The 922,746-nt window shown below is 42.6% G+C and carries 851 protein-coding genes, 5 tRNA genes, 3 rRNA genes, 1 other RNA gene, 15 pseudogenes, 1 riboswitch and 5 other annotated features (2 of these 881 only partly in view); of the genes and pseudogenes, 197 read left to right on the forward strand and 678 right to left on the reverse strand.

What is annotated here, in order from left to right:
• Both truA (IGJ15_RS11240) and rlmH read right to left on the reverse strand, forming a co-directional pair.
• A protein-coding gene (gene truA, locus IGJ15_RS11240; RefSeq protein WP_005225435.1) for a tRNA pseudouridine(38-40) synthase TruA crosses the window boundary here: on the reverse strand, positions 1 to 591 show its 5' portion. Its footprint begins 147 nt before the window's first position; only the first 591 of its 738 coding nucleotides appear in the window; its start codon is at positions 589 to 591; its stop codon lies off the left edge, out of view.
• Between the two features lie 65 nt (positions 592 to 656).
• Positions 657 to 1,136, reverse strand: a complete 480-nt coding sequence (gene rlmH / locus IGJ15_RS11245; protein WP_010747717.1) for a 23S rRNA (pseudouridine(1915)-N(3))-methyltransferase RlmH — start codon at positions 1,134 to 1,136, stop codon at positions 657 to 659.
• Positions 1,137 to 1,510: 374 nt separating this feature from the next.
• On the opposite strand from rlmH, the gene IGJ15_RS11250 reads away from it, so the two are divergent.
• The gene (locus IGJ15_RS11250; protein WP_010747716.1) at positions 1,511 to 2,815 is read left to right on the forward strand and encodes a S1C family serine protease; all 1,305 of its coding nucleotides are present in this window, start codon (positions 1,511 to 1,513) and stop codon (positions 2,813 to 2,815) included.
• 68 nt (positions 2,816 to 2,883) lie between these two features.
• On the opposite strand, the gene ytpR is transcribed toward IGJ15_RS11250, so the two are convergent.
• The 4 genes from ytpR to pepA form a co-directional block, all read right to left on the reverse strand.
• Positions 2,884 to 3,498, reverse strand: a complete 615-nt coding sequence (ytpR, locus tag IGJ15_RS11255) for a YtpR family tRNA-binding protein (protein WP_005225431.1) — start codon at positions 3,496 to 3,498, stop codon at positions 2,884 to 2,886.
• A gap of 573 nt (positions 3,499 to 4,071) precedes the next feature.
• The gene (locus IGJ15_RS11260; protein WP_005225429.1) at positions 4,072 to 4,533 is read right to left on the reverse strand and encodes a universal stress protein; all 462 of its coding nucleotides are present in this window, start codon (positions 4,531 to 4,533) and stop codon (positions 4,072 to 4,074) included.
• A 12-nt stretch (positions 4,534 to 4,545) separates the two neighbouring features.
• Complete coding sequence (locus tag IGJ15_RS11265) at positions 4,546 to 4,866, reverse strand: thioredoxin family protein (protein ID WP_005225428.1); 321 nt, start codon at positions 4,864 to 4,866, stop codon at positions 4,546 to 4,548.
• Between the two features lie 133 nt (positions 4,867 to 4,999).
• Positions 5,000 to 6,076: a glutamyl aminopeptidase gene (pepA, locus tag IGJ15_RS11270; RefSeq protein ID WP_005225427.1), complete on the reverse strand. Its 1,077-nt coding sequence runs from the start codon at positions 6,074 to 6,076 to the stop codon at positions 5,000 to 5,002.
• A gap of 292 nt (positions 6,077 to 6,368) precedes the next feature.
• Between pepA and IGJ15_RS11275 the strand changes: the two genes are divergently transcribed.
• Entirely contained in the window at positions 6,369 to 6,713 is a 345-nt protein-coding gene (locus IGJ15_RS11275) for a peptidase (protein ID WP_005225425.1), read from the forward strand.
• A 60-nt stretch (positions 6,714 to 6,773) separates the two neighbouring features.
• Here IGJ15_RS11275 and IGJ15_RS11280 read toward each other — a convergent pair whose 3' ends face one another.
• The 3 genes from IGJ15_RS11280 to IGJ15_RS11290 form a co-directional block, all read right to left on the reverse strand.
• A complete protein-coding gene (locus IGJ15_RS11280) occupies positions 6,774 to 7,808 on the reverse strand; it encodes a hypothetical protein (RefSeq protein ID WP_005225424.1) in 1,035 nt (344 codons plus the stop codon).
• A gap of 77 nt (positions 7,809 to 7,885) precedes the next feature.
• Positions 7,886 to 8,287, reverse strand: coding sequence for an Ohr family peroxiredoxin (locus tag IGJ15_RS11285; protein ID WP_005225423.1), 402 nt, complete (start codon positions 8,285 to 8,287; stop codon positions 7,886 to 7,888).
• A 184-nt stretch (positions 8,288 to 8,471) separates the two neighbouring features.
• A complete protein-coding gene (locus tag IGJ15_RS11290; RefSeq protein ID WP_005225422.1) occupies positions 8,472 to 8,720 on the reverse strand; it encodes a GlsB/YeaQ/YmgE family stress response membrane protein in 249 nt (82 codons plus the stop codon).
• A 406-nt stretch (positions 8,721 to 9,126) separates the two neighbouring features.
• On the opposite strand from IGJ15_RS11290, the gene IGJ15_RS11295 reads away from it, so the two are divergent.
• The 3 genes from IGJ15_RS11295 to IGJ15_RS11305 all read left to right on the forward strand — a co-directional run bounded on the left by IGJ15_RS11295 (position 9,127) and on the right by IGJ15_RS11305 (position 12,192).
• Positions 9,127 to 10,386: an ABC transporter substrate-binding protein gene (locus IGJ15_RS11295; RefSeq protein WP_010747713.1), complete on the forward strand. Its 1,260-nt coding sequence runs from the start codon at positions 9,127 to 9,129 to the stop codon at positions 10,384 to 10,386.
• 92 nt (positions 10,387 to 10,478) lie between these two features.
• Positions 10,479 to 11,351, forward strand: a complete 873-nt coding sequence (locus IGJ15_RS11300) for a carbohydrate ABC transporter permease (protein ID WP_010747712.1) — start codon at positions 10,479 to 10,481, stop codon at positions 11,349 to 11,351.
• Positions 11,341 to 12,192: a carbohydrate ABC transporter permease gene (locus IGJ15_RS11305; RefSeq protein WP_430599084.1), complete on the forward strand. Its 852-nt coding sequence runs from the start codon at positions 11,341 to 11,343 to the stop codon at positions 12,190 to 12,192. Before IGJ15_RS11300 ends, IGJ15_RS11305 begins: the two co-directional genes overlap by 11 nt.
• Positions 12,193 to 12,265: 73 nt before the next feature.
• Here the strand turns inward: IGJ15_RS11305 and IGJ15_RS11310 are convergent, their stop codons facing one another.
• A complete protein-coding gene (locus IGJ15_RS11310) occupies positions 12,266 to 13,207 on the reverse strand; it encodes a magnesium transporter CorA family protein (RefSeq protein ID WP_010747710.1) in 942 nt (313 codons plus the stop codon).
• A gap of 185 nt (positions 13,208 to 13,392) precedes the next feature.
• Here IGJ15_RS11310 and IGJ15_RS11315 point away from each other — a divergent pair, with 185 nt between their 5' ends.
• Positions 13,393 to 14,220 (forward strand): manganese catalase family protein, encoded by an 828-nt coding sequence (locus tag IGJ15_RS11315; RefSeq protein ID WP_010747709.1) that lies wholly within the window; start codon positions 13,393 to 13,395, stop codon positions 14,218 to 14,220.
• A 135-nt stretch (positions 14,221 to 14,355) separates the two neighbouring features.
• The gene (locus IGJ15_RS11320; protein WP_005225416.1) at positions 14,356 to 15,195 is read left to right on the forward strand and encodes an aldo/keto reductase; all 840 of its coding nucleotides are present in this window, start codon (positions 14,356 to 14,358) and stop codon (positions 15,193 to 15,195) included.
• A gap of 95 nt (positions 15,196 to 15,290) precedes the next feature.
• Here IGJ15_RS11320 and IGJ15_RS11325 read toward each other — a convergent pair whose 3' ends face one another.
• The 5 genes from IGJ15_RS11325 to IGJ15_RS11345 are packed head-to-tail and all read right to left on the reverse strand — an operon-like array spanning position 15,291 to position 19,641.
• Complete coding sequence (locus IGJ15_RS11325; RefSeq protein ID WP_005225415.1) at positions 15,291 to 16,028, reverse strand: SIS domain-containing protein; 738 nt, start codon at positions 16,026 to 16,028, stop codon at positions 15,291 to 15,293.
• Positions 16,029 to 17,279 (reverse strand): PTS ascorbate transporter subunit IIC, encoded by a 1,251-nt coding sequence (locus tag IGJ15_RS11330; RefSeq protein WP_060791761.1) that lies wholly within the window; start codon positions 17,277 to 17,279, stop codon positions 16,029 to 16,031. It abuts the gene before it with no gap.
• A gap of 2 nt (positions 17,280 to 17,281) precedes the next feature.
• Positions 17,282 to 17,563: a PTS sugar transporter subunit IIB gene (locus tag IGJ15_RS11335; protein ID WP_005225413.1), complete on the reverse strand. Its 282-nt coding sequence runs from the start codon at positions 17,561 to 17,563 to the stop codon at positions 17,282 to 17,284.
• A gap of 12 nt (positions 17,564 to 17,575) precedes the next feature.
• Positions 17,576 to 18,004, reverse strand: coding sequence for a PTS sugar transporter subunit IIA (locus tag IGJ15_RS11340; RefSeq protein ID WP_010747707.1), 429 nt, complete (start codon positions 18,002 to 18,004; stop codon positions 17,576 to 17,578).
• Positions 18,001 to 19,641: a BglG family transcription antiterminator gene (locus IGJ15_RS11345; protein ID WP_430599088.1), complete on the reverse strand. Its 1,641-nt coding sequence runs from the start codon at positions 19,639 to 19,641 to the stop codon at positions 18,001 to 18,003. Before IGJ15_RS11345 ends, IGJ15_RS11340 begins: the two co-directional genes overlap by 4 nt.
• A gap of 201 nt (positions 19,642 to 19,842) precedes the next feature.
• Between IGJ15_RS11345 and ypfJ the strand changes: the two genes are divergently transcribed.
• A complete protein-coding gene (gene ypfJ / locus IGJ15_RS11350) occupies positions 19,843 to 20,733 on the forward strand; it encodes a KPN_02809 family neutral zinc metallopeptidase (protein WP_010747705.1) in 891 nt (296 codons plus the stop codon).
• Positions 20,734 to 21,017: 284 nt separating this feature from the next.
• On the opposite strand, the gene IGJ15_RS11355 is transcribed toward ypfJ, so the two are convergent.
• From IGJ15_RS11355 to IGJ15_RS11380, 6 genes are all read right to left on the reverse strand, one after another.
• Positions 21,018 to 21,833, reverse strand: a complete 816-nt coding sequence (locus IGJ15_RS11355; RefSeq protein WP_016610651.1) for an ABC transporter permease subunit — start codon at positions 21,831 to 21,833, stop codon at positions 21,018 to 21,020.
• Positions 21,830 to 22,714, reverse strand: coding sequence for an ABC transporter ATP-binding protein (locus IGJ15_RS11360; protein ID WP_081116807.1), 885 nt, complete (start codon positions 22,712 to 22,714; stop codon positions 21,830 to 21,832). Before IGJ15_RS11360 ends, IGJ15_RS11355 begins: the two co-directional genes overlap by 4 nt.
• Positions 22,715 to 23,156: 442 nt before the next feature.
• Positions 23,157 to 23,987, reverse strand: coding sequence for an energy-coupling factor transporter transmembrane component T family protein (locus tag IGJ15_RS11365; RefSeq protein WP_005225404.1), 831 nt, complete (start codon positions 23,985 to 23,987; stop codon positions 23,157 to 23,159).
• The gene (locus tag IGJ15_RS11370) at positions 23,977 to 25,686 is read right to left on the reverse strand and encodes an ABC transporter ATP-binding protein (protein WP_010747702.1); all 1,710 of its coding nucleotides are present in this window, start codon (positions 25,684 to 25,686) and stop codon (positions 23,977 to 23,979) included. The genes IGJ15_RS11365 and IGJ15_RS11370 overlap by 11 nt, the downstream gene beginning before the upstream one ends.
• A 25-nt stretch (positions 25,687 to 25,711) precedes the next feature.
• The gene (locus IGJ15_RS11375) at positions 25,712 to 26,266 is read right to left on the reverse strand and encodes an ECF-type riboflavin transporter substrate-binding protein (protein WP_005225401.1); all 555 of its coding nucleotides are present in this window, start codon (positions 26,264 to 26,266) and stop codon (positions 25,712 to 25,714) included.
• Entirely contained in the window at positions 26,263 to 27,111 is an 849-nt protein-coding gene (locus tag IGJ15_RS11380; RefSeq protein WP_430599092.1) for an SAM hydrolase/SAM-dependent halogenase family protein, read from the reverse strand. Before IGJ15_RS11380 ends, IGJ15_RS11375 begins: the two co-directional genes overlap by 4 nt.
• Before the next feature lie 91 nt (positions 27,112 to 27,202).
• Positions 27,203 to 27,442: a binding site (T-box leader), on the reverse strand.
• 807 nt (positions 27,443 to 28,249) lie between these two features.
• Here IGJ15_RS11380 and IGJ15_RS11385 point away from each other — a divergent pair.
• Positions 28,250 to 28,331 (forward strand) — tRNA-Leu (locus IGJ15_RS11385).
• A gap of 93 nt (positions 28,332 to 28,424) precedes the next feature.
• On the opposite strand, the gene IGJ15_RS11390 is transcribed toward IGJ15_RS11385, so the two are convergent.
• Positions 28,425 to 30,077 (reverse strand): peptide ABC transporter substrate-binding protein, encoded by a 1,653-nt coding sequence (locus tag IGJ15_RS11390; RefSeq protein ID WP_060791756.1) that lies wholly within the window; start codon positions 30,075 to 30,077, stop codon positions 28,425 to 28,427.
• A gap of 561 nt (positions 30,078 to 30,638) precedes the next feature.
• On the opposite strand from IGJ15_RS11390, the gene IGJ15_RS11395 reads away from it, so the two are divergent.
• Entirely contained in the window at positions 30,639 to 31,091 is a 453-nt protein-coding gene (locus tag IGJ15_RS11395; RefSeq protein ID WP_010747700.1) for a DIP1984 family protein, read from the forward strand.
• Positions 31,092 to 31,327: 236 nt separating this feature from the next.
• Here the strand turns inward: IGJ15_RS11395 and IGJ15_RS11400 are convergent, their stop codons facing one another.
• The 4 genes from IGJ15_RS11400 to IGJ15_RS11415 all read right to left on the reverse strand — a co-directional run bounded on the left by IGJ15_RS11400 (position 31,328) and on the right by IGJ15_RS11415 (position 34,596).
• Complete coding sequence (locus IGJ15_RS11400) at positions 31,328 to 32,044, reverse strand: NADPH-dependent F420 reductase (RefSeq protein WP_010747699.1); 717 nt, start codon at positions 32,042 to 32,044, stop codon at positions 31,328 to 31,330.
• Positions 32,037 to 33,098: an LLM class flavin-dependent oxidoreductase gene (locus IGJ15_RS11405; RefSeq protein ID WP_010747698.1), complete on the reverse strand. Its 1,062-nt coding sequence runs from the start codon at positions 33,096 to 33,098 to the stop codon at positions 32,037 to 32,039. The genes IGJ15_RS11400 and IGJ15_RS11405 overlap by 8 nt, the downstream gene beginning before the upstream one ends.
• A 152-nt stretch (positions 33,099 to 33,250) precedes the next feature.
• Entirely contained in the window at positions 33,251 to 33,613 is a 363-nt protein-coding gene (locus tag IGJ15_RS11410) for a TIGR02328 family protein (protein ID WP_010747697.1), read from the reverse strand.
• Between the two features lie 14 nt (positions 33,614 to 33,627).
• Positions 33,628 to 34,596, reverse strand: a complete 969-nt coding sequence (locus IGJ15_RS11415; RefSeq protein ID WP_010747696.1) for an NADP-dependent oxidoreductase — start codon at positions 34,594 to 34,596, stop codon at positions 33,628 to 33,630.
• A gap of 267 nt (positions 34,597 to 34,863) precedes the next feature.
• On the opposite strand from IGJ15_RS11415, the gene IGJ15_RS11420 reads away from it, so the two are divergent.
• The 4 genes from IGJ15_RS11420 (at position 34,864) to IGJ15_RS11435 (ending at position 38,965) form a co-directional block, all read left to right on the forward strand.
• Positions 34,864 to 35,943, forward strand: a complete 1,080-nt coding sequence (locus IGJ15_RS11420) for an ABC transporter substrate-binding protein (RefSeq protein WP_010747695.1) — start codon at positions 34,864 to 34,866, stop codon at positions 35,941 to 35,943.
• Complete coding sequence (locus IGJ15_RS11425) at positions 35,944 to 37,548, forward strand: amidohydrolase (protein WP_010747694.1); 1,605 nt, start codon at positions 35,944 to 35,946, stop codon at positions 37,546 to 37,548.
• 467 nt (positions 37,549 to 38,015) lie between these two features.
• Positions 38,016 to 38,162 carry a hypothetical protein gene (locus IGJ15_RS11430; protein ID WP_005234527.1) on the forward strand — a complete coding sequence of 49 codons (147 nt, stop codon included), beginning with the start codon at positions 38,016 to 38,018 and terminating at the stop codon, positions 38,160 to 38,162.
• 218 nt (positions 38,163 to 38,380) lie between these two features.
• Positions 38,381 to 38,965 carry an SOS response-associated peptidase gene (locus tag IGJ15_RS11435; RefSeq protein WP_005225388.1) on the forward strand — a complete coding sequence of 195 codons (585 nt, stop codon included), beginning with the start codon at positions 38,381 to 38,383 and terminating at the stop codon, positions 38,963 to 38,965.
• An 81-nt stretch (positions 38,966 to 39,046) separates the two neighbouring features.
• Here the strand turns inward: IGJ15_RS11435 and IGJ15_RS11440 are convergent, their stop codons facing one another.
• Entirely contained in the window at positions 39,047 to 39,652 is a 606-nt protein-coding gene (locus IGJ15_RS11440) for a short chain dehydrogenase (RefSeq protein WP_010747693.1), read from the reverse strand.
• A gap of 201 nt (positions 39,653 to 39,853) precedes the next feature.
• Positions 39,854 to 40,085, forward strand: a binding site (T-box leader).
• A 49-nt stretch (positions 40,086 to 40,134) separates the two neighbouring features.
• On the opposite strand from IGJ15_RS11440, the gene IGJ15_RS11445 reads away from it, so the two are divergent.
• Both IGJ15_RS11445 and IGJ15_RS11450 read left to right on the forward strand, forming a co-directional pair.
• On the forward strand, positions 40,135 to 40,974 hold the full coding sequence (locus tag IGJ15_RS11445) for a MetQ/NlpA family ABC transporter substrate-binding protein (RefSeq protein WP_010747692.1): 840 nt from the start codon (positions 40,135 to 40,137) through the stop codon (positions 40,972 to 40,974).
• A gap of 135 nt (positions 40,975 to 41,109) precedes the next feature.
• Positions 41,110 to 42,021: a LysR family transcriptional regulator gene (locus IGJ15_RS11450; RefSeq protein ID WP_060791749.1), complete on the forward strand. Its 912-nt coding sequence runs from the start codon at positions 41,110 to 41,112 to the stop codon at positions 42,019 to 42,021.
• 137 nt (positions 42,022 to 42,158) lie between these two features.
• On the opposite strand, the gene IGJ15_RS11455 is transcribed toward IGJ15_RS11450, so the two are convergent.
• The 11 genes from IGJ15_RS11455 to fdrA (IGJ15_RS11505) form a co-directional block, all read right to left on the reverse strand.
• A complete protein-coding gene (locus IGJ15_RS11455) occupies positions 42,159 to 43,907 on the reverse strand; it encodes an ABC transporter ATP-binding protein (protein ID WP_060791748.1) in 1,749 nt (582 codons plus the stop codon).
• Positions 43,891 to 45,645 carry an ABC transporter ATP-binding protein gene (locus IGJ15_RS11460; RefSeq protein WP_010747689.1) on the reverse strand — a complete coding sequence of 585 codons (1,755 nt, stop codon included), beginning with the start codon at positions 45,643 to 45,645 and terminating at the stop codon, positions 43,891 to 43,893. The genes IGJ15_RS11455 and IGJ15_RS11460 overlap by 17 nt, the downstream gene beginning before the upstream one ends.
• 462 nt (positions 45,646 to 46,107) lie before the next feature.
• Entirely contained in the window at positions 46,108 to 47,751 is a 1,644-nt protein-coding gene (locus IGJ15_RS11465) for a peptide ABC transporter substrate-binding protein (RefSeq protein ID WP_010747688.1), read from the reverse strand.
• A gap of 28 nt (positions 47,752 to 47,779) precedes the next feature.
• Entirely contained in the window at positions 47,780 to 48,490 is a 711-nt protein-coding gene (locus IGJ15_RS11470) for a gamma-glutamyl-gamma-aminobutyrate hydrolase family protein (RefSeq protein ID WP_010747687.1), read from the reverse strand.
• A gap of 293 nt (positions 48,491 to 48,783) precedes the next feature.
• Positions 48,784 to 49,266 (reverse strand): single-stranded DNA-binding protein, encoded by a 483-nt coding sequence (gene ssb, locus IGJ15_RS11475; RefSeq protein ID WP_034695396.1) that lies wholly within the window; start codon positions 49,264 to 49,266, stop codon positions 48,784 to 48,786.
• A gap of 228 nt (positions 49,267 to 49,494) precedes the next feature.
• Complete coding sequence (allD, locus tag IGJ15_RS11480) at positions 49,495 to 50,556, reverse strand: ureidoglycolate dehydrogenase (protein ID WP_010747684.1); 1,062 nt, start codon at positions 50,554 to 50,556, stop codon at positions 49,495 to 49,497.
• A gap of 48 nt (positions 50,557 to 50,604) precedes the next feature.
• Positions 50,605 to 51,822, reverse strand: coding sequence for a dicarboxylate/amino acid:cation symporter (locus IGJ15_RS11485; RefSeq protein ID WP_010747683.1), 1,218 nt, complete (start codon positions 51,820 to 51,822; stop codon positions 50,605 to 50,607).
• 13 nt (positions 51,823 to 51,835) lie between these two features.
• Positions 51,836 to 52,768 carry a carbamate kinase gene (arcC, locus tag IGJ15_RS11490; protein WP_008379201.1) on the reverse strand — a complete coding sequence of 311 codons (933 nt, stop codon included), beginning with the start codon at positions 52,766 to 52,768 and terminating at the stop codon, positions 51,836 to 51,838.
• Positions 52,765 to 54,015 (reverse strand): MFS transporter, encoded by a 1,251-nt coding sequence (locus tag IGJ15_RS11495; RefSeq protein ID WP_430599098.1) that lies wholly within the window; start codon positions 54,013 to 54,015, stop codon positions 52,765 to 52,767. Before IGJ15_RS11495 ends, arcC (IGJ15_RS11490) begins: the two co-directional genes overlap by 4 nt.
• A gap of 15 nt (positions 54,016 to 54,030) precedes the next feature.
• Positions 54,031 to 54,849, reverse strand: coding sequence for a DUF2877 domain-containing protein (locus tag IGJ15_RS11500; protein ID WP_228077377.1), 819 nt, complete (start codon positions 54,847 to 54,849; stop codon positions 54,031 to 54,033).
• Positions 54,842 to 57,850 carry a DUF1116 domain-containing protein gene (fdrA, locus tag IGJ15_RS11505; RefSeq protein WP_194185434.1) on the reverse strand — a complete coding sequence of 1,003 codons (3,009 nt, stop codon included), beginning with the start codon at positions 57,848 to 57,850 and terminating at the stop codon, positions 54,842 to 54,844. The genes IGJ15_RS11500 and fdrA (IGJ15_RS11505) overlap by 8 nt, the downstream gene beginning before the upstream one ends.
• 116 nt (positions 57,851 to 57,966) lie before the next feature.
• On the opposite strand from fdrA (IGJ15_RS11505), the gene IGJ15_RS11510 reads away from it, so the two are divergent.
• From IGJ15_RS11510 to IGJ15_RS11520, 3 genes are all read left to right on the forward strand, one after another.
• Positions 57,967 to 59,544, forward strand: coding sequence for a PucR family transcriptional regulator (locus tag IGJ15_RS11510; protein WP_005225373.1), 1,578 nt, complete (start codon positions 57,967 to 57,969; stop codon positions 59,542 to 59,544).
• Positions 59,541 to 60,338 carry an alpha/beta hydrolase gene (locus tag IGJ15_RS11515; protein WP_121262033.1) on the forward strand — a complete coding sequence of 266 codons (798 nt, stop codon included), beginning with the start codon at positions 59,541 to 59,543 and terminating at the stop codon, positions 60,336 to 60,338. Before IGJ15_RS11510 ends, IGJ15_RS11515 begins: the two co-directional genes overlap by 4 nt.
• A gap of 203 nt (positions 60,339 to 60,541) precedes the next feature.
• Complete coding sequence (locus IGJ15_RS11520) at positions 60,542 to 61,687, forward strand: cation:proton antiporter (RefSeq protein WP_060791741.1); 1,146 nt, start codon at positions 60,542 to 60,544, stop codon at positions 61,685 to 61,687.
• 156 nt (positions 61,688 to 61,843) lie between these two features.
• On the opposite strand, the gene abc-f is transcribed toward IGJ15_RS11520, so the two are convergent.
• From abc-f to IGJ15_RS11540, 4 genes are all read right to left on the reverse strand, one after another.
• The gene (gene abc-f / locus IGJ15_RS11525) at positions 61,844 to 63,313 is read right to left on the reverse strand and encodes a ribosomal protection-like ABC-F family protein (RefSeq protein ID WP_430599099.1); all 1,470 of its coding nucleotides are present in this window, start codon (positions 63,311 to 63,313) and stop codon (positions 61,844 to 61,846) included.
• A gap of 359 nt (positions 63,314 to 63,672) precedes the next feature.
• Entirely contained in the window at positions 63,673 to 64,941 is a 1,269-nt protein-coding gene (locus IGJ15_RS11530; protein ID WP_121262037.1) for a dicarboxylate/amino acid:cation symporter, read from the reverse strand.
• 18 nt (positions 64,942 to 64,959) lie between these two features.
• Positions 64,960 to 66,210 carry an MFS transporter gene (locus IGJ15_RS11535; protein ID WP_005225368.1) on the reverse strand — a complete coding sequence of 417 codons (1,251 nt, stop codon included), beginning with the start codon at positions 66,208 to 66,210 and terminating at the stop codon, positions 64,960 to 64,962.
• Between the two features lie 151 nt (positions 66,211 to 66,361).
• A complete protein-coding gene (locus IGJ15_RS11540) occupies positions 66,362 to 67,576 on the reverse strand; it encodes a pyridoxal-phosphate-dependent aminotransferase family protein (RefSeq protein ID WP_081116824.1) in 1,215 nt (404 codons plus the stop codon).
• Between the two features lie 130 nt (positions 67,577 to 67,706).
• Between IGJ15_RS11540 and IGJ15_RS11545 the strand changes: the two genes are divergently transcribed.
• Positions 67,707 to 69,338: a PucR family transcriptional regulator gene (locus tag IGJ15_RS11545; RefSeq protein ID WP_060791737.1), complete on the forward strand. Its 1,632-nt coding sequence runs from the start codon at positions 67,707 to 67,709 to the stop codon at positions 69,336 to 69,338.
• Between the two features lie 30 nt (positions 69,339 to 69,368).
• On the opposite strand, the gene arcC (IGJ15_RS11550) is transcribed toward IGJ15_RS11545, so the two are convergent.
• From arcC (IGJ15_RS11550) to allC, 7 genes are read right to left on the reverse strand one after another with little or no spacing between them, the layout of a single operon-like run.
• Positions 69,369 to 70,304, reverse strand: coding sequence for a carbamate kinase (gene arcC, locus IGJ15_RS11550; RefSeq protein WP_061053108.1), 936 nt, complete (start codon positions 70,302 to 70,304; stop codon positions 69,369 to 69,371).
• Complete coding sequence (locus tag IGJ15_RS11555; RefSeq protein ID WP_081116825.1) at positions 70,277 to 71,140, reverse strand: DUF2877 domain-containing protein; 864 nt, start codon at positions 71,138 to 71,140, stop codon at positions 70,277 to 70,279. Before IGJ15_RS11555 ends, arcC (IGJ15_RS11550) begins: the two co-directional genes overlap by 28 nt.
• Positions 71,141 to 71,178: 38 nt before the next feature.
• Positions 71,179 to 72,441 carry a DUF1116 domain-containing protein gene (locus tag IGJ15_RS11560; RefSeq protein WP_081116826.1) on the reverse strand — a complete coding sequence of 421 codons (1,263 nt, stop codon included), beginning with the start codon at positions 72,439 to 72,441 and terminating at the stop codon, positions 71,179 to 71,181.
• A 12-nt stretch (positions 72,442 to 72,453) separates the two neighbouring features.
• Entirely contained in the window at positions 72,454 to 74,208 is a 1,755-nt protein-coding gene (fdrA, locus tag IGJ15_RS11565; protein ID WP_074932374.1) for an acyl-CoA synthetase FdrA, read from the reverse strand.
• A gap of 8 nt (positions 74,209 to 74,216) precedes the next feature.
• Positions 74,217 to 75,293 (reverse strand): ureidoglycolate dehydrogenase, encoded by a 1,077-nt coding sequence (allD, locus tag IGJ15_RS11570; RefSeq protein ID WP_081116827.1) that lies wholly within the window; start codon positions 75,291 to 75,293, stop codon positions 74,217 to 74,219.
• A 13-nt stretch (positions 75,294 to 75,306) separates the two neighbouring features.
• The gene (gene allE / locus IGJ15_RS11575) at positions 75,307 to 76,092 is read right to left on the reverse strand and encodes a (S)-ureidoglycine aminohydrolase (protein ID WP_430599102.1); all 786 of its coding nucleotides are present in this window, start codon (positions 76,090 to 76,092) and stop codon (positions 75,307 to 75,309) included.
• Positions 76,093 to 76,107: 15 nt separating this feature from the next.
• Entirely contained in the window at positions 76,108 to 77,337 is a 1,230-nt protein-coding gene (gene allC, locus IGJ15_RS11580) for an allantoate deiminase (RefSeq protein ID WP_081116829.1), read from the reverse strand.
• 169 nt (positions 77,338 to 77,506) lie between these two features.
• On the opposite strand from allC, the gene IGJ15_RS11585 reads away from it, so the two are divergent.
• The gene (locus IGJ15_RS11585; RefSeq protein WP_081116830.1) at positions 77,507 to 78,370 is read left to right on the forward strand and encodes an alpha/beta hydrolase; all 864 of its coding nucleotides are present in this window, start codon (positions 77,507 to 77,509) and stop codon (positions 78,368 to 78,370) included.
• Positions 78,371 to 78,693: 323 nt separating this feature from the next.
• On the opposite strand, the gene fucO is transcribed toward IGJ15_RS11585, so the two are convergent.
• The 4 genes from fucO to rhaB form a co-directional block, all read right to left on the reverse strand.
• Positions 78,694 to 79,845 (reverse strand): lactaldehyde reductase, encoded by a 1,152-nt coding sequence (fucO, locus tag IGJ15_RS11590; RefSeq protein ID WP_081116832.1) that lies wholly within the window; start codon positions 79,843 to 79,845, stop codon positions 78,694 to 78,696.
• 84 nt (positions 79,846 to 79,929) lie between these two features.
• The gene (gene rhaD, locus IGJ15_RS11595; protein ID WP_005234418.1) at positions 79,930 to 80,754 is read right to left on the reverse strand and encodes a rhamnulose-1-phosphate aldolase; all 825 of its coding nucleotides are present in this window, start codon (positions 80,752 to 80,754) and stop codon (positions 79,930 to 79,932) included.
• A gap of 7 nt (positions 80,755 to 80,761) precedes the next feature.
• Positions 80,762 to 82,015: an L-rhamnose isomerase gene (gene rhaA, locus IGJ15_RS11600; protein ID WP_016612607.1), complete on the reverse strand. Its 1,254-nt coding sequence runs from the start codon at positions 82,013 to 82,015 to the stop codon at positions 80,762 to 80,764.
• The gene (gene rhaB / locus IGJ15_RS11605) at positions 81,990 to 83,474 is read right to left on the reverse strand and encodes a rhamnulokinase (RefSeq protein WP_081116833.1); all 1,485 of its coding nucleotides are present in this window, start codon (positions 83,472 to 83,474) and stop codon (positions 81,990 to 81,992) included. Before rhaB ends, rhaA begins: the two co-directional genes overlap by 26 nt.
• A 151-nt stretch (positions 83,475 to 83,625) precedes the next feature.
• On the opposite strand from rhaB, the gene IGJ15_RS11610 reads away from it, so the two are divergent.
• Entirely contained in the window at positions 83,626 to 84,507 is an 882-nt protein-coding gene (locus IGJ15_RS11610) for an AraC family transcriptional regulator (RefSeq protein WP_060791726.1), read from the forward strand.
• A gap of 108 nt (positions 84,508 to 84,615) precedes the next feature.
• Here the strand turns inward: IGJ15_RS11610 and IGJ15_RS11615 are convergent, their stop codons facing one another.
• The 7 genes from IGJ15_RS11615 to IGJ15_RS11645 all read right to left on the reverse strand — a co-directional run bounded on the left by IGJ15_RS11615 (position 84,616) and on the right by IGJ15_RS11645 (position 94,116).
• Complete coding sequence (locus tag IGJ15_RS11615; RefSeq protein WP_081116834.1) at positions 84,616 to 85,470, reverse strand: GRP family sugar transporter; 855 nt, start codon at positions 85,468 to 85,470, stop codon at positions 84,616 to 84,618.
• 102 nt (positions 85,471 to 85,572) lie between these two features.
• Complete coding sequence (locus IGJ15_RS11620) at positions 85,573 to 88,158, reverse strand: glycoside hydrolase family 38 C-terminal domain-containing protein (protein ID WP_081116835.1); 2,586 nt, start codon at positions 88,156 to 88,158, stop codon at positions 85,573 to 85,575.
• Positions 88,159 to 88,160: 2 nt separating this feature from the next.
• The gene (locus IGJ15_RS11625) at positions 88,161 to 89,297 is read right to left on the reverse strand and encodes a PTS fructose transporter subunit IIC (protein ID WP_071859233.1); all 1,137 of its coding nucleotides are present in this window, start codon (positions 89,295 to 89,297) and stop codon (positions 88,161 to 88,163) included.
• Positions 89,287 to 89,604, reverse strand: coding sequence for a PTS fructose transporter subunit IIB (locus IGJ15_RS11630; protein ID WP_008380922.1), 318 nt, complete (start codon positions 89,602 to 89,604; stop codon positions 89,287 to 89,289). Before IGJ15_RS11630 ends, IGJ15_RS11625 begins: the two co-directional genes overlap by 11 nt.
• Before the next feature lie 23 nt (positions 89,605 to 89,627).
• Positions 89,628 to 90,077 (reverse strand): PTS sugar transporter subunit IIA, encoded by a 450-nt coding sequence (locus tag IGJ15_RS11635; RefSeq protein ID WP_060791722.1) that lies wholly within the window; start codon positions 90,075 to 90,077, stop codon positions 89,628 to 89,630.
• Between the two features lies 1 nt (position 90,078).
• A complete protein-coding gene (locus IGJ15_RS11640) occupies positions 90,079 to 91,983 on the reverse strand; it encodes a BglG family transcription antiterminator (protein WP_060791721.1) in 1,905 nt (634 codons plus the stop codon).
• A gap of 303 nt (positions 91,984 to 92,286) precedes the next feature.
• Positions 92,287 to 94,116, reverse strand: coding sequence for a lantibiotic ABC transporter permease (locus tag IGJ15_RS11645; RefSeq protein WP_430599105.1), 1,830 nt, complete (start codon positions 94,114 to 94,116; stop codon positions 92,287 to 92,289).
• Between the two features lie 319 nt (positions 94,117 to 94,435).
• Between IGJ15_RS11645 and IGJ15_RS11650 the strand changes: the two genes are divergently transcribed.
• Positions 94,436 to 95,623, forward strand: coding sequence for an IS110 family transposase (locus tag IGJ15_RS11650; RefSeq protein WP_010748508.1), 1,188 nt, complete (start codon positions 94,436 to 94,438; stop codon positions 95,621 to 95,623).
• A gap of 93 nt (positions 95,624 to 95,716) precedes the next feature.
• Here IGJ15_RS11650 and IGJ15_RS11655 read toward each other — a convergent pair whose 3' ends face one another.
• The 16 genes from IGJ15_RS11655 to IGJ15_RS11730 form a co-directional block, all read right to left on the reverse strand.
• Positions 95,717 to 97,975 (reverse strand): glycosyltransferase family 2 protein, encoded by a 2,259-nt coding sequence (locus IGJ15_RS11655; protein ID WP_270287126.1) that lies wholly within the window; start codon positions 97,973 to 97,975, stop codon positions 95,717 to 95,719.
• The gene (locus IGJ15_RS11660) at positions 97,972 to 99,012 is read right to left on the reverse strand and encodes a bifunctional glycosyltransferase family 2/GtrA family protein (protein ID WP_060791718.1); all 1,041 of its coding nucleotides are present in this window, start codon (positions 99,010 to 99,012) and stop codon (positions 97,972 to 97,974) included. The genes IGJ15_RS11655 and IGJ15_RS11660 overlap by 4 nt, the downstream gene beginning before the upstream one ends.
• 59 nt (positions 99,013 to 99,071) lie before the next feature.
• A complete protein-coding gene (locus tag IGJ15_RS11665; RefSeq protein WP_005225346.1) occupies positions 99,072 to 100,124 on the reverse strand; it encodes a GGDEF domain-containing protein in 1,053 nt (350 codons plus the stop codon).
• A 332-nt stretch (positions 100,125 to 100,456) separates the two neighbouring features.
• Positions 100,457 to 101,566 (reverse strand): GGDEF domain-containing protein, encoded by a 1,110-nt coding sequence (locus tag IGJ15_RS11670; protein WP_430599107.1) that lies wholly within the window; start codon positions 101,564 to 101,566, stop codon positions 100,457 to 100,459.
• A 4-nt stretch (positions 101,567 to 101,570) separates the two neighbouring features.
• Positions 101,571 to 102,278 carry an EAL domain-containing protein gene (locus IGJ15_RS11675; protein ID WP_074932405.1) on the reverse strand — a complete coding sequence of 236 codons (708 nt, stop codon included), beginning with the start codon at positions 102,276 to 102,278 and terminating at the stop codon, positions 101,571 to 101,573.
• A 375-nt stretch (positions 102,279 to 102,653) separates the two neighbouring features.
• Entirely contained in the window at positions 102,654 to 103,061 is a 408-nt protein-coding gene (locus tag IGJ15_RS11680; RefSeq protein ID WP_005237322.1) for a NusG domain II-containing protein, read from the reverse strand.
• Positions 103,062 to 103,086: 25 nt separating this feature from the next.
• Positions 103,087 to 103,482 (reverse strand): hypothetical protein, encoded by a 396-nt coding sequence (locus tag IGJ15_RS11685; protein WP_005225342.1) that lies wholly within the window; start codon positions 103,480 to 103,482, stop codon positions 103,087 to 103,089.
• A gap of 37 nt (positions 103,483 to 103,519) precedes the next feature.
• The gene (gene rpmF / locus IGJ15_RS11690; RefSeq protein ID WP_060792875.1) at positions 103,520 to 103,690 is read right to left on the reverse strand and encodes a 50S ribosomal protein L32; all 171 of its coding nucleotides are present in this window, start codon (positions 103,688 to 103,690) and stop codon (positions 103,520 to 103,522) included.
• Between the two features lie 29 nt (positions 103,691 to 103,719).
• On the reverse strand, positions 103,720 to 103,854 hold the full coding sequence (locus IGJ15_RS11695) for a putative metal homeostasis protein (RefSeq protein WP_005237325.1): 135 nt from the start codon (positions 103,852 to 103,854) through the stop codon (positions 103,720 to 103,722).
• Positions 103,855 to 103,869: 15 nt separating this feature from the next.
• Positions 103,870 to 104,139 (reverse strand): 30S ribosomal protein S14, encoded by a 270-nt coding sequence (rpsN, locus tag IGJ15_RS11700; RefSeq protein ID WP_005225340.1) that lies wholly within the window; start codon positions 104,137 to 104,139, stop codon positions 103,870 to 103,872.
• A 16-nt stretch (positions 104,140 to 104,155) separates the two neighbouring features.
• Positions 104,156 to 104,308 carry a 50S ribosomal protein L33 gene (rpmG, locus tag IGJ15_RS11705; RefSeq protein WP_005225339.1) on the reverse strand — a complete coding sequence of 51 codons (153 nt, stop codon included), beginning with the start codon at positions 104,306 to 104,308 and terminating at the stop codon, positions 104,156 to 104,158.
• Positions 104,309 to 104,608: 300 nt separating this feature from the next.
• Positions 104,609 to 106,588: a S9 family peptidase gene (locus tag IGJ15_RS11710; protein ID WP_060792876.1), complete on the reverse strand. Its 1,980-nt coding sequence runs from the start codon at positions 106,586 to 106,588 to the stop codon at positions 104,609 to 104,611.
• Between the two features lie 90 nt (positions 106,589 to 106,678).
• Positions 106,679 to 107,623 carry a tocopherol cyclase family protein gene (locus IGJ15_RS11715; RefSeq protein ID WP_081117322.1) on the reverse strand — a complete coding sequence of 315 codons (945 nt, stop codon included), beginning with the start codon at positions 107,621 to 107,623 and terminating at the stop codon, positions 106,679 to 106,681.
• A gap of 118 nt (positions 107,624 to 107,741) precedes the next feature.
• Entirely contained in the window at positions 107,742 to 108,575 is an 834-nt protein-coding gene (locus IGJ15_RS11720) for a hypothetical protein (RefSeq protein WP_060792878.1), read from the reverse strand.
• Positions 108,576 to 108,581: 6 nt separating this feature from the next.
• Complete coding sequence (locus IGJ15_RS11725) at positions 108,582 to 108,899, reverse strand: PadR family transcriptional regulator (RefSeq protein ID WP_008377296.1); 318 nt, start codon at positions 108,897 to 108,899, stop codon at positions 108,582 to 108,584.
• A gap of 154 nt (positions 108,900 to 109,053) precedes the next feature.
• Complete coding sequence (locus IGJ15_RS11730; RefSeq protein WP_081117323.1) at positions 109,054 to 110,091, reverse strand: NADH:flavin oxidoreductase/NADH oxidase; 1,038 nt, start codon at positions 110,089 to 110,091, stop codon at positions 109,054 to 109,056.
• A gap of 263 nt (positions 110,092 to 110,354) precedes the next feature.
• Between IGJ15_RS11730 and IGJ15_RS11735 the strand changes: the two genes are divergently transcribed.
• Positions 110,355 to 112,496: a HelD family protein gene (locus IGJ15_RS11735; RefSeq protein ID WP_430599110.1), complete on the forward strand. Its 2,142-nt coding sequence runs from the start codon at positions 110,355 to 110,357 to the stop codon at positions 112,494 to 112,496.
• A gap of 149 nt (positions 112,497 to 112,645) precedes the next feature.
• The gene (locus IGJ15_RS11740; protein WP_249850485.1) at positions 112,646 to 113,941 is read left to right on the forward strand and encodes an ISL3-like element ISEfa11 family transposase; all 1,296 of its coding nucleotides are present in this window, start codon (positions 112,646 to 112,648) and stop codon (positions 113,939 to 113,941) included.
• 237 nt (positions 113,942 to 114,178) lie between these two features.
• Here the strand turns inward: IGJ15_RS11740 and IGJ15_RS11745 are convergent, their stop codons facing one another.
• Positions 114,179 to 115,555, reverse strand: coding sequence for a CHAP domain-containing protein (locus tag IGJ15_RS11745; protein WP_060792881.1), 1,377 nt, complete (start codon positions 115,553 to 115,555; stop codon positions 114,179 to 114,181).
• 391 nt (positions 115,556 to 115,946) lie between these two features.
• Between IGJ15_RS11745 and IGJ15_RS11750 the strand changes: the two genes are divergently transcribed.
• The gene (locus tag IGJ15_RS11750; protein WP_060792882.1) at positions 115,947 to 117,347 is read left to right on the forward strand and encodes a metallophosphoesterase; all 1,401 of its coding nucleotides are present in this window, start codon (positions 115,947 to 115,949) and stop codon (positions 117,345 to 117,347) included.
• A gap of 451 nt (positions 117,348 to 117,798) precedes the next feature.
• On the opposite strand, the gene IGJ15_RS11755 is transcribed toward IGJ15_RS11750, so the two are convergent.
• The 5 genes from IGJ15_RS11755 to IGJ15_RS11775 form a co-directional block, all read right to left on the reverse strand.
• Positions 117,799 to 118,152 carry a nuclear transport factor 2 family protein gene (locus IGJ15_RS11755; RefSeq protein WP_060792883.1) on the reverse strand — a complete coding sequence of 118 codons (354 nt, stop codon included), beginning with the start codon at positions 118,150 to 118,152 and terminating at the stop codon, positions 117,799 to 117,801.
• 496 nt (positions 118,153 to 118,648) lie between these two features.
• Positions 118,649 to 118,849 carry a cold-shock protein gene (locus IGJ15_RS11760; RefSeq protein WP_005225331.1) on the reverse strand — a complete coding sequence of 67 codons (201 nt, stop codon included), beginning with the start codon at positions 118,847 to 118,849 and terminating at the stop codon, positions 118,649 to 118,651.
• 247 nt (positions 118,850 to 119,096) lie between these two features.
• Positions 119,097 to 120,557: a glycoside hydrolase family 1 protein gene (locus IGJ15_RS11765; RefSeq protein ID WP_081117307.1), complete on the reverse strand. Its 1,461-nt coding sequence runs from the start codon at positions 120,555 to 120,557 to the stop codon at positions 119,097 to 119,099.
• Position 120,558: 1 nt separating this feature from the next.
• Positions 120,559 to 122,001 (reverse strand): glycoside hydrolase family 1 protein, encoded by a 1,443-nt coding sequence (locus IGJ15_RS11770; protein WP_060792884.1) that lies wholly within the window; start codon positions 121,999 to 122,001, stop codon positions 120,559 to 120,561.
• A complete protein-coding gene (locus IGJ15_RS11775) occupies positions 121,998 to 123,869 on the reverse strand; it encodes a beta-glucoside-specific PTS transporter subunit IIABC (RefSeq protein ID WP_081091758.1) in 1,872 nt (623 codons plus the stop codon). The genes IGJ15_RS11770 and IGJ15_RS11775 overlap by 4 nt, the downstream gene beginning before the upstream one ends.
• 107 nt (positions 123,870 to 123,976) lie before the next feature.
• Between IGJ15_RS11775 and IGJ15_RS11780 the strand changes: the two genes are divergently transcribed.
• Positions 123,977 to 124,786, forward strand: coding sequence for a MurR/RpiR family transcriptional regulator (locus tag IGJ15_RS11780; RefSeq protein ID WP_015509153.1), 810 nt, complete (start codon positions 123,977 to 123,979; stop codon positions 124,784 to 124,786).
• 245 nt (positions 124,787 to 125,031) lie between these two features.
• The gene (locus IGJ15_RS11785) at positions 125,032 to 125,616 is read left to right on the forward strand and encodes a polymer-forming cytoskeletal protein (RefSeq protein WP_010747631.1); all 585 of its coding nucleotides are present in this window, start codon (positions 125,032 to 125,034) and stop codon (positions 125,614 to 125,616) included.
• Positions 125,617 to 125,810: 194 nt separating this feature from the next.
• Here IGJ15_RS11785 and IGJ15_RS11790 read toward each other — a convergent pair whose 3' ends face one another.
• The 4 genes from IGJ15_RS11790 to IGJ15_RS11805 form a co-directional block, all read right to left on the reverse strand.
• On the reverse strand, positions 125,811 to 127,475 hold the full coding sequence (locus tag IGJ15_RS11790) for a peptide ABC transporter substrate-binding protein (protein ID WP_010747630.1): 1,665 nt from the start codon (positions 127,473 to 127,475) through the stop codon (positions 125,811 to 125,813).
• 228 nt (positions 127,476 to 127,703) lie between these two features.
• Entirely contained in the window at positions 127,704 to 128,651 is a 948-nt protein-coding gene (locus IGJ15_RS11795; RefSeq protein WP_060792887.1) for a hypothetical protein, read from the reverse strand.
• A 108-nt stretch (positions 128,652 to 128,759) separates the two neighbouring features.
• Complete coding sequence (locus tag IGJ15_RS11800; protein WP_034695723.1) at positions 128,760 to 129,599, reverse strand: Cof-type HAD-IIB family hydrolase; 840 nt, start codon at positions 129,597 to 129,599, stop codon at positions 128,760 to 128,762.
• A gap of 156 nt (positions 129,600 to 129,755) precedes the next feature.
• Positions 129,756 to 130,379, reverse strand: coding sequence for a GNAT family N-acetyltransferase (locus IGJ15_RS11805; protein ID WP_010747627.1), 624 nt, complete (start codon positions 130,377 to 130,379; stop codon positions 129,756 to 129,758).
• A 73-nt stretch (positions 130,380 to 130,452) separates the two neighbouring features.
• On the opposite strand from IGJ15_RS11805, the gene IGJ15_RS11810 reads away from it, so the two are divergent.
• Complete coding sequence (locus tag IGJ15_RS11810) at positions 130,453 to 131,241, forward strand: MerR family transcriptional regulator (protein WP_010747626.1); 789 nt, start codon at positions 130,453 to 130,455, stop codon at positions 131,239 to 131,241.
• An 86-nt stretch (positions 131,242 to 131,327) separates the two neighbouring features.
• On the opposite strand, the gene IGJ15_RS11815 is transcribed toward IGJ15_RS11810, so the two are convergent.
• Together IGJ15_RS11815 and IGJ15_RS11820 are read right to left on the reverse strand one after the other, a co-directional pair.
• Entirely contained in the window at positions 131,328 to 133,100 is a 1,773-nt protein-coding gene (locus tag IGJ15_RS11815; protein WP_010747625.1) for an oleate hydratase, read from the reverse strand.
• Positions 133,101 to 133,343: 243 nt separating this feature from the next.
• Complete coding sequence (locus tag IGJ15_RS11820) at positions 133,344 to 134,987, reverse strand: SH3 domain-containing protein (protein ID WP_010747624.1); 1,644 nt, start codon at positions 134,985 to 134,987, stop codon at positions 133,344 to 133,346.
• Between the two features lie 612 nt (positions 134,988 to 135,599).
• Between IGJ15_RS11820 and IGJ15_RS11825 the strand changes: the two genes are divergently transcribed.
• Positions 135,600 to 135,740 (forward strand): hypothetical protein, encoded by a 141-nt coding sequence (locus tag IGJ15_RS11825; RefSeq protein ID WP_005237363.1) that lies wholly within the window; start codon positions 135,600 to 135,602, stop codon positions 135,738 to 135,740.
• A gap of 74 nt (positions 135,741 to 135,814) precedes the next feature.
• Here the strand turns inward: IGJ15_RS11825 and IGJ15_RS11830 are convergent, their stop codons facing one another.
• Positions 135,815 to 136,693, reverse strand: coding sequence for a DMT family transporter (locus IGJ15_RS11830; protein WP_010747623.1), 879 nt, complete (start codon positions 136,691 to 136,693; stop codon positions 135,815 to 135,817).
• Positions 136,694 to 136,807: 114 nt separating this feature from the next.
• Here IGJ15_RS11830 and IGJ15_RS11835 point away from each other — a divergent pair, with 114 nt between their 5' ends.
• A complete protein-coding gene (locus IGJ15_RS11835; protein ID WP_010747622.1) occupies positions 136,808 to 137,647 on the forward strand; it encodes an AraC family transcriptional regulator in 840 nt (279 codons plus the stop codon).
• Between the two features lie 255 nt (positions 137,648 to 137,902).
• On the opposite strand, the gene IGJ15_RS11840 is transcribed toward IGJ15_RS11835, so the two are convergent.
• The 4 genes from IGJ15_RS11840 to IGJ15_RS11855 form a co-directional block, all read right to left on the reverse strand.
• Positions 137,903 to 138,361 carry a GNAT family N-acetyltransferase gene (locus IGJ15_RS11840; RefSeq protein WP_010747621.1) on the reverse strand — a complete coding sequence of 153 codons (459 nt, stop codon included), beginning with the start codon at positions 138,359 to 138,361 and terminating at the stop codon, positions 137,903 to 137,905.
• Positions 138,362 to 138,433: 72 nt separating this feature from the next.
• A complete protein-coding gene (locus IGJ15_RS11845; protein ID WP_010747620.1) occupies positions 138,434 to 138,733 on the reverse strand; it encodes a MazG-like family protein in 300 nt (99 codons plus the stop codon).
• Positions 138,734 to 138,885: 152 nt separating this feature from the next.
• Positions 138,886 to 140,199 (reverse strand): PTS sugar transporter subunit IIC, encoded by a 1,314-nt coding sequence (locus tag IGJ15_RS11850; RefSeq protein ID WP_010747619.1) that lies wholly within the window; start codon positions 140,197 to 140,199, stop codon positions 138,886 to 138,888.
• Positions 140,200 to 140,210: 11 nt separating this feature from the next.
• Complete coding sequence (locus IGJ15_RS11855; RefSeq protein WP_010747618.1) at positions 140,211 to 141,590, reverse strand: glycoside hydrolase family 1 protein; 1,380 nt, start codon at positions 141,588 to 141,590, stop codon at positions 140,211 to 140,213.
• A 199-nt stretch (positions 141,591 to 141,789) separates the two neighbouring features.
• Between IGJ15_RS11855 and IGJ15_RS11860 the strand changes: the two genes are divergently transcribed.
• The gene (locus IGJ15_RS11860) at positions 141,790 to 142,488 is read left to right on the forward strand and encodes a GntR family transcriptional regulator (RefSeq protein ID WP_010747617.1); all 699 of its coding nucleotides are present in this window, start codon (positions 141,790 to 141,792) and stop codon (positions 142,486 to 142,488) included.
• Between the two features lie 64 nt (positions 142,489 to 142,552).
• Here IGJ15_RS11860 and IGJ15_RS11865 read toward each other — a convergent pair whose 3' ends face one another.
• The 3 genes from IGJ15_RS11865 to IGJ15_RS11875 all read right to left on the reverse strand — a co-directional run bounded on the left by IGJ15_RS11865 (position 142,553) and on the right by IGJ15_RS11875 (position 145,220).
• On the reverse strand, positions 142,553 to 143,872 hold the full coding sequence (locus IGJ15_RS11865; protein WP_231435115.1) for a glycosyltransferase family 2 protein: 1,320 nt from the start codon (positions 143,870 to 143,872) through the stop codon (positions 142,553 to 142,555).
• Positions 143,872 to 144,378: a hypothetical protein gene (locus IGJ15_RS11870; RefSeq protein WP_010747614.1), complete on the reverse strand. Its 507-nt coding sequence runs from the start codon at positions 144,376 to 144,378 to the stop codon at positions 143,872 to 143,874. Before IGJ15_RS11870 ends, IGJ15_RS11865 begins: the two co-directional genes overlap by 1 nt.
• Positions 144,379 to 144,473: 95 nt before the next feature.
• Positions 144,474 to 145,220, reverse strand: a complete 747-nt coding sequence (locus IGJ15_RS11875; RefSeq protein WP_034695380.1) for a YcjF family protein — start codon at positions 145,218 to 145,220, stop codon at positions 144,474 to 144,476.
• Between the two features lie 390 nt (positions 145,221 to 145,610).
• Here IGJ15_RS11875 and IGJ15_RS11880 point away from each other — a divergent pair, with 390 nt between their 5' ends.
• Positions 145,611 to 145,817 carry a hypothetical protein gene (locus IGJ15_RS11880; protein ID WP_231435116.1) on the forward strand — a complete coding sequence of 69 codons (207 nt, stop codon included), beginning with the start codon at positions 145,611 to 145,613 and terminating at the stop codon, positions 145,815 to 145,817.
• Positions 145,818 to 146,023: 206 nt separating this feature from the next.
• Here the strand turns inward: IGJ15_RS11880 and groL are convergent, their stop codons facing one another.
• Together groL and groES are read right to left on the reverse strand one after the other, a co-directional pair.
• Entirely contained in the window at positions 146,024 to 147,652 is a 1,629-nt protein-coding gene (gene groL, locus IGJ15_RS11885; protein WP_005237384.1) for a chaperonin GroEL, read from the reverse strand.
• A 32-nt stretch (positions 147,653 to 147,684) separates the two neighbouring features.
• Entirely contained in the window at positions 147,685 to 147,969 is a 285-nt protein-coding gene (gene groES / locus IGJ15_RS11890) for a co-chaperone GroES (RefSeq protein ID WP_005225291.1), read from the reverse strand.
• Between the two features lie 218 nt (positions 147,970 to 148,187).
• On the opposite strand from groES, the gene IGJ15_RS11895 reads away from it, so the two are divergent.
• Positions 148,188 to 148,832 (forward strand): CPBP family intramembrane glutamic endopeptidase, encoded by a 645-nt coding sequence (locus IGJ15_RS11895; RefSeq protein WP_005225290.1) that lies wholly within the window; start codon positions 148,188 to 148,190, stop codon positions 148,830 to 148,832.
• A gap of 42 nt (positions 148,833 to 148,874) precedes the next feature.
• Here IGJ15_RS11895 and IGJ15_RS11900 read toward each other — a convergent pair whose 3' ends face one another.
• From IGJ15_RS11900 to IGJ15_RS11955, 12 genes are all read right to left on the reverse strand, one after another.
• The gene (locus tag IGJ15_RS11900) at positions 148,875 to 150,305 is read right to left on the reverse strand and encodes a 6-phospho-beta-glucosidase (protein WP_010747612.1); all 1,431 of its coding nucleotides are present in this window, start codon (positions 150,303 to 150,305) and stop codon (positions 148,875 to 148,877) included.
• Positions 150,306 to 150,330: 25 nt separating this feature from the next.
• Complete coding sequence (locus IGJ15_RS11905; RefSeq protein ID WP_010747611.1) at positions 150,331 to 151,623, reverse strand: PTS sugar transporter subunit IIC; 1,293 nt, start codon at positions 151,621 to 151,623, stop codon at positions 150,331 to 150,333.
• Positions 151,624 to 151,778: 155 nt separating this feature from the next.
• Positions 151,779 to 152,516, reverse strand: a complete 738-nt coding sequence (locus tag IGJ15_RS11910; RefSeq protein ID WP_010747610.1) for a MurR/RpiR family transcriptional regulator — start codon at positions 152,514 to 152,516, stop codon at positions 151,779 to 151,781.
• Between the two features lie 42 nt (positions 152,517 to 152,558).
• Positions 152,559 to 153,365, reverse strand: a complete 807-nt coding sequence (locus tag IGJ15_RS11915) for an MBL fold metallo-hydrolase (RefSeq protein ID WP_010747609.1) — start codon at positions 153,363 to 153,365, stop codon at positions 152,559 to 152,561.
• Between the two features lie 55 nt (positions 153,366 to 153,420).
• Positions 153,421 to 154,275, reverse strand: coding sequence for a two-component system regulatory protein YycI (locus tag IGJ15_RS11920; RefSeq protein ID WP_005225285.1), 855 nt, complete (start codon positions 154,273 to 154,275; stop codon positions 153,421 to 153,423).
• Positions 154,276 to 155,586 carry a YycH family regulatory protein gene (locus IGJ15_RS11925; RefSeq protein WP_010747608.1) on the reverse strand — a complete coding sequence of 437 codons (1,311 nt, stop codon included), beginning with the start codon at positions 155,584 to 155,586 and terminating at the stop codon, positions 154,276 to 154,278. It abuts the gene before it with no gap.
• On the reverse strand, positions 155,583 to 157,424 hold the full coding sequence (walK, locus tag IGJ15_RS11930; protein WP_005225283.1) for a cell wall metabolism sensor histidine kinase WalK: 1,842 nt from the start codon (positions 157,422 to 157,424) through the stop codon (positions 155,583 to 155,585). Before walK ends, IGJ15_RS11925 begins: the two co-directional genes overlap by 4 nt.
• Positions 157,425 to 157,427: 3 nt before the next feature.
• On the reverse strand, positions 157,428 to 158,132 hold the full coding sequence (gene yycF, locus IGJ15_RS11935; protein ID WP_010747607.1) for a response regulator YycF: 705 nt from the start codon (positions 158,130 to 158,132) through the stop codon (positions 157,428 to 157,430).
• 132 nt (positions 158,133 to 158,264) lie between these two features.
• Positions 158,265 to 159,125, reverse strand: a complete 861-nt coding sequence (locus tag IGJ15_RS11940; RefSeq protein ID WP_010747606.1) for a DegV family protein — start codon at positions 159,123 to 159,125, stop codon at positions 158,265 to 158,267.
• A complete protein-coding gene (locus IGJ15_RS11945) occupies positions 159,118 to 159,684 on the reverse strand; it encodes a DUF1836 domain-containing protein (protein WP_010747605.1) in 567 nt (188 codons plus the stop codon). The genes IGJ15_RS11940 and IGJ15_RS11945 overlap by 8 nt, the downstream gene beginning before the upstream one ends.
• 494 nt (positions 159,685 to 160,178) lie before the next feature.
• Positions 160,179 to 161,396, reverse strand: coding sequence for a tyrosine-type recombinase/integrase (locus IGJ15_RS11950; protein WP_086332098.1), 1,218 nt, complete (start codon positions 161,394 to 161,396; stop codon positions 160,179 to 160,181).
• A gap of 30 nt (positions 161,397 to 161,426) precedes the next feature.
• Positions 161,427 to 161,663, reverse strand: a complete 237-nt coding sequence (locus tag IGJ15_RS11955; RefSeq protein ID WP_010747603.1) for a helix-turn-helix domain-containing protein — start codon at positions 161,661 to 161,663, stop codon at positions 161,427 to 161,429.
• Between the two features lie 78 nt (positions 161,664 to 161,741).
• Between IGJ15_RS11955 and IGJ15_RS11960 the strand changes: the two genes are divergently transcribed.
• A tRNA-Lys gene (locus IGJ15_RS11960) sits at positions 161,742 to 161,814 on the forward strand.
• Between the two features lie 525 nt (positions 161,815 to 162,339).
• On the opposite strand, the gene IGJ15_RS11965 is transcribed toward IGJ15_RS11960, so the two are convergent.
• The 3 genes from IGJ15_RS11965 to IGJ15_RS11975 all read right to left on the reverse strand — a co-directional run bounded on the left by IGJ15_RS11965 (position 162,340) and on the right by IGJ15_RS11975 (position 165,169).
• The gene (locus IGJ15_RS11965; protein WP_010747602.1) at positions 162,340 to 162,735 is read right to left on the reverse strand and encodes a hypothetical protein; all 396 of its coding nucleotides are present in this window, start codon (positions 162,733 to 162,735) and stop codon (positions 162,340 to 162,342) included.
• Between the two features lie 13 nt (positions 162,736 to 162,748).
• Positions 162,749 to 163,489: a helix-turn-helix domain-containing protein gene (locus IGJ15_RS11970; RefSeq protein WP_010747601.1), complete on the reverse strand. Its 741-nt coding sequence runs from the start codon at positions 163,487 to 163,489 to the stop codon at positions 162,749 to 162,751.
• 1,374 nt (positions 163,490 to 164,863) lie between these two features.
• The gene (locus IGJ15_RS11975) at positions 164,864 to 165,169 is read right to left on the reverse strand and encodes a DUF7006 family protein (RefSeq protein WP_010747600.1); all 306 of its coding nucleotides are present in this window, start codon (positions 165,167 to 165,169) and stop codon (positions 164,864 to 164,866) included.
• A 319-nt stretch (positions 165,170 to 165,488) separates the two neighbouring features.
• Here IGJ15_RS11975 and IGJ15_RS11980 point away from each other — a divergent pair, with 319 nt between their 5' ends.
• Both IGJ15_RS11980 and IGJ15_RS11985 read left to right on the forward strand, forming a co-directional pair.
• On the forward strand, positions 165,489 to 166,640 hold the full coding sequence (locus tag IGJ15_RS11980; protein ID WP_010747599.1) for an IS110 family transposase: 1,152 nt from the start codon (positions 165,489 to 165,491) through the stop codon (positions 166,638 to 166,640).
• Positions 166,641 to 166,957: 317 nt separating this feature from the next.
• Positions 166,958 to 168,253, forward strand: a complete 1,296-nt coding sequence (locus IGJ15_RS11985; protein ID WP_016249833.1) for an ISL3-like element ISEfa11 family transposase — start codon at positions 166,958 to 166,960, stop codon at positions 168,251 to 168,253.
• A 446-nt stretch (positions 168,254 to 168,699) separates the two neighbouring features.
• Here IGJ15_RS11985 and IGJ15_RS11990 read toward each other — a convergent pair whose 3' ends face one another.
• From IGJ15_RS11990 to IGJ15_RS12030, 9 genes are all read right to left on the reverse strand, one after another.
• On the reverse strand, positions 168,700 to 170,238 hold the full coding sequence (locus tag IGJ15_RS11990; RefSeq protein ID WP_010747596.1) for a glycoside hydrolase family 43 protein: 1,539 nt from the start codon (positions 170,236 to 170,238) through the stop codon (positions 168,700 to 168,702).
• A gap of 17 nt (positions 170,239 to 170,255) precedes the next feature.
• A complete protein-coding gene (locus IGJ15_RS11995; RefSeq protein WP_010747595.1) occupies positions 170,256 to 171,155 on the reverse strand; it encodes an alpha/beta hydrolase in 900 nt (299 codons plus the stop codon).
• A gap of 21 nt (positions 171,156 to 171,176) precedes the next feature.
• Positions 171,177 to 172,340 (reverse strand): GDSL-type esterase/lipase family protein, encoded by a 1,164-nt coding sequence (locus IGJ15_RS12000; protein ID WP_010747594.1) that lies wholly within the window; start codon positions 172,338 to 172,340, stop codon positions 171,177 to 171,179.
• 95 nt (positions 172,341 to 172,435) lie between these two features.
• On the reverse strand, positions 172,436 to 173,536 hold the full coding sequence (locus IGJ15_RS12005; protein WP_010747593.1) for a glycosyl hydrolase family 8: 1,101 nt from the start codon (positions 173,534 to 173,536) through the stop codon (positions 172,436 to 172,438).
• Between the two features lie 12 nt (positions 173,537 to 173,548).
• Entirely contained in the window at positions 173,549 to 175,675 is a 2,127-nt protein-coding gene (locus IGJ15_RS12010) for a glycoside hydrolase family 3 C-terminal domain-containing protein (RefSeq protein ID WP_010747592.1), read from the reverse strand.
• Between the two features lie 267 nt (positions 175,676 to 175,942).
• Positions 175,943 to 176,551, reverse strand: a complete 609-nt coding sequence (locus IGJ15_RS12015; protein WP_010747591.1) for a YesL family protein — start codon at positions 176,549 to 176,551, stop codon at positions 175,943 to 175,945.
• Positions 176,552 to 176,589: 38 nt separating this feature from the next.
• Positions 176,590 to 177,486, reverse strand: a complete 897-nt coding sequence (locus IGJ15_RS12020; RefSeq protein WP_010747590.1) for a carbohydrate ABC transporter permease — start codon at positions 177,484 to 177,486, stop codon at positions 176,590 to 176,592.
• Positions 177,487 to 177,504: 18 nt separating this feature from the next.
• A complete protein-coding gene (locus tag IGJ15_RS12025; protein WP_080646945.1) occupies positions 177,505 to 178,470 on the reverse strand; it encodes an ABC transporter permease in 966 nt (321 codons plus the stop codon).
• A gap of 89 nt (positions 178,471 to 178,559) precedes the next feature.
• A complete protein-coding gene (locus IGJ15_RS12030; protein WP_010747588.1) occupies positions 178,560 to 180,257 on the reverse strand; it encodes a hypothetical protein in 1,698 nt (565 codons plus the stop codon).
• A 219-nt stretch (positions 180,258 to 180,476) separates the two neighbouring features.
• On the opposite strand from IGJ15_RS12030, the gene IGJ15_RS12035 reads away from it, so the two are divergent.
• On the forward strand, positions 180,477 to 181,307 hold the full coding sequence (locus tag IGJ15_RS12035) for a helix-turn-helix domain-containing protein (protein WP_010747587.1): 831 nt from the start codon (positions 180,477 to 180,479) through the stop codon (positions 181,305 to 181,307).
• 65 nt (positions 181,308 to 181,372) lie between these two features.
• Here the strand turns inward: IGJ15_RS12035 and IGJ15_RS12040 are convergent, their stop codons facing one another.
• From IGJ15_RS12040 to IGJ15_RS12050, 3 genes are read right to left on the reverse strand one after another with little or no spacing between them, the layout of a single operon-like run.
• Entirely contained in the window at positions 181,373 to 182,389 is a 1,017-nt protein-coding gene (locus tag IGJ15_RS12040; RefSeq protein ID WP_010747586.1) for a Gfo/Idh/MocA family protein, read from the reverse strand.
• Positions 182,390 to 182,404: 15 nt separating this feature from the next.
• Positions 182,405 to 183,565: a Gfo/Idh/MocA family protein gene (locus IGJ15_RS12045; RefSeq protein ID WP_010747585.1), complete on the reverse strand. Its 1,161-nt coding sequence runs from the start codon at positions 183,563 to 183,565 to the stop codon at positions 182,405 to 182,407.
• 1 nt (position 183,566) lies between these two features.
• Positions 183,567 to 184,442, reverse strand: a complete 876-nt coding sequence (locus IGJ15_RS12050; RefSeq protein ID WP_010747584.1) for a sugar phosphate isomerase/epimerase family protein — start codon at positions 184,440 to 184,442, stop codon at positions 183,567 to 183,569.
• A 218-nt stretch (positions 184,443 to 184,660) separates the two neighbouring features.
• Here IGJ15_RS12050 and IGJ15_RS12055 point away from each other — a divergent pair, with 218 nt between their 5' ends.
• Positions 184,661 to 185,440, forward strand: coding sequence for a helix-turn-helix domain-containing protein (locus IGJ15_RS12055; RefSeq protein ID WP_225001410.1), 780 nt, complete (start codon positions 184,661 to 184,663; stop codon positions 185,438 to 185,440).
• An 85-nt stretch (positions 185,441 to 185,525) separates the two neighbouring features.
• Here the strand turns inward: IGJ15_RS12055 and IGJ15_RS12060 are convergent, their stop codons facing one another.
• Positions 185,526 to 187,295 (reverse strand): family 43 glycosylhydrolase, encoded by a 1,770-nt coding sequence (locus tag IGJ15_RS12060; RefSeq protein ID WP_010747582.1) that lies wholly within the window; start codon positions 187,293 to 187,295, stop codon positions 185,526 to 185,528.
• A 92-nt stretch (positions 187,296 to 187,387) separates the two neighbouring features.
• Positions 187,388 to 188,869, reverse strand: coding sequence for a GH39 family glycosyl hydrolase (locus tag IGJ15_RS12065; protein WP_010747581.1), 1,482 nt, complete (start codon positions 188,867 to 188,869; stop codon positions 187,388 to 187,390).
• Between the two features lie 174 nt (positions 188,870 to 189,043).
• Between IGJ15_RS12065 and IGJ15_RS12070 the strand changes: the two genes are divergently transcribed.
• Positions 189,044 to 190,213: an ROK family protein gene (locus IGJ15_RS12070; RefSeq protein ID WP_010747580.1), complete on the forward strand. Its 1,170-nt coding sequence runs from the start codon at positions 189,044 to 189,046 to the stop codon at positions 190,211 to 190,213.
• Between the two features lie 227 nt (positions 190,214 to 190,440).
• Here the strand turns inward: IGJ15_RS12070 and xylB are convergent, their stop codons facing one another.
• The 5 genes from xylB to IGJ15_RS12095 form a co-directional block, all read right to left on the reverse strand.
• Complete coding sequence (xylB, locus tag IGJ15_RS12075) at positions 190,441 to 191,937, reverse strand: xylulokinase (protein WP_010747579.1); 1,497 nt, start codon at positions 191,935 to 191,937, stop codon at positions 190,441 to 190,443.
• 18 nt (positions 191,938 to 191,955) lie between these two features.
• The gene (locus tag IGJ15_RS12080) at positions 191,956 to 193,485 is read right to left on the reverse strand and encodes a glycoside hydrolase family 43 protein (RefSeq protein ID WP_010747578.1); all 1,530 of its coding nucleotides are present in this window, start codon (positions 193,483 to 193,485) and stop codon (positions 191,956 to 191,958) included.
• 465 nt (positions 193,486 to 193,950) lie between these two features.
• Positions 193,951 to 195,894: a hypothetical protein gene (locus IGJ15_RS12085; RefSeq protein WP_010747577.1), complete on the reverse strand. Its 1,944-nt coding sequence runs from the start codon at positions 195,892 to 195,894 to the stop codon at positions 193,951 to 193,953.
• A 73-nt stretch (positions 195,895 to 195,967) separates the two neighbouring features.
• Positions 195,968 to 197,272, reverse strand: a complete 1,305-nt coding sequence (gene xylA, locus IGJ15_RS12090; RefSeq protein ID WP_010747576.1) for a xylose isomerase — start codon at positions 197,270 to 197,272, stop codon at positions 195,968 to 195,970.
• 329 nt (positions 197,273 to 197,601) lie between these two features.
• On the reverse strand, positions 197,602 to 198,234 hold the full coding sequence (locus IGJ15_RS12095; RefSeq protein WP_010747575.1) for a YitT family protein: 633 nt from the start codon (positions 198,232 to 198,234) through the stop codon (positions 197,602 to 197,604).
• An 87-nt stretch (positions 198,235 to 198,321) separates the two neighbouring features.
• Here IGJ15_RS12095 and IGJ15_RS12100 point away from each other — a divergent pair.
• Together IGJ15_RS12100 and IGJ15_RS12105 are read left to right on the forward strand one after the other, a co-directional pair.
• A pseudogene (locus IGJ15_RS12100) lies at positions 198,322 to 198,408 on the forward strand (resolvase); the annotation flags it as partial.
• Positions 198,408 to 198,581: a hypothetical protein gene (locus tag IGJ15_RS12105; protein ID WP_010747574.1), complete on the forward strand. Its 174-nt coding sequence runs from the start codon at positions 198,408 to 198,410 to the stop codon at positions 198,579 to 198,581. The pseudogene IGJ15_RS12100 and the gene IGJ15_RS12105, both read left to right, overlap by 1 nt.
• 21 nt (positions 198,582 to 198,602) lie before the next feature.
• Here IGJ15_RS12105 and istB read toward each other — a convergent pair whose 3' ends face one another.
• The 7 genes from istB to IGJ15_RS12140 form a co-directional block, all read right to left on the reverse strand.
• Positions 198,603 to 199,343, reverse strand: a complete 741-nt coding sequence (gene istB, locus IGJ15_RS12110) for an IS21-like element helper ATPase IstB (protein WP_010747573.1) — start codon at positions 199,341 to 199,343, stop codon at positions 198,603 to 198,605.
• Positions 199,333 to 200,571 carry an IS21 family transposase gene (gene istA / locus IGJ15_RS12115; RefSeq protein WP_430599117.1) on the reverse strand — a complete coding sequence of 413 codons (1,239 nt, stop codon included), beginning with the start codon at positions 200,569 to 200,571 and terminating at the stop codon, positions 199,333 to 199,335. The genes istB and istA overlap by 11 nt, the downstream gene beginning before the upstream one ends.
• A 63-nt stretch (positions 200,572 to 200,634) precedes the next feature.
• Positions 200,635 to 201,165: a DUF3324 domain-containing protein gene (locus IGJ15_RS12120; RefSeq protein WP_010747571.1), complete on the reverse strand. Its 531-nt coding sequence runs from the start codon at positions 201,163 to 201,165 to the stop codon at positions 200,635 to 200,637.
• A gap of 752 nt (positions 201,166 to 201,917) precedes the next feature.
• Positions 201,918 to 202,712, reverse strand: coding sequence for a hypothetical protein (locus IGJ15_RS12125; RefSeq protein WP_232624640.1), 795 nt, complete (start codon positions 202,710 to 202,712; stop codon positions 201,918 to 201,920).
• 171 nt (positions 202,713 to 202,883) lie between these two features.
• On the reverse strand, positions 202,884 to 203,372 hold the full coding sequence (locus IGJ15_RS12130) for an AAA family ATPase (protein ID WP_010747569.1): 489 nt from the start codon (positions 203,370 to 203,372) through the stop codon (positions 202,884 to 202,886).
• Positions 203,373 to 203,910: 538 nt separating this feature from the next.
• Entirely contained in the window at positions 203,911 to 204,300 is a 390-nt protein-coding gene (locus tag IGJ15_RS12135) for a DUF4430 domain-containing protein (protein ID WP_010747568.1), read from the reverse strand.
• An 86-nt stretch (positions 204,301 to 204,386) separates the two neighbouring features.
• Complete coding sequence (locus IGJ15_RS12140; protein WP_010747567.1) at positions 204,387 to 206,864, reverse strand: vitamin B12-dependent ribonucleotide reductase; 2,478 nt, start codon at positions 206,862 to 206,864, stop codon at positions 204,387 to 204,389.
• A gap of 140 nt (positions 206,865 to 207,004) precedes the next feature.
• On the opposite strand from IGJ15_RS12140, the gene IGJ15_RS12145 reads away from it, so the two are divergent.
• Positions 207,005 to 207,544 (forward strand): hypothetical protein, encoded by a 540-nt coding sequence (locus tag IGJ15_RS12145; RefSeq protein ID WP_010747566.1) that lies wholly within the window; start codon positions 207,005 to 207,007, stop codon positions 207,542 to 207,544.
• Positions 207,545 to 208,102: 558 nt separating this feature from the next.
• Complete coding sequence (locus tag IGJ15_RS12150; protein ID WP_005225272.1) at positions 208,103 to 209,530, forward strand: APC family permease; 1,428 nt, start codon at positions 208,103 to 208,105, stop codon at positions 209,528 to 209,530.
• Positions 209,531 to 209,645: 115 nt separating this feature from the next.
• Here the strand turns inward: IGJ15_RS12150 and IGJ15_RS12155 are convergent, their stop codons facing one another.
• The 5 genes from IGJ15_RS12155 to IGJ15_RS12175 form a co-directional block, all read right to left on the reverse strand.
• On the reverse strand, positions 209,646 to 210,272 hold the full coding sequence (locus tag IGJ15_RS12155; protein WP_081117236.1) for a TetR family transcriptional regulator: 627 nt from the start codon (positions 210,270 to 210,272) through the stop codon (positions 209,646 to 209,648).
• Between the two features lie 47 nt (positions 210,273 to 210,319).
• Positions 210,320 to 211,021: an ABC transporter ATP-binding protein gene (locus IGJ15_RS12160; protein ID WP_010747564.1), complete on the reverse strand. Its 702-nt coding sequence runs from the start codon at positions 211,019 to 211,021 to the stop codon at positions 210,320 to 210,322.
• Positions 211,022 to 211,026: 5 nt separating this feature from the next.
• Entirely contained in the window at positions 211,027 to 212,103 is a 1,077-nt protein-coding gene (locus tag IGJ15_RS12165; RefSeq protein WP_010747563.1) for an ABC transporter permease, read from the reverse strand.
• Between the two features lie 318 nt (positions 212,104 to 212,421).
• Positions 212,422 to 213,381 carry an L-lactate dehydrogenase gene (locus IGJ15_RS12170; protein ID WP_010747562.1) on the reverse strand — a complete coding sequence of 320 codons (960 nt, stop codon included), beginning with the start codon at positions 213,379 to 213,381 and terminating at the stop codon, positions 212,422 to 212,424.
• A gap of 93 nt (positions 213,382 to 213,474) precedes the next feature.
• Positions 213,475 to 214,443, reverse strand: coding sequence for a TDT family transporter (locus IGJ15_RS12175; protein ID WP_081117235.1), 969 nt, complete (start codon positions 214,441 to 214,443; stop codon positions 213,475 to 213,477).
• Positions 214,444 to 214,593: 150 nt separating this feature from the next.
• Between IGJ15_RS12175 and IGJ15_RS12180 the strand changes: the two genes are divergently transcribed.
• The gene (locus IGJ15_RS12180; RefSeq protein ID WP_081117234.1) at positions 214,594 to 215,421 is read left to right on the forward strand and encodes a LysR family transcriptional regulator; all 828 of its coding nucleotides are present in this window, start codon (positions 214,594 to 214,596) and stop codon (positions 215,419 to 215,421) included.
• An 84-nt stretch (positions 215,422 to 215,505) separates the two neighbouring features.
• On the opposite strand, the gene IGJ15_RS12185 is transcribed toward IGJ15_RS12180, so the two are convergent.
• The 5 genes from IGJ15_RS12185 to IGJ15_RS12205 all read right to left on the reverse strand — a co-directional run bounded on the left by IGJ15_RS12185 (position 215,506) and on the right by IGJ15_RS12205 (position 221,157).
• Positions 215,506 to 215,934 carry a GNAT family N-acetyltransferase gene (locus IGJ15_RS12185; RefSeq protein ID WP_005225265.1) on the reverse strand — a complete coding sequence of 143 codons (429 nt, stop codon included), beginning with the start codon at positions 215,932 to 215,934 and terminating at the stop codon, positions 215,506 to 215,508.
• A 383-nt stretch (positions 215,935 to 216,317) separates the two neighbouring features.
• Positions 216,318 to 218,993, reverse strand: a complete 2,676-nt coding sequence (gene mngB / locus IGJ15_RS12190; RefSeq protein ID WP_005225264.1) for a mannosylglycerate hydrolase — start codon at positions 218,991 to 218,993, stop codon at positions 216,318 to 216,320.
• Positions 218,994 to 219,256: 263 nt separating this feature from the next.
• The gene (locus IGJ15_RS12195) at positions 219,257 to 220,357 is read right to left on the reverse strand and encodes a PTS fructose transporter subunit IIC (RefSeq protein ID WP_060792679.1); all 1,101 of its coding nucleotides are present in this window, start codon (positions 220,355 to 220,357) and stop codon (positions 219,257 to 219,259) included.
• Between the two features lie 18 nt (positions 220,358 to 220,375).
• On the reverse strand, positions 220,376 to 220,699 hold the full coding sequence (locus tag IGJ15_RS12200; protein ID WP_005225262.1) for a PTS fructose transporter subunit IIB: 324 nt from the start codon (positions 220,697 to 220,699) through the stop codon (positions 220,376 to 220,378).
• A complete protein-coding gene (locus IGJ15_RS12205; protein ID WP_005225261.1) occupies positions 220,696 to 221,157 on the reverse strand; it encodes a PTS sugar transporter subunit IIA in 462 nt (153 codons plus the stop codon). The genes IGJ15_RS12200 and IGJ15_RS12205 overlap by 4 nt, the downstream gene beginning before the upstream one ends.
• A 247-nt stretch (positions 221,158 to 221,404) precedes the next feature.
• On the opposite strand from IGJ15_RS12205, the gene IGJ15_RS12210 reads away from it, so the two are divergent.
• Positions 221,405 to 223,339 carry a BglG family transcription antiterminator gene (locus tag IGJ15_RS12210; RefSeq protein ID WP_413132682.1) on the forward strand — a complete coding sequence of 645 codons (1,935 nt, stop codon included), beginning with the start codon at positions 221,405 to 221,407 and terminating at the stop codon, positions 223,337 to 223,339.
• Between the two features lie 82 nt (positions 223,340 to 223,421).
• Here the strand turns inward: IGJ15_RS12210 and IGJ15_RS12215 are convergent, their stop codons facing one another.
• The 6 genes from IGJ15_RS12215 to IGJ15_RS12240 form a co-directional block, all read right to left on the reverse strand.
• Positions 223,422 to 224,930 carry a Spy0128 family protein gene (locus tag IGJ15_RS12215; protein ID WP_226818337.1) on the reverse strand — a complete coding sequence of 503 codons (1,509 nt, stop codon included), beginning with the start codon at positions 224,928 to 224,930 and terminating at the stop codon, positions 223,422 to 223,424.
• On the reverse strand, positions 224,831 to 225,595 hold the full coding sequence (locus IGJ15_RS12220; RefSeq protein WP_225001482.1) for a mucin-binding protein: 765 nt from the start codon (positions 225,593 to 225,595) through the stop codon (positions 224,831 to 224,833). Before IGJ15_RS12220 ends, IGJ15_RS12215 begins: the two co-directional genes overlap by 100 nt.
• A gap of 150 nt (positions 225,596 to 225,745) precedes the next feature.
• Positions 225,746 to 226,891, reverse strand: coding sequence for a P-loop NTPase fold protein (locus IGJ15_RS12225; protein ID WP_430599121.1), 1,146 nt, complete (start codon positions 226,889 to 226,891; stop codon positions 225,746 to 225,748).
• 92 nt (positions 226,892 to 226,983) lie between these two features.
• Entirely contained in the window at positions 226,984 to 228,291 is a 1,308-nt protein-coding gene (locus IGJ15_RS12230) for a putative phage abortive infection protein (RefSeq protein WP_430599122.1), read from the reverse strand.
• Between the two features lie 32 nt (positions 228,292 to 228,323).
• Complete coding sequence (locus IGJ15_RS12235) at positions 228,324 to 228,923, reverse strand: tyrosine-type recombinase/integrase (protein ID WP_005225257.1); 600 nt, start codon at positions 228,921 to 228,923, stop codon at positions 228,324 to 228,326.
• A gap of 184 nt (positions 228,924 to 229,107) precedes the next feature.
• Positions 229,108 to 230,943 carry a DUF6119 family protein gene (locus tag IGJ15_RS12240; protein ID WP_430599124.1) on the reverse strand — a complete coding sequence of 612 codons (1,836 nt, stop codon included), beginning with the start codon at positions 230,941 to 230,943 and terminating at the stop codon, positions 229,108 to 229,110.
• A gap of 573 nt (positions 230,944 to 231,516) precedes the next feature.
• Between IGJ15_RS12240 and IGJ15_RS12245 the strand changes: the two genes are divergently transcribed.
• The gene (locus tag IGJ15_RS12245; protein WP_003726380.1) at positions 231,517 to 231,876 is read left to right on the forward strand and encodes an ArsR/SmtB family transcription factor; all 360 of its coding nucleotides are present in this window, start codon (positions 231,517 to 231,519) and stop codon (positions 231,874 to 231,876) included.
• On the forward strand, positions 231,873 to 233,990 hold the full coding sequence (locus IGJ15_RS12250) for a heavy metal translocating P-type ATPase (RefSeq protein WP_430599126.1): 2,118 nt from the start codon (positions 231,873 to 231,875) through the stop codon (positions 233,988 to 233,990). The genes IGJ15_RS12245 and IGJ15_RS12250 overlap by 4 nt, the downstream gene beginning before the upstream one ends.
• 711 nt (positions 233,991 to 234,701) lie before the next feature.
• Here IGJ15_RS12250 and IGJ15_RS12255 read toward each other — a convergent pair.
• Entirely contained in the window at positions 234,702 to 235,394 is a 693-nt protein-coding gene (locus tag IGJ15_RS12255; RefSeq protein WP_269924369.1) for a MurR/RpiR family transcriptional regulator, read from the reverse strand.
• A 40-nt stretch (positions 235,395 to 235,434) separates the two neighbouring features.
• Between IGJ15_RS12255 and IGJ15_RS12260 the strand changes: the two genes are divergently transcribed.
• From IGJ15_RS12260 to IGJ15_RS12280, 5 genes are all read left to right on the forward strand, one after another.
• The gene (locus tag IGJ15_RS12260) at positions 235,435 to 236,052 is read left to right on the forward strand and encodes a hypothetical protein (protein ID WP_002309706.1); all 618 of its coding nucleotides are present in this window, start codon (positions 235,435 to 235,437) and stop codon (positions 236,050 to 236,052) included.
• A gap of 11 nt (positions 236,053 to 236,063) precedes the next feature.
• Entirely contained in the window at positions 236,064 to 237,365 is a 1,302-nt protein-coding gene (locus IGJ15_RS12265; RefSeq protein ID WP_002309705.1) for a PTS sugar transporter subunit IIC, read from the forward strand.
• Between the two features lie 121 nt (positions 237,366 to 237,486).
• Complete coding sequence (locus IGJ15_RS12270; RefSeq protein WP_430599127.1) at positions 237,487 to 238,167, forward strand: IS6-like element IS1216 family transposase; 681 nt, start codon at positions 237,487 to 237,489, stop codon at positions 238,165 to 238,167.
• Positions 238,168 to 238,355: 188 nt separating this feature from the next.
• On the forward strand, positions 238,356 to 238,970 hold the full coding sequence (locus IGJ15_RS12275) for a recombinase family protein (protein WP_074536930.1): 615 nt from the start codon (positions 238,356 to 238,358) through the stop codon (positions 238,968 to 238,970).
• 357 nt (positions 238,971 to 239,327) lie between these two features.
• A complete protein-coding gene (locus IGJ15_RS12280) occupies positions 239,328 to 239,414 on the forward strand; it encodes a type I toxin-antitoxin system Fst family toxin (protein WP_124018491.1) in 87 nt (28 codons plus the stop codon).
• A 584-nt stretch (positions 239,415 to 239,998) separates the two neighbouring features.
• On the opposite strand, the pseudogene IGJ15_RS12285 reads toward IGJ15_RS12280, so the two are convergent.
• The 4 genes and pseudogenes from IGJ15_RS12285 to IGJ15_RS12300 all read right to left on the reverse strand — a co-directional run.
• Positions 239,999 to 240,244: pseudogene (locus IGJ15_RS12285) on the reverse strand (MerR family transcriptional regulator); the annotation flags it as partial.
• 795 nt (positions 240,245 to 241,039) lie between these two features.
• Entirely contained in the window at positions 241,040 to 241,345 is a 306-nt protein-coding gene (locus IGJ15_RS12290; protein ID WP_034879067.1) for a hypothetical protein, read from the reverse strand.
• 86 nt (positions 241,346 to 241,431) lie between these two features.
• Positions 241,432 to 241,647: a hypothetical protein gene (locus IGJ15_RS12295; RefSeq protein ID WP_010748155.1), complete on the reverse strand. Its 216-nt coding sequence runs from the start codon at positions 241,645 to 241,647 to the stop codon at positions 241,432 to 241,434.
• A 66-nt stretch (positions 241,648 to 241,713) separates the two neighbouring features.
• A complete protein-coding gene (locus IGJ15_RS12300) occupies positions 241,714 to 241,914 on the reverse strand; it encodes a cold-shock protein (protein ID WP_313151519.1) in 201 nt (66 codons plus the stop codon).
• A 295-nt stretch (positions 241,915 to 242,209) separates the two neighbouring features.
• Between IGJ15_RS12300 and IGJ15_RS12305 the strand changes: the two genes are divergently transcribed.
• Positions 242,210 to 242,359 (forward strand): hypothetical protein, encoded by a 150-nt coding sequence (locus IGJ15_RS12305; protein ID WP_005237684.1) that lies wholly within the window; start codon positions 242,210 to 242,212, stop codon positions 242,357 to 242,359.
• 75 nt (positions 242,360 to 242,434) lie between these two features.
• Here the strand turns inward: IGJ15_RS12305 and IGJ15_RS12310 are convergent, their stop codons facing one another.
• The 8 genes from IGJ15_RS12310 to IGJ15_RS12345 form a co-directional block, all read right to left on the reverse strand.
• Entirely contained in the window at positions 242,435 to 242,638 is a 204-nt protein-coding gene (locus tag IGJ15_RS12310; protein ID WP_005225249.1) for a hypothetical protein, read from the reverse strand.
• 836 nt (positions 242,639 to 243,474) lie between these two features.
• Positions 243,475 to 244,545 (reverse strand): chromate transporter, encoded by a 1,071-nt coding sequence (locus IGJ15_RS12315; protein WP_086295849.1) that lies wholly within the window; start codon positions 244,543 to 244,545, stop codon positions 243,475 to 243,477.
• A gap of 403 nt (positions 244,546 to 244,948) precedes the next feature.
• On the reverse strand, positions 244,949 to 245,428 hold the full coding sequence (locus IGJ15_RS12320; RefSeq protein WP_010748153.1) for a GGDEF domain-containing protein: 480 nt from the start codon (positions 245,426 to 245,428) through the stop codon (positions 244,949 to 244,951).
• A gap of 511 nt (positions 245,429 to 245,939) precedes the next feature.
• Positions 245,940 to 247,130, reverse strand: coding sequence for an IS256-like element ISLgar5 family transposase (locus IGJ15_RS12325; RefSeq protein WP_430599129.1), 1,191 nt, complete (start codon positions 247,128 to 247,130; stop codon positions 245,940 to 245,942).
• 348 nt (positions 247,131 to 247,478) lie between these two features.
• Positions 247,479 to 247,835 carry a hypothetical protein gene (locus IGJ15_RS12330; protein WP_010748150.1) on the reverse strand — a complete coding sequence of 119 codons (357 nt, stop codon included), beginning with the start codon at positions 247,833 to 247,835 and terminating at the stop codon, positions 247,479 to 247,481.
• Between the two features lie 120 nt (positions 247,836 to 247,955).
• The gene (locus tag IGJ15_RS12335) at positions 247,956 to 249,623 is read right to left on the reverse strand and encodes an FAD-dependent oxidoreductase (protein WP_086295851.1); all 1,668 of its coding nucleotides are present in this window, start codon (positions 249,621 to 249,623) and stop codon (positions 247,956 to 247,958) included.
• A gap of 17 nt (positions 249,624 to 249,640) precedes the next feature.
• On the reverse strand, positions 249,641 to 250,720 hold the full coding sequence (arsB, locus tag IGJ15_RS12340; RefSeq protein ID WP_005237696.1) for an ACR3 family arsenite efflux transporter: 1,080 nt from the start codon (positions 250,718 to 250,720) through the stop codon (positions 249,641 to 249,643).
• A gap of 13 nt (positions 250,721 to 250,733) precedes the next feature.
• Positions 250,734 to 251,048, reverse strand: a complete 315-nt coding sequence (locus tag IGJ15_RS12345) for an ArsR/SmtB family transcription factor (protein WP_010748148.1) — start codon at positions 251,046 to 251,048, stop codon at positions 250,734 to 250,736.
• Between the two features lie 1,165 nt (positions 251,049 to 252,213).
• On the opposite strand from IGJ15_RS12345, the gene IGJ15_RS12350 reads away from it, so the two are divergent.
• Positions 252,214 to 252,381: a hypothetical protein gene (locus IGJ15_RS12350; protein ID WP_010748147.1), complete on the forward strand. Its 168-nt coding sequence runs from the start codon at positions 252,214 to 252,216 to the stop codon at positions 252,379 to 252,381.
• Between the two features lie 354 nt (positions 252,382 to 252,735).
• On the opposite strand, the gene IGJ15_RS12355 is transcribed toward IGJ15_RS12350, so the two are convergent.
• The 23 genes and pseudogenes from IGJ15_RS12355 to IGJ15_RS12465 form a co-directional block, all read right to left on the reverse strand.
• Positions 252,736 to 253,977, reverse strand: a complete 1,242-nt coding sequence (locus tag IGJ15_RS12355) for a serine hydrolase domain-containing protein (protein WP_005237700.1) — start codon at positions 253,975 to 253,977, stop codon at positions 252,736 to 252,738.
• A 45-nt stretch (positions 253,978 to 254,022) separates the two neighbouring features.
• Entirely contained in the window at positions 254,023 to 255,297 is a 1,275-nt protein-coding gene (gene dltD, locus IGJ15_RS12360) for a D-alanyl-lipoteichoic acid biosynthesis protein DltD (protein WP_005237701.1), read from the reverse strand.
• The gene (gene dltC / locus IGJ15_RS12365) at positions 255,294 to 255,536 is read right to left on the reverse strand and encodes a D-alanine--poly(phosphoribitol) ligase subunit DltC (RefSeq protein ID WP_010748144.1); all 243 of its coding nucleotides are present in this window, start codon (positions 255,534 to 255,536) and stop codon (positions 255,294 to 255,296) included. Before dltC ends, dltD begins: the two co-directional genes overlap by 4 nt.
• 14 nt (positions 255,537 to 255,550) lie before the next feature.
• A complete protein-coding gene (dltB, locus tag IGJ15_RS12370; protein WP_005237703.1) occupies positions 255,551 to 256,750 on the reverse strand; it encodes a D-alanyl-lipoteichoic acid biosynthesis protein DltB in 1,200 nt (399 codons plus the stop codon).
• Positions 256,747 to 258,264 carry a D-alanine--poly(phosphoribitol) ligase subunit DltA gene (gene dltA / locus IGJ15_RS12375; RefSeq protein WP_010748143.1) on the reverse strand — a complete coding sequence of 506 codons (1,518 nt, stop codon included), beginning with the start codon at positions 258,262 to 258,264 and terminating at the stop codon, positions 256,747 to 256,749. The genes dltB and dltA overlap by 4 nt, the downstream gene beginning before the upstream one ends.
• A gap of 11 nt (positions 258,265 to 258,275) precedes the next feature.
• A complete protein-coding gene (locus IGJ15_RS12380; protein WP_080646975.1) occupies positions 258,276 to 258,413 on the reverse strand; it encodes a teichoic acid D-Ala incorporation-associated protein DltX in 138 nt (45 codons plus the stop codon).
• A 450-nt stretch (positions 258,414 to 258,863) separates the two neighbouring features.
• Complete coding sequence (locus IGJ15_RS12385; protein ID WP_034695562.1) at positions 258,864 to 259,073, reverse strand: hypothetical protein; 210 nt, start codon at positions 259,071 to 259,073, stop codon at positions 258,864 to 258,866.
• Positions 259,070 to 259,462 carry a hypothetical protein gene (locus IGJ15_RS12390; RefSeq protein WP_034695559.1) on the reverse strand — a complete coding sequence of 131 codons (393 nt, stop codon included), beginning with the start codon at positions 259,460 to 259,462 and terminating at the stop codon, positions 259,070 to 259,072. The genes IGJ15_RS12385 and IGJ15_RS12390 overlap by 4 nt, the downstream gene beginning before the upstream one ends.
• 209 nt (positions 259,463 to 259,671) lie before the next feature.
• Positions 259,672 to 260,265, reverse strand: a complete 594-nt coding sequence (locus IGJ15_RS12395) for an ATP-binding cassette domain-containing protein (protein ID WP_010748141.1) — start codon at positions 260,263 to 260,265, stop codon at positions 259,672 to 259,674.
• A gap of 705 nt (positions 260,266 to 260,970) precedes the next feature.
• Complete coding sequence (locus IGJ15_RS12400) at positions 260,971 to 262,005, reverse strand: YcaO-like family protein (protein WP_010748139.1); 1,035 nt, start codon at positions 262,003 to 262,005, stop codon at positions 260,971 to 260,973.
• Positions 262,006 to 262,019: 14 nt separating this feature from the next.
• Entirely contained in the window at positions 262,020 to 262,976 is a 957-nt protein-coding gene (locus tag IGJ15_RS12405; RefSeq protein WP_010748138.1) for a hypothetical protein, read from the reverse strand.
• Between the two features lies 1 nt (position 262,977).
• Positions 262,978 to 263,601, reverse strand: coding sequence for a hypothetical protein (locus IGJ15_RS12410; RefSeq protein ID WP_034695557.1), 624 nt, complete (start codon positions 263,599 to 263,601; stop codon positions 262,978 to 262,980).
• Positions 263,594 to 264,436 (reverse strand): McbB family protein, encoded by an 843-nt coding sequence (locus IGJ15_RS12415; protein WP_010748136.1) that lies wholly within the window; start codon positions 264,434 to 264,436, stop codon positions 263,594 to 263,596. The genes IGJ15_RS12410 and IGJ15_RS12415 overlap by 8 nt, the downstream gene beginning before the upstream one ends.
• An 89-nt stretch (positions 264,437 to 264,525) precedes the next feature.
• Positions 264,526 to 264,768, reverse strand: a complete 243-nt coding sequence (locus tag IGJ15_RS12420) for a hypothetical protein (protein ID WP_270276838.1) — start codon at positions 264,766 to 264,768, stop codon at positions 264,526 to 264,528.
• A 1,319-nt stretch (positions 264,769 to 266,087) separates the two neighbouring features.
• A complete protein-coding gene (locus IGJ15_RS12425; protein WP_010748132.1) occupies positions 266,088 to 266,324 on the reverse strand; it encodes a DUF6075 family protein in 237 nt (78 codons plus the stop codon).
• Positions 266,325 to 266,352: 28 nt separating this feature from the next.
• A complete protein-coding gene (locus IGJ15_RS12430; RefSeq protein WP_010748131.1) occupies positions 266,353 to 266,475 on the reverse strand; it encodes a hypothetical protein in 123 nt (40 codons plus the stop codon).
• A gap of 42 nt (positions 266,476 to 266,517) precedes the next feature.
• Positions 266,518 to 266,874, reverse strand: coding sequence for a hypothetical protein (locus IGJ15_RS12435; protein ID WP_010748130.1), 357 nt, complete (start codon positions 266,872 to 266,874; stop codon positions 266,518 to 266,520).
• On the reverse strand, positions 266,831 to 267,076 hold the full coding sequence (locus tag IGJ15_RS12440; RefSeq protein WP_010748129.1) for a hypothetical protein: 246 nt from the start codon (positions 267,074 to 267,076) through the stop codon (positions 266,831 to 266,833). Before IGJ15_RS12440 ends, IGJ15_RS12435 begins: the two co-directional genes overlap by 44 nt.
• Positions 267,077 to 267,102: 26 nt before the next feature.
• Positions 267,103 to 267,765, reverse strand: coding sequence for a DUF2786 domain-containing protein (locus IGJ15_RS12445; RefSeq protein WP_086295828.1), 663 nt, complete (start codon positions 267,763 to 267,765; stop codon positions 267,103 to 267,105).
• 113 nt (positions 267,766 to 267,878) lie between these two features.
• Positions 267,879 to 268,058, reverse strand: coding sequence for a hypothetical protein (locus IGJ15_RS12450; protein ID WP_010748127.1), 180 nt, complete (start codon positions 268,056 to 268,058; stop codon positions 267,879 to 267,881).
• A 92-nt stretch (positions 268,059 to 268,150) separates the two neighbouring features.
• On the reverse strand, positions 268,151 to 268,447 hold the full coding sequence (locus IGJ15_RS12455; RefSeq protein WP_256925807.1) for a hypothetical protein: 297 nt from the start codon (positions 268,445 to 268,447) through the stop codon (positions 268,151 to 268,153).
• A gap of 76 nt (positions 268,448 to 268,523) precedes the next feature.
• The gene (locus IGJ15_RS12460; protein ID WP_010748125.1) at positions 268,524 to 268,727 is read right to left on the reverse strand and encodes a hypothetical protein; all 204 of its coding nucleotides are present in this window, start codon (positions 268,725 to 268,727) and stop codon (positions 268,524 to 268,526) included.
• 315 nt (positions 268,728 to 269,042) lie between these two features.
• Positions 269,043 to 269,369 (reverse strand): annotated as a pseudogene (locus tag IGJ15_RS12465) (DNA cytosine methyltransferase); the annotation flags it as partial.
• Between the two features lie 120 nt (positions 269,370 to 269,489).
• Between IGJ15_RS12465 and IGJ15_RS12470 the strand changes: the two are divergent.
• Positions 269,490 to 269,819, forward strand: coding sequence for a hypothetical protein (locus IGJ15_RS12470; RefSeq protein ID WP_010748124.1), 330 nt, complete (start codon positions 269,490 to 269,492; stop codon positions 269,817 to 269,819).
• Positions 269,820 to 270,215: 396 nt separating this feature from the next.
• Here the strand turns inward: IGJ15_RS12470 and IGJ15_RS12475 are convergent, their stop codons facing one another.
• The 8 genes from IGJ15_RS12475 to IGJ15_RS12510 all read right to left on the reverse strand — a co-directional run bounded on the left by IGJ15_RS12475 (position 270,216) and on the right by IGJ15_RS12510 (position 275,191).
• Positions 270,216 to 270,419, reverse strand: a complete 204-nt coding sequence (locus IGJ15_RS12475; RefSeq protein WP_002290540.1) for a hypothetical protein — start codon at positions 270,417 to 270,419, stop codon at positions 270,216 to 270,218.
• Positions 270,420 to 270,651: 232 nt separating this feature from the next.
• The gene (locus IGJ15_RS12480; protein ID WP_430599133.1) at positions 270,652 to 271,131 is read right to left on the reverse strand and encodes a transcriptional regulator; all 480 of its coding nucleotides are present in this window, start codon (positions 271,129 to 271,131) and stop codon (positions 270,652 to 270,654) included.
• Positions 271,132 to 271,239: 108 nt separating this feature from the next.
• The gene (gene ssb, locus IGJ15_RS12485) at positions 271,240 to 271,704 is read right to left on the reverse strand and encodes a single-stranded DNA-binding protein (RefSeq protein WP_430599134.1); all 465 of its coding nucleotides are present in this window, start codon (positions 271,702 to 271,704) and stop codon (positions 271,240 to 271,242) included.
• A complete protein-coding gene (locus IGJ15_RS12490; RefSeq protein ID WP_430599135.1) occupies positions 271,701 to 273,881 on the reverse strand; it encodes a DNA topoisomerase 3 in 2,181 nt (726 codons plus the stop codon). Before IGJ15_RS12490 ends, ssb (IGJ15_RS12485) begins: the two co-directional genes overlap by 4 nt.
• 95 nt (positions 273,882 to 273,976) lie before the next feature.
• Positions 273,977 to 274,168 (reverse strand): hypothetical protein, encoded by a 192-nt coding sequence (locus tag IGJ15_RS12495; protein WP_010748120.1) that lies wholly within the window; start codon positions 274,166 to 274,168, stop codon positions 273,977 to 273,979.
• 109 nt (positions 274,169 to 274,277) lie between these two features.
• A complete protein-coding gene (locus IGJ15_RS12500; protein ID WP_010748119.1) occupies positions 274,278 to 274,568 on the reverse strand; it encodes a hypothetical protein in 291 nt (96 codons plus the stop codon).
• Positions 274,561 to 274,836: a DUF2089 family protein gene (locus tag IGJ15_RS12505; RefSeq protein ID WP_010748118.1), complete on the reverse strand. Its 276-nt coding sequence runs from the start codon at positions 274,834 to 274,836 to the stop codon at positions 274,561 to 274,563. Before IGJ15_RS12505 ends, IGJ15_RS12500 begins: the two co-directional genes overlap by 8 nt.
• A gap of 130 nt (positions 274,837 to 274,966) precedes the next feature.
• On the reverse strand, positions 274,967 to 275,191 hold the full coding sequence (locus IGJ15_RS12510; RefSeq protein WP_230209467.1) for a CPBP family intramembrane glutamic endopeptidase: 225 nt from the start codon (positions 275,189 to 275,191) through the stop codon (positions 274,967 to 274,969).
• Between IGJ15_RS12510 and IGJ15_RS12515 the strand changes: the two genes are divergently transcribed.
• On the forward strand, positions 275,118 to 275,309 hold the full coding sequence (locus tag IGJ15_RS12515; RefSeq protein WP_230209474.1) for a hypothetical protein: 192 nt from the start codon (positions 275,118 to 275,120) through the stop codon (positions 275,307 to 275,309). The two genes, IGJ15_RS12510 and IGJ15_RS12515, sit on opposite strands and share 74 nt — an antisense overlap.
• Before the next feature lie 112 nt (positions 275,310 to 275,421).
• On the opposite strand, the gene IGJ15_RS12520 is transcribed toward IGJ15_RS12515, so the two are convergent.
• Positions 275,422 to 275,634, reverse strand: a complete 213-nt coding sequence (locus IGJ15_RS12520) for a ChbG/HpnK family deacetylase (protein WP_114148902.1) — start codon at positions 275,632 to 275,634, stop codon at positions 275,422 to 275,424.
• A gap of 245 nt (positions 275,635 to 275,879) precedes the next feature.
• On the opposite strand from IGJ15_RS12520, the gene IGJ15_RS12525 reads away from it, so the two are divergent.
• From IGJ15_RS12525 to IGJ15_RS12535, 3 genes are read left to right on the forward strand one after another with little or no spacing between them, the layout of a single operon-like run.
• Complete coding sequence (locus tag IGJ15_RS12525) at positions 275,880 to 276,326, forward strand: hypothetical protein (protein ID WP_428215480.1); 447 nt, start codon at positions 275,880 to 275,882, stop codon at positions 276,324 to 276,326.
• Positions 276,327 to 276,347: 21 nt separating this feature from the next.
• The gene (locus tag IGJ15_RS12530) at positions 276,348 to 276,797 is read left to right on the forward strand and encodes a hypothetical protein (RefSeq protein WP_230209450.1); all 450 of its coding nucleotides are present in this window, start codon (positions 276,348 to 276,350) and stop codon (positions 276,795 to 276,797) included.
• A gap of 50 nt (positions 276,798 to 276,847) precedes the next feature.
• Positions 276,848 to 277,024, forward strand: a complete 177-nt coding sequence (locus IGJ15_RS12535) for a hypothetical protein (protein WP_010748115.1) — start codon at positions 276,848 to 276,850, stop codon at positions 277,022 to 277,024.
• Positions 277,025 to 277,139: 115 nt separating this feature from the next.
• Here IGJ15_RS12535 and IGJ15_RS12540 read toward each other — a convergent pair whose 3' ends face one another.
• From IGJ15_RS12540 to IGJ15_RS12550, 3 genes and pseudogenes are all read right to left on the reverse strand, one after another.
• Positions 277,140 to 277,478: a hypothetical protein gene (locus tag IGJ15_RS12540; RefSeq protein WP_154694663.1), complete on the reverse strand. Its 339-nt coding sequence runs from the start codon at positions 277,476 to 277,478 to the stop codon at positions 277,140 to 277,142.
• Between the two features lie 26 nt (positions 277,479 to 277,504).
• Positions 277,505 to 278,060 (reverse strand): annotated as a pseudogene (locus IGJ15_RS12545) (hypothetical protein).
• Between the two features lie 133 nt (positions 278,061 to 278,193).
• Positions 278,194 to 278,427 carry a hypothetical protein gene (locus IGJ15_RS12550; RefSeq protein WP_005237737.1) on the reverse strand — a complete coding sequence of 78 codons (234 nt, stop codon included), beginning with the start codon at positions 278,425 to 278,427 and terminating at the stop codon, positions 278,194 to 278,196.
• Positions 278,428 to 278,548: 121 nt separating this feature from the next.
• Between IGJ15_RS12550 and IGJ15_RS12555 the strand changes: the two genes are divergently transcribed.
• Positions 278,549 to 278,635 carry a type I toxin-antitoxin system Fst family toxin gene (locus IGJ15_RS12555; RefSeq protein WP_115224856.1) on the forward strand — a complete coding sequence of 29 codons (87 nt, stop codon included), beginning with the start codon at positions 278,549 to 278,551 and terminating at the stop codon, positions 278,633 to 278,635.
• A gap of 572 nt (positions 278,636 to 279,207) precedes the next feature.
• Here IGJ15_RS12555 and IGJ15_RS12560 read toward each other — a convergent pair.
• From IGJ15_RS12560 to IGJ15_RS12570, 3 genes are all read right to left on the reverse strand, one after another.
• On the reverse strand, positions 279,208 to 279,561 hold the full coding sequence (locus tag IGJ15_RS12560; RefSeq protein WP_081132265.1) for a nucleotidyltransferase family protein: 354 nt from the start codon (positions 279,559 to 279,561) through the stop codon (positions 279,208 to 279,210).
• Between the two features lie 346 nt (positions 279,562 to 279,907).
• Positions 279,908 to 280,342 carry a hypothetical protein gene (locus IGJ15_RS12565; protein WP_154694664.1) on the reverse strand — a complete coding sequence of 145 codons (435 nt, stop codon included), beginning with the start codon at positions 280,340 to 280,342 and terminating at the stop codon, positions 279,908 to 279,910.
• Positions 280,343 to 281,367: 1,025 nt separating this feature from the next.
• A protein-coding gene (locus tag IGJ15_RS12570) for an IS3 family transposase (protein WP_142429341.1) occupies positions 281,368 to 282,509 on the reverse strand; the annotation gives its coding sequence in 2 pieces (ribosomal slippage) (positions 281,368 to 282,281 and positions 282,281 to 282,509; 1,143 coding nt in all).
• A 279-nt stretch (positions 282,510 to 282,788) separates the two neighbouring features.
• Between IGJ15_RS12570 and IGJ15_RS12575 the strand changes: the two genes are divergently transcribed.
• Complete coding sequence (locus IGJ15_RS12575) at positions 282,789 to 283,469, forward strand: IS6 family transposase (protein ID WP_002389568.1); 681 nt, start codon at positions 282,789 to 282,791, stop codon at positions 283,467 to 283,469.
• 18 nt (positions 283,470 to 283,487) lie between these two features.
• On the opposite strand, the gene IGJ15_RS12580 is transcribed toward IGJ15_RS12575, so the two are convergent.
• From IGJ15_RS12580 to IGJ15_RS12645, 14 genes and pseudogenes are all read right to left on the reverse strand, one after another.
• Positions 283,488 to 285,371 carry a heavy metal translocating P-type ATPase gene (locus tag IGJ15_RS12580; protein WP_428211172.1) on the reverse strand — a complete coding sequence of 628 codons (1,884 nt, stop codon included), beginning with the start codon at positions 285,369 to 285,371 and terminating at the stop codon, positions 283,488 to 283,490.
• A 319-nt stretch (positions 285,372 to 285,690) separates the two neighbouring features.
• A complete protein-coding gene (locus tag IGJ15_RS12585; protein ID WP_003125439.1) occupies positions 285,691 to 285,924 on the reverse strand; it encodes a heavy-metal-associated domain-containing protein in 234 nt (77 codons plus the stop codon).
• Between the two features lie 146 nt (positions 285,925 to 286,070).
• On the reverse strand, positions 286,071 to 286,925 hold the full coding sequence (gene lgt, locus IGJ15_RS12590) for a prolipoprotein diacylglyceryl transferase (protein ID WP_142967592.1): 855 nt from the start codon (positions 286,923 to 286,925) through the stop codon (positions 286,071 to 286,073).
• Entirely contained in the window at positions 286,910 to 287,248 is a 339-nt protein-coding gene (locus IGJ15_RS12595; protein WP_081116777.1) for a hypothetical protein, read from the reverse strand. The genes lgt and IGJ15_RS12595 overlap by 16 nt, the downstream gene beginning before the upstream one ends.
• A gap of 228 nt (positions 287,249 to 287,476) precedes the next feature.
• Complete coding sequence (locus IGJ15_RS12600; RefSeq protein WP_003125436.1) at positions 287,477 to 288,181, reverse strand: Crp/Fnr family transcriptional regulator; 705 nt, start codon at positions 288,179 to 288,181, stop codon at positions 287,477 to 287,479.
• Between the two features lie 144 nt (positions 288,182 to 288,325).
• A complete protein-coding gene (locus IGJ15_RS12605; protein WP_002292150.1) occupies positions 288,326 to 288,898 on the reverse strand; it encodes a Dps family protein in 573 nt (190 codons plus the stop codon).
• A 534-nt stretch (positions 288,899 to 289,432) separates the two neighbouring features.
• Positions 289,433 to 289,639 (reverse strand): annotated as a pseudogene (locus tag IGJ15_RS12610) (IS256 family transposase); the annotation flags it as partial.
• 175 nt (positions 289,640 to 289,814) lie between these two features.
• Complete coding sequence (locus tag IGJ15_RS12615) at positions 289,815 to 290,579, reverse strand: ABC transporter permease (protein WP_002318452.1); 765 nt, start codon at positions 290,577 to 290,579, stop codon at positions 289,815 to 289,817.
• Positions 290,576 to 291,229 carry an ABC transporter ATP-binding protein gene (locus IGJ15_RS12620; RefSeq protein ID WP_002307505.1) on the reverse strand — a complete coding sequence of 218 codons (654 nt, stop codon included), beginning with the start codon at positions 291,227 to 291,229 and terminating at the stop codon, positions 290,576 to 290,578. The genes IGJ15_RS12615 and IGJ15_RS12620 overlap by 4 nt, the downstream gene beginning before the upstream one ends.
• Before the next feature lie 83 nt (positions 291,230 to 291,312).
• Positions 291,313 to 291,735, reverse strand: a complete 423-nt coding sequence (locus IGJ15_RS12625) for a cupin domain-containing protein (protein WP_002307506.1) — start codon at positions 291,733 to 291,735, stop codon at positions 291,313 to 291,315.
• A gap of 773 nt (positions 291,736 to 292,508) precedes the next feature.
• Positions 292,509 to 292,850, reverse strand: a pseudogene (locus tag IGJ15_RS12630) (DNA topoisomerase); the annotation flags it as partial.
• A 206-nt stretch (positions 292,851 to 293,056) separates the two neighbouring features.
• On the reverse strand, positions 293,057 to 293,650 hold the full coding sequence (locus tag IGJ15_RS12635; RefSeq protein ID WP_060792975.1) for an HD domain-containing protein: 594 nt from the start codon (positions 293,648 to 293,650) through the stop codon (positions 293,057 to 293,059).
• A gap of 198 nt (positions 293,651 to 293,848) precedes the next feature.
• Positions 293,849 to 294,229 (reverse strand): DUF7006 family protein, encoded by a 381-nt coding sequence (locus tag IGJ15_RS12640; protein WP_005225213.1) that lies wholly within the window; start codon positions 294,227 to 294,229, stop codon positions 293,849 to 293,851.
• Between the two features lie 485 nt (positions 294,230 to 294,714).
• A complete protein-coding gene (locus IGJ15_RS12645) occupies positions 294,715 to 296,208 on the reverse strand; it encodes a helix-turn-helix domain-containing protein (RefSeq protein WP_430599140.1) in 1,494 nt (497 codons plus the stop codon).
• A gap of 531 nt (positions 296,209 to 296,739) precedes the next feature.
• Between IGJ15_RS12645 and IGJ15_RS12650 the strand changes: the two genes are divergently transcribed.
• The gene (locus IGJ15_RS12650; RefSeq protein WP_005225210.1) at positions 296,740 to 297,174 is read left to right on the forward strand and encodes a hypothetical protein; all 435 of its coding nucleotides are present in this window, start codon (positions 296,740 to 296,742) and stop codon (positions 297,172 to 297,174) included.
• A 103-nt stretch (positions 297,175 to 297,277) separates the two neighbouring features.
• On the opposite strand, the gene IGJ15_RS12655 is transcribed toward IGJ15_RS12650, so the two are convergent.
• Together IGJ15_RS12655 and IGJ15_RS12660 are read right to left on the reverse strand one after the other, a co-directional pair.
• Complete coding sequence (locus IGJ15_RS12655) at positions 297,278 to 299,749, reverse strand: MucBP domain-containing protein (RefSeq protein ID WP_428210937.1); 2,472 nt, start codon at positions 299,747 to 299,749, stop codon at positions 297,278 to 297,280.
• Between the two features lie 395 nt (positions 299,750 to 300,144).
• Positions 300,145 to 300,618 (reverse strand): DUF1456 family protein, encoded by a 474-nt coding sequence (locus tag IGJ15_RS12660; protein ID WP_010747557.1) that lies wholly within the window; start codon positions 300,616 to 300,618, stop codon positions 300,145 to 300,147.
• A gap of 259 nt (positions 300,619 to 300,877) precedes the next feature.
• Between IGJ15_RS12660 and IGJ15_RS12665 the strand changes: the two genes are divergently transcribed.
• Positions 300,878 to 301,327 (forward strand): DUF305 domain-containing protein, encoded by a 450-nt coding sequence (locus IGJ15_RS12665; RefSeq protein WP_005225207.1) that lies wholly within the window; start codon positions 300,878 to 300,880, stop codon positions 301,325 to 301,327.
• Positions 301,328 to 301,459: 132 nt separating this feature from the next.
• Here IGJ15_RS12665 and hisIE read toward each other — a convergent pair whose 3' ends face one another.
• The 8 genes from hisIE to hisG form a co-directional block, all read right to left on the reverse strand.
• Positions 301,460 to 302,092: a bifunctional phosphoribosyl-AMP cyclohydrolase/phosphoribosyl-ATP diphosphatase HisIE gene (gene hisIE, locus IGJ15_RS12670; protein ID WP_010747556.1), complete on the reverse strand. Its 633-nt coding sequence runs from the start codon at positions 302,090 to 302,092 to the stop codon at positions 301,460 to 301,462.
• A gap of 38 nt (positions 302,093 to 302,130) precedes the next feature.
• The gene (gene hisF, locus IGJ15_RS12675) at positions 302,131 to 302,889 is read right to left on the reverse strand and encodes an imidazole glycerol phosphate synthase subunit HisF (protein ID WP_005225205.1); all 759 of its coding nucleotides are present in this window, start codon (positions 302,887 to 302,889) and stop codon (positions 302,131 to 302,133) included.
• On the reverse strand, positions 302,886 to 303,605 hold the full coding sequence (gene hisA / locus IGJ15_RS12680; RefSeq protein ID WP_015509107.1) for a 1-(5-phosphoribosyl)-5-[(5-phosphoribosylamino)methylideneamino]imidazole-4-carboxamide isomerase: 720 nt from the start codon (positions 303,603 to 303,605) through the stop codon (positions 302,886 to 302,888). The genes hisF and hisA overlap by 4 nt, the downstream gene beginning before the upstream one ends.
• A complete protein-coding gene (gene hisH / locus IGJ15_RS12685; RefSeq protein ID WP_060792980.1) occupies positions 303,602 to 304,225 on the reverse strand; it encodes an imidazole glycerol phosphate synthase subunit HisH in 624 nt (207 codons plus the stop codon). Before hisH ends, hisA begins: the two co-directional genes overlap by 4 nt.
• A 65-nt stretch (positions 304,226 to 304,290) precedes the next feature.
• On the reverse strand, positions 304,291 to 304,884 hold the full coding sequence (gene hisB, locus IGJ15_RS12690) for an imidazoleglycerol-phosphate dehydratase HisB (protein WP_142967586.1): 594 nt from the start codon (positions 304,882 to 304,884) through the stop codon (positions 304,291 to 304,293).
• Positions 304,881 to 305,939: a histidinol-phosphate transaminase gene (gene hisC / locus IGJ15_RS12695; RefSeq protein WP_428210936.1), complete on the reverse strand. Its 1,059-nt coding sequence runs from the start codon at positions 305,937 to 305,939 to the stop codon at positions 304,881 to 304,883. The genes hisB and hisC overlap by 4 nt, the downstream gene beginning before the upstream one ends.
• Positions 305,936 to 307,216 (reverse strand): histidinol dehydrogenase, encoded by a 1,281-nt coding sequence (gene hisD / locus IGJ15_RS12700; protein WP_081091763.1) that lies wholly within the window; start codon positions 307,214 to 307,216, stop codon positions 305,936 to 305,938. Before hisD ends, hisC begins: the two co-directional genes overlap by 4 nt.
• Entirely contained in the window at positions 307,213 to 308,772 is a 1,560-nt protein-coding gene (hisG, locus tag IGJ15_RS12705) for an ATP phosphoribosyltransferase (RefSeq protein WP_010747551.1), read from the reverse strand. Before hisG ends, hisD begins: the two co-directional genes overlap by 4 nt.
• Positions 308,773 to 309,285: 513 nt before the next feature.
• Between hisG and IGJ15_RS12710 the strand changes: the two genes are divergently transcribed.
• Entirely contained in the window at positions 309,286 to 309,924 is a 639-nt protein-coding gene (locus IGJ15_RS12710) for a CPBP family glutamic-type intramembrane protease (protein ID WP_015509102.1), read from the forward strand.
• Between the two features lie 157 nt (positions 309,925 to 310,081).
• On the opposite strand, the gene IGJ15_RS12715 is transcribed toward IGJ15_RS12710, so the two are convergent.
• From IGJ15_RS12715 to IGJ15_RS12785, 15 genes are all read right to left on the reverse strand, one after another.
• Complete coding sequence (locus IGJ15_RS12715) at positions 310,082 to 310,246, reverse strand: hypothetical protein (protein ID WP_016610470.1); 165 nt, start codon at positions 310,244 to 310,246, stop codon at positions 310,082 to 310,084.
• A gap of 118 nt (positions 310,247 to 310,364) precedes the next feature.
• Positions 310,365 to 311,207 carry a Cof-type HAD-IIB family hydrolase gene (locus IGJ15_RS12720; protein ID WP_015509100.1) on the reverse strand — a complete coding sequence of 281 codons (843 nt, stop codon included), beginning with the start codon at positions 311,205 to 311,207 and terminating at the stop codon, positions 310,365 to 310,367.
• A 239-nt stretch (positions 311,208 to 311,446) separates the two neighbouring features.
• Positions 311,447 to 311,830 (reverse strand): DUF7006 family protein, encoded by a 384-nt coding sequence (locus tag IGJ15_RS12725; protein WP_010747547.1) that lies wholly within the window; start codon positions 311,828 to 311,830, stop codon positions 311,447 to 311,449.
• A gap of 578 nt (positions 311,831 to 312,408) precedes the next feature.
• Positions 312,409 to 313,065: an HAD family hydrolase gene (locus IGJ15_RS12730; protein ID WP_081116780.1), complete on the reverse strand. Its 657-nt coding sequence runs from the start codon at positions 313,063 to 313,065 to the stop codon at positions 312,409 to 312,411.
• Between the two features lie 266 nt (positions 313,066 to 313,331).
• Entirely contained in the window at positions 313,332 to 313,946 is a 615-nt protein-coding gene (locus tag IGJ15_RS12735) for a hypothetical protein (protein WP_005225192.1), read from the reverse strand.
• A 232-nt stretch (positions 313,947 to 314,178) separates the two neighbouring features.
• Positions 314,179 to 315,444: a CapA family protein gene (locus IGJ15_RS12740; RefSeq protein ID WP_428210933.1), complete on the reverse strand. Its 1,266-nt coding sequence runs from the start codon at positions 315,442 to 315,444 to the stop codon at positions 314,179 to 314,181.
• Between the two features lie 436 nt (positions 315,445 to 315,880).
• The gene (locus tag IGJ15_RS12745) at positions 315,881 to 317,983 is read right to left on the reverse strand and encodes a BglG family transcription antiterminator (protein ID WP_081116781.1); all 2,103 of its coding nucleotides are present in this window, start codon (positions 317,981 to 317,983) and stop codon (positions 315,881 to 315,883) included.
• Between the two features lie 23 nt (positions 317,984 to 318,006).
• Entirely contained in the window at positions 318,007 to 318,912 is a 906-nt protein-coding gene (gene dapA, locus IGJ15_RS12750) for a 4-hydroxy-tetrahydrodipicolinate synthase (RefSeq protein WP_060793030.1), read from the reverse strand.
• Entirely contained in the window at positions 318,909 to 319,574 is a 666-nt protein-coding gene (locus tag IGJ15_RS12755) for an SIS domain-containing protein (protein ID WP_060793029.1), read from the reverse strand. The genes dapA and IGJ15_RS12755 overlap by 4 nt, the downstream gene beginning before the upstream one ends.
• A gap of 24 nt (positions 319,575 to 319,598) precedes the next feature.
• Complete coding sequence (locus IGJ15_RS12760; RefSeq protein ID WP_081116782.1) at positions 319,599 to 320,885, reverse strand: PTS ascorbate transporter subunit IIC; 1,287 nt, start codon at positions 320,883 to 320,885, stop codon at positions 319,599 to 319,601.
• 25 nt (positions 320,886 to 320,910) lie between these two features.
• Positions 320,911 to 321,276: a PTS sugar transporter subunit IIB gene (locus IGJ15_RS12765; RefSeq protein ID WP_016610456.1), complete on the reverse strand. Its 366-nt coding sequence runs from the start codon at positions 321,274 to 321,276 to the stop codon at positions 320,911 to 320,913.
• A 1-nt stretch (position 321,277) separates the two neighbouring features.
• The gene (locus tag IGJ15_RS12770; protein WP_016610455.1) at positions 321,278 to 321,724 is read right to left on the reverse strand and encodes a PTS sugar transporter subunit IIA; all 447 of its coding nucleotides are present in this window, start codon (positions 321,722 to 321,724) and stop codon (positions 321,278 to 321,280) included.
• Between the two features lie 432 nt (positions 321,725 to 322,156).
• Positions 322,157 to 322,288 (reverse strand): FeoB-associated Cys-rich membrane protein, encoded by a 132-nt coding sequence (locus IGJ15_RS12775; protein ID WP_115224854.1) that lies wholly within the window; start codon positions 322,286 to 322,288, stop codon positions 322,157 to 322,159.
• Positions 322,285 to 324,423, reverse strand: coding sequence for a ferrous iron transport protein B (gene feoB / locus IGJ15_RS12780; protein ID WP_142967585.1), 2,139 nt, complete (start codon positions 324,421 to 324,423; stop codon positions 322,285 to 322,287). Before feoB ends, IGJ15_RS12775 begins: the two co-directional genes overlap by 4 nt.
• Positions 324,423 to 324,890: a FeoA family protein gene (locus tag IGJ15_RS12785; protein ID WP_060793026.1), complete on the reverse strand. Its 468-nt coding sequence runs from the start codon at positions 324,888 to 324,890 to the stop codon at positions 324,423 to 324,425. The genes feoB and IGJ15_RS12785 overlap by 1 nt, the downstream gene beginning before the upstream one ends.
• Before the next feature lie 357 nt (positions 324,891 to 325,247).
• On the opposite strand from IGJ15_RS12785, the gene nrdH reads away from it, so the two are divergent.
• From nrdH to nrdF, 3 genes are all read left to right on the forward strand, one after another.
• On the forward strand, positions 325,248 to 325,472 hold the full coding sequence (gene nrdH, locus IGJ15_RS12790; protein WP_005225182.1) for a glutaredoxin-like protein NrdH: 225 nt from the start codon (positions 325,248 to 325,250) through the stop codon (positions 325,470 to 325,472).
• Between the two features lie 97 nt (positions 325,473 to 325,569).
• The gene (gene nrdE / locus IGJ15_RS12795) at positions 325,570 to 327,729 is read left to right on the forward strand and encodes a class 1b ribonucleoside-diphosphate reductase subunit alpha (RefSeq protein WP_081116783.1); all 2,160 of its coding nucleotides are present in this window, start codon (positions 325,570 to 325,572) and stop codon (positions 327,727 to 327,729) included.
• Positions 327,730 to 327,826: 97 nt separating this feature from the next.
• Entirely contained in the window at positions 327,827 to 328,792 is a 966-nt protein-coding gene (gene nrdF / locus IGJ15_RS12800; RefSeq protein WP_005225180.1) for a class 1b ribonucleoside-diphosphate reductase subunit beta, read from the forward strand.
• Positions 328,793 to 328,851: 59 nt separating this feature from the next.
• Here the strand turns inward: nrdF and IGJ15_RS12805 are convergent, their stop codons facing one another.
• The 6 genes from IGJ15_RS12805 to IGJ15_RS12830 all read right to left on the reverse strand — a co-directional run bounded on the left by IGJ15_RS12805 (position 328,852) and on the right by IGJ15_RS12830 (position 336,931).
• Positions 328,852 to 329,907 (reverse strand): alpha/beta hydrolase, encoded by a 1,056-nt coding sequence (locus IGJ15_RS12805; protein ID WP_194185653.1) that lies wholly within the window; start codon positions 329,905 to 329,907, stop codon positions 328,852 to 328,854.
• A gap of 90 nt (positions 329,908 to 329,997) precedes the next feature.
• A complete protein-coding gene (locus IGJ15_RS12810; protein WP_428210930.1) occupies positions 329,998 to 330,714 on the reverse strand; it encodes an MIP/aquaporin family protein in 717 nt (238 codons plus the stop codon).
• Positions 330,707 to 332,536 (reverse strand): type 1 glycerol-3-phosphate oxidase, encoded by a 1,830-nt coding sequence (glpO, locus tag IGJ15_RS12815; protein WP_231472865.1) that lies wholly within the window; start codon positions 332,534 to 332,536, stop codon positions 330,707 to 330,709. The genes IGJ15_RS12810 and glpO overlap by 8 nt, the downstream gene beginning before the upstream one ends.
• Before the next feature lie 3 nt (positions 332,537 to 332,539).
• The gene (gene glpK, locus IGJ15_RS12820; protein WP_005225176.1) at positions 332,540 to 334,060 is read right to left on the reverse strand and encodes a glycerol kinase GlpK; all 1,521 of its coding nucleotides are present in this window, start codon (positions 334,058 to 334,060) and stop codon (positions 332,540 to 332,542) included.
• Between the two features lie 131 nt (positions 334,061 to 334,191).
• Positions 334,192 to 335,634 carry a helix-turn-helix domain-containing protein gene (locus IGJ15_RS12825; protein WP_231472864.1) on the reverse strand — a complete coding sequence of 481 codons (1,443 nt, stop codon included), beginning with the start codon at positions 335,632 to 335,634 and terminating at the stop codon, positions 334,192 to 334,194.
• Positions 335,624 to 336,931, reverse strand: a complete 1,308-nt coding sequence (locus IGJ15_RS12830) for an NAD(P)/FAD-dependent oxidoreductase (protein ID WP_231472857.1) — start codon at positions 336,929 to 336,931, stop codon at positions 335,624 to 335,626. Before IGJ15_RS12830 ends, IGJ15_RS12825 begins: the two co-directional genes overlap by 11 nt.
• Before the next feature lie 136 nt (positions 336,932 to 337,067).
• On the opposite strand from IGJ15_RS12830, the gene IGJ15_RS12835 reads away from it, so the two are divergent.
• Entirely contained in the window at positions 337,068 to 337,892 is an 825-nt protein-coding gene (locus IGJ15_RS12835) for a DUF92 domain-containing protein (protein ID WP_231472856.1), read from the forward strand.
• Between the two features lie 61 nt (positions 337,893 to 337,953).
• Here the strand turns inward: IGJ15_RS12835 and IGJ15_RS12840 are convergent, their stop codons facing one another.
• On the reverse strand, positions 337,954 to 338,664 hold the full coding sequence (locus IGJ15_RS12840) for an MgtC/SapB family protein (protein WP_034858162.1): 711 nt from the start codon (positions 338,662 to 338,664) through the stop codon (positions 337,954 to 337,956).
• Between the two features lie 231 nt (positions 338,665 to 338,895).
• On the reverse strand, positions 338,896 to 339,597 hold the full coding sequence (gene nagB, locus IGJ15_RS12845) for a glucosamine-6-phosphate deaminase (RefSeq protein ID WP_005225171.1): 702 nt from the start codon (positions 339,595 to 339,597) through the stop codon (positions 338,896 to 338,898).
• Positions 339,598 to 339,824: 227 nt separating this feature from the next.
• On the opposite strand from nagB, the gene IGJ15_RS12850 reads away from it, so the two are divergent.
• Positions 339,825 to 340,988: an epoxide hydrolase family protein gene (locus IGJ15_RS12850; RefSeq protein WP_231472855.1), complete on the forward strand. Its 1,164-nt coding sequence runs from the start codon at positions 339,825 to 339,827 to the stop codon at positions 340,986 to 340,988.
• A 122-nt stretch (positions 340,989 to 341,110) separates the two neighbouring features.
• Here IGJ15_RS12850 and IGJ15_RS12855 read toward each other — a convergent pair whose 3' ends face one another.
• Positions 341,111 to 341,713 (reverse strand): LysM peptidoglycan-binding domain-containing protein, encoded by a 603-nt coding sequence (locus IGJ15_RS12855; protein ID WP_231472853.1) that lies wholly within the window; start codon positions 341,711 to 341,713, stop codon positions 341,111 to 341,113.
• 234 nt (positions 341,714 to 341,947) lie between these two features.
• Between IGJ15_RS12855 and IGJ15_RS12860 the strand changes: the two genes are divergently transcribed.
• Positions 341,948 to 342,337 (forward strand): YxeA family protein, encoded by a 390-nt coding sequence (locus IGJ15_RS12860; RefSeq protein WP_231472851.1) that lies wholly within the window; start codon positions 341,948 to 341,950, stop codon positions 342,335 to 342,337.
• A 316-nt stretch (positions 342,338 to 342,653) separates the two neighbouring features.
• On the opposite strand, the gene glnA is transcribed toward IGJ15_RS12860, so the two are convergent.
• From glnA to IGJ15_RS12890, 6 genes are all read right to left on the reverse strand, one after another.
• Positions 342,654 to 343,994 carry a type I glutamate--ammonia ligase gene (gene glnA, locus IGJ15_RS12865; RefSeq protein ID WP_005225167.1) on the reverse strand — a complete coding sequence of 447 codons (1,341 nt, stop codon included), beginning with the start codon at positions 343,992 to 343,994 and terminating at the stop codon, positions 342,654 to 342,656.
• A gap of 59 nt (positions 343,995 to 344,053) precedes the next feature.
• On the reverse strand, positions 344,054 to 344,434 hold the full coding sequence (locus IGJ15_RS12870) for a MerR family transcriptional regulator (RefSeq protein WP_231472850.1): 381 nt from the start codon (positions 344,432 to 344,434) through the stop codon (positions 344,054 to 344,056).
• A gap of 290 nt (positions 344,435 to 344,724) precedes the next feature.
• Entirely contained in the window at positions 344,725 to 345,969 is a 1,245-nt protein-coding gene (gene hflX, locus IGJ15_RS12875; RefSeq protein ID WP_231472849.1) for a GTPase HflX, read from the reverse strand.
• Positions 345,966 to 346,883: a tRNA (adenosine(37)-N6)-dimethylallyltransferase MiaA gene (gene miaA / locus IGJ15_RS12880; RefSeq protein WP_087626943.1), complete on the reverse strand. Its 918-nt coding sequence runs from the start codon at positions 346,881 to 346,883 to the stop codon at positions 345,966 to 345,968. The genes hflX and miaA overlap by 4 nt, the downstream gene beginning before the upstream one ends.
• Positions 346,880 to 347,629 carry a glycerophosphodiester phosphodiesterase gene (locus tag IGJ15_RS12885; protein WP_231472848.1) on the reverse strand — a complete coding sequence of 250 codons (750 nt, stop codon included), beginning with the start codon at positions 347,627 to 347,629 and terminating at the stop codon, positions 346,880 to 346,882. The genes miaA and IGJ15_RS12885 overlap by 4 nt, the downstream gene beginning before the upstream one ends.
• 222 nt (positions 347,630 to 347,851) lie before the next feature.
• Positions 347,852 to 348,370: a hypothetical protein gene (locus tag IGJ15_RS12890; RefSeq protein WP_005231097.1), complete on the reverse strand. Its 519-nt coding sequence runs from the start codon at positions 348,368 to 348,370 to the stop codon at positions 347,852 to 347,854.
• A gap of 175 nt (positions 348,371 to 348,545) precedes the next feature.
• On the opposite strand from IGJ15_RS12890, the gene clpP reads away from it, so the two are divergent.
• On the forward strand, positions 348,546 to 349,136 hold the full coding sequence (gene clpP, locus IGJ15_RS12895; RefSeq protein WP_005225161.1) for an ATP-dependent Clp endopeptidase proteolytic subunit ClpP: 591 nt from the start codon (positions 348,546 to 348,548) through the stop codon (positions 349,134 to 349,136).
• 61 nt (positions 349,137 to 349,197) lie between these two features.
• On the opposite strand, the gene IGJ15_RS12900 is transcribed toward clpP, so the two are convergent.
• The 3 genes from IGJ15_RS12900 to IGJ15_RS12910 form a co-directional block, all read right to left on the reverse strand.
• Positions 349,198 to 349,791, reverse strand: coding sequence for a gamma carbonic anhydrase family protein (locus IGJ15_RS12900; RefSeq protein WP_231472846.1), 594 nt, complete (start codon positions 349,789 to 349,791; stop codon positions 349,198 to 349,200).
• Between the two features lie 62 nt (positions 349,792 to 349,853).
• A complete protein-coding gene (locus IGJ15_RS12905; RefSeq protein ID WP_231472845.1) occupies positions 349,854 to 351,611 on the reverse strand; it encodes an ABC transporter ATP-binding protein in 1,758 nt (585 codons plus the stop codon).
• Complete coding sequence (locus IGJ15_RS12910; protein ID WP_010747462.1) at positions 351,608 to 353,341, reverse strand: ABC transporter ATP-binding protein; 1,734 nt, start codon at positions 353,339 to 353,341, stop codon at positions 351,608 to 351,610. The genes IGJ15_RS12905 and IGJ15_RS12910 overlap by 4 nt, the downstream gene beginning before the upstream one ends.
• 401 nt (positions 353,342 to 353,742) lie before the next feature.
• On the opposite strand from IGJ15_RS12910, the gene IGJ15_RS12915 reads away from it, so the two are divergent.
• Both IGJ15_RS12915 and rnjA read left to right on the forward strand, forming a co-directional pair.
• Positions 353,743 to 353,955: a DNA-directed RNA polymerase subunit epsilon gene (locus IGJ15_RS12915; protein WP_005225157.1), complete on the forward strand. Its 213-nt coding sequence runs from the start codon at positions 353,743 to 353,745 to the stop codon at positions 353,953 to 353,955.
• Position 353,956: 1 nt separating this feature from the next.
• The gene (gene rnjA / locus IGJ15_RS12920) at positions 353,957 to 355,636 is read left to right on the forward strand and encodes a ribonuclease J1 (RefSeq protein WP_005225156.1); all 1,680 of its coding nucleotides are present in this window, start codon (positions 353,957 to 353,959) and stop codon (positions 355,634 to 355,636) included.
• A gap of 144 nt (positions 355,637 to 355,780) precedes the next feature.
• Here the strand turns inward: rnjA and IGJ15_RS12925 are convergent, their stop codons facing one another.
• The 10 genes from IGJ15_RS12925 to ezrA all read right to left on the reverse strand — a co-directional run bounded on the left by IGJ15_RS12925 (position 355,781) and on the right by ezrA (position 368,647).
• Entirely contained in the window at positions 355,781 to 355,981 is a 201-nt protein-coding gene (locus IGJ15_RS12925) for a cold-shock protein (protein WP_005225155.1), read from the reverse strand.
• Positions 355,982 to 356,180: 199 nt separating this feature from the next.
• Positions 356,181 to 356,873 carry a RadC family protein gene (gene radC, locus IGJ15_RS12930; protein WP_005225154.1) on the reverse strand — a complete coding sequence of 231 codons (693 nt, stop codon included), beginning with the start codon at positions 356,871 to 356,873 and terminating at the stop codon, positions 356,181 to 356,183.
• An 83-nt stretch (positions 356,874 to 356,956) separates the two neighbouring features.
• Complete coding sequence (locus IGJ15_RS12935; protein WP_231472843.1) at positions 356,957 to 357,631, reverse strand: HAD family hydrolase; 675 nt, start codon at positions 357,629 to 357,631, stop codon at positions 356,957 to 356,959.
• Positions 357,624 to 358,937, reverse strand: a complete 1,314-nt coding sequence (locus tag IGJ15_RS12940; RefSeq protein WP_231472842.1) for a bifunctional folylpolyglutamate synthase/dihydrofolate synthase — start codon at positions 358,935 to 358,937, stop codon at positions 357,624 to 357,626. Before IGJ15_RS12940 ends, IGJ15_RS12935 begins: the two co-directional genes overlap by 8 nt.
• A 147-nt stretch (positions 358,938 to 359,084) precedes the next feature.
• Positions 359,085 to 361,730: a valine--tRNA ligase gene (locus IGJ15_RS12945; RefSeq protein WP_428210925.1), complete on the reverse strand. Its 2,646-nt coding sequence runs from the start codon at positions 361,728 to 361,730 to the stop codon at positions 359,085 to 359,087.
• A 953-nt stretch (positions 361,731 to 362,683) separates the two neighbouring features.
• Positions 362,684 to 362,918, reverse strand: a binding site (T-box leader).
• Positions 362,919 to 362,975: 57 nt separating this feature from the next.
• A complete protein-coding gene (gene tpx / locus IGJ15_RS12950; protein WP_231472837.1) occupies positions 362,976 to 363,467 on the reverse strand; it encodes a thiol peroxidase in 492 nt (163 codons plus the stop codon).
• Positions 363,468 to 363,532: 65 nt separating this feature from the next.
• A complete protein-coding gene (locus tag IGJ15_RS12955) occupies positions 363,533 to 364,186 on the reverse strand; it encodes a redox-sensing transcriptional repressor Rex (protein ID WP_015509044.1) in 654 nt (217 codons plus the stop codon).
• A 154-nt stretch (positions 364,187 to 364,340) separates the two neighbouring features.
• Positions 364,341 to 365,549: a tRNA uracil 4-sulfurtransferase ThiI gene (gene thiI, locus IGJ15_RS12960; protein ID WP_005225147.1), complete on the reverse strand. Its 1,209-nt coding sequence runs from the start codon at positions 365,547 to 365,549 to the stop codon at positions 364,341 to 364,343.
• Between the two features lie 47 nt (positions 365,550 to 365,596).
• The gene (locus IGJ15_RS12965; protein ID WP_074934654.1) at positions 365,597 to 366,739 is read right to left on the reverse strand and encodes a cysteine desulfurase family protein; all 1,143 of its coding nucleotides are present in this window, start codon (positions 366,737 to 366,739) and stop codon (positions 365,597 to 365,599) included.
• Positions 366,740 to 366,925: 186 nt separating this feature from the next.
• Positions 366,926 to 368,647 (reverse strand): septation ring formation regulator EzrA, encoded by a 1,722-nt coding sequence (gene ezrA, locus IGJ15_RS12970; RefSeq protein ID WP_428210924.1) that lies wholly within the window; start codon positions 368,645 to 368,647, stop codon positions 366,926 to 366,928.
• A gap of 358 nt (positions 368,648 to 369,005) precedes the next feature.
• Here ezrA and IGJ15_RS12975 point away from each other — a divergent pair, with 358 nt between their 5' ends.
• On the forward strand, positions 369,006 to 370,355 hold the full coding sequence (locus IGJ15_RS12975) for an aspartate kinase (protein ID WP_005237529.1): 1,350 nt from the start codon (positions 369,006 to 369,008) through the stop codon (positions 370,353 to 370,355).
• Between the two features lie 71 nt (positions 370,356 to 370,426).
• On the opposite strand, the gene IGJ15_RS12980 is transcribed toward IGJ15_RS12975, so the two are convergent.
• From IGJ15_RS12980 to IGJ15_RS12990, 3 genes are all read right to left on the reverse strand, one after another.
• Complete coding sequence (locus tag IGJ15_RS12980) at positions 370,427 to 370,957, reverse strand: HAD family hydrolase (protein WP_231472835.1); 531 nt, start codon at positions 370,955 to 370,957, stop codon at positions 370,427 to 370,429.
• A gap of 96 nt (positions 370,958 to 371,053) precedes the next feature.
• Positions 371,054 to 371,914 carry a Cof-type HAD-IIB family hydrolase gene (locus tag IGJ15_RS12985; protein WP_231472834.1) on the reverse strand — a complete coding sequence of 287 codons (861 nt, stop codon included), beginning with the start codon at positions 371,912 to 371,914 and terminating at the stop codon, positions 371,054 to 371,056.
• Positions 371,915 to 371,922: 8 nt separating this feature from the next.
• Entirely contained in the window at positions 371,923 to 372,753 is an 831-nt protein-coding gene (locus IGJ15_RS12990; protein ID WP_430599146.1) for a DUF72 domain-containing protein, read from the reverse strand.
• 88 nt (positions 372,754 to 372,841) lie between these two features.
• Here IGJ15_RS12990 and IGJ15_RS12995 point away from each other — a divergent pair, with 88 nt between their 5' ends.
• The gene (locus tag IGJ15_RS12995; RefSeq protein ID WP_005225140.1) at positions 372,842 to 373,810 is read left to right on the forward strand and encodes an asparaginase; all 969 of its coding nucleotides are present in this window, start codon (positions 372,842 to 372,844) and stop codon (positions 373,808 to 373,810) included.
• Between the two features lie 50 nt (positions 373,811 to 373,860).
• Here IGJ15_RS12995 and IGJ15_RS13000 read toward each other — a convergent pair whose 3' ends face one another.
• From IGJ15_RS13000 to IGJ15_RS13025, 6 genes are all read right to left on the reverse strand, one after another.
• A complete protein-coding gene (locus tag IGJ15_RS13000) occupies positions 373,861 to 374,619 on the reverse strand; it encodes an acyl-ACP thioesterase domain-containing protein (protein WP_015509041.1) in 759 nt (252 codons plus the stop codon).
• A 15-nt stretch (positions 374,620 to 374,634) separates the two neighbouring features.
• Positions 374,635 to 375,465, reverse strand: a complete 831-nt coding sequence (locus IGJ15_RS13005; RefSeq protein ID WP_156236506.1) for a fructosamine kinase family protein — start codon at positions 375,463 to 375,465, stop codon at positions 374,635 to 374,637.
• Positions 375,466 to 375,481: 16 nt separating this feature from the next.
• A complete protein-coding gene (locus IGJ15_RS13010) occupies positions 375,482 to 376,261 on the reverse strand; it encodes a tyrosine-protein phosphatase (protein WP_010747448.1) in 780 nt (259 codons plus the stop codon).
• Between the two features lie 158 nt (positions 376,262 to 376,419).
• Entirely contained in the window at positions 376,420 to 377,808 is a 1,389-nt protein-coding gene (locus IGJ15_RS13015) for an L-cystine transporter (RefSeq protein ID WP_010747447.1), read from the reverse strand.
• Between the two features lie 344 nt (positions 377,809 to 378,152).
• Positions 378,153 to 379,481, reverse strand: coding sequence for an aminopeptidase C (locus tag IGJ15_RS13020; protein WP_005225135.1), 1,329 nt, complete (start codon positions 379,479 to 379,481; stop codon positions 378,153 to 378,155).
• Between the two features lie 119 nt (positions 379,482 to 379,600).
• Positions 379,601 to 380,617, reverse strand: coding sequence for an acyltransferase family protein (locus IGJ15_RS13025; protein WP_231472833.1), 1,017 nt, complete (start codon positions 380,615 to 380,617; stop codon positions 379,601 to 379,603).
• A 164-nt stretch (positions 380,618 to 380,781) separates the two neighbouring features.
• Here IGJ15_RS13025 and IGJ15_RS13030 point away from each other — a divergent pair, with 164 nt between their 5' ends.
• Positions 380,782 to 381,171, forward strand: coding sequence for a GntR family transcriptional regulator (locus tag IGJ15_RS13030; protein WP_081116804.1), 390 nt, complete (start codon positions 380,782 to 380,784; stop codon positions 381,169 to 381,171).
• The gene (locus IGJ15_RS13035) at positions 381,168 to 382,556 is read left to right on the forward strand and encodes a hypothetical protein (protein WP_225001137.1); all 1,389 of its coding nucleotides are present in this window, start codon (positions 381,168 to 381,170) and stop codon (positions 382,554 to 382,556) included. The genes IGJ15_RS13030 and IGJ15_RS13035 overlap by 4 nt, the downstream gene beginning before the upstream one ends.
• A 115-nt stretch (positions 382,557 to 382,671) precedes the next feature.
• Here IGJ15_RS13035 and IGJ15_RS13040 read toward each other — a convergent pair.
• Positions 382,672 to 382,745 (reverse strand) — tRNA-Asn (locus tag IGJ15_RS13040).
• Positions 382,746 to 382,939: 194 nt separating this feature from the next.
• On the opposite strand from IGJ15_RS13040, the gene IGJ15_RS13045 reads away from it, so the two are divergent.
• Positions 382,940 to 383,012, forward strand: a tRNA-Thr gene (locus IGJ15_RS13045).
• A gap of 95 nt (positions 383,013 to 383,107) precedes the next feature.
• On the opposite strand, the gene IGJ15_RS13050 is transcribed toward IGJ15_RS13045, so the two are convergent.
• Positions 383,108 to 383,347 carry a hypothetical protein gene (locus tag IGJ15_RS13050; protein WP_081117386.1) on the reverse strand — a complete coding sequence of 80 codons (240 nt, stop codon included), beginning with the start codon at positions 383,345 to 383,347 and terminating at the stop codon, positions 383,108 to 383,110.
• Between the two features lie 637 nt (positions 383,348 to 383,984).
• Positions 383,985 to 384,419 carry a universal stress protein gene (locus IGJ15_RS13055; RefSeq protein ID WP_005225130.1) on the reverse strand — a complete coding sequence of 145 codons (435 nt, stop codon included), beginning with the start codon at positions 384,417 to 384,419 and terminating at the stop codon, positions 383,985 to 383,987.
• 392 nt (positions 384,420 to 384,811) lie between these two features.
• Here IGJ15_RS13055 and IGJ15_RS13060 point away from each other — a divergent pair, with 392 nt between their 5' ends.
• The gene (locus IGJ15_RS13060; RefSeq protein WP_086294577.1) at positions 384,812 to 385,168 is read left to right on the forward strand and encodes an iron-sulfur cluster biosynthesis family protein; all 357 of its coding nucleotides are present in this window, start codon (positions 384,812 to 384,814) and stop codon (positions 385,166 to 385,168) included.
• Between the two features lie 48 nt (positions 385,169 to 385,216).
• Here IGJ15_RS13060 and IGJ15_RS13065 read toward each other — a convergent pair whose 3' ends face one another.
• The 7 genes from IGJ15_RS13065 to IGJ15_RS13095 all read right to left on the reverse strand — a co-directional run bounded on the left by IGJ15_RS13065 (position 385,217) and on the right by IGJ15_RS13095 (position 392,398).
• Positions 385,217 to 385,867, reverse strand: coding sequence for an HAD hydrolase-like protein (locus IGJ15_RS13065; RefSeq protein ID WP_010747442.1), 651 nt, complete (start codon positions 385,865 to 385,867; stop codon positions 385,217 to 385,219).
• A gap of 169 nt (positions 385,868 to 386,036) precedes the next feature.
• A tRNA-Asn gene (locus IGJ15_RS13070) sits at positions 386,037 to 386,110 on the reverse strand.
• Between the two features lie 11 nt (positions 386,111 to 386,121).
• A 5S ribosomal RNA gene (gene rrf, locus IGJ15_RS13075) occupies positions 386,122 to 386,237 on the reverse strand.
• 80 nt (positions 386,238 to 386,317) lie between these two features.
• Positions 386,318 to 389,232, reverse strand: a 23S ribosomal RNA gene (locus tag IGJ15_RS13080).
• 229 nt (positions 389,233 to 389,461) lie between these two features.
• Positions 389,462 to 391,021, reverse strand: a 16S ribosomal RNA gene (locus IGJ15_RS13085).
• The 16S, 23S and 5S rRNA genes sit together here with 1 tRNA gene alongside, the layout of an rRNA operon.
• A gap of 566 nt (positions 391,022 to 391,587) precedes the next feature.
• Positions 391,588 to 391,950 carry a hypothetical protein gene (locus IGJ15_RS13090; RefSeq protein ID WP_005227664.1) on the reverse strand — a complete coding sequence of 121 codons (363 nt, stop codon included), beginning with the start codon at positions 391,948 to 391,950 and terminating at the stop codon, positions 391,588 to 391,590.
• 67 nt (positions 391,951 to 392,017) lie between these two features.
• Complete coding sequence (locus tag IGJ15_RS13095) at positions 392,018 to 392,398, reverse strand: CvfD/Ygs/GSP13 family RNA-binding post-transcriptional regulator (RefSeq protein ID WP_005227662.1); 381 nt, start codon at positions 392,396 to 392,398, stop codon at positions 392,018 to 392,020.
• 93 nt (positions 392,399 to 392,491) lie between these two features.
• Here IGJ15_RS13095 and IGJ15_RS13100 point away from each other — a divergent pair, with 93 nt between their 5' ends.
• A complete protein-coding gene (locus tag IGJ15_RS13100) occupies positions 392,492 to 393,673 on the forward strand; it encodes a MalY/PatB family protein (protein WP_010748840.1) in 1,182 nt (393 codons plus the stop codon).
• 90 nt (positions 393,674 to 393,763) lie between these two features.
• Here the strand turns inward: IGJ15_RS13100 and IGJ15_RS13105 are convergent, their stop codons facing one another.
• Positions 393,764 to 394,351, reverse strand: coding sequence for a peptidylprolyl isomerase (locus IGJ15_RS13105; RefSeq protein WP_005227659.1), 588 nt, complete (start codon positions 394,349 to 394,351; stop codon positions 393,764 to 393,766).
• A gap of 140 nt (positions 394,352 to 394,491) precedes the next feature.
• Here IGJ15_RS13105 and IGJ15_RS13110 point away from each other — a divergent pair, with 140 nt between their 5' ends.
• The 3 genes from IGJ15_RS13110 (at position 394,492) to IGJ15_RS13120 (ending at position 396,734) form a co-directional block, all read left to right on the forward strand.
• Complete coding sequence (locus IGJ15_RS13110) at positions 394,492 to 395,469, forward strand: NAD(P)/FAD-dependent oxidoreductase (RefSeq protein WP_010748839.1); 978 nt, start codon at positions 394,492 to 394,494, stop codon at positions 395,467 to 395,469.
• A 5-nt stretch (positions 395,470 to 395,474) separates the two neighbouring features.
• Positions 395,475 to 396,116 (forward strand): bis(5'-nucleosyl)-tetraphosphatase (symmetrical) YqeK, encoded by a 642-nt coding sequence (yqeK, locus tag IGJ15_RS13115; protein WP_010748838.1) that lies wholly within the window; start codon positions 395,475 to 395,477, stop codon positions 396,114 to 396,116.
• A gap of 108 nt (positions 396,117 to 396,224) precedes the next feature.
• Positions 396,225 to 396,734, forward strand: coding sequence for a phosphatidylglycerophosphatase A family protein (locus IGJ15_RS13120; protein WP_010748837.1), 510 nt, complete (start codon positions 396,225 to 396,227; stop codon positions 396,732 to 396,734).
• Between the two features lie 25 nt (positions 396,735 to 396,759).
• Here IGJ15_RS13120 and IGJ15_RS13125 read toward each other — a convergent pair whose 3' ends face one another.
• From IGJ15_RS13125 to IGJ15_RS13170, 10 genes are all read right to left on the reverse strand, one after another.
• The gene (locus tag IGJ15_RS13125; RefSeq protein WP_010748836.1) at positions 396,760 to 397,431 is read right to left on the reverse strand and encodes a TIGR01906 family membrane protein; all 672 of its coding nucleotides are present in this window, start codon (positions 397,429 to 397,431) and stop codon (positions 396,760 to 396,762) included.
• Positions 397,428 to 398,198 carry a TIGR01457 family HAD-type hydrolase gene (locus IGJ15_RS13130; RefSeq protein ID WP_010748835.1) on the reverse strand — a complete coding sequence of 257 codons (771 nt, stop codon included), beginning with the start codon at positions 398,196 to 398,198 and terminating at the stop codon, positions 397,428 to 397,430. The genes IGJ15_RS13125 and IGJ15_RS13130 overlap by 4 nt, the downstream gene beginning before the upstream one ends.
• Position 398,199: 1 nt before the next feature.
• A complete protein-coding gene (locus IGJ15_RS13135) occupies positions 398,200 to 398,820 on the reverse strand; it encodes a YutD family protein (RefSeq protein WP_005227649.1) in 621 nt (206 codons plus the stop codon).
• 90 nt (positions 398,821 to 398,910) lie between these two features.
• Complete coding sequence (locus tag IGJ15_RS13140; RefSeq protein WP_010748834.1) at positions 398,911 to 400,293, reverse strand: bifunctional metallophosphatase/5'-nucleotidase; 1,383 nt, start codon at positions 400,291 to 400,293, stop codon at positions 398,911 to 398,913.
• Between the two features lie 633 nt (positions 400,294 to 400,926).
• An RNA gene (gene ffs, locus IGJ15_RS13145) (signal recognition particle sRNA small type) lies at positions 400,927 to 401,013 on the reverse strand.
• 29 nt (positions 401,014 to 401,042) lie between these two features.
• Entirely contained in the window at positions 401,043 to 401,549 is a 507-nt protein-coding gene (gene tadA / locus IGJ15_RS13150) for a tRNA adenosine(34) deaminase TadA (RefSeq protein ID WP_010748833.1), read from the reverse strand.
• 131 nt (positions 401,550 to 401,680) lie between these two features.
• Entirely contained in the window at positions 401,681 to 402,016 is a 336-nt protein-coding gene (locus IGJ15_RS13155) for a hypothetical protein (RefSeq protein WP_005227636.1), read from the reverse strand.
• A gap of 68 nt (positions 402,017 to 402,084) precedes the next feature.
• Complete coding sequence (locus tag IGJ15_RS13160; protein WP_010748832.1) at positions 402,085 to 403,452, reverse strand: RsmB/NOP family class I SAM-dependent RNA methyltransferase; 1,368 nt, start codon at positions 403,450 to 403,452, stop codon at positions 402,085 to 402,087.
• A gap of 139 nt (positions 403,453 to 403,591) precedes the next feature.
• Positions 403,592 to 404,227 (reverse strand): YczE/YyaS/YitT family protein, encoded by a 636-nt coding sequence (locus tag IGJ15_RS13165; protein WP_010748831.1) that lies wholly within the window; start codon positions 404,225 to 404,227, stop codon positions 403,592 to 403,594.
• A 213-nt stretch (positions 404,228 to 404,440) separates the two neighbouring features.
• Positions 404,441 to 405,244, reverse strand: a complete 804-nt coding sequence (locus IGJ15_RS13170) for a MerR family transcriptional regulator (RefSeq protein WP_080646970.1) — start codon at positions 405,242 to 405,244, stop codon at positions 404,441 to 404,443.
• 106 nt (positions 405,245 to 405,350) lie between these two features.
• Here IGJ15_RS13170 and IGJ15_RS13175 point away from each other — a divergent pair.
• Positions 405,351 to 407,085, forward strand: a pseudogene (locus IGJ15_RS13175) (ABC transporter ATP-binding protein).
• The gene (locus tag IGJ15_RS13180; RefSeq protein ID WP_010748828.1) at positions 407,078 to 408,862 is read left to right on the forward strand and encodes an ABC transporter ATP-binding protein; all 1,785 of its coding nucleotides are present in this window, start codon (positions 407,078 to 407,080) and stop codon (positions 408,860 to 408,862) included. The pseudogene IGJ15_RS13175 and the gene IGJ15_RS13180 overlap by 8 nt, the downstream one beginning before the upstream one ends.
• A gap of 125 nt (positions 408,863 to 408,987) precedes the next feature.
• On the opposite strand, the gene IGJ15_RS13185 is transcribed toward IGJ15_RS13180, so the two are convergent.
• The 5 genes from IGJ15_RS13185 to IGJ15_RS13205 all read right to left on the reverse strand — a co-directional run bounded on the left by IGJ15_RS13185 (position 408,988) and on the right by IGJ15_RS13205 (position 416,818).
• Positions 408,988 to 411,399 carry a glycoside hydrolase family 2 TIM barrel-domain containing protein gene (locus tag IGJ15_RS13185; RefSeq protein ID WP_010748827.1) on the reverse strand — a complete coding sequence of 804 codons (2,412 nt, stop codon included), beginning with the start codon at positions 411,397 to 411,399 and terminating at the stop codon, positions 408,988 to 408,990.
• Positions 411,400 to 411,423: 24 nt separating this feature from the next.
• Positions 411,424 to 413,130: a glycoside hydrolase family 3 protein gene (locus IGJ15_RS13190; RefSeq protein WP_010748826.1), complete on the reverse strand. Its 1,707-nt coding sequence runs from the start codon at positions 413,128 to 413,130 to the stop codon at positions 411,424 to 411,426.
• A gap of 108 nt (positions 413,131 to 413,238) precedes the next feature.
• A complete protein-coding gene (locus IGJ15_RS13195) occupies positions 413,239 to 414,528 on the reverse strand; it encodes a PTS sugar transporter subunit IIC (RefSeq protein ID WP_008378054.1) in 1,290 nt (429 codons plus the stop codon).
• A 5-nt stretch (positions 414,529 to 414,533) separates the two neighbouring features.
• Entirely contained in the window at positions 414,534 to 415,904 is a 1,371-nt protein-coding gene (locus IGJ15_RS13200) for a glycoside hydrolase family 1 protein (RefSeq protein WP_008378052.1), read from the reverse strand.
• Positions 415,905 to 416,017: 113 nt separating this feature from the next.
• Complete coding sequence (locus IGJ15_RS13205) at positions 416,018 to 416,818, reverse strand: MurR/RpiR family transcriptional regulator (protein WP_010748825.1); 801 nt, start codon at positions 416,816 to 416,818, stop codon at positions 416,018 to 416,020.
• A gap of 205 nt (positions 416,819 to 417,023) precedes the next feature.
• Between IGJ15_RS13205 and IGJ15_RS13210 the strand changes: the two genes are divergently transcribed.
• The gene (locus IGJ15_RS13210) at positions 417,024 to 417,791 is read left to right on the forward strand and encodes a helix-turn-helix domain-containing protein (RefSeq protein WP_010748824.1); all 768 of its coding nucleotides are present in this window, start codon (positions 417,024 to 417,026) and stop codon (positions 417,789 to 417,791) included.
• Here the strand turns inward: IGJ15_RS13210 and IGJ15_RS13215 are convergent.
• The gene (locus tag IGJ15_RS13215; RefSeq protein ID WP_430599149.1) at positions 417,696 to 418,559 is read right to left on the reverse strand and encodes a hypothetical protein; all 864 of its coding nucleotides are present in this window, start codon (positions 418,557 to 418,559) and stop codon (positions 417,696 to 417,698) included. The genes IGJ15_RS13210 and IGJ15_RS13215 overlap by 96 nt on opposite strands.
• A gap of 881 nt (positions 418,560 to 419,440) precedes the next feature.
• Here IGJ15_RS13215 and IGJ15_RS13220 point away from each other — a divergent pair.
• Complete coding sequence (locus IGJ15_RS13220; RefSeq protein WP_010748821.1) at positions 419,441 to 419,644, forward strand: hypothetical protein; 204 nt, start codon at positions 419,441 to 419,443, stop codon at positions 419,642 to 419,644.
• 196 nt (positions 419,645 to 419,840) lie between these two features.
• Here IGJ15_RS13220 and IGJ15_RS13225 read toward each other — a convergent pair whose 3' ends face one another.
• Complete coding sequence (locus tag IGJ15_RS13225; protein WP_231473577.1) at positions 419,841 to 421,331, reverse strand: helix-turn-helix domain-containing protein; 1,491 nt, start codon at positions 421,329 to 421,331, stop codon at positions 419,841 to 419,843.
• 178 nt (positions 421,332 to 421,509) lie between these two features.
• Here IGJ15_RS13225 and IGJ15_RS13230 point away from each other — a divergent pair.
• A pseudogene (locus tag IGJ15_RS13230) lies at positions 421,510 to 422,085 on the forward strand (recombinase family protein).
• A 169-nt stretch (positions 422,086 to 422,254) separates the two neighbouring features.
• Here the strand turns inward: IGJ15_RS13230 and IGJ15_RS13235 are convergent.
• A complete protein-coding gene (locus IGJ15_RS13235) occupies positions 422,255 to 425,152 on the reverse strand; it encodes a bacterial Ig-like domain-containing protein (RefSeq protein ID WP_131501986.1) in 2,898 nt (965 codons plus the stop codon).
• Between the two features lie 267 nt (positions 425,153 to 425,419).
• Between IGJ15_RS13235 and IGJ15_RS13240 the strand changes: the two genes are divergently transcribed.
• From IGJ15_RS13240 to IGJ15_RS13255, 4 genes are all read left to right on the forward strand, one after another.
• Positions 425,420 to 426,925, forward strand: coding sequence for a helix-turn-helix domain-containing protein (locus IGJ15_RS13240; protein WP_154694155.1), 1,506 nt, complete (start codon positions 425,420 to 425,422; stop codon positions 426,923 to 426,925).
• 457 nt (positions 426,926 to 427,382) lie between these two features.
• The gene (locus tag IGJ15_RS13245) at positions 427,383 to 427,733 is read left to right on the forward strand and encodes a LysR family transcriptional regulator (protein WP_010748816.1); all 351 of its coding nucleotides are present in this window, start codon (positions 427,383 to 427,385) and stop codon (positions 427,731 to 427,733) included.
• Positions 427,734 to 427,739: 6 nt separating this feature from the next.
• Entirely contained in the window at positions 427,740 to 428,258 is a 519-nt protein-coding gene (locus tag IGJ15_RS13250; RefSeq protein WP_306453154.1) for a LysR substrate-binding domain-containing protein, read from the forward strand.
• 490 nt (positions 428,259 to 428,748) lie between these two features.
• Positions 428,749 to 428,901: a hypothetical protein gene (locus IGJ15_RS13255; protein WP_010748814.1), complete on the forward strand. Its 153-nt coding sequence runs from the start codon at positions 428,749 to 428,751 to the stop codon at positions 428,899 to 428,901.
• A 51-nt stretch (positions 428,902 to 428,952) separates the two neighbouring features.
• Here IGJ15_RS13255 and IGJ15_RS13260 read toward each other — a convergent pair whose 3' ends face one another.
• The 4 genes and pseudogenes from IGJ15_RS13260 to IGJ15_RS13275 form a co-directional block, all read right to left on the reverse strand.
• On the reverse strand, positions 428,953 to 429,486 hold the full coding sequence (locus IGJ15_RS13260; protein ID WP_010748813.1) for an IbrB-like domain-containing protein: 534 nt from the start codon (positions 429,484 to 429,486) through the stop codon (positions 428,953 to 428,955).
• The gene (locus tag IGJ15_RS13265; RefSeq protein ID WP_228074195.1) at positions 429,413 to 429,820 is read right to left on the reverse strand and encodes a hypothetical protein; all 408 of its coding nucleotides are present in this window, start codon (positions 429,818 to 429,820) and stop codon (positions 429,413 to 429,415) included. Before IGJ15_RS13265 ends, IGJ15_RS13260 begins: the two co-directional genes overlap by 74 nt.
• A gap of 121 nt (positions 429,821 to 429,941) precedes the next feature.
• Positions 429,942 to 431,250 (reverse strand): annotated as a pseudogene (locus IGJ15_RS13270) (DUF3440 domain-containing protein).
• A gap of 322 nt (positions 431,251 to 431,572) precedes the next feature.
• Positions 431,573 to 432,031: a hypothetical protein gene (locus IGJ15_RS13275; RefSeq protein WP_430599150.1), complete on the reverse strand. Its 459-nt coding sequence runs from the start codon at positions 432,029 to 432,031 to the stop codon at positions 431,573 to 431,575.
• A 958-nt stretch (positions 432,032 to 432,989) separates the two neighbouring features.
• Between IGJ15_RS13275 and IGJ15_RS13280 the strand changes: the two genes are divergently transcribed.
• Positions 432,990 to 433,178, forward strand: coding sequence for a hypothetical protein (locus IGJ15_RS13280; protein WP_005227564.1), 189 nt, complete (start codon positions 432,990 to 432,992; stop codon positions 433,176 to 433,178).
• Between the two features lie 412 nt (positions 433,179 to 433,590).
• On the opposite strand, the gene IGJ15_RS13285 is transcribed toward IGJ15_RS13280, so the two are convergent.
• The 4 genes from IGJ15_RS13285 to IGJ15_RS13300 all read right to left on the reverse strand — a co-directional run bounded on the left by IGJ15_RS13285 (position 433,591) and on the right by IGJ15_RS13300 (position 438,490).
• Positions 433,591 to 434,517, reverse strand: a complete 927-nt coding sequence (locus IGJ15_RS13285; RefSeq protein ID WP_010748809.1) for a LacI family DNA-binding transcriptional regulator — start codon at positions 434,515 to 434,517, stop codon at positions 433,591 to 433,593.
• Positions 434,518 to 434,746: 229 nt separating this feature from the next.
• Positions 434,747 to 437,110: an HAD-IC family P-type ATPase gene (locus IGJ15_RS13290; RefSeq protein ID WP_010748808.1), complete on the reverse strand. Its 2,364-nt coding sequence runs from the start codon at positions 437,108 to 437,110 to the stop codon at positions 434,747 to 434,749.
• A 423-nt stretch (positions 437,111 to 437,533) separates the two neighbouring features.
• Positions 437,534 to 438,046 (reverse strand): ClbS/DfsB family four-helix bundle protein, encoded by a 513-nt coding sequence (locus IGJ15_RS13295; protein ID WP_194186201.1) that lies wholly within the window; start codon positions 438,044 to 438,046, stop codon positions 437,534 to 437,536.
• Positions 438,047 to 438,061: 15 nt separating this feature from the next.
• Positions 438,062 to 438,490 carry an effector binding domain-containing protein gene (locus tag IGJ15_RS13300; RefSeq protein WP_010748806.1) on the reverse strand — a complete coding sequence of 143 codons (429 nt, stop codon included), beginning with the start codon at positions 438,488 to 438,490 and terminating at the stop codon, positions 438,062 to 438,064.
• Between the two features lie 93 nt (positions 438,491 to 438,583).
• On the opposite strand from IGJ15_RS13300, the gene IGJ15_RS13305 reads away from it, so the two are divergent.
• The 6 genes from IGJ15_RS13305 (at position 438,584) to IGJ15_RS13330 (ending at position 443,286) form a co-directional block, all read left to right on the forward strand.
• The gene (locus IGJ15_RS13305) at positions 438,584 to 439,492 is read left to right on the forward strand and encodes a helix-turn-helix transcriptional regulator (protein WP_010748805.1); all 909 of its coding nucleotides are present in this window, start codon (positions 438,584 to 438,586) and stop codon (positions 439,490 to 439,492) included.
• The gene (locus IGJ15_RS13310; protein ID WP_034695335.1) at positions 439,482 to 440,051 is read left to right on the forward strand and encodes a hypothetical protein; all 570 of its coding nucleotides are present in this window, start codon (positions 439,482 to 439,484) and stop codon (positions 440,049 to 440,051) included. Before IGJ15_RS13305 ends, IGJ15_RS13310 begins: the two co-directional genes overlap by 11 nt.
• Positions 440,052 to 440,150: 99 nt before the next feature.
• Positions 440,151 to 440,612: a GNAT family N-acetyltransferase gene (locus tag IGJ15_RS13315; RefSeq protein WP_430599152.1), complete on the forward strand. Its 462-nt coding sequence runs from the start codon at positions 440,151 to 440,153 to the stop codon at positions 440,610 to 440,612.
• A gap of 61 nt (positions 440,613 to 440,673) precedes the next feature.
• Positions 440,674 to 441,027: a DUF3784 domain-containing protein gene (locus IGJ15_RS13320; protein ID WP_010748802.1), complete on the forward strand. Its 354-nt coding sequence runs from the start codon at positions 440,674 to 440,676 to the stop codon at positions 441,025 to 441,027.
• A 314-nt stretch (positions 441,028 to 441,341) separates the two neighbouring features.
• Positions 441,342 to 441,833 carry a PH domain-containing protein gene (locus IGJ15_RS13325; protein ID WP_010748801.1) on the forward strand — a complete coding sequence of 164 codons (492 nt, stop codon included), beginning with the start codon at positions 441,342 to 441,344 and terminating at the stop codon, positions 441,831 to 441,833.
• Entirely contained in the window at positions 441,823 to 443,286 is a 1,464-nt protein-coding gene (locus tag IGJ15_RS13330) for a PH domain-containing protein (protein WP_010748800.1), read from the forward strand. The genes IGJ15_RS13325 and IGJ15_RS13330 overlap by 11 nt, the downstream gene beginning before the upstream one ends.
• A gap of 114 nt (positions 443,287 to 443,400) precedes the next feature.
• Here the strand turns inward: IGJ15_RS13330 and IGJ15_RS13335 are convergent, their stop codons facing one another.
• From IGJ15_RS13335 to IGJ15_RS13355, 5 genes are read right to left on the reverse strand one after another with little or no spacing between them, the layout of a single operon-like run.
• On the reverse strand, positions 443,401 to 444,363 hold the full coding sequence (locus tag IGJ15_RS13335; RefSeq protein ID WP_010748799.1) for a transketolase family protein: 963 nt from the start codon (positions 444,361 to 444,363) through the stop codon (positions 443,401 to 443,403).
• Positions 444,364 to 444,366: 3 nt separating this feature from the next.
• Positions 444,367 to 445,224 carry a transketolase gene (locus tag IGJ15_RS13340; protein WP_005231438.1) on the reverse strand — a complete coding sequence of 286 codons (858 nt, stop codon included), beginning with the start codon at positions 445,222 to 445,224 and terminating at the stop codon, positions 444,367 to 444,369.
• A 22-nt stretch (positions 445,225 to 445,246) separates the two neighbouring features.
• On the reverse strand, positions 445,247 to 446,611 hold the full coding sequence (locus IGJ15_RS13345; protein ID WP_430599153.1) for a PTS ascorbate transporter subunit IIC: 1,365 nt from the start codon (positions 446,609 to 446,611) through the stop codon (positions 445,247 to 445,249).
• 16 nt (positions 446,612 to 446,627) lie between these two features.
• Complete coding sequence (locus tag IGJ15_RS13350) at positions 446,628 to 446,909, reverse strand: PTS sugar transporter subunit IIB (RefSeq protein ID WP_005227537.1); 282 nt, start codon at positions 446,907 to 446,909, stop codon at positions 446,628 to 446,630.
• A complete protein-coding gene (locus tag IGJ15_RS13355; protein WP_231435223.1) occupies positions 446,906 to 448,945 on the reverse strand; it encodes a BglG family transcription antiterminator in 2,040 nt (679 codons plus the stop codon). Before IGJ15_RS13355 ends, IGJ15_RS13350 begins: the two co-directional genes overlap by 4 nt.
• Positions 448,946 to 449,244: 299 nt before the next feature.
• Here IGJ15_RS13355 and IGJ15_RS13360 point away from each other — a divergent pair, with 299 nt between their 5' ends.
• On the forward strand, positions 449,245 to 450,681 hold the full coding sequence (locus IGJ15_RS13360) for an IS1182 family transposase (protein WP_430599155.1): 1,437 nt from the start codon (positions 449,245 to 449,247) through the stop codon (positions 450,679 to 450,681).
• A 188-nt stretch (positions 450,682 to 450,869) separates the two neighbouring features.
• Here the strand turns inward: IGJ15_RS13360 and IGJ15_RS13365 are convergent, their stop codons facing one another.
• The 3 genes from IGJ15_RS13365 to IGJ15_RS13375 are packed head-to-tail and all read right to left on the reverse strand — an operon-like array spanning position 450,870 to position 454,200.
• Positions 450,870 to 452,132 (reverse strand): PTS sugar transporter subunit IIC, encoded by a 1,263-nt coding sequence (locus IGJ15_RS13365; RefSeq protein WP_231435496.1) that lies wholly within the window; start codon positions 452,130 to 452,132, stop codon positions 450,870 to 450,872.
• Positions 452,133 to 452,146: 14 nt separating this feature from the next.
• Positions 452,147 to 452,872 carry a glucosamine-6-phosphate deaminase gene (locus IGJ15_RS13370; protein WP_010748796.1) on the reverse strand — a complete coding sequence of 242 codons (726 nt, stop codon included), beginning with the start codon at positions 452,870 to 452,872 and terminating at the stop codon, positions 452,147 to 452,149.
• Positions 452,873 to 452,874: 2 nt separating this feature from the next.
• Positions 452,875 to 454,200, reverse strand: coding sequence for a 6-phospho-beta-glucosidase (locus IGJ15_RS13375; RefSeq protein WP_010748795.1), 1,326 nt, complete (start codon positions 454,198 to 454,200; stop codon positions 452,875 to 452,877).
• Positions 454,201 to 454,345: 145 nt separating this feature from the next.
• On the opposite strand from IGJ15_RS13375, the gene IGJ15_RS13380 reads away from it, so the two are divergent.
• A complete protein-coding gene (locus tag IGJ15_RS13380) occupies positions 454,346 to 455,098 on the forward strand; it encodes a MurR/RpiR family transcriptional regulator (RefSeq protein ID WP_005227526.1) in 753 nt (250 codons plus the stop codon).
• Positions 455,099 to 455,292: 194 nt separating this feature from the next.
• On the opposite strand, the gene IGJ15_RS13385 is transcribed toward IGJ15_RS13380, so the two are convergent.
• Together IGJ15_RS13385 and IGJ15_RS13390 are read right to left on the reverse strand one after the other, a co-directional pair.
• Complete coding sequence (locus IGJ15_RS13385; protein WP_010748794.1) at positions 455,293 to 456,621, reverse strand: PTS sugar transporter subunit IIC; 1,329 nt, start codon at positions 456,619 to 456,621, stop codon at positions 455,293 to 455,295.
• Positions 456,622 to 456,765: 144 nt separating this feature from the next.
• The gene (locus IGJ15_RS13390; RefSeq protein ID WP_010748793.1) at positions 456,766 to 457,479 is read right to left on the reverse strand and encodes a GntR family transcriptional regulator; all 714 of its coding nucleotides are present in this window, start codon (positions 457,477 to 457,479) and stop codon (positions 456,766 to 456,768) included.
• Positions 457,480 to 457,647: 168 nt separating this feature from the next.
• Between IGJ15_RS13390 and IGJ15_RS13395 the strand changes: the two genes are divergently transcribed.
• Complete coding sequence (locus tag IGJ15_RS13395; RefSeq protein ID WP_231435467.1) at positions 457,648 to 459,072, forward strand: glycoside hydrolase family 1 protein; 1,425 nt, start codon at positions 457,648 to 457,650, stop codon at positions 459,070 to 459,072.
• 506 nt (positions 459,073 to 459,578) lie between these two features.
• Here IGJ15_RS13395 and IGJ15_RS13400 read toward each other — a convergent pair.
• Entirely contained in the window at positions 459,579 to 459,695 is a 117-nt protein-coding gene (locus tag IGJ15_RS13400) for a putative holin-like toxin (RefSeq protein ID WP_080646931.1), read from the reverse strand.
• Positions 459,696 to 460,062: 367 nt separating this feature from the next.
• Between IGJ15_RS13400 and IGJ15_RS13405 the strand changes: the two genes are divergently transcribed.
• Together IGJ15_RS13405 and IGJ15_RS13410 are read left to right on the forward strand one after the other, a co-directional pair.
• Complete coding sequence (locus IGJ15_RS13405) at positions 460,063 to 460,896, forward strand: AraC family transcriptional regulator (RefSeq protein WP_010748791.1); 834 nt, start codon at positions 460,063 to 460,065, stop codon at positions 460,894 to 460,896.
• Positions 460,889 to 461,308, forward strand: coding sequence for a DUF2000 domain-containing protein (locus IGJ15_RS13410; protein WP_005232083.1), 420 nt, complete (start codon positions 460,889 to 460,891; stop codon positions 461,306 to 461,308). Before IGJ15_RS13405 ends, IGJ15_RS13410 begins: the two co-directional genes overlap by 8 nt.
• A 194-nt stretch (positions 461,309 to 461,502) precedes the next feature.
• On the opposite strand, the pseudogene IGJ15_RS13415 reads toward IGJ15_RS13410, so the two are convergent.
• The 3 genes and pseudogenes from IGJ15_RS13415 to IGJ15_RS13425 form a co-directional block, all read right to left on the reverse strand.
• A pseudogene (locus IGJ15_RS13415) lies at positions 461,503 to 461,999 on the reverse strand (DUF3267 domain-containing protein).
• Between the two features lie 58 nt (positions 462,000 to 462,057).
• Positions 462,058 to 462,375, reverse strand: coding sequence for a hypothetical protein (locus IGJ15_RS13420; protein ID WP_010748789.1), 318 nt, complete (start codon positions 462,373 to 462,375; stop codon positions 462,058 to 462,060).
• Between the two features lie 458 nt (positions 462,376 to 462,833).
• Positions 462,834 to 463,958, reverse strand: a complete 1,125-nt coding sequence (locus tag IGJ15_RS13425) for a GGDEF domain-containing protein (protein WP_228074223.1) — start codon at positions 463,956 to 463,958, stop codon at positions 462,834 to 462,836.
• Positions 463,959 to 464,092: 134 nt separating this feature from the next.
• On the opposite strand from IGJ15_RS13425, the gene IGJ15_RS13430 reads away from it, so the two are divergent.
• The 3 genes from IGJ15_RS13430 to IGJ15_RS13440 all read left to right on the forward strand — a co-directional run bounded on the left by IGJ15_RS13430 (position 464,093) and on the right by IGJ15_RS13440 (position 466,519).
• Positions 464,093 to 464,836: an EAL domain-containing protein gene (locus IGJ15_RS13430; protein WP_010748787.1), complete on the forward strand. Its 744-nt coding sequence runs from the start codon at positions 464,093 to 464,095 to the stop codon at positions 464,834 to 464,836.
• 271 nt (positions 464,837 to 465,107) lie between these two features.
• A complete protein-coding gene (locus IGJ15_RS13435) occupies positions 465,108 to 465,674 on the forward strand; it encodes a helix-turn-helix domain-containing protein (protein ID WP_016249831.1) in 567 nt (188 codons plus the stop codon).
• Positions 465,644 to 466,519 (forward strand): IS3 family transposase, encoded by an 876-nt coding sequence (locus IGJ15_RS13440; RefSeq protein ID WP_412059279.1) that lies wholly within the window; start codon positions 465,644 to 465,646, stop codon positions 466,517 to 466,519. The genes IGJ15_RS13435 and IGJ15_RS13440 overlap by 31 nt, the downstream gene beginning before the upstream one ends.
• Here the strand turns inward: IGJ15_RS13440 and IGJ15_RS13445 are convergent.
• The 8 genes from IGJ15_RS13445 to IGJ15_RS13480 all read right to left on the reverse strand — a co-directional run bounded on the left by IGJ15_RS13445 (position 466,516) and on the right by IGJ15_RS13480 (position 475,134).
• Positions 466,516 to 467,508: a serine hydrolase domain-containing protein gene (locus IGJ15_RS13445; RefSeq protein ID WP_016249829.1), complete on the reverse strand. Its 993-nt coding sequence runs from the start codon at positions 467,506 to 467,508 to the stop codon at positions 466,516 to 466,518. The two genes, IGJ15_RS13440 and IGJ15_RS13445, sit on opposite strands and share 4 nt — an antisense overlap.
• 544 nt (positions 467,509 to 468,052) lie before the next feature.
• The gene (locus IGJ15_RS13450; protein ID WP_010748785.1) at positions 468,053 to 468,463 is read right to left on the reverse strand and encodes a type II toxin-antitoxin system death-on-curing family toxin; all 411 of its coding nucleotides are present in this window, start codon (positions 468,461 to 468,463) and stop codon (positions 468,053 to 468,055) included.
• Complete coding sequence (locus IGJ15_RS13455; RefSeq protein WP_010748784.1) at positions 468,460 to 468,696, reverse strand: addiction module antidote; 237 nt, start codon at positions 468,694 to 468,696, stop codon at positions 468,460 to 468,462. Before IGJ15_RS13455 ends, IGJ15_RS13450 begins: the two co-directional genes overlap by 4 nt.
• A 333-nt stretch (positions 468,697 to 469,029) precedes the next feature.
• A complete protein-coding gene (locus IGJ15_RS13460; protein ID WP_010748783.1) occupies positions 469,030 to 469,929 on the reverse strand; it encodes a hypothetical protein in 900 nt (299 codons plus the stop codon).
• Positions 469,930 to 471,210, reverse strand: a complete 1,281-nt coding sequence (gene celB, locus IGJ15_RS13465) for a PTS cellobiose transporter subunit IIC (RefSeq protein ID WP_010748782.1) — start codon at positions 471,208 to 471,210, stop codon at positions 469,930 to 469,932.
• 707 nt (positions 471,211 to 471,917) lie between these two features.
• The gene (locus IGJ15_RS13470) at positions 471,918 to 472,661 is read right to left on the reverse strand and encodes a hypothetical protein (protein ID WP_010748780.1); all 744 of its coding nucleotides are present in this window, start codon (positions 472,659 to 472,661) and stop codon (positions 471,918 to 471,920) included.
• A gap of 480 nt (positions 472,662 to 473,141) precedes the next feature.
• Positions 473,142 to 473,477: a nucleotide pyrophosphohydrolase gene (locus IGJ15_RS13475; RefSeq protein WP_010748779.1), complete on the reverse strand. Its 336-nt coding sequence runs from the start codon at positions 473,475 to 473,477 to the stop codon at positions 473,142 to 473,144.
• On the reverse strand, positions 473,440 to 475,134 hold the full coding sequence (locus IGJ15_RS13480; protein WP_010748778.1) for a DUF2075 domain-containing protein: 1,695 nt from the start codon (positions 475,132 to 475,134) through the stop codon (positions 473,440 to 473,442). Before IGJ15_RS13480 ends, IGJ15_RS13475 begins: the two co-directional genes overlap by 38 nt.
• 892 nt (positions 475,135 to 476,026) lie before the next feature.
• Here IGJ15_RS13480 and IGJ15_RS13485 point away from each other — a divergent pair.
• On the forward strand, positions 476,027 to 476,335 hold the full coding sequence (locus IGJ15_RS13485) for a hypothetical protein (RefSeq protein WP_010748776.1): 309 nt from the start codon (positions 476,027 to 476,029) through the stop codon (positions 476,333 to 476,335).
• Positions 476,336 to 476,605: 270 nt separating this feature from the next.
• Here the strand turns inward: IGJ15_RS13485 and IGJ15_RS13490 are convergent, their stop codons facing one another.
• Together IGJ15_RS13490 and IGJ15_RS13495 are read right to left on the reverse strand one after the other, a co-directional pair.
• On the reverse strand, positions 476,606 to 477,892 hold the full coding sequence (locus IGJ15_RS13490; protein ID WP_010748775.1) for a hypothetical protein: 1,287 nt from the start codon (positions 477,890 to 477,892) through the stop codon (positions 476,606 to 476,608).
• A gap of 13 nt (positions 477,893 to 477,905) precedes the next feature.
• Positions 477,906 to 478,421, reverse strand: coding sequence for a hypothetical protein (locus IGJ15_RS13495; protein ID WP_008377855.1), 516 nt, complete (start codon positions 478,419 to 478,421; stop codon positions 477,906 to 477,908).
• A gap of 390 nt (positions 478,422 to 478,811) precedes the next feature.
• Between IGJ15_RS13495 and IGJ15_RS13500 the strand changes: the two genes are divergently transcribed.
• Complete coding sequence (locus IGJ15_RS13500) at positions 478,812 to 479,882, forward strand: MATE family efflux transporter (RefSeq protein WP_230209419.1); 1,071 nt, start codon at positions 478,812 to 478,814, stop codon at positions 479,880 to 479,882.
• A 319-nt stretch (positions 479,883 to 480,201) separates the two neighbouring features.
• Positions 480,202 to 481,495: pseudogene (locus IGJ15_RS13505) on the forward strand (ISL3 family transposase).
• Between the two features lie 133 nt (positions 481,496 to 481,628).
• On the opposite strand, the gene sufB reads toward IGJ15_RS13505, so the two are convergent.
• The 13 genes from sufB to IGJ15_RS13570 all read right to left on the reverse strand — a co-directional run bounded on the left by sufB (position 481,629) and on the right by IGJ15_RS13570 (position 494,905).
• Positions 481,629 to 483,020 (reverse strand): Fe-S cluster assembly protein SufB, encoded by a 1,392-nt coding sequence (gene sufB, locus IGJ15_RS13510; protein ID WP_005232103.1) that lies wholly within the window; start codon positions 483,018 to 483,020, stop codon positions 481,629 to 481,631.
• Positions 483,021 to 483,049: 29 nt separating this feature from the next.
• Entirely contained in the window at positions 483,050 to 483,544 is a 495-nt protein-coding gene (sufU, locus tag IGJ15_RS13515) for a Fe-S cluster assembly sulfur transfer protein SufU (RefSeq protein ID WP_005232105.1), read from the reverse strand.
• The gene (locus tag IGJ15_RS13520; RefSeq protein ID WP_010748770.1) at positions 483,522 to 484,766 is read right to left on the reverse strand and encodes a cysteine desulfurase; all 1,245 of its coding nucleotides are present in this window, start codon (positions 484,764 to 484,766) and stop codon (positions 483,522 to 483,524) included. The genes sufU and IGJ15_RS13520 overlap by 23 nt, the downstream gene beginning before the upstream one ends.
• On the reverse strand, positions 484,763 to 486,067 hold the full coding sequence (sufD, locus tag IGJ15_RS13525; RefSeq protein WP_010748769.1) for a Fe-S cluster assembly protein SufD: 1,305 nt from the start codon (positions 486,065 to 486,067) through the stop codon (positions 484,763 to 484,765). Before sufD ends, IGJ15_RS13520 begins: the two co-directional genes overlap by 4 nt.
• Before the next feature lie 13 nt (positions 486,068 to 486,080).
• Positions 486,081 to 486,854, reverse strand: a complete 774-nt coding sequence (gene sufC / locus IGJ15_RS13530; protein WP_005227367.1) for a Fe-S cluster assembly ATPase SufC — start codon at positions 486,852 to 486,854, stop codon at positions 486,081 to 486,083.
• 226 nt (positions 486,855 to 487,080) lie between these two features.
• On the reverse strand, positions 487,081 to 487,623 hold the full coding sequence (locus IGJ15_RS13535) for a GNAT family N-acetyltransferase (protein ID WP_010748768.1): 543 nt from the start codon (positions 487,621 to 487,623) through the stop codon (positions 487,081 to 487,083).
• Positions 487,624 to 487,683: 60 nt separating this feature from the next.
• Positions 487,684 to 488,340: a hypothetical protein gene (locus IGJ15_RS13540; RefSeq protein WP_010748767.1), complete on the reverse strand. Its 657-nt coding sequence runs from the start codon at positions 488,338 to 488,340 to the stop codon at positions 487,684 to 487,686.
• 11 nt (positions 488,341 to 488,351) lie between these two features.
• Entirely contained in the window at positions 488,352 to 489,224 is an 873-nt protein-coding gene (locus IGJ15_RS13545; protein ID WP_010748766.1) for a carbohydrate ABC transporter permease, read from the reverse strand.
• 13 nt (positions 489,225 to 489,237) lie between these two features.
• Positions 489,238 to 490,140 carry a carbohydrate ABC transporter permease gene (locus IGJ15_RS13550; RefSeq protein WP_154694148.1) on the reverse strand — a complete coding sequence of 301 codons (903 nt, stop codon included), beginning with the start codon at positions 490,138 to 490,140 and terminating at the stop codon, positions 489,238 to 489,240.
• Positions 490,141 to 490,226: 86 nt separating this feature from the next.
• Positions 490,227 to 491,498 carry an ABC transporter substrate-binding protein gene (locus IGJ15_RS13555; protein ID WP_086294521.1) on the reverse strand — a complete coding sequence of 424 codons (1,272 nt, stop codon included), beginning with the start codon at positions 491,496 to 491,498 and terminating at the stop codon, positions 490,227 to 490,229.
• Between the two features lie 45 nt (positions 491,499 to 491,543).
• Complete coding sequence (locus IGJ15_RS13560) at positions 491,544 to 492,695, reverse strand: glycoside hydrolase family 88 protein (RefSeq protein ID WP_016609652.1); 1,152 nt, start codon at positions 492,693 to 492,695, stop codon at positions 491,544 to 491,546.
• Positions 492,679 to 494,520 carry a DUF2264 domain-containing protein gene (locus IGJ15_RS13565; protein ID WP_167826670.1) on the reverse strand — a complete coding sequence of 614 codons (1,842 nt, stop codon included), beginning with the start codon at positions 494,518 to 494,520 and terminating at the stop codon, positions 492,679 to 492,681. Before IGJ15_RS13565 ends, IGJ15_RS13560 begins: the two co-directional genes overlap by 17 nt.
• A complete protein-coding gene (locus tag IGJ15_RS13570; protein ID WP_010748761.1) occupies positions 494,483 to 494,905 on the reverse strand; it encodes a hypothetical protein in 423 nt (140 codons plus the stop codon). The genes IGJ15_RS13565 and IGJ15_RS13570 overlap by 38 nt, the downstream gene beginning before the upstream one ends.
• A 176-nt stretch (positions 494,906 to 495,081) precedes the next feature.
• On the opposite strand from IGJ15_RS13570, the gene IGJ15_RS13575 reads away from it, so the two are divergent.
• Positions 495,082 to 496,125 carry a LacI family DNA-binding transcriptional regulator gene (locus tag IGJ15_RS13575; RefSeq protein WP_010748760.1) on the forward strand — a complete coding sequence of 348 codons (1,044 nt, stop codon included), beginning with the start codon at positions 495,082 to 495,084 and terminating at the stop codon, positions 496,123 to 496,125.
• A gap of 59 nt (positions 496,126 to 496,184) precedes the next feature.
• Here the strand turns inward: IGJ15_RS13575 and IGJ15_RS13580 are convergent, their stop codons facing one another.
• Positions 496,185 to 497,852 (reverse strand): hypothetical protein, encoded by a 1,668-nt coding sequence (locus tag IGJ15_RS13580; protein WP_430599157.1) that lies wholly within the window; start codon positions 497,850 to 497,852, stop codon positions 496,185 to 496,187.
• A complete protein-coding gene (locus IGJ15_RS13585) occupies positions 497,849 to 498,697 on the reverse strand; it encodes a hypothetical protein (protein WP_010748758.1) in 849 nt (282 codons plus the stop codon). The genes IGJ15_RS13580 and IGJ15_RS13585 overlap by 4 nt, the downstream gene beginning before the upstream one ends.
• Before the next feature lie 169 nt (positions 498,698 to 498,866).
• Here IGJ15_RS13585 and IGJ15_RS13590 point away from each other — a divergent pair, with 169 nt between their 5' ends.
• Complete coding sequence (locus IGJ15_RS13590) at positions 498,867 to 500,702, forward strand: DUF2264 domain-containing protein (RefSeq protein WP_010748757.1); 1,836 nt, start codon at positions 498,867 to 498,869, stop codon at positions 500,700 to 500,702.
• A 244-nt stretch (positions 500,703 to 500,946) separates the two neighbouring features.
• On the opposite strand, the gene IGJ15_RS13595 is transcribed toward IGJ15_RS13590, so the two are convergent.
• Both IGJ15_RS13595 and IGJ15_RS13600 read right to left on the reverse strand, forming a co-directional pair.
• Complete coding sequence (locus IGJ15_RS13595) at positions 500,947 to 501,432, reverse strand: hypothetical protein (protein ID WP_005227363.1); 486 nt, start codon at positions 501,430 to 501,432, stop codon at positions 500,947 to 500,949.
• Between the two features lie 91 nt (positions 501,433 to 501,523).
• Positions 501,524 to 502,291 carry an AraC family transcriptional regulator gene (locus IGJ15_RS13600; protein ID WP_010748756.1) on the reverse strand — a complete coding sequence of 256 codons (768 nt, stop codon included), beginning with the start codon at positions 502,289 to 502,291 and terminating at the stop codon, positions 501,524 to 501,526.
• A gap of 101 nt (positions 502,292 to 502,392) precedes the next feature.
• Here IGJ15_RS13600 and IGJ15_RS13605 point away from each other — a divergent pair, with 101 nt between their 5' ends.
• Positions 502,393 to 503,925 (forward strand): alpha-N-arabinofuranosidase, encoded by a 1,533-nt coding sequence (locus tag IGJ15_RS13605; RefSeq protein WP_010748755.1) that lies wholly within the window; start codon positions 502,393 to 502,395, stop codon positions 503,923 to 503,925.
• Positions 503,926 to 504,168: 243 nt separating this feature from the next.
• On the opposite strand, the gene adhE is transcribed toward IGJ15_RS13605, so the two are convergent.
• From adhE to IGJ15_RS13655, 10 genes are all read right to left on the reverse strand, one after another.
• Positions 504,169 to 506,760 carry a bifunctional acetaldehyde-CoA/alcohol dehydrogenase gene (adhE, locus tag IGJ15_RS13610; RefSeq protein ID WP_010748754.1) on the reverse strand — a complete coding sequence of 864 codons (2,592 nt, stop codon included), beginning with the start codon at positions 506,758 to 506,760 and terminating at the stop codon, positions 504,169 to 504,171.
• 228 nt (positions 506,761 to 506,988) lie between these two features.
• The gene (locus IGJ15_RS13615; RefSeq protein ID WP_010748753.1) at positions 506,989 to 507,489 is read right to left on the reverse strand and encodes an NUDIX hydrolase; all 501 of its coding nucleotides are present in this window, start codon (positions 507,487 to 507,489) and stop codon (positions 506,989 to 506,991) included.
• A 153-nt stretch (positions 507,490 to 507,642) separates the two neighbouring features.
• Entirely contained in the window at positions 507,643 to 508,749 is a 1,107-nt protein-coding gene (locus IGJ15_RS13620) for a M42 family metallopeptidase (RefSeq protein ID WP_010748752.1), read from the reverse strand.
• 12 nt (positions 508,750 to 508,761) lie between these two features.
• Positions 508,762 to 509,832, reverse strand: coding sequence for a M42 family metallopeptidase (locus IGJ15_RS13625; protein WP_010748751.1), 1,071 nt, complete (start codon positions 509,830 to 509,832; stop codon positions 508,762 to 508,764).
• A 13-nt stretch (positions 509,833 to 509,845) separates the two neighbouring features.
• Entirely contained in the window at positions 509,846 to 510,367 is a 522-nt protein-coding gene (locus IGJ15_RS13630) for a GrdB-related putative oxidoreductase (protein ID WP_010748750.1), read from the reverse strand.
• 13 nt (positions 510,368 to 510,380) lie between these two features.
• Positions 510,381 to 511,727, reverse strand: a complete 1,347-nt coding sequence (locus IGJ15_RS13635) for a PTS sugar transporter subunit IIC (RefSeq protein WP_010748749.1) — start codon at positions 511,725 to 511,727, stop codon at positions 510,381 to 510,383.
• A gap of 54 nt (positions 511,728 to 511,781) precedes the next feature.
• On the reverse strand, positions 511,782 to 512,729 hold the full coding sequence (locus IGJ15_RS13640) for a N(4)-(beta-N-acetylglucosaminyl)-L-asparaginase (protein ID WP_010748748.1): 948 nt from the start codon (positions 512,727 to 512,729) through the stop codon (positions 511,782 to 511,784).
• A 125-nt stretch (positions 512,730 to 512,854) separates the two neighbouring features.
• Positions 512,855 to 514,156 carry a Sapep family Mn(2+)-dependent dipeptidase gene (locus tag IGJ15_RS13645; protein ID WP_010748747.1) on the reverse strand — a complete coding sequence of 434 codons (1,302 nt, stop codon included), beginning with the start codon at positions 514,154 to 514,156 and terminating at the stop codon, positions 512,855 to 512,857.
• Positions 514,157 to 514,181: 25 nt separating this feature from the next.
• The gene (locus tag IGJ15_RS13650; RefSeq protein ID WP_005227344.1) at positions 514,182 to 514,910 is read right to left on the reverse strand and encodes a GntR family transcriptional regulator, LSA1692 subfamily; all 729 of its coding nucleotides are present in this window, start codon (positions 514,908 to 514,910) and stop codon (positions 514,182 to 514,184) included.
• Between the two features lie 26 nt (positions 514,911 to 514,936).
• A complete protein-coding gene (locus IGJ15_RS13655; protein ID WP_010748746.1) occupies positions 514,937 to 515,779 on the reverse strand; it encodes a YitT family protein in 843 nt (280 codons plus the stop codon).
• Positions 515,780 to 516,026: 247 nt separating this feature from the next.
• Between IGJ15_RS13655 and IGJ15_RS13660 the strand changes: the two genes are divergently transcribed.
• Together IGJ15_RS13660 and IGJ15_RS13665 are read left to right on the forward strand one after the other, a co-directional pair.
• The gene (locus IGJ15_RS13660) at positions 516,027 to 516,458 is read left to right on the forward strand and encodes an Hsp20/alpha crystallin family protein (RefSeq protein ID WP_005227339.1); all 432 of its coding nucleotides are present in this window, start codon (positions 516,027 to 516,029) and stop codon (positions 516,456 to 516,458) included.
• Between the two features lie 235 nt (positions 516,459 to 516,693).
• Positions 516,694 to 518,244 (forward strand): IS1182 family transposase, encoded by a 1,551-nt coding sequence (locus tag IGJ15_RS13665; protein ID WP_034695668.1) that lies wholly within the window; start codon positions 516,694 to 516,696, stop codon positions 518,242 to 518,244.
• A 116-nt stretch (positions 518,245 to 518,360) separates the two neighbouring features.
• Here the strand turns inward: IGJ15_RS13665 and yajC are convergent, their stop codons facing one another.
• Together yajC and tgt are read right to left on the reverse strand one after the other, a co-directional pair.
• On the reverse strand, positions 518,361 to 518,702 hold the full coding sequence (yajC, locus tag IGJ15_RS13670) for a preprotein translocase subunit YajC (RefSeq protein ID WP_005232170.1): 342 nt from the start codon (positions 518,700 to 518,702) through the stop codon (positions 518,361 to 518,363).
• A gap of 83 nt (positions 518,703 to 518,785) precedes the next feature.
• Positions 518,786 to 519,931 (reverse strand): tRNA guanosine(34) transglycosylase Tgt, encoded by a 1,146-nt coding sequence (gene tgt / locus IGJ15_RS13675; protein ID WP_005227333.1) that lies wholly within the window; start codon positions 519,929 to 519,931, stop codon positions 518,786 to 518,788.
• A gap of 198 nt (positions 519,932 to 520,129) precedes the next feature.
• Between tgt and IGJ15_RS13680 the strand changes: the two genes are divergently transcribed.
• Positions 520,130 to 520,840, forward strand: coding sequence for a DUF975 family protein (locus IGJ15_RS13680; RefSeq protein WP_010748743.1), 711 nt, complete (start codon positions 520,130 to 520,132; stop codon positions 520,838 to 520,840).
• A gap of 448 nt (positions 520,841 to 521,288) precedes the next feature.
• On the opposite strand, the gene queA is transcribed toward IGJ15_RS13680, so the two are convergent.
• On the reverse strand, positions 521,289 to 522,320 hold the full coding sequence (gene queA / locus IGJ15_RS13685) for a tRNA preQ1(34) S-adenosylmethionine ribosyltransferase-isomerase QueA (RefSeq protein WP_010748742.1): 1,032 nt from the start codon (positions 522,318 to 522,320) through the stop codon (positions 521,289 to 521,291).
• 352 nt (positions 522,321 to 522,672) lie between these two features.
• Here queA and IGJ15_RS13690 point away from each other — a divergent pair, with 352 nt between their 5' ends.
• Genes IGJ15_RS13690 through IGJ15_RS13705 form a run of 4 tightly spaced genes read left to right on the forward strand, consistent with a single transcriptional unit; the run spans position 522,673 to position 526,074 of the window.
• Positions 522,673 to 523,848, forward strand: a complete 1,176-nt coding sequence (locus tag IGJ15_RS13690; RefSeq protein WP_005227327.1) for a betaine/proline/choline family ABC transporter ATP-binding protein — start codon at positions 522,673 to 522,675, stop codon at positions 523,846 to 523,848.
• Positions 523,849 to 523,851: 3 nt separating this feature from the next.
• Positions 523,852 to 524,487: an ABC transporter permease gene (locus IGJ15_RS13695; RefSeq protein ID WP_010748741.1), complete on the forward strand. Its 636-nt coding sequence runs from the start codon at positions 523,852 to 523,854 to the stop codon at positions 524,485 to 524,487.
• The gene (locus IGJ15_RS13700) at positions 524,487 to 525,407 is read left to right on the forward strand and encodes an osmoprotectant ABC transporter substrate-binding protein (protein WP_010748740.1); all 921 of its coding nucleotides are present in this window, start codon (positions 524,487 to 524,489) and stop codon (positions 525,405 to 525,407) included. The genes IGJ15_RS13695 and IGJ15_RS13700 overlap by 1 nt, the downstream gene beginning before the upstream one ends.
• Positions 525,408 to 525,411: 4 nt before the next feature.
• A complete protein-coding gene (locus IGJ15_RS13705; RefSeq protein WP_005227316.1) occupies positions 525,412 to 526,074 on the forward strand; it encodes an ABC transporter permease in 663 nt (220 codons plus the stop codon).
• A gap of 131 nt (positions 526,075 to 526,205) precedes the next feature.
• Here the strand turns inward: IGJ15_RS13705 and IGJ15_RS13710 are convergent, their stop codons facing one another.
• The 5 genes from IGJ15_RS13710 to IGJ15_RS13730 form a co-directional block, all read right to left on the reverse strand.
• On the reverse strand, positions 526,206 to 529,037 hold the full coding sequence (locus IGJ15_RS13710; RefSeq protein ID WP_010748739.1) for an endo-beta-N-acetylglucosaminidase: 2,832 nt from the start codon (positions 529,035 to 529,037) through the stop codon (positions 526,206 to 526,208).
• 192 nt (positions 529,038 to 529,229) lie between these two features.
• Positions 529,230 to 529,496: a Txe/YoeB family addiction module toxin gene (locus IGJ15_RS13715; RefSeq protein WP_010748738.1), complete on the reverse strand. Its 267-nt coding sequence runs from the start codon at positions 529,494 to 529,496 to the stop codon at positions 529,230 to 529,232.
• Complete coding sequence (locus IGJ15_RS13720) at positions 529,496 to 529,759, reverse strand: type II toxin-antitoxin system Phd/YefM family antitoxin (RefSeq protein ID WP_010748737.1); 264 nt, start codon at positions 529,757 to 529,759, stop codon at positions 529,496 to 529,498. The genes IGJ15_RS13715 and IGJ15_RS13720 overlap by 1 nt, the downstream gene beginning before the upstream one ends.
• Positions 529,760 to 529,913: 154 nt before the next feature.
• Positions 529,914 to 531,854, reverse strand: coding sequence for a glycoside hydrolase family 127 protein (locus IGJ15_RS13725; protein ID WP_010748736.1), 1,941 nt, complete (start codon positions 531,852 to 531,854; stop codon positions 529,914 to 529,916).
• Between the two features lie 50 nt (positions 531,855 to 531,904).
• Complete coding sequence (locus tag IGJ15_RS13730; RefSeq protein WP_010748735.1) at positions 531,905 to 532,804, reverse strand: helix-turn-helix domain-containing protein; 900 nt, start codon at positions 532,802 to 532,804, stop codon at positions 531,905 to 531,907.
• Between the two features lie 120 nt (positions 532,805 to 532,924).
• Here IGJ15_RS13730 and IGJ15_RS13735 point away from each other — a divergent pair, with 120 nt between their 5' ends.
• Positions 532,925 to 534,190: a glycoside hydrolase family 27 protein gene (locus tag IGJ15_RS13735; RefSeq protein ID WP_010748734.1), complete on the forward strand. Its 1,266-nt coding sequence runs from the start codon at positions 532,925 to 532,927 to the stop codon at positions 534,188 to 534,190.
• Between the two features lie 123 nt (positions 534,191 to 534,313).
• On the opposite strand, the gene IGJ15_RS13740 is transcribed toward IGJ15_RS13735, so the two are convergent.
• The 10 genes from IGJ15_RS13740 to IGJ15_RS13785 all read right to left on the reverse strand — a co-directional run bounded on the left by IGJ15_RS13740 (position 534,314) and on the right by IGJ15_RS13785 (position 545,227).
• A complete protein-coding gene (locus IGJ15_RS13740; RefSeq protein ID WP_430599159.1) occupies positions 534,314 to 536,314 on the reverse strand; it encodes a glycoside hydrolase family 31 protein in 2,001 nt (666 codons plus the stop codon).
• Between the two features lie 33 nt (positions 536,315 to 536,347).
• Positions 536,348 to 537,274, reverse strand: a complete 927-nt coding sequence (locus tag IGJ15_RS13745; protein WP_010748732.1) for an AraC family transcriptional regulator — start codon at positions 537,272 to 537,274, stop codon at positions 536,348 to 536,350.
• Positions 537,275 to 537,410: 136 nt separating this feature from the next.
• Positions 537,411 to 537,677 carry a DUF6171 family protein gene (locus tag IGJ15_RS13750; RefSeq protein ID WP_034695322.1) on the reverse strand — a complete coding sequence of 89 codons (267 nt, stop codon included), beginning with the start codon at positions 537,675 to 537,677 and terminating at the stop codon, positions 537,411 to 537,413.
• A 4-nt stretch (positions 537,678 to 537,681) separates the two neighbouring features.
• The gene (locus tag IGJ15_RS13755) at positions 537,682 to 539,127 is read right to left on the reverse strand and encodes an alpha-N-arabinofuranosidase (protein WP_010748730.1); all 1,446 of its coding nucleotides are present in this window, start codon (positions 539,125 to 539,127) and stop codon (positions 537,682 to 537,684) included.
• Positions 539,128 to 539,137: 10 nt separating this feature from the next.
• The gene (locus IGJ15_RS13760) at positions 539,138 to 540,760 is read right to left on the reverse strand and encodes a glycoside hydrolase family 43 protein (protein WP_010748729.1); all 1,623 of its coding nucleotides are present in this window, start codon (positions 540,758 to 540,760) and stop codon (positions 539,138 to 539,140) included.
• Positions 540,761 to 540,778: 18 nt separating this feature from the next.
• On the reverse strand, positions 540,779 to 541,735 hold the full coding sequence (locus tag IGJ15_RS13765; protein WP_010748728.1) for a glycoside hydrolase family 43 protein: 957 nt from the start codon (positions 541,733 to 541,735) through the stop codon (positions 540,779 to 540,781).
• Positions 541,736 to 541,750: 15 nt separating this feature from the next.
• The gene (locus tag IGJ15_RS13770) at positions 541,751 to 542,167 is read right to left on the reverse strand and encodes a hypothetical protein (RefSeq protein ID WP_010748727.1); all 417 of its coding nucleotides are present in this window, start codon (positions 542,165 to 542,167) and stop codon (positions 541,751 to 541,753) included.
• 8 nt (positions 542,168 to 542,175) lie between these two features.
• Positions 542,176 to 543,027 (reverse strand): carbohydrate ABC transporter permease, encoded by an 852-nt coding sequence (locus IGJ15_RS13775; protein WP_005227285.1) that lies wholly within the window; start codon positions 543,025 to 543,027, stop codon positions 542,176 to 542,178.
• Positions 543,028 to 543,039: 12 nt separating this feature from the next.
• Positions 543,040 to 543,930: a carbohydrate ABC transporter permease gene (locus tag IGJ15_RS13780; protein ID WP_430599160.1), complete on the reverse strand. Its 891-nt coding sequence runs from the start codon at positions 543,928 to 543,930 to the stop codon at positions 543,040 to 543,042.
• 46 nt (positions 543,931 to 543,976) lie between these two features.
• Positions 543,977 to 545,227: an extracellular solute-binding protein gene (locus tag IGJ15_RS13785; RefSeq protein WP_005227283.1), complete on the reverse strand. Its 1,251-nt coding sequence runs from the start codon at positions 545,225 to 545,227 to the stop codon at positions 543,977 to 543,979.
• A gap of 315 nt (positions 545,228 to 545,542) precedes the next feature.
• Between IGJ15_RS13785 and IGJ15_RS13790 the strand changes: the two genes are divergently transcribed.
• Positions 545,543 to 546,433, forward strand: coding sequence for an ArsR/SmtB family transcription factor (locus IGJ15_RS13790; RefSeq protein WP_005227282.1), 891 nt, complete (start codon positions 545,543 to 545,545; stop codon positions 546,431 to 546,433).
• Between the two features lie 73 nt (positions 546,434 to 546,506).
• Here the strand turns inward: IGJ15_RS13790 and IGJ15_RS13795 are convergent, their stop codons facing one another.
• The 12 genes from IGJ15_RS13795 to IGJ15_RS13850 form a co-directional block, all read right to left on the reverse strand.
• The gene (locus IGJ15_RS13795; protein WP_005227281.1) at positions 546,507 to 548,330 is read right to left on the reverse strand and encodes an APC family permease; all 1,824 of its coding nucleotides are present in this window, start codon (positions 548,328 to 548,330) and stop codon (positions 546,507 to 546,509) included.
• Between the two features lie 216 nt (positions 548,331 to 548,546).
• Positions 548,547 to 551,252, reverse strand: coding sequence for a YhgE/Pip domain-containing protein (locus IGJ15_RS13800; RefSeq protein WP_010748725.1), 2,706 nt, complete (start codon positions 551,250 to 551,252; stop codon positions 548,547 to 548,549).
• 287 nt (positions 551,253 to 551,539) lie between these two features.
• The gene (locus IGJ15_RS13805; protein WP_005227279.1) at positions 551,540 to 552,214 is read right to left on the reverse strand and encodes an HAD family hydrolase; all 675 of its coding nucleotides are present in this window, start codon (positions 552,212 to 552,214) and stop codon (positions 551,540 to 551,542) included.
• A gap of 46 nt (positions 552,215 to 552,260) precedes the next feature.
• Entirely contained in the window at positions 552,261 to 553,061 is an 801-nt protein-coding gene (gene proC / locus IGJ15_RS13810) for a pyrroline-5-carboxylate reductase (RefSeq protein ID WP_010748724.1), read from the reverse strand.
• A 61-nt stretch (positions 553,062 to 553,122) separates the two neighbouring features.
• Complete coding sequence (locus IGJ15_RS13815) at positions 553,123 to 553,824, reverse strand: GntR family transcriptional regulator (RefSeq protein ID WP_430599161.1); 702 nt, start codon at positions 553,822 to 553,824, stop codon at positions 553,123 to 553,125.
• Positions 553,825 to 553,865: 41 nt separating this feature from the next.
• Positions 553,866 to 556,304: an FtsK/SpoIIIE family DNA translocase gene (locus tag IGJ15_RS13820; protein WP_010748722.1), complete on the reverse strand. Its 2,439-nt coding sequence runs from the start codon at positions 556,302 to 556,304 to the stop codon at positions 553,866 to 553,868.
• Between the two features lie 130 nt (positions 556,305 to 556,434).
• Positions 556,435 to 556,872 (reverse strand): type II toxin-antitoxin system VapC family toxin, encoded by a 438-nt coding sequence (locus IGJ15_RS13825; protein ID WP_010748721.1) that lies wholly within the window; start codon positions 556,870 to 556,872, stop codon positions 556,435 to 556,437.
• Positions 556,873 to 556,879: 7 nt separating this feature from the next.
• A complete protein-coding gene (locus IGJ15_RS13830; RefSeq protein WP_010748720.1) occupies positions 556,880 to 557,197 on the reverse strand; it encodes an AbrB/MazE/SpoVT family DNA-binding domain-containing protein in 318 nt (105 codons plus the stop codon).
• Positions 557,198 to 557,373: 176 nt separating this feature from the next.
• Positions 557,374 to 558,177, reverse strand: a complete 804-nt coding sequence (locus IGJ15_RS13835; RefSeq protein ID WP_010748719.1) for an amino acid ABC transporter substrate-binding protein — start codon at positions 558,175 to 558,177, stop codon at positions 557,374 to 557,376.
• Between the two features lie 13 nt (positions 558,178 to 558,190).
• A complete protein-coding gene (locus tag IGJ15_RS13840) occupies positions 558,191 to 558,823 on the reverse strand; it encodes an amino acid ABC transporter ATP-binding protein (RefSeq protein WP_010748718.1) in 633 nt (210 codons plus the stop codon).
• A 12-nt stretch (positions 558,824 to 558,835) separates the two neighbouring features.
• Positions 558,836 to 559,480 carry an amino acid ABC transporter permease gene (locus IGJ15_RS13845; protein WP_010748717.1) on the reverse strand — a complete coding sequence of 215 codons (645 nt, stop codon included), beginning with the start codon at positions 559,478 to 559,480 and terminating at the stop codon, positions 558,836 to 558,838.
• Positions 559,481 to 559,788: 308 nt separating this feature from the next.
• Positions 559,789 to 560,023, reverse strand: a binding site (T-box leader).
• Between the two features lie 126 nt (positions 560,024 to 560,149).
• On the reverse strand, positions 560,150 to 561,304 hold the full coding sequence (locus IGJ15_RS13850; RefSeq protein WP_005227269.1) for a cobalamin-independent methionine synthase II family protein: 1,155 nt from the start codon (positions 561,302 to 561,304) through the stop codon (positions 560,150 to 560,152).
• Between the two features lie 126 nt (positions 561,305 to 561,430).
• On the opposite strand from IGJ15_RS13850, the gene IGJ15_RS13855 reads away from it, so the two are divergent.
• Entirely contained in the window at positions 561,431 to 562,351 is a 921-nt protein-coding gene (locus tag IGJ15_RS13855; RefSeq protein WP_005227268.1) for a LysR family transcriptional regulator, read from the forward strand.
• A gap of 129 nt (positions 562,352 to 562,480) precedes the next feature.
• Here the strand turns inward: IGJ15_RS13855 and IGJ15_RS13860 are convergent, their stop codons facing one another.
• From IGJ15_RS13860 to IGJ15_RS13880, 5 genes are all read right to left on the reverse strand, one after another.
• Positions 562,481 to 564,847: a phosphoketolase family protein gene (locus IGJ15_RS13860; protein WP_081116185.1), complete on the reverse strand. Its 2,367-nt coding sequence runs from the start codon at positions 564,845 to 564,847 to the stop codon at positions 562,481 to 562,483.
• 197 nt (positions 564,848 to 565,044) lie between these two features.
• Positions 565,045 to 566,469 carry an L-arabinose isomerase gene (gene araA / locus IGJ15_RS13865; RefSeq protein WP_010748714.1) on the reverse strand — a complete coding sequence of 475 codons (1,425 nt, stop codon included), beginning with the start codon at positions 566,467 to 566,469 and terminating at the stop codon, positions 565,045 to 565,047.
• A gap of 19 nt (positions 566,470 to 566,488) precedes the next feature.
• Entirely contained in the window at positions 566,489 to 567,184 is a 696-nt protein-coding gene (locus tag IGJ15_RS13870; protein ID WP_010748713.1) for an L-ribulose-5-phosphate 4-epimerase, read from the reverse strand.
• 19 nt (positions 567,185 to 567,203) lie between these two features.
• Complete coding sequence (locus tag IGJ15_RS13875; protein ID WP_081116183.1) at positions 567,204 to 568,799, reverse strand: xylulokinase; 1,596 nt, start codon at positions 568,797 to 568,799, stop codon at positions 567,204 to 567,206.
• 4 nt (positions 568,800 to 568,803) lie between these two features.
• Entirely contained in the window at positions 568,804 to 569,910 is a 1,107-nt protein-coding gene (locus tag IGJ15_RS13880; RefSeq protein WP_080646929.1) for a GntR family transcriptional regulator, read from the reverse strand.
• A gap of 149 nt (positions 569,911 to 570,059) precedes the next feature.
• Here IGJ15_RS13880 and IGJ15_RS13885 point away from each other — a divergent pair, with 149 nt between their 5' ends.
• From IGJ15_RS13885 to IGJ15_RS13895, 3 genes are all read left to right on the forward strand, one after another.
• Entirely contained in the window at positions 570,060 to 570,923 is an 864-nt protein-coding gene (locus IGJ15_RS13885; RefSeq protein ID WP_034695318.1) for an SHOCT domain-containing protein, read from the forward strand.
• 205 nt (positions 570,924 to 571,128) lie between these two features.
• Positions 571,129 to 571,959, forward strand: coding sequence for a helix-turn-helix domain-containing protein (locus tag IGJ15_RS13890; protein ID WP_010748709.1), 831 nt, complete (start codon positions 571,129 to 571,131; stop codon positions 571,957 to 571,959).
• 107 nt (positions 571,960 to 572,066) lie between these two features.
• Positions 572,067 to 573,176, forward strand: a complete 1,110-nt coding sequence (locus tag IGJ15_RS13895; RefSeq protein WP_005227260.1) for an ABC transporter ATP-binding protein — start codon at positions 572,067 to 572,069, stop codon at positions 573,174 to 573,176.
• Positions 573,177 to 573,688: 512 nt separating this feature from the next.
• Here IGJ15_RS13895 and IGJ15_RS13900 read toward each other — a convergent pair.
• The 4 genes from IGJ15_RS13900 to chvE all read right to left on the reverse strand — a co-directional run bounded on the left by IGJ15_RS13900 (position 573,689) and on the right by chvE (position 578,011).
• Positions 573,689 to 574,024 carry a PTS sugar transporter subunit IIB gene (locus tag IGJ15_RS13900; RefSeq protein ID WP_010748708.1) on the reverse strand — a complete coding sequence of 112 codons (336 nt, stop codon included), beginning with the start codon at positions 574,022 to 574,024 and terminating at the stop codon, positions 573,689 to 573,691.
• A 12-nt stretch (positions 574,025 to 574,036) separates the two neighbouring features.
• Positions 574,037 to 575,233 carry a multiple monosaccharide ABC transporter permease gene (mmsB, locus tag IGJ15_RS13905; protein ID WP_005227258.1) on the reverse strand — a complete coding sequence of 399 codons (1,197 nt, stop codon included), beginning with the start codon at positions 575,231 to 575,233 and terminating at the stop codon, positions 574,037 to 574,039.
• Between the two features lies 1 nt (position 575,234).
• Positions 575,235 to 576,764 (reverse strand): multiple monosaccharide ABC transporter ATP-binding protein, encoded by a 1,530-nt coding sequence (gene mmsA, locus IGJ15_RS13910; protein WP_005231476.1) that lies wholly within the window; start codon positions 576,762 to 576,764, stop codon positions 575,235 to 575,237.
• A 146-nt stretch (positions 576,765 to 576,910) separates the two neighbouring features.
• The gene (gene chvE, locus IGJ15_RS13915) at positions 576,911 to 578,011 is read right to left on the reverse strand and encodes a multiple monosaccharide ABC transporter substrate-binding protein (protein ID WP_005231478.1); all 1,101 of its coding nucleotides are present in this window, start codon (positions 578,009 to 578,011) and stop codon (positions 576,911 to 576,913) included.
• Positions 578,012 to 578,243: 232 nt separating this feature from the next.
• Between chvE and IGJ15_RS13920 the strand changes: the two genes are divergently transcribed.
• The 3 genes from IGJ15_RS13920 to IGJ15_RS13930 are packed head-to-tail and all read left to right on the forward strand — an operon-like array spanning position 578,244 to position 582,238.
• On the forward strand, positions 578,244 to 579,248 hold the full coding sequence (locus tag IGJ15_RS13920) for an ABC transporter substrate-binding protein (protein WP_010748707.1): 1,005 nt from the start codon (positions 578,244 to 578,246) through the stop codon (positions 579,246 to 579,248).
• Between the two features lie 10 nt (positions 579,249 to 579,258).
• The gene (locus tag IGJ15_RS13925) at positions 579,259 to 580,707 is read left to right on the forward strand and encodes a sensor histidine kinase (RefSeq protein WP_010748706.1); all 1,449 of its coding nucleotides are present in this window, start codon (positions 579,259 to 579,261) and stop codon (positions 580,705 to 580,707) included.
• On the forward strand, positions 580,685 to 582,238 hold the full coding sequence (locus tag IGJ15_RS13930) for a response regulator (RefSeq protein WP_010748705.1): 1,554 nt from the start codon (positions 580,685 to 580,687) through the stop codon (positions 582,236 to 582,238). Before IGJ15_RS13925 ends, IGJ15_RS13930 begins: the two co-directional genes overlap by 23 nt.
• An 81-nt stretch (positions 582,239 to 582,319) precedes the next feature.
• Here the strand turns inward: IGJ15_RS13930 and IGJ15_RS13935 are convergent, their stop codons facing one another.
• Together IGJ15_RS13935 and IGJ15_RS13940 are read right to left on the reverse strand one after the other, a co-directional pair.
• Complete coding sequence (locus tag IGJ15_RS13935) at positions 582,320 to 584,392, reverse strand: DNA topoisomerase III (protein WP_005232250.1); 2,073 nt, start codon at positions 584,390 to 584,392, stop codon at positions 582,320 to 582,322.
• Positions 584,325 to 584,702, reverse strand: a complete 378-nt coding sequence (locus IGJ15_RS13940; RefSeq protein ID WP_005227251.1) for a DUF1033 family protein — start codon at positions 584,700 to 584,702, stop codon at positions 584,325 to 584,327. The genes IGJ15_RS13935 and IGJ15_RS13940 overlap by 68 nt, the downstream gene beginning before the upstream one ends.
• Positions 584,703 to 585,013: 311 nt before the next feature.
• Here IGJ15_RS13940 and IGJ15_RS13945 point away from each other — a divergent pair, with 311 nt between their 5' ends.
• Positions 585,014 to 585,874 carry an AAA family ATPase gene (locus IGJ15_RS13945; RefSeq protein ID WP_010748704.1) on the forward strand — a complete coding sequence of 287 codons (861 nt, stop codon included), beginning with the start codon at positions 585,014 to 585,016 and terminating at the stop codon, positions 585,872 to 585,874.
• Positions 585,875 to 585,931: 57 nt separating this feature from the next.
• Here IGJ15_RS13945 and IGJ15_RS13950 read toward each other — a convergent pair whose 3' ends face one another.
• Positions 585,932 to 586,222, reverse strand: coding sequence for a hypothetical protein (locus IGJ15_RS13950; protein ID WP_010748703.1), 291 nt, complete (start codon positions 586,220 to 586,222; stop codon positions 585,932 to 585,934).
• A 316-nt stretch (positions 586,223 to 586,538) separates the two neighbouring features.
• On the opposite strand from IGJ15_RS13950, the gene IGJ15_RS13955 reads away from it, so the two are divergent.
• Positions 586,539 to 587,726: an IS110 family transposase gene (locus tag IGJ15_RS13955; RefSeq protein WP_010748508.1), complete on the forward strand. Its 1,188-nt coding sequence runs from the start codon at positions 586,539 to 586,541 to the stop codon at positions 587,724 to 587,726.
• 267 nt (positions 587,727 to 587,993) lie between these two features.
• Here the strand turns inward: IGJ15_RS13955 and IGJ15_RS13960 are convergent, their stop codons facing one another.
• Genes IGJ15_RS13960 through IGJ15_RS13980 form a run of 5 tightly spaced genes read right to left on the reverse strand, consistent with a single transcriptional unit; the run spans position 587,994 to position 591,253 of the window.
• The gene (locus IGJ15_RS13960; RefSeq protein WP_010748701.1) at positions 587,994 to 588,746 is read right to left on the reverse strand and encodes a class II aldolase/adducin family protein; all 753 of its coding nucleotides are present in this window, start codon (positions 588,744 to 588,746) and stop codon (positions 587,994 to 587,996) included.
• Positions 588,747 to 588,763: 17 nt separating this feature from the next.
• The gene (locus IGJ15_RS13965; RefSeq protein ID WP_008376154.1) at positions 588,764 to 589,015 is read right to left on the reverse strand and encodes a hypothetical protein; all 252 of its coding nucleotides are present in this window, start codon (positions 589,013 to 589,015) and stop codon (positions 588,764 to 588,766) included.
• A 28-nt stretch (positions 589,016 to 589,043) separates the two neighbouring features.
• Positions 589,044 to 590,435, reverse strand: a complete 1,392-nt coding sequence (locus tag IGJ15_RS13970) for a PTS galactitol transporter subunit IIC (RefSeq protein WP_010748700.1) — start codon at positions 590,433 to 590,435, stop codon at positions 589,044 to 589,046.
• A 36-nt stretch (positions 590,436 to 590,471) separates the two neighbouring features.
• Positions 590,472 to 590,771: a PTS sugar transporter subunit IIB gene (locus IGJ15_RS13975; RefSeq protein ID WP_005227245.1), complete on the reverse strand. Its 300-nt coding sequence runs from the start codon at positions 590,769 to 590,771 to the stop codon at positions 590,472 to 590,474.
• A 20-nt stretch (positions 590,772 to 590,791) separates the two neighbouring features.
• The gene (locus IGJ15_RS13980; protein ID WP_005227244.1) at positions 590,792 to 591,253 is read right to left on the reverse strand and encodes a PTS sugar transporter subunit IIA; all 462 of its coding nucleotides are present in this window, start codon (positions 591,251 to 591,253) and stop codon (positions 590,792 to 590,794) included.
• Positions 591,254 to 591,534: 281 nt separating this feature from the next.
• On the opposite strand from IGJ15_RS13980, the gene IGJ15_RS13985 reads away from it, so the two are divergent.
• Positions 591,535 to 592,296: a DeoR/GlpR family DNA-binding transcription regulator gene (locus tag IGJ15_RS13985; protein ID WP_005227243.1), complete on the forward strand. Its 762-nt coding sequence runs from the start codon at positions 591,535 to 591,537 to the stop codon at positions 592,294 to 592,296.
• Positions 592,293 to 593,249 carry a 1-phosphofructokinase family hexose kinase gene (locus IGJ15_RS13990; protein WP_010748699.1) on the forward strand — a complete coding sequence of 319 codons (957 nt, stop codon included), beginning with the start codon at positions 592,293 to 592,295 and terminating at the stop codon, positions 593,247 to 593,249. The genes IGJ15_RS13985 and IGJ15_RS13990 overlap by 4 nt, the downstream gene beginning before the upstream one ends.
• A gap of 123 nt (positions 593,250 to 593,372) precedes the next feature.
• Here the strand turns inward: IGJ15_RS13990 and mnmA are convergent, their stop codons facing one another.
• Positions 593,373 to 594,491 carry a tRNA 2-thiouridine(34) synthase MnmA gene (gene mnmA / locus IGJ15_RS13995; protein ID WP_034695311.1) on the reverse strand — a complete coding sequence of 373 codons (1,119 nt, stop codon included), beginning with the start codon at positions 594,489 to 594,491 and terminating at the stop codon, positions 593,373 to 593,375.
• Between the two features lie 412 nt (positions 594,492 to 594,903).
• Between mnmA and IGJ15_RS14000 the strand changes: the two genes are divergently transcribed.
• Positions 594,904 to 595,617: a C39 family peptidase gene (locus IGJ15_RS14000; RefSeq protein ID WP_010748697.1), complete on the forward strand. Its 714-nt coding sequence runs from the start codon at positions 594,904 to 594,906 to the stop codon at positions 595,615 to 595,617.
• A gap of 85 nt (positions 595,618 to 595,702) precedes the next feature.
• On the opposite strand, the gene IGJ15_RS14005 is transcribed toward IGJ15_RS14000, so the two are convergent.
• The 21 genes from IGJ15_RS14005 to IGJ15_RS14105 form a co-directional block, all read right to left on the reverse strand.
• On the reverse strand, positions 595,703 to 596,221 hold the full coding sequence (locus IGJ15_RS14005; protein ID WP_005227237.1) for an Asp23/Gls24 family envelope stress response protein: 519 nt from the start codon (positions 596,219 to 596,221) through the stop codon (positions 595,703 to 595,705).
• Between the two features lie 56 nt (positions 596,222 to 596,277).
• Positions 596,278 to 596,472 carry a DUF2273 domain-containing protein gene (locus IGJ15_RS14010; RefSeq protein ID WP_005227236.1) on the reverse strand — a complete coding sequence of 65 codons (195 nt, stop codon included), beginning with the start codon at positions 596,470 to 596,472 and terminating at the stop codon, positions 596,278 to 596,280.
• A gap of 11 nt (positions 596,473 to 596,483) precedes the next feature.
• Positions 596,484 to 597,047: an alkaline shock response membrane anchor protein AmaP gene (gene amaP, locus IGJ15_RS14015; RefSeq protein ID WP_010748696.1), complete on the reverse strand. Its 564-nt coding sequence runs from the start codon at positions 597,045 to 597,047 to the stop codon at positions 596,484 to 596,486.
• Between the two features lie 205 nt (positions 597,048 to 597,252).
• Positions 597,253 to 597,858, reverse strand: coding sequence for a metallophosphoesterase (locus tag IGJ15_RS14020; RefSeq protein WP_005227234.1), 606 nt, complete (start codon positions 597,856 to 597,858; stop codon positions 597,253 to 597,255).
• 41 nt (positions 597,859 to 597,899) lie between these two features.
• Entirely contained in the window at positions 597,900 to 598,745 is an 846-nt protein-coding gene (locus IGJ15_RS14025) for an aldo/keto reductase (RefSeq protein WP_010748695.1), read from the reverse strand.
• A gap of 177 nt (positions 598,746 to 598,922) precedes the next feature.
• The gene (locus IGJ15_RS14030) at positions 598,923 to 599,264 is read right to left on the reverse strand and encodes a DUF1831 domain-containing protein (RefSeq protein WP_005232263.1); all 342 of its coding nucleotides are present in this window, start codon (positions 599,262 to 599,264) and stop codon (positions 598,923 to 598,925) included.
• 68 nt (positions 599,265 to 599,332) lie between these two features.
• A complete protein-coding gene (locus IGJ15_RS14035) occupies positions 599,333 to 600,472 on the reverse strand; it encodes a cysteine desulfurase family protein (RefSeq protein ID WP_015508865.1) in 1,140 nt (379 codons plus the stop codon).
• A gap of 199 nt (positions 600,473 to 600,671) precedes the next feature.
• Positions 600,672 to 601,625 carry a mannose-6-phosphate isomerase, class I gene (manA, locus tag IGJ15_RS14040; protein ID WP_170920124.1) on the reverse strand — a complete coding sequence of 318 codons (954 nt, stop codon included), beginning with the start codon at positions 601,623 to 601,625 and terminating at the stop codon, positions 600,672 to 600,674.
• Between the two features lie 45 nt (positions 601,626 to 601,670).
• Entirely contained in the window at positions 601,671 to 602,687 is a 1,017-nt protein-coding gene (locus tag IGJ15_RS14045) for a serine hydrolase domain-containing protein (protein WP_010748693.1), read from the reverse strand.
• Positions 602,688 to 602,886: 199 nt separating this feature from the next.
• Positions 602,887 to 603,708 (reverse strand): VOC family protein, encoded by an 822-nt coding sequence (locus IGJ15_RS14050; protein ID WP_010748692.1) that lies wholly within the window; start codon positions 603,706 to 603,708, stop codon positions 602,887 to 602,889.
• Positions 603,709 to 603,883: 175 nt separating this feature from the next.
• The gene (gene argB / locus IGJ15_RS14055; RefSeq protein WP_015508861.1) at positions 603,884 to 604,645 is read right to left on the reverse strand and encodes an acetylglutamate kinase; all 762 of its coding nucleotides are present in this window, start codon (positions 604,643 to 604,645) and stop codon (positions 603,884 to 603,886) included.
• A gap of 35 nt (positions 604,646 to 604,680) precedes the next feature.
• Positions 604,681 to 605,871, reverse strand: a complete 1,191-nt coding sequence (gene argJ / locus IGJ15_RS14060; RefSeq protein ID WP_010748690.1) for a bifunctional glutamate N-acetyltransferase/amino-acid acetyltransferase ArgJ — start codon at positions 605,869 to 605,871, stop codon at positions 604,681 to 604,683.
• Between the two features lie 77 nt (positions 605,872 to 605,948).
• Positions 605,949 to 606,971 carry an N-acetyl-gamma-glutamyl-phosphate reductase gene (gene argC, locus IGJ15_RS14065; protein ID WP_010748689.1) on the reverse strand — a complete coding sequence of 341 codons (1,023 nt, stop codon included), beginning with the start codon at positions 606,969 to 606,971 and terminating at the stop codon, positions 605,949 to 605,951.
• Between the two features lie 146 nt (positions 606,972 to 607,117).
• Entirely contained in the window at positions 607,118 to 608,263 is a 1,146-nt protein-coding gene (locus IGJ15_RS14070; RefSeq protein ID WP_081116173.1) for an acetylornithine transaminase, read from the reverse strand.
• 204 nt (positions 608,264 to 608,467) lie between these two features.
• Positions 608,468 to 610,348, reverse strand: coding sequence for an ABC transporter ATP-binding protein (locus IGJ15_RS14075; RefSeq protein ID WP_010748687.1), 1,881 nt, complete (start codon positions 610,346 to 610,348; stop codon positions 608,468 to 608,470).
• Positions 610,345 to 612,072, reverse strand: a complete 1,728-nt coding sequence (locus IGJ15_RS14080; RefSeq protein ID WP_005227218.1) for an ABC transporter ATP-binding protein — start codon at positions 612,070 to 612,072, stop codon at positions 610,345 to 610,347. The genes IGJ15_RS14075 and IGJ15_RS14080 overlap by 4 nt, the downstream gene beginning before the upstream one ends.
• Positions 612,065 to 612,733, reverse strand: coding sequence for a TetR/AcrR family transcriptional regulator (locus tag IGJ15_RS14085; protein ID WP_005227217.1), 669 nt, complete (start codon positions 612,731 to 612,733; stop codon positions 612,065 to 612,067). The genes IGJ15_RS14080 and IGJ15_RS14085 overlap by 8 nt, the downstream gene beginning before the upstream one ends.
• Positions 612,734 to 612,999: 266 nt before the next feature.
• A complete protein-coding gene (locus tag IGJ15_RS14090) occupies positions 613,000 to 614,031 on the reverse strand; it encodes an LPXTG cell wall anchor domain-containing protein (RefSeq protein ID WP_010748686.1) in 1,032 nt (343 codons plus the stop codon).
• A gap of 128 nt (positions 614,032 to 614,159) precedes the next feature.
• Positions 614,160 to 616,172, reverse strand: a complete 2,013-nt coding sequence (locus IGJ15_RS14095; RefSeq protein ID WP_010748685.1) for a glucose PTS transporter subunit IIA — start codon at positions 616,170 to 616,172, stop codon at positions 614,160 to 614,162.
• On the reverse strand, positions 616,172 to 617,080 hold the full coding sequence (murQ, locus tag IGJ15_RS14100; protein WP_430599167.1) for an N-acetylmuramic acid 6-phosphate etherase: 909 nt from the start codon (positions 617,078 to 617,080) through the stop codon (positions 616,172 to 616,174). The genes IGJ15_RS14095 and murQ overlap by 1 nt, the downstream gene beginning before the upstream one ends.
• A complete protein-coding gene (locus IGJ15_RS14105; protein ID WP_010748683.1) occupies positions 617,073 to 618,137 on the reverse strand; it encodes a DUF871 domain-containing protein in 1,065 nt (354 codons plus the stop codon). The genes murQ and IGJ15_RS14105 overlap by 8 nt, the downstream gene beginning before the upstream one ends.
• Before the next feature lie 246 nt (positions 618,138 to 618,383).
• Here IGJ15_RS14105 and def point away from each other — a divergent pair, with 246 nt between their 5' ends.
• Complete coding sequence (gene def / locus IGJ15_RS14110; protein ID WP_005227211.1) at positions 618,384 to 618,947, forward strand: peptide deformylase; 564 nt, start codon at positions 618,384 to 618,386, stop codon at positions 618,945 to 618,947.
• A 78-nt stretch (positions 618,948 to 619,025) separates the two neighbouring features.
• On the opposite strand, the gene IGJ15_RS14115 is transcribed toward def, so the two are convergent.
• The 7 genes from IGJ15_RS14115 to IGJ15_RS14145 all read right to left on the reverse strand — a co-directional run bounded on the left by IGJ15_RS14115 (position 619,026) and on the right by IGJ15_RS14145 (position 625,739).
• Complete coding sequence (locus IGJ15_RS14115) at positions 619,026 to 620,234, reverse strand: M20 family metallopeptidase (RefSeq protein ID WP_010748682.1); 1,209 nt, start codon at positions 620,232 to 620,234, stop codon at positions 619,026 to 619,028.
• Between the two features lie 59 nt (positions 620,235 to 620,293).
• Positions 620,294 to 621,133, reverse strand: coding sequence for a MetQ/NlpA family ABC transporter substrate-binding protein (locus IGJ15_RS14120; RefSeq protein ID WP_010748681.1), 840 nt, complete (start codon positions 621,131 to 621,133; stop codon positions 620,294 to 620,296).
• Between the two features lie 52 nt (positions 621,134 to 621,185).
• A complete protein-coding gene (locus tag IGJ15_RS14125) occupies positions 621,186 to 621,866 on the reverse strand; it encodes a methionine ABC transporter permease (protein WP_010748680.1) in 681 nt (226 codons plus the stop codon).
• The gene (locus IGJ15_RS14130; protein WP_010748679.1) at positions 621,867 to 622,943 is read right to left on the reverse strand and encodes a methionine ABC transporter ATP-binding protein; all 1,077 of its coding nucleotides are present in this window, start codon (positions 622,941 to 622,943) and stop codon (positions 621,867 to 621,869) included.
• A gap of 360 nt (positions 622,944 to 623,303) precedes the next feature.
• Positions 623,304 to 623,542: a binding site (T-box leader), on the reverse strand.
• 121 nt (positions 623,543 to 623,663) lie between these two features.
• Entirely contained in the window at positions 623,664 to 624,188 is a 525-nt protein-coding gene (locus tag IGJ15_RS14135) for a transcription repressor NadR (RefSeq protein ID WP_005227206.1), read from the reverse strand.
• Entirely contained in the window at positions 624,185 to 625,033 is an 849-nt protein-coding gene (locus IGJ15_RS14140) for a chorismate mutase (RefSeq protein WP_010748677.1), read from the reverse strand. Before IGJ15_RS14140 ends, IGJ15_RS14135 begins: the two co-directional genes overlap by 4 nt.
• Positions 625,034 to 625,046: 13 nt before the next feature.
• Complete coding sequence (locus IGJ15_RS14145) at positions 625,047 to 625,739, reverse strand: NAD-dependent protein deacylase (protein WP_010748676.1); 693 nt, start codon at positions 625,737 to 625,739, stop codon at positions 625,047 to 625,049.
• Positions 625,740 to 625,896: 157 nt separating this feature from the next.
• On the opposite strand from IGJ15_RS14145, the gene IGJ15_RS14150 reads away from it, so the two are divergent.
• Both IGJ15_RS14150 and IGJ15_RS14155 read left to right on the forward strand, forming a co-directional pair.
• Positions 625,897 to 626,565: a response regulator transcription factor gene (locus tag IGJ15_RS14150; RefSeq protein ID WP_010748675.1), complete on the forward strand. Its 669-nt coding sequence runs from the start codon at positions 625,897 to 625,899 to the stop codon at positions 626,563 to 626,565.
• Between the two features lie 14 nt (positions 626,566 to 626,579).
• Complete coding sequence (locus IGJ15_RS14155) at positions 626,580 to 627,485, forward strand: sensor histidine kinase (RefSeq protein ID WP_010748674.1); 906 nt, start codon at positions 626,580 to 626,582, stop codon at positions 627,483 to 627,485.
• 75 nt (positions 627,486 to 627,560) lie between these two features.
• Here IGJ15_RS14155 and IGJ15_RS14160 read toward each other — a convergent pair whose 3' ends face one another.
• Positions 627,561 to 628,322 carry an ABC transporter permease gene (locus IGJ15_RS14160; protein ID WP_010748673.1) on the reverse strand — a complete coding sequence of 254 codons (762 nt, stop codon included), beginning with the start codon at positions 628,320 to 628,322 and terminating at the stop codon, positions 627,561 to 627,563.
• A gap of 1 nt (position 628,323) precedes the next feature.
• Complete coding sequence (locus IGJ15_RS14165) at positions 628,324 to 629,241, reverse strand: ABC transporter ATP-binding protein (protein ID WP_231434742.1); 918 nt, start codon at positions 629,239 to 629,241, stop codon at positions 628,324 to 628,326.
• Positions 629,242 to 629,557: 316 nt separating this feature from the next.
• On the opposite strand from IGJ15_RS14165, the gene IGJ15_RS14170 reads away from it, so the two are divergent.
• The 6 genes from IGJ15_RS14170 to IGJ15_RS14195 all read left to right on the forward strand — a co-directional run bounded on the left by IGJ15_RS14170 (position 629,558) and on the right by IGJ15_RS14195 (position 636,532).
• Entirely contained in the window at positions 629,558 to 629,860 is a 303-nt protein-coding gene (locus IGJ15_RS14170) for a hypothetical protein (protein ID WP_005227198.1), read from the forward strand.
• 147 nt (positions 629,861 to 630,007) lie between these two features.
• Positions 630,008 to 630,181: riboswitch (Lysine riboswitch) on the forward strand.
• Positions 630,182 to 630,296: 115 nt separating this feature from the next.
• Positions 630,297 to 631,886 (forward strand): ABC transporter permease subunit, encoded by a 1,590-nt coding sequence (locus IGJ15_RS14175; RefSeq protein WP_010748671.1) that lies wholly within the window; start codon positions 630,297 to 630,299, stop codon positions 631,884 to 631,886.
• An 11-nt stretch (positions 631,887 to 631,897) separates the two neighbouring features.
• On the forward strand, positions 631,898 to 632,632 hold the full coding sequence (locus IGJ15_RS14180; RefSeq protein ID WP_005227196.1) for an amino acid ABC transporter ATP-binding protein: 735 nt from the start codon (positions 631,898 to 631,900) through the stop codon (positions 632,630 to 632,632).
• 203 nt (positions 632,633 to 632,835) lie between these two features.
• Entirely contained in the window at positions 632,836 to 634,188 is a 1,353-nt protein-coding gene (gene brnQ, locus IGJ15_RS14185) for a branched-chain amino acid transport system II carrier protein (RefSeq protein WP_430599171.1), read from the forward strand.
• 118 nt (positions 634,189 to 634,306) lie between these two features.
• On the forward strand, positions 634,307 to 635,812 hold the full coding sequence (locus IGJ15_RS14190) for a helix-turn-helix domain-containing protein (RefSeq protein ID WP_005227194.1): 1,506 nt from the start codon (positions 634,307 to 634,309) through the stop codon (positions 635,810 to 635,812).
• A gap of 360 nt (positions 635,813 to 636,172) precedes the next feature.
• Positions 636,173 to 636,532, forward strand: a complete 360-nt coding sequence (locus IGJ15_RS14195; protein ID WP_010748669.1) for an iron chaperone — start codon at positions 636,173 to 636,175, stop codon at positions 636,530 to 636,532.
• A 63-nt stretch (positions 636,533 to 636,595) separates the two neighbouring features.
• On the opposite strand, the gene IGJ15_RS14200 is transcribed toward IGJ15_RS14195, so the two are convergent.
• From IGJ15_RS14200 to IGJ15_RS14365, 34 genes are all read right to left on the reverse strand, one after another.
• Positions 636,596 to 636,949 carry a hypothetical protein gene (locus tag IGJ15_RS14200; RefSeq protein WP_005227192.1) on the reverse strand — a complete coding sequence of 118 codons (354 nt, stop codon included), beginning with the start codon at positions 636,947 to 636,949 and terminating at the stop codon, positions 636,596 to 636,598.
• A gap of 108 nt (positions 636,950 to 637,057) precedes the next feature.
• Complete coding sequence (locus IGJ15_RS14205; protein ID WP_010748668.1) at positions 637,058 to 637,516, reverse strand: low molecular weight protein-tyrosine-phosphatase; 459 nt, start codon at positions 637,514 to 637,516, stop codon at positions 637,058 to 637,060.
• Between the two features lie 3 nt (positions 637,517 to 637,519).
• The gene (locus IGJ15_RS14210) at positions 637,520 to 638,089 is read right to left on the reverse strand and encodes a TetR/AcrR family transcriptional regulator (protein WP_005227190.1); all 570 of its coding nucleotides are present in this window, start codon (positions 638,087 to 638,089) and stop codon (positions 637,520 to 637,522) included.
• Positions 638,090 to 638,297: 208 nt separating this feature from the next.
• Entirely contained in the window at positions 638,298 to 639,758 is a 1,461-nt protein-coding gene (locus IGJ15_RS14215) for a helix-turn-helix domain-containing protein (RefSeq protein WP_010748665.1), read from the reverse strand.
• The gene (locus IGJ15_RS14220; RefSeq protein WP_015508844.1) at positions 639,736 to 640,227 is read right to left on the reverse strand and encodes a hypothetical protein; all 492 of its coding nucleotides are present in this window, start codon (positions 640,225 to 640,227) and stop codon (positions 639,736 to 639,738) included. The genes IGJ15_RS14215 and IGJ15_RS14220 overlap by 23 nt, the downstream gene beginning before the upstream one ends.
• 44 nt (positions 640,228 to 640,271) lie before the next feature.
• The gene (locus tag IGJ15_RS14225) at positions 640,272 to 641,069 is read right to left on the reverse strand and encodes a class A sortase (protein ID WP_034695660.1); all 798 of its coding nucleotides are present in this window, start codon (positions 641,067 to 641,069) and stop codon (positions 640,272 to 640,274) included.
• Positions 641,059 to 642,141, reverse strand: coding sequence for a DUF916 and DUF3324 domain-containing protein (locus IGJ15_RS14230; protein ID WP_015508842.1), 1,083 nt, complete (start codon positions 642,139 to 642,141; stop codon positions 641,059 to 641,061). Before IGJ15_RS14230 ends, IGJ15_RS14225 begins: the two co-directional genes overlap by 11 nt.
• A 67-nt stretch (positions 642,142 to 642,208) precedes the next feature.
• On the reverse strand, positions 642,209 to 642,949 hold the full coding sequence (locus IGJ15_RS14235) for a WxL domain-containing protein (protein ID WP_010748661.1): 741 nt from the start codon (positions 642,947 to 642,949) through the stop codon (positions 642,209 to 642,211).
• A gap of 11 nt (positions 642,950 to 642,960) precedes the next feature.
• Positions 642,961 to 643,761, reverse strand: coding sequence for a WxL domain-containing protein (locus IGJ15_RS14240; protein WP_010748660.1), 801 nt, complete (start codon positions 643,759 to 643,761; stop codon positions 642,961 to 642,963).
• Positions 643,762 to 643,806: 45 nt separating this feature from the next.
• Positions 643,807 to 644,520: a WxL domain-containing protein gene (locus tag IGJ15_RS14245; RefSeq protein WP_016609549.1), complete on the reverse strand. Its 714-nt coding sequence runs from the start codon at positions 644,518 to 644,520 to the stop codon at positions 643,807 to 643,809.
• Positions 644,453 to 644,821 carry an LPXTG cell wall anchor domain-containing protein gene (locus IGJ15_RS14250; RefSeq protein WP_010748658.1) on the reverse strand — a complete coding sequence of 123 codons (369 nt, stop codon included), beginning with the start codon at positions 644,819 to 644,821 and terminating at the stop codon, positions 644,453 to 644,455. The genes IGJ15_RS14245 and IGJ15_RS14250 overlap by 68 nt, the downstream gene beginning before the upstream one ends.
• A 14-nt stretch (positions 644,822 to 644,835) precedes the next feature.
• Positions 644,836 to 649,704 carry a hypothetical protein gene (locus tag IGJ15_RS14255; RefSeq protein WP_010748657.1) on the reverse strand — a complete coding sequence of 1,623 codons (4,869 nt, stop codon included), beginning with the start codon at positions 649,702 to 649,704 and terminating at the stop codon, positions 644,836 to 644,838.
• A 633-nt stretch (positions 649,705 to 650,337) separates the two neighbouring features.
• Complete coding sequence (locus IGJ15_RS14260) at positions 650,338 to 651,297, reverse strand: LacI family DNA-binding transcriptional regulator (RefSeq protein ID WP_010748656.1); 960 nt, start codon at positions 651,295 to 651,297, stop codon at positions 650,338 to 650,340.
• 13 nt (positions 651,298 to 651,310) lie between these two features.
• On the reverse strand, positions 651,311 to 654,601 hold the full coding sequence (locus IGJ15_RS14265; RefSeq protein WP_430599172.1) for a GH36-type glycosyl hydrolase domain-containing protein: 3,291 nt from the start codon (positions 654,599 to 654,601) through the stop codon (positions 651,311 to 651,313).
• A 15-nt stretch (positions 654,602 to 654,616) separates the two neighbouring features.
• Positions 654,617 to 656,767, reverse strand: coding sequence for a glycoside hydrolase family 3 N-terminal domain-containing protein (locus tag IGJ15_RS14270; protein WP_010748654.1), 2,151 nt, complete (start codon positions 656,765 to 656,767; stop codon positions 654,617 to 654,619).
• Between the two features lie 6 nt (positions 656,768 to 656,773).
• Complete coding sequence (locus tag IGJ15_RS14275; protein ID WP_010748653.1) at positions 656,774 to 657,553, reverse strand: endonuclease/exonuclease/phosphatase family protein; 780 nt, start codon at positions 657,551 to 657,553, stop codon at positions 656,774 to 656,776.
• Entirely contained in the window at positions 657,544 to 658,464 is a 921-nt protein-coding gene (locus IGJ15_RS14280) for an acetylxylan esterase (RefSeq protein WP_010748652.1), read from the reverse strand. Before IGJ15_RS14280 ends, IGJ15_RS14275 begins: the two co-directional genes overlap by 10 nt.
• Positions 658,457 to 659,059, reverse strand: coding sequence for a DUF624 domain-containing protein (locus IGJ15_RS14285; protein ID WP_010748651.1), 603 nt, complete (start codon positions 659,057 to 659,059; stop codon positions 658,457 to 658,459). Before IGJ15_RS14285 ends, IGJ15_RS14280 begins: the two co-directional genes overlap by 8 nt.
• A 298-nt stretch (positions 659,060 to 659,357) precedes the next feature.
• Complete coding sequence (locus IGJ15_RS14290; RefSeq protein ID WP_010748650.1) at positions 659,358 to 660,959, reverse strand: sugar ABC transporter substrate-binding protein; 1,602 nt, start codon at positions 660,957 to 660,959, stop codon at positions 659,358 to 659,360.
• Positions 660,960 to 660,973: 14 nt separating this feature from the next.
• Entirely contained in the window at positions 660,974 to 661,855 is an 882-nt protein-coding gene (locus tag IGJ15_RS14295; protein WP_005227173.1) for a carbohydrate ABC transporter permease, read from the reverse strand.
• A gap of 11 nt (positions 661,856 to 661,866) precedes the next feature.
• On the reverse strand, positions 661,867 to 662,778 hold the full coding sequence (locus tag IGJ15_RS14300) for an ABC transporter permease (RefSeq protein ID WP_005232388.1): 912 nt from the start codon (positions 662,776 to 662,778) through the stop codon (positions 661,867 to 661,869).
• Positions 662,779 to 663,129: 351 nt separating this feature from the next.
• On the reverse strand, positions 663,130 to 664,131 hold the full coding sequence (gene ruvB, locus IGJ15_RS14305; protein ID WP_010748648.1) for a Holliday junction branch migration DNA helicase RuvB: 1,002 nt from the start codon (positions 664,129 to 664,131) through the stop codon (positions 663,130 to 663,132).
• Between the two features lie 14 nt (positions 664,132 to 664,145).
• Complete coding sequence (ruvA, locus tag IGJ15_RS14310) at positions 664,146 to 664,736, reverse strand: Holliday junction branch migration protein RuvA (RefSeq protein ID WP_005232405.1); 591 nt, start codon at positions 664,734 to 664,736, stop codon at positions 664,146 to 664,148.
• Between the two features lie 181 nt (positions 664,737 to 664,917).
• Positions 664,918 to 665,349 (reverse strand): peptide-methionine (R)-S-oxide reductase MsrB, encoded by a 432-nt coding sequence (msrB, locus tag IGJ15_RS14315; RefSeq protein ID WP_008376288.1) that lies wholly within the window; start codon positions 665,347 to 665,349, stop codon positions 664,918 to 664,920.
• A gap of 88 nt (positions 665,350 to 665,437) precedes the next feature.
• Positions 665,438 to 665,836, reverse strand: coding sequence for a GFA family protein (locus IGJ15_RS14320; protein WP_010748647.1), 399 nt, complete (start codon positions 665,834 to 665,836; stop codon positions 665,438 to 665,440).
• 2 nt (positions 665,837 to 665,838) lie between these two features.
• Positions 665,839 to 666,399 (reverse strand): Maf family protein, encoded by a 561-nt coding sequence (locus tag IGJ15_RS14325; protein ID WP_010748646.1) that lies wholly within the window; start codon positions 666,397 to 666,399, stop codon positions 665,839 to 665,841.
• Positions 666,396 to 668,504: a DNA mismatch repair endonuclease MutL gene (mutL, locus tag IGJ15_RS14330; protein ID WP_010748645.1), complete on the reverse strand. Its 2,109-nt coding sequence runs from the start codon at positions 668,502 to 668,504 to the stop codon at positions 666,396 to 666,398. Before mutL ends, IGJ15_RS14325 begins: the two co-directional genes overlap by 4 nt.
• 15 nt (positions 668,505 to 668,519) lie before the next feature.
• A complete protein-coding gene (gene mutS / locus IGJ15_RS14335) occupies positions 668,520 to 671,072 on the reverse strand; it encodes a DNA mismatch repair protein MutS (RefSeq protein ID WP_010748644.1) in 2,553 nt (850 codons plus the stop codon).
• Positions 671,056 to 671,445, reverse strand: a complete 390-nt coding sequence (locus IGJ15_RS14340) for a YlbF family regulator (RefSeq protein WP_010748643.1) — start codon at positions 671,443 to 671,445, stop codon at positions 671,056 to 671,058. Before IGJ15_RS14340 ends, mutS begins: the two co-directional genes overlap by 17 nt.
• 7 nt (positions 671,446 to 671,452) lie before the next feature.
• Positions 671,453 to 672,250 carry a TIGR00282 family metallophosphoesterase gene (locus tag IGJ15_RS14345; protein ID WP_010748642.1) on the reverse strand — a complete coding sequence of 266 codons (798 nt, stop codon included), beginning with the start codon at positions 672,248 to 672,250 and terminating at the stop codon, positions 671,453 to 671,455.
• Positions 672,251 to 672,400: 150 nt separating this feature from the next.
• Positions 672,401 to 673,636 (reverse strand): peptidase T, encoded by a 1,236-nt coding sequence (gene pepT, locus IGJ15_RS14350; protein ID WP_005227162.1) that lies wholly within the window; start codon positions 673,634 to 673,636, stop codon positions 672,401 to 672,403.
• Positions 673,637 to 673,673: 37 nt separating this feature from the next.
• Positions 673,674 to 674,096, reverse strand: coding sequence for a methylglyoxal synthase (locus tag IGJ15_RS14355; RefSeq protein ID WP_008376307.1), 423 nt, complete (start codon positions 674,094 to 674,096; stop codon positions 673,674 to 673,676).
• Between the two features lie 118 nt (positions 674,097 to 674,214).
• Entirely contained in the window at positions 674,215 to 674,991 is a 777-nt protein-coding gene (locus IGJ15_RS14360; protein ID WP_005227160.1) for a Cof-type HAD-IIB family hydrolase, read from the reverse strand.
• A gap of 217 nt (positions 674,992 to 675,208) precedes the next feature.
• Positions 675,209 to 676,006, reverse strand: coding sequence for a formate/nitrite transporter family protein (locus tag IGJ15_RS14365; RefSeq protein WP_005227159.1), 798 nt, complete (start codon positions 676,004 to 676,006; stop codon positions 675,209 to 675,211).
• 367 nt (positions 676,007 to 676,373) lie between these two features.
• Here IGJ15_RS14365 and rpsD point away from each other — a divergent pair, with 367 nt between their 5' ends.
• A complete protein-coding gene (rpsD, locus tag IGJ15_RS14370) occupies positions 676,374 to 676,985 on the forward strand; it encodes a 30S ribosomal protein S4 (protein ID WP_005227158.1) in 612 nt (203 codons plus the stop codon).
• Between the two features lie 147 nt (positions 676,986 to 677,132).
• On the opposite strand, the gene spx is transcribed toward rpsD, so the two are convergent.
• The 4 genes from spx to IGJ15_RS14390 all read right to left on the reverse strand — a co-directional run bounded on the left by spx (position 677,133) and on the right by IGJ15_RS14390 (position 681,362).
• Positions 677,133 to 677,582, reverse strand: coding sequence for a transcriptional regulator Spx (spx, locus tag IGJ15_RS14375; RefSeq protein ID WP_010748641.1), 450 nt, complete (start codon positions 677,580 to 677,582; stop codon positions 677,133 to 677,135).
• 50 nt (positions 677,583 to 677,632) lie between these two features.
• Positions 677,633 to 678,034: an Asp23/Gls24 family envelope stress response protein gene (locus IGJ15_RS14380; RefSeq protein ID WP_010748640.1), complete on the reverse strand. Its 402-nt coding sequence runs from the start codon at positions 678,032 to 678,034 to the stop codon at positions 677,633 to 677,635.
• Between the two features lie 286 nt (positions 678,035 to 678,320).
• On the reverse strand, positions 678,321 to 679,766 hold the full coding sequence (locus IGJ15_RS14385) for a peptidoglycan DD-metalloendopeptidase family protein (RefSeq protein ID WP_270286655.1): 1,446 nt from the start codon (positions 679,764 to 679,766) through the stop codon (positions 678,321 to 678,323).
• Positions 679,767 to 680,000: 234 nt separating this feature from the next.
• The gene (locus tag IGJ15_RS14390) at positions 680,001 to 681,362 is read right to left on the reverse strand and encodes a citrate/2-methylcitrate synthase (RefSeq protein ID WP_010748638.1); all 1,362 of its coding nucleotides are present in this window, start codon (positions 681,360 to 681,362) and stop codon (positions 680,001 to 680,003) included.
• Between the two features lie 235 nt (positions 681,363 to 681,597).
• On the opposite strand from IGJ15_RS14390, the gene acnA reads away from it, so the two are divergent.
• The 4 genes from acnA to IGJ15_RS14410 all read left to right on the forward strand — a co-directional run bounded on the left by acnA (position 681,598) and on the right by IGJ15_RS14410 (position 687,141).
• Entirely contained in the window at positions 681,598 to 684,294 is a 2,697-nt protein-coding gene (acnA, locus tag IGJ15_RS14395; RefSeq protein ID WP_010748637.1) for an aconitate hydratase AcnA, read from the forward strand.
• Positions 684,287 to 685,537, forward strand: a complete 1,251-nt coding sequence (icd, locus tag IGJ15_RS14400) for an NADP-dependent isocitrate dehydrogenase (protein WP_010748636.1) — start codon at positions 684,287 to 684,289, stop codon at positions 685,535 to 685,537. Before acnA ends, icd begins: the two co-directional genes overlap by 8 nt.
• 104 nt (positions 685,538 to 685,641) lie before the next feature.
• On the forward strand, positions 685,642 to 686,496 hold the full coding sequence (locus tag IGJ15_RS14405; protein ID WP_010748635.1) for a helix-turn-helix domain-containing protein: 855 nt from the start codon (positions 685,642 to 685,644) through the stop codon (positions 686,494 to 686,496).
• A 105-nt stretch (positions 686,497 to 686,601) separates the two neighbouring features.
• A complete protein-coding gene (locus IGJ15_RS14410; protein ID WP_005227150.1) occupies positions 686,602 to 687,141 on the forward strand; it encodes a biotin transporter BioY in 540 nt (179 codons plus the stop codon).
• A 91-nt stretch (positions 687,142 to 687,232) separates the two neighbouring features.
• Here the strand turns inward: IGJ15_RS14410 and IGJ15_RS14415 are convergent, their stop codons facing one another.
• The 6 genes from IGJ15_RS14415 to IGJ15_RS14440 form a co-directional block, all read right to left on the reverse strand.
• Complete coding sequence (locus IGJ15_RS14415) at positions 687,233 to 687,799, reverse strand: nucleotidyltransferase family protein (RefSeq protein ID WP_010748634.1); 567 nt, start codon at positions 687,797 to 687,799, stop codon at positions 687,233 to 687,235.
• 30 nt (positions 687,800 to 687,829) lie between these two features.
• Positions 687,830 to 688,579, reverse strand: a complete 750-nt coding sequence (locus tag IGJ15_RS14420; protein WP_010748633.1) for a 3-oxoacyl-ACP reductase — start codon at positions 688,577 to 688,579, stop codon at positions 687,830 to 687,832.
• Entirely contained in the window at positions 688,576 to 688,797 is a 222-nt protein-coding gene (locus tag IGJ15_RS14425) for a DUF2829 domain-containing protein (RefSeq protein ID WP_005227147.1), read from the reverse strand. Before IGJ15_RS14425 ends, IGJ15_RS14420 begins: the two co-directional genes overlap by 4 nt.
• Positions 688,798 to 688,882: 85 nt before the next feature.
• Positions 688,883 to 689,776, reverse strand: a complete 894-nt coding sequence (locus IGJ15_RS14430) for a metallophosphoesterase (protein ID WP_010748632.1) — start codon at positions 689,774 to 689,776, stop codon at positions 688,883 to 688,885.
• 1 nt (position 689,777) lies between these two features.
• Positions 689,778 to 690,155 carry an iron-sulfur cluster biosynthesis family protein gene (locus IGJ15_RS14435; protein ID WP_005227145.1) on the reverse strand — a complete coding sequence of 126 codons (378 nt, stop codon included), beginning with the start codon at positions 690,153 to 690,155 and terminating at the stop codon, positions 689,778 to 689,780.
• Positions 690,156 to 690,170: 15 nt separating this feature from the next.
• The gene (locus tag IGJ15_RS14440) at positions 690,171 to 690,740 is read right to left on the reverse strand and encodes a GNAT family N-acetyltransferase (protein WP_010748631.1); all 570 of its coding nucleotides are present in this window, start codon (positions 690,738 to 690,740) and stop codon (positions 690,171 to 690,173) included.
• 107 nt (positions 690,741 to 690,847) lie between these two features.
• Here IGJ15_RS14440 and IGJ15_RS14445 point away from each other — a divergent pair, with 107 nt between their 5' ends.
• Both IGJ15_RS14445 and IGJ15_RS14450 read left to right on the forward strand, forming a co-directional pair.
• On the forward strand, positions 690,848 to 691,300 hold the full coding sequence (locus tag IGJ15_RS14445) for a YueI family protein (RefSeq protein ID WP_010748630.1): 453 nt from the start codon (positions 690,848 to 690,850) through the stop codon (positions 691,298 to 691,300).
• A 14-nt stretch (positions 691,301 to 691,314) separates the two neighbouring features.
• Positions 691,315 to 691,734: a hypothetical protein gene (locus IGJ15_RS14450; protein WP_010748629.1), complete on the forward strand. Its 420-nt coding sequence runs from the start codon at positions 691,315 to 691,317 to the stop codon at positions 691,732 to 691,734.
• A gap of 220 nt (positions 691,735 to 691,954) precedes the next feature.
• Here IGJ15_RS14450 and IGJ15_RS14455 read toward each other — a convergent pair whose 3' ends face one another.
• Positions 691,955 to 693,415, reverse strand: coding sequence for a LysM peptidoglycan-binding domain-containing protein (locus IGJ15_RS14455; RefSeq protein ID WP_010748628.1), 1,461 nt, complete (start codon positions 693,413 to 693,415; stop codon positions 691,955 to 691,957).
• Positions 693,416 to 694,318: 903 nt separating this feature from the next.
• On the reverse strand, positions 694,319 to 696,583 hold the full coding sequence (gshAB, locus tag IGJ15_RS14460) for a bifunctional glutamate--cysteine ligase GshA/glutathione synthetase GshB (protein WP_010748627.1): 2,265 nt from the start codon (positions 696,581 to 696,583) through the stop codon (positions 694,319 to 694,321).
• A gap of 246 nt (positions 696,584 to 696,829) precedes the next feature.
• Between gshAB and IGJ15_RS14465 the strand changes: the two genes are divergently transcribed.
• A complete protein-coding gene (locus IGJ15_RS14465) occupies positions 696,830 to 697,198 on the forward strand; it encodes a BlaI/MecI/CopY family transcriptional regulator (protein ID WP_005227140.1) in 369 nt (122 codons plus the stop codon).
• A 281-nt stretch (positions 697,199 to 697,479) separates the two neighbouring features.
• Here the strand turns inward: IGJ15_RS14465 and ftsY are convergent, their stop codons facing one another.
• The 14 genes from ftsY to IGJ15_RS14535 form a co-directional block, all read right to left on the reverse strand.
• A complete protein-coding gene (ftsY, locus tag IGJ15_RS14470; RefSeq protein WP_010748626.1) occupies positions 697,480 to 698,772 on the reverse strand; it encodes a signal recognition particle-docking protein FtsY in 1,293 nt (430 codons plus the stop codon).
• Position 698,773: 1 nt separating this feature from the next.
• Complete coding sequence (locus IGJ15_RS14475) at positions 698,774 to 699,592, reverse strand: Cof-type HAD-IIB family hydrolase (RefSeq protein ID WP_010748625.1); 819 nt, start codon at positions 699,590 to 699,592, stop codon at positions 698,774 to 698,776.
• Positions 699,593 to 699,604: 12 nt separating this feature from the next.
• Positions 699,605 to 703,183 (reverse strand): chromosome segregation protein SMC, encoded by a 3,579-nt coding sequence (gene smc, locus IGJ15_RS14480; RefSeq protein WP_010748624.1) that lies wholly within the window; start codon positions 703,181 to 703,183, stop codon positions 699,605 to 699,607.
• Between the two features lie 15 nt (positions 703,184 to 703,198).
• The gene (gene rnc / locus IGJ15_RS14485) at positions 703,199 to 703,891 is read right to left on the reverse strand and encodes a ribonuclease III (RefSeq protein WP_005227136.1); all 693 of its coding nucleotides are present in this window, start codon (positions 703,889 to 703,891) and stop codon (positions 703,199 to 703,201) included.
• Positions 703,892 to 704,103: 212 nt separating this feature from the next.
• On the reverse strand, positions 704,104 to 705,891 hold the full coding sequence (locus IGJ15_RS14490) for an oligopeptide ABC transporter substrate-binding protein (protein ID WP_010748623.1): 1,788 nt from the start codon (positions 705,889 to 705,891) through the stop codon (positions 704,104 to 704,106).
• Positions 705,892 to 705,907: 16 nt separating this feature from the next.
• Positions 705,908 to 706,777: an ABC transporter permease gene (locus IGJ15_RS14495; protein ID WP_153883525.1), complete on the reverse strand. Its 870-nt coding sequence runs from the start codon at positions 706,775 to 706,777 to the stop codon at positions 705,908 to 705,910.
• Positions 706,778 to 706,840: 63 nt separating this feature from the next.
• Positions 706,841 to 707,797 carry an oligopeptide ABC transporter permease gene (opp4B, locus tag IGJ15_RS14500; protein WP_005227132.1) on the reverse strand — a complete coding sequence of 319 codons (957 nt, stop codon included), beginning with the start codon at positions 707,795 to 707,797 and terminating at the stop codon, positions 706,841 to 706,843.
• Positions 707,797 to 708,741 (reverse strand): ABC transporter ATP-binding protein, encoded by a 945-nt coding sequence (locus IGJ15_RS14505; RefSeq protein ID WP_005227131.1) that lies wholly within the window; start codon positions 708,739 to 708,741, stop codon positions 707,797 to 707,799. Before IGJ15_RS14505 ends, opp4B begins: the two co-directional genes overlap by 1 nt.
• Positions 708,742 to 709,749 carry an ABC transporter ATP-binding protein gene (locus IGJ15_RS14510; protein WP_005227130.1) on the reverse strand — a complete coding sequence of 336 codons (1,008 nt, stop codon included), beginning with the start codon at positions 709,747 to 709,749 and terminating at the stop codon, positions 708,742 to 708,744.
• Between the two features lie 324 nt (positions 709,750 to 710,073).
• Complete coding sequence (gene acpP / locus IGJ15_RS14515; RefSeq protein WP_005227129.1) at positions 710,074 to 710,316, reverse strand: acyl carrier protein; 243 nt, start codon at positions 710,314 to 710,316, stop codon at positions 710,074 to 710,076.
• Positions 710,317 to 710,426: 110 nt separating this feature from the next.
• Positions 710,427 to 711,446: a phosphate acyltransferase PlsX gene (gene plsX, locus IGJ15_RS14520; protein WP_010748622.1), complete on the reverse strand. Its 1,020-nt coding sequence runs from the start codon at positions 711,444 to 711,446 to the stop codon at positions 710,427 to 710,429.
• Between the two features lie 45 nt (positions 711,447 to 711,491).
• A complete protein-coding gene (gene recG, locus IGJ15_RS14525; protein ID WP_010748621.1) occupies positions 711,492 to 713,522 on the reverse strand; it encodes an ATP-dependent DNA helicase RecG in 2,031 nt (676 codons plus the stop codon).
• Positions 713,523 to 713,633: 111 nt separating this feature from the next.
• Positions 713,634 to 715,316: a DAK2 domain-containing protein gene (locus tag IGJ15_RS14530; protein WP_005227126.1), complete on the reverse strand. Its 1,683-nt coding sequence runs from the start codon at positions 715,314 to 715,316 to the stop codon at positions 713,634 to 713,636.
• Between the two features lie 46 nt (positions 715,317 to 715,362).
• Positions 715,363 to 715,725 carry an Asp23/Gls24 family envelope stress response protein gene (locus IGJ15_RS14535; protein WP_005227125.1) on the reverse strand — a complete coding sequence of 121 codons (363 nt, stop codon included), beginning with the start codon at positions 715,723 to 715,725 and terminating at the stop codon, positions 715,363 to 715,365.
• A gap of 266 nt (positions 715,726 to 715,991) precedes the next feature.
• Between IGJ15_RS14535 and rpmB the strand changes: the two genes are divergently transcribed.
• Positions 715,992 to 716,180, forward strand: a complete 189-nt coding sequence (rpmB, locus tag IGJ15_RS14540; RefSeq protein WP_003128045.1) for a 50S ribosomal protein L28 — start codon at positions 715,992 to 715,994, stop codon at positions 716,178 to 716,180.
• Positions 716,181 to 716,342: 162 nt separating this feature from the next.
• On the forward strand, positions 716,343 to 718,991 hold the full coding sequence (locus IGJ15_RS14545; protein WP_081116102.1) for a YfhO family protein: 2,649 nt from the start codon (positions 716,343 to 716,345) through the stop codon (positions 718,989 to 718,991).
• A gap of 209 nt (positions 718,992 to 719,200) precedes the next feature.
• Here IGJ15_RS14545 and IGJ15_RS14550 read toward each other — a convergent pair whose 3' ends face one another.
• Positions 719,201 to 720,187 carry an Rgg/GadR/MutR family transcriptional regulator gene (locus IGJ15_RS14550; protein WP_010748619.1) on the reverse strand — a complete coding sequence of 329 codons (987 nt, stop codon included), beginning with the start codon at positions 720,185 to 720,187 and terminating at the stop codon, positions 719,201 to 719,203.
• A 311-nt stretch (positions 720,188 to 720,498) separates the two neighbouring features.
• Between IGJ15_RS14550 and IGJ15_RS14555 the strand changes: the two genes are divergently transcribed.
• Positions 720,499 to 721,812, forward strand: a complete 1,314-nt coding sequence (locus IGJ15_RS14555; RefSeq protein WP_081116104.1) for an MFS transporter — start codon at positions 720,499 to 720,501, stop codon at positions 721,810 to 721,812.
• Between the two features lie 57 nt (positions 721,813 to 721,869).
• Here IGJ15_RS14555 and truA (IGJ15_RS14560) read toward each other — a convergent pair whose 3' ends face one another.
• From truA (IGJ15_RS14560) to thiD, 34 genes are all read right to left on the reverse strand, one after another.
• Positions 721,870 to 722,616, reverse strand: coding sequence for a tRNA pseudouridine(38-40) synthase TruA (truA, locus tag IGJ15_RS14560; RefSeq protein ID WP_010748617.1), 747 nt, complete (start codon positions 722,614 to 722,616; stop codon positions 721,870 to 721,872).
• Between the two features lie 155 nt (positions 722,617 to 722,771).
• The gene (locus tag IGJ15_RS14565) at positions 722,772 to 723,569 is read right to left on the reverse strand and encodes an energy-coupling factor transporter transmembrane component T family protein (RefSeq protein ID WP_005227113.1); all 798 of its coding nucleotides are present in this window, start codon (positions 723,567 to 723,569) and stop codon (positions 722,772 to 722,774) included.
• The gene (locus IGJ15_RS14570) at positions 723,559 to 724,425 is read right to left on the reverse strand and encodes an energy-coupling factor ABC transporter ATP-binding protein (protein WP_005232516.1); all 867 of its coding nucleotides are present in this window, start codon (positions 724,423 to 724,425) and stop codon (positions 723,559 to 723,561) included. The genes IGJ15_RS14565 and IGJ15_RS14570 overlap by 11 nt, the downstream gene beginning before the upstream one ends.
• Positions 724,401 to 725,237, reverse strand: a complete 837-nt coding sequence (locus IGJ15_RS14575; RefSeq protein ID WP_010748616.1) for an energy-coupling factor ABC transporter ATP-binding protein — start codon at positions 725,235 to 725,237, stop codon at positions 724,401 to 724,403. Before IGJ15_RS14575 ends, IGJ15_RS14570 begins: the two co-directional genes overlap by 25 nt.
• 271 nt (positions 725,238 to 725,508) lie before the next feature.
• Positions 725,509 to 725,889: a 50S ribosomal protein L17 gene (gene rplQ, locus IGJ15_RS14580; protein WP_003128038.1), complete on the reverse strand. Its 381-nt coding sequence runs from the start codon at positions 725,887 to 725,889 to the stop codon at positions 725,509 to 725,511.
• Positions 725,890 to 725,959: 70 nt separating this feature from the next.
• The gene (locus tag IGJ15_RS14585; RefSeq protein WP_008376367.1) at positions 725,960 to 726,898 is read right to left on the reverse strand and encodes a DNA-directed RNA polymerase subunit alpha; all 939 of its coding nucleotides are present in this window, start codon (positions 726,896 to 726,898) and stop codon (positions 725,960 to 725,962) included.
• A 79-nt stretch (positions 726,899 to 726,977) separates the two neighbouring features.
• Positions 726,978 to 727,367, reverse strand: a complete 390-nt coding sequence (gene rpsK, locus IGJ15_RS14590; RefSeq protein WP_005227104.1) for a 30S ribosomal protein S11 — start codon at positions 727,365 to 727,367, stop codon at positions 726,978 to 726,980.
• 27 nt (positions 727,368 to 727,394) lie between these two features.
• A complete protein-coding gene (rpsM, locus tag IGJ15_RS14595; protein WP_005227102.1) occupies positions 727,395 to 727,760 on the reverse strand; it encodes a 30S ribosomal protein S13 in 366 nt (121 codons plus the stop codon).
• A gap of 17 nt (positions 727,761 to 727,777) precedes the next feature.
• Complete coding sequence (rpmJ, locus tag IGJ15_RS14600; RefSeq protein WP_002288710.1) at positions 727,778 to 727,894, reverse strand: 50S ribosomal protein L36; 117 nt, start codon at positions 727,892 to 727,894, stop codon at positions 727,778 to 727,780.
• Positions 727,895 to 727,926: 32 nt separating this feature from the next.
• The gene (gene infA, locus IGJ15_RS14605; protein ID WP_002288695.1) at positions 727,927 to 728,145 is read right to left on the reverse strand and encodes a translation initiation factor IF-1; all 219 of its coding nucleotides are present in this window, start codon (positions 728,143 to 728,145) and stop codon (positions 727,927 to 727,929) included.
• A 188-nt stretch (positions 728,146 to 728,333) separates the two neighbouring features.
• Positions 728,334 to 728,978, reverse strand: a complete 645-nt coding sequence (locus tag IGJ15_RS14610; RefSeq protein WP_005227100.1) for an adenylate kinase — start codon at positions 728,976 to 728,978, stop codon at positions 728,334 to 728,336.
• Between the two features lie 60 nt (positions 728,979 to 729,038).
• Complete coding sequence (gene secY / locus IGJ15_RS14615; RefSeq protein WP_005227099.1) at positions 729,039 to 730,334, reverse strand: preprotein translocase subunit SecY; 1,296 nt, start codon at positions 730,332 to 730,334, stop codon at positions 729,039 to 729,041.
• Positions 730,334 to 730,774 carry a 50S ribosomal protein L15 gene (rplO, locus tag IGJ15_RS14620; protein WP_003128016.1) on the reverse strand — a complete coding sequence of 147 codons (441 nt, stop codon included), beginning with the start codon at positions 730,772 to 730,774 and terminating at the stop codon, positions 730,334 to 730,336. Before rplO ends, secY begins: the two co-directional genes overlap by 1 nt.
• Positions 730,775 to 730,814: 40 nt before the next feature.
• Positions 730,815 to 730,994, reverse strand: a complete 180-nt coding sequence (rpmD, locus tag IGJ15_RS14625) for a 50S ribosomal protein L30 (RefSeq protein ID WP_003128015.1) — start codon at positions 730,992 to 730,994, stop codon at positions 730,815 to 730,817.
• 13 nt (positions 730,995 to 731,007) lie between these two features.
• The gene (gene rpsE / locus IGJ15_RS14630; protein WP_003128014.1) at positions 731,008 to 731,508 is read right to left on the reverse strand and encodes a 30S ribosomal protein S5; all 501 of its coding nucleotides are present in this window, start codon (positions 731,506 to 731,508) and stop codon (positions 731,008 to 731,010) included.
• A gap of 20 nt (positions 731,509 to 731,528) precedes the next feature.
• Positions 731,529 to 731,885 (reverse strand): 50S ribosomal protein L18, encoded by a 357-nt coding sequence (gene rplR, locus IGJ15_RS14635; RefSeq protein WP_005227097.1) that lies wholly within the window; start codon positions 731,883 to 731,885, stop codon positions 731,529 to 731,531.
• Positions 731,886 to 731,942: 57 nt separating this feature from the next.
• Positions 731,943 to 732,479: a 50S ribosomal protein L6 gene (gene rplF, locus IGJ15_RS14640; protein WP_005227095.1), complete on the reverse strand. Its 537-nt coding sequence runs from the start codon at positions 732,477 to 732,479 to the stop codon at positions 731,943 to 731,945.
• Positions 732,480 to 732,510: 31 nt separating this feature from the next.
• The gene (gene rpsH / locus IGJ15_RS14645) at positions 732,511 to 732,909 is read right to left on the reverse strand and encodes a 30S ribosomal protein S8 (RefSeq protein ID WP_005227093.1); all 399 of its coding nucleotides are present in this window, start codon (positions 732,907 to 732,909) and stop codon (positions 732,511 to 732,513) included.
• Between the two features lie 32 nt (positions 732,910 to 732,941).
• Positions 732,942 to 733,127 carry a type Z 30S ribosomal protein S14 gene (locus IGJ15_RS14650; protein WP_003128010.1) on the reverse strand — a complete coding sequence of 62 codons (186 nt, stop codon included), beginning with the start codon at positions 733,125 to 733,127 and terminating at the stop codon, positions 732,942 to 732,944.
• An 18-nt stretch (positions 733,128 to 733,145) separates the two neighbouring features.
• Positions 733,146 to 733,685, reverse strand: a complete 540-nt coding sequence (rplE, locus tag IGJ15_RS14655; protein ID WP_005227088.1) for a 50S ribosomal protein L5 — start codon at positions 733,683 to 733,685, stop codon at positions 733,146 to 733,148.
• A gap of 27 nt (positions 733,686 to 733,712) precedes the next feature.
• Complete coding sequence (rplX, locus tag IGJ15_RS14660; RefSeq protein ID WP_003128007.1) at positions 733,713 to 734,024, reverse strand: 50S ribosomal protein L24; 312 nt, start codon at positions 734,022 to 734,024, stop codon at positions 733,713 to 733,715.
• Between the two features lie 35 nt (positions 734,025 to 734,059).
• The gene (rplN, locus tag IGJ15_RS14665; protein WP_003128006.1) at positions 734,060 to 734,428 is read right to left on the reverse strand and encodes a 50S ribosomal protein L14; all 369 of its coding nucleotides are present in this window, start codon (positions 734,426 to 734,428) and stop codon (positions 734,060 to 734,062) included.
• Between the two features lie 60 nt (positions 734,429 to 734,488).
• On the reverse strand, positions 734,489 to 734,755 hold the full coding sequence (rpsQ, locus tag IGJ15_RS14670) for a 30S ribosomal protein S17 (protein WP_003128005.1): 267 nt from the start codon (positions 734,753 to 734,755) through the stop codon (positions 734,489 to 734,491).
• 24 nt (positions 734,756 to 734,779) lie between these two features.
• Entirely contained in the window at positions 734,780 to 734,968 is a 189-nt protein-coding gene (rpmC, locus tag IGJ15_RS14675; protein WP_002288664.1) for a 50S ribosomal protein L29, read from the reverse strand.
• Positions 734,958 to 735,392, reverse strand: coding sequence for a 50S ribosomal protein L16 (rplP, locus tag IGJ15_RS14680; protein WP_005226918.1), 435 nt, complete (start codon positions 735,390 to 735,392; stop codon positions 734,958 to 734,960). The genes rpmC and rplP overlap by 11 nt, the downstream gene beginning before the upstream one ends.
• 2 nt (positions 735,393 to 735,394) lie before the next feature.
• The gene (gene rpsC, locus IGJ15_RS14685; protein WP_005226916.1) at positions 735,395 to 736,051 is read right to left on the reverse strand and encodes a 30S ribosomal protein S3; all 657 of its coding nucleotides are present in this window, start codon (positions 736,049 to 736,051) and stop codon (positions 735,395 to 735,397) included.
• Positions 736,052 to 736,064: 13 nt separating this feature from the next.
• Positions 736,065 to 736,412 (reverse strand): 50S ribosomal protein L22, encoded by a 348-nt coding sequence (rplV, locus tag IGJ15_RS14690; protein WP_003127973.1) that lies wholly within the window; start codon positions 736,410 to 736,412, stop codon positions 736,065 to 736,067.
• A 23-nt stretch (positions 736,413 to 736,435) separates the two neighbouring features.
• Positions 736,436 to 736,714: a 30S ribosomal protein S19 gene (rpsS, locus tag IGJ15_RS14695; protein WP_005226914.1), complete on the reverse strand. Its 279-nt coding sequence runs from the start codon at positions 736,712 to 736,714 to the stop codon at positions 736,436 to 736,438.
• A gap of 42 nt (positions 736,715 to 736,756) precedes the next feature.
• Positions 736,757 to 737,590 (reverse strand): 50S ribosomal protein L2, encoded by an 834-nt coding sequence (gene rplB, locus IGJ15_RS14700; protein ID WP_005226912.1) that lies wholly within the window; start codon positions 737,588 to 737,590, stop codon positions 736,757 to 736,759.
• 39 nt (positions 737,591 to 737,629) lie between these two features.
• Positions 737,630 to 737,923, reverse strand: a complete 294-nt coding sequence (locus IGJ15_RS14705; protein ID WP_005226911.1) for a 50S ribosomal protein L23 — start codon at positions 737,921 to 737,923, stop codon at positions 737,630 to 737,632.
• The gene (gene rplD / locus IGJ15_RS14710) at positions 737,923 to 738,546 is read right to left on the reverse strand and encodes a 50S ribosomal protein L4 (RefSeq protein ID WP_005226910.1); all 624 of its coding nucleotides are present in this window, start codon (positions 738,544 to 738,546) and stop codon (positions 737,923 to 737,925) included. Before rplD ends, IGJ15_RS14705 begins: the two co-directional genes overlap by 1 nt.
• A gap of 29 nt (positions 738,547 to 738,575) precedes the next feature.
• On the reverse strand, positions 738,576 to 739,205 hold the full coding sequence (gene rplC, locus IGJ15_RS14715) for a 50S ribosomal protein L3 (RefSeq protein ID WP_003127967.1): 630 nt from the start codon (positions 739,203 to 739,205) through the stop codon (positions 738,576 to 738,578).
• A 22-nt stretch (positions 739,206 to 739,227) separates the two neighbouring features.
• A complete protein-coding gene (gene rpsJ, locus IGJ15_RS14720) occupies positions 739,228 to 739,536 on the reverse strand; it encodes a 30S ribosomal protein S10 (RefSeq protein ID WP_003127966.1) in 309 nt (102 codons plus the stop codon).
• Between the two features lie 340 nt (positions 739,537 to 739,876).
• Positions 739,877 to 740,707 carry a bifunctional hydroxymethylpyrimidine kinase/phosphomethylpyrimidine kinase gene (thiD, locus tag IGJ15_RS14725; protein WP_010748615.1) on the reverse strand — a complete coding sequence of 277 codons (831 nt, stop codon included), beginning with the start codon at positions 740,705 to 740,707 and terminating at the stop codon, positions 739,877 to 739,879.
• A 107-nt stretch (positions 740,708 to 740,814) separates the two neighbouring features.
• On the opposite strand from thiD, the gene IGJ15_RS14730 reads away from it, so the two are divergent.
• The gene (locus tag IGJ15_RS14730; protein WP_010748614.1) at positions 740,815 to 742,260 is read left to right on the forward strand and encodes a PLP-dependent aminotransferase family protein; all 1,446 of its coding nucleotides are present in this window, start codon (positions 740,815 to 740,817) and stop codon (positions 742,258 to 742,260) included.
• On the forward strand, positions 742,244 to 742,969 hold the full coding sequence (locus tag IGJ15_RS14735) for a nitroreductase family protein (protein WP_010748613.1): 726 nt from the start codon (positions 742,244 to 742,246) through the stop codon (positions 742,967 to 742,969). Before IGJ15_RS14730 ends, IGJ15_RS14735 begins: the two co-directional genes overlap by 17 nt.
• Positions 742,970 to 743,101: 132 nt before the next feature.
• Here the strand turns inward: IGJ15_RS14735 and tuf are convergent, their stop codons facing one another.
• The 4 genes from tuf to rpsL all read right to left on the reverse strand — a co-directional run bounded on the left by tuf (position 743,102) and on the right by rpsL (position 747,557).
• Positions 743,102 to 744,289, reverse strand: coding sequence for an elongation factor Tu (gene tuf / locus IGJ15_RS14740; RefSeq protein ID WP_005226902.1), 1,188 nt, complete (start codon positions 744,287 to 744,289; stop codon positions 743,102 to 743,104).
• A gap of 148 nt (positions 744,290 to 744,437) precedes the next feature.
• Complete coding sequence (gene fusA / locus IGJ15_RS14745) at positions 744,438 to 746,522, reverse strand: elongation factor G (protein WP_005226900.1); 2,085 nt, start codon at positions 746,520 to 746,522, stop codon at positions 744,438 to 744,440.
• An 80-nt stretch (positions 746,523 to 746,602) separates the two neighbouring features.
• Entirely contained in the window at positions 746,603 to 747,073 is a 471-nt protein-coding gene (rpsG, locus tag IGJ15_RS14750; protein WP_003127957.1) for a 30S ribosomal protein S7, read from the reverse strand.
• A gap of 70 nt (positions 747,074 to 747,143) precedes the next feature.
• On the reverse strand, positions 747,144 to 747,557 hold the full coding sequence (rpsL, locus tag IGJ15_RS14755; RefSeq protein ID WP_003127956.1) for a 30S ribosomal protein S12: 414 nt from the start codon (positions 747,555 to 747,557) through the stop codon (positions 747,144 to 747,146).
• A gap of 304 nt (positions 747,558 to 747,861) precedes the next feature.
• Between rpsL and rpiA the strand changes: the two genes are divergently transcribed.
• The 4 genes from rpiA to IGJ15_RS14775 all read left to right on the forward strand — a co-directional run bounded on the left by rpiA (position 747,862) and on the right by IGJ15_RS14775 (position 750,899).
• Complete coding sequence (gene rpiA / locus IGJ15_RS14760) at positions 747,862 to 748,536, forward strand: ribose-5-phosphate isomerase RpiA (RefSeq protein ID WP_010748612.1); 675 nt, start codon at positions 747,862 to 747,864, stop codon at positions 748,534 to 748,536.
• Positions 748,537 to 748,687: 151 nt separating this feature from the next.
• Complete coding sequence (locus IGJ15_RS14765) at positions 748,688 to 749,269, forward strand: recombinase family protein (protein WP_005226873.1); 582 nt, start codon at positions 748,688 to 748,690, stop codon at positions 749,267 to 749,269.
• A gap of 194 nt (positions 749,270 to 749,463) precedes the next feature.
• Positions 749,464 to 750,150 carry a 2,3-diphosphoglycerate-dependent phosphoglycerate mutase gene (gene gpmA / locus IGJ15_RS14770; protein WP_005226871.1) on the forward strand — a complete coding sequence of 229 codons (687 nt, stop codon included), beginning with the start codon at positions 749,464 to 749,466 and terminating at the stop codon, positions 750,148 to 750,150.
• 101 nt (positions 750,151 to 750,251) lie between these two features.
• Positions 750,252 to 750,899 (forward strand): SGNH/GDSL hydrolase family protein, encoded by a 648-nt coding sequence (locus tag IGJ15_RS14775; RefSeq protein ID WP_010748610.1) that lies wholly within the window; start codon positions 750,252 to 750,254, stop codon positions 750,897 to 750,899.
• 52 nt (positions 750,900 to 750,951) lie between these two features.
• On the opposite strand, the gene IGJ15_RS14780 is transcribed toward IGJ15_RS14775, so the two are convergent.
• The 13 genes from IGJ15_RS14780 to IGJ15_RS14840 all read right to left on the reverse strand — a co-directional run bounded on the left by IGJ15_RS14780 (position 750,952) and on the right by IGJ15_RS14840 (position 764,714).
• A complete protein-coding gene (locus IGJ15_RS14780; protein WP_430599180.1) occupies positions 750,952 to 752,139 on the reverse strand; it encodes an iron-containing alcohol dehydrogenase in 1,188 nt (395 codons plus the stop codon).
• Between the two features lie 198 nt (positions 752,140 to 752,337).
• Positions 752,338 to 753,042, reverse strand: coding sequence for a purine-nucleoside phosphorylase (deoD, locus tag IGJ15_RS14785; RefSeq protein WP_005226852.1), 705 nt, complete (start codon positions 753,040 to 753,042; stop codon positions 752,338 to 752,340).
• A gap of 25 nt (positions 753,043 to 753,067) precedes the next feature.
• On the reverse strand, positions 753,068 to 753,886 hold the full coding sequence (locus IGJ15_RS14790) for a purine-nucleoside phosphorylase (RefSeq protein WP_430599181.1): 819 nt from the start codon (positions 753,884 to 753,886) through the stop codon (positions 753,068 to 753,070).
• 10 nt (positions 753,887 to 753,896) lie between these two features.
• A complete protein-coding gene (gene deoB / locus IGJ15_RS14795) occupies positions 753,897 to 755,063 on the reverse strand; it encodes a phosphopentomutase (protein ID WP_010748608.1) in 1,167 nt (388 codons plus the stop codon).
• A 194-nt stretch (positions 755,064 to 755,257) separates the two neighbouring features.
• Positions 755,258 to 756,211, reverse strand: a complete 954-nt coding sequence (locus tag IGJ15_RS14800) for an ABC transporter permease (protein ID WP_005232556.1) — start codon at positions 756,209 to 756,211, stop codon at positions 755,258 to 755,260.
• A complete protein-coding gene (locus IGJ15_RS14805) occupies positions 756,211 to 757,362 on the reverse strand; it encodes an ABC transporter permease (protein WP_005226844.1) in 1,152 nt (383 codons plus the stop codon). Before IGJ15_RS14805 ends, IGJ15_RS14800 begins: the two co-directional genes overlap by 1 nt.
• Positions 757,355 to 758,896, reverse strand: coding sequence for an ABC transporter ATP-binding protein (locus tag IGJ15_RS14810; protein WP_369907731.1), 1,542 nt, complete (start codon positions 758,894 to 758,896; stop codon positions 757,355 to 757,357). Before IGJ15_RS14810 ends, IGJ15_RS14805 begins: the two co-directional genes overlap by 8 nt.
• Positions 758,897 to 759,102: 206 nt before the next feature.
• The gene (locus IGJ15_RS14815) at positions 759,103 to 760,221 is read right to left on the reverse strand and encodes a BMP family lipoprotein (protein ID WP_010748607.1); all 1,119 of its coding nucleotides are present in this window, start codon (positions 760,219 to 760,221) and stop codon (positions 759,103 to 759,105) included.
• A 63-nt stretch (positions 760,222 to 760,284) separates the two neighbouring features.
• A complete protein-coding gene (locus tag IGJ15_RS14820; RefSeq protein WP_005226837.1) occupies positions 760,285 to 760,683 on the reverse strand; it encodes a cytidine deaminase in 399 nt (132 codons plus the stop codon).
• A gap of 54 nt (positions 760,684 to 760,737) precedes the next feature.
• Positions 760,738 to 761,400, reverse strand: coding sequence for a deoxyribose-phosphate aldolase (gene deoC / locus IGJ15_RS14825; RefSeq protein ID WP_005226835.1), 663 nt, complete (start codon positions 761,398 to 761,400; stop codon positions 760,738 to 760,740).
• 13 nt (positions 761,401 to 761,413) lie between these two features.
• Positions 761,414 to 762,715, reverse strand: a complete 1,302-nt coding sequence (locus IGJ15_RS14830) for a pyrimidine-nucleoside phosphorylase (protein ID WP_005226834.1) — start codon at positions 762,713 to 762,715, stop codon at positions 761,414 to 761,416.
• Between the two features lie 123 nt (positions 762,716 to 762,838).
• A complete protein-coding gene (locus IGJ15_RS14835; protein WP_005226832.1) occupies positions 762,839 to 763,858 on the reverse strand; it encodes a LacI family DNA-binding transcriptional regulator in 1,020 nt (339 codons plus the stop codon).
• Positions 763,859 to 764,108: 250 nt separating this feature from the next.
• Positions 764,109 to 764,714: a class I SAM-dependent methyltransferase gene (locus IGJ15_RS14840; RefSeq protein WP_010748606.1), complete on the reverse strand. Its 606-nt coding sequence runs from the start codon at positions 764,712 to 764,714 to the stop codon at positions 764,109 to 764,111.
• Between the two features lie 337 nt (positions 764,715 to 765,051).
• Here IGJ15_RS14840 and coaA point away from each other — a divergent pair, with 337 nt between their 5' ends.
• From coaA to IGJ15_RS14880, 8 genes and pseudogenes are all read left to right on the forward strand, one after another.
• The gene (coaA, locus tag IGJ15_RS14845) at positions 765,052 to 765,975 is read left to right on the forward strand and encodes a type I pantothenate kinase (protein WP_005226828.1); all 924 of its coding nucleotides are present in this window, start codon (positions 765,052 to 765,054) and stop codon (positions 765,973 to 765,975) included.
• 80 nt (positions 765,976 to 766,055) lie between these two features.
• Positions 766,056 to 767,621, forward strand: coding sequence for a glutamine-hydrolyzing GMP synthase (gene guaA, locus IGJ15_RS14850; RefSeq protein WP_010748605.1), 1,566 nt, complete (start codon positions 766,056 to 766,058; stop codon positions 767,619 to 767,621).
• Positions 767,622 to 767,828: 207 nt separating this feature from the next.
• Positions 767,829 to 768,995 (forward strand): DNA methyltransferase, encoded by a 1,167-nt coding sequence (locus IGJ15_RS14855; RefSeq protein WP_430599183.1) that lies wholly within the window; start codon positions 767,829 to 767,831, stop codon positions 768,993 to 768,995.
• A complete protein-coding gene (locus IGJ15_RS14860; protein WP_252704497.1) occupies positions 768,988 to 769,914 on the forward strand; it encodes a Bpu10I family restriction endonuclease in 927 nt (308 codons plus the stop codon). The genes IGJ15_RS14855 and IGJ15_RS14860 overlap by 8 nt, the downstream gene beginning before the upstream one ends.
• 1,076 nt (positions 769,915 to 770,990) lie before the next feature.
• Positions 770,991 to 771,119, forward strand: a pseudogene (locus tag IGJ15_RS14865) (CsbD family protein); the annotation flags it as partial.
• An 84-nt stretch (positions 771,120 to 771,203) separates the two neighbouring features.
• Positions 771,204 to 771,764 carry a hypothetical protein gene (locus IGJ15_RS14870; RefSeq protein ID WP_429946959.1) on the forward strand — a complete coding sequence of 187 codons (561 nt, stop codon included), beginning with the start codon at positions 771,204 to 771,206 and terminating at the stop codon, positions 771,762 to 771,764.
• Positions 771,765 to 771,798: 34 nt separating this feature from the next.
• A pseudogene (locus IGJ15_RS14875) lies at positions 771,799 to 772,147 on the forward strand (DUF6176 family protein).
• A gap of 21 nt (positions 772,148 to 772,168) precedes the next feature.
• Positions 772,169 to 772,486, forward strand: coding sequence for a MazG nucleotide pyrophosphohydrolase domain-containing protein (locus IGJ15_RS14880; RefSeq protein WP_252704494.1), 318 nt, complete (start codon positions 772,169 to 772,171; stop codon positions 772,484 to 772,486).
• Positions 772,487 to 773,309: 823 nt separating this feature from the next.
• Here IGJ15_RS14880 and IGJ15_RS14885 read toward each other — a convergent pair.
• The 8 genes and pseudogenes from IGJ15_RS14885 to IGJ15_RS14920 form a co-directional block, all read right to left on the reverse strand.
• Positions 773,310 to 773,674, reverse strand: a pseudogene (locus IGJ15_RS14885) (transposase); the annotation flags it as partial.
• A gap of 621 nt (positions 773,675 to 774,295) precedes the next feature.
• On the reverse strand, positions 774,296 to 774,805 hold the full coding sequence (locus IGJ15_RS14890; protein ID WP_252704493.1) for a thioredoxin family protein: 510 nt from the start codon (positions 774,803 to 774,805) through the stop codon (positions 774,296 to 774,298).
• 44 nt (positions 774,806 to 774,849) lie between these two features.
• Positions 774,850 to 775,257 (reverse strand): thioredoxin family protein, encoded by a 408-nt coding sequence (locus tag IGJ15_RS14895; RefSeq protein WP_252704492.1) that lies wholly within the window; start codon positions 775,255 to 775,257, stop codon positions 774,850 to 774,852.
• An 11-nt stretch (positions 775,258 to 775,268) separates the two neighbouring features.
• A complete protein-coding gene (locus tag IGJ15_RS14900) occupies positions 775,269 to 776,042 on the reverse strand; it encodes a hypothetical protein (protein WP_430599184.1) in 774 nt (257 codons plus the stop codon).
• Positions 776,043 to 776,516: 474 nt separating this feature from the next.
• Positions 776,517 to 777,980: an ATP-binding cassette domain-containing protein gene (locus IGJ15_RS14905; RefSeq protein WP_430599465.1), complete on the reverse strand. Its 1,464-nt coding sequence runs from the start codon at positions 777,978 to 777,980 to the stop codon at positions 776,517 to 776,519.
• Positions 777,863 to 778,639 carry a cysteine peptidase family C39 domain-containing protein gene (locus IGJ15_RS14910; RefSeq protein WP_430599185.1) on the reverse strand — a complete coding sequence of 259 codons (777 nt, stop codon included), beginning with the start codon at positions 778,637 to 778,639 and terminating at the stop codon, positions 777,863 to 777,865. The genes IGJ15_RS14905 and IGJ15_RS14910 overlap by 118 nt, the downstream gene beginning before the upstream one ends.
• On the reverse strand, positions 778,629 to 779,105 hold the full coding sequence (locus IGJ15_RS14915) for a hypothetical protein (RefSeq protein ID WP_430599186.1): 477 nt from the start codon (positions 779,103 to 779,105) through the stop codon (positions 778,629 to 778,631). The genes IGJ15_RS14910 and IGJ15_RS14915 overlap by 11 nt, the downstream gene beginning before the upstream one ends.
• A 67-nt stretch (positions 779,106 to 779,172) precedes the next feature.
• A complete protein-coding gene (locus IGJ15_RS14920; protein WP_430599188.1) occupies positions 779,173 to 779,961 on the reverse strand; it encodes a glycosyltransferase in 789 nt (262 codons plus the stop codon).
• A 70-nt stretch (positions 779,962 to 780,031) separates the two neighbouring features.
• On the opposite strand from IGJ15_RS14920, the gene IGJ15_RS14925 reads away from it, so the two are divergent.
• Positions 780,032 to 780,691 carry a MurR/RpiR family transcriptional regulator gene (locus tag IGJ15_RS14925; protein ID WP_430599189.1) on the forward strand — a complete coding sequence of 220 codons (660 nt, stop codon included), beginning with the start codon at positions 780,032 to 780,034 and terminating at the stop codon, positions 780,689 to 780,691.
• Positions 780,692 to 781,123: 432 nt separating this feature from the next.
• Here IGJ15_RS14925 and IGJ15_RS14930 read toward each other — a convergent pair whose 3' ends face one another.
• From IGJ15_RS14930 to IGJ15_RS14955, 6 genes are all read right to left on the reverse strand, one after another.
• Complete coding sequence (locus tag IGJ15_RS14930; RefSeq protein ID WP_194193859.1) at positions 781,124 to 781,312, reverse strand: sublancin family glycopeptide; 189 nt, start codon at positions 781,310 to 781,312, stop codon at positions 781,124 to 781,126.
• A gap of 624 nt (positions 781,313 to 781,936) precedes the next feature.
• Positions 781,937 to 783,196 carry a hypothetical protein gene (locus IGJ15_RS14935; protein ID WP_430599191.1) on the reverse strand — a complete coding sequence of 420 codons (1,260 nt, stop codon included), beginning with the start codon at positions 783,194 to 783,196 and terminating at the stop codon, positions 781,937 to 781,939.
• Positions 783,197 to 783,357: 161 nt separating this feature from the next.
• Positions 783,358 to 783,804, reverse strand: a complete 447-nt coding sequence (locus IGJ15_RS14940) for a hypothetical protein (RefSeq protein ID WP_430599192.1) — start codon at positions 783,802 to 783,804, stop codon at positions 783,358 to 783,360.
• A 200-nt stretch (positions 783,805 to 784,004) separates the two neighbouring features.
• Positions 784,005 to 784,403 (reverse strand): hypothetical protein, encoded by a 399-nt coding sequence (locus tag IGJ15_RS14945; protein ID WP_430599194.1) that lies wholly within the window; start codon positions 784,401 to 784,403, stop codon positions 784,005 to 784,007.
• A gap of 10 nt (positions 784,404 to 784,413) precedes the next feature.
• On the reverse strand, positions 784,414 to 785,574 hold the full coding sequence (locus IGJ15_RS14950; RefSeq protein ID WP_430599195.1) for a hypothetical protein: 1,161 nt from the start codon (positions 785,572 to 785,574) through the stop codon (positions 784,414 to 784,416).
• Positions 785,575 to 785,634: 60 nt separating this feature from the next.
• Entirely contained in the window at positions 785,635 to 786,498 is an 864-nt protein-coding gene (locus tag IGJ15_RS14955; RefSeq protein ID WP_429946954.1) for a helix-turn-helix domain-containing protein, read from the reverse strand.
• A 179-nt stretch (positions 786,499 to 786,677) separates the two neighbouring features.
• On the opposite strand from IGJ15_RS14955, the gene IGJ15_RS14960 reads away from it, so the two are divergent.
• The 4 genes from IGJ15_RS14960 (at position 786,678) to IGJ15_RS14975 (ending at position 789,542) form a co-directional block, all read left to right on the forward strand.
• Positions 786,678 to 787,007: a hypothetical protein gene (locus tag IGJ15_RS14960; RefSeq protein WP_252704854.1), complete on the forward strand. Its 330-nt coding sequence runs from the start codon at positions 786,678 to 786,680 to the stop codon at positions 787,005 to 787,007.
• Between the two features lie 247 nt (positions 787,008 to 787,254).
• On the forward strand, positions 787,255 to 788,097 hold the full coding sequence (locus tag IGJ15_RS14965; RefSeq protein WP_252704853.1) for a rolling circle replication-associated protein: 843 nt from the start codon (positions 787,255 to 787,257) through the stop codon (positions 788,095 to 788,097).
• Between the two features lie 45 nt (positions 788,098 to 788,142).
• Entirely contained in the window at positions 788,143 to 788,337 is a 195-nt protein-coding gene (locus IGJ15_RS14970; protein WP_252704852.1) for a DUF3173 domain-containing protein, read from the forward strand.
• Between the two features lie 2 nt (positions 788,338 to 788,339).
• A complete protein-coding gene (locus IGJ15_RS14975; RefSeq protein WP_252704851.1) occupies positions 788,340 to 789,542 on the forward strand; it encodes a tyrosine-type recombinase/integrase in 1,203 nt (400 codons plus the stop codon).
• Positions 789,543 to 789,899: 357 nt separating this feature from the next.
• Here the strand turns inward: IGJ15_RS14975 and IGJ15_RS14980 are convergent, their stop codons facing one another.
• From IGJ15_RS14980 to IGJ15_RS14990, 3 genes are all read right to left on the reverse strand, one after another.
• Entirely contained in the window at positions 789,900 to 790,709 is an 810-nt protein-coding gene (locus IGJ15_RS14980; RefSeq protein ID WP_034695281.1) for a PTS system mannose/fructose/sorbose family transporter subunit IID, read from the reverse strand.
• Complete coding sequence (locus IGJ15_RS14985) at positions 790,693 to 791,481, reverse strand: PTS mannose/fructose/sorbose/N-acetylgalactosamine transporter subunit IIC (protein ID WP_005226797.1); 789 nt, start codon at positions 791,479 to 791,481, stop codon at positions 790,693 to 790,695. Before IGJ15_RS14985 ends, IGJ15_RS14980 begins: the two co-directional genes overlap by 17 nt.
• A gap of 140 nt (positions 791,482 to 791,621) precedes the next feature.
• The gene (locus IGJ15_RS14990) at positions 791,622 to 792,584 is read right to left on the reverse strand and encodes a PTS mannose/fructose/sorbose transporter subunit IIAB (protein WP_010748603.1); all 963 of its coding nucleotides are present in this window, start codon (positions 792,582 to 792,584) and stop codon (positions 791,622 to 791,624) included.
• A 190-nt stretch (positions 792,585 to 792,774) separates the two neighbouring features.
• Between IGJ15_RS14990 and IGJ15_RS14995 the strand changes: the two genes are divergently transcribed.
• A complete protein-coding gene (locus IGJ15_RS14995) occupies positions 792,775 to 793,482 on the forward strand; it encodes a GntR family transcriptional regulator (protein ID WP_010748602.1) in 708 nt (235 codons plus the stop codon).
• A gap of 24 nt (positions 793,483 to 793,506) precedes the next feature.
• Here the strand turns inward: IGJ15_RS14995 and IGJ15_RS15000 are convergent, their stop codons facing one another.
• The 15 genes and pseudogenes from IGJ15_RS15000 to IGJ15_RS15070 form a co-directional block, all read right to left on the reverse strand.
• Complete coding sequence (locus tag IGJ15_RS15000) at positions 793,507 to 795,282, reverse strand: glycoside hydrolase family 35 protein (RefSeq protein ID WP_010748601.1); 1,776 nt, start codon at positions 795,280 to 795,282, stop codon at positions 793,507 to 793,509.
• A gap of 13 nt (positions 795,283 to 795,295) precedes the next feature.
• Positions 795,296 to 796,459, reverse strand: coding sequence for a glycoside hydrolase family 88 protein (locus tag IGJ15_RS15005; protein ID WP_231434720.1), 1,164 nt, complete (start codon positions 796,457 to 796,459; stop codon positions 795,296 to 795,298).
• A gap of 150 nt (positions 796,460 to 796,609) precedes the next feature.
• Positions 796,610 to 797,437, reverse strand: a complete 828-nt coding sequence (locus IGJ15_RS15010) for a DUF7402 domain-containing protein (RefSeq protein ID WP_010748599.1) — start codon at positions 797,435 to 797,437, stop codon at positions 796,610 to 796,612.
• Positions 797,412 to 799,178: a DUF2264 domain-containing protein gene (locus tag IGJ15_RS15015; protein WP_010748598.1), complete on the reverse strand. Its 1,767-nt coding sequence runs from the start codon at positions 799,176 to 799,178 to the stop codon at positions 797,412 to 797,414. Before IGJ15_RS15015 ends, IGJ15_RS15010 begins: the two co-directional genes overlap by 26 nt.
• Before the next feature lie 417 nt (positions 799,179 to 799,595).
• Positions 799,596 to 799,805, reverse strand: a pseudogene (locus IGJ15_RS15020) (tagatose-bisphosphate aldolase); the annotation flags it as partial.
• Positions 799,732 to 800,142, reverse strand: a complete 411-nt coding sequence (locus IGJ15_RS15025) for a PTS sugar transporter subunit IIA (RefSeq protein ID WP_010748597.1) — start codon at positions 800,140 to 800,142, stop codon at positions 799,732 to 799,734. The pseudogene IGJ15_RS15020 and the gene IGJ15_RS15025, both read right to left, overlap by 74 nt.
• Before the next feature lie 647 nt (positions 800,143 to 800,789).
• Complete coding sequence (locus tag IGJ15_RS15030; protein ID WP_010748596.1) at positions 800,790 to 801,386, reverse strand: alpha/beta hydrolase; 597 nt, start codon at positions 801,384 to 801,386, stop codon at positions 800,790 to 800,792.
• A gap of 13 nt (positions 801,387 to 801,399) precedes the next feature.
• Positions 801,400 to 802,008 carry a flavin reductase family protein gene (locus IGJ15_RS15035; protein WP_008376465.1) on the reverse strand — a complete coding sequence of 203 codons (609 nt, stop codon included), beginning with the start codon at positions 802,006 to 802,008 and terminating at the stop codon, positions 801,400 to 801,402.
• Between the two features lie 17 nt (positions 802,009 to 802,025).
• Positions 802,026 to 802,919 carry a VOC family protein gene (locus tag IGJ15_RS15040; protein ID WP_231434719.1) on the reverse strand — a complete coding sequence of 298 codons (894 nt, stop codon included), beginning with the start codon at positions 802,917 to 802,919 and terminating at the stop codon, positions 802,026 to 802,028.
• A gap of 13 nt (positions 802,920 to 802,932) precedes the next feature.
• Positions 802,933 to 803,895 (reverse strand): ring-cleaving dioxygenase, encoded by a 963-nt coding sequence (locus tag IGJ15_RS15045; protein WP_010748594.1) that lies wholly within the window; start codon positions 803,893 to 803,895, stop codon positions 802,933 to 802,935.
• Between the two features lie 10 nt (positions 803,896 to 803,905).
• Positions 803,906 to 804,334 carry a MarR family winged helix-turn-helix transcriptional regulator gene (locus tag IGJ15_RS15050; RefSeq protein ID WP_010748593.1) on the reverse strand — a complete coding sequence of 143 codons (429 nt, stop codon included), beginning with the start codon at positions 804,332 to 804,334 and terminating at the stop codon, positions 803,906 to 803,908.
• 300 nt (positions 804,335 to 804,634) lie between these two features.
• A complete protein-coding gene (locus IGJ15_RS15055) occupies positions 804,635 to 805,699 on the reverse strand; it encodes a bifunctional transcriptional activator/DNA repair enzyme AdaA (protein WP_010748592.1) in 1,065 nt (354 codons plus the stop codon).
• Between the two features lie 295 nt (positions 805,700 to 805,994).
• Complete coding sequence (locus IGJ15_RS15060; RefSeq protein ID WP_010748591.1) at positions 805,995 to 806,507, reverse strand: hypothetical protein; 513 nt, start codon at positions 806,505 to 806,507, stop codon at positions 805,995 to 805,997.
• Positions 806,508 to 806,519: 12 nt separating this feature from the next.
• Entirely contained in the window at positions 806,520 to 807,626 is a 1,107-nt protein-coding gene (locus tag IGJ15_RS15065; protein WP_034695274.1) for a glycosyltransferase, read from the reverse strand.
• Positions 807,627 to 807,637: 11 nt separating this feature from the next.
• Positions 807,638 to 809,125 (reverse strand): phytoene desaturase family protein, encoded by a 1,488-nt coding sequence (locus IGJ15_RS15070; RefSeq protein ID WP_010748589.1) that lies wholly within the window; start codon positions 809,123 to 809,125, stop codon positions 807,638 to 807,640.
• Between the two features lie 746 nt (positions 809,126 to 809,871).
• Here IGJ15_RS15070 and IGJ15_RS15075 point away from each other — a divergent pair.
• The gene (locus tag IGJ15_RS15075) at positions 809,872 to 810,249 is read left to right on the forward strand and encodes a DUF7006 family protein (protein WP_010748588.1); all 378 of its coding nucleotides are present in this window, start codon (positions 809,872 to 809,874) and stop codon (positions 810,247 to 810,249) included.
• Positions 810,250 to 810,450: 201 nt separating this feature from the next.
• Here the strand turns inward: IGJ15_RS15075 and IGJ15_RS15080 are convergent, their stop codons facing one another.
• On the reverse strand, positions 810,451 to 810,984 hold the full coding sequence (locus IGJ15_RS15080; RefSeq protein ID WP_228074092.1) for a hypothetical protein: 534 nt from the start codon (positions 810,982 to 810,984) through the stop codon (positions 810,451 to 810,453).
• Between the two features lie 23 nt (positions 810,985 to 811,007).
• Positions 811,008 to 811,949, reverse strand: a complete 942-nt coding sequence (locus IGJ15_RS15085; protein WP_010748586.1) for a helix-turn-helix domain-containing protein — start codon at positions 811,947 to 811,949, stop codon at positions 811,008 to 811,010.
• 748 nt (positions 811,950 to 812,697) lie between these two features.
• Between IGJ15_RS15085 and IGJ15_RS15090 the strand changes: the two genes are divergently transcribed.
• Positions 812,698 to 814,185, forward strand: a complete 1,488-nt coding sequence (locus tag IGJ15_RS15090; RefSeq protein ID WP_010748585.1) for a helix-turn-helix domain-containing protein — start codon at positions 812,698 to 812,700, stop codon at positions 814,183 to 814,185.
• Positions 814,186 to 814,345: 160 nt separating this feature from the next.
• Here IGJ15_RS15090 and budA read toward each other — a convergent pair whose 3' ends face one another.
• The 3 genes from budA to IGJ15_RS15105 all read right to left on the reverse strand — a co-directional run bounded on the left by budA (position 814,346) and on the right by IGJ15_RS15105 (position 817,947).
• Positions 814,346 to 815,062, reverse strand: a complete 717-nt coding sequence (budA, locus tag IGJ15_RS15095) for an acetolactate decarboxylase (protein ID WP_010748584.1) — start codon at positions 815,060 to 815,062, stop codon at positions 814,346 to 814,348.
• An 18-nt stretch (positions 815,063 to 815,080) separates the two neighbouring features.
• Positions 815,081 to 816,733, reverse strand: a complete 1,653-nt coding sequence (alsS, locus tag IGJ15_RS15100) for an acetolactate synthase AlsS (RefSeq protein WP_010748583.1) — start codon at positions 816,731 to 816,733, stop codon at positions 815,081 to 815,083.
• A gap of 254 nt (positions 816,734 to 816,987) precedes the next feature.
• On the reverse strand, positions 816,988 to 817,947 hold the full coding sequence (locus IGJ15_RS15105) for an alpha/beta hydrolase (protein WP_010748582.1): 960 nt from the start codon (positions 817,945 to 817,947) through the stop codon (positions 816,988 to 816,990).
• A gap of 218 nt (positions 817,948 to 818,165) precedes the next feature.
• Here IGJ15_RS15105 and IGJ15_RS15110 point away from each other — a divergent pair, with 218 nt between their 5' ends.
• A complete protein-coding gene (locus tag IGJ15_RS15110; RefSeq protein WP_081116133.1) occupies positions 818,166 to 819,092 on the forward strand; it encodes a methyl-accepting chemotaxis protein in 927 nt (308 codons plus the stop codon).
• Positions 819,093 to 819,192: 100 nt separating this feature from the next.
• Here the strand turns inward: IGJ15_RS15110 and IGJ15_RS15115 are convergent, their stop codons facing one another.
• The 3 genes from IGJ15_RS15115 to IGJ15_RS15125 are packed head-to-tail and all read right to left on the reverse strand — an operon-like array spanning position 819,193 to position 822,718.
• A complete protein-coding gene (locus tag IGJ15_RS15115; RefSeq protein ID WP_430599197.1) occupies positions 819,193 to 819,966 on the reverse strand; it encodes a hypothetical protein in 774 nt (257 codons plus the stop codon).
• Between the two features lie 4 nt (positions 819,967 to 819,970).
• On the reverse strand, positions 819,971 to 821,356 hold the full coding sequence (locus tag IGJ15_RS15120) for a hypothetical protein (RefSeq protein ID WP_010748579.1): 1,386 nt from the start codon (positions 821,354 to 821,356) through the stop codon (positions 819,971 to 819,973).
• A gap of 45 nt (positions 821,357 to 821,401) precedes the next feature.
• Positions 821,402 to 822,718 (reverse strand): hypothetical protein, encoded by a 1,317-nt coding sequence (locus tag IGJ15_RS15125; protein WP_010748578.1) that lies wholly within the window; start codon positions 822,716 to 822,718, stop codon positions 821,402 to 821,404.
• Between the two features lie 426 nt (positions 822,719 to 823,144).
• Between IGJ15_RS15125 and IGJ15_RS15130 the strand changes: the two genes are divergently transcribed.
• Positions 823,145 to 824,281, forward strand: a complete 1,137-nt coding sequence (locus tag IGJ15_RS15130) for a serine protease (protein WP_081116135.1) — start codon at positions 823,145 to 823,147, stop codon at positions 824,279 to 824,281.
• Between the two features lie 109 nt (positions 824,282 to 824,390).
• On the opposite strand, the gene IGJ15_RS15135 is transcribed toward IGJ15_RS15130, so the two are convergent.
• The 4 genes from IGJ15_RS15135 to IGJ15_RS15150 all read right to left on the reverse strand — a co-directional run bounded on the left by IGJ15_RS15135 (position 824,391) and on the right by IGJ15_RS15150 (position 827,679).
• Complete coding sequence (locus IGJ15_RS15135; RefSeq protein WP_430599199.1) at positions 824,391 to 824,891, reverse strand: hypothetical protein; 501 nt, start codon at positions 824,889 to 824,891, stop codon at positions 824,391 to 824,393.
• A 241-nt stretch (positions 824,892 to 825,132) separates the two neighbouring features.
• Complete coding sequence (locus IGJ15_RS15140) at positions 825,133 to 825,561, reverse strand: DUF1761 domain-containing protein (protein ID WP_010748575.1); 429 nt, start codon at positions 825,559 to 825,561, stop codon at positions 825,133 to 825,135.
• A gap of 107 nt (positions 825,562 to 825,668) precedes the next feature.
• Positions 825,669 to 827,015, reverse strand: coding sequence for an amino acid permease (locus IGJ15_RS15145; RefSeq protein WP_081116136.1), 1,347 nt, complete (start codon positions 827,013 to 827,015; stop codon positions 825,669 to 825,671).
• 295 nt (positions 827,016 to 827,310) lie between these two features.
• Positions 827,311 to 827,679 (reverse strand): YxeA family protein, encoded by a 369-nt coding sequence (locus IGJ15_RS15150; protein ID WP_034695268.1) that lies wholly within the window; start codon positions 827,677 to 827,679, stop codon positions 827,311 to 827,313.
• 320 nt (positions 827,680 to 827,999) lie between these two features.
• On the opposite strand from IGJ15_RS15150, the gene IGJ15_RS15155 reads away from it, so the two are divergent.
• From IGJ15_RS15155 to IGJ15_RS15180, 6 genes are all read left to right on the forward strand, one after another.
• Positions 828,000 to 828,551 carry a GNAT family N-acetyltransferase gene (locus tag IGJ15_RS15155; protein WP_010748572.1) on the forward strand — a complete coding sequence of 184 codons (552 nt, stop codon included), beginning with the start codon at positions 828,000 to 828,002 and terminating at the stop codon, positions 828,549 to 828,551.
• 75 nt (positions 828,552 to 828,626) lie between these two features.
• The gene (locus IGJ15_RS15160) at positions 828,627 to 829,553 is read left to right on the forward strand and encodes an ROK family protein (RefSeq protein ID WP_010748571.1); all 927 of its coding nucleotides are present in this window, start codon (positions 828,627 to 828,629) and stop codon (positions 829,551 to 829,553) included.
• A gap of 57 nt (positions 829,554 to 829,610) precedes the next feature.
• Positions 829,611 to 830,369, forward strand: coding sequence for a MurR/RpiR family transcriptional regulator (locus IGJ15_RS15165; protein WP_010748570.1), 759 nt, complete (start codon positions 829,611 to 829,613; stop codon positions 830,367 to 830,369).
• A gap of 159 nt (positions 830,370 to 830,528) precedes the next feature.
• On the forward strand, positions 830,529 to 831,839 hold the full coding sequence (locus IGJ15_RS15170; RefSeq protein WP_010748569.1) for a PTS sugar transporter subunit IIC: 1,311 nt from the start codon (positions 830,529 to 830,531) through the stop codon (positions 831,837 to 831,839).
• Between the two features lie 32 nt (positions 831,840 to 831,871).
• Positions 831,872 to 833,311, forward strand: coding sequence for a 6-phospho-beta-glucosidase (locus tag IGJ15_RS15175; RefSeq protein WP_010748568.1), 1,440 nt, complete (start codon positions 831,872 to 831,874; stop codon positions 833,309 to 833,311).
• Positions 833,312 to 833,516: 205 nt separating this feature from the next.
• On the forward strand, positions 833,517 to 834,020 hold the full coding sequence (locus IGJ15_RS15180; RefSeq protein ID WP_010748567.1) for a GNAT family N-acetyltransferase: 504 nt from the start codon (positions 833,517 to 833,519) through the stop codon (positions 834,018 to 834,020).
• A gap of 43 nt (positions 834,021 to 834,063) precedes the next feature.
• Here IGJ15_RS15180 and araD read toward each other — a convergent pair whose 3' ends face one another.
• The 7 genes from araD to ulaG are packed head-to-tail and all read right to left on the reverse strand — an operon-like array spanning position 834,064 to position 839,692.
• On the reverse strand, positions 834,064 to 834,750 hold the full coding sequence (gene araD / locus IGJ15_RS15185; RefSeq protein ID WP_016609058.1) for an L-ribulose-5-phosphate 4-epimerase AraD: 687 nt from the start codon (positions 834,748 to 834,750) through the stop codon (positions 834,064 to 834,066).
• A complete protein-coding gene (locus IGJ15_RS15190) occupies positions 834,722 to 835,621 on the reverse strand; it encodes an L-ribulose-5-phosphate 3-epimerase (RefSeq protein ID WP_010748565.1) in 900 nt (299 codons plus the stop codon). Before IGJ15_RS15190 ends, araD begins: the two co-directional genes overlap by 29 nt.
• Positions 835,622 to 835,627: 6 nt before the next feature.
• Positions 835,628 to 836,266: a 3-keto-L-gulonate-6-phosphate decarboxylase UlaD gene (locus IGJ15_RS15195; protein WP_010748564.1), complete on the reverse strand. Its 639-nt coding sequence runs from the start codon at positions 836,264 to 836,266 to the stop codon at positions 835,628 to 835,630.
• A 56-nt stretch (positions 836,267 to 836,322) separates the two neighbouring features.
• A complete protein-coding gene (locus tag IGJ15_RS15200) occupies positions 836,323 to 836,616 on the reverse strand; it encodes a PTS sugar transporter subunit IIB (protein WP_430599201.1) in 294 nt (97 codons plus the stop codon).
• Between the two features lie 23 nt (positions 836,617 to 836,639).
• Positions 836,640 to 838,106, reverse strand: a complete 1,467-nt coding sequence (locus IGJ15_RS15205; protein ID WP_010748563.1) for a PTS ascorbate transporter subunit IIC — start codon at positions 838,104 to 838,106, stop codon at positions 836,640 to 836,642.
• Positions 838,107 to 838,580, reverse strand: coding sequence for a PTS sugar transporter subunit IIA (locus IGJ15_RS15210; RefSeq protein WP_010748562.1), 474 nt, complete (start codon positions 838,578 to 838,580; stop codon positions 838,107 to 838,109).
• 47 nt (positions 838,581 to 838,627) lie between these two features.
• Positions 838,628 to 839,692 carry an L-ascorbate 6-phosphate lactonase gene (gene ulaG / locus IGJ15_RS15215; RefSeq protein ID WP_010748561.1) on the reverse strand — a complete coding sequence of 355 codons (1,065 nt, stop codon included), beginning with the start codon at positions 839,690 to 839,692 and terminating at the stop codon, positions 838,628 to 838,630.
• A gap of 329 nt (positions 839,693 to 840,021) precedes the next feature.
• Between ulaG and IGJ15_RS15220 the strand changes: the two genes are divergently transcribed.
• Positions 840,022 to 840,789 (forward strand): DeoR/GlpR family DNA-binding transcription regulator, encoded by a 768-nt coding sequence (locus IGJ15_RS15220; protein ID WP_010748560.1) that lies wholly within the window; start codon positions 840,022 to 840,024, stop codon positions 840,787 to 840,789.
• Positions 840,790 to 840,954: 165 nt separating this feature from the next.
• Here IGJ15_RS15220 and IGJ15_RS15225 read toward each other — a convergent pair whose 3' ends face one another.
• Positions 840,955 to 841,977 carry a YeiH family protein gene (locus IGJ15_RS15225; protein WP_034695264.1) on the reverse strand — a complete coding sequence of 341 codons (1,023 nt, stop codon included), beginning with the start codon at positions 841,975 to 841,977 and terminating at the stop codon, positions 840,955 to 840,957.
• A 65-nt stretch (positions 841,978 to 842,042) separates the two neighbouring features.
• Between IGJ15_RS15225 and IGJ15_RS15230 the strand changes: the two genes are divergently transcribed.
• Together IGJ15_RS15230 and uvrC are read left to right on the forward strand one after the other, a co-directional pair.
• On the forward strand, positions 842,043 to 842,894 hold the full coding sequence (locus IGJ15_RS15230; protein WP_081116142.1) for a LysR family transcriptional regulator: 852 nt from the start codon (positions 842,043 to 842,045) through the stop codon (positions 842,892 to 842,894).
• A 231-nt stretch (positions 842,895 to 843,125) separates the two neighbouring features.
• Entirely contained in the window at positions 843,126 to 844,916 is a 1,791-nt protein-coding gene (gene uvrC / locus IGJ15_RS15235; protein ID WP_010748557.1) for an excinuclease ABC subunit UvrC, read from the forward strand.
• 74 nt (positions 844,917 to 844,990) lie between these two features.
• Here the strand turns inward: uvrC and IGJ15_RS15240 are convergent, their stop codons facing one another.
• From IGJ15_RS15240 to IGJ15_RS15250, 3 genes are all read right to left on the reverse strand, one after another.
• Positions 844,991 to 845,731, reverse strand: a complete 741-nt coding sequence (locus IGJ15_RS15240) for a GntR family transcriptional regulator (protein WP_005226685.1) — start codon at positions 845,729 to 845,731, stop codon at positions 844,991 to 844,993.
• Positions 845,732 to 845,922: 191 nt separating this feature from the next.
• Positions 845,923 to 847,203: a PTS sugar transporter subunit IIC gene (locus IGJ15_RS15245; protein WP_005232725.1), complete on the reverse strand. Its 1,281-nt coding sequence runs from the start codon at positions 847,201 to 847,203 to the stop codon at positions 845,923 to 845,925.
• Between the two features lie 247 nt (positions 847,204 to 847,450).
• Positions 847,451 to 848,839, reverse strand: coding sequence for a glycoside hydrolase family 1 protein (locus tag IGJ15_RS15250; RefSeq protein ID WP_430599204.1), 1,389 nt, complete (start codon positions 848,837 to 848,839; stop codon positions 847,451 to 847,453).
• Between the two features lie 159 nt (positions 848,840 to 848,998).
• On the opposite strand from IGJ15_RS15250, the gene celB (IGJ15_RS15255) reads away from it, so the two are divergent.
• Together celB (IGJ15_RS15255) and IGJ15_RS15260 are read left to right on the forward strand one after the other, a co-directional pair.
• Positions 848,999 to 850,270 (forward strand): PTS cellobiose transporter subunit IIC, encoded by a 1,272-nt coding sequence (celB, locus tag IGJ15_RS15255; protein ID WP_005226670.1) that lies wholly within the window; start codon positions 848,999 to 849,001, stop codon positions 850,268 to 850,270.
• A 108-nt stretch (positions 850,271 to 850,378) separates the two neighbouring features.
• Complete coding sequence (locus IGJ15_RS15260) at positions 850,379 to 851,095, forward strand: GntR family transcriptional regulator (protein WP_005226669.1); 717 nt, start codon at positions 850,379 to 850,381, stop codon at positions 851,093 to 851,095.
• Between the two features lie 73 nt (positions 851,096 to 851,168).
• Here the strand turns inward: IGJ15_RS15260 and IGJ15_RS15265 are convergent, their stop codons facing one another.
• From IGJ15_RS15265 to flgB, 50 genes are all read right to left on the reverse strand, one after another.
• Positions 851,169 to 853,631, reverse strand: coding sequence for a heavy metal translocating P-type ATPase (locus IGJ15_RS15265; RefSeq protein ID WP_010748555.1), 2,463 nt, complete (start codon positions 853,629 to 853,631; stop codon positions 851,169 to 851,171).
• Positions 853,632 to 853,871: 240 nt separating this feature from the next.
• Positions 853,872 to 855,329, reverse strand: a complete 1,458-nt coding sequence (locus IGJ15_RS15270; protein WP_010748554.1) for a glycoside hydrolase family 1 protein — start codon at positions 855,327 to 855,329, stop codon at positions 853,872 to 853,874.
• Positions 855,330 to 855,496: 167 nt separating this feature from the next.
• A complete protein-coding gene (locus tag IGJ15_RS15275; RefSeq protein ID WP_010748553.1) occupies positions 855,497 to 857,263 on the reverse strand; it encodes an ABC transporter ATP-binding protein in 1,767 nt (588 codons plus the stop codon).
• Positions 857,229 to 858,971 (reverse strand): ABC transporter ATP-binding protein, encoded by a 1,743-nt coding sequence (locus IGJ15_RS15280; protein WP_005226665.1) that lies wholly within the window; start codon positions 858,969 to 858,971, stop codon positions 857,229 to 857,231. Before IGJ15_RS15280 ends, IGJ15_RS15275 begins: the two co-directional genes overlap by 35 nt.
• A complete protein-coding gene (locus IGJ15_RS15285; protein WP_010748552.1) occupies positions 858,968 to 859,408 on the reverse strand; it encodes a MarR family winged helix-turn-helix transcriptional regulator in 441 nt (146 codons plus the stop codon). The genes IGJ15_RS15280 and IGJ15_RS15285 overlap by 4 nt, the downstream gene beginning before the upstream one ends.
• A 166-nt stretch (positions 859,409 to 859,574) precedes the next feature.
• Complete coding sequence (locus IGJ15_RS15290; protein WP_010748551.1) at positions 859,575 to 861,326, reverse strand: hypothetical protein; 1,752 nt, start codon at positions 861,324 to 861,326, stop codon at positions 859,575 to 859,577.
• Positions 861,327 to 861,491: 165 nt separating this feature from the next.
• On the reverse strand, positions 861,492 to 861,860 hold the full coding sequence (gene fliS, locus IGJ15_RS15295; RefSeq protein ID WP_231434717.1) for a flagellar export chaperone FliS: 369 nt from the start codon (positions 861,858 to 861,860) through the stop codon (positions 861,492 to 861,494).
• Between the two features lie 13 nt (positions 861,861 to 861,873).
• Positions 861,874 to 862,203, reverse strand: coding sequence for a hypothetical protein (locus IGJ15_RS15300; RefSeq protein ID WP_005232745.1), 330 nt, complete (start codon positions 862,201 to 862,203; stop codon positions 861,874 to 861,876).
• A 74-nt stretch (positions 862,204 to 862,277) separates the two neighbouring features.
• Entirely contained in the window at positions 862,278 to 863,699 is a 1,422-nt protein-coding gene (gene fliD, locus IGJ15_RS15305) for a flagellar filament capping protein FliD (RefSeq protein WP_010748549.1), read from the reverse strand.
• Between the two features lie 4 nt (positions 863,700 to 863,703).
• Positions 863,704 to 864,117 carry a flagellar protein FlaG gene (locus IGJ15_RS15310; protein ID WP_010748548.1) on the reverse strand — a complete coding sequence of 138 codons (414 nt, stop codon included), beginning with the start codon at positions 864,115 to 864,117 and terminating at the stop codon, positions 863,704 to 863,706.
• Positions 864,118 to 864,219: 102 nt separating this feature from the next.
• A complete protein-coding gene (locus IGJ15_RS15315; protein WP_430599205.1) occupies positions 864,220 to 865,302 on the reverse strand; it encodes a flagellin in 1,083 nt (360 codons plus the stop codon).
• A gap of 136 nt (positions 865,303 to 865,438) precedes the next feature.
• Positions 865,439 to 866,359, reverse strand: a complete 921-nt coding sequence (gene flgL, locus IGJ15_RS15320) for a flagellar hook-associated protein FlgL (protein WP_430599206.1) — start codon at positions 866,357 to 866,359, stop codon at positions 865,439 to 865,441.
• A 3-nt stretch (positions 866,360 to 866,362) separates the two neighbouring features.
• The gene (gene flgK, locus IGJ15_RS15325; protein WP_005232751.1) at positions 866,363 to 867,886 is read right to left on the reverse strand and encodes a flagellar hook-associated protein FlgK; all 1,524 of its coding nucleotides are present in this window, start codon (positions 867,884 to 867,886) and stop codon (positions 866,363 to 866,365) included.
• Positions 867,887 to 867,897: 11 nt separating this feature from the next.
• Positions 867,898 to 868,254, reverse strand: coding sequence for a hypothetical protein (locus IGJ15_RS15330; RefSeq protein WP_005232752.1), 357 nt, complete (start codon positions 868,252 to 868,254; stop codon positions 867,898 to 867,900).
• Positions 868,255 to 868,530 (reverse strand): flagellar biosynthesis anti-sigma factor FlgM, encoded by a 276-nt coding sequence (flgM, locus tag IGJ15_RS15335; RefSeq protein ID WP_005232754.1) that lies wholly within the window; start codon positions 868,528 to 868,530, stop codon positions 868,255 to 868,257.
• Positions 868,531 to 868,625: 95 nt separating this feature from the next.
• Entirely contained in the window at positions 868,626 to 869,684 is a 1,059-nt protein-coding gene (gene fliY / locus IGJ15_RS15340; RefSeq protein WP_005226637.1) for a flagellar motor switch phosphatase FliY, read from the reverse strand.
• A complete protein-coding gene (fliM, locus tag IGJ15_RS15345; RefSeq protein WP_005232756.1) occupies positions 869,681 to 870,691 on the reverse strand; it encodes a flagellar motor switch protein FliM in 1,011 nt (336 codons plus the stop codon). Before fliM ends, fliY begins: the two co-directional genes overlap by 4 nt.
• A gap of 17 nt (positions 870,692 to 870,708) precedes the next feature.
• Positions 870,709 to 871,098: a chemotaxis protein CheW gene (locus IGJ15_RS15350; RefSeq protein WP_005232757.1), complete on the reverse strand. Its 390-nt coding sequence runs from the start codon at positions 871,096 to 871,098 to the stop codon at positions 870,709 to 870,711.
• A gap of 19 nt (positions 871,099 to 871,117) precedes the next feature.
• Positions 871,118 to 871,480, reverse strand: a complete 363-nt coding sequence (locus tag IGJ15_RS15355) for a response regulator (protein ID WP_003129084.1) — start codon at positions 871,478 to 871,480, stop codon at positions 871,118 to 871,120.
• Between the two features lie 14 nt (positions 871,481 to 871,494).
• A complete protein-coding gene (locus IGJ15_RS15360; RefSeq protein WP_005226634.1) occupies positions 871,495 to 872,082 on the reverse strand; it encodes a chemotaxis protein CheC in 588 nt (195 codons plus the stop codon).
• Positions 872,079 to 874,130, reverse strand: coding sequence for a chemotaxis protein CheA (locus IGJ15_RS15365; RefSeq protein WP_010748546.1), 2,052 nt, complete (start codon positions 874,128 to 874,130; stop codon positions 872,079 to 872,081). Before IGJ15_RS15365 ends, IGJ15_RS15360 begins: the two co-directional genes overlap by 4 nt.
• 21 nt (positions 874,131 to 874,151) lie before the next feature.
• A complete protein-coding gene (locus IGJ15_RS15370) occupies positions 874,152 to 874,925 on the reverse strand; it encodes a CheR family methyltransferase (RefSeq protein WP_010748545.1) in 774 nt (257 codons plus the stop codon).
• 5 nt (positions 874,926 to 874,930) lie between these two features.
• Complete coding sequence (locus IGJ15_RS15375) at positions 874,931 to 875,941, reverse strand: protein-glutamate methylesterase/protein-glutamine glutaminase (RefSeq protein WP_010748544.1); 1,011 nt, start codon at positions 875,939 to 875,941, stop codon at positions 874,931 to 874,933.
• Positions 875,942 to 875,956: 15 nt separating this feature from the next.
• Positions 875,957 to 876,466, reverse strand: a complete 510-nt coding sequence (locus IGJ15_RS15380; protein ID WP_005226629.1) for a chemotaxis protein CheD — start codon at positions 876,464 to 876,466, stop codon at positions 875,957 to 875,959.
• Positions 876,438 to 876,941, reverse strand: coding sequence for a chemotaxis protein CheW (locus IGJ15_RS15385; protein WP_010748543.1), 504 nt, complete (start codon positions 876,939 to 876,941; stop codon positions 876,438 to 876,440). The genes IGJ15_RS15380 and IGJ15_RS15385 overlap by 29 nt, the downstream gene beginning before the upstream one ends.
• Before the next feature lie 18 nt (positions 876,942 to 876,959).
• On the reverse strand, positions 876,960 to 878,255 hold the full coding sequence (locus IGJ15_RS15390; protein ID WP_005226627.1) for a methyl-accepting chemotaxis protein: 1,296 nt from the start codon (positions 878,253 to 878,255) through the stop codon (positions 876,960 to 876,962).
• A gap of 154 nt (positions 878,256 to 878,409) precedes the next feature.
• Entirely contained in the window at positions 878,410 to 879,120 is a 711-nt protein-coding gene (locus tag IGJ15_RS15395) for a cell division ATP-binding protein FtsE (protein WP_005226626.1), read from the reverse strand.
• 12 nt (positions 879,121 to 879,132) lie between these two features.
• Entirely contained in the window at positions 879,133 to 879,915 is a 783-nt protein-coding gene (locus IGJ15_RS15400) for a flagellar hook-basal body protein (protein ID WP_010748542.1), read from the reverse strand.
• Positions 879,916 to 879,925: 10 nt separating this feature from the next.
• Positions 879,926 to 880,627 carry a flagellar hook-basal body protein gene (locus IGJ15_RS15405; protein ID WP_010748541.1) on the reverse strand — a complete coding sequence of 234 codons (702 nt, stop codon included), beginning with the start codon at positions 880,625 to 880,627 and terminating at the stop codon, positions 879,926 to 879,928.
• Positions 880,624 to 881,331, reverse strand: a complete 708-nt coding sequence (locus IGJ15_RS15410; protein ID WP_010748540.1) for a sigma-70 family RNA polymerase sigma factor — start codon at positions 881,329 to 881,331, stop codon at positions 880,624 to 880,626. The genes IGJ15_RS15405 and IGJ15_RS15410 overlap by 4 nt, the downstream gene beginning before the upstream one ends.
• A gap of 30 nt (positions 881,332 to 881,361) precedes the next feature.
• Positions 881,362 to 883,437, reverse strand: coding sequence for a flagellar biosynthesis protein FlhA (flhA, locus tag IGJ15_RS15415; RefSeq protein ID WP_005232779.1), 2,076 nt, complete (start codon positions 883,435 to 883,437; stop codon positions 881,362 to 881,364).
• 19 nt (positions 883,438 to 883,456) lie between these two features.
• On the reverse strand, positions 883,457 to 884,524 hold the full coding sequence (locus tag IGJ15_RS15420) for an EscU/YscU/HrcU family type III secretion system export apparatus switch protein (protein WP_430599208.1): 1,068 nt from the start codon (positions 884,522 to 884,524) through the stop codon (positions 883,457 to 883,459).
• Between the two features lie 30 nt (positions 884,525 to 884,554).
• Positions 884,555 to 885,304 carry a flagellar biosynthetic protein FliR gene (gene fliR, locus IGJ15_RS15425; protein ID WP_005232781.1) on the reverse strand — a complete coding sequence of 250 codons (750 nt, stop codon included), beginning with the start codon at positions 885,302 to 885,304 and terminating at the stop codon, positions 884,555 to 884,557.
• A gap of 12 nt (positions 885,305 to 885,316) precedes the next feature.
• Positions 885,317 to 885,580, reverse strand: a complete 264-nt coding sequence (fliQ, locus tag IGJ15_RS15430) for a flagellar biosynthesis protein FliQ (RefSeq protein WP_005226613.1) — start codon at positions 885,578 to 885,580, stop codon at positions 885,317 to 885,319.
• 25 nt (positions 885,581 to 885,605) lie between these two features.
• Positions 885,606 to 886,370: a flagellar type III secretion system pore protein FliP gene (gene fliP, locus IGJ15_RS15435; RefSeq protein WP_005232783.1), complete on the reverse strand. Its 765-nt coding sequence runs from the start codon at positions 886,368 to 886,370 to the stop codon at positions 885,606 to 885,608.
• The gene (locus tag IGJ15_RS15440) at positions 886,367 to 886,732 is read right to left on the reverse strand and encodes a flagellar biosynthetic protein FliO (RefSeq protein ID WP_005231716.1); all 366 of its coding nucleotides are present in this window, start codon (positions 886,730 to 886,732) and stop codon (positions 886,367 to 886,369) included. Before IGJ15_RS15440 ends, fliP begins: the two co-directional genes overlap by 4 nt.
• 14 nt (positions 886,733 to 886,746) lie before the next feature.
• Positions 886,747 to 887,250, reverse strand: coding sequence for a flagellar basal body-associated FliL family protein (locus IGJ15_RS15445; RefSeq protein WP_005472968.1), 504 nt, complete (start codon positions 887,248 to 887,250; stop codon positions 886,747 to 886,749).
• An 11-nt stretch (positions 887,251 to 887,261) separates the two neighbouring features.
• Positions 887,262 to 887,459 carry a flagellar FlbD family protein gene (locus tag IGJ15_RS15450; protein WP_005226609.1) on the reverse strand — a complete coding sequence of 66 codons (198 nt, stop codon included), beginning with the start codon at positions 887,457 to 887,459 and terminating at the stop codon, positions 887,262 to 887,264.
• A gap of 35 nt (positions 887,460 to 887,494) precedes the next feature.
• Complete coding sequence (locus IGJ15_RS15455; protein ID WP_010748537.1) at positions 887,495 to 888,391, reverse strand: flagellar hook-basal body complex protein; 897 nt, start codon at positions 888,389 to 888,391, stop codon at positions 887,495 to 887,497.
• Positions 888,392 to 888,469: 78 nt separating this feature from the next.
• Positions 888,470 to 888,832, reverse strand: coding sequence for a flagellar operon protein (locus IGJ15_RS15460; protein WP_010748536.1), 363 nt, complete (start codon positions 888,830 to 888,832; stop codon positions 888,470 to 888,472).
• Positions 888,829 to 889,260: a flagellar hook capping FlgD N-terminal domain-containing protein gene (locus IGJ15_RS15465; RefSeq protein WP_003129052.1), complete on the reverse strand. Its 432-nt coding sequence runs from the start codon at positions 889,258 to 889,260 to the stop codon at positions 888,829 to 888,831. The genes IGJ15_RS15460 and IGJ15_RS15465 overlap by 4 nt, the downstream gene beginning before the upstream one ends.
• Before the next feature lie 12 nt (positions 889,261 to 889,272).
• Positions 889,273 to 890,646 carry a flagellar hook-length control protein FliK gene (locus tag IGJ15_RS15470; protein ID WP_231434716.1) on the reverse strand — a complete coding sequence of 458 codons (1,374 nt, stop codon included), beginning with the start codon at positions 890,644 to 890,646 and terminating at the stop codon, positions 889,273 to 889,275.
• Positions 890,647 to 890,711: 65 nt separating this feature from the next.
• Complete coding sequence (gene fliJ, locus IGJ15_RS15475; RefSeq protein WP_010748534.1) at positions 890,712 to 891,131, reverse strand: flagellar export protein FliJ; 420 nt, start codon at positions 891,129 to 891,131, stop codon at positions 890,712 to 890,714.
• Between the two features lie 22 nt (positions 891,132 to 891,153).
• On the reverse strand, positions 891,154 to 892,506 hold the full coding sequence (gene fliI / locus IGJ15_RS15480) for a flagellar protein export ATPase FliI (RefSeq protein WP_005226590.1): 1,353 nt from the start codon (positions 892,504 to 892,506) through the stop codon (positions 891,154 to 891,156).
• Positions 892,503 to 893,261, reverse strand: coding sequence for a FliH/SctL family protein (locus tag IGJ15_RS15485; RefSeq protein ID WP_010748533.1), 759 nt, complete (start codon positions 893,259 to 893,261; stop codon positions 892,503 to 892,505). Before IGJ15_RS15485 ends, fliI begins: the two co-directional genes overlap by 4 nt.
• Positions 893,245 to 894,249: a flagellar motor switch protein FliG gene (gene fliG, locus IGJ15_RS15490; protein WP_005226586.1), complete on the reverse strand. Its 1,005-nt coding sequence runs from the start codon at positions 894,247 to 894,249 to the stop codon at positions 893,245 to 893,247. The genes IGJ15_RS15485 and fliG overlap by 17 nt, the downstream gene beginning before the upstream one ends.
• A 10-nt stretch (positions 894,250 to 894,259) precedes the next feature.
• Positions 894,260 to 895,882 carry a flagellar basal-body MS-ring/collar protein FliF gene (gene fliF, locus IGJ15_RS15495; RefSeq protein ID WP_010748532.1) on the reverse strand — a complete coding sequence of 541 codons (1,623 nt, stop codon included), beginning with the start codon at positions 895,880 to 895,882 and terminating at the stop codon, positions 894,260 to 894,262.
• A gap of 27 nt (positions 895,883 to 895,909) precedes the next feature.
• Positions 895,910 to 896,233, reverse strand: coding sequence for a flagellar hook-basal body complex protein FliE (gene fliE / locus IGJ15_RS15500; protein ID WP_005226583.1), 324 nt, complete (start codon positions 896,231 to 896,233; stop codon positions 895,910 to 895,912).
• Between the two features lie 7 nt (positions 896,234 to 896,240).
• A complete protein-coding gene (gene flgC, locus IGJ15_RS15505) occupies positions 896,241 to 896,657 on the reverse strand; it encodes a flagellar basal body rod protein FlgC (protein WP_010748531.1) in 417 nt (138 codons plus the stop codon).
• A gap of 21 nt (positions 896,658 to 896,678) precedes the next feature.
• The gene (flgB, locus tag IGJ15_RS15510) at positions 896,679 to 897,038 is read right to left on the reverse strand and encodes a flagellar basal body rod protein FlgB (protein WP_017144455.1); all 360 of its coding nucleotides are present in this window, start codon (positions 897,036 to 897,038) and stop codon (positions 896,679 to 896,681) included.
• Positions 897,039 to 897,658: 620 nt separating this feature from the next.
• On the opposite strand from flgB, the gene motA reads away from it, so the two are divergent.
• Together motA and IGJ15_RS15520 are read left to right on the forward strand one after the other, a co-directional pair.
• Entirely contained in the window at positions 897,659 to 898,423 is a 765-nt protein-coding gene (gene motA / locus IGJ15_RS15515; protein WP_005232810.1) for a flagellar motor stator protein MotA, read from the forward strand.
• A gap of 13 nt (positions 898,424 to 898,436) precedes the next feature.
• Positions 898,437 to 899,201 carry an OmpA/MotB family protein gene (locus IGJ15_RS15520; RefSeq protein ID WP_010748530.1) on the forward strand — a complete coding sequence of 255 codons (765 nt, stop codon included), beginning with the start codon at positions 898,437 to 898,439 and terminating at the stop codon, positions 899,199 to 899,201.
• Positions 899,202 to 899,347: 146 nt separating this feature from the next.
• Here the strand turns inward: IGJ15_RS15520 and IGJ15_RS15525 are convergent, their stop codons facing one another.
• Both IGJ15_RS15525 and IGJ15_RS15530 read right to left on the reverse strand, forming a co-directional pair.
• Positions 899,348 to 901,393: a methyl-accepting chemotaxis protein gene (locus tag IGJ15_RS15525; protein ID WP_005226571.1), complete on the reverse strand. Its 2,046-nt coding sequence runs from the start codon at positions 901,391 to 901,393 to the stop codon at positions 899,348 to 899,350.
• A gap of 285 nt (positions 901,394 to 901,678) precedes the next feature.
• A complete protein-coding gene (locus IGJ15_RS15530) occupies positions 901,679 to 902,488 on the reverse strand; it encodes an aldo/keto reductase family protein (RefSeq protein WP_005226570.1) in 810 nt (269 codons plus the stop codon).
• A gap of 172 nt (positions 902,489 to 902,660) precedes the next feature.
• On the opposite strand from IGJ15_RS15530, the gene IGJ15_RS15535 reads away from it, so the two are divergent.
• Complete coding sequence (locus IGJ15_RS15535; RefSeq protein WP_005226569.1) at positions 902,661 to 903,053, forward strand: YbaN family protein; 393 nt, start codon at positions 902,661 to 902,663, stop codon at positions 903,051 to 903,053.
• 81 nt (positions 903,054 to 903,134) lie between these two features.
• Here IGJ15_RS15535 and ppdK read toward each other — a convergent pair whose 3' ends face one another.
• Complete coding sequence (ppdK, locus tag IGJ15_RS15540; protein WP_010748529.1) at positions 903,135 to 905,768, reverse strand: pyruvate, phosphate dikinase; 2,634 nt, start codon at positions 905,766 to 905,768, stop codon at positions 903,135 to 903,137.
• A gap of 190 nt (positions 905,769 to 905,958) precedes the next feature.
• Here ppdK and IGJ15_RS15545 point away from each other — a divergent pair, with 190 nt between their 5' ends.
• Genes IGJ15_RS15545 through IGJ15_RS15555 form a run of 3 tightly spaced genes read left to right on the forward strand, consistent with a single transcriptional unit; the run spans position 905,959 to position 909,286 of the window.
• The gene (locus IGJ15_RS15545; RefSeq protein ID WP_005232817.1) at positions 905,959 to 906,594 is read left to right on the forward strand and encodes a helix-turn-helix transcriptional regulator; all 636 of its coding nucleotides are present in this window, start codon (positions 905,959 to 905,961) and stop codon (positions 906,592 to 906,594) included.
• A 12-nt stretch (positions 906,595 to 906,606) separates the two neighbouring features.
• Positions 906,607 to 907,425 (forward strand): pyruvate, water dikinase regulatory protein, encoded by an 819-nt coding sequence (locus IGJ15_RS15550; protein ID WP_005226564.1) that lies wholly within the window; start codon positions 906,607 to 906,609, stop codon positions 907,423 to 907,425.
• Positions 907,415 to 909,286 (forward strand): fructose-1,6-bisphosphatase, encoded by a 1,872-nt coding sequence (locus tag IGJ15_RS15555; RefSeq protein ID WP_010748528.1) that lies wholly within the window; start codon positions 907,415 to 907,417, stop codon positions 909,284 to 909,286. The genes IGJ15_RS15550 and IGJ15_RS15555 overlap by 11 nt, the downstream gene beginning before the upstream one ends.
• A 33-nt stretch (positions 909,287 to 909,319) precedes the next feature.
• On the opposite strand, the gene IGJ15_RS15560 is transcribed toward IGJ15_RS15555, so the two are convergent.
• The 7 genes from IGJ15_RS15560 to IGJ15_RS15590 form a co-directional block, all read right to left on the reverse strand.
• Entirely contained in the window at positions 909,320 to 909,733 is a 414-nt protein-coding gene (locus tag IGJ15_RS15560; protein WP_010748527.1) for a phosphate-starvation-inducible PsiE family protein, read from the reverse strand.
• A 290-nt stretch (positions 909,734 to 910,023) separates the two neighbouring features.
• Positions 910,024 to 910,590: a hypothetical protein gene (locus IGJ15_RS15565; protein ID WP_010748526.1), complete on the reverse strand. Its 567-nt coding sequence runs from the start codon at positions 910,588 to 910,590 to the stop codon at positions 910,024 to 910,026.
• Positions 910,591 to 910,858: 268 nt separating this feature from the next.
• On the reverse strand, positions 910,859 to 911,371 hold the full coding sequence (locus IGJ15_RS15570) for a general stress protein (RefSeq protein WP_430599466.1): 513 nt from the start codon (positions 911,369 to 911,371) through the stop codon (positions 910,859 to 910,861).
• 234 nt (positions 911,372 to 911,605) lie between these two features.
• Positions 911,606 to 913,708, reverse strand: a complete 2,103-nt coding sequence (locus IGJ15_RS15575; protein ID WP_010748524.1) for an SH3 domain-containing protein — start codon at positions 913,706 to 913,708, stop codon at positions 911,606 to 911,608.
• A gap of 221 nt (positions 913,709 to 913,929) precedes the next feature.
• A complete protein-coding gene (locus IGJ15_RS15580) occupies positions 913,930 to 915,159 on the reverse strand; it encodes an L-lactate MFS transporter (RefSeq protein ID WP_010748523.1) in 1,230 nt (409 codons plus the stop codon).
• Between the two features lie 90 nt (positions 915,160 to 915,249).
• Positions 915,250 to 917,676, reverse strand: a complete 2,427-nt coding sequence (locus IGJ15_RS15585; protein WP_010748522.1) for a flavocytochrome c — start codon at positions 917,674 to 917,676, stop codon at positions 915,250 to 915,252.
• An 18-nt stretch (positions 917,677 to 917,694) separates the two neighbouring features.
• Positions 917,695 to 918,300 carry an NADPH-dependent FMN reductase gene (locus IGJ15_RS15590; RefSeq protein ID WP_005226550.1) on the reverse strand — a complete coding sequence of 202 codons (606 nt, stop codon included), beginning with the start codon at positions 918,298 to 918,300 and terminating at the stop codon, positions 917,695 to 917,697.
• Between the two features lie 263 nt (positions 918,301 to 918,563).
• Between IGJ15_RS15590 and IGJ15_RS15595 the strand changes: the two genes are divergently transcribed.
• Positions 918,564 to 919,478: a LysR family transcriptional regulator gene (locus IGJ15_RS15595; protein ID WP_010748521.1), complete on the forward strand. Its 915-nt coding sequence runs from the start codon at positions 918,564 to 918,566 to the stop codon at positions 919,476 to 919,478.
• A 62-nt stretch (positions 919,479 to 919,540) separates the two neighbouring features.
• Here the strand turns inward: IGJ15_RS15595 and IGJ15_RS15600 are convergent, their stop codons facing one another.
• The 3 genes from IGJ15_RS15600 to IGJ15_RS15610 form a co-directional block, all read right to left on the reverse strand.
• Entirely contained in the window at positions 919,541 to 920,482 is a 942-nt protein-coding gene (locus tag IGJ15_RS15600; protein WP_010748520.1) for an FAD:protein FMN transferase, read from the reverse strand.
• A 136-nt stretch (positions 920,483 to 920,618) separates the two neighbouring features.
• Positions 920,619 to 921,827 (reverse strand): NAD(P)/FAD-dependent oxidoreductase, encoded by a 1,209-nt coding sequence (locus tag IGJ15_RS15605; RefSeq protein ID WP_010748519.1) that lies wholly within the window; start codon positions 921,825 to 921,827, stop codon positions 920,619 to 920,621.
• Between the two features lie 31 nt (positions 921,828 to 921,858).
• Positions 921,859 to 922,746 carry the 3' portion of a prenyltransferase gene (locus tag IGJ15_RS15610; protein WP_005226546.1) on the reverse strand. The gene runs 15 nt beyond the window's last position, so the window shows 888 of its 903 coding nt (coding positions 16–903); its start codon lies beyond the right edge, outside the window; its stop codon occupies positions 921,859 to 921,861.

Below are 922,746 nucleotides of genomic sequence, written 5' to 3' on the forward strand. Positions count from 1 at the left end.
GACCATTTTATGCAAAAAGCCGTTGCCTTTGAAGGTAAACCGCAATAGGTCGCCTTCTGGTGTGATGGTGATTTCATCGATCGTGCGCACCGTTGATTTTTTTGATTTTTTCAATGCAGAAAAGCCGATAAAATCATGGGTGCCGATCAACTTCTCAGCCGCTTGCTGCATTTTTTCCAAATCAAGGGGCTGCGGGCAATGAAAACTAGTATTGCGAGCAAAGACCGATGGGATCGCGTTGTTCCAAACATAATAGCTATATTGCTTGCCTTTGGCGTGATAGCGTGCATGGAAGCGCTCAGGCACCTCTTCAATCTTGTTGACGACGATGTCTTGCGGCAAATAGCGGTTAAAGAACTGCTGCATCTCTGGCAAACTCATTTGATGGGTCGTCTTGAAATTCGCCACTTGTCCTCGAGCATGCGTGCCCGCATCGGTTCTGCCAGAACCGACGATCTCAATTTCTTCTCCCGTCAATAATTTGATGACCCCTTCAACTTTTTCTTGGATTGTTTTTTCAGAATCTCCTAGTCGTTGCCACCCTAAGTAGCGCTTGCCGTCATATTCAATCGTTAATTTGATATTTCGCATGGTTGTTGCTCCTTTTTACCGGTAGTACCGGTGGATAATTTTTTCTATTATATTGCTTGAGATATTTACTTATGATACGGCGCCCCCGTATTGATTCGATACGCGCGATAGATTTGCTCCAATAAGATCAGTTTCATGAGTTGGTGGGGGTAGGTCATTTTGCCAAAAGAGATCTTGGCATCACTGCGGGTCATGACTTCTTGGCTTAAGCCTAGGGAGCCGCCGATGACGAAGGTCAGTTGGCTTTTTCCTTGGATGCCGAGCTGATCGATTTGTTTGGCGAAGGCTTCGCTGGTGGGGTTAGTGCCTTCGATCGCTAAGGCAAAGACATATTCGGTGTCTTTGATTTTGGCTAAAATGCGCTGCCCTTCTTTTTCTTTGATTTGCAGCATTTGGGCTTCACTCAAGGTTTCTGGTGCTTTTTCATCCGATACTTCGACAAACTCAAGCTTTGCGTATGCCCCCAATCGCTTGGCGTACTCGTTGATTCCTTGAACGAGGTACTTTTCTTTTAATTTTCCTACCGTGACGACTTTGATTTTCATAGGTTCCTCCTCGTTATCCCCTTATTTTATGAAAATGTGGACAATGCTATCCACAACCTTTTACACACTTTGACTTTCTTTGAAATTCTTCTATTCCTATCTATAAAACCGCGACACTTCAAGGGTTTCTTCATCCACCCAACCAAAGCTTTCAAGTTTGTCCACACACTGTGGATAAACAGACCTTTGCTTCTCCCCAGATTCCCCTGCTATTTTTATTCAAAAATGAACGGGTTTTGCGAAGAAAATTTCATCGTTTGAAACAGATTCTTACGCAACTTCTTCATATTTTTTTCAAAATCTCTTAGTAGACTAATCTCAGATAGAAGGAATATACTGATTATAACGAATTATTCATTAAGGGGGAAATAGTAATGGCAAGAAAATATGTCACACCAGGCAAGAAAACTTCTCCTGGTTTATTAAAACGATTAGGTATTGGGATTTTAGGCGGTATGGTCGGCGGTTTATTGACCTTCGGCGGTCTGTATCTGGCAATGGGTTCCTCTTTGACTTCAACACCAGAAACCACGACCAACAGCGGGGTCCAAGATTCTAACGGACAAACCCAAGTATCCAATGTAAAACTTGATGTGACTAGCGATGTCACTGAGGCAGTTGAAAAAGTACAAGATTCTGTCGTTTCCATCATTAATCTACAACAAAGTCAAAGCAACGACTGGAACAGCCTCTTTGGTCAGCAAGGCGGACAAAGTGAAGGCGATAGCCAAAGCGACGACGACAGTGCTTTAGAAGCTTCTTCTGAAGGGAGTGGAGTCATCTACAAAATCGATGGCGACGATGCCTATGTTGTAACCAACAACCACGTCGTAGAAGGTCAAGACGGTTTGGAAGTTGTTTTAGCAGACGGTACGAAAGTTAAAGCTGAATTGGTCGGTACTGACGCTTACACAGACTTAGCTGTATTGAAAATCTCTTCAGAGCATGTGACGACTGCCGCAACATTTGGTGATTCAAGTGCCTTGAAAGTCGGCGAACCAGCCATCGCGATCGGTTCACCTCTCGGCTCTGACTACGCAAACTCTGTGACACAAGGGATCGTTTCTTCCTTGAATCGTCAAGTAACAAGCCAAAACGAATCTGGTGGTACGATCAGCATCAATGCGATCCAAACGGATGCTGCGATCAACCCAGGGAACTCTGGTGGTCCACTGATCAACGTTGATGGTCAAGTGATTGGGATCAACTCAAGTAAAATCGCCAGCACCTCTGGCTCTGCTTCAGGTGTTAGTGTCGAAGGGATGGGCTTTGCGATCCCAAGTAACGATGTCGTTGAAATCATCAATCAACTAGAAGCAGACGGCAAAGTGGTCCGCCCTGCACTAGGTATCCAAACGATCGATTTAGGTTCCATCACATCACAACAACAAGAACAAATCTTGAAAGTTCCTTCATCCGTAACTTCAGGCGTTGTGATCTATTCAGTCAACAATGCAACACCAGCAGAACAAGCAGGATTGCAACAATATGATGTTATCACGAAGATCGATGATACAGAAGTCAGCACAACAACGGATCTACAATCTGCGTTGTACAAACACAAAGTCGGTGACACGATCACTGTAACCTTCTATCGTGGCGATGAAGAAAAAACGGCAGAAGTAAAACTTTCCGTTGATACATCGATCAACGAACAATCAACAGACAGCAGCAACTAATCACCAAAACCAATCGAAACAATCAAAAAATGAACTGCCGCAAAAACAGGAAGCGGCAGTTCATTTTTTTAGGCTTTACCGACTGGAAAAGCTTCACCTACAACGGCATCTTGAGGCAGCTCAAGGATGCCTTTTTTCATTGGTGCACCTTCTAAATGCAGTTCTTTAGCAGAGCAGATCATTCCGAAGCTTTCTACGCCACGAAGCGTACCCGGCCAAATCATCAAGCCATCTGGCATCATTGCCCCAGGTTTTGCGACAACGACTTTCAAGCCTTTACGGATATTGGCAGCACCACAGACGATTTGCAAAACTTCCCCATCCCCGACTTCTGTTTCCGTGATAGACAGATGGTCGCTGTCTGGATGTTCCACACATGATTTCACATAGCCAACGACGATTTTTGGTTCTGTATCTGCTGGCAGTTCTTCGCTGAATCCTGCTTCTTTGATCATGGTGTTCAATTGTTGGATTTGTTCTTTCGTCAACGTCACTTGGCCACGGCCTTCGATCGTCATCACTTCTGAGATCGCAAAAAAGTTCCAGCCGACGATCGTGCCTTCTTCATTTTTGATTTGGGCAACATTGCCTTTGCGTTCGACGGTTTGTTCTAATCCTTTATCATCTGCTGTGATGGCAAGCAGTGTATCACTGACATATTCTTTGTTATAAGCAAAAATCACGTTTTTTCCTCCTTAGGTACTTACACATTCCGCCCATAATCTTAACAAATTTTTCGGCATCCGTCATGGAATTTCTTTGTTTTCCTTGAAATTCTAGTTATTTTCAAAGACAAAAAACGCCTGAGAACCAACTTCTGCTGGCTGACTTAGGTTGAAAATTGGCGAAGGAGCAGAACCCGCGGCTTCTCAAGAACTTGCTAGTAGAACTACTTTCTACGAAAGAAGGCAACAATAAGTTATCCAAAAACTGTATACAGAAAAAAACTAAGAACCAGCTGCGGCTTATTAGCTAAGACGCTGCTTTACTAACGAGCCGATAAACGCTGGTTCTAAAAACTTCTGTTTGGCACTACTACCTATGTAACAAGACAACAGCGACAGATGTCTTCCCTCAAAACGAGCAAAAAAGCCTGAGAACCAGCTGCAGTTCATCAGCGAAAGACGGTGCTTTGCTAACAAGTGAAACATCGCTGGTTCTCAGGAACTTTCTTTTAACCCTTGTCTGCTTTTGCTGCCATCTTCTTTAAGGAAAAGAACTCGGCAACGACAAGCTTATTTTTTCAAAAAATGACCTTAGGCTTTTGTTTCTTCAGGCGATACGATCAGCACGTCGCACCGGGCTTCACGGATAACGAAGCTGGCGACACTCCCCATCATGAAGCGTTCCACGGCATTCAGCCCAGATTGCCCCACCATGATCAAATCGATGTCGTATTGATCTGGTAATTGAGTGGCAAGGGCGTCTTTGATGGAGCCGTAAGCGACGATGCCTTCAACTAGATCAAAATCCACTGATTTTGCATAAGCTTTGCAGTCGTCGATCAGATTTTTCGCCGTATCTTTTTCTTGTTCCAAGATCGAACTATCCAAAGGTGCATAGCCCATCATGGTCGGCACTTGCTGGTCGATGATCGTTGCGGCATAGACCTTCCCTTGATTTCGACGAGCGACTTCCACTGCTTTTTTGAAGGCAGACATCGCTTGATCTGAACCGTCGATCCCTACTAAAATGTTTTGATATCTTTGTGCTTCCATCTTTTTCCCCTCCTATGCTGATTGTACGCTGGTTAAAAAGGCTTCGATCTCTTCTTTGGTTTTGCGATCCTTGTTGACTAACCGTCCCAGCTCCTTGCCGTCTTCGATAACGACGAGGCTAGGAATACCAAAAATGTTCCATTCAACCGCTACATCCATGTATTCATCACGGTCGACTTCGATAAATTGAAAATCTGGAAAGTCCGCTTCGATCTCAGGCAATTGCGGTTTGATGTAGCGGCAATCGCCACACCAATCGGCGGTGAAAAAGAAGACATTTTTGCCTTTCTCCACATATGTTGCTAACTCTGCTAAATCTTTTGGAATAATCAAATGCTCACCACTTTCTTTTCTTTCAGTATACACCTTTCTTTCAGGGACTACCAACTGACATGCTGATCTTGCAAACCCCTGCAGAAAAAAAGAGACAACGGGTTGCTGTCTCTTTGCTTTCGTTCGTTCTCGCTTATTGTCCTGCCAAAATCGTATCAACGGTTGAACGATCCAAACCTTTCAAGACTTGAATCACCATTTCCCGTGCCGCTTCATAATCAGCGATACTGAATAATGTTTGGTGAGTATGGATGTAACGTCCAGGAACACCGATAACTGAACTTGGGATTCCTTCATTTGCCATGTGTGCCGCACCAGCGTCGGTACCACCTTTTGAAACAAAGTATTGGTAAGGAATGTTGTTGCTTTCTGCTGTATCCAACAAGAATTCTTTCATCCGTGGCAACATGATCATGCCCGGATCATAGATTCGCATCAAAGTCCCTGCCCCTAGATGACCAAAGGTACCATTTTTGGTGACTGTGTCATCTGCTGGCGAGCAATCGACCGCAAAGAACAAGTCGGGTTTGAATTTCGTCACAGACGGACGAGAACCTCGTAAGCCGACTTCTTCTTGAACGTTGGCACCAGCAATCAGCGTATGGCCTAACGTTTCCTCTTTCAAGGCTTCAAGTGCTTCTAAGACGACTGCACAGCCGTAACGGTTGTCCCAAGCCTTCGAGATGATGTTTTTCCCATTGGCTGTTTTGATGGTTTCCACTTGTGGGACGATCGTATCGCCAGGACGTACCCCAAAGCTTTCTGCTTCTTCTTTTGATTCAAACCCAGCATCAAACAAAATATCTGTGACTTCGACATTTTTTTGACCGCTGCTTCCTCGCAACAAATGTGGCGGTACTGAAGAAGAAACACATGGATAATCGCCTTTTGCTGTTTTCAATGTAAAGCGTTGAGCAGAAACCACATAAGGGTTCCATCCGCCCAAAGGAGTGACTTTGAATAAGCCGCGATCGGTGATCGTCGTCAATAAGAAACCAACTTCATCCATGTGAGCAGCTACCATCACTCGTGGTGCATCTGCTTCTTGGTGGTGACGCAAACCGAAGATGCCGCCTAAGCCGTCTTGTTGGATCTCGTCCACCAAGGGGGTCATCGCTTCACGCATATACGCCCGCACGTCGTGTTCAAACCCACTGGTTCCTTGTAACTCCGTTAGTTCTTTGATGCGTTGAAATGTTTTTTCTTCCATGATCATTCGAGAAACACGTATCGGTTGTTTGCTGCCCTAAAGAAACAAAGCTGCTTTTTTTGAAAAAGCAACGCTTGCTGTTGCTGTGTTTTCCAGCAATTTTTGGGCGAAACAACGGATGTGCTCTCTTCCTCCTTATTCCTACTGATATTCTTTATTATAGCGCAAATTTCTATTGTTGGTTATTTTTCTTATAGAATATTTCTAAACTATGGTAAACTATTGTTAAGAGAACCTGTGCTTTCACCGAGATCAAAACATTCGGGAAAACTTACTTTAGGAGGGACATTAGATGGAGAATGAGCATCCATTGCATTATTTTAAAAATGGACTGACCATCGGTTTAGGTCTTGGCTTTGCAGGAGGGATTTTTTCAACGATCTGGTTGAAGAAAAGGCAAGCCATGAATGCCGATGATGTCTTAGACAATATAAAAGCGGCGTTTATCAAAGAAGGACCGATCGAAGGTTCTTGGATCAATTTCGAAAAACAACCTTTGCGCAAATTTGCGATCACTTCCCAAGGATATACTGGCGGCATCACCCGCACCGAAGACGGGCAGCTTGTCACCTATGAATTTTTGGCAGATGCTCATACAGGCACCGTCTTAGATATCCAACGAGCAATCGTGGACTAATCACTGCACTTACGACCAGCTTCTTAAGAGGCTGGTCTTTTTTCTTTTTAAGTAGTGCTTTTACTGGAGCAAGGTCGCAAGGTCCAATACCACGACTTCATCGATGCTGCCGCCTTTTTGCCGATACGCCCATGCCCCACTTTCAAACAAGCAGTACAGCTGTCCTTTTTCTACCACGATCTGTTCAAGGTAATGGGGAAACTTGATGCGCCGCAACGCATGTTTGCGGGTCAGCACCGTTGCATCCTTTGAAAAGACCCATAACTCCGCCGACCCTGGTCCAAAGGAACGTGCCAGCAACATGTATTCAGTGGTAAAGGCGATACTTTGGACTTTCGTGGTGGTGACCCTTCTCTTACTAGGCTTGATGCGATGAGGCGCTTTGCGACCGCTGGCTGAAAGAACAGGCAGCGGATAATTCGCCACCACGCCTCCTTGTTTCAAGGCAAAAGTCCCCGAGACAAGTTCCTCGCCATCGGCTGCCAAATAGGAGCTGTGAGTGATGCCTGCCAATTCGATGACTTGCTGATAAGCGATAGACTGATTGGTTGCCAAGGAATCATCTTCCAGCAGTGCTTGTAGAGAAACACACGCCACGCGCCCCATTCCTTTCCCTGTAATGGTTAGCCACAGCATTTGCGTTGCTCGATCAAAGACTAGCCCACCGACATGGGGGCGTTTTGGCAGAACCACCGTTTTCAGATGCCGCCCGCTCGTTCTTTCTATTATATAAAGCTGTGAGTGATGTTCCTGCTGCGAACAATACGCTGAGATGAACAAATAGTCCTCTGAAACGGCCAACCCTTGCGGGGTCATTGCTTCACACTGATCCGCATGCTTGTGCAGCCTCGTTTCTGCTTTCGCCGTTGCCGTCGTTGCCACTGCGGCAGTGGCTTCTTTTAAACCTGGAACCAAAAGGACTGCTTCCCTGTTTGCCCCGGCTGCCAGCCACGCTTGCCGCACGCTGGGATAACGCTTCAGTTGAGCTGCCAGTGCTTGGTTGTGGCGCGCCTGTCGGTGCTTTTTTAGCCAGTACACCACAAAAAGGCCAACCACAAACACGCCCAAAAGCAGCAAGCTCTCTGTTTGTCTCATTGATTGGCCTCCTTGATGAATTCCCTCTTGTCGGCTGATTTACCAACCGCTTATTGTTTGTCTATTCGTAATACTGCTTAGACTACTTGAACTTCGACATCAATGTTGCCGCGAGTGGCACGAGAATACGGACAAAAATCGTGGGCTTCTTCTGCGATTTTCTCTGCCTCGGCTTTTTCAACGCCTGGTAACGATACCTCTAAAATCACGCCGATTTGGTAACTGCCGTCCTCATGCTGATACAAAGACACTCTTGCTTTAACTTCGGATTCGGATTCGATGTTATGCTCTTTCAGCATATGCTGTACGGCACCGTTGAAGCATGAAGCATAGCCTGCGGCAAATAATTGCTCTGGATTGGTCCCTTCACTATGAAGACCTGGCTTGTCGATTTTCAGGTGAAAACTACCGTTTGGTGCTTCGACCTCTCCGACACGTCCGCCTCGATTGATCATCGCTGTTTCATATTGCTTTTTCATTGAACCTCTTCCTTTCTTTTTTTGACCTACTTCAAGTGTAACGACAATTTTCTAATCTGACAAAGGGATTGCTTATGCATCCTTTTAAAAAACAAAAAAGGCAAACCCAGAAACTCTGGATTTGCCTGTCTATTCAAGGTAGTTCCTACCCGAAATAAATGAATGAAAACAATTGCTGAATGGACTAGCCGTTTGAACGTCCTAAGAAGAATGAAACAACAGCAACTACAATAACCGCACCAATAATTGATGGGACGATTGCCATTCCAGCAAGTGATGGACCCCAAGAACCTAAGATCGCTTGTCCAATAGCTGAACCTACTAAACCTGCAACGATGTTGGCGATCCAACCCATTGATCCACCTTTATTTGTGATAGCTCCGGCGATCAAACCGATAATAGCTCCTACGATTAATACCCATAACCAATGCATATTTTTCTCCTTCTTTCTTTTAAGTAGTTATTACACATATTATGTTACGCTTAATCCCCGTTTTAGACAAAAGATTTGCACTCAATTTGCAAAAAAAATTTTCAAACCTTGTTATATTAACGTTTATCAGCACTTCCTAATTATCGTTGTAAGAGCTTTAATTCGTTTTTTTTAGTATTGGTGCATTTTTTGAAATCGTTTTATTTTGTATTTTGCATCTTATCCGCTAAACTGAGGGAGAACCACTCTTATTTTGTCAGATAATTGGCACTTTTCACTCCTCAATCAGTCGTAGGACTGCTATCTTTTCAGTACATCAGCTATTTTTCATTGGGGGACGTTTCGATCGTTTTCGATTGGAAACGTTTTTTTGAACAAAAATCATTCAATAAAGGAGAGGAACAAAATGAACAAAAAAATAGGTTATTCAATTTTGTCTTTGGCGGCAGTGATGTTAGGGGTCGCTGGCTGCGGCAGTGGTGACAGTGCCAGCGAGAACAAGCAGATCCGTATGTTCGTTTCTGGAGATACCAGTGAAGGCGGCGCTTATTCGAAAATGGCGGAAAAATACAAGGAAGAAACTGGTGTGACTGTCGAAGTCACCGATGTGCCTTATGCGGACTTGCTGACAAAGATCACCAAAGCTGTTCAAGCGGATGATGCGCCAGAAGTCGTGCGGGTTTCTACCGTTCAACCTGACTGGAATGACTATCTGATGGATCTATCAGACATTGCCAGTGAGGCAAACACATTGGAATCGATGACGATCAAAGATGAAGCAGATGTCGTCAAAGCACTCCCTTCTGATGTCACTGCCACTGGGTTGTTTATCAATACGGATTTGTTTGACGAAGCTGGTGTGACCTACCCCACTTCGGAAGAGGATATTTGGACTTGGGATGAATTTTTAACTGCGATCAATGAAGTCGTTGAAAAAACCGATGCCAAATACGGCATGGTCATGGACGCGTCGGATCACCGTTTACGGGCTTTCACTTATCAATACGGGGGACAAGATTTCTTTTTAGATGACAGCGGTGATTCTTACACGACCGATGATGCTACGAAAGCGGCTTTGCAAAAATTTGTTGATTTGAACAATGACGAAGTGATGCCAAAATCGGTTTGGACCTCTGGAGAAGATGCTTCTGCTATGTTCAAGAGCGGCCGTGTTCCAGCTTACTTTTCTGGCAGCTGGCAGATCGTTGATTTTTCTACCAACATCAGCAACTTTAACTGGCAATCGACCTATTCTCCTTATGAAGAGACCCGCGCGGTCAATATGGGCGGCAACTTCATCACTGGCTTCAACAACAGTAAAAACAGTGAAGAAGGCGAAAAATTCATCAAATGGTTGTACGAAGAAGAAAATTACAAACAGCTTTGTACCTATGCTGGTTACTTACCTGCGGTGGAAGATTTGACGGTCGACTATGAACAAGGCCAGGATGCTTATGAAATCTACAACCAAGAGATCGCAGCCGCTGCTCAACCAATCAGCAGCAAGCAAACTACCGATCAAGTGACGATGAGTATGAAAGGCTACACTGGATTGACAGGGGCTTACCGTGATGCCATCGTGCAAGTGTTAAATGATGAAATTACATTAGATGAGGCAATCGACAAGACGATCAAGGATTACAATGATGGGTTTTTGAAGAAATAAACAGACGTTCAACCACAAAGAACCCATAGTCTGGCTTTTTGCAGACTGCGGGTTCTTTGTTGCTGATACGATCGTCGGAGGAGGAATTTTCTGTGAGTACTTTACAAAAAAACAAATGGCCGTTGCTATTCACTGGCGCAAGCATCATTTTGTTCATTATCTTCTTTTTGATTCCAGCACTCTTAGGACTTTATTACTCGTTAACCGACTATAAAGGCTTTGCGACAGCCAATTTTATCGGCTTGGCGAACTATCAAGAATTGTTTCAAGACGCCAGCTTCTATAAAGCACTATTTCGTACATTTCGTTATGTGATCATTCTGGTCCCAAGTATCTATGTCGTTTCTCTCGCCGTCGCTTTGATGTTGAACAGTCAGCTGGCGAAAGGCAAATTTTTCGCAAAGATCATTTTTTTCTTACCATGGACCATCTCTGGGATCATCGCTGGGGTTATCTGGAAATGGCTGTTTGGTGAAAACTTTGGCTTTATCAACTTTATTCTAGAGCAAGCGGGACAACAAACTGTCCCGTGGTTTACCGACTCGAATGCTGCCTTTTCTGTTATTATTTTGGCTGCCATCTGGGGCGGGACTGCCTTTAACATGCTGCAATTTACTGCAGCTTTGAAAAATATCCCCCGCTCGTTGTATGAAGCTGCCGAGATCGACGGCGCCAGCTTTGGGCATAAATTACGCTACATCACCTTGCCTATGCTGCGGCCGACTTCCTTTATGGTCATCTTATTGGCTTCGATCGGCGCCATGAAAGAGTTCGCCCTCGTTCAATCGCTGACCAATGGTGGTCCAGGAACCGACAACATGTTGATCGTGCAATATATCTATACGACTGGGTTTGACAAAATGCGGGTCGGCTATGCCAGTGCTGCCTCCATGGTACTTTTCGTGATTCTTTTACTTTTAGGCTTAGCACAAATGAAGATTGGAGGCGGCAAGAATGACATCTAAGACCATCAAAACCAAACGACCTGTCACAAGAAAGTCAGCGATGTTTTTTTTAACGCTGGCACTGATCATCACTTCCCTGCTGTACCTTTTTCCACTACTTTGGTTCTTATTGAGTGCCTTTAAACCAGGGACTGAATTATTTGCTTATCCCTTGAAAATCATTCCTGAAAATTCAACCATTCAAAACTTTATTGATGCTTGGACAACATTGGATTTCTTTCGTTACTTCAATAATACGTTGATTTCAGCGGTGGTCACCACTTTATTGACGATCCTAGTCAGCGCCGCCTGTGGCTATGCCTTTGCAAAATATGATGCGAAATGGCTGCGTTTTTTCTTCATCTGTATCATCGCCACCACCATGCTGCCGACGGAAGTTATCATGAACCCAACGTTTTCTGTCATTCGTTCACTAGGCTTATATGATAACTTATTGGGGATCATCATCCCTTCCATCAATACAGCAACAGGTATCTTTATGTTCCGAACCTTTTTCGTCTCCGTTCCTGACGATCTGATTGAATCAGCCCGCATCGATGGCGCTTCGGATGGGATGATCTTTTTGAAAATCATGCTGCCGATTGCCCGACCAATCATTATGACACTGGGGATCTTTTCCTTCCAGTGGCGGTGGAATGATTATATCTGGCCCTTGATCGTCTTGAATGATCCGAAAAAATACACCTTGCAAGTGGCGATCCGCAGCTTGGTGGGCGCGGAAAATATCAATTGGACGATTTTGATCGCTGCCTCGGTAATTTCCATTTTGCCTTTGCTGCTGGTCTTCCTCGCCTTTCAGCGCTGGATTCTCGACAGCAATTTAGACAGCGGGCTAAAATAAAAAAAAGTGCCGACTGCTTCGTCGCACCTTTCTCCTTTTATGGATGAACGGTGCCACAGAGCAGCGGCGCTTTTTATTTTGAAAAGTCTTTTCGTGACAAGTAGACGGCAGTTAAAATGCCGACTAAAATAGCCAAGCCAAAGACGACGATCGTACCGATCGCATTGTCTTTTCCTGGCAGTCCTCCGGTGTTGATCCCCCATAGCCCCGCGATCAAGGACGGCACTGCCACCACTAATGCTGCAGAGTCTAAGTATTTCATCAGATGGTTTAGATTGTTGTCCATCATATCGGAGAACAAGCCACCGATGGTTTCTAACAAGTCGCGATAGATAGTGACCATTTTCATGGCAAATTTTTGCCGCAGCTTGATGTCATAAACGAGTGCTTCATTATCCAAACGATCCAAAAATTCTTTGCGATCCATCAAACGATCGACGGTATGGTTTTGGTCCCGCAAGGTGTGATCAAGATAGACCATGTCTCGCTCGGTATCGGCTAAGTTAAACAATTCCTTGTTTTCTGTCGTTTTACGGGCTGCTTGATCCAAATCATCGATTTGCTTCTTCATCTCCTGCAGACCTTTGATGTAATGGGTGTAGATCATCAACGTCGAATAGGCAACGATATCTTCATACCGCTGGATATCTTGCTCATGCTTTTCGATCAATCGTTTGATCAGATTGGATTGATGAGAGACATACGTGATCAATAGATCTTTGGTGTAGATAAAAGTCACAGGCTCAAGACGGTCTTCGATTCGATCCTCAGTCACTTCCGACAAATCGATCAAGGTATAGAGAATCGGATGATTTAACTTGGTGTTGCGCAAGTATTCCAACCGTGACACTTCTTCCGGTTCATTGGCGCCAATAAAAATATCTTCAGGCAGTTGATACTTATCTAACAAGTGTCGTTGTTCCTCTGGATCTGTGCCAGAAACCACTAGCCAATTGTAATCCTCCTCCGAAGATTTGCTTATTTTTCGGTCTTCCATTTTGTAATACTGAAACATGGTGACTCGCTCCTTTTCTAATTCTCTCTTAATTTAACTATCTAACGCTTCAGGCTTTTTGTCAAAATAAATGGCTTTTCTTTTCGATGCTTTTTTCATTTTGTCAAAGTGCGTTTTATTAGACGAACGTTTCGATTCATGAGAAACTTTTTATGGGCCCAATAAAAAATTTTAGGAGGAATAGTATGTTTCGTCATCAGAAAGAATTACAGTTTGAAGCTAAACCAGAAAAACCAAATCCGTTAGTTGCGAAATACCTTCAAGAATTAATCGGTGGACAATATGGAGAGATGAGTGTTGCCATGCAATACTTATTCCAAGGATGGAGCTGCCGTGGGGAAGAAAAATACAAAGACATGTTAATGGATATCGCTACTGAAGAGCTTGGACACGTTGAAATGTTAGCAACGATGGTTGCACGTCTACTGGAAGGTGCACCTGTGGAAGATCAAGAAGCGGCTATGAAAAAAGACCCAACGATCGGTGCGATCATTTCTGGAATGAATCCGCAACATTCCATCGTTGCAGGCTTAGGACCACGTCCTGCTGATAGCGTCGGCAATCCATGGTCAGGTGCGTATATCATTGCTAGTGGCAACTTACTTGCTGATTTCCGTGCCAACTTAAATGCGGAATCACAAGGTCGTCTGCAAGTAGCACGCATCTATGAAATGATCGATGACCGTGGGGTCAAAGACTTACTTTCAGTTTTATTAGCACGTGATAGCTACCACCAAAATCTCTGGGCAGCTGCCGTGAAAGAATTGGAAGAAAACGAAGGCTCAATTTTAGTGCCGACTACCTTTGACCGCAAAAACGAACGCTTAGATATCGCTTATGATTTCTATAACTTCTCAGAAGGCGACCAAAGTAAAGAAGGCTCTTGGGCGAAAGGCAAAGCCCTTGATGGTGAAGGCGAATACCAATGGCTAGACGAACCAAAAGTCGAAGGAAAAGCGCCAAAACTCGATCAAGTCACACCAAAAATGTATGGCACACCGCCTGAAAAATAATTTGATCAAAAAGAGCAATTGTTTCTGAAACAGAAACCGTTGCTCTTTTTTCTTTGTCTGTTTGAGCAAGTTGGTTACGTTCCTGTCAAAAAAGCGTTAGAGTAGAATGTAGAAAAGAAAAGGAGGAATCATTTTATGAAAGCACCTTTACTGACATTAAACGACGGCAATTTACGCCCCGCATTGGGCATCGGTACCTATCAGATCCGTGGTGGCGAAGGATTGAGCCAGCTGCAAGCAGCGATCGCCGACGGGTATCGCTTGATCGATTCTTCAACCAATTATGACAATGAAGGCATTGTCGGCAAAGCGATCCGTCGCTCGGGTATCCCACGTTCAGAATTTTATATCACCTCAAAATTACCAGGAAAATACCATGGCTATGATGATGCCTTAACCAGCATTCAAGAATCCCTTGCTCGCATGGGGCTCGACTACTTCGATGCCTTTTTGATCCACTGGCCATTACCAAAACGCGGCAAATATGTCGAAGCTTGGCAAGCCTTAGTGACCGCCCAAAAATTAGGCTTGATCCGTTCCATCGGCGTTTCCAATTTTGAACCAGAACATTTGGATGCCATCATTGAAGCAACTGGTGTGACTCCTGCATTAAATCAAATTGAGATCCATCCTTACTGGGTCCAAGAACGGATGGTCGCAGAAAACAAAAAGCGCGGCATCGTAACGGAAGCTTGGAGCCCATTAGGTCGTGGCAGCGATGCCCTGAAAGAACCACTGATCACTGAATTAGCTGAGAAATACCAAAAATCAGCTGGTCAAATCATCTTGCGCTGGCATGTGGATCGTGGCATTTTGCCCCTTCCAAAATCAAGAAACCTCGCCCATCAACGAGAAAATCTTGCAATCTTCGACTTTGAACTGACTGAAGATGAAATCAATCAAATCAATCAGTTAAACAAAGCAGACGGCCGCATCGATGGTCAAGACCCAAATGAGTATGAAGAATTTGAATAAACAATGATACCTAAAAAACATCATCTGCTACTCCTTGATCGACGGAGCAACAGATGATGTTTTAATATCAATAATAAACGAATTTGCTTCCCTACTTACAGCTGATAATGGATCGCTTCTTGGTACTTTTCAAACAGGGACTGGTTCAATTCATCCCCGCCGTCTAGGTTCGCTGAGTAAAAAATCGGCGGATAGTCGACACCGGCTTCTTTTAGTTTTTGGCAAACTTCAACGATGATCGCATTTAAGATCGTTGCGCCGACTACGGTGGATGTGGGGCCGACTTTTTGTTCGACGTCAGGAATCGTACACGCTGCATCGCCAATCTCCCCATGATTGTCGATGACGATATCCGCCGTTTCAAACAAACGCAAGCCTGAAGTATGGCGGCTGGTGACTGTTTTTGAATAGGTAAGATTCGTTAATGCGATGATCTTGACCCCCTTTTCTTTGGCATGAAGCGCCATATCGATGATAACTGGGTTTCGCCCAGACACCGAATGCAAGATCAGCACATCACCTGCTGTAAAGGGTTGGGTCGCCGCCAAGGCACTACCGTAGCCTTCTAAGCGCTCCATTTTACTAGTGAAGGTGATTGGGCTGCGATCAAGCATCAGTTCTCTTCCAAAGATCGCGTTGATGGTCATCATGCCGCCTGCTCGATAATACATCTCTTCGGCTAAGATCCCAGCGTGACTTGCGCCAAAAATGTAGATGGCTTTTTTGGTCAAGTTGGCTTGCGTCAGTAATTCAATGGCTTGCTCAATCGCTGGTGCTTCTTTTTCTTCTACAATAGACAATAGTTCTTTTGCTTTTTCAAAGTATTGAAACATTTAAAACCCTCCAAACAGCTTGCCGATCAATTCACCAAGGATGCCCCATAGAGATAAATCGTTCCCACCGAAAATCAAGATCCAGTTTTGAATCGTCGTTGAGAACATCGCTGCAGAGATCCCAACGAGTGCTACCATAACGACAGAAGCTGTGATCGTACCAATAATGGCACCTCGCAAGCCCCCTTGCCCTTCGCCGATCACCGCAGCACCGCCACATTCAAAGAAGCTGGTGATAACTAAAGGAACGATCAAAATGCCAAAGACGTTGGTCGTATTGGCAATGACCACTAAAATCGTTGAGGTGATCATCGCCACGATAAAGCCGATGATTACAGCATTTGGACGATAGTTGAACAAGATTGGTACATCAAAAGCTGGTTTCGCTCCAGGAACGACTTTTTCTGCGATCCCTTGAAAGGCGGGAATGATTTGGTTGATCAATAGACGTACCCCATACAACATGATCAATAATCCTGCACCGAAGTTCAAGCCAGCATCAACCGCAAACATCACCAAGTTGCCCCCTTCAGGAACTAATACGGGCGCAATCAAACCGATAACGATATTCATCAAAAACATCACTAACGCGCCAGTAATCGATATTTCACGGAAAAACGAGAGATTTTCTGGCACTTTCAAATCTTCCGTCGATTTTTCTTTGTTTCCGACCCGTTTTGCAACAAAGCCTGAAACCAATGACAAGATCCCCGTTGGATGACCGATCAAGAATGAATCATCGCCTGTGGCATCCCACACATATTTACGCATGATCCATGGCATGAAGGACCAGTAACAAGCAGATAGAACCGCCCCTAAAATCAACAATGGGATTCCGGTAAGTCCGCCTTCAACGCCCCCAGCGACGATGACGAACGGGAACCACCACAACATGTGACCGGTGAGGAAAATCGTCTTCACAGGTGTAAAGCGAGCAATCAATAAATGAATGACAAGTCCGAAAAACATCGCTAAACCTACTGTTCCGCCGTATTCTGCCGTAAAGGTGATGTCAGAGAGCCCATCTGACACAGCAACGCCTAATTGGGTTTGAACCGCTGCATTGATCGGTGCGATCGTTCCCACCAACATATTTACCCCAGCCGTCAATGCCACCATCCCGAAGGAAGCTGTTAAGGTTCCTTTAACGACTTCTGCAAAAGGTTTTCTTTGTACCAATAACCCAATCATGGCAATGATCCCCAGTAGGACTGGCGGATTTTTTAAAATATAATCCGTGACAAAATTCATGATTATCCCTCTCTTTCAGCTAAAAATTTTTCCATTTGCTGTTTGACTTCTTCTTTATCCATATACTTTTTGATTGGATAAACGGGTGCTTTCACGGATGCTTTTAACTCATTCAATAATTCATTACTCGTAAAATAAACATCTGCTGGTGTCGCTTTTGCCGTCGATAAATCAGTATTCTCGGCAGTTGCCGTCAACCCTAACTCTTTGATTACCTTGTCGATCGTCATCTTCAATACCATTGAGCTTCCTACACCAAATCCACATACTGCTAAAATTTTCATATCCTTTTCCTCCTATTGGAATAATTGACAAATTTGTTCCCAATCGCCATTTAATATCACGTTGTATTTTTCTTCATCCATAAAGATCGCCATGATCTCTTTCAAGCTTTCTAGATGGCTTTGACTATCTGCGGCGGCTAAGACAAGAAATATCCGCACCGGTTTGCCCTCAAGATCGATGGGCTGTTTCGTTACTAAAAGGCTCATACTTTGTTCCAAAACCCCTTCTCCAGGACGGGCATGCATCAGCGCAAAGTAATCCGCCAACACCATGTAAGGACCATTTTCTTCCACACTTTGAATCATCGCTTCGATGTAAGCTGACGTAATCAGCGCTTCATCCAGCAAGGGCTGGCTGGCTAATTTTACGGCTGAGCGCCAATCTGTCACTGTCTCATCCGTTTGTATATGCTTTTCAGGCAAAGAATCCTTCACTTTCATTCTGATTTAACCTCCAACATTTTTGATAGGAACCATTCTTTGTTTTCGATTCCTTGCATGATCAATTTCATCATTGGTTCCACCTTTTGCGTCTCATCCTCTCGGATCATCAATAAAATAATGATGTCGGCTTTTTGGTTGCCCCATTCTACTGGCTGATCCAAAAGCAAAATCGAGATGGCTGTTTTTTCGACATAATTTGGATTGCCATGAGGGATGGCAAAGCCATTATCTAAATAGGTTGATTGTAGCTGCTCTCTTTCAATGACGGATTGCTGAAACTGCGCTTTTCGTTTTTCATCACTAAAAGGGGTTTGTTCGATCAGAAAATTGATGGCTTCTGTTTTGCTGGCAAATCGCTCGAAAAAGACGGTTGGCTGGATCATCGATTGGGCTTGAAGAAGTAAACCATTTTGATCGACCACCGTCTCATTATCGATGACTAAATCGATGTAGTGATTCATGATCCGCTTCATGTCGCGATTGGTCACCATAGGCGAGATCCGCACCACAGGTTTTTGAATCCCGACAAGATCGATGGTTGAAATAATAAAATCGATCGCCGAGATGTCCATCTGCTTTAATTTTTCAACTGAAACGGTTTCGATACTGTCGATCTCTGGCAGAATGCGACGAATTTTCGCAGAGACAAACGAGCTAGTGCCGACGCCATTGGGACAGACAAAAATGATTTTATTCATGCGGCGCATTCGCTCGATCGCTGCTTGAAAATGGATTGTGACAAATCCGATCTCATCATCAGAGATCCCCACTTGATACGCTTTCAAAAAATCATGGAGCGAGAACCAGACCACGCCATACAAGGCAGGATAGTTTTGCTTGATTTCCTCTAACAAAGGGTTGACGACTGTGGTTTGCGCTTCGATCCGCAACAGCAGTTGATACAGATGGATCGTCACATCTTCTTCCAATCGATTGTCTTGGGTCAAGTCGGTGCCTAAGCCTTCGCTGATTTTTTGAATCAAGTTGCGCACTTTTCCCCGAAAGACGAAAGGAACTTTTTCACTTTTCATAAAAAATTTCAAGCCGCTACCGACAATCAGGTAGGCTAGATATTGCACTTCTTTTGGTGAAAATTGATAAATGTGCTGTTCTTCGATTTCTTTCAGTAGCTCATAGACTAACGGATATTTGTCGAACTCCAAAAACAGTTTCCCCACTTGGCGATTTTCTTCAATCACTAAGTTTTCCGCATGACTCGCCCGTTCGATCAGCAGCACGATGGAAAGGACGATACTTTGGATGTAGCTGTCGGGCATTTCCACTTGTTTTTCCATTAACGCTCGACGAAACGCCTGATTTACTTCCTGGTATTTCGCAGGTTCCACCAACAAGGAAAACGCCGCTGGTTGATCCAGCATCATTAAGCAAAAGCGTTTGAGCACCCGATGGATCTGGGATTCACTTCCTTCAAAAAATGTACCTGAATTATCAAATCTCAGGCGCAAGCTTTCTTTTTGAAACAGTTCTTTTAAATAAGAAATATCTTTTGCAATACTGCTGCGGGAAACGAAATAATCCTCTGCTAACTGCTGATAGCTGAGGTGCTCGCCAGCAATCAACCGTTTAAAAATCAAAATCCTTCGTTCCGATGTCCCCGAATAATTCATTTTCATACGCTCACCCTCTACCTCTATTTTATTGCTACTGTACCAAATTAGAAGGCTAATTGTTAGATTAAAGAATGATTAAAAGGAGTGTACACTTTGATTTTCAATGCTCCTGCAGGCATTTTATAACAATTTCAAGGCGCTTTTTTTCACAATCTGCCGCCTTTCTCTTATAATTAAGCTAGGATTTATATAGGAGGAGATAACATGAAATGGCGTGGGGGTAGACAAAGCAGAAATGTCGATGATCGAACGGGGCGATCATCTGGCTCAGGCGGGATGCTGGCTGCTGGTGGCGGGATCGGTACGGTGATCATCGCTGTTTTATTTTTCCTGTTTAGCGGTGGTGATTTAAATTCGCTGCCGGATGTCTTGGGTGGCAGCGGTCAAGCAGCCAATTACCAGACAGAAAATGTGGGCACCAGTGAGTACACGGAGGAAAAAGAGTTTTCCGCAGTCGTATTCGGCTATTTAGAAGATTATTGGCAAGACGTTTTTCAAGAGCGGCAAGAAACCTATCAAGACCCGACACTCGTATTATTTACGGGAAGCGTGCAGTCGGCATGCGGCTATGCCACGTCACAGGTTGGTCCGTTTTATTGCCCAGCAGATGAGAATGTGTACCTTGATCTTAGCTTTGCCAATGAGCTTTCCGATAAATATGGCGCAAGCGGCGACTTCGCAATGGCCTATGTCATCGCCCATGAAGTCGGTCATCATGTGCAAAATGAGCTGGGGATCACCCAACAATTGGACAAAATCCGCCAGCAAGTTTCAGAAAAGGAATACAATCAGTACAGCGTTCGTTTGGAACTGCAAGCTGACTACTTAGCTGGTACTTTTGCGAAATACTTGCAAGGCGAAACCTATCAAGGACAACCGATCTTAGAAGCTGGCGACATTCAAGAAGCAATCACAGCTGCCAATGCCATCGGGGATGATACGCTGCAAAAAGAATACCAAGGCTATGTTGTTCCAGATAGTTTTACGCACGGCACATCGCAGCAACGCGTGGACTGGTTTAACCGTGGCTATCGTTATGGTGACTTAGCACATGGCGACACCTTTAATGTCGATAGCCTTGACTTGAGCAAGTAGCTTCAATTAAAAAATCACTCCGAAACAGCATGAACCGCCTGCTGCTTCGGAGTGATTTTAGGTTCTTGTTGCCCCTTCAAGCCTTTTGGTGAAGGGACGCTTTACGCTTTCTTAACTTTCGCAATGATTTTTTCGCAAAAACGTGCCTGCTTCGTCATACTTTTTTCACATTTCGAGACTATTATATAAGCATACCAACAAACAACCCTAACACTTTTTCATTTTTACTCCTTTGCCTGTCAGTCCCCGCTGACAGGCTCTTTTTTGTCTTTTGATTGATATACTCAGACCTGCAAGTCTTTACGCTCATAACGGGAAAAGGTGCCAAAGAAACAGATGATACCGATCAGCAGTACCCAAAGGACTGATGTCGCGCCGTTATCCATGAGTTGGACGGGTAATGCCATCCGCACAGGTGAAAGTCCTGCCAGCCATTCCAATTTATCGTAGAGTTCCCCCACGATGCCGAGCAAATACAGACCGAACACGCAGCCTAAGCCGACGCTGGCGGTTTGTTTGCTGGAACGCAAGATCGTGGATAAAAAGAAACCTAGACAGAGGAAAAAGACTAAGACACCGTACTCGGCAACGAAGATTTTGCTGATTTCTTCTATAAAAGCGGACAGGTCATCTTCAGGTAGTTTGAACAAAGCAAATGAGGCCAGACTACTGCCATAAGCAATCAGCCAAAAGCCAGTCAGCAACAACAATCGAGCGAGGAACTTCCACCCAACGATTTCTCTGCGGCTAATAGGCTGAGCGTATAAATACTCGATCGTTCCTTCTGATTCTTCAGTGATCAGACTGTTCAAGCCTAAAAGCATCCCATAAATACACGCAGCGATAAATAAGTATTGAAAGTAGTACCCGAAAAAGCCTGTCGGGGAAACCAAGCTTGAGGGTCCTGTCAGTTGGATGTTAAAGATGCCTAGTAATTCTGGGCTGAAAGAGCCCAACATCTGGTCTAACGACGTTTTCATTTCTGGCGTGATCATTTGAGGATAGATAGCCGTAAATGCAAAAATGATTGCTGCAAAAAGGATCGCCCAGACTAGCCAGCCTTTGAAGGTATTTTTAAGATCGATTTTCATTAAAGTCATTTTTGAGAACCTCCTTCATACAGGAGCATAAATTGCTGTTCAAGGGTTGGGTGTTCGATCGTGAACTCTTTAATGGCAGGATTGGTTAAAAAATGTGCCAGCTGATTCATGTCCCCTTGATAGAAAAAACGCAAGCTGTGTGATTCCTGAGCAAGAACCTGTACGTTTTCCAAGCCGGCTAATGAGAGGCTACCCTCATTCGTGAGCGTTACAACTTTGCCGAAATTTTCTTCCTCACTCAGTTCTTTCACGGTGATGATCTGTCCTTCACGAATAAAGGCGGTCCGATGGGCATAGGTCTGAATTTCATGCAAATCATGGCTAGATAGAAAAATCGTCATCCCCTGTTTGTTTCTTCTAAGGAGCTCTTCAAACAGCCGTTTTTGGATCAAGGGATCTAAGCCATTGGTCGGCTCATCTAAAATCAACATTCTCGGTTGTGCAATCAAGGCGCTCGCAAGCCCGACTTTTTTCTTGTTCCCTAAAGAAAGTTCTGCGATCGATTTGTTTGGATCAATTTGAAAAAGCTCCATCAACTCCTGAATCTCTTTTTTTGGCTGCTTGACTTGATGAAAATCCGCCGTAAATGCCAGTAGTTCTGCTGTCGTCATTTTTGAATAAAACCGTACATCACTGGAAACATACCCAGTAAACGTTTTGATCTCTTTGGCTGCTTGTTGGCAATCTCGTCCAAAAATCGCCGCCTGTCCTGCATCTGGTTTGATAAAATTCAACAATACTTTGATGGTCGTTGATTTTCCCGCACCATTTGGTCCAATAAAGCCAAAAATCTCTCCTTCTGCCACTTGCAACGATACGTTCTCGATGGCGTACTTCTTGTTGTATTGTTTGCTTAGTCCGTTGATCGTAATGGCATCCATCCTGTCCCCTCCTTGTACTGCTTTGATGCCATCAGTGTAGCCTTATTTGGCGTTTCCGTCAATCAAAGATCTAAAAGGCTTCCGCTGGAATGTTTTACGAAAATCATCAACAGATTGACACACTTCTATTGCTTTCTCTTCCTATTTTTTTCACATTTTCCCGTTACTATAAATACATACCAACAAACAACCCTAACACTTTTTCATTTTTACTCCTATCCCGCCAGTCCCCGCTGGCGGGCTCCTTTTTTTTGCGGCAAAAAAACGCAGACCTAGCAGCAACTGACTTTAGCAAATGTAGCACTCGCTAAAGTCAATTGACTGACTATCCTGCGTTTTTTGGCTCGATCATTTCTGGGACGGATGAATCAATTCTGAATCATCCGTCCCACTTTCATTATTGACAATGCGTCCGTTTTTTTAGTTTTCATGGGGTGATTTGTTAACGAAACGGATTGTAGAAACGTCCGCCATTAAGTACCATCAAGGACAATCCGAGCGCCACGATCAAGCAAACGACAGCAATCGCCAAAAGATCTTTGCCTTGGATCGGCTTAGCTTTCAGCCAGGTACGCTGCTTATGTTTGCCAAACCTTCTTAGCTCCATGGCAGCAGAAATATGGTCGATCCGTTCCAAGCTGGAAAAAATCAAAGGAATCGCGATCGCGACATTGCCTGCCACTCGCTTGCGCAAAGGTGCTTTTTTAGAAAGCTCCACGCCCCGTGCTTGCTGCGCTTTGGCAATGGTCCGAAAATCATCTTGAATATCGGGAATGTAACGCAAAGCCAGTGCGACTGCATAGGCGATCTTGTAGGAAATCCCGATGCGGTTGATGCTGGACGCTAACTCACTAGGATTGGTGGTAAACAGGAAAATCAATCCTGGCGGAATCGTGACAAAATATTTGATCAATAGATTCAACTCATAAAACACTTGCTCTTGGGTCAATGTATACCGACCGATCCCTTCGAAAATCACGTGGCGCGTACCGTAGATCTCCACCCCGTATTCTGGTGCGAAAAGATAGACCGCCACCAAATTCAAAAGCGAAAAGAAGATGATAAATTTTAATACAAAAGCGATATCTCGGTAGCGAATTCCAGCACTGGCAAATAGAAAGACCGAAAACAATGCCAGTCCAATGAGAAAGCGCGTATCATAAGAAATCATCCCGATGACGGATAGCAGCAAAAAACAAATCAGTTTTGCAGCACCGCTTAATTGGTGAATCCACGTTTTGCGGTCAAGATAGCCGATTAGATTACTCTCCATCGTGTCCCTCCTTCTCGCTGGCAATGAAGGCGGCAGTAAAAGCGGCGGGATCTGTCAGCTGGTTAAGGGTCGCCAGTGTATACAAGCTGGTTTCTTTGAGGTTTGCGGCACTCACCACTTGTTTGTCTGCTAAGACAACTTCTGGCGGAGCGTCCAGCAAAATCGTTCCTTTTGTCAAAACGATCGTCCGCTGTGTATACTCCAACATCAAATGCATATCGTGGGTGATCATAACGATCGTTAATCCCCGCTGGTTCAACTCCTGTAAAAATTGCATCATTTCGGTGTAATGGCGATAGTCTTGTCCCGCTGTCGGCTCATCCAATAAAATGAGTTCAGGATCTAAGACGAGGATCGCTGCAATGGCGGCTCGGCGTTTTTGCCCATGACTTAGTGCCGACAATGGCCATGAACGAAACGGATAAAGACCACAAATTTTCAAGGTCTGATGAACTTTTTCTGTAATTTCAGCCTCTGGAACGTTTCGGTTGCGCAAGCCTAAGGCAACTTCGTCAAACAGGAAGTTTTTTGACAGCATTTGATTGCTGTTTTGCAACACATACCCGATTTTTTGCGCTCGTTCTTTGATGGAATCATTGCCCATGTTCGTTCCTTGCCAAAGCAACTTGCCAGAAGTCGGAGTTAAAAAGCCGGTAATCAAATGGGACAAGGTCGATTTTCCTGCGCCATTATGCCCGACCAAACTAATCATTTCTCCTTGATGGATGGTAAAATCCAGTGCTTGCAAAATGGGTTTGCCCACTTGGTAGGAAAACGATAGATTCTTCGCTTCCAACAACGGCGGCTGGTGGCTAGGAAGCGCCGGTTTCGGAAATTTTTCTTGAAACTGAGTCAGTTTTTCGGCAATCTCAGGTGATGCAAATGCTTCTACCGCGACCAAATCAGCAGCGTCGGTCACGGGAACCCCCGCTTTTTTTAAAGCAGCTAAATACAGCGGTTCACGAATGCCGACTTGCTGCAGCATATCCGTTTTTAATAGTTCATTCGGTGTACTGTCGGCAAGGATGCGGCCTTCTTCCATCACGATGATGCGATCGACAGCTGCGGCTAACACTTCTTCTAAGCGATGTTCAATGATGATGGTGGTAAAACGCTTCTCTTGATACAGCTGGTCGATCATTTTGATGGCTTCCACACCTGTTTGCGGATCCAAGTTGGCTAGCGGCTCATCAAACAGTAGAATCGGTGTTTCATCGATCAAAACACCTGCCATTGAAACACGTTGCTTTTGGCCACCCGATAATTCCTGCGGTTTTTTCGCCAAATGATCCATTAAGTCAGTCTTTTCTGCCCAAAAACGCAGCGCCTCTTGCATCACTGCTTGACTGCGCTGATCGTTTTCCAATGAAAACACGATATCTTCTGCTACGGTCAAGCCTACAAATTGGCTATCGGTGTCTTGCAGCACCGTGCCGACGGTCAAAGACAGCTCATAGATGGAAGCTTGCCCAAAGGCATTGGTACCGATTGTCAATTCTCCAGTACTACTGCCTTTGTCGTTTTGCGGGATCAAACCGTTCAAACATTTTCCTAATGTACTTTTGCCAGAACCGCTGGCACCGACGATCAGGACTTTTTCTCCTTCATAGATCGTTAGATCGATGTTTTTCAAGGTCGGTTCCGCTTGTGCATCATATTGGAAAGAAAAATTCGTAAATTGAATGATTTTTTGTTTCATTTTTAGCCTTCACACATTTCTTTGGTTAGGATTCCTTACTCAAGCTGCCTTTTTTGGTTTTGGTTTGGGCATAGGCTTTTAGCAGGATCACTCCGATTATCCCAGTTACGACTGCATTGGTCAATCCCGCAATGACTCCTTGCGTAAAGACTTTGTTCGCTGGTTCGCCATAGATCAAAATATCCCCGATCGGGGCAATGATCACCCAGACGACCAAATTTGCGATCGTTTCACCGATCAAGAAGGTCCGAATTTCTTTAGCGCCAAAGGTTCCTTGCTGGATTGGAATCCAACGAGTCAAAAGTCCAAAGAACACCCCTAAGATCCCAGAGGCGGCGATCCAAGACCACCATGGACCATAAGTCGTTAAATCTCCTAGAGCATGACCGATAAAACCTGCTAAACCAGCCACGATCGGACCGTAGACAACGCCTAATAGCGCCAAGAAAGGATAGGCTGTGGCGATATCTGTATTTGGGAAACCCGTCGGAATCGTGACGAAACGTTTTAAGACGAAAAAGACCGCAGCACCGATACCGATTGCAACAATGTGTTTTACTGTAAATTTTGATTGATTCATTTTTCATTTCTCCTTTTTTTAAGGGTAATTTTCCAATTCGTGCCAGTCCCTATTTTATAGGTTTCAGCAAATGAAGCCAAGTTGAGCCCTAAACCGATATTCAGCAAGGAATTGACATATAAGACGGGTTCTTGTTCTGCCACTTGCGCAAAGGAGCGTCCGAAACGCACTTCTTCTTGATAACGCAGGGTATCTTGGTAGTAGATACTGACGAGCAGCGACTCATTGTATTGGACCTGCCATTGCTTAAAGAACGTGTGGGGAATATTCGTCCACAACGAACCAAAGCGGATATCGAGAATATCGATCGTCCCTGTGATCGTTTCAGCTGTTTGGCTTGGCTTTTCAATGGCAAAAACTTGGATCGCTTCTTTAGGTTCAGGTGTTCCTAGCTCTTCAAAGCTGATGGCGCCGCTGGCGAGCCGAGCGGCATTATACATATAAACATCCCGACCATGAAACGTATGGCTTTCGGCTGATCCTGCCAAGCGCTCAGTTGCCTCATTGATCACCCGAAGTTCAGCGATTCCGATATAAGTCGCTAAATAGGTCAGGGTGCCGTTATCTGGTGTCAAAACCAACTGCCCGGTCGCCATCTTGGCAACCACACTTCGTCGATCAGACCCTACGCCAGGATCGACCACTGAAACAAAGACGGTTCCTGCTGGCCAATAGGTGACGCTTTGTAGCAGGCGATAGCTGGCGTCATGAATGTTGTATGGCTCGATCTCATGAGTCAAATCCGCAATGACCAGCTCTGGTGCCACTTGATAGGCTACCCCGTACATCGCATTGACCGCTCCATCTTGCAAACCAAAATCGGTTTGAACCACTAATTTGTGCATTTTCTCTCCTCCCAACAACCTTTCTCCTTTTCAACAAAACCTTCGCATGAAACAGCTGACCCTACAGACACAAAAAAAGCCCTTAGCCAAAGCTAAGGGCATCACCTGCGGTACCACCTTAATCTGTAAAACCTTCACAGGCCTCACCTCATTCAGTACCCGAAAACACTCGGAGACTGTCGCTTGTTAACGGGGCAACCGTATTTTCCTAATTAGTCAGAAAATCCGCTCCAAAGTCATTTTCAAATCATTTGTTGTCGTTCCTTCTCACCTGCTGGAACTCTCTGCTAGACAACGCCCGTGATTCTACTTTCTTTTTCATCGCGTTTGCATTTTGTTTCATTAAAATTATCAAAGCTTGTGCCTTTTGTCAATTCTCTTTTAAGAAAAAATTCAAACAGAAGCCATAATTTGTCAAAAGATTCACGCAATTTCTAAATTTCACTCGAAAATTCTTCATATTTTCTCGGTATGATACCTGTATACCAACAAACAACCCTAACACTTTTTCATTTTTACTCCTTCCCGCCAGTCCCCGCTGGCGGGCTCCTTTTTGCCTTCTGACCGTTTTAGATGGTTTCACTTTTTCTTGGCGATTTCTTCTCAGAATTCTGTTTGATTCGTCAACTTTTTTTCACATTTTCCCGCTATTATAAATACATACCAACAAACAACCCTAACACTTTTTCATTTTTACTCCTTCCCGCCAGTCCCCGCTGGCGGGCTCCTTTTTGCCTTCTGACTGTTCTAGATGGTTTCACTTTTTCTTGGCGATTTCTTCTCAGAATTCTGTTTGATTCGTCAACTTTTTTTCACATTTTCCCGCTATTATAAATGCATACCAACAAACAACCCTAACACTTTTTCATTTTTACTCCTTCCCGCCAGTCCCCGCTGGCGGGCTCCTTTTTGCCTTCTGACTGTTCTAGATGGTTTCACTTTTTCTTGGCGATTTCTTCTCGGAATTCTGTTTGATTCGTCAACTTTTTTTCACATTTTCCCGCTATTATAAATGCATACCAACGAACAACCCTAACACTTTTTCATTTTTACTCCTTCCCGCCAGTCCCCGCTGGCGGGCTCCTTTTTGTGAGATTGGACTTGATTTTCTTCCTAGAAAGGATTATCTTTATCTTATGCGGAAGTGGCGGAATGGCAGACGCGCACGCTTCAGGCGCGTGTGAGTTTATCTCGTGTGGGTTCAACTCCCATCTTCCGCATTTAGCAGTTCAGCTTTCTGAACTGCTTTTTTTGTTGCAAAACGCGCATGTTCATCGAATAAACATGCGCGTTTCATTCAACTATTTTTCCCCTTATTCACTAACATAGGCGGTGCGGAAAAAGAAATGCGCACCATAAGCTGGGAATTGGATGTCTTTAACATTTGATTTGATCAAATAATTTGAAGCACTTTGGTAAAGAGGGACTTGCGCAGCATCTTGTTCCAACAAAATTTCTTCTGCCGCTTTGTAATCTTCAAAATATTGATCGGGGTCATTGGCATGAACGGTGCGCGCATCTTCCGTCAACGCCGTATATTCTTCATTGACATAGCCGCCGTAATTAAAGGAAGCGCCGTTTTTGTATAAGATAAAGAACATATCCATGTCACTGCTTCCAGCGATCCAGCCAGAAACGGAAAGCTCATAATCACTATTTGCTCTTGATTGATTTAAGCTGGCACGTGGCTGTTTGTTGATGGAGATCGACAAGCCTGGCAAGTTTTCTTGCAGTTGGCTTTGCAAGTACTCCCCGATTTTTTGACCATTGTCATCATCTGTCACTAATAAACGCAGCGTCGTACTTTCACCAATTTCCGCTTGGGCTTTTTCCCACTCTTCCTTGGCAGCCTCTAAATCATACAGATTATAATCACCGCTATATGCTCGAAAATCTTCGCCAGTATTTGGATTCGCAGCTAAGCCAGTAGGGATCAATCCATTTAAAACTTTCGCTCCATCGTTCAACACATTATCCACGAGACTTTCTTTGTCGATCGCCAACGCGATTGCTTTACGCACATGAACATTTGCTAAGGCATCGTTGGCGGTTTTATTGAAGTCTAAGAAAAAGTTCGCCACATCGTTTTGCGTAACTAGTTCTTCATTGTCCCCGTATTGTTGGACGTAGATCCCGCTGATTTTTTGCAAATCAAGGTCGCCGCTTTCAAACAATTGGATCCCCGTATTTTCTTCTTTGATGGTGGAGCCTTTGATTTCCTCCAATTGAACGACATCAGCATCGTAGTATTGGTCGTTTTTCACTAGCGTCCACTCGTCTCCTGTCTGTTGCCAATCGGTTAAAGTAAAGGGACCAGAATACAACAAATCTTCACTTGTCCGGGCATAGGTCTCGCCTTTTTCTTCAACAAAGGCTTGATTTTGCGGTGCCAACCAGCCGATGGAAATCAAGGATAAAAACGAAGGCTGCGGCTGCTCCAACTGTACGATAAAGGTCGCGTCATCTGGGGTTTCCAGACCAATCGTTTCTACGTCTGCATTGCCTTCACGAATGTCTTTACTATTGACTACATTATCCAACAAATAGGCGTTTGGTCCCATCGTTGCTGGATCAACTAACTTTTTCCACGCATAAGCAAAGTCAGCCGAAGTGATCGCTTCGCCATTGCTCCACTTCGCATCATCTCGCAAAGTAAAGGTATAGGTTTTGCCATCTTCACTGATTTCGACTCCTTCTGCCAAGCCTGGAACTGGTTCACTGTTTTCATCGAAACGGTAGAGCCCTTCGAATAAATGTTGTACGATGGTAAACGTTGCTTTATCCGTCGTTTGGGTCGTATCGAGAGTCGTCAGCTCAGCTGGTAGACTCACCGCAATCGCTTGATTCGGCGCACCGTTAGTTTCAGCCTCTGATCCCTCGGTATTTCCTGTTGTCGTGCAGCCAGAAAGGGTCAACCCAATCACTCCTGCTGCAACCAATAAACGCTTCTTCCAGATCATTTTCATTCTTCCTCCTATGTGATTGCGCAACCAACGCAAGTGTTTTTCATGACAGCAAAAAACGCATTCAACGATAAAAAGAAAAAACCTCATCCCTTTGCTTATCAACTTTGACAAACAAAGGGACGAGATTTTCGTGTTACCACCCTTTTTCGCACCATTCTCACAAATGGCACCTCAACAGTACGCTAAGATACTTGGCACGGTAACGGCTGCTTTCCGTCTGATTTGCGTGAACAAATCAGATCACTCAGAGCTCATCTTCACTTTTTTTCTGCTGCCCTTTCTCACCATCCGGGTTCTCTTCTAACAGATTCCAAAGCTACTCTTCTCTTCATCGTCTTTCTTTTTATCTAAAAAACAGGTAAATGACGTTTTTTTGTCTATTTCATGATTGTTTTAAAGTATACTATTGGTGTTTTTGGAAGTCAACAAGAATTGCGAATATTCAGTTTTTTATGATTTTTCTATCAGAGCTTGTTTTGCGTCTTGCTTGCCTTTCGTCACGTTCTTCTCTAGGATAAGAACTAGATAAGCCTTCTCATTTGTAAAAAGGAGTGTGCCAAAATGAAATTAGCAGAAGCGTTACTTTTAAGACGAGATTTGAACAATCGTCTGTTTCAATTGCGCAACGAAATCTCTAGCAGTGTGTTAGTCCAAGAAGGCGATACCTTGGATCGTAGTATCACAGAATTGTTCAAGGAATACGATGAGATCAATCAACAGTATTCAGAATTAGTCGTAGCCATCAATCGGAAAAATGCGACTGCCTCTTTAGCAGATAGTGCGTTATTGCTGATGGAAGCACTAGAACAGCGAGAACAGCTGCGCCGCAAGCATGCACTGCTTACGCAAGCACTGGATGAAACCAAAGCAGCTCCCCGAATGGGTCGCAACGAAATTCGACTGGTGCGCACGATCGATACAAAAACGCTAACGGAGCAATTGAATACGACCGCCAAACAGCTGCGAGAATTAGATGGAAAGATCCAACAAACCAACTGGCTAGTCGATCTTTAACAAACATGGGTGGGTGTCAAAGGCGAGCACAAAGCAGGTACAGGCTAATATGTACACTATGGAACGTCTGGCAGAGACGTAAACGTAACAACCACTGCTTACGAATCACAATCGTAACAATCACATTGTATTTTTTAGCGACCACGTGCTGATTTGACTGGATGGGAAAAACCCTCTTCTTTTTTTGAGAAGAGGGTTGTTTTTATCGTATCCAGCCGTACGTGGAGCCGGCTCTTTTACTGAGGAACCTGCTGCTTGTTACTCACAGCGGAAGGACGCGCCAGAAACGCTTGCCCTTTCTCACTGCTCCAAAACGCCTTCATCAATGCCGTCAATCCCTCTTTGGTTTGATTGGCACCAAAGAAAGGACTGCCGGGTTCTAACATGATGCCATTAGCTAAAGCACCGATAGGAAAGGGATCAAAGCCGAAGGCAGCAACGATTTCTGCTATCTGATCGAGGGCGGTTTGGTCATCACCAGCAATGGCGATGGCTTTTTTGGCAGTTCCTTGAGCAGCCGTTCTCGTCAGCAAGGATTCCTCTTGGATATCGTGGTACCCCATATGATTGAATCCTTTGACTACTTTACTTTGGGAAAAATAGCGTTGCACACGTTCCGAAGAAGTCTGCTCGATGGATGAGTATTCTGTTTCTTTGCCATCGACTTCCCACCAATAATTCATGGCATCGATCACTAGCTTGCCAGCCAAAGCTTCTGCTGGCAGCTGTTGGTACTTACTCAATGGGATTGCCAAAAGGATCGTTTGGGCTTCTGTCATCACCTCAACGGCATTTTTTGCGATCGCTCCCGGAGCCAACACAGAAACGGACAAGGCGATTTTTTCTGCTGGCTTCGTACTGGCGATCAAGACCCGATAGCCCGCCTGGGCACCAAGATTTGCGAGTGCTAAGCCTAACTTGCCTGCGCCTAAAATACCGATGGTTTTAGGCATTGCTATCACCTGCTGCCAACAATTCTTTCACCCGTGGAATCACTTTGGTTCCATACAATTCAATCGTTTTGAAACGGTCTTTTTGCAGCTGTCCGCCAGTACCGTAAACCAGATCAAAGCGTTCTACACCGACTTGCGGCATCATACGGGCGATTTTTTGCGCCACGGTTTCTGGACTGCCTACATAGTAAGATCCATGTTCGACTTCAAAGTCAAAGCGCTCTTTGCTCATGGCTGGCCAGCCGCGATCAAGACCGATTTTGTCCATGCTCTTTTTGATGTAGTTCCAGCCGATTTCATAGGCTTCTTCGTCGGTGTCGGCGATCACACCATGGGAGTGCATGCCGATTGGCAAAATCGGTTGCCCCAATTGCTGCGCTGCCTTTTTATACAGATCAACATAGGGCGCAAAACGAGCAGGCTCGCCACCGATGATCGCTAACATAACGGGAAACCCATAACGGACGGCACGAATGATCGATTCAGGGGTTCCACCGACACCTACATAGGTATCTAATTGGTGTCCCTCGATTTTTGGAAAAACGTCGGCATTTTTTAAGGATTGCGTGAACTTGCCTTCCCAAGTTAATGGTTTGCCTTTTCTCAGTTCACTAAACATCGCTGTTTTTTCTTCAAATAGTTCTTCATAATCTTGCAAGTCATAGCCGAATAGAGGGAATGATTCAGTAAAAGATCCTCGTCCCAGCATGATTTGTGCACGACCGTTCGACAACGCGTCAACGGTCGCAAACCGTTCGTAGACCCGCACGGGATCATCCGAACTCAAGACAGTTACACCGGTACCTAATTTGATGGTATTGGTAACCATCGCTAAAGCCGCTAGTACCGTATCAGGACTTGAGATCGAATATTCTTCCCGATGGTGCTCCCCTAAGGCAATGACATCGATGCCGACTTCATCGGCTAATTTCCCTTCTGCCACGATATTGCGCAACGATTCGCTATAACTGATCCGTTCTTTCGTTGTATCATCAAAGGCTAGATCGCCAAACGTATCTAACCCAAATTCAAGATTTCTGTGATTGATGGTCATTTTCTTTTCCTCATTTCTCATTACTGATTCTCTGTTCTCACTATAACAAGGAACAAAAAAAGTTGCGAACAATATGCTTACTTTTTGTAAGTTGCCAATTTTAAAGCAAAAAAACACTTTCCCGAACAAAAATTCAGGAAAGTGTTTGGTCTTTAAAGATAGATCCCTTTACTATGGAGATTCACTAAGCATTCTTCCAAGTATGCTTCATCATGTTCTGGATAGATCGGCGTAGTCAAAGGAACAGCTTGAACGGAGGGTTCCAGCGGCAGATTTTTGCCACGATACGCTGGATCGTACCATTCAGGTGCTGGCCGATAGCCTCGATAGGTCATTTCATCCAGCACTAACTGATGGTATTGAAACAATTTATAGGGCGGATGGGTAAAAACGTAATCGACGGTTGCGTGCTTCTTACCCCAGCCTAGCCCCCGTAAGGCTGCTGCTTCACGATGCTGGCCTAACAGCTGCTGCCGAGGCAAAGCAGGTATCAGCGCTTCATGCCATAAGCGCATCGGTTCAGCCTCCTTTATTCTGCGTCCTGGCTGATGAAATTGTCTTGATTTTCAATAACGATCTTGCCGACTGCATGGTGTGTCTCACTCAATGCGTGGGCATCGTAAATTCCTTGTGCCGTCAATGGGAAGGTTGCACCGATGACACTGTTGACTTTTTCTGCTTCGATCAGCTCTGTCAATTCTGCCAATTGTTTGCCGTTGGTTCGTAACCAAATTGCTTTGGCGAAGATGTCTTTTTCTTTTGCCAAGTCTTCGTCTTCAATACTCAAAATTGAGATCAGACGGCCCTTAGGTTTTAAGACAGTGAAACTTTTCTTCTGGGTGTCGCCCCCCATCGTATCAAAGACCAAATCGATGTCTTGCAAGACTTCTTCAAAATCTGTCGTATGGTAATCGATGATCTCATCGGCACCAAGTTTTTGCAATAACTCATGGTTACGAGGACTAGCCGTCGTGATGACGTAAGCGCCAGCTGCTTTTGCTAGTTGGATCGCATAGGTACCAACTCCGCCTGCTCCGGCATGGATCAAGACTTTTTCCCCTTCTTTTAAACGACCGTGTTCAAACAACGCTTGGTAAGCAGTCAAACCAGCTAATGGCACTGCAGCTGCTTCTGCGTAGTTTTGGTTTTCTGGTTTGATCGCTGCTAACTCAGCATCCACGATGGCGTAATCAGCATACGTCCCAAAACGAGTCGTTTCAGGGCGGGCATAGATCGCATCACCAACTTTGAATTCTGTCACGTCAGCACCTATTTCTACGATATCCCCTGCGACATCCCAGCCTAAAATAATTGGGAAGTCCCACGGAAACATTTGTTTTAAATAGCCTTCTCTTAATTTCCAATCGATCGGGTTGATGGATGTTGCGGCAACTTTGACTAATAATTGATTTGGTTTTAATTCTGGTAATTGGACCGTTGCTTCTTTTAATTGGTCTTTTCCACCATAGGCTTCAATAACGACAGCACGTGTTTCCATTGATGCTTCACTCCTTACATTCATTCTTCATCAAAGAGAGGTTCCTGTTTTTCCATCCCTTGATTTCTCACTTCCCTAGCTTAGGCAAAAGGAGGGAATTTGACAAATGATATGTTTGGAAACTGCCCCAGCCACCTGGCCGTTCCTCCTTCAAAGCCTTGAAAGAAACGGGTTTATTTTTTCTTCATTTTTTTATTGCCTTTTCTTTAAAAATCAATTACGCTACTCAAGAAATACGAAATTGTAGAGAAAGAAGGAATTGATGAATTGAAAAGGTTGTGGGTATTTTTTGGCGGTGTGATCGGCATCACCGCGTTGCTGTTTTTAGGTGCTTCGGTGTTAACGAAAGAATCGGGGGCAGCAACGTCGTCCGACAAAAATACAGTGATTATTTACAATTGGGGCGAATATATTGACCCCGAATTGATCAAAACATTCGAAACTGAGACTGGTTACTCAGTGATTTATAATACATTTGACTCCAACGAAGCGATGGAAACGAAAATCAAACAAGGCGGCTCGCGCTATGATTTGGTTTTCCCTAGCGAATCGATCATTCCGAAAATGATCGAAGAAGGACTGTTAGTGCCTTTAGACCATCAGAAATTGACGGGAACGGAAGATCTGTCGCCTTTTTTGATGGATCAAGCCTTTGATCCTGACAATACCTACTCGATCCCCTATTTTTGGGGCACGATCGGAATCATGGCAAATACTGAAGAAGTTGATGTTTCTTCGATCCATGGCTGGAGTGATTTATGGGACCCTGCATTTAAAAATGATGTATTGATGGTGGATGGTGCTCGCGAAACCTTAGGAATCGCGTTACAGACGCTCGGTCTTTCCCAAAATGAAAAAGACCCGACCAAGGTCACCAAAGCCTTGAAGAAGCTGGAAAGTATCCGTCCCAATGTCAAAGCAGTTTTGACCGACGAGATCAAAACCTTGATGATCAACAACGATGCCCCTTTAGGAATCGGATATTCGGGCGATGCCGCTTATGTGATGGCGGAAAATCCTGCCGTCACCTATATCGTTCCCAATGACGGCGGTGCGATTTGGACAGACAATTTTGCGATCCCGAAAACCGTTGGCAATCTTGAGGGAGCCTACGCCTTCATCAATTTTATGCTGCGACCAGAAAATGCCGCACAAAATGCCGAATACGTGGGCTACGCCACGCCGAGTGAAACGGCCAAAGCCATGCTGCCAGTAGAACTGACTGCTGACAAGGCTTTCTACCCTGAGCCAAGTGCGATGGAACAAATGGAACATTATGAATACTTAGGAAAAGAAGCGGTTGAGCTTTATAACGACCTTTTCCTTGAATGGAAGTTGGGATTATAATTGTCACTATTACTAAAATCTGAACACATCTTTGATACCAAAACGAAAACGACTTTTGCGGGCTTTCTCCTGATAGAAGACCAGAAAATCACGGCTGTAGGTCCTCTTTCAGCGCTGCCAACACTTGCTGAAGACACCCAGGTCATTGATCTCAAAGAACAAATGATCATTCCAGGCTTTATTGATGCTCATGTTCATTTTTATCTTTCCGCATTACTCCATCAAGGGGCACTGACCCATCTTACGGGAGTGACAGAAGAAGCCGTTGCCCAGCAAGTGCCCGCCTTGCCCATCACTCATGGATGGAAAATCGGCATCGGCTGGTTCAGCAGTGATTTCGGTCAGCAAGTCTACCCGACGAAAGATTCGATCGACAACTATTGTGCCGACACGCCTGTCATGCTGATTTCAGGTGATGCCCACAGTATTTGGTTGAATAGCCAAGGGATCGCTGCTTTAGGGATCACACCTGAGAACTTACCAGCAGGGATCAGCGGCGAGGCACTGCTTGACGAAAACAGCGGACAATTAAGCGGCTGCTTTTTAGAAGCGATCGCCATTCATTATTTAGCAAAGGTCTTACAGTCTTTCCAAGCACAAAGCCCTGCTGCCTTTCTGACCTATATGAAGCAGCTCAATCAATACGGCATTACGACGATCGGTGATGTTGCCTTGACAGGAGAAAGCTGGGACGATTTGGTCTACCCCACTCTTTATCGGCAAACAGAAGCAGAAGCGACCTTGCGCGCTGTCTTTTATCCAGCCATGCGAGAAGACATCACGCAACTGAAAAAAACTTACCGTACTTATCGCTCCGAAAAAGTACAAATGGGCGGCGTCAAACAATTTTTTGATGGTGTGACGAGTACGCACACGGCTTTTTTAAAAGAGGAATATGAAACACCGTATTTTGCTGGTGATGTCGGGATGCCGTTGATCGATGTTCAACGGATGCGCCGCTTTATTTTACAAGCCAACCAGCAAGACTGGCCGATGCGCATCCATACCATCGGTGATGAAGCGATTCGACAAGCACTCCTCTTTTATCAAGAAAGTGCTGCTGCTCACCCGCTTTCTAAAGGCAAAGCCAATACTTTGGAACACTTGGAAGTGATGGATGCCGCTGATCTGCCACTAGTTCGCCAAGAACAACTGGTACTCTCCGTACAGCCTAGCCATTTATTAGTCGGTTATGAGACCCTCGATGAAGAAGTAGGCCCTCAGCGTGCCAGTCAAATGTTTCCTTTTCAGTCCTTTCTAGAGCAAGGCGCAACCTTGGCTTTTGGGACTGATACGCCAGTCGTGATCGACGTGACTCCTTTAGACTCGCTGTATTATGCGGTTGCTCGGCAGGAAAAAAACGGCCAGCCAGCAGGCGGATTGATGCCACAAGAAAAAATCTCCATCGCCGATGCCCTCTATGCCCACACCGCAGGCGCCGCCAAAGCCTTGAGTCGGCAAGATATCGGTCGATTAGAAGTTGGCTGTTTAGCCGATCTTTGTATTTTGTCCCAAAATATCTTGCCTTTGACTGCCGAAGAATTGCTTCAAACGACTGTTGAAGCGACCGTATTTGATGGGCAATTTGTTTATCGGGGCAACTGATGAAACACTAGATCTTGTGAAAGTACAAGGTCTGGTGTTTTTCTTTGATAAAAAAATACAGAAACAGGTGCTTAGTTTGGACCACTCTCCCTTTTCGTACTTGCCCCTATCCCTTACGATGGATTCCCTGCTTGGCAGCTATGCTTTATCATAGGTTTTCTTTCGGCCATTTTGATTCGCGTGGATTGGTCTATTCGATTGGCGCAGCAAAAGAATAATTTAAGCGGTTGCCAGTTTCTTTATTTGATGGAAATTCAGAAACATGCCTCTTTTTCCTTGGAGTTTTTTTCCTTTTAACAGCAAACATTGGTCTATTCCATCACCCCTTACTTTCTCCTTCAATCGTTTTTTAAACCTTTGAATAAATTCTTAATAAAATAACTAACAAAAAATAAACTTTTACTATATCCCTTGAATGTAAGCGATAAATTTGTTATTATTACCAAGGATAAGGAGGTGTTTATCTATTGTATGCGATTAAAATCTTTCATGGTTATCTAACCGCCGAAGGAAAAAGAACACGGGACAAAACAATTGCATTAACCTATACTTGCAGAGAAGATGCTGAACGTTTCGCAAATAAAATCGGCGGGAGAGTTAAAAAAATTGGCTAACCAACTAGAATAAAAAAGGCTGTCAACCTCAGTAGGTGACTGCCTTTTTTTGTTATCTGATTTCCAGCAAATCAAGCAATACTCCTGACTTTTTACATATGTTTAAGCTCCTTTTCTTGTTGAATCGAGAAGTGAAGCAAGTTAGTTGGTTTTGACGCCTTGAGTCTTTATACTGAAACAAAGGCACCAGCCAATCCAAAAAAAGGAGTGACCCGTCCATGTGCGGCCGATACTTATTTGACCCAACAACTGGCGAATTGTCAGAATATTATCAAGAAGCCGCGGCGAAAGCCCGCAAGCGCCAACAGACTGTCGCTGTCAATGATGTTTTCCCTTCCAATCATGTCGTAACCATCGGTGCAAATCAACAACAACAAGTTGTAGCTGGTGTGACAAGATGGGGCTTTACCGGCTTTAAAAAAGGGCATTTGATGATCAATGCCCGTTCTGAGACCGTTGAAGAAAAACCGACTTTTCGCAAACCTTTCCAAGAGCATCGCTGTGTCTTTCCGATGTCTGGTTTCTATGAATGGAATCATGAAAAGGAAAAGTTTCTCTTTTCGCAAGATCACGTGATTTATGCCGCTGGTTTTTATCGCATCCTTCAAAAAGAGGATCAGATCGAAACCGAATCAATCATTCTAACGACTGCCGCGAACGATTCTGTTGAACCAGTCCATGATCGAATGCCTCTGTTCTTAGAAAAAGAAGCGATTGCTTCTTGGATCAATGACTTGGCTTTTGCTCGCCAACAACTCAAAGCAGAAATGCCCAAGCTGAAAACCCAATTGCTCTCTTCTTAACTGCTTGCTACTTCTTTTTCAGCAGAACAAAAACCGCCAAGTCAGCTTTGATTTGGCGGTTTTTCCTACTTTTGCTTTTTCTTAATAAACGGTGAAGGTTTTGCCAGTCATGATCCCAAAGACTGCTTTTTGATACGCTGCAAAAACGGGTGCGTCACCAACGGGAATAAAGCCTTTGAAAGAATCGGCGAAGGTTTCCCAAGAGCCCACAAGTGCATTGGGACTGACTGCATTGATTCGTACCCCATGACCGATCTCAAAAGCTGCCGATGCCACGAAGGCTTCTAAACCGCCGTTGACCAGTGCTGAAGGCGTGCCCATTGGGATAAATTCGTCTTTGATAATTCCAGAAGTCAGTGTGATACTGCCGCCTTCATTGAGAAAATGCTGGCCAATCAACGCAAGGTTGACTTGTCCTTGCAGCTTCGAAGCCACCGACTGTTGAATATCTGCTGGCGTCAATTCCTCAAAGGGTTTAAACACTGTGCTTCCCGCAGCGGAAACAATGGCATCCACTTTCCCAGTAGCTGCAAATAGCTGGCTGACACTGTCTGCATCCGCAATTTCGACTTGATGATCGCCGCTGCTACGGCTAGCCGTGATCAGCTCCACCTCTGGTAGCTGCTGAAAGCCTTCAACTAAAAGCTGCCCAAGTGTGCCGGTATGTCCAATCAAAAGTAATTTCATTTCCTCGCCTCTTTTTTTGTTTTGTGCTTCGATTCTAACCCAACCAAGCGATTTCGACCATTCATCTGCTTTTCCTGCCTTATTGATCTATTCTTACCCTTCCCCATTTGTTCCCCTACTACCTGCGTAGTGATTGGAATCACCTATCACGAAAGCAATTGACAACTTTCTCATCTTGTTCTAAGATACTACTAATTTCATACACATGCAGTGAGAAGAAGAGTACGATCCCCCCTTTCTTTCAAGAGAGCTCGGAACTGGTGGAAACGAGTAAGGAAGACGATCCGAAGATGACCTTTGAGCATTCGTGGACGAACAATCCCCGACGGAGAAAGCCCGATAGCGCAATGCAGTTTATTTGATGAACTGACTGAGGTTTTTTGTTTCAACAAAAAACAAATGAAGGTGGTACCGCGAAATGATCGTCCTTCCCAAAGAATTGTCTTTGGGAAGGTTTTTTTTATAAAAAAGGAGGAAGAGGTATGAAACGAAGGATTCGATTAGGTATGGGCATTGGTCTGTTGTCCTTGGTCTTATTTACGGGCTGTGGCAACCAAGAAGAAGTGACCGGAAATGCCGAAGAACAGCAGACAGAAATCAGAGTTGGTACGACACCAGGACCTTACAGCGAGCTGTTTCTTCAGGGAATCAAACCGATTTTAGAAGAAGCTGGCTATACCGTGACCGATATTGGCTTTACTGGGGTGTTGGAAGCAGACATTGCACTGAACGATGGCGAAATCGACTTAAACGTGGATCAGCATACCGCCTATTTAGAGAACTTTAATGAAAACACGGGTGCCGATTTGGTGGGTATCACACCGATCCCTACCGTTCCAGCTGGCTTGTATCCTGGCAGAAAGGACAATTTAGCAGCGATTGAAGCAAACGATACCATCGGGATTCCCAATGATCCGTCAAACAGCGCTCGTGCCCTGTTGCTGCTGCAAAAAGCTGGCTGGATCGAACTTGACCCCGAAGTGGCGCCCATTGACGCGACGTTAAGAACCATTACTGACAATCCTTATAACCTGGATATCGTCGAGATGGATTCTGCGCAAATCCCCCGCAGCTTAGCAGACTTAGACTATGCGGTGATTCCCGGCAGCATCGTTTATAGTGCTGGAATTGCTGCAGAGGAAAGCTTATTAAGTGAAGACATTTTGCAAGAGTATGAACTGGTGGCAACGGTCAAAGAAGCCAACCAAGACAGTGATTGGGCACAGGCAGTGGTGGCAGCATATCGTTCTGAAGCCTTTAAAGAACTGCTGGCAGAAGAGAATCAAACGGGCTATTGGTTTATTCCTGAAGAATTGCAATAACCGCTTCACAAGTAGCAATAAGCAGCAACTGTCGTCTTATTTTTTAAGAAGCTTCTATTATAGAAGGAAAAGAACTGACTACTATTGATTGGTGAACCCTTTTTCCGTCTGAATCTTTGTAAAGGAGGTCAAAAATTGAATATTCAACAAATGCGGATCGTGCAAGCGATCGCTGACCATGGAAGTTTTCGTGAAGCAGCCAAACGGCTGTATCTCTCACAGCCAAGTCTTTCCCAAGCCGTGAAAGAGTTGGAAGCAGAATTGGAGGTCCAGCTTTTCGAGCGTACGAATCAAGGTGCCCGCTTGACTGCCGAAGGCTCGGAATTTCTAGACCATGCCCAGCCGATCTTGAGTCAAGTGGCGCAGCTGCAAACGCGTTATTCCAGCAAGCAAGCAGCGAGTCAAACCTTCGCCATCGCAAGCCAGCACTATGATTTCACGGCTGGAATTTTCAGTGAACTGCTACAGGAATTTCCCAACTGCCGCCAGTTTCGCCTATTAGAAACCACGACCTTAAAGGTGATCACGGACGTGCAGCAATATCGAAGTGAATTTGGGGTTCTTTATTTGAATGAGCAAAACCAAGCAGGATTGGAACGACTGTTACAAGGCGCCCAATTGTCCTTCGAAGCGTTGGGACGGTTTCGCCCCCATGTCTTTTTACGAGCGACTCATCCCTTGACAGAAAAAAAGCAGCTTTCCTTAAAGGATCTTGCGCCTTATCCGCAAGTACGCTTTTTGCAAGAAGATGAACGCTATTCGTTCTTTTCCGAGGATTTGATCGACTTTGCTCAAAGCCCTCAAGTGGTGCATGTCAGCGATCGAGGCACAATGGTCCAGCTATTACAGCAGACGGATCTTTATGGAACCGGCTCGGGGATCGTTGCCCAACCAGAACGCCAAGGCTTGGCTTTTCTTCCTTTGATCGACGCGTCCGAGGGTGAGATCATCCTCATTAAAAAGAACGATCGCCCATTATCAGTGATCGGCGAGCGTTTCTTAACAAAATTACGACAACACCTTGCCGCTTTTCCTACTGATATATAAGCGAAGGCCTCCTCTTCCTACTCCCCATAGATGATTGGCTGCACCTTCGCATTATATAAAAAATCCTTGAGCCACTTCCCATGCAGGAGGCTCAAGGATTTTCTTTTACGGTTACTGTTGTCGGCAATCACCGCTGATTACAGCTGCTCTGCCTGCATTTGATACATTTGCTGATAGATTCCTTGCCCTTGGACAAGACTCGCATGGGTTCCCCGTTCCACGATCTTCCCTTGGTCTAGGACCAAGATTTGATCGGCTTGTTTGATCGTTGACAAACGGTGAGCGATCATGAAGGTCGTCCGTCCTTTTTGCAAGACGGTCATCGCCTTTTGAATGATGGACTCTGTTTCAGTGTCCACATGGCTCGTCGCTTCATCCAGAATCAAGATTTTTGGATCAAACACCAGCGCACGGGCGAAACTGATCAGCTGGCGTTCTCCACTAGAAAACTCATTGCCTTTTTCAACGACTGGATGATGGATGCCTTTTTCGTAGCGGCTCAAAAGGTAGTCAGCGCCGACTTGCTTCAAGGCATCGATAATCATCGCTTCGGTGATCGTTGGATCGTTCATCCCGATGTTGCTGGCGATCGTTCCAGTAAATAGATAGGGATCTTGCATGACGATCGCCATTGAATCTCTTAAACTATGACGATCATAATCAGCGATCACTTGTCCATCCACAACGATTTTTCCCTGCTGCGGATCATAAAAACGGAACAACAGGTTCAAAATACTCGATTTTCCAGAACCAGTATGACCAACTAAAGCAATGGTCTCTCCTGCGGCAACGTCAAAGTTGATATCGTGCAAGATCGCTTGCTCAGGGTCGTAGCCAAAGGTCACTTGTTGGAAAGAAACATCGCCATTCGTAACAGTCAGCTGCTCACTTTGTTGTTTTTCAACCGGCTGATCAGCAAACTCAAAGACCCGCTGTCCAGCAGCTAATGATTGCTGCACATTGGTGATGGTTTGGACAAGCCCTTCGATGGGATCATACAGGCGGTTGATGTAATCAATAAAGGCATACAGCAAGCCTGCTGAGATCGCCAGGCGACCATCAAGGAAAAAGGCGGCCAAGGTCGTGATCAAAATCAAGATCGTTGAATTTCGCAACAAGTTGCCTAATCCCCAAGCGATACTTGAATCGAGCAAGAGGTATTTACGTCCAGTTTTGAACCATTTCTCTACTGTTTCATTAAATTCTTTCTGCAACTGATTTTCTCGTTGGAAGGCTTGGATGATCGCCATTCCTTGGACAAATTCATTCAACTGCCCACTGATTTGTGAGATGTATTCCCGCATTGCTAAATTGTAACGGGAGGCATATTTGGTATAAAAATGCTGCCAGATTCCTAAAATCGGGATCAAAATCAGCATCGCTGCTCCTAAGGTGCGGTTCAAAAGAAACAATGCAATAAACGCCCCAATGATTTGGATGATGTTGCTTAACAAATTACTGATCACGATCACGTAGAAATTCGACCGCAAGACTTCAGTGTCATTCGTGATTCGTGCGACGACTTTACCTGCTGGGATCTGGTCAAAGTAAGAAACCGGTAATTTGTGCATATGGTCAAAAAGCTGATCCCGCATTTTTTTGACGATACTGTTGGACATTTTTCGCAATTGCAGCAAGCTGATATAACGAAAGAGGGAACCAATCAAATTGACCAGCAAATACCCAGCGAGTAATTGGATCAAAAGCATCGTGTCTAAATTGCTACTGTTAACCGCCGGTGTCATCACTCGGTCGATCAGCTGCTTGGCAATCAGTGGGGAAGTCAGTTCGAGCGCTGCAGCCAGCAACAGCAAGATCGCACCCACGATAAATTGTTTTTTATAATAGCTCAAATACGTGAGCAAACGTTTAATCGTTGAGAACACTCGTATCGTCCTCCTTTAACTGTTGATGATAATACTGCTCTTGGTACCAGCCTGGCGTTTCGATCAACTCCTGATGGGTACCACGTTGTGTGATCCGACCGTCTTCTAAGACGATGATTTGATCCGCTTCGGTGATGGCGGACAATCGATGGGTCACGATGATGGAGGTCGGTGCCTGCTTCATCGTTTTCAAATTCGTGATGATGGCTTGTTCCGTTTTGGCATCAACTGCCGAAAGGGCATCATCCAGTAAGAGGACTTCACTGTTTCGTAAAAACGCCCGTGCTAAGGACAAGCGTTGTTTTTGTCCACCAGAAAGGGAAACTCCTTTCTCACCGACGACCGTTTCGAGCCCTTCTGGCATCCGCTTGATGTCTTCGCTAAAGCAAGCAGCTTCCAGTGCTTCCCACAATACTTCTTCGGAAGCGTCTGGTTGCCCGAATAACAAGTTCTCGCGAATCGTTCGTGAAAACAAGGTATGTTCTTGCGGTACTTCTGCAAAGTGGTTGCGCACTGCTGTTGTTTGATAGGCCGTCAACGGCTGCTCGTTGATCAAGGGGACTTGATCAGAGTATGGATAGCGGTGACCGAATTGTCTTAGCAGCGTCGTTTTTCCGCTGCCGGTCTTCCCAACGATCCCTAAGACTTCTCCACGAGTGATCGTCAAATCCAGTCCTTCTAACACATAACGAGCTGCTTGCGGGTATTGGAAATGGTATGCTTCAAAACGGATCGTATTGATGGCTTGCAGGTCGGCTTCGCCTGGCGTTTCTAATTCATCCCCCGTCTGCAGCACTTCATTGATCCGACGCCAGGATGCGGCACCTTGCTGCATCACATTCACAAGATCTCCTGCTGAGATCATCGGCCAAACGACCATAGTCAAGTACACTTGGAAAGAGACCATCGCACCGATGGTGATCGTTTGGTTGGCAACAAGAAACGCCCCCACACCAAAGCTCATCACGAAACTGATCGCTAAGATGATGGTAATCAGCGGCCCAAAACGGGAATCGATCTCAGAAACGATATTGTTTTTCGCTCGTGTTTCCAGTGTTTTCTTTTGAAACTGTTCCGTGGTGGCTCCTTCTAGTCCATAAGCTCGGACGACCCGAATGCCATCAATGATCTCCAGCACTTCACTGTTCATCTCAGAAACAGAATTCTGCGCTTCCGTAAACGCCTTATCGACTTGCGAGCCCCATTTGAAAATGTAATAGGCTAAAAGCGGCATTGGAATCAAGGCAATCAAGGTCAGTAGCCAAGAAACCGTCCCAGCCATCATCGCTACGATAAAACTTAGATACAAACTAGTATTTAAGAAAACCATCAGTCCATACCCAATGGTCATCCCCATCACTTGGACATCGTCACTGGAACGAGTCATTAAATCACCTGTTCGGAAACGATGGTAAAACGGCGCCCCCATTTTGAGAAAGTGGCTCATCAATTGTTCCCGTAATTGTTTTTGCAGATCGTAGGAACCAATAAATAAATTAAACGTCCAAACAAATTCCGCCAAATATCCTAACAAGATAGCTCCCGCGAAGAGGCTCACATATTGGATCAGTACGGAGTAATCAAAATTATCTTGAATCAACGCATCGATGAACAAGCGCAGAATATAGATCGGTGCGACATACATCGCACTAGCGATCACCATAAAGACGAATACAAAGGTATAGCGCACCTTATGTTCTTTAAAATACGTTGTTAATTGTTTTAATACATACTTCATGTTTTATCCCTCACATTCTAAAAAAGTACACAAAAAAGCTCTGTCCCTTCGGAAAAAGGACAGAGCATAAACGTCGTTATTATAGACATTATCTGTACACTAATGGTTACCGAATGAGGGATTCACTTTATTCAATTTGGTTGTTTTTTTATCAAATACTTTTTGCATCGTAATCCCTCCTTCTCTTTTTATTTTTGCTGACTACACCTAACACTTTACAGATAAGTTTCTGAGAATGCAACAATTTTTATTAATTTTTTTTCAAAAAGATTGACTTTTCTAAAAAGGCGTTTCTCAATTTCTCGTTTTTTACAACTATTTTTTGAAAACGAATTCTCGGTTTATCCTAAGCGTTGCAAGGAATTTGGCAAAATAAAAAAACAGATGCCCCTCACTTCAACAAGCGTTGTTTGGTCAGCACACTTGGTTGAAAAAAAGTTCCTCTGTTTTCTTACTTCCTGTTTATTCTGAGACAGATGCTAGGCGATAGGATACTGTTCGTCCAAAAGGAAACACTTGCACTCCTTGCAAACGATCTGTTTTCAAATACGCTACCGCTCCTTGATATAACGGCAAGACGGCTGTATCTTCAACGATCAATTGTTTCTCGAGTTCTTTCAATAAGTCCCAACGGGCAACTGGATCGTTTGCTAAAGTCGTCCGTGCTTCTTGTAACCCTTGGTCGTACCTTTCACTAGCATACCCAGAGGTATTCAAGCCACCTGTCGAATCATAAAATTCTAAGAAGTTGATCGGGTCCGCGTAATCTGGTGTCCAAGTCCCGAAGACGAGATCAAATTCACCTTGGGATTGCAAGTCCAAGCGGTTTTGTAAAGGAATCGACTTGGCATCGATGGTTAATCCAGGCAAATTGGTTTCTAACTGTCCTTGGACAAATTCGATGGTTTTCTTGGCTGCTGCTGTATCTGCTGACAACAGTTCCAAAGTGATCTCGTCTTGTCCCAACTCTTCTTTGGCTTGTGCCCAAAGCGCTTGTGCGGCTGTTAGATCATACGGCAGTAAATCGCCATTTTCTTCACGAAAATCTTGGTCTGTTTCAGGATCTTTGGCAAAGTTGCTTGGCACAAAGCCGTTTAATGCAGTGGACCCATCACCTAAGATATTTTCAGCAAATGCCTCTTTGTCAATAGCTTGTAAAATCGCCTGACGTACCTTGACATTGCCTGTGACTTCTCGTTTTTGGTTGGCACTTAAATACCCCACCAGCGCCTTTGGCACATAGTTGGCTTGAGCTGAGTTTTGGTATTGCTGTGCGTACGTATCCGTTAAGGTGGTGTAGTCCAGTTCTCCTGTTTCAAAAAGGCTGACACCAGTTGCCGTTTCCTTCACTACTTGCACGTCGATCTTGGTCAATTGGACATTCTCAGCATCCCAATAATCAGGATTTTTCGTTAACGTCCATGATTCATTGGTTCCGTTCCACCCTTCGATCAAGAATGGGCCGTTGCCAACAAAATTTTCCGCTGATAACCCATAATCGGCACCTTTTTCTTCAGCAAACGCTTGGTTTTTTGGCATAAAAGGTGTCCCGACCAGAATCTGATCCAAATACGAGATTGGACTTGCCAATGTCAGCTCTAACGTCTGCTGGTCCAATGCTTTGGCACCTAACTCACTGACCTCAGCATCTCCTTGACGTACTTGACTGCCATTTTTCAACACATCCATTTGATTGCTGCTGCTAGAACCGTTCTCTGGATTGGCAACATATTGAAAGGCGTAGACAAAATCATCCGCTGTAACAGGATCGCCATTGCTCCATGTTGCATCACGAATGGTGAAGGTATAAACCAGTCCATCTTCTGATACCGTAGGCTCTTCAGCGGCCATCGCAAGCTCAGGATCCCCCTCTTGATCCAGACGGTATAACCCTTCTGCCACTTGTCCGATCATATCGGAACTGTTGACATCCGTGTATTGCCCGCTATCAAGGGTCGATAAGGCGCCCGCGGTTGACACTTGAATCTCTTGCGCAACAGCGCCTTGCTCCTCTTGCTGTCCAGAATCCGTCGTGGGACTCGTGGTACTGCAGGCACTTAAAACCAATACTGTGAAAGCAGTGATACCAATCATTTTCTTTTTCATTTTTCTCCTCCTTGCGTGACCCTCTTTCTTACAACACATCAACGACATACTTGAAAACCGCTTGTTCTTGTAAAAGCGCATCATAGGCAAAGTCTGGATGCCATTGAACCGCCAACAAGCGCTGATCCACGTGTTCAATGCCTTCAATGATGCCATCAGGACTCCAAGCTGTCTTTTGCAATGGACGAGCCAATCGATCCACCGCTTGATGATGAAAGGAATTGACCTTTGTTTTTTGACCGTATACACGAGCCAACATGCTTTTTTCAGCCGTCGCGATGGCATGGGTCGGCACTTCTTTCGGAATCGGCGCCTGCATATGAATGATCTCACTGAAGGTACTGATGTCTTGCTGCAGCGTGCCCCCAAAGGCCACGTTGACCAGCTGCATCCCCCGACAAACCGCAAAAATTGGTTTCTTTTGCAGCAGCGCTTCATCGATCAGCGCCAGTTCAAACTCATCCCGTGCCAAAAAGCCGCTTCCAGTTGCCTGATGGGCCTCCTGCCCATAAAACTTGGGTGAAACATCTTGTCCACCAGCTAACACCAGTTTATCGATCTGTGAAACATAGTCCTTGGCTATAGCTGGTTCACTGATTGGCAAGAGCAATGGCAGTCCGCCCGCTTGCTGGATCGCTCGCACATACCCTAATGGTGTGTAGGCGATCGGCAAATGATGCAGCACATCGCCAGCATCTTGCACTTCATTCGCAGCGATCCCTATAATTGGTTTGCCCATCGACATCCCTCCCTGATTAACGAATTTTTCAGAAAAAAGCGGCATCTAGCAGTTGAACAAGGCAAGCGCCACTTTTTCCCTCAAGATATGTTTCAACTATTCTAAACCAATCGGCACTTTTTGTGAAACACTATTTTCACTTTCGCGATCATTTATTACAATCACCATTCTATTCAACCGCCTCTTTGATTCGCAATAAAGAACACCGCTAGTCAGATATAGTTGAATTTTGCCAATGCTTTCTCTACGTAAAAAAACATGCGAGAAGCCGTGGCTTTCCGCATGTTTCGTCATTAAAATAATCGATTGTCTTTTAAAAACTCCAGCATCTGTGTTTTTAGGGGATCTTTTTCATTGCGGATCGACTTTGTTTGCGTCGTTTCATCAAGTGTCGATGGTCGCTTTTTAGGAAAAGGCGTCGCTGGTTCTTCTGCTAACTCTAAAATTTGAAAGGTATCCACCACCACTTCTGCCGCACAAAATCTTTGCCCTTCTGCTGTTTCATACGGACAGCCTTGCAAGTGTCCGTTGATTTTGATACTTGCTCCTTTTTGAGTATACCGTAAAAAGGTCTCTGCCTGTTTCCCATGAACGACACAAGCAAACCATTCATGATGCACTTCTTCACTGTTTTGCCATTGAGATACAATGACAAGATCAAAACGTACGCCCTGATCGTCCGCCGCATCAAACGCTTCTTTACTAGGCATCGCTGCGATTTTCCCAGTAAGAACCACTTTATTCATTGCCACGCTGCATCCTCGCTTTTCTCTCATTTCTTGAGTGATCTAAACTTATGCGACCTATTCTACCATATTCCAAAAAACAAGCAATCAAAGGGCGAATGGCTTAAGAAATGCTTTGAAAAAAATGAACCAACTCAAAGAATTCGTCTGCTCCTGTCAAAAAGCTGCGATTTTTTGACGGAAAAATTCTCTTTGCTCCACACAGCAAAAAAACAGTTGGTTCAATACCCCTATGAACCAACCGTCTTCTGCAAATCTTTATTTAGCAAAGGAATCTTGACTACCATAGCGATCAAAATGGAGGGTTTCGCTTTCGAGATAATCGATGATCGCTTTGGGGATCAGGACCCCTTCTTGCTGAGCTTTTTCAAAGTGTATTTGGCTGATCTCTCCAGGATAGTAGACTTGTGATTGCCCTTTTACTGGCGAGATTGCATGCAGCTCAGTCACCATCTGATCGACGCTTTGCTTGAAGGTTTCGGTGTCCGTAAAACGAGACGGATCGATCACAAGAAGAAATTGTCCTAAGCGACGTTTTTCCGTCAAATCCGCATACATGGAGGTGACCTGTTTACCAAAAGCCAAGCCCAACATCGAGCCAGCTAAAATATCCACCATCATCATCAAGCCATATCCTTTGGCACCAGCGATTGGCAATAATCCTTGGACTGCATAGGGGTCGGTGGTAGGCAAGCCTTGCTCGTCTACGGCCCAAGTATCGGGGATCTGCTGCTTCTTCGAGCGAGCGTCCAAAATTTTGCCCCACGCTTGAACCGTTGTCGCCATATCAAAAACCACCGGCGGATGATTGGCTCGTGGTGCTGCAAACGCGATTGGATTGGTGCCAAAATAGTTTTCGGTCCCACCAAAAGGCACCGCCATCGGATCCGATTGACACATGGCGATCGCCACTAAGTCGGCTTCAGCAGCCTGTTTGACGTAATACGCCATCGTCCCGCTATGGCTGGTCTGCTCGATTCCTACTGCAGCGATCCCTGCTTCTTTCGCCAGATGAATGGCGATCGCAATCGCTTCGTTGCACACATAATGCCCCATGCCGTTATCTCCGTGAAAAATTCCAGTAGCGGCGCCTGTTTTTTCAAAAGACATGTTTGGTTCTAGCGTGATGCCGCCTTTTACTAAGCGCTCGGCATAGTAGTCCATCCGCACGGCACCATGAGAATGGATCCCGCACGCATCCGCAAAGGTCAAATGCGCCGCTGTTTCACTGGCAGCGGCTTCTGGCAAACCAGCAGCCAAGAGTTTCTTTTTCATCAATGCTTCTAATTCCAGCAGAGATCGTCTGCTCATTTCTTCCATCTTTTCTCCTCCTTAGAAAAAGAGAAGCACGCTTGGCAACGGCTTCTCTTATTGATTAAACACGCGATGATCGAGTTCATCAGCAGACTTAGCGATCAAAAGCGCTGAATAGACGTCTGAGTTCACGTTCAAGATCGTCCGCAGCATACCAACAAACCATTCGACACCAGCAAATAGCGCAATGCTTTCGATTGGTAAACCGAGCTGGGGAACAATGATTGCCAAGGAAACTAACCCCGCTCCGGGAACAACTGCATTGGCTAAAGAAACGAAAGTCGCAGTTACAGCTACCGTCACCATTTGGATCCCGTCAAAGTTGATTTGATACATTTGGGCGATCGTCATGACTGTAATCGCCATATGCATCGCTGACCCATTGCTGTTCAAAGACATCCCTAACGGCAATACCAAATTGGTGATGCGGCTACTGAGTCCTAATTTATTCTGGGATTCTTCCATAGCGATCGGCAGCGTGATGGCAGAGGAGGTTGTCGCCAATGCCATGACCGACATATTTTTCATATTTTTGATCAATCGTAACGGATTGATCCGACAATACACGGTCAACAAGACTAGCCACAGCCCAAGGAACGTGACGGTGGCTAGACCGTAGACGAGCAAATAGCTGCCTAATGGCAAAATGATCTGCAAGCCCAGGGAGCTGATCGTTGAAGCGATCAAAGCAAAAATACCGATTGGTGCCACGATCATCACGTAACGAATGATGGCAATGACGACCTCATTCAGATCCACGATCAGCCCATAAAGAGCTGACTCAGGTTTCTTTTGCACAAAGCGATTGAGGGCAACACCAAAAAATAACCCAAAAACGATGATTTGAATAATTGACCCTTTACTCAACGCATCGAAAATATTCGTGGGAATAAAGTTGATCACTGTCTCTGATATAGAAATTTCTTGTGCTTGCAGAGGTTCGCCGGCAGCTTGTGAAAAGTCGATCCCTTTGCCTGGAGCAAAGAAGAGCGCCATCAGCACGCCCCATGCAGCAGCGAATAAGGAGGAAATCCCAAAGACAGCGATCGTTTTTCCACCCAAACGAGTGAGTTCTTTCGGGGCAATCCCCCCAACTGCTTGAATGATTTGGCCAACGATCAATAATGGGATCGCCATTTGCATCAGACGCAAGAAAAGATCGCCCAAAATTTTTAGGAACGAAGCGGCTTGCCCAAAGAACAAACCGCAAAGAATCCCTAGAAGAACGGCAATAACGATCTGCGTCACCATCGGTAGTTTTTTTGCTTTCACTTTGATCCCCTCTTTATTTTCGAAGTATGGTTCCTGTATGCTGATCCAGTTCAGCTAACTTTTCGATTGAGGTAATAATCGCGGTTCTGGCTGCATCTTCTTCGACAAAATCAATCGCAGCTTCTATTTTTGGCAACATACTACCCGCTGCAAAATGGCCTTCCTCGATGTAGCCCTTGGCTTGTGCCACACTGATTTCCCCTAAGGCTTGCTGATTCGGCTGGTTGTAATTGATGTAGATATTGTCGACACCAGTCAAAATGATCAGGCGATCGGCCTGCACGTCTTTTGCTAAGACACTAGCGGTAAAGTCCTTGTCGTTGACGGCTTCCACGCCAGTAAACCCATTGTCGTTGCGAACGACAGGTACGCCACCACCACCGGCGCAAATCGTGATCACACCAGCATCGACCAATGTTTTGATGGCTTCTTTTTCAACGATTTCTTGCGGTTTCGGGGATGGAACCACTTTCCGGTAACCACGCCCAGCATCTTCTTGATATACCCCGCCATTGGCTGCCATCGCAGCATTGGCTTCCTCTTCACTATAAAAAGGTCCGACTGGTTTGGAAGGTTTCTCAAAGGATGGATCTGCTGGATCGACACGAACTTGGGTGACTAATGAGATCACCGAAGGATGTGCTTGACGTGTGGCAAACTCATTGATCAAGGCATTTTGCAGCCAATAACCGATACTTCCTTGGGTCATCGCCACGCAGCTGTCTAATTTCAATTGGGGATTTTTTTCACTTTCCCCTGCTTTTTGCTGCAACAGTAAGTTGCCGACTTGTGGTCCATTGCCGTGACAAACAATGACTTTTTCCCCTTTTTCGACAAAATCGGCAATATAACGTGCTGCTTGCGCAACAACTGCTTTTTGTCCTTCATCACTAGGGTCTTTATCTAAAATAGCATTGCCGCCTAACGCGATCACATTCAAACTCATTTTATGCTCTCCTTCTGATTTTCCTTTGCTAATACGGCAAAAACACCTAATCCGATCAGCAGTAATAGACAAGACAGGTAAAACCCGACCTGCATCGATCCTAAAGAATCGGCTAAAAAGCCAGTAACATAAGGTGCTAAGATCGACCCCGACATCCCGATAAAATTATAGGCACTCAAGGTCGTTCCTAAGGCGCCTTTTGGTGCGTTTTTCGTCACAAAGGTCACGACGATTGGATCAAGCGCCAGCTTGCCAGTCAATCCATACAAAATCAAAACAGTGATCAATAAGGTACGATCCGTTACAAAGGCAATGGCAAATACGGAAAGGGTCGCCAATAGGACCAATAAATAGACTAATTTTTTCGTTGCGCCTGTTTTATCATTCAATCGAGCAAAAATCAACGCACCTGGAATTGATGCCCATGGGACTAAGGAAGCAATAAAGCCGACACTCGCCCCTTCAAAGCCACGCTCGGCAATCAAGAATTGCGGCAGCCAAGTAATGATCACAAAGTTTGCATAAATGCTGGTAAAGCATAGAACAAAGGCTGCCACGAGATTGCGGTTTGAAAAAATCTGCTTCAAGGAAATCTTTTCTTTCGGCCCTTCTTCTTTTATTTCTTGTCCTTCATCTTCTGGACGAATCACTTTTTCTTTCAAAACAAAATAGAACAAGACACCGACGATCAAGGTCGGAATTGCCATTAGGAAGAAGGGTTGGCTCCAATGGCCCCCGTTATCCAAGACTAATTTACTAGAAAGCAAGTACCCACCAGACGTTCCAAACGCCATCCCACTGTTGATAATGGCATTTCCGACGGTTCGTTTGTTGTCGGGAATCGCTTCGGTAGACAATGCGTATTGCGGACCGTAATAGGCACCTTGACCAATCCCTGCAATGGCACGAATCACTAAAAACAAAACAAAGCTTGTGGCTAGCCCACTGAAGTACGTAGTCACCGCCAATAAAACAAAGCCTAGAGCGATCACTAATTTGCGACCGATTTTGTCGCCGATGATCCCAAAAGGAATTTGCGCAACGGCATAAGTCAAAAAGAAAATACTATTGGCAAGTCCTAGTTGTGTGTTACTTAAATTGAATTCTTCACCGATCACACCCATGATTGGATTGAAGATCGTCCGTGTGGCGTACATTAAAATCCAGCCGACAAAGAAAATAGCAACGACTTTTTTCCAGTAAGAATTGCTTACTTTGACCGCATCTTTCTGGTTACTGATTTCCATGATTTCTCCCCTTTTCTATTCTTTTTCCTCAAGTGACAATGACTCCAACGCTAACAACAACCCAAAGCTAAGATCTTTGCCTGACGAATGACCGATGGACATCAGCTGCTGCACGTCGTTTTCCAGCACCTGTGGGTTTTTGCTTTTTACGTCTTGGAATAATTGCAGCATTACCGAATTGACATACCCTTGACTGGCACTTTGAATATATGCAAGGCTGACATCCGTCGTAGACAGCGGTTTTGCCAATGCTTGCGCTAACGTTTCGGCTTCTGGCTGCTGCAAGGCATAGAGCATCGCTTGATAGGCAACGAGAAGATCATCGCCGCTAGGTGTCAATCCTTTGCCGCGACCAATCAGGTGGTCAATGATTGGTTCCCAATCTGAGACAGACTGCCGCAATGCCGCAAACACTGCTTGGGTTTTCTCATCTTCTGGCAACCCAATCTTGGTTTCTAGTTCTTGTTGAAGCAGTATTTCTTTCAAAAGCTGCAATTCCGCAGAGGTGAAGGATAACTCCTTCACCTGCAGCGAAACCAATTCTTTCTCCTCTAATGAAAGAGAAAATGTTCCTTTTGTGCTGTAAAAGGTCAGACCATGCTCTCGGACTTGCACGCGATTGCCGACTTCGATCAAAGGTAGGACTTGTTCAAACAATGCATCGGGTAAAAAGACGCCGAAGCCAGTTAAATAGTTGCGATAGTTGTTGATATTGACCAGCTGCTGCCCGATCATCACATTGAATGAACGATCAAACACGCTATGCACCCGACCGGTACGACCGAATCGTTGCAGTGGGTCTAGATAATCACTGATTTTGATTTTCTCAGTCAACTTCGATCCCCAGATCCTTCGCATAAGCCGTCAAGGCATTTTCAAAACAGCCTAACGGTGCACGCACCGTGCCTGCGCCGACTTGACCGACACCTGCTTCTTTATGGGCAATCCCAGTATTAATGATTGGGGTGATGCCTGTTTCAACGACTTTACGGATGTCGATCCCCAAACAAGTCCCTTGGAAGTCCCATGTTGGGATCGAGAAGGTCGGATTATGACCGAAACAGATTTTTGCCATTTCGTTGGAAGTTTCCAGCGCATCTTCAAAGCCACCAGCGCCGACAAAGCGTGTTACCCCTGGTGCGGCTACCATCGCCATTGCTCCGACACCGACGGTTTCAGTAATGGCACTGTCCCCAATATCAGGATTGCCATCTGCTTCGGTAAACCCAGTAAAGTACAAACCTTTCGGCGTATTGACTGGTGCAGTATGCCATTGGTCTTCTGTTTGGGCGACACGAACCCCAAAGTTAACACCGTTTCTCGTCATGGTGGTCACGATCGTTCCTTTGGCATCGACACGGGCACCGTCAACGATGGCTTTCCCGGTTGCCATCATGATATTCAAGAAGAACTGATCGGTATCTGCTAAGAACTTGATCACTTCATATTTTTGCTTTTCATCGATCTCTGTTTGGATGATCAACGGCGCGATCTCTTTCAAAAAGTTCAATGATGCTGCAATATTTCGTTGATGGAATTCATCCCCCATTGTGATCGACCGGGCAATCAATACATTCAAGTTGATGCCTTCTTCTGTTAATTGTAATGCCTTGGCAATGGTTGGTCCTAAGACGTCTTTGATCCAATCCAAACGATCGATGACTTCTTGTGAATAGGCACCAAATCGTAAGACTTTACCGATCCCTTCGTTCAAAATACAGTAGGCTTTGTTGCCGACAAGGCGGTTTTCAACCACAAAGACAGGCATATTCCCAGAAGTGATTCCCCCCATTGGTCCAACTGCCTGGACATGGTGACATGGCATAAAGCGGACTTCCCCACTTTCGAGTAAGCGTCGGGCTTCGTCTTCATCCTTCGCCCAGCGTTCAAACAAGGCAGCGCCGATACAAGACCCTTGCATCGGTCCCGTCATTTCCGACCATTGGATCGGCGGTCCTGCATGCAGCAAGGTTTTCTGGCTTTCGTTTAATTCAGCAATCACTGATTTAGCTGGAACGACATCAATCAAGAATGGTTGGGCATTTTTGATTTTATCCGTCACTGCTTGGTTTTCAGCTGTGATTTTTTCGTCAAATTCTTCTAACGCGTCTAAAATACGGATCATTTTCTTGTTGCCGTTGGCACGAGGACGCCAGTTAAATTGTTCTGTTTTCCCGCCATATTGCAGGATCGATTCATTGAAGCTTTGCAAGCCAACATTGATGATCCGTGGTTTGGTGGTCAACAGCTCCATCACTTTCTCGCTAACTGTCGGCACCTCAACTTTGCTACCAGTATAATCATTGACCGCTTTGTCTGCTTCAGAAAGAGTCGCCCCTTTTAAGGCGAGGGCTAATTGCACTGCTTGAGCATTGCTTGGTGCCACATAGACGCCAGTTGCTTTCAAACGGTTGACTGCTTCTTGATAGTTTTGCGGATCTTTTTCAGTTCCGCAGACGGTAGCAACAAAGTATAGCGCGCGATCAGCTGCTTGGGCTGTTTGCTGTGCAGCTTCGATGGCTGGTAACAGTGCACCTACCATATCTGCATGTGCGCCGTAACCTAACACCACATCAAATAAAATGACCCCGGTTTGCTCATCTTGCGCATAGTCTTCGATTTTTTTGATGCGCACTTCAGGATCGATCATTGGGTGCGGTTTGCCTTGGGTATAGATATCATCACCAAGGTCGATCACATCATAGCCGTGGGAATGCAAGATATAGCCTTCTTGTTTTACAAGGCCTTCTAGATTCAAGGCTTCGGAGATCAGCATTCCTGCTTCGGCAGCTAATGTACCGCCAGAATAAAGACCTTTGACCACTTTGTCTTCAGCGAGTTTGGGCACATCTGGGGTTGCCACGCGTTCAAAATAGTTCGCTTTGACGGGTTCTTCATTGGCAAGATCAACAGCGATGCGCGCTGTTTCTTCCAGAGTATGTGCCAAATAGACTTTTCCTTCATGGGCTTCTGGTTTTTCTCCTAAGAAAATCGCTACCACTGGTTTGCTGATACTTTGCAGCAATTGAACGACTTCATCCCGCACTTCTTTTGCAGGTGGTTTCGAGATCACGCAAATCACATCTGTCGGTTCATGATTTTCTAAAGCAACGATGGCATCTTTGACAGTGATCGCCCCAACTTTGTCGCTTAAGTCACGTCCGCCGGTCCCGATGGCATGAACGACACCACCGCCTAATCGGTCAATGATCGTCGTCACTTCTTGAATCCCCGTACCAGAGGCACCAACGACGCCGATATTTCCTGGTGCCACGACATTCGTGAAGGCAATCGGAATGCTGGAAATAATACCGGTCCCACAGTCAGGCCCCATCATCAATAAACCTTTTTCATGAGCCAGCTTTTTCAAACGAACTTCATCTTCGATAGCAACATTGTCCGTAAACGAGAAAACATGCAAGTCATTTTTCAAGGCTTTTTCCATCTCGGCTGCGCCATATTCCCCAGGAATACTAAATAATGCAACATTGGCATCCGGCATTGCGCTCAAGGCTTCTTGCCATGAAGCCGCCGCTGGCGTTTCTTTGCCTTGATCTTTTGCTGAAAGATCAGCTAAAAATGAATCGATCGCTGGCATTACTTGATCCATGATCTGTTCGTTTTGGCTATCGACTACGATCATCATATCGTTGGGTGAAGCACCTTCAGCCTCTTCAGAAAGCAAGCCAGTGTTATTTAATATGTCTTTGTTTGCATCCGTCCCCATCATGATTTGACTCATTTCGACATCGCCTAGATCATTGATCGTATTCGTCAGCAGCATTAAGTTAATGGAATCTTGGTAGTTATTCTTTAAGATTACTGTGTGCAGCATTTGTTCTCCTCCTTTTCTTATACTCTCATTCTAACGAGCCTTGTTTGCGTTTTCATTGGATAAAGTTCTAAAAAAATGCTATACTTTTTATCCAAAAGAGAAAAAAGGAGCATTTTATGAAATTAAAAGAATTGGTTGAACTGCCGCTTTTTGAAAAAAGTAAAGTACTGACTGGCTCCATTGGTTTAACAAATTCCGTTGGTTCCGTCATGGTGCTGGAAGCGATGGACATTGAGAAGTGGAGCAAAGCCCATCAATTGATTTTGACTTCTTTTTATGCCTTCAAAGACCAATCCCCTGAGGAACTGCGTGTTTTTTTTGAAAAAATGCAGCAAATCGGTGTCAGCGGTTTAGTGATCAAAGTGGATCGCTTGATCCCTATGATCCCAGATTGGGTGATTGAGCTTAGCTTTGCTTATCAGATCCCTTTGATCAAAGTGCAGCAAGAAGTCAGCTATGAAGCCATCATGCTAGCGGTTTACGAACCATTGCTGAATCACCAAACCCAGCTGCTGCGTACCTATTACGAAGTTCGCCAGCGCTTCATGAAAGTTGAGCGCAACCACTCTTCTTTCGATCAGATCATGCAGGAGTTCTATCAATTGATCGAAAAGCCTTGTTCGTTGCGCATCCCCCATTTAGATGTGCATGTGTCCGTCGGTCAATCCTTTAAGAATTTCGTGGTGACCAAACAAGAACCCATGAAAACCATCGAGTTTACCAAGAACCACTACGAATATTTGGAATTATTTTCTCATGAGAACAATCAATATGTGACTGCCATAAAAGTAGAGATCATCAATCCTTACAATGATCTGTGTACCTTGATCGTTTATCAGAAAGATTCGCAGATCCCTGAGGCAAAAGTCATGATCATTGAAAATGTGATCGACGTCATTTATGAACGCCTCCAAATGGAGTATTTGTTGAAGAAAGAACGCTACAATCGCATGAACAATCTTGCCGATGCAATCTTACAAAACACTCCTAGTAATTTGGCTGAGCTGGATCTTTTGTTAGAAGAAGCGCAACTGGATCGCTACGATTTCTACCAAGGCATTGCCTTTGCTTCCAACAGCTTCAAAGATAAGGAGCGTAAGTCCGTCGTTTTGCACAAGCTACGGGCGTTGAAAACACCCCACGTCTTTTTTGAACACCACAATTATTTGGTGATCCTCTATAATTTCCAATCGATCGCCCATCAGGTGACGAAACAGATGCTGCAGACACATTTTGATGATGCCCTGTTAGCCGATGAACATGGCTGCTTGGTGGTCAGCGAAGTCTTGCGCAAGGAACAGATCAAAGAGATCCTGCCAGAGTGTTTGGATGCGATCCGCTTCAATCGGCAGTTTTATTTGGCGCCGATCATTGCCTATAGCGACTTAGGTATCTTTAGTTCCTTTATCAAGGAGAACCAACTGGAAAAGCTGCAGCAAAGCATTCCCCCGAAGCTGTATCAACTCTCGGAAGAAAATGAAGAGCTGTTCAAAACGCTGTATACCTTTTTTATCACGAATCGCAATTACAAAAATACGGCTGAAACCTTGTTTCTTCATGCCAAAACGATTCGTTATCGGCTAAGCAAAATCGAACAGCTACTAGAGATCGATCTGACAAGTCCGATCCAATTAGTCAATTACGAGATCGGCACCTATTTATTAGAGCTTCAGAAAAGGAGTCAAGCAAAATGAAAAAAGAATGGCAATTGACCACCGGTGCTTCGGTGTCCCTTTATCCTGCTTCGGAGAAATACGTGATTTACTTTCACGGCGGCGGTTTTGTTTATGGGACCCGTCAAGACATTCCCGCATCACTGATCGCACTATTTCAAGAGCAGCAATACAGCGTCCTCACAGTCGATTATTTACTGGCGCCCAATTCCTCGTTAGCGGAGATTTTGGCGCTGAACTGGCAAAATTTTCAAGAATTGCAAGCAACTGTGCTTAAAGATAACCCGTTTTGTTTGTGCGGACGCTCAGCTGGCGGTTATTTGATGCTGGCGCTGACCCAGCAATTACTGAAGGAACAACAGAGATTGCCTGAAAAACTGGTCAATTTTTATGGGTATACCGATCTTTCTTTTATTGAAAACAAACGAGTCTTGCAGCAGCCGCTCTTAAGCAAAGAGCAAGTCCCTTCTTTGGATCAAACCGAGATCGTTTGGGATGATCCGCAGTTTCAGCGCTATTTGCCTTATGTTTATTGGGTTCAACAGCAAGAACTCACCACGATCTATGGTCTAACAGCTGAAGCTCTTTCTGACTATGCCATTGATCCTGAGCTGCTTGCTCAATTTCCTCCAATTTTCAGCAGTGCCAGCAGTACCGATGAGGAAGTTCCTTTTCGTTACAGCAAAGGCTTGAAGAAAGTGCCTAAAAGCAAATTTGTCCCTGTCTATGATTTGCCCCACGACTTTTTGAAAAACGTCGAGGAGCCGCAAGTCCAAATGGTGTTTCAGCAGCTCGCCCGTTGGCTCAAACAATAATTTGATACAAGTAAAGTGAAAATAATGTTTTTTTATTTCGACGAGTACACAGAAAAACTCTGATTGCCTTCGCTTCCTCCTTATCTCAAAAAACGTGCGGTTTAATGAAACTCTTTTAATAAAAATGGCTTGATACAGGCTCAATTCAAGAGAGAATGCTATACTAAAGGGGAGTATGTTATAGGAAAGAAGGATGAGGTTTTATGCATTTTGTCGGGATTTTGTGTTTGATCCTAATCACGACGACCCTCTTCTCGCATCTGGCGAGGCGGATGGGCGTTCCTGCTGTTATCGGGCAGTTGTTAGCAGGGGTTTTATTAGGAGGCGCAGGACTCAATTGGGTCCATCCAGATATTCTGGTTCATGATTTTTCAGAGATTGGTGTTATTTTGCTGATGTTTTTAGCGGGACTGGAAAGTGATATTTCTTTATTGAAACGCTATTTTCGTCCTGGGATGCTCGTTGCCCTTTTGGGGATCGTGTTCCCAATGCTCTTCGGGTATGCCACGGGGGTCGGTTTTCAAAGCAGTCCCACAGAAGCGTTCTTTTTCGGGATCGTATTAGCTGCCACCTCAGTCAGTATTTCTGTCGAAGTATTGAAAGAGTTGAATGTGGTGAATACGAAAGAAGGGTCGACGATTCTTGGTGCTTCCGTCGTGGATGATATTTTGGTCGTGTTGGTTTTGAGTCTTAGCCTTTCCTTTTTAGGCGGCGAAAGCAGCCAAGCAACACCACTGCCGGTCACCTTATTGGTAGAATTGATTTATTTTGTGTTGATTTTTCTATTAGTGAAATGGATCGCTCCGTTCTTATTGGCACTTGCAGAAAAGCTATTTGCAAATTCCGCGGTGATCATCATGTCACTGATCATCTGCTTAGGAATGGCGTATCTTGCTGACCTCGTTGGGTTAAGCTCTGTCATTGGTGCCTTCTTCGCAGGGATCGCTGTCAGTCAAACGAAGGTTCGTGAGGAAGTGGAACACAGTGTCGAAGCATTAGGTTACGCCGTCTTCATTCCGGTGTTCTTTGTCAGCGTTGGCTTAGAAGTTGATTTTTCCCGCTTAAATGAGCAATTATTCTTTATTCTTGCCTTTACCGTGGTCGCGATCTTGACCAAACTGGTCGGCGGCTATGTCGGGGCGAAAATCGCGAAATTCTCGAACAACAGTGCTTGGATGGTGGGAGCTGGAATGATTTCCCGAGGTGAAATGGCATTGATCATTTTGCAGATTGGTCAACAAAACCAATTGATTTCGTCCGCATTGTATTCCCCTTTGGTGATCGTTGTCTTGTTGAGTACCTTGATCTCTCCCCTGATCTTAAAATACTTTACGAAAAAGATTTATTAAGCGATGTAGCAACAGCTAGGCGATACCGATGATTGCGAAAAAAACAGCACGGGTTTTGTAGTGACCGCTCAACGGCCGATTGTTGATCGAACGTTGGGCGGTCGCTTCCTTTCCCGCGCTGTTTTTCTTTATACAGGTATAAAAGCGACAATGCTGCTAGTTACTGGAAACCAATGTTAATTTTCCATGATCGATTTGATACACATCATCCGCGACGGCATCGATAAACGCTTGATCGTGAGATGTGAACAAAACCATGCCTCGATAGCTGCGAATCAATTGTTCCAAGACGGTGATTGTCGGCAGATCAATAAAGTTCGTCGGTTCATCAAGAATCAAAACATTGGCAGGTTGAGTAAAGATGCGTGCGAGCTCGACCCGTGTCGCTTCTCCGCCGCTTAGCACATTGACTGGCTTCATCACGTCAATCTGGCTAAATCCCAGATTGTGTAAAATACTGCGGACCAGTGGTTCCTGATAGTCTGTTTGAGCCATCAATTCCGTCAAAAGCGGTGTGGTGCTGTTTTTTCGATAGCCCATTTGCTCGTAGACCGCAAAGACGATTTTCGGTGATACATAGATTCCCTCTCCGCCTGCGATGATTTCTTTTAGTAAAGTCGACTTTCCCGAACCGTTCGGACCCACGATAGCGATTTTCTTCCCGGCAGCAAACTGGAAACTGCTGCTGTCTAGCAAACGTTTCGCCCCTCTTTGAATGGTTACTTGCTCCCCACGAATCGGTCGTTTATTATGCACCTCCACTGCAGGGACTACTGGAAAACGAATCACCTGCTGCCGGGCGACGCCCTTCACTTCTTCCAACTGATCCAAGCGGCTTTCCATGGCTTTGACTGTTTTTTGCAATGACTTTTGCACCGTGTCTTTTTGTTTTGATGACGACAAACGGTCTGGTCGGATGTTCTGCTGTCGCTTTTTTTCAGAAATACGACTGCTCTTGATCGCTTGTTCTTTTTTCTTTTGGATTGCTTGGGTCAACTGCTGTTTTTGTTGCTGATACTGCGCAGCCTCCCAGGCAATACGCTGTGCCGCTTGCTCTTTTTGCTGTCGGTAACTGTCATAATTGCCAGCATACTCGGTGACTTTTCCTTGATCGACTTCCCAGATTTTCGTTGCCAGCTGATTCAATAGATACCGATCATGACTGACCACGATCAGGGTGCCATAATAATACTGCAATTCCTCAATCAAGACTTGAATTCCTTGCTGGTCCAAATGGGTCGTTGGCTCATCGAGCAATAGTCCTAACTGATAGGAAGATAACGTTTGTGCCAACCGGTATTTGGTCTCCTCCCCGCCGCTTAGTGTCGCCAATTCATTTGTTGGGATCGAAAAACGACCGAACAGCGCCCAGTCAAGGGCCTCCGTCTTTTCAGTCACCTCAGCGATTTGCGGAAAATAGTGAAACGAATTTTCTTTTTGAATCGTTCCTGAATCAGGATCGATGACTCCCGCAATCAATTTCAGCAAGGTAGACTTGCCTTGCCCGTTTGCTCCCACGATCCCGATACGATCCGTTTGATAGGTGCTCAGTTCTTCAATGTTCAGTACTTCTTTGGACCCATAATTTTTGATTAGATTGTTTATTTTTACACTTAATTGTTCCATCAGTCTGTCCTTCCCGTCTAGGAAAACGCAAGCACAAAAAAAGGGCATAGCCTACCGCTATACCCTGATTTTAATAAGAAATTGGAAAAAAGAGGACACTCATCCCTTGAAATCACGATTGCCTAGACTTTTGAAATAGATTTAAATTAGCTATTCAAAAGGTCAATCCACAATTTCATCGATGCTGTCATGTTTTTTCCTCCTCTTTTTGTCGTAGTTGTCTGTTGAATGACGAGCGGAAAATCAGCCGCTACTGGTTACCGTTTACGGTATTTCAGGAAGCTTCTTTCGTCTATCAACGAATCAATCGTAACACGTTTTCAAAAAAGAGTAAAGTTTCATCACAAGAATGATTGGTCTTATACGCCATCGGTGATTTTTTCTGCTAATTTGACCGAGGCTTTTTCACCATTGAAGACTGCATGATCCAGTTCTCCTTCATCATGAGCAACGATCAACGCCACCGTGACGTCAGGGTCAACATTCAAGATGGTCCGAAACATCCCAGAAAACCAATCGATCCCAGCCAGTAAGGCGATGCTTTCATTAGGCAGTCCTAACATAGGTAAAACCGTAGCCAGTGTGACTAATCCGCCGCCTGGAACGACGATCGTTCCCAAGCATGCCAACGAGGACAACAAGACCACTTGCAAAAGATCCCCCCAGCTCAATTGGATCTGGTACGCCTGAGCAACGGTTACGATTGCCAGGGCTAAAAATAAGGAGAGCCCATTGCTATTTAAGGTCATGCCCAGAGGCATCACGAGCTTATTGATTCGATCACTGATCCCAAATCGTTCTTTGCCATCTTCGATTTGAAACGGCAATGAAACAGCAGAAGAGGTAGTCGTAAAGGAAACCACCGAGAGGCGCCACATGTTCTTTATCAAACGAAACAAGGAAACTTTGCAATAGAGTGACGTCAAGAGAAACCAAAGAAACAAAAAGAGCAAAGATGCTGCTGCTAACGTCAATAAAAAACTGGCTAACATTCCCAACACACGAATACCGGTATCTTCTACTAAGGAAGCAACAAGGCCGAAAATCCCGATCGGCGCCAACTTCATGATCATGCTGACCATTTTTATCAAAATATTATTAAAACTGCTGATCATATCTAGAAACAGCTGATTCTTTTTTTCATGCTTGATCAAGCTCAAGGCAAGGCCAAAGAAGAGCGAAAAAATAATCACTTGGATCATATTCTGCTCCACCATGGCTTGAATAATGTTCAGTGGAACAAAGTTTAAGATGACTTCTTCCATGCTGCTGGTACTTAATGCGGTTTCTGTACTTTGCAGCAGCGACTGATCAAGGCCGGCGCCAGGCTTGAAGATCAAGGCGAACAAGAGACCGAAAATAGCGGCGACGAGGGTCGATCCAGTAAACCAGAGGAAGACTTTCCCGCCGATCCCACCTAATTCTTTTGGATCAAGTCCCCCCACCGCTTCAATCACCGAGCCCATGACCAGCACGACCACAGACATTTGAATCAGTCGCAAGAAGAAGTCCCCGACTAGCTGCATTTGATCACCTAACCCGGGAAAGGAAACGCCCCAAAAAATCCCCAATACCGTTGCAATCATGATTTGGTTGGTCAAACTGATTTTTAAGGATCGTTTTTTCATCTGTTTTGCCTCACTTTTCTACTTGGCTGTTTTCTTAGAGTTTACAGTCAAGAATAAGAATGTACCACCGATCAACAAAATAATTGCGATATAAAAGCCCATTACTTTTGACCCTGTTGCATCCGAGATCGATCCGGTCAATGTTGGTGCGATAACGGAAGACATCATGCCGAAAAAGTTGAAGACCCCTAATGTCGTACCAACCCCAACTTTGGGTGCATTTTCCCCTAGCCAAGAAATGATGATTGGTTCAACCGCTAATTTCCCAAGGAACCCGTACAAGATCAACGCGATCATTAAGAAGGTCGAATTTGTCGCTTGCACCGTTACTAATAACATCAACGCCGCCAACACTTCTAAAATAACGATAAAAGTTACTTTTTTGTGCATGTATTTGTCTGCCAAGCGGCTAAAGAACAATGCCCCAGGAATGGAAGCAAATGCTACCAATGAAGAAGAGAAGCCGATCGCGACTCCTTGGAAACCTCGTTCTGTTCCTAAGAAGTTTGGTAGCCAAGTAACCGTCATATAGTAGGCATAACACGTCGCAAAATATAACACATAAGTAAAGAGCATCCGCAGTGAGAACAAGGTCGAAAGGGAAACTTTTTCTTTCGGCTGATCCGTTGTTTCTTCTTCAGCTGCTGCTTGGCTCTCCAAGAAAGCCACGTCTTCTTTGTTGCTGCGGATCACCAATGCAAAAGCGATCGTCATACAAACGATCAAGAAAGCGGATAAATACATCATTGTTTGCCAAGGCATGTTCATCTGAATAACGATAAAGCTTGATAAGATCATCCCAAACCCTGAACCAACGGCAGAACCACTATTGACGATCGCTGTTGAGAAGCTCTTCTTTTCTTTCGGAATGTTCTGTGAGGTCAAAGAATACGCTGAGCCGTAAAATGACCCACAGCCGATCCCTGCTAAAAAGCTACCGGTATAGATCATGGAGATTGAAGAGGCTTGTGAAATCAGTAAAGCTGCCAGTGCAAATACCACGAATCCTGGAAGCAGAACTGTTTTCTTCCCAATCTTATCCACCAAAAAGCCGGCAGGAATCTGCATGATTACATAGCCGAAAAAGTAAAAGCTGGCAATCGATCCTAATGCTGTATCAGAAATATTGCCGCCAAGTGACTCATTGATTTGCGGATAGACTGGCGATAATGCAGCGCGATAAATCCAGATAGTGACCCAGCCTGAACACATTAAGATAATAATTTGTTTCCAGTAGGCAAGCCCACCACGTTCTTTATTGATTTCCATTTTTTTCCCTCCATCAGTTACACAAGTAAAGTTTGTGAAGCACGCTAACGAAAGCGCTTTAAGATAGTCTTAGTGTACGTTTTTTTGCCGACAATTGCATTTGTCATTTTTCACAAAGCGCTTTCAGTCGTTGTGCATTTGTGCTAAAAATTTACGTCGTTTTTTGGTAGTAATTTAACGCAGCGATGAGCGCTTTGCCAGCAGAAATTGGTGCTTGCTGGTACAATAGTGCCCCTTCTAACGCGGCTAGGACATGTAAAATATTTTCTTTGCGGCTGCTGTAGCCCATATTTCCAATCCGCCAGATTTTTCCTTTTAGATCACCAAATGAACTAGAAATCTCTACACCAAAGGAGTGAAGCATCTCTTCTCGGACAGCTTCGCCATCAACACCTTCTGGAATAAAGATAGGGGTAACTGTCGGCATTTTGGTTGCTTTTTCGCCATAAATCGACAGCCCCATTGCCTCCAGTCCAGCGACCAACGCGCCTTCATTCGTCAAATGACGTTGATAGGCTGCATCAAGGCCTTCGTTTAGCAGCATCCGTAATCCTTCATGAAGCGCATAGATCATACTCGTCGCTTCTGTGTGATGGTTGATTCGCTCTGTGTTCCAGTAGCGTTGCAGTTGACTCAAATCCAGGTAATTGCTCATAATGTGCCGCTTGTTTCGATCCGTTTTACTCAAGCCTAATTCTTTTTGGTAACGAGCATTAAGGACGGCTTCGACTCGCTCGTTGTAGGTCACTAATGAAAGACCAGACGGCACACTTAAACACTTCTGTGTACCGGCAATCGCTAAATCGACACACCAATCATCGACTGACAGGGCCACGCCACCATAAGTCGCCACCATGTCAACGACAAAGAAAATATCTTTTGCGCGACAATACTGCCCGATTTCTGCTAACGGCTGCATTTGCCCATTGGCGGTTTCCCCGTGGACCATCGCCACGATCTTGGGTTGAAATGCGTCGATTTCTTTGATGACCTCTGCGGGTGCAAAAGGAGCCGTCCACTCTTTTTCTACATATTTGACTTGTGCTTGAGCACGTTCACAGATTTCTCCCAGTAAGAAAGCAAAGCGCCCATAGGCTGGGATCAAGACTTTGTCCCCTGGTTCGATCAAAGCGATCAGCGCCGCTTCTAAACCAGCTCGGGAAGTCCCGTCAATGGCAAATGCCTCTTTGTTTTTGGTTCCAAACGGTTGTTTGATCATTTCTTTGACCTCATCCATGATCGCCAAAAAATTCGGATCAAACTGCCCCAAAATGCGATTGGTCATTGCTTGTAGAACAGCTGGATGGGCTTCTACAGGCCCAGGTGTCATGATCGTACGTTGTGCGATCGTTAACTCTTTATACATCTTTTTCCCTCATTTCTCTTTTTGATTTCACTGTCCAACGCCTTGTCAACGTTTCCAAGTTTGTTGTACAATAAAGCTAAAAAAGGACATGTTTTTGTTTATTTTGTTCAATTCCAAAAGGAGTTTCTCTATGAAGTTAGTTGCTGAATTGCTTGCTATACCTCGCTTTTCCAATTTGCGTTTATTGACAGATCCCCTGACTGCGGAAATTCCCGTCGATAGTATCGAAATCACCGAGACCCCCGATATCGCCCACTATATTCCTGAGCATACCTTTATCTTAAGCACGGCGATGGTTTATAAAGATAATCAAGGAGCGCTTCTAGAGCTGATCGATTCTCTCGTAGCCAAAAATGCCGCCGGATTAGGCATCAAGATCGGTCGTTTTTTGGATGTCATCGATCCTGAAGTCATCGCCTATGCCGATAGCTTGGGTTTCCCCATCGTAGAAGTACCTGCCACGATGCCGCTGGGTCGTTTGATGCACCAGCTTTTGAATTTGCTATGGAACACCAAAACCGAGCAGCTGAGTTATGCGTTAGACATTCAAAAACGGTTCTCTGCTTCCTTGATGAAGGATGTCAGCATCGCTCGCTTTATCGCTGATTTTGGCCAAATGGTCAATACACCGATCATTTTGTTGAATCCTTTTAAACAAGTGATTGCCCACTCCAAGCATTTCACCCGCATGTCAAAACCCGCGGAGTACTACATCCATCAATTAGGACAAACGAAAGGGGTTTTTACTGGTGAAAAAAGCGGGGCGATCCCTATCAAAGATCTTCATGAAAAAACGTCACAAATTTCTTATTATGCTATTGAAACCTCCACTTATTTCCCCCATTATTTAGTCATTTTGAATCCTGAGGCGATTCCTTATCCTGTCTCGGATTTTGCGCTGGAACAAGCAGCCTTGGTCTTGTCGTTTATGCTTTACAAGAACCAAAAAGTGCAAGAATCTTTTGAAGATTTAAAAAGTGACTTTTTAACACGGATGATCGAATACCAGCAATCCACCAAGCAAGAACAAAAGGATTGGTTAGATCTCGGAAAGACTTACGGGTTAGTCAAAGCCCGCCATTATCGTGTCATCTATGGTGCCTGCGAACCAACCAAAGAAACCAAAGGCAAAGACAAATACTTAAAAGAAGAAAGTGACTTGGTTTATCAGTGGTTTAGTGAACAACTGCCTTATCGCATCAAAGATGTTTGTCTCTTTCGCTTAAAGGGCAGCAATCACTTTGCGATTTTCGTGCAGCACAAGTGTGATGCCTTAGAAGACCATTTGATCGAGACCGCCAATGCTTTGACCAATCGGTTGCCATTTCGAATGGCCTTTGGGGTAGGGAGTGTCTGTGAAAGTATCAATGATTTAGCCAGCTCCTACATCGAAGCAAAGACTGCGTATGAAGAACGAAGAGGCCAACATGATTCGTCCATCGTCTCTTTCTACCATCAACGGGGAATGCGGAGTCTATTTGAAAAAATGAGTCCTGAAGATATCCATTATTTCTGCCGTACGATTCTTAAAGAATTGGCGTTTCCGCAAGAAGATGCCACCATCGAATTGCGGAAAACCTTACGGGCTTACTTGGATTATCAATGTGAGATCACCCGCACCGCCAAAGCCTTGTTCGTTCATCGCAACACGATCAAATACCGCATCGAACAGTGTCAAAAGCTACTAGGAAAAAACGTGCATGATCCTAGCATCAGCCTGGATCTGCGTTTAGCCCTTGAGCTGTCCGAAGAAGGCGACTAATAGGCGAATCAAGCAGTTGGATCGCTGGTGTTACCCAGCGATCCTTGTGCCTGCTTCACCTAACAATGCTAAGTCCGCTTCTTCCAATGAGCAGATGATTGCTGTCTTTCCTTGTTTGGCAAACGCAATCGCCGCTTCCATTTTCGGCCCCATACTGCCTTCTGCAAAATGCCCCGCATCAAAATATGCTTGCGCTTCACTTACGGATAAGCCCGTTAATTTTTCTTGCTCCGGTGTTCCATAATTGATATAAACGTTGTTGACGTCGGTCAGCATCATAAATACATCGGCATCCACTTGTTCTGCCAGTTTTTTCCCAGTTCGATCTTTATCGATGACTGCTTCGATCCCTTTCAAGCCTTCCGCTTGTTTTACGACTGGAATCCCACCGCCGCCACCAGCGATCACGATGGTATTTTGATTCAATAAATGAACCATTGATTCCACGCCGTGGATCGTCACAGGTTGTGGAGATGGCACGACGCGACGGTACCCACGTCCAGCATCTTCTTCCATCACCCAATGTTTTTCCTCAGCCATCGTTTTTGCTTCTTCTTCTGAATAGAACAAACCGATTGGTTTCGTTGGCTTTTCAAACGCGGGATCATCCGCTGCCACTTCCACTTGGGTCAATAAGGTCACGACATTGCTGGTCAGTTCTTCTTGCTCGATTTTATTTTTGATGCTTTGCTCCATTAAATAACCGATAAAGCCTTGTGACTCTGCATTGCAGACATCTAGTGGAAAAGGCGGCACGACTTCTTTGGCTTCTTCATTTTGTCGTAAAATATTGCCGACTTGCGGACCATTGCCGTGCGTCACGACGATTTGATGGTCAAGCTTCTCGATTTTAGCGATCTGTTCCGCACTTAACTGGATATTTGCAAGCTGTGTCTCAACGGTCGCTGGTTGATTCGGTTTTAAAATTGCATTGCCCCCTAGAGCGATGACCACTCGTTTTGCCATATGAATTCCTCATTTCTATTGTTTTGAAATTGATCGATACTGCGAGCAAACCCTGCCAAAAAGTCAGCCCCCGAGGTATGACCGATCGCTAGTATCTCTTTGATTACTTGGGAAAAAGAGCCTGAATCGGTACACCTGGTCAAGGATAACGCCGATTGATTGAATGCGCCTGTCAGTGCATGAAGAAGATAGTGTTTACTGACGTCAGTCGTCAAATCATTGACTGTCAACAGCCTTCTTTGTAGATAAGCCACCAAGCGGGTATCTTCTTGCCCCATCACTCGGCGAGCCAGTAAATGACCAACTAGCATATCATCTCCTGTGGGGGTCAATCCGACACCCCGTCCGACTAAATAAGCGACTGCTTGCCGTTGTTCCTTAAATGAAGGCGTGCATAGCTGATCGATTGCGTCATAAAACGGATGATTGCTGCGGATGGTTGCTGAAACAGCTTCTTGAATCCCCGTCTTTTCCGTGACGTTTTGAAGGATTGACCAAAACAGTTCTCGATCAAATGGGACTGTGCCAGCCGGAACGGTCGTTGTAAATTTGGCTGCCTTTTGAAAAGACAGACGATGATGCGGAAAATGGACCACCCGTTGCTGAACCAAAAGAGTGGTACCAGCAACTAAGCCTGTCGCCAACGCTGCATAATCGTCGGCAGCTAAAATCATCCCTTTGGGCACGCGAGCCGCTTGTTTGGAGACACAGATCAGCTGATCCTGACGAGGATCTTGTAGATTGAAACTATGCTGAAACACACTGTGAACGATCCAGTTGCCATTGATAAATGCGGGTTCAAATAAAGCTTGGTCGATCCATTTTGCCTGTATCATCGCTCGATTGCTCCTTTTTCACGTTTTCAGTCCCTGATTTATTCTTCAAATCCTAATTTTTTTGCATAAGCCAAGACAGCTTTTTCAAAGCAATCCATTGGTGGTGTCACTGTCCCGGCACCAATTTGTCCTCGTCCAGCTTGTTTGTTGGCGATCCCTGTATTGATCATCGGTAAGATCCCTGTTTCCACGACTTTACGAGCATCGATCCCTAAACAGATCCCTTTGAAGTCCCATGTAGGAACGGGAAAATTCGGATTGGTATCAATGGAGATCTCTAACATCTCATTGCTGGTTTTCAACGCATCGTGAAATCCACCAGAACCAACGAAGCGTGTCACAGCCGGGGCAGCAATCATTGCCATTCCCCCAACACCAAAGGTTTCCGTAATGGCACTGTCGCCCATATCTGGAGAGGCATCTTCTTCACTGAATCCTGAGAAATACAGCCCTTTTGGTGTATTGACAGGACCAGTAAACCACTCATCTCCCATGCCAGAAATACGGATACCGAATTCATGCCCGTTGCGACACATTGCGGTCACAACCGTGCCTTCTTCAATCGTCCGGGCGCCATCAAGCACCGCTTTTGAAGAAGCCATCATGATATTCAAGAAAAACTGATCCGTGTCTGCTAAAAACTGAATGACTTCTGGTTTTTCTTTTTCAAATCCTTCCAGAGTAACGATCGCTGGTGCTACTTCTTTTAAGAACGCCAACGAAGCAGCGATATTCCGTTGATGGAACTCATCCCCCATGGCGATTGCTTTTGCGACTAAAACATTGATGTTCAAGCCATCGGGTTTTGTTTGTAGTGCAGCACTTAAAACTGGTGCTAACGTATTTTTCATCCAATGCAAGCGATCAATGACTTCTTGAGAATAGGCGCCAAAACGTAAAACTGCCCCGATCCCTTCGTTCATCGTACAATATGCTCGGTTGCCATCGGTTTTGTTTTCCACCACGAGCACTGGCATATTGGCAGAGGTGATGCCCCCCATTGGGCCAACCGCTTGCACGTGGTGACAAGGAATCAGTTGAACTTCCCCAGATGCTAATAAATGACGTACCTCTTCTTCCGTTTCGCCCCAGCCTTCAAAAAGCCCCGCACCAACACAAGCACCTTGAATCGGATCAATCATCTGATCGTAGCGGATCGGTGGTCCTGCATGCAATAGGACTTTTCCTTCACCTAACTCTGGAATGACACTGACTGCTGGAACGACATCCAGCAAAAAAGGCGAACCGGCAACGATTTTGGCAATAACGGCTTGGTTTGCTTCTTCAATAGTTTCGTACACGATAACTTCCTCCTACTCTGATAGTGACACTTGTGCTAAGAAACGTAAGGCTTTTTGTAACGTTACGTTTCCACCAGCAATTGGCTGCCAGTCATATTGAACGACTTGACCGTGATGCGCCTGGATCGCTTCCGCAAAGCTACGCAATCCTACATTGATGAACGCGTCATTCGCTAACAATTCGCGGCTCTTTTCAGATGGCTCTGGCAACGCATCGGCAGTTGTCACTGCTTTTGGCAACAGCTTACGACTAATTGGTGAAAAAGGGTGACCGAGCATTGCTAAAGCTTGTTTGACTGCTTGGGCATTGCTTTGACACAAAATCACGCCAGCTGCGGTTAAAATCTCTGCTTGCTCGTTGCTGTCTTGGGGATCTAAATCAGTTCCGACGATCGTAGCGATCACCGCTAACTCCCGGCCAGCTGCTTGTGCTGCTTCCTTCAACGATTTGATGGTCGGTGCCAATTCACTCGCCATATCTTGATGAGAGCCGTACCCTAAAACGATATCTAACAAAATCACTGCCGTTTCAGGATCTTCTCCCGCTTGTTTCAACAGTTCGATCCGCTTTGTTGGGTCGATCATCGGATGGGGCTTGCCTTGCGTATAGATGTCATCACCTAAATCGATGATCTCATGGCCAGCTGCTTTTAAGATGTACCCTTCCTGATGGGCATCTTCTTGTTCTAGATTTAATCCTGCTTTGACTAGCATCGCTGCTTCGTACGCCAATGTTCCGCCAGAATAGTAAGCTTTGATTTTTTGCTGTTCAGGTCCAAAAGCGGCAGCTGCCGTTTCCTCTTTTACTGGCTCTAATCCAATCTGTTCTTGACGTAGCAGCTGCACGGCTAATTGTGCCGCTTCTTCCAGCGTGTAGGCTCGGTAAAGATTTTCTTCGTGATCCGTTGGTTCTTCCCCAAGAAAAATCGTGACTGCAGGTTTTGTTCCTCTTCTTAATAATGCCAATACTTCATCTCGAACACGTGGTGCAGGTGGTTTGGAGATCACCACGATCACCTCCGTATCAGGATCATGTTCCAAGGCAAGAATGCTGTCTTTCATGGTGATCCCACCGACTTCTTCTTTGAGATCTCGTCCACCGGTTCCGATGGCTTGTGTCACACCGGCACCCAATTTATGAATGATGGTGGTGACTTCTTGGATGCCCGTACCCGAAGCGCCGACAACACCGATTTTCCCTTTACGGACGGCATTCGTGAAGGCTACTGGTATCCCATTGAGAATCCCTGTGCCACAATCTGGTCCCATTAAAAGAAGTCCTTGTTCATGAGCCATTTTCTTTAGTCGAACTTCCTCTTCCAATGAAACATTATCACTGAAACAAAAAACATGTTTGCCTGCTGCTAATGCGGTTTCAATTTCTGGTGCTGCCATAGTACCAGGAATCGATAAGACAGCGACCTTCGCATCTTTTCCAAGATCTAAGGCTTTTTCCCAAGTTTTGACGCTTTGGGTTTCTTCTCCTGCGCTATTGCTTTGGTCCGATAAGAAGGCATCGATTTCTGACAGGACTGTTTCGATGATTTCTTCCTCTTCAATGTCTAAAACGAGCACCATATCGTTGGATGTCGCATTGTTCATCTCCTCGGTATAAAGACCACCTGTCTTGAAGATATCCTTATTGGCAGGTGTACCCATCATGACCGAAGCGTTGTTGATCCCTTCGATCGTCAGTAAACGATTGGTCAAAAGCATTAAAACAATGGAATCTTGGTAATTGTTTTTTTGAATAATAGTGTGTAACATGGGTCTCCTCACTTTCCTGTTCCTGTCTGTGCAAAGGCATCTGACCCAGAATACTGGTCAAAATGAACCGTGTCGCTAATGAGATAGCGATAAATGTTCTTTTCGATAGGAATGCCTTCTGCCATATATTTTTCATAGGTTAGTTGATTGATCTCGCCTGGATAATAGACTTGCTGGAACTGTTCAGCAGCCGGTATGGCGTGTAGCTCTTCGATCATCGTTTCGACTGACTCTTTAAATGTCTCTAAATCTGTAAAGCGTTGCGGATCGATCAGCAAAATAAACTGCCCTAAGTCGCGACCTTTCGTCAGATCGTTGTACATAGAGGAAACATGCTTGCCAAAAGGCAGCCCAAGGAGCATTCCAGACAAGATATCCACCACCATCATCAACCCAAAGCCTTTTGGTCCTGAGATTGGCAATAACCCATGAACATGATGCGGATTTGTCGTTGGCTTGCCATGGGCATCAACGGCCCATGTTGCTGGAATCTCTTTATCTTTGGAACGAGCATCTAAAATTTTGCCCCACGCTTGGACCGTCGTTGCCATATCAAAAACCACCGGCGCACCATGCTTTCGCGGTGCCGCAAAGGCAATCGGATTGGTACCAAAATAATTTTCTTTGCCGCCAAAAGGAACCACCATTGAATCCGATTGGCACATAGATAATGCAATCAAGTCAGCTTCTGCAGCTTTTTTGACATAATAGGATAGCGCACCACTATGACTCGTTTTCCGTACACCAACCGCCGCGATCCCAGAACGTTTGGCCATCTCAATGGCATACTTTGTCGCTTCTAATACGACGACCTGCCCTGCGCCATTTTGACCGTGAACGATCCCGCTGCTCGGCCCAGTCTCTTCAAACGTGATCTGTGGAGTGCGATTCATCCCACCTTTAGCGATCCGCTCTGCGTAATAGTCTACCCGCACAGCCCCGTGAGAGTGGATCCCGCTGGCATCGGCAAAGACCAAATGCTCTGCAACGATGGCTGCGTGCTCTTCAGACAAACCAGCAGCCGCTAATTTGTTTTGGATCAATTGCTGTAACTCTTGTGACTGTACAATAACCGTTTCTTCCATCTTCTAAACTCCTTTAAATTTCCGGATCGCGGTTGCAATCTTTGGAATAAATATAGGTCAATGGTTCGTCACGACCAACACCATAGGCCGCTTGCTGTACATAGGCACTCATGAAAATGTAGTCGCCTTTGTCCACTGGGAACCACTCATTGTCTAAGTTGTACATCCCTTTGCCTGACAATAAGTACGCCCCATGTTCTTGGTAGTGGGTCTCAATGTAGCCATGACTTGCCCCTGGTTCAAAGGAAAGGATATGGATATTCATGTCAAAGCCCAACTCTTTCGGTAAGAAATCCCAAAGTAGGACGTCTGGCATCCCTTCGTATTGGATCGGTGTCAACTCTGAAAGATTCCCCACTACTTTGTAAGCTTGGTGATTTTCAAGCGGTTGGTAACGTTTCTTATACAAGAACACTTCTGTCGCTTCTTCTTGGAGATTTTTCATATACAGTTTTTCTCCAGCAGGCAGATAGATATAGCCTCCGTCCGTCAATGTATGGGTTTCTTTGCCATCACTTACTTCCAGTTTGCCCGAGATGACATACAAGAAACTCTCGATCTCTGGACCGCCGAAGCCCAATTGGTTGGCGCCATCTTTTTTGAATGAAATGATGTAATCGACAAAAGACGCCCCTAATTTTGGTGTGCCGAGTATCGAACATTCACAGTTTTCGAAGCCTGGAATGACATTATTCACTAGCCCGTCATGCGGCAAGATCGCAAAATTATTTTTTCTAATGACTGCTCGTGATTGCAGCAATCCATCTAAATAGCCCGTATTATTATTTTTATATCCCATGTGTGTTCCTGCTTTCTATTCTTTGTATGCTAGCTCGTAAAGGGAAGCTGCTAAAACTTCAACCCCAGCTACTAAATCTTCGATAGTCGTTGCTTCGGCTGGGTTGTGGCTAATCCCATCAATACTTGGTACAAACAGCATCGCAGTTGGAAAATGTGGTGCAATGATTTGGGAATCATGCCCCGCCCCACTATGCATGACTTTGTAACGTTTGCCGGTTTGCTTCACCGCTTGTTCCACCGTGGCAACGATCGTATCGTCCATCGGCACAGGGCGTTCATCCATCCATAGATCCATCTCCACTGTCAGGTCGTGCTCTTTGGCGATCGCTTGAATGATTTGTTCTGCTTCAGCAGTAAAGGCATCCAATAGCTGCCCATCGGTATGGCGACAATCCATCGTAAACAACACTTCACCAGGAACCACGTTGACCGTATTCGGTTTTGGCTCAACTTTACCGAATGTCACTACTAATGGATCCCCAAGCTCTAAGCCACGGTCGATCACTGCGGCACACATTTTGGCAAAACCATACACAGCATCTTGGCGATAGCCCATCGGTGTGGTTCCTGCATGATTGGCTTGTCCTTTTAAGACAAAGGTGTAGCGCTTTTGACCAGCGATACTATTGACGACACCGATCTGCAAATTTTCTTTTTCTAAAACACTGCCTTGTTCGATATGGATTTCCACGAAGGCTTTGATGTCTGATCGAACCGGTTCTTGTGGGTCGCGAAAATCAAAGCCTTGGCGTTGCATCTCTGCCACGAAGCGATTGCCTTCAAAATCTGCGATCGCTTCAACATCGGCTTTTTTGGCCTCTCCGACAAAGTTTTTACTTCCCCAAAAAACGGTTGGAAAACGACTGCCTTCTTCTTCTGCCATTGAGATGACTTCCAAGGAGCGTAAAGGTTGCCCATAGGTCTCTTTTAAATACTTGATCGCTAAAGCAGCAGCAACGACCCCGTATTGACCGTCTAATGTGCCACCGTTAACGACGGTATCGATATGTGACCCTGAAAGAATCGTTTCTTCTGGATACTGGCTGCCTTCCATTCTGCCGAAGAGATTGCCGACTGCATCATAGGACGTCGTTAAGCCAGTTTCTTTTAATTGTTTTTCTACAAATGATTGCGCTTCTTTCCATGAATCGGTATAAAGCAGTCTAGTCATTCCTCCAGTTGGATCACTCCCAATCTGAGATAGTGCATCGATCATTGCCGCTACTTCTTTTTTCAACTCCATTGTTCTGCCTCCTTTGATTTATACGGTTATTGTAAGCGTGTTACTGAAGGACATCATTGTTCACTTTCGACAAAACCGTTTCTATTTTTAGTCATAACGCTGTTTTTTAAACCGCTTCCTTCTCCTATACTCTTCCTTATACTATCGAAGAAAAGAAAGGAAGAAAACAATGGTTTATCCTAAAAATGCCTTTGCGCAAACAGAAAAAATCCAATTTGACACCTACGGCACTTTGCCGTTAGAAGTGACGATCCTAAAAGCGGCGCAGCCTCGGATCAGCCTTTTGTATTTTCATGGTGGTGGCTTCCTCTATGGTCAGCGAGAAGACCTTCCGCAGGATTATGTCCACCAATTGCTGGCTGCCGGTGTTAGCCTTTACCTGTTCGATTATCCACTGGCTCCCGAAGTAGCGCTACACGATATCTACCTTCATACAAAAAAGGCAGTGGAATGGTTTTTGGCAGAAGGCTGGCACTTCAGCGGCGTTGGTGCAAATGAGTACATTCTATTCGGTCGCTCCGCCGGCGGTTTTTTAGCGACCTTACTGACCGCACGCACAAAGCATCCGGAGCAAAAAGGCTTGATCCGATTTTACGGATACCAAGAGTTGTTTTATAAAGAATTTTTGCAGCCGGCACGCTTTTACACGCAATTTCCGAAAGTCCCGCCACTCGACGCCGAAACTATGATCGAAAGCCAACCAATCACCCACGGCACGTTAGAAAAACGATTCCCTTTGTACCTTTCCGCCCGTCAATATGGCAACTGGCAGCGTTATTTAGGCAATCGGGAACAGCTGGCAGCCTTGGCGATTCCTGCTGCCGCTTACCAAGACTTTCCTCCTTGCTTTGTCGTTCATTGCAAAAAAGATCCAGATGTTCCCTTCAGCGCATCCGAAGCTTTCGCTGCACAGGTCCCCCATGCCAAAACACTTTGGCTCGACTTAGATCAGCATGACTTTGATCGGACACCAAATGCGAGCGCTGATGAGTGCTATCGAGAGATGATTGGATGGCTGACTAACCAATTCTGAAACTCTCAGCTCTTGATAGGTGATGATTTTGAAGCGATCGGTACGCTGTGATCTTGCGTACAGCAAAAAAGTGACCATTAGAGAACCAACTCTAATGATCACTTTTTTTGATTTGATTACTAGTATATGGGCACAACGATTTCTTCAAAAATCTAACGCTTTGCCTCGCAATTTTACTGAAATCTTCAGAATAAAACAGCGAGATGATCTTCTCAAAAGAAAGGATCATCACGCTGTTAAAATAGCAACTGATCAGCAGATCGTTGTTAAGGGAAACTTGCAGAAGTATCTTTCATTTCTTCGATCTCGTACCTTTAACAAGATTACATCAACGAACGATAAAGCTCAATAATTTCTTCTAAAGTCGTATCCCGCGGGTTGCCTGGTGTGCAGACATCGTTCAAGGCATCTTTGGCGATGGCTGGGATATCTTCTTCTTTGACGCCTAATTCAGAAATGGTCGCTGGAATACCCACATCTTTGCTTAACTGATCGATTGCTTGGCAAGCAGCATCGCGGACGTCTTCAAGTGACATCGTATCTGCCCCTTCAATGCCTAAAACGATCGCGATCTCACGGTATTTTTCACCCGTAAAGTCTTTGTTGTATTTCATGATGGTTGGCAACAAGGACGCGCACGCTACTCCGTGAGGAATGTTGTACCAAGCGGACAATGGATGGGCCATGCCGTGGACTAAGCCCAAGCCGACGTTTGAAAAGCCCATACCGGCAATGTATTGTCCTAACGCCATCGCTTCTCGTCCTGCTTGATCGCCATTCACGGAATCTCTCAATGAGCGTCCGATGATCTCAATTGCTTTGATGTGCAGCATATCAGTCATTTCCCAAGCGCCTTTGGTAATGAAGCCTTCGATGGCGTGGGTCATGGCATCCATTCCCGTTGCGGCTGCCAAGCTCTTAGGCATCCCCATCATCATATCGCTGTCCACAAAGGCTACCAGAGGAATATCGTGAGGATCTACACAAACGAATTTCCGATGATTTTCTTCATCTGTAATCACATAGTTGATCGTTACTTCGGCTGCAGTCCCAGAAGTTGTCGGTACCGCTAAAATCGGCAAGCATGGATGTTTCGTGTCTGCCACGCCTTCCAAACTAATCACATCGGAAAATTCAGGATTCGTAGCAATGATCGCGATCGCTTTTGCCGTATCGATCGGTGAACCACCGCCAATCGCAATGATACAATCGGCTTGGGCTTCTTTGACAAACGCTAAGCCGTCTTTGACATTTTGGATCGTTGGGTTCGGCACGATCCCATCATATAACGCATAATCGACACCTGCTTCTTCCAATAATTTCGTCACTTTGGTCGCAACTTCAAATTTCACCAAATCTTTGTCGGTGATCACTGCCGCTTTTTTAAACCCTCGTGCCTTGAATTCGGTCGGTACGTTCTCGATCGCTCCTTTTCCAAAATACGATGTCTCATTCAAAATCATTCTATTTGCCATTCTTCCTACCTCCGTTTGTTTGTTTATTCACAATATATTTTAAATAGAAAAAACTGAAAGCCTTTTCTATTCTTCTACCATTGATTATACCTCAAGATAGCCTGCTCGGGGAGTGACTTTGAAAGCGTCAGCCAATTTTTTCAGATTTTCATCTGTAATGGTTTGTAAAATTGGGCCTTGCGCTTTGACATAGGTGTACACTTCCGCAGCTTTCTCTGCCGTTTCAATCAAGCCAAAGACTTCGTCCATATCTTTGCCAGCACCATAGATGCCATGTTGCGGCCAAAGAACCAAACGGGTCTCTTTCATTTTAGCAGCCGTTGCTTCGCCGATCTCGTTCGTTCCTGGAACCATCCAAGGAATGATGGAAACACCTTCTGGGAAGACCACCAAGCACTCCGTACACATTTGCCACAAGGTCCGCGTGAAACTGCGTTCATCCAACTCATGGGTAAAACTCATGGCTAAAAGATGCGATGCGTGGTTATGCATGATGATTCGGTTTTCTGGATCGACCGACAAGCGAGCGATATGACTCATGAAATGACTTGGCAGTTCACTCGTTGGCACCGCACCATTTTCCAAGCCCCAAAGCAATTCCAATGTTTGCCCATCTTCTTTGACTCGAATCACACCAAGGTTTTCCGCTGGATGTGCCGCTACATTTTTAAAGTATTTTCCTGAACCTGTCACGATAAAGTACTTGCCAGCTAGTGCCGTGGCATCAAAAATCATGGGAATTTCCCGCAAGACGCTTTGCGGATCGATGAAAGGCAAGATCTCTTCTTCTGTTAATAAGTAAGAAATATTGCCGCCGTTGCGCTCATCCCACCCTAAACGGTAAAGGTTTGCTGTCGTTTCCATCATTTCTTGTACAAAATTCGCTTGTAAAATATCAATCTTTTTCATCGTTCTCCTACTTTCTGGCTTTTAAGACGGTTTCTTCATAGGCTTTCACTTCTGATAGCCAATCCAGACCTGCTGGTACCCCTTGGCTTTCACAGAAGTAATTCCAAACATCTGCATACGGATAGTCTTTTAATTCTTCCGTCATGGCTAAACGAGTGGTGAAATCACCTGACAATTCGATTGCTTTTAGTTCTTCGATCGGTTCTAGCATCGCTTTTAGCAACGCTTTTTGAGTATTGCGCGTCCCGATCACCCACGCAGCGACCCGATTGATCGTCGCATCAAAGAAATCTAACCCAATGTTGGTTTTTGGCAATAAGTCATTGCGAACCAATTCGCGACCAATCTCTTGCAATTCATCATCCATGATCACGACATGATCACTATCCCAGCGTACAGGACGGCTGACATGCAGCAAAATGCCTTTGCTAAATAGTGCCAATGAAGACAATTTATTGGAGATCACTTCGGTTGGATGGAAATGTCCAGCATCCAAACAAATCAATTTATCGCGCGTCAAGCCATAGCCCATATAAAATTCATGAGAGCCGACGGTGTAGGCTTCGGCACCAAGACCAAACAACTTGCTTTCCACGGCATCTACCGTGTATTCCGCTGGCAATTCTTCAGCAAAAATCTCATCTAATGCTGTCATCAAGCGTTCCCGTGGTGTAAAACGATCGATTGGGTTGTCTTTGTAGCCATCTGGCACCCAGAAATTATTGACACAGACTTGCCCAGTTTCTTTCCCCATATAAGCAGCGATTTGACGAGAACGTTTGCCGTGTTCGATCCAGAACTGACGAACTTCTTCATCTGGTGAAGCAAGGGTAAAGCCATCTTTGAACATGGGATGTGAGAAAAAGGTTGGATTGAAGTCTAAACCTAAGCCTTGTTCTTTCGCCCAAGCAACCCATTTTTCAAAATGCTTCGGCTCCAATTCATTTAGATCCACTGCTTCCTCGGTGTCTAAATAGATGGCGTGAAGGTTCAATTTGTGTTTTCCAGGAATCAAAGAGTAGGCTTTTTCTAAATCTTGGCGCAACTCCTCTGGGGTATGGGCAGCACCAGGATAATTCCCCGTTACAGAGATCCCACCAGATAATGCTTCATCACTCAAAAATCCTTGGACATCGTCCCCTTGCCAAACATGCATCGAGATTTTCACATCGGCTAATTTTTTCAAAACCGCATCCGTGTCGACGCCTAATTTGGCATATGCTGTCTTAGCTTCTTCATAACGCTGTTGAATCGTTGTCATTTTTTCCTACTCCTTTTATAAAACGTTGATAGTTGCTTAAAATCTTGTGATCAAAAGACTGTGGTTCATGAACACTGCAAGGAAATGAGTGTTTGACCGCGCGGCGTGCTTCAGCCAGCGACGTGAAGATGCCAGCACTCATCATCTGCATTAAAAGATTACCGATCGCCGTTGCTTCACTTGGGCCAGCTTCGATCGTCAGCTGCGCAGCATCAGCCGTCAGTTGATTTAAAAAGCGATTATTGGAACCGCCCCCCACGATATGCAGTTTTTGCAGCTTGTTCGTCGTACCTGTCAGCTGTTCCAGCTTTTGCAATTCACTGGCATAGCAAAGCGCTAAGTTATCATACACACAGCGAGCCAGTTCCCCTGCGGTTTCTGGAACTTTCTGCTGGGTTTCTCGACAATACGCTTGCAGTTCAGTAATCATGTTTTCTGGATTCAAAAAACGAGGATCATTGACATCGACAAACTGTTGAAAAGCAGGCGTTGCTTGCGCCAATTCCGCCAATTCTGCATAGGAATACTGATAGTCTTGCTGCCGAGCCACTTCTTGGATCAGCCACATGCCCATAATATTTTTTAAAAAGCGAATCGTGTTGTGGGCACCCCATTCGTTCGTATAATTTTCATCGAAGGCGGCAAGGGAAACATTGGGTACTTTGGTTTCGATCCCCAGCAATGACCAAGTCCCGCTGCTGATGTAGCCCCAATCTGCCCCCTCTCCAGGTGTACCGATGATCGCTGATGCCGTATCATGACTAGCGACAGTGACAAAGGTCGCTTGTGGCAAATCATAGGCTGGAAACTTCTGTGTTTGCAGTGCGCCTAAAACCGTTCCTGCATCAACCAATGGTGGGAATAGTCCTTCTGTTACACCGATCTCAGCTAACAATTCTGCATCCCATGTTTGGGTGTTGGCATTTAGAAGCTGCATCGTCGAAGCATTGGTTTTTTCCGTGACCATCTTACCAGTAAAAACGTAGCCCAAGTAGTCTGGAATCAACAGCAGCTTGTCGGCTTTTTGCAGCAGTTGCGCTTCTTCTGCGGCTAACTGAAAAATCGTGTTGAAGGGCTGCAGCTGAATGCCTGTTTTCTCATACAGTTTTTGCAAAGAATAGCGCTGACCAAAAGCTGCGATCGCATCATTGGTGCGACTATCTCGATAAGCGACTGGGTCGCCTAAACGTTCGCCTGCTTGATCGATCAAACAGTAATCCACTGCCCAGGTGTCGATTCCGACGAAGCAGTCATGGATACCTGCTTGTTTCACTTTTTGCAGTCCTACTAAAATCTCTTGGATCAAATAATCGATCGCCCAACGGTCAAAGCCTTCATGAGGACGAAAGCCGTTTTTAAAGCGATGGATCTCTTCTAAAGTGATCTGCTCATTTTCCCAACGGCTCAGCATCAGACGACCGCTTGATGCACCGATATCGATTGCGATAAATGTGTTCACTGGTCTCCACCTTTCATTATCTTGTTAAAAAATAAATCGATTACAATTCATTGATTCATTCTTGTTGCCTCAATTTTAGCTTGACAATCAACGAGTTTCATCACACAATTTTGATAAAGACTTGCACAATCTTGGTAAAAAGGAGGATCCGATGGATTACTGGGAAAAAGCCAACCACTCATGGTCAACTGATTCACTGCGTTACATCAATACTTCAACCCAAAAGCAGCGTGAACTTTTTTATTACATTCAAGAAATCGGCTATTTCAAAGCCAGCAAACCTTACTTTACAGAACGAGAGAACCTGCCTTCTTATTTGATCAAGTATACATTGTCCGGCTGCGGTGAATTGCGCTACAAAGGAAAAAGCTATCAATTGAAAGCAGGTGATGTGTTTTTTATCGACTGTCTAGACTATCAGTACTACCGTACCGTTAGTCAAGAGCCCTGGGAAATGGACTGGATCCATCTATATGGCGCCAACGTCGCAGCGTTTTATGAGGAATTTTTCAAAAATGGCAGTCCAGTTTTTCACACCAATCCTGCCAGCAGTCGTCAAAATCCGATCCATTTGGTCTTACAAGATTTATTGATGTTACAGCCAGAACCAAATGCGAAAACTGCCTTCCAAAGCTCTGTTTTGATCCATCAGCTGCTCAATGAACTGCTCCTGCAAAAATATCATCTCGACTTTTCGGATAGTGAAATCCCGCCTTATATTTTGCAGATTCGTGACCAGCTAGAAGAAGATTTCCGTCAAGGGATCACATTGGAATCTTTGGAGGAAAGGTATCATATCAATAAGTATCAAATCGTCAAGGAGTTTTCCAAATATATGGGCTTGCCCCCCATCGAGTACCAGATCAGCAAACGCATCTCTTATTCGAAAGACCTTTTGCGCTATTCTCGCCTTTCCATCAAAGAGATCTCATTGGCGATCGGCATCGAAAACACCGTCTATTTCAGCCGTTTATTCAAGAAAAAAGTCGGCATTTCACCTAGTGATTATCGACAGACGGAGAATGGACGGTAAAAAAGAAACATGAAATCATTCACTGATTTCATGTTTCTTTTCATTTATTGATTATACTATTATCTGCTATTTTATTGGTCGCTAACTAAAATTGCTCAACTGATAAATTTATTTCAACCAACTCATCCCTAATACACCAACAATATAGAGCAAGCTACCAAGAGCAACAAATTGCTTTTCTCTGCCAACTTTTCGTTCCTTTAAGAAAATAATACTTCCAAAGGTGGCAACAAGTAAGCTCATTTGAGAAAATGAATAGGTTACGCCTACACCCAAAGAAGACGACACAGCGAATAACGAAGCATTCGCGAGAACCCAAGTGCTACCAGTACCTAAATTGCGGATTATTTTGCGGAAACGCAGTTGTTTCTTACTTTTCAAGGAAATCACGCTTCCCCCGAGAAACATCCCTACTGCCTGAGGCAAGAAAATCTGTGCTCCACTTATCTGAAACAGACCAGTGACTGTCACATATAGCATCAAAAAAGCTGAAGAACAACATAGATAAAGAAGTACTTGCTGTGATAAGCTTGTTTTCTGATGAGTTGTCTTAGTTACAAGGTAAACACCTGTTAGGATGACTCCTAGTGCCATGATTGAGAAAATTACCGTCGTTAAATCTTTCCATTCTTTGAGAAAGAAGCCAGATGCTAATGTAACAAATAATAATTGGGTACCGACGGAGACGGGCATTACTTTAGAAACCTCCGCTTTTTCCAAAGCGAGAAATTGGAAGTATTGTCCGCAAGCCCAAAAAACCCCAGATAATAAACTGATGAAAAATGGCACCATGGCATAACTCACTTGATTCAAAAAACCAAATACACTACCGAAAATCAAGGCTGCGATTGTTGTTCCTAGCAGTTGTTCCTCTGATTTCCCTCCCATCAATTTAGCGACGATTGGCATTAAGCCCCATCCTAGTGCAGGCAGTGAGGCAAGCAATAAAAGTTGTACGGACATAAAAACTCCTTCTAAACATTGTAAAAAGCGAGAACACAAAATCTTGTAGAGGAAAACGTTACAGAAGCAATTCCTTCTCGACAAATTTTGTGTTCTTTATTCCTATTTTTTAGTTAATAAATAGGTTGCTACCCCATAAGCATGGATGATATGATCCGCTTCAAGCGGTTCTTCTAATGCATTGATTCGTTGATATGCGTACCCATTAAATAATTTTTTTGGCTCAAGAGATCGTTCTTTGTTTGTTGAATTGACGAAACGGATAACGATTCCCTCAGAGTAATACGCATTATGAAGCGCACTGACTCCCACACCCGGTTCTAAGCTGCAGGACAGCAAAGAAAGAGACATGTCGGTCAGAGATAATGGATCAATGAGCTTTTGAATTTTATTATCTATGCGATAAATAAAGTAATTCAAATCTTGCAATTGATAAGAAATCGATGGCTGTTCTTTAACAGTTTTCCAAGTAGCCAACAACTCTTCAGAAATAGCTGTTGATGCAACTCGCAGGGAAAAATCGAAGACCATCTCATAGTTTTCCATTTGAGCAAGAGGCGTTTCCATCATAATATGTCCCTTTTTGGTTGTATCGCCAGAAGCGCGACCTGGTCGATACAACAAATCCGGTTTTCCAAGGGAGTCGGTTGTAGCTAGTACCGTTACATATAAGGAGTCGTCGAGATATTCATACTCTTTGCTCTGCTCGCTATAAAAAACGAGGGCGTTTTCTTGATCATAAACAACCACTTGTTTTTCAAATGGTTCAATATTGACGGGTTTTTCTGCATATTTTTCTTGCCAATTTTCCAGTGTTTGATTTCTTTTTTCAAGATAACCAAATTGAATGGCTGCAACCGCTCTTTCTATCGGCTTGTTTAGTCGAGCTTTCACTCGAATCCGATGATTTAAAAGCGTATTTTTAAAACGTAGCTTTGCGTTTACCTCACCGTTTTTTGTCAGTTGGAGGATCAATGTATAGGCGAATGTTTTGGTGGCGATCCCTTTCATCCGTTCTTCGATCGTATACGGTAGATGTAAACTTCCTTCCAAAACCAACGTTTCTTGCTTTCCTTTGCAGCTGGCAAAAGAAAGCGTGATCGGTTGATCATTCAAAATAGGCGAATAGTCATACGTATCACCGGCATTACTATCATCGATGATCGACAAGAAATCCACGATCTGTTGTTTTCCATCTGAATAAATCAGGTGGCCGTCTTCAAAGGAAAGCGTGTATTTCCCATTTCTAATCCATGGGTTTTGATCTAAAGACAATTCAGGAGTTGTCTCTTGCTCTTCAAATGTAAAGACTCGATAACCAAGACCTGAAAAGGCACAAGCCACTTGAACAGTTAACAGATAATACCCCTCTTCTTCAATAAAACGGTTGCCAGCAGGCGTTTCTTCCATAATATTTTTCCTGCTTGGGATATACACTGCTTGAAGAACAGATGAATCAGCTCCAATAACCTTGATATTGTTGGTTCTAGATACGATCTTAACGAATTTCTCCCCTTGAAATGGCACTGGTGTTGGATGAAGAATCAGAAATTGATTGGCTTGTAAAGCGAGTCCTTCACTGATTCTTTTTAAAATCAAATTTTCAATACTAGCACAAATCTCACTGATTTCTTTTAATCGATGACTGATATCTTGAGCAACACTATCTGATACACAGCCTGCCAAACTATCATGGGCTTGACATTCAAATAACTTTTTCCAAGCTTTCATTAGCAATCGATTACTTAATTCAATCCCTAAATCTTTCGCAATAACTAGCATTGGTTCAATTTCTAAAACTAATTTGTTTTCTAATCGAAAAATCTCACGTTTCAGATCCATTCGTACTGAACCAATTGTTTTGTGGACCCGAGCAAAAACCGGTGCACGAAACTCTCCTTGATAAACTTCCAGTTCTTTTTGACGGACGATCTCCATAAATGCTGGATAGGTGCTCAATTGATACTTGTATTTTCCAAGCTGATTGATTTTCGTTAGTTTTTCTTCTATGGCAGAAACAATGCCTAACTGATCATTTCCAGTTGGAATCAAGATTTCAGGTTCATTCGCGTAGCTCTTAATAAAATCGACACCTTTATCGAGTCTGCCATCTACATAACTGCTCGTTGGCTCCAATTGCTGCTGTGCACCATATCCTTGAGGAAAATTCACCGCATACAGTGAATCTTGCCCACTTAAACTCGTCCATTTAAAGTAAGGGGATTTGACCTGTTCCCCTAAATCGATGCCTCGCCAAAAGATAATGTTATCAAGTCCAACTTCGTTCAATATGGTTGGCATTTGAGCATTAAAACCAAATGTATCTGGCAAATAGCCGATCGGCATATAGCTGCCATATTTTTTGCTATCAAATATACCAATCATGGCATTTCGAATGATGGACTCACCAGAAGCAAAAAAGGCATCTGTTTGGGTGTACCAAGGACCGATGAACAATTGACCATTGGCGATCAACTCTCTGACCTCAGTCAAGCGCTCAGGATAGAGTTCTAAATAATCGTCTAGAATAGACATTTGTCCATCTAACACGAAAGAAGCAGTCGGTTGCCTCTTTAGTTCTTTTAGTACATCACTAAATAATTGATCACTCAAAACGACACAGTCCATTGAAGTAAAATACCATTCACGATCCCAATGGGTGTGGTTTACTATGTGTACATTTGTCATAGCTATGCTTCCCACTGCTCTTCCCAAGCAGCTTCGTCAAATTCTTCCATCGTGGTATCTGTTTCTTTCCCCGCATCTTTTGAACGTAGCAAGCTTGTACAAATCGCAATGAATAATGAGCCAGTAGCAATCGATAAAACATACAGTGGCCATTTTTCTACAGTGAACCAGCCATAAAAACCAGAGATTGGGGCTGTATTGACAGCTCCAAGACCTACAGCCATTGCAGAACCAATCGCTGAACCAATCATATTCACTGGGATCACTTTTAGTGGATTTTCCACCGCAAATGGGATCGCTCCTTCTGAAATGCCTACTAGACCCATAATGATCGACGATTTTCCTGCTTCTTTTAATTCGTTATTGTATTTACTCTTTGCAAAAACAGTCGCTAAGCCTAAACCAATTGGTGGAATAATGATTGCCACTTGCGCTGCAGTGTTTGGTGCATAAACGTTACTTGTCAATAAAGCCATCGCGGTTGTCACAGCTGCCTTATTTACTGGTCCCCCAAGGTCAAATCCAACCATTGCCCCTACAACTGCCGCCATCACGATCGCATTTCCGCCACTCAATCCGTTCAACCATGACTCTAAGCCCACATTGATAGCTGCAAATGGTGTACCGATCACATAATTCACAAGTAGGACAGTGACTAAAGTACCTAAAACAGGAACTAAGAACACTGGAACTACCGATGCCATCGATTTTGGCAGCTTTATATGGTTTTTGATCCACAAGCAGATGTACCCAGCGATCAGCCCTGAAACAATTGCGCCTAAGAAGCCTGCGTTAATGTCTTTTACTAACATCCCTCCAACAAGACCAGGGGCAATCCCTAGCTTATCGGAAATCGAATAAGCAATAAATGCCGATATTACGGGAAACATCAATCCTAAAGCGATGCCACCGAATCCATCTAAACTATGGAGTAATCGGATGATCGTATTCGCACTTTCTCCATGAGAGGCGTCCCAAATATCGACGATCCCAAATATTGATCCGCCTACTCGAGAAATCGCCATGATAACTGCTCCGGCAATCACCAGAGGAATCATATAAGATATTCCTGTTAAAACATGATTTTTCATTTCACTTGCCAACTTTTTCATCTGATTTTCCTCCTCTTTATTGATCAATCAGCTTTAATGCATCTTCAATTACTTTTTCTGCATTTTTTATAGGGGCTGCTACCGGGACTTTAAGGATCTCCTTGCCATTGAAACGCTCTTCATTTCTCACTTTCGTATCAACGGCAAAAATCACGACTTCCCCAATTTGACAATCCCGCTCGTTCAATTCATTTTCGATACCTGTTGCTCCTTGTGTCTCAACCTTGATTAAATCCCCACGTTTCGCTGCTGCTTTTTTTAACGCCTGTGCCGCCATAAAGGTATGGGCAACTCCTGTGGCACACGCCGTTACTGCAATAATTTTTCTCTTCATTCTTCTTTCTCCTTTTCTCCGTTTTATTCGCTTAATAGTTTCGCGATAATCTCTTTATCTGTTTCGCTTTTCAGCGCTTCTGTGATGTCTTCATCCATCAATTTCATGGCAATTTCTGATAAAATCCGTAAATGGGTGTCTCCTTGATGTTCTTCAGGAATAGCAAGCATAATCACAACCGTTACTGGTTCATCATCTAAGGATTGCCATTCTAATGGTGCCTTTAACCGAGCAAAAACGATTGCGGGTTCAGAAACTGCACGACTTTTTCCATGGGGGATTGCTATATTATTGCCTATTCCTGTGGTCGAGTGATCTTCTCTTTCCATAACTGATTGAACATACTCATTTTCGGATTGAACGATACCTCCAGTTACCAATATTTTTGCTAATTGACGGACCACTTCTTCTTTAGTGGTTGCCTCTAGACCAAGAACAATATGTTCAAAAGGTAGTAGTGTTTCTATATTCATTTTATGTTCCCCCTTGTAAATACTTTTTTAATTCCTCTTTCGTCCCTTTAAGGAGGAAGGTTCGTTCATCTGATTCCATCACATTAAGCATCGTGTCATAGATTTCCTCAAGTTCTTGTACAGTTTCATCTTTGATACAGATGAAAAAGACATATTTCACCTTTGTTTCTCCCCAGTGGATCTCATTATTAAGACGTAAAAATACAATCGCTGATTTTTTCACGTATTCTGGTGTACCATGAGGTGTTGCGAATCGTCCAAAAGAAGTAAAGGAAAGCTGTTCCCTTTTTAGCGAAGAGTCAATCATTTCCTCGTTTACATACCCACGAGTAATCAATTGCTCCCCAATAAATGTAATCACCTCTTGATAATCTTCAAAATGATGATCTAAAAAAATCAAGTCCTCATGAATCAATTTCGCAAACTGACTGAAAGAACCATTTTGTTTTTCTTCGACTTTTCTTAAAAAGGCTTCTATTTTTCGCTGCTCATCTTTATTCAGTACAGGTGAAACATGGATTGTTGGAATCGAATCGATTTTTAAATCCACTGTCGATAAAATCAAGTCCTCATAAATATTGGTCTGAATCAACTCTTGAATTGAAAGAATCCTGGAAATATCGATTTGCTCATAATTTCTCCGAATACGAGCAGCTAGTAGCTGTGAAGTGCCTTTCCCACTGCTACAAACTAATAAGACACTCACTTTCTTAGGTTGTTTTTCTTCTCGTTGTTCTTTCATCACTTGGATGTGTACGGCCAGAAAGGCAACCTCATCTTCAGGGATCGAAATCGAAAAATGCCAATTTAAGGCATGAGCTAATCGAAGCGCTTCCTCAAAAGACAAAGGGAAATTCTTCTTCACATCATTTAGAAAAGGGTTATGAATGACTAATCCTTTTTGAATGCGATAAATAGCTTCTTTGATATGTGATACCAATCCTAACAAAAGACTTTCATTGCGTAGGGAGATCGTTTCATGAATCAATTTGCGTATCGTTTCATCAAGCAAATCATCGGAGTCATTCTTCTTCATCAACGAATCCCCATAGATATGAAGCGAAATATAATGAACTTCCGAAACTGGCAATGACAGAGAAAACGTTTCTTCTATTGAAGCAATAAAACGATAAAAAGCTCTGTTCTCCATCAAAGGATGTCTTCTTTCTTCGAAAGTCAGATAATTCTTCTCTTTGACCCGATCAATCATGATGATTAGATGAAGCAATAGTGAGTGATAGGCAGCATCATTAAGCGTAATTTGTTCTTTTTTCAAATACTCTTGTAAGAGCGTATCAACTAAAGAAATCTTTGTCAGGTCAATAAAATCATTAACAAACTGAGGAATTCCTTGAATCGAATGCAAATAGCGTTGCTGCTCTTGTGTTATTTTCCAATTTCCACCCCAGAAATAGTAGATCAAATCAAATGCTAATCGACGTTTTTCTTGTTCTGACAAATTCAAAAAGGAACCCTTCCCCGGTAAAACTTCAATCGTAACGTTAAAGTGACGAAAGATCTCGCTTACCTGCCCCATGTCATTTTCTAAAGTTGATTTACTGATGTAGAGTGCATCTTGCAGTTGTTGACGCGTAAAATACGTTTTTTGTTTCAGTATTTCAAAGCAAAGAAACTGAATACGATCTTTTTTGCTCGTCGGTAAGTTTGATTCCTCGTTCCCATCAAGATACTTTAGAATTTCAGCTGAATCGCCATCAAGAAATACCCCTACTCTAGGTTTGCGAACAAGCCTTATTGCTGTTTCCTGCAAAAATTCATCAATTCTCTTTAGCGATTGCGAAACTGTCTTTTGCGAAAGCGACATATGCAACCCAATTTTAGCAACCGTTGTTGGTCCATTTTCTAAGAGATATCGAATAATTGCTTTTTCCCGTTCACTGATCATGAAACTATCACCTCGTCTACATTTCTAATGGTAGCTTTTTCTTAAAAAAATGAAAACACTTACTTTTACTGCATTCATTACAGTAAATCATAGGCACTGAATATATTGCGCCGTTTTTTTCATGTGTACTTTTTCGTTTAATCCAGATTATTTACATGTCCCTTGGTATTTTCATAGTATAGAGGATATTACTCAGTGGGAACAGAAAAAAAATACCAATGAACAAACGAACTGTCGTCTGTTTCATTGGTATTTTAACTTTTGATTCTCTAATAACGAGATACGCTTGAGCAAATCCTTTCCTTAACGCCCCAACACCTCCGCCACCGAATAAACGCCTGGGGCAAAGGTCTTGCCTGTTAGCTTCTTCGTCATGGCATTAAAGGTATAGTGCTCTTCTAAGACGACGACTTCATCGTATTGCTTTAATAGCGTGCGAAAATCTGTATCGGATAAGAGGAAATTCTCTCGGCCATCGACATTAGGTGAAAACAAGTAATATTTTCCGACATAGCCAACTAAGTAGCTATCTACTGCTTCTTTGTTAGTACTGACCACCAAATATTTTTTCTCGTTTAGGTCAAAGTGATCGCCAGTAACGACTGAAACTTGTGCTGGAATCGAAGCAGCATATTCACGATTGGTATAACGCATGCCATTATTTTCAGAAAGGATCAGCAATGTCGCAAAAAACAACAGAATCAAGGTACTGTATTGATAGATTTTTTTCGTAGTCAAGCTGGCAAAACTACGATAGTTTCGCCGATCGATCGCTTGTTCATGATACAAATGATCAATGCCTCTGACCATGAAAAAGGTCATTAATCCAAGTGCTAAAATCACGATACTTGAGGCATAGCGATCGAACCCTGCCAAAGACAATGCTTCATCAGTGGGCATCGAGAACAAGAACATGGCATAGATTCCTAAATAATACCCACCAATGATACCATCGATCAACAGCAGTTCTTTGAAAAATGGATTGCGTTTTTTCATGATAAATCGGACAAATAGCCAACTGCCCAACAGGATGACCTGGATCAAGAGAATCCCTTGCGTGGAGATCGTCGCAACATCCGTGATGGTTTTGACAAAAACATCCGTAATCTGCTGCAGTATCTGAGAATCCTTTTCACCAAAAATCTGTTTATAAGCGGTCACGCTGACTTCATGCTTCGATTTAGGAAAATTCGCTTTGACATGCAGGTTCCAAAGAATCGCCGGCAGGACAGAGAGCCCAATGGCAGCTAATCCTACAATCATCATGCCCAGCCGTTGCCGCCAACGAACTGATGCCTGCCACAAGCAGACTAGTAAATAGCCACCTAAAATCAGCAGAAAAAAGACGGCGCTATTTTTGACCAAATCAAGAGAGGCGCCAATCAAAAGAAAGAAACCGATCGACGGTAGTACGTTGCCTTTTAAAGCGAATAAGCCAGCGATGCCAGCTAAAGTCAACACTGGCAGGATAAAGTCCACTAACAAATTATTCATTCGAATCGCAATATTAAAATAATTGAAAACCGCCATACTGGTGAAGATCAGGGCAAAAGCCAGCTTTCTTTTCGGATCACGAATAATCGCAAAGAAACTATACAGACTACAGAAAATCAAAATCAATTGACCAATCAGCAAGACATTCTCATGATAGCCAACAATGATCGCTGTATAAGTAACAAACAGCGAGCTGCCTAAAGGATAGGAAGTAAAACTGATGATGGCATCGGCTGCCGTTGGCAATTGTCCCTGCGTATAAAGGAATTTAACGATCGTCGCCCAATGGGAGAAGTTGTCATAGTGGGTCAAATGACTGTGAAGCAAGGTTAAAACGAACAAAGCAAAATAGCCGTAAAACCACAGCAGGATGGGCTCTTGCAAGCCCCAACGTACCTGATAGCGCTCCTGCCAAAAACGCCAAACGCATAATAGTAAGCCAAGACCAAATAAAACCCATGCCCCCCAGATCAACCATCCTTTTGGACCATATGCGACAAAGGAAAGAACGAGGATCGGCAAACAGCAAGCAGCGATCCAGCTGATGTGTTTGGGAAAATGGCAAACTCGTACAAAAAGATAGACATAGCCAGCTAATGATAAACCAAAAAGACTAAATCGCAGCAGGATCTCGATCATCATCTTCCTCCTTGTATATTAGAGTTAGGGTTTTAACCTTCCGGTTTTGATTGGATAACCCTATGAACCATCGTTATTTTAATTTGGTATTAACTCATTCATTTTGAGATAATATATTTATTGGATTGAGAGGCTATGCCGTTGCCTCCTTGAGTTTTGAAGCTCGTAATCGAAAGACTGGCACCTCTCTCTGATAAGTGGATTACGTATGAGTTAGATGTTGAAAGTTTTTGCTTTACTCCGTATCTCGTACAAGGTAGTGACGCTTTTCAGTTGAGCGGGTTTCAATCCAAAATATTTTTTTAGAAAGGTCAAATGTATGTACTTCTTAGGAATTGATATCGGCAAGCGAACTCACGTGGCTTCTTTAATGAGTGAAGAAGGTAAAGTGATCCTAAAAGGTTTTTCTTTCCCTAACACTACTGAAGGAGCTGATTCCCTGATTGAGCGGCTTTCAAAATATTCAGAGACTCCCGCTGACTTTATTGTCGGAATGGAAGCTACGGGTCATTATTGGCTCTCCATCTTTTCATACCTCCACGAATCAGACTTTTTGATTCACGTTGTGAATCCTCTTCAAACCGATGGCTGGCGCAAAGGAACAGAAATCAGAAAACGAAAAAATGATATTATTGATTCTGTTTTGATTGCTGACTTGATGCGTTATGGTTCCTTTGTAGAAACAGTATTGTCTGATGAAAATGTTTTTTCGTTAAAACAACTTTCACGTTACCGAACCTATTTAGTAGGTACCGCAAGCGACTTCAAACGAAAAATCATAGCTGTACTAGATCAAGTGTTTCCTGAATATGCATCAATTTTTTCTAAACAAGGTATTTTCGGAAAAGCGTCTAAAGAGTTATTGCTTGAGTTTAGTTCTCCTATAGAGCTAGAAGAAATTTCGGCAGAAACGTTGGCTCAATACTTAGCTGAGTTAAGCAGGAACCGAATAAAGCCAGAGAAAGCAGATCAATTGAAGCAAGCAGCTTCTAACTCCTTTGGAGTGAAATTTGCTCAAGAAGCTTTTACATTTCAATTACGCTCCATGATTGAACAATTGAAATTCATCGAAAGCCAAGTAAAAGAAACTGAAAAAGAAATTAAGCGCATAATGAGTAATTTAGACTCTGTTATTCTCACAATCCCTGGAATCGGCCCTATAAATGGCGCGACAATTCTTGGTGAAATTGGAGACATTCGCAAATTTTCTAATCCGAAAAAACTGGTTGCTTATGCTGGCATAGACGCGTCTGTGTCCCAATCTGGGCAATACGAAGCAACACATAATGTTATGAGCAAGCGTGGATCTCCATACTTACGAAAAGCCTTGTTTTCAGCTGCTCTAGTTGCTTCTCAATGTGATCCTGTTTTTCGCGCGTTTTATCAGAAAAAAATTTCTGAGGGAAAGCATCATCTGACGGCCTTAGGTGCTGTTTCTCGTAAGCTTTGTTATGTGATTCATGCTATTTTAACTAAAAATGAACCTTATAAGATTGTTTCCGATTAGCTATTGAACAATCAAAAAAATCTAATAGTGAAAGGTCTATTTGTTGTACTCATTTTTTGGACTTAACTGTTATAAAATATTTTTTTGATTTAGCTAATTTTCACTTGACTCTATATAGTTAGTCTTTCTCAGCAAGCTGTCTACCCATTCTTGAAAGGCTGCTGTAAAACGCAGCTCGGAAAGATTGCTTACTTGATAAATCACTTGATTTTCTGTTGGTTGAAGCGTTGCTTTTTCAGCGTGAAGCACAAGATTACTGAACGGTAAGGTTAGACGGGCAGGCATCTCGACTTCTTCTGTTTTTACCAACGTGAGCTGGTCAAAACCAAACGTTGTGACCGTATAGGCTCCTTCTTCAAAGACCCATTCTTGATCAATCGACAGGACAGGCACTCGCTGAGGCGGCAATGGCTTTTGTTTGGCTTGCAGCAGATGCTTACCGAGATTTTCAAAAAGACTGTCAAAGAAGGTCATCCACGGGTCACGCAGAACTGGCAGGCTTTGATTGAAGCCATCATAAATGATCTGCAAATAAGCCAAGTAGTCTTTTTCTGATAATTGGTGTAAAGCAACCCCATAGACCCAGCGATCCTTGCCTGAAAAAACGCGGACGACGTTTCCCGTCATCTCTGCTTGGTAGCCATTACGGGTGATTTTAAACGTCAGCTGCGCATCTGGCGGAAAATAAAGAGGAACGTCAGAAACAAAGGACAAGCCGTTTTCTGAGATATTTTCTGTCATCAAAGAATAGCTGGCGTCTTGGTCGGAAACTTCAACAGGATAATGGACTCTGAACCGTTCCGTCGTTCGGTAAATCGGGCGACCGAGATAAAATAAGACCGCAAAGGTTAAGTTAAAGAAATGGGTCAGCAACCAGAAAGTCAACACGCTGCCATAGAAAATCTCTGAGCCGAATTTGCCGTAATTAAACTTCACTAAGCCGATAATCGTCAAAATCAACAGCAACAAATGCGGCACCACAAACAACAAGTCTTTTTTAGACTGAGTTGCTGCTTTATTGGTCACTTTGAAACGGGTCTCTTTGATGCCAATGGCTTGTAAAAAGACAGGAATCACTAGGTAAGGTGCAAAAATCGTTTCCTGGATCTCGCCCCAGCGCTGCGTTCGAATATCACTGCTCAAATCCTGCATCGCCAAATGCAAGAACGTATAGCTTGGCAGCCAAAACAGCAGCAAGACCCAAAAGTTGGTCTCTACGACCCTTACATTAAAGACGGTGTACAAAATCGGCGCGAAAATAAACAGCAACCGACGTAAAAACGACCACCAATACAAATAACTGTTTAAGAAAACCATTTTTTGCGCCAAAGACAACGTCTTGTTCTTAAAAAGATGGAGATTGTGGACACTTTGGACCACTCCTCTTCCCCAGCGAATCCGCTGCTTTAAGGCACTTGGGATATCAATGGGAGACAGACCGCTGGCCATGGGCTGCAGTGTTGATAAACTGCGATAACCTTGGCAATTGATCAAGGCGCCTAATTCAAAATCTTCCGTGATCGTGTCCGTCGGAAATCCGCCAGCGGCTTCGATCGCTTCTCGTGCGATCACCGTATTGGAACCTGTATAAATAGCTGTATCATGGGCGTTGTTCAAAACATTGACTTCTCTGGAAAAGAAGTCCTGCTCGTTAGGGATCGCCGCTTCTGAAAAAAGATTGTACTGAAAAAGATCCGCATTGTAAAAGCTTTGCGGTGTTTGGACAAAGCCCAACGGTTTGATGGTCTGATCTTTGCGGCGTTCCTGCTGATTTGCCACAAAATATGGCACTGTTTCCAGCAAAAAATCTGAGTAAGGAATCATATCTGCATCAAAGGTCGCCACTAGCGGCGAATTGGTTTTTGACAATGCATGATTGAGATTGCCTGACTTGGCATGCTGATTGCCTGTCAATCCGATATAGCCGATGCCAAATTTATCTGCCAGTGCTTTGACCTCTGGACGGTTGGTGTCATCTGACAAGTAGATGTGAACTTTTTTGGGATCGGGGTATTTCATATGAACTGCCGCATTGACTGTTTTTAATAAAAGCGGCACTTCTTCATTATGGGTAGCAATCAACACATCGATCGCTGGATAGTCGGCTTCTGGCACGATCGGTTTTTCAAAAGGCTTTGCTTTGTTTTTGTTCCAAATCAACAGCAAGCCCGTAAAGTTCGATACGATCTCACTGCCCCAAAGCAGCAAACCAAACAGTAAGGCAAACCAAGACTCGTGCCATGGCAATGTATACAGCCCCCGCCATGATAAATAGATCAGCGAAAAGACAAACGCCAGAAAGTAAACGACTTTTTTCGCCCAAGGCAAACGTTTTTGTTCCACCTCAATCACTCCTTAAAGATGACATTTTTTTGCACATGGTAACTAAAGAAAAAGAGCAGGCAATCGACGCCTATTTTTAACAACACAGAATCCCCGATCGGCAGGATCAAATAGATCAGGTAGACGAGGAAAGAGGACAGCAAAATCTGTACGATGACTAATAAAAAATACTGCAGCATACTGTTCTTTGTCCGTTGACCAAAAACAAGCTCGCGATTGATGTAGTAATTGACGATCGCCGAAATCAAGCGGGCACCCAACGAAGCGATCACGATGGAGGACAGATCGATGACAGACAAGAAATGGATCAATAACGCATAGGCGATCACATCGACAAAAAAGGAGACCACAGATGAAAACAAATACTTCAAAAAGACGCTATAGATAGCGACGGAATCTGCCAAGACCCGAAAATGGGAAGAGGCATTTTCTTCAATATAGATGGTGGCGATCGGTTGCGAGAGAATCGGCCACCCCCGTTTCTGGGCTTCGATCAGCATCCGCGTTTCATATTCAAAGCGCTCACCTGAGATCGCCAACAAATCTGTCATGAATTTCCGAGGGAAAACCCTTAAGCCCGTCTGCGAATCCTCGATGGCAAGACCAGTCGCTAAACGTAGGATATTTCGGGTCAATATGTTGCCGAACTTACTCCGTAAGGGCACTTCTTTGCCAAAGGATCGGGTCCCTAAAATAATACTGTCGGGATGGGCTTGGGCCTTTGCTAAACAAGCCATCATATCGGTATACTCATGCTGCCCATCCGAATCAATGGTCACCATAAATTCAACAGCTGGCTGGTTTGTCAGCACTTCGGTGAGGGCGGTTTTGATGGCTGCGCCTTTTCCAAGATTCTTTGGATGGGTCAAAACCTGACAACCAAGCTGCTGTGCCAATGCCGAAAAGACAGGCTGATAAGCTGCCCCACTGCCATCATCCACGACCAAAATCGGCAGGTGCTGGTTATGCAAACGAATTTTCTCCACCAGAGCCAGCAGTTTGTGGTCAGGTTCTAGCGAAGGAATCATGATTAAACTATTTTCCATATGCGCTCCTCATTTAAGGTAGTATTTTTGAAAATAAAAAAGAAAAGAAGCCAACTCCATCAGTAAAGACAGAGTTGGTCGCGACCGCTGCGCTTGGCTCGATACAATGCTTGATCGGCTCGTTCTTGTGTTTGCTGTAGCAACTCGCCCTTTTGCCGTTGTGCGATCCCAATCGACAACGTGATGCTGACCGAATCGCCTGCATCCAAGATGATCTCTTGGTAACGGATGCGCTTTTGGATTTTTTCGAGGAGATAAGCAGCAGCCTGTGCGTCTCCTTGGATCAAGATCGCAAACTCTTCCCCACCGATGCGATAGACAGGATTGCTCGCCGTACAGTAGGTCGAAAAAATACGAGCGATTTCTTGCAAAATCACATCCCCAGCACGGTGTCCGTAACGGTCATTGTAATTTTTGAAATGATCGATATCGATCAAAGCGATCGATAAGTCCACCTCGGTCGTGTCTAGGCGTTGGCGGTCATCTTGAAATTTACGGAAGTTGTTCAACTGCGTAAGATCATCGATTTTGACCAATGCCAAAATGCGCTGCATATCATTTACTATCGAGTAAAGGAAAAACGCCAATGTATAGGCGAGAATGCCATAAACTATATAAATTAGGGTCGTTTTTTGAATATCACCCGTCAGATAAAAACCAAAAAGAAAGGAGATAGCGATCAAGTAGGTAATTGATAGGAATAACTCTTGTTTGTCAGTAAATCGCCGTTTGGCCCAGGCATGCAGAAATGTCAGTGTCACTATCAAAAAAAACGTAAGATATAAGTTCAACCAAGACGATTTTGATACTTCAAACAAGAAACGCCCTAACGCTAGATTGACCATCGTCGGTACGGTCACCTTCCACCCCAGATATTTCATGGAAAAAGCGTAAAGCAAAAAGCGCAGGTCAAATCGCGTTTCATATACGACGTAAGAGAAATTCATCATCAGCATCCCCACCACGGTTTCACAAGCAATCGCAGCTGCGATCTGTTTCGCTTTGAACGTCCCTTGGCCAACGAATCCGTCACTGATTTTGAATAACAAATAAATATTGATGATAATTGCGCCTAAATTTGCGAGTGTATTGACAACCAGCGTATTTGCCATTTCCTGTGCTTCCTTTCTAAAAAAAAGAACCCTTACTTGCTGATTCGACGGGACAATTCCAGAAACATTTCATTGGAAAAGCGGACAAAGCATCAAGTAAGAATCACTATTTATTATTGACAGTTTTTATCACTCTTGATTTAGAATAATTTACCAGAAATTATACATAGTTTCAATCTTTTTGTTGATATGCGAAGATTCTCAAGATAAATAAAAAAAGCAAAATGTATATTTTTTAAATAAATAACTTTATTTCTTTATTATTACTAACTTTTTGTGCATAAAGATTTAATTCTTTGTGAATTTGTGCAAATCATTTTTTCATTATTTTTTTACGTCTCAGGTAAGGTGCACACCCGATTTCGACCACTTTGTTTTGCGAGATAGAGTGCTTGATCGGCTCTTTCGACGGCTGCCAAGATATCGCCATGACAAACGGTGCTCGCTTCAACGCCGCAAGACAAAGACATCGTCCCTTTTTCAAAATTGGCGACAGGAAACATACTGCTGGAAATAGTTTGACACAGCGTCGCCATCGCAGCTACGGTCTTTTCTTTGACATCCCCTTCGATCACGACACAGAACTCTTCGCCGCCATAACGATAAAAGGAAAAGGTCTCGGCAAAATGCGCCTCTAAAAAAATAGTTGTCCGTGTGGCAAAGGTTCTCAACAGCTCATTTCCAGCGATATGACCATAACGGTCGTTGACCTTTTTGAAGTGATCGAGATCGATCATGGCGATCGTCACAGTCTTTTTCTGTGAAACGGCTTGAAGCAGATCGTGGTTATAGGTCCCATAGTTGAAGCAGCCGGTCAATGCATCGATCTTACTATTCGCCAACTCTGCCAGTACTTGGTACTCTTCGCCTTCAATCAACCGATGCAGCCACATAAAGCCGCCCAACAGCACAAAAGAACCAACAAGTACTGCCAACATCGCTTCCCAGTCATAGGTCGTCGTATGATGGACCAACATCGAAAAACGCGGTGAGATCAGACAGGTCAAAAAATACATCAAATAAAATTGCTGTTGCGGACGCAGCGGCTTGATTTTTGATAAGAGAAAATCAAGGACAAAGACGCCGACACCTAATAGCGGTAAATAAAAGGCTTTGCCAATGTCAGAAAAACCGACAAACAGTAAATAGAAAACGACCATACACGGCGTTATCAAAATCAAGATCTTGCCACGATCACCATAGAAAAAATGACTCGCAATAAAAGCAGTTGTGTATTGATAACAGATAAACCCAACTGAATTCATTGAAAAAGAAAGAATAAAATACAAATGCGTAAACGTCAGAATACCAATAATAAAATACTTAAATGGACGAGAAACCGATATTTTTTGCACACTTCGTACAAAAACATCTGCGGTCACCAGTAAACTGGCAATCATCAGCGGCAAACCAAACGCCAAGAGCACGCCTCGTTCTAACATTCCATCACAATCGCTCTCCTTTAGACCATAAATATCCTTGTTGTAAATGAACCCCCATCTCAAGCAGCTGCGCCATCTTATCGCGGGTCTCGATGCCTTCAACGATCAACTCAAGCTGATACTTTTTGGCGACCTTCAACCAACAGGTCAAGAAACTAAACCCGATCTCCTCATCGAGCTGAATAAACGGCAGTAGTGAAAATTTCAAACAATCCACATTTTCAAGATTGGCAAAGACCAATGAGAGGGTATTTTGGCCACAGCCGATGTCATCGACAGCGATCACATAGCCATAGGCTTTGATTTTTGCAAGGGCAGTAGACAAATCAAAAGAATCATGCTGACCTTTTACAGGATGCTCTGTTAATTCGATCTGCAACTGCTCTTTGTGGGCAGTCATCCCCTCAAAAAAAGTCCACGTTGACTGCCACAGCAGCTGTTGTGGATGAATATTGACACTAAAGCGGGTTTTCGGCTTTTTTTGGCACAACCGTTGCAGCTCCTGGGCATACCACCCCATCAACTGCTGATTGCCACTTTCAGATTGAATCATTGCGCTGAATTCTTGTTGCGGAAAGCGGTTGTTTTTCTCGCTGCGCAGCAAGACCTCATAGCCGTTCACCTCTTGCTGACTTAACGATTCTACCTGCATGATTGGTTGACATAACAGATAAAAATTGTCTGTGTTTTCCCAAATTGTTTCATTTCCCATCTTCGTTAAGCCCCCATCTAGTAAAGTTATCACTTCCGAAAATTGGTCATATTCGTATCATCGCTCGTTCATAGTCCTTAGAAAAAGAAGCTTCAAAGGAACTGACTTGCCTAAGTATACCAAATAGAGCCGCAGTTCCCCAACTATTTTAGATGATTGGGGAGAATTTTTTGTGAACGATTGGACAGAGATTGTAGCTTTCACCCATAGTTCCTCTTTCTTCTGACGGTTGGAATTCTGCGCTTTTCTTGTATCAAAAACGCTGTTTCTTGCTGACTTACACGTTGGTCGATTGGCGTTTTTGACAGCTTCTTCGGCTCATCCTCATAAAAAAGCCAGCTGAACAGGAATTGTTCAGCTGGCTTCCTTTTTCTGTTAATAAATTAAATAGTCAGAGGCACCGGCTTGCTTGATCTCGATCACCAGCTTATGAGGCAGGCAAATACTCGTCTGCCCATTGCGATAGATCCAGCTAGTTTTGACAGCAATCTGGTCGGGACTATTGTCTTCACGAACTCGGATCGCGCCATCTTTGATCTCGACGATATTGTACTGACCTTCTGCTGGATAGTAGGTTTTTTCCATCGCATCGATTTCTTCTAAGTTAAAACGGTCAACCTCTTCTCCATTGATCCGCACGATTGCATACCGATCGCCGGTATCACTTTGAGCTTGTGCTTCAAATAGAAAAAGCGGTAAAAAAGAGCCGACAACTAACAGAACAAACAGCAGATAATCATAGGGCTTTAAAAGTTTTAAAAATGGCTGGATCGTCTTTTTCATCACATGTACGCCTTTCACGGTTCATTCACTGTTCCTTTTTAGAAGGTAATCGCTCTTCAAAAAAAGCAGTTAGGTCGATGATCTCTTCCTCTGTGAAGGTTTCTTGCTCCCATTGGGCAAGGATTTGTTCTTGCAAAGCCAAATCCATTTCCCAAAAATGCTCGATCTTCTTGAAATGCTTTGAGTCAAAGGAACGAAACACGGGGTAGATCATCAAAAATTCTTCAAAGGTAAGATCCCAGTCCTCAGTATAATCTTTAACGACCCCTTCTGACAAGGCTTTTTCCGTCGGATCGCCGTTTTCTTTGATCAAACCTGCTTCGTAAAAATGGCGATAGATTGCCTCTTTGGTGATCTCTGGATGAAATTTTTTACTGTGACGATAGGCTTCTTCAATCAATGACGGATAGATGATCTCCATTTTCCCCCTGCTTTCTGGAAGGCGTCATAAGACGCCGTTAATTCTTTTCGATTGGGTGCTGCGCTTTATAGTCTGCTAATGATACATGGTGGCTGCGCTTGAAGGTTCCTGTTGTCCCATCAAACGAAATCGCTGGTGCTTTGACGCCATAGTGGGTCCGGCGCTTATTCTTTTTTGCTTTTGATGTTTTTCTTGCAGGTACTGCCATGTCATTTCCAACTTTCTTTCACTTTCTCATTATGCACGCAGCTGCAATGCATTTTTCCTTTTATTTCGCTTAAATTCATGAATGATCTTTAATGCGCGTTTCCTTGTTTTGATGTTCGGGCTCTTTAAACGTCGATACGCACTAGACAAGTCCGTTTTTTCCATATTGACTCCTTTCTGTTACCAGCTTGCTTTTGTAACGCCGGGAATTTCTCCGAGATGTGCATGCTTACGGAAATTGATCCGTGACATGCCGAATTTATTCATGTAGCCGCGCGGACGACCATCGATCATATCCCGTTTTTTCAAACGAGTCGGATTCGAATCCTTCGGTAGTTTGGCCAATGCTTGGGTATCTCCTTGTGCTTTTAGTTCTTGACGTACTGCTCGGTATTGTTCGATGAGTTGTACTTGTTTGTTGTATTTTGCAATTTTTGATTTTTTTGCCATTCAGTTATTTTCCTTCCTATTTCTTGATTTCACGAAAAATCGCTCTGCGCCGCAACTTTGGTGAATATTTTTTTAATTCTAAACGTTCCGGCGTATTGCGCTGGTTCTTATTGGTCAAATAAAGTCTTTCCCCTGTCTCCACACATGCCAAAATAATATTGTTTCTCATAATAACCAGCTCCTTTCTCTTGCGTCACACCAAAAGAACACTCAAAGTGTAACGATTACGTTTTGTATCATATCACACTAAAACACAGGAAGCAAGCAAAACTATTTCTTCTTTTTTTTATTTAACACGTGAAGAAAACGTCATATGAATTTGTTTTCAACCGTCGCTGTCATTGGTGGCAAGATAACAGAAACCTATAGCTTTTGATCCCGCAAAAAAATCACCTGATTTTTAAGAAATCACTGGTTGGGCTTTTCAAGCAGCCCAAGTCGTGATTCTTTGTCAGGTGATTTCATTCGGTTAATTTACTGATTGGTTCTCATGTGATGCAAGCCATTCACTGATCGCCTGCAAGCGTTCTATCCGCAGGTTCGGCAAGCCATTGCGCGACAAACCATGAGAGGATTGAGGAAACAGCATCAGCTTCGTATCGACGCCTTGACGTTGCAATGCCATGTAAAACTGCTGTCCTTGTTCTTGCGGACATCGCAAATCATTTTCTCCATGGAGGACTAGCGTAGGTGTCTTGACTTGGCTGGCATAGGCCAAAGGCGACATCTTCCAAAGTCCTTCGGTCTCATCAAGTTCCCGCAACAATTGGAATTTGACAAAGGCAGGTCCAATGTCACTCGTCCCATAAAAGCTGATCCAATTTGAGATCGAGCGTTGCGTAACGGCCGCACAAAAACGATCGGTATGGCCAACGATCCAGTTGGTCATAAAGCCACCATAACTGCCGCCAGCCACATGGATGGTGTTCGTATCGATTTCTGGATGGTTTGCCACCACGGCATCCACCCCCAACAGCAAGTCTTGATAATCTTTATTGCCATAATCACCTAAAATCGATTTGACAAATGTTTGACCGTATCCTTGCCCGCCACGAGGGTTCACCAAGATGACCCCATAGCCATTAGCGGCATGGACTTGCATCTCATGGAAAAATGTTTCCCCATAGCAGACCTGCGGACCGCCATGAATGTACAAAATCGCTGGATGATTCTCCTTTGTTTCGGTCGGGGGCAAATACCAGCCTTGAATTTGCCAATCATCTGCTCCTTCGTACCAAAACGCTTCGGGTTTACTGATCGCTAACTGTGACATAACTGCTTGGTTGGGATCATAGAGATCGGTTACTTCACCACTTGTTAAGTCAATCAATGCTAAGCGACTAGGGATCGTTGGCGTCGCATAAGCAACAGCAAGTTTGGCTTCTGAATAGATCGCCGCATCGAGGATATCCATTTTTTCATCAAGTAGTTTGGTCCATTCTCCTTGGGTCGTGGCACGGTACAATTGTAGCTTGCCATGTTCTGTTACGGGTACAAGGAATGTGTCATCCGTCAACCAGGTGATCGCTACGCCACGATTTTTTTGTTGAAAATCACTGATGATCGCATTGCCAAAGGCAACATCTAACTCCTTGGAAAGATTTTTGACTGCTTTCGTTTTTAAGTCGATCAAAAACAAATCATCCAAGGTCACAAATCCGTAAGAGAGATCATTGCCTAATAGTAACAGCTGATCATTGCGCGCAGCAGCAAAAGTGTAGGTTCCTTCTGGCAGGATGTTTTCTAAACTTTCTGTCTTTTTCGTCTGGCTATCAAGGAGACAAACCTTCGAGCCATAGTCCCATTCATCTTCTTCCTCTTTGTCAAAGGTGAGGAACAACGTCTTCTGATCATCCGCGATGCCAGAAAAAACAAAGGGAGAATCATGCTCAAAAATCAGTTCCGTTTCTTGTGTCGCGATCGTTTTTTTGACGATCGAATGTTTTTTTTCTTTTAAAAATCCGACGCCATCCGCCAAATAATTGACTTTCGTAGTAGCTTTTACTTCTGGAAATTCCTTTTGCTTGTCCGTCTTTTCTGTGTCGTCTTGATTCTCTGAGACCGGCTCTTCTTGTGCCAGCTTATAATAGACCGCCGTTGCGTCTTGCTTCCAAAAATAGTCCCCCAGACCCTTCTCAGTGACAAGTGCTTGGGGCTTGCCTCCGGACACTGGCATCGTCCATAACGTACTTTCATCTTTCTTTGGATCGGTCGTCACAAAACTGAGCCTTTGATCATCTGGCGAGACCTTTAGGTTGTTGTGGGTCGTCGCTTCGGTGCCCCATTCACGCCGTTCGTTGGTCTTTGGGTCAATACTATAAATCGCTGAATCATACGTATTAGTCTCTTGGTTGACTGCCGTTTCCAAGTAAAAAACCTGATTTTGCCCCACTGCAGGCTGCGCAATCGTTTTCAGTTCAAACAGTGTCTCATTCGTTATTTTTTCCATCCGTTTCCCTCCAAAGATACGTGTTTTCGCAGTAACTATCTACTAGTATATCAAAAGAAACGAATTTTTCTGCTTTTTTCCCGCCTTTTTTTAATAATGAAATCTTCGCAGATTCGCTACTTCTTCAAAACCAGCCGACGTCCCTGTCTGCCGCAAGATCTCCTGCCCATTTTCTAAAAGGGTCAAGGCAATTTCCGTACTGGCGCTTTCGCGAATGATCCGATTCATTTGCCCAATAGAAGGTGCTAACAACGAATGGCCTTCTTTCGTCAACACTTCGATCGTCAGCAGCCACTGTTTTTGTTTGAGCTGGATCACTAAACGGTCTTCCGTACGTTTGACATCATGAATCTTTGCACCATGATAAGTAGCAAAACGATATTCTTGGCTGCCGACTTGCAGAACACAAATCGTTCCCAAAAAAGCAAAACCAGCAAAGGGAATGTCGGCTGCGGAGAAAAAGAACCGTATATCTGGTGCATCAAAACTGTTGCACTGAACCCAGATATAAGCTGCTGGAAAGGAGGTACCCCAGTCTTTTTCCAAATAACCGATCCCGTTCGTAAAATCGATTGGTTCTTCGTTCCAGTACAGCGTACCTTCTAAGGTATGACTCATGCTCAAGACACCGTGGTAGCACTCCATAAATGACAGGTACGAAAAAGGCCCCATGATACTCGGCGCATAACGTGTCCGCTGAATCGGTTTGTGGTCGTTATATTTTACTGCTCCTTGTACTTGGAGATCGTTATTTTTTAAAGAAACTTGAATGCCTGCTTCACTAAAGATATTGTCACCAATCGTTACTTTTCGCTCCTCTTCTGAAACCTGAAAATCAGTTTCTGGAAAGGAGAAGTAATGCGCGCCCTCATGATTGATCACTTGAATGAACACTTCTTTGGTACCGTCTTCTTGAATCGAAAGACCTGGAATAAAAGCATAGACTTCTTCACCGATTTGGTGCTTATGGTACCAGCCTTCAAAAAAAGCGGTCTGCTTATTGTGGCCGTGAAAGAACCGATCTGTTGTCAACATCTTGATTTCCCTCCGTTTCTTTTTTAAGTGTAGCATGAAGCAGAAAGATTCCTCAGGATAATGCCTTTGTCCATGTAAAAAAGCCAGAAACAAGCAACACACTTGTTTCTGGCTTTGCTTATTGCTTTTTCATCACTCGACGGGTCCACCAGAGAAAAATAAGAAACCCTACAACGAGCAGTGTCAAAAGTCCGCCGGTCATCCACGATGGATCCCCAATGTGATAAAATGCCATGGCTTTTTGCAGGCAACCAAGCAACACAAATACCCCCAGTAGAAAAACGATCGGATAAAAAGCTTTTTCTTTGCGTGATACAACAAAAACGATCGCCGCTACCAGCAAACTGCCAACCAATACTACATCAAAAGGAAATGCGATCGTCAGGAGCCACCAGTTTTGGGTCAGCAGATTGATCAACAGTGAAAGACCAATCCAGCCACTCACAACGAGCCAAAGGGAGCCGAAACGAATCACCTTGCTTGTGCCCTTCTTTTGATAGATGGTTTTGCTGATGATCGCAAAAATCCCGATGACCGCTACCACAGTTACCAATCCTGTTAAAAGATAATCCAGCAGGTTAAGAACCAGTGGTCCTTGATTTGTAAAATCAGCTATAAACTTGATCCCCCAACTGATACCAACCGCTAAATATGCCAATTTGAGACGCTCTTTGAAATTGCTCTTTGGCGTGTTTGCCAACAGTTCATCTGCCACCCCTTTCGGATCATTACCAAAATAGTGTTGCGCCTCTTCTCCATGAGTTTGTGCTTCTAATAAATCCATTGCAATCGCGTATACCTGCTCTGTGACTTTATGCTCATCGTAAAAAAGGCTGGAAAGTAAGAGGTAGCTTCGAAAATCATCAAAAAATTGGCGATTTTTCTCATTGAATTGTTGCTCGATCAGATTGGTTTGCTCTCGCCAATAGGTCGTCTCTTGTTTATTTGCCATGTTTCCTCACTCCTTAAATAATCCTTCGACTTTCTTCATTAGGTTCGTCCATTGTTCTCTAAATTGTGCCAAATAGTCTATGCCTTTCGGGGTGATCGAGAAGTACTTGCGATCAGGTCCTTCAGGTGATTTTTTCATCTCAGAGGTAATAAGTTCTTGTTTTTCCAACTTCTGCAGCAAAGGATAGATCGTGCCGCCAACGATCGTTTCAAAGCCTCTTTGCTTCAGTTCCTGTACCAGTTCATAACCATAAATCTCTTTTTGAGCAATCACTTGCAAAACACACCCTTCCAAAACCCCTTTTAGCAATTGCGTCTCTTTCACGATTTCCCTCCTTTGGTTCCCTTTATCTAGTTTGTTATACAAACTAGTGTTGTACCTAGTATACGTGTTTGACACTAGTTTGTAAAGCATACTAGTAGAATAAAAAAATCTCCTAAGAAGATTTTTCTTCTAGGAGATTTTTTTATCAGATGAATCAACGCTTCACCCCGCGTTGATAGGAATCATTGTAAGCTTGAAAGGACTTATCGTGAAGTTTCGCCGATGCATCTGCCAACCAGTTGACATTTCTGATCAATGCGCGGCCTTGTAACACCAAATCCACTTGATTGGTTTGCAAAAGATATTCGCAAAGATCAGGATTATCCAATAAACCGACTGCTGCTACGGGAATATCGACCACTTGCTTGATAGCTGCAGCAAAGGGCACTTGATAGCCATCATAGATCGGAATATTAGGCTTTTTATCCACCACACCGCCTGTGGAACAGTCAAGACAATCAATGCCATCTGCTTGAAGCCATTGGGCCACTTGCTGCCAATCTTCCAACGAATTTTGGCGTCCTGGTTCTTCATAGTCTGTCAGTGACAAGCGCATCCACAAGGACCCAGAAAAGACTGCCCGAACTGCTTGTACCGTTTCTTTTACAAAGCGATAGCGATTCTCTAAGGAACCACCATACTGGTCGGTGCGTTGATTGACGAGAGGCGAAAGAAATTGATCCATCAAGTAGCCATGAGCCCCATGAAGTTCGATCATCGTGACACCCGTATTGGCTGCTCGTTGGGCAGCCTGAACAAAACTATCTTGCACCCGTTTGATCTCCGACAGGGTCATTTCTGACGGTAATGGGTAGCGCTCGTTAAAGGCAACGGCACTTGGTGCCAAAGGATTGGTGGCATCAACTGCTTTTCGTCCTGCATGGCTTAGTTGGATGCCTACTTGCGCATCGAACCCATGCAGCAGTTCCACCAATTTCGTCAGCTCTGTTTGCTGCTCTTCATTCCATAACCCTAGATCATTGTTTGTGATTCGTCCGTCTGGTTCAACGGCAGTCGCTTCAATAATGATCAAGCCGACTTTGCTTAATGCTCGTGCCCCGTAGTGAACAAAATGAAAAGGCTCCGCAACACCGTCTTCTTTTTTTACTTCATACATACACATCGGCGACATAACGACGCGGTTGGCCAATGCTAAATTCGCTAGCTTCACTGGTGACAATAATTTGGACATGCTGACACTCCCTCAACGATTTTTCGCTTTGTATTTTTCTCTATATTCAGTATAAACAGCCCCTTCAAAAACACAAGCAATGACCCTTTTTCTCATTTTTAAAACAAAAAAATAGACGCATTCTGCTTGCTCCCATGACATTGGAACAATCAGCTGCCTCTTCCCACTATTATTATACCGCATCCAGAGTCAAAAAAATAGACTAGTATTTTTGGTGGATGCTCGTATAATTGAGATACTTTGGAGAATGGATGTGAGTCTGAATGAACGACCTAAAGGCTGAAAAGAAGCATCTCGCAGACACGTACCAGCAATTGCTGACACGAAAGACAATGCTGAGCACCTTCTTGACTGAAGGCAGAAAAAAAGATCGCCTTGCGATGCAAAGCATCGGCGAAGAGATTCGCTTAAACTTTGATAATTTTGCTGACCGTTTAGATACTTTTGCTGCCATCGAAAGTAAGAACCGTGAGATCGACCAAATGAACGCCGCTCTTCAATCTGCTGAACTTGAATTAGCTGCCATCGACCGTCTACTGGATAGTCCCTACTTTGGTAAAATCTCCCTACAGTTTGAAGATGAGGAAACAATAGAAGATTTTTACATTGGGATCAATGGTTTTGTTAATGAAAATAAGGAAGGGCTGATCTATGATTGGCGCTCCCCAATTGCCGAATTGTTCTATGCAAAACGCTTGGGCCCGGTCTCTTATCAAGTGAACAATCAGACGATTTCTGTCGCTCTTGAACATCGCCGACAATTTATTATCGAAAAAGATCAATTGAAGCAAGCCTTTGATACCTCAGTCGCGATTCAAGATGAAGTGTTACTGGCAGCCCTTGAGGCCAATAATAGCCAAAAAATGCAAGATATCACTGCTTCGATCCAACACGAACAAAACGTCATCATCCGTGACTTAGCGCATAAAAACCTACTGGTCAACGGTGTTGCTGGAAGCGGAAAAACGTCTGCTGTCATGCAGCGAATCGCCTTTTTGCTGTACCATTTTCGTGAAGAGATGACCGTAGAGAATGTCTTGATCCTCTCCCCGAACTCTCGGTTTATTGATTATATTTCGCAAGTGCTGCCTTTCCTCGGTGAAAAAAATCCATTGACGTTGACCATGCGCCAGTTTTGCCAAGCATTTCCTAGTGTTGACTTAGAATCGGAAGAGGCGTATTTTGACCGCATCCAGCAAACACCCAGTGAAGCAATCGACCTTTTGCGCAGTGCGGACTTCAGTCGCTTTCTTCAATCCTTGAGCAAACAGCTGCCAGAAGAACTTGTGCTTCAGTTTAAACCAATCAAAAGAAAAAACGTCGTCCTTTTTTCTGAAGAAACGATCGACACTTTCTTCCAAGAGACACCGAAACAGGCATCCTTGCGCGATCGCATCCAAGCAGTCAAAAAGAAATTGGCTTACGCTTGGGAGGATCGACTGCAAAAAAATGCCTTAGCAGCAAATGTTCACGATCAAGTTCGTTCTTTGACTGAAGACAAACAGCGCTCCCTATTAGGGACAGTTTTAAAGGATGATTCAGAAAAAACGATTCAGAAAGCAGCCATTCGCCTCCTGAAGAAAAAATACGCAAAAGTTTCCAAACAAATCAACGACCTTACTTGGTTTGATACGAAACGATTGTTAGCAGACAGTGCCGACTATTTTACTCATGGACAGATCACTTTGACGCAAACAACAGATAGTTTGGATTATACCGTTTGTCTATTGCTGATTCGTCATTTGCTCGCCGAAAAACAACCTGTCCCTGCGTTACGCTATCTGTTTATCGATGAAGTCCAAGATTATACGCCAGCACAAATTCAGTTTCTATTATGTCTTTTTCCTATGGCCGCTTTTACCCTCGTGGGGGATCAGCAACAGGCGATCTTTACAAGTGCCATCACCGTATCAGAAATCCAAACGTTATTTCAACAACAGGCGAAATTCCTCGAAACGTATCAGCTGACTACGAGTTATCGTTCTAGCGGTGCAATCACGCGGTTATTTGCCCAAATGCTACCAAAAAAAACCAATTTAAAGATCTCTGCCGTTCGACCAGAAGGAAAGTTGCCACAGTTTTATGCCAATCTGCCTGACGTTGCGTTAGTAGACATAGTAAAGGAACTTAAGCAACCAGTAACGATCATCACCAAAGATAGTCGATCCAGTGAGGAGCTCAAACAGTTCTTCGATAAACAGGCCGTGTCATTTCATGGAACGGTTTTACCGATTCATCTTGCCAAAGGATTGGAATTTAAGCAGGTCCTCCTATATGATGTCTCAGAAGAAAATTATCATACCGATCAAGACCGGCGAATTCTCTACACGGCGATTTCTCGTGCAATGGAAGAACTGGTGGTAACTTCAAAAGGAACCTTTTCGCCGTTTCTCCCTCCTTGCTAGTAGAACGAAAAACGGCTCTATAATTTATGGGACTGATGAATCAGAATTGATTCTTCAGCCCCATTTTCATTTTAGGTATTAAAAAACATATCGTTCTCTAGTATGATTAAATCACCACAAAATAAACAACTGAGAGGACGATATGCTATATGAATGATTCTATCAAAAAAATGCTGAGAATAATAGAGAAAGATTTGATGATTACAGAGGTCTCTTACGAGACCCTTCAGAAGAAAAAGACGTTGGTCGTCGATGCTGTTCTCTCGCCTACTCCTCGTGCTTGTAGAAGTTGTGGTTCTACTGTGGTAGATGGAAACGGGAAAGCAATTATAGTGAAAAATGGGAAGAAGGAAACGATTGTCCGTTTTGAACAATACAATCATATGCCTTTGGTTATGCGCCTAAAAAAGCAGCGCTATACCTGTAAAAACTGCCGAACCCATTGGACTGCTCAAAGTTATTTTGTCCAACCCAGACATTCAATCGCAAATCATGTTAGATATAAAATTGCTTCTTTACTGACTGAAAAAGTATCTTTATCTTTTATTGCGAAAAGCTGTCAGGTATCTTTGACCACCGTTATTCGTACATTGAAAGAGTTTAAAAGCTATTTGCCAAAGCAGTCTAAGAAGATTCTCCCCAGAGTATTGATGGTTGATGAATTTCGTTCGCACACTTCCATAGAAGATAAGATGAGCTTTATTTGTGCAGATGGCGAAACAGGAAAATTAATAGATGTTTTGCCTACGCGTAAATTACCCCGATTAACAAGCTATTTCTTAGGTTGTACCAATCCAGAAGAAGTAGAATTCTTGGTTACAGACATGAACGCTGCCTACTTCCAGCTCACCAAACGTGTTCTGCCAAATGCGAAAATAGTGATTGATCGGTTTCATATTGTCAATCACATGAATCAAGCGTTCAATGAGTTGCGTATCCGTGAAATGAATGAACTTCGTAAAGCCGGACAGAAAAGCCAGGCAGAAAAACTGAAAAAGAACTGGCGCTTTTTGCTAAAAAATCGTGCAAGCATCAACCATTATGAATACAAAACATGGAAAAGTTTCCGAGCACCAAAATACCCATTTCTCACTGAAGCAATGATGATTGATCGATTGCTTGAGTTTTCTGCGCCCCTAAAGGAGGCGTATCCCTTTTTTCATGAATTAGTCGAAGCCTTTCGAGACAAAGACCCTGACTTATTTTTCTCCTTATTGGCAGAACTTCCCGAAACGTTAGATGACGGCTTTCGGGAGAAGCTTCAAAACCTTCTGACCTATGAAGAAGGTATCACCAACGCAATGATCTATCCTTATTCCAATGGAAAAATTGAAGCGAAGAATACCCACATAAAGACAATGAAACGAGTATCCTACGGATTTAAATCATTCGAGAACATGAGAATTAGAATCTTTTTGATCAATCAATTAATCAATGTAAGATAACAAAAAATCTGAGCCAGAATGTGGTTCATTCTGACCCAGATTTGATTTTGCACAACTCATCAGTCCTTATTGACAAAGAGCCCGAAAAACCTCCTATTTTCTATAGAATCTTGATAAGATTTGAGAGAACCCTGTCTTGCCTCTCTGAGTAGTTCTCTTATCTGACTGATTTAGAAAGCTATCGATCAAATAAAAAAGCATCAACGCGATTGCGTTGATGCTTTGCTTTTGAATTGATTAGCGATGGATGTAAGTATATCCAGATGCGCTCATTGTTGCAGTGTTTGGTCCACCAGGACTGTCAAAGCCCATTCCGCCTTGAGAGATTGTGATGGTATTGTTTGATGGGTTGTATGATTCAACATAGGCTACGTGTCCATAAGTTGGATCAGCAGTCCATTCGCCACCAACTGATTGACCAGCGGCAAAGACTACAACGGCACCGGCTGCTGGTGTACCATTGACAGTGTATCCATCAGCTGCAGCTGACGCACCCCATTGTGCACCATTACCCCAGTAAGTACCTACCCAAGGAGCGCGGTTTTTCACGTACCAAGTACATTGACCCCAAGCATACATGTTACCTGAGCTTGAATGATCTTTTCCACCGCCAGTAGAAATACTTCCTGTAGAATTATTGTTTGATGAAGAGTTTGAATCTGAGTTACTTGAGCTTGAATTGCTTGAACCAGTGTTTGAAGAGCCTGCGTTCGATGAACTTGAGCTGTTAGAACTGCTGGTATTGCTTGAGCTTGTGTTGCTTGAAGAACTACTTGTTGCTGTTTCAGTAGAAGCTGTTGTATTCTCTGTCGTGCTTTCAGTTGATTGAGCAGCAGCTTCTTGTTGTGCTTCTTTCAAAGCAGCAGCTTGTCTTTCTTCTTCTGCTTTTTGAGCAGCAGCAGCTTCTTGTTGTTCTTTCAAGATACGTGCTTTTTCAGCTTCCGCTTCTTGTTTTTTCTTATTCAATGCATCTTTGTCTTTTTCAGCAGTCGCTTGTTCTGCTGCTAAGTTTGCTTTCAAGACATTTAAGTCAGCTTGTTTTGCTGCGATGGCATCTCTTTGTTGGCTAAGTTCTGCTTGGTTCGCAGCAACTTCTTGGATCTTGCTTTCGTTTTCTTTGACTTTGTCTTCAACATCTTGTTTGTCTTGTTTTTGTTGTTCAACTAAATCATTGTTTGCATTGACGATCGTTGTCATCGCTTGTACGCGACCGATAACATCCGTTAAAGAATCTGCTTCTAAAACAGCATCAATGAAATTGGTGCTTTGACCGTTAACTTGTACATCACGGGCTTGCTTTTGGATTGCTTCTTCACGTTTGGCAATACGCAATTTCAATGTTGCGATTTTGTCTTGCAATTTCTCAGCTTCTTGACCTAACTCAACTTGTTTCGCTTCTAATGAAGCAACTTTTGCACTCACTGTTTCAATTTCTGCTTCTAGAGAATCGATTTGTGATTGGGCGTCAGCTTGCTGACCTTTAAGAGAATTGATTTTTTGGTCTTGCTGCTCGATTTGATCATCAATGGAATCTGCAAATGCTAATGCAGGTGCTGCAACTGCTGTTAATGTTAGTGAACACACCATTAATGCTGATAACAAACTATTCTTCACTCGTTTTTCCTCCGACTAGCTGGTTGATTTGACAGATGAACTGCCTTTATAAAAACTTAATTTTGTCTAAGAAAGTTTAATGTTCGATTTAACGACAAATGAATTCTACCATAATGATATGACACACAGATAAAGGAAATGTTACAAAAATGTTTCAATCTAACACTCCCTTTATCTCAACGATAAATAACATGACAATTAAAGACCGTTAAATCAACGTTTCTGAATAAATTACCGCATTTTCTTTTCATTTTCATCATCTAAAATAAATTCAATTCATGTTATCTTTATCAAAATTAAGGCTAATTATTCAAGGATTATAACTTGATCACGATTATTTTATTAAGAAAAACTATGAAAACAAGAAATCATTCAAAAAAAGACCATTTATGTGACAAGATCCCTATTCCTTTCTATAATAAATAAAACAAGCGAGGAGGGAATCGCGATTCGTACACACAAAAAATGGTTTTGGCCATTGGCACTACTTACACTTTTTGTCACCTGTTTCCTGTTATTCTTTCAATTTCGTAAGGTGCATGAAGCCGATACTCCATTGCAACAGGCGAGCAACAGTGAGTTTTGGCTCTTAAGTGATATTCATTTTCTTTCCTCCACGCTCCATGATAACGGCGCAGCCTTTCAGACCTTCACAAAGGGAGCTGCTGGCAAAGAGATGACGTATCAAGAACAATCGATCGAGGCCTTCACCGCTCAAGCCTTAAAAGAGAAACCCACGGGAATTATTTTGACCGGTGATATGACGCTCAATGGCGAGAAAGCAAGTGCTCAAGAGTTGGCAAGATTGCTTGAACCATTGCAAGAAGCTGACATTATGGTTTTAGCATTACCTGGCAACCACGAGATTTACAATGGTTGGGCGCGAGCATTTAAAGGTGAAAAGGAATACTACGCAGATCAAATCAGTCCTGAGGATTTTCAAACGATTTTTGCTGAAGGTTACGAAAAAGCCAACAGTATCGACAAGTCTTCCCTTAGCTACAGCATTCAGTTAAACGACAAGTATCGTCTCTTTTTGCTCGATTCATGTATCTACGATTCTGAGGTTAATTGGGATGATCCTACTACGAATGGTGAGTTGAAACCGGCTACTCTAACTTGGTTGGAGGAGCAATTAACCCTGACGAAAGAAGCGGAGCAAGTACCACTGGTCTTTTTGCACCATAACTTGTTCGGTCATAATGAACTCTTACAAGACGGTTATGTTCTTGACAACGCCTCTGAGACTGTCGCTTTGTTGGAACGCTTCAACGTGCCAGCCGTTTTCTCTGGTCATATCCACATTCAAGACATTAACGAAGGGAATGATTCGCTTTATGAAGCAGTCACTGGGTCTTATTCAACGGCAGAATTAGGCTACGGCGTCCTTTCTCTTTCTGACAAGGAAATCAACTACGAAGCACGCCAGATTGATCTCGATGCTTGGGCGGCTGAAACGAAGCAAACTGATGAACAGTTGCTGAACTATCAAAACTACCAGAAAAGTATTTTTGAAAAAGACACCGACCAACTGGTCCGTGACCAATTGTCCGCAGTGTCTGAACTGTCAGATGCCCAGATGACAAAACTTTGTACGTTTGTCACGAAGCTGAACACTGCCCTTTTTACTGGCAATGATACTTACTCAGCCGAAGAAAAAGCTGCTATCAAAGACTCCAAGGAGTATCAGTGGTTAGCGACCTATTCTTACTTTTTGAAGCAATATGTCGATTCAATGCTGGACGATCAAACCGATGATCGCAAGCTGACGATCCCCCTCACAGCAGAATAAAGCCAAAAAGTGTCTTCTTCCTTTCTTTTAGGAAAAAGACACTTTTTCTTTTCTAATGAACGATAGCCCTCTCGTTTGGGTAAACGAGAAGGCTATCTGACGAGTCAATATTTATTCTTTGAAAGTGCAGCATACTATTACTACTATTATTTATTTCTCATTTAAACGATACAATCCCTAACCTCTATTGTATCCTTGTAACTCTGAAGTTACGCCAGGTTTGAATAAATTTCTTCAAAACAAGTAACGTGTGGTACAAAAATATTTGTCGCTTATCAATAACTATACCACGCAACTAGGCGCCGACGGAAGTAAACTAACTTATTCTTAATCATTACTTAAAACAAAAGGTATTGTTTTCAAACAGTGTTGCTCCTTTAAGAATTTTACGTGAAGCGATTAACCTTCCTGTCATGCATATCTGCTAACCATTCCTATAAGGGAATTCCTTTTATTCAATAGGCAAGTCGTGCTGTTTTAAGAAAGATAATTTATCCCAGTAGCCTCTTTGAAATAAAATTTTATCATTTACTATTTGAAAAAAACCGCAACCTCTCAAACCTAAGGGGTCACGCCACTCTAAAATTGCCCATTGTCCATCTTCGAAAATGTTCTCAACGATACAAACCATTTTTGCGTTAGAAAAATCTTGCTCAAACATCTGCTTGATCGCTTGTTTCCCAACAACTGGCTCATTAGCAACCTGGTGGTTTATTGCATTCTCATCATATAATTCTGAAATACATTCTACATCTGCCTGATTAAACGCATCAACCCATTGGCAAAGTATTTCTTTTGGCTTCATATAAATCTCCCTCGAAATGTAATCATCTTTGTTCCCATCTCCAATAAAAAAAGCAGCTAATTTGTACCAATATATTCTACTTTTACAATTCATTCAAGACAATATCGATGAAACGAATAAGAAATATCGATCTTTCACATCGATTACTCTTGTATAAGTACGGGGTACCATATATTGAATCGTAGCATGTTTCGCTTTAATGGTAGCAACGCCACTAAACCTATTCAACCACTTTATTAATTTATTGAATACGGTATACAGCCCCTCTTTCTTTTTATACGCTTATCATCGAATGAGAAATCATAGGTAAGTAAACCGCAACGCTTAGGGCTAGTTGAATAGTGAAATCAAAGATGTACTATTTACCATGTCAGGTCCTCAAAACCTGCAACTATTCTCTTGTAGCAGATCATCAAAACCCTATCCATTTCAATAATTATGTAAATTAAAGCAAAAAAAAGCGAGAACCCAATGGATTCTCGCTTGTTAACGTCAATTAACCTTTAACGATGTTTGTTGCTTGTAAGCCACGTTGGCCTTCTTCAACGTCGAAAGTCACTGCTTGACCTTCTTCTAAAGTTTTGAAGCCGTCGCCTTGGATAGCTGAGAAGTGAGCAAATACATCATTGCCGTCTTCACCTGTAATAAATCCAAAACCTTTATCTGCATTAAACCATTTTACTGTACCGTTATTCATAAACGTATACCTCCATATTACACATCGACTGTGTTTATTTGTTTGTAATAGAAAATGATGTGTAATTGAAGTGTGTATCAATAGAAAAGATAAACAAGTATTAACATATCAGAACTTTACCTATTCATCATAGCATGGTTAAAATAAAATAGCAAATAAAGTTGGCTTTTTTTCTTGATAAAAAGGTAAATTGTTAAGAAACCTTATGATTAAACCTAGCAATTGCTTTATCTGGAAGAATCAAAAATCAAAGAGTTGCGCCGTTTGAAGCAATTACTTTTTTGTACCAATCAAATGACGCTTTCTTGATGCGTTTCTTTGTGCCATTGCCTTCATCGTCTTGGTCAACATAGATAAAGCCATAACGTTTCGACATTTGTGAGGTTGAGGCACTAATGATATCGATACAGCCCCATGCCGTATAGCCAAAGACCTCGACGCCATCATGCAACGCTTCATTGATTTGTTCAATATGCTGACGCAGATAGTCGATTCGATAAAAATCATCGATGGTGCCATCTTCGTTTACGACATCTTCTGCTCCCAAACCGTTTTCGGCAATAAACAAAGGTTTTTGGTAGCGGTCATAGAGTTGATTCAATGCTGTTCGCAACCCTTTGGGATCGATCTGCCAGCCCCATTTACTGCTTGGCAAATAGGGATTTTTAATCCCACCAGTGATCAGATTCCCGACAGCACTTTCCAATCGTTCTGGATGTGCGCTGACTGCACTGGACATATAGTAACTAAATGAAACAAAATCAACCGGGTTTTCTCGGATGACTTCTAAGTCTCCTGGTTCGATCACCAATTCCACTCCTTTTTCTTCAAACATGCGGTTGGCATATGCTGGATAATAGCCTCTTGCCTGCACATCACTGAAAAAGAGTGAGGTTCGTTGACTTTCAACTGTTTTTTGGACATCGTCTGGATCACAGCTGTACGGCGTTAATAATTGATAGCTGATCATGCAGCCGACCTTGGCATTGGGAATCAATCGATGGCAATAGTCAGTCACGATTGCGCTGGCGACAAATTGATGGTGCGCCCCTTGGTACTTGTCTTGTTCAATATTAGGATGACCTTCTTCAATGATCCCGACACTAACATATGGATGGTGTTTGACACAATTGATTTCATTAAAAGTCACCCAGTATTTGACTTTCTTTTGGTATCGCTCAATCACCGTCTTGGCAAAACGGACATAAAAGTCGATCACTTGCCGGTTTGGCCATCCTCCATACTCAGTCACTAAATACAAAGGCATCTCATAATGGGATAGTGATACCACTGGTTCGATCCCATACTTCAAACACTCATCAAAGACTGCGTCGTAAAATGCCAATCCAGCTTCGTTTGGCTTTACCTCATCCCCCTTTGGAAAGATCCGTGTCCAGGCAATTGACATCCGATAGGCTTTGAAGCCCATCTCAGCAAATAAACGAATATCTTCTTTAAAGTGATGATAAAAATCGATTCCCTGTCTTTTCGGATAGTATTTCGTGCTGTTTGGATCCTGTGCTTCTGCAACTTGCTGATGAGTCATCATATGCCATTGGTCAGTCCATCGTTCTTTCGGCATTGAGGAATCGAATAGATAGACATCAGAAACCGACAAGCCTTTTCCATCGATTCCAGAACCTCCTTCAACTTGGTTGGCAGCCGTTGCTCCTCCCCAGAGGAAATCTTTTGGAAAATAACTTTTCATTTTACTTGCCGCCTTTCAAAAATGATTCGTACGCCAACGCTTCCCCATTCGTGGCGATCACTTGCTGATAATACGCAAAACTAGCTTTTTTCTTGCGGGAAAGATCTCCGCTACCATCATTTTGCTTATCGACATAGATAAAGCCGTATCGTTTTTCCATCTCTCCTGTCCCCGCAGAAACGATATCGATCGGTCCCCACCATGTATAGCCTAGAATCGTTGCGCCATCTTTGATCGATTCCGCCATTGCTTCTACATGGTCTTTTAAATAGGCCATCCGTTCTTCATCGACGATCGATCCATCTTCATTGACAACATCCTTTAAACCAATTCCATTTTCAACGATAAATAATGGTTTTTGATAGCGATCAGTCAATTCGCTGCAAACATAGCGTAATGCCAGCGGATCGATCGGCCATCCCCAAGCAGTTTCTTTTAGGTAAGGATTCTTTTTCCCTAGTAATCCGCCAGTATTGCCTAAAATTTTCATGCCTGCTTCATGCAATGAGCTGCGGTAAAAACTAAAGCCTAAATAATCGCAGGTCCCCGCTTTAATGATCGCTAGATCTTCTTCTGTAATGTCCAGCAACAGATGATTATCCTTCACGATGCGGTCGAAGTATTCCGGATAGGCGCCTCGCAATTGCACATCACTATAGAACAAGGAACGACGGCGCAGTTGATACGATTCAAAAACATCTTGCGGGTTGCACGTTGCAGGGTAAATCGGGCTCAGTGACAGCATACAGCCAATCTGATTGTTTTCATCTACTGCCTTCCCATTCAGAACTGCTTTGGCACTTGCAACAAACATATTATGACTTGCTTGATAAAGTGCCTGTAATTTTTCTTCTTCAGTCTCGAAAGAAAATACATCGATACCTGCTGCGAGTAACGGGATCGTATGGGTATGGTTGATTTCATTGAAAGTCATCCAATATTTCACTTTCCCTTTGTAGCGTGCAAAAACCACTTTTGTATACCGATCAAAAAAATCGATCAGTACACGATTTTGCCAACCACCATATTTCGTCACCAAATGCAGTGGCGTCTCAAAATGAGCTAATGTAACAACTGGTTGGATCCCTTTTTCATTCAAGGCATCAAATAAATCATCATAAAATTGTAAACCTGCTTCATTGGGTTCCGTCTCATCCCCATTCGGAAAAATGCGACTCCAAGCAATTGAGGTACGCAAACACTTCAAGCCCATTTCCGCAAAAAGTTCAATGTCTTCTGGGTACCGATGATAAAAGTCGATGGCTTCATGGCTCGGATAAAAGTTATCCTCTTCAAGCTGCAGTGAAACTTGCTCAATACGTTTTTCACCAACTGGTAAAATATCCGCTACACTTAATCCTTTTCCTCCTTCCAAATAAGCTCCTTCGGCTTGATTTGCGGCGATTGCGCCGCCCCATAGGAAATTTTTTGGAAATACACTCATGAAATCGCTCCTTTTAATAAATCATTTGCTACCAAAGCGGTAACGTCTTTTTTCGCTTGATCCACAACTGTCAATGCATCTTCTTTGATCACACTGGTAAAGACCAACATGGTTGTCGGATCATATCCTTTTTCAATAATTTTTGCTAAGTCAAAGGTGCCAATTTTTTGTCCCTTCACGACTTGATCCCCTTGTTTCACCGAAATCTCAAACACGCCTTTTGCTAAATCAACCGTGTCTAAGCCGATATGCACCAACACTTCCGTCCCAGCAGCTGATTGGATCCCAAAAGCATGTCCAGTTGGAAAAACTGTCACAACCGTACCAGTAAGTGGCGCATAAATATCGCCGGCTGATGGATAAACGGCTAATCCATCCCCCATTGCTCGAGAAGAAAATACTTCATCTTTGACATCATCAAGCGTGATCGTTTCACCAGCAACTGGTGTCATCACTTGCAGCCCTGCACCTTCTTCTAAAACAGGTTCTAGCGTTTCTTCAAATCCTAATACATAGGTCAAAATAGCAGTACCGAAGAACGCAAAGGCAATGCCGATCAAATAGTACACAAAGGTGTCCCCAAAGAAAGCTGGCAATGTCGTCAATGCTGGGAAAACATAGACGATGGCCTTGGTTTGCATCATTCCCATAAACGCACCAGCAAGGGCACCAACGATGGTTTGAGCAATCAACGGCTTTTTAAATTTTACCGAAAGTCCATAGACGATTGGCTCTGTAATTCCGCCAAGCAATGCTGGAAGCAAGGAAGATAGCGCCAGGCCTTTGGTTTCTTTTCTGCGAGAGCGTAAAAATACACCTAAAGCAACCCCAGCACTCGCAAATGTTGCTGCTGCGATCATCGGGCGCAGCGTATCATAGCCATATACCGCTAGGTTATTGACCATGATCGGTACAACTCCCCAATGGATCCCGATCATTACTAAGAATGTCCAACCGCCACCGATCAACAAGCCAGCCAACAGCCCGCTCTTGTCGCTGATAAAGTTCATGGCATTGCCTAAACCGTCTCCAAGCATTACACCGACCGGTCCAATGATCAAAACGGTCAAAGGCACCATGATCAAAAGAGCTACTAGTGATAGAGCAAAAATCTCGATACTCTTAGGAATGATCCGTTTGAGTAGTCGTTCCAAATGCGAGTAGATATAGATCGAAACGATCGCTGGAATCACGGTACCCGAATACCCCATCAACACAGCTGGGATGCCAAAGAAATCGACCGTCACACCGTTTTCCGTCACCATTGCTGTAAAATTCGGCTCCAGCAACGCCCCAACGATTGCTAAAGCAATAAACATATTGACTTTGAAAATCCGCGCTGCACTGATCGCTAAAAATAAAGGCAAGAAATAAAAGACACTATTGCCAGCAGCAGCTAATATTTTATAGGTGCTTCCTTCCGCATCCATCAAATGATAGGTTGTAAAAACAACTAGCAAAGCTTTCAACATCCCTGCCCCTGCAAGAGCAACAATGATTGGATTAAAGATCGCAGACAATACATTGAAGAATCGGATAAATACATTGCCTTGTTTTTCTGTTGATTCTTCGGCATCCCCATCACTTTCCAAAGCATTTTGGATCGAATACTTACTCATGATCGTTTGAAAAACATCCGCTACATGATTACCGATCACGACTTGAAACTGGCCGTTTCCTTCAATGACAGACAATACCCCATCAAGCTGCTGAATCTTATCCTTATTTTTTCGTGCCAACTCGACATCTTTCAACTTAAAACGCAATCTAGTGATGCAATGATACAGGCTAACGATATTTTGTTCCCCACCGACCTGTGCTATAATTTCACTAGCAAGTTTTGAATAATCTTTTGCCAAATGACTCACTCCCGTGTTTGATTTATAAAGCGCTTTATGGCGTTACTATAGCAGATTTTTTTCTCTCACCTGCGAAAGTTCGCAATTTGGAAACTGCTTACAAGAAAGGAAAGAAAATGGGCCTCTTAATCATTCGTTTATTGAATCTTTTAAATAATGCACCCACTGATTCCACCAACTACTATATCGGTTTGACCATGATCAACCATTATGATCAGATCCAAACTCTAAGCATTGGTGAATTCGCTGCTCTTTGCCATGTGTCAAAGTCAACCGTTTCAAAATTCGCTCGCACCTTGGGCTTTGATGATTATGGCGATCTAAAAGACAACGCTGCCTTTATCGAAAACCGCTTCAACAATCCCCTGAATTATCGTTCGAATATTTTGTCTGCCTTAGAGCAAGAGGGCGTAGACTCCTATTTTGACGCAGTTGTACAAGACATCGATTATCTGCGTCATCATCTTGATCTGCCAGCCATCGAACGGGTCGCAAAAGCCATTGTGACGCATAAAAATGTCTTTGCTTTTGGAATTTTATTCTCAGAATCGGCTGCTATTGATTTCCAGATCAAACTAGCATACAACGGCAAGTTCATTCGGACCTTCCAAGACGATCTTGTACAGGAAGAAATCATCAAGACCGCTGATGAAGAATCGCTGTTTATCATTTTTACCAACTCCGGTGACTACCTAACGAAACAGCAAATTCGAAATGGAACACCACGGAAAGATTTCTTCGATCGAACCAAAGCCAAAGTCATCGTGATCACCGCTAATCCACAGATCTCGGAACTGCCCTTTGTCCAAGAAGCAATCATCTTCCCTCACCAAACCCATTTTCAAACCCATGCTTTTATGTATCAGTTCATCATGGATTTGATCGTATCGAAGTTCAAGCAGTTGACGGATCGAAAGCGCATGTAGTAATGACCCTCCATTATAGAAGAAGGGCATTTCTTCCATAATGGAGGGTTCTTTGTGAATAAGATGTCTCATTCATTCGTAAGCGTCACTCATTTATTCCTAGTTTCTTTGAAATTTTTTTAATCCTAGGCTGCTATTTATTAAATTTCTCCTCATTTATGTTTTTTGTTTCACAAACTTCACCTCGGTATGGTATAATCATTTTGTTTTTAAGAAAACTATGGGAATACAAAGGAGAAGGAAACATGAAAAAAACTAAAATCACTTTAATCGCTGCATCATTGCTTATGGGAGGCACTCTTTTAGCTGCATGTAGTTCAGATAACGATACAGCTGCAAGCTCATCATCATCAACAGCAGCTTCAACTGCTGCATCAACTGAATCATCAGATGACGTTGTTTCAACTGCTTCTATCAGTGACCAAACTTCAGTGATCGAAAAAGCATTGAGCGCAGATGGTAACTGGATCGTTGCTGTAACTGGCGACATGACATTTGATAACGATGTAACCGTTGATGGCGAATTCCACGACAAAGGTGACGACTCTGCTGATATCTACCGTAAATTTGCATTGTACTCACAAGATGAAGACCGCAACGTAACAGCTGAATACACAGTAACTGTTCCTAAATTGATCGTTAACTCAGAAAACTTCAACATCGTTCACGGTGTAATCAAAGGTGACGTTGAAGTGAATGCTAACGGCTTTGTATTGAACGGTGCAAAAGTTGAAGGTAACGTAACATTCACTTCAAAAGAATTCCAAGATTCAGCAACACTTGACGAAGATGGCGCTTCTGTAACAGGTGACGTAACAGTTAGCGAATAATCTTTCACTGGATTTCTGTGAAATAGATGAACAAAAAACGAGGTTGGCAAGTCAATCGTTGATCCCTTGCCAACTTTTTTTGTTTTTTTATAAACAATTGCATCCGCTCTCATTACTAACATTGTGTAAGTAAGAACAAAGCCCAAGAAAAAAAACTGGCTTGCTTACGCAAAACCAGTTTCTTCTTTAGGCGCTTATTCTTCAATAACTGCCCACTTGTAGTCATATTGCGCACCAGCACCGTGTGATACGACCCCTTTTACTTTTGGTGCACGTAAATGAGCTTCAACGTTTTGGTACACAGGGATGACCCCTTGTTGATCCATAATGATTTTCTCTGCATCTAACAAGTCTTGCCAGCGAGCATCTGGATTGCCAGCGTTTGTCGTGGCAGACGATTTCACTGCTGCATCGTACGCCTCACTTGTCCAACGACCGCGGTTGTAGGAATTGTCGGTAACAAACAAATCAGTAAAGCTGCTAGCATCCGCATAGTCAGCTCCCCAACCACCCATGACGACATCAAAGTCACCTGAGTTTGAACGATCTAAACGAACGGAGAAAGGAACAGGACTTAGGCTAACTTTCACCCCATCCAGCGTGTCTTGAATCGCACTTTGAATATACTCAATGGCCTTTTTGGTTGAATCTGTATCAGAAGCCAAAATTTCAAAGCTCAAGGAATCGATTCCTAACGCCTCTTTGGCTTTTTCCCAATGTTCTTTGGCCTTTTCTTGATCGTATTCAATGACACTTTCCGCTTCATCGACAAAATCAGTATTATCAGTTGGGTTAAAGGTCATTCCTTTTGGTATCAATCCTGTGGAAGCCAATGAACCGTCCCCTAAAATCGATGTCACTAATGCATCACGATCGATGGCATAAGAGATTGCTTTACGCAAATCCTCATTGCGGAATGGCGAATCTTCTTCGCGCTGATTCAACTCGATATAGGAAGTACGGGCTAATGGTTCTGACACAAACGCTTCATCATTGGCCATTTGCTGTGCCAATTCTCCTGTTAAGATGACGTCGTCTGCTTGCCCATCTTGGAATAGATTCAAGGAGGTCGATGATTCTTTTACGACACTAACATTGATGGTATCAAGTTTCACCGTCTCTTTGTCCCAATATTGATCGTTCTTTTCATATGACCATTCTGTATCGGTTCCTGGCCCATCAAAGCCAGCCAACACAAAGGGTCCATTGTAAACGGCATTGTCGCTCGTTGAAGCATATTGATCGCCGTTGTCTTCTACGACTGCTTGGCTTTGTGGGAAGAAGGATGGAAATGCCAATAAGTATTGGAAGTATGGCGTAGGTGTCGTCAGCGTGATTTCTAATTCATAGTCACTGACTGCTTTGATCCCCAATTCTGAGGCATCTTTTTCACCTGCTGTTATCGCTTCGGCATTGGTTACGGGCGCAAATAAGTACGCATACTCAGAACCTGTTTCCGCACTTACGGTGCGTTGCCAACCAAACACATAATCCGCTGCCGTTACTGGTTCTCCATTTGACCATTTGGCATCTTCTCGTAGTTTCAATTTATAGGTCAGACCATCTTCACTGACTTCCGCTAATTCGGCGGCACCTGCTGGTTCGGGCTTACTATCAGCATCTAAGCGGTACAACCCTTCATACACATTATTTAAAGCACTGAAACTGATCGTATCGGTGGCTAAGGATAGATCGGCACTCGGCATTTCTTGTTGAACCACAACATTAAAAATTTGTTCGGCAGCTGCTGTCCCACTACCACTTGAACTTTCACCTGTACTTGATGTCCCTCCTGTTGAGCAACCTGCTAATACGATTCCACAAACAGCGACGACACCATATCCCCATTTTTTCTTCATCTTACCTACCCCTTATGAAAATCCAAAATTTTCAGAATTATTACAAAGCTCTGAATGTAAATAAGATTTTAATAAATATTAATTATAAAAGCAAGCTATTTTTCTCATTTTATTATTATTTATTTTTTATGTTAACACAGCATGTTATTATTTATGACACAAAAACAAAAAACACAAAGCGAAAAAGATCTCGCTTTGTGTTTTTTTATCTTTGGATAGAAACGTGGATTACTCCATTTTATAGCTTTGACGCGTCACTTTCCCCTCTCGTACCGTAGCGATAATAGTTGGCACAGCCCCAATCGCCGTAAAGAGATAGACCAGACCTAAGTTCCCGTAATATTGACTCGCTTCCAAATATCCTTCACGAATCAAATCAGGTAAAATACGGAAGGCATAGAAGACATCAACGTCCGTGTAATAATTCGCTACACTGATCGACCAGTCGATACGATTCCCGACATAGACCATGATGATCATGACGATAATACTACTAATAATACCTTTTGTGCTGAGTTTTCCACCTAATAATTCATACCCTTTGATGGCACAGATCGCCATCGCGATCCCAGACAATGCAGCAACATACCCAAGTTGTCCCAATAAAATAATTGCGCCGGCACCAATCAGTGAGCCAAGAAACGCACCCACGGTTCCAGCTAACCAATTTTCTTTTTTCTGCCCTTTTTCCCGTTCTTGCGCAAGGACTGCTTCTTGTTGTTTCTTAAAGCAAGCTTCACAGGCAATGACGGGAGCGCCGCCAATAGCATACAGCGAAACCGGCTCAGTGACCGCGCCGCAGAAGGTACAAGCATTTTGGAAGCCTTTCGTCTTCAAAAAATTCGTCAACTGGTCCAACGCAGTACGCAACTTGTCCACGGTTTTCCCTGCAGTCATCGCTCCGCGTAATGTATAGGCAACTTGATATCCTTGGATCACACAGTCGATGATCTCTTTTGACTCACTTAAAACTTCTTTGACTTCTTCTTGGTTGGGAAGTTCGCCATCTTTGCTAAGTGAAAAATGAGCCACTAGAGAATAACTATTGTTATTCTCTTGAACTAAAAAAAGTTTATAACTATGATACGTTCCATAAATCACCCCAGTGGAAGTATCAACGGAGAGCCCCAACGGCTCGGCAAATTTGGTCAATGTCTTCTCGATCTTCTTATTCATTTTTCTCCTTCTTTCCAACAAACACTTACCTTTTTAGGTATAGCTAAAAGTTTAAGGAGAGTAGAAATGAAAGTCAATCAATTTGTTCAAAAAACCTAGTTTTTTTATCTATTCTGTGACAAATCGCCGCAACGCATCAGTAACCCCATGGTCTGTATTGCTAGTCGTCACAAAATCAGCTTTTGCTTTGACCAATTCAGGCGCATTCTCCATCGCAACACCAATACCAGCTGAAGCAATCATTGGCAGGTCGTTAAAATTATCGCCGATCGCTAAGGTTTGCGCCAGCGGCACTTGAAAATAGGCCGCCAATTCATTTAGCGCCTTATCTTTTCCCACAGCTTGATGAGTGACTTCCAAATAATTCTCTTTGGATAAGTAAAAGGCGCTTTCTAAAAATCCAGCGTTCTGGCAGGCAGCATGAAGCGCTTGGATTTCTGCCATTGTGCCAATCAAAAGAAACTTATGAACCTCAAAAGCTTCTTGTGCCAACAGTTGTTCTAATGAAGTTTCTACAGGAGTCTCTTTGGTGATCGCCGCTTCTGCTCGTGCCCATTGGTCCACTCTTTCGCAATACCACTGATCACCAGAGTAGACATTGATGGAAACACCAGGAAAATCAGCTTTGATGCGCGCAACCAAAGTTTTTGCTTCTGCTTTTTTGACCTCATGACTGAAAATCGGTACCAGTGTGCCCTTTTGATCGTACCCTCCAATCAAGGCACCGTTGTAACAAGCCAAGGGCCAGTCTTCTATCCCTAATTCTTGAGCTATCGGTAGCATTCCTTTCGGGGAGCGAGCGGAAGCCAAAACAAAAGGAATCGCTTGCTGCTTCAATCGTTTGATTTCTTCAATCAAATCCAGATCGATTTGATGCTTATGATCCAAGATCGTCCCATCAATATCACTTAAAATAAACCCTATCTGCTTTTTTTCCAAATAAACCATCCTTTCCCATTCCCCATCCTTTTTACGAAAGCGGATTGAGCCATCGCTTTCGACCAAAATAAGCGCCGTTTCCATAAAACGAAAACAGCTTCCTTGTCCTTCTTTGCTTCCAGTTTACCATACTAGCCAATGAAAAAAGAGTGCATCGCTGCACTCTTAGGAAGTATAGATATAAAACTCGATTTCCTTCTTGATCGGTTTTTTGATCCAGCGTTTCACAGCAGCTGCCCGCTTCAAGCCCATATGCTCATAAAAACCGAAATTACAGGTGGTATCGGTATAAAGGAAAAACGGAACCGTTTTTTCCTGCTGGACCATCGCTAAAAAGGAAGTAAAGAGCTGCTTGCCTACACCCAATCCTTGTGTTTTGGGACTAACGGCAAACAAACCAACTTCGGTCTGAAAAGGAGTTTGTAAGTCTTTCAACATCGCTTGATTTAACTCAGCCACCTCCTTGGCATAATGCAGCAGCGTGTTTCTCCCTTCTTTCGTAAGCAGTAAGCAGCCAGCATGCCAAATCGTTTTCCCCCAATAGCGCGCTGGATGAAGCTTCTTCCCTCTCTTACTATCTGCTAATAAGATACCGACAGCTTCACCATTTAAAAGAGCCACCCGCGAATAGGTCGCACGAGCAAGTTCATAACACAAAAAGACATGAGCAAAGTGCTTGGCGGTCTTCTTGTCAAATTGCTTGTCGTAGTTCCAGCTATCAATAATTACTTGCACAAGCGCAGGCAGATCTTCTCGTTTAAATGGTCGATACGTTACTTTTTTATTCATTCTATCTTCCTCCCAGTAGTTGACTATCCTTAGTATAAAGTTTACAGTAACTGTAAAGTCAAGGAGGAACGCCATGAAAACCAAATTAAAAGTATCGGAAATGGCACGCTTCGCGCGGATCAATCCTCGGACACTCCACTATTATGACGAGATTGGGCTATTTCAACCAAACAGCAAAGACGAGAACGGGTATCGGTATTATTCCCTTGATCAACTTTTGGATCTCGGATTGATCCTGTCATTGAAAGAATTATCGATGCCCTTAAAAGAGATCCAAACAGCGCTGCAGGGGGATGCCGAGACCATGAGAAACTTATTGGAAGCCAAGCGGCAAACCATCGATGAAAAAATTCAGCAGTTGACCAACATCAAAAAAATCATCGAACGAAAAGCTGCGGATTTGCGCCTGGCTGCAGAAAAAACTTCCCCCTTCACCTTGAAGGAAAAGCCAGAGGAATATTTCTCCCTCAGTCCTAGATTAAACGGCAGCTCCATCCCAGAGATGATCACCCAAGCCTACGACCTTTTGATGGCACAGCCTTATCTATTCTCGAATAACGAGTACGGTTTTATGATTCGGACGAACAAAGACGATACGCAAGACATCGACTACGTTTACGTGCGGCAAGAAGAGCCGCACGGGACTTCCTTCGTGAAACCAGCAGGATGCTATTTAACCGCCATTTATCAGGGGGATGACGAAGGATTGAAGCAGTTCTATCAAAAACTCAAGCAGCTGATTGCGACGCACCAATGGCAAATCGATGACTACTTCTATGAACGATCGATCCACGAAACGACCCTTAGCAACGAGCAAGCTTATTTGACAGAGATCCAAGTTCGGATTTTATCTGAGGAATAATGATTCGTTTAAACTGCGCTAAAAAGTAAATAAAAAGCGCAACGACAACGAGCAGCTTCTTTCGCCTCGTTGTCGTTGCGTTTTATTTAAATCAAATGGTTTTCTTTCAACAGATCGCCAATGTAGGTATGTTCGGTTTTCTTAACAAAGCCTTCCAAGAGTTTCCGTTCGATAAACGGCAGCTCCATTTCCGTAATTTTTTTCTTATCGGTCAGATAATAGACAGCTTTGGCCAAAGTACGTAGATCATAAGCGGAAGCAAACACTTCTGGTACCCCACGTTCCACATCTAATAGCTGATAAACAGCCTCCATTGCAGTCCGAACGGAATATTCTGTTGTAAAAACAGTGTCTCGTTCAGTCTCTGCGAAATTACCGATAAAAGCTAAGTTTTTGGAGCCATTTGGAATAACCAATGGCCGATCCCCTGGTTCACGCAGCATGAAGTAAGAAGTGATAAACGGCATGTAGACTGGAACTGCCACACTTGATTCTTTTGAAATGCGTTGGATTTCTGCTTCTGGCACGCCTAAATGGTAAAGCAGTTCTTGCACGATTTCTTGTCCAGAACATTGTTCAATTGGTTTTTTGATGTAGTTTCCTGGTGTATTTGACAACAAGCCATACACCCATGTGATCGTTTGTTGGTCTTTTTGTTCTTTAAAGTGCGGTTGGCGATGGGTCGCAAAGCTCATCATCCAATTGGAATCTTTGATGGTGATGATCCCGCCAGTGACGATTCTGCCTGTTCGTAACTTGCGATGGGTCAATTTTTCTAAATAAGGTTCCACATCAAAATTCTGCCAAGTCACGGTTGCCGAAACAAACCAGCTTTCTTCAGGTAAGTTTTCATAAAAGACTTCTGGATGACCAAACTCAGGCGATTGCGCCGCCAAGTTTTTCCATAAACGCCAGCTGCCACCAGGTGCTTTTGAGATAGGCGCTGGAGTATAATGGTCCCCTTGCGTGGAACTTTCAGTGATCGATCCGTTGGTAACAAAGACCAAGTCATCTTCTGATAAAGGAATTTCTTCGATTGCCCCCGCTTTTTCTAGCACAAGTTTTTGAGCAACTTTTTCCTCGCCCACGATCCGAACATCGATATTGCTGACGGTGCATTCATATTGGAAGTCAACTCCTTGTTCTTCCAAATAAGCAAGTAGTGGTTTGACCAATGACTCATATTGGTTGTAACGGGTAAATTTTAACGCAGTAAAATCAGGCAAGCCATCGATATGGTGCACAAAACGCAACACATAGCGGCGCATTTCAATCGCCGAATGCCATTTTTCAAAGGCGAACATCGTACACCAGTATAGCCAAAAATTGGATTCAAAGAATTCATCGCCAAAAACATCTTCGATTTTTTTCCCGATCAATTGATCTTCTGAAGTCATAAATAATTGGGTTAATTCTTTTTGTGCTGTAGCAGACAAGGTAAATTCTCCATCATCTGCTGCTCGTTGGCCGCGATTGTGAATGATCCGACAGTTAGACGAATTTGGATCATCGTGGTCCAACCAGTAAAACTCATCTAACACCGAAGCATCTTCCACCTCCAAAGATGGAATCGAGCGAAATAGATCCCACAGACACTCAAAATGATTTTCCATTTCTCGACCGCCGCGGGTCACAAATCCATCATGGGGAATGAATTTTCCGTCCAATGAACCGCCTGATAAAGAAAGTTCTTCAAGGACGTGGATTTTCTCACCCGCCATATGGCCGTCACGGATCAAGAAGACTGCCGCAGCAAGTCCTGCTAATCCCCCACCAACAATATAGGCTTCTTTCTTTTCGACATCTTTCGGTTTTCTGCTTCTTGCAAAAGCTTCGTAATTTCCGTTCGTATATCTCATGTAGATCCCTCCTAATATTGGTACGTTTTTATGGTATCAGTAACTATTTTTTTTGACAAAAATTTGTACTAGTAAAAACAAGTGATTTTGACAAATCGGCCTTTTTGTCAAAAAAACAGGGCAAAGCCCACCTTTTAAAAAGATCTGCGCCCAACCCAAAAAGCGCCCCTAAGAAAACTGATGGCAGCTTTCTTAGGGGCGCTTCTAACAAAGGACAAACCCTTTGCCTATTCAATGAAACATTTATTTCACTCGTAGAGCGAAGCTAGCAGTCGAAAAGCCTGATTGTGCTTCGGTGACTGTATAACCCGTGCTTGGCGCATGGATATAGCTTGTATTACTTGTAGCGATCGCTACGTGGTAGGTATTCCCTTTTTGACCCCAGAACAGCAAGTCGCCAGCTTGTGCTTGCGAGACAGGAATGATCGTCCCTGCGCTTTCTTGTGGGACTGTCCAATCACCGATGTTTTTGCCCGTCACTTTTAAGAAGACGTAGCGTGTAAACCCGGAACAGTCGAAGACATCTGGTCCTTTGCCTCCCCATTGATAAGGAGTGCCGATATGTTTTCTAGCTTCTGCAACGATCGCTGCTCCGTTCACGCTCATCGGAACATTGGTATTGCCTGCGTTGTTATTGTTGCCAGGAGTCGTTGCACTGACTTCCTTCACATACGCTGAAGATACCCAGCCACCCGTTGATAACTTATACCAAGTGGCATTGCCATTGACTGACGTTCCTTGTTTTTGAGCGACTGCTTTGAAGGTCGCATTGCTGCCCAAACTGCTGACTACACTTGCAGAAGTCGATGCATTTGAGCGCACATTCATACCAGTGGTTGTTTGGAACGTTTTATTGATGGCTTGCTCACTCGCATTGCTTGAGCCGTTTGATGAACCGGTGTTGCTTGAACCTGTGTTTGAATTATTGTTATTACTTGTATTTCCAGAACTAGACGTGACGTCACGTACATATGCCGCTGTGATCCAGCCACCAGTCGATACTTTGTACCAAACATTGGTGCCGCCAACGGATGTGCCATTTTTCTGGGCAACGACCTTCACCGTCGTACTGTTGCTTAGGCTGCCAACGACACTACCACTTGTTGAGGCACTCGAACGGACATTCAATGTCGCTGTTGTTTTCACGTTCTTGTTGATAGCCGTTTCTGCAGAAACACTTGTGTTGCCGCCAGAAGAACTATTGCCTGTCGAGCTGCTGGAAACATCTTTGACATAGGCCGCCGTGATCCAACCGCCAGTGGACAATTTGTACCAAGTGGTCGTGCCATTCACCGACGTTCCACTCTTTTGTGCAACGACTTGTACTGTCGCATTGCTGCTTAGTCCACGTACGACACTAGAACTAGTCGTTGCATTTGAACGGACGTTCAATGCAGTGGTCGTTTTCACTGATTTCGAGATTGCTTTTTCCGATGAAGACGACGACGAATTGGACGAGCTAGTATTGGCAGAAGAAGAGCCTGAGGTGCTTTTCACATAAGCACCTGAGATCCAGCCCCCTGTTGATAGCTTATACCATGTTGTATTGCCATTCACTGAGGTACCGTTCTTTTGAGCCACCGCAGTGATTGTTGTATTTGCTCCTACACCACTTACGATAGAGGCACTTGTTGAAGCATTTGAACGAACATTCAGTGAAGCTGTTGTTTTAAATTGTCGATTGATCGCCGTTTCAGCTGACGATCTGGCAAGAGTAGCAGTTGTGTTGGTTGATGACGAAGCGTTTGTCGTTTCGGTCGCATGGGCAAGAGACGTAAAGACACCTGAAGTCGATGCTAACGCTGCTGTGATACCCAATCCTTTTTGTACGAAAAGGGACCGTTTTTGTTTCACTAAACGCTTACGTTTGATTTTCCGAGATTCCAATAAAACACCCCCTGTACCCCATTTTAACAAAAATTAATATTTTTTGATATTGTTTTCGTTTTGTATTTTTTTAATTTGCGTTTAATAAAACGTGTCATTTATTTTCCTGCGTTATTCTTTTTGATCACTTTCTCTTTGGTGTTGCTCAATGGCACACTATTTACAAAGATTTCTATAAACTACAGAAAAATGCTATTTCATTCAACGTTATTTTAATTCGCGAATAAAAACAGGATTTTTTTTGCAAACAAACCCACTTTTTGAAAAACAAGACTGTTATTTGAATAACATTTCTTTCCTGATCCCCTTTTTTAAAAATCGATACTAAAACCACCCAATTATCATTCCTTTTTTTCACGAGGGATTCTGTGAAAAAGTTGTTTCAAAAAGAACGCTTCTTTCACCTGTGTGATCGACGCTATGATAAAATCCTGTTATATCGCTTCCAACCGCATGCGAATTTCTTGAGAGAGAAGTCCCTCATCTCTGCCAAAAGAAATATTTTCACAATGTATTTCACGAAAAAGATTATAATACCAAGGAGAAAACCAAGGATTTGCATAAATTTGTGAAATCATGCTATACTTAAAAAAAAGGAAGAGGTGACCGAGTATGAAAACAAAGACGAAAGAAAAAGTGTATGCTGAACGACAACATAACTATAAAACGAAAAAAGAAGAGATTTTCAAAAAAGCCCTAGATTCCGTACCGACCACAGACAAGAAAAAAGAAGAACAGAAAAAGAAAGCGTAGACTCCTGCGTTTTCTTTTTCTGTTGATTTATAAAAAAGACGAGACTTCACCGATTTTGGCGAATCTCGTCTTTTTCACAATTTTTTTTGTAAACACATGATGCTCCCTATAACTGCCATAAATCCTACTAGCTCCACCACTGTGAAGTGATCATGAAAAACAATGATCGATAAGAAAGCAGCCAGCAGTGGCTCAACTGCTGTTAAAACTGTTGCAAGTGTTGAGGATAAATAGCGTAAACTTGTTAAAAAAATCAAATACGCTAGTGCTGTTCCAAATAAAATGACCACCAGCAAATAAAGAATCACTTGAACGTTCAGTTGACTACCTATCTGCCACATTGGATGAACCACATTCCCCAAGCCTCCACCAATCAACATCCCCCAGCCGACAATTGGTAAACTCCCATATTTTTGCAAGAGTTTACGCGGCTGTATAGAATAAAAAGCTAGTGATATCGCTGATGCTAACCCCCAGCCTAGCGCAGATTGGGAAGTCGCTAATTGCTCAATCTGTCCTTTTGATGCCACAGCCGTCACGCCAAGTAAGGTTACCAATAACCAGAAACATGTCTTTAAAGAGGGGAACTGCCTTTTGGCTATCGCAGCATAGAGTAAAACAAAGAAAGGTCCAGTATATTGAATAATCGTTGCAAATGAAGCATTGCTTTGCTCAATCGTTTTAAAGTAGGTAAATTGAACGAGAAACATGCCTAAGAAAGAAAACAAGAGCAGCTGAATGAAGTCCTTTTTCTCACGAAATGGGGAAATCAATCGGGCGCGATCCTTTAACCCAATACTTAGCAACAAACACCCTGAAAGAACCAATCGTGTTGAAACGAGCCAATTTGCTGAAATACCATATTTTGTAAATAAAATTTGTCCAGCGATGCCAGAAACTGCCCACAAAGCTGCTGCTGAACAAGCATAAACAATCCCAACTGTTTTTTTCATAAAAACTCCTTTTGTCTTTCGCTTAACTTTGTTAGTATTATACCGAATCAGATAGTGAATTTTTGTCAATATCCTGATTGTTTTTAACACTATTAAGTAAAAAGGTGGTGCGGTATGTACTTTGAACGCACAGAAGAAAACGAAGAAACGACCAAACATACAACTACAAATCGCTCCTTTGCAATTTATCAACGTTGCTTGCAACAAAAGCGTGGCGACCAATTGCCTCTACATTGGCATGACGAGCTGCAAATCGTATGGGTCGAAGAAGGTAGCTTCATGTATACGATTGACGACGAGCAAATTTTGCTAAATAAGAATGAGGCGATCATTATTAATAGCCGTGTACTCCATGGTGCTGTTTTAGCTTCAGAAAACGTCCGATATTGCTGCTTTGATTTTTCTTCAGGCTTTATTGCTGACCCTGTTTTTAAAGAAGCGATCGAACAATTAGTCCACGATCGCACCCGCAGCTATCGGCGCTTAACCTTAACAGCCCAACATCAAGCATTTGTTCAAACCGTGCGTCTGCCTCTGCTTATTGAACAACGATTTACTCTCTATGAATTGTTTTTAGCTGCCCTTTCACAGCTAATGGCTGCAAGGCCTGCTTCACCCAAGAAAGAAACTATCTACTTAATGCTGGCATTTGTCCATCAGCATTATCAAGAACCATTAACGGTTCCTGCGATCGCTAAAGCTGCTGCCATCAATACACGTACTTGTACCGCCCTTTTTCGGCAATACACGACATTGACCCCAATCAACTATCTGATTGATTATCGATTGTCTCAAGCCAAAAACCTATTGATCGAAACGGATGAGCCTGTCTCAACCATCTGCTACCACGTTGGCTTCAATCACTTGAGCTACTTCAGCAAAAGATTTCAGCGTAAATTTGGTTTAACGCCGCTGCAGTATCGCAAGACCTATCGCGAAGATGATAGAAATTAGCTGATCGGTACCAACAGAGCCTCTCATCTAGATAAATTTTGCTATATTCTATAAGCGTTTCAGTACTTTTTTCACTTTTACGCTCATTGGTCCATAAGAATCTCTTTGAAATCCTTTTCTAAAAACCACACACCCAATATTTAGTAGGCGAAAACATGTTCCTACAACATATTGTGGATAAACCTGTTGAAACTGTGCATAACTAAAAAGCCTGCGATTTTTTCGCAGACTTTTTTATTTATTGACATGCTTGGATTAATCTAGAGATAAATAATAGCTCACATTATCTGGTAACGGCTTAAAGCCATTCTTTTTATAAAAATCCGCTGCTGGCATACTTTCTTCGGTATCTAACAGGATCGTTGGAATCTCTTTTTTGAGCAGATCTTCTTTGATCCTTTCTAAAAAAGTGGAACCCAAGCCTTTTCCTTGGTGCGTGCCAGTAATTAAAAAAGTATCGATCACATACTCTTTTCCTTGATACCAGGGCTTGATAAAGCCTAATGAAAGACCAATCAATTCATTCGATGCTCGGTCTATTAGTCGATAACCAATAAAAGTATTCATTGCCATCATTGATGATACATAGTCGGTGATTTGCGGCACTGTCAATTGGTCATTCCATGGTTCTGCTGAAAATACGGCAATATAGTGGTCCACGACTTCTGCTAAATCCGCCGTGGTTAATTCACGCATGCTTACATTCTTTTCCATCCTATCTCCTGCTTCCATTTCTATTTCGGTAAGGGCCTATACTCGAGGAATCCACTAGTTTTTGTGCGTGTATCAATTATCGATTCGTTTGGCATAGCCATTGCCATAACTCGTATAACGACGCTTTTGGTTGACGGCCATTTTTTTATGAATCTCTACTTCAAGATCGATGGAAAGGATTTCCGCTAACCCAAGAAGATAAATCGCCACATCCGCCAATTCTTCTCCTACCTCTTGTTGCTTCCGATACGCGTCAAAGGCTTCCCCTACTTCACCATATAAAGCCAAAAACTCTTTTTCAATATTTGTGACATTGAATTGGTGATCGATTTTGTTTTGATAAATCGCTTTTTGCATTTCTGAAAGTTTCATAGTCGCTCCTTTTGGGATAGTATACCATTTAATTAAAGTTCAAAATAGAAACTTAGTAAAAAAATCACCTCAAAAAATAGTGACCCCCAAAACGTTAGAATTTTGTTCTAACTTTTGTAGGTCACTCTAGTATAGGATTCATCCTGTTTTGTTTATTCTGCCCGCTCCAATTCAGCAGATTTGATTGCAACCCGTTGAGCGATTTTTAAAAATGGAAAATAGATTGCTACACAAACGACGATGATGATCACTTGAACCAAAACAACTTTAAAATCCCCTTTTGATGCCAATAATGCACTAAGAATTGGTGGTGTCGTCCAAGGAACCATCACGGAAAGCGGCTCAATGAATCCTACTGCGGTAGCAAAGTAGCCAATCAACGTCGCAACAATTGGACTTGCAACGAAGGGAATGATCATTGGTAAATTGAAGACGATCGGTAAACCAAAGATGATTGGCTCGTTGATATTAAAAATACCCGGAGCTAGGGATAGATTGACGACATCTCGAAAAGGTTGGTAATTGCGAACGAATAAGAGCACTGCAATGATCAAGCTGATCGTAAACCCAGTCCCACCTAGTTGAGCAAAAACCGTCACGAATGCTGAATTTAAGATATTGGGCGGCGCAGCGCCTTCTTGCACGGCTTGCATGTTTTCATTCATATTGACTAACAGCAATGGATCTAACAAGGTGCCATTGATGACGGTTTGGTGAATGCCTAAAGTAAACAGAAAATTGCCCGTTGAATAGATGATCAAGAACCCAAAAATCGATGTGTTCAATAAACGCAGGGGTTCTTGGATCACTGTTGAAATGATTTGAATCAGGTCTGTATCAAAGGCTGCTAGCACGGTCGCAACTACGGCAAAGAAGGAAATCACCAAAATAGCAGGGATCAACGTGCTGAAGGATTTGCTGACGGCAGGAGGAACTTGATCCCCTAAATTGATTTTTAAGTGCTTGTTTTCTGACAGTCGAATAAATAATTCCGTGGCAACTAACCCACAAATGATTCCAGAAAACATCCCTTTGGTCCCGACATCGTCAAATAACATCACACCACTGATGGTCACTTCTGCTTGAGCGCCTTCTGGCATCACGGCATGAGCCATCGCCAACATGACCACTAAGCAAGTCGTTGCCACAAAGGTTGCATTGATGGCGCTCGGATTGTTTTTGTTGCGGCAAAGAAAATAAGCAATCATCGGGGCGATCAGCAGACCGGCGATATTCAATGTTCCATTGGTGATGGAATTGCCAAACACTTGCATTCGCGCCAAGGCAGCCCCTTCTAAAAACCATGGAAAGAAGACATTATTAAACAACACAGCGATCCCTGCGATAATAAAGGCAGGCATTAAGGTCGCAAACGCATCACGAAGACTTTTGAGATGAACCTGATTGCCGAGACGGACCGAAAACTCTGTAAATTTATCTAAAAACGTGCGCTTTTCTGCTGCCATTTTTGTTCCTCCTATTCTGTATATGGGTTTGTATAGATCGTACTACCATTCGTTTTGATCACTTCTTTGAACCATTCATACGATTTTTTCGGTACACGTTTCATATCTCGCAACTCATGGTTGCCACGATTGACATACACGAGTCCGTATCGTTTCTCCATATCACCTTGCGAGCTCAAAATGTCGATCAGTCCCCAGCCAAGATAACCAAGACAAACCACTCCATCTTCCACCATCGCTTCAAATATCGCTCGAATATGCTCTTGATGGTAGGCAATACGGTAATCATCTTGAATCGGTTCTTTGCCATTCCAATGCTCCCTGACACCAATCCCGTTTTCAATCGGAAACACTGGCAAGCGGTACCGCTGATAGACTTTATTTAAGACATCACGGAAGCCGAGCGGATCAATCTGCCAATTCCATTCCGTCGTTTCAATATAAGGATTGTCTTGTTTTCCAAAAGTCATGTACCGATTCGGCGGCGTTCCTTCAGGAATTTTTTCAGCATTCAAGGTAGAAGAAGCATAATAGCTAAAGGCAATGTAATCATTTTTCTGCGCTGCGATCGCTTCTAATTCCCCAGGTAAAATATTCATATTGAGTTGATGATTTTTCACGTATCGGTCTTGTGCTGCCGAATACTTGCCGTGCGCATAGCAATCTAATAAAGTAAAATTCGCAAATTCATCAAACTCTCTTGCTGCTTTGATGTCTTGTGGACGACAAGTCGCTGGATACGCCTCAGAATACGCCAGCATGCCGCCGATCTTCGCATTTGTTGTTTCATGAAGATAATTACAGATTTCTGCATGGCAAACCATGACATTGTGGAAAATCTGATACAATTCTTCTGTCGTTTCTTCCCCTTCTAAATAACCGCTGATCTTAAAACCATGGTCTTGGTGGAAAAGATTTTGTTCGTTAAAGGTTAACCAATAATGGACTTTATCCGCAAAACGATCTACCATTTCTTTTCCAAAACGAATGAATGCGTCCTTCACTTCTTTGCTGATGAACCCGTTATAGGTTTTCGCCAGATGCAGAGGCATATCAAAATGGTACAAACAAATCATAGGCTCGATCCCTCGAGCTAACAGATCATCAATAAAACGATCGTAATAGGCGATCCCTTCTTCATTAAAGGCACCATCTCCATCGTGAACGACCCTTGACCAAGAAATTTGGAAACGATACATGTTCATCCCCAAATCTTGCATATAATCAAAGTCTTCTGTATACGCATGATAGTTATCATTTGCTACATGCCAATCGCTAGCCTGTTCCGAAGCTTCCCGTATATCATAAACGGATAAGCTTTTACCGCCTTCATTCCAACCACCTTCTGTCTGCATACTGCTGACACTGTTTCCCCAGTAAAATTTTTTCATATTGATTCCTCCATCATTTGTATTCGCTTACAAAACCTATTATAATTAGGTGAAACAGGCATGTAAATTTTTCAAAAATATATGTAAAGCTTTTTCTATACATGTGAATTTCAGCGGATCCTTTAGTGATAGACCTTGTTTTTATCCCCTTCAAACAAAACTCAAGTCCATGAATTTCTTTACATAAGGAGTGATGACTATGACAAAATACAAAGAGATCGTTGATCAGTTGCGGACGGATATTTATGAAGGAGTTTTTCCTGCTTTATCAAAACTACCGGAACAAACGGCGTTAGCCAAACGATTTCAAACCTCACGAATGACGATCCAAAAAGCGCTAAATCAATTGAAGCAAGAAGGCCTGATTTCTACCAAAAGAGGTCATGGCACATATGTCAATTCAGCGACCTATCAAGGACAGATCAATGAGTATATCGGTCTAGTCAACCGATATGGCGGGCGGCATAAAGTGCAAAGTAAAATCATTAGTTTCAATGTTCGTTTTCCAGAAGCCAACGAAATGGATTACTTGTCCTTGCGAGAAAGCGAACCTGTTTATGATATCGTACGACTGCGCTATGTTGATAACGAACCCTTTGAATTGGAGTACACGATCATGCCCATCAAAACCATTCCCGATATTGATATGGCGATCCTTGAACACTCGATCTATCGATATATCACTGATTCCTTACATCTCAAAATAGGTCCCGCCATACGTAAAATCCGTGCCGACAAAGCAGATTCCTATGATATCAAATATTTAGAAGTCGATCCCAATGATCCGATCTTAGAATTAGAACAAGTTGCTCGTCTCTCCGACGGACGGCCCTTCGAATTTTCGCAAACTCGTTATCCATACCAAAATCGTGAGATTTACTATCTTTCTGAACCTTAATGGCAAAAAAACAAGTCTGAAGAAAACTCAGACTTGTTTTTATTGTCCAGGGAAGGTGAATTCGTTAAGATTCTTCGGTTTTTTTCGCCGTTCGCTCAGGGCTGACCCAAACGCCGCTACCGTAGCCAAGGATAGTCTTGACGGCTGGAATAAAGGTAGTGACGATCGTTATGGCATTGATCATCCAGTAAAACAGCATGTAAAAAGGGGCAAAACGGAAATACTTCAGCTTGCTGCGGTTATCATCCGCCAGGAGGCTGGTAAATAGCTGCATCACCCCCGCAATCATCTCGAGACAAACGAAGAGAAAGGCCATCGTAAACATATGATAGATCCGTTCGTAATTCCCAGTTGCACCATAATAGATCAGATAGAAGACAAACAAGGCAGATGAAAGCCAGAAAAAGAATGACCATATGATACTTAATGTTTGATCGACAAACATAGCGGTTCGACCAATGTTTTCAAAAGGATGCAAAAAGACCTTTTTAAAGTTGGTCAGCCATACTTCTGTACCGCCCTTCGCCCAGCGTTTCCGTTGTCGGTAGAGCATCTTGAGTGTTTCTGGCACCTCCATGAAAAACATCACTCGTGAAGCAAATAAAGACAGCCAACCTCGGAATTGGTGGTCCCAGGCAATACTGATGTCTTCTGTGGCTCGATTTTGTCGAAACAGACCCACGTCCATCAATGCCGCGCGGCGATACATCGTATTGGCACCGCTATAGGCATAGATGACGCCGAAAACGGCTTGCTGGGTCCGTTTGATAATCCCTACGATACTTGAAAATTCAACGGTTTGTGATTTCCCTACGATCGTTGTGCGATTTTGAACATCCATATTCGCCGTAATGGCAGAGATATTGATGGAGTCTTGGCGAATGAAATAATTGACATATTTCCATAACGCATCAGGTTCAGGAACCGTATCTGCATCGTTGCTCAAGATCAATTCCCCTTTGGCAAACCCTACCCCAATATTAAAGGCATGGGCTTTTCCTTGGTTTTTTTCGATGCGCAACACTCTTAGATTTGGGTACTGTTCCATCAATCGGTCTAGTATCACAGGAGTTTGATCCGTTGAGCCATCATCAGTCACCAACACCTCATAATTGCTGTAGTTCAGATTGTTCATTAAATAATGAATCGTGTCTTCAATAACGATTTCTTCATTGTGAGCTGGTACCATAATCGTGATCATCGGCTCGATCTCTTCGGGGATCGGTATCCACTCTAATTGTCGATAACGGAACAAAAAACGATTGCAGATCACCCCGATGAACCAAGCAAAGCCACCTAAAATTGGATACGTGAAGAGAATCATCAAAACGACTGTTAAAAATGTATCCAACCATGGGAACCCAGTATCAAAATTGACAACCATCAGCCCACCCCATTTCTACGGAAAAGTTCTTGAATCTCCGTTTCTCCGATGTTTTGCTCCGGTGCAACTGCGTAGTATTTTGCCCCGTGGCGTTCTTCTTTCGTCCCGAAGCGTTCTTCGTAAAATGCTTCTAGCAACTCTTTGCGTTTTTCCAAGGCAGCTTCATCATGCATCGATTGCTTTTGAAGCAATCGTTTGAAGCGGCGGTTGTTCCTCAAAGTTAATAAAGTAAACGTAAGAACTAAAATCAAAAAAGAAATGCCTAAAAATAACGCTAGAAATTCGAAAGTGACTGCTTCTTCTAAATAGGTCCGAAAGGCGATCCGATCCGCCAGATTCGGCAGCGTCAACGGAATGGCCAGCCAGACAAAGGGAACCAAGACCATCAGCCAAGCAAGAATCGTCAAAATCGTTTGGCGGGTCTTTAAAGCGGAACGACCTTTTTGAAAATACGCATCGGTGACCAACCGTTCTTTGACTTCTTCCCGTGTCACTCGTTGTTTCATTTTACTCACTCCTTAAATTTTTTTTATTTGCTGTGAAGAAAAAGAAGCAACAAAAGCAAGTCGTCTGGACCTGCTTTGTTCTTCTTCTGTTTGTCTCACTTAGATTTCTTGCCAACTTTCAACGCATTGAACAGCGTGTGAAATTGGCCTTTAAAGGACATCACTTGCTCAAACACATCTTCCCCATCATTCAGCATCTTGACCGTCACCCAGCCTAATGCTTCGGTAATACCGCTAGCCACACTGGCATTGATTGCAGCTCCAGCAACGGTGCCGACTGCTGGGACAAATTTCAAGATATTGCCAACGGCACTGCGACCAAAACTCACAACGACTAGCTCTTTCGAAATGCTTTTCGCTAACCCTTCACGCCATGTTCGCCCAAAAATACGATACAAACGGGCCATCATCGTCATTTGAACTGGCACAAGTAACACTGCATCTGAAAAGGGAATCGGTGAACAGCCGATGATCGCCGCCGTCAAAGAAGCCGCATGGATCGTGCGGTGGGCTTTTTTTCGCGTTTCATCATCTACGCCAACCAAAAACTCCTCAAATACCTGATCAAATTGATCCTTGCTTTTCGCTAACACTTTTTCCGCCTGGGCTTTTGATCCGTCATAGCCTTTCATCACCAGGGCAGCCGATTTTTTCGGCATTCGCTTCATGACATCCGCAAAAAAAGAAGTAAACTCCGCTTCTTCTTGCAACTCTTCTCCCATTTGACTTTGCTCGACTTGAACGGACTGTTCCGTTAATAATTCATTTTCGTTTTGTTTCTTTTTGCGTTTTATCCATGGTTTTTTCAAAGAAATGTCTCCTTCTTTCGACTCGTTGTTCATTTAAAAATCAAAGTGAGCCATGATTTTGTTCCTAATTCTATTTTAGCTCAGGTTTTTCAAGATAGCGAAAATGTAGCTTGAGAGAGCTTACACTTGCTAAAAAATGCAAATTTGCATCTTTGGATTATTTATTTATATTATCGTTTTTTTATGCTATGATACACAAAAGGAGTGGATCGAATGAAAAAGAAATTGAATTGGAAAGTCCTTTTTTATCTAGGCTTATTGACTTACTTTCTTTTAAGCGGGATCTTCGCATTCTTTGGCGTCGAAATACCGTTTCTTTATAAACGTTGATCTTCACGCTTTCTCAGAACCATATCATTCAACGCTTTGCTCTATGTTGAGAGAATCCATCATTCTATCGTCCTTTCAATCTAATCAGAAAAGGTGATTTTCTTGTCCATTTTATTTGATCTATTGCAGCTGCTTGCCGTTATCTGTATCGCGTATTTATTGTTCACAAAAAACCATTTCCTCCAACAATTAACTGCTGTTCAGAAAATGGTCTTTGTCGTCTTATGTATTTCGGTGATACTGCCGGCTCTCTACGAATTTATTACTGGTTTTGCGCAGGGATTTTGGGAACGGTTGTGATTGACGTTCCTTACAAAACTCGCTGCCTTTACAAGACAAATAGATAGCTTATATCTACCAATCCTTTCTCCTTTTATTCAAGCAATGAACCAATTCTTTGGTGCTTAGAATACTAAGAAGAAAGGTTTTTTGTCTTTTTCTGTGTTGAAGTATTTTTAGATCGCACAAAAAAAGAACCCCTCAAAAGAGGAGTTCTCAAGGCTTGCTTACATCATGCCGCCCATACCCATTGACGGGTCCATTGCAGGAGCTGCTGGCGCTGCTGGTTCTGGTTTGTCGGCAACGACTGCTTCAGTTGTTAACAATAATGCGGCAACAGAAGCTGCGTTTTGTAATGCAGAACGCGTCACTTTTGTTGGGTCAACGATCCCAGCTTCTAGCATGTTTACCCATTCGCCAGTTGCTGCATTGAAACCAACGCCTAAGTCAGCGTTTTTCAATTTGTCGATGATCACTGAACCTTCGTAGCCTGCATTTTCAGCAATTTGACGAACTGGTTCTTCTAAGGCACGTAAAACGATTTTGACACCTGTTGCTGCATCGCCATCTGTTTCGATTTCTGCAACTTTGTTGATGACATTCACTAAGGCAGTTCCCCCACCTGAGACCATGCCTTCTTCAACAGCGGCACGTGTTGCATTCAATGCATCTTCAATACGTAATTTCAATTCTTTCAATTCAGTTTCAGTTGGTGCCCCAACTTTGATCACAGCAACCCCACCAGCAAGTTTTGCTAAGCGTTCTTGTAGTTTTTCACGGTCAAAGTCAGAAGTTGTATCAGCGATTTGGTTTTTGATCAATTGAACGCGTGCGTCAATTGCTTCTTTTTCACCAGCACCTTCAACGATTGTTGTGTTGTCTTTATCCACAACCACTTTGCTTGCTTGACCTAAGTTATCGATGGTTGCATCTTTCAGCTCAAGACCTAAGTCTTCAGTGATCACTGTACCACCAGTTAAGATCGCAATGTCTTCTAGCATTGCTTTACGACGGTCACCAAATCCTGGTGCTTTCACTGCAACAACATTGAATGTTCCACGGATTTTGTTCAATACAAGTGTTGGTAATGCTTCGCCATCAACGTCATCAGCGATGATCAATAATGGTTTTGATTGTTGTAAGATTTGTTCTAACAATGGCAAGATATCTTGGATGTTAGAGATTTTTTTGTCAGTGATCAAGATGTATGGATTTTCTAACGCTGCTTCCATTTTATCGTTGTCAGTTACCATGTATTGTGATAAGTAACCACGATCAAATTGCATTCCTTCCACAACATCTAATTCTGTTTCGATCCCTTTTGATTCTTCAATAGTGATAACACCGTCATTGCCGACTTTTTCCATTGCATCAGCGATGTATTGACCAACTTTTTCACTACCAGAAGAAACAGCACCAACTTGTGCGATTGCTTCTTTTGAATCAACGATTGATGAAATGTTGTGTAGCTCTTCTACAGCCACTTTTGTTGCCATTTCGATCCCACGACGAATACCTAATGGGTTCGCACCAGCGGTGACATTTTTCAATCCTTCACGTACGATTGCTTGTGTCAATAACGTAGCAGTCGTTGTTCCGTCACCAGCGATATCGTTTGTTTTTGAAGCGACTTCAGAAACAAGTTTTGCGCCCATGTTTTCAAAATGATCTTCTAATTCGATTTCTTTCGCGATCGTTACACCGTCATTTGTGATCAATGGTGAACCGTAAGATTTTTCTAAAACCACGTTACGACCTTTAGGGCCTAAGGTTACTTTTACTGTATCTGCTAATTTATCTACCCCACGAAGCATTGCAGCGCGTGCGTCTTCTGCAAATTTGATTTCTTTTGCCATGATTTCATCACCTCAAGTATTTTTTATTTTTCTTATTCTACTACTGCAATGATATCTTTTGCAGCAACGATCAAATATTCTGTTCCTTCATATTTCACTTCTGTGCCAGCGTATTTTTCGAACATTACTTGTTCGCCAACGTTGACAGCAACAGGAGCTTTTTCACCGTTTTCGAGCGTGCGTCCTTCGCCGACTGCAATAACGGTACCCGTTTGTGGTTTTTCTTTTGCTGCTGATGCAAGCACGATTCCGCCTACAGTTTTTTCTTCTTCTTTTGCGACTTCGATAATCACACGATCACCTAATGGTCTTAACACGATAAATCCCTCCAATGAATGTTATAGAATTTAGCATTAGCACTCTCTTGTATCGAGTGCTAACTTACAGTTTCAATATTACTCATTTTCCCAAATTTTTGCAAGCCTTTTGCTAAATTTTTTTTTGCATTTCTAATTGATTGATAAATATAGTAGGATTTTTTGTTTCTAGAAGCAACCTAGTCTATAATGAAGCAAAGGAGTGTGAGGAAACAACTATGTCTTTATCAAAATATTCTTTGTCCACGATTCTTACTTACGGCATCGTCTTTTTTCTACCGATCGCCTTCGTCCCTAGCGGACATCAAGTAGCAGCAACAACGATCGGTTACTTAGCTGGTGCAGCGATCATGTTTTTCTTGTATTTCAAACAAACAGAACCGCTATCGTTTGAACACAAAAAAACCAAAGTCTCAGCGATTCTTATTTACGGGCTAACCGGCATTGTCGCAGCGATTTTGTTGCAAAATCTAGCCATCTTTATCGAATCCTTTTTCGGAGAAGTCAGCGCTTCGCAAAATACCGAAAACATCATTGCCATCGTGGTGCAAAACCCACTCTTTGCTCTCGCAGCAATGGTCGGTGGGCCAATTATGGAGGAATTTGTCTTCCGCAGAGCCTTAGTTGGCATCATTGGGAAATACAGCAATGTTTGGGTTGGTGTAGTGGTCAGCGCCGTAGCCTTTGCCTTTGCCCACAATGACAATCATCTCTTAGTCTATATTTTCTTAGGACTGTTCTTTTCCGGGCTTTATGCTTTGACCGGCAGTATTTGGACTTCCATGATCACCCATGTGGGAATGAACACTTTAGTTATTATTATTCAGTTATTGCTTCATTACGGCTATATCCAAATGCCCTAAAGAAAAAACGCTACGCAGAAATTTTGCGTAACGTTTTTTTCTTTAGACCTTCGTGCCATTGGACGCAATCACTTGCTGATACCATGCAAATGAATCTTTCTTCCGACGAGCAAGGGTTCCATTTCCTTCATTGTCTTTGTCCACATAGATCACACCATAGCGTTTCTTCATTTCCCCTGTCCCCGCAGAAACCAAGTCAATGATGCCCCACGGTGTATAACCTAATAAGTCGACGCCATCATAAGCTACTGCTTCTTTCATCATTTCGATATGGGCTTTTAGGTAGTCAATACGGTAGTCATCGTGAATCTGTCCATCCTCTTCCACCGTATCCACCGCACCAAAGCCATTTTCTACAATGAAAAGCGGCAATTCGTAGCGTTCGTTAAACCAGTTCATGGCATAGCGCAAGCCTACGGGATCAATCTGCCAGCCCCATTCAGAAGCATCGACATAAGGATTGTCCACCAGATCTTGGCTCTCATCATAGTCATAGGTTGGATCATTCTCCTTGCCTTTGATCGCAAAAGACATATAGTAGCTAAAACCAATGTAGTCAACACAACCTTTTGCCAAAGCTGCTTCATCTTCAGGGGTGATATCTAAATCAAATTGTTTTCTTTCAAAATAGCTGCGCATATAACTCGGATAGTGCCCACGGGCATGAACATCTGAAAACCAATAGCGCCGTTGCATGGCCACCGCGGCTGCCATCATGTCTTTGGGATCGCAAGAATACGGATAGATTGGGCACATCGCGATCATCGATCCGATTTGAAACGCAGGATTGATCGCATGTCCTAGCGCCACCGCTTTTGCACTGGCAACGAGCTCGTAATGAGCTGCTTGGTACATGACTTTTTCTCGGTCTTCTCCTTCCGTAAAGAACAGACCAGAATTGGTAAATGGCGCAAAATCTTCTTTATAGTTTGCTTGATTATTGATTTCATTGAAGGTCATCCAATACTTCACTTTCTTTTGATAGCGCGTAAAACAAACTTCTGCAAAGCGGACAAACAAATCGATCAACTTACGGTTACGCCAACCTCCGTATTCGGTCACTAAATGATAAGGCATTTCAAAGTGAGACAGGGTAATGACTGGCTCAATGCCATAGCGTAAACACTCATCGAATAATTGATCATAAAAGGCCAGGCCTTCCTCATTCGGCTCGCGCTCATCCCCCTTTGGAAAAATACGGGTCCAGGCAATCGATGTTCGGAAGCACTTCAACCCTAATTCGGCAAAAAGCTTGATGTCTTCAGGATACCGATGATAAAAATCGATCGCTTCATGATTGGGATAGCTTTCGCCCGGTTGGATCCCTTCCGTGATTCGGCGAGGAATTCCGTTGCCTCCGACAGTCATGACATCAGCGACACTCACGCCTTTTCCACCCGCACGATAGCCGCCTTCCAATTGGTGAGCAGCGACTGCGCCACCCCATAAAAAATCGCTTCTTAGTTTATTCATTTCTATTCAACCTGCTTCCTTGGTATTAAACGATCTCTGTTTCTTGTTTATAGTTCAAACTATCGACCTTACGAATGAAAGGATAGTAAATAAAGAAGCCGATTGCTAAAACAACAAATTGTAAAATAGCGGTCCGAATGCCACCTACTAGAAAACCTGAAATGATCGGCGGAGTCGTCCAGGGAACTTGCACAGCAGTAAATAGCGGTACGATACTGGTATAAAGTGCAAAATACGTGATCACGCCTGAAACCATCGGTGTCAAAATAAATGGTAATACCATGATTGGGTTCATGACGATCGGTGTCGCAAAAATAATTGGTTCATTGATATTAAAGAATGCCGGGATCAAGGAAAGACGTCCTAATTGTTTGAACTGCGCCGAACGGGCAAAAGCCACCATGTATAGCACGATCCCAATCGTCATTCCTGCGCCAGTTACCGTCATAAATTGATCCAAAAACTGCTGGGTCACGATGTGTCCGCCATTTTCTAATGTCAATGCTTTACCAGATTCAAGAATAGCCGTATTGGCTAGTGAATTGGCTTGTAAAATTGGTCCCATGATCCCGCCCACGATCGTCGAACCGTGAACCCCAAAGAACCACAAGAATGGCACTAAGAAGCCTAACATCATTGCACCACCAAGGGAATCCGTCACCCCTTGCATCGGACTTTGAATCACGGTGTAGATCCATTCGACCACGGTTGTTTGAAAAACTTTATCAAAGAAAATATAAATGCCTAATGCGATGGTCGTCAAAACAGCGGCTGGAATCAATGCTGTAAATGAGTTTGCGACATTGGTGGGTACTTGCTCTGGCAGTTTGATTCGGATGTCGCGTTTCAAGAACCACGTATAGCCCCAACCCACAAAAAGTCCCACTAAGATGGCACTGATCATTCCTTGTCCACCGGTCCACGTCTTATCAATGACATTTGCGATGGTCACATTTGCTTCAGCATCCGTCACACTTGACTCCATAGTTAATAAGAAAATAACTAAACCAATCATTCCTGCAGGGAGTCCTTCGTAACCTTCTGCTTTTACATATGAATAGGCGATGCCCATTACGGCGAAAAAGGCCATAATTGCAAAAGAGGCGCCATAGGCTTGGTTGAAGTATTCACCTAAGCCGCTATTCGTTACCCAATCCGCAATCGACTGGACGGGAAAGTTTGCTAATAGCAGGAAAATCGATCCTACGATTGAAAAGGGCATCGTATAGAGCATACCGTTTCTTAATGCAGTGATTGCTTTCGTATTGACAAATTTTAATATTGGGGGTAATAATTTCTCATTGATCCATTCGTTCATCTCACATCACTCCTAAAATAAAATTCCATCCACTGGCCAGTGAATTCGCTTACAAATAAATCTTAATGGATAATATTCCCCTTGCCTATAGCTTTTCTAAGTTATGAAACATGTTCCAACAAAAAAAACAGCCGAAGCTGTTTTTTTACGATCACTTAGATTTGCTTGTAGACTTGATGGGCTAAAAGTTCGATCAGTGTAATCACCGGGACTTGCGTCGTCAGATTCAAATCGACTTCTTTTCCCCCACTGACGACGGGCATATAGTAGGAAATATTGTAATCTGCCATTTGGGCGATCGTCGATTTTTCATCATTGGTGATGCTGAGTACTTTTGCCCCATACCGTTTGAAGTCCTCCGTTTGCTTGATCATTTGAATGGTTTCTCCCGAAACTGATAAAATGATCGCTAACGTATTTTCCATCCCACGAGGCGGTACTGGCAAAAAGGGATCGACGATGCTATAGGCATTGATGCCTAAATTAGCAAAATAGCGGCTGCCATAGGTGCCCAGAATGCCACTTGTGCCGATACCTGAAAACGCCACATGGCGTGCGGAAAGAATCAGTTCTACCGCTGGCTGGATAAACTTACGGTAATCTTCATTATTGACTTTTTTTAAGAATGTATTGACTTGGATCGTTGCATCATAGAAAAGATCAAACGCTCGTGCATCTTGTTCCTTTTTTTGACAGATCGCATACTTTAACTCTGAATACCCGCGATAGCCTAATTTCGTGATACATCGTAAAATCGTCGAGGTCGAGACATGGCATGCAGCTGACAATTCGCGGATCGTCAGTTGATCGATCTCTTCAAAATGCTGGACAATGTACTTATAAACAGCCATTTCAAGCTCGTTCAGACGCTTGATTTTTTCTTCATCAAACATACCTGCTGCCTCCACCCGACAATTTTATCCTTTGTTGATCGATTAGATTGCAAATAACTCCGTCGCTTTGTCAGGATCGGTATCATAGACTTCAAATGTTTCTCCAACACCTAGATCATGTTCTTTCATGGTGTTGACCATCGTTAAGTGCGCCAACTCTTTCAAGTTGTTTTCTTTACTTAAATGACCAAGATAGACCCGTTTGGTATTGTCGGTCAAGATATCCGTCATGACCAGAGCGCCATCTTCATTCGATAAGTGACCACGGTCTCCAAGAATTCGCTGTTTGAGGCTCCATGGGTAAGGGCCCATTCGCAGCATTTCTAGGTCATGGTTGCTTTCCACAAGGTACGCATCGGCGCCTTTGATAATGCCTCGTACATGATCGCTGCAATAACCGGTATCCGTCAACATCACGAATGATTTGCCGTCTTTATGGAAACGATAAAATTGCGGCGCTGCAGCATCGTGAGAGACGCCAAAGCTCTCAATGTCCAAGTCACCCAAGGTCAGCACTTTTCCCATTTCAAAGATATGTTTTTGTTCGACAGCGACGTTACCGATCATTGGATCCATCGCTTGCCATGTTTTTGTATTCGCATAGACATCAAGTTTGTATTTTCGCGCCAGTACTCCGACACCGTGGATATGATCTCGATGTTCGTGGGTCACAAGAATGGCGTCCAAATCTTCTGGTTTACGCCCTACTTCATCCAATAATGAAGTGATCTTCTTGCCGCTCAAACCGGCATCCACTAAGATCCGCTTTTTATTGCTTTCGATATAGAGCGAATTTCCTGAGCTTCCGCTGGCTAGAATACTTACTTGAAAGGCATTATCCTTCATCATGGTTTACGTGACTTCCTCTCTGGTTGTTTCAACGAGTTCCATTATACCCGCTTTTTTATGGATTTTCTACCTTTTGAACGGCATTATTCGTGATGATCCGATTGCTAAAGGCATTGACCGTTTCGATTTGGATGGTGTCATCGCCATCTAATTGGAACGCAATAAACCATGCAGGAATATACACATTTTTTTCCCTAACCTTCAAAATCATCGTATAGGCTAATTCCGTCCAGAGAATTTTCGAGTGACTCGGCAGCTTGTTGTTTAGATAAAGCGTATTTACTGCTTCTTTTTCAGAATAAACCGTCATCTTTTCCCTTAGAGGCGTAATATTGGAGATATGTGTTTGCGTGTAACGGGCAATCTGCAATAGATCATCCGTTTGTTCTAAGGTGATATCGATTCGACTTGAGCTGTCATTGAAAGGAATGCCTTCATAGGATTGAACCGCCACCACGGTCGGATGATTGGCGTTCAAGACAGAGAGGTTTTCCAAATAGTCATATTCATCCCCAAACAGGACTTGATCTTTTCGTTGCAAAAAACCATTGACGGTTTCTTCCGTTTGGGAATCATCACTGATGTAAAAGCCATTGGTTGAGACATGGATCAACTGCTGCCCTTTGACCGTCGACCCTCTTTTGAACTGCGTATTGAGTTGCGGATTTCGTAACTCCACATCAAAATCCGTCTGTTCACCGCTCAAATAATAGCCACTCAAGACCTCATCTGATAATTCGCCAGAATACCGAATGTCCTCAGACTCGAGGCGTTGTTCGATAGGAATCGTTTGGTTTGATTGTGAAACCATCTGATGCTCGCTGCGAGCCTCACTGTAAACATTGAATAAAAAGACGTTCAGACCAAGAAAAGCGAGGAAAAAAATCCATTCGATTCGTTTAAAATCCAATTAATTCTCCTCCGTTTCTGCTAATTTTGTCATTAATACATCATAACTGATCCAAGACGAGTCATAATTGACATACCAAGCAGGCGTCAAATCAACGAGTGGTGCATCTTTGATCTCCCCCCATTGATAGCCAACGATGATCTGTTGCAATAATTCCGGATCAGCCCCTGCCGCAATCAGCTCATTTTTGACTGACAAACTAGAGGGCAATTCAATCTCGGTTTCAGAAGGAATCGGCACTTGAATCGCGTTCAAACTGGCAGAAATCGTCATTTCCCGACTGCCGGTCTGACCACTTTCTGAAAAAGCCACACTGATCACCCCTTGACCACCAGTACTAAAGACTGGATAGCCTTCAACGAAGACCCGATAATCCAAGTGCTTGTCTTGTTGATCAAAATAGCGAATCGTCCCAAAATTGTTGCCTAAACGAATAATATAATCCGCACTCAACATCGCCAGGTCCGTTTCATCGGAACCGTCTGTGGTAGTTTCAAACTTGACTTGCTGCTGATCTTGCAAGACCGTCATGTTTTGCCCACCTTCATAATAGTAGGTATCGACACTTTCATCATTGATCTTGACGTTTTTAGGATTGCTGAAAAAGGCTTCTCGAAACAAGCTCTGAGATTGGGTCGAAGAATAGTAGCTGTATTTTTTCAGCTTAATCGAATCCTGCGTATAATATTGCTTGCTGGATCGTTCTTCATCTGCCACCATTGTCGTCCATTCCCGAGGGTTGTCTGCTAGTAAGTGTTTTACTTGGCTTTTGTCCCAGTCGATTTTGCCTCGCACCACTCGTTGATGGGTAAAATCAACAAATTGGATCGTGTTTTCTTCAAAGTCAAACTGGATGCGGGAAAACGGAAAATCCTCTGTTTCACTTTCGTCCTCTAAGGACAGCTCTTTTTCAAAGGTTTTCTCATAATCTTTCAAGTAAAACGTCGTATAGTAGTTTAAGGACACCCCTTGATTGACTTCTTGGGCTTTTGAAAAAGCTTGTTCCTCGCCATAGGTCCGCAGCGTCAAATCACTGATCGTTGCCTCATTGATCACCTCTTGGATCTCTCGAATCACCGCTTCAGAGTTGGTTTCTTTGATCGCGTCCTCGTCATTCCAAGTCAAATACAGGGGCAAAAACAAATCGCTTTTTTGTTTGTAGGTTTGAACCGAAGGATTGACGCCGGTATCTGTTTCCGTGCTGGCATTGTTGAACCCAGTCGGATTCAGCCAAATCATATAGGAGAAATAAAAACTCAAGGCGATCATCACGATCAAGCCTACACGAATGATTTTTTCTGAGATTCTCATACCCACCAATCCTCCTCATACGGTTCATACGGCAACATGATGTAAAATGTTGACCCGCGATTTTCTCGACTTTCCGCCCAAATCGCACCGCCATGAGCTTTGATGACTTCTCGTGAGATCGCCAATCCTAAGCCAGTACCTCCTTGCTGACGGGCACGAGCTTTGTCGACTCGGTAAAAACGATCAAAGATCTTCGTGAGATCTTTTTTCGGAATCCCTAGTCCTTGGTCATTGATGCTAAGTACGATGTTGTTATGGGTCTCCATCAATTTCACCGTAATGATCCCGCCATCTGGCGAATATTTGATGGCATTATTCATGATGTTATCGATCACTTGGATCATTTTATCGGTGTCGACTTCCACCCACAATTCTCGTTTAGTGAACTCCCGACGAATCAAGTATTTTTTGCTTTCATTCGTCACCATCATGTCAAAACGATCCAACACGAAATTGACCATCTCATTGAAGTTGATGTATTCCAGCTGCAGTTGCGAATTGCCGCTATCCATCCGCGACAGACTCAACAAGTCATTGATCATCCGAATCATTCGATCCGTTTCATCCAACGTCACTTTCAAAAAGTTCGGCGCAATTTCCGGGTCTTTCCAAGCACCCTCACTCAACGCTTCGATGTAGCTGCGCATACTCGTTAATGGTGTCCGTAACTCATGAGAAACGTTGGAAACGAACTCTCGCCGTTCCTGTTCATTTTTTTCTTGCTCTGTAACATCGTGCATCACCGCAACTAACCCAGAAATAAAGCCAGACTCCCGACGAATCATGGAGAAATCGATACGCAAAATCATATTTGTTCCCGTCAAATCATTGCTAGGACGCTCCAACAGCATGTCTTCAGGATTTTCCAAAAGCTTTCGTAACGTGTATTCTTCATCGATTTCCAATAACGTCAAAATCGACTGCCCGATCGCTTCTTCGTTGCTGACATTTAACAAGGACATCGCCATCTCATTGATGGTAATGACTTTGCCTCGTCGATCGGTGGCAACAACGCCGTCTGTCATGTGAGACAAGACGCTGTCCAAGCGGTTTCGCTCAGATTCCATCGCCTCTTGAGTCTCTTCGATTCGTTCTCCTAGTTGATTAAAGGTCTCCGCCAGTTGCCCCAATTCATCTTTTCCATGAATCGCGACCTTGCGGCTATAATCTCCTTTGGCGATGCGAATCGCTTGTTCGCGCATCTCTCCGATCGGTTGGGTGATGGAACGAGAGACCAATAGTGCCACAATGATCGAAATCACTGCCGCAATCAGCGAGGCTGTCACAAAAATGACCGCAGTCGTACTGACTTCATTGTATTTTGACTCAAGATTGCTCCGTAAATAAAGGGTTCCTAAAACGGTATCCCCTGTCGGAGATTGGATCGACTGCACGATATTGAACACCCGCTGGCCGCTGGATTCATCATAGAGGACTTCACTGCGGTTCGTATCGTAATCACGGTAATCATTTTTTTCTCCCACCGAGCCACGATCATTGATATTGGTGGTTGCACGAATGATCCCTTGCTCATCCACCACCCGCATCTCCAAAATTTCCGATGAGTTGGTACTCGTTAAGATTCGATTCAAGGAAGCATTCATGGAATCCCAATCTAAACCGTCATCATTATCCATTCGACTCAATTCAGAGCCTAATGTTACCACTAACGTGCTGGCACGTGCCTCCATGTCGCGTTTGAAGGCATCGACCGTTGTTCTTTCCAATTCGCGAATAAAATACGCCCCGATAATCTGGATCGCAATCAATAAGATCAAGATAAAAGTCAGGGCGATTTTGAAGTTCACCGATTGAAAAAAGCGAACTTTATTTTTCATAGCTTATTCCTGTTCTGGGTTCCGCAAGTAATAGCCCACTCCGCGACGAGTAACCAAATAATTTGGATGGCTCGGGCTGTCTTCGATTTTTTCACGTAAACGACGCACCGTCACGTCAACGGTCCGGACATCACCAAAGTAGTCATAGCCCCAAACCGTTTGCAATAAATGCTCCCGGGTCATCACTTGACCAAGATGTTTTGCCAAGTAGTGCATCAATTCAAACTCCCGGTGCGTCAATTCGATGGCTGCACCATTTTTAGTGACCATGTACGCATCAGGATGAATGGTTAAATCACCAATCGTTAATTCGCTGTTGGCGTTATCGTCTGCTTCCTTCGCAGCTGCCGAGCCGCGACGCAGATTGGCTTTGACGCGGGCCACCAATTCCCGGTTTGAAAATGGTTTGGTTACATAATCGTCCGCACCAAGCTCGAGGCCTAGTACTTTATCGATTTCAGAATCTTTGGCTGTGACCATGATGATCGGCATGTCATGGGTTTTGCGCACTTCCCGTGCAACTTCCAACCCATCCATTTTTGGTAGCATCAAATCAAGCAAAATCAGATCAGGATCGACCTCGGCTACTTTTTCTAATGCCTCTTCTCCATCATAGGCGGTATATACTTCATATCCTTCTTTGGTTAAATTAAATTTGACGATATCAGAAATTGGTTTCTCATCGTCCACGACTAGGATCTTTTTCAAAAATGTCACCTCAATTTTTTTTGGTTTCTTACTTATTATACATTATTTAAACGGGCTTTTCATCTTTCCCAAAAACCGCGGCCTTATTCTTAAGGAAAGCACAAAAAAAGAAAGGCACGGGGCCTTTCTTTTTTACTCTTCTAAAAGCTGGATACCGATCCCTAACAACCCAGGACCCGTGTGGACGACTAATGCGGGAGAAATTTGTCCAAATAAGATTTCTTTGACCTTAGGAAATTCGGCTTCTAATCGTGCTTTCATCTCTTTGGCTTCTTGCAGTGCATCACCTTGCGCCACGGCTAAACGCACATGGCGATGATCACCGATGAATTGCTTGATCAAGTCAACGGTTTTGTCCAAGCTTTTCTTCCGTCCACGAGATTTTGCGACCGTATAGTAGATCCCTTCTTCATTACAAGAGATAATTGGATTCAATTTCAAGGCATTGCCTAAGATAGATGCAACCAGACCGATCCGGCCGCCTTTTTGTAAATACTCTAAGGTAGCTACGTTGAAAAAGACTTTGTTTTTTGGCACTTCATTCGTTAATTGTGCCCGCAGTTCTTCCCAAGTCACGCCTTTTTCTAACAGTTCTGCTGCACGAATCGCTTGCAGCCCTGCACCGATCCCGATATTTTTCGTATCAAGCACGAAAACCTCAAGATCCGTCCGTTGTTCACCCAACAGGCGAACGACGTTAAACGTTCCGCTCAATCCGCTGGAGATGGTTACGGCAAAGACTTTCTCATACCCATCGCCTTTGATCCGATCAAAGATTTCCCCGATCGCAGCACCGTCAGGTAACGAGGTACTAGGGATCTCTTGCGGCAAGCGCTCGTAGATTTCTTCCGCAGTAATATCAACTTTATCGGTATAGGTCCGATCCTTGTAGATTATTTGCAATGGCAGCATATACATGCCGTATTGCTCCATGATCTGTGCGGGAACATCGGTACCTGAATCAACTAATAGGGCAATTTTCTCTTTATTCATGGGCTTCTCCTTTATGTGTTTCTAAATAAATGACTTCTAATTCAATCGTTTTTTCTGCCAATAGTTTGTTGGCAAAGGAACGCGTCGCACCTTTCATGGCTACTAATTCAATTGGGATCGGTTCCGACGTCATTTGTTCGGGTTCTCCCATCGCTTCTTTGCCGACAAGGTGGATCGCTTTTTCTTGTTCTTCACAAAATACATTGTAGGCATTTCTGATGCCGACAACTTTCCCTTGAAAAAGGATCCCCGTCTTTATTTCAGGAATCGTCAGCACTTGCTTGAGCATCGTGATCGCAATCAAAAATGCGAGATGCTTTTGATTGTAACGTTTCTTCTCTGGTGCTGGAATCATCCCTTTTTTGACATAATTATTGACCATGGAAGAGGTCAATAGCGGATGCTTTTCCGTTTGGATCACCGGCGATAAATATTGATCGATCAATGTGATCACCTGATCCATATACAGTTCCAGCGTTGGCAATTCTTCCCATCTCGGCAGGTGGAATTTCAGCAATGAATTGCCCCAATTTTTCATGTCTGCTTGTAATTTTTCCATGTTATCCTCCATTTTGACGAACAGAAGGTTAAATTATCACAAACTAATCATCTAGTTTTGATAACTAGATACATTTTATCACGGTTTTCTTAGTTTTTAAAGCAATCTGATCAATCTTTTAAGAATTTCCTATCATTTGAATTTGGGAAACAAATGGTGTTTTATTAAGATAACGCCAGTTTCTCAACTGAAAAAGCGCATATTTTTTTCAAAAGAATGATTGATTTTTCAACAATGGAGTGCTAAGATAATGAAGTACTTTTGGTACGGGCCGTTAGCTCAGTTGGTAGAGCAGCTGACTCTTAATCACCTGCCCTCTTATGTAGAGGTATGTTTATAAAAGTTGATATGTAGAGGTTTTAATGAGGTTTACTTAGTTGATAATCTTCAAGCCATTTTATTGCCAACAATTTGCCAACAAAATGACAGATTTTTTTTTAATAGTAATCGTTCAAAGACTTGCCATTCAATTTTGATCAAGTCTTTTTTGTTATTTATTTTTTGAATCCAAATGTATTAGCTAAATTTTCTGCAGAAGCATATTTAAAGCTTGGATCAAGGTGTGCGTAAAGATTAGCAGTTGTCGTATAAGAGGCATGACCAAGCCACTCTTGAACCTTCTTCATGTGCTCACCATTTCCAATCATTATAGAAGCGGTTGTGTGTCTCAAATCGTGGAATCGTATCCTTTTTATATTGTTTCTCTTGATTACCTTCGCAAATCGTTTGGAAACGAAATCTGGTCTTATGATATTGCCATTTTCCATGGTAAAGAGGTAATCGTCGTCTTCGTAGTTATATTCAGCTCCGAAAAGCTTTTTATTTTTTTCCTTCCACCTAGCTAATTTCACTAACTCCTCTTCAACTGTTTCTATTAAAGGAACAGAACGATAGCTGGAAGCATTTTTAGTTCTGTCTTCTTTAAGAACAGTTGTTAAGTCTTCTTTATTTTCCAAAACTACATGTTTAATGGTAATCGTCTTATTCACAAAATCAATCGCATCCCATTTAAGCCCTAAAACTTCACTTCTCCTAAATCCATAAAATACTGTTAATAGAATTATTGGATAGAGCTTCTCACCTTTGAATATTTGAAGTAGTTTTAGCACATCATCCTTTGTGTAAAAGTTTGGCACGAAGGAGTCCTTTTTTGGTCTACGTACACGGTCAGCAATATTTTTATCTATCTGTTCTGTCATAAAAGCTTCCTGTAAAGCTTTTCTAATAAAGGCGTGATAGTGTAGAGCAGTATTTCCAGTGCACCCATCGTCTAATATTTTTTGATAGAACCTTTGCAAGTGGACCGGTTTTAAATCAGATAACATAATTCCACTTGGTCCAAAATAATCCTTTATCCTGATATCGATGTAACGTTTATAACTAAAGTAAGACGTTTTAGACAGTTGTGGTTTAGCAGTTTCAAGATAACTATATAGGTAATCGACAAAAGGTGTTTCGGTTCTTTCCTGTTTTAAAACAAGATAATCCTCTTGTTTCATAGCAATTTCTTGCTCAATCTCAGATATAAATTGGTCTTTTATTCTTTCAGCTCTTTTTTTATTTCCTTTCTTTTTTAGTTTGGTATCTCTCCATCGTTGAGAAGTTTTTCCAAAATCATCTTTTATTGTTACAACAACTTGGAGAGTTCCTCTTTTTTCTACAATATTCGCTCGTAATTTTAATTCAAATCCTCCTAAAACTGAAAAAAGCAAGCTGTGGAAAACGCAATTCTAACACCTTTATTATACCATAGCCTGCGTATGCTCATCTGCCACATTTTGGGCATCTTGTAAGTATTCGATCACACACTTTTTAGGAATCTTGTAGTTGCTGCCTATCTTGACATGTTTTATCTTGTTCGCTTTTAGTAACCCATAAGCTTTATTTCTACCTATCCCTCCTAACATTTCTCTCAATTCATTTATTCCAACCAGATCTTTATAGTTCTCAAACATGACGTCATAAATGTTTCGATCCATTTTTACCTCCTAAAAAAACCATAGATTATTGTTGCCAACATTTTAAAATAGTGATACTATATCAAAGTAATAAATTTTGGGCCATTAGCTTAGTTGGTAGAGCACTTGACTCTTAATCAAGGTGTCGAAGGTTCGAGTCCTTCATGGCCCATTGGGTGCCAAACCCACGGAACAGGTAAATGTTGGTGCGAAAGCATTTCGAAAACATTTATGCTGTTCCTTTTTTTATTTTAAACATTTTCTAAACCACCTTGGAAAAGGTACACAGGAGTCTCCTCCTCCCCCTGTTCATCAGCGGGACGCTTACGTGAGTATCATTATCTTCAACAATTATCTCTTTGCCTAAAGTTTCCATGCTTTAGTCACAACTTTTGATCTATCGCTCCTTCAAATCTAAGAGATCTTGGCGCCAAAAGTTGCCTGCTACTTAATCACTGAAAAGAATTTAGAAAATGGGCTATTCTGTTATCAATGAGCAATAAAAGAACGAAAGCGTTCCTTTCTAAAATAGTTTTACCAAATTTTTTTCAGAAGATATATAAGTACAGGCTAGAATGACACATATTGAAAAGTAGATGATCCAAAACACAAAGACTAGTGATTCTAAAAGAATAGTATGCCCCCTATCTTCAATTAATTGTTAGTGACTAAAGACACCACTAGATAAATTTATCGTTCACTTTGATTTTCTTCTATATTGATAATATCCCCTATATGCTCGCTCAACATTAATCTGAGCATCATCGTGCATCCTCTTAAGATAGTTGCTTTGCAAATTACTATAAGATATAGATACTAGCTTTTCTTTCACCAAGTATTCATAAATAGTTTTAGATCTAGTTGGAATACCTTTTTCTTTAAAAAAAGAAGCTATATATAACGAAATAATGTCATAATTATTCTTATATTTTTGGTAATCATTCTCTCTTATATATTCTTCATAAACTCTCTCCTGCGAAACTTTCTTGTCGTAGTCAAATCTATGATTCTTTAACAAAACATATTCTTTTGATAAAGTAACAATCTCATCCATGATTTCTATTATACGAGCTTCTATTTCTCTACTTCCCATATCACTTTCACCTCTAAATAGTTAAGCTATGCTCTTTCCAAGAATTAAAATAATTTTGTCTATATTCTTTTGGAGATACCCCAGTTTCCCTTTTAAAAAAAATAGTAAATGCACTAGCGTTAAAGAAACCAGTTTTCTCGCCAATCTCAAAAATTTTTTCATCTGTCGATTCCAACAAATTTTTCGCCAACGTAATTTTGATATCATTAATTAAATCCTGAGGCACTTTATTTATTTTATTCATACAAAATCGATTTAAAGTTGGTTTAGACATATGCATAAACTCCGCCAAGTCACTAACGGTCAAATTTCCAGATAAATTCTCTTGTATAAATGCTATTAATTTAAATATTTCAAAGTATTCTTTCAGCGTTGAAAGATTCAATCTAAATGTCTTTCTTATTATCATTTCGATAGCGGGATTCACTACATACGTTCGATCTCTCGTTTCAAACCTTGTAAAAAGTAATTGAATTAAGCTAGATAACTCTTGATTGATTATCAGATCAATTTTTTTAATATAGTTTGAAGAAGGCTCGCAGAACAAATTCAACTCGACAATAATGATTTGATTCAATAGGCTCTGCGAAAGATATTGAAAAATCATATGAGATTCTATCAGAATTATTTCCACCTCAGATTTCTCCATGTACAGTCCTTTCTTCGTCAACAGGATAGCCCAACCATTTTCGCAATGATCATTTGGAGAATAGTTATTACCATTTGTATAATAGATGTTTTTGATTTCTATCATTCTTTTCACCCTCCTACATTATGCTACTAAATTTATTTGTAGAAGTTGACATATTCTGTGCCTGTTTATCAACTTCTTAATCCACTTTTATCATATAAAACAAATAACTAAAACGATTTCAAACAATGATGATTAAAAATGCAAAATTATTGATTCGAATTACAAATTATTATTTTAACTTCTAAATATTTCAATCCATCAATGTTATATTATCAGTATATATTTTTCTTTATTACGTAATTTAATACACAATCCAAAATTCAATAAAATATATCACTTATTAAGAAATAGCACAGATTAAAAATCTGTATAAATGAATTAAAAATAACTTCTAACTTTAATTATCAGAATTTCACGTCTGCTCAAGAAGTCCTGCAAAAAATACTTTTTAACAATCAAATAATGTAGCAGAATTTTCGAACGTCTAAAGCTCACTGTTTAAAAGTTAATTGAAGCCTTTACAGATACAGACCCGAATTTATTCTTTCTTCTTGTTTGTTAAACTTCCCCAAACTTTGTATAACGGTTTTCGAGTAAATCTTCTAACATAAGTAGAAAAAGTCATCACTAATGCGATGATTTATCCTCATTCTAAAAGAAAAATAAATGATAACAATTCCCATACAAAGACAATAATACGAGTATCCCACGGATTTGAATCATCTAGGAAATTGAGAATCAAGAGCTTTTTAATAATAAGTTGTTCAATGTTGGAAAACAAAAAATCTGAGCCAGAATTAGGTTCATCTGACACAGATTTTATTTTGGACAACTAATCAATCCTTAATAACTAAGGTCTTTTGATCATGTAATAAATTCCAATCTACTTATTATGACATGACTGGGAAACTCAAAATCCAATATTTCACGTATTAAAAAGTTATTTCTGCATTACTTTTAAAATCATTGTTTATGCTTTGTGAAATCCTGGAATGTAAAAAGTTAGAATTCATGCTAAACAAAGACCAATTTTTTAATGTTCTTTGTTTTGATTTCATATTCTTCCGCCATTGACTTTTCAGTAAATAGTTTTTTCCGTTTGTGTCAATTTTTCTTGGTAATCAAAAAAAGCTGTATCTCTACACAGAAAAGGAAACTACTATATTACATTCCACGTTCACAGTGTGACCAAATAGAGAGAATCTTAATCGTTTTTGCTTGCTTCATCAACACTGTATACTAGACGGCGTTTGATATTGAGTTATCTTGAAAAGTATGGTAAGTCTATTGTAAATGTGGAAAATTTAAATCGTATTGGCAGTCTGAATGTTCCAAAGATTAAAACAATTTTTAGGTAACTTACACATTGATTAACTTTCACTTCCTTCTATTATCAAGAGATATTAAAAATCATTGAGTTTTTCGTTTTCATGCTTAAATCATAGTACATAACTCTTTAAAATAGGTTCGATAATCGTTTTTGGTGATTCGAATGATTTCTGTACTTGAAAATTCTTGAATTTTGCTCAATTCCACTAAAAGATTCAACTTCGCAACAAGCCCTAGTATTTCTGGAAAGTCTTGCCAAAATGTTGTTTTTGAAATATTCTCAGTCAGCTCTAGCAGTCTGACTATGTGTTTATTAATATACTCTCGAGTTTCTACTGTATCTCTGCGTGACTCACCTAATTCTTGCCAAAAATAGTTTGTATAATCTTTTTCTATTGTAAATAGAAGCATATTTATTCTCCTTGTATATTAGAGTTAGGGTTTTAACCTTCCGGTTTTGATTGGATAACCCTATGAACCATCGTTATTTTAATTTGGTATTAACTCATTCATTTTGAGATAATATATTTATTGGATTGAGAGGCTATGCCGTTGCCTCCTTGAGTTTTGAAGCTCGTAATCGAAAGACTGGCACCTCTCTCTGATAAGTGGATTACGTATGAGTTAGATGTTGAAAGTTTTTGCTTTACTCCGTATCTCGTACAAGGTAGTGACGCTTTTCAGTTGAGCGGGTTTCAATCCAAAATATTTTTTTAGAAAGGTCAAATGTATGTACTTCTTAGGAATTGATATCGGCAAGCGAACTCACGTGGCTTCTTTAATGAGTGAAGAAGGTAAAGTGATCCTAAAAGGTTTTTCTTTCCCTAACACTACTGAAGGAGCTGATTCCCTGATTGAGCGGCTTTCAAAATATTCAGAGACTCCCGCTGACTTTATTGTCGGAATGGAAGCTACGGGTCATTATTGGCTCTCCATCTTTTCATACCTCCACGAATCAGACTTTTTGATTCACGTTGTGAATCCTCTTCAAACCGATGGCTGGCGCAAAGGAACAGAAATCAGAAAACGAAAAAATGATATTATTGATTCTGTTTTGATTGCTGACTTGATGCGTTATGGTTCCTTTGTAGAAACAGTATTGTCTGATGAAAATGTTTTTTCGTTAAAACAACTTTCACGTTACCGAACCTATTTAGTAGGTACCGCAAGCGACTTCAAACGAAAAATCATAGCTGTACTAGATCAAGTGTTTCCTGAATATGCATCAATTTTTTCTAAACAAGGTATTTTCGGAAAAGCGTCTAAAGAGTTATTGCTTGAGTTTAGTTCTCCTATAGAGCTAGAAGAAATTTCGGCAGAAACGTTGGCTCAATACTTAGCTGAGTTAAGCAGGAACCGAATAAAGCCAGAGAAAGCAGATCAATTGAAGCAAGCAGCTTCTAACTCCTTTGGAGTGAAATTTGCTCAAGAAGCTTTTACATTTCAATTACGCTCCATGATTGAACAATTGAAATTCATCGAAAGCCAAGTAAAAGAAACTGAAAAAGAAATTAAGCGCATAATGAGTAATTTAGACTCTGTTATTCTCACAATCCCTGGAATCGGCCCTATAAATGGCGCGACAATTCTTGGTGAAATTGGAGACATTCGCAAATTTTCTAATCCGAAAAAACTGGTTGCTTATGCTGGCATAGACGCGTCTGTGTCCCAATCTGGGCAATACGAAGCAACACATAATGTTATGAGCAAGCGTGGATCTCCATACTTACGAAAAGCCTTGTTTTCAGCTGCTCTAGTTGCTTCTCAATGTGATCCTGTTTTTCGCGCGTTTTATCAGAAAAAAATTTCTGAGGGAAAGCATCATCTGACGGCCTTAGGTGCTGTTTCTCGTAAGCTTTGTTGTTTGGCTAATGCGGCATAGTTCGGTTTGATTTCGTTGATCACGTAGATCATCACTCCTTCGCGTATATCTTTTCTCATCCCTGAACCTCCGTTTCATTTGGGATAAGAAGAGCATACAAAAATGTAGGAAAACCAACAATTTTAAATTGCCATTTTCCTACATTTTATCGTTGCCGTTAACACCTAGACGGACTTTATTTGGCTCTATAATTTATGGGACTGATGAATCAGAATTGATTCTTCAGCCCCATTTTCATTTTAGGTATTAAAAAACATATCGTTCTCTAGTATGATTAAATCACCACAAAATAAACAACTGAGAGGACGATATGCTATATGAATGATTCTATCAAAAAAATGCTGAGAATAATAGAGAAAGATTTGATGATTACAGAGGTCTCTTACGAGACCCTTCAGAAGAAAAAGACGTTGGTCGTCGATGCTGTTCTCTCGCCTACTCCTCGTGCTTGTAGAAGTTGTGGTTCTACTGTGGTAGATGGAAACGGGAAAGCAATTATAGTGAAAAATGGGAAGAAGGAAACAATTGTCCGTTTTGAACAATACAATCATATGCCTTTGGTTATGCGCCTAAAAAAGCAGCGCTATACCTGTAAAAACTGTCGCACCCATTGGACTGCTCAAAGTTATTTTGTCCAACCCAGACATTCAATCGCAAATCATGTTAGATATAAAATTGCTTCTTTACTGACTGAAAAAGTATCTTTATCTTTTATTGCGAAAAGCTGTCAGGTATCTTTGACCACCGTTATTCGTACATTGAAAGAGTTTAAAAGCTATTTACCAAAGCAATCTAAGAAGATTCTCCCAAGAGTATTGATGGTTGATGAATTTCGTTCGCATGCTTCCATAGAAGATAAAATGAGCTTTATTTGTGCAGATGGCGAAACAGGAAAATTAATAGATGTTTTGCCTACGCGTAAATTACCTCGATTAACAAGCTATTTCTTAGGTTGTACCAATCCAGAAGAAGTAGAATTCTTGGTGACAGACATGAACGCCGCCTACTTCCAGCTCACCAAACGTGTTCTGCCAAATGCGAAAGTCGTGATTGATCGGTTTCATATTGTCAAACACATGAATCAAGCGTTCAATGAGTTGCGTATCCGTGAAATGAATGAACTTCGTAAAGCCGGACAGAAAAGCCAGGCAGAAAAACTGAAAAAGAACTGGCGCTTTTTGCTAAAAAATCGTGCAAACATCAACCATTATGAATACAAAACATGGAAAAGTTTCCGAGCACCAAAATACCCATTTCTTACTGAAGCAATGATGATTGATCGATTGCTTGAGTTTTCTCCGCCCCTAAAGGAGGCGTATCGCTTTTTTCATGAATTAGTTGAAGCCTTTCGAGACAAAGACCCTGACTTATTTTTCTCCTTATTGGCAGAACTTCCCGAAACGTTAGATGACGGCTTTCGGGAAAAGCTTCAAAACCTTCTGACCTATGAAGAAGGCATCACCAACGCAATGATCTATCCTTATTCCAATGGAAAAATAGAAGCGAAGAATACCCACATAAAGACAATGAAACGAGTATCCTACGGATTTAAATCATTCGAGAACATGAGAATTAGAATCTTTTTGATCAATCAATTAATCAATGTAAGATAACAAAAAATCTGAGCCAGAATCTGGTTCATTCTGACCCAGATTTGATTTTGCACAACTCATCAGTCCTTATTGACAAAGAGCCCTTTATTTTTCCCCCTTGCTCTCTAACACAGATCAGCTTCTTTTACTCGGCATTTATGATGATGCCATCCCCAAAATGGACGATGGCCCTCTCCCAAACGGAAGAAGGCCATCTAACTACTCAATATCTTTACTCTAAAGTTAGATCAGACTATTACTTAAAATCAAGTATTTCTCATTTAAACAGTGTGTTCCCATAACCTACTAACACACCCTTGCAGCCCTGAAGCTGCGCCAGTTGGATCAAATTTCTTAAAAATATCCTTGTATTTCTCGCGTAACAATATCTTTCGTGTAAGACACAGTATAACATATTTCCACCAAAACAGCAATTGGCCTAGAGCTTTTCTAACAAATCCCGCTTCTTAAACTTGGTAATCAAAAGACTGAAACGACGCGGTGCCTCCAATGGTTTTCCTATTATAGATAAATAGCCCGAAACGACAGCCGCTAAAATGATCCATTTTAAATGCCACCGGATGTGCCTCTCCTAATTGCAAAAAAGTCCCTTCGTTTTGGTAATAAAACCGGGTCAAATCCGTCATTTCATGAAAATCAGCGGCTACCTTTAGCGTGACTTTTCCACTTTCCCACAAAATACGAGTGGATTTACCGTTAGTTGCCTCTTTAGGCATTGCTTGCAAACTGGAATCATCTAGTTCACGGGTCTCCATGACAAGATAATACTGGCCTTCCTCTTTGGATAAACCAATAAAACCATAAGCGGATTGAAAGGCAGCTAATCCGGCACAATCCCCATCTTTCATTTTTGTCCCATCGATTGTCACGGTGGCTACACATTTTGGATAGCGCATCCGCTGTGTTAAGACGTTTGGCGTCGTTGTCACAGATTGTGCAAGCCGTGTCGTCGTTAATTCCACACAGCCACGTTTTGGATCCAATAAGAAGCCAGACAAATCCGGTTCGTGATTAAATTGCCATTGCGGTTTTAGTCGGTAAGGCGTTTTGGCTAACGTTTTAAAATCATCACTCCCTACAAGAGGCGAATACACATATTCCGGTCGATTGTCGGTAATAAAAAATTGCTGTGGCGTCTTTTCTTCTTCGCCAAAAACTGGAAAATCGTCTTGCCAAGTTACTGGTAAAAGTATGGGTAACCGTCCTACTGCACCATAATCTTGAAACAAGATCGCGTACCAGTCTCCCTTTGGCGTATCCACGATACCACCTTGGGCAATGCCTTGATTGCAATACCCGTTATCATCATTAAAGACATCACCGCCGACAAATTCACCTTCCAAATCCTCCGCCACAAAGCAAGCCTCAATCCGTCGCCAAACCTTTGGATCTGAGTGAATCAAGAAAATGTAATACTTGCCATTGATTTGATAAAAATGAGCTCCTTCATAGCCTAACCGAGGATTTTTTTCTGAGACAATCACACGATGGATGCCCCCAGCTTTCGGGCCACTGAGATCGGGTTTCAATTCCGTCAACCAGACATTACTGTTTCCATAGACGATAAAAACACGTTCCTTTTCAAACAACACGGAACAATCATGATAGAAACCTTCAATGATTTTCTTATCCCAAGGTCCCTCAATTTTTTCAGCAGTATAACAATAGGTCAAGCCGGTATCATTGGCGACAAAAAAGACATAAAAACGTCCTTCATGATATCGTAAACAGGCCGCCCACATTCCTTTGCCATAACTGTCTTTCCCCTCTGCTAAGCGCTGGCCTGCCGTACTATCCAAGCGCTCATAGACAAATGCCGCATGTTCCCAGTGCAATAAATCGTAAGAACGTAAAATTTCACAGCCAGGCATAAAGTGCATCGTAGTGGTGACCATATAATACGTATCTTCCACCCGAATGACGTCTGGATCTGGATAATCCAAGGGAATAATCGGATTCTGAATTGTTTCAAGGCTTTTCTTCATCTGTTTTCCTCATTCTTTTAAAATTCACCGAAACGCCGGTGTAAAAAACGTAAAGCTAAATTTTGCCACTGAGCGACATCAGCATTTTGCAACGTGGGATCACCAGATGCTTGGTAGGTTCCCAACGAGAGGCCATGCTGCCCTTCTTCAAATAAATGCAACTCTACTGGCACACCTAGTTCCATCATTTTATTAGCATAACGCAAACATTGTTGCGGGTAGACAAGATCATCTTGGGCTGTTGTCCAAAGGAATGTAGGCGGTGTTTTTCCTGATAAGAAATAATAAGGGCTCGCCTCTTTCATCCGATTTTCTGTATACTCTTTGCCTAAAAAGACTTTATTGGCATGATGCATAAAATCTCGCTTCGTGGTATCGGTATAGCTGAGACTTAGGTCAATCCGAGGATCTAGATTGGCATATTTTTCTTGGACAATGAAGTCCAATAACGGATAAGCGAGAATAACAGCATTGGGTTTCAGAAGCTGATTATCGCCGGTTCCAACCCCTTCTGCTAGCCAACGATTGTGCCAATGGGTTGCTAATTGAGCACAAAGATTGGCTCCTGCTGAAAAGCCGATAATGGCAATTTTATCGTTATCAATCTGCCACGTTTCCCCTTGCAGGCGAATTTGTTTCATCAACATCGCCAAATCTAAAAGTGGATTCGGATATTGCGCATTACCAGTGGCTTCTGTTTGATAATCCAATACAAAGACTTGAAAACCGGCTTGCAGATAATGCAAGGCCACCGGTTCTTTTTCGCGATCAGAAATCCCTAGATATGCTCCCCCACCACAAATAATCATGGCCGGAAATTGCCGGTCTTTATCAATTTCCTCTGAGCCTTCATGAAGATAACTTGTATAGGATACATTGGGTTTGTTGTCATATAGTAACGTAGTAAAGACTTTCATTTGAACCCCTCCATTTTTCGCTTAATCAATACCAAGTAACGTAGCCAACTGCTGGAAATCAACCGCAGCCGCCAAATGATTCCCACCTACACTGGAAATATGCAACCCGTCGCCACTATCAAATAATTGGTAGAGTTTTTGAGAATCTTGAGGATCTCCGGCGACTTGATCAAAGTCCCATAGTGCCTCAATTGGCGCTTTATTACGCAGCCAATGATTCAATCCTTGACGCAAACTTTCGGCCTTTTCACTGTAAAAGGCTGATTGATTAAAAGGAAGAAGTGTCACTCCAATCACTGGTACTTGCCGCAAATGGGCTTCCTCAATCATAAACCGAAAAGCCGCGGTTAATTCGGCTAATCCCTCAGCGACAGGTCTCTCGCCAATCGTCAAACAATCATTAATACCATGAAAAAGGATCAAGCCACTAACTGGTCCATCCGCAAAAACGTCTGACAAAAACCGCTTCACCCCAGCTCGCCCATGACGGCTAAAGTCATCGGCTGTAGCATCTGTATCTAGCAATACCCGGTTTCCCCCAATGCCACGATTTACGAGTGCCACTTGTGAAAAGCCCTCTGTCACCAGGCGCTGTTTGAAATGATCCGTCCAAAATCCCTGTTGTGTCAACGAATCCCCAAAAGCTATCAGGGTCTGACTGTTTCCTTGCAATTGTAGGCCCGAAATACCATAGATAACGTACATTCGTGGATTCCACAACGCATTTTGAAAGAGCTGATAATTATCCAAGGGATGGGTCCAGAAATTCTCAACCCAACGATAATTCAGCACTTCCTGTTGCAAACGAGCATAACTCACTAGAAAACTAGTCAGTTGCACCGGTTTGGCTAGATAAGTAGTGATTTCTAACACTTCTCCTGGTGCAGCTGATAATAAAATAGGATCACTTGCCAACTGCTCACAACCAGGGGCTAGCTGTATTTCCGACTTTCCATGAAGAGTCAGGGGAACTACCGGTGTGCGTGCAATGAGCTCTGCCGATTTCACCTGTGCAGTCACCTTATCAAACACTAACGGCCCTCTACCATAAAGGTTAGAAAACAATACACGCCATTGATCCCCATAATGATTTAACCGAATTCGCACTACTTGTACTTGTTGTTCAATCTCGCAAGGAGCACTGCGGTAATCCTGTTCCTGATATTCCCAAATTCGTTGCCACACGCCATTTATTCCTCCTAAATGAAATTCCCTATGTAAAAAAACTGGTCAGCCTAGTCTGAGATTTTCCTCAATACCTCTGCTGACCAGTCAAAAAATTAGTAAATACGATAGTTACCACTCAAAGCCATAAAGGCAAAAGCATACAAAAAATTATCATAATATCGGCGCACGCCTTTACGAAGGGGCGTTTGCCAGAAACGTGTCACAAATTCTCGGGCGATTTCTGTTTCAGGATTTGCAAGGGAGGCCGCGGCTAAGGTTGCTAGCAAGCCTACTGGATGTAAGATTTCTTCTCCAGTATTTTCCCCTTCCACAGTATAAATGTAATTTTCTGCCCCAGCTGGTAGTGCATGGAAAAATTGTTGCAAATGAGCCAACCGATCTTTGAGTACAACATCTTCACCATACCACTGCATATCAAGCGCCACATTCATGGCTGTCCGATAGGCATCACTAAAGAAATGCGGATGTTCACTTTCCAATTGTGGACTGCCATCGTACCAACTGTATTCTGGATTCAACCCAGTTTCTGGATGAATGGCCTTTTTCAAATACCTTCGACTAGCCCTCGCCGCCTCTTTCCAAAACGGCCGGTCGCTAGGTTCTGTATAAAGAGCAAATTGTTCATAAAAATGCGGTACATGATAAGAAGGATCGGTAAATTCTACTTCTGGGATGAACTTGATTAATTTATTTTCATTGTTCCACATAGGCATGCCAGGAAATTCAGTCCCTTTATGAATACAATAGTTCAACAATTCTCGGGCATGATGAGAGTAATTGAATATCCCTTCTCCATCCCCCCAGCGATTGGCTGCAAAAAACAGCGCCAAGGCAAAGAATTCTTCCCCATCCGGAGCGGGTCCATAAGCATTTTTCTGACCAGAAGGAGCGACCGACCAAGCGAAATAATGGGCATGTTCCCCGCTATCCATATACATATAAGTCATCACCCAGCGCCAAAGCCGGTCAAAGACTTCCTTTTTGTCGTACTGAACCGCCATCAACATGCCGTAACTCATGCCCTCTGTCCGTACATCATCGTTTCCGGTATCCACTAGATAACCTGCATCTGCTGTTTCAAAATAAACCTTATCCGGTCCGACAAAAATTTCTTCCCAGATTTGCGTTAAACGGTCTTGGATTTCATTTTCATCATAACCATATGTTTTAAAAAGATTCGTATATGTTTTCATCCGTTTCTCCTACTAAATTACTACGGTTTCCACAAGTGGGACTGTTGCCACAAGTGGTGCCGGTTGGCCTAATTCTTGAGCCCGTGAACATGGCGCGGTTGTCCCTAACGTAAAGGTAATTTGTTCGCCATCAAATAATCGTTCCCCCGCTTCATTAACCACAGTAAGATTGATTTTGGCAACAGGTACCGTCACCGTTTTTGTTTCTCCGGGTGCCAATGCTACACGTTTATAGGCCACGAGTTTACCATTTAACGTTTCATGTTTCGAATCGGTTTTAACGTAAACTTGTAGTACTTCTTCCATAGCGCAATCGCTGGTATTGGTAATGGTTCCCTTGATCAAGTAGTCTTTTTCTTGCGTCTCTACTTGCAGATCAGCCAAAGCAATTTGGCCATACGTCAAACCGTAACCAAATGGATACAAGGGACTTTCCTCCAAGTAACGATAAGTCCGATTTTTCATGCCGTAATCTTTGAAATCCGGTAGATTGTCAGTGGTCCGATAGAATGTCACTGGTAATTTACCACTTGGGCTAATTTCGCCAAACAAGACTTTCGCTAACGCTTTTCCACCCTGGCTACCAGGATACCAAGCATGAAGGATGGCATGAAGATTTGGATGCTCTTCTCGACCATACAGAGAAATTGCTGAACCAGCTGCCACTACCAAAATCACTGGTTTATCCAATGCTAAAATTTGATCTAACAAGCGAATCTGTTCTGCCGGCAAGCCCAACGTCTCTTTGTCACCAGAACCGTAGACATTACCGGAATCTCCCTGTTCTCCTTCGATTGTCGGATCCAAACCAAGGCACATCACCACGGTATCAGCATGTTTGGCAGCGATGATTGCTTCTGATGCTCGCTCATGAGGACGAGACAAGGTCGATTCTGCATATTCTTGGAACAAGTGACAACCTGGCGCATAATACACCCGTGCATCATCTTCCAGATAGTCTTGAATGCCATCTAAGAAAGTCACATTTCGCGAAGCAACACCAAAATAATTGCCTTGCAATGCTTCGATACTACGAGCATTTGGGCCAATGACTGCCACATTTTTTACGCTTTCTTTTTTAATCGGTAAGATGCCGTCATTTTTCAACAAAACTAAAGCTTTTTCGGCAGCCTTCAAAGATAGTGCCATATGCTCCTTACTATCATTGGCTTCATAAGGAATAGCATTATAAGGATTGGTCTCATCAAACATGCCCAAACGAACGCGAGTTGTGTAAAGTTCTACTACTGCTTGCGTAATTTCTGCTTCTGTCACCAAGCCTTCTGCTAACGCTTGATGCAAGCTATCAGAAACATTCCCTGCACATAGATTGCAACCAATCTTCATCGCCAAGGCCATGGTTTGCGCCGCATTTTCAGTATAGTGATGGTGCTCATGAACATCTTCCAAAGCGCCAAAGTCTGAGACAACATGCCCTTCAAACGCCCATTTACCACGTAAAATATCTTGTAACAATTCGGGGTGCACACATGCTGGAATCCCGTTTACTGCATTGTAGGCTCCCATGAAACTTTCCACATCGGCTTCTTTTACAGCAGCTTCAAAAGCAGGTAGATAAGTTTCATACAAATCTTTATCATTCACTACCGCGTCGAAAGAATGGCGATCCGCTTCTGGTCCACTATGAACCGCAAAATGCTTGGCGCAGGCCGCTAATTTCAGATAAGGGCCGTCCCCTTGCAAGCCTTTGATAAAAGCCACACCAAGTCGAGACGTCAAATAAGGATCTTCGCCATAAGTCTCTTGCCCGCGACCCCAACGTGGATCCCGAAAAATGTTGATATTAGGCGACCAATATGTCAACCCTTTGTAGATATCATTGTCTCCTTCTGCGTGGTACTGGTTGTATTTTGCACGGCCTTCTTCAGCAATCACCCCAGCAATTTCTTCCATCAACTGATCATCAAAGATTGCTGCTAAGCCAATCGCTTGCGGAAAGACGGTGGCAACCCCCGCCCGCGCCACGCCATGAAGGGCTTCATTCCAATAGTTATAATCCGTAATGCCCAAGCGTTGGATGGCTGGGGCGCGGAAATTGATTTGACCAATTTTTTCGTCTATGGTCATTTGTGCCACAATTTTTTGTGCTTCAACTTTTGCCTCTGAATGGGTAATCATGTTTTTTCCTCCAACATTCTTTCAACTTTACAATAAGAAACAATCCGACAATACTCTGCTACGATCAACTGGGATATACTACAAAATCATGCAGCTGATCAAACAAGAAGAGTAGTCGTTTCTGCAAGAAAAATATCCGAACTAAATTGGCATTGCTGCTACAGCCTGTAGGATTTACCGGACAGCTTCTGGAAACAGTGGCATTACAATGTATTTAGCTCGAATATTCCCGTGTTTCTGAATGTGATTTATCTTGATAATTAATCCTTATGATGCATTTTCAATGGTACAAAATCCAAATAAGCTTTCACAAATGGGTACTGTTTTTTTCACTACAACAGGTAATAACACCAGAGCAAAAACTGGTAATAGCCAAATCCCTACGATCACTACGGTATACAAGACGAGCATTTGGATCATTTTTCCAAGATGGGTTAGCGCTAAAAGACCGCAATTGCGTAAAATTATTCTTAAAGGATCTTCAAAACGAGCAATATAAGCCAATACCAACACCACCAAGGGCAAGAGAACCAACAAACAAATCCCTAAAACAATTTGGATAGCATCTGAAAGCAAGGAATAACTCCCAGCAAGTTGTTGACGATTTATCAGAAAAGAACTTGCCAACACCAGATACCCCGTCCAAATCAATGAACTTTGGAAAAAGGACTGTTTAAATGCCTTGAAAAAAGTCCCTAAGACATAGCCTTCTTTTTGGAACATGCATTGATAAACCGTGCGATACATGGCACTAGTTGCTGCCCCCGTCGTAACAAGCGGTACTGAGCAAAGTAGCCAGAGCACGCCTACCAATAAGTAATCGGCTACCAAACTCAACTTGTCCATAATCGCTTGACTATTTCCAGATTTTCTCATAATAAACACCTTTTAAAACCTTTCTTTTAAGCCTTAAATTAACCCTTAACCCCACCAATAGTCAGACCACTGATAAAGTATTTTTGCAAGAATGGATACAGGCAGACGATTGGCAAGGCTGTGACGATTGTCGTAGCTGCCCGTACCGAAGTTGGGGTCACCATGCCGCCACCACCTGCTTGAGCGGCATTTTGCATATCATTGGCGTTGGCCCCTTGACTTGTTACAGAAGACAAGAGTTTCATCAATTCGTATTGCAACGTACTAAGTTTTTCATTAAAGCCGTTGTACAACATCGCATCAAACCAAGAGTTCCATTGACCAACAGCGATAAATAAAGCAACGGTTGCCAACACTGGTTTACACAATGGCAAGATAATGCTCCAGAAAATCCGGATATGACTGGCCCCATCGATTTTGGCACTTTCGACTAAACTTTCAGGGATTCCATGGATATAAGTCCGGATAACCAATAAGTTAAAAGCACTGATCATCCCCGGCAAGATATAAACCCAAAATGTATTCGTCAAACCGATTTTATTCAACCACATGTAATTAGGAATTATCCCAGCATTCAAATACATGGTGAAGATGAACAATAAAGTAACCGGTGTCCGAAAGATAAATTCTTTTCGGCTAAGGATATAAGCCAACAATGATGTTAAAAACAATTGTGATAAAGTAGCAATCACCGTTCGAGCCACCGAGATAAAAGCTGCGTTTAGTAACGATTGTTTGGCTAAAACAGCTTTGAAATTATCCAAGGTAAAAGTTCGTGGCCACAGATAAATCCCTCCACGCAAAGCATCTAGTCCGTCGTTAAAGGCGACTGCTAAGGTGTTTAAGATTGGATACAGGGTTGCCAACGTGAATAAAATTAGAAAAATCCACTTAAATATATCGAATAGTCGATCTGAAATCGCAACTCGTTTCATCTTTTTTTCCTCCTCTGATTAGAACAAACTTTCTTCGCCAGCAACTTTGGCAAGTTTATTACCTAATGTAATCAAGATGATACTGATCACACCATTGAAAATCCCGGCTGCTGTGGCAAAGGAGTAGTTGTTCAAGCTAATCCCATATTTCAACACGAAAATATCAATAGTTTGGGAAACTTGTTGAACTAAGCCATTCCCTAACAAGTATTGCACTTCAAACCCAGCATTTAGGATATTTCCGATATTGATTAATAAGAGGATAAAGATTGTTGGTTTAATTCCTGGTAAAGTGATATGCCAGATTTTCCGCAAGCGGCTGGCACCATCCATTTCGGCGGATTCATACAGTTCTTCGTTGATAGCTGACATCGCAGAAAGGTAGATGATACTTCCCCAACCAGTACTTTTCCAAACATTAGAGAAACCAACAATCCACCAGAAATATTTCGGTTCGGAAAGGAAACTAATCGGCTTGTCTACAAAGTTAAATTGCATCAGTAGTTGGTTAATAATCCCCGTTTCAGGACTCAGCACATCCAACACGATCCCTGTTACAATAATCCATGATAAAAAGTAAGGCAGATAAGAGACAGTTTGCATGATTTTCTTTAAATGTTTATTTTTGACTTCATTCAATAAGACCGCAAAGCCAATCGAGAAAACAAAACCCAAAGTCAAATTGATTAAACTCATTGCCAAAGTATTGCGGACAACCCGTAAAAAGTTTGGATCAGCAAACAACATTCGGAAATTTTCAAGTCCAATCCATTCTTGATCAAAAAGACCAGTACCAGGACGGTATTTTTGGAAAGCCATCAACCAGCCAGATAACGGTGCATAATTAAAGAAAAGAATGTAAATGACAAATGGCAGACAAAGTAAACACAGATCTTTTTGAGCCCAGACACGTTCCCAAAATGTTTTTCGTTTTGCTTTTGGAATACCCTCGTTTGAATCTAACATCGTTGAATTTCCGCTCATTTCTTATTCCCCCAAATCTTCGAGTATGTAGCAAAGCAAGATTGTGGGAGTTGTTATTTTCACAACTCCCATCACCTCGCTACAGCAGACTATTTGTCAACTTTTGCTTCTAGTTCTTTTTCGATTTCTACCCGACGTTTCACTTCTTTAGTCAATGTATCTTCAAAGGCTTTGTAATCGATTTGACTATCATAAGCAGTCATATAATCTTCCCAGTTTTGTTCGTAAGCTGCTGGTCCGCCCATGATGACTTTTGGTAACCATTGCATTTTCACTTCTTGCATGTTTTGACTAGCAATCCCAGCTGGATCAGAAGAAGTCCATTTGTTCCGTTCTGTATAGATTGGGAACCATGGTTGAATTGGATCTTGCAAGCGTACCATTTGAGTCCAGTTGTCTACTTTATAAGCATCCAACACTTCTTTATCGATATCAGACAATGTTTTGCGGAATTCAGAGATTTGTTCAGAAGGCAAAATTGTATTTTTTCCATCTGGCAAGTAACCACGGTAACCAGGCATATAACCAAACGCTACACTATTCTTTTGAACATAATCGGTATCTTTCCAATTTGCCCATTGTTCGTCAGTGCGGTAGAACATGCCGTCGTCGTCAACTTCATAGTCAACGCCTTTTTCGCCCCAGTTGCGTAGGATCATCCCTTTTTCAGAAACCATGTCATCCCACATTTGCAATACGCCATCAACATCTTTACAGCTAGTGGTAATCCCAATCCCACCTTGAGTAGACAAGACGCCACCTTCTCGGTATTGTGGTTGAACATTTTCATCCAAAGTCAAATCAAGAGGTGCCCAAGTTAATTCATCTTTCCCTTGAGAAACCAATGAATCTCTTGCAGATTGGAAGTTCCAACCTTGGTCGATCATCCCCAACACTCGACCAGAAGATAATTTTGCAATATACTGGTCATATTTAGCAGTAAAGGTTTCAGGGTCAATCGTTCCTTTTTCAAATTGTTCAGACAAAATCTTGTAGTATTCTTTGGCTTCTGGAATTTTGTCATATACTTTTGCTTTCATTGTGTCTGGATCGACAATAGCTGCGCCATCATTTGGATATCCCGCTAAGAATTGCGGTGGGTTTTCCAAACAGAAGTAACGCCAGTCATCAGATAAGATTTCAAAACCGATATTTTTTTGACCATCAGTATCAGGATTTTCAGCTAAATACTTATTGATCAAATCAAAATACTGTTCGACAGTATTAATTTCTGGATAGTTCGCCCATTTGAGGACACGTTTTTGAATCCAGAAAGCTTCGCCACCATAACTAGTTGCCGTATCCACGGTACCATCTTTTTGAGCAAATTGTGGAATCGTATAAATATGGCCATCATTATCAGCTTTAATTTTTTCCCATTGAATATCACTTAATGTGGCTTTCAAATTCGGATAGTCATCTAGCTTATCCTCTAAGGGAACATAAGCTCCAGCATCAATCATCGCTGAACGACCATCGGAAGCATCCACGATATCTGGATACTCGCCACCAGATACCATAACCCCAATCCGTTCTTTTGCAGTTTGACCCGTCAGCCAGCTAACTTTCACTCGCCAACCAAATTCTTCTGCAAAAACATTGTTTAAACGAGAATCATCGGGAACTTCAGAACCAGGTACCGCCATAAAGGCTGTATATTTTTTATTGCCATCACTATCTGTGGCTTGCGTGCCACCATCTTTGTCTCCTTTACCATTTCCACTACCGCACCCAGCCAATAAAGCTAGTGCCATTGCTGTCACTGCAACTTTTCCAAACTTTTTCATGTGTTTCCCCTCCGTTGGTATGTTTAAATAACAAACATTGATGCATAAAAAAACCTTGCGACACAACTTCCTTCTAAACCCTGATTCAAATAAATTAATAGCGCTTACTTCTCTTCCTTGATTCAACTTTACTCTGAAACGCTTGCAAAAACAAGACAATTTCAGTACACTAATAGACGTAATCAGTTGACTATGATTTCTTAAATGGGAGGGTTAAAAATGACTGAATTGGAATCCTATCACTTCGGGGAAAAAATTTCCCACGTGGAATATCATCCGGAGAATCTCAGCTATCCTGAGCATCTTCATCGGAGTTTCGAATTATGGTTTGGTGAAACTGGCGAATTTCTATTGACAATCGATTCTGAAATTCACACCTTAAAAGCTGGCGATATCGCCCTAATTCTCCCCTATCAAACCCATCAAGTAGAAGCTGAAATGGAAAACTCTGGTCATATTTGGATTTTTTCTCCCGAGTATCTAGAAGACTATCTTCCATTAATTAAAGGGAAATCCTTCTTAAATCCTGTCATTCCGGTGGGACGCACTAAATCTAATCAGCTCTACGATTCATTATTTGAGAGCAACTCATTTTTTAGACACAAAGCCGCTTTATATGAAATCTTATATCTATATGAGCAACATACCAAGCTAGTCAAAACACGAGGCAAAGAGAATATTTTAGAATTAATTCTATTGTGGGTCTCTTCTCATTTTCAAAATGAAGTTACTTTGAGTCAGCTGAGTGAAGATATCGGCTATAGTAAAGATTACGTATCCAAGGTCATTACCCAAAAACTTGAGTCCACCTTTCCAAAACTAATCAACCAGTACCGCATCAATCAAGCTTGCTATTTACTAGCAAACTCCGATTATTCTATAACAGAAGTCGCTAGCTTATCTGGTTTTCAAAACACGCGAACCTTCAATCGTAATTTTTTGCAGAAAATTGGTCACTCCCCAAAAGATTATCGGAAAAATGCCCGTAGCGGACGAAAGGAGCCGACATTGATTCGCTTTGACAATCTCTACTACCAACAATTGTTGTAGTAAATTGAATGCACCTCAGCAAAAAACCATGAAGCACTAGTCCAACTAGTCTCCATGGTTTTTTACTATTTATTCAGTTGAACCCACTGCCCACTACGATCCGACTCATAAATCCCACAAACCATCTTCAAAGAATCCAACGCATCCGCAACGGCGAGGTACTCTGCGTGAGGATCTGGCAAGCCGACTAACTGATTGACAAAGGCTCGTACAAAGCGCAGGTGTCCTGCTCCCCAGTAAGCTTTAGCTACTTCGCTTACCATGCCTTCTTCAAGAGGTGCCGCTACGTCATTGACTACCAGTTTGTCAGCGGTCAACACCACTCTGGCTTCTTCAAAATCAAAGGTGACGGATGGGGCGGGATCTGAAGAGTAGTTGTTGGAGGCATGAATGACCACCGGCACGTCATCTGGAAGCACTGCTGTCGCCATCGCCGCGTCTTCTACTTCGATGGTTTCCTCCAAAAGCGTGGTCATTATCTTGCCTTTGATTTTCTCTGGTAACTCAATCATCCAAGTCACCACATCTAAGGTATGGATGGCTTGATTGATCAAGGTACCCCCACCTTCTTTTTTCCAAGTACCTTTCCATGATGCCGCCTCATAATACCCTTTATCCCGATGCCAGGTTAGCTCGCATTTGATTCCTTTTAACTGCCCGAAAGCTTGTTGGGAAATCATCGTTTTCAGTTGGGCATAGGAAGGGTTGAAGCGATTTTGATAACACACGGCATAATGCAAGTCTGGCTGTTCCTCCCATTTGGCTAAAACCTGTTCAGCTTCTTGGACCGTTATGGCCATCGGTTTTTCACATAGGACATGTTTCCCGGCTTCAAAAGCTTGCAGGGTCATTTGGCCATGGAGATAATGCGGCGTAGCGATGATTACTGCGTCAATCTCACCATTTTTTAGCATGTCTAGGTAATTCCCATAAAAACTACAGCCATGTTTTTCCCCAAAGCGTCGCCCTTTTACTTCATCTATGTCGCAACAAGCCGTCAACTGGGCTTCTTGAATTTTCTGAAGGGCTTCTGCATGGGTACCGGAGATATTGCCACAGCCCACAATTCCGAATCGTATCATCTTTTCACACTCTTTTTAGTAAGTATTTTCAGTATCCAAGACTTTTTCTTTCACATCTTTGTATTTTGAGCCCGCAATTTTCTTGTTTAACTCTTCCAAGAACAACTCCTCGTCAATCGGCAACTCAACCCATTGGCCTAACCAAGAAGAGAGGTGAATGGCGTTAGAAATGGACAAGCCATAAATCCCATCTGTCGCTGGTGCCACCAGTTTTTCGCCAAAGAGAATATTGTTGACAAAGTTTTGCGTCACTCGCAAATGGCCGGTGCTGCCGTCAAATTCAACAGGAATCTTGATTTCCCAAACTTCCGGTTCGCCAAAGCCGCCGGTGTAAGTATCGTTCCATTCTTTTTCATCGGTAACGGTCCGCCAGAATTTCAACTGTTCATCTTCAATCACGATTTTTCCTTGAGAACCCACGATTTCAAAACGATTGGTCCCAGGCGTTTCCGTAGTGGTTGTCACAAAGACCCCAGTGGCCCCATTTGCGTATTCACAATAGGCCGTTACTTCTGTTTCCACTTCCACATCCCGACGTTTGCCATAATAGGCAAAGGAGAAAATCCGTTCCGGCATGCCACAAATCCATTGCCACAAGTCCAATTGATGGGGATCTTGGTTTAAGAGGACACCGCCACCTTCCCCTTTCCAAGTGGCCCGCCAGCCGCCAGAATTGTAATAGCTTTGGGACCGATACCAGTTGGTGATGATCCAGTTGGTCCGACGCAATTCACCGATTTGACCGGATTCTACGAGTTCTTTGGCCTTTTGATAAGTCGGGTTCATCCGTTGGTTATACACCAAAGACAAGGACAGTTCTGGATGTTTTTCTGATTCTTCAATCATTTCCCGAACTTTTTTCGTATACACCCCAGCCGGTTTTTCTACTAAGACATGTTTGCCTGCTTGCAAACCTTTAATGGCAATCACAGGATGATCATAGTGGGGCGTAGAGATAATGATTGCGTCCACTTCTGGATCTGCCAACAAGTTATCCACATCATCATATAATTTGAATTGATCCCCGTATTGTTCCTGGATACGGTCCAATTTTTCTGGATTGTTATCACACAATGCCACCAATTCAGCGTTTTTTAATTCACCACCTAAGACATTGCGCATATGAAAGGAGCCGATATTACCGACGCCGACGATACCGATTTTTACTGTTTCCATATTAGTTCCACTCCTGACCCATGTTTTCCACAAGGATTTTTTTCAATGCATTACTAGCGACAGTGAACAGTTTTTCACCATCGGATTTTGTTTCTTCAATGGAGACGCCCTCTTTTTCCAACGCCGCAAAGCCATCAAAAATTGACAAATGGGGTTCCAAGGAAGCAAAGCCTGTAAAGCCGTTTGCCACAAGTGCCCGCAAGACAGCTTCCACTTGCCCATCGCCAAGTCCAGCCGGTGTGACTTTATGATCTGCGAAATGGGCATCTTTAATGTGCATATAGCCAATTTCATCTTTTAATAATTCATAGGCATGGGGATAGACTTCCACATCACATTGGACAAAGTTGGCCGGATCAAAGGCCGCTTTGACTTGTGGATTGTTCAGTTCGGTCAAAAGTTTGGCACAACGTTCTGGAATATCTCCGTAAATGTCTTTTTCATTTTCATGAAGCAAGGTAATTTGAGGATAATCTTTGGCTACCTCTAAAAATTGGTTCCATCGCTTCACCACTTCTTCGTGAAAGTCGTCGGCAGGTTTGCCTTCTGGAATGAAGAAACTAAACATCCGGACATAGGGACTTTCAAAAGCTACTGCTACATCGAGAACATGTTTGAATAACGCTAAATGCTCTTCAAAAGGATCCTCAATACTGATTTTACCGATGGGAGAGCCGATGGAAGAAATCTTGATCCCGTTTTCATGGAGTGTTTCTTTGTAAGTAAGTACTTGATCCAGCGTCAATTCACTGACATTGACGCCATTGATGCCTCGGACTTCGATATGGGCAATGCCGTTTTCTTTCAGTCCTTTGATTTGTGTATCTAAGTCACTTGCGATTTCATCTGCGAAACCGGTGATGGTGAAGTTGTTCATTAAATGAACCTTCTTTCTTGTTTTGTTACGGCTATTATACGTACATTTATAAATAATAAAAACGCTATAATGTGACCCATTTCATGCTAGATGTGATATCATCAGAGAAACTTGCGAAAAAGGAGTGACCCCCGACGAAACCAGTAGCAACGATTCAAGATCATCTTCATTCAAAAGATTTCGATTTTTATTATAAAGATTCCTGTTTCGAAACCCCCATCACATTTTTACCAGAGTACCACTACCATGATTTTCATGAGATCTATTGTCTATTAGATGGGGAAGTGGATTACTACGTGGAAGATTGTGTCTATCATATGCAACCAGGAAATATCCTGTTAATTCATCATCATGATATCCATCACATGATGCTAACCTTACCTTCTGCCCGTTATGAGCGCGTTTTCTGTTATTTTGACGAATCTTATTTACACCGTTATTCTTCCGCTAAAACAGATTTGACGTTATGCTTTTCCCGTATCAATAACCGCCAAAGTCATTTTTTGCCTACAAGTTTAACCGAAGTTCGACCTTTTATTCAAGATTTACAAAAACATAGTGCCTCTGAAGAATATGGTAGTGACTTGCGCTATACCCAATGTTTTAACGAGTTTCTGCTTTTTCTCAATCAACGCTTTTTAGCTTTGCAAAAAGAAAATACTCCCTTGACGAATAGTAAAGAAAATCATGTTGTTCGCCACGCCATTCACTATATCCAAGACCATTTATCAGAGCCCGTCAAAGTCGAGACCCTAGCCAAAGCCCAGTTTATTAGCCGCGAACACCTTACTAGGGAATTTAAGCGTCATACCGGCTTTAGTCCCCATGCCTACATCCAAAAACGGAAACTGCTCTATGCCAAAGAGCGTTTATTAGAAGGGGCCACAATTACGATTGCCTGCAACGATGCTGGTTTTACTAATTATTCTCATTTTATTAAAGCCTTTAAAAAGGAATTTGAGCTGACTCCTCGTCAATTTCAACAACAAAACCTTTAACAATCTGATTTTGATTGATCCTTTGCAACCCGTGATTCAAAAAAACAGCCCGTGAGTATTTAGTCTCACAGGCTGTTTTTACGCTTTATTTTACCTTTACTTTTACTTGCACCAAAGATAACTCAGGATTGACATCCATTGCTTCCGTCATTCCCAAAATTGGCTGTCCATCTACATCAAAATGTACCCGCCGGATACCTGAAGAACGGGGAGCATCGATACCTGGACGTGCATGATAAGTGTTCCAGATATTGCCTTCTTCATCTTCTACATAAGCATTGTGTCCAGGTCCAAATTCTCCTGGAACATTCAGAGAAGTCAACAATGGGTAATTTGATTTTTCCCAGACCGCTGGATTGAGCAAGTCACTGCCAACTTTGGCTTTTAGATACCCCACACAATAGCTACTGTCGACAGCTGCGCCGGAAATGGTTAAATAGATGTCTTCTCCTCGATACAAGGCATAGGGACCTTCATCGACAAAGGTATGATTATTGTCCCATCCATAATCTGGTTTTGCTAAGACTACTGGTTCTGTCAATAATTGCCACGGTTGATCAGGATTGAGCTCCGCAAAATAAATCCACGCACCTAAATCCACTGGAAAAAACTGACGTTGCGACCAAGCGGCATAGATTCGGCCACTATCTTTAATCACCGTCATATCCAAAGTGATGCCTCCTGTAATCAAAGGCGATCCATCTGCTTTTACGACTTTTTGCGGTCGCTGCCAATCTGCTAGCACCAAGGGATTGCCGCCTTCTTTCAAAGCCATTACGTGGGATTGTTCCTCTTCAAAAGGACCTGGTGTTGCACCGTGGAAAATATACAAACGATCATTAATAATATGAAATTCTGGTGCCCACAAGAGATTGGCAATTTCAGGGTACATCTCGCTATCCAAAATCTTCATCTCTTGGGCAGTAACTAACTCAGCAATCGTCTTGGCTTTACGGATATAGAGACTACGGTTATCATCATAATCATTCGTGGCAATAAAGTAGTATTCCCCTTGCCATTTGCCGATACAAGGATCCGCGCGATAAGTCGAAATCGGGAAAGAAAAATGTTCCTGGTGCACTTGACCCTTTGCTACAAAAGCTTTTTCAGTAGCACTTGCTGGTAAATCAAACCAATCAATTCCGGCTTGGCGACTCGAGCCATCACTATAGCGCAAGGTTGCTTTCATCGTGGTAAGTTCTTCCATGTTTTCAACAACGACTTCATCCGGTAAGTCCACAGTGATATGATGGGGTGTTATCAATTTTTTTTGTAAATAGTCTCCTTGTTCCTCACTAATGGTCAAACTATTCCTCGGAATTGCCCCTTCAATATCCGTTGCTACTTCCAAAAGTGGTTGCCACTGAATGGCAACCTTTTTAGTCTCATCCACATGATCTAAGCTTGGGGTCGTCACTTGATAAGCCTGATCACAGCTATCTAACCACCGGATTTGATACCCTTCATCCGTATAAGCCAATTGAACATCCATCAGAGGCATTTCACTTAGGTGGAGCAAAGGTAGTTCTTGATACTGAATAAAGTTTTCCGTTTCAAAAACTAAAATGCTACCCACACTGGTTTCATCCAACGTTCCATCGGCATTTACCCGAATCCCGATGATGTAAAATTTCTCTTTTCCCTGACAAATCCAAGTTTTTTTAAGGGCTTTTGCTACTAAAAACCCATCTGGTAAAGAATGTGCTTTGGCAAACAAGACCCCAAAGTTTTGATTTAATGGCTGAAACACTCCTGATTCATCTGCCAATGCTAAATGCATCGCCAATCCCAGCCGAGTATCATAAAGCTCTGTTTCTTTAGCTTCTCGTTGATAATTCAATAATTGATAACTCATAGTAGCCTCCTAAATATAATAATTGCGAGTAGTTTGATTAGTGGTCCACACACCAATTTTCAAACCCATCAAATCCAAATAAACAAATTTTCTTATCTACCAGCCAAGACTCGTTGATAATCATAGCCTCGATCAGATGTTTGCTTTCTTGGCCGCGCCTCGAAATAATGAACTCCATGAGGCTGTACAGTAAATGAATAGCTGTTAGACGTGACCGTGGTAGTCACTTTTGGCTGAGCAATTTGCTGCAAAAGCGCTCGTTGTTCAGCACTCAAATTGGCTGGCTCTCCCAAATCATGCCAACTTTGCAATGGGTTGGTTGTTTGTTGATCCACCACTTCTGAAGTGATACACCATTTTTCAACCTCTTCTGGGAAATCTAGTTGGAAAGACATCGCTTCAGCTGTTAAATTCCAAAAAACGCCAGCAAAGCGCTCCTTGCCATCTGAAGTTACTATGCCGTGTTCCCCTTTATAAAGACAGTTCTTTTGTAGTTTTTTATAAAAAGCAAAGGTCCAAAAAGTTGGTTTAGGAATATTGCCATTGGCGACTAGCCCAAAACCTCCATGAAACGGTGTGAAGGGAACCCCCATTTCTTCAAAGATATCCCCAAACGTCCAATAAGAATACGAGGCACTGGTTTCTCCTAATCTTGAAAGCAACTGAGCGATATAGGCTGCGTTCAAATTCGTATCATGCAAAGGGCTATCCGGCCGATAAGACGTATTGAACTCCGTAATATGCATCGGCAAGCCACGATATTCTGGATAGTCATCGATAATACTACGGGAAATATCCAACTCAGTCAGGGATTCCTGTGCTTCTCGCAAAGTCACATAGCTATAATGTCCGGCGGTCTCTGGATCAGAAATGGTGTAAAAATGGCGGGTCACCGTATCAATCGCCAATTGTTCCTCGTGACAAAAGGCCATAAACTGTTGTAGCCAATTGATATCATCTACCCCACAAATCGCTGGTCCCCCAACTTTGAATTGGTCATCGACAGCTTTCACCGCAAAAAAAGTTTCTTTGAATAACTTAAAGTATTCGGTCATATCAGCATCTTGCCAAAAACCTGGCAAATTCGGCTCATTCCAAACTTCCACCGGCCAAGTCACTACCTCAGCCCGACCATAGCGTGTGATTAAGTGTTGTAAGGTCGCTTGGACTAATTGGCACCAACCTTCGTATGAGCGAGGCGGGGTCACGTTTCCCTGCCAATAAAAGACCGTCTGATCCCCAGAAGCTAGTTTTTGTGGCATGAAGCCCAACTCTAAATAGGGTTTTATACCCACTTCTTGATAAAAATCCATCACCATGTCCAAGTAGGTAAAATTATATTCCGCGACTTTTTGTCCCGTTTCGTCTTCGTATTCTTGGTAGATTGCCATGTCATCGCTAAATAAGCCATGACCGCGAATATACTTGAACCCAATTTTTTCTTGTACGAGACGTAATTGTTCTTGGTATTGCCGCTGTAGAGCCAAGCCCATCCGGCCAGTACCAATACAATCATCCGCAAAATTGTGAAATGAGCTAACTGTCATATTTTTTGTCAATTGAATAGTTTCCATTTTTTCTTCTCCTCGTAATAGTTAGTTAAAAAAACAACCATTTTGGCTAGTGGTTTTAACTATAATTGGCTAACATTTGTTACAAAACTTTATGAATCCCCCTTTTTTCAGTTGTAATCAGTTAATTTGCACAGTATACTAACTCTAAGACGTACTTTAAAAAGGGGATTGTCCATGATTATTAATAAACTTGACATTCGTGAGCAAAATGAAGCGACTGTACTAAAAGCGATTATTGAAAATAAAAATATTTCCCGAGCCAACATCTCCACTTTAACCAATCTAAATAAGGCCTCGGTTTCGCAAATTATCAAAAACCTAATTGAAAACGATATCGTAGAAGAAGTTGGTATCGGTAACGCTAGTTCGATGGGGGGGCGAAAACCGATTCAGCTGCACTTTAATGGACGCTGCGGATTGGCGCTTGCTTTTGATGTGGGCTATAACTATGTGGCAGGGATGTTGGCTTATCTCGATGGGGAAGTGATTCGCCTCGAAGAAAGAAAAAATACCCCAATCAATAGCGAAAATATCTTGCCCACTGTTCAAAGCATTATCACCAATTTTTTAAGTCAGGCCCCAGTGACGCCCCATGGTCTAGTGGGGATTTCATTGGCCATCCACGGGATTGTCAACGATAACCGCATCACCTTTACTCCTTACTACGATTTGTCTGGCTTGGATATCAAAGAACCCCTAGAGCAACTTTTCAGTGTGCCGGTCTTTGTAGAAAACGAAGCCAACCTTAATGCTGTCGGGGAATACTGCTTTATGACAACTGGCGACTACCAAAAAATTATCAGTCTGAGTATTCATAGCGGAATTGGCGCTGGCACAGTAGCCAATGGTTCTTTACAATCTGGCTCCCATGGCTTCTCTGGAGAATTAGGACACAGCACGCTTTTCCCTAATGGCAAATTCTGTCCTTGTGGTAATAAGGGCTGTCTCGAACAATATGCCTCCAACAGAGTGTTATTTGATACTTTTGCCAAATTAAAAGACTTGGATTTTGTTAATTCTGATATTTTTGCAGCCGCCTATAATGCCGGTGATGTGGATGCCATCCGTCTAGCCCTAGAAAATGTTGACTATTTAAGTATCGGCCTAAACAATATCATCGTGGCAGAAGATCCTGAGTTATTGATCGTCAATAGCTCTGTCTATCGTAAAATTCCCGATCTTCTTCCCCGGATACGTCGAAAAATGGTCTCTCGTTTTACGCAAAGTATCACCATTCAGACGAGCCTGTTAGGGGATCATGCCCCGCTATACGGTGGCATTGCCCAGGCTACTTCCCACTTTTTAAAAATCCAAAACTTAAGACTAGGAATGCTTAAAAAGTAGGCTTCTTCCAATTGCTCATGGCGAAACCCATGAGCAATTTTTACGATGTTAAGTGGCTATAAGTCTTTTTGTCCCAAGCTTACTAGCTACCATTCATCATGAAACTTCCGCTATCCAGGGCAAACGAATACGGTTCCATCGTTTTTTTAAAGAAAGCCATCGAGTAATCAGCCGACTTGCTGATTATCCGATGTCTTATTTACCTTTCAAGGCAATGAGGCATTTTTTTACTCTTCTGTCAGTAAACGATGACAGATTGGTGCAGTTTGGGGATAAACATCTTGATAAATCTCATAAATTTTCGCATATTTCGCTACTTGTTGTGGATCAGGCATGATGTGTTTGTCATAGTGCACAAAAACCTCGGCACAACTTTCAGCATCTGGGAATAATCCCGCTCCGATAGCTGCTAACATGGCAGCTCCCATGCCTGGACCTTGTTCGGTAGTCAACGTTAAGATTTCAGCATCGAAAATATCTGCTTGCATTTGCAGCCAATCAGGGTTTTTCGCCCCACCACCAACGGAGACAATCTGTTTAAAATGGCGCCCCGTCGTATCTGCCATGATTTGTTGAGAATCCTTTAAAGAAAAAGTGATGCCCTCCAAAACTGCACGGCCAAAATGGCGCAATCGATGATGAGTGTCAATGCCAATAAAACTGCCACGAATCTTGGCATCACTATAAGGTGTCCGTTCCCCTACGATATAAGGAGTGAACAACAGCCCATCTGAGCCAGCTGCCACAGTCCCCACATCCGCTAATAAGGTCGCAAAATCTTCTTCTGGCGCAAAGGTATCCCGAAACCAGCTCAATGAATTTCCGGCGGCCAAAGTCACGCCCATCCCATACAATTTGTCTTTGACGCTATGATTAAAGAGATGGAGTTTTCCTTGATAATCCACTGTTTCATCTGCTTCATAAGACAAGAAGACGCCGCTTGTTCCGATAGAGGCCATCGCTAAGCCTTCTTTAATAATCCCAGCTCCCAATGCAGCACAGGCATTATCTGCCCCACCAGCAAAAATCGCTACTTCTTGGGTAAAACCAAATTTCAATTGCAATTCTGGTACTATCTTGCCGACTAATCCAGCTGATTCATGTAGTGTTGGTAAGACCGCTTCATCGATATCAAACTGTTTCAAAATAGCCGCTGACCAAACTTTTTCTTCTACATCCAATAACAATGTACCGGCTGCATCAGAGTAGTCCATCGAATATCGGCCTGTCAGCCAAAACGCCAAATAATCCTTTGGCAACATCACATGAGCCACTTTTTCCCAGTTGGCTGGTTCATTTTTTTGAACCCAACGAATTTTAGGCAAGGTAAATCCTTCGAGAGCCACGTTTTTCGTAATGGCTAACAATTGGTCCCCAAAAGTTGCCATGATTTCTTGACATTCTTTGGTTGTTCGTACGTCATTCCACAAAATTGCTGGACGAATAACTTGGTTGGCATCGTCTAATAACACCAAACTATGCATTTGACCGGAAAAACTAATCCCCACCAACGCATCCTTCATATCTGGACGCAAATCCAACAGTTTTGTCATCACAATTTCCGCTGCTTTTTGCCAATGATTCGGATTTTGTTCACTGTAACCAGCTTGTGGTGTATCTAAAGGATAAGCACTATCTGCTGATGCTAGCAGGTTCCCGCCCTCATCAAAAAGGAGTCCTTTTAACGCGCTCGTTCCGAGATCTAAGCCTAAAATTTGTTTCATAGCGATTATTCCCTTCTCTTAATTGACCTGGTGTTCAATTTGATAAGCATCCACATATCCTGTAGCCTGTGGTGCTGTTCTGGTAGCATATAGACCCATTGTACAGCCTACAAAACCACCAGCAATTTCTGTACTTAAATAATGAATAGCCACCGCTTCTGCGACAAGATGTTCTTCTTCAGCTACAATTACCTTGGCTGTCAATTGTTGCAACGCACCGGTAAATTGCAATACGAAACGATCACCGGTAAAGGTCGTCCTCCCTAGTGTTTCTTCTACGCCAGCTAGAGTACGGATGAGCTGGGCTAGATAGCCATTTTCTGTTTCGGTAATTTCCAAACGTACATGGTAGTCATTGCTTTGAATCAACGCCAAGCCACATGCTTCCCCTTTAGCCAAGGATGGTTGGATATCGACACGAAAATGGTAATTCATCGCTTTTTGTCGTAACCCAATATAAGTGGGTGAAGCCACATCTGATAAAGTCGCTTCCCCGGGTGTCAATCGCAACCAGCCTGGACGAACAGTCCGATTGTAATCAGCAGGATGCGGATTACGCAAATAGACAAAGGCAACGTTTTCTTCAGCCAATGAAAACTGGCTTGTTTCTGGGACTGGAATGAGGGGCAGTGCATGTTCTTGGACGTCTAAAAGCTGCCCATGACCTGGATTGACTACCGGCCAGCCGTCTTCCCAGACAACTTCAGCGAGAAACGTTTCACGTCCAAGATTGCTGTAACCTTCATAGTTTCGACTAGCCAAACAAGTCATATACCACTTGCCTGTTGTCGTTTCTACTAAATCCCCATGCCCGACATTGCAAACAGGAAAATCTTTACCCAAATGTCGATGAGTCAAAATAGGGTTATTGGGATTTCCCAAATAAGGCCCTGCCACTTGTTGACTTCGAGCAATCGTCACACAATGGTTAAAGCCAGTTCCCCCTTCCGCAATCATCAGATAATAATAGCCGTCTTTTTTATAAAGATGTGGTCCCTCAGGCCAAACTACATCTCGCATAGCACCTTTCCACAAAGAAGTACTCACACCAATCAGACGCATGGTATTTAGATCAAGTTCTTGCAACCATACTTCCCAATCACCATTGTAAGTGACACCTTTTGGATTCGGGCGCGTGCCTACATAATAACAACGTCCATCTTCATCAAAGAATAGACTGGGATCAATACCTGGAGCATCTTCTAAATAATAGGGATCAGACCACGGCCCCTTGGGATCGGTTGCTGTCACCACAAAGTTGCCACCATGGGTAACATTGGTGGTAATCATATAGAAAGTTCCTTCATGGTAACGAAGACAAGGTGCAAATATCCCTTGGGAATGCCCCGCCTGGTCTAAAGGCAACTGGCTATCCCGCTCTAAGACATTGCCAATTTGTGTCCAATTTACCAAATCTTTGCTGTGATAAATGGGAACACCTGGAAAATAAGCAAACGTCGAGGTCACTAAATAGAAATCTTCTCCTACCCCGCAAACGCTTGGATCTGGAGAAAAGCCCTTCAAAACTGGATTAGTAAAAGTATTCATGGTTAGCCTCGTTTCTCATTTTTAATTGCTAAGGAAGAGGGACACCAGCTAGCATCCCTGAAATAAGGCGCTATTAAAATGAGTCAGCTAGTTCAGTTTGTATGCTTTACTAACTTTCTAAATGATAAAACACCTCTTGACACAAGTCAACCGCTTACAGAACAATTTTTTTGTTTTTTTTGCTACACCACTATCCGTCTATTAACCACTAATGAACAACTATGCACGAACCCTTTACTCCTTAAAAAAAGTCGGTCTCGCCCCCCAACAACTTCATCAGGTTATAGCGAAACCGACAGACAAAAAATTCGTTTTTCTTTTGACAGGGCTAGTTTAGCTACCGTCATACTATTTTCTAAAGACTAAAGTTCTTTTTTACCTCAAAACCTTCGTATATCCCGCGTCAGATGGCCTCGTATTTATTTTTCAAGGCTTGAAAGCGTAGAACCCTTTATAAGCGTAACTTTATGGATATACTTTACGCCCTGCTTGATCGGCAATACCCGATTTTCGCCAGAAATAAGTATTGATTTGATCTCGCCACTCCACTGCCAGTTCTCGTTGCCATTGCAGCAACTCTTTGACATTTTGATAAGAATTCTGGTCAACATGAGGACCGATTTCTTCCCAAACAGCTTGATAGTCCTCAACTCGTTTAACACCTTCAAAATGCGTATCATAGATGTCTTGAATCAGGGTTTTGCTATTGTGTAGTCGATGCGTGTAAGGTACATGGTGAAACCATAACAACAACTCATCGGGACAAGTTGTTAAGTCATTAAAGTAATCTCGGATAGCTGGCGCATATTGTGACACGTAATCCGTTCCTGAAGTTGTTCGATCATTGCCAATACCCAGATGGTCAGCAAAATGATACGTTCCCCACCGATCATATTCATAACCATCGATATTGGGCCCATCGTGGGTTCTTGGCGTCACCATAAAACCGACACCTCGAGGGGCTGTATACATGCCATAGGTTTCCCGAGAAGTCACCAAAAGATCTGCCAACTTTTTCGTTTGATCCTCAGCTAAATCGAAAGTTAAGCCAATCCAACGTTGGGCACAGTCTTGGGTGGTCAGCTGATTGTTCCAACACAGTTTGCCATAACCATAGAGATTGATTTGCATCAGCTTATGGCCAGTCCAGTTTTCTGACATGCCCACCACTCCTACGGCACAAATACCACTGTAAGCTGGTTGTGGTGAAGTGTTTTTCAATAATTCCTTCACTTGGCCTGGTACGTCTTCATTGCGACAATCAAAATCCAATGCTTCTTTCCACACGGGCAATTGATAATAAACGGCTTTTTGATGCCCCGTATATTCCTGAGTCAATTGAAACTCAATGATATGATTGGTCTTTCGCAACCCACTCAACAAAGGAGAAGTGGGCTCTCGCACTTGGAAATCCAATGGGCCAAGCTTAATTTGTAGGCTAACATTTTCAACAAATTTCCCATCCAAAGGCATAAAATGATCATACGCTGCTTTGGCACGGTCAATGCTACGGTCCCGCCAGTTTTGCTGATGATTATAAACAAAACAACGCCATACCAAATGTCCACCATGAGGTTGCAATAGCCTGCCAAACATATTGGCCCCATCATCATGCCCACGACCATAAGCAAAAGGCCCTGGTTCCCCTTCCGAATCCGCTTTCACTACAAAGCCCCCAAAATCAGGAATATAACGATATAAAGCATCAATTTTTTCTTGCCAGAAAGCGATGACTTCTTTAGCAAGAGGATCCGCTGTTTCCAAACCACCAATCGCTTTAGGGGCGGCAAAGTTCACACTAAGGTATAGCTTAATTCCGTAAGAGCCCAAAATTTCATCAATAAGTCGCAATTCGCCAAAATGCTCCTCGCAAATGAGGGCTTTGGCTGCACCACGAACATTCACGTTATTAATTGAGATAGCATTAATTCCCACAGATGCTAAAAGACGAGCGTAGGACTCAATCAGTTGGTAATCCTTACGAAATTCATTGTCTTTAAAGAAAATGGAATCTCCGGCATAGCCTCGTTCAATTGTTCCATCCATATTATCCCAGTGATTAATCATCCGTAGCGCTTGGTCTGGCACACTTGTAAAAGAAGTGAAAGCTTCTCCCAATATCAATTTTTCATACAAGGCAAATAAGCCATAGAGTAAGCCTTTTGTCGTATTACTCTGAATAGCAACATGATTTTGCTCCCCTTTTACTCGATAGCCTTCCCTTCCCAAACACTCTTCTGTTACAAGTGAAAAGGCCAAGTCCCCTTCACTTGCTACTTCTTTTGTCAAATTCAGTAATGTGCCTACTTCTCGGCGAATACTTCTTGCCACTAAATCATCCGCAGGCAATGAGAAATGTTGAAAATAATGACTGGCTACTTTTCGTAACCAACATAAATCGCGAGTCATCAGTCCACCTAACCTTCATTAATTTTTTGTACAAGAAAAGGGGCCTAAGAAGACCCCTCATCATTTAAACGGCTTATAAATAATCGTTCAAGATATTTTTCACATATTCGATATGGCTAGATTTCAGGACTGGATCTTCATGGCTAACAGCATAATCGTATAAGCTTTCCAAGTCTTCTTCATCCTTCATGATTTTTTCGCCGAGGCCTTCGTTAAAGGAAGCATAGCGTTCTTCTTTCAAATCATCGAAGAAACGATCTTCTTTTAATTTCGCTGCATTTTTCAAACCGCGAGCGAAAGTATCCATCCCAGCAATATGAGCCAAGAACAAGTCTTCTGCTTCGAAAGCGGAACGACGTACTTTGGAGTCAAAGTTGATCCCACCAGGAGCGATACCGCCATTTTCCAAGACTTCGTACATCGCCAAAGTCACGTCCATGACATTGGTAGGGAATTCATCCGTATCCCAACCTAACAAAACATCCCCTTGGTTGGCATCCAATGAACCCAATGAATCGTAGCAACGTGCCACTGCAATTTCGTGTTCAAATGTATGACCAGCTAAAGTAGCATGGTTCGCTTCCAAGTTCAACTTGAAGTCGCCTTCTAAACCGTAATGTTGGATAAAGGCCATCGTAGTCGCTGCATCAAAGTCATATTGATGTTTTGAAGGTTCTTTTGGTTTTGGTTCCAACAAGAACTGTGGTTTGTGACCAATTTTTTCACCATAAGCAATCGCCATTTTGAAAAGACGAGCTATATTGTCTTGTTCAAGTTTCATGTTGGTATTCAGTAAAGTTTCGTATCCTTCACGGCCACCCCAGAAGACATAGTTTTCACCGCCAAGTTTTTTGGAGATGTCTAAGCCTTTTTTCACTTGTGCTGCAGCAATCGCATAAACTTCAGCGTTATTTGTTGAAGCCGCGCCGTTAACAAAACGTGGATTAGAAAACATGTTGGCAGTGTTCCAAAGCAATTTAATCCCTGTTTGATCCATTTTTTCTTTGATCAAGTCAGTAATTTCATCAACATTTGCAAAGAATTCTTCTAAGCTATCGCCTTCTGGTGCGATATCTACATCATGGAAACAGAAGTATTCTGCGCCTAATTTTTCGCAAATTTCAAAGAAGGCTTCTACCCGATTTTTGGCAGTTTCCATTGGCGTTTCACCAAACCAAGGGCGTTGGTTGACTGGATTACCAAATGGATCCGAACCATCTTGAGTCATTGTATGCCAATAAGCAATGGCAAAACGAAGATGATCCTTCATTTTTTTGCCCATCACTACTTCATCTGGATTGTAGTGGCGGAATGCAAACATATTTTTTGTGTCTGTGCCTTCATATTGAATCTTGTCGATACTTGGAAAATAACTCATTGAAAATCCCTCCATCAAATAGGTTGTTTAGCTTAACTAACTAACTCTATTAAAGAATAGCGCAACCTTTTTTAAATGTCAACCGCTTTCACGTATCTTTTTTTCAGTTTTTTTAAAGAAATGCGCTACTCCCAAAGCTACCTTCATCCCCTCCTATCAATTAGAAAACAAGATTGCCTTGCTACCGGAGAATCAGCCGGATTGTAGACTTGGTATTATGGAGTTTTCACTTGTGAAAACTTTATAATACCAAGTCTAAAAAAAGGCAAGCCCTCTTTCAAGGTTGCTTGCCTTTACGCTTTTGTATTTAAGCTTGCTAGAAAAGTTGATTACTCCACCTTAGCCGGCTTTTCCTGATGCATCCAAGCTGGCAAATGAAATTCTTGTACGATACCGATGAGTTGTCCTGAAAGTATGACTGTCAGCAATGAAAAACCAATGCGATTCAAGGGAATATAGCTCAAAGACAATACCAAGACGACCAAATCACTAGCAAGGTAGGCCCACTGAATTTTCATTTTAAAAACTTTGGCAATACTCATGGCCATAGCATCATCTCCACCCGGGGCACCACCTGCTCGAACACAAAGCCCACAGCCACCCCCGACAAAGATAGCTCCTACTACTGCTGCCAAAAGGGGCGTATCACCGATATGGGGCCAAAAAGGTCCGATTGCTTCAAAAAGACTATAGCTAGCAGAAAAACCCACAGAAGCGACAATGGAATAAAATATGAACTCTCGCCCTAATATTTTCCAGCCAGCCGCATAACATAACATATTGAAGATGAACCCAGTGATTGCTGGTGACAAATGAAACCAATGATCTAGTAACAGGGTCAGCCCCAGACCACCACCTTCAGTCACACCACTGAAGGAATGGATATTAAATAAGCCAAAAGATAAGATTGTACTCCCCAAAAACACCATCGTTAGTGCGCGGGGTTTAATTGTTTTTAACACAGTATTTTCCTCCAAAACAGATAAGTTATTTTTGTTGATGAATGTAACCAGCCTTATTTCACCAATTTGTACTCTTCACAAAACTGAATCAATCGCCGAACGTTTAGAAGGTATCGAGCAAGATATAACGTGACAGTAGATCAAAGAAAAAACAAAGAAAAGAGGGATAGTTAATGAGTACGGTTATTTTAGCTGAAAAACCAAGCCAGGCATTAGCCTACGCAAGTGCTTTAAAACAAAGCACCAAAAAAGACGGTTATTTTGAGATCAAAGACCCACTATTTACAGATGAAACGTTTATCACCTTTGGTTTTGGGCAGAATAAAAATGTAGGTTTTCGGCAATAGGAATTGTCGGCAATCGCCAGTTTAGATTTTATTTCTCATACGATAAGACTTGCCGGTAATCTTGAACACTTTGACATGATGAACCAGTCGGTCAAGGATCGCTGCCGCGATTTCTGGGCTTTGAAACAATTCACCCCATCGAGATAAGACGATATTTGTCGTAATAATCGTAGAGCGGTGTTCATAACGCATGGCCAGAAGCTGGAAGAACAAATCGGCTTCTTGTTTTTGTATCGGTAGATAGCCAATCTCATCAATAATCGACACATCATATCGTGCATATCGGTTTAGTACTCGCTCAAGCGTGCCTTTCTCATAGGCAGCTCGTAAGCGTAAAAGAAGCTCATGACAAGGGATGAATAAAGTCCGGTACCCTTGATGGCAGGCTTCAATTCCTAAGGCAATCGTTAGATGCGTTTTCCCAACTCCTGGGCTCCCAATAAAGACCAGGTTCTCATGCTTTTCTACGAAACCCATGTGCTTTAAATCCAGCAGTTCACGTTTATTAATACTTGGCTGGAAGGTAAAATCAAATTCCTCTAGACTGGTCCGTTTAGGAAAGCGCGCTCGCTCTATCACGCGATTCATTTTCTGGTTATGTTGATGATTGACTTCCTTTCGCGTTAATTCCAGAAGAGCTTCCGTCAAGGAAAGCTCCTCTCGATTGGCAACCTCGATATAATTGGGAACATACTCCCGCATGTGATTCAAACCGAGCGTTTCTAGGTTGGTCATCAGTTCTTGATAATGGCTATTCTTCATCAGCAATCTCCACCAAATCATATTGTTTTAGACTTTCGCGAGTATAAGCTCTGATGTCATCGTCCTCTTTATGGCTCATGACATCTGACTTTAGGATTTGGAAATAGTCCTCCTCATGATAGTTCAATTGTTTTTTCGTTAAGGGATGCGACCGGATCAGTTCTCCGTTATAATGAATTTGTACTTGGTCTTCCTTGTCGGAGAGCTCGATTTCAACCTCTTTACCGATATAGCGAGGATCTACAGAGTACCTGCATTTACGGAAAACGACCATGGCTTCCTTCGTGACTTTACGGCTAATAAAGTCCTCAAAATAAGGATTCAAAAGGTTTTTCGGTAATTCATGTAGGTGCTCTTTTTCGTTTGTCCACCAACGCTCATCTAGCGTCTGGTCCGTTGCCTGGGAGACTTCACTATTTAACTCAGAACATAGGTCATTCACTAGATGACATAGCTCTACGGTATCATAAAATTCATGGTTATAGACCTTCAGTCGATCAACAGTTCTGGCTAACGCTTCTACACATCCTTTTGTTTGTGGTCGAAAGGGACGACAGGCAATTGGCGTGAAGCTGGCGTCTTTACTGAAGGCATAAAAGCGTTCGTTGAAATACGCTTTTGAAAACTGACTGCGAGAATGATCAACCACCGTCTTCATATTGTCGAACCAGATTTCTTTTGGCACACCACCGGTGTGATAGAAGGCATCATCCAGACATTCAAACAGGGTATCTTGCTTACGGTCAAAGGTTAAAGTAATGAATTTTTTCTTCGAGTAAGGAAGGACGTATAAGAAGATATTAAATTCAAAAACTTCTCCTTGATTACTGATTAAGCGCATATCTTCCTTCCAATCAACCTGGGTGGAAAGTCCCGGGTTATGCTCGACACGAATGGTGGCCTTTTGCACTTTTTCTTGTTTGAACTCGCGACAGTAAGCTTTTACTAGGCTGTAGCTCCCGTCAAATCCTTTGCGTTCGATAAATTTGAAGATACTGTAGGCACTACAATGCCCCTTGACTTTGTCTTGGATAATTTCTTTATATGGATCCAACTTGCTTGGACGTTTCTTGCGCGGGGTAGGTGTGGACGTTTCACCCTTAGCTTCTTCGTATGCATTTTTGACTGTTCGATAATCACAGTCATATTGTTTGGCTAATGCGGCATAGTTCGGTTTGATTTCGTTGATCACGTAGATCATCACTCCTTCGCGTATATCTTTTCTCATCCCTGAACCTCCGTTTCATTTGGGATAAGAAGAGCATACAAAAATGTAGGAAAACCAACAATTTTAAATTGCCATTTTCCTACATTTTATCGTTGCCGTTAACATAAAAAGCACTAAAAGTAATAGTATAACAAGAAAAATAGAAACTAATACCCAGTATTTATTTTGGCTAGGAATAGTTATATCTTGTCGGTTAAATGTCTTAGATATATGATCATCTACCTCAAATGATCTCGTCCACTCCCATTTCAATTCTCCAGAATTTGCTTGTAGATGAAGAACATAATTACGTGGGACAAATGACTCACCATTCAAAGGAATTGGAAAGGCAAAATTGGAGTGAGGCACCATTTGCATTCCTGATGCCTCTGTGGAATAGAGGCTTTCTGTTTGATCTTCATTATAAATTGATGCAATAACCTCTAACTGATTAACAAACGTCCCCGATTGATTTTGGATCCGAGCACTGAACACATTTCTAAAGTTTAATTGGTCCGCATAGACATCTAAGAAATCTAGCTCGGGAGAAAGTTGCTCTCGCTTATTCGATACAACAAGACCCATAACATGAGACAGTGTGTTCTCAATAGCCATTGATTCTAAAGATAAAATTTTTTCATTATAATTTATTCTTCAATATTTTAATATAGTAAAAGGATAAAAAACCATTAAGTTTCTGACCCTATCTAAGATTTGTACTAATACTCATAAATCCAAACTTTAATTGAACAATGATTTAGTTACGAGTTTATGAACACAAAAATTGAGCACTCCATATCAATTATGGTATCTAAAGAGAGTGTTCAGAAAATCGTCATTTCTGAACACTCTTTTTAACAATTTCATTATACACATTCTATTTTTTTGAAATCTAATTTGCTCAACATATCTGACCGTCAAAAAACGTTTATATATTTCAATCGGAAAATAGACCAACAAGGTATACTCTGCTGACCGCTATATGAAATACTTTCTGACCTAATTAATTGAGCTGCTTAAAGAGCTATTAAATGAGAAATTAAAAAGGATCAAAAACTTTTTAAGTTTATGACCCTGTATATCTAGTACTAAATTCATAATTTGATATTTTTGTGAAACATTCATTTATTACCTAGTTAATAGTCATTTAAGAATAATTTATCTCCACTTCCAAACAATTTTGTATAACTTTACTCATTAGAAAGTAAGTACATTATTTCTCATTGATTAAGTTACCCATTATCAATAATACTGGACAGCTTAATCAGCGATGGATTCTTAATAAGTAACTGCAGTACAAAATTTGTAGAACATTCATGTTGACTAATATCTAGTTTTTTAATAAGAGCTAGCATTTTTACATCAGATCAATCTACATTATTTTCATAATATTCGCGCAACATTTTTAATTCATTTTCAGAAGGATATAGTGATATAACGATTATATCTTTTTTTGGAATATTTAAATCACAAATATTAGTGACAACTAATTGCGTATCAATAATATTCTTTAATTCCTCCAATCTCGTAAAGTGTGAAACGATTTTTATTGTAAACCTCCTAGGAAATAGTATCTCGATTAGATTTCCAATCATTTCCATATGTTCAATATCACTATCAAATACTAAAGAAATACGGATTTGACTAATCATTTTATTAAGTGATATCAGCAGTTGTGGCCAATGCGTTATAATCATATACAGGTAAGTATCAATCACATAAGCTGGTTCATTGGGGAATTGAGACATAAAAACCTTTTTTATTTCGATAAAAAAAGTTTTATTATACTTCATCACCTCTTCAGAAAACCTCTTGAATTTATCGTATAAAATAAATGGGGGACCAAAATGAATGTTCGCAGCATTACATAAATCTACCAGAAGTTTCTCCCGATTATCTGTTATCACTATATTAAAATATTCCTCAATATAATGAATAATCCTATCAAATCGCTCTTTTTTTTCTTTCAATAATGGATCATATTTTATCTTTTTTTCGAGTTCCTCATATTCAAAGATCATTTGCTCAGAAAAAAGAAAATCTAGTGCATTGATATACGGACTAACTTGTGGTTTCGATTGCTCAAGGTGCTTACTGTTTGCCGTCCTATTTATCCAATGGGCGGTTTCATGTATTGATTCTTGGTCTTTAACAGCTGTCATAGTCATTTTGTCTTCAGCGGCTTGCTTTTTGATTCGTTTATTAATCGAAGAATGCAACAAGAAAAGAAATTGCCAATCACTATTTTGCTTCTAGCATGACTGTCCTTCGTGTCCTGCACAGGAATAAGACTAACTGTATTGAAAAAGAGTAAAAAACGTTTTGATGCTACTTCATTTATTCTTTTGCTCAATCACTACTTCATCTTCATTTATCGGTTCTTCGAATCCTGAAAAAAAACGTTGAAGGATTTCTTCTGTAATAGGAAAAGCGGAATTTGCAGTCTGGACTTTATTTCTGATCGCTAATCGTTTTCGTAAAGTATCATAATCAGCTTTTAGATAGATTACTTTAATCGTCACATCATATGCTGCCAGTAGTTCTCTATAAGCGTCTCGGTGACTTTTAGCCCAAAAACTAGAATCGACAACTACGTTTTTTCCTTCTTGAACAGCCTTCACTGTAAGCTCTTTCAATTTAACTGAAGATAATGAAGAAACTTTTGCATATTTCTCCGAAGGGTAATCAACACCATAAACGCCATAATCTTCCCAAATCAATTCATCTATTGCTAGTCTTACATAGCCTTCTTGCTCTTTTTGTTTTGAGTAAGTGGTTTTGCCTGCACCACTAACGCCACACATCAAAAGTACCTCAACCATTATTCTCCTCCTACCTTTTTCGAACAATAAACAAAGAGAACGAAAAAACCTTATTTGTAATCAACGCTCGTGTTTTAGACCACTGTTCGCCACCCACATCTGATGATACAATGATAACATTGTTTTTATGAACAACAAGCAGATTGGGAAACAATCGCAAGAAAAATAGTAAGTAAAATCATATATTAGAGAATAGAAGCGTTAGCCACTTAAGCTAACGGATAAATCAAATTTTTGTCCATTTCCACTCTACTATAAAAAAATTATTTTCTACAAAAAATAGGAACGAAAGCCAAAATACGAAAGAAACATCATGGCTAAAACTTATGTATGTAATGGTATCTTTATTTCTATTATTCCAATTTTAAAATAAAATAAGCCACCACTCCAAACTCTGATAGAAAAACAAGAATAGACTCTTGAGTAGAACTTGAGTGCAAAACTGCCTCCAAAATCAACGCAAGAGTCTATCTGTATAGATAAAGATCTTTATGGGCAAGTTCTTTTGTACCAGTAAAGATCCTTAGAATCAAACAAATCAGAATGCTTTCAAATCAAATGTGATAGTGTCATTGTTTTTTAAAAACAACTCTTGTGCCCCTTTATCGGTCATTTGGTCATTGACGGTATAGACCCAAAATAGATTGGCTTTTTGATCTTGGCTGATGCCGTCAATCGAAGTGATAAAGCCATCTTTTTCTTTGATCGCAAAGTTTTCTTTCATTACTTCCAGCAGCGACTCATTTTCTCGGAACGTTACTTCTTTTGAGGTCACAGCTTCTTGATTTTGGATGACGATCGTAGCTGTTCCTTGTTCTTGCTTCAAGGAACTTTGCTGCGTGCTTTCTGACGTTACACTTACCTGTTGGCATCCTGTAGCGACGAGTAGTGTGTTCACTAGCATGAATACGACAAATACTTTTTTCATCTATTTCTTCCTCTCCAATAGTCAAAATACTAATCGTTTTTCTATCCAATATGCGGATAAGAGTTATTTTATCAATCCCGTTTTTCTTAGAGCCCGCATTTTAATTGGATTTTACAGTTTGTGCAGGTACTGCAGCCGCCGATTTCCTCAATGGTTCCTTCATGGCAGATGGGACAGATTTTACCAGAGGCGACGGGTTCATCTACTTGAACGACAGGCAGCGGTTCAACTTGTGCGGTCAGCTCATTTTCAACCGCTTCTAAGGTAAGTACTTGTGAATCTCGGCTGCCGTCTACATAGACGGTCCCTCCTTTGGCTCCTCCTTCATAAAGATCTCGATAAACCTTGGCTACTTGGCTTACTGTATATCCTTTTGGTGCATTGACCGTTTTTGAAATGGAGCTATCCACCCAGCGTTGAATGGTGCATTGCACACCGACATGCTCTTCGGGTGTCAACTCCATAGCGGAAATGAACCATGCCGGCAACTCCGCTTTGGTTCGTTCAGGATGATCCATCAGGTATTCGTCAACGATTTCCGCATTGATTTCAATAAACTTACCTAGTCGACCGCTTCTAAAATAAGAAAAGGAGTAGTAAGGTTCTAAACCAGTTGAAACTCCCGTCATCGTGCCTGTCGATCCTGTTGGCGCAACAGTCAAAAGATGAGAGTTGCGAATACCGATTCGCAGCACGCCTTCGCGGATGTGCGCTGGCATTTTTTTCATGTATCCTGTATCGATAAATTTCTTCCGCAACGCTTGCGTCTCTTGGTCATTTTTTCCAATCAGGAAGGGAAAGCTGCCTTTTTCTTTCGCCAATTCAATGGATGCCTCATAGGCAGTGACTGCCATTGCCTCGAAAATTTGATCAACGAATTGATTCCCTTCTGCCGATCCGTATTTTTTCCCACAGTAGATCAATAAATCTGCCAAGCCCATGATCCCTAATCCAACACGTCTTTCCCCTTTCGCCTGCTGCTCATTTTTGTCAAAAAAGTAAGGCGTTGCGTCAATAACATTGTCTTGGAAACGAACTGCTGTTTTCACGGTTTCTTTTAGTTTGGCAAAATCAACGGTGCCTTTCTGGCGATCCGCCATGTTTGCGAGATTGATGGCTGCCAAGTTACAGACGGCATAAGGGGTTAGGGGCTGTTCACCGCACGGATTGGTTGCCACGACTTTTTGTCCGTATGCTGTAGCATTCGTCATCTTGTTGGCATTATCGATAAAGAAAATACCAGGCTCAGCAGAATACGTTGCACAAAAAGTAATCAACTCCCATAACTCACGAGCTTTGATTCTTTGATAGGTTTTGACTTTATGACCAGCAGCTGCCCATTCTCGCACATCCCCGACTTCCGCCCATTTTGCATCATATTGCGCCATCTCTGCTTCTGAATAATTGTCAATATCTGGAAAGCGCAGCTCATACCACCCATCTGTCTTCACTGCTTCCATGAATTCTCCTGTCAAGCAGACTGAAATATTCGCACCAGTTAAGAAATCACTTTCTTTTACCGTATAGCTGCCACCTATGCGCAATTTTTCTTTTGCCTTTTGGATCATGTCATTATGTTCCTTATCTGACGATTCAGGCAGTTGCGCTAGATAAGTGAACATTCTTTCTTCCATTTTTGTCAAAGGATCAAATTGCAGTTTTTCATTGATCAGTTGTTTGATTGCTGCATTCGTGACTGTTTTTTTCAGGTGAAGCAATACAGCAGGATTTTGAACTTTAGAAAGAATAAACGTAAAAATATCTGGATGCCAATCTGCCATCATAATCATCTGCGCTCCACGGCGGCTACCTCCTTGTTCGACAAGGTTCGTCAAGTTTGCCAAATCATTCAACCAAGAAACTGCCCCAGAAGACCGACCACTGACACCGTGGACCACACTTGATTTTGGTCGCAAAGTCGACCCATTGGTTCCAACCCCGCCACCTCGACTCATGATTTCCATAACTTCTTGTCGATGAACAGCAATCCCTTTTCGGGAATCATGGATGAAAGGCATCACAAAGCAATTGAAGTAGGTAACTTGAGAATTTGTTCCTGCTCCATAAAGTACTCTGCCTGCGGGAATTAGGTTTTGCGCCACGATTTGTTGGTAAAACGCCTCAAAGAAGTGCTCCTGGTCATGGGACTCGTTGGCAGAAATCCCTTTGGCTACACGATGCGCCACTTGCTCAAAAAAGAGTTCTAACGGTTTTTCAATGTCACTTTTTCTTCTTTTAACAAGTCCATTGGCTTGTTCATCAATATCTTCTAACGCTGAGCGATAGGCCTCTTCCACTTCGATAGAGACTAGTTCCCCATCGATTGCTTTCACAACACCGATTCCTCGCGCAGGATATTTAGGATCAGCTTTCGTTGTCAAAATCACCAAATCATCCTTACGCAATGTTTGATGGGTTTGATCCTTGTATGAATAACGATCCAGCATAATCAAACGAGCGATTCCCTCAAATGTTTGGGTCATTTCTGGTGTGATCGCCGAAACTTCTTGGAACAACTTGATATCCTCGTTCAATTTCTCAATCGTTTGTTTTTTGTATTCCATTTCTTTCCCTCGCCTTCTAAAACACAACATATTGTGCTCGTTTTTTATTATCGTACTATATAATGTGCATTTCAATCTTGAATTTTATTATTTTCCATGTATAATGAGAATGATTATCAATTAGAAAGACGGCGATTCTCATGCTTCCTCCCCAAACCAAGATATTTTCTATCCAAAGAATTTCTCATTTAGCACTGATCACTGCGGCTTGTATCGTTGGACGGTTAGTTTTTGTCTTTATCCCTAACATTCAGCCTATGAGTGCCCTTTTATTTTTAGTGGCTTTTTCTTACCGTTTATCCGATGCGTTGGTGATTGCCTTATTAAGTTTGCTCGGAACAAATATCTATCTAGGCATGGGTCTCTGGACGATCAGTCAATTGGCTGCACTTACTGTCACCATCGTTCTTTTTCATCAGATTGGAAAAATACCGATCATCAAGAAAAACCGCTTCTTGCAAGCTTTCTTTGCCTTTCTTTGCGGACTTCTTTATGGCTTGATCGTTTCGTTGATGGAAGTTTGGCTTTATCAGTTTCCTTCGTTTCTTGCCTATTACCTTCAAGGACTACTGTTCGATTTCTTCCATGCCAGCGGAAACTTCGTCTTTTATCTGATTTTATGGCCAGTATTTGAGCGAATAACACCCACCTCCTATAAGTTGGCGAAAAAAAACGAGTGATTTCGATGGAACGAAGCATTCGGCTAACTTTGTTTTAGTGTTTCTTTGAAAGAATGTTCGCGTAAAATTTTTCTTAGAAAACCAAAAAAACTACGACTACTCTCCTACTTTCTTTGCTTAAATATCAATCCAAAAAGTACCAGCGAAAAGCCTTACGAAAGGGTTTCTTCCATCTTTGTACGTCCATTCATTTAAATGAAACACTCCCTCTTTCATCCATGCCCTTGACCAAATGTAGTTGGATTCCTTTCAAATTATTAATGAATGATGATGTTTGCTTTTTCAATCATCAGAAATTTATTATTTTTTTTAAATAACAATTTAATTTTTCTTGACCAAAAGAATTCAGAGGTTTATCCTAACTATGGAAAATCAACGACTGGATAAAAAGAAGCAAATGAAAATTTTTTTTCAATTTGATCTTTGACATTTGTGAAAAAATGCATAAGAAACTTGATAGTGATCAAGCGCTTATGGAAAGAAATTTTTTTCTCACTAAATTTCAAAAAACGCTCTATTTTAACCAGTCAGAAAAATCATTTTAAGAAGGAGAAAGCGATGAATGAGAAACAATTACGCTGGTATAATATTGCGCTGATGGCGTTCGTCTCTGTTTGGGGACTGGGAAATGTTGTAAACAACTACGCTCAACAAGGATTGACTGTTGTTGTTTCGTGGCTATTAATTATGGCTCTTTATTTTGTACCCTATGCATTAAGTGTTGGTCAGTTAGGATCGACCTTCAAAGAGTCAAGTGGTGGGGTTTCCTCATGGATCAAAGAAACCTCAACAAAGCGGTTGGCTTTTTTTGCTGCTTGGACTTATTGGGTCGTTCACGTGCCTTATTTGGCACAAAAACCCCAAGGAATCTTAGTGTCATTGAGTTGGTTATTTAAAGGAAATGGTACATTTGTATCAACGATGGGCTCCATGGAAGTCTCGTTGATTTGTTTAGCTATTTTTCTATTCTTTTTATGGATTGCCTCTAAAGGATTGACGACCTTAAAAATGATTGGGAACATCGCCGGAACAGCCATGTTCGTGATGTCGATTCTTTTTATTCTTTTAGCAGTGACTGCTCCAGCAATGACTGGTGCTGAGATTGCTACACCAAATATGTCATCTGTTTCAACCTATATCCCTAAATTTGACTTTACCTATTTAACCACGATCTCGATGCTGGTATTTGCGGTAGGTGGCTGTGAAAAAATCTCGCCTTACGTAAATAACACAAAAAATCCTGCCAAAGAATTTCCAAAAGGCATGATCTTTTTAGCCGGTATGGTGGCGTTATGTGCCTTGCTAGGCTCGATTGCTATGGGGATGCTTTTTGATGCCAACCATATTCCAGAAGATTTGATGGTCAACGGCGCTTATGAAGCCTTTCAACGACTAGGAAACTTCTACGGAATCGGCAATTTCTTTGTCATTCTTTATTCCATCGCCAATGCGTTGGCGCAAATTTCTGCTTTGGCTTTTTCAATTGATGCCCCATTGAAAATATTATTGTCTGATGCTGATTCAGAATTTGTACCAAATGGCTTAGCAAAACTAAACAAAAAAGGAACACCAGTAAATGGGTATATTATGACTGGTATCCTAGTCAGCATTTTGATCATTATTCCAGCACTAGGAATCGGCAATATGACCGAACTGTATCGTTGGTTGTTGAACTTGAATTCAGTTGTCATGCCATTGCGTTACTTATGGGTCTTCTTAGCCTTTATGTTAGTCAACAAACACGCCAATCGCTTTACTTCCGATTATAAATTCGTGAAAAACACCAAGGTTGGCTTTGGGATCGGCTTATGGTGCTTCTTGTTCACGGCCTTTGCCTGCATTTTAGGGATGGTTCCTAAGCTTGATTATGCGGCAGATCCGCAAGCTTGGTTCTTCCAATTGGCCTTAAATATCATTACGCCAATCGCCTTTCTTTTGATTGGCTTGATCTTGCCGATCATTGCGAAACGTGTAAATAAAAAATAATCATTCCCTCAAAAAAGAGGTGTCCGACAACTATTTCGGTTGTCGGGCACCTCTTTCCTTATATATGAACTTTTCCGCTGTGCGAGGCATTTGCTCCATCCTCTTGCCGAAGCGTTCATTCTTCGTCATTTTCCTCTTTGATTCCATACTTGATCCATTGCACCTTATAGCGAAAATCTTTGATCAGCTCTTTTGCGGTCCATTCATTCGAAATAAAATCTGTCAGACTATCCATCACGACCGCCATAATAAAATAAAGGAAACTGACAGCTTCTTGCGTATCATGGATCGTAAAGCGATTTTCTTCCAACAGCTCCAACCACTGACGAATCATGGGCGAATCGTCAGGGATCGCATCGCGCTTCGTCCAGGCATTGCTTTGGGTACATAAGTGGATCATTTTCCAATGATCATCTTCAGGTGACCATTGACTGCACCAAGCCAAGTATTCTTCGATCCCTTTGAAAAAATCATTTTTGTTGCGATTGATAAACGTAAAAATCGCGGAATGGATTTGGTTTGAATAGTCGGCGATCGCATAGTCATAGGCATCTTCTAAGTTTTGAAAGTACTTGTAAAACGCCCCTCTAGAAATGTGCGACTTTTCGACGATGGCAGAGACCTTGACTTGACTGATGTGCTTGCTGAAGAATTCTTCTAAAAGCACGGCATCGATTTTTTCTTTTTTCTCTTGTTTTAAATGAAAAAATGTTGTACTTGGCAAGGGATTCTCCTCCATCATTCGCAATCTACTCCCTCTATTATAAACAAATCCCTCTACTTTTCCACTCAGACTTGTGCAGTTTCTCTTGACGGGGCGTTTTGTTCGATCAGATTGCCATCTTCCATTCGGAAAATGCGATCACTCCATTGGATCATTCGCTCGTCGTGAGTGACCATGACTGTCGCTTTCTTTTTCTCATGCGCTTCTTTCACCAATAACTTCACGACTTCATACGCATGATCGGTGTCTAAACTGGCAGTTGGTTCATCCGCCAAAATCAAGCTTGGGTCATTAAACAACGCCCTGCCGATTGCTACTCGTTGACGTTCCCCACCAGATAAATCGCGGGGAAACTTGTCTTGAAGATCGAGAATATCTAATGAAGCAAGCAATTCATCAATCCGTTCCTTTTCCTTGGCTTTTCTTGAAACTTTGTCGACCAAATAAAATTGTTCCTTTACCGTTAGAAAAGGGATCAAATTCGAGCTTTGCAAGATAAACCCAATCTCTTTAAAACGCAACTTTCCTCGTTGCTTTTCATTTAATTGGGAAAAGTTCACCTGGTTGATGATGATCTCTCCCGATGTTGGACTTTGTAAGCCGCCAGCGATGGTCAAAAAGGTACTTTTTCCTGAACCAGAAGGGCCGATGATACTGACAAACTCCCCTTCTTGAACGTGAAAATTCAGTCCTTTTAATGCCGTTACTTCGGTATGCAGCTTGCCAAATTTTTTTATAATATCCTTCATTACTAAAATGTCTTTCATCTTTGTTACCCTCCTATTGCCGTAATTGGATCGACTTTTGTGACCGTCCGAATGGAGAATAAGCCGCCTAGAACTGCCACGAGAATCAAGATGCCGCTATAAAGCAGCCATTGCTTTAATTCAAAGAAAAATGGCATGGCATCTGGTAAAAACAAACTGGTGCCGTATGCCGCCGCAAAGGCTAGGGCTACCCCGATCACACCGACCATAAATGCTTGCGCAATAATTGATTTAGCAATAAAGCTGGTCCGAATCCCTTGGGCTTTCATCACACCAAAAATCGCCGTTTTTTGTAGGGTGATCACATACATGAAAATCCCCACGATTGCCGTTGCAACAACAAATAAGAAGTAGATCATGGCATTTAAGGTCAAGTTTTGGGCAGAAAATCCGGGAAGCTTTTCAATAAAGTCTTCCGTTGCCAAGACTTTGAGCTGGGTTCCTTCTTGGTTATCGACTCTCGGATCACTTGATTTGGTCACAATGATATTGATGGGCTGCTCCTTATCAGATGGAAATGGTTGATTAGCAAACTTCATTTTCGTCCAAGTATCGAGGGAAGTATAAATCACTGGTGACACCGTATAAGACGTTTCTGGGGTGATCCCAACGACTTTGAAGGTTTCATCTGAACGTCCGATTTTCACTTGATCCCCGACCTTGATACCTTCTTCTGCTAAGTTTTCTGAAATCGTGATCTCATTTTCTTTTGAAAACAGCTTGCCCTCTAAAACTTCTGGTAACAAGAACGCATCGTCTTGTGTACCAAAAACAGTCACATTGACTTGTTCATCGTTGACCGTGATGACACTGCTATATAAACCAATCGGGGCTTTTTGGGTTCCTGCTACACGGTCTAGATCCCCTCTCGTCAATTGCGAAGCCGCAAATGTGTCATTCGCATCTTCTGATAAAACGATCGCGGATGAATCCCAGTCGACGATGGCCTTTTTAAAATCCCAGTTAAGTCCGGTAGCTAAGCCAGACAATATAAAAACAACATAGGCAATCAAAAACATGATTCCTACGATCAGCCCATATCTTAATTTTGAATAACGCATTTCTTTTATAGCCAGAAACATTGCTCTTTCCTCCTGTTTTCCAAATGTTGACAAAGTGTCACTTTTTGAAGAATACCACACAAGGTGACACTTTGTCACTTTTTACAACTCGAAATGTTTGCAAGGTTGATCGATCATTCTTTTTCTGTCATTCACTGAGGATGTTTTTTCTAAAGGAGTGAGAAAAAAGAGAGTTGAATAGTGGGCGTTTCGCGTAAAATACGCCATTTCCTTTTAACATTCTTGGCTAGATGTAAAAAAAGCATGGCCGACCGTAAATAGTCGAACCATGCTTTGGCAAAAACGAACACGAGGATTTCATTACTAGTATTCTTGAGATCAGCTGACTTTGCTTTGTCCAATTGTGGAAATTACTGCTCGTAACTGATGACACGAAGTATCAAACTGCCGTTTTTCCTCAGGGGTAAGCGTCAATTCAATAATTTCGCGGACGCCGTTTTGGTCCACGACTGCAGGAACACCTGTGAATAAATCGTTGATGCCATATTCCCCATCAAGGTAGGAAGACACCGGCAGAATCGCTTGCTCATCATTTAAGATCGCTCGAACGATTCTTGCGACACTCATCCCTATCCCGTAAAATGTTGCTTGTTTTCGATCGATGATTTCATAGGCGGCATTTTTTACTCGTTCAGAAAGAACCGCTAGATCGGCAACGGTCAAACGATCCTTTTGCTTGATCAATTCTACGATCGGTTGACCACCGATCGTTGTATGGGACCAGACAGCGACTTCCGAATCACCGTGTTCCCCAATGATATACCCATGAATATTCCGTGGATCGATGGCTAATTTTGCCGCCACTTCTTTTCGAAGTCTTGTGGTATCGAGGGTCGTTCCCGTACCAACAACACGATTGGCTGGCAGCCCTGACACACGCCATGCTTGATAAGTTAAGACATCGACTGGGTTTGAAGCGATGACAAGCACGCCATCAAAGCCTGAAGCCATCACTTGTTTTGTGACGCTTGCCATAATTTCGGCGTTCACATCGATCAATTCAAGCCGTGTTTGTCCTGGCTTTTGGTTGATCCCTGCAGTAATAACGACGATATCAGCATCTTTACATTCCGAGTACTCTCCCGCCCAAACTTTGATGTTTTCTTGCCCCCATGACATACCGTCTAACAAATCGAGGGCTTCTCCTTCTGCTTTGTCTCGATTGACATCGATCAAGACCAATTCATTGATTAGTCCTTGATTGATCATGGAATACGCAATGCTCGTTCCAACGAAACCTGTTCCGACAACGACAACTTTTCTGCTTGTACTTTTCATGTGCGATCCCTTCCCTTTCTTTTCAAATACTTGTGCTATTGTTTTGCGTAGAGTACGCATTTTCTCAAAAAATGGATGATTTTTTGTGTTTCCTTAATAACTATGACCGGCAATCAGCGCTTTGGTTTGCTGATACAAATGAACAGCATATTTTCCTAACACATAGCAGACGACAATCACGGCAAAGCTGGTTTCAATAATCGTTAAGGCTTGTAGAAACCCAAATATCAGTGGGTGATTCGCAAAAAACAGTGCTGATTTGAACATTGCAGTCGCCGAGATCACAAGAGGAAACGTAAATGCCGCATAGCTTGGGTAAAACCCGACTGCCAGCATGTTTTTCATATAAGCGACAACACAGAAATAAATCGTTTGTGACAATAACAGCATAAAGGCGACAAACCAAGCAGAGCCTTGTTCAAATACGGAAAGGTAACCTGCTAAGCAAAGAGAACCTGGTGCTGTTAAAATCGTGATCAAAGGAACTGCCGCACGTTCCGTCAGCTTTTGATGGACGACTCGCTTTAAAATAATCGGCAAAAGCGTAAAATACAATACCAATGCGATCCAGACGATCACTTCCCCTAGCTCTTTAAAAAAGACAGCAGAAGTATTGGGAATTACGCCAATCCCGACGAAGGTAATAAACCAGCTTGGATAAATGTATTCCAGCGAAAGGTCGACAGGCAAAATATGCACGACAACAAAATAGATCATTAGAGCAAAATGTAAGCCGATAGCCCCCCACCAGAGCAGATCATTCACCACTGCATTGGGAATGACCCGTTCAAAAACAGTGGAGATCACCATCAGCGCCATCGTAAAGGTCGGCGCCACCGAAGCAACGATTGGGTTTTGCAACTCTGACATCGTGTGCTTAAATGTAAAGCATACTTTCAGAAGGAAGAGCCCCATGATGAAAATACCAAGGGTGCAAAACGCATTTCCAACCGTCTCCATTCCTTCTGAATACAATAAATTCCCCAAAGACACAGTGCCTAAAATCAAGCCGCAAATCGGGATTGGCAATGAATGTAAAAAATGCTGGATCGATGTTTTCATCAACTCATCCTTTCTTAACGTATGAAAATTTCAATTAAATTTGCTTTCTTTTTTCTCTACACTTATACTATAATCACCTGATAACTATTTGTAAAATTGTACTTTTAAATACTAATTATAAATATTATTAATAATAAAGGAGTCCGCAAAATGATTGAATTGCTCAAAACCTTCATTGTTGTTTATGAAACGAGAAACTTTAGTCTTGCCGCAAAACAGCTCTATAAAACTCAGCCAACGATCTCCTTGCAAATCCAACGATTAGAGGCGGAACTTGGCTTCAAACTTTTTGAACGTAAAGGAAAACAATTGATTTTACCCACTAGCCAAGCGGAGTTTTTGTATCCTCGTGTGGTCGAGTCCCTCCGCTCATTGTCCACTATTTTTTCGCAAGCCAAAGACACCAAAAATTTTAAAACAGCGTGTGTGCTCGCTTGTTCGAATACCACCGCCGTTTACTTACTGCCTAGCATCATGGCACAGCTGATTGCAGAATTTCCAACATTTGCCTTTGAAATCAAAATCATGAATTCGCAAGAAGTGATCGATGCCGTCGAATCAAACAAAGCCCATATCGGCCTGATCGAAAAATCAATCGTTTCGCCATTGATCCAAAAAGAATTCGTTTATCGCGATGAATTGGTGTTAGCAGGCAACCTCGCTTCTGATTTTTGGGTCTTGCGAGAAAACGACTCGGGGATGTATTACATTAACGAAACCTATCTTTACGCACAGCACCTAAATCCGCAAATCATCAAAGCCAATAATAGCGAAGTGATTTTGTCCCTACTAAAACAAAACATCGGCAAATCGATCATTTCGAAACTTTCATTACCAGAAGAGTTGCCTTGGCAGGAACTTGATCCAGAGTACCGCTATCGTGATCTTTTTATCATTCAGAATCGTCAACGTGTGACGCCGGAAACCGGAGAGGTTTATGAGGAGATTAAACGGCTGTTGTTAGCATTGATTCCATAAATATTAGTCTTTTGAACCAATTAAAGTGAATACAAAAAAAGACGCTGGAGTGTCGTTTGTCACTCCTCCAGCGTCTTTGTATTTTTATAATTCCTTGATAAACCGTTTCTGTTCATGACTGCTGTGGTAGCCATGATTTTCATAAAACCTGTGAGCAGCATGGCGTTTAACATTCGAATTTAATCGAATGCCTTGCATTCCTCGCTGTCGGGCTTCTTCTTCAATTGCCGACAGTAGTTTCCCGCCAACGCCTTGCTTTTGCACTTGATCATCCACTACCAAACCTAGGACATTAAAAAATTGCCCAGCAGAATAAACTGTTGAATACGGCTGTGCTTCAATCATCCCAACTGCTTTACCCTTTATTTCGGCAACAAGCAAGAGATGATCCTCCTCAGCTAAAATTCTCTTTAGGCCTTCGATCAATACTTCTTCTTCGATTGGATAGCCTAGTACTTTCGACAAATGAGTTAGTTCTTTATGATCAGACAATGCTGCGGCTCTAATTTTCATGATATTCTCCTGTCTTGCAGCTTTTGACTCAACTATATTTTTAGAATGCTTATTTGTCAAGAAAGCCCGTTCTGCGCCGCTGATGTGAAATACCAAAAACTACATAAACTGAGATTGAAATAAGAATTAAAAGAAAACCGACAAGCTGCCTTCTGACTTTCCTCCTTTCGTGCAACTCGTACAGAGGAGAGATTTTTGCATACCTTGGAAAGGATGGCTTAGGTATACATTCGCTATTGGCATTCAACCTACAAAGATTCTCGTCTGTTTCGCATTAGTATTAAAAAAGGCTCGTAAATACTTTGATAAGACTTACGAACCTTTTTCACTTTTCTATGGCACAAGCGGACTCGCCGCTTCGCGTGACTTTTTCTCAGTAGCAATTACTCTACATACAATGTCACAAATTTTGCGTGGCCTATCTTTTCAAGAGTGACTACATTCTTTTCCACAACCAGTGCTTCTTTTGTAGCTTCTTTTAAATCGACTGTTTCTACTAACTTCACTGGATGGTTGAATGTGATCGTTGCGTGTCCACCTTCATCTAAAAGCCCATTGTATAGACGCAAAATATAACCTAGACGATCTTCGGCTTTTTTCAATACACTCAGGGTCAAATTGCCATTGATCTCAAAAAGACTAAAGTTTGCCGGTAAGGTTGGTTCAACCGGTCCTAAAGTAAATATCAAGCGGGAATTCAGGAATTCTGCGGATTGATAAAGAGTGATCGGTGTTACTGCTTGTTTGGCACTCTGTGCAACATTTGCTTGATCAAATCCTTTAGCAAAGTAAGCAACAGAGAAATCAAAATGCATCGTTTTGTGGCACTGCGCAGCTGGTGTCGCAATCACTGATTCTCCTGAAGCACGCCCTGGTCGATACAGTAGATTCTCTTTCCCCATGAAGCCATAGGTTCGGAAAATCGTTAAGCGAATCGTATCAAACGCTTTCCCCACGATCTCATATTCACGTACACCCTTGGGCATGACTGCTACGCCATGGGATGCATCGAATAAACCGACAAACGATTGACAAGTTTCTATGGCGATCGGCTGCTCATTCCATTGCTCTTTATTAGCTTCCCAAAGAGCCATTTCTTTTTCAAACACAACAGGGCGCTGCAACGTGCCAAACTGTTGGTCAGCCAGCGAAAATTTCGAGGCAATTCCGGTATCAAATAGCACACATACCCGATGACTATCCACTTGTTGGTTTTCAACCGTTAAGTTGAAATCAATTTGTTGCGATTGTTTTTTCAACACGATCGTCAATTGGATCGGTAGTGAAGCCGAGACCTTCTTTTCTGCACGTTCAGCTAAATCCTTCGGAACCCTCAGCGTGAATACCACATCAATCTTTTGGTAGATTGCTGATTGCTGAATCGAGATCGTTGGTTGCGCATCAATTGATGAAATCACAAAATCTTTCACAGGTGGTGAATAATTGAATGAATCACCATCGTCGCCATTTTCTTCAATGATCCCTTGATTTTGATAAAGCACCTGATTGGTTTTATCTAGAATATCTAACGAGCCATTGCTATTGACAGTGATCTGATAGTACTCATTTTCGATCGTATTGGTTGTAATCTCCTGCAATGGTGCGCTTGTATCACCTTTTAAATCAATTGTCAGCTGGGTATACCCCATACTCGGCACATCAGTCGTTTCTATGGCAATCTTTGCTTTATAGACTTTCTCCGGCAAATAGATCTCCTTGACTGGATCTAATATGTTCCCCTGATTCAACACATACTCCGTTTGGTCGGTAAGCTCTAAAATCGTATAAGGTAACGCCTGACCTGACTGGTCAAGGATCGCAAAATCTTTTTGCGGCAAATAAACCTCTGCTTCGATCACCCCATTACGTTTTGTGTCATAGGTATTGAAAAGCGTAAAAGTAATTTCTTTTGCTTGTGGGTTGTTGATTGCAGTAGAAATCTGTCGTAACATCAATTCGACAAGATTCATAGAAATATCTCGCGCTTGCTTATAGCGCATATAGATATCTTCGTTGGTCGTATCAGAAACACAAGAACCGATCGAATCATGCGCCGCATTTTCAAACATTAACTTCCAAATCTCTATGACTGTTTCTACGGGGTACTCAAATCCTAATTGCATAGCCATGGTTAAGATAGGCTCCATGACATTGACTAAGTAATGTTGGATCTGTGTGTTCATCGCCTTCAAATCAGGACGTGAAGAAAAAATCGTTTTGTGAATTCGCATCAATTTGCCGTTGATCAGTTCACCAGCGATTTCTTCCAACTCAGGATGGCGTACTTTGACCGCAGCAATGTATTTTTCGATCGTTGAAAATTGTAACTCATACTCATCCTGATACAGTTGATTCATTCGATCAACCAATTCTGGAAGATTTTCTCTAACTGGTGCTTGGTCGAAACCATTTGGAAAATACACTTGATCCGTTGCACTGCGCCCCCAAGTCGTTTTAAACGGTTCTTGATGTAAGAACTCTGCTAATTCTGCTTCTCGTTCAGGAATGGCACCGCCAATGTAGTACCCACTTGGGATCTGGTAAACATTGACCACAGAACCATCTTCTCCACGCCATTTGTACTCTGTGTGTTTAACATCGTCATCACTGACACCGCGCCAAAACATTGTGTCTGTGATACCAAACTCACGATAGATTTGTGGCATACTAGCTGCTTGTCCGAAAGAATCTGGCACATAGCCGACATTCATGTAGGTTCCGAATGCTTCACAAATTTTCATGCCATATAACATATTACGAACAATGCTTTCTCCCGAGATCACTAATTGATCGGTTTGTGTGTACCATGGGCCAATGATCAATTTTCCTTGTTGAACAAGTTGTTGAATCCTTTCTTTGTCCTGTGGGCGCCATTTCAAGTAATCATCTAACAGAGAAGCCTGTCCATCTAAAATGAAACTTTCATAAGGATCATCCTTTTCTAGTTGTTCAATGACGTTTTTTAGATCGTGCATCAAATAGATTTTCGAGCGACTCGTCGTAAAATACCATTCGCGATCCCAATGACTGTGGGGTACGACATGTACTGTTTTTTTCATTCAATCATTCCTCTCCCGTGATTAAAAAAGGCACGTAACGATGGGTGTCGTTCGTGCCTATTAATTTTTCTCAATTTTTTTACCATCTGGTACGCATCATTTGATCCTTACATAAATGCTTCGAATTTTGAAAATCGTTTCTCTTCAAATACTCTTGTTTTCTTCCCCAAGTCTTGTCCTTGTCAGATACCTTAAAGCGTTCTTGAAAAATCACCTGCTCGTGCCTTTTCTTTTGCTACTATTTAGCTAATCAGCCTTGTTACTTAGTTTTCAAAGCTCACTTCAATATCATCGAGGGCAATATCTTCTGTTTGTTCTTCTTGCTTATTGAAATTCACGAATAAAGGCGCGACAAAACCGATGAAGGCTGCTCCTGCAAATAGTCCAATCAAATACGCCCAACCGTTTCCAACAGTGAAGAAGCCGTAGATTCCCCCAACTGGTGGCATTTTGTCATACATTCCTAATGCGATCCCCAAACCAGAAGCAATTGCACCTCCCAACATGTTGATCGGCACAAGCCGTAATGGATTGACTAATGTAAAAGGAATTGCTCCTTCTGTGATTCCGATGAACCCCATAATAAAGTTATTACGCCCAGCATCCAGTAGCTCTTTGTTGAATCGATTTTTGTGGAACAAAGTTGCTAAGGCATATCCAAATGGTACCGCACAAATCGCAACGTTCACGATGATGGCTGGTAAATAGACTCCTTCCGCTAGTAACACATTTCCTGCCATCCAAGCAGCTTTGTTTACAGGTCCCCCTAAGTCAGAGCCAATCATTGCCCCCATGATGAATGCCAGTAAAATTTTGTTAACGTCATTTTCAATCATGGTTCGGATCCATTCAACCAAACTAGTATTGATCCACGCCAAGGGCTCAGAGAGTAAGGCGCCCATGACGATTGCTACGGACAATGTAGCAATCAAAGGTAAAATTACCAACGGCATCACCCCAGCAAACGACTCCGGTAATTTGATATGTTCTTTCGCCCACTTCACTAAGTATCCTGCTAAGAACCCAGCAATAACTGCCCCTAAAAACCCAGCATTGGTGCTAGAAGCGACTGCACCACCGATAAAGCCGGCACCTAGCGCAGCCTTATCTCCAACAGAATACGCGATAAAACCAGCCAAGACAGTATTGATCAAGCCGATTCCTGCCCACCCTACTTGTTCAATCAAATAAAGCGCATGTTTAAAGCCTTCCGTGTCAGCATAAGGATCTAAGCTTGTGATCCCCATACCAAGAGCAATCATTTTCGGAATGGCAACAACCAGTGAAGCACCAATAATCAATGGCAGTACAAAACTAATTCCACTCATCAAGTGGCCTTTTAAATCTGCTAGAACTCTTTTCATCATCCTTGCCTCTTTCCTTTAGTTTGCGTTTCTTTGTTCAACAGCAGCTACACATTTCTTCAGCACCGCTTCCGGTGCCTTGATACACGTATTGATATTTACTCGAATTTGCGGTTTTCCTTCAAACCGTTCCATCCCAACAACTTTTTGGTCAGTCGCTAAAAGCAAGAAATCCGCTTCTTTTGCTTCGGCTGCAGTGATCTCATTGACTTGCCCTAATGAGCCTTGCTGTTCGATCTTGACCTCATAGCCAAGTTTCACACCAGCTTTTTCTAAAGCTTTTGCCGCCATCGGTGTATGTGCCAATCCAGCTGGACAGGCGGAAATTCCTACTATTTTCATACAATTTTCTCTCCCATCATTTCCTTTTTGATCAATTCTGCTAAATAAGCTTTGTCTTCTGATTGTTGAATCTGCTGGATGAATGTCTCTTCAAGCAATGCGGTTGCTAGGCGACTCAACATTTGCAGATGCACCGTTCCTTCATCTTTTTTAGGAACCATCAAAGCAAACACATTTTTGACTGCTGAATCATCGAAGGTTTCCCATTCGATGGCTTGCTCTAAACGAATAAACAAAACGGTCGGTTCCAAAACGGGTTCAGCTTTTGCATGTGGAATAGCAAAGCCTTCTTGTAAGCCGGTTGAATATTGTGCTTCCCGTTCAATGAATGCCGCACATGTATCTGCTGCATTGGTAACGATCCCTGATTCATAGGCATGATGCGCAATTACGTGAAACAGTTCTTCTTTTGATGTAACAGCCACATTCAAGAGAATATTTTTTTTCTGAAAATCCATCTCATCTGCTCCTTTCCTTTATTATGAAACCATTAGCGTAATTCGTGTGGTTTATTTTCTGTACACGTTTAATTTACGGTTTCTAATTCACGATGTAAACACAACAAATTTCCAATTCAAGTGGCAATCATTAGTAAAGCGTTTTCCAAAATGATTGCCAACTCTTCTGGAAATTTTCGGTACTGGTGAAGCATTTCATTCTTATTCTTTCTATTGTATGATGAGAAAGAGCACGGAGGTGAAACAAGTGTCAAAACTTGCTTATCAACGATTAGATGATCTAATGGAAGTATTAACTAGACAAACGGCGCCGCTACCAATGAAGGAGTTAACAAAAAGCTTCTCGATTTCTGAGCGAACGGTTCGGACCGACATTGCAAATTTGAATGATTTGTTAACAAATGTGGGTGCCTCCATCAAGTTGATTCGAGGGCAAGGCTATTTGTTGTCTATTGGTTCAAAAGAACGATTTCATGACTGGTGGACTGAAAGTATGTCGACTACCGAGTCCCTTCTAACTACGAGTGAAGAACGACAAGCCTATCTACTTTTCCTTTTATTTAAGAATGAAAACCCTTTATCCTTAGATGATTTTCTTGATCGATTATTTATTAGTAAAAACACCTTTTACTCATACTTAAAAACGGCTCGAGACAATTTAGCGACCTATCAATTAAAAATAGTAAATCGTCCAAATATTGGCTTTGAAGTCTTGGGTAACGAATTCGCCAAGCGACAAGCAATCAGTGATCTTTTGATTGAAAAAGATCTCCAAGAGTATTTGGTGGGTTTTACGGAAATGGAACTTGAGTTGTTTGATACGATTGATCTGACCCGCTTGCAAGAATTGTCATTAAATCATCTGGCGCCCTTAGACTTGTTAGACTCTGACTACTATCATAAAAACATTCTTTCTCATTTTGCTTTAGCAATCAGTCGCTTTATAGCTGGCCATCAGATCAACGAATTTCCCTTGCACGTGCCCGCGCTCAAAGAAGACGCCCAGAAAGTTGTTGGTCACTTCTTAGAAGAAATCGATCATGCATTTGATATACAATTGACTGCTGGAGAAAAACAATACTTCATTTACTATCTTGCGATGAATGCACCACGTTTAGTTGAAACAGGCGATGCAAGCGATTCTTCCACGAAAACTGCGAAAGCCATTGTGGAAGAATTATTAACTGCGATCAAACAGACGTCAAACTATGCGTTAGAGACAGACAAGATGCTAATAGACGATTTGACATCTCATATTGAGGGCTTTATCAACATGAATCTAATGGATGCACGCCGTAGCAATCCATTGCTGGCAACGATCAGAAAATCTTTTCCACAGGCTTATGATTTATGTTTGACTCATTTAGAAACGGTAAGCCTGAAACACGGTTTTTATTTTTCTCCTGATGAGATCGGCTATATCGCTTTGCACATCGCAGGTGCTATGGAAAGGAGTTCCATCAGAAATCATCATAAACATCGCGTCATCCTTGTTTGCGGAACCGGTCGAGCCATGAGTCGTATTATTGAAGCAAAAATTATCAAGCACTATCAAGAAACGATCGAAGTCGTTGATCGCTTTTCTTACGTCGAGCTACAACAATGTGATCTTTCTGCCATTGATTTTGTGATCACAACCGTTCCATTAGAACAGTTCTCGGTTCCTTCTATTTACATCAACATGGCCAAGCTAGATAAAGAAATTGGCAAAATCGAACCGTTCATTGAAACGCTCAGTGAATCAAAAGATGGTATCTATTCATTGTTTCAAAAAGCATTTTTTCTTCATGAAAATCATGCAGATAAAGAAACCTTACTAAAGAAAATGGCGCAGCAACTGTACCAAAAAGATTTTGTGCCCCAAGATTTTTATGACAGTGTGAAAAAACGAGAAGCAATCAATCAGACCAATATTAACGAGTGGCTTGCTATCCCCCATCCCATGACCTTGATGGCAAAACGCTCAGCCGTTTCAGTGGCGATCATTCCTGACGGCGTTGATTGGGGAAATGGTGATTTGGTTAAATTCGTCTTTCTCTTTGCGATTCAAAAAGACGAATATGAAGATACCGAAGAAATCTATAGTCTTTTATTAGAGTTGATGGATCGTGAAGATATTCAACAAGCAATCCTGCAAAATAGTGACTATCACCACTTTTTGAGCTGTATAAAGCAATTATAAAAGGAGCTGGGGAATCCAGCTCCTTTTGTTGATATGACTAATCTTATTTGATAGCTCTTTTTCTCATTCATAGTATGCAAGATTAAGATTGTTTCTTGACCTTTAAAATTTTAAATATCATTAACAAGATGAAACCAATAATACAAAACAATCCAACGAGAACATATCGTTGATCTGCAGTTTCTCCTGTCTTAGGCAGAGCAGCACTGTCTGATTTTTTTATCCTTTTATTTTCTTTTTCTAACACTTTTGGCTTCGATATATTAGTGGAGCGATCATTTATTGAAAATTTGATCGGTGTTTTATCAATTTGATAACCACTCGGTGCTTTGGTTTCAATCAACTGATACTCTCCTACTTCTAAATTACTTATCTCAACCTTTCCATCTTTGCTCGTAACTATGTTTTTTTGTACAATATTTCCTTTCGAATCTTGCAGCTCAAACTCTGCATTTGCCAGTAGTTTTCCTGTTTCGCTGTCTACTTTTTTCAGAGTTACTTTCCCAAGTTTTGGTGATACATAAGTATTCTTGAAAATAATCGATTCTTGGTACGCTGGACTTGCCACTAATTGTCCAGATTGGTCTTCCACATTTACGGTTACATGGTATTCTGTTTGGTCATAAGTGATCGTGCTATCTGTCCCTGCGACTTCTCGGATCGTATACTTGTATGTGCCTGCTTGGTCATAGTCGATTGCATCGAAGTAAATTTTTCCGTTGGCATCATTGCTCTTGGTTTGAATCACTTCCCCTTGTTCGTCCAACAGCTGGAATTGAAATTCATCTGCACTTAGTGCTTTGCCAGTCAATTCTTTACTTGCTTCTAGAACCGCACTCCCTTTTGCGGGATTGTAGCTATTTTTAAAAACAGCACTGCCTTCATAGCTTGGACTTGCCACTAATTGCCCCGATTGGTCTTCCACATTTACGGTTACATGGTATTCTGTTTGGTCATAGGTGATCGTGCTATCTGTCCCTGCGACTTCTCGGATCGTATACTTGTATGTGCCAGCTTGGTCATAGTCGATCGCATCGAAGTAAATTTTTCCGTTGGCATCATTGCTCTTGGTTTGGAGCACTTCCCCTTGTTCGTCCAACAGCTGGAATTGAAATTCATCCGCACTTAGTGCTTTGCCAGTCAATTCTTTACTTGCTTCTAGAACCGCACTTCCTTTTGCGGGATTGTAGCTATTTTTAAAAACAGCACTGCCTTCATAGCTTGGACTTGCCACTAATTGCCCCGATTGGTCTTCCACATTTACGGTTACATGGTATTCTGTTTGGTCATAGGTGATCGTGCTATCTGTCCCTACGACTTCTCGGATCGTATACTTGTATGTGCCAGCTTGGTCATAGTCGATTGCATCGAAGTAAATTTTTCCGTTGGCATCATTGGTCTTGGTTTGGAGCACTTCCCCTTGTTCGTCCAACAGCTGGAATCGATATTCATCTGCACTTAGTGCTTTGCCAGTTAGTTCTTTACTTGCTTCTAGAACCGCACTTCCTTTTGCGGGATTGTAGCTATTTTTAAAAACAGCACTGCCTTCATATAATGGATCGTTTGTTTGACTTCTTTGGTTTCCGTAGATTCAATCATGTTTGGCGAATAAGTGATAGTCACTTCGCGATCTTTGTCCTCTGCTGTCAAACCTGTGACTTCCTCAATGCTTGTTTTGTCTGCGTGATAGTTCTTGATTTCAGGACTTTTCACTTCATCAAACGTTGTATCATCATCTTTGGCTTGCCATTCTCCATAGGTATTTTCCCCTGTTGCTTCATTCGTTGTCACTGTGCGTGTGAACGTGACCGTGTCTACATTGTCTGACGCGGCTTCTTTGCCGTCTTCATACATATAATGGATCGTTTGTTTGACTTCTTTGGTTTCCGTAGATTCAATCATGTTTGGCGAATAAGTGACAGTCACTTCGCGATCTTTGTCCTCTGCTGTCAAACCTGTGACTTCCTCAATGCTTGTTTTGTCTGCGTGATAGTTTTTGATTTCAGGACTTTTCACTTCATCAAACGTTGTATCATCATCTTTGGCTTGCCATTCACCAAAAGTTTTGTCACCTGTTGCTTCATTCGTTGTCACTGTCCGTGTAAAAGTCACAGTGTCCGTCTTGTCTGACGCGGCTTGTTTACCGTCCTCATAAACATAATGGATCGTTTGCTTGACCTCTTTGGTCTCCGTAGATTCGATCATGTTTGGCGAATAAGTGACAGTTACTTCAAGATCTTCTGATTCTGCAGTCAACTCATGACAGATGTAATAAGTTATCTCTCATAGTAGAATCAAAATTTTCAAACCTACTTCTAATGAAATGGAAAAAATCGTCATTAAAAGATTCTACTCCTTTTATATTCTTTCTCAGAAGTTCCGAATCTTTTAATATCTCTTCACAGTCTACAATGGATAAGCTAGAGATACTTTCATAAATAAAATAGCCCTCAGGATTATCAATGAAGCATTGGGGATAATTTTGATTATATTCAAGTATATCTGAAAGTAAGTCTTCAGTTTTTTTTTGGTAACTACGTGTAGGATTTTTTCATCATTCTTATATTTTTGATACTCCACAGATCCTAAAAATTTTTTTGATTTAAGGGTATCTTTGTACTTATCTGGATAAAATAAGTACAAATAAATAATTGCCAATTGTTGTTCAATTTGTGTATGTCCTAGCTTCTTGTATTTTATTAATTCTTGTTTTAGGTAAAAACTAAATTGATCTAAGTCACGTAAATTTCTATTATCTTCTATAAATATTGTTGCTAAGCTTTCTTTAATTTCTAAATCAAAGATAGTACCCAATCTTTCAAAATAGTCTCCCCAAATTTTTTGAGGATGTAAAACATAAGGAAGTTCAACCCTTTGATCAATAATCTTTCTTAGATAGTCATTTTCATTATTAATTATATTCTCAAAATCACCTACAAAAACAATAGGAAGTTTATTATTTAATACATTGAAAAGCTTATATGCACTTTTTTGAGTGTCAGGAGAAATGCGATCAAAATCATCAATAATTAATACTTTATTTCTACATAAATAACTTCCGATACACGAATCGTATAATGCAGTATAGAATCTATCACTATTAAATTTAAGCAATTGCCAGACTGAAACAAACAATGCAATTATAGTAATTGGTAGTCTGAACGTTTGTATTAAAAATTTCTGCCCAAGTCCCAAATCAAACGCGGGTGTCATTAAAATTGAGATTACAACTGAGGAAATAATAGCCATTCTAAAAAGAAGATAAATTTTTCGGTTAATTCTAGAAGCTGCTATGTGAATAGTAGATCTATCATCTTTTAAGTTCCATAGGTCAAGAAAGATAAACTTTTTTTGTGATCTCCAATTTCTCTTTTTTCTTTCAATTTTTTCTACATTTTCTAGAAAGGTTGTTTTTCCGGAACCCCATGGACCATTTAAAAAATATGTTTTTTTCTGTTCAAGTAATTCTAAGAATTTTTTTTCAGCTTCTGAAGTATCAATTAAATCTATAAACGTTAGTTCACTTTTCATAAAATCATCTTTATCATCCATTCTATCTCCACTTTTCCTTTCCTCAAAAATTGATAACAGTTCAACGAATTGGTGCGTATTTTTTGTTCTTAATATGCTCTATTCCACAATTACTATAGAATTTTTACGCAAAATTTCTGCATGTTTTTTAAATCTTCTTCCCCCCATATAAGCGACTCTTTTTGGAAAAAATACGCCTTATCAAAACTGCTCAATTCATCCTGTTCACCAAAAAATGACGTCTCTAATAGTTCATTATTCAAAGTAGCACCTCTATCGGCATAATAGGCAAAATAATACAGAATAACTAACTGTATCTCACTGATATTTGCTCGTAAGAAACTGATGTAATCTCTTTTTAATCCTACATTTTCTTCTTCATCTACATTAGCATGGATATAGCTTAAAATTCTTAAAATCATAGAAAAGAAGGAGTCAATCGAAGCGTAATATCCATTGATAGAGTTTTCAATAGCAACTTTTTTATATGGTAATTCTAATAAATTCAAATTGCTAGTATCCGTGTAAGGCAATAGTTTTCCTATAAATTTTTCCAAATTCTTTTTTGATTTTGAATCAAGGAAATCGACTCTAGAAACAGCTTGTAATTCATTAATTAGCTTATTTAAATTGTAATTAAGCGTTTGTGGTCTTTCTGCAAACCTTTTATTTTTAATATTTTGAATTAAATCATCCTCAATCATAAAAACTACTTGTACCATATCGATTTCTGGTTGGATACTTTCATAGTCTTCCTCACCTACATGAAATTTATGAAGATATGCTGTCTGGTTTATGTAATCTTTCCTGATAGCACTTAAACAATCTAGAACATTCTGAGAATATTGTGTTTTTCTGGAATTAAAATCAATATCGAATTCTTTGATCATGTTCTCCAAAATTGAAATTAACTCATCACTAGACTCATATAATTTATCGATTCCCATTCTTCTTAATTCCAAAACACTATTATCAAAAATACTTTCTCTTAATTCTTCAAAATGGTTATTATCTTTCAAGAGTGTGTTCTTTTGATCATTAAAAAGCAATAACAAGTTAAAGAAGGTATTATCTACTTGCTCTGATTTTCTAGCCTTTCTCTCTTCTTCTAGCTCTTTATCTCTAGCTAAAATTTGTAATTCAAAGCGCTTCTTATCTTCTGCTAACTCTTTATTTTTAGCTTTTGTCTCCTTGTCAAAACGCTCCTTATCATTGGACAACTGGATTTGAATCACGATTAAGGCTCCTACGACTCCAATAATAGATCCAAGATATCCACCCCAAAAACCTAACCATCCATCATCTGATCCATTATTCATGGTGTCCCAATTAATAAGTACTTGAATAAATAAAGGGATTAGGACAAGTGTAACCAACAAAGCCCACGCTACAAATTTTTTATTTTTTTTCAAAAATTCCATTACATTCCTCCACTTTCCATTGTTAACTCGAATTATAGATCTAAACTTTTCACTGCGGTATCTTTATCTTCTTGCGTGATCCCTATGTAACGTAACGTTTCACGCTGGGAGGAATGGTTAAGCAGCGATTGAATGATTTCTGTTTTGGTTCCTTGCTTGTAGAGAAAGTAGCCAAACGTTTTTCGCATCGAATGCGGCCCAATATCTTTTAACCCGATTGCAGTTCCAGCATCATGAATGATTCGCCAAAGACTTTGGCGATTGAGCGGTTCGTTTGTTCCTTTGCGACTTGGAAACAAGTAGTGATCAAATTCCTGCTGAAGGAGCTGCTCCGGAAATTCTTGCTGCACATATTCTAAAATCGTTTTTCGCAATTTATTGGAAATGTACACCGAATTGTGTTTCGCCGTTTTTTGTTCCTTCATTGATAGTCGATCTTTTACCACTACTCGGCCACGAGTAATTTCTAACACATCGGCCAGTTTTAATTGACGCAAATCAGAAATTCGATACGCCGTATTGATCCCGATTGAAAAAAGAACCAAATTTCGTTGGCCATATTTTCCTGAAGCCAAAATTGCTTTCATGGCATCGATCTTTTTTTTGTCTCGAATAGGTTCAACTGTCTTCATTTTCTCTCTTCCTTCTAATAAGACTTAATCCCATTATAACATCTAATATGTCTTATTTAAAACGAGTGAAAGAAAAAGGCTCAAAAAGAAATGTGCATTTCTCTTAGAGCCACAATGGATAGCGCCTGTTCAACCAATGAGACACAACCAGCTTGTGTCTCATTGGTTTTTAAATATCTAAATTCTAAGTTTTCTTTTTTTTCCCCTTTTTATCAGGTATTTTAACCAAAGATACCTCAAATCCTTCTAAGGATAATGCATTCACTAACGCTACCAAGTTTAGAGAAAAAAGGACAGGAAATACTTTTGAGTTTTTAAAATGAACTTTTTTTTCTGGAATAATAATTCCTAGAATTATTTTGGAACGTTTAAGGTTTGTTTCATTTAGAAAAATTGCTCCTGACTCAGACGATTCAGTTTTTATTGCTGAATTAATATGATTTACAAAGTCTTCCGATTTTTTCAATAAGATGCACGAGGCTCTCGCCTGTGATAACAAGTGTGAGAGTCCTGAAGTCGCTGTTCCTCTTTTTACATGACAAAAAAATGCGCTATCTTCATTTACTTTGAGAATATCACATGGTTCGATTTGACTCCTCCCATTTATTTCGTATAAGCCAAATCCACCATCCAGATTTTGGTTTCCGAAATTTTCTTTATCAAGGCATATCAACCCCTTATTTGAATCTAGTTTGGAAATCTTGATGTTGTAATCACCTTCATTAGCATCCTCATTATTAAACTCATTAAAGTCTATACCATGAGCCTCGGAAGATAGACTATTAACAAAATCTCTAGTTTCACGCCAAACGTTCTTATTTACACTAAGCCAATCTCCTTGATACAAAATATATTTATCAGAATCATGATCTAACTCCAGATATAGACAGGAAAATAGATTTCCAATAGATGTGTCTTTCGATGAATCGGATTTCCGATTCTTTATAGATACTTTTATAGATTTTAGTTTATCAGCAAATTCTTGAACGTTGTATTTTAAAAAAAATGAAAATATTTTAGAAAATATTTCTTCCTGAGTATTAGCGAAAAAATTGAAATACTCATCTGGCCTAAAAATACTGTGAACTCTAAATTCTAAATCTTCAATTTTAAACTTCACTTTATTTAAGGGTATATCTATAAATAATTTATCTAGATCATTTACTTTAAATTCATTGCTATTATTTTTGAAAGTGACCATCAACTTGGATAGATAATCATCAAGATTCTTATTAAGATACTCTTTCTTTCTAGGTGATACTGCTAGGATCTCTTTATCCAAAAACGTTCTTTTTGATCTCCTTTGTCTGTATGTATTACCTAATTGTTTTAAAATTGGAACGAGATCGTCTTCTATAGAAAAATTACCATTAATCTTAATTGAATCTTTACTACTCGCAAATATATTTAATGCTTTTATATTATTATTTCCATCTGTAAAACTAATTGTCATTTCCCCAAAGATTTCATCAACTATATTGGGAGTGGATTGTGAAGTGGAAATTTCATTTAAATTAATCTTATTATTGCTAGAAAAATTACTCACATATAGTGTGTCTGAGAAGTTCGTGTTCTTTACACGCTTTATAGTATGTAACTTTAGTTCTTTTCTAGCGATATTTAATCCAAAATCAGGTACTACATGTTCTCTATTTAATAGAGTATATCCATAAGAATATGAAATAGCATAGATACTACTGCTGGTACTTTTAATAATAATTAATGGTTTATTAAGTATATTAGGCGTAGTAAAATCTATCTGCCTTTCAGAAAATAAATTGACGCTCTCTAACCACCTTACTTCTGCTTGTTTCTCTTGCAGTATAAATATTTTCCCGGTTACATTATGATTTCTTCTCAACTGATCATCTAAAGGAAATATAGCTAAATTAAACTCATTGATATCTTCTGCATTTTCGAATAGATCCTCAGAAGAATATCTGAGGTATTTCTCGTCTATAAAACTGTTTATGCTACTACTTTTTTTATTCTTAAGCATAAAAATACTCAATTCAGTCATTCTATCCTCCAAATATTTAAATTAATTTAGAATAAGGAATATTGCTGCGTCTAAGGTCATATAATTTTTCCATGAAAATATATTTATAAACAACGTTATTATACCACTAATCTATTCATTAGTTTGAAAATCAATGCGATTACTTGATTTCTGTCGGCAGCTCTTTTATTGTTTATTTTTCATTTAAAACCTTTGATATATCTATCAGTCTGATCACCAAAAGCATACAGATAAGAACACTATAATGATCGAAATCAATATCTTATTGAACATAATTAAGTGAGCCAATGAATGATCTATGAATTAAGGAAATAAACAAAGGATCAAAAACTTTTAAGTTTCTGACCACATCCAAGATTTGTCCTAATACTCATAAATTTAAATATTAATTGAACAATGATTTAGTTACGAGTTTATGAACATAAAAATAGAGCAATATACATCAATCGTTGTATCTAAAAAGAGTGTCCAGAAATTAGTCATTTTATGAACATTCAAACATTCACTTGAATATAGATGGATGTTCTGATACAATACATTCAAACAAACATTTGAATGTAAAGGAATGATCGTATGAATAATGAAATTTGTGAAATAACTTGTATTCATGAAGACAAAGTTAATCGTGCTAAATCTAAACTAGCAAACTTTGATACTCCGTCAGTAAGTGGTTTCTTTAAAATATTGTCAGATGAAAATCGACTTAAAATTGTACATGCTTTAGTCCATGAAGATGAGCTATGTGTTTGTGATATTGCTAATATCATTGATGCTTCGGTCGCAACAACTTCACACCATCTGAACTCCTTAAAAAAATTGGGAGTAGTTGATAGTCACAAGGATGGTAAGTTAGTCTACTATTTTATTAAAAATATCAAAATCTTAAATCTTATGGAGCTTGGCGTAAATTTTAAAGAAGAGGTGCTAGCATGAGTGAGAAAATGACCGAAAAAACCTATCGAATAGAAGGATTAAGCTGTACAAATTGTGCAGGTAAATTTGAAAAAAATGTAAAACAGTTGCCAGGAGTTACGAGTGCAACAGTAAACTTTGGTGCAAGTAAGATTTCAGTAGAAGGCCAAACAACAATTGAAGAACTCGAAGAAGCGGGAGCCTTCGAAAATCTTATCATTCGTAATGATCAAGAAAATGATGAACAAGTTAGATCAAAAGAGTCTTTTATTAAACGGAATATCGCTTTAATCATCTCTCTTGGTTTTATACTTGTTGCTGTGATTTCCCAACTATCATTGGGCGAAGATCATTTATTAACGAAAGCTCTTTATATATTGGCAATAATAATTGGTGGATTTGATTTATTTAAAGAAGGGTTCTCTGATTTGATCAAATTGGACTTCTCCATGGAATCTTTAATGACTATTGCAATTATTGGGGCCGCATTTATTGGAGAATGGGCCGAAGGTTCTATTGTAGTAATACTATTTGCTATTAGCGAAGCTTTGGAACGATTTTCAATGGATAAAGCAAGACAGTCGATTCGTTCTCTTATGGATATAGCTCCCAAAGAAGCTCTTATCAGGAGAAACAATGTAGAGCAATTAGTCAGTGTCGATAAAATCGATATCGACGATATTATGATCATTAAACCCGGACAAAAAATAGCCATGGATGGGCTTGTTATCAACGGTCATTCTTCAGTAAATCAAGCAGCAATAACAGGAGAATCGGTTCCTGTTGAAAAACAGTTAGATGATGAAGTGTTTGCAGGAACACTAAATGAAGAAGGTGTTCTTGAAGTCAAAGTAACAAAAAAAGTAACGGATACAACGATTGCCAAAATCATTCACTTAGTTGAAGAAGCGCAAGGAGAACGAGCTCCTGCACAAGCCTTTGTAGATAAATTTGCAAAATACTATACGCCATTCATAATTATTATGGCCCTTTTGATAGTGGTTGTTCCTCCGCTATTCTTTGGTGGTGACTGGAATAAATGGCTTTACCAAGGGTTATCCATTTTAGTTGTCGGATGTCCTTGTTCATTAGTGATCTCAACACCTGTTTCAATTGTTTCGGCTATTGGTAATGCAGCAAAAAATGGTGTTTTAGTAAAAGGCGGAGTCTATCTGGAAGAAATTGGTCATTTGAGAGCAATTGCTTTCGATAAGACTGGAACCTTAACAAAAGGAAAGCCTGTCGTAACGGATTTCATTGCAACCAGTTCTGAAACTGATATAAATTATCTATCGATTATTTCATCGTTGGAATCTCTTTCTCAACACCCATTAGCTTCTGCTATTTTAAACGAAGCGGATAAAACTAATGTGGATTACAAGTCAATACAAATCGAGGATTTCCAATCTATCACAGGTAAAGGACTTACAGGTATACATCAAAACATACGTTACTATATTGGAAGCCCTAAACTGTTTTCTGCATCAGTAATCGAAGAAACAGCGGTAAAAGTACAATACAGACAATTTCAAGAACAAGGGAAAACCGCCATGTATTTCGGTACTGACGAACAAATTTTAGGAGTAATTGCTGTCGCGGATGAAGTAAGAGATTCAAGTGCTGCCGTTATTTCTGAACTCCACAAGTTGTCAATTGAACACACTATTATGCTTACTGGTGATAATACTAAAACCGCTGAATCTATTGGTAAGCAATTAGGTGTGACTGAAATAAAAGGAGATCTAATGCCTCAAGAAAAATTAGATTCGATTAAAGCGTTGCGGACAACTTATAATAAAGTAGCAATGGTGGGCGACGGCATTAATGATGCACCAGCATTAGCTGCATCGACGGTTGGTATTGCAATGGGCGGTGCAGGAACAGATACGGCTCTCGAAACTGCTGATGTTGCTCTAATGGGCGACGATTTACAAAAATTACCATTCATTGTTAGACTTAGCCGCCAAACTCTAAAAGTAATTAAGCAAAATATCACCTTCTCATTAGGTATAAAACTATTAGCTCTACTACTAGTCATACCAGGTTGGCTAACACTATGGATTGCTATTGTAGCAGATATGGGAGCAACGCTTTTAGTAACATTAAACGGATTACGATTGATGAAAGTTAAATAACACAACAAATAAAAGAAGGCATGTTTATAAGCGTGCCTTCTTTTTATGATACATTTTTAGTTTTTTTGAACGCTAGTTATGAAGCAAACTATGCGCCATTTAAATATTAAAATGACAAGGCCCTAAAAGAAAAGTGATTTCCTCTTAGAGCCTCTAAGGATGGAGCGATTTTAGCGAATGTGACATAATCTGATTGTGTCACATTAGGGTTTTGATATTTTCGGTAAGATTTGATTATCTCAGAACATTAATATTGTCCCTTTAAAAAATTTTGTCAGTACTTTTAAGTTATTCTATTCTGAAAATTCAAAATTTTCAGTCTATAAAATTAACTTATATTCAGTTTTACCAAATGATAAGCTTTAAAAAGTATTCAGAATTTAGTCATGTTATGGATCCAATAAAGTAGATATGGAATATTTATTTTCTCTTGTCTAATTTATAAGAATATGATTTGTCAAAGAATTAAAGCTATGAATTATTCAGGAATAAAAATTATTTTTAATAACAACCTATTATCCTTTCCAAGCTTGTAGATATTTTGGTTTAGATGTTTTTTATGTGAGTTCAATTCTACAGCGGAGGGAATGAGAAAGTTTTCTAAACAAGTTTGGAAATTCCTAAACATGTTCAGAACACACAGAAAACACTTACATTCTAAAGAAGATTCTTTATACTAGATTTTGAAGAAACAGTGGCCACAGCGTTCTTCTATTTATAAATAGCCTTCAGCGCCGCGCTCAACAAAAGCTCAAATTGATTCAGTGTCGTGCCAAAGAAAAGATTTGGTTGGTAATCAGATATTTTTTGTGGAATATAGGTTTCCGTGCTAATGGTTAATGTTGCCAGCGTACCGATTTTTGAATTTTTTTGCCCAACAAATGCGATCACATCGATAAAGTGATCGTTCGCAATTTTAGCTAATTCGGCTAATCGAACTGTATCACCAGAATTGGAAATAATAAAAAGCAGAATATCTTGTTGCACTTGCCGTCTAAGAAATTCTAAATGACTATTGGCCGTCGCACGAAATCCATATAGATTAAGAGATTCCGAAAAATAATTGGCTAGATTTTGCGAAAAACCTGAGCCAAGAATCATAATCCGTTTATCGCGATACGCAGACATTAAATGTATGAATGCTTCCTTCTCCTCATTGGAGAATGTGCTTGGCATCGTAATGTCAGATTGGCTGTTTCCTAGAGCAAATACCAACTCACTATAACCGGAATATCCAATTTTCTTCGCCATATTGATAATCGTTGCAGTAGAAACATACGATGCTTTGGCAACGTCACGAATCCCAATATTTTTTAAAGACTGACGATTTTTTTTCATAAATCGTAAGACTTCAGCTTCTGAGTCATTCAGTTGGTATTTATCTATAAGCATTTCAACATCCATAAGATTCACCTCAAATTTTATCTAATAGGAGTATTATATCATGACAGAAACGAAATTTATTCAAGATCCGTGGTCAAAAATGACTACCCGTAACGGCTTACGTGGAGATGAAGCTATCTCAGCATTACAAAAATCGATTCGTCGAGGCAAAGAAAAAGAAGCATGTGAATTTGCTTATGAAATGTATATCACCTCACCACAATTTGAAGAGAAACTCTGGAGAAGGCTATTGGCGATCAGTGTTGAGGATGTGGGCATGGGCAATCCTATGGCCGCCATCATGATCAATAACTTAAACGCCATGCGCAAAGAATTCCAATACAATGAATCCGATCGTGCGATGTATTTTTTCCACGCGATTCGTTACCTATGCCAATCTGAAAAAGATCGTTCATCGGATTTACTTAAGAACATTGTTATCAAGAGTTTCGCTATGGGATATATTCCAGAAATTCCTGATATTGCGTTGGATAAACATACTGTTCGGGGACAGGCAATGGGGCGTGGTTCAGAACACTTTTTGCATGAAGCAAGTAAAGTGATCCCCCAAGCAAAAGTTGATAATGACTACAAGGAACAATACGAAAAAATCATCGAGACCTATGATCCAGATCACGTCGTGCCAAGTACGTTTTCATTTAATCCTTGGCAAGTATAGGAGGAAGTTATATGGAAAATTCTGCGTTTATCATGAAACTGAATGACATACTTAGCCCCATCGCAGCCAAGATAGGTAATCAGCGCCACCTAAAAGCTATATCCAGCGGTATGATGTTTGGCCTACCCTTTATTGTTATCGGTTCTTTTTTTCTGATTTTTGCAAATCCACCCATCAATATTGATCAATACAATCCAGATACAGCTAATATTTTCATGAAATTTATGGCCAGCTGGAAAGATTTTGCCGTAGCAAATTATGATCTCATCACAGCCCCTTATAATTTGACAATGGGAATCATCGGATTCATTAGTGTTTTTGGCATTGCATTTTCCCTTGCCAATGAATACAAAATTAATCCTTCCATGAATGGCATGGTTGCATCTGTCATTTATCTAATGGTTTGTACACCAGTGGAAGAAGGTGCCATCAATCTTAATTTCCTTGGGACAAACGGATTGTTCGTCGCAATTATCATCGGCTTGCTAGTAGTGGAAATCAACCGACTATTTGAAGTAAAAAATATTAAGTTGAAACTCCCAGATACAGTTCCACCCATGGTAGCAACCTTTATCAATATGCTCGTTCCACTGCTGACAAATATATTCATCTTTTATGGCATCAATCTGATTTTCTTGGCAGCAACAAACAAAATCTTCCCTGAAGCAGTGATGGAAGTCCTGACTCCAGCAACGAACATCGCTGGCAGTCTAGGTGGTTTCTTATTGATCGTGACTTTGGGTAACATCCTATGGCTATTTGGTATCAATGGCTCGTCAATTATTTTCCCTATCGTCTTTACATTGGGAATGGCTCAAACTGGTTTGAATGCTGAACAACTGGCAAATGGTGAGACCATGACACACTTAATGAACTTACAAATGTTCCGTATTTCTGTACTTGGTGGAGCCGGTGGTACTTTGGGTTTGGTTTTATTGATGATGCGAAGCAAAGTACCCGAATATCGCACAATTGGAAAATTGTCATTGGTTCCTGGAATCTGTTCCATCAACGAACCAGTGATTTTCGGATTACCTATCGTTTTTAACCCTATTTTGGCAATTCCATTTTTGATTACGCCCATCATTTCATTATTGCTGACCTACTTTGCTCAGCAACTAGGATGGATTGGGATTGGATTTATCGTCGATCCTTCCTTCACACCTTTTTTTGCACAAGCTTATCTTTCAAGTATGGACTGGCGCAATATTCTCTTTTGCCTACTGTTGATCGTCATCAGCATCTTCATCTACTATCCATTTTTTAAAGTCATGGAGAGCAATAAAACAAAATTAGTAGATGAAAAACTATAGTCGTCATTCTTAACCTTGTAACGAAAATATGGTTCTATACTATTTAGGGTTCTGTTGCAAAGTTTTAAATCTACTATCAAATAAGGTAGAATAATAGAAAAAGATAGCAGGAGGAATGACGATGAATCATTTTAAAGGAAAGCAATTTCAGCAGGATGTGATTATTGTAGCCGTGGGCTACTATCTTCGTTATAACCTTAGCTATCGTGAAGTTCAAGAAATCTTATATGATCGTGGCATTAACGTTTCTCATACGACGATTTATCGTTGGGTGCAAGAATATGGCAAACTACTCTATCAAATTTGGAAAAAGAAAAATAAAAAATCCTTTTATTCATGGAAAATGGATGAAACGTACATCAAAATTAAAGGAAAATGGCATTATTTGTATCGAGCCATCGATGCAGATGGTTTAACCTTGGATATTTGGTTACGTAAAAACCGGGACACACAAGCAGCCTATGCTTTTCTTAAGCGGTTAGTGAAGCAGTTTGATGAACCGAAGGTTGTAGTCACAGATAAAGCCCCCTCTATTACAAGTGCCTTTAAGAAACTAAAAGAATACGGCTTTTATCAAGGGACAGAACATCGTACCATTAAATACCTGAATAATTTGATTGAACAAGACCATCGTCCAGTAAAGAGACGCAATAAATTCTATCGAAGTTTACGCACTGCCTCTACCACGATTAAAGGCATGGAAGCCATTCTAGGATTATATAAGAAAACCCGAAAAGAAGGTACTCTCTTCGGGTTTTCGGTCTGTACTGAAATCAAGGTATTATTGGGAATCCCAGCTTAAATCATAGATACCATAAGGGATTTTATTCTTTATTTAAAACTTTGCAACAGAACCGCTTTTATCATTCTAAATCAAATTGTATATTTAAAGCGTACCCTAAATAGACATGAATATAACATTGAAAAATATGGTTTTTCAATGTATGATTAGGGTGTATTTTAAATACTTGTAGAAAGTAGGTAAAACTTTTGAAAATTTCATATATCCGAGTATCATCGATCGATCAAAATGAACAACGTCAAATCGAAGAAATGAAAAAATTCGGTGCAGAAAAAATTTTCATCGAAAAACAATCCGGAGCGACTATTACTCAAAGACCGATTTTTCAAGAAGCATTAGATTTTGTTAGGGAACAGGATATTTTTATTGTAGAAGCCATCGACCGACTTGGACGTAATTATGACGAGATTATCGATTCAGTTAATTATCTAAAAAAGAAAAATGTGCGGCTCATTATCACCAGTTTACCAATAATGGCTGAAGCAATCGGAAATCCACTCCTAGATAAATTTATCAAAGACCTAATCATTCAGATCTTGGCCATGATTGCTGAACAAGAGCGTACTGAATCGAAACGACGCCAGGCACAAGGAATTAAAATCGCGAAAGCAAACGGCGTCTATAAAGGTCGTCCTAAGTTATACAGTGCAGACACAAAAGATCCTCAGCGGCGCCTTGTTTATAAAAGCATCGTTCAGGATCTTGAAAATGGAGTTGCTATCTCAAAGATTGCAAAAGACTATAATGTGACTAGGCAAACAATTTACCGGATAAAAAAAGAATTGGATCAACTAATTGTATGATTTCTTTTTTTTACACGTAATTATCAATAGTTATGTTATCAAGATAGACAATCATGTTAAATTCATCTAACTAAGTTGATTATATTTATGATATTGGGAATTTAGTTGACATAAATATAATCAATGCAGCAATTATCCTGATTTAAAGCTATTCATTATCGGTAACTTATCATAATATATCTTATGTAAACTAAAATAATTATGTATTCTTAAAAATAATGAACATAATTAAAATTGACCTATTGTGACACTTGCGTGGGATCACTTACTAGTAATCAATCTAGTGCACGAACTTTTAATATGTTAAAATTAGTAGTCGCCTATCCGACAGTCTTGCGACTGGAGGGAGGTGTTTTCATGATTCAATTCTTCATTTGCCCCCTTCTTGTCGGCTTACTAGTAGCCCTCTTCGAGTATTGGCTGAATAATCGAGACAAGAAGTAAAGCAACGAAGGCGACATCAGCCCACAAAATGAAACCCCAGAGAATCCGACCTCTCTGGGGTTTCGTGGTGTTTTCATGTCCAATAATTCATTTGCATGTATATTTTAACATGTAATTTCAAGGAAATCAATGAAGACAGGTATTGGAAAGAGCACTGCCTGAAACTTCAATAACGGGCAGCGCAACTCTAAATATACAAATTTAAGTATATCATAATAAAAAAATATGAAAAAATTTGAAGGTAGTGAAGATTCTACCGTCGTTTGCTTTACTTTTATTCTTAATAAGTTTTGTAATAATTACTCGACACGGTAGTTCGTTAGCTACGCAGCCACTGATCGTTGCATAGTTTCTGACATTGTTCTTATGATTCAGTAACTCTTATTCCGTTTGACTCCTAATAGTTCATGGGCGAAGCGCGTCCGTCTAAAATAGTTGTTTCTATCGTTTGAACCTCATTGACAATTTTTGGAGAATCTTACCATCCCTTTTCAGCAGTTAAATGTAAAATTCTTTAATAGCTACGCTTATTTTTCATCCAGAATGATAACCTCCCAAATTTTTCCTTCTATCTATATAGCATCATTTTGTGCTTCACGTGATTGAGCTAGTTGAGCAAAATCAATTAAAGATTCAATCGACAATCCAGCATTTCGCAAGTTTTTTGCTAGATAAATCCAATTTAAATCATTGGTAGTATAATCTCGGTAGCCGCTCTCGTGGCGGTGAACGGGTGGTATCTCGCCAACACGCTCATAATAGCTTAGTGTATCCACACTTAAATCAAACATTTCAGCTGCTTTTTTATATTCATCGAATCTCCTCCTCATTCTTCTTATTTATAATAAACCATGGAGTTAACTCTAGAGAAACCAGAAGCCTCTTGTCTCTATGCTAATACTACACTAAATACCTCCTCACATTCCGTAGACTATTAAAATATTAAGCAATAGATAAAATCAGTTAAATGCAACTTCTCATATTCTAATGTTTATTAAGTAAGAATAATGTTAAAATAAAAAAACGAAGAGTATTCGGCGCAGTCCAGAAAAACTTCCCCAAGTTTTCTGTGCCGGTACTCTTCTTAGATTAATGCATGTTGCTTAATCAGCCTACGCTATATATTTCTTTTTTGCAAGTAATTACGATGTAGAAGCAATGCTTAGGAATCCCTTACGTTTTTTCTATTTTTACTTTTGACTTCTTTTAAGTGCTATACTGGATAAGTACCATGAAAGTAGGTGTTCAAATATGAATACTAATTTTTATCCAGTGGAAGTTTTTAGTTCGGACTACCGTTTATATTCATCAAAAGCAAAAACAAATTTGTATGATTTTCAATCGAGACCACCTTTGATCACGTCATTTGCTGTGCTAAATTTGAAAGAGTTGCGCAATATTCAACTCAAATTATTTATTTACGATATTGATATCGAAAAATTTTCTACTTTAGAGGAAGCTAAATCTAGATGTAACTCTCTTATGTATAAATAATTTAACTAGCTGATCATAGCTAGTTTTTTTGTATATCTGTATCTAATGAACTAAATGTTCATCCTTAATCTGCTTAATAAAAAGAAATATTTATCGCTAAACTTATGGTGGCGGATTTAGAAGTTTATAGATTAGCGAATGACACAGAAATATCTGCCATCTGCTATGGGTGAATCAGATAAAATATATTTCTGGATGGTTCCTTTGAAGAGTTTTTCTCCTTCACAGCAACTTTTTAAAGAAGTATACATTTTTTCAGAACCATCCAGATAATAAACATTGATTCCCTGAATCTGATTATAATTAATCGGAGAACGTCGTGTACAAGAAAGTTGATCTCCTAGATATTTCACTTCATTAACAATCATTGGGTCATTAAGCCAATTTTTGTTAAGTGTCAATTTTACGATTAACTGATGAATAGCTTCTTTTTGCATTTTATTCCTCCACTCAAACCAATCGTCTATCCAGTTTACATATACATAGTACGTGATTAAAAAACTCAATCTATTCTTCATTGATTTCAGTTACTCATTAAATTTTTATAATTTATAACTGTTCTTTCCGTAGTATTCGTCACTTCTGAATTTGAAAGGGTTACAACTGCCGAATTGCTGAGTAGCTTTATAATTGTTCCAGCTGCTTGTTTTTTTCTATATCGAAATATGACCTGTTGATCTATATGAAAAGCTTGGCCTTCTATTGAAAGTTGTTGTGGTTTCCATTGTGAAAAACTCATTCTTACCCCTCCTTTGAAGTATGAAAAAACCGCCTCACACATGTTGAGACGGGTTAAAAGGCACTTTTATGCTTTATAGATATTAGCAGCTTGCAAACCGCGTTGACCTTCTTCAGTATCAAAAGTAACTGCTTGACCTTCATCTAAAGATTTAAATCCATCCGCTTGAATCGCTGAAAAATGAGCAAAGACATCTTGACCATTTTCTCCTGTAATGAACCCAAAACCTTTATCTGAATTAAACCATTTTACTGTACCTTTATTCATACTATTTCCTCCTTGTGCATCATTACGAATGCGTTTTGTTGCAATAATTGTTTGATAAGCAAAAGGAGAGTATAAATTTATGTATAGCACTCTTAATACGTTTCAAAGTTTATCACTACAAGTAGTATACCACACAAACTCTTTAGTTGCAACTTTACATAAAAATATTATTTTTTTATAAACTTATCACTCACTATACACTATTTTATTTTTAATGTGCTATACTATCTATATAGAATTTCGCTATGAACGTTATCGTTACCTTTCGTCACTATTTGAGAGAGGAGAATGTATTATGACATTCACTAACAAAACAATTGATTATCGTGTTACTTTGGACACTAACTTAAACTTGTTTATTGTTTTTTCTAAAAATGATGAAACCAAAGTGGCAACCGGTACTACAATCGAAAATGCAGTACATGAATTAGAAAAACTAGCATAAGGAGTGAAACTCTCTAATGGCCAAGCTCTTTTCATATTAAAGGCAGCTACTTGTAAGAATGAGTAGCTGTCTTATTCATTTTTTGTGTGCTAATTTGCTAAAAATGATCTCCATTGTTTCAAGTGTATCGATATCCATCTGACACAACCAGAGAAATACCTTCTTTTCCTCCTCCGTCCAAGTAGTTTTTGGATAGGCGGAAAGAAGTTTCAGATATTTTACACGTTGGATACTAGATGACAATAGCCAGTGCTGTTCAAAACTCTCACTTTCTTCCATATCATCCCTCCAAAATGGTATTACCTACAGTTAGACATAGCAAATGCAAGTAACTTTTAACTAAAAAATATCACAAACTAGCAAGCCAATCATCACAGATTAAAAATTGCTTTTTTTATGTTAATAAAGCAGTACATCTATTTATTGTCTCCTATTCTTAGATCCAGCTTCAGCTCGATTTTAAAATAGAGCAAAATCCTATAATTTCTGATCCGTTAAAATCAATATTGTAGAATTCATAATCATTTTTTATCAAGCAATCATTTATTTAAAAACCATTCACATAAGTAATAATTAACTTTTCGAAACCTAAGACTTTAAGGAATATTATTTTATTCTATAGTGGTTTTCCGATAATGCTTCCACATAATATCTTAATAACTTGTAATCTTTTTCATCAATACTTTTTATTATTATTTTATTTCCAAATAACGATCTGTGTGAACTTTTTAAAAGTCTGTGATGTATCTGATTTACAATCAAATACTCTACTTCTTCGTCCTTCAAGTTAGGATCAGTAATCTTTTCTAAATCCCGATGAATATAATTATATTCTAAGTGAGACGCGTCATTAATAACTCGTTTAAATTCTTCTTTCTCAACTTTCAGGAAAATCACGTCCTTCCCTTAATAAAAAACTCAGCGAAAAGAGAGATTAACTAACCACTTCTGCTATTTAAAAATACATATTACGTAATCAAATAAATTTCAATTCAACATCAGATATCTTTACAATAGTATGTTACCCCTTACCTACAAAAAAATCTATTGTTTTTATACATAAATACCCTAACATTCTTATGCAAAACTCTTATCAATAGATCATCTAATCTAAATCATAAAAATAGACCTAATAGAATTCCCCCTAAAATGAAGAATGCAGAGTTAATTTTGTATTTAAGAATACCTAATAGACTAATAAAAAAAATTAAAATGAAATACCATTCAACAAATATATTTTGTCCTAATTGGATGGTAACATTAGCCATCAATGCTAATGCTGCCGCATTTATACCAATTAACATTTTGGAAAATGTATTGGATTGTTTAAGCTTGGAAAATAGTGGTGCTAATATAAGAACCAGTAGAAACGATGGTAAAAAAATCCCTACTGTAGCTACCAAAGCACCTGGGATACCGAAAAGTAAATATCCAATAAAAGTTGCTGTAGTAAATACAGGCCCAGGAGTAAATTCGCCTACAGATATGGCATCTATCATTTGAACTTGGGTCAATACTTGTAACTTATCAACAAATTCTGATTGGATAAACGCAAGTAATACATAGCCACTACCATATAAAAGTAAACCTATTTTCAGGAAAGTTAAAAATAAAATTGAGAGACTAAATGGCTCTATGACATAATTTTTAAAATTCCAATCTTTTTTTATTAATAGTAAGAGTATTGCGGCAACTATTAACACAGTGAGTTCCGAAGCACCAAAAACAACCAAAAGCAGAGACAGGCAAAAAACAATAAATGTAGACATATCTTTTATAGCTGTTTTAAAAAGCTTTATTAGAGCTGCTACAATAATTGCTACAATGACAGGCTTTATATACTCCAGAATTGTTTGAACTCTAGGAAGGTCTCCATATAATTTATAAAAGTGCCCTATAATCATTACAATGACCATTGCTGGTAAAATAAATGAAATACCTGCTAAAAATAATCCCCATTTTCCAGCACGCCGATGACCTAATATAATTGCCATCTCTGTAGAGTTTGGACCAGGAATCAAGTTAGTAAATCCTAATAAATCTAGAAACTCTTCCTTAGACATCCATTGCCTTTTATCCACGACTTCTTCTTCCATCATAGCGATATGAGCAGCTGGTCCACCAAAAGCAAAGAACCCAAGTTTTGAGAACACTTTAACAATCTCGATGTATTTATTTTCTTCCATAAGCCCTCCAATAGCATGAGAAATATTAAGTTATGTGCATGATTTGTTATATCAATGACCGGTTTCAGTTTATTAGATCTTTACTTTCCAATAAATAGTTTAGAAAAGGACGCAAAGAGAAAAATAGAACTTTCTCTTTGCGTCCTTTGATGAAACCTTCTGAAAAATGATAAATATATTATCATTACAGTAGATTTACTCACCTATAAATATAAAAGCAACATATAAAAAGAAGACTTCCCCAATCTGCTTTCCCCGCTACTCTTTTAATGAGACACACTAGAAAATTTTAGAACAATTATTTATATATAGCAAGTAAAATGCCCTTGTTAAACAATACTATTTTAATGAACCGTCCAAGAGATCTTGATCAAGCCAAAATCATGTTTAATTGCATAATAAATCAAGAATAAACAACAAGTGTGTTTCTACCTCTTTTTTTTGCAGCATACAGCGCTTGATCAGCCTGATTGATGAGTTCATATACATCTAAAGAAGAATCATACTTAGAAATGCCAGCAGAAAAATAAAGCGTAATCTTTCTTTCCCCTCCAATATTCAACTTATTTTTTAATAAGAATGCCTGAAATCTTAATATAGTCTTTTGAACAGACTTTAATGTACTGTCTTTGAAAATAACTAAAAATTCTTCGCCTCCATATCTATAAACCTCTACTTGATCTTGGTGTGCTTCACTAAGAAAAGTTGTTATTTTTTTTGAAAAGAATATTAAAGCACGATTTCCTGTAATGTGTCCATAGTGATCATTAATTCTTTTAAAATGATCTAAATCCATCATAACAAAAATAAGCTTTTCCTTTTCAACCTCTGTCATACTATCTACGTCTTGATTTAAGCTTCTAATATTTTTAACTTTCGTCAATTCATCGTAGTTTCTCCCAATAAGTTTTCTATTTATATCTTTTAAGAATTATTTTTGAGTACTTAGATAGTATTGCCAAGAAATACAAATAATTATAGACCCTATAAACAAAGATAGATATTCCCAAAAAGTAAGTTTATATTCAAAAAAGAGCATAGAATTCAATCCAGCCATCATTAGAGTAATTAAAACAAAAAATATATAAAACGGTATCTGTATTTTATATTTATAAAAGCTTTTTTTAATTACGAAACTAAAAGTGAATGCCAGTATACTTAGAACTAGAATACTAAGTAATGTCTTGATATCAATAATACTTATTACGATAGTCTGATAAACACCATCATTAGAGCCAATAAAAGAAAATAATTTTTCATTTTGAATGAGTTAAAGTATAAGATAAATAAAGGTAATGTATATTCATAATAAACATACCCCACATTATTTATCGAAAAAGTTAGGGAGCGTCAATAATTTTGTGTAAATGATTCTTCCCTACTGCAGATTGTTTCTAATTCTCAATCAGTTGGCTTAGCATTTGTTCAAGTTCGCCTTCGGCCTGTTGAAAGCCTTTATGACTGCGACCTAGGAATTTTTGGTTGTAAGTATCAAAAGACGAGACTAAGAAACGTTCCATCGCCTCTTCGTTTTGGAACTGTTCCTTGCGGTGGCTGTATTTCTTGATTTGCTTATTAAAGGATTCAATCAAGTTCGTAGAATAAATACTCTTGCGTATGGCCAAGGGGAAATCATAGAAAGTGAGCAAGTGATCGTTCGAAAGAATCGATTCAACCACTTTTGGATAGCTGGTTTTCCATTTTTCCGCAAAAGCACCACGTGCTTCCAACGCCACCTCTTTAGATGAGGCTTGATACACCATTTTAAAATCATCACAGACTTCCTTACGATCATCGACACGCACTTTGTGACTGATATTACGGGAAACGTGTACACAACAATGTTGAAAACGAGCTTTGGGATAGAACCGACTAATCGCTCCTACCATCCCCTTTAAGCCATCCGTGATGAACAGGAGGACATTTTTCAAACCGCGCTCTTGAAGGTCCAATAAAATTTCCTCCCAAATCGTGATGGATTCAGTCGGTGCAATCGCATAGCTCAATACTTCCTTTGATCCGTCCGGGCGAATGCCAACTGCGATATGAATAGCTTCCTTGGCGACGGTTTTCCGCTTTAACGGAATATACGTTGCGTCCATATAAATAGCAGCATAACGGTCATGAAGCTCCCGCCCTTTAAACGCCGTTACCTCTTCTGTAAATGATTTTGTTATATTGGACATGGTTTGGGGCGTGTAGTGATGCCCATACATTTTCTCAATCAAGTCTGCGATTTCCGACATGGTAATACCTTTTCGGAAGAGGTGAATGACGGTCTCCTCTAACGTGTCATTCGTCCGTCTATAAGCAGGAACAGTCTGTTGCTTGAACTCGCCATTGCGGTCGCGCGGAATCTGGAGATGAAGTTCCCCATACTCGGTCTTGACCGTACGGTCATAGGAGCCGTTACGAGAATTACCCGTGTTAAAACCAATGCGATCATACTTTTCGTAATCTAGGAAAGCCGTTAACTCCGTTTTGAGAAGCGTATTGACTGCTTTCTCCAAATGGACACGGAATAATTCATTCAAATCGCCTTTGTTCGCTAGAGTCTTTAGAATTTCTGTAGTAGAATCGTTCATAGGGAAGTCCTCTCTTCTGTGAATGTGTTGTGGTAACTCTATTCTACAGAAGGGACTTCCTTTTTTCTATTTACACAAAATATTTTACACTCTCAAAAGTTATGATAAAATACATTTGCGATACAAATAATATTAAACCAATAATTATTTTAAAAGAATATCGTAAATGGAGTTTCTTAAAATTTTTTACAAATAAATCATAGGAAATAAGTAAGCTAATTACTATAATTGAATACAATATTACATAAAGCAAATGTAAAAGTCCCATAGACATTTCTCCATTTCTTTTTTACTGTATACCAAGACTATAAGTATGAGATTTTACCTTTTCATTCCAACTATATAAATTTATTTTGCATATCTTTTTGTTTCTCTTATTTTATCTAGAATAAAACTTGTTTGACTATAATCAGTTAGTTCACGTATTACTTTTTTCACCGTACGATCAACTGCGCAAATACCAAACATATCAGAATAGAAGTCAGTTATTGATTTGATTGGACTAAACAATTTTTCTGATAATTCAGTTTTTTTTGAGTAATTCATTTCTAAGTACCCTTTGTCTACTAGCCGATCAATAACTAAATAAGCTGTATTCAGCTTAAATTCTGGGTATTTTTTTACAAAGTTACGTTTTGTTATCCCTCCCTCGCATTCATATAATGAAATCAAAACTCGGTATTCAATTTTAGTTAAATCTACCATCTTCAATTTCACCTCTAGTAGTCCATAATATATAAAAAAATGAAGCTTGAAAAAAATACAAATGTTACGTCAAACCTCAAAATAAGTTTCTTCCTAATTATTCCAATATTTGTAATTCTATCATAATTTTTGTATCGTTTCACAAACTTCTTGATAGTTTTTATTTCCTCCGGATAAATTATAAACTTGTTTAAATCCTTTGTTCAGTAAAATATTTTGTGCTGCATTTCCAGTAACGCCTTTATTACAATAAGTTACTGTCACACATTCTTTATCCAATTCCTCATATCGATCTCTTAACTCAGCTAAAGGTATGTGAATTGCTCCCTCAACTTTCGAAGTTTCAAACTGTTTTCTTGATCTGGTATCAATAATTTGTAATTTCTCGCCGCTATCAATTCTTCTCAATAGCTCTATAGGGGTCATTAACGGGGTATCATTATTTATATCGTTGTTCAAAGCCATCCCAGTATAATGAATGGGATCTTTTGTTGTAGAAAAAGGTGGAGCATATGCTAAATCCAAGTGAAATAAATCTTCAGCAGCTGCGCCAAATGAAATAGCAGTAGCAAGCACATCGATCCGCTTATCTACCCCATCATAACCTATGATTTGAGCCCCAAGTATCTTCCCATTTTCTTTATTTGCGATTGCTTTGATCACCATTTCTTTACCATTCATATAGTCCGGCTTATTAGGTTTAATATTATATAAAGTAGTAATAGCTATATTATTTGCTAAAGCATCTTTTTCTGTGAGACCAGTTTGAGCAATTGTTAAATCAAAGAATCGTAAAATACCAGTTCCTAAGATTCCCTTGTGTCGTAGATTGCCACCTGTAATAACATCTCCTGCGATCCTTCCCATTTTATTGGCTGTTGAAGCTAAAGGTCGATAAATTGGTCGCCTAGTTATGCGATCAAAACTTTCTGCAACATCACCTACAGCATAAACATTTGGAAAATTGGTTTCTAACTTATCGTTTACTTCTATAGCTCCGGTAATTCCTAATTTAATTCCCATGGATTTTGCTAATGCGGTGTTCGGCTTTACTCCGGTAGCTAATACAAAAATATCTGCCGAAAAGATAGTTCCTTTAGCCGTTTCAATAGACTTCAGACTACCATCACCGTTAACTTTTCTGACGGTTTCTTCAGGGAAAAAGGCAGTGTTTTTCCTTTTCATTTCATTAATGATTCTTGAAGACATGTCCCAGTCTAAATGGGACATGGGATATTTACTTCGTTGAAGTAACGAGACCTCAAGACCTAGTCTCTGTAACTGCTCGGCCATTTCTAAACCAATATATCCAGCACCAATGACAACTGCTTTTTTTGGCTCGTTTTCATCTACAAACTTCTTGATACTTTTCCCACTCGAAATATTTTTCACCTGAAAAACATTCTCAAAATGTCTATTAACAAATATTTCTGGGGTATTATAAACCGATCCTGTGGCCAACACTAAAACATCAAAATTATTGGTAAATGATTTTTTTGTAATTAGATTGATTCCGTGCACCAATTTTTTATCATAGTCAACCTGAGTTATTTCATGAGAGGTATGAATATCTACGTCGTACCTTTTTTTAAACCATTCAGCATTACGAGGCGTCAGTTCATCAAAGTTTTCCACTTCTCCCCCCACTGCATATGGAATCCCACAAACTGCGTAAGACACATCCATATCTTTATCATACAAAACAATCTCTGCATCTTCCGTATTTCTTCTTGCTTTTGCAGCGACACTTGTTCCAGCAGCGACAGATCCAATAATGATGATTTTCATTTCTCCACACCTATCCTTTATACGTTCTTGATTTCACTCAAAGATTCCGGATTTATGAACCAGTCTTTTGTTTTATTAGAAACCTTAACTAAAAGTAACATAACTGGCACTTCCACAAGTACGCCTACGACTGTTGCTAAAGTTGCTCCCGACTGTAATCCAAAAAGTGATATTGATACCGCTACTGCCAACTCAAAAAAGTTACTTGCTCCTATCATTCCAGCAGGAGAAGCAATATTATGTGGCAACTTCCAAAATCTTGCCCAACTATAAGCAATTGTAAATATTAAAATCGTTTGAATCGTTAAAGGAATTGCAATCAATAAAATATGCAATGGATTAGCAATGATTCTTTCACCTTGGAAGGAGAAGATAATGATCAGAGTTAGTAATAAACCAATAATCGTCACTGAATCAAATTTCTTCAAGAAGACATTTTCAAAATAGGTTAAACCTCTTTTTTTTATGATCAACACTCGAGTAATGAAGCCTAAAAACAATGGAACAACTACAAAAAGAACAGTAGACAGTAATAAAGTAGCTAAGGGGACACTTACATTATCAACACCTAACAAGAAAGCAACAATAGGTGCAAATAATACTAGGATAATTAAATCGTTGATTGCGACTTGAACCAAAGTATAGGCAGAGTCACCTTTTGTTAGGTAGCTCCACACAAAAACCATCGCTGTACATGGTGCTGCTCCTAGAATAACTGCACCAGCGACGTATTCTTTTGCTAGTTCTATTGGAATCAATTGTTGGAAAATCACATAAAAAAAGAGTGCTGAAATGCCATACATCGTAAACGGTTTAATAAGCCAATTAGTAACGCACGTGATAACTAATCCCTTAGGTTTTTTAGCAGCACGAACAATACTGGTAAAATCAATTTTTAACATCATAGGATAAATCATCAACCATATCAAAATAGCCGTTGGAATTGAGACCTGAAAATACTCAAATTGACTTAATGTATCAGGAATAGCTGGAGCAAACTGTCCAATCAATACTCCGATTATCATACACAAGATTACCCATAGAGTTAAATACTTTTCAAAAAAGCCTAACCCTTCAGCTTTACCTTTTGATTTCATTTTTACTTTCCTCCTACTTAGATCCTTCTTTTACTTTGCATACACAGTTGTCTTCATTATTTACAAGTAATTGTTGAATAGATTCCATAAATTCTACAACAAATTCTTCCCTCAATGAATAATGGTGCCATTGCCCTTTTTTACTTACACAAACGACACCCGCTTTTTCAAGTACTTTCATATGATGAGAAAGTGTAGGCTGCGTAAAATCAAAATATTCAAGTAAATCACATGCACACAAACTACCGCAAGAAAGCACATCTACTATTTTCATACGATTTGGATCCGCTAGAGATTTTAATACTAATGAAAGAGATTCATAATTCATTCTTCGACCCTCCTTATATAGATGGTTGTCTATATATGTAATATAGACAACCATCTATATAAGGTCAAGTTGTTTACTCATAATTTCTAAGTAAATAGGAATTAATAGCATAGTTAGTACTCTCACTATAGGTTAATTTAGCATAGAAGAACTGTTAAAGAATATTCTATCTTGAACTCTTTTATAGTTATAGCAATCAAAGAGAGCTCATAAACCCTTAAGTTTTTGACCACATCCAAGATTTGTCCTAATACTCATAAACCTAAATTTTAATTGAACAATGATTTAGCTACGAGTTTATGAACACAAAAATAGAGTGATACACATAAATTACAGTATCTAAAAAGAGTGTCCAGAAATTAGTCATTTTCTGAACACTCTTACTCAAAATAACTCATTATGAATTTTTTATGATTCGAGAAAGCTTTTTGCACAATCTACATGGACACTATTAATGATTTAAAAATCTGTTTAAAGGAGTGTCCAACAGAGTATACTCTGCTGGCCTTTGAATCCCCTAACTAAACGATGTGCTGAAAAAAGAAAATATCTATATAAATATAGTATGATTAATTATTTAACTGATGACTAGATTTATAAAATAATTTAAAAAAGTAATCAGCTTCAAATTCCAACAAGATATTTTTTTTAAAGAGGAGTAGATGAAAAGGATTTTGAGTTTCGTATTTTCTGAAAAACAATATCTATAAAAATATTTACGATAGCTAAGATTGAAATAGAAATTGAAGAAAGAGGAGATATAAATGAATAGAATCATAGTTACAAGAAAACAATATTGCCATTCCATTAAATAGTGAAAGAACCTCAAGATTCAAATATAAACCATCATTGGTACAGGTAATCTTGTAGTTTGTTTGATAATAGGGCGCCATTTGATGGAAGAGTAGGGGTCGAACTATCATGTTGCTTAAGAGATCGAGATTTTTAGTTAACATAAACATTTACATGTTTTTAATTATATTGATTTATAGCTTTTTAAAAGAGACAACTTTGTATAAAATCTATGTTATGTAAACTGAAATTATTCATACATCATTTTTCAAATATAATTAGCATTTTATACTTTTTTGAATTAAAATAGACTTAAGATTTAGTAGTAGTGCCAAAAATAAAAAAAGAAATACTATTATTAGGAGGAAGCATTATGGCAAACATAAAATATGTTGGTAATGACACAAAGAAATCTGAAAACGGAAAAATTCATAGAAAAGAAGGTAATTATACTGGTTGTGGAGCAAGAATTGATGACAATCCACAAGATTGGCAGTCTACGACTTCTTCTATCACTTGTGAAAAAAAAGGCTGTAAATAGAACCACCTCAAAGTATTAATTTAAAAATTAATCGGATAAGCAATATAGCACAGCTTTGGCAACACTATAAAATCTAAATATGAAACCGCTATCTTGGTTTGTATGTATTTTAGTTATCACTTACTACTTAGTGATAGCTAATAGATTGTTCCATATCAATTCTGAATAAGAACCATACATTGTTTCATTGTTAATACACAGATAAACAAAAATTTTTTAATATTTTATGCCGAAGATGCAGTATTGATACATAAAATCTGCGATATCATAAAAATGAGTCCTATCAACAGAATTATAATATTTAGACAAAGGAAATCAAGCATATATCATAATTGATTTCCTCATATAATTTGATTAAAAAGAGACATCAATATTTGAAAGCGGATGATACAGTTGATTCATTAATTCCGTGTCGCTTTTACGTCCACGATTAGAGAGCAGAATCACACTAGTTTTATTATCTTTAGAAAACAACCCAAACGATTCGAATCCTCCTTTACCACCATGAGCACGGAAATAAGTCCCTTTGTCATAAAAACCTGCTGCATAGAATCCGCCAGCGGCTGGTTGCCACATTTGCTCCAGCGAAGCTTTATCTAACAGTTTCCCATTCAATAATAAATCATAATAGCGATACAAATCGCCAACTGACATATAGAGATTTCCAGTTCCTACCTCAGCTGCCAAGTTAGCTGAGGAAATATCGTTAGGGTTCCCATAAGGATCTGTTTCACCATCCGTTTTGTAATTGACCGTAGGATGATCCTGCTGCAAAAAAACTTTATATAAGAAAGAGTGTTTCAACCCATTCTTATTGATAAAATAATCCGTTAACAGCATATCATAACTTTTTCCTGTTACTTTTGTCAAAATGCCTGCTAGTAAATTGTAGTTGATGGGACTGTATTTGAATGTTCCTTGGGTTCCGGATAAGACAGCATGTGCAGCATCCCAGTCGAGAATCTGCTGCACGTCTTCCAGTCCTTGGGGATTTTCTGAAAGCTTGAGTCCGGAAGCCATCTGCAGCATTTGCTGAATCGTAATATTAGCAGCACCAGGAATATAGGGATAAAAGCGGGCTAACGTATCTGTCAAGGATAATTTCCCGTCCCTAACTGCTCGCATAATCAAGACAGCTGTTAGACCTTTTTGTATCGAGCCAATATTGAATAATGTTGTCGGAGTATTTTTAATATCAGCTGCCTTGTCCGCATATCCGTACCCTTTATGCAGCAGGACTTTCCCATTTTTTACAACCAATGCACTTCCGATAAAGCCACTGGAAATAATTTTCTGATCGTAGATAGCTCCTTCAGGTGTGATGACTTCTTGATTACTAATGAGATTGTCATAGTTTCCCGCATCCAACAAGTCCTGTTTCTTGTTGGATGCGGGCTGCTCATTTTTGGAAGAGTAGCTGCTGGCAGTACTGGAATGTACAACTTGCTCACTGAAATGATCAGAAGCATCCGTTGGTTCCGTTGGTAAAAACAAGTAGTAGAGGCCAATGAGACCACAAATAATCACAAGGATATCAATCCCAAGCACTAGTTTATGAACGTTTCTTTTTGCATGTTTTTTCGTATGTCTACTCATTGAATAAAGCCTCCAACATTTCTATTCTCCAACAGTCCTCCTTTTTCATTCCCCCTGAATATCTTTTGGTGCTTCTTGCTGCCAATTTTTGGATAGGAAATAATGGTTGATTTCATAAGATGGTTTCTCTTTGCCCTTAGAATCCAAGAATGGCTGAATGTATTCATCTGCTGCTAGCCAGCCACGCCAGCCTAAGTGAATCGTATCTTCCATAAAATAGGGTTGATTGCCTTTCGTTGATAAATCAGCGATATTCATAAAGCCTTGACTTCTTAACTGGTAGCGGATCTTTTTGTCAAAACCAGTCAACACCTCTTGCGGTAAGCCAGTATAATCCATCCACTTCTGATTGATAGGCGGAATCACAAATAAGACATCCACATTGTTGCGAGCAAATTCTGTCAGTACTAGTTGAAAGTCACTATATTCTGGTCCAAAACGATAATCCCATTTCTTTTGAGAGCCTTTCATTTTATCTATGCGGCTTTGCAGATTATGTTGGTAAAAAGAATTCTTGATCCCTAAAGAATTATTAGTCGTTTCTGCTTTTCCTTCATTATCGGCTACTTGTTCTATTTGAGCGAGATTATAGGTAGAAGGTAATTTCTTTGCAGCAGCAGTGATTTTGTCAGTCAAGTTATGCCCCAACCCAAGACCACTAAAAAGCTCATCTTCCCGTTTCAAAATAGATCGTTGCAGATCAATCTGTTTTTTCTGCCAATCAGTTGGTATCTTACCGGATTTCACTTCATTCAAGACTTGTTCCGTCAAGCGATTTTCTCTCACTTTCGAATAGTCTAAGAGACGTTCGGCATAGTATTGATCGGTGTCAGAGATTTTCTTTAACGAAGAGAGCCAATCGTACACATGCTGTTCGGAATAATGATGGTTGAAATAGTCTCCTTTCAACCCTTTAGGAACGAACCATTGAGGGGAAACGATGAAGACTGCTTTTTTCCCTGCTAATTCTTTCGCCATTGATTGAATGATGGCGTACTGGGTCAGCGACTGGGTGCCAGGTGCACCAATCAAAAATGGCGTATAAGAACGGTGATATTTCTGCACCAATACGGAAGGATGTGTGGCACTCACACGGTTTAGTTCGGATGAGCCAAAAAATGGGACATATTTTCCTGTTGCTATTGCCTCATTTTTGATATGATCCCCACGAAACACCGCATCATTCATTGCCGTCGCCGCTTGAGCGATGACTTTCGGATCGTGGCTATTGATCTTCCAAGGGCCAAGGAAGAGTCCCCCGACAAGAATCACCGCACAAAGAAGCGGTCCAAAAGCCGTGAATAGTCGTTTTTTCATCATCGGCTTTGCAGCGTGTCGACTTTCTCAATGATTTTTGCTGGTGTATTCCACTCTGCCCGGTCAAATTCTGATACAGGAAACTCAATTCCTAACCGCCCTTCTAGTTCAACCAGCAATTGAACAGATCCTAATGAATCTAATAATCCTCCATCAAAAAGATCGATTGTTTCGTTTTCTTTTACTTCGTCACTTCCTGTAACTGATACTAAAATGTCTAATACTGCTTCTTTGGTTGTCATATTCTTTTCTCCTTTTATTTAACGAATAATTTGTCTAAGATTCCTGAGAAAATCAGGAAACTAAAGCAAACTGCTTGGAAGGTCAATACAGTGGACACCGCTTTGGTTAGTTTGTTCGAAGGTAGATTTCCTTGTTTTTTCTTCCAACGGATCCACGCATCATTTCCGCAAATCAGTGTCGCATGATATACCCCGTATAAAATGTAATACCAGGTAAGACCGTGCCAAATGCCCATTAATAGAAACAGGGCGAAATAACCGACATTAGATGCTACTATACGACTTTTGAAAACTTTCTTTTTGATCAGGGTGAACATCAATCGCATGTATACGTAGTCTCGGAACCAAAAAGACAGACTCATGTGCCAACGATTCCAGAATTCTTTGATATTGGGCGCCAGAAAAGGTTTATTGAAGTTAGCTGGTGTATCATAACCCATGAAGTTGCTGATACCAATTGCAAATAAACTATAACCAGCAAAATCAAAGAACAGATACATACTATAGACATACATATACCCTAGCATTCCCCAAGAGAACAGTCCATTTTGCAGGGCTTCTTTGGTCACGATCGGTAGTAATACTTGACCGAGATAATAACCAAGAATGAACTTATACAGGAGCCCTAGCATTATTTTGGCGACTCCTTTGTTTAAATAGTCGAGATACACTTCTTTTGTCGGTGGATTCAGCAGATCTTTCTCAAAGCGACGATAACGATCGATCGGTCCCGAAGAAATCGTTGGAAAGTATAGTAAAAACTGGATATAACGCCAAGGATGGTATTCTTTGATCAGGCCATCCCGTATCTCCATGATCATTTGCACCGATTTGAAGGTCAGATAAGAGATGCCCAAGAAATAAATCAGTGAGGCATGCCCAACAAAGAAAGGGGTGACTTTACTCAATGCCAATGGTAAGATCGCTGCTACCACTGCACCATAAAAGACGCCTGAAGTATTTGCTCGTTGACGATGCTGATAATAGCCATAGACGAGTAATGTCTGATACACGACGTACCCGATCAGCGCCAGACCCTGCTGCCAATATTCACCACCAAAACTTACGTACAATACCGCTAGTGTGAGTAACGTTTGATACCATTGCCAACGCTTTTGTTTGAACAGCAGCACAAGCATCATCGGAAGCAATCCTACCATTAGCCAAATGAAATAGGTGGGATTTGCATAAGGAATCATATGCTGCAGGTTCATGAAGGATTCACCTCATTTGTCAGCCGTTTGCGGTCGATTTTGCCATTTGCCGTATGGGGCAGATGCTCAACATAGATAAATCGCTGCGGGATCATATACTCCATCACCGTTTCACTCAGTGAAGATTTGATGGCTTTTGTCAGTTGAAACTCTTTCTCGAAGGGGTGCGTTTCGGGAACGACATAAGCAATCAACTGTTCCACTTTCTTTTCTTGATATTTAGGGACTACGACGGCTTGTTTGACCCACGAACTATTGCTTAAATGATGGTCAATCTCTTCTAGTTCCATTCGATACCCATGGAACTTCACTTGAAAATCAAGACGCCCTTCATAATGCAACAAACCATCTTCCGTCATTCTGCCGCTATCGCCGGTTCGATACGCTGGTTGCCCTTCATGGACAAAAAATGCCTCTTTTGTTTTTTCGGGATTGTTCAGATATCCTTTTGAAACGCTAGGACCACTAATGATAATCTCACCTACTTGCCCTTTAGGAACTAGTTGATCTTCTTCCATAAAGAAAACCGTCGAATCTTCTTTCACATACCCAATTGGCACCCGATCATATTGCTCCAGTAATTCTTCAGTGATTTGCACGCCGGATACGGCAACAGTCGCTTCAGTAGGTCCATAAGTATTGTAGATTTTTGCATTCGGAAAACGTTCCAGTAGCTCTTGAGCGGTTTTTTTCGGTAGTTCTTCCCCACAGAATAAGAAACGCTCCAACTGAGGAACGTGCATCCCGTCAAAGGTCTCTTCCATCAAACATAGTTTCATAAATGAAGGTGTCGAGATCCAAACATTGATAGCCAATTGCGGCAAAATCGCAAATAATGTTTTGAAGTCATTAATGACAACCTTTTTTAAAGGTACCAAGCAGCCGCCAGAAGTTAATGCTGGGTACACCCCCATGACAGAGAGATCAAAGGAATACGGTGCCTGCGCCAAATAATACATCCCGTCGCGTAAGGAAAAATCTTTCAATGTCCATTGCACGAAACTCAATAAATTCCCGTGACTAATCTGGACTCCCTTAGGGATGCCGGTCGTTCCTGATGTAAAGATGATGTAATAAATATCATCTTTTCCGAGCGTTTTTGCGTTACCTAAATTGCGCCCGCTTTGATAAATTTCTTCCAATTGATTTATTTCTAGCATTGGAATCATTGTTTCCGGACCTTGCCAGTCAGCTACACTAATGATCAAATCTGGTGTAGCCACAGAAAGGATCAATTCAACACGCTCTTTTGGTGTGGTACTTTCAATGGGGATATATGCCCGACCAGTTTTGGAAGCTGCCAAAAAAGCTGTCAGCATGTCAAATTCTAACTCGCCATAAACAACAATCGGTCCGCGAGTTTCCAACGTTTCCTCGAAATAGGCAGCTAATTGATTGGATCGAGCTGCTAATTGTCCATAAGTATATACTTGGTGATCTTCCCGGTAGGCAATCCTCTCTGAATCTTTTTTTGCCCACTCTTCAATGGCTTGCACAATATTCACCACGTTCATGAACATTCCTCCTAAAATTCATTATAGATAAAGGTGCCACCTTGCACGTTTTTATAGTGATAAAGATAAATTATCATAACGATAACAAAAAAATATAAAATAGTTTTCCACACAAAAGTAAGTACATGACTCTCAGGTCTATTATTCATAAATTTTTTCACAAAATTTCACCTCATGATAATATTCTGGAACCATTTTAATATAATTCAATAATACGAGACATTGATTTGTAGACTATAATCCTTACAATTTGGTAAGATTATTCTATGTTATTTAAACTTAATAAGGTTATGGTTATCCTATTAATATATAATGTATCTGGTCTATGAAAAATTGAATATTTTGTTTCTATTACTTACATCAAACGAATCGCTTCATGTGATTAATTAATCAATATAAATTATATGAAAAATCTCAATTATATTAAGATCTTATGGATTTTCCATAATAAAATCGAATTGAAAAAACACAGTTTGCGATTTTTTTTACAAAGGTTAAAATTTTTTAATTACTTAATTCAATATTTCTCTCAATTTCCTTAAGTTTCTCTTTCAAAACTACTTTATCAGACAAACGCTTAATTTTATTAACCAATTTATTTATTTCTTCATATTTTTTTTCGATATGTTCTGCTTTACTTTATCTCCGCTATAGCAATCATTTATAACTTCCTCTGTATGATTAATTAATTTTATTTGATATTTTACTTCTCTTAATAAACCTTTTATCACTCGTTTCCAATTATCTTCTTCAAATATGTCTATATTTATAGAATCTATTGTTTTAATATCAACATTGTATTCTATCACAATATCTTTCCGAACAGTTGAACCATTAATAGCCGGAGGGGGGATTGAAAGATTTCATTTACTGAATTTTGTACAATTAGTTTTTGTTGAATAATATTACATTGTTTACTTATTGCTTCAAATTGATCTGTTTTCAACTTTTCTCTGGGATACTTTTTCTTAAAGCTATGTATTTGTTCATTTAATTTTAGCAATAACTGGTTAATCGAAGATACCCTTTGATAATTTAAACTTTTTGATAAAAATCCTAAGTCATCTGAAAAGCTATCAATGACTTTTCCAATAGATCCTGAACTTTCTAAACTTAACAATTTTTGCTCAATTTCATTCCTTTCATTTTTGTATTTATTTTCTATGTAAGCTCCTAATCCACCAAGCAGAACTACCATAAAAAAACAATACACCCACTAAGCACTAGTATCGTAACATTATACTCTGTTACTCTCTAAATAAAACATTTCTGACCTAATTAATTGAGCTGCTTGAGAATCTATAAAATGGGCAATTAAAAAAGGATCAAAAACTTTTAAGTTTCTGACCCTCTGTTTTTTATATTAAACTCCTGAAATTAATTTTAAAGTTATGATTTTTATCAATCCTATTTACTTTCATTGATAATAGAACTGAAATCTAAAACATGTAAATTATCAAGGGAAAGGTTCTCATGGGCTGTCAATATAAAATTTGCTTTCTTTTCTCTACTCATTGTTTTTATTATAATCATTAGTATGTCTCTTGTTTCTTGATCAAGATTGCTAAAAGGCTCGTCTAGAATATACCATTTCCTTTCTATACTGAGAATTGAAAGGATGTATACTAACCTTCGTTCCCCACCTGACAATAAACCTAATTTCTTTTTCTTATACTTTTCAAAATTTATATCAGGAAAGTATGTATCTAATAAATTCAGGAAATTTTTTTTTGATTCATTGGTCAACCCCTCAACAAAGTGAATAAACTCATCTACAGTTAATCGACTATAAAAAGTAAAGTTCTGGCGCATATAAATACAACTATTATTATTAATTATTTTACTATTTTTCGGAAGTGGATTTCTTAGACCACTAATATAATCTAATAATAGCGTTTTTCCACTACCGTTTTTCCCTTTCAAATAAGTAATTCCTTCTTCAAACTTACAATTTATTTCCTTTTCAATCTCTTTTATAAATAAATTTTCTATAACAATCACAAAATCATCTACTTTCTCTAGATAACGGTTTAAAGAAAATAATACTAGGTATACTTACTATAATCAGTATTATACAAATCAGGAAGTAAGACACTGGAAAATCACCTGATATTAAATCATTCATCACATCTCCAATAATAATAAAAGGATTGATGTAATTTACTGGTGTATCTATTCCTATCAATACGAAAAATAAAAATATTACCATATTACATATGGATGAAACGGTCGACGAGTAAAGATTTCTTAAGTAGGTTATATTATATCCGATGAACGCTACAGGTAAAACTACTATAATTGTTATCAATGATAACACTGTTAAATGAATATAATTTAAATTGAAAAATAAGGCAGGTATGAGGTTAAACATAGTTAAGCAAACAATAGAATAAATTAGTTGGGTAAGAAGTAGTCCAAAAAAGAATTTTACAGGTATCCACTTTATAGAAAATATTATGGATAGTGCACCAGTATCTTTCTCATTTAAAGCAAACAGTCCTACACCGTAAACAAAAGCATTGAATACAATATATATCCACCAGTAAGTTAAATCATAAACGGTTGTTATATTCCTGCTGTTAAAAAATAGCATTATACTAGGCAACCCTAGTGACCAAAAAAAAGATAGTTTGTCTTTTAATAGTAATGATATATTTAGTTTGCAGATAGTAATGACATTTGACATAATATTCTCCTTCGATGAATTTATGGAAAAGGAATATACTCTATGCTTTTATCTAGTTCTTTTCCACAAATCGACTGAACAAAAGCATACACACTCTCATTATATAAAATAGGATTCATGTGTGGAAACCAATTCTCATCAACCACTTTTACCACCTTCAAATGAGGAATGGGCTGATACGAGTGAAACAAACTTATAACTGGATCCATTTTTAATTTTTCTCTACATTCTTTTTGCCATAATTTAAAATTAAATTTAAGTTTACTTTCAAATTGACAATCTTCCATATTCTTTAGTAAATATGAATAGTTTCTACAAAATTCATTGGTCGATAATTGATCAAAACGTGAATGATATAAATCTTTTTTTCTATCATCAAAATCTTTTAAAGTATTAGATTTAGCAGTCTTACTAAAATCCGTTGCAAAATACTGCAAAGCTTCAATCTGACTTTTTTTTATAGCTTCTTCTAATACATTTGAAGTACCTAAACCTATACACTTAGAATTTTCACTATATCCAATACATAAAATTACATAAATCTTATCTGAGATAGATACATTGAAGTAGTTTGTGTTATCTACATAATTTTTTAAATAATTGTCTACTGACTTTATTTCTGTAAAATTACTGATAGATATTTTTGGAGCTGAAGTTTTAGTCAAATAATTTACTATGAATGATTGCCTTTCAAAGAACTCGAAAAATGCTGTTCTTATTACAGAGTTTGAATCTGTATGAGATGCCATCCCATTTGAATCAACAAATCGATCTCTAGATAAAAATAGGCCTTTAGGCATCATTTTAGGTATGTTTTTACTCAAATAATTTACATGTGTGTGGTTTTCGAATGAATCGTTGGTATTTATCAACACTTCTCTTTCAAAGAACTCTCCAAAAACTTTTTTTAAATTTGATGATCTATTGTCAAACCCAACTTCATAAGCTTGTACATGTTGCTTATCTTCTCTAACTATATAATTATTGAAGTGGTGGTTTAAAAATAAGCCTTTTTTCGAGAAAATTCTACTATCATTTAATAGGAATCCATTCATTTTTATCTTCCCTTTCAAACTAAGAAACAATCAAATTCTGTAGCATTATAATCTATATTTGAAATAATTTTTTGTTTCTTCGATAATCTTATAAGTCTCTTTGAAGGCAAGCAATTTAGCAGATGCTTAGAAACTAATTTTATTGTTTTGACATTATTTTTATGATTATTTTTTCCATTTAAAATAACCACTTCTGGAAAAGGAATGTCCTTGTTTAGCATTAGTTTTTTTTGAATAAGATTATCAATACCTTCTTCACAATGATAACTATTCCTTTTTTCTATTTTAGAAAAAATAAAATCATAAATCTTTTCTTTATCTTTAGGAACCGATTGATAAAACCGTGAATCTTCATTCTGATAATTTTGCCACTCGATTATTTTATTCTCGATTATTGACTTTTTGACAGCCTCCTCAATGGTTTGATTACAAGATATTCCGCACCCAGTGATTTGTCTTTTATATAAACTGATCGTTATAACTGTGTAATAGTTTGATAGATTTCTTGTAGCTAAACAAAGATGTTCGTCAGCTCTAAAATTCAAACTTTTAATTAATTGTTTTTGTTCATTTGATAATTCAACATTAAGCCTTTCTCCAATATCTGTGTACCATAGTAAAAACAACTCATTTTTTTCTATTAACTCTGACAAAGCTTTCTTTAAGATTTGACACGATTCTATACCTGTAGCAGTGCCTGTTGTATCGATATATCCATATGCTGATGTTTTACCATAGCTAATGTATTTACCTTCAGCTGTGAACCCTCCTACACCAAGCAAAAACCTTTCCAGATATTCACTATAGCTTTTTTTCATTGCGAGTTCTTTGGTCGTGCTTATAGATGTTCCATCACTTGGATTGTAATAGTTTCCTTTTTTAATCTTGTTTCCGTTTATATAGAACAGTTTCCTCTCAGTACTCTGATAGTTCTTTGTAAATCCATAAGACGTATGAATTTGTGAAAACATATTAGCTTCCTCCAACAACTAAATCTGATTCAATCAATAAAGCTAACTTAGGATTTATTCCAATATCTTTTACAAATTTTTGATGATTTTTAAAAAGGGAGATAGATTGCATGGGAACTCCTTTATATGCCCGTTCTCTAATGTTCATTGTATGCTTAATACCATTAAAAAAACTAGCCTTTCCATAAATGAGTAAACTTTTCTCTAAGTCTAGAAGCCAAGATACAATAATGTCACTGCTCCAGTTATTATCTGTTATTACCTTGTTACTTATTTGTAAGATTTGATCACTATAAACATCAAACATGTAAGAGCCTGGTTTAAGTCCTTCTACAAATTTATTCACATAAATTACTGGAAAACATAGAATCATTTGATTTGTTTTAACAAAAGATTTTAAGTTCTCGAATATTTTTAATAATTCATTTGATCCGATTGAATATATAGAATAGCTTTCAATTACGATGTCAGGGGTATTTAAGCGACTGAAGTCTACTAATTCTTTATAATTTTCTAATTTCATTTCTTCTTTTGGTAAAGAGAACTGGTACATCTTTAAAATTTTCTTTTCGATTTCTTTGTCAACAAATTGTGATTGATACTCATTCCAATAGTACTTATTCATAACAATCACACATTTCCCAAAAATAACAAGTATCATAACTCAATGAAAAGTCATTTAAGTCAATCTTTAAAACATCATCAATTATACTATAGTTGGCTTTGGACATTTTTTTCTCTTTGTGTAGTTGATTGATTACCGGTAGCCAATCACTTTTATTTAACAAACCATCATATTGAAAAAAACCTTTCTCATTGTAAAACAAATCTACCATAACTTGAAAATTCAAATTATTTTTACCTGATTGACTACCTCTTAGTTGAGATTCAATACTATAAAAGAAGCATAGAGGGCAAGGGTTTCCCCATCTAGGAGAATAATAATTACTAAGGTAAAGACTATGATTGTATGCAAAAACAAATTTATATACATTCGTACTATCTTTATTTATAAAACTAACTATTTCTTTTAACTTTTGTAAACTAAAGGGATCTAAACAAACAATAATTAATTTATCCTCGTAATTTTGATCTTTAAATTCGTCGAGTGACCTTATCTCGTGATCTTCTTTCCAAATATCTCTAGACAATTCTAAAAATTTCGAGCTATTTGAGAAGATTACTATATCGTTTATACTTGATAAATATGTACTGTTCTCTTCCTTAATGATTGATGAATCCATTAAAAATTTTATTGATTCATTAGCAATATTCTCTTCTTTGAAAATTACCATAAAGTCATTAAAAGTAATATTTCCGATTTTATTTTCTTCCATATATCTGAGAAAATTAACTAGCACTTCATTTTTAGTTGCAAAAGAATTATCTTTAGTTTGGATTATTGTTGTGTTTTCATCTTCTAATTCATATATCAAATATGGATTAACTACATATTTCAATCAAAACCCCTCCAATATTTATACTACTAGCTTCCGATATAAATCATTAATAGGAGAGAAGATAAGACTTCTCTCCTATTAAAGTAAATCTATTTGGTGAAAACTTTCTCTTGAGAAGAAGCTCCTGCTCCACAACAGCAGCAGCAACAACAACAGCAGCAGCCACCGCCACCGCCGCCACCGCCGCCGCCACCACCACTACCGCCGCCTTTACTAAGCGAGATAGATGTGTCAGCAAATGAAGAACCTAAGCTTGAAGAAAATGATGTAAATAAACTTTGGGAAATAAGAGAGTCTTGCATTTTAGACTGCTGTTTATCTTTAGTACCCATATTAAAACCACCTTCCATAATATTAAGAAATAGCTAGCAATTTCTTAATATTATGGTAAATTACAAACAAGCACCTTGTCAATCTTTTTTTAATTTAAAACTATTTAAATAACAATATGATGATAGCCTTTTTTAATGCTGTTTAAAATAGCTAACTACAAAATTAAATAAGAAAAACTTTAATTAACTGAATATTTAGAAAATACAAAATAAGTTAAATCACACAAACTATTATTATTTTTTAAAAAACTGTGTATTAAAATAACATGATAATTAACAAAGTAAATTATATCACTAGTTATAATTATTACTTAACTTAGGACTATAAAATCGTCCATCAAAAACTTTAGCCATTATTATTTATGGCATTTTTTCTTTCCTTTATGAGATTCAAAAAATATTCTGTTTGCTGTTTGGTATTTAAAGAACTCACTGCGTGGTTAACTAATTTCTGTACAACAACTTCTCCGTACTCATCTTTTATAAAATCTACATAAGGAATGCTCGGTCTGTAAGCCCGTGCTAGCACGTTCTGAGAATATTTGATCTCTGCTACTGTCAGATATCCTTTATTTAGTAGCTACTTATCACCGCAGCAGTCGTATTTTTGTTTAGTTCCGGCAATATTTCTAATAATTCATGTTTAGTCAAAGACTGATTTAATTCATAAAAATAGCACATAATTTGATATTCAGATCTACTTAATTCTGACATAATAACCCCTCAACTTTTTCAGTGCTTCTCTATCTGTAAAATATAGAAACAACCAATAGTAAAAATAAATATATGATAGTATCTAATATAATCCATTGTTTCCTACCATTTGTTGCTTTGGTAGAAAAAAAACAACTTATACCATATAGTATTAAAAATAGCATTGATAATGAATAACCTTTCAAGCATTCAGTTAAGGTTATATCTACCAAAATTAGAATTAGAGGTACCATATATACCCATGCATACCACTTTCTCACATGGTGTGGTAACTTACTAAAATTTGAATTCACACATAAATCTCCTTTTAGATATTTTTTAACTTTAATACATATTACATCACACGAAATTAATAATAAAGTTTTAATTTATAAAAATAGCGCAATAATTAAAAATAGTGTTTAATATTTACCCCCTAGCTTATTTTGTTTACACTTTATTCATTTTTATCACAGAAAAATACTTATCTGCCCTAATAAATGAGCATAGCAAATCTTTTTTGTAAACTCTAATTTATGCATTGATTAAGGACTTCATTAGCTGTGAATAAAAAAGGACGTGCTAAGCACGTCCTGGAGTTGAAACTATTCTTTTATGGAATTGAATTAGTAGAACTGCAGCCTTATGTCGATTGCGTTCTTGGCCAGCTGATAGCCAGCTTCATCAACACCAGAAAATACTTCTAACGGCGAAATATTATACCTCTTGCCGTTTTCGAATTCATAGAAATCTTGATTGGTAAACAAGTTATAGGCTAAAGCAACCAGTCGTTGCTCCCCACCGGATAAAGTGCCATCAAACCATAGGTCACTATTGATTTCTTTTTGGACAAAATTAACCATCGAGCGACGTTGGTTAAATAATCTTTCATCACCAGTGAAGATAAAAAACCAAGCTACGCCAATAAGGATCTCGAAGATCTGTAAAGCTCAATTCATCCATCATAAAATTAAATCTGGCAATATGTTCCTTGTTTAGAAATAATTCTTCCATTATTGTTCCTCCTCTAATTGGTTTTGACCATTCCTTCAGCAATTACTCAAACGTTACTTTTGCAATTTCAAAATCAAAATACCTTCCAGATACCCAGTCTACATGACCGCTATCTGTAAAAGTTTTGCGGATCACATCCTCTTCATCTTTTAGCGCAAGTATGGCGTCAAGGATTGCCTTTGCTTCGTTCTCCTTAAAAATACCTAACTCTTCTTTTCTTTGCGTAAATTGCAAATTTTCAACCGTCGCAGCGTTACTCAAAAATCCCATCAGTTCCTTAGAAAAATGGTTGAAAACGATCACTGTCCAAACCTTTTCTCCTCTATCTTCAAGAGAAATTAGTTTACCGCCTACATCATTCTTCATTTGGTTTGACCAGGATAAAGTGATCTCTTCCATCGACCTTCTGATACTCTCGTTGACACTCTTTACATAAATAATGACCATTAGGATAAAGAACGTCCCCTTTTCTGACACGAACTTGTTTTGCTAACTCACCGCAATCACATTTGATCCAGCTAGGCGGCCAGTATAAGCGTCGATTGTAGGGCGTTATTGGTACTTTCCATTGCCCACCGTAACATTGTCTTTCTTCAGCCATCTTTATAAACTCCCTTCATCACTCTATTAAGCACCTAATCGATCCTTATCTTTAAAGCGGACACTTTCTGCATAACCCGAGTAAAAAGCTTCCCAATCCCTCACGGTATGAGAGGTATCTTTCCCAGGTACCAGTCCAATCTTTTCGACTTCAGTCTGAACCACTTCAGGTACTTGCAAAGCCAATTCATAGCCGTTTGTCAGCACTTGTTTTCGAAATGTTTGCGACAAACCTTTCAAGTATCCTTCCAAATAGTCTTGTTTTAACTGCCATTTCCGTTTGTATTTTCGTCTGATATCAGGCAACTGAAGAAATTGCCTTGCGCAGTAGCTGGCACTACCACGAGCATACTCAAACGTGATTTGAGCAATTTGTACATCGGACACGATCCCAACAAAGTGAAGTTCAATCGGTTTTCCGGACACATAGTAATACCGGACACGAAAATTTTTAGCAATGATCCTCGCTAATCGGTAAAGCCATTTTTGTGGCCGGCCTTCATAAATCACCGTATTGATCACTGCTTCTGACTTTTGTTCTTGCTTATAATGAAAAACGTCTGATTCATCGATATTATGCTGAAGCATCAACTCTTGTGCTTTTGCCAAGGCTGACATCGACTCTTCGTCATTGGCATCATTTGCAAGAGCTAATAATTTTACGATTTTCTTTTTGGCTTTTTCATCCATTGGATCTCACGTTTTGTCTGATTTTAGTTTACCACGTATTGGATAACGGTTTCACTGATAAAAGTAATGAGTAAAAGTGATAGCACTTCAATGAAATAGAAAATAAAGTGCGGTCACTTTCTGAGCGCAGGAATTTCAAATCCCGCTTTTTCTTGCTCAAGCAACATATCTAAAGCGATACACATTAATTTCGATTCACTTTTTTTGTACTTAGTGTTCAAGTGCTTCAGTCCCTGCTTCCTCTTTTCATTAAGCGTTACAGGAAGACGTGTATTTCCTTTTGCAATAGCCATAACTCGCTCTCCTTCATTGAAACGATCGTAGATTTGATAAAAGACGCAGCGAGCGTAAATCACACTCGCCGCAGCTTTGAACCGATTCTTTTCTACTGATTGTTTTTCATGACTTCCTTTGCTTCTTCTGTAAGGGGAAAGACTTTTGCAACAGCCATGCCACAAGGAATTGCCCCTACAGCTTCCTCACAAATGACACCAGCTTCTATCAGCACCTTTTCAATGCCCGTATTTTCAGACCACCCTTTGATTGCGACGTAATCCTGTCTGATCCCGATACTCGTGTTCACCGTGGCCGTGGCAACCAGCTCTTCTTCAGACTGACCTCTTCTTTTCTTAGTCAGTTGAATCGCTACATTGTTATTATCTTCATAGTGATCAAATATCACAGTACATTTTTTTTATTTAAAACGGCATTCATTATTTTTCCTCCTAGAGATAAGGAGTTGCATTATCAAGCTCTGATTATTCAGTGGCTTCTTCTTTTAATTGATCCGCAAGTTTTGTAAGCTTGGCGGCATTATCAAATCGCATTCTTTCTATAGAAGACCTTTTATGAGCAAGATCTGCAACAGTTGTTGCGGCAACTCCTGATTTTTTTTGAATTTCATACAATGATTTTCCACTTTCAAAAAGCAACCATTCTATCTTATCTTTATCTGCGTACATCTTTTTTCCTCCTGAAAGGAGTATGACAATTAAAACTTGCCACTACTCACAATTATGGTATATTTTGAGTAGTAGCATTCCTTGCACGGTTTTGTTACTTGCGCTTGTTCTGACCCCATCAGAATAAGTGCTTTTTTTTATTTTGCAGTAGTGATCCCTCCCTTTTTTATCCGTATACCGGATCATCAGATAGTTATAGATCCTTTCTAAAAATTAAATATATCGGTATACCGTTGTATTTATTATACCACGGTATACCGATACTGACAATCTATTATTGCTTTTTTTTGATTTTAATGGTCAAAAAAGTTGGTTTTAACCAATTTGGAAGTGTTTTGCTATGAAATAAATGACTGATACAGTAACCGAATTTCCAGCTTGTTTGTACAGCTGACTGTCCGAAGTCTTTTGTTCATACCTGCAGTTATAGTGATCAAGCCCGTTACTGATTATTTCTTCAGCGATCTGCCTACTACCGAATTTCGCTGCCAAAAAGGCCCAATCAGGAAACGACTGCAGTCGCCAACATTCAAGTGGTGTTAGTTTCCGGATCTGAAAATCATCGGTTACTACGACTCGCTGACCACCAGTAAGGACGGTATTTGATTGCTGATTTCCCACACGTGCCCGACGCTTAGTATTTACCTAAAGAAGCAATATCCGTTTTTATCTCACTGTGTAAATTGATTCATCCTCATGATATTGAAATCTCTTTCATTAATTTAAATTTAGCGTTATACTATAAAAAAAGGAGATTAAACTATGACGAAAATATGTTTTATGCTAACTTCCAATTCTGGTATAGGAACGACTACAATATTTGCTACCCACGCTAAACGTAATATAGATGATTTATTAGCTTATTTTTCTAATTATTATAATGTAACAGCAAATTACCCAGAAGATAAAGATACTGTCGATATACTTGTTATCCCAGATTCCTTTGGCGCATTCATTAATGAACGTAATCTACCTGTTATTAAGGTACCTACAATTTTATTTTTAGAGAGAAACTTTGAGAAAATCAAGGTTTATATTGATAATTATTTTTTGGAAATTTCAAAAAACAAAATTCAGATAGACAAAATATAATTCATTATTTAACAGTAACTCTATTTCATGTCTCAGCATTTTCCATTGTTCACTCAGTTTCTTCATGCGCATGAAAGGTATTTCAAGTACCTGATGGATTAAGAATACCGAGAAAATGGATGGTTAAATTTCGGAACAATGGTGGTACTTAGGCCTTTTTTAAGAAAGAAAAGCGATCTTTTTTGCCCTCCACGTTCCAGCCGCCTCCACCACTTAGGAGGGCAAAAAAATAGACGTGCAAGGCACATCTGTAGAGCAAAAGGTTGATATTTCACTGAAATCTTGCTATACTAATTATGTAAAGAGGAGTTGCGCTAACAACTCCCCTACAGCACCGTTTAAGACGGTGGCAGTTTTATTAGTTAAGAAATAACCGCATCCTGCTAAAGTTGACGGTTATTTTTTTGCATTCTTTTTTCGTTTCTTCTTGCTTTTACGCTTAGAAGAACGAGTGTTTATAATCGTATCTGCTAGTTTCACACATGCTTCGATTAAACCAATAAAGGCTAACAAAACAGGCGCTATTGCTAACAAAATGCCGATTATATCCACATCTTGCAAAAGGCTACTCCTTTCTTCAGATTTCGATAGTACATTCATAATGCACCACCTCACTTTCAAAAAAAGCGCCACCGTCACAAACTTTACTGTAATCCTATTATACCATAACTCACGCTAAAAACCTATATTTATCAAGGGTTTTAGCGTTTTTTTTATACCTGAATTCAAGCGAAAGGCTTGTTCCTTCTGTCGCTCCAGCCACCGCCACCGCTCCTTCAGAAACCGTGTTGCTGACACAACCCGAAGTGATCGATAGAAAAAAATACCAGGATCAGGCAGAGATCTCTTGTTCTTTTAAAGCCAAAATAGACAAAGCATTCGCAAACTGCAGTAAGCCTAATTGAGAATCATCGACGATCACATTTTTCTGATAATGGATCCGATCGCTCACATGATTGATTGATAGTCCGTAGACAAAACGCATCAAAAAATTCTTTCGTCTCCGATCGGTGATTTCTGGTTTATATGGATGGCTAATGGCCGTCAGACCCAAAGAAAACAAGTGGTGAAAATAAAGAAACTCTTGTTTGAACTGCTGATTTTCTTGAACAAAGCTAGAGTGTTTGATTTCTGGTATATCTTGGTCTAAGAGCGAATACGTTGAATGGATCGGCGGCATCCTCGTCAATCCCATCCTTTCCCTTGAAACAAGATAACTAGAGAGCATCGATCCGATCTCTCCTTTGGTTTTATCCCAATCGATCACCTCTTTTTCAGGTAATTCAAATTGGTGAACATCAAATAATCGCACATTATTCCTCTTTTCATGATAGGTGATACACACAGCTGTCGTTTACACCTAAATAATTTCTTTTTTAATTCAAAAAAGACCTGGAAAAAGATCCCAAGTCTTTGTTTCTCAAAATGGTAAATCATCATCTGGTAAATCGATTGCCGAGCTGCTTTGTGCAAATGGATCCGTTTCTTGTTTAGGTAGCGGCGGCGGTGTTGGTTTGCTTTTTTCAGCTGTTTCGTTGGATTCATTCGAACGCTGCTCAGACACATCTTTTGATTCCATTAATTGAAACGTCTCTGCCACGACTTCTGTGACGTACACTCGCTGTCCTTGTGGGTTATCGTAAGATCTTGTCTGAATACGTCCAGTCACGCCGAGAAGCGTCCCTTTCTTTGCGTAATTGGCAAGGGTTTCGGCTGGTTTGCGCCAAATGACACAATTGATGAAGTCAGCTTCTCTTTGACCGCTTTGATTGGTAAAATTTCGATTCACGGCCAAAGTGAACGTGGCCACTGCAGCACCGTTCGGTGTAAATTTTAATTCTGGATCTCTCGTTGATCTTCCTACTAATACGACGTTATTGATCATGCTTTATTCCCTACTTTCTTTGCTTTTTTTGGCGCATTGACAAATGATACAAAAGTGATCTGTCCCGTATCGCTCAACTTGATTTTTGCATGATAGGTCGTCTTGTCTGCCTTTTTGATTCCTGAAACCACGGTTTCTTTCCCGACTAACAAATCCTTCAGATTGGTTTTCGTCAATTTTTTCTTCCGGAACTGATCAGATAACGTAAACGTACAGTTAGGATAATTCGAACAACCGTAGAAAGACTTTTTCAACACCACATTTCCGCCACATTTCGGACATTTACCGATCGTCTGCTTATCAGCTTCTTTTTTGACTTCCGCTTGGTAGGTGTGGAAATTCAACTTCTGAACATCATCTGGTACGTGTTCGATCAAATGCACGATAAACTTCTTGATATTGGCAATAAAGGTCTCTTGATTCCCTTCTTTTTTCCCGATTTTCTTTAAGTACGTTTCCCATTTTGCCGTCATTTCAGCACTCGTCAATAAGTGCTGGCTTTCGACTGCCTGGCACAGTAATTTTCCTTTTTCGGTAACGATCAATTTATTTTTTTCTACTTTGATATATTCTTTTTGCTTCAGTGTTTCAATAATGCTCGCACGTGTCGCTTCTGTACCGATTCCTTCGACTTCCTGAAGGATCTTGATTGCTTGTTCATCATCTACGGTCTTATTAGCCGTTTTCATTGCTGTAAGCAACGTGCCTTCAGTAAATGGTTTCGGCGGCTGCGTCTCTTTCTGCACGCTTTTTACCTCCGCTTGAATCGCTTCACCGATCATCACAACTGGTAATGTTTGGCTCTCTTCGTTCTCCTTGTTGGTATCGGCTTTGAATAAGATCTTCCATCCCTCGACTTTTGGCACTTTTCCCGTCGCTTTAAAACAGAGAGTTGACACCATGGTTTCTATTACGGTTTCTTCATAAGTGTAATCTGGTAAAAACATGGCGATCGTTGTTTTCATGACGAGCAGATAGATTTTCTTTTGTAGATCATCTAATTTATTAAAGGCTGACTCACTTGCGACTTGCTTCGTTGGAATAATGGCGTAATGCTCTTGCACCTTACTTCCATCGACATATCGCTTTCTTGGCTGATCTTGTGCCATGGGTTCATCTATGGATAAAAAACGGGCATAACTGTCGTAATTCGCTTTTAAGTATTGAAATTCACTGTCTGTAATAAATGGTGTATCTGTTCTTGGATAGCTCAACAATTTTGCTTCATACAGTCCTTGCATGGCTTTCAACGTCTGACTGGCTGTTGCTTTGTACAGCTGATTGATTTTTGACTGCAGACTGCTCAATGAGAATAAATTGGGACTATTCGTTTTCTTCATTTTTGTTTGAAGATCTTTGATCGTTCCTGGTTGTGTGCCGATTGCAGCGCCCTTAGAAGAAACAAAGGAAAGTAGTTCCTCTTTAGTAGAAAAACGTTGTGACGGGCTTAATAGGGCTTTGAACGAGCCATTCGTTGCCTTGATCAATGATTCGATTTCATAAAATGGTTCTTTTTTAAAATGCTCGATCATTTGTTGGCGTTGATAGATCATGTAAAGCGTTGGTGTTTGTACTCGTCCAAGAGAGAACGTTCCATTTGCTCCTTTTGAACGAAGATTCAACGTGTATAGCATACTCCCGTTCATGCCAATGAGCCAGTCGGCAATTTGCCGTGTCTGTGCTTCTTGATAAAAAGGATAATAGTCCATTCCTGGCTTTAAGTTTTGAAACCCACTACGAATCACATCTTTTTCAAGACTATTGATCCATAAACGTTTGTATGTTTTTTTAGTAGAAAAAGCGCCTGATTCATGAATGATCGACCAGGCGATATTTTCCCCCTCTCGATCACTATCTGTTGCAATTATGATCGTATCAGCTTTCTTTAACAGTCCGGAAACGATCTTAAATTGTTTTTTCTTATCAGCTGCGACCTGAAAATCGTATTGTTGCGGAAAGATAGGCAATGCATCCAATGCCCAATTCTTCCATTTTTCATCATAATGTCCTGGTTCTGCTAATTCGACCAAATGGCCGAAGCCAAAGGTGATAAAGGTCTCATCTGAAAAAATTGGATCTTGGATCTCAAAAAAGCCATCCTTTTTCACGCTATGCTTTAAAGCACCAGCATAGGAAGCTGCTTGACTTGGTTTTTCTGCTAATATCACGGTAGTCATTAATTCCACCCCATTCATTATTTTTCTTCTCAAATAAAAATAGGATAGATATCAATCCATCTATCCTATCAACACTTCTATTTCATGATAAGTGGCTAAATCGTAAAGGTTTCATTGTCGATTATTTTTTGTTGATTACTTGCTAGTCTATGAGTATATAGATTCTTGTAGAAAGACTGTTCTTCTTTGTCAGTGGCATTTTCCATAGCAATTCTCAACTCTCCTAATTTATACTGTTTGAACGCTTCGTACATTTCAGATAATTCTATTCTTTTTGGTTGATCCATAAGAGTCCTCCTTATAGGCATAACTGTTTCAAAAATATGGCAACGGCTAATACCTATTACCTGAATGATTTTATCAATCATTCGTTTCATCATTAGTAGATTCGATAGATTATTGACTAATATGATCTTTCGCTTTCATTTTTTCCATTTCCTTCTTAATTTTAGCTTTTTTAGATTGATCCGCACTTTCATATATACCTAATAAAGCAAACAAGCCAACGAAAGGCATTAAAATATCTCTAAATGAAACCGTCAATTTACCTGTTACAAATAGATATATGACAATTAAGCTAAACACAATAGGCAGAATAGCTCCTAAATATTTATTACCTAAATAACCGGCGAAAGATTGGAACCCAATGATTGCGACAATAAAAAGTATCTCCCAAAAATTATTCATTCAAACTCTCCTTATGTTTTTCTATAATTATTTTTGCTGCATCCAAAGTAATTTTCTCATTTATTACCATATTCATTACCTCTATTTCAAACGAATCTTTAATAGCATCAACAATTTTTATTTTATCGATTAAACGATCCAATCTTAAACGAACGGTAGGATAGCTAACCTTATATTCCTTAGCAAGTTGCTTTAAAGAACCAGAAGACAATAAAAACCGTTTGATAAATTCTTGTTCCTCATATTCTAAATGAAAGAACCAATCCACTTGACCACTCCTTTAACATTAACATTATTTATTAAATTTTAACATTATTAAAGTTTTTACGCAATATATATTATAATTATTTGAAAATATTGAAGAGTTTTTTTCAAAAGATCAAGTTTCTTTATGCTTCCTATGCACCAGGTATCAGAGCAATAAAATTATAAGAACTATGAACGATCATAGAACCATAAGCTTTTTTCGTTTTGAGAGCAACCCAGGAATAGACAAGGCTGTTTAAAAAATAGGGCAATAGAAAAACTTGCCCATTTAAAACAGAAAAAATGAAACTAGAAAAAAAGACTGCAGCTGGCAAGTTCGTACGTCGAATCAAAAAAGGCAACAGTTTGACCCGCATCAAGTATTCTTCAATGATCGGTGCCATTACAATAGAGAACGTTGCGGCAGAAATGGAAATTCCGTGTCTTGCTTCTGGAAGTCTAGGCAGCATTGGATGCATCAACGTAAACCGATAGTCTTCCGTTCGTTCACTCAGCCAATCTATCCAAAGCTTTAAACCGGTCTCTACAGTAGGAACGCTGTGAGGTACTAGGTCTTGTCTCAGATCGTACCAGTCAAGATGATTAATCAGCCTTTTTGATTCGTCCACTCACGTAAAATCGGGATTAATTCCGGATAATACAGTTCGAGCAGCATATGCGTATCAAAGTAGCTTATAGTTAAGCCGATCCTAGTTAAATAGTCCAGTTGGGCATCAAACTCTTTTATCACTTCAGCTTGATCGATTTGCCCCCCTGGCAGTCCAAATCTGGGAGGGAAGAGTCCATTTACCTCAATCAGCGAAGAATTTGACTGGCTTCAGTCATTGGAAACCACTTCAGATAGTCCCATTCCGATGTATCCTTAACAAGAACAAGTAAGTGGACGGATTTATAGTCCACTTGCTTGTTCGATAAATTTATTTGATATAAATATATTGATTCGATATAATTTTCACAATATTTAAACTTTTCAAAATATTAAATGTTCGAGTAAGAAATTCGAAAGAAAGGAGAAGATAAGAAAAATATGAAGTGCTCAAAAAAATGGTGATTGTAGTTATTTTGTTTTTTGTGGTATTGAGTGGGGGAGTTACAGGACTTGCTACAGTTCAAAACAATAAACTCTCTGATTTGTATTCCCAAGTTTCAACATGGGAAAAAACTGGGAGAACGTATACTACCAATGAAAATGATATTGGGTATTCTGTTGTTGAACTTAATACTGAAAATATATTCGAAGTGCCAGCCAGTCTTCCTATTACAGCTACAGATTATGAAAATGGCGTATTAGTTGATTACGATGGAAATGACAATGATTTTCAAGTGACATGGACAAAAAGCGGAAATATCAGTGAAACGGTATACATGGATTCGAGTTTTAACGTTATAGACGAAACAACTGGAAAAACAGTTTCTAGTGAAGATATAAAAGTTGTTAAATATGTTTTTACTAATGCGAAAGATAAGTGGAATCAAATCAATCAAAATTAGCAATAGTTTGAAGTGTTGTGCATGAAGAAATATTTGTTTTTATTGGGAGTAGTTTTGTCTTTGGGCGTATTGTTTTCTAAAAATGTTGAAGCTTCAGAAACGAAGGTTGCTACTATTGACAACGAAACGGTAGTTTTAGAAAAAGTTGAAGACTTAGCAACAATTAGCTCGATTTTAGAAGAATATGGTTACTCGACAGAAGAAGTTGGATCTGTATATAAATATACTGTTGAAGATCCTATACCAGTTTTTAATCGCACACGTGCTTACAGAGTGGATGTTCTATCTGCAGCTTATAGAAAGCATAAAATTGCTACAGGAGCAGCAGTTGGGGACTATTATAATAAGCGCTATAAGGCTTTAAATGTTCGAAATGGTTATGAATGGGTAAGTGGGTATGCAATTTATATCAAGCAAGTAAGCACGACAGAGGAAGTTCTGGATCATATTCGAGTTTATAATACATGGTAATATGCCATCTAAAAAAGTGATTCTTGAAAGGAAATAAGAGGTATTTAGAAATGAAAGTATTATTAGGCTCCCAAGTAGACATTCTATTTTTAAACGATAAAATAGAAAATATTAGAGGTACAGTAATAAATATTTTTGAAGATTCTATGAGAGTAGAAGTTGAAACAACAAAAAAGCACTTAATCATATTGAAAACAGCAATCGCAACAATAACACTTTTGGATTAACTCAGTTAGTTTAAATATTAGTTAACAAAAGACGCCCGTCAATCAAGGGATTGAGGGGCGTTCTTTGTGATTTTCAATTGGTCTAGCTATGTTGGGAGCCTAAAACGTCGGTAAATCAAGCTTCTTCTCTTTGGGTCTTTTGTGAAGAAATCGGGGGGACGAGTTGGAACGGTGTTATGTTCCAAACTGGACTCGTTGCAAGATAAGCGAAATGTTGCTTTTCTAACAAGCGTAAAATGTAGCGAACTTGATCCGCTGTTTTGTCGGACGTAATAGCCAGGCATTCCACAAAGTCAGCAGGCAAGGAGAAAACGGAACGATTCGCTGTTCGCCACCCCGTGACGATTGTGGGATCGAATTCATACTGTCGACAAAAATCACCCACTGATAAACCAAGGTGACCTACGATATACGCAGTCACAGGATAGCTGTCAACATAAGCTGAAAACGACATACACAATTCATCCTTTCAACGCTATCTTAGGTTTCACGGAAAAAGTGCCACCACTTCTTCTGTCCTTCTTGTTTCAGTCGCACGACTTCATTTTCAGGAGTAAATTTCCCCTTATGTTCTGAGGGGGTCTCATAACCACTTTGAGACGTTTTAAAATTTTTGGTATCCATTTGTTGCATTCTTTGTTTAAATCTTCTGAGAAGTGTTCCTGCGACGTCAGAAACAGTATTTGTTTGTTCGCTTGCAAAGTTAGTTGTTGTTGCTGATCAAGAAGTTTTTGTTGTTGGGCTAATAACGACTGTAGCTGATCAATTTGTGCGTCCTTTTGTTGCAACTGTGCAAACAACTTCGTTTCTATACTGTCAGAGCTTGCTACGTCAGGAATTTCGAACGCTTCAAGCAACTCAGCACGTCCTAGCCACGTCCAAGCTTGTCAGCAAGGTGCAACACTCCCGACCACAGAACTGTCTTATACCCTTGGCTGTTTTTGGCAAGGTACGTTGGTTCTAGGTTGTCAGCATGTTTCCTCATAGCTTGTCTGCTGATACCAAAAAGTTCAGCAAGTTCTTTTACTGTCAACATTTGTTTTGGTTATCTGTCCGTTGTCACAAGGGTGCCACCTCGTTTGTTTTTCTTTTAGTATACATGAATTCGCTTTGCCAAGCGAAACCGATTGAATGCAGCAATCAAAGTAGAGGAACATGCAGTAAGAAAACTACATGTTTTCTTCTAGTAATTTTAGTGTATAGTCGTCCGCTATGATCTCACCTTGCATGATCAGCAGTAAATGGTCGAAAGGGATTTTTGTGGATTTACTGAGTCGGTTCAGTTCTTCCTCACTCTTGATCCTTTCATAAATTTTTTTGGTTCGCTCGATTCGATCCCATTCTGTATTGGTCAAGTAGCGGGAAAGTTCATAGGTTAGCCGAGAATCCTCTTCACCGTGCACAAGATCAACTCCTCTTTTTATGGATTATTATAAAGGCAATAGAAAATAAAGAAACAACTGATCACTTGAATTGTTCATGTTATACTCGTTAATGGCAACTGCCCCGTGAGGGGGTGTAAATATGCTGGAAACTTTAATATCGCTGATTATCGCTCCACTATTCGTGGGTCTAGTACTCTTACTAGTTGATCGCTGGCTAGACGATTAGCCGATAGTCGAAGCAGTTGCCTTCTGGCCCCAACGCTGGAGTCGCAACAGCGCAAAAAAAGCCCTCCTATTCGCAGTAGGAGGGCTTTTTGGTGTAAACATGCTTGTTCTTTAATATCGCTTCGCACATTTATTATAGCAAGAAATTTGGAAAAAATCAAAATGCAGCAATCAGTACCGATCGTTTTTTCACATTGAAACTATTTGCGATTTTCTGTCTAAAAAAGTTGGTTACATTCTCAACTTTTATCGGTCAAAAATGTAACCAACTTTAAAATTGCTCAATCACTTGCAGCACTAAGGTTTTTCTGACCTCGTTACATGTAGGAAGTCGTTTCCTAACCCCCCTATTAGTAAATGGGGGTCACGGTCACTTCAGCTCGCACAGCAAGCTGAAGTGACCCAGAAAGGCTACAAGGATTTTTTGCTAGCGCAAAAATCCTACAGCGTCTGCACAGCAAACGCTGTACGCCATTTCTCTTTTTTATCATAACGAAAGTAAACTATTTTGCAAAGTTTTTTCTCTCTAGCTAATCAAAAGTTTTGTAAAAATTGATCAATGGTATCTGCGCTTCAACCCTTTACTTTAAATGAGTCGCTCGTTTTAAAATCATAAATCATTACACAATCTGCTTCTATATTTTCTTTGAGAAGTGGGTTTCTTTTTTTGTTTGTTTCTGAGTTGATTGCACGTAGTGTAATAAGGTCGATCTCTTTTTTTAATGCGCTACTTAATTTACTTTTTAACCGAATCACATCAAATATATTGTGGAGCAAAGACCCTTCACCGTCGATTAAAATATCTAAATCACTGGTTTCTGTTGCTTCGTTTCGAGCGTATGATCCAAACAAAAAAGCTTTTTTTATTTCCCATTCTAAAAATATTGGTGTACATAATTTTTGAATGTCACTAATTGTATAAATCAAATAACCGAACTCCTTGTCTTCAATTTGAATATTAAAATAAAAATGAAAAGCGACAATTAATACTCAGCGTTTAGGAAAAAATATTGATAAAAAAGGGAAGGAACTGGTAAATCGATTGCTTCTTTTAGATCAAAAAAGGGAAAGAGCATAAGGTAAACGCACCACTCTCATGTTGAAAGTGGGAAAATAGGCTGTGCCTATTGCGTTTTGAAGAAAATGAATGTGATACCACAGCATAGTTTTTAGCAGTTGTCAGGGAGTTGTTCAGAGACTACTCAAGTAGTCGTTTTTACGAAAAGTAGTCTCTAGGTACCACCATCGATCATCCTTTTTGAAAGACAAATTTTTACAAATACTTCGCAATCAGAGCATTGTAAGTGAGCGATTCTGATTTTATTTTTTCTTCTTTTGCTTTTTCTTTTTGATTATTAACGGGTCTTTTTTGTGATTTATTTTTTGCTTTTTTTCGCCGACTATTCGCCCATTTTCCTCTTTGTTGTGTCTTTACTTCTTTGTATTTTTCAGAATTCTCGAGATCAAAAATATCGACGTCCATCGTTTCCGCAAAACTATTTGAATAAATTAAAAGTTCATCCAAACGGTTTAAAAGTCCCCGCATTTGGATATTTTCTTTTGTCTTTAATCGATACAATTCCAAAATAATATAGCGAATTAAGGCACTATCTGTTGCTGAATCTTCCAGTGCTAACAATTCTTTTAATTCTTCTAATGCTTCTCTGTGTTCAGGATCAATATAAATTTGTAGCCGTTCCTTTGTCATTTGTTTTCACTTCTTTCAGTCTGTTTATTTTTTAGTCGTATATTTTGCTACTTCTTAAGTATAATAAATATAAGCAATTAAAATATTCAGAAACAACGGTGCACATAATGTTAGTGGGTTTTGGTTGCGCTAAATACTTTATATAAATCTTCATATTTTATTATCCCCCTCTATTTGTAACAACCGTCATGCATTTTACGAGCTTTATCTAAATGATCAATAGGATTTATCTCATTTATTCCCTAGTCCATATTGTTTTCCATATGATATTCTAGATAGTCTAAATTATTAGTATAGTGAAGTTTATTCTCTTCTTTACTTCTATTTACCGCCTCACCTATTGTATTAATAAATCTCGATCTTGGTTAACAAGATCATTTTTTAAAACCAAATATATATCCTGATTTCAATCACTGACAACACATAGATTCTTCTTCTCTAACGAATCTATTATAAATTGAGATAGTTCATAATCGCTAGATATTAATTTATCCACTGTCAAATTTGCTGGATTAGATACTAGTATTATAAATGTATTTTAAAGAAAACAAGTGTCTTCTTCATAACTATTACATCTCCTCCATCCTCAAAAATTTATACCAAAAAATAAGAAAACAAATGCAATATAAAGGAGGATTCCCCCTCCCAAAACAATAAAAAAGTAGAAAACATATTTAGTCGTTTTGCTAATATCATTCGCATTTCTTATCTTAATACTAATAAAAATATAAAACCCTATGAGTATTAAAAGTGGTAGCATTTTGATCAACAATTTTTATCCTTCCTTTGAGAAACTCATTTTGGAACTTTTTTTATGTTAACCGATATTATAATTTAAATTTTAATGATTGGATTTGAGTCAATACCTCGGACACGATTTGTGAGAATTTTTTCGAGATTCCAGCGGGTGAGTATCTCATCGTTTCGACCAGCCGTCAAACCAAAACCGTTTGACCGCTGATCGAAGCGATGAAGTTGAAGCCCTGTGGAAATCTCGCAAAAAAAATGTAGGTGGTAGCTAGGAACTAAGCTTGCAATGCCAACTCCTCCATCTGATTTGGTGTTAAATAGTTGATACTACTATGGATTCGCTTGCGATTGTAAAATCCTTCAATGTATTGAAATAACGCTAAATGAGCAGCTTCAAAGTTTTCATACGCTTTTGATGGATAGACTTCTTCTTTTTTGAGTGAGGCGTGAAACGATTCGATGCCGGCATTATCGTAGGGACAGCCCTTACGACTGAAGGAGTGCCGAATGTTCAATTCATTCAGCTTTGCCTCATAGGCTTCGCTAGTGTACTGAGAACCCAAATCTGAGTGGATGATTAAGTTCTCGGAGGGTGTTTGGTGTAAGAGCGCATGGTCAAGGGTTTCGATAACCAATTCTTTCGTCATCTGCTTGCCAAACTTCCAACCGATGACTTTCTTTGTGTGGAGGTCTTGGATAGTGGAGAGGTAGGTCCAGCCATCTTTTAGGGTATGAATATAGGTAATATCTGTCACCCATTTTTGATTGATCGACGTAGTGGTAAAATCTTGGTTTAACAAGTTTTTACGTCCTTCACTTTTAACTTTCACTTGTTTGCCAGGCTTGTACTTCTTGAGGGTGACTGAACGCAAGCCTAATTTTCTCATCAGTATTTGTACTTTCTTTAGGGACAAGCTCTCGCCACGGCCAACAAGAATCTTATGAATTTTGGGCGCACCATAGATCCCCTTGTTTTCAAAGTAGATTCCTGAAATCAAGCGGTTTAAGCGTTTGTTTTCTGATTGGCGCTTGGAAGGCTTCTTTTTCTTCCAGTCATAGTAGCTGGATTTCGGTGCTTCCAAAACGGTACACATTTGTTTTACGTCATGATCATGAACATTTGATTGAATAAATTCGAAGACATCACTCATTTTTACTTTTGAGCGAATATGGTTAAAGCCTTTTTTAGGATGGTGTTTTCCTCCTGCATGCGGGCCATTTCCTTTTTCATTGCTAGGATTTCTGCCTCAGTCATGCCGGTTGCTTCATTCTTTGTATGAAGCTTCTTCCAACGATAAATCGTTTGTGTAGCGATACCATATTGCTCTGCCAGTTCCTCGACCGATTGGCCAGACTGGTTTAAATCTAAGATCGTCTTCTTAAAGTCTTCATCAAATTTTTTATTGGCTTTTGCCATCGTGGACACGTCCTTTTCTTAGTAGTTAGATTCTACCAAATCGTGTCCATGAAATCATCCTAACATCAGATTATTCATACACATTATATGCGTCAAGTAAATCGCTATAATTAAAAACTAAGAGATATACTGTAACAACTATAAATAAAATAGCAATACATTTTGAAAATGGATCAACTTCAACGTTAAAGACACTTTTAATGGTTCTGTTGCAAAGTTTCCCCTCAGATCCATTATAGGGTAAACTGAGTTTAATAGGAACTAGGAGGAGTAACGAAGATGAACCATTTTAAAGGCAAACAATTTCAGAAAGATGTGATTATTGTCGCTGTAGGCTACTATCTTCGGTACAACCTGAGTTATCGTGACGTCCAAGAAATTCTGTACAACCGTGGTATTAACGTGTCTCACACCACTGTCTATCGTTGGGTACAGGAATATGGGAAACTACTTTACAACATTTGGAAGAGGAAAAACAAACAGTCCATTTATTCGTGGAAAATGGACGAGACCTATATTAAAATCAAAGGAAAATGGCATTATCTTTATCGCGCCATTGATGCAGATGGTCTCACTCTGGATATATGGTTACGGAAAAAGCGAGATACACAAGCAGCTTACGCCTTTCTCAAGAGATTAGTTAAACAGTTCGATGAACCAAGGGTTCTGGTGACCGATAAAGCTCCCTCTATTGCCAGTGCCTTCAAAAAATTACAGGCACACGGGTTTTACCAGCGAACAGAACATCGCACGGTGAAATATCTAAATAACCTCATTGAACAAGATCATCGTCCCATCAAGAGACGAAACAAATTTTATCGAAGCTTACGAACAGCCTCAACCACGATTAAAGGCATGGAAGCCATTCGAGGATTATATAAGAAGAACCGAAAAGAAGGCACTCTCTTCGGGTTTTCAGTCTGCACGGAAATGAAGATATTATTAGGAATACCTGCATAAACTATAGCTAGTGTTAGACTAGTATTGTTCATTTTGGAACTTTGCAACAGAACCTTTCAACTTATACTTCATTAATCTCATGCCATTGAAAATTACCACCAAGATACTACCTTCATGAACCAACATTCCGATAGACATATTCATCCATTCGCTGAAGAAGACGCTGGTCAACAAGACCAACACTACTCCAATTGAAATCACGATATTTTGTTTCATATTATTTGCGGTGGCTTTTACTAATCCTAATGCGTGAGGCAAGTTGCTGAAGTTCGAGTTCATTAAAACGACATCGGATGTTTCAATCGCTACGTCCGTTCCGCTTCCCATTGCGATTCCAATGTCTGCTAAAGCTAAGGACGGACTATCGTTAACGCCATCTCCAACAAAGGCTACAATTTGACCACGTTGTTGAAGTTTTCCGATATAAGCCGATTTGTCTTCCGGCAACATGTGGCCGTGAGCTTCGGTCAAACCAAGTTCGCCGGCGACCACATCAACGGTTCCTTGGTTATCTCCTGAAAGAACGACTAGATTTTTCACGCCCAAGTCTTTTAATTCCTGCAAATTAGCTTTCACACCCGGACGGACTTGATCGCGAATGCCCATCAGTACTTTTAATTCACCGTCGACCGCTGTCAAAACGAGAGAGTTCCCTTGTTGTTCAAACCGTTTGACATCTTTTTGCACTTTTTTGCTGAGAGTGACATTTTCTTTTTCCATCAAGGCCACATTCCCAACAGCCACTCTATGTCCAGCTACACTTGAAACGATTCCGCCGCCTTTCACGACTTCAGTTCCTTCAACAGGATAAAAATTTGTTTCTCCAATTTGATTTAAGACCGCTTTTGCTAATGGATGATCTGATTCCCGTTCCACACTGGCCAGATAGCCAAGCGTTTCAGCAGAATCTTTTTCATACAGTTCAGTCGCTGCAACGGTTGGGTTTCCGACAGTTAAAGTACCTGTCTTATCAAATACAATTGTATCCACATTGCTGAAGTCTTGAATGACTTCACTCCCTTTTAAAAGAACACCGTTACGAGCACCATTCCCGATACCGGCAACGTTTGAGACAGGCACTCCGATAACTAATGCGCCTGGGCAACCTAGAACCAAGATGGTGATTGCTAACTCAATATTTTGACTGAACGCCCATACAACAATTGCCAGAACCAAGACAGCTGGTGTGTAGTATTTAGAAAAGCGATCAATGAACCGTTCCGCTTCGGATTTAGAATCTTGTGCTTCTTCCACGAGTTCAATAATTTTTCCAAATGTGGTGTCCTCACCAACTCGGTCAGCTCTGATTTGAATCGTTCCGTTTTCTAAAATGGTTCCTGCAAAAACTTCTGCATCAGCTAGCTTGTTGACCGGAACAGCTTCCCCTGTAATGCTAGCTTCATTGATATGCCCTTCGCCCGTAAGGACTGTGCCATCCACTGGAACTTTCGCACCCGTTTTAACGAGCAAGATATCCCCTTCATCTACATCATCCACTTCTACTTCTTCAAATTCGCCATTATCCATTTGTTTCAAGGCGCTTTCGGGTGCCATTTCAGTCAATTCTTTGATAGCAGATCGCGTTTGGTTCAATGTTCGTTGTTCCAAGTAGTGTCCGAATAAGAATAAGAACGTGACAATAGCCGATTCTTCATAATTTTGAATAAAAAGCGCACCAATCGCTGCAATACTGACTAAGACATCAATACTGATGACTTTGACTTTCATTGCTTGAAACGCTTGAATGGCAATTGGCGTAATCCCAAAGACAGAGGCGATGATCAAAGACCACTCTGAAAGTCCTACGTTTTCTAAATCAAAGTGACTGAAGAAACCGAGTGCGATTAACAATCCACTGATGACGGTGATAACATTTTTCTTGCTTAATATATATTGTTGCATGCTTTTTCCCTCCAAATTTAATTTCTCTTTTATTGATAAACACAGTATAAGATAATTGCCTAAGTAATTAATTGACTGACATCAAGTTTTGAAAAAATACGTGTCCCTTCTCACTATTTTTTTGATCTAACAGCCTCAATGACACTTATTCCTCTTTACAGTTATAACGATACCCTCTTTTTATCGAATAAAAATTTACGGCTATCAAGTTTAGAAAGTTCTCTTTTATCGTTTCTAAGCACCTCGAATCGGATTGCAACAAAAAAGCAATCCCGGAAAAATAGCTTTTCTTCCAGAATTGCCTAGTTCATTTAATCTGTTAAGCGGCCTTGACTTTTGCTTTAAGGACCGGATAGCCTACGTTTTCGATAGCTTTTTGAATCTCTTCAATCGAAGTGACAGCTGAATCAAAATTGGTTTTGACTTTGCTGGAGTTGAATAATACTTTAATGCTGTCTTTATCAATACCGTTAACTGATTTCAAGGCACCTTCAATTTTTTGCATACAACTTGGACAAGACAACGTTTCTAATTGCAATATAGCTTTTTCCATAATTCCTATCTCCTTTATGTGTTTTTATTTTATCCGCAGCAGATTAATGAACACTGCCTTTTCCTCTTTACAACTGTAGTATAGCTCACTTTTAGCAAACGAAAATTGACGCATATCAAGTTTTGCACTTCTTTTTATCTTTTTGCTCAATTCACCATCTTAATAGTCTTTTTCTGCCCCTTATTGCCATCAGAATAATAATAAATTGGTGGATAGTCTTGTCTGCGTATAAACCATACTACAATCGCGCCAATAAACAGGGCCAGAGACAAGGCTTGCGAAACGCGGATCCACTCGCCAATCCATAAATTGTCCGTTCGCATACCTTCAATGAAGAACCGACCCACTGAGTACCACAAAACGTAACTCAAAGCGACTTCTCCTTGACGCAAAAGCTGTTTTCGGTTCCGTATAGTGACGATGAGGACAAAGCCCAACAAACTCCACAATGACTCGTATAAAAAAGTCGGATGGTAGTAGGTACCATTGATATTCATTTGTTCAATGATAAATTCAGGTAAATAAAGATTTTCCAAGAATTGACGAGTAACCGGTCCACCATGAGCTTCCTGATTCATAAAATTTCCCCAACGCCCAATGGACTGGGCTAACAATACATTGGGCGCTAAAATATCAAGAACGAGTGCCAAAGAAGTACCTTTTTTCTTTGCATACCAATATAGCGTACCCCCTCCTGCAATCAATCCCCCATAAATCGCAATGCCGCCATTCCAAATCGCAAGGATTTGTCCTGGATTTTGCAGATAATAACCAAGTTCAAATAACACATAATAAAGCCGAGCGCCGAGGAGTCCAATCGGAATTGCCCATAAGGCCATATCGATAATGGTATCCTCTTCCAGTCCTTTTTTCTTTGCTTCCTTGGTGCTCAACTGGAGAGCCGCTAATATGCCCGCTGCAATAATGACTCCATACCAATGAATCACAACAGAACCAATCTCCACCGCATGGGGATTCAAAACGCCTAATACGAATTCCATTCTATTTGCTCCATTTCTTCAACTTTTCGCGTCATTCTAGTCATGGTGATGCTGAACAAGATTCCGGCTAAGCTCCATGGAAACCAAACAGTGAATACACTTTTATCTCCCTGGTCACTCGCTTCGTAATACGCCACTTTTCCGTGTCCGATTACGCCGGCTCCTTTTACAACTTCCTCTTCTTTTTCCATAGCTAACCTATCTGCCTCAACAACGTTAGACGTTTTTGCTTCGCCGCCAATCGTGTTCTTGGTGAAAGGGACGACAAAGAATGCACCCGCTGCTGACAACGTGATGGCAACTATCACCCAAAAATAATGCACATTCACCCCTACTTATTTTTACGTTTTGTTCGACAACCCTATCTTAAACAAAAATAAAACAAAAAAACTTGAGGGTTATCATGTTTGTGCTTTTATTTTTCCAATGAATGAAGGTCGTTCTGTCTTAAAAAAGCCAAAAACGGACAGATGGAAGCAAAAGCACTGAGTTCTGTCCCGTTGTTAATGAAGAGCGACAGAACACCAATGTGTAGAAAAAAGTGTGTCCGATTATTCGCTGTAAAGCAATAAATCATCTAAATCCTGAATCTTGATCCTTTTCCCAGACAGCTGTTGAATCAATCCCTCGTCCTCCAATTCTCCAAATTTGCGACTGATGGTCTCAGGTGTCGTTCCTAAATAGGAAGCAATGTCCTTTTTTTCCATCGGCAGGGTGATGGTGGGAGAGTTGCCCATTTCAGGTTCCACATTTTCTGCCAAAAACAAAACTAAACGGGTAATGACACTCTCCAAGGCTACTTGTGTCGTTTGACGTTCTGAACTTTCTAACCGTTTAGACATTTCCGCCAATAGTTTTAAAGAAATAGCTGGGTATTGTTCCAGAAAATCTTGGACATCTTTTTGCTGAATCATACAGACAACGGTATCTCGGGTTGCTTCGGCATATTCCTCGTGTACTGCATCCGGGTTGAACAAGGTCCATTCTCCGGTGAAATCACCAGGGTTCAAGATCCGCACTAGCTGCTCTTTGCCAGAGTCTGCCAATCGATAAATACGGATTTTCCCACGATTGATAATATATAAAGTATCCTCTTTTTCTTGTGAACGAAACAGAAACTCTCCTTTTTGATACTGTTTCGTGTGGGCTTTTTCAGCAATGTAATTCATCGCGCTATCCTCTAAGTGATTGAATATTGGAACCAAGCGGATACAGGCTGCGTGGTCGCCAATTTCATGATGGGTATGTTTAGTCAATTCATTCTCCCCCTTTATTTATTTTGTTTATATTCGCTGCTTTTATTATATAAGTCTCTTACTACAAAAAAATTGATGCACATCAAGAAAATGGAAAAAGGACTGGAAAGAATTCCAATCCCTAAATCAGCTTCTACTTTTACCTTAATCTTCATCCTCATCAAGAGCGTCATCATCTTCTAATGCTTCTTTACCAATGAACGCTTGCAGCATCCAAATGTTCTTGTCTAAGTCATTTTTAAAAGCAATCAATGTATCTTCTAAAGCATCGTCACCCTCGTCTTGAGCTAAACGAATCGCGCGAATAGTTAGGTCACGAGTGCTTCTGAAGTCCTCGATAATATTTTCAACCATGTCTTCTGCTTTAGCGTATTTATTAACTGCATCTTCCGAAAGCATCGAATATTTTTCAAATTCAACAGTTGTCGAAGCAGGTTTATGCCCAGAAGTAATTAGACGCTCCGCAAGTTTGTCGAACCATTTTTCATTTTCGTTATACAACTCTTCAAATTTTTCATGCAACGTAAAGAAATTGGCTCCTTTTACATACCAGTGATATTGGTGCAGTTTCACATGTAATGTATGCATGTTGCCTAAAAGATGATCCGCAATGGCCGCTGCATTAATTTTCGTATGATGAACATGTTCCTTGTGTTCTTGTTCTTCTTGCAATCTTTCTTGGGGTGTTCTTTCTTGAGTAGCTTTATTTTCAGTCATGATTTATTCCTCCTATAATTTTGGTTTGTTTAAAATAGCTTTCTTTGATTCCTCCTTTTTCTTTACTGAATTTAGTATAGGATAGATTTCCGTTAAAAAAATTGACGCTCATCAAGAAAAGTATTTCTTAATAGACGCCAGGCTTCTCTATTAAATTCAACTGAAATAATCAAAGGAATGAAGTCGTTCCCTCCAAACAAAAATTTCATTAAAGTAGGGCCTAAAAAAAGAATAGCAACTATACTTTGTCAAGAGACCTGACTGCTATTTTTTTGCTTGTTATTCTTCAATTACCAAATGTCTTGCCTTGCAGTATATTTAATGCTCTTTCTCACTAGTGTTGCATGCAACACTAGTGAGAAAGAGTATTAATAAGATTAACCTAGAAGAATAACTTTACTTTATTTATGTCATACCATAAATAAAAATTGAAAAGAATTTTTTATTTATTTTTAGTAGATCGATTAATAGGAGTTTTAGCTTGGGAGCGTCAATAATTTTGTGTAAATGGTTCTTTCCTACTGTAGATTGTTTCTAATTCTCCATCGGTTGACTCAGCATTTGTTCGAGCTCGCCTTCGGCCTGTTGGAAACCTTTATGACTGCGACCTAGGAATTTTTGGTTGTGAGTATCAAAAGACGAGACTAAGAAACGTTCCATCGACTCTTCATTTTGGAACTGTTCCTTGCGGTGGCTGTATTTCTTGATTTGCTTATTAAAGGATTCAATCAATCCAGTTGCTGCACTATATAAAAAATTTCATCATAGTTTCGCCCTAGTCGTTCCAAAGATTCGATGACAAAAATATCCTTCTTCCTTAAAAAATGAAGTTCTTTTTGCAATTATTCTCGTGAGGTCTTCTTTTAACTACATAAAATTGTAACCACTGGTTTTAAGAGTAGTGTATCATCCCAAATCATATAATTAATTGACTGCGATTGTTATAAAACTCACGGTAAGCCATATAACTAGCAATAAACGAAGAAATCGCAGTAACTGAAATCAACATAAACATCACAACAATTTGGTAACGAATCGCTTGAACAGGATCAATTCCCGCAAAAATCAACCCTGACATCATACCTGGTAGGCTGACAAGTCCAACCGTTTTTGTTCGGTCAATAGAAGGAGCCATGCCCGTTTTGACGCTTTCTCTTACAATACTCATGGACGCTTGTTTTTTATTGGCTCCCAATGCCAATTTTTCCAATACCTGTTGGCGTTGGTCCGTAAATTTTGAATTCAAAGACCGATAGGTCACTCCAATCGCAGTCATGGCGTTGCTGGCAATCATGCCTGTAATTGGAACGATTTGGGAAGGGGACCAGTCAATGACTCCTGAAAAAACAAGAATGAGTAAGGACAAGGCTGTTCCTACTCCAATAGCCGTCGTTGAAATTTTAAAAGAGCGGTTGATCCCCTCACTGCGTGTATGGGCGTTATAAGAAGCGTTGAACACAATGAACAAAACCATCGCTAAAGTGAGAAAGTTGTTATCCACTCGTAATACGTAGCTCAATACATATCCAATAAGGAATAATTGAACGACAGCGCGAATTCCCGCAATAAAAATGTCGTTTCCTAATCCCAATTTCTCTTTGTAATCAATCAACAAGGCAACTATCAAGAGGACAGAGGATAAAAGCAAAGAAAGATTACTGATTTCCAAATTGTTTGTCATTTCGATTCCTCCATTTTTCCACCTTTGATAGTAATCAGACGAGAAGCTTGGTCGATTTCTTCCTGGTTGTGAGTGACGGCCAACACCGTAGTTTGTTGGTCTTTCATCATGTCTCGGACTAAATCAAGGACAATCGCTCTGTTTTCTTGGTCCAATGAACTGGTAACTTCATCCAGGAGCAACACTTTCGGTTGATACATCAAATTTCGGACCAATGCAACCCGTTGTTTTTCCCCTCCTGATAGTTCCTTGACCTCTTTCGATAAGTAAGTTTCAGGTATTTGAACTCGTTCTAACAATTTTTTTGCACGTTCCCGATCAAATCCTTCTTCTCTTATGCGGGCAGGAAAAGACAAGTTCTCTTGAACTGTCTCATCGAATAGAGAAGCGTTTTGAAAGAAATAAGAGACTTCTTTTCTATACTCCACAGGATCGATTTTTTGCAGATCCGTACCTCGATAATAAATTTTTCCGGAAGTTGGGGAAAGCAGCGTACCAATTAATTTCAAAAGGGTACTTTTTCCACTTCCAGAAGGACCAGAAAAAACAATCACTTCCCCTTTGTTTACTGTAAAAGAGATATCTTGAAGGATTTGGTTTCCGTTTGCCTGAAAACCAACCTTCTCTAATTGAAACAATGAATCACTCATACCACTTCTCTCCTTTATAAAAAAGCCCTGCACCAGTGGACCATCCATACGGGTGCAGGGCTTTTGTTTCATCCTAGTGTACCTCAGTGTTCGTTTGGATCGTTTTTGGCGTCTTCATGAGTAGGGTGAACCGTTCCTTCAAGGTGATCTGGACCAGCATAAATGGTATACAGTCTGAGCGGCTTATCACCGGTGTTTTCGATGTTGTGCCACATGTCCGCCGGAACAAATACGGCGTCATCATCCATCACTTTTTGTTGAACATGTAAGTTATCTTTAGAAGGCCCCATTTTACACACGCCTTCTCCTTCTTCAATACGGATAAATTGGTCAATGCCTTCGTGCACTTCCAAACCGATGTCATCGCCCGGTTGAATGGACATTACGGTGACTTGCAGTTTACTGCCTGTCCAAATGGTCGTCCGGTAATTATCATTTCCTGTGGTGGCGTCTTCAATATTAATGATATACGGCTTCTTCCCATGATCCTTGTAGTCTATTTCCATCTTCCATTCCTCCTAGTCTTTTTACTAAAACAATGATACCTACTTCTTATTTATAATAATTCTAATTAATGGTACCACATCTAAAATTCTATGCAAAAAATTGGCTTTTTGGAGAGCGATTCTAAACAAAGACCATATAACGCGCAATTACAATTGGTACCCCTTAATCCTCAGCACATAAAGGAAAAAATATGGAATCAAAAAATAACCGATATGTACTCTGGTTATGACTTGAATCAGGGAGAATTTCAGAGACGACACATCATACTTTTTTAGTTTGCACTTGTAAACTAACTAGCGTATATTAAGTTTATGCTCACTATCAAGCGTTGTCAATCCTTTAGACTCTTATCAATTTCGAAAGAAAGTAGCAAGGTTATTGATTGTGACTGTAAAAGTGGGGTGTTCCTATAAGCACATTAAACTATCTTCTCTAATTTATCATGCTATTTAAATTCTGTTTTTTCATGAGAATTTTTGTCCAAAACTTGTTAAAATGATTTTAAAAAATACTTACATACACAATCCCCAAAAAACACTAATGTCATTTCAGTCAAAAAAGATACCGCAGAAAATTTCCACCTGAGATTCAATACGATATTACTCTCTTGACAGCCAGCTTAATTCCTTAGTTGAATAGATTATTAAAGTGCACAAAAAAACAATGCGGCGTTTGTTATATTTTCTGGTATAAGCGACGGTGCTATAAACTTTTTTGCAGATTAAAAATCATATGAATTTAACTCCAGTAATAAGAGTTTAAGTGCCAATGCATGTTTGATTTCTTCGTTGCGTTGGTAAATCAAGAACAAAGTCGGGGTTTGGACGCGTCCAACGCTAAACACGCCTCTCATGCCGTTTTTCTGCATATAAAGCGTGTAAAGACGGGTGAGATTGATTCCTACCAGCCAATCAGCGATTTGTCGGGTTTCTGCTTCTTTGTAAGTGGAATAAAACGCCTGTCCGTCCTTCAGATTTTGAAATCCTTTTTTGATTTCGCTAGTTTCAAGCGAGTTGATCCATAAACGTTTAATGGTTTTCCGGCTATTTCCCGAAAGGTTGATAATCAAGCGGGCGATTGCTTCACCTTCTCGGTCGCTGTCGGTCGCAATCACGATTGTTTCCGCTTCATCTAAATGCTTTTTGACGATCTTGTATATATTGATGTAAGAATAGACACTGTTACGATAAAATACTTTGTAAAAATATACCCTACTTCCCCGATACTCATAACCATTCCTTCTCTTCTAGTACATTTGGTGTTCATTTTGATGATGCTCTTCTACTTCGGCTCATGTTTAGCAGCTTATTGATTTTTGCTTTATTGCTTCAGCCAACCTTTATTTACGGCATCATCTATAAGTTTTCTAACATAGTCCCAAACTTCTGGCATAATTTCTTTGATGACCTCGTTTCGTTTTAATTCGCGTTCAACATCAATGTTATTTTCTAACCAGGTATTCCCGTCACAGTAGTATATCTGCAAGACAGGCTGTAACCTATCGATTGCCGCTGCATATTTTGCTTCTACGGTTGCCATCTCCTCAAACTCTTCCCACAAATCCATAAATTCATCATATTGTTCTCTCGGTAATGTAGAAAATAAACTTGTAGCTGCTTCCCGTTCTCGCTGTACTTTATCCAGGTACCCAGCTTCATCATAACAATAGGTATCACCTGCTTCGATTTCTACCATATCATGAATAATTAACATTTTGAGTACTCGCAACAAATCCACTTGCCCTTCGGTTGCGACATGTTCTGCAAGCAATAGTGCACATAATGTCAAATGCCAGGTGTGCTCTGCATCATTTTCCCGTTGGTTTCTATCATAGATCAGTGTCGATTGTCTAAGGATGGCTTTAAGCTTGTCAGCTTCGACAATAAACTGGATCCTCTTTTCTATTGCATTCATCTGTGACCTCCAATTATTTGTTGAATGAATTTATATCAAAGGGACAGCTTTTTTCCACAATGCCTCCAAAGTTGCATAAAAAAACTGCAGCCTTTTCTTTTGGTAAAACAATTACTCCTGCACAAACCTTAATGAAAGGCTCCTTTCAAACTTCCTATAACACTTTTTCCTCACGAATGATCTTTGTTGTTACTTCAACTACTCCACGGAAAAATGCAATGAATGGGGCGTAGGCGCGATCAATGTCAGCCCACATCTTTCTTTAAAATAGGTTTTGCTATCTTGTTTCGCCACTTGCAAAATTTCTGCCTCAGCAAAAGGGACCACATTGTCACTCCCCCGCAATTCACTGCATTCCAAAATAATCAAAATCTCTGCTTCTAATGTATTGATTCTCGCATACTGTTCAAAAAAGTTTTCGTGATTGATTTCTTGGATCGCTCGTTTGATTTCGAAGCAATTGGCAAGAATCTTTTCTTTGAGTTCTGGAAACTCTTCCTTGAAAAAAAGCCGCTCCGTTTCTTCCATGTAGAAGTTTAAATATTCTTCCATTGAATGGATCTTAAATGCTGACTCCATCTTTAGTCCTCCTGTTCTATTGATTGGTGAATCTTATGTAAAATCCTGTTTATGTGTTTATCGTTGGAACGAATACGTCGATGCGTACTCTATGGAAATATTGAAAGGAAATCGACCTTTAGGCTGAAATCACTAGCATTACGTTAAATAGAGGATTCGAACACTCTTTCTTACCTTCGCTTTTTCGTAAAACGTTTCTGTTGACCGAGATCTTTATGCCTGCATTATTACATGTTTTTTAGGAAAGGAGACGCCAATCATTTGTTTGTTAGAAGCAAATAAAGTCCTGTTAGATACCTTCGGGTTGGATCGTATCAATTTTAGTTTCATAAAAGTAAACAAGCCCAATAGCCGATTGAGCGATTGACAAACTACATAGGAAATCTGAGAAACGCTGTGCAAAACTTTTCGCTTCCTACTAAAAAAAGGGAGGATTCTCTGGTTTTGAGAATCCTCCTTTTTTTCATACTGTGAAATCCACAGTTTTACGTATGTTTTTGACTAAACTCATTCTGGAACTTTTCAACTGCTTCAATCAGTTCAAGCCAGCGATCCCCCGTTGGAAAACTATTCCATTTAAAAAATTGGACGTTGGGATTTTGGTCAATAAAAGCTTGCCGATTGACGGGATAATCTGTCACGACAAAATCGGGATTTTCGGAAACAAATGAAAGTGTGTACTCAAACCAGCGCTTCAATCGTTCCTTTTGTCTGATTTCTTGGATTTTTCCGAATTTTGATTCGTGAAAAATACGAACCGTAGAACGATCAATTTTCGCTACCAGAGAAAGAAGCATACTATATTGAAAAAGCAAGCGATTGTTCGCTTCATACATGGTTGAAAAAATTGGTGATTGTTGCGCTAACGATTCGTACATCTCCTGAACAAACGGAAAAATCTTAGAAAAGACACGGCGATAATCTTTGTCCGTGGTGCTTTTTCCAAAGGCATCGATCTTATTTTTCGATGCAAAAAGAAGCGAAACCGAATGAATATTCAAGGCATTGACCAACAGATAATCAATATTGCTTTCAGAAACGAGAAAAACTTTCTGAGCGTTTTCCGCAAATAGCCTTGCTGCAGCGATTGCTCGTGGAGAAAAATGATCCCCAATTGTTAACTGACTAGAAATCTCTTCAGGTAAGTACGTCATCATGACAGAAAACATATAATACAAGAAGAGAAATTCTGTTTCTGGAAGCCCATTTAGAATCAAATTGTCTCTTAGCAATGGCTTGATCAGCTCTTCTTTAAATTCTTCAAAGGAAATCGTCAGATGCCTCATCTCCCTCATCTCTTGAGGAATCTCTTTTACAGGAAAGCCTCTTTTAAAACGATAAATACTTAACGCCAACAATTGAACAAATTTCTCCTGATCAATCCCGCGATAAAAACTGGGATAACTTGTCAACTTTTTCTTCAATGTACTGACACTTTGTTTCGTCAATCCACTATAACGCACGTTCGTTGCATCATAGATCTGCCAATACATGATGTGGAAAAAATGCCGAATGCGGTATTCTTCGCCCACAAAAAGCGGTTTTCTTTTTAGGTTCAATCGAATGTGATAATTTTCAAGAATCGTTTCTACTTCCTTTAGTTTTCTTTGAACCGTGCGATTGCTGACATAATGTTGTTGGGCGGTTTCTTCCAGCGACACATACTTATCACTAAAGAGTCTGTCTAAAATTTGAAATGGCATGCTTTCTTCTAGCATGACCGAATAAAGCTTAGACAAAAGAAAATTCGGCGCAAAATAAAGCGTCATCTCTCTACCTTCATGCAACGCAATCTCAAAATAAGGATACGCCGTTTGCAAATCGAGTGCTCGCTCAAAAACTAAGACGATTCGTCGTTTTGATAAGTTTGTCTTTTCAGCAAGAACATTTAGTTTTTCACGCTCCACAGCCTGCTCAAAAAAATGCGCAAACAATTCATAAACATCTTGGTCTAATTTAGTTAAAAGAAATTTATACATAATAATACCTCTTAACTTTATTTTTAAGGTAATTATACTCCTTTCACGATCTATTTTCATTCAGTGTGTATTCATTGACTACTTATTTCATTTTATAAGAAGCTGTCTCTGAAACTATCACCTTCTGAATCATTTAGGATAAGCAAAATCATGGCTACAACTACTTAGAACTACGAGTTACTACGTCTGGAGAACATTGCTCTTTCTAACAGCTAGTTTAAGACGACAAAACAGTCCAAAGCGCTATTTATCAAAAAATTATTTTATAATAATAAAAGTAAAAAACCGTATATTTTGCTACGATAATAAGAGAGTCGGTTTTTAGGAGTATTTACAATCGAAGAGTTAGGTAGCCTTTGAGCATTTCAACAATTCCAAAAGCTTTTACTTTCTATCAATTACGCTTATATAAAGTTGAAAATTAGTACAGTTATTTTTAAAGTATCTTCGCCATAATCAAGCTAACTTCTTACATTAATTAAAAAGAATGGGGGGACAGGTGTTCATGCTTCGCTGAATGAACTGAAATCAATGAAAATATCAAAAAAAATAGTATGGTCAAGTGTTGCTAGTATTCTCGTTCCAATTTTAATAAGTCTCGCTGTCTTTGTCTCCCCTAGTAATAAACCTGGGATCGTTGTCTCAAATGACTTTGGAAAGATCACAGTTCCGTTGCGAATAAGTAGAATCTATTTAACTCAAACAAACACTGTCTTCTATCAGCCTGAAATACGCTCAGCCAAAACAGTTCTGGAGGAGGCGAATTTATTAGGAGAAAGCACACTTTCGATAAAAATCGGTGAGGAAGAAAAAGAAATTGTTTCTTATATTGATGCCAATGTTAAGAACTTCTCTCTAGAACTAAACGTGGAAGACTATGACAAAACAACAGGAAAATTAGTCTTGACTATTGCCTATCGTGATGGCTTGAATGATGAATTCAAGAACGTAACATTCGAAAGATAACTGATAAAAACCTATATTCTCGCTCATATTTAAATAGGGTTAAACAAAGAGTATCCAGAAAACAATCAATTCTGGATACTCTTTCCTCTCTATTGAAAAGCTTTTAATTTTCAGTTTTTCTTTTTCGTCTCAAAATTACTACGAAAGAAAACAGAACAGTGATGACTCCCAAAAAGCCCATGATTCGTTGACCTGTAAGTTGTTCTCCTGTTGCAGGCAACTTATTTTTTGATTTGGTTTGTGTGTTTGTTTGCTTGCTGTTATTTCCTGAGCTATTCCCGTTCTCTTCGTCCGGCGTCTTGTTTTCTGATTCTGGTGTATCTTTTCCTGAATCTTCTCCCGGTTCATTCTCTTTATCAGCACTGTAAACATAAATAACTTCTTGGACGGCATCACTGAAGGTACCTTTTGCATTTTTAGGCGTCTTTGAAACCCGCCAGCCAGATATTTCTTTGGCGTTGCTTTCATAAGACAAGCCAACTTTTTCATTAAGGATCGTTGGTTCAGCTAATTGATTTCCTTCCATGTCTTCATATCTTACGATAACCAGTGCTGCATCACTACGTTCATAAACATAGGTAACTTCTTGCGCATTTTCACTATAAGTCCCATTAGCGTTAGTTGGCATTTGGGAAACGTACCAGCCTGGGATGGCTTTAGCTTTACTTGTATAAGGTAAACCTATTTTGCCACTCAATACCGTCGGTGCAGATAGTTGATTCCCTTCTGTATCTTCATACTTGACCGTCACTGGCGCTGCATCACTACGTTCATAGACATAAATGACTTCTTGTGCCGTTTCGCTAAATGTACCTGTAGCATTGCTTGGCGTTTGAGCTACAAACCAGCCTGGGATCGCTTTGGCTTCACTTTCATATGGCAACCCTATTTTGCCATTCATTACGGTTGGTGCTGCCAATTCATTGCCTTCTGTATCTTCATACTTCACAGTAACTGGCGCTGCATCACTACGCTCATAGACATAAACGACTTCTTGTACCGTTTCGCTGTAAGTCCCGTTAGCGTTAGTTGGTGTTTGAGAAACGTACCAGCCATTGATTGCTTTAGCTTCACTTGTATATGGCAGACCTATTTTGCCACTTAATACCGTCGGTGCAGATAGTTGATTCCCTTCTGTATCTTCATACTTGACAGTAACTGGCGCTGCATCGCTACGTTCATAGACATAAACGACTTCTTGCGCGACATCACTGAAGGTCCCTATCCTATCCCCTTGGATCTCTTTCAGTGTATAGCCTGAGATATCCTTTTCTTCCGTAGTAAAGGGGTCGCCTACATACCCTGATAAAGTGACATTTGGTGCAAGCGTCTGTCCGTTTTCGTCAAGATACTTGACCGTAACATCTTCTGCAGTATTCACATACTTCATAGGTACTTGATAATTCACTAAATATTGAATGGTACCTGTACTAGCAGCTCTCTCGGTGGATAAACGATTAGGAACCAGAGAAGTGATTGACAAATAGTCAACATTGGCGGGAATATTTTTAAATTGAATCCCTTCTTCAGTCAGTTCAAACCCATCATTTTCATATAAGGGAAAGATATAGCCATTTTTATCTATCCCCCGAATCGAATAAGAATACTTTTTGTTGGACAAAGAAGAGAGCAACGCATTTCCTTGGGTATCAACCATCATACGGTCTTTATAAAGAACATCAGATTGGCCATCTTTTACTAGCATTGGCTCTAATAGTATTTTCTCCTGAGTCATAATAGATAGTTGGGAATTTTGATGGTGTTCTGGAGATAGCTCTAACTTAGAAAAATCCGTCATGCTACTTGCATAGACCGTCAGATAATCTGTTACCCATCCACTAAGATATTGACCAACCCCAATTAATTCTTGGGCTGTCAAATAGGCATCATAATTTCCTATGTGGATATTTGAAAAAGATCCTTTTGGAAGAACGTGTGCTAGTACATTAGGACGGGTAAACAATGTTGCATTTTCCGCCATAGTGATTTGGGGAACATTCGTAGCAATAATAGACGTCGTGTATAACGCTTGCAAGTTGCTAGCGTATTCTAAACCAGTAAAATCGACTACTGTGTCTTTGACTAAAGAAGAAAAATCTAACTGTTTTAGATTCACCATATCTTCTTGAGAGATCGTATCAACTGTTTTGTTTAGCCCTTTCGCTACCTCATTTTGCAAATTCTTATCCGGCATCCAAGCGTCTAATGAAACGCTTCGATTAGAGAATGCCTCTTTCATTTCCGCTGATGATTCAGTTGCCGAGCTAGCTGTGTCTTTACTTGAATCAGGGAGGTTTTTTTCTGTACTTTCCGTCGAGCCACTTTTCTCATCATCATTAACCACTTCTTGCGATTCTGAGTTACTTGTGGTGTCACCGTTGATTTCTTCTTTTATACGAGAAGAATCGACTGTTTCAGTAGTCTCCTCCACTTTTTCTAATGTTCCTAATGTCGTGATTTCTTTGTTTGATGGAATGGTTTCCTGTTCCTCAGCCATAACTTGTGCCAAAGGTGCCAACACAGGCTGACTTAACAAGATCGCCAATGACAAATAGCCCCAAAATTTCCTTTTCATAACATTCTCCTTTTATATTCGTTTAAATACGATACGCTTTCCTATCTTTCACCTATCGACAAACTTCCCCTTCTGATGATGGTGACGACTTGTTAATTACAATCTTTAGACACAGGATACCCCTGTTCATTTTGATAGTATTACATGGTTCATCATTCTGAACACGTCAACATTTGTATCAGAAATGACCAAACTTGTCAGGTTTTAACAAACAGGTTATTCAAGCAAACAGATCGCTCACTTCACCTGCTCCTTCATGCTCCAAGCTTGGCCTCAGTTAGCGTTATAATCACTGATTTAAATTGTTTTTTTAAATTTACACACAAAAAAAGAGACACATAACATGCATCTCTTTGGGCGGCCCATTGTAAGTTCAGCCTATTATTGATTTTTTACTAGTTATCCCGATACTCGATCGTCAATCCTTTTAAAAAGTTGCGGGCATATTTGTCTAAACATGGTTTGTAATTGCGATGGCCTTCTTTTCGTAAAATGGCGCCTAATTCACCTTTTGAAACTTTAACTCCCGCTTGCTCGAAAATGTCCAGCATTTCATCTGTTGTTAGGGAAAGGGCGATTTTTATTTTCTTCAGCATCAAATTATTTACATTGCCATTGTTCAACTCTAGGACAGGTTCTGCAGCATCTGGCTTTGTTCCTCGTTGCGAGCGAATCAAACCATTTAAGAAACGCTCAAAGGCTTCATTGGTACACTCAATCTCGTAGGTCTCAGGATCTTTTTTCTTCAATAATTGTCTTACTTCTTCTTTTGTGAAAGAAGCGCCGCCAAGTTCAAAAATTTTCACCATGTCGGTATCCTTGATATCCAAAGCATAGCGTAAACGCGTCAAGCGATCATTGTGATTCATTCTATACACCATCCATTTCTTAGGTTGATTATAACAAATAAACCTAGACGAGTAATCCCGTTTTCGCTTTTTTACTCTAAGAACCCATTTGTTTTCGTTCAAATGTATATCGCTTCTCTCATTCTACTTCCTCCGCTATACTTGATTTAGGGAGTAAATTTATTCTAACAAAACAATAAACGAAAAAAAGCATCTGTTCCGATGATGTTTTGGATTGCTTTATTGTTTTTATTTTGTACACAAAAAGGAGAGGAAAGAAATGAAGAAATACGGGAAATTTTTGGTAATGATTGGGGTATCGACGGTGATTATGTTTTGTATGATGTATTTCAATGTCTACGCCCTCGATCATATCTTTTTCAGCCAAACCCGCCTATTTATGGCACTAATGATGGGCGCGATGATGGCGATCATCATGCTGTTATTTATGTGGAAGATGTATGACAACAAGAAAATGAATATCGGAATTTTAGTTGTCAGTGTTGTACTCTTTTTTGGTTCACTGTTTATGGTCAGAAGCCAAACCGCCGTGGGAGATACGGCCTGGATGAAAGCCATGATTCCCCATCATTCGATTGCGATTCTAACCAGTAAAAATGCCGATTTGTCTGATCCAAGAGTAAAAGAACTTGCAGAAAAAATCATTGACGCACAGGAAAAAGAAATCAAAGAAATGAAAGAATTGATCGAAGAGTTGGAAAACAAATAGCCAGTTTGTGTGCTCACTCAAAGTACCAGCAGATCAACTTTATCGCCACGGTTGCGAAGCCCTTCAAACAATGGCTGAAGGGCTTCTTTTTTTATCGTCAGTTGCTTTCTTTCTACTGAAAACCCCTGACCGTTATTGCATCCGTTCTTGTTTGACTTTCTTATCCACAACATGACGCTTGGCAAGCTCTTGGCGAATAGCCGCTAAATCAATCCCCATTTCTGCCATTAAAACCAATGTATGATACGCCAAATCAGCAATCTCATAAACGGTTTCTTGGCGGTCTTCCTTCATCGCCCCAATCACGACCTCGGTTGCTTCCTCGCCGATTTTTTTTAAGATTTTCTCACTGCCTTTTTCAAACAAGTAGCTGGTATAGCTGCCTTCTTGCGGCGTATCTTTACGACCTTTTATCAGCTCATACAACGCATCGATGGTCGGAGAGGATTCTGTACCATAAAGCACCTCTGTAAAGCAGCTTTCTGTGCCTGTATGGCAAGCAGGTCCGTCTTTTTTTACTTTGGCGACTAAAGCATCTTGATCGCAATCTGCGGTCAATGATACTAAATGCTGGTAATTGCCGCTGGTTTCTCCTTTGCGCCACAATTCTTGGCGACTGCGGGAATAAAAGGTCATCAATCGGTCTTTCAAGGTCAAGGTCAAACTTTCTTGGTTCATATAAGCCAAGGTCAAAACTTCATTCGTTTCCACATCCTGCACGATCACTGGAACCAATCCTTGTTCATCAAATCGTACTTGCACCATGTTATCCACTCCTTCTATTGCCTATCAAAACGCCAACGCTATACGATTCGTACGGGAATATCGACGGCCTGTAATTGTTTTTTCAGTTCTGGGATTTTTACCTCGCCATAGTGAAAAATCGAGGCCGCCAACCCTGCTTCAATATTTGGCAATTGAAACAGCTCGATAAAATCGGCACTTTTGCCAGCACCACCCGATGCGACGATCGGTAATTTGGTGATTTCGCTGACAGCTTTCAGCAAGTCTAAATCAAACCCCTGCTTCACGCCATCGGTATCCATGCTGTTGATGACTAGTTCACCAGCACCTAACTGCTCAGCTTGGCGAATCCACGCCAATGCTTCTAAGCCTGTATCTTCCCGTCCGCCTTTGGCAAACACATGCCAGTTCTCACCGACACGGCGAACATCAACGGATAAAACAACGCACTGGCTGCCATAGCGTTTCGCGCCTTCTGCAATCAACTCTGGTCTGCGAAGTGCCCCCGAATTGACGCTGACTTTGTCGGCGCCACAGTTTAAGACTCGTTCAAAATCTGCTACTTGATTGATGCCACCGCCCACCGTCAAAGGAATAAACACTTCTGACGCCACGCGCTGCAAAATGTCCGTGAATAAGCCGCGTTCTTCTGCAGAAGCAGTAATGTCATAAAAAACCAGCTCATCGGCGCCTTGTTCATTGTAAAAGCGCGCCAAAGTCACTGGATCATTGACATCTTTTAAGCCAGCAAAATTGACCCCTTTCACGACTCGCCCATCTCGCACATCAAGGCAAGGAATGATTCGTTTGGCGATCATGCTTCTGCCTCCCCTGCTGCTAAGACATCCGCCAATTGGAGACTGCCGTTATATAAGGATTTCCCAACGATCACGCCAGAGATGCCCAACTGTTTTAATCCTTTAATATCTGCCAATGAAGCCACGCCGCCAGAAGCCACGATGTCGCAATCCAATTGATTGAGTTTTTCGTATAGCGGCAGATTGATGCCTTCTCCTGTACCGTCACGTGAGATTTCGGTAAAGATGATCGTTTGCGCGCCCCATTCCACCAATTGTTGGCAAAAAGTAAACGCGTCTGTTGCCGTTTTCTCGAGCCAGCCTTCCACGGCCACTTTTTCTTCCTTGGCATCGACCCCAATCGCGATCTTATTGCCGTATTTCTTAAGCATCGCTTTTGTGAATGCTGGGTCTTTCTGGGCAATCGTGCCGAGGATCACCCGATGAACGCCTGCTGCCAAACAATGCTGGATCGTTTCTTCCTCACGAATCCCGCCGCCAACTTCGACAAACAGATTGGTTTGCTGGACGATTTTTTTTGCGACATCAAAGTAATGGAGTTTGCCAGCTTTGGCACCATCTAAGTCGACGAGGTGCAGATAGTTGGCACCTTCTTCTTCAAATGAACGAGCAAATGCCACTGGATCATCCCCAAACACTTCTTTTTGCTCATAGTCTCCTTGGTACAAACGGACCACTTTTTGATCTAACAGATCAATTGCTGGAAAAATTTTCATAGCGGCACCTCCGTAAATGCTTTTAAAATCTTCAACCCGACAGCCCCACTTTTTTCTGGGTGGAACTGAGTACCGAAGACATTGTCTTTTTGCACGATACCGGGAATTGCTAGACCATAGTCACTGTCTGCTATGACATACTCTTGGCAATCAGTAGCAAAATAACTGTGGACATAGTAGACAAAGTCTTGTTCCCCTAGCCCGCTGACTAGAGGACTTTCCTTTCTGACAGTCAGCCGATTCCAACCAATCTGCGGCACTTTCAGATTCAGTTTGGCTTCTTCAAAGGCGCTTTGCATGGAAACGATCCGTCCTGGAATCAAACCGAGCCCCGCATGTGTGCCAAACTCCTCACTACTATCAAACAACAGCTGCATCCCTAAACAAATGCCTAAAAAGGGTTTGCCAGCTGCTGCCAATTCTTGGATCGGTTCGATCAGCGACAACTCTGCCAACTTTTGGCGGGCATCGCCAAAAGCGCCTACGCCAGGTAAAAGAATGCGGTCGGCAGCTTTTAATTCTGCTAGTGAACGCGTGATTTGGCAGTCAACACCCAAATAATCCAGCGAACGAGACAAGCTGAACAAATTGCCGACCCCATAGTCGATGATTGCTAACATAATACGCCCCTTTCCTTATCTCATCCATCTGTGTGGAAGATACGTAATCATTTTTCCCTCATGAATCACTGGATCGTCCCTTTGGTTGAAGGGATCTCATCTGGGGCTGCTTGATTGATCGCTACTGCTTCACCTAAGGCACGCCCAAAGCCTTTAAAACAAGTTTCCACAATGTGGTGGCTGTTTTTCCCAGCGATTTGATGGAGATGGATCGTAGCACCTAATTCACGGGCAAAAGCAATGAAAAATTCTTCAACCAATTCTGTATCAAACTGCTGCCCGATTTTTTCGCTCGGTATCGCCAACTCTACGACTGCCATGCCACGACCGCTAATATCGATCGCTGTCATGACTAAGGCTTCGTCCATCGGCAGCAGCATACTGCCATAGCGTTTGATGCCTCGTCGCTCCCCAAGACTTTCTGAAAACGCTCGGCCAATGGCGATGGCTACGTCTTCTGTTGTGTGATGGGCATCTACTTCTGTATCACCATCACAGACCAACGTCAAATCAAAGCGACCGTGGCGGACAAATAATTCCAGCATGTGGTCTAAAAACCCCACACCAGTCTTGATTGATTGCTGACCAGTACCATCGATCGTCAACTGCAGGTGGATCTTGGTTTCAGTCGTATTGCGGGTAACTTCTGCTTTTCTCATTCCTTCACCTCTTCTATGATCGTTGTTAACACCGTCATCAATCGTTCCATCTGGGCCCTCGTTCCTACCGTGATCCGTAAATACTCTTTGATGCGGGGCTGATTAAACCAGCGGACGAAGATTTTCTGCTCTTTCAGTGCCTGATACAACTCTTCACCAGCAATCGCAGGGTGCCTTGCAAACAAAAAATTTCCTTGGCTGTCGGTCTGCTCAAAGCCGAGTTTCGCTAGGGCTTGCTTGCTCCACTCACGCACGTGGATCGTTGCTTGGATCTTCTCATCGACATACGCTTGTTCTTGCAAAACGGCTGCACCAGCGGCTTGGGTCAAACTATTGACATTGTAAGGATTCAAGCTAAATTTCAACCGATTCAAGTCTTGGATCAGTCCTTCATTGGCAACCGCAAAGCCTAGGCGTGCCCCTGCCAGCTGCCGAGATTTCGAAAACGTCCCCACGACCAAGAGATTTGGGTATTGATCGATCAAAGAAACCATTGAAGAGCCGCCAAAATCGATATAGGCCTCATCGACAATCACTAAGCGATCGGGATGCCGTTTTAGAAAGGCACAAATTTCGCTTTGTTCTTGATAAACCCCAGTCGGCGCATTGGGATTGGCAAAAATAACGGTCCCTTTGAGCGAATCGTAGTCCGTTAACGCAATCGAGAAATCTTCTTGCAGCGGAACAACGGTGGCAGCGACTCGGTACAAGGCACCATACACTTGATAAAACCCATAGGTCACATCGGGAAAGGCGATGCCGTTTTCCGTGAAGCCTTGAAAGAGATAGGACAAGACTTCGTCACTGCCATTACCGAGAAACAGCTGGGCTGGTTTAACGCCAAGATAGGCAGCCAGAGGGGTTGTCACCACTTCAGCAGCAATATCCGAGTAACGATTCAGCTTGTGGGCGGCATCGGCTACCGCCGCTTGAACACTTGGCGCTGGCGGATAAGGACTTTCATTGGTGTTCAGTTTAATAACGGCTTGCTCGTCTACTTGTTCCCCTGGTGTATAAGGAGTCAGCTTGTGATACTTTTGATGTAAAAAGGTCATTTTTCTCCCTCTCTTCGTACATTGATCGAACGGGCATGGCCGATCAAGTCTTCGGTTTCTGCGAACAACGCTACGGCTGGACCAGCCGCCTTCATGGCTGCTTCTGGGTAATACAAGTAGCTGCTTTTCTTAATAAAATCATCCACTGATAACGGCGAGTAAAAACGGGCGGTCCCTTCTGTTGGTAGGGTATGATTTGGTCCAGCAAAATAATCTCCCAGCACTTCTGGTGTATGATGTCCTAAAAAAACACTACCCGCATTTTCTACTTGTCCCAACAAAGCAAAAGGATCTGCCACTGCTAATTCAAGGTGTTCTGGGGCGATTTGATTGGCAATGGTAAGTGCTTCAGTCAAATCATTGACCAGAATCAGCTTTCCGCTAGATTCAAGCGCTGCAGCAGCAATGTCTTTGCGGGGCAGTTGCTTCAGTTGCAAGTCAAGCTCTACTTGGACTTGTTCAATCAAGGCTGCTTCTGTTGTGACTAAGATGGCTTGCGCTAAGATATCATGCTCGGCTTGTGCCAAAAGATCCGCTGCCAGCCAGCGCGGATTTGCGCTGGCATCGGCGATGATCAGCACATCGCTGGGCCCTGCGATCATATCGATATCAACTTCGCCGTACACCATTTTTTTCGCTGTGGCGACATAAATATTTCCTGGTCCCACGATTTTGTCGACTTTGGGAATCGTTTCTGTCCCATAAGCCAATGCCGCTACGCCATGGGCACCACCGACTTTGTAGATTTCATCCACTCCAGCAACGGAAGCTGCCGCTAAGATAGCAGCTGGAACTTTTCCTTGGCTGTCCGTCGGTGTGATCATAACGATTTTTTTGACCCCGGCGATTTTTGCGGGCAGGACATCCATCAAAACCGTACTAGGATAAGCTGCTGTTCCGCCAGGAACGTAGACCCCGACTTTTGCTAGTGGCAAGACCCGCTGTCCCATCACAACGCCATTTTCCTTCGTCAAGACAAAGCCTTGCTGGACTTGCTTTTGATGAAATGCCAAAATGTTTTCCTTCGCCTGTTCCATCACCTCAAGCAGCTCAGGGGAGACGGCTTGGACAGCCGTTTCAACCTCCTCAAGACTGACGGTTAAGGAAGACAAGGTCACTTGATCGATTTCTTCAATTAATTGAAACAACGCCTGATCTCCTTGCTGCTGAACACGGGCAATGATTTGGGCGACAATGGTTGAAACATCCTTCGTTTCCGACTGTTTCCTTGCCACAATCGTTTCGATCGTATCTTTTTGGGTCGAAAAAATTCTCATAATTGCTCCCTCACCTTCTCAATCACTGTTTGAATGCGTTCTTGCTTGAAACGCCACGTGGCGTGGTTGATCACTAAACGCGCTGAAGACGGCGCGATGTCTTGGATCACTTCTAAATCATTTTCTTTTAGTGTCGTCCCCGTTTCGACGATGTCAACGATCACATCGGATAGACCTAACAAAGGAGCCAATTCAATGGATCCATGCAGTTGGATCAATTCCACCGAGCGACCTAACCCTTGATAAAACTGACGGGTGATCTGCGGATATTTTGTGGAGACCCGCAGCGGGCGGGAGAAATCTTCCTCGAAATCCGTACGCGCCGCTACTGCCAAACGGCAGACCCCCATATGCAAATCAAGAAATTCGATGACTTCTGCCTTGCTTTCCATTAAAATATCTTTGCCTACGACACCGATATCCGCCACTCCGTGCTCCACATAGATCGCCACATCGCTAGGCTTGACTAAGAAAAAGCGCAGCTTGTTTTCTTCATCACAAAAAATTAGTTGGCGATTGTCTTTGAAGACGCCTTGCGCAGCGACTCCAGCTTTCGTGAATAAATCGTAGACGGCATCCCCCATGCGGCCTTTAGGTAGCGCAATGTTCAAATAGCCTGAACTTTCGTTGTCAGTCGGCACCTTTTGCCCTACATGGTTGAGCTTCATACCAAACCCGATCGCCCCTTGCTCTTTGCCTTGCCGACTCATCAAGCGATCATAACGGCCGCCATATAAAATCGTCTCTCTTGCTTCTTCGATGAATCCTTGAAACAGCAAGCCACTGTAATAATCGGCATCATTTAAAATTGAAAAATCCAGCCTTATCCGAATGGAAGCTGACAGTTGTTCTTTTTGCAATGCTTGATACAGTTGTTTTAGTTCTGCTAAACCAGCTTGTGCTTGGGGATACTCTGCCAGCAGCTCTTTGGCCTTTTGATACTTGGTTTCAAAATCACCTGACAAACGTACCAGTTTCGCCAATTTTTCAGCTTCTGTTGCTGACAAGCCAGCTTTTTCAGTCAGTGCATCCATGCCATGGGAACTCTTGTCCCGCAGGCAGTGCAGTACCTTTTGTCGATCCGCTTCGGGGAAGCGTTGGCAGATGCCATCCAAAATCCCCATATGAGACAGATCCAAGGTCCCTTTTCCCACCTGAGCCAAACTTTCCCAAGCCAGTTTTACAACCTCCAGTTGATCTTCCCATGTGATTTGGTCAATGAGCTCCAAACCGATTTGATCGATCTTTTGGTATTCCCCTGCTTGACGATCCTGTCGATAGACATCCTCCACATAATACACTCTGCGCGCTTCTCCAGAAGGTGTATTTTTGGCAATCGACAAGGTGACATCGGGTTTTAGCGCCATCGTCCTGCCATCCGTGCCTGTAAACGTGATGATGGAAGAACCACGCAAGAACTGATCATTTTGCTGATAGTTGCGATACTCTTCAAAATTGTTCGAGTGATAAGGTGAAAAATGATGCTGCGTATACAATTTTCTTAATTTCAGTTCGACTTGTTCGGCTGGTTTTAATACATTCCATAACTCTTCCACACTTATCACTCCTATTTCATGCCACCGATTCGGCTTTCTCACTGTTAAAGGCTCGCTTTATCATCGATTCACCATCAGTTTTTCTAATAATACTAATGGTTTTGCCATAAATAAGCAATGGTATTTTTCGAAATATTCTGGAATTTTTAGTCGATTTCAAGAGAACATAGCGATGTCGTTTCTTTGTTGACGATTATTCCATCGAATCTGGAAGTCAGTTTTCCTTTCTTAATGAAGTAACTTAGTACTTGTGCATCCTCCATCACTTAGTTGCTCAACCATAAAAAAGTCCGAAATATACGACCATCTTGTTTCAGAAACTCGTTATCGATTACTCTATCTTTTGTACCCTACAAAGAATTGGCGCAAATGAAGCGATGATATGAAAATCACCCAAAACGTTCATTGTTGTACTTATCGCTTATATTACGGCACAAAAAGCACACAGCAGAAGAATCAGAGAAAACAGCTAAATAGTACATGCTCTATAGCTTAATAAGGAGAGAAAAGTAAATGAACAAACTTATAGGAAAACAAATCTCATGGAACCACGCTTTACTAGGAACAGTCCTCGCAGGTATCGGTTTGGTCGGTCTTTTGTATGCCCCTGCCATCGTCAGCATCTTCTCATTGTCGATTGCCAGCTATTGGGCATTACGGCTAGTTTACGGTAAAGAAGCAGTCAAGCAGCTCTTTGGGAAACCCATCGCGCCAGTGAAGACGATCAGCAAGTATTTTCTTTTAAACATCCTGATCAGCTTCCTCGTTTCTCTCGTTTTGCAATACGGACTAAAGTGGGATCTTCATGGAAATCCAGTGAACGAAGGCTTTCAATGGTTGACTCTGCTCGTTATTCCAATCATGTTACTTGGAGAAGAACTCTTTTCCATCTTCTTTTTAGCGATTTTTTCTAGTAAATGTACCTTGCCAGTTGCCAGCATCCTTTCCGCGATCATCTTTGGCTTGGTTCATTACAGCACTTATGATAACGGCAATGTTTTCCATACCTTGGTCCATATTCTTTTCATTCAAGGGGTGGCGCGCTTGCTATTTAACCAAGCTGCCATCAAGAGCAACTCGATCCTGACTAGTTGGGGCACACATGTCTTGTTCGACCTGTTTGCTATTTTAGTGGCTTATCTGACTGCTTGAGAAAAACGAAAAAGACTGATTCAATTGAAATCAGTCTTTTTTGATACAACAACTAGTTACCTGAGTATCCCTCCCTGAAAAGAAGCATTGATCGCTTTTGTGCCTTTCACGAGGTTGGGTGTTTGTTCTATTCGCTGTGTTTCATAAGAAAATGTCCTTACTTTTTAAAGGGATCCTCTTTTACTTTCTCACAAATTTCTGCTTCACTGTACACCTTCATCAGCCGCTTGACTTCGCCTTCGATATTAAAACGCAAGGCTTCTGTCGCCTTCAGGTTTTTCAATGCTTGTTCAAGATAACAAAGAAAAGTCGTTTCCTTCATTTTAACTCAGCCTCCTTGTCAATCGTTGGTTTTACAGGTCACTTTAACAACGTCGCGCAACTCCTGATCAATCTCTCTAGAAAGCAGAAGGATTGTGCAGACGTTTGCTTCTTAGTGGTTACACCAGACCGTGCTTTTGGAGTGCTTGCGCAATCCCGCCGTCTTCTGGTCGAGCCGTCACCTCGTCAGCTACTGCCAATAGCTGTTCACAGGCATTGCCCATCGCAATTCCCGTCGCAACAGCTTCAAACATTTCGACATCATTATGGCCGTCACCAAACGCCAAGGTATCTTTGTTATCGATCCCTAGATGGTTCAAGAGAAAATCGATGGCTGTTTTCTTGTGGATATTCTTGATGCCGATCTCGCCACTGTCCTTGCCAAAAACAGGTACCGTACTGCGAATCATTTGGAATTGTTCGTGGTATTGGTCATGGACCTGTTCATAAGGAATGGAATGATTGATGAAGGAAACTTTGTTCACGTCATCGTAATCGATTTTCGCTTCGTCCTCGATCAATAAATCAAGGAACCACTGAATAGTTTGAACACGTTGTTTTCCTGCTTCACTTTCAACAGGCTCACCTGCTAAGACGATCTCAATCAACCGATTTCGTAAATTGGTACTTGCAAATAATCCTTGATTCGATTCCAAGTAATACTCGATTTGGTTTGCTTTTAAGAAATCGATCAGTCTTAATAAGGCTTCCTTTTCAAAAACTTTGTGCAAAATCACCTCATCGTGCACCTCGCAATAACCGCCTCCAGCACCAATCATTCCACTTAAAGGCAGTGCCAGTACATCTTCTGTGATTTCGGCTTTTGAACGACCCGTACACAAGAAAAACTCATGCCCCTTCTTATGTGCCGCTGTGATCGCTTGGCGAGCACTTTCTGGTACGTTTCCCGCATCATCGCACAATGTTCCATCTACATCTAAAAAGATAATTTTCTTCGTCATTTCATTCCCTCTTTCCTAACCCAATCAATAAAGCGCTCACATGAACATATTTGCTGAATCCAAGATGTCACCATCAGCCGCTTGCTATTAGTATAACAAATCACAAGATAACCTCGCTAGACTATTTTACTGACTCATACATAAACACGCTCTCGTTTTTTCTCGATGCCCTTTATCCTTGATGATCGTCAAATGGCTTTCATTTGATCACTTTTAAGGTGACTTATCCTTTGCGTAGCTTACTCTTCACTTAAATAAATCAATCCCCATTTAGGTAGTTGGTTAGTTGCATGACCCGTAAGCTCGCGATAATAGTACCGTTTGTCATGCTTGATCATACTGATAATTTCCTCTTCCTTCATCCCCAGCTCTTGACATAGGTCAGTTTTGGTATTGGTCACAAGTTCCAGTAGAATTTGGATCTGTGCGTCCACAGCCAGAAGCGCTCGAAAGGTATCAAATAAGTTCTTTGTTCGATCATAGTAAATGTCTTCGAAGTCAACACAAAGTTCCTGATAATAAGTAAAAAGTTTCGGATAGGCTGTCAGTACCCCAGCGCTTAACAATACTTCCTTTGAATAAGACAGATAATCCTTCGGGTCATTTATTTTTTCTGATAACACAGAATCACTCCTTTCCATCCATGGCTTTTCTTCAATGATAGCATTGATCCCTCGTTTGATCGTAATGATTTCCTTCTTCGTTAATCGCCCCTACATCCCTTCACATAAAACAAAGGCTTTATCTTCTAGTATTTCAAATCACATGAAATCCTTGGGTGGCATCCCGTTCTGCGCTCACCTCCAATGCATGATCTAAGGAAATCAGTTACTCTCATTATAGTTTTTTGTTGCTCCAAGCTTATAATTCCTTTTTGCTCTAGCAGAGGAATAAGAGAGAAAAATCCAGCGTACCCGCATTGCTTTATCTAAGAAGAAAGATCAAAAGGAATTTATTTGCAGTGATTTTCCGATGATTACGCGATCAACCAAAAGAACGAATGGAAATGAATACCTTTATTCAATGCTGTGGCGCCTTCATTCTCACGACAGCACAAAAAACCAATGATCGCTGGTTTCGATCATTGGTCAAAGTTCTCAAATTGCATGTTGTAAAAGGACGATCTGTCCTTTCTTTTTGGATCATGCCAAGATATAAGCGAGGCTAAAACGTCCTCTTACACTGTGAGCACAAAAAAGGATCATGCATATAGAAAATCTAAAATCTCACGTGGCGCATCTACCAAAGCATCTGGGTTTTCTTCAGAAAGCTTTTTCGGATCGTGGCTGCCCCACGTAACGGCGATCGTTTTGACACCCGCGGCTTTTCCCATTTGGATATCAAAAATAGCATCTCCTATCATGATCGTCTTTGTCGGGTCAAATTGATAGTGTGACACGACTTTGTTGATTCCTTCGGGATGAGGTTTGTAGTGGGTCACCGCATCAGAGCCGATGATTTCTTCAAAGAACGCCACAAGGTCCTGAGCAGCTAAGTTTCGTTTGACGACCGCTGTCTTCTTACTTGAAACGACGAAACAAGGTACCTTTCGTTTATTTAAGATTTCTAAGACATGGGGAATTTCTGGAAATACTTTCAAGGTACTTTCTTCATAGGTTTGGTAATAGGCTCGGAAAATCCGAATCAATTCCGCTGCGGTTTCTTGATCTAATGGCTGTTCAGACATTTTAAAAAATGATTCTTCGATCGGTATTCCCATATAATGTTCAATGACTACTTCACTGGGTACTTTGAGTCCCATCTCTTTAAAAGCTGCTTTTGTCGCCTTCACACTACATTCTTTTGAATCCAATAAAGTTCCATCCAAATCAAATAGCACACATTCAACCTGCTTCACGATATTTCCTCCTCCAAAAGGTATTCCATCAATTTTCTACAAATGCTTTTTTCATTTACGCAGTATTTCTTTCCATTACTGATTATCTCTATTTTATCACTAAAAAAAAGCATTATCATATTTTTCCATAACCTTCTTCATTTATTGCTAATATACTTATATAAAAAAACGACTCGCTTTGAAAACAGAGTCGTTTCTACAAGATAGGCAAATTTACCTGAAGGCCTATTTGTCAGGCATAAAAGTTAAACCCATTTTCAGCTTTTTTACTGCAAGATATATCCTTTGCCCCAAGCGGTACGGACGCGTTTTTCAGTATAGTCGTATTCATCTAATTTCTCATTGATTCGTTTCGCCAAAATCGATAGCTGCGATTTTCGGGAATTCGTGCCGCCGTTGCCCCAAATTTTCCAGCAAAGGTCCTCTCGGTTGATAAATTGCTCTTCTGCTAGATTATTGAAAAAGATCTGTTCTTGCAGACTAAGAAATTTAGGGAACGATTCCTTCGTTACTGATGCCTTTTCTAACTTGCGAGTATTTGGTGGCAAAGCCGCCAAAAATTCTCTCAACTCGACAAATGACCGATTAAGATAGGTCGCATTTTCCGCTTTTTCCAGTATCATTTCTTGTTCGTCATTCCCTGGCAAGATTCGAACGATCCGCTGTTGATAATAAGGAGCCAATGTCTGATTGAGCAATAAAAATTCTGGATCAGCAATTGTTTCACTGACAAATAAACAGTCAAATAACTTGGCACTTTCTATCAACCATTCCTCCTCTTCGGTACTTCTGCCCACGAACACTTCATGGCTCAAAATCTGCAGCTCCCGCTGCAAATCAATCTCATATGATATGTTTTTCGTCAATATGATAATTCTCATGACACACCCTACTTTCCTTTCTTATTTATTCAGAAATGAGTTGGAAATGATTTCTGAATACTTTATGTTGACATTATTACTTATTTTTATCAGCTTGAGGTGTCATTTTTTGTTCATAAATGGTGATCTGGTGTCATGTTTTAAAAAATAGATTGACTTTCATTTCATGGTTCATACTCTTCGATAGCCAATAAAAAAGCAACCTGTTAGCCAGATTGCTTTCTTGTCCTCACTACTCCCACTTCAAATCCAACAGCTCCAGCATTTCATGGTAGGCGGTTTCGATCCGCTGGCGCTTTTCTTCAGGGACATTTTTGGCATATTGCCCATCTGGCAGATAATCTGCGGCAAGGTAAACTTGAAAATCAAAGGCCTGCAAGACGCCGTATTCTGGATCATAATAGGTACGATCAGGGATCGGTTCTTTGGAGACCCAAGTCGGATGCAAGGCAATCTTGCTTAAATAGGTCCGCTGCCCTTCTTTGGAGATTTCAACTTCTGGGATGACGCCTCGTTCGGTCCAATAGTTGTTATTGACGGTTTCATAACGTTGATTCGACAATAAGTTTCCCATTGAATAAATGATAAATTTCTTTTCCCCGTCCTTTTCGATGATTTCGGTTGGTTCTGCTACATGCGGATGGCCACCGAAGATAATATCAGCACCAAAATCGATCATCTTCCGATAAACAGTTTGTTGTTCTTCCGTTGGTTCTAAAGAATACTCGACACCAGACTGAGGCATCACGATGGTGATATCCGCCAAGCTTTCCGCTTCTTTGATCTCTGCTTCCACTTTATCTAACGACAAGTCTTTCAAATAGGTGTCATACTCTGCTTGAGTTAAGCTTTCTTCAAGGCCATTGAAGCCATAGGCATAGGCCAAGAGAGCAACTTTAATCCCGTTGACTTCTTTGACCAGGATTCCGCTATTGTCGACCGTGACACCAATCGTTGCCAAGCCTTGGTCGTGAAAAGCAGCCACCGTTGTTTTGATTCCTTCGATCCCTGTATCTAAAATATGGTTATGGGCAAGATCGATCACATCAAAGCCCGCGTCTTTGATACTGGCAACAGCATCGATAGGGGCGTTGAATAAGGGAAAACCGCCAAGCGGTTTATTAGGATTGATGGTTCCTTCAAAATCACCTAAAGCAAGGTCCGCCGATGCAATCAGCGGTTTGACTTGCTCAAAATCATTGTCAAAATCATAACGCTTCCCATCGTAAGCGCTTAAATAAACAGGTGTATGATAAAGCATATCGCCACTAGCTGTCACTGTGATGGTTTTTACTGCTGGCTTTGTTTCGGTAGAACTACTCGTTTCTTGCATTGGCTTTGTTGCCTTTGTCGTTTCTGCTGTATGACGCTGTTCGGGGATGCTTGTCACTTGAATCACTAGATAAATCACTCCAAGTATGATTGCCAGCAACGCTGTACTTAACCCCACAATGATCCGCTGGTGTTTCTGACGCTCCCGTCTTCGTTGTTGTCTCATGCCCTCACCCTTTCACTCTGCTTTATCAAAAACCTATCTTCGTTTACGTTCTAACGAGATTCCCTGCTCCCTTTCCTGCGAACCTCACTAAATAATATCTTTTTATTAAATAATTATACTATATTTGAGATTCCTTTAATAGGTCGTTTTGTAAAGAATAAAAAAACAGCCCGATCGTGATCGAACTGTTTCTCCACTTCTATGGTAGCTGATTCCCGAATGCATCTTTCTTGTAGAACTGGACTAACCTCAAACGGCATAAATTAGTATCATTAGAGAATTCTTCCGCTGTTAACAGTTCTGAGTAACATCGCTTGCGTTCGGATGAACAGCAGCAAATGATGAAGGCAAATGACTCCCCTTCGCACGCTTCTCTCAATAAAGACCAAAGAGTATCTGTTTTATCCTATAAGACTTACAGTATTTTCGAAAAAATTTATACAACAGCAGTACGTAAAATCTCTGCAAACCATTGATAAACTGTTTCCGGACATTCATGTTTTTCTAATTCTCGAAAAAAATCTTTGGATTCAATAAGGGTAATAAACTGAGTCATCGCATTTAGATGCTGCTTGCTGTCTAATGCAGAAAGGGTAAAGATATACTTTACAGGAATCGTTCCCAAGACATATACTTCAGATTCTAACGTTGTCAATCCCATGCCAAGTTTTTTTGCACCTGCTTCAGGAACCGTATGCGGTAAGGCAACTTGATCGAATATCACCATATAAGCGCCTTCTGATCTGGTTTGTTGAATGATCGAATCGATGTAATTTCTAGTGATGATCTTTCTTTCAATCAATGGATTGGCTGCGAGATAAAAGGCCTCTTCCCATGTTCTGGCTTTTTTGTTTAATTGTATCAATTCTGGACGCATCATATCCAACAGCATTGCAGGTTCTTTTGACTTTTTCTCTTTTTGAGACATGATAGATGCCGTTGGCGAGCAGGTCTCTTGTACAAATTTCTCTAAATGATGCCGCAGAGCTGACTCACTAGTAACTGTTGAATATTGTTGAATAACCTGCATCAAGCCGTCGATCGTCACAGTATTGGGCTTGATGCTTGTACTGGTTTCGAATTTGACATCTAAAAACAACTGGGTTCGTTCCTCGTAAGACATGATCGGGTTTACTACAAAAATCGGCTTTTTTAACGGATAAAGTTGAAAGTTGGGTTTTGTCGTAAAAATGATATCGTATGACTGATCAAATGAATGCAGTTCGCTTGTTTCAATCGGTCCCAATAAGATAAAAGAGGGAAAGATTTCCTTTAATTCATTGTAAATGATTGCTGAGCTTCCAATACCATTTGGGCAGACAACGACCCCCACTTTTTGTTGCACCATATATTCTTCAGAATTTCTGATCAAAAGCGCAAAGTGCATGGTTAAAAAGGCTACTTCTTCATCTGGAAGCTTTGAATCAAAGCTATCACTGATTGGTCTCAAGGTTTCTTTTACGATCTGATAAAGGTCATTATATTTTTCAAAAATTTTATCCTGCATAGGGTTGATGATCGGTAATCGAAACAGCATTCGGAAATAGGTCGGTCGAAAATGACTATATAATTGCTTGATGACAGAGTGTTTATCCTTGAAACGAATACCTGAAAGCAATTCAAATCGCTCGACAATTCTTTCTACCAAGTCAATGATGACCAAATTTCCTTGAAGCCATTCCTTTTCATTCCCTAATGCCATTCCCAGTACCCACCCACAGAGATAGTTCTTTTCTATACTATTCATCACCCCTGCGTTTTCTAAAACTTCTTCAGCAAAGCGGTACTCCTTCATTTTTACTAACTCATGATCATTAGAAAAAGGTTTTAGATCAAATTCATTCAAGCCCATTCTTGGGTATAAAAAAATAAGGATATAGTTCAATTCAATCAACCTATTTTCAACTAACTCTATCGCATGTTTTTCTAAAAGAAGAGAAAGATAGGTGTCCTGCTCATCCGCCAATTGTATTCGTTCGTTATGAATAAAGTAACGGTAGATAAAATCATCGTCCTTGCTAGTTACATCTTCCAAAATCATTCGAAATAAAGCGTAACGAATCATCAGTTCATCACCTGCTAAGTGATACCCCTCTTTTCTCGAGTAACTGATTGAAATATCGTACCCCTGCAATTCCGCTTGTAATTTGCGCAGATCACTCATAAAGGTTGTTTTGCCGATTTTTAACGCATCTAAAAAATGGTTGACCGACAGATAGTCTTTCTCGTAGTAAAAGAGCGTCAAAAAGATATATTTTCCTCGTTCTTTTGAACTCATCTCATAATACTTAAACATACGCTCACGTAAAAATGACTCCAACAAATATTCCTTGCTTTTTTCAGGCAGTCGGATCACACTTTCCTTATTCACGCTAAGTGGTAGTTTTTGGGCAGATAGAAACTGGTTGATTTTATCAATGGTATACTCTATTTGAGTGCGGTTCATAGAATAATTCCGCTGAAGATAATCGTAACTGATGGTCGGTTTTTCAATCAGAGCCATCATCATCTTTCTCGTCCTATAGTCAATTTTCACCATCAATGTTCCCCCATTTCTGCAGCCTACTGTTCTACTTTCAATGTAAATCCTTCCGCTTGTACATATTTTTGAAGCACTTGATCCACCTGCTGCTTTTCTTCTTTCGTAAGATCTAGAACAGGCAGTTTCGGTAACCCAACATCCTGTCCGATTGCCCGCAAACAGTATTTCAGCCCAGACGGAATCGTTGAGCATTTGCAGGCTTCTCTAAAATCATCAATACTTGCTTGTGCTTGCCGTGCTTGTTCTATGTTTCCAGCTACAAATTGTTCATAGATCGACACATCTGTTTTCGTCACAACATTTGCGGTTGAAGCCACAGAACCATCTGCTCCTAACTGTAATGCTTCTAAAATCTTAGAGTCGCTTCCCATCAGCAAAGAGAAATCCTCTCGATGATTTAATTCAAGATAGCCCTTAAAGTTTTCTAGATCACCGCTCGAATCTTTTATCCCAATGATCGAATCAATTTTGAGTAATTCCGAGAAAACATGACGATTGATGAAATTTCTAGTATTTGGCGGAATATTGTACAAAATGATTGGCAGTGTCGTTTGCTCAGCAATCACACGATAATGATGAATCAGCTCTTCATCGGTATATTTCAAAAGATATGGTGTAATAATGGAAGCAGCATCAACGCCGATTTTTGCAAACTCATTTACTAACTCAATCACTTTATTCGTTGCAATATCTCCGGCACCTGCAAATACTGGTACTCTGCCCGATACTTCATCGACAACGATTTTTGCAAACTGGATTTTCTCTTCTTTGCTTAAGGTATGAAATTCGCCATTGGTTCCTAAAATAAACAACCCGTGGACACCACCAGCAATCAAATGTCTTACAAGCTTTCTAGTGCCCTCTTCATTGATACCGTTCTCATTTAATGGTGTGACCATTGCTGGTATAATTCCTCTGATTTTCATTGTGTAAGCTCCTTTTTTGTCGTTGCTCCTAAGCTTCCCCCTGGATGCCATTTAAGGTAATCTTCTAAATTGATTTCTTTTGCTTCTTGCAGCAACACCGACAGAACCTGCAGCTGGATCATTTGGGCGATCACAGAGGAACGTGGCGGTTTATTCAATGAGTCCCCTTCTTGGGAAACATAAGAAGACAATGTGACTTCAGCACAGGAAGCTAGGGAAGAATCTTCATTTCCTGTTACCGCTAAAATTACGGCGCCATTGGCTTTTAAGGCAGCAAGTGCATATTCTAATTCTTTGGTGTTCCCACTATTACTTATCGCAATCACTACATCGCCAGCCACGACTTGTCCTGCCGATCCGTGCACAGTTTCGGTTGTGTCTAAAAAATAGGCTGGCGTACCGACAGAGGAGAAAAGTGAAGCTGCATAGCCTGCTACATAGGAACATTTTCCCACGCCTGTTACATGAACGCGCTTATGATTTTTTTCTGCATGGAGAATAAGTTCTTTGGCCTTCACCATCTGTTGATAGACTTCTTCTTCTTCAAGCCGATAAAATTGAGCATCGCTTTGGGCTTTTAAATTCGTACTATATGCAAACAAAACGTTTTTTTCATTCAATACAGATTTTCCTTCCTTATAGCAAGGAGAAATTGTATCCATCCTTCTCCTTGCTAATCATACTGTTTAACTAAATAGTTTTAAGATTTTGTCTAGTAAAATTCCGATAATATTGTAGTCGATTTGAGGAAATCCAGCGTCTGTGATGCCTAATTCAGAAAAAGCTGGGAAAAGCACCAAAGGCAATGCAGTCAGCAAAATACCGCCTAAGAAGGATGCGATGATCGCCCCTTTCAACCCGCCTCTTATTGAACCAAAGACACCCATGGTTCCACCCGAGAAAAAAGCAATCCCAGCTGCTGGCAAAAGCACAACGGGAGAACCCATAGCAGCCATGGCAAACGTCGCTGTTAACCCACCTATAAACGAGGTAATAAAACCGACAGGAACCATGGTTGGCGCATATTGGAAAAACACAGGAACATCTACTGCCGGCATTGATCCTGGGATATATTTTTCTGAGATCGCCACGAAGGCAGCCGTTAATTCAGCAATAAATTGACGCACACCATAAATCAGTACAGACATCCCCGCAGCAAATTGCAACCCTTGAATCAACGGATACAAGAACCATAAGTCGTTGCCAGCCATTTCTTGAACGACATCCATATGACCACTTAAAACTGCTGCGATCGTTGCAATGTAGAAAAGAATAATCATGAAAAATGCAACAGAGAAGACAAAATCTCGGAATACGGAGAAGAAATCAGGGAGCTCGCGATTGGCTGCTTTCTCTTTCTTTGCTTGCCAATTTTTCCCTCCAATGACACTGCCGATGACACCTGAGAACCAGTAAAAAATCAAGTTAAAGTGACCTAGTGCAACCCCTGCATTACCTGTCAGCTCATCTGTATATTTCTGAGCCAATTTGGGCAGCCCTGCTCCTGCAAAACCTAGCACCAAAGAACCAAAGATAACTGTTACCCAAGTGGGCATACCATTCGAAATAAAAATCAACCCAATGACAGCAGCAAAGAAAAGATAATGCTGACCGGTTAAGAAAATTGATTTTAAAGGCGTCAATTTCGCAATAACTAATCCGAATATGAACCCTGAGCCCATAATCATTGATATTTCAAAACCATATACATCCATGGCTAACGCTGTAGCAGGCTCTACTGCCAGAACCGTCCCTTGAACACCAAATGCGGTCTGAAACAACGTGGCAAAATTTGCAGCAATCGTTCCTACATGACCACCACCAATATTAAAAATCATAAACCCAATGCCCACTTTGAGGACACCGCTCAGGGTCTCCTTCGCAGGCTTTCTTTGTGCAAGTAACCCAATCAAAGCCAAAATCATTAGCAACACAGCAGTATTTCTGAATTGGTTCATTACTAAAATTGCCATTCAATTTATTCCTCGCTCCATCAATTTATTTTGTTTGCATCGTTTCAAGAAATGTTTCTAGTTTTCCTTGGATCTCTTCTTTACTCATAATATTTTGAATGCCTATGACTTCATAAGGTTTGTTTTGAAAATCAGGTTCCGCTGCGATATCTGCCATACTCATAAAGGCATCGCCCGTAAAACCAATGAGGACGTCTAGGTTTCCATGAATCGTTTCAATGGGATAGCCGTTTTCTTCAATCACTGATTTTACTTTTATGTGAAGCAGCGTTGAACTCCCCATCCCCGCACGGCATGCAACCGCTATCAAATATTTCTTGCCATTACTTGTCTTAGGTTTTGCATCTGCTTGGATCGATGCATCATTTTTCTTTTTTTGAAAGAATCCCATCTTAACTCCTCGTTTCTTCTAATAGTTTTATAAATGCTTCTGGTGTCTGCACATTTGCTAAACGATCAATGATATTGTCCCTTGCTAAAACTTCTGCTAACTCACCCATCAGTTCCAAATGACTGGTCGGGTCTATCGCTGCCAAACAGAAAATGACTTTCACTGGATCATTGGGCGAACCAAATGAGATGGGGGTATTTAATGTCATCGCACTTAGTCCTAAACGACAAACCCCATCTTCTGATCGGGCATGGGCCAAAGCAAACCCAGGCATAAGCACGATATACGGCCCGGCATCTAAGACAGATTGAACCATCGCTTCGACATACTGTTTTGTAACGCTGCCATTCTTCAATAACGGCTGGGCAGCTTTTTTGATTGCTTCTTGCCAACTGGTACTGTCTTGCTGAAGTAAAATGTTTTCTTTTGTTAATAATGTAGTTTGCAAACGACGATTTCCTTTCTAAAAAAAATTTCTTTAGGTTTTAGTAAAGAATTTCTCGAGATCATTCCTATACACACACTATAAGTGAAAAGTTCTGGCCTGAATAGACGATTTGAGACCACATATTTGTACGCGCTTCCAGATTAAGTGAACTGCTCTTTTCAAAAAGACCAGATATACTGGCTATTTTTTTTATTAGCCTCCAGTTTTTCTCGATATCCTTCTTGAGCAGTTCACAAAACTTATTCTCTCAAGGAAAAAGTGAACCAAAAATGGACAGATCTTTTGCTTGCACCCACAATAAAAAAAGAAGCTCTTAAATAAACTAAGAACTTCTTAAAGCAAACAATCTATTCATGGCTAAGATCTACCGTTTCAATTGTATTTCTACCTGTAGGTATTTTCACACAAATTTTTACTTACAACTGCTATTTTCTACTTTGCTTCCTCATGCTTCACAGGACAACTGATATGACAATCAGAACAATGATCCTTTTTCACCATGCGGTACACCACACGGGTGCCATAGCCAAAAATCAGGCCGCTTAGAATTATTGTAGCAATCATTTTTCGCCTCCTACGACTTGGATCAAGGGTGCACTCCCGCGGAATGGTTTCTTCAACAGAGCAAATACCAATAGCCCAGCAATGAGGATTGCCGCGAAAACACCCAGCGTGAGGTGTCCGCCTTCAAAGACGACGTGCCCGAATTGGTAGACCAACAAGCTGGCGCAGTATGCCAAGCCGCATTGATAGCCAATGGCTAACCACGTCCACTTGCTGTCCCCCATTTCACGGTGGATCGCACCGATAGCAGCAAAACAAGGGGCACATAGTAAATTAAAGACGAGAAAAGAGTATGCCGCCACAGCAGTGTAATCGCCGCGCAACACTTGCCAAATCTCCGTCCCGCTTTCTGACAACTCCCCAGTTTGTCCGTAGAGGATCCCAAAGGTGCCGATCACATTTTCTTTGGCGACCAGGCCAGTGATCGTCGCCACGGCGCCTCGCCAGGTTCCCCAGCCTAGGGGAGCAAAAAGCGGCGCCAAAAGTCGTCCGAAAAAGGCCAAAATGCTTTGGTCTTCTGTGACCCGCTGCAAGGCAAAGCTGTAGCTGGAGGTAAACCAGACAAAGATACAAGCCACAAAAATTATCGTACCGGCTTTTTTCACAAAAGCAATGGCTCGATCACAGGCACTTTTCAAAATCGTTGTGAGCTGCGGCAAGTGATACGCTGGCAGTTCCATAATAAATGGTGCCAGATCACCTGCAAATAAAGGCGTTTTTTTCAAGACGATCCCTGAAAAAATCACAGCACCCATGCCGACAAAATAGGCCGATGGGGCGACCCAACTATACTGAGGGAAAAAGGCTCCTGAAATCAATGCGATGATCGGCAATTTGGCAGAACATGGCATGAAGGTCGTGACCATCACCGTCAACCGACGATCCTTTTCATTTTCAATCGTTCGGCTTGCCATCACGCCGGGCACCCCGCAACCGGTAGCGATCAACATGGGGATAAACGACTTGCCAGATAGACCAAACTTGCGAAACAGGCGGTCCATGACAAATGCCACCCGTGCCATGTATCCGCAGTCCTCCAAGATAGCCAAACAAAAAAAGAGCACGAAGATCTGCGGCAAAAAGCCTAAGACCGCACCGACCCCTGCCACGATGCCGTCTAAAATCAGTTCTTGCAGCCACTGGGCGACTTGCAGCTGTTCTAGCCAGTGCGCTGCTGTTTCGGGAATCCAGCTGCCAAATAATACATCATTGACCCAATCAGTACCAATCGTACCAATCGTCTGAATCGATAAATAGTAGATTCCCCACATAATGAAGGCAAAAATCGGTAGTGCCAATACGCGATGGGTCAACACACGGTCGATTTTGTCGCTGAAGGCTAAGTGCTGATCTGTTTCCTTGATGACTGCCAGCGCCAACAATTCTTCAATGAAGCCATAGCGCTCATTGACGAGAATGGCGTCACTGCTGTCTTTAAAGATCAGCTCTAAAATCGAAATCGTCTCCTGAAGGACTGCCTGCTGGGAATCAGTCAGTTTACACATCGTCTGAATCGCTTCATCTTTTTCAAAGAGTTTTATGGCAAACCAGCGTTTTTGCTGCTGAGGGATCGTCTCTGGCAAAATCGCCATGATCTCGGTCAAGCCAGCTTCTAGACGAGCATCGTAGCGGGGAGGAAGCGGTTGTGTATTGGCTACATGCTTCGCTGCCTCGATCATTTTGGTTAAGCCGCGTTGCTTCAAAGCACTGATCCCTACTACGGGAACCCCTAGACCGTAAGCCAGCTTTTCGAAATTGATCTGCAAGCCTTTTTTCTTTAATAGGTCGATCATGTTGATGGCTGCCACAGTCGGGACATTCATTTCTAATAATTGCAATGTTAGATACAGGTTGCGCTCCAGGTTGGTTCCATCGATAATATTGATCACCGCGTCCAATGATGCTTCCATCAAATAATTGCGAGAAATCAGTTCTTCTGGTGTGTACGGCGACAAGGAATAGATCCCTGGTAGATCTTGGATCAATACTTGTCGGTCTTTTCGCAGTCGCCCCGCTTTTCGTTCCACGGTAACGCCTGGCCAATTCCCCACTGTTTGTTTGGCACCGGTCAATTGATTAAAGGTACTCGTTTTCCCGCTATTGGGATTTCCTGCTAATGCAAAGTGATAGGTCATTACGCTTCGACTCCTTTTTCGACAAAAACCAACGCTGCTTCTTGCTTTCTCAAAGACAATTCATAGCCGCGGAGCCGAATCTCCATCGGATCACCCAAAGGAGCCAGCTTCACCACTTCCAAATGGACGTTTTTCGTAAGTCCCATATCCATCAATCGACGGCGCACCGCACCTTTGGCGGCGATCTGATTGACCTTCCCGCTTTCACCGACTTGCAGCTGATCCAAAGAGGTAATGATGGTTTGCTGCTGGGTTTCTGTGACATCGATTTGTTCCATGACCCGTTCATCTAAAGCGATCCGCGTCCCTTGGTGTAAAATGATGCCGCCTTTGCGATCTTTTTGTACCACAACGATTTCAACGCCCGTGCGAATACCAAGATCATTTAAATGAGCCGTGATTTCTTTGGTGGTTGCCAACGAGTCGATTTTGTATGTTCCAGAAGCCCGAGTTTGCGCCATTTTCATTGCTTCTTACTCCTTTTGTGAAGTGTTGTTATAATTAACCTACTTTAATTGAGAATGATTATCATTATAATAGAGCCATTTCCATAAGAAGTCAATCTGTTTCGGCCCTCACTTTGAATCTTCCTTCACAATACGGATTTTTTTTACTCATTTTGATTGCATATCCCCTGTATTAATTACGCAAAAACCTTGTAATTCTAAGTATTTTCCGCTTTTTTCCCTTGCATAAAAAACACAGAAACACTATAAATTGTGTATGCCGAATTCACAAGCACAAGATATAGTGTTTTTTCGTTGACTTTCTCCGAGACTTATTTATACTAGGTTTATAACTATTACAACTCGGAGGAAACAATTATGAATATCAAACTATTTTCTAAAAACAACTGCATGCAATGTAAAATGGCGAAACGCTTTTTAAGTGAAAATCAGATTGCATTTGAAGAAATCAATATTGATAATGAGCCTGAAGCATTAGAATTTTTGAAAGAACAAGGATTCCAAAGTGTGCCAGTCATTACCTCTGATGCGCAAACGATCATCGGTTTCCGTCCAGATCAACTACGTCAATTAGCGAGCTAAGATTTTTCTCAATGTGATGCTTTTGAGGGATTTGTCAGTCGTCCAGACCGCAAGTCCTTTTTTATACGAACAAAACAAGAAAAGAGGTTAGCCATTTATGAGCTTGAAAGAAATCAAAGATGTCAGTTATTTCAAATTGAATAATGAGATCAACCGTCCAGTAGATGGTCAAATTCCATTAAATAAAGACAAAGAAGCCTTAGCGGCATTCTTTAAAGAAAACGTTGAACCAAATACCTTAACCTTTGCGACTGCAATGGACAAAATCAATTATTTGATTGAAAATGATTATTTAGAAGAAGAATTTATCAAAAAGTATCGCCCTGCCTTTATTGAGCAATTGTATCAATTCTTAGATGAGCAACACTTTACTTTCAAATCATTTATGGCTGCTTACAAATTTTATTCACAATACGCATTAAAAACGAATGATGGTACCGCGTATCTAGAACGTTACGAAGATCGGGTCGCTTTCAACGCCCTTTACTTTGCGGATGGCAATGAAGAGTTAGCAATGAGCTTGGCGGATGAAATGATCTACCAACGTTACCAACCAGCAACCCCTTCTTTCTTGAATGCAGGACGCAAACGTCGCGGTGAGTTGGTTTCTTGTTTCTTGATCCAAATCACTGATGACATGAACGCGATCGGTCGTGGGATCAACTCCGCGCTGCAACTTTCACGAATCGGTGGCGGTGTCGGGATCACGTTATCAAACTTGCGGGAAGCCGGCGCGCCTATCAAAGGCTACGAAGGGGCAGCAAGTGGTGTGATGCCTGTAATGAAATTGTTTGAAGATAGCTTCAGCTACTCAAACCAATTGGGTCAACGGCAAGGGGCTGGCGTGGTCTACTTGAACGTCTTCCACCCAGACATCATCAGCTTTTTATCAGCGAAAAAAGAAAATGCGGATGAAAAAATCCGTGTCAAAACCTTATCATTAGGCGTGATCGTACCTGACAAATTCTACGAATTGACGCGTAAAAATGAAGAGATGTATCTCTTTAGTCCCTACAGTGTCGAAAAAGAATATGGCGTGCCCTTCTCTTATGTCGATATCACCAAGGAATACGACAACTTAGTCATGAACCCACGGATTCGCAAAACCAAAATCAGAGCCCGTGATCTAGAAAACGAAATTTCTAAATTGCAGCAAGAATCTGGTTATCCTTATATCATCAATATCGATACAGCAAACCGCAGCAACCCAATCGATGGCAAGATCATCATGAGTAATCTTTGTTCCGAGATCCTTCAAGTCCAAGCACCATCTGAGATCAACGGCAAACAAGAATACGAAGTTTTAGGAACAGATATCAGCTGTAACTTAGGTTCCACCAATATCGTGAAATTGATGGACAGCCCTGACTTTGGGAAATCTGTTCGAGCAATGACTCGTGCCTTGACCTTTGTTACTGATGCGTCTGACATTGACGTAGTACCATCGATCCAAAATGGGAATGCCTTGAACCACACGATCGGTTTAGGCGCAATGGGCTTGCATACCTATTTTGCAAAAAATCAAATGGAATATGGTTCACCAGAATCCCTTGAATTTACTGATCTTTATTTCATGTTGTTGAACTATTGGACATTGGTTGAAAGCAATGCCATCGCCAAAGAAAAAGGCGAAGTTTTCCATAACTTTGAAAAATCAGCGTATGCAGACGGCAGCTACTTCACCGATTATATCCAAGGTGACTACCAACCAAAATCGGAAAAAGTCAAAGCATTGTTCGAAGGCGTCTTTTTACCAACTGGTGAAGATTGGGCAGCCTTGGCACAAACCGTCAAAGAAACCGGCTTGTATCACCAAAACCGCCTAGCCGTTGCACCAAATGGTTCGATCTCTTATATCAATGATACGAGTGCCAGCATCCACCCAATCACTCGGATGATCGAAGAACGCCAAGAAAAGAAAATCGGCAAGATCTACTATCCAGCACCTTACTTGAGCAATGAGACGATCGGCTACTACAAATCAGCCTACGATATGGATATGCGCAAAGTGATCGATGTTTACGCAACTGCTCAAAAACACGTCGATCAAGGTATGAGTATGACCTTGTTTATGCGTTCAGATATTCCAGAAGGTCTTTACGAATGGAAAGAAACGACAAAACAAACCACCCGTGATTTGAACATTTTGCGTCACTACGCTTTCCACAAAGGCATCAAATCGATCTACTATGTACGGACCTTTACAGATGATGCAGAAGAGATCGGCAGCAACCAATGTGAAAGCTGCGTCATCTAATCCAACTTTTGCCTGAAAACGAACCAACCGCCTGCCCCTGCTCTTTCTTGACAGCGGGTCGGCTGTTGTCTTGATACGATTATTGGAGGAACCGACTATGGGTAAGACTTACTATGAAGCAATCAACTGGAATGAGATCGAAGATATCATCGATAAATCCACTTGGGAAAAATTAACAGAACAATTCTGGTTAGACACGCGGATCCCTTTATCAAATGACCTTGATGACTGGCGGACGCTATCACCATTAGAAAAAACAACGGTGGGCTACGTCTTTGGCGGCTTGACTTTATTAGATACCGTTCAATCAGAAAGCGGTATGGATCAACTGCGTAAAGATGTCCGCACCCCACATGAAGAAGCGGTCTTGAACAACATCCAATTTATGGAATCTGTCCATGCAAAAAGCTATTCATCGATTTTCAGCACCCTGAATACAAAAGCGGAGATCGCTGATATTTTTGAATGGACCAACACCAATCCATATTTGCAAAAGAAAGCCGAACGAATCAATGAGATCTACAAAAATGGCACACCGCTAGAGAAAAAAATCGCCAGTGTATTTCTAGAGACCTTCTTATTCTATTCAGGTTTCTATACACCCCTTTACTACTTAGGCAATAACAAACTAGCGAACGTAGCGGAGATCATCAAATTGATCATTCGTGACGAATCCGTTCACGGCACGTATATCGGCTACAAATTCCAATTAGGTTTCAACGAATTACCAGAAGACGAACAGCAAAAGCTAAAAGACTGGATGTACGACTTGTTGTATGAGTTGTATGAAAATGAAGAGCGTTATACCGAAGAATTATACGATGAGATCGGCTGGACCGAAGAAGTCAAAACCTTCTTGCGTTACAATGCCAATAAGGCTTTGATGAATCTAGGTCAAGACCCGCTTTTCCCAGATACCGCCAACGATGTCAATCCAATCGTCATGAACGGTATTTCAACTGGTACCAGCAACCACGACTTCTTCTCACAAGTTGGGAACGGGTATCTGCTTGGTTCCGTAGAAGCGATGAAAGACGATGACTACTTCATCGGACTTGATTGATCTGCTGACAAATAAACACCTTGTTTCTCGCCAATTGAGGGTGAGAAACAAGGTGTTTTTTAGTGAGCCAGCTGGTCTTTGATAAAGGTCAACGTTTCTGTCAAACAGGCCTGTGCTTGGGGCAAGCTATAATCAAATTGGTATTCGTGGGTCACCGTTTCCGAATCCCCTTTGTAAAAGCGACTCGTCACGGGAATATCAAGAGCTTGCAGCCGGTTGGCAAAGGCAATGCCTTGGTCTTCAAAGGAATAGGCATTGCCATCCGTGATATACGTTGGTGGAAAATCAGCCGTCAATTTATCCACCAGCGAGATCTCCTGCAGTTGGGGACTATCTTGCCATTCTTTTTTGCCTAATAACGACCAAGCAACCGTTTTGACAAAGAATTTCATAAAGCGATCATCTGAAGAAGTCCCGGCGATCTGCTTCAAATCAAGCGGTCCGCAATAGGAAATAAACCCTTTCAGGGCCGATGCAGGAATGTCTTGATCAAAGGACATTTCCTTCGCATACGCTGGATTGGTTTGCAGCGCCACATATTGCCCAGCGATTTGGGCCCCTGCAGAATCCCCGCCGAAGAAGAGTTGATCGAAATCCAGCATGGGGTATGCTTGGGCATCTGCTTTGATCGAGTCTACCGCTTGGGCTACTTGTTTGACCTGTCCAGGATAATGCAGACTTGGTGCCCATTCATAATTGATCGAAATCACAGCGGCTTTGGTTTCATCGGCGACATAGGTCGCAAACTCTTTGACCCCTTCTTTGTCTCCGCCGACATAGCCGCCCCCATGGACCCAAAAAATGACTGGAACAGGGCCTTGTGCCTCTTTGGGATAATATAGATCAAAGGTACTGCGTTGATAATCCGATTGATACGTCAAGTCCTGTTTGACCGTCACATTCGGCAAACTTTTTTGATAAGCTGCCTCATCCTTGATGGTCACTTCTTGGTTAAACAGATGACCGATCAAAAAAGCCCCCGGTCGTGGGGAGAGTTGAAAAGCCAGAAAAACGGCAGCTAAGAGTCCGATCAGGACCATCGCCACCCACATGAAAAAGCGCAGAATTTTTTTCACGCAAAAGCTCCTTCCTTCTTTCTGTTTCAGCTTTTTCATTTAACCATGTTTTTTTAGCAAATTCAATGACAATTGCTAAAGATTAAAAAAGGATGATACCAATAGGCATCATCCTTAAAATAACATCGTTTATAATGGCAACATCATAAACAAACCAGCAGCGATCGCTGCCCCGATCATTGGACCGATGATTGGTACTAACGCATAGCCCCAATCGGAAGTCCCTTTGTTTTTGATTGGCAAGATTTGGTGAGCAATCCGTGGTCCTAAGTCCCGTGCCGGATTGATGGCATAGCCTGTTGGTCCACCAAGCGACAGCCCGATCGCTAAGATCAAGATCCCAACGATGATGGGATTTAATCCATCCGTAAAGGTATTGGCACCAAAAGCCAATAAGCCAAAGACTAAGACAAAGGTACCAATCACTTCAGTGATGGTATTCGATACTAAATTACGAACTGCAGGCCCTGTTGCAAAGGTACCTAAAATCGCGCCCTGGTCTTTTGTTTCATCCCATAATGGCAAGTAGTTAAGCCAAACGAGGATCGCCCCTACGATCGCACCAGCAATTTGTGCCAGCATAAACGGTACAGCCAAGCTCCAAGAAAAATTCCCCGTCATCGCCATGCCTAATGTAACGGCTGGATTCAAGTGAGCAGGTCCCATGTACCCTGAAACGTAAACGGCAATCGTTACCGCTGTCGCCCAGCCCATTGCGATCACGATCCAGCCAGAGGCTTCTGCTTTACTCTTTTTCAGATTGACAGCCGCACACACACCATCCCCTAACAAAACCAAAATAGCCGTTCCTAGAAATTCACTAAAGATCTGGGTTGTTTCATTCATCTTTTTTTCCTCCTTTTAAGGCTGTTAAATCTGATTCTGCGATCACTTGGTTCAATTCTGCTACATGGGCTGCTTTTTCTTCCTCGCTCCAGCCAAAGAAGTCGATCATAGCTGCAACGACACCGGCTTTGACTTCATCTAAGGTGTCTCGCATAAATAGGATATGGTTGGTCCGACGCAATAGATAATCGACAGGCGTCAGAACCATTTCTTCATGCAAGGAATAGTTCAAGGCCGTACTTTCTTTTTCATCTAAGCCCTCAAACTTCGTCTTGTAGTTCAACACTTGGGGAAGATTCGACCCATAAAGATGAGCCAAATACGTCGCAGCGGCTTCATCGAATCCAGCGGCTTGCGCTTGGTCAGCCAGCTTCGCTAAGTCTTCCTCTACATTGGCTGCATCAAGCTCACCACCAGAAACTGGGTACGTGGTTGAATCCACCAACTCGAAGGATGCACCGCTTTCTTGGAGCAATTCATTGATCCGTTTGACTGCTCCTTCCGCCATCAAGCGATAATCGGTGATTTTTCCCCCTGCCAACGTCAATAGTCCGTCTTTTGAGCGTTCCAAACTGCTGCCGCGAGAAACTTGCGATGGATCCACTTTGCTGGCTTCTACTCGTTCTTGTGCTTGTTTTACGGCTTTTTCTACGACTGGTCGCTGCCGCTCATCTTCAAGATACTCTTTGACGCTTTCAACGATCTGCTCAAAGCTTTCATCCGATAGTTTGCCTTTACCGCCGCCATTGTAATCAGACCCGCCATTATTCACAATCAACGGACGCAATCCTGCCCAGCTCGCTTCGATATCATCCAGGGTGATCTGAGCGTGAGGGAAGCGTTCATTCACGATGGTCAGTAGATAATCAACATCTTCTTGCGTGACCGTTGGATGGGCGAAATCGCCTGTATAATCCGTATCGGTTGTGCCAAAATAGGTCTTATTTTCTCTTGGTACCACGAAAACCATCCGACCATCATTTTTCCCAGTATCAAAATAGGTTGGTTGCGGCACTTTTAGTTTTTCACGATCGACCACTAAATGGACACCTTTCGTCGGACGCATTTGTGGCGGCAACTCATCATTCTTGTCTAATTGACGAACGATGTCTGACCAAGGGCCTGTCGTGTTGATCACGACTTTGGCGTGAACCTCAAAGCGCTCGTTTGTCAGTTGATCCTCCACTTCTACCCCATTGATGATGCCTTGCTCATCATGTAAGATGCCGACGACTTTGCCTTTACTGATCATTGCTGCCCCATCGGCTTGTGCTCGTTTGATGTTTTCGATCACCAAGCGGGCATCGTTGTTGCGAAAATCAAGATAGACACCGCCACCGACTAAGTTTTCCGCCTGCAGCTGAGGTTCGCGTTCTAAGACCTCTTCTTTCGTCAGCAGATAATTTTCGTATTTACTGCCTGTCACATTCGCTAAGCGATCATAAAGATCCATCGCCACTTTGACAGAAAACAAGGAGAAGGTTGCCCCTGGTTCATCATAGATTGGCAAAAGCATTGGATCTGGTTTCGGGATATGCGGAGCAATTTGCTGCACGATCGCCCGCTCCCGCACGGTGTCAGCGACCACTTCCACGTCAAAGGTTTTCAAATAGCGAATACCACCATGAACGAGTTTGGTGGACCGCGAAGACGTTCCTTCGGCAAAATCCTGCATTTCCAAAAGAACCGTCTTCATCCCAGCGGCTGCGGTTTGAACAGCAACCCCCGCGCCAGTGATCCCACCACCGATGATCAATACATCATAGGTGGTCTTTGCCGCTTCTTGAATGGTTTGCTTCCGATCTTTATGTGAAAAGGTCATGGCTTACTCGCCTTCTTTCTTCGCTTTGAATTTGAAGGTCTGAGTAGCTGCCACCGCTTGTTTCCAGCCTTCGTACAAATTGTCTCTTTCTTCTGCTGGCATTTCTGGTGTAAACATTTGCCCTTCTTCTGCCATTGATTTCAATTCATCCAAGTCTTTCCAGAAGCCAACCGCTAGCCCTGCCAAGTAAGCTGCACCTAATGCGGTTGTTTCCAGATTCGCTGCTCGTTGCACGTCAATGTCTAAAATGTCCGCTTGGAACTGCATCAATAGATCGTTTTTGGCTGCACCGCCATCGACCTTCAGCAATGGGATATCGATGCCAGAATCTTTTTTCATCGTGTCGATGACATCTTTTGATTGATACGCAACAGCTTGCAATGTTGCCCGAACAAAATCTTCCTTCGTCGTCCCACGAGTCAAGCCAAAGACGGCTCCTCTTGCATCTGAATCCCAATAAGGTGCACCCAATCCAGTAAAGGCAGGCACCACATACACTTCATTATCGCCTTTTGCTTTGGCAGCTATTTCTTCTGATTGCGGAGAAGACTCGATCATTCGTAGACCGTCCCGCAGCCATTGGATCGCTGATCCAGCAACGAAGATACTTCCTTCTAAGGCATAATAGACTTTGCCGTTGATGCCATACCCGATGGTCGTCAGTAGGTCATTGTCAGACAATTGTGGTTCTTCACCCGTATTCATGACGATAAATGCCCCAGTGCCGTAAGTATTTTTGATCATGCCTTTTTCAAAGGCCATTTGTCCAAAGAGGGCGGCTTGTTGGTCCCCAGCCATTCCAGCGATTGGTACTTCACTGCCGTAAAAATGGTAGCTGCGGGTGTGACCATAGACTTCTGAGTTGCTTTTGACTTCTGGTAGCATCGAGCTTGGAATGTTCAAAAGATCCAAGATTTCTTGATCCCATTCTAATTTATGGATATTGTAAAGCATCGTCCGACTAGCATTGGAGTAGTCGGTGACATGGACTTGTCCATCTGTCAGTTTCCACACAAGCCATGAATCGATCGTTCCGAAAAGTAGCTCGCCATTATCCGCCTTTTCTTGTGCCCCTTCGATATTGTCTAAAAGCCAGCGCACCTTGGTCGCTGAGAAATACGCATCAATGACTAACCCAGTTTTTTCATGGATCATCTCTGTATGGCCATCTGCTTTTAATTGGTCAGCGATCGGTGAAGATTGGCGGGATTGCCAAACGATTGCATTTGCGATCGGCTGGCCTGTCGTTTTGTCCCAAACCACTGTCGTTTCACGCTGGTTGGTGATCCCGATGCCGGCGATTGCTTCTGGTCGGATACCTGATTCAATAAATGCCCCTGCGATGACTGATTGGACAGAGTTCCAAATTTCGTTGGCGTTGTGTTCTACCCAACCCGATTTTGGAAAGTATTGCGGAAACTCTTTTTGTGAACTGCCGATTTTTTTCCCATTACGATCAAAAATAATTGCTCTTGAACTAGTGGTTCCTTGGTCGATCGCCATTACATAATTTTTTTCTGCCATTTGGTTCGCTCCCTTTAGTTTTTTATACGCTTTTCTTGTTAGCGCTTTCTGACTTGCTTTTATTTTAGCTGAACTTTCGCAATGTGGTTCGTCAATTTTTTTTCAAATTTCTAAGAAATTGACGAAATCCACTATTGAAAGCGTTCGCGGATCATTTTTTTGATCGTTTCCCGATCATAAGCGGTACCTAGTTCACTGATTCGATAAGTCGGTGTTTTCGTCTCAATAGCATAATTTGCCAAGATCAAGTCATATTCTTGTTCTGGGCGATAGCGTTCTACGACTACGCCATTCAAATTTTTGAGATACAGCAGCCACATATAGTAGAGGGCTTCTTTAAACAGTTCATCCATTTTCAAAGCGATCCCGACGCGAAACTCCCGATTGATTTGATAATCGATGATCGTGATGACACTCAAGTATTTGACCATCGTCATCATCAACAAACTATTTTTATCAGATGGCTTGATATCAAGCTCTGCTAAAGCCTTATCCAATAGTTCGTGACTGATTTGCTGGATGTTACGACTGGATAGCTGCGCTTCTAACTGCCAAATATTTTCTCGATCAAAAACCTCCACAGCCCCTTTGAAAAAATACACGCGGCTGTGGATCTGCAGCAGGTGACCATAACAAGTGGCTTCGATTTCACGGGGAACAAACGATGGGCGGTAGAGATGCAAAATATGTTCCAAAATCAAGGTATCCGTCAAGGCAGTTGGTGTAAACCGAGAACGCTGCAGCATATACACTTGCAGATCGTGTTCGGATAACACCGAGAACGACAGTAAAAAGACAAAGTGCAGCATCGCCTCCTCTTCTCTGACTTCTAATGCATAATGGCCAAACCCACGAAATACCAACTCCCGTAATTGCTGAAACAAAGGATCTTTCGTGTAGGGTACCATTTTCTCCCGTAAGACTTGAAAGGATTGAGTAGCAATTTTCAGTCGCGCCTTCATGATCCTCAGCCATAGGGACAAGCGCTGTTGGGCTTCTTTCGTGAAGGTCATGTTCAGACCTCGTGTGATCAGACCGACGTATTTTTCATCGATCGGCAGCGGCTGACTGTCGAAAGAATGGACATACCAAAAGAGTTCAAAATAGAAATAACGAATTTGCGTTTCTTCCCCAATCAGCTTTCCTTGCCAGATCTCTAACTCGAATTCTGCTAGCAAGCCATTTAGCTCTTTGATTTTGCGAAACAAGGATGACTCGCTGACCGCTAATTTTTGTGCCAGCTGGACAGTGGTCACCTCTTGATGCTGCAAAAGATGCTCGAGGATTTGAAATTTCAATGCTGACCGATAAAACGCCCATTCGATTTGATTGAGGGAAAAAGTGGGACTCATTTCAAAGACCAGGACACCTTTTCGATAATACAACTGACACTGCTCTTGGTAGTGAGCCAGCTCATCTTGCAACTCCTCCACATATTTTTCCAAGGAAGGCTTACTGATGCCAAGATAGCTCGCCAGCTCGTGCAGCTCCATTTTTCCGCCCACCAGTAAAAGCTTTTTGAGCAGCTGCAATTGCTTTGCTTCTTTTTTTTCTAATAACTGATCAAGTCTCATCGGCATCACTTCCCGACCACAGAAAAGTTTCGTCGATTACATTAGTGAATCGTGGATGGAAGAAAAAGTCTTTTTGGGTCAACTCCTCCATCGTTGCCTGCTGCTCGATCGCAAATGCTAGTAAATTGATTTTTTCCAAAATATTGGCTTTTGATAAAAGCTGCGCACCAACGATTCGGCCGCTGGCTTGTTCGATCATCACTTTTCCATGAACCTGTGTTGGATCAAACAAGGAACTGGCGGCAGTAAACGCATGACAGACGATCGGAGATTCGAAGAAAAACCGATCCGACTCGGTCAGGCCGGTGCTTGCTAAGTACCATTCAAACAGTTGCGTACCGACTGTCCGCAATCCGCCACGAAACGGGGTGGTTTTGCTTGCCAGATTGCGAGCTGCTGCGATTCCTGAGCGAACAGCATTGTTGACTAAGGGCATATAGACCGTGTCTTTCGTAATAGCATTCGGAATTTGGATCAAATCGCCGACCGCAAAAATATCCGTGGCAGAGGTTTCCAAGTAGGCATCTGTCCAGATGGTTTGATCACTGTGTAATTCAAAGACCGCAAATGCCTCTGGCAAGCGAGGATGAACGTTGACTGTCGTCAATACCAGATCGCTTTCATAGCCTTGATCGGCGGTTTCGATCCGAAAGCCTGTTTCCGTTTTAACGACTGCCAAAGTTGGCTTGGACCAATGCAGCTGCAAGTTGGGGATTTTTTCGATCTCCGTTAAAAAGGGCTGCAAAAAATCGTGATCAAAGTACTTGAATAAAGGATATGACATTGATTCGATCACACTGACTTTTTTTCCGATCGCAGTCAAGGTATTCGCCGCTTCCATCCCCGCTTGACCAGCACCTACGATGGTAATCGACTCTGCTTGGGGCAATTGCTGCAAGAAATGCTTGGCTGCCTCATATTCCTTGTAGGTCAGTAGTGCTTCTTCTGGTTGTGGCAAAACAGTGGAATCTTGACTGGAGCCTGCTGCCAAGACGAGTCGATCATAACTTAGTTCTCGCTGATCCGTTCGAATCCGATGATCCGAAGGAAAAATCTCCAGAAGCGTTTCTTCTAAGGCAACGTCGATCGTTTCTGCCTCCAGCTGCTCCTTCGTACAAAAGAATGCTTCTTCCAGCGATGCGATCCTGCCTTCGATCAGCAATAACAAACCGCTTGGAACAAACCCAAGATGGGTTTTTTTTTCTATCAATAAAATCTCTGCGTCAGGGTATAATCGGCGTGCTTCACGGGCGCAGCTGACACCACCAAAGGACCCGCCTATGATAATGATTTTCATTGGATCACCTCTCTCCTTTAGCTTAAATGAAACGCTCTCATTTGACGAGTAAAAAGCTATCAGGCTGACTATTTTTTTGTTAACTGCGGTAAAATAAATGAGACCTATGCTACACTATACGCAAAGGAGTGTTCAAATGGTTTTCTTTTATCAATTCATGCTGGGATTGTTTGCCAGTACATTCGTTGCAGCGGCAGCATTCGTCTTTCAGTGGCTAACTGTTTCTGGCGCACTGGCTGCGATTCTTTGCGGCACACTGGTCATTGGCTTTGGTCCGTGGTACAGCATCTTTTTGATTGGCTTTTTCTTTGCCAGCTCTGGCATCATTGGTCTTTTAAAGAAAATGCGCAATCAGCCAGAGTCAGCTGTGCTTGCCAAAGGTGCTCGCCGTGATGCAAAACAAGTCTTTGCAAACATCGCACCAAGCATCTTTGCTCTACTGCTTGCCTTTTGGACGAAAGAACCGCTATTCCTTTGGGGATTTGTGGCGGGAATCGCTAGCTGTACGGCTGACACTTGGGGCTCAGAAATCGGCGTGCTGAGTCCAAGTTCACCGCGTCACTTACTAACGGGAAAAAAATTACCACCGGGACTTTCCGGCGGTGTCAGTTGGTTGGGAACTGCCGCTTCCCTAGCAGGGAGTCTCGCCATCACTGGTTTATTCGCAGCAGCCTTATGGTTGAACGGCAAGCCGTTCTCCTTTGATCTCTGGTTGACCTTGACTGCTTTAGGCTTTGGCGGTAGTCTCTTGGACAGCTTACTGGGCGCAACGATTCAGGTGCGCTATCAATGCCCTGTCTGTCACCAATACACCGAAAAAAAAGTCCACCACGACGTTGCAACCAAGCAAGTCGGCGGTCTTACCTTTGTAACGAATGAAGGGGTCAATTTGCTGAGTTCAATAGTGATCGTTATTTTGACGGTGTGTTTCTTTTACTTAAAAATGTCTACCGCATCATAAAAAAAGCAGCAAAGCACCTCACTAATGTGAGGTGTCTTGCTGCTTTTTGACTCAATACCGATTAAGCAATATCCACTAAGCGGATCTTCGTGACATTTTTGTAGACAGACAATTCTTCGATCACTTCAGAAAAGCCTAGTCCTCGGGGGAGATCAATCGTATAAATGTTGGTATAAATGCGATAGTCTTCCATGAATTTGACATCAAAATTGACATCTTCGATCACGATATTTTTCTCTTGGAAGTACTCCGTCAAAAACTCTTTGGTCTCGGTGCGATGGATGTACTGGATCTCTAATTTTTTTGCTGTTGGTACACGGACGATCCGCTTAACGATCGTCAATGCAAAGAAGATCCCGATAAAACTGCTTAATGCGATGGTGTAAAAGCCCATCCCGATGGCAATTCCTAAACCTGCGATCGCCCATAAGGAAGCAGCCGTCGTCAACCCCGTCACCGAGCGCTTCGTCACAATGATCGTTCCGGCGCCTAGAAAACCGACCCCGCTAACGACTTGTGCGATCAATCGTGCTTCGTCTGAACGAATCACGCCTGCTAAATCTGGATGATCCAGCGCATCTCGCATGGCACCTGTGGCGATCTCCACTTGGATCAAGGCAATGACACAAGCCCCCATGCAAACCAAGATATGGGTTCTAAGACCAGCTGGTCGGCTTTTGTATTGCCGCTCGTACCCAATCGCTCCTCCCATGATCATTGCCAGCAGCAATCTCAGCGCTACTTCAGGAATGGATAAATGCATATCAACCATTTGCATCCCTCTTTTCTTCGTATTCTCTCTTTTAACTATAGCATCTCTGATGAAAAAAAGAAAAAAACAGCGCCGAATCAGTCAAATAAAAAAAGCCCCCTCAGAAAATAAGCAAGTAAGCTACAAACCATTGCTCGCAGCTGCGCTGGCGCTACTGCACAAGCGCAAGGGGAAGCTGCGTGGATGCTCATTTTTCCTTCTGACTTATTTCTGAAAAGGGCTGATTTTGTTTTACAGGTTGCTGGCAGCAGCCTCATCGATGATCACGATCACGTCATCATGCTTTTGTAAAACAGAAGCCGGTAATTCGTTGGTTACGGGTCCTTCAATCATTTTTTGGATCGCATCCGCTTTGACTTCGCCAAATGCCATCAAAATGATTTTTTTGCTTTGCATAATCGAACCGATCCCCATTGAAATTGCCGTCGTTGGGACGTCTTCGACTTTATCAAAGTAGCGTTTGTTGGCATTGATGGTCGATTCAGTTAAATCAACGACTGAGGTCGTTCCTTCAAAAGATGCACCAGGTTCGTTGAAGCCGATATGTCCGTTTTGACCGATACCCAAGATTTGGATATCAACTGGGTGATCCGCAATCACGCTATCGTAGCGTTGGCATTCTGCTTCTAAGTCTTCCGCTTTGCCGTTTGGTACGAAGGTTTCTTTGAATGGTTTTTTATTGAATAAATGAGCATTCATGAAGTAGCGATAGCTTTGTTCGTCTTCGCCGCCTAGTCCTACGTATTCATCTAAGTTGACTGAAGTCATTTCTGAAAAATCAACTTCACTGGCAGTCATTTCTGCATAAAGGGTTTCTGGCGTGCTTCCTGTTGCTAAGCCTAGGACCTTGGCGCCATTTGCCATACCTTCTTGAATCAATTCAAAAGCTTTCTTTCCGCCTTGAGCAGCATCTTTAACGCGAATAATTTCCATGATCAGCGCTCCGTTTCTATTTGGTATAGTCCAATAATACCACAGGTTGTGTTTGATTACAATAATTAGTCTAGACCAGATGACGATTTTTACTATTTTGATAGCCGAATCTGACTTTTTCATCCTAAAAATCAGATTCAATTTTGACTAATCAAGCGAAAAACTGTAAAAAGAACATACGTTCATGTATCCTATTCTTAACAAGTACATTTTTATTAGGAGGTCCCATGGAAATTAGCCCTTTTGAAGTAAGGATTTCAGAAAAAGCATTGAGTGACTTAAAAAAACGCCTAGCGCTAACAAGGTATCCCGATGAACTTGCCAATGCTGGCTGGAATTATGGTATTCCTTTAGATGATATGAAAACGATTATTTCTTATTGGCAAGACGAATTTGATTGGCGTCATACGGAAAAGAAAATAAATGCTTTTGCCAATTTCACAACTACGATTGATGGATTGACGATTCATTTTATACATGAACGTGGGCACGGTCCCAATCCGACACCATTGTTGATTCCCCATGGTTGGCCGAGTTCTATTTATGAGCTTTTGGATTTGATTCCGTTCCTAACTGATCCAGAATCCTTTGGCGGTTCACCAGAAGCTTCTTTTGATGTCATTATTCCTTCAATTCCTGGACATGGATTTTCTGACATCCCAAAAGAGGGACATTTTGAAGATCGCAAGGCTGGGCAGATTTTGTTAAAACTTATGAAGAGGTTGGGCTATGATCAATTCGGAATTCATGGTTATGATTTAGGAGCAAGTATCGCCGGTCTCCTATGTTTGGATCACCCAGATAATGTGATTGGCTACCATACCACCTCACCGGGAAACCCTAGTCCTCGTATAACAGATGAAACGCCTATGAGCACAGCAGAAACAGAATATTTGGCACTTTGTAAACGTTGGTATGCAAAAGAAGGTGGCTATGCTCATAGTTTAGGTACAAAACCACAAACGTATGCTTATGGACTCAATGATTCACCTGTAGGTTTAGCTGCCTTCATTATTGAAAAATGGTATTTATGGTCAATGCAGAATGAGGAAGACACCCACTATCACTTTGACTTGGATACACTCTTAACCAATGTTTCTATTTACTGGTTTACCGAAACGATCAATTCTTCAAATCGCTTCTACTATGAAGGTCAATATACACAGTGGCCTAACCAATTTGAACGTTCATTTGTACCTTTAGGTGTTTTACTAACTTCCAAAGCTCATGAACGTCCGCCAAAAGAGTACGTAGAAAGACTTTTCCCGAAGATCCTTCGCTGGGAAGAGCTTAACACTGGTGGGCATTTCGCTGCTGCTGAATGTCCAGCTTTGCTTGCAGACCATATCTGCACTTTCTTTTCTACAGTAACTGATACAACAAAGGAGTAAATAAAAAAGCTGTGCCCTAAAAGTTGATGGGCGCAGCTTTTTTAGCGTCTGCGACGAGCTGTTCAAAAACTAAATGCTCGCTTCAGTTATAGTATAGTATTTTTTAGATCAAGTTTTCTTGCTTACCAATTCGTATAAACATCAATACCGCTATGACCGACACCTGTGTCATAGACTTTATAGGCACCTAAAGATGATTGACCAGTCGATCCTTTCGGTTGATTATCACTGGCAACAACGATGTACCCATCGGCATCACGGATGGTTCCGTCTGATGCTACATGGCGACCAGGGATATTCAATCCGCCTCCTGGCAAGACTTTTTGTGAGTAGTACGATTCTCTCACACCATTGAAATAGTTGATCCCATCCACTGGATTCAAGACACCAGAACCAGCACCAGGAACGCTTGAACGAGTTTGACTCACGTTAGAAGTCGCTGTAGACTCACTTTTTTCTGTGCTTTCTTTCGTACTTGTTTCTTTGTTTTCTACTGATTGGCCATCGTTAGAAACCAACAATGTTTCGCCATCAAAAATCATATTTGGATTTTCGATCGAATCATTTAAAGCTAAAAGGTCTTCGACCGTTGTTTGATAAGTAGCAGCGATCCCAGATAGAGTGTCTCCTGGTTTGACAACATGGGTTTGTTCTGCTGCTGAAACAACTGTTCCGCCAACGAATAAACCAAATCCTGCAACAACTGTAAATGCAAATTTTTTCAAATGAAAAAACCTCTCTTTTGATTATTTGTCCCGCTATCGGGCACAAGTAAGAGAATAACATTACAATATTGCAGGAAGGTTTCAGAAATATTTTTCATTATCACAATTGTTAAACAGAAAGTTACAGGATTTTTATTCAAAAATGCTAAACTTACAATATTGTTATCCCTTTCGATGAGTGCTTTTAGTGGCCACATGCTATAGTGATGCTAGTAATGGAAAGGAATGACACCCATGAAAAAACTACTATTAACGCTTGGCGTTTTGATTATTGTCGTAGCCGGCTATTTCGGCTACATGTACTATGCAACAACGTATCGCGGCATCACGGCTTATGCTATCACGCCCAACAAAGTCCCTGAAAAGACACAAACCTACAGCGATTCTGGTGAAAAAATAGATGGCTCTTTTACCTACAAATACACCTTTGAATTCGTAAAGAAAAATGGTGAAAAAGAACTCATGACCTATGACCTGACGGGCGAAAATGTAAAACCATTGGCTCCAAATACTTTAGTCAAAGCAGAAATCAGTAAGACCCGCATCATTTCTGGTCCCAACGAAGTCCCTCAATCAGAAGTCCCCGCAAAAATACTGTCTGAGCTGGAAACCTTTGACGAATAAGGACTTCTTACAAGAAACTTTCTACTTTTTAAGGTTCATTTTACTTTGACGGTCTATGCTAGCTTTATACCAAAACTATTTTTCTTCCTCTTACCAGTCCTCGCCCGACTGGTATTTTTTGATTTTTACCAATGGTCAAGAGTTACGCTTCTCATAGACAGAACCGCTCTAGCTTCGCAATGGTTTTTTTCTCAAACTTTGATCAAGCAGCTATTGATGATCGGAAATAAATAAAACCAGAATCAAGAAGATACAAGCTGGTGCCATCATAAAAAAACCGCTAGATTGTTTATCTCTAGCGGCTTTTTTTGCGATTTTAATAGAGTTCCAAGTATTGTTCTCTTTCCCACTCGGAGACTGTTTGGCGGAAGGCTGCCCATTCTAATCGTTTTGCTTCGACAAAGTTGGCATAGATGTGTTTGCCTAAGGCATCGATCATCACTTGGTCTTTACGCAATGCTTTGATGGCATTGTGGATCGTTGATGGCAGATCTTCGATTTGTGCTTCTGCACGTTCTGTTTCGTTCATGATATAGATGTTGCGGTCGACAGCTGGTGGTGGTGTCAACTCACGTCTAACGCCATCAAGTCCTGCTTGTAATAAAACAGCCATTGCTAAGTATGGGTTAGCGGATGGGTCAACCGAACGCAATTCCAAACGCGTTGACAAGCCTCTTGATTCTGGCACCCGAATCAATGGTGAACGGTTGCGTCCTGACCATGCCACGTATACAGGCGCTTCGTAACCTGGCACTAAGCGTTTGTAAGAGTTGACGGTTGGGTTGCAGACAGCCGTGTAAGCACGGGCGTGTTCGATCAAACCGCCTAAGAAGTGATACGCTGTTTGGCTTAATTGCATTGGTCCTTCTTCATCAAAGAAGACATTTTCATCACCTTTGAACAAGGACATGTTGCAGTGCATGCCTGAACCGTTGATGCCGAATAATGGTTTTGGCATGAAGGTCGCATGCAAGCCGTGTTTACGAGCAATGGTTTTCACGACAAGCTTGAAGGTTTGGATGTTGTCACATGCTTCCACTGCATCCGCATATTTAAAGTCGATCTCGTGTTGCCCTGGTGCCACCTCATGGTGAGACGCTTCAACTTCAAAACCAAGGCTTTCTAATTCTAATACGATATCGCGACGGCAGTTTTCCCCTAGATCGGTTGGGGCAAAATCGAAGTAGCCGCCTTTGTCGTTTAATTCCGTTGTGATTTCGCCTGCTTCATCTAATTTGAATAGGAAAAATTCGGGTTCTGGTCCAAGATTGAAAGAAGTAAAACCAAGGGATTGCATGTCAGCTAATGCCCGTTTTAAGTTGCCACGAGGGTCGCCTGCAAATGGGGTGCCATCTGGATTGTAGATATCACAGATCAAACGAGCCACTTTGCCATGTTCACTTTCCCAAGGGAAGATCATCCAGGTGGACAAATCAGGATACAGATACATGTCACTTTCTTCAATACGGACAAACCCTTCAATAGAAGAACCGTCAAACATCATTTTGTTTTCCAGTACTTTATCTAATTGACTTACAGGTACTTCAACGTTCTTGTTCGTTCCTAAAATATCAGTAAACATCAAGCGTAAAAAGCGCACGTTCTCATCCTTTACGATTTGTTTGATGTCTTCGGCAGTTCTTTCAAATTTTGGCATAGTATCCCTTCCTTTTTCCCAATTCTTTTTTTATATCACAGCAACGATCTACTAATGCTCTACATTCGTGGACCTTTTTGCTGGTATGGCTGTTTTTGATTCAATCCACCTTGAGCCAAGAGTTCATCATAAAAAATTCGACGTACATCTTCATCGGTCAGCGGCGGTTTGTTCTTCGCTTCTTTTTCTTTGGCAACTTTCATTTCATAAACTCGTTTGATTCCCGCCATGTTCAGTCCATCGGAAAGATAGTCTTTGATCTCTAGCAAGGTATCAATATCATTCAGCGAATACATTCGTCGATTGCCATCGCTGCGTTCCGGGTGGATCAATTCTTGTTCTTCGTAATAACGAATTTGACGGGCGGTGAGATCGGTCAATTTCATGACTGTTCCGATAGGAAAGACTGACATTGAGCGCCGCAATTCTTTTTCCCGCATAACTTGGCTCCCCTCCGTTTCAATGATGCTGCGTAACTTTATGGAAACTATACCAATTCTTTTTTTGTGTGTCAACCCCTCATGTTAGAAAAAGTGACATGAATGCAAATTTTTTTGATTTTTCCATTGGGCCCTTGATTTGATCGCATGTTCAAGCAGTCCTTTTTCTGGAAGAAATGGTACCTTAGCCAAAAATGTTCGGGTTTTGCACTTGAAGAAAGTCAAACCACTTATACTCCCATAATTTTGTCACCACAAAAAAACGGTGCATCGGCTGCACCGTTTTCTGTTTATTCCTGTTCTTGCGCCATTCTGCGTAGTGGATAGGTATCCTCCAGCGCAAATCCTTTGATATGATAGGTCTGTGTTGCTTCATCGAAGGCATTGCTCAACACTAGCGACTCCCGTTTTAAACGATTCAGCGCATTGCCTTCATCGGCTTGCAGCACTAGATGATAAGGCTGCATGATCTGCATCAATTCCATTTTGATCTCCTGAGTCAAGCGTTCTTTGCCTTTGGTACTCTTTGCTGAGATCAAGACATTGGGAAAGAGCGTTGGGATAAACTGATCGGCGTCGATGCGATCCGCCTTATTGTAGACCGTCAACATCGGTAATTGGGTCAAAGAAAGTTCCTCCATTAATTTTAAGACCGTCTCCTCTTGCTGGACCCGTTCTTCGGAACTGGCATCGACGACATGCAGCAAGAAGTCCATGTTTTGACTTTCCTCCAGTGTGGAATGAAACGCATCGATCAATTGGGTCGGCAATTCTTGGATAAAACCAACCGTATCGGTAATGGTGACTTCGAATCCTTCTGGCATCCGCCAGCGTTTCGTCAAAGGGTCAAGTGTCGCAAACAACTGGTCTTGTTCATACGTATCCGCACTGGTCAAAATGTTTAAAATAGTTGATTTTCCAGCATTGGTATAACCAATCAAGCCCATTTGAAAGACTTGGCTGTCTTTGCGCTTTTGGCGTGTCCGGTCTCGATGGGCTGCCACTTCCTTCAATTCCCGTTTGATGATGGTGATGCGGTTGCGGATGTGTCGACGATCGGTCTCCAGCTTGGTTTCCCCTGGTCCTCTCGTTCCGATTCCGCCCCCTAGCCGAGACATGTTCTTTCCTTGCCCTATCAAGCGTGGAAGCAAATAATCCAGCTGCGCCAATTCTACTTGCAGCTTTCCTTCTTTGGAACGGGCACGCATCGCAAAAATATCAAGGATCAGCTGGACGCGATCAATCACTGGCACTTCTAGCGCATCACCGATCAACTGGCTTTGCCTTGGTGTCAGTTCATGATTGAAGATCACTAGATCTGCTTCATGTGCTTCTGCCAACTGCTGCAATTCCGCAACTTTCCCCTTGCCGATCACGGTTTGTCGATCGACTTGCTGCCGTTTTTGCACCAGTGAAAAAACAACTTCACCATTGGCGGTTTTTGTTAAGCTTTTCAATTCTTTCATTGACGAATCAAAATGAAGATAGTTTTTCTCCGTTTCTACTCCGACAAGAATCACACGTTCTTGGCTCATCTTTTCTCCTCCAACCATTGGTCGATTTCTGTTTCAAGGGTACGTTGTTCTTCAGGTTGCCTCACTAAATCAATCCATCGGGGCTGTGCTCGGTTATTGAACCACGTCAGCTGCCGCTTGGCGTAGCGGCGTGAGTTTTGCTTGATTTGCTCAACGGTCTCCTCCAATGTGGCCTGCCCTTGAAAATAGGGCAAAAATTCCTTGTAGCCGATCCCTTTGGCGGCTTGCGTTTCTGGATACTGCAAAACAGCTTTTGCTTCTTCGATCAAGCCTTGATCCATCATCAAGTCCACTCGCTGATTGATTCGCTGGTATAACACTTCTCGCTCAGTGGTTAAACCGACCATGAAGAAATCGTACAAAGCTTGTGGTGTCTCTTTTGGTGCAGCGATACTTTCGCCAGTCGTTTCAAAAACCTCCAACGCACGAATCACTTTCCGCTCATTGTTGTAGTGGATCTTCGCTGCTGCCAAGGGATCGACCGCCTGCAGCTTTTGCCATAAAGCTTCTTTGCCGATGGCTGCTGCTTCTTGTTCGTAACGCTGACGAATCGTAGGGTCGCCTTCTTCTGCCCCTAAACGAAAGTCATACAAAAGCGCTTGGATGTATAACCCTGTTCCCCCTACAACGATCGGCAGCTTTCCTTGCTGCTGGATCGTCTCGATGGCTTCACGCCCCATTTGCTGGAAATCAGCGGCAGAGTATGCTTCCGTCATTGCACGAATATCGATCAAATGATGAGGAATCCCTGCCATTTCTTCCTTCGTCACTTTGGCGGTACCGATATCTAACTGACGGTAAATTTGCATGGAATCCCCGCTGATGATCTCCCCTTGGTATTTTTGGGCTAACTGGATACTCAAGGCGGTTTTACCAACTGCGGTCGGTCCCACGATTACTAAGACTTTTTTCATCCTTTTGTTTCCTCGCGAACCTGTTGCACAATTGCCCGAGCTTTTTCTGGAAAATCGGTGATGATCCCCGTCAAACCCAGAGCCAAGCAGGTGCGAATCGCCGCTTCTTCGTTGACAGTCCACGGACGGATCGCGATCGGAAAATCAGTCAAGACTGTTGCTGTCTCTTGGATCCAGCGATAGGCAGGATGAATTCCTTCGATATACGGTCGGCTGAGCGCCAACGGTGGTTTGTCTTCCCCGCGTCCCATAATAAAATCAAGGGTCGCATCCGGTTCGATCGCATGGATCCGATCCAAGGTCTCGATATTGAAGGAACAATACCAATGAGTAAAGGGCCATTCTTGACTATTCATTAAGTCGGATACTTTGGCTTCGATTCCTTCATACTCATAATGATCGGTTTTTAATTCGATCGTCAAAATGCCACGATAATTCTTCGCTGCAAGTAAATCCAACACTTCTTTTAGCGTGGGGACTTTGGCGGCTTGGAATTCCTCAGAAAACCAGCTGCCAGCATTGAGTTCTTTTAGTTCAGCAACCGTCAGGTCACAGATCCGACCTTTGCCGTTGGTCGTTCGATCAACCGTTTCATCATGCATGACGATCAAGCCGCCATCTTTTGATAGATGTACATCTAACTCAATGATATCAGCTTTGACCCGCACCGCTTCCGCAAATGCTGGTAGCGTGTTTTCAGGTCGGTTGCCGCTACTCCCGCGGTGGGCAACGATTTGTACCATCATTCTTTCACTCCATTCTCACTCTTTATTTTACCATGGAATCTCCTAGAACCAAAAAGCCTCTGTTTGTTTCGATCCTCTTAATGAATAATAACGCTTTGTTTCGGTCAAAGAAAAACACCCTTACTATGATCGCAGTAAGAGTGTGTGTGATCAGTTAAAAAAGCGCAACCGTCGATACTCTGGTTTGGTTCCTTAACCAAGGAAAACGGCTGACCAGTAGAATCAAATCGTTTTTGAAAAATAGGTCAACGGTTCGCTCGTCATGTTTTTCATTTGGGTTTTACGCTCATTGACCATTTCGACTAATTGATCAAGGAAATTTTCCATAATGATCCGACCGCCTTTATAGGTATACCCACCGATTTTAACAGTTTCCTCTGGGGATAAAATCACCCGACGTGTTCCGATTTTTTTGAAAAATTCTTCCAAGAAAAAATTCGGTAGATAAAAACTGTTTTGCGCCGCAAAAGATTGTAGATAGGCAAAATCATCGATGGTGATATAACAGTCGTCAAAGGCATCAAAGCTGACATACTCATCCATCAGCATGACACGTTTTTGTAGAATCTCACTGATTTTTTGATTCAATAAAACCAACGTTTCGATTTCTTTGACTTTATGCTCCAACAAACGGCGTTGTTTTTCTTTTTGTTCCTCATACCGAATGCGTAAATTAAAAATGATGGTTACTAACAATGCGCCTACTAAGACGCCGATCAAACCTGCTATTGCTACTGCCATTCTTCGATCCTTCCTCATTCCTTTTTTCATATTGTATCATATTTGAAAGTTTCGCAAAAAAGATAACGAACTTTTTATTTGACCTTTCTTGACCTAATCGGTATACTATCTCTTAGATATTGCGAAAACTTTATGCTAAACTATATCTATAACGATTTTTAGGAGGACTATCACTATGAATTTAATTCCTACAGTCATTGAACAATCATCTCGCGGTGAAAGAGCGTATGACATCTATTCTCGTCTATTAAAAGACCGGATCATTATGTTGAGTGGTCAAGTAACCGATGACTTAGCAAACTCGATCATTGCTCAGCTTTTATTCTTGGACGCGCAAGATTCTGAAAAAGACATCTACTTGTACATCAACTCGCCTGGCGGAAGCGTTACTGCTGGTCTAGCGATCTTTGATACCATGAACTTTATCAAAGCCGATGTCCAAACCATCGTTATGGGGATGGCTGCTTCTATGGGTTCATTCTTATTAACCGCTGGTGAAAAAGGCAAACGCTTTGCATTACCAAATGCAGAGATCATGATCCACCAACCATTAGGTGGCGCACAAGGACAAGCAACTGAGATCGAAATTGCTGCCCGCCACATTTTGGCAACCCGCGAACGTCTGAACAAAATCTTGTCAGAACGTACTGGTCAACCAATCGAAGTGATTGAACGCGACACCGATCGCGACAACTTCATGACCGCACAAGAAGCCAAAGATTACGGCTTGATCGACGAGATCATGGAATCAAACAAATTGAAATAAGCTTGCATAAAAAAGGTGTACGAAGCAATTCGTACACCTTTTTGCGTCTTTTGGTTCGGCGTCAGACTTCACCATATTCGCCCTGTTGGTAAGCATACCCATTTTCCACGTAATGCGTGATGTTTGCCTGATTTTTGGCGATTTCTTCTTCTGTCAACGGACGGATCACTCGTGCAGGACGACCAAACGCCAACACATTGGGCGGAATGACGGTTCCTTCCGTTACTAACGAACCAGCACCTAACAAACTATTTTCACCGATCACTGCATGATTCAAAACAATCGAGCTCATGCCGATCAGCGCCCCTTTTTTGATGGTACAGCCATGAAGCATACACTGATGCCCAACAGTCACATCGTCTTCCACGATCGTCGGGGCATCGTGATCAACGTGGATGATCGTTCCATCTTGAATATTGGTACGCGCGCCGATTTCGATGCGATTGGCATCGCCTCGAATCACTGCTTGAAACCAGACCGTACTCTCTTTTCCTAGAGTCACGTTTCCTACGATCGTCGCATTTTTTGCCACAAAACAAGGTGTTCCTTGCGACGAGGCTGGCGAAACTGTTTTGTGGGTTTCATTCCCTGATTGTTCTTTGTCCATCAACTTCTCCTTCCAATCCATAAACGGATCTGCGCTTTCTTTTTTCACTATAGCATCACCCTTGCGACAATGCAAAAAGAGCGCCAGTCAGACTGGACGCTCTTTTGGGCTTACTCGGCTTCTTCTGAAAATTGACTTTGGTACAGTTGGCTATAAAAGCCGCCAGCTGCCAACAAGGTTTCGTGATTGCCTTTTTCAATGATCGACCCTTGATCCATCACTAAGATCAGATCTGCTTCACGAATCGTTGACAAACGATGGGCGATCACAAAGCTGGTACGACCTTCCATCACTTTATCCATTGCTTTTTGAATCAGCGCTTCTAAGCGGGTATCCACCGAACTGGTGGCTTCATCGAGAATCAAAATCTTCGGATCAGAGATGACTGCCCGAGCGATGGTCAACAATTGTTTTTGCCCCAAGGAGACATTGTCCCCTTCAGAGTTGATGATCATTTCGTAGCCGTCTGGCATCGTGCGAATGAAGTGATCGACGTTGGCGGTTTTCGCTGCATCAACGACTTCATAATCGGTGGCATCTAATTTCCCAAAGCGAATGTTGTCGCCGATCGTGCCTTCATACAACCATGCATCTTGTAAAACCATCCCAAACAGTGACCGAACATCGTGACGTTCCATCTTCTTCGTGTCGATGCCGTCGATCTTGATGGCCCCTTCATTGACATCATAAAAACGCATCAACAAATTGATCAAGGTGGTTTTCCCAGCACCTGTTGGTCCCACGATCGCCACGGTTTGTCCAGCTTTGACTTCAAAGTTCAAGTCGTTGATCAACGGTTTTTTCGGATCATAGGCAAAGCCGACATGTTCAAAGGTCACGTCGCCTCTGATTTGTTCTGGCAATTGGATATCGGTTTGATTGACTGGCTCTTCTTCCTCATCTAAGATTTCAAAGACCCGTTTTGCTGCTGCTGAGGCACTTTGCAAGACGGAGGACAGCTGGGTAATGTTCCCCATTGGCTGACTGACTTGCCAAATGTATTGAATGAACGCTTGCAGCTGACCAACAACGATCACGCCGCTGATCACATAAAAGCTCCCCATGACTGCCATTGCGATATAGGTAAAGTAAGCGGTCATTTGCACCAGCGGCATCATCAAGCCTGACACAAAAGCAGAACGAAAGCCGTAATAGCGCAACTGGTGGTTAACATTTTTAAACCCTTCAAGTGTTTGCTTTTCCCGTCCATACACTTTCAACACACTGAATCCAGTCATGTTTTCTTGTACGTAGCCGTTCAGATCCCCTAACGCATTTTGCATGCCTTGGAAGTCTTTTTGCGACTTTTTGACGATCGTGCGAGAAATCAATAAGGAGGCTGGGATCATGATCAATGAAACCAATGCCATGTAGGTATTGATGTAAAACATCATGGAAACCGCCATAACGATTCCTAAGAAGGCATTGACGATCCCGATCAAGGCTTGCTGCATCGCACCGCTGACGGCATCCACGTCATTGGTCACCCGTGACAAGATATTCCCTTGTTGGTTACGGTCGAAGTAAGAAACGGGCAAACGATTGATTTTTTCTTCAATGTCTTGCCGCAGATCTCGCATCGCAGATTGGACAACGTTGGTGATCAGCAGCCCTGACATCAATTGCGAGAAACAGTAACCGACACCAACGACTGCGATCCAGATCAAGCAAAGGATCACGTAATCAAAATTAACGCCTTCGCCAGCAGCGATGTTGCGGCTGATCTCTGTCGTCGGTAATCCAGAAACATACGGCATTGCCGCATTGAAGCCGACGGTTGCAACAGTAAACAGCAAGACTAGGATAAATTGTACTTTGTACGGTTTGATGTAAGCACCTAACCGTTTTAAAGAAGAGATTGCTTTCATTGTGCCAACTCCTCCTCTGATAATTGTGACGCCGCAATGTCGTAGTATACTGGACAAGTTTGCAGCAGTTCTTTGTGGGTGCCGATGCCAACCACATCGCCTTCGTTCAAGACGACGATCTTATCGGCATTCATGATCGTTCCTACTCGTTGAGCAACGATCAAAACGGTCGATTCTGTGGTTTCTTTTTTCAAGCGTGCCCGCAATTTTGCATCCGTTTGGTAATCCAATGCAGAAAAACTATCATCAAAAATATAGATCTCTGGTTGGCGGATCACCGCACGGGCAATCGCTAGGCGTTGCTTTTGTCCGCCAGAGAAGTTGGTTCCGCCTTCTGCCAAGTGAGCATCAAAGCCATCTGGTGTGCGAGAAATGAAATCTGCCGCTTGCGCAATCTCGGCTGCTCGTTCCAGCTCTGCTTGCGTGGCATCTTCTTTCCCATAGCGTAGGTTTTCTGCGATCGTCCCTGTAAATAGCAACGCTTTTTGAGGGATAAACCCGATCTTGTTGCGCAACGTCGTTAAGCTGTAATCCCGAACGTCAACACCATCCACCAAAACTTGGCCTTCACTGACGTCGTAAAAACGTGGGATCAATTGGATCAAGGTTGATTTTCCACTTCCAGTACTACCGATAAACGCCACGGTTTCCCCTGGTGAAGCGGTAAAGCTAACATTACGGATCACTGGACTTTGAGCATGTCCTGGATAAGCAAAGGTAACATTTTTGAATTCCAAGAAGCCTTTCGTCTTAGTTTCTGTCACTGGCTGTTCTGGCTCTTTGATTTCAGAAGTCGCATCTAACGCTTCTTGGATTCGACGAGCAGAAACCGCCGCTCGTGGATACATCGTAAAGACAGTCGCAAACAGCATGAAAGAAAACAGCGCATGGAAGATGTATTCGATAAATGCAATCAAGTCACCGACCTGCAGTTGCCCTTGATCGATTTGAATACTTCCCGTCCAAATAATCAAAATCATCACGATATTGAATAAGAAGAAAAAGCCTGGTTGTGCCGTTGCCATCAAGCGAAACAAGCTGCGAGAACTAGAAGCATAGGCTTGATTGACTTTGCCAAAGCGTTTTTCTTCAAATTTTTCATTGACGAAGGCACGGATCACTCGTAAACCAGAGAGATTTTCCCGCAAGATGCCATTGATTTTATCTAGATTGGCTTGTTGTTTAGTGGATAAGGGTTCCGAGATTTTGGCAATGGCGATGACGGCCATCAGCAATATCGGCAATGCCCCCAAAACATACAACCCTAGTTGTGTACTTGTCCGCATGACCATGTACAAGCTGACCACAAACATCATGGGTGTCATCAAACCTGTCCGTAAGATGCTTTGCATAAACAGCATGATTTGATACGCATCATTGGTCACACGGGTGATCAATGATGAAACCCCGATTTTTTCATATTCGGTATGTGAATAGCCTTGGACTTTTTCAAAAAGATCGTCACGAATATCTGCCACAATGTTAGTGGTGATACGTGACGTGAAATAGCCTAACAAAATGTTCATCGTGATCCCCACAATGGTGATCGCGATCATCGCCGCACCCATTTTCCATATGTAGTCGCGATCACCAGCGGCGATCCCTTTGTCGATCATTCTTGCCAATAACGTCGGCAAACCTAATTCAATCAAAATAAAACCAAAAACACAGATGAAATTAAAAACCAGCAGTTTCTTGTTTCTCATCGTGTAGTGCCACATTAATTTCAAAAAATCCCCTCCTTTTTTACTTCATTACTTCTACTATAGCATAGGAATATTCTTATTGTAATGCACTTTCAACGAAAAAAAGCAAACTTCAGCGATAGTCCTTTCATTTTCTTTCAGTAAGCCTTTTCAAAACGACGTGTTTCTATACTTATTCGTTTTTCTGTGATAAACTAGGGATACTTGTAGTGGAACGACTTACAAACCCGGTGAATTTTTTATGACGACATTTGGAAAGCAAAGACGAGGCTTTCTCTTTTTTCTCACAACGATTGTCTGAAAAAAGCATGCAGCGGCTCTCGAAGCCTTCTTTTCAGGTCACTTTATTCGGACCTCGATTTTGTGATGCAGCGAATTCATCAACCAAATAGACTACTGCGAAAAGCAGATAAAGGAGAAAAGATATGATTTACAAAATTTATTACCAAGAAACAAAAGACCGCAACCCAAAGAGAGAACAAACCCACTCTTTGTACATTGAAGCAGACGATGCAGTGATCGCACGCCGTCTGGTTGAACAAAATACCCCATACAACATCGAGTTCGTTCAAGAACTAGATGAAAAACATTTAGCTTACGAAAAAGAAAACGCTGATTTCAAATTAGCGGAGTTTTAAGATGAAAGTTTCGCTGAAAAATAATGAGACTGGCGTATTCGGCGTCGGTGGACTTGGCGAAATCGGAAAAAACTGTTATGGGGTTCAATTCCAAGATGAGATCATCTTAATTGACGCGGGAATCAAATTCCCCGAAGATGAACTGCTTGGGATCGACTATGTCATTTCCGATTATAGCTACATCGTTCAAAATTTACCGAAAGTCAAAGGCTTGATCGTCACTCATGGTCACGAAGACCATATTGGCGGAATCCCTTACTTGTTGCGGGAAGCCAATATCCCGATCTATGCGGGACCCTTGGCACTTGCTTTGATCACCAACAAATTAGATGAGCATGGCTTATTGCGGGACGCGGAATTACACGAAATCAATGAAGATACGGTGATTCGTTTCCGTAAAACATCCATCAGCTTCTTTAGAACGACCCACAGTATCCCTGATGCTTTAGGTGTCGTTGTCAAAACGCCTTCTGGCAATATCGTCGCAACTGGCGATTTCAAGTTTGACTTTACGCCTGTGGGCGAACCAGCAAACTTGCACAAAATGGCAAAAATTGGTGAAGAAGGCGTCCTTTGCCTCCTTTCCGATAGTACCAATGCAGAAATTCCGACCTTTACCAAATCAGAAAAAACGATCGGCAGCTCGATCCAAAAGATTTTTGAAAAAATCGATGGTCGGATCATTTTTGCCAGCTTTGCCTCCAACATTTTCCGTCTCCAACAAGCTGCAGATGCGGCGGTTGCGACTGGACGTAAAATCGCCGTTTTTGGACGCAGTATGGAAAATGCAATCGTCAACGGACAGCGCCTTGGCTATATCAAGGTGCCAGATGGAACCTTTGTGGAATCTCATGAGATCAACCGTTTGCCTGCAAACGAAACCATGATCCTTTGTACGGGTTCTCAAGGAGAGCCAATGGCTGCTTTGAGTCGGATTGCCAACGGGACTCACCGTCAAATCCAAATTCACCCAGATGATACCGTGATTTTCTCAAGCTCACCGATCCCAGGAAATACCACGAGTGTCAATCAGCTGATCAACTTATTGTTGGAAGCTGGCGCAAACGTGATCCATGGCAAATTGAACAACATCCATACTTCTGGTCACGGTGGCCAAGAAGAACAAAAACTGATGTTGCGTCTAATGAAGCCAAAATTCTTTATGCCTGTCCATGGGGAATTTCGGATGCTGAACATCCACACCCAGTTGGCACAAGATGTCGGTGTACCAAAAGAAAATTGTTTCATTATGGAAAATGGTGACATGTTGGCCTTAACAGCGGATACCGCTCGCTTGGCTGGTCATTTCAATGCCAATGATGTTTATGTTGACGGCAGCGGTATCGGTGATATCGGAAATGTCGTCTTACGAGATCGTCGCATTCTTTCAGAGGAAGGCCTCGTCTTAGCAGTCGCGACAGTCGATGTAGCGAAGAAAGAAGTCCTTGCTGGACCAGATATCCTTTCTCGTGGGTTTGTTTATATGCGGGAATCTGGCGAGATGATCAATGAAGCACAGCAGATCCTCTTCCGTGCATTGCGGGAAGTCTTGAACCAACCAGACCCAACAGAACACAAATTAAGAGAAGCGATGTCTTCGGCGTTACAGCCATTCCTATTTGAAAAAACCGAGCGTCATCCAATGATCCTTTCGATGATCATGACGCCGGACGATTTATAGTCTCACATGCGAGGGTAGTTCTCAGGTTACTGAGAACTACCCTTTTTCCTTTCCGTTATAAAAAGCAAAAAAAAGACCATCGAATCGATGGTCTTTTGGGGTTTTTGATTTCAAAGTGCTCTTACTGGCAGTTTGTTTGAAAGCTTACGCTTTGTTTACGTTAACTGCTTGAGGTCCACGATCAGAATCTTCCACGTCGAAAGTTACTGCTTGACCTTCTTCTAAAGTTTTGAATCCTTCACCTTGGATCGCTGAAAAGTGTACAAATACGTCTGTACCGTCTTCGCGAGAGATAAAACCAAACCCTTTTTCAGCATTGAACCATTTTACTGTACCTTGTTCCATTAAAAAAAACCTCCTCGTGCATAAGCACTTAATTGTGTGTAACATTGCCTTTGTGCGATAGAGGCCTAACGTGCGTTTCAACATCTATTCAGCAAACAAAATTACAATAATATTTTACACTTGCCCGTATTTTTTTGCAAGACAGACGATTAGACAATTCACCTTTATTTTTAATAATGTTCGCAAACTCGGCTTATTTTCACACGTCTTCCTGTTGCCACAGCCCCTCTTCTCGCAAACTGACATAGGCATTGTCGCCAATGATCAAATGATCCAGTATGTCGATCCCCATCAAGTCTCCGCACTTGATCAAGCGGCGTGTAAACAGCAGATCTGCCTCTGAGGCTTGGGGACTGCCGCTGGGATGGTTGTGGACGACGATCACTCGGGCGGCACTGTAACGTACCGCCCAATGAAAAATCTCCCGTGGGTGAGCGATAGACTGATTCAACGATCCGATGAAGATCGTTTTTTTCTGAATGATCTCATTTTTCGTATTCAAATAAAGCCCTAGTAAATGCTCTTGACGACAATCCTTCAACTCTTGGATCAACTGATGGGCGATCGCCATACTAGAGTTGACCTTACCGTACTTTGGTTGAGCGGAGCGCTGGATTCGCACACCTAATTCAACCATCGCTTTGATCTCGATGGCTTTGATTTGTCCGACGCCGCGAATTTCTTGTAATTCATCGATCGTCGCTTGCTTTAATTCATACAATTCTTGAAAACGATTCAAGACACTGGCCGCTAACTCGAGGACATTCAGAGGACGTGAGCCAGTTCGCAGCAAAATGGCCAATAATTCTTGATTCGAAAGGGCATCGACTCCATATTCTACTAAACGCTCTCGGGGAAACGAGCTTTGGGGAATCACTGTTTCATTGATCATAAAAAAAACTCCTTTGCGTCGGTCTAATAAAAGATACGCAAAGGAGAGAGTATTTCATGAATCAGGTGCGCAAAAAATCACAGTTAGATTGAAAAGGCGGTTTCTAGAAAATCTGAGACATCCTCTAGTGATGGTAAGACTTTCAAGACTTTTTCTTCAATGATGGTCGTCGGCGCGATCAAATCGGGAATCATAATGACTGAGATCCCTGCCCCATGAGCAGCATGAATACCGTTAGCCGAATCTTCAAGGATCACCAATTCTTCTTTTGGTACCGCCAATAATGCGTGGGCTTTTTCAAAAATCTCAGGATCTGGTTTTGCCCGTGTGACATCATCAAAGCAGACGATCTCAGGAAATTTCGCCGTTAAGCCTGCTGCTTCCAGCAAGGTATCGATCACTTTGCGCTGGTTGCTAGACGCCAACACTCGGGGAATCTTTTTCTCATCAAGATAATGCAATAACTCGTGGATGCCCGGCTTCAATTCAGCCTCGCCCCGTTGGAACATTTCCAGCGTTTGCTGAAAAGCCGCTTGGATAAAGTCTTCGATCATTTGATAGCCAAAGGCTTCGTCGAAGCGCTCATGGTAAGCTGCCCAGACTTCTTCATCCGAGACCCCCACATAAGCTAAATACAACTCTTTTGTATAGGGAATCCCCATTTGATCCGCCACGATTTGAGTTGCTTGGTAATAGAGCAGCTCCGTGTCAAAAATCAAGCCGTCCATATCGAAAATCACACCACGTAACTTAGCCATTTCTTCCTCCTATTGCCAACAACAATTCACGAACTTCTGAAACAAAATACAACGATCCTGTCACCAGCAGCAAATCTTCATTGGTCATTTTTTCTAATAATTCTGCCAAACCAAACTGCCATAAAGAGACGGTTGAGATTCGTTTTTCATCTAGTTCCTGATAGCCGTCTGCTAAATGCAATGCTTTTGGGAAATCAAAGGTCGTTAAATAAATCTCGGCTTGCGGAATTGCCAGCAATTGCTGAAGCATCTCATTGACGTTTTTGGTTTCTAAGGCTGAGAACAGCACATGGATGCGATAGTCGCTGAACTCTTCTTTCATTGTATCTACTAAACGAGCCATGGCATGTACGTTATGGGCACCATCGATAATCACTAGTGGCTCACTGCTGATTCGTTCCATTCGGGCGGGCCAATAGGCCTTTCTTAACCCATTGCGAATTTCTTTGACTGAAAACGGCAGCTGCCGCAGGTCGCAATACAGGCTATACAATTGAATTGCAACACCGGCATTTTCTGGTTGATGGCGGCCTAACATCGGCGTTTTCAAGCCTTTGATTTTGCCATGCTCATTTTCAAAATCAAACAATTCGCCCCACTCTTCATCAGGATGACGATAGGTCACACGGTACTCTTCCCCTGCATGATACGCAGGTGCCTGTGCTTCTGCAGCTTTCAAATCGATCACCGAAAGCGCGCTTTCAACGATATTGCCAGTCACAAGGGGAATTTGTGGCTTGATGATCCCCGCCTTATGGGCAGCGATTTTTTCAATGGTATCGCCTAAGACATCCATATGATCCATGCCGATCGTCGTGATCGCTGTCAACATCGGGGAAATAACGTTGGTACTATCTAAAAGTCCCCCTAGGCCAACTTCCATTATCGCAACATCGACCTTTTTTTCTTCAAAATAGCCTAACGCCATGGCAGTAATGATCTCAAACTGAGTGATGCCCGTCAGGGTTTCATCACGATCGATTTCAGCAACCAGCGGCTGGATTTTCTCCACCCAAGCGACCAAATCCTCATCTGATATAAATTGTCCATTGATTTCGATCCGTTCATTGAACGCTTCAATGTGCGGGGAAGTAAAAGTCCCCACTTGCTGCCCAGCTTCTTCTAAAAGACTGCGCAAATAGCTGACGGTTGATCCTTTGCCATTCGTGCCGGCGATATGGATCATGGTTATGTTTTTTTCAGGATTGCCCATTCGTTTTAATAATGCTTCGACACGCATCAATCCGGGTCTTTGCCCAAATGCCAAACGCGAATGGATCCACGCTGTTGCTTCTTCGCTTGTCATCTCCTTCACCTCGCTCTTATTTTATCAAAAATCCCACAGCTTTCCCAATTTCTTTCCTTTAAACGAGAAATTTGTTTGACGGTTTCTATCGATTACGCAAAAACAAGCATCTACAAGAGATGCTTGTTTGCAGACAGTCGACGCTTCCTATTGAATCGTGCGCAATTGCTCGATCCGTTCTTGGACTGCTTTTTGTTTTTCAAGATAATCGGCTTCTTTGCTGCGTTCTTGTGCTACGACTTCCTCTGGTGCATTGGCAACGAAGCGTTCATTCGCCAGTTTGCCTTGTACCCGTTGAACTTCTTGGGTGAACTTCGCTAGTTCTTTCTCCAAACGCGCGATTTCTTCTTCAATGTTGATCAACCCAGCTAACGGCAAGTAGATCGTCGCACCTGATAGGATAGCTGACATCGCCAATTCAGGGGCTTGTAAGCTGTTAGAGATTTCTAGTTCTTCTGGATTACAGAAGCGTTCGATATAGTTTTTGTTGGCGATCAAGAATTCTTCGATCTCAGGTTCATTTGCTTGGATCAGCAAAGTGATTGGTTTCGAAAGTGGTGTGTTTACTTCTGCACGGATGTTTCGAACCGAACGAATCAATTCTTTCAACACTTCCATCCCTTGCGCCGCTTTTTCATCGGTCCATTCTGGTGCCACTTGTGGATACTCAGCAACGACTAATGATTCCCCTGTATGCGGCAGTTTGCTCCAGATTTCTTCTGTAACAAATGGCATGATTGGGTGCAACAAGCGTAAAATTTGGTCAAGAACATGGACTAAGATGCTCTTATTGACTTGTTTCGCTGCTTCATTGTCACCGTATAAGGTTTCTTTCGACATTTCAATGTACCAGTCACAGAAGTCATCCCAGATAAAGTTGTATAATTGACGACCCGCTTCCCCAAATTCGAAGCGTTCAAAAAGGTCAGTGACTTTTTCAATCGTTTCATTCAAGCGCGTCAAGATCCAACGATCCGCCACTGATTTTTCACCAGAAAAATCAATGTCTTCGGCAGTCATTTCGCTGACATTCATCAAGACGAAACGGGAAGCATTCCAAATTTTATTGATGAAGTTCCAAGCGGCATCCATTTTTTCATAGCTGAAACGCACATCTTGTCCCGGTGCAGAGCCATTTGATAAGAACCAACGCAATGCATCGGCACCGTATTGTTCAATGACTTCCATCGGATCGATCCCATTTCCAAGCGACTTACTCATTTTGCGACCTTGTTCATCACGGATCAATCCGTGGATCAAGACATTTTCAAATGGTCGTTTGCCAGTAAATTCCAAGCTTTGGAAAATCATACGGCTTACCCAGAAGAAAATGATGTCGTATCCGGTCACTAATGTATTCGTTGGGAAGTAGCGTTGGAAATCTTCATTGTTTTCATCTGGCCACCCCATTGTTGAAAACGGCCATAAAGCAGAACTAAACCAGGTATCCAATACGTCTGGATCTTGCTGCCAATTTTCGGCATCCACTGGCGCTTCAAGTCCTACATACATTTCTCCCGTTTCTTTGTGGTACCAAGCTGGGATTTGATGGCCCCACCACAACTGACGAGAGATCACCCAGTCATGGACATTTTCCATCCAACGTAAGAATGTTTGGTTGAAACGTGGCGGATAAAAGTCCACCGCATCGTCGGTTTCTTGGTTGTCGATGGCTTGTTTTGCTAATGGTTCCATTTTTACGAACCATTGTGTCGATAAACGAGGTTCGACTACTACGCCTGTCCGTTCTGAGTGCCCTACACTATGGACCATTTTTTCGATTTTGATCAGACGACCTAACGCCTCTAAGTCTTTCACGATTTGCTTACGAGCAGCAAAACGATCCATGCCTGCATAAGTACCTGCTAAGTCGTTCATTGTTCCGTCATCATTCATGACATTGACCCGTGGTAGGTCACGGCGGTTACCGACCTCAAAGTCATTCGGGTCATGGGCAGGAGTGATTTTTACGACCCCAGTTCCAAATTCTTGGTCCACGTACTCATCTGCGATGATTGGGATCTCTTTATTGACCAAAGGCAAGATCACTTTTTTACCGATCAATGCTTGATAACGTTCATCTTCTGGATGAACCGCGACTGCTGTATCCCCCAGCATCGTTTCTGGACGAGTCGTTGCGATCTCCACCACACCGCTGCCATCTGCTAATTCGTAAGACATATGGTAAAAAGCACCTTCGATGTCTTTGTGGATCACTTCAATATCAGATAATGCCGTGCGGGCTTGCGGATCCCAGTTGATGATGTACTCGCCACGATAGATCAAGCCTTTTTCATATAGCGTCACGAAAACTTTACGAACCGCTTCGGATAATCCATCATCTAACGTGAATCGTTCACGGCTATAGTCTAGGGATAAGCCTAGTTTCGCCCATTGTTCCCGAATGTGACCGGCATATTCTTCTTTCCAATCCCATACTTGTTCAACGAATTTTTCCCGACCAAGGTCATAGCGAGAAATCCCTTGTTCCCGCAGCTTTTCTTCTACTTTGGCTTGGGTAGCGATCCCGGCATGGTCCATACCTGGTAGCCATAAGGTGTCATACCCTTGCATCCGTTTTTGACGAATGATGATGTCTTGTAACGTGGTATCCCAGGCATGACCTAAGTGCAATTTTCCTGTTACGTTTGGTGGTGGAATCACGATAGAATAAGGTTTTGCTTCTTTGTTGCCGCTTGGTTTAAAACGGTCATGTTCTAACCAATCTTGGTAGCGCCCCGCTTCTACTTCTTGGGGATTGTACTTGGTGGATAGATTTTCAGTTTCTGTCATAGTTGGTCCTCCTAAAGTTACGTTTTTTAGACGTAATGGTTGGTGTGGTTTTTTTGTGCCTGTTGCTGGGTAAAGCATGACAATGTTTGAATCGTTCAGGATTAGTGCCGTGGTAGAGATGATTATCAGCTGTTTGTTGACGCCACGCGTGTTGCTCGTAAAAAAAACGTTGCTTACAGAGGTCAAGGCACACTTCCGTGATCCTCTATTATGTCTTAGGGTTTTTGGCAACCGATCTGACTCGCTTCGTGAACCAATTTTGATGACTTCTTGTACTGTTCATCATCTATTCTGTCTTACTTCGCAAGCCACTCGCAGTGATTCCTAGTTTGGTTACTACGCTCCCTATGGTCGCCTAGTACTGTTCATCATCTATTCTGTCTTGCTCCGCAAGCCAATCGCAGTGATTCCTAGTTTGGTTACTACGCTCCCTATGGTCGCCTAGTACTGTTCATCATCTGCTCTGTCCCTCTTTGTGGGCCACTCATTGTGATTCCTAGTTTGGTTACTACGCTCCCTATGGTCGCCTTGTACTGTTCATCATCTGCTCTGTCCCTCTTTGTGGGCCACTCATTGTGATTCCTAATTTGGTTACTACGCTCCCTATGGTCGCCTAGTACTGTTCATCATCTGCTCTGTCCCTCTTTGTGGGCCACTCATTGTGATTCCTAGTATGGTTACTACGCTCCCTATGGTCGCCTTGTACTGTTCATCATCTGCTCTGTCCCTCTTTGTGGGCCACTCATTGTGATTCCTAATTTGGTTACTACGCTCCCTATGGTCGCCTAGTACTGTTCATCATCTGCTCTGTCCCTCTTTGTGGGCCACTCATTGTGATTCCTAGTATGGTTACTACGCTCCCTACGGTCGCCTAGTACTGTTCATCATCTGCTCTGTCCCACTTTGTGGGCCACTCGCAGTGATTCACAGCAAAAAGCGCCCTAATGCCGAGGCATTAGGGCGCTGATACGCGGTACCACCTAAATTGCAGATTGCTCTGCCACTTTGACGTGAGGTAACGTTCACGACGCGCTTGATCTTACTGTGCGGCTTTATCTGCAAGAAACAAACCGTGGTTCGGATCAAAGACCTTCAAGCTACCTTTTCAGTGTCTGGGGAAGTCTTGCACCGACCGACTTCTCTCTGACCGCCAGGGTCACTGATACTCCTCTTGAACATTGTCTTGCTATCATAGATTCTTGTTTCATCTTGCTACATTCTACAATGAACTTTTTTGAAAGTCAATCAGAGGTTTGCTTTCGCAGCATCAATGGCTGCTTGATAATCCGGTTCGTGGGAGATCTCAGGCACGATCTCAACGTATTGGATCACGCCTTCACGGTCTAAAACGAAAATTGCTCGGGCAAAATGACCGAAGTCTGGGATCATGATTTGATAGGCCTCACCGAAGGTATTCGCCGGATCATGAAGCATGATCATGTCGACACCTTCTTGGCCGCACCATTGCGCTTGTTCTTCTTTTGTATTGTTAGAAATCGTGACAAAATGGATGTCATCCAATTGACTTGCCTCTTGGTTGAAACGCTTGGTCTGCAATGCACAGACGCGTGTCACGATATCGGGAACCACGCTGATGATCGTTGGTTTTCCTAAAAAATCAGTCAGTGTGTATTCCTTGTCCTCTAAACTTTTCAAGCGAAAATCAGCTGCTTTATCCCCTACTTTTGGTTGGTTGCCAGGCATCTCATAAACCGTTTCTTTGCGTGTAACTTGCATAACATCTCTCCTATAGCATTTTCTCCCAGTATAAGAAAGATTGTCAAAAAACGAAAAGGATTTGCTCAGACTTTCGATTTTTGCGAGTAGGTCGTATCAAAAAAGATCAATGTTTGCAATTCTGTCGTCAAATCAATGTATTGGATATTGACGTCTTTTGGCACGATGACGGGATCAGGGGCAAAATTTAAAATCGCTGTGATCCCAGCATCCACGATCGCATCGATCGCCATTTGTGAATAACGGCTAGGAACGGTCGAAATCGCTACGGTGATCCCTTTATCTGCTACGACTTCCGCCAATTGATCCATTCCATAGACATAACGCCCACTAATGGTCTGACCAATCATTTCTGGATCATTGTCAAAAACCGCGACCACGGAAAGATTTTCATTTCTGCGAAAATTGTTGTTGGCTAACGCTTTTCCTAAATTTCCATAACCAATCAAGGCGATTTTTTTCTCTTCATTGGTTTCTAAGATATAGCTCAATACCTCAATCAGATAGGGAACATCATAGCCATAGCCACTTCTGCCCAATTCTCCTAGATGAGAAAAATCTCGGCGGATCGTGGCCGAAGGAACTTGCGTGATTTCTGCAAACTCTTTCGATTTGATTCGCTGAATACCAGAGGCATCCAGTAATTTTAAGTGTCGTAAATAAGCTGGCAAACGTTTTGCCGTCGCTTTCGGAAGTTTTTTATCTCTTAATGCTTCCATCCTGTCCACCCTCCTTGTTAAATGATTCACATATTGAGTGTAGCATGTTCCATTTTCAATAGCAAGAAAATATTCACAAACTCTCTCACTCGATGAAAAACGACCACAAATGTTAAAAAACAGTTGTGGTCGTAACATTAAAATCGGGGTTTTATTATAAAAATTCAGCGAATTCCGTTGCTGCTTTTTCTTGATTTGCCGTGATTGCTTCCAGTTTCAACCCAGCCATCGCACGTTCCATCATCCCTTCGATATCGAGACGTTCTTCATATTGGTGGACCTTATCCAGTCTTGGGCGCGTCTTTGGTTGAGGAGGTGCAAAGATTGTGCAGCAATCCTCAAATGGCTGAACTGATAATTCAAAGGTATCAATGGCTTCGGCAACTTCAATGATTTCCAATTTGTCCATCGTTGCCACTGGGCGCACGATCGGCGTATTGGTTACTTCATTGATGGCGACCATGCTATGCAAAGTTTGTGAAGCCACTTGTCCTAATGATTCACCATTTAAGATGATCAAGCCATGACGAGCTTCTCGTATCGCATCCGTCAAACGCAGCATCATCCGACGGGTGATGGTCATCCAATAGCCTTGTGGCACACGATTTTTGATTTCTTCTTGGATTTCTGTAAACGGAACTTCGATAAACTGGATGCTTCCCACATAAGGCGCAAGCTTCTTCGTTAAATCTTTGGCTTTTTGCAACGCTTGTTCACTCGTATAAGGAGGACTTGCAAAATGGACCGCTTCGATCTCAACGCCGCGTTTCATGGCAAAGTAGCCTGCGACTGGCGAATCAATACCGCCAGAAAGCATCAACATTCCCTTTCCACTGGTGCCCACTGGCAGCCCAGCGGCTCCTTGGATCGTTTCATAAGACAAATAAGCACCATCGATCCGTATTTCTACACGCAAATTGATGTCTGGTTTTTTCATTTGGACTTTGATATCAGGAAAACGGTCGATCACCGCATTCCCTAAGGTCAAATTCAACTGGTTGCTATCTTGCACAAACGAATGATCACTGCGCTTGGCTGTGATTTTAAAGGTCTCAACGCCCGTATAGATCTCTGCCATGACGTCTTGAACGGCTTTCTTTAATACTTCGATATCTTTTTCGACCCGAATGCTGGGGGAAAAGTTTTGAATCCCAAAGACTTTTTGCAGCTTAGGAATGATCTCTTGGCTGTTTTCACCGTTCAATAGCAAGTGCATGCGATCTCGCTCGGCATGAACTTTGACATGGGGATAATCTGCTAAGGTACGTTTGACGTTTGAAGCTAATTGCATAATAAAACTACGACGATTTTTGCCCTTTGTTGACAGTTCGCCATAACGAACCATGATTTCTGAATAATTCACGAGAAAACTCCTTTGATTTGGATTGATTTTATAGTGGTCTGTCGTGCTTAATTGATTTTCGAAAATTTTTGGTACAACTGGTGGAAGACGATCAGAAACTGCTCGACTTCTGCCATTGTATTGCTCTCATCTAAACTGATACGAACAGCCGATGTTGCTAACTGTTCTGGAACGTGCATCGCATGAAGCGTACTGCTGGCCATCTTTTTACGGGAGGAACAAGCGCTCGTCGTCGAAAGATAGATCTGCTTTTCTTCAAAGGCATGGACTAAGACTTCTCCTCGGATTCCTTTTAATGAAAAACAAAGTATGTGCGGCGCAAACCCTTCTGTGCCAGAAAAAAGCGTGACTTTTTCGTACCCAGCCAGTGCTTCTTGCAAATAGCCTTTTAATAATTGAACATGGTTCGGCTTTTCAGCCTTTTGTTCTGTCGCTAAACGTAGGGCTTTTGCCATAGCAACGATTGCTGGTACGTTTTCGGTACCGCTGCGCTGGTTTTGCTCTTGCCCACCGCCGGTCATCAATGGCGCCAGCTTACGACCTTGTTTCCAATAGATAAAGCCTGCGCCACGAGGTCCATGAAATTTATGCGCAGAGAACACGGCAAAATCGACCCGCTCATTGAACCATTGTTCTTGCGGCACCTTTGTGATGGCTTGGACGGCATCTACATGAAAATGGATCGTTGGGTGGTCCGCTAGCACAGCTGCGATCTCATGGATCGGTTGGATCGACCCTACCTCATTATTGACCGCCATCACCGAAACCAAAATCGTTTCTTTGCGAATCATGTTTGCTAATTCAGACACGTTGACAAAGCCTTGGGCATCGACAGGCACCACACTGACCTCAAACCCTAACTCGGCTAATTGAGCCGCTGTTTCACTGACGGCAGGGTGTTCAATACTGGAAATAATCAGGTGATTCCCATAGGCTTTTTTCGCTAAAGCAGACCCTTTGATGACCCAGTTGTCTCCTTCAGTTCCCCCACTGGTAAATGCGATCTCTTTGGAAGAAACGTTTAACAGATCGGCGATCTGCTGACGAGATTGCTGCAGCAGACGATTGGCTTGATTTCCTAAATCATGCAGGCTTGAGGGATTGCCGATAATTCGCTGACTGACTTGGACATATGTATTTAAAGCTTGTGGATAAATAGCGGTTGTTGCACTGTTGTCAAAATAGATCAATGATAGGACCCTTTCTCTAAAAAAATTCTTTCCCATTATAACTGCTCTTGGGCTGAGTTTCAAGGTGACTCGCTGGCTTTGGCTTTTTTTAAAGGAAACTTTTCCATCCTTCGTAAGCGGTACTCATGCAGCGAGCCATTCTTTCCATGAAAAAAGCCAGTCAGTTTTTCACTGCTGGCTTTCGTATTATACTAAGTCGCGATTATTGAAGTAGAAGTTTTCGATCCGTTTGAAGGCACCTGGTTCTACTCGTTCCAACGCTGTGCCGATTTCATCTAGCGCATCTTGATAGCGATATTCTTTACTAAACAAGTAAAGTGATTTGTCGATCGCTGCCTTGATATCTGGATGAGAATGACGATAGCGGTTGGCATATTGCATCATTTGCTCAGTCAATGCCGCAGCATCCACTAAGTCTTTTGTTTGTTCATCTAAAAGATCAAGATCTTCTTCACAGACAGAAACCAATTTATTGATTTCTTGCACGTTGATGCGAATCTTGTTCAATTCTTTGCCTAGTTCTTCGACACGATCCGTTGCCACGAAGAAGAATTCTAAATACTCGCCTGGCAAACCAGGTAAGCGTTGTTTCTCAACAAACCGTTTCAAGTTGCGTAGACGGAATTCGAAGCTTTCCACTTTTTCTTGTGCAACTTTTTCGCCACGACGTAATTCCGCAAGAGAATCATCGATTTCGACTTGCTGGCTTTCCACATCATCCAAAATTTTGTAGGCATCTTTGTAGAAGCTTTGCACTTCTGAATAAGGAATCTCATGTTTTTCCAATTTCGGTAAGTACTCGTTGTTGCGGCGAGCCAATTCGTCCACTTCGGTTTGGAAGCCGCGGACGCGACCCAATTCATTATGATTCAAAGTATAGCTTTGTGCCGTATGATCCAACTCGATCAACAACTGACGGTTGTTCTTCGTTGCGTGGTCAATGTAGTCTTCGATGATCTGACGATTTTTCATGACATATTTCTTGGCATTGATCTCACGTTCCATCACCGTATACAAGGCATCGATATCACTTGCAGTATCACGGCTTGCCACTTCAACGGAAGCGACTTCTGTTTTCGCTAGATCGTTCATGGAGTTTTCAACCCGTTTTTTCACACGGTTGATTTCTTCTTGGAAGTTTGCTTCTGGGAACACATATTTTTGTTCTAATAATTTTTTATAACCTTCTTGGATTTCTTTCAACTGATCAGGGAAGGTACGATTTAATTCTTCGTACGCCGCTGGGATCCGTTTCATTAGGTCTTCCACTTCATAGGTGTGTTTTTCCGCTTGGTCTAACACTTCCCGTGCTTCCACAGGATCGCCAGAAGTATTTAAGGTAACAAATTGGGTGAACTCAATTTCAATGTTTTTGATTTGTTTTTGCAGCTCATTGTAGGCAGGACCGAATTCTTCGCCTTGATCCCGCAGCTTCTTCTTCAAGTCTTCGTAAACGTCCAGCGCTTTTTGAACTTCCAGTGAATTTCGTTCTTCACTTTCTCGTAATTCTTTCAAGCCTGCGCGAATCTCTTCCACTTGGCGTTCCATCTCATCCATGGTCGCTTCGGCTTGGACGATCGCCCCTTTTGCTTTAAAAAAGCGGATGCGTTCGTTCAGCTCTTCCACTTCAAAGATTTGACTTTCAAGTTCAGCAAAAGATTTTGTAGAGATATCTGTCCATTGTTGGTTCCACTCACGGAAGGTGTTTTGACTTTGACCAACCAAGTGCATTCTTTTTACTTCATCGACTTCTTCGATCACCGGCAAGTCAAACAGATTTTCTTTGCGTTTTTCCAAGTCATTCAGCTTTTCTTGGTTTTTCTTCCGCATGAAAAAGCCAATTGCATACAAGACCGCCGCAATGATGATGATGGCAATGACAATTCCAAAGATGATATTAGTTCCCATTTTGTGGTTCCTCCAATTTTCAAATATACATGTTTCGTCTAAAACCTGCTGATCAGCAGATTGATTGATAAGTTCGTTGAGTATAAAAAGGACAGATAGTCCCTTTATAAAAAAGCATCTACGCTAGATTATAGCATAAAGAAAAAAATCAAGCATTAGATTGAGGCAAAAAAGATCGACTTTTTTCGCATCGAATAAAATAAATCACGGCTTCTCCAGCGATAATGAAAATAAATCGTGAAATTTACATCAACAAGTGACTTTTTTTCTGATTTTTCCGATTTTTTTCAAGAAACCGCTTGATTTCTCCCTATTGAAACTGTACTCTAGTAAAAAGCTTGAACAGGAGTAATGTCAAATGAAAGTAGCGAAATTCGGAGGCAGTTCCCTTGCCTCAGCCGAACAAGTCGAAAAAGTTGTTGCGATAATTGAAAGTGATCCTAAAAGACGGTTTGTCGTTGTTTCAGCGCCTGGTAAGCGTTCCAGCGATGATCAGAAAGTCACCGATCTGTTACTAGCTGTCTGTACCCGTCTGTGTGCCCAAGAAGAAATCACTGATTTAATAGAAGAAATCTATGCCCGCTATACAGCGATCGCCGCCCCCTTTGGGATCGAACAAGTCCATTTAGACCGCATCTGGCAATCATTGGCGGCTTTTCAAACGCTGCCTACCCAAGACAATCCGCATCTTTATGATACGGTCTTGGCAAGCGGCGAAGACAACAACGCCAAATTGATCGCAGGGATTTTACAAAGCCGTGGGTTAGCTGCTCGCTACATGAATCCCCAAGAACTTGGGCTGCTGGTGACGGATGAACCTCAAAACGCCCGTATCTTGAACAAGTCGTACGCCAAGATCGCACAATGGCGCGACAGTCCTGAAATCTTAGTGATTCCTGGCTTCTTTGGCTACACAGAAGCCGGCGAGATCTGTACCTTCTCTCGAGGAGGATCAGATATTTCTGGTGCCATCGTGGCGGCTGGTCTGCAAGTAGAATTGTACGAAAACTTTACCGATGTCGATGGGATTTTTTCTGCTCATCCAGGCTATGTTCATCATCCAGAGTCCATCAAAGAAGTGACCTACCGAGAAATGCGAGAGCTGTCTTATGCGGGCTTTACTGTGTTGCACGATGAGGCCTTGATGCCTTCATACCATGCGAAAATTCCCGTGGTGATCAAAAACACCAATAATCCAAGTCATCCTGGTACCTTGATCACCAACCAAAGAGACAATTTAGATCAGCCCGTGATCGGCGTTGCCAGTGACGAAGGCTTTTGTATGATCTATATTCGCAAATACTTGATGAACCGCGAAGTTGGGTTCACGTTACGGGTCTTAGAGATTTTCCGTGAATTTGATTTAAATTATGAACACATGCCTTCAGGAATCGATGATATCTCGATCATTATGCGCTCCAACCAGTTGAATCCAGTATTGGAAGAAGAACTGCTGCGCAAGATCGCCTACGAGATCGATCCCGATGAACTGCGAATGACCCACGATCTATCCATGGTCGTCGTCGTTGGTGAAGGAATGCGTCAACGAGTCGGGATCACTGCTGACAGTACCGCTGCCCTTGCGCGGAAAAATATCAACTTAGAGATGATCAACCAAGGGTCCTCTGAGGTCAGTATCATGTTCGGTATCCACAAAGAACAAGAAAAAGCCGCTGTCAGAACCCTTTACTACACTTTCTTTGATTAAACCAAACGTGCCAGTTGCACCACTCCTTTTGCTGATAAGCAATCGGAACGGGCAACTGGCACGTTTGGTTTTTATTCTGACGATTCTTGGGCTTGCGCTTGTTTTTGTGCCAATTGGCGGTTGATTTCTGCCTTGATTCGCGGTTCAGGAGCATACCGTTCTTCCCAATCGCTCGGCTTCATGACTTTGTGGGTCTCAGGATCATAATGGGGCTGCCCATCTGGAAAAAGTTTCCCCATGTTGGCTTCATGAACGATAGCCAGGATCGGCGCTGGATCGACCCCTAACAGTGAAAAAGAGCCATAGGTAAAATACAGCAGATCACAAAGCGCATCGACTTGTTCTACTAGAGAATCACTGACAGGCTGTTGTTTGGCAGCCAGCTTGGCTTGGGCTTGATCGATCGCTTGATGCAAATGCTCCAGGCCTGCTTGAAAGGTCTCTTCGTCATTGTTGCTGGCAGCATAAAGGAACTCAACTAATTCTTCAATTTTAAAACCAGCACGAAACTGGGCTTTTTCCGCTGAAAAAGCTTGTGGATATGGCGGTCGCGTTGGATCAAAGGTTTTATGAAACTCTTCCGTCATTTCAAATGGACTCATTTTGCTCGCTTCTTTCTGCTTTTTCTCATGGTTTTGTTTTATGGTTCTGCATTGTCTTCTACGTTGCTTCATAGATTGGCTACTTGCCTATTTTTTTTATTCCCTGGCTTGGGCATCCTCGGCAATGATGCCAAAATAGATCAAGGCTTTCTTGATGCCGTCATGATCGTTAGTATCCGTCACAAAGTCGGCACTAGCTTTGGTGATGGGCTGGGCATTGCCCATCGCAACCCCGATCCCCACGCCTTCTAACATTTCCACATCATTAAAATGATCCCCAAATGCCATCGCTTCTTCCATCGCGATCCCTTCATAGGCCAAAAACTCTTTGATGCCTTTGATTTTCGAACCGTTTTTCGGCACGATGTCAACAGAATAGGCATTGGATCGCTTAAAATCACATTGCGGCAGCTTGGACCGTAATTTTTCGCGCTCTGACTCAGGGCTCAGCATAATGCACTGATAGATGGGCTCTCGTAAAATATCCAACGATTCATAGCGTTTGGCGTTGCGATTGGGACTAAAGCGCTGCAAGACTTTCTTTAAAAAACCGACGGGAAATTTTTTCGGTACATAGCGTAAGTAGCGCTGCATGACGGGTGATTGGCTTAAACGGATCGTCAAGCTGCCAGCCACTTGGGTTTCTCCGCCAAACATGACTTGGCGGTAATTTTCATCTGCGTATTCTACGATCGCTTCCAGCGTTTGTTTTGGAAAAGGTTTGGCATAAATCAGGTTTTCCTTCGTGTAGACATATTGGCCGTTATAGGTGATAAACATGTCTAACGACAAGTAATCGATCACCTTCTCTAAATCAACCGGACCACGTCCGGTGGCAATGCCGCAGAGGACGCCATTGGCTTGAGCCTGTTTGATGGCTTCACGGGTACTGGCAAGCGCCTTGCCGTTGCTGGCAATCAGCGTGCCATCAATATCAAAAAAGATTGCTTTTATCATATGACTCCTCAAAATAATTTCAACTGATTAGGATTTAATGCTTCGTAATCGATCTGCAGCGCATCGATCAATGCGCGAGCATTGTCAGCGGCATCACGACCGGCATTATTATTGAAGACCACTGCGACTTCTTTGGCATTGGCTTCGATGGCTTGGACCGCTTGTTTTAACTCCGTTAGTTCGGCTTGGTCATAGCGATACAAGGTCCGCAGATTTTTGGCATCTGGTCCCGTCGCTGTCCAGCCGCTGTCGTTGCGTCCATGAAAACGGCACAAGACAAACGCGGGATTGGTCACGGTTGGATCAAGGGGAATGGTGGTCGATAGCTTTTTCGGCTGATCAACAACTACTAAGGAAAACTGTTTTCGCTTCATATAATCGATCATTCCCGGATACAGTTTCGGCTGATACCAGCTGCTGTCTCTCAGCTCGATCGCCACTGGGTAGCCCGCAAACCATTCTCGCACTTGGTCTAAATAGGCGACATTTTCTTTCGTACATTTAAAGCTGTTGGGAAACTGCGCCAATAGGCAAAAGAGTTTGCCTGCTTCTACCATTGGCGCGATCGCTTCTTTATAAAGCTGCAGTGCTTCGGTCATGGTCAACTGATCTGGCAAATCCCCTTGGGTGGTCACACTTTGATGGACTTTCAACACAAAGCGGAAATTTTCGGGAATCTGGATCAACCAGTTGCGCACGTCTTTTTCTTTTGGCAAAAAATGATAGGTGGTATCCAGCTCAACTAGCGGAAAATAACGGGCATACTCAAATAATTTCGAGTTTTTTCTTTGCACGAGACTGCCATGTTCACTAAATGTGGTACAACCAATTCGAATCATTTTTTCCCATCGCTCCTTGTTTTCTTATTTTAATAGTATACAATAGTTTTGAGTTAAGAGTAAATAAATCATTGCAGGTGATGAAAAAATGAAACGAATTCTCGTGTTGCACACTGGCGGCACCATCGCCATGAAAGAAGACACCCTGACAGGCGGCGTCAGCCCTGATGTCAGCAATCCGCTGATGGATGCACCGATCCACATTGACGACGATGTTGAATTGATCGTCGAAGACATTTTTAATATTCCCAGTCCTCATATGACCCCAAAAGAAATGCTGCAGTTGAAAGAACGTATCCAGCTGGCGCATTTAAGCGGTGTCGATGGGGTCGTGATCACTCACGGAACCGATACGCTGGAAGAAACAGCCTTCTTTTTAGATACCACAATCGGCGGTCAGTTACCGATCGTGGTGACTGGCGCCATGCGCTCAAGTAATGAAATCGGCAGTGACGGGCTTTATAACTTTGAAAGTGCGATTCGGGTGGCGAAATCACCTGATGCCTTAGGAAAAGGCGTCTTAGTCGTCATGAACGATGAGATCCATTCCGCACGTTATGTTACGAAGACCCACACCACCAATATTGCGACGTTCCGCACCCCGACATTAGGTCCGATCGGCTTAGTCACAAAGCACCGTATCTTGTTCATGCAAGAGCTGTTAAATAACCGCCATTTGGATGTTGATCGTGTCGATGGTCTGTTTCCGATCGTCAAAGCCTATGCGGGAATGACTGGGGAATTGTTCGATGCTTTAGCCGACTCGCTGATCGATGGACTAGTGATCGAAGCTTTAGGCGCTGGCAATCTGCCGCCGCAAACCATAGAGCCTTTGAAAAAACTGATCGCTAGAAACATTCCAGTCGTCTTAGTTTCTCGCTGCTTCAACGGAGTTGCCGAGCCGGTCTATGACTACTTAGGTGGCGGGATCGAATTGCAAGCTCTTGGGGTGATTTTCTGCAATAGCATCAATAGCCAAAAAGCCCGCATCAAATTGCTGATAGCGAAAAACCGTGGGTTGACCATGGATGAACTGCCTGATTTCATGGAGAATTAACCAAACAAAAACCCTTTTGCCATTCCGCTAATGGAGGCAAAAGGGTTGTTTTATTTTTCTCGCCAAGTAAAGATGGCTTCGCAGTAAGTATCCTCACCGATCTTGATCTCGTGGATCGTTTGCAGCGGCACAGCCTCGCCGGCTTCATCGACTGTCTTCTCATTGATTTGAAAATGGCTTTCGATCAAATGGCCGTAAGCCACTTCCCGATCAAAACGGATCGTCACTTGTGTCACTTCATGTTTTGTTAAAAACTCATAGCCTAAGACGTCCATCAGCCAATTGAAATACATGGCATTGTTGACATGCTGATTGCTATCAATATCGTAGAAACGCACCCGATAAGGCAAAAATTGTCCTTGCGTGATAGGGGTGATCTTCGGATAGCGTTTGATTCGCTTGATTTTTTCACTGCCAAAAGGCGCCACGATCTCATCTGGTACACTGCTGACTTTGCGCGTCTCAGGATCCATCAACGCAAAAACCGCCTCGATTTTGACCAGTTCCGTTCCGTCTTCTGCCAATAACCAGAAGTAACGGTAGCAGAAAAATTTATTGTATTCTCTCGCCTGGGTCGCCACTTGGATCTGCTCCCCTACGCGCGGCAAACGAGTCACCGTTATGTGATAGCTGGTGATGATCCAGGTCAAGCCATAACTAGCGATGACTTCTGGTCCGCGGTTTAACGCCGCACTTTGTTCCTCTGATGTCTTGATGGCGATGCCTAGCATGGCTGGAAACGTCATCGTTTGGTTGACATCACATTCATAATACGCCACTTCATGTGTGGTTTGATACTTTGCTGCCATAGTTCTAATTGCCTCCTAAAAACGACTCAATATTTCATCGACACTTGGTCCATAGCTTTCGCCAAACTGATTCAAATGGACCAATAAATAATACAATTGATACACTGGCAGTCGCTCTTGCCAATCCTCATCTAATGGATAGACTTCTTGATAGCCTTCCAAAAATTCCTGACGAAAACCACCGAAGAGCTGGGACATCGCAATATCCATTTCTCGATCCCCATAAGCGACTGCTGGATCAAGAAACACTGGTTCTCCTTGCTGATCGAACAGCACATTTCCCCGCCAAAAATCACCGTGTAATAAAGCAGGTGTGACGCTACGATCACGCCAATTCTCATGCAAAAATTCTTTCAAACGCAGATAAGCAGCTTCCCGTTTGGCATGCCAGCGGTTACCCAGCTTCGCTAATTCGACTTGCACATCCAAACGGCAGACTGTATAAAAATCAAGCCAATCGGTGGTTTTCGGATTGACTTGCGGCAAAAAGCCGATGTAATTGTCTTCGTAAAACCCAAAAGACTCCTGCGTCTGCTGATGAAGCCGAGCCAAGCTTTGACCTAAGCGTCGCTGCTGTCCTTCCCCACCATCGATCCATTCCATCAATAAAAATGCCCTCTCTTCAGTCTGACCGAGATGTTCGATTTTTGGCACCCGCACGAAAGGGGCTAATTCAGCTAAGCCGTTGATCTCTGCTTGAAAGAACACCGATGAAACATGAGGATGGGTCTTTAAAAAATAGCGATTTTCTGCTGTAGTGAAACGATACGTTTGATTGACATCCCCACCACTGATGGGCGTCAGCGAGCCGGTCATCCCGATTGCTGCGAACAATGCTTCCTCCATACGGATCTCCCTTTCTTTACTCAGTCAGTTGGGCATTCAAATACGCTTGCTCTTCTTTCGTCACCCCTAGTCCTTGCAGGAGATACTGATCAACCGAACCGAAGTGCTGATCGATCGCAGCCAAGCTTTCATCAAGAAAACTCTCTTTGGCACTCATCAAAACCGTGATCGCCGTTAACAACTCTTGCGGCAAATGCTGGGTCATTGGGGCAAATTTTTCTTTTAGCATTGGCGCTAAATAGCGATTGGTCGCTAAATAATCTTCTTTGATCGTCGTTGGTGCCACCGCCAACACATGGAGCAATAAAAAGGCGCCAAAGCCTGTGCGATCTTTGCCAGCGGTACAGTGGAACAAGGTTGCACCTTCGCCTTCCGCATTAGCGATCACATGATCAAAGAACTGCCGATATTGTTGGCGGGCATAGTCGCTTTCAACAAAGTGACGGTAGACTTTTTTCATCTGCTCTTCGGCATCTTCCCCATCTTCCAAGCGCTGCTTCAAGCTTTCTGGCGACAAGGAAACCATCGTTTCGTCTTCTTTAAAAATAGGTAAAAAAAGCTGCTTTGCTGTGGCGATCGGTCGATCAGGCTGTGCATTGGCTTCAGCGATGGAGCGAAAATCAATGACCTGATTGACCCCATAGTTTGCCAGTACTGCTTGATCTGAAGCAGTTAATTCATTGATCGCCGCACTGCGGATCAATTTTTTTCGTTTGATCGTCGTGCCGTTTGTCGTTTGATAGCCGCCAAGTTCTCTGACGTTTGCTGCTCGTTCTAGTTGAATCAATTGTGTCATTGCTTATCCCTCCCGCGATGTTCTAGTTAAAAGTATAGCAGAAACTTCGCTATTAAGGGCACTGAAACCTAGATTTTTCTATGAGCTGAGCTTTAACGGACAAAAAAAAGAAAGACCACACGCAGTCTTTCTTTGCTTTCGCTTGTTACAAAACGTTTCTATTCGGCTTCGATCACGGCGGCAGAATCATCTAAGATCGAACGATCCAGTTCGTTGATACGGCTGCTGGTCACCATTCCTGCAACCATACTGTCGCTGACATTAACGAGTGTCCGTGCCATATCGATCAATGGTTCAACAGAAATAACTAAGCCTACGATGGCGATCGGCAAGTTCATTGAGCCTAAGACGATCAATGAAGCAAAGGTTGCGCCACCGCCGACACCAGCAACACCGAATGAGCTGATCGTAACTACTGCAACTAGCAGCAGGATAAACTGCCAATCAAAGACATTGATCCCAACCGTTGGTGCAACGATCGTTGCCAACATCGCTGGATACACACCCGCACAGCCGTTTTGACCAATCGATAACCCAAAGCTGCCTGCAAAGTTAGCCGTGGCTTCATCGACACCTAACGCTTTGGTTTGGGTTTCGATGTTCAATGGCAAGGCTCCCGCACTTGAACGAGAAGTAAAGGCAAAGCTCAAGACTGGAAAGGCCTTTTTGAAATACGTTACTGGATTGACCCGAACAGCGATCAGCAATAATGAATGAACAAGTAAGACCAAAATCAAAGCCGCATAAGAGGCGATGATAAATTTGCCTAAGTTCAAGATGGCTTCAAAATCACTTGAAGCTAATACGTTTGTCATCAATGCCAAAACGCCATAAGGTGTCAGGCGCAAAACTAACGTGACGATACGCATCACGATTTTATATAAGCTGTCCATCAAATTCGCAAAAGTTTCCGCTTCTTTCGGTGATTTACGTTTGACACCAAGAAAGGCGATCCCCACAAAGGCTGAGAAAATCACGACCCCGATCGTACTTGTCGAACGAGTACCCGCAAAGTCGGCGAAGACATTGCTTGGGATGAAGGAAACGATTTGTTGTGGGATCGATAGGTCTTGGACTTGTGTCGAACGTTCCGCTAATTCTGCGATCCGCGCTGTTTCCGTTGCCCCTTCGGTAAAGCTGGCACCGTCAAGACCAAAGACCATGACCATCACGATCCCGATCAAGGCAGCGATCGCCGTTGTCCCTAGCAAAGTCGCAAGAACCGTAAAACTGATCTTCTTGATTTTTTCGCTTTCTTTCATCTTGGTGAAAGCACCAACGATCGAAACGAAGATCAAGGGCATGATCAGCATTTGCAAGAGAGCTACATAGCCGCTACCGACCATCGTGATCCAGTCAAGAGCTTGCGTGACAACGTCAGAGCCTGTCCCAAAAATCAGCTGCAGCACGCCACCAAAAACGATCCCGACGAACAACGCCGCAAAGACCCGCGTAGAAAACTTCACGTGACGCTTTTGCAATAAGTAGAACCCATAAATAAGGGCAGCAAAAAGTAGAACAACAATAATAGTTAACAGATTTGTCATTTGAATCCTCCTTTTGTTCAATAAACATGACAAAGTCTGTCAGAGGAAGTAAAGGTTCCCAGTGACCATTCTTCAACAGTTCACTCTAATGAGACGTGTGGCATCATTAGTGACTATTCCATTTTAAAGAAGTTTGCTTCATCTTACAATAAATAAGTTCCCACTTTTCTGGGATGGTACCGCTTTTTTGTCAGAAAATAAAAAAAAAACCGATGCCGCAACCCCACACTGTTAGGATTTCTACTTTCCTAACGGTTGGATTGCGGCAACTGGTTCGTTATTTTTCATTTCGTCTTTTTGAAAAATTTCAGAGAATCTTCAGGCAATCATTAGAAATTGCTGTCTTACGCTAAAGCACCCATTGGGTCCCAAGGTGCTAAGACTGTTGGTTCTGCTTCAAAGGCAGCCAATTGTTCTGCTGTCAGGAACTCTTTGCGAACCACGATTTGATAGGTGTATTCATCCATCCACGCATCGCTCATAACGAAGAAGCCATTCGTTCCGACTTTTTCACCCCAGCTGTTTTCGACTTTCCATTTGGTTGATTCGCCGTCGATCAAGTCAACGCCAGTCAAGACCATCGCGTGGGTCATTAAGCTTTCGCCAAAATCTAAGCGTTCTGCTTTGGTCATCGTAAAGTCGATGTCAAATAGGTCGTTGATATCATACGCATCTAATGCCATGATCCCAGTATCTCTGGTAGAAGATTGACCGACATCACAACCGAACCACACGGACTCCCCTTGTTCCAATTGAGCGATCGCTAATTTTTTGAAGGTCGGCATATCGACGTTCAAGTATTTGACTTCTTTGCCGCCAACCACGTTGCCTAGCATTTCTACGGTATACGATTGATTGTAAGGCTTGTCGGCAGTTGGTGCGTTGATGATGCTGACATAATCATCAAGGTCCACCCCGACATATTTTTCATAAAAGCTTTGCGGTGTTAAGTTGCGATCAATGTGATAGTTTTTGTCTTCATCACGGTATTCAAAATCAAAGGTTTCTGGCGGTGTGCCTAAAGAAGTCGCTAAGAAACGATAAATGTCTTCCAACATCGCTTCTTTGGCTGTTTGGATGTCTTCAGCTGTTTTGCCTTCAGCCACTAGCTGACGCAAAGCAACCGCATCTTTACGCAGTTTTTTGTTCAAGTAATTGTTTAGGTCACGAGAATTGGAAGAGTTGCTGCTTTCTGGCATGACCGTTTTTGGTACGACACCATATTTTTGGAAAATCGAAACGATCATGTCCCATTGCCCACCATCTTGTTGTGGGGTTTGCAATAAGAAAGCAACTTTGCGACTTGTTAAAGGCTCGTTAGCAGTTGCTAAAATATTTTCATAGAAATAGTTGGCTTTTTCGTATTTGTCCCAAAAGAAGGTATGGTTTTGCGACAATTCAAATTCTTTTAAATTGAAATCATTCAGCATCTTATGACGGAATGTATTCAATGCGGCAAACATCCAGCAGCGGCCTGATTGTTTTTGGTTTGAGACTTTCCCGGTTGTCACATCAACTGAAAAAACTGGCACATTGTTGACTTTTGCTGACACGTTTTCAGCAGAAGCGGTGATCCCATTTTTCACAACACTCCGTTGCAGTGCCGTTTGTTTATTATTGTCTTGATACGCTTGCGCAAAGGCAGCGGTGGTCTTTTTTGAAATTTCTGACATATTTCTTCATCCTTTCACTTTCCGTTCCTTCCATTTTACGCCTCTGCCTCTCAAATAACAACCGCTCCTAGAAAAATGAAAGGATCATCTTTCTAAGAGCGGTTGCTCGTATCAAGGATTTAAAGAGTTAGCATCAAAAGCAAAAAGCCAAGTAAAACAAAGGATAGTCCTCGTTCAAATCGTGCATAAAGGAAGCGGATCGGACGACTAGCTAGCAAGATCGTCAGTAAAACACTGGCTAACACCAACGTCACAAAGCCTAATACCGACAGGTTCAAGTCGGTGATCGCTAATGCCCGCAAGCCCTTGATGAAGATCCCCTGTAAAAGATAGACCAGCAGGGTGTTTTTGCCCCACTTCGTAAAAAAGAGGTGCTCTCTAGGCACGAGGCTCAGAAAGCCGATGATCCCCATCAGCCCGATCACGAAAAAGACCGCACGCAAGGGACCGCCGAACAACGGATAGCTCAAGTAATCGTCATAAGGCTTGGAACCAAAAACCATGTACTTGTTCATCCCATGAAAAAACGCGATAAAGGTGTAGATGATCGGTAAGAAAAGCAAACTGATAGTCCGAATCTTTGGTTTCAATAAAAAGCGCATCTCATTTTTGGGAAAATAAAACCCGATGATGAAAAACGGCAAAAAGACAAAGGTCCGCTGCAAGGTCAACACTTGATTTAAAAATGGCACGTAGCCAGCGAAGATACTCAAGCCGATACTCAGCAAGATCGCCTGCTTTTTGGACATTTTTTGAAAGACCAGCAAGGAGAGCTGCCAAAAGAACAAGCTAAGCAAAAACCAAAGTGCCCATTGCGGATTCAACAGTTGGATTTTTAACGACTCCCGTAGACCGATCAACCAGTAATAGACGGTGTAAAACACCTGAAAAAAGACATAAGGCAGCAAGAACTTTTTCATCAGCTCACGAAGCTTGTGTCCCTTCGTCAACGGTTTGGCAAAGTACCCAGCCAGAAAAACAAAAGCTGGCATATGGAAAGTGAAGATAAAATAATATAGGTCATGATAAAACTTCTGATCGCCGATAAAAGGCTGTAGTAAGTGACTGAAGACGACCAAGATCATCAGTAAAAATTTTGCATTATCAAAGTAAGCCGTTCTTTGCGATTGGCTCATAAAAAGTTCCTCCTCTAAGTTGTATCTGTCAAAGGATACCTGATCCATGAAACAGAACTGTAACAAGCTATTTACTTTTTCCTAACGATTCTTGTTCATTTGATTACTAGTTGCTATTTTGTATATTTTGTATTAATGTATATAATACAAAGGAGCTGTTTTCGATGATATTTGATATTCAAACCCAAAGCAACCAACCGATCTACCAGCAGTTGCGGGAACAGATCATTGTCGGTATCGCAAAAGGCGATTTATCCGCTGGCGAATTGCTACCATCCGTCCGTCAATTAGCCGAAGAGATCGGCATTAATACCATGACGATCTCAAAAGCCTACAATTCCCTCAAAGAAGAAGGCTTGTTAGTCACGGATCGCCGCAAAGGAACCGCCGTTGCCGCGCCACCACCGTTTACTTCTGGACAAGAAGCGGAGTATCGTCAAAACTTGCAACTGCAGCTAGCAACCGCTCTCTTACACGGCAAAAGCAAGCAAACGCTTTTAATGGATTTTCAACAACTGCTGGACCAATTTCCTGAAAGGAATGAATGCAAATGACCTATCTTTTTTTCATTATTGCTCTTGTCCTCTGCGGGACGACCGCCTTTGGTTTACGCTTGATCAGTAAACCCCACAAAAATGTTTTACTCGAAAATACCCTTGCCCCTGAGCATCTGGATGATCCTAGCGTCCACAGCTTGATCACAGAATTTCGCAAGCGTATCTTACAAATCGTTGGTACATTTAGTGTAGCAAGTCTCCTTTTTTTGTTCAATTTATCTGACTCCATCATCCTTACCCTGTTCTGGCTTTATATGGCCGCTTTGCTGGGGACAGCTTACCTGGTGCAAGTGCATTACATCGGGAAAATGCGGCAATTGATCCTTACCAATGGATGGGAACTACCCATCGATCCGATTCGGATCGATACAAAACTCGTTCAAGCCAAAAATAAACGGATGCTGCCGTGGTATAGCCTCGTTCCTGCGGGGATTTTGTTGATGATCAGTTTGTACCAAGCATGGCATTTGCCTGATCTTTCTACAGGATACTTGATGGGCGGCGTCTCCTTAGCAATTTTTGCGCTGTTCGTCTATCTCTGGGTGATCATCAGCCGCTTACCCGTTCGCGGGATCAGCGGCAATTCAACTATCGATCAACACATCAATGATTTAACAAAGCGCTATTGGTCCTTAATGATCGCCGTGACTTGCACCATTACGCTGCTCTTGTTGACTGTCCCGCTGGCGTCCATGTCCGCTACCGGAGCATTAAGTACTATCCTCTTAGTGCTCTTTATTGTTTTGGTGGTTTTCTTGATCGTCTTTACCTTCTTCTTATTGCTTGATCTGCGTAAAAAACAAGATCAGCTCTTAGAACCAGCAGCACAACCGCGCTATTATGGCGAAGATGCTTACTGGCGATATGGTTTTTACATCAATCCTAATGATGCGCGTCTGTTCGTTCCTGACCGTGTTGGGATGAATATCGGCATCAATTTAGGCAAACGCAGCGGACAAATCGTCGCAGGCATCACCGCTGTCTTCTTACTTGTGTTAATGATCGGGACCATCATTCCGATGTATCGCTTAGATTTTACTGCTGATGCGATCACTGGTGAAGTGCAAGGACAAGAAGTCACCTTCGATGCACCAATGACCGGGAAAACTACGGTCTCTTTGGCAGATATAGAGACAGTGGAATTGATCGAAACATTGCCGTCTCCTCGTGTTCGTACCATGGGTGTAGGAACCGCCAGTTACCAAATCGGTCAGTTTACCGTTGCCGGCGAACCTGCCAGAATGTTTGTCGACACGAAGGTGACGCCCATTTTAAAAGTCACTACTAACGATGGCCCAACAGTTTTTTACACAAATAAAAAAGCCGCCGAAACGACGGATTTATACGAGGAACTATTACAGAAGATTTCCTCAGCGGAGTGAGTGTTCTGGAGAAAAAACTGGGGAACCCATTATCCCCAGGCTATCCACAACCAACAAAAGAACGGACTCTTTCCAACAAAAAAACGACCTTCCGAAACGAAGGTCGTTTTTGATACTCCGGCAGTAGGACTCGAACCTACGACATCATGATTAACAGTCATGCGCTACTACCAACTGAGCTATGCCGGAAGAATCTATCTGTACTATACCAAATAGTCAGATAATTTAGCAAGAGCAAAAATCAATTTTTTGATCCTTTTTTTCAAGAAAATCCCCTTTTTGAAACTTACCTTCCCGCAAAGCGTTTTTCTCAAGAAATATCCGAAAATCTCATTGACAAAGTAGCGCCTTTACGGTATTCTATATCTTGTGTTAAATAACACGCCGCTTTAGCTCAGTTGGTAGAGCGCATCCATGGTAAGGATGAGGTCGACGGTTCAAGCCCGTCAAGTGGCTTTGGTAGGACAACGTTTGTCGGACGTTGTCTTTTTTTTGTGCATCTAATTCCCAAAGTATAGCGATAATTTCTGAACTTAATCATTCGTACGCCCCTAATTTCCTGCGATATACAAAAGAAATAAGATCGTAAAACCCAATAGTAGGACCGATACAACTGCTTTCACTATCCTCGCTGTATCTTTAAATTTAAACAAGAGCGTATATAGATTAATAAAGTAAATGATCGACAGGGCTGCTTCTTGCGAATATTCTTTCACTTGGATCAAGCCTAGCCATATAATCAGCAAAAGAATCGAAAAAACAACCAAATCGTTTTCTGCAACACGCTTCATTTCATTCTCCTTTTTTATTGTTTAAAATTGATATAACAAGATTTATTCCAACATCCTCTCAATGTCCCTCATTATTTGAACAAGAATCTGAAATACAAGATTTAATTCCGCAAGTCAAACTTGAACAATTACCACGGGGTGAAGCTTCAATTCAATTTAACCAATTCATTTCAAATGCCTTCTTTCTATTTAATTATGAAAAGTATAATAGTAGGCAGAAAAATAATTACTATAAAAATAACAAACATGATCATTAAAATTTTAAAAATCTTTTACATCATTTATTTCTCCTTTCCAACAATATTCGATTGTATTCTGCTGCATTCTGTAAAGTCGATAAATTATCAGCCCCTCTCTCCAATACTTTTCCTACAGCCTTTGCTTATTAAAAGTGTAACAAACTATTTCTTCTAATAGTCAATTTTTATCAATTTAAATAAATATTTTTTATAAAACAAACAAAACGAATTTTCCAATCGGTGCTCACAGCTCAATTTTAGACACATCTTTTTTACCACAAAAAATCCGCTCTCCTAAAGCTAAGAGAGCGGGTTTTTCAACTAACTGAATTTTTTTGAAAGGAGATGCATGATGCTGGCTTAAAAAATAACATATTCTTTCCGTTTAATTTAAATTTTTACTTCACGACCAACACCGTACATTTCGAATGATTGACGACATAATCGGTGGTTGAGCCTACGACAGCTCGGGTCAATGTACCTTTACCAGTTGCACCGATAATGATCAAATCAATCGGGTACAATTCTGTTGCTGCATGAATGATAAAGCGTTTTGGATCGCCGACTTCAACGATCACCTCAACATCTTCTACCCCATGCTGATTGGCATCATAGATTTTTTTCAACATGTCCGTTTCCACACGCAATTTTTCTTGGTCAAAAATTTTTGCAAAAGCATAGGCACTTGTGGATAACTCAGCATTGTTGATAACAGAGAGGACATACAATTTGGCTTTGTTCATACGACAAATCGCGAGTGCTTCTTGGAACGCTTTTTCTGACTGATCCGACCCATCCAAGGCAACAAGTACATTTTGACAATTACGTAACATCCAAATCGCCTCCTTTTCTTTATTTTACCACAAAAAATGGAAGCGTTACAAAAAAGGACAAGGTCTACTCTTAAGAGACCTAAAACTTCCTTTAAGATTTGTGAAGTTCCTTACTTGTCTCCGTGATTATGCAGTAAAATAAAGAGAAGAATGATTCGAGGTGAAAGAAATGCGCTCTTTTTTCCAGGCTGCGGTCACTGTGCTCTTGTACTTAGGGCTTTTCTTGCTGATAATCGGTATTATCGCCTTTTTCTTGCTAAAACTTTAAGCTTGGTTTGTTGAAAAGCAAGTTGCTGTCACATCCCTAAGAGGAGTGATACACTTGGTTTATCAACAATTATCGAAACGAAACAGCTTGCTGCTCACTCGTTTCAAAAAGGAGATCATGCAAAATGGACTTACATATTACCCCTACTGCCGCTGCTCGCTTTCCAGAAGGACACGACTTATATATTTTGACGAGTAATGACGGATCGAACCAATTTTCTTCAGCAGCTGGATGCTGTATGATCGGCGAACGTTTTTTGATCACACCGATCGACGAACCGTTAGACCCATACAATGAGTTAGTCTCAAGCAATCAGTTTACTTTCTTTACATCAACCTATGATCAAATGTTCTTGACTGGTCATCTGATTCTAGATGTTCACCCAACTTCAGGAACTTTGATTTTGAAAAACGAAAGCGGCTATTTGGATACCAATCTTTTATTGGAAGCCTCTCCGCAGCTGAAACAAACGAATGCGTAACAAAAGAGCTGACAAACGCCTTGTAAGGTGCTTGTTAGCTCTTTTTCTCTATAATGAATCTGGAATCAACGCTAAGAGTTCTTGTGTCTCAGCGGCTAAAGCGATCGCACCAGCATCAAGCAATTCTTCTTTTGACCCAAAACCATATAAAACGCCGATTGCCGGTAACTGGTTTTCTTTTGCCCCTAAAATATCATGCTCGCGGTCGCCGATCATGATGGCTTGCTGCGCTTTTTGCTCCTTTTCGATCTCAGTTAACGCGTAGCGGATAACGGCCGCTTTTTCCCCACGTTTATTCTCAAGATCCGCCCCATAGATTCCTTTGAAATAGCCATCATACTTGAGATGGGTCAGGATCTCTTTTGCAAAAACTTCTGGTTTCGACGTAGCGATATACAAATCGTGATCCTGCGCCAGCTCCTGCAATGTTTCTTCGATCAACGGATATGGTTGGACTTGAAACATGCCCGCTTGACGATAATTTTCCCGGTAGAAGGCAACGGCTTGCTGGGCAGCAGCTTCATCGAAGCCCAAGCCACGGAAGGATTCAACCAAAGGCGGCCCCACAAAGCTCCGCAGTACGTCTTGCGCTAATTGCTCTTTTCCCATTTTTTCCATCGCATATTGAATCGATCCATAGATTCCTTCACTCGAATCAATGATCGTTCCATCTAAATCAAAAAGTACTTTTTTTCTCACGCCATCGTCTCCTTTTCTAATAGTATAGAAAAAAACAGCAGTACAAGCAACACTTCTTCCTTTTCGTTCTGATTTCATCTAAATAAAAAAGACGCTGCCCCATCAAAGGCAACGTCTTTATTTTTGTCATTTTATGCAAAAAAAAAAGATAGCAGATGCTATCAAGCAACTCCGGCAGTAGGACTCGAACCTACGACATCATGATTAACAGTCATGCGCTACTACCAACTGAGCTATGCCGGAAAAATTGAAATGCGTGGCGACGTCCTACTCTCACAAAGGGAAACCCTTCACTACAATCGGCGCTAAGAAGCTTAACTTCTGTGTTCGGCATGGTTACAGGTGTATCCTTCTTGCTATCGCCACCACACTATTCAATTGAGTAAGTGTTGCTCACTCAAAACTGGATCGAAGAATCAAAACTCTACGAGTTTACATGTTTTTTTCTTTTTGGTTAAGTCCTCGATCGATTAGTATCAGTCCGCTCCAACCATCACTGGCCTTCCACTTCTGACCTATCTACCTGATCATCTCTCAGGGATCTTACTTTCTTAAAGAAATGGGAAATCTCATCTTGAGGTGGGCTTCACACTTAGATGCTTTCAGCGTTTATCCCTTCCCTACATAGCTACCCAGCGATGCCTCTGGCGAGACAACTGGTACACCAGCGGTAAGTCCATCCCGGTCCTCTCGTACTAAGGACAGCTCCTCTCAAATTTCCAACGCCCGCGACGGATAGGGACCGAACTGTCTCACGACGTTCTGAACCCAGCTCGCGTGCCGCTTTAATGGGCGAACAGCCCAACCCTTGGGACCGACTACAGCCCCAGGATGCGACGAGCCGACATCGAGGTGCCAAACCTCCCCGTCGATGTGGACTCTTGGGGGAGATAAGCCTGTTATCCCCAGGGTAGCTTTTATCCGTTGAGCGATGGCCCTTCCATGCGGAACCACCGGATCACTAAGCCCGACTTTCGTCCCTGCTCGAGTTGTAGCTCTCGCAGTCAAGCTCCCTTCTGCCTTTACACTCTTCGAATGATTTCCAACCATTCTGAGGGAACCTTTGGGCGCCTCCGTTACCTTTTAGGAGGCGACCGCCCCAGTCAAACTGCCCATCTGACACTGTCTCCCAGCCCGATAAGGGCTGCGGGTTAGAGTGGCCATAACGCAAGGGTAGTATCCCACCATTGCCTCCATCGAAACTGGCGTCCCGATCTCTACGGCTCCTACCTATCCTGTACATGCGGTACAGACACTCAATATCAAACTACAGTAAAGCTCCATGGGGTCTTTCCGTCCTGTCGCGGGTAACCTGCATCTTCACAGGTACTAAAATTTCACCGAGTCTCTCGTTGAGACAGTGCCCAAATCGTTACGCCTTTCGTGCGGGTCGGAACTTACCCGACAAGGAATTTCGCTACCTTAGGACCGTTATAGTTACGGCCGCCGTTTACTGGGGCTTCAATTCGTACCTTCGCTTACGCTAAGCACTCCTCTTAACCTTCCAGCACCGGGCAGGCGTCAGCCCCTATACGTCATCTTTCGATTTTGCAGAGACCTGTGTTTTTGATAAACAGTCGCTTGGGCCTATTCACTGCGGCTGCTCGTTAGAGCAGCACCCCTTCTCCCGAAGTTACGGGGTCATTTTGCCGAGTTCCTTAACGAGAGTTCTCTCGCTCACCTTAGGATTCTCTCCTCGACTACCTGTGTCGGTTTGCGGTACGGGCCGTTGTTTTCTCACTAGAAGCTTTTCTTGGCAGTGTGACATCAGAAGCTTCGGTACTATTATTTCCCTCCTCATCACAGCTTGTCCGTATAGGTAGAAGCATTTGACTCCTACCAAGACTTACTGCTTGAACAGACATATCCATCAGTCTGCACTTCTTAGCCTCCTGCGTCCCTCCATTGCTCAAACAAAAACAACGGGTACAGGAATATCAACCTGTTGTCCATCGCCTACGCCTGTCGGCCTCGGCTTAGGTCCCGACTAACCCTGGGCGGACGAGCCTTCCCCAGGAAACCTTAGTCATTCGGTGGACAGGATTCTCACCTGTCTTTCGCTACTCATACCGGCATTCTCACTTCTAAGCGCTCCAGCAGTCCTCACGATCTGCCTTCAACGCCCTTAGAACGCTCTCCTACCAATGCACCTAATGGTGCACTCCACAGCTTCGGTAAACTATTTAGCCCCGGTACATTTTCGGCGCAGGGTCACTCGACTAGTGAGCTATTACGCACTCTTTAAATGGTGGCTGCTTCTAAGCCAACATCCTAGTTGTCTGTGCAACCCCACATCCTTTTCCACTTAATAGTTATTTGGGGACCTTAGCTGGTGGTCTGGGCTGTTTCCCTTTCGACTATGGATCTTATCACTCACAGTCTGACTCCCGGATATGAATGAATGGCATTCGGAGTTTATCTGAATTCGGTAACCCGAGATGGGCCCCTAGTCCAAACAGTGCTCTACCTCCATCATTCTCAATTCCGAGGCTAGCCCTAAAGCTATTTCGGAGAGAACCAGCTATCTCCAAGTTCGTTTGGAATTTCTCCGCTACCCACACCTCATCCCCGCACTTTTCAACGTACGTGGGTTCGGTCCTCCAGTGCGTTTTACCGCACCTTCAACCTGGACATGGGTAGATCACATGGTTTCGGGTCTACGACAACATACTCATTCGCCCTATTCAGACTCGCTTTCGCTACGGCTCCGTCTCTTCAACTTAACCTCGCATGCTATCGTAACTCGCCGGTTCATTCTACAAAAGGCACGCTATCACCCATTAACGGGCTCTAACTTGTTGTAGGCACACGGTTTCAGGATCTATTTCACTCCCCTTCCGGGGTGCTTTTCACCTTTCCCTCACGGTACTGGTTCACTATCGGTCACTAGGGAGTATTTAGCCTTGGGAGATGGTCCTCCCGGATTCCGACGGAATTCCTCGTGTTCCGCCGTACTCAGGATCCTCCTAGGTGTTATCCAAATTTCGCCTACGGGGTTTTTACCCTCTTTGACATACTTTTCCAAGTATTTCGACTATCTGAATAGACTACCATATCGGAGTCCTACAACCCCAACAAGCAAGCTTGTTGGTTTGGGCTTTTCCCGTTTCGCTCGCCGCTACTCAGGGAATCGAATTTTCTTTCTCTTCCTGCAGGTACTTAGATGTTTCAGTTCTCTGCGTCTACCTCGACTGCGCTATGTATTCACGCAGACGTAACATCCTATAAAAGATGCTGGGTTCCCCCATTCGGAAATCTCTGGATCATAGCTTACTTACAGCTCCCCAAAGCATATCGGTGTTAGTCCCGTCCTTCATCGGCTCCTAGTGCCAAGGCATCCACCGTGCGCCCTTATTCACTTAACCTTTGACCTTTCGGTCGGTTTTGAGTACTTCTTCTAGCGATAGAAGGTTGCTCAAGAAAATAAGCGTTGAACTTATTAAAAAACTCTTTTAACATTTCAACTCGGTGTGTGTTACTTGTTTTGATTATTTCTTCGATATCCAGTTTTCAATGAACAAATTTTGTTTGAGAGTAAACCTCTCAAAACTGAACAAAGGCAAACGATGTGTAGTCTTCCGAAATATTCCTTAGAAAGGAGGTGATCCAGCCGCACCTTCCGATACGGCTACCTTGTTACGACTTCACCCCAATCATCTATCCCACCTTAGGCGGCTGGCTCCAAAAAGGTTACCTCACCGACTTCGGGTGTTACAAACTCTCGTGGTGTGACGGGCGGTGTGTACAAGGCCCGGGAACGTATTCACCGCGGCGTGCTGATCCGCGATTACTAGCGATTCCGGCTTCATGTAGGCGAGTTGCAGCCTACAATCCGAACTGAGAGAAGCTTTAAGAGATTAGCTTAGCCTCGCGACTTCGCAACTCGTTGTACTTCCCATTGTAGCACGTGTGTAGCCCAGGTCATAAGGGGCATGATGATTTGACGTCATCCCCACCTTCCTCCGGTTTGTCACCGGCAGTCTCGCTAGAGTGCCCAACTAAATGATGGCAACTAACAATAAGGGTTGCGCTCGTTGCGGGACTTAACCCAACATCTCACGACACGAGCTGACGACAACCATGCACCACCTGTCACTTTGCCCCCGAAGGGGAAGCTCTATCTCTAGAGTGGTCAAAGGATGTCAAGACCTGGTAAGGTTCTTCGCGTTGCTTCGAATTAAACCACATGCTCCACCGCTTGTGCGGGCCCCCGTCAATTCCTTTGAGTTTCAACCTTGCGGTCGTACTCCCCAGGCGGAGTGCTTAATGCGTTTGCTGCAGCACTGAAGGGCGGAAACCCTCCAACACTTAGCACTCATCGTTTACGGCGTGGACTACCAGGGTATCTAATCCTGTTCGCTCCCCACGCTTTCGAGCCTCAGCGTCAGTTACAGACCAGAGAGCCGCCTTCGCCACTGGTGTTCCTCCATATATCTACGCATTTCACCGCTACACATGGAATTCCACTCTCCTCTTCTGCACTCAAGTCTCCCAGTTTCCAATGACCCTCCCCGGTTGAGCCGGGGGCTTTCACATCAGACTTAAGAAACCGCCTGCGCTCGCTTTACGCCCAATAAATCCGGACAACGCTTGCCACCTACGTATTACCGCGGCTGCTGGCACGTAGTTAGCCGTGGCTTTCTGGTTAGATACCGTCAAGGGATGAACATTTTACTCTCATCCTTGTTCTTCTCTAACAACAGAGTTTTACGATCCGAAAACCTTCTTCACTCACGCGGCGTTGCTCGGTCAGACTTTCGTCCATTGCCGAAGATTCCCTACTGCTGCCTCCCGTAGGAGTCTGGGCCGTGTCTCAGTCCCAGTGTGGCCGATCACCCTCTCAGGTCGGCTATGCATCGTTGCCTTGGTGAGCCGTTACCTCACCAACTAGCTAATGCACCGCGGGTCCATCCATCAGTGACGCAAAAGCGCCTTTCAACTTTCTTCCATGCGGAAAATAGTGTTATACGGTATTAGCACCTGTTTCCAAGTGTTATCCCCTTCTGATGGGCAGGTTACCCACGTGTTACTCACCCGTTCGCCACTCTTTTTCTTTCGGTGGAGCAAGCTCCGGTGAAAGAAAAAGCGTTCGACTTGCATGTATTAGGCACGCCGCCAGCGTTCGTCCTGAGCCAGGATCAAACTCTCATAATGATTTGTTTGAATGACCATACGGTCATTAAGCTCATAAAAATTAACTTTGCTAGCTATTGCTTGCATGTATTTGTTTCAATAAATTGAAACGTCCTACACATTGGTTCGTTTGCTTGCTTTGTTCAGTTTTCAAAGGTCTACCGTGCTGCGTTAGCAACTTTTATATCATATCAGAGCGACGTTTGATTGTCAACTCTTTTTTAAAAGTTTTTTTCGCTCGTTGTTTTTCAACTTCGTAGCGGCTGTCTGAGCGACTTAATTAGAATAACAAATGATTTGTTATTTGTCAACAACTTTTTTCAATTAATTTTGTTGATGTATCAACATTGATTAACTGTTTTATTATTGCGACTTAGTTATAATATCATCTGTTGCATTTTTGGTCAAGTCTTTTTTTTGAAGTTTTTTCAACTGTTGTTTTGACCCGCTGGCTCAATTGCCAACGTTGACTAATTTACCATTCTTCTTGACTCAGGTCAAGGAAATATTTCATTTTATTTACAAAAAGTTTTCAATAAAAAAAGACCGTCGTAACGGTCTTCAGTTTTTTCGCTAATATTCAGGTGCTAAAAGAACGGAACGCCTTCAATCTCGTAGTCTTCAATGATCTTACGAAAGATATTAGGCTCTTCCCACGCATACCCTTCTGGCAGCTGTTGCGTTTGTCCTGCTTCTTGTGTTTCAAAAACAAATAAAGGAATGTTTTGCGTATCAATATTGCCATTTGTGAGTTCAACGAGTTCGATCGCTGTCACATCAAGGTGGATACGGTCTTTAAACAATTGTAAGATCGTAGCCAAGCCGGTTTTATCTTCAGAAAAATCCGTTGACGCTAATTCCGCAGTGCCTTCGTGTATTTGCATCAAAAATCGTTTCGAACCATTTGCTAAGTGCATCATAACTGTACCCGCTACTTTTTTGGATCCCAAAATACCCACCTCAGTTATTCATCTGTTTGTAAACTAATTTTAGCACATTTTCAGAAAATATGCACGATTATCTGCTGCTGTTTTCTTTTTCTAACATTTCTTTGGCCTCTTTCACCCACACTGGTAAAGCTTCTCCAATCGTACGAAAACCGATCCGCTTATTCTTATTTGTAAAGTAGCGTTTACGCTTAAAGGGTGGCTGAACAAAACTCGTTTCCAATGTACGGCGGGACAAACTGATCTTTTGGCTGTATTCGTCAATATCAATGATTTGTACACGGATCTTTTGCCCGATCTGTAAGACTTCATGGATATTTTTGGTAAACCCAGATTGGATCTCTGAAACATGGATCAATCCTTGTGTTTCCTTATCTAACGAAACAAATGCACCATAGGGTTGAATCCCAGTGACTGTTCCTTCTATAATGTTCCCGATTTGATAATTCATAGTCTTTCCTCTCTTTTCCACTTTCATTATACTTGAACTAGTGGTAGATTTGAAGCATCAGAAACAACGTTGCACAATATAGGAGGGAAACGCATGATCAATTTTGACAAAGTTCATCCGCGCTTAAATACCAATAGCGTCAAATGGGATACCATTGCAAAAACCTATAAGGAAGAAAACTTGTTGCCGCTTTGGGTAGCCGACATGGATTTTCTGGCACCAGAACCTGTGAAAAAAGCGTTAGAAAAAGCAGTTGCCCAAGGGATCTATGGGTACTCTACCATCCCTGATTCGCTGCTTGAATCCATCATCGATTGGCAGCAAAGACGTCATGGTTATACCATCAATAAGGAAGCGATCCTTTTTAACAGCGGTGTCGTCCCTAGTATTGCACTGGCGATCCAAAGTTATACGCAAGAAGGAGATGCCGTATTGATCCACGATCCGGTCTACCATCCCTTTGCCCATGTTGTCAAAAACAATCAGCGGACCTTAATTCAAGAACCATTATTGGAAAAAGATGGCCACTTCGTCATCGATTTTGAGGCGATGGAACAAACCATCATCGAAAAGAAGGTAAAATTGTTTCTTCTATGTAATCCTCATAATCCTGGCGGTCGCGTGTGGTCAAAAGAAGAACTGATGATGATCGGCCGTATTTGTCAAAAGCACCGGGTGGTCGTTGTTAGTGATGAGATCCATCAAGACATCGTTTTTGCACCAAATCAATTTGTCTCTTTCCAAACAGTCGAGCCAAGCTTTGCCGATTTTTCGATCATCTTGACCTCAGCAACCAAGACCTTTAATTTAGCTGGGATCAAAAATTCGATGGTCTTCATCAAAGACCAAACCTTGCGCAGCCAATTTGCAAAAACACAAGAACGTAACGTTCAAGGGGAAATCAATACGTTTGGGTTGGTCGCTACTGAAGCAGCGTATCGTGAATCTGAAGCATGGTTAGAAGAACTTTTGTCCTACTTAGAAGCAAATCGCACCTTTGTCTGCGACTTTTTGACTGAACAACTCCCAGCAGTGACCTTTCAAAAACCCGAAGGTACTTACTTGATCTGGCTGGATTTTTCTGCCTATGGCCTAACGGACAATCAGCTGCAGCGCAAACTGATCAAAGAAGCCAATGTCGTATTGAATCAAGGAAGTATCTTTGGTCCTCGCGGCAGTCACCATATGCGGCTAAACTTTGCCTGTCCTAAAGAGCTATTAGAAAAAGCACTCAATCAAATCGCCGCCGCGTTTAAAGACCAACCCATCGGTTAACTCTTTCTTATGAAAAAAAGAACCCTAAAGCTGCCATTTCAACGATCTCCTTGAGGATGACCGTTGAAACTGCTTTTGGGTTCTTTTGTTTTATTCGCTGATTTCGATCGTTTCGATCACTACATCATGCACTGGACGATCTTGTGGTCCTCGTTGCACGCCAGCGATTTCATCAACGACTGACATTCCTTCGATCACATGACCGAAGACTGTGTGACGGAAATCTAACCAAGGAGTACCACCTGCTTGATACGCTTCGATGATTTCAGCTGGATAACCAGCACCTTCTAATTGACCTAACATGTTGCTAGGAACATTTTGATTGTTTACGATGAAAAACTGGCTGCCGTTAGTATTCGGACCAGCGTTTGCCATAGATAAAGCGCCACGAAGATTGAACAATTCTTTTGAAAATTCATCTTCAAAGCTGCCACCATAGATGCTTTCGCCGCCCATCCCTGTACCAGTTGGATCGCCACCTTGAATCATAAAATCAGGAATGACACGGTGGAAGATGATCCCATCGTAATACCCTTTTTTCGCTAATTCAACGAAGTTCTTCACTGTTTTTGGCGCCAATTCTGGGAACAATTGTACAACTACATCCCCACGATTGGTTTTGATGACTGCTTTATGGCCAGTTTGTTTTTCTAATGCTAACTGTGGAAATTCAGACACATTAACTCCTCCTTCTCTCTCATAAATCCATGATAGCAGAAAATTGAAAAAATGCTAGTTTGGATAATTTTTGCTATAATGAAGCTATTCGTACACTACGAACACGCTTCACCCCAACGTGGTTAGAAAAGAGGAATAACATGGATATTTTTGATATAACGATTATCGGCGCGGGACCTAGCGGGATGTTTTCTGCTTTCTATGCCGGTATGCGTAACGCCAAAACCAAGATCATCGACAGCTTGCCGCAATTAGGCGGTCAGCTTGCTACTTTATACCCAGAAAAATACATCTACGATATCCCAGGTTATCCGAAAATCAAAGCGGGCGATCTTGTCCAAAACCTGGAAAAACAGTTGACGACCTTCAATCACCAATATTGTTTAGAAGAAACCGTCTTGTCGGTCGAAAAACAAGAAGACTATATCGAAGTCACCACCGACAAAGGAATCCATTACTCGAAAGCCGTGATTTTGGCTTTAGGAAACGGCTCCTTCCAGCCGCGCAAACTGACTTTGCCAGAAAGCGAGCGGTTTGAAGGATACGGCCTAGACTATTTTGTCACCGATTTGATGAAGTATGCTGGACGCAAAGTAGCGATCGCCGGTGGCGGCGATTCTGCCATCGATTGGGCATTGATGCTGGAGCCAATCGCTAGTGAAGTCTACTTGATCCATCGCCGTCCTGAATTTCGTGCCCATGAACATAGCGTCAGCAAATTACAGGCTTCTGCCGTCAACATTTTGACTCCTTATGTGATCCAAGAAATCCAAGGAGAGCAACGTTTGACTGGTGTCTCGTTGCAACAAGTCAAGGGTGATGAAACGGTCAGCCTTTCATTGGATGCTTTGATCGTCAATTACGGTTTTTCTTCCACATTGAACATCAAGGATTGGGGCATGAAAAGCAGCCGCCAAGGAGTCTTCGTCTCTTCAGATATGAGCACGTCTGTTCCTGGGATCTATGGCTGTGGGGATGTCGTTTTATACGATGGAAAAGTCGACCTGATCGCTACTGGTTTCGGGGAAGCCCCAACTGCGGTGAACAATGCGCTCCACTACATTGATCCCAAAACGCGGACACAACCTGCCCATAGTACAAGTCTTTTTAAGGAGTAGCTGAGATGAAACAAGCTGGTCAACACCAACTTGCCGCCTATATCCTCCCTTTGCAGGGCAAGACCCTCACTGAGCAAATGGTTCAGTATCTGGAAGCCTTCGATCATGCCGAAACGGCGGTCCACAATCTAGCCGTTGCCCAAGAAGCCAAACGATTGGCAGAACGGTTTCAAGTCAATGCGGATAAAGCTTATTTGGCAGGACTGCTGCACGATGTCAGCGTCGTCATCCCTCATGACCAGCGAATCGCCTTGCAGATAGCAGTAGGCGAACCGATCTTAGACGCGGAGCGGCAAGCACCTTTTTTGCTGCATCAGCAGCAATCCGCTTTGTTGGCAAAAACGGTTTTTCAGGTATCTGATCCAGACATTCTGTCCGCCATCAGCTGTCATACCACCTTAAAGGCCCATTATCGTCGTCTCGATCTACTCGTTTTTTTAGCCGACAAAATCAAATGGGATCGTAAAGATCAAGCGCCTTTCTTAACCGGCTTATTAGACCGCCTCGATGATTCCTTGGAAGCCGCCGCTGGGTATTATATGGACTGGCTTTTTGCTGGTGACTTGGTGGTCCCCCATCCTTGGGCAGTGGCAGCCAAAGCAGAACTAGCCAACAACTGTGCTTCAATGGATGTCAGAAGGGATTAAGACCCAAATGGCATGGCCTGCAACTGGAATAGGGCACTACTTATGATCGCAATCCATCAGTCGCACGTTGACTTTTGAATAAACTATTTTTACATGGAGGGGAACTATATGGTATTAGAAAGCAAAACACTTGAAGACAAAGCAAGAGAATTGTTGGCCGACCGCGGCGTCTCGCTGCAAGACATCGGTGAACTGGTGATGTTCTTGCAAAAAGACTACATTGAAGGCATCACCTTGGAGATGTGTATCGAAAGCGTCAACGCTGTCTTAAGCAAGCGGGAAGTCCACAACACGATTTTAACGGGGATCCAATTGGATATTTTGGCAGAAGAAAATCAACTGCTGCATCCACTGCAAGAAATCGTTAAAGAAGACGAAGGGCTTTATGGGATCGATGAGATCCTCGCTCTATCCATCGTCAACGTGTACGGCTCGATCGGCTTTACTAACTATGGATACATTGATAAAGTCAAACCGGGTATTCTGAAAGAACTGAACAAGCACGACGGTCCCCGCGTTCACACCTTTTTAGATGATATCGTAGGTGCCATCGCAGCTTCTGCCGCAAGTCGCTTAGCCCATCAACACCCAAGTAAATCTCATTACATTACGCAATAAAAAAAAGACCGACGATTCGCCTCCCTCAAAGGAAGGGGATCGTTGGTCTTTTTTTCATTATGCTGTTTTTTTTCAAGCCTCGTTTGCCCCACCAATAGAAGGCAAAAAAGAAGACTTCAATCAAGACGAAAAAGAGAATAAAGCAATGCATGAAAAACGTTTCTGGCAGCACGTTGATGATCGGATCGGTGGCTGGATTAAACAGCCAATCGTCGTTACTGAAGAAAATCTCATGGAACGTAACGAAAAAGCGGTCAAAGCCGACAGCCATCAAAAACCCGAAAATCAGCGGCAAAATCATCCCCCATTGAAAGGGACGAATCAAGCGCCATTGCTGTTGTTTTTGCCGTAACCGATTGACGAACCAGATACTGGGCAGCAAAGTGACGATCATGACGGCATAATTTAATAGAAACAACTGTTTCACATCGTAAAAATGCCCAGCGCCAGCTTCAGACATTGGAAAATCTGGCAAGGCGAGCGTACTTGCAAAGGGATTGTTTAGAAAATCTAACAATAAGCCATAGTTCTTCAACAACTCTTCTCTTGTTAGCGAGGTATAATCCAGCAGATTCAAGTGATCGACATCAAACCAATATAACGGTCGAAAATTGATCGTTAGGGTGATCGCTAGACTGACCAAAAACAAAAACAAGCAGACAAATCCTAAGCGTTCAAGCCACACTTGTTTTTTCATTGTTCAAAATCCCACTCATCTAAAGAATCCACCACATAGGTTGGTGCTACTGGTAATGTCGGAACTGCCGCTTTCGGGGTAAAGCCAGATAATACGAGCAAAGAATCGATCCCGTTTTGGATCCCCGAGCGAATATCAGTTTCGTAATTGTCCCCCACCATCAAGACCTCTTCTTTTGATAAGCCGATGTGTGCCACCGCTTTTTCCATAATGATGGCTTCTGGTTTGCCAATAAAGATCGGTTGCGTTTGGGTGGCAGTCTCCACCATTGCGATCAGTGAACCTGCACCAGGTAATAAACCTCTTTCCGTTGGGATATTTTTGTCGGGATTGGTCCCGATAAAGGTTGCTCCTTTTTGGATCGCTAACGTTGCTAGAACAAATTTTTCATAGGTCACGTGGTTGTCTAAGCCAACCACGACATAATCTGGGTTGGTTTCCTCCCACTCAAACCCAGCAGCTAAAATCAAATCGATCAACCCCGCTTCGCCGATCACAAATACTTTGCGGCCTTTGCCATGGTCTTTCATAAAATCGATTGTCGCCAAGCTTGCGGTATAGATCGTTTCTGGTGCCACATGGATCGAAAATTCATCCGCTAATCGCTGCGCCACGACTTCAGGACTGCGGGTCGTATTATTGGTCACAAATAAATAGGGCAGTCCTTTTTCTTGTAAGGACTCTACGAAGCGTTTCCCAGCAGGGATCGGCGCTTTTCCTAAATAAATCGTGCCGTCTAAATCAATCAAATAGCCTTTATATTTCATCTTATTCTTCCCTTTGTCGAATCGTAAACTCTTTTTTGCCTTTTTTCACCGTGGTTGTCTCGGTTTTTTTGACGTTCTTTTCTTTTGGTTTACGATTTTTGATCGTTGGTTTGCTTTTTTTCTGCGGTACGGTGTCACGCTTTTCTTCTATATGGGCGTTTTGTTGTGCGTTTTGATTTTGATTGTTTTGGGTTGGCTTTTTCTTGCGTCGGCGGGAGGTACTTTTTTCTTTTTTGCCGCCAACTCGTTGGATCACGAAATAGGCACAACCGAAGTTGCAATACTCATACAAATAGTCTTCCAACATGTCGATGCGCTGATCAGGTAATGCTTTGCGGTTATCTTTTTCAAAAAAACCTTTCAAACGCAGCTGCTCATAACCCCAATCGCCTACGATATAATCATAACGTGCCAACACTTCACTGTAACGCTCGCCAAGCTTTTCTGGATTGAAGCCTTCACGATAATCCATGACCAATTTGTATTGTCGATTGCCAATCATTAATTCTTCATCATTTAACAAAGTCACCAACTCGCCTTTTTGCGGTTGTTTCGCTGGTTCTTCAATAATTTCTTCTAGTACAGATGTCATTTCATCTGTGATCGTTTGTTTTTCGGTCATTTTTTCACCACCTGTTGTTTATTATACCTTGTTTTATTCCCCAATGATAGTCGCGGTTTTCTCGCAAAATCCAGCTGGAGGAGTGACGAACTACTGGATGGGGTATTTCTGACTCAGGTAATCACCGACCACTGTGCGAATAAAGTCTGGAAAAAGAAACTCAACGGTTCCAGCAATCTCGATCGTCGGGAAAAACGGAATAAACAAGTAGTGATCCACAAGGGTCAACGTGTAGCTTTGAGCAGGATCGACGGGCTCTTGTTTCCACAATACTTGGTGGTTTTTTTCATCAAAGCGGATGCCTTCATAAACCAGTTCGCCAAAAATCTTCCCTCGAAAACCCATTCCCATAATTGGGAAATTGCGCAAAAAGTTTCGATTTTTTTCCATCTCTAAGACCAATCGAATGACATCCGCGCCTTGCAGCGTCACCCGTATCAAATGCATCGGATGGGGTAAAATCGTGTGCAGCTGATCTTGATCGACCCGCCCTTGTGGCAAATCATCTAAGAATAGCCCCGTATTTAAGATGGCGGCATCCGTCTGTCCTTTGGCACATAATGCCAAAAGCGCCTCCCGAACCAAGGAATGTTCACTTTGCCAATCCCTCGTAAACGCTGCTGGAATTTCTGCCACCTGATTTGCCCGCAGCAAGCGATGGCCGATCGATAGATATTCGGCGATCTCTTCCTCATCTTGCGGAAAAGCCACCAACGAATCCGTCGGAATCACACGGGCGCGATGCTTGATCGGTCGGTGGTGATCATCTAAGACCACTTCGACTTCGCCAATGTTAAAACCAAACTTGCCAGCTGCCCCAATTTGAACCCCATTGATGACTTCGCCCTTTTCAAACAAATGGTGCGTGTGGGAACCTAATATAACATCTAGTTCTGGAAAGTCCCTCGCAATCTGGCGATCAGCATTGATGCCTAGATGGCTCATCAAGACCAACAGATCGACCTCGGGGCGCAAATGCTGCACCAATGAAGGCAAAATCTCCAAGGGTTCGCGAATGTCCCAGCCGTTTGGGGCATATGTCAGCGGAAACGGTGCTGTAAAAGCGATCAGGCCGATTTTGGCGCCTTGATTGCTTTCCATGATTTTGTATTCTTGTGCCCACTTCGGCGGACGTAAATCCTGTTTATCAAATAAATTGCCTAAAATGACAGGAAATTCTGCTTGGTCATATAAATGCTGCAAGACCTCTTTGGGATTGCCGACCCCTTCATTGTTCCCAATCGTCACCGCATCGTAATGTCCTTGATTCATCAAATCGACATTCGCCTTGCCGTCAGTTGCTTCTGTCAAAGGATGCCAGCGATCGACAAAGTCGCCTAAGTCGACTGCGATCACTGTCTCTTCGGTCGTATCCGCTTCTCGTTTTCTTTGATCCAAATAACGCCGCATCTTCGGCCAATGTTCTAGGTGGGAATGCAGATCGTTGGTATGGATAATCGTAATTTTTTCCATTGTGCGCCTCTTTTCAAATACGTCGCCTGAAATCACTATCCATTTCTATTGGCATCAAGGGTTGCCAGTAGAAAGACGACGGAAGTCTCTACAAAATAAGCATAGCATAAAATCTCTGGGAAACCATTGGAATGCTTGGAAAAGAATGGTGACTTTTTGTAAAAAAGAACCAGCTGCAGTGACAGTTGTTCAAAAGAAAAAATCACTTTTCTGACTGTAAAAAGGAAAGTGATTTTTTCTGGTTATTTTTGGAAAGTTCTATCGATAACATGACGGTGGCAATTCGTTGAAGCGAAAATAAAGAGTTCTTGAAACGAAGATTCTATCGAATATCGAGAGCAGGTAATCCATGTTTCAGTTCGTCAGAACTACTGATTTTTTGAGAGTATAAAAATCGCCAACGCAAAAGTTATCAGAGTAAGGTTCTAAACAGGAATAAAGCCTTTGTATCAAAAATACAACTTAACCCTCTGAGAGCTGCTATCGATTGCCTAGATTTAAAGCAGAATACAATTAGAATAGTCCTTGGTGTCACAAAGAATTTCAAAAATAAAAAAACCTAAGACAGTCTGTCTCAGGTTTGAATGATCATCGATTCAATTAGTACTACTGCTTTCTTCAATAGCAGGCAGTTTTTCAATCAGACACATGGAGAATCCTGCTTAGTGCTGCTTCCTTCCGGATCTGACACGCTTCACAAGACCTCCATTGTCCTAGCCTTTCGGCAAAACTTAGTATAACGTATTTCGTTAGAGATTGCCAGCCTTTTTTTGTTTTTTCTTTTCTCGTAATGCTCGGAAAAAATCTGTTAGCAGCTGGCCGCATGCTTCTTCTAAAATGCCGCCTTCCACATAGGACCAATGGTTGAAGCGCTCATCTTCCAATAAATTCATCAATGTACCAGCAGTGCCGCCTTTGGGATCGTAGGCACCAAAATACACTTCTTCCACCCGTGCCAATAACATCGCCCCACTACACATCGGGCATGGTTCCAAGGTCACAAACAGCTGCGCTTGTTCTAAGCGCCAACTTCCAACAGTGCGACAGGCTTCTTCGATCGCAAACATCTCCGCATGCGCTGCAGCTTGCTGCTGCGTTTCTCGTAGATTGTGTCCACGACCAATGATTTTATCATCCAAGACGACGACAGCACCGATCGGTACTTCTGCCAACCCTTCTGCTTTTCGGGCTTCTTTGATTGCTTCTTCCATAAAGAAGGCTTTTTCCTCGGCAGTCAAGGTACTTGTTTTTTCCACGACTTCACTCTCACTCCTCTACCTCGCACCATTTCGTGCATTTCCTTGTTAGTATAACGAAAAACGCTTAGAAAGACGAGAAAAACTCGCAAAGACCGATGTCCCTGCGAGTTTCAAATGGAATGATTGGCTTAAAAGACGGAATCAACAAAGCTCGTCAACTTGTCTTTGACATGTTCTGTCGAATCTTTGATGTTGTCTCCGTAAACAGAGATTTTGTTGCGGCCCTCATTGACTTTTTTCATCACACCTAACAACGAATCCAATTCATTGTCGGACAAGCCGTCTACGACATCCAGCAATTTTTCATTGCCGTTGAATTTGTCATCGACAAATTTCTTTACTTTGTGTCGGTTGCAAGCGAAGCGTACTTTATTGAATACTTTGTCTGATACAACGACGGCAGTAGTGATCCCAGCGATCGCTGCAATGCTTAATCCAATCGTTACTTTTGATGATGTTTTCATATCGATCAGCTCCCTTATTTTGCTACTTCCATCATAGCACGAGGACTGAAATAAAAACACTATTTCGTTTAAATCGCTTTGAATCTTAATCCTTTAGGAAAGAAGTTTTTCACGGTTCCTTGGACTTGTTTTCCAAAACCGACTGGGATCTCATCGACTGTCAAAATCACCCATCCAGCATTTCCTGGCACGCTCAAGGTTTCACCTGCCACATAATGCTGCCATTGCGGCAAAGTGATTGGCACTGTCGGTGCCCCTTCTTCTGCATGGATCGCCAATGCCAACGCATAACTTGGCTCGATCCGATTCTTCTTAACGACGCCGACGTGCAAACCTGGGCGCATAAACTTGATCCCTTTTAAAGAAGGCATTTCTTCAGGAACGAGCCAGAGGTTTTCTCCTAGCAGCTGAGGCGTCGCATTCAGTGCCTGTAAAAAAGGAAACTCCTTGCGAAAGGCTTGCCACAACTTTTGAGTCGCTGCATCCAATGGACTCTTGGCTGTCGCTCCTTTGCCTTTTTTCTTCTTTTTCACTGGCGCTGCTTCTGCTAGCGAGGTCAATTTCGCAGCGAAATGACCTTCTCCTTGGTTTAAATGCGGCCATAAGCGGATGGTTTTCTCAATCCCAGGTGCAGCTCCCCACTCCCTGCGCCCATGAGATACATTGTCCAAGTCGATCGCTTCGATCGTGAAGGGGTACTCCTCCATTAACCAAGCCATCATCGCTTCGTTTTCTTCTGGGGCAAAGGTACAGGTGGAATAGATCAGCTGCCCCCCCGGTTTTAGCATCGTAACGGCTTGTGCCAAAATGTCTTTTTGTCTGATCGCACACTGATCAGGTGTTTCTGCTTGCCATTCTTCTAAGGCGACGGGATCTTTACGAAACATCCCTTCACCAGAACATGGGGCGTCCACCACGATCTTGTCAAAAAACTGAGGAAAATGGCGGCTCAATTCTTGCGGTGCCTGATTGGTGACGACTACATTCGCAAAGCCCCAACGCTCCACATTTTCTGATAGGATTTTGGCACGCTTGGGGAAAATCTCATTTGCTACAAGCAGTCCTTTTCCTTGTAACTGGCTTGCCAGCTGCGTTGTTTTGCCCCCTGGTGCCGCACATAAATCTAAGACCAGCTCTCCTGGTTGAGCGGCTGCGATCGTTGCTACGATCATCGCACTAGGTTCTTGGCTGTAGACATAGCCAGCTTGATGGAGCAGCGAACGGCCTTTGACTTCGCCAATATAAGCAGCTTCTGCATAGGGGGCAGGTACAGCGGCTGGCCCATATTTTGCCAGCATCGCTTGTGCGTGCGGCTTAGCAACATTCAAGCGAAAGCCTTTGACTGACTGATTATCGGTTAAAGCGGTAAAAAAAGCTGGTGCTTCTTCTCCTAGCAACCGTTGGTATTTTTCAATAAATGGTGTTGGTAATTGCATACTTACCCCTCCTCGGCTTTTTTATTCTAGCGACTGAGAAGCAATTATGCAAGAATTCCTTGATCAAATGGCAAAAAAACTGCAGCTGAGTGAAGTGGGCGACTAAATCGCTTCGACTTCTCTTTGCTGCAGACCTTTTTTATTTAAAAATCGCTTTTTTGACACTGCTTTCGATGAATGGCTGAGAGACACGGTTGTCCCAGAATTTGATCAGTGGGCCCACTAAAAAGGCACTGATGAAGGTTCCGATTCCAATAGGCCCGCCTGTGAAGAGCCCAATCAAGGCAAAGGCAACGTCTTGAATCACCCGCACCACTCGATAGTTGGCTTTCGTCTGATCGACGATGGTTGGGGCGATCGCGTCATAGGGGGCGCTGCCCAAATTCGCTGACATATAAAACGAAGCACCGAAGGTAAAGAAGATAATCCCGATCAACAAGAACAAGCCTTGCTGCCACCAGTTATTGGGACCGACGGATAACCAATCAAAAACATTGGTATAAAAGTCGATGAAAAATCCTGTCAGCACCATATTGATGACCGTCCCGATGCCGATATGGCGACGGCCAAAGATAAAAATCAATACTAGGACAGCGATATTGATCATCAATTGATAGACCCCAAGGGATAACCCTAGTAGCTCGCCGACACCGATATTGGCAGCTGTGTATGGGTCTAGCCCTACTCCGCCGACCCGCAGCAATGCCGCCCCGAATCCTAAAATGGCGACACCAATCAACGCATAAAGCGAGCGTAATCCTGTTTCTTTTTTCATTAAAATTTCCCCTTTTTTCTCATCTGTTCTTTCAAGTATAACGAGAAAAAAGGAAAATGGGAATTTCAACGCTTACCAGGGCTCTTTGTAGGGATAAGATCTGGCTTCGTCCATCTCCTTTGCTTCTATTTTGCTTCCATTGAAAAGCCCGCAACAACCATTGCGATTGCGTATCTTGATTTTCGGTTCCTACAGATACGCGTGCCTCGTCCATTACTCGGGCTTCACTGGAACCATCACTTCAAATATCTGCAATTCTTTTTGGGCGGTAAAGACTTCATCTTGCCATAACAATTCCCAAACATCGCCATCGATCTTTAAATGATTCTCTTTTAGAAAGGCTTGGATGCGATGGGTAAAAGCAGCAATTTGTTCCTCTCCCTCACTGACAAACCCAGACACATACGTGCCAGTAGGACGCGTGATGATCAGCTTTTCAGGATAGAGATGCAGCCGATCTTGTGGAATCAAGATCAGTGCCCGATAAGGCGATGCGTGAAAGGTCTGATCCTCTAATGTCGTTCCAGCACTTAAAAAGCCGATGGGGTAGCCACTGAAAGCATCTTTATAATCCACTAGCGGATAAAAACGGGCGTACACTTGATAAGCAGATTCTGGATCATCGCCAGCGATCTCTTCGGAAACGATAAACGCCTCTGCTTCGTGGTGCGCTATCGTAAAGGTCTCAAAATCGGCTTTCTGTACTTTTTCATAGCGCTGGATGTAGCGATCGAAGGTTCGTTCCAATTCTTGCAGCGCAGCGATTTTGGTACGAACTTCTCCTCGCCGTTCCACAAGTTCCTTTTGCGTGTATTCAGGGTTGCGGTTTTTCAAAAATTGTCGAATGTCTTGCAAGGGCATGTCTAAAGAACGCAAGAGCAGAATCACGTCTAACTCAAGGCATTGTTCAAAGCCGTAGTAGCGATAGCCGTTTTCACCAATCGATTGCGGTTTGAACAAATCGATCTGATCGTAATAAATCAATGTGCGCCGACTCACGCCAGCATAAGCGGACATCTCACTGATGGTCAATTGTTTTTTCAAAAAAATTTCACTCCTTGCTTGACTGTAACGTAACGTTACAGTTTATTCTACCATAGAACGACATTTTTGGAGGGAAATCATGAAACAATTACAGTTATTTTATAAAGAAGAACGACGCTTCTTTTTCAGTTTATTTCTTTTGATGCTGGTCCAATCCTTCGGCACACTCTTGTTGCCGTATTTTTTGGCAAAAATCATTGATGAAGGGATCTTGAAAGTCGACACGACAGCCATTTGGCACAATGGCTGGTGGATGTTTGCCATTGCCATCGGCACCGTGATCGTCTCTGTAGGCGGTAGTTATTTATCTGCCCACCTTTCAGGAAAATTCGGGCATTTTTTGCGGATGCGCCTTTTCAAAAAAACACAAGAACTCTCTGTATCCGCCGTTGATGGCTATGGTACGCCCACTTTGCTGGCACGTACCACCAGCGACATCAACAACATCCAACAAATTTTGATGATGGCGCTGCAAATGATTTTGCCAGCCCCAATGATCGTCGCTGCTTCAATTTTTCTAACCGGCACCGTCTCTTTACGGATGATTTGGGTCCCAATCGTAGCGATCCTATGTTTTTCAATGATCGCTTATGGAGTGATTCGCAAAGCGATCCCATTATCACAAATCACGCAAAAACTAGTCGATAACATGATGCGGATCTTACGAGAAACCTTTACTGGCGCTCGGGTGATTCGAGCATTCGACAAAGCTGCTTACGAAAAAGAACGGACAGATCAAACACTGACGGAATATGCGAAAACCATGATCCAAGTCAATCGCCTCTTTGCTGTCTTGAATCCGACCGTCAATTTAGTAATGGGACTCTCGATTTCGACTATCCTTGTCTACGGCGGCTATCAAAGTCTGCAGGGCCACCTTAGCTATTGGTAGTATTACTGCCATCATCGAATACACGATCCTGAGTCTCTGGTTTTTGACTATGGCAGCGATGGTGATCGTGATGGTGCCTAAAGGCTTGACTTCCTTGCAACGGATCACAGAAGTTTTGGAAGAACCAATTGATTTGATCGACGGTGACCAAACCTTAAACAAGACCGCCGTGTCAGAAACGATCGCAGCTTTCAATCACGTGCAGTTTACGTATGAAGGTGCCGAAGAACCTGTCTTAGAAGATATCAGCTTCGAGATCCATCGAGGCAAAACGACAGCGATCGTTGGTGGAACTGGTTCTGGCAAAAGCACCATCGCCAAAGCGCTGTTGCGTTTCAAAGATGTGACTGCTGGTTCGATCACGCTTTTTGGCCGCAACATCAAAGAGATCTCACAAGCCGAATTACGGGACCAAATTAGTTATGTCCCGCAAAAAGCGCTCTTGCTTAGCGGCACGATTCAAGAAACCTTGCGTTTCGGCAATCGTCCAGCAACCCATGAGGCGATGGCAAAAGCCGCTGAAGTTGCTCAAGCCAAGTCATTTATTGAAGGCTTGCCTGAAGGTTATGAAAGTCCAGTTGCTCAAAAAGGCAGCAATTTCTCTGGCGGTCAAAAGCAACGATTGAGTATTGCCCGAGCGCTGACAAAGCCAGCAGAAATCTACTTCTTTGACGACAGCTTTTCTGCTTTGGATTATCAAACAGACGCCAACTTGCGGCGTGCATTGAAAGAATACACGAAAGATGCCGCCGTCATTATCGTGGCTCAGCGGGTATCGACCGTCAAAAATGCCGATCAAATCATTGTCTTGGATAACGGCAAGATGGTCGGTAAAGGAACCCACGAAGAATTATTACGCAATTGCCAAACTTATCAAGAGTTTGCCTCATCTCAAGGAATGGGAGGAATGAAGGATGAGTAAACAAACAATGGATACCCCAAAAAACATGAAACATACAAGCCGACGCTTGCTGCGTTTGCTGATGGAACAAAAAGCCCGCTTTCTACTGATTATCGCTTCCGCCTTGTTCTTTTCCTTACTAATGTCCATCGCCCCTTTGATCTTGGGGCGTGGACTGGATAATCTGATTGCCTTGTTTCAACAAGAAGGCTGGCAGATCAATGATTTTTGGCAAAGTATTTTAGGTCCAGTCGTCCTTTTAGCGGGAACGTGGCTTTTGATTAGTCTCTTTTCCTTGCTGCAAGAGTATACGATGGCCAGTGTCAGTGAAACCCTGACCTTGACTTTACGCAAACAAATCAGTGACAAATTCAGTCGCCTGCCTATCAGTTTTTACGACAAACATCATACTGGCGATATTTTAAGCCGAGTGATTCTCGATTTAGATAAAGTATCCGAAGTCTTACAAGTCGGTTTGATGCAGTTGATCACCGCAACCATCAGCATTACCTTCGGCTTGATCGCTATGCTTTATCTCAGCCCATTACTGACGATCGGCGTGGTTCTGATTTTGCTTTTGAGTGCTTTTGTGACCACCGTTCTCGCACGAAAAAACTTGAGCTACTTTACCAAAAACCAAGAAACATTAGGTGCAGTTAGCAGTCGTGCGGAAGAGTTTTATACCGCAAATCCGCTGATCAAATCCTACAACCAACAAGTTGCCGTTGAAGCGGAAATGGCGGAATTGAGTGAAGCCCAATTTAAAGCCTTTCGGAAAGCACAGTTCGTCAGTGCAGCTATCAATCCATTCGTGCGCTTTATCAATCAAATCGGCTTTATCTTAAGCGCCGTCGTTGGTGGTCTAATGGTGTTGCAAGGGCAATTATCCATTGGTCTCGTACAAGCCTATCTGCAATACATCAACCAAGTGTCTGAACCGATCACGCAAGCCTCTTATATTATGAACACCTTGCAAAGTGCCTTAGCATCTCTCGAACGAATTTTTGAGATCCTTGATTATCCTGAAGAAGAAACTGCGACCCAACAACTGCCAGTTCCACAAAACATCAAAGGAAAAATCGATTTTCAACACGTCTCCTTTGGCTACAGCAAGGAAAAACTCTTGATGGAAAACGTCGAATTTTCCGTCAAACCAAAACAAACGGTCGCGATCGTCGGACCAACAGGTGCTGGAAAAACCACCATGATCTATCTTTTGATGCGCTTTTATCCATTGAATGGTGGGAAGATCTTGCTGGACGATCAAGACATGATGTCCTTTTCGGCACCGGCAGTACGGAAAAAATTCGGTATGGTGCTGCAAGATACATGGCTGTTCCAAGGAACCATTGCTGAAAATATCGCTTATGGCAATCCCGATGCCACTCGGGAAGACATCTTGGCTGCCGCGAAAGCCGCCCAATGCGACCACTTTGTGCGGACCCTGCCCAACGGTTACGATACCGTCATTGGTTCCGAAAGCGAACTGTCACAAGGACAACAACAATTATTGACGATCGCTCGGGCGATTTTAGCAGACCCAACGATCCTGATCCTTGATGAAGCCACCTCCAGTGTCGACACGCGGACGGAACAAATGATCCAAACGGCGATGGATCGTTTGACCCAAGGACGAACCAGCTTTATCATCGCCCATCGTCTTTCTACCATCAAAAACGCTGACTTGATTCTAGTGATGAAAGACGGCTCCGTCGTCGAAAAAGGCTCCCATACTCAATTGCTGGCACAAGATTCCCTTTACGCCCAACTATATAACAGCCAGTTTGCAACAGCTTGATGAAAAAGCCGAACCACCAACCTATGACTTTATAAACTGTCGAGGTTGTGGGTCGGCTTTTTTCTTTTTCCGTAAAAATCTGTGAGCACCAAGGCTAACTACTATTACCTTCAATTGCTTCTCTTTTACTCAACTTTTTTTAGTGCTGCTTGGATAAGCGGTACTTTTCCTGGTTCTTTTTTTATGATTGCCATTAATTTTCCTGAAAAAAGTTTTTTCTCTTGGCAATTATACCCGTCTAGATCTGCGGGATCGCCATTAGCAAGTCCGAGGATTGTTCCATTTTTTACCAAAACCGCTACAAGTTCGTCTGCAGTTGGCACCTCGATCCCTTCTGAATCGATTCCTTGGATCTCAAATAGAGAGTAGTCCGCTCCACAGAATCGTTCTTTAACTGTGACAGAATCAGTCGGACCGCTTGTTTTTCGAGTTGCTTCAATTGTTTGTTCCTCTTTGACACCAATGGCTTTTAAACAACCTGGTTCATAAGGAATATGCCAAGATAGGCCATCTTTATCATTTTTTTTCTTTCCAAAACTCTTCCCGTTCAGAAACAACTCAACAGTATTACAATTAGAAAAAGTCCTCACCTCCGTAACCCCTTGGTCAATTGTTAACCCTTCTTTGTTCCAGTGAGGAAACACATGAACCATTGGTGTTTCAGTCCACCTTGATTGATAATAATAAAAAGAATCCTTTTCAAATCCGACCGTATCTGTAATTCCAAATTGAGAACTGATTCCAGGCCAGTGAAACGGTGCTGGCTCACCGTAGTAATCCATAAATGTCCACAAGAAGACACCTCCCATATAGGCATGTTCTTCTAAGTAACGCAGTACTTCTTTCGGTTTAGCCGTACCACCGGTTCCTGGCTCTTCAGGCTTTCGTTTCCCAGGTAAGACCATAGAATAAAGAGAACCAAAGTTTGAAGTATGACATTTTTCGCTGTTATCTTGATAGACCCCTCTTGTCGAAAAGTAAGAAGCACTTTCCGTACTAAGATATGAAAATAGCGGATACTTTTCCTTTACAGCAACTAAACCTGTCCCATTTACAGCAGACTCAGGATAATTGACCCCGTTCACATCAAAAATACGCATATAAGAAGCATCCACCTGACCAGCAGGATTAAGTAATTCCGCTGAAACAATGAGACTTTGCGAAGTATGGGTTCGGATCACAGCTGCTAATTTTTGTGCCATTCGGTAAGCAAGCGGCGTATGACCAATCACCTCTTCATTACAAAGGGACCAAAAACAAAGAGAAGGATGATTACGTGTTTGCTTCACCATTTTTACCAGCTCATTTGTCCGCCACTCACTAGATTCCAAGATGCGGTTCTCGTTCATAACGATGATACCTAATTCATCACATAATTCAAGGAGATCTTTGGAAGCAAAGTGATGTGCACTGCGATAGGCGTTTACCCCCATTTCTTTCATTTTCAACAGCTTATACCGTAAAATATCTTTTGGTAATGCGACACCTAGACCACCAAAGTCTTGATGCTCACAGACCCCTCTTAATTCTTTACGTTCCCCATTAAGCAGAAAACCTTTCGTAGTATATGCGACTGTCCTAATACCAAAACAAAGCTGATAGTCATCGATTTGGTTCTCGCCATCAAATAGTTGAAAAGTAGCTTGGTATAGATGTGGATTCTCGAGAGACCATAGCTGAGGCGCGCAGATTTTTTGGCAATAACTCCATTCTGTTGTCGCCAAAGGATCTACGTTACACTCATGGATATTTTGTTGATCAGCCACCTGACTTTTGATCGTTATCTTTTGTTTTTTCTCAAAATGATGGTTAGCAAGACCAATGGTGATTTTAAGGAGCGCTTCCTGCTGGTTTATTTCAGTTGTTTCGATAAACGATGCTTCTGCCACAATCTGAAGCTTTGGTTTTATTTCTAAATATACATCCTTATATATACCTGCTCCCTCATACCACCAGCCTTCCGCGCCTTTCGTCGTATCCACTTTGATCAACACCACATTCACTCCCTCTGAGCCGATGCGTATCAGTTCAGAGACATCAAAAGAAAAATCAGAATATCCACTGTAATGATCACCTAGAAATACACCATTAAACCAGACAGATGCCATACGCATGACGCCCATAAAGTGGAGAGTCACTTGCTTTTCGTTCACTTCATCTAGAGTTAACGCAAAAGTCTTACGGTAATAGGCAATGCCATCTGGCTTTGATCCACTCATCAGTAAATCGGGATCATTAACATACGGAAGTTCATTTTTCCAATCATGAGGGAGATCAACAGATACCCAATCTTCGTCAAGTTCACTTTCCAAAGCAGTGTTCGCCAACATTCTCAAGCCTTTTTCACGATCACCTTGAGCAATCAGCCGTAGAAAATGTTCTCCACCAGCACCTATCAAAACAGTATCCCCCGCTTCATTTTCAAGCGGAGCTGCCAAGCCACCGATAGCTGCGGCTTTTCTGACTGTTTTCATTGGCTCTTCTATCTCACCTAAGTGAAATTGCCAGCCATCATTCAGTAATCGATTTTGTCTCATTTTTTCTCCTCCTTCTTATAAAAGTTATTTTGCTCTAGCTAAAAAGTCCCCACAAAATGGATCGATCGGGCTCTTACCTTTAAACGGTTCTTTCCCTAGCAATTTCTGGATTACAGCCTCCACTGTTTCTGGATTTCCTGTATACGCATTGATAAAAGTTGAAACATAAGGGATGTCAAATAAGTGATAGGGATTGGCAGTAGAAACAAAAATGGTAGGGAGATCCTTTTCATACCAGGGAGCATTTGCGGCCATCAAATGATTCCAATCCAAACGAACTGTTGTCTGATTGCTGGCGGTCTCAACATTAGCAACATACAATGCCAAATCAAATTTATTTCCAAGATCCTCAACCCCTGCCTCGAAAACCTCTTGGAAATCCAATTGTTGATTATCGAAAAGGTTGACTTCAAATCCAGCAGCTTCTAATCCAGCTTTAAAAAGCGGACCCACTCGTCCTCCCTCTTTAAATCCACCGTCGTCAGAATCACCCAAAATAACGAGACGGATTCGAGGGTATCGTTGTGGGGTGAGTGGTAAGTGTTTTTCTCTGTCTTTGACCAATGTAATCGACTCATCAGCAATTTTTTTCGTTACCCACTGATATTCAGTACGATCGATGACACTTTTAGGAGTACTATTGACTGTCTCTTCCCTTACTTCAGTAAATAAACCATGGTACATCTTGACTGCTAAAATTCGTGCGACTGCTTCATCCAAACGTTCCATACGAATGCTTCCCTCTTTTACAGCAGATGCGATCACTTCATAATCTTCATCAATATTTTTATTAAAAAGCAACATATCGATTCCTGCATTGATTGAAGCAACGAGTCGCTCTCTATGAGGCATGATCGTCGTGTAACCGACCATTGGTGTTGCATCAGTGATAGCCAAACCATTGAAGCCCAGTGTATCTCTTAGTAACCCGTTAACTAGAAGTTTCGAGCAAGAAGCAGGCATCAATTCGGTTTCTCTGATAGTTGGTGAAAGTTTTCGCTCCCACGCAGGCTGATAAATGTGTCCCACCATGATACAGCTGACGTTTTTTTCAATAAACTGGCGATAAATAGTCCCATACGATTCCATCCACTCATTCGCGGAGAGTGAATTGATCGAACTCAGTAAATGTTGATCCCTTTCATCAACACCGTCCCCAGGAAAATGCTTGATCACTGGAATGATGTTACTCTCAGAAAAACCGTCTATCTGCGCTTGAGCCATGCGAATAATTCGTTTTTGATCACTTCCAAATGTGCGAGTATTCGTGATTGGGTTCTTGAAGTTATAATCAATATCGACAATCGGTGAAAAAGCCATATTAATACCAATTCGAGCCGCTTCCAGCCCAGCAATTTTTCCTAAGTAATAGGCATTTTCGGTGCAATCTGTAGCGGCGATCTGCATAGGATTACCGACCCATGTCCCTTCCGTAAGAATACCATTCCCACCTGACTCTAAATTTGCTGAAAGAAATAACGGTATTGTGCTAGCATCTTGGACTGCTCTTAGCTGATCCTTCAATTTTTCAGCATTGTCGGGGCGATACATCATTCCACCCGGTTGGTATTTCTTAATAAAAGCCGTCAATTCCTTTACAGAACCTGATTGTCCAATCACGAAAAAAAGCTGACCAATTTTTTCCATAACTGACATGTTTTCTACGATCTTCTGAATTTGTTTTTTCCTTGTCTCTGTAAATTTGAAAAGTGTTTCTCTTGTCTCTCTCACTGAGTTGTCCTCCAATCGATAGTTTCACAGACGACGAGCGCAAGAATCACTTCACTCTTGCGCTCGTTTGTTGTTATTATGGTTAACTGTAAATCCTGTGCGAGTTTCTTATCCAGCTTGTTCTTGTGCTAAACGTTCTTCTTGAACTGCTTGATTATCTAAGGTTTTAAAGAACGGGTAATAGATAGCCATAGAAATAGCAACTGCAAATAGTTGATAGATACCAAAAGAGAGACTCCCTTGAACGATGCCGTGGATCAGCGGAGGTAACGAGCCCGCCCCTAGGATGCCAATCGGTGCGGTAATGATTCCCATAGAAATCAATGCGTACCCAAGAGAAGTGATCACTAATGGCGTCAATAAGAACGGAATCAAAAGCATCACATTCAACATTACCGGCATTCCAAAGACAACTGGTTCATTTACACCAAAAAGACCGCTTGGAAATACGATTTTTGAAAATGATTTGTAGCGCTTACTCTTGGAAAATAAAAACATGTCAGTCACTAAACCAATCGTTGCACCGCTCCCCCCTAAACATGCCAAATCGTATAACCCAAAATTAATGGCATGAGGGACTGCTTCTCCCGCCGCCACAGCAGCACTATTGTCTGCAAGATAACCCAAGAAAATCGGCATGAGAATCGGCAATACGGTCATTGAACCATGAATCCCGAAAAACCATAAGAGATTCGAGATCAAAATAAGAATCAAAAAGGCAGTTAAGGAACCCGTCAATCGCTGCAATGGTTCTTGAAGCAATGTATAAACAAAATCTGTCGCTGAATTATAACTAGTTACGCTAAAACCAAATTTAACAATTCCAAAAAGTGACGCAATCACAACTGCTGGAATTAAAGAAGTAAATGACTTGGTCACCATTTCTGGCACCCCATCGGGCATTTTGATCGTAATATTTTTTTCCACAAACAATTTCATCAGTTGAATCGTGATCAGTGAAACGAAAATTGCCACGAAGACCCCGCGCGCGCCTAAATAATTGGTACTTAAAAATGAAGCTCTTGCTTCGGGATTTTCAGTGAGTGGCGTTAATAACAGGAAACATACCAATGAGATGAACCCCGTCCCCAAGGCTTGTTCTTTGATCCCGAATATTCCTGCTCCACAGTAGGCAATACTAAATGCCATATACAAACCTAATAAATCAATTGTGTAAGCTGGAATATAATTCATTACTGTCCCAATGTTGGTCACTGATAGAAAGTTTTGATACGGTTCCCAGCTTAAACTAGAAATAACTGTAAAGATGGCACCTAACATAATAACGCCTAGTAATGACATCGAACCTGTACTCACACTTTTTAAATAGCGATTCGAAGAAATTTTATTCGCAACGGGAATAAATCTTTTTTCCATAAAGTGGATAAATGCATTCATTTTTCTTACCCCTTTTTAGTGTTTTTTATTTTATTTTGGTACCAATAGTAACTGTCTTTGGGAATTCGTCGACATTCTTTTGGATCTTCATCTGTGCGATCAACAAAAATCAAACCATATCGCTTTTTAAACCCTTGGTGTGAACTAACCAGATCAAGTAGTGACCAAGGACTATAACCCAATAAAGGATATCCTTCCTCCATAAAACGCTCACATTGCTTAATATGCTGTTCTAAGTAATCAATACGATAGACATCGTGAATTTGCCCATCTTCAATACGATCAGAATACGCTAAACCGTTTTCAGTCACCATCATTGGTAAATGGTATTTTTCATAAATCGACCGCATACCTATATATAATCCTTCAGGGTCAATACCAAATTCCATCCATTTCGTCTTCGTTAAATAAGGATTGTTCCCTAAGGTAAATCGCTCATTTCGATAAAATGGTGGTAGTTTGCTTGTATCTTCTCCCGGTTCAACGGCACGTATACAGGTACTACAGTAATAGTTTATCCCTATAAGATCTGGTTTATTCTTCTTCAAAATTTCTTGATCAGCTGGTTCCGTTTCTGGATACCAACCTTTCTCATTCAAATAATTGCAGTAGCTTTTCGGGTACTCGCCGAATACTGACATGTCGAGAAAACAATTTTGTAAAAAGTCTTCGGCGTTCTTAGCTGCTAAGATGTTCCTTGGCGAAGGTGTTTCAGGATAAACAACTTGCATAGAGCACACCGGTCCAATTTTCCCATCTCTTACGATTTTTCGAAAAACTTGAATTGTCTTTTTCTCAGCTAGCGACATATTGTAACTCATTTGATACATCTGCTTCATTTTTTCATCTGCATCCGTTTCGTGATTGCCATTTAAATCAGAAGCTGCTGTGACGATCAATTGCTCGTTGATCGTTCCCCACAACTTGACTCGATCACCGAAATGCTGAAAGCAAACTTTTGCATAAGCAACAAAGTAATCAATACATTTTCTTGATTTCCATCCGCCAAATTTGGTTACCAATGCTTGCGGCATTTCAAAATGATAGAGGGTAGGAAAAGGTGTGATTCCTTTTTCAAGACACCCATCAATCAAACGATTATAAAAATCGATGCCTTCTTGATTCGGCTGATCACCATCACCCATGACACGTGTCCAATTGAACGAAAAACGATAGAGATCGATCCCTAAGTCTGCCATTAATTCAATGTCTTCGCTTAGATGATGATAGTGATCGGACGCGATCTTCGAATCTGCAATTCCCTCCGGTACGTGACGCACATCTGTTGTTGCAATCCCTTTTCCACCTTCACCAAAGCCTCCTTCTACTTGAAATGCTGAGGTTGATGCCCCCCAATAAAAATCTTTTTTAACCATTGTTCCTTCCACCTTTCCCTTATAAGAAAACGATACCATTCAGAATTAATTCTAACGACAACAAAACAAGACCTCTGGTTTCAAATCCAAAGGTCTTGTTTCAAAATATGAAACTATTGAGGCAAATAGAACTTTTTCATATACATATAAATCAGTAACTCCATCGTGTATAGAATAGCAATCCGTCCTTCGGTGTTTTCGTTGATCTCTCCACAGAGGATAATTTGGTCTGCACTTCGCTCAATGATTGGAGAATGCTTAAACGTAAAGACGATAATTTTGATTCCCTTTTTCTTCAATGCTGCAATCACTTTTTCACTAAAGTAAAAGAAACCACCCTCCATCGAAAAAATCAAAACCAAGCTATCTGGCGAGCTTTCTTCCACAATTTTTAATTGCTCTTCCACTGTAAAACCAATCCGAATAATTTTATCCATGCTTGCTAATTTGCTTTGCAAATGCTGTCCCATAAAAGCAGCAAATTCTAAGCCAAACACAGCAACGTTTTCTGTTTCATAGATCGCAGAGACCACTGTTTCAAGTTCTGAAATCGAGAGATGTTCTTTGGCGTACCTCAAATTGATCAAAAGATTTGAGGTGAATTCGTCCAGAAATTTCTCCCTTTGTTCCACGGGCTGGATCACTTTTTTGGAATAATCGCTGACGATATCGATCTCTTTTTCAACCGCTTGTTTGAATTCCGTATAAGATGAAAAAGCCAAAATTCGAATGAATCGCGAAATCGCTGCAGTCGACACAAAGCATTCTTCTGCGAGTTCATAAATGGTCATCTTAGGGATTTTCGAAAAACTTCTTAGAATCGCCTGTGCAATAAAGTAATTATTGTCTTGTTTTTTCTGATTATTTAAATAGCGCAACAAAAGACTTCTGACTGAGGTTCCTTTATTTTCCATTCGTGCTACCTCCTAAATACGCTTTCACCTAAATATACAATGAAAGCTAGGGAAAGCAAAGTTGAATTGGTGAAATTCTCCTTATACTCTGCGCCCATTTCGATAATTTAAATCTAAAAACCTTTCCCTTGCCTTGCCCGTATCCATATTCCATAATCAGACGTGAGCGATGATCCATCAAACAGACCGTATGGGAGTGTTACGAATGAAAAATTTTCAGATGACGTTTATTACTTCTACGACCACCAATCGTTGGTTGAAACTATTGAATCTTTTGGAACGGCATAAGACCCTTTCGAATCGTGAGTTGTCAAAAGCTGTCCAGAGTTCGCGGCGCACGATCATTTATGATATGGAGGGGCTACGGAACTACTTTGGAAGTACGCTAATGATCGAATCCACGTCGAATGGCTATTCTCTTCATGAATTACTACCGAAAGAATATCTGGAACGAAAACGAGCGCTCCTTCAGAATGAACCGTTATTCGTTATTCTTGAGCATCTGTTTAAGGGAGAATATCGGACAGTTTCCGAATGGGCAGACTATTTTTATCTTTCTGAGAGTTCCCTTTTACGCTATTTGACACTTTTTGAAAAAGCCCTGAAGCCCTTTCAGTTATCTGTTGATCATAAGAATTTCCGTCTGATCGGATCAGAAGCGGATATTCGCAAATTTTTCCATGCCTTTTATTATGAGTCGGATGCTACGCCTCATACGGTACGTCCAACCATTGCTGTGCAAAATATCGTCTTAGATTTTTTTCGCAATATACGCGGCAAAACCAATAATACAGCTTCATTTTGGTATATCAGTTATTGGTTGTATATTATCCTTGAGCGTCATCAAGCAGGAGAAACTGTCGTTGTCTCCGAACAATTAAAAAAGATCGTCTTGGCAGATGAACTCTTCCAAGAAATCCAGCCCCTCAATCAATCTTTGCTTCTCTTCACTAGGAAACATTTGTTCCTCTAAGTTACTTCTTGTTGATGCAATTGTTTGCTGTGCTACACCTTCTTGTAGTTGCTCAAAAGTATCCCCTACAAAAAGATCATAGACACTTTGCCCGAATTGGCGATCATCTTCATAATAGCGATCTTCCATCAAGACGCCGGTAGCTGCCGCATGGATCGGATTACCTGATGGATTAAGTTCTCTGATCGTATAAGTATCACCACGTCTCGGTCTCAATTGGTCATTTAAATTTACTTGCCAAATCATATGGGAGCCTGTCGCAGCATTTTTAAATGTCTGAGCCGACTGTCCATTGCTAAATGTAACCCTCGCGCCATAATTTATGAAATGCTTACTGATATCATGATTGAATACAGGTAACCCATTCGCATCTTCCTCTATCCATACATTAAAAATATAAGCACTACTTCCAGTTGTATTGAGTGTTTCTCTTTTGTTAAGACCCTTCAAAGAATAGATGGGGCTTCCTTGAGTATTCATCTGTAGTACTTGTTCAGATAATGCGTTTGTGTCCGTCATATCCCTAGCTTCTGACTTTTGGGTATCATCTGGTGCTAAATGTTGTTCTTGTGGATCGACTGGTTCATTTTCAGCTTGTTTTGCTGCCTCTGGCTGCTTCTCTTCTAACCCATCCACTAGTTTTTCTATGTTATAATTTTCTTCCAAATCCTCGTGCTCTTGTGCCATCGCTACCACTAGTAATGATGATAAAGTCATTTGGCAAACGAGTAATAAACCTGTTGCTTTCAATTTAAAATTGTTTTTCATTTTATTTTCCCTTCCAACTCAACCTATATATCTTTCTATCGTTGTATTTCTTCATGTTCTCCGGTTAATGATGCTTGTACGAATTCATCCTTCCTCATCAGGTAGTTTGTCATAGAATGACTTCGCATTTTCTTCTGAGCCAATCACCGCTGCTAGAATGGAGAACATTGTCCGATGACTGATCATTAACAAACCTGTGACTTCATCACTAAATTAGTTATTCATAAGTCACCCCTGCTTCTCTATTCTTTCGTACGTTAAAGATTCATTTCACTTTTATCACGCGTCCTTTCTTACTCCCTTAAAAAAAATCTGTCTTAGACCTTATTGGAACAACCTATTCGATAGAAACTCACTAAATATCATAGATGAGCTCTAAAAAAAGATGTTTTTTTGACGAAATTTTATTGTTTTAATCGAGGTTAAATTTAACACGGTTGCTCATCGAGCAATAAATCAAGATTTGCAAACCTGTGTGAATAAATTGATTTTCATTTTCTTTTCAAATAAGGCATTTTGAAAGTTTGTGCAAAAAAAAAGCGTTATAAAAAAAGACGATTCCTTATGATTTAAAAAGGATCGTCCATTTTTGTTATTACCTGTAACCACTTGACTCAATACGATGGATACATTGTTTTTGCCTACTCATTCTTAGCATTGTCTGAAACATTTTTATCAACAGTTATCTTCAACAGAATGCTTCTTTTCTATAAAAAATGTCAGAAAAAAGCAAAATAAAAGAAATTATATGTAATTTTACACATCTTCTAAAAAAATTCATTTTTCTTTGGTATACTAAACGTAGATCTGCATATCATTAGATTTACGTTGCCCGTTAGTGAAGTTTCAGGCAACGTTTCTTTATGGGGGATAGATAAAAAATGGAAGAGAAAAAGATTTTTGAGAAGCGCTGGTTATTAGCTACCAGTGAACAACGAGAGAAATACCAAGCCTTGATTGCCTCTTACCCTTCAATCGAATTGACATTCAAAGAAAAAAGCTACCTTTTATGGCTGTGTCAGTTAGACAGTGATACGTTCAAAACCTTTGAAGCGATTTTTGATAAACTAGTAAATGCCAACTAATTATTTTCGCGTAGGCTGTTCTTTCACCAAAATAACCCAATCTTTTGGTATTCAGGAATAGTGGGCATATTTTCAGATAACTCCCTTTTTTATTAGACAAACGAATAAAAGCCGCACCCGTCGATCGTAACGGTTGCGGCTTTTCTCTTTGATCTATCCACCCATGTCCTCGTCATGCTGTGTTGCAACACGTGGATTAGGCTGTGGGAACGCTTAACGCTTGCCCTAACTGAGGATCGATTTTTTCAATCACTCTTAGCCAATCTTGATGATCGGGGATTGCTTTGAGTAAAAGAGAATCAGTCGATAAGATGAACTCTGATAAATATTCACTATAATTCGTGACCACAAGATCAATGGCGTTTTCCTTCAAATAATCGCTCGTCAATTCATTGATTTTTGGAAAAAATACCCGATGATCATTGCCGACATAACGCAAGAAGCGCGCACGAATCGTGTGACAGGCATAGAGATCACCTTCTATTATCAACGCGATCCGTTTGACTTTTTGAGCATAAAGCTCCCTGATTGCTTCACTGTAAAGGGTCAGTGCCGCACAAACATCTGACAGATACTCCTGTTTGACCCCTAGAATCGCTTGGTGCTGCTTCATAAATGCCAGATTTTTTTGATAAGCAGCAGAACCATGCTTTTGCGCTTCAGTTTTTACTTCTGTTAGCAAGTGATTTAAAACGGGCGCCAGCTGCTCATTGATTTTCTTTGACAGGAAAAAGGCGTGGATCATCGTCTGGACCTGTTGAGGCTCTTGAAAGGAAATGCCCCATTCTTGCACGAAGCGCTGACTCAGTTCTTCGAGTTCAGGATACAGCCCAAACGCTGCAACGAATTGCTGCTCTTTTTCAGGCTCGGTCAAAGTTCGTTTCATCACGGTCACTAAATAAAGCCACATCATTTCTTGTTGCGGTAGTCTTACTCGGTATAGCGCTTCGATTTTAGGCGCTAAGTTCTTCATTATCGCAAACGCCTCATGCGTTTCGACGATTGCTGCCAACGATCGAGGAATCTGAACAGTCTTTCCCAGTTGATAGCGCTTGATCGTAATATACAAACTATAATAAAAATCACTCGGAGAAACGCCTGTATTCACCAGCGCTGTGGGAATTTTTGAGAAGGCATCACTGACTAACGCGATCAGTTCTTTGGGGGGCAAGAGCGTATGCGGCGTGACATCTGATTCATAATAAAAATCTTTAAAAAACTTGCGAATATTGGCTTCTGATCCACTCAAATTCACCGGTTGCAAGATCCACTCTAAATGATACTTTCGTAACGTCGCAGAAGCGGTATTCAAATAACGACGCATCGTACTTTCTGATACATATAAGCGCTGCGCCCACTCTTCAACCGAACAGAATTCCCCGTGGAAAATGGCTTCCACGATTTGATACATGCCTTCTTCTGCAACAAGCTCCTTTTTTTGAGACAAGTATCTTTTCGGATCAGTTTCCCTAAAATGATAGCCATTGGCTTCAAGAGTAAATTCCGCTGCCTCCTGCAGATAGGTTTTCAATTCCTTGATGTCAGAGCTGATCGTCCGTTGGGTCACATCAAGCTTGTTGGCTAAACTTGCGATGGAACAAGTCCGTTCTCGCTCAAAGGTATTTAACATTTGAAGCCATCGAACGGTCGTTTTGTTTAGTATAAAATTTAACTGCAATTCTCTCATTTTTGCCCTCCGTGTTTCTCCTTCACCGACTGGTTTCTTTTCTATAGTACAATATTTGCGTCTATAAAAAACCTTCCTATTTCCCAAATTTACTTAAGTTGGTGTTAGAATATGTACTTAAGTGAACAAACAAGGTATTCTCTATGTAGACTCTTTTTGTGCAACTGGAGGAATTTGTATGACAAATATGGTTTATGGATACGCCCGTGTATCCACAAGACAACAGGATCTCTCTCGTCAATTGGATTTACTTGACCGGTATGAATGCAACAAAATTTATACTGAAAAGATCAGTGGTGTACGCGCAAATCGTCCTGAATTAAATAAACTAAAAAAACGAGTGAAAGAAAACGATAAAATCATTATTGAAAGTTTCTCGCGGCTAGGAAGAAGTACCAAAGACCTGATTGATCTCGTCTACTTTTTTGAAAAGAAAGGGGTAAAAGTCATCAGTATCAAAGAAAATTTTGATACACAAACCCCTCAAGGAAAATTAATGATGACTGTTTTCCAAGCCTTTAGCCAATTCGAACGAGACATCATCGTTGAGAGGACCAAAGAAGGCTTAGAATCCGCGCGTGCTAGAGGAAATATTGGCGGTCGTCCACGAATCGATCCCGCACTGATCCAACACGCATTGCACCTTTATCAAAAGGAAGGAAAAGCCGTTGTGGATATCTGAGCCCAAACAGGCTTAAAGCGCTCGACTTTTTATCGCTATCTTAGTCTGGAGAAGGATGAGGTCATTTCATAAATACACGTGCTGGTTGAACTTCGTACTTTCGGCTGCTCACTATATAAAAAACAGGACGAACATTGCTGATGTTTGTGATGGCTTAAAGATCGATTTTTTTCTCTCTTATAAGCGATTCATCCAGCTTGTTCGTCCTGTATGTTTTATTCTGCTAGCTCTTCTGTTGATCCTATTGTTGTTTTCTCCATGATTTCTTACGGAACAAGAACACCAGTCCGCCGATTAAGAATAAGATACCTGTCACACTTAGCAAGACACTGCTTGTTTCTCCTGTTTTTGGCAGTTGCTTAGCAGTGGATTGTTTGCTTGCTTTGATCCGTGCTTTCTGTTCCGTTGCTGAGGGTTTGTCTGATTGTTCTGATGGTCGTTTTCCGTTTCTCTCTTGATCGTTTGTTTCTGACGTCTCTGTCTCAGGACGTGTCTTGATCGGTTCTTCTATTATTGGATCAGACGCTTCAGTTTCAGGGATTTCAGTCACAGGCGACTCACTTTCCGGACGATTTTCTTCTGGTACTTCTGTTGGCGTTTCTTCAGGTGTTTCGTTAGGCGCTTCGCTGACTTTTGCTTGTACAGTAATCACGGCATAGGCAATCACTGCTCCGTAATGGTAGGAGACCGTGTACTGACCGACTATGTTGTTGTTCACTGTGCCGTTGACTTCTACTTCTGAAAAGGCTACTTCTTTGCCATCACGATCGATGGCAGAATCAATGTTTGTTTCTGGTAGCCATTCATCGCCTTGCTTGATCGTTGAATCGTGAACTTTCAGGGACGTTTGATCCGCTTTTACGGTGATAGTGGCTTTGCTTTTTAAACCGTGATAGCTGTAAATGACCACGTATTCGCCAGCTTTTGTTGTATCTGCTTTGCCTGTAACAGTGATATCCCCAAAATCAACAGGTTTACCATCCCGATCCGTTGCGCTGTCGAAGTTGTCCTTGGCTTCCCAGTGTTCCCCTGTGTACAACTCGCTATCGTGAACTTTAACTGTCGTTTGATCGGCTTTGACGGTGATAATGGCTTTGCTTTCTACGCCATGATAGCCGTAAATGACTTCATACTTGCCTGCTTGCGTTGTATCGACAGTCCCCGTGACAGTGATATCCCCAAAATCAACAGATGAACCGTCTCTATCTGTTGCACTATCGAAGTTGTCCTTGGCTTCCCAGTGTTCCCCTGTGTACAACTCGCTATCGTGAACTTTAACTGTCGTTTGATCGGCTTTGACGGTGATAATGGCTTTGCTTTCTACACCGTGATAGCTGTAAGTGACCTCGTACTTGCCTGCTTGCGTTGTATCGACAGTCCCTGTAACAGTGATATCCTCAAAAGCAACAGGTTTACCATCTCGATCCGTTGCGCTATCGAAGTTGTCCTTGGCTGTCCAGTTTTCTCCTGTATACAACTCGCTATTGTGGACTTTGACTGTCGTTTGATCCGCCTTGACGGTAACAAGGGCTTTGCTTTCTATTCCGTTATAGCTGTAAATAACCACATATTCGCCAGCTTTTGTTGTATCTGCTTTGCCTGTAACAGTGATATCCCCAAATTCAACAGGTTTACCATCCCGATCCGTTGCACTATCGAAGTTGTCTCTGGCTGTCCAGTTTTCCCCTGTGTACAACTCGCTATCATGGGCAGTCACGTTGGTTTGATCGGCTTTGACGGTGATAATGGCTTTGCTTTCTATCCCATCATAACGATACACTACCTCATAGGTCCCCGCTTTCTTGGTATCCACGCTTCCGTCAACGCTCACATCGGCAAAAGCAACTGGATGGTTGTCCCGATCGACGGCTTGGTCGAAGTTATCTTCTGGGGACCAATTTTCGCCGACGTACAACGAAGAATCGTGAACAGTAATCGCAGTGAATCGAGGTTTGACGAGGACCGTTGCTTCTTTGCTTACATTGTTTAAGTGGTAGCTGATTGTATAAGTACCCGCTTGACTAGTATCGACTTGCCCAGACACACTGCCGCCCTCAGCGAGGAATTCCTCGTAAGTCAGTATTTTTCCTTCTTTTGAGACTGCTTGTTCAAAATTATCCGCCGCTGACCATGTATCCTGTTCATAAATCGTGGTATCTTTCACGGATAGCGCTGTGAAATCCGTTGGTGCTTTTTGATAGACGTAGGTCACTGTCGCTTCGCCTCGAGGAAAATTCCCTTTTGCATTCGTCGGTAGTTGATTGGTATCAAGAACGTACCCTGGAATTTCTGGAATAAACGCACTTGTAGAGACATTATAGGGTTCATTGGTGCTATTATGGATGGTTTGAGAAGGATAGATTTCCATCCCTGATTCATCCACATATTTAACCGTCAAATGGCTATTCGTAAAGCGAACATTATATGTCGCCGTGAACAAAAGGTTTCCGTTAACGTCGGTATATTCTAAAACCGCTGTTAAACCGTAATAGTTGATCGTAAAACCTGTGAAGCTTGTCCAAGATATATTTAATTGATTGGTACCAGTCACTTCACTTGTATACCATAGCCCCACCAGCATGTATACCTTATCCGTTTTGTAGACATAAAAATCTTCTGTCAGCTGCGGGTCTTGGTATAGTGTTTGGTGTGCGTATTTTTCCGGGATTGGCAAATCCAAAACCAGTGCTTTATACTTGATCGGATCATATTCTACAGTCAGATCGTAGTTGAAACTCTCGATACTCTTCGTTGATTCTGCAGCGAAAGGTTGACTATCCGTAGATTCTACAATGGTTTCAGCAGATGGGGCAGTAACTGAAATTTGAGTTTTTTCTGCAGTATCAGATGCGTTAGATTGATTTGTTTCTGGGTTTGAAGGGGTGGTCACCACTTCACTTGCGGTTGTTTCGGAAGATACGACGTCAGCATTTCCTTCTTGGGAATCTGTCTTTTCTCCTGAGTCCATGCTTCCTGTTGAATCTGCCAGCAAGGGAACCGATGAGTCTATGGATGGTGTTTGCTGCTCTGTTTGTTGTGTTTCTGTTGCCTGAGCGATCGGCCATGTGCTTGGAAAGGTTGTCCCTAAAATCAGCATCCCTACTAAAGCGCTCTTAATTATAACTACGCGTTTTTTCATTTTCATTTTTTCTCCTTTTTCTTTTCCCCAACGTTATTCACACTTATCTTTGTACCAATCAATCCAAGCGTTTTAGGTCTGCAACTAGCAAGGTTGTTTTTTCTAAAAAAACTGTTTTCAATGACTGCTTCACACTCGATGAAACATGCGGCGCACCATTAACATGAAATCCGCCAATTTTCAAGGGATAAGACTTCTTGATTGGCGCAGAGTATTATATAATTTACTTAAAACGAGCGTAATTTCAATGGATAGGTGGTGACTTCAATGTTAGAAAATTTATCTATCAACTTGCATCGGGACAAAGCATTTTCTCGACAAGTAAAAATCTTGCAAGTACTAAATGCTGCACCGACAGGGTATCATCCACAAGAATTAGCAACATTATTAGGACTATCTTTGCCTACAGTTACCAAAGAGCTGAGTATTTTAAGTGACAGTTTGCCAAAAGACCTGGTCAAGATCACACTCTCAGAAACGAACATCGTCTCGATCGCTTATCCGCCGAACGCTTCCATCAATTCTGCCATCCAATACCTGGGGATGGAAACGCTGGAGTTTAAAATCATGACGAGTATTATTGATAATAAAAAATACTCTATTCACCGAGCAACGATTGAATTCGGTTATTCTCGCAGTCATCTTTTACGGACGATCAGCTACATGAACAAGTCGTTGCAAACCTATTCTGTAACTATTGCCACGAATCATCTTGACTTTATTGGTACCGAAGAGGACATCCGATTTTGTCTGTTCGTCTTTTTTTCTGCTTATGGCGATAGCACGATTTTAGATAAGGATAGTCCAGCGGATGCCCGTCTGCTGGTCCAAAAAGCCAAGGAAGCCAACAAAAAAGATTTGCATTACAGCCATTACAGACTGGCTCTGTGGCTAAGTATCGCCAAGCGCAGGTGGCGCCACTCTTACTTTTTGACCTTGCCGCCGTCTTTAGAACGCAATCTATTGGAAAAAGAGCGCTTCGCTATTTTTTCAGAAATATTAAACGAACATTACTTGAAAAAATACCGAATCATCCACTTGCCGCAACAAGAGCTGCTTTGGATCTTTGTCAATGCGCTTCACTGTCTTTCCTATAGTACGATGGACATCAACGGCGAAAGCGATTCGGATTACATTTTTCACCATACAGAAAGACCAGAAATTATTGCAGAAGCGGCTGCCTTTTTAGAGAAATCTGGCGTCGCTATTCCACCTGCAGCTGCCCACAAGATCATCGCTTATCTCGTAAATCTTCGCCTGCTGACGATGATTTCTGCCAATTATGAGTTTGCTGATCCGCAGATCAAAGCCTTTGTTGAAACGACATTCAAGACGGATTACCTTTCTTGGAATGAGTGGTTGAAACCTTTCAACGATCAAAGCCGCTTCTTTTCCTTTACTCACTTGGAACATATCGCAGTCACATTGACTTTGTTAAGCGAGTTAGCGCCTAATCCCCAGCTGAAAAAACACCTCAAAGTAGCCTTTGCTTTTCAAGGCGGTGCTGGTCTAGATGCTTTCTTAGCTGCATCAACGGAATTATTTAAAAACGACCATACAGAAATCAGTTACTTTTTTGAAGTGGCTCCTGATGAACAAGAATTGATCCATCGGGAAATAGATTTGATCGTTAGCAATTTTGACTTGCATCTGAAAAGCAACTCCAAATTTCAGCAACTACGCATTTCAAATGTCCCCACCCTTTCGGACTGGACGATCATCCACAAAACGATTGAACAGCTGATTCAGCCAAGAATCACACCGATTCGTTGACCTAAGGAAACTGACGGCCTTCTTGAAGGAAGCGCCGCCAGTTTTTCATTGCGCGGTTTGCTATTTTGACCCTTTCCTAAGTATCCATTTTTCTTTTCTCTTAGCGTGTCTATTTTTTTCACATCAGAAAAAAATCAGACCTTTTTTGCAAGATTCCTCTCCTAATAAACGCTTTTCCATTCAAGCGCAGCGGAGAAAGCCCCTGTCTTGTTTTTATGTGCTGTTCGTAATCCCTGAAAAGTTGCCTGATTCGTGAATTTTTAATGAAAGAAATTTTAGCTGCTATTCTTAGCCCCAACTGTGAGAAGTGTTATTTTAAAAGCAAAGAAACATACGGTCATAACAGACTGCATGTTTTAAATAACTTTTGTATCTATTTTTTTTATTTACTAGAAAAAAAAGAAATTTTCTCCCCGCTCCTTTTTTGTATAATAGGTAAAAAGAGAGGGGAACAAACGTGGATTTTATCAAGGAGCTGCAATCCTTCAAAACAATCGTCGAGGAAGGTACGTTTACTAGAGCTGCCGCCAAACTAAACTATGCCCAGTCGACCGTTACGAACCATATCAAAAAGTTAGAAGACGAATTAGAAGTAGCGTTATTTTTGGAAGGAAAAAGCAATGTATTGACCTTGGAAGGCGAATTGTTGAAACAGGAAGTACCCGAACTGATTGCCCACTGGGAGCGGGTCAAAGAACAGTTGATCAATGCTTCCCATACGGTCGAGTATTCGTTGCGGATGGGCATCCTTCAACCCTATGACATTTTGGTTTTGCCTGCACTGCTTCACGATTTTTCGCAGCACTAACCAAAAATAAACTTCGAGATCGTCGTGGGATCAACACTAGAATTAGCCAATGCACTAAATGAAAACCGAATTGATTTCGTCTTATGCTCACTTCCTCACGAGAAACATTTTACTTACGAGGAATTGTTTCAAGAAGAGCTTTGCTGCATTACCGCAATCTCAAACCCATTAATCATCAATATGCTAGCCGACCTTGAAGGGAGCCATCTCTATCGTTCCAAGTCTGATTGTCCAGCTCGCACAAAAATTGAATGCTATCTTGACAATCAGGTTCCTTCGATCCATTGGGAGTCTGTCAGCAATATCAGTACGATTCCTTACTTGATCGAACAAACTGGATACTGCAGTCTGATCCCTCGTTCCATCATTGAGCAAACTCATGCTCGAGTAAAAATCGTCTCGCTTCCTTTGCCTGATCCCCACATGTCGATCGGCTTATTGTCAAAACATCCACTGATGCTTTCTCCCAGCATCACAAAAAATTTTGTCATCGAGCTAAAAATACGCTTACTATCTTTGTTATAAAACGGTTTTAATCCGCATTGATTTTTATGCAATTATGCTTTTTTCGGAAAAATAATGTCAGTCATTTTGTAAACCTCGTCACAGCGGGAAACAAAAGAGCTGCACCAAGTCTTTACGTTTTAAAGACTTGGTGCAGCAAGGTTTTTGAATTCGCTTACGGTTATAAAGTTACAAGATAGTATCTTTTCTCTCGATTCGATTTTTTGTTATCATTTTACTTTTTTTATGCAACCTGATACGATTATTCATGTAAATCGAAGAAAAATCAGAAAAGATGTCGTTATTCTTAACATTTCCGATTTTTTCTCCGATTGTAAAAAATAGAAACGTTTTTTCATTATTTATAAAGTATACTCAATTTTGAAGCGACGAGTTCTCAAGAAACTGAGTCTTGTACCCCGCAGGGCAAAGTCTTTGGGTAGTTATTGCTCAAGGAAGCTGTTTTTGCAATTGTCAGAAAAAATAGACGATGAGAAAAGGAGGAAAAGCCATGTTTATCATTGAAGCAATCTTCAGCTTTCTAAGAGACGCATTAGGTGTGATCCTAGCTATTCTCTTAGGGACGCTTTGCTTGTCGATGGTGGTCAATTTGATCGTTATCGTTGTAAAAAACACCTATTCAAAATTTAAAAAGAATTATTAACGAATCGCTATCTTGTAATAGATAGCTTTTTTAAATAGTTTTTTCAACCTCTCAGGTCTCTTTTTTGCCTTTGTAATATCTTTTTTCAAACTCAATCCAAGACTTGCTGAATTCATGGTTCGAAAAGGCACTTTTTAAACCTGAACGCTGCTTAAAGCGAAAGACCTCTTCGCGGTCCATCCCCAATTCCTTGGCAATTCGTTCATCCGACCAATCATTAGCCACCAACTGCTGCACGATATTTCCCATCTTCTCTATGCCATGGGTACCACGTGCTCGATTGTGGCGAATCGTTGAAGCGATGCGATTCTCAAAAGGCTTATCGATCACCGTGACCGGAACGCTTGGCAATTCCAAGCGATCTTTTGCTACGATGTACCGATGAAACCCATCGATCAAAATATACTTATCCTGCTCCTTATCGTGGTAACAAACCAATGGCTGCGTAAAGCCATCTTCTCGAATCGACAGTTCCAGTAAATCCATTTCTGGAGCAGCCACGGTGTTGGGATTATATGTATTCGCGTGAATCTTGCTGACTGGGATCAGCTTCGCCGCTAACATTGGAAAATCGATATCGCTCATGAGGTACTACACTCCTTTTTAGAAATGAATAATTTTTTGTTTGTCGATAAACCGCAAACCCTTTTGACTCCAAAAGTACAATTTCACTAGGCTGGTTACTAGAAGCGAGAATCTCTGCTTCTGGGTAGTTGCGGCTGATATCCACCAGCATTTTCCGTAAAAGAAACTTTTTAAATTGAGCGGCTGGATCTTTTTCATAAAATTCCCCTAGCTCCACTTTGTTGGCGCCTTTTTCATAATAAGAAAAAGCAGTCACCCGTTTTTCGTCATCAAGAATCACGTACCAGTAGCAGTTCTCATCATTGACTAAGTACGGAAATTGCTGCTGATACACCCGTTCCGCAAAAAAAAACCCCCATCAATTGATAGAATTGGCTTTTCTTATACGGTGGAAAAAATAAAACCAATCGTTCGTTCACAAAACCCTTCCTCTCTAAGGACGCACTCGTCCATCGTTAGGTGATTTTTTTCGTTAAATACTCGTATTTGGCATTCAATTTTTTTAACTGATACTTGGGTAAATGCTCGATCCCCAAAGCCGCCCCAAAATCGACCGCCAACTCATACAATTCCGTCTCATCTTTTTTCGTCAAACTATATTGTCGCGTACTCAAAGAAAAATCATTTTTTTCTAACGCACGAGCGATCCCTTTCCAGTCATGCCAGAGTACTTCGTTTTTCAGCCAGTCCTTACGTTTGGTCACATCGGGTATATCTTCCACTTCGATCCCGTGCTTTTCTCGATAATGATCAATCAAAATCGTGATTTTGCGGTAATAATGATCCTGTAATTTCTTTGAATAAAGTCCCAATTGATTCCAGTAAAAAGACCGCATACTCTTGCCAAGTCATATGACTGGGCTTTCTCGTATTGTAATGCGCCAGCAATCCTGTCTGGGCATACAAGCGACCAAAATTGGCTCCTGACACACGATTTACGACGCGTTCCCACGTTTCCGGTTCCACCAAAGCATATTGGTACAAGCCTTTTCGTTGCTGCATGCCATAAGGCTGACAGATCCGCATTTGATGGATCGGAACGCCATGATCATACAACTTTTCATAAAAGCCATTGATTGGCCAGTCAAAATGGGCATAGGCTCCCCACACATCTTCGGTCTTCCAATCATAGATGGGGTAAAAATTGACGACCATTGAATCTGCTACTTGCCGTTTGATCCAGCATTGCTTCCGAAAGTTATACTTTGGCGATGTGATCGATCGATACCGATACAGACTTTCCTGGGTCCGTATCCCCACACCACAAGCAACCGGCTCAAACTGATGATAGCTTGCGTACCAATGAGCAAAGTTTCGTAAAAACTTATCAGGGTTCATATTTGCACTCTGATAGATTTCCATCAATGATTCATCCAAATCAGCAAGTGAAATCGCATCTTTGGGCATCAGTTGTACCCACTTCTCACGTTCTTGTTCATCCCACATCAGCCATTGTGGCTGAAAGACGCTGGTATTGTTGTCCTCGTAAAAGGGCAAACAGAAGTGGAAGGTTTGATTGATACTTGGTAACGCTTTGATTTTTTCCATGAACGTTCTCGTAGCATCATAATTTGCCTCGATATCTAAAATCAGCAGATCAAAGGTTTTCTTTTTGTTCTGTGCGACTTGGTCTGCCAATTGGATCATGGCACCACTATCTTTTCCGCCACTGAAAGAGAAATACACATGGGGAAAGGTATCAAAAATATATTCCAAACGCGTCATCGCCGCTTCTAGCACATTTTCCTTACAATATTTCTTCATAAAAGCTCATGTCCTCATTTTATTTGTCCTTTTTTTGAATAAGTATTACATTCTAGTATAAAGTTTCACTTGGCTTCTTACAAGGACTTAAGGGAGATTTCCCTGTTATTTCATACAGCGACATGTTGAAATACGCGCGCTCAGTATCGGATAATGAGTCAACTACAGGCTAAAAAAGCAGAGATATCAATTTTTTAAACTTCATAATCACTGCTTGCTACTGATACATCTGCTCTTTTTTGAATCACAAAAAGATAGCCTGTTTTTTCTATGATTTAACTAATAGAAAGCAATACCATCAACCTGATTATCCGTTCATTCATCACATGTACTTAATTTTCCATAACAGTGAAATTTCTTTGCTGAGGTATTTGAGCTTCATAGCCTTTTGGATATTCTCAGACATCTTCTTGTAATTACTGATTTTTTCTTCTTTGGGCAGCAGTACATATTCTCGCTTGATTGCTTCAAACTTGTCTTCACGATCGATCACCAGAAGTTGCGTGATCAGATCATGGGCGAACCAGCGATGATAGGAATTTTTGTGGGTATGCAGTGCCCAGATCCGTTCCCACTCCTCATAAATCAGCTCAGGGTTTTTAGTGGCTACTTCTTTAATAATCAAATAACTATTAAAATACTCATTGATATGATTTTGACCATCAACGACATTCTCCACTAGCTTCTCCCTTACCTTTCGACCATCGATCGCCGTTTGCACAAACGGTTGGGGATCAAACGATGTTGTCTGAAAATGACGCGCGATTTCTTGGTAGTCCATGCTTTCACCTTCTTTAAATGATTGATTTGCAGCAATTGCTATTTTTTTATCCATATCATCATTTTAACAGAATCTTTGTACGAAAAAAGCGCTTTTTTGATTGCTTTTACGTTCCTTAAACGTTGGTCTCCTGTACCATTAGAAAGTGATCGCTCGTTGGCGCGCATTTTTCCTGGCAATATCCAATTTAAAATCGATCAAAAAAACAGGGAAATCCCTCAATGAAAAGAAGGATTGTAGTCTTTCACCCAATGATCCATTGAGTTCTGACATTCGTTTCTTTGTAGTTTGTGATTTCTTATTCCATCGTATTCTTGACCTTGCGTCTGCAAAAGAGCGCCTGTACTAATAATTTTCTCAATGAAGAATGTGATAAAAATGACATAAAAAAGGAAGTCCCCTGACGGGACTTCCTGAGTTTCGTTTCTTCAAAAACTATTTCACGCATAGCTGCGAGATGCTGGATCACGCGTCCTTTCTCCGAATACCTCGGTCGGTAGGCATTTTGATCCATTGTTCGGGTGGACGTTTTCTGATTTTTTTTGGTGCAAACATCAGTTGAACCGTTCTTTTGACAAAGTTATTTCGGTATACGTTTTCCATAACTTGCACGCCCTTTTCAATTGAATTAGGAAGTAGTAACGCCGATCGTTCTTCCTACCTTTATTATAAGCGTGGAGACGGGACAAAACAAACAATATAGCTGGGAATTTCTGGCTTTCTTTCCCTCAACTTTGTAGTCGATCGCTCGCTAAATTGGTATGATCCTTTGAATAATATTCAACTAGCCATCGTATATTTATTGAAAAAACAAATGAAAAATTACAGAAAAGGTTGATTTCCACTCGAATAAACAGCCGAAAAGACGAGTTTTTGAATGAAAAATCGTTTCACTTTACTTTTTCTTAAATTTTAATTATTATTCTTTTGAAATAAGAATAATGAAGGAGATAAAAACATGGAAAAATACCAAGTGTTCCCTGGTCAAAACTATCAGGCAAATGTTATTGGCTTTACCGGTTTACAAGAAGTTAGTGTGATTCATGTTTACGAAAATACTGCAACTGTTCTAATCAAAGAAACAGCTGAAACAGGTGTTGCTAAGCTATGTAATTTTCTAGTTGGTGCCACACAATTAGTTAGTTGATCCTCTTTTATTAACCAAAACATGAGGAGCCATTTGCCATCCAACATGTTGTAGGAAAACGCTTTGAAAGTAGTCCTTTGTGAGCTTGCTCTTTTCCTATTCATCAATTACAGCAGTATTTTTATTTATCTACTCAATATCTCTCTACTTTATATATAAATAGTGTTAGAATGAACAAAAGGAAACGTATCAGGCTTCCCCCAAGAGAATCTTCCCCAAGTACTCTTGTCTGATACGTTTCCTATTTTGTGGCGAAAAAGCCACAGACCAATGGTAGCCCTTTACTCTGTGAAAAGCAAGCTTTCAAAATAAATTTTTTCTTTATTTTTTTATTTTATCTCTACAAATCCCCTTTATAAGCAGGCAAAAACACACCTCTCGACAAAAAGGTGTGTTCTTTTTATAACAATGATTATTCACGAATAATAAGTTCGTAAGGCAGAATGATCTGCTCTTGTTTTCTTTCTTGAAACAATCGAAAAGCTTCTTTGCCGCACTGATCCAGATGAAACTCAACGGAAGAAAAGTGCAGCATTTGACTGATGAGCAGGTTTTCTTGTCCAATCACGACGGGTGCTGTCCCGTGGGAGTATTGATTTAAGATCATCGCTGCGATCTCGTCCCCATTTGTGATCACCCCATCGATTCCTCGTTCCTTAAAAAATGCAGCTGCGGGAATCCCATCTTGTGCTTTGATACAATCCCAATAAATATCTGCTTCAGAAAAATTAGGAAACAGCTCCTTGGCTTTTGCGATCGTGTTGACTGAATTGCAGCTGAGGCGTTTGCTGCGCCCGAGCGTCAGTCCCAAGCGTTTTACGCCTTGTTCTTTCAAATACTTGATACTGGCTGTCACAGAGCCGACCAAGTCGATCGCAACGAAAGGAACGGCCGTACCGGTCGAATTTTCGCAAAAAACAATCGGTCCTTTTTCCATGTAGGGATAAAATGTCTCGATATGATTTGCGCGGGTGATGACGATCAAGCCGTCAAATCCCTTTGCAGCGAATTCTTCTAGATATTCTAGCTCCAGCTTCCGATCAAAATTGGTCGGAAGCAACGTCACCTTGTATTTTTGGGCAAAGGCTTCTTCCATGATGCCATTTAAAATTCCGTCAAAGAAGGCGTGATTGACAAACGGTACGATGACTCCAATATTATAGGTTTTCCCCGAGCTAAGTTTTTGGGCGATTTTATTCGGTTTGTAATCTAGTTCTTCCATCACTGCCAAAATCGCTGCTCGCTTTTGCTCATCGACATAAGGATGGCCATTGATCACACGAGAGACCGTCGTGATCGAAAAACCAGTAATTTTTGCTATATCGCGAATCGTTGCCATTTCTTTCATTCCTATCTGATTGTTTTGCTAATGACCTAAGTCTACCATAGAAAATTAGTTGTTCCACTTTCGACAATTTTCTGAGAAGGTCTCTTGATTGATTGTACGGTATGAAACGAGTTTCATAGCAAGACTTAGTTAGACTCCTTGAAAAGAAATTTATTTAAAATCAAAAACTGACTGCCTAGCAGGCTGCAAACGCTGCTTAAGCAATCAGTTTTTCTATTATTTACTGAATCATTTCTTTTGATAAACTTTTACGTTTCTTCGTATATCTTCGCATCAGCAGCTCGATGCCCTTATCCGCAAAGCGTTGCATGTAGGCGGAAAAATTCAACAAGGCAATCAAGAGAATGAGGTTGAGATAGCTGGTATTGCCTAGGTTAAAGAGGTCGCGACCGACGATCAAAGCAGCAAAGTACAAGATCTGAGTGCTGAAAAAAATCATCGTTCGATAGCTGTTGATCGCTGGATAGACTTTTTTCTGGATCAAGCGATAGTTCCAAGCAGTAAAAATAATGCTCATGATCGATAGAGCTTTACTGCTGCTGTTGAACCAATAGCCAAAGTTGATGATCAGCAAAGTTCCTACCGTAATCGTCAAGGCTGTTGGAAAAGCATTTTTGAAAATCGTCGTCATAAAGTCTCCTTTGATCCGATTGAAGTCTGGTTCAAAGTTTAAAAAGAAGGTCGGAATGCCAACAAAGCAGGCATTGATGATCGTTAATTGGATCGGCTCAAAAGGATAGGTCGTTCCTGATAACAACGTCCCCATGGTGATCATGATGGAGAATAAGACTTGCACTAGCACCAATGAACCTGAGCGGGTAATGTTATTGATCACTCGGCGGCCTTCATCCATGACCGATGGCAAAGCATCAAATTGATTTTCCAAAAGAACCAGATTTGACACTTGACGCGCAGCATCGACACCAGAAGCCATTGCGATCGAGCAGTCGGCTTCTTTCAGCGCCAAAACATCGTTGACGCCATCGCCAGTCATCGCGACAGTATGCCCTTGTTCTTTCAAGTAGAGCACCATTTCTTTTTTTTGTTGCGGCGTCACTCGACCAAAAATCTGATAGTTGCTGACAGCTTCTTTTAATTCGGCTGCAGTTAATTTTGATACATCGATAAAATCAGAAGCCCCTGGTAGATTGACTTTTTTCGCGATTTGACTGACTGTCACTGGATCATCGCCAGAGATGATCTTGCATTGGATTGACTGTGAACGAAAATACTCCAAGGTCTCTTTGGCATCTTCACGAATCGTGTCTGACAGTAAGTAAAAGCCCAGCGGTTCAATATCCGTCGGCAGTCCTTCCTCCTCATAGCCTTGCGTACTGTGAGCCAAAACGATCACTCGGTAGCCTTCTTCTGCCAGCTGCCTTTCCTGTTTTAAGACAGCTTCATGGTTGGTTCCTAGTAAAATCGACGCAGCTCCGATGAAATAAGTGCCTTGTCCTTCAAACGTGACGCAACTGAATTTGCGATCTGATGAAAAGGGGACGACTTGCTGCATCTGGTACGTCTTTTTTTCTGGGAAAAAGGTTCGCAGCGCCATTGCCGTTGGGTTCTGATCGGGTAGCTGCGCCATTAAGTTACCAGTGATTTCTGCCAACGGTGTGTCCGATTGAAAGGAAATCGTCTTTTCCACCGTCATCTTGCCTTCGGTGATCGTGCCCGTTTTATCTAAGCAAAGAACATCGACCCGTGCCAAGGCATCAATGCAGTTCAATTCCTGCACCATCACTTTTTTGCGCGCCAGATAGACGGCACTGATGGTCAATGTGACACTGGTCAATAAAAACAAACCTTCGGGGAACATTCCCACAGCTGCCGCCACCGTCCGTAAGATGGCGGTGTTGAAAGTTGCATGAGAGAAATAGAACTGTTTGACGAACAAGAGGGTACATAACGGCACCAAAATCAGACTGATCCAACGAATGATTTTGTTTAAACTGCCTTGGATCATGTATTTTTGTCGTTTGATGGTTTTGGCTTCTTTGTTGATTTTTGCGATATAGTTGTCAGCGCCTACGTGGATCACTTGGCATAACGCTTCGCCAGCAGTGATAAAACTGCCAGAAAACAACTCGTCTGCTGGCTGCTTGTAGATCGTATCCATTTCACCAGTCAGCAAGGATTCATTGACTTCTAAAGACCCTTGAATGACTTTGGCATCCGTCGGCACTTGATCCCCGCTTTTCAGTCGTAACACATCATCCATTACGAGTTTGTGGATCGGCAAATTCTCCAGCTTGCCATCCCGATAAACATCGGCTTTGGCAACTTTTAGCAATGCCAGCTTATCCAGCGTTCGTTTGGAACGAACTTCTTGAAAGAGATTGATGATCACATTGCTGAAGACAACAAAAACGAACAAGCCGTTTTGATAAGAACCCGTCAAACAGACGAGAAAGAATAGGACACAGTTGATCAAATTGAAAAAGGTAAAGATATTGGTAAAAAGGATTTTCGGGTACGTATTCGTCGTATCCTTTTTTGTCTTATTGACTTGACCGCGCTGCACCCGCGCCTTGACTTCTCCTGACGTCAAGCCAATGGTTTGGTTGTTTTCGATGATCCTCACCCTTTCTATTCTTAGTCATTTACTTTTATTTTGCTGAATATTCAGCAAATTTGCATCAGACTTGGGAATGGTTTTGTGTTTTTTCTATAAAAACAATTGGCGTCGATTGCGTAAGATACGCCATCGACTCCCCGCTTTTTTTCTGTAAAAAAACAAGTACTGTTTAAAATATAGCATACCCATTTACGAATTGGCGTTTCATTTTTGTCACCTTCGCGTCACTTTAGGAATTAAAATAACAGTTTATTTCTTAACCTGAACCGACTAGACAATAAGCTATCATAGGCTTTCCAGGTGGTTTCTTGCGATGACACAAAACAAAAAAAACAGCTGATCTTCACAGATCAACTGTTTAACAATTCTTTAAGTTAGCTGTTCCCTCAGTTGCTAAAAAACGCTCAACCAGCTTGCTTCTTTTATTGATCAATGCAGTGCTTCCTTTTTCCATTTTCGGATTTTCGTTCGGAAATTGGTAAAGGGTGCTACTGTATTGATATGGATCCATTTATAGACTGGCCACTGTGCTTTGGTGGTTGCCCAATCCCGCTGCCCTGCTTCAAACAATTCCTGATCGGATAAGCCTTCGATCCACTGGCAAAGGGCCGTCACTTTTTGGTCTAAGAGCTCTTGCTGCTGTGCTAAGGTCAAACTGCCGTATGTCTGATAAAAAGATTGATACAATCCGCCAAGGTTGTTCCATTTGTACCCTTCAGCAGGTGTGTGAACGCTCATCCCTTGCTGTTCCTGTGCTTCCCATGACAATAACAAACTGACCCAGCCGATTTGGTAAGACAAGTTTTCTGAAGGCGTCTTATCGACCCCAGCTGTTCGCTGATTTCGTAACGCTTCGGGAATTTCAACAAATTCTTGGCGAAATTTTTGGTAACGCTCTGTGATCTCTTGGATCAGCGCTGCTTTGCTTTCATATTGTCTCATTGTTTGTCCTCCTATTCAGGAAAATGGCTGCTCTTTGTCGCTTTCAGCAATGGCGATAAAAATCGTTACTTCGCCGTCTGGCGCATATTGTTCAAAATCAAAGGAATACTTGCGCTGCAGCTGGTGGTTTTCTTCCTCAGACCAGATTTGACGCCAAGTAGTCAAAATGCCCTGCGCATCACGCCGATCGACCGGATACTTTTTCCAAGTATATTTTTCTGTATCAAAGTCTGCTTGCTCCGTTTCTTCGCAACAAAGAGAAACGGCATAGTCTCCTTGATAGTTTGACTCATACCCGTGGTAAACGCAAGCGATGGCCATTCCTTTTTCTGCGGCTTTCTTGACCGCTTCGCTGTTTTTCTCCCATAAGCCAGTGATTTTTGCTTGAATCGCTGGATCAGTAAAATTATTGGTTCTTTCAGTTGCTATTATCGAAAATTTCATTAGCGTTCCTCCTTCTTTGTCTTTATGATACGATAGAAACCTAGACACCCTGTGTCAGTGTTTCACCATCTTTTCCAAAAAGGAGTAACCCCAGTGAGTACGACGCGCCTGTTCGGCCTTATCTATCACCTGTTGAATCATGAAAAAGCAACCACTTCTGAATTAGCCAAACAATTTGAAGTCTCGACTCGCACCATCACCAGAGATATCAATACCCTAAGCAGTATTGGCGTGCCCATCTATACCGAAACGGGTCGAAATGGCGGCGTTTATCTGTTAAGCAGTTTTGTGTTGGATAAAGTGTTATTATCAGAGGAAGAACGAAAAAACCTACTTTTGGCGTTGAAAGGGATTCGCCAGCTAACGCCACAGATCAGTGGGCAATCGCTGGCAAAACTGCAATCCTTGTTTAAGCAGCCCGATGCTGATTGGCTAGAGGTAGATTTTTCCACTTGGCATCGGCGAGAAAACGGCAACGACACGTTTGATTTATTAAGAAAGAGTATTTTAACGAACCACGTGATCACCTTTGACTATATCAGTAAACAGGGACCGAAAAAACGCGTCTGTCAGCCTTACAAACTGCTTTTTCGTTCGCAAGCATGGTATCTGCAAGCCTTCGACCAGCAAAAGAATGCCTTTCGGACATTTAAAATCAGCCGCATGAGTCAGGTCCACGTCACCGAACAGCATTTTTTCCCGGTCCCTGCGCCTGATTCTGCCATTGAGTTGACTGTTGACACCTATCCTGCGCGTCTATTCTTTCAAGCCGACGTTCTTTATCGGGTATATGATGAGTTCGATCATCAGGATATTACTTTGACGGAGGAAGGCACTGCTGTGGTTACCGTTGATTTGCCCGAGGAAAGCTGGGTAGTGCCCTATTTGTTCTCTTTTGGAAAAAGCCTACGCATTTTAAGTCCCCCTCGACTAAAGAATCGTTACCAAGAAGAAGTTGCTGCGATTTATGCCAATTTGTCCAAGAACGAGGGTGCGAACTGATTTTTTAGGAAAAGGATCCCTATTGAAAGGAGTGTTTGATTTGAAGGAAGTAATCGTACAGTATGGCGGGGTTTCGCTAAACCGCCTTTGCCAGCAGTTGGAAGAAAATCAGATTCACTTAAACGCGTATGCCAACCAGCTCTTGCGCCATCCCCAGCTCTCCTTCAGTGCCGATAAACAGCGTACTACTTGTGTGATTGTTTCTCTTAAAGAACTAGGACTCACCCAAGGTGGCTCTTTGACGGAGATTTTTGCAGCTGCACCTTCTTATGGACTGACCGATTGTACATTGGAAATGGCCTTACACTTTCGCCTCAGCTATCATCAACTGGCAAATAGTACCGGACTGAAATCCCAAGGAAAAGCGCCAGCTGCCGCAATCACGATCGCTTCTGTGCCTTTGGAAAAAACCGACGATTTCCCCAAAGGATTCTACGTTCGCCGCATCGATGGGGTTGACTGGCTACGAGGCTATACTTGCGATGCACGACACCAGTTTGCACCGGATGACCTGTTTTTGTTTCAACGACGAGACCCGCTGCCAGAGCGCCTCAACTGAAGGGGAAACAAACCGTTTCATATCAAATGTCCTTGTTTCTCATTGCCTACAATCATTCTGTAGGTTAAGAAGAGCCGAAAAGGACAAAAGGAGAAATAGATGAACTTAATCCCAATGAAAGACAGCGACTATGCTGCTTACTTAACCAATGCAATTTTCGAATACGCCAATGACAAAGTCCAAGCAGGCACATGGGCCAAAGACGAGGCCCTCGCCCTAGCCAAAGAAAGCTTTGCTTCCCTGCTTCCTCAAGGGACTGCCACCGAAAACAATCACTTGTTTTCTTTATTTGCAGCTGATTTTAGTGAACCGATCGGGGTGATTTGGGTCAACACAGCTGCCCAGAAAGCCTTCATCTATGACTTTATCATCGAGGAAGACCAGCGAGGAAAAGACTATGGCACCAAAGCGTTACAGGCTTTGGAAAAGTGGGCGATCCAGCAAGGCATCACTGAGATCGGCTTGCACGTTTTTGCCCATAATCAGTCTGCGTATCAGCTATACAAAAAAATGGGCTATTTGGAAACAGATATTACGATGGTTCGACGTTTCGCTGAATGAGTGGTGTTGAAACACGAAACCTAACGATCATTCTTGAACGATAAGAAAGGAGTGAGAAAACTTGTATTGGTTGATTTATCTTTTGGTCGTTGTATTTGCTCTCGGATGCTTTTTGTGTGGTGTTCAGTTTCGCAAACAAAAATGGGGCTTCTTGATAGCTGGATACAATGATTTGACTGAAAATCAAAAAGCACAAGCAGATAGTCAGGCAATCTCAAAATCAATGAGCAAATGCGCCTTTTGGACAGGTGTTTATGTTTTGTCTTTGGGTCTTGTGCTCTACCTGCTGCTTGAAGAAATCGGTGATTCGTCAATAATTAGGATAGTATGTGCCCTCCTTACCTTGCTTTTTGTTCTCTTCATTTTCATTGAAGTCCGAAAAAATCGTTCGTACTATCCGATAAATAAAGACTGAGATAAAGAGAGAATTTCTCGTTTTACTCATAAGGTATTTCTAAGCGATCACTGTAATCCAAGTTTTTTAACCAATGATTGGTTGTTTTAAACGAAAACATCTGAATGTGATCCCCCTAGGACCGTCATCTAAGACGGTTTTTTTTTAGGTTACTAGACGACAGTTCTTCCTTGTTTTATAAGAAGATTTCTCACACATCTTTTCGCAATCGAGCCAGCTGTCCTTACTGAATTCTCCCTTGCCTCTTGTTTTTCTTACACTGCACCATTATATTTATACTTATTAGTCATTTTTTTATAGAGAGGACGTTTCCCTTGAATTATCCCTTATTAAATGAACAAATGCCTCAGACCATCATTCGTGTTTGGCGGTTGCGAAGGATTACGTCACTGATTATTTTCAGCCTGATTTTCGCTGCTTCTTTTTGGTTTCTAGCCACGCAAAACTGGCTTCATTTCTGGGTGTTCGCCCTTTGGTCAAGCTTATTGGCGCTGACTTTGATCAGCCATCTGCTTTCTTTTGTGCTAATGAACTACCGTTACAAATTCCATCGCTACGAGATCCAAGAAAAGGATATCGCTATTCAACGTGGCTATCTATTTCGCAACACCACGTATATTCCGATCCGTCGAATCCAGCACATCGAAACGGACCAAGGGATCTTTTTGCGAAAATACGCTTTAGTCTCCTTACAGATCCATACGGCTGCCACCAACCACACCATTGAAGGCTTGCCAGTGGCGCAAGCCGAACGCTTGCGAGAAACCATCATGAATTTAGTCGAGGTGGTCAAAGATGATCTATGAAAAACAACGACTGCCGTTGCTGTGTATCGGTCTTTATTGGTTCAAAAATTGCAAAAATTTTCTGGTACTAGCGTTTCTGTTTGTATTCAAATTATTCAACGACGCCCCTTCTTTTCCGATGATTCTGGGCGGCATTCTGCTATTTTTACTGGTGTGTCTGATTTTTGCGGTACTGTCTTACGCCCGCTTTACCTTTCAAATCGATCAAACGAGTGTACTAGTCAACAAAGGACTCTTTATCCAAAAACAAACGATTTTGCCATTTGAACGCATCCAAACCATTCAAGAGAATCATTACTTTTATTTACGTCCATTTAAATTAGCTGAAGTGAAGTTGGAAAGCGCCGCAAGTTCGAGTGGTGAAGCCGAAATTCTTTTCCCTGCATTGCCGCTGGCTCTCATTGCCTCAATCGAAGCGTCAAAAAAGGCGGCTGCGACACCACAACAGCCGACTGCCCAAACAACTAGTAGAGAAGAACCAACCGACGATTACGCTGCGTTTTCGGCTGAGAAGTCAGCGCAGCCGTTAGAAACATTCACTTTGAAATTCAAGGAGATTTTCTTGTTTTCTCTCACTGATTTTTCTGTTTTCACCTTGGTTCTAGTCATCGGCTACAACGTGATTGACAACATTCCCAATTTCTTTGCCTATGCATCGGAATTGCAGCAACTTGGCCTTTTATTAGGTGCTGCAATTTTACTCGGGCTGCTGATTTTGTTTTTCTTCCTTGCGATCGCCAGGAATCTTTTCCGCTATTATGGCTTTACGGTGAAAACGAACCAGCAACAGTTGTTGATCACGCAAGGCTTGTTTTCTAAACGTCACCAAACGATTCCCCTCGCTAGGATCCAAGGGCTGAGTGTCGAACAAAACCTTTATCGAAGAATCTTTCATCTAAGCTCCGTCAAGTTACTGCTGGCTGCTGGCAGTTCGTCAGAAAGCGATGATACGGTCTATCTGTTCCCCATTTTGAAAGAGGCGCAGCTGACCGACACATTGGCCCGCTTTTTGCCCGAATGGTCGTTTCAACAAACCGCTCTAGTGAAAAATCCGCGACCCAACTTTTGGTACTTCTGCCGTTGGCCGCTGCTGATCGGACTCCTTGCTGTAGGAATCTCCGCCTTCTTTTTCTGGTGGTTAGCGCTGATTTTCTTCGTGTTCTTTGGCTCCTTCGTGTTATCAAGTATTTGGCGGGGCAAAATACAAGGCTATCAATTTTTAGACAATCACGTATTGTTGTGCCAAACGATTCGCGGTCTTACTAAGGTGACCGCTTATCTGAAGAAAAATAAAATCCAAGATTTCACCGTCACCACGACGTATTGGCAGCACAAAAAAGGGCTTGGCAAGTCACAGCTGACCATCAAAACCGAAGATACGCTCACTGAAAGTAAGCTTTTCTACTTTCCATTAACCGAAGCAGAAAAGTTGCGGCGCTGGTTTTTGTCCTAGTTCACACAAAAAAACGTCAAACAGCAGGACTGATGCGCTGTTTGACGTTTTTCGCAAGACCTGAAATAAATGAGAAGGAAGCACCAACCATTGATTCGTTGATGCTTCTTTTTTCTATCCCCTGACCTTCCCTTCGACTATTTGCTGCTTGATAGAAGCAGCATCTAAGCCATATTCTTTTTGCAGGAAATCGGGTGTGCCGACTTGACCGAATCGTTCGTTGACACCAATACGTTTTAAGGGGACAGCACTGCCTGTTTCAGCAAGCACTTCGGCGACGGCACTTCCTAGTCCACCGGTAATAGAATGATTTTCGATGGTGATGACTTGCCGTTTCCCCTGAACTTCGCGGAGGATCAATTCTTTATCGATTGGTTTGATGGTAAACATGTCGATCACTTCGCAGCTAATTCCTATTTCTGCTAATTCTTCTGCCACTTGCAGTGTTTCAGATACCAATTGTCCGCTAGCAATCAACAACAGTTCATCGCCTGGTCTTAAAATATTGCCTTTTCCTAGTTCAAAGGTCGAGCCTTTTTCATAAATCGTCGGAACCGCTTTCCGATTGCCTCGTACGTAATGAATGCCTGATAATTGGCTAAAGGTGTTTATGATCCACGCCATTTGGACTTCATCCGCTGCATCGCAGACGATCGATTGGGGAATCATTCGCATCAAAGCCACATCTTCCCATGTCGTATGGGTGCCGCCGTTATGCCCGACTGCAAACCCTGGATCAGAACCGTAAATATTGATCGTATTGCCGCCATAGCCGCCAGAAATAAACAGCTGATCGAATACCCGACGCGTCGCAAATGGCCCAAAGGTGTGGATAAAAGGTGTATAACCGGTTAAACTCAAGCCAGCCGCGACACCAACCATATTGGCTTCCGCGATCCCCATGTTGATAAAGCGTTGGGGATGTTTGTTGGCAATCGTGGTCCAGCCGCTGGCAGAACCAAGGTCGGCATCTAACGCAACTAGCTGGTTATTTTCATCCATGAGTTCCACCAATGTGTCAACGACACAAGTTCGCAGCTCTTTACCAGCAGCAGTGGTTTTGCTTAATGTAAACATGCCTTAGCGTCCTCCTTCGATTTTTATCGTCAATTCTTTGATTGCCGCTTCTGCCGCTTGATTGATCTCATCCGTGGTAAACTTCACGGAGTGATTGGCATCTAGTTCTTCAAAGAAAGGAACGCCTTGTCCTTTCACGCTGTCCAAGACAATGCAAACCGCTTGGTCTTCGATTGCTTTGCAGCGCTCGATTGCCTCATCAATGGCTTGCATGTCTGCCCCTGGAACTTTTTCTGTATAAAAGCCAAAAGCAGTCATCTTCTGCTGGATGTCAAAGGGATCAAGAATGTCTTTGGTTGGCCCATCTAGCTGTTTTTTGTTGTCATCAATAATGACGATACAGTGATTCAGTTTAAAGTGGGCAATGTATTGGAAGGCTTCCCAGCACTGTCCTTCATTTAGTTCGCCATCTCCAACGATCAAATAAACAAAATTGTCCTTGCCTGCCAAGCGCAGGCCTGTCGCGATCCCAGCAGCCATGGAAGTTCCCTGCCCCAGTGAACCTGTGGTGGCATCAACCCCCGGCGTTTTCCAGCGATCTGGATGGGAAGGCAGTCTCGTGCCGCCCTCATTGATCGTCCATAACCACGACCGATCAAAATAGCCCGTATTTGCTAATGCACTATACAGTGCGGCGCCAGCATGCCCTTTTGACAAGACGAGTCGGTCACGATCCGCCCACTGTGGATCTTGTGGATTGATTCGCAGCTGTTTGCCGTACAAAACGGCCAATAATTCAACAATTGAAAAGGAGCCGCCCAGATGGCCTTGTCCCATTTTCTTGATGCTGCAAAGGGTATCTAAACGAATCTTTGCCGCTAATTCTTCAAGCTCGTGGTATTTTTGTTCACTGATTGCCACTATTTATCCCTCCATCCTCTATTTATTCAGAAACAGATTTTGCCCGACTGTTTTTCTTGAAAATCGTCAATCCGATCAAGACCGCGACTACCGCAATTATCCCTGATAAGATGGCGATTTGACCGCCCATATTGGCTAGGTTTCCTAGGAAGATCCCTGCAACCCCATAGTCGGTATCAGAGAAAGTTGATCCTTGGAACCCAAGATCCCCCATGACTGGCATCAACAAGATCGGCATAAAGCTGATAATGATCCCATGAATAAAAGACCCAATGACGGCGCCTCGCACACCACCCGTTGCATTGCCGTAAACACCTGCCGTTGCGCCACAGAAGAAATGGGGTACGACCCCTGGAATAATAACGGTTGTTCCTGTGAAGACCATGATGATCAAACTAACGATCCCACCGACAAAACTGGTTAGAAAACCAATCAGAACAGCATTTGGCGCATAAGGAAAGACGATTGGACAATCCAATGCAGGAATCGCATTAGGAACAAGCTTTTCAGAAATCCCTTTAAAGGCTGGTACGATTTCTGCCAAAATCAAACGGACACCAGCTAAAATCACAAAGACACCAGCGGCAAACGAACCTGCTTGCTGCAACGAATAAATGATCGAGTTCGTGCCATTGCTAAGATTTTCCGTAATAAATTCACTCCCAGCAAAAATTGCTACGATCACGTATACAACCGCCATCGTAATCGTGATACTAACAGTAGAATCCCGCAAGAAAGACAAGCCTTTCGGAAAATTGATGTCTTCGGTAGATTTTTCCTTATTGCCGACGTATTTCCCAATCAACCCGCTCAATGCGTAGCCGAAGTTCCCCGTATGCCCCAATGCGACGGAATCATTTTTAGTAATTTCTCGGGTAAACGGTTGTGCGATCGCTGGGAAAATCGTGTTACAGATCCCTAACGCTAAGCCCCCAAATAAAACTAGATTAAAAGTATTCATTCCAGTAACGCTCAAAATAACCGCAATCATACACGCCATATACAACGTGGCATGCCCAGTCAAATAAATGTATTTAAAGCGAGTGATACGGGCAATCAAAATATTGAAGGCCATTCCGGCTAACATAATAAGTGCGGTATAGGTGCCGTAAGTTGTCAACGCTAGCGCAACGATCGCTTCGTTATTTGGTACGACCCCTTGCATGTTAAAGGCTGCTTGGAACATCTCCCCAAATGGCGCCAGAGAGCTTTCGATCACTCCAGCCCCGGCAGTGACCACGAGAAACCCAACAAAGGTTTTGATGCCCCCTTTGACGATCGTGGCAATGTCTTTTTTCTGCAGCACATTCCCCAAAACGGCGATCAGCGCAACTAAGATCGCTGGGGTACTCGCGATATCAACAAGAATATCTAAAAATTCGTTCATGACTGTCTACTCCTTTTTATAGTAATCCTTTTTCCTGACAAACGGCTTGAACCTTTTGCTTCAATTCATCGAGATCGATAATACTGTCTAACACTACGATCTCACCTAGATGCTGCGCACTATCGGCTAAATCGCCGCCAACGAAGAAAACATCCGCCATATCGGGTGCGGCACTTCCTAAATCATAATGGGACACTTCCACACCTGAGACACCCAGTTCATTTAAAACAGAATTGATATTCATCTCCACCATAAAACTTGATCCTAATCCTGACCCACACACTGCTGCAAATTTCATTTTTCATCTTCTCCTTCTCTAATCACTTCAATTATTTGATCCGCATTGGTTGCGGAAAGTAACGCAGTTAGTTTTTCATTATTCGACAAAATTTTAGTCAAACTCGCTAACGCTTTTAGATGGAGTTCATTGTCAACCGCCGCCAAACATATAAACACGTGAATGGGGTGTTGCGGATCATCATTCAAAAGCACTGGTTCTTTGACTTTTAATAACGACATCCCGATGGCATTGACCCCATCTTCTGGACGCGCATGAGGCAAAGCGATGCCTTTTCCAATATGGATAAAAGGACCGTGATCCACCACTTTATTGATCATGGCGGTAATGTACTGTTCCTCAATTTTATTGGTCTTTTTTAATGGCGCAGCAGCTTCTCGGATGGCTTCTTGCCAAGTCAGCGGCACCTCGGTAAATTGGATGGTTTCTGCTGTTAATAAATCTGATAACATCGGACGTTGGTCTTCCCTTCTATTCAATTCTCGATTGATTTTTCTTTGCAAAATTTTTCTCAGCTTTTGCTTACTGATTCCTGCTTTTAAATCAACATAGGGCAAAATCACTTCTAACACATCGTCAATGGAATGCAAACCAGTTTTTGAAGGAAAGAATGCCGCTTGTACGTTTCTAACCAATTCATCCTTCTCAATGGGCGTCATAATCGGATTGATCACATAACAGGGTCGTTTGGTTTTGATCGGCGCACTGGAAAAAATCAGATCAATCTCTTCATTAAACCGAACATTTTCATACTCTTCGATCGAACGAGCCGGCAAAAAATGGATCTGGGGAAACAGTTCCTTTAACTCTGATTCCAAAATCAAGGATGAACTGATGCCACTGGGACAGACGACTAATGCATTTAGTTGGAAGTAATCACGTTTGGCCTTTTGTTTACTGATTTCTCCACCAAACAAAATCGTAAAATAACCGATTTCTTCATCAGGGATCGTGCCGACTAGGTCTTCTAAAGAACCCAGTGCTCGTCTCGTCAGTTCAAACAACTCATTGTATTGCAGCTTGATTTCTTCAATCAGTACATTCTCCAGTGGAAAACCATAGCGGATTCGAAAATACGCCGGGACAAGATGATAGAATGTGTTCATCAAAAGGGTGCGATAGTCCACAAACTCGATAGCTGCCAGCCGTTCCATTTCATGAATGATCTTACTGGCACATTCCAATAAAAACTCTAATGAAGTATCTTCGATATCTCCTTGCAGAATCGTTTTCAACAGGATAGTTACATAAAGTTCTTCTGTTTTCCGATCTTTGATGTCAGGAAATTCTGCTAAAAACTGCTGACTGACTTGATGGACATGCAGCGACTGGAGCAGCGGTATTTCTGTCTCCGCTAAAGAAACAGCCGTTTCTGCCATCCGAAAGGATAGATAATTAAGAAAATAAAGCATTTCTTCGAAGCGACTCGGAACGATCACCAGATTGAAATCAGTCAGTGTTGCGGACAAACGATCTCTGATTTGAACATAGATCGTTTTATCCTGCTCATAGATTCCCTCAAATAAGAGCAAGTTCCCGTTTTTCGTATTGGATAACGTGCTGACCTTTCGAAAGGCAAGAGCGCGAATCTGATATTCCTCTCCCTCTAGATAAAAGCCATATTTTCGAGAGTACAATAGTTGAATCTTGAAAGCTGCAAGTTCCTCTCTGATCCCCTTTACATCCTTCAAAATCGTATTTTTACTGACATAGAACAGCTCTTGAAACTGATAGACGGATAAATCTTTCACTGCTGAAAAAGTCAGAAGATAAATCATGGACCGCCGCTCTTCTTCCGAAAAAAACAACGTATTCTTCTGGACATCGAAAAGAATTTCCGGCCATTTTCGTTGAATCAGTGAAGGAATCAAAACTTCTCCCTCATGAATCATGATTCGTTGATTCAACCGCTGTTCAGTGATTTGATTGATTATGGCAATCTCCGCCAAAAATTCCTCATCCCTCCACTTCGTCAAATCAAGAAACGCCTCAACATTTGGTTCTGAAAACAGATACGTCAATTTGAAATGAATCATATTTGCTACCCCCACCTAAACTATAGCTTGCACAAAATGAAATCGCCATCATTTCTCGGTACAACTGAAACTCCGTTTTTTTTAAACGATGGACCGAAGAGGTGATTTCAAGGATTACCATAACATCCAATATAGTATCCGAGAAGGTTTTGTTGATAGAAACAAATGGATAAAAAATACAACATTAAAAAAAGCGAATCATTTACTGATTCGCTCAGACTGTAGACAAAGTACTAGTTTTTAGTGCTTTGTCTTTTTTTATCCGTTAAAATAAGAGTATCAATTGGAGGTGTATCCAGATGCTCTCAAAACAAGATATGAGTAAACGCGCACAAATCGGTTTCTTTTCTCTTGAAGACTTGCTCCCACAGGACCATTTATTGCGGCAAATAGATCATTGTATTGATTTCTCCTTTATTTATGAATTGGTTAAAGAGAAATACGATGAAATCCAAGGACGTCCTAGCTTGGATCCTATTCTTCTAATTAAATTACCAATGATTCAATATCTATTTGGCATTAAAAGTATGAGACAAACAATAAAAGAAATAGAAGTGAATATCGCTTATCGCTGGTTTTTGGGTTTGAGTTTAGAAGATCCTGTTCCTCATTTTTCAACATTTGGTAAAAACTATACGCGACGGTTCAAAGGAACAGATCTCTTTGAAAAAATTTTTTATGAAATTCTAGAACAATGTATCGCTGAAGGTATCGTAGATACTTCCGAAGTATTTATTGATAGTACGCATATTAAAGCACATGCGAATCGTAACAAAAAAGAATCTGTCGAAGTAATGGAACAAGCTGTTTTTTATACAGATAAGCTGACAAAAGAAATCACCAAGAATCGAGAAAAACATTTAAAAAAGCCCTTAAAAGAAACAAACGCAGAAAGTAAAACTTCCTTGAAAAAAAGAAGTACGACTGATCCTGAAAGTGGTTGGTTTCATAAAGGTGAACACAAAGAAGTTTTTGCCTATAGCTCACAAGTGGCGTGTGATAAACATGGATGGATATTAGGTTATACTACACACCCAGGGAACTTTCATGACAGTCGTACGTTTGTTTCTTTATTTAACAAGCTCAAAGGAGCTTTTCCCCTAGAAAAATTAATTATGGATGCTGGGTATAAGACACCAGCAATTGCACATTTACTACTCGAACATAAATTGACCCCAATTTTCCCATACAAACGTCCTATGACTAAAAAAGGCTATTTCAAGAAACATGAATATGTTTATGACGATTACTATAATTGTTATATCTGTCCCAATAATAAAGTACTCTCTTATGCCACTACCAATCGCAAAGGATATATCGAATACAAAAGCAATCCAAAGGATTGTAAAAATTGTCCTTTCTTGTCTAAGTGTACCAACTCAAAAAATCATACCAAAGTAATCACTAGTCACATTTGGGCTGAAGCTATAGAGACCTGTGAAGAGATACGCCATCAAAGTTGGTTCAAAGAACTTTATAAAAAGAGAAAAGAAATCATTGAACGAATTTTTGGGACAGCAAAAGAATTTCATGGGTTACGTTATACCAATCAAATAGGAATTGAAAAAATGCACATGAAAATTGGGCTTACTTTTGCGTGTCTTAATATGAAAAAACTAGCAAAAATAAAAAGGATCAGAGCGCAAAAGAGACGTTTTCCTAAAGGAAAACTGCCTATTCTATCGATTATCCATAGAATATTACATAGAAAAAAGACAAACCTCATGTTTGTATAAGGTTTGTCTACAGTCTGAGCGAATCATTTACTGATTCGCTTAGATACTGATGCTATTTGTTGTTTTATTATTGAAACTATCAGAATCATTAAAAGCAATCGTCATTTTTCCAATATACTTTTTTAAAGTTATTTTCTGATACCTAAAAGACTTATCTTAATGAATGATGGAAAATAAGCTTTTTCTATCTACTCACTTATACTAACAGGAATCGTTGTTTCCGTTTCCTGTGTCTTTGCGGCTTCGTTTTTTACTTGCTGCTTTTCCAATATTTTGAAAAATGGCATATAAATAAAATATGAGATAGCAATTGATACAACAGACCAAACAGCTGCTCCAATACTACCATTAGTAGCTAAATAAGGACCAATAATAGGAGGAATAGTCCATGGAACTTGAATAACAATCGGTCCTACTATACCAATATTCATTAGGATATACGTACCGATACATAGGACCATAGGCGTTGCTATAAAGGGAATAAGCATTACAGGATTCATCACAATAGGCAAACCAAAAATAACCGGTTCATTGATACAAAAAATAGCTGACGGCAATGATAATCGTCCAATCGACTTATACATCTTACTTCTGGAATGGAGCATATTTAACACTAGACCTAGTGTTGCTCCAGTTCCGCCTAAACACATAAAGACAATCCAAAATCCATCGGCAAAAACATGAGGAACTTCTACACCACTTTGAAAAGCTGCCGTATTATCAGCAAGATAACTTAGGAAAACAGGGGTCGCAATTCCAGACAAAACATTGTCTCCGTGGATTCCACATATCCATAGCAAACAAACGAGAAGTGTGTATAGCAGCATGCCTGGGAGTGTTCCCATCCCTTGCATTAAAGGTTGGAAAACAATAGTAATGATTTCATTGATATCAACCCCTAATAAAGTTCTGACGATCCATATAACGGTCAGAATAAATGCTCCTGGGATTAACGTTGCAAAAGAAGTTGCTACAGTGGGCGGCACACCTTCTGGCATTTTTATTACAATATTATGAGTGACAAACCATTTAAAAGCATGACTGACAAATACCCCAACAATGATCGCGGTAAACATACCACTAGCACCAAAATTAGCCAAATTTATCGTCCAGTCATCGTTTAATGTTGCTAGAAGAAAGCCGATAGTTGTGAGCATCGAATTAGAAATAGCATCAACACCAAACTCTTTTCCTAAATGATAGCCTATGCCAATTGCAGATATCAGTCCAAGGATTCCGAACGTAACATTGACTGGTGCATTCAACTGCGGCCCCCAATTTGACACAAAATCCATCCATGACTGTATTGGAAAGTTACCAATGATTAGGAAGATACTTCCAACAATAGTAAAAGGAATCGTCATGGAAATCCCATTTCTTATAGCAACTAAGTGTTTACTATTGCCTATTTTCAGCAATATAGGCAATACCTTGTTCTCAATGACCTGCATCTTTTTTCCTCCTTTTAGTTCACGACTTCCTTATCAACCACCAACACAGGATCTTTGTGCAACCATAGAGAAGTAACTGGACACTCTTTTGTAATCGTACCGCTTAGAAATTGTTGTATCGCAGATTTCTTTTTTGCTCCACTAGCTTGTACGATCATTGTTCCAGATTGTAATAATTGTCCTATCCCTAACGTAATTCCTTTCGTACGATCAACTTTCTCGTCTGAAAAATATTTTTTCCCAACACTTTGGGTTGATTCGTCTAAGTTCACTATATGAGCTTTATCTTCGAAGGACGAACCAGGCTCATTAAAACCTAAGTGACCATTTACTCCAACCCCAAGCAAACTCAGTGTTACTCCTCCATTCTCCTCGATAAATTTATCAGCTTTTTTGCATTCCTCATTTAAATCATCGGCTAAAGGATCAAATGTGTGAAGTTGCTTTAGGTCAATAGGAACCCGATTGAATAAGTTTCTTTTCAAATAGGATATACAACTGCCTTCATTTTTCGGATCGATTCCAACCCATTCATCTAGTTCAATAAACTTTGCCTGGGATAAATCTATTTCTTTATTGATTGCTGCTTCTGCAATGATGTTAAGCGTTCCTACGGGTGTATCACCACCTGCAAAGCAATATAACCCATTTGGCTTTTCTTTCAAAACATCTAAAATGAGTTTTGCACAGATCTTACTGACTTCCTGGTAATTTGCCTCAACATAGTATTTTATATTCATTGTCATTCTCCTTTAAAAAAATTCGGCAGATATTCTTTGTGTGCCCAAAGCATTTCATCAAGTAGTTGCTTTGCTGTCCTATCACTTGGAACTAAGGGATTGATCGTCATCGCTAATAAAGCAGTGTTATAGTCTCCCGTAACAGCTGCTTGGGCCGCTATACGTTCAAAAGACTTAATTTGTTGAACTAGCCCTTTGATAGGAATAGGTAATTCACCTGTAGTCAAAGGGATCGGTCCTTGTTTTGTAATCAAACAATTTACTTCAACCGCTGAATCACAATCGATATCACTGATGGCTCCATTATTTCTTGTATTGACCGTTTGAATATCACGTTTGTCATTATAGATGGAATTAATTAAATTACATGCTGCTTCACTATAATAAGCGCCCCCACGTTCTGATAATTGAGGTGGTTTGATTGCTAGATGTTCATCTTTATAAAGTTCAAACAATTCATGTTCGATTTTCTGCACAACTTCTGCACGAGTTCCTTCTTTTTCTGCTGATTGTTTTTGCTCAGACAACATAGTGGCTGTTTGATAGTAATACCTTAAATAGCCGATGGGAATCATGCCAAGTGTTCGGAAAAAATCTGGTTCCCATTCTAAATCAGCAATATTTTTCAGACCAACTGCATCACCAGCATCTTGCGTCATCAATGTAAGTACTTTTTGGGTCACATCAATCCCTTTATGATAAATCTTTTTCGCAAAAACCATATGATTTAGTCCAGTAAATTCAACATATAATTCTTCTTTGGGTACTTTTAATGTTTCTGCAATGCCACGTTCTATTCCAATTGGTCCATTACACAAACCTACTACTCTACGCATATTGCTATGGCGTAAGACAGCTTCTGTCACCATGCCAGCTGGATTAGTAAAGTTGATCAGCCATGCTTCTGGGCAAAGACGCTCCATGTCTTTCACTATTTCTAAGATAACGGGAATCGTGCGTAATCCTTTAAAAAGCCCTCCTGGACCATTCGTTTCTTGTCCAATCGTGTCATATGTTAAAGGGATTCTCTCGTCTTTCGCTCGCGCTTCCAAAAGACCTACACGAAATTGGGTCGTAACGAAGTCCGCATCCTTTAATGCCGCTTCACGATCAAGAGTCATATAAATTTTCATTGGAAGTTCCGCTTTTTTTACCATACGTTTAGCAAGTTCCCCAACAATTTCTAATTTCTCGCTTCCTTGTTCAATATCCACAAGCCATAATTCTGAAATCGGTAATTCAGCATATCGTTTAATAAATCCTTCTATCAATTCTGGTGTATAACTTGATCCACCGCCAATTGTTGCAATTTTTATTCCTTTATCCATCCTGAAACACTCCTTTAACTTAACTACATGGTCAGTATAGATTATTTTTATCTCCATAAATACCGCCTTTAAGTAAACGGTTACAAAAGCAAACGATTGACACCGGTTACAATCCTGTTACAATTTGTAACAGGAGGGGATTACTATGTTGTTTCTTGACTATCAACCAGACTTAAATGAAACGGATATTGAAGTATATAAAGCAATAATTTCAGACGTAAATGCAGTTGCTTCCATGAGTATTCGTGAATTAGCTGAGAAAAGTCATACGAGTACTGCCAGCGTACTACGCTTTTGTAAAAAATTTCGCTGTACCGGTTTTTCTGAATTTAAAATTTACCTCAGTGCGTATCTCGAATCTCTTAAAGAAGAAAAAGAGGTAAAAACACTTGATTTTGAGAGTGAACTCTTGAATTTTTTAGCACGGACACAAGACAAATTCTTTGAAGATAAATTTGATGAGGCAGTTCACTTATTGATGGAAAAAGAGCTGATTATTTTTATTGGCGTAGGCTCCTCAAATGTTGTTGCTGAATATGGTTCTCTTTATTTCTCGTCACTATTTAACATGGCGATTCGCATTGAAGATCCTAGTAACTACCCTATTAATTACCTATCCACTGAGTTAGCAAAAAAAATGTGTATCGTCGCTTTATCCGTTTCGGGCGAGACCACAGAAATCATTCAATATTTAAATCATTTGAATCTATCAGAAAGCTCAGTAATAGGAATTACCAGCAGCTCTAATTCAACACTTTCTAAATTAGCTGATATTGCAATAACCTATAATATTTCGCTAGAAAAAATTAATGAAGCTGATATTACAACCCAGATACCGGCAATGTACATTATTGAAAAGTTAGCGAAAACCGTGAGAAATAGAATGGAAACTCAATAGATTTGTAAAAAAAAAATTCTTCAAGTAATTCTTTCCCTCTATTCACAAGTTCACCGATCGATATTCCCACAAAAAAAAAGAGACTCACATGTATCTATGTGGTCTCTTTTTGATATATAGATTTGTTCAATTTATTTGTTTCTCTTCCCTTTGGTTTGAGAAGACTTCAAAAAATCTTGTGAAGTTTCCTCTTCTCAATCATTTGCTTCTTCATTCCCTATTGTTGAGGTAACTTTTTCATCGATACGTAAAAATGGTAAGTAGATAAAAACACTCACAGCAATGATCACAATTTGCAAGACTGATGCTCGCCAATCGCCACCAGTTGCTAAAAATCCAGATATGACAGGAGGAGTGGTCCAAGGTATCTGCACGACAACATGATTTATTAAACCAACAGCTGTTGCAAAATACGCAACTGTTAGGGAAAAAATCGGCGCCAATACAAATGGAATAATCAAACTAATATTGAAAACAATTGGTAAACCAAAAATGATCGGTTCACTGATATTAAATAATGCAGGAGTTACGGATAATTTTGCAAAGTCTTTGTAGTCTTTACGACGACTAAAGATAAAAATAGCAATTAGCAAAGCAATAGTATTTCCTGATCCTCCCATAACAGCAAACGTATCCTTAAATGCCATGTTTATGATATGTGGAATATCTTCCCTATTCGCATAAGCAGCCATATTCTCTTGCATATTTTGAATTAAGAACGGATCGAGAAGTGAACCTGATATCACTGCTTGATGAATTCCAAACCCGAAAAAGAGATTTGCAATTGAGGTAATTAAGAGGAACCCTGGTAAACCTGTCGTTACCCTACTTAAAGGTCCAGTGATTAGAGTAGTAATCAACGAATTAACATCCATATTGAATAATTGATTGACAGCAAATGAACCAATTGCGAAGGTAGTCACAGTAATCATGATTGGAATAAGGACGTTAAATGACTTCAACACAGCTGGTGGGATATTTCCTGACAACTGAATTTGTAACTTTTTGTTATTTGATAACTTAATAAAGAGTTCCGTAGCAGCTAAGCCCACAAAAATTCCAACGAACATTCCTGACGCACCAGTATGAGTGACAGGAATAACCCCACTTACCTCCAGCGCTTCTTGACTTCCTTCTGGTGTAAACATCGTCATCATAGGGGTGAGAACAATAAACGTTGAAATAGCGACTAGAACAGCAGCAATATGATTTGTATAATTTCTGCTAACACACATATGATAAGAAACTGCCGCAACAACTAATAGCGTCGTTATACTTAGCGTTCCATTACTGATGGAAGTCCCGATTTCTTGAATCGTCGTTAATGTTGCTGGATCAATGATTTTTCCCATAAATCCTGTTGGCTCTAAAATAACATAGTTGATCAATGTAACAAATCCCGCCAACATCATAAAAGGCATAAAAGTGGCGAAAGCATCCCTTAGTGTTCGAAGATGAATCTGGTTCCCTAGCCTTGTGGCTATTATTCCGAACTTTTCAAAAATAGCATCTTTTTTACTCATAATCCCGATCAGTCTCCTTTTTTAGTTGTAAGCGATTGCTTATGGGATGATCATACACCAGCTTTTTAAAAAAGTAAATATCTTTATTTAAAATTATATATCTTTTTTTAAAGTCAAAAAAAGACCAACGAAATTCGTTGGTCTTCACTTCTCAACAAAAACTGCTTCAAAAATAAAATCTTTGTATAAATGTCTCGAAAGAGAATATTCAAACGGTACACCAGATGACAATGACACCACTTTGTCTACCTCTATCATAAACTCGTCTGGTTTTACAGAAAGAATTTCCGCATCGAAGTCATTTGCCACATCACCTTTGATCCAAATATGGGAAGATTTAATCTCTAGACCAAGCTCATTTGTAATGTAGCCATATACAGAACGTTTCAAATGCTTTGGTTCTAACCCCGGTATAACAGAAAGTGGCATAAACGTTTGCTCAATAGAATACGGTTGTTCATCAATAAAACGACTTCTAATAATATTATAGACATACTCTTTTTGATTTATTTCTAAAATTTCTGCCACTTCATTCGATGGCAACTCAATTGAGAACGTATGGATTTCAGACGTCACATGTTCTTCCCCTACTAAATCAAAAAGACCTTCATTTGGTCCAAACACTTTCGAATTATCAATTGGTCTGCGTAGAACTTCCGTTCCGAATCCACTACGTGTTCGTAAAACTCCCTCTGATACTAGCATATCAATACCTTTCTTCACAGTGAGCTTACTTGTTTGATACTCATGCGCAAGTTCATCGCCTGTAGGTAATTTTTCGCCGATTTGATAGGTTCCATTGGCAATTTTTTTCTTTACCTCCGTATAAACCTCCATATATTTTGGCTGTTTCTTCATAACTTACTCCCTCATACTCATCTCTATTACTTATACTTTAACATAAAAAATTGTCTTTTTACAGCTAAAAACATACCCATCACTAAAAGATATATATTTTTAATAAAAAGTATTTATTTATACTAAAAGCAATGTTACACTATTAAAAACGAACAGGAGGAAACGATAATGTCAAGACAAACTCAGTTAACATTTCCAGATGACTTTTGGTGGGGCTCCGCTTGGTCAGCAGAACAATCTGAAGGGCGTGGAGAAACAGGAAAAGCAGAGACCGTATGGGATCGGTGGTTTCACGAAGAACCTCATCGTTTTTATAAACGAATTGGACCTAGTATTACGACAGACCATATCCATCGTTACCACGAAGATATTCAATTGATGAAACAAACGGGGCACAATTCATTTCGTGTATCTATCTCATGGGCACGAATGTTTCCAAATGATGGGGTTGGTAAACCAAACGAGAAAGCGATAGCCTATTATCGAGATCTTTTTACCGAAATGAAAAATAATAATATCAAAGTTTTTGCGAATCTCTATCATTTTGATATGCCCGCAAAATTACAAGATAAAGGAGGATGGGAATCACGTGAAGTTGTTGATGCTTATGTAAATTTTGCTGATACCTGTTTTCTAGCGTTTGGCGACTTAGTTTATCATTGGTTCACCTTTAACGAACCATTGGGGCCAATCTTGGGCTCTTATTTAGAAGATTTTCACTATCCAAATCTCATTGATTTTAAGCGTGGTGCTCAAGCAGCGTTCTTTACCATATTAGCCCATGCAAAAGCCATTCAAACTTTTAAAAAATACCAGCTATCTAGCAAAATCGGAGTAATTCTCAATTTGAGTCCGCCTTTCCCAAGAAGCCAAAATTCAGCAGATAAAAAAGCAGCAGAAATTGCGGATCTTTTTTATACTCGTAGTTTCTTAGATCCCATGGTCAAAGGAGTATTTCCAGAAAAACTAGTCTCGTTGCTGGAGGAATATGACCAATTACCCGTTGATTTCAATGACACAGACCTAAAAATTATTGAAGAGAATACCGCACAGATACTTGGTCTAAACTACTATGAACCACGCCGTGTCAAAGCAAGAACTTCTGCCGTTAATCTAGAAAGTCCATTCTTACCAGAATGGTTCTTTGAACCGCATACTATGCCTGGCCGTCGAATGAATGAATATCGTGGATGGGAAATCTATGAAAAAGGAATTTATGATTTATGTATGGACATCAAAAATAACTACGGAAATATTGAATCCTTTATCTCAGAAAACGGTATGGGTGTTGCTAATGAAGAACGGTTCATGGATGAAAATGGACAGGTGATTGATGACTATCGCATTGAATTTATCCAAGACCATCTCGCCTATTTATGGAAAGCAATTCAAGATGGCTGTAATATAAAAGGATACCATCTATGGACATTCATTGATTGTTGGTCATGGATCAATGCATATAAAAACCGCTACGGCTTAGTTTCTTTAGATTTAGCCACACAGAAACGTACAATAAAGAAAAGCGGCTTGTTTTACAAGGAACTAAGTAAGCAAAACGGTTTTTCCTACGATCTCGAGCGACTGGTAGATTAGCATTCACGAATATGATCGATAGTGATCTGTATAGAAGAAACCTGTTGCCACAACTCCTCTTTCGCACCTTTTAAGAAGGCGAGAGGGTTTTATTAGTAAAAAAATAACCGTTTCCTTGCTAAAGTCGACGGTTATTTTTTTGTCATTTTTCACTGTGGCTAGGATACGAAAGAGCAGCATGGCAATAAATGTATCAGAATTTATCTGGAACTTATTAGGCGCTAGTTTCGATAATAAAGCTTCCCTTTTCTTTAAACATTTCATTCGTTTTTAGATGTTCGAACACTTTTCCAAAATGACTACATCGAACACCTTATTCCAATTGAGAATAAGGTTTTGCCTATGTCGCTTATCGATTTTGTTTGAAAATATCCTTGTTAAAGTTGAAAAATCGCTCTCTGCTTGCTATACTAACTATGTAAAGAGGAGTTGTGGCCACAACCCCTCTGCAGCGCCATTTAAGACGGCGACAGGTTTTTATTATTTAAAAAATAACCGTTTCCCTGTTAAAGTCGACGGTTATTTTTTTTGTCATTTTTCACTGCGGCTAGGATACCAAAGATCAGCATGGCGGTAAATGTACCAAAACTGATCATTAGCCCGATTGCTTCCGCTGTGGACAAAAAGGCTTCTCCTTTCTGAAGAGTTAGTACTTACATTCATAAGCACCACCACCTTTCAAAGATAGCCACCGTCACAAACTTTACTGCAGTCAAATGGTACCATACTTCCATCAATGAAACTTTCAAATGCCAAGGATTTATCGTTATTTTTTTCACGGCGCATGGTCCATTTACTTTGATTCATTCCATAGAATCGTCAAAATATACTGCTGTTCTTTCTTCAAGGCTGATCCGCTCTTTCCCGACTTCTCCAGCCCCTTTTCTCAGTCCCAATCAAGTGCCTTCCATCAAGAAAAATAGTCAAAAGTCAATATCATTCTATTCACCAAAAACCACTTTTGTTATAGTAACAAAAAGGAGAATGCAGATGAGAAATGAACGAAAAATCATTCAAGATAGCACCCTTGGTGTAGAGGCTTTATTATTTAACGGCATCCAGCAGGAGTTTCCTAACCATTGGCACGAATATTATGTGATTGGCTTGATGGAAGCTGGGACGCGTCAATTCACCTGTCAAAACACCTGCTATATCGTTGAAGCAGGCGGCTTGATTTTGATTCCGCCAAAGGCTGCCCACCGCTGCCAGCAACTCACGGAGGAAAAGCTGGTTTACCGCAATATCCACTTAACCCCGGAGAACATGGCGGTACAAGTACAAAAAATTTTTAACACTCAATTGACGCCCCACTTTCCTGAACCGGTCATTCGCCAAGTGAAAGAAAAAGAGGAATTTCATGCAGTGCACCAGCTGCTGCTGTCGGATCACGGCGATGAGTTTGAAAAGCAAGAACGCTTTACTTGTCTCCTTCACGACCTGCTTGTTCAGTATGCGGATTTCACCCACGAACAAACGGACCCGGTGTCAAATAAAGCCGCAGCGGCAAAAGCCTATATCGATCAACATTATGCCGAAAAATTGTCCTTGAGTGAATTAAGTGACGTTCTTGGAATGAATCAGTACGTCTTGATTCGGCAGTTTACCAAAGCGTATGGGCTGTCGCCGTTTCAATATTTAAGTACGGTGCGTATCAGTGCTGCCAAGAAAAGACTAGAAGCACAAGAAGCAATTGCAGAAGTCGCTTTTCTGACAGGCTTTAGTGACCAAAGTCATTTTACCCGTATCTTTAAAAGCTTGATTGGGGTCACCCCGAAAGCTTACCAAACAATTTACCAAGAAGATGGAGTGAGAACGTATGAATAACCAAGAAAAATGTGTCATGATTATCGATGAACAATTACCGATTGGCTTAGTTGCAAATACTGCTGCAATTTTAGGCGCAACCTTAGGCAAATTGTTTCCCGAGGGAATCGGAGAAGATATTTACGATTCGACAGGCAGAAAACACCTTGGCATTGTTAACTTTCCCATTCCTATCTTAAAAACGAACAAGGAACAGTTGCAGACCATTCGTGAATCGATCAGTCAGCAAGCGGATCCAGAAGTAACCATCATTGATTTTTCCGACGTTGCTCAGACCACCAATTCTTACGAGCAATACCGTCAGACGCTTGAGACAATTCCCACAGAAACACTGGCTTATTTTGGTCTTTGTTTAAAAGGCAAGAAAAAGAGTATCAATAAAGTCGCTGGCAGCTTACCGTTGTATCGGTAAAACGCTAGTGAGAAAACGGTCGTTTAAAACAAGTTGTCTTTTTGTCGGCCGAACAGTCTTCTTGCTATATACGTTTTTTATAAACAGTCCTATAAAAAAAACAAACACTTTTGAGGTGTTTGCTTTTTTGTAAGAGATTTTCTAGCATACATTTTCTTGCTCTTTGATTTTGCCAAGATCAATGGAAAAATAAACTACTCTCCTTGATAAATATTCAGTCCTACTTCTGTATCTTCTACACGACTGTTCGTTGGTGCTTTAACAATCAGAAAAAGAAAGTAAAAGTCTCCCACACAAGAAGCGGCATGTGCGGCAGCAATCAAGGTAAAAAGAGATGCCGTCAACCAGCCAAATAAATAAAATAGAAAGAGACCCACAGAAATGCCAAGGAATGGGGGCTAGTGGCATATGCTACGCCATTTTTGAACCCAAACTTTACCTTCCCTTTGGGGTCAAAAAGCTTAAAGAAGGCACCATGGATCAGTTCATGAATAATGATGAGAATAAAATATGCAACCATTAAGATCAAAAGATCGAAAATAAACGAAGTTTCAGCATTTGACCCATGACCACCTAAGACAAATAGTGTAAAGAACACATAGAAAAAAATAAAACTAGGGATCACCGCGAGATTCAATCTCTTTATTGTTTTTTGATCATCCATTAAATTGATTTGTTTGAGTAATTTCATCGCTGTTCTCCTTTTCTTTTCGACATTCTTCTTAATACATAATTTCTATGAATTCCCTTTACCCAACCAACAAGAGCAGCAAACACAAAACCAGTGCCGTTAAAACGAAGAGGAAATTGATCATCTCTGGCGCACCTTCAATCCTTCTCTGTAATGGCGGAGGACGAAAACTTGGATTCATACGTTTCGTTTGGTAGTCCACGTTGCTTGATAAAAAGCTGTCGGAGGGGATCATAAACACTAAAAGAACGCCATAAATAATGGAGGCAGGAATCAGGAGTGAGCATTTGGCTAAGTAACCAATCAGTAGACTCGCGATCAAAGGAATAGCTACGTACAAAGCACTTTGGTACAACGTTTGCCGAATTGGTTTCATAGGGAAATCTCCTTAGTCAGTAATCGTTACGCACAGCAAAAAAAATTTTATTTACTTATCAATTAAATATACCATTGCTTTCAAAAGGTGTAAACACGCCAGAAAACCAAGTCGATGCTGCCAAGCGCGGCTGCCCAATGATTGGTGCAAAAAAGAAGTGGTTTCTTCCCACTTCTTAAAAAGCACTCTACTTGCCTTTCTATCCTCGCTTAACCTCTCAAGACAATCGGCAAACCGTTTAGTAAACCGTTATACTTACCAGATTGCTTCCTCTCTTCCCTTTGAAAAAGACACGACGCTGGAAAAAGAAGCCTGCGAACCTTGTCTCTTTATTAAAACTTCTTCTGAAAAATATTCATCTAAAAAAATCATACGACCTTGTCTTTCCTTTTGGTTTCCTACAACACCCGATCTACTTGAGAAAAGACTGCGAAACCTTCTTTAGAAAAGCAAACGTCTCAAGAAAAAATAATCGTGCGGTTTCTGCCTTTCCTTTTGGCTTCGTACAATGCTTGATCTGCTTGGTAGAAGGTTTCTGAAATGTCTAACGCAGAGGCTGCTTCTGAAATCCCTGCCGAAAAGTAAAGGGTCAGTTGGGCGGTTTCTAATTTCAACTGTTCATTGCTTAAAAACAAATGGAATTCTTCAATAATTTTTTTCACAGCATCAGAAGTATTCTCTTTAAATAGGACTAAAAATTCTTCGCCGCCATATCGATAGACTTCGACTAAATGGGAAGGACTTTTCTGGTAGAGAAACGTCATCAGTTTTTCCGAAAAGAAGGATAGGGCTTGATTGCCGATTTGATGTCCATGGTGATCATTGATGCGCTTAAAATGATCTAAATCCATCATCACCACGACGAGCTGGTCCTTCTCAAGTAGCGCCAGCTTTGAAATATCCTCGTTCAGACTGCGGAAATTTTTCACCTTGGTCAACTCATCATAATTGCGTTCAATGATTTTTGTGTTGATTTTTTCCAGAAAATTTTTTTGATTCTGCAAATAATACTTCCATAAAGAAACGATCCCCACGGATCCAATGCCTAAAGACACCACATCCCAAACGCTAATTTCGCGGCGATAAAAAAGCAAGGCGTTGAGCATCGGCGAGACAACCGTAACGAAAATCGAAAATAGGTAAAATGCTGTGTGATTTGGTTGTCCATAAAATCTTTTCTTTAATAAGCCCGTAACGATTAAAATGATGTAATTTAATCCGATAATAAAGAGCATGGCTTCCCATTCAAATTTATTGATCAATGCAAAAAAGGTCAGCAAAATGACGGGTACTAACCCAACCAGATAGATTTTTTCTTTGAGAATGCCAAAATAATAAATAAAGATTGGAATCGTATATTCATACGCAACATAACCGATACTGTTCAAAGAAAATGATATAATAAAGTAGACTTGCGAAATAAACAAAACAATACCAATAAGAATTTTAAACGACAGGCGTAAATTCAATTCTTTGAAGTTCTTGATAAACAAATCATACGAAATGAGCAAGCTCACGACTAACACAGAATAGATCGCAGCATAAATCAGATGGACAAACACACTACTCCTTCTTTCTTTCATAGATTTTTCTTTAAAATCGTTCGCCCATGATTTTGAAAGGCTCGATTCTTTAACGATGCAGCGCACGAAATAAGCTTTTTTCCTGCACTTCATGAAACCAAAAATAAAGCGACCCCAGAAAGGAGCAGAAACCAATGTCTGAGAAAATAGAACAAGAACTCTTATCGATATTTCCCCAATTATATTTTGATGCCCAGCCTATCTTTCAAATGAAAGCAGATAGTCAGAAAGTGATTGGCTACGAATTATTATTGAGAAGTACCGAAAGAAATAGGTTTCCCCTTTCCTTCTTCCAGCAAGTAATCAAATACAAAAAATTACATACTCGTTTACTGCAGTGGTATCGAAATGAAATTTTCAGCTTGCTTCATCCGAACGAAGAAACAAAAATCAGTCTCAATATCCACCCGCAACAACTCAGCTATCCAGAAACCTTTTTGATGTTAGCTGATTTAGCTCCCTACCATGATCGTATTTTGATTGAGATCACCGAAGACGATACAGAACCTTCTATCGCTTGTGATCCCAAGTCCTTTCTTATGAACAAAATCAACCAAATAAAAAAGATGCGCTTTTCTGTCGCATTGGATGATGTAGGGACAGGCATTCATTCACTGACAAATATTGCACCGATGCTGGATAAAATCGATGTGATCAAATTTTCGCCTATCTCGTTGCGAGTGCTTTCCCAAAAGGAGATTTTCTTTTTGATCGACTTCTGGCGAAATATCGCCAGCAATCGTAAAATCCAATTTATTGTCGAAGGGGTCGAAACCTCGGATATCCATGAGTACCTACTTGAAGAAGAGATTTTTCTTCAACAAGGGTTTTATTTGGATAAACCTGCCCCAGCTGATCAATTAAAGCGAAAAAAATAGCCATCGCGTCGTTTATTTTTCTCACTATACGCGATTAAAAATAAACGATTATTAAAAAAATGAACAGATGCCCTTCAAATATAACACAAATAATTTTATTTGCAGAATTTTTGCTGATTCAGCATCGTTTTAACGGTGATTTCACATGAGAGAAAGTAGAAATCAAAGAAAAGACCTTTTTTTGATAGGTGAATAGACAAAAAGCATTCAAGAATGAAGCGACCCCCAAAAGTTAGACCAAAAAATCTAACTTTTTGGGGTCGTTATTTGTATGGCAAAATATCCTTTTGAATTAAAACTAAAAATCGTTAAAGAATATCTTAGTGGCGTGGGCGGATATCGGTATCTTGCCAACAAATACGGTATTTCAAGCAAGTCTCAAGTAAGTAATTGGGTGAATGCCTATCGTGAATACGGAGAGGAAGGTCTATTGAGAAAGCATCAAAATCAGAAATATTCTGTTCAATTTAAGTTAAATGCGCTAGAGTTATATCAAACAAGTGAGATGTCCTATCGAGAAGTTGCTAGCACTTTAGAAATGAACAACCCTGCGCTTATTGCCAATTGGATGCGTAATTTCAGAGAAGCAGGTATTGAGGGGCTCTCAAAAGAGAAAGGGCGACCACTTACTTTGACTAGAAAAAAAGAAAACAAAAAAGAAAATACAACAACTGAAGAACGCGAGCGTATCAAGGCATTAGAAAAGCAAGTCCGATCCCTTCAAATTGAGAATGCCTTTTTAAAAGAGTTGAGGAAGCTGCGAAAACAGGAAGCCCAGCAAAGACGCAAGAATCAATCGCACGAATCATCGCCAGCCTCCGAGGATCATTCAAACTAGTTGAGCTTCTTGAAACATTGAAATTTCCTAAAGCAACCTATATGTATTGGCAGAAACGGTTTGACAGACCAAACCCAGACCAAGAAATTGAAGAAAAAATGCTTGAAATTCGCAAAGAGCATAAAGACTATGGCTGTCTGCGACTAAAAAAAGAATTAGAGAATCAAGGGATTCATGTCAATAAAAAGAAGATTCAACGCCTGATAAAAAAACTAGGTATCGAAGTAAAGTCTTACACTCGAAAATCTCGACGGTACAATTCTTATCGTGGGAAGGTTGGTACTGTCGCCAAAAATCGTATTCATCGTCGGTTTTATACAAATATCTGTCACCAAAAAATTACAACTGATACCACAGAGTTTAAGTATTATGAAGTAGACACCACAGGTGTCGTTCGTCAGAAAAAGCTGTATTTAGATCCTTTCATGGATTTCTACAATAGTGAAATTCTATCTTATCGGATTTCTGAAAAACCAAACGCACTAGCCATAATGGAAGGATTAGAAGAAGCAATCCAGATGACAAATGATTGTCCATTTCGTAGAACCTTCCATTCAGATCAAGGATGGGCCTATCAAATGAATGCTTATAAGAATAAATTGAAGCAGCATAAAATCTTCAAGAGTATGTCTCGTAAAGGGAATTGTTTAGATAACTCACCTATGGAAAACTTCTTTGGTTTATTAAAGCAAGAGATTTTTCATGGAGAAGTCTATCGGAGTTTAGATGAATTGAAAACAAAAATTGACCAATATATCTATTATTACAACCATAAACGCATCAAAAAGAAATTAAATTGGCGAAGTCCGGTTCAGTTTCGAGAAGCTGTAAAAACAGCTGTCTAACAGTTAATCTTATCGTACAAAAAAGGAGTGGATTTCTCCACTCCATAAAAGTCTAACTTTTTGGGGTCACTACAATGGTAGTTGACACCTGGATCATAGCCCATCTGGATGTACTTCACCACTTTTTGTTCTACCACTTTCATCAAACCGCCATAGCCATAAAAAAATTCATCTTCCTCATGGACTTGTGGTGTCAAAAATATCTCGGTCATTGTTTTACTCAGTAATTGCCCGCACATCAATGCATGCCAGAATTTTTCTAAGTCTTCAACTGATACATAAGCACCGCCATCCGGTCCGCCCATGGCTGGGATGGAAAATATATTGGTTTTAAGTCCTGATTCCGTTTCAATATATCCTAATGCCGTATTGCGAGGCAACGTGTCTTGTGCAAAATAACCAGCATCTGTCACTTCTGCTTTTTCAAAAATATTCTTTTCAATATAGTCGGTAAAGTGCAAGCCGCTAACTGCTTCTACCACCATTCCTAAGAGGATGTACCCTGCATTGTTGTACTTGACCTTGCTTCCCACTGGATCAGCCATGGCTTTTCTCTGAAAAAGCGGCAAAAAATCACGGGGGGTTCTCACTCGATAGGTCGGCAAATCTTGCCAAAGTGCTTCAAAATCATCGGATACTTCTTCATCAAAATAGTCAGGGATACCAGAGGTATGTGTAAGCAAATGATGAACAGTCACAGCTGGATCAAAGTTTGGCAATACATCTGGAACACACTCCTGCAGTGTCGTTTCCAAGCTCAGTTTGCCTGCTTCAACTAATTGGCAAATGGCTAGTGCCGTAAAAAGCTTGCAACCTGAGGCAATACCAAAACGGGTATGGGCACGATTTGGCAATTTGTCTGCCTCGTTTGCATAGCCAAAAGTGCGATCCACCAAAACTTTGTCAGCTTTGACCACACGAATGTTGCCATAAAAAGCGTACTCTTTTTGCTTTTGTTCTAATCTCTTATCAATTAATTGGGTATTCATTTTCTCTTCCTCCGAATGTTTCGTACAAGGACAACTTGACGTCAACACCAGCCTACCCTTTTCATATTTGGAAACGCAACATCCTTATCTCCTCCTATCTGTTCAGGGTATCATAGAATAAAGCGCTTCACAATGGTGGTATCTTTGTACTTTGTGTGCAAAGATACCCGACCATTCTATCCATCTGTCATTTCATGAGCAATGACAACCTACTCGCTGTTTCTCGGAATTTTGCAAAAAAACTATGTTTATTTTATGTTTTGTTCTAAATGCTGGAATAGCAATGATAGAGGGCTTATGCGATTTTTCGATTGATAGATGAACCGAGGGTTAGAAGAATAACTATTGAATAAAAAACGAGTGGCGCAAGTGGCGAATAGAAAAGACGAAAACAGACCAAATTCCTTTTTATAAGGATTTGATCTGCTTTCGCGTCGATGTGTTTAACGAAAAGTCATGATCGGCTACTAACCTTTATGCGAACAATTCCGTTTGATTACTAAACAACCATCAATTAATTGAAATGTTTCTTTGCACCCTTTACTTAAAAGTTAGGCCTTACGCGATTAGAATCTTGTAAGTAGCTTGCCACCTCTTCTTTTAAATCGTTAAACTCTTTTTTACTAGTAGTAATAGTCAAAATAAAATTGACCGCTTCATCTTGAGAAAAATTTGTCACATATTCATTAAGCTGCAAAAAAGTAATCATAGAAACTAAAGCGGTCCGTTTATTACCATTATGGAAAGGGTGTCTTTTTACTAAGTTAATTGCTAAAATTGATGCCTTATCAAAAATTGTCGGATATAATTCTTTGCCAAACACAGCTTGTGAAGGTTGATTTATTGCCATATCCAACGCACTTGCATCTTTTACACCAATCATTTCTCCTTTAGAATACTGTACAATTACTTTCGCATTGATTCTAATCACATCTGCCGCCGTCAAAAAAATCATAAGTCAACCAAGTCTTTTAAAGCTTTGTCGTATTGATCCATGACTGAATCTACGATTGAATCAATAGAAACTTCTTCAACCGCTTTAATCATTTTTACAGATCCATCCCGTTCAAAAACATAGCTGATTGATTCACCGGTCTGAACACCGATATACTCCTTTACTTCTGCAGGTATCGTTGTAATATCACTATTACCAGATCTTCTGACTTTATAATTTTTTGTTTTTTTCAATTTCTACCCTCCCAATGTATATACAAATGAATTTGTATATACATTATACAACAATAGATACATGCCGTCAAAATATGTCTTAAAGAGCATAACCTTCAACTCTATGATCCGACATACCAAAGAATAATCAATCCAATTTGAAAATATATTTCCTAATTTTTTTCCTACTCACCACAATTGTTGCGAATTCTTGATCACGCATTAAAACTCACTATAAAAAAACCGAAACAAAGAACTCACTCTCTGTTTCGGTCTTACTTCATTATTCAACATTCAACGAAAAATTTTTCTAACACTTCTTGCCTTTCATAGGCATGTGCCCATTTGTTCCACCTACCTATTCACTGAGACGGCCATTCGGTGATAGGTATGGCGCTTGCCTCTGATGGCGATGGATAGTTGCAAGATGTTCTCGGGATCAGCGGTCCCAGAAAAACCTGCATCTCCGATATGATGAAGGTCGCAGCCGGCACGTTTGCTAGTCAATGCCAAGGCACGGATCGTACCTGTATCTGCACCTTCCTGTGTAGTACCGATGGTGCCCATGACCAACTGCCCTTTTTGGTGAATAAAGGCTACAAGATCACTCATGTGTTGTTCACTCAGCCCAGGAATCGTGCCCGCAATGGGTACAAGAATAACATCGGCTCCAGCTTGAATGAACGCAGACGCAATTTCTTCATCTAACACGGGTTCATTGACACCAGCACCGTGCATTTTTCCAGCAATAATGATCCCAGAGAAAATGGCTCTTGCTTGTTTGATTGCCGCTGTGATCTCTTTATTTGAAACGCCAGTAGAAGGATTTCCTGTCAGACAGATAAAATCAAATCCAAGTGCTTCTGCACGAGCCATGTTTTTCTTTGTTGCCAAACGCCCAGTAGCGATAGTTGTCAGCTGTTCCATCTGCTCCGCACAATCGTCGACAGGCTCAAGATTGACCCCAATAGGCCGCCCCGTTAAGCATTGCAAAAAGCGAATGGGGTCATCCGTTGTCGGTAATCCTTTGATAGCGCCGTTTTCGCAATCAAATAGGTTCAGCAAAATCAAATCCGCCCCAAATGCAGCGACGAATTCAGCATTGGTGATTCCTCTAGACATCGGATCGATTTGGACATCATTTTCTGCTACGATCGTCCGCCCCGCACTTCCTCGGATACTTTCCAATAGCTGGTCTTTATCAAATGATTTAAAATCAGCTGCCGTGCAATTCAATAATCGTTTTGTCTCCATTTACTCCTCACTTTCTGAACCGAGTTCACTGGCTAATGTCCGATTATCCAGCATTTTGAAGAATGGATAATAGATGGCGATAGAAACCGTCAGATTCACCAGTTGTAAGATTGCCCCCGAAATATGTCCGCCTGTGGCTAGATAACCGCCGATGATTGGCGGCATCGACCAGGGAACCAAAACGACGGCAGGTTGGACGATCCCCATGGCAACTGTCGTATAAGAAATGATATAGCAAACGACCGGCGTCAGAATATATGGGAACAAAATCAATGGATTCATGACAACGGGCAACCCAAACATGATGGGTTCATTGACATTGAAAACCGTTGATGGAAATCCGAGTTTCCCCAACTCTTTTAAATACTTGCTTTTACTTCTGACTAAGAGCAAGATCGCCAAGCCCAAAATCACCCCACTACCGCCAATCCAGACAAAGGTATTCATAAAGGTATAATTGATGATATGCGGAATCGTTTCGCCGTTTTGAAAAGCGATTCGATTCTCATCGATCATTTGAATCCATGTCGGCTGCAAGACGCTCAAGACCAAGTCCCACCCGTGGATACCCACTGACCAAAACAATGACGTAAACATAATGGCAAACAGACCGCCTATAAAGCCTCCGCCAATGATCGACAATGGTTGTCCCACAAGACTGTACAGCAGATCATGAACATTCGTGTTACCGAATGATTCCACTAATAAACGAATCACCCAGAAAAGCGAGAGGCAAAAGAATGAGGGGATCAATGCAATAAAGGAGCGACTGACCGCCGGTGGAACGTTTTCTGGCATCCGAATCACGATATTCTTTTGTACGAATAATCGGAAAATCTCCGCCGTGATTAGACTAGTGATGATTGCTACGATCAGCCCGCGGCTACCAAGATAAGACATTTGAATGCCGCCATCTTCAATCGGAGTGACTAAAAGAAAAACCGAGGCTGCCAATACACCGGCAGATAAACCGCTGACGCGGTAAGTGGTTGCTAAACTATACGCAATAGCAAAGGAATTGAACAGCGCCATCACACCAAAGGTCACTTGGACGACAAAGTCTAATTTGCTGCGCCATTCCCCGCCAAAAATACTAGTAACAAATAGGTTAAAGCCTTCCCATGGAACGTTGGATAAAATAACAAAAATGGAACCGATAATAATCAAAGGCATCGTGGTGACAAGTCCATCACGGATAGCAACTAGATGCTCTTCACCGTCAATTTTCATTCCCCATGGCAGCATCTTTTCTTCCATAAATTTCTTTAACGAATCCTTCATAAGCTTCCTCCTTAACCTTAAAAGATCGCTGAAAGAGTGCGTTCAGGTATCTTTTCGAAGTGTGAATAGAAACCAAGGCTTACCACCTTCAAGAACCTAGGATTGAAGTGCTGATCGCCACAACGCTATTGCTATGAACACAGTAAGAACGCAAGGCTTTGGATTTCTCAACTATGACTGCCTATTTTCCATGCAACTGTTCTCAACTGATCTTCATACCTGTTATTCGCCGCAAACGATCCTGCGCATGAACCGTTTCAAACGACAAAAAAGGCATTGGACAAGATTGTCCAATGCCTTTGGCATAGCAAAATAAGCGTCCAGCATCCCACGGTTTTTGCCCAAAAACCTGCCTGAATCTACTAGAAATCGACAAGGAAATCGGGTACAATAAACACGTTGATGCCTTTGGCGATCAACTATGGCAACTTGATTGGTCATCCGTCTTAAGGGTGTGACTGATCAGGGCCTCGTAAATCTGTTGGCGCAGAGATACGAGGTGCCTATTTTTTTGGTTTCTATTCGCTTACATTTTATAGAATGTTTTTGGGAAAAGCAAGCGAACATCGTAACAAAATTGTAAATAATGGTCAAAAAAATAAAAAACTATTGTGATTTGTTCGATTGAAACAGAAAACAGTAATTGCTTTGCGTATTTATAAAAAAAGGAGGCCCGAATCATCCATGATTCAGTCCTCCTTTTCGCGCTAGACAAATACAAACAAAATTCCAGAGCAGATCGTACCTACCAATAGCCCACGAATACTGCCTTCTCCTTCATTGGGTAACTCAAATTTGATGATATTCACCAGCAAAGCGCCGGTGATCAAGGCTTCAATGATGACCACCAAATAGTAGGGCAATGAAACAAAGAGGGAGAACGCAGCTCCCGCGAAAATACTGAAGGAAAGCACAAAGCGGCCATATTTGTTATAGAGGGCACCATGATGGTGATAGAGCAGCCAATCGTTCATGAGAAAGTGCAAACCAAAGGCAATAAAGTAGGGCAAAATGTAAAAACGCTCTGATAGCGTATTGGCAATCACGATATAGCCGATCATGATATTGTAGATCACATGAAAAGCGATATCCGACCAAAAAAAGGCGTTTTTGGCACTGGTGATGTCTTTCTTTTCTAACACCATAAACGTCCGCTCATCGATTTTGTAGATCACGTAACTGAAGACTAAGCCAAACAAAACGATGCCATAGACCCCATGACTATAAAAAATCCCCGAATCCCAGCCAAATTCATCGATCAACACCGTTTGAAAATACGCCAAATGGGGCAATAGATGAACGATCGCATAGGAGATCCCTACACCAGCGGCAAAGGAGCTCATGTATTGCACGTTTAGTTTTCTGGATGAGATAACATTTGAAGATAGATGGATGAAGATAAACCCTAAAGTGATCATGCAATTCACAAAATTGTTTGTTAGATACGTCATTGTTTTCTCCTTCTTACATTCCGTTTGCGGCATCGTTTAAGCGCAATTTTCAATAACAAAGTCTTTTTAATTGGTTATTTTTGGTTATTTTCATAGAATATTCTTGTTTACTATACAGTAAGTGGGCTTGGGGGGCAATAGGTTTTTTAGGTTTTGGGGAGAAATATTTTTCATAGAAAATGACCTTCATTGTTGCCGATTTTTTCCCGATAATCTTGTCTTCATTTTCGGATAGGATAATCTTGTTTTTGCTCTTGCAGACAGTAGGTCTAACTTCATTCTTTATAAAAAATTGGGCTTATTTGAAGTTATCTTCAAATTTCCGAAAAATTGTAACCAATTTGAAGTTATCTTCAACTTTCTCAATTATGACAGATTTTTGATGTTCGTAACCAATTACTGATGAATTCAGAAAGCCGTTGTTGCTCCTATTCCATCAAAAAAAGAAGCAAGAACTTGCAGCGTCCTTGCTTCTTTTTATTACAATTCATTATACTTCTTTTTCGAATCTTTACTTTCTTTCACCGAATACTTCATGTTGTTTTTTTCCAGCTTTTCTTTGATGATCTCATCAATATCAAGACCCAAATTGTCTGCCAGCATATAGGAATAAATCAGAACATCGGCAATTTCTTCTTTTAGATGTTCGAAATCTTGAGTGGCTTCTTCAGATGTTTTCCATTGAAAAATCTCCAACAATTCGGCGGCTTCGATGGAGATAGAAATAGCTAGATCTTTTTCATTATGGAATTGTCGCCAATTGCGATCATCTCGGAATTTATTGATCCGTTCCATTGAAGAGGGTTGGTTTTGCATGGTAGGACTGGCTCCTTTCGTTTTGTAGGGTTATGAGTTTTTGGCGCAGATTGGGATTGATTGCATAGATGTAAAGCCCTTTGATTGCTCGTTTCATTAATACATTCAATGAATTAAGGATGATCGTTTCTTTGGCTTTCTTCGTCAATTCTTGGTTCATATCGTCACGTCCCGTAAACGCCCCTTTGTCCTCATATTTATCGATATCGATGATAAGCTGGTCGGTCTCTGGATCGTAATCAACGGAAGGACCAATGACGACTCCTACATTGTTTAAATCAAAGCCTTGGACGGTGTAGATTGACCCGACTTCACTGATTGTATCTGGTCGCTCCGCCCATGTTCGCTTCGTATCGGTCGTATTCCAGGGCAGGTTGATCCCACCAGGTTCTACAAGATATGAAGCTCCGTCTTTCTTATGAACATAATCGAATGTTGAGATGATCCGTGACAGACCTTCCTTTTTATCGAGAGAAAAGATTTTATTCTTCAACGCATCATGGGTTTCCATAATCTGAAGCTCAAAAGATGCTGTTGATTCTGGAATCGGTGTTACACGTTTTTCTACGATATCATCGATCCATTGAATTATTTGTGGACTACTTTTCATTCTTAATTGATCTTTTAGCTTAAAGCGAGAAGCATTGTACCTTTTCTGAAACTGATCCAGTTTGTCCTGATCCCAGTAACTTTTGATTTTCAATACTTGCTTCGGATCAAAAATACAAATCGTGATTTTTGCTCGCTTGATAATCTCTTCTAGTTGGTTTTCATAGTGAAAACTGTTATAACTGTCTTTCTTCGTTAAAAGCAAATGGGCTTCATCCACAATAACGATGTCTGGGTGCAACTTCTGATTATCTGTTTTATTAATAAAAGAAGTTGGCTTTAACATATGATTCTTTTTTAAATTTGGCAAACTTTCTGCCATTGTATGATAGGTTTTTAACATCTCTGAATGGTTGACCAGCAAATAATTATCAGTGCCTTTTAATACAGACTCTGATTTTGTATAGTCTTGAAGGGTGTTATAGAGAGATGCCAATAAGACGCTCTTTCCCGTTCCAGCTTCTCCTTCGATCATCAAGACTTTTTGTATTTCATCCTGCTGAATCGCTTGTTTACAGTACTCAATGATTTCAAGTTTTATATCTAACTGTTCTGGCGTCAGTTCTTTAAAAGGGGATAATTTATATACATCTTTGTTGCGAATCGTATCGATTGAGTGCTTCGCCAACTGACGCCTTTGCAATTCTTCCCATAACTCTTGGAAGACCACTTCATCATAATACTCTTTTTCATAATACTGATGCATCTGCACCTGTCTTGTTTGACTGACGTTTTGTAACTGAAACTGCTCATCCCCAATGAAGTGATTGATCAAATTGGTTTCGATATTGTAGGTCGCTGATTGATTGAATTTTTCATGCCCAATCAGTAAGACTTCTTTAATTTCTTTGCGCTTAGAGTTATTCAAGTGCTGTTTCAATCGTTTGTTCACTTGAACCGTTTGACCAATGTACGCAACAGGTCTTTTCTTTTCATTTCGGTTGTAGAGTATGTAAACGACTGGGTACTGATCGATATATGCCGTCGTTATGCTAGATAGCTCACCTTTCTTGAAATGATGATCTTCTATGATTAGTTGGTTGGTCATATTTTAGATTCTCCGTTTAGTGTCTATTCCATTAAGGTTATTTATTTTAGTATATCATTGTATATTTTGCTCTTAAAGCATTAAAGACAAAATTGGTAATTTTTTGTTTTAGCAAAATAACCATTATCTAAAAAAATCGCTGTTGATTAATCTACTAATTTCGTCCAACGTGCATACTTTGCTAATGATTTAATAGACTAACCTATTATCCTGAAACTCTTTTCAAACGAATCCTCTCTAAGACGTTCTAAAATAAATAGCTGAAAATCCCATTTGACAATTCATTAAACATCCTCTGTTTAGGATATTTATAAATTGTTTATTAATTTAAAATAATTTATTTTTCAATATTAAAATAAATAAATATTTTATAATTTTAATTTGACTAAACCATTCAATATGCGATAATCATTTACGAAAGGATGATTTGATGAACCATACAGTTACCAGCCTAAGATATCTGCGGATCGCTCAAATTTCTTTATTAACATACTATATTTATTTAGCCTTCCATGACAATATTTTCAAAGCTATTCCATTACTTTTTATCAGTGGTATTTTAGATTCCGTATATCCGCCAGACTATGCAAACCAGTCATTTTGGTTTCCTTATAAAAAGAAAACGATATTTTTAAAAAACAACAATTTATTTTTGGAAGGAGCATTAGAAATCTTAATCATAATTGTTCTTGGTATTTTCCTATCTCTTGTTTTTTAAAGTAAAGGAACAACTTGTGATTGCTGGTTCCCTTTTAGCCAACGACTGAATCCTTTTTCTATTACTCACTACTTTTTATCCATTTGCTTATTAAATTAGATTTACCAAATAAATAACGAATCCTTCACTGTTGAGATGACGCTAGTATCTAGTCGAAAGGAAAGGTGATTTTTTATGAAAAGAATTTGTTTTGTCTTAGTTTTGAGCAATGGATTATCTTACACACCATTAACTCCAGGTGTTCTTTATCAAAGAGACACAAGCCTCAAAGACTATTTTTCACCGTTTTACGATGTTTCAATCAATTATCTGAGAGATAAAGATACTGTTGATTACTTGGTATTTCCTGAGCCATTCGCTCCTTTTGATAATGAAAATAACCTCCCCATCATAAAAGTCCCTTCTAAATTTTTTCTGACTAAAGACTTTGAAAAAATTAAGGATTACATTGATGACTACTTTAAAGAAAACGATGCTAAGTAATACTAATCTTCGATCGTTTTAAGCTCTTACTGATTGATACCGTTATCAATCAGTTTTTTTCTTCGATTTGCCAACTTCTTTTTGGACGAGAAAACAGTCCGAATATTCTAAAACTATTACTTTACGATAAAATTATTCCAATTATTAATAAGGTAGTATTTTGATGAACGAAAACAAAGGCATCTGTTACATCGTTATTATTCGTTTATTTTTTGCATATAGAAAAACAGACCAAATACTCAAATTTGGTCTGTCTGGCGTGGCTATTCATTATTGCTTCGCATATCCGTTACCATGACCCGGACTATAACTCTGTGCTTCTGAATCTGTAATCAACGTGAAGTTCTCTGGAATCTTTACTTGTCCATAGGTCTTGCCACTTTCGACCTTCAAGAACTTATACCCTGCAGGTGCTTGGTACCATTCGCCAACCAATGAAGGAGATGGGGTGGCTTGGTTGGCATTCGCCTGATTTGCTTCCTCATTAGCTTTCGCTTGCTCTGCGGCTTCTGCTTGTTCTTTGGCCTGTTTCTCACGCTCAGCTTTTGCAGCCGCTTCGGCTTCTTTCTTCTTATCAGCGATCCGTTTGTCACTGCTTGTCTTTGCACTGTCATATTGACTATCCAATGCAGCAAAGTCATCTTTTAAGGTACCTGGTGAGTAATCTTTCAACGCCAATGAATCTTCCAGAGTTGTTTTCGCAGTTGTAAGCTCTTTTGTTTCATCCTTCGTAAGATCACCATCATCAAGCAATAATGTTGTTTCTTTAATCAGTGATTTGGCTTTAAATTCATAGTCTTTGAATTCTTTAGCAGTCGCTTCTTGCTTTTGCCTGATGTTTTCAATCAGCTTCGCCGAATCACTCTGTCGTTCTTCAACAGCTGTCTTTTCATCTGCATCTTCGAAAAATGTTTGGTTGACTGCTTTGTTTTGCGTTAAGTCTTTTTTATCGCGCTCTGACAAATAGTCTTTTTTCAGCAATGTATCTGTTGCTTTGTTATCTTCTTTGAGCTTATCAACTAGAGAAATCAGTTCTTTTTGATGCCTCTCGACTGCTTTAGCCAGTGTTGTTACTTCATTTGCTAAAGACCTGACAGGTGTAATCTCACTGGTTCCAAATACCGTTTGATACTTCTCTGTGATTTCATTGATTTGCGTTTGATCATCTTTGGTAATAAACGCTTCATCGCTTTTTTTAGCCAACGCATTTAGTTGTGTTTTGATTTGGCTAAGTTCTGTTTTAACGGCATTGGCTTCTGCAGATGACACATTCTTTTCAACTTTTGCGAGCGTTGCTTCACTTTGCGCAATCAAATCCAATAAACCTTGTCTATTTTCACGATCCTTCACTTGATCAAACGAGGTCAATTCATGTTCTAATGTGCTTTGTTCATCTTCTGAGATAAACACTGATTGAAGCAATTTATTGATTTTTTGTTCTTGTTTTTCTTGCTGATCATAGACATCTTGGTAGGCATTTGCATTCACAGAGGTTGCAATGATCCCTGTCATTGAAAAAGCCAAAACAATCCCTAATAACTCTTTTCTTAATTTCATTCTTTCTCTCCTATTAGACCAACTCTTTATATTTGTTTATTCCTAATGCCCGAAATGTATCCAAAGTGATTTCCCCATTCTCTTCATCATCGGTCATATCGTTGAGGAACAAATAATACGCACGCAATTCATCCACTTTTCCATGGAAATATGACCGTTCCTTCTTGTCTTGCCATTTTTTTTCTTCTGCTAACCAATCAAAAAGACCACTTGCTTCTTCTTGAGGAAGTTTATTGAGTTGTTGGTCAATAAAAAAGACAAGCGCTTCTTGTTGTAATAATTTTGGATTTGCTTTTCGCAAATATTTTTTTAATTGTGCATATGATTTACTTTCAACACGAGTTTTATTTGCATAAAAAAGAGCAGTGCTCATTCCCACCAAATAAACAAGCAAAGGATTGATTCTTACCACATCTAAAAAAACGATGAGGCTTGCTAGTAGGATCAATCCGATAGATACTACTATGACTTTTTTATAGTATTGCTTTTGTTTCTGATATTTACCCATAATATCTTGGTACTCTTTCATTTTTTTACCACCCTTATTTTATTTATTAACAAGATTATAATAGCCTTTACTTTCAGTCGTAGCAAGGTATATTTTGCGTTTCCACTGTCTTTTTCATAAAACACCTAATCCTTTTTGTCAGGTGATAAAAAATCCGAGATAAACCTTTACAATTTCGCCAATTTGCACATCCTGCGACTTATTCCACATTGACATAAGCTACCATAAACGATAGCATAAAAATGAAACCGTGTGCAAAATTAAATATAAGGTGTGTCCTCGTTGAATATGATCAAGTCTATCCTGCATCATAGCGGCAATTGGCTAAAGAATGTTTATTTCGGGCAAGATATTGCTTATCCGTTTATCCTCGCTCTTGTGTTACCCGTGATCCTCGATTAATTTTTTCTTGTGAGTTTTAATTTTGTCAATACAGCGATGATCAGCTCCGCTGGTACAGAAACAGTTAGTGTGGTCAGTATGGTTGGCAGTTTGCATTTCTTCTTGGTCAATACGTTTACTGCTGTCGGATTGGGTGGAACAGTCTTGATGGCACAATATTTCGCCAAAAAAGAGCGCAAACAACATAGCAAAGTGTGCAGTGGCACAGTCTACGGTACCGTCTTTTTGGCCTGTTCAGTCAGTATTTTGATTGCTGTTTTTCAGAAAGGTATCTTGCAGTTGTTATTCGGACAAGCAGAGTCGCTGGTTTTGGACCATGCCAAGATTTATTTGTTGGGTCTATTGGCCTCATACCGATTGCAAGCAATATTAGAAGGAACCAATGGCAGTTTGAGATGGATTGGCCACACGAAGGCCTCATTTAAAATTGTCTTTGCTAATGAACTTTGTCTACATTGTCTTCAATATTCTCTTTTTGCATGTATTAGGCATGGGGATGATTGGGTTGCTCTTTGCTGTCTACACATTGCGCATCAATCGCGGGCTCTTTATATTAAAGAAAGAAGACTTATGCATATTCGCATGAAAGTCATCAGCAAAGTGTTAAAGATCAGTATTCCCTTTGCTGCTGACTCTTTGTTTTTTTATGGCGGAAAAATCATTATCCAAACAATGATCGTCAGTTTTGGAACCAATGTGATTGCTACCAACGCGATTGCGTCTTCAGGGATTCAGATTTTAGAAATCATTCCTAGCGCCTTGGCCACATCACTTGTGCCAATCGTGGGCCAAAGTATTGGACGGGGCAATATTGCAGACGCCAAGAAGTTTACGAAGGCCTTTGTTTTGACTGGTATGGTGGCGTTTCTTGTGATTAACTTAAGTCTGCTGCCCTTCTTTTCATATGGGATGCGCCTGTTCAATCCGCCGGCAGTTATTGTTCCAGCGATTTATCGGCTTTATTTGATTGCCATCGTGATGCACTTTCTAACTTGGAGCATTGTCTTCATTTTGCCTGCTGCATTGCGCGCTGCTGGCGATACCAACTTCACGACCATCGCTTCGCTGCTTTCGATTTAAATTTTCCGGATTGGTATGGGGTACTTGGCTCGTATCGTTTTGTTTTTGGATTGACAGGGATTTATGTCGTGATGACCATCGAATGGGGCGTTCGGGGCCTGATTTTCTTGCTGCGATTTTGAGGGAAGAAATGGTATCAGCATACGTTGACGTAAGTGGTAATTGTTTTCACATGAAAAAAGGGCTCTATAATTTATGGGACTGATGAATCAGAATTGATTCTTCAGCCCCATTTTCATTTTAGATATTAAAAAACATATCGTTCTCTAGTATGATTAAATCACCACAAAATAAACAAACTGAGAGGACGATATGCTATATGAATGATTCTATCAAAAAATGCTGAGAATAATAGAGAAAGATTTGATGATTACAGAGGTCTCTTACGAGACCCTTCAGAAGAAAAAGACGTTGGTCGTCGATGCTGTTCTCTCGCCTACTCCTCGAGCTTGTAGAAGTTGTGGTTCTACTGTGGTAGATGGAAACGGGAAAGCAATTATAGTGAAAAATGGGAAGAAGGAAACGATTGTCCGTTTTGAACAATGCAATCATATGCCTTTGGTTATGCGCCTAAAAAAGCAGCGCTATACCTGTAAAAACTGCCGCACCCATTGGACTACTCAAAGTTATTTTGTCCAACCCAGACATTCAATCGCAAATCATGTTAGATATAAAATTGCTTCTTTACTGACTGAAAAAGTATCTTTATCTTTTATTGCGAAAAGCTGTCAGGTATCTTTGACCACCGTTATTCGTACATTGAAAGAGTTTAAAAGCTATTTGCCAAAGCAATCTAAGAAGATTCTCCCCAGAGTATTGATGGTTGATGAATTTCGCTCGCATGCTTCCATAGAAGATAAAATGAGCTTTATTTGCGCAGATGGCGAAACAGGAAAATTAATAGATGTTTTGCCTATGCGTAAATTACCTCGATTAACAAGCTATTTCTTAGGTTGTACCAATCCAGAAGAAGTAGAATTCTTGGTGACAGACATGAACGCCGCCTACTTCCAGCTCACCAAACGTGTTCTGCCAAATGCGAAAGTAGTGATTGATCGGTTTCATATTGTCAAACACATGAATCAAGCGTTCAATGAGTTGCGTATCCGTGAAATGAATGAACTTCGTAAAGCAGGACAGAAAAGCCAGGCAGAAAAACTGAAAAAGAACTGGCGCTTTTTGCTAAAAAATCGTGCAAACATCAACCATTATGAATACAAAACATGGAAAAGTTTCCGAGCACCAAAATACCCATTTCATACTGAAGAAATGATGATTGATCGATTGCTTGAGTTTTCTACGCCCCTAAAGGAGGCGTATCCCATTTTTCATGAATTAGTTGAAGCCTTTCGAGACAAAGACCCTGACTTATTTTTCTCCTTATTGGCAGAACTTCCAGAAACGTTAGATGGTGGCTTTCGGGAGAAGCTTCAAAACCTTCTGACCTATGAAGAAGGCATTACCAACGCAATGATCTAACCTTATTCCAATGGAAAATAGAAGCGAAGAATACCCACATAAAGACAATGAAACGAGTATCCTACGGATTTAAATCATCCGAGAACATGAGAATTAGAATCTTTTTGATCAATCAAATAATCAATGTAAGATAACAAAAAATCTGAGCCAGAATGTAGTTCATTCTGACCCAGATTTGATTTTGCACAACTCATCAGTCCTTATTGACAAAGAGCAAAAAAAGCCAGAAACGCCTTCAAATAGGCATTTCTAGCTTATGCAATTCAATTACCCCACAGAACCTTCCATCTCATAACTAATTAACCGGTTCAATTCGACTGCGTATTCCATCGGTAATTCTTTGGTGAATGGTTCGACGAATCCCATGACGATCATTTCGGTTGCTTCGCTTTCGGAGAGGCCGCGACTCATTAGGTAGTATAGTTGTTCTTCTGAGATTTTGGAGACTTTGGCTTCGTGTTCTAGGGACACTTGGCTGTTGTGAATCTCATTGAATGGGATGGTATCGGATTTCGATAGGTCATCCATGATGATAGTGTCACACTCGATATGGGAGATAGAGCCTGCGCTCTTCTTGCCGAAGGTGACTTGTCCACGATAGTTTACTGCACCGCCGTCTTTAGAAATTGATTTTGAGACGATGGAGCTGGAGGTGTTTGGTGCGTTATGGATCATTTTTGCACCAGTATCTTGGATTTGGTTGGCACCTGCAAAGGCAATGGAAAGCATCGTGCCCCGTGCGCCTTTGCCATCAAGATACACACTTGGGTATTTCATGGTTGTTTTGGCACCTAGGTTGCCATCGATCCATTCAACGGTAGCACCTTCTAAGGCTTTGGCCCGTTTGGTTACTAGGTTATAGACGTTGTCTGACCAGTTTTGAATGGTGGTGTAGCGGCAGTAAGCGTCTTTTAGGGTGAAAATTTCAACGATGGCTGCGTGCAAACTATTGCTTGAATAGGTTGGGGCGGTACAGCCTTCAACATAATGAACGCTGGCGCCTTCGTCAACGATGATCAATGTGCGTTCAAACTGACCGGTATTTTCGGCATTGATCCGGAAATAGGTTTGTAATGGCACATCGACACGAACGCCTTTTGGTACATAGATAAAGGTACCACCTGACCAAACGGCTGAGTTTAAAGCAGCAAGCTTGTTATCGGTTGGTGGGACTAATTTTGAAAAGTATTGTTTGAACAGCTCAGGGTATTCCTTCAAGGCTGAATCGGTATCGGTAAAGACGATGCCAAGTTTTTCAAACTCTTCTTTCATGTTGTGGTAAACGACTTCTGATTCGTATTGAGCAGAAGCGCCAGCCAGGTATGCCCGCTCGGCTTCTGGAATGCCAATGCGTTCAAAGGTCTCTTTGATTTTTTCTGGTACGTCATCCCAATCACGGGCAGGACGATCACTTGGTTTTTGGTAATATTTGATGGCATCAAAATCGATGTCAGACAGGTCTGGGCCCCAGTTTTGCATGGGCATCTTGTTGAAGGCTTCAAGAGACTTCAAGCGGAACTCAAGCATCCATTCTGGCTCTTGCTTGACCCGTGAGATTTCACGGACGATGTCTTCGGTCAATCCTTCGCCGGTACTAAAAACAGGCTGCACGTCATCGTGGAAGCCAAATTTATATTCTTCTAATTCGGGTACACCCATGGTTCTCACTCCTTTTGTAGTGCGGTTGTCTATTCGCTGGTTTCTTCAGTGTCAGATTCATTGGCGTGGCTGTGACTGACAGATGCTTGTGTACTGTCGGCAGCAATGGCTTTTTCTAATGCTTTCCAAGCTAAAGTCGCACACTTGATGCGTGCAGGAAACTTCGCCACACCTCCAAGCATGGAAGCATCGCCTAAGCGATCGCTTTGGGGAATGTCGTTTCCTTGGACGAGCTCAGAAAACAAGCCTGATAGTTCACCAGCTTCTGCTAGTGTCTTACCGATAATCGCATCCCCCATCATGGATGCACTGGCGGTACTGATGGAACAGCCTTCGCCAGTAAACGCGATGTCTTTGATGGTGTCTCCTTCGACAGCGAGCTCCAAGTGGATCACGTCGCCACAGGTAGGGTTATTCAATTCGACTTTGTACGTTGAATCATCCAAGGTGCCCCGATGATGTGGGTGGCTGGAATGATCCAGAATGACTTGTCGATACAAATTATCTAATTTCGTTAGTGCCATGTTGGAAAAACTCCTTCGTCAGCTTGATGGCGTCAACCAGTCGATCGGCGTCCTCTCTTGTATTATACAGGTAAAAGCTGGCCCGTGCAGTCGCTGGGACTTGCAAATAGCTCAAGAGGGGTTGGGCACAATGATGACCTGCCCGTACCGCGATGCCTTCCATGTCTAAAGCGGTGGCAACATCATGAGGATGGATGCCAGCTAGATTAAAGGCGATCACTCCCGTGCGTTTTGCTGCTTCTTGGGGACCATAGATGGTCAAACCTTCAATGGCTTGCAGTTTGGGCAAAACGTAGGCAGCTAAGTCTGCTTCATGGGCGTGGATGTTTTCTAAGCCGATTTCTGTTAAGTAATCCACCGCTGCACCTAAGCCGATCGCGCCGGCAATATTGGGTGTGCCCGCTTCAAATTTCCACGGCAGTTCTTTCCACGTGCTTTCTTGCAGATGGACAAAATCGATCATTTCACCGCCAAATTCGACGGGCTCCATCTGATCCAGCCATTGCCGTTTGCCGTATAAGACACCGATGCCAGTTGGTCCGCACATTTTATGGCCAGAAAAGGCATAGAAATCACAATCCAGTGCTTGGACATCAACTGCCATATGTGGAACAGCCTGAGCACCATCCACCACCATGACGGCTTGGTGCTGATGCGCCAATTTGGTTAGCTCCGCAATCGGATTGATCACGCCTAAAACATTGGAAACGTGAGCGATCGAAACGATGGCGGTTTTGTCTGTGATCTGTTTCTTGGCATCTTCCATGTCCAAGGTGCCTTCTGGCGTCAGCTGGATATATTTCAAGGTAGCTTTTTTTCGGGCTGCTAATTGTTGCCAAGGGATGATATTGGAGTGATGCTCCATATAGGAAATCACGATTTCATCGCCTTCATTGACAAAACGGTCGCCGTAGCTGCGGGAGACCCAATTTAAACCAGTGGTCGTCCCTCGAGTAAACAGCACTTCCGCCGTTTCATTCGCATGGATAAAGCGGCGCACTTTTTCCCGTGCGCCTTCATAGGAATGGGTCGCCCGTTCTGCGAGGGTATGGACCCCACGATGAACGTTGGCATTGTCTTGATGGTAATAATCGGTGATCGCCTGCAGCACCGCCTCTGGTTTTTGCGTAGTGGCGGCATTGTCGAGGTAGATCAATGGTTCGTCATTTACGAGCTGATCCAAGATGGGAAACGCTTGTTTCACTTTTTGGGCATCGATCATGCGAGTAACTTCCCTTCGATAACGGCAACCAATTCTTGTTGCACTTCTTTGACTGGGATCGCGGTCAAGACGGAGCCTAAGAAACCACGAATCACCAAACGTTCCGCTTCTGCTTTGCGCAGCCCACGACTCATCAAGTAGTACATTTCTTCTGGATCGACCCGTCCCACACTGGCTGCGTGTCCGGCTGTTACTTCGTGTTCGTCGATCAAAAGGATTGGGTTGGCATCGCCACGGGCTTGGTCAGAAAGCATCAAGACCCGACTTTCTTGTTGCGCGTCCGCCCCTTTTGCTCCTTTTAAAATGTGTCCGATACCGTTAAAGGTTAAGACGCCGCGTTCTCTAATGACGCCGTGTTGCAGGATATGGCCAATGGAATGCGGTGCTTTGTTGGTAACACGGGTGTCGATTCCTTGTGTTTGACGCCCAGCACTGATTGCGACCGCTTTGACTTCCGAATGCGCGCCTTCGCCTACAAGATCAGAATCAAAGTCCGCCACGACGTCGCCGTCATTCATGACTCCGATCGCCCAATCTACCATCGCATCTCGTAATACGTAGCCGCGACGATTCATGTACGTAGTGATGTTGATACCTAACTGATCAATCGCAGAGAATTTGACCTTCGCACCTGCTTTGGCGATCACTTCCACTACGATATTGCCAGACAGTTTTTTCGCTTGGTCGCCTTTGGTTTGGAAACGTTCCAAGTAGCTGAACTCACTGTGCTCATCAGCAACGATCAAAATGTGTTTGAAGAAATGCGCTTGACTATTGCCATTGTGATAGAAAATCGCTTCAAGGGGTTCTTCGATCACCACGTTTTTTGGTACATACAAGAACATGCCGCTATTCATAAACGCCGCATGTGCTGCGGTCATTTTATCTTCATCCATTGGCACTGCTTTGGTCATGTAGTATTGATTGACCAACTCTGGTACTTCTTTCATTGCTGTAAACAAGTCAGTGAAGATCACGCCTTTGTCGATCAACTCTTGCGGTAATTGCTCAAAGATGGTGGTGTCATCAAACTGAACGAGGGTCGGATGGTTATCCATCGCGTCAAAGGCGGGAACTGCGCCTGCCACTTCTTCTTCTGACAAAGCGTACTCACCAGCAAGTGCTTGTTCGTCGATATTGAACAATGGCCAACGCTCGTAACGCACCCGCTCGATTTTTGGAAACGCAAGTTCATCCACTTTCGCAAGGGCTGCTTGGCGTAATTCCAACATCCATTCAGGCTCTTCTTTTAACGCTGAAAAAACGTTGACTTGTTCAAGATAATCCTGTAATTTTGCCATTTACCTTGCCTCCTTACGCTTCTTCTTCTTTGTAGTCGATCCCTAACTCTTTACTGATCCCAGCATAGCCTTCTGCTTCTAGGCGTTTGGCTAAATCTGCCGAACCGGTCATCACGACACGGCCTTCCATCATGATATGAACCACGTCTGGTGTGATGTAGTTTAACAGACGTTGGTAATGGGTGATGATTAAAGCGCCAAAGCCTTCGCCGCGCATTTCATTGACGCCTTTTGCTACGACTTTCAAGGCATCGATATCTAGACCAGAGTCGATCTCATCCAAAATCGCAAAGGTTGGCTCTAGCATCAACAATTGTAAGATTTCATTTCGTTTCTTTTCTCCACCAGAGAAGCCTTCATTCAAATAGCGTTCCGCCATTTCTTCGGGCATATTCAATAAATCCATTTTTTCATCTAATTTTTTCAAGAAATCCATGACAGAGATTTTGTCGTCTTCGTCACGTTTGGCATTGATCGCTGCCCGCATGAATTCTGCATTGGTGATGCCTGGAATTTCGCTTGGGTATTGCATCGCCAAGAACAGACCTAAACGAGCTCGCTCATCCACTTCCATTTCCAAGACGTTTTCGCCGTCGAACAAAATTTCCCCTTCTGTCACTTCATAATTCGGGTTGCCCATGATGGCAGCGGACAAGGTTGATTTCCCTGTACCGTTTGGTCCCATGATGGCATGAATCTCTCCAGTTTTTAACACTAAGTCAACGCCTTTTAAGATCTTTTTATCTTCGATTTGGACGTGTAGATTTTTGATTTCTAAAACTGACATTTCTTTCCCTCCAGTATCTTTTCTTTCTCACTATTTTAGACTAATTGAGAATGAACTTCAAACGCTATTCCCGACTTTTTTAAAATATTTCTAATCTGTACATTGGAATTATTATAAAGTATTACATAGAGATAGTACATGGTTATTGTCTGTAATGCTAGAAATTTTTTTGATTTGTTGTAAAAAAGAAAAAGGAATACGACATTGGCTGTCGCATCCCCTACCTTCACTTCTGCTGTGCCCATTCTTCTCGCAAGATGCCATACTTGATGGAATCATAATAGGTGCCTTCCCAGAAACGGACTTTGCGGATCTGGGCTTCTTTGGTCATCCCTAGCTTTTCTCCTAGTTTCATCATGCGGTGATTGCCCGACCACGTGGTATAACCGACACGCTGGATATGAGGCTGTGATTCAAACAACTCATTGATCCACTGGCGAATTGCTTGGCTGCCAATCCCTTGATTCCAAAGGGAAGCATCATAGATGGCTATCCCGAATTCCAACCACTGCTGCAAGGTATTGTCTTCCCAGTAAGCGGTCGCGATCCCCACGATTCTTCCTTGATAGCTGATCGCTTTACGTAACGGGTTGTCGATGCAGCTAGCACCAAACCCCGTTCGAAATTCTTCCCACGTCAACACGGGGTCTTGGAAATACGGTCCGTCCCATTTTTTCCATTCTAAATCTGCCTTAGGCCCATAGCTGATCGACCAAAGTTCAGCAATCATTTCTTCCGTAATCGGTTGAAGTGTGACTGTTTCTGCCATCTTCAAGCCCCCCTTTCTCCTAAAAAAAGTCGTCTCCTTTATTCGTAGACGACTTTCTTTCTATTTTATCTGAAATTTCCGTAAGTTTAAATAAAGGAGTCCGAAAAAAAGGACTGGAAAAAGAGTAAAGCCAAATTGCGGCTTCAAAATCAAGGCGACAAAAACGGCAACAAACAAAAAGGTTGCTAACAAACTAACAGGCCATTTTTTCAAAGTGAAGAAAAGTGCGGTACGCAGGACATCTTTCTTAGCGGCTTTTGGATTACGCACTTGGAAGTACCAAGCGTTGATACTTAGAGCTATGGAAAGCATCCCTAACAAAAGAAAGAAAGGAACGAGCCATTTGCCACTTTCAAATTGAACCGCAAACAGAATATCCACGATCGCAATGACACTTCCCAGCCAGCCGATGAGCCAATAGAGAAACCCGCGCACGGCAAAGGTTCGTAAAAAGTAGCAGAAATCTTTTACTGGATCGATGTCTTTGTGTTCTGCAAAGCGATCGATCGCAGCCAGGAGGCTGATCATGCTTGGCCCAATCAGCAAGAGTGCCAATGCAAACCAAAGGAGGTTTCTAGGATCGACTGCCAAGAACATTGCCGTGAGGGTGTAGGGTGTATTCACGACCCAAAAACTGATATTCAGGGCAAAGCCAATATATAGCCAGCGGAAGATCCGCATGTAAAGATTGTTTTCAAAGGTAGGTTTGGTAAACATGATTGATCACCTCAATTTTTCATTCCCGAAGTAGCGATTCCTTCTACGAAGTATTTTTGCATTGCTAAAAAGACGATCGCTACTGGCAAAATGGAGACCACAGATGCTGCCATGATCAGGGCGTACTCGGCATCATATAAGCCGACAAACATTTTCAACCCTAACTGAATGGTTTTGTTTTCGGTTGAGGAAAGGTAGATAAATGGTCCCATATAATCGTTCCATGTATTGACGAAGGTGATGATGGTCAGACTCGCTAAAGCGGGCTTCGTCAGTGGTAGAATGATTTTTCGATAGATCCCCCACTCACTCAAGCCGTCGATCCGCGCACTTTCACACAATGAATCAGGAATACTACTATAGTATTGTTTCAACAAAAAGACGCCAAAGGCACTGAAGGCTTGTAAGAGGACCAAAGACCAAAGCGTGTCTGTCAGCCCGAACTGGCGCATCATGATGAACTGAGGAATCATATAGGATTGCCAAGGAATCGCAATCGTACCGATGTATGTCAGAAACAACAGGTCGCGTCCTTTGAAATGCATCTTCGAAAACCCATAAGCCGCAAAGCTAGAGGTAAACAGTTGGATCAAGGTAATGATGATGCTCAAAAATGCTGTGTTCTTGAAAAAAGTCAGCAAAGGAATGCGATCCCAGATCACCGTATAGTTTTCTGGGTGCCAACTTTTTGGAATCCATTGGATCGGTACGCTAAAAACATCGTTATTGGTCTTAAAAGAAGCAGAGATCATCCAAAGAAACGGGATCAGTGTCACTAACGCGAGAAATGTTAATAAAAGAATCAAGGAGACACTGCCGACCGACAGCTTGGCTTTTTGTTTTGGTTTGGCTTGAACATTCTTTTTACTCAGTGTATTTTCCATCTGTACTCCCTCCTTACACCCGTTCTTGTCTTTGGTTCCACTTAAACTGGATCACCGTGATGCCCAAAACGATCACAAACAAGACCATGGCGATCGCAGATGCGTAACCAAAATTAAATTTCACAAACGCTTCGTTGTAAATTTGATACACCAAGACATTGGTGGCTCGACCGGGTCCGCCGGCAGTCATGACTTGGACCAAATCGAAGATCTTGAAACAGTTGATGACCAGCATGATCGAAACAAAGAAGGTCGTTGGTCGCAAGGACGGCAAAGTCACGTTGCGAAACTGCTGCCACTTGTTGGCGCCATCGATCGAAGCCGCTTCATACAATTCCTTTGGCACACTTTGTAACCCTGCCAAGTATAAGATCATGTAATACCCCATGCCACGCCAGACGCTGACTATGATGATCGCCGTCAAAGCCCAATCAGAGCTGGAGGTCCAACCAGGAGGATTTTCAATAAAAAATTTCAAAAACTGATTGATTGGTCCCATCGTTGGGTGAAACAACATGTTCCACACGACAGCGATCGCAACTAACGAGGTGACATAAGGAAAGAAGAAGGCAGTACGGAAAAACTTCATTCCACGTACTTTTTTATTCAATAAAATTGCTAAGCCTAAGGAACATACTAACGTCAATGGAACGACGCCAATCGTATAGAGAAAGGTGTTCTTTAACGAGATCCAAAAGGTGTCGTCCCCTAGCATTTTGCTGAAATTTTTCATTCCCACAAATTCAGGCGAACTAAAGGAATCCCATTCCATGAAAGCCAGAATCAATGAGAACACAACGGGCACTAAGGTAAATAAGAAAAAGCCGATAAAGTTTGGTGCAATAAAAGACAGCGCGGTTAGCGTATTTTTGCGTTTCAACTTATTGACTGCTTTTGATTTTGAGGTTATTTCCATATTTGTCTCCTGCTGCTTGCCAGCAGGCCCCCTTTCATTAATAAAGAGAAGGAACTTTTTTGCCCAAGTCCCTTCTCTCGTTAAGACTATTCGGTTTCAGATTTCACCCTTTTTTCCATATTCGCAATGCCTTCTTTTGGTGTTTCATCCCCTACAAGAATCAAGTCATGTTCTTCTTGCAAGATTTTGTCGATCGCTGGTCCATTTTCATCGACAGGAAACTCGATCGCGACGGTTTCTGGATTGAAGGCTTTTTTCGATACTTCATCGGCAGGCATGCCTTCACGGGAGAAATAAAGTTCATCAATGGCGTCAGTCTTATACGAAGGAACGACACCGACTTCTGCTAATACTTTGGCGCCTTCTTCACCAGAACAAAAGTCTAAGAATTTTTGTGCAGCTTCTTGATGTTTTGAATTTTTATTGATGGCAAAAGCAGTCGGAGAACCAAATGTCGTTACTTCCCCTTTTTCATTTTGCGGCATTTCCGCAATGCCCCACTCGACATCTGTCTTGCCATCGTCGATATTGGTCATCAATGCACCCATATACCAAGTTCCCATGTACATCATGGCTGCTTTTTCATTTTCAAATTGTGATTGATACGTAACTTTCGTTGATTTTGCTGTCCCAAAGTCCATTTGCGCCTTTTCGTCTTGCATCCGCAATGCACGATCATAATATTCTTCTAAATAGTCGTATTGAGGATCGATCAAGTTGGCGCCATTTTGGGCAGCTGCAATCGCTTGGGTAGTGGAACGCCACGTGTGTTGATACGCACCATAAATTTGTTCGTCTGGTTTTGTTAGCTGCTTGGCAAGCTCCTCATATTCGTCCCAGGTGATGTTTGATGGGTAGTCTAAGCCTGCTTCATCGAACATTTTTTTGTTATAATACAAGACCCAAAAATCCGTCCGATACGGTTGTGCATAGGTTTTGCCTTCTACGTCATACATGTCATAGCTTTCTTGCGCTGGGGCAATATCCAATGATCCGATATGGTCGGTGAGATCCACCAATTGGTCCCGCAACGCATAATTAGAGTAAGAAAGTAAATTTTTCATGGTCAAAATATCTGTCGTATCTCCTGAAGAGAGCATCGTCGTTAGCTTGGTATCATAATCATCTGAAGCAATATCGACAGGTTCAACGGTAATGCCTGGATTCGCTTCTTCAAAGGCACGGAATAGTTTTTCGAATTCAGGTGTCGTATCGTAATTCCAAGTGGTTACGGTCAATTTGATGTCGCCATCTTCAGAAGCAGCGGAATCATCTGTCGCTCCGCCTCCACACGCTGCCAAGGCTGCGATTGTCCCAAACATCGTTACTGCTAATAAACCTTTTTTCAAAAAGTGCATGTTCATTCCTCCATTAAACATTTTTTTAAAGGGTCGCCCCTAAAACTACCAATAGGAATACCAACTTTGTGACACCCGCATCAGCGCTTCCATGTAATAGTAATCGCCCCAGATCATGCATTCATCGACCCCTTTGAGGGAATTCTTGTCATAAACCCCATGCATCAAAAGTCCGTTTGATTCGGGATGGTCGATCGTTGTATAGTTTTGGGCTAACGACGCCAAGATCGCCAAGGCGTTTTCCTGATAGGCGGCTTGGTTTGGCTGCGTGATCGGTAAATGTTTCGCCAGTTCTAGCAAGCCACAGACTGCGATGGCGGCGGCCGAACTATCCCTTTCTTCCTGACTACCATCGTTAAACACTAAATCCCAATAACTGACCTTGTCCGCCGGTAATTCAGCAATAAAGTAATCCGCAAGGTCTTGAGCAGTCTTCAAGAAACTGGTATCACCGGTGTAAAGGTAACTCAGCGTAAATCCGTAGATTCCCCACGCTTGCCCTCTCGCCCAGCAGGAATCATCGGCATAGCCTTGTTGGGTATTGCCGCCGATCGCCGCTCCAGTTTCAACGTCGAAGTAATAGGTGTGGTACGTCGTGGCGTTGTCTCGCACGATGTATTTCTGGGTCTGCTTGGCATGAGCATAGGCTGCTTGTTTGTAGGATTCATCCCCCGTCATTTGGGAAGCAAAATACAATAGCGGCAAATTCATCAAGCAATCAATAATGATGCGCCCTCGTTGTTGCGGATCATCGAGATTGCCCCACGCTTGAATGATCTGGGCTTTGGGTGAGTAACGGGCCATCAATAGATCGGCGGCGGCAATCGCGAGTTTTTTCGAAGATTCCCGTCCGTTCACTCGATAGTCGGCAATCGCAGTCAAACTATACAAAAACCCGATATCATGGGTTTCTAGTCCAATTCTTTGGTCCAATCGTTCTTGGAAAGAGTGCAGTTGTTTTTCGATGGTTTCATCAAATTCTGTTGATCCCGTCAGTTCTTTACTCAAAAACAACATGCCAGTCCAAAAACTCGCCGTCCAATCATGGTTGGCTTCTGGTCGATAGACAAGCTGTTCACTTGCTGCAGGTGGGACCAACGTGTCAAAGGTCTTAGTATTCTTTCTTACTTGATTAACGGTGAAGTCGATTTGCTCGGCTACCCATTGTGATAGCTGTACGTCATAGCTGGTTTCCATTTTTTCCTCCTATTCGCTCAACCTGGATCATATGTCCGGATTGATTGATCGTAATGTTGTTTGTTGTCACTTCGACGGTCACTGCTTGTTCTTGTTCTTGTGGAAGCAAGCCGGTGACGAGGGAAACGAACAGGTGCTTTCCTGCTTGTCGTTGAGCAGTTAAATACGGCAGCCACGTTGCAGGATACAAGAGGTTCGTATTTGGCTCCGTTCGTATGACATCGCTCGTTTCATAGCCAGCGATCGCCTCGATTTTCGAATAGCCGATCGATGTTCGTACCGCAGCGCTGCTTGCGGTTTTTTCAGTGATGGCAGTTGCCTCTTTCGGTGATGAAAACCCACCCTCATAGAAAGAAAGGGCGCGCTGAGAATTGATCTCATGAATGCGAAGGTGACTGCCTATCAGTGGAATGATTGTTGTTTTTATCTGGACGTCTTCCCATGGATTCCATTCATGAATGATCCGATCAGGTAAAAGCTGATACTGGCGATCCAATCCTTTGGTGCGAAAGTAATGGTCATCTTCTGATAAAGCCAATGTGTTGTCATAATTTCCTTCATAAAACCAATAATTGCTCTTGGGCACGCTATTGCCAAACGTCGTTGAGTAGACAAATTTGCTATATTTGCTGCTGGCATGACTTTGATAGTTGATACATTGTCCTGCAGGAAACATCAAGGCATGGGTCAAGTCTTGATTGTGTTGATAAAAGTTCTTACTGATGGGATGAGCCAGTGTTCTTTCAGTGATCACTAATGGCGCTGGGGTGGCTTGCCAATAGGGATGCTCCTTTGGTACCGCTAACAAAAGAAAGATTTTTAACGCCCAATAAGGTGAACCTGGTGCATTGTAGCCTTCGGCAAAGATCAGATTCTGGTACGAATAGCCGACCGTCAGTATCCCTTCGGAAGTAAAAATGTCTTGCTGCATCCACTGATGCAGGTGACGACTGATCAACCCTTTGATCTCTCCCCATGGCAATGCTTCAACATCCGCAAAAACCAATGCGCTGAAGAAAGAAACTTGCGCAAAGCGATACGTCAAACTTCGACCAAAAGGAACGGCAGCTCCACCTGCTGCAAACCAATGCTTGAAGGTTTGAGCAAACTCGGTGGCTCGTTGTTTGAACTTCCTTCCCCTTTCAAGATCCTCAGGGACAAATCGACAGTACAGAAGACTATAGTAGTGGATCGCAAAAGATACATAGTAATCGATTTGAGTGGCTACTCCGTCACAGTACCATCCTTCCCCTAAATAAAAGGTCTCGATCAATGCCAAGTCAGCATCGATCTTTTCTTGGGAAAAGCTGCTGCCACAACGCTTCATGGCTACATTGACGAGAACCCGAAAGAAATGCCAATTGTTTGCGGGAATTTCTCGTTGATTGACTTGGATCAGCCACGCATGGAGATTATCTTTTTGGCGTTGGGAGAAAACATCCCACGTTTTTTCCTTGTTTAATAATAAAAAGGTACTTAGCGAAGCCATTTCCACGATTCGTTGGTCGAAGTCTTCCACAACACCCCAATAATCGGGACTCTCTGGATCTGTACCAGCAATAATTCCTGAGAGATAGGTTTCCATGAATGAATCTTCTTGCTGGGTTAGATAAGGCGCGAGTCCCCAAAGCGGTCGCAAGAACGCTTCAAGTTCCTGTACCTCTTTCTCATAGACAGTCCCATGGCTGCCTAAAGCCAAATGACCGGGACGACTGCTTGCAAAAGCGGGTTTGAGTTGATCCATGATCGTTTTGAAGCCGGCTGCTACATCTTCATAACTTTCAAATTTATTCTTTTTCAATTGCTGCAGCTTCTGTGATTGCATCCGCATCCTTCCTTTCAATCAATGTCGCTTTAATAAAACCATAATATTCTCCGTAGACCGTCACCACATCTTGCAGTTTCAGTTGTTGACTTTGTTCATTGAATACTTGGTACTGTCCAGCCACTGTTTCTAGAATAAATCGATCCCCTTTCTCAATGTCTGCTGTTTTCGCATCACTCTTTACGATGGTGCCAGATAGCTTCACGAATTCATGCAACGGGACGACACCTTGCGAAAAATCTTCGTCAGAATAACAAAGCGCTCGTTCTTTTAATTGCTTTTCGCTGCTTTGGGAAAATGCTTGCGTCTGCGTTGCTTCATTTGGAGAACAAGCAGTCAACCCCATAAGTAGACCCAGGATAAATAACGAATTAATCCACTTCATTCATGCCACCCTCATTTTTAAAACGCTTTCTTCATTTCAAATCATACTTTTTTTAGGAAAATAATCAATAGTTTTTCCTAAAAAAAGTAAAATTTTTACTTGAGGGTAATTTCTCTCTTGGTTTTTTTACTAAAAAGAAATATACTGTAGAGGAGAAGCATTGGAGGAGGGATTCTATGGCTACGATTACCGACATAGCGACCATAGCTGAGGTATCAATATCAACCGTATCACGGGTTCTGAACTACGATCCTAGTCTTTCAGTGACCGAAGAAACCAAACGAAAGATTTTCGAGGCAGCTGAAAAACTAAATTATACGAAATACAAAAACAAGCAAAAGCAGCGTGAACTACCAGTGGATGTACCAAAAAAACACAACAAATCGATCGGGATCGTTCAGTGGCGGATGGATGATGAAGAATTAGAAGACATTTACTATATGTCGATTCGTTTGGGTGTGGAAAAACGCGCCGCCGAACTGGGTTGTGATCTGTTAAAAATCTCCAACCTTGATGAGTCAGTGATCCATTCCGTCGACGGCTTACTGGCAATCGGCAAGTTTACAGAAGAGCGGGTCAAGAAACTCCATGAGCTACACCCCAACCTCTGTGTGATTGGCAGTAACTTTCCGCTGGATGACTACGACTCTGTCAATACCGATTTTACGCAAGCAACGGAGTTGGCTCTTTCTCACTTGATGGGACTTGGTCATCAAAAAATCGCCTTTATCGGCGCCGAGGAAAGTCAAAATATGTATGGGTATCGGCGGTACAAAACGCCAACGGTCAACACCTATGTCGATATGATGCAGCATTATCAGCTGTTTGATGAGGATTATTTCATCGTGAAAGAAAATAGTCGGTTGGATGTCCAAACGGGGGAAGAATTAACGGAGCAGGCTTTGGCTTTGTGGCAAGACCGCTTGCCGACTGCGATTTTGGCAGCCAATGATGCCTTTGCGATCGGGGTCATCCATACGTTAACGGCTCATGGAATCAAGATTCCTGAAGACATCAGTGTTATGGGCATCAACGATATTTCGGTGTCCCGCTATGTCTCTCCACCCCTTTCTTCAGTCCAAGCATTTACTGAAGAGATGGGTGAAACGGGGTTAGAGCTACTCTATAACCGCATCGAAAATCCTGGGATCGCCAGACGCATCTTTTTAAGTACACAGCTGGTGATTCGTCAATCTACCGCAAAACCAAAAGAAGGCTGAGAAGCTGCGGTGTCTTCTTGCATTGATCAACGTCATTGCAAGGAAGCACCGCATCCTTCTCAGCCTTTTTTTATTTTAATGGTCGTTTTGATTTCTCCTGTCTGCTCAAGCGCGTGTTCGGCTTGGATCAAATACGCTTGTGCCTGTACACCATGGTGGTCTTGATAAGTGACTGGCTGTATTTGGATCTTATCACTGGTAAAACCAAGAACACAGCGTGCTTTTTTTGTCATTAGTTGAACGGTCTTATCTTGCACCATTGGTGGTATGTTCGTAATAAAGTTTTCCACCACAAGATTCTTTGGTTGGTGCTCGTCAAAGACAAAATGGTCTTCGATCGTTACTTGTTGCTGCGAGACAACGAAGCGCCGCTGGTATTCAGTGACCGCTGCTTTCGGATAGAACGCACTGAGGTCTAAGTCAAATTGCTGGTCATTAACCTGCAGCACCGTTGCTTCCTCGGCTGTTGGGCGTTGGGTGTGCTGGTTGATGATTGGCAGCGAATGACTGATTGCGGCTGCGGGAAAGTAGTGATAGCGCGTGTTCTCGTCAAAATACTCTTTGGTGTACTCCCCTGCACCAAGGTCCGTCAGAAACAACTCCTCTGTCGTTCCTAAGACAAAATGACCGACATCGAGATGATTGTGGCTTTCTTGATTGCTCCCCCCTTTGGCAGCAAAAAAAAGATTCTGCTGCACATCTTTTGCCATGAACCACTGCGCTTGTTCAAAATAGTGATGAAGCGAGGCATTCGTTTCTCGTGTGATCGCTTCGTTATGCCAATACAAATTTCGATAGCTGTGGGCAAACCGGTAGCAAGGATCAAAATCTAACGGACTGACCCCCGATAATTGGGGAACCGCCACGCCTAAATGCTCGTAGCAATAACTGACCAAGCCACTAGGCAGTTCGATCGCCGAATAATCAGAAAAAGGAATGTAATGCCCTGGAGAAATCATCGTGTAATAAGGAAAAGCGGCAATTTTTCTGGTTTTAGGCTGTTTTAGGTAGGTATCTTCTTGCAATACTTCTGCCAACAATTGCGCATAATACAGAAAATAACCAAACCCATACGCCCAGTAACCGACGCCTTCTACACAAGCCCCATCTTCGCCAAAGCTGTTGAGATAGCTTTGCAATGCAGTATCCAATCGTTTGATCATCCGCAATTGTCGCTCGCTTTTTTTCGGCAATACATAGAGCGCCGTCATTCCAAGACAGCCACCAATAACTGCGGACCAATTGTTCTCTTTTGTCTCCCACTCCCAGGTTTGCTCCTCGAAGGGTAAAAAAAGCCGTTGATCGATCTCATACAACACTCGTTCTGTGATAACTGGTGAAAGGTCTCCCCCAATCAGCATAAACAATTCCGCTAAGGATTGCCCAGTTTCAGCTGCAAAAAGATCGACTGTGTGGCGCGCTTGCGAAGAAAACTGGCCATCGACAATCGGCAGATGCGCTGGCAGACACCATGTATATTCATTGCAGATTTCCCAAATCACTTGCTCCAGCAGCACTTTGATCGCTGCCTTACGCTCCATTTCATAAGCAAGTCCTAAAACCACCAACATCCGTCGGCGGGCAAAATAATGGGATTCGAAGACAACACGATTCCCCGATTCGAGATACTCTTGATAGCCTTGATAAGGCAAATAGGGAATCTCACCAGTGTCAAGATAAGCCTGTGCCGCCTGTAAAATTTCTTCTTTTACATCTGCTGGATTCACGCGTTTTCCTCCTGAATGGAGCGTCCGAAGACTTCGATTTGGGTCAACGCTGGAAATGGTGAGGGATCGTCATTTTGGATCAGCTCATGCAATTTCACCCAAGTGACCGTTCGCGGCTGGAAAGAAAACCGTTGAGGCTGGCTGCTTTTGACCGTCTGCAAGATTTCTTGACTCCCATCGGAAAACGCCAACGTGACTTGTTGCCAATAGCTATCATGGGGAAAATCCGCCCGTAACGTAAGCGCACATTGGTCGATGCGGACCTCATGACCAAAGTCGATCGTCAAAGCGGCATCTGCTTGTTGATTGATCCCCCATGAGCCATAGGGATAATTGCCATGAGACGTATTGGCAAAAATGCCATCAATGGCGTTACAAGCGAAAAACGTCGCATCATCTCTTGTTTCAACATTGGCATGGGCATGCGGATAGGCACCTAAGAATTCTTTTTGATCATGAGGGTTTAAGGCGACGTTGCGGTAAGCCGCTAGTTCTTCTTTTGTTGCTACCCGCACACTCAAATAATGGCTTTTCCCAGCAAAACGGCCTTCTGGCGCGGCTTCTTTGGCATTTTCACTAAGATGTACGGGGTAGATCCACTCGTTGCCTTTGATGTACACCAAAGTAGTCGCCAGCGTTTCATCGAGTGTGACCCACACAAATTGTCCACTGCGTGAGAGCGAGACAACGATTTTATCTCCGTCCTCGTAACAATACTCTTGGGATGCCAACGTGACAAAGTCTTCCGCCGTCGCTTGAAGAAGGGTAGGTTCACTTTCAGGTGTTCGTTTGCCTTTTTTTACTTGATGCTTTTGGTCATAAATCGTTAAGGAAATCTGGGTCATTGCATGTAGCTCCTCTCATATTTTCTCCATTATAGCGATGTCGACAAAAAAATGTAACTGTTTCCAGCGATTTTTTACTATTTTTTTACTTAAAATCGAGAAATGTAACAGTTTCCATTTCTTTATTTTACTAAATAAAGTAAAATAACAAATAAAAGGAGCTGTTTGCATGAGAAACTTCCAAGAAGCATTAAGTAAGAACCCTCTTCGAACCAAAACCGATCTAGAAGAGGCCCTTGTTGATCTGGTCACTCCCGTATACGAATGTATGGCACAACAAGGAACTCCCGGGAGGGTCCACCTAGGAAATTCAGGAGCGGTGTACACTCAGGAAAAGAGTGACATCGAAGGCTTTTTACGGACACTCTGGGGATTAGGCCCATTGTTCAGCCAAGAAGAAGCGTGCCTTCGTTACCCAAAACTTTTTCAACAAGCCAATGCCGGGATCGTTGCAGGCACCACCCCGACCTCTCAGGAGTACTGGGGAAAACTGCATGACTACGACCAATTGTTTGTGGAAATGGGTGCCCTTGCTAGCTATTTGATTTTTACCAAACCCATCTTTTGGGATCTCCTCACACCAAGAGAGCAAACAAATCTCTTTGATTGGCTCAATCAGATCAATCAGCACACCATCCCTAAAACCAATTGGCTCTTCTTTCGGATTTTAGTTAATACCTTCTTTGAAATGGCAGCATTGCCTTTTGTAGAAACCACCCTTTTGGCTGATCAAGAAGAGATCGAGAGGTATTACTTAGCAGACGGCTGGTATTTTGATGGCTATGAAAACCAAATCGACTATTATATTCCTTTTGGGATGCAATACTACGGACTCCTTTACAGTGTTCTTACTTGTCGTTCCCAATGCCCGTATCAGTTTAGCTACCGTCAAAGAGCCGCTACGTTTGCGCAATCCTTTAAACAGTGGTTCACGAAAACCGGTGCGGCATTGCCTTTTGGTCGTAGTCTAACGTATCGGTTTGCGCAATCAAGTTTCTTTGCTGTCGGTGCTTTCGCCGATATAGAATATGAAGGCTTCACAAAAAATGAAGGAAAATATTTACTGTTACAAAACATGCGTTACTGGTTTCGCCAACCAATCTTTACGCAAGAAGGCTTTTTAAGTATTGGCTATGCCTACCCCAACCTAAATATGGCTGAAGGCTATAACGCACCAGGATCGCCTTATTGGGCTTTCAAAAATTTCTGTGTATTGGCCATCCCAGCGGATGCTGAATTTTGGACGCTTGAGGAGCAGATGCCAACCTTTGCCACACCGGTGCGCAATCCGCATAGTCGGATGCTTTTGGTGCATAACCAAGAAGGCACAGAATTGCAAGCTTTCACTGCGGGGCAACATTCCCACGAACATGCTCACGGCAATGCCAAATACGAAAAGTTTGTCTATTCGACAACGTTTGGGTTTAGCGTACCGAAAGCAACCGTTTTATTGAAACAAGGTGCCTATGATAATACATTGGCGATCTCAGAGGGGCAGACGGATTTTAAAACAGCTTTTGGTTACGAAGCCTTTGCGATTGAAGATGACTACGTCTATAGTCGCTGGCGCCCCTACGAGCAGGTCGTCATCGAAACCTTTGTGATTCCGATGTATCCTTGGCATCTACGTTACCATCGGATTCAAACGGATCGAAAGTTGCAACTGGTCAATGGCAGCTTTGCAGCACCAGCTGATGGTGCTGCGCTTTCTAGCAAAGAAGGCACCTTTTATCAAAGCTCGGTTGGCTGTGTCGGTATCAAAAGCTTCCCGACGCATCAAGAAGGTACCCTCTTGATGCCAGAACCCAACACGAATCTACTTTATAGTCGAACAGTCATCCCTCAAATAAGCAAAACCGTTCTCGCCGGACAACAGGAATGGCTCGTTGCGTGTTTAGGCAATGCCTTTTCTGATCAAATCCCACCCTTTGATGTCACTATCACAGCGGACAAAGTAGCAATGAGCCAAGGGGATCAGAGAAAAACCATTCAGCTTAGCTACTAGCAAAAAATTACTGGCAAATGCTAGTAGAAAAGCTACCGAAAACACCTTTCTGATTTACGGGATTGAAGAATGTCCCCCCAGAAGTTCGATTTCAGTCTAAGGTTTCAGCATCGGTACCTTCTGATCCCTCCGTCTCTATTGGCAAAAAGCAAAAAAATACTTGTACCACAAAACGGTGCTTCACGTATTGTGAAGTGCCGTTTTTTTGGTACAAGTGATTCATGTTTTGATCGACGATCAGTGCTTATTTCCCAAAAAGCTTTTGGAGAAACCCTTTTTTCTCAGGGACTTCCTTTGTTTCAGTCACCTGAAGCGGTCCAGTTTCCTTCACGACTTGCTGAAAGCCACGATTGTCTTGCAGCAACAGACCGTTTAGTTCCAGGATCCCAGACAGACTGCCAATCATCCGCCGCACTTCTCCCGCACTTTTGCCGAAAAAGCGCTGGTCGTCATTTGCTTCGGCTTCTTCCAAAATAACCAGCAGCTGCTGGATGCTTTGATTTTGTTCACCTAAGACGTACGACAACTGGTCAACTTCCACTGTTGTAGTTGCCGCTGACGGTACTAAATCTGTTACGAGCTTTAAGCTATCTAAATAATCCTTTAAGTCAAAAATGAACGTTTGTGCCGCTTCATTATTCATTAATTGGCTTTGACTCAATTTTCTTTGTAGCGCTTCCATTTCACTTGAACGTTTAGAAAGTTCGCTTACGATCGTTTCTGTATCCATACGCCACCTCCTAATGACATTGTCCCGTTTTCTCTTTCATCCGTCAAGAATTCGTCGGACTTTTTTCTGCGTTTTTACCGATCAGACCTGCCTATTGCTCCTGTTGGTACTTTGACGGTGCGCAGCCATAGCGCTTCGCAAAGAGCCGATTAAAATGGTTGATGTTTTGGAACCCAGATTGAAACGCCGCCTCTCGAATCGTTAGTGTTTCGTTGCTGCGTAAATAAAAAAACTTTTGAAACCGAGCTTGCAATAAATCTTCTTTGGGCGTGGTATGAAAAAATTGTTGATAGAGCTTATAGAATTGGCTTTTACCGATGGAAAGCTCTCGGCTAAACTGGTAAAAATCCCATTGCTGTTCGCAATTGACTAACATTTTCAACCGCATCGCTTGAAACAGTTGATAGTGTTCGTTTTGTGGTTGCGGGATGCTTTCTTCAAAATTGCGTTCAAGTAAGACCAATAGGTTTGTCATATACGCCGCGATCAATTCTTCCGTGTGCCGTTGTGGCAACAAGGATTCATGATTGATCTTTTGGATCAATTTGTTGATTTGTTGAATATTTTTCGGCTGGAACAGTTGATTACAAGGGATCGCATAGGTTTCTTCGATCACCTGATCCGTTTGAAACTCAACAAAGCTATTAAAAAAATCTTCTTTGCCACGATAATCTTGATAGACGGTTGGAGGAAAAAGAATGCAGCTACCTTTTTCACTAGTTTCTTGATGACCATCTTCAAAAGTGAAAACCATTGGAGACAACGTCAACACGAAAAGATAATGCTTTAAGCCAGAGGGGCGATAAATATGATCGGAAACAGCATTGTGCATTTGAAATCCTGAATAGGTTACGTTCAACTTCTCACTCCTTCCTACTTGTCTTTAGTATAAAGAAAACGGACAAAACGTCAATAGAATAAGACAGAATGTAGTGTTTATTTTCATGGACTATCGCTACAATGAAAGAAAAGAAAGGGGTTGCAAAATTGAAGAAAACTACGATGTATTTAGACAAACACTTTATTTTGGCACCAGTCGACGAACGGATCTACGGCTCTTTTGTGGAGCACTTAGGGCGCTGTGTGTACGAAGGGATCTATCAACCAGAAAGTCCTTTTGCCGATGAGCAAGGCTTTCGTCAAGATGTCGCTGCCTTGATCAAGCAGTTGAATGTGCCGATCGTCCGTTACCCAGGAGGCAATTTCGTCTCTGGGTATAAATGGGAAGATAGCGTCGGCCCTAAAGAGCAACGGCCAGCAAAAATCGATTTGGCCTGGCGGGTAATCGAAAGCAATCAGTTCGGCTTAAACGAATTTATGGATTGGACCAAACAAGTCAATACGGCACCGATGATGGCGATCAATCTTGGGACACGAGGAATCGAAGCAGCGAAAAACTTGATCGAATACACCAATTTAAAAGGCGGCAGCTATTATAGTGACCTCCGTCGTGCCCATGGGGTGGCCGATCCTCATGACATCAAACTTTGGTGTCTAGGCAATGAAATGGACGGTCCTTGGCAAGAAGGACATAAGACAGCCGATGAATATGGCCGGCTCGCAGAAGAAGCTGGCAAAGCGATGCGTTTGGTGGACCCAACGATCGAAACCGTCGCTTGTGGTAGTTCTTCTCTCACGATGCCGACCTTTGGCATGTGGGAAGATACAGTATTAAGTCATTGTTACGATCAAGTCGACTACATTTCCATGCACCAATATTATGGCAACCGTAACGGCGATAGCCAAGATTATCTAGCAAGCAATGTCGCAATGGATCAGTTCATCAGTCAAGTCGCAGCAATCTGTGATGCAGTGAAAGCCAAACGCCGAAGCAAGAAGACGATCAATATTTCCTTCGACGAATGGAACGTCTGGTATCACTCAAATGAACAGGATCAAAAAATTGAACCTTGGAGTCAACACCCACCACAATTAGAAGACGTCTATCACTTTGAAGATGCGTTACTCGTCGCAAGCATGATGATCACGATGCTTCATCACGCAGATCGCGTTAAAATCGCCTGCATGGCACAGCTGGTCAACGTGATCGCACCGATCATGACTTCCGATACTGCCGCTTGGAAACAAACGATTTTTTATCCCTATGAAATGATCAGCAACTATGGTCGCGGTCACGTGTTGCATAGTATTCTTCGAGGGGCTGATTTCGATAGCAGCCACGGAAAAGCTTCTTATGTGGATGCCATTGCGATCGAAAACGAAGATGACTATTTGACCTTTTTCTTAGTAAATAAGGATTTGCAGGATGCCAATGAATTCACTTGCGACTTGCGTCAATATGATTCATTGCAAATCGCTACCCATCAAGTCTTGCACCATCCAGACTTGCATGCCGTCAATACCGAAGCAACCCCGAACAACGTTGTGCCAGTCAATGGAAAAACAGCGGAATTGAATGACGGCATTTTGCGTGTCGTCTTGGAAAAACAAAGCTTCCAGATGCTACGCTTGAAGAAAAACGGCAGCAAGTAACGAGTATATCTGTTTAAGCAAAAAAAAGCAGCAGCCTTGGTGACATCCTGAAAAAGCGAGACTTTTACGGAGTGGAGAAATCCACTCCTTTTTTATGATCCCCCCTGTTCACTTGCTATTTTTCGCATTCTTAACTGATCTGGGCAAAAAGGCGGCAACTGCCAGCTTGTTTTTCAAAAAAAGAGACGACAAAAGAACACCCTGCGGCAGCTAAGATACCGCAGGGTGTTCTTGATTCATTGTTTAGCCGTTATAGGCATCAACGATGATTTGTTTCAATTCAGAGATTAGTGGTTCTTTTGGATTTGCTGTTGTACATTGGTCTTCATAAGCCAATTCAGCCATGCGATCAACTGTTGTATCTAGTGTTTGTTGAGTGACGCCTTGCGCTTTCAAGCTCATGTCGATACCCACAGATTGTCCTAATTCGTAAACAGCTGTTGCCAATGCTTCAACCAATTCAGCCGTTGTTTTGCCTTTAAGGCCTAAGAATTTCGCAATGTCTGCGTAATCTGTATCGGCACGGAAGAAGTCATATTTAGGGAACATTGCATGTTTTTGTGGGTCTTTGGCATTGTAACGGATGATGTGCGGTAAAAGAATCGCATTTGTACGTCCGTGAGGAATACCATATTCACCACCGATTTTGTGGGCTACTGAGTGACAAATACCTAGGAATGCATTGGCGAAGGCCATACCTGCCATTGTTGAGGCATTATGCATTTTTTCGCGAGATTCCATATCAGGTGTTTTCACTGATTTTTCTAAGTAGTCAAAGACTAACTTGATTGCTTGTAAGCTCAATCCACGAGTGTAATCAGATGCCATTACTGACACATAAGATTCGATCGCATGAGTCAAAACGTCCATTCCAGTGTCTGCTGTAACAGAAGCAGGTACTGACATTACGAATTGAGGGTCAACGATTGCAACATCTGGTGTCAATGCGTAATCAGCTAATGGGTACTTCACGTGTGTTTCACTGTCAGTGATAACCGCAAATGGTGTTACTTCAGAACCAGTACCAGACGTTGTTGGGATACAAACGAATTGCGTTTTTTCTGGTTTGTCGATCTTGTATGTCCGTTTACGGATATCTAAGAATTTTTGTTTCGCGCCGAAAAATGAAGTATCTGGGTGCTCATAGAACATCCACATGCCTTTGGCAGCATCCATTGCTGATCCACCACCAAGGGCGATCACTGTATCTGGTTTGAAATCAACCATCATTTTTGTTCCAGCGTAAACGGTGTTTGTTGATGGGTTTGGTTCTACGTCAGAGAAGACTTCGATTTTCACGTCATTTTTACGACGAGCAAGTACTTCACGAACCGTATCGCAATAGCCGAATTGAACCATACCAGGGTCACAAACGATCATGACACGTTCAACGTTTTCCATTTTCTCCAAGTACATTAGAGAGTTCTTTTCAAAGAAGATTTTTGGTGGCAATTTAAACCATTGCATATTATTTCTCCGTTTCGCTACAGTTTTCACGTTGATCAAGTTCACAGCAGAAACATTTCGTGATACAGAGTTTTTCCCGTATGAACCACAACCAAGTGTCAATGATGGAATCATTTCGTTGTAGATATTTCCGATACCACCTTCTGCAGATGGTGTATTAACTAAGATACGGCAAGCTTTCATGCGTAGGCCGAATGCTAATTGCAAGTCTTCGTTTTCAGTGTGGATCACCGCTGTATGGCCTAATCCGCCTAAATCAAGCATTGCTTCACATTTTTCGAACGCGTCTTCTGTGTTGTTTGCTTTGATCATTGCTAAAACTGGAGAAAGTTTTTCTCTTGATAGTGGGTAATCAGCACCGACACCGTCAAGTTCAGCGATCAATAATTTTGTTCCTTCTGGTACGTTGATGCCTGCTAATTTCGCGATTTCCATTGCTGAATGTCCAACGATTGCTGGATTTACGGCATATTTTCCTTCGTTCATCACGGCATCTTCAAGTTTTTGTAATTCTTTTGCTTTTACAACATAGACTTGATGTGCTTCAAATTCTGCTTTCACAGAGGCATAGACTTCTTTATCAACGATCACTGCTTGTTCAGAGGCACAGATCATTCCGTTATCAAAGGTTTTTGATACGATCAAGTCATTGACTGCTCGTTTCACTTTCGCTGTTTTTTCGATATAAGCAGGTACGTTCCCTGGTCCAACACCTAATGCAGGTTTACCAGTTGAGTATGCTGCTTTGACCATGCCAGCGCCACCAGTTGCTAATACGATCGCAATTCCTGGGTGGTTCATCAATAAGCCAGTCGCTTCGATTGATGGATGTTCGATCCATTGCACACAGTTTTCAGGTGCCCCAGCAGCGATGGCTGCATCACGAACGATACGTGCAGCTTCTGCTGAACATTTTTGTGCAGATGGGTGGAAAGCAAAAACGATCGGGTTACGTGTTTTCAAAGCGATCATTGCTTTAAAGATCGTTGTAGATGTTGGGTTAGTTGTTGGTGTTACCCCACAAACGACACCAACTGGTTCAGCGATTTCGATCAAGCCTTTTTGTTTGTCTTCATTGATCACGCCGACTGTTTTGTCATGTTTGATACTGTTCCAAATATATTCTGAAGCGTACATGTTTTTGATCGCTTTATCTTCATAGATACCACGGCCAGTTTCTTCTACTGCCATTTTAGCTAAAGGCATATGTTTGTCTAATGCTGCCATTGCCATTTCATGAACAATGTGGTCCACTTTTTCTTGATCAAAGCTTTCCATTTCTTTTAACGCCACATTTGCCTTCGTTGCTAAATCGTCAATCATTGCTTGTACGTCGATTGTCACTTCTTTTTCCAATGTCTTAGCCATTGTATGTCCTCCTAGTTTTTAAACATGTTTTGTTTGTTAACTACTTCACATACAGATCATACAACATCTTTTTTCGTTTGTAAATAGTTTTTGTGATTTTTTTCACAGTTTTATTAAACTCCCATTAAATTAAGCGTTTTCATCATTTCGTACTGCAATATTCCTTGAAAAAACTGTCCTAGGCAGTAAGAAAAATGAATGTGTTATATTGAACAATATCTAAATTATTTATAATGATTCGTGAACATGTGGCTTACTTAAAACGGACCATTCCGTAATCCGCTGCCCTTTCTCAATGAATTGCTTTTTACGTCCATACTCACAAGCTTTCAACACTAGCGGTGAGGCATTGGCGGCGTGAAATTGTTCCAGCGGCAAAAAGACACAGCCTAACGAATCTTGTCCATCAAACTGCGGGACATGTGAAATTGGTGCTCCTGCTGTTTCTTCGATTTGATAAAAAACACAGATATGATTGTTCATTGTTGTCTCTTTGTATCGCCAAGGATAGAGAAAATTAATTGTTCCTAATTGATGATAGCTAGTGACGGTCATGCCGGTTTCTTCTTTAAATTCTCGACACAGCGTGTCTTCCAGCAATTCACCTGCCTCCATGCTGCCGCCTGGTAAATCATAGCGGTTTTGATAAGGTCCCGCCTTCTTTTTGATGACGGCCAAGCAGTTGCCTTGAAACAAAATTCCATATACTCCAAATGCGGTATGGTACATCTTCTCAACTCCTTTTATTGATCATATATCTTCCAGAAGCAAGAAGCAACAGATTGCCAAGTTTGGCTTTATCCGCTGCTTTTGCATTTCTAGTCGATGAACCAAAAAGACTGCTGACGAATCCTCTATCGCCAGCAGTCTTCTATTAATTGCCTAATCGCCTGAAGGAAAAACCCCCGCTGATTCTTTAAATTCACGAATATCGGAAGCTGAAAGTACATTCAAGAAGGCGCATAGCAAGTGAATGGTTTGACGATAATCTTCTTTATGAATCACCAAGCGGGAAGAATGCATATAGCGGGTGGGGATCGACAGGGTCATTGCTGGGATGCCTTTCATTGCTTTATGGATATTGCAGGCATCGGTGCCGCCAACAGTCATAAAATCGTGTCGGAAAGATAGCTGCTGCTCAAAAGCGAGTTCTTCCATTTTTGCCACAAGACCGGGATTGCCGATCGTCAATGAATCAAGTACGGAAAGCACGGTCCCTCCGCCTAATGTCAATCCGCCCTGATCAAACAAGGTATCTTCAGCTGTCGTCACATCCAATGCGATCGCTAAATCCGGTTTGATTTGGTGTGCGGCCGTGCGTGCACCGCGAATACCGACTTCTTCTTGAGTTGTAGCAGCAAAATAAACATCCACTGCCAATTCTGAAGAAGCTAAGTTTTTCATTACTTCGATACAAGCTGCTACGCAAACGCGATCATCCCAAGCTTTACCCAGCAAAAAATCAGGATCATTCATTTCTCGAAACATCGTATGCGGCGTGACCATATCCCCAATGGCGATCCCCAGATCTTTTGCAGCTTCTGCTGAGGCCACACCGAGGTCTAAGTAAAAACGATTTGCCGGAATGACTTTGTTTTTCTCGTCTGTCGGCATACCATGAGGCGCACGGCTTCCGATGACGCCCACAAATTTCTCTCCAGATACTGTGGTGACACGCATTTCCTGTGCCGGCATGACGTGTCCCCACCATCCGCCTACCGGCAGAAGTTTTAGATAGCCCGCATCTGTGATTTCTTTTACCATAAAACCTACCTCATCCATGTGAGCAGAAAGCATGACTTTCGGTGCATTTTTCTGTGTGCTTTTTTTGACGAGGATCAGCGAACCTAAGGCATCATAGAACAAGTCATCAACATATGGCTGTGTATATGCTTTGACGATACGAGACACTTCTTTTTCCCGCCCGCCTATACCATCAGCTTCACTTAGGGCTTTCAGAAGCTGAATATCTATTGTTTGATTTGTCATTAAAATCGTCTCCTAGCGGTTTTCTTCTTTGAAAGATCGGATTGCTTCTTCGTCAAGCTCAGTCAAAAAACGCGCCAATGCTTGCAGTGCTGTTTCATAGTCGCGGCGGGCAACGACTTGAGAAGCAGTGTTCTTGTTTCGCACAGACAAACTCGCTAACAAAATAGGACATCCGGTACGCAATTTGTTGAACCAAGCCCCATCTGATGCTTCAAAGGAAAAATAACTCTGACAGGGCAGATTCGCAGTTTGACAAACTGCTTTCAACCGCTCCAGCGGCAAGCGATTTGGCAGAACGGTCGGATTGTAATACGTTAGCAGAAGGCCTTTACCCAAAAAACCTTGCTGATCTTCTTGTTCGTTTTGGTAATCCATTGCCTGGGCAGTATCAAGAACGATCGTAAAATCCGGCGCTGTTACATTGGCTGCTGTCTGAGCTCCTCTGGTACCGACTTGTTCCTGCACCGTACAGCCGATCATCAGATCGTAGGGCAATTTGACACTAGCAGCTGCCATTGTTTTGACTAAATCAATGGTTTGACTAACATTGATGCGCCCGTTCCAATTGGACGCAATCCATGCTTGTCCATTACTGGTTTCTTTCATTTTCGGCGCAAAGGTCACCATGTCGCCTAAAATGATTTCCTCTGCTAAAACCGCATCTTTTGATGAAAAACCAAAATCCAACAGTACTTCATCTTTTTGACTTTTGCCATGATTGTCTTTATCGATGCCTAAAACCACCCCAAAATACTTTTCACCGCTACGGGTGATTAGCCGAACTTCTTGCCCCAGCAAGCTGTTGGCTTCGATTTTTCCCATGATGAGTCCGCGGATCAGTCCATTTGCTTCGATTTTTTTCACGAAAAAGCCTGCTTCATCCATATGAGCGCTCACCAGCACTTTAGGAGCCGCCGGTCTTTCTGATCGAATGACGGCATAAATAGATCCTAGATTATCGTAGATGATTTCATCGCAATAAGGCGCATACTTTTTTGCCAGTAATGCGGCTATCGGCTTTTCTCGTCCGGAAACACCAGGTGTATAAACGACTTCTTCTAACTGACGCATTAATTCTTCCATATTCTCGCCCTTTCTAATAGCAGTGCTGTTCAGCGAAGGCAGTGATCTCTTGGTGTGCTGCTTTCATTTGGCAAAGCGTCAGCATATCATTCATTGCCTCGGTCAATCCAGTACCGCCTTTTTTCGGCATCTTCACGATAGTGACTTGGTCTTTATATGTTTCAATTGCCTGCTGGCACTCTGGCGACATGGCGGCAACTGCTGGGATCTGTACTTTTTCTTCAATGATCTGCGCTGTTTGGGCAGCCATCTCGCCATACTTTTCATAGTTGAAACAAGGTCCGCATAAGACCGCATCTGCTCCGAGTTTTTGAGCCATAGCAGCAATTTTTAGTGACGATTCTTTCGGATTTTGTAAATAATAGTCATCTCCGCAATAAATAGTGGCGAGAACATCGATTTCCTTTTGTTTCAGCAATTTCTCAAACATTTTGACTGATCCGATCGCCGTTTTTTGTCCGCCAAGCGGCTGATCACCATGCTCCTTGCCGCCTAATCCTGCTTGAATCTGATCTAATAGAAAAATAATTTTCATGGTTGCATCCTTTCTAAAGCAAATGATCGATGGAAAGATCATCAAAAGATAATTCCAAAGCGTCATTTTTGGCTTTTTCTGCTTCACGTTCTTCCTTCAGATATTGTTTGTCCAGCGTCATAATAAACGGATAATAGATCAAACACCCAATGGCTAACAAAACAAACTGCCAGATTGACGCTACCAGACTACCGGTACTCAAGTAGCCGGAAAAACCGATCGGAGTTGTCCATGGTAAAGATACCCCTGTTGTATAAGGAATCAATCCAAGATTCGTTACGAGAGTCGACAGCAAAAGATTGATCATCGGCACGGCAATAAAGGGAATAATGATAATTGGGTTCAATACGACCGGCAAGCCGAAAATGATTGGTTCATTGATCCCGAAAATCCCCGGCACTAGTGATAGTTTCCCTAATTCTTTGATTCGTTTTGATTTACAAAACAGCACCATGATGATGACTAGTGACAACGTCGAACCGCCGCCGCCAAAATTGGTAAAGAAGTTTGAAAATGGATCGGTAAAGATATTCGGTAACGCTTGTCCCGCTTGAAATGCATCTAGATTTTCCATCGTTAAAATACGCAAAATCGGTGAAAATACGGAATTGGCGACTGCTGGACCATTGATGCCGAAGAACCAGAAAATCGTACATGCCAGACTGTAAATCAATTGGGCAGTCAAGGTATTGCCCGCTCCCTTGAGAGGCATTTGCAAGACATTAAAAATAAAGTCATGTACGGTACCATACGCGGTCAATCCAAATAAAATGTTGATAATAAAGAATAAAAGCATAACGAGGGCACTCGGAATCAATGCGGCAAATGATTTTGTAACAGCAGGCGGAACCCCATCTGGCATTTTGATCGTCCACCCTTTTTTCGTTGTATAGGCATAGATTTCAACAGAAAGGATCGCTGTCAGCAAGCCGACAAAAATACCGTTTGTTCCTAAATGATTGAAAGAAAGCCCGCTTATTGGGTCCGCAACGCCTTCAACTACCAATTTATTCGGCGTTAAGATCAAAAAGGCGATGACGGCAACGGCTGCTGCTTGGATTGGGTCGGTCTTCTTTTCTCTTCCGTAGGCATAGGCTGTTCCTAAGCAGGAGAAAAAACCGACCGTATTAAAGACAGAACCGGAAACTCTAGTCACCCATGATTCCCACCCGCTGCCAAAAAGACCTGCCCAAAATTCTGACCATCCTGGTATCGGGAAATTGGCAAACAGCAAGAAGATCGAGCCAACGATTACCAGCGGCGTTGTGATTAAAAAACCATCGCGTACAGCGATCAAGACTTTATTTTGTCCGAGTTTGACTGCCAGAGGCATCAAAATATTTTCAATTTTATTGAACATTCCATTCTTCCTTTCATCTTGTGTCTTTCATGGTAAAGCTGGTTGATTCCTTGATCAGACTGGTGCTTTGATCCGTTTTTCATAAGCCTCCAACCATTCTTTCGTGATGGGTTCGATCACGGTTGTCTGCTCAGGTCCTGGTGTTGCCATAAAAATAGCAGGCTCTTGATTGGTGGTTGCGACACTAAAGGTAAATTCTACATTGGTTGCCACCCCCCAGCGACCCTGTTTATCTAAGGCGATCAGCGAGAAGGCGCCGGCTTTGCCGTAGCGCTTCTTCAATCGCGCTTCAAAGCCGTAAACGGCTTGATCACATGCTTCTTGCGGTGCTAGCCCTTCTCCCATCAAACGGACGATCTCGTAGGAAAGGCAGCCTTTCATCAAGTCTTCCCCTAACCCTGTGGCAGCGGCACCGCCGATTTCACTATCCACATAAAAACCAGATCCAGATAAAGGTGAATCGCCAACACGACCGCTTTTTTTCATAAATAAACCAGAACTAGAGGTTCCTGCTGCCATGCTTTGGTGTTCATCCAGCGCAACTACTCCCACTGTATCGTGGCCGTCATAGGGATCGAGGTTGTTGGCAGCGATCTCTGCTTTGCGCTTTTCCCAAATAGTTTTGGCTCGCGGTGTCAGCATCTCTTTGGGCTGGAATCCTTCGGCAAGCGCATAAGCGACCGCTCCTTGGCCGATCCGAAAACTATTAAATTTCTCCTCACTTAGGCTGCGTGCCACGGAAATAGGATTTTCCACATCGACGATCCCAGCGACGGCACCAATTTTGAAGGTATCACCATCCATGAAGGCAGCGTCCATTTCCAACACGCCTTCTTCGTTTGGCAGTCCGCCATACCCCACCGATTTATAAAATGGATAATCTTCCACTGCTTTAATGGCTGTTTCTACTGCATCTTGGCAGGAGCCTTGTTGCTCTAATATTGCTTTAGCAGCGAGCACGCCATCGTGTGCCATCCGCCATGTAGCAATCATTCCCCACATAACTATCCCTCCATTTTTCATAGCGCTTTCAAGTATATTCTATACGGTATATACTAGTATGTCTATACTAAAAAAAAGAGTTTCTCAAAAAAATTGGAAAAACTCTTCTTCGTTCGTGTCTTCGCTTATTTTGTCAGTGCTTGTAAGCTGCGCAAATAAATTTCAAGATTCGTCCGTAGATCGGCAACCGCCATGTACTCATCTTGGTTATGAGCGATCCCTTTTTGCCCTGGAAAAGACGGACCAAAAGCAAGGATGTTTGGCATCTTGCGGGCATAGGTTGCTCCTGTAGTGGTCACGGGGGTTGGATCATTGCCCGTTACTTGGTGATAGATCGTCGATAGCTTTTGGATTTCGGGGGCATCTTTTGATCGGCAGAACCCTGGAATGCTGCGAAGGATCGTAAGGCTTGCCCCTTTTGGCAATGCCTTTTGCACCCCAGCGAGCACTTGTTCCTCCGTTACCGATACAGGATAGCGGAAGGCCACTTCTAACGCTAGTCCACTGGCGGATTTTTGGAGAACCACAGGGGTCAAGATCAATTTTCCTGAATCAGCATCTTCTAGTACCAAATCAAGGCCTTCGCCATAGTGCTGCTGGTGAAAACTTTGGGTGATCCACTGAAAAGCTGCTTGCAATGACGGTGTCGCCGCCAGTTGCGGTGCCGCTTGCTGCGCAAGTTTTGTAATGGCATTGTCCCCTAGCTCAGGGGCATTGCTAGGGGAGCGTTTGCCTAGTGCTTCAAAGGACTGGCTGCCTACGGTTACCGACAGGTGGTCTGGCACATGATCGCGGAATTGATCGCCAGAAAACGCAGCTAACAGCTGAGTTTCTTGGACGGGCAATGGAAAATCAAGTTGCACGTTGACGACACCCCGTTCGCCGTAAACCACTGGATACTTGCAGTCTGGCGTAAAACCAAAACGCGGTGGCTGCTCAACCGCTAGATAATGCGGGATATCCGACATGCCGCTTTCTTCATCTGTACCGAAAATGATCCGCAGCGGTAATTGCGGTTGATGACCAAGGTCTTTCAATACTTTCATGGCAAACAAACAGCTGATGATCGGGCCTTTGTTATCTAAGATCCCTCGGCCATAAAAGTTGCCGTCTTTTTCAGTTAGTGCAAACGGTGGGTAGCTCCAGCCAGAACCTGCCGAGACGACATCCAAGTGTCCTAACACACCGATATAGTCGGTATCCGTTGGTCCCCAATGGGCATAGCCGATCGCATCATCGATGATCGTTGTTTGAAACCCGTATGCTGCGCTTTTTTCCATGACGTATGCTAACACTTCTCGTGGTCCTGTGCCATAAGGCGCATGGGGTGCCGGCTCACCTTTGACGCTTGCGATCTGCATCACTTCGCTCAAAAGCGTGAGAAATTCTGACCAATTGGCTTCAATACTTGCTGTGAGTGGATCCATTGTCTTCACCTCTAAAGGATTGATTTTATTTTTGACGCACTAATGTATTTTTGAAGGTATATTTGTCTGCTCGGTAATAGGATATATCGTATAAGATCGGTTTGGCTGATGCGGAATAGGTCATCGAATGGACCAAAAGCATCGGTTCCTCTTGAGGCACCTGTAAAAGTTTCGCAATATCGGCAGGACTTTTCACAGCTTCCACCTCTTGATGGGAATAACCAATCTCGATGTTGGCTTCAATGACTTGATACAAAGACGACTCTAATTGAGCTTTCGTGAGTTCTGCGGTGTCTTCTTGAAGATAGCGTTTCAGTACGTAAAGATTTTCCACCGTCATCGGCTCATCATCAAAGTAACGCAAGCGCACCAAATAAACGATCGGTTCCTTGGCGTAATCGCCAAACAGCTGACCAATCTCTATCGGGAGCTCTTTGACGGTTTCGATATGCAAAACTTCCGTACGGGTCTTTTTCCCTTGGATTTTGGCGGTCTCGGTAAAACTTTGGAGCCCGCCAGAGCCGCTTTGGATCTTGGGCTGTTTCATGACATAGGTTCCTTTGCCTTTTTCTTTCACTAACAAATTTTGGCCAATCAATAGATCGATGGCTTTGCGCACCGTTAAACGGCTGCACTGAAATTCCTCTGCTAAATCATAATCGGAAGGAAGCTTTTGGCTCGTCACGTACGTACCTTCATGAACCCGTTGCGCAATCTGCTGGGCAACTTCTTGAAATACTGCTTGTTTTTTCAACGTCTCTCCTACTTTCTTTCACTTTGCTACCATTCATAAAACGATCGATTGGCACTGACGCCAGAAGAAACACTGACAAACGCTTGTTCATCGATTCCTTGGATCATGCCTTCGACGGTCTTGAGTTCTCTATGGGAAATGACCAGTAATAATAGTTTTTTCTGTTGATGATCAAATCCACCTTCGACATCGTTGATGACCGTGATGCCTCGCTGCAAGGCACATTGCAACGTCGTAATGACGGGTTCTGCTTTTTCTGTAACGACCAGCAGCTGTACACGCCGCTGCTTCAGGTTGACGTAGTCGACCATCCGCCCACTGATGAAGAAGGAAATGGCACTATAAAAAGCATAAGGCCAGCCAAAGATCAGCCCAGCTGCTAGCTGCAAACTGACATTGAAGCCGATAAAGAAACTGCCGATACTTCTACCAGTGGCTTTTTTCACTAAAATCCCTAAAATGTCAAGCCCACCCGTTGAAAAATCGTCGTTCAATGTCAAGCCCACCGACACCCCGTGCAGCACTCCGCCAAACACGGCACAGATCACCGGATCGGTCGTTAAAGCAATGACCGGAACCACCTTCATCATAACAGAAGACAGGACGACGGTACAAACCGTCATGATGGTAAATTCTCGATCGATTTTGACCCAAGCAACCGCTAACAATGGCGCATTAAAAAAAAGCACCAAAAGCGGGATCGAAAGCTGCAGATTCAACTGCTCATCTAAAAGCTGCGACAGCAATTGCGACAAACCAGTGATCCCACTCGCATAAATATTTCCCGGCAGCCAAAAGAGATTTAGGGCAATCGACGACAGCAATGCATAGATCAAAGCAACAAGCATTCGTTTTCTATAACGTGCCATGTTTTTCCTCCTCCACTTCGTTTTTAGTATATATCATTAAGTATATACTGTCACGCAGAAAAAGCAGGCGAAATGAGGGGAAAAACAGGAACGAACCAAGGTAAAAACACGCCAAAATCAAGGAGTAAAACGTTGGTATCAAAGGTTTTTTAAGATTTTTTTAAAGCGAGTAAATCACTTGAAATTCGCTAAAAAATGAATAAAATAAAAAGTGTAAAAACAAAAGAATAAAGAAAGGATGATTCTTATGACACATGAGATTGTGCCACGCCGCTCAGATTCATACAGTATGACACCTTTTGATTTCTTTGAAGATTTTGGCCGCAGTTTTTTTGATGGGTTTCCATCGAACCTGATCAAAACCGATATTCACGAGAATGACAAGGAATTTCTCGTTGAAGCAGAACTGCCTGGCATCCCTAAAGAAAATATTCAAGTAACCTATGAAAATGGGGTTTTAACGATTACGGGACAACACCAGACGGATCATGCGACCGAAGATGAAAAAGGACGTCTGGTTCGCAGCGAGCGCAGCTTGACAAGCGTTCGGCGGCAATACCTGTTAGAAAACGTCAAAGAGGATGAAATCAAAGCCTCTTACGCTGAAGGAATTTTGAAATTGACGTTGCCAAAAGACCAAGGCAAACAAGCGTCAAAGAAACTGATTCCCATCGAGTAACCAAGGCAATCAAAGCACCGCAGCAAAACGAGCGATCTCTGTTTTGCTGCGGTGCTTGTTTTATTTTAGAAACTGTCCGACTACTAAAAAAATGGGACTGTGACATAAGTCCATAGAAGAAAACCGCAAGAAATGACGAGAAATCGTTCATTTCTTGCGGTTTTTTGGGTAAAATAAAAAGGAGCACCGGTTGCCGCCAATGCCCCATCATTTAATCCTGAAAGGACTAAACAAAATGTATACTAATTATAACATGAATCAACTCACTTTGGATCTATCTACTTCATTTTCTCCAAAAGAAAATCATGTCGCCGTTTTTATCCATGAACTGGTCGAAGCGCTTCAGATTAATGACCCCTATCTTTTTGGTCGACCAAGAGAATATGATTTAGGTGCCATGTTGAAGTTGGTTCTTTTTGCGTATACGCGAGAAACCTTTACAAGTCGCAAGATTGAACGCTTAGCTGAAGAAAACCTCTATGCTCGCTGGTTGACGCAAGAACGGGTTCCAACTTATCGAACGATCGCCCGTTTTTGTGTATCTAACGATGTGCAGGAGTTGACCAATAAAGGCTTAGATCAGTTGACAGAGTATCTGCGTGCACGGAATCTGATTGATGATGCGTTGTTTATCGACGGTACAAAAATCTTGGCAGATGCGAATAAGTACAGCTTTGTCTGGAAGAAAAACACGATCCGATTCGATCAAATGAATCGCGAAAAACTGCTTACTATGATGACGGAACTAAGAGAAGCGTATGCCCTGAAACAGATTCCCGAAGGGACGTCCTTGACAGTAGACATGATAGATGAACTGTTAACACGGATGGAACTACGTCTGGAAGAACTAGAAAAAGAAGTTGAGGCAACGAAACGTCTTTCGCCAAATCCAGCGAAACAACAACGGCGAACGTTGAAAAGCCAAGTACGCAAATTAAATACAAAACGAGAAAAACTTCTGGAACATCAAACGCAGTTTTCTACTTATGGGACAAGAAACAGTTATTCAAAAACTGATCATGATGCGACATTCATGCGCGTAAAAGAAGACCCTATGAAAAATGGCCAACTTAAGCCTGCGTATAACCTGCAGATCGCTACTTGTAATCAATTTGTACTCGGCTACGATGTCTTTCAAAACCCAACAGACACTAAGACACTGAAACCATTACTGGAAAAGATGAAGATTGCACAAAAGTCCCCTCATTATTTGGTCGCCGATGCAGGCTATGGTTCAGAAAGCAATTACCGCTATATAGAAGATGAACTTCCCCAGCATACTGCACTGATTCCTTATGGAACGATGTTTAAAGAACAAAGCAAGAAATGGCAGACAGATGATCGGAAAGTAATGAATTGGGATTATGAGCCTAAGGAGGACTTTTACATCGACCCCAAAGGGGTACGATTCAATTTTCATGCTTACCGTCAACGAACAGATGCGGATGGCTTTGTCCGAGATTTTAAAGAATACCAAGCAGAAAAAACGGATGCGAACCAAGCGCTCATTCCTGAAGCCTTAACCCCAAAGGGGAATCGCAGAAAGATCACTGTAAATCCGTCTTGGGAATACCATAAAGAAAAACAAAAAGAGCGCTTATTAACGCCTGAAATTCAAAAAATATATGGTCGGAGAAAGATCGACGTGGAAACAGTCTTCGGATTTATGAAGGCTTGTTTGGGTTTCACTCGATACACGGTTCGGGGCTTAGAAAAAGTCAGAAAACAGACGGGTTTACTCATTACGGCAATCAATATGATGAAATTGACAAAAATAGGTACTTGAACTACCCAAAATGAATAAAAAAAACAAGGAGCACTCGAAAAATCACATGATTTTCGAGTGCTCCTTATATTTTGGAGAGCGTAACTAGTTAACTTATGTCACGCCCCCGTTTGTGCTTATTCTTTGGTTTCGTCTTGGATGCTCGTTGCGTCTTCGACATCAGCTGGTTCGATTTGTGTTTCAACGGATGCAACAGTTCCAGGTTTCACTGTGCGGATCGCTGAACGATCAAACTCTAAGAAAATTCCTTCACAGTCGATGATCACGGTGCTTTTTTCTGTGTTGACTTCAGAAAGAACGCCGTGGAGTCCGCCGATGGTTACGACTTCATCGCCAGCTTTCATATTTTCTAAAAGATTTTTACGCTCTTGCTGTTGTTTCTTTTGTGAACGACTCATAAAGAACCACATTGCCACTAAAGCAACCAGCATAAAGAGCATTGGTAAAGATTGTGCCATTTTTTTCACCTCGATTTATTTTCTTTCCTATAAGATACTTTATCAGAATTCCTCTATTATTCCCACCATTTTAGTAGAGAATGTTAGAAATTCCTCGCATTTTCCTTGTTGAACCCATACTCTTCAATAAAATGCTCACGGAACTCCAACAAGTTGTCATCCATGATGGCTTGACGGACATTTTTCATCAGATTCAATAAGAAGTAGACATTGTGGTAAGACGTCAAACGCATACCAAAGGTTTCATCACATTTGATCAAGTGGCGGATGTACGCACGAGAATAGTTTTTACATGTATAGCAATCACACTTCTCGTCAATTGGTCGAAAGTCACGGGCATATTGCGCATTTTTCACGACTAAACGACCTTTTGAAGTCATACAGGTACCGTTTCTTGCGATCCGTGTTGGTAAAACGCAGTCGAACATATCGACTCCGCGAATCACGCCATCGATCAAGGAGTCGGCTGCCCCAACGCCCATCAGGTAACGTGGTTTGTTTTCTGGAATCCAAGGGGTCGTAAATTCCAACACGCGATTCATTTCCGCTTTTGGTTCGCCAACTGACAGGCCGCCGATGGAATACCCTGGGAAGTCCATACTGATCAAGTCTTGGGCACTTTGCTTGCGCAAGTCTTCAAAGCCTGCACCTTGAATGATTCCAAACAAGCCTTGACGATCTGGATTGGCATGGGCTTTCAAGCCACGCTCCGCCCAGCGAGACGTCCGTTCCACCGATTTTTTGACGTAGTCATAGCTTTCATCAAATGGCGGACACTCATCAAAACTCATCATGATATCTGACCCTAATTTGTTTTGGATATCAATCGCTTTTTCAGGAGATAAAAACATTTTCGACCCATTCAAATGGTTTTTGAAATGGACACCTTCTTCGACGATGTTGCGCATTTCGGCTAATGAAAAGACTTGGAAACCACCTGAATCTGTTAAGATCGGTTGATCCCAATTCATAAATTTATGTAAGCCGCCTGCTTCTGCAACAATGTCTTCTCCTGGACGTAACCACAAGTGATAGGTATTGCTTAAAATGACGCCTGCACCCATTTCTTTCAACTCTTCAGGGGCAAGGGTTTTGACCGTTGCTAATGTGCCGACTGGCATGAACATTGGCGTTGGAAAGGTTCCGTGAGGCGTGATCAGTTCGCCTAAACGGGCACCGGTATGCTTTTCTTTCTTTATAAGACGATAACGAATGGCTGGTTCCGTCATTCATTTCCCTACTTTCTCTCTATACTCGATTAACTGTGCAACGCTATCTATGATAAGGGTTGCCCTTACATTTTGCAAGGAAGTTTAAAGAAACTAAGAGTATTTTCTCCTAGTCATGCGAAACATCTATTACTTTTTTTTGAAGATTTAGCGAAAGTTTGCTATCATGTTATTTATATTGAAGGGAGGTTTTTTGAAATGAAATCAAATAGAGAACTAAAAGCAGAAGCAAAAGCAATGCTGCGAGGACGCTGGAAAGACAGTGTTTTGATGTGTATTGTACCGACTTTGATCTCGATCGCTATCGCATTCGTCATTATCGTCCTTACTGTTATTCCATTGTATCAAAGCGGTATGTTCAATGATCTTGGTTCTACCGATGCAGTCAATTCCGCTAGCGGCAGTGGTGGCAGTGGCGGCGGCGGTTTGATCAGCGGTCTATTTTCTGCCTTATTCGGTGCTGGGATCTCTTGGACTTTCCTTGATCTTTTACGCGGTAAAAAACAGTCGATCCAACCCTTTTCTGATGTCTTTCGTGGCTTCAGTGGTGCTTTCGTGTTAGGGATCATCGTCATTTATATTCTGTCGACTATTTTCACGACGTTGTGGACGTTCCTGTTTATCATTCCTGGGATCATCAAAGCTTATTCTTATTCTCAAGCATATTTTGTCTTTTATGATACCTATGAAGAAACGGGCATGCGGCCAGATTTTCTCAGCTGCATCACAGGTAGCCGTCATTTAATGAGAGGCTACAAAGGGCAACTGTTCATCCTTGATCTGAGCTTCATCGGCTGGCACATTTTGGCCATCATGACAGCAGGAATCGGCTACTTATGGTTGACGCCATACATCAGTGCAACCAAAGCAGCGTTTTATGACAATCTGCCTAAACGAGCACTTGCTTAAAAGATCGGTTCGCCGGTCTTTTTTTTGAGGAAAACGACCTTTTTCTTTTGCAAACGCTTCCGTTTCGTGTTATAGTATACGTGTAAGGAAGGTAGCAACTCTGTTGGTGGTTTTCGTAAATATCGCAAACTCAATCTACTAAAAGTTGTTGAACGTACAAGTTTCACCTAGTACCAAACGTGTAAAGTAACAAGAAGAAAAACGTAACAAGGATCGAACATTTCCATATCGAAAAATGATACGTCTCATTTTGTATCGGAATACACGAAACATGTGTAAGTTTGTAAAGGAAAACAAATTTTCGAGAAACATTGCTTTGCATGGACCACAAAAAGCGACCACCACTTATACCTTCCTCTAGTAGTAAGCTGGGCGACAAAAAAGCAGTTCTAAAAGTTGAGAAATTGTTTCAACTTAAAGAGCCGCTTACGTCGCTCAGTTTTTTTGTTTATTTTAAGAACATCGCATCGCCAAAGCTAAAGAAGCGATACCGCTCATCGATGGCATGTTGGTAGGCAGAAAGTGTTAGGTCGCGTCCTGCAAAGGCACTGACTAACATCACTAAGGTTGATTTTGGTAAATGGAAGTTGGTAGAAAAAGCTTCCACGATTTTAAACTGATAGCCTGGCGTGATAAAAATACTCGTCCACCCACTATCGGCTTTGATTTGCCCATCAAACTTAGTCCCAATGGTTTCTAACGTACGGATCGAAGTCGTTCCGACTGCAACGATCTTGCCGCCATTTGCCCGAACCTCGTTCAATTGAGCGGCAGCTTCTTCTGTCAAACGGTAAAATTCGCTGTGCATCTCATGATCAGCGATATTATCGACACTCACTGGACGAAACGTTCCTAAACCAACGTGCAAAGTCAGATAAACCAGCTTGACGCCTTTTGCGGCGATCTGCTCCAGCAATTCTGGAGTAAAATGCAAGCCAGCAGTCGGTGCAGCAGCTGAGCCGTTTTCTTTGGCATAAACCGTTTGATAGCGGTCTGGGTCTTCAAGCCGTTCTTTGATATAAGGCGGTAACGGCATTTCGCCAAGTGATTCCAGAATCTCTAAAAAGATCCCTTTGTATTGAAAACGAATGATCCGGCCGCCGTGATCGAGCTCTTCTTCCACCACTGCCTCTAATCGTCCGTCGCCAAAGGTGATCTTCGTGCCGACTTTGGCTCTTTTGGCTGGCTTGATCAAGGTTTCCCACGTATCCCCTTCAATATTGTTCAGTAAGAGGATTTCTAAATGGGCACCTGTTTCTTGTTTTTCGCCATAGATACGAGCTGGTAATACCCGTGTATCATTCATCACCAAAGCATCCCCTGGTGCCAATTCATCAATGATGTTATAGAAGTGCTTGTCCTCAAATTTGCCAGTCTCACGGTCAACCACTAATAAACGGGAACTTGAGCGATCGCTTAATGGCGTTTGGGCGATCAGTTCTTCCGGTAATTCAAAATCAAAATCTTCAGTTGTAAGCATGTTGTTCCTCTCTTTCCCTAAATTCTTCTCTATTCTAGCATGTTTTTATAAAAATTGAAAAAACAGCTTTTTATTCTGCCCTTTCTTAGAAAAAAATAAAGAGACTGCTGCCAAGGCCTTCTGCAAAAAAACCTCCTTTTTCCCAATGAAAAATAACGGGGGATCTTCGCCGTTTCTTTTCTCTATGCATCGCTCCTTAATGTGGACTTGCTTCTGGCGCTATTTTCGGTTTTGTCTATACAATTATGAAAAAAATGGGCAGATTATTTGAATAACAAGGGACTTTTCGGCATACTTAGTACAGATTCTAAGCCATTATTCAGATTGCTTAAATAAAAATAGAGGTGACATCATGATTGAGTTTCAGCAGGTATCCAAAATTTACAAAGGTGGTAAAGTCGCTGTTGAAGATGTGAATCTTTCCTTTGAAAAAGGCGAATTCATTTGCTTCATCGGGACAAGTGGTAGCGGAAAGACGACTTGTATGCGGATGATCAACCGTATGACGGATCCTTCTAAAGGAAAAATCTTGATCAATGGAAAAAGCGTTACAGAGATCAACCCAGTGGAATTACGCCGTCAAATCGGCTATGTGATCCAAAGCATCGGTTTGATGCCTCACATGACGATTCGGGAAAATATTACATTGGTTCAAAAATTGTTAAAAGTCAGCCAAGAAGAACGCAACAAAACTGCCGAGCGCATGATCGATTTGGTGGAATTGCCGCGAGAAATGCTCGACCGCTACCCCAACGAATTATCTGGGGGCCAACAGCAACGGATCGGTGTTGTCCGTGCCTTGGCAGCTGACCAAGATGTCATCTTAATGGATGAGCCTTTTGGCGCACTAGACCCAATCACTCGTGATTCCCTACAAGATTTGGTCAAAGACTTGCAAGAACGGCTTGGAAAAACCGTCGTCTTCGTTACCCATGATATGGATGAAGCATTGAAACTTGCTAGCCGCATCGTGATCATGAGTGAAGGAAAAGTCATTCAATTTGATACACCAGAAAATATTCTGCAACACCCAGCAACACCGTTTGTGGAAGAATTGATCGGTGAAGACCGCTTGTTGCAAGCAAAACCTGACACAACGCCAGTTAAAGATGTGATGTTGAATACCCCGATCGCTATCACACCAGAAAAATCCTTACAAGAAGCGATTCATTTGATGCGGGAAAAACGGGTCGATACCTTGCTGGTTACCGACAATAGCAACGTGCTAAAAGGTTACATCGATGTCGAATCCATCGACCGCAACCGTGGCAAAGTTACTAGTGTCGGCGATATCTTGAACAAAGATGTCTTTTTCGTTCGTGAAACCGCCTTGTTGCGGGATACCTTGCAACGCATTTTAAAACGCGGCTTAAAATATGTGCCGGTAGTAGATGCCGACAAACATTTAGTCGGGATTTTGACCCGTGCTTCCTTAGTTGATATCGTTTATGACGTGATTTGGGGCGATGAGCCATCGATCATGGAAGCCATTGAGTCGGCGAAACCTGAAGAAACTGAGGAGGTCTAGCGCATGCAAAGCTTCTTTAATGAATATGGCAGCCAATTGGTCACCAAAAGTCTCGAACATTTGTATATCTCCTTTGCGGCTTTGCTCTTAGGGATTCTTGTTGCTGTACCGATCGGTGTGATCTTGACCCGTTTCCCCAAAGCAGCAACGATCGTGATCGGCATCACCAGTGCGTTGCAAACCGTGCCTTCTTTGGCACTATTGGCATTGATGATCCCGATTTTAGGTGTCGGAAAAGTCCCTGCTATCGTCGCTCTTTTCATTTATTCCTTGTTGCCGATTTTGCGAAACACCTACATTGGAATGAAAAAAGTCGATTGGAATTACCGTGATGTTGCCAAAGGGATGGGGATGACCAACTTGCAGTCGATCATCAGTGTGGAATTACCACTAGCGATCCCAACGATCATGGCAGGGATCCGCTTATCGGCTGTGTATGTTTTAGCCTGGGCTACCTTGGCTTCTTACATTGGTGCCGGTGGACTTGGTGATTTGATCTTTAGCGGACTAAACAACTACCAACCGCCTTTGATTTTTGCTGGGACGATTCCAGTGACGATCTTTGCTTTATTAGCTGACTGGTTACTGGGTTTGTTAGAATACAAACTGACACCAGCTGCCTTAAGGGGGGATGCGTAATGAAAAAAACTTCAAAATTAGCGCTGTTGTTTTCCTTAGGTGTCGCTTTACTGTCCGGCTGTTCCTTTCCCGGTTTAGCCTCGACTTCTGATGAGAATACCGTGGCGATCACAGGTGGGATCACTTCCGAAGCCCAAATTCTTGGCGCAGTGGTTGCAGGTATGGTCGAACACTATACGGATAAAAACACAACCGTCATTAACAACTTAGCAACAACGACCATCAATCACCAAGCGATGATGAATGGCGATGCGTCGATCTCAGCTGCCCGCTACACAGGAACTGACTTGACCACGACGTTAGGGTTGGAGCCAGAATCTGATCCGCAAGCCGCCTTTGACAAAGTCAAATCAGAATTTGAGCAACGGTACCAACAGACTTGGTTCCCTTCTTACGGCTTTGATAACACATATGTCTTTCTTGTCAGAAAAGATACTGCCGAAGAATACGGATTGGAAAAAGTCAGTGACTTGAAAGATGTCGCAGATCAATTGGTTGCAGGGGTCGATACCGCGTGGATCACACGGGTCGGCGATGGGTACGATGGCTTCCAGAAAGCCTATGGGTTCTCTTTCCAAAATATCCTACCGATGCAGATCGGTCTCGTCTATGATGCTGTTGATAACGGAAAAATGGATATCGTTTTAGGGTACTCAACCGACGGCCGGATCGGCAGTTACGATCTCGTGATGCTAGAAGATGATCTAAACTTCTTCCCGCCTTATGATGCCGCACCGATCGTCGATGACAAATTGTTGAAAGAAACACCTGAAATCGGCGATGCCCTGAACAAACTAGCAGGCAAAATCGATACCGAAAAAATGCAAGAATTGAATTACCAAGTGGATAATGACCTTCTAGAACCAACGGTAGTTGCCGAACGTTTCTTAGAAGAAAATAATTACTTCGAAGGAGAGTGACGAAATGGCAGACATGAATTTATTCCAACAATTTCTTTTCTATTTTCAAGAAAATGGCGGCTATGTTTTTGCTCAGTTCATTCGTCACTTCTTGATTTCAATCTACGGGGTACTTTTTGCCTCGATCGTCGGGATTCCAATCGGGATCTTGATTTCTAAAAAAATGCGTTTGGCAGATTGGGTGATTCGTTTCGCCAATATCATCCAGACGATTCCATCTTTAGCGATGATCTCGATTTTAATGATCGGCATGGGCTTAGGTGTGAATGTCGTGATTTTAACGATTTTCCTTTATTCTTTGTTACCGATCATCAAAAATACCTATACTGGCATGCGCCAAGTCGACCGCAATACGTTAGATGTCGGCAAAGGGATGGGGATGACTAGCTGGCAGCGATTGTATATGATCGAATTGCCATTGTCTGTTTCGGTGATCATGGCAGGGATTCGAAACGCCTTAGTCGTGGCGATCGGTATCACCGCTATTGGCGCTTTCGTTGGTGCTGGTGGACTGGGGGACATCATCATCCGTGGAACCAATGCGACGGATGGTGCATCGATCATCTTAGCCGGTGCTTTACCAACTGCCTTGATGGCGATCATTACGGATCTTGGATTGAGCTTTATTGAACGCCGCTTAGATCCAGCCAGCCGTACTTCACGCTAAACTTATTTGGAAAAAGCAAAAACCGTTGTGACCATTTATTGGTCGCAACGGCTTTTTTGGTTCGGTCATTTTTCAGGAAAGTATCGCTTCAGCCGCTTCCCTTCTTAGGGTTAACGCCCTGCTCTTTTTTTCTATTTATCCATTCCATATACTTCGACTTCATAGATTCGGGCTGCTGAGTCTGCTCCTTGTGTTGGTTTATCAATACTGATTTTTACATATTGCACCTTCTTGACGGCAAACGTATTGGTGCTAGTGCCAGCTTCATTTTTCAACGTTCGTGAAACTGGCTCATAGTCTTTGCCGTCTTCACTGACGAGCACCGTATACGCCCGCGTATTCATGTCTGGGCCTTCTCCACCAGCTTCCGCATGGGCGAGGCGTACTTCACTGACCGTTTGCGGTCGACCGAGATCGATCATCAACTCATGAGGCGCATTGCCTGTCGCACACCACTTCGTACTCAAATCACCATCGAGGGCAAAAGCTGGTGCTTCGGCATCATTGACAAACGATGAAGCAGTTGCTTCGGCATCTTTTGAAAGCAGCATTAACTCTTTTGGCGCATCAGCAGAAATCGTGATCAATCCCGCCATTTCCAGAGGGGTCTCTCCTGCTTCGTTTTTGGCAACAAGCGTGACTTTGTAGGTACCTGGTTCCGAATAGGTCACTTGGGGATTTTCTTCTGTACTGCTGGTGATATCGCCGCCTTCAAACGTCCATTCAAATGCTTCGGCATTCGCAGATGAGGTATTCGTGAAGGTGATCGTTTCCCCCGGTGCCGCTAAGGTTTTAGAGGCTGTAAAGGCTGCTTTTGGCAGCTGATTGTTCGGCCAAGTGATCTCCACCGTATCGGATAGCTTGCCGCGATTGCCATAGCGATCCACTGCCACCACCGCGAACTTGGTTTTCGTCCCTTTTGGTCGTTCAACGGCATTCAAATAGTGGTTGGTTGCTGGCGTAGCTGCTAAGAAAGAGCGTGAGCCGTCATCGTTCAATTGGTAGACCTCATAAACCGCAGCTGTCTTGTCCTTGGCAGCTTCCCACGTTAAACGGACACCCGCATAGTTGCCCTCTTCTTCATCAAAGAGCACATCCTCAACCGTCAATGCTTCGGCAGCGAATTTCTCCGCTTTCTGATCTCCGATCGTTAATTGCCCTAGATTCAACTCATAGACATCACTGGTATCTTTCGTGGTTATGTCATAACCGATCGCTGTCACTTCCCCTTTGATGTCTTTCAATGAGTAAGTGATCGTCGTCCAGTCTGTTGCGACCTCTTTGTCTCCTTTGATCGTTTGTGTTGAACCATCAGCTAAAGTCACGACCAAATCAAGAGCTGTCGGTACCGTTGCTTTGACAGTCGTCGTCAGCTTCGTCTTTTTCGTCACAGGAAATGCTATCTGATACAATGCCATGTGACTGGTACTGCCTTTTGTCATCTGTCCACGTAGTTTCAGTGCATTTCCGCCATTATAGGCCTCCGCATAATTGATTGATACAGCCAAATCATTGTCTTTTCCATGGTCAAAGACCCAACGATAGGTCGGCAAAACAGCTTGCAAACTTCGGTTGTTCCAATTGCGGCTGGACACTTTTTCTCCCTCGATAAAATAGTTGTAGCCATTCCCCAAACTAAAATTCGTCACAAAAGGCAGCTCTGTGATAGCGGTCTGTTCCAGGGCATACGTGGAGATCCCAGGCCACTCTGTCGCTTCTGGCAGCTGGCTTTCCCGAGGATCGCCCGTGTTATTGACCCAAAAAGCATTCTCTTTGCTTTGGAAATCATCCGGCGTACTAGCAGAAGAATAGGTCCAGCTAGGCACATACAGGCCCAATGAGGTATAAGGAACGCCTTTTTCATCCGTAAACAGATCCCAGCGCACAGGCGTTGAATAGCCATTTTCTTGTACATCGATCCCAGCAAAAAGATCGTAAGGATCGACACCGATTTCACGGGCTTTTTCATTGGAGGCCTTCAACAGCTCTTTGTCCGCCAGTTTGTCAGTGGTCCACCAGAAATTCAAGAACATACTATCTGCCAATGGGTTCATCTCTGCATCCACCAAATAGGCTTTGTTCTTATCCGTCAAAGCGTTTTGCCAATCCATTTTCCCATCACTCGTCATGGAATCATACCACATGATCTCTAAATGCTCGTCGGCTTGTTCTTTGAATTGGGCGATCAATTCTTGCATCGCTTTGGCGTGGCTTTCATTTAGTCCTTTACCATCAGCCCCCGATTGTTCGACACCTTCCGCTGCATCATCAAAACTAGTGACCGCCGTATCGGTTTCTTGATTGATGAACCAGCCATCAAAGCCATACGTATTGGCAACTTCGATCATCTTTTCTACGATCGGAAAATTGCCATCCTCATCCTTAGCTAAAAACGTATCTAGCCATTCCAGTTTCCCACCATGGGCAGTTTGCGGAAAGAAGATCGTTCCTAAAACCGGCACGCCATTCCTATGAGCAGCATCTGTCACATCAGGACTTGGTGGTACGATGATCCCTTCACCAGAAGAGCCGCCCCAATAAACCAATTGATCGATGTATTGCCAATAAGAAAAGACATTGGCATCAAAGGTATTGATCCCACGTGGTGCATTGCCGCTCGTACTGCTATTCATGATCGAAAGCGCCACGACTTTGTTTTCTGCCGTTTGCGTGTCATTCATCTTCGGCAACGTCTCTTTAGCTGCCCGCTGCGCTAATGGAACAACGCTGGTATTGTATTTCGCATCTGGATCTTTTTCAAAAGACCATGCCAACAAATCCTCTGGGAACCAATAAGACGACTCCGGTTGATTGTCCATCGCTTTTTCCAACGTACTTTTGGCTGTTTCTTGGTAAACGACTTTTCCAGTTGTCTTCGCCTCACTTTGGGTGCAGCCGCCGATTGCCATTGCCGCTGCTAACACCAACAAAGATGCGCCAACTTTACTGATTTTCCTTGTCACACTTCTTCCTCCTTGTTTTACATAAATCCGCCAACATTCCTACACTAAAACGATAACGCTTTCAAAGGTCGGAATATAGGAACAAATTAAAGAAATCATGCAACAAATCCAAGAAGGTTGAGTTTAGAAAAAAAAGAGCCTCCTTTTAGGGAAGCTCTTGGTCAACTAGCTAAAAAATCAGCTCTTCACACTTCATTCATAATGTGTCCATGCAGAATAAATTTCCACAACTTTATTTTCCTCATCAACTTTGTAAACCATTCGATGTTGCCTATTCAGCCTACGTGAATATCTGCCTTCATGTGTAGATCTCAGCTTTTCAAAAGACTGCGTGGGCATATATGGATCTTCCTTCAAGGCCTGAATCACTTCTTCAAACTGTTTTTTTAAATTCGATTGTTTGATTTTCCTTAGATCCACTTTCGCAGAGTTTTTGATTGTGACCGTATCACTCCTCATCAAAGAGCTTGCCAATCAATATCATCGATATCCGTAAAGCCACTGTCGTCTTTTTCGCGGTCTCGTACCTTTTCTAGAGTACCTGTTTGCTCAAGAAAAAGGGTTTCTTGAATCGCTCTCCAGTCTCCTAGCCCAATCAACACCGCATTGTTTCCACTTCGATCACTAATAATCTCAATTTCAGTATGGTTTTCATTTACATCTTTCAATAACTGATAAAAATTTTTACGAGCAGTGCTAGGATTCATCGTTGTTTTAGCCATTGCCACTCCTCCTTTTCTTGATATAATTATAGCGTACCTGATTGAGTACATCAAAAATACAATAACGTACTCATATACAGCGAACTTTCCCCGTTATTTTTACATAGAAAAAAAGAGCCTCCTTTTAGGGAAGCTCTTTGGCCCTGCTTACTTCTTACTCCTTTCCAACGAGCGGCAGCCAAACGCGCATTTCGCCTATGCCCCGATTGCCCCATAAATGGTATGGGATCAGTTGCCACGTACGAGGTATGACCGTTTCCGCTCGTTCTTCGTAAAGGGTTGTTCCCGACCATTCTTCGCTTTGGTAGCCTTTGATCGCCAAACGTAAAGTAGTTGGCAACAACGTATCCTCTTTCGAAAAGGTCGCCTCCAGCGCCTGGGGGTCGATGCGGCAACGCCAGAGTGCTTGACCATTGTCGGCTTCTTCTATGCAATACACGAAGGGGCCACGTTGCAATGCGACTTGATTGATGTCTTGAATAACTTGAGGATTCGCACGCAAGATTTGCAATGGTTGTTCAAAACGGATATTGGCCGTCACGTTTTCGACTGCCTCAAAGATGATTGCCTCGTTCGTCTCCAGCCATTCGTGTCCACTATCGATTTGAAACTTACTTAGTCCGTTAGGTTTGTGGATGATGAGCGTCTTTGGAATGCCTTGATAGCGAATCGTGAGGTCCTCTGTAAAAGGAAACCCGCCCGTTTGTTCAAACGTAAATTGATCAGGTTCTTCTAAACGGCTTGCTACAAATAAATTCACGTAAAGCTTCTCTTGATCGCAAGTGTAAACCAAGCGCTGCAGCGAAGCGACCATCCGCGCAAAATTCGGCGGACAACACGCACAACCGAGCCAATCGGGTCGTTGGGCTTTGACGTGACCTTTGCCAGGATTTTCTTGATCTCGTTGGGGATTGACCTCCAAAGGATTCACGTAGAAAAAGTGTTTGCCGTCAATTGCCGCACCAGAAAGGACGCTATTATACAACGCTCGTTCCATCGTCGCTAAATATTTTGGTTCATTGGTTAGTTTGAACAGCTCAAAAGAAAATTGGACCAATGCAATGGCTGCACAGGTTTCACAATACATCGTATCATTTGGCAAATCATAGGGACCGACAAAGGCTTCCCCGTGAACGGTTGAGCCGACGCCACCGGTCACATACATTTTCTTACAGGCGATGTCTTCCCAAATCGCTTCACAAGCATCGCTTAATGCTTGATCTTGGGTATGCTGGGCGACTTTTGCCATCCCGCTTGCCATATACAGCATTCGTACCGCATGACCTTTGGCTTCATGCTGCTTTTTAGGTTGATCGTAGGCTTGTAAATAGGTGAGGTCTACCCTTGGCGTTTCATCCGATAAGCCATCCGCTTGGTTTTTCAAGATTTCTTTTTCGTAAAAGGCAGGATCTTCCCCACGTACTTCAAGAAAGAAATCAGCTAATGTCAAATAGGTTTGTTTACCGGTGTATTCATACAAACGCACCAGAGCCAATTCGATCTCTTGATGGCCATCAGCACCTTGAATTTTTCCAGGCTCCCGCCCAAAATACGTGCAAATATTGGCGATATTTTTCTCTGCCACGGTCAGTAATTTATCCTTGCCTGTTGCTTGATCATAAGCGATAGCCGCTTCGACTAGATGCCCGGCACAATAAAGTTCATGACTGAAATACAGCTGACGGTATTTTAACTTCGGTCGGGTCAATTGAAAGAAGGTATTTAAGTAGCCATCCGCTTCTTGTGCAGCAGCAACTAAGTCAATCACTTCATCTACTATCTTTTCCAATTGCGGATCGCTAGTATTCAACAAGCTATACCCAGCCGACTCGATCCATTTGTAGACATCACTATCTTGGAAAAACCAGCCAAAATGTTCCCCTTCCATTTGCCCTGCAGCGATGCGAAAATTCGCCAATGCATGGCTTTTCCCAGCTGGCAAATTGGGATCTTCCCGTTCTGCTTGAACATCTACATCGATTTCATCATTTAGGACTTGGTATTGGTAAGGAATCGTTTCTTTGCGAACAAGCTCTTGGTATCCTTGCCAAAACTCGTCCGTGAGCTGGATCTTGTTTAATGCGAATTCTTTCATTACGTTCTCCTGTTCTTTTATTTTTTTATGTTTGATCATTCGTTTCATATTTACTTCATTAATAAAAAGGCCGGATCATCTCCTGTGATATGTTGCCCTGCCTCTTCTTTGATCGTTTGCTTATATAAGAGCTGGTAGGCTTTAGGACTCATGCCTTTTTTCTGTTTAAAGGTATTGGTAAAGTGCTGCCTACTGTTGAATCCTGCTTGAGCGGCAATTTCGACGATTGGCAGCTGACTATTGCTTAGTAAAAATGCTGCCTGCTTCAGACGCTCACTGGTGAGAAAATGGTTGACCGTCACTCCCAGTTGCTCATGAAAGAGTTTATGCAAGTAGGCTTTCGTAATCCCCACAGCCGCTGCGATTTGGGAGACTTGAATATCTTCATCAAAATGCTGTTGAATATAGTTGACCGCAGCGTTCACATAGCAATTGCCCCGTTTGGTTTCTTTCGTACGTAATGAAAAGGCTAATTCCATCAGCATCCGCTTAAACAAGAGCTCGATCGTAAATTGCCGTTCAGCAGACGGTTGCTCTTGAGTATCATCGATCATTAGCAACTGCAGCAATGACTTGATCGCTTGTCCAAATTGGCGGACATCGCGACTTTTCGCGTAAGGCTCATTCAATTGTACATTTCCTTTGATGTATGCAAAAACATCACGAACACAAAGGCCGGACGGTGTCTCACTCAGAAGAAATTCAATATTCAGTAAGGTGCAGGAATCTCCTTCAACGAGTAAGGCGTGTTCCACAAACGCATTTATGAAAACGAAATCATTTCTTTCCAGAACAATTACTTGATCTTGCACCTTTATCTTACACTTCCCTTTGGTCACAAACCTGATCTCACACGCTGGGTGTTGATGTGGATCCATGGAAAAACGCTCAAGGGCAACACTATAGTATGCTGTAATCTTCGCATAGTTTGTTTCTTGTGGAAACACCATTGATCAACTCCTTTTTCATTCGTTGACGATTTCTTTCTTTTTTATTACTAGTAGACAAAACTTTCCCTCTCTTTTTTATTGCTTACTATACTATAAGAAAAACGTACTAGGAGGAAATCGATGTCTTTTTTACATTTTGCACAAACACCCCCAATGGGATGGAATTCTTGGGACTGCTATGGCGCTTCTGTAACCGAAGCAGAAGTGATCGCCCATGCTGATTTTATGGCAGAGCATTTGAAAGCTTATGGTTGGGAGTACGTCGTCGTGGATATTCAATGGAGCGAACCAGAAGCAAAGTCTACAAGGTACAATGATTTTTGTCCATTGTGTATGGACGACTATTCTCGCTTGATTCCTGCTGAGAACCGTTTCTCTTCAGCAAAAGATGGCGCTGGTTTCAAAAAACTTGGTGACTATCTGCATCAAAAAGGGCTGAAGTTTGGTATCCATATCATGCGCGGCATTCCACGACAAGCAGTTCATCAAAATACGCCGATCAAAGGAACGGATAAACGGGCACGGGACATTGCTATGAATTCAATCTGCCCTTGGAATTCCGATATGTATGGGGTCGATGTTTCATTGCCTGAAGGACAGCTTTATTATGATTCTTTGCTCGAATTATATGCTTCTTGGGGTGTTGATTTTATAAAGGTGGATGATATCGGCGATTCGAAAATTTACGGTGATGCCCATAAAGCAGAAATCAAAGCGATTCGCCGTGCGATCGATCGATCGGGTCGAGAGATCGTCCTTTCTTTGTCTCCCGGACCAGCTGCCCTCAAAAATGGTAGTTTCTTTCAAAATCATGCCAATATGTGGCGCTTGACGGATGACTTTTGGGATCATTGGGGCGCCCTTTACGCCATGTTTGACCGAGCAGCAGAGTGGGCACCTTTCGTCCGTCCAGGTAACTGGCCTGACTGTGATATGCTGCCGTTGGGTCATATCGGCATTCGGGCAGTTGATGGTGGCGGTGGTGATAGTTGGACACGTTTTACGGAAGACGAGCAATACTTATTGATGAGTTTATGGACGATCTTCCAATCTCCATTGATGTTCGGTGGTACTTTACCAGACATCGATCCCTTTACGTTACGTTTATTGACGAATACTGAAGTCTTAGAAATGTATCGAAGAATCCATACGAAAAAAGAGTTCTATCGTGATCAAGAGTGGATCATTTGGGAGGCGTTGAGCGACACAGCCGTCTACTATGCCATTTTCAATGTTTCTGATCAAACGCAAACCATCCCAAAATCGATCGCTGCTTTACTACCAATTAAAAGCGGCACTGAGTTATGGCAACAAAAAGAACAAACAATTGCCGATGCTGAGGTTCCTACTCATGGTGTCTTGTTACTCAAAAGCCCATTACAATAGTCCTCTCAATGAAAGCAACACAATGTGCTCGGCACATTGTGTTGCTTTTCTATTCATATGGTTCTTCCCCTCTCAACAAGGTACCTACTAGTCTTACAAACAACTCACCGTAACCATTTCCAGTTACACTTCATGAATCAAGTAACTCTGTTTTCCCTCTCGTAAAAAGATTGGTAAGGAATCAATTTGTGCCTGTGCGACAATCCATTGTCCACCTTCATAGATAGTTCCATCTCGAGCATCGGTCCATTTTGCTCCTGTTGGCAAGTATACCTCACGCTCAGTAGCATTCGCTACAACGATGGGCGCTACTAGAATATCAGAACCATAGAGATACTGTGTTGTCAGTTCCCATGCCTGGTGATCCTCTGGAAATTCATAAAAAGTTGAGCGAATGACTGGCGTCCCTTTTTCATGAGCTGCGCGCATCAATTCACGCGAGTAGTCCCGCATCAATTCACGAATTCCAATAAATTTTTTCATAATCTCATAGTTCTTTTCCCCAAACGCCCATATTTCGTTAGCTGCTCCGGTTTGCTCTGTTTCTTCACCATCTGCCTTGAAGATTTTTTTATGGGGAGTACGTGAACCATGCAATCGCATGACTGGACAAAAAGTCCCATATTGAAACCAGCGGATCAATAAATCTTGAAAATCTAGACTTGTCACAGAACCACCATGAAATCCGCCGATGTCACTTGTCCACCACGGGATGCCTGCTAACCCCATTTGCATGCCAGCAACGATTTGGTTGCGTAAGTCTTGGTAAGTCGAATGAATATCGCCGGACCAAACCAATGCCCCATATCGTTGGCTGCCCGCCCAAGCACAACGAACCAATTTGATTGAATGTTCTTTTTGTGAGGAGGCTTCTCCCTCATCAAAACCACGAACATACTCACGGGGGTAAATATTGCCTTTTTGCAGCACACTCCCTACATAATAACGATAGGAATCATAGTCATACGTACCAAATTCTGGTTCAGCCTCATCCAACCAAAACAAGCGAATGCCGTTATTGACATAATTTTTTGATACTTTCTCCCAGACATAGTTTCGAGCTTTAGGATTTGTTGGATCATAAAAAATGTTATTCCCATGAAACAACATCTGCACATCAATGCCGCGATCCGTTTTGACTAATAAGCCTTTTTCTTTCATCTCTTGAAAATTCTCACTACGCGTGTCGATTTGGGGCCAGATCGATACCATTAGCTCGATTCCATATTTATCTCGTACTTCTTCTGCCATCGCCTTGGGGTCTGGAAAGAAATTTTCATCAAAGCGAAAATCACCACAGCGCGGCCAATGATAATAATCGATCACTAGTACATCAACGGGAATGTTCCGCTCTTTGTGTTCCCTAGCGATCGCCACTACTTCCGCTTGTGTCGCATAGCGAAGTTTACATTGCCAAAATCCTAGACCATATTCGGGCATCATAGGTGCCCGTCCTGTCACTTGGCTAAATTGTTCTTCGATTTGAGCTGGTGTCTCTCCAGTAGTGATCCAGTAATCCAATTGCTTCGTACTTTCGGCACGCCATTCGGTCGTATTTTTACCAAAAGAGACCGAACCGATTGCTGGATTGTGCCAAAAAAAGCCGTATCCTTTGTTTGATAAATAAAAGGGGATCGAAGCTTGTGAATTTCGATGTGCTAATTCTAAATTACACCCTTTTAGATCAAAAATATCCTGTTGATATTGCCCCATACCATAGATTTTCTCCTCATGATTGGCTTCGAAAGTAGCTTTTAGTTGAAAATCTCCTCCAATAATCGACTTAAAAAACCGCGCCTTTTTCAAGAGCGCACCGCCAGATGCTGCTTCTTTCAAAATCACTTCGCCTTTTTGATTGTAAAAAGTGATCTTGCCATAGTTGTTCCAGCCTGACTCTTTGGTGACTACTGCGTGGATTTTTCCATTACCGATAGATCCTACATCCCCCTCAATCGCAACCTCGACCTTAGAATCTTGTGTTAATAATGCACAGCAGGATAAATCTAGTTCACCAGACGGTGCTCTCACCACCCGCAAACTGTTCGTGCCCCAAGCAATAATGCGCACGACTTCATTTCCATTTTGAAATTCGAGGTAATTCTCACCTATTGAAAAAAACGACATTTTTGAACCCTCCTTTTTTTCAGTATAGCTGGATTACAGAGGGCTATCCTTCGATTTTATGGCGTGTTCTATCGTAATCATGTCATTTTTCCGATATTGTGTAGGGGTCTCACCAAACATCTTTTTGAAGCACACAGAAAAATGATTACTATTACAAAAACCGACAGCTTGAGCGATCGCCACCATGGTCAAATCAGTCTCTCGCAACAATTCTGCCGATCGGATCAAGCGATAATGATTTAGATAAGCCATTGGGGAAGTTCGAAATGATTGTTTAAAAAATCGTGTAAATTGCTCTTTACTTAAGGAAACAGAATCGGCCAAATCTTGTAATTGGATCATTTCATGATAATTACTATGAATATAAGATAAAACCATTTTTTCCCGTTTTTCTTGGAGGCGCTCGCTTGATTTTTTTGCTGGCTGGTCGGTCCCAACTTCTAATAGATATGACAAGAGTTGGATAACAATCCCTTTCAGACGTAATTCACGATAAGATGATTTCCCCATAAAGCATTGATCAAATAGTTGAAACAAGGTGAGACTTTGTTGACTTTTATCTGGAAAATCCACATAAGAAGTAACACCTTCTTGTATCAAAAAAGGATCGATTTGTTGGCTTTGAATTCTATCTGATTGTCGACTCGTGATTAATTGTTCAGAAAAAACGATACACGAAAAACGGCAGCTTTGTTGTGCGATTCGATAGGCAGTGTGTAAAGTATTGGGAGGAATCAGTACGATCGTATTTGCCTTAATCTTGCGTGAGACTCCATTAACGACTAATTCTAGCTGTCCTTGATGGACACATAAAATTTCGATTTCTTTATGCCAATGTGGCACAAAAAAGAATTCTCGCCAAACACTCACTAAATTAGGATAATATGCTAATGGGAAATCTTCCGTGCCATGGTTCGCAGCTTCATAATAAGCAAGCGCTGCAGGTTGATTTATTTTCATTGAATCACTCGCTCACTTTCCACTTTGTTAACAGTGTTTTTCGTTTAATCATAGCGTATCTACAACGATTATGTAAGCGTAATCAAAAAATAGTTTATCTGTTGATCCTTTTGACCAATTGAAACAAACAGGACAGCTACTTGACGAGCTGTCCTGTTTGTTCCCACATTCCTGTAGGACAGTTTTTCTTAGCTAAATTTGCGCGAAACCGATAAAAGCAGCCGCATTTGGTACAGGTATGATTCAATCGCAATGGACAAGTCTCACAAACAGCGATTCTCCTACTGACGATCTCCGGCGAAGCCAAGTCGCTTTCTAAAGAAAGTTGTTCTGCAATCAAGGATTCAATGTCTTCCTGTGCTGCTGCAGCAGCATCTTTCACTTCGCATCCTTTACAAGTCATGGGATCAGACTGTCAATGAGATCGTTAGAACACTCATTGCTGGCACCCGCAAGCTGACTTTGTTCTCTTCAACATCGTAAGCGGTGAAGTCTTGGATCACCACATCTTCAGGATGATCAAAATCATTGTGTGCGTTCATTTTGTCCCCCACGATATAACGAGCTTCTTTCACTTCATTGATCGCTGTTTCCAGGGAGAAGGTTAATTCTTCCGTGCCTTGTGTAGCAAAATTACAAACCGATAGATGGATCGTATCCTCTTTTTTCGAAATCGTATACGTAATGGTATCACTGCTAGTTCCATGGCTATCAATGGTTTCAGCATCTTGATGGACTTTGTACAAATCAAAGACATGATAGCTTGGGGTTTTCACCATTTGTTCGCCATCTGTCAAAATCATCGCTTGCAGGACGTTGACGGTTTGTGCGATATTTGCCATATGCACTCGCTTGGCATGTTTATGGAAAATATTCAAGGTGATCGCTGCGACCATGGCATCACGAATCGTATTTTGTTGGTATAAGAAGCCCGGATTCGTCCCAGGTTCTGCTGAGAACCAAGTGCCCCATTCATCAACAATGATTCCCACACGCTGTTCTGGGTCATACTGGTCCATGATCGCGCTGTGGCGGGTCAATAATTCATCCATGTAGGCTGCTTTTTCACAGGTCACTTGCCACTCTGCCTCATCAAATTCCAAGGCGCTCCCTTTTTCTTCCCAGCCCTGCGGATGAACGTAGTAGTGCAAGCTTAGGCCGTCCATCAACCAATGGGCGTTTTTCATCAGCGTTTCTGTCCAATGATAGTCTGCGACATTCGCTCCGCCAGCAACTTTGTAGATTTTTTTGTCACCGTATTGGCGGACATAGGTTTGATAGCGGCGATACAGATCCGCATAGTACTCTGGCCGCATATTGCCGCCGCAGCCCCAGTTTTCGTTTCCTACGCCAAAGAATTTCATTTCCCACGCATCTTCATGGCCATTTTCTCTGCGAAGATCAGCCATCGGAGAAATGCCATCCATCGTGATGTATTCCACCCATTCCGACATTTCTTGCACCGTTCCGCTGCCGACATTGCCGTTGACATACGCGTCACATTCCAGCTGCTTGATCAATTCAAAAAATTCATGGGTCCCGAAATGATTGTTTTCAGTCACGCCGCCCCAGTGAGTGTTGACCATGGTTTTGCGGTTTTCTTTAGGACCAATCCCGTCTTTCCAATGGTATTCATCGGCGAAGCAGCCGCCTGGCCAACGCAGCACAGGGATTTGAATGTTTTTCAGTGCTTCAACCACATCGATTCGCATCCCATTTTTATTTGGGATCTGCGAATCTTCTCCAACGTATAATCCTTCATAGATACAACGGCCTAGATGCTCTGCAAAATGACCGTAGATATATTTGCTAATCGTTGTTCCTGATTTTGTGTTTTGAATGTTAATCGTCATTGTTATACTCCTATTCTTTGATTCCCCAAATGGACTCATTATTATCGCCAATCGTTGAGAACGTTAATTTTTGCTGCTCAAACTCTGTTATTTCCTGAGTTAATAAAATTCCTTTGAAGGTCGCTTCTTCAAAAGTCAATGCCAAGTATCCCGCATCGTACGTCCAAGTTCCGGTCAAGTCACCAGTAACGCTTCCATCTTTTTGAAGCTCGATCGTCTGCGTTTTTAGCATGGTCGTTCCATTGTCGGTACCATGGTTAATGATTTCATAGCGCCCGATAATGTCATCTTCTGTCAAAGCATCCGCTACTTGTTCATTGCCTCGATACTCGTAGGGTGCTGGAACTGGCCAGCCTTCCTCATTCATATACATTCTGTTGACCCGCACTTCATGGGCTTCGGTTCCATTGTTAAAGCGCGTATGGTACACCAAGGACCACTGACCATTCTCATCGATGATCGCCGAATTGTGTCCCGCTGCTCGATACCCCATTTGTTGAAACGAGAATTGGTAGTTTCCAATCAATTTGATGCCGTAGTTTGAATTTTGGTCCCCTTGTTCTAAGATTGGGCTATTTCCTTGGGCATCAAGGTAAGGTCCTTCTGGTTTTTCAGCGCGAAACAGTCGCATATTGTAACCACCTTTTGCTGCTAAACCACCGTAAGTGACGAATAGGTAATAATAATCGGTTTCCTCATCATATACAATATAGGGACCTTCTCCTGATTGATGATAGCCGCCAAAAAGCTTGATCCCGAAATAGCGATCAATGATACGCCCATCTTCCGTCGTGCTATCTTCCCCAGGATACATTGGTTTTCCAGTGGCTGGATCAACTTCCAATAAAAAGATACCGCCAGACCAAGAACCATAGGTCATCCATAGTTTCCCTTCTTCATCATAAAACAACGCTGGATCAATGGCGTTTGGCGCATAATCGGTGTTATACGTCAGACCATCTTCGATCGCCCAGTTTTCACTGAACCCACTGATTTTCCCCTCTTTGATCAATTTGGCCAAATGGGTATTTTGATAGTTGGTATTGCGTTCACTACCATCTGTCGAATCTTTTTCTGTAAAGCCAGAATAGATCACGGTATCCGCATAGCTATAGGGTCCTTCGATCGTTTTAGCTACGGCCAATCCAATCGCTGAACGCCGCCAAGTAGAACTAGCTGAGTAGTAGAGCATGTAGGCTCCTTTGTCTCCATTTGACCATTCATAATCAGCATTCCAAATGACATCTGGTGCCCAAAGGCTGTAACCACCTTGTGAATCGGCATCATCATAGCCTGCCCATTCAAAAGTCTCAGCTAGATTTTCTTTTGTGTTACCATAGATCATATTGTCTTCCATTGATTCATATTCGTGAGTGAAAGGCACTTCCCAAGTTTGTAAATCTTCTGTTTTCGCTTGGGCGAGATGCGAACCAAATACGTAAAACAGCTCTTGGTCACCAACATGAATAGAAGTAATCGATGGGTCATGAATCGACACTCGATTTTTTGTCGTTGTTTCCCACTCCTTTTGTGAAAGTTGCTCAGCAGCATCTCCTGTTTGACAGCCAGCAAGAAATAAACTAGTAAAAAAAACGGACATGGTTAAACAGAGCATTTTTCTTTTTGTATTCATTTTTTCCCTCTCTTTTATCTATCCTTTGACTACACCGGGTTCGCCAAAATCAGGCAATCCATTTTTTTTCCAAGTAAACGGTTGGACATACGCATGTCGATTGGGATTTTCTAAAGGATTACTGTAATCATTTTTTTCTGGTCTTGCATGATACACTAAGATCTCTTGTTCCCCCTCCTCATCGACTGTAAAGGAGTTATGTCCTGGTCCGTATAGGGAATTTTGTTCAGAACTTGAAAAGACTGGTTCCTTCAACTTATGCCAAGAATACCCATTCAATAAATCACTATCCTCATCTGCCCACAACAGTCCCATCGCGTAGTTTTCATCCGTCGCACTGGCTGAATAAGTAATGATCACTTTTCCATTTCTAATCAAAGCAGCTGGTGCCTCGTTCACTTTGAAGCCAATTTTTTCCCATTCATAATAAGGAATGCTCAGCAGAATCTGCTTTCCTTTCAATGTCCAAGGATTTTCCATCTCTGATAAATAAAGATTGGAATTGCCTGGAATGTTTGGATCTGCTTGTGCCCAGACATAATACAATCGGTTCCTGTGTTCAAATACCGTAGCATCTAAACTGAAACTCTCAAATTGCGTCTTGATCTGTCCTTTTTCTACCCACTCGCCTGCAAAGGGATCTTCATTCGCATTTTCGATCGCAAACATCCGATGATGATGCTGATCATTTCTGACTTCTCCATGATCTGCAGCAGCAAAATAGATGTACCATTTTCCTTGAATAAAATGAATCTCGGGTGCCCAAATCAGTTCACTCATGGGGCCTTCGGCATGAGCCTTCCAGATGACTTTTACTTCACCGTCAGCCAGTCCTTTCAAGGTTTTCGCACGCCTTAATTCGATTTCCTGATATCCTGGTTTTGATCCAGTGAAGTAATAATATCCATCGGTATGCTTGTATATCCATGGGTCTGCACGTTCTAATACAATCGGTTCCAAATAATTTTCTGCCATAAATTCTACACCTTCTTAAATAATTCCATTTTCCGTTTTTAGTATTTTTATTGCTTTGTTTTTAGACATATACATCGTCGTAGCTAGTAAATAGAGGACGACACCGATCACATCATAGATGATCAAATGGATGATGACACAGGCGATCATCCAACGTATCGTTCCTTTGTTTATTTGTTTGTCTCGCATATTCTTCGCGTTGATCCAACTGATAACGCCCATCAAAATCGTCGCTAACGCAACGATCATAACTACCTTCGATATCATTCCTACCAGACTTGACTGCAAGTATTCATACTGATTTTGATTTTGAAATGCTGCGATCCCTTGTTCTTCAAACCAAGGATAATACCCAAACATCGTTACAAGACCAATACAGACATCCCAGACCGCACTGGCACGTAGTAAATTTCTTTCCAATTTTCGATTCATGATCTTCACTATCCTTTTATTCCTGCATTTAAGTTCATAGATTCAATGAAGTATTTTTGAGCAAATAGAAACAGCATGACGGTGGGAATGATCGCAATCAATGCCGAGCCCATCAATTGACCAATCATTCGGTAGTTGCCATAAATGTCTTGTAGTAATAGCAAACCGGCTGTGATCGGCATTTTACTAACATCCGTATACACGATCACTGGCCACAAGAAATCATTCCATGAACCTGTGAAAGAAAAGAGGCCTGCAACGATCAACACAGGTTTGATCAAAGGAACGATGATCTCTGCAAAAATGGTAAATTCATCTGCACCATCCATTCGTGCTGACTCGTCAAATTCAAGCGGGATACCTTTCATAAACTGTCGCACAAGAAAGATATTTCCCATCCCTGCTAAGCCTGGAATGATCATGGCAAGAGAAGAGTTGACCCAGCCGAAGGTTTCAATGATTTTGTAAGACGGGATCAAATTCACTACACCGGGAAACATCGAGATCCCCATCAAAAGATAAAAGATACGATCACGGTATTTAAACCGCATTCTGCCATAGCCATAAGCGGTCACTGAAACAACGATCACAACTAAAACAGTGTGCGTGACTGCGATAAACATTGAATTCCATAACCACTGCATAATTGGTGCAGTAGACGTATTAGTCAAAATCGCTACATAGTTATCTAATATCCAGTTTACGGGTAATAAACGAAATCCAGTGGAGACGATTTCGGTTTGAGAACGAAAAGAAGTGGCGAAGCTAAAAATCAATGGAATAACCCAGATGATACATAAAACGATCAGAAACAAATATGCGATGACCATACTAGGTATATGTTTCTTTTGTGTATTCATTTTTTTGCCCCCTTAAGTATTGCTTCTATCTAAAAGAAAATATTGAAATACGGACACACACATAATGATCAATCCTAAGATGACTGCCATTGCCGAAGCCATTCCTGCAATTGACTCTCCTTGACTAAAAGCCAGTGAGCGGATATACATCATCAATACAGTCGTGCTTTGGTTTGGACCTCCACCTGTCATCATCAAAGGCTGTGCAAAGACATTAAATGTTCCAGCAGTTGTCATCACGATCGTATATAACAGTGGAAAGCGAATAGATGGCAAGGTCACATTCAAGAATTTTTGGAATGCTCCCGCTCCGTCGATCTCTGCCGCTTCATAAAGGTCTTCATTGACACCCGCTAAAGCTGAGCGATAAATGATCATGTTACCACCGATCGCTCCCCAAATGCTGACAACAAAAATTAAGATCCAAGCATAGGGTTGTCGCGAAGCCCAAGAGAAATCGAACCCAAAAATATTATTGACGGCACCTAATCGAGAGTGGAAAATCAATGACCAAATCAAAGAACCTGCTGAAACAGAGATAAGACCTGGAATATATAGAATTGCTTGAAAAAGTCCTTTCAGCTTCACTTTTTTATGTTGCAATGCAGCTGCAATCATCAGTGGAATGATGATTTGTAACGGCACCATGATCAAAACGAAAATAAAGGTATTTTTCAAACCATTCCAAAATTGGGTATAGAACGTCGAGGAACTATCAAACAATAATGTTTTATAGTTGTTAAAACCGACCCAGACTGGATCAGAGATCAAATTCCATTGCGTAAATGAAGCATAAATACCATAGATCGTTGGAATACATACAAAAATAATAAAGAGTACCATGTGTGGTCCAATGAATGCGATCGATGCCCAGTTAATGCTCTTTTTTTTCATTCCTTTCATTCCCTTCTAAAAATTGGAAAAGGGGATAGAATTATCCCCCCTTCACTTATCTAGCTACTTCTGCAATCTTATCTTCGACATATTGTTGCATCGTTTCTAATCCTTCATCCATATCTAATTCACCGTAAGCGATATCTGTACTATAAACATCTAATGCTTCTAAGACATAAGAGAAATAAACGTAGTCAAAGATGTAAAGTGTTTCTTCTTCCTCTGGTGTAGAAGTAAAGAATGATTGTGGGTATTGTTGGTAATCATCACTTTCTAAAATATCTTTACTTGCAACGATTTGACCGGCTTTTGCCCATTCGATCGAGTTTGTACGAACGAATTCTAAAAATTGTGCGATTACTTCTTCTTTTTCTTCTGTTCTGCTTTCACTCTTCAACATGCCAAACATATGAGAAGCTGCTCGGTTGGTTGCGATGTCATCTGAAGTCGAATAAATATTTGTTACGCCCCAATTCAAGCCCTCAACCGCATCATGAGCGGTAGAAGTCCAAGTACCATCTGTTGATAAGAGTACGTTTCCGCCTTGGAACATCAAATACCCATCTTCTCCATAAGGTGTCATCAGGCCTGCATCTGTTAACGCTTTAATTCTTTCTAACGCTTCTTTCATTTCTGGCGTATTCACCGTCGGGTTCCCAGCATCGTCAGAAATCGCGCCGCCTAAGTTACGGATTTGCGCTAAGATAACCCAAGAAAGTAACGCATTATTTACGACATAATCGCCTTCTTCCATCTGCCCTGCTAATGACATCATTTCATCAAACGTCACGATGTTATCGTCTAACCAAGAAGTGACATTGTATTTTTCTAAAAGATCTTGATTGTAATACATGGCACTGGCATGGATATCTAATGGGATCGTATATTGAGTATCGCCGATTTTCCCTGCATTCCACGCCGTATCTAAATAATTGCTTTCTTCTAACTCAGGTTGATAAGAAACCAGACGATCAACCGGATCAATAATATCGGAATTGACAAATTCCTCTACTTTATAAGAATGCATCAAAGTCAAATCTGGAATCCCACTTTTAGAACTTACAACCGTACTTAATTTAGTGTACATATCAGACGTGATCACATGATTGATTGTATAATCGGAACCTGATTGTTCATTGAATTCATTTACGATCTGATCCATATAAGCGCCATCATCACCAGTAAGGGGTGACCAAAAATTAATCGTGTATTTTTCTTTTTCCGCTGCCTGATAACGATTAAAACCAATAAGGGCAACTGCAACGACTGCAACTAAAGCACCAATAATAATAAGTTTCTTCTTCATGTTTTTCCCTCTTTCATAGAAATTGAATTTTGGTCTTTGAAGCCGAACACGCCTATCCTCCTTCTCTTATTTGCTATCCCAGCATTTATAATTGCATTATTCATTTCTAGCGTTTGCAAACACTTTCAATTTACAAATAAATCATAACTTGATTTGTAATCGCTGTCAACAATATTTTGATTAATTTATTCAGGATAACATCTATATTAATTAATAAATATATTAATAACTAGCGAAATAAACAACGCTATTTACACAAATTAGCAAATATGTTAACATTCAAGTAAATCAAACAGTTTAAGCGGAGGTGACACGATGCAATTAGAAATCAATCAAGAAGCATTGCCTGTCTATGAGGCACTTGCCAGTAACGTACGAATCAAAATCATTCAATTGCTGGCTAAAAACAAGATGAATGTCAAAGAGTTGGCACAAGAGTTAGGCTTAAGCAGCGCCATCATTACGATGCACATCAAAAAATTAGAAGAAGCCAAAATCATCAAAACAGAGCGTGTGGGGCAAAAAAAGATTTCCAGTTTGAGAGTGGATCATATCGATATCAACTTTCCTGAGAAAATCTTTAATGCCTTTGATACGAAAGAAACGGCGATACCGATCGGTCATTATACAAATTATTCGGTAGAACCAACGTGCGGGCTTGCTACTTCAGCTGATTTTGTGGGAATGGTGGATGAACCGAAGTTTTTCATGGATCCCCGACGAATGGATGCCCGCATCTTGTGGTTTACGAAAGGATTTGTTGAATACCAATCGCCAAACTTCTTAGCAAGAGAAGAAAAACTGGAAATGATGGAGATTTCAATGGAAGTTTCGTCTGAATTTCCTTTTTCCAATAACAACTGGCCGTCAGACATCACCTTCAGCTTAAATGGTGTGGAGCTTGGTACATGGACTAGCCCAGGGGATTTTGCAGATATTCGCGGCAAGTATACACCGGATTGGTATCCAGACAATCTCAATCAGTACGGGTTATTGAAGACGATCCGCATCATGGATCACGGAACCTACATGGAAGGTGTTCCTCTTTCCGACATTACGATCAAGGATATACCTGCCTACGAAGATACGTGGCACTTAAAAGTGGAAGTCAAAGAAGATGCCGAGCATGTCGGCGGTTGTACCCTCTTTGGCAAGGGGTTTGGGAATTACGATCAGGATATCAAACTGAAAATGTTTTATAGCTAAAAAAAAAACGCTAGTCTTAGCGGCTGACCCAAACATTTCTTTTGGGAATCAGGTCGCTAAACTAGCGTTTTTGTTATTTCTTCAAATGGTAACTGTACGTACTTACAATGATGTTCTCACGCCAAGAGAGTCTGAAACGCAAGCGCAGGCTTGTTTGGTTGTGCAAAATATTTTGCCAGCGACGTCTTGGGACAAACTGTGGAATGATGACGGTCGTTGTGTAATTGTGTTTGGCTGCATTGCGGCTGACTAGATCCACATAACGCAAGATGGGATTTTCAATCGAACGATACGAAGAATGAACGACGGAGAAACGCACGTCTGGGAATTTTTGCTTAAATTCTTGTTCGATCTCTTTTTCTTTCTTCACATCTTCATCCAACGAGACGTGCATCGCCACGACATAATCACCAATCGATTGGGCATAGTTCAATGCGCCGATATTTACTCGGGTAACATTTCCGACGAGAACGATCACGGTATTTCCTTCATAGACATGCAGTGCTTCTTGTTTTTCCAATCGCAGCTGTTCTGCGACTTTTTTATAATGATCATGGATCTTGTAAAAGATATACAAGAGGATCGGCATGATAATGAAGAATGGCCAAATATCGCCTAAGCGATACACGAACAAGATGGCAATGATCGCAAAAGAAATCAAAGCCCCAATGATGTTGGCGATCGATTTAAAGAACCAGCCTTTGCCTTCTTTTTTCCATTTGACGACCATTCCGCTTTGAGATAGTGCAAAAGGAATGAATACCCCGATGGAATACAACGGAATCAAACGCTCGGTCGATCCTTGGAAGATAAACAATAGGACGATGGAACCAGCAGCCAAGGTGATGATCCCGTTTGAGTAGCCGAGACGATCCCCACGGTCTTGATACATGTGTGGCATATATTTGTCTTTGGCTAAGTTATACGCCAACACGGGGAAGGCGGAAAATCCAGTATTTGCGGCAACTGCTAGAATCAGCGCTGTGGCAAATTGCAAAACGTAGTACATAAACCCATGACCAAAAACAGCAGAGCCAATTTGAGATAGGACGGTCACTTCTGCTTCTGGTACGATACCGTACCAATAGTTGATAAAAGTGATACCGACGAAGAAGAACCCTAAGATCGCAGCCATGATCGTCAAGGTCGCAGCTGCATTTTTCGCCCGTGGTTTTTTGAAAAATGGCACCGCGTTACTGATCGCTTCGACCCCCGTCAAAGAAGAGGAACCTGATGAGAAAGCCCGTAAGATCAAGGCTACGGATACCCCAGGTACGACAGCTCCTGGCAGTGCGGTTGCATTCAACGGTTGCGCACCAGTTACGATGTTGTACAAGCCGACCACGATCAAGACTGTGATCACTGCGATAAAGGTGTAGACAGGAATCATTAAGAAGCTAGCTGATTCTCGCAGCCCTCGCAGATTCATCATCATGATCAAGAGCACGATCACGACAGAAATGGCCACTTGATGGCCGAACAACGCTGGCACAGCAGAAGTGATGGCTTCCGCCCCTGCTGAGACGGATACTGCTACTGTCAGCATATAATCGATCAACAGTGAGCCGCCGGCAATCAGGCCCGCATTTTTCCCTAAATTTTCACTACTTACTACATACGCCCCACCACCGTGAGGGTAAGCATGAATGATCTGACGGTAAGACAAGGTCAATGAAATCAAAAGAATAATAACAAAAGCAGCGATCGGTAATGAATACCAGATGGCAGCAGCGGAAAGTGCCACTAATACGACAACGATCTGCTCTGTCCCATAAGCAATCGAAGACAAAGCATCAGAAGATAGCAACGCAAGGGCCGCCGTCCGGCTCAGTTTTTGTTCATCATTCTCTGCGGATTTCAATGGACGTCCGACCAACAAACGTTTCAAATACTCCACTTTTCTACACTCCTTTTCATGAAAAAATCCTTCGTTAAACTTGTAACGATATCCTCACAAATATTGAATTATCAAGACTGTATGCTACTCTTGTAACCGCGAAAAGTCAATGAAAATCAGATGAAAAAACGCCCCTTTTTCCCTCTTTTGATTATTAGAAATTTCACGTGATGGCACAAAAGCAGAAAGAACAAATGCTCTTTCTGCTTTTCGATGTTAGTGGAAGAAATGACTTTCTTTGGAAATGTCGCTTAATTTCTTCGTAGAGTTGACTAGATAAGGATACGCGTAGGTACCGACGATCCCAAAGACCAGGAACAAAATCGTTAAAATAACCAATTGTGGCACGGCATTTGGCCAATAGATCCCGCCAGCTGATTCTCTTAACAGATTGACTGCATGGGTAAATGGCAGCAGCGGATTAATGAATTGGAAGAACTTCCCAGAAACTTGGATCGGGTAGTTTCCTCCCCCACCTGAGATGGAGAGAACCAAAATGATGATGGCGATCCCTTTCCCGAGGTTGCCGAACAGTCCTGCCAGTACGTAGACGATCATCATAAAGGCGAGTCCGACGAGTAATGCGAAGAAGACACTGTACACTGGATTGTGGACATCAACGCCTAATAAAAACATATTTCCTAGGGTCACGATCAAACTTTGGGCGACTGCCATCGTCAAGAACGTCAGCATTCGTGCCACAAAGGTTTCACGTTGGGTAAAGCGTTTTTTGTCTTTCTTCTCTAAATGATACTCCGTTGTAGCGACACTTGACAACAATAATGCCCCTACCCACAAACACAATGCGGTATAAAACGGTGTGCTAGCTGAACCATTGTTGGCGATTGGATAGATTTCATTGCTTTTTAATTCCACTGGTTGTTTGAAGAAGTCGGCTTCATCGGTGGCATCAAGTTTCAATAATTTGATGACTTCTCCAAGATCGACTTCATTTTCTCCTGCTCGGATCGCATCAGCGGCTTTGTGAATGCCTGCTTTGATACTCGGCCAATCGTTATTGATCAAATCGACAGCCGCATCCAAGGCTTTTTCAACTTCTGGCAGTTTTTCATCCACCATTGCCATCGTAGAGCTGATTTCTGATTTGATAGTTGGCCAATCGTTTTGCAAGAAGTTTACGGCCAGCCCTAATTTTTCTTCGACCACTGGCAATTCGTTGTTGTACAGGTCGGCTCCTTTGTTGATGGCATTGACGATTTCATCCATGTGACCATTCAGCATCGTATTGGCATCGTGCAATTCTTGCTTGATGGCAGGCAATTCTTTTTGGTATTTTTCCAAAATCGTCACGGCATTGCTGACCACTGATTTGGTGGAAGACAGCAACGAATCAAAATCGATCTCTTGGGCTTTTTTCAAGACATCTTCGGCGGTGGTGATGGTTTTGATTAGTTTGGTTAGAATGTCGTTGATGGTGGTGGTGATTGAATCAACATTGATGCTGTTCATGAGATTGGCAACGTTTTGAGCAGCTGCGGTAACTTGATCGAGATACGCTGTAATTTCATCAACAGACCCATTTTGAACAAGGTTATTCAATTGCGATAAGCGGTCAGATAAAACACCTAACGTTGTTTTGGCATTGCTTAGTTGTGCAATGATGCCTTCTAGGTCGGCGTTACTGCCAGAATTCTGAATATTGGTTAAAAAGGCAATCAAGGAATCCAAGGCGGCTTGTTGTTGTTGGATGTTCTTTTGAAAGTCAGTGATCGTTGCACTGATTGCTTGACGCTCTTCATCCGTTAGTTCATTGTCAGCCAGCGCTTGGCGAATCGTACTTGTTAGACCGGCAGTGGTGGTTGCCACTTGACTGATCGACTCAATCGTCACCTTCACACTGCTAGAAATACTTGGCAGGGCATCTTGCAATTGTTGCGCCCCATCTTTGGTTGCGGTGGCGAAGCTGGCGGCTTGGTCGCCTAGTTGTTCGATCTGTGGTAAAGCGGTTTGCACTTGTTCAATGACTTGCAGTCCTTGCTTGGCGGTGTCGATGCCGTCCGTCATAGTGCTGGCAATGTCATCGAAATCATCGTCGATCATCTTCAATTGTTTGCCAGCATTTTGGATCTCTGGGATCTTTTCTTGCAAGGTCAAAATGATGCTGGCTTCTTTCTTCAATGCAGGCAGCTTATCGTTTAGGCCAATCAATTTTTCCCCCATAGCATCCACTTGTGGGATATAATCGGTGAATTCTTCGGCTTTTGCGATCTTTTCTTTGATTTCTGGAAACTTATCGTGCAAGGTGACGATCTCTTTCGTATAGCCATCGATCGTAGCCAAATTGTCATCGGTGTCTAAGATCATCGATTTGACTTTGTTGATGCTGACTAAGTTGGAATCAATGTCATAGCCGATTTCATTGAAGACTTTGATCAACGTGGAGCTGGCGGTTTCAATAAAGTTTTGTGAGATTTCTTCTTGAAGGCTGCTGGCTCCTTTATCGGTGATTTTTGGTGCGATGGCGTTGATTTTTTGGTTGCTATAATACTCGATGGTCGGTTTTTCGATTTTCCCACTGGTAAAGCTGATCAGATCATCTGAAAAATCCGCTGGCAGATAAATACCCGCGTAATATTTTCCTGACTTGACCCCTTCTACTAAGTCCTCTTTTGAATCCAAGAAGCGCCAGCCCAACTGCTTGTTTTTATGGAGGGTGTCGATGACTTCATCACCGATATCGATGTGCTTGTCTTGAAATTCTGCCCCTTTATCCGCACTGTAAACGGCAATCGGCAATTCACTGGTGTTGCCGTATGGGTCCCAGAGGGCTTTGATATTGAACCACGCATAAAGCGAGGGTAAAATCATTAAGGCAATGATCAAAAATGCAGAGATTGGATTGCTGAAAATTCGCTTCCAGTCCAGTTTATATAAATAGAAAACATTCTTTAGTTTATTCATTTTTTCTTCCCCCACTAGTTCTTCGTCGAAGGATAATTTACCATTTTTTTCCCCTGCCGCCAACGGCTAGGATCGACCAAGAAAAGTCCTTTTGACAAATGGACGTTTTTGTCAAAATGAAACCCCTTTACTTTTTGTTTTTTTTCGCTTATTGTTAAACTTTCTTTAACTTTACCATGATGGCGAAAAACACACCACTCATATCCTTTGATCTGTTTTTTTACAGGTCTTTCCTATACAAAAAAAGCTTCCTTTTTCTGCAACGAAAAAGGAAGCTTTTTTAGGTATTATTTCAGTTGATCCTTTGCCAATAACTCATACACATACTTCAATGAGGTAGCTTCGCCATATAATTGAAGATCTGCTTTTTCCTCTGGGGAATAGACTTGATCAAAGCTTTGATCGGGAATCAGCACGACATCGATACCCGCACGTGTCGCGGCTGTTGCTCCCACAAGAGAATCTTCCATGACTAAAGCTTTTTCTGCTGCGACTTGCGCTTTTTCTAAAGTCAGCAAGTAAGGTGCTGGATCAGGCTTATGGGCGGAGACGTCATCGCCAAAGGTCTGATAGTCAAAAGCCTGCAACAAATCGAAATGCGCCAACAATTCAGAGGCTCTTTTTTTCATCGTCGAGGTGGCTAATGCCGTTTGGAAGCCTTTCTCACGAGCCAATGCGATGGTTTCTTTCGCATAGGGTTTGGTTTTGAAGGTGCCATCGGTTATTTGCTGGGCAATATAGACTTCCCGTTCTGCTCGTAATTCCTGCACCCGCTGCTGACCGCCTACGAGGTCGGCTAATTTAGTGGCAGTCTGTTGCCAACTTTGACCACGCCAACCAAAAATATCAGCGGCTGTAATCGGAAGCTCATACTTTTTAAATAGCGCCAACCACCCATCAAAATAGACTCTTTCGGTATCGACTAACAATCCATCAAAATCAAAAATCAAAAGTTCTTTCATAAACGCTCCTTCGTTTTGCTAAGATTTTTTCCTCACTCACTGGGGATCAAGACATCTCCCGACTTTTGTCAGCAGCTGCTTGCACTGCTTTGATGACAGCCGCCCGAAAGCCATTTTCCTCTAAGGTTTTGACTGCTTGGATCGTTGTGCCCCCTGGCGAGCTGACACGATCCTTTAAGACACCTGGGTGTTCCTTCGTCTCTAGTACCATCTTCGCTGCGCCTAATACCGCTTGAGCAGCAAATTCATACGCCATCGGACGCGGCATTCCTTCTGCTACTGCTCCATCTGCCAAAGCTTCGATGAACAAATACGTGTAGGCTGGTGAAGAACCGCTGACACCAATGACTGCATCGATCATGCTTTCTGGTACTTGCTCGGCTTTCCCTAGGCTTTCAAAAAGCTGTTTGACTTCGTTGGCTTCGGCTTCCGTCACTTGACCGTTGGGACTGATAGAAGACATCCCTTCCCCCACCAGTGCAGGGGTATTTGGCATGACCCGCACGATTTTGTGCGCACCAATGATTTCTTCCATTTGCGCGATCGTCACGCCCGCGGCAATGGATACTAGCAAATGCTCCTTGGTCAAGCCGTCTTTTAAATCAGCAAGCAAGCGGGGAAAGACAAAAGGTTTGACTGCTAAGACAAGGATCTCTGCTTTTTCGGTGACATCTGCCAGCTTAGTTGTCCCAGTGATCCCGGTTTCTTTTTCTAATTGTGCCAAAGTCGGCTCGTAGCGATGATTATAAACCAAGATCTCTGCTGGTTCATACAGGTTTGCTGCAATCAAGCCGTTGATGATGGCTTTTGCCATGTTACCGGCTCCTAAAAAGGCGATTTTTCTCATAGTTTTCACGCTCCACTTCTGATTTTGGTACCACTTTTTGCTAAAAAAGCCTAATCAATGACTAGGCTTCAAACTCGATCATATACGGATGCAAGGCGGTGTTATAGATCCCTTCTGTATATTCTACCACTTCTCCTTGTAGATCATACGAATAACGGGTTCGTTTCAAGGCAGCGACCTCTGGCGTGATCATAAACTTCTGTTGCTCTTCGGTCAAGGTCGTTGCCACGAACGCATCTTGAAAGCGATCGATGATCATTCGATGTTCATCCAATAGGCGATACAATGATTTTTCTTCAAAGACCTCGATGGAGGTACCCTTTAGCTGCTTTGGCAAATGGTACTCATAGTAAATAAAGGGTTGGTGGTCAAAATAATACATGCGACGTAAACGCATGACTTCTTTGCCCATCAAGGAATACGCTGGGTGTTCAGGCGCAAGTTCAACTAATTCATAGCTGAGGTTTTTCTTCGTGTATTCCTTGCCAGTCTTTTCAAGCAATTGGCTAAACGTCGTGCCTTTTGACAGCTTGTTATAAGGGCGATTGCTTAAAACCGTCGTCCCACGTCCGCTGCGTTTTTCCACATACTCATCTGCCGCTAACAATTCGATGGCTTTGCGGACAGTGATCTTGCTGACATTGAAGGTGGCTTCCAATTCTGTTTCCGTCGGTAAAAATGAACCAATCGGGTAGCAACCCGACATGATGTCTTCTTTGAGCTTATCGGCAACATCACGGTAAAGAATGTGTTTGCGTTTCATTGCTATCTCGCCTTTCTCTCATTGGATTGGTCTTGTTCTCCTTATTCATCAAAGGTAGGAATGTCTTCTGGTTGCGGCTCGATCAAGACTTTCCGTGGCTTGCTGCCTTCAGAAGGGCCAACGACACCTTGATCTTCTAATTCATCCACTAACCGAGCCGCTCGGTTATAGCCGATGCGAAAACGTCGCTGCAAGAGAGAAACGCTGGCGGTCTGCATTTCCACCACAAGGGCTTTGGCATCTTCGAATAGCTCATCTTGCGGTTGTCCGCTGCTGCCGGTACTCGTTTCTTCCTCAGTAACCATCATTTTTTCTTCATAATTGGCTTCTTGCTGATCGGTCACGAATTCAACCACTCGTTCGACTTCTTGGTCGGAGATAAAGGCCCCTTGGACCCGAATCGGTTTGTTCTCACCCATCGGCAGATACAGCATGTCGCCGCGTCCCAGCAGTTTTTCGGCTCCGTTCCCATCAATGATGGTCCGCGAATCGACACCGCTGGAAACCGCAAAGGCCATCCGTGATGGAACATTGGCTTTGATGATCCCTGTAATGACATCCACACTTGGTCGTTGCGTTGCTAGGATCATATGGATACCTGCTGCCCGTGCCATTTGCGCCAAACGAATGATGGCATCTTCGACTTCGTTGCTGGCAACCATCATCAAGTCGGCTAACTCATCGACGATCACTACAATGAATGGCAAGATCGGACGATTTTCACCGTCTTCTAAATTCTTATTGATCACTAAATCGTTGTAGCCAGTAATGTTTCGGACCCCAGTTGCCGCAAATTTTTCGTAGCGCTCTTCCATTTCCTTGACCACTTTTTGCAACGCTTGCGCCGCTTTGCGGGGATTGGTCACGACAGGTGTCAAGAGATGGGGAATCCCATTGTAAACATTTAATTCAACCATTTTCGGGTCGATCATCATCAGTTTGACTTCATGGGGTTTTGCCCGCATCAAAATACTGGTGATGATACCGTTGATGGCTACGGACTTCCCGCTCCCGGTCGATCCGGCAATCAAGAGATGGGGCATTTTCGTTAAGTCTGCCGTTTGGACACGGCCAGAAATATCGCGTCCTAAAGGTACTTCTAATAGTTTATCTGGATGATCCGGTTGGGCTTCGATCACTTCTCGGAATGAAACCATGCTGACTGCACTGTTTGGAACTTCGATCCCAATCAATGATTTCCCTGGGATCGGCGCTTCCATCCGCACATCTTTGGCAGCTAAGGCCAAGGCGATATCGTCGGTCAACCCGACGATTTTGCTGACTTTGACCCCTACTGCTGGTTGAACTTCGAATTTGGTTACTGCTGGTCCTAAGCTGGCTTTGACGACTTTTGCATCAACACCGAAGCTTTGGAAGGTGGTTTCTAACACACCGATATTTTGTTCGATCTTTTTGTACTCGCTGCTTTGATCCGTTGAAGGGATCGAATCGAGTAATTGCGCTGAAGGCAATTCATAATCACGATTTTCAGCTTCTTCCGAAATCTCAAATTCCAATACTTCACCATCATCATCGAGGATCTCTCCGTCTTCATTGACCTTTTTGCTTGGTCCCGGTTTGTTTCCTGCTGGATGTGGTGCTTGAGCGGCCTCTGGTCCCGCCGCTTGCGGCAATTCCTGGAAGTGGTCGATGGGTACAAAGCTCAGCTGCTCTGGTTCAAAATCAGCTGGCGCTTGCATCTGTTGTTCTTTTGCTGATTTTTCGTCTTCTGTCATTGGTCGGACTTGATTCTTTTCTTTGATCTCCGCCATGACTGCTGCTCGTTCGGCTTCTTTTTTGGCTTCTTTCGCAGCTTGCTTCTCTGCTGCTCGTTCCGCTTTGCGGGCTTCTCGTTCGGCTTGCTTTTCTGGAGAGCCTTCTAACAACCGCTGCAGCTTGTCACCAGCTGCTTGCAGGTGCTCGACTAACTCGTGGCTGCTCATTTGGCTGAACAAGAACGCCCCGATCAGCATGAGTAAAACAGCGATGATGTAGCTGCCGATCTGGGAAACAAGAAAATAGGTCGCCCCATAGAGCATGGCGCCAATCATTCCGCCCCCGACATTTTGGGTCACTTGGCTACGCCGAATATCGCCTAACAGCGTCATCCACGTCGTTTGGAAGATATTGGCTTGTTCTCCCACCACATTACTAAAGATTTGCGCATGGAGGATGATCAGTAAACCAAAATACACCAATACACAGCCAATCACTCGCCGAATACTCTTAAAGCGAGCATCGGTCGTTTTGATCGCTAACCAGACACCATAAGCGGCTAGGGCAACACTCAAAAATTGGTACGTGTTTCCGCCAACGATCCGAAACCCGTTGGCAATCAAGGTTCCTAAAAAACCTAAATGGAAAAAGCCAAATATCGAAAACAAGACAAAGAGCAGGCCGACGCCGACCAGCATTAATTTCTCTTGCTGTTTTTGTTGTTTTTTTGTTTTGCGTTTCTTTGCGCGTTTTTTTTGCGCCATTTCTATCCCTCTTTTCATCTTTCCCTATTATAACGAAAAAAGAAGGCGAACAAAAGTTTTCCTGTGAGAAATTTTGGTTCGCTGTTGGAATTTAAGGAAAAAAGAGGATGTCTGCCAGATATAGCAGTGATCATCCTCTTTTTAGCTGCTGCACAAATCCAGCGACTGTATAGACAATCAGTCCCGATGATTCAAAATCAGCTGTATTGGTCGTTACTAGACTGTCGATTTGATTTCGCTTCGCACAAGCTGCTAAAACAGCATCCTCAAAATCTGTCATTGTTGAATCAAGCGCCTGAAGGCAATCTGCTTCCGTAACTGTTAAGACGGTATGCACTTGGATCAGTTTTTTGACTTCCCTCCGAGCATCGACTCCTGCTGCTCCATCGAGAATATAGAAAAGATCCGTTAAGGTACTTGCCGTAATCACGCCCTCGCAAAGTCCATAAATGGAACTGTTGTATATCTGTTTGATGGCTTCTTGATGTCTTTTAGACCCTCTTCCTAATAAATAGTCAAGGATCACATTGGTGTCAATCACGACTCGTTTGGCTTTGTATTTGGTCATGCTTATTTTATTCTCCCAGATATTTTTTCCTACGCCGTTCGTTTCTTACTTTTTTGATGTCCACAACGTCAGGTGTTTCAAATGAATCTGCTAAAATGCCTTGCAATGAATCGACTAAACGAAGTTTCTCCTCTGGGGACAACGCTCCTACTGACTGCTTTTCTGTAATAACTAACTGTTTTTTGCCATTGACTTCTTCTGCCAGTTCCATTTCTAGTTCAGAACCTACCTGGAGATCCAATTTCTGAATCATTTTCTTAGACAAGCGAACCCCCTGTCCGTTGCCCCACTTAATCAAATGAGCGGTCTCTTTATAATGTTCCACTAGGCTCCCCCCCTCTTAATCGGATTTTCCTTACTACCTATCATTATAACATGAGCAAGCATATGTATACACAAGTATATACTTCAATCGTTCCTTCTTTCCTTAAATACGCAAAAGAAATGAATGTATAAAAAAACACCAACTGCTAAGCAGCCAGTGTATCTTGTTGACTTGTTTTAGTTTGGTGTGACGTCTTCGCCAAACCACTTTTCAGAGATTTCAGCAAAGGTGCCATTGTCTTGCAATTCTTTCAAGCCATCATTGATTTTATCTGCCATGGCTTGATCGTCTTTACGCACACCTACAGCAAAATCTTCTGCTTCAAAGGGGCTTTCGATTTCGTTGAAGTCATCGGTTTTGCCTGTTTGAGTCAAATAATATTCTGCGTAGACGCGGTCGATCAAAAGACCGTCGATCCGACCGTTTTCTAGATCGATAAAGGCTTCATTAAAGCTGGCATACAAGGTTGCGTCATTGCCGTCTACGAGATCCTTCAAAACTTCCGGTTGGTTATTGAAGGTCTCATAACCAGAAGAACCTTCTTGGGCGCCTAAGACTTTGCCCTCCATATCATCAAAGCTAGTAATGCCGCTGGTTTTTGCTGTGACTAAGACTTGTTTGTTTTCCATATAAGTATCTGTAAACAATACTTTTTCTTCACGAGCTGCGGTTTTGGTATACCCGTTCCAGATCATATCGATGGTGCCATTGCTTAGTTCGGTTTCTTTCATGGACCAATCGATTGGTTGAAATTTGACTTTGGTTCCTGTTAGATCCAAAATCGCTGTGGCTAAATCCACATCAAACCCAACGATGTTGCCTTGGTCGTCTTTAAAGCCCATCGGTACGAAGGTATCGTCTAGGCCGACGATCACTTCTTCTTTGTCAGCGGCACTGGTTGTGGTGTCATTGCTGCTGCCACACGCCCCTAATAAAAATACACTTGCTGCTGCGATTCCCGTCAATAGTAATTTTTTCATTTTGTTCTCCCCCTTATTCTCCTGCTACTTTTAATAATTGATCACCGATATTTTCGGCAAAAACCAAATCATGGGTCACCACGATCTGGGTCACTCCTTCTTTTTTCAGATCCAAGATCAGCTGTTCGACTTGCTGTCTCAAGCCTGGATCTAAGGCGCTGGTAGGCTCGTCATAGGCCAACACTTTGGGATTCATCGCCATCGCTCGTGCGATAGCCACCCGTTGCCGCTGCCCCCCGGACAATTGGAAGGGATATTGGGCTAGTAGGTCACTTAATCCTAGTTTTTCTGCCAACTGTTCGGCTTTTGCTGTATACGCGGCCTTGTCTTGTTTTAGCACCATTTTTGGCGCCAAAGTGATGTTTTCAAAAACTGACAAGTGCGGAAACAATTGGAAGTCTTGGAAGACGACACCGACGACTTGTTCTTGTTCTTTTGTGTCGGTGGGATCAAAGGTTTTGCCATCCAGTAAAAAGCTTCCAGAATCGATCGTTTCTAAACCAGCCAGTGTCCGAAGCAAGGTGGTTTTCCCGCCACCGGAAGGACCGACCACCGCTAAGATACTGCCGTCTTCGATCGTCAAGTCTAGCTGATCGATGACTTTTTTAGCGCCAAATGACTTTGATACTTGTTTTAGTTCTAACATATGTGGTTCCTCCTAACGGTAATAGTCCAGTTTGGTCTCGATTTGTTTTAACAATAACGTAAAGACGCCCGTCATCACCAAGTAGATCAAGCCGACCCCAACTAACGGAAGCAAGGTACTGTCTCGCTCCATGGCGATTTTCCCGATTCGCATCACGTCTGACAATCCTAAGATGTAGACGAGGGATGTGTCTTTGACAAGATTGATGACTTCATTGCCGACAGATGGCAGGGTGATCTTGACGACTTGTGGGATGATGATTTTTTGGATCGTTTGGATCGGGGACAAACGCAAGACTTTCGCGGCTTCATATTGTCCTGCTGGAATCGATTGGATCCCTCCACGGAAAATCTCGGCAAAATAAGCAGCGTAATTGATAATAAAGGCGATCAAGGCTGCTTCAAAGCGGTCAAAGACGATCCCTAAGATCGGCAGACCGTAGAATACGAAGATCAGCTGTAGCAATAAAGGCGTTCCTCGCATCAACCATACGTAGACTTGCACGATCAATTTCAAAATACGCAGGCGACTGGCTAAAACAAAGGCCAACAAGATGCCTAAGGGAATGGACCCGATTAAGGTCAGTGCGAACAATTTAACGGTGATTCCAGTTCCTGAAATCAGTTGGGGCATAACATTGACTAAATACTCAAACATGGTGACTTCCTCCTTGATAGGTTTCAATTTCGATTAGCAGCGATACAGCTTAGCGACGGTTTGCTCCGACGCTTATGTGACGCTGGGCGTTGGCTGGTGAGGGGCAACTGGCAAATTTCATTTTTCTAAAAAAGAAAAACAAAAAAAGCGCACACTGGCATTTGCCAGAGGACGCTTGATACGTGGTTCCACCTCAATTTGCCTTTCCTTCACAGGAAAAGGCCTCGTGCAGTCCTTGTGATCCTACCACTTTCGGTTTTCGGTGAGATGCAAAAAAAGAGAAAAAAAACGTCCCCTAGCCATTACAGCTAAAGGACGTTATCAACGCGGTTCCACCTTTGTTTATCAGTGCTTCACAGCAACTGAACTCAGAAAGTCATCAATCAATGACTGCTGCTGTAACGGGCAAACCCGGTCTCTCCTACTTTTCTTTCGGAAAAACGACTCCAAGATGTGTTTCACAACCATGCGTTATCTCTTTGCACCAACCAGAGACTCTCTTCAAACAGCAAGCCTTGCTACTCTTCTTTTCGATGTCTGTTTCATTAAGTTGTGTCTTACTTTACTCGCTCTTAAAGAAAATGTCAAACATTTTTTCTGAAATTTTCGAAACTTTGTCGCATGCACCGATTTCGAAGGGAAGATTCAGGGAAAAGAAGACGCAGCTGCTTAACCGAAGTACGCTTCAGCTAAGGCTTGTCCTTGCTTGATTTTTGCCCATTGCTGTTCAGTCGAAAGCTCATTGCCGCAGTCACAAGAGGCAAAGCCGCATTGATGAGAAAGATAAAGCCGCTCCTTAGGAATGATTTGGCTGGCTTTGTCTAATAAAGCGATCACTCGCTCTTCATCGTCTAATGTGGCGGTTTTGCTGGATAATAAGCCTAAGACAACCTCCACTTCTGGACGGTCTTTCAGCGCTTCTAAAGCCGAGATATCACCAGCACGGTCATCGTCCCACTCTAGGAAAAAGCGGTCATAATGCTGATCACGCAAGAATTTTTCGGCGATCGCTTTGTAGGTACCGCTGGCGGCCGCGCGGCTTTGGTAATTGCCGCGGCAGTTGTGGGTCCAGACTTTTAATCCTAATTCGTGGGCGTAGTCAGCGACTTCGTTGTTGATCGCCACGAATTCATCGGCTAACGCTTCTAAGCCGTCATTGCCTTGGGTGAAGAAGCTCTTGTCATTGTCTTCGGCGAATAATTCCCATAAACAATCATCGAACTGAACGATCTCACCACCGGCTTCTCGGTATTCCTGCAAGAATTCCTTGTAGGCGTTAAGCAGCCCTTCCCGCAAGGCTTCTTTCGTTGGATACACCTGACCTTCACCAACGAGGTCGTTAAAGACAGTCAGCTCGGTAAAGGCGTGGGCAGCCCCCCAGACGGTGATTTTGACTGGCAGGTCGCCAGCTTGGCGTTTGGTTTCTTTAAATAACGTCAAGTAATGATGGTTTTTGCCAGATAATGGTTCTGTGATTCGGATGCCGATGTCTTTACGTGTCTCAAAATGTCCACCGTCCAAATCTTCAAAGGCATACCCATGATCGGAGATATAGCGTTCAACGCCTTTTAATCCCCAGAGAAAATCCAGGTGCCACATTGAGCGGCCATGTTCGCCGTCTGTGATGACTGTAATGCCGTGTTCTTTTTGCGCTGCAATGATGTCAGCGATCGCTTTTGCTTCCGTTTCTTGGTAGCCAGGAAACGCATCATAAAACGGGTAGCGGATATCCTCCCGATGCTCGATTTGATTTTTGTAGTCCAATAAATCTTGTGGTCGTAACAATGACCCCACAAGCTGAAATTTGTCTGTTGCCATATCCATTCCTCCTATACAAAGTTTTCAAAATTGTTAGATTTATTCTAGCAAACATCTTATACTATAGATAATACTTATAAACTTGTATATTCCATAGGCAATACCTATAACATAAAAAGGAGGTTGTATCCCATGCGTATCCAGCAGCTTGAATATTTGGAAAAAATCGTAGAAACTGGCTCTTTCAATGAAGCCGCCAAACAGCTTTTCATCAGTCAGCCCTCCCTCTCTCAAGCCATGAAAGAGTTGGAAAAAGAGTATGATCTGCAGCTGTTTTACCGCAGTAAATTAGGGGTGACCTTGACCGATGATGGCCGTTCCTTTCTCAACTATGCTCGAAATGTTTTAGACCAAGTCAATCTCTTGGACGAACGCTTTCGCAAAGACAGCCATCGCAAGCATGTTTTCAGTGTTTCCGCACAACACTATGCCTTCGTCGTCCACGCCTTCGTGGAGCTGGTCAAACAGTTAGGGGAAGATGAATTTCAATTCACCTTGCGGGAGACCCAGACACAAAATGTACTGGATGATATCCAGACGTTTAAGAGCGAATTAGGGGTCATTTATCTGAATGATTTCAACACAACGGTCTTGACCCGTTTGATCCACGAAAAAGACCTGCAATTCATTCCTTTATTTGAAGCCAAACCCCACGTCTTCATCGGCCGAGAAAATCCCCTGACTCAGAAAAAAAGCATCACATTAGCTGATTTGGAACCATATACCTATCTGTCGTACGAACAAGGGGAAACCAATTCCTTCTACTTTTCTGAAGAGATCTTAAGCACTTTACAGCGCAAAAAACACATCCGCATCAGCGATCGTGCCACGATCTTCAATTTGATGGTGGGTCTCAACGGCTATACCATCAGCTCTGGAATCATCAGCAGTGAGCTGAATGATGAAAAAATCGTTGCGATCCCTTTGGAAGTCGATGATGCGATGACACTAGGTTACCTAAAACACAAGAAAATGGAACTGAGTGAGATGGCTTTGGACTATCTCGCCTTGTTGAAGCAGCATATCAAAAACTACGGTTTCGACGTCTTTTAAAAAAAACGATCCGCAGACAGTCGGTCGGGCTACCTTAGTAAGGTGTCCCGACCCTGTTGCGGATCGTTTTGTTTCTTTTGTGCTTTTTTTGTTCTTAAACTGTCTTACGTTGGCGTTGTGGAGAATAAATCAACGCAATGGTTTCCATTCCCACTCTTCGACTTCGGCGATATCATAGCCGTTTTCTCGAATAAAGTCATGGTGATACGCAACGGTGTCTGCCATTTTTTGGGCAAAGTCCGTTGCTTTTTCTCCATAGACCCATTCGGCGGCGTCTTTGGCTAAGTGGAAGCGATCCAATTCAGAAAGGATCCGCATATCAAACGGTGTCGTGATGTCGCCATTTTCTCGGTACCCATGAATATGAAGCTGTTGGTTGCGACGGCCAAAGAAGATATCGCGAATCAGTCCTTCATACCCGTGGAAAGCAAACACGATCGGTTTGTCTTTCGTAAAGTAGGCTTCGAATGCTTCATCGCTCAACCCACGAGGATCGACTGCTGGACGACGCAATTTCAATAGATCAACCACATTGATGAAGCGGACTTTCAACTCTGGGAAGGCTTCAATCAGCAAGGAAACAGCGGCTAAAGCTTCCAAATTCGGTTCCGTCCCAGCAGCTGCGATCACAATATCGGGTTCTTGTTCTTCATCTGTCGATGCCCAGTCGATGACTTTCAAGCCATCTTTGACAAGCACTTTCGCTTCATCCGCCGAATAAAACTGCGGACGTGGGTGTTTTGAAGAGACCACTAGATTGATCTTTTCTTCAGAAGCGAGCGTTTCTGCCATGACAGCCATCAAGCTATTAGCGTCGGCTGGCAAGTAGACCCGCACAAAGTCGGCTTTTTTCTCTGCAATATGGGTCATGATCCCTGGATCTTGGTGGGTGTACCCATTATGGTCTTGTTGGAAGACCGTTGATGAAGCAATCAAATTCAATGAGGGGTACGGGTTGCGCCAGTCAAGATCATGGGCTTTTCGTAACCATTTGAAGTGTTGCGTGATCATAGAATCAACGACTCTTAAGAATGACTCGTAGCTGGCAAAGAAGCCATGACGACCCGTCAGCACATAGCCTTCCAAGAAGCCTTCTGCTTGATGCTCTGATAATTGTGAATCAATCACACGGCCCACTGAAGACAGCCATTCATCGTAATCAGGATGTTTTGGCTCCAACCATTGGCGATCCGTGACTTCAAACACATGGTTCAACCGATTGGATTTGGCTTCATCTGGGCCAAAGATGCGGAAGTTGTCAGGATTTTCTTTGATGATGTCACGGGCAAATTTCCCAAAGACCATCATGTCTTGGGCAGTCGTTTCCCCAGGTGTCTCAATCGCAATGGCATGTGCTTGCCAATCTGGCAAGCGTAGCGGTTGCGGATCGATCCCCCCATTGGTGATCGGATTGACCGCCATCCGTTGCTCCCCTTTTGGCGCCAATTCTTGAATCTCAGCTTTGATGCGGCCGTTTTCGTCAAAAAGCTCTTCTGGACGATAAGACTGCAGCCAATCCGTCAAAGCATCCACGTGTTCCATATGTTTCGCATTGACCGGGATCGGCACTTGGTGGGCACGGAAGCCCCCTTCAATCGGCTCGCCATCCCAGACTTTCGGTCCAGTCCAGCCTTTCGGTGTGCGAACGATCAAAACAGGCCAATGAGGCATAGCGGCTTCTTCCGCAGAACCTTTGCGGGCTTCTGCTTGGATCGCGTGGATCTGTTCGATGGCTTGATCCATTTTCTGTGCCAATTGCGGATGAACGGCTTCTGGATCGTCCCCTTCTACGAAATAAGGGGTCCAACCCATGCCTTCAAAATATTTCGTGAGATCTTGATCGCTTTTACGAGCCAAGATCGTTGGATTGGCAATCTTGGCGCCATTCAAATGCAAGATAGGCAAAATTGCGCCATCATTGACTGGATTGATAAAGGTATTTGAAAACCAGCTGCCCGCTAATGGTCCAGTTTCGGCTTCGCCATCACCGACCACTACTGCTGCAATGACATCGGGATTGTCTAAAATAGCTCCAGTAGCGTGGGCGATGGAATAGCCTAGCTCGCCGCCTTCATGGATCGAACCTGGCGTTTCAGGTGCCGCATGAGAAGCGATCCCACCTGGGAAAGAGAAGGTTTTGAATAGATGTTTCATCCCTGCTTCGTCTTGGGTGGCTTTTGGATAGATCTCGCTGTAGCTGCCGTCTAAATAAGCATTCGCAACCATGACTTGTCCGCCATGGCCTGGTCCTTCGATATAAAACATGTTTAAGTCGTACTTATTGATGACGCGATTGAGATGGGTGTAAATAAAATTTTGTCCTGCGATCGTTCCCCAGTGACCAATCGGATTCACTTTCAAATCTTTTTCTTCGATGGGGCGGCGCAATAAGGGATTGTCTTTCAAATAAATCTGACCAACGGAAAGGTAGTTGGCTGCTCGCCACCAAGCGTTCATTTTCTGATAATACTCTGGTGTATCGTAGGTTGTCTTCATTGTGCTCCTCCTTTTAGTCCATTGTTCCACTCTTACATAAAAGTCTATGCCCCCTATATTTAAAAGTCAATTTTGCTGATTGCTGGTGCTTTCAGGGGTCTGCTTATCCGCACTTTGCAGATAGAAGGCAAGAAAGCTTAAGAAAAACGCAAAGAAACCGCCGACCATCGCCAACGGTTTCTTTTGTGATTGGGTACTTATTTGATCGTTACGTATTCTAATGCCACAAGCTTCGCCCATGTTTCGATCTGATCAGAATTTAGGACAAGTGAGACGACGGTGTGATGGCCACCGCCTGTTTCGATCCACTGTTTGACGCCATCGTGGAAGTTTGGTTTTGGTGTCCACATTACTCGTGCAACCGGTAGTTTTGGTGCTTCTTCAGTTGGCTCAAAGGCATCGACTTCATTGATCAATAATTTGTAGTGGGTGCCAAAGTCTGCCATCGAAACCACGACACCTTCGCCGCCTTGGCCGTCAAAGACGAGTCGGGCTGGGTCTTCACGATCCCCCATCGACAATGGCGAAACCACGATTTTTGGTTTGTTGGCTGCTAATACTGGATCGACTTCCATCATGTGGGATTGCAAGATGGCTTCTTTTCCTGGTGTCAGCTCATAGGTATAGTCTTCCATAAAGCCAGTCGCCTTATTGTGGGCCATGATTTTCATCAAGCGGTCAATAGCGGCGGTTTTCCAGTCCCCTTCACCAGCAAACCCATAGCCTTCTGCCATCAAACGTTGTACAGCTAAACCAGGCAACTGCTGCATACCATATAGGTCTTCAAAGTTCGTGGTAAATGCCGTATAGCCGCCTGCTTCAAGGAAGCGGCGCAGACCGATTTCTTGTTTGGCTTGGGCTTTGACATGACGTGCCCATTCTTCTTTGTCGTAATCGCCATAATCGAAATCATACAGCTGGCTGTATTCTTCAAAGAGTCCATCGACTTCTTCGTCAGTCACCGCATCGACGACTTGAACCAAATCGCCGATCCCAAAATAATCAACGGTCCAGCCAAATTGGATCTGTGCTTCGACTTTATCGCCTTCGGTCACCCCAACGTTACGCATGTTGTCGCCAAAACGAGCGACTTTGATTTGGAAGCTTTCATTGTAGCCGACTGCCACGTCCATCCAAGCAGCGATTTCTTTTTGGATGGCTTCATTTTTCCAATAGCCGACAACGATTTTGTTTTGCTTTTTCAAACGAGCATTGATAAATCCATATTCTCGGTCACCATGAGCCGCTTGGTTCAAGTTCATAAAGTCCATATCGATGGTTTCCCATGGAATTTGTTCATTGTATTGAGTGGCAAGGTGCAGCAATGGTTTTTGTAATAATTTCGTGCCGCGAATCCACATTTTTGCTGGTGAGAAGGTGTGCATCCAGGTGATCACCCCAGCGACTTCATCCCGATAGTTGACTTCTTTCATGATTTTCGTAATCGTATCGGCAGTAACAGCGAGTTCTTGTAAAACGACTGGATAAGGCAGCTTTGAGCTGTCATTTAAGCTTTTGACCATTTCTTCTGCATGGTCCCGTACTTCTTGTAACGCTTCTTCTCCGTATAAGTGCTGTGATCCTACGACGAACCAAAATTCTTTTTTCCCGATTTCTAACATTCTACTTGCTCCTTTTTCGTTATTTTTGCCCGTAATAGGCATTTTCTCCATGTTTGCGTAAATAATGTTTGTCTAAGACCCGCTGCGGCAATTCGGGTGCGTAACTGTTCAGCTGACGCGTGATAAAATTCATCTTAGCGACTTCTTCTAAGACCACTGCGTTCATCACCGCCGCATCCGCCGTTTTGCCCCAGGTAAATGGTCCATGACCGTGAAGCAAGACACCAGGAATTTCTTCTGGCGTGATGCCGCGTTCCTTAAAGGTTTCGACGATCACCTGTCCTGTTTGTGCTTCATAGCCTTCATCGATCTCGGTTTGCGTCAAAAAGCGGGCACAGGGGACTGCTCCATAAAACGTATCGGCATGGGTTGTGCCCATCGCTGGCAAATCGAGTCCTGCCTGAGCCCAGCTCGTCGCCCAAGTAGAATGGGTATGGACGATCCCACCAATTTCTGGAAATGCTTTGTATAAAACGGCATGCGTTGGCGTATCGGAGGAAGGATTTTTCGCTCCTTCCACTACGTTGCCCTCAAAATCACAAACCACCATATCACTGGCTTGCATGGTTTCATAGTCAACACCGCTAGGTTTGATGACAAACAATTGCTGTTGGCGATCCACTGCTGACACATTGCCCCAAGTGTATTTGATCAATCCTTGCTTCGGCAATGCCAAATTGGCCTGAAAGACTTCTTCTTTTAATCCTTCTAACACAAAATTCCCTTCTTTCTTTTTAAATCAACGCATCGATTGCCGCTTGCTCGATCGGCAACCCTGCTTGGTAACGTTGGGTAAAGACGGTAAACCCCTGAATGTCGGCTTCTGTCGGGGCTAAGGTCACGCCGTGGTCATTTTTAAACACTTGATCTGCTAAGAATGCTGCCAAGGATTGTTCTGGCGTGTGACGGCGAAGGTACGCTGCTAAAAGGGCGATCCCCCAGGCGCCGCCTTCACCAGCCGTTTCCATGACCGTGACTGGGGCTTCCATGACAGCTGCCAAGACACGTTGGGCAACTTCTGGCGTTTTGAAGATCCCACCGTGACCAACGATTCGATCAATAGCGACGTCTTCGGCTTCCAGAATCTTCATCCCGATCTTCATCGCACCAAAGGCACTAAACAGATGTAAGCGCATGAAATTTGCTAAAGTAAAAGAACTTTCTGGCGATCGGACGAAAAGCGGCCGTCCTTCAGGGATCTTAGTGATATTTTCACCAGAATAATAGCCATAAGAAAGCATCCCGCCACAGTCTGAATCCCCTTTCAATGCTTCGTTGAATAAGGTCGCAAACAATTCTTCCGTGGAAAGTTTCATTCCAGCTGCATCGGCAAATTCGCGGAAAAGTTTGACCCAGGCATTGATCTCCGAGGTACAGTTATTCGTATGGACCATCCCCACCAAATCACCAGAAGGCGTCGTGACCAAATCGATCTCTGGATACACTTTAGTTAAGGGTTCTTCTAAGACGATCATGGCAAAAGCAGACGTCCCGGCTGAAACATTCCCGCTTCGCTGTGCCACACTATTCGTGGCAACCATGCCAGTGCCCGCATCGCCTTCTGGCGGACATAACGGGATGCCAGCTTGCAAAGTACCAGTTGGGTCGAGTTTTTTTGCCCCTTCTGCCGTCAATGTGCCGGCTGGTTCGCCTGCTGTCAACACTTGCGGCAAAAGGTCTTTGATCTGCCAAGGATACCCCTGACTGCTGATTTGTGCATCAAATTGCTGCAGCATATTCGCATCATAGTTTTTTGTCGTACTGTCGATTGGGAACATCCCTGATGCATCGCCGATTCCGATAACTTTTTCCCCTGTAAGCTGCCAATGGACATAGCCGGCTAAGGTAGTGAAAAAAGCAACCTCTGGGACGTGGGCTTCTTGATTCAAAATCGCTTGATACAAATGCGCGATACTCCAACGCTGCGGGATGTTGTATTGGAACAATGCCGTCAAGGCTTTTTCTGCTTCTTCCGTGATCGCATTGCGCCATGTCCGAAAAGGTACCAACAGCGTGCCTTGCTGATCAAAAGCCATATAGCCGTGCATCATTGCAGAAAAACCGATACTGCCGATCGTCGTCAAAGGTACCTCGAATTGCTGTTGGATGTTGTGCGCCAACTCTTGATAGCTGGCTTGCAGTCCTTGCCAAATCGCCTCTAGTGAGTAGGTCCAAATCCCTTGCTCCAATTGATTTTCCCATTCAAAGCTACCTGAAGCGATCGTCTGAAACTGCTCATCGATCAAGACAGCTTTGATCCGTGTCGAGCCTAGCTCGATCCCAAGAGACGTGCGCCCGTCAATAATTGCTTGCCTTACTTGTTGCGTCATCTTCTTATTCTCCTTTTTGGTTATTGACTGAACCGCGAACGATCAGCTCCGGTTCAAAATAAAAGCGTTGCGCTTCTGTTGCCTTACCTGTAGTGATCCATTGTGCCGCCAATTCCCCCATCGCTTCTTTCGGGTGAGTCAGTGTGGTGATCGTCGGTGTGGACAAGGTGCTAAGGGGCGAGTCATCGTTACCCACGATCGAAAAATCAGTAGGAATGTTCTTCCCAGCAGCCGTCAATGCTTGAATCAAGCGATGCGCGATCTCATCGTTGTAACAAACGATGCCTGTGACTTGATTATCGGCAGCCGTCAAGCGCTGGATCGCTTGTTCAATAACGGCTTCTTTCGTCTCCGTCGTATACGTCAAGACGTCTTCTGCTGCAAACGTCCGCTTGGCTTGGGTCAATGCTTTGACAAACCCTTTCATCCGATATTTCCCTTGTAAGTCATCGATTTTCGTGATCATCATCAACTGCTGATGCTGTTGTTCTAATAAATAATTGGTTGCTAAAAAACCAGAACGTGTATCGTTGACACAAATATGCGGCAAGTCTAGTTCTTCATAATAGGCATTGATCATGACGAGAGGAATCCCGGCTTCTTGGAGGGCGACATAATAAGCAAGATTTGGGTTGTACTGGCTGCTCTTCGTTGGCTCAACGATCAACCCGTCTACCCCTTGATCCATCATTTGCTGCAAGCACGCTCTTTCTTGCTCATGGTCATTGTTGGTTGATCCTAGAAGCAGTGAATAGCCTTGCTCCCGCAATGTCTGCTCCACGCCGCGCATGATCGAAGGGAAAATATAATCAGACAAATAGGTCATGATGATCCCAATCGTTTTGCGGTTTTTATGATTGACAGTCTCAGGTTTTGAAACGTAGGTGCCTGAGCCCCGTTCTTTTCTTAAATAGCCTTCATTGACCAAAACAGCGATCGCTTGGCGCACCGTGTGACGGCTATAATGAAATTCTTCCTGTAAGGTTGCTTCTGAAGGGATCGCATCGCCTTCTTGATAGGTGCCTAAGCGGATCTTTTCTCTTAAGATATCCGCAAGTTGTTCGTACTTATTCGCCATTTTAATCCCATCTTTCAAAAGTTGTCCGTACATCTAAGATACCAAGAAACCGCTTCCGTGTCAATTGCTGCTATGGCTTTTTTTCTAAAAAAACCTAACGAAAAGAAGGTAAATGATAAATTACCCTTATTTTCATCAGAATAAAACGAATCGAAATGATATTTGTTGTATAATTGAATAAAATGTTGCTTATTACGTTTAAGGAGGTAAGTATTTTGACGAGAACACCTAATGAAACCTACGAGGAACCCATTATTTTGTATTCAAAAAAATATCGAGAAAATCGCAGACATGATGCCAGCTGTCGTTGGCTCATTACGAAAAAAGGCGTCTGGATAAACAACACCCATCCGAAAATCCCAGATGAAAAGATCCCCATGGCAAAAATTGCCGATGTGGAATTACATATAGGCAAAGGTCTCTTAGTGGACTACCTCCGACTGCAGGTACCAGGTAATTCTCAATTGCTCTATTTCACCAATCGAATCGATGCCCAAAAAGCCTATGAATTTTTAACGGATCATTTGGCAGCACTTGGTGGGCAATCAGCCAAAAGTTACGTGGATGAAGAGGCTGGAAAAATCAAATTACTTTCCTATCATTATCGTGATGCTTGGGTCATTTCAGAAGATACCCTCACAATCATCAATTACAAGAAGAAAGCGAAACAGGTTCTGCAGATTCCCCAAATCACCAGTGTCAATCTGAAAGAAGTTGCTGAATCAGGTCTTTGGAAAGGCAATGGCTTTTTAGAATTGTATATTGGCGGCGGAGCGATCAGAGAAACCCATTCCTTCAGACGAATGGAACCGAATCACTCTCTTTGCTTTGCCGAAAAAGACCTGGTGATTGCTCGGATCATACAGCGCTACCTCACCAACTTCCCTCGGGAGCGGTCGGTCCCGTTAACGAACCCATCGCCGCCAGCTGCGAAGCCGACGGAAGCGCTCATTGCTGAACTACGCGAACTAAAAGTGCTGGTCGACGAAGGAATTTTGACTGAAGAAGAATTTGCATTCAAGAAAAAACAACTGTTAGGATTATAGAAGCAATCACTTCGGAGAAAAAAGCCGCCCTCCTGCCATGAGAAGGCAGAGCTTTCGGTGAAGGGCTGTGCTTTTTTCCTGGGAAAATTTTGAACGGTTTTTTTAGAACATGCTATACTAAATGAAGAATACGTAGAGTATCTCAAAGGAGGTCTTTCTCATTTTTTCTTTTAATGACATCAAAGCACGTTTCCCCCAGGCAACGTTGCATGACAAAGTTGCCACAACGAAGGATATCGAATCCATCGCATTCGGCAAAAAATATATTTGGCTGCCAACTGACCAATTAAGTGACAGTGAAAAATTGCTGATCCAACTGGGAAACGGCTCTTTGCAACCAGAAATCGATAACCGAAACCATCCATGGTATCCGATTTTATTTGAACATCAGCCCGTTCAAGAGCCGGAGTGGATTCGCCTGCTGCAAGTTCATTTCACCCGAACCATCGACTCTTTGCAATCCGAATGGCTCGCAGAGATTCAGCAAATGCTCCCTAGCGTGGTGGATCTTTTTTTCCTCACCGAAGACCATGCAGTGATCGTAGAAAAACAAGATGGTGCCAATTTGCCCATCGAAGATCTCGACGGCTTATTCGTCGCTTTGGATATGGATTTCGACTGCTATTCTCAGCTGTTCGTCGGTCCCTTCCATCATCCGCGCCACGATTTCACTACCTTATGGGCAAGTGAGTCTACCCTGTTCAAAAATGAGTTAAAAACGAAAACCACCAGTAAAAGTATGGATCTGCCCAAAGTGGTCTTCTCTCTTTTTCGCAACGGCTTTTCCGAGTATATTTCCTTGTTTCGTACCTTATATCTAGATTGGTTTGAAGAAGAGACCGAAACGATCATTCAATCACTGTGGCGCAATCAAGGCAATGCAAGCTCCACAGCCAAAGAACTGTTCATGCATCGGAATTCTCTCCTATATAAGATCGATAAGTTTCAAACACTGACACGTTTAAATTTAAAAAATATGGATGATCTGCTGCTTTGCTATTTATTGATCGATCAGTTCACCCATCAGAGCAATTAAACAACATGCACAAGAAAACGTTTTTTTCTTGTGCATGTTTCCGTTGCACCTTCGAAGCGTTTTCATTTATGATGTTCATGTAAACTAAATGGAAAGAGGTAATCCCAATGGTAGAAATGGCCTTAAAAAATATCCACAAAAAATATGATAATAATGATGCGTATTCGGTAACTGATTTTAATTTAGATATCGCAGATCGCGAATTCATCGTTTTCGTTGGACCTTCTGGTTGCGGAAAATCAACAACGCTTCGAATGATCGCTGGTTTAGAAGATATTTCTGAAGGCGAATTGAGCATCGGTGGAAAAGTAATGAACGATGTGGCACCAAAAGACCGCGACATCGCGATGGTTTTCCAGAACTACGCATTGTATCCCCATATGACTGTTTTCAACAACATGGCATTTGGTTTGAAATTGCGTAAATACGACAAAGAAGAAATTAAAAAACGGGTAGAAAATGCCGCTGAGATCTTAGGATTGACAGAATACTTAGATCGTAAACCAGCTGCCCTTTCAGGTGGTCAGCGTCAACGGGTTGCCCTAGGCCGTGCCATCGTCCGTGATGCCAAAGTCTTCTTGATGGATGAGCCGTTGTCAAACTTAGATGCGAAATTGCGGGTTGCCATGCGTGCGGAAATCGCAAAATTACACCAACGTTTAGAAACAACGACGATCTATGTAACCCATGACCAAACAGAAGCGATGACCATGGCTGACCGGATCGTTATCATGAAAGATGGCTTCATTCAACAAATCGGTTCACCAAAAGAAGTCTACAACACACCGAAAAACATTTTCGTTGCCGGCTTTATCGGTTCACCAGCAATGAACTTCTTCAATGTTACGTTGAAAAACGGTATGATCTCTGATGGACAAAGCTTGAACTTACGTATTCCTGAAGGCAAGAACAAGATTCTTGTGGAAAAAGGGTACGAAGGCAAACAATTAGTCTTTGGTATTCGTCCAGAAGATATTCACAGTGAACAAATCGCATTGGAAGCTTCTCCTGAAGCAACTGTACGTGCCGAAGTAGTCGTATCTGAATTATTAGGTGCAGAAACGATGCTTTATACACGCGTAGGTGCGACTGAATTTATCTCGAAAGTTGATGCTCGTGACTTCCACCGTCCAGGTGAAACAGTTGATTTGGCTTTCAACATCAACAAAGCACACTTCTTCGACAAAGATTCAGAAAATGTCATCACACTTCCTTAATTTGTAGTTACCATGCACTGTTCTCGGATTTGCCCCCTAGGCAGTCGCATTTAACTAATATCCACTTTTATTCCTTATTTGTATCCCCTAAAAACAGACAGTCAGCAGACTGTCTGTTTTTGGGTTTCGTTGTGTTTCCTACGAAACGCTTAGTTACGAACGAGAAACCAGAAGCGGTGTAAGCAGCTCATTTCCCCCCTTCTACCGCCCACAGCCTCGATGCTTTAAGTACGTGAAACACTCGCCCATCACTTGCCTTTAGACAACATACGCGTGGTGTCAGCTTCGTCCTCTTCCCCCTCAACTTCTCTTTTGTTTGTCTATGATGCGATGTCCTAAACACGAGAAAACGAACCAACGGGCTTGCCACGCATTGCTGCTTAAGAGGGGCTTTCTTGGCTAGTGTAGGCAAAAAAGCACCACAAAAAGAGTAGTGCTTGTAGGGGATGACAAGCACTACTCTGGGGAGCCTATTCAACTGCTGACCACCTAGCTTTTTGCCAAGCTGCTGGTTAGCGATCGTTTTGCAAGAGGGTCAGGCTGTCTGCAAGGACAGCTTCGCCATCTAACAACTCGTAATCTGTTTCTTTGATCAATTTATAAGGCACCGCTTTGACCATGAGAAAGTCTTTCAATCGATTGACTTCGTACTTCGACTGCGGACCGATCAGCAAGGCATCGACAGTCTGCTGCTGCAGGATCTGTTCAGCAATGATGGCTGGTGCCGAATAGATATGCACGGCTAATCCTTTTTCATCTGCAGCTCGCTGCATATTTTTCACTAAGAGACCCGTAGTGATACCTGCGGTACAAATCAATAAAATCGTCTTTTGTGCTTGTTCCTCCATAAACAGGCCCTCCTACGATATTTTCTTTTTCTTATTGTAGATATCCAACACGACGGCCAGCAGCAAAATCAATCCTTTGATGGCTTGCTGCCAATCGACACCGACTCCTAAGATCGACATCCCATTGTTTAAGACACCCATCACGAGCCCACCAACGATCGCGCCCATCACAGTACCAATACCGCCTGAGGTGGAAGCACCGCCGAAATACACTGCGGCCATTGCATCTAATTCCATTGACGTTCCTGCTTGCGGGGTGGCTGCGTTCAACCGAGCGGCTAAAACCAAGCCCGCCAAAGCTGCCATCATCCCCATGTTCACGAAGACCCAGAAGGTGATTTTCTTCGTCTTGATCCCAGAAAGTTCGGCTGCTTTTTTGTTGCCGCCGGTTGCATAGATTTGACGACCAGCAACGGTTTTGTTAGTCAAAAAGCCATAAGCAGCCACGATCACCCCTAAGACGATCAAAATGATCGGATACCCTTGATAAGAGGCAAAGATATAGGTAGCGCCGAGAAATACGACCGCAGTAAAGACGGCTTTAAAGGCAAATGCTGCCATTGATTCCACTTCAAAAAGATTTTTTTTGCGACGCTCACGGGTCCGCCATTGGCCTAAAATCAGGATGCCCGTGATCACTACACCTAAAATCATGGAAAGTAAATGGATCTGACCGCCTGCAATATCTGGCAAATACCCAGTAGAAATTTGTTGGAATGCCTTGGGAAACGGCGCCAATGATTGACCACCTAAGACGACTTGGGTCAGTCCTCGAAACATCAGTAAACCAGACAAGGTCACGATAAATGCTGGGATACCGACATACGCGACCCAGAAGCCTTGCCAGGCACCGATCACTGCGCCCATCAGTAAGCAAAGAGGCACTGCCAGCCAAGGACTGATGCCGTTATTGACCATTAAGACGCCTGCAATCGCACCGACAAACGCCATCACGGACCCTACGGATAAATCAACGTGTCCTAACAAGACGACCAAGAGCATACCAGCTGCCAAAACGAGAATATGACTGTTTTGCAACACGAGGTTGGTGATATTCAGCGGCCGCCAGAAAATCCCGTCGGTCATGAGCTGAAAGGCCACCAGCAGCACTGCTAAGATAATGATCATACTGTATTTGCTAAAGATTTCCAGTGCCTTTTCTTTCAGCGAATGGCTGCGTTCTTTTTTTAATTTATTGGTTGTTTCCATCTCAAACCCCACTCTCTTCTAATGTCATTAGATTCATCAATCGTTCTTGGTCCGCCTCTTCCCGCAGGACCTCGCCAGTGAAGCGGCCTTCGTTCATCGTATAGATTCGGTCACACATGCCTAATAGTTCTGGCAGCTCCGAGGAGATGATGCAAATGGCTTTGCCAGCTGCTGCCATCTCTTCGATGATCGTATAGATTTCGTATTTCGCCCCGACATCGATCCCACGGGTCGGTTCATCTAAAAATAAGATGTCTGGTGTGGTCATCAGCCATTTTGCCAAAACGACTTTTTGCTGATTCCCGCCGCTCAAGCTGCCGACGTTTTGATAGATCGAATTGGTTTTCGTCCGCATTTTTTTGCGGAATTCTTCAGCCATCGTGACTTCTTTTTCTTTATCGATGACCCCTTGGCGGCTGATTTTGGCAAGACTAGCAATGGTGGTATTCTCGCGAATATCCATCAGCAGATTCAAACCCAGCGCTTTTCGATCTTCCGACACATAGGCTAACCCATTTTTGATGGCGGTTGGCACGTCTTTGACAGAAATCGGTTGGCCGTCTTTATAGACTTCCCCCGAAATCGAACTGCCGTAGGAATGACCGAAGACACTCATGGCAAACTCTGTCCGTCCCGCACCCATCAAACCGGCGATGCCGATGATCTCTCCTTTGCGGATCATCAAGTTCAAATTCTCATTCACCACACGGGTATGGTCGATTGGATGATGGACCGTCCAATTTTTGACTTCAAAAAACGGTTCACCAATAGTGGGGTTCCGCTCTGGGTAGCGATTGGTCAAATCTCGGCCAACCATGCCGCGAATGATGCGCTCTTCAGAGATTTCGGCACCACTCAGCGTCTCGATCGTTTGCCCGTCACGTAAAATCGTGATGCGATCCGCCACATTGACGATTTCATTCAACTTGTGGGAGATGATGATCGAGGTGATCCCTTGGTTGCGGAACTCTTTGATCAGCTCTAACAGATTGGCACTTTCTTCTTCATTCAACGCCGCGGTTGGCTCATCTAAAATCAACAATCGGACGGATTTTGAAAATGCTTTGGCAATTTCCACCAGCTGTTGATGCCCGACACCGATTTGTGAAACCAGCGTATTCGGGTCTAATTTCAAGCCAACAATCTTTAAGAGGTTGTCTGTTTTCTTTTCGGTCAGATCCCAATCAATGATGCCGTGTTTGGCTTGTTCGTTTCCTAGAAAGATATTTTCTTTGATCGACAGGTAAGGACTTAATGCTAACTCTTGATGAATAATAACGATTCCTTTGTCCTCACTGTCTCGCAAATCTTTGAACTTGCATAACTCCCCTTCATAATAGATCTCTCCGTCATAGCTGCCGTAAGGATAGAGTCCGCTTAAGACATTCATCAGCGTGGACTTGCCAGCGCCATTTTCTCCACACAGTGCGTGGATCTCTCCTCGCTCGATCGAGAGGTTGACGTTATCAAGGGCGCGAACCCCTGAAAACTCTTTGACGATGCCTTTCATCATCAAAATATTATCTGCCATGTTCTTTCACCCTTTTCCTTTTTATGTAAAAGTGGTGCGCTGCCTTTGTAAGAAAAGCGGAAAGAACGAATATTGGGGATGATTCGTTCTTCCCTACTGCTTTCGGGGAAACTAGTATCTTTTCTCGCTGGATCAGCGCTTCTTGCTTAAATGCCTAGCTCTTCTTCTGTATAGTAATCGGTATCGATCAGTTCTTCTTTGTAGTTGTCGCTATCCACAGAAACGGGATTTGACAAGTAGGTTGGTACGACTTTGACGCCATTGTCATAGGTTTCCGTATCGTTGACTGGCACTTCCTCGCCATTGGTGATGGCTTCGATCATTTCGATCGTGTTTTTCGCCAACACCCGTGTATCTTTGAAAATCGTTTGGGTCTGTTCGCCCGCGATGATCGATTTCACCCCTGCCACCGTCGCATCTTGACCGGTAATCACAGGTAGTGGTTTATCGGAAGAACCATAGCCAACGCCTTTAAGCGATGAAATGATTCCTAGGCTGATTGGATCATAAGGTGAAAGAACGGCATCCAATGTTTGATCCGTATAGTTGGCACTCAACAAGTTGTCCATCCGAGCTTGCGCAGTTGAACCATCCCAACGCAAAGTAGCGATTTGGTTGAAGTTGGTTTGACCAGAAGGAACGACTAGCTGTCCGCTGTCAAAGTATTGTTGGAAGACCGAAAGGACCCCATTATAATTGATCAGTGCATTGTTATCATCTGGAGAGCCGCCGAATAATTCAATGTTAAATGGTCCTTCACCGTCTTTGAGACCCAATTTGTCTTCAATATAAGACGCTTGCAGCACGCCGACTCCAAAATTATCAAAGGTGGCATAATAATCGACGTATTCCGAGTTCATCAGTAAACGGTCATAGGCGATGACTGTGATATCTTCGTTATGGGCTTTTTCCAACACGTCTGTCAGTGCCGAACCATCGATCGAGGCGATCACTAAAGTATCAACGCCTTTGGTGATCATATTCTCAATTTGTGCCACTTGGTTTTCTACTTTGTCTTCTCCATATTGCAGGTCAGTTTTATAGCCGAGCTTCTCTAATTCTTCTACCATGTTGTCGCCATCTGCGATCCACCGTTCTGCCGATTTGGTCGGCATCGCGATCCCAACAAATCCTTTGTCTCCGTCACCGTTTGCCCCGCTGTCTGATCCATTCCCACAAGCTGCTAACAATCCGCCAACCAATAAGGTGGATGCTAGGACGACCAATTTACCAAAAGTACCTTTCATTGTGATCCCTCCATGTCTTTTTCTTACATTCTCAGTATAGCCAGTTAAGGAATCGCTTACATTTAGATTTTTTCGAGGTTTCTTGGATTTCTTGAGAAAAAACGACTCAGTTGCCCCCATTTCTTTTCGTAATCTTGGATTTTTTAAGATTCCCTTGGTTTTTATTTGATTTGATATTTTGTGTAAAGCGCTTCCGTATTTTTTAGTAGAATAGACCATAGAGGTGAAAAAAATGAGGAATATAAAAATTGGGTTACTCCTTTGTTTGTGTTTGTCTTTCTTGGCTGGTTGCCAAGCAGTCAAAGAAACGACCGCTGAAACATCGGAAGAAAGTATCGTGATCGGTTTTTCTCAATCGGGAACAGAAAGCAGCTGGCGCAAGCGCCACACCGAATCGATTCGCACTGAATTAGAGAAGGAAGGCTATGAAGTGCTCTATCGTAACGGCTATATGAATCAAGAACGTCAGATTCAAGATATCCGCAGTTTTATCGTGTATCAAGTCGATGCCATCGTCTTTACCCCGATTCAGGAAAACAATTGGGAACCGATTTTGGAAGAAGCTGCGCAAGCGGGGATTCCCGTTTTCGTGGTGGACCGTCATGTCAACGTCAGCGATCCCTCCTTGTTTCTGACTCATATCGGGCCAAGCTTCAAAGCCGAGGGCAATCGTGCAGGTCTCTACGTCAGCAATTATTATAAAGAACATCAAAATGAAACGATCAATGTTTTAGAATTGACGGGACTGGATGCTACTTCTCCGACGTATTTGCGCTCAGAAGGGTTCCGAGAAACCATCAAGCGTGATTATGCCCACAACAATGTAACGATCCAAGTCAAAGATGAGCTAAATGGTGACTTCATTCGCCGCAAAGGCAAAGAAGTCATTGAACAATACATCGCAGAAGGCAAAATGGAGCAGATCGATGCCTTGTTCAGTCACAATGACGAGATGACTCTTGGCGCTCTTGAAGCCCTCGAAAAAACCGATATTGAGCCAGGGAAGGATTTGGTGATCGTATCGATCGATGCCCAAAAAGAAATGATCGACAAATTGAAGCAAGGGATCGTCAATTGTGTCGTTGAATGCAACCCAGATGCTGGTGTGTTCGTCAAAAATGCCATCTCGCGCTACTTGGCTCGCGGCGCCGATGCCATTCCTCGTGAAATCTATGTCCATGAAACAGTTTTTTCCAGTGATATGGACTTTGATCAGATTCCACCGAGAAATTATTGAGGAGATGAAGATGAAAACAAAAAGTATCAAGGGCATCTTCCAGCAGACCAACAAACTGATGATCCTCGTCGCCTTTATCCCCCTCGTAGTAAGCAGTGTCTTTTACTCGCGGCAGATTTTTATTTACCAAAACACCATCAACAATATTGAAGAAGCCAATCAATTATCGGAAAAAGTCGATGCCATTGTCTTGGAAGAAATGTGGGATTTAGTCTTTGGTCAAAAAACCGTCGCACAAGTTCAAGAAACCAATGTGATCGATGAACTAAGGAGCGATCTGCAGCACATTCAAGAAAATACCAGCACTGCCAAAGAACTCAATATTTTAGCAGTCGCCTTTCGGACGCTCGATTCTTTAGAAACCTATCAGCAACAGTTGATCGATAATATTCTCAACGATGAACCGGTGGAACAAAACCAATACGTCATGATCCAAGTGGATTCGGTGATCGATTTGCTATCCGATATTTTGCAGCAGTTTGTCGGAGTAGAGATCAGCTTAGCCAGCCAAACCAATCACGAACTGGTCCAATCCGTGTTGCTGCTGATCCTTTTTCAAGTCGTGTTACTTTTGATCATCTTTGCGATCATCAATAAAAACCGCCGCTTTGTTCGAGATAATCTGCAATACCCGCTGGATCGGTTGTTAGACCTTTCCAATGAACTATCCCAAGGACATTTGAGCTACCGAGCAGAACTGCCCGAAACCCCAGAGCTGCGGACTCTGACGAGTAGCTTGAATCGAATGGCAGATGACTTGACTCGGCTCTTGGAAGAAAATGCCTTGAAGCAGTATCACTTAGCCCAAAGTGAGGTGCGGGTCTTACAAGCCCAGATCACTCCACATTTCATCTATAATAGTTTAGATGCGATCGTTTCTTTGATCGAAGCTGCCCGTTACGAGCAAGCAACCGAAATGACTTATGCGCTGTCAGATTTTTTCCGCATCTCCTTAAGCAAAGGGCAAGACTGGATTCCGCTGGAAAAAGAATTGCGGCATGTGGACGATTACTTGAAGATTTTGCAGATCCGCTATGGCAGGATGCTGTCTTACACCATTGAAGATCAAACCGTCAGTCCAGAACTACAGGTTTTGAAAATGGTCCTGCAGCCCCTTGTTGAAAACGCCGTATATCATGGCACCAAGTTTGTCCGTCGTGTCGGCATGATTCGAATCACAGTGTCAGAATTGCCTCACCAGATTCAAATGACCATCAGTGACAACGGCGTTGGGATCGACCCTGAGCGTTTGCAGGAGATTCGTCGTAACCTTAAAGAAACCACTGATCCCGCCTCTGAGAGCGGCTATGGCCTATATAACGTCTATCGCCGTCTCCAGCTGAACTACGGCAGCGAAGCGCAACTGACGATCCACAGTCAATACCAAGAAGGCACCACGATTAACGTCACAGTACCAAAAAGGGAGGAACCCAACCATGTACAAAGTGTTCATAGTTGAAGATGAACATCTGATTCGCGATAGTTTGCGCCACCAAATCATGACTCTTGCCAAACAATACCCGATCGTTTATAGCGATGAAGCCGCAGATGGCGAATTGGCGCTGGCTTCGATCCTTGATCTGCGTCCTGATATTATTATCAGTGATATCAAAATGCCGTTTATGGACGGCTTGGTCTTTGCGAAAGAAGCCAAGAAATTATTGCCGCAAGTTCGCATTATTTTCGTTAGCGGCTTTGATGATTTTGACTATGCAAAAACGGCACTGCAGCTGCAAGCAGACGATTACTTGCTCAAGCCCATCAAAAACGAAGAATTAGAACAAGCCATCAAAACCGTCGTTCAACACTTAGATGAACAACAAGCCACTCATCAGCAATTATCCAAAGAAGACGATTTATTCGAAATGGAAATCAAAAAGAATCACTTTCTGAATCACCTCTTTAAACAAAAGATCACGATCTCAGAAGCCTTTTTGCAAGCAGAAGAACTGGGCCGGCGCTTTTCAGGCAAACAGTTTTGTGTGCTATTAGCAAAAACCCCCTTCAATCAAAGCTTTTCTGACTACACTCGCTTTAGCCAGCAGCTGACCAAAGCCTATGAACAAGATGATGCCGTCTTGTTCTCCAGTGTGTCCAGCCGCTTCATCAAGTTTTTGCTTTTTGACCATGACCGAGAACAAGTTTTAGAAAAAGCCTATCAGATCGCTCAAAGCCTCGTTCATGGTTCTGGGGAAGAAGTAGCAGTGGCGATCGGACCGGTAGCAGATCGCTTCTCGGGTATCTCTCTTTCTTATCAGAAAGCTCGTGACATGCTAAAAACCTATGGTAGCATCCGCAAGGAAAAAATCATCAGCTATGAAGACGACATTCGCGAAGGGGAACTATCCCCCACCAATCCTTTCAAAACCGACCTTGCTTCACGGCTGGCAAATGCTGGGAAACAGACGATCCCTGAGCTGATCGCTGAATTGATGGCGCCTCAAGGAACCGTTGAGCGAACGCAAATGTACCGTTTGTTCGTCTTAGTCGAACTGCTGGCATTGTTGAAGAAAAGAGACAGTCATTCGTTGCCCCAGATCGTTCAACACGCCCATGACTTAGACTATCTAGCGGCATTGACCCATGAGCCAGAGAACTATCAAACGACTCTGGCAGAACTGTTGCCATTATTAACCAAACAACCCATCAATCCTGCAATGGCGAAATATCAAAGCGTCATCAATCAAGCCAAAGCCTTTATTAGTGAGCACTTTTCTGATCCCAATATTTCCTTAAATGTAGTTGCTGAAAAAGTTCATTTGAGTCCAGCACATTTCAGCACCATCTTCTCGCAAGCCACTGATTCTACGTTTATCGAATACTTGACCGAGCAACGGTTGACCTTAGCTAAGGAACTGCTGTTAACGACCAATCTACGGCTATCTGAGATCGCCTTTGATGTTGGCTACAATGACCCAAATTATTTTTCCTTTTTGTTCAAGAAGAAAGAAAAAATCTCACCGAAAGAATACCGTCAAAAAAATGCCTAGATGAGTGAATGAATGGATGCAAAAAAAGAGTGAGGGACAGCAAAATCGTCCTCACTCTTTTTCATTTTCTACCTCATGCAGTTATTTCTTCTCCATAGCAGCTTTTAAAGCAGCTGCTAATGGGCTTTCTTGCGGTTCTTCTTGATTGATTTTGTTCATCAAGCGGCGTTCTTCGTGTTTCGACAGCTTTTTGCTGCGTTCCTTTTTATCCGCCATTTTTTCGGTGGTCCCATCGAATTTACAGCGGAAATAGGCGCCGTTTTTGCCTTCAATGATCTCCATCTTTCGGTGGCATTGCGGGCAGCGTCGGTTTGAAACTTTCGGGTCTTTCCGACGACGGTACTTGCAGGTGCCACTGGAGCAAACATAGATCTTGCCATCACGGGTATTTTTCTCCCGCAAGGGTTCACCGCATTCGGGACAACGTTTTTGGGTCAATGAGAAATCTTGGTACTTGCTTTCGCTTTGCTTGATTTCTTTGACCAGTTGTTTTGTGTCTGCTTCGATTTGTGCAAGGAAGGTTTGGGCAGAATAGGTGCCTTTCGCAATGGCTTCCAGTTCCTTCTCCCATTTTTCCGTCAATTCTGGTGTCACCAAGGATGGATTGACTAAGACTAACAGCTGCTTGCCTTTTGGCGATACTTGTAAGCCGCTTGGGGTCCGCTCCATCAGCTCAGATTTGATCAGCTTTTCAATGATCTCCGCACGGGTTGCCGGCGTACCGAGACTATGTTTTTCCATTTTACCTAAAAGAGTTCCTTCATTCAACGGTTTCGGTGGTGTGGTCAACTCTTTTTGGATGGTGAACTCAGGCTTGACGGTACTGCCTTTTTGCCAAGCTATGTCACTGGTTTCTTCTTCAGAAGTCGTTTTCCATCCCGCTTCTAACACGGTATTGCGGTTGAATACAAAGGTTTCTGAACCAAAGGTCACGGTCACTTTCTGCTGCTGCTTTTTATGGGGTTTCGCAAAGAGCATTAAGAAACGACTAACGATCATTTGATAGATCCGTTGTTCATCGGTAGTTAATTTTTCATAACGCGCCCGCTGTTCCGTTGGCAATAAGGCATGGTGATCGGTGACTTTTTTATCATTGAAGACAGCTTGCTGCACCACTTGTCCGCCATTTTTCAAGTATCCTTTGACTTCTGGGGCAAAATCCGCAACTGCCTGCAGGCGTTCCTTCATGGTTGCCTTCATATCATTGGTCAAATACTTGGAATCCGTCCTTGGGTAAGTGACGATTTTATGGGTTTCATACAAGCTTTGAACAAGCGACAAGGTCTTCTTGGCTGAAAACCCATAACGCTGATTGGCTTCTCGTTGGATCTCGGTCAAATCATAAGGCAATGGCGCGCTTTCTGTTTTGACCTTCTCTTCGATCGCTGTCACGCGACCATTTTGTTGACTCATTTGCTTGACCAATGCTTCGGCGTCGCTGCGTTCTTTTAGTTGATAGGGATTTTTTTGCTGCAGGCGGGCCTTGGCATCGCCTACGTTTAGGGTAATCACATGATAGGTTTGCGGACGGAAACTCTCGATCTGCATTTCCTGACTGCGCACCAAAGCTAAGGTAGGGGTTTGGACCCGACCCGCACTAAGATTGTCTTGATATTTGACCGTCAATGCCCGCGTGACATTCAATCCTACCAGCCAGTCGGCTTTTGCCCGCGCAAGGGCGGAGTAGTAAAGATTGTCGTAGTGCTTGGCTGACTGCAATTTTGCAAAGCCTTCTTTGATGGCTTTAGGGGTTTGCGAAGAAATCCACAAACGTTTGACTGGTTTGTCAAAACGAACCCACTCCAAAATCCAGCGAGCGACTAGCTCCCCTTCTCTTCCCGCATCGGTAGCGATCACGACTTCCCCGACATCTTTTCTTTGAGCCAGTTGTTTGATGGCTTTTAGTTGATGACCGGTTTTTGGTAACGGTTTGATCCCGATGGACTTAGGAATCATCGGTAACGTTTCCATCTGCCATGATGCCCACTCTTTGTTTAAATCTTCAGGCATTTTCAAGCCCAATAAATGACCAAGGGCCCAAGTAACGATCGCCTTGGGTCCTTCGTAATAATTTTTATGTTTTTGCTCACAGCCCAAAACTTTGCTGAGGTCTTTGGCAACGCTTGGCTTTTCCGCTAGAATTAGTTGTTTCATAAAAATCTTTCCTGCTTTCATCGACGACTTGCTGATATTCTTTAAGCAATGCCAGTCCAATATATTGTTGGAGGTAATCGTCGCATTCTTCGCACCAGCGTTCGTCTTCTTCATTCCAAAAAGCCGTCATAAAGTTTGATTTTGCATTTATGTACGAATACTCTTCTCTGATTTCTTGCCATTTTTGTTCATAAAATGACTGCGCCTCGCTGAAAGTTGCAAATGTGAACGCCTCTTGAATATCTGACTGCCATCCCTCAAAAAACCACCACGGTTCATTGTCCCCATACATGACTACTACTTGATACATTCCATTGCTCCTTTCACGATTCCTTCCTCATATTAGTCACTTTTACTTAAACTTGCAAGGAATAAGTTTCAGCATTTAAACATTGCTTTAAAAATTCATTAAACCCTCGTTTTTTTGTACGATTTATCGGTTGTTTAAGATTACATCATTTCTATGCCCCTATAGTCTAGCATAGATGTTTCCTATTGTGAATATAACATCAAAAGATTAAAAAAATATCAAACAAGATTTATTTTAACCTCGTAAAAAAAATTTGTCTGCGATGGATATGCTACAATAATGACAACCACGAAATTGCCAGGAGGTGCCCCATGTATCTCGAACAAATCACTTTTCCCGATCAAGAGACCGAGTTTGATTTTTTCCTTTCCATCAAACGAACCGTTTATGATTCTTACTACCCTTTTCAGATTCTCAGTGCCCGCCTTTTTCAGCAGATCGATTTTGAACCGGTCACGATCTTATATGGCGGCAATGGTTCTGGCAAAACCACCGCATTGAACGTGATTGCCGAAAAGATCCACGCGCAGCGCTTTGCTGCGTATAATCGCTCGAATTTTTTCGAGGACTACTTAGCCTACTGTACTACTGGCAGCATCGACGAACCGCAAGAAAAAGTACTTTTGACCAGCGATGATGTCTTTGATTACATGCTGGCTATTCGAAACTTGAATCAAGGGATCGATCATCGCCGAGAAGAAGTATTCCAAGAATACTACCAAGCAAAGTATGCAGACTTTCGTTTCACGGGTTTTGACGATTACCATGAATTGAAGAAAATCAATCTTGCACAATCTAACACACAGTCCAAATTCACCCGTAAGCACTTGATCGACAATGTCCGAGAATATTCCAATGGTGAAAGTGCCTTTCGCTTCTTTCAAGAAAAGATTCGTCCCAACAGCCTTTACTTATTAGATGAACCAGAAAATTCTCTTTCTGCTGAGCGTCAGCTGGAACTGGTGCAGTTACTGGAAGATTTTGTTCGCTATGAACAGTGTCAGTTCATTATTGCTACCCATAGTCCTTTCGTTTTGTCTTTAAAGGAAGCCAAAATCTATGATTTGGATCAAACGCCCGTCGATGTTCGGAAGTGGACCCAGTTAGCTAGTGTCCAGCAGTATTACCGCTTTTTTCAAGCACACCAAGCCGAATTTGATGATCGATCATGAGCCAAGCAACCCAGTTTCCGTCAAAGATTTCTTTTGGCGGCTTTTTTTCCGCCACACTCACACAAAGACCAAAATCAAATTGATCAGAGCAATAAAGAAGGCGATAACTCCCGCAATCTTGCCCCACTTGACTTCTGCTTGATTATACTGATCGGAATGCCCCGCAATTTGAGAGGACAAAAAGTAGAACTTTTTAAAAACAAGCAAATACCCGGCTAAACCCAATAGTACGGCTAAGGCAAGATGGTTGATTTGGCTTGAAACGACCTGAGCCTGATGAAGCATCACCACCCCTACGACACTAACGACAAACCCCGATTTCATGAGATTGGCTTTGGTACGATTCATGCTCCTCCTTGTATATTAGAGTTAGGGTTTTAACCTTCCGGTTTTGATTGGATAACCCTATGAACCATCGTTATTTTAATTTGGTATTAACTCATTCATTTTGAGATAATATATTTATTGGATTGAGAGGCTATGCCGTTGCCTCCTTGAGTTTTGAAGCTCGTAATCGAAAGACTGGCACCTCTCTCTGATAAGTGGATTACGTATGAGTTAGATGTTGAAAGTTTTTGCTTTACTCCGTATCTCGTACAAGGTAGTGACGCTTTTCAGTTGAGCGGGTTTCAATCCAAAATATTTTTTTAGAAAGGTCAAATGTATGTACTTCTTAGGAATTGATATCGGCAAGCGAACTCACGTGGCTTCTTTAATGAGTGAAGAAGGTAAAGTGATCCTAAAAGGTTTTTCTTTCCCTAACACTACTGAAGGAGCTGATTCCCTGATTGAGCGGCTTTCAAAATATTCAGAGACTCCCGCTGACTTTATTGTCGGAATGGAAGCTACGGGTCATTATTGGCTCTCCATCTTTTCATACCTCCACGAATCAGACTTTTTGATTCACGTTGTGAATCCTCTTCAAACCGATGGCTGGCGCAAAGGAACAGAAATCAGAAAACGAAAAAATGATATTATTGATTCTGTTTTGATTGCTGACTTGATGCGTTATGGTTCCTTTGTAGAAACAGTATTGTCTGATGAAAATGTTTTTTCGTTAAAACAACTTTCACGTTACCGAACCTATTTAGTAGGTACCGCAAGCGACTTCAAACGAAAAATCATAGCTGTACTAGATCAAGTGTTTCCTGAATATGCATCAATTTTTTCTAAACAAGGTATTTTCGGAAAAGCGTCTAAAGAGTTATTGCTTGAGTTTAGTTCTCCTATAGAGCTAGAAGAAATTTCGGCAGAAACGTTGGCTCAATACTTAGCTGAGTTAAGCAGGAACCGAATAAAGCCAGAGAAAGCAGATCAATTGAAGCAAGCAGCTTCTAACTCCTTTGGAGTGAAATTTGCTCAAGAAGCTTTTACATTTCAATTACGCTCCATGATTGAACAATTGAAATTCATCGAAAGCCAAGTAAAAGAAACTGAAAAAGAAATTAAGCGCATAATGAGTAATTTAGACTCTGTTATTCTCACAATCCCTGGAATCGGCCCTATAAATGGCGCGACAATTCTTGGTGAAATTGGAGACATTCGCAAATTTTCTAATCCGAAAAAACTGGTTGCTTATGCTGGCATAGACGCGTCTGTGTCCCAATCTGGGCAATACGAAGCAACACATAATGTTATGAGCAAGCGTGGATCTCCATACTTACGAAAAGCCTTGTTTTCAGCTGCTCTAGTTGCTTCTCAATGTGATCCTGTTTTTCGCGCGTTTTATCAGAAAAAAATTTCTGAGGGAAAGCATCATCTGACGGCCTTAGGTGCTGTTTCTCGTAAGCTTTGTTATGTGATTCATGCTATTTTAACTAAAAATGAACCTTATAAGATTGTTTCCGATTAGCTATTGAACAATCAAAAAAATCTAATAGTGAAAGGTCTATTTGTTGTACTCATTTTTTGGACTTAACTGTTATAAAATATTTTTTTGATTTAGCTAATTTTCACTTGACTCTATATAGTTAGTCTTTCTTTTAAAAATGCCAATGCATCAAAAAAATTCATTTTCTACCTAAATTATAGCATAATTTGACTAAAAAAATAAAATCCAAGAACTCGTAAACGAATGTTCTTGGATTTTTATCAATCGAAAAAGATGATTACTTGCTGGCTAATCACCACCAGCAAAAATTTCTTCTTTATTATAAATCGGTGTATGTTTTTTCAAGTCTTCAAGGGTTCCTACTTGTCTCCCTTTGGAGTAAAAACCATCTAACAAGCCTAAAGATTGGAAAATCGTTTGCTTATAGGCAATTTCCGCATTCCATTCCGTGGTATCTAGTATTTGCAAAGCTTTATGGATTGCTTCGATGCCAGATGCTCCTGGCGCACTGATCAGTACCCCATGACTGTTGAGGAGTAACATATTCGGTAAGGCAAGTTGTTCTTTTTTCATATAATCAGAAACTAATTCTGCTAATTCTGGTGAGCAATTAGGTTCAAAGTCTAGTACAGGAATATAGCCAATTTTTTGGGTCGCTTCCGTTAAGTTAGGCATATCCAATCCGGCGGTTGCCCAAAACATTGAGTGAGGAGAATGGGCATGTAAGACTGCTTTTATCGCTGGATTCGTATCATAAACCGCTTCGTGTAAGTTGATTTCTCGTGTCAGCTGTCCTACCCCATCAATCACCTTTCTCGTATGAGGCTCAACGACTAAAATCTGGGCTGGTGAGACTTCTCCTAAATAGGCTTCTGACATCATAGTTGGTGTCATAATAATGTATTCTTTTCCAGTTTCATCGGTTGTTTTAAAAGAAAAATTACCGCCTGCAACATTTGTATTCTTCCTGGTAAAAATCAATTTTACGATTCGTGCTAAATCTTCCCGTTCTCTTTCAAAAATCATCCGTCCATCTGACATATTCAAGACCACCTTTTTTATTTTTCAAACGTTTTGTTGCGTAAGATTGTTTGAACAGCTTCTCTTACTTTTGCTGCTTCTTCCTCTTTTTTCTTTTTCCGTTCATCATATTCTTTAAAAAGTACTGGACTGCCATATTTATACACACAGACTGCTAGACCAATCGCTACGACATTAAATAGGTACTGTTGTGTCACCAAAGCTAAGAGATAGCAGCCAATTGCTAGAAAAAGAAGCAATTGCCATTTTATTTTTTCGCTCTTTCCCATTCCTGTCGCCCTTTCCTTTTTGAAAATATTAGCCATTCGTCGCACGCACTTGCGTCGATTGGGTCCCTTGTTCTTCATATCTTTGACTTGGTACCTTTACCTTACTCATATATTTATACAACCAGACAAACATTGCGATAAACACAACGGAACCGACGATACCCAAGATATTTCCTTTAAACGCTTCTGCAAATAAAATTCGAAATTCTGGTCCTTCGATCGAAGACCAAGTGATTTGCTGCCCTTTTTGTATTCCTTCTACTGCGCCGGTTCGATCTGCTAAGCCCGTTAAGATCGGCGTCAAATACGTAGCTGCATATAGATAGATTGGCATCGAAATAACCCCCATGATCAGCATACGAACCAAGTTTCCGCCGGTAAGCAATAATCCACCTACTGCGATCGAATAGTTAATGATTCCTGCTAAAGGCAACACAGCATTTCCTGGCAAGATGATGGCATAGCCAATAAATACAGGTACCAACAAGATAGCAGTGACCCAAATCTCAGAGCGACCAGCTAATACAGGCCAATCTAACCCAATGTAAACTTCCCGATCTTTAAAGCGTTTTTTCATCATTTCCGACATTGCATCAGCAAGTGGTGAAAGGGACTGCATAAACATTTTTGAGATCATTGGGAACAAAGCCATTGCCGTCGCGATTTGAATAGCTAAATTCAATGAACCTGACACGCCATAGGCTGCGGCTAACCCCAAGCCTAAGCCTATGAGAAAGCCCATCACCGAATTTTCAGAGAAGATGCCGATTTTCTTTTTTAAGGCTTTGGTATCGGCACGTCGATTAAAGAAAGGAATTTTATCCATAATCACATTGATTGGTAGTAAAAGTACTGCTGAAATATTCATCAAGTGGGTCACTGTTACTAAAGGAATACCAGTCAAGTCCTCAATGTGGCGTTGGAACATATCCCCCATCTTAAGTTCCAAGATAACCTGTACGACGGCGGTGATAAACCCAGCAAGTAAACTCCCACTGATAAAGTAGACTAGATAGGCAGTCAGCGCTTTGCCCCATACATTCCACATATCAACATTCAACGTCTTGGTCCAGTTCAAAATCAACATGACAAAATTCACACCAAGAACGACGGCAAAGAAAACAAATGCATAAGACCATGACCAGGTGATACTTGCTGCTCCTGTCCAACCTAAATCTAGCGCAGGCAAGTTCAAGCCAGTATTTTTCGCCAATGCTTCGGAAGCTGGACTAACTGCATTTGACATAAAGCCGATGACCATCGACATCCCAGTAAAAGCAATACCTAACGTGATCGCAGACATAAAGGCTTTTTTGAATTTCATCCCTGCAACCAAGCCTAGGATTAAAATGATTAGCGGCACAAAAATAGCGGAACCTAAACCTAAAATATAATTGATAATGTCTTGAAATACTTGCATTTTTTTCACTTCTTTCTTTTGATAGGATGTTTTGTGCTAGCCAATCAATTCTTTGATTTCTTCATAAATCGTATCCATACCCATACCTGTAAGAAACGGAATTCCAGCAAAAACGTGTACACCTAGCTCAGCCGCTTTTTCCAATACTTCATCATCTGGCTGTGCAACATACACATAAATTCCTGTCGACGGCAATTCGTTTTGGATCGACTTGTAATCAACTGCTTCAACGGGGAAATCGATCCCGTCATCTTCAAGCATCCCAGCAATTTTACTTGCGATCGTTTGACTTGTTGCAACGCCACTTCCACATGCTACGATCAATCTTCTTTTCATCTTGAATCCCTCCAAAAATTTTATTTTGTATACTGTGTAACTAATTGATAAATTGCCTGTACTTCTTGTGTCCCAATGAATGCCTTTACAAATCCTTCATCCATAAATAATGCCATTAACGATTGCAGTAAGCCGACTTGCTCTTTTGGTTCTTTGATCCCTAGAAAAAAGAGATTCTTGACCTGCATTTCTTGACTGTCACCCATTTGCTTCATCTTCACCTCGTTTTTCAGACGCACGATCGCTATAAAAGGCTTTTCGACATACGCTGGTTCTGAATGAGGCAAGCCAATATTCAAATACTGTGTAATCAGCCCAGTTGGAAAGGCTTGTTCTCTTGCTAGTAATCCTTCTACATACTGTTCATTCACAAAACCTTGTTCCTGTAATCGTTTGGCTATCTCTTCAAATAGTTCTTTCAAATCCTCTCCTTCCACGTCGAGAAAAATCAGCCTTTCATCAAACATGCTCGTATAGCCCACCTATTCTTCCTCCTTGTTCAACTTTAATGATAAATATTGTTAAACTTTGTTACAATGTGTTTTACAATGTAAATATACAATAGTTAATTTTTCTTGTCAACGCTTTCTTTTCGTATTTTTTCCAAACTAATTACTTTTATCGATACATAAAATTATCAAACTTTAACAAAGATGAACATTTATCCTTGCTTTTTCCAAAAGTAAATGCTATTAATTAATGTATAAAGAAGACAGTTGAAAAAGAAACTTAAAAAAATCGTTAATCAACCAGAGGTGAAACTATGTTAAAGAAAGAACGGCAAGAAAAAATTCTAGCGCTAGTGAATCAGCACGATTACTTATCCATTGCAGAAATAGCCAAAACATTAGACGTTTCCGATATGACCATTCGTAGAGATATTACAGAGTTAGCGAATCAATCTTTATTGGTAAAAATCTATGGTGGCGCCCAAAAACTCGAAAAAATCGAACACGAGCTTTCTACTCAAGAAAAAATCGATACGAATGTTGCTGAAAAAAAATTCATCGGAAAAGTGATGAACAGTATCATTTCAGACAACGATACTATCTATATCGGTGCTGGAACTACGATGCTTCACGCTTTACCTGAACTAAAAAAAGCAAACTTATTCGTGATCACAAATAGTTTGCTTGCTTTTAATTATTTGATTTACAACACAGACTATCGCGTCTTATTGACAGGCGGAGAATTTTCCCGCACGACGGAAGAATTTTATGGGGAAACGGCAGAGAAGAGTTTTGAAAATCTAAATATCGATATCGCTTTTGCTGCTACAAATGGGATCTTTGAAAATAATATCACCACTGCGAATCTTGTTGAAGGTTCGATTCAACGAGTCGCTTTCAAGCATTCCCGCAAAAAATGCATCGTTGCGGATAGTTCCAAGTTTAATCGCTCCGACGTTTACACCTTTTACTCACTTTCAGATATCGACTATTTGATCACTGATGATAAACTTTCTGAGACTACTTTTGAGTATTATCGCTCCTTTACAGAGATCCTCAAGGAGGAACAAAAATGATTTTAACCATCACAATGAACCCTTCCATGGACTACAACTATTTGGTTCCTTCGTTGAAATTGGATCAAGTAAATCGGGTAGATAACCCACATACATCAATTGGGGGAAAAGGTATCAATGCTGGCAGAGTCATCGCACAATCTGGGGAAGACGTTTTATTGACAGGTATTTTAGGTGGACCTGTAGGCAAAACGATCCTTGATTCTTTACTAGCCGAAGAACGTTATGTATTGGATTTCCTAACCATCGATGGTAATTCTCGCAATGCGATCACGATCATGCATGACGGTAACACCCATACAGAGCTAGTAGAAAAAGGACTTTATCTATCGGAGAAAAACGAACAACTTTTTTACCAACACCTTGCAGCATTAATTGAACAACATCCCATCACGGTCGTCTGTATTTCTGGATCAGTAAATTCTGATAATGGGCATTTTCACGATCAATTGCTTCAATTCATCCGTAAGACATTAGGTGAGCAGGTACCAATCCTCATGGATATAGCAGGTGAACAACTAAAAAATTGTTTGACTCAAACGAATGCTCGTCCGAATTTTATTAAACCGAATCAACAGGAATTGGAAGAACTAATAGGTCAAAAATTACATTCATCTCAAGACATTTTCTCTGTCTTAGAGAGCACTCTTTTCGAAGGAATCGACACCGTCATGGTATCTCAAGGCGGCGATGGGGCAATCGTTAAACATCAGTCGACTTTTTATAAGATTGAGATTCCTAAAATCGCCATCGTTAATACGACTGGCTGTGGCGATTCAACTGTTGGTGGCATGGCTGTTGCATTGAATAAACAGTATCCAATGGAACAAGCATTGACCTATTCGATGGCTTGTGGCATGTCTAATGCGCTTTCGAAAACAAACGGTACGATCGATCCTGCACAAGTCGCTGCATTTAGCGAACAGATCCACCTTTTCAAGATCAAAGAATAATCGGCTACCTATTTTTTGGTTCTCTTGATTACGCAAAACATTCGTTGGTACAAATAAAAAAAGCCCTAGCTAAGTGCAACTGATTGGTTCAGTGGTCTTAGCTAGGGCTGATTGTGTTAGTGGTTAAACATATTGTAATTCTTTGGCTTCTTTGTAGGCTGCATCGATCAAACCGCCGCCCAAGCATTCCATCCCGTCATAAAAAACGACTGCTTGTCCAGGAGTGATGGCGCGGACTGGTTCGTCAAAAATCACTTCTGCTCGATCTCCATCTAATAGACGCACCGTTACCGGTACATCTTGTTGACGGTAGCGGAATTTTGCTGTGCATGAAAATTCCCTGCCGCGGTCTTGTTCTGTAGTAAAGTGGATTTGGCTTGCTTCCAAGCGATCTGCATACAATGCGGGGTGATGGAATCCTTGTCCCACATACAAAGTGTTGGTCGCTAAGTCTTTTCCTACGACAAACCATGGTTCTTGAGTGGCACCGCCGCCGCCAATGCCTAAGCCTTGACGTTGTCCGATGGTGTAGTACATCAAGCCATCGTGTTGTCCTTTGACTTCGCCATCTAATGTAACCATATTGCCTTTTTTCGCTGGCAAGTAATTACTCAAAAATTGTTTGAAATTCTTTTCTCCGATAAAGCAGACACCCGTGGAATCTTTTTTCTTGGCTGTTGCTAGTCCTGCCCGTTCAGCGATCGCTCGTACTTCTGATTTTTCCATGCCGCCTAGTGGGAACATGGTTTTACTCAATTGTTCTTGTGACAATTGGCTTAAGAAATACGTTTGATCTTTGTTGTTATCCACGCCTCGCAACATATGGGTCACGCCGTTTTCATCAACGGTCACTTGCGCATAATGGCCAGTTGCTACATAATCGGCACCAAGATCCATCGCATAATCCAAAAAGGCTTTGAACTTGATTTCCTTGTTACACATGACATCTGGATTTGGTGTCCGTCCGGCACGGTATTCTGCAAGAAAATATTCAAATACACGGTCCCAATATTCTTTTTCGAAATTCACTGAATAATAAGGAATCCCTATTTGCGCAGCCACTTTGGCTACGTCTTTGTAGTCTTCTGTTGCGGTACAAACACCGTTTTCATCGGTATCATCCCAATTTTTCATAAAGATCCCGACAACATCATACCCTTGTTCTTTCAGCAAAAGTGCTGTTACTGACGAGTCTACCCCGCCACTCATTCCAACCACCACACGGGTGTTTTCGTTAGACATGATCGTTTCACCATCATTTCAATTATAGATTCTGAAATCATCTACGATTTGAAGGTCGCAACTTTTCAGTAATTTGCATTATACAACAAAACACAAAAAAGTTCACTGTTTGCTGTCTTTTCTTATAAATTCCTTTTTTAGAAAAGTCATCTGGAGGATACCCGCTGTCTGTTCTCCCCCCATTCAGCCCAATAGAAGAAGCGCTGCTTTTTGTGTATCTTATCGACAACCATCCAAACGACTCCCATTGTTCAAAGACAACTAGATAAGCGAATGCTAAGAAGCCGCATTTTACCTTTTAAACGGTCGTTTGTCATAAAATCGTATGGAATTCTTCAGGAAAAGCAGAAATGCCGCTATCAGAAAAAGACTATACTTCTTTTAGATACTACTTTATGAGGAGGGGCATTTCATGAGATCACACACAGGGATATCGAAAACTAGGAGAAACAACGGAAAGAAAAGAAAGAGCCTTGCGCTACTGCTTTTTCTCATCGGTGGTGTTTTTGTCATTCATTACGTGATTGATCAGGTCAGGGATGCTGCGTTTGATCAGACAGCGCTTGTCTCAAAAGAGTTCACTCACCAAGCCAATCAAGCGATTCAACAAGCGATGGCAGACACGCAGCAAGTGCCGTTGATTGTACAAACCGATCAACGCTGGGGCAATGACACATATGGATATGGAGAAACGCAAAATACGTTTGCAGCAAACGGGTGCGCTATTGCTTCTTTAGCGATGATCGATTCTTTTTGGACGGATCATCCGTCGAATCCTGACAAACTATTAAAGTGGGCTGGCGATCAATTTTATCTTCCCAAACAAGGAACGAGTTGGCAAATCTTTCCTCAGTTTGCCGAAGCTTTTGGTTACCAATTTGCCGATTTAGGAAGTTCCTTTGCGGCTGCCTATGAGAAAATGACACAAGGCATCCCCGTTGTGGTCTCGGTTCAATCAGGAACCTTTACGACCTCAGGACATATCATGGTATTGGCTTTGAACAAAGAAGGAAATGTTCAAGTATTCGATCCTAATGATTCCCCCAAAAAAGCTCATTATGAGAAAAGCTATCCTAACGATGTCTTTCAAGCAGAAGGAATCCATTATTGGAGCTTTTGGCTTTGATGTTCTGACCGGCTGAAGCTGCAAAAACACGCCATTTTTGCGACAAAAAAGACTAGCCGAAGCTAGTCTTTTGCTTATCTTACTATTATTGAACGCGTGGTTCGTTGTTTTCTTGAATACGCGTCGTTGTTCGGTTGAAGGCACCTTTGGCTTTACGTGTTTGTTTTGACGCAAAGTCGCCAGTTGTTTCTGCCGCACTGCTTACTTTGTCTTGAACTGTTTCAGAGTCTTTTTCGAATTGTTCACGTGTTTTGACATCTGCTACGTTCACGTTTACTTCGATGACGTCTAAATTCGTCATTTTGTTGACTTGTGTTGAAACAACCTCTTTGATTTGGTCGTAGATCGTGGTCATGTCGCTGCCGTATTCTGCAACGATATCAAGATCGACTGCCACTTGTTTTTTCCCAACTTCAACGTTGATCCCTGAAGTCACATCATCGGTGTTGACTAATTTACCTGCAATATTTGAGAAGAAACCGCCATCGACTGTTAAGAGTCCGTCTACAGATTCTAATGCAATGCCTACGATTTTTTGAATCACTTTATCTTCGTAAGTTAATTCTCCTTTAACACCTGTTGTTGGTTTTGTTTGGTTTTCCATCGTACATTCCTCCTACTATAATCTTGATATAAATTAAACTAATAATGTTACCAAAGTTAACGGCGCGGTCTTTGAAATTGTTCAAAGAATCCGACTTCTTTGAGATAAAATCCCAGATACATACCTAGTGCCGTAAACAGCACCAGCAGTATGGTTTTCAAAAAGCCGATCGTTAGAAACAGGATCGCTAGGATCAAACCGAAGCCTGCAAAGATAAGTGGGATCTTATAGTGGTAGAACCATTCACTCATACCTGTTCCTCCTAAACTACACGCGGCTGGTCATGGGCTGCTGGCGTTTCTTGCGTATCTTTTAAGACAACTTCCGTTTGGATATTGCTTTCGATACCGAAAAGCTGCTGCAGACTGCTGCTGATCTCACCAACCAATGCTTCTTGTTTTTGCGGGATGGCTGCTGTTTGTTTCATTTCTCCATCGATTTTTACGGATACTTTATTCTTGACGATTTTGATTTTTACGGATGGCTGATGGATGAAATCTGCTTGTTTCACCCGTTCAAGCACAAAATGCTCTAACGCCTTCTTCTGAATCACTAAATCGCCTGTCTTATGGGAAATGATCAAGCGGTCCGAACGTTTTGGATAAAACAAAACGACAAAGAGCGCGATCACGGTAAAAATGGCAAAGCCAACAGATAACCAAAAGAGCAGCATACTCATGGAAGATCCGACCCAAGGATATTCATCCAAAGGAATCAAGTAAACAGGCAATAAAGCCGCTTGCTGATTGGCGATGATCCCAAAATAAAAGACAAGTAAGAGTAAAAGCAATCCGATGATAAAAATCACTTTAGAAATCTTACGCATTGGCAACCTCCTTTACTGCTTTCTACTTAAAGCATACACATTTCTTAAATATCCATCAAATAATAACTCTTGGAATCGATTATTTTTTACATATAAAGTTTATTTTTATCAAAAAAATTTCCTTAATCAAAGCTTGCTGTCAAAGTCATCACAAAAAAAGCAAGCCGCCCAAATCTGTTTGGACGCTTGCTTTTTTTGTTATCTGTTAACGAGCCAGCTTAGTAAGTTCTTGTTGTTTTGCATGATACAACACCGCCAGTTCATTTTCGGAAACTGGCCGACCAAAAGGACGCGGCTGTGGCAGAAACGCCAATTCTGGTGCATCGACTCCTACGTTGAGATTCTCAGCGATCGGTACACTGTGATGATGAATATGCCCATGCAGATTGCGGCTGTTTTTGGTGATCCCCAGCAGCATAGGATAATGGGTCAGTATAAATTGCTGATGAGCAAACTTCAGCAAGACACCGACATCTTCAAACGCATACTTTTCGGCTCCCAAACAACCAGGATCATGCTTGCGCAAGTACGCAAAGAAAGCTCGGGTATCATGATTGCCTTTGATAAAAACGATTTTGCCCTGCAGCTGTGCTAACAGCGCAGCAATTTCTGGAAAGCCCGCTTCGTAATCAGGGTGCATCGCGACATCCCCTAAATGATAGACGACATCTTTATCCGCCACGACCTCATTCCAGCTGGCGATCATCGTTTCATGCATTTGCGTCACTGTCTCAAAGGGGCGTGGGGCAAAGTCATTGTCCCCGAGCAAGGCTGCATGAAAATAGTGGGTATCAGACGTAAAAAATTTCATAGTCGCTCCTTACCTTGGTGCTTTTTCTGTGATCAGCGTCTTCAAATCATCGCTAGCGGCTGCTTTTTCGTCGGTGCAGGAAACCGCGCATCGATTGCTGCCAATTCGCTTTTGGAAAAAACGATTTTGCAAGCTTCAATGTTCTGCAGCATATGCAGCGAGTCACTGGTTTGGGGGATCGCTAAGACGTGGGGTTGTCGAAGGGTCCATGCCAAAAGCAGCTGAAAAATCGTGCAGCCTTTGGCTTCTGCCAGCTCTTTCAACACTTCATCATTTTTGAAGTGGTGCCCTAGCCGATCGCCTTGAGCAATGGGTGAGTAGGCAATCACAGGAATCTCAGCCTCTGCCTGCCAAGGCAAAAGATCGTATTCGATCCCCCGGGCACCTAAATTATAGAGTACTTGGTTGGCGGCACATTGATCGCCGTTTTCTAACCGCAACAGCTCCTCCATATCTGCCACGTCAAAATTAGAGACGCCCCATGCACGAATCTTTCCAGAAGCTTTGGCAGCTTCTAGTGCGTCAACTGTTTCTGCTAACGGCACATCTCCTCGCCAGTGGAGCAGATACAAATCAAGATAGTCGGTGCCTAAACGCGCTAAGCTGCGGTCTAAAGCTTTCGGCAATTCATCTGCGGAGGCATTCCAAGGATAGACTTTTGAAATCAAATAAAGATCCCCTCGTGTAAAGGGCTGGATCGCCTTGCCAACTAGTGTTTCTGCGTTTCCCTCGCCGTACATTTCTGCGGTATCGATGACAGCCGCTCCAGCTTTGATGCCCGCTTGCAACGCATCGATCTCGGCTTTTTCCTTGGCTGGGTCATCCCCCATATGCCAAGTCCCCATGCCGACGGCTAGCACTGATTGCTTGTTTAAGGATCGTTTCATCTTGATTCCCTCTTTCTCGTCTTAACTCATCCTGTTCCTGCGAACACCTAGGGTTTGTTTTCTATAGTATAAAAAGAAACCGCCAAAGATACAAAAGAAGTGTATCAATCCCATGCCTGCTTGGCGGAGTGACACACTTCTTGCCCTTTGAATGATATAGCTGCTTTTGACAAAAGCTTACGCTTTGACAAACAACCCGCGGCTGATAAAACCATCCATTAAAAAGTAAAATTTTTCTTGCAACATTTTGTGCTGTTCATCTTTGAAAATATTGACTGCTTTTAACCCATTGGCTGTCGTGATGGACATCTTGAAGGTTTGCAGATCTTTTGCAACAGTGATTTTTAATTTAAAGCCTTCTTTGCTTTGGGGTGTTGCTTCAAGGCCGCGAATCAATTGGAAGTTGCCGCCGTTCGTTTCTGTAAAGCCATTGTCCCGCAACGTATATTTTTTTGCTTCAGGAGCAATGCGGTATTGGGTTGCTGCGCCTAAAACGGTTGCTGTTGTTTCAAATGCCATGTTCTTCACCTCTTTAACATCATTTCTTTCATTATAAATAGTTTTCAGCGAGATTGCTAGCTGTTCTCCTACTTTTTCGTGGCTAAGACAGTTTCTGCTAATAGCTGAGCAAATGCTTCGATTTCCGCCAATGTGTTGCCATAGCCAAAGCTGACTCTGACCGATTCCCGAATAGCTGGATGCTCTTTGCCCACCATCGCTTCGAGCACATGGGAGGGCTCCACATTGCCCGCCGTACAAGCGCTGCCTGTCGAGATCGCAGCCCCTTTTAAGTCCAATTTCATCAGCAGCAAGTCACTGCTGACACCTGGGAAACGCAGATTCAAAATATGCGGCAATTTGTGTGCTGGATCACCATTCAACTGAACATCGACGCCTTGTGCTGCTAAGGTCTCCATCAGCACATCGGCAAACGTTTGATATTGTTCCGCCGCTGCTTGCTGCGCTTCGGGGGTATGCAAAGAAGCTGCTTTGGCCATTCCCATGATGGCTGCTAAGTTTTCCGTCCCTGCTCGCCGTTTTTCTTCTTGCTCGCCGCCATGGAGTAGCGCAGGCAGCGACAAGCCATCTCGTTTATACAAAAAGCCGATCCCTTTTGGTCCGTTGATTTTGTGAGCAGAAATGCTTAGAAGATCAATACTGTTTTCATTGATTTCAAGCGGGATCTTGCCATAAGCTTGCACGGCATCGGTATGAAACACGGCGGGATGCTCCCGTAAAAGGGCCCCAATTTCTGCAATCGGCAGCAAATTGCCCGTTTCATTGTTTGCCGTCATTATGGATACTAAAATCGTATCGGGACGTAAGGCAGCCTCAACTTCACTGACGGCCAATTGCCCCTTTTGATCTACGGGCAAATAGGTCACCTCAAAGCCTAAGCCTTCTAAATAGCGCATACTCTCAATGACCGCCGGATGTTCGATCTGGGTCGTAATGATATGTTTGCCTTGTGCTTGTTTGCTAAGGGCTGTACCGATGATTGCTGTATTATCACTTTCGGTACCACCACTATTAAAAATGATCTCATGTTCTTTGACTCCTAGCTGCTGAGCGATCGCTTGACGAGCCAATTCTAATTGGGTGTGGGCGTCTCGACCATAATGATGAATGCTTGATGGATTGCCAAAAAATGTCTGCATCGTTTCACTCATCACTTTGATCACTTCTGGATGCAGCGGTGTCGTTGCTGCATGATCTAAGTAAACCATTCTTTTCACCTATCCTTCATTACTGCCATTATAACAAATCTTCCTCAGACGTCTATCGTGAGTGTCCATACGAAAAAACCTGTCAGTCAAAAGCGGAAAAATCGCCAATGATGACAGGCAGCTGAACGAGTTCAGCCTTACGAAAAATCAGGAACGTGTGCTGTTTTGCTTGTGCGGCTCACGTCACTTACTGATCGTTTTATTTTTTTCCAGGTTCAGAGGCAATGACAGTCAATTCACCAACCAATTCCCATTTCTTGATCGGGTTTGGCAAAATGCAGCTCGTGCCCATTTTTAGTTCATAGGAATGACCGTCGATCATCAAATGCCCATACCCATCGATCACGGTCATCAAAGTATAATCGGCCTTTTGTGCCAACGATAATTTCCCACGTACTTCCCACTCATACACATTGAAAAATGGCGTTTCAAGATAGGTAACGACTGCTGATTGTCCTTGTTTGACCTCACGGATCGATAATTCTGGCGTCCGTGCAGGAATCGTCGTCACATCGATCGATTGTTGGATATGCAGCTCCCGAGTTTGTCCTTGATCATCGGTACGATCATAGTCGTACACCCGATAAGTCGTATCCGAACTCTGCTGGGTTTCCAAGATCATGATCCCTTTTCCAATGGCATGGATCGTTCCGCTTGGCACATAGAAGAAATCGCCTTTTTTCACAGGGACTTTTGTTAACAAATCATCCCAACGACCCGCTTCGATCATTTCCGCAAGTTCTTCTTTGGTTTGGGCATGGTGGCCATAAATGATTTCCGCACCTGGTTCGGCATCAATGATGTACCAGCATTCCGTTTTCCCTAATTCCCCTTCATGGGCTAACCCATATGTGTCATCAGGATGGACTTGAACGGATAGATCATCTTCTGCGTCTAAAATTTTAATTAATAATGGAAAGACTGGTTCGTCTGAATGACCAAATAGTTCTTGATGGTCTTGCCAAAGATCCGCCAATGTTTTGCCTTTAAACGGCCCATTTTCAATGACGCTCACCCCATGAGGATGCGCACTGATCGCCCAATCTTCACCGATCTTGTCGCTCGGTAAATCAAAACCAAAAACAGAATGCAGGCGACTGCCGCCCCAAATTTTTTCTTGAAAAACAGGTTTCATAAACAATGGTTCCATAATTGTTCCCCTCTCTAGTTGTTCGTGCATATTATAGCATGAATCCGCTTATTCGGCAGTTTCTTTTAAGTAACATTGCAGGATTTCGTCACGATGACCCAAATAGCTTTCTCGATGATCCACTGGATGGACCCGATTCGATAAGAAAATAAACGCTTTTTTGTTAGGGATATCTACTGCGAGAAACGTGCCTGTATAGCCTGTATGAAATAATTGATACGGTGCACCTAACAAGTCCCAACCATAGGTGCGAGGCTTTGTGCTTTCAGGCGTCTGCCTGTGAGTCAGCGCCTGCATGACTTTTTCTGAGAAAAACGGCGCTCCTTGCTGCTGACCATTTGCCAGTAACAGTTGAACGAAAAGCGTCAAGTCATCCACGGTAGAAAACAACCCTGCGTTGCCGGCATGGTTTCCCAACACTCGTGCCTTAGGATCATGGGTGATTCCTCTAAGGATGCTGCCGTCTGGCTGCTGCTGGGTAGGAACGATCATTGGCAGCTGTGAGGGAGGAAAAGGCGGAAAGCCGCTGTTCTTCATGCCTAAAGGCGTCAAGACTTCTTCTTGAAAAATCTCGGTCACTGGTTTTTGATACAGCTCCTCCAATAAAAAGCCCAGCAAAATCGTCCCAGTATCCGTATAGTTGACCGTTTGACCGATCGTATCACTGCTTTCAAGCTGCAAATACGCCTTGCGCAAGGCAGCAGCATCCAACTGGTCTCGATGAGGAATCCACGTGTTGATGGCTGCCGTATGCGTCAGCAAGTGCTTGATCGTTACCAGATCGTCTTTAAACGCTGGCAGCCAACGAGTAAGCGGCGCCTCCATCTCGATTTTTTCTTGATCCCACAATTTTAACAGAACACTCGTTGTACAAACGACTTTCGTCAATGAGGCTAAATCAAACAAATGATCTTTCGTCATAGGTTCGGTTTTCGGAAGAAGCGCTGCCTGTCCGAATACATGGGTCTCTTGGGTTTCACCAGCGATAAAACGCAGCACCGCTCCTGGGAAAACGGTCGGCATTTTTTCTTGAATGAGCTGTACTGTTTTTGGGTACATTGTCATCGTTCCATACTCGCTCCTTTCAGGCTTGTCTTGCTTCTAACTTTAGCACTTTTTAGCAGCAAACAAAACTCGTTATCCCCTTTTTTCCTCCAACTATCCGACTCGATCAGCTAGTCGATTCGCTTGCTTGGTTTCTTAGTCATCAAAAAACATCGACTACTCAAAAGAGTTTCCGATGTTTTTTCTTATCTATTTAGATTTATTTTTTAACGATAAACCACCATTCGATACCGATCGCATCGTAGGTCGTCAACAACTTCCGTTTTTTGTCGATGAAAAACTCTTGCTTCTTCTCAGACAAGTGCTTTTCCAATGTATCGATATCTTCTTGACTGATGGAGATTTTCAAGAAGTCTAAGCCAAGCACCTCATGGGTCGGCAAATCGATCGTACCACCTTGTGCTTCAGTCAAGCCGACTTGGAAGTCACCATCATTGAGGATAAATTCCTTCGTTTCGGCTTCTTTTGTTTTCAAGCCTAAGCTTTCTTCTAAGAAAAGCTGCTCTTTGGCTAGATCACTGACGTTTAAATACAGCTTGCCAAAATGAGCTTCTTTTGATAAGCCAGCCGCTTTTGCAGGTGCCGCTTTGATCAATTCTGCTTCGTCTTTTGGTACCGCAGTTCCTGCGGGTGCTGTAAATAAGACTTCAATTTTGTTCCCTTCTGGATCAGCTATAATAAAGCCTAATTGATTCGCTTCATAACGAGCTTCTTCGAAAGCAATCGCTTTTTGTTGGGCATTGCTCGCGATAGTTGCCGCTTCTTCTAATGAGGATACGGCTAAGACGATGCGCTGCATTTTTTTGATCTCGCCGAAGTGATCGTTGGCACGCGGGCTTTCTTCCAACCATAAAACTTCTCTATCTAATCCTTTTAGACCAAAGATGGCCAATTCATTTTCTTCTCTTTTCAACTCAAAACCAAGTACATCCCGATAAAAGGCAATCGCTTGATCGCGGTCTTTTACCCGGATTGCAACAGTCAGCAACTTCGTACTGCTCCCCAATAAGAAATCTGTCATTGTTTCTCCCCCTACTTACATATGTACTCATTGTACTGATAAAACGAAATTCTAGCAAATGAAATCCCTACCTATTTTATTCTTTTTTTAGAGAAAATAAGAAGAAAAGCACAGAAAAGTCAGAATTTTGCATTTTTATGAGTAGAGAAGAGGCATTTGGGTGTTGCTAATGACTTCAGCTACAGACAGCTGCGGCTGGACTTGCCGCGAGGATCTGGGTTCCTAAACGATCGATTCGATCGGTGATACAAACGGCAGCTACCCCTGCTTTCAAGGCTTTCTGCGCACTTTTTAGTTTTGGCAGCATGCCGCCTGTGACTACTTCTTCGGTGATCAAACGGGGGATCTCTTCAAAAGAAACAGCTGATAACCACTGGCTTTCTTGCTTGATCCCAGGGACATCCGTCAACAAATATAGTTTTTCTGCTTGTAAACTAGCAGCAACCTGACACGCTACTTCATCGGCATTGATGTTCAGCCATTGCCCCTCTGGGGTAATTCCTAGCGGTGCCAGGATCGGGACATGTTTTTTCTCTGTCAAGAGCTTCAGGAAAGCAGCGTTGATTTGTTGAACCTTCCCCACCTGTCCTAATTTTTCTTCATCAATGACTTCTCCTTGAATCAGTTGATCACAGCCAGCATTCAGTCCTACGGCATGGAACCCAGCTTGCTGGAAAGCGGTCGTGATCAGCGGTTGAACTTGTCCCAAAAGGACCATTCTAGTTACTTCAAGCGTCTGGGGGTCGGTCACCCGCAGGCCGTCTTTGATCGTGACTGTCAACGCCATTTTCTCCATCATTTCTGAGATGTAGTGACCACCGCCATGGACGATGACTACTTTTTTGCCCGCAGCTTGCCAGTCTGCTATCGTCTCAAAGAATGACGGGGTTAAATTGTCTGAGGCGACACCGCCGATTTTTACTACGATCGTTTCCATCTACTCGCTCCTTTTTGTCTAGTACCTGATTTCTTTCAGGTATGATATAGTGCGTTGATTTTCACATAGTCATACGTCAGATCACAGCCCCAAGCGGTGCCAACACCTGCCCCTTCTTTCAGCTCGACAACGACTTTGACTTCATTTTCCGCCAATTGTTCTTGCATGATGGTTTCGTCAAAAGCTACCGGTGTCCCTTGGACAAAGACGGGAATGTCGGCTAATGCAATCGATACCGTTGCTGGATCGATCGGCTGCCCACTATAGCCCACTGCACATAAGATACGCCCCCAGTTCGGGTCTTTGCCAAAGAGAGCTGTTTTGACCAGTGGCGAACCGACGATGGTTTTGCTGATCATTCGGGCTGCTTCATCGGTCACAGCTCCACTCGTATGAGCTTCGATCAATTTGCTGGCGCCTTCTCCGTCCTTTGCAACTGCTTTGGCTAGTGCGGTCAGAACTGATTTGAGCATCCCTTTAAACTCATGATAAGCTGGCGTGTCAGCTTCGATCGTTGGATTTTTGGCTAACCCGTTAGCTAAAACTAACACCATATCATTGGTGGATGTATCGCCATCGACCGTGATTTGATTGAAGGTAACGTCGGTTAATTCTTTCAGCAGTACTTGCAAGAGTGCTGGAGCGATCGCCGCATCCGTCGTAACAAAGGCCAGCATCGTAGCCATATTGGGATGGATCATACCAGACCCTTTGGCACAGCCCGCAACAGTCACCGTTTTGTCAGCGATCGTTGATTGGATGACACTGCTTTTTTCAGTCAGATCCGTCGTCAAAATCGCTCGTTGAAATCGGTGGGCATCCCCTTGCCTGTTTAGTTGCTGAATCCCTGCAGTGATTTTTTCCATCGGTAAGCTCTTACCAATGATCCCGGTGGAGGCTACCGCAAAGGCTTCGGGACTCGTATGCAGCTGGGCTGCTGCCAATTCTGCCATCTCTTGTGCATCTTTTAAACCTTGCTCCCCGGTACAAGCATTGGCATTGCCCGCATTGACGATCACACCTTGCAAGGTGCCTGCTTGCATTTTTTCCTTTGTAACGAGAATGGGTGCTGCTTGTACTTGATTGGTGGTAAAGACTGCTGCAGCACTGGCTGGCACTTCAGAGACGATCCAACCAAGATCGACTTTCTCTTTCTTCAGACCGCAATGCAGACCGTCGGCAAAAAAACCTTTGGGGGTTGCGATCGTTCCTTCGATTTCTTTCATTTTCTTTCCTCCTACTGCCACCTTTTGCGGATTGTCCACTGGCTGACACGAGTATCCTCACGCGTCTGTTGGCTATTTTATGGATATAACGGTGCTTGCATAAGACCAGTCGTTTCTGGTATCTTTGCCCATCGATTGAAGTTTTGGATCGCTTGGCCAGCAGCCCCTTTGCCTAAATTATCGATCACTGCGATAACGGTCAACACTTGGGTCAGCGGATTGAAACATATGCCAATGTCACAAAAATTCGTTCCCGTCACTTGCCGCAGCTCGGGCAGCTTTCCTAACGGTTGCACTCGGACAAACGGATGGTCTTGATACGTTTTTACGTACTGCTCATAGATGTCCTCTTGCGAAATCGCGTCTTTGATAGGCGCATAAAGCGTCATAAAGATCCCTCTTTTGACAGGCAGTAAGCTGGTAGAAAATTGGATCGGCGGCATTGCCTGATCCCATTGCTGAAACTGCTGCATGATCTCAGGAATGTGCTGATGCTGATTTGGCTTATACATCGTCATGTTATCCGCAGCGGTTGCAAAGTGACTGCTGTCCGTCAATTTCTTACCAGCACCCGACAAACCCGACTTGCCATCAAAAATCAACGTACCGCTGAATAGTTTTTGCTGAACCAACGGCGCAGCAGCTAAAATGGCAGCAGTCGCATAACAGCCTGGATTGGCGATCAAATTGCCAGGAGTCGGTGCAAACTCAGGCAGCGAATAGGTCGCTTGTGCCAACAACTCGGCAGGTGCAGCTTCTTGGTGATACCATTTTTGATAGCTATCCCGATCCTTCAATCGCAGATCACCAGAAAGGTCAATCACTGGAAAGTCATTTGCGACAAGAGTCGCTGCGAGTTCTTTGCTGATTCCAGCAGGAGTCGCAAAAAACACGAGTTGATTTTCCTTTTGGATTTTTTCTGCATCAAAAGGTTCGATCAGCCGCTCTGTCAGTCCAATTAAATGAGGATACAAAACAGATGAATTTTCATGCATAGAATGACTATGCAAGGTGCCCACCTCCAATTGGGGATGTTGCTGGATCAAACGAATCAATTCAATTCCGGTATACCCTGTTACACCAACGATTGCTGCCTTCAAACACGTCACTCCTCAAAAGAATTTACTTAAGATTATAAGAAACTCCCATCGCTCTGTCAATGATTATTTATAAAACTATTCAAAATAAATTCACTATTATTCGGTTTTTATAAGAAAAAAAGCCCGAAAAATCTATTTTTATGCAATTATGCTAAGACAGCTTGCAAAATCGCCAAGGCTGCTGTCGTTTCCTCTTGCGAGATCGTTAAAGGCGGCAGCAAGCGCAAAACCTTGGATCCCGCTTTTAATGCGAGGAGGCCTTGGTTCCGCAGTTGGGTCAACACGGATTGCAAGCTTTCCGAATCGGCTAATTCGATACCGATCATCAATCCTTTCCCACGAATCGCCTGCACCTTAGATAGTCCTTGCAATCCGTCGAGAAACTGCTGCTGGCGCAAGTGAACATTGACTTGAATGTCCCCTTCTTGCAACACACTGCAAACAGCACTAGCAGCAGCCATCGCTAATTTATTGCCACCAAAGGTCGAACCGTGACTACCGGGTCCAAAAGCCGTTTGCAAATGGCTTTTGCCTAGCATCGCTCCGACAGGGATCCCGTTACCAAGCCCTTTTGCTACGGTAAAAAGATCAGGTTCAATGCCATATCCTTCAAAAGCAAACAGGGTTCCTGTCCGTCCCATCCCGGTTTGGATCTCATCCACCACCAGTAGTACCCCCAACTCCTGACAAAGGGCTGCCACCGCTTGGACCCACGCCACCTCAGCAGGGATCACACCGCCTTCGCCTTGGATCAATTCTAAAAACACGGCTGCCGTCTGCTCATCTAAAACGGCTTGCAATGCCTCAAGGTCATTAAAGGGTACATACACCATCTCTGGTACTAACGGTCCAAACCCATCATGGATACTACTTTGCCCAGTCAAAGACATCGCCCCAAAGGTTCGACCATGGAAAGATTGTTCAAAACTAATGACTTTGCTGCGGCCAGTCGCTTTGCGAGCCAGCTTTAAAGCAGCTTCGTTCGCCTCAGCGCCACTATTGCAAAAATAAGCCAGATACGGTTCGTCTGAGGCGCTCTTTTGATTTTGGGTCAGCTTCTGGGCAACTTCTTCTTGCAACTGGCTGTCATACAAATTCGGCACATGCCAAATCTGCTCTGCTTGGGTCATCAACGCGGCTTGCACTTTGGGATGCCCATAACCGAGATTAACGACCCCGATGCCACTTGTTAAATCTAAATATTGGTTGCCTTGCGAATCTACCACATAGCTGCCGTTGCCTTGCTGGATGTCGATGGGTAAACGGCTGTAATTAGGAAAAAGATGACTCATTGGTTTCACTCCTTGTCTTGGATCATTCGAAATTATGTATTAATATACATTTCAATCCAATAAATTGCAATAAATATTTAAATTAAAGCGATAAAAATTCATAAAAAAAAGAAAGCAGTGACAATCACTGCTTTCTTTCAGTCAACCTTTGGCGGTCTGTTTATCATCATTTGGGGAAGAATTTCTTTCATTACAAACAGTGGATCACGCCACTTCTTCTGAAAATTGACTGTTATACAGGTCTGCATAGAAACCGTTTTGTGCCATCAATTCCTCATGATTTCCAGTCTCAACAATGGACCCGTGATTCATCACGATGATATTGTCAGCATCACGAATCGTAGAGAGACGGTGAGCAACCACAAAGCTGGTCCGATTTTCTAACAAACGACCCATTGCTTTTTGGATCAAGATTTCCGTCCGCGTATCGACACTAGAAGTTGCTTCATCCAAAATCAAAACGTCGGGATCCGCTAAGAAGGCGCGGGCGATCGTGATCAGCTGACGTTGACCTTGGGAGATGTTGCTGGCTTCTTCATTCAAGACCGTATCATAGCCTTCTGGCAATTTGCGAACAAAATCATCCACATGGGCAGCTTTCGCCGCAGCGATCACTTGCTCTTTGGTTGCTTTTTCATTTCCATAATGAATGTTGTCATAGATGGAACCAGTAAACAACCACGTATCTTGCAGCACCATCGAGATATTACTACGCAACTCATCACGAGTCAAGTCTCGGGTATCTTTGCCATCGTAACGAATGCTACCGCCAGAAACATCATAAAAACGTTCCAAGAGATTGATCAGCGTGGTTTTCCCAGCGCCGGTAGGTCCTACGATAGCCACCATCTCACCAGCTTTGACATCCAGATTAAAATCGGTCATCAATAATTTGTCTGGCGCATAACCAAATTGAACATGATCGAAACGAACTTTGTATTCACTGTCTTCCACTGGCAATCCAGAAGGCTCATCAGTCATTTCTTCTTCATCAAAGACTTCAAAGACCCGTTCGGCAGATGCAACGGTTGATTGGATGGTGTTTAGTAAGCTAGCGATTTGAGTGATTGGTTGAGAGAATTGATTGGTGTATTGCAAGAATGCTTGCACATCCCCTAACGTCATGTTCCCATTCGCCACTTTGATCCCACCAAGGACAGCCACGAAGACATAGCCTAAGTTTTTAATGAAGTTCATCAAGGGCATAATGATCGCTGAAATAAATTGGGCTTTCCAACCAGCGGAATACAGACGGTCATTTTCTTCTTCAAAAACGACTTGATCGGCAGCTTCATGGTTGAAGGTTTTGACAACGGTATGACCGCCGTAAGTTTCTTCGACTTGGTCATTGAGCAATCCTAAACTTTTTTGTTGTGCCGCAAAGAATTTTTGCGATTTTGGTGCGACGATCATCACGACGATCAAGCTTAAAGGAACCGTTGCTAAAGCAACCAAAGTCAGTTGCCAACTGATCGTCAGCATCATCCACAAAACCCCGATAAAGGTCACGACACTCGTAATAAATTGGGTCAAGTTTTGTTGCAGGGTACTTGCGATATTATCCATATCATTGATCGCCCGTGACATGATATCCCCATTTGAGTGAGTATCATAGTAAGAAATCGGCAAGCGGTTCATTTTTTCATCTAAGTCACGACGCAGCTCATAAACCGTCCGTTGCGAGACACGGGTCATAATAAACTGTTGTAGAAAGTTGAAGACGGCTGAAATCACATACATGCCGATCGCGATCAAAATGATTTGACCAACTTTCTCAAAATCGATAGGAAATTCTGTTACCTGTTGGCCGGCTTGCATCTGCTGCGCACCGATCATGACACCTTTAAAAATTTCAGTGGTCGCTTCCCCTAAAATTTTCGGTGTTTGGATTTGGAAGATCACGGCTGCGATCGCTAAAACGAAGACGGCAATGATAGCGATGGAGCGTTTCGACATGTACCCGAAAAGCCGTTTGACCGTCCCCCAAAAGTTTTTTGGTTTTGGTCCTTTGGCACCGATGTTACGGCCTGGACCGCCGCCCATTGGTCCGCCACGGTGTTGTGTTGTTGTTTTCTTTTCACTCATGCAAGATCCTCCTCTCTCAATTGTGAAGAAACGATTTCTTGGTAGGTTTCATTGTCTGCCATTAATGATTCATGGGTTCCTTTTCCTACGAGTTTTCCTTCATCCAATACTAAGATCGTATCGGCATCCATGACGGTGCTGACCCGTTGGGCAACCACGACCATAATGCTGTCTTGCATGTCGCGTTTCAGCGCTGCTCGTAAGTTGGCATCGGTTTTGAAGTCCAGTGCGGAGAAGGAATCATCAAAGACATAGACATCTGCTTGTTTCACTAACGCACGAGCGATCGCTAAACGTTGACGTTGTCCACCAGAGAAGTTGCCGCCGCCTTGTTCTACACGGCTATCTAAGCCATCTGCCAGTTCGGAGACAAAATCTTTGGCTTGGGCGATCTCTAGTGCTTGCCAGATTTCTTCATCTGATGCATCGGGTTTTCCGTATTTCATATTTTCACGAATGGTACCAGAAAACAGTACCGCTTTTTGCGGAACAAAGCCCACGACTTCTCGTAGATTGTGCTGGGTGACTTCTGCAATATTGACCCCATTGATTTTGATTGCACCAGACTCCACATCGTACAAACGAGGCAAGAGATTGACTAAGGTCGTTTTCCCTGAGCCCGTCCCACCGATGATGGCAACAAAATCACCAGATTTTGCTTGAAAATCGATATCTTCCAACGCCAATTTCTCAGCGCCTTGGTAGCGATACGCCACATGGTCAAAGGCCAAGGTTGCTTGGTCCCCTTGTAAGCTCAATGTCGCTGGTGTTTTTGGATCGAGAATTTCATCTTCTTCATTTAAGACTTCGTTGATCCGATCAGCTGATGCTTGGGCTCTTGGCACCATCACGAAGATCATGGACAGCATCATAAAGCTGATCAAAATTTGCATTGCATAGGTCATAAACGCAATCAAGTTTCCGACTTCTAAGGTCATTTCGGCAATATAATGACCCCCAAACCATGTGATGGCAATGTTCGTCCCACTCATGATCAACGTCATCAATGGCATCATCAATGCCACGATGGTGTTTACTTTAATCGCGGTGTGGGTGTAATCTTTGTTGGCTTCATCAAAGCGATTCGCTTCATAATCCGTCTTGTCAAATGCCCGAATAACGCGGACCCCCGTCAAGCCTTCACGAAAGACTAAGTTCAAACGGTCGGTTTTCTTTTGCATACTTTTGAATAAAGGAACGGCAAAATACATAATACCGCCGACCAATACTAGCATGATAGGAATAACGACTAAAAAGATTCGGGTTAATTGGGCATCTTTTTGATAGGCCAAGAAACTCGCCCCAATCAGTGTGATCGGTGCATTGATCATCATACGTAAAAACATTTGCGTCACCATTTGAATTTGGTTGACGTCGTTGGTGGTTCTTGTAATCAATGATGCGGTCCCAAATTTATCAAACGATCGAGAAGAAAAATTCTCAACTTTTTGGTAAATGTCCGAACGTAGTTTTTGTCCTAATTTTTGTGATTCTCTTGTTGCGAAATACGTATTTCCTAAAGCGGCGATGATACTGATCAATGAAAAGCCGATCATGTAAAAGCCGGTTTTCCAAATGTAATCAATGTCGCCTGTCGCCACCCCATTGTTGATAATATTGGAAGTCAATGTCGGTAGATACAAATCAGAAACGACTTGGATCACCATAAACACCACTGCCATGATTATAGAAATGACGGATACGCGTTTTATCAGCTTAATCATAGGTTTCCCCTCTTTCTTTTTTTGCGCCCTCTCTTAACCAGCGGACTTTACTGTTGAAATCAGCGATCGCTTCGGCAGGATCATAGTCTGGATCAAACGCTGATTGGCGATAGGCTTCGGCAATCGTCGAAAAGACGGTATGCATCAGCAGCTGGATCAGCATTTTCAACTCATGGTCGTCTTTGACTTTCAATAAATCTTTGTCGACCTCTGACAAAAAGATGGCTTGCTGCTTCTGCCGATCGGCTTTGTTTTCTTGATGCATCTTGTGCTGCATCTCTGGCACGACTTTATGGAAGGAACGATAATCCATACTCATAAATAAATTGCGGTAAAAGTTTGCGTTTTTGCCTTTGAAAACCTCGGCGATCATACGTGAAAAGTACCATTCGAACCCCGCAAACAGATCCCCGTTTTCATGTTGGATCGATTTCAGCAGATCTCGCTGACTATTTTTTTTCAACGTATGGAAATAATAGTAATAAAGATCTTCTTTGTTTTCGAAGTATTGGTAAAAACTCCCGCGAGGAATCTCGGCATCTTTGATGATGTTGGCGATCGAGGCGTCTTTCAGCGGCAGTCTTGAGAATTCTTTTTTCGCCGCATTTAAGATGCGCTTTTGTTTTTCTGGCGGCAAGTGAAAAAATGTATCGGTCGGCATCACAAGCAACTCCTTTCTAATTTAAAATAAATCACAGCTCTCGATATGACACGTTGTCATATGACACTGTGTCATTATACACCCCTCACCAGAGAATACAAGAATTTAAATTTGACTTTTTTATGAAGGAATCGATTCTGGTCTTTTTATAAAGGGCGTTATTTGAAAAGAAATAACCAATGAAATTTCTGAAAACAAAAAACCTTCGTTTCCCTGATGGAAAACGAAGGTTGCTATTTTTTCATTCTAACGATTATAAATAACAATCATTTTTTCTTGCGGCGCCATAGAATCAAGAAAACGATCAGCAGCAGGATAACACCTGCGATCAGTAAGGTATAGCTTGGCGCTTCATTGGTTTTAGGTAATGTTTTTTCACCATCGGCAGTAGCGTTGGCCTCTTTCGAAGAAGTCGTTGTCGCTGTTTCTTGAGCACTCGTCGATGTTGCGGTCGCTTCTTCAGACGTACTCGTTTGCGTGCCTGTAGGCAGATACATGGAATCATTTGCCGCTTGAATGATATAAGAGATCCGTCCTGGGACAAAGGCATCTGGATCGACTTGCATCTCTTGTTCCATCTGATTTAAATTGGTCAAAATTGAGATCATCCATTCGTTGGAAACGGCTTGATTCAAATGTAAAAAGACTCCGTCTGCTGGATAGACGACCCGTAAATATTCTTGCAGCTGATCCACAACAGGAATCAAGTCAGCAAAACTGGCGTAGCTATTTGCATCAAAAGCCAGTTGCGGCTCAATGGCTTCCCAGGATAACGTCTGATCGACAAACAAGGCACCGATGATTTTTGCTAAGTAAGCAATATCAAAGCCCATCGCATCACTGGAATAACGTAGCGCCAGACGATTGCCATTGGTCAATTCTTCATCTGTCAACTGGTCCAACTGTTCTTGGGTAAATGCGGTCACACTTCCTTCAGTGATCCCTTGGGTTAAGGCGCTACGCAGCGAACTAGGTTCATCGGCTAACGTGTTGATCTCACTGACATCTTGCGTCCCCGTCTCTGCTTGGATCGAGGCAATAACAGCTTCGGAATCGACTGGTTCTTGATTCTCGGTAGTCGTAGTTTCTGAAGCAGCGGATTGATCCGTCTCTTGATTTTCTACTGTACTTTCTTGGACAGCAGCTTGTGTCTGATCCGTTCCTGATTGCTCCTCTGATGAAAGCGTCTCGCTAACGGCAGCCTGATTGCCACTTTCACTCGTAGCTGTTTCATCTGCATGAACCATCAGTGGTGAAAAAGCCAGCGTCATTAGTCCGAACCAAATTATTTTTTTCATCCTCATTGCCTCCTCGAATGGGAACACTCCCTTTGTAACGAAACTGTAACATAAAGGGAAATTTTTCGCAATCTATTTAGTAACTTCTTAAAAAAAACCTCTATCTTTATCCGATAGAGGTTTTAACATTATTTTATCGTTGCCACATGCATGACGGCTTGACCCGCTTTTGTTTCTGTTCCTGGTAACCCTTCGATATTGGCTACTTGCTCCATATTGGTGATGATCACGAGCATCTCAGAAGCTTTGCCTTTAGCCGTCAACTGTGCCAAATCGACTTGGGCAACTTGGGTAGCTGGTGTCACGGCTTGGCCTTCCTCCACCAGGATCTCAAAAGGTGCTCCTTGCAATTCGACGGTGTCAACACCCATGTGCAGCAGAATCTCTAGCCCGCTGGCAGTCTTGATCCCCAATGCATGTTTCGTGGGAAAAATCGTCGTGACGGTTCCTGCTGCTGGTGCATAGATCGCACCATTGTCTGGCAAGACGAAATACCCGTCGCCCATCATTTTTTGCGAAAATACCGGATCACTTGATGCACTGATCGCTTTTGTCGTGCCTGTGGCTACTGCGTATAAAGGGGTATCGATCGGTTCTTTTGATGGATTTGCTGTCATTTCCTTTGCAGCCGTTTCACTCGTTTCTTTTGGTTGCGGTTGCACAGTAACGGTTGCAGCTGGTTTTGCTTCTTCTGCCTCGCTTTCTTTGACTGCTTCTAAGCGATCTTTCGGAATCCCAAAGAAGTAGGTGGCAACGAAGCCGCCAGCATAGCCTGCTAACAAGCCGAAAATATAGCCCATCCAACGGCCGTTGGCAATCAAGGGGATCAAAGCTAGCCCTGATGGTCCAATCGCCGTTGCGCCGATATTTGTCAAAGCGCCAATGACCGCACCACCGATCCCACCACCAATACAAGCAGTGATAAATGGTCGACCTAATGGCAACGTCACTCCATAGATCAATGGTTCGCCGATGCCTAAGATCCCAACTGGCAATGCACCTTTGATCATTTCAGAAAGCTCTTTGTCTTTACGTAGTCGTACCCATAAGGCTAAAGCTGCACCGACTTGACCAGCACCAGCCATGGCTAAGATCGGTAATAATTGCGTGCTGCCTGTTGCTTCGATCATTTGAATGTGGATCGGGGTCAAAATTTGATGCAAACCAAACATGACCATTGGTAGGAAGGCCGCCCCTAAGACAAACCCAGAGAAAGCACCGCCCACGTTCAAGACCCAAGTGATCGAACCGACTAAGCTGTCAGAGATCAGACCTGCCAATGGCATGATCAAGAAAATCTCCGTCAAACCGATGATCAGCAAACACAACGTCGGGGTCACGATAATATCGATCGCTTCAGGAATCACTCGATGCAGCACTGCCTCTAATTTCGCCAAAAGCCATACAGCGAAGATCACACCGATGATCCCTCCTTGGTTGGCAGCTAAAGCTTCGCCAGTGAACAAGTTTTGGATCGGGGCTTCTGGGTTCATACCTGTCAGCAAGATGATCGAACCGATCACGCCACCAAGGGTTGGATTGGCTTTAAAGACCTGCGCTGCATTGACCCCAGTAAAGATCGCTAAATAGGTGAACATCCCATTTCTGAGGACGTTTAAAATCATGACATAATAATTCCAAGTATCTCCATCTAATCGGCCAGCCGTGATCATATTGGTCAGGACAGAAGCGATCCCTGCGACGAGTCCTGCACCAACGAAGGCTGGAATCATTGGAACAAAGATATTAGAAATATCTTTCAGCAGCGACTTTAATGGTGATGATTTTTGTTTGGCTTTTTGGGCTGCTTTCATCTCTGCCGTTTTTTCTGATAACGCCTCTTTGCCTGATTTTTGCGGTGGGATCTCTTGCCCTAAATCAACACCAGCTTTTGCCACCATTGCATTGGCTACTTTGTTGACTTTCCCTGGTCCGATAATGACTTGCAGCTGCTCATCATTGACCACACCCATTACACCGGGAATCTCTTTTAACCCTTGTTGATCGACCTTGTCGTGGTCGCGGACGGTCATTCGTACGCGAGTCATACAGTGATTGACTGTTTCTACGTTGTCCATTCCGCCGGCTTCTTGAAAAATCTTCTCCGCTAACTCTTCTACCGTCAGTGTTTCTTTTGCCATTACTTTTCTCCTCCTAACGCCGTTTTGACAAACCCTTGTGCCGTGGCAAGTTTTGCTTGTGCTTCGTCTTTCGTGCTATCAGTCAACAGCATCACGATCGCCAATTTGACATTCTGATCTGCTTCTTCAAATGCCGCGGCGGCTATTTCATAATCAGCTTCAGTCGCCTGCATGATGATCCGTTTTGAGCGTTCCACCAATTTTTCGTTGGTCGCTTTCACGTCGACCATCAAATTATTGTAGACTTTGCCGATCCCTACCATCGATAACGTCGAGATCATATTCAAAATCAGTTTTTGGGCAGTCCCAGATTTCAAGCGAGTCGAACCTGTCAGAAATTCTGGTCCACAATCGACCTCGATTGGAAAGCTGGCATGCTGAGAGATCTCCGCGTCTTTATTACAAGCGATCGTAGCCGTTGTGGCACCGAGCTCATTGGCATAGTCAAGCGCCCCAATCACGTAAGGGGTTCTGCCACTGGCAGCGATCCCGATCACCATATCATTTTGGTTCAACTTCAAATCGACAAGGTCTTGTTTGCCTAGCGTTAAGGAGTCTTCTGCTCCTTCGACAGCGACCGTCATCGCTTCTTCGCCACCGGCGATCAGACCGACCACCATCTCAGGTGATACCCCAAAGGTTGGGACACATTCGGCCGCATCCAAGACGCCTAATCGACCACTTGTCCCAGCGCCAAGATAAATCAAGCGTCCGCCCTTTTTAAAAGCGACGATGGTTTGTTCAATCACTTTTTCAATACTAGGAATTTCTTTTTCCACCGCATAGGCAACTTTTTGATCTTCTTGGTTCATTTTTTGACACGCTTCTAAAATCGTCATTTCATCTAAATTGCTCGTTTCACTGTTGCGTCGTTCGGTCGTTAATTTGTCTAAATTGATTTTATTCATCGGAATCATCTCTTTCTAATTTAAATCGCATCCCTGCTTTGATTTGTTGGATCAACGGCAGATCGGCTGGTATCACCTGAGCGGCGAGGTTGACTTTTGGGTCTGTCGGCAAAGGTCGTTTGCACACCTGGATCTCTCCCATATAGCGCAAGTACTCTTGGTTATCGATCGTCACAGCCCCCACTGGCCGCTCTTGGCTAAGTTCAGGTGTGACTTCTGGAATGGCATTGAAACGGGCATCGGCGCTGCGCAAGACATCCCGAGCTTCATCGTAACGATTTTGGTGATTCCCTAAGACGTGTTCAAAGTAAGTGGAACCAAGATCTTTGACCCGCAAAACGATCCGCGCTTCTTGCAGATACGTCGCAAACTGCTGGGCACTTTTTTCAGAAACCATGCCATCGCCAATGTAAACAGCATCGACTGAGCCAGTTGCCAATAAGTCGATCGCTGCGGCAAAAGGCGACCAGTTGCGGTGTCTTTCCAGTGTGGGTAATCCTTGAAATAACGGTCTGCGTTTCTTGGCATCCCCTGGAACAAAGGCTTGGACGAAAAAGCCTTGTGCTTTCAACCAGCGGTTCTTCTCCTGAAACCAGCCAACATCCAGTCCCGTTTCTGGTCGGGGGTAATAATTGTGCCAAGCTTCCAAACGAGTAAAATCGGCTCCATACGCCTGCAGCTCTCGAATGTCTTTTTCCGTCAATGTACTGGCATTCAAACTGATGGTCATTTCTTTTGAAAAAGCTGCGATTTGCTGATTGTCGATCGCATAATCCATTCGTAAACCAGTGACACCGATCTCCCTTAGTTCCGCCAGATTGTCGATGGAAAAGCCCGCTTCTGCTAATGCGTTTCCAGAAATATCTACCATTAAAGACAGCTGATGGTCTTTTGCGAAACCTCCCAAGTCCGTCAAACGCTGCCGATAAGTACTGCGATCATCTTCTGGTATGTGCATGGAGGTGAAAATCCCTTTAAAGCCTGATGCCATCGCAGTCATCTGCTCAAGTTCTGCTGCCGTCAAGTCTTCGTTCATAAATACAGAAAAGCCGAACATCTCTTTGCCTCCTTGATGGGTCACTTTCGTGATACCGTTTTCTATAAAAGCATTATAACTGATTCTTTTCCCATTCGCAACTATATTTCATAATTAAATCATTAATATAGAAATATTGTTTCATTTAATAAGAAAGCTTTACCGTTTAAACTTTCTTATGCCCTTCTTTCTACACTTATGGTACACTTTATTAGGAACGAAACTTGCTTTCGTCATTTTTACATAGTAGGAGGAATCACATCATCAATGATTACAATGGATGATATTATTCGCGAAGGCAATCCAACCTTGCGTGAAGTAGCAAAAGAAGTACCTTTTCCTTTGAGCGAAGAAGATATCGCACTGGGAAAAGAAATGATGACCTTTTTAGAAAATAGCCAAGATCCAGTCAAGGCAGAAGAACTTGAATTAAGAGGCGGCGTTGGTCTAGCAGCTCCTCAATTAGATATTTCAAAACGAATCACAGCGGTCCTCGTCCCTAGCAGCGACCCAGAAAAAACAGAACCTGATTTTAAAGATGTTCTATACAATCCCAAAATTTTAAGTCATTCCGTGCAAGAAGCTTGTTTGGGTGAAGGCGAAGGCTGTCTGTCCGTGGACCGTGAAGTCCCTGGCTACGTGGTACGCCATGCCCGGATCACGATCAGCTATTACGACATCAACGGCAAAAAGAAAAAAGTTCGTTTGAAGAACTATCCTGCGATCGTCGTTCAGCATGAGATCGATCATTTGAACGGGGTCATGTTCTACGATCATATCAATCAACAAAATCCTTTTTCATTGAAAGAAGGCATTTTAGTCATCGACTAACTAAAAAGTCTCTACCGACATTTTGCGGCAGAGACTTTTTTTCTATACTATTGACTATCTTCCTTCACGGTTTTGGCATTAATTGCCTTTCGCTAGGCTTTCTTGATGATCGGCTTTGATTTTTTCTAATAACGCTGGCTGTTCAAAAAGGTCTAATGCCGTCAGCGCTAAAAGTTCCGCCGCGATGGCGATCGATTGCAAGCCTTTTTCACTCTTGGCAGCGGCTTTGAATTCTTCCGAATGACCCGCAATGTAGTCATCTGAAATCGAAACGGTGGGTTGGATCGTCGGGATCACTTGACTGACATTGCCGACATCAGACGAACCAAGGCTTGTTTTGGCTTCCGTATCGATCTCATCGGCAGGTACGCCCGCTTCTTGGGCATGGGCGAAGAAGATCTCATCAAAACTTGGTGTCACGATCACATCGTCGACGGAGTTTTGGAACAAACCAAATTCATAGGTCGCTCCCGTAGCTAAAGCTGCTCCTTTTACGATGTTTTCGACTTTCTCGTAGACATCATTCAAGGTTGCTCGATTGGCAGCTCGTAAATAAAAACGACCGGCTGCATATTCTGGCACGACATTGGCTGCCACGCCGCCATCGGTGATCACACCATGAATATTGACGTCTTTTGGTAAATGCAGGCGCAACCCATTGATCCCGTTAAAGACTTGCAGCAATGCTTCTAACGCGTTGATGCCTTCTTCTGGTGCCGCTGCCGCATGGGAAGCCCGACCATAGAACTTGATATCCACTGGATCATTGGCTAATGAAGCCGTCGTTTTGCCATAGCGATGGGCTGGATGGACACAAAGAGCGGCATCGACATCATCGAAGAACCCTTCACGGACAAAACTGCCTTTAGCGGAACCATTTTCTCCACCTTCTTCTCCTGGCGTCCCATAGACTCGAATCTCCCCGCCTAGCTCATCGATGAAAGGTTGCAGAGCACTGGCAGCTAAGACGGAATAAGTCCCGAAGAGATTGTGTCCGCAGGCATGACCGATGCCAGGTAACGCATCATACTCGGCTAAAAAGGCAATCGTCGGACCCGGTTTTCCACTGACATAGCGGGCATCAAAGCCGGTGCGATGGCCTGCCACATCCTTTTTGACAGCAAAGCCTTCTTTTTCTAATTGGGCGATCAGGGCATCGGCTGAATAAAACTCATAGTTGCTGACTTCTGGGTGATTGTGGATATCTAATGCCAAGGCTTGATAAGCGGCTAAACGCTCTTGGATAAATGGTTTGATGGCTGCTTTCGTAATAGTTGCTGTTGTCATAATCAAATCTCTCCTTTTTATACATGCTTTTTCAGTTTTTTTATCAAATTACATGGTGCTTATTTTGCCCCAAAGGTTTCCCAAGCAGGAACGCTTGATCCTTTTGACGTTTCCTCGATGACTTTTTTCGTATCCTCTGTTTGGTAAGCAGCGACCACTTTTTGGTAAACTTCATTGTCTTCCTCTTCTTTACGGGCGGCAATGATGTTGACGTAAGGACGGGCCGTTTCATCAACAGGCTCTAAAAAGATCGCATCTTCGGTTGGTACAAATCCTGCATCCACCGCCATGCCGCTATTGATGACCGAAACATCGACATCCGAAAGTGCCCGGGCGGTTTGCGCTGCATCAAGTTCTGAAATTTCTAAGTTCAAACGATTTTCTGTAATATCCGCGACCGTTGGTGTTTGTCCGGCTGCTTCATCCACTTTGATCAATCCAGCTGATTGTAATAAAAGCAATGCCCGACCACCATTGGTCACATCATTAGGGATCGCAACTTTAGCTCCTTCCGCCAAATCGTTGACATCCGTCACTTTGTCGGAATAAATGCCTAATGGCGCATTGACTGTATTGCCGATCGATACGAGATCAGTACCAAATTCTTCATTATAGTTGTCCAAGAAAAATTGGTGTTGGAATGAATTAAGGTCGATGGACCCATCAGCTAAAGCTGCATTGGGTTGATTGTAATCAGAGAATTGGACATATTCTAAATTGATGCCTTCGTCTTTCAAACGATCCTTGACATCATCCCAGACGTCGGTGTCCGCCCCGATCATCCCTAGTTTCACCGTCACTTCTTCTTGGTCATTGGCTGCGGCACTGCCATTGTTTCCGCATCCTGTAATAAAGAATAATGCTGCCCCTAAAACGATTGATTGTACGATTTTTTTCATTTTTGCTTCCTCCATAGACTTGCTTGTTTTTTTATTTGTACGTAAGTAGTGGTCAGTGTGATACTCGTTTAATGAGTAGGTTGCTGACAAATTGACTGATAAAAACGAATACCAAGATGATCAAGGTCGCCATGATCGTGACATCGGTCTGGAATCGGTTGTACCCGCGGGTGATGGCTAAGTTGCCTAAACCACCAGCGCCAACAGCTCCTGCCATGGCGGTCAATCCGATCACATTGATCACAGTCAATGCAGAGACCCGAATGATTCCCGCCACGCCTTCTGGTAAATAGACCCGAAAAATGATACCGAAAGGACTGGTGCCCATCGCTTCAGCTGCTTCTACGACACCGGGGTCAACTTCTAGCAAGGCGATCTCGATCTGCCGAGCAAAGAAGGGGATGATCCCAGCAATCAGAGGAACCAATGCTGCTGTTTCGCCGATGGTCGTTCCAACAAGGAATCGGGTAAAGGTTCCTAGTAACGTCAATAAGATAATAAAGGGGATCGAGCGGACCACATTGATGACTTTATCGAGAAATTCAAAGAGCGGTCGATTTTCTAAAATCCCATTCGGTCGAGTTACTACCAAGACGATCCCTAACAAGATACCTAAGATGCCCGCAATCAAAGAGGTCCAAAAAACCATATACAAGGTTTGGATCGTTGCTGTCACAAATTCATCTTGGATCGCAACAACATTGGGAAAATATCTTTCTAATAAGGCAGCCATCTAAAATCCTCCTTTAATCACATTGTTTAATGGTTCTGCATGATTTTCTTTTAAAATATTGGTGTAAACTCCTTGAGCCTTCAAGTATTCTAAGGCATGTTTACGCTGATGGTATTCGCCAGATAAGCTAACGACTAAGCTGCCGATCGGCACTTCTTGCAAGATCTCCACGTTGCCGTAAAGAATATTGGTGGTCACTTTGTAGCGGCTGTACAATTGGGCGATCAGTGGTTCATTGGTTTGATCGCCAACGTAGGACAGCTCCACCAGCCATTCATTTGGTGCCAAGGAAGAAAACTTCGAACTGCCAAGGATCGTTTCTAAGGCCTGGTCGATGTGCGTCGCCGTTCGGATGAAATCTTTGGTCAATGGTTTTTCTGGTTGACTGAAAATCTGAACGCTTGAACCTTGCTCGATGACTTCGCCGTCTTCCATCACTGCCACTTTGTTGCAGATTTCTTTGACGACTTGCATCTCATGAGTAATGATCACGATAGTCAAGCCGAGGGTTCGATTTAATTTTTTCAACAAAGCCAATATCTGTAAGGTCGTTTTCGGATCAAGGGCGCTGGTTGCTTCATCACAAAGCAAGATCTCTGGATCATTCGCTAACGCTCTGGCAATCGCGACCCGCTGTTTTTGTCCTCCAGATAGTTGGCTAGGAAACGCTTGGGCTTTTTCTTCCAATCCCACCAATGCTAACAGTTCGGTTACTTTTTGATGACGTTCCTGTTTGGACCGTCCCCCATATTTTAAGGAGAAATCCACGTTATCAAAAACATTGCGGCTGTCCATCAAGTTGAAGTGCTGAAAGATCATTCCGATCGTTTTCCGTTTTTCTCGCAGGGCTTTCGCAGAAAGCGTGGTCAGCTCGGTACCATTGACGACGACGCTGCCGCTACTTGGGCGCTGCAATAAGTTGATCACACGGACGAGTGTACTTTTCCCGGCGCCTGAGTAGCCCACGATGCCGTAAACGTCCCCTTTGTCGATCTCGATCGATACGTTTTTGACCGCTTGGATCGCGGGTTTCTTTGGTTGATTGAATGTTACTGATATGTCTTTTAATGAAATCATCGTCTTCCCCCTAGTTCTTGTCTTTTTCAATAAAAAAAAGGCATCCTCAAACAAGTCACCTGTGACTTGTTTGAGGACGCCTTTTTGCGTGTTACCACCTCAGTTTAAGCTGCACTCACATACAGCTCCTTTTCGAGTACGATCATACTCTAGCCAGATAACGGTCGCTACCGTCGTCGCCTTGCAAACTACTGCTCGGAACGAATCACTCCTTGGCCATTTTCTAAAAGTCGTTTGATGCTTCTTTTCAGCTACCGAAGCTCTCTGTTGAAAAAACGTGCTTTTGTACTTACCAATTCTTCGTGTGTGGTGCTATTTGATTTTGGGTATAAAAAAAGTCCTTTTACCAGCGTTTGCTAGTAAAAGGACGAATACTCGTGTTACCACCTTTTGTTTAGAAGGTTTCCCTTCCCTCAACCCAACGTCTAGTCGTGCTAGAGATTGGTGCACTTTGTAACGATAGTGCGCATCCGTGATTGCCTACTTATCGACAATCAATCCTCCAAGGCCATTTTTCATCGCTTCTGACTTGACTCTTTCCACCAACCAGAGTCTCTCTTTGAAGTATCCGCGGTTACTTTCCTTCTCAACAGATTCATTATTCTTGTTGAAGAGTACTTTACTGGAAAATGAACACCTTGTCAACAAAAAATCACAATTTTTTCATCTGAGGATTTGCCAAGACTTCCGCAAAGCGTCCTTGCCAGAATGGTTTACGCCTCAATTTTGATAGAGCATGCCTTTTTCTGCTAACTGTTGTTTGGCTTTTTCCAGAGCCGCAGGATCGGTGTAGCGCAACGTATGCAAGTGTACCCCATTGGTTAAATCTGAGAGCAAGCGGGCTTCTGCATGTTTGGTTTTGTTGATGAAATCAGTCACGTCTTGGTCTGTTTGAATCTGCAAATTGCCAGTGATCTCTCCATAGATCTCATGCTCAACGATGACATCGACCACTTCCACACCACAAGCGACAAAGATGCGCAATTCTTCTTCCGTTTGTTCAGGTCGATGCTGCACCGCGAGCTTACTTACATGCCCTGCCTCATCCAACAGCGCTTGCAGACGATAGCCGCGAGCCGTAGCCACAATCGCTTCACCAGCTGCTCGCAATAAGGCAATGTCCCCAACGATGATTTGACGGCTGACTCCGAGGGATTCTGCCAGTTTGCTGGCACTGATCGCTTTGTCCGCTTGCTTCAATGCCGCTAAAATGTTTTCTCGACGTGTTCCTCCATCCATACTCATTCCTCCAATTGATTCACTTGATAGGTTTTTGAGTGGTTCATAATTGATTGAAACATAGCCAAAATCGTTTCTTCATAGGCTTGATTAGAAATCGCCTGCCGAATGTTTTCCAGCACTTTCTCTTCACGATTTTCATCTAATACTGGCAATTGACTGCTTTTCTTCAATTGTACGATTTCGTTGACCGTGCTCATACGTTTTTCCAAAAGATGCGTGATTTGCCAATCAATGTCATCGATCGCTGCCCGCTGAACAGCCAAGGGATCTTGCTGGTTGTTTTCTTCTTCTAAATCGATCGTCTTGATGACCCGTGCTGGATTTCCCGCCAACACAACATTGTCTGGGAATGATTTGGTAACGACACTGCCAGCGCCTACCACGACATTGTTGCCTAAGCGGACCCCTGGCAAAATCGTGGCCGCACCACCGATCCATGCGTTGTCGCCAATCACGATCGGTGCCCCTAATTCTAAGCCGCTATTTCGTTTGACCGGATGTAATGGATGAGTCGCCGTAAACAACCGAACATTGGGTGCCAGCATACAATTGTCGCCAAAGGTAATCGGGCAAACATCTAATAGCACACAGTCGTAGTTAGCATAGAAGTTTTTGCCGACAGAAATATTGTAGCCATAATCAAAGCGGACATTCGGTTCGATATAGATTCGACCAGTCACAGAGCCGAAAGTTTCTTTTAGTAACTGCTCTTTGATTTTTGTATCAGTTTCTTGGTTGATCAGGTTCATTTGTTCACGGGCATATTTTCGATCTGCCACCAATTCTGGATCTGGGGAAAAGTACAATTCGCCAGCAATCATTTTCTCTTTTTCGGTACGTTGTGTCATATCATAAACTCCTTCATTCAATTTTCTGGAAAAACGTTTCGGCTGCTGCGGTCAACATGCCATATTCATTCGGGATCGCCAATGGTTCCTTATTGATGACCAACACCTGCTGGCTGTAATCGACTAACCCTGCAAAAGGATAGACTTGCAGCGAAGTCCCCACGACCACCGTCAGGTCGGCTTGAGCAACGGCTTGAATGGCTCCTTCAATGGTTTCATCAGTAAATCCTTCCCCGTAAAGCACGATCGCTGGCCGAATCTGACCGCTGCACCCTGCATGGTGCCAATCTTGCAAATACGCTTGCCAAGGTACCTGATTGCCGCATTTTCGGCAATAACAGTTGTACAAAGAGCCGTGAAAATCGATTCTTTGGTGACTGCCTGCTTTTTCATGCAAGCCATCGATGTTTTGCGAAACGACCCAGACGGTTTTCTTCGCTTGCAGCTCAGCCATTTTTTGATGAATGATATTAGGCTGTGCTTGAGGATGGTAGAGGTGCTTGACGAACTGATAAAATGTTTCCGGTTCGTTTTCTAAACAGTCATGGCTTAACAAATACTCTGGCTGTGCCACTCCTTGATAGACCCCTTTTAAGGAACGGTAATCAGGAATGCCCGATGGGGTCGAAACACCAGCCCCCGTCAAAAAGGTCACGGATGATGCGGCGGTGACCGCTGCGATTGCTTGCTCAATAGATACCTTCATCGTTCTAACTTCCTTTATGGCTTTTCTCTTATTCTAACCGAAAAAGAACCGTTTTTGCGAAAAATCAGCCATTTTCTTTTTTAAAAGCAACTAATGCTTTTTCGTGCGGAATTGCTTATAATAGATGCAACAAATGCAAGGAGAATGGGAAAACCAAATGAAAATTTTGATTATCGAAGACAACAATGAGATCAGCGAAATGTTGGCTACTATTTTAGCAGCTGACTATACTGTCCAGCAAGCCTATTCAGGCACGGAAGGTCTGCTACTTTTTCAGCAAGATGCTTTCGACTTGATTTTGCTAGATCGAATGCTCCCTGGTAAAGATGGGACACAAGTCTTGCAAGAGATTCGCCAAACCTCCACGGTCCCCGTCATTATCTTGACTGCCTTAGATGAACCAGCCGATGTTTCCACCCTTTTGCTGGCGGGTGCCAATGATTACTTAACGAAACCCTTCAATGTCGAAGAATTAAAAGCCTGTATCATTGTTCAGTTGCGCACAAATAAACAAGCCCCTCCTGTTGCCAGCAGCCTCTCGTATAAAAACATTCAACTGTTGCCTGACTCGTTTCAGCTGCAACGAGGAGAAGCAACGGTTCAGTTGAAGAAAAAGGAGTTTGAGATTTTTTCCCTGCTCTTAGCCAACCCCAAAAAAGTTTATACGAAAGAAATGCTCTATGAAGCTGTTTGGCAAGAACCCTATTACGGTGAAGAAAACACGATCAATGTCCATATCAGCCATTTACGCAGCAAAATCAAAACACTCGATCCAGAGGAAGCGTATATCGATACTGTCTGGGGCATCGGCATCAAGTTAGCTTAAAAAGGAGGAACCCCATGCATATACTTCAGTTTTTCGCTGCCTTGATCGTTGCTTTATTGATCGGTTACTGGCTATTTTTACTGTATGATCTGAAAAAGTACCACCAACAATTAGCAAGAATCAGCGAAATCGAAACAAATCAAGAGATCCATTTGCAGACCCGAGTGCCCGCTTTAAAAGCGATCGCCTTGTTAAACAATCAGATACTTAGAAAAAATAAGCAGCAACACTATCAAATGCTGCAAGAAAACCAGCAATTGGAACAAGCCATTCAAAATATCTCTCACGACTTGCGCACACCTTTAACGGTCGCCAGCGGCTACACACAACTGCTGCAAGCCGATACGACCCTCGACAACCAACAGCTGCAGTTGTTGGAAAAAGTCAGCAGTAACCTAGAAAAAGTCGAAAATCATCTGGAGCAGTTATTGACCTATCAGCGCCTCAAAGACAATCAACTGGCTTTGACCTTAGAAGAATTCGATCTTTCTCGTTTGCTGGAGGAGGAACTGCTCCAGCTCTATCCTTCTTTTGAGGAAAACCATTTATCACTGACGGTTGCGATCCAACCCAATATCATGATCATTTCAGATAAAAAAAGTTGGCAGCGTATTTTTCAAAATGTCCTTGGTAATCTGCTGGAACATGGCAATGAAACGGGAACGATCCGCTTGAAACAACAAGGAGATCGCATCGTTTTCCAACAGGAGAATCAGCTGAGGACACCGATTCAGCACCCAGAAAAATTGACTCACCGCTTTTATACGGAAGACCTTTCACGGCACAAACAGCAAGCTGGACTTGGTCTGTATATCATCGCGGCATTGACTCATGCATTAGAGGGCAAGATTCAATTGGATACAACCGAAGAGACGTTTCGTTTGACTTTGGCTTGGCAGCAGTCTGCTAAGTCCCATTAAACACTGGCTACACGGACAAAAACGCCCAACAGTCTGACCTTTTGCGGTCGGTCCTGTTGGACGTTTTTCTTTTCTTTATAATTCTTGTCTCTTAAACACCAGATGTGCAGCCAAAAGACAAAGCAACAAACTAATCAGACTCCCAACAAAAATTGGTTGAACCATTTCCCACGTTTTGAAAGTGGTCATAGTCACCATCTCTAATCCGCCTTGGAAATCCAAGTATTCTAAGAATTTCCAGGTTGGCAAAGAAAAACGTGCAATCGCAAAGCCCATCGGAATAAAGATCGTCGCCAACACGCTGACTGCTGTATTTTTGGTCAAATACAACACCAACAAAGCAAAGGATGAGGTAGCCAGTAAGATCAATACAAAGCCAGCGAAATAATACACTAAGTTTTCTAGCTGAGAGATGTCTTCAAAGCCGGTACCGCCAATGATCGTTCCCGCAACAAAGCTCACTAAGCAAATAGCCAAAATTTGCAAGACAAGTACCAACGCATACACCAAGAATTTTCCAAAGAGATAGGCGGGTTTAGAAACACCGACGGTAATGATATTCTTCATCGTCCCTTTCGTGTACTCACTCCCTAAAACTTGCATCACTAACGGCAGTGAATAATACAATAACATGGAAGACAGGCTGGTCTGGATCGCAAGAAAACCCGTCATTTCGGCAAGGCTGCCTGTGGTTTGCGTACTATCTCCCAGGGTGACTCCCACGTCGCCATTTGAAACAACCGCTAAAATCACCAACAATAAAATAATTCCTTCTGTGATCCAAAAACTTTTACTTTTAGATAAACGATACAAATCTGCCCGAATAAAATTCAACATCTTAATTTCCCCCTTCACTTGTCACTAACTCTTTGAAATACGACTCTAGGTTTTCCCCTTCAAAAGAAATCTGGTCGATAGCGATCCCTTCATAAACCAATTGACGGATTAGATCACGAATCAATACATTTTCTTGGTAGATGTGGATCTTGTGGTCACTGACAACTTTATATTCAGAAATCAGTTGACTGTCCAGTAAGCGGCTAGCTGTGGCTACATCATCGACTTCTAATTGAATAAACCGTTTCGCCATCAGATCGAATTCGTGTTTGGTCATCTCTTTGATCAGACGCCCCTCACTAATGACTCCAAAGCGTGTAGCCACTAAGTACAACTCTTCTAAAATATGGCTGGAGATCAAAATCGTCATGCCGCGTTCTTGATTCAATCGTAAAAGCAACTCTCGAAATTCAACGATCGCGACAGGATCCAAGCCATTGATCGGTTCATCTAAAATTAGAAAATCTGGCTGATTCAACAAAGCAATCGCTAAGCCCAGTTTTTGTTCCATCCCTAAAGAAAAATCACGGTATTTCTTGTTGCCGACATTGGTCAAACCAACAAATGCCAGTGCCTTACTAACGGCATCAGGTTCCACCACCCCGCTGATTTTGCAATAATAGTTCAAATTTTGTTCAGCCGTCAATTGGTCGTAAGCGACTGGGGTCTCAATCACATTACCGACCCGTTTCAGCATCTGGATGTAGGCTTTGCCGCCTTCAACACCAAACAACTGCAGACTGCCACTGGTGGGTTGGATCAACTGCACGATCGCTTTTAGTAAGGTCGTCTTCCCAGCACCATTTCTCCCTACCAATCCATAAATATCTCCTTTGGCGATCGTTAGATCGACATCATGCAGCGCCAGCTGTTTGCCGTAACGCTTGTTTAATCCTTTGATTTTAAGAACATTTTCCATTTCTACTTCCTCCTTGCTTGCTTCTGTGATCATTCTAGCAAGCAGATCTAAATCAGCTATTAACTAATTATTAATTGATTCTTAACTCGTATTTTTTTGCAAAAAACAACTTATTTCTATTATACACAGCTGAAAATAACCCCAGTGAGAAAAATCGTCCCTTTTTCAGCAAACCCACCAATAGCAAATGTAGCAGACGATCTTTTCATTACTGCTTTTGCGCTTTGTTTTTTGCCTCACAAAGAAAGAGATTCCTTCATGACAAGGAACAAAAAACGTGGTAAACTAGTCACGAATCAAAGTGAGGTGAAATACATTGGTAGCAGCTATTATTTATTGGGCAATGATCATTATCAGTTTCGGTTGGTTGGCAGTCAGCTTATATTTCTCTATCTTCTATTTAGCACGTAAAGAAAATGGCAATTTATGGGCATTTGGCTTTTTAAATGTCATCACAGCAATCATTCAAGCCATCGTCCTTGTGGTTTACCGTACCTTAGGACAAGATTGGGGCGTTACACAATACTCAAGCCTCATCTATCTAGCACTTGGCTTATTGCTTGGCTTGACAGTCATCCAAGCTGTTTTAGGCCGTGAACCAAAAGCGAAAGTCGCTTAAGGGTTCCAATAGACACTCGTAAAAACGATCCGCTTTCTCTTTGATAAAAATAGGGAAATGGTCGTTTTTTTGTTAAAAAGAATTGACATTTGGGTGCTTTTCTTCTAAACTCTGAGAAGAATCAAATTAAATACGAGTACCCTTTAACATTTAGGTAGAGGTCGCGAGGTTCATTAATCCTGCTGAGTGAAGCAACACGTTTACAGCAGAGCTAGGGAACATCGCCGAAACAAGATCGGTTTTGCTTGCATCGATTTTGTTGGGCCGCAAATGAACAATTTGCGGACTGTCTTAGCTTGTCTAAGTTGCGCTATGTTTTGTGAAAGGTTTGTCGACGATGACCTGTCAACAGCCGTTTTCCAATCATGGAGTACGGCTGTTTTTTTGCTTTTTCATCCTTACCTGCTTGTCCAACTCGTGAAAGGAAAGAGATAAAATGAAAAAAAATAATTGGATCTGGGCGGTCTTCGCCCTCTGTCTAACCCTCATTCAGCTGCCCCTAACCGTGCAAGCGGATGACCAAACGCCTGCGGAACAATTCCGTGTCGGTATGGAGGCAGGCTATGCCCCCTTCAACTGGACGCAAACGACGGACGCCAATGGTGCCGTGCCGATTTCTGGGGAAGAAGGCTCGGCGTTTGCCGGCGGTTACGATGTCCAGATCGCCAAACGAATCGCTGAAGGTTTAGGCAAGGAATTAGTGATCGTTAAAACCCAATGGGACGGTCTGCCGCCAGCTTTACAGGCGGGGACTATCGATGCCGTCATCGCTGGTATGTCACCAACGGCCGAACGCCGCGAGCAAATTGATTTTACCGATCCTTACTATGAATCCGACTTGGTGGTCGTAGTACGTAAAGATGGAGCATTCGCCGATGCCAGAAGCCTCGCCGATCTTTCGGGGGCAAAAATCACTGCTCAGCTGAATACCTTCCATTATACGGTCATTGATCAAATCCCTGAGGTCCAAAAAGAACAAGCCATGCGGGACTTCTCCTCCATGCGCGTTGCTTTAGCTTCGGGCATCATTGACGGCTACGTCAGTGAACGACCAGAAGGCGTCACTGCCGTCGGAGCAAATCCTGATTTGAAGATGGTCGAGTTCGATGAAGGAGCAGGTTTTGAAACCAATCCAGAAGACGTCCAAGTAGCAGTCGGGATGCGCAAAGGCGATCCCGATGTTGAAAAAGTCAATGAGATCCTTGCAGGAATCTCTGAAGAAGAACGGGTTTCCCTGATGGATCAAGCAGTCTTAGATCAGCCTGCAGATGCCAGCGGAGAAACGGCGGATCAAGGTCTGATCGCTGATTTCAAAAAAATCATTGATGATTACGGCATGCTCTTTTTACGAGGCGCTGGCTTGACCTTATTCATCGCGATCCTTTCAACGATCATCGGATTGATCATCGGTCTTTTAGTCGGTATCTTCCGGACACTGCCGCTTTCAGAAAATCCAGTAGGACGTTTCTTCCAACGAATCGTCAATGGCCTGCTGACCATCTATATCGAAGTTTTCCGCGGTACCCCAATGATGGTTCAGGCAATGGTTATTTTCTACGGAACGGCTCTAGCTTTTGGTGTCTCCATGAATCGCACGCTGGCAGCTGTGCTGATCGTTTCTATCAATACGGGTGCCTACATGTCTGAAATCGTTCGTGGGGGGATTTTTGCTGTAGATGACGGCCAATTTGAAGCAGCTCAAGCCATCGGAATGACCCATTGGCAAACCATGATCAAAGTTGTGTTGCCGCAAGTAATGCGCAATATTTTACCAGCTACCGGAAATGAGATCATTATCAATATCAAAGATACTGCCGTCTTAAGTGTCATCAGTGTTGCGGACCTCTTCTTCCAAGGTACATCAGCCGCTGGAACGAACTTCCAATACTTCCAAACATTTGCGATCATCGGTGTGATCTACTTAGTCTTGACCATCAGCGCCACCCAGATCTTGCGCTTTGTTGAACGCAAAATGGACGGTCCCAGTGCGTATGTCAAATTAGAAGACATCAACCCGAACGAATAAGGAGGAAGAACATGTCAGCAATCATTGAAATTGACCATTTAAAAAAGAGTTTTGGCGACAACGAAGTCTTAAAAGATATCAGTTTGTCTGTTAATAAAGGAGAAGTTGTCACGATCATAGGTTCTTCTGGTTCAGGAAAATCCACACTTCTTCGCTGCATCAACTTGTTAGAAAAACCAACCAGTGGGCAAATCATCTACTTAGGTGAAAATGTGCTGGAAAAAGGCTATGACTTGCCGAAATACCGTACACATCTAGGAATGGTTTTCCAATCCTTTAACCTATTCAACAATATGAATGTATTAGAAAACTGCGTGACGGGACAAGTCACTGTTTTGAAACGTGATCGCAAAGAAGCAGAAGCGACTGCCAAAGAAAATCTGGAGCAAGTCGGTATGGCTCAATATGCCAACGCCAAGCCTTCCCAGCTTTCAGGCGGACAAAAACAACGGGTAGCCATTGCCCGCGCCTTATCGATGAATCCAGATGTCATGTTGTTTGATGAACCGACTTCTGCGCTGGATCCAGAAATGGTCGGTGAAGTGTTGAAGACCATGAATACGTTAGCTCATACTGGTTTGACGATGGTGATCGTTACCCACGAAATGGGCTTTGCCAAAGAAGTATCTGATCGTGTCATCTTTATGGATCAAGGTGTCATTGCCGAACAAGGGACACCTGAAGATATCTTTATTCATCCAAAAGAACAGCGCACCAAAGAATTCCTTTCCCGTGTGTTGAATTAATTTTCTGTCTTGAAACACTTAGCGGTCTTCTTCCGAGCTTTTTCGTCCTTTTTCAGTACGCTTGGAAGAATTTAATGCTAAGTGTTTTTTATTCTCTAAACGACAATTGTCAGAATTTATCAAAAAATCACAAAAAACCATTGCTATTTGTTAGAAACTTTGTTATTTTTTTTAAAACTAAGGAATTATAGGAGCTTTCATTTATGGAAAAAAAGTTACAGTTTAAGGATTATATGTATGTTGGATCAATGCTTTTTGGTCTTTTCTTTGGTGCGGGAAATCTGATTTTCCCAGTCCACATGGGACAAGAAGCCGGTGCGAATGTCGGCTTGGCCAATCTTGGCTTTTTAGTAACAGGGATCGGCTTACCGTTTTTAGGGGTGATCGCCATTGGGGTTTCCCAGAGCAGCGGTGTTTTTGAATTAGCTTCTCGAATCAATCGACGCTACGCACTTATTTTTACGATTTTGCTTTATTTAGTGATCGGGCCGTTCTTTGCTTTGCCCCGTTTGGCTACCACTTCTTATGAGATCGGGATCGCTCCCCATGTTTCATCTGACATGCAAACTTGGTTATTGGCGTTGTTTTCTGCCCTCTTCTTTGGCGCTTCCTGGTGGTTTTCTCGTAAACCAAGCAAAATCTTAGATTATGTAGGGAAATTTTTGAATCCATTATTTCTGGTCTTACTAGGCGTTTTGCTGTTTTTTGCTTTTTGGCAACCTCTAGGAACCATCAGCGATGCGCCGATCTATCCTAGCTATCAAAGCGATGCTTTCTTTACTGGTTTCACCAACGGTTACAATACCCTTGATGCGCTGGCATCTTTAGCCTTCGGGATCATCATCGTCTCGACGATTCGCAATATGGGGGTTGAAAAACCTACGACGGTCGCAAAAGACACGATCCTTTCTGGTTCTGTCAGTATCGTGTTGATGGGGATCATCTATACCTTACTTTCTTATATGGGAACCAAAAGTCTAGGGCAATTTCCTATCAGCGAAAACGGGGGGATCGCTTTAGCACAAATCGCCAACCATTACCTTGGCACTGTCGGCAGTCTGCTGTTGGCTTTGATCGTTATCTCCGCTTGTTTAAAAACTGCCATTGGTTTGATCACGGCTTTTTCCGAAACCTTTGCTGGATTGTTTCCCAAGCAAAGCTACGGGTTCTTTATCGCTTTGACAAGTATCTTGCCAGCGATCTTCGCCAATGTCGGCTTGACCAATATCATCGAGTTTTCTATTCCAGTCTTGATGTTTATCTATCCACTGGCGATCACGTTGATTTTGTTGGCGATCATCAGTCCCTTGTTTCATCATCGTGCCAGTGTCTACCGAATGACGACATACTTCACATTGATCGCTGCAATCATCGACGGCTTAAATGCAAGTCCCGCACTGATTACCAACAACGCTTTCGTGCAAGGAATCTTGTCTTTTGCGTCAGATTATCTGCCCTTCTTCCAAATCGGGATGGGGTGGGTCGTACCGGCTGCGATCGGATTTTTGATCGGTTTGCTATGGTCGTGGTTCAAAAAAGACCCTGTTTCAGCCTAAATTAGTTAAAAAGATGAAAATAACCTACCTTTTTTTAAAGGGTAGGCTATTTTTTTGATTAAAAAGACTGACAGTTTCGTAAAAAAAAGATACAATAGAGCCACAAAGGAGGATACCTATGTTTTATGAAGAACTTATGATGGACCCGCAAACATTAATTAAATTTAAAATATTCCGGCGTATGCTGACTCTGCAAAACCCTAGCCACCCAATCGCACAATTGGCAAAGGAAATGGAGTTAAGCTACCAACAAGCTTTTATAGAGTTGACTGAGATCGACCAAGATCTAACTGAGTTAACTCCGGATCATATGTCGATACTCGGTCGTGGCGGTAAATTACAGCCTCAGAATATCGCGGTAACGATCGATGAATACCGCTTCTATTTATTGAATAAAAGCGTTCCGTTCTTATATGTTCTTTACATGCTGAATGAAGACCATCCTACGATCACGGATTTTTGTGCAAAATACGATGTCAGTCGTTCAACGGTGTCTCGCAAATTTGAACATCTAAAAAAACATTTGAAGCAATTTCAGCTTCGCTTTACGTACACTGAATCAAACTTGGTGGGCGATGAGCGTCTTGTGCGGCTCTCCCTATTCAATATCATTTGGTTAGGTACTCGTGGAATAGAATGGCCATTTGCGATCGCTGAGAGTGAGACAGAAAAAATGGTGGATCGATTCACGGAGTACTTCCCAATGACTCATTCTTATCTTGGCCGATTAGAGTTGAAGTATTTCGCCGCCTTGATTCTTTTACGAATCAAAAAAGGAAATTTTGCCAAATACGACAAGCGGTACAATTTCCTAATGAAAAATAATCCATATTTCGATTTTGAGCGTTTGACACAAGTCGTTGATCCTGAAGTTTCAATGACAGACAAACAATTAAAAGGCGAATCAGGGTTTATTTACTTGATGGCGCAAATCTTCCCATTCTATTTGAGTCCTGAAGAAGAAGCGTTGCAACAAACCTTGCAATTCTTTTCAAGCAAACAAAACCCAGTTTATCCATTAGTCGCAGACTTGTTAGCAGAGATGAAAGCAACCTTCTTTGCTTCACAACCTGGCCTGTTAGATGAGCCATTGGTCGTGGGTAATTTAATCAATGTGACTTTCGGCAACTACGTTTTCCGTCAGCCGTTTCCAAATATCTATCGCTTGCTGACGCCATCGATCAATCGCGGGTCTGCTGAAGAGCAGCTGCAGCAAAAAATCGATGAATTCTTAACGAGTTATCGTGAAGAATCCGCGGTGGACTATATCAACGATGAAAACCAAGAGCAGATGGCAACGATGTATACCCACGCCCTGCTACCGTTTTATGATCAAATCCGTTATTCGAATCGTTTACGGGTAGGGGTTGCGTTAGAAGACAATTTCTTAGTCGTTCAAGGATTGAATCAATTCTTACATGACTTGACCTTCGTAGCAGCAGAACCTTATGATCTAAACCAGCAAGAAAACTATGATGTCATCGTTAGTTCCAATCAGTTGATGAAAAAACTCAAACCAGAAAAAATGAGTTATATTTGGGATTATGCGGCAGATGATCGGCAATACATTGATTTGTATCGTACCTTGAAAAACCGTTTTGATGAAAAGAACCTTTCTCTGTAATCAAACCGTTACGGTTTCTTAAGAACTTCCGAAAAGATTTGTCACAAAATATTCATATTTATCTCGTATACTCTATGTATACCAACAAACAACCCTAACTAACACTTTTTCATTTTTAACTCCTTCCCGTCGGCCACCCACCGACGGGTCTTTTTTTGCTTCTTTTCGCAGCCAGCAAACTTAAACACTTTCCAATCTTTTCTCCACAAAAAATTCATATTTGAACAGTATAGTATACATAACCCAACAAACAACCCTAACTAACACTTTTCATTTTTACTCCTTGCCTGTCAGCTACCCACTGACAGGCTCCTTTTTTTCTTACGGGGTTTGCCGTATACTAAAGGCAGGAGGTGTCCTATGACAAAAGCCATTACGACAGTTGACCAATACATTGCAACAGCTCCAGCAGAACGACAAGCGATTTTAAGAAAGGTCCGTCAAACCATCAAAGCCGTTTTACCTGAAGCGGTTGAAAAAATCAGTTATCAAATGCCTACCTATCATCAGGGAGAAAATATCGTGCATTTTGCCTGCGCCAAACAGCATCTTGGCTTTTATCCCACGCCTTCTGCGATCACGGCCTTCACAGAAGACCTACAACCCTACAAAACCAGTAAAGGGGCGGTTCAGTTTCCTTTTGCACAGCCGATCCCTTACGAACTGATCGCTGTGATGACCGCTTGGCGACTCGCAGAAGTCAAAAACAAGCACGCTTAACCAGCAATAAAAAAACCGCTGTGTCTAATGACGCAGCGGTTTTTTTGCTATGCACAGGCTTGTCTACAAGCCAGGTTTTGTATTCAAGGTGCTAACTTTCAGCACATGATGCAGGGGAATAATCCGCAGCTGCTGACGGTCGCTTTGTAATTTCAAGACAACTTGTTCTTTTGCTACCGTTTTGCCGACGATCCAGCCGGTAACGGTTTCAAAACCACCCAATTTCTCTGTTTTTACTTGCAGCACGACCAGGTGCTTGGCAGCGGCTGCCTCTTGCAGCGTTCGCTGGATTTCTTTGACTTTTTCAGACTGATTCTTCTTGTCAGCATCATCACTGAAAAAGGTATCCAGCAACGTTGTGGATGTCATCACAATGAGTTTGCCCAATTGTTTGATGGGCGATGGTTTCTTTTCCATTGGACATTCCTTTCTGCGCGTTGCAGCAGTTTATAAAAACCACACATACGTTCGCATTTACATGGTTCTATTTTAGCAAATTTTTGGTGAAATACAAGCGAACACGCCTTATTTTTCAGAAGAAATAACCTCTAGCCAAAAAGGAATTCCTTCTTGTAGCAGTTGATAGGTCTCTTCGAAATCTCCTGTATAATAAGGATCTGGTACTTCCGCGGTTTCTTTGCCAGGAACAACACTCAAATACGAACGAATCTTTGCGGTGGTATCGGCAGGTGCCAGCGCTTGAAGTGTTTCAACATTACTTTGATCCATACCGATGATCCAGTCAAATTTGGCAAAGTCTGCTTCTGTGATCTGCCGTGAAATGAGTCCCTCGCTGGATAAGCCTGCTTGACGCAATCTTTTTTTGGTTCCGGGATGAGCAGAATGTCCGACTTCCCATGAGCTGGTCGCTGCCGAATCGATCTGCCAATCCAATTTGCGTTTTGTTATTTCTGCTTTATAAATAGCTTCTGCCATGGGGGAACGGCAAATATTACCTAAACAAACAAATAAAACTTTCGTCATCGCTCACTGCTCCTCTTTTTCATAGATTTGGTGGCCAAAAAATTCCACATCCTTCGCCAAACGAAACAATTGCGTTGCAATCTCTAAGGGGGTCTCTGGAAAGTCGTTGTGAATCCAATTTTCCAAAATGCCTCCGCAGCCGTAGGAAAAGAACCGGCTATAAAATAGAATGTCTTGTTTCGTCAATTGCTGCTCTTGATCGACCTCCAAGAACAAGCGCTGAAAAAGCGGTTCTGTGATCTGTAGAAATCCGTTCATTAAGATTTCGCGGTCATAAGCCAGTGATTTGCGGTAAAAGGCCGGCGCTTGTTTCATTGCTTTCAGCATGCGCAAGGCGGCTTCTTCCCAGTTATCAAGGGAGACATCTTCTGTCGTCAAAAAAATCAGGGCATCTTGCCGATAGATCCATTGGATCAAAGCTTTTTTATCAGGAAAATGGTAGTAAAACGTCTGCCGATTGACTTGCGCCTTTTCGGCGATCTCCTGTACGCTGATTTTATTCACTTCTTTGGTCTCACAAAGGGTGATCAATGTCTGGCCAATCACAGCCTTCGTTTGTTTCCCATCCATCATAGGGCACCTCTTTTTCTTCTCTTTCTATCATACCAAATTTTCCTGCAAAAAAAAATCCTATCAAATGGTCCTTTTTCACAGACCTTCCCCGAAACCTTCATCAGAGCAATAGATTCCTGGGCGCTTTTTAAATAGGACAGGTTTCTACAAAAAACGCCTGCCTCCATTTGAGGCAGACGTTGCTTTCGATAGTTAAACGGCGGGTTGCTCATTGTGCCATTTTGGTTTGAAACTGTTCTCTTCGAATCACACTGACTTTTTCAGTGAAATTGGCCCAGTCGATGGGTCTAGGTGGTGCCAGCCATAAGATATGGTCGATCCCCAATGCACCATAAAAGGGTAAGTTTGAAAGAATCAGATGCGTATGATCATCTGGGTAACTTTGGAATTGGACATTTAAATCGAGGATTTTTTCGATATTCTTTTGGATCATCTGATTGTAGGAATCGCCAAATGAAAAGTCCACGCAGACATACAAGGGAACCAAAATCTCTTTTAGCGGAATCGTGGAAATCAACAGAATCAGGTACCTGAAAAACAAAAACTCTTTATTGTTCCATAAGATCGGCCGGTTGCGGCTTTCTTCCAGATAGTTACGGCAAAAGGCAGCATATTCTGGATAGGTTTCAAGAAAATACGTCACATCCATATATTGGTATTCATAGCGAGAACTAAAGGAAAACGACAAGAGCTGATAATGGATCGTTGTCGTTTCAGCATGAAGAAGTGCCAACGTGTCCGCGGTTAAGGAAAACTGCTGTTGGACGGCTTGAATAAAATGCTCGTTTAATTGTTGGATATAGGTTTGTTCTTGATCGATGTAGCTATTGTTGTCGATCAGCCAGCCCTCAACGATCAAAAAGCGCAAAATATCTCGAGCTTCACGCTCTAGCACTTCTTGATCGGTGATCGTCAAAATCTCCTGCAGCCAGCGTTTCAATTCCTCAATGATCACGAGATGTTTGGGCAAGACTAAATCATTTTCCACGCTGTTTTGCAGGTAATGACCATTCGTCATCCGTGCCAAAACGATTCCTAGATAATGTTTCTTGCGAATCCGCATGCGAGCAGACTGTTCTGGTTTAAGCCAGGTGCTTTCATTAAAACGATCAAAGGTCTTTTCTTTTTCTAGGATTTCTTTTGGAAAAGGCGAATGATTCAGATAGTATTCCTTCATAAAAAAGAGAAAAATAAATTCCCTGATCTCACTTTCCTCCCCAACCAGCTGAAATTCTTTCGTCACTTCAATATCATATTCTTTCAAGATCAGTTTGAACTGTTTAAATTCTTTATAGACGGGATTATGGCTTAAATAGTGATTGGTGGCAAATTCGTATAAAGAAGACAATTGCTCAAAAAAACATTCTTTCAACATGGAAAATTTCAACGCTTGATCCAAATAATAGGTCAGCAGTGTATCGGAAGTTGCCAGCCCCGAGGCATTCAGTTTAATGACCGTCCCATCGGTCACGATCTCAAATTCCTCGTTCAATCCGAGTTCATAAAAATCAAGATTCAATTCTTGAACGGTTTTGTTGATCAAAAATTCTGACATGGTCAATTGATCCATCAATGTTTCCTTCGTTTCCGAAAGAGCGACTGCGTTTTCCAAATATTGCAGCATCACCAATTTTCGTTTGTCCGCCTTATTCAAAAATGTCACAAACATGCGTTTTCAAGCCTCCATTGTTTTTTTGGCCATAAAGGACGTTTCCTGAAAATAAGTAGCACAAGCTGGCAAGATAAGAAGGCTTATCATCGCCATCACCATCTGTATTATTTCCTGGCAGTGCTAGATCGACGTTCAAACGATCCGGCGCAAAGACATCCTCCAGCATGACTCGTTGGGCAAAATGTTTTTGCTTTTCCAAAAAACTGCTTTCTGACAGTGAGGATCGCTCCGGCTCTTTTTTCGGAACGGTTTCTGGTTCAGGCGCGGGTTGTTCTTTGGATTCTTCCATTTCAGTTGGCGGTTCCTCCACTTTTTCTGGTATTTCTTCTGGTGGGTCCGTGGGGACGATTTCTTCTGAGGGGTCCAGCGGATTATAAATGGTCGCAAAAACGACTTGTTCTGTAACAAGATCGATCATTCCGATAATCATGCACGCACCAATGACAAAGCCAAATCTGCGTTTCATTTTATTCACCCTCCTTATCATCAGCGCATCTTCTGATGATGTTTCTACGACGCTGAACGGTCCAACAACTTATGGGCGCCCAGCAGACATCCACTAATTATAAATAAAATAACAAATAAAAGAAACCAATTTTTCATTGATTGTTGTTTCCATACCGTTTCTTGTTTTTCAACCATCACTTTTGCTGCTTTCGGCGTGCTGATTGTCGCCGCTGGTTTTTGTGGATGATCGGCAGTTGCCTGCTCAACAGGAATTGCTGTCAGCACGTACCGTTCTTCTGTTCGAGTAGGCGTAGGACAAGTGATCAAGGTCAATTTTGGTGTCTGTTCTTCCTCTAGCACCGACAAGTCCGACTCGTCTACGATTTTTTTATCCGTGATGATATACTGTTGACTCTCCTCGAGATAGGTCACTGATACTTCCATCCCCACCTGTGCTTCTAGCAATTGACCAAATAACAAACTTTGTCTCCCAAGATGATGCCCTAAAACGACAAAATTGCTATTTTTCAACGAACGTTCGGGAAACATCACGACGCCGCCTCTCAGCAGCTGTTGATTCGTTAGTCCCACCAACAGCGGCTGCTGGAAATCGATCGCCTCGATTGCGACAAAGCCGTACCCAGTGATCGTTGTCGGCTGAGGCGCCATTACATCTGACAGAGCTGGCATTTGGATCGTTTCTTCTGGGATCGTTGCCGGCAGCTGGGTGGCTATCGTCAATTGCGTGGTGCGTAATTGCCAACTGACGATGCTTTCTTTTAGAAAAGGCAGTGCCAGCAAAAGAATACCTACGATGATCAACCCATCGATCAAGCATTTCTCAAGGTGCTCACGCTTCATCCGTTTCATTTTTTTTCTTTCGTCGGTACCATAAAAGCAGCAGCAAGGCGAGTAGTAGCAACAGTCCGCCGATCAAGAAGTAAAGCCATGTGTAATCTGTTTCGATCGTCACATCCTTCTTATTAAGATCACGTGCGACCTCTCCCGTCACTGTAAATTCTTTTTCGAAGGTCCATTTATAGAGATAGCTTTCTTCTTCGCCTTCTTCATTTTCAATTTTGTATTGCCCTTCATCGCTTTTTCCACCATAGGCAACGGAAGTCAACACGTAGGTCCCTGCTTCTAAACGTTGTCCTTCTAAAGAGATTGGGTACGAGAAGTTGGAATTAGGTGCCATTTGCATTCGTGAGGTATCCGAAGAATACAAGACGTCGCTATCACCTTTTTTCTTCACTTCATTGATCAGGCGTAATGAATTCAAGTAAGCTGCTTCAGGATTTTGAAGAGTGACATTGATAGTATTTCGGGCGTTGACTTGACCTGGTCCAACATCCAGCAGTTTTAGATCCGGTGAAACTTCTGTTGTGTTTTGACGCAGTAAAATCGCAACGACATAGGCATACTCATTCTTGATAGCTAACCCTTGCTCTTCTTCACTGTCAGCAGTATCGGTTTCCTCTGTCGTCTCTTTTAAGGTCAATCCGCCTGCGATAACCCCTTCAAAGGATTCTGAAGGCATGGTGATCTTTAAGGGCAAGGTGATTTGGGATTGTTTGGGGATCGTGATCTCTTCATCCACTTCAATCAAATCAGCCATATCATAAGGCAAGGTTTCGTCCGCTTCGATGTCGTTTTCGCCATATTCCACGACTCCGTTTAAGTTTGTGGTAGCTGAAGCGATCACTGGTGCGATGACGACCTCTTGATCGGTGTCATTACGCAATTGAACTTCAACGGTTTGTACCGTACCCGGCGCCATTTTCAAGTCAAAGTACGTTTTTTCTTTATCGATTTGATTTTCTGGAATTACGGGATTGACGGCAAAGTTAAATTCAGAAGCGGTTCCTATCGTTGGTACAAAAAAGAAAATACTTGCGAATAGGAGCGCCAAAAGCTGGTTGATTTTTTTCATGATGGATGTCCCTTCTTTCTATGTATTCTCCTTAAACCACGAAAGGGTTCAAGGAGAAAGCTGGTACTTATGGGTTTGTTGGTGTGTCTGTCAGTAACCAAGTAAACGTGGTGTTGTATTGGCTGGCATATTTTGTCGTTGAGCCTGGAACTTCCAACTCAATGCTATCCATAGCTGCAGCTAAACTATCGCCCCAGCTCATTAGATAGGTCCCTGCCCCTTCGCCATCTTGGGCACTCATCACTAAGGATTGAGCACCATTTGGATTCAATGTGATCGTTGAACTTACATTTGATGGTTTTGGTGACAAGGAAGGTGTTACTACAGTTCCCTTCGTCAAACGAATTTGCGCGGCGGTCAATTCTTGATCTTCTGCTGTTTTGAACTGACCATTTTGGCGAACATTCAATGTCCAACCGCTCTCTGTTCCCCGATTGTCTGTCACTTGGACAAAATTTGGTCCTTCTTGATTCACATTTGCTGAATCTACGTATTTTTGGGTTTCCGCATGGTAGATCTCTGTTTTTGAGGTGATTTTTTGCGTACCAAAGTAAAGGCTTGAAGCAAAATCAATCGATAACGGTCCGTTGGTTCCTGGATTTGGTCCATCTGGGTCCGTTGGGTCAACTGGTTTGATCGGATTTTCTGGATCTGGGTCTGTTGGACTGATTGGATTGGTTGGGTCTGTATTTGGTTCAAAAGTGATCTGTCCGTTTGAATTGTATTCTGCGCTGTCCGCTGCTTGTGCCAGCGCAGGAGCAGCGAAGCTTAGCCCTAATACTGAGAGAAATGCTAGTGTTTTTTTCATGTCTATACTCCTTATCCTTCCGTTCCTGGTGTATCTGATAATACCCAAGTTAGTGTAGTCGTGTAGCTAACGGCATCTTTTGGTGTGCTGCCGGGTACAGAAAGTGCGACCGCTTTGGTAACATCTGCTTGTACTTCTTGGCCATCCTTATCTATTTCAGTGACCGTCTCAACGCTTCCCCAAGCGTTGACCCATGTTCCAGCACCCGTTTGATTTGCTGCGGTCATCACCACTGATTCAGCACCTGCTGCATCCAATATGATCGTCGCTTCTGCCACTGGAGCAGTAACGCCGATCGCATTTGATTTAACGGCAGGACTTGTTAGGGTAATGACAGAACCAGTCAATTCTTGATTCAACGTCGATTCGTTTTTGAATTGACCATTTTGCTTCACAGACAACCGCCAACCAGCATTACTACCGCGATTATCCGTTACTTGAACATAATTGGCAGTTTTTAATGTAGAAACTGTGTCATCGTCATTCAAATACCCTTGTGCTCGTGCATAATAGACTTCGTTTTTATTGGAGATTTTATTGACACCAAAATCTAAGCTAGAGGCATAATCGATCGATAATGGTCCATTCGTTCCAGGGTTTGGTCCATCTGGATCGGTTGGATCCACAGGATTGACTGGGTTTTCTGGATCTGGATTTTCTGGATTGACTGGGTTCGTCGGATCGGTATTTGGAATAAAATCAACCGCCCCATTTGAGGTGTAAGAAGCCGCTTCAGCTGCTGAAACCTCAGTTGCTGCACTCGCTGCTGCCAATACGGCAAGACTTAAAAAGACCCATGCTGTTTTTTTCATTTCTATTTGACACTCCTTTATCTGTTTTACTGAAAATCAGTGATTTTAATTGCTTTCAGGGACATTCTTTAAATTCCAAGTCAATGTCGTCCGATACTCTTTGGCTAATTTTACGGAACTGCCTGGTACATTTAATTTTACTGCCGTTGACCCTTCCGTTGCATCGTTCCCAAACTTGTAGATCCAAGTGCCCATTCCTTTTCCGACAGGTGCGTTGACCAATGTGATTTCACTATCGGGTACAAAGGTATGACTTGCCGTAACCGTTGGTGCATACTGCATATCGGTGACCGAAGTTGCTGCACCTGAGGCGATCGATAATGAAGCCCCGACTAGTTCTTCGTCATCAGCCGTTTTGAATTGTCCGTTTTGCACAACGCTCAATGACCAGCCTTCTTGCGTTCCTCGTTTATCTGTTACTTGCACATAGTTTGGTCCAGCAGCGCCAGCTGTGAACTCTTGCAGCTGTGCGTAATAATCTTTTGTTTCGGAAGTGATCAGTTGGTTGCCAAATTGAAAACTTGAAGCAAAATCGATCGATAATGGTCCAGCTGTTCCAGGGTTTGGTCCATCTGGATCGGTTGGATCGACGGGATCCACTGGTTTTTCTGGATCGGTCGGATCAACTGGATTGGTTGGATTCGGGTCCGCTTCAAAAGTGATTGCTCCATTTGAGGTGTATTCAGCGGCATTAACGGTTGTTGGTAACAGAGCAGTGCTCATCAATAGAATGCCTGCCGTCAAGAAAAGTTTTTTCATTTTTTGTTCTCCTTTTGATTAAAATGATTCCTGCTGCCAACAAAACGACAAGACCACTGCTTTGATAGCTATTAAAGTGATCCGACCCTGTTGCCGGCAGAATGTTGTTGCCTTTTTGATTTACTTGTTTATTCCCTGGCTGTTCTTTTACGGGCTCTTCTGGCTCCTCAACTGGTTCTTCATAGACACCGAAAAAGGAAGTAATGCCATTGCTGTCATAGGCACCTGCTTCGGCTGCTGAAACGAGCTGAGGAAACATTAATAGACAGCCAGCAATAATACCGATCATGATTTTTTTCATTTATTTTCCTGCCTTTATGGGTTGCCAGGTGCCGAAACTAGCTGCCAGCTCAAGGTTCCTTGATAGTCCCCGACTTTTTGCTGTTCGACTGGAACGGTAAGCTTGATTCCTTCATTCTGACTTTCGCCCCAGTGCTGGTTCACGACGTATGTGCCATTTTCTGTCAATTCCGTTTCCTCGATGATCATTTCCCCACTGGTTATCATCTGTTCTTGACCGTTTGTCACAAAGCGGAAGACATCGGTTAATTGATCTGTCCCATCCGTTAATGGCTGTTGCTCTTTGACCGTCAAGCGCCATGGACTCCGTTCGGACCCTCTCGTATCTTTCACTGCTAGCTCGCCTGTGATCGTTGGCCAATAATCTTGTGTTTCTGTGGCAACTTTCTGCTGCCCAAAATCAAAGTCTGTTGGCACACTGCTTAAAATAAGCTCGCCGGCAACTGCGACATTGACGACTTTTTCTGCCCGTTGACTGCCTGCTTCATAATGGTAAGCCGTTGACACATTTTTCAACAGCTCAGCTTCCGTTGCTTGCTGGATCGCGGCAAAAGCTTGCGGATCGACAGTCGGTGGTACATTTGCCCGATTATCTGCAAAAATCGTGGTTGCTTGGGTATAGTCTGCCAAAGCGGCTTCATCTGTCAGTGCCGTTGCTTCTGGTAAGGTCAAACGGACATCTTTTGCATAGACGGCAAATTGCCGATCAGCAGAAATGACACTTTCATTTTTGACCACCACCAGATTCACGGTAGTTTCTGCCTGATTCTGATCGTTTTCCCCTACGGAAAAAGTGATCGCTTGTTTGCGATAGACCGCTGTTTCTAACGGTTCTTGAATCGCAGCTAAGACCTCATCTGTCAGTGTATCCTTAAAGAAAGGACGCCCACTAGCTTCGAGATAAGTCACAGCTTGTTCTTTGGTCAGCGATTGTGCCTCTTGCTCTGTAAGGATCACATTGCGTGCTTGGACTTCCGCCTTATTTGAGTAGCGGACGCTGATATCGTAACTATATTCCCCATCAGGACTCGTCCAATCAACTGGTTCTGAATCTGGTTGTTCCGTCAACTGCTGATCCGTGCTATCCAGCTTGCTGGATTTGATTTGACCCCCATAGACCCATGAACCGGACGTTTGGGTTTCTGGTGTGAACGTCAATGTTGGCAATTCCGTTACCGTGTAGGGAATCAATAAACGCCCTTTTTGCACCTGCGTCCCCGCCTGCTCAGTTCCCCATGCTTGCAAGGTCAGCGGCGTATTGTTCTCTTTGACTGCCGTTACATCGTGACTAATGGCACCGATCCCATTCGCGACTCCCGGTGTTTCGACTTCGTAGTTAATGATCGAACCTGGTATCGCAATACCGTACCCATTGGCTGCATTGGTGACATCGTTGTCCCCAATGAAGGTTTTCCCAGTCGCTTTTTCGATCCCACTGAAATTGATTGGCGTGATCGCTGCAGCATTAGCAGCAGTTGGATTTATGGTCAGTACTTGATAGGCACTAACCGCCCCAAACCACGTTCCTTGACTGTTGACTCGAGAACCTGCATCATTGGTCGTCGTTTTCAGCCACATTAAGTGATCTTTGTCCGTATCTGGTGTGGCGAAATCTGACAGATTGATTCGTCCCGTTCCCGGCGGCGACTCGATCGTCCCTTTGTCTTCTACCGTTAACTTCGCCCCTGAAATCAAATTCGTTGCGGAAGTAATCCCGATACCAGCATCTTTGGAAAGATGGATGTCACCGAACTGATGATAGGTCGTTGCGTGATTGGCAGCAGTCGCTGAACGGCCATTTTTGATGTCTCCCCCATTGGCCATCAGCTTGATACCGTTTGTCACATTCAATTCGGTAAAGTTGACGATCCCCAGACCCGTCACAGCGATTGGATCAGTTTGATAAGAAGCTGTCCCATCGACATTTTCACCAAAGTTCATCTTCACTTGATTACTGCTGTTGGCTACGATCGTGTTCGTAAAATTATCTGACGCGTTTCCGCCTGAGATCCCATTGATACTTTTGGCTCCTTGAAGTCGCATCTCGACATCTCTTAAAATTTGACTGGAAGAAATATTGGAATAATACGTGGTGTATAAATTCCCGATACTTGATCCTTCCGCCTGGATATTCATATAAATTTTGCCGCTTCTCGTATTGCTAGCAGTCCGTCCGCCATCACCATAGATCGTCGCCCCATTCAGTGCATCTGACCCCGGCTTTGTGTATATGTTCAATGTAATCGTATTGGAGCTGTCGGTCCCAACGATATTCGTACTGTTAAACGGATTTCCGCCTGAGATGTTCGTTCCAGAAGGAAGGGCAAACTCACCATCGTAATTTCTCAAATCCAATGTCAAACTGGCATTTCCTAATAACCGTCCATTGTTCGTAACACCGCCTGAAAAACCATTAGACCCTGTACGCGGAGTACCTGAGAAGTTTCCGCCAAACACTCGATTATCTGAGTTTCCGTTAATGGTGTGGGAAGAAGCGACACCATAAGAGGCACCGAGTGAGGCATTGATCACCCCATCATAAACCGTTACTGCGACATTGCCGGTCACTAATAAGTCATCCCAGCCGCCACCAGATAAAAACCAGTCTACTTGCCCATTATTTACGGTCGTTCGTCCATCTCCGTAAACACGGCGTCCAGTATAGCCTGTTCCTTCTAGCGTATCGACGATCCCAGAGTTCAAAGTATTGGAAGAATTTCCCTCAATGACACCTGAGAAGGAACCACCGTAGGTCCAGCGAGCAACCGTGTTATTCAAGATCGTTTTGGTATTCCCTTTAATATAGATATCCCAAGCTGTTCCTGGATAACCGCCGCCACCAACGATATCCCATCCAGATGAATAGCCTCTCGTTTTATTGCTCGTTGAGTAATCTAGATTTGTCGGTCTGGATCCTGTGTAAGCAATCCCATCTCCCCCAGGACTACCATCCGAAGTGATCGTACCAACTTCAATCGTCGTATTTCCCTCAACATAGCCGCCTCGACCAGCTGCCGTCGAATAAATCGCACCGTTTGAAAAGGAACCGCTGACTAGATGAGAAGTGATATCGCCATAAACTTTAAAACTTGCCGCTGCTTCTGCCAGTGCTGCTCGTTGTTCCGGAGTATAATTGTCATACGTCGTCGTATTCGAAGCCCCCATTGAACTTTGAGTCAAGGTACTAACGTTGTTTCCCCCACCGCCGTTAAAATCACCAATTCCGCCGACGCTGGCACTCGGTCCGGCTTTCACGGTGTTGACGATGTTTCCTGTGATGGTACCAGTATTCCGATTGCCACCTTCAAATTCACTCCGTCCAGTGGAATAGCTGCTGGCATCAAGGTTGGTCACGATGGCATCCTTAGAACGGTCAGAGCCGATGTTGCCATAAAATGAACCGCCTACAAACCGATTGGATATCCCTGACCAACCGCCTGCACCCGAGATCGTACTGCGGATCGTTCCATTGATGTTGCCATATTGAACGCCACCAGCAAAAGTACTTAAACGGAAGCTTGCATTGGTGGTTTGAATCGTCGTTTCAACATTGCCTGTCACATTGGCTGTATTGGAAGCGTTTGTTCCAAGACCACCGCCATAATAACTGCCTAATGTGCCATTTAAACGATTGATCGTGACACTGGTATTCCCATCAATCGTACCAATATTGGCACCTCCAGCGATCGTACTGATATTACCTACTGTATTATTTACGACAATTGCTGTATTCCCGGTCAATGTACCACCGTTTTGATTCCCCCCATAAATATTCCAAGTTCCTGAACCTGTCGCATTCAATGTGATTGTTGGGTTTCCCGAAAGGTCGCCATTGTTGCTTCCCCCATAAATCGCAAGACCGTTCCCGGTGGACCCACCGTTCAATGAAAGGCTATACCCATTCATGTACATCCTCGTACCACTATAGTTGAGGTTTCGAATCACTACATGAGAACCGAAGTAAATGTCCGTGCCAAGTGCAACCGTGCGACTCCCAGTGGTCAACGTTGTTGCATCTGTGATGGGATCATCACTATGCCCTGTGATGATCAAGCGGCTGACTTTTCCTTGCAGCGCATAAAAAGTCATGTTCGTATTATCGACTGTGGCTGGAATCGTCTTTGAAGTCAGATTCGTTGGCAGTGATAACGATCCACCCGAGCCAACATACAAAGCAAATTCTTGGCCATTGCCGTTTTGATACATATCAAACAACGCTTGACGAATGCCTTCAGCACTATTGGTGTATTCCGCATATGCTGATCCATCTCCAGCTGGGCTTGGTACAGCGATCACTTTCGTTTTATCGGCTTCTGCAATGATCTCTTTGATCGATTGCTCTGCCAACGAGATGTCCGCCGCTCTTGCCTTAACCGTCGGTTTAAAAACAGCAGTTAAGGTTTGGTTCTCCGTGAGAATCAATTCGGTCAACGCTTGACTTGTATAGACCGTGCCATCTAACGACCAGCCTTCAAAAGCAGTATCATCTTCGAAAACTGGCAACTCACTTTCTTTTAGTGCTTCCCCTTTGTTTTTGCTGATCTGAGTGCGGGTTTCCCCGGTAGCAAATAGATGCTCCGTGTCTGTCAGAAAGGTCACCTGTACTTCTTCTGCAGCTTCCGATGAAGCTTCTGTTTCAGATGAAGCTGTGTCAGTGGCTCCTGTAGACGAATCTGTCGAAGCAGGTTCACTAGATGCTTGCACTTCAGTTTCGTTCGTCTCTTCCAGACTGTCGATCGATGAAACGACAGGGTCAGAAGAAGACATACTTTGTTCTTCACTTGTTTTTGTAACACTTTCGGCTTGTGCCACTACCATTGCATATGAAAAACACGGACCTGATGTTAGTAGAAAAACAAGTAAAGTTGTTAAAAACCGTTTCACTTTATCCCTCCTATCTTAAAAAAATAAACGTATCGCGCAGTGCACGCCCTGTGTTACAACTCTTAGTTTAGCGAGTTGGCGAAAGAGAATTATAATTCTTTTTTTCTTCCATTCAAAATTATGATTATAATTGATTTTTCATAATTCCGATTTTTGTAACTTCCACATCTTAGAGCTATCTGTTACTCATCGATTGAAAAAAAGCGCAAATTATCAGGATGAATCATCGATTCTTTTCAAAAAACTGCTTTTCTCTTTCATAAATCATACAAAAAACGAGGGATAAATCAACACTCATAATTAAATTAAGATGAGAAAAATAAATAAAAAGTTAGAATATTTGACAAAATTCAGCGGCACAAAACTCTTTTCTAACGACCTAAAATAATAAGTTAAAAGAACGCTTCCTATCTTCTGACTGTAGATAATGATAATGTTATAATCAAAAATGAATAAAAAACGTTACTTAAAAATTCCATTGCATATAAAATAACAAAATAAAAATTATTATTTTTTTATAAATCACTGATTTTGATAAAATAAGTAAAGTTATTTTTGAAATAACGCAAAAAAAGCCTCAAACAGTGTTCTCTGTTTGAGGCTTTTTCAACTCTTTTTCCTTTAATGGATCAATTAAATAAATGATCCGCCATCCACAAAAGTGGTATAAATATGCTCGTCCGCCACTGGATCCCCTTGGATCGATTGTACGATTTTCTCAGCTGCCACCATGCCCCATCGATGTTTCGAATAGGAGATCGTCGCTAAGCGCGGCTGCACAAAAGCGCCTAATTCCGTGTTATCAAACCCGATGATGCGGATCTCTTTTCCGATGCGATAGTCGGTCTCGCGGACATATTTGTAGACCCCGATCGCCATCTCATCATTGAAGGCAAAGATATCAATGGGAAACTGGGGATCATTTGCTAAGAGCTGTTTTGCCGCTCGATAACCAGAAGGTTCCGTGAAGTCACCAGGAATGACTTCATAAGGAATACCAAAGCGCGTCAATTCTTTCGTACTGGCTTCCAAGCGCTCCCGACTGTCGTAGCCTTTTTCTGGCCCTGCTAAGAGGAAGACTTTTTGGCTTTGTCCAGCGATCAAGCGATCGATCGCCAGCACAGCCCCTCCTTTATTGTCTAACAAGACTTGATGGATGTTTTCATGAGACAAGACACGGTCTAACACGACGATTTGATGCCCTCGTTGGGCGTATTGCTCGATTTCCTTTGCTGGAAACGTCCAATCCAAAATGATGGCACCGTCCACCATCCGCTCAGGAATAAACAAGTGTGACTTCTTGCCGCTGCAGACGATCATTTCATAGCCGAAAAGTTCCAGCCCTTTCTTGATACCATCTAGCAATTCCCCATAAAAACTTCCGGCATAATCGGCGAGATAAACACCGATGATGTTGGTTTGTCTGCGTTTCAGTGTGCGAGCAGCCATGTTCGGAACATAGTTCAATTCGTTTGCGATCGCTTGAATCCGCGCGCGGGTTTCCTCGGTCACTTTTGGACTGCCATTCAATGCATACGAAACGGTGGATATGGAGACACCCGCTTTTTGGGCAATATCTTTGATTCCTACCATGGCTTCTCCTTTCTTAACGATAAATATCGATCGTATTGGTTTGGTTTTCGTTTAATTTGGCGCAAAGTGCTGCTTTCTTCAGGACAAGCGCACCTTGACGGTAGCGATTTTCCGCAAACTCAGTGGACATTTCTTCCCCGTTGATCAATACTTTCGGCGTACTTGCCGAATGATAGACGATTTCGACCGGCCGATCAAAGAGTCGATACGTCAGTGTCAACCCTGCTAGCTCCGCTGGCAAGACGGGATCAAGTTCAACGTGATCAACAAAGGTACGAATGCCTAACACATTGCTGATCAACTGATTCATATAGATCCCCGGTCCACTAGAATAGATGCGCCAGCCGCCTTTGACGCCGACTGCTGCCTCCTTAAGTTTACCAAAATTTTCTTGGGCTTCAACCCTTGTTTTGAAATCGCCATCAGAACTGCTGAAATACGCATTTGCTTGACGAATCTCCGCGTTTTCGACCCGTTGAGCGATCTGGATCGGATTGATGACCCCAAGCGCTTGCCAAGTCTCTTCTTCTCGACCTAATTTCGCCATCGCTTCGGTAAAGCGGATGTGGGCGTGAACGTACTGCAAACCGATTTCTCGTCCAAAGTTGGCTGCTTGTTCTGCACGCTTGAAATTGGTGCTGACACCACCCGCATAAGTCGCTGGACGATTCATCAAGCGCACCCCATCTGGAAATTGCAAATGCTCCTTGATGATCGCCACATGATGATCGGCTTGTTCGGGAGATAACAGCTCACCGATCATGCTTTGTTGCATCGGCAGCAAGCGGTATTGGATACCAGTTTTCTTGTCAGTCGGATGGACCATCAGTTCCACGTGCTCGCTATCTTCCATATAGACAAATCCTGGCAACGTGCCATCAGCTAACATGTATTTTTCAAAGTCGTGTTTGATGGCCTTAGACAGTTCTGTTAAATGTTTGGCATACTCTGGGTCAAATGCCTGCAACTGGCTGGCTAATTTTTTCAATACTTCATAGGTCAAGGCAACGGTCCAGCTGCTGGCCATTTGTTTCTTCAACTTACTGTTATTTGGCTGCAAGGTGTCATCCCAATCGCCATCGCCATAACAAGACAGGTACGTTCCTTCCAAGAAGTTCGCTTCGATATACGCCACTTCTTTTTTCAAATGATCAAACAATGAAGCTTTGGTCTTGGTTTTCAGGAAGGTCGCGCGATCCGTATAAGGCAGTTCTTTTTCCAAAATCGCGAAATCTTTGGTTTTTTCGAGATAGTCACTAACGACTTTCATCGGCCAGACGATCACATCTCCGTGGCTCTCATCGGCTTTTTGTTTCTCATAGCGATCAAACATAAACCATTGTGGCCAGTTGCCGTCATCTGCAAATTGATTTTCAAACAAATGCTCGATGATGGACGCCACCATTTCAGGACGATTAAGTGCTAAGAAATACTCAGTCGGTCCTTGGGAAACGTCTCGAGTCCCCCAAGCAGCACCACCGTACTGTTCAAGACCATGAGGAGACAGGTAATGAACAAGCATATTGTGGGTGTACCAACGTGCCAAGTGATTGAAGGATGTAACGTCCGCCTGCGAATGTTTCAATTCAAACTGATTCAACAAATCATCGACAAAGGCCGTATAGGCAGTGTCTTCTTGCTGGCGATCTAACGTTTCGGAAACAAAGGGTTCACCAGTCAGTGTGCCTTGGATCACGAAGGAAACCGTCGCCTGTTCTGCAAAGGTCAATACGGTCGTGCTATCAGCAGCGGCCACATTGAAGATTGCTTCATCGGTCAGTTCAAAAGGTTGAGCTGCATGGAGATAATACGTCAATTCTGGATAAGTTTCCGCAATCGGTGAATCCGCTGTTCCTTTGATGGTGAGCAATTGCTGGTCTTGCGTAACAGTAGCAGTCGGTGCGGCTTCATCGATCCCCATCACAAATTGATTGGTGATGGCCCAGGTGTAGGCACGTCCTGCTTCACTGGTGATGGTGGTTGCGATCGTGCGTCCGTTTGCTTTCGTGAAGGTCGTTACTTGGATGACATCATCCGCTGTTTTGTAGTACCACGTCGCCGAATTCAAGCCCATTTCAAAAGCAGATGGCATCGTTAAAATCCGCCATTGATCGCCGTCTTTCAGATAGATCCGCTGACCAGAACGTTTGAACAGATTCAATGAGTTGCGGCTATTACTCAACAATTTATTCATGTTCGTATTGCCTAATACGATTTGGGAGTTAAACATCCCCGTCATGTAAACAGTCGTGCTCAAAATGGGGTGATCGACGATCAACTCTTGTCCGCTCATCAAAATATGCCCATGGGAGCGTTCCATCTGTGCTTCTTTTTCCTTCAACACGACATGGTGATAGTCAGGGGTAAAAAAGGAATAAAGCTGCTTATCAACGATTTCCACTGCTTCTTGCTGCGGGAACCGCTCGTTGATTTCTTCTGTGGAAAATGTCAGCCCTGTGAGCGGTCGACCGAAGTTTTTTCGTGGCTGCGCCGTTGCTTGCAACGAGTCAAAGGACAAGGCTTGATAAGTTTCTTTCAGCGTTTCAAGCGCAAACTGCGGTTCATTGACTGCCGTCGCTTGATTGGCTTTGACCGCTGCGTAAAAAACGATTTCCGTAGGCGTCTCACTTACCGTCAACCATTGCGTTTGCAGTGCCGTATAGGCAAATTCGTATTGATACACTTCATTGGCTAACGTTTCTTGGCTAAGTGCAGCTGGTTGATTCTTTTCTTTGTAGCTGCGACCGAAAAATTGATAGCCATCCGTCGAGAAGCCTTTTAAGGCTTGGAAGCTGCCCTGTTCCACCAATGGAAATTGACCATTTTGTGGTTGATTTTGGCGCGAGGAAAGCACGATGCGATCCTTATCATGGCTAACATGATGGTCGATATATTGCGAAACATAGGCTTCATTGGATTGAACAGCACCTTTGGCGGCATTGCCAAGGTCTTGCCCGTAAACCAGTTCCGCTTCCCCAGAACCACTCAATTGAACCCGCCAGAACCAGCAATCTTGTGCCAATTGGAAATCAACTTGGTAATCGATGGACTGGTACGTCCCAGTCCAAGTCAGCTGTTTTTCTGAGTAGGCAAAGGCACTGTTAGCATTTGAACCGATCAAGGGAATAAAGGACAACTCCCCCGCCTCACGCAGACGTAGATAGATTTGATTCAAACTACCATCTAGCGCATTTCCGATCAACTGATTGATCATCACACCGTGACTTTGGATCTCATATAAATCACCGTTTGGTAAAAACGTCACGGTCGTATTTGCGTTATTCATCACTATTTTTTTCGTCATAGAAACCTTCCTATCTTACCTAACTAATTGCAGGGTTGTTTGTTGGGTGTCTCGGCTGTTCCCACCAATCATGATGTGGAATTTCCCTGGATCACTGCTTACTTGTTGGTTGCTGTGGACATAGCGCAGCAGTTCTTCCGTGATCTCAAATTGAACGGTTGCTGATTCGCCAGCCTCTAGCCAAATTTTCTTAAAGCCTTTCAGTTCTTTCACTGGGCGAACCACTTCACCGACTAAATCGCGAATGTAGCATTGGACCGTTTCCCAGACCGCTGCTGTTCCTTGGTTCGTAACAGTGATGGAAGCCGTGACCGTTTGATCTTTGGTCATAGTCGGCTGATCCAACGTCACCGCAGAATACGCAACTGGGCTATAACTCAAGCCAAACCCAAATGGATATTTGGCATAAATGGAGACATCCAAATATTTCGAGACATATTTTTCATCCGGTGCACTTTCATAAGGACGACCGGTATTGTCAACGTTGTAATACACAGGAACTTGTCCAACGGTTTCTGGGAATGACATGCTCAAGCGACCGCTTGGATTGTATTCTCCCCACAGGATCTGAGCAAGTGCGTTTCCGCCTTCGGTTCCAGGGAACCAAGCCTCGACGATCGCTTTGGCTGCATCCACACCTTGCAAATCAAGAGGACGACCGTTATAAAGTGTTACGATCAATTGCTCGTTGTATTCTTTTAAGGTTTCAACCAAGGATAATTGGGCTTGCGGCAAACGAATGTCGCTGCGGCTGGCAGCTTCACCGCTCATCCATTCCTGCTCTCCTAGTGCTAGGACCACTTTATCGGCTGCCTTCACTAATTCGATCGCTTCTTGGATCGCCGCTTCAGACGGTGCAAAATAATCAAAGGGCTCTTGACCGATCAACAGATCCGCACCCAAGGCTTGGGCACCCTCCACTAAAGTCACTACTTCTTCTTGTTTCCCTTGCCAAGACCAAGCCCCTAATAGATCACGGGAGTGAGCACCTGGGCCTACGATTGCGACTTTTTCGGTTTTCTGCAACGGCAGGACACCTTCATTTTTCAACAACACCATTGATTTCTTTGCGATATCGCTGGCGATCTCTCGGTGTTCTTGAGACAAAACAGTGGCTGCTTCAGCGGCTTCATCAGCGCCGCGGTATGGATTTTCAAATAGCCCCAGCTCATTTTTTAAGGTCAAGATTCTTAGCACCGCTTCATCGACTAAGGCTTCCTCAACGGTGCCTTCTGCGATCAACTCTTTCAAGTTATCGGTGTAGCAAGTCGTCATCATCTCGATATCGACCCCAGCTTTGATGGCTAGTTCAGCGGCATGTTTTTCATCCTCCGCTGCACCATGAGCGATCACTTCTTTGATTGCTGCCCAGTCAGAGATCACAACGCCTTCAAACCCGAATTCTTCTCGCAAAACATCGCGGAAAAGCCAGCGATTGGCCGTTGCTGGAATGCCGTCTACCGTATTAAAGGAGGTCATCACCAGCTTGGCACCAGCATCAAGGGCTGCTTTATAGCCTGGCAAATAACTTTCTCGCAGTTGGCGTTCTGACATATTGACCGTGTTGTAATCGCGACCACCGATAGCCGCACCGTAAGCCGCAAAATGTTTGACGCAAGCAGCCACGCGGTTGAAATCCGTTCGCAGATCATCCCCTTGATAGCCTTTGACGAAGGCTTCAGCGAAGCGACTGTTCAAGTAAGGATCTTCCCCCGTCGATTCCATGACACGGCCCCAGCGTGGGTCTCTTACTAAGTCCACCATCGGTGAAAAGGTCACATGCAAGCCAGAAACAGCTGCTTCTTTGGCAGATACTTCCGCCATTTTCTCCGCTGCTGCCAAATCCCATGAACTACCTAATCCTAATGGAATCGGGAAAATCGTCCGAAAGCCGTGAATGATGTCCGCCATCAATATCGTCGGGATATTCAAGCGGTTATTGGCGATATACTCTTTTTGGACGCGGATCGCTTCTTTTGCACCAGAAACACCTAGCGTTGTTCCCGCATTGTTGATGTTTTCTTGTGTCAGTCCTAAGTCGCCCATCGGACCTGTTTTCTCTTCTGCTTTATCTGAATAAAAAGCCGCTGCCAGTTGCAGCAACTGATCGATTTTTTCATCTAAGGTCATTTCTGAAAGTAGTTCGGTTAATTTCTGCTGTTCCATTTTTATTCATCCTTTGCTTTCTTCAAATTGGACTTCTGCTTCTAAAGGAAAATGATCGGAGGGAAAACGACGATCACAAGAATCCGTTAGACAGGCGGTTTTGACCACCGTGAAGCCTTTCGTATAGATATAATCAATTTCTTCTAGTTCTTGCCATGGTAACGTATAAATAAAATTTTGATAGGAGCCTTTTGGCCCATGATGCGGCTTTTGTCCATGTTCTTTGGCATTTTGAAAATGCTGCTCTAAGTACCGATGCACCCGCTCCGTTGGCTCCGCATTCAAGTCGCCCATCAGCAATACAGGATAGCGTTCGATCTGATCTGCCAGCTGCTCAAGGATCACTTTCATCCCTTCAAAACGAGCCATTTCTGAAATATTATCTAAATGAGTCGTGATAGCAAGAAACGGCGGATTCTTTTTTTCCTGCAAGACTGCCCAAACACATAAGCGTGAATACGCAGCTTCTGGATGAATACTTGGTTCAGTCGGTGTCAATGACAACCAAAACGAACCTGAATCTAATAACTCGAAAGCCTCTTTTTGATAATACAGTCCGATGCCTTCGCCTAAGCCATCACCGTCACGTTCAGCCGTGACGGAAGCATACTGCGCTAACTTTGCTAAATCCGCAAATTGGCTGGGACGAGCTTCTTGGATCGCCAGAACATCCCAGTCGTAGTAATCGATCAAGGAGCAGACCGCCTCCGATCGATAGTGCCATTGCCATTCTTGGTCATAGTCGGTATCGACTCGTAGATTGTAGGTTGCTGCTTTCATCTGCATTCATTTCCTTTGAGTAATTTTGTGATTTGCTGCATTTCACGACGGATTTGTTTCGCTTCGCCGCCACCATGCCCTTTATTTAAGTAAATACGCAATTCTTTCGGTCCAGGAATCTTTTTATAGGAAACGAAGAAATCTTCCATGGGACAGATGGGATCAGCACTGCCGACCGATGTATAAACAGGACCAGTTATCTGATGAGCAAAATACTTCAAATCAAAATAACTCATGACTTGATAGATCGTTTCCCGCGTTTCTGGAAATTGTTCAATATACTCTTGAATCACCTGGTAACTTCCTGTTTTTTGTTCGATCCGATGGACAAGATTGGAGTGGCTTGGGACATCGGCAAACGTCGCAAAAATCGGGACGTTCGTTAATGCGTTGACCAATAAGGCGATGCCGCCTCCTTGTGAGCCGCCTCTTAAAATAATGCGCTGCGGATCGATTTCCGGTATCTGTTGAAGGACTTCTAGTGTGCGCAAACTATCTGCGACCAATCGCTTCATATAAAAATCTTCTTTTTTCAAGATGCCGCGTCCAAAAGGTGCTTCATGCTGCGTGGTCTCATAGGGAACCTGATCTTGCGTGCGTCCCCCTTGTCCGCGATTGTCGATGACAAGACAGCCGCAGCCGATCAATAACCAATGAGCAAATTGGAACGGTTCTTGCACATGATTCATATAGCCTAAAAAATCAATCACGATTGGACAATCTGCCGCTTGTTCTGGCAGCAGCAGATGCCCATAGATCGTTTCATTACCAAGACTTTGAAAAGAAATCGTAAAACAATCGATCCCTTTCAGCAAAGGCGCTTGTTTGGTTCTTTCAAAGGCTAGCGGAAGGGTGTCAAGTTCTTGTTGGACCGAAGCCCAAAAACAGGATCGATCCGTCGCTGTGGATTCAGTCATTTGTCTCTTCCCCCTTCGCTAATACTTTATTGAAAAACAACACTTGGACAAAGGCTGAGCCTGAGATCCCTAAACAAACAAATAAGAATAGGTTCACTTTGCTGCACAATACAAAGACAATGATTGGGACCACCAATAAAATGATCGCATTCGCCGTACTGCTAAGAACCGCATAGGCCGTTTCTTTTGCTGTTTCTTGCAATGATTGGGCAAACAAGCTGTACAAGAGAACGAACACGACGAGATACAGCGCAGCCAAGCTAACGAGGATCACGGCTAAAACGCCAAAGTAAGGTGTAATCATCATCAAGGAATAGATCAACCCAGCAAAGACTGCGACATACGCAATAATAAGACCTTCTAAGAAGAGCCCACGTTTGAGATTGCTTAAGAATGCTTGCTTGTATCGCTGCCAAATCGGGACATCCCGTTCCTTGTACAATTGATCGATCGTCTGATACAGCGCGATCAATGCTGGTCCTGCGAGAATCAGCGTCATTGCTGGAATCATAAAGAGAAAACTAACAATGATCATATCTGCTAAAAAAGCAAAGACCCGATAGTACCATCCTTCATAAGAAAATAGTCGATTCATTATGATCCTCCAATCAAAACTTGCTGATTTGTGCTGCGGGTGCTACGTAAACTTGTTTCTTGCCTTCTTGTGAATTTGGGTCGTTTCTCAACGTACAGTTTTCTGGGTTGCAGGTTGCAGCTTGCATGTCTCACTACGTGAGCCAATTGCAGTGATTCTTTGTACGGTCACTACGCTCCCTGCAGTCGCCTAGTACTTTGAAACATCAGATTTTGCGCAAAGTACGCGCAAAACCTGTGTTTCAAAGCAAAGGAGAGGAAAGGTCTTTTTTTTGGCTTCCTTTCCTCTCCTATGGGGGTTATTTTAGTCGTTCGCGGTTTTCGGCCATTTTTTCAGTTTTAATGTCTTTGATTGCATCCCAGTTGTTTGAATCTAAGAAGCTTTCAAAGTCGGTTAGTGTGCTGTCAAATGTTCCTTCATCTTTTGAACGGATCAATGAGATGATCGTGCTGTTGATTTTGGTTTTGATGGCTGTGTTTGAACGTGCTTCAGCAGTTCCAGCATCTGGATCCGTATTTTCGATCACAAAGTGTGGATACAATTTGCCTTCGCCCCACTCTTGCATTTGAGTCAACGCATTTTCGGTTTTGACTTTCATTGCATTGACACGGTCATTATTAAAGTAGTTGAAACGGCTGATACCATATTTTTTGTTGTAGCCTTCGTTGTCGGTTTGTTCCATTTCTTTGATTTCTGGCAAGTAATCGATTTTGCCTTCATCGTTGTATTCATACGTCACGCCTTCAACACCGAATTTTGTCAAAATTTGTCCTGGTTCATCGATCAAGTACGTGAAGAGTTGGGTTACTTTTGCTGGATCCGCCGCATCTTTTGTGATGTAGTTGATCAACCAGCCAGAGATTCCTGTTTGGTTCAAGGTTGCTTCACGACCAGACGTGCTGGCAGGGCCATCGATTGCGATGTAGCGTGTGTCAGAGTTTTTCATGAATTCAGTGAAGTTCCCACCTTGTCCGCTCGTTCCTGCGACTAAGATCGTTGCATAGTCCCCTTGTTTTACTTTTTCATCATAGGTTGGACCGTCATCGGTAAAGCTGTCATCACTGATGTTGCCGTCACGATACACTTGATTGAAGGTTTTCAACCATGAGATATATTCTTCATCTAAATTACGGTCGTAGAACGCACCATCTTCATCTTCTAATGGAACACCTAAGAAATCTTGCAATTTATCTAAGAATGGTCCTGCTGTTTCGCCGATCGTTGTGAAGCCCATTGGTGTCAAATCAGGGAATTTCTCGCTGATTTCTTTCATGACTTTCACATAGTTTTCTGGAGTTGAAACATCTGGTTTGCCTAATGCTTCATAGACATCTTCACGGATCACAAAGTTGTCGTTGACGGGAATATTGCCGCTTTCGTAGTCTGCTGCTGTGTTGGAATAGTTTGGATAGCCATAAGTTTTGCCATCATCTAAAGCAAACCATTTGAAGGTATCTTCGGTCACGACATTCATCAAATACGGATCGTATTGTTCCGCTAAATCGTTCAATGAGTATGCCCAGCTATCAGCTTTTGTGGCTGCTTGACTGGTTTTATCCATCAACGTCACGATATCAGGCATATCACCACTTGAAATCAAAGCGTTTAATTTCGAATCATCCCCTGAAATAAATTCAATATCAATGTTCAAATCTTTTTTGATTTGGGCTGTCGTCACATCTTCACCAAATGGCAAAGCTGTCCAGTCTGAATTGATGTACCATGTGATCTTGGTTGGTTCTTCTTTGGTATCGAGTTTCCATGCTGGTGTCTTTTCATCTAACTCATACCGATCTTTGATAGAAAAATCCGAACTGCTGGCATTGTCTGAGCTGCCGCCACATGCTGCTAAGCTGAGTAATGCTGATGCTGCCAATAAACCGCCTACTACTTTTTTCATGTCTATCCCTCTTTCTATTCTTTTACTGCACCGGCCATCATACCGCCGATAAAGTGTTTTTGAAGCAATGGATATATAATTAAAATTGGCACTGTCGTGATGACGATCGTAGCCAACTGAACCCCACGGGTCGTTGCTTGGACGATAAAGTCGGTACTACCGCTTTCAGTCATCGTACTCAAGTTGGATTGGACGATGATTTCATAAATCTTCATTTGCAGCGGATAGAGATACTCTTTTGTGATATACAGTTTTGTCGTCATAAAATCGTTCCATTGGCCAACCCCGTTGAACAAGATGATGGTTGCCAAGGCCGGTTTCGTTAATGGTAAGAAGATTTTATAGAAGATTTGGAATTCACTTGCACCGTCGATCTTCGCAGATTCTTCGAGTGAAGGCGGAATCTCACGGAAAAAGTTCATTAAAATTACGACATCATAGTAGCTGAACAAGGCTGGAATAATGTAGACCCAGAAAGAATCCAGTAATCCTAGCGAGCGAATCAGCAAGTATGTTGGAATCATCCCACCACTGAAGTACATGGTGATGACCCCCATCGTTGTATAGATGTTGCGGCCGACCAAGCGTGATTTACTCAATCCGTAAGCCACGATCGCACAAAACAAGGTATGGGTCGCAGCCCCAAGAACCGTTTTTAACACTGAGATCAAGAAGGCACGGGGGATACTTGCGTCGGAAAAAACTTTCCGATAGTTTTCCCAGGTAAAGCCTTTGGGCCATAACACGAGGCCGTTGCCCGCTAATCCAGAACTAGAAGACACGGAGGAAACCAAGATATTCCAAATCGGTACGATGATCATCAATGAGAATAAAATCAAGATCACGGTATTGAAGAAGTAAAACCACGTGTTTTCTTTTGCTTTTCTTTTGATCATGTTTTTTCCTCCTATAAGATAACTGAATTGCCGTTGTTCAACTTGCGGGTCACTCGATCCGTGATCACCAATAAGATGACGGAAATGACCGCGATCCCCAAGCCGACAGCAGTTGCATAAGAGAAATCACCTTGCGTCAACCCCATTTTATAAACGAAGGAGTTGATGACTTCTGAACGGTTTTGGTTCTGTGAATTCATTAAAACTAATGTTTGATCTAGGTTTGACCCTAAGATACCGCTCACATTCAGAATCAAGTTTAAGGAGATGATCGGTGTCAGTAATGGCAATGTGATCGAACGAATCTGTCTTAGCTTGCTGGCACCATCGATTCGTGCGGCTTCATAAAACGTTGGATCGATCCGCGACATACCTGCCAAGTAAAGGATCGTTCCCCAGCCGACTTCTTTCCATAGATCAGAAAGGACCGCGATCCACCAATATTTGCTTGGATCCAACAGATGATTGACCCCTTTGTCCATCAATCCTACGGACATCAGCACTTGGTTGATAAAGCCGTTCGTTGACAGCCAAGAAATCATCATCCCACCTAGCACGATCCATGAGAAAAAATGGGGAATGTATGAAACCGTTTGAATAAATTTCTTCAAGCGGCCATCTTGCATTTCAAAAATCATAATGGCTAACACAATCGGGATCGCAAAACCTAAACCTAATTTCAATAAGCTGATGGCTAACGTATTTCTAACCGCTTCCCAGAAAAAACTGTCATTCATAATGATACGGAAATTCTCTAACCCGACCCATGGTGCTGATGAAATCGTGTCAATCACCGTATAGTTTTTGAAAGCGATTATAATTCCGTAGATCGGAATATAATTAAATACGATCATAAATGCCACGCCGGGAAAAACCATCCAGTGAAGCTGCCGTTGACTATAAAACTTTTGCAGTTTACTCATACACAAAATCTCCTTCTTTCTATCCTCGCAACACTACCTATATCTCCACATTTTGGTGAAACGTTTCTACAAAAAGATTATATCCGCTGCCAACCGAAAATGCAAGCCTTTCCAATTATTTTTTTCAGCTTTTCTTTTTTCACAAATTTTGTTGGGTTCCTCACAAATAAAAAGCTTTCATAACAGCTTTTTCAGAAGAAATCCTTTTTCAAAATATTTCCTTCTAATCAAATTTCACAAACGCTGTATTTTTTCAACATCGATTGATTCTCAGAAATCATTAAAAAATAAAAAGAAACGTTTCACCAAAAGCACAAAAAAGCAGCAATTATCGTTGATTGCTGCTTCGTTCTATTCACTTCTTTGCGGATAGCCAAAATGGTCATAGGCTAACGGCGTTGCGATCCGCCCACGCGAGGTGCGTTTCAAAAATCCTTTTTGGATCAAAAACGGTTCGTACATATCTTCCACTGTTTCGGTTTCTTCCCCGATATTGACAGCGATCGTACTTAATCCCACCGGGCCGCCTTGATACAATTCGATCATCGTGCGGATCAATTTCTGATCGATATAATCCAAGCCAGCATGATCGACTGCCAAAAGCGCCAATGCCTGATCAGCAACGGCGCGATCGATCAAGCCATCCGCTTGCACTTGCGCATAATCGCGAACTCGTTTAAGCAACCGGTTGGCGATCCGTGGAGTGCCTCGGGATCGGCGGGCGATTTCGATCGCCCCTTCTTCCACGATATCCGTTTCAAAAATCGACGCAGTCCGCTGCACGATCTCTTTTAAATCATGGTCTTCATAATATTGCATATGAGAAATGATCCCGAAGCGATCCCGTAGCGGCGCCGAGAGCATCCCCGCCCGCGTCGTTGCGCCGACTAAGGTAAATGGCGGGAGTGGAAAATGAACCGGGTGAGCCGTTGTCCCTTGCCCCACCATGATATCTACATAAAAATCTTCCATTGCCGAATAAAGCATTTCTTCGGCGACACGAGGCAAGCGATGGATCTCATCGATAAACAGAACATCCCCTGGCTGTAGCTCATTCAAGATCGCAATCAAATCCCCTGGTTTTTCGATCGCAGGACCGCTGGTCGTCTTGATTTGGACCTGCATCTCGTTGGCGATCACCATTGCCATCGTTGTTTTCCCTAAGCCTGGCGGACCATATAAGAGGACATGATCCAACGCTTCTTCTCGATTTTTCGCCGCTTGGATATAAATCGAAAGCTCCTGCTTGACTTTGTCTTGTCCGATATATTGGGCAAGGGTTTGCGGACGCAAGGATTTTTCGATGATCTCTTCTTGTTCAGTGCTTTCTGGCGAAACAATTCGTTCATCCATCGTCTACTTGCTCCTTACTTTTTCATCATCAATCGGAGAGCTTCCCGCAAGTACTCATCCGTCGATTTTGTGGTATTCGCCGCTAATTGTTTTTCGGCTTTCTTGACTTCTTTTTCGCTATAACCCAATGCTTTCAAGGCTTCCATTGCTTCATCTAAAGCAGTCGTTGCTACGCTTAGAGGAACGATCGCTTCTTCTCCAACCAGTTCAGCCACTTTGCCTTTCAAGTCTAGGATCATTTGCTGCGCCGTCTTTTTACCGACACCTGGGAACTTAGTCAAATAATTGACGTCCCCATTTTCGACTGCCGTGATCAACCCTGTATGGTCTTCATTGGCCATGATTGCTAACGCACTCTTTGGTCCAATACCTGAGACACTGATCAATTTTAAAAACAACTGCTTGCCTTCGATCGTGGCAAAGCCGTAGAGACTATGAGCATCTTCACGAATCACTTGGTGCAGATAGATTTTTACTTCTTGGTTCAACTTGCCGCTAAATGAATACGGATTGCCAAAAGCGATCTGATAGCCGATGCCATGGGTCTCAACGACGATATACGCCGGAAAGATATCCGTTACTTTTCCTATGATATATTCGTACATGTGCTTTCCTTTCTGTACATATGTTCCCTTTATTGTAGCACAGACGAGAGGGCAAAAAAAGGACTGTGAACGAAGGAAAAGGCTTAGCAGGAAACAAACGGAGGAAAAACCGTTGTTTCAGTCGCATTTTTTCAAACGAGACATGCTGCTGCGTCTTTTTTTCGCACACAGTTCCTAATACTTACTCAACGAGTGATTTGAATTCGCCATAGCCTTTTTCATCCATTTCTGCTAAAGGGATGAACTTCAATGCTGCCGAGTTGATACAATAGCGCAAACCGCCTTTGTCCTGAGGACCGTCTGAAAAAACATGTCCTAAATGAGAGTCAGCTTCTTTACTGCGGACTTCTACCCGATGCATGCCGTGAGAAAAATCGGCTTTTTCTTGAATATCTTGGCGACTGATCGGTTTCGAAAAGGACGGCCAGCCACAACCTGCGTCATATTTATCAGTAGAAGCAAACAATGGTTCTCCGTTGACGATATCAACATAGATCCCTTTTTCATAAAAATCATCATACTCGCCAGTAAAGGGGCGTTCGGTTGCATTTTCTTGGGTCACCGCATATTCGATTGGCGACAATTTTTCTTTTAATTCTTTTTTATCTGTCATTTTTTCACCTGCTTTTCCTCTAGACTCATCCTGTATGCTCTATCATGCCTTTTTTCTTAGCGAATGTAAAATGACTTGCTCAAATTGTTTAAGGGTTTTGTAGCTTTTGCCAACGAGTCGTTGGTTCCGCAAAATGGTAGAAATGCGGTTGATCTTTTGTATAGATTTCTTCGCTTAAGACAGCTTCTGGCATGTTGCCAAACAACCCAGCCGCAAAAAAATAGGTGTGTGCTTCTTTGAGGTAAAAGAACAGGCTCGAGCCGCATTGACTGCAAAATCCTCGCTGTGCCCACTCAGAAGAATCGTAACGTCGCAGCCACTTCGCTCCTTGAAGAGTCATCTGGTCCTCAGCGCATGGCGCAAGAGCAAACATCGGTCCGCCGTGAAATTTTTGACAGAGACTACAATGACAAACCGTGATTTCTTTCGCAACTCCCGTCAAGTTGATCGTGACTTTGCCGCAAAGACAACTACCAGAAACATCCATCCTTATTCCTCCTCCGTAAACTCTTGCAACAACTGATAGACCGTAGCGACAGGAAATCCTACGATCGTATAAAAATCGCCGTTTATCGATGAGACAAATATTTTGGCTGCCCCTTGGATCCCATAGGCGCCCGCTTTGTCTTGGTACTCATCTAAGGCAAGATACTTGTCGATCTCTTGATCCGTCAAAGGACGAAACACAACTTCCGTCGAAACCACTGCTTGGCGTTGCTGTTTGCCTTTTTGCAAAACGACGGCGGTATGCACCCAATGGGTACGTCCGCTCATTTTTCGCAACATCGACAGAGCATCTTTACGGTCGACTGGCTTTCCTAAGATTTCTTCACCCACCACGACCGTCGTGTCGCTCGCGATCACCAGATCTTCAGGATAGGTTTGCGCAATAGCCGCCGCTTTTTTTGCTGCCATCCGTTGGACATAAGGGATCGCAGCTTCGTTTGGTCGGACCGACTCGTCGATATCTGCTGGTATGACCGCAAATTCCGAGACTAACTCTGCTAGTAATTCTTTGCGCCGCGGCGACTGTGAAGCCAAAATAATCATTCCATGCCACTCCTTGCTCGATGAGGATCTTGAATCCGTTTGAACATCCGCTCCATGTCGCTGTTGGTGAAATGGATCAGCACCGGACGACCATGGGGACAGTTGAAGGGATTCTCGCATTTCGCTAAATCTTGCAACAAGATCCTAGCTTGTGCTTCATTCAAATAGTGATTGGCTTTGATGGATCGTTTGCAGCTCATCATGATCGCGGTTGCTTCACGAAACTTTTTGACACTGACACTTCCTGTCGTCAATAACATATCGATCATTTCGCGGATGATGGCTTCTTCTTCACCGCTAGGGTACCAAGTCGGGTGCGCTCGGACGATGAAACTATTGGTCCCAAAAGATTCCAGATGGATCCCGACTTCTGCCAGCTTGTCGCTTTGTTCTTGTAATTGCAGTGCATCGCTGTTGGGATAATCCAAAACGATCGGCACCAACAATTCTTGCAGGTCATTGGTCACTTCGCCGATTTTTTCGCGGTAATACTCGTATTTGATTCGTTCTTGCGCCGCATGCTGGTCGACGATATATAGCCCCGCCTCGCTTTGGGCAAACAAATAGGTCCCATGCATCTGCCCAAAATAATCCAATTGGGGAAAACGCTCCTTCGCTGGTTCTTCTTCCAGCAACCGTTCGACCGTTTTTAGGTAGTTGCGGTCATCCCCATGCATTTCAGGATGCAGAGTCGCTTGACTTTGCAGATCCTGCGCCGTAAGCTCTGGCGTCTCATCTGGGAGAAAGACTGGCGCTTCTGGCAGCGACGCTTTTGTTTCCGTCTGGCCTTCCACAAATGGTTTTCGGACAGGCTTATTTGGCAGCGTCTCTTCCAAACTGCGAAAGGTTTCCTCGGTTTCTTCCAACAGGTTGTCGCTAGATTCCTGTGGCATTTCTGGAAGTTTTCCACCTTCCTCCACAGGTTTTTCCACAGAGTTATCCACAGTCTGTTGATAAGTGTTGCCCTGCACCTCAAATTTCCCTGTTTCGCGATTATAAGACAACCCAGAAGTCGAATTTCCTGCTGACTCCAGTTCCAAGCCAAGCTGCTGGGCTTTTGGCTGATCGGCCACTTTTTTCTTGAAACGCAGATTGTCAGCGGCGTTAGGAATCAAATTGATTTCCCGCAGCGCCTCATTGATGGCTTTACTGATTAGCTTGGTCAGTTCTTCTTCTTTTGACAAACGAACTTCTTGCTTAGTCGGATGAACGTTGACATCGACTAATAAGGGGTCCATTTTGATTTCAAGGACAGCTAATGGAAAACGACCGACCATCAATTTTGATCCGTAACCAGCAACGATCGCTTTATTCAAAGCAAAATTGCGAATATAACGACCATTGATGATCGTGGATAAATAGTTGCGGCTGGCTCGGGTGACTTCTGGCAGTGACACAAAGCCAGTGACTTTAAAGTCGAGGTCCTCAGTATCGATCGCGATCATTTTTTTGGCGGTTTCCACCCCGTAGATCCCTGCGATGGTTTGTTTTAACTGCCCACTTCCAGTGGTGCTCAACATCTTATTGCCTTCATGAACGAGACGAAAAGCCACTTCTGGGTGGCTCAGGGCGATCCGATTGACGATATCGCCGATGTTCGCTAGTTCCGTTTGCAGCGTCTTGACATATTTCAAACGTGCCGGTGTATTGTAAAAGAGGTTTTCCACAGTGATCTTGGTTCCTTGCCGCAAGTTGGCAGGCAGATGCTCTTCAACAGCGCCGCCTTTTAAGCGCACAAAGGAGCCTTGTTGGGCGCCTTTGACTGCCGTTTCAATCGAGAGGATCGAAACCGAAGCGATACTAGGCAAAGCCTCCCCGCGAAACCCGAGGGTACGTATTCGAAACAAGTCATCCCGATTGTGGATTTTGCTGGTGGCGTGGCGTTTAAAGGCAGTCAAGACATCCTCTTCTGCAATTCCTTCGCCATTATCGATGACTTGGATTTTACGCAAGCCCGCTTCTTCAATAAAAATATCGATTTGGGTACTGCCGGCATCCACGGCGTTTTCAACTAATTCTTTGACGACAGAAGCCGGTCGCTCAACGACTTCTCCTGCCGCGATTTGGTTCGCCAGACGTTCGGATAACTCTTGGATCTTTCCCATCTGCTGACCTTCTTTCTAAATTCGTTTTTGCAGCTCGTACAATGTATTCAGAGCGTCCATCGGGGTCATTTCCAACAGATTCAATTTCTTCAACTGATCGATGACGCCGATTTCTTCCGTAGATACTTCACTAAACAACGACAACTGCTGACTTTCTTCGACGACGGGTTTTGGCTGTACCGTCGGTTCATGTTCTTCCAGCGCTTTTAAGATCGTGGCTGCGCGCTGTAAGAGTGCACTTGGCAGTCCAGCGATTTTGGCTACATGGATCCCATAGCTTTTATCTGCGGGCCCTTCCATCATCTTATGCAAGAAGACGACTTCGCCTTCTTTTTCAACGGCACCAACATGGACATTGCGCAAGTGCGCCAATTCCTCATCTAACACCGTCAGCTCATGATAATGGGTGGAGAAAAGTGTTTTGGCATGAACTTCTTTGTGGATATATTCAATGATAGCTTGTGCCAATGCCATGCCATCATAGGTCGCAGTCCCACGCCCTAACTCATCAAACAAAATCAAGCTGTTAGGCGTTGCATGACGCAGCGCTTGGTTGGCTTCCATCATCTCCACCATAAACGTGCTTTGACCGGCGATCAGGTCATCGCTGGCACCGATGCGAGTAAAGATCCGATCAAAAATCGGCATCTCTGCAGATTGTGCGGGTACGAAACAGCCGATCTGCGCCATAATGACTAGCAAGGCAAACTGCCGCATGTACGTACTTTTCCCAGACATATTTGGTCCTGTGATCAACAAGATCTCTGTTTCTTCATCCATCACGATACTATTCGGAATGTACTCTTGGTGACCAAGGACTTTTTCCACTACAGGATGACGGCCGTCGATGATCGATACCGCTCGTTTTTTCGCTACTGTCGGCCGCACGTATTGGTAGCGTTCCGAAACTGTGGCGAAACTTTGTAAGACATCGACCGCACTGACGGCTTTGGCTAACTTTTGCAGACGGGTGATACTCTTTTTCACTTCTTCACGGACGTCAAGAAACAGGCGGTATTCCAAATCCACCGATTTCTCTTCGGCTTCTAAAATCAAAGTCTCCAGTTTTTTCAACTCGGGGGAAATAAACCGTTCCGCATTGGCTAACGTTTGCTTGCGCTCGTAGCGAGAGGTATCTAAATTCACTAGATTGGCTTTCGTGATCTCAATGTAATAGCCAAAGACGCGGTTGAACCCAACTTTCAGGTTTTTGACTCCCGTCGCTTGGCGTTCGTTGGCTTCTAATTCCGCCAGCCATTGCTTGCCGTTACGCATCGCTGTACGGTATTCATCTAATTGTTGATGGAACCCGTCTTTGATGATGTTGCCTTCCGTGATCTGTAACGGGGCATCTTCATCGATCGCAGCTTCGATCAGTGCAACCAAATCATCTAAGGGCGTTAATTCCAGCAGCAAGTCATTCCACTCGCCACGGTTGATGCCTTGCAGCAATTGCGCGATCAGAGGCACTTGCTCCAAAGAAGATTTCAACTGCAGCAAATCGCGGCCATTGACATTTCCGAAGGCGACCCGTCCGACTAAGCGTTCCATGTCATAGACTTTCGTCAACGCTTCTTGCAGATCTGCTCGCTCAAAGAAACTGTCCAGTAACGATTGGACCATTTCTTGGCGGGCAGTGATTTTCTTTGGCTGGATCAAGGGACGGTCTAACCATTGCTTTAACAAACGGCCACCCATTGCGGTTTTTGTCTCGTCCAACAACCACAAAAGAGTCCCTTGTTTTTTGCCAGTTCGAATCGACTGCGTCAATTCTAAGTTGAATTTGGAATAATGATCCATTTTCAAGGCATGATCGGGCTGATATTCCACGGCTTGTTGAATATGCGCTAAACTGCGTTTTTGGGTGATCGCCAAATAACTTAGCAACTTCCCTGTGACTACTTTTTCTAACTCTTGGGAGAGAGGTTCTGTTAAAAATTGAAATTCGGCATTTTCTTCCAACGTTTCTTGCTTAGAAAACACGACATTCAAGCGATTGGTCAGTGTTGTTTGCAATGACTCAGGGATCTCGCTGCACAAAACGACTTCTTTCGTTTGCAGAGCGGCGGCCTCATTGACGACAGCTTCTTCATCTTCCAATTGCGCTGCTTTTAATTCACCGGTACTTAGATCGACATAGGCAAAGCCAAAACGCTCCCCTTGCTGCAAAACAGCTGTCAAAAAGTTGTTTTCTTTGGCGGATAGGCCTTTGCTGTCCATCACCGTTCCCGGCGTGATCAGTTGAACGACTTCGCGTTTGACCATTCCTTTGGTGGTTTTTGGATCTTCCACTTGCTCACAAATCGCTACTTTGTAGCCTTGCTCGATCAAGGTGTCGATGTAATTGCTGGCAGCGTGGTAAGGCACCCCACACATAGGGATCGGTTCCTCCGCATTTTTGTTGCGGCTGGTTAACGTCAGTTCTAAAATTTGTGCTGCCTTGACAGCATCCTCATTAAATAATTCATAGAAATCCCCTAAACGATAGAATAAAAAAGCATCTTGGTACTGAGCCTTGATGCTTAAATACTGTTCCATCATCGGGGTATTTTTAGTTTTTTGAGGCATTGGTTTCATCCTCCTCGATGGCTTTATTCATTTTCTTTTGGATCTCCGTCGTGACATATTGCAGCAATTCATCTGCTTGCAGTAACGCTTGGCGATAAGCAACCACTAAAGGATGCTGCTCGTATTCGTTTGTCAATGACGCATAACGCTGCTCGGCAGCTTTTTTTGCTTCGGGTTTCTCATAATGCTCAAATTGAACGATTTCTTTTTGCGCTTGCTTCAACGCTTCTTCCAGCTCCAATAGCCCTTGGTTTTGCAAGGCTCGTGCTTGAATTTCTTGAAATTCTTGAACGATCGGATGATCAGACAAGAGCCTTTGCAAAGCAGCCAGCTCTTGGGCAACGTGTGGTTCCTTGGCTAATTGCTCTTCCATGCTTCTCCTATTCTGTAAACGGGCGATCTTCACTGATTTGGATCGGACGGATCGATTTTGCTTTACCAGTGGCTTCATCAATCTCAAGCAAGCAAGCCGACAAAATACTGCGGCCTTTTTCAATCACTTCAAACCGTTGCGGCAACGCCGTCAAAAATTTTTCAATGACTGGTTCGCGTTTCATCCCCAAGATCCCATCATAAGGACCAGTCATGCCGACATCTGACAAATAAGCCGTTCCTTGGGGCAAAATCCGCGCATCATTGGTCTGGACGTGGGTATGCGTGCCGACGACTGCCGAAACACGGCCATCCAAATACCAGCCCATCGCTTGTTTTTCGCTGGTGGTCTCCCCATGAAAATCCACAAAGATAAACGGTGTGCGTTTGCGGGCAATCGCAACCAGTTCATCCATTTTGCGAAACGGATCATCAAGGTCTACCATGAACGAGCGAGCTTGCATGTTGATTACCGCTAATTCAATGGTGTTGACTTTCACAAATACCATGCCGACGCCCGGTGTTCCCTCTGGAAAATTGGCTGGACGAATCATTTTCTTCGCATCGCCAATAAATTCAAAAATGTCACGGTTGTCCCATGTATGATTGCCTAGTGTCACGACATCGACACCATCTTGCAAAAATTTCTTATAGATTTTACCAGTGATCCCACGACCCGCCGCCGCATTCTCGCCGTTTGCGATCGTCACCTGTGGCCGATACGCCTTTTTTAATTTTGGAAGGTACTCCGTGATCGTTTCTCTTCCTAATGAACCAACTACATCTCCAATGAATAATACCCGCACACATTTTTCCTCTTCTCTTTTAGCTTCTTTTCTATTATAAGGGTTTTGGTCCAGAAAAAAAAGGTTCTTTCACTTGCGGTTCTTCCCTGCAGCAGAACAAAAAAACACGCTAGACTCTTTCGCATCAGTCTAGCGTGTCGCTTAATTCTCTTAGGAAACAGTGGTGTCCTCTTGTCCTACATGTTCTACGATCGCCACGATCAAATCACGGGCTTTTTCCATCGCTTCCACGGTAATAAATTCATACTGGCCATGGAAGTTTTCACCGCCGACAAATAAGTTCGGTGTTGGGATCCCTTTATAGGTGATTTTCGAGCCATCGGTCCCGCCACGAAACGGTGCTTCGATCGGCGTCACGCCAATCGCTTGCATCCCTGCTCGGGCAGCTTCGATACTGCGGGGATCTTTCTTGATCAAATCCCCCATATTGTAATATTGATCATACAGCGTATAGGTGATACGTTCTTGCCCATAGGCTGTGTTCAGTTCATCAATGATCCCCACGATGTTGGCTTTTCGCTGTTCAAAAAGCGTATGATCGTGATCACGAATGATATAAGAAACTTCTGCTCGACCAATATGTCCCGTCAAATTGTGCAGCAGGTAGAAGCCTTCATACCCGCGGGTGCGTTCAGGAACTTCCTCTGCTGGTAAGGCATCATCGATTTGATGCGCGATTTTCAAGGCGTTGACCAAACGACCATAGGCAGTCCCAGGATGCACACTCGTACCGTCGATCGTTATATCGATACGAGCCGCATTAAAAGTTTCATACTCCATATGGCCCACGCGACCACTGTCCATCGTGTAAGCAAATGCTACTGGAAAATCCGCCGCATCAAAGCGATCAGCGCCAGTCCCGATCTCTTCGTCCGGACCAAAAGCGACCCAGACATCGCCACGCTTATGCGCATCCATCGTTTGTAAGATCCGCAGCGCATCAATGATCTCTGCGATACCAGCTTTATCATCTGCACCCAGCAGGGTCGTTCCATCCGTTGTGATCAACGTTTCGCCGACATAGTCTTTGAGATTAGGAAATTCAGCAGTTGTCATATAAATGGCTTTTTCTTTATTTAAACAAACATCCTTGCCATCGTAATTTTCATGGATCTGCGGTTGAATATTTTCAGCTTCGAAATCTGCCGTATCTACATGGGCAATAAAGCCGATCGCCGTTTTTTCAGGATTACCAGGTAGACGTCCGATCACAAAACTATTCTTTTCATAGTAAGCAACATCCGCTAATCCCATCTCGATCAACTGATCTTTCAATAAAAGAGCCAACTCAACTTGTCCCTGCGTCGTTGGGATGGTCTGACTCGTGGCATCCGAGCGAGTATTCATTTTTGCATAGGTCAAAAAATCCTTTAAGATTGCTTTCAATTCTGCACGTCCTTTTTCTTCAATTCTTCTACTATCTTTATAACGACAGGGGACGATTGTCCGTTTCGTGGATCACTTGTCGAAAATCAGCAAAGCCAGCTGCTAAGCCGCGCAGCAAGATCTCTGCCGTTCCCATATTGGTGGCTAAAGGAATCTCGTACACGTCTGACAAGCGAATCAATGCCGTTACATCTGGTTCATGGGGTTGTGCGGCTAAAGGATCGCGCAAAAAGATCACCATGTCCAAGTCATCTTGCGAAATCATGGCGCCAATTTGCTGGTCTCCTCCCAGCGGCCCTGATTTGTAGCGGTGGACAGGCAACTGGGTTGCTTCTTCGATCCTCTTCCCCGTAGTTCCTGTTGCGAAAAGTTCATGCTGCGCTAAAATTTCTCGATAGGCAGTCACTAATTTTACCATTACATCCTTTTTTCGATCATGAGCAATCAATGCGATTTTCATTTGCTGCATTCCCCCTTTTTTCTATTGTACCAATTTATTTTCTTTGCGACCGAGAAAAAACAAAAAAACATAGCACAGATGCCGCAAATCGACTGTGCTATGTCTAAAGGATTCCTTTTTAAATCAGTTGTAATTCTTTCAAGGCTAACCAGATGCCATCTTCATCATTGCTAGCGGTCACCATATCTGCGACTTGTTGGATCTCAGGGACCGCATTGCCCATTGCCACACCGACACCTGCGGCAGTCAGCATTTCACGATCGTTTTGGCCATCACCAAAACAGATCACATCTTCTTGTGCTATCCCTAATTGTTCTGCGACACACAAGATCGTTGCTGCTTTGGAGCCTTCTTTTGGAACGACATCCACACTGTTTTCATGCCAACGTACAAAACGCAGTTTGCTGTATTTCTCGTCAAAAAAATGCTCATACTCTTTTCCGTAAAAAGCCAATGCTTGATAGACTTCTTTTTCTTCAGGAAAGTCCATGTCCAGCTCAGGAAGTTGGGCACCAAAGGAATGCATCGCTGCTTCCATTTTAGCAATATCCAACGAAGACGCTCGTTTCGCTGTATCCATCCCGACAAAGGCCGTATCGATCCCAAGCTCTTGGGCTTCTGCCACGAAAGCAGCCAATTGCGTTTCATCGAGCAAATTTTTATACACCTGCTGATGCGAAAGAAAGGCGGCTGCCCCATTACATAAAATGTAATTATCAAAGGACAATGAACGAATAATGTCTTGGGCGTGAAAACGACTGCGCCCAGTGGCAACGGTCACGAAATGGCCAGCATCTCGCAGAAGGTCAAGGGCTTTTAGCGTACTGTCTAGTGGCTGTTTGTTCGAGTCAAGCAAGGTTCCATCAATATCAAAGGCAAAGAATTTCCGATTCATAAAAGGTTAAGGCTCGCTTTCTATTAAGAAGTAACTAAGATTTTGGTCTTGGTTGCGGTCATTTTTACAAAAAACAGCAAGAAAAACCGTACATACTTATTCTTAACACAAATGACCGCTGATTTCAACGCTCCGTTAAGGGATGATAGCTTCTTCCTAGAGAAATGTTAGAGAAAAGAAAAAAAGAAGCATCGCTGCTTCTTTTTGTAGGTTCTGATTAGTCGACATAGGTCGATTTTGAGTTGTTCAACCATGCATAGCCAAGTCCCATGACCAAGCCACCGCCGATATAGTTACCAATAAAGGCAAAAACTAAATTATGGATCACACTGCCGACAGTCATGCCTGCCAAGTGTCCCCCTGAAGCCCAGAAAGCTAAGGTAAACGCTGGGAAGTTAGCGATGACGTGTTCGAAGCCTAAGAAAGCAAAGATGAAGATGATGAAAATGATTGCTGCGACTTTTCCAGCATCGTCTTTCATCCGCATGCTTACCAACACGGCTGTGTTTACCACGATATTAGCGAACATCGCTTCCACTAAAATTTGGATAGTGGATTTTTCTAATTTTGCAGTGATCGAGGTCAGCATAAAGTTGTCTGCGGTCAGCCCTTGAAAAGGTCCGGTTAGCGCAACGATCGAGCCGAAGATCACCCCGCCGATCAAGTTGAATAAGACACACGTAAGCAAAATTTTCAATGCCAAAGGAATACTTAGACGTTTACGGTAAACCCCAACAGTCATATACAACATATTCGATGTTCCTAATTCTGCGTTCATATAAAGAATCATGACTAAAGACCAGCTAAACATAAATGCATACAAAATTTTTCCTAACCCGTGAACCATTGATTCACCTTTCATAGCGATCGCAAAAGCAATAGCTGTTCCGAGGGTCAAGAATAAACAAGCCATCATCGCACGTACAGCGTAACGCAAATAACTACTCTTGATCAAATCGATTTTCTTTTCTATGGATGAATCGATCTTCTCAAATAATGGGGATACTGGATTCATTTTTCTACTCCTTTTATGAAAAATTTTACTTCGTTATAATTTGCACAATACTTCCATATTCTAATGACGAAATGCTGATTTGTAAAGAGATATTTGAAAATATAAGTAATTAATGAAAAATTTCAAGCTTTGTTTTCATCAAATCCAAAGCCAGCTCCATCTTGACTTTTGCCCCTAGTTTGTCGTATACTATTCCTTGTGTAAAATAATGCAGCAGGAAAATAACAGCTCGTCACCAGTTCGTTGCCCCTCGGGTGCAATTGCGTAACCGCGGCTGCAAAGGTGAAGATTGAAGAACGAACTGCACGAATGTGAATTTTTCAACGGATTATTTTACTCCAAACTATTTTATTGGAGGAACTAAATTATGTCTCGTTATACAGGACCATCATGGAAAATTTCTCGTCGTTTAGGAATTTCTTTATCAGAAACTGGAAAAGAATTGGCACGTCGCCCTTACGCTCCAGGTCAACACGGACCAAACAGCCGTGGCAAAAAATCAGAATACGGCATGCAATTAACTGAAAAACAAAAATTGCGTCATATGTATGGCATGAACGAACGTCAATTCCGTACATTGTTTATCAAAGCAAGCAAAATCAAAGAAGGTAAACACGGTGTTAACTTCATGATCTTGCTAGAACAACGCTTAGATAACGTTGTTTACCGTCTAGGTTTAGCAACTACTCGTCGTCAAGCACGTCAATTAGTAAACCACGGTCACGTTTTAGTTGATGGCAAACGCGTTGATATCCCTTCATACCACGTTGAAGTTGGACAAGTCATCAGCGTTCGTGAAAAATCACAAAACATCTCAACAATCAAAGAAGCAGTTGAAGCAACAGCTGGCCGCGCGTCATTTGTAAGCTTTGATAGCGAAAAATTAGAAGGTTCATTAACTCGTTTACCTGAGCGTGATGAATTGTCTGCAGAAGTTGACGAAGCACTAGTCGTTGAATTCTACAACCAAAAACTTTAAGATTTCAACCGACACGATTCCTTTTGGGAATCGTGTTTTTTTGTGGACTCAACGGATTTACGGATCCCTTTAAGAAGACCCTTAAAAAATACCAAAAAAACCGACAATGATACATCGCTGTATTCATTTGCCGGTTTTGTTCCTATTTTAGATAAAGTTCGCAACAGATTCGCCTTCTTCTTGCTTTTGGCGATAATTAAACATGAGCAGCTCTGTTTGACGTCGTTTGAAAATGATCTTTCGTAAGTTTCGTGGCACGAATTTACGAATGTCTTCTTCATTGTATCCCACTTGGAGCTTGTTCTCATCTAAGATAATTGGTCGTTTCAATAAGTTCGGGTATTTTTCGATCAATGAAAGCAGCTCCTCTAGCTTCAACTCTTCTAAATCAATGTCTAGCTTTTGGTACACTTTCGAACGAGTAGATATAATGTCTTCCGTTCCATTTTTCGTTAAAGAAAGAATCTCCATTAGTTCATCACTATTTAATGGATCGCTAAAAATGTTTCTCTCTTTAAATGGTAGTTCATTTTCGGTCAACCATGCACGGGCTTTACGACATGACGTACAGCTGGGTGTTGTATATAGTGATATCATTTGTTCATTCTTCCTTTCTCTTTGATGTACTTCGATTTTTTGTTTGGTGCTCAACCTTCGATTTGATCGATCGTTTCCTGTTTGACGATATCGGCGATTCGAATATTGATCTCTTTGACTTTCAAAGAAGTCAAGCGGCTAATTTCTTCTAAGACCACTTCTTGGACTTGCGCTAAGAGTTTGGGGATATCTTTGCCGTAAGCCACGATTACTTCCAAGTCAACTGCAACCTCTTCTTTGCCAACTTCCACATCAATGCCAGAAGCGACTTGCGGCTGTTCTTCAAGGTTTTCGGTCATATCTGAAAGAAATCTGCCATTTACACTAATCAAGCCATCAATTGACTGCAAAGCGACACCAACAATTGTTTCAATGACTTTCTCTTCAAAGGACAGTGGACTTGCTTGCGCTGCTTCATTAGACACATTCGTTGTTTGCTGATCGTCAGTCATTTTTCACACTCCTTGGTTAAATAAGAAAGGATACTAGAGACATCGCAAAGTCGCATACACGACCTTGTCTAAAGTGGACATTCCTCTTGGGAATTTTTTTCCCTACCTTTTTAGCATAAATTCTTTTTGTTTTTTTTACAAAGAAAAACACTTGTTTTCGGAATAAATTTATCGTGCAAGATAAAATGAATGCGCTAAAAAAATCTCAAAGCATAATTTTCCTGAAATGATTCGTTTTTCTTGACAAAAAAAAAGAAAGCATCTACAACGCTCTCTTTTTCTCGTGTTATTTTGACAAAACTTCCAACGGATCAATCAGTTGGTGTCGCGCTAAACTTGGTGAAAGACTGACTTCAAAATGCAAGTGCGGGCCTGTACTGTTCCCCGTACTTCCCATAGAAGCAATCACCTCGCCTTGTTCGACCGTTTGACCGACTTCCACTAAATTGCGATGATTGTGGGCATACAATGTCGTCAGCCCATCTTTGTGCTCAATGGCAACATAATTTCCCCATGAAGAATGATATTCTGAGCGGATCACCGTTCCTGAAAGACTAGCCATGATTGGCGTTCCTTGTGGTGCGGCGAAGTCCACTCCACGATGAAACCCATTGCCTCGCGGACCAAAGACAGAGGAGACAACTGGATTGCTGACAGGATAGATCATCTTTTCGCTGCCTGTCGGTAATTCTGGTTTCTCTTTGTCATAACTCGTCAGTGCATACGCTTCGATCAGCGCATTCAGCTTCTCATTGTATTGTGTATCTGATGCATAACGTCCGGTCAGATATTCCGTGGCGTCTTCATAAGATTCCGTTTCTGATTTCCAAACACCTTTATAAAAATTCGGATTGTGGTCCAATCCTTCTTTCAACAATTTCGCATAATCTTTCAAAGAAGATTCGATGCTGTCATATTGGCGAAAAGTGGCATGAACTGTGTATAAATTACCAGAACCATCGTCTTCTTGCGTTTGGAAGGAAATCCCATTCCCTTCATAAAGTCCCTTAATACCAAATAAGTTATAAAAAGGCTCCTGGCTCAGACGGCTTCTTCCGCTGCCAGACTCTAAAATCGCTTGGGCAATCATGACCGATGCGTAAAGATCTTCTTCTTGTCCAACTTTACGAGCATCTTCTCCAATCTCCATAATAAAGTCCCACGTTTCTTTGACTGGCGTGACTTCAAATTTTGCTGGCTCATCTTCTTGCGGCGGCGTTACCGTCAACTCTGGTACATTCGGTACTTCTTTGATGTCAGGCGAAGGCTGGCTTGGTGTTGATTCTGGCTCAGGATTTGGTGTTGTCTCTGGTTCTGGTTCTGGATTTGGTGCTGGATTTGGTGCTGGTTCTTCTGGTTCTGGCGCCGGCTCAGGTGTTGGTTCTGGTTCTGGATTCGGCTCAGGATCAGGATTTGGTGTCGGCTCTTCTGGTTCCGGTGTTGGTTCTGGTGTCGGGGTTGGTTCTGGTTCTGGCAAAGGTTCTGGTGTTGGCTGTTCAGGAGCAGGTGTTGACTCTCCTGGAACTACTTCGCCGTTTTCTCCTGGTACCGTTGCGGCATCTTCAGGAACCAAGCCCATGGTTGGCCCGTTCACTCCCGGAACCGTTGACTCAGCTGTATTTTGACCTGCAGTAGACTCGTTCGTCAAAACAGATGCCGCAGCCGATACTGGCAGCATTGTTGAAAATTGACTGGTAATAATGGCAATCGCCATCCATTTTTTTATTTTCATTCGTGAACTTTCCTCCTTTATTCCTCCCTCTATCATACAAAAAATGCAAGAAACTTTGTAATCAATTTTTGCATTCCTATATGAAAAACGAGAAAAACTTGAATTTTCTAATGAACGAATGATCCAAGCCATTCATTTTCTCTCTAGTAAAAATACGCAAAAAAAGGCTCAATCCTTCTCTTTTCGAGTGTCCAAAACAAAAACAGCAGCGAGCTTCCTCCCTGCTGTTTTGATCTATCTTGACTCTATATCGATATATTCCCGATCGTTTGACACTTCTTTGTAGGCGGGACGCATGATTTTTTGTGCGTTGACCAGCTCTTCGATCCGATGGGCGGACCAGCCGACGATCCGCGCGATAGCAAACATTGGTGTATACAGTTCTTCTGGCAGATCCAACATGTTATAAACAAACCCGCTGAAAAAGTCGATATTGGCACTGACTCCTTTGTAGATTTTGCGCTTTTCATTGATGACTTGAGGAGCAATACGTTCGACCATCGTATACAATTGATATTCTTGCCAAGCTTCTGATCCTTTTTCTTGGGCCAGTTTTGCCACATAATTTTTAAAAATCGCCGCACGGGGATCGTTGTCGCTGTATACCGCGTGGCCCATGCCATAAATCAATCCTTTACGGTCAAACGCTTCTTTATCTAAAACTGCTTCCAAATAGCTGCGGATCGCCTGTTCATCGGTAAGGTCAGCAACGTTACGCTTCAAATCTCCCATCATTTCTGTCACTTTGATATTAGCACCACCGTGTTTAGGCCCTTTCAAAGAACCTAGCGCTGCAGCAATCGTTGAATAGGTATCCGTCCCACTGGAGGTAACGACTCGTGTCGTAAAGGTCGAATTATTCCCGCCGCCATGTTCCATATGCAAAACCAGTGCCATATCCAATGTTTGGGCTTCTTGGAAGCTATATTCTTTCGTTGGACGTAGCATAGTCAAAATCGTTTCAGCTGTACTCAACTCTTCGGTCGGTCGGTGGATATACATACTCTCCCCTTGATTGTAATGATTGTAGGCATGATAGCCGTAGATTGCCAAGAGCGGAAAGACACTGATCAGCATCAGACTTTGTTCCAATACATTTTCAATGCTGATGTCATCTGCTTGTGGATCGTAACTTGCCAGTGTCAAGATACTGCGAGATAAGCTATTCATGATATCAGAAGAAGGTGCTTTCATAATGACGTCACGAACAAAATTGGTCGGCAATGTACGTTTTTCTGCTAATAGGCAATGAAAGGCCGCAAGTTCTGTTTTGTTTGGCAGTTCGCCGAAAAGTAATAAATATGCAACCTCTTCAAAGCCAAAGCGTTTTTCATTGACGAACCCTGCAACTAACTCGTTGATGTCAATTCCGCGATAACGCAGCTCGCCACAAGCTTCAATTGGCTTACCAGCAATGATTTTTTCTGGATAAATGGTGGAGATCGTCGTAAGCCCTGCTAAGACCCCCGTGCCATTTAAATCCCTCAGTCCACGTTTCACATCATATTCTGAATAAAGATTCACATCTATCAAATTGTATTTCTGACATTGCGATGCGAGATAGGACATCTTCTCTTTCTTTTCTAATCTTTCCACGGTGATGTTACCTCCAATCTTTCTACAAACTATCGATTACAATGTTATTTAACCGTATACAAACATCGTTAAAATAGTCATCCTATAAAATCGTTGCTTTTTAACAAACTTTCACACATTATAGCACGATGTTTATAAAATGAAATATTTTTCATAAATTTAATTGATTTTTTAAATTATCAACGTATAATTATTCCTAATAAGTACGTTTATCTTCGTAAAAAGGAGGATTCTTATGAAGTGGCAATCTCAACTCACCGTCAAGGATACGCAATACACGTATATTGACTTAGCGAAAATCACCCAAGACTTAGGGGCTGATTTATCTCGCTTGCCCTACTCCATTCGAGTTTTATTGGAAAGTGTTGCTCGTCATCAAGACGAGGAAATTACAGAGGATTATTTACCATTTTTAGCGAACTGGCAGGCAGAAACCCCTACTGGTGTCGTGCCATTCAAACCAGAGCGGGTCGTTTTGCAAGACTTTACTGGGGTACCCGCAGTCGTTGATTTGGCTGCCATGCGGGATGCGATGGTCGCTTTAGGCGGTGCCGCAGAAGACATCAATCCTGAGATCCCCGTCACACTCGTCGTCGACCACTCTGTGCAAGTCGATCAAGCCGGTACTCCTGGGGCGATCGCTTTTAATACGGAGCGGGAATTTGAACGCAATGCAGAACGCTATCAATTCTTGAAATGGGCGCAAGGTTCTTTCGACAATTTCGAAGTCGTTCCACCTGAAACAGGGATCATTCATCAAGTCAACATCGAATCGTTGTCTGATGTGATCTTGCAAAAAACACACGAAGATCAACGACTGCTGTTTCCTGATACATTGCAAGGAACCGATTCTCACACCACGATGATCAACGGCTTGGGGGTTCTCGGTTGGGGGGTTGGCGGTATTGAAGCGGAAGCTGCGATTCTTGGCGAACCTTCTTTCTCCCCTACGCCTGAAGTCATCGGGGTGAAATTTATCAACGAGATGCCTGCAGGTACCACCGCCACCGATTTAGCACTAAAAGTAACTGAAGTGCTGCGGATCGAAAAAGTGGTCGGAAAATTTGTCGAATACTTCGGTCCTGGCTATCGTCATTTAAGTTTAGCTGATCGAGCAACGTTAGCAAACATGGCTCCCGAATATGGTGCGACTTGCGGTTTTTGTCCGATTGATCAAGAGACCTTGAACTACTTAGCAACGACCGGTCGCTCCAGCGAGCTGATCGAACTCGTTGCCGCTTACGCCAAAGCCAACCATTTCTTTTATGATGAAGCGATCGTGCCAACCTATACTAAGACGATCACCATCGATCTAGCAGAAGTTCAGCCAGCATTAGCAGGGCCCAAGCGCCCGCAAGATCGGATTTTGCTTCCAGCAGTCCGTCAGGATTTTGAACAATCGGTCACGGCTGCCGTCGGTCCCAAGGGCTTTGGTCTTTCAGAGGACGAATGGCAAAAAGAAGCCAGCGTTACCTGGTCAGATGCTGCACCTGACAAATTAGTGACCGGCGATATCGTCTTGGCGGCGATCACTAGCTGTACGAATACGAGCAATCCCTTCGTCATGCTCTCGGCAGGCTTATTGGCTAAAAAAGCCATTGAAAAAGGTCTGACCGTCTCTCGTACGGTCAAAACCTCCCTTGCACCTGGCTCCCAGATCGTGACCACCTATTTGCAAAACAGTGGTTTGCTGCCGTATTTAGAGCAACTCGGCTTTTATTTGGTGGGCTACGGTTGTACCACCTGTATCGGAAATTCAGGTCCTTTAGAAGCGCAGGTCGCTGAAGCAATTGAGGCAGACAATCTACTGGCGGCATCGGTTCTGTCAGGCAATCGAAATTTTGAAGGAAGAATCCATCCACAGATTAAAGCCAATTATTTGGCTTCACCGCCATTAGTTGTTGCCTATGCCATCGCTGGCAGCATTCGCAAAGATCTCACAAAAGAACCGTTAGCTATCGTCAATGACGAGCCGGTGTATTTGTCTGATATTTGGCCTAGCAATGAAGAAGTCAATGCTTACGTTCAAGAGTACGTCGGACCAGAAGCATTTCGCGCTGCCTATGAGCATCTTTTTGATGCCAATGAACGCTGGAATGCGATCGAAACCACCACGAGCGCATGTTATGAATGGGAGGAGCAATCCACTTACATCGCTCATCCGCCCTACTTTGAAACATTGACCAAAGAGTTGCCTAAACCAGATGTCTTAGCTGATCTGAAAGTCTTGGCAAAATTGGGTGATTCCGTCACCACTGACCATATTTCTCCTGCTGGCAGCATCAGTATGGATTCTGCAGCTGGAAAATTTTTACAAGAAAAAGAAGTTCCGTATCGTGAATTCAACTCCTTTGGTTCGCGACGCGGCAATCATCAGATTATGATGCGGGGGACTTTCGGCAACATCCGTCTGCAAAACCAGCTAGTACCTGGCAGTACTGGCAGTGTCACGCATTATTTTCCAACAGGGGAAACCCTGTCGATATTTGACGCAGCTATGAATTACCAAAAAGCTGGTCAAAGCTGTATCATTTTAGCTGGTAAAGATTATGGCATGGGTTCTTCTCGCGACTGGGCCGCCAAAGGAACACAATTGTTAGGCGTTAAAGTCGTCTTAGCAGAAAGCTTCGAACGAATCCATCGCAGCAACTTGGTCATGATGGGGATCATTCCGCTTGAATATCTTGCTGGTGAAAGTGCTGCATCATTTGATTTGGACGGCAGCGAAACATTCTCGATCGCTTTGCCAGAAGAGCCAGTGGTCAAGCAGCTGATCGAAGTCACTGCGCAACGGATCGACGGAGGGACTGTCTCCTTTATGACCCGCCTGCGCTTTGATGCCCCTGCAGATATTCGCTATTGGAAGCATCAAGGAATTTTACCGATGGTCATTCGAAAAAAAGCTGAATTAGGAGGAACTGCCCATGCCTAACCAAACAACCCATGAAGTAACGACGATCACCATTCCTTACATTGCAGGAGACGGCATCGGTGCCGAGATTTGGCAGGCTGCGCAACCTGTGATTGATGCCGCTGTAAATAAAGCCTATGACAATCAACGCCGTATCGAATGGCTGGAAGTTTTAGCTGGAGAAGCCGCCTTTGAACAGACGGGGGAATGGCTGCCGCAAGCAACCATCGATACGATCAAGGCTCAACAATACGCCTTAAAAGGACCGTTGACTACCCCAATTGGCGAGGGCTTTCGCTCCTTGAATGTCACCTTGCGGCAAACGCTGGATCTTTATGCCTGTGTCAGACCTGTTCGCTATTTTACAGGGGTCCCTTCGCCTTTAAAGCAGCCAGAAAAAACCGATATGGTGATCTTTCGAGAAAATACTGAAGATGTTTATGCTGGCATCGAATTTGCCAAAGACGACGACGCAACGCAGCGTCTGATCCAGACATTGCAAGCAGACTTTGCTGTCAAGGCGATTCGTTTTCCTAAAACTGCCGCTATCGGCATCAAGCCGATCTCTTTAGAAGGCAGTCAGCGCTTGATCGCTGCTGCCATTGAGTATGCGATCGCTCAAAAGCGGCCCACGGTGACACTGGTGCATAAAGGCAATATCATGAAATTTACAGAAGGCGGCTTTAAAAACTGGGGCTATCAGCTTGCAGAGACCACATACACCGACCAGTGTTTTACAATGAATCAATACAACAAAATCAAAGCAGAAAGCGGCTCAAAGGCAGCCGAAGCCGCTCTTGCCTCGGCAAAAGCGGCTGGGAAAATCGTTGTTAACGACGTGATCGCAGACAACTTTTTACAACAGATCCTTTTGTATCCAGAAAAATTCGACGTCATTGCCACTTGTAATTTGAACGGCGACTACATTTCTGATGCACTTGCTGCACAAGTCGGCGGCATCGGGATCGCCCCCGGTGCCAATATCAACTACGCTACTGGGGCAGCCATCTTTGAAGCTACCCACGGAACAGCACCGGATATCGCAGGACTTGGCAAAGCCAATCCCTGTTCGCTGCTGCTGTCAGCGTGCATGCTATTAGAACATTTGAACTGGCCAGAAGCAGCCCAAATCCTAACACAAGCCATTGAACAAGCCTTGCAAAGTCAACACGTCACTGCCGACTTCGCGCAGTTGATGCCAGAAGCGGTCTGTTTAACGACACAAGCGTTTGGTGAACACCTCCTTCAGTTGATCCATTCGTAAACTCAAGCTGTGATTGAGTCGGCATTTGCCTGCTCAATCACAGCTTGATTGCGTTTTCACCTTTTGAGAAACTATACTTAGAGCATGAAAGGGGGAATTCATTTATGAGTGAATTCAACATGAGAAAAATCGGTCAGCAGATCGCTGCCAAACGCAAAGAAAAAAATCTGACCCAAAGCAACTTGGCCGACCAGTTACTTGTCAGCTATCAGGCGGTCAGTAATTGGGAGCGGGGCAACTCACTGCCGGACATTGAAAAATTGCCGCAGCTAGCAGCGATTTTAGACCTATCCATCGATGAGCTGTTAGGGAAGCCAGCAGCTGCGGTGCAACATTATCAAGCAGGAACCGCACAGCCAGAAGAAATCGCCGAACTAGCTCCGCTGATCAAACCGCAAGAATTGTCAGCGTTGATTCAAGAAGAACCGTTTCAAGAAACTTCTTTAGATTTAGACTTATTGCCTAGGCTAGCACCTCATTTGACCAGCGCAGACTTGCAGCACCTGCTAAATGGTGCCGAGAATATCCCAGAAGAGGTACTGGAAGAACTCCTGCCTTTTTTGAAAAAGCCCCAAGTAGAAGAGCTCCTGAAAGGTAAGCACTATTCCATGGCTTTTTGGGAAGAGGCGGCGCCCTTTTTACCCCCCAACTTTTTGGCGGGAGAAATCAAAGGCTGGCTTGAAAATCCTGACTTCCGCTTTTCTGAGATTGAAGAACTGCTGCCCTTTTTACCTGCGCCTTATCTGGATGAACTCCTGCTGACTGCCCTGGAACAGCCAAACGTTGCCGCATCAGAACGCTTGGCTTATGATGAAATCGAAGAACTGCTGCCGTTTCTAACAGAAGCAACGATCTGCCGGCTCGTTCAAGCACTGCCCTTCTCAACAGATGAGCTGGAAGAGATCGCCCCTTTCCTCTCCTCAAAGAACTTGATTGTCCTTTTAAAAAAAGAACACTAAAAAAACAAGATTCTTCTTTACTTTTGGTAAACCACCGTTTATAATTTCGTTAACCAAATAATTTATTTTTAGGTTAACGAAATTATTATTAGAGAGAAGGATTCGATGAAATTATCATTACGTGAACAAATCCATGCCGCTTTATTTGCGATCATTATTGCTGGTCTTTCCCAACTGACGATTCCATTAGGTTTGATCCCATTGACAGGACAAACCTTTGCGATCGGGCTGGCGGTGACTTTCCTCGGCACGCGAACTGGAACGATGGCGATCATCATCTACTTGCTGTTAGGATTGATTGGTTTGCCCGTTTTCGCTGGTTTTTCCAGCGGTGTCGGTGTTTTGTTAGGACCAACTGGTGGCTATTTAGTCGGCTTCCTCTTTAATGGATTGCTTACTGGATTGATCGTAGAAAAAACAGCGTTTCGCTACACAGGAGCAGTGATCGGCAATATTGTCGGTGCGCTGGCAACTTTGTTGTTTGGTACATTGTGGCTGAAATGGAGCACGGGCATGGCATGGCCGGCTGCCTTTAACGGTGGCTTTGTTCTGTTTATTATCCCTGGGATCATCAAAGCCGTTGCCGCAGCTTATCTAGGTATCTTTTTAAGAAACCGCTTGGCGCAACCATTGGCTTTACGTTAATAAAAAACACTCGCGTCATATGCAGCGATTCCCATCAGTTAGCTTTCTCGTCTAACTTTTGAAAATCGCCGCATCACGCGAGTGTTCTTTTTTATTTCTTCCCCTCTTCAATCGAGAGCTGCGGCCAAATTTTCTGCCACTGCTTCATCGCTTGGCGTTGTCGATAAACCGCAAGATACTGTTCATTTTGGGCAAAATGCGGTGTTGGACGCACCCGAAAACTGCAAATATCCTGCCAGCCAAAAGGCGCCATCAATTCAAGCTTGCCTTGATTCATTCGTGCCGCTACCGCTGTACAACGCTCTGGAAACTTCGTTAAAGCATCGAAGGTACTTGTATAAGGCGGCTCCTCGGCAAAATTATGTTGGTGCATCAACGCTTGGTTTCGAACCTCCCAAGGAAATTCGGGAAACGAGCGGCGCAGTTGCGCTTCGATCGCTGCTGTTTCTTCTATGCTTACAGTCGGATCATAAAACACGACATCAATATCGGTCAGCGGCACCTCCGCTATTTTCCCACTGAGAAACCCCCATAAATAATTCCGCAGGTACCCAGCACACAGCCAGCAATCCGACAGCTGCAACGCTTCAATGATCGTAAGCAGTTGTCGACATTCACGATTTTTTGCAAACAAGTTCTGGATCGCTTGTTCCTTCATTGGCGTCCTCCTCTAATGGGTTCAGGCTAGTTATTTCAAGGTCCAACCACCGTCGATGGGCACGATCGCCCCCTGCAAGTAACTAGCTTGCGGGCTGGCAAGAAAAAGGGTCAGCGCTGCAACTTCTTCTGGTTGCGCCCAACGCTTGACTGGCGTCTCTTCTGCCACCCATTGCGCCATTTTCCCGTCACCCGCAAAATCAGCCGCATTCATCGGCGTTTGAATCGCACCGGGCGCGATGCCCTTTACCGAGATCCCTTGATCTGCAACATCCAATGCCAACTGTTTGGTAAACCCGACGATCGCGTGTTTTGCGGTTGTATAGGCGATCCCGCCCCCACCTGCGACCATTCCAGCGATGGACGCCATATTGATGATCGTTCCGCCGCCATTGGCTTGCATCAGCGGCAAAATTTCTTTCGTTAAATAAAACATGCTGGAGACATTGGTTTGAAATATCTCCTCCCACTCCATTGACGTCGTCTCAGCGATCGTATGATAGCCGTCAAGCTTTCCTGCTGTATTTAACAAGACCGTGATACCGCCAAAGTGCGTCACACAAGCTTGGACCGCTGCAAGACAATTTTCTTTCACCGCTAAGTCACAACATGTGCCGAAAAAGCGGGGCTGGGCTAAAAGCGTATCAGGAAACGATTGGCAGTCAACACCAAATACTTGAGCGCCTTCTGCAAGAAACACCTCTGCTTGCGCTTTACCGATACCTGAAGCAGCCCCTGTGACAAACACAATCGTTTTGTCATCGATCCACGCTGCCGTCATTCCACGATTTTCCAATCTTCCGCAAGAATGTCGCAAACAGTCGGTGCGAAACTCGAGAATCCCTCGTCTGCTGTTTTGATCAAAAAGTAAGGGGTGACTGGGGCATTGTCGTACACTTCGCCTTCAACGAATGTCACATAAAGTTCAAAGCCGCCCCAACCTTCACGAATGATTTTTTTGCCAGCTTTTAATTCTGGTAAGATTTCTTCAAATGTCATGATTTTTCTCCTTTGTGTGTTTCTTCTAATGGTTTAAATTGCTTGGAAATTCAATCACGAAAACAAGCAGGACTCGTTTGCTGCGCTAATACGGCAGCAGCGTGATCGCTTGCGCCAATTCCTCTACAAGATGCGCCGTTTTATAGTCCTCAAATGCCTCATGATGGTTTCGCAGCAGCGTCCGAACTTTCGTTGGAGAATATGCTTCTGCTAAGTGATTTTCCAAAACGAAGCGTCGGGTCAACTGCCATTCATAATAGTAGCCGAAGGGACGGCAATAGTAGCTGGTTCCCGCAAGCTCCTTTTTCTCAAAGCGTCGATGGGTATGCCCAAAGACGACTGCCCGCACATTGGCGTACTGGTCGATCACTGCGCCAAAATCGGGCGACCCCAAAAACGCATTTAGGTGGTTCCAGCGGGCGTACTTGCCGGTCTGCCGCACAATAAACGCTTCTTGGGGCACAAAATGCGTAGAAAGAAAAATTTCTTGGTCTTGCGGCAAATGGGCCAATGTTTCCGCTAAACGCTCATTGATGGCTTGGCTGATCTCCTTATCCGATCCCTTTCGTTGAATCATGCGGTCATACCAAAACAAATTTTTCAGCCGCAAGATCTCAGCTTCACTGGTCAGATCAGAATATTGGTAGTCATACCAGCCATTGATTCCCAACAGCTGTGTTTTTTCTGATAAGCGATACGTCTGAAAATTAAGAAAGGCGGGATCATCGAAAGCCTCGATCTCTTGTTCCGTCAAGTCCACCATTTCATGATTGCCCCAGTGAAAGGTCGTTGGCACCTGTCGACTTTGAAAAAATGCGACCACGTCTAATAGCCGTTGTTTTTTATTCGCCACATCTCCTGCCAGATGCAGATGGGTCACCTGATTTTGCTGCAAATAATCAGCGATCAGCTGCAGATGGGGATCAAATAATTGGTTGATATCGACGTGCAAGTCGCTAATAACCGCCAACGTGCCCATCTCAGCGGCCCGCCGTCTGCTTTTCGATCCGTAACAATTGGACATCGTTAGCTAAGATCCCGCTATTTCCCACCAATTGCAACCGTTGATAGGTCGGTTCCACCTGCATCCGAGTCTGTTCTTCTAAATACACCTGAGCCCCTTGCTTCAACCAAATCGTGCCTAAGGGTGTCGTTAAAGGGGTGTCGTAGATCGCCAATCCTTCTTCTGGATAGCTTTGCGGCACGATGATCAGGCGAAAATGGATGTCCAAACGGCAGGTGATCTCCGTTGCAGGAAACGGACCAACGCCGTCTTCAAAATCCAAGTAGAGACGATCATCTGGCTGCACATAAGGGGTTATTTTTTCAATTGCTGCTGGCTCAATGTTCAGTTCCATGACGAGAGCCCTCCTTTACATGATAGGTTTTTTCCATTCCTCAAGGGTGATGCCACGCGTGACTTCATCGATGATTTCTTCACCCGATTTGCGGGCAGCTGGGATCGTTGCTTCCAATTTCATCCCAATTTTCTCCATGACCCGTCCAGACTTGGGATTTCGGGCATCATGTCGAGCAAAAATTCGAATCAATTCGAGTGTTTCAAAACCGAAATGCAGCAGTGCCATTGCCGCTTCTGGCATGATCCCTTGCCCCCAATAATCGCGACTCAATGTATAACCGAGCTCAGCGATCTCTTTTTCTGATTCTACCCGCAAATCGATGGTCCCGATCATTTTTCCTGAGTCTTTTTCTTCGATCGCAAATTTTCCTAAGGGTGCAGCAACAAAATACTCGGCGATGCGTAGTTTTGTTTCTTCAACCGACCCATGTCTAGCAAAGACGAAGGTCGTCGTTTCTTCATCATTTGCATAGGCAAACATGTCCGCTGCATCCGCCAAGGAAACAGGACGCAAGAGCAGCCTCGGTGTCTCCAACCGTTGATTTTCTGCTAACAATAGCAAATGTCGTTCTTTTGTTGTCATAGGATCCCTACTTTCTGTCAATACTCTCTCACGATCGCACCCCTCTTTTGCTATTTGCTGGATATGCTATAATAAGCATAAGTAAACGCTTTGAGGAGGATACTTCAATGTCAGACGAATTAGAAAAACGCCTTGATACAGGAATGTATGGGACGCCTCGCGTCAACCCAGATGAACAGCGCAAGTATTTAGGCACGTTTCGTGAACGGTGTTATCTTAGTATGACAGTAACAGAAATGAAGAAGAAGGACAACCAGAAAACGCTCTTGAACGCCTTACCAGATTATCAAGGAGCGCTCGTGCTGCTTAATGGAAAATTGCCAGAATCGATCCAGACCGATTACATCACTTTACTGACCAAACAACAGATGGAATTTCGGATCGTCTCCGATGCCCAAGATGCTGGTCCAGACAGTATCGGCTTGCTGATTGCTGGGAAAGAAGCCGTCAATGAAGACGTCATCGATATCGAAAAAAAATTCCCTGCAGCTGCCGCTCCATCGGATAAAGAGCAGGAACAACCAGAGAAAACGTCATTTTGGAAACGTCTTTTCCATTAAAAGGAGGAACTATCATGGAACAATCAACACCGCCCTACCTTTCATTAAAGAAAGAACTGCTTGATGCTTTGGATCTGCATATCGATTTGTTAAAAACGGCACCCACGATCGAATCCAGCCATCTAGATGGCGTATTGTTCATGATGCGCAGCTTGGGTTTTATGCTGGATCGCGCTCCGAAAGTACTCCTGCTGGAGGATAAGAATGAAATGAACTTTATGATGTTTCAATATTATAGCCTCCTGTCGGAACTGAAGTACAATCTGGTTTTAAACTTTCCCTACGCCTCGATTCAAGGCGTACCGTTATTAACCTTGATCCAACGTTTTCCTACCACTTATGAAAAAGAAATGAAACAATGGTGGGAAGCCCGAACGGGTCTCAAGGTGGAAGAAACAAAACAAACGATTGAAATCGCTGCTTTTGAAGGATAAGAACATCCAAAAAAGGCTCGCGATACTTCCTGCAGATAGAAAGTACTGGATATAATAGTTTGCTAGTAAAGCGAACCATAAAGCAGGACGTTAACGTATTTCTCATGATTTCTTCAAAGAAAAACCAGTCAGAGGCAGTTTCTGACTGGTTTTTATTAGTTTTAAGTTGTATTCTTCTTAATTTATTTGATACATCAAAGAATCAACTTATCTTTTTTATTTAGTAAAAATCAACTGTAAAACCAATTGGATCTCCATTTGCATTTAGCGCTGGCCGAATAACAAAGCGTGTAAACTCTAAAAACTTCCCTTCAGCCCATAAAGAATATGCACTTGCACTCGCTTCTGCACTAGTAGCTGCAAAAATGCCGCTATTGCCCAGATTGACTGGAATATTCACATCTGTTTCGCCATCGCCAGAGCCATCTTCTCCGCCATCTACATCTGTATCTCCGCCACCAGAACCATCTTCTCCACCATCGGTATCTGTGTCACCGCCACCAGAGCCGTCTTCGCCACCGTCTACATCTGTATCTCCGCCACCAGAGCCATTCTCTCCACCATCGGTATCTGTATCTCCGCCACCAGAGCCATTTTCGCCGCCATCTACATCTGTATCTCCGCCACCGGAACCGTTATCTCCGCCGTCTACATCTTTATCATCTTCGTCTTTATTAAATACACCAAATTCAATATAGATATAATCGCCTACAAAATGAACTTCATGCCCCTTAACTACTTCTGGATAATTTTCATGCTTCCAAGCAGTAGCTTCCTCGTTACTTAGGAATGGTCCGACACGTAGACGAGTATAATATGAATTCTCATAGACAACTTCAACTACAATTTCACGGTCAGTCGCGCCTCCATTATCAGGTGTCGGAATATTGAACTCAATATAGATATAGTTTCCTTCTAGATAGATTTGTAGGTCTGAAACTAATCCAACATAGTTTTCAAGCAGCCATGCCGCCACTTCATCGGTAGTTAAGAATGGTCCGACACGGAGGCGTGTAATTTCTTCATTTTCTGCAACGACTGTCACTTCAAACTCTCGATCAGCTGGTGGATTAGTGGAACCATTATCTCCACCTGAACCATTATCCGTTGCTGGTGGTGTTGGGTTTGTGGAGTCCTCTCCTGATCCATTATCTGTTGCAGGCGGCGTTGGTTTTGTTGATCCGTCTCCTGATCCGTTATCTGTTGCTGGAGGTGTCGGTTTTGTAGAGACATTTGATCCATTATTACTGTTTCCAGGATTTGTATTGCTTCCTCCCCCAATTGGTTTGGTCGGATCAATTTTGTCAGTATCTTGAATCACTGCTTGACTAATCGTATTACCCTCTGCATCCTTTAGAGAAACCACATTTCCATCAAACACTAATTTGTTGCCAGCATAAATCAAGTCAATATTGTAAATATTATTCCATTGTGCTAGACGTTCGATCGTAATATTTGTCGCTTTACTGATGGCGCTAAGTGTATCACCCCAAACAATCGTATATTCATTCCCAGTAATATCAGCTTTGATTTGTTCGGGTGTTCTGGCAACCCATACGCTTGCGGAAATAGGGGATGCTGTTTCTTCTGATGCCGAAACTTGATTTGATAATGCACCAGCCGTAAAAATTGTTGCTAGTAATGCCAACGTTTTAACAATCTTACCATTAAATTTTTTCATTCCGTACTCTCCTTTTTATAATGCTATTATATTCAACTTATTACACACCATAACCTGATTAAAATTTCAGGATGGATCTGTATAATAAATTTAGTATACTTATCTACGCAGAAGGGCTCGTGTGAATCATAGCCCGTTGAAAGACAGAAAAGAGCGGCTAAAGAAAAAGTGATTCCTCGGTTGGAAGCACTAAAACCATTGATTTAAGCCTACGAAAAAAGCCTGCACACTGAATGAAGAACCGACAAAGCACTGTCAAACATTCGCAGGGATCGGAAAAAATCATCCATATCCTTTGTGTACCTATAAGGTGCTGCCAAAGGACCGTTCCGCAAATTCTTAAAGCAATGCGCCTATGTTTAGGAGTCACTCATCGAACCACAATCAGTTTCGGCTATAAAACCTGCCTTACTTCCAAATAACTTGAACATTGAGTATCGATTCAACTCAGTTTCCGATGATGAACTTTCGTTTTTGATTCAATTGAAAACAATCTTTGCACTTCTTTTGTCACTAACAAAGTTAAGAGAATCCGTCTGCCTTTGCCGCTTTTTTGATGTTACTCATTTTGTTATATGTAAAAGCATAGTTGAAAGACAATATCTATGTTCATATCTTTTTTATACATGCTGACCTAATTTAGCGGCTCTTCAAAAAACGATAGTTATTTAATCGTGTATAAAAAAACTAAAACTTCCTCTCTTTAGATTACCAAAAATACAATTATTTTTCCAGTATTCATATTAAAATAAATACTATTTGATAAATAAAGACAAAAAACGAGGGGATTAACTATTATGCTAACTGTCAGATCAGGAATCAAACAACGATATAAAAAAAACTGCACACTTTGAAAGGAACTCTCCTTCCAAAGTGTGCAGTTCTTTGCTTTTTGTACTTCCATCAGCTCTCGAAGACTTCAGGGAACAACAGGCGTAAAACAGACATAGTTAAGCGTCGGCCTTTCCCGCTGTATGGATAAACGTGCATATGCATCGCTGGGTTGAAATTGGCTTCAATGATTCCATAAGCCCCCGGTTCATTGGCTGGCTTGGTTTTATCTGGAATAATCAGATCGATTCCGCTGATAGATGCTTGTAATGCGGCTACCGCATCGACTGCTACTTGTTTGTAATCATCGTTGAAGTCATCCGTCACATCGATAGAATCACCGCCAGTACTGATATTCGAGTTTTCTCGCAAATAAACGATCTGCCCCTCTTCGGGTACTGAATCCACTTGATACCCTTGCTCTTTTAACATCAGTTGTTCCAGTTCCCCTAATTGGATCAGCTCTAATGGGGTCCGATGATGGGTGCCGCGCAATGGATCGAGATTTTTCTCTGCGACGAGTTCCGTGATCGTGCGCTTGCCGTCACCCACGACATTGGCAGGGATACGTAGTAAAATCGCATCGACTCGCCCATCGATCACGAAGAACCGATATTCCGTCCCTGACAAAAAAGTCTCAACGAGGATCGAATCATCTTCCGCAAAGGCAATGGCGACCGCCGCTTGATAATCCGCTAAAGAGGCACCTTCTTTGAAAATCGAGATACCGATCCCATAGTTGGTGGTTTTCGGTTTTACCACAAACCCGCTGTGGGCAATCTGAGGATAAAACGTGATCGCTTCTTCTGCCGAAGCGAACTCAGCGCCACTTGGTACATGAAAGCCATTTTCGGCTAAGATTTTTTTAGTGACCGTTTTATTCGCCATGATCAATGGGACGATGTACTGATCCTTACTGGTCATATTGGCATTTTTAACATATTCGATGTGGTCTCTCACGGCTAATTTCAAGAATTGATCCGTTTCATCCAGTACCGTCACTTCGATTCCTTTTTGGATCGCATCGAACAAGAGAATCTGGGTCGACAATTCCATTGCTCGAAAGCCAGCTAATTGATACGGTTTTTCCCAAGCAGCTTGATGATACTTTTGTCCCAGCAATGTTGCTGTCTGGGCTTGACTGGTTGCTTGACTTGCTGAGAAAAGACGTCCCGCGAAGGTTCTTTCTGGTTCAGCCAGCATTTCTGAAAGCTGATCCAAAAATGGTGGATGCGGCAGCTCAAGGGCTTGGGCAAAGTCCATCATTTCAGTAATCAGCGCTTGCGCTTCTTGCTGATAAGTCAAAGGTGCAAGCGGATGTTCTAATGCGACCTGATCATTTTTCTGATTGCCCTCTTCGATCCACGCATCCGCATCGCTGCCTTCTTCTTTTGTACTTAAAAACAATAAGAAGAAATGCAAGAATGCGACTTGCTCTTTGGAAATCCCATAGCGGGCAAAGGGATCGATGTCAATATTTCTTAACTCAATATAACGGATACCCGCTGAGGCTAAATCTGCGACCCGTTTTCCCCCACGTAGACGCACTGGCGCATAAAATTCTTTTTCTTCTGAAAGCTTTCCCGTCTCCACTAATTTGGCAATATCTGCAAGATAGGTCTCTAACGAAGCGTAAGATACCTTGACGTCTTCGTGATTCGTGTACCCATAGCGGCTATTGCGAATACTGCGGACTGGTTCTTGCGGTCCGTTTTCTGTCGTAAAATAATTGGCTTCTGAAGCAGGAGTCGCCCCAAAGAAATACGTCAAAAACCAGCGATAGTGCAAATAATTGCGAGTTACTTTCAAATAAAGTGCCGTTTTAAACGTCTGGAAGCTTTCCTTCGTTTCAGACAAAGCATACAGCTGCTGCAAAAAGTCTTCCGCAAATTCGAAATTGAAATGAATCCCACTGACCATTTGCTTGCGGCGACCATATGTTTTAGCTAAATAGCGGCGATAGAGCACATCTTCAAATTGATCTAATTTAGCAATGACGATGTCTTCTTCTTTTTCTGGTAAAGCCGGTGGCATACTCAATGGCCAGAGCATTTCTTCTGCTGACATCGAACGATACGCCACATCATGAATCGCCCCTAAAAAACGGAACAATTCATCCACGGAATCAGCGACGGGCGTAATCAGTTCCAGTTGATTTTCGGAAAAATCCGTTTGGATATACGGATGGAAGCGCCGATTGCCTAACGTTTTAGGATGATCGGTACCTGCAAACGTCCCATCAAGCCGCACCCGCTGCGCTTCACGCTCAATCCCGTAGCGTCCTTTCAATAAATAGGGAAAAAGCTCTTTATGTGATAACAATGTTTTTATTTTCATTCGACTGCCCTCTATGTTCTTCTACTAAATTTTTTCTCAAATGCTATTTCTTTCCATCTATTATAGTGAAAACTGGTGAAAAATGCAGAAATTTGCTCCTCACTTGTAATATCTCTTACTAAAATTACCAAGAATTTATAAAATACTTGAATAAATTTGATATTTACCTTCAAAATAAAGTATACTGCTTATAGAACAGTAAATTATTATGTCCATATTACTCTTTTTTGAAAGGAAGAATAGTGAATGAAGCCACTTAATCTTACCAAACGCGAACGTCAAATCATGAATATCTTTTGGAATTCAGACAAACCTCTTTCTGCAAATGACATTGCTGTCCAACAGCAAGATCTAAGCAAGAATACCATTCAAGCAGTCGTACGTAAACTAAAAAACCACGACTTATTGAAAGTAGCGGATATCGGCTACAGCGGTACTGTTTTGACTCGGTTGTATTCTCCGAATGTGACCCAAGAAGACTTCTTAGCAGCAGAATTGTCTGATCAATCTTTATTGAATTTGATTACGAACTTTATCGAAACCAATAAAGATATCGATACATTGAACAACTTGGAAAAAATGATCACTGAGCGCCAAGGGGAACTTAAGAAATAATCTTTCCCCATCGTTCAACTCGTTGTATTCTGCCTGATACTTCCCAAAGTTTTTAGACAGCGCAGAAGAAAACGAAGCCTTCAAACTGCTTTTCCTGATTTTTGGCAAAGTCGTGCATCGCTGTACCCACATTTGCCACGCCAAGTGTTCTCAGCTTTACGTCACAAGTCAAGCTCGTGGAAAGAGACGACGACCCGTTTTCTCTTCCCTTTGATCTCACAAAAGCAACAATAAAGGAGAGCCATGTGTAGGTGTATCACCTAACACAGGGCTCTGTTTTTTTATTCTTTGATCAAGCCTTTGAATAAGCCAACGACAAATTCATTTGGATCAAATGGTTCTAAATCATTGATGCCTTCTCCGAGTCCCACTAATTTGACGGGCAGCCGCAGCTCGTTACGGATCGCCAAGACGATCCCCCCTTTAGCCGTTCCATCAAGTTTGGTTAAGACGAGACCAGAAACATCCGTCGTTTCTTTAAATTGTTTTGCTTGATTCATCGCGTTTTGACCCGTTGTTGCATCCAACACGAGCAGGACTTCATGAGGGGCCGTTGGGTCCACTCGTTGAATGATCCGTTTGATTTTTTCTAGTTCGTTCATCAAATTGACTTTGTTTTGCAAACGACCCGCGGTATCTACTAATAAAACGTCAGCATTTTCTCGTTTTGCGCGCTCCATCGCATCAAACACGACTGCTGCTGGATCGCCTCCTGCATTGCCACGAACGACTTCAACACCAGCCCGTTCACCCCAGACCACTAATTGATCGATGGCACCGGCACGGAAAGTATCCGCTGCTGCCAATAAGACTTTTTTGCCTTCGGCTTTGAATTGATGGGCTAATTTCCCGATGCTGGTGGTTTTTCCAACACCGTTCACGCCAACAAATAAAATGACGGTCAACCCCGACTGCATATTCAACTCGTTAACTTCACCGACACCCGCTTCCCCATATAGGTCAACCAATTTTTCGATGATGACATTTTGGACATCTGCCGTTTTCTTCACATTACGTAGTTTGACTTCTTGTCTCAATGCATCCGCGATCTTCATCGCCGCATCAAAGCCGACGTCTGCGCCAATCAGCGTTTCTTCCACTTCTTCGAAGAAGTCTTCGTCCACCGTACGGAAGTTGGCAAACAATTCGTTCATCCGTTGCCCAAAGGTTTTCCGTGATTTCGTCAATCCTTTGGTGTATTTATCCTGCACACTTTCCGTTTCTGGCGCTGGTTGAAGGATTGGTGTAGCCGCTGGGGTTTCCTCTGATGGTACATCCTTAGCCACTTCTTCTGGAATACTTGGTGCTTCTTCTCCTTTGTTCGCTGTCGTTGCTTCTTGCTGCAGGGACACTTCAGCAGTTTCTTGCTCTGCCTCCAAATCACTGGAGTCGGCGGTTTCTGCAGGTGCCACTGGTTCTGAAGCGCCTTGTTCAGCAGGAGTTTGTGCTGGCTGGCTTTCTTCTGAACGCTGTGCCTCTGGTGAGTCAGCATCGACTAACGGTTTGTCAATTTCTTGCTCTGCTTCTTTGGTTTCTCCAATCAGCGCTTTTTTGATTTTGTCAAAAAATCCCATCTTACGCACCTCCTTTTAAGACATATTCTTCAATCACTGCTGCCACACCGTCTTCTTGGTTTGAAACGGTGACAACGTCAGCCGCTTCTTTAATGATTGGCACGGCATTGGCCATCGCTACGCCAATCCCTGCATAGCGAATCATCGGCAAGTCATTTTCTTCATCACCGATCGCCATCACTTCTTCTTGCTTGATCCCTAAATCTTGCGCCAATAGGCTGATACCATAGGCTTTGGTGATTCCTTTAGGCATAAATTCCAACAGGTTATTCCGGCTTTTGATGATTTCATATTTCTCGCGGATCTCTGAGGAAATCTCAGGGATCTTAGGATCCAAGACTTCCTGATGGTAGGCGATCACCGCTTTATTATAGAGCATCGATTCATCCAGATCAGCTACGGCAAAAGGACGACAATCCAATAAAGGATTCAACGAGCCATAAATCGATGGATGCGCTGCTGAAGTGGGTAAACTCAAGACAACCTCTTCGGATACCACGTCTAGAGGCAAATTCAAGTCTTCCGCCACTGAAACCAATTCATGGATATCTGCCAGCTGCATCGCTGCTTTTTCAATGATCTCGCCAGTCTCATTTTTTTGAACCAAACCGCCGTTAAAGGTGATGCTATAGTCGCCGGGTTCTTTCAGCGATAATTCTTCTAAGTACGGACGGATCGCCCGTAATGGACGTCCCGTACAAATGACGATTTTTACGCCTTGTGCTTTGGCACGAGCAAGTACCTCTTTGTTGCGAGGAGTCACTTCTTTTTTGTCATTCAATAACGTTCCATCTAAATCGATCGCAATCAGTTTAATCATATCATTCCTCCTCTATGCTTGATCTGCTGTAAAACTACCGCCTTCACGCACTTCTTCTAAGCGCACGGACACGGTCTTCGACACTCCAGATTCTTGCATGGTCACACCATACAACACATCTGCTGCCTCCATCGTTCCTTTACGGTGAGTTACGACGATAAACTGTGTATCATTTTGGAAAGCACTCAAGTAATGACCGAAACGAGAGACATTGGCTTCATCCAATGCTGCTTCCACTTCGTCAAGCACACAAAACGGTACTGGACGAACTTGAATAATGGAAAACAATAACGCAATCGCAGTCAGTGCCCGTTCGCCCCCTGATAGCAAGCTGAGGTTTTGCAATTTCTTGCCCGGTGGTTGGGCTTCGATCTCAATCCCAGTGTTCAATAAATCTTTCGGATCTGTTAAGACTAATTCCGCATGACCGCCGCCAAACATATTAGGAAAGACTTGTTTGAATTGCAGACGGATCGCATCGAAGACTTCGCCGAAACGGGTTTTGACTTCTTCATCCATTTCAGACATCGTATCAAACAGCTGTGCTTTAGCCGACAGCAGATCGTCTCGCTGACTCGTCAAGAACAAATGCCGTTGATTGACTTGCTCATATTGTTCGATCGCATTTAAATTGACTGGACCAATTTGCTCGATCGCTTGTTTTAGTTCCTGAATGTCGACTTTGGCTTGTTCTGCATCCTCGATTTCAGGGAAATCTTGCGCTGCCTTTTCAAAGGTGAGATTGTATTCTTCTTGTAAATACAACAAACGATTATCCATCACCAATTCTGCGCGATTTTTTTCGATCTCAACTTCGGTTTTTTCTGACAGCTTTTCTTTTTGCGTTAAGTTTTCAGCACTCAGGGCTTCGTCTAATGCACCGATTTCTTGTTGAACGACTTGACGTTGTTCACGAATCACCGTCAATTCCGCTGTTACCTGCTGCTTGGTTTTTGTGAAGGCTTCAATTCGCTGAAGAATGCTTTCTTCTGAAAACTCATGATCGCTGACGTTGCTTGTCAAGGCAGCTAACTGCCGTTCTAAGGAGAGTTGACGCGCTTCATTTTCTTCTAATGCTTGATTCGTAGCGGCAATTTTTTGCTGCAAATGCGCCACTTGTTCTTTTTGAACTGCGAAAGCTGCCTGCAAGCGCGCACTTTCTTGTGCTAAGGTTTGGCGTTTTTCCTCGATCAAGTCTTCTTCGGCATTCATTTGATGAATATCTTGGTCGATTTTCGCCAATTGCGCTGCAATATTCTTTTGCTGTTCTTCCAAGCTCGTCTTCTTCTCATCATATTCCTCAAAGAAGGCTTGCACTTCGCGATGTTCAAAATCAAACACTTGCTGCTCTTGCTTCAAGCGGCTCAGGTCATTCTCAAGATTTTGTAAACGGCTTTGCAGCTCATGCTCCGTCATGCGAGCCTGTTCTCCTTGCGTCCGCAATTCTTCTAATGCTGCTTGTGCTTCTTTGGTCGCTGCTTCAAAATGCTGGACTTGCTTTTCCGTTTTTAAAAGCCGCTCATCCAGTTGCGCCGCTTGTGCCGTCAATTGTTGCAGCTCGTTGCTTTGGCTAAACAAACTACCGGCATTTTTCTTCGTTGCGCCACCCGTCATGGAACCTCCAGCATTCATGACATCCCCTTCTAAAGAAACGACCCGATAGCTATAGTTCAATGCCCGTGCTAACGCATTAGAACTTTGCAAGTCTTCGGCAATCAAGATACTGCCTAACAAGTTATCCGTAATCGTTTGGACGTGTTCGGGCGACTGGACCAATTCGCTGGCAACGCCGATAAATCCAGACACTTGCTTGGCTTGATTGCGGGCATAATCTGGCAAATGACGGGCTTTGATGGTCGTCAGCGGTAGGAAGGTTGCACGACCCCCTCGATTTTCTTTCAAATACGTGATGGCTGCTCGCGCATCCCGCTCATTTTCAACGACGACATGCTGTGCAGCGGCGCCTAATGCGGTCTCGATCGCCACGGTATAGTCTTGTGGCACATCGATCAACTCCGCTACTGCGCCAACGATACCGCTGATCTGCTGTTTGTTTTTCAAAATCAAGCGAACGCCTTGATAAAAGCCGCTATAATTTTCTTGAATGTCTTGCAGACTGCGCTGTTTCGCTCGTACCTGCTGCACTTGACTCATTAACTGATACATTTTCTTTTGTTCTTCATCAAAGCGTTTTTTGTTGGTCTGAGCTTTTTCTTGAAGATGGATGTATTGCTTGCGTTGTTCTTCTAAAATCGCTTTAGCCTGCGTCAGCTGCTCTTCCACGATTTGCGCTTCCGTCGTCTTTTCTTTCAACGACGTATTCATTTGCGTCTGCTTGCTTAGCGCCGTTTGATTTTTCGCGGCTTCTTGTTGGTATTGACGCTCCAAGTATTTCAATTCGTTTCCAATCGTTGCCTGCTCCTGCATGGCTTCGACATATTGGCTGCGCAACTCTTCAATGATTTCTTTTGCTGAACGTTGGTACTTTTCCTGCTCTTGCTGACACGCCAGCATCGCTGCTTCAACTTCCTGCACACTACGATTCTTTTGTGAAAGCAAGCCGATCAGTTCCGTTTTTTCTTCATTTAAAAGTGTGACCCGCTCTGTGACTTCCTCTAAAGTTTCTTGGTATTCGGCAGAGCTTTTTTGCGTATGCTTTGAACGTTCATCCAAGACTTCTTTTTGCCCTTCGGCTTGCTTCAGTCCTTCGGTGACCTCTAAAAGCTGCTGATTCAAACGCTCCAACGTTTCATCAAAAGCAGTACGTTGTTGCCGCAAAGAATGTAACGACAGTTCCCCTTGGTTGATCTTTTCGGAAATCTGCGCCAGTTCTTGGTTAAAGGTACTCAGTTGAGCTTTGGCTGTCTCCCACGCTTCTTTTGCTTTCGTGATCTCTAAGACCGCATAGGCCACATCGACCGTCGTCAATTTTTCTTTTAACGCTAAAAAGCGGTTGGCTGCTTCACTTTGGGCTGCCAGAGGCACCAACTGATCTTCTAGTTCATAAATGATATCTTGTAGACGGCTTAAATTGTCTTCAGTTTCAAACAATTTTTGCTCGGCTTTCTTTTTCCGCTGTTTGTATTTCAATACCCCCGCCGCTTCTTCAAAAATCCCACGACGGTCTTCTGGTTTGCTGCTGAAAATTGCTTCTACCTTGCCTTGGGAAATGATCGAAAATGATTCTTTCCCCAACCCAGAGTCCATAAACAACTCTTGGATATCCTTTAAGCGGCAAGCTTGTTTATTTAAGAAAAAGTCGCTTTCGCCGGTTCTTCTCAAGCGGCGAGTCACGCTGATCTCACTGTAATCCATCGGCAAGTAATGATCGCTATTGTCTAAAACGATCGTCACTTCCGCTATATTTAGCGCTCTGCGGGTGTCAGAACCTGCAAAAATAACATCAGGCATTTTGCCACCACGTAGATTTTTGGCAGATTGTTCTCCTAAAACCCAACGAATCGCTTCGGTAATATTGCTCTTGCCGCTGCCATTTGGTCCGACGACTGCAGTCACTCGATGTTCGAAATCAATGACTGTGCGGTCGGCAAAGGATTTAAAGCCGGCAATCTCTATTCGTTTTAAATACACTCCGCCAGTCCTCTCTTACTGTTCAAGATCCGCCAAGGCATTCGCAGCGGCGTCCTGTTCTGATAATTTCTTCGATTTTCCTTGTCCTTTTCCGATCAAGGTATCATCGCAATAGACTTCCGTCCAAAAAATCCGTTCATGGGCGGGGCCTGCTTCTTTGATCAAACGATAATTGATGGAAACATCGCCGCCGCGCTGCAAGACTTCTTGCAAGCGGGTCTTGTGATCCATCTCATGGGAAAAAGCACCTGCTTTTACTTTTGGAAAGACAACTTTCGTCAAAAAGCCGCTGACACTTTCCAGACCTTGGTCCAAGTATAACGCACCTAAAAAGGCTTCAAATAGATCACAAAGCAAAGAAGGTCGTTTACGACCGCCAGAGTTTTCTTCCCCTTTGCCTAGACGAATGTATTCATCGAATCGGCAATCTTTGGCAAACATGGATAAACTGTCTTCGCGAACGATTGCCGCCCGTAGCTTCGTCAGCTTACCTTCGGGCAGATCTGGCAATTCACGATACAAATACCGTGAAACGATCAACTCTAAGACAGCATCGCCCAAAAACTCTAAACGTTCGTTATCTGACAAGTGCAAGTTGCGGTGCTCATTCACATAAGATGAATGCGTAAACGCTTGTTCAAGCAGATCTACATCATGGAACACAATATCAAACTTTTCTTTTAGTTCTTTCGTTAATTGTGTATTCATTTGTCACATTCCTTCATTAGTTTATCGACACTTCCCTATTATACTGGTTTTTGCCGAATTATGAAATGTTTCCTCCAAATTCTTGGAAAGACTGTAATAAAATTTTATTTACTTAATCTTCTCCTGTATAAAAAAGCCTGTTTTTCTCAGATACCCGCAAAAAAAACAGAAAAAAGACGTCCTGGAAAGGACGTCTTTTCATCGATCATTGATTAACGAGATTCAGCTGTAACTGAAATTGTTGCCCAAGGATTGTAATTCACATCATAAGCCCATGTGAAGTCTTTGACGCGATTTGATACAGGTAACACCGCACTACGGTAAAGTGTTGGGATAACAAACGCTTCATCAGCAGCATATTCTTGCCATGCATCAAATGCTTCTTTACGTTTTGCTTCGTCAAACGAATCTTTTGAATCGATTGCTTCTAGCAATTTCGTATTTTCTTCTGATTCAAAACGAGTGTAGTTGAACGCAGAGTTAGGTCCATACAAGCCCATTGGTGATGGGTCATAACCAGTATTCCATGCACCTTGGTAAACATCAATCTCAGGATCATCATTTTCCAATTTGTCATAGAATGCTTGGAAGTCGATCAAGCGACCTGTTGTGTATTGTACATCAAGTCCGATTTCATTCCATTGTTGGATGTAGTAATCTGCTAATGGTTGTGCTGTTTCGCCACCTGACATTGAAGCAAAGTTAATGGTTAATTTCTCACCATTTTTGTCTTCACGCATACCGTCGCCATCGACATCTTTGTAGCCAGCATCATCAAGTAATTGATTTGCTTTGTCGATGTTTAAAGTATAACCTTCAACATCTGTATTGTGTAATGAGCCAAATACTGGTGGGATCAATGTCGTTGCATTTGTACGCAAGCCATTGTAGAAACGGCTTCCGACAGCATCATTATCTAATGCATAACCCATTGCTTGACGCAATGACTTGTCAGCCATTTTTGAATCAGGATTGTATTCAACTTTACCTTCATCGGCATTCCATTTACCTAATTTGAAACCTAAATAAGTGTAAGCAGTATCTGTTCGGCCTAAGATTTGATAACCGTCAGTATCCTTATAAGTAGGATACGTATCTGTCGGCATTGATAAAGCCATATCATATTGTTTTGCGTTCATCGCTTCAACAATAGATGAAGTTGGAACTGCTTTAAATGATAATTTATCTAGTTTTGGCTTATCTCCATAATAGTATTCGTTTGGAACGTACTCTACGGATTCACCAGCTACGATATTTGACATTACATAAGGTCCGAAGACGATTGGATTTTTACGAACTTGATCGCTTGATTCCATATCTTTGACTTCGATTCCTTCAAAGGCGTGTTTTGGTAATGCTGAAGCCCAAATACCACCACCTGCTTGCATCATACCAGGGTGAACTTCTTTGTATTGAATTTTAACGACTTTGTCACTTTCTTTGGTGATACCAGAAATAGTATCAGCTTTACCATCATGGTAATCTTCCATACCAACAATGTTAGTAAAGTTACTATCATAACGAATACCAGTATAATCTTTGTTACCAATTACTTCGTAAGTGAAGATGATATCATCTGCCGTAACATCTTCGCCATCAGACCATTTCAGGTTGTCGCGTAAAGTAATTGTTGCTGTGTTGTTGTCTTCATCTAGCTCAAGGTTTGCAGCCCCGCCGTCAACAATTTTGAAATCAGCGTCATTGACGAATAAACTTTCATTACTTGGCAACATAAATTGTGCATCATAGTTATCTTGATAAAATTCTGTTTGGAACAACCCTTGGAATTGCGTATCCATCACTACTGCAACATCCAAAGTACCACCTTCGATTGCCTCTGCATCATTGCTAACTTCGATTGGGAAGTTGCTTACATCTTCCGTATCGTTTGCTGCATTGCTGCCGCCACCAGAAGAATCGGTTCCGCCGCCGTTGCTGCCACAAGCTGCCAATGCTAACACTGACAAAAGAGTGACCATACCAAAAATATTTTTCTTCATCCTGTATCCTCCTTGTTTATCCTAGTCGTTGACGCGCATCCGCTGAACGCTTAAATGCTTGACCAACGTAATTGATACTCAACATCAAGACTAAAATTAGAATTGATGCGGGTAACCAGATCCACTGTCTGTTGACCAGCACATCACCGCTGCTGGCATATCCGATCAGTGTTCCCAAACTTGGAACATTGGTCGGCAGACCAAAACCTAAGAATGTTAGTGTCGTTTCAATACCGATATTCGCTGCAAAGTTCATTGTTAAGTTGGTGATGATCAATGAGCTAAGGTTCGGCATGATTTCGCGGAACATGATGACGAAGTCATTGGTTCCGAGGGTTTTCGATGCACTAACATAGTCGCGACGGCCTTCTGAAAGGGTCTTACTTCGGAAGAGCCTTGCTTTTCCGACCCAGTAAAAGGCACTCATGACCCATATAAAGGTCCAAACGTTATAACGAGGTACGATCGATACGATAACGATAATGATCAACATGATCGGCAAAATCATAACGAAGTCAACGATACGCATCAAAATGTTATCAATGATGCCACCATAGTAACCTGAGATGATCCCTAGTCCGACCCCAACGATCGACGTAATGATCGTGATTGAAAAACCAATCAAGATTGAGTTACGCGCACCGATGATCAATTGTCCCCAAACATCACGGCCACCTTCATCCGCCCCTAAAAGGTAGGTGCCGCCGTTTGGCGAAATCGCGCCGGGTACAGCGTATTTATCAAGGATGCTGACACGCATCACTTGTGATTGGTCGATAACTGCTGAGCCGATAAACACGAACAATAAAACTGCGACTAACAAAACTAATGAAAAGATCGCCATTTTATCTTTTAAGAATTCGCGAAAAATCATTTTTAATCCCATAGGCGGGATGCTCTCTTGTTTTAGTACTTTTTCTTTCTTTTCAGACACATTTATCCCCTCCTATTACTGGATTCTGATTCTTGGATCGACAATACTCATGATGATATCTGATAGCAGCGTACCGATCAAGGTCGCTAGTCCTAAGATCAATGTCAGTGAAGTGATCACGGCATAGTCCCGTTGGACGATACTATCGATAAACAGTTTTCCGACACCTGGGTAAGCGAAGATTTTCTCAATGACCACAGAACCTGCGATCAATGAAGTGATCTCGTAGCCCATTTGTGATGCGATCGGCAACGATGCATTACGGAAAACGTGACGTGAGAAGACTTTATTCGTTGGTACCCCTTTTGAACGAGCGGTACGAACGAAATCCAATGATTTCGAATCAATGACTTCACTTCGCAAGTATTGGATCGTCACTGCTGTTCCTAATAATGCAGAAGTGATCGCCGGTAATAGTAGGTGATACAAGCGACTCCAAAACTCAGCCATGCCGCTGACCCCCGGTGCAACGGAACCACCCGTTGGGAACCAAGCCAATCGGTAACCGAAGATGAACAATGCGATCAACGCAAAGATAAACAACGGTACGGCGAAACTGAAGAAGTTGTAAACAACGACGACTTTATCAAGCAATGAATTTTGGTAACGTCCTGCCCACATCCCTAAAGGAATGGCAATCACGTAAGTCAAAATGACCGTCAATAAAGATAACCACAATGTATTGCTGATACGTCCTGCTAATAACGTTGAAACAGGTAATTTAAAGATGAAACTTTGACCAAAGTCCCCTTTTAAGGCATTTCCGATCCAACGGAAATACTGGGTATACCATGGGTCATTCAAACCAGCGGCTTCACGCATCCGCTCAATAACAGCTGGATCTTGGTTTGGATTGATCAAACCGGTAAATGGATCCCCAGGCATTGCTTGTGCGATCAAGAAAATCAAGATACTCAAAATAATGACTTGCGGGATCATCAACAACAAACGACGTAGAATTGTTTTCCACATTATTCAGCACCCCCGTTTTTCAATGCGACTTGGTGCGACTCGGTGATTTTACGCAAGTCATACACTCTGCCAGTTTCGTCGTAGTAATCTTTTTGATGGGTCACATATTCCAACTCGACCTTGCGGCGGTTTTCTTTGTGAGCATCGCGATTTTTTACGTCGATTTGAGGAATCGCTGATAATAAACGTTTTGTATAGATGTGACGCGGGTCTTGATAGATGTCTTCCCGTGTCCCGATCTCAACGAAGCGGCCTTTGTACATGATGGCGATATTGTCACACATGTGTTTTACGACCCCTAAGTCATGAGAGATGAATAAGAAACTTAAGCCAAATTCTTGCTGGATCCGTTTCATAAAGTTCAGCACCTGCGCTTGCACGGATAAGTCAAGGGCTGAAACCGGCTCATCGGCGACGATCAGTTTTGGATTGGATGCTACCGCGCGGGCAACCCCTAACCGCTGACGTTGTCCACCAGAGAACTCGTGAGGATATTTGTATAGGGCATCTTCTGGCATCCCAACGATATCCAGAAGGCTTTTCACTCGTTTTTTCTCTTCTTGATCGCTTAAGCGTTCAAAGTTGCGTAATGGTTCGGCGATAATGTCGACCACGCGTTTTTTAGGATTCAAGCTGGACATTGAATCTTGGAAAATCATTTGGACATCTTTGTTGTAGTTCATTTTTTTGCGGACGGAACGTTTGGTCACGTCTTGCCCATCATAAATGATTTCGCCACTGGTGATTTTTTCTAATCCAACGATGGCTTTCCCCGTCGTGGATTTACCAGAACCAGACTCACCAACCAATCCGTAGGTTTTTCCTTTTTCTATGATGAAGTCCACACCGTCAACGGCATACACATGGTCTGTGACGCGGTTGAAAAATCCGCTGCGAATAGGATAGTGGACTTTCAGATCTTTAATTGTAATTAATTCTGTCATCTACACTTCTCCTTCTTCGTCTCTAAAATGAAAATGCTTGTAGCATGTGCAACGGACCAAATGATCAGGTGCTACTTCATGCAAGACTGGGTTTGCTTCGTGGTCGCTTTCAGGAATCCAAGGAATCCGTGCGGCAAACCGACAACCCGTCCGTGGCATATTTTTCAATGAAGGAACTACGCCTTCGATCACGTGCAGTTCACTGTCTTGTGAATTTTCTTGAGGGATCGAGTTAAGCAATGAGCGGGTGTATGGATGTTTTGGATTGGCAAACAACTCTTCGGCTGTTGCGACTTCCACAAACTGACCCCCGTACATCACGGCTACTCGGTCGGCCATCTCTGCTACGACACCTAAATCGTGGGTGATCAAAATGATCCCCGTCTGTGTTTCTTCTTGCAAATCTTTTAGTAGATCAAGGATCTGTGCTTGGATCGTCACATCCAACGCGGTCGTTGGTTCATCCGCAATAATGATTGGTGGTTTACAAGCAATCGCGATCGCAATGATGACCCGCTGACGCATCCCACCAGACAATTCATGAGGGTATTGACGTCCTACTCGCGGTGGATTGGGAATCCCCACTTGTTCTAATAATTCTAATGCTCGTGCTTGACGCTGTTCGGCGGTCATATCCGTATGGTAGGATAACCCTTCTTTGATTTGATCTTCGATCCGCATCAAAGGATTCAGTGCAGACAATGGATCTTGGAAAATCATCCCAATATCATTTCCGCGAATTTTGTTGTACAGCGTTTCGTTTAAGTTTGACAAGTTTAAATCTTTATATAAGATTTCTCCGGTGATTTTCGTGTTGTTTGGGTCATGCAGTCCCATGATCGTTGTAGCTAACGTACTCTTGCCGCAACCAGATTCTCCTACGATCGCTAAGATCTCATTGCGATCCAGTGTAAAAGAAATACCATCTACTGCGTCATAGTAATCGTCTTTAATACGAAAACCTGTGTGAAGGTTTTGAACATCTAGTAATTGATTATCTCTGGACAATCGAATACCCCTCTCTACTTTCTAAGATGTCTTGCAATTTAATGTAAAAAAAGAAGGAACATGCATTTCATTTCCAAAAGCTTTCTTAACATTGTATAATATATTCTTAATAATTATATAGAAATGCCACCAATAATGCAAGTCCCAGAAAAGTTAATACACTGAATTTTCAGAAAATTTACATTATGCTTTCAACGCCATCATGTCAGGTTTAACGACCGTTTTTTAGATTTCACTACCAAAGAAAAGCCGCTCAAAATCACTGCGGATCAATTATGAGAAAGAAAGAGCTAAGTCATCTAGGACTTAGCTCTTATGTCTGTCTTAAGCAAGATGGCTTGAAATATAATCAACCGCTCCACCGACTGTTTCGATCTGCTCGGCATCTTCATCAGAAATCTCGGTACCAAATTCATCTTCTAGTTCAAGGACGAATTCCATCACACTGATCGAATCAGCGTTCAAGTCGTCTTTAATGCTCATCGTATCCGTTACGTTCTCTGCGTCAATTTCAAAATGATTGGCGATCACGACCGCAACTTTCTTGAATACTTCATCTCGTGTCAACTGGCTTCACCTCCACGCGTTTGCACAAAACATAGAATGGCTAACAAACATTGTACTGCTTTCTATGCTTTTTGTCTAGATATTTTTGCAATTTCATTACAATCATTGCATTATGATTGCGTTTCGTCTTTGTCAGTCGGCATTTCTTCAAAATGGGCGACCAATTGTGCCACGACATCTGTCGCTAACATCGTATGGATCTGCTTGATGGTGTACGCCACCGCTTCTGGTCCTGTCGCACCATGGGTTTTGATGACTGGGGCTTTCAAACCAAACAATACGGCACCGCCGTGTTTCGCATAATCCATTTCATTTTTCACTTTCCGCAACGCATCTTTTAATAATAATGCGCCTAATTTCCCTTTGGCACCAGAATCGAGAATCGACTGTTTCAACAGCGCCATCAAATTCAAGGCGGTTCCTTCGATCGATTTCAAAACAGCATTTCCAGTAAAGCCATCTGTCACGACGACGTCAGCTGCACCATCCAATAATTCCCGAGCCTCGACATTGCCGATAAAGTGGATCGTCGGGTCTTGCGAAAGCAGTTCAAAGGCTTTTTTCGTTAATTCACTGCCTTTGGTTTCTTCCGTTCCGTTATTTAACAAGCCGACCCGTGGTCGATTGATCCCGCGAACTTTTTGGGCATAAAAGGACCCTAAGACGGCATAGTTTGCCAAATGTTCTGGTTTATTGTCGGCATTGGCACCTAGATCCAGCATGTCAAAGCCAGCATCTTTGCCGATCACTGGCATTGTGGACATCAATCCGGGACGGTCGATCCCTTTGATCCGACCGACGATAAACAAACCAGCCGCTAATAAGGCCCCAGTGTTTCCAGCTGAAAAAATCGCATCTGCCTCACCATTTTTGACCGCTTGTGCTGCCAAGACCATTGAGGCGTTTTTTTTTCGTCTGATCGCTTTGACAGGCTCATCATCACTATTGATTTTTTCATCCGTGTGGATAATGGTGACATTCTTATCATCCGTCATGTATTTTTTGATTTCATTTTCTTTTCCGTAAAGGAGGAATTCAATCTCTGGAAAGTCTTTTTTTGCCAGCATGACTCCTTCTACGATCGCTTTTGGGGCGTTGTCTCCGCCCATTGCATCAACAGCAATCCGCATCTCGCTGCCACTCCCTTCATTTTCCCAATCAGTATAGCATATTCTTTAATCAAAAAATTGTTTGTCTGCTTTTTTTGCTGCTAAATAGTTTGCCAATGCCGAAAATTCTGGCAACAGCTGCCAGCCATTTTTTTGCCAAAGCTGGGCAGCTTCGACTTGTGCCACTTCTAGAATATGGGCATCCGCGACCAAATCGGCAGCCGCAAACTCTGGCAAGCCCGATTGTCGATTGCCGAAGACTTCTCCTGGTCCTCGCAACTGCAAATCTTTTTCGCTGACTACAAAGCCGTTGGTGGTTTCTGTCATGATCTTCATTCGCTCGACCCCTGTCTCATTCTTCGGGTTTGCGATCAATATACAGTAAGAAGCATCGGCACCGCGCCCTACCCGTCCACGCAATTGATGAAGCTGGGCTAACCCGAAGCGATCGGCGTCAATGATCAGCATCACTGTCGCATTGGGGACATTGACCCCTACTTCGATGACCGTCGTGGAAACCAAGATCTGCAGTTGATTTTCTTTGAAAGCTTCCATGATGCTGTCTTTTTCTTGATTCTTCATTTTCCCATGCAGCATCCCCACTTGATAAGTAGGAGAAAAGTAACTTTGCAGCTGCTCATAAGTCTCCGTGGCATTCTTGACATCCAGCATTTCGGATTCTTCGATCAAAGGACAGATGACATACATCTGATGCCCTTGTGCCAATTCTTTTTGCGCCCACTCTAAGATCGATTCAAACTGCGGCGGACGGACCCAGCGAGTCTCTACAGGAATCCGTCCTGCTGGCATTTCATCGATCACCGAAACATCCATTTCGCCATAAGCCGTGATCGCTAACGTACGAGGGATCGGTGTGGCGGTCATAAAGAGCACATCAGGCAGATAGCCTTTTTCCCGTAAGACTTTTCGCTGATTGACGCCAAAACGGTGTTGTTCATCGGTGATGACTAAGCCAAGATGTGCAAAGTCCACCCCTTCTTGAATCAGCGCATGGGTCCCAACGATGATGTCGATCTCCCCGGCTGCTAATTGTTCTAAGATGACTCGCCGTTCTTTTGGTTTGGTCGAGCCTGTCAAAAGAGCGGTGGTCACTTCTAAGGGGTCAAAGAGTTGATTCAAGCTTTCTAGGTGCTGCTGGGCCAAAATCTCAGTCGGCACCATCAGTGCGCCCTGAAAGCCAGCTGTCATCGTGGCATAAAGGGCGATCGCCGCCACGACTGTTTTCCCGCTTCCTACATCTCCTTGCAAGAGTCGCTGCATGTGCTGCGGACTTTTCAGGTCATGGCAGATTTCATTGGTCACACGCTTTTGCGCATTCGTCAATTCAAAGGGCAGTTTACGAGTAAACTCTTTCAAGCGTTGCACATCATAATCGATCGCTAGACCGTTTTTCTCGGCTTTTTCGCTTTTCTTCAGTCCTTGGATCTGCATTTGGAACAAAAAGAACTCTTCAAAAATCACCCGACGCTTCGCTTGATGACTCTCTTGGGGATCTTTAGGAAAGTGCATCGCAAACATCGCGGATTTCCGATCCAACAAGCGATATTTTTCGATCAATGACAAAGGCAAGATCTCTGTGATCTGATCACCAAAATCAAGGAATGCCTGTTTGATCAGTTCGATCAACACACTTTGACGCACGGCTTTATTGACATGATAAATGGGGGCAAAGTCTTCTGCGCTCTTGCTGCCGAGAATTTTCATCCCCGTCAGTCCTTTGCGTTTGGCGTCCCATTTGCCATAGACGGCGATCTCTTCTGAAACCTCTACTTTATCCTTCAAATAAGGCTGATTGAAAAAGGAGACATTAAAGACATCGTGGTCTTGCATCATGCGAAATTGCAACCGACTTTTCTTATAGCCAAAGCGATTGACGACCGGCGGGGAAACGACGATCCCCTTGATCGTTACTTTTTCTTGGTCTTGAATCTCCGCTAATTGCCGTTCTTGAATGTCTTCATAACGAAACGGATAATACTTCAGCAGGTCTTCAATGGTTTCGATCCCTAAACTCGCCAAGTCTTGGGCGCGTTTTTCTCCGACACCCTTTAATACCGTAAGTGGCTGATTCAGCATAGGTACCCTCCTTTTCCAAAGTAATTTTATTTATTGCAGAGATTCCTGCATTCATAGAAAAAGACGGAGCCAAAAATCATCTACGATTTTTGCCCCCGCCGCCTAATTTGTTTATTCTGCTGAGAAAAGATACGGATAAACTGGCTGATCGCCTTGATGGATCTCTACTTCGATCTCAGGATGCAGCTCAACGATCGCTTCTTCAATTTTCGCTGCTTCTTTGGCTTTGCCTTCTTCACCGATAATGATGGTGACGATCTCAGTATCTTCTGTGATCATTTTTTCTAAGGTAGTCATGGAAGCAGAGAAACGATCAGGAACAGAAACAACGATTTTGCCGTCGACCATTCCTAAGAAGTCGCCTTCTGTGATTTCGATGCCATCAATTGATGTATTACGGATCGCATGAGTCACTGATCCGCTGACAACACTTGCTAAGACATCGGTCATAGCTTGCTGATTTTCAGCTAGTGTGGATTGCTCGTGGAATGCCAGCATCGCTGTCATCCCTTGTGAGATCGTCCGTGTTTCAACAACCGCTACTGGAATCTCGGAAACTTCCGCTGCTTGCTGTGCAGCCATAAAGATGTTTTTGTTATTTGGTAGAACGATCACTTGGTCGGCATTAACTTCATTGATCGCCAACAAAATGTCTTCCGTACTTGGGTTCATCGTTTGGCCGCCACTGATGACATATGAAGCACCCAGGCTAGTGAACAATTCTTTCAAGCCTTCGCCAGCCGCGATCGCGATGATCGCAAATGGTGTCCGTGGACGTTTCACTGGTGCAGGTTTTGCACCTTGCTGGTCGTGTTCCAAAATCGTTTCATGCTGAAGACGCATGTTGTCAACTTTGATTTTCACCAATGAGCCGAATTTTTGACCATAATTCATGACTTCGCCAGGATGTTCCGTATGGACATGGACTTTGATGATCTCATCGTCGTTGACCACTAATAAGGAATCCCCTAACTCATTTAAGTAATTACGGAATGTTTCATAATCAAATTCACTATCTACAGTCGGACCTTCACCGATCTTCACCATGATTTCTGTACAGTAACCAAAGGTGATATCTTCTGTCGCTAAGTGTCCTTGAACGCTGCGATGATGTTCGGCATTGACCATTTCATCCATAGCCGCTGGGGAAGGTTCGAAGATTTCATCGGCTGGGTATTCACCCGTCAACGCATTTAAGAAGCCTTCATAAATGAACAACAATCCTTGACCGCCGCTATCTACCACGCCGACTTCTTTTAAGACGGGCAATAGATCTGGGGTTTTCGCCAATGAACGTTTTGCACCGTGAACCACGGCTTTCATCACTTCGATACAATCATCGGTAGTTTGTGCTTTTTTCTCGCCATATTCAGCTGCGATGCGTGCCACAGTCAAGATGGTTCCTTCCACAGGTTTCATGACTGCTTTATAGGCGGTTTCTACTCCATGAGTAAAGGCTTGAGCCAATTCTGGTGCAGTGAGTGTTTCTGCGGTCGGGATAGCTTTAGAAAAACCGCGGAATAATTGAGATAAAATGACGCCAGAATTCCCACGTGCGCCCATCAATAGTCCTTTTGAAAGTGTAGCGGCAAGATCGCCGACGTTTTCTGAAGTCGCATCTGCGACCGCTTTTGCTCCACTGGTCATGGATAGATTCATGTTTGTCCCAGTGTCTCCATCTGGAACAGGAAACACATTCAATGAGTTGACAAACTCTGCATTAACTTGTAGACGAGCCGCGCCTGCCTGCACCATTTCTTGAAACTGACTTGCGCTGATATTCGTTACCTTCACTTAGATAGTCCTCCTTAAAATCATCCGCCATGAACGGATCCCTTGCCTAATCTGGCAGTACACGTACGCCTTGAACAAATACATTTACCGAGTTCGCAGATACACCTAGCATCGTTTCTAAGTTGTATTTCACTTTTTCCTGCACGTTGCGGGAAACTTCGGAAATCTTTGTTCCATAGCTGACGATCGTGTATACATCCACTGCAATGCCGTTTTCTTCTTGGCGGACAACGACACCGCGAGAATAATTTTCTTTTCGTAAAATTTCATTGATGTTATCTTTGATTTGTTTCTTGCTAGCCATACCAACAATGCCGAACACATCTGTTGCTGCGCCTCCGACCACTGTTGCAATGACTTCATTGCTGATTTCAATAATACCTGATGAGGTTTGAATTTTTACAGCCATTTTATAGCCTCCTTCAATGGGCATGACCCATCTTTCTTCTTACATATTTTATCATAGCTGTACCGCAAATAAAAGGATGAGACATATGAAAAGGGGCTTTCTGACCAAACGTCTTGCATTTCGACCTTGTTTAATTTACAATGTTTACCGGGAAAAGTCAATGTTTCTTGAAAATTACTCTTGCTTTTTTCACCTTTCTGTGATAAATTCAGATGGTATGAGCTGAAATAGCGCTCCAACATCAAGGCAAAGGAGGAAATAACCACATGGCTAAAGTTTGTTACTTTACTGGACGTAAAACTACAAGTGGAAACAATCGTTCTCACGCAATGAATGCGACAAAACGTACTGTGAAACCTAACTTGCAAAAAGTTCGCGTTATGATTGACGGAAAACCTAAAAAAGTTTGGGTGTCAACTCGTGCTTTGAAATCTGGAAAAGTTGAGCGCGTATAATTAGACCTTTTCGGCCGTTCGTTTTGAACGGCTTTTTTTGTACCCTTTTTTCTTTGGTGCGCTTTCACTTAGGTTTTCATTAAAGAAAACAGGTCTTTGTTTTTTTAATCGATTCACCTGTGGTAAACTAAGAAAAAATTGATAAAGAACAGGTGACTTCTTGTGACGAAAATAAAAACATTTGCCAAACAACATTGGCCTTATATGCTTGCTAGTTTCTGCTTGCCGTTTCTTATCATGGCAGTGATCTATTTGACCATCGGCATCTACCCTGGCAGCAGCCGCAGTGTCTTAGCCAGTGATGCCTTTTCACAATTCTCAAACTTTCATGCCAGCTTTCGCAATATGCTTTTAGGCAAGCAAAGTATCTTTTATACATGGAACGCCTCTTTAGGCTTGAATTATCTGGCACTGATCTCCTATTACTTAGGCGGGATCTTCACTCCTCTGGTCTTGTTTTTCCCAAATCAGCTGATGCCAGATGCGTTGTACTTCTTGACCTTGATCAAGATCGGCAGCGCGGGCTTGGCGTTTTGGTTTTATGCCAGCCAAACCTTTAAGATCCAACGTTGGCAGCATGTGACCTTAGCTGTCTGTTATGCCTTGATGTCCTTCATCACCGCCCATTCGGAACTGATCATGTGGCTTGATGCCATGATCTATCTACCGCTAGTGATTTTAGGTATTGACCGTTTAGTGAAAAAGAAAAAACCAGTCGTGTTATTTATCAGTTATCTGCTGTTATTTTTATCCAGTTTTTACATGGGCTTTATGATCGGTCTCTTTTCCGTGATGTATTTCTTGGTTCAGTTGGGCCGCAACTGGAAGCAAGCTCGGGGGGCGATCATCCCATATGGCATCACCTCCTTGTTAGCTGGCGGCGCCTCAATGGTAATCATCTTACCTGCCTTATTGGATTTGCGCTCAAACGGGGAAGAATTAACAACGATTTCTTCCTTTAAAACCGAAGCCACCGATGTCTTTGATCTCGTGATGAAAAACATGATCGGTGTTTACGATACGACAAAATACGGCTCCATTCCCTTCATCTATATCGGTTTATTGCCGTTGCTGTTGTGTATTTTATATTTTGTTTCGAAGAAAATCCGCTTGAAGGATAAATTCTTATACGCTGGCATGTTTGCTGTTTTGATCGCCAGTTTTTATATCGTGCCGATGAATCTTTTTTGGCACGGGATGCATGCCCCAAATATGTTCCTTTTCCGCTATGCCTATTTGTTCTCCTTCTTAGTGATCATGCTGGCGGGATACGGGTGGGAGCAGCTGCAGCAAAAAGATCGCGGCTTGTTTCTCATTATTGGTCTTTCTACGATCGTGGTGTTTGCCCTCTCCTACGCATTGAAAGGACCTGGAACCTATGAATATGTTTCCGCTACTTCTTTTGCGCTAACGATCGTATTCTTTGTTCTTTACTTGTTATGTATTGGGTTCGGGCAATTAGGTCTTTTAACACAAAAACGAGTGACGATCTTGATGCTAATCTTCGTCTGCGGAGAAATGGCCGTCAATACGAGCGGCATGGTTCGCGGAATTTTGAATGATTGGAACTATGCTTCTCGCAGTTTGTATACAGAACCTTATCCGGACATCAAAAAACTAGTCACTCAAGCCAACGAAGACAATGATACCTTTTTCCGATTAGAAAACCTTGATCCTGTTTCTTCCAACGACAGTATCAATTATGGCTACAGCGGTGTCAGCATGTTTTCTTCGATCCGTAACCGCAATTCCTCAAGCTACCTGGATAAGCTGGGCTTTCGGTCCCGCGGCACCAATTTAAATATCCGCTATCCGAATAATACCTTGCTGATGGATGCTTTTACAGGGATCAAATACAATATCTCCAAGCCAAATCTCACCAAATACGGCTTTCAACGTGTGGGGGAATCTGGTGAATACAAGCTTTATGAGAATCAAAATGCGTTACCGCTAGGTTTCTTGGCTGAACCAACCATTGAATCGATTGATCAGCCGCAAAATGACAACTTGACGAGCCAGAAAAATCTTTTCAATGGCTTGGCGGATTTAAATTTAGAGTATTTTGCCTTTCAGCCGATCACGGTGATCCATAGTAAAAATACAGATATCACCAATGACGGCATGTATATGAAATTTACCGAGCAAGAAAGCAATGTCGCAAAAGAAGTGACTTGGCAAGTGGAGGTTCCAGCGAACTCGCAAGCATACTTGAGTCTTTTCCCTGCCAACTTTGGGGAATTGGAAAGCTCATCTGCCACCGTGACAGTCAACGGTCAGCAGCGAGAAACGCAAATCAGTATCAACGGTCAATACTACGACTTAGGGCACTATGAGACCGATACGACGGTTCAATTCACCGTCAGCTTCTACGGAACGCCTGAAATCTCCTTCCAAAACCCGCAAGTCGTGACCTTGGATACCAACGCTTACCAACAAGCAATTGATGCGATCCAAGATCGAGGGGTCGCTATGACGGTCGGCAAACGCAGTGCCAAAGCCGATATCACGACTGAAAAAGAGCAGCAGCTTGTAACGACCATCCCTTATGACAAGGGCTGGACTGCTACGCTTGACGGCAAAGAAGTTCCAATCACCGCCTTTCAAGACGGCTTTATCAGTGTGACGATCCCAAGTGGCACCCATCACTTGGAACTGTCCTTCTTGCCGCAAGGCTTTGTTATCGGTGTTTGCTTGTTCTTCGGCTGCATCGCATTGTTTATCCTGTTTGCTTGGTTTTACCAGAAACAAGTAGCCAAAAAGCAAGTTTTAGACGACCAACGTCAACTCATGGATCAACCACCAGAAACCTAATCGAAAAAGAACCAACTCGTCTTTTTGAGGCGCTCCCCATAAGTTAGAGCAAACGCTGACTTATGGTTGTCGCTCAATGATCGGTGAGTTTGGTTCTTTTTTTGTGCTGGCGTTCCACAGTTGTTCGCTCTAGTGGCCTTAGCCTCCACTACCGACTAGGTCCCCTTCGATGCGGGGCCAAATGCCTAGCCCGTTAGCCCTTAGAGCGTTTAGCGGAACATAAGATAACTGTTAGGTTCTTCCGCATTTTTCTTGATGGAGTGCAACGATCGCTCCCATAATTTAACCATTTTGGTTTGTTTCAAGACGCGAAAGATCGAAAGCCCTTGGTCGATTTTCAACAGTCCTTTTTCTTGATCGCCATAAATATACCAGTACCACCCTTGATAGCAAAGAAGATGCGTGCTGTTTAGCATATCTCCGCGATCTGCCAATAATTCCTCTGCAATGGTCAACACCTCTTTTGCCCACTCCAGGCGGCGAAAATTGACAAACGTCGTAAAACAACTAAAAATCAAATCCATTTGAATTTCTCGCATCAAGGACAAGCCTTGTTCTTTTTTGGTGCGGGAAATAGCGATCTGCAGTAAGTGATAGGAGGTTTCGACAGGAAACAAGAATTGAAAATACCGAAACAGTAAAATCTCATAAACGCCCCAGTTGTCTACTTTCGTAAGGTAGGAAATGACGGGGCGAGTTTTGGTGCGCAGCTTTTCCATGTAGTCACCAGAAGAGTGATTGGGTTTAAGACCTGAGAGATTGATTTCATGTATCTCCTTTGTGATCTCAAGGTACAGAAAAACAAAAGAATGCTGTTTGGAAGCGGCGATCAGTTCGCTGCGCATTTCCTCCAGCCCTTCTTTGCTTCGCTGGGCGTGGACGTTACTCAAGTAAGCTTCTTTGTTGATCCCTAAAATTCGATCCAGTAAATCCATAAATTCGCTCGTCATATAGCTGGGGAAGCTCATCAGGTTGTCGTGACTTTTTATGCCTTTTTGCTGCGCACGTAAATAATAAAACTCCTCCACCGTAACATGGATATTTTCTAATAAGCGTTCCAATCGATGAATACTGATACTTGAAGCACCTTGCTCAAATTTACTGATAAACGAGCGACTGTTTTGTTCATCCGCCACTTGAGCGATCGTATAGCCGCGCTCTTTGCGCAATTGTCGGTACAGTTTTCCTTCTTCCATAACCATCCTCCTAGCGATCAGTCTGCAAACGCCAAACCAATCTTGCTTTGCGAATGAAGCTCTGCCATTAAATGCTACTATTTTAGATTCAAATCTAGATTCAAATTTAGATTCAACCTTATAAAATGTTGAGGAACAAAATCTACGATCCCCTATTTACATACCACTCTTTTAGCTGTTAGCCACTCGTGACAGTAACCTCTGGTACGCTCCTGGTACATTTAAATTCCACTATAGTGGATTATTTTCTCTTCTTAGTATAAAGCATCCTATACTGGTTTTACAACGTAGAACGTGAAAGGATGATTTCGATGAAAGAATATCAACAAAACAAAGGCTATCGTGCCTTAGTCAACGCCGCCTTACTCAGTGGCATCGGCATGAGTTTATTTAATATCGTGTTCGTGGTTTACGCCAGTACATTACCCTTTAATGCCCTTGCTGTTTCCTTAGCCTCCATGGCACTGCTGATCCCTGATCTCTTACGGATCCTGACCGGCTATCTAGCCGATCGTACCAAAAACAAAGTGCAATGGATGATCAGCAGTCGACTATTACAAGGAGTCCTTTTTGTGGCACTCGCTTTTTTGATCCAACTGCCGCCTAGTTTATGGTCTTTCTTCCTTTTGCTAGGCATCAACATTGTATCTGATTGTTTGGGCGCTTATTGTTCTGGGTTACAGCTGCCCTTTGTTCGCCGTCTTGTGCCTGCTGATTCCTTAGACAGTGCCATGGGCTTTCAAATGGCGTGTCAAACCACCGTTCAAATCGTCTTTCAAGGCATCGGTGCTTGGGGGATCATTTTACTGAATAATAATTTTGCGGCTTTTGGTTTGATCAATGCCGTGACGTTTTTCTTAGCCGCCATCGTGATCTTCTGGAACCGCTCGCTCTTTTATGCGGTGCCTGGGAAAATCAATCAAGCACCAACACCACTCTTTCAGAATTTCTCGGAAACCTTTAAATTATTGACTGGTACAGCTTTTCTTAAAAAGATGATCCTCTTTGCCTTACTGATCAATACCTTAGCTGCTAGCACGAGCGGTCTACTAAATCTCCAGCTGTTGGATGACCTTGCGCTTTGGTTTGCCACTTATGGCAACACCGTTGCGATGGCAGGCATCGCCACTTCCATCGGCATGGTCGCTGGCGCCTTGTTTGCTGCCGACTGGTTCAAAAATACTGGTCTGGTTCGCTTGATTGCGTATACCTCCTTCGTTTTATGTCTATTGACCTTGAATTTTCTCTTCCTGCATAATCGTTGGCTCATGATTGTGCTGCTCTTTGCTGAAGGCTATCTGATTGGAAAAATCAATCCTCGCTTTTCGGCACATCTGATTCGTGAGATCGATGAAGAACATCTCGCCATCAGCAGCGGGATCTTTTCCACCATTGTGATGCTAGGGGGACCCGTCGGTCAAATGGTCTTTTTAGGCATCGGCAATCGCTATCACGTTGCTTGGAGCTGGCTGCTTTACTTGCTTTTTGCATTTTTAGTAGCGATCGCTGCCTTAGTCGCTGCCAGTACCTTAGAAAAAACACCCACCACTGCTGCGCCTAAAAATGCTGCGGAAAGGACTGAAGATTGGCAAGAAACTGCCCCTGTTTTGCCTGAGAAAAAATAAAAACACAAGCTTTCGCTTTCTCTTTTTGGACAAGAGCAGCGAAGCTTGTGTTTTTCCTTATTCATAGGCAACGTGAACCAAATACAATCCTTCTGGATGAGCTGTGGGACCTGCTGCATTTCGGTCTTTTTGCGCAATGATCGCAGGAATACTGTCAGGTGCGAGTCGTCCATTGCCGATTTTCAACAATGTGCCCACCATGATTCGGATCATCTTGTACAAAAATCCATCGCCGCGAAAGGTGAAAATCAACTCATCTCCAGCGTCATTGACCGCCATGGACGCCTCATGGATCGTCCGTGTTTTGTCATCGACGGAACTGCCCGTCGCGCAAAAACTGGTAAAGTCATGGGTGCCTAAAAAATCTGGCAACGCTCGTTGGATTTTTTCCAAATCTAGCGGATACGGATAATAGCTGGCATAATGGCGACGGAAAGGACTGCGAGGTTTCCCAATGTCTACTCGAAACTGGTAGGTTTTTTCAACGACTAAGTAGCGGGCATGGAAGGTATCGTCAACGATCTCCACCGATTTTACCGCAACATCTTCTGGCGTTTGGGTATCTAAACCAAAGCGCATTTTTTCCAGTGGGCGCTTTTGAGGGAAATCGAAGTGGATCACTTGTCCTTGCGCATGGACCCCCGCATCGGTGCGGCCAGAGCCATGAATCTGAATCGGCTGACCATTGTTCATCTTCGTTAATGTCTTTTCAATCTCTTCTTGAACCGTTCTGCCATTGGGTTGACGTTGAAATCCTTGAAAATTCGTGCCATCATAAGCGATCGTCGCTTTATAGCGGACCATTGAATCACCTGTTTCTTTCTATTTTTTCAAAAAAAGGCCTATGAGAAAAGTCTGATCGGTCGACAGGCCTTTTCGAACCAGCCGCTGGGATCGCCAGCAGCCTCGATGCTTCGTTAAGAACCTTTCGTGGGTTGACTTCAATCATAGGTCTTCGATTATCCTCTTAAGAACACTAACGCTACTGTAAAGAGCGCAAAAACGATGACAACCAATGTGTCCCGTTGATGCCAATGTAAAATCCGATACTTGGTACGCCCTTCGCCGCCTTGATAGCCTCTGGCTTCCATAGCGGTAGCTAGATCTTCCGCACGGTTAAAGCTGCTGACAAATAAAGGAATCAATAAAGGAACGATCGCCTTCATCTTCTGCAACAGTCCCCCTTCGCCGAAATCGACCCCGCGGGCACGCTGAGCATTCATAATTTTTTCTGTTTCATCCATCAAGGTTGGCACAAAGCGCAACGCGATCGACAGCATCAGTGAGATTTCATGGACAGGGAAACGGATCGCTTTTAACGGACGCAAAATGTATTCGATCGCATCTGAAAGCTCTAATGGAGGCGTCGTTAACGTCAACAAGGTCGACATGAAAATGATCAAAACAAAACGGCAAAAAATAAAAATCCCGTTTTGGACACCAAATTCTGTGATGTTAAAGATCCACCAAGACCAGTAGACGTCGCCGCCGGTAGTAAATAAAATCTGTAACGCCACAGTAAATAAAATCAGCCAAATCAAAGGACGCACGCCTCGAATAAAGAAGCCAAAATCGATTTTTGAAAAGGAGATACAAAAGAGCGTAAAAGCACCCGCTAATAAATAGCTTTGCCAATTATTCGCCAAAAAGATAATCGCGATAAAATAAAAACTAGCAATCAATTTGACTCGTGGATCTAAACGGTGGATCAAGGAGTCCCCAGGAATAAAACGACCGAAAATCAGTTTATTCATCATGGGCAGTCGCCCCCTTTGCTACTAAAACATCCGCCAGCTCATCAGCTGTTAGCGGCAACTGCTCAAATGCCAATCCTCTGGCTTGTAGTTGCTCCGCAAATGCGGTTGCTGTCGGTACCCCCAACTGCTTTTCTTGCAGCCAGGCAGTATCTTGAAACACAACGGACGGCGTGCCTGCTTTGACGAGACGTCCTTTTTCTAACACATAGACATAATCAGCATAGTTTGCCACATCATCCATCAAGTGGGTCACTAAAATGATCGTCATGTTCTTTTCCCGATGCAGGCGATCAAACATTTCCATCATCTCTTTGCGTCCTTGTGGATCTAAGCCAGCTGTCGGCTCGTCTAAGACCAAAACTTCTGGTTCCATAGCCAAGACCCCAGCAATCGCTACACGGCGCATTTGGCCCCCTGAAAGGTCAAATGGTGAACGTTCCAGAAAACTTTCATCTAAACCTACCAATTGAATGTATTCTTGGGCTAAACCTTTGGCTGCTTCTTCGGAGACCCCAAAGTTTTTCGGTCCAAAAGCGATATCTCTCGCAACAGTTTCCTCAAATAATTGGGATTCAGGAAATTGAAAAACGATCCCGACTTTTTTACGTAACGGTTTTAGATTTTTGTTGTCTGTCTCGGGTTTGATGACTCGCTCACCGATCGTGACCGTACCAGTCGTTGGTTTTAATAATGCATTCAAGTGCTGCAACAACGTAGATTTTCCGCTACCCGTATGACCGACTAAGGCGGTATAAGAGCCTTCTTTGATCTCTAAATCGATATCGAACAAAACCCGCTGTTCAAACGGAGAATGCGGTTGGTAGGTGAATCCTACTTGTTCAAAACGGATGTCCATAGCCAATCCACCATCCCTTCTTCAGTTAAGTACGCTTGCGGTACCGTGACGCCCCGCTGTTTTAGTGCCGCCTTTAATTTTTCAGGAAACGGCAGATCTAAGCCTAGCTCAATCAGTTCCGGACCTGCAGAAAAAATCTCTGCTGGTGTCCCTTCGCGGACGAGCTTTCCTTGACGCATCACCAGCACCCGATTGGCGTTGGCTGCTTCATCGATATCATGGGTGATCGAAAGCACGGTCAAATTGTTTTTCTCTTTGATTTTTTTGATCGTTGCGATCACTTCTTCACGACCTTCTGGATCTAGCATACTAGTGGCTTCATCAAGAATGATGATATCTGGGCGCAATGCAACTACGCCAGCAATGGCTACCCGCTGTTTTTGACCACCAGAAAGACGCGCGGGTTCCCGGGTCGCAAACTCGCTCATCCGTACTTGTTCCAGAGCGTCTTTGACACGAACCAGCATTTCTTCTCGCGGGATTCCTTGATTTTCCAAACCGAAAGCCACATCATCTTCCACCGTCGAACCAACGAATTGATTGTCAGGGTTTTGAAAGACCATACCGACCATTTTTCGAATATTCCAGATATTTTCTTCATTCAAAGGCAATTCGCCGACAGAAACACTGCCTTCTTGTGGCAAGATCAAGCCATTGATGGTTTTTGCTAAAGTTGATTTACCAGAGCCGTTATGGCCGATCAACGCCACCCATTCCCCTTTGTTGATGGAAAAGGATACGTTATTTAACGCGGCACGCTCTTCTTCGCTATAACGCACAGTAATAGCATTCAATTCAATGATTGGCTTCATGATAGACTCCTTCATTTGCGATTAATTCTTTCTAACACTACCAAAAAAGCGCACGTTTTTCAATGATTCACGCACGATTTGTCTCCAGATCTTTTTTTCACTTGCCATTACCTGTCTTGACAGGTAATCGAAAGTAAAAAAAAAGCACTTTATGATGAGTGCGTACACCTCGAAATACATCGAGGTGTAGGCGCTGAGCTAGACTCGGAAAGTTTCTTCCAACATCATAACACTCTTAGTAAACATCTATAAAGTGATGATAAGTGTGATTTTAAACAAGTTCTAGGATAACCATTGGTGCAGCATCTCCGCGTCTTGGTTCTGTTTTCAAGATACGAGTATATCCACCTTGGCGATCTGTGTAACGAGGAGCGATATCATTGAATAATTTTTGTAATGCTGATTCAATAACTACTTCTTCGTTTTCTTCACGTACACTTGCAACTTCATTACGAACGAATGCTGCTGCTTGACGACGTGCATGCAAATCACCACGTTTACCTAAAGTGATCATTTTTTCTGCAGTTGAACGAACTTCTTTCGCACGAGCTTCAGTCGTAACGATACGTTCGTTAATGAATAAATCAGTTGTCAAATCACGCAACATCGCTTTACGTTGGCTAGATGTGCGTCCTAGTTTACGATAACTCACGTGGTTTCCCTCCTTCACTTTCGAATGTTGTATCGGTCAGACGAACCGAACTAACGTAATCGAAAACGGTTTAATCGTCTTTACGTAGTCCTAAACCTAAATCATGTAATTTCACTTTGACCTCTTCAAGAGATTTACGGCCTAAGTTTCTTACTTTGATCATTTCTGGTTCAGATTTGTTTGTCAATTCTTGTACAGTATTGATTCCTGCACGTTTTAGACAGTTGTATGAACGAACAGATAAGTCTAATTCTTCGATCGTCATTTCCAACATTTTTTCTTTTTGTGTTTCTTCTTTCTCAACCATGATTTCAGCGTTTTTCGCTTCATCCGTTAGGTTAACAAAGATGTCTAAATGTTCAGTCATGATCTTCGCAGACAAACTCATTGCTTCCAATGGTTCGATTGAGCCATCAGTCCATATTTCCATCGTTAATTTGTCGAAATCATCCCGACGACCGACACGTGTGTTTTCTACTTGGTAGTTGACACGACGTACTGGTGTATAGATTGAATCGACTGGAAGAACGCCGATCGGCATGTCTTCTTTTTTGTTTTCGTCCGCTTGAACGTAGCCGCGGCCAGGTTTCACTGTTAAGCGAGCATGGAACGTAGCACCTTCAGAAACGGTACAGATATACATATCTTTGTTAAGGATTTCTACATCACTATCAACGATGATATCGCCAGCAGTTACTGTAGCAGGTCCTGAAATATCAATTTCAAGGGTCTTTTCTTCATCCCCGTACATTTTCAATGCAAGACCTTTAATATTCAAGATGATTTGAGCAACGTCTTCCCGAACACCCTTAACAGTTGAGAATTCGTGTAAAACTCCATCGATTTGAATATTGGTGATTGCCGCACCAGGTAAAGAAGATAATAAAATACGACGTAGGGAATTTCCTAGTGTAGTTCCGTAGCCTCTTTCAAGAGGTTCCACGATGAACTTGCCATAATCTTTGTCTTCATCAATCTTTGCGATTCTTGGTTTTTCGAATTCAATCATTCTTATCTATTACCCCTTTCAAAACGAAAAGTGTCTTGTTCAATGACGTATTTGTTACACTCAAAATGAGCAGCACTCATTAAACACGACGGCGTTTTGGAGGGCGGCATCCATTATGAGGGACTGGAGTCACGTCACGGATCGCACTCACTTCCAAACCTGCTGCTTGTAATGAACGAATTGCTGCTTCACGTCCAGAACCAGGTCCTTTAACTGTTACTTCAACAGTTCTTAATCCGTGTTCCATTGCTGCTTTGGTAGCTGTTTCTGCTGCCATTTGAGCGGCAAAAGGAGTAGATTTTTTGCTTCCTTTGAAACCTAATGAACCAGCTGATGACCATGCTAATGCATTACCATGAGTATCAGTGATCATTACGATTGTATTATTGAATGTTGAGTGAATATGTGCAATACCCGCTTCAATATTCTTTTTCACACGGCGTTTACGACTCACTTTTTTTGCTGCCATGAAGTTTTAACCTCCTTCACTTAGGAATTATTTTTTCTTGCCTGCGACTGTTTTAGACGGGCCTTTACGAGTACGTGCATTGTTTTTCGTGTTTTGTCCACGAACTGGCAATCCACGGCGATGACGGATTCCACGGTAAGAACCGATTTCCATCAATCGTTTGATGTTTAAGTTCACTTCACGACGAAGGTCACCTTCAACTTTTAATTTATCAACTTCCGCACGGATAGCATCTGTTTGTTCATTCGTTAAATCACGAACGCGAACTTCTTCAGACACGCCAGCGTCAGCTAAAATTTGTTTTGCAGTCGTGTTACCAATACCATAGATATAAGTAAGTGAAACGACCACACGTTTATCACGAGGAATATCTACTCCTGCAATACGAGCCATATTTGTTACACCTCCGATTATCCTTGACGTTGTTTATGTTTTGGATTTGCTGGGCAAATCACCATAACGCGTCCTTTACGACGAATTACTTTACAATGTTCGCACATTGGTTTTACTGATGGTCTTACTTTCATGATAATACCTCCTGTGGTTTTACGGAGTACAATTATTTAAAGCGATAAGTAATGCGGCCACGGTTCAGATCATACGGGGATAATTCCACCGTCACTTTGTCTCCAGGTAAAATACGAATGTAGTGCATCCGGATCTTACCAGAAACGGTCGCTAGAACTTGGTGTCCGTTTTCCAATTCTACTTTAAACATTGCATTCGGCAAAGTTTCGACGACTGTACCTTCGACTTCAATCATATCTTCTTTTGCCACGCACAGTACCTCCTTGTACTTGTGATTTTCACACGATAAAATGGCGGAAACTCGGTTCCCACCTGATATTCTCAAACTATGCTCCTACTTAATAAAAAGTAGAAGTCGGACTGACATATTCTATCATATCCTGTCAAAGATTTCAAGAGAAAGTTTTAAGCTGCAAGTTGGACTCGGGCAATCTATGATTAGTCAATGATCTTTTGAACATCTTCGAATACAGCGTCGATGTCGCGATCCCCATCAATCGATTGCAATAACCCTTTGTCTTTGTAATAAGTCAAAATTGGTTCACTGCTTTTGATATTGACAGCTAGACGATTTTTGACCGTCTCAGGCTTATCATCTTCACGTTGGTAGAAGTCATGACTTCCACAACGATCACATGTTCCTTCCTCTTTTGGAGGATTGAACAATTTATGATAAGTTGCCCCACAATTGCGGCACATGAAGCGGCCGGCTAAACGTTCTACAAGAACTTCTTCAGGAACATGAATATCAATAACGGCATCAAGTTTTTTGTTAAGGTCAGCTAGCATCTCATCTAACGCTTTTGCTTGATCCAATGTACGAGGAAAACCATCTAATAAGAAACCTTTCTCGGTATCAGGTTCAGCTAAACGTTCTTTAACGATCCCATTTGTAACCTCATCAGGAACTAATGCGCCTTGATCCATGTATGATTTTGCTTTAAGGCCTAGTTCTGTTTCGTTCGCCATCGCAGCCCGAAACATATCGCCTGTTGAAATATGAGGAAGACCGTATTCAGCAACGATACGTTCTGCCTGAGTACCTTTTCCAGCACCAGGTAATCCCATTAAAATGAAGTTCATTCTAATTCCTCCTGTAAGTTTTTGAATAGTGTTGAGGAAATCCTCAACACTTCAATAACTTTAATTGATGAAACCAGTATATTTCCGTTTCAGCATAAGCCCTTCTAACTGCTTGGCAGTATCAAGTGCCACACCGATAATGATCAATAGACTCGTTCCACCTAGACCGATCGATTGCGGTAGATTCCAAGCCATCTGAGCGATGATTGGAAGTAAAGCAACCAATCCTAAAAAGATCGATCCAACCGTGCTTAATCGCATCAACAAACGTGATACATATTCTTCGGTTCCTTTACCAGGACGCACACTCGGAATGTAACTTCCTTGTTTTTGCAAGTTTTCCGCTAATTTCTCAGGGTTCACTTGAACAAATGCGTAGAAGAAAGTAAACGCAACGATCAAGACAGTATAGATGATCGCACCCGGTACAGTGTTGTAACTAAAGATCGTTTGCACCACTTCGTACCAAGTTTCTCCTCTATATGAACTACCTAATGCTTGAATGATCGCATTTGGTGTTGTAATAAAAGAACTGGCAAAGATAACTGGGATAACCCCGGCAGCATTTACTTTCAAAGGAAGGTAACTGCTGGTAGGCGCTCCTGCTACCCGTTTTGTATATTGGATCGGAATCTTGCGTTCTGCTTGTTGAACATACGTTACTAAAGTAATGACGATCAACACAGCGATCACAAGCAGCGCCATAAAGATAGCATTTAGCCAGATATCCGATTGATCCACGTTAATGAAGTAATCTTCAATCAATTCTTTGATGCTTGCTGGTAAGCGTGAAATGATCCCTGCAAAGATGATCATTGACACACCGTTTCCGATACCACGCTCGGTGATCTGCTCTCCTAACCAAGTGACTAACATCGTTCCGGCTGTTAAAATCAGACCGATCACGATATAGGTTGCCATATTAGGATTGTTTACAAACCCGAGTTGAGTGTAATAGTTAAATCCAGCCGTTAATGTCATGGATTGGACAAAGCCCAATACCAACGTCAAGTAACGTGTTGCCTGATTTAGTTTCTTACGACCCACTTCACCTTGCTTCGACCATTCAACAAATTTAGGGACGATATCCATCTGCAACAACTGAATAACAATTGAGGCAGTGATGTAAGGCGAAACCCCCATCGAGAAAATCGAAAATTGTTGCATGGCGCCACCACTTACCAAGTTTAACATGTTTAAAAATGGTAGATCTGCGATGGTGTTTAGGCGACTTGCGTCTACGCCTGGCACAGTAATATGTGTTCCCAGACGAAAGACAAACAAGATTAAGACGGTGAACAATATTCTGGATCTAATATCCTTAACCTTAAAGGCATCCTTCAATAGTCTGATCATTAGATCACCTCGATTGATCCACCAGCAGCAACGATTGCTTCTTCAGCTGCTTTTGAGAATTTAGCTGCTTTCACAGTCAATTTCTTCGTTAATTCTCCGTTAGCTAATACTTTGATTCCTGCTTTTTCGTCTTTGACGATTCCAGCTTCGTGTAAAGCAACAGGTGTTACTTCAGCACCGTCTTCAAAGCGGTTCAAGACATCAAGATTGATGACTGCATATTCTTTGCGGTTCACATTTGTAAAGCCACGTTTTGGTAAACGACGGAACAATGGTGTTTGTCCACCTTCGAATCCTAGACGTACTCCGCCGCCTGAACGAGCTTTTTGACCTTTTTGTCCACGTCCAGCTGTTTTACCGTTACCAGATGAAGTTCCTCGACCGACACGGTTACGTACTTGGCGTGAGCCTTCTGATGGTTTTAATTCATGAAGTTTCATAGGTTTGGCACCTCCTTAATCAAACTAGATCTGCTGATCCTTAGACCTCTTCAACGTCCACTAAGTGAGAAACAGTGTTAACCATGCCTTTGATTGCATCATTAGCAGGTTTTACAACTGTTGAATTCAACTTTGTAAGACCTAACGCTTTTACAGTATCACGTTGGTTTTGGGGACGTCCGATAATACTGCGTTTTAAAGTAATTTTCAATTCAGCCATTATAGTGTCCTCCTTAACCGATTAATTCTTCTACTGATTTGCCGCGAAGTGCTGCCACTTCTTCAGCGCGTTTTAATTGTTTTAAACCTTCAACTGTTGCGCGAACAACGTTGATTGGTGTGTTAGAACCTAAAGATTTAGATGTGATATCAGCTACCCCAGCTAATTCCAATACGGCACGAACTGGTCCACCAGCAGCTACCCCAGAACCTTCTACAGCAGGTTTCATAAGGATGCGTCCGCCGCCGAATACACCGATAACTTCGTGAGGGATTGTAGAACCAACCATTGGTACTTCCACCAAGTTTTTCTTCGCGTCTTCGATTGCTTTACGGATTGCTTCTGGTACTTCTTGTGCTTTACCAGTACCGAAACCTACGTGTCCGTTTTTGTCACCGACAACAACTAATGCAGCAAAACGTAGACGACGTCCACCTTTAACAACTTTAGTTACACGGTTGATCGCAACAACGCGGTCTTCTAATTCCAAATGTTTTGGATCAATATAAACCATGAATGGTGTTCCTCCTTCTCTTAAAATTCCAGTCCATTTTCGCGAGCTGCTTCAGCTAAAGCTGCTACACGGCCATGGTAAAGGTATCCACCACGGTCAAAGACTACTACTTTAATACCTTTTGCTGCTGCACGTTCTGCGACTAATTTACCGACAGCTTGTGCTTGTTCAGTTTTTGTTGCACCTGAAACTTCTTTGTCTAAGGCAGAGGCACTTGCTAGCGTCACACCCGCTACGTCATCAATTACTTGTGCGTAGATGTTTTTGTTCGAACGGAACACGTTTAAGCGTGGGCACTCAGCAGTACCAGAGATTTTGTTACGTACACGACGATGTCTTTTCTGACGTGTCTTGTTTTTATCTGGTTTTGTAATCACAATTTGTCACCTCTTTTAATTTTGCTAGCCTAAGCTGCTAGTCGTAAAGAATTACGACTATTTACCAGTTTTACCTTCTTTACGGCGTACAAATTCGCCAACATAACGAATTCCTTTGCCTTTGTAAGGTTCTGGAGGACGAACGCCACGGATATTGGCAGCCAATTCGCCTACGACTTCTTTATCTGATCCTTTAACGATCACAGAAGTATTTGAAGGAACTTCGATTTCGATTCCAGCTGGCGCTTCGATTTCAACTGGATGAGAGTAACCAACGTTCAATACAAGTTTTTTCCCTTGTAATTGAGCACGGTACCCAACCCCGATTAATTCTAACGCTTTTTGGAAACCTTCAGAAACACCAACAACCATGTTGTTGAAGTTTGCACGGGTAGTTCCGTGGATAGTTTTCATTTCTTTACTATCATTTGGACGAGTGAATGTTACTTCGTTTCCTTCGATATTCATTGTGATATCAGAAGAGAAAGTACGTGTTAATTCACCTTTAGGTCCTTTAACTGTAATGTCGTTTCCGTTTTGCTTGATTTCAACACCAGCAGGAAGAACGACGATCTTATTACCGATACGACTCACTTAGAGGCACCTCCTTGTGGAATATTTTAAATTACCATACATAAGCGACTACTTCGCCGCCAACATTTTTTGCTCTAGCTTCTTTGTCAGTGATTACACCGTCAGAAGTTGAGATAATCGCGATTCCTAGACCATTCAATACTTTTGGTACTTCGTCAGCTTTGACATAAGCACGCAAGCCTGGTTTAGAGATACGTTTTAAGTTTGTGATAACACGTTCACCGTTTTTACCGTATTTAAGAAATACGCGGATCACGCCTTGTTTGTCATCTTCAATGTATTCAACATCGCGGACGAAACCTTCACGTTTCAAGATTTCAGCGATATCACGTTTGATTTTTGAAGCAGGTACTTCTAGGCTTTCGTGTTTAACCATGTTTGCGTTACGCACGCGCGTTAGAAAATCTGCAATTGGATCTGTCATGACCATGGGATAATTTACCTCCTTTATGCGAGTATAGTTTACCAGCTAGCTTTCTTCACGCCGGGAATTTGTCCTTTATAGGCAAGTTCGCGGAAGCAAATACGGCAAAGATGAAATTTACGATAAACTGAATGTGGACGTCCGCAACGTTCACAACGAGTGTATTCTTGCGTTGAGAATTTAGCAGGGCGTTTGTTTTTAGCAATCATTGATTTTTTAGCCACGTAGTTCGCCTCCTTTTTTTATTTTTGGAATGGCATGCCTAATTGTGTCAACAATTCACGAGATTCTTCATCTGTGTTTGCTGTTGTTACAATCACGATATCCATACCACGTACTTTGTCGATCAAATCATAATCTACTTCAGGGAAAATCAATTGTTCTTTGATACCTAAAGTGTAGTTTCCGCGTCCGTCGAACGCTTTTTTGCTCACACCGTGGAAGTCACGGACACGTGGCAATGACACACTTACTAGTTTATCTAAGAATTCATACATTCTTTCGCCGCGTAGTGTTACTTTCGCACCGATTGGCATTCCTTCACGTAAACGGAATCCTGCGATAGATTTTTTCGCTTTTGTGATCAATGGTTTTTGACCTGAGATCAATTGTAATTCTTCAACAGCTTTGTCTAAGTTTTTAGCATTAGAAACAGCGTCACCGACACCCATGTTGATAACGATTTTATCAACTTTTGGTGCTTCCATGATTGAGCTGTAGTTAAATTTGTCCATTAATGATGGGACAACTTCTTTTGAATATTTTTCTTTAAGGCGGTTCATCTGTTAGCCCCTCCTTCCTTCATCAGATTATTTATCAAGAACTTCTCCGGTTTTCTTAGAAACGCGGACTTTTTTGCCGTCAACTTCTTTGTAACCGACACGCGTAGCTTCACCGTTCGATGGATCAACCACCATCACGTTAGAAACATGAATTGGTGCTTCCATTTCAACGATTCCGCCTTGAGGAGCAGTTTGAGAAGGTTTTTGGTGTTTTTTGACAACATTGACACCTTCAACAACGACTTTGTCTTTTTTAGGAAACGCTGCTAGCACAACGCCTTCTTTGTTTTTGTCTTTACCAGTGATAACTTTAACTTTATCGCCTTTTTTAACAAACATGTTTGTTTCGCACCTCCTTTAGATAAGAATCACTATTACAATACTTCTGGTGCTAGGGAAACGATCTTCATAAAGTTGCCTTCACGCAATTCGCGGGCAACTGGGCCAAAGATACGAGTTCCACGAGGGCTCTTATCGTCACGGATAATAACCGCAGCATTTTCATCGAATTTGATGTATGAACCGTCTGTACGACGAGCTCCTGATTTAGTACGAACGATAACGGCTTTAACGACGTCACCTTTTTTGACAACCCCACCTGGCGTTGCTTGTTTAACCGTAGCAACAATCACGTCACCAATATTGGCAGTTTTACGACCAGATCCGCCAAGGACTTTGATCGTTAGAATTTCACGGGCACCTGAGTTGTCCGCCACTCTTAATCGGCTTTCTGCTTGGATCACGATGTGTATCCTCCTTTCAGATTTTGCAATTCACAATCTATATAGGAAAATCTCGTGTGATTAGATAATCACTGCCTTTTCAACAATCTCTACTAGACGGAAACGTTTCGTAGCTGATAATGGACGAGTTTCCATAATTTTCACGATATCGCCAACTTTTGCTTCGTTGTTTTCATCGTGTGCTTTGTATTTCTTAGAATAGTTCAGACGTTTGCCGTAGATAGGGTGGTTTTTCTTTGTTTCAACGACAACAGTGATAGTTTTATCCATTTTGTCTGATACCACGCGACCTTGGTAAACTTTGCGTTGATTTCTTTCTTCAGTCATACGCTAAATGGCCTCCTTCCACTATTACTTAGCTTGTTCACGCAATACTGTTTTAATGCGTGCAATCGATTTACGTACTTCTTTGATACGTGCAGTGTTTTCTAATTGACCTGTTGCTAATTGGAATCTAAGATTGAACAATTCTTCTTTCAATTGTTTTTCTTGATCTAGCATTTCGGCAGTGGTTAATTCTCTGATTTCTTTAACCTTCATTCGATTCACCACCCATTTCCTCACGTTTTACGATCTTCGTTTTCACTGGTAATTTGTGAGAAGCAAGACGTAGCGCTTCGCGCGCAACTTCTTCAGGTACACCGGCAATTTCAAACATGATTTTACCACGTTTAACTGGTGATACCCATCCTTCAGGAGCCCCTTTACCAGAACCCATACGTACCCCGATAGCTTTGGCAGTATAAGATTTGTGAGGGAAAATTTTGATCCATACTTTCCCGCCACGTTTCATATAACGAGTCATTGCGATACGGGCAGCTTCGATTTGACGGTTTGTGATCCAGTGTGATTCAACAGCTTGTAAGCCGTATTCACCGAATGCTACTTCTTTTCCGCCTTTCGCTTCGCCACGCATTTTTCCGCGGAACTCACGACGGTGTTTTACACGTTTAGGTACTAACATGTTTATTTCCCTCCTTTCTCAGTGTTCTTTTTAGTTGGAAGAACTTCTCCACGATAAATCCACACTTTAACTCCTAGTTTTCCGTATGTTGTATCTGCTTCTTCCCATGCGTAATCAATGTCCGCACGTAATGTATGAAGTGGAACGGTTCCTTCTGAGTAACCTTCTGAACGAGCGATATCCGCACCATTTAGACGGCCAGAAACTTGTGTTTTGATTCCTTTAGCGCCAGAACGCATTGTGCGTTGGATCGCTTGTTTTTGAGCACGACGGAAAGCAACACGGTTTTCTAATTGACGTGCGATTCCTTCGCCTACTAATTTAGCATCTAAATCTGGTTTTTTGATTTCAACGATGTTGATGTGAACTCGTTTGCCAGTTAGGCTATTTAATTCTTTTCTTAGGTTTTCGACTTCAGATCCGCCTTTACCGATAACCATACCTGGTTTAGCTGTGTGGATTGAAATATTCACGCGGTTTGCTGCACGCTCGATCTCAACTGTAGACACAGCGGCATCAGCAAGTTTAGATGCGATAAATTTACGGATTTTCAAATCTTCATGTAGAAATTCAGCATACTCTTTTTCAGCATACCATTTAGCATCCCAGTCACGGATGATGCCTACACGCATTCCAATTGGATGTACTTTTTGACCCACTGATTGTCCCTCCTTATTTTTCTGATACGACTACAGTAATATGACTTGTACGTTTGTTGATCGGTGAAGCTGAACCTTTCGCACGTGGACGGAAACGTTTCATCGTTGGTCCTTCGTTTACGAATGCTTCAGAAACAATCAAGTTTTCAACATCTAAGTCAAAATTATTTTCTGCATTGGCAATAGCTGACATCAAGACTTTCTCGATGATTCCAGCTGCTTTATTTGGTGTGAACTTTAAGATCGCGATTGCTTCAGCAACGCTTTTCCCTCTGATTAAGTCAATAACTAGACGAGATTTACGAGGAGAAACGCGGACTGTTTTAGCAGTTGCTTTCGCTGATGTGATTTGTTCTGCCATTTTTGGATATCCTCCCCTCAAAATTAGCGTCTTGTTTTCTTATCATCGGCAGCATGTCCGCGATAAGTTCTTGTTGGTGCAAATTCACCTAATTTGTGTCCTACCATGTCTTCTTGGATGTAAACTGGTACATGTTTCCGTCCATCATACACAGCAATTGTAAATCCGATAAAATTAGGGAAAATTGTAGAACGACGTGACCAAGTTTTGATCACTTTTTTCTTTTCAGCGCCTTCTTGTGCTTCGACCTTTTTCATCAAATGGTCATCGACAAAAGGTCCTTTTTTCAAACTACGACCCATGGTGTACCTCCTCTCAAAATGTGCGACACACGGTCAAGTATATTACTTAGTTTTACGACGACGAACGATAAGTTTGTCTGATTTTGCTTTTTTGTTACGTGTTTTGTAACCAAGTGCAGGTTGTCCCCAAGGAGAAACTGGTGCTTTACGTCCGATTGGTGCTTTACCTTCACCACCACCGTGTGGGTGATCATTAGGGTTCATTACGCTACCACGTACAGTTGGGCGTTTGCGCATCCAACGAGAACGACCGGCTTTACCGATGTTGATCAATTCGTGTTGTTCATTACCAACAGAACCGATTGTTGCACGACATGATGCTAAGATCATCCGTACTTCACCAGAGTTCAAGCGGATCAATACGTATTTGCCTTCTTTACCAAGTACTTGAGCACTTGTTCCAGCTGAACGAATCAATTGTCCACCTTTACCAGGTTTCATTTCGATGTTGTGGATAACAGTACCGACTGGAATGTTTTCTAGTGGTAATGCATTCCCTACTTTAATATCTGCATCTGGACCAGAAACGACAGTCATGCCAACTTCTAATCCTTTAGGTGCTAAGATGTATGCTTTTACTCCATCCTCGTAATGTACTAACGCAATGTTAGCAGAACGGTTTGGATCATATTCAATCGTTTTAACCGTAGCAACGACGTTGTCTTTGTTACGTTTGAAATCGATCAAACGGTATTGACGTTTGTGACCGCCACCTTGATGACGAACCGTGATACGTCCGTTGTTGTTACGACCAGCATTGTTTTTCAAAGGAGCTAACAATGTTTTTTCTGGTGTTGAAGTTGTGATTTCAGCGAAATCAGAACTTGTCATATTACGACGGCCGTTCGTGGTAGGTTTGTACTTTTTAATCGCCACGTCTTTTTCCCTCCCATGTAAAGTTTATGCGTGAGTTGCTTATTCAGCAGCTTCGAAAATTTGGATTTCTTTAGAATCTTCAGTTAAAGTCACAACAGCTTTGCGACGTTTTTTTGTATATCCTGCATATTTACCCATGCGTTTGAATTTCGGACGAACGTTGATGATGTTCACGTTTGCCACTTTCACTCCGTCAAAGGCAGCTTCTACAGCTTGTTTTACTAAAGTTTTGTTAGCTTTTGTGTCCACTTCAAAAGTGTATTTCTTGTCATCCATGGCAAGCATTGATTTTTCAGTGATCACTGGGCGTTTAATAACGTCTAGTAAGTTCATTATGCAAGCACCTCCTCGATCTGAGTAAGAGCAGTTTGTGTCACTAACATTTTGTCGTTAGAAACGATGTCTAAAACACTAATGTTATCAGCAGTAACTACAGAAACTTTTGGCAAGTTGCGCGCAGATAAAGCGGCAAAGTCGTTTTCAGATTCTAAAACTACCAATACTTTAGAGTCAATTGTCAAGTTAGCTAAAACTTGTTTGAATTCTTTTGTTTTTGGAGCATCAAAGCTTAACCCTTCTACTGCTACCAAGTTATTTGAAGCAACTTTTTCTGACAATACAGATTTCATTGCTAAGCGACGAACTTTTTTAGGAAGTTTGTAGCTATATGAACGTGGTGTTGGTCCGAAGACTACGCCACCTCCACGCCATTGTGGTGAACGGATTGAACCTTGACGGGCACGTCCAGTTCCTTTTTGGCGCCATGGTTTACGGCCACCGCCACGAACGGCACTGCGGTTTTTCACAGCGTGTGTTCCTTGTCTTAATGAAGCGCGTTGCATGATGATTGCATCATAGACAACTGATTCATTTGGTTCGATTCCGAAGATTTCTTCGTTCAATGTAATTTCGCCATTTTGGCTTCCATCTTGTTTGAATAATGCTACATTCGGCATTCCTTAGTTCCTCCTTTCTTCCTATCTACTTATTTAGCTTTCACAGCTGATTTGATTGTAATCAATGATTTTTTCGCGCCAGGTACATTACCTTTGATCAAGATAACGTTGCGTTCTGCGTCTACGCGCACGATTTCCAAGTTTTGGATCGTGATGCGATTTCCGCCCATACGTCCAGCAAGACGTTTGTTTTTGAATACACGGTTAGGTGCAACTGGACCCATTGATCCAGGACGACGGTGGTAACGAGAACCGTGAGCCATTGGTCCGCGGCTTTGTCCGTGACGTTTGATAACGCCTTGGAATCCTTTACCTTTCGAAGTGCCGGTTACATCGATGATGTCTCCTGCTTCAAAAATATCAACTTTGATTTCTGATCCTACTTCTAAGCCCTCTAGCTCTACATTCTTGAATTCGCGAATGAAGCGCTTAGGAGCCGTGTTTGCTTTTGCAACATGACCTTTCGCAGGTTTGTTAGACAAAACTTCACGCATATCTTGGTAGCCGACTTGAATTGCTTCGTAGCCGTCATTTTCGATTGTTTTCACTTGTAGCACTACGTTTGGTGTAGCTTCTACTACAGTTACTGGAATCAATTCGCCAGATTCAGTGAAGATTTGAGTCATTCCCACTTTTTTCCCTAAGATTCCTTTGGTCATGATTACACCTCCATCTTAATTATTATAGTTTGATTTCGATATTAACACCGCTTGGCAAGTCTAGCTTCATTAAAGCATCAACAGTTTTTGGTGTTGGATTCACAATGTCGATTAGACGTTTGTGTGTACGCATTTCGAATTGTTCGCGTGAATCTTTGTATTTGTGCGTCGCACGGATGATCGTGTACAAGCTGCGTTCAGTTGGTAATGGAATTGGACCAGATACGCCAGCTCCAGTTCTCTTTGCAGTTTCTACGATTTTATCCGCTGATTGATCTAAAATACGATGTTCATACGCTTTTAAACGGATACGAATTTTTTGTTTTGCCATTGTTTTCCCTCCTTCGCCTATTTTGAAAAGTAGACATAGCTCCACGAAAATTTTCCGTCACGCTCGTCCATGGCAAAGCGTCCGGGCGTGTCGCAACCTCTCGTTTCGTAGCCGGCAGAAAATCTCTTTGCTGCCAGTGTGACTTACGTATTTACGTAAACAGCACCTTTATGATTATATTACGGATAAACATTGATTGCAAGCTTTTTTTATGGAAAAACCGGGATTCTTTTGCATTTCTTTCAGAAAATTTTCTTTTAGTTTCGTAACACAAAAAAGAAGCGTTGACCGCTTCTTTTAAGCACTTCTTCATTTCCCATTTATTATAGAAGAAAACCTGCTATTGCGGCGCTTCCTCCTGCATACGGTCTTGGGCGTGGGTATAGGCACCATGCCACACATGACCCACATAAGGATTGATCACCACTCCTTCTTTGATTGCCGCTGTGACAAAGGCTTTCGCTAACCGAACGCTTTCCACGACGGGTTTGCCTTTTGCAAGACCCGCAGCGATCGCAGCTGAAAAGGTGCAGCCTGCCCCGTGATTGAAATCGGTAGCGATTTTTTCACTTTCTAACAAGAGGAAGGATTGCCCATCATAAACGAGGTCAATGGCTTTTGCTCCTGGCAAGCGATGCCCCCCTTTGATCACGACGTATTTAGCACCTAATTCATGGATTTTTTCAGCAGCTTGCTTCATGGCCTCCACACTCGTCAAATCACCCAAACCTGAAAGAATCCCCGCTTCTACTAAATTGGGGGTGACAACATCTGCTAACGGCAACAAATGCGTGATGATGGCATCGACGCTTTTTGGCTGTAAGATTTCTGCAGTCCCTTTGCAAGCAATGACAGGATCGATCACCACATTTTTGACTTGCTGCTGTTGGATCATCTGCGCAGCTTGGACAATATTGTCTTCATTGCCTAACATGCCCGTTTTTAGAGCATCCATCGGATCACCTGCAAAAGCAGAGATCATTTGTTTTTCGACAAGCGCTGTTTCCATCGCCGTTACTTCATGGCTCCAACCTGCTTGTGGGTCCATCGTGACGATCGAAGCGATCGTGGCAAAACCAAAGACACCATATTCCTGAAATGTTTTTAAATCTGCTTCGATACCGGCACCTCCGGTTGAATCCGACCCAGCAATTGATAGGACTTTTTCCATCTTCCTCATCTCCTTGTGCTTTTTGCTAAGTATAGTCAATCTTCCCCTTGACGAAAAGAGCCATTTGGCTTATTTTTAAACCATCCAATTGAAAAAGGTGGTGCAGGATGGCTTCATCAAGTATCGACAAACAGAAGAAACAACCGATTTACCAGCAGATCGTGACTCATTTTATCGAAGAGATCCAAGCGGGAACCTATGGACCTGGGGATCGTTTGCCGCCAGAGCGCAGCCTCGCCCAGACTTTTGGCGTCAATCGTTCCACCGTCGTCAAAGCGTTAGATGAATTGAAAAGCTTAGGATGGATCGAACGAAAACAAGGCAGCGGCTCTCGTGTATTGGAAGGGCGTTGGGGGAACCGCCAAACGCCACTTTCTTATTTGCGCTCGTCTTTAAGCAGCCCTTATCTGCAGCAAGACCCTTACGTTCAACAGATTCAGCATTTGCGCACTGAGAAGGATGTGCTGGATCTGTACACAGGTGATCTACCTGCCGATCTGATCCCCGATTTCACGTTTCCTGCCTTTACCTGGGAAGAGATTCGCAAAGAAAGCACCAAAGTATTACCGACGGGTTATGAACCTTTGCAAGAAATCTTATTGCAGCACCTTGCTGATTCCTTCAATTTGCCCACCAGCGGTCAAAAACTAGTAATTACTGCCGGTTCGACGCAAGGAATCACCTTGCTGATGCAAGTCTTATTGCATGCGGGGGATTGTATTGCGACAGAGGACCCTTCTTTCTTGTTCTCTCTCCCCTTGTTTTCCACGATGAATGTCCAGCTGATTGGGATCAAGCAGGATAGTGAAGGGATGCGGCCTGCGGCATTGGAAAAAGTGTTGAAGGAAAAGAAGATCAAATTTGTTTATCTGAATCCCACCTTCCAAAATCCAACGGGTCATACTATGAGTGACCATCGGCGCCAAGCGATCATCCGCCTTTGCCAGACCTACCAAGTACCGATCATAGAAGACGATGTTTTTAGCGAGTTGGCTTTTGATAAAGTACCGCCCAAGCTAAAATCCATGGCTCCCGAAACCGTCATTTATTTAGGCTCGCTTTCAAAATTACTAGGATCATCCATAAAAATCGGCTGGCTTTTGGTGCCAGAAGCGTTAGCCGACCAATTTGCCCAAGCGAAAAAACGGATGGCGATCGATACCACGATCTTCCCGCAAGTCCTTGCCAATATCGCCTTACGCTCCTTTGATTACCACCAGCAACAGCGGACACTGCTTGCAGAAATGGCCCAGCGCCAGCAAGACTTACTCCAACTCTTGCAGGCATTCCAGGAGGATTGGCAATGGCAGCCGACGAAAGGTGGTCTTTACCTGTGGTTGACTTGGCGTCACCGCACATTGACTCGCAAAGATTGGTCACTCTTTTTGGCGAACGATTGCTTAGTAGCACCTGCGTTTCTTTTCAGTAACGATACGAATGGCTTGCGTTTGAACTATACCCGCTTAGCCAAAGATGATTTACCGCTATTTCAAGAACGATTCACAAAAATCACCCAACAGTTAAAGGAGCAAACCTATGAACGAAACCATTGAGCTTTTGCACAATCACCGCACTTACCGACAATTTGACCCTGACTACCGCTTGAGCCAAGAGCAAGTAACCGCGATTTTGACTGCGGCTCGTCAAGCACCTAGCTGGATGAACGGGCAAGCCTATTCGATCTTAGTGATCGACGACCCGCAGATTCGCCAACAAATGGTCGAATGGAATCCTGGCAATCCTCATATCGCAGCAAGTTCACTCTTTCTGCTATTTTTAGCTGATTTAAATCGAACCAAAAAAGTTGCTGACGAAAAACAGACTCCCTATCCAATCGATGAGGGCTATCAGCCACTATTGATCGCCACCACTGATGCCAGCATCGCTTTGCAATCTGGTGCGATCGCTGCTGAATCACTGGGCTTAGGCACCGTCATTTCTGGCAGTGTCCGCAAAGACAGCGCCAAAATCGCTGAATTGTTGCACTTACCAGAATATGTCTATCCTGTGGCTGGCTTGAGCATCGGTAAACCAATCGTAGAAATGAAGGTCAAACCTCGCTTGCCAGAAGAAGCGGTCATTCATTACAACCATTATCAGGACTATTCTTATGAGGCGATCGAAGCGTACGATCAAACGATGACTGCTTTTGGAGAAGCCCGCGAGACCAAACCATGGTCAGAAAAATTCGCTGGCTTTTACAGCAATCGTCCTGACCAAGGATTTGACGCCTTCTTGAAGAAGCAAAAACTAATAAAATAAAAAGCACCGCTCTCTTTAGCTTCGATGAACCACAGTGGATTCGTCAACGCTAGAGATGGCGGCTCTTTTTTGGTTCTACGAGTTAAAAAAAAGAGCAAAAGCGCGTACGCTTTTGCTCTTCGATCAATCAAATTAAGCTTGGATTGAAGTTACAACGCCTGAACCAACAGTACGTCCGCCTTCACGAATTGAGAAACGAGTTCCGTCTTCGATAGCGATTGGGTGGATCAATTCAACGTCGATTGTTACGTTATCACCAGGCATAACCATTTCAGTTCCTTCTGGTAATTCAACAACACCAGTTACGTCAGTTGTACGGAAGTAGAACTGAGGACGGTAGTTAGTGAAGAATGGAGTGTGACGTCCACCTTCTTCTTTTGTTAAAACGTAAACTTCAGCTTTAAATTTTGTATGAGGTGTGATTGTACCAGCTTTAGCTAATACTTGTCCACGTTGGATGTCTTCACGAGCAACCCCACGTAGCAATGCACCAATGTTATCCCCTGCTTCAGCATAGTCTAACAATTTACGGAACATTTCAACACCAGTTACAGTTGTTTTAGCAGTTTCTTCAGCAATACCAACGATTTCAACTTCGTCACCAACGCGAACTTGTCCACGTTCAACACGGCCTGTAGCAACAGTACCACGTCCAGTGATTGAGAATACGTCTTCGACTGGCATCATGAATGGTTTGTCAGTGTCACGTTCTGGAGTTGGAACGTATTCGTCAACTGCAGCCATTAATTCCATGATTTTTTCTTCGTATGAAGCATCGCCTTCAAGAGCTTTCAAAGCAGAACCAGCGATTACAGGAACATCGTCGCCTGGGAAGTCATATTCTGACAATAAGTCACGAACTTCCATTTCAACTAATTCTAGTAATTCTTCGTCATCAACCATATCCATTTTGTTTAAGAAAACAACGATGTATGGTACACCAACGTTACGTGATAACAAGATGTGTTCACGTGTTTGAGGCATAGGACCATCAGCAGCAGATACTACTAAGATCGCGCCGTCCATTTGAGCAGCACCAGTGATCATGTTTTTAACGTAGTCCGCGTGTCCTGGGCAGTCAACGTGAGCATAGTGACGTGCTTCAGTTTCGTACTCAACGTGAGCAGTTGAGATAGTGATTCCGCGTTCGCGTTCTTCTGGAGCGCCATCGATTTGGTCGTAAGCTGAAGCTTGAGCCAAACCTTTTTTAGATAATACAGTTGTGATAGCAGCTGTAAGTGTAGTTTTACCATGGTCAACGTGTCCGATCGTACCAATGTTTACGTGGGGTTTAGAACGGTCAAATTTTTCTTTTGCCATTTTAAAATGTTCCTCCTAAAAATGCAGTTTATTTTTTATATTTGATAGGTAGGGAGCCGCAGCTCCCCATCCCTTATCATCGATAATATTGTACACGAAACTCAGAAAAAAATATAGCTTTTTACTTAATTTCCTATACTTCCATCAATTATTCAGCTTTGCCGCCGTTTTTCTTGATGATTTCTTCTTGAACAGATTTTGGTACATCTTCATAGTGATCAAATGTCATCATGAACGTACCGCGACCTTGTGTTGATGAACGAAGTGTCGTTGCGTAACCGAACATTTCAGCTAATGGCACGATTGCGTTCACGATTTGTGAGTTACCGTGTGCTTCCATTCCTTCTACGCGTCCACGACGAGCAGTTACGTGACCCATAACATCACCTAAGTAATCTTCTGGTACAGTGATAACTACTTTCATCATTGGTTCAAGAATTACTGGATTTGCTTTCTTCGCTGCAGCACGTAAAGCCATAGAAGCTGCAACACGGAAGGCAGTTTCACTTGAATCGACATCATGGTATGAACCATCATAAAGTTTTGCTTTGATGTCTACTAATGGGTAACCGGCTAAGACACCGTTCGCCATTGAGTCTTCAAGTCCTTTTTCAACTGCTGGGATGTATTCACGAGGAACCACACCACCGACAATCGCGTTTTCGAATTCGAAGCCTTTACCTTCTTCGTTTGGTGTAAATTCGACCCATACGTGACCGTATTGACCTTTACCACCAGACTGACGTACAAATTTACCTTCCGCTTGTGTTGCTGCACGGAATGTTTCACGATAAGAAACTTGAGGCGCACCTACGTTTGCTTCAACTTTAAATTCGCGACGCATACGGTCAACTAAGACGTCCAAGTGAAGTTCTCCCATACCAGCGATAACAGTTTCGCCTGTTTCAGCGTTTGTTTCCACACGGAATGATGGATCTTCTTCAGCAAGTTTTTGTAAAGCAACCCCCATTTTATCTTGGTCAGCTTTTGATTTAGGCTCAACAGCGACTTCGATAACTGGTTCTGGGAATTCGATTGATTCAAGGATTACTGGTGATTTTTCATCACATAGTGTATCCCCAGTTGTTGTGTCTTTCAAACCAACAGCAGCGGCGATATCGCCTGAGTATACTGTTTGGATTTCAGCACGAGTGTTGGCGTGCATTTGTAGGATACGACCGATACGTTCGCGTTTGCCTTTTGAAGCATTCAATACGTATGATCCAGAGTTCAAGATACCTGAATACACACGGAAGAATGTCAAACGACCTACGAATGGGTCAGTCATTACTTTAAATGCTAATGAAGCAAATGGTGCTTCATCGTCAGCCGGACGATCAGTTTCTTCGTCTGTTTTAGGATTGATCCCTTTAATCGCAGGAACATCAAGTGGTGAAGGCAAGTAGTCGATGACTGCATCCAACATCAATTGAACCCCTTTGTTTTTAAAGGCAGATCCGCAAAGAACAGGGAAAAAGTCAACAGTCAATGTTGCTTGACGAATACCAGCTTTCAATTCTTCTTCAGTGATTTCTTCACCTTCCAAGAATTTCATCATTAGTTCTTCATCAGTATCAGCAACAGCTTCGATTAATTTTTCGCGCCATTCTTCAGCTAATTCTACGTATTCTTCAGGAATTTCAGTCTCTTGGATTTCAGTTCCTAAGTCATTTGTGTAGATTTCAGCTTTCATTTTTACTAAGTCGATAATACCAGTAAAGTCATCTTCCGCACCAATTGGTAATTGGATTGGGTGAGCATTTGCTTGTAAACGATCATGTAAAGTTGATACAGAGTATAAGAAGTCTGCACCAATTTTGTCCATTTTGTTACAGAATACAACACGCGGTACGCGGTAATCTGTCGCTTGACGCCAAACTGTTTCTGTTTGAGGTTCTACACCTGATTGTGAGTCCAACACAGTTACAGCACCATCAAGTACACGCAATGAACGTTGAACTTCGATTGTGAAGTCCACGTGTCCTGGTGTGTCGATGATATTTACGCGGTTTTCTTTCCATTGCGCAGTTGTCGCAGCAGAAGTGATTGTGATCCCACGTTCTTGTTCTTGTTCCATCCAGTCCATTTGAGAAGCACCTTCATGTGTTTCACCAATTTTATGGATTTTACCTGTGTAATAAAGGATACGTTCAGTTGTCGTTGTTTTACCAGCGTCAACGTGGGCCATGATCCCGATATTACGAGTTTTTTCTAGCGAAAATTCTCTTGCCATTCTAGGTTGTTCCCCTCTCATTCTTACTTAACTTAAGCTAAGGTTGTCTCAGTACCTTCCAATAAAAAGCAGTGAGGATCTTACCAACGATAGTGAGCAAATGCGCGGTTGGCTTCCGCCATTTTGTGTGTGTCTTCGCGTTTTTTCACAGAAGCACCAGTGTTGTTCGCTGCATCCATGATTTCTTTTGCAAGACGTTCTTCCATTGTGTGTTCGCCACGCAAACGAGCGTAGTTTACCACCCAACGAAGACCTAGAGTTGTACGACGTTCAGGACGTACTTCTACTGGTACTTGGTAGTTAGAACCACCGACACGGCGAGCTTTAACTTCCAATACAGGCATAATGTTTTTCATTGCTTGTTCGAAAACTTCCAATGGATCATTTCCTGTAGATTCTTTGATAATGCCAAAAGCATTGTAGATAATATTTGCAGCAACACCGCGTTTACCATCAACCATTACACGGTTGATCAAACGAGTTACTAATTTTGAGTTATAAATAGGATCTGGTAAAACATCACGTTTTGCAACAGGACCTTTACGAGGCATCCGTAACTCCTCCTTCCGAGATATCAGTTCTGATTTAAATAAGATTCATTTGATCTGTTTGTCTTAAAGATTAAGCTTTAGGACGTTTTGTACCATATTTAGAACGAGATTGTTTACGATCGTTAACACCGGCAGTATCCAATGCACCACGAACGATATGGTAACGTACCCCTGGTAAGTCTTTTACACGTCCACCACGTAACAAGACCACGCTGTGTTCTTGTAAGTTGTGTCCGATACCTGGAATATAAGCTGTCACTTCAATCAAGTTTGACAAACGAACACGCGCATATTTACGTAGAGCTGAGTTCGGTTTTTTCGGTGTCATAGTTCCCACACGAGTAGCTACCCCACGCTTTTGAGGTGAGTTAACATTCGTTTGAGCTTTCTTGAAACTGTTATATCCTTTGTTCAATGCTGGTGAATTTGATTTTTCAACCTTGGATTTACGAGGTTTACGTACTAATTGATTAATTGTAGGCATCCCTAGTTGTCCTCCTTCCTTGATTCGCTTTATAGTCCCACACATCCAGGTGGTTCTTTTTTTGCGATAAAAAATAATGCATTCTCTGCATTCATATCAACTATGCTTTGATAGACAGTCAGCACGTCTCCAACGAGAGACCTGTAGATAAAGCACCTTTGATAGAATATCATGCTTATTCTTACCTGTCAAGTATCCTCCTAGGCTTTTTTCAAAAGAAATCTGTTACGAAAAAATCCGCAAATTTTGCGCTTCTTCCTATATAATAGAGACAAAGCATTTATTTAAAAAAGGCGGGAAGAAAATGAACCTAAAAGAAATGGTCGGCATTGAAGCGGCTAGTTATGTAAAAGATGGCATGGTCGTTGGCTTGGGCACTGGCTCAACAGCCTACTACATGATTGAAGAACTGGGTCGACGGGTAAAAGAAGAAGGTCTATCGATCACGGGTGTCCCAACTTCTTGGGCATCGAAAAAACAAGCAGAAGGATTAGGTATCCCGATTCGCACCATCGATGAAGTGGACGCTGTGGATCTTACGATCGACGGTGCAGATGAGATCAGCCAGGATTATCATGGCATCAAAGGCGGCGGTGCAGCCCTTTTATTCGAAAAAATTGTGGCGTCTAACTCCAAAAAAGTCTTGTGGATCGTTGATGAATCGAAAATGGTCGAAACACTTGGTGCCTTCCCGTTGCCAGTGGAAGTGATCCCTTATGGCAGCCAACAGCTGTTGCGTCTGTTCGAGAAGAAAAACTACCATCCAAAACTGCGTCTGAATGAAGAAGGCGAACCGTTAAAAACCGATTGCAGCAATTACATCATCGATCTTCATCTAGAAACGATCACCGCCCCTACTGAGTTGGCACAGGAATTAGATGCTACAGTGGGCGTGGTTGAACACGGTCTATTTTTGGATATGGTCCACACGATCATTGTCGGATTGCCTGAAGGCCCGAGTACCAAGCACGTTAGATAAAGGAAACAAAAAAGAGGAGCGATATCGCTTCTCTTTTTTTTCGTTATTTTTCTTCAATCGACTTAATTTTTATTATTTTTTGTGCAAATTACCCTATCATTTAAGAAATAATTATGATACATTCAATAAAAAGGGAAAGGTAGGAGGGTTTATGAAAATCATAGGCTATGCTCGTTCAACGATCACCGACAACTCAACAAGTGAACAATTAAACAAGCTCGAAGAATTTGGGTGTCATGAATTTTTCCATGAGACATTTAGCGTGGAAGAAAGTGAAGAAAATCATTCATTGGAGTCAGTGGTGGCACAAATGCAGCCCGGCGACACCTTAGTCGTTACGGAACTGCATCGTTTAGGGAAAACCACCAGACAGCTGACCGATCTCACTGATCTATTAAAACAGCGAGAGCTTCATCTGGTTTCACTGGCAGAACAAATCGATACCCGCGGTCCGATGGGACAGGTTTACTTCAATTTAATGGAAGGACTTGCGATCATGGAACGCTCACTCATCAAAGAGCGCACGCTGGTCGGCTTAAATAAAGCCCGCAAAAAAGGCAAAATTGGCGGTCGTCCAAAAATCGATCCGAAAACGATCAAAAAAATCCGTCAATTGTACTACGAGAAAAAAGAAACGATTCAATATATTTCTGAAAAATGCGGTGTTTCTGTAGGTACATGCTATAAATACATAAAATTATCCGAAGAAGAATGGAACAAGTTACGTTCATAGTTGTCGACTCCCCCTAGAACAGCATGAAACAAAAGCGGTCCTCTTTTTAATGATCCCCTTTTGTTTTTCCTTAAGAATGGCGTTTTCCCCCAGCTTTTCCTCCAAAACCATGGAAATTCTTTGAGAAAGAGTGTACAATAAATACGGAATTGAAAATTTCAGAAAAATATCGAATATCTAAAGGAGAGTTTTACATGCCAAAATTAGTATTTTCTCGTCATGGACTAAGCGAATGGAACAAATTAAACCAGTTTACCGGTTGGGCTGATGTTGATCTAGCGCCAGAAGGTGTCGAAGAAGCAATCGAAGGCGGACGTAAAATCAAAGAAGCAGGCATCGAATTTGACGTTGCTTACACATCTGTTTTAACTCGTGCCATCAAAACTTGTAATTACATTTTAGAATATTCTGATCAACTTTGGGTACCAACGATCAAATCATGGCGCTTAAACGAACGTCATTACGGTAAATTACAAGGTTTAAATAAAAAAGAAACTGCTGAAAAATACGGTGACGAACAAGTACACATCTGGCGTCGTTCTTACGATGTTTTACCTCCATTGATGGAAGCTTCAGATGAAGGTTCTGCTGCAAACGACCGTCGTTATGCAATGCTTGACCCTCGCGACGTACCTGGTGGAGAAAACTTAAAAGTTACTTTAGAACGTGCATTGCCTTTCTGGCAAGATGAAATCGCCCCAGCATTAAAAGACGACAAAACTGTCTTAGTTGCGGCTCACGGAAACTCTCTACGTGCATTAGCAAAACATATCGAAGGTATTTCTGACGAAGATATCATGGATCTTGAGATCCCAACTGGTCAACCACTTGTTTATGAATTGAACGATGATTTGACTGTTGCGAAAAAATACTACTTATAAGCCTCGCTTATCGCTGCCCTTTTTTAAAAAAGGGCAGTTTTTTTATTGGCATTTCCTCCCCCCTCTTTTATAATTGAGGGCGTACTCGAAAGGAGCTTACTATGAAACTAGTCAAAAATGATACCGTTTTATTTTTAGGTGACAGCATCACAGATTGCGATCGTGATCGCCAAGATCCCCACGATTTAGGACATGGGTTTGCCCGTCTCGTTGCCGATCAGCTGGCAGAAACATTCCCCACTGCAGGATTTATCTTTTATAATCGGGGGATCGGCGGCAACAAAGCTGCCGATGTCTTAGCCCGTCTCCAAGAAGATTGCCTTCAATTAGCACCTGACGTCTTGGTCTTTATGATTGGGATCAACGACACGTGGCACAATGCCGGTGGTCCCGATTTTGGTTCAGAAGCTGCGGCAACGTCCTTTGAGGAAACCTACCGTCAAATTCTGGAACAAGTGACCCAACAGGGGATCACGCGCATTTTCTTACTGGAACCTTTTGTTTTGCCATATCCTGAAGATCGTCAAACCTGGCGGATCGATCTTGATCCGAAAATCCAAATCGTTCGTCGCTTAGCTGCCGCCTTTCATTGTCAGTTGCTGCCGCTGGATGGCTTGTTTGCCGAAGCAGCCGTTGCTAGCTCCCCGCAGGCACTGACAGGTGATGACGGGGTGCACCCCACTCCTGCAGGACACGCCTTGATTGCGAATCAGCTAATGGCCCGTTTGGCTTTTTCTTCTGAAGGGTAAATAAACAGACCGCTCCGCGACAACCAAGTCGCAGGAACGGTCTTTTTTATGATTAAAGATAGGTTGAAGGAGTCAAGGAATCTTGGTAGATTGCAATCACGTCTTCTTCTTGCAGCGGTACATACGCATTTGTTGCAATAGAGCTGAATTGAACTGCTTGAGCCGCCATTTCAGCAAAATGGGTGTCATCGGCGATCCCTACTTCTGGCAAAGTCATTGGAATATCGCAAGAAGCAAAAAAGTCATACAGTTTTTGAATCCCCATTCGGGCAGCTAATTCTGGCACTGCTTCTTGGACACCAAAGACTTCTCTAGCAAACCGCGCAAATTTCGGCGCCGTTTCTTCATTCAATACATGAAGCATCCAGCGTGGGGTCAGGATCGCTAAGCCGATGCCATGGGTAATGTCATAAAACGCACTCAACTCATGCTCCATCGCATGACAAGACCAAGCACCACCCTTGCCGCTTCCAGTCAAACCATTTAAGGCTAAGGTGCTCGCCCACATCAAATTCGCCCGTGCATCATAGTCTGTGGGGTCATTTAATGCGATGGGCAGATTTTTAATGACTGCTTTTAGCAATCCTTCTGCTACACCGTCTTGGACATCTGTTCCTTCTGTTTTACTGAAATAATTTTCAATCAGATGGCTCATGATATCCGCTGAACCGGCAGCCGTTTGATAGCGACTGACACTAAAGGTCGTTGTTGGATCTAAAAAAGATACTTTCGGTAAAATTTCGGGTCCGTGAACACCAAGTTTTTGTTTCGTTTCTAGATTAGAGATCACCGCGCCGCGATTCATTTCACTGCCAGTAGCCGCAAGGGTCAAGATCGTTAATAATGGAATCGCTGGTCCTTGATAGCTTCTGGAAAGAACTAAGTCCCAAGGCTCTTGCTCACTGCAAGCCGCCCCAGCGATCACTTTGCTGCAATCAATTACAGAACCGCCGCCAACAGCTAAAATGACGTCGATCTTTTCTGAACGACAAAGAGCGGCTCCTTGACGAACGGTTTCGATTCGTGGATTTGGATCGACACCAGTCAATTCAGTGACTTGATTGCCGTTGGCAGTCAATTGCGCCATGACTGCATCGTACAAGCCGTTTTTCTTGATACTGCCGCCACCATAGACTAGCAAGACGTTTTTTCCAAATGTATTCAGTACTTCTGGCAGCTCGTTCAGACGGTCTTTCCCAAAACGAATGTCCGTCGTTACATGAAACGTAAAATTATTCATTGTCTCGTCTCCTTTTTACACCTTTTCTTTTCATTAAACCATTTTCTGGCAAAAGTGCAACGCTTCTTCGTGGCTTTTTGCCAACAAAAAAAGATAACACATTCTCGGTTGCATGCAAACCAATACGATTTGGCTGCTTGCTCTATCAAAAGCAAGCAGCCTTCGCATCGTTCATGCACCGATCCTGCGGTATCTTTTTTACGCGATCGCTGTTTCTAAGCCAACTTTGATCATGTCGTTAAATGTCGTTTGTCTTTCTTCTGGCGTTGTTTCTTCTCCAGTGATGATGTGGTCGCTGACAGTACAGATCGCTAAAGTTTGAACGTGGAATTTCGCCCCTAAATAGTATAAGGCTGCGGCTTCCATCTCAACACCCATCACCCCAAGGTCTGCCAACTGTAACGTTTCCGTCATGTCATCTTTGTAGAAGGTATCTTCAGATAAGATGTTGCCGACGTGAGTCGTAAATCCTGATTCAATCGCTGTATCATAGGCTTTACGCAACAGTGCAAAGTCAGCGATTGGTGGGAAATGGAAACTTTGGAAGTTTTTTGCTACCATCGATGAACTTGTTGCTGCCGCTTGGGCAATCACAAGATCACGCACGTGGACATCTTTTGAGATGGCACCACACGTACCGACCCGAATCAATTTCTTTACGCCGTAAGAGTTGATCAATTCATGGGCATAGATGCTCGCTGAAGGCATGCCCATGCCAGTTCCTTGGACAGAGACCCGCTCGCCCTTATAAACGCCTGTATAGCCCAACATCCCCCGAACGTTGTTGTAACAGATCGGGTCTTCTAAAAATGTTTCAGCAATATATTTTGCCCGCAGTGGATCACCTGGTAACAAGATTTTGTCTGCGATCTCGCCTGCTTTTGCTTCGATATGAACGCTCATTCGTTTTTCTCCTTTGATCTGCTTTTTATAGGACTGCTAACGTTTCTTTGATCAACGCTTTAAATTCTGCCTTGACCCGTTCCGTCGTTTCCACGACTTCTTCATGATTCAAGCTCGCTTGCATACCAGCAGCCAAGTTTGTGATACAAGAAACACCTAAGACTTTCAAGCCACTGTGAACAGCAACGATCACTTCTGGGACAGTCGACATACCGACAGCATCGGCACCGATCGTCCGAGCAAAGCGGATCTCTGCTGGCGTTTCATACGTAGGACCTGAGAAGCCCATATAAACACCTTCTTTTAAGTGCAATCCTTTTGATGCACCAACTTTTTGTGCCGCTTCCCGATAAGGCAAATGGTAGGCTTGGCTCATATCTGGGAAACGTGGCCCCATTTCTTCTTCGTTTTCACCAATCAGTGGGTTGTCCCCCATAAAGTTGATTTGATCGGTGATCAACATCAAGTCTCCCGGCTGGAAGCTTTCGTTTACGCCGCCACAGGCATTGGTCACGACTAAAGAGTGAACTTTCAATGCCGCCATCACACGGACGGGGTAAGTGACCGTCTGCATCGAATGGCCTTCATAATAATGGAATCGTCCTTGCATCGCTAAGACTTTTTTCCCAGCTAATGTTCCATAGACCAATTGTCCTGCATGACCGACCACTGTCGAAACAGGAAAATGCGGGATATCGTTGTAAGGCAACACGATTGGGTTTTCGATCTCATCGGCTAATTCACCTAAGCCAGATCCTAAGATCAACCCAAATTCCACTTCACCGACGCCGCTTTCTTGGATAAATGCCGTTGTTTCTTGTAATTTCTCATGTAACGTTGTCATCTCATCACCTCTAGTTTAAATGTTGTAAAAAGCTTGTTCCGTTTTCTGTAGCTGAAACACCAAAGTTTTCAGCGATCGTTGCGGAAATATCCGCATAGTAGCCTTGTGGCAATTTGCCTTGGCCTTGGAATTTCTTGCTGTACGCTAATAATGGCACATATTCTCTCGTGTGATCCGTTCCCCTAAAGGTTGGGTCATTGCCGTGGTCAGCTGTGATCAACAACAGATCCTCGTCTCCCATTGCTTCTAAAAGTTCTGGAATACGCAAATCAAAATCTTCAATGGCATGGGCATACCCTACGACATCGCGACGGTGACCATAAAGCGCATCGAAGTCGACCAAGTTCGTAAAGCTTAGACCCGTAAAGTCTTGTTTCATCACCTTCAGTAACTGATCCACACCGTCCATATTGCTCTTCGTCCGTACAGAATCGGTGATTCCTTGTCCGTTGAAGATATCATTGATCTTCCCAACGGCGATCACGTCTTTTCCAGCTTCTTTCAAGGAATCTAATACTGTATGGCCAAATGGATCGAGTGCGTAGTCATGACGATTGCTCGTACGAGTAAAGTTTCCAGGCTCACCGACATACGGACGCGCGATGATGCGGCCGATCATATATGGCTCATCTTTCGTGATGTCCCGAACGTACTGACAAATACGATACAATTCTTCTAATGGAATGATTTCCTCATGCGCGGCGATCTGCAACACTGGGTCAGCCGAGGTGTAAACGATCAGATCGCCTGTCTTCATTTGATGTTCGCCAAAGTCATCAATGACTGCTGTCCCAGAATACGGTGCATTGCAGACGATTTTGCGTCCAGAGAACGCTTCGATCTGTTGCAATAATTCATCGGGAAACCCATCGGGAAATACGCGGAAAGGCTTTTGGATATTCAAGCCCATGATCTCCCAGTGCCCCGTCATCGTATCTTTCCCAACGGAAACTTCTTCCAATTTGGTTGCATACCCATCATGGTCAGCTACCGCCTTCACGCCTTCTAAAGGACGGATCGTCCCTAGGCCTAATTGTTCCAAGTGAGGGATCGTCAAGCCTGCTTCTTTTGCAATATGGCCTAACGTATCTGAACCGACATCACCAAAAGCTGCCGCATCAGGTGCTTCACCAATTCCGACTGAATCCATCACGATCAAGTGTACACGTTTAAACATTCTATTCCCTACTTTCTTTATTTTATGCTTTTACAAGCGGATCTACTACCTCTATCATACTAAACTTAAGCAAAAATTGCGCTGGGTTGCTTTGGAAATTTCCTGATGCGTTCCTTTCACCCAGAGGATAGAAAAAGGGCAGGACACAGCAACACATTCATGTCCCATAGCCCCACCCTTTCATACTGAAAAAATTATTTAGATTTAATGTAGTTCTTCCCGTTAGCTTTCGGACCAGCGGCTTTTCCAAGGAAAAGAACGAGCACGATGATCGTCAAGGCATAAGGCGCAGCTTGTAAGTAAACCGCTGGAATGGAAGAGATGATTGGCAGTTGGCCACCTACGATACTGATGTTTTGCGCAAAACCGAAGAAAATCGCAGCTCCCATTGCACCAAGTGGATTCCATTTACCAAAGATCATCGCAGCCATCGAGATAAATCCTTGACCGGCGATCGTTGTCACGGCAAAGCGACCCGCGATCGATTGAGCAAACAAGGCACCGCCCATCCCGCCAAGGAAACCAGAGATCAAGACACCTGAGTAGCGCATCACGTAAACATTGATCCCTAAGGTATCCGCTGCTTGTGGATGCTCACCGACAGAACGAAGACGCAACCCAAAGCGTGTTTTGAAAATCACGAACCACGCGATCACTGAGATCAAAATAGCGAAGTACGCCGGTAAGAATGTTTGATTAAAGAAAATCGGGCCAATGATAGGAATATCTTTAAGAATCGGGAAATTGAAATACCCCAATGTCCGTTGGATGTTATCCGTTTGCCCTTTGTTGTAGATCGCTTTGACTAAGAACACAGCCAAAGCTGGTGCCATCAAGTTCATCACCGTACCACTGATGATGTGGTCGGCACGGAAGTTGATGGTTGCCACCGCATGCAGCAAGGAGAAAACCACACCGACAAGTCCGCCGACGAGCATCCCTAACCATGGTGTCCACGCACCAAATTGTGACGCAAATTCAATATTGAAAACAATCGAGCTAAAAGCACCCATAACCATGATTCCTTCAAGACCCACGTTAACGATCCCGCTGCGCTCTGAGAACACGCCACCTAGCGCCGTCAAAATCAGAGGAGACGCATAAATCAATGTTTGAGTGACGATCGAAGAAATTAAACTAATATCCATTAGATGGTTCCTCCTTCCTGATCTTGATCGTTTGGTTGGGCTTCAATCTCCTGTACGACCAGCGCTTCTTTTTTGCCGTCAAAGATTTTTGCCAACAAGAAACGAATCACAAAGCTGATCGCTACGAAGAAAATAATAATTGCGATATTGACATCGACTAATTCAGATGGAATACCTGCAAACTGCATGCCTTGTCCACCTAATTTCAAAATACTGAACAAGAGGGCTGAAAGCAAGATTCCGATCGATGAGCCGCTTCCTAACAAGGATACAGCCATACCGTCAAACCCGATGCTCAATGATGACCCTTGAACGAAGAAGTTTTCAAACGTTCCTAGTCCTTGAACGACTCCACCTAATCCAGCAAGCGTTCCAGAGATGATCATGGAGATAATGATCGTCCGTTTGCTGCTCATCCCCGCATATTCAGAAGCGCTTGGGTTCAAGCCCACCGCGCGGATTTCATAACCAAGAGTGGTTTTTTTCATCAAGAACCAAACCAAAACTAAGAAGATCAAGGCTAAGAAGATCCCTAAGTTCAAGCGAGAGTTGCTCGTGATGCTTGCTAGAAACGGCGTCTGCATGGAGGCATTTTCCCCCACCATTTTTGTGACCCCTTTTGTCGTGATCATGGATTCGCTCATCACATTATTGACTAAATGGTTCCCCGTATAAAGCAAGATATAGTTCATCATGATCGTCACGATGACTTCACTTGTTCCAAAGAATGCCCGTAGGAAACCAGGAATCGCAGCTGCGATCGCCCCGCATAAAGCCCCTACGATCACGGCTAATGGCAAGACCACCAACCGAGGCGCATCTGGCATCGCTAGTGCGACCCAGATACTAGCAACCCAACCTGCTAGCGCTTGACCAGAAAGACCGATATTGAAGAATCCGGCTGAATTTGCAACGGCAAACCCCAGAGCGGTAAAGATCAATGGTCCTGCTGTAACAAAAATCTCACCAATGTTGCGGGCATTTAACCCACCTGTTTGTCCGTTGATAAAAACGGTCCGAAACATTTGTGTATACCCTGTGATCGGGCTGTAGCCGAAGGCCGCCATGATGATCCCGCCAAGGACGAATCCTAACAAGACAGCGATGATCGGCACTAATATATTGCGGATCTTTTCTTTGCGGTTATTCAACCGAACCACCTACTTCCTCCATTTGCAGCTCTCGTCTTGCTTCCTCCAAGGAGTACCCTGCCATCAACAAGCCAAGCTCTTTCTCTGATGTTTCTTTCGGATCAACGACCCCAACGATCTCACCAGCATGAATAACAGCAATGCGGTCTGATACATTCAAAATTTCATCTAATTCAAAGCTGACTAACAACACCGCTTTGAACTTATCCCGCTGTTCAATCAAGCGTTTGTGGATAAATTCGATCGCTCCAACATCCAACCCACGGGTCGGATTGGCAACGATCAATAGATCAGGATCGCGGCTGATTTCTCGTGCGATGATCGCTTTTTGTTGATTCCCGCCGGACAATGCCCGTGCTGGTACGATCTCGTTGACTGTTCGTACGTCAAATTCTTGAATCAAATCACGAGCAAACTCGTTGATCTCTCCGTAATCCAAGACACCTGCATTACTCAAAGGTTTTTTGTAGTAGGTTTGCAAGGCGATGTTTTCTGATAACATCATATCCAAGACAAGTCCGTATTTGTGGCGGTCTTCTGGCACATGACCAACGCCGGCTTCGGTGACTTTCCGAGGCTTGAAGTTGGTGATGTCATCACCATTCAGCAAGACCTTGCCGCTTTCGACTTTCCGTAAACCAGTGATGGCTTGTAACAGCTCTGATTGCCCATTGCCATCGATCCCAGCAATCCCCAATACTTCACCTGCACGTACTTCTAAGCTTAAGTTTTTGACTGCTTCTAAGCCACGGTTTTCTTTTACAACTAAGTTTTCAACAGAAAGCACGACTTCTTTTGGTGACGCTTCTTTCTTCGGTGTCTTGAAGGACACAGAACGACCAACCATCATATCGGCCAACTGTTGTGAGCTGACGTCTTTGACATTGACAGTGCCGATCCCTTGTCCTCGACGGATAACTGTACAACGGTCTGCCACCGCTTTGATCTCATCCAGTTTGTGGGTGATCAAGATGATCGATTTGCCTTCACGCACCAATCCGCGCATGATCTCGATCAGCTCTTCGATTTCTTGCGGTGTCAAAACTGCCGTTGGTTCATCAAAAATCAGTACATCTGCGCCGCGGTAAAGAGTCTTCAAGATCTCTACCCGTTGCTCCATCCCAACAGAGATGTCACGCACATAAGCATCTGGATCAACCGATAAACCATATTGTTCAGAAACTTTTTTGATTTCTTTGCGGGCTTTCTTGCGATCTAACACACCGAGATGATGGGGTTCGCTCCCCAAAATGATATTTTCTGTTACAGTAAAGGCGTCTACCAGCATGAAATGCTGATGCACCATCCCGATCCCCAATTTGTTTGCTGCGGTCGGACTCGTGATATTCACTTTTTCACCATTCATCCAGATTTCACCAGATGTTGGTTCCAATAATCCTGACAGCATATTCATCAAGGTCGACTTGCCCGCTCCATTTTCACCAAGCAATGCGTGGATTTCTCCTGGCCTTACTTGCAAGTTGACATCGTCATTGGCTTTGAACGTTCCAAACTCTTTGGTGATATGACGCATTTCTACAACATATTTTTCCTCAGCCAAATTACTCACATCCTTACTTTCTAATTCGCTTATACAAACCATTCGTCATGTCAAAAAAATAATTGCTATTGCTTAGGATGATTACTATCCTCATGAAAACCCGTAGCTTTCATCAACATAGTAATCCAATGACGATCATCTTGCCCTAAACTAGGGCAAGATAACCGAAAAGAACAACTTTATTTTTCAGGTGTTTCTGGTACTTCTACTTTGCCGTCGATCACGTCTTGTTTCGCTGTTTCGATCGCTGCTTTGGCATCATCTGAAAGGAACCCTTCAGTAATGTCTACACCGCCATCTTTCAAGCCGTAAACAATGTGTTCGCCGCCAGGGAAGTTGTCTTCTAACGCACGAGTTGAGATATCTTGAACCGCTGCGCCAACACCTTTCAATGTTGAAGCCAATGTGAAGTTATCTTCTTTGCCATCAGCAGTTGTGTATTTTCCTTCGTCTTGTTGATCGCTATCTACACCGATGACCCAAACTTTTTTGTCTTCTAGGTCTGCTTCGTTCAATTGTTCATTGATTGCTTTTGCTTCTTGGAAGACACCTGCACCAGTACCACCAGATGCGTGGAAGATTACGTCAGCGCCGCCTTGATACATTGAAGCTGCCAATGCTTTCCCTTTGGCAGGATCTCCAAATGATGCTGCATATTGAGAATCAATTGTAATTTCTTTGCCTAATTTTTCAGCTGCGTCTTGAACACCCTTCGTGAAACCAGCTTCGAAACGGTCGATAACGACGCCTTCTTCACCACCGATGAAGCCGACTTTGTTTGTTTTGGTTGTATACGCTGCAGCATAACCAGCTAAGTAAGCTGCTTCGTTATCTTTAAATGTTGCTGAAACAACGTTGTCTTTGCCTTCGATCACATCATCAATGATCCCGAATTGTGTATCAGGGTTTTGGTCAGCTGCTGCTGCGATTGAATCTTTCAATAAGTAACCCACACCGAAAATCGTTTTGAAACCATTTTGAACGGCACCATTTACGTTGGTTGTGTATTCTGAAGCTTCATTTGATTGCACGTAGTCATAACCACCAGCACCGCGAGCGATCCCGTGTTCCTCACCCCATGCTTCTAAGCCTTCCCACGCTGATTGGTTGAATGAACGGTCATCCACCCCACCGATATCGGTAACGATTGCGACACTATGCGCTGCATCAGTCGTACCGTCTGCAGAACCGCCGCCAGTTGAATCAGTTGAACCTGAATTTCCTCCGCCACAAGCACCAAGTAAAGTCAACCCAGCTACTGCAACAATACCTAAACTAAATAATTTTGCTTTTTTCATTGCTGTAAAGCCCCCTAAAAATATAGTTTTTTTCAACAGCCGCATCGACTGAATGAACATGGTTTATAAATCTTTGTTCGTGAAGTAATAAGGCAATAGGCCTTCTACCGTGGTTTCTTTGATGACACCATCATCGCCGACTAAGGTCACCGGCATATCTGGCGCACAAAATTCCACCATGACCTGGCGGCAAGCACCGCAAGGAGAGATCGGTTCTGGCGTATGACCCGCCACAACCAAATGTTGAAACTCTTTTTCGCCTTCAGAAACGGCTTTGAAAAAAGCGGTTCGTTCTGCGCAATTTGTTAAGCCATATGAGGCATTTTCAATGTTGATCCCTTGATATATCGTACCATTTTTGGCAACGAGACAAGCACCGACCGGAAACTTAGAGTACGGCACATACGCTTTATCTAAGGCGGAAACGGCGGTGTCGATCCACTCTTTTTTCGCTATTGTCATTGTCTTCCCCGCTCTTATTTTTATTTTTTGCTACTTTACTTAATAATGCTAAGCTTAGTAGCCAGCACCTGTTGAGCCAGTCACGATAGCAACACTTGCGCTTGTTCCTAAGCGGTTTGCGCCCGCTTCGACCATAGCTGCAGCTTCTGCTTCATTGTGGATACCACCAGAAGCTTTGACACCCATTTCTGGTCCTACTGTTTCACGCATCAAGCGAACATCTTCAACGACTGCCCCACCAGTTGAAAAGCCAGTTGAGGTTTTCACGAAATCTGCACCAGCTGCTTTGGCTAATTCACAGGCTTTGACGATTTCTTCGTTGTCTAATAACGCTGTTTCAATGATTACTTTGACAAGCGCTTTGTCTTTGGCTGCTTCAACGACTGCTTCGATGTCTGCTTGAACTTTTTTGTATTGTTTTGATTTCAAGGCACCTACGTTGATCACCATATCGACTTCATCTGCGCCGTTTTTGATCGCATCTGTTGTTTCATAAGCTTTGACCTCAGATGTGTTTGCCCCTAAAGGAAAACCGATCACGGTACAAACAGCCGTTGGTTCGCCTTGTAATTTTTCTGCTGCTAATGAAACCCACGTTGGATTGATGCAGACAGAATAGAAGTGATAGGTTTTTGCCTCTTCGATGATTCGTAAAACATCTTCCTCCGTTGCGTCTGCTTTCAAAATCGTGTGGTCGATCATGCGATTCAATTCCATTTTTATTCGCTCCTTATTCTGTAATAATGTCATGGATCAATGGCGGTTCTGCGCCATCTTCCCCAATTTCAATATTTTGGTCGATCAATGCTTTGACATCCTCGATTGCTTCGGTATTGCTATAGATCGTCAATAGCGATTCCCCTTTGCTTACGGATTCGCCCACTTTCTTATGCAATTTGATGCCCACGGCATGGTCGATGTCTTCGTCTTTGGTCTTACGACCTGCCCCTAACATCATCGCCGCGATCCCTAGCTCATTGGCAACTAATTTCGTCACCACGCCGCTCGTTTTCGCTGGGACTTCCACTTCATATTTCGCTGTCAAAATCTTGCTCGGGTCATCGATCACTGTAGCGTCTCCGCCTTGGTCTGTAATCATCTGTCTGAATTTTTCTAACGCTTTGCCTGAATGCAGGGCTTCTTCCAACAGTTGGCGTGCTTCTTCCAATGAATCAGCTTTTTTCGCTAAAACGACCATTTGGCTGCCCAGTGCATAGCACATTTCTTCCAAGTCTTTCGGTCCTTTTCCTTGCAGTGTCTCAATGGCTTCCACCACTTCCAAACTGTTGCCGATCGCTTCCCCTAAAGGCTGTGACATATCAGAAATGACTGCCATCGTTTGGCGATTTGCCAATTTTCCGATGCGGACCATCGTTTGGGCTAAGCGTTTAGCATCCTCCAAGTTTTTCATAAAGGCGCCATCGCCTGTGGTTACATCTAACACGATCGCATCGGCACCTGCCGCGATTTTTTTACTCATGATCGAGCTGGCGATCAATGGGATCGAACTAACCGTTGCCGTCACATCTCGTAAGGCATACAGTTTTTTGTCTGCAGGAGCTAAATCTCCTGATTGACCGATCACGGCCACTTTGCTTTCGTTGACTAATCGGATAAAGTCGGCTTCAGAAAGCTCGATTTTAAATCCAGGGATCGCTTCAAGCTTGTCTAAGGTCCCACCAGTATAGCCTAAGCCGCGGCCAGACATTTTCGCAACCGGTACGCCAACACTAGCCACTAATGGCGCTAAGATCAATGTGGTCGTATCACCAACACCGCCAGTCGAATGCTTATCGACTTTGATTCCTTCAATTGAGGATAGGTCGATCACTTCACCAGAATTTGCCATTGCTAGCGTTAAGTTCGTGATCTCTTCATCTGTCATATCTACATAAAAAATAGCCATCAACAAGGCACTCATTTGATAATCTGGAATACTTCCTTCAGTATACGCAGTTACAATGTAGTCAATTTCTTCCTTCGTCAATGACTTGCCGTCACGTTTCTTTTCAATTAAATCCACCATTCGCATCGAAATGACCCTCGCTTCCTTTAACATTATACAATAATTTTTCGTAGGGTAAACCACTTTAGTAAAACAGTTTACTAAATATCGCAAAACTATGAAAACACTTACAAGAAGAAATATACCGCATTATTTCTCGCTTGTCAATGTCTTCACGCTCTCACGAATAATTAATTTTGTATCAAAAATCTTATTTGGAATTCGCCGTGTCGGAAACTCAATGGCGTCCACTAAAAACTTCGCTGCGGTAAACCCGATCTCAAAAGTCGGCTGCATGACCGTGGTAAGCGGTGGTGTGATGTATTCCGATAATTTCAAGGCATCAAAGCCGATCACCGAGTAGTCTTCTGGTACTTTTTTGCCCGCCTCATAAATCGCTTGATAACAGCCGATCGCCATGGCATCGTTGCCACAGAAGAACGCTGTGATCTCTTTATACTTCAATAATTCCTTCGTTGCTTCGTACCCGCCGGTAACCGTTAATTCAGCATTTTCTACATATCGGCCTTTAAAAGGGATCTGATGATCCTTTAAGGCATGGCGATAGCCATTGAACCGTTCCTCTAATTGATAGTAGCCGGTGATTTCTTTGAGCATCGCAATGTTGCGGTGACCATTTTTGATCAAATAGCTAACAGCTTGGTAGGCGCCTTCGTATTCTTTCACGATCAAACGACCATTGTCCCGCTGATTGATCCCACGATCAACTAAAATAATTGGTCGGTCATCAAAGAACCCGCTCTTCAAGGAATAATCCTCTGGCAGCAAATGCGGCGTCGCTAATAAGATGCCATCTACCGAACGATGAGACAGTTCATTCAAATATTGAACCTCTTTTTCTTGGCTGTGGCGCGAATTGCATAACACTAGCATGTAACCTAGTGGATTGAAATAACTTTCCGCCCCTTCAATGACTTTAGAGAAAAAGAAATCCGTCACATCAGGCACGATCATTCCGATCGTTTTTGAATGGCGGTTGATAAGATTCGAAGCAAAAAAATCCGGCTTATAGTGATATTTATTTACGATATCTAAGACCCGCTTTCGGGTTTCTTCACTAAAACGGCTGCCTTTATTGTTTAGGATCTGCGACACGGTCGTGACAGAGACGCCAGCCATTTCAGCAATCTGTTTAATCGTCAATTTCATCTGCTTCTCTCCTCTCTTGCCTAAAGTGTAGCAAATTTTTCTCAAAAAAAATAGCACACTTTCAACAAGTGTGCGACTTTCTTTTTCGTTGATCAAAAATGGCCCGATGATACAGACAGCTCTTTTAGCGGAGCTGCGATTGCTCCAAAGACTGATGACAACAGGCTTTTTGAGAAACCAACTGGTCCAGTTGCCGCTAACCAGCGCTTGTCTTGGCGATGCCTTTGATCTGTTGAGAATCAAAGAGCAGCTACGCTTCTTTTACGCTTTGAATGATGTAATAGCCTTTGTCTTTTTTGATGATTTCGGCATTGCCAAAGGTCTCTTGCATTTTCTTTTGAGCACTCGGCGCCCCTTGTTTCTTTTGGATCACGATCGTTAAAGTCCCGCCTACTTTAAGCAAAGGAAACGCCCCCGTCAAAATCTCATGAACGACTTCTTTTCCTGCCCGAATCGGCGGATTGCTGAGGATCGCCGCATAAGCAGGTTGATTTAATTGGGCATAGATATTGGATTGATGGATATCTACCTGTTCAATGCCGTTACGCTGGGCATTGCCTTTTGCCAAATCCACTGCCCGCTGATTGATATCGATCATCTCGACAGGTCGTTGACTCGCATAAGCCAACGCTAAGCCAACAGGTCCATAGCCGCACCCAACGTCCAGCAGACTTCCTTCTGGCAGCTCCCCCCACTCAAACGCATCGATCAGCACCCGCGAGCCATAGTCCACCGTGTCACGGGAAAACACCCCGCTATCTGTCACAAAATGAAAGTTCTTTCCTCTTAATTCAAACGACCACTGCTCAAAATCATGGGCCGTATCAGGATTTTCTGTATAGTAATGATTACTCATGGTTATGCTCCTTTCTTCTATTTCCTCTTCGCTTGTTTTTTCTACTGGTTTCTACTAGTTTTTCCTTGTTTCTTCTATTCGAACAAGTGAACATAGTGAAATCACCAGTAAAAAAGCCCTGCAAGATTTGTCTGCTGCTTCTTTCTAATCATACCGAAAAACAGCCAGAAGTAAACGCCCAGCAAAAAAAACAACGAAAAAACAGTTTTTTGTTGTTTCTGCAAAGGAAATCATGTCTTTTTTCCAAGTTCCGCAAGTTTCTATGGTAAAATACTTTCGAACAGTGGCCTATCGCTTCTAATAGAAACCGATGATGCCGCAAAAAAAGGAGCCTACTATGCAAGAAACCATGAATTTTTATCAAATTCCTCGTGAGCAATGGCAAGGTTTTTATACGAACGGCATGATGCCTTTCACTCAAGAAGAATTGGATAATATCAAAAGTTTGAACGACCGGATCTCGGTTCAAGATGTGGAAGATGTTTACGTGCCTTTGTGCCATCTGATCCATCTTTATATGAAAGAATTTGAATCATTGACCCTCAGCAAGGGACTCTTTTTACACCGCTACGTCAAAATGCCGCCTTTTATCATCGGCATCGCTGGAAGTGTCGCCGTCGGCAAAAGCACCACCGCACGGCTCGTCCAAAATTTGTTGGCCCGTTTGTTTCCCCGTAGAACCGTCCAACTGATCACCACTGACGGCTTTTTGTACCCGAACGAAGTCTTGGAAGAACGCGGCAGCTTGAATCGCAAAGGATTTCCAGAAAGTTATGACATGGAAGCCTTGATCAACTTTTTGAATGCGGTCAAATCAGGAGAACCAGACATTCAGATCCCCGTCTACTCCCATGAAGTCTACAATATTATTCCTGATACGTATGAAACGATCAGTCAACCAGATATCTTGATCGTGGAAGGCATCAATACCCTACAACTGCCTGCCAACCAACAAATCTATATCAGCGACTTTTTTGATTTTTCAATTTTCGTGGATGCCCAACCAGCACTGATCGAAAAATGGTATTTGGAACGATTTGAATCATTACTAGACACTGCCTTTCAAGATCCCAGCAATTATTATTACCAATATGCGATCGGGGATCGCAAGGAAGCGATTAAAATGGCAAAAGAAGTATGGAAAAATGTGAATTTAAAGAATTTACACGAGTATATCTTGCCTACACGCAGCAGAGCCGATATAATTCTTCATAAAACAAAGCACCATTTGATCGATGAAGTGTTCTTGCGCAAGTATTGACCGCTTCATTTTTATGATTATGCTGTTGAAAAGGCCCAGCCTTTTTTCAATAAAAACTAAAAGAATTGAGGTAATTTATTGTGACAAACGTTGACACTTTGCCAAACGTCGAAAAAATTATCGTACTTGATTACGGTAGTCAGTACAACCAGCTGATTACACGCCGTATTCGTGAGTTCGGTGTTTTCTCAGAATTATTGAGCCACCGCATTACCGCTGAAGAAGTAAAAGCGATGAACCCAAAAGGGATCATCTTATCTGGCGGACCAAACAGCGTCTACGACGAGAACTCTTTCGGCATCGACGAGAAAATTTTTGAGTTAGGCATCCCAGTTTTAGGGATCTGTTACGGCATGCAGTTGATTACTTATAAATTAGGCGGAAAAGTTGAACCTGCCAAAAACCGTGAATACGGCAAAGCAGAATTGGAAGTCACTTCTGATGCAGCGGCCCTTTTCCAAAACACGCCCGCAACCCAAACCGTGTGGATGAGCCACGGAGACTTGGTCACTCAAGCACCTGCAGGATTTGATGTCGTGGCAACGAGCAAAGATTGCCCGATCGCTTCTATCCAAGATGCCGAGCGCAAAATGTACGGTATCCAATTCCACGCAGAAGTTCGCCATTCAGAATACGGCAACGACTTATTGCGTCACTTTGCCATTGACGTTTGTCAATGTACGGGTGATTGGACAATGGACAACTTCATCGATATGGAAATCGCAAAAATCCGCGAACAAGTGGGCGACAAAAAAGTCTTGCTTGGTCTTTCAGGCGGGGTCGATTCTTCTGTCGTTGGTGTTCTTTTACAAAAAGCGATCGGCGATCAACTGACTTGTATTTTTGTTGACCACGGCCTCTTGCGTAAAGGCGAAGCCGAGCAAGTAATGGAAAGCTTAGGCGGCAAATTCGGCTTGAACATCATCAAAGTTAATGCCAAAGAACGTTTCCTATCAAAACTTGCTGGGGTTTCTGATCCTGAAGAAAAACGCAAGATCATCGGAAATGAATTCGTGTACGTCTTCGATGATGAAGCAACCAAACTAGCTGGCGAAGAAGGCGTTTCTTTCCTTGCCCAAGGAACCCTTTATACCGACGTCATCGAATCAGGAACCGAAACTGCGCAAACCATCAAATCTCACCACAATGTGGGTGGTTTACCTGAAGACATGCAATTCAAATTGATCGAACCATTGAACACCTTGTTCAAAGACGAAGTCCGTGAATTAGGGACTCAACTTGGCATGCCAGACAGCATCGTATGGCGCCAACCATTCCCTGGACCAGGTCTAGGCATTCGTGTCCTTGGCGAATTGACAGAAGAAAAACTAACGATCGTCCGCGACTCGGACGCAATCTTGCGGGAAGAAATCGCAAATGCCGGCTTAGACCGCGACATTTGGCAGTACTTCACCGTCTTACCAGGCATCCGCTCCGTCGGTGTCATGGGTGATGGCCGGACCTACGATTATACCGTCGGCATCCGTGCAGTCACTTCAATCGATGGCATGACCGCTGACTTTGCCCGCATCCCATGGGAAGTCCTACAAAAAATCAGCGTCCGCATCGTCAACGAAGTCGCACACGTCAATCGGATCGTGTACGATATTACGAGCAAACCACCTGCTACTGTGGAGTGGGAATAAAGAGCCAATATAATAAGGATGGGGAATGCCTATAAATCAACATTCTTCAGTTTTAAAAGAGCTTGATTTTCATTAAAAATGATATGATTCCCTACCATTTTCCCTACCAAAAATTGGTAGGGATTTATTCTTATAAACCAAGTCTATTTACCTATCATATAAAGATTGATTATTTAAAAATTCACATAGATTTTTGAGGTGAAAAAAATGAACCTATCTAATGTACCAATTGATAAAACCGATATTAATCAAAGTCTGCTAGATATATCAGATAAATCTAGAACAAGCAATTTTTCATGGAAAGGGCAGTTTTCTCCAGAATTCATTGAAGCTATACTAGAAAAATATACTGACAACAACAGTGTACTATACGATCCGTTTTTAGGATCTGGAACTGTAGTATCTGAAAGTTTAAACAGAGACCTAGAGGTCTGTGGAATTGAATTAAATCCAGCAGCTTACCATATGGCAAAATTTTACGAACTAGGTAACTGTTCAACTCGTTATAGAAATGAGTTAATAAATTATTATGATAAAAGACTAAATAATATAATGACAGAGAAAGACTTTACAGAATTTATTGACTTTTGCAAACATCCTAATCTTGAAACAACTTACAATAACATTGCTAAATTGCTGTTAATCCTAAGTGATCTTAATAAAAACGAATTGAATATAACTATATTGTCTAACAAATGGGGTAAATTGAAGGAATTAATTAAACGTTTACCCTACTCAAAAAAGAAAATAGATGTACTTTTAGGGGATTCAAGAAGAACAAAATTCAAAAGTAACTATGCCACTATAGTCCTAACTTCCCCTCCTTATATTAATGTGTTCAATTATCACCAAAACTATAGAAAATCTATCGAATTTTTGGGATATGATGTACTCAATATTGCAAAATCAGAATTTGGTTCAAACAGAAAACATAGAGGAAATAGATTCTATACTGTTATTCAGTACTCTATAGACATGGCATTGTCAATTTTAGAATCTCTAAGAATTAGTAAGATGGATGCAAGACTCATTTTTATAGTTGGAATCGAGTCAACGGTGCTAGGTCACAAATTTTGTAATAGTCAAATTATTTTCGATATATTTAACAGCATATTCAATTGTCCACTATTATTGAGACAACAAAGAGTTTTTAAGAATAGATATGGCATAATAATAAAAGAAGATATTTTACACTTTGCAAAAAAAGTAGATGTTACTTTGAGCAAAGAAGAAATAGTAACAATGGCTAGAAAAATTGGAGTACAAGAATTAAAAAAAGCACTTTCTGATAATGATCCTAAAAGAGATTTGATAATGGATGCTATAGAAAAATCTAATAATATAAATGAATCGGAGTTGAATAACCATGGTTAGAGGAGTACATGGGGAGAAATTGATTGCAGTTCTGAATAGTAAAAAATTACCCGAGGTAGACAAAGACAGGATATTGTTAGCTATCAAAAATTATGATTCTTGGATTGAATCTATGAACCTGATTTCTTCAGGCGACATTGGTGAAATTGTTGAATTGATGGTAGATTTGCTAAATAAATACAAGAACTTCTTAGATTTAAATATAATTTACGATTCTCCCGAAAATTTTCTTTATAGACAGAAAGGTCAATTAAAGATTGATAATACTGTAATTGAAGAATTCTTACCCATATTGGTTTCGAAATGTTTAGAAAGTAGAGATGGCATAAATAATGAGATTCAAATCTCTTCTCAAGCCAAAGTATATTCGTCCGTTCATTTTTCTTCTTCTTTAAATACTCCCAAGTTAGCCGGTGGAATGGAAATAAAATCTAAAGATCAAGATTTTTCCATGAGTCGGAAACTTTATTTAAAAGCTTCTTATAGTAATAATTTTCCAGATTCTGAAAGTGATATTTTATCAACAAACTTGGGATATATTTTAGCTGAAATAAAAACAAATTTGGATAAAACAATGTTCCAAGAAGCATCTGCAACAGCTAGAGATGTTAAAATGGCAGTTACTGGCGCACGATACTTTCTACTTTGTGATTTTTTGGATATGACACCCATAAGTTCATCAACAACCTATATTGATGAAATTATCATTTTCAGAAAAGCTAAAAGACTCCCATCAAATAAACGAAGTTCATTTGCAACGTATGAGGGAAGGATGTACAACAGAGATTTTTATGAAAAATATTTATACGATCATCCCTATGACACAGAACTAATGTTGCGTTTCGTTAACTATATTTTAAAAGAAATTGCTAACATTGATCTTGTTGAAGATGACGTCATTGATATCGGCTATTTCTAGTATATGACTATTCTTAAATAGGAATAAAGAGCCACCATAATATGTATGGGGAATGTCTATAAATCAACATTATTCAGTTGTTGAAGAGCTTGATTTTCATTAAAAATGATATGATTTCCTGCCATTTCCCCTACCAAAAATCCCTTGTCAGACTAACGTTTGACAAGAGATTTTTCTTTTTTCACTACTTTTCTTAAAGGGATTCTGTACTCCACAAATTTATTCGAATACTTTTCCATACCTTTCAACGTACCTTTTTTCTAATTCATCTTCCAGTAAGTACATCTGCTAATTCCATATTTACTAATCAATCCGTTTTCAAAATTCTTCATAATGTGGATCATTTTACATTTTTTTCAAATATACCACCATACATATAATAAGATGCAGACCAAAATGGTATCAACAAAAAAAGACGCTTCACAAACAGTGTTGTGAAACGTCCGAAACATTGATATATAAGAAATATTAACGGTTGAACAAAGAACCTTTACGAGCCTTTTTGAGACCTGGTTAGCCCAACTATTTTTTCAATCAGTTCAAAATGCTTTACTAGTAACAATTTAAAGAGTTTTAAACATGAAAAACTTTAATGACTTTCAATTTGTTTGAAAGCAATATTGTCAATTACTTGCAAGCCAAACCGACACTGTTGAATGCATACACATAAAGCATTGGCTGGGAATAAAGAGCTAACATATTATGGATGGAGAATTTCTATAAGCCAACATTGAGTAGTTCTTGGAAATTTGATGGTATCTGATTTAACACAAAACGCTTTACATCAGTATTTTTGAGTTTGTTAAAAAGCTGATAATTGTTAATAAAACTTGTTCGAGAAGGTCAAAAGTATGGTCAAAAAAATACTCGCCAGTGTATCATCTCTCAATAATCATCACTTCTATAGTTCATAGTTACTTTCTAAATTAGCAGAATAGCCATATACTGACCATCTTAACGCAAAACATAACATTGCATTTTCTAATATTGACATACACTATAGGCGGCTCATTTGGATTAATATCACTTATTTTTAAGAGGTGATTTGAATGAAAGATAAATGAACAACAGATAAAATGAAAGGCAAAGCGAAAGAAGTTGCTGGTGATGTAACCAATGACAAAGAAACAAAAGTAGAAGGACTTTTAAATCAAGCCATTGGTAAAGTTAAAGAAGTTGCTTCTTATGTAAAAGAAAAAACAGAAAAGTAATTGAAGACGTAAAAGACAAAGCTACACAGGTTGTATCTGAACAATTTGACAACCTAAAAACAAAAGATAATCCTGCCTATGAAGAAACCTTTTACAAAACAATTAGAATCAATCACCTTAAAACGAGATGTCAATGATTATTTTTATGTTTCCAAAAAATATGATCCAAATACCATCAAATACAAATTCGAACGATTCGAATGGAGTGGTAGTACAATTGCCCAAGAAACAACAAATACAGGGAATATAAATAAAAAAGGTCAAACAGGACAAACTATTGCCGGTACGGCAATATTAGGGTCTACAGGAGGAATTATTAGCAGTTCTGGAAAACGGAAAAGTAAAGTTAAAACTAAATCAATCACAAAGATAAAAGAAATCGGCAGCGAGGGAACAATATTTTTACAAAATTTAGAAGATAACTCTATAAAAGAAGTAAAAGTTTTTCTTTATTCTTCACAAGCAAGCAATCTAGAACGCTTTATTGTAAATGTAGATTACAGAAAAGATACTAATGTCGGAAAATCAAATGAACATTCTTCTACACAACAATTAAAAGAACTGAAAGAATTACTTGATTTAAGGATTATTACACAAGAAGAATTTGAATCAAAGAAAAAAGAAATTTTAGGAATTTAACTATATCCTAAAATGATGAAAGAAAAGTGATATAATGATCCAAACCAAACTTACAAGATTCAAAGTAAAAACAGGAAAAACTGCTACAGTTGATGAATAGATGACTTTTTTAAATGATCATATTAAAGAAACTCTGTTAACCTTAGAGAATGAAAAAATGTTTATTGAAACTATCTTTAGAGAGCAATTTGATGGCATAGAATATCTTTACTGGTATTCAGTTCAAGGAAATGGCGGAAATCGTGTTGAGAATTCAGAAAATTGGATTGATAAAAAACATTTAGAGTATTGGGATGAATGTATAAGATTCATCATATAAACCAATTGACTTGGCTGCAGAAGTTGTAACGATACCTGATAAAATACGTATTAATTTGAACTAAAAATTTAAAGAGGAGACTTTTATGGTGAATTTGGCAATAGAAGATATTCAAGATTATCTATTCAATAAATATAAAGATAAAGTGTCACCCGAGAGTTTATTCATGAAATTAGTCGAAGAGATTGGAGAAGTAGCTGAAGCACTAAATCAGTTAAATGGAAGAAAAAATGGAAATAATACATCTCTCGAGAAAGAACTTGCTGATGTTGTTCACTACACTATCGCTATTGCAAGTGTTAGTAACATAGATTTAGCAGCAGTAATCTTAGAAAAAGACAAGAAAGCAGCTATAAAATATGACAGCACAAGCAATCTTGAAGAATTTATTTCAAACAAATAAAACAACCACTCCCGGAGAGGAGTGGCATAGTTAAATGAAAAAGTTTTTATAAGGTAGTTTAATTGTATTAACTATTTGAAATCGTTCAAATCATTTGCTCAAAAATAAACCACCCTCAAGGAGGGTGAGCCTGAAAAAAAGATATAAAATGAACTAGCCCCGGTCAAGGCTATACTTATATTCTACAAAATATCTTTTATTAATTCAACAAAAAGCCACCCTACTTTTAATAGGATAAAACAAAAAAATAAGTATGAAACAAAAAATATTGATCGGGTATGAACCTACACTGCACTTTTTATTAACCAAACCCAACCGATTATGACGATTTTCTAATCAATAATATCTAGTGAATAAAAATGATGATACAATAAATAGGAAGAGTATCAGGTACACTTCCCCAAGCTTCCCCCCGCCTGATACTCTTCATTGACGATATAATATCGCCATAAAAATTTTATATTAGAAGCTTTTTATAAGCAAGTAAAGAGAATACTCGTATATATTATGTATAAGCCCGCAGAAGCGGGCTATTTCTATATAAAAAAACTACCCACGCCGAAGAGTGGGAGATTTTGAAATAAGAATAAAGTTTTTGGATGTCATTATTTTAAAATACAAAATAAATTTTTCAGTTGTAATAATTTAAAAAGATTTAGACGGAAATTGATAATAAAAAGGTGAACTATTTTCTTTATCCCATGAATGAAAAATAAAATTAGTTGCATTTTTCTTATAAAAGAATCTCACGTATTAAAAACCTACAAACTGTAGATAAACCTTATATAAAAGTGAGGTTTGTCTTTTTTCTATGTAATATTCTTTAAACAAACGATAGGTTAGGCTCTTTGCCTTCAGGAAAACACTTTTTTTCTGTTCTGATCTTTTTTATTTTTGTTAACATTTTCTTATTAAGACACGCAAAATTAAACCCAATTTTCATGTGCATTTTTTCAATTTCTATTTAATTAGTATAGCGTAATCCATAAAATTCTTTTGCTGTCCCAAAAATTCGTTCAATGGTTTCCCTTTTCTTTTTATAAAGTTCTTTAAGCCAACTTTGATGGCGTATCTCTTTGTAGGTCTCTAAATATTCAGCCCAAATATATCTAGTGATTACTTTGCAAGATTTTTTGAGTTAGTACACTTAGATAACAAAGAAAAATTTTTGCCATCCTTTGGGTTGCTTTAAATATGGAATCAGATAAGCTTTGGAGGTTAATTACCCTATACTTATCCTTAAACCCATTTTTTTAATTCAAGATAAAAATCAAAAACTTTTTGGTTGATTCTAGACCACATATTTAAATGTTTTAATAAGTTGTGGTTTATCTCCTGATTCAGGGAAACTATTATTCTTCCAGTGTTTAATCAAAATTAGAGTGTTATTAATTTCTCCATAATTTCGGTTGAATATCCAAACACAACCTTGAATTACACTTTCGTAATTCTGAACATCGCTTGGACAGGATATGAGTAGATTGTATACTTTCATGTTTTTCAACATTATAACTAATCACTTCCTCGGAACTAAATATTCAAATCTATTTTCGTATCTATTATTTACTGATAAAGATAGATAGCAAACATTCTATCAAATTCCCCCTCTCTTTCCGGACATAAGTTTTTAATGCCTATTAATTAAAGTATTTTATAAAAGGGGCAAAAATTTTTAGTTTCTGTCCCTATTGATTCCAATTTAAATTACGCTGATTTTATTATAAAATACGTATCTTTATGGTTATTAGATTTTACAATTTTTCTGGTGCATATCTTGAATAGTTTGCATTATAAATATTTAGCTATTTCTTAGTTTTCTAAACTTCTTACCCAATTATCTAAAATCGTTACTGAATAACCCTTTTCAACAGTCCAACTACTACTAGATGAAATCGTTCCATCTTTAATATAAACAAAGGAAGGCGTTCCATTAATCTTATTTTCTAATTTAAAATTTTCCCATTCATTTTTATCATCAAAAATAGAAGTTATATCTACAAAGTATACTTTGTTTTTAAAATCTTTATTTTCATCCATATATTTAAGTAGATCTGGCTCAAAAGCATTACAATCTGAGCAATCTGGTCTTCTTATATAAGCTATGAAGTTTTGTTTTTTTTCACTAGATTTTTGTTTAAATTCCTGTGGAGATAGTTTTTGTATATTTGTTAGATCAATATCTCCTGATTGTTCTGTAATGCTTGATTCTTGTGAATTTTTACAACCAACTAGGAATGTTAAACAAAAAACAATTACAATTATTATTTTTTTCATTATACATTTAGTGAAGATTATTGAATATTCCATTTCAATCTTCACTTTCCTCCTTTTATCAAAATAAATTAGTTTTTGTGTAAATATATTTAATTTTTATTAGTGAAAAAATCCTTTAATTCACTTGAGCTTTTCTGTCCCTCTATTCTCGCTACAATTTTTCCTCTGTTAAATTCTAATATTGTTGGAGTTACCTGGATACCATAAGATTCTATTATTTTATCGTAATTATTTGAAGCGTCCTTAATATTTATAGCATAGACGTTCAAATCATTATCATCAATCACTTGATTCAGTGCGGGAGCCATTTTTTTACAAGCAGGACATTCCGGGTAATAAAAATAAACATAAATACTTTGTTTATCCATTATTTTTTCTTCTATAAATTTATCGGATTCAGTTAAATAGTTTTGACTATTTTTTGAGGCAAAGGCTATAGTAATAATCATCAGAGCGATCACAACAGTAAAAAAAGTAATATCAATTTTTTTTTTCATATAATAGTCTCCTATTTAAATAATAACTTTACACCGTAGCTGTCCAAAAAAACATCACTAATTATTGATTCATCAATTGATAACTCATGTTTTATAATCATTAAATCTTTCTCAAATAAAATATATCTTAATAATAAAATCTTATCTCTTAAATCAAACTTATCTTTATCTTCCTCACCTATAAGCGTGTCATAATTGTAAGAATATTTACTCAATGTCTCCTCAAGTCTTATTTTAGAACTTATGCGTTCAAAATAATTACTATCAATATCTTTTCCTAATGTCACATTAATCTTGATGGACACCCCTGATATCAAGTTGGGCCCATCCTCAATAACAATCCAGTCGATTTCTTTAGCTATTGGCTCATTCCATTTATCTAAAAATAGAAATGAATCAAAATAATTTTCGTTCACTAGATATCTTAAGCTTTTTTTTAATTCTTGGTTTTGATTAATAATATGATATGACGGATTTTTTGCGTATAATATATTTTGACCTTCATTACTAACAATACTCAAAGCGTAGAAAAAACTATTTATTTTTTTTCTTTCCGACGTTCTCTCTACATCTTGGCTTTCATCAAAATTTATAGTTGGGAAAAAAATGTAAGGTGTAATTAGTGTAAAAACAAACATGCTTAATGATGTACTTAGGGTCAGTTCATCATTTATTATCAAATAAGAACTCAAAAGCACGTAAAAGAGTACTGTAGTAATAGTAGTGAGAAAAAGAAGAACTACTAAATAAAAATTCTTAGAAACTATTTTATCTACTTTTTTCATTATATGATTATCGAAAAAAGATATTTCTCTATAATCATTAAACTTTGAAATCTTTAGTAATATATCTTTTTTTTCATTGCGTATTCTAGGAATCACATATTTCTGATAATCTGATTTTTCAAATTGAATTCTCAAAAATAAATAAGTACTTGCAATAAATTCAAGTGATATAAGCGTAAATAGATAGAAACTTTGATTCATTACTATAAAAATTATCGGAGAAAAAAAAGTATTTCTAAATAAATTTTTTCTCTAACATTATATAAAGTTTTGTTTTTTAGTTTGAAGAAAAAAAAGCATAGTAACATAATAGTTCCTATTGTTATAATCAACCAGTTTACAAGTAAAGATATTTCCAAGTTAAAATAAATAGAATAGTCAAATAAAAAAATGAAATTATAATATATTATGAAAAATAAACATGGTGCTGCTATCATTACCGTATATTGTCCAAATATTTTTTGTTTTTTTTCATTAATTTAACTTCTCCTCATTAACTTCTCTAATGAAATTTAGATCTACCCCAGGATAATTTGTTGAATTAATTCCGTGGTTAATAACTATGAATTTTGTTGTTAAGCCATTTAAGTTTTGCATAATTGAACTAAATAATTTTTTTTGAACATTCGATAAGGCTTCATCTATAATGATTAATTTGGGCTCTTTTAATAAAGCTTTTGCTAAAGTTAGTCTCTGCAGTTCGCCATGGGAAAATATAACTTCGTTATTGGAAATATTCTCATTAAAAATATAAGGATTGCACAATAATACATTATCTAATTCAACTATTTCCAGTATCTTTCTTATTTTTAGTTTTTCATAATTTCTTCCACCTACTAAATAATCATAAACCGTAGACTGGGGAAATTTGTCCTTGTTAGATAAGTATAAGATTTCTTCCCGCAAAAATACTTCACTATAATCTATTATATTATGGGAATTTATTTTAATTTCCCCTTTGTATTTTTTACTTGGTATAAATAAGTTTCGAACTAAGGTTGTTTTTCCAATACCGCTATCACCATTAAGAAAAACTATGTTTGATTCTTTAAAATCAATTACTAGATCCAAATTATTAAAGACAGCTTTGTTATCAAAATTTTGAGTGAATTTTTTAAAAGTGATCTGCTCAATGTGATGCGCTTCTTCAAATAAATCTTTGTTTAATTGTAAGGTTTCTAAAGGTTCTTGTATTTGTAACTCAATTACTCGATCAAAAATAGATTTGAATTTAAATAATTGTATTTGATTACTGCTGATGCTCAAAATTGTACTGACAAATAAACTACAAAGTGTGAGCCCCATTGTAAAGAACCCTATTTCAAGTTCACTGTTAAAAACCATATTCAAGCATATATAATATAAAACTCCTGTAGATAAAACTGAGACTAACTGCTGTGTACTACTTAGCGATAAGAAAAATTGAAAATTATATTTAGAGAGATTCAAATAATTCTTGAACATCGAGTTCATTCTTTCTCCTACATTATTACTATCTGAAAAATTAACAATATTTTCTTTACTTTCTTGAGTATCAATTAAATAGGTATTAAACTCGCTATAAGATTTTAAAACATTAAATGATTGGAATAAAAGTTTGTCTTTATTCATTATAGTTAATCCATATATCAAAACCGAGGAAATAATAAGAACTGGAAAAATGGATGCATTAAAAGAAATCATAATCATAGTAACTCCGATTAATGTGATTATACTTGCCAAGAGTGATAATACTAGTGAAACAAAGCCATCAATAGAATTTAAAATATCAGTAAGTCTCGACGATACATCACCAGATTGAAATTTCAGATTTCGAGCATTTAAGATACTGATAACGTAGTCTGAATTAATTTCTTTTTTATTTTTTGTGATAAAACAAACGATTTTTTCTGTGATATATAATTTGTAATTAAGTACCCAAAATCTATAAATACAAATATGAACAGGTATTTAGGAATTAAATACTTGAGATTCTCAAGATCTGACAAATTAGCTGCAATTTCATTGGTTAGCATACCAATCATTCCGGCATTAAAGATTGAAAAGCTCGAAATCACAAAGGTTAACATTAATAGACTGATTAAGCTAGATTTGAACATCCAAATATTCTTAAAAAAGGGACTGTCTAGATAGAATCTCTTACTACTAAACTTCTCTGCATTTATATTTTTTTTAAAATCTAAACTCAAAATCAATCTCACTTTTTTGAATACATCAATACTTTCCTCCGATAAGGTTTGCTGAGCTGGATCAGATATTAAAATTGAATATCGACTTATTTTATAAATAATAATAAAGTGATTTACTTCTGAAGTCTCTTCTAAAAGAGCAATACATGGACAGTTGATATTTTCAAAACCACTATTCTCTTCTAAATCTTCTTTAAATTTGGTCTGAAATAATTGTGTGGATATTCCTAAAGTTTCTAAATAACCTATAAAGCTTTCTATCGTTACTCCTCGATCGTTCATATCTAGTTCCGATTCAATGCTCTTTTTTTTTTGATAATATCCTAATGAACGTAATAATGAGTAAATAACTGTTGGTCCACAATCATTTCTATCTTCCTGCATTAAGTGAAAAGGTTTAATTTTCATTATTCTCATCACCTAATTTCCACACATAGCCATTTAAAAAATTGATATAACTTAAAAACAATTGGCTATCGTATTTTTGGTTCATTAATTCTTTCCAGAGCCTATTTGCTTCTTCATAATCCATTGTTTCATAAGACAAAATACCTTTAATTAGCTCTAAATGTCGCCCCTCCTTATCCATTGAATTAAGAAAATTATAATTTTTTTCAATATTTAACTCATATAACAGATCTATGAACTCACTTTTTGCCTTTAATATTGTAGATAGTGAATAATAATAGAATAGATCTGAGTTCTTTTTCCATTCAAAGGATAAGCTATTTAAAAATACCTTTATTTTATCAAATTCTTGAATTGAAAATAATATTTTTATATAGTTTAAAATTATCCCTTCAGTATACAAATTTTTTCCAGATTTTATAGAATTATTTGTATCTAACAATTTAAGTTCGATTAATTTTTTCAACTTTTCAGAATCCTCAACTAACAAAGCATCTCGTGTATAGAAATACAGCCACCTAAAATTTTCAGGCTCAATTTCCAGACATTTTTTTAAAAGAAATGTGTTTCTCATTTTTTTCTATAAGTACTTCTGGCTCATCATATCCTGTGTGTATAATTTTTATTGGCAAAGATATATTAAATCTCAGAAAATTTCTAGTTCTTAATTCTTCATGGCAATTACCAAAGTAATAAACATTCGACTTATTAAATATTCTTGGCATCAAATTGGTTTCTTCGTCACTACTAATAATTGTGGGATAAAAAGCTGCAGTATAGCCTTTAAAATTAACCGTATATAAATCTATATAATCCCTAATTGTCTGCTCTTGTCCTTCTAATAAAACTTCATCAGAGTCTAACATCATTATCCAATTTGTAGTACAATTTTGTATAAGAAAATTTCTTATAGAACTAAAATCATTATCCCAATCCTTATCTATAAGAACTATTTTTTCTGAATTTATATTTTTTATTATCTTTTTTGAGGAATCTTTTGATCCAGTATCTACAATTAAAACTACCTCACTTATTGACAAGGCAGACTTAACTGTTTTTAAAATTGTCTCTTCATTATCTTTAATCATGATGCAGGTGGTTAATTTTTTTATAGTTTTTGGAACATCCAACAATTTTCTTATATTTAAAATAGCATCATTACAAACGTCAAAACTCTTATTTTCAGAGTCATCTATGTTATACTTCTCCAATAATTCAATACGGTTATAAATAATATCTCTATTAGTACAATCAGTTTTATCCAATATTTTACAAAGATAGTTTTTATTAAAAAGAAGATCCAAATTTTCGCTTTTAAACAATATTTTCAACTCCAAACTGAAATGAGGTATGTATAAATGGATATTTTATCAAGAACAAATTTGTTAGTTAATGATTTACCTTCCCAAGAAAAAAGTTGCTCAATATATATTAAATAATTATCAACTTATTCCTAGGCAAACAATACACGAACTAGCATGTAAAGCTGGAGTGTCTTCTCCCACTGTATCCAGACTTGTAAAGAGAATGGGAATTAACTCCTTTTCTGAGTTTAAACTACGTATTTTAGAAAGCAACACAGAAAAAGTTTTTACGGATATGCATAAAGAGTTAAATTCAAGCGTGATAACAACTTTACAATTAATAATAGATAAGATTAATTTACAAGAAATTAAAATATTCCAAGATCAAATTCTTGCCGCAAAAAGAATACTAATATATATCAAGTCTGATAATATTACCATTGGAAAAAAAATTCAGAGATTTATGTTTGAAAATAACATTCCTGTTGTATTTCTTAGTGAGGAAAAGTTAGAGGATCTTTCGAACGAAAGTGACAGTTTAATCTTGACAATAGGTACAGCAGATAGAGTAAACTGGCAATTCCTAAAATATATAGAAGATAAATCACTTCAACAGTTAATAATTTCAAATACAGTTCCTCGTGCATTTTCTCCGAATGCTATTTTATCAAAACTAAATAGTATAGAAATTGATTTTGATTTATTTGTTTTAATACTCATAGAATTGCTTATTAATGAAATAACTTAATATTTGTTTTTAGGTAAAAAAGATAGTATTCACTTTCTGTAAGGATATGGATGATTTGAAGGCATATATCCGAGTTTTTCAACAAAAGAAACAAACGAATAGAATACGTACTATTCGTTTGTTCCAACAAATATTTTATAGCATTATATTTGAACTTAAAGGTCCCATCGGAGCAGTGATTTTTTCTACTGCAAAATAACAATCTTTCGGTAGCTTAAAAGAAAGTAACTGCACAAAATTTTTTATAGTATTGAGATTCGATTCTTTCTTCAATACTACTGTCCAATGTTCTCCTTTCTTTACGGTCCACGTTCCTATTGAAAGTAGGTCAGGGTAATCTCGAACATCACGAACTTGATCAAACCTTACTGTATAACCTTCATAGTAAGCGGTATCATAAATGCTATTAAAAATACTTTTGCATTTCATTTGCTATTTCATGCAATACTTTTGATAGATTGTGCAGGCATTACCACCTGGATCAGAAGTACCTAACCCGCCTAAAGCGGCATCATGTAAACAAGAGGCCCAAGTAATAGCACACTGTGCTTTTGATAACCCAGCTCTGTTTAAATCTTTTACTGAATCTAGCGTGACTTTCTTTAACTCAATTTTTGACATGATTTATCCTCCTTTTTATTGCTACCTTAATATAATGATATCATTCATATTCCTCATGTCAATTAATAAAAGTGAAATTATATCGATATTACCAATAAAGTAATTATCGAATCAAAAAAATCCGATGTAAAATCATTCATTTAAAAATTTTTTCATATATGATCACTCAGCTTTCGTTAGCCACATTAATATTCATCCTGGTTGAACTATTAGATTTTTCCGTTCTACTTGAATCGCATCCAACACTTAGGAGGTTAAAAAAACGGACGTGCAAAGTACGTCTGTAGAAGAGCAAGTGGACATATCCATCAAGTTAAGGAAATGTATAAGGATATCTCATATTAACAAATGTCAAAAATTATTAAGTTTCTGCCCCCTTTATTATTCCCTGAATAGTTTACAAAGTATTAAAAACTCAGCTATTCTTGTTTACGGTATTTTTCCTTTCAATTATAAAGTTGGAATAAAGAGTCCCTATAAATTGAAGTGAGAAAGCCTACTTTCCAGCGTTTCTTAGCATGTAGAACGGATTAAAAACACTAAAAAACAAACCCTGCCAAGAAATTTCTTAGCAGGGTTTGTTTTTTTAATATTTATGATATTGAAAAATCTCGTCCAGAAATTTTATTCCAAATAATCTGATAGCAACTCTTTATCTTTTTGCTTTTTAAGTGAGTCTATACATGTAGTGATAATTAATGAATGGGAAATAAATTTTATTCCTTCGAAAATATCAAGTAACTTATTTAAAAAACTAATTTCTTTATCTAAAAGAGGTACTAAACTTCCAGACCATCTATTAGTGCGCATAGTTAGATATAGCTTTTCAAAAAAATTTGTAGTAATTTCTTTATCTTTGAGTAATTCGAAGATATGTAGCAATATATCATCATCGAATATTTCAAGAGACAAGTTGTATAAATTAACTAACCTATCCTCGTCCTCAGTATTTATTACTTCTGCTTTTATAAATTCAATAGAACGCTCAATGTTGGCTTTGAAAATTTTTTCCAAAAATGGGTCTACTCCTACATAAATCACACGATTCTCTTGAATTAAAAAATTTAGATATTTTCTAATCCCTTCCTCTGCGAATGCTGATTTCCATATACATTTTAGTTGAACATCATATTCACTATAATTAAAATTTAATCTTTGAGTGTTTAGCTTAACAAGGAATAAGTATATAAAATTGATATCATTTTCTTTTAATAGACACTTAAAAATTTCTCCTGATCCATCAACATCTCTGCTACCAAGAAGACTTAAATAGATTTCTTTTAATTCTTTATATCCAATTATATTTAAAATTTTTTCAGCACCATCCTCTGGCACATAGTTTGGTACAAAAAAACTACTTAATACCTTATTTTCTGAATACATATTTTTTAAGATACCTAAAATATTTCCGTCATACTTGATATATTTTTCGAATGACAAGACATTAAAATAATTCATCACTTCAAAGTTTTTAAGATTCTCTAAAAAGGATATAAGTCCTTCTGTCTCGCTATCACGAATGTTTCTACATATCAAAAAGTTTGAAAGATACCATCCTTCATCTATTTCCTTTTCAACTGAGTTTAGAATATTTTTGCCTTCTTCAAAAGACAACTTGTCTATATAATTTACAAAATTATTAGGAGAAACAACAAAATTACTTTTTAGCAATGCTGGTAAAAACTTTATTTGATCCTCTAAATCTAGGTCAGAATACAATAGAAGTAAAGAATCTTCTATTTCATACTTATTTAACAATACATCTGATTGAAATATTCCGAGGATATTGAACAGCCAAACTAAGTCATTAGAATGCTTCTCAAAAATCTCACGAAGACTTACCTTTCTTAACTTTTGAATCTTTTCATAATCAAATTTTCCCATGTGATAAGCCCATATACTAGTTGAAAAATCTTTATAAATTTTTTGACTGCTTGACGGTTCATATTCAAAAAAAGGCTGTGATTTTATTTTTTAGCTTTTTTGATTTTGAAAACAATTCAAATACTATAGCTTCTTGTCTAAAATTTAAACTATCTAAATCTTTAAAAAAGATTTTCTATACAAGTTAAATCTGAACTAACAGTTTCTAAGAATCCATTTTCAACTTCATAGACTGGATAATTGATTAATAGTTTATCTATATAATTATTCACTTCTACGTTACCATAACTATAGACTTTAGAGAGTATATCAAAAATTTTTTTATGGAGATTAATTAGATAGTCTCCATCAACTAGTGTATAACGATTAATAACCCCATTCTTGCCGTTAAAAGTATATTTTTCTCCTGAAAACTTTAAAAACTCATCAGCAATATTGGCAATAAGCAGAGCTGTTGTTTCATTAATATTTTCTTGAACTGAAAAAGTTTCAATAATACTGAATCTTTTTTCTAAATAAAGATTCCATCTAGCTTCAATATCAAAATTATTTTTAATTGCAGAGAAAATTTCAAAGATTTTATCCTGCCTTTTTCTGAAATAATACATAAGAAGTATACCTGCATCCTTAAATCTTTCACTATTTGATAATGAACAAAGAATACTTATAATCGGATCATTAACTCCTTGATTTCTCTTTTTTTCTTCAAATTCTTTTTGAGATGTTTGAAATTCAGTGTTATCAGCATCTTGTACCTTCTCATGAACATACGCAAGAGATTCGACGGGAATTATTACCCCGTATTGTGTTAAAAAAGTTCTTTATCAATATCTGCAATAATATTATTGTAAACAAACTTTATTTCATTGGTTAGATACTCTATCCAGTCCTTGGAAGAATTAAAATTATTAACAAGTACAAACATTTCAACAATCTCTTTTTCATGAATAGGATAAAGATTAACAAAAAAATCTTTTATCTTGAAAATTTTCTTATTTGCAACAAAATCTACTATTACAAAATCTGATAAACTTTGATCTCTGACTTTAACAGCTTCATCCTGAAATATATCACAAAGTTCTTTATCATGTAATTCATTTAATGCAGATAAAAAGCTATCAGAATCAATTTTAAAATATTTTAAGATGTCCTCTAATGATTCTTTATTTGATAAATTCAGCTTGTGTTTGAAGCTTAAAATGAACATACTAATTTTTTCATTTGAAGAGGGAATTCTCTTCAATGATTTGACTATAATAACTATCCAATATCTCCTTTCCATTTTCAATAAAATCAAAGTTTTTCTCTTTAACCATAATTGCTGCAATTACAGCTATTCTCGGATTATTATGAGATAATTTCATAATCTTCCTAAGATAAAAAGGAGAAATATCTTCTATACTGTTAATCAGCGTTTCAATCTGATCATCGCTCATTAAAGAGAGTTTTTGCACTTTGACTTTAAACGGTGTTATTTGATTAATGACTCCTGAAAGTGCATAGTCTCGAACAGTCATAATAATTTTCAGTTTTTGTTCAAAGTCCTCTAAACTCAGGAGGCTGACAACTGCATCAAAATTTGTGACCGTATTAGCATCATCTAAAAACAAATAATTTATTCTTCTTATATCTAATGCATCTTTAATATCTTGATAAACAGGCATGCTATTGCTCTTAACACAAATTATGTTGCTATCCATAGGTAATTTCTTACATATCTCGATGGCTAACCTAGTTTTTCCAGTTCCAGGTACTCCAGATAGCAGAATAATCTGATGACTATTTACTTCATCCTTCATCCTATCAACTATATGTTTTTCATCTATATATTTTGTATCCAAGGGCGCATTGGTTCTACTTTTATCATGTATAGATATAAATTTCTCTAAACTCCAAACCTGTTCAGTTGATTCTAATATACCTAAAAAGTCTTTTACAATATCTTGATACTCAAACTTAAGGAGGTCATTAGATAATGTATCTATTCCTATGAGAGTCAGCTTTATTGAGCCTGATAAACTTCTTAGTTCCTTATCTTTCTCAACAGTTAAATTTGAAGAAGTGTGACAGCAGATTATTTCTTCAATATCTTTTTTATCAACTTTGGATTTCTCGATAGCTTCTCGAACATCTGTCTCTAATTTTGCAGTTGCATCCTTTCTAGTACCATACATAACCAAAATGTATGTATTAGAATGGTTATCAAAATAATAAGTGTCAGGTATTCCTTTAGTAGTCTTATCTGTTCCATCCATAGAACCGAGAGATACAATATTCTCCCAATTTCTTTTACGATAAAGGTAAACATCACATAAATTTTGGAAGCGTCCTCCTTCTAATTGTTTGATTTCATTTTGAATCCTATTTAACTTAGACATAATATGTTTTCCCTCCTTTGCCGTCTAAAAAAACTTCAAAGTATCTTTAGTAACTTGTCTTTATTTCTCAAACCAATCATACAGCTCATCTCTGCTCTTTTCCGAATACAACTTCATCAAAGCCGGACGCATTGCCTGAAAAATCTCAATCAACTCTTTTCCACCAAAAAGCGGTGAAAAAGCTTTTCCTGTCAGATTCAATGATAAAGTCGAAATGATTTTTGCTGTCTCGACATCATCATCAAGAATATTCACTAACCTTCCTACCAAATATTCTTCTGAGAATTCTATTTTTCCTCTTTTCACCAGATTACTGATCGAATCTTCGACTAATCCGATAACCTTCTCCTCTTCACCGTACTTAACCTCACCACTCATTTCAACAAAGTCCATCACTTCATGATAGACAAATGCCAGTGCTTCACCCTTTTCCTTATCTGAAAAGTTTTTCAATTTCTCCGATTTATCGATCTGCTGCGTAACGATTTTGCCAATATACCTATCTAAAATACTTGGAGAAAAATCCGCGAAACAATCATCGATGAATTCTTCCATTGGATAACCGACTTCATTTTCCCAACTAGGATTTTTAAAATCACCACTAAAGAATTCTTCTTTGATCTGCTTTACCACGTTCGGATATTCCTTAACTAACTCGCCTTGTCCCGTGAGAGTTAGATAATCCGCGATATATTCCTCTATCTCCCCAAAGTAAAACCAACCAACAGACCTTCCGCTGATCTTAGCCACTTTTTCAATCACATCAATCGGTGCCAAGTTATATCCTTGAACATACGAACTTATCGTCGGCTTCTTTAATCCAAGGCGGCTACCAAACTCTGTAAAAGAGATATTCATTTCGTCTTTGATTTGTTTTAATCTTCTTCCAACTTTTTCTTTATTCGGTTGCAATAATCCAAACATTTGTGATCCCTCCTATATGATTTCATATACAGCATACCACACGTATATTATTCCGTATATACATTTTACAAAAACTATTGACAACGTATTTAAAATCGTATATGATAAAAATGTAGAGGTACCTTACATTTTTATACCAAACGTATATCAAAACGTATATCAGAAAAGGAGAGAACATTATGCCAATCAAAATCAGTGATTTAACTTTACCAAAAGAAAAACTAGAAAAGGAATACCAAGTCGTTAATGTCTCACGGTGGCAAAAGGATGGAGAAATTTTAGGATGGAGCTACGAGTGCGTCTTACCCAAACTTCGCTTTGAAAAGATGAGCGTAAAAATTGGAAGCGCTGAACCAGTTGTAACAGAGGATGAACTTGATAAAAACGGGATCGCGACAGTTACTTTTAATAATCTTGTGATCAAACCTTGGGGACGTGCAAATGGTCAGTTTGTCAGCTATGGGTTATCCGCAACTGCAGACTCAGCAGTTTTACTGACAAAGCAATAAACAGATACTCTTAGCAATCATTCAAAAGATTCACGAAACTAATATTCCTGCTTATTTGTTGGGTGGTTTCGTTGAGGCCGGATGGGCATCAAGCCCAAAGCCGACCGCAACGAAAAAACCGCACAATAAATAAGCAGGCTAGCAGAGCTGCGTAGCAGTTCTGCTCCTTTACTTGATTTATAGAACAACATCAGGAGAAAATGACTGGTTCTTTGACAATTGAATACGTACCAAGGAGTGGGGATTATTGAAAGCATATAATCAGAAGATCATTGAAACTCCCACGTACCTTGAAATTTATGATTATGAAACCATCATTACTCCTAAAAAAAGAAATGAAGAAACAGAACCAAATCCAAACCGAAAAAAAGAATTAGCTTGGCTTTATACAGAGGATATTCCCACGGAAACAAGAAGAACTTATGACGAACTCTCTGCTCAAGAACAATACGATAGCTTAAAACGAAAACAAAAATACTACAAAAATATGCGTTTTGAAATCGCCCGACTCGTGGATATGAACTTTGATGATCAGACAAAATTTTTAACCCTCACTTTTAGAGAAAACATACAAAACATTGCCTATGCAAATAATGAATTCAAAAAATTTATCAAGCGACTAAACTACGAACTCTATCATACAAAAAAAGCAAACCTAAAATATCTCGCCACGTGGGAAAAACAAAAACGAGGTGCGATCCATTATCACATCATCTTATTTGACTTCCCTTTTCTTTCTGTCGATCGTCTTACCACGATCTGGGGACATGGATTTGTCAAAATAAATAGGATCGATGTGGATCGTATCGAAAATCGCGGACGCTATATCAGCAAATATTTCGATAAGGACTTGAATATGAAAGAACATAAGAAAAAAGCGTTCTTCAGATCGCGCAATCTCAAAGTACCTACTGTTACAAAAAAACTCGTGGATCAACCCTATGATCCCACCAATCAAGATGTGCTTTATACCCATGAGTATCTCGTAAGACGCCCGATATTTTACAGGGATATAAATGAAGGTGGAAATCCTGAACAAATGATGGATTTTCAAGAAAGCATTGTTCACTATACCAAAATAAAGAAATAACACTGCAATCAATTGTGTGTTTTCTATGAAAGTGAGTTGAAAAAAATGAAAAATATGATTTGTCGAAAAGATTTAGAACAACTTGGATTTAAAACACATCAAGCAGCTACCATAATTCGTCAGGCAAAAATAAGAATGGTAAACCAGGGATACCCATATTATAATAATAAAAGAGTCGGGGTTGTACCCCGACAAGTAATTGAAGAAATTATAGGCATTCCTCTTGTGCAGGAGGAATAGTTATGAAAACAAAATATCCATGTGTCTACCAAGACAAAAACGGTCGTATATATTATCTTGTAGAATTAGGTACAGACCAAATAACTGGAAAAAGAATCCAAAAAAAAGGAACAAAAGATTCTTTAGGAAAACGATTTTCATCTGTTCGTGAAGCCCATAAAGAAGTTATGCGCATTAAAAATGAGTATATGATAGCAAATGGATTTGCAAATTATGATTTAACCTACAAAGAATTTATGGAGCAGTCTTATGTCCCTCACTACAGAGCTTGTGTTCAAAAAAGCACTTGGAGTTCTCGTGAATGTGGACTCACTCAAATTATTAAATACTTTGGTGATAAAAAACTACGCGATATCAGGGTACTCGATTGTGAGAATTATCGAATCTGGCTGTTAAACGAAAGTGGGTATTCCCAAGCATACAGTTCCCTTTTATACGGTATGTTTCGCAAATCACTTGATTATGCTGTTACCCTTCAATTCCTTAATGAAAACATCTCCAAGCGGACAAAAGCAATTCCCAAAGGAAAAGCAATTGTTCCATACTGGACGAAAGAAGATTTTGAAAGGGTCTTATCAAAAATCTATAAAAAAGATTTCTATGAACATATGTGTTTTGTTCTAATTTGGTTGTACTATATGACTGGAATTCGAGTAAGTGAAGGACTGGCATTAAATTGGAATGATATAGACTTCAAGAGAAAAAAACTCAAGGTTCATCATACCTTAGAAATGATCAATCAAAAGGATTTTATTAGAAAACCCTATACAAAAACCGAAAGTGGTCTAAGAATCATTTCTTTGGATGATGATACAATTCAAGTTCTTCAAGAGTGGGAAAAAGTTCAAAAAAATCATGGAGTAAAACAATTTATTCTTAGTTACACTGATCTTCCCCTCTATCGTTCAACTGTTCAAAGAATTATACAGCGATATGCCAAGTTAGCGAATGTGCCATTGATTCAAGGAAAGGGTTTGCGCCATTCTCATGTTAGTTACTTAATCAATGAGTTTAATGCTGATATTCTTGTTGTATCACAACGATTAGGACACTCTAGCCCTGAAATTACATTGAGACACTACGCTCATCTTTGGAGTCGTAATGATGAAAATATTGCTAAACAGATGACTGGTAATATTAATTTCACCTACGCCACAGAATCAAGTGTTGCAAACTTTAATGGAAATCAAGCAGTAAAGATCTAACCCTACCATTTTCCTACTCAAATGTAGATTACAATAAAAGAATGTTGCTATATAAACATTTCTATGAAGCTACACATATTGAGTGGGAATAATCTTCAAAAAGACAGAAACCCTCTGTATCAAGGGTTTCTGTCTTTTTTTATTTTGATTCTTTCCAACAGATATTCAATACACATCAAAATATTAGTAGACGAGCAAAAAGGGAATGACCAATTTTATTTTTTTCTATGTTTCCAATTGAACTAAATTCTTTACGAGTAAAAACGGGCAAATTATTTTATAAAAAAGAGTGCGGAAAAATATTCCACACTCTTTTTCTATTTACATATTCTTATCTATCAGTTGTTACTGATAATCTTAACCCAAAATACCAAACGCACTCAAAACGATCGACAAGATCAAGATGATCCAAATTACTCGAGTGGAATTTAGTTTCTTTTGGCCTAGCATCCAGTAGGTCAGCAAGACGAGCAAGATAGGTACAAGGGATGGCAAGATGGCATCCAACGTGTCTTGGATCACTAATTCGACGCCGTCTTTTTTATAGACAAAAGGAACAGTTGCTTTGACCACAGAGGGAATCAAGGCACCAATCACTGTGACCCCTAAAACGGTTGCGGCATTGGTGAAGGCAGATAATTTGTCTTTCAAGGTCGTCACTAATTTGACCCCTTGTTTGTAACCTAGAGGTAGCAACGCTGCCCGACCGAAAAGTAACGCGATGTTGGCGATGATCCAGATGACACAGCCAACGACGGAACCATTTTGCGCCAATGTGCCAGCAACAGAGCCAAAGATCGTTCCCCAAATCACGTGGAACAAGGAGTCACCGACACCGGCCAAGGAACCCATCAAGGCCGTTTTCAAGGCGATGATCGTTTCTTTGGCTTTGTGTCCATCTTGTTCTTCAATCGCGACATCAATCCCCATGATCAAGTTCCCAAAGATCGCATTGGTATTGAAAAATTGATTGTGGGTCCGCAGCATATCTTGCAGCTGAGCTTCATCGTGGCCATAGAATTTTTTCAAGACGGGCAGGATGCCGTAAAGGTAGCCTGAACTCATCATTCGCTCATAGTTCCAGTTTAATTGGCTTGCCAAAATATAGCGCCAGCTAATGGTATTCAACTCTTTTTTTGTCAGTTTTTGATCACTCATCGCCATCATATCCTCCTTCAAAATCTCCAGCAGCTGCCGTTGCAACGGTGCCTTTTTCGCTATCTCGTTTAAAGACTAACATTGCTGCTACGAGCCCAATGATGGAAACGCCGAGCATTGGGACTTGCAGATACGCAGCTAAAAAGAAGCCTAATAACAAATAAGGAATATAGTGCTTTGTTGGCAAGTAGCGCAATAAGATCGCTACCCCGACGACTGGCAAGACGCCACCAGCGGTTTTTAGTCCAGTCATCAGCCATTCTGGCGTGTTATCAGTAATCGTCGTAACGACTGCATCTCCAGCTAAAAGCATCAATAAAATCGGAATCGCCCGTGACAATCCCCATAAGAAAGAACCCGATAAAACTAACCGTGGGATTCGTTTGACTTGCATGTTGTCGATGGCTCTATCGATTCGGTGTAGTAGAAATACGTTACAAAAACGAGCCACGACGTCCAGTTGCAGCATCAGTAAGGACACTGGAACTGCTAAGCCGATGCCGTATTCCGCGCCGTTTCCTGAGATCACGGCAAACGCCGTTCCCAGTACTGCGCCGGTAAAATAATCTGGGACGGATGCACCACCAAATGCGGCGATCCCTAAACGCATCAACTGCAAGGTACCGCCGACCATCAAACCGGTCTTCAAGTCCCCCATGATCATTCCAGAAATCATTCCGGCGATCGCTGGTTGGGTCAACGTATTGGAAATAAGTGAATCATTAATAGCAATAAAAGCATAAACAGTAATAAGAATGATTTGATACGCTGCTAAATGCATGAATTTTCCTCCTAATTGTATGAACGAGTCTTAACTGACTGGTTATCGATCGTTGTGTCGCCTCAGATAAATCGTGAAAAACACTCGTTTTTTGACAAATCTTCCGCTACATATTCTCCTCGATCGAAGCGCTGCCTGATTTATCCTCGTAATTTCTTCATAAAGTCGATCGATGGTTCATTGGGTACAAGCTGTGCCGTGACGGTGATTCCTTTTGCGGCGATCGCTTCAAAGATCGGCTCTTCTTCTGGCAGCACTTGAATGCTTTTGGTCACTTCCCGTGCGCCTTCTTTGTAGCTCATGTTGCCGACGTTGATCGCTTTGATCGGTCCATCTGCTTCAATATAACGCAAAACATCTTGGGGATTTTTGAAAAGTAAAAACAACCGTTGCTTGCCGTAACGACCAGCGCGAATATTCTTGGCTGCAGTTGCCACTGGAAGGACGGAAAGTCGCATCGAAGTTGGCGCTGCCATTCGTAAAGAAGATTTTTGTAATGGGTCTGCGGCGGCTTCATCATTGGCCACGATGATCCGTTGCGTGTTTAAACTGGTGGACCAGATACCGGCGACTTGTCCGTGGATCAAGCGCTCATCGATCCGACTATTGACGATATTTTCTTGCCCAGCATACGCACTGTAATCCCCTAATTCCTCTTGCTTTTCTTCTAAAATTTCTTGTTCTGCCTGGTTCATCCCTGCTTTGACATCAACGATGTTTTCTTTGGCTAAGCAAAGCAGCTCGTTGATCGTCGCTCGTTGATTGACGACTGCCTCGATCACTACGGACAATGTCATTCCAGCGAAAATCGCCACTTCGTCATCCTCTAAATAATTCTTGACTGCAACGTTGCACGGGGTCCCTCCTAATAGATCCGCAATAATCAATGTTGAACCGTTAAGGGCTTTCATTTTCTCGTTCAATTCTTTTTCAAACTGCAGATTGTCACTATCTGGTCGTAATGAAACGGTGTGAACGTTTGCTTGCTGGCCTACGATCATCTCCAGACTGCTTTTGACCCCTTCTGCCATGCCTCCATGACTGATCAATACAATGTTTTCCACTAATTTCCCTCCTACTCCGTAGGTCGCCCTACTTAACATGTTATGTTCCTTGTAAGCATACTATACCACATGGCAAGCCATCCGTAAACCTAATATCTTAACATATTGAATTTTATTTTTTAGGCCTGTACAGACTGGAAAACAACATATTTTCTACAATAATTAAGTGGCAGGAAAGGATTTAACATGTTATGCTTGATGTATTCATATGGAATGGAGGGAAACCACTGTGTTGCCAAAGTATGAGCAGATCAAGCAAGATCTTTTACAAGAAATCAAAGACCATAAATTCATTCCCGGCGATAAGTTTTATTCAGAGGCGGATATCAAGCGAAGGTATTCTGTTAGTTCGATCACGGCAGTCAAAGCATTGAATGAATTGACGAGTGCTGGCTATCTGTATCGCATCCAAGGCAAAGGGACCTTTGTTTCAAAAGCAAAAGTATCTCAAAGTGTGAAGTTTTCCGACATCGAGCTGCATTCACTGGACCAAGAAAAGGTCAAGGTCCTTGCGGTGGAAGAAGGAAATGACCCCGAGATTTTGAAAGAATTAGGGTTGGCTGCCAGTGCTTCCTACTACCGAATCAAACGAGTCCGCTATTTTGGCGATGTTCCTTTCTTGGTTCACATCACTCATCTGCCGAAGAAACTGATGAAAGAACCGATCGCCAAAAACCTCAACCGGTATGCCAGTGTTTATGAGCGGGTCCGGAAAGACTTTGCGATCGACCTTTTCTCATTGGCTTCTGTTGAAACCAATGAAATCGTCTTTCCTGATGATGCTGAATTGTTGAACTTATTGCAACTGAGCTTCCGAGAGCCTGCGGTTAAACAAGTCAAGCACTCCTATTTAGCAGATGGAAGTGTCGCTGAATACATCGTCAGCTACAAGCATTGGAAATATTTCAAAACAAAAATAGAAGTAGAGCCCGCGTAAATTTGGGTCTCTACTTCTATTTTTTTATTCCACGACAGGTTGATCACAGAAAACGAGTTCCTTGATCTCCACGCCATCGGTTTCAAATACCACGACTTCGTTGCTGCCTTTTTTCAAAAATTCTTTCGGACAGTATAAGGAATGCACGGGGCCACGTTGCCAATAGCGACCAAGATTGATGCCGTTGACGATAACGACGCCTTTGCCATACCCACGGCAATCGATGAACGTATCTCCTACCTCTATCAGCGTGAAGGTCGTTTGATAAAAGGAGGGGTGTGTCGGATTTTTTCCTGCTTGATAATCGATGGCTTGTAGCTGCTCTGCGGAAAGCGTCAATGGGTAATGACGATAGCCTTGGTGGAAATGAATATCTTGCATGATGCCCCCACGGATGCCTTTGGCTTGCGTAGGCCCATTCAATTTAAACCCGTAATTCACGCGCCCTAAGTTTTCCACTAAGACATCTAGCTCAATGGTTTCTTTATCTGGTGCCCCTTGGATCAACAGCTCCTCGCCTAGCGTCTCTTGGTATTGGATCGCCTGTAATTGGCCGTCGGTAAAAATATGCAACCGATCGCTAGCTTCTACCACTTTTAGTTTGTTTTCTCGATGATAGTTTTTTAACTGAACCGAATAGAGCAAATAGCCGTAGCCTGTGCTGGCAGCTTCCATTGTTAGTGGATACATGTTTTCTTGCGGTGCCATCAGCTGATCTTTGATGGCCAGTAACGAGACACTGTTTTCGATGGGAAAGGTTCCTAATGCCGCTAATTGCTTGGTCCGTGGTTTGGCTTGCCACACTTCGGGACAGGCTTCTTTTATGGCTTTTTGTACCTGATAGTATTTGTCGGTAGGTTCTCCTGCTTCTGTCAGTAAAGCATCGTAATCATAGCTGGACACTTGTGGTAGATCCAGCGCCCCCCGAGCGGAACAGCCATTGGAAAAGCCAAAGTTCGTGCCTCCATGGAACATGTAAAGATTCAAGGAACCGACTGCTAACATCTCTTTGACTTCATTGGCTAAGTCTTGACCGTCTCGCTTGATGATCGGCTCGCCCCAGCGGTTGAACCAGCCATCCCAATATTCCATGCACATGATGGGCCAATTTTTGCCATGTTTTGCCATAAACTCTTTCATCACAGCCGCATTTTCTTTGGAACGACTGCCGAAATTGCCTGTGACAAAGACGTCGTCTTCAATCAATGTCCCAGCGTCCAAGACTTCTTCCCATGCCCCATCTGAAGTAAACAAGGGTACATCGATGCCGCATTCTTCCATCAACTCCTTGGTCTGACGCAAATACGCTTTTTCCATTCCATAAGAGCCGTACTCATTTTCCACCTGCATCATGATCACTGGTCCCCCATGGGTGATCTGCAACGGCACAAGCTTTGGCAGCAAGACCTGGAAATAGTTACGTACCTTTGCCATGAAGCGTGGGTCGGTTGAGCGCAACCGCATCGGTTCGTTTAACAGCCAAGCTGGCAGCCCGCCAAATTCCCATTCAGCACAAATGTAGACGGAAGGCCGCAAAATGACCATCAAGCCTAGCGCTTGGGCTTGCTTTACAAAAGCACAGATGTCTTTCATTCCTTCAAAGTCGTAGACTCCTTCACGAGGTTCGTGGAGATTCCAAGGAATGTAGGTCTCAACTGTGTTGGCTCCCAGTGCTTTTAGATTGTAGAGGCTATCTGTCCATTGCGCCGGTGTCATGCGGAAATAATGGATCGCTCCGCTGATCAATTTGATTGGTTTTCCATCTAACAAAAAATCTTCTTTTATCTCAAACGTTCGCATGTCGTCTTCCCCTTTACCAGTATCTTCGCCAATTAGGCAATGCCAATCGGATCAATGCTTCTAAATAGAAATAATCACCCCAAAGATTGGGTTCATCGATGCCTTTGCCTTCCGCATGAGCATACACACCATGCAGCAATAAGCCCTCATTTTCTGGCACTTGGCTCGCTGCATACTGCTCGCCTAATTGGTAAAGCATCCCTTTAGCGATTTTTTGGGCATCAGGATATGCCTCCATTTTCTCTGCTTCCAACAAGCCACAAGCCGCGATCGCTAAAGCTGAGCTGTCTTTTTCAGCAGGATGTTGGTCGTTAAAATCAAAGTCCCAATACGGCACGAGATCTGCGGGGAAATGAGCCAAAAACACCTCCACGATCTGCGGATAATTTTCTGGAAAAGGCTGGCTATGCAAGTAGCTTTCATTCAAAGGAAGCCCTAAAATCGCCCAGCTTTGCCCTCGTGCCCAAATCGATTGGTCGCTGTTTCCTTGATGCGTCGCACCGTGACTTGGCTGCCCCGTTTCAGGATCGAAATAATACGTATGAAAGGTGGTGGCGTCATTTTTGATGACAGTCTTTCGCACTGTCTGATAATGCTTACTCGCGGCCTCTGCGTAACGAGTCTCTCCCGATAATTGGGTTGCTGCAAATAAAAGCGGCAAGTTCAGTAGCGAATCAATAATCAAGCGGTATTCTTGTGGGTCGCCATAAGTGCCCCAAGCTTGAATAAATTCCCCCTTTTCTTGAAAACGTGCCAACAAAACATCTGCTGCTTGAATGACTTCTTGCTTGCAGTGTTCATCGCCAGTGATCTTGTAGCCCGCACCGGCAGATAAGCTATATAAAAATCCAATATCATGATGATCTAATACAAAATGGTCGTCTAAGCGCGTTTGAAAACTGTCGATATTCTCCATTGCTCGAGTCAAAAAGTTCTTCTCTTTGGTCCACTCATAGGCGAGCCACAACATCCCCGTCCAAAAGCCATTGGTCCAATCATCGTTGCCTTTCAGCCGATATTTGCCATTGGTGGCACAGGCTGAAGGAAACTGTGTGCCAAAGCGCTGACTATTTTTTTCGATCTGTTGGACGCACGCGGTGATTTTATCCGCTAACCACACATCGGTCACTTTTTCTCCTAACAGGATCAAGCGTTGTTTGTTCTCTTGCAGACGCATGTTTACCCTCCTCTTAACTTGTTAACATATTAACTGAAATCATTATAACGTAAACGAACAAAAAAAGCGACCTTCCTTCATTGATTCCTAAAAAAAGAGCATGACAACTGCCCACAAATGCAGACCTGTCATGCTCTTGTCCTCTTTTTTTTAACAGTTCCAACCAAATACTTCGATTTGTGTAAGAGCTGGAAATGGGGAATCATCCTCTGCTTTTTGCAGCTCTTTATAGGTTAGCTTAGTCGTTTCTTTTTTCGGAAAACGAACTTCTTGAAATGACGCCGTATTTGTAGTTTCCACCACCAGCTCTTCTCCATCAGCAAAGACCAAGGTCCCTTTGGTCCAATAGCTATCATGAGGATAATCTGCCCGTAATAGGAAGCGAACCCGATCGATCAAGACAGGACGACCAAAATCAATGGTCAATGCAGCATCGGCTTGCTGATTGATGCCCCAAGAAGCAAACGGATACGAACCGTGGGATCGGTTGCCATATTTTCCATCGATCGCATTCTTGGCAAAAAAGACGGAATCATCTCGCGTCTCCACATTCGCTGAAGCATGAGGATACGCCCCTGTCGCTGACTTTTGATCATGGGCATTGAAAGATAAATTTTGATAATTCGTGATCTCAAACGCCTGGGCTTTGCGCACCATCAGGTGATGGCGCTGCGAGGCAAAGGCCGTTTCCACCGAGGACTTTCGATGAGATTCCGTCCAAGGGATCTGATATTCCCAAGTGGATTGGGAAAGATAGATCAGTGATGGTGCTAAGGTTTCATCAAGCTGAAGGACATAATACGGATTTTCCCCCGTCACCTCAACGACGATCTTATCCCCTTCCTCATAGGGATAGTTTTTAATGGCTAATACGGCCAAATCATCACCAGAAACTTGAAACGGCGCGGGTTCTTTTTCATGGTCGATGCGACCGACGATCACCTGATCCTGCTTATTTTTTATTGCTAGCGTAATCATTTGGATCGCTCCTTTCTTTTTCTACGATACCACCGACTAAACAAATCAAACGGTGCTTCCCTGGTGGAATATGTTGTGCTAAGTATGGAAAACTAGTTCTTGGAAAAAAGACGGAGGTATTGGCTTCTGGCTGAACAATACTGGCTTGTTGATAGCCTTCGATGTTGATGATTTGAGAACAAAAGCCTCCTTCACTGACTCGACTCCAGGTCGGTCCTATTTGGGCCTGAGGCAACCGTCCAGTCAGCGGTACACTAAACCCGCCCTCACGAAGGTCCAACGAAATCGTCGTCGTCAACTCGTGCACGCGCACATGCCACTGACCAAATGGATAAATCTCAGTTTCAATCACTACCTCCTCAAAGAGCGCCCATTGGTAAAAGACGCCTTTTTCCGTCACTCGATAATCCCTGACTGCGCCCTTCGTGCGAAAATAGCTGCCATCTCGAGCAATAGCTAATGTGCTATCGAAGGCGCCTTCGGCATACGTGACGCCGGCTTTCGGCACACTGAAACCAAGTTTGCTCGAATAGACAAATTTGCTGTATTTTGCTTGAGCATGGGCTTGCTGTTCAAGCATCAAGCCTGCAGGATACCCCAACAGATGATGGCTTTTTTCATTGTGCACCAGCAACATATTGCCTTTTTCAATCCGTTTTTGCGGCTCTCTTTTGATTGGCTCAGGTTCAGCCCGCCAAAAAGGATGCGTTTCTGCGACCGCTAAAAGCAAAAAGGTCTTCAGCCCCCAATAAGGCGAGCCTGGTGCATTATACCCTTCTGCCATCACATGATTTTCATAGTGGTACCCGATGGACAAGCGACCATCGAAAGTGAAAATCTCCTGTGCCATCCAATTGCGCAAGTGCTTCGCTAGTAGTCCTCGCACCTGTCCCCATGGGATCGCTTCGACATCTGCAAAAACCAGTGCCGAGAAAAACGCCCCTTGTGCAAACCGATAAGTCAAGCTGCGGCCATAGGGCAAGGCTTCGCCGTCTTCATCAAAATAATAGACGAAGTCTTGCGCAAATAGCGTGGCTCGCTCTTTAAAACGCTGCGCCCATTCTGGATCTTCGTCTTGCATAAATGTAGCGTAAATCAAGCCGTAATAATGAAACGCAAAAGGAATGTAGTAATCTCGCTGCGTCGTTTTCCCGTCTACGTACCAACCATCGCCAACGTACATGGAATCGATCAATGCCAACTCTTGGGACAATTCTTCTTTTGCCAACGGTTCCCCACAGTGAAACAAGGCAACGCGTATCAACACTTTGAAGAATGTCCAGTTGTTCTTAGGAATCTTGCACTCAAGTGCTTGGGAAAGCCAAGCCACTAGCTTTCGCTGGTTCTTCTGCGGCAACGCTGTCCAAAAAGCGTCCTTTTGCAACAATAGGGTCAATGACAATGCGGCTGTTTCCACGATGTATTGATCATAATCCGTGATCCTTCCCCAGTAAAATGCGTGTTCAGGATCTGTCCCCGCTATCACTTTTTCCACATAAGCTGCTCGTAACGGATCATCTGGGCAACCCCCCCAATAAGGCGCCAGCCCCCACAAAGGACGCACAAGCGCTTCCATCTCAGCCCGTGTTCGGTCATACACGGCCCCACTGCTACCTAGATTCAATCCTGAATAGTCATCTGCCAAGATCGCTGCTTGCAAAGGAGCGATCATGTCTTCCAATGCCCGCTGATAATCCAGACGCGTCAAAAACGGATTCTCTTTGATTGCCATTTGCTTCATACGCCATCTCCTTCTGTCAATTTACAGAACAGAATAGCAAGCCACGGCTTTTTTATCAAGCGATCTTCTACTGGCAATACTGCTGAAAAATGAGAAAAGATTTCGAGGGATTTTTGACTTAACCTGTTAACAAATCTTTTAGGATTGATTTTCTTCCCTTCTTTTTCTTTTAACTAGCAAAGTTAACTTAGTCTATATGAAAAAATTATGATAAATCATCCATAGTGCTCTGACTTTTTTTCATAATTTTTTGCTAACCCTTTTTTGTCTAGATGAGGGCAGCGTCCGTTATACTATCAACCTTTTTTCACTAGAAAAAGACACCCTAAAGCCTTAAGTCAGAAGCCTACCACTTCTTCTCAAAAGCCCTTAAGATGTCTGATTACTGGCCATTTCTCTTGTCAAACAGCGAAAAAACTATTCTTCGACCGTGACTTTGTCCCACCAAGAAGTGGCGGTCTTTTGGATCACTTCATTCAAGTCTTCGATGTGCTGTTTTCCAGTACTTGCTAGCCATTCTTTGGCTGCTTCTGTTCCTTGTTTTACAAAGGGTTCAACACCATCTTTCCACGTTGCCCGGCCGCACAAGACGCCATTGAAGGTGGAGCCAGCTTCTTTGGCAAAAACCCTCTGGATCAGTTGCCGTATATCTAGTCAACGAACCTTCCACTAGCATCAGTAGATTGCTGCCGCCGATGACCTCGACTTGCGGGTCCTCATTGGCAGCGGTCATCGCAACATTAAAAGGGGTTCCGCCCACAAGGTCTGCACAAATCACGACCCCATCACAGGTTTCCTTTAATTGATCGATAGCTCCTTGCAACTCTTTTTCAAAGCCAACTAACGGATTTTCCTCTAAAAACGGCACTGCTAGAAACTGTTCTTGCGGCCCTGCAATCATCGCAAGCGCATTTTCCATCCCTTGCGCAAATCCTCCATGACCTGTTAAAACCAAACCAAGCATCTTATGTCCTCCCTTTACTCTCAACTGGTAGTAACCACATATCCAATATAAACGCTTTCATTTTGTCTGTCAACAAAATTTTTGTTTTTATATAAAAATGTCTTTGTTATCTTTAAATACGCAAAATGGCGCCAAAACACTGATTATCAAACAAAAAACTAACTGAAAAAAGTATTGAAATCCATCAACAGAATGTTCATAACGTTATTTTAAACAAATAAACAAATTCGTTTTCGATTTCTGGTATCTAAAGAACCACAAGTCACTCACCATTCATCGATACAACAATCAACGTTGTTAAATAAAGGAACTATCAGAAAATTTTCTGTCTTAATAAAAAAACCAGTTAGGTATAATCCCTAACTGGTTTTGATCATCGCCAAACTCATTTTCCATTATGCGTTTTATTAAATTTTATTGCCATTTTTTTTAAGAATAATTCATGTTATTAACTTAAACAGGTTAGAGATAACATGCTGCCTTATAATCCTGAAACTTTAAGAATATAAAAACCACCCATACTAACAGATCTCATGTAAAGCGTATCTTGGTGGAGCCGATTTACTCTAGATACACTGTTTTCACGTGAAACAAAAAAACCTAACCAACCAGCAGGATCGCTGTTTGATTAGGAAAGAGGCACTGCTTTATTGTTCGGTCAACCACGTGCGCGAGTGTTCGACTTCTTCATACGTTAACTGATGACTTGGGGTCCAAACGGTTGAAAGGGCTGCGCCCCGGGAGGTGAAGATCTCTTGGACGTAAGCACTGTCAGCTAGGGAAACGATCGGGTCGTTTCTGCCAAAACTCAGAAACACATGAGTGTCAGGCAAGGAATTCGTTGGTAAATTCTCGACTGGATACATGGCGTGGTAGAGGATCGCTTTTTTGAAGTGGTCACTATCATTTAGTAATAAGCGAATGGCAATGTTGGCGCCATTGGAATAACCCACCAGTACCACTTGGGCTAATGAAAAGTTGTATTCTTTGGCGGCTTGCCGAATGAAATCGGCTAATTCGTCGCCGCGAAGTGCTAAGTCGGTTTCATCATACACCCCTTCAGCTAGACGTTTGAAGTAACGAGGCATGCCGTTTTCTAAAACGTTCCCGCGAATACCTAATAGTGATGCTTGGGGATCAAGGGCTTTGCCTACTTCCAGCAACGACTGTTCGTCGCCACCGGTGCCGTGGAGCAGCACCAAAACTGGTGCGTCAGCTGCTCCTTGTTGATAGATTGCTTTCATCGAAGTTCCTCCTTTAACTTGGTCGTTTGATATCGAAAATCTCCCCAATCGTTGCGTAAGAATTTCCCGCTAGCCGGCTGACTGCTTGTAAGGCACGGGGATCGATCTTGCCATCTTGATAGACATCCTCTGCAATCTGGTAGCCGACGACTTCCAACAATAAGAGATCGGCAGTGGTCTGCTGGTCTTTTTTGATGGGTACGTGCTGATGCAGAATCGTTTCTAGGCGTACACTGGCTTCGTTCAAGCCAGGAACGGCAATCGTTTTCGATGTCGTTGTGGTAAACCCAGAAACCGTCAACTCGCTTTGGTCTGCGGGCAATAATGCCGCGGTTTTATTGGCCTCTTGGACATTTGTTTGATCCAAAATATGCACGACGGCTTCTTTCGTCGCCAACAGATTGCGGGCGGTGTCTTTCAGTTCCCCCTCTTTGCGCTGGATAGCCAACGAGAGGATCACGGGTTCTGAGCTGACGATGTTAAAAAAACTGAATGGGGCGATGTTGACGATACCATCGGCTGATTGCGTACTGACCACTGCCACTGGCCGTGGAATGATGGAGCCAATCAGTAGCTTATAATTTTCTCGTTGGGTCAAATCCTTGGGATCTAAATAGTGCATACAGCGTCTCCTTTTTTCTAAACCGATAAGTCTGGCAAGCGATCCTCGATCTCTACACAGCGGCTTTCAAATTGGGCTGGCAGCATCAACTGCTGTCCTAACGTTTCTAATGGTTCATCAACTAAAAAGCCTGGGGTTTCTGTTGCGATCTCAAAGACGATGTTGCCCCGCTCTTGGAAATAGACGGCTTTGAAATAATTGCGGTCTTTGATTTCAGTGACTCCGTATCTTTGATCGTACAAGTACTCTTGCCACTCTTTTTGCACTGCTTCCGTTGGCACAGACCACGCGATGTGATGGACGGTGCCGACACCCCAGCGCCCTGCTGGCAGTGCTTCATGGGGCACGACGATCTCATGAGCGAGGGTGCCTGCGGTATGAAGATGGGTGCTTTTCTCTGTTTTGTTAAAAATGTTCAGTCCTAGATCATCTGCCAGCGTTTGAATGGTCGCTTCTGGTTGTGCCGAAAGCAAGACGGCCCCATGAAAGCCTACAATCGCTGGTGTTTCCGCCGATTCTTCGGCTTCGACTAGCGCCAAAGACAGGTCATGCTGATCATGAAGTTCTAAAGTTGGTCGATCAAACAATGTACTTTCTTGAACAGTTACTTGATGTTTCGCCAAATGTTCTTGCCAATAGGCACTGCTGCCTTTAGGAATACTAAAGGCGATCGTGCCGACTTGTCCGCTTCCTACTCGTCCAGGATGGGCATTTGCCCAAGGGAAGAAAGTGATGATGGTCCCATTTTCTAACGCTTGATTGCTGTAATAAAGATGATACGTGTAGGGATCATCAAAATTGACGGTTTGTTTGACGAGGCGCAACCCCAACACGTCACGGTAAAAGGCAACGTTCGTTTGAGGATCGCCTACGATGGCTGAAATATGGTGGATCTGTTGAATGGGTTGCATACTATGTGCCTCCTTAGGCGCGTTTTGTATTGAAGGGTTTGATGACTCCTTCGATGTATTCACGGCGATTTTCTAAAAATGGTGCCAATGATAAGGATTCACCCAATGTTTCATATGGCTCATCCCCCATAAACCCTGGTTCATCTGTCGCTAGTTCAAAAAGAATATGGCCGATGCGCACATACAACGATTCAAAATAGTAACGATCGACATAGCCAGAGTTGGCCAATCCCAAGTTATCAAAGACTTCTTGCCAGACTGCTAACGAATCGTGATGGGCTAAGCGAAAAGCCACATGATGCACTTCGCCGTCCCCTTGTTGTGCTTGTGGGCTCGTGGTGTCTTCCACTAAAACGATTTGGGCGCCATTGCCGCCTTCACCGACTTCTAGCAAATAGCGATTGTCTACTTGATCAATGGTTTTGAAATCAAAAACGGATTCCAGCAGCCCTTTGAAATCTGCCAAGTAAGATACAGACATTTCGACAGGACCTAAGCCATAAATCGCAAACTCAGTAGGAACGGGTCCTTTTTTCCAAGGGATACCAGCTTTCACGCCAGTATTGTGTTCATCAGAGATCAGTTGATAGGCTTGCGTATCAAAATCCCAAAAGTGCAACACTTTTTTCCCAAATTCGGTGGTGATTGCCTCGTGTTTTACCTCAAATTCATCAAAGCGTGCGGCATAATAATCAAGGGCTGCATCACTGGGTACTCGAAAACTGGTGCGGGTGATCGAATTGGTTCCTTTGCTACCACGAGCGGTATTGGGAAAATCAAAGAACGTCATGGTTGTTCCCGGTGTCCCTAAATCATCCGCAAAGTAAGTATGGTACGTATAGATGTCATCTTGATTGACTGTTTTTTTCACTAAACGCATCCCTAACACATCTGTAAAGAAATGGTAATTCCGTTCCACATCACTTGTCATAGCCGTCACATGGTGTACCCCTAATAATTGGTCTTGTTTTCTCATTTTCTTTTCCTCATTTCTGATCGTAAGTTATTTTTCGTAAAATTGTTTTTAATTGTTGCAATTCTTCACTGCTAAGTTCGGAAAAACTCGCCGCAATCTTTTGTGCATGACTGGGAAAAATTTTCTCCATCAACGCCCTGCCTGCTTCCGTAATACTGACGTATGTTACCCGTTGATCTTCTTGGCTAGGTTCCCGTTGCACGCAGCCTTTTTTGACTAATTGATCGACCACGTAGGTTGTGGAGCTGCTGGCGATCAAGATTTTTTCCTTGATGGCTTGCGTCGTATGGGTGCCTTTATGGTAAAGCAATTCCAGTACGGAAAACTCTGTAATATTTAAGCCATAACAACGAACATCTTTTTTTGCCACTTGTTCCAAACGACTCGCCGTACGCAGCAAACCGATGTACGCTTTGAGCGCTTCTTCTTGATGCGCCATTTTCCTCACCTCTTTATTTCGAATTCGAGATAATCATAACTTACTTTTTGTAAGTTGTAAAAAGATATGCTTTGGTTGTTTAAGAAAATCATTCAATGCTTATTTTTGTAGAGATAAAGAACGCTTAGACACTAACGACGGTCCTCGCCTTTTCTCTATGAACCCGCCAAATCTAAGAAAAAAAGCGGAACTTATGAAAGGTTCCATAAGTTCCGCTAAATATATATTTCAATGAAAAGGATTCGATCCATTCCATGTACCGATCAATGAAGCGCTGATTCCGACGCATACTTGTCTTTTTTAGATCATTGTGGTCGGCTGCACCTGTTTTTCCAAAGCCAGCAGCCACTTTTTGCGTTCGACACCGCCGCCATAGCCGCCGATGCTGCCATCGCTATTGATGACGCGGTGGCATGGAACGATCAACGCCAATTGGTTTTTTCCGTTGGCATTGGCAACAGCTCGGGTAGCTTTTTCATTGCCGATTCGCTGTGCCAATTGTTTGTAGGAGTATGTTTCTCCGATCTTCATCGCCAACAGCTGCTGCCAGACGGCTTTCTGAAAATCGGAGCCGATCAATGCAATTGGAATCGTGAAAACAGTTCGATTTCCTGCAAAATATTCCGTCAGTTCTTGCTTGAGTTGCTGAATGATTGCTGTTTGCTGCGGAATGATCACTGCATTCAAGCGGCTTCTCAAAACAGCAATCTCCGTTTCTAGCCCTCTGCGATCCACGAATTCTAACAAGTAAAGCTGCTGCTGGTCGCTGATCGCCAACATCGATCCCAGCTTGGTCTCAAGCCAAGCAGAAGAAAGAATCGTTTTTTCGCGGCTGTTGGAAGGCAACTCCCCCATAATCCGAGAAAACGCATCTCGAAAGCCGTTGCCAGAATCGAAACCGGCTTCTAATTGCGCTTGGATCAGCGGTTCTCCTTCACGAATCTGCTTAAACGCTAATCCTAAGCGGCGTGCACGGGAGTATTCGATAAAGGTCATGCCAAAATATTTTTTGAATTGTCGGCGTGCGGTATTGGGATGGATCGCTAGTGCTTCAAAATCTTTGTCGGTCCACTTTTTCTCTGGGTTACTCTCCACGGCTTCCACCAGGCTTTTCACGTCAGGGGATAAGTGGCTAGGCGAGCTGAGCGGGCGACATCGTTTGCAGGGACGATACGCCGCCAGCAGCGCTTCTTGTGCCGTCTGAAAAAACTCGCAATTTTTTTTGAGCGGTTTTTTCGCTGGGCAGGTGGGACGGCAAAAGACGCCGGTGGTTTTTACCCCAACGTAAAAAATCCCTTCATATTGGGAATTTTTTTCAATCAACATGTCGTAATAGTGGTCCCGTTGTCGGCTATCTTCAATCATCTTGCGCATCCCTCCCTCTTTTCTACACTTACAAAAATACTTCGTGCCTGTCCAAACACACGATCAACCAATGTAGCAGTCTGCAATGGCAGTTCGAAAATTTGCCCACATCCTTCTGATGACATACGATCACCCTTTCCTCTGAATGACCTTAGTGTACAAAAAACGGTCTTGGCACATCCCATAAAAATTAACACCAATTTTTTAAAAAAGATCGAAGGCAGTTGCCCTCCGATCCTTTTGATTTCCAGTTTGCCTATTTTTCAGCGAATCTTAAAGCGGCACCTACAGGAACCTAGACCGGCGCCTTCTGCTTGACTTGCAGGGCACTTTTTTTCCGCAAGACTCGCTCTAAACGGGGGCGATTGTAGCGTTGGATCATGATAAATGGGCAGTTAGCCAATAACGCATAGACGATCATCACCCAGCCCGCCCACGCAGGATTCCAGAGGAAAAAGAACGGTGCTGGAACCATCAGCAGCCAATGGGTCAGCTCTGCTCGGCGTGTCTCGATGACGAATTTTTCCAGATAGTCCTTTTGCTGTTGAGCCAAGCGGGATTTGTCAAAGCCTTTTTTGGCAATCACAGTGCCGTCGGGCAATTTGTCTTTCCACTGACGAATACGAAACACGTCCGCCCAGATCCTACCGCCTTTTTCAAAGGCAAAAGAACGGAACCAGTTGGCATGACGTTCAAAAAAGGCATCACTGACTTTGCGCAAGCCAAAGGAGATGCCTAGATGAAACAGCAGCCAAGCCAAGCTGTCTGTAATGAGCAAGAGCAGTGGGGATAAGATGATCAGCGGCATGTGCATCGCCTCCTATAAATTGATTTTGCGTCCTTTCCAGGTCACGGATTTCAACAAATGGGTTTGGATCCACGACCAACCAAATAAGCCTAGGAAAAAAAGAAAGTAACATGGGAAAAAAAGCAGCAGGATTCGGTTGAAGTTGCCGACACGGCGGGCAAAGCACAGAGTTTGTCCAAAATAAGCAGCATAAAAAAGCAGTCCTAGCCAAAGCGGTTCCATCAGAAATGGTGCCGCCAGTACCCCAATGCCGCCGCTGATCCACAAGATGACGCCCGCCATAATCAAAGGGTGAGTGGATTGCGAAGCAGTGGCAAAGTCCTTCGTCCAGCCTTGAACAAGTTGACGAACACCAGCTGGATACATCCGAAAGGCCACCAAGTCTTTTCCACCATACAAGGCGATCGGCAAGCGTTTTTTCTTAAAGCGTCTCGCTAATGCTAGATCATCTAAGATTCCTTGTGGCATGTCCTGATGTCCATTGGCTTGAAGGTACGCAGTTTTGCTGCACAAAATACACGGACCAAAGGCGCCGCCAGCTGAGAGTTTTTCGCCTACGATAGAAAAGCGGTTCAACCCGACAGGTAAGACGACATTAAAGACGGCAGACAGTTGTTCATACAGGCGCTTCGTTTGATGATAGGGCTGCACCGAGAGCAGTCCTTGTCCCGATCGCTCCTCATACGCAGCGAAAAGACGCTCTAAGCCATCTTCTGCTAGAAAGAAGGTATCGGCATCCAAAAATAATAGATACTTGCCCACCGCTTGTGAGGCGCCTAACCAACAAGCCGCCGCTTTTCCAGCAGAATCAGCAGTGGTTTGCAAGACCGTCGCACCGAAGCCCTTAGCACAGGCGATCGTCTCGTCTTCCGATCCGTCATCAACCACCAAAATCTCCACAGGATGAAGGGTTTGCTGCTGCAAGGACGCCAACAATTGCGGCAAATTTTCTGCTTCATTGCGGGCGGGGATGATGATCGACAGTTCTCCCCTCTCCGTCAAGTCTTTGGATGCGGCTGTCTCCTTGCGGGTGGGTATCGTCGGCAGGCGGAAAAAAATCAGCCAGCCTGCTAGCCAAGCAGCGCAAATACCAGCGAGCAGCAGGTACACAGTCATCATCCTTTCTTGTCTTAGTGTTCTCTTTTGGTGATCATCTCACTGACTTGCTGGCCACTGAGGGTCACCATCGGCATGCCGGCACCTGGATTGACCGTACCGCCAACGAAGTATAGATTGTCGTAGCGTTCGCTGTGTTTCGGGTGTTTAAAGCCATGATTTTTCTTGCGGTTAGAGACCGTGCCGTAGATGGCGCCACGATGTGACAAATAATTCTTTTGGATGTCTTCGGGTGTCCAGCGGTCTTCATACACGATGTGCTTACGTAGATCTGTTAAACCCATGTTTTCCAGCTTGATCAAGATCCGTTCACGAAAGGCATCGTATTCCGCTTCCGTAAAGGGTTTATCCTGCAAATAAGGGATATGAGGCAAGATTTTGATGTTCTCATGCCCTGCCACTGTTTGCGAAGGATCGGTTTTGTTGGCATTGACCAAATAGATCGTTGGGTCTTCTGGCAGCTGATGCTGATGGAAATTTTGATCAAAGTTTTCTTTTGAGGCATTTGAAAAGAAAAAGTTGTGATGGGCCAATTGCGGATAGGAGGTTTTGACCCCTAAGTGCAAGACAAAACCAGAACTTGCTGGTTCAAATTTTTCTTCCAGTTTTTGAGTAAAGGTCGGCGCTTCTTCTAACAGCTCTTCATAGGCCGGGATCACTTCCATGTTGGAAACAAAATAGTCGGCTTCGATCAACGTGCCATCATCCAAACGAGCGGCACGGATCTGTTCCTGTTCAACGATCAATTTTTCCACTTTGTGTCCCGTGTGGAAGGTCACACCGATCTCTTTTGCTAAGCGAACGATGCCTTCGGCTAAACGATGCATCCCGCCTGGCACGTACCAGACACCTTGGGCATGCTGCATATAGATCATCATGTTCAAGACGGCTGGGGCGTCATAAGGAGATGAGCCGACATACTTGATAAAATAGCTCAGCATGTCTTGCAGCTGCGGATTGCTGACACGTTTTTGAATAGCATCATGCATCGAAGAGAAATAATCAAAGCCTTTCAGCGCTTTGATCACGCCATGATACTTCAAGATTTCTTTCGTGGTATCTAAGCCTTTCTCAAAATAGCCTTTTTCTGTGATTGCATAAATCTTTTGCGCATAGTCCAAAAAGTCTTGGTACTCGGCCATGTCTTTTTCCGACAAGTGCGGGTTTTCCTTTGCCATACGTGCAAGATCGCCATAGAGATCGATCTTGGTTCCATCAGGAAAAAAGGAGCGCCATTCCAATGGCAATCGGCGAATCGCAACATAATCTGCCATATTGCGATTGCTGCCAGTAAATAATTTTTCGAAAATCTGCGGCATCGTCAAAATCGAAGGACCTAAGTCAAAGCCGAAACCGTTTGTTTCCAGTCGGTTCAACTTGCCGCCTAAGTGTTGATTTTTTTCATATAATGATACATCAAAGCCATTTTGGGCTAATGAGACCGCCGCTGATAGACCACCAAGTCCGCCGCCGATCACTACAACTGTTTTTTTCTCTTTCATTGAATTGCTCCTCGTTTGCTTTAATGAACGTCCCTATTTAGCCAAACCTTCTCGTCAAAACAGACGGTTGCTTCTCACTGCAACTGCGTTTCTTGGCACTGTTTTGGCATTGGCAACTTGAATCAAAGGATCGTTTTTCTAGATAATTCTATAGTATCACACCTTTGAAAAAATGACGGGGATGAGCCTACCGGTCATGGGATGACAGGAAAGTCTCCCTTACATGTATCCCGACATACTGGAGGCTGACAGTGATGTACTGAATGAAGATCTGATTGCGAAAAGAGAAAAATCCAACTATATCAATGATTTTTTTCCAGCATTTCGAATCAGTTATTCGCCTAATATGTCGATCGTACCCCTAAACATACAAGCAAGGTGCCAAGCAGTTGTATCGAGTCCTCCAGTGAGATTAGAATCAATGATATTAGTGGTTATGATTTATAAGGTATAGAAAAAAATAATTTTGCTGAGCAACAAAAACTATTTATTTTAGCTGAACTAGAAAAAGCAGTATTATTCTTTTTTTATATTTATATATAAAAAAGTTCTTCTTATGGATACGAAAAAAAAAATTTGAGACAGTTGATTGAATCATGTAAATTGGAGATACAAACAAATGATGATCTCCGATTACTATTTGACAGGAGGCAAACCATTCTAATTTTACAATTCAACGGTCAATCATTTATATATATTGATCGAAAATTTCCAAAAAAGTTTACATATCACTAAGGAGAATCCATATGAAATTAAAAACAATCCGATCAGCTGAACAATACTTGAATTTCTTTGATGATGAATTTATTCATTCATTTTGTTCTTATGAATATCCTAAGATTCATGAATTTTATCTATCTTTACGAGAAAGATTCTTAGATATATATGAACAATCTGATGACAATTTTTTTGAAAAAATGTCATCATTACTAGATATTGATGCGCAATTACAAATTTTAAGAGAACTTTATGTTTTAAAAAACTCTTCTTTAAATGAATACACGGAAGAAGAGATTATCAAATTGACAATAAATGATAAAAAATGTTTTTATCGAGAGTTAACTGGTCTGAATCTAAGTCAAAAAGCTCCTTGGAGTCTAATCTATTTAAGTGAGCTACAATGACAACGACCTGCTCTCATTTCGAAATGATTGCTCTCTCCCAAAGGCTACTATCCATCTATAACTTCCCTACTTCCCCTATCCCCAAAGCAATGATGGATAAAATTATGCCTTGAAAAAAATAGAACATACCTTCTAGTACAAAAATCGTAAGCTAGGAGATATGTTCTATTTTATTTATCCAAAAATTTTTATCAACTAAATCTATAAAAGATCCTTTAAAGCAAATTGTCTAGTTACATTTGGATTAATTCGATCTATCAAGCGATTCCAATCAGCCGAAGTTGGAATCGTCTTGAAAAAAATACATTCTACGATATCACGAAAATCTGCCGCATGTTCAGCGTAATTTGTCACGAGCAAATCAATATTTTTTTGCATTATGTACTCTGCATTTACTTCGCCAGAATCTGGATAATACAGCTGATGTGCATGCCCAAAATACCTCTTAGACCATCCTTCAATATACTGGACAATATTATTATTTCCTTCAAAAATAAAAGCAATATTTTTTTGGGGAAACCAATAACGTTCACGCACAGCTTCAATATAGATGACTAGGTTTGCACAAAAATCCACTAAATATTCTTCCGAAAACATCAATTGATAAAATTTATTGTTTTCTAAAAAGCATTTATAGGTATAAAATTCCTTCGAAAACGTATCTTGAATAAATTCATTAACGTCATTTATATTTCTGTTAGCAGATGTCGAAAGACACTCTTTGAGTTTAGCCATCGTAAAAAAAGATTCTATTAAAATCAAATCATTTTTTTTCTTTTTCCAGTAGATTTCATTTCCAGCAATTGATAAAAACTATTTGTCAATTCACCTATCTCCGGCCAATGATTATAGGAAAGACAAAATTTTTGTTCAACGATCACTTCTTGTAATTTCCTTTTTGTGATGATACTAACAAATAAAAATATAATTTCATCACTCGTAAAATAAAAGTGAAAATATCTACGTATAACTTCATTGATTCTTTGATAATGCATAAGTTGGATACTGTGTCTTAACGCATGGTGTAGTTCATCTTTAATTAAAACCGTCTCACCTCGTAGAAATCGCTCGATAGAGATATAAAGTATATAAGAATATTGCGAAAAAGAAGCGGTGTGGTAGCTGCTTTTATCAAATAGGCCACTAATCTCCTTCACCGCTTGTTGCACAGCAATAGAAGGAAAAACAGTATGAGGAGTGATGTCTGTTTCATAAAAAAACGTACAAAAAAAATTACGTATATCCGCTTCGTTTCCAATAATATTCACTGGATCATTAGCGAGTTCTAAATCAAAATGAATAAGTTGTTTGCGGACACGCTGTAAATATTTTAAAAGCGTTGCTTTAGATAAATAAAAGTGATCAGCCCACTCGTCAATGGACTTTAATTCTCCTATAAAAATATTCTCCAACAGAATAAATAAAGGTTCGTTTGCTAAAAATGAGGCTTTTTGTTGCTCGTAACATGCATAGTCAAATAATTCAAAACAGTATCCTAGATTTGTTGAAGATATACGAACTAACTCTCCAAAATATTCATTTAGATAGCCAATATCTTTTCCAATAGTTCTAGTCGTACTATTTGTTAGTTCAGAAAGGTGACTTGCACTACAAATTTCATTTTTTTCAAATTCATTTAGAATCTGTAACCATCTTGCTACTGATTTATTTGTCACAAAACTTAATTGGAAATTTTTCAAATAAAAGCTCCTTGCTTGAAAAAAGTTAATTTTGGACGAGTGATTATATGAAATACCCAAATGATGTAATTATATAGATTTAGACAGAAAGAAGAAAATTGACATTTTCATAAAGTGGTGAAATAAGGATTTTCTATAAAGTAACTTTCCTATAATATTCATTTTATCTTTTAACGGAAAATGCGCAAGAATTTAGCATTTTATATGGTTTATTGAAAAATTTAGTGATTTTCCAACGATATATTTTCTTAATTTAAACATCTATAATCTATTTCCTTTTTATAGTAAGATAATATTGAATGATTAAAGAAAATACTCTTCGTGCTTTTTTTAATGCTGTCTCCTCTATCTAAACTACATTCATTTCTTTTTTCATTGTTTAAAAAATATTATCTGTTATTATATCAATATTGGATATTTTTAATGGTATTATCTTGACAATTTCCTTTAACTGAGCCTTTATTAGCGGGTCATCATCTATGCCCTACAACCAGCGTCTTTGTAGAATCCTTGGCAGAACTTAATTTAGATTTTTGCTATACTGATGTAGCCGATTTTTAGTATAGTATGCATTTGTATTTTGTAACTACTAATTTTAATAGAAATCTCGATTTTCTTTCTTATTGGGCTTTTTACATTGCACACTTTCACTATTCTATTTCATTTTGATGATCAAATTATATTTCCTAAAAGGGTTGTATTTTTTATAATAGAATAAATTCACACAAGTATTTCCTAAGAGGCTGAAATGAAAACATTTCAATTAAAATTTATGAAAAACAACTCACTTGTTCGTTGGTTAAAGCTTTTGGACAAGTTTGAAAAAAAAACTACCTGCACGTTAGGTGAGTTGTCAAAAGTTACTAACAGTAGCTCTCGAACATTGATTTCTGATATAGCAAACATCCGAAATTATTTTCATGGTACGATAGAGATAAGCTCTTCTAAGGTCGGCTATTTTTTTGAAGAGATTGATGGGGAAGCTTATAGAAGAAAAAAACAAAATTTAGTGAAAGATGAACCTATTTTTTTAATATTGGAAAGTATCTTTTTCAACGAATTACAGTCTTTGATGGATTGGAGCTTAGCCCTTAACATTTCCGAGCAGGCATTAATTAGTTACTTTAAAAAGATCGAAGTATTTTTACAGCCTTTTAATCTTCATATCGAAACAAATCCAGTGAATTTTGTCGGTTCAGAAATTGATATTCGAAAATTTTTCTGCCTATTTTATTATGAATCTGACATTAATGTTAACACTATTTTTCCTTCAATTAATGTCCAAGAAGCGGTTATTGAGATCACTGATCTATTAAAAGCGAAGCAATTGCAGTCTTCATCGTTCTCTTATTTTGCCTATGTCCTTTACTTGTGCGTGGAACGAAGTAAACGTGGTTTTTTAGTAGAGCCTAACCCAGAGTTAGTGTCAATGATTCAACAAAATGATTTACTTCCTCATTATGAATCTTTAAATCAGATTATGCAGCGCCATTTCGAGTGTGAATTACCAAAATCTGAAGCAATTTATCTATTTACTTGTGTGATTTGTCGCCGCAAGTTAAATGATACTTCCAGTGAAAACTTTTGCCGCAACTACAACCACTGGCCAGAGCTGAAACAATTAGCCCATGATTTTTATGCAAAAAATAAAGGCAACAGCTTCGATGAACAAAAAGACTTACTTTGGTTAGAAGCTTTTTTTACAGTAATAAAACTGCAGGAATTATTATCTCCCTCAATGACCATTAATATCGATGACCTCAATTACTTCGTCCAAGAAAAATTTGCTCAAGAGTACCAAAAAAATTACTATTTTCTCCACAATCACCCACTAGTAGAGAAGGTTTATTCGTTACAAAATTTAGCTGATATCTGTGCTAGCTTGACGTTGCATATGGAAGCTATAAAGGAAGAAAATTGGGGATCTCATCGAACGATTGCAGTGATATTTGAAGGTAATGACTACGTATGCGAATATGCTGAAAGTATCGTTCGTCGTTACCTAGATGCCTATCATACAATGTACTATCCTGATTCAAATGAACTATCACATGAATACTTGAAAGAAAAAAAAATCGATCTTTTGATTACCAATTATTCAGAATATACAACGGAATATTTACTTGATGTCGAAAGTGTATTGCTAAAATCGATTCCAGATGCCTCTGATTGGAATCGGCTACTCAATCATATCAATCCACGGATTTTACATTTAGTAGTGCTTGACAATCAATAGACTATTCCATTTTATTCCTGTATTGTTACGTGAATAGAGCAACTAAAACTATTAAATAAAGCCAACGCTTCCTATCTTCCTAAGAGGACCAGCGTTGGCTTTTTATTGGGAAAGTAATTTATTCTTACGTCATAAATTGCCATTCAATTTTAAATCTCTTTTATTCGGCAGCTTCAATATCTTTGGCGATTTTTGCGACATCGATCTCCCGCTGCAAGTAGTCTTGGTTGTCGATAGGAAAATGCTGACGAAATTCGGCTAGTTCCATCAATTCGACTTCACCAGCTGCCACTTCAAAGTCTAAGACATGGCCAGCAAATGTCCGATCATCACTAATAAAATGCAGGTGGAAACCAGCAGCCGCAGCGCCGTGGAACAACAGCGGGGTAAAGAATCCGACGATCGTTCCGCTGATATTTTCTGTCTGAAATTCGGGCTGATGCTGGATGATCTCAATGAATTTTGGATATGGTTTTTCTTGCTTTGGGGCAACGCGGACGTGCATCTTGGTAAATACCCCATGGATTTTGACAGCGGAAAACAAATTCGGGCTGACTTCGGTCAGGACGTGGTTTTTCACTTCTTCATCGGTCATTTCTTGGCTAACCTGCAGGTGCTTCGCCGCAGAAAAATCAACGACTGCCGCATAGGGGGTTCCTTCATTGCCTTGGAGCACTCGCACCTTGCCCGACTCGTCTACATGGTAGATTTCACCATCTAAAATAATCACTTCACCATTGGAACCAGCCAATGTACCGATCCCAAAATCGCCATATTCAAGCATTTTGCCGATTTGCTCCGTGCCATCCATTAAATCCTGCATCAACCCACCTAGGGTGCCATGCTGATATAAATAACTTTTGTTTTTCACTTTCATCTTGCTGCTCCTTTGGTCTTAATAAAATTGATCAGGTAGGATCGTTTTGCCAAGATCGGCATTATCTGAATAATCCACAGGGATATCAATGATCACTGGACCATCCGTTGCAAAGCCTTCTTCGATGGCTGCCATCAATTCTTGTTTAGTGGTTGCCCGTAAGCCTTTGGCACCAAACGCTTCGGCATATTTTACGAAATCAACGGGTCCAAAATCAACCCCAGAAGCACGATCATATTTCATTTCTTCTTGGAATTTCACCATATTGTAGGTACCGTCATTCCAAATCAAGTGAATGATGTTTTGTTTCAAACGGACAGCTGTTTCTAACTCTTGGGCAGAAAACAAGAAGCCGCCATCGCCAGATACAGAGATCACTTGAGTATTTGGTCGCACGAGCGCTGCAGCGATCGCCCATGGCAAAGCGACTCCTAAGGTCTGCATGCCATTACTAAAGAGCAGATGCCGTGGCTCATAACTACGGAAATGACGGGCCATCCAAATGTAATGGCTGCCGACATCCACTGTTACCGTCATGTCGTCGGTCACTTCTTGTTGCAAAGCATCGATGATTTCCAAAGGATGCAAGGTATTGTTGCTGCCTTCGACATCCGCTGGTTTTTCATTGAGTTTGGTTTGCAGCGTCGTTAAATAGTTTTGGGCGTCTTCGCTCAAGTGATACTGATCGATGGCTTTTGATAGTTGTTCAATAATTTTCGCGATACTGCCCATCAGTTCAACTTCTGGCTGCATAAATGGATCGATCTCCATCGGTACTTCATCGATAACGATCACGCGGGCATCTTTTTCCGCATTCCAGTTGCGGGCTTCGTATTCGATCGGGTCGTACCCCACAGCGATCACTAAGTCGCTGCGTTTCAACAGCATATCACCAGGCTGATTGCGGAATAAGCCGACGCGGCCAAAGAAATGCTCTTCTAATTCACGAGAAATGATCCCAGCACCTTGGAAGGTCTCTACGACAGGCAACCCAGTTTTTGCAACTAACTGACGAATCGCTTGTGTTTCTTTCACGCCTGAAGCCCGCATCCCTAAGAGTAAGACAGGCAGTTTGGCTTCTTTGATCCGATCGACGAGTGCCTGGATATCTTCTGCATCGGCACTGCCTAATTTAGGCGAAGATAGAGGTTTGATCGCCGCCCCTTGAACGGTTCCGTCTGTCACATCTTGAGGAATGGATAAAAAGCTCGCCCCTTTTTTCGCTGTTTTTGCGATGCGAAAGGCGTTGGCAATACTTTCAGAAAGGGTTTCAGGATCTTGGACTTCACTGCTGAATTTCGTGATCGGCGCAAACAACGCCGCATTATTCATGCTTTGGTGGGTCAATTTTGAAAGGTCAGAACGCTTCACTTGGCCTGCTAGTGCCAAGACGGGATCACCTTCGGCAGTTGCCGTGACCAACCCAGTCGCTAAATTACTGGCTCCTGGTCCACTTGTTGCAATGACGACTCCTGGCTCTCCTGTCAGGCGACCGATTGCTTGTGCCATAAAGGCCGCGTTTTGTTCATGTCGTGCCAAGATCAACTCTGGTCCTCGATCACTCAACACGTCAAACACGCCATCGATTTTTGCACCGGGAATCCCAAAGATATAAGGCACCCGATGATTTTCTAAACTTTCAACAATGATTTCTGATCCTTTTGCACTCACTGTATTACCTCTTTTCAAAAACTGTATTAATCACAATACATATAATAGCACTTTTTATTTATTTATCAACGAAAAACACTCATTAAAATCTGTATTACAAAAGCGAGTTTTTTTAGAGAGCGTTTGCATCTGCTTCAGACTGCAGGTGTACGTCTTTCAATTTTTCCGACAAAAAAAGGAGTGGATCGCTCCACTCCATACATCCTTTTCTGTATCAGAACACCGCATAAAAAGAAGCTTCTTTCGTCGGTTTCTTATTCTGCAGGGACATTTTTTTCCGTCAGCCAACCGACAGCCAGTGTCATGGCCGCTCGTGCGGCTTGGGTCTGATCCATCGCATTGACCATCACAAAATCATGGATGATCCCTTGCATCCGTGCTTGGGTGACTTCCACGCCAGCTGCTCGTAAATGCTGCGCATAGGCTTCCCCTTCATCCCGCAAGACATCTGCTTCGCCTGTAATGATCAACGCTGGCGGAAGATCGGCTAACTCCTCTTTGGTCGCGCGTAGTGGAGAAGCGGTCATTTGATCCCGCTGTGTTTCATCCGTCGTGTATTGATCCCAGAACCATTGCATCCCTTCTTTGGTTAGAAAATAATTTTCGCCGAATGCTTCATACGAAGGCGTATCAAAGCGGGCATCTGTCACAGGATAAAACAATAATTGCTGTGCGATCGGAATGCCGCCACGGGCTTTCGTCAACAAGGTCATAACCGTCGCCATGTTCCCACCTACGGAATCGCCAGCCACGGTCAAACGGCTAAGGTCTAAGCCTTTGACATCGACAAATCCCGGTAATTGCTGCAAGACCGCATAATTTTGTTCGATCGCCGTTGGGTATTTTGCTTCTGGTGAACGACTATATTCAGGAAAAATGACGATCGAGTTGGTTCGTACCGCCAATTCACGGATCAATTTATCATGAGTCGCGGCACTGCCGAAGACCCAGCCCGCACCATGGAGATAATGAATGACAGGGAGAATCGCATGATTTCCTTCAGGACGAACAAAACGAACATTGATGGTCCCCCATTCGCCTGTATCTACGGTCTGATCTTCTATCTCAACCGCCAATTTATTGACGGGTGACTCTTGGACTTGTTCCAATAGTGCGCGCCCTTCTTCTGGCGGTAATTCATAGATCCGTGGGTGCGGTGCATTTGCCTCACTAAATTCAACGGCTGCTTTTTCCAACGAAATTCTATCTGTCATACGATTCTCTCCTTTTGTTTGAAATCGTTCGTGTTGACCTTAAGGGTACCACCAAGTCATTCTGATGCAAAGAATCTTGCTTCCTTCTGCTTCCAGGCATTTCGCTCGACAAAAAAGGTGGTTTTTGCACTCTTAACTGCCTTGCCTTCATCACCGATAACTGTAAGACACTCGCTGTGTAAACTTCCCAAAAAACTGAAAGGCGTAGGTAAGTACGTATGAAATTCACATTAGATGAAACACAAAATAACCGTCTGCTCGCTGCTATTTTTCAAGAACTCGCTGTCATAGTCTTTGATCCGCAAAAAGAAGTTGTTTTCGCCAATGCCAACATGACGGATATCCTAGGTTATAGCCAAGAAGAAATCATTGGCTTGCCGCATCGGACCTTTTGTTTTGACCATTATGCTGCCAGTACGGATTACCAAACTTTCTGGAATCAACTGCTTTACTCAAAGCAACGGTTTCAAGACAAAATCATTCGGAAAAACAAACAAGGAGAAAAACTGATTTTAGAAGGGATCTACTTCCCCGTCCTCGATGAGCAGCAAGAAGTCGTTAACGTCGTCAAAATCGCTTTTGACATTACCCAAAGAGAACAAGCCTTAGCGGTCACTATCAAAAAAGTGCAAGAAAGTGCTGCTTCCCTGACACGACTTTCTGCCAACGGACACCAGCAAGTCGATCATTTGTCAGAGAACTTGGCGCAAGTCAAACAGCTGTCTGATCAAAATCAAGCAACGACCCATGCCTTAGAAATGGATAGCCAACAGGTGACAGCGGTGCTGCATGACATCGACCGCATTGCGCAACAAACCAAACTGCTGTCCTTCAATGCTTCCATCGAAACGGCACGGATCGGCGAACAGGCAGCTGGCTTTCGGGTGGTTGCGGATGAAATGCAAAAATTAGCTGAACAGACCAAGCAGTTGACCCAAACCATTGCCGCAACCATGCAAGCCATCAACCAACAAGCCTTAGTCGTGTTAGATAGTGCCGATTCGACGACCATGAAAATCAGTGATTCGCAAAAAAGCCTCGCTGCCGTTTTGCATTCTTACGACACGCTGCGAACGACGGCCAGTCTATTAAACGATGAAGCCGAGTATTTATCAGAAACCAACGACGCTGAGTTGGAAACCTAGAAATCAAATGAATAAAAAAAGAGCGCCGCTGTTTGCGACGCTCTCTTTGGTTTTCTAACTAATAAATTGATTCCCTATTTGATTTTATTGATACTCAGCACTAGCCAGCCTCCCACCCTTGCAACAACTGCTGTAATTCTTGCAAAAATGATTGGGTCGTAAAGCCCAATGCTTGAAGAGGAACACGATATTCCTGTTGAACCACCAAAAAACTGCCAAAGATTTTATGTTGGACCTCAAAGGCGAGGTTTTTCCAAATACTCCACGAAAAACTGGCTATTCGTTTTTCTTTCTTTTCGTAGGTGCACAAATACACTCGCTCGATACCAAAAAGCAGCCCCGCATTCGCTTTCTTGCCAGTCATCTGTGCCGTTAGCAGTGCCAGAGGCGTCTCCGTTTCAGGCACTTGAAAACTGGTAAGGACTTGTCTTTGCCATTGCCGTGGCAGCACTTGTCTTTCTCCAGAAAAATAGAACAAAAAATCTTGCTCTTGCAAAAAAGTATTCAAACGAGTTTGTCGCTCCTTGACTGGATCGCGTGGCGCCCGCTGAATCAAAGACGTCTGATTCATTGCCGATTGCTTTGACTGCTTGTGATCACTTGAACCCCCTGCCGCTGAGGAGTTTCCCATGGGAAGAGGATCCATCGTTTGGTTGGCAGCAGCTGACTGACTGATTTTCTTCAGCAACACAGCAAGGTGCGTCAACGAAAGCTGTTTTGCTGCCATAGAATTGGCATGTGGGCTTTTGGTAGGATCGAAAGATTGTTTGATCACCATTTTCCCACGACAATACAGACAAATCGCCGTGCCAGCGTCCCAATTGACTTCTAGTTCTCCTAAGCAGTGTGGGCATTGAATCGGAATAATATCCATTGAATCATCCTTTCGTTTCGATACAGGTATCGGAGCTATCCGTGGTAAAGATACGGATCGTATTCCAGCTGACAAACGCCAGCAGCACTAGAAGCGATAAGCCATAAAAACCGAAATACCAAGTCAGGATTGCTAAAAAAAGGATCAAGGCAAATTCATACGCCATGTTTTCCAGACCGCTGTAAAATACTGTCTTTCGGACGAGTTTCTTCCTACGGGCTTCAAAAGCTTTCTTCACAGCAGCCGTTGATCCATCCGACTGACTCAACGCCTGAGAAAGTTCTGCTTTGAATCTGCCGTACTCTGAGAAAAACTTAACCTCTGGTACGAGCAAGAAATACCACGTCGCAAGACAAGCAATCAGCAAGATGACCGCTGAAGCGAGCAGACTAAAGGCAACAGCAGGCATTAAAAAGCCACCAAAAAGAACATTTAAAAGGGTCCCTGAAATTATTCCGAATGAAAAAAAGGTATAGCAGAACTGCCATAGGACACTGCTGGTTTTGGAAAAACTTTTTTTCACTTGCACGAGCTGTTCACATTCAGGAAGCTGGGTTGGAAAAAGACGTTCAGCATCGGTGCCATCAGCCACGAAAGAATAGGTTTGGTTTCCGTACTTGAATTCGCCAATGTAATAAGGAAAATACAGTTTTTCCGTATCACATTGTTTCGGAAAAAGAGTCAGTTGAACCTCATTGGCAACCTCTGCTCCCACCAAATGGTCTTTGGCTTTTGCTTCAAAGACTTCCAATAGATGGGTATCAGCAAGTGCTGCTTCTCTGGAAATATCAAAGGGCAACACCTGAACGTCTTGGCTAAGTGCCGAAAACTGCTGCATATCCGTGCAATAGGCGGCACCTTTTTGAAGATGCAGCGGCAGCTTGCCATTGATACTGTAATCCGCTTCTTTTTGGGTATCCGTAGGGAAATATTCATTGAAAACCGTTGTGTTTCCGCTGTTATGTAAAGAAATGTCGGCAGTAATGCGCCCACTCTCCCTCTGCTGTTCCTCGTGGACATAGCTTCCTCTCACTTGCGCATCATAAGCAATTTGAAAATAATACATCGGGATGAATACACGTTTTAGATGAACCATCTCTAGCTCAAAAAAGATACTTTCCGAGATGGTCTCTTGCCAGGCTAGTTTATTTTTCAACGCCTCTTCACATGCCTTTTCATCATAGGCAAACGGATAAAATCCTTCTTTGACGGTCCCTTGAATGCGTGGCAACTCTTTCAGCGAGACGGCTTGGTTTGTTTGTTCCTGTTTTTTTTGTTCCGGTTTGATCAACAGCTCATTCAAGCAATACTGACAGACTGCTTTTCCTGAGTCCCAATCAACTTCTAGACGCCCTAAGCAACTGGGGCATTGGATTTGTGTGATTTTCATTTTTTCTCCTTTTTTATGAATCATTTTTTTCAACAAGATGGCTTATCAAAAAAACCGACGAATGTTCCAAATAATATTCCAAATAAGGGTAGCAACCACGACCACATAAGCGAGTGTATCAAGCCATTCAGAAAATTTCCTGATTCTTGCAAGGTGCTTCCCACGCTTCTCATAGTTTGCTAACAAAGCTGCCCCAGCCGTTTTCTTACCTAATAATTCTATTTTAAGCTCATCTCTAAATTTTTGGACTGTTTTGAGATACTGTTCTTTTAGAAAGTGCAACACTATCCCCGATACTACCCAATAGACGGCAGTTGGCAGGGAACTCATGACAATCCCCCCTATGACAACTCTGAACACTCTTCCTAGAGGGAGCCATTCAGAAATGAATAGTGCAAAGAACAGCAGGAGCACACCTAACGTAAAAAAGAGTACGGAGGACCAGCCAAAAACCTTGCGAGCTTTTGAAAAATTCGCAACCGTTTGTAAGGTTTCTTGGCATTGTGGGATAATCGGCAGCTTCATTCGGTCAGGATCTTTGCCGTCGATCGCAAATTCAAAGGATCGCTCTTGGTACTTGAAGGTGCCCATATACAGCGGAAAGTAGAGCTTTTCTGTTGCACAGCTGATCAGGGAAAGATCTAGGTGCAGCTCTTTTAGATGATCGGCAGATTCTTTCTTCTGGATCACCGCATTCGCCTGGGCTCTCAGTTCCGCTTGTTTTTCAGAACCAAAGAGCGCCTGCTCTTGCTCAATATCAAAGGGAAAAACATGAATAGCATGTGCTGAGACTAGCTGTTGAAATTCCTTTTGATCGGTACTAAAGTACGGTTTTCTTTTCATTTCATCATTGACCTCGAAGCTCTGAGGAATTTCTTGCTCGATCACCTCCGAACTGCCGCATTGATAGAGTATGACCGTCTCATCTGGATGGTCGCCGCGCTTCTTTTCCCACGTGGTCGTATGCGAGCCGTCCCAAGCAATGGAATGGGTATCGTAGCCAAAGGCCCCCTCCCATTGCATCGTATAGGTCACCTGAAATTCATAAATCGGAATAAAATATCGTTTTACCTCGCTGACTTCAAGATGAACGACAATGTCCTCAGGAACTGATTCCTGTTGGATCAGCCATTTTTTCAAGGCATTTGCTACCTCGTCTTCATTAAAGGTAAACGAATAAAACCCTTCTTTGACTTCTTGAAAAACTACGGGAGCTTGTTCATTCGAAGCTTCTTGCGTTTGTTTTGGCGGCGAATGTAGGACTGACTTCGTTAAGCAATACTGGCAGACTGCTTTTCCTGTCTCCCAGTCAACGGTTAACTGACCCAAGCAGCTGGGACATTGGATTTGTGTGATTTTCATTGCTTCTCCTTTTGCACATACTGATTTTCTTATCAATGAAGTGGCTTGGTTGCAAGTGAGGGGGAATATCTTTTTTATGGTGTTAGTTGGGGGAAGCAGCGAAGGAAAGCTGCTTGTTTGCAGGTAGTTGCTCGCTCTCATCCGTTTGTTCGAAACATTTTTTCCAGTGATGAAGCAAACAAGTGTATTTGTACCAAGAGCTGTTTATCCAAAAAAACAACCGCAAACGAAAAACAACTCTTTACATATGATTTTATAATAAAAAATACCTTAAATCTATTTAATATTGATAAAAAATAATTGCTGATTTGCTAGTTGAGCTTCTTCCGTACGCTCAGCAACCCTTACTAGTCGGTTATTGATGGCGGATACGTTAGTAAAAATGTTATAATTAAAATATTCACAAGAAAGGAATTGGAAAGAGTTATGGGGATGTTTATTTTTGTTATAGGTTTTTTGACAATGGTTGTAAGCGGAATCTTTTTTATTCTTGGATTGATCAAGAAAAAGCCGCTTCGCAACAAAATCGTTATTTTTATGGGTGGTTTTCTCTTATTGATTGGCGGGGCACTATTGACTCCTGCAGCAACACCGGAGCTTCACGTAGATGAAGCAGAACTGGTTACGAATGAGCAAGGCGAAGCGGCGATCACTGGGCGAACCAACCCAGAAGCGCAACTGACGATCAACGGGGTGGAGGTTTCGCTGGCGGACGAAACATTTTCTTATGCTGTCCAACTGGAAGATGAAGAGGAACAGGAATTTACTGTCCAAACCTCCATGGGTGGAATCACTAAAGAAGAGGTCGTCACCGTCAAACCTTCTCACGCATTTCTAGCGAGTTTGCAAGCTGAAAAACAAGAACAAGAAGCACTGGTAAAAGCCGAGACGGCACTGGCTCTTGCCGAAACCCAGCCAAACCAAAAGAATTACAACGAAGCCGTGACGCTGATTCATGCTTTAAGTAAAACCTACGAAGATCTCGCTACTCGGCTCGCGGTAGTTGAAGACCATCTTGCCATCGGCAAAGCCCTTGATACTGCTGAAGCTTCTCTTGAACGCAGTGATTTCGATCAGGCAAAAGAATTGGTCGCACAAGCGGTTTTGAATAAGGAAACGTTTGAAAGTCGGTTATCCACTGTAGAAACCAAGATTTCTGAGAAAGAAGCAGAAGCCCTCGTTACAGAAGCTGTCCAAGCGGTGGAAGCAGCAGAGGCGGAACCGACAAAAGACCGACTCGCTCAGGCAGAGGATGCCGTCGCTCGTCTCAAGACCCCCGATGAGGAATTAGCTGCTCGAACGAAAACAGTGGCGCAAACGATCATTGCCAACGAACAAGCAGCCGCCCAAGCCAAGGCGGAGGAAGAACGACAAGCAGCGGCAACTGTGCCAGAACAAAGCCAGCCAGCCGCTGCTAGCAACCAAGCCCAAACGTCGGTCCTCGTGACACCAACAGGTTCGAAATACCATACGAGAAAATGCGGCAACGGTACCTACACGCCTGCAACTTTAGCAGAAGCGCAAAGTCGCGGACTTACTCCTTGCGCAAAATGTTTTCCGTAATAGCCACTAAGTTTTGCAACGAAAAAAAGACAAACCTCATTTTTGTCTAAGGTTTGTCTACTGTCTGAAGCGGTTGTCTCGTCGGAGGCAGCCGTTTTTTTGTCACTTGCTAGTTTTCCTCATACGAAAACTCGTACTCGTTTTGTTCATCATCGATCAGACGCTTGTCATTGTTGTCCGCCATTTTGAATACTTTCTCAAAATCATCGCCAGTCATGCGCACTTCCTTTTTCTCTTGATCAATGATCACTTGGGCATTGGTCACTTCAAAGGTGTGCATAGGACCGATGTCTGCCGCAGTCAGTGCTTTGCTTTTGGGAAACTCTGCTTGTAGTGTTTCGTTGATTTGCGCTAATTGCGTCTCTTGTTCTTCTACCAAGTCCGCAGGTTCCTGATTCGGATTGGTAAAAAAAGTCAGCGTTTTATTGACAGTGGTTCTTCCATCTTCAAATAGATACAAAGCATATTGTTGATGACTGTTGCTATTGGTCAATACTTGATTCGCAGCTGCAGAGTCAACCCCTGAGCTGCTGCAGCTTGTCAAGAAAAATAGTGTCCCTAAACAAACGACAGCAAATATTCCTCTACCTAACATGCTTTTCGTTTTCATTTTTTCCTCCTCTTTGCCCCTAATTTTGTTTCTTTGATGATTTTTCCGCAATCCGCGGATTTAGGTTTCCTACAGATTAAAGTGCTTTTAGTATAGCATAAATTATTTGCTTTTATAGCTATTTTTTATAGTAAGATTAATTTTACGCACAAAAAAACCAACCTTGTTGAAACAAGATCGGCTTTCTTTAGGATTGATTCGTTGAGACCTTTGAACGCTCTCGCTGGGGTATGATCGTTGCCTACTGTCCAATCAAGCCGACAACAAGTCCTAAAACGATCACTCCTAGAAACCCATTCACAAGGTGCAACCCGACTAATTTGCGGGACTGTCCCGAGTAAACAGCCATCACGAAGGTGGCGACCCCATAAACCCCTAACCACAATAAGCAAGCGACTTGCAAGGAGGTCATCAGCCAACCATCATGATCGAATTTTGCAAACCAATAGACGACTTGATAGGTCGCTTCTGATAAGAGGATCCCACCAACGATCGTGCCGCCAAAGGTAAAGAGCATGTCACCGGTCGTCATCTGCTGATCAGCCATCTTCTCTGTCATTCCTGATTCTTTCGCCCAAAACTTGCCCCACTTATGCATCGGGTTGTAAAGCAGACTTTCCACCACGACCCAGCTGAGGGTGCCGAAAATCAATGTCCAAAAATTAACCATTTTCGTTTTCTCCTACACTTTATTTTATCGTCACATTCCTGAGAAACGAAGAAACAACCGAACGCGGGGTTCCTTCCCCATCAGTTTATGTCTTAAGGGACGTTTCTTCAACTTTTTTCACTGGTTTCCTCAATTTTTCGATGGTTCCAATAAAAACTAAGAAAAATGATCGTATACAATAGTGCGGTGAAGCCAGTGACCGCCAATGGGTTAGTGATCAAAATACCGACAAACAGCAAAATCAGTGCAAGGATCGCCCCACTCAAGAAAATCGTATAGCCCATTTTCTTCTGCTTGCGTACCAAAACAAACGCAGCCGCACTGATCAACAACCAAATCAGCAATACAGTATAAGACAGGGAGCCTGCTAGATAATTGAAGAGTTTGTCGCCTAAAAAGTAAGAAAGAACGACCCCAAGATATAAAGTACCGCTGCAAAACATGATCGCTCGTTGGGGCACGCTGTTTTTATTCAGCATCGTAAAGCGGCTTTTTTTCTGGCCATTGTTGCTTAATCGGAAAAACAACGTTCTTGAAGAAGCATAGACTCCAGAATTGATTGACGAAAACAAAGCCAAAATAATCACTAAATTGACGATGTCGGAGGCAAACGGGACATGGATTTTTTGAAACACCATCACAAAAGGACTGACATTTGGATCGGCTAATTGATTCCACGGATAAATGATCAGTAAAAGAAACAAGGGAATGATGTAAAAAGCGGCAATCCGAGTCATCACTCCTTTGATTGCTTGCGGGATCGCTTTTTTGGGATTTTCCGCTTCACTGATCGTAATGGCTACTAACTCAGAACCGCCGTACGAATAGATTACGACCAGTAAAGAATTGATAAACCCTTTGATGCCATGGGGGGCAAAACCACCATAGTCTGTCATTTGTCTCATCGTCGGGAAAAAGCCCAAATCAAAGACTTGCGTGGCAACCAGATAGAGACCCACCAAGATCAACGCGATCACCACACTGATTTTGGCCCAGGAAAGCCAATATTCTGTTTCCGCAAACAAGCGAACCGAAAACAAATTGATGATGGTCGTGAGTAGTGCCAAAATCAACACAAAGATCCAAGCTGGAATATTGGGAAACCACAACTGCAAAAAGCTTGCGGCAGCGACTGCTTCGGCGATGATGTTGATCATCCACATTGACCAGTAGATCCAGTCGATGAAATCGGCTGTATGCACTCCGAGATATGGCTGGACTAAGCCCGAAAGGCCATGTTGTTTTTGGTCAGATAAGACCAACTGTCCCAGTCCTGTCATGACGACAAATAAGATCAGCCCGCAAAAAATAAACGCCAGCAAGACCGCAGGCCCCGCTAACTGGATCGCTTCACCGCTGCCTTTGAATAGGCCAGCACCGATGGCGCCACCTAGTGCCAACATAGTGATATGTCTGGTTTTCATCTGCTTTTTTAATTGATTTTTTTCTGTCATAGGTTCCTCCTTGAAAACCGTTGATCCTCCATACAAGGTGATTCTCTCACTGTTGCTATTTTTAATTATATGAATGATTTTTTTTAACTACCTCATAGAGAATACCAGACGCTTCTGCTATTGCAACGAAGAATTGAAAAAAATATCTATTTTTTCTGAAAATTCTATCATCCTCTAATCTTTTTCACCTAAATCAAATCTTGGCGAGCTTTAATCTAAGTGAACGCACGAAAAAAGCCATCTCCCAACTTGCGGGAAATGACTTCCTGTCCTTTTTTTCAAGCAGGCTTGATGATCAATGAGTCGTAACCAACTCGGCTTTGACGGCGTCAGGGAGATCTTGCTCGGTCACCTCTTGATACGACTCCACATGTTTGCCCTTTGCATCAAGCTCTAGGTAGGCATTTTCTTTTAGCTTTTGTGGTGCCCAAAACGTGATTTTTATCTTTTGCCCATCTTCATTGACTCCTTCTTGTGTATATTCGTAGGAATCGTGTTCTTGCAACACGCCATACTCGTCGGATGTTTTGACATAGACTTTTTTCTCCGGTACGAACGGATTGAAACGATCCACCAGCTGAACCAGTTCGCTGGAATCATCTTTCGTAAAATAAGACCATGTAACCAATGTGACGGTCCCGATCGTTAACACGAGCAGGATCATACTAATTGCTTTCTTCAAGTGATTGTCCTCCGTTTTTTCTATCTACCTTCAGTATAAAAAAACAAGCGATAAATATAATCAAACTTAAGTCGTATTTTTCCGTCGGTCATTGTGACTAAGGTATCAATGAAATATTTCTGCTTTTTCCAACCTCAATGTATAGACAAACAACTAAGTTCTCCTACAAAAACGTCCCTTCTCACAGGAAGACCAGACTGTTTAATAAGTATCGTGATTTTTCATTCTTTGTAGTAAACTAAACTGCAACAACTTACTTTTAAATACTCATGATTGAAATCTATAGAAAATCGAGGTGCCCCATGCTAGAAATCAAACTGATCGATCAAAAACATCAAGCTGACATCCGCTTAAAAAACGAACCCTTCTCCTTATGGGGGAAAATGCTGCCGTCTTATAATGAGGGCAGCTGGCAGTACACGATCTGTAAATTTGCATCCGAAGACATTCAGACGATGCGTTTCCCCGATGAAAATTATTGCTATGACGAAATGAGCCGAAACAGTCTGTTTATCGGTGCTTATGATGATGGAAAATGCATCGGCTTAGCGATTGTTCAAGACGCTTTTTTCAAGTATCTGCACCTCTATGACTTAAAGGTCAACACAGACTACCGTAAGCAAGGAATCGGTCAACTACTGATCCACCAGGCACTGAAAGCGGCCCTTGCCAAAGGCTATCGCGGCATCTACACACAAGCGCAGGACAACAATCCTTCTGCCTGTCTGTTCTACTTGCGAGCAGGCTTTCGTATCGGAGGTCTGGATACGGAAGTGTACAAAGGAACCAATCAGGAAGGCAAAAGTGACATTTTGTTTTATTTGGATGCAGCGGAAACGGCAGGCAAAAAATAGCTGAAAAAAGAAAAAAATTCCTCCTGCCAGATGGTACACTTAAGGCAACAATGTTTTAGAAGGTGAGGAAGAAGAATGTACGTAGGATTTGATGTTGGCGGAACAAGTATTAAATATGGTGTTTTAGATGAAAGCGGAGTGATCCTTGAAAAATCAGCGATCCCTACTAGCTATGAGCCAGCCCAGTTTTATCAGGATCTACTCACGATCATCGAAGATGCCCAGAGCCGCCACACGATTGATGGCATTGGGATCAGCGCCCCGGGGATCGTTCAAAAAGACGGCTTTATGTTAACTGCGGGCGCCATCAAATCGTTATATGGCGAAAATTTCAAAGCAGTCTTGGAAGCGCGTACAGGTTTGCCTGTGGCGGTGGAAAATGATGCCAATGCAGCAGCGATCGCTGAAAAATGGATCGGCAATGCGCAAGAGGCTGCCAACTATTTGTGTCTTGTCCTAGGCACAGGTGTAGGCGGTGGGATCGTGATCAATAATCAAGTCTACCGAGGTGCTCATGGCATGGCTGGTGAATTTGGCTGGATGGTGATCGATCAGCTGCCAGAAGAAGGCAATATCGAGGAAAGTTCCATCAATAAAAAAACTGCCGTCGTGGGCGGCTTGATTCGCCTCTACAATTTAGCGGGGGCAGCAGATCCTGGCTTTGAACCCACCCAAGACGCCAAAGAGATTTTTGACCGCGCGCAGCAAGGCGAAGCGTTGGCGCTGAAGCTGACGGACCAATTTCTGACGGATCTGTCTGTAGGGCTGATCAATTTGATCAGCTGCTTTGACCCAGAATTGGTATTGATCGGCGGCGGCATCAGTGCCAATCCTTATTTCTGGGAACGCCTGCAGGCTCGCTTGACGATCACGGAAACACGGCATGAAGCGATCAATTATTTGCGCGGACAAACCATCGCACCTGTTCGTCCAGCGAAGCTGAAAAACGACGCCGGCTTGATCGGCGCAGTCTATCAGATCCACCAACAGCTGCACCGTTAAAAGTTCGGATATGCTATACTGGTGTAAATTGATTATCTAGGACAGCGAGGAACCAGCATGGCGCTTTTTGAACAATTAAACTTGAACAAGCTCTCTGCGGTAGAACAAGAAATCTACCGTTTTATCGTCAATCACTTAGAAAAGATCCCGTATATGCGTGTGCGCGACATTGCCGATGATGCTCATGTCTCTTCGACTTCGGTCTTTCGTTTTATTCAAAAAGTCGGCTTTCAGTCGTTTCCAGAATTTCGCTTCTATATCAAAAATCATTTAGAAAAAGCCCATTTTGATGCGCACCCTGAACACTTAGGTTTAGAAGCGCGCATCAAAGGCTTGAATATGCAGATCTTCCACCCTGATGCGGAATACCAAATACGAAAACTCGCCGAAGCGATGCGGGATGCCGATTTGATCTTATTTATGGGGATGGGGGCATCTGGTGCGATCGCGCAATACGTTGCCCGCAAACTAGCCAGCCTCGGTTACTTTAGCATCAGCATTGATGAGCTGACCTACCCGATCAAAAGCTTTTTGCGAAAAGATCAAAAGAATGTTTTGGTTTTTTTGAGTGTCTCTGGTGAAACCAAAGAACTGATCGAAGTCATTACCGGTTTAGACAATCAGGCGATCGTGCAGAAGTACTGCATTACCCCCAATCGGGAAAGTACGTTGGCACGCTTGTGCGATTATTCGATCGAGTATGCGATCAAAGAGGAACGCAAAGACATCTTTCTTGATTTGACTAGTCAACTGCCTTCAGTAGCGATTTTAGAAACACTGATCGGCTATTTGCAAGATTATCGTACCCATTCTTGATGGTTCAGTTTACTGAACCATCTTTTTTTGTAACACTGTGTTCCAGCTGCGGAATTTTTTTCATTTCTTGAGAGATATGTACGGAATCCGTATCCGCTTACTTTTAGTCGTTTACATTCGCTATAATGATGGCATCAATTAATGAAAGGTGTTATTATTATGCAAAAATTCAATGACCTGTTAGACCGCTCGTTGGTACCAATCGCAACAAAGTTGAACAATCAACGCCACGTAGCAGCGATTCGAGATGCGTTCATGCTGATTTTCCCACTGACCATCGCTTCTTCTCTCGTTATTTTGGTCAACAATATTTTATTTTCCAATGAGAGTTTCATCGTGCAATTATTTCAACTGAATCGACTTTTCCCAAATCTGGAAAGTGCCCAGCAAGTCCTAGCTTCCGTGGCGAACGGGACCATCAACATTATGAGTTTATTTATTGCGTTTCTTGTTGCCCAACTTTTAGCCAAGCATTTCCAAGCAGATGCTACGCTAGTTGGTTTGACAAGTGTCGCTGCCTTTATGATCTTGTACCCGACCTCGTTTGCAGTAGATGATGTCAATGTGATCTCTACACAATATTTAGGCGCCCAAGGGTTGTTCGTAGCTATGATCGTGGCTTGTTTGGTCGGTGAATTCTTACCGAAGCTTTTCAAGGTCAAACGATTGCAGATCAAAATGCCTGAAATGGTACCACCAGCTGTTTCCCGTTCCTTTTCTGGCATGATTCCGATCGTGATCATCGTGGCAGTCACTGCTTTGATCAATTTCTTAGTTTTGATGATCGCACCAGAAGGCATCAATGAACTGATTTACAACGGGATCCAAAGTCCATTGCGGGATCTGGGGGGCAATGTCGTCGGTGTCTTGATCTTGGCGTTCTTGCAAACTACGTTGTTTGCGATCGGGATCCATGGACCAAATACTTTGAATGCGGTTCGTTCAGCGATTTTTACCGAACAGGACCTAGCTAACCTAGACTTTATCAACCAAGGCGGCTCCTTGTGGGACGTTCCTTACAAAGAAACTTGGGGCGTTTTAAATGATATGTTCGCAAATATGGGCGGTACTGGTATGACATTGGGCTTGATCATTGCGATCTTCATCGCTTCAAAACGTCCAGAACAACGTGAGATTGCTAAGATGTCCTTAGTTCCAGGAATTTTCCAAATCAATGAGCCGATGATCTTCGGTCTACCGATCGTCTTGAATCCAATCTTGATCATTCCGTTTATTTTGACGCCAATGGTCAATATTTTAGTGGGTTATTTTGTCACTGTTGTCTGGCCGATCATGCCGACCCCAGCGATTGGGGTACCATGGACGACCCCCGGAATCATTAATCTCTTTTTAGGAACTGGAGGAAATGCGATCGCTGCGGTTGTCGGTGTCGTTTGTCTTGCGATTTCGGTCTTGATCTATTTGCCATTCGTGATCGCCTCTAACCGTTCCCAAAAAGTAGAATTATAAGCAAACGAATGAGTCGAGGAGGAATGAAATTTATGTCCGCAAAAATGCCAAAAGATTTTTTATGGGGCGGCGCGATCGCTGCCCATCAAGCAGAAGGCGCTTGGAATGTTGCTGGCCGTGGAATGAGTACCGCTGATGTTATGACGGCCGGCGGCAACGGTATTCCCCGTAAAATCACCAAAGGCGTCATTGAAGGAGAGTATTACCCGAACCATGAAGCCATTGACTTTTATCACCGTTACAAAGAAGATATCCAGTTATTCAAAGAGCTGGGCTTGAAATGTCTACGGACATCGATTTCTTGGAGTCGGATCTATCCAACTGGAACAGAAGAAGAACCAAATGAAGCCGGTCTCCAATACTACGATGATCTTTTCGACGAATTGCAGGCAAACGGCATCGAACCCGTGATCACTTTGTCCCACTTTGAAATGCCTTATGCCCTCTATGAAGAATTTGGTGGGTTTGCTAACAAAGAAGTGATTCCCCTCTTTGTCAAATTCGCCAAGACTGTTTTTCAACGGTATCGTGACAAAGTAACGTATTGGATGACCTTCAATGAGATCAATAATCAAGCAGATGGGCAAGAGCCGCTGCACGTTTGGACCAATTCTGCCATGATCATCGAGGATGACAGTCAAAAAGAAGCACTCGTCTTTCAAGCGGGCGTCAATGAGTTGATTGCCAGTGCGGCAGCGGTGATCGAAGGCAAAAAAATCAATCCAGATTTTCAAATTGGCTGTATGATGGCCTATGTCCCAGTCTACCCCTACTCTTGCGCACCCGCTGATTTGATGGCATCCGTCAAAGCCAATGAACGGCGCTATTTTTACAGCGACGTCCACGTACGAGGCAAGATCCCAACCTATGTGCAAAAATATTGGGCGAAAAAAGGCATCACGATTGAGATCACGCCCGAGGAACAAGCGCTATTAAAAGCGGGAACCGTTGATTATATTGGGTTCAGCTATTACATGTCAGGAACGATCTCAACCCTTAATGAAGTGGCTGGCACACCAACTGAGGATATCCCAGGAGCAAAAATCGTGAGTAATCCTTATATCAGTGCTTCTGATTGGGGCTGGCCTATCGATCCAGTCGGGTTGCGCTATGTGTTAAATACGATCTATCAACGCTATGACTTGCCGCTATTTATCGTAGAAAATGGCTTTGGTGCTTATGATCAATTAACCGATGAGCAGCAAGTCCATGATGACTACCGCATCACTTACCTGAAAGAGCATATCGAACAGATGGAAAAAGCGGTGGTTGAAGATGGTGTACCGCTATTAGGTTATACGCCTTGGGGGATCATTGATATCGTCAGCTTCGGCAGCGGCGAAATGGAGAAACGCTATGGCATGATCTATGTCGACAAAGACAATACTGGCAAAGGAACCTTGAATCGTTTGAAAAAAGATTCCTTTGCGTGGTACCAGCAAGTGATCGCCTCTAATGGTGAAACGCTCTAATTACTGCTTCCATAACTAACGTACAAAAACCGCCCCTCGTTGCGCCATACTCCTTTTCACATTAGGAGCCCGGCAACGAGGGGCGGTTTTTTTATTAAAGAGGGGCGCCATTGCGAGGATGGCTTTTCTTATCATCACTAAACACTACCTCAATGCTGTGGTACACTATAGCTATTCATTTACTTTCACTTTAAGGAGGAGCTGCATGAAGCCGATATTTCGTTCGATCCAATCTCAAGATGATGCGCCCTTAGCCGCTATCATTCGCAAAAGCTTGACCGACCACCAGTTGGCGGTTCCAGGGACTGCCTATTTTGATCCCGAGTTAGACCACTTAAGTGAATTTTATGCAGCAGATCCTGCTAGCCGCCATTATTTTGTCGTCACTAATGAATCGGGTACCCTTTTAGGCGGCGGTGGTCTTGCCGCTTATGATTCAGAAGGGAAAATCGCCGAGCTGCAAAAATTTTATCTCAGTGATGCTGCCAAAGGGCAGCGCCTCAGCTATCCCTTGCTGGCGAAGATCGAGGCCAAAGCTGTTGAACTAGGTTATCGGCAACTCTATTTAGAATCCCATCATTCTCTAGAAGCAGCCTTGCATGTCTATCAAAAAGCCGGCTATCGCGCATTGTGTCAGCCACTATTGGCAGCACAGCATACCACGATGGATCGCTTTTATGTGAAAACACTCGCTGAAGAAAACGAATAGAAAAGCAGCCGTTCCTTGATCGCTAGGAATGGCTGCTTTTCCGTTATCCTTGTCCATAATAAGCATGTTCGCCATGCTTGCGGAAATAATGTTTATCCAGCAAATAATCAGCGATCGGTGTTCGATCCAAGGTCAAAGCTTCGGTACCTAATGCCATTTCTGCGACCTCTTCTAAAACAATACTATTGCTGACCGCTTGTTCCGCAGATTGCCCCCAAGTAAAGGGACCGTGTCCCGCTGTGAGGACAGCTGGGCATGCAAGTGGATCTAATCCCCGCTTTTCAAACGTCTCGACAATGACTTTGCCAGTTTCTTTTTCATAGTCTGCCGTTACCTCAGAGGCCCGTAAAGGTCGTGTGCAAGGGACACTACCATAAAAAGTATCCGCATGCGTCGTTCCATATGCAGGAATGTCTCGCTGTGCTTGCGCCCATTTTACCGCATTTGTCGAATGCGTATGGACGATCGCCTTGACGCCTTCGAAGTGCTTATACAATAGCGCATGGGTTTTGATATCCGAGGAAGGCTTCAACGCCTTCGCCTCTTTCGGCGTTCCCGCTAAGTCGCAAACTACCATTGAATCAACCGTCATCGTCTGATAATCAACACCGCTGGGTTTAATGACGATGATCCCTAAATCTCGATCGATCTCACTGACATTTCCCCAAGTTAGCTTTACTAGTCCTTCCTCAGGCAGTCTCTTATTGGCTTGATAGACTCGCTCTTTCATCAATTGAAGCTGATTGATCAAGGTAACCGACCTCCTTTAGTTTTGGTAATAAAAATGCTTTGGCTTGTTCGATTTCCGCAATCGGGTCAGCGCTCGTCTCACTCCACATCTCGATGACAAAAGAACCGTTATAATTCAACCGCTTCAGCGTGCGTAAGCAGCCATCAAAATCAACACACCCAGTGCCAAACGGTACTTCTTTAAACTTTCCTCGAAACTTATCTGAAACCGCCAATGTATCTTTCAAATGAATCTGGGTTATCTCGCAAATGCCTTTTTCTAATTCATAACCGACATCATTTTCTGGCCAGGCCGATAGGTTCCCGACATCTGGATAGACTTGTAGATAGGGCGAAGGGATCTGCTCCTTGATCCGTAAATACTTTGAGATAGAATTTAGAAACGGATCATCCATGATCTCTAGTGACAAAACGACACCCTTTTCAGACGCCCTAGCGACCGCTTCTTTTAGATTGGCAATGAACCATTCTCGGCTACAAAGACTTTTTTCCTCATAGTACACATCGTATCCGGCTAATTGGATGCAGCGAATACCCAAATCTGAAGCCAGGTCAATGGCTTTTTCCATCAGATGCATCGCGTGCTTGCGCTTTTTTTCATCGATCGAACCAAAGGGAAACCGCCGATGTCCACTGAGACATAAAGACAAGATTTTGATCCCCGAGGCATAGATTGCCTCGACGATCTCTTTGCGTTGCTCTTGGTCCCACTCTAAGCGTGCCAAGCGTTCATCGGTTTCATCAATGGACATTTCAATGAAATCGAAGCCTCGGTCTTTGACAAACTGCAATCGTTCCGACCAAGAGAGGGTTTTGGGTGTTGCTTTTTCATATAGACCGATCAAACTCATGGAAAACTACCCCCAAATCCGTAAAATCTCTTGCTTGAAATCAACTGCTGCTTGTTGCGGATCGTCAGCTGCAGTGATGCCTCGTCCTGTGATAAAGGTATACACATCAATGCCAGCAAACAGAGCCAACGTCTCGACGCTCAATCCTCCCGTGACTGACACTCGAAACCCCATATCGATCAATTTACGGACTTTCGTTAAATCTTTTTCTCCCCATGTTTCACCAGCTAACAGTGCGTCACGACTTTGATGATAGATAGCTTGTGAGATGCCGGCATCTAGCCACTGCTGTGCTTGCTGGTAGGTCCAGTCACCATATAATTCTACTTGGATCTCAGCAATTTCTTTTGCCGCTGCCTTCATTGTTGGGATCGTTGCTGCACAAATCACGGTCATATAATCCGCGCCAGCTTGCTGGCAGTTTTTGGCGACCGTCCCACCGGCATCGGCACATTTTGTGTCTGCTACGATCAACTTTTCCGGATACATCGCTCGGAAGCAGCGTAGGACCTGTGCTCCTTCTTGCAACAGTAAAATAGTTCCTGCTTCAATGATATCCACCACATCGCCAACTTTTTTGATATCAGCCAGTGCACCAGCTAAATCGGAGTGATCGCAAGCGATCTGCAGTTTTGGTATACTCATGAAATTCCCCTCTCTTTTGTTCGATCATCTTTTTGTTCTTGTCACGTCCTGATGCACTACTCCTTCGAAAGACCCGCTTCTCTGACCCGCTCAATAATTTCTTTAGGGGACATCACATTTCTTACCCCGATCACTGTTACGCCCTTTTCTTTGGCTTTATCGAACATATTGACAAAGTTCATTGGCGTAAAGACCACATCGTAATTCTTGGCGGTGCTTTTGCCTTCAGAAATCGCGCAATGATGAATAGAGGTGATCGTGATCCCTTCTGACTTCAAAGCTTTTTCGACACTCCGCATCATCATCAAACTTGTTCCTGATTCATTTGCACAAGATACCAATACTCTCATCTTCTTTTCCTCCTAAGAATTCATTATTTTTGTTTTTCTACATACGCATCATAATCATCTACGATCAAGAAATACCCTTCTGGATCTCTGCGGTACTGCAACTGTGGAATCACTAATAAGATCACCACTACAAGAACCACACCAATGATGCCTAAGAATTTCATCAATACTGTAAAGAATGGCCAGACGGTCGCCCAGTCGAACATTCCAATATAGCCGCCATATTGAGACAATCCTACCCAAGTAGCGATCAATGCCGAACCACCGATCTGAATAATGCCGGATAAGAATGGGAAGAGACAAGCCGCTTTGATGCCTCCGCGGTTGTTGGCAAAAACGGCGATCGCTGCGTTATCAAAGAACAGTGGGATAAACCCAGCAATGACGATCGTTGGTGAACGGAACAAAATCAGTAAAGCAATCATTAAGAATTGTCCTAATGCACCGAATAAAAAGCCCACCGTCACGGCATTTGGCGACCCAAAGGCAAAGGTTGCGGCGATATCGATCCCTGGAACAGCACCTGGTAAAATCGTATTCGAGATTCCTTGGAATGACTCGGTCAATTCAGAAACGAAGGTGCGGACACCTAATTGAAGAATTGCTAAATAGACGGCAAACATTAGTGATGTTTGTAAAATATAAAATAAGAAACTTTGTCCTTCTGCCATAAATCCTGCTGTTATTAAATAATCTTGTCCAAGCGTTACCAAAATGATACCGAAGAAAAAGAGCATCAAAATCGAAGTCGATACCATATTTTCATTGAAGACTGATAAAAAACCGGGTAGTTCGACATCTTCTAATTTGCGGTTGGATTTGTTCTTTTTGAAGCGTTCCGCAAGTCGTGCAAAGAAGTAAACACCAAACATCTGTTGATGGGCAATCGCAAAACCAGCACCTTCCGTCAAATCTTGACAGATGCCAACGGTCAAATTGGACCCCACCGCCCAATAGCAGCCTAAGATCAAGCCCATGACAAGTAAGACTTCGATTCGACCCAGGTCTGGGAAACAGAATAGCAGCAGCCAAAAGGCCGTTGCGGCTTGCTGTACTTGCACATTTCCAGTAGTGAAGACGGCCCGCAGCTTCGTATATTTTTTGAAGCGAACGAGTAAGATATTAAAAACAAAGGCAATCAATAATAAGAGCATCGTGTCACCAAAGGTGCGTCCAAATCGTTCTTCAATGCCGGCGGTGATCGCATTTTGACCAAAATACGGGTCAGTGACCATCGCATCTAATTCAAAACGCTCCTTAAGCCCCACCAGGATCGGACGGAAATTATTGACCAATCCACCAGAGCCAATCGTCAAAATCAAGTAACCAACGGTGGCCTTGAAGAAACCTGCAACACATTCAACAAACGGCCGTTTCAATAGTAAGTAACCAATCAGTACAATAAAACCGATCAAAAAAGCTGGCTGCATCAAAATATTCTGAGCAAAGTAATCCCAGCATCTCAATAAGAAATCTCCTACCATTTCCATCTAATCCCTGCTTTCTTTTTGGTCATATTTCTCCATCACCGCTTCAAAATCTGCCATTGTTTTTACACCTAGTAAATCTTCCACCAGCCCTTCTTCCATCAGCATTTCGGATAAACTAGCGATATTGTTCATATGTGCTTCAGCGTTTTTGGCAGCGAGCATAAAGAACAACTGCGCCTCTTTGTCGGGGTCATCATCTTGAAATGAAACGGGGGCTGGAAAAATCGTCAATCCGATCCCCGTTCCTAAGACACCTTTGCTTTCTGCTGAAGAATGGGGCATGGCTACTTTGGGAATGATCACAATATAAGGACCGTATTGATGAACATCCCGAATGACATCTTCAATATACTGATCCGTGATCAACGCCTTTTGCTTTAATCCTTCGCCACTCGCCCAGATAGCGGCTTCCCAATCTTCGGGCTGTTCATGATTAATCGCAACCAACTCATTTTCATAAAAATAACGCAGCATTACCTTTGCTCCTTTCAAATTTGGCTTTTGCAGCATCCCCCCTTCTTTTATAAAAAAGAAGGGAATGGCGTATCATTATCGACCGAAAACACATCTTTGAAGCCGCGATAGAAATTAAATTCAAGATCGTCTTTATTCGTTGGGTAGGTAAATTTGCCGCCAACTTGCCAAATATACGGTTTAAACTCATAGTGCAAACGATCTTTTTTAAACTTCCAAATCTCAGTGATCTCCTTTGGATCAGCCATAAAATTGGACCAGATATCATAGTGTACAGGTATCACTACTTTGGCATTGAGGGATTCTGCCATCCGCAACATATCGACTGAAGTAACCTTGTCGGTGATGCCCCGCGGGTTTTCGCCATATGCACCTAAGCAAACATCGATCTTGTACTGATTCCCATGTTTAGCAAATACATTCGAATAATGAGAATCTCCAGCGTGATAAATCGCCCCACCGGAAGTCTCAAACAAGTAATTGACTGCGATACGATCCATGTCCTGTGGCATTTTTCCTTTCAAGCTGGTATCCGGATCTTCACAAGTAATTAGAGCGGTTCGATCGAATGCTTCTAAAGCGACGATTTTCACCTGCCCAATGGTCACTTCATCCCCTGGTTTGACCACGATGGTTTTTTCTTCTGGTATTCCCCATTTCAACCAAGTTGCAACGACTTCATGGGGACCGACGAATTTTGCTTCTGGACAATTTTGATGGACTGCAGCTGCGGTATTGATGTCTAAATGATCGGAATGAATATGGGTCACCACTAACGCATCCACTCCTTTGATTTCAAATGGATCGATCACAAAGGGCTGCGTCCGTAAGTTAGGCTGCATTTCCTGTACACCACTCATCCGCATCATTTGATGGCCTTTTTTCATTTGCCCATTCCCATGACTGCGTTTGCCAGTGCCGCACCAAAGGTCGCATAAAATGTTGGTTCCTTCCGCACTCTTTAACCAAATACCCGTACAGCCTAGCCACCACATGGAAACTGTGCCTTCTTTCACAAGTTCACTTTCGATCTCCTCGTTTAAATAGGTTCCCCATTCTGGAAACGTATTTAACAGCCAACTCTCTTTCGAAACATCATTTACGTGTACCATCTTTGTTCCTCCCTTGCTTATTTACACCTTGATTCTAACATATAGAAAAACGCTTTCAATCAAATTTTATGTTAATTTATCTTATTTTATGTTAATTTACAGAGAAATAAATGTGATTATTTAATATATATGGTAATGTTTCTGTGATATGTTAAAATGAGTTCGAAAGAAGAAACGATAAAAAAATGGCAGTTTCTAAACGACGGCTGTGCGATTATCCCGCGAATTCGTGAGAAAGAGACACGTGATTTTGCTGCACAGGATAATTGCAAGCTGGACAAATGATAGAAGACAATAATAGAAAAAAGTGCATGTGAGGAGGAAGTATCGTGAAACGTTCCAATGAAGAAGTGAGGCAAAGAAGAAAACAATTGATCGATTTGATAAAAGCATCTGGTCTTTCTGATGTGAGGACCCTCAGTCATCAGTTGGGAGTATCAGAGATGACGATCCGCAGAGACTGTACTGTCCTCAGTGAGATGGGTCAGATCAAACAAACCCACGGAAAAATCGAATACTGTGAAGCTTATGAAGATGAAGCACATCCCACCGACTCGATCGAGTACATCAAAGATCGACTGGCCAAAGAAGCGGCTCGCCAAGTAAAAGATGGCGATACCCTTTTCGTCAATACGAGTACCAGTGCAGCTCAAACGTTGCGCCATCTCACAGACAAACGAATCAGTTTGCTGACGAACAACACGAGTGTGATCCAAATGGAACACCATCCAAAATCAACGATTGTTTTAAGTGGTGGCGAAATACGTTACCCTAAAGCGGCATTGTCAGGAGACATCGCCGTGGAGTCATTTTCTCACGTTCGTTCTGATGTTACGATCATTGGCTGTAGTGGGTTAGATTTACAGACCGGCATTTCCACTTCAGTAATCCACGAAGCCAAAGTCAATGCGAAAATCATCGAAAATTCTGGCAAGTTGATCGTTATCGCGGATTATCGCAAAATCGGTAAGCAATCCAATTTTACGATTGGCGCAATTGCGGATATCGATCTGCTGATCACCGATCATTACTCTGATCCCAAAGTCATCGATTTGATTGAGCAACAAGGTGTTCAAGTCATCCAAGTACCCGTCTAACCTTCTTTACCGCTAAAAAAAGCCCGACAGTTGATCTGAAAAGCCACGCCTTGCTGCCTCTTCCAACAGAAACAGCAAAGCGTGCCCTTCGATCAACCATCGTGGCTTTTTTCGTTAAACAATCGTGCGCTTCAAACGTGCTTTATGGGTCGTGCCTCTTGTGAATTAGAGCCGCAGCAACCAAATCAATGCAACAGCACCCACGGTTTGGACGGCGCCAACGGAAAGACCATAGAATAAAAAGCGCGGGCCTTCTTTTAAAAACTTGCGGAAATCCAAGCGCAAACCGATGGCTGCCAACGCCGTCGTTTCAAACCACGTACTGATAAAATGAGCGCCCTCATTCAACCAGCTAGGCAGCGGTAAGAAGCTGTTCAAGATACAGATGGTCAAGAAGCCCAACACATACCAAGGGATCGGCAGCCGCAGCTTGCCTTTGGCTTTGGTTTTGGTGGGGGTCTTTGTCGTCATTCGTTCAAAAACAATGACGACGACTGCCAACATGATGATGCGCGCGATTTTAAAGAGCATCGCGTATTTGACGGTGTCGGCATCAATCAAACTAGCCCCCGCCACGACTTGTCCGACGGATTGCAGCGTGCCACCAAGTAAGGCGCTTTTTTGCAACAGATCATCGCCGTATAAGCCCAATGCTAAAAACGGCAGCGTCAGCATCATCACTGTTCCTAAAAGATTGACCAAGGTGATGATCTGCCCTTTTTCTTCATCATCGGCATCAATGGCTGGTGCGATCGCCGCAATCGCAGAGGATCCGCAGACAGCATTGCCGCCTGCCATCATCAGGCTCATCTTTTGATTAAAGGCCATTTTTTTCCCTATCAAATAAGCAGCGGTAATGACCAAACTCATCATCAGCAATATAAAGAGAAAGCCCCGAAGGCCCATTTCACTGATGGTCTGGAAAGTGACGGTAAAGCCCAGCAAAACCACCGAATATTCCAAGAGCCGACTTTCCGCAACCTTCGTTCCGACTTGATAGCGTTCTTGCTTGAACAGTGTATTTCCTAAAATGATTCCTAATAAAATAGCAAGGGTTGCTCCCCCTAATTTTGGTACAGCCAAAGCCATGATTCGGGCGGTGACGGCTACCGAAAAGGATAGGAACAAACCGGGAAGTATCAAAGCTGTTTGTCGTTGCTTCATTGCTTTCATCCTTTCATATAACATCCATTATACACAGATTGACCGATCAGTAGGATTTATTGGTATAATAGTTATGATTGAATTTTCTAATGGAAGGGATTGCAATGTTAAAATTACTGGAGACCTTCAAGATGGTCTATGAAACGAAAAATTTTTCGAAAGCTGCCGAATTGCTGTTTATTTCGCAGCCCACGGTTTCTGCTCAGATCAAGCAGTTGGAACAAGACCTGGATACACCGCTTTTTTTACGCAATGGTCGCAAAAACGTGATCGCCACGCCCCAAGCAGAGTACCTTTACGAAAAGGCACTGAATTTATTGGATGAGTGGTCGACGATCACCAGCGAGATCCATACCAACACGCAGCATCAAAGCCACTGTGCCCTAGGCATCTCTCATACCTATGCGATGGCCTTGATGCCTGACTTGATGATTGCTTTATACAACGCCTTTCCCACGGTGCGTTTTCGGGTATCGATGATGAACTCCGCTGAAGTCTTAACAGCCCTTGAACAACATCAATTAGATTTAGGGATCATTGAAAAACCCTTATCTGCACCAAGTATTTTGCGTTTCCCGATTTTGAAAGATCAGCTCGTCTTAGCTGGTGATCCCCAAGTCGGTCCTTGGCTCGTTCGAGAAGCGAGTTCTGGTGTCTACTATTACACTAAGCGCTATCTAGAGGAACAAAATATTCAAGGACCGATCATTGAGATCGCCAGCAATGAATTGATCGTCGCTTTACTGAAACAAGGCTTCGGCTGTTCGATCCTTTCCAAGCGAGCCGCCTACGGCATTGGCTATCAACTGCTGGATAAAAATTTTGAGCGGCAATTTTACCTCATCCAGCGCAAAGCCGTCACAGAACCAGCCATCGAGGGTTTGCGGACCTTCATTCAGGAGTGGTCGCAAGAGGATTCCTTGCAAGCAGAAAGCAAATAAATTCACTTGTTTTTAAGGGAGGAAACCACCGCCTCGTGGGATTTCTTAACCTTTTCTTACGATTACGCTTCCTCGCTGCCGATCTGGCCCGTTTGATTGTTTCTTAAGAAATTTGTGCTAAAATGAAGAGTACTGGCTATGGGCTCTAATGTTCCCCTTTTCGGTGGATCTTAGACCGCCCTTTGACTACTTTTGCAGTTCGTGAGCAAACCAGTAAGAAAGGATCTTGAAATGAACGAACAAATCAAGAACAAATTAGCGCTGCTTCCTGACCAACCCGGTTGTTATTTAATGAAAGATAAAAATAACAAAATCATCTATGTTGGGAAAGCCAAAATTTTAAAAAATCGTGTCCGTTCGTACTTTACCGGCAGTCACGATACGAAAACCGAACGGCTCGTTCAAGAAATCAATGATTTTGAGTACGTCGTTACCGAATCAAATACGGAAGCCTTATTGCTGGAAATCAATTTGATTCAAAAAAACAAACCGAAATACAATATCATGCTAAAGGACGACAAGTCGTATCCTTTTATTAAAGTGACCAAAGAGCGCTATCCGCGTCTGATCATCACTCGTAAAGTTTTAAAAGACGGGGCTTTATATTTTGGCCCTTATCCTGATGCACGAGCAGCCAACGAAACCAAACGGGTGCTGGATCGCCTCTTTCCATTGCGAAAATGCGGTCCTTCTCAAAAGCGGCCTTGTCTTTATTATCATTTGGGTCAATGCGTCTGTCCTTATGTCAACAATGTAGATCCCAAGGATTATCAGAAGATCGTTGATCAAGTCAAACACTTTTTCCACGGCGGTCACGTCGATATTTTAAAAGACCTGAAAGAGAAGATGGGCGAAGCCATTGAAACGTTAGAGTTTGAACGAGCGGCTGAGCTGCGGGATCAGATCCAAGCAATCGATACCGTCATGACGCGACAAAAAATGACTCTGACAGATCTGATGGACCGTGATGTCTTTGGCTACAGTGTCGACAAAGGCTGGATGTGTGCCCAAGTCTTCTTTATCCGTCAAGGAAAGCTGATCGAACGAGAAGTCTCTTTGTTTCCTTTCTACAATGAAGCGGATGAGGATTTCTTGACCTTCGTCGGCCAGTTTTACCAAAAGAATGAGCACTTCATTCCCAAAGAAGTCTTTGTTCCGCAAAATGTCGATGCTGCCCCATTAGAAGCGCTGCTGGAAACCAAAGTCCTGCAGCCCCAACGAGGCGACAAAAAGAAATTGGTCGATTTGGCCAATAAAAATGCCCGCATTGCCTTGGCACAAAAATTTGCGTTGATCGAGCGTACTGAAGAACGGACGATCGGTGCAGTGGATCGTCTAGGCGAAGCCATGGGGATCGCAACACCTTATCGGATCGAAGCCTTCGATAACTCCCACATCATGGGGACCGACCCAGTGTCTGCAATGGTGGTTTTTGTCGACGGGAAGCCGTTTAAAGATGATTATCGGAAATATAAGATTCGTACCGCACAAGGCGGCGACGATTATGGCTCTATGCAAGAAGTCATCTACCGCCGATACTCTCGTGTCCTAAAAGAAAACCTGCCTTTTCCTGATCTGATCATCATCGATGGTGGGAAAGCCCAAGTCGGTGCCGCCCAAGAAGTGCTGTATAACCAGCTAGGTTTAGATATTCCCGTTGCGGGTTTAGTGAAGAACAACAAACACAAAACCAGCGAGTTGATTTTCGGGGAATTTTTAGATCCGATCCAGCTGGAACGCAATTCTGTGGAATTCTTTTTGCTGCAACGGATCCAAGATGAGGTCCATCGTTTTGCGATCACCTTCCATCGCCAACTGCGCAGTAAAAACAGCTTTTCTTCCAAACTGGATGAAATTCCTGGCTTAGGACCAAAACGCAAGCAACAGCTGATGAAAACCTTCAAGTCGTTAAAAAACATCCAAGCAGCTTCCGTGGAAGAGATCCAGCAAGCTGGCATCCCCAAAGCCGTTGCGGAAACTATCTTAGCCAAACTAGGTGATCAAAACCAACCCACTTCTTAAGTCAAAACAAAAACGCTCCATAGCCAACAGTAGCTATGAAGCGTTTTTTCGTTGAAGAAGCATTTTGTAAGCCGTTACTTTTTGCGGTGCTGTAACAGATCAGGCTTCATGTCTAACATGGAATATCCCCGAACATCATACCGATTGCGGCTGCAGGAATAGTCCACTGGACGTCCCGATTCTAAATAGATGATCTGTTCTAATTCCAATACTGGGTCATCTACTTGGCACGCTAAATAGGTTTGATCGTATTCATCGCTTTTGGCAGCCTGAAAGGTCCGATAAGCGCCAGCAAATTTGTAGCCTAAATCTTGCAGTAGATAGTCATAGACGGATTCTTCCAAGATCTCTTTCGTCAAACCGCTGACCAGATCCAACGGCATATAGGAATGCTCGAGTATGTATGGATTGCCTTCTAAGATCCGCAAACGGATCACATGATAGATTGGTTGTTCGGCAGTGATCTGAAGCATCTCTTGAATTCTTGTTGTAGGAAAACAGACTTCAAAGGTGATGACTTGGCTAGTCAATGTCCGTTTTTCTTGTTTCATCTGATAGCTCAGGCCTTTGTATTCTGTCACCGATGAGGTATCTTTGCCCCAAAAGGAATGATTCAAAACTTTGGTCCCTAAGCCGCGCTTTGTCAGCAGCAAGCCTTCCATAATCAGGATATTCACCGCATTTTTAATCGTCATTCGGCTGACGCCAAACTCTTCCACTAACTCTGTTTGATAAGGTAAAAGACTGTCTTTCGGATAAGTTCCGTCCTTGATTCTTTTACGCAGAACATCTGCGATCTCCATATATTTGGGCATTTTGCCACCTCCAAAACGTGTGTTGTATTGTATTGATTGAAAAACGATAAAAGAACCGGCCAAACGAAAAGAGTGTCATCACACCACTGCACCTTCCAATGAAGCAGTGTGATAAGGGGTATTGCACTCTGATCGCGGCCGGATAAGGTCTATTACGTTTGGCGCTTGTTTCTAATCGACTCGATCAGACATTACGCATTTTTTAAACGGCGTGTTTCTTGAATTTGCGCCATTTTCACGAACGGCAAGTAGATAACGATTGACAAGATCAAGTTAACAGCTGCCAAGATTCCGCCAGCAATACTTTGTGTCGACAAAATACCGCCGATGATTGGTGGCGTCGTCCATGGTGCGATGACGGTACTTGCAGGAACTAAGCCAGTTGCGGTTGCAAAATAAGCAGTCGTTACTAAAACAAGTGGGGTCAACACATATGGGATGAACAAGATTGGGTTCAAGACAACTGGTAACCCAAACATCACTGGTTCATTGATCATAAACACACCTGGTGCAACAGATAGTTTTGCGACAGTCATATACGCTTTATGATGACGAGCAACTAAAAAGATCGCAATCAAAAGACCTAGTGTCGCACCTGTTCCGCCGATGTTCACGAAAGAATCAAAGAATGGTTTGTTCACGATATAAGGCAAATCTGTTCCTGCTTCTAATGCTCGTGCGTTTGCTTCGATCGCTGGCACATTGATCGTTTGCATGAACGGGTCGATGATGTTGGCACCATGTAAACCAAAGAACCATAAGAATGCAGAGATAAAACCTAATAGCAAAGCAGCTGGGTAAGAGTTTGCCAAGCCCATGAATGGTTGTTGCACCAATTCATAGAAGGACAATACGATACTTGTCACACCAAATGCTTGGAAAATTGCTGTAAACAAAGCAAAGATCGATACGGTGATCATTGCTGGGAATAATGCAGCAAATGAACGTGAAACTGCTGGTGGTACTCCATCAGGCATGTTGATGACTAAGCGTGGGTTGCCAGCTAGACGACGGAAGATCTCAGTAGAAATGATCGATACGATTAATGCTAAAAATAATCCTTGAGAACCAAGTCCGGCAGCTGTTAACAAACCATCTGGGCCTGTCGCCATTGCACCTAATGCGAAGAAACTTGCAACTGAGATCGCCCCAGCACCTAATGCGTCTTGATTGTAGCTTTTAGCTAAATTATACGCTACTGTGAAAGCGATTAACAGACCAAGTATTGAAAAAGTACCTGCTGACAAGTTGTTCCCAAAGGCTTGCCATGTGCCTTCACCAAAAATGCCATTCATAAAATCAATATAGGCAGGGATTGGTAAGTTGTTGATCAATACCCCAAAAGAGCCTAAGATCATCAACGGCATCGTTACGATAAATCCGTCACGAATGGCCACTAGATGTCTTTGAGAGCCTATTTTAGAAGCGATCGGAATAAAGTGCTTCTCCATAAATCCAATAAATTTATCCATTGTTTTTTCTCCTTTCAAACCCTAAACAAAATAATGAAACCGATTTCTACTAAAGAATACCACGAGAACGTTTCCATGTCTAGTCTTTTCTTTATCAGAACTGTGCTTTTATTTAACCCAGCTTATCATTTGCAAAAACAGGTGGTTTTTTAATAGAATCCCCCCTTTGAAATTAGCCAAAAAAAATCCGCGATTTTACACAAAAAAAGCAATGCTGATTCCTACAGCATTGCTTTTTTCATTGTTATTAAAAGCCGTTATTATCTGAAACTTCTTTAAACCAACGACCTGATTTTTTCACCGTTCGTTTAGCATCATTTGCTAAGTCAACGGAGATAAATCCGTAACGGTTCTTGTAAGCATTGGTCCATGACCAGTTGTCCATGCAAGTCCACATATGGTAGCCGACACAATTGGTTCCTTCTTGGATCGCTTGGTGGACGTACTTCAAGTGGTCAGAGACAAATTCGATGCGGTAATCATCTTCGATCACGCCATCAGCATTGACGAAACGTTCTTCTCCTTCGACACCCATGCCATTTTCAGAAATGTAGCACTTGATATTGCCATAATTTTCTCGCGTGTTCGTCAAAATATCATAGATCCCTTTTTCATAGATTTCCCATCCACGATACGGGTTCATTTTCTTGTTCGGCATATCATAGTTATCAAAGTAATCATCAGGCATTGGACTTTTCGCTTCATCGATTGGTGATTCTTTCTTCATGATACGACGAGGTTGGTAATAATTGATCCCCAACAAGTCGATCGTATTTTCGCGAATTGTTTGTAAATCATCAGCTTCCATCGCTGGTACCATATCCAATTCCCTGACGATGGTCACTAATTCTTCTGGGAACGTGCCTTTGACCGCAGGGTCTAAGAAAGAGCGATTAAAGAAGGCATCTGCGATTTGCGCTGCTTTGACATCCTCTGGATCGTTCTCATCTCTTGGATAGCTTGGCGTCAAGTTCAAGATGATGCCGATCTCCCCATCAAGGTTCATCTCATGATAGACTTTGATGGCTTTAGCACTCGCCAACGTTTCGTGGAACCCAACTTGGACTGCATGTTTCATGTTGATCTCATTCGGATAATGGAATTGGTAAAGATAGCCGCCTTCAACAGGGACGATCGGTTCATTATGAGTGAACCATTTCTTGACACGATCACCAAATAATGTAAAGCAGGTTTGCGCAAACGCGACATAGGCATCCACGGTCTCTCGGTTCAACCAGCCGCCTTTTTCTTGCAGCGCCATCGGCATATCGAAGTGGTATAAATTCATGAAAGGTTCGATCCCGTTGGCGATCAACTCATCAATGTAGGCATTGTAAAAATCAACGGCTTTTTGATTGACTTCTCCTTTGCCTTGCGGGAAGAGACGACTCCATTGGATCGACGTCCGAAACGTCGTATGGCCGGTTTCTTTCATTAGTTGAATATCTTCTTGATAGCGTGTATAGACTTGCGAGGTTTTTTCAGGACCTACCCCATTGAAAAATTTCTCTGGTTCTTGCTGATACCAGTAATCCCAGATGCTTGCCCCTTTGCCATCGCCTTCAAATACACCTTCTGTTTGTGGGCCACTAGCGGCTGACCCCCACCAAAAGCCTGCTGGAAATTGATAATCCATCTTCATTCACTCCTCATTTTTTCTTTGCTGCCCTAATCATAAAGGAAGCAGTTACAAAAATCAATCTTTTTTAAAATAAATGTATAGACATTTAAAATAAAACATGATACATTATCAATGTAATCGATTGCAAAAAGAAATTTAAGGAGTGAACTAATAATGAATGGTTTTATGGACAAGTTATCTGAAAAGATTTTGCCCTTGGCGAATGCCTTAGGACAAAATCGCTACCTGACCGTCTTGCGGGACGCGTTTATGCTTTCGTTCCCAATCACTATGTTTGGATCGATCGTGGTCGTTTTAAACAACCTGCCCTTCTTCAGTGATGCCACTAAAGGAACATTAGGAACACTGTTTGGCAATGGGCAAAATGCAACAATGAGTATCATGACTGTTTTCGTTACTTTCGGTATTGGCTATTATTTATCAAAATCATATGATGTGGAAGGGATTTTTGGTGGTGCCGTTTCGTTTGCCAGCTTTTTGATCTTGACTCCTTTCTTTATGACCACTGAATCTGGCGAAACGATCTCCGGTGTGCTGTCTCTTGATCGTCTTGGCGCAAAAGGGATGTTTATCGGGATGATCGCAGCATTTTTGGCAGCTGAAATCTATTGCCGCATCACAAAACGCGGCTGGCAGATCAAAATGCCTGATGGGGTACCACCAGCAGTTTCTAAATCTTTTGCCGCTTTGATTCCAGCAATTATCACCTTAACGGTATTCTTAGTGATCAATGCCATCATGACGGGTGTCTTCAATGCCAACTTGCATGACCTGGTTTATGAATTGATCCAAAAACCATTGACTGGACTAGGCAGCAGCTTGCCAGCAACTCTATTGGCTTTGTTCTTTGTTCAATTCCTTTGGTTCTTCGGTCTACATGGTCAAATCATCGTCAACTCTGTGATGGACCCGATTTGGAATACATTGATGTTAGACAACTTAGAAGCGTATCAAAATGGGGATGCACTGCCGCATATCGTCACAAAACCATTTATGGAAACCTTTACTGTTGGATTAGGCGGTTCTGGTATGACGTTAGCCGTTGTTATCTTGATGGCTTTCGTATTGAAGAAAAAACAATACCGCGATGTGGGTCGTTTGGCTTTAGCACCAGGGATCTTTAACGTTAACGAACCAGCCATCTTCGGTATGCCGATCGTCTTGAATGCGACGATCCTGATTCCTTGGGTCGTGGCACCTCTTGTGGTAACGACCTTCAACTACTTAGTGATGGCGGCTGGACTTGTTCCTGCACCAACTGGTGTTTCTGTTCCTTGGACCGTTCCAGTGGTCTTCAGTGGTGTCTTAGCAACCAACTCTTGGTTAGGTGGTTTGCTGCAAGTCATTGACGTGGTGATCGTCGGCTTGATCTGGTATCCATTCTTACGTGTTTTAGATCGTCAAGCAGAACCATCGATCGATTAAGCGCAACGGCTGGCTGAATTTTTTCAGTCAGCCGTTCTTTTTATAAAAAAACCAAGGTTTGATTGTCGAAACCGCTTTTTTCAGCTATACTTCTTGCGAGGTGATCAGATGCCAAAATACCAAGAAATTGCCAATATTTTACGCACACGTATCAAAAACAAAACGTATCCGCCTGACAGCTTACTGCCGAACCAAACTGATTTAGTCGAGGAATTCGGAGTCAGCCGGATGACCGTCAAAAAAGCCATCGGTATTTTAGCCATGGAAGGACTGGTTTATTCTCAGCGGGGCGCTGGAACAAAAATATTGAACCACCCATTCTTAAAAAAAGACACCACTGCTTTAACGGTCTATGAAGGCTTGTCAACGGAAATGGGCAAAGCTGGCCGCAAGCTAGTCAGTCAAGTCATCGATTTTCAAGTCGAATTTCCTGACCAAACGATCCAAGAAAAGTTGATGTTAACGGAAGAACAGCCGATCTATAGTATTGTCCGCTTGCGGATTCTTGAAGACCAGCCGTTTATTTTAGAATATACCTATATGCCCGTCCATTTGGTGCCCAATTTAACTCGTGGCCATTTAGAAAGTTCTATCTACCGTTATGTCAAAGAGGAACTAGGGGTCCAGTTTGCTGGCGCCTACCGCACCATCGCCGCTGATAAAAGTACCGCGTACGATCAACAGTATTTGGACTGTAAAGCCGATGATCCGGTCTTAGAGATCGAACAGATCGTCTATCAGAAAAATGGCTCACCCATCGAATTTTCCCGTAGTCGCAACCGTTATGACGTGCGGGCCTACTCTTATTTAGATGTCCAGCACTAAAAAGACCTACCCACGATTTTCTTCCATCAGAAACCGTGGGCAGGTCTTTTTGTTGGTGCATTCGTTGCTTCGTTTACTTTTTCGCTGAGGGTTGGAATCGTTTCAGCCGCAAGGCATTTAATAAAACGGATACCGAGCTGAAGCTCATAGCCGCCCCAGCGATCATTGGATTGAGCAAGGGACCACCGAAAAGATGCAGCACACCCATTGCGACAGGGATGCCTAAGACGTTATAAGCAAAGGCCCAGAAAAGATTTTCTTTGATGTTTTTGATGGTTGCCCGACTTAACTCGATCGCTGATGGGACGTCCATCAGATCGCTGCGCATCAGTACGATGTCTGCCGATTCGATGGCGACATCGGTACCGGAGCCGATCGCGATCCCTACATCGGCTTGGGCTAACGCGGGCGCATCATTGATCCCGTCACCTACCATCGCAACCTTTTGGCCTTTGGCTTGCAGGCCAGCTACTTTGGCGGCTTTATCTTCTGGCAAGACGTCACTGATCACTTCATCGATACCGACTTGTTTGGCGATGGCTTGGGCCGTTCGGGCATTGTCGCCCGTGATCATTGCTACGTACAAGCCCATTTGATGCAATCGGTCAATGGCTTTTCGACTGCTTTCTTTGATAGTATCTGCCACAGCGATGATCCCGATCGCTTCGCCGTCTTTGGCAACATACATCGGTGTTTTCCCTTCTTGAGCCAATTGTTGGGCTTGCTCGATCAGGCCATCGATGGCAACGTTTTGTTTTTCCAACCATTTCTGGTTGCCTAATAGGACTGGACTGCCAGCGATCATTCCTTGAATCCCATGCCCTGGGATCGCTTCAAACCCGTCAACTTCTTGTAGGGCGAGGGCTTGCGTGCGGGCTTCGATCACAATGGCTTCGCCTAATGGATGTTCTGAGCCTTTTTCAACAGAAGCCGCCAGCTGCAACAATTCCGTCGGCGTGTGATTGCCAGTAGGCAGGAGATCTGTTACGACTGGTTTGCCTTCTGTGATCGTGCCGGTTTTATCAAAGACGATCGTCGTCACGTTTCTAGCTGTTTCTAACGCATCGCCGCTTTTGATCAAGACGCCATTTTCTGCCCCTTTGCCCGCACCCACCATGATGGCGGTCGGTGTCGCTAATCCTAAAGCACACGGACAGGCAATCACTAATACAGAGATCGTAATGGTCAATGAGAAGATCCAGGTTTCTTGTCCTAAGAAAAACCAGGCAAGTCCTGCAAAAACCGCCAAGACCATGACGATCGGGACAAACACACCCGAAACTTTATCTGCCATGCGGGCAATCGGCGCTTTGGAGCCTTGGGCATTTTCTACTAACTGAATGATTTGCGCTAACGTTGAATCTTCTCCCACATTGGTGGCTTCGTATTGAAACGAGCCATTTTTGTTGATACTAGCGCCGATCACCCGATCACCGACTTGTTTTTCGATAGGTAAGCTTTCTCCGGTGATCATTGATTCATCGATGGCAGAGCGTCCTTGGGTAACGATCCCATCCACAGGAATCTTTTCACCAGGTCGTACGACTAAGATATCGCCGGCTGCGACTTCTTCAATACCCACTTCGACTTCTTCGGCTTGATGCCCGCTGCCGCGAAGCACGCGGGCTTTTTTCGGTGCGAGATCCAACAACTTCTTGATTGCTTCGGAGGTTTTGCCCTTCGAGACCGACTCAAGGTATTTTCCTAAGGTAACTAATGCCAAAATAACGGCGGCCGTTTCATAGTACAAGTGCATCGCATAGTGGGTCGTGCCCAGGTAGACCATCACGGTCCCATAAATACTATAAAAGAAGGCAGCACTGGTTCCCAATGCGACGAGGGAATCCATGTTGGGATGGCCTTTCCAAAGCGCTTTGAAACCAGCAATGTAAAAGGCGCGACCGAGGACCATCACCGGTAAGACCAAAAGCAATTGAGTGGTAACGAAATTGACTGGATAGGCCATCGGATCTAAAAAGCCAGGGATCGGCAAACCGATCATTTCCCCCATCGTCAAATAGAACAAGGGGATCGTAAAGAGCGCTGAAAGCCAAAACCGTTGCCATAAAGCACGAATCTCTGCCTGTTTTGAATCCGCCTTGTCGGCAGAAGCGGTCGGCAGCTGTGCATCATAGCCCGCCTCTTTCACGGCAGCTGCGATCTTCGCGGCGGTCACTTGATCTTGTTGATAGCTGACCGTCAGTTTTTCTGTTGCCAGATTGACGGAGGCTTGCTCCACACCCGCTAATTTTTGAACGGCTTTTTCTACTGTTTGGGCACAAGACGCACAGGTCATGCCCGAGATGGCAAAGGTCTCTTGTCTTTGGGAGCCTATCAGTTGATAGCCCGCTGCTTTGATGGCCGCAGCGAGTGTTTCTTCGGTGAGCTGCTGCTCATCATAACGAATATGTAATTTTTCAGAAGCCAAATTGACAGCTGCTTGGTCGACCCCCGTCAGCTTGCTGACTGTTTTTTCGACGGTCTGGGAACAAGACGCACAGGTCATCCCTTTTACCCCATAATTCTTTTCGATCATTGTTTCCTTCCTCCTTGCTTGCTATGCAAACCCATTAACCTTTTATGTTTACAGTTGTAATCTTCTTCTACTTTACAATTATCGTTTACACTTGTCAACGATAATACTCAAAAAAAGGACGTTCTCCTTTGAAGCGGCCCAAAACGCGAGACTTTTGGTCTACCTTTGGGCAGTCGCTACAGGTGGAACGTACTTTTTCTAAGAAACGATTACTGCCGTTGCAGGGGTCGTTTCGCTTATTCAGGTATTGGTTTTAGGAGGCTGGCACTCTTGCCCGTTGGTTTTGATCAGCTCTTGGTACCAGTAGAAGCTGTCTTTCTTGTAGCGTGCCAAAGATCCTTCTTGCGTTTCATCTTGGTCAACATAGACAAAACCATAGCGTTTTTGGTAGCCGTTCAACCAGCTTAGCAAATCCGTGAAGGACCAGGTGCAATAGCCAAGAACTTCCGCGCCGTCGCTGATCGCTTCTTTGATGGCATGGACATGCCCTGCTAAATAATCGATGCGGTATTGGTCATGGATTTGATGATCGTCGGTTAGTTTGTCGTATTCACCAAGTCCGTTTTCGGTAATGATCACAGGCACCCGATAACGGCTAGTGATTCGTCGTAAAGCGATCCGCAGCCCTTGAGGATCGATCTCCCAATCCCAATTCGTCCGTTCCACAAATGGATTTTCGGCTTTTTTGAACATTCCTGGTGTCCCGGTTTCTTCGGAGCTGCCTTTTTTCCCAGTGGTGTTCATTTTCCCCGCTCCGACACCATCTAATGGATTGTAGGCATTTGTTGCTGTTTGGTAATAGTTGATCCCTAAGAAATCTGGTTTTGCTGAACGCAGCAAGTCCATATCTCCTGGTTCGATCGTTGGTGCGATCCCTTGCTCTTTCAAGTAATTCATTGCAGCAATCGGGTATTCGCCCCATAGATAGACGTCTAACCAATAATGCGCCATCAAGTCTTCCGCGTTTTCAGCTGCCAAAATATTTTTCGGGTCGCTGTTGATTGGGTAGTTTGGTGAGTAGGCGAAACTTGGTCCGATTTTCCCTGGGATTTTCATCTCATGGAACTTGTTGATCACCGAAGCATTCGCCAAGTTAGCGATATGATTGACTTCATACATCCGTTTAGGATCGGTCACTCCTGGTGGATGGGCAGCTAAAAGATAACCTAAAGAAGTAAAGATATTTTGTTCATTCAAGCTGACCCAATAGTGGACTTTGCCGCGAAAGGCTTCAAACAATACGGCCGCATAGTTGGTGAAATCTTCAATGATTTTGCGAGATTCCCAGCCACCGTATTCTTCTTGCAAGGCTCGTGGCAGATCCCAATGGTACAAGGTCACCATCGGTTCGATCCCTGCTTTTATCAGTTCATCGATCAATGCTAAATAAAAGTCTAACCCTGCTTGATTGACTTCTCCTCGTCCTTCTGGAAAAATCCGTGTCCAAGCAATGGAAAAACGGTAGGTTTTCAATCCTTGTTCTTTCATCAAGGCAACATCTTCTTTGAAGCGGTGGTAATGGTCGACTGCGACATCTCCGTTAGTTGCTTTAAAGGTTTTTCCTGGAATGCGGACAAAATCGTCCCAAACCGAAGCGCCTTTGCCGTCTTCTTGCCATGCGCCTTCTACTTGATAGGCTGCTGATGCTGAACCCCATAAGAAATCGTTGGGGAATTCTTTTAGTTGTTTATGATCCAATTGTTTCCCTTCTTTCTGTTTGATGATACCCCTTTCTTAAGTATACCGATAATTGCCTGATTTGTCATAAGAAGATTTTGTACCTATGCCAAGAAAGCCGATGGCACGCAAAAAATATCCTTGCAAGCAGTGGCGTTCTCCTTGCAAGGATGTGGACTAGCTATGGATCATGCATCAAATTGTGCCTGATAGAGTGCGGCGTAACGCCTCTCTTTGGCTAATAACTCTTCGTGGGTCCCTTGCTCTACGATATTCCCCTGTTCCACCACGAGGATCGTATCGGCATGTCGAATCGTGGACAAGCGATGAGCGATCACAAAGGAAGTTTTGCCTTTCATCAATTTGGTCATCGCTGCTTGGATCAGCAGCTCTGTTTGCGTGTCGACATTCGATGTGGCTTCATCAAGAATCAACAGATCGGCATCCAACAGCATTGCTCGTGCAATCGTCAACAGCTGTTTTTGCCCTTGTGAGATACCGGTTCCGTCTTCAGAGATCAAAGTATCATAGCCTTTTGGCAGGCTCATAATAAAGTCATGGATATGGGCGGCTTGTGCAGCAGCTTGGACTTCTGCCAACGTCGCATTCGCCTTGCCGTAGGCCAAATTGTCGAAAACCGTTCCCGTGAACAACCAGGTATCTTGCAGCACCATCGCATAGCTTTGCCGTAAGCTGCGGCGTGTCGCTTGGCGGATATTTTTACCGTCTAACCGAATCGCTCCTTGGTCAGGGTCATAAAACCGCATCAAGAGGTTCACGATGGTGGTTTTCCCCGCTCCGGTCGGTCCGACGATCGCGACCAAGCTGCCAGCTGGTACTTGTAGCGAAAGGTCTTTGATGATGGGCTGCTGTGCTTGATAGCCGAAGGTCACATGGTCAAAGGCGACATCACCAGACACCTCGTGGTATTCGTAGGCTCCAGGAACATCAGAAACTTCAGGTTCTTCATCCAGCAAACGGAAGATCCGTTCTGCCGCCGCCAATGCCGATTGCAAATCACTGAAGATGTTGGCTAACTCATTGATTGGTCCTGAAAATTTTCTGGAGTAAAGAACAAAGGAAGAAACATTCCCTAATGTCAGATGACCGAACAAAAACAGCAAGGCGCCAAACATACTGATCAAGGACAACGACAGATTGTTGATAAAGTTGATGGAAGGACCAGTCATACTGCCGTAGTACTCGGCATTGTAATAGGCATCCACCGCTTCTTGGTTTTTTTCGTCAAAACGGCTGATGATCGCTTCTTCTTGGTTATACAGCTTGATCGTTTGCTGACCAGAAATAATCTCTTCCACAAAGCCGTTCAATTCGCCTAATTTGCGGGAACGACGGCGAAACAATGGTTGAAATTTGCTCATCAAAAAGCGGGTCAAAAAGATCGAAGCGGGAACCGTTACGACAAAAATCAGCACCAGCAGCGGCGAAATCAAAACCATCATCACAAACGAACCAATGATCGTCACAAGACTGCTGAGGACTTGAATGGCATCGCTGGCCAATGACGTATTGATGGTATCGACATCATAACTGATGCGACTGATGATATCCCCAGTGGCGACTCGGTCAAAATACCCCACTGGCAGTTCGGTGATTTTATCAAAAATCGCCTTGCGCATCGCTGCTACCACCCGCTGACTCAAGCGGATCATCATGAGCGAAATCAGATAACTAAGAAGGGAAGACGCAAGATAAAACAGCAGCATCAGCCCACAATAAAAGAAGACTCGGTCAAAAATGACCTTGCCGGGACCCGGTTGAATGGCATCAATGGCGTATCCTGAAAGCAACGGGCCCACCAAGGCGAAGATGTTGCTGGCCATCATCAATACAGCGGCTGCCAGCAGGAGACCTTTGTACTCGTAGAGATAGCCCCACAAACGCCGTAGTGTTTTCTTACTATCCTGCGGTTTTTCCGTTTTTTTCTTCGGCATCGTCGGCACCTCCTGTCTGACCTTGATAAATGGCTTGGTAGATCGCATTTTCTGCTAGTAATTCTTGGTGACTGCCAAAGCCGTTCATTTGCCCGTTTTCCAGCACCAAAATTTTGTCGGCATGCTGGATCGAGCTGATCCGCTGCGCGATCAAGACCGTCGTCGTCTGTTGAAACTGCTGTCTCAGGACCTTGCGCAACTGAGCGTCGGTCCGATAATCCAGCGCACTGGCAGAATCATCCAAAATCAAAATCTCTGGATCCCCCGCCAAGGCCCGCGATAACAAGACCCGCTGCTTTTGACCCCCGCTTAAATTGCTGCCTTTGGCATGCAATGGATGAGCTAAGCGCTTGGGTAGTTGATTGATAAACTCCTTGGCTTGGGCGCGAGCCGCCGCTTCTTCGATCTGTTCTTTGGAAAACCGCCGACCAAAAGCGATATTTTCTTCGATCGTTTCCGCAAAAAGCACGTCTTTTTGTAAGACGACACCGAATAACTGATGCAGCTCCGTCGGATCGATGGAGCGAATGTCGCGACCAGCGATGCGAATCATGCCCTTCGTTGGGTCATAGAGACGCAGCAGTAGTTTGACGATCGTTGATTTTCCACTACCAGTCGCACCGATGATCCCTAAGGTTTCTCCCGGCTGCAAGGAAAAATCGATGTCTTTCAGCACCTGGGTACCGTTAGGATAGGTGAAGGAAACTTTTTCAAAAACGATATGCGCAGACTCTTCTTTGACAGGCGCCTCAATGACTTGCATATTTTGCGGCAGGCGCAAGACGGATTGGATTCGATCGGCAGAAGCCAGCCCCTTCGACACGATCACAAAGATGCGCGTGATACTGAGCATGGCATTCAAAATGATCGTAAAATAAGTCAAAAAGGCGATGATGACGCCTGGTTGGGTCAATCCTTGATTGACGCGAAAGGCACTGACGACGATCACTAGCGTCAGTCCGATATTCAAAAATAGGTCCATCAGGGGTGGTGTCGCAGCCATCGTTCGATTAGCGGTAGTTTCCGCAGCTACTACGTCTTGGTTGACGTGGTCAAAGCGCTTTTTCTCGTAATCTGCTTTGGACAAGGCCTTGATCACCCGAGCCCCAGTCACATTTTCACGGACAGTTCGCACCAACACATCCACTTGCTTTTGTAATGAAGCAAACAAGGGGATCCCCCGTTTCGAGATCGTGACTGCCGCCACTAAAGTGAAGGGCAAGACGCCTACTAAGACCAGCGTCAACACGGGATCTAATGTGGCAGTGATCATGATCCCCCCTAATAACAGAATCGGGGCACGAATCCCCATCCGTTGGATCATGCCTACCGTTTGATGGATGTTGTAAGTGTCTGTCGTCAAGCGAGACACCAAGGAAGGGATCCCGACTTCTTCGACTTGCGGAATCGACAGATAGGAAACTTTTTCAAATAAATCATGGCGTATACTGCCGGTGGTATCGCGAGCAACACTGGAGGCCATCCGATTGGCGATGATATTGGTGACGACTGCGATGATGGAGCAGACCACCATCGCCCCACCCCAAGCAAAAATCGCAGATACCTGCTTCGTGGGAATCACAGAATCGATGATATACGCCAAAATCCAAGGCAATAGCAAGTCCATCAGGGAGCCGAAGAATTTGATACTGACGCCAAGGGAGATGCGGCCGATATAGGGTTTTAAATATTGAGTCAAAAGATTCATTCCATCGCCTCATCTTTCGCTAAAAGCCGCTGGGAATTTTCTTTGACGATTTCCAGATCGGCGATCAACTGCTGCTGTTGGGCAGCAGAAAAACCTGCTACGACTTGTTCATTCCAGCTTTGAAGCAGCTGTTGGATTGCTGGTTGGACGGCGAGTGCTTTTTCGGTTGGATAAACCAGTAATTGTCGTTTGTCGGTGGGACTGCTGGTTCTAGTGACAAATCCTCGTTCTTCTAGGATTGCTAGTTGACGGGCAACATTGCTTTTATTCACAAAAATCTTCTTGGCTAAGGCTTCTTGACTGATCCCCGGTTGGCGGCAAATGTTTAAGATATAGGTATGATGCATCCCGCCTAAACCAAATTTTTTCAGTTCTTTTTCCCGATAAAGGGTGGCGAGACGGGCAATATGATTGATTGAGCGGATAATGGCTTCCATGAGCACTCCTGCCTTTCTTAGTTCTTCAAAGTGTCTAATCTATTATAAGGAATAATCGTTGCGTGCGCAACGATTATTGTTTCTGACGAAAAGCAACAGGTACACTGTTGTTGATCAGCAAAAAAAGAACTTCAGCCCTCTCGCTGAAGTTCTTTTCTGATTCATTTTATTCAGATTCTTTCAATAAAGCTTGTACGACCTTACGACGACGGTACAGCTGTCTGGTTTTCCAGCTGATAAAGCCGATGAGTAAAGCGAGCCAAGAAATGATCGTCAGCCATAAAGCTCCGTCGAAAAACCAAGGCGCGTCGTAATCAACGACTAAGACATTCTCCCCTGCTTGCTGTTGGACAGAAACGGCACCAATGGCACTCAAAGAGACATCTTTTTCAGTTAGCGGCTGCTGATTGAGGGTCAATTCAGTATATCGGTAATTGATGATCGGTAACGCCTTCCACGTCTCTTTATCACCTTGCCAACGTAAAGTAAGCTTCCCGTTTTCTACGGTTTTTGCCACGGTATCATTCTTTTCAATGATTTCTTCCCCGTACAAATTGTATTTGTTCTTCTTGGTCTCTTGATAGAGGGGCAGATAATCTGGCGTAGAACGTTGATACAGCGCTAAGGCTAAGGACTTGTCGTTACTAAAATAGGCTTCCTTCAATTGCGCTTCAGATTCCGCCGACAGATAGGTGTGGTTTCGCAGTGAAACCGCCGCTTCATCAGAGTGCCAATCCTGCATTTTGACCGTGTTTTGTATCAGGATTTGACCAACACTCAAGACTAAAACGAGGACGAACCAACGCGGATTTGCCAATGGCTTGCCCCGATAATAAGGAACTAGCAGGCACAAACCGACTAAGATCAAAATCGTGGCAGGAACAAAGAACCGAAAAGGAAATTGCAGTAAATTGATCACACCATTGTCCAGACTGCCTAGCCATTGCCAAGGAACAGCGTTCGATGATAAAACGAAAAAGACTGCTGCAGCTGCCGTCATTAATTTGAAGCCGCCAGATAGACGCGGCCATACACGGATCGCACCGCAAAAGAACAAAGCACATAAGATGGGCAGCAGGTACGGAGTCGTCCACCAATAGCTGCTGGTTCCAGTAATGGTATTGTTCTGCATGTTGCGATTCACAAAAGGCGCGATCAACGTGTTACTCGTATAGAGATCCAACATCCCTAACCAAATATTGGCGGTTAACAGTAAGAAGATCCCGATCGCTCCTGCTAAGCGCAGCACCAATTGTCGTTTTTCTTCGCCGGAAGTTCCAACAAAAAAGGCGCGTAAGAAAAAGGGCACATATAAGAGCACTAACAAGATGCTTGAAAACACATGGATTTGAAATAAGACCGCCACGGAAACCCCTACCGCAAAAGGCCGCAACCGTTTATGTTCCCCTAGTGCGATCAGTGGAATCAGACACAGCGGTAACACGGCCGCTCCCCAAGCAGAAAAGCCCTGCCGCTCAATCCAATACTGGACAGAATAGGTCGCCATAAACAGGATGCTCATCCCCACTGACAGCCAGCCATTGACTCGTAGTTTCTTTAATAAGCCAAACATCGAAAACCCTGCTAGCAGATAGAGCAGCCCATTGGCGAGCAGTTGGTAAGAAAACCACGAAGGACTCAGCAAGACCAGCAATCCTTGGAAATAGGCAAAAAAGGGCCCGTATAATGCATTGACGATACGAGCAGATTGCTGAAACCCGTAGATAGAAAGAAAATATTGAAAATTGCCCTCTTTGATCTGCTGGCTGGTCTCATAAAAACGATTGAAGTGAAAGACCACATCAGAGCCCAAAATCATGCCTTGGCCTAGGATCTGCGGTAATAAAAAAACACCACTCATTGCAATCAGAATCACCACTTGCCAGAAAAGCGGCTTTTGTACTATTTTTTGTTTCAAAAAAAAACCTCCTTGCACCTTTTCGGTACGCTCATAAAAAGAGTACCAGATAGGGACGAGGAGGGGTAAAAGAAAGCTTAGTGAAAAGGGATACATGGTAAAAATTTAACCAATTACTAAACTTTTCTAGGTTTTAGGTGGTCGTTTCTTTGCTTTTTCTCAAATTTATTGGGTGATCGTTTGCCAGCTTTCCAGTAGTTCGCTTAAAAGCGGGACGACCGTTTCTGCAGGGGCTGCCTCTTTTTGGACATTGGCACTGACTAGCTGATCGTACATATAGCCATACAGCTGATCGAGAACTTCAGCGATAGCGCCGCCTTGCTCACGGTCTAAAGAGACCCGTAATTCCAATAAAATATTCTGCGCCTTGACAAATTGCTGATGAGCTTGGCTCAAATCTTCTTTTTCCAATGCGATCACTGCTAATTTGATATTTTTGATCGCTGCTTGCAACAGCATTTCAATCAGTTTGTTGGGGGAGGCACTCATTACTTGGTTCTGCAAATAGTTGTTTTGCATTTTTTGATAATTCATCTTTTTTTCCTCACTATAAATCAAATTCGACGAAGGCGGCACTGTCTTCTTGCTGCAAATACGTTTTGACAAGATTGTTTTTGCGGTTCAAACGCCCCAATTCTTGTTTGATCTCTTGCTGCTGGGCTTTGACCTGGTCTAAGAACGCTTGATACGCTTGGATCACTTGTTGCGCCAATGCACTGGTTTGTGGACTATGGCTCTGTGCTTCTGCTTGCATGGCTGCTATGACCGCTGCATTGGCTGCCATCAAACGACTGGCTTCTTCGCTGTCGCCGCGCCATTGGGCAAAACCAGTTAAAATCTGATTCAAACGTTCATCTAATGATACGTGTGGCTCCATAGGTTGTTTCCTTTCATGTTGACGAGGGTTTCTTATGCGAATGAAAAAATGACTGCTTTAATCGGCTATCTAGCCTAGTTTGACGTATTGGCAAACTGATTGCTTAGGTAGCTCAGCTGATTTTCAGCCTCCATCATCACGGAGTCTAACTTGGTAAACATTGTGATGTAACGCTCTTTTTTCATTGCCAAAATATCATCAAACCGTGTGATCTGCTTGTTTAAATCCTTGATGGTACTGTCATAGGTCGCAGATTTGGTGGCAATGATCCCTTTATTGGCTGAAGTATTGACGACATAGCTGTTGGCTAATTCTTTTAGGGCTAGTGTATAGCCAGTCTCTTTCGTGCTCGCAGTGCCATCGGCTTCTTTGGTTTTCGTACTTGCATAAAAGAAAGACTTCACAGCAGCGGGATCTTCCGCTAAGGCTTCTTTTAACTTTGTCGTATCCAGTCCCAATGTACCATCATTATCAACGGTGGAGATGCCTAGCTTATTGGCGGTCAGCTTTGAGCCGCTGACGGCTGGAATGGTGATCAAATTTCGCAATTGGGTCTGTAGACGGGTCAACGCACTGTCTCCCACCAAGGTCCCCGTCTTGTTGTTTTCACTACTAGGATCTCCCACGGTCAAATTGTCGCCGATAAAACTCATCAAGCTATTGTATTGATCCACTAATCCTTGCACTGCATCAACGACTTTCGAGGTATCATTGGCTAAAGAAAGCGTCACATGCTCCTCGCTTTTTTTCGCTAACGTCAGCGTGACACCATCGATAACATCCGTCACACTGTTGCTGTCGCGAGTGATCTTCATGCCGTCTAGCTCAAAAATAGCCGGTTGGCCTTGCGTCGTTGTCGCAGTTGAACCAATCCCTAACCCTTCGGCAGCATTGCCGTCGATCAAGAAATTTTTGTCGCCCATTTTGGTGTTCGTTAAAATCAAACGGTTATCCACGATGCTCGCCGCGACGAAGGTCGTCTTGCTTTGGCTATTGATCTTGGCTGCCACATCTTTTAAGCTGTCTTCGGCCGTGATCTCGATCGAAGCGGTGATCGGTTTGCCATCTTCATCGACTTCCGAACTGGTCAATGACAGCTGACCACTGACATTTAGGGCCGCTTTGCTGCTTTGAGCTACTTGACTCCCGGTCACCTTCGTGGCTGTTGCTAGTTGGTTGACTTTTAGATCATAGGTGCCTTCTGGAGCTTCCGTTGTTCCTGCAATTGAAGCGATGCTGCTATTGGTGGTCGTCGCTTTTTTCGTTTGATAAGCATCATCTTTTTGTAATGCATCGACTTTTGACAAAAAGTTAGTCAAGCGAGTGCTGATATCACTCCACGCCGTTTTTTGTGCTTTTAGCGACGTGATTTTATTCTCAGCGCGGGTCTTGTTGATCGCATCTGCCGCCAATAATTTTTCAATATCCTCTGAAGTCACGCCAGAGTAACTCCCTAGCGTTGTACTGATTCCTGAACTGCTGGTTACACTTGCCATGTTTTCATCCCTTTCGATCGACCGCGATGCCCATGTCATCCCATATTTTCCCAATCACGTCTAGCATGTTGGCGGGCGGGATCTCTTTGATCACTTCGTTGGTCTGCATATCCACTAAACGCACCATGGTACGCCCTGTGCGCTCATGTACTTCATAAGCCAATTTCATATCTTTGCCAAGTAGTCGCTGATTCACTTCCTCCACGGAGGCTGCGATCTTGTGCTGATCGGCTACTGAAAAATAGTGGATCGGCGGTTCAGTTGCCGCTGTCTGTTCCTTTTTCTCCGCCAGTTTCCCCTCTTGGTGTTGCGGCTGAAGGTTGGCGGTCTCTTGATCTAGGGATTCGATCGGACGTGCTTTAGCGACCGACGCAACGGCTTCGATCGGGTGTATTCCTGACATTGGCTGAATATCCATCAGAGCTTCCTCATTTCTAAGCGTTTTTGTGCTGCTATGTAAAACACAAGAACTGCGCTTCCCCTAGGCAGTCCTTGTGTCAGTGGTTCACTTGATCAAAAATTATCCTTGTAACAAGCTCAATACGCTGTTAGGCATTGAGTTTGCTTGTGCCAACATTGAAGTTGCTGCTTGAGAAAGGATGTTGCTCTTCGTAAAGCTCATCATTTCTTGGGCCATATCAACGTCACGGATACGTGAGTTTGCTTCAGATAGGTTTTCTTGCGTTGTACCTAAGTTGTTGATTGTGTGTTCTAGACGGTTTTGCGCCGCACCAAGATCCGCACGTTGTGCAGAAACTGCTTTGATCGCTTCATCGATTTTCGTGATTGGGTTGTTTTCAACGCTGACAGTTGCCGCTGCTGCTTTGCCTTCATCAGAAGCGGTAAATGTTGCTAAAGCATCATTGTATGTTTTTTGAGCTGTTGCTTTTGCTGTATCATCCGCTGCTGTATCGATGGCTGTTTGTAATTCAGCAACTGTTTTACCAGCTGCCGCATCAACTGTGCCGTCCGCTGCATATTTTGTTGTAGCATCTGCTTTGAAGGCAGTCGCTACTGCTTTATCTTTTGCTGCAGCAACAGCTTTGGCATCGCTTGTATCAATGGCTTGTGTTAAATCTAAGCCTTTTACTTTCAATGCAGATGAGCTCATGTTGTTGATTGAAACGCTCATTGTTTGGTTTGCATTGGCACCGATTTGGAAAGTGAATGATTTCGCATCATCGCCTTCACCAGTTAACAAGCTTTTTGTATTGAATTCAGTGGTATTGCTGATACGGTCGATTTCATCAGACAATGCAGTGTATTCTTTGTTGATCGCACTGCGGTCGTCATCACTTAACGTACCATTTGAACTTTGTACCGCAAGATCACGCATACGGCCTAAGATGCTGTGGGTTTCATTTAATGCACCTTCTGCTGTTTGGATCAATGAAATACCATCTTGTGCGTTGCTTTTTGCTTGTGACAAACCGCCGATTTGGCCTTTCATTTTTTCAGAAATTGCTAAGCCAGCTGCGTCGTCCCCAGCTTTGTTGATGCGTAAGCCTGAAGATAATTTAGACAAAGAATTGCTTTTAGAAGCATTTGCTGCCGTTAGGCGTGAGTAAGTATTCAATGCTGAAACGTTTGTATTGATTCTCATGTGTAGTTCCTCCTAATTTTTATTCGCTAAGGTTTCCCTCTGCTACTATTTATCGGAAGAAACCGTTCAGGGTTAAGCCTTTTTTCTAAAAAAAATAAAAAACTTTTGCTCTCAGCAAAGAACAAAAGTTTTTGGGTTAATTTAAATAATCTAGAATGGACATCTGCATGATCTTTGTTCCCATCGCTAGTGTTGAACGGTAGGCAGTCATTTGATTTTGATATTCCATATACTTTTCCGCAATATCGACGTCTTGTTTGTTGGACAGTGTTTCGGTCAAGTTCAGCTTTTCCGTCTCATTTCGATCAGCTGCCGCTTCCAAGCGATTGTAGAGGGTGCCGATCTGCGCCCGTACATTCACCACATTAGTGGCATGCTGGTCATGAGCGGTTAAAAGCTCGCCCCCTAAAGCATCTTTATCATCACTGCGCAACGCAGACAACAAATCATTGAAATAGGTGCTTAAATTTTGGGGATCCTCAGCTGTGCCCGTCTCGTTCGTCAGACGATCACCGCTGGCTAACAGATCCACCGAGACCCCATTTGCGATTTCTCGCGGCAAGTCTTCGCTGGTGCCATTGTATTTGATACCGACGATGGCGTCATTTTCTTTGACGATCTCAAAAGGCGCCGTCGTCGTATTCGTTCCGCTAAATAGATAGCGGCCATCAAAGTTGGTGTTTAATGATTCAACGATGCCTTCGATCTCTTGCTCGATCTCTGAACGATTTGCCCCTAATTCCTCACTGCCAGCTGTCGCATTGGCAGAAGATTGAACCAACGAGCGAATCCGCAGCATCGAAGTACTGACGCTTTCTAAAGCAGAATCTTGGGCTTTTGTCCAAGAAATACTGTCTTTGATCGTATTGTTGTAAGTTTTGTTTTGATTTAACGACACATTGAGATCCATGATTTTTGAAACCAGCAGCGGATTATCCGAGGACTTGCTGACTTCTTTTAAGCTCGATAGCTGATTCAACGTGGATTGGACTTTGGAGGCGTTGGTTCCTAGATTTCGTAAAAAATCATTGTAGGTGATTGAATTGGAAATACGCATGGTCTACACTCCTGTTCGATTGATCAATGTGTCTAACATTTCAGAAACGACCGATAATATGCGGGCATTGGCCTGAAATCCTTGTTGGAAACGAATCACATCTGACATTTCTTCATTTAATGAAACCCCAGACACCGATTGATTTTTGTATTCTAGTTGATTCAGCAGCGACAATTGGGCACTGACTGTATTGTCGGCTTGCTGTTTTGAGATCCCGTTTTTGGTGACGATGCTGTTAAAGTAGCTGCTGACACTCATGCCAGATGCTGCATTGGCAAACGTCAATGTCTCAGAATCAAAAGAAGCGATCGTCTTTTCTGACAACGGGAAGTCCAATTTGGCACTGCTGAGTTTCGCCATTGCAGCAGCTCTTGAACCATCTCCTGCTGCATTGCTCGTTCCGCCGGTCACCAGACTTGGGTTATCTAACAGTGCTTGGCTGACCCGAATCGTCGTCGCTGTACCAGTATCATCTTGGCCGATCTCAAATAGTCCGCTAGTAGGAGAAGCGCCGCCAGTAAAGACCATGTTCATGGCTTGCGCGATCGTCGACGTAAAGTTGTTCAATTCCGTCAAGCGGCTGCCGATCTCCCCAGATGATGCTTGCAGGCCACCGATCGCGCCTTCTTTGATTGGCAATTCTGTATAGGCGGTTTCGCCATTGTCGGTGGTTTTCGTCAACAAGACGGTTCCAGCTGGATAAGACCCTGTAATGGTTTCGGCAGGATTCAAGGCGTTGCCGTCTTTGGAAACCAAGGCGCCTGTGTCGCTTTGTCCCACCACCACACTAAGGGTATTGCGTTCCTCCGCACTTAAGATCGTCTGTCCGCTCATGGATACAAACCCACGGCCATACTGATCGGTCTTGGTTTCGATCCCTGCTAGACCCGAGAGATCTTTCAACAGACTGTCTCGACGATCCAAAAGATCATTCGGTGTCTCACCACTCGTCGTCAACCCATAGATCTGTTCATTCAAGGATTGCAGCTGTTTGACCTTCTCATTGAAGTCCAGCGCGGATTTTTCGATGGTATCCAGCGTGTCGCTTTGCAGCTGCGTCATTTGTTTGCCCATTTGGTTGATGGTATCGGCAAACGTACTGCTGTTTTCCAGCACAAGGGTCTTAGACGTATCCAGTTCAGGATTGTTGGCTAATGCGGTCCAAGAATCAAACATCGTTGCCAGCTGTTTGGACAGTCCATTGTCAGAAGGCTCATTCATTAAACTTTCCAGCTGTCCTAATATGTCTGCTTTTTGTTCATAATATGTATAGGTAGAATTGGCATTGCGTACTTGTCCAATGACAAAATCATCGACGATCCGTTCGACACTGCCGACTTTCACACCCATACCGATGCTGCCAACACCCGCTAGATGGTAAGACGCTTCGGCTTGCAAGTTGACTCGTTGTCTTGAGTAGCCATCTGTATTGGTATTTGCAATGTTGTGGCTGCTGGTTTGCAACGCTGCTTGATTGGCGGTCATGCCCCGGGTTGCGGTGCCTAATGAACCAAATAGTCCTGTCATAGAAGTACTCCTTACATTTTTTGATCGATGATCGCTGTTGAGACAGCTTGTTTTTCTTGGTATTTCGAATACGTATTTGCCGGTGTCTTGATATTTTCTTTGACTGCATCCATCAAAACAGTTTGGAAACTAATGGCTTGCTCCGTCAGCAGGAGATTTTCGGCTTGCTGCACTTGGATCTGGCGGATGAGTTCTTTGATCGTCACTGAAAGAGTTCCTTCATACGTGGAAAAAACGGGTACGAAGGCGGTTTTTTTCTCGACGAGTTCTGGTAATTTTTCTGCTTGATTTTTGATCAAGCAGGTCTTTTCTTTTTGCAGCAACCGCAAGAACTGCTGAAGCTGACGCTCAAATTCCCGTTCTGTCATCTAGTCGACCTGCTTTTCATCTTGTTGCAGCATTTTATCTGCGATCGTTTCGGCAGATACTTGGTAGGTGCCTTCTTTGATCGCTCGTTTCAATTCTGCCACTCGCTCACTACGACTGGCTGTTTGATTGGCACTCTTTTGAATGGCTTGAGCTGTTTCGGATAATTGAACATCGACGGTTTTTTCTGTCTGAGCAGCAGTTGGCTTTTCTTGTTTGACCGCTTCACGTTTGATGGCCTTGTCGCTGTATTCTGCGTAACCTCTTTCGATTTTCATAGGTTCTCCTCCGTTCTCATTCTTCTACCCTCTACTATCGGTCAAATCACAAAAAAGTTAAACCCATATGTTTAACTTTTTGCGATTTCTTCAAATTAATGCAAATTGTGGATGCGTTGTTTTTGCGAAAGAATGTTGGTGATCCGCACACCAAAGTTTTCATTGATGACCACGACTTCCCCAGTGGCGATCAGTTTGCCGTTCAACAAAATCTCTAGCGGTTCATCCGTCAGTTTTTCCAGCTCGATGACGGACCCCGTATTGAAAGATAAAATGTCTTTAATGGTTTTTTTGCTGCGGCCTAACACGACACTTAGATCCAATGGCACATCAAGAATCAAGTCCAAATTATCCCCATCGCTCACTCCGCTGGAGGCCAATGTTTGAAACGCAGGTTTGCTGACTTCCACGGGCTTTGATGCAGCCGCTGGTTCTGGCGTAGGTGCAGCAACGGGTGCCGTTGGCTGCGGTGTTGGTGTTTCCCGAGTAACGACAGTCGCTTCGTCTGAGAGCATCGCACTGGCGATATCGTTGACCACAGGATCCGTAAAGATTTGCATGATTTTGCTTTCGATCAGACCTTCGACGCGCAAAGAAAATGAGATACAGTAAATCTCTTCCTCTGCCTCGATCCCGCTATACTCAATGTTTTCTGGTGTCTCCCATAGTTTGACGATCGGCGGCAAGATATCCACTTTGCGGCTGATCATCGTCGCCATCGAAGTCGAGGCAGTCCCAATCATTTGGTTCATAGCTTCTGCCACAGCACTTAGCTCTAATTCCGTAAATTGAGTGTTGCTGGTTTCACCAGTTCCACCCATCATCAAATCGGCGATCACGATGGCATCTTTGACTTCTAATAGCATCAAATTACTGCCTAAAAGGCCTTCTTTAAATTCAACTGTCGTCGCTACTTTTGGTGCAACGAGGTCGTTTAAGATCTCACCAAATTTGATTTTAGACACCCGGGGAGTCGTGATGCTGACCCGACGATCAAGAATGGAAGACAACGTCGTCGCCGCTTGCGACATGGAGATATTGCCAACTTCGCCGATAATGTCGACTTTGACTTGCTCTTCTAATCCTTGCGGCTGGGCTGGGGCACTTTGATTCAACAATGCATCGATTTCTGCTTGGGATAAACGTTCACTCATAGTTCTTGCTCCTCTTCTAACTTGTCTAATAATTCAATGGCTAAACGGTCCTCTTGCTTCCCAGGTTTTGCTCGGAAGTAAGGTTTTCCATCGATGAAAGTCTCCAATGGTTCAGTAATTTTTTTGTCTAGTTTGATGACATCGCCTTCTTCTAAGTGGAGAAACTCAGAAAGACTCATTTGAGCATGGCCCAGCAGAACTTCTAAATTCAAACCGACACCATTCAAACTTTTTTGCAACTCGCGGCTATCGTCTTGGTTGACTGGCTGATTGCTATCAAACCAATTGCGGAAACTTAATTTATCAATGATCCCTTCAAAGAAGACATAGGGGATACATAGATTGATAAAATGTTTCACTTCAAAAATTTTGATAGTAAAGGTCACTAACACGACGGGTTCGTTGGGCGACATGTTTTGCATCAATTGCGGATTCGTATCGATTCCATCCAAAACCGAATCCAAGGCAACGATGTCCTTCCAAACATTTTGGTAGACCCGGACAAATTGTGCCACCACTTCTTCCAAGATTGCTGTTTCAATATCAGTAAAACTTTTTTTCTCGCTAAAATCCATTTCGATCGGCTTGTTTTGATAGACATCCAAGCCGCCGCACAACAACTCCACCAACATCATACACAGTTGTGGGTTCATCTCGATCATTTGAATCCCGCTCAAAGGCTGCGAATGAAAGAGCCCCAACAAAGTAAATTTTGGTATCGAATGGATAAATTCGTCATAACTGACTTGTTCGATAGCTGCCAACTGCAAAGAAACATTGGTCCGCAGTTGGGTAGAAAGCATGCTACTGCTCATCTTCGAGAAATCCTCGAAGATCATGTGCAGGGTATTGACGTATTCTTTCGACAGCTTTGTTGGTCGGCGAAAATCGTAGGCTTTCACTTTGGCTTGTTTGTCTTCTATCTCAATAATTTCTTGATCGATCTCTCCGCTGCTCATCGCATTCAACAATAAATCAATCTCTTGCTGCGTCAATACCTGATCCACACTAATCCCCCATTTTTTTAAAAAATCATGTGATCGATTTGAATCACACTGGCTACTTTTTCACCGATCGTCACGACCCCAACGGCATGTTCTGTCTCTTGATTGCCCAGTTGGATATCGTCTTCGGTGATATCAAGAACTTCAATTACTTCTTCTACGAGGACCCCTTTAGTCTCCTCTTGCTTCTTCATGATCAATATGTTTTTTTCGTAGGCTGGTTCCATGATGGGAATCAATTTTGCCAAACGAATCACCGTTACGACAGACCCCCGCAGATTGATCAACCCTTCCACCCACTCTGGTGCTAAGGGCACCTTCGTAAAAGAAGGGGCATCAATGACCTCGTCCACCGAGTCCGCCGAGATCAAATAGTACTGCTGAGCCATTTTGAAAAGAATCATCTGCATGTCGCTATCCTCCTAGGCATTAGGCAAAGGCTTTGTCGATGGCAGTGATTACGCGGTCCGTGTCAAAGGGCTTCACGATAAAGTCCACCGCACCGGCGCGAATCGCATCCATCACCATTCCTTGTTGTCCCATGGCACTGCACATTACGACTTTGGCCTGCGCATCAAACGTGCGGATCATTTTTAATGCCTCTAAGCCATCCACTTCTGGCATCGTGATATCCATGGTCACTAAGTCTGGTGTCGTTGCTTGGTATTTTTCAAAAGCCTCTTGGCCATTTTGGGCTTCCCCCACGACTTCATAGCCGTTTTTTTCTAAAATATCCTTTAATTTCATGCGCATAAATACCGCATCATCCACGATCAATACTTTTTTTGACATTGTATTTGCCCCTTTCAAATTCCTAATGAATCAAATATGTTTTCTAGTACACCGATTTCTGGAATCAAAAATAACGATGCCTCTAATGTTTCTTTGGCGTAGACGAACTCATTACGGATCACCATCACCTGCTCATCATACTGGGCCATCGCCAAATAGATGGAGCTGATCGCTGCGCCAAAGAAATCATAGCTGGCGCTTGGTAAAGATGCACTCAGCTGGGTTTCCAACAGTTGCCCGATCGCGATCAAAAAAGAATTGGTAAGGATGTTGGTCAACTCGTTGATGACCGATTGCTTCAATTCTTCAGACGGATCGCTTTCTTGGATCATCAACTGACGCAATTTTGCGGCGGATTCATCCGTTAAGACAAACAAGAAGATCCCTCGAAATGCCCCTTCGATCTGGCTCATCACCACATGAACTTCTTTGTCTTCCGCCATGATCTGCTGATACAGGTCCTCATAAGCTAGAATCTCGACTTCCGGTACCCGCATATCGATCGGTTGTTGGACGAGCTTTGATAAACTAGTCGCAGCGTGACCACCGCCGATATTGATCAGTTCTTTTAGGCCATCGATCTGCAGCGCTGTATAGCTCATAAGCGGTCATCCTTTTTTTCCTGACAGATGGCATGAATGTCTAGGATCAGTGCGATCGAGCCGTTGCCCATAATCGTTGCTCCTTGATAGCGATTCAGCTTTTGCAGCAGCGGATCGATTTTCTTGATGACGATTTCTTGCTGGCCGATCAGCTCATCTGCCAAAATGCCGTGAAATTGCTGGTCATTGTTGACGATGATGGCGAATTTTTTCTCAGATGGATCGCCTTCGATCGCTAAGAGTTGATCGGTCCGAACCAAGGGAATCAACTCCTCTTGAAAACGATAGACCTCATCTGAGACCGTCTGGATGATCTCTTCTTCTTTGACCATCACCACGCGTTCGACGAGATTTAATGGGATCGCAAAGGTTTCTGCTCCGACGCGAACCATCAACGCTTGAATGATCGATAGAGTCAATGGCAATTTGATCACAAACTGCGTGCCTTTATTCGGCTGGCTCTTCATTTCGATCGTGCCCCCTAGTTGGGTGATCTTGGATTGCACGGCATCCATCCCGACACCGCGCCCAGAAATGTTAGTCACTTCTTGCGCCGTTGAAAAACCAGGATGGAAAATCAGCTGCTGCAACGCTTCATCGGAAAGACCTTCCGTTGCTAAGCCTTTCTTTTCAGCACTTGCTTTGATTACTTGCGGATCAAGGCCTTTGCCATCATCCTCTAAAGTAATGATCACGCGATTGCCTTCTTGATAGGCCGCCAAGCGAATCGTGCCCTTGCGCGGTTTGCCCAGTTTTTCCCGAACATCGGGTGCTTCGATGCCGTGATCGACAGAATTACGTAACAGATGGACCAGAGGTTCGCTCAACTCAGAAACCACTGTTTTATCCAATTCCGTTTCTTCCCCAAAAATGACAAGTTCCATTTCCTTTTGCAGTTCATTGGATAAGTCCCGAACCATTCGTGGAAAGCGACTAAAGACGACATTGACTTGCTGCATGCGGATCCGCAAGACCAAATCTTGCAGCTCAGAGGTCAATCGCGAAACTTGCTCTAAGGGGTCTTTGACTGCTTCGATGTTTTCCCGCTCACTGACATCTTCCAATTGATTGCGATAGACCACCAATTCGGACACGAGATCCAAGAATGAATCTAAGCGATTCAAGTCGACTCGGATCGATTGATTTTGGGCGGACGCATGATGCGCGGGCGCCGGCGATTTTTCTTTCGTTTCTGTTGTCGCTTGCTGAAGAGCAGAAGTCTCTGACTCTGGGGTCGGCACTGGTTGAAGCAGCTCTTCTGCCTCCTCCAACACAGCAGCTGAAGGATCAAACGGTGCCACCACGAAGGCTTCGATCTCACTATTGCTGGCGATGTTTTGCTCGACATCAGCCAGTGTTTGCTGCGTCAAATACAGCAGTGAAAAATCTGATTCAAAGGTGCCTTCTTCGAGTGTTTGGGCATCTGGTTCTGTATAAAGAACATCCCCTGCTTGGCCAAGCTTTTCCATGATCAAGAAGGCACGAGCACCTTTTAACATGGATTGGGCATCTAAGCGAACAGCAATTTGGACCGCTTGATAGCCATCTCCAGCCGCTTGCTCGATCACATACAGATCAGAAGGATCGATCTGTTGAAGCTGTGGGGTTAACGCGCCCACTGCGGTGGGGTTTTGGCTTGCTTCTGTCTCGGTTGATATACCGCCAGAATGTTCCGTTTGGTCAAGTTCGGCCAATAAATCGGCAATTTGAGCTGGCTGCAGGTCTCGTTCTTCCCGCAAGTCCTCCACAAGTTCTGACAGGCGATCCAGACATTTGAAAATCAATGAGATCGATTGCTGGGTCACTTGCAAGGTCCCAGTTTTAAATAACTCAAAAATATTTTCCATTTTATGGGTCAGCTGCGTCATGACGTCATAGCCCATCGTTGCCGCCATCCCTTTAAGGGTATGGGCAGAACGGAAAATATCATTCAGCAAGGCGCTATCTTTTGGATCATTTTCCAATTGCAAGACATGATCATTCAACTGTGCTAAATGATCGTCTGTTTCTTCAAAGAAAAGGGTACGATAGACACTATTGTCATCCAAATGGGTCCCTCCTTTACAAAATTATACTTTTTGATAGATAAACGAATCGATTTTCTTGAGGCCGAATTGTTCCGCAAAATTGATCGTTTCTGTCGCTCCCGTAAACAAAATGCCCCCTGGGACCAATGCATCGCTGAATTTTTGATAGACGGCATCCCGAGCATCACTTTTGAAATAAATCGTCACATTGCGGCAAACGATCACATCAAAAGGCCCATTGTACGGGTCTTTCAAAAGATCGTGTTGCTTAAAATGAACCCGCCGTTTGATTTCTGGTTTGATCTGAAACTGGTTCTTTTCTTTTGCATCAAAAAAACGGGTACGTTCTGCCGCTGAGACATTCCGCAATTCGTGGTCTCGATAGAGTCCTTGCTTGGCTTTTGCCAAAATTTGCGTATCGATATCGGTAGCCAAAACATTGGCTGTGGCAATTTGGTTTTTTTCTAGCAGCATCGCGATCGTATAGGGTTCTGCCCCAATCGAACATGCGGCACTCCAAATTTTGGGCAGCGTGGTTTTCGGGAGAACAATGGTTTTCAAGACGCGTTCAAAGGCGTCAAACAGTTCTTTGTTGCGATAAAATTCCGTTACGTTAATGGTGATATGGGCTAAAAAAGCCGCCCGCACCCCGTCATCGCCTTCGATCAATTGCTGGTATTCCCTCAACGTTTTTGCCCCGCTGTTTTCCATGATCGTAAGGATGCGGCGCTGCATTTGATTTTCTTTGTATGCGGCTAAGGGAATCCCTAATCGGCGATCCACCCACGCATTAAATAAGGCAAATTCTTCTTCCATCTTCTTCACCTGACCATCTGTGCAATTTTTGCTTCAATGCCCTGCAATGGCAGGACTTCATCCACGACTCCTTGTTCAATGGCATACCGCGGCATCCCAAAGACTGTACACGTTTCTTTGTCTTGAACGATCGTATAGCCCCCAGCCGCTTGGATCTGTCGTAAGCCAGCGGTGCCGTCTTTTCCCATCCCCGTCAAAACCACTGCCGCTAGTTGCGGGCCATAGTAGTCAGCTGCTGAGGAAAAAAGATAATCGACGGTTGGCCGCGTCCCATGCCGTTTTTCTCGCTGGTCCAGCTGCAGGTGCCCTTGTTGGACGGTCATGTGGTAATCCCCTGGACAAAGATACACTTGATTTTCGATCCGCATGCCGTCGACTGCTTCTTGTACTCGAACGGTTGTCTCTGTGTCTAAGCGTTTTGCAAAGGAAGCCGTGAAGCCCGCTGGCATATGCTGAACGATCAAAATCGGGCAACGCAAACGCGCAGGCAGACGGCGAATAATTCCCAGCAAAGCACGGGGGCCGCCTGTTGAAGCACCAATGACTAGCGCATCAAGTGATACCGGCAAGCTGTTTTGTGTCAGCTTAGTGGGCTTGGCAATCGTTGGTACTGGCGGGTGAACCGTACCGACTTCATGATCCATCGCCAAAATCTTTTGATGAAATTCAGCGATCCATTCTTTTTCGATCATCGATAGACTGACGGGTTTTTCCACAAAATCTCGGGCGCCAAGCGCCAAAGCCTCAATCGTGGTTTCTTGATTGGTTAATGAACTAAGCATGATGACGGGAATGGCTGATTGCTGTTTCATCCTCCGCAAGGTCTCTAATCCGTTCATCACTGGCATCTCCACATCCATTACTACCAAATCGATCGCTTCTTTGGTCAGATAGTCCAATGCTTGTTTGCCATTGCGGGCAGCGACGGTCACCTCGATATCAGGCAGCTGATTCAATAAATCTGTCACTACTTTCCGCATGAATGCCGAATCATCGACGATCATTACTTTTTTCATGTCCCTGTACTCCTTTTACAAATAAACGATTTCTTGTTTGACTTGCCGAACCATGGTCTTGAAATCCTGAAGATCTACGATCATCGTTCGACCAGCGCTGCCGCCAACATGTTTGGCTACGATCGGAATGTTTAGCCGAGCCAAGACTTCCTCGACGGCTTCAATATTGCGCTGGCCAATATTGCTGGCAGCGTTAAGCGTCTGGAACTGAAACATATTGGCGCCGCCAACGATTTTCGCTTGAAAGCGAGGCCGACGGATCTTTTGTTCCAGCTCAGCCACCATCGCTGGCAATGCCAAATCCGCAAACTTCTCGGGCTTGATTTCCCGCTTGTGCAAAAAAGGCTGACTATCTGGCAGCATAATATGACTCAAGCCGCCGATATGACTGGCTTCATCGTAAATGATCGTGCCGATGCAAGAACCTAAACCCACCGTGATCAAACGCGTCGGCGCTTGGGCGATCTTATACTCCGAGATCCCCACATGCAGTTCCTCATTCACGGTCATCATTGTCATGGTCATTGGCGGCTGCCAATTCCTCTGTCTGATAGGCGTCTAACTCCGCCGTCATCTCAGCGGCTTGTTCATAGCTGAAGAGAAACGGCAGCTCCAATGCCAGCACAAGTTCATCGTCTTTTTTCAGAAAGGCTTCGATATAGTTTTGCTTGAGTCCTGATGTATTTAGTTCCGCATTGCTAGGACTTTCAACTAGCGGTAAAATGCCGACGATCTCTTCCACGTATAGGCCGATCGCCTGCTCTTGCCAGTGACACAACAAGACCACATTTTGCCCAGTTTCCGGTGTAAATTCATCAAACAGCTTTTTGCGGATGTCAATGATCGGCACCATCGCCTCTTCAAAAGGCTGGATCCCCAGCACGAAATCCGCCACTTCTGGCAGCTGTGTAAAAGAAGCAGCCTCAATGACCCGTACCACATAGTCGATACGCAAGGCAAAGAGTTGTTGATGACTTTTAAATACAACGTATTGTTCCATTGGCGTCACTGCTCCTTTTTAGAATTTGAAACTATCCACTTGGAATTTAAGGATAGTGGCGATCGTTTCGATCTCTTGCACATTCCGTTCAAAGTCTTCGATGACTAAGTAGAAGTCTTCTAAGTTTGCCGTTACTTCTTGGGTGCCGGCGGATGTTTCCGAAACAGCAGCCGAAATGTTGCTGACGGAAACTTGAACCATGTCTTTTTTCTCAACGATCCCGGTAATATGGGCTTCCACGGCTTGAATACTTGAAACCAATTTTTCGACAATATCAGAGATCTCATTGGCTGATTCGATCGCTTTGTTGATATTGTTGGTTTGTTTTTCGCCGCTTTCAAAGGAATCCGTCACTGCAGAGACCACTTTTTCCGATTTTTTGCGGATCGTTTCAATGATCGAACGAATGCTTTTCGTTGATTGACTGCTTTGTTCCGCCAAGCTGCGGACTTCTTCCGCAACGATGGCAAACCCTCGGCCCGCTTCTCCAGCTCGAGCTGCTTCGATGGATGCATTCAATGCCAGTAAGTTGGTCTGATCAGAAATGTCATTGATCAGCTGAACGATCTTACCGATGCTTTGGACATCTTCGTTCATGTCGTTCATGCTTTCTACTAATTCTGCTTGGTTTTGCCGTTCGATCTCCCAGCTTTCAAATACATGGAACATCATTTCCGAATTGTGGACATTGCTGCTTTGGGATTGACCGACATAGCCGTTCATCAATTCGATCTCTTTGTGGATCTCTTCGATACTTAAGGCTAGCTCGTCCATATCAAAGGAGGTTTGTTCCGCTTCGGAGGCTTGTGAACTAGTGGCATCTGCGATGGCATTCATCGTCTGACGCACATTTTCAATTGAATTTTTGGCATTTTTTGAGGTTGTCGTTAGGCCGCCTACCATTTTTTCCATTCGGCTGCTTTCTTCGTGCATGCCAACGATCACCGCTTTGAAGGTGTTTAAAACCCCTTGAAAACGATTTTGAACTTGCCCAAAAAGAGAAGTCTGGTCGCTGCTGCCGATCTCATCGATATGCGACAGATCGCCAGAACCGACTGCTTCTAGTTCTGTCAATAACGTATCCATGCCCGAGTGGGTCTCTTTTTTTACCAAATAGGTCATTCCTACTAACACTGCGATTTCTAGCAGCAGTACGATTACTGAAAAAATAAAAAAACTTTTTGCTGCTTGTCCGTCTCCGTGGGTGCGGATCACGAAGAAATAGCATCCTAATAATACGATCAGGGTAAATCCTAGCGGAATCAACGCCGCCAAGCGGATTTTTTTGATGATAGCTTGTACCTTCTTCTTCATAACAGTATCCTTTCCTATGCAAAATGATCAGTCGTGCTGTTTATCAAGATTCGCTCTTCACTTGATAATCGTTGGGTCACTCCTTCTTTATCCGATTATGAAAACAATCTTCTAGTTCTTTAATCGGATCTTTTGCTAGAAAAGTTAAGCATCTTCACCAGACATATGTATCTTTTGGATCAGCAAAGCGCGTATAGCCGCCTTGATATTCATCACGAACCAAGCGACCGTTTTGCAGCTCGACCACCCGATTACGGACCGTATTGACCATCGTGCTGTCGTGAGTCGCCAAGAGGATCGTGGCACCGACTTGATTGATCCGCAAGAGCAGTTTCATGACTTCAACGGCTGATTTCGCATCCAGATTGGCGGTGGGCTCATCGGCGATCAAGACTGCTGGCTCTGTGACGATCGCCCGCGCAATCGCTACTTTTTTGCGCTGTCCCACGGAAAGCTCTTCAGGATAGTGATCCTTTTGAGGAAACATGCCCACCAGTTGCAGTGCTTTGGCGGTTTTTTCCTGACGCAGCTTGCGGGGAGTGCCTAGTACTTGCAGCGCATAATCGACGTTTTTGGCAACCGTCAGATAAGGAAGCAAAAGGTCTTCTTGTCCGACGATACCGACTTGTCGTCGAACCATATAGAGATGACGGTCTTTGAGTTGTTCCAATAAGACATTGCCGACTTGGATAGAACCAGCCGAAAGCTCTTCTTCTTTCAAGAGTAATTTGAATAAGGTCGATTTGCCCGCACCGCTGGGACCCACCACATAGATAAATTCTCCTTGAGGGATCGCAACAGAAATATCGGCCAATGCCAACGTGCCATTGCTGAATTTTTTACTGACCTTGGTTAAGCGAATCATGTTCTTTCTCCTCTAATCTGTAAAACGATTGATCACGGACCACATCTCATCGGCTGTCTGCATGGCTTTCGTATTCAATCCATACGCACGCTGGGTCGTTAACAAGTCTGTCATGGAAGTCGCTAGATCCACCGTCGACTGTTCTAACTGTCCTTGCAAGACGCTGCCAAAGGCTGCTGGATTGGTTTGCGAAGTAAGCAACGCTTGATCACCAGCACGGTACAGTTGGTTGCCCACTGGCGTGATGTTTTCTGTATTCGTCGGCTGATAAAGGGTCAGCTGCCCCAACACGCGAGTCTGACCATTTTCTTCCGTCGTCAGCTGACCGCTGGCATCTATTGCGATTTGCTGCGCATCTGGCCACTGAGGGGTCGGTACGTTTGTGGTCATTGCCACAGGGTACCCTTCACTATTGACTAATTGCTTGTTCTCACTTAAATGAAAATTGCCTGCTCGACTCAGCAGCAATTGACCAGTTTGGTCCCGGACCCCGAAAAAGCCGTTGCCTTGGATCGCGAGATCTAATGGCTGAGCGGTGCCCGCCAGATTGCCTTGGGCAAAACTGGTAGTCGTAGTCGCTTTTGCCCCCATTGACGCACCATATTGGGCGGCGTTGCCATTAAATAGCGTTTCTTCTGCACCGATGGCATTTTCCATCAATGATTGAAAGTGGGTCGTTTGTGCTTGGTAGCCATTGGTATTGACGTTGGCGATGTTGTTGGCTGTCGTGTCTAAGTTTGTCTGCAAATGATTCAACCCAGAACGGCTGATTCCTAATAATCCACTGATATTCATTGACTCATCCTCAAATCTTTCCTAATTCGTTGACCGCTTTTTGCAATGTCTGATTCGTTGAACTCAAGGCTTTCTGATTGGCTTCAAATTCGCGAGAAGTCTGGATCATCGCCACCATTTCATCGGCAACCGCTACATTGGCTTGTTCTAAGGCACCTTGCTGGATCACGGGTGCATTCACCGTGGTTCCTGCTGCGTTGCTAGTCACATAGTTTTGACCAGCTGTAGTCAATGCTTCTGGGGGGAATGTTTGGATCTGAAAGTTCGCTGGTCCCAAGGCGCTGACTGCTTGTCCATTGGCACCCAAGACAAGATAGCCTTCTTGTGTCACGTATTGATTCTGCTGATTGACGGTAAAGTCGCCATTTCTCGTATACAACCGCTGCCCCGCATTATTTTGAACGACAAAGTAGCCTTCGGAAAGCAGTGCAAAATCGCTGGCTTGTCCCGTCTGTTTGACGGCGCCTTGGTCTTGACTGATGGTACTGCCTGCCAATTGGGTCCCTAAAGACAATCCACCGATATCACGGCGGGTATCCGCATTGGGCCCGCTTTGGTAATTATGCAATGCGACTTCATCTAGCGCCGACTGGAACAAAGTTTTTGCTTGATACCCTGTTGTATTGGCATTGGCAATATTGCCGCTCGTCGTCTCTTGTCGCTTTTGTAATAATGAAATGTTCCGTGATAAGACATCCAATCCTCGAATCATGCCAGTTCCTCCTCAATCAATGTGCGCAATTTGGCAATCGTTTTGCCATGAATTTGTGAAACTCGCGGAATCGAGACTTCTAAGATTTCAGCGATTTCTTTTAACGTCAGTTCTTCGGTATAGTACAAACTTAAAATCAATTGTTCCCGTTCCCCTAATTTTTTGATGCACGCCACCAAGGCGGTGCGTTTTTCTTCAGCGACCAAGGTATCTTCGACATTTTCGGCTGGATCCCGAACCATATCTTTTAAGGTCATGCCTTCTTCTTGGTAAGCAAACAAGGTATCTTCCAAAGAGACGCTGGCTAAGTAGTGCAGACTCTCATAAATATCCGCTAGTTGACTTTGGTTGATTCCCAGCTGTTTGCAGATCTCGGTGTCGGTCGCTTCTCTTTTGAGGCTTTGCTCCAACTCTTGCCGTGCTTGATAAAACTGATTGACTGCCGCCATTTTGTATCGGGAGATTTTGGCGTGCTTGCGTACATCATCAATAATTGCCCCTTTGATGCGAATCGCTGCATAGCTTTCAAAAGGAACTTTTTTTGAGGGATCGAATTTCCGCAAGGCATCCATCAGCCCAATCACCCCAATATTATAGAGATCGCCTGATTCATAATCGGCGGTTTTGATAGACAGGCGCTGAACCACCCGTTCCACTAGCGGCAGATACTTGATGATCTCCGCTTCTCGATCGACTTCATACATCGGCGATGCCCCTTCCTAAGAAAATTCTGCTTAAATGTCAATACTGCCCACCGTTTCGATCGCAATTTCATTGGGAATCTCATTTAGAGAAAGAACGGCGATATCTGGAAAATTAAAAACGATCATTTTTTTGAATGCTAACCGGATCTTAGGCGATGCCAGAATCACGAAATTGATATTTTGAGCGATCGCCGCATGTTGGATCCCACTGATGGAATCCAACAGCTTGGTCACGGTATCTGGTTTTAAGACCGGGTACGAGCCAGTTGCGGTTTTTTGGATACTTTGAGCGATGATTTCTTCTAGTTTCGGCTGGATCACCGCCACTTGCAGCTCGTGGTTCTCATTGGCATACTTGGCAGCGATCGTCCGTTTCAATGCTTGGCGGACATATTCTGTCAAAACTTCTACGTCTTTCGTGACAACGCCGTAATCGGCTAAAGTTTCTAAGATCGTTGCTAAGTCATTGATGGGAATTTGCTCATCCAATAAATTTTGTAAAACTTTTTGGACCTCGCCGAGCCGTAAAATATCGGGGATCAATTCATCGATCACGACATTGTACTGCTCTTTGATGCCCTCCAATAATTTCTTGACTTCTTGGCGACCTAACAGCTCTGGTGCATGGGCATAGATGATTTCTTTTAAGTGTGTTGCGATCACGGTCAACGGCTCGATAATCGTAAACCCTTGCAGATCCGCCATCTCCTTATCGGATTCATCAATCCACATAGCATCCAGATGAAAGGCTGGTTCTTTTGTTGCGATTCCTTGAAAAGGAAACGGCTCTTCATTCGGACTGATCACCATGACTTTATTCGGGTAAATATCGCCGCGGCCGACTTCATTGCCGCGGATCTTGATCACGTAATCATTGGCATCCAAATAGAGATTGTCGCGAATACGAACGGGACTGACTAAGATCCCTAATTCTCTGGCACTCTGTTTACGGATCGCCACGATGCGGTTCATCAAGCTGTTGTCGATCGAACTATCCACGATAGGGATCAGACCATAACCGATTTCCACTGAGATTGGTTCCACTTGGAAGGAAGCCACGGAATCGTCTTCTTCCTGTGCTTCTTTTTTGCGTTCCAGTGCCAATTTTTGTTCCCATTGTTTTTGTTCCACTCGCTGCTTTTCTTCTTTTTGCGTCACCAGAAAGCTGGCTGCGAAAAGGCCTAAACCAATCAACACAAAAGGGACAAAAGGAAACCCAGGAACTAAGGCTAAGACGAAGAGAATCGCCCCCACGATCCGAAACAGTTGGGGATTACGCATCACATCTGCCGCAATATCCAAACCAAAGGAACTATCGTTATCGGAACGAGTCACGATCACCCCAGAAGCAATCGAAATCAATAAAGAGGGAATCGAGCTGACCAAGCCATCCCCGATCGCCAGTTTCCCGAATTGGGCGAAGGCTTCCATGACGGTCATTTGTCCCCCCATGGAGAAAATGATCGCCCCGCCGACTAAATTGATGACAGTGATCAAGATCCCTGCGATCGCATCCCCTTTGACAAACTTGCTGGCACCATCCATCGAACCAAAGAAATCAGCTTCTCGCTGCAGATCTTTTCGTCGTTTGCGGGCATCCGCTTCCGTGATCAAACCGGCATTTAGGTCGGAATCGATCGCCATTTGCTTGCCGGGCATCGCATCCAATGTGAAGCGAGCAGTCACTTCTGAGACACGCCCTGCACCATTGGTCACGACGACTAGCTGAACCACCATGATGATCACGAACAAAATGATCCCCACGATGTAATTGCTGCCGGCAACGACATTGGCGAAGGCATCGATCACGTGTCCGCCATTTCCTTGGGTCAAGATCAACCGCGTGGAAGATAGGTTCAAACCTAAACGAAACATCGTTGTGATCAGCAGCAAGGTTGGAAACGTAGTGAATTCCAACACTGATTTGGTAAACAGGGTGATCAGTAAAATGTTGATCGCGATCGTCAAATTGATAATGATCAGAATATCTAATAGTGCACTCGGTAATGGAATAATAATCAAACCAATAATAGCTAGGACGATCACCGAGATTAAGATATCCGCCAGACCAATGCCTTTTTTCGGTTTTGAGGCAGCCTCATTCATTTTTGTTCCTCCTGTTTCCTTAAATCTTGCCGCGTTGGCTTTCTTCTAACTGATAGACCAAAGCGATGATTTCGGCAATGGCTTCATACATCTCAACCGGGATCAGATCCCCGGGTTCTACTTGGCGATAAAGGGCTCGTGCCACTTCACGGTTTTCGATCTGTGGAATATTTTCTTTCAGTGCTTCTGCTTTCATCCGCTGCGCCAGCTGATCTGCCCCTTTGGCCAGGACCCGCGGCACCCCTTCACTACTGGCATCGTAACGAATCGCAATGGCGAAATGGGTCGGATTGGTGATCAACACCATCGCTTCTTTGACGTTGGCGATGGCATTTTGGGTCATCGCACGGTACTTCGCTTTGCGCTGTGCTTTGACTTGCGGATCACCTTCCATTTGCTTGAACTCTTCTTTGACTTCCTGCTTGCTCATCATCAAGTTCTTACGATGGTTATAGCGTTGGTAGCCGTAGTCGACTACGGCCAAAATGATCAAGAAAATCGAGATCTGTAAAAACAATTCTTTGGCCCGCAGCAGCATGAACAGGATCGTTTTTTCCAACCCCACTTCACTCAAACCCAGTAAAACAGGGACGGCGGCTAAAAATTGTTGGTAGCACAAGTAGACGATCACGCCGAATTTCGCCAATGTTTTGCCTAAATTCATCAACGAGCGCAAACTGAATTGCTGCTTGATCCCGCTGATGGGGTTCAGCTTTTTAAAGTCTGGTTTGACGGCCTTGCCAGAAAACAACAGACCAACTTGGGCATAATTCGTGATAAGCCCGACTCCGAGCGCGACCAAAAAGACGGGCGCACACAACAAAAGCAGCAGCAAGATACTCTGCACCCCCAGTTTCGGCAGATCCGCCAAACTGGTTTGATAATCAGCCAGCTGCGCCAAACTTCGGGAAAAATAAGGCAAAAAAGAAGCTGCGAAAAACTGCCATAAAGACAGGATCAAAAACGAGAAGACCAATAGCGAAACAGCTGCTGCTAATTCCTGGGTCTTAGGGACCTCCCCGCGTTTGCGGGCATCCCGCAGCCGCTTGGCACTAGGTAGTTCGGTTTTGCCATCTTTTTCTGCCATCTTCTCACCTCCTGCTGGCTACCTGTTACTTTATTGAAAGGACTCGATAAACTCCTGCAAATAGCGGACCGTATCTGGCAAGTGTTTGCCTAAGTACGAAAGGACATTGGGTAGTAGCAAGAGAAACACCACAAAACTGATGGCGGTTTTCATCGAAAGACTCATCATCAAAATATTGATCTGGGGAATCGACCGAGAAATCACACCTAGCACCAGGTCCACCAACAGCAGCGCAATGATCATTGGTGCCGCAAGATTGACTGCCATCACCATCATTTGGCTGAAAAGTTTGACGATGCCTTCAACCGTCGTGCCTTGGATCACCACAGAGCCTAAGGGCACGATCCGAAAAGACAACAGCAGTGCTGTGATCAGTCGATGATGCAGATCAAGTCCAAAAAACACAGCGATCGTCAGCCAATAGTACGTTTTGCCATACTGGGAAGAGGCGATTTGCAACGTCGGATCATAGGCTTGCGCCATCGAAAAGCCTACTTGAAAGTCGATCAGTTGACCCGCAATTTCCACACCAGTAAAGACGAGCTGACTCAAATAGCCCATCGCCATCCCAAACAGTACTTCCTTGATGACGAAAACCGTCAGCATAAAGAGGGAAAGCTCGGGAATCGCAGGTGCCGTCGGCAGACATAGGACCGTCAACGCCATGCCGATCACGATTTTTGCCAGTGACGGAAAATTTTGCTGTGAGAAGATCGGACAAAGGACGACAAACGCCAATATTCGACAAAAAATCAACACCGTCGCTTGAATCGGCGCCATCAGGTTTCCTCCTTACATTGCCGCAATCATCTTGAAAATCATTTTGGTAAAATTCAACAAGAGATTCAGCATAAAATTCCCCGCCAAGATCAAGGTCAAAAAAATCGCTAATAGTTTCGGCACAAAGCTCAACGTTTGTTCTTGGATTTGGGTAGTGGCTTGAAAAATACTGATCACCAATCCAACGAGCATGCCAACCAATAAGGCAGGGCCAGATATCGCTAAAATTCGAAGAAAGGCTTCCCTTAGCACATCAAGTACCATTTCTACTGTCATTTCCTCTTGGCTCCTTTCTTAGCGGCTATTGAAAGCTCTTGATCAGCGACTCCACGATCAGATACCAGCCATCCACTAAAACAAATAGTAAGATCTTGAAGGGCAGTGAGATCATGATCGGCGACAGCATCATCATCCCCATCGACATCAAGATACTGGAGACGACCAGATCAATGATCAAAAAGGGGATAAAAATCAAAAAGCCGATACTGAAAGCCGTTCGTAACTCACTGATAATAAACGCCGGTACCATAACGGTCAGAGGAACATCGTCAGAAGAATGATACTTTTCGGTCTCCCCATCAGCTTCCGCAAACAAGGCAATGTCTTTTTCCCGTGTCTGTACCATCATAAAGGCCTTGATCCGTTTTTCTGAGCGGTCAAAGGCTTCGGCTTGGCTGATCTCTTGTCGATCAAACGGTTCGATCGCTTGCTGATAGACGTCGGTATACACAGGTTTCATAATAAAAAATGTCAAGAATAAGGCCAACCCGATCAACACTTGATTGGGCGGGTTTTGCTGTGTACCTAACGAACTGCGCACAAAGGACAAGACCATGATGATACGAGTAAAAGAAGTCATCATGATCAGCAAGACTGGTAAAAGGGAAAGCAGCGTCAGCAACAAGAAGGTATTGATCGTATCACTTGAGCCATTCCCATTCGACAATAAATTGTTGATGGTGGAACTGACGTCTTCCGTGTCTAGCGCAAATGCCGTCTGCGGAAGCATCAGACTGCTGAAAAGGACCGCAGCCATGATCTTGATATCTCTGCCTTTGATCTTCATTTTTGCTTGCCTCGTTTTCCAGCAATTTCCGCCTTGGCTTTGTTGAGCCATTCAGAAAAGTCTTTGCCAGCTTGCACTTGGGTGCTTTCTAGGCTTTGCTGTAAAAAAGCGGCCGTTTCTTCTGGCGTCAACTCTTTGATGATTTGGTTTTGCTGTTCAGAAAAGCTCATGACATAACATTTGTCCATGATTTGGACGATCCCGATCGAAGACGACTTGCTGACGGCGATTTTTTGCAAAATACGCAGCTGGTGATTGTGCTGGTTCGTGTAACGATTCAAGTATTTCAAACTGATGTTGATCAAATAAAGAATAAGCAGCAAAAACCCAATCATTTTGACCAGCGATAAAAATGTTTCCATCAACATGCCTCTTTCTATTGGATCACTAAATCCGTCACATAAACATCCTTGGCGATTTCTGATCCGTATTCCTGATTAATTGTTTCTTTCAATGCTTTTTTTAAATTCGGTACACTTTCGGCGGAGCTCAAAATACCGCTGGCCTTTTGTTGGCGCAATAAATTTACGACGCTGTCACGAATGACGGCCACATTTTTCGTGGCTTCCGCGCTTTTTTCCTCATCTGCCACTAAAATCGATAAATTGACCTTCATGTATTGCTGCTCTTGGTTGTCTTCTTTGGCCAAATTGACTAAAAATTCATCCAAAGCCACGATCGCTTCGTCTGAGGAGATTTTGCTGCTGTCTTTTGCTGTTTCAGCAGCTGCTGTTTTTTCCCCCGTCAAAAAGTGATTCGTCACTAAGGTCCCGCCGATACTGCCGCCGACTACCACGATCAAGAGGATCGGCAGTAAAACAACCATACTCAAGCCTTTTTTCTCTTTTTCTGCTTTTGGTGCTTTTTCTTCTTTTGCCATCTTTCCCACCCTTACGTTTTCACTTGGTTCGAATGGATCACCGTATGATACTCGATCACCCGCTGCGCAACTTCTTGCGCAGCTTCCGTCACCACTAATGTTTTGCCGTCTGTCAGTGTGATCAATGTATCCGGCATTTCTTCGATCCGATAAATCAATGTTGGATTTAAATAGAATGGCTTGCCATTCAATGCTGTCACTAGAATCATGGTCAAACTCCTCTCAATGATGAAGCGTCACGTTCTTAACGTTTTAGATTCAATAATTCTTGCAGCATTTCATCAGAAGTCGTAATACTTCTTGAATTTGCTTGATAGGCACGGCTCGCAATGATCATTTCGGTAAATTCTGTCGAAAGATCGACATTGGACATTTCCAAGGCACCTGCTTGCAGCGTTCCTGCGCCATTGTTGCCAGGTCCTGCAACGATCGGATTCCCTGAGTTGCTGGTTTGGATATAGTTGTTGCCGCCGACTTTTTCTAAGCCTTCTGGGTTATTGAAGGTTGCGACACCGACTTTTCCCATCACAAAGGTTTGATTGCCGTATTTTGCCAACACTAAGCCATTGGCATCGATCGCCATGGAGTTATAGGTCAAGGTTTCCCCATTGACGGTCAGTGTGCTTGGGATCGACAAGGGAGATACCGCATCTTGTCCGCTCAATGCCGTGTTTTCATCAAAGTTGTCATCATAGACAACTGGTTGACCGCCATTGACTGAACGACCTAGGACTTGCATCCCATCACTATTGGTCAAGGTTCCGTTGCTGTCGCGCACGAATGCGCCATCTCGTGTGTAATAGGTTTCGCCATTTGCTCCTGGTCCTTGTACCATAAAGTAGCCCTGTCCGCTGATATAAAAATCCATGCTGCGACCTGTCGATTGCGGGGCACCGACTGTATTGATAGTATCGATGGAGCCCGTCTGAACCCCTAAACCGATCTGCGTTGCGTTGATCCCGCCTAAGCCGTTGCCTGGCGCAGTTGCATTAGACATCGTTTGGCTCATCATGTCTTGGAAAAGTACTCGACTTGATTTGAATCCAACCGTATTGACGTTGGCGATATTATTGGAAACCACGTCCATTTTCGTTTGAAGATTTTTCATTCCACTGACACCTGAATATAATGATCGTAACATGCTTGTTTTCCTCCTTATGGTTGGCGTATTTTCCTCTGTCATTCAGAAAATACTTGCAGCCCCTTTTCAGTCCAGCTGCTATTTGATAAATGTGGCGCTGTCAATATTGGTGACGGTGTGAAGCTCATTCATCCCCATCGCCGTAATGATGGTTCGTGAATGGACATCGGCGATCAAGCCCATATCTTTGTACACGAGCAGTGATTCTTTGCTGCCTTTTTCCGCGAGCTCACTAAGCGCCGTTGAAAGGGATTGATAATCATCGTCTTGTAAGGTCAATTCTCTTGCGGTCAAACGCTTTTGCGCATGATGGGAGACTTTGATGTCGCTTTGTTTTTGTTCAAGCATTGCAGAAAAGGCTTGTTTGTCCACGCCTTTGCAGGGATGTTGATAAGGCTCCCCGGCAACTTTTTGCAGCCCCTGTTGAATCGTCAAACTCATTTTGCTTCGCCACCAATCTCTTGGATCGCACTCATACTGTATTCTTTGCCATTTACGACGATCGTGGCGTAGCCATTGGCAAAGCGGACCTTTTCGATGGTTCCTGACAATGTTTCTGTGCCGTCCATCAGAGTGACTTGTTTATTGATCAAGCTAAAGGCTTGCTGCTGTTGCTGTAAAATCACCGAGGTCGTCAACGTTTCGCTCAATTCATTCAAGCTCTCTAAGGTCGTAAATTGAACCAGTTGCGAGATATAGTCGGTGCTACCACCACCAGAAGAATCGCTGCCTCCCATCGATGGGTTGCTCATAGATGCGGCTAAGATCTTCAAAAAATCATCCATGGAGATATCTGAAGATTTTTTTGTTTGCGTTAATGCCGATGTATTGGCAATACCGGCCGCAGCTGCTGTAATTTCATCTGCCATAGGTCTCCTCCTTTACACTAAAATACTGATCGCATGATCGATCGGTGCTAATTGCGGCTCTTCCTCAGCCGTATTGCTTTGATGAAATGGCTTTTTGTTTTGTCCTTTTTGAGCCTGTAAAAACCGCTGTTGGCTTAACTGACTGTCACTTGCCATCATACTGCCGGCAAAGGATTGATTTGCCAGCGGACTAGCCTGCTGGACAGAAGCTAACGTAGGTTCTTTGATCGCTAGGATCGGCTGCTCTTGCTTTTGCAAAACTTGCTCTAGCTCATGCTTGATGGACAGCAATAATTCTTTGGCTTGTGGCTGCTGAACGGTCAGTTCTAAGCGGCTGCCTTGGGCATTCGTTTCTAGGGAAAGCTGGATCGTGCCTAATTTTTCGGGAACGAATTGCAGCGTGATTTTTTTCTCGCTTGCCGTGCTGCTCGTTTGGACAAGTTGGGCAGTCGCTTTTGCTAAGGGCAGGACCGCTTGTTCCATATTCGCTTTTGTTGGCGTTGGTCCTTGCTTGATCAAAAGGGGAGAAACATCAAGCAGCTGCAGTGCTGGTGCCGCCATTTCATTGTCAGTTACTGCTGAAGAAGCAATGGCTTGTGCAGAAACAGCTTCCGCTTTTTTGGCGACTGTTTCATTCGTGCGTTGCAAGGTGCTAGTCGTATCCGTCGCTTGGTTGGTCACTGGCGACACTTGATTTAATGGTCCCGTTTGGCCCAATTGCGCGGTCCCTTCGGTGGACTGTTTCAGCTGTGCTTCTGTCGTTTGCGCAATCGCGGCTTGTGTTACTGAATCGACTTCCTTGATTTCCTTGAAAGGAGCGATTCCTTTTGCCGTGGTCTGCTCCTCGCCTACTAAGTCTTCTGGCAAAGGTGTTTCAAGCGTTGTTGCTGCGGCTTCACTTCTGTCATTTGTCATCAAAGCTAGACCTTCAAGCGCAGGCTCGGAGGGGTTGATGACTGTGGTGGCTACGTCTATTGGTGCTGGAAAAGCTGCTGAAACACTGTCGAGAGAAGCTGCTGTGGTGCTCGTTTGGTTCTGCTCCGTCGTTGCCATTGATGCCTGTGGCGCTTCTTGAACCAAGCCTGCAAAAGGTGCCTGGCTGATCTGGCTCATTCCTGGCGCTTGTGTCGTTGCAGGTTGTTCGACTGCTGGAGTGATTTCTGGCTCCTGCGGCAGATGTTCCATACTGCTGGCAATCCCCATTTCTGGTGCGGTGGCGGTTTGCTCCGTCATACCTGATGGTTCGAAGGATGCTGCCAGATTGCTTGCTGTCTGTTCTGTCAGCTGTTGCATCAGCAAACTGAAGACTTCTGGTGACGCCTCCGTCTTTTTTGATTTGCTACCGATAGGTACAGCGGTTGCGGCACTTGTTGTGATCTCTTTCATTGTTCACCTCCTCTCAGCTGATGCTTTGAAACCAAGGTCGTCTCATCACTAAAACCATTAGTGCTTTAAGAAAATAAGGCGCGATTGCCGAACTCATCCAATTGTTTTTGCTCTTCCAATTGCTGTTCATAGGTGTATTCAGCAAATTGTTTTTCTCGCAGCTTTTCCACGACCTTGCGTTCCTGCTGCGCTTCTACCACCACCGATAAAGACTCTGCCAATTCTTGCTTCACGTGAAACATTTTGTTCTGAACCTCATCGATGGTGGCATTCAACGCAATCAAATAGCGTTGCTGCACTTGCATCCGCCCAATGGTCATCTCATTGACATCAAAAAGCTGGGCTTTTTCCTGTGTCAGCGTATTCAGGTGCTGTTCTTGCTGAATCAACAATTGTTGTTTTTGGGCGTAAGCGCGTTTGGCTTCTTGCTCAATGGTTTTTCGGTGATCCAATACTTTTTCTAAGGAAAAGTGAAATGCTTGCATAGCTGCTCCTTTATGATCTGTTTTACATGGTCGAACGCTGGCGCTCGATCAGCGCTTCTTCACTGAACAAATGCGCCAGTTCAAAAATCGTTTGTTCAAATGGGATCCGCTCATCCACTTTTTGCTGTAAAAACCGCAGGATGGGGTGATGCAGCGCGATCGCTTGGTCGGTCAACGCATTACTGCCGCTTTTGTAAGCACCGATATCGATCAAATCCTTGGCCTCTGCATAAACGGCCATGTTTTCTTTTAGTTCCCCCGCATGTTTATGCTGTTCCTCAGAAACAAGGGTCTTCATCAAGCGGCTGAGGCTGTTTTGAATATCGATGGCAGGATAATGATTTTGAGCGGCGATTTTTCGGGACAACAGAATATGTCCATCAAGAATTCCCCGCACCGCATCAGCGATCGGTTCATTCATGTCATCCCCTTCTACCAAGACAGTATAAAAGGCCGTGATCGAGCCTTTGTCCGACATCCCACTGCGTTCTAACAACTTCGGTAAAGCTGTAAACACAGAAGGGGTATAGCCTTTGGTCGTCGGCGGCTCGCCTGTCGATAGACCGATCTCCCGCTGTGCCATCGCAAAACGGGTCACCGAATCCATCATCAATACGACTTTCTTCCCTTGATCGCGGTAATACTCAGCGATCGCTGTTGCCACATGAGCCCCTTTTAATCGTACGAGAGGCGGCATATCGGAGGTGGCACAGACAACGACCGACTTGCGGTAACCTTCTGGGCCTAGATCATTTTCAATAAATTCTTTGACTTCTCGTCCCCGCTCGCCGATCAAGCCGATCACGATGACATCGGCTTCGCAATAACGAGCCAACATCCCCAATAAAGTACTCTTACCGACCCCGCTGCCGGCAAAAATGCCGATCCGTTGGCCAAGGCCGACGGTCAAAAGACCATCGATCGCCCGGACACCTGTCGGCATGATCTCAGCGATTTTTTGACGGCGAAAGGGGTCAGGAGAATCTTGACTAACTGGATATTCTGGCGCACTTTCCAGCTCCAGCGCCATATCTAACGGTCGCCCTAGTCCATCTAAGGTGTGCCCTAGCAGTGTATCATCGATTTTTACCGTCAACGATTTGCCAGTTGGCCGCACCAAACAGCCCGGTCCGATGCCTTCTAGCTGATCAAGGGGCATCAGGAGCACGGTTTTTTTTACAAAGCCTACGACTTCAGCTAAGGCTGTATGTGTCTTGTTTTGCAATGCGACTTCACAGATTTCCCCTATGAAAACCGCCAGCCCTTCGACTTTGATCAGCAGACCTACGACTTCGCTGACTTTGCCGTAGGTGGTAAAAAACGGCTGTGCTTGCGCCGTTTTGCGCAGCGCTGTGATTGGTAATTCAAACGTCATTCCTTCACACTGCTTTCTAGAAATTGGCTCAAAAAGCGAGCGATTTCTTTCCTCAGTTCAAAAACCACCAAGGTATTTTCAGATTCGATACAAAAATCGTGTTCCGCCAAGGTGTCATCTGCCATGAGTAAATAGCGAAACCCGCTGATCGTCTGCTTTTTGGTTTCCAACAATTCTCGCACCCCTGCAAGATGCTGCTCTTGGCTGCGAACAGTCACAAATTGATCGGGTTGTTCAAATTGCCATAGCACAGACTCCACAAAAGGCAGGAAGCCTGCTTGCTCATCTGTAAAACGTTGATTAATCAAGGCTTCAGCGATTGCCGTGCCGTAAGCGATCATTTCTTGCTTTTTCTCTGAGCGAAAGGTGTTGATCTCAGAAACGGCTTCAGCGACATTGGCTTGGGCTTGGGCCATCAATGCTTGCGCGGCTTCTTTGCTGGCATTGAGTCCTTCTTGATAGCCTTGTTGAAAGCCGTCTGCTTGTCCTGCTTGAAAGCCTTCCGTTCTCGCTTCTGCTAGAATTTGCGCCGCTTGTTCTTGTGCATCGGTCAAAATCTGCTGCTTCAAGGCTTCCATTTGCTGCAGATGCCGTTCCTGCTCCAACTGGCGTGCACGTCTAGCCGCTTGCAGTTCTGGGTCTAAGCTTGGTTTCTCAATCGGCGCTTTGATGGTCGTATCCGTCAAAATACTGCGCGCAGCTTCGGTCGTTTTGACCGCCTGCTGCTTCAATAAACTGCTATTTGACCACTGCATCTTGGTCGCCCCTTCCGATGTAGATCTCACCGGTTTCATCTAGCCGTCGAATCACAGCCACCACACTTTGTTGGGCTTCTTCTACAGCAGACAAGCGGGTAGGACCCATAAATTGAATTTCTTCTTGCAGATTTTCCACCGCCCGTGATGAGAGGTTGGAGAAAATAAAGTTCTTGATGTCATCGGTCGTGCCTTTAAGCGCTAAGACTAAGACATCGTTTTGAACATCTCGCAAGACTTTTTGAACATCCAAGCGATCGAGGGTCACGATATCCTCGAAAGTAAACAAGCTGGATTTCACTTCGTTGGATAGTTCCGGTTGCCGCTTTTCTAAGTCGTTCAAAATGTTCTTTTCGGTGCTGCGGCTGACTGAGTTCAAGATTTCTACCAGTGTATGCACACCACCGACATTTTCCGTATCGTTCTCAATGTAATTCGAGAATTTGTTCTCGATCACTTTTTCGATCCGTTCGATCACCAAAGGCGACGTACTGGAGATCGTCCCGATCCGTTCAGCGATCTCCACTTGCAAATGATCGGGAAACTGTGACAAGACGCTGGCCGCTTTGTCCGGCTGCATGTAGCACAAAATCAACGCTACCGTTTGTGGATGTTCGCCGATCAACAGATTGGTCAACTGTTGAACATCGGCTTTGCGAGCGATATTAAAGGGCCGTTCCCGCAGCTGGATCTGAGTCAATACGTCAATGACTTCTTTGGCTTTTTGAGGGCCTAATGCTTGGTTCAGCAAATTTTTGGCATAATCGATCCCGCCGTCTAAGACATATTTGCGAGCCGTTGCGGTATGAGAAAATTCCTCCAACACTTGATCCCGCTCTTCGGGACTGACAAAGTCGATGTTGGCGATCTCATAGCTCACCTTTTGTATAAATGATTCTGGCAGCAGCTTCATGATCTTTGCAGAGGTATCTGATCCTAGAGAGATCAGAAGAATCGCTGCTTTTTTTACCCCGTCTATTGTATCCATGGCTGCCCCCTTATTTTTCTTTCATCCAAGCTTTGATCAATTCCGCCGCTACTTCAGGATTGCTTTCGGCATAATTTCTAGCCGTTTGATCCAATGTTGGTTCTCCTGAATGTTCTGCTGCGGCTTCTTGTGTGGATGCTTCTGGCACCGCTGGTTTCGTTTCAGCAGACCGATTGCCGACACCGCCAAAAACGACTTCTTGTGCAACTGACGGACTTGTACCAGTGCTAACTGCTGACGGTTGTGCAAAAGTGACCATTTCCTCCGTCACATCGACTTCCAGCTCGTCTTCTTTACGACGACGTCGGATCACGCCAACGATCATTAAAATCACTAAGAACAAGGTCAACACGATGCCGCCGATGATGGCATACTTGAGATAACCTTTGGCAGCTGCAATCGGTTCATTCCCTTGCGGATCAACGGCTGGATCAACCTCTGCTTGGGCAAAGTCAAATCCTTGGATCGCGATTTGATCACCACGGTCATTGTCATAGCCGACGGCACTAGCAATCAACTGCTGCAATTCTGCTTGATCCGCTTGCGAAAGGTTCGCATTGATCACGATCGAGCTGGTCATTCGTTCGATCATGCCAGGGGCCGTAATGGTCGTAGTGGTCTCGGTATCCAATTCGTTTTCCACCGAACGGCTATAGGAATTGTTTCCCTCTCCATCCGTACCCGTCACATTGGAGACATTGTCATCCACCGTCCCTGTTTGGGCTTCTTGGACGGTGCCTTGCGAACCAGCAGCCTGCACTGTCTCACTCTTGATCTCTGGGTCATCATAAGTGACTTTCTTCCGCTCGATCGAGTCAAAATTCAAGTCTAAATTGATCGACACTTGGAATTTGTCTGCACCATAGATCGGTGTCAGCAGCTTCGCTACTTTTTCTTCTAGCGTTTTTTCGTAGGAATCTTTGATGGCAATGTATTTATTGTTCAGGCCACTTAATTGACTGGCTTCATCTTCGGTTCTCGTCAAGGTATTGCCCGCACTATCAACGACTTTTACATTTTCTGGCTTCAGCTTTTCCACTGCCCCTGAAGTCAAGGTAACGATCCCTTGCACGGACTCGTCTGAGATCTGCTGATTTTTCAAGGTCAACACGATAGAAGCAGTTGGCGCACTTTCCTCAGAAGAAAAGACACTTTCTTCTGGCATCACGAGTAAAACTTTGGCGGATTTGACCGCATCGATCGACTCGATCGCCCGTTGCAGTTCGCCCGTTACTGCCCGCTGATACATGATCTTGCGGTCTTCGTCGGTTGTCATCATGTTGGCATCATCAAATAATTCAAAGCCTGTACTGGTATTTGGTAATTTATTGTCCACGGCAAGATTGATGCGGTATTCATCGACTTGGTCTTTATCGATCAAAATCGTCGTCCCATTGTCGGCTAATTTGTAGGTGATCTGCTGTTCCTCCAAATCCTTGCTGATCGTTCCCGCATCGGCATCGCTTAGATCCGTAAACAAGATACCGTATTCAATTCGCGTATTTAAATAATACACAGCTGCTGTGATTCCGAGAACGCTGATAACGGAAAGAACAACGATCATTTTCTTTAAAGAGCTTTGCATTTGCCAACGGTCTTTGAGTTGTTCTGTCCATTCTTTCACTTTATCCATCATTTATCCTTATTCCCTCACCCACTGCTAAAACTGCATATTTTTCACGTCATTGTAAGCTTCTAAACACTTGTTTCGTACTTGAACGGCTGTTTGTAGCGCCAATTGCGCCTCCGTCATGCGAATCATCACATTCCCTAGATCGCTTTCATCGCCGGTGATCAAATTTACAGTATCTTGATCCATGACCGCCGTTTTTTGATTCAACTGATCGACCGCATTGGTCAAGTAAGAAGAAAACTGATTTTCCTTGGCGCCTGCAGCACTGGTCTCGTTTGAAGCAGCCCCCGTGCCTAGTGTCCGCAAAACGTTTTGGTAGTCCGTTAATCCTGTCGTTAAAAGTCCATCCATTTTCTCGTTACCCCTTTGATATTTCTAATGCTTTTTTCAAGATCGTTTTATTCATTTCTGAAGCAGAAACATTGGCTTCGTACGTTCGAACCGCTTGCAACATTGCCACCATTTCATCGGCAATATCCACATTTGATTGACCGACATATCCCTCATCGTTGGCAGCGGGATTGGTAGGATCATAGGTCAGTTTTTCCGTTTCATCGGCAGCGATCCCCGTCACTTTGACACCGTATGTAGCCGGTATTCCTTCGCGACTATTTTTTAAATTTTCTGAAAAAAGAATACTCTTTTTTTGATAAGCCGCGGTTGTTTGTGTTTGATTCGTATTTACATTTGCGATATTGCTGGAGATCGTATCGAGTTTTAACCGTTCCAATGCTAGACCGCTCGCGTTGATCGTTAGTCCATTAAACATACCCATTTGTTTTTCCTGCGCTTTCTATCAATTACTCAATACAAGGTTCATCATTTGCAAGCGACCGTTGACTTGTGCGGTCAATGCACTGTAATATAACCCATTGGCTGCTTGATCCAACATCTCCACTTCAAGATCCACGTTATTGCCGTTGTCTTTGATGCTGGTAGTTGCATTTTCAGTGATTTTCGGTTTTACTTGAGAAACTGACGCTTCGGTTGCAGCGTCGGTCCCTGATGAAGCGAGTGCCTGCTTTAATTCGCTTTCAAACACGATGCGTTTTGCTTTGTACCCATCCGTGTTGACATTGGCGATATTAGACGAAATCAATTCTGCGCGTTGGGCAGAAACATTCATGGCTGTTTTTAATAAATCATAGGTATCCAACAATAATTGCTCCTTCCACCTTCTGTACCAAACGTTTTTTTCAGCGATGGAACAGAAACAAATATATTTATTTATTTTTTTGTTATAGATTAAAAAAACAAGAAGACGTGATGTCATTATAGTAGAATTATTTTTATTTTACAATTTGATTTTTACAACTTTACGGATATGACATTTAAGTTACAACCATGTTATGTTATTTGTTAAACACTGTTTCATCGCAATTTCGTCCCCAGTTATAAAAAGTAAACGATCGATATAAAGCGTTTTACAAGCATATCTATGCTTTTTGATCAAAAGATGATTTTTGATAAAAAAACAAGCATTATTCGAAAAATTGATTAAAACATTTTCATTTGTGCTGAATGACATGACAAACCCTGAGAAACGCTTCACGAAAAAAAACGGTACCATCTATAAATATTCACAAAAATTGCAAGCTGTACCATTTCAAAAATTTGCCGCCACTTGCCCAAAAAACAACAAAAAAAGAAGAAGCTGAAAATTTATTTTAGTTATTTTTAGGATTATTTTTTTTTGCTATTAAGAATGATTTTAATTCACCGATAAAATAAATGAGGGTTTAAAACCTGGAAATAGAATTTAGGAGGACGCAACAAATGGATTTTTTCTTGCTGATCGGTATTATTTTAGGATTGATATCTGTGGTGGTTGGGATGATTGTAAAAGGTGCCAATGTGGCCGTTTTGATCAATCCGGCAGCCGCGATCATCATTTTCGTTGGTGTGATCGCAGCCGTTATCAATTCATTTCCCAGCAGTGATATCAAAAAAATCCCGAAGATCTTCGGCGTTCTGCTGAAAAATAAAGAATACGACTTAAAAACAACCATCAATACCATCGTTGAATTAGCCAACCAAGCCCGGCGCGATGGTTTGTTATCTCTTGAAGGTGCCATCCAAAACTTAGAAGATCCTTTTTTAAAAAAGGGCTTGGAAATGGTGGTTGATGGCATCGCTGCCGAACAGATCCAAGAAATCATGGAGAATGAGATCTATGGGATCGAAGAACGGCATCGCATCGGCTCGGCTATTTTTAAAACCGCCGGCACGAGTTCCCCGACCTTAGGGGTGTTAGGAGCCGTGATCGGGCTGATTGGGGCGCTAGGTAATTTAGAGGATGTAGAGGCACTGGGGCACATGATCTCGGCGGCCTTCGTGGCGACCCTTTATGGTATTTTCTTCGGCTATGTCCTGTTCATTCCCTTTAGCTCACGCCTGACCTTGAAATCGGAGCAAGAGGTCCAAATGATGTCGATCATCGTGGAAGGGGTCTTAGCGATCCAAGCCGGACAATCGCCGAAAAGCATTGAGAAAAAATTATACAGCTTGATCGATCCGAAAAAACGGCAAGAACAATTATAAAGGGTGAAGCGACATGAAGCGAAAAAAGAAACATGAAGAACATGTAGACGAAGCGTGGCTTTTGCCTTACTCGGATATGTTGACCTTGCTGCTGGCTTTGTTCATCGTCATGTTTGCCATGGCGAAAGTTGATGATGAGAAGTTCCAAGAAATCAAAAGCGAATTTGGCACCATCCTTTCCAGCCACCACAGCAATTCATCTGTGATTGGGTCGGTGATCGATATGGGCGAGACCACGCCGCGAAAAAAAGCCGCCACTTCTGCCGAAGCACAAGCGCAAGAAGCAGCGGTTCGGACCCAACTGGAAAATCAGCAACTAGAAAAAATCAGCGACCAGCTGGCACAAGAGCTGGCAGCTTCTGGCTTAAAAGAGCAGACAGAAGTCCGCTTGGAATCCGATGGCTTGCATATCACGCTTGCCAGCAGCATCTTGTTTGCCTCTGGCAGCGCCGAGATCACGGACACCACTCGTCAGTCACTGGATCTGCTATCGGACTCACTGAAAAAATTAAAAACCAACAAAATCGTGATCGCTGGGCATACCGATAACGTACCTGAAAAAGGCAATGGCCGCTACCAATCTAACTGGGATCTTAGTTCCGCTCGGGCCATTACCGTTATGGAGTACTTCATCAGCAAAGGCGCCGTTTTAGAAAAAAATGCTGCCATCCAAGCCTTTGCCGATACCGAACCGAAGGCCGATAACAACACCCCCCAAGGCCGCTCGGAAAACCGCCGCGTGGAGATGATCATTCAGCGGACTGAAACGGCACAATAGCCCATAATACGGTTTTATAAATATCATTATGAAAAGCCAAGACGACCAATATCCGTCTTGGCTTTATTGCAGTCTCCTATTCACTAAACAAAAATCACCCACGAGCCATTCTTGCGAATAGCTGATGAGTGATTTTTTTGCTTGGTTTATTTTTCCACTTCAAACCGATTGGTCAATCGCTTCAACTCTTCTGCAATGTCTCTGAGATCGGCCACATGGTTGGTAAATTCATCCATGGTTGCCAAGACTTCTTCTGCATTTGCGGAAACTTCTTGTGTACCAGCGGCATTTTCTTCCGTTGATGCGGAAATGTTTTCTAAGTTTTCCAGTACACTGTTTTGAATGTTTTCGATACGGGCACTGGCTGCTTCAATATGATGGATGCCTTCAATCATATAGCTACTGCGTTGGAAGACTTCTTTTGAAGATGAGATCGCTTCTTTTATCAAGTTGGTCTGGCGAACGCCGCCTTTGACAGACGCCGACGTTTGTTTGACCATTTGACTAGACTGCTCACGAATTTCTTCAATGATCGCTTCGATCTCTTTGGTAGAGGCTTTGCTTTGTTCCGCCAATTTACGGATCTCAGCAGCCACGACGGCAAAGCCTTTGCCCGACTCACCTGCACTTGCGGCCTCGATCGATGCATTCAAGGCTAGCAAGTTGGTTTGGTAAGAAATATCATTGATGACCCCAATGATCGAGTTGATGTTTTGGATACTATCATTCATTCCCGTCATGTTCGACATCAAGCGCTCCATCTGTGCCAACTCTTGTCGCCAGCTGTCATCGACTTGATCCATGATCGTTAAGTTTTCTTGATTTATCTTCGTAGATTCTTGCGACTTGCTGCTCATGCCGCCAACATTTTCTCGTAATTCTTTCACGACCTGCGACAGATTTTGCATTTGGGACACGCTGTATTCTGTTTCTTGGGCTTGCGCACCGGTCACTTCAGCTATCCCTGTAATGGTTTGAGAGACTTCTTCTGTCGCAATATTGGTTTGTTTTGACAATTCTAATAAAGAATCCGACATTCCTGCGACACTGTTGCTTTCTTTTTGTACTTTTTGGATCAATGCACCCGTGCCTTCGATCATCACATTGTAATTGTCCGCCATTTGCTGGATCTCATTGCCTGCTTTGTCTGGATATACAACTCGGCGTGCCAATTGATCCCATGTCCATTTTTCGCCTTTGGCTCTTTTGGTTTTGCTCATCTTCTCTAGTTTGCCTTCACCGACTTTTCTAAAGTAACGATTGAAGCAATCGATGATTGCTGCGACTACTTTGATCGCGGCATAAGAAACCAGTCCTACAAAGAGCAGCATCAAGATCGTAACGATAATGGTGGTACGGACTAACGCCCCTAACTCTTTGTCTAGATCACTAGCTTTGACTTCGGAGTACGCCCAAACATTGGAATCAGCAGACTTGTCATACAACACATCGTTGACTTTATTCGAGTCGCCTAAACCAACCATGCCTGTCGGGTTTTTAGCTTCTTTGATTTTTTGGAATACTTCTTCTTCTTTGATATTCTTACCGATTTGTTTGGTGTTTTTTGAGGTCACGATGACCCCAGATTCTGAAACTAAGGTGACATTCCCAGTCCGCCCTACGGTAAAAGAAGACAAGATGTTTTGAATGCTTTCATAGGAAACATCGACGCTTAAAACCCCCACTTGATTATGGGAATTTTTGACCCTGATCGAAGCCGACGTCACAAATTGATTCGACACTGTATCTAAATAAGGTGCTGTCCAATACACTTCTCCTTCGGCTTTTACGGCCCCTTTGTACCATGGCCGAATCGTAGGCTTATAATCATCTGGTAAGGGATTGAAGGTTACATATTCATCATCTTCTGTTCCAAAAGTCACCGCTAAGAAGCTGTTGCTTCCAGCAATCGCTAAAGAAAGATCTGAACGGATGCGTCCCATGCTGAATTCTGTTTTCATCGCTGGCAGTTCAGCCATTGATTTCAATTTGCTTTCCGTCGATCGGCGCAAACTCTTTTCTTCCGCCAAGATCAAATTGACGGCACTTTCTTTGTTCAAATCATTTCGTTCAATCAATAAGTTCTTGGTGGTTAAATAGGAACTTGTCAGCATGACAATGATCGGGATCCCCGCAACCAGCATCAAGGTGATCATCACATAAATTCCTATCGTCTTTTTTCTTTTTTTCACAACTGTGCCACTCCTTCATTTCCAATTTCACACGATCCAATGAAGACTCGTCCGTAGACGACCCTTAGTAAGGATAATCGGTTATTTCTTTGAATGATTAAGAGGGTTCATTGGCAGAAACGGCTGCAAGCGCATTTTCTTTTTTGCTAAGGCTTACGGTTGCTGATCTAACGAATAGAAAAGCTCCTCAGTCATGAAGGAGCGTTGCGACTGCATAAAAATAGCCAGCACGGAAGTTTCCGCACTGGCTGTAGGGGCCCCTTTAATGGGACTGCTTTTTATTGCCTATAATTCTTTGATGACGGCTTTTTCTTCCGCAGTCAAAGCGAAATCAAAGAGCGCTAAATTTTCGGCTTGATGTTTTTCTGAATGGGATTTCGGAATCACGATCACCCCACGCTCGATTTGGTAGCGCAAGACCACTTGGCTCCAGGTTTTTTGATACGCTTCACCGATTTGGGTCAAGGTTTCCCGAGCCGCTTCTGAAATCCGTGAAAGTGGCCCCCAGGCTTCTGGAACTACCTGATTGGCTAAGGAATAGGCGATGATCGCATCGTTCCACTTGCCTGGATGCGATTCGATTTGATTGACCGCTGGTTTGATCCGACTGTTTGCCAATAAATAGCTAAGTTCTTCTTCTTGGAAATTGGACACCCCGATCGCTTTTAAGACTCCTTTATCGACATAAGCCTCAAGAACCGCCCAGACAGCGGCGATCTCTGCCAAGTTGTCCCACGGATGATGGATCAAATAAAGATCGATCGATTCCGTCTGCAAGGCTGCTAAACTCGCTTCGACAGACGCTTTCACGGCAGCTGCATCTTGCGTATGCTCTGGTTTGCCAGGAATCTTAGAAGTCAGGAAAAATTCGCTGCGGTCGATCCCGCTTTCTTTGATGGCTTTGCCTACTACGGCTTCGTTGCGGTAAGAAATCGCCGTATCAAAATGCCGATACCCAAGCTTGATGGCAGTCAACAGCTCTGTCGTATCATCATTGATCGCACCTTGGTATTCTCGGTTTTCTTTCCCGAATGTATTCGTCCCACTGCCGATCACTGGAATCTGAATGCCGGTATTCAATTCAATCGTTTCCATGCTGCTTCCCCCTTTGTGTTGTTTCTAGTCTATCAAAAAAGCAGGAGTATGGGGAAGAAAAACTCTTATTGCCGCTAAAAAACGGGGAAAAACACAAAACGCATGTTCAAGCTGCCCCTCCTCCGTTATACTGAGGGTAAGACACGAAACACCCAAATAAGGAGGGTTACTTTTGAAAAAAACACTATTTTTTCTTTGTGGATCACTGACATTCGGTCTAGGTACTTTAGGAATCTTCTTGCCTTTCTTACCCACAACGGTCTTTTACTTGCTGACGGCTTATTTCTGGCTGCGGAGTTCCGATACCTATTATCAACGCTTGGTTCAATCAGAAAATTATCAAAAATACATTGAAAAACCACTCGTACAAAAACAGCTGAGTACCAAGGGAATGGTTCGGATGTTTGCCATGATGCTGGTAGTCTTTGCAATTCCTGCACTATTGATCCCTAATCTGCTGGTACGTTTCGTCCTCGCTGCCATCTACCTCGCCCATGTTATTGGGATCACTTGGTATTTAAAAGGACGCAAACCCGCGATTCAAAAAACGGATCAGCCCCTGTAAGGTGAAGCTGCACGAACACACCGTAATCCACCAAGCAGGCGAGCCTTGCTAGTGGACTGCGGTGTATTTTTTTCTCCTATTTTAGCGGGAGCCCACTGACGCCTCTTCGATGATGGGGGCTGATTGGGCGATCGCTAACCAGGCAGCAGGGATTCGGTATGGGGAGCAAGAAACATAGTCGATGCCGATCTCTCGCAAAAATGCAATGGAATAGGGATCGCTGCCGACTTCGCCACAAACACCGATCGAGTGCTCTGGCTGACGATCTCTTACGCCAGTGATCGCTTGGCGCATCAACGTGCCAACACCCGCCTGATCTAAGTGCTGGTAAGGATCTTCTTGTAAGATCCCCGACTGCAAATAGGCTTGAATAAAGCTGCCTGCATCATCCCGCGAAAAGCCAAACGTCATTTGGGTCAAGTCATTGGTACCAAAACTAAAGAACGCAGCATCTTCAGCACACTCCCCAGCGATCAAGCACGCTCTAGGTGTCTCGATCATCATGCCGATCTCGATGTGCAATGGTTGCTGCAGGGTTGCTTCTGCTTGAGCGATCACCTGTGTCAACGTCTCTTTCAACACCTGCAGCTCTGCGGGCAAACTGATCAGGGGCAATAAGATCGCCGCCTCTACCTCGACTCCTTGCTGCCGCAATTCCACAGCCGCTTCACAAATCGCCGCTGTTTGCATTTCATAAATTTCTGGATAGCTCAGTCCTAAACGGCTGCCGCGATGCCCCATCATGGGATTGACCTCTTGCAGCTCGTCAATTCGCCGCTCGATCACTGCCAATGATTTTTGACTACGGCGAGCCATTTCAAGGCGTTCATGCTCATGGGGCAAAAATTCATGAAGTGGTGGATCTAATAAACGAATCGTGCACTTCTTTCCTTGCGCGGCCTGCAGCATTTCTTGGAAATCGGCTTTTTGATAAGCCTTGATCTCAGCCAACGCCTTCAATCGTTCCGCCTTCGTTTCCGCCAAAATGACTTCCCGCATTTTCCACAAACGCTCTTCCCCAAAAAACATATGCTCCGTCCGTGCCAGACCGATGCCCGCTGCCCCAAAGGCCAGCGCAGCCTCAATGTCATTTTTCGTTTCCGCATTTGCGTAAACCTTTAGATCTGCCTGGGCTTGTGCCCACGTCAAAAGCTGATCCAGCAAGACACGCTCCTGGACACTGGTCATAGGCAGCTGCCCTTGATACAGTTTGCCAGTGCTGCCGTCTACCGAAAGCACGTCACCTTCTTCAATCAGCAGCTCGCCGCAGCGAGCCTGCTTCAAAAATACATCGACACTTAATGCCTCGCACCCTACCACACAGCAGACCCCCAGACCACGGGCGACCACCGCCGCATGCGAAGTCATCCCCCCACGAGCGGTAATGATCGCTTCACTCACCACCATGCCTTCAATATCTTCAGGTGAGGTTTCCTGCCGCAGCAGCAGGACTTTTTCTCCTGCGCGGCTGGCTTTTTCCGCCGCCTCTGCAGTGAAATAGACATGTCCTGAAGCTGCTCCTGGACTAGCCGGCAAGCCCTGCGCAAAGGCTTTGGCTTGCTGTAAGGCTTCGGGGGCAAATAACGGGTGCAGCAATTGATCGATCATTTCTGGTGTGATGCGATCTAGTGCTTGCCTGATAGTGATCCGACCTTCTGCGACCATATCCGTTGCGATTTGCGCTGCGGCAGCGGCGGTTCGTTTGCCGTTTCTTGTTTGCAAGACAAACAGCTGGCCGTCATCGATGGTAAACTCAATGTCTTGCATGTCTTGATAGTGATCCTCCAAACGCTCAGCCAGTTGCTTTAATTCCTGATAGATCATGGGATGCTGCTGTGCCAACGCTTGGATCGGTTGCGGTGTACGAATCCCTGCAACCACATCTTCCCCTTGGGCACACACTAAAAATTCGCCGAAAAGTCCCGGTTCCCCAGTTGCTGGATTGCGGGTGAAGGCGACACCCGTCCCGCTATTTATCCCGCTGTTACCAAAAACCATTTCTTGAATCGTTACGGCAGTCCCTAGATCGTCAGGGATGCGATGGAGAGATCGGTAGGTCTTTGCCCGTGGGTTGTTCCATGAGCGAAAAACCGCCGTGATGGCTGCCAACAATTGCTGAAACGGGTCTTGCGGAAACGCTTCTTGAGTATGTTCCATATAAATACTTTGAAACACGCGGCAGATCATTTGCCAATCATTGCCGGTCATCATTTGGTCTGACGCATAATTCTGCTGTTTCTTATAATCTGTCAAGTAGGCTTCAAAGTGCTCTTTTGCTACACCTTTCACCACATCCCCATACATCTGGATCAAGCGGCGGTAACAATCATAAGCAAAAACGGGGTCCCCCGTCTGCTGAGCCAAGCCTTGGACGGTTTCATCATTCAACCCAAGGTTTAAGATCGTATCCATCATCCCTGGCATGGAAAACTTAGCCCCACTGCGGACAGAAACCAACAACGGCGACTGCAGTCCGCCAAATGTTTTGTTCCTGCGGACTGCCAATTCTTCGATGGCAGCTTTGACTTGCTTGATGATCGCCTCAGGAAGAACCTGTTCTTCTAAATAGGTCAGGCAAATAGTCGCAGGGACGATAAATCCCTGGGGAACAGGCAAACCCAAATTGGTCATCTCCGCAAGATTTGCCCCTTTCCCGCCTAATAGTGCTTTTTGCTCTTTTGTGCCTTCTGAAAACCATACGACTGCTTTTTCCATCATGTTCCTCCTTTTAAATGTTATATACTATTTCGATTAATTAGCAGTATATAGTATGACACATTTAATCGTCAAGCTGAAAAAAGAAAACTTTTAAGGGATTTATCCTTTTTAAAAGAGAAGGATTGCCTTTTTATTCGGAAAATCATATAATCAATAGCATAGCACATAAAAGAAAGAAGGTGACACATTGGAATTAAGCCAAAGACAAATGAAAATCATTGAGATCGTCAAAGAGCATCAGCCGATCAGTGGGGAGACCATTGCGAAGCAGTTGGGCTTGAGCCGCGCAACCTTGCGGAATGACTTATCGATTTTGACCATGACCGGTTTATTAGACGCCCGACCGAAAGTCGGCTATTTCTATACAGGACAAACCGTTGAGCCTTTGCTTTTCGAAAAACTCTATCATACCAAAGTTGCAGAAGTCATGATCCCGCCGTTGCTGATCTCACAAACGGTCTCCGTTTATGAAGCGGTCACGACTTTGTTTATGTACGATGTCGGTTCCCTCTATGTCAAAAATGACCAAGACGAGCTGATTGGGGTCCTCTCCCGCAAAGACCTACTGCGCTTTGCGATCAGCAATGCCGCACCAGAAAAAACACCTGTAGCGATGATCATGACTCGCATGCCAAACATCGTGACCATCACACCCGAAGAAACGATTTTGACGGCTGGTACGTTGTTAGGGCGACATGAAGTCGATACCTTGCCTGTGGTCGATCCGCAGGAACCAAAAAAAGTCATCGGCAAAATCACGAAGACACGGCTGATGAATTACTTTATTCAAGCAGGCAATGACAGTGACAACACACACTTTTAGGGGGCAAAAACAATGAAGAACGTTCGAATATATTTGATTTCAGATTCCGTAGGCGAAACGGCACAAAAGCTGATCGCAGCCGTTTCCGCGCAGTTTCCCACGATCGACCTTTCAGACATCCAGCTCTTTCCCTTTACTAATGATGAAGAGAGCTTAGGCGAGATCCTCAAAGATGCCTTGCTAGACAAATCGATCGTCGTTACCACCTTAGTCAATAAAGAGTTAGTCGCCTTTGTTGATGCCTTTGCCAAGCGGACTGGTTTGCAGTATGTCGACTTTATGTCGCCCTTGACCACGATGCTGGAAAAAACATTCGGTGTAGAAGCCGTCCAAGAGCCTGGTGCCTTGCATCGCTTGAACCAAGCATATTTCAGCCGGGTGGCAGCGATGGAATTTGCGGTGAAATACGACGACGGCAAAGACCCACGGGGATTTCTCGATGCTGACTTTGTCCTCTTAGGGGTTTCGCGAACCTCGAAAACACCATTGAGTTTATACATGGCAAACCGCGGCTACAAAGTGGCAAATCTGCCTTTGATTCCTGAAGTTGCTTTGCCAGCCGAAGTGCACCAAGTCGACCCGCGAAAAATGGTCGGTTTGACCACGAATCCAGAATCTCTGACCGAGATTCGGCGATCCCGAATGCATTCATTGGGCTTAAAAGAAGAGACCCATTACACCAATTGTGAACGAATCGAAGCAGAATTAGCTTACGCGAATGAATGGTTCAAAAAGCTGAACATTCCGGTGATCGATGTCAGCAAACGTTCCATTGAAGAAAGCGCGATGCTGATTGAAGAACAAGCCAAAGAACAGGCCCATGTTCAATAAAGACACCTTGGCAAACCTGACCGAGATCATCAACTTGGAAGCCATCCAGCAGCTGCCGAAAGCCACCGAGCATTTTGTCAGCGATCTGCATGGCGAATACGATGCCTTTGACCATATTTTGCGGAATGGTTCTGGCAGTATCCGAGAAAAAGTCGAGATTTTGTTTACTGGCGTCTTGACGAAAGAAGAACAGACCGAACTTTGTTTTGTCATTTATTATCCAGAGGAGCTATTACAAGAACAGGCATGGACCCCTGCCGATTGGCGCTTAAAGATGGCACAGCTAGTGAAAGTTGCCCGCTTTACTTCCAGTAAATACACACGCTCCAAGGTACGCAAAGCACTGCCGTCTTCTTTTGCTTATATCTTAGAAGAACTGTTGTACCAATATGATGCTGACTTCAATAAAGAAGCTTACTATCGGGCGATTTTTGATAAGATCATTGAATTAGAGGCAGCCCCGCTTTTTTGCCAAGAACTGGCGTACTTGATTCAGCGCTTCGTAGTGGATCATCTCCACGTCTTAGGCGATATTTATGATCGCGGACCAGCGCCAGACAAAATCGTCGATCGTTTGATGACTTTGCCCTCACTGGATATTCAGCTAGGCAACCATGATATTTTGTGGATCGGCAGCTTTTGCGGCTCGCTGCCCTGTTTGGCCAATACGATCCGCATCGCTGCTCGCTACGGCAATCTGGCATTATTACAAGATGGTTATGGGATCGATCTATCAAAAGCACTGGCTTTTAGCCAAAAATATTACACAGAAAATGAAGGCTTTTATCCGCAAAAAACAGTGGACCCTTTATCAAGCCAGCAAAAAAAAGCAGCCATGCTTTTGCAACAGGCGTTTGCCATCATCCAATTCAAAGTCGAAGCAGCCGTGATCCAGCGGCGACCAGCATTTGCGATGGCAGAGCGCTGCTTGTTGCATCGCTTGTCTCAAGATCGGCAACAAATCCAGCTAGACCAGACCTATCCTTTGATCAACGGCTGTTTTCAACTAGTAGATCCCGATGATCCTTACCGTTTGACAGCAGAAGAACATGAGGTACTGCAAGATTTGCTGAGCCAATTTCAACGCTCGCCCCGCTTAGCTGCGCATATGCGCTTTTTAGTTGAGCATGGCACATTGTACCAGCGCTTCAACGACAACCTGCTGTATCACGGCTGCCTGCCTTGTCAGGAAAACGGCGATTTCCTGGCCTTTACTTTCCAGCAGCAGCCCTTAGCAGGCAAAGCGTTGATGGACTTTTTTCAGCAATGTTTGCAGGAAAGCTTTGCCCAACCAGAAAAGCAAACAGACCTTGCCACCGATATGATCTGGTATCTTTGGTGCGGCGAAGGCTCTTCCCTCTTCGGCAAAAAAGCCATGAAAACCTTTGAGCGCTACTTTATAGCAGATCGCAACACCCATACGGAACAAAAAAATGCCTATTATTCTTTAAGGGAAAACGAAGACTTCTGCTGCCGTGTCCTAGCTGCCTTCGGTCTGCCGCCGACAGGCCACATCATCAATGGCCACACCCCTGTCAAAGTGCGTAAAGGTGAGACGCCCATCAAGGCAAATGGTCGTTTATTGGTAATCGATGGGGGACTCTCTCGCTCCTATCAATCCGTCACAGGCATTGCTGGTTACACGCTGTTGTCAAATTCCTTCGGCATGACCTTAGCAGCCCATCAACCCTTTACAGATCGCCAGCAAGCCATCCAGCAGCGACGTGACATCGTCACTCAGAAAAAAATCGTCGTGCGGCAAACGGAAAGAACAACGGTAGGGCAAACAGATATCGGCAAGCGGCTGCAGCAAGAAAGCCGAGTGCTTTTTGAAGAATTAAAAAATCATCAGATCCCTTGACGAGTCATTCGTCAACCAATCGGATGATTTTTTTTACAGTCCTTTAGAACTATGAAAGGCTTTGAGTTTTTCCAACGCCTGCAGCACAATGATCAAGACCAAGATCGCTAAGGCCAAAAAGAGCGTTTCTAACCCTTTTCCTTGTGCCAAAAGCAGCTCTCTTAAAATTGCTGTAATACTGATCAAAATCAAGTAACGCACCGGAATATGGTGACCTTCTTTTACGTAACGCAATAACATCAAAATAATTTCCAGTAAAATAAACAATGTCGCGATCTCTTCGATCAATAAGGAAAGATCACTGACTTCATGCAGCGGGATCACATGGACAACGATTTTGTAGATCGCTTCCGCCATCACCACCAAAACCAACAGAACCAACAGTCCTAACATAATATCAACAATCACACTAATCATTTTTTCGAAGTGCTTAAAATACTTTCCCATAACACCCCTCCTCGCACTTATTATAGCGAAACTGTTCAAAATCACTTTACGATATGCTTGCAAGTGCAGCTTTTTTTAGGAAGGAAGGAAATAAACACGCAGGACTGAGGGTAGTCGCTTTTTTCACTAGTCAAAAGGGATAGCTGCTTTATGGGGACGCAGCCACGAAAAAGCCTGTTTATGGCAATGGCCGGGCGTGACTCCTTCACACAAGCAAATAAAAAAGCTAGGCATAAAGCCTAGCTGAAATGGTGCCTTTGGATTGGACTGGTTTTCCTTATAAACTGGGATCAGTTGACCCCTTCGACTGTTAGATCAACGTTTTCACTCGTATCTTCCGCAGCTTCGTCATCGCTATTGGAGGTTTCCGAAGACGGTTCAGTCGTTTCACTGCTGGAGCTGCTTGTTGTAGTACTGGTCGAACTCGTAGACGAAGAGCTTGAAGAACTGCTGCTAGCGCTACTGCTGGAGGTATCGTTGGTGGTCGTTGAGCCGCCACTCGGCGCGGTACTCGAACTGCTTTCGCTACTTGCAGAAGTACTGACGCTAGGCTCTGTCTCTACTTCGCTTACAGAAACAGACGTGCCTTCATTTGTCGACGCTTCGATCGAGCGACTAGTCGTTGAAGACGGTGTATACGAACTAACACTGGCTTCATAAAAAATCTGACTGGAATCAGAGGTTTCTTCGATACTGCTGCTTGCGGTCTGGTAAGGTGGCTCGGAGGAACTACTGGAAGAATCTCGAACAAAGGGCGCGGCAACAAAGGCATTGGCATCTTGATTGATCGCCACACTCAAAAAAACCGCAACAAAACAACTGACTAATGCCGACTGCATATTGAACTTGAATTTCATCGCACTCCCCATCCTTTCCCAAAAATATGGTTGGACCTTCCGTCAATGATCTATCTCACTCTTATATTATACAAAAAAAAGCAATCGTCAACAAATTAAGTTTTATTTTCAAAGATGACAAAGACATGAATGCCCGTTGCGCAACAAAAAAAGCCCGAGGGCGACGGTCGATCACCTGCGGGCCCATCCCTTCACTAAGGGTTGGCAGGTGCGACGGATGCTCGTTCCTCTGGCTTTAATAGTTCCTTTACTTAAGAAATTCTTTTACTTATAAGTTTCGCAGATGATTCGGGTCATGGATCGGTGCTTCAATATCACTGTCTCCCATGCGCGGTGTTGGATGAACGGACTCATCGGGCATCGCTGTTTCACCTGGTAACGGTTGATCGATGATTGGCTCAGTATCTGCAGCACGATCCGTTATTTTGTCCATCGGCTGATAATCGTAGACGCCGACAACGAGTTTGTCTCGTTCGATGTCATCTCGGTAGCCGTATAATGGATCATGTTCATCGTCTCTGTGATCTGAATCGCCAAAAGAAAACGCATCTTTGATTTTTTCCCAAAGCGAACGATCTTCGTCTTCACTAGCAGCATGCTCCACTTCCACATCATCGATGGATTCTAACCCAAATTGATCGATGACTGTTTGATTCGCATACAGCACGATATCGTCTTTGCCATAGCCTTCGTTTGTCAATTGCTCAATAACCGGTAATACTTCTGTTCGAGTGTCGTAACTGCCAATAATCGTTAGGTTTCTGTGTTGTGCATGTGAAATCCTCCTTATTTTGTGTACGCTTCGATTGTTCTGGTTCTGAAGCAATTCTTTTAAAACTAGCAATTTCTATTGCTTCTTTCATTCTAACGCAGGGTTCCCTGATTGACCAAATAGTTTGATTGCGCTTACGAAAAACAAGTAGTTTCTTGATAAACCGCTAGCAGCTTAGTGAACGCTTGATCCAGCATAAAAAACCGCGTGAGCCAATGGCATACACGCGGTTGCTTTTGCTTATTATTTAGAAACGATCAACTTTTGCCCGACATAGATCGTATAGCTGCTGTTGATCTTGTTCCATGATGCGATTTGGCTGATGCTGGTGTTGTATTTTTGTGCCAGTGACCATAGGCTGTCACCTGATTTCACCGTGTGCGTCTTCGTTGAACTACTGCTGGTATTCGTATTAGAAGACCCACTGCTAGCAGCTGTCAAGTAGGCACCGCTGACCCAGCCTTTGCCAGAAACATAATACCATTTGTTCGTGCCATTGACGGTCGTCCCGGTTTTTGTTGCGGTAACCGTGACGGTTGCCCCTTTACTTAAAGAACCAGTAATACTGCTGCTGGTAGAAGCATCGGAACGAACATTTAAAATCTCGGTGGTTTTCATTTTCTGATTTGTCGTCGTTGAACCGCTGTTATTGGAAGAGCTGCTGGTTGTTGTCAAGTAGGCACCACTGACCCAACCTTTGCCAGAAACGTAGTACCACGTTTTATTGCCTTCCACTGAAGTGCCGTTCTTTTTCGCTGTCACGGTAACGGTCACCCCTTGACCAAGCGTCGTCACGACACGGCTGCTGGTAGAAGCATCCGAGCGGACATTCAATGCGGCCGTCGTCTTCATTTTTTGATTGATGCTTGAACTGTTGTCTTCTTTTTCTGCTTCAGAAGCATTATTGTTGGTCACTTCAGTAAGGTAGGCACCGCTGACCCAACCTTTGCCAGAGACATAGTACCAATTTTTGTTGCCGTTGACTGATGTGCCGGTTTTCATAGAAGTGGCTGTAAAGGTCGTGCCTTTGCTAAGTGATCCTACCACTGATCCGCTAGTAGAAGCGCTGGAACGAATATTCATCGCTTCCGTCGTCTTCATTTTTTTGTTGATCGTCGTGCCAGAATTGCTATTGTCAGAACCGGTGTTGCCTGATCCGCTATTGTTATTTGAAGAATCGGTCGAAACCTTCGTCAAATATGCACCGCTGACCCAGCCTTTGCCAGAAATTTTATACCACGTGGTGTTGCCGTTGACGCTGGTGCCCGTTTTGGTCGCCGTTGCCGTAAACGTCGTATTGGCTGCTAACGAACCAGTAATAGAGGCACTGGTGGAGGCATCCGAACGAATATTCATGGACGACGTGGTTTTCATTTGCTGATTGATCGCTGTTTCATCACTGACGATCGTTTCATTGCTATTGCCGCCGCCTGCATTTGAGCTGCCAGTGTCATATTGCGTTAAATTATACGTACTGATCAAATTGTTTAATTTGCTGGCATAAGAAGTATCGGTTGCATACCGCCCTTGCAGCCAAGCGGTCGCTTGCGTGTAAGAGGTCGTATTGCTTTTCCACGCACCGCTGTAATAGTAGTTGCCGCTAGAAAAACTCGTGTTGCGCAACACATACGCATTGTCTTCAAAAGACTCTTTTAATGATGGGTATTTCCGAAACTTGGCGCTGATCAAATAATAATTGCCTGAACCATCATCTTCATACGTATCCATTGTCACGTATTGGCCATTATAGCTACCTTTGATCCCAAACATATTGTTTGCCGTGGTCGTCAAAGTTGATGCGCCCCAGCCAGATTCCAAAATCGCTTGTGCCATCATAACAGAGGCATACAGATCGTTTGCTGCCGCTACTTCCGTTGCATAGCCGCAAATCTGACTGATAAAGGCAGCCGGATCGATCGTTGCCCGTGAAAATAATGCCCGACTGGTCAAATCCGAAAGGGCTGATGGTACTTCATCTGCTTCTAAGACTTCATCACTAGCGACTGTTGTGCTTTCTGTCGTGGCTGTTTCTGATCCCTCAGTGACTGCTTTAGTCCCTGACTCCTCCGTCGTTTCCGAAGTTTCTTCGGTCATAACAGGTACTGTCGTCGATGCTGTCGTTTCCTCAACCGGTGTGCTGTCGGTTTCTGGTGTAGTGTTTGTTGTTTGTTCAACGACCTTGAGGTCATTGCTAGTTTCTGTCGTTGCCGTTTCAGCCGCATGCCCTAAGGTCGGGATAAACGTTGATCCCGCTACTAAAGTAGTAGCCATCGTAATACTTTTTTGGGTATATTGTGTGCGCTTCAAGCGCTTTTCTAAGCGGCGTCGTTCTTTACGAATTGTCATTTAATCCCTCCGTCGTATTAGCCTTTTTTTATTGTAACACGATTTATTAAAAAATGGGGGGTTAAGATGAAAAAACAGTGAAATCAACGAGATAATTTCTTGCTATGAAACAGTTTTCTCTTTTGCTTCATCCGCCAATCCTCTGTTTTAAAAAAAGAAAAAAGAGTGGTTTTGGCACCAAAAAAGCAGCCTTTATCAAAAAGACTGCTTTGGTTGAATTGTTATTTAATAACAGGTGCGGGCTTCTTGGCTTTTTTCAGCATCGCATAGCCAATATTGAGAACGAGCCCAAAAACCGCCAAGAAAATTGCCGTATAAAAGGCTTTTGTATAATTTCCTTGGTTACTTTCAGCGATTGCTGCTGCCACTCTAGGCCCAAAGAATGCCGCCGTAGAATAACCAATAAAGACGATTCCATAGTTGACTCCTTGATTGATCGGTCCGTAATTTTCCATAACGATCGATGGGAAAACCCCCATCACTCCCCCGAAGCACAGTCCTAAACCGATGATCCCGACAGTGAAGATCACGGTTGTTTGACCAAGCGTTAATAAGAATAAGGACAATGCCACCACGCCATAGATGATCATCAACGTATTCGTCCGACCAATTTTATCAGAAACGGTGCCCCAAAGGACACGACCAAAACAGTTGCTCAATGAGTACAAGCTGACATAAAAAGCAGCGGCGGCTGCCGTCAAACCGAACATACTTTGCCCGATCACTGATGCGTTAGAAGCAATCATCAAACCTGAGAAAGCCCCTGCCCCTAACATAACGATAATCAAGTAGAAGGTTGGTGTCTTTAGCATGTCCAACCAATTCAGATTGATTTGTGGGCCATTTTTCCCTTGCGCCGCTGGTTGCCAACCTGCTGGGCGATAATCTTCTGGTGCCTTGCGAATAAACAGACTAGCCACTAAGACGATCACGATATAGGCGATCCCTAAAATCCGAAACGCTGCTAGTACATCTTGTGATTCGATCAAACGATTTGCAATCGGTGCGGCAATAATCGCTGCCCCACCCATACCTGCTGTGATCAAGCCAGAAGCCAGTCCCCGTTTATCTGGGAATAGCCGAATCGTATTGCTTAAACAAGCCGAATAGGCAAAGCCTTGCCCTAAACCAGCAAAGACTCCATAAGTCAGGTAAAGCATGGCGGGTGAGTTGACCAATCCCGTCAGGAAGAAGCCCGCTCCGAACAACACGCCTCCACCAGCGATGACCCATCTAGCGGCTCCTCGGTCTGTCAGCAAACCACCCAAAATCATGGTAATCGGGCCAACTGCGGCATTGATGGTAAAGGCTAACATGATCTCTTCCATGGACCAGCCTTTTAATTGACTAAGAGGTCCTGCAAAAACACTAAAGGCGTAAACGGCGCCCGTACACAGCAATACCGCGGTCGAAGCGATCAGAATCAGCCAGCGATTGATTTTTGTTTCCATTTTTTCTCTCCTTTGCTTTAAGCATGTTACTTTATTCACATGTTTTTTCAAAAGCTAGCGCGCGTGTCGAGACACAACGCGCAAGGCTTTTTATTCGAGATGTTCTGCGACTGCTGTTTTTCCAGCAATTCGGCCAAAAGTAAAGATGTCTGTCAACGAGTTGCCGCCTAAGCGATTGCCAGCATGGATCCCCCCAGCAACTTCCCCTGCTGCATACAGCCCTTCAATGATTTGATCTTCCTTCGTCAACACATGGGTTTGCGGATCGATCTTCAATCCCCCCATCGTGTGGTGAACCGCTGGTTTTCTTGGTGTGGCATAGAAAGGCGCTTTTTCCACTTTCAAGTCGAAGACATCTTTGCCAAACTCTGGGTCCTTCCCAGCATCCACATAGCTGTTGTATTTCGCAACGGTCGCCTCTAAGACGGCTGGATCAACATTGATCTGCTCTGCCAGGCCAGCCAAGGTCTCACTGCGGAACAGCGTACCAGCAGCTACTTGCTTATCGATTTTTTCTTGGCTCGTGTTATAAGCGGTTTTCTTGATCTCTTCATCCGCGATCAAATAGAACAATCCGCCATTATCGATCGCCGCTTGGGTCAATACATCGCGACTTTCGTATTCATTGACAAAGCGTTCACCCTTTTGATTGACCATCACAAAGTTAGCAGGTGGCACTTGCAGGCCACTGAACAAAGCCCCTGTGTTTGGATCAGATACGGGCATCATTTGCGAAAAGCCCATGCCAACAAGGTCCGCGCCAGCACTTTCCCCTAGTTTGATCCCGTCACCAGTGATCGCTGGTGAATTTGACGTTTTGATATCGTCTTCGATCTCTGTCCAATAGGTATTGTATTGTTTCAGCATTTTCGTATTCGCTCCGAACCCACCAGAAGCTAAAATCACTGCTTTGGCATGGATCGTGACTTTTTGACCGTTACGGCCTTCCCCGATGATTCCAGTAACCTTGCCATCTTCGATCAATAATTCTTTGACAGGCGTATCGGTTAAGATCGTTCCCCCATGTTCTTTCACGAATTGATGCAAAGCAGAGACAAAGGCATACCCTTCGTTTTTGACTGGTTTATGTCCTCGGCGCCATTTCGCTCCTACTGGCATATCGACATTGTTCATATCAAATTCAACGCCGATTTCTTCTAGCCATTTCACTGAGTCCAATGCTTGATCCGTCAAGATCTTCACTAGCTCGTATTTCCCATAGATCGGTTGACCATTCAAATCTTTGCGTTTTCCGCCTAAATAGGTTTGAATTCGATGCCACAAAGCAGAATCAAACAAGTATTCTTTTTCTGGCGTCGTTTCTGAAAGATATGCAGTGATTTGTGCCTTCAAAGCTTTGAAGTCTGGCAAGTATTCTGCATCGATCTCTTGCTCATCGATCGTCAGCACTTCTTCTAAAGCACTGCGTTCGCCAGGCAATGCGGAAAAGCCGTTTTGCCATTTTGGATCCGCGGCATTCATCGGTCCGCCAGTACGTACGGTATTGCCGCCGATCGCTGGGAATTTTTCTACTAAGATCACATCTTTATTGGCTTGCAGCACACTGGCAGCCGCACTCAGACCCGCGCCGCCGCCACCTACGACAACGACATCGGTGGTATACGTTTCATCTTCTGTTTGCAAAGCACTGGCGGCTTTTGGACGTTTGCGCAAGACATCTGGGTTCGCACCAGCCATTTTCACGGCTTTTGCTACGCCATCAACGACACCGTTACTAGTAACCGAAGCACCAGAGATCGCATCGACATTTAAGGTTTGCCCTTCAATGATCTCTTGAGGAATCCGTACGAAAACGACATCAGCGATCCCTTCGGATTCACCAGAAGTATCGATATCGATGGCTTCGATCCGTTCTTCGCTCAATTTGACGACCATTGGTAGATCCCCGTTATGTCCTGGTGCTGTGACGGTGTATTCGCCAGGCTCATAAACGACTTCTTCTGGTACGTTCAACAAATTAGCGACTTCCGTAAACCGAACGAACTTGCGGAAACAGCTATCCAAAAAATCGACCGTTCGTTGATCTTTTAAATTGCCTTGTTCATCAAAAGCTTGATGTGCACGTCCCAACAAGAACTCATTTCCTGGCATGACTGTCGCATTGACACCCGGTGCATCAAGGATTTGGCGCAAATGAAGCTGTGCTCGCGAAGAGCCTTGTACATCGTAGGATGCACCGACGATCATCACTGGTTTGCCATCAAAGGGATGGAGATTGAAGGAGAGCCATTCCAAGACGCTTTTCAATGCGGAAGGAATCGAATGGTTATGCTCTGGTGTCGCAATGATCACCCCATCGGCTGCTAAAATCTTGCTATTTAACCGTTGGATCACTTCACTATTGGTTTGATCTTGTGTTTCATTGAACATTGGGACATCCTTGATTTCCAGTAGTTCAATTTCTGCTAGGGCAGCAAATTCTCGCTGCATAAACGCCACTAATTGGCGATTGGTGGATTTTTTGGCGTTCGTTCCGATTAGGCCAACAAATTTCATGACTGGTTCCTCTCTTTCTTATGCTTGTTCCCACGAAAATTTCTTTGCTCGTTCTTTAGCCGTTGAATATTCACTGACCAGACGGTTCGTGATTTCGACAAACAAGACAAATTCATTGAAACAATCTTCTAGTTCGGCAACTTTTTCGCTATCGATCAAGTTTCCTTGTTCATCGAAGGCTTGCATGGAGTGCCCTAATAAAAATTCCGCACTCGGCATGATTCGAGCTTTTACTTCTGGTGCATCTAAGATCTGACGCAAGTGGGCTTGGGCTCTCGATGAACCTAATGCACCAAGAGAAGCACCCGTGATCATCACTGGTTTATCGATCAAAGGCCGCGTCGTATAAGAAAGCCATTCAATCATGCTTTTTAGCACCGCTGGGATCGAGTGATCGTATTCTGGTGTACTGATGATCACCCCATCGGCTGCTTCGATCTTCTCTGACAAGGCTTGAACTGCCGCTGGTGCCGTCCGATCTTCTGGTTCATTAAATGCTGGCAGATCACTGATTTCGCAAAGTTCGATCTCCGCTTGGTCACTAAAATGGCTTTGAATAAATTGCAGTAAGCGACGGTTGGTCGAACGCGTCGAGTTGGTTCCTACGATTCCAATCAATTTCATTATCATCTCTCCTAATTGTGAATAATTTAACATTTAACAATAAATAAAAAGTTTTTGACCATTGGCTTTGATTTCTTTTTTCAATCGTTTCTCAAGTTGGTTTTTAAGACCTACTGAGATGAAAGGCTTCTTCCTAAACAAAAAAATCTTCCCCAAGTACCCATTTAGTGTACGACTGAATTCTTTATTTGTGAAATATTTATTTAACTATCTATCGATAACAAATTTGTTATAATGAAAAAAATGACTAGGAGGACCACGCAATGGCACTTAAAGATTCCCATCTGATGCTGCAATACCTCGATACCTTGTTAAAGCATAGCAACTATACCAAAGCCGCCAAAGACCTCTACATCTCACAGCCTTACTTGACACAAACCGTGAAACGTGCCGAACAAGAGCTAGGGACCCCCATCATCAATCGGCAGCCGGGTCATTTTCAACTGACGGAAGCTGGTAAAATCTATTATCAATATCTGGAAACCTTGGAAACAGAGTCTGCCAAATTGAAAAGTCGACTGTCTTGGTATACCGCGACCGAGAAGCGTTCTTTGCGCTTAGGCATCTTGCCCAGCCTTGGTTCCTATCTGCTGCCACTCTTTTTGCCTGCATATTATGAACACTATCCCAACGTGCACTTTTTCTTACGGGAAGACCTGCCGAAGCACAATGAAAAACGACTGTTGAATGGGCAGCTGGACTTTTTTATCGGACAAAATCCTGAGACGATCGCACCGAATCTAACAGTCCACAGTACCAATCAAGAACGGTATCTAGCGATCATTCCGCCTTGTTCTCCCCTGTATCAACCAGAGAAGCGGTATTTAGCACCTGATTCATTGGCCGTCAAAGACTTGCTGCAAAGTCCGTTGATTTTGACCGCTAGCGGCTCGGCGATTCGGCGTCAAATCGATCAATTGCTGCAAAAATACAAAGTAGAGGCGACCGTTCTCATAGAAAGCAGCAATATTTATACAGCAGCAGCATTGGCAGAAAACAACCTCGGGATTGCGATCGTACCCGAAAGCGTGCTGCAAGCAGCGACTGCGACCCCTTTTAATCTTTATCCGATGCCAGAGGAACTCTTGTCCCTCACCTATTTTATTGCCCATCAAGCCGAACGGGCATTGTCAAACAGCGAAGCCGACTTGATCGAGACCTTTTTGCAACACGTCTAGCTTTCTTTTTACAAAAAAACAAGCAGCCACCACCTATATTCCTAGGTGATCGCTGCTTGTTTTCATTCTGCTGTTGGCGTTTCGATCAAACGGGCTAATTCTTGTGGATAGATCAACTCTCCATGTTTGGTAATGACTAACCCAGTGATTCCTTCTAACGGCGCCAGCTCCTGCAAGATGGCTTGTGGCTCTTTGCCGAACAAGCGGGTCGTCCAAATCTCTCCATCAACCGATTGGTCGGAGAGAATCGTGACACTGGCAATGGCTGACTCTAACGGATAGCCCGTATCTCGATCAAAAATATGATGATAGGTCTTGCCCGCTACCTGATAGGTTCGTTCATAGATCCCTGATGTAACGACTGATTGATTACGAACCTTCAACGCTGCGACAAAATTCCCTCTTGGTAAGAAAGGGTTTTGGATCCCGATCCGCCAATAGCCATCTTGATGGCTTGGGGCATCGCCGTAAGTCACCACATTGCCTCCAAGATCGATCAAAGCGGCTGTGACACCAACCTGTTTGAAATAGGTCATCAACAAATCAGCAAAATATCCTTTTGCCACAGCCCCTAGATCAAGCTTCATGCCAGCAGCTAACCCGACGGTCTGCAGCGTTTCATCCAAAATGATCTTGGCAGGATCAGTCTTTGGCAGCAGCTCCGCGATTTTCTCAGGCGTTGGTAGATGAGCATCTTGGAACCCGATCCGCCATTCCTGCACCAAAGGACCGATGGCAATATTTAAGTAGCTATCTTTGGGTACGCTATGGGCTTTCCCTAGTGCGATCAATTCAAACAATTCCTGTGTGGCAGCGATCGCTCCTTGTCCTGCCTGCTGATTGATCTGCATCAACTCAGACGTCGGGTCATTGGCACTAAAACGCTGTTCAAAGGCCGCAGCTCTTTTGGCTGCTTCCTCTAAGATCACTTCTGGGGTTTCATGCTGCACCCAAATCGTGATCACCGTTCCCATTCCCTGTAACACTCGTTGGCCTTCTGGCATTGTCCTTGCTCCTTTGTTCTGTTCTTTTGGCTATCATAGCAGTTTCTGGGAGAAAAAAGTAGTCTGCGGGATACCCTTGCTGCTTTTTTTGAAAAAAAACTGCGAGGTCACCCTCGCAGTCTGCTGTTTCTATTGCTCAATGATAAAAGTCGAAGCGGCCTTTCGCCAATACTTCTTTGACCCCACCGGTTTGGTACAAGGAACGGTCCATAATGGCTTTTTTCACCACGGAAGCGGGATAGCCTTTGATGCCCATTTTCCCTACTAAGCCAAAGGCATGGGTATTGCCGATCGATGCCACTGAACCTAATGATTCAAAGTGGAAATCTGCTGGTTTTTCCCCGTTCATTTGACGTAAGATGTTTTTACCCGCATGCTGCCCCATCTTCAAAGCGATTTGAGCCGTTGTTGGATACGGGCGATTGGTCGCTGGGTCCATGACTGCTGAAACATCACCGACAACATAGACGTTACTATGATCAGGGTCTGTTAGGTCTTGATTGACCATCACGCGACCACGACGAGCAGAAAAGTCTGATTCAGCCATCACATGGCTGCCGCTGACGCCTGTGGTCCAAACGATGGTTTTGGCTGATAATTCTGCTGTTGCTCCTGTATCGGCATCATTTTGATAGACAACGACACCTGGTTTGATTGCTTTGATGGGTTTACCAGTCAGGAAGTTTACGCCCCATTTAACGAGATTTTTGATCCCGTAATCCGATAGTTTTTCATCAAACATCGGTAATAAACGAGTCACTGCTTCGACACAGTACAGTTTGATCTCTTCTGGTTTGACGCCTGCTGCTTTCGCAAAGGTTTTACGGTTTTCCACCAATGAACCTAGCAATTCGATTCCCGTGAAACCAGCACCGCAGACAACGATTTTTAGGTAGTCAGGATTTTGTGTTTCTTTGTATGCCTTCATTTGTTTCAACAAATGATGATAGATGTTTTCTGCGGAGTCGACATCCGCCATTTCCAACGCATGCTCCTCGACACCAGGGATCCCAAATGATTCTGATTCAAAGCCTAATGCCACGATCAAATAATCATACGTGCACGTGGATTGATCTTTAAAAACGATCACTTGCTGGTTACGATCGATCGACGCCACTTCCTTTTGAACAAAGCTCGTCTTTTGGGGACGAACGACATCATTGATGGGATAGCAAATGCGGTCTCTTGGTTGCGTACCGGCCGCAACTTCATGAAGATCGGTTGCCTCATAATGATAATCGTTTTTGTCGATCAATGTGATGTGAAACGCTTCTTTTGCTCCTTGCAATACGTGCAATGCTCGCAATCCAGCATACCCTGCTCCTAAAATGACAACTTCCTTCATGTTTCCTTACTTCCTTTCTTTGCTGTAAAAATTATAAAATCAAACCAATCGCAAAACTCAGCACTTGTACGCATGCTCCGACCGCAAGGATCCGAACGGCACAAATGAAGGTCTCTCTTTTGATTTGTTTTTGCATAAATCGTTTTGTCTGTTGCCAGACAAAGGGCGCCGCGAAAAAGGTCAGAACCAGTGACCAAGGCGCAATGTTGAGGGCAACTGAGGCAATGATCGCAACAAACGCCAAGACGTTCATCGTGATAAATAATTTCAACGCACGGGCTTTACCAAGGTAATGCACCAGCGTATAGCGCTCATTTTTTTCATCCTCTTCCAGATCACAAATGTTGTTTGCCAGCATCAAGTTGGCGATCCATAATGTGTTGGGTAATGAGATCAAGAAAATACTGCCAATCGTGGCAATGTTCCATTCAAAGGTTTGATAGGCATTAAGGTAGACACAGATCAATGAGATCATAAAGCCCATCGTAAAGCCAGAAAAGAACTCGCCTAAAGGCAAACTAGAAAGCGGCCGTGGACCAGAGGAATAAAAGATCCCGACTAGGTAACAATACAGTCCCATCCAAAAGAGCGGCCAACCAACCACCATTGCCAAGGCGATTCCCATGGCGGCGGAAACGATGATCATGGAGACCATCAACCAAAAAACCAATTTGACAGACAACTGTTCCCGACCAATGATATTGGTCTTTTCTTTGTAATCATGCCCTTCTGTGGCATGATGGTAATCGTTGTAGTTATCTAAAATATCCACCGCCATATTGAAGATCAGCATGGCAATGAAATACAATAGGACATAGCCAAGATGAATCGTTTGATAATTGTACCAGCTGTAGCAGACACCAATGAAAAATGGCAAAATACTGGCGGTTTTTGCTTTAAATTCGACAAGTTCTAAAAA

The sequence above is a fragment of the Enterococcus sp. AZ079 genome, from assembly GCF_050547255.1.
GTDB lineage: Bacteria > Bacillota > Bacilli > Lactobacillales > Enterococcaceae > Enterococcus_D > Enterococcus_D casseliflavus.

Coding starts and splice junctions, on each gene's coding strand:
- rlmH (WP_010747717.1), bottom strand. CDS start 1,136: ATGAAAATCAAAGTCGTCACGGTAGGAAAATTAAAAGAAAAGTACCTC.
- IGJ15_RS11250 (WP_010747716.1), top strand. CDS start 1,511: ATGGCAAGAAAATATGTCACACCAGGCAAGAAAACTTCTCCTGGTTTA.
- IGJ15_RS11260 (WP_005225429.1), bottom strand. CDS start 4,533: ATGGAAGCACAAAGATATCAAAACATTTTAGTAGGGATCGACGGTTCA.
- pepA (WP_005225427.1), bottom strand. CDS start 6,076: ATGGAAGAAAAAACATTTCAACGCATCAAAGAACTAACGGAGTTACAA.
- IGJ15_RS11275 (WP_005225425.1), top strand. CDS start 6,369: ATGGAGAATGAGCATCCATTGCATTATTTTAAAAATGGACTGACCATC.
- IGJ15_RS11280 (WP_005225424.1), bottom strand. CDS start 7,808: ATGAGACAAACAGAGAGCTTGCTGCTTTTGGGCGTGTTTGTGGTTGGC.
- IGJ15_RS11285 (WP_005225423.1), bottom strand. CDS start 8,287: ATGAAAAAGCAATATGAAACAGCGATGATCAATCGAGGCGGACGTGTC.
- IGJ15_RS11290 (WP_005225422.1), bottom strand. CDS start 8,720: ATGCATTGGTTATGGGTATTAATCGTAGGAGCTATTATCGGTTTGATC.
- IGJ15_RS11295 (WP_010747713.1), top strand. CDS start 9,127: ATGAACAAAAAAATAGGTTATTCAATTTTGTCTTTGGCGGCAGTGATG.
- IGJ15_RS11305 (WP_430599084.1), top strand. CDS start 11,341: ATGACATCTAAGACCATCAAAACCAAACGACCTGTCACAAGAAAGTCA.
- IGJ15_RS11310 (WP_010747710.1), bottom strand. CDS start 13,207: ATGTTTCAGTATTACAAAATGGAAGACCGAAAAATAAGCAAATCTTCG.
- IGJ15_RS11315 (WP_010747709.1), top strand. CDS start 13,393: ATGTTTCGTCATCAGAAAGAATTACAGTTTGAAGCTAAACCAGAAAAA.
- IGJ15_RS11320 (WP_005225416.1), top strand. CDS start 14,356: ATGAAAGCACCTTTACTGACATTAAACGACGGCAATTTACGCCCCGCA.
- IGJ15_RS11325 (WP_005225415.1), bottom strand. CDS start 16,028: ATGTTTCAATACTTTGAAAAAGCAAAAGAACTATTGTCTATTGTAGAA.
- IGJ15_RS11330 (WP_060791761.1), bottom strand. CDS start 17,279: ATGAATTTTGTCACGGATTATATTTTAAAAAATCCGCCAGTCCTACTG.
- IGJ15_RS11335 (WP_005225413.1), bottom strand. CDS start 17,563: ATGAAAATTTTAGCAGTATGTGGATTTGGTGTAGGAAGCTCAATGGTA.
- IGJ15_RS11340 (WP_010747707.1), bottom strand. CDS start 18,004: ATGAAAGTGAAGGATTCTTTGCCTGAAAAGCATATACAAACGGATGAG.
- IGJ15_RS11345 (WP_430599088.1), bottom strand. CDS start 19,641: ATGAAAATGAATTATTCGGGGACATCGGAACGAAGGATTTTGATTTTT.
- ypfJ (WP_010747705.1), top strand. CDS start 19,843: ATGAAATGGCGTGGGGGTAGACAAAGCAGAAATGTCGATGATCGAACG.
- IGJ15_RS11355 (WP_016610651.1), bottom strand. CDS start 21,833: ATGACTTTAATGAAAATCGATCTTAAAAATACCTTCAAAGGCTGGCTA.
- IGJ15_RS11360 (WP_081116807.1), bottom strand. CDS start 22,714: ATGGATGCCATTACGATCAACGGACTAAGCAAACAATACAACAAGAAG.
- IGJ15_RS11365 (WP_005225404.1), bottom strand. CDS start 23,987: ATGGAGAGTAATCTAATCGGCTATCTTGACCGCAAAACGTGGATTCAC.
- IGJ15_RS11370 (WP_010747702.1), bottom strand. CDS start 25,686: ATGAAACAAAAAATCATTCAATTTACGAATTTTTCTTTCCAATATGAT.
- IGJ15_RS11375 (WP_005225401.1), bottom strand. CDS start 26,266: ATGAATCAATCAAAATTTACAGTAAAACACATTGTTGCAATCGGTATC.
- IGJ15_RS11380 (WP_430599092.1), bottom strand. CDS start 27,111: ATGCACAAATTAGTGGTTCAAACCGATTTTGGTTTGCAAGATGGAGCG.
- IGJ15_RS11390 (WP_060791756.1), bottom strand. CDS start 30,077: ATGAAAATGATCTGGAAGAAGCGTTTATTGGTTGCAGCAGGAGTGATT.
- IGJ15_RS11395 (WP_010747700.1), top strand. CDS start 30,639: ATGAAATTAGCAGAAGCGTTACTTTTAAGACGAGATTTGAACAATCGT.
- IGJ15_RS11400 (WP_010747699.1), bottom strand. CDS start 32,044: ATGCCTAAAACCATCGGTATTTTAGGCGCAGGCAAGTTAGGCTTAGCA.
- IGJ15_RS11405 (WP_010747698.1), bottom strand. CDS start 33,098: ATGACCATCAATCACAGAAATCTTGAATTTGGGTTAGATACGTTTGGC.
- IGJ15_RS11410 (WP_010747697.1), bottom strand. CDS start 33,613: ATGCGCTTATGGCATGAAGCGCTGATACCTGCTTTGCCTCGGCAGCAG.
- IGJ15_RS11415 (WP_010747696.1), bottom strand. CDS start 34,596: ATGGAAACACGTGCTGTCGTTATTGAAGCCTATGGTGGAAAAGACCAA.
- IGJ15_RS11435 (WP_005225388.1), top strand. CDS start 38,381: ATGTGCGGCCGATACTTATTTGACCCAACAACTGGCGAATTGTCAGAA.
- IGJ15_RS11440 (WP_010747693.1), bottom strand. CDS start 39,652: ATGAAATTACTTTTGATTGGACATACCGGCACACTTGGGCAGCTTTTA.
- IGJ15_RS11445 (WP_010747692.1), top strand. CDS start 40,135: ATGAAACGAAGGATTCGATTAGGTATGGGCATTGGTCTGTTGTCCTTG.
- IGJ15_RS11460 (WP_010747689.1), bottom strand. CDS start 45,645: ATGAAGTATGTATTAAAACAATTAACAACGTATTTTAAAGAACATAAG.
- IGJ15_RS11465 (WP_010747688.1), bottom strand. CDS start 47,751: ATGAAAAAGAAAATGATTGGTATCACTGCTTTCACAGTATTGGTTTTA.
- IGJ15_RS11470 (WP_010747687.1), bottom strand. CDS start 48,490: ATGGGCAAACCAATTATAGGGATCGCTGCGAATGAAGTGCAAGATGCT.
- ssb (WP_034695396.1), bottom strand. CDS start 49,266: ATGAGAGAAAAGCGAGGATGCAGCGTGGCAATGAATAAAGTGGTTCTT.
- allD (WP_010747684.1), bottom strand. CDS start 50,556: ATGGAAGAAATGAGCAGACGATCTCTGCTGGAATTAGAAGCATTGATG.
- arcC (WP_008379201.1), bottom strand. CDS start 52,768: ATGAGTTTGAATGTGATCGCGTTAGGCGGCAATGCTATTTTAGATAAA.
- IGJ15_RS11495 (WP_430599098.1), bottom strand. CDS start 54,015: ATGGAAATCAGTAACCAGAAAGATGCGGTCAAAGTAAGCAATTCTTAC.
- fdrA (WP_194185434.1), bottom strand. CDS start 57,850: ATGCTGCACACAGTAATCTTAAAGAATAACTACCAAGATTCCATTAAC.
- IGJ15_RS11510 (WP_005225373.1), top strand. CDS start 57,967: ATGAAATTAAAAGAATTGGTTGAACTGCCGCTTTTTGAAAAAAGTAAA.
- IGJ15_RS11515 (WP_121262033.1), top strand. CDS start 59,541: ATGAAAAAAGAATGGCAATTGACCACCGGTGCTTCGGTGTCCCTTTAT.
- IGJ15_RS11520 (WP_060791741.1), top strand. CDS start 60,542: ATGCATTTTGTCGGGATTTTGTGTTTGATCCTAATCACGACGACCCTC.
- abc-f (WP_430599099.1), bottom strand. CDS start 63,313: ATGGAACAATTAAGTGTAAAAATAAACAATCTAATCAAAAATTATGGG.
- IGJ15_RS11530 (WP_121262037.1), bottom strand. CDS start 64,941: ATGAAAAAACGATCCTTAAAAATCAGTTTGACCAACCAAATCATGATT.
- IGJ15_RS11535 (WP_005225368.1), bottom strand. CDS start 66,210: ATGGAAATCAATAAAGAACGTGGTGGGCTTGCCTACTGGAAACAAATT.
- IGJ15_RS11540 (WP_081116824.1), bottom strand. CDS start 67,576: ATGTATAAAGAGTTAACGATCGCACAACGTACGATCATGACACCTGGG.
- IGJ15_RS11545 (WP_060791737.1), top strand. CDS start 67,707: ATGAAGTTAGTTGCTGAATTGCTTGCTATACCTCGCTTTTCCAATTTG.
- arcC (WP_061053108.1), bottom strand. CDS start 70,304: ATGGCAAAACGAGTGGTCATCGCTCTAGGGGGCAATGCAATTTTAAAA.
- IGJ15_RS11555 (WP_081116825.1), bottom strand. CDS start 71,140: ATGATACAGGCAAAATGGATCGACCAAGCTTTATTTGAACCCGCATTT.
- fdrA (WP_074932374.1), bottom strand. CDS start 74,208: ATGTTACACACTATTATTCAAAAAAACAATTACCAAGATTCCATTGTT.
- allD (WP_081116827.1), bottom strand. CDS start 75,293: ATGGAAGAAACGGTTATTGTACAGTCACAAGAGTTACAGCAATTGATC.
- allE (WP_430599102.1), bottom strand. CDS start 76,092: ATGGGATATAAAAATAATAATACGGGCTATTTAGATGGATTGCTGCAA.
- allC (WP_081116829.1), bottom strand. CDS start 77,337: ATGGAGTTGAAAAAAGAAGTAGCGGCAATGATCGATGCACTATCTCAG.
- IGJ15_RS11585 (WP_081116830.1), top strand. CDS start 77,507: ATGGTTTATCCTAAAAATGCCTTTGCGCAAACAGAAAAAATCCAATTT.
- fucO (WP_081116832.1), bottom strand. CDS start 79,845: ATGGCAAATAGAATGATTTTGAATGAGACATCGTATTTTGGAAAAGGA.
- rhaD (WP_005234418.1), bottom strand. CDS start 80,754: ATGAAAAAGATTGATATTTTACAAGCGAATTTTGTACAAGAAATGATG.
- rhaA (WP_016612607.1), bottom strand. CDS start 82,015: ATGACAACGATTCAACAGCGTTATGAAGAAGCTAAGACAGCATATGCC.
- IGJ15_RS11610 (WP_060791726.1), top strand. CDS start 83,626: ATGGATTACTGGGAAAAAGCCAACCACTCATGGTCAACTGATTCACTG.
- IGJ15_RS11615 (WP_081116834.1), bottom strand. CDS start 85,470: ATGTCCGTACAACTTTTATTGCTTGCCTCACTGCCTGCACTAGGATGG.
- IGJ15_RS11620 (WP_081116835.1), bottom strand. CDS start 88,158: ATGACAAATGTACACATAGTAAACCACACCCATTGGGATCGTGAATGG.
- IGJ15_RS11630 (WP_008380922.1), bottom strand. CDS start 89,604: ATGAAGAGAAAAATTATTGCAGTAACGGCGTGTGCCACAGGAGTTGCC.
- IGJ15_RS11635 (WP_060791722.1), bottom strand. CDS start 90,077: ATGAATATAGAAACACTACTACCTTTTGAACATATTGTTCTTGGTCTA.
- IGJ15_RS11640 (WP_060791721.1), bottom strand. CDS start 91,983: ATGATCAGTGAACGGGAAAAAGCAATTATTCGATATCTCTTAGAAAAT.
- IGJ15_RS11645 (WP_430599105.1), bottom strand. CDS start 94,116: ATGATCGAGATCCTGCTGCGATTTAGTCTTTTTGGTTTATCATTAGCT.
- IGJ15_RS11650 (WP_010748508.1), top strand. CDS start 94,436: ATGTACTTCTTAGGAATTGATATCGGCAAGCGAACTCACGTGGCTTCT.
- IGJ15_RS11660 (WP_060791718.1), bottom strand. CDS start 99,012: ATGGAAAATAGTTTAATCATGATTCCTTCGCTAGAACCTGACCACAAA.
- IGJ15_RS11665 (WP_005225346.1), bottom strand. CDS start 100,124: ATGGCAAATACGCTGGTTGTCAATACACTCGCAAATTTAGGCGCAATT.
- IGJ15_RS11670 (WP_430599107.1), bottom strand. CDS start 101,566: ATGTTAGAACGAGGCGTGCTCTTGGCGTTTGGTTTGCCGCTGATGATT.
- IGJ15_RS11675 (WP_074932405.1), bottom strand. CDS start 102,278: ATGGGAAATGAAACAATTTGGGAAAACACAGACAATTTTTATCTGTTA.
- IGJ15_RS11680 (WP_005237322.1), bottom strand. CDS start 103,061: ATGAAAAAGACGATCCAGCCATTTTTAAAACTTTTAAAGCCCTATGAT.
- IGJ15_RS11685 (WP_005225342.1), bottom strand. CDS start 103,482: ATGGAGATCATCTATCCGTCATTGATTGAAGAAGCCTATCGTCACAGT.
- rpmF (WP_060792875.1), bottom strand. CDS start 103,690: ATGGCAGTACCTGCAAGAAAAACATCAAAAGCAAAAAAGAATAAGCGC.
- IGJ15_RS11695 (WP_005237325.1), bottom strand. CDS start 103,854: ATGGAAAAAACGGACTTGTCTAGTGCGTATCGACGTTTAAAGAGCCCG.
- rpsN (WP_005225340.1), bottom strand. CDS start 104,139: ATGGCAAAAAAATCAAAAATTGCAAAATACAACAAACAAGTACAACTC.
- rpmG (WP_005225339.1), bottom strand. CDS start 104,308: ATGAGAAACAATATTATTTTGGCATGTGTGGAGACAGGGGAAAGACTT.
- IGJ15_RS11710 (WP_060792876.1), bottom strand. CDS start 106,588: ATGGAAAAAATAACGAATGAGACACTGTTTGAACTGAAAACGATTGCG.
- IGJ15_RS11715 (WP_081117322.1), bottom strand. CDS start 107,623: ATGTTGACAACAGATCGGTTCTTTCACGGCCACAATAAGCAGACCGCT.
- IGJ15_RS11720 (WP_060792878.1), bottom strand. CDS start 108,575: ATGGCAAATAAACAAGAGACGACCTATTGGCGAGAGCAAACCAATCTG.
- IGJ15_RS11730 (WP_081117323.1), bottom strand. CDS start 110,091: ATGTCCAAATTATTGTCACCAGTGAAGCTAGCGAATTTAGCATTGGCC.
- IGJ15_RS11735 (WP_430599110.1), top strand. CDS start 110,355: ATGAACGACCTAAAGGCTGAAAAGAAGCATCTCGCAGACACGTACCAG.
- IGJ15_RS11740 (WP_249850485.1), top strand. CDS start 112,646: ATGAATGATTCTATCAAAAAAATGCTGAGAATAATAGAGAAAGATTTG.
- IGJ15_RS11755 (WP_060792883.1), bottom strand. CDS start 118,152: ATGAAGCCAAAAGAAATACTTTGCCAATGGGTTGATGCGTTTAATCAG.
- IGJ15_RS11760 (WP_005225331.1), bottom strand. CDS start 118,849: ATGAATAACGGTACAGTAAAATGGTTTAATGCAGATAAAGGTTTTGGA.
- IGJ15_RS11765 (WP_081117307.1), bottom strand. CDS start 120,557: ATGAAAAGTTATTTTCCAAAAGATTTCCTCTGGGGAGGAGCAACGGCT.
- IGJ15_RS11770 (WP_060792884.1), bottom strand. CDS start 122,001: ATGAGTGTATTTCCAAAAAATTTCCTATGGGGCGGCGCAATCGCCGCA.
- IGJ15_RS11780 (WP_015509153.1), top strand. CDS start 123,977: ATGGGCCTCTTAATCATTCGTTTATTGAATCTTTTAAATAATGCACCC.
- IGJ15_RS11785 (WP_010747631.1), top strand. CDS start 125,032: ATGAAAAAAACTAAAATCACTTTAATCGCTGCATCATTGCTTATGGGA.
- IGJ15_RS11790 (WP_010747630.1), bottom strand. CDS start 127,475: ATGAAGAAAAAATGGGGATATGGTGTCGTCGCTGTTTGTGGAATCGTA.
- IGJ15_RS11795 (WP_060792887.1), bottom strand. CDS start 128,651: ATGAATAAGAAGATCGAGAAGACATTGACCAAATTTGCCGAGCCGTTG.
- IGJ15_RS11800 (WP_034695723.1), bottom strand. CDS start 129,599: ATGGTTTATTTGGAAAAAAAGCAGATAGGGTTTATTTTAAGTGATATT.
- IGJ15_RS11805 (WP_010747627.1), bottom strand. CDS start 130,379: ATGAATAAAAAAGTAACGTATCGACCATTTAAACGAGAAGATCTGCCT.
- IGJ15_RS11810 (WP_010747626.1), top strand. CDS start 130,453: ATGAAAACCAAATTAAAAGTATCGGAAATGGCACGCTTCGCGCGGATC.
- IGJ15_RS11815 (WP_010747625.1), bottom strand. CDS start 133,100: ATGAGATATACGAACGGAAATTACGAAGCTTTTGCAAGAAGCAGAAAA.
- IGJ15_RS11825 (WP_005237363.1), top strand. CDS start 135,600: ATGAAAACAAAGACGAAAGAAAAAGTGTATGCTGAACGACAACATAAC.
- IGJ15_RS11830 (WP_010747623.1), bottom strand. CDS start 136,693: ATGAAAAAAACAGTTGGGATTGTTTATGCTTGTTCAGCAGCAGCTTTG.
- IGJ15_RS11835 (WP_010747622.1), top strand. CDS start 136,808: ATGTACTTTGAACGCACAGAAGAAAACGAAGAAACGACCAAACATACA.
- IGJ15_RS11840 (WP_010747621.1), bottom strand. CDS start 138,361: ATGGAAAAGAATGTAAGCATGCGTGAATTAACCACGGCGGATTTAGCA.
- IGJ15_RS11845 (WP_010747620.1), bottom strand. CDS start 138,733: ATGAAACTTTCAGAAATGCAAAAAGCGATTTATCAAAACAAAATCGAT.
- IGJ15_RS11850 (WP_010747619.1), bottom strand. CDS start 140,199: ATGGCAGCAGAAAAGCGCACGTTTTTAGATAAATTTACAGAGTTTTCG.
- IGJ15_RS11855 (WP_010747618.1), bottom strand. CDS start 141,590: ATGAAAAAATTTTACTGGGGAAACAGTGTCAGCAGTATGCAGACAGAA.
- IGJ15_RS11860 (WP_010747617.1), top strand. CDS start 141,790: ATGACAAAATACAAAGAGATCGTTGATCAGTTGCGGACGGATATTTAT.
- IGJ15_RS11865 (WP_231435115.1), bottom strand. CDS start 143,872: ATGGTTGTCAATTTTGATACTGGGTTCCCATGGTTGGATACATTTTTA.
- IGJ15_RS11870 (WP_010747614.1), bottom strand. CDS start 144,378: ATGAAACAACGAGTGACACGGGAAGAAGTCAAAGAACGGTTGGTCACC.
- IGJ15_RS11875 (WP_034695380.1), bottom strand. CDS start 145,220: ATGAACAACGAGTCGAAAGAAGGAGACATTTCTTTGAAAAAACCATGG.
- groL (WP_005237384.1), bottom strand. CDS start 147,652: ATGGCAAAAGAAATCAAATTTGCAGAAGACGCACGCGCTGCAATGCTT.
- IGJ15_RS11895 (WP_005225290.1), top strand. CDS start 148,188: ATGTCTTTATCAAAATATTCTTTGTCCACGATTCTTACTTACGGCATC.
- IGJ15_RS11900 (WP_010747612.1), bottom strand. CDS start 150,305: ATGAATAAACTAAGAAGCGATTTTTTATGGGGTGGCGCAGTCGCTGCT.
- IGJ15_RS11905 (WP_010747611.1), bottom strand. CDS start 151,623: ATGAACGAATGGATCAATGAGAAATTATTACCCCCAATATTAAAATTT.
- IGJ15_RS11910 (WP_010747610.1), bottom strand. CDS start 152,516: ATGTTTGATGAAGAAAAAATCAAGCGTCTGAACGAGCTTGAAATGGCT.
- IGJ15_RS11915 (WP_010747609.1), bottom strand. CDS start 153,365: ATGATGAAGGATAATGCCTTTCAAGTAAGTATTCTAGCCAGCGGAAGC.
- IGJ15_RS11925 (WP_010747608.1), bottom strand. CDS start 155,586: ATGAGAATCTCAGAAAAAATCATTCGTGTAGGCTTGATCGTGATGATC.
- walK (WP_005225283.1), bottom strand. CDS start 157,424: ATGAAAAATAAAGTTCGCTTTTTTCAATCGGTGAACTTCAAAATCGCC.
- IGJ15_RS11940 (WP_010747606.1), bottom strand. CDS start 159,125: ATGAATAAAGAGAAAATTGCCCTATTAGTTGATTCAGGTACCGATGTT.
- IGJ15_RS11945 (WP_010747605.1), bottom strand. CDS start 159,684: ATGGAAAAATTACAAGCAGACATGAAAAATTGGGGCAATTCATTGCTG.
- IGJ15_RS11955 (WP_010747603.1), bottom strand. CDS start 161,663: ATGGATCGAAACATTTATGACGTCATGTTTGAGAACTATAAAGATCTG.
- IGJ15_RS11965 (WP_010747602.1), bottom strand. CDS start 162,735: ATGGGAAGTAGAGAAATAGAAGCTCGTATAATAGAAATCATGGATGAG.
- IGJ15_RS11970 (WP_010747601.1), bottom strand. CDS start 163,489: ATGATAGAAATCAAAAACATCTATTATACAAATGGTAATAACTATTCT.
- IGJ15_RS11975 (WP_010747600.1), bottom strand. CDS start 165,169: ATGCTTCTATTTACAATAGAAAAAGATTATACAAACTATTTTTGGCAA.
- IGJ15_RS11980 (WP_010747599.1), top strand. CDS start 165,489: ATGTACTTCTTAGGAATTGATATCGGCAAGCGAACTCACGTGGCTTCT.
- IGJ15_RS11985 (WP_016249833.1), top strand. CDS start 166,958: ATGAATGATTCTATCAAAAAAATGCTGAGAATAATAGAGAAAGATTTG.
- IGJ15_RS11990 (WP_010747596.1), bottom strand. CDS start 170,238: ATGAAGAAAAGCCTTGAAACAATTCAGAATCCGATTATTCCCTTGGAT.
- IGJ15_RS11995 (WP_010747595.1), bottom strand. CDS start 171,155: ATGAAAGTCTTTACTACGTTACTATATGACAACAAACCCAATGTATCC.
- IGJ15_RS12005 (WP_010747593.1), bottom strand. CDS start 173,536: ATGAAAACATATACGAATCTTTTTAAAACATATGGTTATGATGAAAAT.
- IGJ15_RS12010 (WP_010747592.1), bottom strand. CDS start 175,675: ATGATTACCCATTCAGAGGCAAAAGTTGAAGCACAAAAAATTGTGGCA.
- IGJ15_RS12015 (WP_010747591.1), bottom strand. CDS start 176,551: ATGAGAAAATCTGGAAATAGTCAAGCGATTATGGACAAGTTGAGTTTG.
- IGJ15_RS12020 (WP_010747590.1), bottom strand. CDS start 177,486: ATGAAACGAGTTGCGATTTCAGATCGACTATTCGATATATTTAAGTGG.
- IGJ15_RS12025 (WP_080646945.1), bottom strand. CDS start 178,470: ATGAGCGGAAATTCAACGATGTTAGATTCAAACGAGGGTATTCCAAAA.
- IGJ15_RS12030 (WP_010747588.1), bottom strand. CDS start 180,257: ATGAAAAAGTTTGGAAAAGTTGCAGTGACAGCAATGGCACTAGCTTTA.
- IGJ15_RS12035 (WP_010747587.1), top strand. CDS start 180,477: ATGACTGAATTGGAATCCTATCACTTCGGGGAAAAAATTTCCCACGTG.
- IGJ15_RS12040 (WP_010747586.1), bottom strand. CDS start 182,389: ATGATACGATTCGGAATTGTGGGCTGTGGCAATATCTCCGGTACCCAT.
- IGJ15_RS12045 (WP_010747585.1), bottom strand. CDS start 183,565: ATGGAAACAGTAAAAATCGGTATCGTCGGCGTCGGTAATATCGGCTCC.
- IGJ15_RS12050 (WP_010747584.1), bottom strand. CDS start 184,442: ATGAACAACTTCACCATCACCGGTTTCGCAGATGAAATCGCAAGTGAC.
- IGJ15_RS12060 (WP_010747582.1), bottom strand. CDS start 187,295: ATGAGTTATCAATTATTGAATTATCAACGAGAAGCTAAAGAAACAGAG.
- IGJ15_RS12065 (WP_010747581.1), bottom strand. CDS start 188,869: ATGGAAACTATTCAATTGACAAAAAATATGACAGTTAGCTCATTTCAC.
- IGJ15_RS12070 (WP_010747580.1), top strand. CDS start 189,044: ATGATTATTAATAAACTTGACATTCGTGAGCAAAATGAAGCGACTGTA.
- xylB (WP_010747579.1), bottom strand. CDS start 191,937: ATGAAACAAATTTTAGGCTTAGATCTCGGAACGAGCGCGTTAAAAGGA.
- IGJ15_RS12080 (WP_010747578.1), bottom strand. CDS start 193,485: ATGAATACTTTTACTAATCCAGTTTTGAAGGGCTTTTCTCCAGATCCA.
- IGJ15_RS12085 (WP_010747577.1), bottom strand. CDS start 195,894: ATGACTCGCGATTTATGTTGGTTACGAAAAGTAGCCAGTCATTATTTT.
- xylA (WP_010747576.1), bottom strand. CDS start 197,272: ATGAGTTATTTTCCAAGTATCGACAAGATTCAATATGAAGGCACAGAC.
- IGJ15_RS12105 (WP_010747574.1), top strand. CDS start 198,408: ATGAGTACGGTTATTTTAGCTGAAAAACCAAGCCAGGCATTAGCCTAC.
- istB (WP_010747573.1), bottom strand. CDS start 199,343: ATGAAGAATAGCCATTATCAAGAACTGATGACCAACCTAGAAACGCTC.
- istA (WP_430599117.1), bottom strand. CDS start 200,571: ATGAGAAAAGATATACGCGAAGGAGTGATGATCTACGTGATCAACGAA.
- IGJ15_RS12120 (WP_010747571.1), bottom strand. CDS start 201,165: ATGGCTATTGAGAACACACTGTCTCATGTTATGGGTCTTGTTGTATCG.
- IGJ15_RS12125 (WP_232624640.1), bottom strand. CDS start 202,712: ATGACAGCTGTTAAAGACCAAGAATCAATACATGAAACCGCCCATTGG.
- IGJ15_RS12130 (WP_010747569.1), bottom strand. CDS start 203,372: ATGGTTGAGGTACTTTTGATGTGTGGCGTTAGTGGTGCAGGCAAAACC.
- IGJ15_RS12135 (WP_010747568.1), bottom strand. CDS start 204,300: ATGAAAAAAGTATTTGTCGTATTCATGCTAGTGAACACACTACTCGTC.
- IGJ15_RS12140 (WP_010747567.1), bottom strand. CDS start 206,864: ATGGAATACAAAAAACAAACGATTGAGAAATTGAACGAGGATATCAAG.
- IGJ15_RS12145 (WP_010747566.1), top strand. CDS start 207,005: ATGCTTCCTCCCCAAACCAAGATATTTTCTATCCAAAGAATTTCTCAT.
- IGJ15_RS12150 (WP_005225272.1), top strand. CDS start 208,103: ATGAATGAGAAACAATTACGCTGGTATAATATTGCGCTGATGGCGTTC.
- IGJ15_RS12155 (WP_081117236.1), bottom strand. CDS start 210,272: ATGATGGAGGAGAATCCCTTGCCAAGTACAACATTTTTTCATTTAAAA.
- IGJ15_RS12160 (WP_010747564.1), bottom strand. CDS start 211,021: ATGAAAGACATTTTAGTAATGAAGGATATTATAAAAAAATTTGGCAAG.
- IGJ15_RS12165 (WP_010747563.1), bottom strand. CDS start 212,103: ATGTTTCTGGCTATAAAAGAAATGCGTTATTCAAAATTAAGATATGGG.
- IGJ15_RS12170 (WP_010747562.1), bottom strand. CDS start 213,381: ATGAAAAGTACAAGCAGAAAAGTTGTCGTTGTCGGAACAGGTTTCGTT.
- IGJ15_RS12175 (WP_081117235.1), bottom strand. CDS start 214,443: ATGAAAACATCGATCCAGCATTTTTTACATTCATTGCCAATCCCGATT.
- IGJ15_RS12180 (WP_081117234.1), top strand. CDS start 214,594: ATGATTGAATTGCTCAAAACCTTCATTGTTGTTTATGAAACGAGAAAC.
- IGJ15_RS12185 (WP_005225265.1), bottom strand. CDS start 215,934: ATGAAAATTAGAGCCGCAGCATTGTCTGATCATAAAGAACTAACTCAT.
- mngB (WP_005225264.1), bottom strand. CDS start 218,993: ATGAAAAAAACAGTACATGTCGTACCCCACAGTCATTGGGATCGCGAA.
- IGJ15_RS12195 (WP_060792679.1), bottom strand. CDS start 220,357: ATGAAAAGAGTTCTAGCAGATTTAAAAGGCCACTTGATGAGTGGAATT.
- IGJ15_RS12200 (WP_005225262.1), bottom strand. CDS start 220,699: ATGAAAATAGTAGGAATTTCCGCCTGTCCAGCTGGATTGGCACATACA.
- IGJ15_RS12205 (WP_005225261.1), bottom strand. CDS start 221,157: ATGGATTTTCAGAAAAAAAATATTCTCTTGAATGTGGCTGTTACATCA.
- IGJ15_RS12225 (WP_430599121.1), bottom strand. CDS start 226,891: ATGGATGATAAAGATGATTTTATGAAAAGTGAACTAACGTTTATAGAT.
- IGJ15_RS12230 (WP_430599122.1), bottom strand. CDS start 228,291: ATGGAATTTTTGAAAAAAAATAAAAAATTTGTAGCGTGGGCTTTGTTG.
- IGJ15_RS12235 (WP_005225257.1), bottom strand. CDS start 228,923: ATGAAGACAGTTGAACCTATTCGAGACAAAAAAAAGATCGATGCCATG.
- IGJ15_RS12240 (WP_430599124.1), bottom strand. CDS start 230,943: ATGACTGAATTGAGTATTTTTATGCTTAAGAATAAAAAAAGTAGTAGC.
- IGJ15_RS12245 (WP_003726380.1), top strand. CDS start 231,517: ATGAATAATGAAATTTGTGAAATAACTTGTATTCATGAAGACAAAGTT.
- IGJ15_RS12250 (WP_430599126.1), top strand. CDS start 231,873: ATGAGTGAGAAAATGACCGAAAAAACCTATCGAATAGAAGGATTAAGC.
- IGJ15_RS12255 (WP_269924369.1), bottom strand. CDS start 235,394: ATGGATGTTGAAATGCTTATAGATAAATACCAACTGAATGACTCAGAA.
- IGJ15_RS12260 (WP_002309706.1), top strand. CDS start 235,435: ATGACAGAAACGAAATTTATTCAAGATCCGTGGTCAAAAATGACTACC.
- IGJ15_RS12265 (WP_002309705.1), top strand. CDS start 236,064: ATGGAAAATTCTGCGTTTATCATGAAACTGAATGACATACTTAGCCCC.
- IGJ15_RS12270 (WP_430599127.1), top strand. CDS start 237,487: ATGAATCATTTTAAAGGAAAGCAATTTCAGCAGGATGTGATTATTGTA.
- IGJ15_RS12280 (WP_124018491.1), top strand. CDS start 239,328: ATGATTCAATTCTTCATTTGCCCCCTTCTTGTCGGCTTACTAGTAGCC.
- IGJ15_RS12290 (WP_034879067.1), bottom strand. CDS start 241,345: ATGCAAAAAGAAGCTATTCATCAGTTAATCGTAAAATTGACACTTAAC.
- IGJ15_RS12295 (WP_010748155.1), bottom strand. CDS start 241,647: ATGAGTTTTTCACAATGGAAACCACAACAACTTTCAATAGAAGGCCAA.
- IGJ15_RS12300 (WP_313151519.1), bottom strand. CDS start 241,914: ATGAATAAAGGTACAGTAAAATGGTTTAATTCAGATAAAGGTTTTGGG.
- IGJ15_RS12305 (WP_005237684.1), top strand. CDS start 242,210: ATGACATTCACTAACAAAACAATTGATTATCGTGTTACTTTGGACACT.
- IGJ15_RS12310 (WP_005225249.1), bottom strand. CDS start 242,638: ATGGAAGAAAGTGAGAGTTTTGAACAGCACTGGCTATTGTCATCTAGT.
- IGJ15_RS12315 (WP_086295849.1), bottom strand. CDS start 244,545: ATGGAAGAAAATAAATACATCGAGATTGTTAAAGTGTTCTCAAAACTT.
- IGJ15_RS12325 (WP_430599129.1), bottom strand. CDS start 247,130: ATGAACGATTCTACTACAGAAATTCTAAAGACTCTAGCGAACAAAGGC.
- IGJ15_RS12330 (WP_010748150.1), bottom strand. CDS start 247,835: ATGGTAGATTTAACTAAAATTGAATACCGAGTTTTGATTTCATTATAT.
- IGJ15_RS12335 (WP_086295851.1), bottom strand. CDS start 249,623: ATGAAAATCATCATTATTGGATCTGTCGCTGCTGGAACAAGTGTCGCT.
- arsB (WP_005237696.1), bottom strand. CDS start 250,720: ATGAAATCAAAAGGTAAAGCTGAAGGGTTAGGCTTTTTTGAAAAGTAT.
- IGJ15_RS12345 (WP_010748148.1), bottom strand. CDS start 251,048: ATGAATTATGAATCTCTTTCATTAGTATTAAAATCTCTAGCGGATCCA.
- IGJ15_RS12350 (WP_010748147.1), top strand. CDS start 252,214: ATGGCAAACATAAAATATGTTGGTAATGACACAAAGAAATCTGAAAAC.
- IGJ15_RS12355 (WP_005237700.1), bottom strand. CDS start 253,977: ATGAGTAGACATACGAAAAAACATGCAAAAAGAAACGTTCATAAACTA.
- dltD (WP_005237701.1), bottom strand. CDS start 255,297: ATGATGAAAAAACGACTATTCACGGCTTTTGGACCGCTTCTTTGTGCG.
- dltC (WP_010748144.1), bottom strand. CDS start 255,536: ATGACAACCAAAGAAGCAGTATTAGACATTTTAGTATCAGTTACAGGA.
- dltB (WP_005237703.1), bottom strand. CDS start 256,750: ATGAACCTGCAGCATATGATTCCTTATGCAAATCCCACCTATTTCATT.
- dltA (WP_010748143.1), bottom strand. CDS start 258,264: ATGAACGTGGTGAATATTGTGCAAGCCATTGAAGAGTGGGCAAAAAAA.
- IGJ15_RS12380 (WP_080646975.1), bottom strand. CDS start 258,413: ATGAATAATAGACCTGAGAGTCATGTACTTACTTTTGTGTGGAAAACT.
- IGJ15_RS12390 (WP_034695559.1), bottom strand. CDS start 259,462: ATGGTAGTTCTGCTTGGTGGATTAGGAGCTTACATAGAAAATAAATAC.
- IGJ15_RS12400 (WP_010748139.1), bottom strand. CDS start 262,005: ATGAATGGATTCCTATTAAATGATAGTAGAATTTTCTCGAAAAAAGGC.
- IGJ15_RS12405 (WP_010748138.1), bottom strand. CDS start 262,976: ATGTTTTCACAAATTCATACGTCTTATGGATTTACAAAGAACTATCAG.
- IGJ15_RS12410 (WP_034695557.1), bottom strand. CDS start 263,601: ATGAATAAGTACTATTGGAATGAGTATCAATCACAATTTGTTGACAAA.
- IGJ15_RS12420 (WP_270276838.1), bottom strand. CDS start 264,768: ATGGGTACTAAAGATAAACAGCAGTCTAAAATGCAAGACTCTCTTATT.
- IGJ15_RS12425 (WP_010748132.1), bottom strand. CDS start 266,324: ATGGTTAATTTTGTCCAAAAAGAAATCAATAGTGACCTATGGTTTGAT.
- IGJ15_RS12430 (WP_010748131.1), bottom strand. CDS start 266,475: ATGGAAGAATTATTTCTAAACAAGGAACATATTGCCAGATTTAATTTT.
- IGJ15_RS12435 (WP_010748130.1), bottom strand. CDS start 266,874: ATGGAAGAGATCACTTTATCCTGGTCAAACCAAATGAAGAATGATGTA.
- IGJ15_RS12440 (WP_010748129.1), bottom strand. CDS start 267,076: ATGGCTGAAGAAAGACAATGTTACGGTGGGCAATGGAAAGTACCAATA.
- IGJ15_RS12445 (WP_086295828.1), bottom strand. CDS start 267,765: ATGGATGAAAAAGCCAAAAAGAAAATCGTAAAATTATTAGCTCTTGCA.
- IGJ15_RS12450 (WP_010748127.1), bottom strand. CDS start 268,058: ATGGCTATTGCAAAAGGAAATACACGTCTTCCTGTAACGCTTAATGAA.
- IGJ15_RS12460 (WP_010748125.1), bottom strand. CDS start 268,727: ATGTACGCAGATAAAGATAAGATAGAATGGTTGCTTTTTGAAAGTGGA.
- IGJ15_RS12470 (WP_010748124.1), top strand. CDS start 269,490: ATGACGAAAATATGTTTTATGCTAACTTCCAATTCTGGTATAGGAACG.
- IGJ15_RS12475 (WP_002290540.1), bottom strand. CDS start 270,419: ATGAATGTACTATCGAAATCTGAAGAAAGGAGTAGCCTTTTGCAAGAT.
- ssb (WP_430599134.1), bottom strand. CDS start 271,704: ATGATCAATAACGTCGTATTAGTAGGAAGATCAACGAGAGATCCAGAA.
- IGJ15_RS12490 (WP_430599135.1), bottom strand. CDS start 273,881: ATGACTACCGTGATATTAGCAGAAAAACCAAGTCAAGCAGCTTCCTAT.
- IGJ15_RS12495 (WP_010748120.1), bottom strand. CDS start 274,168: ATGGATCAACCAAAAAGAATAGAATTATCTGAAATGTACGAAGCGTTC.
- IGJ15_RS12500 (WP_010748119.1), bottom strand. CDS start 274,568: ATGAATAATTTTTGGGAGATACTTTTTATTGTCGCAATCATTGGGTTC.
- IGJ15_RS12515 (WP_230209474.1), top strand. CDS start 275,118: ATGAAACTAGAAAAAAAGACTGCAGCTGGCAAGTTCGTACGTCGAATC.
- IGJ15_RS12510 (WP_230209467.1), bottom strand. CDS start 275,191: ATGCGGGTCAAACTGTTGCCTTTTTTGATTCGACGTACGAACTTGCCA.
- IGJ15_RS12525 (WP_428215480.1), top strand. CDS start 275,880: ATGGTGATTGTAGTTATTTTGTTTTTTGTGGTATTGAGTGGGGGAGTT.
- IGJ15_RS12530 (WP_230209450.1), top strand. CDS start 276,348: ATGAAGAAATATTTGTTTTTATTGGGAGTAGTTTTGTCTTTGGGCGTA.
- IGJ15_RS12535 (WP_010748115.1), top strand. CDS start 276,848: ATGAAAGTATTATTAGGCTCCCAAGTAGACATTCTATTTTTAAACGAT.
- IGJ15_RS12540 (WP_154694663.1), bottom strand. CDS start 277,478: ATGTCGTTTTCAGCTTATGTTGACAGCTATCCTGTGACTGCGTATATC.
- IGJ15_RS12555 (WP_115224856.1), top strand. CDS start 278,549: ATGCTGGAAACTTTAATATCGCTGATTATCGCTCCACTATTCGTGGGT.
- IGJ15_RS12565 (WP_154694664.1), bottom strand. CDS start 280,342: ATGACAAAGGAACGGCTACAAATTTATATTGATCCTGAACACAGAGAA.
- IGJ15_RS12575 (WP_002389568.1), top strand. CDS start 282,789: ATGAACCATTTTAAAGGCAAACAATTTCAGAAAGATGTGATTATTGTC.
- IGJ15_RS12580 (WP_428211172.1), bottom strand. CDS start 285,371: ATGCAACAATATATATTAAGCAAGAAAAATGTTATCACCGTCATCAGT.
- IGJ15_RS12585 (WP_003125439.1), bottom strand. CDS start 285,924: ATGGAAAAAGCTATATTGCAATTAGAAACGTTGTCTTGTCCAAGTTGT.
- lgt (WP_142967592.1), bottom strand. CDS start 286,925: ATGGAATTCGTATTAGGCGTTTTGAATCCCCATGCGGTGGAGATTGGT.
- IGJ15_RS12605 (WP_002292150.1), bottom strand. CDS start 288,898: ATGACTGAAAATAAAGCTACTCAAGAAAGAACACCCCAAGAAAGATTG.
- IGJ15_RS12615 (WP_002318452.1), bottom strand. CDS start 290,579: ATGACAAACAATTTGGAAATCAGTAATCTTTCTTTGCTTTTATCCTCT.
- IGJ15_RS12620 (WP_002307505.1), bottom strand. CDS start 291,229: ATGAGTGATTCATTGTTTCAATTAGAGAAGGTTGGTTTTCAGGCAAAC.
- IGJ15_RS12625 (WP_002307506.1), bottom strand. CDS start 291,735: ATGGAAATAGACTACAAGGATCATGGGAAGAAGCCGTATATCATTAAT.
- IGJ15_RS12635 (WP_060792975.1), bottom strand. CDS start 293,650: ATGAATGCAATAGAAAAGAGGATCCAGTTTATTGTCGAAGCTGACAAG.
- IGJ15_RS12640 (WP_005225213.1), bottom strand. CDS start 294,229: ATGGAGTCAGCATTTAAGATCCATTCAATGGAAGAATATTTAAACTTC.
- IGJ15_RS12645 (WP_430599140.1), bottom strand. CDS start 296,208: ATGTATAAATTTCTTTTAACTAAATTAGACCAAGATGTTTATGAATTG.
- IGJ15_RS12650 (WP_005225210.1), top strand. CDS start 296,740: ATGAAAATATCAAAAAAAATAGTATGGTCAAGTGTTGCTAGTATTCTC.
- IGJ15_RS12655 (WP_428210937.1), bottom strand. CDS start 299,749: ATGAAAAGGAAATTTTGGGGCTATTTGTCATTGGCGATCTTGTTAAGT.
- IGJ15_RS12660 (WP_010747557.1), bottom strand. CDS start 300,618: ATGAATCACAATGATCGCTTGACGCGTTTACGCTATGCTTTGGATATC.
- IGJ15_RS12665 (WP_005225207.1), top strand. CDS start 300,878: ATGAAGAAATACGGGAAATTTTTGGTAATGATTGGGGTATCGACGGTG.
- hisIE (WP_010747556.1), bottom strand. CDS start 302,092: ATGGTGCAAGTACGATTTGATGAACAAGGATTGGTTCCAGTGATCGTG.
- hisF (WP_005225205.1), bottom strand. CDS start 302,889: ATGATCGCCAAACGAATCATTCCTTGCCTTGATGTGCGAGATGGGCGA.
- hisA (WP_015509107.1), bottom strand. CDS start 303,605: ATGAAAATTTTTCCAGCAATTGATCTGTTAGATCAAAAAGTGGTCCGT.
- hisH (WP_060792980.1), bottom strand. CDS start 304,225: ATGTTAGCAATCATCGACTATGGGGTCGGCAATTTGTTCAGCTTGTCT.
- hisB (WP_142967586.1), bottom strand. CDS start 304,884: ATGAGAAAAGCAGAAGTTACCCGCAATACGACTGAAACCAAGATCCAC.
- hisC (WP_428210936.1), bottom strand. CDS start 305,939: ATGACCTTTTTACATCAAAAGTATCACAAGCTGACTCCTTATACACCA.
- hisD (WP_081091763.1), bottom strand. CDS start 307,216: ATGAGAATTTTTTCGACCCAAAAAGATACGATCGAAACGATTGTGGCA.
- IGJ15_RS12710 (WP_015509102.1), top strand. CDS start 309,286: ATGAACAAACTTATAGGAAAACAAATCTCATGGAACCACGCTTTACTA.
- IGJ15_RS12715 (WP_016610470.1), bottom strand. CDS start 310,246: ATGAAGGAAACGACTTTTCTTTGTTATCTTGAACAAGCATTGAAAAAC.
- IGJ15_RS12720 (WP_015509100.1), bottom strand. CDS start 311,207: ATGACGAAGAAAATTATCTTTTTAGATGTAGATGGAACATTGTGCGAT.
- IGJ15_RS12735 (WP_005225192.1), bottom strand. CDS start 313,946: ATGAGAATTATCATATTGACGAAAAACATATCATATGAGATTGATTTG.
- IGJ15_RS12740 (WP_428210933.1), bottom strand. CDS start 315,444: ATGAGACAACAACGAAGACGGGAGCGTCAGAAACACCAGCGGATCATT.
- IGJ15_RS12745 (WP_081116781.1), bottom strand. CDS start 317,983: ATGGTGAAAATTGACTATAGGACGAGAAAGATGATGATGGCTCTGATT.
- dapA (WP_060793030.1), bottom strand. CDS start 318,912: ATGAAAATCAGAGGAATTATACCAGCAATGGTCACACCATTAAATGAG.
- IGJ15_RS12755 (WP_060793029.1), bottom strand. CDS start 319,574: ATGGATACAATTTCTCCTTGCTATAAGGAAGGAAAATCTGTATTGAAT.
- IGJ15_RS12760 (WP_081116782.1), bottom strand. CDS start 320,885: ATGGCAATTTTAGTAATGAACCAATTCAGAAATACTGCTGTGTTGCTA.
- IGJ15_RS12765 (WP_016610456.1), bottom strand. CDS start 321,276: ATGGGATTCTTTCAAAAAAAGAAAAATGATGCATCGATCCAAGCAGAT.
- IGJ15_RS12775 (WP_115224854.1), bottom strand. CDS start 322,288: ATGATTGCTACAATAATTCTAAGCGGCCTGATTTTTGGCTATGGCACC.
- feoB (WP_142967585.1), bottom strand. CDS start 324,423: ATGACCTATCACTTTGCATTAGCAGGAAATCCCAATAGCGGGAAAACG.
- IGJ15_RS12785 (WP_060793026.1), bottom strand. CDS start 324,890: ATGAAAATGGCGCAAACTCGGGCTTCTGGAACATACAAAATCGACTCG.
- nrdH (WP_005225182.1), top strand. CDS start 325,248: ATGAATATCAAACTATTTTCTAAAAACAACTGCATGCAATGTAAAATG.
- nrdE (WP_081116783.1), top strand. CDS start 325,570: ATGAGCTTGAAAGAAATCAAAGATGTCAGTTATTTCAAATTGAATAAT.
- nrdF (WP_005225180.1), top strand. CDS start 327,827: ATGGGTAAGACTTACTATGAAGCAATCAACTGGAATGAGATCGAAGAT.
- IGJ15_RS12805 (WP_194185653.1), bottom strand. CDS start 329,907: ATGAAAAAGCTGAAACAGAAAGAAGGAAGGAGCTTTTGCGTGAAAAAA.
- IGJ15_RS12810 (WP_428210930.1), bottom strand. CDS start 330,714: ATGAATGAAACAACCCAGATCTTTAGTGAATTTCTAGGAACGGCTATT.
- glpO (WP_231472865.1), bottom strand. CDS start 332,536: ATGACCTTTTCACATAAAGATCGGAAGCAAACCATTCAAGAAGCGGCA.
- glpK (WP_005225176.1), bottom strand. CDS start 334,060: ATGGCAGAAAAAAATTATGTAATGGCGATCGACCAAGGAACCACTAGT.
- IGJ15_RS12825 (WP_231472864.1), bottom strand. CDS start 335,634: ATGAGACTTGATCAGTTATTAGAAAAAAAAGAAGCAAAGCAATTGCAG.
- IGJ15_RS12830 (WP_231472857.1), bottom strand. CDS start 336,931: ATGAAAATCATTATCATAGGCGGGTCCTTTGGTGGTGTCAGCTGCGCC.
- IGJ15_RS12835 (WP_231472856.1), top strand. CDS start 337,068: ATGGTTTTCTTTTATCAATTCATGCTGGGATTGTTTGCCAGTACATTC.
- IGJ15_RS12840 (WP_034858162.1), bottom strand. CDS start 338,664: ATGGTTGATATGCATTTATCCATTCCTGAAGTAGCGCTGAGATTGCTG.
- nagB (WP_005225171.1), bottom strand. CDS start 339,597: ATGGAAATTATTCGCGTTAAAGATGCTGCTCAAGGCGGAAAGAAAGCT.
- IGJ15_RS12850 (WP_231472855.1), top strand. CDS start 339,825: ATGGAAATTAGCCCTTTTGAAGTAAGGATTTCAGAAAAAGCATTGAGT.
- IGJ15_RS12860 (WP_231472851.1), top strand. CDS start 341,948: ATGAAAAAACTACTATTAACGCTTGGCGTTTTGATTATTGTCGTAGCC.
- glnA (WP_005225167.1), bottom strand. CDS start 343,994: ATGCCAAAATTTGAAAGAACTGCCGAAGACATCAAACAAATCGTAAAG.
- IGJ15_RS12870 (WP_231472850.1), bottom strand. CDS start 344,434: ATGCGGGAAAAAGAATTGCGGCGCTCAATGTCAGTCTTTCCTATCGGA.
- hflX (WP_231472849.1), bottom strand. CDS start 345,969: ATGAGCCAAGAACGTGTGATTCTTGTCGGAGTAGAAACGGAGAAAAAC.
- miaA (WP_087626943.1), bottom strand. CDS start 346,883: ATGAAAAAAGTCTTAGTAATCGTGGGACCGACCGCAGTTGGTAAAACC.
- IGJ15_RS12885 (WP_231472848.1), bottom strand. CDS start 347,629: ATGATGGTACAAATCGTTGCCCACCGCGGGAGTAGCGGCAACCGACCT.
- IGJ15_RS12890 (WP_005231097.1), bottom strand. CDS start 348,370: ATGGCAGTAGCAATAGCAGGTTTGATCGGCGTCTTAGTAGGCGCATTG.
- clpP (WP_005225161.1), top strand. CDS start 348,546: ATGAATTTAATTCCTACAGTCATTGAACAATCATCTCGCGGTGAAAGA.
- IGJ15_RS12905 (WP_231472845.1), bottom strand. CDS start 351,611: ATGAAAGCAATCTCTTCTTTAAAACGGTTAGGTGCTTACATCAAACCG.
- IGJ15_RS12915 (WP_005225157.1), top strand. CDS start 353,743: ATGATTTACAAAATTTATTACCAAGAAACAAAAGACCGCAACCCAAAG.
- rnjA (WP_005225156.1), top strand. CDS start 353,957: ATGAAAGTTTCGCTGAAAAATAATGAGACTGGCGTATTCGGCGTCGGT.
- IGJ15_RS12925 (WP_005225155.1), bottom strand. CDS start 355,981: ATGGAACAAGGTACAGTAAAATGGTTCAATGCTGAAAAAGGGTTTGGT.
- radC (WP_005225154.1), bottom strand. CDS start 356,873: ATGATCAATGAAACAGTGATTCCCCAAAGCTCGTTTCCCCGAGAGCGT.
- IGJ15_RS12935 (WP_231472843.1), bottom strand. CDS start 357,631: ATGGCTAAGTTACGTGGTGTGATTTTCGATATGGACGGCTTGATTTTT.
- IGJ15_RS12940 (WP_231472842.1), bottom strand. CDS start 358,937: ATGACAAGCGAAGAAGCAACAGCGTGGATCCATTCGCGTTTGGCATTT.
- IGJ15_RS12945 (WP_428210925.1), bottom strand. CDS start 361,730: ATGACAGAAACTGAAAATCTATCCACCAAGTACAATCCCCAAGAAGTA.
- tpx (WP_231472837.1), bottom strand. CDS start 363,467: ATGCAAGTTACACGCAAAGAAACGGTTTATGAGATGCCTGGCAACCAA.
- IGJ15_RS12955 (WP_015509044.1), bottom strand. CDS start 364,186: ATGGAAGCATTAAGAGATAAAAAACTTCCGAAAGCGACGGCAAAACGT.
- ezrA (WP_428210924.1), bottom strand. CDS start 368,647: ATGGGAACTAATATCATCTTTGGAATTGTCATTGCCATCATCATCATT.
- IGJ15_RS12975 (WP_005237529.1), top strand. CDS start 369,006: ATGAAAGTAGCGAAATTCGGAGGCAGTTCCCTTGCCTCAGCCGAACAA.
- IGJ15_RS12980 (WP_231472835.1), bottom strand. CDS start 370,957: ATGAGTCCATTTGAAATGACGGAAGAGTTTCATAAAACCTTTGATCCA.
- IGJ15_RS12985 (WP_231472834.1), bottom strand. CDS start 371,914: ATGATAAAAGCAATCTTTTTTGATATTGATGGCACGCTGATTGCCAGC.
- IGJ15_RS12990 (WP_430599146.1), bottom strand. CDS start 372,753: ATGATTCGAATTGGTTGTACCACATTTAGTGAACATGGCAGTCTCGTG.
- IGJ15_RS12995 (WP_005225140.1), top strand. CDS start 372,842: ATGAAACGAATTCTCGTGTTGCACACTGGCGGCACCATCGCCATGAAA.
- IGJ15_RS13000 (WP_015509041.1), bottom strand. CDS start 374,619: ATGGCAGCAAAGTATCAAACCACACATGAAGTGGCGTATTATGAATGT.
- IGJ15_RS13005 (WP_156236506.1), bottom strand. CDS start 375,465: ATGGAGGAAGCATTGTTCGCAGCAATCGGGATGACCGGCTCGCTGACG.
- IGJ15_RS13010 (WP_010747448.1), bottom strand. CDS start 376,261: ATGACACAATTGATTCAACTAGAACGAGCAGCAAACGTCAGAGAACTT.
- IGJ15_RS13015 (WP_010747447.1), bottom strand. CDS start 377,808: ATGACAAATCTGTTAACTATTATTGTTGTTCTACTTTTTGCTGCCCTT.
- IGJ15_RS13020 (WP_005225135.1), bottom strand. CDS start 379,481: ATGTCAGAAATTTCAAAAAAGACCACCGCTGCCTTTGCGCAAGCGTAT.
- IGJ15_RS13025 (WP_231472833.1), bottom strand. CDS start 380,617: ATGAGCCAATCGCAAAGAACGGCTTACTTTGATAATGCAAAATTTTTA.
- IGJ15_RS13030 (WP_081116804.1), top strand. CDS start 380,782: ATGATATTTGATATTCAAACCCAAAGCAACCAACCGATCTACCAGCAG.
- IGJ15_RS13035 (WP_225001137.1), top strand. CDS start 381,168: ATGACCTATCTTTTTTTCATTATTGCTCTTGTCCTCTGCGGGACGACC.
- IGJ15_RS13050 (WP_081117386.1), bottom strand. CDS start 383,347: ATGAAGCGTGTTGCAGAAAACGATTTGGTTGTTTTTTCGATTCTTTTG.
- IGJ15_RS13055 (WP_005225130.1), bottom strand. CDS start 384,419: ATGTTACGTAATTGTCAAAATGTACTTGTTGCCTTGGATGGGTCGGAT.
- IGJ15_RS13060 (WP_086294577.1), top strand. CDS start 384,812: ATGGACTTACATATTACCCCTACTGCCGCTGCTCGCTTTCCAGAAGGA.
- IGJ15_RS13095 (WP_005227662.1), bottom strand. CDS start 392,398: ATGAATTATCAAATCGGGAACATTATAGAAGGAACAGTCACTGGGATT.
- IGJ15_RS13100 (WP_010748840.1), top strand. CDS start 392,492: ATGATCAATTTTGACAAAGTTCATCCGCGCTTAAATACCAATAGCGTC.
- IGJ15_RS13110 (WP_010748839.1), top strand. CDS start 394,492: ATGGATATTTTTGATATAACGATTATCGGCGCGGGACCTAGCGGGATG.
- yqeK (WP_010748838.1), top strand. CDS start 395,475: ATGAAACAAGCTGGTCAACACCAACTTGCCGCCTATATCCTCCCTTTG.
- IGJ15_RS13120 (WP_010748837.1), top strand. CDS start 396,225: ATGGTATTAGAAAGCAAAACACTTGAAGACAAAGCAAGAGAATTGTTG.
- IGJ15_RS13125 (WP_010748836.1), bottom strand. CDS start 397,431: ATGAAAAAACAAGTGTGGCTTGAACGCTTAGGATTTGTCTGCTTGTTT.
- IGJ15_RS13130 (WP_010748835.1), bottom strand. CDS start 398,198: ATGAAATATAAAGGCTATTTGATTGATTTAGACGGCACGATTTATTTA.
- IGJ15_RS13135 (WP_005227649.1), bottom strand. CDS start 398,820: ATGACCGAAAAACAAACGATCACAGATGAAATGACATCTGTACTAGAA.
- IGJ15_RS13140 (WP_010748834.1), bottom strand. CDS start 400,293: ATGGAAAAAATTACGATTATCCATACCAACGATCTGCATTCCCACCTA.
- IGJ15_RS13155 (WP_005227636.1), bottom strand. CDS start 402,016: ATGAAAACATCATCAAAAGTAACGATTGGATTAAGCATTGCAGCGATC.
- IGJ15_RS13160 (WP_010748832.1), bottom strand. CDS start 403,452: ATGCAATTACCAACACCATTTATTGAAAAATACCAACGGTTGCTAGGA.
- IGJ15_RS13165 (WP_010748831.1), bottom strand. CDS start 404,227: ATGAAAAAAGAAACAGGATTACGCTCGCTTTATGCGTTGATTGGTGTC.
- IGJ15_RS13170 (WP_080646970.1), bottom strand. CDS start 405,244: ATGTCCGCTTATGCTGGCGTGAGTCGGCGCACATTGATTTATTACGAT.
- IGJ15_RS13180 (WP_010748828.1), top strand. CDS start 407,078: ATGAGTAAACAAACAATGGATACCCCAAAAAACATGAAACATACAAGC.
- IGJ15_RS13185 (WP_010748827.1), bottom strand. CDS start 411,399: ATGAGACAAAATCGATTACTGAATGATGGCTGGCAATTTCACTTAGGT.
- IGJ15_RS13195 (WP_008378054.1), bottom strand. CDS start 414,528: ATGAATGCATTTATCCACTTTATGGAAAAAAGATTTATTCCCGTTGCG.
- IGJ15_RS13200 (WP_008378052.1), bottom strand. CDS start 415,904: ATGGTTAAAAAAGATTTTTATTGGGGGGCATCAACCTCAGCATTTCAA.
- IGJ15_RS13205 (WP_010748825.1), bottom strand. CDS start 416,818: ATGGAAAATAAAGGAACCTCAGTCAGAAGTCTTTTGTTGCGCTATTTA.
- IGJ15_RS13210 (WP_010748824.1), top strand. CDS start 417,024: ATGAAAAATTTTCAGATGACGTTTATTACTTCTACGACCACCAATCGT.
- IGJ15_RS13215 (WP_430599149.1), bottom strand. CDS start 418,559: ATGAAAAACAATTTTAAATTGAAAGCAACAGGTTTATTACTCGTTTGC.
- IGJ15_RS13220 (WP_010748821.1), top strand. CDS start 419,441: ATGGAAGAGAAAAAGATTTTTGAGAAGCGCTGGTTATTAGCTACCAGT.
- IGJ15_RS13225 (WP_231473577.1), bottom strand. CDS start 421,331: ATGAGAGAATTGCAGTTAAATTTTATACTAAACAAAACGACCGTTCGA.
- IGJ15_RS13235 (WP_131501986.1), bottom strand. CDS start 425,152: ATGAAAAAACGCGTAGTTATAATTAAGAGCGCTTTAGTAGGGATGCTG.
- IGJ15_RS13240 (WP_154694155.1), top strand. CDS start 425,420: ATGTTAGAAAATTTATCTATCAACTTGCATCGGGACAAAGCATTTTCT.
- IGJ15_RS13255 (WP_010748814.1), top strand. CDS start 428,749: ATGTTTATCATTGAAGCAATCTTCAGCTTTCTAAGAGACGCATTAGGT.
- IGJ15_RS13260 (WP_010748813.1), bottom strand. CDS start 429,486: ATGAGCGATATCGATTTTCCAATGTTAGCGGCGAAGCTGATCCCAGTC.
- IGJ15_RS13275 (WP_430599150.1), bottom strand. CDS start 432,031: ATGGACTACCAAGAAATCGCGCGTCATTTTCAGACAACATCGTTTGAT.
- IGJ15_RS13280 (WP_005227564.1), top strand. CDS start 432,990: ATGGAAAAATACCAAGTGTTCCCTGGTCAAAACTATCAGGCAAATGTT.
- IGJ15_RS13285 (WP_010748809.1), bottom strand. CDS start 434,517: ATGGCAACGATTCGCGATATAGCAAAAATTACTGGTTTTTCGATCACG.
- IGJ15_RS13295 (WP_194186201.1), bottom strand. CDS start 438,046: ATGAGACAATATGAAAGCAAAGCAGCGCTGATCCAAGAGATCACAGAG.
- IGJ15_RS13300 (WP_010748806.1), bottom strand. CDS start 438,490: ATGAAATTTTCGATAATAGCAACTGAAAGAACCAATAATTTTACTGAT.
- IGJ15_RS13315 (WP_430599152.1), top strand. CDS start 440,151: ATGAACTTAATCCCAATGAAAGACAGCGACTATGCTGCTTACTTAACC.
- IGJ15_RS13330 (WP_010748800.1), top strand. CDS start 441,823: ATGATCTATGAAAAACAACGACTGCCGTTGCTGTGTATCGGTCTTTAT.
- IGJ15_RS13335 (WP_010748799.1), bottom strand. CDS start 444,363: ATGTTTACATTAAGCAAAACCACTGCTGCTGGTAAAGAGCTGCGAACT.
- IGJ15_RS13345 (WP_430599153.1), bottom strand. CDS start 446,611: ATGAACGAATTTTTAGATATTCTTGTTGATATCGCGAGTACCCCAGCG.
- IGJ15_RS13350 (WP_005227537.1), bottom strand. CDS start 446,909: ATGAAATTTGCAGCAGTGTGTGGGTCAGGATTAGGATCAAGTTTTATG.
- IGJ15_RS13355 (WP_231435223.1), bottom strand. CDS start 448,945: ATGATTCATTTCAAATTGACGTATCTGTTTTCAGAACCAAATGTTGAG.
- IGJ15_RS13360 (WP_430599155.1), top strand. CDS start 449,245: ATGCTCTCAAAACAAGATATGAGTAAACGCGCACAAATCGGTTTCTTT.
- IGJ15_RS13365 (WP_231435496.1), bottom strand. CDS start 452,132: ATGCAGGTCATTGAGAACAAGGTATTGCCTATATTGCTGAAAATAGGC.
- IGJ15_RS13370 (WP_010748796.1), bottom strand. CDS start 452,872: ATGAATATAAAATACTATGTTGAGGCAAATTACCAGGAAGTCAGTAAG.
- IGJ15_RS13375 (WP_010748795.1), bottom strand. CDS start 454,200: ATGGATAAAGGAATAAAAATTGCAACAATTGGCGGTGGATCAAGTTAT.
- IGJ15_RS13380 (WP_005227526.1), top strand. CDS start 454,346: ATGTTGTTTCTTGACTATCAACCAGACTTAAATGAAACGGATATTGAA.
- IGJ15_RS13385 (WP_010748794.1), bottom strand. CDS start 456,621: ATGAGTAAAAAAGATGCTATTTTTGAAAAGTTCGGAATAATAGCCACA.
- IGJ15_RS13390 (WP_010748793.1), bottom strand. CDS start 457,479: ATGAAGAAACAGCCAAAATATATGGAGGTTTATACGGAGGTAAAGAAA.
- IGJ15_RS13395 (WP_231435467.1), top strand. CDS start 457,648: ATGTCAAGACAAACTCAGTTAACATTTCCAGATGACTTTTGGTGGGGC.
- IGJ15_RS13405 (WP_010748791.1), top strand. CDS start 460,063: ATGAGAAATGAACGAAAAATCATTCAAGATAGCACCCTTGGTGTAGAG.
- IGJ15_RS13410 (WP_005232083.1), top strand. CDS start 460,889: ATGAATAACCAAGAAAAATGTGTCATGATTATCGATGAACAATTACCG.
- IGJ15_RS13420 (WP_010748789.1), bottom strand. CDS start 462,375: ATGAAACCAATTCGGCAAACGTTGTACCAAAGTGCTTTGTACGTAGCT.
- IGJ15_RS13425 (WP_228074223.1), bottom strand. CDS start 463,958: ATGAAAGAAAGAAGGAGTAGTGTGTTTGTCCATCTGATTTATGCTGCG.
- IGJ15_RS13430 (WP_010748787.1), top strand. CDS start 464,093: ATGTCTGAGAAAATAGAACAAGAACTCTTATCGATATTTCCCCAATTA.
- IGJ15_RS13435 (WP_016249831.1), top strand. CDS start 465,108: ATGGCAAAATATCCTTTTGAATTAAAACTAAAAATCGTTAAAGAATAT.
- IGJ15_RS13445 (WP_016249829.1), bottom strand. CDS start 467,508: ATGAATACCCAATTAATTGATAAGAGATTAGAACAAAAGCAAAAAGAG.
- IGJ15_RS13450 (WP_010748785.1), bottom strand. CDS start 468,463: ATGATTTTTTTGACGGCGGCAGATGTGATTAGAATCAATGCGAAAGTA.
- IGJ15_RS13460 (WP_010748783.1), bottom strand. CDS start 469,929: ATGGAGACAAAACGATTATTGAATTGCACGGCAGCTGATTTTAAATCA.
- celB (WP_010748782.1), bottom strand. CDS start 471,210: ATGAAGGATTCGTTAAAGAAATTTATGGAAGAAAAGATGCTGCCATGG.
- IGJ15_RS13470 (WP_010748780.1), bottom strand. CDS start 472,661: ATGACGTATCTAACAAACAATTTTGTGAATTGCATGATCACTTTAGGG.
- IGJ15_RS13475 (WP_010748779.1), bottom strand. CDS start 473,477: ATGCAAAACCAACCCTCTTCAATGGAACGGATCAATAAATTCCGAGAT.
- IGJ15_RS13480 (WP_010748778.1), bottom strand. CDS start 475,134: ATGACCAACCAACTAATCATAGAAGATCATCATTTCAAGAAAGGTGAG.
- IGJ15_RS13485 (WP_010748776.1), top strand. CDS start 476,027: ATGAAAAGAATTTGTTTTGTCTTAGTTTTGAGCAATGGATTATCTTAC.
- IGJ15_RS13490 (WP_010748775.1), bottom strand. CDS start 477,892: ATGAAATTAAGAAAAGAGTTATTAGGGATTGTTTTGGCTTTTTCAATG.
- IGJ15_RS13495 (WP_008377855.1), bottom strand. CDS start 478,421: ATGAAAGAGTACCAAGATATTATGGGTAAATATCAGAAACAAAAGCAA.
- sufB (WP_005232103.1), bottom strand. CDS start 483,020: ATGGGTGTACCCGAATTAGAAGAATATAAATTTGGCTTCCACGATGAC.
- sufU (WP_005232105.1), bottom strand. CDS start 483,544: ATGGCACTAACGAAATTAGATAATTTGTATCGACAAGTCATTCTGGAT.
- IGJ15_RS13520 (WP_010748770.1), bottom strand. CDS start 484,766: ATGATCGATGCCCAAAAAGTGAAACAAGCGTTTCCCATCTTGGATCAG.
- sufD (WP_010748769.1), bottom strand. CDS start 486,067: ATGGCAAAATTACAGGATTATCTTGAACAAGTCAACGTTTTTTCAGCG.
- sufC (WP_005227367.1), bottom strand. CDS start 486,854: ATGTCAGTTTTAGAAATCAAAAATCTACACGTCCAAATCGAAGATAAA.
- IGJ15_RS13535 (WP_010748768.1), bottom strand. CDS start 487,623: ATGGCAGAAACAGTCACACTTCAACCGATTACGGAAGAAATGATTGCT.
- IGJ15_RS13540 (WP_010748767.1), bottom strand. CDS start 488,340: ATGTTTACCAAACCTACCTTTGAAAACAATCTTTACATGCGGATCTTC.
- IGJ15_RS13545 (WP_010748766.1), bottom strand. CDS start 489,224: ATGGAAAATACACTGAGTAAAAAGAATGTTCAAGCCAAACCAAAACAA.
- IGJ15_RS13550 (WP_154694148.1), bottom strand. CDS start 490,140: ATGGAAATAACCTCAAAATCAAAAGCAGTCAATAAGTTGAAACGCAAA.
- IGJ15_RS13555 (WP_086294521.1), bottom strand. CDS start 491,498: ATGCACTTTTTGAAAAAAGGTTTATTAGCAGTAACGATGTTTGGGACA.
- IGJ15_RS13560 (WP_016609652.1), bottom strand. CDS start 492,695: ATGGAAACCAGCTATGACGTACAGCTATCACAATGGGTAGCCGAGCAA.
- IGJ15_RS13565 (WP_167826670.1), bottom strand. CDS start 494,520: ATGCAATCACAGAAGCTGCAGCAATTGAAAAAGAATAAATTTGAAAGT.
- IGJ15_RS13570 (WP_010748761.1), bottom strand. CDS start 494,905: ATGAAGTGGATTAATTCGTTATTTATCCTGGGTCTACTTATGGGGTTG.
- IGJ15_RS13575 (WP_010748760.1), top strand. CDS start 495,082: ATGGCTACGATTACCGACATAGCGACCATAGCTGAGGTATCAATATCA.
- IGJ15_RS13585 (WP_010748758.1), bottom strand. CDS start 498,697: ATGACCCAGATTTCCTTAACGATTTATGACCAAAAGCATCAAGTAAAA.
- IGJ15_RS13590 (WP_010748757.1), top strand. CDS start 498,867: ATGAGAAACTTCCAAGAAGCATTAAGTAAGAACCCTCTTCGAACCAAA.
- IGJ15_RS13595 (WP_005227363.1), bottom strand. CDS start 501,432: ATGGATACAGAAACGATCGTAAGCGAACTTTCTAAACGTTCAAGTGAA.
- IGJ15_RS13605 (WP_010748755.1), top strand. CDS start 502,393: ATGAAAGAAAAGAAAGGGGTTGCAAAATTGAAGAAAACTACGATGTAT.
- adhE (WP_010748754.1), bottom strand. CDS start 506,760: ATGGCTAAGACATTGGAAAAAGAAGTGACAATCGACGTACAAGCAATG.
- IGJ15_RS13615 (WP_010748753.1), bottom strand. CDS start 507,489: ATGTACCATACCGCATTTGGAGTATATGGAATTTTGTTTCAAGGCAAC.
- IGJ15_RS13620 (WP_010748752.1), bottom strand. CDS start 508,749: ATGACAAATCAAACAATAGATATTCAGCTTCTGAAAGCCCTAAGTGAA.
- IGJ15_RS13625 (WP_010748751.1), bottom strand. CDS start 509,832: ATGGAAGAATTAATGCGTCAGTTAGAAGAAGTCGTTTATACACCTGGT.
- IGJ15_RS13630 (WP_010748750.1), bottom strand. CDS start 510,367: ATGAAAATTATTTTTCTATTAGATCAGATTCAAGCAGGATTAGGCGGC.
- IGJ15_RS13635 (WP_010748749.1), bottom strand. CDS start 511,727: ATGTTCAATAAAATTGAAAATATTTTGATGCCTCTGGCAGTCAAACTC.
- IGJ15_RS13640 (WP_010748748.1), bottom strand. CDS start 512,729: ATGTGGGGAATGATTGCTACATGGCGGATGGCACACGATGGCGTGCTC.
- IGJ15_RS13645 (WP_010748747.1), bottom strand. CDS start 514,156: ATGGATCCACTCACAGCAAGTATTGAAGCCAATTGGTCAGAATTTCTC.
- IGJ15_RS13655 (WP_010748746.1), bottom strand. CDS start 515,779: ATGGCACGTTATAGAAAACGAATGCTTGTTGCTTTGATCTATGCATTG.
- IGJ15_RS13660 (WP_005227339.1), top strand. CDS start 516,027: ATGACACATGAGATTGTGCCACGCCGCTCAGATTCATACAGTATGACA.
- IGJ15_RS13665 (WP_034695668.1), top strand. CDS start 516,694: ATGTATACTAATTATAACATGAATCAACTCACTTTGGATCTATCTACT.
- yajC (WP_005232170.1), bottom strand. CDS start 518,702: ATGGCACAATCTTTACCAATGCTCTTTATGCTGGTTGCTTTAGTGGCA.
- tgt (WP_005227333.1), bottom strand. CDS start 519,931: ATGACGGAACCAGCCATTCGTTATCGTCTTATAAAGAAAGAAAAGCAT.
- IGJ15_RS13680 (WP_010748743.1), top strand. CDS start 520,130: ATGAAATCAAATAGAGAACTAAAAGCAGAAGCAAAAGCAATGCTGCGA.
- queA (WP_010748742.1), bottom strand. CDS start 522,320: ATGCTTACAACTGAAGATTTTGATTTTGAATTACCGGAAGAACTGATC.
- IGJ15_RS13690 (WP_005227327.1), top strand. CDS start 522,673: ATGATTGAGTTTCAGCAGGTATCCAAAATTTACAAAGGTGGTAAAGTC.
- IGJ15_RS13695 (WP_010748741.1), top strand. CDS start 523,852: ATGCAAAGCTTCTTTAATGAATATGGCAGCCAATTGGTCACCAAAAGT.
- IGJ15_RS13700 (WP_010748740.1), top strand. CDS start 524,487: ATGAAAAAAACTTCAAAATTAGCGCTGTTGTTTTCCTTAGGTGTCGCT.
- IGJ15_RS13705 (WP_005227316.1), top strand. CDS start 525,412: ATGGCAGACATGAATTTATTCCAACAATTTCTTTTCTATTTTCAAGAA.
- IGJ15_RS13715 (WP_010748738.1), bottom strand. CDS start 529,496: ATGAGGAGTGATACGGTCACAATCAAAAACTCTGCGAAAGTGGATCTA.
- IGJ15_RS13720 (WP_010748737.1), bottom strand. CDS start 529,759: ATGGCTAAAACAACGATGAATCCTAGCACTGCTCGTAAAAATTTTTAT.
- IGJ15_RS13725 (WP_010748736.1), bottom strand. CDS start 531,854: ATGAAAGAATTCGCATTAAACAAGATCCAGCTCACGGACGAGTTTTGG.
- IGJ15_RS13730 (WP_010748735.1), bottom strand. CDS start 532,804: ATGGTGTTTCCACAAGAAACAAACTATGCGAAGATTACAGCATACTAT.
- IGJ15_RS13735 (WP_010748734.1), top strand. CDS start 532,925: ATGTCTTTTTTACATTTTGCACAAACACCCCCAATGGGATGGAATTCT.
- IGJ15_RS13740 (WP_430599159.1), bottom strand. CDS start 536,314: ATGTCGTTTTTTTCAATAGGTGAGAATTACCTCGAATTTCAAAATGGA.
- IGJ15_RS13745 (WP_010748732.1), bottom strand. CDS start 537,274: ATGAAAATAAATCAACCTGCAGCGCTTGCTTATTATGAAGCTGCGAAC.
- IGJ15_RS13750 (WP_034695322.1), bottom strand. CDS start 537,677: ATGACTTGTAAAGGATGCGAAGTGAAAGATGCTGCTGCAGCAGCACAG.
- IGJ15_RS13755 (WP_010748730.1), bottom strand. CDS start 539,127: ATGACGATTAACATTCAAAACACAAAATCAGGAACAACGATTAGCAAA.
- IGJ15_RS13760 (WP_010748729.1), bottom strand. CDS start 540,760: ATGAATACAAAAAGAAAAATGCTCTGTTTAACCATGTCCGTTTTTTTT.
- IGJ15_RS13765 (WP_010748728.1), bottom strand. CDS start 541,735: ATGGCAGAAAATTATTTGGAACCGATTGTATTAGAACGTGCAGACCCA.
- IGJ15_RS13770 (WP_010748727.1), bottom strand. CDS start 542,167: ATGAATCGAAAATTGGAAAGAAATTTACTACGTGCCAGTGCGGTCTGG.
- IGJ15_RS13775 (WP_005227285.1), bottom strand. CDS start 543,027: ATGAATACACAAAAGAAACATATACCTAGTATGGTCATCGCATATTTG.
- IGJ15_RS13780 (WP_430599160.1), bottom strand. CDS start 543,930: ATGAAAGGAATGAAAAAAAAGAGCATTAACTGGGCATCGATCGCATTC.
- IGJ15_RS13785 (WP_005227283.1), bottom strand. CDS start 545,227: ATGAAGAAGAAACTTATTATTATTGGTGCTTTAGTTGCAGTCGTTGCA.
- IGJ15_RS13790 (WP_005227282.1), top strand. CDS start 545,543: ATGCAATTAGAAATCAATCAAGAAGCATTGCCTGTCTATGAGGCACTT.
- IGJ15_RS13800 (WP_010748725.1), bottom strand. CDS start 551,252: ATGAATAAACTAAAGAATGTTTTCTATTTATATAAACTGGACTGGAAG.
- IGJ15_RS13805 (WP_005227279.1), bottom strand. CDS start 552,214: ATGAAAGAACTTTTGATTTTTGATTTTGATGGATTGTTAGTCGATACC.
- proC (WP_010748724.1), bottom strand. CDS start 553,061: ATGAGAAAAATCGCCTTTTTAGGAGCCGGTAACATGGCAAAAGCCATC.
- IGJ15_RS13815 (WP_430599161.1), bottom strand. CDS start 553,824: ATGAAACGCAAACACATTCTTTACCGTGATGTTGCCGATAAGCTCAAA.
- IGJ15_RS13820 (WP_010748722.1), bottom strand. CDS start 556,304: ATGGCGCAAAAAAAACGCGCAAAGAAACGCAAAACAAAAAAACAACAA.
- IGJ15_RS13825 (WP_010748721.1), bottom strand. CDS start 556,872: ATGACCAAATACAAAGCCAAACGAGTCGTGATTGACACCAATGTGATC.
- IGJ15_RS13835 (WP_010748719.1), bottom strand. CDS start 558,177: ATGAAAAAATTACTATTGACGGGAATCGCAGCAGCAAGTGTATTTTTA.
- IGJ15_RS13840 (WP_010748718.1), bottom strand. CDS start 558,823: ATGTTAGAACTAAAACAAGTATCAAAGTCATTTGGCGCTAAAAAAGTC.
- IGJ15_RS13845 (WP_010748717.1), bottom strand. CDS start 559,480: ATGTTTGAGTATTTAGTCAATGTTATGCCCCAACTGATTTCAGGAACT.
- IGJ15_RS13850 (WP_005227269.1), bottom strand. CDS start 561,304: ATGGATATGGCAACAGACAAATTTCAGCTTGTGGGGTCATTGTTACGA.
- IGJ15_RS13855 (WP_005227268.1), top strand. CDS start 561,431: ATGCGTATCCAGCAGCTTGAATATTTGGAAAAAATCGTAGAAACTGGC.
- IGJ15_RS13860 (WP_081116185.1), bottom strand. CDS start 564,847: ATGAAGACAACCTACGATACACCAGAGTATTATCAGAAAATGAACGCT.
- araA (WP_010748714.1), bottom strand. CDS start 566,469: ATGTTAGAAATCGGGAAAAAAGAATTTTGGTTCGTCGTAGGATCACAG.
- IGJ15_RS13875 (WP_081116183.1), bottom strand. CDS start 568,799: ATGACGCAACAAGTAAGGCAAGCAATTATTGACGGGCGCACGTCTCTT.
- IGJ15_RS13880 (WP_080646929.1), bottom strand. CDS start 569,910: ATGTACGGACAACTTTTGAAAGATGGGATTAAAATGGCGAATAAGTAC.
- IGJ15_RS13885 (WP_034695318.1), top strand. CDS start 570,060: ATGTTGCTTATTACGTTTAAGGAGGTAAGTATTTTGACGAGAACACCT.
- IGJ15_RS13895 (WP_005227260.1), top strand. CDS start 572,067: ATGGTAGAAATGGCCTTAAAAAATATCCACAAAAAATATGATAATAAT.
- IGJ15_RS13900 (WP_010748708.1), bottom strand. CDS start 574,024: ATGGAGGAACAAGCACAAAAGACGATTTTATTGATTTGTACCGCAGGT.
- mmsB (WP_005227258.1), bottom strand. CDS start 575,233: ATGGAAACAACCAATAAATTAAAAAAAGAACGCAGCCATTCGCTGAAA.
- mmsA (WP_005231476.1), bottom strand. CDS start 576,764: ATGGCAGATAATATTTTGATGATGAAAGGCATCGTCAAAGAGTTTTCA.
- chvE (WP_005231478.1), bottom strand. CDS start 578,011: ATGAAAGGTACTTTTGGTAAATTGGTCGTCCTAGCATCCACCTTATTG.
- IGJ15_RS13920 (WP_010748707.1), top strand. CDS start 578,244: ATGAGGAATATAAAAATTGGGTTACTCCTTTGTTTGTGTTTGTCTTTC.
- IGJ15_RS13925 (WP_010748706.1), top strand. CDS start 579,259: ATGAAAACAAAAAGTATCAAGGGCATCTTCCAGCAGACCAACAAACTG.
- IGJ15_RS13930 (WP_010748705.1), top strand. CDS start 580,685: ATGTACAAAGTGTTCATAGTTGAAGATGAACATCTGATTCGCGATAGT.
- IGJ15_RS13935 (WP_005232250.1), bottom strand. CDS start 584,392: ATGAAACAACTAATTCTAGCGGAAAAGCCAAGCGTTGCCAAAGACCTC.
- IGJ15_RS13940 (WP_005227251.1), bottom strand. CDS start 584,702: ATGTATCAAGTAGTAGTCATGTATGGGGACAATGAACCGTGGTGGTTT.
- IGJ15_RS13945 (WP_010748704.1), top strand. CDS start 585,014: ATGTATCTCGAACAAATCACTTTTCCCGATCAAGAGACCGAGTTTGAT.
- IGJ15_RS13950 (WP_010748703.1), bottom strand. CDS start 586,222: ATGAATCGTACCAAAGCCAATCTCATGAAATCGGGGTTTGTCGTTAGT.
- IGJ15_RS13955 (WP_010748508.1), top strand. CDS start 586,539: ATGTACTTCTTAGGAATTGATATCGGCAAGCGAACTCACGTGGCTTCT.
- IGJ15_RS13960 (WP_010748701.1), bottom strand. CDS start 588,746: ATGTCAGATGGACGGATGATTTTTGAAAGAGAACGGGAAGATTTAGCA.
- IGJ15_RS13965 (WP_008376154.1), bottom strand. CDS start 589,015: ATGGGAAAGAGCGAAAAAATAAAATGGCAATTGCTTCTTTTTCTAGCA.
- IGJ15_RS13970 (WP_010748700.1), bottom strand. CDS start 590,435: ATGCAAGTATTTCAAGACATTATCAATTATATTTTAGGTTTAGGTTCC.
- IGJ15_RS13975 (WP_005227245.1), bottom strand. CDS start 590,771: ATGAAAAGAAGATTGATCGTAGCATGTGGAAGTGGCGTTGCAACAAGT.
- IGJ15_RS13985 (WP_005227243.1), top strand. CDS start 591,535: ATGTTAAAGAAAGAACGGCAAGAAAAAATTCTAGCGCTAGTGAATCAG.
- IGJ15_RS13990 (WP_010748699.1), top strand. CDS start 592,293: ATGATTTTAACCATCACAATGAACCCTTCCATGGACTACAACTATTTG.
- mnmA (WP_034695311.1), bottom strand. CDS start 594,491: ATGTCTAACGAAAACACCCGTGTGGTGGTTGGAATGAGTGGCGGGGTA.
- IGJ15_RS14000 (WP_010748697.1), top strand. CDS start 594,904: ATGAGATCACACACAGGGATATCGAAAACTAGGAGAAACAACGGAAAG.
- IGJ15_RS14005 (WP_005227237.1), bottom strand. CDS start 596,221: ATGGAAAACCAAACAAAACCAACAACAGGTGTTAAAGGAGAATTAACT.
- IGJ15_RS14010 (WP_005227236.1), bottom strand. CDS start 596,472: ATGAGTGAATGGTTCTACCACTATAAGATCCCACTTATCTTTGCAGGC.
- amaP (WP_010748696.1), bottom strand. CDS start 597,047: ATGCGTAAGATTTCTAAAGTGATTTTTATCATCGGATTGCTTTTACTC.
- IGJ15_RS14020 (WP_005227234.1), bottom strand. CDS start 597,858: ATGAAATTTTTTACGTCTGATACCCACTATTTTCATGCAGCCTTGCTC.
- IGJ15_RS14025 (WP_010748695.1), bottom strand. CDS start 598,745: ATGAAACGATCCTTAAACAAGCAATCAGTGCTAGCCGTCGGCATGGGG.
- IGJ15_RS14030 (WP_005232263.1), bottom strand. CDS start 599,264: ATGGCATTTGAAACAACAGCAACCGTTTTAGGCGCAGCAACCCAATAC.
- IGJ15_RS14035 (WP_015508865.1), bottom strand. CDS start 600,472: ATGGTTTACTTAGATCATGCAGCAACGACACCGCTGCATCCAGAAGTG.
- IGJ15_RS14045 (WP_010748693.1), bottom strand. CDS start 602,687: ATGACAATGTACCCAAAAACAGTACAGCTCATTCAAGAAAAAATGCCG.
- IGJ15_RS14050 (WP_010748692.1), bottom strand. CDS start 603,708: ATGACAGATTTCTTATTGGGGAGCAGTACGAAGTTGCTGACTGTTGCA.
- argB (WP_015508861.1), bottom strand. CDS start 604,645: ATGGAAACGATCGTAGTAAAAATCGGCGGTGTCGCCTCAGACAATTTA.
- argJ (WP_010748690.1), bottom strand. CDS start 605,871: ATGAAAGAAATCGAAGGAACGATCGCAACCCCCAAAGGTTTTTTTGCC.
- IGJ15_RS14070 (WP_081116173.1), bottom strand. CDS start 608,263: ATGAGTCATCTTTTTCCTAATTACAGCCGTTTACCCATCGACATCCAG.
- IGJ15_RS14075 (WP_010748687.1), bottom strand. CDS start 610,348: ATGAGTGAAAAGAAAACAACAACACAACACCGTGGCGGACCAATGGGC.
- IGJ15_RS14080 (WP_005227218.1), bottom strand. CDS start 612,072: ATGATTAAGCTGATAAAACGCGTATCCGTCATTTCTATAATCATGGCA.
- IGJ15_RS14085 (WP_005227217.1), bottom strand. CDS start 612,733: ATGCCGACCGATACATTTTTTCACTTGCCGCCAGAAAAACAAAAGCGC.
- IGJ15_RS14090 (WP_010748686.1), bottom strand. CDS start 614,031: ATGAAAAAAATAATTTGGTTCGGACTAATGACGCTGGCTTTTTCACCA.
- IGJ15_RS14095 (WP_010748685.1), bottom strand. CDS start 616,172: ATGGCAAAAGAAACACTGACGGTAGAAGAGTTAGCGGAGAAGATTTTT.
- murQ (WP_430599167.1), bottom strand. CDS start 617,080: ATGAATAAAATCAATTTAGACAAATTAACGACCGAACGACGCAACAGT.
- IGJ15_RS14105 (WP_010748683.1), bottom strand. CDS start 618,137: ATGTTCGGCTTTTCTGTATTTATGAACGAAGACTTGACGGCAGCAGAA.
- def (WP_005227211.1), top strand. CDS start 618,384: ATGATTACAATGGATGATATTATTCGCGAAGGCAATCCAACCTTGCGT.
- IGJ15_RS14115 (WP_010748682.1), bottom strand. CDS start 620,234: ATGACAACAGCAACTATTACGAAAGCAGCCATCAAACCATTTATCCAA.
- IGJ15_RS14120 (WP_010748681.1), bottom strand. CDS start 621,133: ATGAAAAAAATCGTACAATCAATCGTTTTAGGGGCAGCATTATTCTTT.
- IGJ15_RS14125 (WP_010748680.1), bottom strand. CDS start 621,866: ATGGCTGCCTTATTAGAAAGATATTTTCCCAATGTTGTTGCGATCCAA.
- IGJ15_RS14130 (WP_010748679.1), bottom strand. CDS start 622,943: ATGATTTCATTAAAAGACATATCAGTAACATTCAATCAACCAAAGAAA.
- IGJ15_RS14135 (WP_005227206.1), bottom strand. CDS start 624,188: ATGAGTATGGATGGAGGAACACGTCGAGAAAACATTTTAGCGGCATTG.
- IGJ15_RS14140 (WP_010748677.1), bottom strand. CDS start 625,033: ATGACACAACGTACCGAAAAAGAGAAAATGATTGCTGGCGAATTGTAC.
- IGJ15_RS14145 (WP_010748676.1), bottom strand. CDS start 625,739: ATGAAGGTATCTATTGAGCAAGCAATCGCAGCGGTCACCGCCGCATCA.
- IGJ15_RS14150 (WP_010748675.1), top strand. CDS start 625,897: ATGAAAATTTTGATTATCGAAGACAACAATGAGATCAGCGAAATGTTG.
- IGJ15_RS14155 (WP_010748674.1), top strand. CDS start 626,580: ATGCATATACTTCAGTTTTTCGCTGCCTTGATCGTTGCTTTATTGATC.
- IGJ15_RS14160 (WP_010748673.1), bottom strand. CDS start 628,322: ATGTTGAATTTTATTCGGGCAGATTTGTATCGTTTATCTAAAAGTAAA.
- IGJ15_RS14165 (WP_231434742.1), bottom strand. CDS start 629,241: ATGGAAAATGTTCTTAAAATCAAAGGATTAAACAAGCGTTACGGCAAA.
- IGJ15_RS14175 (WP_010748671.1), top strand. CDS start 630,297: ATGAAAAAAAATAATTGGATCTGGGCGGTCTTCGCCCTCTGTCTAACC.
- IGJ15_RS14180 (WP_005227196.1), top strand. CDS start 631,898: ATGTCAGCAATCATTGAAATTGACCATTTAAAAAAGAGTTTTGGCGAC.
- brnQ (WP_430599171.1), top strand. CDS start 632,836: ATGGAAAAAAAGTTACAGTTTAAGGATTATATGTATGTTGGATCAATG.
- IGJ15_RS14190 (WP_005227194.1), top strand. CDS start 634,307: ATGTTTTATGAAGAACTTATGATGGACCCGCAAACATTAATTAAATTT.
- IGJ15_RS14195 (WP_010748669.1), top strand. CDS start 636,173: ATGACAAAAGCCATTACGACAGTTGACCAATACATTGCAACAGCTCCA.
- IGJ15_RS14200 (WP_005227192.1), bottom strand. CDS start 636,949: ATGGAAAAGAAACCATCGCCCATCAAACAATTGGGCAAACTCATTGTG.
- IGJ15_RS14205 (WP_010748668.1), bottom strand. CDS start 637,516: ATGACGAAAGTTTTATTTGTTTGTTTAGGTAATATTTGCCGTTCCCCC.
- IGJ15_RS14210 (WP_005227190.1), bottom strand. CDS start 638,089: ATGATGGATGGGAAACAAACGAAGGCTGTGATTGGCCAGACATTGATC.
- IGJ15_RS14215 (WP_010748665.1), bottom strand. CDS start 639,758: ATGTTTGTGACATTTTTGAATAAGGCGGACAAACGAAAATTGGTGATG.
- IGJ15_RS14220 (WP_015508844.1), bottom strand. CDS start 640,227: ATGAAACGCAGATTTGGCTTTGTCATTGGTGCGTGCATGATTATCGGA.
- IGJ15_RS14225 (WP_034695660.1), bottom strand. CDS start 641,069: ATGAAGCGTGAGCACCTTGAGAAATGCTTGATCGATGGGTTGATCATC.
- IGJ15_RS14230 (WP_015508842.1), bottom strand. CDS start 642,141: ATGAAAAAAATCAACCAGCTTTTGGCGCTCCTATTCGCAAGTATTTTC.
- IGJ15_RS14235 (WP_010748661.1), bottom strand. CDS start 642,949: ATGAAAAAAACACTAGCATTTCTCTCAGTATTAGGGCTAAGCTTCGCT.
- IGJ15_RS14240 (WP_010748660.1), bottom strand. CDS start 643,761: ATGAAAAAAACAGCATGGGTCTTTTTAAGTCTTGCCGTATTGGCAGCA.
- IGJ15_RS14245 (WP_016609549.1), bottom strand. CDS start 644,520: ATGAAAAAACTTTTCTTGACGGCAGGCATTCTATTGATGAGCACTGCT.
- IGJ15_RS14250 (WP_010748658.1), bottom strand. CDS start 644,821: ATGAAAAAAATCATGATCGGTATTATTGCTGGCTGTCTATTAATGTTT.
- IGJ15_RS14260 (WP_010748656.1), bottom strand. CDS start 651,297: ATGGTAGGAATCAAAGATATTGCCCAAAAAGCGGGTGTCTCCATATCC.
- IGJ15_RS14265 (WP_430599172.1), bottom strand. CDS start 654,601: ATGACGAAAAAAATAGTGATGAATAACGCAAATACGACCGTGACGTTT.
- IGJ15_RS14270 (WP_010748654.1), bottom strand. CDS start 656,767: ATGGAACAGCAGAAATTAACCGAACTACTTTCAGAAATGACCTTAGAT.
- IGJ15_RS14275 (WP_010748653.1), bottom strand. CDS start 657,553: ATGCAGATGAAAGCAGCAACCTACAATCTACGAGTCGATACCGACTAT.
- IGJ15_RS14280 (WP_010748652.1), bottom strand. CDS start 658,464: ATGACTGAATCCACAGCGACGGATCGATCCTGTTTTTGGGCTTCGGTC.
- IGJ15_RS14285 (WP_010748651.1), bottom strand. CDS start 659,059: ATGAATCGACTATTTTCTTATGAAGGATGGTACTATCGGGTCTTTGCT.
- IGJ15_RS14290 (WP_010748650.1), bottom strand. CDS start 660,959: ATGAAAAAAGTAGTAGGCGGTTTATTGGCAGCATCAGCATTACTCAGC.
- IGJ15_RS14295 (WP_005227173.1), bottom strand. CDS start 661,855: ATGATCAAAAGAAAAGCAAAAGAAAACACGTGGTTTTACTTCTTCAAT.
- IGJ15_RS14300 (WP_005232388.1), bottom strand. CDS start 662,778: ATGAGTAAACTGCAAAAGTTTTATAGTCAACGGCAGCTTCACTGGATG.
- ruvB (WP_010748648.1), bottom strand. CDS start 664,131: ATGGATGAACGAATTGTTTCGCCAGAAAGCACTGAACAAGAAGAGATC.
- ruvA (WP_005232405.1), bottom strand. CDS start 664,736: ATGTACGAATATATCATAGGAAAAGTAACGGATATCTTTCCGGCGTAT.
- msrB (WP_008376288.1), bottom strand. CDS start 665,349: ATGACAGATAAAAAAGAATTAAAAGAAAAATTGTCGCCAATCGAATAT.
- IGJ15_RS14320 (WP_010748647.1), bottom strand. CDS start 665,836: ATGGATGTTTCTGGTAGTTGTCTTTGCGGCAAAGTCACGATCAACTTG.
- IGJ15_RS14325 (WP_010748646.1), bottom strand. CDS start 666,399: ATGATTATTTTGGCTTCACAGTCGCCGCGGCGCAAAGAATTACTAGCA.
- mutL (WP_010748645.1), bottom strand. CDS start 668,504: ATGGGAAAGATCCAAGAGTTATCCGAACGTCTGGCGAACCAAATCGCG.
- mutS (WP_010748644.1), bottom strand. CDS start 671,072: ATGCCTCAAAAAACTAAAAATACCCCGATGATGGAACAGTATTTAAGC.
- IGJ15_RS14340 (WP_010748643.1), bottom strand. CDS start 671,445: ATGGAAGAGCAATTAGCCAAGGAACCACACGTTGCCCAAGAGCTGGCT.
- IGJ15_RS14355 (WP_008376307.1), bottom strand. CDS start 674,096: ATGAAAATCGCATTGATTGCTCATGATCGAAAAAAGGATGTAATGGTA.
- IGJ15_RS14360 (WP_005227160.1), bottom strand. CDS start 674,991: ATGAATCGGAAATTCTTTGCCTTTGATATTGATGGAACCTTGCTTGAC.
- IGJ15_RS14365 (WP_005227159.1), bottom strand. CDS start 676,006: ATGAATCCAGTATCCCCATTATTTGAGAAGATCGATTCATCCATAGAA.
- rpsD (WP_005227158.1), top strand. CDS start 676,374: ATGTCTCGTTATACAGGACCATCATGGAAAATTTCTCGTCGTTTAGGA.
- spx (WP_010748641.1), bottom strand. CDS start 677,582: ATGATATCACTATATACAACACCCAGCTGTACGTCATGTCGTAAAGCC.
- IGJ15_RS14380 (WP_010748640.1), bottom strand. CDS start 678,034: ATGACTGACGATCAGCAAACAACGAATGTGTCTAATGAAGCAGCGCAA.
- IGJ15_RS14385 (WP_270286655.1), bottom strand. CDS start 679,766: ATGAAAATAAAAAAATGGATGGCGATTGCCATTATTACCAGTCAATTT.
- acnA (WP_010748637.1), top strand. CDS start 681,598: ATGAAGTGGCAATCTCAACTCACCGTCAAGGATACGCAATACACGTAT.
- icd (WP_010748636.1), top strand. CDS start 684,287: ATGCCTAACCAAACAACCCATGAAGTAACGACGATCACCATTCCTTAC.
- IGJ15_RS14405 (WP_010748635.1), top strand. CDS start 685,642: ATGAGTGAATTCAACATGAGAAAAATCGGTCAGCAGATCGCTGCCAAA.
- IGJ15_RS14410 (WP_005227150.1), top strand. CDS start 686,602: ATGAAATTATCATTACGTGAACAAATCCATGCCGCTTTATTTGCGATC.
- IGJ15_RS14415 (WP_010748634.1), bottom strand. CDS start 687,799: ATGAAGGAACAAGCGATCCAGAACTTGTTTGCAAAAAATCGTGAATGT.
- IGJ15_RS14420 (WP_010748633.1), bottom strand. CDS start 688,579: ATGACGGCAGCGTGGATCGATGACAAAACGATTGTGTTTGTCACAGGG.
- IGJ15_RS14425 (WP_005227147.1), bottom strand. CDS start 688,797: ATGACATTTGAAGAAATCTTACCAGAATTAAAAGCTGGCAAAAAAATC.
- IGJ15_RS14430 (WP_010748632.1), bottom strand. CDS start 689,776: ATGGGCACGTTGGCGGTTATTAGCGACTTGCACGTCGATATCAACCAA.
- IGJ15_RS14435 (WP_005227145.1), bottom strand. CDS start 690,155: ATGGAACTGAACATTGAGCCAGCAGCAATTGAAAAAATAACCCCTTAT.
- IGJ15_RS14440 (WP_010748631.1), bottom strand. CDS start 690,740: ATGACAACAAAAGAACGACATTTGCTATTGTTAGCAGAAAATCAACGG.
- IGJ15_RS14445 (WP_010748630.1), top strand. CDS start 690,848: ATGTCAGACGAATTAGAAAAACGCCTTGATACAGGAATGTATGGGACG.
- IGJ15_RS14450 (WP_010748629.1), top strand. CDS start 691,315: ATGGAACAATCAACACCGCCCTACCTTTCATTAAAGAAAGAACTGCTT.
- IGJ15_RS14455 (WP_010748628.1), bottom strand. CDS start 693,415: ATGAAAAAATTTAATGGTAAGATTGTTAAAACGTTGGCATTACTAGCA.
- gshAB (WP_010748627.1), bottom strand. CDS start 696,583: ATGAAAATAAAAACATTGTTATCACATAAAGAGCTTTTTCCCTATTTA.
- IGJ15_RS14465 (WP_005227140.1), top strand. CDS start 696,830: ATGAAGCCACTTAATCTTACCAAACGCGAACGTCAAATCATGAATATC.
- ftsY (WP_010748626.1), bottom strand. CDS start 698,772: ATGGGATTTTTTGACAAAATCAAAAAAGCGCTGATTGGAGAAACCAAA.
- IGJ15_RS14475 (WP_010748625.1), bottom strand. CDS start 699,592: ATGATTAAACTGATTGCGATCGATTTAGATGGAACGTTATTGAATGAC.
- rnc (WP_005227136.1), bottom strand. CDS start 703,891: ATGAATACACAATTAACGAAAGAACTAAAAGAAAAGTTTGATATTGTG.
- IGJ15_RS14490 (WP_010748623.1), bottom strand. CDS start 705,891: ATGAAGAAAAATATTTTTGGTATGGTCACTCTTTTGTCAGTGTTAGCA.
- IGJ15_RS14495 (WP_153883525.1), bottom strand. CDS start 706,777: ATGGGATTAAAAATGATTTTTCGCGAATTCTTAAAAGATAAAATGGCG.
- opp4B (WP_005227132.1), bottom strand. CDS start 707,797: ATGTGGAAAACAATTCTACGTCGTTTGTTGTTGATGATCCCGCAAGTC.
- IGJ15_RS14505 (WP_005227131.1), bottom strand. CDS start 708,741: ATGACAGAATTAATTACAATTAAAGATCTGAAAGTCCACTATCCTATT.
- plsX (WP_010748622.1), bottom strand. CDS start 711,446: ATGCGGATTGCTGTTGATGCAATGGGCGGAGACAACGCCCCAAAAGCG.
- recG (WP_010748621.1), bottom strand. CDS start 713,522: ATGCTGAATCAGCCACTTACGGTATTAAAGGGTGTCGGAGAAAAACGC.
- IGJ15_RS14535 (WP_005227125.1), bottom strand. CDS start 715,725: ATGGCTGTAAAAATTCAAACCTCATCAGGTATTATTGAAATCAGCAAT.
- rpmB (WP_003128045.1), top strand. CDS start 715,992: ATGGCTAAAGTTTGTTACTTTACTGGACGTAAAACTACAAGTGGAAAC.
- IGJ15_RS14550 (WP_010748619.1), bottom strand. CDS start 720,187: ATGGAAGAAGGAAAACTGTACCGACAATTGCGCAAAGAGCGCGGCTAT.
- IGJ15_RS14555 (WP_081116104.1), top strand. CDS start 720,499: ATGAAAGAATATCAACAAAACAAAGGCTATCGTGCCTTAGTCAACGCC.
- truA (WP_010748617.1), bottom strand. CDS start 722,616: ATGGTCCGCTATAAAGCGACGATCGCTTATGATGGCACGAATTTTCAA.
- IGJ15_RS14565 (WP_005227113.1), bottom strand. CDS start 723,569: ATGATGAATAAACTGATTTTCGGTCGTTTTATTCCTGGGGACTCCTTG.
- IGJ15_RS14570 (WP_005232516.1), bottom strand. CDS start 724,425: ATGGACATCCGTTTTGAACAAGTAGGATTCACCTACCAACCGCATTCT.
- IGJ15_RS14575 (WP_010748616.1), bottom strand. CDS start 725,237: ATGAAGCCAATCATTGAATTGAATGCTATTACTGTGCGTTATAGCGAA.
- IGJ15_RS14585 (WP_008376367.1), bottom strand. CDS start 726,898: ATGATTGAATTCGAAAAACCAAGAATCGCAAAGATTGATGAAGACAAA.
- rpsK (WP_005227104.1), bottom strand. CDS start 727,367: ATGGCAGCAAAAAAAGTGAGTCGTAAACGCCGTGTGAAAAAGAATATT.
- rpsM (WP_005227102.1), bottom strand. CDS start 727,760: ATGGCTCGTATTGCAGGAGTAGATATTCCTCGTGATAAACGTGTGGTC.
- rpmJ (WP_002288710.1), bottom strand. CDS start 727,894: ATGAAAGTAAGACCATCAGTAAAACCAATGTGCGAACATTGTAAAGTA.
- IGJ15_RS14610 (WP_005227100.1), bottom strand. CDS start 728,978: ATGAACTTCATTTTAATGGGATTACCTGGTGCTGGAAAAGGTACTCAG.
- secY (WP_005227099.1), bottom strand. CDS start 730,334: ATGATCAGACTATTGAAGGATGCCTTTAAGGTTAAGGATATTAGATCC.
- rplO (WP_003128016.1), bottom strand. CDS start 730,774: ATGAAACTTCATGAATTAAAACCATCAGAAGGCTCACGCCAAGTACGT.
- rpmD (WP_003128015.1), bottom strand. CDS start 730,994: ATGGCTGAATTGAAAATTACTTTAAAACGCAGTATTATCGGACGTCCC.
- rpsE (WP_003128014.1), bottom strand. CDS start 731,508: ATGGTTTATATTGATCCAAAACATTTGGAATTAGAAGACCGCGTTGTT.
- rpsH (WP_005227093.1), bottom strand. CDS start 732,909: ATGGTCATGACAGATCCAATTGCAGATTTTCTAACGCGCGTGCGTAAC.
- rplE (WP_005227088.1), bottom strand. CDS start 733,685: ATGAACCGCCTTAAAGAAAAATATTCAAAAGAAGTTGTCCCATCATTA.
- rplX (WP_003128007.1), bottom strand. CDS start 734,024: ATGTTTGTTAAAAAAGGCGATAAAGTTAAAGTTATCACTGGTAAAGAC.
- rpsQ (WP_003128005.1), bottom strand. CDS start 734,755: ATGACTGAAGAAAGAAATCAACGCAAAGTTTACCAAGGTCGCGTGGTA.
- rpmC (WP_002288664.1), bottom strand. CDS start 734,968: ATGAAGGTTAAAGAAATCAGAGAATTAACCACTGCCGAAATGCTAGAT.
- rplP (WP_005226918.1), bottom strand. CDS start 735,392: ATGTTAGTACCTAAACGTGTAAAACACCGTCGTGAGTTCCGCGGAAAA.
- rplV (WP_003127973.1), bottom strand. CDS start 736,412: ATGGCAGAACAAATCACATCAGCGAAAGCAACTGCTAAAACAGTCCGC.
- rpsS (WP_005226914.1), bottom strand. CDS start 736,714: ATGGGTCGTAGTTTGAAAAAAGGACCTTTTGTCGATGACCATTTGATG.
- IGJ15_RS14705 (WP_005226911.1), bottom strand. CDS start 737,923: ATGAACTTACTAGACGTTATTAAACGCCCAGTGATCACTGAAAAATCA.
- rplD (WP_005226910.1), bottom strand. CDS start 738,546: ATGCCGAATGTAGCATTATTCAAACAAGATGGAAGCCAAAATGGCGAA.
- rplC (WP_003127967.1), bottom strand. CDS start 739,205: ATGACCAAAGGAATCTTAGGGAAAAAAGTGGGAATGACTCAAATCTTC.
- rpsJ (WP_003127966.1), bottom strand. CDS start 739,536: ATGGCAAAACAAAAAATTCGTATCCGTTTAAAAGCGTATGAACATCGT.
- thiD (WP_010748615.1), bottom strand. CDS start 740,707: ATGGAAAAAGTCCTATCAATTGCTGGGTCGGATTCAACCGGAGGTGCC.
- IGJ15_RS14730 (WP_010748614.1), top strand. CDS start 740,815: ATGGCTTCATCAAGTATCGACAAACAGAAGAAACAACCGATTTACCAG.
- IGJ15_RS14735 (WP_010748613.1), top strand. CDS start 742,244: ATGAACGAAACCATTGAGCTTTTGCACAATCACCGCACTTACCGACAA.
- tuf (WP_005226902.1), bottom strand. CDS start 744,289: ATGGCAAAAGAAAAATTTGACCGTTCTAAACCCCACGTAAACATTGGT.
- fusA (WP_005226900.1), bottom strand. CDS start 746,522: ATGGCAAGAGAATTTTCGCTAGAAAAAACTCGTAATATCGGGATCATG.
- rpsG (WP_003127957.1), bottom strand. CDS start 747,073: ATGCCTCGTAAAGGTCCTGTTGCAAAACGTGATGTTTTACCAGATCCT.
- rpsL (WP_003127956.1), bottom strand. CDS start 747,557: ATGCCTACAATTAATCAATTAGTACGTAAACCTCGTAAATCCAAGGTT.
- rpiA (WP_010748612.1), top strand. CDS start 747,862: ATGAACCTAAAAGAAATGGTCGGCATTGAAGCGGCTAGTTATGTAAAA.
- IGJ15_RS14765 (WP_005226873.1), top strand. CDS start 748,688: ATGAAAATCATAGGCTATGCTCGTTCAACGATCACCGACAACTCAACA.
- gpmA (WP_005226871.1), top strand. CDS start 749,464: ATGCCAAAATTAGTATTTTCTCGTCATGGACTAAGCGAATGGAACAAA.
- IGJ15_RS14775 (WP_010748610.1), top strand. CDS start 750,252: ATGAAACTAGTCAAAAATGATACCGTTTTATTTTTAGGTGACAGCATC.
- IGJ15_RS14780 (WP_430599180.1), bottom strand. CDS start 752,139: ATGAATAATTTTACGTTTCATGTAACGACGGACATTCGTTTTGGGAAA.
- deoD (WP_005226852.1), bottom strand. CDS start 753,042: ATGAGCGTTCATATCGAAGCAAAAGCAGGCGAGATCGCAGACAAAATC.
- IGJ15_RS14790 (WP_430599181.1), bottom strand. CDS start 753,886: ATGACAACGTTACATGAGAAATTACAAGAAACAACGGCATTTATCCAA.
- deoB (WP_010748608.1), bottom strand. CDS start 755,063: ATGTTTAAACGTGTACACTTGATCGTGATGGATTCAGTCGGAATTGGT.
- IGJ15_RS14800 (WP_005232556.1), bottom strand. CDS start 756,211: ATGGATATTAGTTTAATTTCTTCGATCGTCACTCAAACATTGATTTAT.
- IGJ15_RS14810 (WP_369907731.1), bottom strand. CDS start 758,896: ATGCGTCATATCACCAAAGAGTTTGGAACGTTCAAAGCCAATGACGAT.
- IGJ15_RS14815 (WP_010748607.1), bottom strand. CDS start 760,221: ATGAAAAAAGCAAAATTATTTAGTTTAGGTATTGTTGCAGTAGCTGGG.
- IGJ15_RS14820 (WP_005226837.1), bottom strand. CDS start 760,683: ATGACAATAGCGAAAAAAGAGTGGATCGACACCGCCGTTTCCGCCTTA.
- deoC (WP_005226835.1), bottom strand. CDS start 761,400: ATGGAATTGAATCGCATGATCGACCACACGATTTTGAAAGCAGACGCA.
- IGJ15_RS14830 (WP_005226834.1), bottom strand. CDS start 762,715: ATGCGAATGGTGGATTTAATTGAAAAGAAACGTGACGGCAAGTCATTG.
- IGJ15_RS14835 (WP_005226832.1), bottom strand. CDS start 763,858: ATGAAATTGACGATTAAACAGATTGCTGAAATGGCTGGCGTCTCTGTC.
- IGJ15_RS14840 (WP_010748606.1), bottom strand. CDS start 764,714: ATGAGTAATCATTACTATACAGAAAATCCTGATACGGCCCATGATTTT.
- coaA (WP_005226828.1), top strand. CDS start 765,052: ATGCAAGAAACCATGAATTTTTATCAAATTCCTCGTGAGCAATGGCAA.
- IGJ15_RS14855 (WP_430599183.1), top strand. CDS start 767,829: ATGAACCTATCTAATGTACCAATTGATAAAACCGATATTAATCAAAGT.
- IGJ15_RS14860 (WP_252704497.1), top strand. CDS start 768,988: ATGGTTAGAGGAGTACATGGGGAGAAATTGATTGCAGTTCTGAATAGT.
- IGJ15_RS14870 (WP_429946959.1), top strand. CDS start 771,204: ATGAAGAAACCTTTTACAAAACAATTAGAATCAATCACCTTAAAACGA.
- IGJ15_RS14880 (WP_252704494.1), top strand. CDS start 772,169: ATGGTGAATTTGGCAATAGAAGATATTCAAGATTATCTATTCAATAAA.
- IGJ15_RS14895 (WP_252704492.1), bottom strand. CDS start 775,257: ATGAAAAAAAAAATTGATATTACTTTTTTTACTGTTGTGATCGCTCTG.
- IGJ15_RS14900 (WP_430599184.1), bottom strand. CDS start 776,042: ATGAAAAAAGTAGATAAAATAGTTTCTAAGAATTTTTATTTAGTAGTT.
- IGJ15_RS14910 (WP_430599185.1), bottom strand. CDS start 778,639: ATGAAAATTAAACCTTTTCACTTAATGCAGGAAGATAGAAATGATTGT.
- IGJ15_RS14925 (WP_430599189.1), top strand. CDS start 780,032: ATGATTTACCTTCCCAAGAAAAAAGTTGCTCAATATATATTAAATAAT.
- IGJ15_RS14930 (WP_194193859.1), bottom strand. CDS start 781,312: ATGTCAAAAATTGAGTTAAAGAAAGTCACGCTAGATTCAGTAAAAGAT.
- IGJ15_RS14935 (WP_430599191.1), bottom strand. CDS start 783,196: ATGGGAAAATTTGATTATGAAAAGATTCAAAAGTTAAGAAAGGTAAGT.
- IGJ15_RS14940 (WP_430599192.1), bottom strand. CDS start 783,804: ATGTATTATTTCAGAAAAAGGCAGGATAAAATCTTTGAAATTTTCTCT.
- IGJ15_RS14945 (WP_430599194.1), bottom strand. CDS start 784,403: ATGTTCATTTTAAGCTTCAAACACAAGCTGAATTTATCAAATAAAGAA.
- IGJ15_RS14950 (WP_430599195.1), bottom strand. CDS start 785,574: ATGTCTAAGTTAAATAGGATTCAAAATGAAATCAAACAATTAGAAGGA.
- IGJ15_RS14955 (WP_429946954.1), bottom strand. CDS start 786,498: ATGTTTGGATTATTGCAACCGAATAAAGAAAAAGTTGGAAGAAGATTA.
- IGJ15_RS14960 (WP_252704854.1), top strand. CDS start 786,678: ATGCCAATCAAAATCAGTGATTTAACTTTACCAAAAGAAAAACTAGAA.
- IGJ15_RS14970 (WP_252704852.1), top strand. CDS start 788,143: ATGAAAAATATGATTTGTCGAAAAGATTTAGAACAACTTGGATTTAAA.
- IGJ15_RS14975 (WP_252704851.1), top strand. CDS start 788,340: ATGAAAACAAAATATCCATGTGTCTACCAAGACAAAAACGGTCGTATA.
- IGJ15_RS14980 (WP_034695281.1), bottom strand. CDS start 790,709: ATGATGGCGATGAGTGATCAAAAACTGACAAAAAAAGAGTTGAATACC.
- IGJ15_RS14985 (WP_005226797.1), bottom strand. CDS start 791,481: ATGCATTTAGCAGCGTATCAAATCATTCTTATTACTGTTTATGCTTTT.
- IGJ15_RS14990 (WP_010748603.1), bottom strand. CDS start 792,584: ATGTTAAGTAGGGCGACCTACGGAGTAGGAGGGAAATTAGTGGAAAAC.
- IGJ15_RS15000 (WP_010748601.1), bottom strand. CDS start 795,282: ATGCGAACGTTTGAGATAAAAGAAGATTTTTTGTTAGATGGAAAACCA.
- IGJ15_RS15005 (WP_231434720.1), bottom strand. CDS start 796,459: ATGCGTCTGCAAGAGAACAAACAACGCTTGATCCTGTTAGGAGAAAAA.
- IGJ15_RS15010 (WP_010748599.1), bottom strand. CDS start 797,437: ATGATTACGCTAGCAATAAAAAATAAGCAGGATCAGGTGATCGTCGGT.
- IGJ15_RS15015 (WP_010748598.1), bottom strand. CDS start 799,178: ATGAAGCAAATGGCAATCAAAGAGAATCCGTTTTTGACGCGTCTGGAT.
- IGJ15_RS15025 (WP_010748597.1), bottom strand. CDS start 800,142: ATGCTTGGTTTGGTTTTAACAGGTCATGGAGGATTTGCGCAAGGGATG.
- IGJ15_RS15030 (WP_010748596.1), bottom strand. CDS start 801,386: ATGAAAGCAATCTATCAACAAGGAGCAGCTGACGCACCAGTTTTGGTG.
- IGJ15_RS15035 (WP_008376465.1), bottom strand. CDS start 802,008: ATGCACTATTTAGATCCCAAGGATTTGACCCAACGAGAAAATTATAAG.
- IGJ15_RS15040 (WP_231434719.1), bottom strand. CDS start 802,919: ATGCAACCCATTCAACAGATCCACCATATTTCAGCCATCGTAGGCGAT.
- IGJ15_RS15045 (WP_010748594.1), bottom strand. CDS start 803,895: ATGAGAAAACAAGACCAATTATTAGGGGTACACCATGTGACGGCTATG.
- IGJ15_RS15050 (WP_010748593.1), bottom strand. CDS start 804,334: ATGGCGCATCAAGAAGAAGCGCTCAAAGCGTACATCGGTTTGCTGCGT.
- IGJ15_RS15055 (WP_010748592.1), bottom strand. CDS start 805,699: ATGATTGAAGATAGCCGACAACGGGACCACTATTACGACATGTTGATT.
- IGJ15_RS15060 (WP_010748591.1), bottom strand. CDS start 806,507: ATGCCGCTGATCATCTTATCCCCACTGCTCTTGCTCATTACAGACAGC.
- IGJ15_RS15065 (WP_034695274.1), bottom strand. CDS start 807,626: ATGATGACTGTGTACCTGCTGCTCGCTGGTATTTGCGCTGCTTGGCTA.
- IGJ15_RS15070 (WP_010748589.1), bottom strand. CDS start 809,125: ATGAAAGAGAAAAAAACAGTTGTAGTGATCGGCGGCGGACTTGGTGGT.
- IGJ15_RS15075 (WP_010748588.1), top strand. CDS start 809,872: ATGAAATTAAAAACAATCCGATCAGCTGAACAATACTTGAATTTCTTT.
- IGJ15_RS15080 (WP_228074092.1), bottom strand. CDS start 810,984: ATGGCTAAACTCAAAGAGTGTCTTTCGACATCTGCTAACAGAAATATA.
- IGJ15_RS15090 (WP_010748585.1), top strand. CDS start 812,698: ATGAAAACATTTCAATTAAAATTTATGAAAAACAACTCACTTGTTCGT.
- budA (WP_010748584.1), bottom strand. CDS start 815,062: ATGAAAGTGAAAAACAAAAGTTATTTATATCAGCATGGCACCCTAGGT.
- IGJ15_RS15105 (WP_010748582.1), bottom strand. CDS start 817,947: ATGACAGATAGAATTTCGTTGGAAAAAGCAGCCGTTGAATTTAGTGAG.
- IGJ15_RS15110 (WP_081116133.1), top strand. CDS start 818,166: ATGAAATTCACATTAGATGAAACACAAAATAACCGTCTGCTCGCTGCT.
- IGJ15_RS15115 (WP_430599197.1), bottom strand. CDS start 819,966: ATGGATATTATTCCGATTCAATGCCCACACTGCTTAGGAGAACTAGAA.
- IGJ15_RS15120 (WP_010748579.1), bottom strand. CDS start 821,356: ATGAAAATCACACAAATCCAATGCCCCAGTTGCTTAGGGCGTCTAGAA.
- IGJ15_RS15125 (WP_010748578.1), bottom strand. CDS start 822,718: ATGAAAATCACACAAATCCAATGTCCCAGCTGCTTGGGTCAGTTAACC.
- IGJ15_RS15130 (WP_081116135.1), top strand. CDS start 823,145: ATGGGGATGTTTATTTTTGTTATAGGTTTTTTGACAATGGTTGTAAGC.
- IGJ15_RS15135 (WP_430599199.1), bottom strand. CDS start 824,891: ATGAAAACGAAAAGCATGTTAGGTAGAGGAATATTTGCTGTCGTTTGT.
- IGJ15_RS15140 (WP_010748575.1), bottom strand. CDS start 825,561: ATGGTTAATTTTTGGACATTGATTTTCGGCACCCTCAGCTGGGTCGTG.
- IGJ15_RS15145 (WP_081116136.1), bottom strand. CDS start 827,015: ATGACAGAAAAAAATCAATTAAAAAAGCAGATGAAAACCAGACATATC.
- IGJ15_RS15150 (WP_034695268.1), bottom strand. CDS start 827,679: ATGATCCTGCTCGTGTTAACGATCGGGACCGTCACATTGGTTACATGG.
- IGJ15_RS15155 (WP_010748572.1), top strand. CDS start 828,000: ATGCTAGAAATCAAACTGATCGATCAAAAACATCAAGCTGACATCCGC.
- IGJ15_RS15160 (WP_010748571.1), top strand. CDS start 828,627: ATGTACGTAGGATTTGATGTTGGCGGAACAAGTATTAAATATGGTGTT.
- IGJ15_RS15165 (WP_010748570.1), top strand. CDS start 829,611: ATGGCGCTTTTTGAACAATTAAACTTGAACAAGCTCTCTGCGGTAGAA.
- IGJ15_RS15170 (WP_010748569.1), top strand. CDS start 830,529: ATGCAAAAATTCAATGACCTGTTAGACCGCTCGTTGGTACCAATCGCA.
- IGJ15_RS15175 (WP_010748568.1), top strand. CDS start 831,872: ATGTCCGCAAAAATGCCAAAAGATTTTTTATGGGGCGGCGCGATCGCT.
- IGJ15_RS15180 (WP_010748567.1), top strand. CDS start 833,517: ATGAAGCCGATATTTCGTTCGATCCAATCTCAAGATGATGCGCCCTTA.
- araD (WP_016609058.1), bottom strand. CDS start 834,750: ATGAAAGAGCGAGTCTATCAAGCCAATAAGAGACTGCCTGAGGAAGGA.
- IGJ15_RS15190 (WP_010748565.1), bottom strand. CDS start 835,621: ATGAGTTTGATCGGTCTATATGAAAAAGCAACACCCAAAACCCTCTCT.
- IGJ15_RS15195 (WP_010748564.1), bottom strand. CDS start 836,266: ATGAGTATACCAAAACTGCAGATCGCTTGCGATCACTCCGATTTAGCT.
- IGJ15_RS15200 (WP_430599201.1), bottom strand. CDS start 836,616: ATGAGAGTATTGGTATCTTGTGCAAATGAATCAGGAACAAGTTTGATG.
- IGJ15_RS15205 (WP_010748563.1), bottom strand. CDS start 838,106: ATGGAAATGGTAGGAGATTTCTTATTGAGATGCTGGGATTACTTTGCT.
- IGJ15_RS15210 (WP_010748562.1), bottom strand. CDS start 838,580: ATGCTGCGTTATTTTTATGAAAATGAGTTGGTTGCGATTAATCATGAA.
- ulaG (WP_010748561.1), bottom strand. CDS start 839,692: ATGGTACACGTAAATGATGTTTCGAAAGAGAGTTGGCTGTTAAATACG.
- IGJ15_RS15225 (WP_034695264.1), bottom strand. CDS start 841,977: ATGTTATATGAAAGGATGAAAGCAATGAAGCAACGACAAACAGCTTTG.
- IGJ15_RS15230 (WP_081116142.1), top strand. CDS start 842,043: ATGGAAGGGATTGCAATGTTAAAATTACTGGAGACCTTCAAGATGGTC.
- uvrC (WP_010748557.1), top strand. CDS start 843,126: ATGAACGAACAAATCAAGAACAAATTAGCGCTGCTTCCTGACCAACCC.
- IGJ15_RS15240 (WP_005226685.1), bottom strand. CDS start 845,731: ATGCCCAAATATATGGAGATCGCAGATGTTCTGCGTAAAAGAATCAAG.
- IGJ15_RS15245 (WP_005232725.1), bottom strand. CDS start 847,203: ATGGATAAATTTATTGGATTTATGGAGAAGCACTTTATTCCGATCGCT.
- IGJ15_RS15250 (WP_430599204.1), bottom strand. CDS start 848,839: ATGGATTATCAATTTCCAGCAGGCTTTTGGTGGGGGTCAGCCGCTAGT.
- celB (WP_005226670.1), top strand. CDS start 848,999: ATGAATGGTTTTATGGACAAGTTATCTGAAAAGATTTTGCCCTTGGCG.
- IGJ15_RS15260 (WP_005226669.1), top strand. CDS start 850,379: ATGCCAAAATACCAAGAAATTGCCAATATTTTACGCACACGTATCAAA.
- IGJ15_RS15265 (WP_010748555.1), bottom strand. CDS start 853,631: ATGATCGAAAAGAATTATGGGGTAAAAGGGATGACCTGTGCGTCTTGT.
- IGJ15_RS15275 (WP_010748553.1), bottom strand. CDS start 857,263: ATGCCGAAGAAAAAAACGGAAAAACCGCAGGATAGTAAGAAAACACTA.
- IGJ15_RS15280 (WP_005226665.1), bottom strand. CDS start 858,971: ATGAATCTTTTGACTCAATATTTAAAACCCTATATCGGCCGCATCTCC.
- IGJ15_RS15285 (WP_010748552.1), bottom strand. CDS start 859,408: ATGGAAGCCATTATCCGCTCAATCAATCATATTGCCCGTCTCGCCACC.
- fliS (WP_231434717.1), bottom strand. CDS start 861,860: ATGAATTATCAAAAAATGCAAAACAACTATTTGCAGAACCAAGTAATG.
- IGJ15_RS15300 (WP_005232745.1), bottom strand. CDS start 862,203: ATGGAGCCACACGTATCATTAGATGAACGTTTGAATCAGATTTTAACT.
- fliD (WP_010748549.1), bottom strand. CDS start 863,699: ATGGCAAGTGTAACCAGCAGTTCAGGAATCAGTACAACGCTAGGGAGT.
- IGJ15_RS15310 (WP_010748548.1), bottom strand. CDS start 864,117: ATGGATATTCAGCCAATGTCAGGAATACACCCGATCGAAGCCGTTGCG.
- IGJ15_RS15315 (WP_430599205.1), bottom strand. CDS start 865,302: ATGAGAATCAATACAAACGTTTCAGCATTGAATACTTACTCACGCCTA.
- flgL (WP_430599206.1), bottom strand. CDS start 866,359: ATGCGTATTTCCAATTCAATCACCTACAATGATTTTTTACGAAATCTA.
- flgK (WP_005232751.1), bottom strand. CDS start 867,886: ATGACAGGACTATTTGGTTCATTAGGCACCGCAACCCGGGGCATGACC.
- IGJ15_RS15330 (WP_005232752.1), bottom strand. CDS start 868,254: ATGACAGAACGGGAATTTGAGCGTCAGCTTCAGCAGTTCTTGCGGTTG.
- flgM (WP_005232754.1), bottom strand. CDS start 868,530: ATGAAAATCGAAAGAGGTTACGCAGAATACAGCGACAAGGCCATCAAA.
- fliY (WP_005226637.1), bottom strand. CDS start 869,684: ATGAGTGAACGTTTATCCCAAGCAGAAATCGATGCATTGTTGAATCAA.
- IGJ15_RS15350 (WP_005232757.1), bottom strand. CDS start 871,098: ATGCAGATGATTCTTTTCAAAATGGCTCAGCAGTACTATTTGATCTCG.
- IGJ15_RS15355 (WP_003129084.1), bottom strand. CDS start 871,480: ATGTCAAAAAAAGTATTGATCGTGGATGATGCGGTATTTATGCGCATG.
- IGJ15_RS15360 (WP_005226634.1), bottom strand. CDS start 872,082: ATGAGCTATACAGCGCTGCAGATCGATGGCCTAAAAGAACTGATCAAT.
- IGJ15_RS15370 (WP_010748545.1), bottom strand. CDS start 874,925: ATGGAAGAAGAATTTGCCTTATTTAATGCGTGGGTGGATCGCCGATTA.
- IGJ15_RS15375 (WP_010748544.1), bottom strand. CDS start 875,941: ATGAAAAAAGTAATGATCGTCGATGATTCGGCATTCATGCGGAAAGTA.
- IGJ15_RS15380 (WP_005226629.1), bottom strand. CDS start 876,466: ATGACCATGACAATGATGACCGTGAATGAGGAACTGCATGTGGGGATC.
- IGJ15_RS15385 (WP_010748543.1), bottom strand. CDS start 876,941: ATGGAACAATACGTTGTATTTAAAAGTCATCAACAACTCTTTGCCTTG.
- IGJ15_RS15390 (WP_005226627.1), bottom strand. CDS start 878,255: ATGAAGAAGAAGGTACAAGCTATCATCAAAAAAATCCGCTTGGCGGCG.
- IGJ15_RS15395 (WP_005226626.1), bottom strand. CDS start 879,120: ATGATTCGCTTAACCAAGGTCAGTAAAAAATTCAGCAATGGCACGTTG.
- IGJ15_RS15400 (WP_010748542.1), bottom strand. CDS start 879,915: ATGAATATCAGTGGATTATTAGGAATCAGCCGTTCTGGGTTGAATCAT.
- IGJ15_RS15405 (WP_010748541.1), bottom strand. CDS start 880,627: ATGATTCGAGGATTGGATGTCTTATCACGGAACATTTCATTATTACAA.
- IGJ15_RS15410 (WP_010748540.1), bottom strand. CDS start 881,331: ATGTATGAAGTCGATCGAGAAGCGGAGATCATCAAGTATCTGCCGCTA.
- flhA (WP_005232779.1), bottom strand. CDS start 883,437: ATGAATGAGGCTGCCTCAAAACCGAAAAAAGGCATTGGTCTGGCGGAT.
- IGJ15_RS15420 (WP_430599208.1), bottom strand. CDS start 884,524: ATGGCAGAAAAAGATGGCAAAACCGAACTACCTAGTGCCAAGCGGCTG.
- fliR (WP_005232781.1), bottom strand. CDS start 885,304: ATGGCGCCGATTCAAGCGACGGTGTTGATTTTTTGTCGAATATTGGCG.
- fliQ (WP_005226613.1), bottom strand. CDS start 885,580: ATGACAGTAGAAATGGTACTTGATGTGCTAAGGGAAGCCTTTCTTCGA.
- fliP (WP_005232783.1), bottom strand. CDS start 886,370: ATGAAGATCAAAGGCAGAGATATCAAGATCATGGCTGCGGTCCTTTTC.
- IGJ15_RS15440 (WP_005231716.1), bottom strand. CDS start 886,732: ATGGAAACATTTTTATCGCTGGTCAAAATGATTGGGTTTTTGCTGCTT.
- IGJ15_RS15445 (WP_005472968.1), bottom strand. CDS start 887,250: ATGGCAAAAGAAGAAAAAGCACCAAAAGCAGAAAAAGAGAAAAAAGGC.
- IGJ15_RS15450 (WP_005226609.1), bottom strand. CDS start 887,459: ATGATTCTAGTGACAGCATTGAATGGCAAGCCATTCTATTTAAATCCA.
- IGJ15_RS15455 (WP_010748537.1), bottom strand. CDS start 888,391: ATGTTACGATCATTATATTCAGGTGTCAGTGGAATGAAAAATCTTCAA.
- IGJ15_RS15460 (WP_010748536.1), bottom strand. CDS start 888,832: ATGAGTTTGACGATTCAACAGGGGCTGCAAAAAGTTGCCGGGGAGCCT.
- IGJ15_RS15465 (WP_003129052.1), bottom strand. CDS start 889,260: ATGGCAGATGAAATTACAGCAGCTGCGGCCGGTATTGCCAATACATCG.
- IGJ15_RS15470 (WP_231434716.1), bottom strand. CDS start 890,646: ATGAAAGAGATCACAACAAGTGCCGCAACCGCTGTACCTATCGGTAGC.
- fliJ (WP_010748534.1), bottom strand. CDS start 891,131: ATGCAAGCATTTCACTTTTCCTTAGAAAAAGTATTGGATCACCGAAAA.
- fliI (WP_005226590.1), bottom strand. CDS start 892,506: ATGACGTTTGAATTACCAATCACAGCGCTGCGCAAAACGGCGCAAGCA.
- IGJ15_RS15485 (WP_010748533.1), bottom strand. CDS start 893,261: ATGCAGTGGTCAAATAGCAGTTTATTGAAGCAGCAGGCGGTCAAAACG.
- fliG (WP_005226586.1), bottom strand. CDS start 894,249: ATGGATACAATAGACGGGGTAAAAAAAGCAGCGATTCTTCTGATCTCT.
- fliF (WP_010748532.1), bottom strand. CDS start 895,882: ATGGATAAAGTGAAAGAATGGACAGAACAACTCAAAGACCGTTGGCAA.
- fliE (WP_005226583.1), bottom strand. CDS start 896,233: ATGGATGGACTTTTAACGACAGGATTAACGGACTACCAAAACGTTTTG.
- flgC (WP_010748531.1), bottom strand. CDS start 896,657: ATGGGTATGTTTAATGGACTAACGATCAACGCGAGCGGTCTAGCATTG.
- motA (WP_005232810.1), top strand. CDS start 897,659: ATGGATTTTTTCTTGCTGATCGGTATTATTTTAGGATTGATATCTGTG.
- IGJ15_RS15520 (WP_010748530.1), top strand. CDS start 898,437: ATGAAGCGAAAAAAGAAACATGAAGAACATGTAGACGAAGCGTGGCTT.
- IGJ15_RS15530 (WP_005226570.1), bottom strand. CDS start 902,488: ATGGAAACGATTGAATTGAATACCGGCATTCAGATTCCAGTGATCGGC.
- ppdK (WP_010748529.1), bottom strand. CDS start 905,768: ATGGAAAAAGCAGTCGTATGGTTTTCAGAAGGCACAAAAGAGCAAAAA.
- IGJ15_RS15550 (WP_005226564.1), top strand. CDS start 906,607: ATGAAGAACGTTCGAATATATTTGATTTCAGATTCCGTAGGCGAAACG.
- IGJ15_RS15555 (WP_010748528.1), top strand. CDS start 907,415: ATGTTCAATAAAGACACCTTGGCAAACCTGACCGAGATCATCAACTTG.
- IGJ15_RS15560 (WP_010748527.1), bottom strand. CDS start 909,733: ATGGGAAAGTATTTTAAGCACTTCGAAAAAATGATTAGTGTGATTGTT.
- IGJ15_RS15565 (WP_010748526.1), bottom strand. CDS start 910,590: ATGAAATTCAAGTTCAATATGCAGTCGGCATTAGTCAGTTGTTTTGTT.
- IGJ15_RS15575 (WP_010748524.1), bottom strand. CDS start 913,708: ATGACAATTCGTAAAGAACGACGCCGCTTAGAAAAGCGCTTGAAGCGC.
- IGJ15_RS15580 (WP_010748523.1), bottom strand. CDS start 915,159: ATGGAAACAAAAATCAATCGCTGGCTGATTCTGATCGCTTCGACCGCG.
- IGJ15_RS15585 (WP_010748522.1), bottom strand. CDS start 917,676: ATGAAATTTGTTGGCCTAATCGGAACGAACGCCAAAAAATCCACCAAT.
- IGJ15_RS15590 (WP_005226550.1), bottom strand. CDS start 918,300: ATGAAATTGATTGGAATCGTAGGAACCAACTCGACGCGTTCGACCAAC.
- IGJ15_RS15595 (WP_010748521.1), top strand. CDS start 918,564: ATGGCACTTAAAGATTCCCATCTGATGCTGCAATACCTCGATACCTTG.
- IGJ15_RS15600 (WP_010748520.1), bottom strand. CDS start 920,482: ATGCCAGAAGGCCAACGAGTGTTACAGGGAATGGGAACGGTGATCACG.
- IGJ15_RS15605 (WP_010748519.1), bottom strand. CDS start 921,827: ATGAAGGAAGTTGTCATTTTAGGAGCAGGGTATGCTGGATTGCGAGCA.